The sequence below is a fragment of the Pseudomonas atacamensis genome (assembly GCF_017167965.1).
GTDB lineage: Bacteria > Pseudomonadota > Gammaproteobacteria > Pseudomonadales > Pseudomonadaceae > Aquipseudomonas > Aquipseudomonas atacamensis.
The window spans coordinates 3161901-4081821 of the sequence record NZ_CP070503.1 but is presented as its reverse complement, the minus strand read 5'-3'; the positions used below and the strand labels follow the sequence as shown (position 1 = coordinate 4081821).

821 protein-coding genes, 15 tRNA genes, 1 other RNA gene, 4 pseudogenes and 2 riboswitches (2 of these 843 only partly in view) are annotated in these 919921 nt (G+C 60.0%); of the genes and pseudogenes, 445 read left to right on the top strand and 396 right to left on the bottom strand.

Annotated elements, in window-relative coordinates:
- Window positions 1–670 carry the final stretch of a 2-methylcitrate dehydratase gene (prpD, locus tag JWU58_RS18500; protein ID WP_206420742.1) on the top strand. Its footprint begins 815 nt before the window's first position, so 670 of the gene's 1485 nt are visible here — the last part of the coding sequence; its start codon lies off the left edge, out of view; the stop codon is at window positions 668–670.
- 133 nt (window positions 671–803) lie between these two features.
- Here the strand turns inward: prpD and ppsR are convergent, their stop codons facing one another.
- Window positions 804–1622 (bottom strand): posphoenolpyruvate synthetase regulatory kinase/phosphorylase PpsR, encoded by an 819-nt coding sequence (gene ppsR / locus JWU58_RS18495; RefSeq protein ID WP_016773826.1) that lies wholly within the window; start codon window positions 1620–1622, stop codon window positions 804–806.
- A gap of 174 nt (window positions 1623–1796) precedes the next feature.
- Here ppsR and ppsA point away from each other — a divergent pair, with 174 nt between their 5' ends.
- The 8 genes from ppsA to JWU58_RS18455 all read left to right on the top strand — a co-directional run bounded on the left by ppsA (window position 1797) and on the right by JWU58_RS18455 (window position 9935).
- Window positions 1797–4166, top strand: a complete 2370-nt coding sequence (ppsA, locus tag JWU58_RS18490; RefSeq protein ID WP_051600403.1) for a phosphoenolpyruvate synthase — start codon at window positions 1797–1799, stop codon at window positions 4164–4166.
- Between the two features lie 98 nt (window positions 4167–4264).
- Window positions 4265–5254: an alpha/beta fold hydrolase gene (locus JWU58_RS18485; RefSeq protein ID WP_206420741.1), complete on the top strand. Its 990-nt coding sequence runs from the start codon at window positions 4265–4267 to the stop codon at window positions 5252–5254.
- 210 nt (window positions 5255–5464) lie between these two features.
- On the top strand, window positions 5465–5956 hold the full coding sequence (gene rraA / locus JWU58_RS18480; RefSeq protein WP_016773829.1) for a ribonuclease E activity regulator RraA: 492 nt from the start codon (window positions 5465–5467) through the stop codon (window positions 5954–5956).
- Between the two features lie 21 nt (window positions 5957–5977).
- A complete protein-coding gene (locus JWU58_RS18475; protein ID WP_130887697.1) occupies window positions 5978–6973 on the top strand; it encodes a zinc transporter ZntB in 996 nt (331 codons plus the stop codon).
- A gap of 63 nt (window positions 6974–7036) precedes the next feature.
- Entirely contained in the window at window positions 7037–7285 is a 249-nt protein-coding gene (locus JWU58_RS18470; protein WP_003223293.1) for a hypothetical protein, read from the top strand.
- Between the two features lie 2 nt (window positions 7286–7287).
- Window positions 7288–8112 carry a mechanosensitive ion channel family protein gene (locus JWU58_RS18465; protein WP_016773831.1) on the top strand — a complete coding sequence of 275 codons (825 nt, stop codon included), beginning with the start codon at window positions 7288–7290 and terminating at the stop codon, window positions 8110–8112.
- A 90-nt stretch (window positions 8113–8202) separates the two neighbouring features.
- Window positions 8203–8793 carry an RNA polymerase sigma factor SigX gene (gene sigX / locus JWU58_RS18460; protein WP_016773832.1) on the top strand — a complete coding sequence of 197 codons (591 nt, stop codon included), beginning with the start codon at window positions 8203–8205 and terminating at the stop codon, window positions 8791–8793.
- Between the two features lie 107 nt (window positions 8794–8900).
- Window positions 8901–9935, top strand: coding sequence for an OmpA family protein (locus JWU58_RS18455; protein WP_016773833.1), 1035 nt, complete (start codon window positions 8901–8903; stop codon window positions 9933–9935).
- A 102-nt stretch (window positions 9936–10037) separates the two neighbouring features.
- Here the strand turns inward: JWU58_RS18455 and cobA are convergent, their stop codons facing one another.
- The 8 genes from cobA to JWU58_RS18415 all read right to left on the bottom strand — a co-directional run bounded on the left by cobA (window position 10038) and on the right by JWU58_RS18415 (window position 21732).
- Window positions 10038–10799 (bottom strand): uroporphyrinogen-III C-methyltransferase, encoded by a 762-nt coding sequence (cobA, locus tag JWU58_RS18450; RefSeq protein ID WP_206420740.1) that lies wholly within the window; start codon window positions 10797–10799, stop codon window positions 10038–10040.
- A gap of 13 nt (window positions 10800–10812) precedes the next feature.
- The gene (locus JWU58_RS18445; protein WP_206420739.1) at window positions 10813–13524 is read right to left on the bottom strand and encodes a nitrate reductase; all 2712 of its coding nucleotides are present in this window, start codon (window positions 13522–13524) and stop codon (window positions 10813–10815) included.
- On the bottom strand, window positions 13524–13841 hold the full coding sequence (nirD, locus tag JWU58_RS18440) for a nitrite reductase small subunit NirD (protein WP_016773836.1): 318 nt from the start codon (window positions 13839–13841) through the stop codon (window positions 13524–13526). Before nirD ends, JWU58_RS18445 begins: the two co-directional genes overlap by 1 nt.
- The gene (nirB, locus tag JWU58_RS18435) at window positions 13838–16291 is read right to left on the bottom strand and encodes a nitrite reductase large subunit NirB (RefSeq protein ID WP_016773837.1); all 2454 of its coding nucleotides are present in this window, start codon (window positions 16289–16291) and stop codon (window positions 13838–13840) included. The genes nirD and nirB overlap by 4 nt, the downstream gene beginning before the upstream one ends.
- A gap of 419 nt (window positions 16292–16710) precedes the next feature.
- Window positions 16711–18381 (bottom strand): bifunctional protein-serine/threonine kinase/phosphatase, encoded by a 1671-nt coding sequence (locus JWU58_RS18430; RefSeq protein ID WP_206420738.1) that lies wholly within the window; start codon window positions 18379–18381, stop codon window positions 16711–16713.
- 7 nt (window positions 18382–18388) lie between these two features.
- Entirely contained in the window at window positions 18389–19600 is a 1212-nt protein-coding gene (locus JWU58_RS18425) for a nitrate/nitrite transporter (RefSeq protein WP_041479125.1), read from the bottom strand.
- 329 nt (window positions 19601–19929) lie between these two features.
- The gene (locus tag JWU58_RS18420; RefSeq protein ID WP_007916390.1) at window positions 19930–20505 is read right to left on the bottom strand and encodes an ANTAR domain-containing response regulator; all 576 of its coding nucleotides are present in this window, start codon (window positions 20503–20505) and stop codon (window positions 19930–19932) included.
- 15 nt (window positions 20506–20520) lie between these two features.
- On the bottom strand, window positions 20521–21732 hold the full coding sequence (locus JWU58_RS18415; protein WP_123443124.1) for a CmpA/NrtA family ABC transporter substrate-binding protein: 1212 nt from the start codon (window positions 21730–21732) through the stop codon (window positions 20521–20523).
- Between the two features lie 217 nt (window positions 21733–21949).
- Here JWU58_RS18415 and JWU58_RS18410 point away from each other — a divergent pair, with 217 nt between their 5' ends.
- The gene (locus JWU58_RS18410; RefSeq protein WP_071171588.1) at window positions 21950–22969 is read left to right on the top strand and encodes a quinone-dependent dihydroorotate dehydrogenase; all 1020 of its coding nucleotides are present in this window, start codon (window positions 21950–21952) and stop codon (window positions 22967–22969) included.
- A gap of 300 nt (window positions 22970–23269) precedes the next feature.
- On the opposite strand, the gene rmf is transcribed toward JWU58_RS18410, so the two are convergent.
- On the bottom strand, window positions 23270–23485 hold the full coding sequence (rmf, locus tag JWU58_RS18405) for a ribosome modulation factor (protein ID WP_003223300.1): 216 nt from the start codon (window positions 23483–23485) through the stop codon (window positions 23270–23272).
- 530 nt (window positions 23486–24015) lie between these two features.
- On the opposite strand from rmf, the gene rlmKL reads away from it, so the two are divergent.
- Both rlmKL and JWU58_RS18395 read left to right on the top strand, forming a co-directional pair.
- Window positions 24016–26286: a bifunctional 23S rRNA (guanine(2069)-N(7))-methyltransferase RlmK/23S rRNA (guanine(2445)-N(2))-methyltransferase RlmL gene (rlmKL, locus tag JWU58_RS18400; protein ID WP_024012311.1), complete on the top strand. Its 2271-nt coding sequence runs from the start codon at window positions 24016–24018 to the stop codon at window positions 26284–26286.
- Window positions 26287–26430: 144 nt separating this feature from the next.
- On the top strand, window positions 26431–28815 hold the full coding sequence (locus JWU58_RS18395) for a sensor domain-containing diguanylate cyclase (RefSeq protein WP_206420737.1): 2385 nt from the start codon (window positions 26431–26433) through the stop codon (window positions 28813–28815).
- A gap of 132 nt (window positions 28816–28947) precedes the next feature.
- On the opposite strand, the gene dacB is transcribed toward JWU58_RS18395, so the two are convergent.
- Complete coding sequence (gene dacB / locus JWU58_RS18390; protein ID WP_206420736.1) at window positions 28948–30408, bottom strand: D-alanyl-D-alanine carboxypeptidase/D-alanyl-D-alanine endopeptidase; 1461 nt, start codon at window positions 30406–30408, stop codon at window positions 28948–28950.
- 234 nt (window positions 30409–30642) lie between these two features.
- Here dacB and JWU58_RS18385 point away from each other — a divergent pair, with 234 nt between their 5' ends.
- A complete protein-coding gene (locus tag JWU58_RS18385; protein ID WP_016773843.1) occupies window positions 30643–30987 on the top strand; it encodes a YggL family protein in 345 nt (114 codons plus the stop codon).
- 141 nt (window positions 30988–31128) lie between these two features.
- Here the strand turns inward: JWU58_RS18385 and JWU58_RS18380 are convergent, their stop codons facing one another.
- Window positions 31129–32319 carry a benzoate/H(+) symporter BenE family transporter gene (locus tag JWU58_RS18380; RefSeq protein ID WP_206420735.1) on the bottom strand — a complete coding sequence of 397 codons (1191 nt, stop codon included), beginning with the start codon at window positions 32317–32319 and terminating at the stop codon, window positions 31129–31131.
- A gap of 359 nt (window positions 32320–32678) precedes the next feature.
- Here JWU58_RS18380 and JWU58_RS18375 point away from each other — a divergent pair, with 359 nt between their 5' ends.
- A complete protein-coding gene (locus JWU58_RS18375) occupies window positions 32679–33443 on the top strand; it encodes a GntR family transcriptional regulator (protein ID WP_007918375.1) in 765 nt (254 codons plus the stop codon).
- A 250-nt stretch (window positions 33444–33693) separates the two neighbouring features.
- On the opposite strand, the gene guaD is transcribed toward JWU58_RS18375, so the two are convergent.
- From guaD to xdhA, 4 genes are all read right to left on the bottom strand, one after another.
- Window positions 33694–34998, bottom strand: a complete 1305-nt coding sequence (gene guaD, locus JWU58_RS18370) for a guanine deaminase (RefSeq protein WP_206420734.1) — start codon at window positions 34996–34998, stop codon at window positions 33694–33696.
- 13 nt (window positions 34999–35011) lie between these two features.
- Window positions 35012–35869, bottom strand: coding sequence for a xanthine dehydrogenase accessory protein XdhC (gene xdhC / locus JWU58_RS18365; protein ID WP_073473987.1), 858 nt, complete (start codon window positions 35867–35869; stop codon window positions 35012–35014).
- A 126-nt stretch (window positions 35870–35995) separates the two neighbouring features.
- Entirely contained in the window at window positions 35996–38389 is a 2394-nt protein-coding gene (gene xdhB / locus JWU58_RS18360) for a xanthine dehydrogenase molybdopterin binding subunit (protein ID WP_206420733.1), read from the bottom strand.
- A complete protein-coding gene (gene xdhA, locus JWU58_RS18355) occupies window positions 38382–39836 on the bottom strand; it encodes a xanthine dehydrogenase small subunit (protein ID WP_206420732.1) in 1455 nt (484 codons plus the stop codon). Before xdhA ends, xdhB begins: the two co-directional genes overlap by 8 nt.
- A 268-nt stretch (window positions 39837–40104) precedes the next feature.
- On the opposite strand from xdhA, the gene JWU58_RS18350 reads away from it, so the two are divergent.
- The 8 genes from JWU58_RS18350 to JWU58_RS18315 all read left to right on the top strand — a co-directional run bounded on the left by JWU58_RS18350 (window position 40105) and on the right by JWU58_RS18315 (window position 52154).
- The gene (locus JWU58_RS18350; protein WP_016773849.1) at window positions 40105–40764 is read left to right on the top strand and encodes a GntR family transcriptional regulator; all 660 of its coding nucleotides are present in this window, start codon (window positions 40105–40107) and stop codon (window positions 40762–40764) included.
- A 2-nt stretch (window positions 40765–40766) separates the two neighbouring features.
- On the top strand, window positions 40767–44255 hold the full coding sequence (gene smc, locus JWU58_RS18345; RefSeq protein ID WP_016773850.1) for a chromosome segregation protein SMC: 3489 nt from the start codon (window positions 40767–40769) through the stop codon (window positions 44253–44255).
- A gap of 225 nt (window positions 44256–44480) precedes the next feature.
- Window positions 44481–45344: a cell division protein ZipA gene (gene zipA / locus JWU58_RS18340; protein ID WP_016773851.1), complete on the top strand. Its 864-nt coding sequence runs from the start codon at window positions 44481–44483 to the stop codon at window positions 45342–45344.
- A 162-nt stretch (window positions 45345–45506) separates the two neighbouring features.
- Complete coding sequence (ligA, locus tag JWU58_RS18335) at window positions 45507–47864, top strand: NAD-dependent DNA ligase LigA (protein WP_206420731.1); 2358 nt, start codon at window positions 45507–45509, stop codon at window positions 47862–47864.
- 200 nt (window positions 47865–48064) lie between these two features.
- Window positions 48065–49228 (top strand): zinc-binding metallopeptidase family protein, encoded by a 1164-nt coding sequence (locus tag JWU58_RS18330; RefSeq protein WP_073473998.1) that lies wholly within the window; start codon window positions 48065–48067, stop codon window positions 49226–49228.
- A gap of 131 nt (window positions 49229–49359) precedes the next feature.
- Window positions 49360–49456: signal recognition particle sRNA small type (ffs, locus tag JWU58_RS18325), an RNA gene on the top strand.
- 205 nt (window positions 49457–49661) lie between these two features.
- Window positions 49662–50150, top strand: coding sequence for a hypothetical protein (locus tag JWU58_RS18320; RefSeq protein ID WP_206420730.1), 489 nt, complete (start codon window positions 49662–49664; stop codon window positions 50148–50150).
- Between the two features lie 36 nt (window positions 50151–50186).
- Complete coding sequence (locus JWU58_RS18315; protein ID WP_206420729.1) at window positions 50187–52154, top strand: hypothetical protein; 1968 nt, start codon at window positions 50187–50189, stop codon at window positions 52152–52154.
- Window positions 52155–52261: 107 nt separating this feature from the next.
- Here JWU58_RS18315 and JWU58_RS18310 read toward each other — a convergent pair whose 3' ends face one another.
- On the bottom strand, window positions 52262–53011 hold the full coding sequence (locus JWU58_RS18310; RefSeq protein WP_206420728.1) for a substrate-binding periplasmic protein: 750 nt from the start codon (window positions 53009–53011) through the stop codon (window positions 52262–52264).
- A gap of 145 nt (window positions 53012–53156) precedes the next feature.
- Between JWU58_RS18310 and dnaX the strand changes: the two genes are divergently transcribed.
- The 5 genes from dnaX (at window position 53157) to JWU58_RS18285 (ending at window position 58905) form a co-directional block, all read left to right on the top strand.
- Window positions 53157–55247, top strand: a complete 2091-nt coding sequence (gene dnaX / locus JWU58_RS18305) for a DNA polymerase III subunit gamma/tau (protein WP_206420727.1) — start codon at window positions 53157–53159, stop codon at window positions 55245–55247.
- A 66-nt stretch (window positions 55248–55313) separates the two neighbouring features.
- Window positions 55314–55652 (top strand): YbaB/EbfC family nucleoid-associated protein, encoded by a 339-nt coding sequence (locus tag JWU58_RS18300; protein ID WP_003223337.1) that lies wholly within the window; start codon window positions 55314–55316, stop codon window positions 55650–55652.
- Window positions 55653–55860: 208 nt separating this feature from the next.
- Window positions 55861–56895 (top strand): NADP-dependent oxidoreductase, encoded by a 1035-nt coding sequence (locus JWU58_RS18295; protein WP_024012324.1) that lies wholly within the window; start codon window positions 55861–55863, stop codon window positions 56893–56895.
- A 66-nt stretch (window positions 56896–56961) separates the two neighbouring features.
- On the top strand, window positions 56962–57564 hold the full coding sequence (gene recR / locus JWU58_RS18290; RefSeq protein WP_016773861.1) for a recombination mediator RecR: 603 nt from the start codon (window positions 56962–56964) through the stop codon (window positions 57562–57564).
- A gap of 192 nt (window positions 57565–57756) precedes the next feature.
- Window positions 57757–58905: an acyl-CoA dehydrogenase family protein gene (locus tag JWU58_RS18285; protein ID WP_206420726.1), complete on the top strand. Its 1149-nt coding sequence runs from the start codon at window positions 57757–57759 to the stop codon at window positions 58903–58905.
- A gap of 152 nt (window positions 58906–59057) precedes the next feature.
- Here the strand turns inward: JWU58_RS18285 and JWU58_RS18280 are convergent, their stop codons facing one another.
- Window positions 59058–59606: an adenine phosphoribosyltransferase gene (locus tag JWU58_RS18280; protein WP_024012326.1), complete on the bottom strand. Its 549-nt coding sequence runs from the start codon at window positions 59604–59606 to the stop codon at window positions 59058–59060.
- 75 nt (window positions 59607–59681) lie between these two features.
- A complete protein-coding gene (gene fnr / locus JWU58_RS18275; protein WP_123448571.1) occupies window positions 59682–60416 on the bottom strand; it encodes a fumarate/nitrate reduction transcriptional regulator Fnr in 735 nt (244 codons plus the stop codon).
- A 154-nt stretch (window positions 60417–60570) separates the two neighbouring features.
- On the opposite strand from fnr (JWU58_RS18275), the gene JWU58_RS18270 reads away from it, so the two are divergent.
- Complete coding sequence (locus JWU58_RS18270; protein WP_110646922.1) at window positions 60571–61053, top strand: hypothetical protein; 483 nt, start codon at window positions 60571–60573, stop codon at window positions 61051–61053.
- Here the strand turns inward: JWU58_RS18270 and hemN are convergent.
- The 6 genes from hemN to ccoG form a co-directional block, all read right to left on the bottom strand.
- A complete protein-coding gene (gene hemN / locus JWU58_RS18265; RefSeq protein WP_110646923.1) occupies window positions 61050–62432 on the bottom strand; it encodes an oxygen-independent coproporphyrinogen III oxidase in 1383 nt (460 codons plus the stop codon). The genes JWU58_RS18270 and hemN overlap by 4 nt on opposite strands.
- Window positions 62433–62601: 169 nt before the next feature.
- Entirely contained in the window at window positions 62602–63285 is a 684-nt protein-coding gene (locus JWU58_RS18260; protein WP_041479091.1) for a sulfite exporter TauE/SafE family protein, read from the bottom strand.
- A complete protein-coding gene (gene ccoS / locus JWU58_RS18255; RefSeq protein ID WP_039763029.1) occupies window positions 63278–63490 on the bottom strand; it encodes a cbb3-type cytochrome oxidase assembly protein CcoS in 213 nt (70 codons plus the stop codon). Before ccoS ends, JWU58_RS18260 begins: the two co-directional genes overlap by 8 nt.
- Before the next feature lie 23 nt (window positions 63491–63513).
- Window positions 63514–65964, bottom strand: a complete 2451-nt coding sequence (locus JWU58_RS18250; protein WP_206420725.1) for a heavy metal translocating P-type ATPase — start codon at window positions 65962–65964, stop codon at window positions 63514–63516.
- Window positions 65965–66101: 137 nt separating this feature from the next.
- A complete protein-coding gene (locus JWU58_RS18245) occupies window positions 66102–66641 on the bottom strand; it encodes a FixH family protein (protein ID WP_056784237.1) in 540 nt (179 codons plus the stop codon).
- 13 nt (window positions 66642–66654) lie between these two features.
- Entirely contained in the window at window positions 66655–68070 is a 1416-nt protein-coding gene (gene ccoG / locus JWU58_RS18240) for a cytochrome c oxidase accessory protein CcoG (protein WP_206420724.1), read from the bottom strand.
- A gap of 473 nt (window positions 68071–68543) precedes the next feature.
- Between ccoG and JWU58_RS18235 the strand changes: the two genes are divergently transcribed.
- On the top strand, window positions 68544–69548 hold the full coding sequence (locus JWU58_RS18235) for a metallophosphoesterase family protein (protein WP_160769572.1): 1005 nt from the start codon (window positions 68544–68546) through the stop codon (window positions 69546–69548).
- A 38-nt stretch (window positions 69549–69586) separates the two neighbouring features.
- Here JWU58_RS18235 and JWU58_RS18230 read toward each other — a convergent pair whose 3' ends face one another.
- From JWU58_RS18230 to ccoN (JWU58_RS18185), 10 genes are all read right to left on the bottom strand, one after another.
- Entirely contained in the window at window positions 69587–70006 is a 420-nt protein-coding gene (locus JWU58_RS18230; protein ID WP_110601377.1) for a type II toxin-antitoxin system VapC family toxin, read from the bottom strand.
- Entirely contained in the window at window positions 70006–70260 is a 255-nt protein-coding gene (locus JWU58_RS18225) for a type II toxin-antitoxin system Phd/YefM family antitoxin (RefSeq protein ID WP_038861980.1), read from the bottom strand. Before JWU58_RS18225 ends, JWU58_RS18230 begins: the two co-directional genes overlap by 1 nt.
- A 529-nt stretch (window positions 70261–70789) precedes the next feature.
- A complete protein-coding gene (gene ccoP / locus JWU58_RS18220) occupies window positions 70790–71773 on the bottom strand; it encodes a cytochrome-c oxidase, cbb3-type subunit III (RefSeq protein ID WP_024012333.1) in 984 nt (327 codons plus the stop codon).
- A complete protein-coding gene (locus tag JWU58_RS18215; protein WP_122700475.1) occupies window positions 71770–71955 on the bottom strand; it encodes a cbb3-type cytochrome oxidase subunit 3 in 186 nt (61 codons plus the stop codon). The genes ccoP (JWU58_RS18220) and JWU58_RS18215 overlap by 4 nt, the downstream gene beginning before the upstream one ends.
- Window positions 71956–71960: 5 nt before the next feature.
- Window positions 71961–72569: a cytochrome-c oxidase, cbb3-type subunit II gene (gene ccoO, locus JWU58_RS18210; RefSeq protein ID WP_007917161.1), complete on the bottom strand. Its 609-nt coding sequence runs from the start codon at window positions 72567–72569 to the stop codon at window positions 71961–71963.
- Complete coding sequence (ccoN, locus tag JWU58_RS18205) at window positions 72569–74011, bottom strand: cytochrome-c oxidase, cbb3-type subunit I (RefSeq protein ID WP_024012334.1); 1443 nt, start codon at window positions 74009–74011, stop codon at window positions 72569–72571. The genes ccoO (JWU58_RS18210) and ccoN (JWU58_RS18205) overlap by 1 nt, the downstream gene beginning before the upstream one ends.
- Window positions 74012–74510: 499 nt before the next feature.
- The gene (gene ccoP / locus JWU58_RS18200) at window positions 74511–75467 is read right to left on the bottom strand and encodes a cytochrome-c oxidase, cbb3-type subunit III (protein WP_206420723.1); all 957 of its coding nucleotides are present in this window, start codon (window positions 75465–75467) and stop codon (window positions 74511–74513) included.
- Complete coding sequence (locus JWU58_RS18195; protein WP_130900767.1) at window positions 75464–75661, bottom strand: cbb3-type cytochrome oxidase subunit 3; 198 nt, start codon at window positions 75659–75661, stop codon at window positions 75464–75466. The genes ccoP (JWU58_RS18200) and JWU58_RS18195 overlap by 4 nt, the downstream gene beginning before the upstream one ends.
- 3 nt (window positions 75662–75664) lie before the next feature.
- Window positions 75665–76273 carry a cytochrome-c oxidase, cbb3-type subunit II gene (gene ccoO / locus JWU58_RS18190; protein WP_003223389.1) on the bottom strand — a complete coding sequence of 203 codons (609 nt, stop codon included), beginning with the start codon at window positions 76271–76273 and terminating at the stop codon, window positions 75665–75667.
- Between the two features lie 10 nt (window positions 76274–76283).
- Complete coding sequence (gene ccoN, locus JWU58_RS18185; protein ID WP_024012337.1) at window positions 76284–77708, bottom strand: cytochrome-c oxidase, cbb3-type subunit I; 1425 nt, start codon at window positions 77706–77708, stop codon at window positions 76284–76286.
- A 92-nt stretch (window positions 77709–77800) separates the two neighbouring features.
- Here ccoN (JWU58_RS18185) and JWU58_RS18180 point away from each other — a divergent pair, with 92 nt between their 5' ends.
- On the top strand, window positions 77801–78481 hold the full coding sequence (locus tag JWU58_RS18180) for an alpha/beta family hydrolase (RefSeq protein ID WP_206420722.1): 681 nt from the start codon (window positions 77801–77803) through the stop codon (window positions 78479–78481).
- Window positions 78482–79680: 1199 nt separating this feature from the next.
- Window positions 79681–80034 carry a DUF6124 family protein gene (locus JWU58_RS18175; protein WP_123443145.1) on the top strand — a complete coding sequence of 118 codons (354 nt, stop codon included), beginning with the start codon at window positions 79681–79683 and terminating at the stop codon, window positions 80032–80034.
- A 247-nt stretch (window positions 80035–80281) separates the two neighbouring features.
- On the opposite strand, the gene JWU58_RS18170 is transcribed toward JWU58_RS18175, so the two are convergent.
- From JWU58_RS18170 to inhA, 4 genes are all read right to left on the bottom strand, one after another.
- Entirely contained in the window at window positions 80282–80806 is a 525-nt protein-coding gene (locus JWU58_RS18170; RefSeq protein ID WP_123443146.1) for a hypothetical protein, read from the bottom strand.
- A gap of 204 nt (window positions 80807–81010) precedes the next feature.
- A complete protein-coding gene (locus JWU58_RS18165) occupies window positions 81011–82576 on the bottom strand; it encodes a methyl-accepting chemotaxis protein (RefSeq protein WP_206420721.1) in 1566 nt (521 codons plus the stop codon).
- A gap of 102 nt (window positions 82577–82678) precedes the next feature.
- A complete protein-coding gene (locus JWU58_RS18160; RefSeq protein ID WP_122602430.1) occupies window positions 82679–83470 on the bottom strand; it encodes a CPBP family intramembrane glutamic endopeptidase in 792 nt (263 codons plus the stop codon).
- A 249-nt stretch (window positions 83471–83719) separates the two neighbouring features.
- Entirely contained in the window at window positions 83720–84406 is a 687-nt protein-coding gene (gene inhA, locus JWU58_RS18155) for an isonitrile hydratase (RefSeq protein WP_206420720.1), read from the bottom strand.
- An 89-nt stretch (window positions 84407–84495) separates the two neighbouring features.
- On the opposite strand from inhA, the gene JWU58_RS18150 reads away from it, so the two are divergent.
- On the top strand, window positions 84496–85479 hold the full coding sequence (locus tag JWU58_RS18150; RefSeq protein WP_110601400.1) for a GlxA family transcriptional regulator: 984 nt from the start codon (window positions 84496–84498) through the stop codon (window positions 85477–85479).
- Here the strand turns inward: JWU58_RS18150 and JWU58_RS18145 are convergent.
- The gene (locus JWU58_RS18145) at window positions 85448–86335 is read right to left on the bottom strand and encodes an alpha/beta fold hydrolase (RefSeq protein WP_206420719.1); all 888 of its coding nucleotides are present in this window, start codon (window positions 86333–86335) and stop codon (window positions 85448–85450) included. The two genes, JWU58_RS18150 and JWU58_RS18145, sit on opposite strands and share 32 nt — an antisense overlap.
- A gap of 114 nt (window positions 86336–86449) precedes the next feature.
- Between JWU58_RS18145 and JWU58_RS18140 the strand changes: the two genes are divergently transcribed.
- The gene (locus tag JWU58_RS18140) at window positions 86450–87058 is read left to right on the top strand and encodes a hypothetical protein (protein WP_223630136.1); all 609 of its coding nucleotides are present in this window, start codon (window positions 86450–86452) and stop codon (window positions 87056–87058) included.
- On the opposite strand, the gene JWU58_RS18135 is transcribed toward JWU58_RS18140, so the two are convergent.
- The 4 genes from JWU58_RS18135 to JWU58_RS18120 all read right to left on the bottom strand — a co-directional run bounded on the left by JWU58_RS18135 (window position 87030) and on the right by JWU58_RS18120 (window position 91444).
- Window positions 87030–87419: a hypothetical protein gene (locus JWU58_RS18135; RefSeq protein WP_197892035.1), complete on the bottom strand. Its 390-nt coding sequence runs from the start codon at window positions 87417–87419 to the stop codon at window positions 87030–87032. The genes JWU58_RS18140 and JWU58_RS18135 overlap by 29 nt on opposite strands.
- 310 nt (window positions 87420–87729) lie before the next feature.
- The gene (locus JWU58_RS18130) at window positions 87730–89556 is read right to left on the bottom strand and encodes a glycoside hydrolase family 15 protein (protein WP_024012347.1); all 1827 of its coding nucleotides are present in this window, start codon (window positions 89554–89556) and stop codon (window positions 87730–87732) included.
- On the bottom strand, window positions 89549–90349 hold the full coding sequence (locus JWU58_RS18125; protein WP_206420718.1) for a glucose 1-dehydrogenase: 801 nt from the start codon (window positions 90347–90349) through the stop codon (window positions 89549–89551). Before JWU58_RS18125 ends, JWU58_RS18130 begins: the two co-directional genes overlap by 8 nt.
- Before the next feature lie 90 nt (window positions 90350–90439).
- Window positions 90440–91444: a family 2 encapsulin nanocompartment cargo protein terpene cyclase gene (locus JWU58_RS18120; RefSeq protein ID WP_206420717.1), complete on the bottom strand. Its 1005-nt coding sequence runs from the start codon at window positions 91442–91444 to the stop codon at window positions 90440–90442.
- A 244-nt stretch (window positions 91445–91688) separates the two neighbouring features.
- Here JWU58_RS18120 and JWU58_RS18115 point away from each other — a divergent pair, with 244 nt between their 5' ends.
- Complete coding sequence (locus JWU58_RS18115; protein ID WP_206420716.1) at window positions 91689–92861, top strand: MFS transporter; 1173 nt, start codon at window positions 91689–91691, stop codon at window positions 92859–92861.
- Window positions 92862–92972: 111 nt separating this feature from the next.
- Here the strand turns inward: JWU58_RS18115 and JWU58_RS18110 are convergent, their stop codons facing one another.
- Complete coding sequence (locus tag JWU58_RS18110; RefSeq protein WP_206420715.1) at window positions 92973–94106, bottom strand: cupin-like domain-containing protein; 1134 nt, start codon at window positions 94104–94106, stop codon at window positions 92973–92975.
- A 136-nt stretch (window positions 94107–94242) separates the two neighbouring features.
- On the opposite strand from JWU58_RS18110, the gene JWU58_RS18105 reads away from it, so the two are divergent.
- The 6 genes from JWU58_RS18105 (at window position 94243) to JWU58_RS18080 (ending at window position 120765) form a co-directional block, all read left to right on the top strand.
- Complete coding sequence (locus tag JWU58_RS18105) at window positions 94243–94983, top strand: thioesterase II family protein (RefSeq protein ID WP_073474043.1); 741 nt, start codon at window positions 94243–94245, stop codon at window positions 94981–94983.
- Between the two features lie 35 nt (window positions 94984–95018).
- A complete protein-coding gene (locus tag JWU58_RS18100; protein ID WP_024012352.1) occupies window positions 95019–96002 on the top strand; it encodes a TauD/TfdA family dioxygenase in 984 nt (327 codons plus the stop codon).
- Between the two features lie 187 nt (window positions 96003–96189).
- Entirely contained in the window at window positions 96190–99591 is a 3402-nt protein-coding gene (locus JWU58_RS18095; protein WP_206420714.1) for a non-ribosomal peptide synthetase, read from the top strand.
- Window positions 99588–107411 carry a non-ribosomal peptide synthetase gene (locus JWU58_RS18090; protein WP_206420713.1) on the top strand — a complete coding sequence of 2608 codons (7824 nt, stop codon included), beginning with the start codon at window positions 99588–99590 and terminating at the stop codon, window positions 107409–107411. Before JWU58_RS18095 ends, JWU58_RS18090 begins: the two co-directional genes overlap by 4 nt.
- Window positions 107412–107424: 13 nt before the next feature.
- Window positions 107425–119739 (top strand): non-ribosomal peptide synthase/polyketide synthase, encoded by a 12315-nt coding sequence (locus JWU58_RS18085; RefSeq protein WP_206420712.1) that lies wholly within the window; start codon window positions 107425–107427, stop codon window positions 119737–119739.
- 69 nt (window positions 119740–119808) lie between these two features.
- Complete coding sequence (locus tag JWU58_RS18080) at window positions 119809–120765, top strand: alpha/beta hydrolase (protein WP_206420711.1); 957 nt, start codon at window positions 119809–119811, stop codon at window positions 120763–120765.
- Between the two features lie 877 nt (window positions 120766–121642).
- On the opposite strand, the gene JWU58_RS18075 is transcribed toward JWU58_RS18080, so the two are convergent.
- The 5 genes from JWU58_RS18075 to pvdM form a co-directional block, all read right to left on the bottom strand.
- Window positions 121643–124126, bottom strand: a complete 2484-nt coding sequence (locus tag JWU58_RS18075; protein ID WP_206420710.1) for a TonB-dependent siderophore receptor — start codon at window positions 124124–124126, stop codon at window positions 121643–121645.
- Window positions 124127–124241: 115 nt separating this feature from the next.
- Window positions 124242–125891, bottom strand: a complete 1650-nt coding sequence (locus tag JWU58_RS18070; protein WP_024012358.1) for a cyclic peptide export ABC transporter — start codon at window positions 125889–125891, stop codon at window positions 124242–124244.
- Between the two features lie 109 nt (window positions 125892–126000).
- A complete protein-coding gene (pvdO, locus tag JWU58_RS18065) occupies window positions 126001–126888 on the bottom strand; it encodes a dihydropyoverdine dehydrogenase (RefSeq protein ID WP_206420709.1) in 888 nt (295 codons plus the stop codon).
- Window positions 126889–126924: 36 nt separating this feature from the next.
- Window positions 126925–128211, bottom strand: coding sequence for a pyoverdine-tailoring periplasmic protein PvdN (pvdN, locus tag JWU58_RS18060; RefSeq protein WP_206420708.1), 1287 nt, complete (start codon window positions 128209–128211; stop codon window positions 126925–126927).
- The gene (pvdM, locus tag JWU58_RS18055; RefSeq protein ID WP_206420707.1) at window positions 128208–129572 is read right to left on the bottom strand and encodes a pyoverdine-tailoring dipeptidase-like protein PvdM; all 1365 of its coding nucleotides are present in this window, start codon (window positions 129570–129572) and stop codon (window positions 128208–128210) included. Before pvdM ends, pvdN begins: the two co-directional genes overlap by 4 nt.
- Window positions 129573–129779: 207 nt before the next feature.
- On the opposite strand from pvdM, the gene pvdP reads away from it, so the two are divergent.
- Window positions 129780–131405: a pyoverdine maturation tyrosinase PvdP gene (gene pvdP, locus JWU58_RS18050; RefSeq protein WP_206420706.1), complete on the top strand. Its 1626-nt coding sequence runs from the start codon at window positions 129780–129782 to the stop codon at window positions 131403–131405.
- A 502-nt stretch (window positions 131406–131907) separates the two neighbouring features.
- On the opposite strand, the gene JWU58_RS18045 is transcribed toward pvdP, so the two are convergent.
- The 3 genes from JWU58_RS18045 to JWU58_RS18035 are packed head-to-tail and all read right to left on the bottom strand — an operon-like array spanning window position 131908 to window position 136444.
- Window positions 131908–133302: an efflux transporter outer membrane subunit gene (locus tag JWU58_RS18045; protein ID WP_206420705.1), complete on the bottom strand. Its 1395-nt coding sequence runs from the start codon at window positions 133300–133302 to the stop codon at window positions 131908–131910.
- 7 nt (window positions 133303–133309) lie between these two features.
- Entirely contained in the window at window positions 133310–135280 is a 1971-nt protein-coding gene (locus JWU58_RS18040) for a MacB family efflux pump subunit (protein ID WP_206420704.1), read from the bottom strand.
- Window positions 135281–136444 (bottom strand): efflux RND transporter periplasmic adaptor subunit, encoded by a 1164-nt coding sequence (locus JWU58_RS18035; protein ID WP_024012365.1) that lies wholly within the window; start codon window positions 136442–136444, stop codon window positions 135281–135283.
- Between the two features lie 279 nt (window positions 136445–136723).
- Here JWU58_RS18035 and JWU58_RS18030 point away from each other — a divergent pair, with 279 nt between their 5' ends.
- From JWU58_RS18030 to JWU58_RS17985, 10 genes are all read left to right on the top strand, one after another.
- Complete coding sequence (locus tag JWU58_RS18030) at window positions 136724–137206, top strand: sigma-70 family RNA polymerase sigma factor (RefSeq protein ID WP_016773904.1); 483 nt, start codon at window positions 136724–136726, stop codon at window positions 137204–137206.
- A 133-nt stretch (window positions 137207–137339) separates the two neighbouring features.
- Window positions 137340–138677 (top strand): lysine N(6)-hydroxylase/L-ornithine N(5)-oxygenase family protein, encoded by a 1338-nt coding sequence (locus JWU58_RS18025; RefSeq protein ID WP_206420703.1) that lies wholly within the window; start codon window positions 137340–137342, stop codon window positions 138675–138677.
- A gap of 674 nt (window positions 138678–139351) precedes the next feature.
- Window positions 139352–142051 (top strand): magnesium-translocating P-type ATPase, encoded by a 2700-nt coding sequence (mgtA, locus tag JWU58_RS18020; protein WP_206420702.1) that lies wholly within the window; start codon window positions 139352–139354, stop codon window positions 142049–142051.
- 230 nt (window positions 142052–142281) lie between these two features.
- Window positions 142282–142716 carry an ANTAR domain-containing protein gene (locus JWU58_RS18015; protein WP_206420701.1) on the top strand — a complete coding sequence of 145 codons (435 nt, stop codon included), beginning with the start codon at window positions 142282–142284 and terminating at the stop codon, window positions 142714–142716.
- 125 nt (window positions 142717–142841) lie between these two features.
- Entirely contained in the window at window positions 142842–143474 is a 633-nt protein-coding gene (locus JWU58_RS18010) for a response regulator transcription factor (protein WP_206420700.1), read from the top strand.
- 10 nt (window positions 143475–143484) lie between these two features.
- Window positions 143485–146691, top strand: coding sequence for a transporter substrate-binding domain-containing protein (locus JWU58_RS18005; RefSeq protein ID WP_206420699.1), 3207 nt, complete (start codon window positions 143485–143487; stop codon window positions 146689–146691).
- Between the two features lie 158 nt (window positions 146692–146849).
- Window positions 146850–147716, top strand: a complete 867-nt coding sequence (locus JWU58_RS18000; RefSeq protein WP_197890945.1) for a pirin family protein — start codon at window positions 146850–146852, stop codon at window positions 147714–147716.
- A gap of 326 nt (window positions 147717–148042) precedes the next feature.
- Complete coding sequence (locus JWU58_RS17995; RefSeq protein ID WP_016773911.1) at window positions 148043–149485, top strand: mechanosensitive ion channel family protein; 1443 nt, start codon at window positions 148043–148045, stop codon at window positions 149483–149485.
- An 83-nt stretch (window positions 149486–149568) separates the two neighbouring features.
- On the top strand, window positions 149569–150363 hold the full coding sequence (xth, locus tag JWU58_RS17990) for an exodeoxyribonuclease III (RefSeq protein WP_206420698.1): 795 nt from the start codon (window positions 149569–149571) through the stop codon (window positions 150361–150363).
- A gap of 100 nt (window positions 150364–150463) precedes the next feature.
- On the top strand, window positions 150464–151297 hold the full coding sequence (locus JWU58_RS17985) for an arylamine N-acetyltransferase family protein (protein WP_206420697.1): 834 nt from the start codon (window positions 150464–150466) through the stop codon (window positions 151295–151297).
- Here the strand turns inward: JWU58_RS17985 and JWU58_RS17980 are convergent.
- On the bottom strand, window positions 151294–151629 hold the full coding sequence (locus JWU58_RS17980) for a BrnA antitoxin family protein (protein WP_016773914.1): 336 nt from the start codon (window positions 151627–151629) through the stop codon (window positions 151294–151296). The two genes, JWU58_RS17985 and JWU58_RS17980, sit on opposite strands and share 4 nt — an antisense overlap.
- Window positions 151630–151928: 299 nt before the next feature.
- On the opposite strand from JWU58_RS17980, the gene JWU58_RS17975 reads away from it, so the two are divergent.
- Window positions 151929–153452, top strand: coding sequence for a nucleobase:cation symporter-2 family protein (locus JWU58_RS17975; protein WP_024012376.1), 1524 nt, complete (start codon window positions 151929–151931; stop codon window positions 153450–153452).
- Between the two features lie 113 nt (window positions 153453–153565).
- Here the strand turns inward: JWU58_RS17975 and JWU58_RS17970 are convergent.
- Window positions 153566–153641: transfer RNA gene (locus tag JWU58_RS17970), tRNA-Asn, on the bottom strand.
- 219 nt (window positions 153642–153860) lie between these two features.
- On the opposite strand from JWU58_RS17970, the gene JWU58_RS17965 reads away from it, so the two are divergent.
- Window positions 153861–154091 (top strand): hypothetical protein, encoded by a 231-nt coding sequence (locus JWU58_RS17965; protein WP_122506462.1) that lies wholly within the window; start codon window positions 153861–153863, stop codon window positions 154089–154091.
- Here the strand turns inward: JWU58_RS17965 and JWU58_RS17960 are convergent.
- Window positions 154088–154288: a hypothetical protein gene (locus JWU58_RS17960; RefSeq protein ID WP_016773917.1), complete on the bottom strand. Its 201-nt coding sequence runs from the start codon at window positions 154286–154288 to the stop codon at window positions 154088–154090. The genes JWU58_RS17965 and JWU58_RS17960 overlap by 4 nt on opposite strands.
- 227 nt (window positions 154289–154515) lie before the next feature.
- Window positions 154516–155712, bottom strand: coding sequence for an amino acid aminotransferase (locus tag JWU58_RS17955; RefSeq protein WP_206420696.1), 1197 nt, complete (start codon window positions 155710–155712; stop codon window positions 154516–154518).
- A gap of 337 nt (window positions 155713–156049) precedes the next feature.
- Between JWU58_RS17955 and uvrB the strand changes: the two genes are divergently transcribed.
- The 13 genes from uvrB to JWU58_RS17890 all read left to right on the top strand — a co-directional run bounded on the left by uvrB (window position 156050) and on the right by JWU58_RS17890 (window position 167794).
- Window positions 156050–158065, top strand: a complete 2016-nt coding sequence (gene uvrB / locus JWU58_RS17950; RefSeq protein ID WP_024012378.1) for an excinuclease ABC subunit UvrB — start codon at window positions 156050–156052, stop codon at window positions 158063–158065.
- Between the two features lie 196 nt (window positions 158066–158261).
- The gene (gene gltX, locus JWU58_RS17945; protein WP_071171803.1) at window positions 158262–159743 is read left to right on the top strand and encodes a glutamate--tRNA ligase; all 1482 of its coding nucleotides are present in this window, start codon (window positions 158262–158264) and stop codon (window positions 159741–159743) included.
- Between the two features lie 188 nt (window positions 159744–159931).
- Window positions 159932–160007: transfer RNA gene (locus JWU58_RS17940), tRNA-Ala, on the top strand.
- Window positions 160008–160086: 79 nt separating this feature from the next.
- Window positions 160087–160162 (top strand) — tRNA-Glu (locus JWU58_RS17935).
- A 53-nt stretch (window positions 160163–160215) separates the two neighbouring features.
- Window positions 160216–160291 (top strand) — tRNA-Ala (locus JWU58_RS17930).
- An 80-nt stretch (window positions 160292–160371) separates the two neighbouring features.
- Window positions 160372–160447 (top strand) — tRNA-Glu (locus JWU58_RS17925).
- 182 nt (window positions 160448–160629) lie between these two features.
- Window positions 160630–161169, top strand: a complete 540-nt coding sequence (locus JWU58_RS17920) for a TetR/AcrR family transcriptional regulator (RefSeq protein WP_016773921.1) — start codon at window positions 160630–160632, stop codon at window positions 161167–161169.
- Between the two features lie 30 nt (window positions 161170–161199).
- Window positions 161200–162033 (top strand): alpha/beta fold hydrolase, encoded by an 834-nt coding sequence (locus JWU58_RS17915; RefSeq protein WP_125927218.1) that lies wholly within the window; start codon window positions 161200–161202, stop codon window positions 162031–162033.
- Between the two features lie 46 nt (window positions 162034–162079).
- The gene (locus JWU58_RS17910; RefSeq protein ID WP_016773923.1) at window positions 162080–162523 is read left to right on the top strand and encodes an acyl-CoA thioesterase; all 444 of its coding nucleotides are present in this window, start codon (window positions 162080–162082) and stop codon (window positions 162521–162523) included.
- A 174-nt stretch (window positions 162524–162697) separates the two neighbouring features.
- Window positions 162698–163657 carry a tRNA dihydrouridine synthase gene (locus JWU58_RS17905; protein WP_016773924.1) on the top strand — a complete coding sequence of 320 codons (960 nt, stop codon included), beginning with the start codon at window positions 162698–162700 and terminating at the stop codon, window positions 163655–163657.
- A 119-nt stretch (window positions 163658–163776) separates the two neighbouring features.
- Window positions 163777–164223 (top strand): Hsp20 family protein, encoded by a 447-nt coding sequence (locus tag JWU58_RS17900; protein ID WP_016773925.1) that lies wholly within the window; start codon window positions 163777–163779, stop codon window positions 164221–164223.
- A gap of 188 nt (window positions 164224–164411) precedes the next feature.
- Window positions 164412–165107 carry a DUF1266 domain-containing protein gene (locus JWU58_RS17895; RefSeq protein WP_024012380.1) on the top strand — a complete coding sequence of 232 codons (696 nt, stop codon included), beginning with the start codon at window positions 164412–164414 and terminating at the stop codon, window positions 165105–165107.
- A complete protein-coding gene (locus tag JWU58_RS17890; protein WP_206420695.1) occupies window positions 165104–167794 on the top strand; it encodes a DUF805 domain-containing protein in 2691 nt (896 codons plus the stop codon). Before JWU58_RS17895 ends, JWU58_RS17890 begins: the two co-directional genes overlap by 4 nt.
- On the opposite strand, the gene JWU58_RS17885 is transcribed toward JWU58_RS17890, so the two are convergent.
- The 3 genes from JWU58_RS17885 to JWU58_RS17875 all read right to left on the bottom strand — a co-directional run bounded on the left by JWU58_RS17885 (window position 167791) and on the right by JWU58_RS17875 (window position 173809).
- Window positions 167791–169482: a molecular chaperone HscC gene (locus JWU58_RS17885; protein ID WP_206420694.1), complete on the bottom strand. Its 1692-nt coding sequence runs from the start codon at window positions 169480–169482 to the stop codon at window positions 167791–167793. The two genes, JWU58_RS17890 and JWU58_RS17885, sit on opposite strands and share 4 nt — an antisense overlap.
- A gap of 94 nt (window positions 169483–169576) precedes the next feature.
- Window positions 169577–172855: a PAS domain S-box protein gene (locus JWU58_RS17880; protein WP_206420693.1), complete on the bottom strand. Its 3279-nt coding sequence runs from the start codon at window positions 172853–172855 to the stop codon at window positions 169577–169579.
- A 63-nt stretch (window positions 172856–172918) separates the two neighbouring features.
- Entirely contained in the window at window positions 172919–173809 is an 891-nt protein-coding gene (locus JWU58_RS17875; protein WP_024012384.1) for a LysR family transcriptional regulator, read from the bottom strand.
- Window positions 173810–173948: 139 nt separating this feature from the next.
- Here JWU58_RS17875 and leuC point away from each other — a divergent pair, with 139 nt between their 5' ends.
- The 23 genes from leuC (at window position 173949) to JWU58_RS17760 (ending at window position 199075) form a co-directional block, all read left to right on the top strand.
- Entirely contained in the window at window positions 173949–175379 is a 1431-nt protein-coding gene (gene leuC / locus JWU58_RS17870; protein WP_041478531.1) for a 3-isopropylmalate dehydratase large subunit, read from the top strand.
- Window positions 175380–175381: 2 nt separating this feature from the next.
- On the top strand, window positions 175382–176026 hold the full coding sequence (gene leuD / locus JWU58_RS17865) for a 3-isopropylmalate dehydratase small subunit (RefSeq protein WP_073474092.1): 645 nt from the start codon (window positions 175382–175384) through the stop codon (window positions 176024–176026).
- 95 nt (window positions 176027–176121) lie between these two features.
- Window positions 176122–176889, top strand: coding sequence for a class I SAM-dependent methyltransferase (locus tag JWU58_RS17860; RefSeq protein WP_123443179.1), 768 nt, complete (start codon window positions 176122–176124; stop codon window positions 176887–176889).
- Window positions 176890–176944: 55 nt separating this feature from the next.
- Window positions 176945–178027, top strand: a complete 1083-nt coding sequence (gene leuB / locus JWU58_RS17855; protein WP_016773933.1) for a 3-isopropylmalate dehydrogenase — start codon at window positions 176945–176947, stop codon at window positions 178025–178027.
- 66 nt (window positions 178028–178093) lie between these two features.
- Complete coding sequence (gene asd, locus JWU58_RS17850) at window positions 178094–179206, top strand: aspartate-semialdehyde dehydrogenase (RefSeq protein ID WP_071171651.1); 1113 nt, start codon at window positions 178094–178096, stop codon at window positions 179204–179206.
- Between the two features lie 247 nt (window positions 179207–179453).
- Complete coding sequence (locus tag JWU58_RS17845; RefSeq protein ID WP_206420692.1) at window positions 179454–180464, top strand: aspartate-semialdehyde dehydrogenase; 1011 nt, start codon at window positions 179454–179456, stop codon at window positions 180462–180464.
- A 209-nt stretch (window positions 180465–180673) separates the two neighbouring features.
- Window positions 180674–183331, top strand: a complete 2658-nt coding sequence (locus JWU58_RS17840) for a motility hub landmark protein FimV (protein WP_206420691.1) — start codon at window positions 180674–180676, stop codon at window positions 183329–183331.
- Between the two features lie 267 nt (window positions 183332–183598).
- A complete protein-coding gene (gene truA / locus JWU58_RS17835) occupies window positions 183599–184423 on the top strand; it encodes a tRNA pseudouridine(38-40) synthase TruA (RefSeq protein WP_016773937.1) in 825 nt (274 codons plus the stop codon).
- 64 nt (window positions 184424–184487) lie between these two features.
- Window positions 184488–185120, top strand: a complete 633-nt coding sequence (locus JWU58_RS17830; protein WP_206420690.1) for a phosphoribosylanthranilate isomerase — start codon at window positions 184488–184490, stop codon at window positions 185118–185120.
- Between the two features lie 199 nt (window positions 185121–185319).
- Window positions 185320–186240, top strand: a complete 921-nt coding sequence (gene accD / locus JWU58_RS17825) for an acetyl-CoA carboxylase, carboxyltransferase subunit beta (RefSeq protein ID WP_016773939.1) — start codon at window positions 185320–185322, stop codon at window positions 186238–186240.
- On the top strand, window positions 186237–187544 hold the full coding sequence (folC, locus tag JWU58_RS17820; protein WP_206420689.1) for a bifunctional tetrahydrofolate synthase/dihydrofolate synthase: 1308 nt from the start codon (window positions 186237–186239) through the stop codon (window positions 187542–187544). Before accD ends, folC begins: the two co-directional genes overlap by 4 nt.
- Window positions 187528–188190, top strand: a complete 663-nt coding sequence (locus JWU58_RS17815; protein ID WP_125918414.1) for an SPOR domain-containing protein — start codon at window positions 187528–187530, stop codon at window positions 188188–188190. Before folC ends, JWU58_RS17815 begins: the two co-directional genes overlap by 17 nt.
- 98 nt (window positions 188191–188288) lie before the next feature.
- Window positions 188289–188849 (top strand): CvpA family protein, encoded by a 561-nt coding sequence (locus JWU58_RS17810; protein WP_016773942.1) that lies wholly within the window; start codon window positions 188289–188291, stop codon window positions 188847–188849.
- A gap of 41 nt (window positions 188850–188890) precedes the next feature.
- Complete coding sequence (gene purF / locus JWU58_RS17805; RefSeq protein ID WP_016773943.1) at window positions 188891–190396, top strand: amidophosphoribosyltransferase; 1506 nt, start codon at window positions 188891–188893, stop codon at window positions 190394–190396.
- Window positions 190397–190464: 68 nt separating this feature from the next.
- Window positions 190465–191676: an O-succinylhomoserine sulfhydrylase gene (locus JWU58_RS17800; protein WP_016773944.1), complete on the top strand. Its 1212-nt coding sequence runs from the start codon at window positions 190465–190467 to the stop codon at window positions 191674–191676.
- Entirely contained in the window at window positions 191673–192449 is a 777-nt protein-coding gene (locus JWU58_RS17795; RefSeq protein ID WP_071171659.1) for an SDR family oxidoreductase, read from the top strand. Before JWU58_RS17800 ends, JWU58_RS17795 begins: the two co-directional genes overlap by 4 nt.
- A gap of 196 nt (window positions 192450–192645) precedes the next feature.
- Window positions 192646–192721 (top strand) — tRNA-Val (locus JWU58_RS17790).
- A 55-nt stretch (window positions 192722–192776) separates the two neighbouring features.
- Window positions 192777–192853: transfer RNA gene (locus tag JWU58_RS17785), tRNA-Asp, on the top strand.
- Between the two features lie 93 nt (window positions 192854–192946).
- Window positions 192947–193023 (top strand) — tRNA-Asp (locus tag JWU58_RS17780).
- Between the two features lie 477 nt (window positions 193024–193500).
- Window positions 193501–196332 carry a xanthine dehydrogenase family protein molybdopterin-binding subunit gene (locus tag JWU58_RS17775; protein ID WP_206420688.1) on the top strand — a complete coding sequence of 944 codons (2832 nt, stop codon included), beginning with the start codon at window positions 193501–193503 and terminating at the stop codon, window positions 196330–196332.
- Window positions 196325–196864 (top strand): (2Fe-2S)-binding protein, encoded by a 540-nt coding sequence (locus JWU58_RS17770; RefSeq protein WP_016773947.1) that lies wholly within the window; start codon window positions 196325–196327, stop codon window positions 196862–196864. The genes JWU58_RS17775 and JWU58_RS17770 overlap by 8 nt, the downstream gene beginning before the upstream one ends.
- A gap of 2 nt (window positions 196865–196866) precedes the next feature.
- Window positions 196867–198102, top strand: coding sequence for a c-type cytochrome (locus JWU58_RS17765; RefSeq protein ID WP_206420687.1), 1236 nt, complete (start codon window positions 196867–196869; stop codon window positions 198100–198102).
- Window position 198103: 1 nt separating this feature from the next.
- Window positions 198104–199075 carry an XdhC family protein gene (locus tag JWU58_RS17760; RefSeq protein WP_206420686.1) on the top strand — a complete coding sequence of 324 codons (972 nt, stop codon included), beginning with the start codon at window positions 198104–198106 and terminating at the stop codon, window positions 199073–199075.
- A gap of 126 nt (window positions 199076–199201) precedes the next feature.
- Here JWU58_RS17760 and JWU58_RS17755 read toward each other — a convergent pair whose 3' ends face one another.
- Window positions 199202–200485, bottom strand: a complete 1284-nt coding sequence (locus JWU58_RS17755; protein ID WP_206420685.1) for an NAD(P)/FAD-dependent oxidoreductase — start codon at window positions 200483–200485, stop codon at window positions 199202–199204.
- 183 nt (window positions 200486–200668) lie between these two features.
- On the opposite strand from JWU58_RS17755, the gene JWU58_RS17750 reads away from it, so the two are divergent.
- Both JWU58_RS17750 and JWU58_RS17745 read left to right on the top strand, forming a co-directional pair.
- Window positions 200669–200745: transfer RNA gene (locus tag JWU58_RS17750), tRNA-Val, on the top strand.
- A gap of 465 nt (window positions 200746–201210) precedes the next feature.
- Window positions 201211–201666, top strand: coding sequence for a DUF2214 family protein (locus JWU58_RS17745; protein ID WP_206420684.1), 456 nt, complete (start codon window positions 201211–201213; stop codon window positions 201664–201666).
- A 219-nt stretch (window positions 201667–201885) separates the two neighbouring features.
- Here the strand turns inward: JWU58_RS17745 and csrA are convergent, their stop codons facing one another.
- The gene (gene csrA / locus JWU58_RS17740) at window positions 201886–202080 is read right to left on the bottom strand and encodes a carbon storage regulator CsrA (protein WP_003179932.1); all 195 of its coding nucleotides are present in this window, start codon (window positions 202078–202080) and stop codon (window positions 201886–201888) included.
- Between the two features lie 250 nt (window positions 202081–202330).
- Between csrA and JWU58_RS17735 the strand changes: the two genes are divergently transcribed.
- Window positions 202331–202696 carry an SPOR domain-containing protein gene (locus JWU58_RS17735; RefSeq protein ID WP_024012401.1) on the top strand — a complete coding sequence of 122 codons (366 nt, stop codon included), beginning with the start codon at window positions 202331–202333 and terminating at the stop codon, window positions 202694–202696.
- Between the two features lie 82 nt (window positions 202697–202778).
- On the opposite strand, the gene JWU58_RS17730 is transcribed toward JWU58_RS17735, so the two are convergent.
- The 3 genes from JWU58_RS17730 to JWU58_RS17720 all read right to left on the bottom strand — a co-directional run bounded on the left by JWU58_RS17730 (window position 202779) and on the right by JWU58_RS17720 (window position 205028).
- The gene (locus tag JWU58_RS17730) at window positions 202779–203468 is read right to left on the bottom strand and encodes an endonuclease (RefSeq protein WP_024012402.1); all 690 of its coding nucleotides are present in this window, start codon (window positions 203466–203468) and stop codon (window positions 202779–202781) included.
- A 4-nt stretch (window positions 203469–203472) separates the two neighbouring features.
- A complete protein-coding gene (locus JWU58_RS17725; protein ID WP_136493974.1) occupies window positions 203473–203742 on the bottom strand; it encodes a DUF1654 domain-containing protein in 270 nt (89 codons plus the stop codon).
- A 197-nt stretch (window positions 203743–203939) separates the two neighbouring features.
- On the bottom strand, window positions 203940–205028 hold the full coding sequence (locus tag JWU58_RS17720; RefSeq protein ID WP_041478548.1) for an asparaginase: 1089 nt from the start codon (window positions 205026–205028) through the stop codon (window positions 203940–203942).
- A 336-nt stretch (window positions 205029–205364) separates the two neighbouring features.
- On the opposite strand from JWU58_RS17720, the gene JWU58_RS17715 reads away from it, so the two are divergent.
- The 8 genes from JWU58_RS17715 to JWU58_RS17680 all read left to right on the top strand — a co-directional run bounded on the left by JWU58_RS17715 (window position 205365) and on the right by JWU58_RS17680 (window position 212977).
- Window positions 205365–205814 (top strand): hypothetical protein, encoded by a 450-nt coding sequence (locus JWU58_RS17715; RefSeq protein WP_206422209.1) that lies wholly within the window; start codon window positions 205365–205367, stop codon window positions 205812–205814.
- Window positions 205815–206011: 197 nt separating this feature from the next.
- The gene (locus tag JWU58_RS17710) at window positions 206012–206968 is read left to right on the top strand and encodes a sugar ABC transporter substrate-binding protein (RefSeq protein ID WP_024012403.1); all 957 of its coding nucleotides are present in this window, start codon (window positions 206012–206014) and stop codon (window positions 206966–206968) included.
- A 55-nt stretch (window positions 206969–207023) separates the two neighbouring features.
- Entirely contained in the window at window positions 207024–208577 is a 1554-nt protein-coding gene (locus JWU58_RS17705) for a sugar ABC transporter ATP-binding protein (protein ID WP_122610295.1), read from the top strand.
- The gene (locus JWU58_RS17700; RefSeq protein WP_016774040.1) at window positions 208574–209551 is read left to right on the top strand and encodes an ABC transporter permease; all 978 of its coding nucleotides are present in this window, start codon (window positions 208574–208576) and stop codon (window positions 209549–209551) included. Before JWU58_RS17705 ends, JWU58_RS17700 begins: the two co-directional genes overlap by 4 nt.
- Window positions 209552–209554: 3 nt before the next feature.
- Entirely contained in the window at window positions 209555–210574 is a 1020-nt protein-coding gene (locus JWU58_RS17695; protein WP_160768807.1) for a LacI family DNA-binding transcriptional regulator, read from the top strand.
- A gap of 24 nt (window positions 210575–210598) precedes the next feature.
- Window positions 210599–211516: a ribokinase gene (gene rbsK / locus JWU58_RS17690; RefSeq protein WP_122610294.1), complete on the top strand. Its 918-nt coding sequence runs from the start codon at window positions 210599–210601 to the stop codon at window positions 211514–211516.
- Window positions 211513–211917, top strand: coding sequence for a D-ribose pyranase (gene rbsD / locus JWU58_RS17685; protein ID WP_206420683.1), 405 nt, complete (start codon window positions 211513–211515; stop codon window positions 211915–211917). The genes rbsK and rbsD overlap by 4 nt, the downstream gene beginning before the upstream one ends.
- 31 nt (window positions 211918–211948) lie before the next feature.
- On the top strand, window positions 211949–212977 hold the full coding sequence (locus JWU58_RS17680) for a nucleoside hydrolase (RefSeq protein WP_206420682.1): 1029 nt from the start codon (window positions 211949–211951) through the stop codon (window positions 212975–212977).
- 34 nt (window positions 212978–213011) lie between these two features.
- Here the strand turns inward: JWU58_RS17680 and JWU58_RS17675 are convergent, their stop codons facing one another.
- Complete coding sequence (locus JWU58_RS17675) at window positions 213012–213212, bottom strand: hypothetical protein (RefSeq protein ID WP_016774045.1); 201 nt, start codon at window positions 213210–213212, stop codon at window positions 213012–213014.
- Between the two features lie 131 nt (window positions 213213–213343).
- On the opposite strand from JWU58_RS17675, the gene JWU58_RS17670 reads away from it, so the two are divergent.
- A complete protein-coding gene (locus tag JWU58_RS17670) occupies window positions 213344–213646 on the top strand; it encodes a hypothetical protein (RefSeq protein WP_016774046.1) in 303 nt (100 codons plus the stop codon).
- Window positions 213647–213812: 166 nt separating this feature from the next.
- Window positions 213813–214130 carry an I78 family peptidase inhibitor gene (locus tag JWU58_RS17665; protein WP_016774047.1) on the top strand — a complete coding sequence of 106 codons (318 nt, stop codon included), beginning with the start codon at window positions 213813–213815 and terminating at the stop codon, window positions 214128–214130.
- Between the two features lie 64 nt (window positions 214131–214194).
- Here JWU58_RS17665 and JWU58_RS17660 read toward each other — a convergent pair whose 3' ends face one another.
- Window positions 214195–214407 (bottom strand): cold-shock protein, encoded by a 213-nt coding sequence (locus JWU58_RS17660; protein ID WP_003179963.1) that lies wholly within the window; start codon window positions 214405–214407, stop codon window positions 214195–214197.
- 290 nt (window positions 214408–214697) lie between these two features.
- Window positions 214698–215000 (bottom strand): hypothetical protein, encoded by a 303-nt coding sequence (locus JWU58_RS17655; protein ID WP_016774048.1) that lies wholly within the window; start codon window positions 214998–215000, stop codon window positions 214698–214700.
- A gap of 370 nt (window positions 215001–215370) precedes the next feature.
- Between JWU58_RS17655 and thrS the strand changes: the two genes are divergently transcribed.
- The 9 genes from thrS (at window position 215371) to JWU58_RS17610 (ending at window position 222823) form a co-directional block, all read left to right on the top strand.
- Window positions 215371–217293 (top strand): threonine--tRNA ligase, encoded by a 1923-nt coding sequence (gene thrS / locus JWU58_RS17650; protein WP_024012407.1) that lies wholly within the window; start codon window positions 215371–215373, stop codon window positions 217291–217293.
- Complete coding sequence (gene infC / locus JWU58_RS17645) at window positions 217293–217844, top strand: translation initiation factor IF-3 (protein ID WP_169432615.1); 552 nt, start codon at window positions 217293–217295, stop codon at window positions 217842–217844. Before thrS ends, infC begins: the two co-directional genes overlap by 1 nt.
- Before the next feature lie 60 nt (window positions 217845–217904).
- Window positions 217905–218099, top strand: a complete 195-nt coding sequence (gene rpmI / locus JWU58_RS17640) for a 50S ribosomal protein L35 (RefSeq protein ID WP_002553160.1) — start codon at window positions 217905–217907, stop codon at window positions 218097–218099.
- Window positions 218100–218126: 27 nt separating this feature from the next.
- Window positions 218127–218483, top strand: a complete 357-nt coding sequence (gene rplT, locus JWU58_RS17635; protein WP_002553161.1) for a 50S ribosomal protein L20 — start codon at window positions 218127–218129, stop codon at window positions 218481–218483.
- Window positions 218484–218592: 109 nt separating this feature from the next.
- Window positions 218593–219609: a phenylalanine--tRNA ligase subunit alpha gene (pheS, locus tag JWU58_RS17630; RefSeq protein ID WP_003226365.1), complete on the top strand. Its 1017-nt coding sequence runs from the start codon at window positions 218593–218595 to the stop codon at window positions 219607–219609.
- Between the two features lie 26 nt (window positions 219610–219635).
- A complete protein-coding gene (gene pheT, locus JWU58_RS17625) occupies window positions 219636–222014 on the top strand; it encodes a phenylalanine--tRNA ligase subunit beta (RefSeq protein WP_206420681.1) in 2379 nt (792 codons plus the stop codon).
- Between the two features lie 3 nt (window positions 222015–222017).
- On the top strand, window positions 222018–222320 hold the full coding sequence (gene ihfA, locus JWU58_RS17620; protein WP_002553164.1) for an integration host factor subunit alpha: 303 nt from the start codon (window positions 222018–222020) through the stop codon (window positions 222318–222320).
- Window positions 222301–222657 (top strand): MerR family transcriptional regulator, encoded by a 357-nt coding sequence (locus JWU58_RS17615; protein WP_003179985.1) that lies wholly within the window; start codon window positions 222301–222303, stop codon window positions 222655–222657. The genes ihfA and JWU58_RS17615 overlap by 20 nt, the downstream gene beginning before the upstream one ends.
- A gap of 89 nt (window positions 222658–222746) precedes the next feature.
- Window positions 222747–222823 (top strand) — tRNA-Pro (locus JWU58_RS17610).
- Window positions 222824–222912: 89 nt separating this feature from the next.
- On the opposite strand, the gene JWU58_RS17605 is transcribed toward JWU58_RS17610, so the two are convergent.
- From JWU58_RS17605 to JWU58_RS17560, 10 genes are all read right to left on the bottom strand, one after another.
- Window positions 222913–224025: a tyrosine-type recombinase/integrase gene (locus JWU58_RS17605; RefSeq protein ID WP_206422208.1), complete on the bottom strand. Its 1113-nt coding sequence runs from the start codon at window positions 224023–224025 to the stop codon at window positions 222913–222915.
- Complete coding sequence (locus tag JWU58_RS17600; RefSeq protein WP_076567171.1) at window positions 224025–224237, bottom strand: hypothetical protein; 213 nt, start codon at window positions 224235–224237, stop codon at window positions 224025–224027. Before JWU58_RS17600 ends, JWU58_RS17605 begins: the two co-directional genes overlap by 1 nt.
- 45 nt (window positions 224238–224282) lie before the next feature.
- Window positions 224283–224882, bottom strand: coding sequence for a hypothetical protein (locus JWU58_RS17595; RefSeq protein WP_206420680.1), 600 nt, complete (start codon window positions 224880–224882; stop codon window positions 224283–224285).
- Between the two features lie 51 nt (window positions 224883–224933).
- A complete protein-coding gene (locus tag JWU58_RS17590; RefSeq protein WP_206420679.1) occupies window positions 224934–225251 on the bottom strand; it encodes a hypothetical protein in 318 nt (105 codons plus the stop codon).
- A 145-nt stretch (window positions 225252–225396) separates the two neighbouring features.
- Window positions 225397–225912, bottom strand: coding sequence for a DNA N-6-adenine-methyltransferase (locus JWU58_RS17585; protein WP_206420678.1), 516 nt, complete (start codon window positions 225910–225912; stop codon window positions 225397–225399).
- Window positions 225913–225973: 61 nt separating this feature from the next.
- Entirely contained in the window at window positions 225974–226348 is a 375-nt protein-coding gene (locus JWU58_RS17580; protein WP_206420677.1) for a hypothetical protein, read from the bottom strand.
- 73 nt (window positions 226349–226421) lie between these two features.
- Window positions 226422–226970: a hypothetical protein gene (locus tag JWU58_RS17575; RefSeq protein ID WP_206422207.1), complete on the bottom strand. Its 549-nt coding sequence runs from the start codon at window positions 226968–226970 to the stop codon at window positions 226422–226424.
- 106 nt (window positions 226971–227076) lie between these two features.
- Complete coding sequence (locus tag JWU58_RS17570; protein ID WP_206420675.1) at window positions 227077–227547, bottom strand: hypothetical protein; 471 nt, start codon at window positions 227545–227547, stop codon at window positions 227077–227079.
- A 13-nt stretch (window positions 227548–227560) separates the two neighbouring features.
- Window positions 227561–228118, bottom strand: coding sequence for a hypothetical protein (locus JWU58_RS17565; protein ID WP_206420674.1), 558 nt, complete (start codon window positions 228116–228118; stop codon window positions 227561–227563).
- Window positions 228115–228393 (bottom strand): hypothetical protein, encoded by a 279-nt coding sequence (locus JWU58_RS17560; protein WP_206420673.1) that lies wholly within the window; start codon window positions 228391–228393, stop codon window positions 228115–228117. The genes JWU58_RS17565 and JWU58_RS17560 overlap by 4 nt, the downstream gene beginning before the upstream one ends.
- 67 nt (window positions 228394–228460) lie before the next feature.
- On the opposite strand from JWU58_RS17560, the gene JWU58_RS17555 reads away from it, so the two are divergent.
- Both JWU58_RS17555 and JWU58_RS17550 read left to right on the top strand, forming a co-directional pair.
- Window positions 228461–229153: a hypothetical protein gene (locus JWU58_RS17555; protein WP_206420672.1), complete on the top strand. Its 693-nt coding sequence runs from the start codon at window positions 228461–228463 to the stop codon at window positions 229151–229153.
- A 112-nt stretch (window positions 229154–229265) separates the two neighbouring features.
- Window positions 229266–229451 (top strand): hypothetical protein, encoded by a 186-nt coding sequence (locus JWU58_RS17550; protein ID WP_206420671.1) that lies wholly within the window; start codon window positions 229266–229268, stop codon window positions 229449–229451.
- Between the two features lie 297 nt (window positions 229452–229748).
- Here the strand turns inward: JWU58_RS17550 and JWU58_RS17545 are convergent, their stop codons facing one another.
- A complete protein-coding gene (locus JWU58_RS17545) occupies window positions 229749–230150 on the bottom strand; it encodes a hypothetical protein (RefSeq protein ID WP_206420670.1) in 402 nt (133 codons plus the stop codon).
- Window positions 230151–230251: 101 nt separating this feature from the next.
- Here JWU58_RS17545 and JWU58_RS17540 point away from each other — a divergent pair, with 101 nt between their 5' ends.
- Window positions 230252–231124 (top strand): hypothetical protein, encoded by an 873-nt coding sequence (locus JWU58_RS17540; protein WP_206420669.1) that lies wholly within the window; start codon window positions 230252–230254, stop codon window positions 231122–231124.
- A 21-nt stretch (window positions 231125–231145) separates the two neighbouring features.
- Here the strand turns inward: JWU58_RS17540 and JWU58_RS17535 are convergent, their stop codons facing one another.
- The 10 genes and pseudogenes from JWU58_RS17535 to JWU58_RS17495 form a co-directional block, all read right to left on the bottom strand.
- On the bottom strand, window positions 231146–231517 hold the full coding sequence (locus JWU58_RS17535; protein ID WP_206420668.1) for a hypothetical protein: 372 nt from the start codon (window positions 231515–231517) through the stop codon (window positions 231146–231148).
- 75 nt (window positions 231518–231592) lie between these two features.
- Window positions 231593–232057: pseudogene (locus JWU58_RS17530) on the bottom strand (hypothetical protein).
- Window positions 232054–232296 carry a hypothetical protein gene (locus JWU58_RS17525; RefSeq protein WP_206420666.1) on the bottom strand — a complete coding sequence of 81 codons (243 nt, stop codon included), beginning with the start codon at window positions 232294–232296 and terminating at the stop codon, window positions 232054–232056. Before JWU58_RS17525 ends, JWU58_RS17530 begins: the two are co-directional and overlap by 4 nt.
- A 2-nt stretch (window positions 232297–232298) precedes the next feature.
- The gene (locus tag JWU58_RS17520; RefSeq protein ID WP_073474131.1) at window positions 232299–232967 is read right to left on the bottom strand and encodes a lambda exonuclease family protein; all 669 of its coding nucleotides are present in this window, start codon (window positions 232965–232967) and stop codon (window positions 232299–232301) included.
- Window positions 232964–233944, bottom strand: coding sequence for a RecT family recombinase (locus JWU58_RS17515; protein ID WP_206420663.1), 981 nt, complete (start codon window positions 233942–233944; stop codon window positions 232964–232966). Before JWU58_RS17515 ends, JWU58_RS17520 begins: the two co-directional genes overlap by 4 nt.
- 55 nt (window positions 233945–233999) lie before the next feature.
- Window positions 234000–235142 (bottom strand): hypothetical protein, encoded by a 1143-nt coding sequence (locus JWU58_RS17510; RefSeq protein ID WP_241196131.1) that lies wholly within the window; start codon window positions 235140–235142, stop codon window positions 234000–234002.
- Window positions 235143–235298: 156 nt separating this feature from the next.
- Complete coding sequence (locus tag JWU58_RS27400; RefSeq protein WP_277425667.1) at window positions 235299–235424, bottom strand: hypothetical protein; 126 nt, start codon at window positions 235422–235424, stop codon at window positions 235299–235301.
- Window positions 235421–235615 carry a hypothetical protein gene (locus JWU58_RS17505; RefSeq protein WP_206420661.1) on the bottom strand — a complete coding sequence of 65 codons (195 nt, stop codon included), beginning with the start codon at window positions 235613–235615 and terminating at the stop codon, window positions 235421–235423. The genes JWU58_RS27400 and JWU58_RS17505 overlap by 4 nt, the downstream gene beginning before the upstream one ends.
- Window positions 235612–235845, bottom strand: coding sequence for a hypothetical protein (locus JWU58_RS17500; protein ID WP_206420660.1), 234 nt, complete (start codon window positions 235843–235845; stop codon window positions 235612–235614). Before JWU58_RS17500 ends, JWU58_RS17505 begins: the two co-directional genes overlap by 4 nt.
- The gene (locus tag JWU58_RS17495) at window positions 235842–236078 is read right to left on the bottom strand and encodes a hypothetical protein (RefSeq protein ID WP_206420659.1); all 237 of its coding nucleotides are present in this window, start codon (window positions 236076–236078) and stop codon (window positions 235842–235844) included. The genes JWU58_RS17500 and JWU58_RS17495 overlap by 4 nt, the downstream gene beginning before the upstream one ends.
- Before the next feature lie 196 nt (window positions 236079–236274).
- Here JWU58_RS17495 and JWU58_RS17490 point away from each other — a divergent pair, with 196 nt between their 5' ends.
- Window positions 236275–236625 (top strand): hypothetical protein, encoded by a 351-nt coding sequence (locus JWU58_RS17490; RefSeq protein WP_125915824.1) that lies wholly within the window; start codon window positions 236275–236277, stop codon window positions 236623–236625.
- Window positions 236626–236868: 243 nt separating this feature from the next.
- On the opposite strand, the gene JWU58_RS17485 is transcribed toward JWU58_RS17490, so the two are convergent.
- The 4 genes from JWU58_RS17485 to JWU58_RS17470 form a co-directional block, all read right to left on the bottom strand.
- Window positions 236869–237633, bottom strand: coding sequence for a hypothetical protein (locus JWU58_RS17485; protein WP_206420658.1), 765 nt, complete (start codon window positions 237631–237633; stop codon window positions 236869–236871).
- A gap of 114 nt (window positions 237634–237747) precedes the next feature.
- Window positions 237748–237972 (bottom strand): hypothetical protein, encoded by a 225-nt coding sequence (locus tag JWU58_RS17480; RefSeq protein ID WP_206420657.1) that lies wholly within the window; start codon window positions 237970–237972, stop codon window positions 237748–237750.
- Window positions 237973–238425: 453 nt separating this feature from the next.
- Window positions 238426–238821 (bottom strand): hypothetical protein, encoded by a 396-nt coding sequence (locus JWU58_RS17475; RefSeq protein WP_206420656.1) that lies wholly within the window; start codon window positions 238819–238821, stop codon window positions 238426–238428.
- 592 nt (window positions 238822–239413) lie between these two features.
- Entirely contained in the window at window positions 239414–240145 is a 732-nt protein-coding gene (locus JWU58_RS17470) for an XRE family transcriptional regulator (protein WP_206420655.1), read from the bottom strand.
- Between the two features lie 87 nt (window positions 240146–240232).
- On the opposite strand from JWU58_RS17470, the gene JWU58_RS17465 reads away from it, so the two are divergent.
- The 12 genes from JWU58_RS17465 (at window position 240233) to JWU58_RS17410 (ending at window position 247031) form a co-directional block, all read left to right on the top strand.
- Entirely contained in the window at window positions 240233–240448 is a 216-nt protein-coding gene (locus JWU58_RS17465; RefSeq protein WP_016773984.1) for a YdaS family helix-turn-helix protein, read from the top strand.
- A 54-nt stretch (window positions 240449–240502) separates the two neighbouring features.
- Entirely contained in the window at window positions 240503–241117 is a 615-nt protein-coding gene (locus JWU58_RS17460) for a hypothetical protein (RefSeq protein WP_206420653.1), read from the top strand.
- Window positions 241118–241266: 149 nt separating this feature from the next.
- Window positions 241267–241989, top strand: coding sequence for a Rha family transcriptional regulator (locus JWU58_RS17455; protein WP_420893294.1), 723 nt, complete (start codon window positions 241267–241269; stop codon window positions 241987–241989).
- A 1-nt stretch (window position 241990) separates the two neighbouring features.
- On the top strand, window positions 241991–242962 hold the full coding sequence (locus tag JWU58_RS17450; RefSeq protein WP_206420650.1) for an SIR2 family protein: 972 nt from the start codon (window positions 241991–241993) through the stop codon (window positions 242960–242962).
- Window positions 242949–243746, top strand: coding sequence for a hypothetical protein (locus JWU58_RS17445; protein ID WP_206420649.1), 798 nt, complete (start codon window positions 242949–242951; stop codon window positions 243744–243746). The genes JWU58_RS17450 and JWU58_RS17445 overlap by 14 nt, the downstream gene beginning before the upstream one ends.
- A complete protein-coding gene (locus JWU58_RS17440; protein ID WP_206420648.1) occupies window positions 243743–244195 on the top strand; it encodes a hypothetical protein in 453 nt (150 codons plus the stop codon). Before JWU58_RS17445 ends, JWU58_RS17440 begins: the two co-directional genes overlap by 4 nt.
- The gene (locus JWU58_RS17435; protein ID WP_206420647.1) at window positions 244192–244596 is read left to right on the top strand and encodes a recombination protein NinB; all 405 of its coding nucleotides are present in this window, start codon (window positions 244192–244194) and stop codon (window positions 244594–244596) included. The genes JWU58_RS17440 and JWU58_RS17435 overlap by 4 nt, the downstream gene beginning before the upstream one ends.
- Entirely contained in the window at window positions 244586–244903 is a 318-nt protein-coding gene (locus JWU58_RS17430) for a hypothetical protein (protein WP_206420646.1), read from the top strand. The genes JWU58_RS17435 and JWU58_RS17430 overlap by 11 nt, the downstream gene beginning before the upstream one ends.
- Window positions 244894–245544 (top strand): recombination protein NinG, encoded by a 651-nt coding sequence (locus JWU58_RS17425; RefSeq protein ID WP_206420645.1) that lies wholly within the window; start codon window positions 244894–244896, stop codon window positions 245542–245544. Before JWU58_RS17430 ends, JWU58_RS17425 begins: the two co-directional genes overlap by 10 nt.
- Entirely contained in the window at window positions 245541–246086 is a 546-nt protein-coding gene (locus tag JWU58_RS17420) for a hypothetical protein (protein ID WP_206420644.1), read from the top strand. Before JWU58_RS17425 ends, JWU58_RS17420 begins: the two co-directional genes overlap by 4 nt.
- Before the next feature lie 207 nt (window positions 246087–246293).
- A tRNA-Val gene (locus JWU58_RS17415) sits at window positions 246294–246369 on the top strand.
- 128 nt (window positions 246370–246497) lie between these two features.
- Window positions 246498–247031, top strand: a complete 534-nt coding sequence (locus tag JWU58_RS17410) for a hypothetical protein (protein WP_206420643.1) — start codon at window positions 246498–246500, stop codon at window positions 247029–247031.
- Between the two features lie 70 nt (window positions 247032–247101).
- Here JWU58_RS17410 and JWU58_RS17405 read toward each other — a convergent pair whose 3' ends face one another.
- On the bottom strand, window positions 247102–247353 hold the full coding sequence (locus JWU58_RS17405; RefSeq protein WP_206420642.1) for a hypothetical protein: 252 nt from the start codon (window positions 247351–247353) through the stop codon (window positions 247102–247104).
- A gap of 243 nt (window positions 247354–247596) precedes the next feature.
- Between JWU58_RS17405 and JWU58_RS17400 the strand changes: the two genes are divergently transcribed.
- The 6 genes from JWU58_RS17400 to JWU58_RS17375 all read left to right on the top strand — a co-directional run bounded on the left by JWU58_RS17400 (window position 247597) and on the right by JWU58_RS17375 (window position 249332).
- On the top strand, window positions 247597–247923 hold the full coding sequence (locus JWU58_RS17400; RefSeq protein ID WP_206420641.1) for a phage holin, lambda family: 327 nt from the start codon (window positions 247597–247599) through the stop codon (window positions 247921–247923).
- Entirely contained in the window at window positions 247920–248306 is a 387-nt protein-coding gene (locus JWU58_RS17395) for a hypothetical protein (RefSeq protein WP_206420640.1), read from the top strand. The genes JWU58_RS17400 and JWU58_RS17395 overlap by 4 nt, the downstream gene beginning before the upstream one ends.
- On the top strand, window positions 248266–248448 hold the full coding sequence (locus JWU58_RS17390; protein WP_047297581.1) for a hypothetical protein: 183 nt from the start codon (window positions 248266–248268) through the stop codon (window positions 248446–248448). The genes JWU58_RS17395 and JWU58_RS17390 overlap by 41 nt, the downstream gene beginning before the upstream one ends.
- Window positions 248449–248704: 256 nt before the next feature.
- The gene (locus tag JWU58_RS17385; protein ID WP_206420639.1) at window positions 248705–248896 is read left to right on the top strand and encodes a hypothetical protein; all 192 of its coding nucleotides are present in this window, start codon (window positions 248705–248707) and stop codon (window positions 248894–248896) included.
- Window positions 248893–249081, top strand: a complete 189-nt coding sequence (locus JWU58_RS17380) for a hypothetical protein (protein ID WP_206420638.1) — start codon at window positions 248893–248895, stop codon at window positions 249079–249081. The genes JWU58_RS17385 and JWU58_RS17380 overlap by 4 nt, the downstream gene beginning before the upstream one ends.
- Entirely contained in the window at window positions 249078–249332 is a 255-nt protein-coding gene (locus tag JWU58_RS17375) for a hypothetical protein (RefSeq protein ID WP_150650888.1), read from the top strand. The genes JWU58_RS17380 and JWU58_RS17375 overlap by 4 nt, the downstream gene beginning before the upstream one ends.
- A gap of 40 nt (window positions 249333–249372) precedes the next feature.
- On the opposite strand, the gene JWU58_RS17370 is transcribed toward JWU58_RS17375, so the two are convergent.
- Window positions 249373–249762 (bottom strand): DUF1413 domain-containing protein, encoded by a 390-nt coding sequence (locus JWU58_RS17370; protein ID WP_150741472.1) that lies wholly within the window; start codon window positions 249760–249762, stop codon window positions 249373–249375.
- Window positions 249763–249849: 87 nt separating this feature from the next.
- On the opposite strand from JWU58_RS17370, the gene JWU58_RS17365 reads away from it, so the two are divergent.
- The 22 genes from JWU58_RS17365 (at window position 249850) to JWU58_RS17260 (ending at window position 266467) form a co-directional block, all read left to right on the top strand.
- Window positions 249850–250473, top strand: a complete 624-nt coding sequence (locus JWU58_RS17365; protein WP_206420637.1) for a putative metallopeptidase — start codon at window positions 249850–249852, stop codon at window positions 250471–250473.
- Window positions 250474–250503: 30 nt separating this feature from the next.
- Complete coding sequence (locus tag JWU58_RS17360; RefSeq protein WP_206420636.1) at window positions 250504–250980, top strand: DUF2280 domain-containing protein; 477 nt, start codon at window positions 250504–250506, stop codon at window positions 250978–250980.
- Complete coding sequence (locus tag JWU58_RS17355; protein ID WP_038861476.1) at window positions 250955–252274, top strand: phage terminase large subunit family protein; 1320 nt, start codon at window positions 250955–250957, stop codon at window positions 252272–252274. Before JWU58_RS17360 ends, JWU58_RS17355 begins: the two co-directional genes overlap by 26 nt.
- The gene (locus JWU58_RS17350; RefSeq protein WP_206420635.1) at window positions 252274–253734 is read left to right on the top strand and encodes a DUF4055 domain-containing protein; all 1461 of its coding nucleotides are present in this window, start codon (window positions 252274–252276) and stop codon (window positions 253732–253734) included. The genes JWU58_RS17355 and JWU58_RS17350 overlap by 1 nt, the downstream gene beginning before the upstream one ends.
- The gene (locus JWU58_RS17345; RefSeq protein WP_206420634.1) at window positions 253652–254764 is read left to right on the top strand and encodes a minor capsid protein; all 1113 of its coding nucleotides are present in this window, start codon (window positions 253652–253654) and stop codon (window positions 254762–254764) included. Before JWU58_RS17350 ends, JWU58_RS17345 begins: the two co-directional genes overlap by 83 nt.
- Window positions 254765–254772: 8 nt before the next feature.
- Window positions 254773–255264, top strand: coding sequence for a DnaT-like ssDNA-binding protein (locus JWU58_RS17340; RefSeq protein ID WP_186565546.1), 492 nt, complete (start codon window positions 254773–254775; stop codon window positions 255262–255264).
- A gap of 3 nt (window positions 255265–255267) precedes the next feature.
- Window positions 255268–255864 carry a hypothetical protein gene (locus tag JWU58_RS17335; RefSeq protein ID WP_206420633.1) on the top strand — a complete coding sequence of 199 codons (597 nt, stop codon included), beginning with the start codon at window positions 255268–255270 and terminating at the stop codon, window positions 255862–255864.
- A gap of 89 nt (window positions 255865–255953) precedes the next feature.
- A complete protein-coding gene (locus JWU58_RS17330; protein WP_186565542.1) occupies window positions 255954–256691 on the top strand; it encodes a hypothetical protein in 738 nt (245 codons plus the stop codon).
- A 3-nt stretch (window positions 256692–256694) separates the two neighbouring features.
- Window positions 256695–257672 carry a major capsid protein gene (locus tag JWU58_RS17325; protein WP_056785404.1) on the top strand — a complete coding sequence of 326 codons (978 nt, stop codon included), beginning with the start codon at window positions 256695–256697 and terminating at the stop codon, window positions 257670–257672.
- Window positions 257673–257729: 57 nt separating this feature from the next.
- Window positions 257730–258035: a HeH/LEM domain-containing protein gene (locus JWU58_RS17320; protein ID WP_186565540.1), complete on the top strand. Its 306-nt coding sequence runs from the start codon at window positions 257730–257732 to the stop codon at window positions 258033–258035.
- A 10-nt stretch (window positions 258036–258045) separates the two neighbouring features.
- Window positions 258046–258423, top strand: coding sequence for a hypothetical protein (locus JWU58_RS17315; protein ID WP_206420632.1), 378 nt, complete (start codon window positions 258046–258048; stop codon window positions 258421–258423).
- 2 nt (window positions 258424–258425) lie between these two features.
- Window positions 258426–258818, top strand: a complete 393-nt coding sequence (locus JWU58_RS17310) for a hypothetical protein (protein WP_206420631.1) — start codon at window positions 258426–258428, stop codon at window positions 258816–258818.
- A gap of 1 nt (window position 258819) precedes the next feature.
- On the top strand, window positions 258820–259404 hold the full coding sequence (locus JWU58_RS17305; protein WP_206420630.1) for a hypothetical protein: 585 nt from the start codon (window positions 258820–258822) through the stop codon (window positions 259402–259404).
- Window positions 259401–259820, top strand: coding sequence for a phage tail terminator-like protein (locus JWU58_RS17300; protein ID WP_206420629.1), 420 nt, complete (start codon window positions 259401–259403; stop codon window positions 259818–259820). The genes JWU58_RS17305 and JWU58_RS17300 overlap by 4 nt, the downstream gene beginning before the upstream one ends.
- 69 nt (window positions 259821–259889) lie before the next feature.
- Window positions 259890–260561 (top strand): phage tail protein, encoded by a 672-nt coding sequence (locus tag JWU58_RS17295; RefSeq protein ID WP_206420628.1) that lies wholly within the window; start codon window positions 259890–259892, stop codon window positions 260559–260561.
- 2 nt (window positions 260562–260563) lie between these two features.
- Complete coding sequence (locus tag JWU58_RS17290) at window positions 260564–260944, top strand: phage tail assembly chaperone (protein ID WP_206420627.1); 381 nt, start codon at window positions 260564–260566, stop codon at window positions 260942–260944.
- A gap of 17 nt (window positions 260945–260961) precedes the next feature.
- A complete protein-coding gene (locus JWU58_RS17285; protein WP_150741486.1) occupies window positions 260962–261264 on the top strand; it encodes a DUF1799 domain-containing protein in 303 nt (100 codons plus the stop codon).
- A 27-nt stretch (window positions 261265–261291) separates the two neighbouring features.
- Window positions 261292–264342, top strand: coding sequence for a phage tail tape measure protein (locus JWU58_RS17280; protein WP_206420626.1), 3051 nt, complete (start codon window positions 261292–261294; stop codon window positions 264340–264342).
- Window positions 264342–264680, top strand: coding sequence for a phage tail protein (locus JWU58_RS17275; protein ID WP_186565522.1), 339 nt, complete (start codon window positions 264342–264344; stop codon window positions 264678–264680). The genes JWU58_RS17280 and JWU58_RS17275 overlap by 1 nt, the downstream gene beginning before the upstream one ends.
- Before the next feature lie 9 nt (window positions 264681–264689).
- The gene (locus JWU58_RS17270; RefSeq protein ID WP_206420625.1) at window positions 264690–265439 is read left to right on the top strand and encodes a phage minor tail protein L; all 750 of its coding nucleotides are present in this window, start codon (window positions 264690–264692) and stop codon (window positions 265437–265439) included.
- Between the two features lies 1 nt (window position 265440).
- Window positions 265441–266205 (top strand): C40 family peptidase, encoded by a 765-nt coding sequence (locus JWU58_RS17265; RefSeq protein WP_206420624.1) that lies wholly within the window; start codon window positions 265441–265443, stop codon window positions 266203–266205.
- A gap of 25 nt (window positions 266206–266230) precedes the next feature.
- Window positions 266231–266467, top strand: coding sequence for a hypothetical protein (locus JWU58_RS17260; protein ID WP_206420623.1), 237 nt, complete (start codon window positions 266231–266233; stop codon window positions 266465–266467).
- Between the two features lie 9 nt (window positions 266468–266476).
- Here the strand turns inward: JWU58_RS17260 and JWU58_RS17255 are convergent, their stop codons facing one another.
- Complete coding sequence (locus JWU58_RS17255; RefSeq protein ID WP_206420622.1) at window positions 266477–266689, bottom strand: hypothetical protein; 213 nt, start codon at window positions 266687–266689, stop codon at window positions 266477–266479.
- A gap of 384 nt (window positions 266690–267073) precedes the next feature.
- Here JWU58_RS17255 and JWU58_RS17250 point away from each other — a divergent pair, with 384 nt between their 5' ends.
- From JWU58_RS17250 to JWU58_RS17240, 3 genes are all read left to right on the top strand, one after another.
- Window positions 267074–267928: an NYN domain-containing protein gene (locus JWU58_RS17250; protein WP_206420621.1), complete on the top strand. Its 855-nt coding sequence runs from the start codon at window positions 267074–267076 to the stop codon at window positions 267926–267928.
- 97 nt (window positions 267929–268025) lie between these two features.
- Complete coding sequence (locus JWU58_RS17245; protein WP_206420620.1) at window positions 268026–268448, top strand: hypothetical protein; 423 nt, start codon at window positions 268026–268028, stop codon at window positions 268446–268448.
- A 42-nt stretch (window positions 268449–268490) separates the two neighbouring features.
- Window positions 268491–269099 carry a tail assembly protein gene (locus JWU58_RS17240; protein WP_150729337.1) on the top strand — a complete coding sequence of 203 codons (609 nt, stop codon included), beginning with the start codon at window positions 268491–268493 and terminating at the stop codon, window positions 269097–269099.
- A gap of 107 nt (window positions 269100–269206) precedes the next feature.
- Here the strand turns inward: JWU58_RS17240 and JWU58_RS17235 are convergent, their stop codons facing one another.
- Complete coding sequence (locus JWU58_RS17235) at window positions 269207–269530, bottom strand: hypothetical protein (RefSeq protein WP_206420619.1); 324 nt, start codon at window positions 269528–269530, stop codon at window positions 269207–269209.
- Window positions 269531–269595: 65 nt separating this feature from the next.
- Between JWU58_RS17235 and JWU58_RS17230 the strand changes: the two genes are divergently transcribed.
- The 7 genes from JWU58_RS17230 (at window position 269596) to JWU58_RS17200 (ending at window position 278666) form a co-directional block, all read left to right on the top strand.
- Window positions 269596–273201 carry a TipJ family phage tail tip protein gene (locus JWU58_RS17230; protein WP_206420618.1) on the top strand — a complete coding sequence of 1202 codons (3606 nt, stop codon included), beginning with the start codon at window positions 269596–269598 and terminating at the stop codon, window positions 273199–273201.
- Complete coding sequence (locus tag JWU58_RS17225; RefSeq protein ID WP_206420617.1) at window positions 273201–273497, top strand: hypothetical protein; 297 nt, start codon at window positions 273201–273203, stop codon at window positions 273495–273497. Before JWU58_RS17230 ends, JWU58_RS17225 begins: the two co-directional genes overlap by 1 nt.
- Before the next feature lie 8 nt (window positions 273498–273505).
- Window positions 273506–274231 (top strand): hypothetical protein, encoded by a 726-nt coding sequence (locus JWU58_RS17220; RefSeq protein WP_206420616.1) that lies wholly within the window; start codon window positions 273506–273508, stop codon window positions 274229–274231.
- A 54-nt stretch (window positions 274232–274285) separates the two neighbouring features.
- Window positions 274286–275515 carry a tail fiber domain-containing protein gene (locus JWU58_RS17215; protein WP_206420615.1) on the top strand — a complete coding sequence of 410 codons (1230 nt, stop codon included), beginning with the start codon at window positions 274286–274288 and terminating at the stop codon, window positions 275513–275515.
- A 172-nt stretch (window positions 275516–275687) separates the two neighbouring features.
- Window positions 275688–277679 (top strand): acyltransferase family protein, encoded by a 1992-nt coding sequence (locus JWU58_RS17210; protein ID WP_206420614.1) that lies wholly within the window; start codon window positions 275688–275690, stop codon window positions 277677–277679.
- Window positions 277680–277737: 58 nt separating this feature from the next.
- Window positions 277738–278160 (top strand): cell wall hydrolase, encoded by a 423-nt coding sequence (locus tag JWU58_RS17205; protein ID WP_206420613.1) that lies wholly within the window; start codon window positions 277738–277740, stop codon window positions 278158–278160.
- Window positions 278160–278666 carry a lysis system spanin subunit gene (locus JWU58_RS17200; protein WP_206420612.1) on the top strand — a complete coding sequence of 169 codons (507 nt, stop codon included), beginning with the start codon at window positions 278160–278162 and terminating at the stop codon, window positions 278664–278666. The genes JWU58_RS17205 and JWU58_RS17200 overlap by 1 nt, the downstream gene beginning before the upstream one ends.
- On the opposite strand, the gene JWU58_RS17195 is transcribed toward JWU58_RS17200, so the two are convergent.
- Window positions 278648–279031: a hypothetical protein gene (locus JWU58_RS17195; protein WP_206420611.1), complete on the bottom strand. Its 384-nt coding sequence runs from the start codon at window positions 279029–279031 to the stop codon at window positions 278648–278650. The genes JWU58_RS17200 and JWU58_RS17195 overlap by 19 nt on opposite strands.
- A 508-nt stretch (window positions 279032–279539) precedes the next feature.
- Here JWU58_RS17195 and JWU58_RS17190 point away from each other — a divergent pair.
- Complete coding sequence (locus tag JWU58_RS17190) at window positions 279540–279755, top strand: hypothetical protein (RefSeq protein WP_110598898.1); 216 nt, start codon at window positions 279540–279542, stop codon at window positions 279753–279755.
- Window positions 279756–280177: 422 nt separating this feature from the next.
- Here the strand turns inward: JWU58_RS17190 and rtcR are convergent, their stop codons facing one another.
- Window positions 280178–281782, bottom strand: a complete 1605-nt coding sequence (rtcR, locus tag JWU58_RS17185; protein WP_206422205.1) for an RNA repair transcriptional activator RtcR — start codon at window positions 281780–281782, stop codon at window positions 280178–280180.
- Between the two features lie 195 nt (window positions 281783–281977).
- Between rtcR and JWU58_RS17180 the strand changes: the two genes are divergently transcribed.
- From JWU58_RS17180 to JWU58_RS17170, 3 genes are all read left to right on the top strand, one after another.
- Window positions 281978–283204: an RtcB family protein gene (locus JWU58_RS17180; RefSeq protein ID WP_123443196.1), complete on the top strand. Its 1227-nt coding sequence runs from the start codon at window positions 281978–281980 to the stop codon at window positions 283202–283204.
- Between the two features lie 161 nt (window positions 283205–283365).
- Window positions 283366–284394, top strand: a complete 1029-nt coding sequence (rtcA, locus tag JWU58_RS17175; protein WP_206420610.1) for an RNA 3'-terminal phosphate cyclase — start codon at window positions 283366–283368, stop codon at window positions 284392–284394.
- Window positions 284395–284567: 173 nt separating this feature from the next.
- On the top strand, window positions 284568–284855 hold the full coding sequence (locus tag JWU58_RS17170; protein ID WP_071171742.1) for a hypothetical protein: 288 nt from the start codon (window positions 284568–284570) through the stop codon (window positions 284853–284855).
- Window positions 284856–284938: 83 nt separating this feature from the next.
- Here JWU58_RS17170 and JWU58_RS17165 read toward each other — a convergent pair whose 3' ends face one another.
- Window positions 284939–285154, bottom strand: coding sequence for a hypothetical protein (locus JWU58_RS17165; protein ID WP_016774063.1), 216 nt, complete (start codon window positions 285152–285154; stop codon window positions 284939–284941).
- A 127-nt stretch (window positions 285155–285281) separates the two neighbouring features.
- The gene (locus JWU58_RS17160) at window positions 285282–285557 is read right to left on the bottom strand and encodes a hypothetical protein (RefSeq protein ID WP_206420609.1); all 276 of its coding nucleotides are present in this window, start codon (window positions 285555–285557) and stop codon (window positions 285282–285284) included.
- 186 nt (window positions 285558–285743) lie between these two features.
- Here JWU58_RS17160 and JWU58_RS17155 point away from each other — a divergent pair, with 186 nt between their 5' ends.
- Complete coding sequence (locus tag JWU58_RS17155; protein WP_024012417.1) at window positions 285744–286073, top strand: hypothetical protein; 330 nt, start codon at window positions 285744–285746, stop codon at window positions 286071–286073.
- Window positions 286074–286103: 30 nt separating this feature from the next.
- Here the strand turns inward: JWU58_RS17155 and JWU58_RS17150 are convergent, their stop codons facing one another.
- The 3 genes from JWU58_RS17150 to JWU58_RS17140 form a co-directional block, all read right to left on the bottom strand.
- Complete coding sequence (locus JWU58_RS17150) at window positions 286104–287048, bottom strand: alpha/beta hydrolase (RefSeq protein WP_123443199.1); 945 nt, start codon at window positions 287046–287048, stop codon at window positions 286104–286106.
- Between the two features lie 113 nt (window positions 287049–287161).
- Complete coding sequence (locus JWU58_RS17145; RefSeq protein WP_110646463.1) at window positions 287162–288160, bottom strand: NAD(P)H-quinone oxidoreductase; 999 nt, start codon at window positions 288158–288160, stop codon at window positions 287162–287164.
- 61 nt (window positions 288161–288221) lie between these two features.
- Window positions 288222–289421: a YbfB/YjiJ family MFS transporter gene (locus tag JWU58_RS17140; RefSeq protein WP_206420608.1), complete on the bottom strand. Its 1200-nt coding sequence runs from the start codon at window positions 289419–289421 to the stop codon at window positions 288222–288224.
- Window positions 289422–289532: 111 nt separating this feature from the next.
- Between JWU58_RS17140 and JWU58_RS17135 the strand changes: the two genes are divergently transcribed.
- Both JWU58_RS17135 and JWU58_RS17130 read left to right on the top strand, forming a co-directional pair.
- Window positions 289533–290408 (top strand): LysR family transcriptional regulator, encoded by an 876-nt coding sequence (locus JWU58_RS17135; RefSeq protein ID WP_122602568.1) that lies wholly within the window; start codon window positions 289533–289535, stop codon window positions 290406–290408.
- A 180-nt stretch (window positions 290409–290588) separates the two neighbouring features.
- Entirely contained in the window at window positions 290589–291074 is a 486-nt protein-coding gene (locus JWU58_RS17130) for a hypothetical protein (protein ID WP_223630241.1), read from the top strand.
- Window positions 291075–291114: 40 nt separating this feature from the next.
- On the opposite strand, the gene JWU58_RS17125 is transcribed toward JWU58_RS17130, so the two are convergent.
- Window positions 291115–291837 (bottom strand): pirin family protein, encoded by a 723-nt coding sequence (locus tag JWU58_RS17125; protein WP_125926670.1) that lies wholly within the window; start codon window positions 291835–291837, stop codon window positions 291115–291117.
- Between the two features lie 220 nt (window positions 291838–292057).
- Here JWU58_RS17125 and JWU58_RS17120 point away from each other — a divergent pair, with 220 nt between their 5' ends.
- Window positions 292058–293008: a GlxA family transcriptional regulator gene (locus JWU58_RS17120; RefSeq protein WP_206422204.1), complete on the top strand. Its 951-nt coding sequence runs from the start codon at window positions 292058–292060 to the stop codon at window positions 293006–293008.
- Window positions 293009–293098: 90 nt separating this feature from the next.
- Entirely contained in the window at window positions 293099–294571 is a 1473-nt protein-coding gene (locus tag JWU58_RS17115; protein ID WP_123443204.1) for an ATP-binding protein, read from the top strand.
- Here the strand turns inward: JWU58_RS17115 and JWU58_RS17110 are convergent.
- Together JWU58_RS17110 and JWU58_RS17105 are read right to left on the bottom strand one after the other, a co-directional pair.
- A complete protein-coding gene (locus tag JWU58_RS17110; protein ID WP_206420607.1) occupies window positions 294536–297460 on the bottom strand; it encodes an ATP-binding protein in 2925 nt (974 codons plus the stop codon). The two genes, JWU58_RS17115 and JWU58_RS17110, sit on opposite strands and share 36 nt — an antisense overlap.
- Before the next feature lie 134 nt (window positions 297461–297594).
- Window positions 297595–298026 carry a helix-turn-helix domain-containing protein gene (locus tag JWU58_RS17105; RefSeq protein ID WP_206420606.1) on the bottom strand — a complete coding sequence of 144 codons (432 nt, stop codon included), beginning with the start codon at window positions 298024–298026 and terminating at the stop codon, window positions 297595–297597.
- A gap of 236 nt (window positions 298027–298262) precedes the next feature.
- Here JWU58_RS17105 and JWU58_RS17100 point away from each other — a divergent pair, with 236 nt between their 5' ends.
- The 7 genes from JWU58_RS17100 (at window position 298263) to ycaC (JWU58_RS17070) (ending at window position 305796) form a co-directional block, all read left to right on the top strand.
- Window positions 298263–299246 carry an MBL fold metallo-hydrolase gene (locus tag JWU58_RS17100; RefSeq protein ID WP_206420605.1) on the top strand — a complete coding sequence of 328 codons (984 nt, stop codon included), beginning with the start codon at window positions 298263–298265 and terminating at the stop codon, window positions 299244–299246.
- A 54-nt stretch (window positions 299247–299300) separates the two neighbouring features.
- Entirely contained in the window at window positions 299301–300224 is a 924-nt protein-coding gene (locus JWU58_RS17095; protein ID WP_123443208.1) for a LysR family transcriptional regulator, read from the top strand.
- Window positions 300225–300337: 113 nt separating this feature from the next.
- The gene (locus JWU58_RS17090; RefSeq protein WP_206420604.1) at window positions 300338–302080 is read left to right on the top strand and encodes an Ig-like domain repeat protein; all 1743 of its coding nucleotides are present in this window, start codon (window positions 300338–300340) and stop codon (window positions 302078–302080) included.
- Window positions 302081–302192: 112 nt separating this feature from the next.
- The gene (locus tag JWU58_RS17085; RefSeq protein ID WP_136493985.1) at window positions 302193–302606 is read left to right on the top strand and encodes a DoxX family protein; all 414 of its coding nucleotides are present in this window, start codon (window positions 302193–302195) and stop codon (window positions 302604–302606) included.
- A complete protein-coding gene (locus JWU58_RS17080) occupies window positions 302599–303225 on the top strand; it encodes an antibiotic biosynthesis monooxygenase (RefSeq protein WP_016774079.1) in 627 nt (208 codons plus the stop codon). The genes JWU58_RS17085 and JWU58_RS17080 overlap by 8 nt, the downstream gene beginning before the upstream one ends.
- A 40-nt stretch (window positions 303226–303265) precedes the next feature.
- Window positions 303266–305104, top strand: coding sequence for an amidohydrolase (locus JWU58_RS17075; protein WP_206420603.1), 1839 nt, complete (start codon window positions 303266–303268; stop codon window positions 305102–305104).
- Window positions 305105–305172: 68 nt separating this feature from the next.
- A complete protein-coding gene (gene ycaC, locus JWU58_RS17070) occupies window positions 305173–305796 on the top strand; it encodes an isochorismate family cysteine hydrolase YcaC (RefSeq protein ID WP_016774080.1) in 624 nt (207 codons plus the stop codon).
- Window positions 305797–305839: 43 nt separating this feature from the next.
- Here ycaC (JWU58_RS17070) and JWU58_RS17065 read toward each other — a convergent pair whose 3' ends face one another.
- Complete coding sequence (locus JWU58_RS17065; protein ID WP_206420602.1) at window positions 305840–307267, bottom strand: mechanosensitive ion channel family protein; 1428 nt, start codon at window positions 307265–307267, stop codon at window positions 305840–305842.
- Window positions 307268–307375: 108 nt separating this feature from the next.
- The gene (locus JWU58_RS17060) at window positions 307376–308398 is read right to left on the bottom strand and encodes an alpha/beta hydrolase (RefSeq protein WP_206420601.1); all 1023 of its coding nucleotides are present in this window, start codon (window positions 308396–308398) and stop codon (window positions 307376–307378) included.
- A 215-nt stretch (window positions 308399–308613) separates the two neighbouring features.
- Between JWU58_RS17060 and JWU58_RS17055 the strand changes: the two genes are divergently transcribed.
- The gene (locus JWU58_RS17055) at window positions 308614–309513 is read left to right on the top strand and encodes a LysR family transcriptional regulator (RefSeq protein WP_024012435.1); all 900 of its coding nucleotides are present in this window, start codon (window positions 308614–308616) and stop codon (window positions 309511–309513) included.
- A gap of 72 nt (window positions 309514–309585) precedes the next feature.
- Here the strand turns inward: JWU58_RS17055 and JWU58_RS17050 are convergent, their stop codons facing one another.
- Both JWU58_RS17050 and relB read right to left on the bottom strand, forming a co-directional pair.
- Window positions 309586–309855 (bottom strand): type II toxin-antitoxin system RelE/ParE family toxin, encoded by a 270-nt coding sequence (locus JWU58_RS17050; protein WP_082228561.1) that lies wholly within the window; start codon window positions 309853–309855, stop codon window positions 309586–309588.
- Window positions 309845–310036 carry a type II toxin-antitoxin system RelB family antitoxin gene (gene relB / locus JWU58_RS17045; RefSeq protein WP_038862015.1) on the bottom strand — a complete coding sequence of 64 codons (192 nt, stop codon included), beginning with the start codon at window positions 310034–310036 and terminating at the stop codon, window positions 309845–309847. Before relB ends, JWU58_RS17050 begins: the two co-directional genes overlap by 11 nt.
- A 308-nt stretch (window positions 310037–310344) precedes the next feature.
- Here relB and JWU58_RS17040 point away from each other — a divergent pair, with 308 nt between their 5' ends.
- Window positions 310345–311142: a class I SAM-dependent methyltransferase gene (locus tag JWU58_RS17040; protein WP_125915893.1), complete on the top strand. Its 798-nt coding sequence runs from the start codon at window positions 310345–310347 to the stop codon at window positions 311140–311142.
- 115 nt (window positions 311143–311257) lie between these two features.
- Here JWU58_RS17040 and JWU58_RS17035 read toward each other — a convergent pair whose 3' ends face one another.
- The 17 genes from JWU58_RS17035 to JWU58_RS16955 form a co-directional block, all read right to left on the bottom strand.
- On the bottom strand, window positions 311258–311566 hold the full coding sequence (locus JWU58_RS17035; RefSeq protein WP_016774087.1) for an addiction module antidote protein: 309 nt from the start codon (window positions 311564–311566) through the stop codon (window positions 311258–311260).
- Window positions 311567–311878: 312 nt separating this feature from the next.
- On the bottom strand, window positions 311879–312571 hold the full coding sequence (locus JWU58_RS17030) for an N-acetyltransferase (RefSeq protein ID WP_123443213.1): 693 nt from the start codon (window positions 312569–312571) through the stop codon (window positions 311879–311881).
- On the bottom strand, window positions 312568–313758 hold the full coding sequence (locus JWU58_RS17025; protein ID WP_206420600.1) for a GNAT family N-acetyltransferase: 1191 nt from the start codon (window positions 313756–313758) through the stop codon (window positions 312568–312570). The genes JWU58_RS17030 and JWU58_RS17025 overlap by 4 nt, the downstream gene beginning before the upstream one ends.
- A 3-nt stretch (window positions 313759–313761) precedes the next feature.
- Window positions 313762–314451, bottom strand: coding sequence for a GNAT family N-acetyltransferase (locus JWU58_RS17020; protein WP_206420599.1), 690 nt, complete (start codon window positions 314449–314451; stop codon window positions 313762–313764).
- Window positions 314452–314512: 61 nt separating this feature from the next.
- Window positions 314513–316432, bottom strand: a complete 1920-nt coding sequence (locus JWU58_RS17015) for a hypothetical protein (RefSeq protein WP_206420598.1) — start codon at window positions 316430–316432, stop codon at window positions 314513–314515.
- Window positions 316429–317736: an oligosaccharide flippase family protein gene (locus JWU58_RS17010; protein ID WP_206420597.1), complete on the bottom strand. Its 1308-nt coding sequence runs from the start codon at window positions 317734–317736 to the stop codon at window positions 316429–316431. Before JWU58_RS17010 ends, JWU58_RS17015 begins: the two co-directional genes overlap by 4 nt.
- Window positions 317733–318734 (bottom strand): polysaccharide deacetylase family protein, encoded by a 1002-nt coding sequence (locus tag JWU58_RS17005; RefSeq protein WP_206420596.1) that lies wholly within the window; start codon window positions 318732–318734, stop codon window positions 317733–317735. The genes JWU58_RS17010 and JWU58_RS17005 overlap by 4 nt, the downstream gene beginning before the upstream one ends.
- Before the next feature lie 13 nt (window positions 318735–318747).
- Window positions 318748–319884, bottom strand: a complete 1137-nt coding sequence (locus tag JWU58_RS17000) for a glycosyltransferase (protein ID WP_206420595.1) — start codon at window positions 319882–319884, stop codon at window positions 318748–318750.
- Window positions 319877–320845: a glycosyltransferase gene (locus JWU58_RS16995; protein ID WP_206420594.1), complete on the bottom strand. Its 969-nt coding sequence runs from the start codon at window positions 320843–320845 to the stop codon at window positions 319877–319879. The genes JWU58_RS17000 and JWU58_RS16995 overlap by 8 nt, the downstream gene beginning before the upstream one ends.
- A complete protein-coding gene (locus JWU58_RS16990) occupies window positions 320842–322209 on the bottom strand; it encodes an O-antigen ligase family protein (protein WP_206420593.1) in 1368 nt (455 codons plus the stop codon). The genes JWU58_RS16995 and JWU58_RS16990 overlap by 4 nt, the downstream gene beginning before the upstream one ends.
- Complete coding sequence (locus JWU58_RS16985) at window positions 322206–323297, bottom strand: glycosyltransferase family 4 protein (protein ID WP_206420592.1); 1092 nt, start codon at window positions 323295–323297, stop codon at window positions 322206–322208. The genes JWU58_RS16990 and JWU58_RS16985 overlap by 4 nt, the downstream gene beginning before the upstream one ends.
- Window positions 323294–324886 carry a GumC family protein gene (locus tag JWU58_RS16980; RefSeq protein ID WP_056784537.1) on the bottom strand — a complete coding sequence of 531 codons (1593 nt, stop codon included), beginning with the start codon at window positions 324884–324886 and terminating at the stop codon, window positions 323294–323296. Before JWU58_RS16980 ends, JWU58_RS16985 begins: the two co-directional genes overlap by 4 nt.
- Window positions 324887–324902: 16 nt before the next feature.
- The gene (locus JWU58_RS16975) at window positions 324903–325925 is read right to left on the bottom strand and encodes a polysaccharide biosynthesis/export family protein (RefSeq protein WP_016774099.1); all 1023 of its coding nucleotides are present in this window, start codon (window positions 325923–325925) and stop codon (window positions 324903–324905) included.
- Between the two features lie 21 nt (window positions 325926–325946).
- Window positions 325947–326594: a CpsD/CapB family tyrosine-protein kinase gene (locus tag JWU58_RS16970; protein ID WP_024012451.1), complete on the bottom strand. Its 648-nt coding sequence runs from the start codon at window positions 326592–326594 to the stop codon at window positions 325947–325949.
- A complete protein-coding gene (locus JWU58_RS16965) occupies window positions 326594–327340 on the bottom strand; it encodes a sugar transferase (protein WP_206420591.1) in 747 nt (248 codons plus the stop codon). Before JWU58_RS16965 ends, JWU58_RS16970 begins: the two co-directional genes overlap by 1 nt.
- A gap of 14 nt (window positions 327341–327354) precedes the next feature.
- Window positions 327355–328389, bottom strand: coding sequence for an NAD-dependent epimerase (locus JWU58_RS16960; RefSeq protein ID WP_123443221.1), 1035 nt, complete (start codon window positions 328387–328389; stop codon window positions 327355–327357).
- A complete protein-coding gene (locus JWU58_RS16955; RefSeq protein ID WP_122610233.1) occupies window positions 328386–329738 on the bottom strand; it encodes a UDP-glucose dehydrogenase family protein in 1353 nt (450 codons plus the stop codon). The genes JWU58_RS16960 and JWU58_RS16955 overlap by 4 nt, the downstream gene beginning before the upstream one ends.
- Window positions 329739–330127: 389 nt before the next feature.
- On the opposite strand from JWU58_RS16955, the gene JWU58_RS16950 reads away from it, so the two are divergent.
- The gene (locus JWU58_RS16950; protein ID WP_016774104.1) at window positions 330128–331825 is read left to right on the top strand and encodes a sulfatase-like hydrolase/transferase; all 1698 of its coding nucleotides are present in this window, start codon (window positions 330128–330130) and stop codon (window positions 331823–331825) included.
- A gap of 114 nt (window positions 331826–331939) precedes the next feature.
- On the opposite strand, the gene JWU58_RS16945 is transcribed toward JWU58_RS16950, so the two are convergent.
- Both JWU58_RS16945 and JWU58_RS16940 read right to left on the bottom strand, forming a co-directional pair.
- A complete protein-coding gene (locus JWU58_RS16945) occupies window positions 331940–332959 on the bottom strand; it encodes an AraC family transcriptional regulator (protein WP_206420590.1) in 1020 nt (339 codons plus the stop codon).
- Window positions 332956–333900 (bottom strand): LysR family transcriptional regulator, encoded by a 945-nt coding sequence (locus JWU58_RS16940; RefSeq protein WP_130899471.1) that lies wholly within the window; start codon window positions 333898–333900, stop codon window positions 332956–332958. The genes JWU58_RS16945 and JWU58_RS16940 overlap by 4 nt, the downstream gene beginning before the upstream one ends.
- Window positions 333901–333997: 97 nt before the next feature.
- Here JWU58_RS16940 and JWU58_RS16935 point away from each other — a divergent pair, with 97 nt between their 5' ends.
- Window positions 333998–334849, top strand: coding sequence for a helix-turn-helix domain-containing protein (locus JWU58_RS16935; RefSeq protein ID WP_206420589.1), 852 nt, complete (start codon window positions 333998–334000; stop codon window positions 334847–334849).
- Between the two features lie 218 nt (window positions 334850–335067).
- Here JWU58_RS16935 and JWU58_RS16930 read toward each other — a convergent pair whose 3' ends face one another.
- On the bottom strand, window positions 335068–337041 hold the full coding sequence (locus JWU58_RS16930; protein ID WP_206420588.1) for an alkyl/aryl-sulfatase: 1974 nt from the start codon (window positions 337039–337041) through the stop codon (window positions 335068–335070).
- A 138-nt stretch (window positions 337042–337179) separates the two neighbouring features.
- Between JWU58_RS16930 and JWU58_RS16925 the strand changes: the two genes are divergently transcribed.
- The 6 genes from JWU58_RS16925 (at window position 337180) to JWU58_RS16900 (ending at window position 343128) form a co-directional block, all read left to right on the top strand.
- Window positions 337180–337833 (top strand): ABC transporter ATP-binding protein, encoded by a 654-nt coding sequence (locus JWU58_RS16925; RefSeq protein ID WP_016774109.1) that lies wholly within the window; start codon window positions 337180–337182, stop codon window positions 337831–337833.
- On the top strand, window positions 337833–340301 hold the full coding sequence (locus JWU58_RS16920; RefSeq protein ID WP_420893270.1) for an ABC transporter permease: 2469 nt from the start codon (window positions 337833–337835) through the stop codon (window positions 340299–340301). The genes JWU58_RS16925 and JWU58_RS16920 overlap by 1 nt, the downstream gene beginning before the upstream one ends.
- Complete coding sequence (locus JWU58_RS16915) at window positions 340291–341358, top strand: lipocalin-like domain-containing protein (protein ID WP_206420587.1); 1068 nt, start codon at window positions 340291–340293, stop codon at window positions 341356–341358. The genes JWU58_RS16920 and JWU58_RS16915 overlap by 11 nt, the downstream gene beginning before the upstream one ends.
- A gap of 644 nt (window positions 341359–342002) precedes the next feature.
- Window positions 342003–342245 carry a hypothetical protein gene (locus JWU58_RS16910; protein ID WP_016774112.1) on the top strand — a complete coding sequence of 81 codons (243 nt, stop codon included), beginning with the start codon at window positions 342003–342005 and terminating at the stop codon, window positions 342243–342245.
- 11 nt (window positions 342246–342256) lie between these two features.
- On the top strand, window positions 342257–342457 hold the full coding sequence (locus tag JWU58_RS16905; RefSeq protein ID WP_206420586.1) for a hypothetical protein: 201 nt from the start codon (window positions 342257–342259) through the stop codon (window positions 342455–342457).
- Between the two features lie 86 nt (window positions 342458–342543).
- The gene (locus JWU58_RS16900) at window positions 342544–343128 is read left to right on the top strand and encodes a hypothetical protein (protein WP_071172870.1); all 585 of its coding nucleotides are present in this window, start codon (window positions 342544–342546) and stop codon (window positions 343126–343128) included.
- Between the two features lie 322 nt (window positions 343129–343450).
- On the opposite strand, the gene JWU58_RS16895 is transcribed toward JWU58_RS16900, so the two are convergent.
- The 7 genes from JWU58_RS16895 to JWU58_RS16865 all read right to left on the bottom strand — a co-directional run bounded on the left by JWU58_RS16895 (window position 343451) and on the right by JWU58_RS16865 (window position 352403).
- Window positions 343451–344278, bottom strand: a complete 828-nt coding sequence (locus JWU58_RS16895) for a glycosyltransferase family 2 protein (RefSeq protein ID WP_206422202.1) — start codon at window positions 344276–344278, stop codon at window positions 343451–343453.
- Between the two features lie 310 nt (window positions 344279–344588).
- The gene (hglS, locus tag JWU58_RS16890) at window positions 344589–345977 is read right to left on the bottom strand and encodes a 2-oxoadipate dioxygenase/decarboxylase HglS (protein ID WP_206420585.1); all 1389 of its coding nucleotides are present in this window, start codon (window positions 345975–345977) and stop codon (window positions 344589–344591) included.
- Between the two features lie 88 nt (window positions 345978–346065).
- Window positions 346066–347286, bottom strand: a complete 1221-nt coding sequence (gene glcF, locus JWU58_RS16885) for a glycolate oxidase subunit GlcF (RefSeq protein WP_206420584.1) — start codon at window positions 347284–347286, stop codon at window positions 346066–346068.
- A 2-nt stretch (window positions 347287–347288) separates the two neighbouring features.
- Window positions 347289–348338 carry a glycolate oxidase subunit GlcE gene (gene glcE / locus JWU58_RS16880; protein ID WP_206420583.1) on the bottom strand — a complete coding sequence of 350 codons (1050 nt, stop codon included), beginning with the start codon at window positions 348336–348338 and terminating at the stop codon, window positions 347289–347291.
- Window positions 348338–349837, bottom strand: coding sequence for a glycolate oxidase subunit GlcD (glcD, locus tag JWU58_RS16875; protein ID WP_206420582.1), 1500 nt, complete (start codon window positions 349835–349837; stop codon window positions 348338–348340). Before glcD ends, glcE begins: the two co-directional genes overlap by 1 nt.
- A gap of 163 nt (window positions 349838–350000) precedes the next feature.
- Window positions 350001–350927 (bottom strand): alpha/beta fold hydrolase, encoded by a 927-nt coding sequence (locus JWU58_RS16870; protein WP_016774118.1) that lies wholly within the window; start codon window positions 350925–350927, stop codon window positions 350001–350003.
- 21 nt (window positions 350928–350948) lie between these two features.
- The gene (locus JWU58_RS16865; protein ID WP_206420581.1) at window positions 350949–352403 is read right to left on the bottom strand and encodes a flavin-containing monooxygenase; all 1455 of its coding nucleotides are present in this window, start codon (window positions 352401–352403) and stop codon (window positions 350949–350951) included.
- Window positions 352404–352591: 188 nt separating this feature from the next.
- On the opposite strand from JWU58_RS16865, the gene JWU58_RS16860 reads away from it, so the two are divergent.
- The 3 genes from JWU58_RS16860 to JWU58_RS16850 all read left to right on the top strand — a co-directional run bounded on the left by JWU58_RS16860 (window position 352592) and on the right by JWU58_RS16850 (window position 355772).
- Window positions 352592–353665 carry a diguanylate cyclase gene (locus tag JWU58_RS16860; protein WP_130889035.1) on the top strand — a complete coding sequence of 358 codons (1074 nt, stop codon included), beginning with the start codon at window positions 352592–352594 and terminating at the stop codon, window positions 353663–353665.
- Between the two features lie 208 nt (window positions 353666–353873).
- Complete coding sequence (locus tag JWU58_RS16855; RefSeq protein ID WP_123441712.1) at window positions 353874–355112, top strand: M20/M25/M40 family metallo-hydrolase; 1239 nt, start codon at window positions 353874–353876, stop codon at window positions 355110–355112.
- Between the two features lie 357 nt (window positions 355113–355469).
- The gene (locus JWU58_RS16850) at window positions 355470–355772 is read left to right on the top strand and encodes a hypothetical protein (protein WP_024012470.1); all 303 of its coding nucleotides are present in this window, start codon (window positions 355470–355472) and stop codon (window positions 355770–355772) included.
- Window positions 355773–355877: 105 nt separating this feature from the next.
- On the opposite strand, the gene JWU58_RS16845 is transcribed toward JWU58_RS16850, so the two are convergent.
- From JWU58_RS16845 to JWU58_RS16810, 8 genes are all read right to left on the bottom strand, one after another.
- Complete coding sequence (locus tag JWU58_RS16845) at window positions 355878–356747, bottom strand: isocitrate lyase/PEP mutase family protein (RefSeq protein WP_024012471.1); 870 nt, start codon at window positions 356745–356747, stop codon at window positions 355878–355880.
- A gap of 154 nt (window positions 356748–356901) precedes the next feature.
- Window positions 356902–357936, bottom strand: a complete 1035-nt coding sequence (gene astA, locus JWU58_RS16840) for an arginine N-succinyltransferase (RefSeq protein ID WP_016774124.1) — start codon at window positions 357934–357936, stop codon at window positions 356902–356904.
- 49 nt (window positions 357937–357985) lie between these two features.
- Window positions 357986–359002, bottom strand: a complete 1017-nt coding sequence (locus JWU58_RS16835; RefSeq protein ID WP_024012472.1) for an arginine N-succinyltransferase — start codon at window positions 359000–359002, stop codon at window positions 357986–357988.
- Between the two features lie 118 nt (window positions 359003–359120).
- Window positions 359121–360470 (bottom strand): APC family permease, encoded by a 1350-nt coding sequence (locus JWU58_RS16830; protein ID WP_206420580.1) that lies wholly within the window; start codon window positions 360468–360470, stop codon window positions 359121–359123.
- 54 nt (window positions 360471–360524) lie between these two features.
- A complete protein-coding gene (locus JWU58_RS16825) occupies window positions 360525–361277 on the bottom strand; it encodes an N-formylglutamate amidohydrolase (protein ID WP_206422201.1) in 753 nt (250 codons plus the stop codon).
- Entirely contained in the window at window positions 361261–362592 is a 1332-nt protein-coding gene (locus JWU58_RS16820) for a type I glutamate--ammonia ligase (RefSeq protein ID WP_122746967.1), read from the bottom strand. The genes JWU58_RS16825 and JWU58_RS16820 overlap by 17 nt, the downstream gene beginning before the upstream one ends.
- Window positions 362589–363233 carry a cysteine hydrolase family protein gene (locus JWU58_RS16815; RefSeq protein WP_206420579.1) on the bottom strand — a complete coding sequence of 215 codons (645 nt, stop codon included), beginning with the start codon at window positions 363231–363233 and terminating at the stop codon, window positions 362589–362591. Before JWU58_RS16815 ends, JWU58_RS16820 begins: the two co-directional genes overlap by 4 nt.
- A 2-nt stretch (window positions 363234–363235) precedes the next feature.
- A complete protein-coding gene (locus JWU58_RS16810; RefSeq protein WP_056784613.1) occupies window positions 363236–364090 on the bottom strand; it encodes a MurR/RpiR family transcriptional regulator in 855 nt (284 codons plus the stop codon).
- Window positions 364091–364407: 317 nt separating this feature from the next.
- On the opposite strand from JWU58_RS16810, the gene JWU58_RS16805 reads away from it, so the two are divergent.
- Both JWU58_RS16805 and cobF read left to right on the top strand, forming a co-directional pair.
- Complete coding sequence (locus JWU58_RS16805) at window positions 364408–364977, top strand: histidine phosphatase family protein (protein ID WP_123441726.1); 570 nt, start codon at window positions 364408–364410, stop codon at window positions 364975–364977.
- Window positions 364977–365732, top strand: a complete 756-nt coding sequence (gene cobF, locus JWU58_RS16800; RefSeq protein WP_122691976.1) for a precorrin-6A synthase (deacetylating) — start codon at window positions 364977–364979, stop codon at window positions 365730–365732. The genes JWU58_RS16805 and cobF overlap by 1 nt, the downstream gene beginning before the upstream one ends.
- Before the next feature lie 219 nt (window positions 365733–365951).
- Here the strand turns inward: cobF and JWU58_RS16795 are convergent, their stop codons facing one another.
- The 3 genes from JWU58_RS16795 to JWU58_RS16785 are packed head-to-tail and all read right to left on the bottom strand — an operon-like array spanning window position 365952 to window position 368533.
- The gene (locus tag JWU58_RS16795; protein ID WP_206420577.1) at window positions 365952–367133 is read right to left on the bottom strand and encodes an acetyl-CoA C-acetyltransferase; all 1182 of its coding nucleotides are present in this window, start codon (window positions 367131–367133) and stop codon (window positions 365952–365954) included.
- 11 nt (window positions 367134–367144) lie between these two features.
- Complete coding sequence (locus tag JWU58_RS16790) at window positions 367145–367810, bottom strand: CoA transferase subunit B (protein ID WP_016774134.1); 666 nt, start codon at window positions 367808–367810, stop codon at window positions 367145–367147.
- A gap of 24 nt (window positions 367811–367834) precedes the next feature.
- Window positions 367835–368533, bottom strand: a complete 699-nt coding sequence (locus tag JWU58_RS16785; RefSeq protein WP_016774135.1) for a CoA transferase subunit A — start codon at window positions 368531–368533, stop codon at window positions 367835–367837.
- Window positions 368534–368829: 296 nt separating this feature from the next.
- Here JWU58_RS16785 and JWU58_RS16780 point away from each other — a divergent pair, with 296 nt between their 5' ends.
- Window positions 368830–369765: a LysR family transcriptional regulator gene (locus tag JWU58_RS16780; protein WP_206420576.1), complete on the top strand. Its 936-nt coding sequence runs from the start codon at window positions 368830–368832 to the stop codon at window positions 369763–369765.
- A gap of 44 nt (window positions 369766–369809) precedes the next feature.
- Here the strand turns inward: JWU58_RS16780 and JWU58_RS16775 are convergent, their stop codons facing one another.
- Window positions 369810–370427 carry a DNA-3-methyladenine glycosylase family protein gene (locus JWU58_RS16775; RefSeq protein WP_206420575.1) on the bottom strand — a complete coding sequence of 206 codons (618 nt, stop codon included), beginning with the start codon at window positions 370425–370427 and terminating at the stop codon, window positions 369810–369812.
- A gap of 58 nt (window positions 370428–370485) precedes the next feature.
- A complete protein-coding gene (locus JWU58_RS16770) occupies window positions 370486–371568 on the bottom strand; it encodes a bifunctional transcriptional activator/DNA repair enzyme AdaA (protein WP_123441700.1) in 1083 nt (360 codons plus the stop codon).
- Between the two features lie 109 nt (window positions 371569–371677).
- Here JWU58_RS16770 and JWU58_RS16765 point away from each other — a divergent pair, with 109 nt between their 5' ends.
- On the top strand, window positions 371678–372109 hold the full coding sequence (locus tag JWU58_RS16765) for a VOC family protein (protein WP_123441699.1): 432 nt from the start codon (window positions 371678–371680) through the stop codon (window positions 372107–372109).
- On the opposite strand, the gene JWU58_RS16760 is transcribed toward JWU58_RS16765, so the two are convergent.
- Window positions 372091–373209, bottom strand: coding sequence for a carboxylate-amine ligase (locus JWU58_RS16760; protein WP_206420574.1), 1119 nt, complete (start codon window positions 373207–373209; stop codon window positions 372091–372093). The two genes, JWU58_RS16765 and JWU58_RS16760, sit on opposite strands and share 19 nt — an antisense overlap.
- Window positions 373210–373370: 161 nt before the next feature.
- On the opposite strand from JWU58_RS16760, the gene JWU58_RS16755 reads away from it, so the two are divergent.
- The 4 genes from JWU58_RS16755 (at window position 373371) to JWU58_RS16740 (ending at window position 377450) form a co-directional block, all read left to right on the top strand.
- Window positions 373371–373646 (top strand): hypothetical protein, encoded by a 276-nt coding sequence (locus tag JWU58_RS16755; protein ID WP_122610201.1) that lies wholly within the window; start codon window positions 373371–373373, stop codon window positions 373644–373646.
- A 194-nt stretch (window positions 373647–373840) separates the two neighbouring features.
- Complete coding sequence (locus tag JWU58_RS16750) at window positions 373841–374446, top strand: biliverdin-producing heme oxygenase (protein WP_071171835.1); 606 nt, start codon at window positions 373841–373843, stop codon at window positions 374444–374446.
- Window positions 374443–376680 carry an ATP-binding protein gene (locus tag JWU58_RS16745; protein WP_206420573.1) on the top strand — a complete coding sequence of 746 codons (2238 nt, stop codon included), beginning with the start codon at window positions 374443–374445 and terminating at the stop codon, window positions 376678–376680. Before JWU58_RS16750 ends, JWU58_RS16745 begins: the two co-directional genes overlap by 4 nt.
- Window positions 376681–376862: 182 nt before the next feature.
- Entirely contained in the window at window positions 376863–377450 is a 588-nt protein-coding gene (locus tag JWU58_RS16740) for a LysE family translocator (RefSeq protein ID WP_206420572.1), read from the top strand.
- 143 nt (window positions 377451–377593) lie between these two features.
- Here the strand turns inward: JWU58_RS16740 and JWU58_RS16735 are convergent, their stop codons facing one another.
- A complete protein-coding gene (locus JWU58_RS16735; RefSeq protein WP_206420571.1) occupies window positions 377594–378427 on the bottom strand; it encodes an AraC family transcriptional regulator in 834 nt (277 codons plus the stop codon).
- Between the two features lie 167 nt (window positions 378428–378594).
- On the opposite strand from JWU58_RS16735, the gene JWU58_RS16730 reads away from it, so the two are divergent.
- On the top strand, window positions 378595–378987 hold the full coding sequence (locus JWU58_RS16730; RefSeq protein WP_206420570.1) for a GFA family protein: 393 nt from the start codon (window positions 378595–378597) through the stop codon (window positions 378985–378987).
- 310 nt (window positions 378988–379297) lie between these two features.
- Here the strand turns inward: JWU58_RS16730 and JWU58_RS16725 are convergent, their stop codons facing one another.
- Complete coding sequence (locus JWU58_RS16725; RefSeq protein WP_122746957.1) at window positions 379298–380128, bottom strand: alpha/beta fold hydrolase; 831 nt, start codon at window positions 380126–380128, stop codon at window positions 379298–379300.
- A 248-nt stretch (window positions 380129–380376) separates the two neighbouring features.
- On the opposite strand from JWU58_RS16725, the gene JWU58_RS16720 reads away from it, so the two are divergent.
- From JWU58_RS16720 to JWU58_RS16705, 4 genes and pseudogenes are all read left to right on the top strand, one after another.
- On the top strand, window positions 380377–380832 hold the full coding sequence (locus JWU58_RS16720; protein WP_010459764.1) for a (2Fe-2S)-binding protein: 456 nt from the start codon (window positions 380377–380379) through the stop codon (window positions 380830–380832).
- 22 nt (window positions 380833–380854) lie between these two features.
- Window positions 380855–383017, top strand: a complete 2163-nt coding sequence (locus JWU58_RS16715) for a xanthine dehydrogenase family protein molybdopterin-binding subunit (RefSeq protein WP_206420569.1) — start codon at window positions 380855–380857, stop codon at window positions 383015–383017.
- A gap of 1 nt (window position 383018) precedes the next feature.
- Window positions 383019–383596, top strand: a pseudogene (locus tag JWU58_RS16710) (hypothetical protein).
- Window positions 383597–383650: 54 nt separating this feature from the next.
- Window positions 383651–384613 carry a sensor domain-containing diguanylate cyclase gene (locus JWU58_RS16705; RefSeq protein ID WP_123441689.1) on the top strand — a complete coding sequence of 321 codons (963 nt, stop codon included), beginning with the start codon at window positions 383651–383653 and terminating at the stop codon, window positions 384611–384613.
- A 239-nt stretch (window positions 384614–384852) separates the two neighbouring features.
- Here the strand turns inward: JWU58_RS16705 and JWU58_RS16700 are convergent, their stop codons facing one another.
- The 9 genes from JWU58_RS16700 to gloB all read right to left on the bottom strand — a co-directional run bounded on the left by JWU58_RS16700 (window position 384853) and on the right by gloB (window position 398984).
- Complete coding sequence (locus tag JWU58_RS16700) at window positions 384853–388077, bottom strand: hypothetical protein (protein ID WP_206420568.1); 3225 nt, start codon at window positions 388075–388077, stop codon at window positions 384853–384855.
- Between the two features lie 48 nt (window positions 388078–388125).
- Window positions 388126–388920 (bottom strand): enoyl-ACP reductase FabI, encoded by a 795-nt coding sequence (gene fabI / locus JWU58_RS16695; protein WP_003202751.1) that lies wholly within the window; start codon window positions 388918–388920, stop codon window positions 388126–388128.
- Window positions 388921–388939: 19 nt separating this feature from the next.
- Window positions 388940–390550, bottom strand: coding sequence for an ABC transporter ATP-binding protein (locus tag JWU58_RS16690; RefSeq protein WP_039763245.1), 1611 nt, complete (start codon window positions 390548–390550; stop codon window positions 388940–388942).
- 1 nt (window position 390551) lies between these two features.
- Window positions 390552–391571: an ABC transporter permease gene (locus JWU58_RS16685; protein WP_016774153.1), complete on the bottom strand. Its 1020-nt coding sequence runs from the start codon at window positions 391569–391571 to the stop codon at window positions 390552–390554.
- Window position 391572: 1 nt separating this feature from the next.
- A complete protein-coding gene (locus tag JWU58_RS16680) occupies window positions 391573–392646 on the bottom strand; it encodes a microcin C ABC transporter permease YejB (RefSeq protein WP_016774154.1) in 1074 nt (357 codons plus the stop codon).
- A 4-nt stretch (window positions 392647–392650) separates the two neighbouring features.
- A complete protein-coding gene (locus JWU58_RS16675; protein WP_206420567.1) occupies window positions 392651–394492 on the bottom strand; it encodes an extracellular solute-binding protein in 1842 nt (613 codons plus the stop codon).
- Complete coding sequence (locus JWU58_RS16670) at window positions 394489–396321, bottom strand: extracellular solute-binding protein (RefSeq protein ID WP_123441686.1); 1833 nt, start codon at window positions 396319–396321, stop codon at window positions 394489–394491. The genes JWU58_RS16675 and JWU58_RS16670 overlap by 4 nt, the downstream gene beginning before the upstream one ends.
- Before the next feature lie 332 nt (window positions 396322–396653).
- Window positions 396654–398117, bottom strand: a complete 1464-nt coding sequence (locus tag JWU58_RS16665) for a transglycosylase SLT domain-containing protein (protein ID WP_123441685.1) — start codon at window positions 398115–398117, stop codon at window positions 396654–396656.
- 99 nt (window positions 398118–398216) lie between these two features.
- Entirely contained in the window at window positions 398217–398984 is a 768-nt protein-coding gene (gloB, locus tag JWU58_RS16660; RefSeq protein ID WP_123441725.1) for a hydroxyacylglutathione hydrolase, read from the bottom strand.
- Window positions 398985–399050: 66 nt separating this feature from the next.
- Here gloB and JWU58_RS16655 point away from each other — a divergent pair, with 66 nt between their 5' ends.
- The 4 genes from JWU58_RS16655 to JWU58_RS16640 all read left to right on the top strand — a co-directional run bounded on the left by JWU58_RS16655 (window position 399051) and on the right by JWU58_RS16640 (window position 402233).
- Window positions 399051–399809, top strand: coding sequence for a class I SAM-dependent methyltransferase (locus JWU58_RS16655; protein ID WP_041480625.1), 759 nt, complete (start codon window positions 399051–399053; stop codon window positions 399807–399809).
- A gap of 90 nt (window positions 399810–399899) precedes the next feature.
- The gene (gene rnhA, locus JWU58_RS16650; protein WP_123441684.1) at window positions 399900–400370 is read left to right on the top strand and encodes a ribonuclease HI; all 471 of its coding nucleotides are present in this window, start codon (window positions 399900–399902) and stop codon (window positions 400368–400370) included.
- A gap of 197 nt (window positions 400371–400567) precedes the next feature.
- Window positions 400568–401326: a DNA polymerase III subunit epsilon gene (gene dnaQ / locus JWU58_RS16645; RefSeq protein ID WP_024012494.1), complete on the top strand. Its 759-nt coding sequence runs from the start codon at window positions 400568–400570 to the stop codon at window positions 401324–401326.
- A gap of 292 nt (window positions 401327–401618) precedes the next feature.
- Window positions 401619–402233, top strand: a complete 615-nt coding sequence (locus JWU58_RS16640) for a GNAT family N-acetyltransferase (protein ID WP_016774208.1) — start codon at window positions 401619–401621, stop codon at window positions 402231–402233.
- On the opposite strand, the gene JWU58_RS16635 is transcribed toward JWU58_RS16640, so the two are convergent.
- Window positions 402199–403092 carry a LysR family transcriptional regulator gene (locus JWU58_RS16635; protein WP_123441683.1) on the bottom strand — a complete coding sequence of 298 codons (894 nt, stop codon included), beginning with the start codon at window positions 403090–403092 and terminating at the stop codon, window positions 402199–402201. The genes JWU58_RS16640 and JWU58_RS16635 overlap by 35 nt on opposite strands.
- An 84-nt stretch (window positions 403093–403176) precedes the next feature.
- Complete coding sequence (locus tag JWU58_RS16630; protein ID WP_016774209.1) at window positions 403177–403407, bottom strand: hypothetical protein; 231 nt, start codon at window positions 403405–403407, stop codon at window positions 403177–403179.
- A 183-nt stretch (window positions 403408–403590) separates the two neighbouring features.
- On the opposite strand from JWU58_RS16630, the gene JWU58_RS16625 reads away from it, so the two are divergent.
- The gene (locus JWU58_RS16625; RefSeq protein WP_123441682.1) at window positions 403591–404148 is read left to right on the top strand and encodes an NADPH-dependent FMN reductase; all 558 of its coding nucleotides are present in this window, start codon (window positions 403591–403593) and stop codon (window positions 404146–404148) included.
- Window positions 404149–404297: 149 nt separating this feature from the next.
- Entirely contained in the window at window positions 404298–405581 is a 1284-nt protein-coding gene (locus tag JWU58_RS16620; RefSeq protein ID WP_206420566.1) for an arsenic transporter, read from the top strand.
- Between the two features lie 111 nt (window positions 405582–405692).
- Here JWU58_RS16620 and JWU58_RS16615 read toward each other — a convergent pair whose 3' ends face one another.
- Window positions 405693–406643 (bottom strand): DUF1853 family protein, encoded by a 951-nt coding sequence (locus tag JWU58_RS16615; RefSeq protein WP_206420565.1) that lies wholly within the window; start codon window positions 406641–406643, stop codon window positions 405693–405695.
- A 114-nt stretch (window positions 406644–406757) separates the two neighbouring features.
- Here JWU58_RS16615 and JWU58_RS16610 point away from each other — a divergent pair, with 114 nt between their 5' ends.
- The 6 genes from JWU58_RS16610 to pepN are packed head-to-tail and all read left to right on the top strand — an operon-like array spanning window position 406758 to window position 413276.
- On the top strand, window positions 406758–407648 hold the full coding sequence (locus tag JWU58_RS16610) for an NAD(+) kinase (protein WP_016774212.1): 891 nt from the start codon (window positions 406758–406760) through the stop codon (window positions 407646–407648).
- Window positions 407648–408619, top strand: coding sequence for a metallophosphoesterase (locus JWU58_RS16605; RefSeq protein WP_122610185.1), 972 nt, complete (start codon window positions 407648–407650; stop codon window positions 408617–408619). Before JWU58_RS16610 ends, JWU58_RS16605 begins: the two co-directional genes overlap by 1 nt.
- On the top strand, window positions 408616–409485 hold the full coding sequence (locus JWU58_RS16600) for a rhomboid family intramembrane serine protease (RefSeq protein ID WP_123441680.1): 870 nt from the start codon (window positions 408616–408618) through the stop codon (window positions 409483–409485). Before JWU58_RS16605 ends, JWU58_RS16600 begins: the two co-directional genes overlap by 4 nt.
- A gap of 35 nt (window positions 409486–409520) precedes the next feature.
- Window positions 409521–409781, top strand: coding sequence for a YeaC family protein (locus tag JWU58_RS16595; RefSeq protein ID WP_016774215.1), 261 nt, complete (start codon window positions 409521–409523; stop codon window positions 409779–409781).
- Entirely contained in the window at window positions 409778–410608 is an 831-nt protein-coding gene (locus tag JWU58_RS16590) for a DUF2797 domain-containing protein (RefSeq protein WP_016774216.1), read from the top strand. The genes JWU58_RS16595 and JWU58_RS16590 overlap by 4 nt, the downstream gene beginning before the upstream one ends.
- 10 nt (window positions 410609–410618) lie before the next feature.
- Window positions 410619–413276, top strand: coding sequence for an aminopeptidase N (pepN, locus tag JWU58_RS16585; protein WP_206420564.1), 2658 nt, complete (start codon window positions 410619–410621; stop codon window positions 413274–413276).
- 182 nt (window positions 413277–413458) lie between these two features.
- On the opposite strand, the gene katG is transcribed toward pepN, so the two are convergent.
- Window positions 413459–415735, bottom strand: a complete 2277-nt coding sequence (gene katG / locus JWU58_RS16580; protein ID WP_206420563.1) for a catalase/peroxidase HPI — start codon at window positions 415733–415735, stop codon at window positions 413459–413461.
- A 219-nt stretch (window positions 415736–415954) separates the two neighbouring features.
- Window positions 415955–418165, bottom strand: a complete 2211-nt coding sequence (locus JWU58_RS16575) for an LTA synthase family protein (RefSeq protein WP_206420562.1) — start codon at window positions 418163–418165, stop codon at window positions 415955–415957.
- Between the two features lie 325 nt (window positions 418166–418490).
- On the opposite strand from JWU58_RS16575, the gene JWU58_RS16570 reads away from it, so the two are divergent.
- Window positions 418491–419507: an ABC transporter substrate-binding protein gene (locus tag JWU58_RS16570; RefSeq protein ID WP_206420561.1), complete on the top strand. Its 1017-nt coding sequence runs from the start codon at window positions 418491–418493 to the stop codon at window positions 419505–419507.
- Between the two features lie 219 nt (window positions 419508–419726).
- Here JWU58_RS16570 and JWU58_RS16565 read toward each other — a convergent pair whose 3' ends face one another.
- Together JWU58_RS16565 and JWU58_RS16560 are read right to left on the bottom strand one after the other, a co-directional pair.
- Window positions 419727–420206, bottom strand: a complete 480-nt coding sequence (locus JWU58_RS16565) for a copper chaperone PCu(A)C (protein ID WP_056784698.1) — start codon at window positions 420204–420206, stop codon at window positions 419727–419729.
- Window positions 420206–420811, bottom strand: a complete 606-nt coding sequence (locus JWU58_RS16560; protein ID WP_016774221.1) for an SCO family protein — start codon at window positions 420809–420811, stop codon at window positions 420206–420208. Before JWU58_RS16560 ends, JWU58_RS16565 begins: the two co-directional genes overlap by 1 nt.
- 274 nt (window positions 420812–421085) lie before the next feature.
- Between JWU58_RS16560 and JWU58_RS16555 the strand changes: the two genes are divergently transcribed.
- From JWU58_RS16555 to JWU58_RS16545, 3 genes are all read left to right on the top strand, one after another.
- Entirely contained in the window at window positions 421086–422012 is a 927-nt protein-coding gene (locus JWU58_RS16555; protein WP_206420560.1) for a Gfo/Idh/MocA family protein, read from the top strand.
- Window positions 422013–422141: 129 nt separating this feature from the next.
- Entirely contained in the window at window positions 422142–422771 is a 630-nt protein-coding gene (gene ycaC / locus JWU58_RS16550; RefSeq protein WP_016774235.1) for an isochorismate family cysteine hydrolase YcaC, read from the top strand.
- Between the two features lie 143 nt (window positions 422772–422914).
- Window positions 422915–423115, top strand: coding sequence for a hypothetical protein (locus JWU58_RS16545; RefSeq protein WP_206420559.1), 201 nt, complete (start codon window positions 422915–422917; stop codon window positions 423113–423115).
- Window positions 423116–423185: 70 nt separating this feature from the next.
- On the opposite strand, the gene JWU58_RS16540 is transcribed toward JWU58_RS16545, so the two are convergent.
- Window positions 423186–423812: a helix-turn-helix domain-containing protein gene (locus JWU58_RS16540; protein WP_016774227.1), complete on the bottom strand. Its 627-nt coding sequence runs from the start codon at window positions 423810–423812 to the stop codon at window positions 423186–423188.
- A 46-nt stretch (window positions 423813–423858) separates the two neighbouring features.
- On the opposite strand from JWU58_RS16540, the gene JWU58_RS16535 reads away from it, so the two are divergent.
- On the top strand, window positions 423859–424554 hold the full coding sequence (locus tag JWU58_RS16535) for a B3/B4 domain-containing protein (RefSeq protein ID WP_206420558.1): 696 nt from the start codon (window positions 423859–423861) through the stop codon (window positions 424552–424554).
- A gap of 539 nt (window positions 424555–425093) precedes the next feature.
- Here the strand turns inward: JWU58_RS16535 and JWU58_RS16530 are convergent.
- A complete protein-coding gene (locus tag JWU58_RS16530; RefSeq protein WP_024012510.1) occupies window positions 425094–425831 on the bottom strand; it encodes an SDR family oxidoreductase in 738 nt (245 codons plus the stop codon).
- A 126-nt stretch (window positions 425832–425957) separates the two neighbouring features.
- The gene (locus JWU58_RS16525; protein ID WP_404940239.1) at window positions 425958–426914 is read right to left on the bottom strand and encodes a helix-turn-helix domain-containing protein; all 957 of its coding nucleotides are present in this window, start codon (window positions 426912–426914) and stop codon (window positions 425958–425960) included.
- A gap of 182 nt (window positions 426915–427096) precedes the next feature.
- Between JWU58_RS16525 and JWU58_RS16520 the strand changes: the two genes are divergently transcribed.
- Both JWU58_RS16520 and JWU58_RS16515 read left to right on the top strand, forming a co-directional pair.
- Entirely contained in the window at window positions 427097–427861 is a 765-nt protein-coding gene (locus JWU58_RS16520) for an SDR family NAD(P)-dependent oxidoreductase (RefSeq protein ID WP_016774231.1), read from the top strand.
- A 174-nt stretch (window positions 427862–428035) separates the two neighbouring features.
- On the top strand, window positions 428036–428953 hold the full coding sequence (locus JWU58_RS16515) for an AraC family transcriptional regulator (RefSeq protein WP_073475257.1): 918 nt from the start codon (window positions 428036–428038) through the stop codon (window positions 428951–428953).
- Here JWU58_RS16515 and JWU58_RS16510 read toward each other — a convergent pair whose 3' ends face one another.
- On the bottom strand, window positions 428954–429883 hold the full coding sequence (locus JWU58_RS16510; RefSeq protein ID WP_073475254.1) for a LysR family transcriptional regulator: 930 nt from the start codon (window positions 429881–429883) through the stop codon (window positions 428954–428956).
- 94 nt (window positions 429884–429977) lie between these two features.
- The gene (locus tag JWU58_RS16505; protein ID WP_125926049.1) at window positions 429978–430688 is read right to left on the bottom strand and encodes an SDR family NAD(P)-dependent oxidoreductase; all 711 of its coding nucleotides are present in this window, start codon (window positions 430686–430688) and stop codon (window positions 429978–429980) included.
- Window positions 430689–430953: 265 nt separating this feature from the next.
- Here JWU58_RS16505 and ycaC (JWU58_RS16500) point away from each other — a divergent pair, with 265 nt between their 5' ends.
- Window positions 430954–431583: an isochorismate family cysteine hydrolase YcaC gene (gene ycaC / locus JWU58_RS16500; protein ID WP_206420557.1), complete on the top strand. Its 630-nt coding sequence runs from the start codon at window positions 430954–430956 to the stop codon at window positions 431581–431583.
- Window positions 431584–431772: 189 nt separating this feature from the next.
- Here ycaC (JWU58_RS16500) and JWU58_RS16495 read toward each other — a convergent pair whose 3' ends face one another.
- The 3 genes from JWU58_RS16495 to JWU58_RS16485 form a co-directional block, all read right to left on the bottom strand.
- Window positions 431773–432471: a tRNA (adenine(22)-N(1))-methyltransferase gene (locus JWU58_RS16495; protein WP_338139252.1), complete on the bottom strand. Its 699-nt coding sequence runs from the start codon at window positions 432469–432471 to the stop codon at window positions 431773–431775.
- Window positions 432472–432600: 129 nt separating this feature from the next.
- On the bottom strand, window positions 432601–433650 hold the full coding sequence (locus JWU58_RS16490) for an NAD(P)-dependent alcohol dehydrogenase (protein WP_206420556.1): 1050 nt from the start codon (window positions 433648–433650) through the stop codon (window positions 432601–432603).
- Window positions 433651–433798: 148 nt separating this feature from the next.
- Window positions 433799–434026: a hypothetical protein gene (locus JWU58_RS16485; protein WP_110645810.1), complete on the bottom strand. Its 228-nt coding sequence runs from the start codon at window positions 434024–434026 to the stop codon at window positions 433799–433801.
- 164 nt (window positions 434027–434190) lie between these two features.
- On the opposite strand from JWU58_RS16485, the gene JWU58_RS16480 reads away from it, so the two are divergent.
- Window positions 434191–434400: a hypervirulence associated TUDOR domain-containing protein gene (locus JWU58_RS16480; protein ID WP_136494225.1), complete on the top strand. Its 210-nt coding sequence runs from the start codon at window positions 434191–434193 to the stop codon at window positions 434398–434400.
- Here JWU58_RS16480 and JWU58_RS16475 read toward each other — a convergent pair.
- The 5 genes from JWU58_RS16475 to JWU58_RS16455 form a co-directional block, all read right to left on the bottom strand.
- Window positions 434397–435650: an NAD(P)/FAD-dependent oxidoreductase gene (locus JWU58_RS16475; RefSeq protein WP_206420555.1), complete on the bottom strand. Its 1254-nt coding sequence runs from the start codon at window positions 435648–435650 to the stop codon at window positions 434397–434399. The two genes, JWU58_RS16480 and JWU58_RS16475, sit on opposite strands and share 4 nt — an antisense overlap.
- Entirely contained in the window at window positions 435640–437232 is a 1593-nt protein-coding gene (locus JWU58_RS16470; protein ID WP_206420554.1) for an aldehyde dehydrogenase (NADP(+)), read from the bottom strand. The genes JWU58_RS16475 and JWU58_RS16470 overlap by 11 nt, the downstream gene beginning before the upstream one ends.
- Before the next feature lie 63 nt (window positions 437233–437295).
- On the bottom strand, window positions 437296–438243 hold the full coding sequence (locus JWU58_RS16465; protein ID WP_110599051.1) for a dihydrodipicolinate synthase family protein: 948 nt from the start codon (window positions 438241–438243) through the stop codon (window positions 437296–437298).
- Window positions 438244–438297: 54 nt separating this feature from the next.
- Entirely contained in the window at window positions 438298–439224 is a 927-nt protein-coding gene (locus tag JWU58_RS16460) for a 4-hydroxyproline epimerase (protein ID WP_039763195.1), read from the bottom strand.
- A 22-nt stretch (window positions 439225–439246) separates the two neighbouring features.
- Window positions 439247–440872: an APC family permease gene (locus JWU58_RS16455; RefSeq protein ID WP_206420553.1), complete on the bottom strand. Its 1626-nt coding sequence runs from the start codon at window positions 440870–440872 to the stop codon at window positions 439247–439249.
- Window positions 440873–441093: 221 nt separating this feature from the next.
- Between JWU58_RS16455 and JWU58_RS16450 the strand changes: the two genes are divergently transcribed.
- Window positions 441094–441864 (top strand): AraC family transcriptional regulator, encoded by a 771-nt coding sequence (locus JWU58_RS16450; protein ID WP_123441723.1) that lies wholly within the window; start codon window positions 441094–441096, stop codon window positions 441862–441864.
- Here JWU58_RS16450 and JWU58_RS16445 read toward each other — a convergent pair.
- On the bottom strand, window positions 441861–442457 hold the full coding sequence (locus tag JWU58_RS16445; protein WP_110645804.1) for a LysE family translocator: 597 nt from the start codon (window positions 442455–442457) through the stop codon (window positions 441861–441863). The genes JWU58_RS16450 and JWU58_RS16445 overlap by 4 nt on opposite strands.
- Window positions 442458–442511: 54 nt before the next feature.
- A complete protein-coding gene (locus tag JWU58_RS16440; RefSeq protein WP_206420552.1) occupies window positions 442512–443348 on the bottom strand; it encodes an AraC family transcriptional regulator in 837 nt (278 codons plus the stop codon).
- Between the two features lie 1033 nt (window positions 443349–444381).
- On the opposite strand from JWU58_RS16440, the gene JWU58_RS16435 reads away from it, so the two are divergent.
- The gene (locus tag JWU58_RS16435; RefSeq protein WP_206420551.1) at window positions 444382–444720 is read left to right on the top strand and encodes a hypothetical protein; all 339 of its coding nucleotides are present in this window, start codon (window positions 444382–444384) and stop codon (window positions 444718–444720) included.
- Between the two features lie 79 nt (window positions 444721–444799).
- Here JWU58_RS16435 and JWU58_RS16430 read toward each other — a convergent pair whose 3' ends face one another.
- Genes JWU58_RS16430 through JWU58_RS16420 form a run of 3 tightly spaced genes read right to left on the bottom strand, consistent with a single transcriptional unit; the run spans window position 444800 to window position 448316 of the window.
- A complete protein-coding gene (locus tag JWU58_RS16430; RefSeq protein WP_122699058.1) occupies window positions 444800–446038 on the bottom strand; it encodes a nucleoside permease in 1239 nt (412 codons plus the stop codon).
- 42 nt (window positions 446039–446080) lie between these two features.
- Entirely contained in the window at window positions 446081–447163 is a 1083-nt protein-coding gene (locus JWU58_RS16425; protein ID WP_206420550.1) for a sugar phosphate isomerase/epimerase family protein, read from the bottom strand.
- Window positions 447153–448316 (bottom strand): Gfo/Idh/MocA family protein, encoded by a 1164-nt coding sequence (locus tag JWU58_RS16420; RefSeq protein ID WP_206420549.1) that lies wholly within the window; start codon window positions 448314–448316, stop codon window positions 447153–447155. The genes JWU58_RS16425 and JWU58_RS16420 overlap by 11 nt, the downstream gene beginning before the upstream one ends.
- 203 nt (window positions 448317–448519) lie before the next feature.
- On the opposite strand from JWU58_RS16420, the gene JWU58_RS16415 reads away from it, so the two are divergent.
- Window positions 448520–449533, top strand: coding sequence for a LacI family DNA-binding transcriptional regulator (locus JWU58_RS16415; protein ID WP_206420548.1), 1014 nt, complete (start codon window positions 448520–448522; stop codon window positions 449531–449533).
- 5 nt (window positions 449534–449538) lie between these two features.
- Here the strand turns inward: JWU58_RS16415 and JWU58_RS16410 are convergent, their stop codons facing one another.
- Window positions 449539–451920 carry a DUF3772 domain-containing protein gene (locus JWU58_RS16410; protein WP_206420547.1) on the bottom strand — a complete coding sequence of 794 codons (2382 nt, stop codon included), beginning with the start codon at window positions 451918–451920 and terminating at the stop codon, window positions 449539–449541.
- Window positions 451921–452085: 165 nt separating this feature from the next.
- Between JWU58_RS16410 and JWU58_RS16405 the strand changes: the two genes are divergently transcribed.
- The 6 genes from JWU58_RS16405 to JWU58_RS16380 all read left to right on the top strand — a co-directional run bounded on the left by JWU58_RS16405 (window position 452086) and on the right by JWU58_RS16380 (window position 455241).
- The gene (locus JWU58_RS16405) at window positions 452086–452595 is read left to right on the top strand and encodes a CinA family protein (protein WP_122601665.1); all 510 of its coding nucleotides are present in this window, start codon (window positions 452086–452088) and stop codon (window positions 452593–452595) included.
- Complete coding sequence (locus JWU58_RS16400) at window positions 452592–453110, top strand: hypothetical protein (protein WP_206420546.1); 519 nt, start codon at window positions 452592–452594, stop codon at window positions 453108–453110. The genes JWU58_RS16405 and JWU58_RS16400 overlap by 4 nt, the downstream gene beginning before the upstream one ends.
- 7 nt (window positions 453111–453117) lie before the next feature.
- Window positions 453118–453573, top strand: coding sequence for a DUF421 domain-containing protein (locus tag JWU58_RS16395; RefSeq protein WP_024012534.1), 456 nt, complete (start codon window positions 453118–453120; stop codon window positions 453571–453573).
- A gap of 86 nt (window positions 453574–453659) precedes the next feature.
- The gene (locus JWU58_RS16390; protein ID WP_024012535.1) at window positions 453660–453887 is read left to right on the top strand and encodes a PLD nuclease N-terminal domain-containing protein; all 228 of its coding nucleotides are present in this window, start codon (window positions 453660–453662) and stop codon (window positions 453885–453887) included.
- Window positions 453888–453928: 41 nt separating this feature from the next.
- The gene (locus JWU58_RS16385; protein WP_073475215.1) at window positions 453929–455098 is read left to right on the top strand and encodes a zinc-dependent alcohol dehydrogenase; all 1170 of its coding nucleotides are present in this window, start codon (window positions 453929–453931) and stop codon (window positions 455096–455098) included.
- On the top strand, window positions 455095–455241 hold the full coding sequence (locus JWU58_RS16380) for a hypothetical protein (RefSeq protein ID WP_016774259.1): 147 nt from the start codon (window positions 455095–455097) through the stop codon (window positions 455239–455241). The genes JWU58_RS16385 and JWU58_RS16380 overlap by 4 nt, the downstream gene beginning before the upstream one ends.
- 112 nt (window positions 455242–455353) lie before the next feature.
- Here the strand turns inward: JWU58_RS16380 and JWU58_RS16375 are convergent, their stop codons facing one another.
- Entirely contained in the window at window positions 455354–456577 is a 1224-nt protein-coding gene (locus tag JWU58_RS16375; RefSeq protein ID WP_206420545.1) for an MFS transporter, read from the bottom strand.
- A gap of 107 nt (window positions 456578–456684) precedes the next feature.
- On the opposite strand from JWU58_RS16375, the gene JWU58_RS16370 reads away from it, so the two are divergent.
- Window positions 456685–457140, top strand: coding sequence for a winged helix-turn-helix transcriptional regulator (locus tag JWU58_RS16370; protein WP_206420544.1), 456 nt, complete (start codon window positions 456685–456687; stop codon window positions 457138–457140).
- Window positions 457141–457304: 164 nt separating this feature from the next.
- Entirely contained in the window at window positions 457305–457730 is a 426-nt protein-coding gene (locus JWU58_RS16365; RefSeq protein ID WP_206420543.1) for a VOC family protein, read from the top strand.
- On the opposite strand, the gene JWU58_RS16360 is transcribed toward JWU58_RS16365, so the two are convergent.
- Entirely contained in the window at window positions 457731–458645 is a 915-nt protein-coding gene (locus tag JWU58_RS16360) for a LysR family transcriptional regulator (RefSeq protein WP_206420542.1), read from the bottom strand.
- A 202-nt stretch (window positions 458646–458847) separates the two neighbouring features.
- Between JWU58_RS16360 and JWU58_RS16355 the strand changes: the two genes are divergently transcribed.
- From JWU58_RS16355 to JWU58_RS16345, 3 genes are all read left to right on the top strand, one after another.
- Entirely contained in the window at window positions 458848–460188 is a 1341-nt protein-coding gene (locus tag JWU58_RS16355; protein WP_016774264.1) for a nucleobase:cation symporter-2 family protein, read from the top strand.
- A gap of 33 nt (window positions 460189–460221) precedes the next feature.
- Entirely contained in the window at window positions 460222–460731 is a 510-nt protein-coding gene (locus JWU58_RS16350) for a nucleoside deaminase (protein ID WP_016774265.1), read from the top strand.
- A 178-nt stretch (window positions 460732–460909) separates the two neighbouring features.
- Complete coding sequence (locus JWU58_RS16345) at window positions 460910–461644, top strand: class I SAM-dependent methyltransferase (protein WP_206420541.1); 735 nt, start codon at window positions 460910–460912, stop codon at window positions 461642–461644.
- Here the strand turns inward: JWU58_RS16345 and JWU58_RS16340 are convergent.
- The 11 genes from JWU58_RS16340 to JWU58_RS16290 form a co-directional block, all read right to left on the bottom strand.
- Window positions 461641–461889, bottom strand: a complete 249-nt coding sequence (locus JWU58_RS16340) for a DUF6555 family protein (RefSeq protein WP_016774267.1) — start codon at window positions 461887–461889, stop codon at window positions 461641–461643. The genes JWU58_RS16345 and JWU58_RS16340 overlap by 4 nt on opposite strands.
- Before the next feature lie 84 nt (window positions 461890–461973).
- Window positions 461974–462180 (bottom strand): hypothetical protein, encoded by a 207-nt coding sequence (locus JWU58_RS16335; protein ID WP_050977883.1) that lies wholly within the window; start codon window positions 462178–462180, stop codon window positions 461974–461976.
- A gap of 178 nt (window positions 462181–462358) precedes the next feature.
- Window positions 462359–463291: an MBL fold metallo-hydrolase gene (locus JWU58_RS16330; RefSeq protein ID WP_016774269.1), complete on the bottom strand. Its 933-nt coding sequence runs from the start codon at window positions 463289–463291 to the stop codon at window positions 462359–462361.
- A gap of 39 nt (window positions 463292–463330) precedes the next feature.
- A complete protein-coding gene (locus tag JWU58_RS16325; protein ID WP_206420540.1) occupies window positions 463331–464533 on the bottom strand; it encodes an NAD(P)/FAD-dependent oxidoreductase in 1203 nt (400 codons plus the stop codon).
- A 303-nt stretch (window positions 464534–464836) separates the two neighbouring features.
- The gene (locus JWU58_RS16320; protein ID WP_125926071.1) at window positions 464837–465196 is read right to left on the bottom strand and encodes a DUF6124 family protein; all 360 of its coding nucleotides are present in this window, start codon (window positions 465194–465196) and stop codon (window positions 464837–464839) included.
- Between the two features lie 115 nt (window positions 465197–465311).
- Window positions 465312–465677, bottom strand: a complete 366-nt coding sequence (locus JWU58_RS16315; protein ID WP_206420539.1) for a DUF6124 family protein — start codon at window positions 465675–465677, stop codon at window positions 465312–465314.
- A 579-nt stretch (window positions 465678–466256) separates the two neighbouring features.
- The gene (locus JWU58_RS16310) at window positions 466257–466595 is read right to left on the bottom strand and encodes a DUF6572 domain-containing protein (protein ID WP_130927632.1); all 339 of its coding nucleotides are present in this window, start codon (window positions 466593–466595) and stop codon (window positions 466257–466259) included.
- 134 nt (window positions 466596–466729) lie between these two features.
- On the bottom strand, window positions 466730–467083 hold the full coding sequence (locus JWU58_RS16305) for a DUF6572 domain-containing protein (RefSeq protein ID WP_136493632.1): 354 nt from the start codon (window positions 467081–467083) through the stop codon (window positions 466730–466732).
- Window positions 467084–467093: 10 nt separating this feature from the next.
- Window positions 467094–468293, bottom strand: coding sequence for an S-type pyocin domain-containing protein (locus tag JWU58_RS16300; RefSeq protein ID WP_110645793.1), 1200 nt, complete (start codon window positions 468291–468293; stop codon window positions 467094–467096).
- A gap of 311 nt (window positions 468294–468604) precedes the next feature.
- Entirely contained in the window at window positions 468605–468985 is a 381-nt protein-coding gene (locus tag JWU58_RS16295; RefSeq protein WP_016774274.1) for a response regulator transcription factor, read from the bottom strand.
- Window positions 468986–469081: 96 nt separating this feature from the next.
- On the bottom strand, window positions 469082–470086 hold the full coding sequence (locus JWU58_RS16290; protein WP_071171896.1) for a GlxA family transcriptional regulator: 1005 nt from the start codon (window positions 470084–470086) through the stop codon (window positions 469082–469084).
- A 198-nt stretch (window positions 470087–470284) separates the two neighbouring features.
- Here JWU58_RS16290 and JWU58_RS16285 point away from each other — a divergent pair, with 198 nt between their 5' ends.
- On the top strand, window positions 470285–470956 hold the full coding sequence (locus JWU58_RS16285) for a response regulator transcription factor (protein WP_016774275.1): 672 nt from the start codon (window positions 470285–470287) through the stop codon (window positions 470954–470956).
- A gap of 56 nt (window positions 470957–471012) precedes the next feature.
- Window positions 471013–476475 (top strand): trifunctional serine/threonine-protein kinase/ATP-binding protein/sensor histidine kinase, encoded by a 5463-nt coding sequence (locus tag JWU58_RS16280; protein WP_206420538.1) that lies wholly within the window; start codon window positions 471013–471015, stop codon window positions 476473–476475.
- Between the two features lie 57 nt (window positions 476476–476532).
- Here the strand turns inward: JWU58_RS16280 and JWU58_RS16275 are convergent, their stop codons facing one another.
- Entirely contained in the window at window positions 476533–477297 is a 765-nt protein-coding gene (locus JWU58_RS16275) for an SDR family oxidoreductase (protein WP_125926073.1), read from the bottom strand.
- Window positions 477298–477413: 116 nt separating this feature from the next.
- Between JWU58_RS16275 and JWU58_RS16270 the strand changes: the two genes are divergently transcribed.
- The 4 genes from JWU58_RS16270 (at window position 477414) to JWU58_RS16255 (ending at window position 481490) form a co-directional block, all read left to right on the top strand.
- On the top strand, window positions 477414–478358 hold the full coding sequence (locus JWU58_RS16270) for a GlxA family transcriptional regulator (protein WP_206420537.1): 945 nt from the start codon (window positions 477414–477416) through the stop codon (window positions 478356–478358).
- A 436-nt stretch (window positions 478359–478794) separates the two neighbouring features.
- Entirely contained in the window at window positions 478795–479154 is a 360-nt protein-coding gene (locus JWU58_RS16265; protein WP_024012551.1) for a DUF6124 family protein, read from the top strand.
- A 138-nt stretch (window positions 479155–479292) separates the two neighbouring features.
- Window positions 479293–480834, top strand: a complete 1542-nt coding sequence (locus tag JWU58_RS16260; RefSeq protein ID WP_024012552.1) for a T6SS phospholipase effector Tle1-like catalytic domain-containing protein — start codon at window positions 479293–479295, stop codon at window positions 480832–480834.
- The gene (locus tag JWU58_RS16255) at window positions 480834–481490 is read left to right on the top strand and encodes a DUF2931 family protein (RefSeq protein WP_024012553.1); all 657 of its coding nucleotides are present in this window, start codon (window positions 480834–480836) and stop codon (window positions 481488–481490) included. Before JWU58_RS16260 ends, JWU58_RS16255 begins: the two co-directional genes overlap by 1 nt.
- Window positions 481491–481565: 75 nt before the next feature.
- On the opposite strand, the gene JWU58_RS16250 is transcribed toward JWU58_RS16255, so the two are convergent.
- Together JWU58_RS16250 and JWU58_RS16245 are read right to left on the bottom strand one after the other, a co-directional pair.
- Window positions 481566–482525: an EamA family transporter gene (locus JWU58_RS16250; protein ID WP_024012554.1), complete on the bottom strand. Its 960-nt coding sequence runs from the start codon at window positions 482523–482525 to the stop codon at window positions 481566–481568.
- A gap of 168 nt (window positions 482526–482693) precedes the next feature.
- Complete coding sequence (locus tag JWU58_RS16245) at window positions 482694–483620, bottom strand: LysR family transcriptional regulator (protein ID WP_024012555.1); 927 nt, start codon at window positions 483618–483620, stop codon at window positions 482694–482696.
- A 112-nt stretch (window positions 483621–483732) separates the two neighbouring features.
- Between JWU58_RS16245 and JWU58_RS16240 the strand changes: the two genes are divergently transcribed.
- The 8 genes from JWU58_RS16240 to JWU58_RS16205 all read left to right on the top strand — a co-directional run bounded on the left by JWU58_RS16240 (window position 483733) and on the right by JWU58_RS16205 (window position 489641).
- On the top strand, window positions 483733–484485 hold the full coding sequence (locus JWU58_RS16240) for a 3-oxoacyl-ACP reductase family protein (RefSeq protein WP_024012556.1): 753 nt from the start codon (window positions 483733–483735) through the stop codon (window positions 484483–484485).
- Between the two features lie 7 nt (window positions 484486–484492).
- Complete coding sequence (locus JWU58_RS16235; protein WP_205884329.1) at window positions 484493–485089, top strand: NADPH-dependent F420 reductase; 597 nt, start codon at window positions 484493–484495, stop codon at window positions 485087–485089.
- A gap of 82 nt (window positions 485090–485171) precedes the next feature.
- A complete protein-coding gene (locus tag JWU58_RS16230) occupies window positions 485172–485537 on the top strand; it encodes a nuclear transport factor 2 family protein (RefSeq protein WP_206420536.1) in 366 nt (121 codons plus the stop codon).
- 107 nt (window positions 485538–485644) lie between these two features.
- Window positions 485645–485947, top strand: a complete 303-nt coding sequence (locus JWU58_RS16225; protein ID WP_024012559.1) for an ArsR/SmtB family transcription factor — start codon at window positions 485645–485647, stop codon at window positions 485945–485947.
- A 63-nt stretch (window positions 485948–486010) separates the two neighbouring features.
- On the top strand, window positions 486011–486985 hold the full coding sequence (locus tag JWU58_RS16220; RefSeq protein WP_024012560.1) for a zinc-dependent alcohol dehydrogenase family protein: 975 nt from the start codon (window positions 486011–486013) through the stop codon (window positions 486983–486985).
- Between the two features lie 28 nt (window positions 486986–487013).
- Window positions 487014–487355: an antibiotic biosynthesis monooxygenase family protein gene (locus tag JWU58_RS16215; RefSeq protein WP_024012561.1), complete on the top strand. Its 342-nt coding sequence runs from the start codon at window positions 487014–487016 to the stop codon at window positions 487353–487355.
- Between the two features lie 164 nt (window positions 487356–487519).
- Window positions 487520–488221 (top strand): DUF695 domain-containing protein, encoded by a 702-nt coding sequence (locus tag JWU58_RS16210; protein WP_167333554.1) that lies wholly within the window; start codon window positions 487520–487522, stop codon window positions 488219–488221.
- Window positions 488222–488495: 274 nt separating this feature from the next.
- On the top strand, window positions 488496–489641 hold the full coding sequence (locus JWU58_RS16205) for a sensor histidine kinase (RefSeq protein ID WP_130899737.1): 1146 nt from the start codon (window positions 488496–488498) through the stop codon (window positions 489639–489641).
- A 39-nt stretch (window positions 489642–489680) separates the two neighbouring features.
- Here the strand turns inward: JWU58_RS16205 and JWU58_RS16200 are convergent, their stop codons facing one another.
- Window positions 489681–491537, bottom strand: coding sequence for an ABC transporter ATP-binding protein (locus JWU58_RS16200; RefSeq protein ID WP_206420535.1), 1857 nt, complete (start codon window positions 491535–491537; stop codon window positions 489681–489683).
- A gap of 299 nt (window positions 491538–491836) precedes the next feature.
- Between JWU58_RS16200 and JWU58_RS16195 the strand changes: the two genes are divergently transcribed.
- Genes JWU58_RS16195 through JWU58_RS16185 form a run of 3 tightly spaced genes read left to right on the top strand, consistent with a single transcriptional unit; the run spans window position 491837 to window position 493724 of the window.
- Window positions 491837–492487, top strand: a complete 651-nt coding sequence (locus JWU58_RS16195) for a hypothetical protein (protein ID WP_125915985.1) — start codon at window positions 491837–491839, stop codon at window positions 492485–492487.
- The gene (locus JWU58_RS16190; RefSeq protein ID WP_024012566.1) at window positions 492487–492915 is read left to right on the top strand and encodes a phage holin family protein; all 429 of its coding nucleotides are present in this window, start codon (window positions 492487–492489) and stop codon (window positions 492913–492915) included. The genes JWU58_RS16195 and JWU58_RS16190 overlap by 1 nt, the downstream gene beginning before the upstream one ends.
- Window positions 492912–493724: a DUF3618 domain-containing protein gene (locus JWU58_RS16185; protein ID WP_206420534.1), complete on the top strand. Its 813-nt coding sequence runs from the start codon at window positions 492912–492914 to the stop codon at window positions 493722–493724. The genes JWU58_RS16190 and JWU58_RS16185 overlap by 4 nt, the downstream gene beginning before the upstream one ends.
- A 54-nt stretch (window positions 493725–493778) precedes the next feature.
- Here the strand turns inward: JWU58_RS16185 and JWU58_RS16180 are convergent, their stop codons facing one another.
- Both JWU58_RS16180 and JWU58_RS16175 read right to left on the bottom strand, forming a co-directional pair.
- Entirely contained in the window at window positions 493779–494885 is a 1107-nt protein-coding gene (locus JWU58_RS16180) for a M20/M25/M40 family metallo-hydrolase (RefSeq protein ID WP_206420533.1), read from the bottom strand.
- Window positions 494886–495255: 370 nt separating this feature from the next.
- Window positions 495256–496149: a LysR family transcriptional regulator gene (locus JWU58_RS16175; RefSeq protein WP_133339996.1), complete on the bottom strand. Its 894-nt coding sequence runs from the start codon at window positions 496147–496149 to the stop codon at window positions 495256–495258.
- 131 nt (window positions 496150–496280) lie between these two features.
- On the opposite strand from JWU58_RS16175, the gene JWU58_RS16170 reads away from it, so the two are divergent.
- Window positions 496281–497492 carry an MFS transporter gene (locus JWU58_RS16170; protein ID WP_206420532.1) on the top strand — a complete coding sequence of 404 codons (1212 nt, stop codon included), beginning with the start codon at window positions 496281–496283 and terminating at the stop codon, window positions 497490–497492.
- Window position 497493: 1 nt separating this feature from the next.
- Here the strand turns inward: JWU58_RS16170 and JWU58_RS16165 are convergent, their stop codons facing one another.
- Window positions 497494–497652, bottom strand: a complete 159-nt coding sequence (locus tag JWU58_RS16165; protein WP_080769419.1) for a DUF2986 domain-containing protein — start codon at window positions 497650–497652, stop codon at window positions 497494–497496.
- A 128-nt stretch (window positions 497653–497780) separates the two neighbouring features.
- On the opposite strand from JWU58_RS16165, the gene JWU58_RS16160 reads away from it, so the two are divergent.
- The 3 genes from JWU58_RS16160 to JWU58_RS16150 all read left to right on the top strand — a co-directional run bounded on the left by JWU58_RS16160 (window position 497781) and on the right by JWU58_RS16150 (window position 500329).
- The gene (locus tag JWU58_RS16160; RefSeq protein WP_206420531.1) at window positions 497781–498278 is read left to right on the top strand and encodes an anti-virulence regulator CigR family protein; all 498 of its coding nucleotides are present in this window, start codon (window positions 497781–497783) and stop codon (window positions 498276–498278) included.
- A 153-nt stretch (window positions 498279–498431) separates the two neighbouring features.
- Window positions 498432–499406, top strand: a complete 975-nt coding sequence (locus tag JWU58_RS16155; protein ID WP_206420530.1) for a quinone oxidoreductase family protein — start codon at window positions 498432–498434, stop codon at window positions 499404–499406.
- Window positions 499403–500329, top strand: coding sequence for a LysR family transcriptional regulator (locus tag JWU58_RS16150; protein ID WP_024012574.1), 927 nt, complete (start codon window positions 499403–499405; stop codon window positions 500327–500329). Before JWU58_RS16155 ends, JWU58_RS16150 begins: the two co-directional genes overlap by 4 nt.
- 371 nt (window positions 500330–500700) lie before the next feature.
- Here the strand turns inward: JWU58_RS16150 and JWU58_RS16145 are convergent, their stop codons facing one another.
- Window positions 500701–501177, bottom strand: coding sequence for a hemerythrin domain-containing protein (locus JWU58_RS16145; RefSeq protein WP_024012575.1), 477 nt, complete (start codon window positions 501175–501177; stop codon window positions 500701–500703).
- A gap of 81 nt (window positions 501178–501258) precedes the next feature.
- Here JWU58_RS16145 and JWU58_RS16140 point away from each other — a divergent pair, with 81 nt between their 5' ends.
- Window positions 501259–501414, top strand: coding sequence for a hypothetical protein (locus JWU58_RS16140; RefSeq protein ID WP_181424103.1), 156 nt, complete (start codon window positions 501259–501261; stop codon window positions 501412–501414).
- 19 nt (window positions 501415–501433) lie between these two features.
- Here JWU58_RS16140 and JWU58_RS16135 read toward each other — a convergent pair whose 3' ends face one another.
- On the bottom strand, window positions 501434–501649 hold the full coding sequence (locus JWU58_RS16135) for a PLD nuclease N-terminal domain-containing protein (RefSeq protein ID WP_016774306.1): 216 nt from the start codon (window positions 501647–501649) through the stop codon (window positions 501434–501436).
- A gap of 171 nt (window positions 501650–501820) precedes the next feature.
- Between JWU58_RS16135 and JWU58_RS16130 the strand changes: the two genes are divergently transcribed.
- Together JWU58_RS16130 and JWU58_RS16125 are read left to right on the top strand one after the other, a co-directional pair.
- Window positions 501821–502948: a saccharopine dehydrogenase family protein gene (locus JWU58_RS16130; RefSeq protein WP_206420529.1), complete on the top strand. Its 1128-nt coding sequence runs from the start codon at window positions 501821–501823 to the stop codon at window positions 502946–502948.
- A 1-nt stretch (window position 502949) separates the two neighbouring features.
- On the top strand, window positions 502950–503447 hold the full coding sequence (locus JWU58_RS16125) for a DUF2269 family protein (RefSeq protein WP_125915993.1): 498 nt from the start codon (window positions 502950–502952) through the stop codon (window positions 503445–503447).
- Here JWU58_RS16125 and JWU58_RS16120 read toward each other — a convergent pair.
- Window positions 503430–503882: a thiol-disulfide oxidoreductase DCC family protein gene (locus JWU58_RS16120; RefSeq protein ID WP_206420528.1), complete on the bottom strand. Its 453-nt coding sequence runs from the start codon at window positions 503880–503882 to the stop codon at window positions 503430–503432. The genes JWU58_RS16125 and JWU58_RS16120 overlap by 18 nt on opposite strands.
- Before the next feature lie 51 nt (window positions 503883–503933).
- Window positions 503934–504854, bottom strand: coding sequence for an AraC family transcriptional regulator (locus tag JWU58_RS16115; RefSeq protein ID WP_241196130.1), 921 nt, complete (start codon window positions 504852–504854; stop codon window positions 503934–503936).
- 88 nt (window positions 504855–504942) lie between these two features.
- Here JWU58_RS16115 and JWU58_RS16110 point away from each other — a divergent pair, with 88 nt between their 5' ends.
- Entirely contained in the window at window positions 504943–505911 is a 969-nt protein-coding gene (locus JWU58_RS16110; protein WP_206420527.1) for an oxidoreductase, read from the top strand.
- A 225-nt stretch (window positions 505912–506136) separates the two neighbouring features.
- Here JWU58_RS16110 and JWU58_RS27325 read toward each other — a convergent pair.
- Window positions 506137–506292, bottom strand: a pseudogene (locus JWU58_RS27325) (GlxA family transcriptional regulator); the annotation flags it as partial.
- A gap of 327 nt (window positions 506293–506619) precedes the next feature.
- On the opposite strand from JWU58_RS27325, the gene JWU58_RS16100 reads away from it, so the two are divergent.
- On the top strand, window positions 506620–508029 hold the full coding sequence (locus JWU58_RS16100) for a DUF1254 domain-containing protein (RefSeq protein WP_206420526.1): 1410 nt from the start codon (window positions 506620–506622) through the stop codon (window positions 508027–508029).
- Window positions 508030–508055: 26 nt separating this feature from the next.
- On the opposite strand, the gene JWU58_RS16095 is transcribed toward JWU58_RS16100, so the two are convergent.
- Window positions 508056–508931, bottom strand: a complete 876-nt coding sequence (locus tag JWU58_RS16095) for a LysR family transcriptional regulator (protein ID WP_206420525.1) — start codon at window positions 508929–508931, stop codon at window positions 508056–508058.
- A 98-nt stretch (window positions 508932–509029) separates the two neighbouring features.
- On the opposite strand from JWU58_RS16095, the gene JWU58_RS16090 reads away from it, so the two are divergent.
- From JWU58_RS16090 to JWU58_RS16075, 4 genes are all read left to right on the top strand, one after another.
- Window positions 509030–510199 (top strand): mandelate racemase/muconate lactonizing enzyme family protein, encoded by a 1170-nt coding sequence (locus JWU58_RS16090; RefSeq protein WP_024012582.1) that lies wholly within the window; start codon window positions 509030–509032, stop codon window positions 510197–510199.
- Window positions 510200–510302: 103 nt separating this feature from the next.
- The gene (gene dctA / locus JWU58_RS16085) at window positions 510303–511610 is read left to right on the top strand and encodes a C4-dicarboxylate transporter DctA (RefSeq protein WP_125926098.1); all 1308 of its coding nucleotides are present in this window, start codon (window positions 510303–510305) and stop codon (window positions 511608–511610) included.
- A gap of 189 nt (window positions 511611–511799) precedes the next feature.
- Entirely contained in the window at window positions 511800–512231 is a 432-nt protein-coding gene (locus tag JWU58_RS16080; RefSeq protein ID WP_206420524.1) for a MarR family winged helix-turn-helix transcriptional regulator, read from the top strand.
- 62 nt (window positions 512232–512293) lie between these two features.
- A complete protein-coding gene (locus JWU58_RS16075) occupies window positions 512294–513028 on the top strand; it encodes an NADPH-dependent F420 reductase (RefSeq protein WP_206420523.1) in 735 nt (244 codons plus the stop codon).
- Here JWU58_RS16075 and JWU58_RS16070 read toward each other — a convergent pair whose 3' ends face one another.
- The 7 genes from JWU58_RS16070 to JWU58_RS16040 form a co-directional block, all read right to left on the bottom strand.
- Window positions 513029–513454 carry a DUF1850 domain-containing protein gene (locus JWU58_RS16070; RefSeq protein WP_206420522.1) on the bottom strand — a complete coding sequence of 142 codons (426 nt, stop codon included), beginning with the start codon at window positions 513452–513454 and terminating at the stop codon, window positions 513029–513031.
- Entirely contained in the window at window positions 513451–515478 is a 2028-nt protein-coding gene (locus tag JWU58_RS16065; protein ID WP_206420521.1) for a TRAP transporter permease, read from the bottom strand. The genes JWU58_RS16070 and JWU58_RS16065 overlap by 4 nt, the downstream gene beginning before the upstream one ends.
- Window positions 515479–515549: 71 nt before the next feature.
- The gene (locus JWU58_RS16060) at window positions 515550–516500 is read right to left on the bottom strand and encodes a TAXI family TRAP transporter solute-binding subunit (RefSeq protein WP_024012586.1); all 951 of its coding nucleotides are present in this window, start codon (window positions 516498–516500) and stop codon (window positions 515550–515552) included.
- Window positions 516501–516583: 83 nt separating this feature from the next.
- Window positions 516584–517867, bottom strand: coding sequence for a C4-dicarboxylate TRAP transporter large permease protein DctM (gene dctM / locus JWU58_RS16055; protein WP_206420520.1), 1284 nt, complete (start codon window positions 517865–517867; stop codon window positions 516584–516586).
- Window positions 517864–518496, bottom strand: coding sequence for a TRAP transporter small permease (locus JWU58_RS16050; protein WP_024012587.1), 633 nt, complete (start codon window positions 518494–518496; stop codon window positions 517864–517866). The genes dctM and JWU58_RS16050 overlap by 4 nt, the downstream gene beginning before the upstream one ends.
- Window positions 518497–518558: 62 nt before the next feature.
- Window positions 518559–519554, bottom strand: coding sequence for a C4-dicarboxylate TRAP substrate-binding protein DctP (gene dctP, locus JWU58_RS16045; protein ID WP_024012588.1), 996 nt, complete (start codon window positions 519552–519554; stop codon window positions 518559–518561).
- Between the two features lie 273 nt (window positions 519555–519827).
- Window positions 519828–520085: a DUF6555 family protein gene (locus JWU58_RS16040; RefSeq protein ID WP_039758965.1), complete on the bottom strand. Its 258-nt coding sequence runs from the start codon at window positions 520083–520085 to the stop codon at window positions 519828–519830.
- A gap of 445 nt (window positions 520086–520530) precedes the next feature.
- On the opposite strand from JWU58_RS16040, the gene JWU58_RS16035 reads away from it, so the two are divergent.
- Window positions 520531–520749, top strand: coding sequence for a hypothetical protein (locus JWU58_RS16035; RefSeq protein WP_125916003.1), 219 nt, complete (start codon window positions 520531–520533; stop codon window positions 520747–520749).
- Between the two features lie 272 nt (window positions 520750–521021).
- Here the strand turns inward: JWU58_RS16035 and JWU58_RS16030 are convergent, their stop codons facing one another.
- The 6 genes from JWU58_RS16030 to xylA form a co-directional block, all read right to left on the bottom strand.
- The gene (locus JWU58_RS16030; protein ID WP_125916004.1) at window positions 521022–522383 is read right to left on the bottom strand and encodes a purine-cytosine permease family protein; all 1362 of its coding nucleotides are present in this window, start codon (window positions 522381–522383) and stop codon (window positions 521022–521024) included.
- A 13-nt stretch (window positions 522384–522396) separates the two neighbouring features.
- The gene (locus tag JWU58_RS16025; protein ID WP_024012592.1) at window positions 522397–523071 is read right to left on the bottom strand and encodes a cysteine hydrolase family protein; all 675 of its coding nucleotides are present in this window, start codon (window positions 523069–523071) and stop codon (window positions 522397–522399) included.
- Window positions 523072–523595: 524 nt separating this feature from the next.
- Window positions 523596–524732, bottom strand: a complete 1137-nt coding sequence (locus JWU58_RS16020) for a sugar ABC transporter permease (RefSeq protein WP_206420519.1) — start codon at window positions 524730–524732, stop codon at window positions 523596–523598.
- Window positions 524733–526289, bottom strand: coding sequence for a D-xylose ABC transporter ATP-binding protein (xylG, locus tag JWU58_RS16015; RefSeq protein WP_110599153.1), 1557 nt, complete (start codon window positions 526287–526289; stop codon window positions 524733–524735).
- A gap of 157 nt (window positions 526290–526446) precedes the next feature.
- The gene (gene xylF, locus JWU58_RS16010) at window positions 526447–527448 is read right to left on the bottom strand and encodes a D-xylose ABC transporter substrate-binding protein (RefSeq protein ID WP_016774327.1); all 1002 of its coding nucleotides are present in this window, start codon (window positions 527446–527448) and stop codon (window positions 526447–526449) included.
- A 147-nt stretch (window positions 527449–527595) separates the two neighbouring features.
- Window positions 527596–528912 (bottom strand): xylose isomerase, encoded by a 1317-nt coding sequence (xylA, locus tag JWU58_RS16005; protein ID WP_206420518.1) that lies wholly within the window; start codon window positions 528910–528912, stop codon window positions 527596–527598.
- 175 nt (window positions 528913–529087) lie between these two features.
- Between xylA and JWU58_RS16000 the strand changes: the two genes are divergently transcribed.
- Window positions 529088–530263 carry a XylR family transcriptional regulator gene (locus JWU58_RS16000; RefSeq protein WP_016774329.1) on the top strand — a complete coding sequence of 392 codons (1176 nt, stop codon included), beginning with the start codon at window positions 529088–529090 and terminating at the stop codon, window positions 530261–530263.
- 12 nt (window positions 530264–530275) lie between these two features.
- Here the strand turns inward: JWU58_RS16000 and JWU58_RS15995 are convergent, their stop codons facing one another.
- The gene (locus JWU58_RS15995) at window positions 530276–531442 is read right to left on the bottom strand and encodes an MFS transporter (protein WP_016774330.1); all 1167 of its coding nucleotides are present in this window, start codon (window positions 531440–531442) and stop codon (window positions 530276–530278) included.
- A 95-nt stretch (window positions 531443–531537) separates the two neighbouring features.
- Between JWU58_RS15995 and JWU58_RS15990 the strand changes: the two genes are divergently transcribed.
- Window positions 531538–532431 carry a LysR family transcriptional regulator gene (locus JWU58_RS15990; protein WP_206420517.1) on the top strand — a complete coding sequence of 298 codons (894 nt, stop codon included), beginning with the start codon at window positions 531538–531540 and terminating at the stop codon, window positions 532429–532431.
- Window positions 532432–532479: 48 nt separating this feature from the next.
- Here the strand turns inward: JWU58_RS15990 and JWU58_RS15985 are convergent, their stop codons facing one another.
- Window positions 532480–533256: an SDR family oxidoreductase gene (locus JWU58_RS15985; RefSeq protein ID WP_016774331.1), complete on the bottom strand. Its 777-nt coding sequence runs from the start codon at window positions 533254–533256 to the stop codon at window positions 532480–532482.
- 208 nt (window positions 533257–533464) lie between these two features.
- Here JWU58_RS15985 and JWU58_RS15980 point away from each other — a divergent pair, with 208 nt between their 5' ends.
- On the top strand, window positions 533465–534373 hold the full coding sequence (locus tag JWU58_RS15980; protein WP_123442736.1) for a LysR family transcriptional regulator: 909 nt from the start codon (window positions 533465–533467) through the stop codon (window positions 534371–534373).
- Between the two features lie 10 nt (window positions 534374–534383).
- On the opposite strand, the gene JWU58_RS15975 is transcribed toward JWU58_RS15980, so the two are convergent.
- Entirely contained in the window at window positions 534384–535823 is a 1440-nt protein-coding gene (locus tag JWU58_RS15975) for an HD domain-containing phosphohydrolase (RefSeq protein WP_123442735.1), read from the bottom strand.
- A gap of 88 nt (window positions 535824–535911) precedes the next feature.
- Between JWU58_RS15975 and JWU58_RS15970 the strand changes: the two genes are divergently transcribed.
- On the top strand, window positions 535912–536685 hold the full coding sequence (locus JWU58_RS15970; RefSeq protein ID WP_206420516.1) for an alpha/beta fold hydrolase: 774 nt from the start codon (window positions 535912–535914) through the stop codon (window positions 536683–536685).
- 26 nt (window positions 536686–536711) lie between these two features.
- Window positions 536712–538256, top strand: a complete 1545-nt coding sequence (locus tag JWU58_RS15965; protein ID WP_206420515.1) for a GMC family oxidoreductase — start codon at window positions 536712–536714, stop codon at window positions 538254–538256.
- 35 nt (window positions 538257–538291) lie between these two features.
- Here the strand turns inward: JWU58_RS15965 and JWU58_RS15960 are convergent, their stop codons facing one another.
- Window positions 538292–539233 carry an aromatic alcohol reductase gene (locus JWU58_RS15960; protein WP_024012605.1) on the bottom strand — a complete coding sequence of 314 codons (942 nt, stop codon included), beginning with the start codon at window positions 539231–539233 and terminating at the stop codon, window positions 538292–538294.
- 93 nt (window positions 539234–539326) lie between these two features.
- Between JWU58_RS15960 and JWU58_RS15955 the strand changes: the two genes are divergently transcribed.
- Entirely contained in the window at window positions 539327–539785 is a 459-nt protein-coding gene (locus tag JWU58_RS15955) for a winged helix-turn-helix transcriptional regulator (RefSeq protein WP_016774338.1), read from the top strand.
- Window positions 539786–539796: 11 nt separating this feature from the next.
- On the opposite strand, the gene JWU58_RS15950 is transcribed toward JWU58_RS15955, so the two are convergent.
- Window positions 539797–540210 carry a PaaI family thioesterase gene (locus tag JWU58_RS15950; protein ID WP_130888041.1) on the bottom strand — a complete coding sequence of 138 codons (414 nt, stop codon included), beginning with the start codon at window positions 540208–540210 and terminating at the stop codon, window positions 539797–539799.
- A gap of 132 nt (window positions 540211–540342) precedes the next feature.
- On the opposite strand from JWU58_RS15950, the gene JWU58_RS15945 reads away from it, so the two are divergent.
- Entirely contained in the window at window positions 540343–540798 is a 456-nt protein-coding gene (locus JWU58_RS15945; RefSeq protein ID WP_024012608.1) for a GNAT family N-acetyltransferase, read from the top strand.
- 7 nt (window positions 540799–540805) lie between these two features.
- Here the strand turns inward: JWU58_RS15945 and JWU58_RS15940 are convergent, their stop codons facing one another.
- The 4 genes from JWU58_RS15940 to JWU58_RS15925 all read right to left on the bottom strand — a co-directional run bounded on the left by JWU58_RS15940 (window position 540806) and on the right by JWU58_RS15925 (window position 543998).
- Window positions 540806–541435 (bottom strand): DUF3885 domain-containing protein, encoded by a 630-nt coding sequence (locus JWU58_RS15940; RefSeq protein WP_206420514.1) that lies wholly within the window; start codon window positions 541433–541435, stop codon window positions 540806–540808.
- 48 nt (window positions 541436–541483) lie between these two features.
- Window positions 541484–542425: an AraC family transcriptional regulator gene (locus tag JWU58_RS15935; protein WP_206420513.1), complete on the bottom strand. Its 942-nt coding sequence runs from the start codon at window positions 542423–542425 to the stop codon at window positions 541484–541486.
- A gap of 229 nt (window positions 542426–542654) precedes the next feature.
- Window positions 542655–543479, bottom strand: a complete 825-nt coding sequence (locus tag JWU58_RS15930) for an oxidoreductase (protein ID WP_206420512.1) — start codon at window positions 543477–543479, stop codon at window positions 542655–542657.
- Window positions 543480–543665: 186 nt separating this feature from the next.
- Window positions 543666–543998, bottom strand: a complete 333-nt coding sequence (locus JWU58_RS15925; RefSeq protein ID WP_016774344.1) for a hypothetical protein — start codon at window positions 543996–543998, stop codon at window positions 543666–543668.
- Window positions 543999–544207: 209 nt separating this feature from the next.
- Between JWU58_RS15925 and JWU58_RS15920 the strand changes: the two genes are divergently transcribed.
- Both JWU58_RS15920 and JWU58_RS15915 read left to right on the top strand, forming a co-directional pair.
- Window positions 544208–544594: a MerR family transcriptional regulator gene (locus JWU58_RS15920; RefSeq protein ID WP_016774345.1), complete on the top strand. Its 387-nt coding sequence runs from the start codon at window positions 544208–544210 to the stop codon at window positions 544592–544594.
- 70 nt (window positions 544595–544664) lie between these two features.
- Complete coding sequence (locus JWU58_RS15915; RefSeq protein ID WP_016774346.1) at window positions 544665–545057, top strand: carboxymuconolactone decarboxylase family protein; 393 nt, start codon at window positions 544665–544667, stop codon at window positions 545055–545057.
- A gap of 59 nt (window positions 545058–545116) precedes the next feature.
- Here JWU58_RS15915 and JWU58_RS15910 read toward each other — a convergent pair whose 3' ends face one another.
- Genes JWU58_RS15910 through JWU58_RS15900 form a run of 3 tightly spaced genes read right to left on the bottom strand, consistent with a single transcriptional unit; the run spans window position 545117 to window position 547899 of the window.
- Window positions 545117–546118 (bottom strand): NAD(P)H-quinone oxidoreductase, encoded by a 1002-nt coding sequence (locus JWU58_RS15910; protein WP_206420511.1) that lies wholly within the window; start codon window positions 546116–546118, stop codon window positions 545117–545119.
- A gap of 1 nt (window position 546119) precedes the next feature.
- Window positions 546120–546452: a carboxymuconolactone decarboxylase family protein gene (locus JWU58_RS15905; protein ID WP_206420510.1), complete on the bottom strand. Its 333-nt coding sequence runs from the start codon at window positions 546450–546452 to the stop codon at window positions 546120–546122.
- Between the two features lie 10 nt (window positions 546453–546462).
- Window positions 546463–547899, bottom strand: coding sequence for an NAD-dependent succinate-semialdehyde dehydrogenase (locus JWU58_RS15900; protein ID WP_206420509.1), 1437 nt, complete (start codon window positions 547897–547899; stop codon window positions 546463–546465).
- Window positions 547900–548110: 211 nt separating this feature from the next.
- Here JWU58_RS15900 and JWU58_RS15895 point away from each other — a divergent pair, with 211 nt between their 5' ends.
- Window positions 548111–549037, top strand: a complete 927-nt coding sequence (locus JWU58_RS15895) for a LysR family transcriptional regulator (protein ID WP_206422198.1) — start codon at window positions 548111–548113, stop codon at window positions 549035–549037.
- A 69-nt stretch (window positions 549038–549106) separates the two neighbouring features.
- On the opposite strand, the gene JWU58_RS15890 is transcribed toward JWU58_RS15895, so the two are convergent.
- The 3 genes from JWU58_RS15890 to tspO all read right to left on the bottom strand — a co-directional run bounded on the left by JWU58_RS15890 (window position 549107) and on the right by tspO (window position 551004).
- Window positions 549107–549358 (bottom strand): DUF2790 domain-containing protein, encoded by a 252-nt coding sequence (locus tag JWU58_RS15890; RefSeq protein ID WP_039758903.1) that lies wholly within the window; start codon window positions 549356–549358, stop codon window positions 549107–549109.
- Between the two features lie 222 nt (window positions 549359–549580).
- Entirely contained in the window at window positions 549581–550564 is a 984-nt protein-coding gene (locus tag JWU58_RS15885) for an alpha/beta hydrolase (RefSeq protein ID WP_206420508.1), read from the bottom strand.
- Window positions 550561–551004 carry a tryptophan-rich sensory protein TspO gene (gene tspO / locus JWU58_RS15880; RefSeq protein ID WP_041480509.1) on the bottom strand — a complete coding sequence of 148 codons (444 nt, stop codon included), beginning with the start codon at window positions 551002–551004 and terminating at the stop codon, window positions 550561–550563. The genes JWU58_RS15885 and tspO overlap by 4 nt, the downstream gene beginning before the upstream one ends.
- Window positions 551005–551167: 163 nt before the next feature.
- On the opposite strand from tspO, the gene JWU58_RS15875 reads away from it, so the two are divergent.
- The gene (locus JWU58_RS15875; RefSeq protein ID WP_185757840.1) at window positions 551168–551404 is read left to right on the top strand and encodes a hypothetical protein; all 237 of its coding nucleotides are present in this window, start codon (window positions 551168–551170) and stop codon (window positions 551402–551404) included.
- Window positions 551405–551446: 42 nt separating this feature from the next.
- Here JWU58_RS15875 and JWU58_RS15870 read toward each other — a convergent pair whose 3' ends face one another.
- Together JWU58_RS15870 and JWU58_RS15865 are read right to left on the bottom strand one after the other, a co-directional pair.
- Complete coding sequence (locus JWU58_RS15870; RefSeq protein ID WP_130888035.1) at window positions 551447–552358, bottom strand: magnesium transporter CorA family protein; 912 nt, start codon at window positions 552356–552358, stop codon at window positions 551447–551449.
- Window positions 552359–552361: 3 nt separating this feature from the next.
- Window positions 552362–553942: a RimK family protein gene (locus JWU58_RS15865; RefSeq protein ID WP_122750706.1), complete on the bottom strand. Its 1581-nt coding sequence runs from the start codon at window positions 553940–553942 to the stop codon at window positions 552362–552364.
- A 94-nt stretch (window positions 553943–554036) separates the two neighbouring features.
- On the opposite strand from JWU58_RS15865, the gene JWU58_RS15860 reads away from it, so the two are divergent.
- The gene (locus tag JWU58_RS15860; RefSeq protein WP_206420507.1) at window positions 554037–555131 is read left to right on the top strand and encodes a GNAT family N-acetyltransferase/peptidase C39 family protein; all 1095 of its coding nucleotides are present in this window, start codon (window positions 554037–554039) and stop codon (window positions 555129–555131) included.
- 10 nt (window positions 555132–555141) lie between these two features.
- Here JWU58_RS15860 and JWU58_RS15855 read toward each other — a convergent pair whose 3' ends face one another.
- Complete coding sequence (locus tag JWU58_RS15855) at window positions 555142–556713, bottom strand: sensor domain-containing diguanylate cyclase (protein WP_206422197.1); 1572 nt, start codon at window positions 556711–556713, stop codon at window positions 555142–555144.
- Between the two features lie 160 nt (window positions 556714–556873).
- Here JWU58_RS15855 and JWU58_RS15850 point away from each other — a divergent pair, with 160 nt between their 5' ends.
- Window positions 556874–557305, top strand: a complete 432-nt coding sequence (locus JWU58_RS15850) for an HhH-GDP family DNA glycosylase (RefSeq protein ID WP_125926125.1) — start codon at window positions 556874–556876, stop codon at window positions 557303–557305.
- Window positions 557306–557327: 22 nt separating this feature from the next.
- Here the strand turns inward: JWU58_RS15850 and JWU58_RS15845 are convergent, their stop codons facing one another.
- From JWU58_RS15845 to JWU58_RS15830, 4 genes are all read right to left on the bottom strand, one after another.
- The gene (locus JWU58_RS15845) at window positions 557328–557468 is read right to left on the bottom strand and encodes a hypothetical protein (RefSeq protein WP_206420506.1); all 141 of its coding nucleotides are present in this window, start codon (window positions 557466–557468) and stop codon (window positions 557328–557330) included.
- Between the two features lie 12 nt (window positions 557469–557480).
- Window positions 557481–557843 (bottom strand): hypothetical protein, encoded by a 363-nt coding sequence (locus JWU58_RS15840; protein ID WP_024012623.1) that lies wholly within the window; start codon window positions 557841–557843, stop codon window positions 557481–557483.
- Entirely contained in the window at window positions 557836–558717 is an 882-nt protein-coding gene (locus JWU58_RS15835; protein WP_206420505.1) for a manganese catalase family protein, read from the bottom strand. Before JWU58_RS15835 ends, JWU58_RS15840 begins: the two co-directional genes overlap by 8 nt.
- Before the next feature lie 280 nt (window positions 558718–558997).
- Window positions 558998–560536: a methyltransferase regulatory domain-containing protein gene (locus JWU58_RS15830; RefSeq protein ID WP_206420504.1), complete on the bottom strand. Its 1539-nt coding sequence runs from the start codon at window positions 560534–560536 to the stop codon at window positions 558998–559000.
- Between the two features lie 338 nt (window positions 560537–560874).
- Between JWU58_RS15830 and JWU58_RS15825 the strand changes: the two genes are divergently transcribed.
- The gene (locus JWU58_RS15825) at window positions 560875–562794 is read left to right on the top strand and encodes a tyrosine-protein phosphatase (RefSeq protein ID WP_206420503.1); all 1920 of its coding nucleotides are present in this window, start codon (window positions 560875–560877) and stop codon (window positions 562792–562794) included.
- Between the two features lie 36 nt (window positions 562795–562830).
- Here JWU58_RS15825 and JWU58_RS15820 read toward each other — a convergent pair whose 3' ends face one another.
- The 3 genes and pseudogenes from JWU58_RS15820 to JWU58_RS15810 all read right to left on the bottom strand — a co-directional run.
- On the bottom strand, window positions 562831–563958 hold the full coding sequence (locus JWU58_RS15820; RefSeq protein WP_016774365.1) for a mechanosensitive ion channel family protein: 1128 nt from the start codon (window positions 563956–563958) through the stop codon (window positions 562831–562833).
- A gap of 166 nt (window positions 563959–564124) precedes the next feature.
- A complete protein-coding gene (locus JWU58_RS15815) occupies window positions 564125–565108 on the bottom strand; it encodes an AraC family transcriptional regulator (RefSeq protein ID WP_206422196.1) in 984 nt (327 codons plus the stop codon).
- Between the two features lie 148 nt (window positions 565109–565256).
- Window positions 565257–565673, bottom strand: a pseudogene (locus JWU58_RS15810) (GNAT family acetyltransferase); the annotation flags it as partial.
- Window positions 565674–565855: 182 nt separating this feature from the next.
- Here JWU58_RS15810 and JWU58_RS15805 point away from each other — a divergent pair.
- The 5 genes from JWU58_RS15805 to JWU58_RS15785 all read left to right on the top strand — a co-directional run bounded on the left by JWU58_RS15805 (window position 565856) and on the right by JWU58_RS15785 (window position 572762).
- Window positions 565856–566599, top strand: a complete 744-nt coding sequence (locus JWU58_RS15805) for a methyltransferase domain-containing protein (RefSeq protein ID WP_122601571.1) — start codon at window positions 565856–565858, stop codon at window positions 566597–566599.
- A gap of 327 nt (window positions 566600–566926) precedes the next feature.
- Window positions 566927–570445 (top strand): AAA domain-containing protein, encoded by a 3519-nt coding sequence (locus JWU58_RS15800; RefSeq protein WP_122601572.1) that lies wholly within the window; start codon window positions 566927–566929, stop codon window positions 570443–570445.
- Between the two features lie 190 nt (window positions 570446–570635).
- On the top strand, window positions 570636–570929 hold the full coding sequence (locus tag JWU58_RS15795) for a DUF7660 family protein (RefSeq protein WP_206420502.1): 294 nt from the start codon (window positions 570636–570638) through the stop codon (window positions 570927–570929).
- 160 nt (window positions 570930–571089) lie between these two features.
- On the top strand, window positions 571090–572193 hold the full coding sequence (locus JWU58_RS15790; protein WP_206420501.1) for a tetratricopeptide repeat protein: 1104 nt from the start codon (window positions 571090–571092) through the stop codon (window positions 572191–572193).
- A 113-nt stretch (window positions 572194–572306) separates the two neighbouring features.
- Complete coding sequence (locus JWU58_RS15785) at window positions 572307–572762, top strand: hypothetical protein (protein WP_071171969.1); 456 nt, start codon at window positions 572307–572309, stop codon at window positions 572760–572762.
- 118 nt (window positions 572763–572880) lie between these two features.
- Here JWU58_RS15785 and JWU58_RS15780 read toward each other — a convergent pair whose 3' ends face one another.
- The gene (locus tag JWU58_RS15780; RefSeq protein WP_206420500.1) at window positions 572881–573492 is read right to left on the bottom strand and encodes a DapH/DapD/GlmU-related protein; all 612 of its coding nucleotides are present in this window, start codon (window positions 573490–573492) and stop codon (window positions 572881–572883) included.
- A gap of 109 nt (window positions 573493–573601) precedes the next feature.
- Here JWU58_RS15780 and JWU58_RS15775 point away from each other — a divergent pair, with 109 nt between their 5' ends.
- On the top strand, window positions 573602–573901 hold the full coding sequence (locus JWU58_RS15775) for a hypothetical protein (RefSeq protein WP_016774369.1): 300 nt from the start codon (window positions 573602–573604) through the stop codon (window positions 573899–573901).
- Between the two features lie 43 nt (window positions 573902–573944).
- On the opposite strand, the gene JWU58_RS15770 is transcribed toward JWU58_RS15775, so the two are convergent.
- The 4 genes from JWU58_RS15770 to JWU58_RS15755 all read right to left on the bottom strand — a co-directional run bounded on the left by JWU58_RS15770 (window position 573945) and on the right by JWU58_RS15755 (window position 577977).
- A complete protein-coding gene (locus JWU58_RS15770) occupies window positions 573945–574847 on the bottom strand; it encodes a bestrophin family protein (RefSeq protein ID WP_024012629.1) in 903 nt (300 codons plus the stop codon).
- Between the two features lie 88 nt (window positions 574848–574935).
- Window positions 574936–575478, bottom strand: a complete 543-nt coding sequence (locus tag JWU58_RS15765) for a P-loop NTPase family protein (RefSeq protein WP_150742645.1) — start codon at window positions 575476–575478, stop codon at window positions 574936–574938.
- Between the two features lie 84 nt (window positions 575479–575562).
- Window positions 575563–576873, bottom strand: a complete 1311-nt coding sequence (locus tag JWU58_RS15760; protein ID WP_206420499.1) for an NTP/NDP exchange transporter — start codon at window positions 576871–576873, stop codon at window positions 575563–575565.
- Window positions 576874–576930: 57 nt separating this feature from the next.
- Window positions 576931–577977, bottom strand: coding sequence for an SDR family oxidoreductase (locus JWU58_RS15755; RefSeq protein ID WP_206420498.1), 1047 nt, complete (start codon window positions 577975–577977; stop codon window positions 576931–576933).
- A gap of 146 nt (window positions 577978–578123) precedes the next feature.
- On the opposite strand from JWU58_RS15755, the gene JWU58_RS15750 reads away from it, so the two are divergent.
- Window positions 578124–579056 carry a LysR family transcriptional regulator gene (locus tag JWU58_RS15750; protein WP_206420497.1) on the top strand — a complete coding sequence of 311 codons (933 nt, stop codon included), beginning with the start codon at window positions 578124–578126 and terminating at the stop codon, window positions 579054–579056.
- 77 nt (window positions 579057–579133) lie between these two features.
- On the opposite strand, the gene JWU58_RS15745 is transcribed toward JWU58_RS15750, so the two are convergent.
- Window positions 579134–580024, bottom strand: coding sequence for a LysR family transcriptional regulator (locus JWU58_RS15745; RefSeq protein ID WP_206420496.1), 891 nt, complete (start codon window positions 580022–580024; stop codon window positions 579134–579136).
- 123 nt (window positions 580025–580147) lie between these two features.
- Between JWU58_RS15745 and JWU58_RS15740 the strand changes: the two genes are divergently transcribed.
- From JWU58_RS15740 to JWU58_RS15730, 3 genes are all read left to right on the top strand, one after another.
- The gene (locus tag JWU58_RS15740) at window positions 580148–581248 is read left to right on the top strand and encodes an oxidoreductase (protein ID WP_206420495.1); all 1101 of its coding nucleotides are present in this window, start codon (window positions 580148–580150) and stop codon (window positions 581246–581248) included.
- Between the two features lie 340 nt (window positions 581249–581588).
- Window positions 581589–582923, top strand: a complete 1335-nt coding sequence (locus JWU58_RS15735; RefSeq protein WP_206420494.1) for an ATP-binding protein — start codon at window positions 581589–581591, stop codon at window positions 582921–582923.
- Between the two features lie 61 nt (window positions 582924–582984).
- On the top strand, window positions 582985–584001 hold the full coding sequence (locus tag JWU58_RS15730) for a hypothetical protein (protein ID WP_206420493.1): 1017 nt from the start codon (window positions 582985–582987) through the stop codon (window positions 583999–584001).
- 554 nt (window positions 584002–584555) lie between these two features.
- On the opposite strand, the gene JWU58_RS15725 is transcribed toward JWU58_RS15730, so the two are convergent.
- The gene (locus JWU58_RS15725; RefSeq protein WP_160769025.1) at window positions 584556–585986 is read right to left on the bottom strand and encodes an IS1182 family transposase; all 1431 of its coding nucleotides are present in this window, start codon (window positions 585984–585986) and stop codon (window positions 584556–584558) included.
- Window positions 585987–586506: 520 nt separating this feature from the next.
- Complete coding sequence (locus JWU58_RS15720) at window positions 586507–587079, bottom strand: nuclear transport factor 2 family protein (RefSeq protein ID WP_206420492.1); 573 nt, start codon at window positions 587077–587079, stop codon at window positions 586507–586509.
- A 272-nt stretch (window positions 587080–587351) separates the two neighbouring features.
- On the opposite strand from JWU58_RS15720, the gene JWU58_RS15715 reads away from it, so the two are divergent.
- The 4 genes from JWU58_RS15715 (at window position 587352) to JWU58_RS27700 (ending at window position 590434) form a co-directional block, all read left to right on the top strand.
- Window positions 587352–588245 carry an AraC family transcriptional regulator gene (locus tag JWU58_RS15715; RefSeq protein ID WP_206420491.1) on the top strand — a complete coding sequence of 298 codons (894 nt, stop codon included), beginning with the start codon at window positions 587352–587354 and terminating at the stop codon, window positions 588243–588245.
- A 375-nt stretch (window positions 588246–588620) separates the two neighbouring features.
- Window positions 588621–588920 carry a metal-sensing transcriptional repressor gene (locus JWU58_RS15710; protein ID WP_016774379.1) on the top strand — a complete coding sequence of 100 codons (300 nt, stop codon included), beginning with the start codon at window positions 588621–588623 and terminating at the stop codon, window positions 588918–588920.
- 7 nt (window positions 588921–588927) lie between these two features.
- Entirely contained in the window at window positions 588928–590064 is a 1137-nt protein-coding gene (locus JWU58_RS15705) for a nickel/cobalt efflux transporter (protein WP_206420490.1), read from the top strand.
- A 160-nt stretch (window positions 590065–590224) separates the two neighbouring features.
- Entirely contained in the window at window positions 590225–590434 is a 210-nt protein-coding gene (locus JWU58_RS27700) for a YHYH domain-containing protein (protein ID WP_367615309.1), read from the top strand.
- A 129-nt stretch (window positions 590435–590563) separates the two neighbouring features.
- Here the strand turns inward: JWU58_RS27700 and JWU58_RS15695 are convergent, their stop codons facing one another.
- Window positions 590564–590926, bottom strand: coding sequence for a DUF6124 family protein (locus JWU58_RS15695; protein WP_206420489.1), 363 nt, complete (start codon window positions 590924–590926; stop codon window positions 590564–590566).
- Window positions 590927–591472: 546 nt separating this feature from the next.
- Here JWU58_RS15695 and JWU58_RS15690 point away from each other — a divergent pair.
- The 5 genes from JWU58_RS15690 (at window position 591473) to JWU58_RS15670 (ending at window position 599264) form a co-directional block, all read left to right on the top strand.
- Window positions 591473–592795: an APC family permease gene (locus JWU58_RS15690; RefSeq protein ID WP_206420488.1), complete on the top strand. Its 1323-nt coding sequence runs from the start codon at window positions 591473–591475 to the stop codon at window positions 592793–592795.
- A 134-nt stretch (window positions 592796–592929) separates the two neighbouring features.
- Window positions 592930–593556 carry a TetR/AcrR family transcriptional regulator gene (locus tag JWU58_RS15685; RefSeq protein WP_206420487.1) on the top strand — a complete coding sequence of 209 codons (627 nt, stop codon included), beginning with the start codon at window positions 592930–592932 and terminating at the stop codon, window positions 593554–593556.
- Window positions 593557–593726: 170 nt separating this feature from the next.
- Complete coding sequence (locus tag JWU58_RS15680; RefSeq protein WP_125916042.1) at window positions 593727–594998, top strand: OmpP1/FadL family transporter; 1272 nt, start codon at window positions 593727–593729, stop codon at window positions 594996–594998.
- Window positions 594999–595098: 100 nt separating this feature from the next.
- Entirely contained in the window at window positions 595099–596208 is a 1110-nt protein-coding gene (locus tag JWU58_RS15675; protein ID WP_206420486.1) for an efflux RND transporter periplasmic adaptor subunit, read from the top strand.
- The gene (locus JWU58_RS15670) at window positions 596205–599264 is read left to right on the top strand and encodes an efflux RND transporter permease subunit (RefSeq protein WP_206420485.1); all 3060 of its coding nucleotides are present in this window, start codon (window positions 596205–596207) and stop codon (window positions 599262–599264) included. Before JWU58_RS15675 ends, JWU58_RS15670 begins: the two co-directional genes overlap by 4 nt.
- Here the strand turns inward: JWU58_RS15670 and JWU58_RS15665 are convergent.
- Window positions 599242–600177 (bottom strand): NADP-dependent oxidoreductase, encoded by a 936-nt coding sequence (locus JWU58_RS15665; protein WP_206420484.1) that lies wholly within the window; start codon window positions 600175–600177, stop codon window positions 599242–599244. The two genes, JWU58_RS15670 and JWU58_RS15665, sit on opposite strands and share 23 nt — an antisense overlap.
- A 60-nt stretch (window positions 600178–600237) precedes the next feature.
- Window positions 600238–600669 (bottom strand): DoxX family protein, encoded by a 432-nt coding sequence (locus JWU58_RS15660; RefSeq protein ID WP_082228565.1) that lies wholly within the window; start codon window positions 600667–600669, stop codon window positions 600238–600240.
- Between the two features lie 295 nt (window positions 600670–600964).
- Between JWU58_RS15660 and JWU58_RS15655 the strand changes: the two genes are divergently transcribed.
- Both JWU58_RS15655 and JWU58_RS15650 read left to right on the top strand, forming a co-directional pair.
- Window positions 600965–601798: an oxidoreductase gene (locus tag JWU58_RS15655; RefSeq protein ID WP_123442695.1), complete on the top strand. Its 834-nt coding sequence runs from the start codon at window positions 600965–600967 to the stop codon at window positions 601796–601798.
- Window positions 601799–601948: 150 nt separating this feature from the next.
- Window positions 601949–603139, top strand: coding sequence for an MFS transporter (locus tag JWU58_RS15650; RefSeq protein WP_338139251.1), 1191 nt, complete (start codon window positions 601949–601951; stop codon window positions 603137–603139).
- On the opposite strand, the gene JWU58_RS15645 is transcribed toward JWU58_RS15650, so the two are convergent.
- Window positions 603133–604041 carry a LysR family transcriptional regulator gene (locus JWU58_RS15645; protein WP_206420482.1) on the bottom strand — a complete coding sequence of 303 codons (909 nt, stop codon included), beginning with the start codon at window positions 604039–604041 and terminating at the stop codon, window positions 603133–603135. The genes JWU58_RS15650 and JWU58_RS15645 overlap by 7 nt on opposite strands.
- A gap of 204 nt (window positions 604042–604245) precedes the next feature.
- Here JWU58_RS15645 and JWU58_RS15640 point away from each other — a divergent pair, with 204 nt between their 5' ends.
- Both JWU58_RS15640 and JWU58_RS15635 read left to right on the top strand, forming a co-directional pair.
- Window positions 604246–604815 carry an NAD(P)H-dependent oxidoreductase gene (locus JWU58_RS15640; RefSeq protein ID WP_206420481.1) on the top strand — a complete coding sequence of 190 codons (570 nt, stop codon included), beginning with the start codon at window positions 604246–604248 and terminating at the stop codon, window positions 604813–604815.
- Between the two features lie 236 nt (window positions 604816–605051).
- Window positions 605052–605267 (top strand): Atu4866 domain-containing protein, encoded by a 216-nt coding sequence (locus JWU58_RS15635; protein ID WP_051600681.1) that lies wholly within the window; start codon window positions 605052–605054, stop codon window positions 605265–605267.
- Between the two features lie 45 nt (window positions 605268–605312).
- On the opposite strand, the gene JWU58_RS15630 is transcribed toward JWU58_RS15635, so the two are convergent.
- The 5 genes from JWU58_RS15630 to JWU58_RS15610 form a co-directional block, all read right to left on the bottom strand.
- Window positions 605313–605870, bottom strand: coding sequence for a flavin reductase family protein (locus tag JWU58_RS15630; RefSeq protein ID WP_056785061.1), 558 nt, complete (start codon window positions 605868–605870; stop codon window positions 605313–605315).
- 137 nt (window positions 605871–606007) lie between these two features.
- On the bottom strand, window positions 606008–606913 hold the full coding sequence (locus tag JWU58_RS15625; protein ID WP_024012654.1) for a LysR family transcriptional regulator: 906 nt from the start codon (window positions 606911–606913) through the stop codon (window positions 606008–606010).
- Between the two features lie 84 nt (window positions 606914–606997).
- Complete coding sequence (locus JWU58_RS15620) at window positions 606998–607564, bottom strand: GNAT family N-acetyltransferase (RefSeq protein ID WP_206420480.1); 567 nt, start codon at window positions 607562–607564, stop codon at window positions 606998–607000.
- A gap of 86 nt (window positions 607565–607650) precedes the next feature.
- The gene (locus JWU58_RS15615) at window positions 607651–608646 is read right to left on the bottom strand and encodes an NAD(P)-dependent oxidoreductase (protein ID WP_206420479.1); all 996 of its coding nucleotides are present in this window, start codon (window positions 608644–608646) and stop codon (window positions 607651–607653) included.
- 114 nt (window positions 608647–608760) lie between these two features.
- Complete coding sequence (locus JWU58_RS15610) at window positions 608761–610584, bottom strand: NAD(P)/FAD-dependent oxidoreductase (RefSeq protein WP_206420478.1); 1824 nt, start codon at window positions 610582–610584, stop codon at window positions 608761–608763.
- A 246-nt stretch (window positions 610585–610830) separates the two neighbouring features.
- Between JWU58_RS15610 and JWU58_RS15605 the strand changes: the two genes are divergently transcribed.
- Window positions 610831–612720, top strand: a complete 1890-nt coding sequence (locus JWU58_RS15605) for a sigma-54-dependent Fis family transcriptional regulator (protein WP_206420477.1) — start codon at window positions 610831–610833, stop codon at window positions 612718–612720.
- 238 nt (window positions 612721–612958) lie between these two features.
- Window positions 612959–613555 carry a trypsin-like peptidase domain-containing protein gene (locus JWU58_RS15600; RefSeq protein ID WP_024012659.1) on the top strand — a complete coding sequence of 199 codons (597 nt, stop codon included), beginning with the start codon at window positions 612959–612961 and terminating at the stop codon, window positions 613553–613555.
- Here the strand turns inward: JWU58_RS15600 and JWU58_RS15595 are convergent, their stop codons facing one another.
- The 9 genes from JWU58_RS15595 to JWU58_RS15555 all read right to left on the bottom strand — a co-directional run bounded on the left by JWU58_RS15595 (window position 613556) and on the right by JWU58_RS15555 (window position 635573).
- Window positions 613556–614743: an HlyD family type I secretion periplasmic adaptor subunit gene (locus JWU58_RS15595; protein ID WP_370593533.1), complete on the bottom strand. Its 1188-nt coding sequence runs from the start codon at window positions 614741–614743 to the stop codon at window positions 613556–613558.
- Between the two features lie 5 nt (window positions 614744–614748).
- Window positions 614749–616911, bottom strand: coding sequence for a type I secretion system permease/ATPase (locus tag JWU58_RS15590; protein WP_206420476.1), 2163 nt, complete (start codon window positions 616909–616911; stop codon window positions 614749–614751).
- On the bottom strand, window positions 616908–618344 hold the full coding sequence (locus tag JWU58_RS15585; RefSeq protein ID WP_206420475.1) for a TolC family outer membrane protein: 1437 nt from the start codon (window positions 618342–618344) through the stop codon (window positions 616908–616910). The genes JWU58_RS15590 and JWU58_RS15585 overlap by 4 nt, the downstream gene beginning before the upstream one ends.
- Window positions 618345–618387: 43 nt before the next feature.
- Window positions 618388–630108: a BapA/Bap/LapF family large adhesin gene (locus JWU58_RS15580; RefSeq protein WP_206420474.1), complete on the bottom strand. Its 11721-nt coding sequence runs from the start codon at window positions 630106–630108 to the stop codon at window positions 618388–618390.
- Window positions 630109–630515: 407 nt separating this feature from the next.
- On the bottom strand, window positions 630516–631475 hold the full coding sequence (locus JWU58_RS15575; protein ID WP_123442687.1) for an alpha/beta hydrolase: 960 nt from the start codon (window positions 631473–631475) through the stop codon (window positions 630516–630518).
- Window positions 631476–631536: 61 nt separating this feature from the next.
- Window positions 631537–632565 (bottom strand): transketolase family protein, encoded by a 1029-nt coding sequence (locus JWU58_RS15570; RefSeq protein WP_123442686.1) that lies wholly within the window; start codon window positions 632563–632565, stop codon window positions 631537–631539.
- Window positions 632562–633410: a transketolase gene (locus JWU58_RS15565; RefSeq protein WP_123442685.1), complete on the bottom strand. Its 849-nt coding sequence runs from the start codon at window positions 633408–633410 to the stop codon at window positions 632562–632564. Before JWU58_RS15565 ends, JWU58_RS15570 begins: the two co-directional genes overlap by 4 nt.
- Before the next feature lie 17 nt (window positions 633411–633427).
- Window positions 633428–634726, bottom strand: a complete 1299-nt coding sequence (locus JWU58_RS15560; RefSeq protein ID WP_123442684.1) for an MFS transporter — start codon at window positions 634724–634726, stop codon at window positions 633428–633430.
- 97 nt (window positions 634727–634823) lie between these two features.
- The gene (locus JWU58_RS15555) at window positions 634824–635573 is read right to left on the bottom strand and encodes an SDR family NAD(P)-dependent oxidoreductase (RefSeq protein WP_122610062.1); all 750 of its coding nucleotides are present in this window, start codon (window positions 635571–635573) and stop codon (window positions 634824–634826) included.
- A 194-nt stretch (window positions 635574–635767) separates the two neighbouring features.
- Between JWU58_RS15555 and JWU58_RS15550 the strand changes: the two genes are divergently transcribed.
- From JWU58_RS15550 to JWU58_RS15535, 4 genes are all read left to right on the top strand, one after another.
- Window positions 635768–636685, top strand: a complete 918-nt coding sequence (locus tag JWU58_RS15550; protein ID WP_016774409.1) for a LysR substrate-binding domain-containing protein — start codon at window positions 635768–635770, stop codon at window positions 636683–636685.
- An 82-nt stretch (window positions 636686–636767) separates the two neighbouring features.
- The gene (locus JWU58_RS15545) at window positions 636768–636992 is read left to right on the top strand and encodes a DUF2188 domain-containing protein (RefSeq protein WP_016774410.1); all 225 of its coding nucleotides are present in this window, start codon (window positions 636768–636770) and stop codon (window positions 636990–636992) included.
- Between the two features lie 49 nt (window positions 636993–637041).
- Window positions 637042–637572, top strand: coding sequence for a hypothetical protein (locus JWU58_RS15540; protein WP_206420473.1), 531 nt, complete (start codon window positions 637042–637044; stop codon window positions 637570–637572).
- A complete protein-coding gene (locus JWU58_RS15535) occupies window positions 637572–637814 on the top strand; it encodes a hypothetical protein (protein ID WP_016774412.1) in 243 nt (80 codons plus the stop codon). The genes JWU58_RS15540 and JWU58_RS15535 overlap by 1 nt, the downstream gene beginning before the upstream one ends.
- A 202-nt stretch (window positions 637815–638016) precedes the next feature.
- Here JWU58_RS15535 and JWU58_RS15530 read toward each other — a convergent pair whose 3' ends face one another.
- The gene (locus JWU58_RS15530) at window positions 638017–638919 is read right to left on the bottom strand and encodes a LysR family transcriptional regulator (protein ID WP_206420472.1); all 903 of its coding nucleotides are present in this window, start codon (window positions 638917–638919) and stop codon (window positions 638017–638019) included.
- 134 nt (window positions 638920–639053) lie between these two features.
- Here JWU58_RS15530 and JWU58_RS15525 point away from each other — a divergent pair, with 134 nt between their 5' ends.
- From JWU58_RS15525 to JWU58_RS15515, 3 genes are all read left to right on the top strand, one after another.
- Complete coding sequence (locus JWU58_RS15525) at window positions 639054–640082, top strand: alpha/beta hydrolase (protein WP_206420471.1); 1029 nt, start codon at window positions 639054–639056, stop codon at window positions 640080–640082.
- Window positions 640083–640106: 24 nt separating this feature from the next.
- Window positions 640107–640544, top strand: a complete 438-nt coding sequence (locus tag JWU58_RS15520; protein WP_241196128.1) for a cyclophilin-like fold protein — start codon at window positions 640107–640109, stop codon at window positions 640542–640544.
- 141 nt (window positions 640545–640685) lie between these two features.
- Window positions 640686–641318, top strand: a complete 633-nt coding sequence (locus tag JWU58_RS15515) for a carboxymuconolactone decarboxylase family protein (protein WP_038862086.1) — start codon at window positions 640686–640688, stop codon at window positions 641316–641318.
- 39 nt (window positions 641319–641357) lie between these two features.
- Here the strand turns inward: JWU58_RS15515 and JWU58_RS15510 are convergent, their stop codons facing one another.
- Window positions 641358–642356: an AraC family transcriptional regulator gene (locus tag JWU58_RS15510; protein ID WP_206420470.1), complete on the bottom strand. Its 999-nt coding sequence runs from the start codon at window positions 642354–642356 to the stop codon at window positions 641358–641360.
- Between the two features lie 62 nt (window positions 642357–642418).
- Between JWU58_RS15510 and JWU58_RS15505 the strand changes: the two genes are divergently transcribed.
- A complete protein-coding gene (locus JWU58_RS15505; protein ID WP_206420469.1) occupies window positions 642419–643645 on the top strand; it encodes an MFS transporter in 1227 nt (408 codons plus the stop codon).
- 5 nt (window positions 643646–643650) lie between these two features.
- Here JWU58_RS15505 and JWU58_RS15500 read toward each other — a convergent pair whose 3' ends face one another.
- On the bottom strand, window positions 643651–644274 hold the full coding sequence (locus JWU58_RS15500) for a TetR/AcrR family transcriptional regulator (protein ID WP_016774418.1): 624 nt from the start codon (window positions 644272–644274) through the stop codon (window positions 643651–643653).
- Between the two features lie 129 nt (window positions 644275–644403).
- On the opposite strand from JWU58_RS15500, the gene JWU58_RS15495 reads away from it, so the two are divergent.
- Entirely contained in the window at window positions 644404–645621 is a 1218-nt protein-coding gene (locus JWU58_RS15495; protein WP_016774419.1) for an MFS transporter, read from the top strand.
- 18 nt (window positions 645622–645639) lie between these two features.
- Here JWU58_RS15495 and msrA read toward each other — a convergent pair whose 3' ends face one another.
- The 3 genes from msrA to JWU58_RS15480 all read right to left on the bottom strand — a co-directional run bounded on the left by msrA (window position 645640) and on the right by JWU58_RS15480 (window position 649414).
- Window positions 645640–646146, bottom strand: coding sequence for a peptide-methionine (S)-S-oxide reductase MsrA (gene msrA, locus JWU58_RS15490; RefSeq protein WP_071172004.1), 507 nt, complete (start codon window positions 646144–646146; stop codon window positions 645640–645642).
- A 124-nt stretch (window positions 646147–646270) separates the two neighbouring features.
- The gene (sseB, locus tag JWU58_RS15485; protein WP_241196127.1) at window positions 646271–647056 is read right to left on the bottom strand and encodes an enhanced serine sensitivity protein SseB; all 786 of its coding nucleotides are present in this window, start codon (window positions 647054–647056) and stop codon (window positions 646271–646273) included.
- Window positions 647057–647293: 237 nt separating this feature from the next.
- Window positions 647294–649414, bottom strand: a complete 2121-nt coding sequence (locus JWU58_RS15480; RefSeq protein ID WP_206420468.1) for a TonB-dependent receptor family protein — start codon at window positions 649412–649414, stop codon at window positions 647294–647296.
- A gap of 190 nt (window positions 649415–649604) precedes the next feature.
- Here JWU58_RS15480 and ppk2 point away from each other — a divergent pair, with 190 nt between their 5' ends.
- From ppk2 to cydB, 5 genes are all read left to right on the top strand, one after another.
- Window positions 649605–650420 (top strand): polyphosphate kinase 2, encoded by an 816-nt coding sequence (gene ppk2, locus JWU58_RS15475; protein WP_130888068.1) that lies wholly within the window; start codon window positions 649605–649607, stop codon window positions 650418–650420.
- 614 nt (window positions 650421–651034) lie between these two features.
- Window positions 651035–651250, top strand: coding sequence for a hypothetical protein (locus tag JWU58_RS15470; RefSeq protein ID WP_016774424.1), 216 nt, complete (start codon window positions 651035–651037; stop codon window positions 651248–651250).
- A gap of 23 nt (window positions 651251–651273) precedes the next feature.
- On the top strand, window positions 651274–651663 hold the full coding sequence (locus JWU58_RS15465) for a VOC family protein (protein ID WP_123442675.1): 390 nt from the start codon (window positions 651274–651276) through the stop codon (window positions 651661–651663).
- Window positions 651664–651666: 3 nt separating this feature from the next.
- Window positions 651667–653040 carry a cytochrome ubiquinol oxidase subunit I gene (locus JWU58_RS15460; RefSeq protein WP_206420467.1) on the top strand — a complete coding sequence of 458 codons (1374 nt, stop codon included), beginning with the start codon at window positions 651667–651669 and terminating at the stop codon, window positions 653038–653040.
- 12 nt (window positions 653041–653052) lie between these two features.
- A complete protein-coding gene (gene cydB / locus JWU58_RS15455) occupies window positions 653053–654054 on the top strand; it encodes a cytochrome d ubiquinol oxidase subunit II (RefSeq protein ID WP_206420466.1) in 1002 nt (333 codons plus the stop codon).
- Between the two features lie 3 nt (window positions 654055–654057).
- On the opposite strand, the gene JWU58_RS15450 is transcribed toward cydB, so the two are convergent.
- Entirely contained in the window at window positions 654058–656667 is a 2610-nt protein-coding gene (locus JWU58_RS15450; protein ID WP_206420465.1) for a bifunctional diguanylate cyclase/phosphodiesterase, read from the bottom strand.
- A 220-nt stretch (window positions 656668–656887) separates the two neighbouring features.
- On the opposite strand from JWU58_RS15450, the gene JWU58_RS15445 reads away from it, so the two are divergent.
- Window positions 656888–659092: an OsmC domain/YcaO domain-containing protein gene (locus JWU58_RS15445; protein ID WP_123442671.1), complete on the top strand. Its 2205-nt coding sequence runs from the start codon at window positions 656888–656890 to the stop codon at window positions 659090–659092.
- Window positions 659093–659288: 196 nt separating this feature from the next.
- Here the strand turns inward: JWU58_RS15445 and JWU58_RS15440 are convergent, their stop codons facing one another.
- From JWU58_RS15440 to JWU58_RS15430, 3 genes are all read right to left on the bottom strand, one after another.
- Window positions 659289–659804 carry a PaaI family thioesterase gene (locus tag JWU58_RS15440; protein WP_123442670.1) on the bottom strand — a complete coding sequence of 172 codons (516 nt, stop codon included), beginning with the start codon at window positions 659802–659804 and terminating at the stop codon, window positions 659289–659291.
- An 8-nt stretch (window positions 659805–659812) separates the two neighbouring features.
- On the bottom strand, window positions 659813–660970 hold the full coding sequence (locus tag JWU58_RS15435) for a GGDEF domain-containing protein (RefSeq protein ID WP_073474876.1): 1158 nt from the start codon (window positions 660968–660970) through the stop codon (window positions 659813–659815).
- Between the two features lie 105 nt (window positions 660971–661075).
- Window positions 661076–661324, bottom strand: coding sequence for a hypothetical protein (locus JWU58_RS15430; protein ID WP_123442669.1), 249 nt, complete (start codon window positions 661322–661324; stop codon window positions 661076–661078).
- Window positions 661325–661491: 167 nt separating this feature from the next.
- On the opposite strand from JWU58_RS15430, the gene JWU58_RS15425 reads away from it, so the two are divergent.
- Complete coding sequence (locus JWU58_RS15425) at window positions 661492–662133, top strand: class II glutamine amidotransferase (RefSeq protein WP_051600691.1); 642 nt, start codon at window positions 661492–661494, stop codon at window positions 662131–662133.
- Window positions 662134–662218: 85 nt separating this feature from the next.
- Window positions 662219–662560, top strand: a complete 342-nt coding sequence (locus JWU58_RS15420) for a YajG family lipoprotein (protein WP_071172017.1) — start codon at window positions 662219–662221, stop codon at window positions 662558–662560.
- A gap of 479 nt (window positions 662561–663039) precedes the next feature.
- On the opposite strand, the gene JWU58_RS15415 is transcribed toward JWU58_RS15420, so the two are convergent.
- The 4 genes from JWU58_RS15415 to JWU58_RS15400 form a co-directional block, all read right to left on the bottom strand.
- Window positions 663040–663996 carry a 2-hydroxyacid dehydrogenase gene (locus JWU58_RS15415; protein WP_206420464.1) on the bottom strand — a complete coding sequence of 319 codons (957 nt, stop codon included), beginning with the start codon at window positions 663994–663996 and terminating at the stop codon, window positions 663040–663042.
- 31 nt (window positions 663997–664027) lie between these two features.
- Entirely contained in the window at window positions 664028–664786 is a 759-nt protein-coding gene (locus tag JWU58_RS15410; protein ID WP_122880747.1) for an SDR family oxidoreductase, read from the bottom strand.
- A 33-nt stretch (window positions 664787–664819) separates the two neighbouring features.
- Complete coding sequence (locus JWU58_RS15405; RefSeq protein WP_206420463.1) at window positions 664820–665512, bottom strand: fumarylacetoacetate hydrolase family protein; 693 nt, start codon at window positions 665510–665512, stop codon at window positions 664820–664822.
- A 98-nt stretch (window positions 665513–665610) separates the two neighbouring features.
- A complete protein-coding gene (locus JWU58_RS15400) occupies window positions 665611–666960 on the bottom strand; it encodes an MFS transporter (protein ID WP_206420462.1) in 1350 nt (449 codons plus the stop codon).
- A gap of 541 nt (window positions 666961–667501) precedes the next feature.
- On the opposite strand from JWU58_RS15400, the gene JWU58_RS15395 reads away from it, so the two are divergent.
- Window positions 667502–668434, top strand: coding sequence for a helix-turn-helix transcriptional regulator (locus JWU58_RS15395; RefSeq protein WP_024012697.1), 933 nt, complete (start codon window positions 667502–667504; stop codon window positions 668432–668434).
- Between the two features lie 8 nt (window positions 668435–668442).
- On the opposite strand, the gene JWU58_RS15390 is transcribed toward JWU58_RS15395, so the two are convergent.
- The 4 genes from JWU58_RS15390 to JWU58_RS15375 all read right to left on the bottom strand — a co-directional run bounded on the left by JWU58_RS15390 (window position 668443) and on the right by JWU58_RS15375 (window position 673779).
- Complete coding sequence (locus tag JWU58_RS15390; protein WP_136493530.1) at window positions 668443–669636, bottom strand: GAF domain-containing sensor histidine kinase; 1194 nt, start codon at window positions 669634–669636, stop codon at window positions 668443–668445.
- 127 nt (window positions 669637–669763) lie between these two features.
- Complete coding sequence (locus JWU58_RS15385) at window positions 669764–671932, bottom strand: TonB-dependent siderophore receptor (RefSeq protein WP_122610555.1); 2169 nt, start codon at window positions 671930–671932, stop codon at window positions 669764–669766.
- A gap of 270 nt (window positions 671933–672202) precedes the next feature.
- The gene (gene yghU / locus JWU58_RS15380; protein ID WP_123442661.1) at window positions 672203–673042 is read right to left on the bottom strand and encodes a glutathione-dependent disulfide-bond oxidoreductase; all 840 of its coding nucleotides are present in this window, start codon (window positions 673040–673042) and stop codon (window positions 672203–672205) included.
- A gap of 233 nt (window positions 673043–673275) precedes the next feature.
- Complete coding sequence (locus JWU58_RS15375; RefSeq protein WP_206420461.1) at window positions 673276–673779, bottom strand: cupin; 504 nt, start codon at window positions 673777–673779, stop codon at window positions 673276–673278.
- Window positions 673780–673960: 181 nt separating this feature from the next.
- Between JWU58_RS15375 and JWU58_RS15370 the strand changes: the two genes are divergently transcribed.
- The 19 genes from JWU58_RS15370 (at window position 673961) to JWU58_RS15280 (ending at window position 698820) form a co-directional block, all read left to right on the top strand.
- Window positions 673961–675748 (top strand): thiamine pyrophosphate-requiring protein, encoded by a 1788-nt coding sequence (locus tag JWU58_RS15370; protein ID WP_206420460.1) that lies wholly within the window; start codon window positions 673961–673963, stop codon window positions 675746–675748.
- Window positions 675749–675758: 10 nt separating this feature from the next.
- Window positions 675759–676496 carry a DUF72 domain-containing protein gene (locus tag JWU58_RS15365; protein ID WP_206420459.1) on the top strand — a complete coding sequence of 246 codons (738 nt, stop codon included), beginning with the start codon at window positions 675759–675761 and terminating at the stop codon, window positions 676494–676496.
- A 74-nt stretch (window positions 676497–676570) separates the two neighbouring features.
- Window positions 676571–677458 (top strand): Dyp-type peroxidase, encoded by an 888-nt coding sequence (locus JWU58_RS15360; RefSeq protein WP_206420458.1) that lies wholly within the window; start codon window positions 676571–676573, stop codon window positions 677456–677458.
- Between the two features lie 9 nt (window positions 677459–677467).
- A complete protein-coding gene (locus JWU58_RS15355; protein WP_206420457.1) occupies window positions 677468–678433 on the top strand; it encodes a Gfo/Idh/MocA family protein in 966 nt (321 codons plus the stop codon).
- Between the two features lie 214 nt (window positions 678434–678647).
- Window positions 678648–679400 carry a GntR family transcriptional regulator gene (locus JWU58_RS15350; RefSeq protein ID WP_130887973.1) on the top strand — a complete coding sequence of 251 codons (753 nt, stop codon included), beginning with the start codon at window positions 678648–678650 and terminating at the stop codon, window positions 679398–679400.
- The gene (locus JWU58_RS15345; RefSeq protein WP_206420456.1) at window positions 679397–681127 is read left to right on the top strand and encodes a fumarate reductase/succinate dehydrogenase flavoprotein subunit; all 1731 of its coding nucleotides are present in this window, start codon (window positions 679397–679399) and stop codon (window positions 681125–681127) included. Before JWU58_RS15350 ends, JWU58_RS15345 begins: the two co-directional genes overlap by 4 nt.
- A gap of 27 nt (window positions 681128–681154) precedes the next feature.
- Entirely contained in the window at window positions 681155–681400 is a 246-nt protein-coding gene (locus JWU58_RS15340; protein ID WP_003225615.1) for a 4Fe-4S dicluster domain-containing protein, read from the top strand.
- Window positions 681401–681633: 233 nt separating this feature from the next.
- On the top strand, window positions 681634–683037 hold the full coding sequence (locus JWU58_RS15335) for an ABC transporter substrate-binding protein (RefSeq protein WP_206420455.1): 1404 nt from the start codon (window positions 681634–681636) through the stop codon (window positions 683035–683037).
- Between the two features lie 215 nt (window positions 683038–683252).
- A complete protein-coding gene (locus tag JWU58_RS15330; RefSeq protein WP_206420454.1) occupies window positions 683253–684032 on the top strand; it encodes an ABC transporter permease in 780 nt (259 codons plus the stop codon).
- A complete protein-coding gene (locus JWU58_RS15325; RefSeq protein WP_123442656.1) occupies window positions 684032–684880 on the top strand; it encodes an ABC transporter ATP-binding protein in 849 nt (282 codons plus the stop codon). The genes JWU58_RS15330 and JWU58_RS15325 overlap by 1 nt, the downstream gene beginning before the upstream one ends.
- Entirely contained in the window at window positions 684877–685839 is a 963-nt protein-coding gene (locus tag JWU58_RS15320; protein WP_206420453.1) for a HEAT repeat domain-containing protein, read from the top strand. Before JWU58_RS15325 ends, JWU58_RS15320 begins: the two co-directional genes overlap by 4 nt.
- Window positions 685836–686114, top strand: coding sequence for a DUF971 domain-containing protein (locus JWU58_RS15315; RefSeq protein ID WP_123442654.1), 279 nt, complete (start codon window positions 685836–685838; stop codon window positions 686112–686114). The genes JWU58_RS15320 and JWU58_RS15315 overlap by 4 nt, the downstream gene beginning before the upstream one ends.
- Window positions 686115–686307: 193 nt before the next feature.
- On the top strand, window positions 686308–686925 hold the full coding sequence (gene lexA / locus JWU58_RS15310) for a transcriptional repressor LexA (RefSeq protein WP_122507071.1): 618 nt from the start codon (window positions 686308–686310) through the stop codon (window positions 686923–686925).
- Window positions 686925–687542: a translesion DNA synthesis-associated protein ImuA gene (gene imuA / locus JWU58_RS15305; RefSeq protein ID WP_024012713.1), complete on the top strand. Its 618-nt coding sequence runs from the start codon at window positions 686925–686927 to the stop codon at window positions 687540–687542. Before lexA ends, imuA begins: the two co-directional genes overlap by 1 nt.
- 5 nt (window positions 687543–687547) lie before the next feature.
- Window positions 687548–688963, top strand: a complete 1416-nt coding sequence (locus JWU58_RS15300; protein ID WP_123442653.1) for a Y-family DNA polymerase — start codon at window positions 687548–687550, stop codon at window positions 688961–688963.
- On the top strand, window positions 688960–692037 hold the full coding sequence (locus JWU58_RS15295) for an error-prone DNA polymerase (protein ID WP_206420452.1): 3078 nt from the start codon (window positions 688960–688962) through the stop codon (window positions 692035–692037). Before JWU58_RS15300 ends, JWU58_RS15295 begins: the two co-directional genes overlap by 4 nt.
- Before the next feature lie 1174 nt (window positions 692038–693211).
- On the top strand, window positions 693212–693901 hold the full coding sequence (locus tag JWU58_RS15290; protein ID WP_206420451.1) for a GntR family transcriptional regulator: 690 nt from the start codon (window positions 693212–693214) through the stop codon (window positions 693899–693901).
- A 135-nt stretch (window positions 693902–694036) separates the two neighbouring features.
- Entirely contained in the window at window positions 694037–696148 is a 2112-nt protein-coding gene (locus tag JWU58_RS15285; RefSeq protein WP_206420450.1) for a PAS domain-containing hybrid sensor histidine kinase/response regulator, read from the top strand.
- Window positions 696149–696186: 38 nt separating this feature from the next.
- Window positions 696187–698820 (top strand): excinuclease ABC subunit UvrA, encoded by a 2634-nt coding sequence (locus JWU58_RS15280; protein WP_206420449.1) that lies wholly within the window; start codon window positions 696187–696189, stop codon window positions 698818–698820.
- Between the two features lie 123 nt (window positions 698821–698943).
- Here the strand turns inward: JWU58_RS15280 and JWU58_RS15275 are convergent, their stop codons facing one another.
- Genes JWU58_RS15275 through JWU58_RS15250 form a run of 6 tightly spaced genes read right to left on the bottom strand, consistent with a single transcriptional unit; the run spans window position 698944 to window position 704374 of the window.
- The gene (locus JWU58_RS15275) at window positions 698944–700887 is read right to left on the bottom strand and encodes a response regulator (RefSeq protein ID WP_073474818.1); all 1944 of its coding nucleotides are present in this window, start codon (window positions 700885–700887) and stop codon (window positions 698944–698946) included.
- On the bottom strand, window positions 700877–701752 hold the full coding sequence (locus JWU58_RS15270) for a sensor histidine kinase (RefSeq protein ID WP_016774463.1): 876 nt from the start codon (window positions 701750–701752) through the stop codon (window positions 700877–700879). The genes JWU58_RS15275 and JWU58_RS15270 overlap by 11 nt, the downstream gene beginning before the upstream one ends.
- Entirely contained in the window at window positions 701745–702758 is a 1014-nt protein-coding gene (locus JWU58_RS15265) for an ATP-binding protein (RefSeq protein WP_206422193.1), read from the bottom strand. The genes JWU58_RS15270 and JWU58_RS15265 overlap by 8 nt, the downstream gene beginning before the upstream one ends.
- Entirely contained in the window at window positions 702755–703159 is a 405-nt protein-coding gene (locus JWU58_RS15260; RefSeq protein WP_016774465.1) for an anti-sigma regulatory factor, read from the bottom strand. Before JWU58_RS15260 ends, JWU58_RS15265 begins: the two co-directional genes overlap by 4 nt.
- Window positions 703156–703518, bottom strand: a complete 363-nt coding sequence (locus tag JWU58_RS15255; protein WP_016774466.1) for an STAS domain-containing protein — start codon at window positions 703516–703518, stop codon at window positions 703156–703158. The genes JWU58_RS15260 and JWU58_RS15255 overlap by 4 nt, the downstream gene beginning before the upstream one ends.
- A gap of 4 nt (window positions 703519–703522) precedes the next feature.
- Window positions 703523–704374 carry an STAS domain-containing protein gene (locus tag JWU58_RS15250; protein ID WP_016774467.1) on the bottom strand — a complete coding sequence of 284 codons (852 nt, stop codon included), beginning with the start codon at window positions 704372–704374 and terminating at the stop codon, window positions 703523–703525.
- Between the two features lie 260 nt (window positions 704375–704634).
- Here JWU58_RS15250 and JWU58_RS15245 point away from each other — a divergent pair, with 260 nt between their 5' ends.
- Window positions 704635–704898, top strand: a complete 264-nt coding sequence (locus JWU58_RS15245) for a hypothetical protein (protein ID WP_206422192.1) — start codon at window positions 704635–704637, stop codon at window positions 704896–704898.
- 56 nt (window positions 704899–704954) lie between these two features.
- Here the strand turns inward: JWU58_RS15245 and JWU58_RS15240 are convergent, their stop codons facing one another.
- A complete protein-coding gene (locus JWU58_RS15240) occupies window positions 704955–705476 on the bottom strand; it encodes a DUF4142 domain-containing protein (RefSeq protein WP_016774469.1) in 522 nt (173 codons plus the stop codon).
- A 204-nt stretch (window positions 705477–705680) separates the two neighbouring features.
- Between JWU58_RS15240 and JWU58_RS15235 the strand changes: the two genes are divergently transcribed.
- Window positions 705681–705935, top strand: a complete 255-nt coding sequence (locus tag JWU58_RS15235) for a DUF465 domain-containing protein (protein WP_016774470.1) — start codon at window positions 705681–705683, stop codon at window positions 705933–705935.
- A gap of 99 nt (window positions 705936–706034) precedes the next feature.
- Window positions 706035–706199, top strand: coding sequence for a hypothetical protein (locus tag JWU58_RS15230; protein ID WP_165368399.1), 165 nt, complete (start codon window positions 706035–706037; stop codon window positions 706197–706199).
- Window positions 706200–706308: 109 nt separating this feature from the next.
- Here the strand turns inward: JWU58_RS15230 and JWU58_RS15225 are convergent, their stop codons facing one another.
- The 3 genes from JWU58_RS15225 to JWU58_RS15215 form a co-directional block, all read right to left on the bottom strand.
- Window positions 706309–707385: an SMP-30/gluconolactonase/LRE family protein gene (locus JWU58_RS15225; RefSeq protein ID WP_206420448.1), complete on the bottom strand. Its 1077-nt coding sequence runs from the start codon at window positions 707383–707385 to the stop codon at window positions 706309–706311.
- Window positions 707382–708527, bottom strand: coding sequence for a sterol desaturase/SRPBCC family protein (locus JWU58_RS15220; RefSeq protein ID WP_206420447.1), 1146 nt, complete (start codon window positions 708525–708527; stop codon window positions 707382–707384). Before JWU58_RS15220 ends, JWU58_RS15225 begins: the two co-directional genes overlap by 4 nt.
- A gap of 112 nt (window positions 708528–708639) precedes the next feature.
- Window positions 708640–709503: a LysR family transcriptional regulator gene (locus JWU58_RS15215; protein ID WP_024012724.1), complete on the bottom strand. Its 864-nt coding sequence runs from the start codon at window positions 709501–709503 to the stop codon at window positions 708640–708642.
- A gap of 254 nt (window positions 709504–709757) precedes the next feature.
- On the opposite strand from JWU58_RS15215, the gene JWU58_RS15210 reads away from it, so the two are divergent.
- From JWU58_RS15210 to JWU58_RS15190, 5 genes are all read left to right on the top strand, one after another.
- A complete protein-coding gene (locus tag JWU58_RS15210) occupies window positions 709758–710330 on the top strand; it encodes an antitoxin Xre/MbcA/ParS toxin-binding domain-containing protein (RefSeq protein WP_016774475.1) in 573 nt (190 codons plus the stop codon).
- Window positions 710327–710821, top strand: a complete 495-nt coding sequence (locus JWU58_RS15205; RefSeq protein WP_016774476.1) for an RES family NAD+ phosphorylase — start codon at window positions 710327–710329, stop codon at window positions 710819–710821. The genes JWU58_RS15210 and JWU58_RS15205 overlap by 4 nt, the downstream gene beginning before the upstream one ends.
- 283 nt (window positions 710822–711104) lie before the next feature.
- Entirely contained in the window at window positions 711105–711530 is a 426-nt protein-coding gene (locus JWU58_RS15200) for a PAAR domain-containing protein (RefSeq protein ID WP_223631558.1), read from the top strand.
- A gap of 113 nt (window positions 711531–711643) precedes the next feature.
- Window positions 711644–712573 (top strand): hypothetical protein, encoded by a 930-nt coding sequence (locus JWU58_RS15195; RefSeq protein WP_206420446.1) that lies wholly within the window; start codon window positions 711644–711646, stop codon window positions 712571–712573.
- A gap of 95 nt (window positions 712574–712668) precedes the next feature.
- Complete coding sequence (locus JWU58_RS15190) at window positions 712669–713175, top strand: hypothetical protein (RefSeq protein ID WP_125927468.1); 507 nt, start codon at window positions 712669–712671, stop codon at window positions 713173–713175.
- Between the two features lie 78 nt (window positions 713176–713253).
- On the opposite strand, the gene JWU58_RS15185 is transcribed toward JWU58_RS15190, so the two are convergent.
- The gene (locus JWU58_RS15185) at window positions 713254–713571 is read right to left on the bottom strand and encodes an SCP2 sterol-binding domain-containing protein (protein WP_016774477.1); all 318 of its coding nucleotides are present in this window, start codon (window positions 713569–713571) and stop codon (window positions 713254–713256) included.
- Between the two features lie 63 nt (window positions 713572–713634).
- Entirely contained in the window at window positions 713635–714345 is a 711-nt protein-coding gene (locus JWU58_RS15180) for a histidine phosphatase family protein (RefSeq protein ID WP_125927469.1), read from the bottom strand.
- A gap of 205 nt (window positions 714346–714550) precedes the next feature.
- On the opposite strand from JWU58_RS15180, the gene sohB reads away from it, so the two are divergent.
- On the top strand, window positions 714551–715582 hold the full coding sequence (gene sohB, locus JWU58_RS15175; protein WP_016774479.1) for a protease SohB: 1032 nt from the start codon (window positions 714551–714553) through the stop codon (window positions 715580–715582).
- Between the two features lie 67 nt (window positions 715583–715649).
- On the opposite strand, the gene JWU58_RS15170 is transcribed toward sohB, so the two are convergent.
- From JWU58_RS15170 to JWU58_RS15160, 3 genes are all read right to left on the bottom strand, one after another.
- Complete coding sequence (locus JWU58_RS15170; RefSeq protein ID WP_016774480.1) at window positions 715650–716144, bottom strand: DUF934 domain-containing protein; 495 nt, start codon at window positions 716142–716144, stop codon at window positions 715650–715652.
- Window positions 716128–717786, bottom strand: coding sequence for a nitrite/sulfite reductase (locus JWU58_RS15165; RefSeq protein WP_024012729.1), 1659 nt, complete (start codon window positions 717784–717786; stop codon window positions 716128–716130). The genes JWU58_RS15170 and JWU58_RS15165 overlap by 17 nt, the downstream gene beginning before the upstream one ends.
- 470 nt (window positions 717787–718256) lie before the next feature.
- Window positions 718257–718475 (bottom strand): DUF2970 domain-containing protein, encoded by a 219-nt coding sequence (locus JWU58_RS15160; protein WP_016774481.1) that lies wholly within the window; start codon window positions 718473–718475, stop codon window positions 718257–718259.
- 152 nt (window positions 718476–718627) lie between these two features.
- Between JWU58_RS15160 and JWU58_RS15155 the strand changes: the two genes are divergently transcribed.
- Together JWU58_RS15155 and JWU58_RS15150 are read left to right on the top strand one after the other, a co-directional pair.
- On the top strand, window positions 718628–725785 hold the full coding sequence (locus JWU58_RS15155; RefSeq protein ID WP_206420445.1) for an NEL-type E3 ubiquitin ligase domain-containing protein: 7158 nt from the start codon (window positions 718628–718630) through the stop codon (window positions 725783–725785).
- A 133-nt stretch (window positions 725786–725918) separates the two neighbouring features.
- A complete protein-coding gene (locus tag JWU58_RS15150; RefSeq protein WP_206420444.1) occupies window positions 725919–733277 on the top strand; it encodes a dermonecrotic toxin domain-containing protein in 7359 nt (2452 codons plus the stop codon).
- Window positions 733278–733323: 46 nt separating this feature from the next.
- Here the strand turns inward: JWU58_RS15150 and metH are convergent, their stop codons facing one another.
- Entirely contained in the window at window positions 733324–737034 is a 3711-nt protein-coding gene (gene metH / locus JWU58_RS15145) for a methionine synthase (RefSeq protein ID WP_206420443.1), read from the bottom strand.
- Window positions 737035–737189: 155 nt separating this feature from the next.
- Here metH and JWU58_RS15140 point away from each other — a divergent pair, with 155 nt between their 5' ends.
- On the top strand, window positions 737190–739484 hold the full coding sequence (locus JWU58_RS15140) for a fatty acid cis/trans isomerase (protein ID WP_123442788.1): 2295 nt from the start codon (window positions 737190–737192) through the stop codon (window positions 739482–739484).
- Window positions 739485–739587: 103 nt separating this feature from the next.
- Window positions 739588–740172, top strand: a complete 585-nt coding sequence (nfuA, locus tag JWU58_RS15135) for a Fe-S biogenesis protein NfuA (RefSeq protein ID WP_003225494.1) — start codon at window positions 739588–739590, stop codon at window positions 740170–740172.
- A gap of 115 nt (window positions 740173–740287) precedes the next feature.
- Here the strand turns inward: nfuA and cobM are convergent, their stop codons facing one another.
- From cobM to JWU58_RS15115, 4 genes are all read right to left on the bottom strand, one after another.
- Window positions 740288–741034 (bottom strand): precorrin-4 C(11)-methyltransferase, encoded by a 747-nt coding sequence (gene cobM / locus JWU58_RS15130; protein WP_123442640.1) that lies wholly within the window; start codon window positions 741032–741034, stop codon window positions 740288–740290.
- 78 nt (window positions 741035–741112) lie between these two features.
- Entirely contained in the window at window positions 741113–741526 is a 414-nt protein-coding gene (locus JWU58_RS15125; RefSeq protein ID WP_071172073.1) for a cobalamin biosynthesis protein, read from the bottom strand.
- Window positions 741523–742224 (bottom strand): CbtA family protein, encoded by a 702-nt coding sequence (locus JWU58_RS15120; RefSeq protein ID WP_071172074.1) that lies wholly within the window; start codon window positions 742222–742224, stop codon window positions 741523–741525. The genes JWU58_RS15125 and JWU58_RS15120 overlap by 4 nt, the downstream gene beginning before the upstream one ends.
- A gap of 11 nt (window positions 742225–742235) precedes the next feature.
- Window positions 742236–742433 (bottom strand): CbtB domain-containing protein, encoded by a 198-nt coding sequence (locus JWU58_RS15115; protein WP_016774486.1) that lies wholly within the window; start codon window positions 742431–742433, stop codon window positions 742236–742238.
- Between the two features lie 123 nt (window positions 742434–742556).
- A riboswitch (cobalamin riboswitch) is annotated at window positions 742557–742775 on the bottom strand.
- A gap of 779 nt (window positions 742776–743554) precedes the next feature.
- Window positions 743555–743766, top strand: a riboswitch (cobalamin riboswitch).
- A 99-nt stretch (window positions 743767–743865) separates the two neighbouring features.
- Here JWU58_RS15115 and cobW point away from each other — a divergent pair.
- The 5 genes from cobW to JWU58_RS15090 all read left to right on the top strand — a co-directional run bounded on the left by cobW (window position 743866) and on the right by JWU58_RS15090 (window position 752591).
- On the top strand, window positions 743866–744930 hold the full coding sequence (gene cobW / locus JWU58_RS15110; protein WP_024012737.1) for a cobalamin biosynthesis protein CobW: 1065 nt from the start codon (window positions 743866–743868) through the stop codon (window positions 744928–744930).
- A 3-nt stretch (window positions 744931–744933) separates the two neighbouring features.
- Window positions 744934–748782 (top strand): cobaltochelatase subunit CobN, encoded by a 3849-nt coding sequence (gene cobN / locus JWU58_RS15105; RefSeq protein WP_206420432.1) that lies wholly within the window; start codon window positions 744934–744936, stop codon window positions 748780–748782.
- A gap of 216 nt (window positions 748783–748998) precedes the next feature.
- Window positions 748999–750009: a magnesium chelatase ATPase subunit I gene (locus JWU58_RS15100; RefSeq protein ID WP_206420431.1), complete on the top strand. Its 1011-nt coding sequence runs from the start codon at window positions 748999–749001 to the stop codon at window positions 750007–750009.
- The gene (locus tag JWU58_RS15095) at window positions 749982–750674 is read left to right on the top strand and encodes a vWA domain-containing protein (protein ID WP_241196176.1); all 693 of its coding nucleotides are present in this window, start codon (window positions 749982–749984) and stop codon (window positions 750672–750674) included. Before JWU58_RS15100 ends, JWU58_RS15095 begins: the two co-directional genes overlap by 28 nt.
- A 357-nt stretch (window positions 750675–751031) precedes the next feature.
- Window positions 751032–752591, top strand: a complete 1560-nt coding sequence (locus JWU58_RS15090; RefSeq protein ID WP_206420427.1) for a TerC family protein — start codon at window positions 751032–751034, stop codon at window positions 752589–752591.
- A gap of 35 nt (window positions 752592–752626) precedes the next feature.
- On the opposite strand, the gene JWU58_RS15085 is transcribed toward JWU58_RS15090, so the two are convergent.
- Window positions 752627–753703 carry a GGDEF domain-containing protein gene (locus JWU58_RS15085; protein WP_206420426.1) on the bottom strand — a complete coding sequence of 359 codons (1077 nt, stop codon included), beginning with the start codon at window positions 753701–753703 and terminating at the stop codon, window positions 752627–752629.
- A gap of 115 nt (window positions 753704–753818) precedes the next feature.
- The gene (locus JWU58_RS15080; RefSeq protein ID WP_125916105.1) at window positions 753819–754250 is read right to left on the bottom strand and encodes a thioredoxin family protein; all 432 of its coding nucleotides are present in this window, start codon (window positions 754248–754250) and stop codon (window positions 753819–753821) included.
- Window positions 754251–754498: 248 nt separating this feature from the next.
- Between JWU58_RS15080 and JWU58_RS15075 the strand changes: the two genes are divergently transcribed.
- From JWU58_RS15075 to kdgK, 10 genes are all read left to right on the top strand, one after another.
- Window positions 754499–754747 carry a type II toxin-antitoxin system Phd/YefM family antitoxin gene (locus JWU58_RS15075; protein ID WP_039758605.1) on the top strand — a complete coding sequence of 83 codons (249 nt, stop codon included), beginning with the start codon at window positions 754499–754501 and terminating at the stop codon, window positions 754745–754747.
- Window positions 754737–755018 (top strand): type II toxin-antitoxin system RelE family toxin, encoded by a 282-nt coding sequence (locus JWU58_RS15070; protein ID WP_197890164.1) that lies wholly within the window; start codon window positions 754737–754739, stop codon window positions 755016–755018. Before JWU58_RS15075 ends, JWU58_RS15070 begins: the two co-directional genes overlap by 11 nt.
- 281 nt (window positions 755019–755299) lie before the next feature.
- On the top strand, window positions 755300–756148 hold the full coding sequence (locus JWU58_RS15065) for a transporter substrate-binding domain-containing protein (protein ID WP_016774493.1): 849 nt from the start codon (window positions 755300–755302) through the stop codon (window positions 756146–756148).
- A 50-nt stretch (window positions 756149–756198) separates the two neighbouring features.
- Window positions 756199–756861 carry an amino acid ABC transporter permease gene (locus tag JWU58_RS15060; RefSeq protein WP_024012746.1) on the top strand — a complete coding sequence of 221 codons (663 nt, stop codon included), beginning with the start codon at window positions 756199–756201 and terminating at the stop codon, window positions 756859–756861.
- A 9-nt stretch (window positions 756862–756870) separates the two neighbouring features.
- Window positions 756871–757533: an amino acid ABC transporter permease gene (locus JWU58_RS15055; protein WP_071172258.1), complete on the top strand. Its 663-nt coding sequence runs from the start codon at window positions 756871–756873 to the stop codon at window positions 757531–757533.
- Window positions 757530–758321: an amino acid ABC transporter ATP-binding protein gene (locus JWU58_RS15050; RefSeq protein WP_016774496.1), complete on the top strand. Its 792-nt coding sequence runs from the start codon at window positions 757530–757532 to the stop codon at window positions 758319–758321. Before JWU58_RS15055 ends, JWU58_RS15050 begins: the two co-directional genes overlap by 4 nt.
- A gap of 31 nt (window positions 758322–758352) precedes the next feature.
- Entirely contained in the window at window positions 758353–758742 is a 390-nt protein-coding gene (locus JWU58_RS15045; protein ID WP_016774497.1) for a RidA family protein, read from the top strand.
- Window positions 758743–758900: 158 nt separating this feature from the next.
- Complete coding sequence (locus JWU58_RS15040) at window positions 758901–759665, top strand: IclR family transcriptional regulator (RefSeq protein WP_016774498.1); 765 nt, start codon at window positions 758901–758903, stop codon at window positions 759663–759665.
- Between the two features lie 38 nt (window positions 759666–759703).
- Window positions 759704–760918, top strand: a complete 1215-nt coding sequence (locus JWU58_RS15035; RefSeq protein WP_206420424.1) for an amino acid deaminase — start codon at window positions 759704–759706, stop codon at window positions 760916–760918.
- Between the two features lie 134 nt (window positions 760919–761052).
- Complete coding sequence (gene kdgK, locus JWU58_RS15030; protein WP_125926822.1) at window positions 761053–761973, top strand: 2-dehydro-3-deoxygluconokinase; 921 nt, start codon at window positions 761053–761055, stop codon at window positions 761971–761973.
- 110 nt (window positions 761974–762083) lie between these two features.
- On the opposite strand, the gene JWU58_RS15025 is transcribed toward kdgK, so the two are convergent.
- Together JWU58_RS15025 and JWU58_RS15020 are read right to left on the bottom strand one after the other, a co-directional pair.
- On the bottom strand, window positions 762084–762359 hold the full coding sequence (locus tag JWU58_RS15025) for a peptidylprolyl isomerase (RefSeq protein ID WP_007912322.1): 276 nt from the start codon (window positions 762357–762359) through the stop codon (window positions 762084–762086).
- 40 nt (window positions 762360–762399) lie between these two features.
- Window positions 762400–764949, bottom strand: a complete 2550-nt coding sequence (locus JWU58_RS15020; protein WP_206420423.1) for a PAS domain-containing hybrid sensor histidine kinase/response regulator — start codon at window positions 764947–764949, stop codon at window positions 762400–762402.
- A gap of 109 nt (window positions 764950–765058) precedes the next feature.
- On the opposite strand from JWU58_RS15020, the gene JWU58_RS15015 reads away from it, so the two are divergent.
- Both JWU58_RS15015 and JWU58_RS15010 read left to right on the top strand, forming a co-directional pair.
- The gene (locus JWU58_RS15015; protein WP_071172264.1) at window positions 765059–766168 is read left to right on the top strand and encodes a PilT/PilU family type 4a pilus ATPase; all 1110 of its coding nucleotides are present in this window, start codon (window positions 765059–765061) and stop codon (window positions 766166–766168) included.
- Window positions 766169–766302: 134 nt separating this feature from the next.
- Window positions 766303–770061 carry a hypothetical protein gene (locus JWU58_RS15010; protein ID WP_206420415.1) on the top strand — a complete coding sequence of 1253 codons (3759 nt, stop codon included), beginning with the start codon at window positions 766303–766305 and terminating at the stop codon, window positions 770059–770061.
- Window positions 770062–770109: 48 nt separating this feature from the next.
- On the opposite strand, the gene JWU58_RS15005 is transcribed toward JWU58_RS15010, so the two are convergent.
- The 4 genes from JWU58_RS15005 to JWU58_RS14990 all read right to left on the bottom strand — a co-directional run bounded on the left by JWU58_RS15005 (window position 770110) and on the right by JWU58_RS14990 (window position 775989).
- Complete coding sequence (locus tag JWU58_RS15005) at window positions 770110–772065, bottom strand: acetoacetate--CoA ligase (protein WP_206420414.1); 1956 nt, start codon at window positions 772063–772065, stop codon at window positions 770110–770112.
- Between the two features lie 58 nt (window positions 772066–772123).
- Complete coding sequence (gene hbdH, locus JWU58_RS15000; RefSeq protein WP_206420412.1) at window positions 772124–772897, bottom strand: 3-hydroxybutyrate dehydrogenase; 774 nt, start codon at window positions 772895–772897, stop codon at window positions 772124–772126.
- A 7-nt stretch (window positions 772898–772904) separates the two neighbouring features.
- Window positions 772905–774296, bottom strand: coding sequence for a GntP family permease (locus tag JWU58_RS14995; protein ID WP_122610516.1), 1392 nt, complete (start codon window positions 774294–774296; stop codon window positions 772905–772907).
- Between the two features lie 265 nt (window positions 774297–774561).
- Window positions 774562–775989, bottom strand: coding sequence for a sigma-54 interaction domain-containing protein (locus tag JWU58_RS14990; RefSeq protein WP_024012755.1), 1428 nt, complete (start codon window positions 775987–775989; stop codon window positions 774562–774564).
- Window positions 775990–776253: 264 nt separating this feature from the next.
- Between JWU58_RS14990 and JWU58_RS14985 the strand changes: the two genes are divergently transcribed.
- The 4 genes from JWU58_RS14985 to JWU58_RS14970 all read left to right on the top strand — a co-directional run bounded on the left by JWU58_RS14985 (window position 776254) and on the right by JWU58_RS14970 (window position 783913).
- A complete protein-coding gene (locus JWU58_RS14985; protein ID WP_206420410.1) occupies window positions 776254–780228 on the top strand; it encodes an RCC1 domain-containing protein in 3975 nt (1324 codons plus the stop codon).
- Between the two features lie 72 nt (window positions 780229–780300).
- Window positions 780301–781239: a hypothetical protein gene (locus tag JWU58_RS14980; protein WP_206420408.1), complete on the top strand. Its 939-nt coding sequence runs from the start codon at window positions 780301–780303 to the stop codon at window positions 781237–781239.
- Window positions 781240–781272: 33 nt separating this feature from the next.
- Window positions 781273–782553: a hypothetical protein gene (locus JWU58_RS14975; protein ID WP_206420407.1), complete on the top strand. Its 1281-nt coding sequence runs from the start codon at window positions 781273–781275 to the stop codon at window positions 782551–782553.
- Between the two features lie 94 nt (window positions 782554–782647).
- Window positions 782648–783913 (top strand): hypothetical protein, encoded by a 1266-nt coding sequence (locus JWU58_RS14970; protein WP_206420405.1) that lies wholly within the window; start codon window positions 782648–782650, stop codon window positions 783911–783913.
- A gap of 8 nt (window positions 783914–783921) precedes the next feature.
- Here the strand turns inward: JWU58_RS14970 and JWU58_RS14965 are convergent, their stop codons facing one another.
- From JWU58_RS14965 to JWU58_RS14940, 6 genes are all read right to left on the bottom strand, one after another.
- Complete coding sequence (locus tag JWU58_RS14965; protein WP_206420404.1) at window positions 783922–785493, bottom strand: ABC transporter ATP-binding protein; 1572 nt, start codon at window positions 785491–785493, stop codon at window positions 783922–783924.
- Between the two features lie 9 nt (window positions 785494–785502).
- Complete coding sequence (locus tag JWU58_RS14960) at window positions 785503–786525, bottom strand: ABC transporter permease (protein WP_024012756.1); 1023 nt, start codon at window positions 786523–786525, stop codon at window positions 785503–785505.
- A complete protein-coding gene (locus JWU58_RS14955; protein WP_071172270.1) occupies window positions 786525–787586 on the bottom strand; it encodes a microcin C ABC transporter permease YejB in 1062 nt (353 codons plus the stop codon). Before JWU58_RS14955 ends, JWU58_RS14960 begins: the two co-directional genes overlap by 1 nt.
- Window positions 787586–789454: an extracellular solute-binding protein gene (locus JWU58_RS14950; protein WP_123442623.1), complete on the bottom strand. Its 1869-nt coding sequence runs from the start codon at window positions 789452–789454 to the stop codon at window positions 787586–787588. Before JWU58_RS14950 ends, JWU58_RS14955 begins: the two co-directional genes overlap by 1 nt.
- 131 nt (window positions 789455–789585) lie before the next feature.
- On the bottom strand, window positions 789586–789867 hold the full coding sequence (locus tag JWU58_RS14945; protein ID WP_016774509.1) for a peptidylprolyl isomerase: 282 nt from the start codon (window positions 789865–789867) through the stop codon (window positions 789586–789588).
- A gap of 95 nt (window positions 789868–789962) precedes the next feature.
- Window positions 789963–790832 carry an esterase/lipase family protein gene (locus tag JWU58_RS14940; RefSeq protein WP_123442786.1) on the bottom strand — a complete coding sequence of 290 codons (870 nt, stop codon included), beginning with the start codon at window positions 790830–790832 and terminating at the stop codon, window positions 789963–789965.
- 334 nt (window positions 790833–791166) lie between these two features.
- On the opposite strand from JWU58_RS14940, the gene JWU58_RS14935 reads away from it, so the two are divergent.
- Window positions 791167–792279 (top strand): hypothetical protein, encoded by a 1113-nt coding sequence (locus JWU58_RS14935; protein WP_123442622.1) that lies wholly within the window; start codon window positions 791167–791169, stop codon window positions 792277–792279.
- A gap of 17 nt (window positions 792280–792296) precedes the next feature.
- Here the strand turns inward: JWU58_RS14935 and JWU58_RS14930 are convergent, their stop codons facing one another.
- A complete protein-coding gene (locus tag JWU58_RS14930; protein ID WP_024012760.1) occupies window positions 792297–793370 on the bottom strand; it encodes a 3-deoxy-7-phosphoheptulonate synthase in 1074 nt (357 codons plus the stop codon).
- A gap of 603 nt (window positions 793371–793973) precedes the next feature.
- Here JWU58_RS14930 and JWU58_RS14925 point away from each other — a divergent pair.
- The 6 genes from JWU58_RS14925 (at window position 793974) to JWU58_RS14900 (ending at window position 797861) form a co-directional block, all read left to right on the top strand.
- Window positions 793974–794417 (top strand): GNAT family N-acetyltransferase, encoded by a 444-nt coding sequence (locus tag JWU58_RS14925; RefSeq protein WP_016774511.1) that lies wholly within the window; start codon window positions 793974–793976, stop codon window positions 794415–794417.
- 127 nt (window positions 794418–794544) lie between these two features.
- Entirely contained in the window at window positions 794545–795186 is a 642-nt protein-coding gene (gene gacA, locus JWU58_RS14920) for a response regulator transcription factor GacA (protein WP_024012761.1), read from the top strand.
- Between the two features lie 2 nt (window positions 795187–795188).
- Window positions 795189–797012, top strand: coding sequence for an excinuclease ABC subunit UvrC (gene uvrC / locus JWU58_RS14915; protein ID WP_024012762.1), 1824 nt, complete (start codon window positions 795189–795191; stop codon window positions 797010–797012).
- Window positions 797013–797044: 32 nt separating this feature from the next.
- Complete coding sequence (pgsA, locus tag JWU58_RS14910; RefSeq protein WP_206420402.1) at window positions 797045–797605, top strand: CDP-diacylglycerol--glycerol-3-phosphate 3-phosphatidyltransferase; 561 nt, start codon at window positions 797045–797047, stop codon at window positions 797603–797605.
- A gap of 60 nt (window positions 797606–797665) precedes the next feature.
- A tRNA-Gly gene (locus tag JWU58_RS14905) sits at window positions 797666–797741 on the top strand.
- Between the two features lie 46 nt (window positions 797742–797787).
- A tRNA-Cys gene (locus JWU58_RS14900) sits at window positions 797788–797861 on the top strand.
- Window positions 797862–797944: 83 nt separating this feature from the next.
- Here JWU58_RS14900 and JWU58_RS14895 read toward each other — a convergent pair.
- Window positions 797945–798478, bottom strand: coding sequence for a GAF domain-containing protein (locus tag JWU58_RS14895; protein ID WP_163012213.1), 534 nt, complete (start codon window positions 798476–798478; stop codon window positions 797945–797947).
- A gap of 500 nt (window positions 798479–798978) precedes the next feature.
- On the opposite strand from JWU58_RS14895, the gene JWU58_RS14890 reads away from it, so the two are divergent.
- Window positions 798979–799065 (top strand) — tRNA-Leu (locus JWU58_RS14890).
- A gap of 93 nt (window positions 799066–799158) precedes the next feature.
- Here JWU58_RS14890 and JWU58_RS14885 read toward each other — a convergent pair.
- The 8 genes from JWU58_RS14885 to JWU58_RS14850 form a co-directional block, all read right to left on the bottom strand.
- On the bottom strand, window positions 799159–800190 hold the full coding sequence (locus JWU58_RS14885) for a site-specific integrase (protein ID WP_206420400.1): 1032 nt from the start codon (window positions 800188–800190) through the stop codon (window positions 799159–799161).
- Window positions 800191–800397 carry a DUF4224 domain-containing protein gene (locus tag JWU58_RS14880; protein WP_102358625.1) on the bottom strand — a complete coding sequence of 69 codons (207 nt, stop codon included), beginning with the start codon at window positions 800395–800397 and terminating at the stop codon, window positions 800191–800193.
- A gap of 12 nt (window positions 800398–800409) precedes the next feature.
- Window positions 800410–801162: a DNA cytosine methyltransferase gene (locus JWU58_RS14875; RefSeq protein WP_206420399.1), complete on the bottom strand. Its 753-nt coding sequence runs from the start codon at window positions 801160–801162 to the stop codon at window positions 800410–800412.
- Window positions 801159–801626 carry a hypothetical protein gene (locus JWU58_RS14870; RefSeq protein WP_206420397.1) on the bottom strand — a complete coding sequence of 156 codons (468 nt, stop codon included), beginning with the start codon at window positions 801624–801626 and terminating at the stop codon, window positions 801159–801161. Before JWU58_RS14870 ends, JWU58_RS14875 begins: the two co-directional genes overlap by 4 nt.
- Complete coding sequence (locus JWU58_RS14865; RefSeq protein ID WP_206420396.1) at window positions 801623–802003, bottom strand: pyocin activator PrtN family protein; 381 nt, start codon at window positions 802001–802003, stop codon at window positions 801623–801625. The genes JWU58_RS14870 and JWU58_RS14865 overlap by 4 nt, the downstream gene beginning before the upstream one ends.
- A 158-nt stretch (window positions 802004–802161) precedes the next feature.
- The gene (locus JWU58_RS14860; RefSeq protein ID WP_083368984.1) at window positions 802162–802443 is read right to left on the bottom strand and encodes a phage antirepressor KilAC domain-containing protein; all 282 of its coding nucleotides are present in this window, start codon (window positions 802441–802443) and stop codon (window positions 802162–802164) included.
- A gap of 9 nt (window positions 802444–802452) precedes the next feature.
- Window positions 802453–803043: a hypothetical protein gene (locus JWU58_RS14855; protein ID WP_206420394.1), complete on the bottom strand. Its 591-nt coding sequence runs from the start codon at window positions 803041–803043 to the stop codon at window positions 802453–802455.
- 253 nt (window positions 803044–803296) lie between these two features.
- Window positions 803297–804058, bottom strand: a complete 762-nt coding sequence (locus JWU58_RS14850) for a S24 family peptidase (protein ID WP_103367201.1) — start codon at window positions 804056–804058, stop codon at window positions 803297–803299.
- A 101-nt stretch (window positions 804059–804159) separates the two neighbouring features.
- Between JWU58_RS14850 and JWU58_RS14845 the strand changes: the two genes are divergently transcribed.
- The 5 genes from JWU58_RS14845 to JWU58_RS14825 all read left to right on the top strand — a co-directional run bounded on the left by JWU58_RS14845 (window position 804160) and on the right by JWU58_RS14825 (window position 808027).
- On the top strand, window positions 804160–804411 hold the full coding sequence (locus JWU58_RS14845) for a transcriptional regulator (RefSeq protein WP_122707914.1): 252 nt from the start codon (window positions 804160–804162) through the stop codon (window positions 804409–804411).
- Between the two features lie 319 nt (window positions 804412–804730).
- Window positions 804731–805249 (top strand): phage regulatory CII family protein, encoded by a 519-nt coding sequence (locus JWU58_RS14840; protein WP_083368989.1) that lies wholly within the window; start codon window positions 804731–804733, stop codon window positions 805247–805249.
- The gene (locus JWU58_RS14835) at window positions 805242–805466 is read left to right on the top strand and encodes a TraR/DksA family transcriptional regulator (RefSeq protein WP_008080171.1); all 225 of its coding nucleotides are present in this window, start codon (window positions 805242–805244) and stop codon (window positions 805464–805466) included. Before JWU58_RS14840 ends, JWU58_RS14835 begins: the two co-directional genes overlap by 8 nt.
- Window positions 805456–807675, top strand: a complete 2220-nt coding sequence (locus tag JWU58_RS14830) for a virulence-associated E family protein (RefSeq protein WP_206420393.1) — start codon at window positions 805456–805458, stop codon at window positions 807673–807675. Before JWU58_RS14835 ends, JWU58_RS14830 begins: the two co-directional genes overlap by 11 nt.
- Window positions 807668–808027, top strand: coding sequence for a PA0613 family protein (locus JWU58_RS14825; RefSeq protein WP_134023329.1), 360 nt, complete (start codon window positions 807668–807670; stop codon window positions 808025–808027). The genes JWU58_RS14830 and JWU58_RS14825 overlap by 8 nt, the downstream gene beginning before the upstream one ends.
- A 355-nt stretch (window positions 808028–808382) precedes the next feature.
- On the opposite strand, the gene JWU58_RS14820 is transcribed toward JWU58_RS14825, so the two are convergent.
- The gene (locus JWU58_RS14820; protein ID WP_206422228.1) at window positions 808383–808604 is read right to left on the bottom strand and encodes a hypothetical protein; all 222 of its coding nucleotides are present in this window, start codon (window positions 808602–808604) and stop codon (window positions 808383–808385) included.
- Between JWU58_RS14820 and JWU58_RS14815 the strand changes: the two genes are divergently transcribed.
- The gene (locus JWU58_RS14815; protein ID WP_047598490.1) at window positions 808555–808887 is read left to right on the top strand and encodes a phage holin family protein; all 333 of its coding nucleotides are present in this window, start codon (window positions 808555–808557) and stop codon (window positions 808885–808887) included. The two genes, JWU58_RS14820 and JWU58_RS14815, sit on opposite strands and share 50 nt — an antisense overlap.
- Before the next feature lie 879 nt (window positions 808888–809766).
- Here the strand turns inward: JWU58_RS14815 and JWU58_RS14805 are convergent.
- Window positions 809767–810756, bottom strand: coding sequence for a zinc-dependent alcohol dehydrogenase family protein (locus JWU58_RS14805; protein ID WP_206420390.1), 990 nt, complete (start codon window positions 810754–810756; stop codon window positions 809767–809769).
- 140 nt (window positions 810757–810896) lie between these two features.
- Between JWU58_RS14805 and JWU58_RS14800 the strand changes: the two genes are divergently transcribed.
- From JWU58_RS14800 to JWU58_RS14760, 9 genes are all read left to right on the top strand, one after another.
- Entirely contained in the window at window positions 810897–811793 is an 897-nt protein-coding gene (locus JWU58_RS14800) for a LysR family transcriptional regulator (RefSeq protein ID WP_206420389.1), read from the top strand.
- A gap of 449 nt (window positions 811794–812242) precedes the next feature.
- The gene (locus JWU58_RS14795; protein WP_007949952.1) at window positions 812243–812758 is read left to right on the top strand and encodes an Hcp family type VI secretion system effector; all 516 of its coding nucleotides are present in this window, start codon (window positions 812243–812245) and stop codon (window positions 812756–812758) included.
- Between the two features lie 124 nt (window positions 812759–812882).
- On the top strand, window positions 812883–815789 hold the full coding sequence (locus tag JWU58_RS14790; protein ID WP_206422191.1) for a type VI secretion system Vgr family protein: 2907 nt from the start codon (window positions 812883–812885) through the stop codon (window positions 815787–815789).
- Complete coding sequence (locus tag JWU58_RS14785; RefSeq protein ID WP_206420388.1) at window positions 815786–820471, top strand: RHS repeat-associated core domain-containing protein; 4686 nt, start codon at window positions 815786–815788, stop codon at window positions 820469–820471. Before JWU58_RS14790 ends, JWU58_RS14785 begins: the two co-directional genes overlap by 4 nt.
- A complete protein-coding gene (locus JWU58_RS14780; RefSeq protein ID WP_130902051.1) occupies window positions 820461–820943 on the top strand; it encodes a DUF4265 domain-containing protein in 483 nt (160 codons plus the stop codon). The genes JWU58_RS14785 and JWU58_RS14780 overlap by 11 nt, the downstream gene beginning before the upstream one ends.
- Window positions 820944–821180: 237 nt before the next feature.
- Window positions 821181–821444 (top strand): PAAR domain-containing protein, encoded by a 264-nt coding sequence (locus JWU58_RS14775; protein WP_130902052.1) that lies wholly within the window; start codon window positions 821181–821183, stop codon window positions 821442–821444.
- Window positions 821445–821567: 123 nt separating this feature from the next.
- On the top strand, window positions 821568–826148 hold the full coding sequence (locus tag JWU58_RS14770) for an RHS repeat-associated core domain-containing protein (RefSeq protein ID WP_241196126.1): 4581 nt from the start codon (window positions 821568–821570) through the stop codon (window positions 826146–826148).
- Window positions 826149–826700: an Imm15 family immunity protein gene (locus JWU58_RS14765; protein ID WP_241196125.1), complete on the top strand. Its 552-nt coding sequence runs from the start codon at window positions 826149–826151 to the stop codon at window positions 826698–826700. It abuts the gene before it with no gap.
- 252 nt (window positions 826701–826952) lie between these two features.
- Window positions 826953–827426, top strand: coding sequence for a hypothetical protein (locus JWU58_RS14760; protein ID WP_206420387.1), 474 nt, complete (start codon window positions 826953–826955; stop codon window positions 827424–827426).
- A 450-nt stretch (window positions 827427–827876) separates the two neighbouring features.
- Here the strand turns inward: JWU58_RS14760 and JWU58_RS14755 are convergent, their stop codons facing one another.
- Both JWU58_RS14755 and JWU58_RS14750 read right to left on the bottom strand, forming a co-directional pair.
- Entirely contained in the window at window positions 827877–828287 is a 411-nt protein-coding gene (locus tag JWU58_RS14755; protein ID WP_206420386.1) for a VOC family protein, read from the bottom strand.
- A 153-nt stretch (window positions 828288–828440) separates the two neighbouring features.
- Entirely contained in the window at window positions 828441–829181 is a 741-nt protein-coding gene (locus tag JWU58_RS14750; RefSeq protein ID WP_206420385.1) for an SDR family NAD(P)-dependent oxidoreductase, read from the bottom strand.
- Window positions 829182–829336: 155 nt separating this feature from the next.
- On the opposite strand from JWU58_RS14750, the gene JWU58_RS14745 reads away from it, so the two are divergent.
- On the top strand, window positions 829337–829939 hold the full coding sequence (locus tag JWU58_RS14745) for a TetR/AcrR family transcriptional regulator (RefSeq protein WP_206420384.1): 603 nt from the start codon (window positions 829337–829339) through the stop codon (window positions 829937–829939).
- Between the two features lie 31 nt (window positions 829940–829970).
- Here the strand turns inward: JWU58_RS14745 and JWU58_RS14740 are convergent, their stop codons facing one another.
- Genes JWU58_RS14740 through JWU58_RS14730 form a run of 3 tightly spaced genes read right to left on the bottom strand, consistent with a single transcriptional unit; the run spans window position 829971 to window position 832109 of the window.
- Window positions 829971–830948: a saccharopine dehydrogenase family protein gene (locus JWU58_RS14740; protein ID WP_206420383.1), complete on the bottom strand. Its 978-nt coding sequence runs from the start codon at window positions 830946–830948 to the stop codon at window positions 829971–829973.
- A complete protein-coding gene (locus JWU58_RS14735; protein ID WP_206420382.1) occupies window positions 830945–831346 on the bottom strand; it encodes a VOC family protein in 402 nt (133 codons plus the stop codon). Before JWU58_RS14735 ends, JWU58_RS14740 begins: the two co-directional genes overlap by 4 nt.
- Before the next feature lie 19 nt (window positions 831347–831365).
- Entirely contained in the window at window positions 831366–832109 is a 744-nt protein-coding gene (locus JWU58_RS14730) for an SDR family NAD(P)-dependent oxidoreductase (protein WP_206420381.1), read from the bottom strand.
- Between the two features lie 138 nt (window positions 832110–832247).
- On the opposite strand from JWU58_RS14730, the gene JWU58_RS14725 reads away from it, so the two are divergent.
- The 6 genes from JWU58_RS14725 to JWU58_RS14700 all read left to right on the top strand — a co-directional run bounded on the left by JWU58_RS14725 (window position 832248) and on the right by JWU58_RS14700 (window position 841962).
- Window positions 832248–833174, top strand: coding sequence for an AraC family transcriptional regulator (locus JWU58_RS14725; protein WP_206422190.1), 927 nt, complete (start codon window positions 832248–832250; stop codon window positions 833172–833174).
- Between the two features lie 926 nt (window positions 833175–834100).
- Window positions 834101–836404, top strand: a complete 2304-nt coding sequence (locus JWU58_RS14720; RefSeq protein ID WP_206420380.1) for an AAA family ATPase — start codon at window positions 834101–834103, stop codon at window positions 836402–836404.
- The gene (locus tag JWU58_RS14715; protein WP_206420379.1) at window positions 836394–838304 is read left to right on the top strand and encodes a UvrD-helicase domain-containing protein; all 1911 of its coding nucleotides are present in this window, start codon (window positions 836394–836396) and stop codon (window positions 838302–838304) included. The genes JWU58_RS14720 and JWU58_RS14715 overlap by 11 nt, the downstream gene beginning before the upstream one ends.
- Before the next feature lie 199 nt (window positions 838305–838503).
- Window positions 838504–839760 carry a hypothetical protein gene (locus tag JWU58_RS14710; RefSeq protein WP_206420378.1) on the top strand — a complete coding sequence of 419 codons (1257 nt, stop codon included), beginning with the start codon at window positions 838504–838506 and terminating at the stop codon, window positions 839758–839760.
- Between the two features lie 356 nt (window positions 839761–840116).
- Entirely contained in the window at window positions 840117–840335 is a 219-nt protein-coding gene (locus JWU58_RS14705) for a hypothetical protein (RefSeq protein ID WP_206420377.1), read from the top strand.
- 244 nt (window positions 840336–840579) lie between these two features.
- Entirely contained in the window at window positions 840580–841962 is a 1383-nt protein-coding gene (locus tag JWU58_RS14700) for a KAP family P-loop NTPase fold protein (RefSeq protein ID WP_206420376.1), read from the top strand.
- A gap of 626 nt (window positions 841963–842588) precedes the next feature.
- Here the strand turns inward: JWU58_RS14700 and JWU58_RS14695 are convergent.
- The gene (locus tag JWU58_RS14695; RefSeq protein WP_206422189.1) at window positions 842589–843515 is read right to left on the bottom strand and encodes a universal stress protein; all 927 of its coding nucleotides are present in this window, start codon (window positions 843513–843515) and stop codon (window positions 842589–842591) included.
- Window positions 843516–843770: 255 nt separating this feature from the next.
- On the opposite strand from JWU58_RS14695, the gene JWU58_RS14690 reads away from it, so the two are divergent.
- From JWU58_RS14690 to JWU58_RS14675, 4 genes are all read left to right on the top strand, one after another.
- Window positions 843771–844844 (top strand): NAD(P)-dependent alcohol dehydrogenase, encoded by a 1074-nt coding sequence (locus tag JWU58_RS14690; RefSeq protein ID WP_130926581.1) that lies wholly within the window; start codon window positions 843771–843773, stop codon window positions 844842–844844.
- Between the two features lie 35 nt (window positions 844845–844879).
- Entirely contained in the window at window positions 844880–845104 is a 225-nt protein-coding gene (locus JWU58_RS14685) for a hypothetical protein (protein WP_122610501.1), read from the top strand.
- A gap of 45 nt (window positions 845105–845149) precedes the next feature.
- On the top strand, window positions 845150–846391 hold the full coding sequence (locus tag JWU58_RS14680) for an MgtC/SapB family protein (RefSeq protein ID WP_206420375.1): 1242 nt from the start codon (window positions 845150–845152) through the stop codon (window positions 846389–846391).
- Between the two features lie 100 nt (window positions 846392–846491).
- Window positions 846492–847415: a universal stress protein gene (locus JWU58_RS14675; RefSeq protein WP_038861627.1), complete on the top strand. Its 924-nt coding sequence runs from the start codon at window positions 846492–846494 to the stop codon at window positions 847413–847415.
- A gap of 53 nt (window positions 847416–847468) precedes the next feature.
- Here JWU58_RS14675 and JWU58_RS14670 read toward each other — a convergent pair whose 3' ends face one another.
- Window positions 847469–848032, bottom strand: a complete 564-nt coding sequence (locus JWU58_RS14670; RefSeq protein ID WP_206420374.1) for a GNAT family N-acetyltransferase — start codon at window positions 848030–848032, stop codon at window positions 847469–847471.
- Window positions 848033–848244: 212 nt separating this feature from the next.
- Here JWU58_RS14670 and JWU58_RS14665 point away from each other — a divergent pair, with 212 nt between their 5' ends.
- Window positions 848245–849156 (top strand): universal stress protein, encoded by a 912-nt coding sequence (locus JWU58_RS14665; RefSeq protein ID WP_206420373.1) that lies wholly within the window; start codon window positions 848245–848247, stop codon window positions 849154–849156.
- A 41-nt stretch (window positions 849157–849197) separates the two neighbouring features.
- On the opposite strand, the gene JWU58_RS14660 is transcribed toward JWU58_RS14665, so the two are convergent.
- From JWU58_RS14660 to fnr (JWU58_RS14650), 3 genes are all read right to left on the bottom strand, one after another.
- Window positions 849198–850103 carry an amino acid ABC transporter substrate-binding protein gene (locus tag JWU58_RS14660; RefSeq protein WP_206420372.1) on the bottom strand — a complete coding sequence of 302 codons (906 nt, stop codon included), beginning with the start codon at window positions 850101–850103 and terminating at the stop codon, window positions 849198–849200.
- A gap of 49 nt (window positions 850104–850152) precedes the next feature.
- Window positions 850153–851493, bottom strand: coding sequence for a putrescine-ornithine antiporter (gene potE / locus JWU58_RS14655; RefSeq protein WP_206420371.1), 1341 nt, complete (start codon window positions 851491–851493; stop codon window positions 850153–850155).
- Window positions 851494–851695: 202 nt separating this feature from the next.
- Window positions 851696–852436: a fumarate/nitrate reduction transcriptional regulator Fnr gene (gene fnr, locus JWU58_RS14650; RefSeq protein WP_016774532.1), complete on the bottom strand. Its 741-nt coding sequence runs from the start codon at window positions 852434–852436 to the stop codon at window positions 851696–851698.
- 230 nt (window positions 852437–852666) lie between these two features.
- On the opposite strand from fnr (JWU58_RS14650), the gene JWU58_RS14645 reads away from it, so the two are divergent.
- Entirely contained in the window at window positions 852667–853587 is a 921-nt protein-coding gene (locus tag JWU58_RS14645; RefSeq protein ID WP_206420370.1) for a universal stress protein, read from the top strand.
- A gap of 44 nt (window positions 853588–853631) precedes the next feature.
- Here the strand turns inward: JWU58_RS14645 and JWU58_RS14640 are convergent, their stop codons facing one another.
- On the bottom strand, window positions 853632–853844 hold the full coding sequence (locus JWU58_RS14640; protein WP_081489909.1) for a hypothetical protein: 213 nt from the start codon (window positions 853842–853844) through the stop codon (window positions 853632–853634).
- A gap of 443 nt (window positions 853845–854287) precedes the next feature.
- On the opposite strand from JWU58_RS14640, the gene JWU58_RS14635 reads away from it, so the two are divergent.
- The gene (locus tag JWU58_RS14635) at window positions 854288–855175 is read left to right on the top strand and encodes a universal stress protein (RefSeq protein WP_206420369.1); all 888 of its coding nucleotides are present in this window, start codon (window positions 854288–854290) and stop codon (window positions 855173–855175) included.
- Window positions 855176–855405: 230 nt separating this feature from the next.
- Here JWU58_RS14635 and JWU58_RS14630 read toward each other — a convergent pair whose 3' ends face one another.
- From JWU58_RS14630 to JWU58_RS14600, 7 genes are read right to left on the bottom strand one after another with little or no spacing between them, the layout of a single operon-like run.
- Window positions 855406–856776, bottom strand: a complete 1371-nt coding sequence (locus JWU58_RS14630; protein WP_206420368.1) for an ATP-binding protein — start codon at window positions 856774–856776, stop codon at window positions 855406–855408.
- Window positions 856773–857435 (bottom strand): response regulator, encoded by a 663-nt coding sequence (locus JWU58_RS14625; RefSeq protein WP_016774538.1) that lies wholly within the window; start codon window positions 857433–857435, stop codon window positions 856773–856775. The genes JWU58_RS14630 and JWU58_RS14625 overlap by 4 nt, the downstream gene beginning before the upstream one ends.
- A gap of 11 nt (window positions 857436–857446) precedes the next feature.
- Complete coding sequence (locus tag JWU58_RS14620; RefSeq protein ID WP_016774539.1) at window positions 857447–858091, bottom strand: tetratricopeptide repeat protein; 645 nt, start codon at window positions 858089–858091, stop codon at window positions 857447–857449.
- Entirely contained in the window at window positions 858088–858897 is an 810-nt protein-coding gene (locus JWU58_RS14615; protein ID WP_016774540.1) for an SDR family oxidoreductase, read from the bottom strand. The genes JWU58_RS14620 and JWU58_RS14615 overlap by 4 nt, the downstream gene beginning before the upstream one ends.
- Window positions 858884–859558: an iron-containing redox enzyme family protein gene (locus JWU58_RS14610; RefSeq protein ID WP_123442601.1), complete on the bottom strand. Its 675-nt coding sequence runs from the start codon at window positions 859556–859558 to the stop codon at window positions 858884–858886. Before JWU58_RS14610 ends, JWU58_RS14615 begins: the two co-directional genes overlap by 14 nt.
- The gene (locus JWU58_RS14605) at window positions 859558–861036 is read right to left on the bottom strand and encodes an AMP-binding protein (protein ID WP_016774542.1); all 1479 of its coding nucleotides are present in this window, start codon (window positions 861034–861036) and stop codon (window positions 859558–859560) included. Before JWU58_RS14605 ends, JWU58_RS14610 begins: the two co-directional genes overlap by 1 nt.
- On the bottom strand, window positions 861026–861703 hold the full coding sequence (locus JWU58_RS14600) for a thermostable hemolysin (protein ID WP_016774543.1): 678 nt from the start codon (window positions 861701–861703) through the stop codon (window positions 861026–861028). The genes JWU58_RS14605 and JWU58_RS14600 overlap by 11 nt, the downstream gene beginning before the upstream one ends.
- Window positions 861704–861920: 217 nt before the next feature.
- Here JWU58_RS14600 and JWU58_RS14595 point away from each other — a divergent pair, with 217 nt between their 5' ends.
- Window positions 861921–862430, top strand: a complete 510-nt coding sequence (locus JWU58_RS14595; RefSeq protein ID WP_277425673.1) for a cytochrome b — start codon at window positions 861921–861923, stop codon at window positions 862428–862430.
- Window positions 862431–862562: 132 nt separating this feature from the next.
- Window positions 862563–862691 carry a hypothetical protein gene (locus tag JWU58_RS27395; protein ID WP_016774545.1) on the top strand — a complete coding sequence of 43 codons (129 nt, stop codon included), beginning with the start codon at window positions 862563–862565 and terminating at the stop codon, window positions 862689–862691.
- Window positions 862692–862698: 7 nt separating this feature from the next.
- On the opposite strand, the gene JWU58_RS14590 is transcribed toward JWU58_RS27395, so the two are convergent.
- From JWU58_RS14590 to cyoA, 10 genes are all read right to left on the bottom strand, one after another.
- Window positions 862699–864036 (bottom strand): MFS transporter, encoded by a 1338-nt coding sequence (locus JWU58_RS14590; RefSeq protein ID WP_338139250.1) that lies wholly within the window; start codon window positions 864034–864036, stop codon window positions 862699–862701.
- A 289-nt stretch (window positions 864037–864325) separates the two neighbouring features.
- The gene (locus JWU58_RS14585; protein WP_123442600.1) at window positions 864326–865000 is read right to left on the bottom strand and encodes a polysaccharide lyase family 7 protein; all 675 of its coding nucleotides are present in this window, start codon (window positions 864998–865000) and stop codon (window positions 864326–864328) included.
- Between the two features lie 27 nt (window positions 865001–865027).
- The gene (locus tag JWU58_RS14580; protein ID WP_206420367.1) at window positions 865028–866203 is read right to left on the bottom strand and encodes an MFS transporter; all 1176 of its coding nucleotides are present in this window, start codon (window positions 866201–866203) and stop codon (window positions 865028–865030) included.
- A gap of 40 nt (window positions 866204–866243) precedes the next feature.
- Window positions 866244–866486 carry a DUF2934 domain-containing protein gene (locus JWU58_RS14575; protein ID WP_136493453.1) on the bottom strand — a complete coding sequence of 81 codons (243 nt, stop codon included), beginning with the start codon at window positions 866484–866486 and terminating at the stop codon, window positions 866244–866246.
- A gap of 56 nt (window positions 866487–866542) precedes the next feature.
- Window positions 866543–866803 (bottom strand): metallothionein, encoded by a 261-nt coding sequence (locus JWU58_RS14570; protein ID WP_125916139.1) that lies wholly within the window; start codon window positions 866801–866803, stop codon window positions 866543–866545.
- Complete coding sequence (gene cyoE / locus JWU58_RS14565) at window positions 866778–867821, bottom strand: heme o synthase (RefSeq protein WP_206420366.1); 1044 nt, start codon at window positions 867819–867821, stop codon at window positions 866778–866780. The genes JWU58_RS14570 and cyoE overlap by 26 nt, the downstream gene beginning before the upstream one ends.
- Complete coding sequence (gene cyoD / locus JWU58_RS14560) at window positions 867779–868117, bottom strand: cytochrome o ubiquinol oxidase subunit IV (RefSeq protein ID WP_016774550.1); 339 nt, start codon at window positions 868115–868117, stop codon at window positions 867779–867781. Before cyoD ends, cyoE begins: the two co-directional genes overlap by 43 nt.
- Before the next feature lies 1 nt (window position 868118).
- Window positions 868119–868733: a cytochrome o ubiquinol oxidase subunit III gene (locus tag JWU58_RS14555; protein WP_110599448.1), complete on the bottom strand. Its 615-nt coding sequence runs from the start codon at window positions 868731–868733 to the stop codon at window positions 868119–868121.
- Between the two features lie 2 nt (window positions 868734–868735).
- Window positions 868736–870709: a cytochrome o ubiquinol oxidase subunit I gene (gene cyoB / locus JWU58_RS14550; protein ID WP_039760284.1), complete on the bottom strand. Its 1974-nt coding sequence runs from the start codon at window positions 870707–870709 to the stop codon at window positions 868736–868738.
- Between the two features lie 3 nt (window positions 870710–870712).
- A complete protein-coding gene (gene cyoA, locus JWU58_RS14545) occupies window positions 870713–871642 on the bottom strand; it encodes a ubiquinol oxidase subunit II (protein WP_206420365.1) in 930 nt (309 codons plus the stop codon).
- Between the two features lie 320 nt (window positions 871643–871962).
- On the opposite strand from cyoA, the gene JWU58_RS14540 reads away from it, so the two are divergent.
- Entirely contained in the window at window positions 871963–872277 is a 315-nt protein-coding gene (locus JWU58_RS14540) for a hypothetical protein (RefSeq protein WP_016774554.1), read from the top strand.
- 173 nt (window positions 872278–872450) lie between these two features.
- On the opposite strand, the gene JWU58_RS14535 is transcribed toward JWU58_RS14540, so the two are convergent.
- The 14 genes from JWU58_RS14535 to rfaH form a co-directional block, all read right to left on the bottom strand.
- Window positions 872451–873929 carry a family 16 glycosylhydrolase gene (locus JWU58_RS14535; RefSeq protein ID WP_206420364.1) on the bottom strand — a complete coding sequence of 493 codons (1479 nt, stop codon included), beginning with the start codon at window positions 873927–873929 and terminating at the stop codon, window positions 872451–872453.
- A gap of 30 nt (window positions 873930–873959) precedes the next feature.
- Window positions 873960–875015 carry a UDP-glucose 4-epimerase GalE gene (gene galE, locus JWU58_RS14530; RefSeq protein WP_206420363.1) on the bottom strand — a complete coding sequence of 352 codons (1056 nt, stop codon included), beginning with the start codon at window positions 875013–875015 and terminating at the stop codon, window positions 873960–873962.
- 31 nt (window positions 875016–875046) lie between these two features.
- The gene (locus JWU58_RS14525) at window positions 875047–876465 is read right to left on the bottom strand and encodes an oligosaccharide flippase family protein (RefSeq protein WP_206420362.1); all 1419 of its coding nucleotides are present in this window, start codon (window positions 876463–876465) and stop codon (window positions 875047–875049) included.
- A gap of 17 nt (window positions 876466–876482) precedes the next feature.
- A complete protein-coding gene (locus JWU58_RS14520; protein ID WP_206420361.1) occupies window positions 876483–877412 on the bottom strand; it encodes a glycosyltransferase family 2 protein in 930 nt (309 codons plus the stop codon).
- Window positions 877406–878713: an O-antigen ligase family protein gene (locus JWU58_RS14515; RefSeq protein ID WP_016774559.1), complete on the bottom strand. Its 1308-nt coding sequence runs from the start codon at window positions 878711–878713 to the stop codon at window positions 877406–877408. Before JWU58_RS14515 ends, JWU58_RS14520 begins: the two co-directional genes overlap by 7 nt.
- Before the next feature lies 1 nt (window position 878714).
- The gene (locus JWU58_RS14510) at window positions 878715–879821 is read right to left on the bottom strand and encodes a glycosyltransferase (RefSeq protein ID WP_206420360.1); all 1107 of its coding nucleotides are present in this window, start codon (window positions 879819–879821) and stop codon (window positions 878715–878717) included.
- Complete coding sequence (locus JWU58_RS14505; protein WP_206420359.1) at window positions 879818–880897, bottom strand: glycosyltransferase; 1080 nt, start codon at window positions 880895–880897, stop codon at window positions 879818–879820. Before JWU58_RS14505 ends, JWU58_RS14510 begins: the two co-directional genes overlap by 4 nt.
- Before the next feature lie 11 nt (window positions 880898–880908).
- Window positions 880909–881616, bottom strand: a complete 708-nt coding sequence (locus JWU58_RS14500; protein WP_123442590.1) for a WecB/TagA/CpsF family glycosyltransferase — start codon at window positions 881614–881616, stop codon at window positions 880909–880911.
- The gene (locus JWU58_RS14495) at window positions 881613–882971 is read right to left on the bottom strand and encodes a UDP-glucose dehydrogenase family protein (protein WP_123442589.1); all 1359 of its coding nucleotides are present in this window, start codon (window positions 882969–882971) and stop codon (window positions 881613–881615) included. Before JWU58_RS14495 ends, JWU58_RS14500 begins: the two co-directional genes overlap by 4 nt.
- Before the next feature lie 46 nt (window positions 882972–883017).
- Window positions 883018–884409, bottom strand: coding sequence for an undecaprenyl-phosphate glucose phosphotransferase (locus JWU58_RS14490; RefSeq protein ID WP_123442588.1), 1392 nt, complete (start codon window positions 884407–884409; stop codon window positions 883018–883020).
- Window positions 884410–884475: 66 nt separating this feature from the next.
- Window positions 884476–886785, bottom strand: a complete 2310-nt coding sequence (locus JWU58_RS14485; RefSeq protein WP_206420358.1) for a GumC family protein — start codon at window positions 886783–886785, stop codon at window positions 884476–884478.
- Window positions 886786–886787: 2 nt separating this feature from the next.
- The gene (locus JWU58_RS14480; RefSeq protein WP_071172312.1) at window positions 886788–887321 is read right to left on the bottom strand and encodes a polysaccharide biosynthesis/export family protein; all 534 of its coding nucleotides are present in this window, start codon (window positions 887319–887321) and stop codon (window positions 886788–886790) included.
- A gap of 12 nt (window positions 887322–887333) precedes the next feature.
- Window positions 887334–888494 (bottom strand): outer membrane beta-barrel protein, encoded by a 1161-nt coding sequence (locus JWU58_RS14475; protein WP_110599472.1) that lies wholly within the window; start codon window positions 888492–888494, stop codon window positions 887334–887336.
- A gap of 51 nt (window positions 888495–888545) precedes the next feature.
- Window positions 888546–889064: a transcription/translation regulatory transformer protein RfaH gene (gene rfaH / locus JWU58_RS14470; protein ID WP_071172314.1), complete on the bottom strand. Its 519-nt coding sequence runs from the start codon at window positions 889062–889064 to the stop codon at window positions 888546–888548.
- 682 nt (window positions 889065–889746) lie between these two features.
- Here rfaH and JWU58_RS14465 point away from each other — a divergent pair.
- Window positions 889747–890721, top strand: coding sequence for an NAD-dependent epimerase (locus JWU58_RS14465; RefSeq protein ID WP_206420357.1), 975 nt, complete (start codon window positions 889747–889749; stop codon window positions 890719–890721).
- A gap of 1 nt (window position 890722) precedes the next feature.
- Here JWU58_RS14465 and JWU58_RS14460 read toward each other — a convergent pair whose 3' ends face one another.
- Entirely contained in the window at window positions 890723–890932 is a 210-nt protein-coding gene (locus JWU58_RS14460; protein ID WP_206420356.1) for a hypothetical protein, read from the bottom strand.
- Window positions 890933–891026: 94 nt separating this feature from the next.
- Complete coding sequence (locus tag JWU58_RS14455; protein WP_206420355.1) at window positions 891027–891953, bottom strand: alpha/beta hydrolase; 927 nt, start codon at window positions 891951–891953, stop codon at window positions 891027–891029.
- Window positions 891954–892063: 110 nt separating this feature from the next.
- On the opposite strand from JWU58_RS14455, the gene JWU58_RS14450 reads away from it, so the two are divergent.
- The 9 genes from JWU58_RS14450 to JWU58_RS14410 all read left to right on the top strand — a co-directional run bounded on the left by JWU58_RS14450 (window position 892064) and on the right by JWU58_RS14410 (window position 901483).
- Window positions 892064–892969 carry a LysR family transcriptional regulator gene (locus tag JWU58_RS14450; protein ID WP_206420354.1) on the top strand — a complete coding sequence of 302 codons (906 nt, stop codon included), beginning with the start codon at window positions 892064–892066 and terminating at the stop codon, window positions 892967–892969.
- Window positions 892970–893170: 201 nt separating this feature from the next.
- On the top strand, window positions 893171–894418 hold the full coding sequence (locus JWU58_RS14445) for an ABC transporter substrate-binding protein (RefSeq protein ID WP_016774568.1): 1248 nt from the start codon (window positions 893171–893173) through the stop codon (window positions 894416–894418).
- Between the two features lie 77 nt (window positions 894419–894495).
- Complete coding sequence (locus JWU58_RS14440) at window positions 894496–895371, top strand: branched-chain amino acid ABC transporter permease (protein ID WP_122507239.1); 876 nt, start codon at window positions 894496–894498, stop codon at window positions 895369–895371.
- Window positions 895372–895382: 11 nt separating this feature from the next.
- A complete protein-coding gene (locus tag JWU58_RS14435) occupies window positions 895383–897164 on the top strand; it encodes a branched-chain amino acid ABC transporter ATP-binding protein/permease (protein ID WP_206420353.1) in 1782 nt (593 codons plus the stop codon).
- Entirely contained in the window at window positions 897157–897861 is a 705-nt protein-coding gene (locus JWU58_RS14430; RefSeq protein ID WP_016774571.1) for an ABC transporter ATP-binding protein, read from the top strand. Before JWU58_RS14435 ends, JWU58_RS14430 begins: the two co-directional genes overlap by 8 nt.
- A gap of 33 nt (window positions 897862–897894) precedes the next feature.
- Window positions 897895–898665, top strand: a complete 771-nt coding sequence (locus JWU58_RS14425) for an SDR family oxidoreductase (protein ID WP_125926768.1) — start codon at window positions 897895–897897, stop codon at window positions 898663–898665.
- A 24-nt stretch (window positions 898666–898689) separates the two neighbouring features.
- Window positions 898690–899814 carry a glycerol dehydrogenase gene (locus JWU58_RS14420; RefSeq protein WP_206420352.1) on the top strand — a complete coding sequence of 375 codons (1125 nt, stop codon included), beginning with the start codon at window positions 898690–898692 and terminating at the stop codon, window positions 899812–899814.
- 130 nt (window positions 899815–899944) lie between these two features.
- Complete coding sequence (locus tag JWU58_RS14415; RefSeq protein ID WP_024012829.1) at window positions 899945–900481, top strand: 2,4'-dihydroxyacetophenone dioxygenase family protein; 537 nt, start codon at window positions 899945–899947, stop codon at window positions 900479–900481.
- 87 nt (window positions 900482–900568) lie between these two features.
- On the top strand, window positions 900569–901483 hold the full coding sequence (locus tag JWU58_RS14410) for a LysR family transcriptional regulator (protein ID WP_071172325.1): 915 nt from the start codon (window positions 900569–900571) through the stop codon (window positions 901481–901483).
- Window positions 901484–901504: 21 nt separating this feature from the next.
- Here the strand turns inward: JWU58_RS14410 and JWU58_RS14405 are convergent, their stop codons facing one another.
- Together JWU58_RS14405 and JWU58_RS14400 are read right to left on the bottom strand one after the other, a co-directional pair.
- Window positions 901505–901867, bottom strand: coding sequence for a response regulator (locus JWU58_RS14405; RefSeq protein ID WP_071172326.1), 363 nt, complete (start codon window positions 901865–901867; stop codon window positions 901505–901507).
- Between the two features lie 23 nt (window positions 901868–901890).
- Window positions 901891–903330, bottom strand: coding sequence for an ATPase domain-containing protein (locus tag JWU58_RS14400; RefSeq protein ID WP_016774586.1), 1440 nt, complete (start codon window positions 903328–903330; stop codon window positions 901891–901893).
- 313 nt (window positions 903331–903643) lie between these two features.
- Between JWU58_RS14400 and pstS the strand changes: the two genes are divergently transcribed.
- From pstS to JWU58_RS14370, 6 genes are all read left to right on the top strand, one after another.
- Window positions 903644–904675 (top strand): phosphate ABC transporter substrate-binding protein PstS, encoded by a 1032-nt coding sequence (gene pstS / locus JWU58_RS14395; protein ID WP_122610441.1) that lies wholly within the window; start codon window positions 903644–903646, stop codon window positions 904673–904675.
- A gap of 74 nt (window positions 904676–904749) precedes the next feature.
- A complete protein-coding gene (gene pstC, locus JWU58_RS14390; RefSeq protein ID WP_206420351.1) occupies window positions 904750–905715 on the top strand; it encodes a phosphate ABC transporter permease subunit PstC in 966 nt (321 codons plus the stop codon).
- Window positions 905715–906626, top strand: a complete 912-nt coding sequence (pstA, locus tag JWU58_RS14385; RefSeq protein WP_110646555.1) for a phosphate ABC transporter permease PstA — start codon at window positions 905715–905717, stop codon at window positions 906624–906626. Before pstC ends, pstA begins: the two co-directional genes overlap by 1 nt.
- A 75-nt stretch (window positions 906627–906701) precedes the next feature.
- A complete protein-coding gene (pstB, locus tag JWU58_RS14380) occupies window positions 906702–907463 on the top strand; it encodes a phosphate ABC transporter ATP-binding protein PstB (protein WP_016774591.1) in 762 nt (253 codons plus the stop codon).
- Window positions 907464–907556: 93 nt separating this feature from the next.
- A complete protein-coding gene (locus JWU58_RS14375; protein WP_206420350.1) occupies window positions 907557–908255 on the top strand; it encodes a hypothetical protein in 699 nt (232 codons plus the stop codon).
- A complete protein-coding gene (locus JWU58_RS14370; RefSeq protein ID WP_241196123.1) occupies window positions 908255–908896 on the top strand; it encodes a hypothetical protein in 642 nt (213 codons plus the stop codon). Before JWU58_RS14375 ends, JWU58_RS14370 begins: the two co-directional genes overlap by 1 nt.
- 151 nt (window positions 908897–909047) lie before the next feature.
- Here JWU58_RS14370 and JWU58_RS14365 read toward each other — a convergent pair.
- Window positions 909048–909135: transfer RNA gene (locus tag JWU58_RS14365), tRNA-Ser, on the bottom strand.
- A 123-nt stretch (window positions 909136–909258) separates the two neighbouring features.
- Here JWU58_RS14365 and JWU58_RS14360 point away from each other — a divergent pair.
- Entirely contained in the window at window positions 909259–909930 is a 672-nt protein-coding gene (locus JWU58_RS14360; protein WP_008006561.1) for a Bax inhibitor-1/YccA family protein, read from the top strand.
- Between the two features lie 65 nt (window positions 909931–909995).
- Here the strand turns inward: JWU58_RS14360 and JWU58_RS14355 are convergent, their stop codons facing one another.
- Together JWU58_RS14355 and JWU58_RS14350 are read right to left on the bottom strand one after the other, a co-directional pair.
- A complete protein-coding gene (locus JWU58_RS14355; protein ID WP_133337985.1) occupies window positions 909996–910325 on the bottom strand; it encodes a YceK/YidQ family lipoprotein in 330 nt (109 codons plus the stop codon).
- A gap of 58 nt (window positions 910326–910383) precedes the next feature.
- On the bottom strand, window positions 910384–910821 hold the full coding sequence (locus JWU58_RS14350; protein ID WP_056785725.1) for an Lrp/AsnC family transcriptional regulator: 438 nt from the start codon (window positions 910819–910821) through the stop codon (window positions 910384–910386).
- Window positions 910822–910968: 147 nt separating this feature from the next.
- On the opposite strand from JWU58_RS14350, the gene JWU58_RS14345 reads away from it, so the two are divergent.
- Window positions 910969–911862 carry a DMT family transporter gene (locus tag JWU58_RS14345; protein WP_056785729.1) on the top strand — a complete coding sequence of 298 codons (894 nt, stop codon included), beginning with the start codon at window positions 910969–910971 and terminating at the stop codon, window positions 911860–911862.
- A gap of 3 nt (window positions 911863–911865) precedes the next feature.
- Here the strand turns inward: JWU58_RS14345 and JWU58_RS14340 are convergent, their stop codons facing one another.
- From JWU58_RS14340 to JWU58_RS14325, 4 genes are all read right to left on the bottom strand, one after another.
- Window positions 911866–912906, bottom strand: coding sequence for an FUSC family protein (locus tag JWU58_RS14340; protein ID WP_038861649.1), 1041 nt, complete (start codon window positions 912904–912906; stop codon window positions 911866–911868).
- Window positions 912907–912963: 57 nt separating this feature from the next.
- A complete protein-coding gene (locus JWU58_RS14335) occupies window positions 912964–913923 on the bottom strand; it encodes an HlyD family secretion protein (RefSeq protein ID WP_206420349.1) in 960 nt (319 codons plus the stop codon).
- A 2-nt stretch (window positions 913924–913925) separates the two neighbouring features.
- A complete protein-coding gene (locus JWU58_RS14330; protein ID WP_110599509.1) occupies window positions 913926–914282 on the bottom strand; it encodes a DUF3302 domain-containing protein in 357 nt (118 codons plus the stop codon).
- A 104-nt stretch (window positions 914283–914386) separates the two neighbouring features.
- The gene (locus JWU58_RS14325) at window positions 914387–916012 is read right to left on the bottom strand and encodes an NADP-dependent glyceraldehyde-3-phosphate dehydrogenase (protein ID WP_016774600.1); all 1626 of its coding nucleotides are present in this window, start codon (window positions 916010–916012) and stop codon (window positions 914387–914389) included.
- A 351-nt stretch (window positions 916013–916363) separates the two neighbouring features.
- On the opposite strand from JWU58_RS14325, the gene JWU58_RS14320 reads away from it, so the two are divergent.
- The 4 genes from JWU58_RS14320 to JWU58_RS14305 all read left to right on the top strand — a co-directional run.
- Window positions 916364–916786 carry a hypothetical protein gene (locus JWU58_RS14320; RefSeq protein ID WP_206420348.1) on the top strand — a complete coding sequence of 141 codons (423 nt, stop codon included), beginning with the start codon at window positions 916364–916366 and terminating at the stop codon, window positions 916784–916786.
- Between the two features lie 287 nt (window positions 916787–917073).
- On the top strand, window positions 917074–917685 hold the full coding sequence (locus JWU58_RS14315) for a transposase (protein WP_073474621.1): 612 nt from the start codon (window positions 917074–917076) through the stop codon (window positions 917683–917685).
- Between the two features lie 54 nt (window positions 917686–917739).
- Entirely contained in the window at window positions 917740–919338 is a 1599-nt protein-coding gene (locus JWU58_RS14310; protein WP_206420347.1) for a ShlB/FhaC/HecB family hemolysin secretion/activation protein, read from the top strand.
- 12 nt (window positions 919339–919350) lie between these two features.
- Window positions 919351–919921 carry the start of a DUF2341 domain-containing protein gene (locus JWU58_RS14305; RefSeq protein WP_024012850.1) on the top strand. It continues 1229 nt past the right edge of the window, so the window shows 571 of its 1800 coding nt (coding positions 1–571); the start codon lies at window positions 919351–919353; the stop codon falls past the right edge of the window.

The window sequence follows — 919921 nt, the reverse complement described above, 5'->3', positions numbered from 1 at the left end:
GAAACCCACGGACAAACGCGCTTTCAGCTTCTCCCGGCCGTTCGGCAGTTACGTGATGGAAAACGTGCTGTTCAAGATCAGTTTCCCCGCCGAATTCCATGCGCAGACGGCATGCGAGGCGGCGGTGACCTTGCATCCGCTGGTTCGCAATCGGCTGCATGAGATCGACCGCATCGTCATCACCACCCATGAATCGGCGATCCGCATCATTTCCAAGGTCGGCCCGCTGGCCAATGCCGCCGACCGCGACCACTGCCTGCAATACATGACCGCCGTGCCGCTGGCATTTGGCAATCTGGTCGCGGAGCACTACGAAGACGACTTCCACAAGGCGCATCCGATCATCGATGTGCTGCGCGAAAAAATGGTCATCGTTGAAGAACCGCGCTTCACCCGCGAATACCTTGAGCCTGACAAACGCTCGATTGCCAACGCCGTGCAGGTGTTTTTCAAGGACGGCAGCAGCACCGACAACGTCGTGGTGGAGTACCCGATCGGCCATCGCCGCCGCCGCGCCGAGGGCATTCCGTTGCTGGAGGACAAGTTCAAGGCCAACCTGGCCACGCGGTTTGCCGGGCAGCGTTGCGCTGAGATTTTTGCGCTGTGCGAGGATCAGGCGCAGCTTGAAGCCACGTCGGTGCATCGATTCATCGACCTGTTTGTGATCTGACGGACCGCGTTATCGTTCTTCGCGGGCAAGCCCGCTCCCACAGGGAATGGTGATGAACACAGAAATTGTGAACGCCTTCAGAACCTGTGGGAGCGGGCTTGCCCGCGATAGCGTCAGATCAGGCACCGCAAACCTACTTGAACCGCCGCTCAACGCCTTTTTCCACGAGAATCTTCGCCGAAATCTCTTCCACCGAGAAATGCGTGGAATTGATGTGCGGAATGTTCTCGCGGCGGAACAGGTTTTCCACTTCGCGCACTTCGAATTCGCACTGGGCGTAGCTCGAATAACGGCTGTTGGGCTTGCGCTCATTGCGGATCGCGGTCAGGCGGTCGGGGTCGATGGTCAGGCCGAACAGCTTGTGCTGATGGGCGCGCAGGGCGGTGGGCAGGGTCAGGCGTTCCATGTCGTCTTCGGTCAGCGGATAGTTGGCCGCGCGGATACCGAACTGCATGGCCATGTACAGACACGTCGGCGTTTTGCCGCATCGCGACACGCCCACTAGTATCAGATCGGCTTTGTCGTAATAGTGGGTGCGCGCGCCGTCATCGTTGTCGAGGGCGAAGTTCACCGCCTCGATGCGCTCCATGTAATTGGAGTTGTGTCCGATCGAATGGGATTTGCCGACGGTGTAGGAAGAATGCTCGGTGAGCTCCTGTTCGAGCGGCGCGAGGAAGGTCGAGAAAATGTCGATCATGAAACCATTGGACGTTGCGAGAATCTCACGAATGTCCTGATTGACGATGGTGTCGAAGATGATCGGGCGAAAGCCGTCGGTTTCAGCGGCTTTGTTGATTTGTTGTACCATGGCCCGCGCTTTTTCCACGCTGTCGATGTAGGGCCGCGTGAATTTGCTGAAGGTAATGTTTTCGAACTGCGCCAACAGGCTTTGACCCAGGGTTTCGGCGGTAATGCCGGTGCCATCGGAGATGAAGAAAGCAGATCGTTTCATTTGCACCTTGGGCCTTAAGCTAGTAACGAATCTTGGATATGATAGGCGCGATTTGCCGGCCGCCATTGGCCCGCATTCTCACTTATTTTCCAGGTCCAGGCCATACAACCGGCCAAGGCTCCCCCGGGCCGCCGGTTTCTGAGCTTTTCCAACACAGTTAGTGGAGAGATCACCTTGGTAGAGTACGTAGTTTCCCTCGATAAGCTCGGCAAACACGATGTTGAGCATGTGGGGGGCAAGAACGCATCCCTGGGCGAGATGATCAGTAACCTGGCAGGCGCCGGTGTTTCGGTCCCCGGCGGCTTCGCCACGACGGCTCAGGCCTATCGTGACTTCCTCGAACTGAGCGGCCTGAACGATCAGATCCACAAGGCCCTCGACGCGCTCGACGTCGACGACGTCAATGCCCTGGCCAAGACCGGTGCGCAGATCCGCCAATGGATCATGGACGCCGAATTCCCTGAAAAGCTCAACACCGAGATCCGCACCGCGTTCGCCGCGCTGTCGGCCGGCAATCCTGACGTGGCCGTGGCCGTACGTTCTTCCGCCACCGCCGAAGACCTGCCGGACGCCTCGTTCGCCGGTCAGCAGGAAACCTTCCTGAACATCCGTGGTGTGGAAAACGTAATCCGCGCCGCCAAAGAGGTGTTCGCTTCGCTGTTCAACGATCGTGCGATTTCCTACCGCGTGCACCAGGGCTTCGACCACAAACTGGTCGCCCTGTCGGCTGGCGTGCAGCGCATGGTGCGTTCGGAAACCGGCACCGCCGGCGTGATGTTCACCCTCGATACCGAATCGGGTTTCCGTGACGTGGTATTCATCACCGGCGCTTACGGCCTGGGCGAAACCGTCGTACAAGGCGCGGTCAACCCCGATGAGTTCTACGTACACAAAGGCACCCTGGAAGCCGGTCGTCCGGCCATCCTGCGCCGCAACCTGGGCAGCAAAGCCATCAAGATGATCTACGGCGACGAGGCCAAGGCCGGTCGTTCGGTCAAGACTGTCGATGTCGACAAGGCCGAACGCGCGCGTTTCTGCCTGACCGACGCCGAAGTCAGTGAGCTGGCCAAGCAGGCGATGATCATCGAGAAGCACTACGGCTGCCCGATGGACATCGAGTGGGCCAAGGACGGTGACGACGGCAAGCTGTACATCGTGCAAGCGCGTCCGGAAACCGTGAAAAGCCGCACCCAGGCCAACGTGATGGAACGTTACCTGCTCAAGGAAACCGGCACCGTGCTGGTGGAAGGTCGGGCGATCGGCCAGCGCATCGGCGCCGGCAAAGTACGCATCATCAAAGACGTCTCGGAAATGGACAAAGTCCAGCCGGGCGACGTGCTGGTTTCCGACATGACCGACCCGGACTGGGAACCAGTGATGAAGCGCGCCAGCGCCATCGTCACCAACCGTGGCGGGCGTACCTGCCACGCGGCGATCATCGCCCGTGAACTGGGCATTCCGGCGGTGGTGGGTTGCGGTAACGCCACCCAGCTGCTGAAGGATGGCCAGGGCGTGACCGTATCCTGCGCCGAAGGCGACACCGGCTACATTTTCGAAGGCGAACTGGGCTTCGACATCAAGAAGAACTCCGTCGACGCCATGCCGGAGCTGCCGTTCAAGATCATGATGAACGTCGGCAATCCGGATCGCGCCTTCGACTTCGCGCAATTGCCGAACGCCGGCGTTGGTCTGGCGCGTCTGGAATTCATCATCAACCGCATGATCGGCGTGCACCCGAAAGCGCTGTTGAACTACGACGGCCTGCCGCAGGAAATCAAGGACAGCGTCGACAAGCGTATTGCCGGTTACAGCGACCCGGTCGACTTCTACGTCGACAAACTGGTGGAAGGCATCAGCACCCTGGCTGCAGCGTTCACGCCGAAGAAAGTCATCGTGCGTCTGTCGGACTTCAAGTCCAACGAATACGCCAACCTGATCGGCGGCAAGCTCTACGAGCCGGAAGAAGAAAACCCGATGCTGGGCTTCCGTGGCGCTTCGCGTTACATCAGCGAATCGTTCCGCGATTGCTTCGAGCTCGAATGCCGCGCATTGAAACGCGTGCGCAACGAGATGGGCCTGACCAACGTGGAAATCATGGTGCCGTTCGTCCGTACTCTGGGCGAAGCCAGCCAGGTGGTCGATCTGCTCGCCGAGAACGGCTTGAAGCGCGGCGAGAACGGTCTGCGCGTAATCATGATGTGCGAACTGCCATCCAACGCGATTCTGGCTGAGGAATTCCTCGAATTCTTCGACGGTTTCTCGATCGGCTCCAACGACCTGACCCAACTGACGCTGGGTCTGGACCGTGACTCGGGGATCATCGCGCACCTGTTCGACGAACGTAATCCAGCGGTCAAGAAGCTGTTGGCCAACGCCATTCAGGCCTGCAACAAGGCTGGCAAGTACATCGGCATCTGCGGTCAGGGTCCTTCGGACCACCCGGATCTGGCCAAGTGGCTGATGGAACAGGGCATCGAGAGCGTGTCGCTGAACCCGGACACCGTGCTGGAAACCTGGTTCTTCCTCGCCGAAGGTCAGGCTTGATCAGTATGTAATTGGCCCGCGCCCCATGTGGGAGCGGGCCTTGAGATTGAAGTAGGGCGGGCTCCAACGGATGCCGCCCTTTTTTGTGCAAGAGCATTATGCAAAGCAGCAGCAACCTGTTTCCTGTCGCGCTGATCAGCGCCGAGCGGCGCGGCGATCTGAGCGAAGACGTCTATCGATTGAAACCCGGCAACAGCCTGGACTGGTCCGTAGAGATCGCCGTCACCCGCCTGGGCATGGCCGATGACACGGCGCCACGCGGCGTGCCGGTGATTCTGTTGCACGGCAGCTTTTCCAATCGGCGCTTCTGGTTTTCCCCCAAAGGCCTCGGGCTCGGCGCGTATCTGACGCGGCTGGGCTTCGACGTGTGGATTCCGGAAATGCGCGGTCACGGCCTGTCCCAGCGCAATGAGGACTACCGGCGCAACCGCGTGGCCGACTATGCCCGCTACGATCTACCGGCGATTGCCGCGTTCGTACGTGAGCAGAGCGGACAGATCCCGCACTGGATCGGCCATTCGCTGGGCGGCATCACCCTGGCGGCGGCGCTCGGTGGCGAATATCTCGGCGAACCGGCCGTGGCCTCGGCGGCGTTTTTCGGCACCCAGGTCAGCCGCACCTACTGGCCGTTGAAAATCCCACCGGTGGAGTGGGGCGGGCGCTTCATTCTCAAGCGTTTCGCGCAGTTGTCCGGCTCACGCCTCAAACGCGGTCCGGAAGACGAACCGATCGGCCTGGCCATCGAAAGCATGCGCTGGTACGGCTTGTTCGGCCGCTTCGGCGACAAGGACAAGGATTGGTGGGCCGGGCTTGCCGATGTTCAGGTGCCGGTGTTGGCGGTGACGGCGGCGGGCGATCATCAGGATCCGGCGTGGGCCTGCCGCAAGCTGTTCGAGCAGATCGGCTCAGAGTGCAAGCAGTTCATCAATCTGGGCCGCGAGCAGGGCTTCTCGGATAATTTCGGTCATGTCGAAATGTTGGTGAGCAAAGCGGCGCAGGCTGAGGTGTGGCCGCTGGTGGCGCGCTGGTTGAACGATCAGCAGACGCCGTTGCTGGCGCAGACGACGGATCTGGCCGCTGCGGTGTGATGGGCGTTCCGTTCAGCCTGGCTTGCGGCTAAGATATGACGCATTGTGCGGTTCCGGTCATATTTCGTGACTGTTTAGCGATAACGTTTCAGCTGCGGTTCAGGTTCGCTCAGCGACCATGGCATGGACTAAGGTAAACAGCGACCGCCGGAACTCGTCTCATCAGAATGCGGCATCCTTGATCGTCTTCCTTGTTACAGGAGTTTTTCGATGGAACATTACCTTACGCCTGACCTGTGCGACGCCTACCCGGAGCTGGTGCAGGTGCTGGAACCGATGTTCAGCAATTTCGGCGGCCGGGATTCCTTCGGCGGCGAAATCGTGACCATCAAGTGCTTCGAAGACAATTCGCTGGTCAAGGAGCAGGCCGAACTCAATGGCAAAGGCAAAGTGCTGGTGGTTGATGGGGGCGGTTCGCTGCGCCGCGCCCTGTTGGGCGACATGATCGCCGCCAAGGCCGCGCAGAACGGTTGGGAAGGGCTGGTGATCTACGGTTGCATCCGTGACGTCGACGTCATCGCCCAGACCGATCTCGGCGTGCAGGCGCTGGCCAGCCATCCGATGAAAACCGACAAGCGCGGCATTGGCGACCTCAACGTCCCGGTGACTTTCGCCGGCGTGACGTTCCACCCGGGCCAGTACATTTATGCGGACAACAACGGCGTGATCGTGTCGCCGAGCCCGCTGAAAATGCCTGAATAAGCTTTTCGACAAGGGATGCGGATGTTCGAGGAAGAAAACGCGCAATGGGGGCTGGTGCATGCCCTGGTGCTGGACGGCAAGGGCGGTGCGCGTTCGATAGCCCGGACTGAGCTCGACGATTTGCAGCTGCTGGCCCATGAAAGCCTGTGGCTGCACTGGGATCGCAGCCATCCGCAGACCCAGACCTGGCTGCGCAAATCCAGCGGGCTCAATGAATTCACCTGCGATCTGTTGCTGGAAGAGAATACCCGCCCGCGTCTGTTGCCATTGCCCGACTCCGAGCTGCTGCTGTTTCTGCGCGGGGTCAATCTCAACCCGGGCGCCGAGCCGGAAGATATGGTCTCGGTGCGGATTTTCGCCTCGGCTCAGCGAGTGATTTCCCTGCGCTTGCGTCCGTTGCGCGCTACGGATGAGTTGCTGGCGCTGCTGGGTGAGGGCAAAGGGCCAAGAACTTCCTCGGAATTGATGCTGTATCTGGCGCAGTTCCTCACCAACAAAGTGCAGGATCTGGTCACGTGCCTGTCGGAAGTGGTGGATGAAGAGGAAGAAAAACTCGACGCCGACGAACGGTATACCCCCGAGCATGGGGCGATTTTGCACATCCGTCGCAGAGCGGCCGGGCTGAAGCGTTTTCTTGCGCCGCAGCGGGACATTTTCGGACAGCTGACGCGGATCAAACTGCCGTGGTTCGTCGAAGACGATGCCGACTACTGGAACGAATTGAACAACAGCCTGACCCGTTATCTGGAAGAGCTCGAATTGACCCGAGAGCGCGTAGGGCTTGTGCTGGAGGCCGAAGACCGGCGTTTGAGCGTGCACATGAACCGCACCATGTATCGCTTCGGCATCATTACCTGCATCTTTTTGCCGATGAGTTTCATCACCGGTCTGCTCGGGATAAATGTCGGCGGTATTCCGTTCGCCGAAAGCCCGTATGGCTTCCTGATCGCCTGTCTGACGGTGCTCGCCCTGGCATTCGGCCAGTGGTGGTTGTTCCGTCGATTGCGCTGGGTGTGAACATGGCGCATGTGACCCGAGCAAATCTGCCCGCGTCTTTCACAGACATCACGAGAGGTGCGTATGCACGATCCGTTTGAACAGTCTTTGCGCGACATGCTCAACGCTTCGCCGTCCAGCCGCGACGACGATGCGTGCCTGGGCCGCGTACTCAAAACCGCCAACCGCCAGGTCGGCGCCGGTGATCTGTTCAGCCTGCTGGGCCGCTGGCTGCCCGCGCTGATGATTGCCCTGAACAATGGCTCGGCGCATGTCTCGCCGGTTTCCCGTCTCCGTAAAACCACTGCTCGCACTGCTGATAAGGCTGATTGAATATGGAACTTGATCTCTGGACTCAGAGCCTCGTCACTGCAATGACTGCGTTGTGGACCAAAGTCGCTAACTTCATTCCGAACCTGTTCGGCGCACTGGTTGTGCTGCTGCTGGGTTTCGTCGTGGCCAAGCTGCTCGACACCTTGCTCTCCAAATTGCTCGCCAAACTGGGCCTCGATCGCCTGATGGGCGGCACCGGGCTGACCAAGCTGATGTCGCGCGCCGGGCTGCAAGTGCCGATCTCGACGCTGATCGGTAAAATCGTCTACTGGTTCGTTCTGCTGATTTTTCTGGTTTCTGCGGCAGAATCCCTTGGCCTCGAGCGAGTTTCAGCTACGCTGGACATGCTGGCGTTGTATCTGCCGAAAGTATTCGGCGCCGCGCTGGTGCTGCTGGTCGGGGTCCTGCTGGCGCAACTGGCCAACGGGCTGGTGCGCGGCGCAGCAGAAGGCGTAGGGCTGGACTACGCTTCGGGGTTGGGGCGGATCGCGCAGGGGCTGGTGATCATCATCAGCATCTCCGTGGCGATCAGCCAGCTCGAGGTCAAGACCGACCTGCTGAACCATGTGATTGTTATCGTATTGATTACCGTTGGTCTGGCAGTTGCGCTGGCCATGGGTTTGGGAAGCCGGGAAATTGCCGGTCAGATTCTTGCGGGAATCTATGTGCGTGAGCTGTACGAGGTTGGGCAACAAGTGCGTGTTGGCGAGGTCGAAGGCCAGATCGAAGAGATCGGCACGGTTAAAACCACATTGCTGACCGATGAGGGTGAGCTAGTCTCTCTCTCCAATCGGATCCTGCTGGAACAGCATGTGAGTAGCCGCTAAACCGGCAAACCCTGCTAATGTATGCCGCCGCAAAATGCCAGCCGAGGCTGGTTGTGGCGGACATTGACCTGACTGTCGGCACGACTTGTTTTGAATAAAGCCCAACCGCTATCCACGCGCTACGACCCCCGCGAGCTCTCTGATGAGGAGTTGGTCGCGCGCTCGCATACCGAGCTGTTTCACGTAACGCGCGCCTACGAAGAGTTGATGCGGCGTTACCAGCGAACATTATTTAACGTCTGCGCGAGATATCTTGGGAACGATCGCGACGCAGACGATGTCTGTCAGGAAGTGATGCTGAAGGTGCTGTACGGCCTGAAGAACTTCGAGGGGAAATCGAAGTTCAAAACCTGGCTTTACAGCATCACTTACAACGAATGCATCACGCAGTATCGGAAGGAACGGCGTAAGCGTCGCTTGATGGACGCTCTCAGTCTGGACCCTCTTGAAGAAGCGTCTGAAGAAAAGGCGCCGAAGCCGGAGGAGAAGGGTGGGCTTGATCGCTGGCTGGTGTATGTGAATCCGATTGACCGCGAAATTCTGGTGCTACGATTTGTCGCAGAGCTGGAGTTTCAGGAGATCGCAGACATCATGCACATGGGTTTGAGTGCGACAAAAATGCGTTACAAACGCGCTCTAGATAAATTGCGTGAGAAATTTGCAGGCATTGCTGAAACTTAGTTCAGCGCAAATATCTCTTACGTGTAGGCAAGTTCTGATAGACTTGCCGCCGAGTTGTCCCCCGGTTTGCGGGACTGCTTCACAATCACCAGATGGGGATTTAACGGATGAAACTGAAAAACACCTTGGGCTTGGCCATTGGTTCTCTGATTGCCGCCACTTCGTTCGGCGCTCTGGCACAAGGCCAAGGCGCAGTTGAAATCGAAGGCTTCGCTAAGAAAGAACAATTCGACAGCGCTCGTAACTTCAAGAACAACGGCAACCTGTTCGGCGGTTCGATCGGTTACTTCCTGACCGACGACGTTGAACTGCGTCTGGGCTACGACGAAGTGCACAACGTACGTGCCGACGATGGCAAGAACGTCAAAGGCGCTAACACCGCTCTGGACGCTCTGTACCACTTCAACAACCCAGGCGACATGATTCGTCCATACGTTTCGGCCGGTTTCTCTGACCAGAGCATCGACCAGAACGGTTCGAACGGTCGTAACCGTTCCACCTTCGCTAACGTTGGCGGCGGTGCCAAGCTGTACTTCACCGAGAACTTCTACGCCCGTGCCGGCGTTGAAGCTCAGTACAACATCGACCAGGGCGACACCGAGTGGGCTCCTAGCGTCGGTATCGGTGTGAACTTCGGTGGCGGCTCCAAGCCAGCTGCTGCTCCAGTTCCAGCACCTGCTGAAGTCTGCTCCGACAGCGACAACGATGGCGTTTGCGACAACGTTGACAAGTGCCCGGACACCCCAGCCAACGTAACCGTTGACGCTGATGGCTGCCCAGCAGTTGCTGAAGTTGTTCGTGTTGAGCTGGACGTGAAATTCGACTTCGACAAGTCGGTAGTCAAGCCAAACAGCTACGGCGACATCAAGAACCTGGCTGACTTCATGAAGCAGTACCCATCCACCACCACTACTGTTGAAGGTCACACTGACTCCGTCGGTCCTGACGCTTACAACCAGAAACTGTCCGAGCGTCGTGCAAACGCCGTTAAGCAAGTTCTGACCAACCAGTACGGTGTTGAATCGTCCCGCGTTCAGTCTGTTGGCTACGGCGAATCCCGCCCAGTTGCTGACAACAAAACTGACGCTGGCCGCGCTGTAAACCGTCGCGTAGAAGCGCAGGTTGAAGCTCAAGCTAAGTAATTAGCTGCCGCTGATGGAAAAGCCCGGCTCAGGCCGGGCTTTTCTTTGTCTGCGATTTGGCTTTGAATCTTGAAAGATCGCAGCCTGCGGCAGCTCCTACATTCAGATCATATGTGTCCTGTAGGAGCTGCCGAAGGCTGCGATCTTTTGCTCTTCCACGACAGCAGCCACCGCACCAATCACCAGAATCGCCGGGCTCTTCAATTCAAACGCCGAGGCATCCTCAGCCATCGCACTCAGGTCACTGCGACATTCACGCTGATGCGCCAACGAGGCGTTTTCGATCATCGCCACCGGCGTATGCGCCGCCATCCCTCCGGCCAGCAGCTGATCACGAATCTCGCCCAGCTTGGCCACGCCCATGTAAACCACCAGCGTCGTCCCGCCTTGCGCCAGAGCCTGCCAGTTCAACTGGCTGTCATCCTGCGTGTGCGCAGTCACCAACGTTACTCCGCGCGCCACGCCCCGCAACGTCAGCGGAATATCGCACTGGGTCGCCCCGGCCAGCCCGGCGGTAATGCCATTGACCAGTTCCACTTCAACCCCGCGCTCGCGCAACCACTGCGCTTCTTCGCCACCGCGGCCGAAAATGCACGGATCGCCGCCCTTCAGGCGCACCACGCATTTGCCCTGGCGCGCATAACGCAGCATCAGCCGATGGATAAATGCCTGCGGGGTCGAACGGCAGCCGCCGCGCTTGCCGACGGGAATGATCCGCGCATCGGGGCAGTGCTCCAGCACCGCGTCGTTGACCAGATCATCGATCATCACCACATCGGCCTCGCGCAATGCGCGCACCCCTTTGAGCGTCAGCAACTCCGGATCGCCAGGGCCTGCGCCCACCAGCCAGACTTTCGCATTCATGGTGTTGTCCTCGTTAAATGACCGCGACCGGCCGCGCTTCGGCAGCCAGCAGACGCTTGATTTCCGGCACGCAGGAACCGCATTGCGTACCGCATCGGAGATTGTTTTTCAGGCCTTGCAGATCCAGGCCCTGGCGAATGCCGGCGCAGACTGCGTTGAGGCTGACGTTTTCGCAATTGCACAAGGTCTTGTCGCTCGCAATGGCGCCGACAGCGCCTGGCGGCGCGCTCATCGGCGCGAGCAGCCAGCGCCGCAGTTGTTGGTCGGCGCGGCCCTCCAGCCACAGGCTCTGCAACCAGTGTTGCGCAAGGGTTTCGCCGGCCAGGCGAATCGCAGTGATACGGCCGTTTTCGATGCGCACCCGCTTGCCAATGGCGCGACGCGGATCGTCATAGGCCAGAACCGGGCCTTCCAGCAGTGACAGGCATTGGTCGATCTCGCCCAGCAGTTGTGGATCCGGCGCCTGGCTGTGTGCAGCGCGTATCAGCAGCGCTGGCCGCTCACGACCGACAAGGCTGAGGCTGACGTAGGAAAACGCCTCGCACAGCGGTCGTAGCGTCTCGAAATGCCGTTGAACATCACCCTCGATCAAGGCGAACAGTTGCCACGGCAGGTTGACTGCCTCCAGACGCACGCCGCTGTGCTTGAGCTCCGGTTGTTTTGACAGCGGATCAAACGCCGGCAAGGTCAGCGTGTTGACGCCGCCCTTGAGATAGCGATCGCCCCAGTGCATCGGCAGAAACGCCTGGCCCGCACGCACGCTGTCGTCGCTGCCGACCGCAACAATCACCGCGCCACGGCGGCTTTTCAGATTGACCAGATCGCCGGGCTGCAAGCGGTGCCGGCGCATCTCGTCCGGGTGCAGGCTCAGCACGGCTTCGCTGACGTGGCCGAACAATTGCGCGGCGGTGCCGGTGCGGCTCATGCCGTGCCACTGGTCACGCAGGCGACCGGTGATCAAAGTCAGCGGGAAGCGCGCGTCGCGTTGTTCCTTGGCGGCGCGGTACGGATCGGCAATGAACTGCGCGCGGCCATTGGCTGTAGGAAAAATGCCGTCGCCGTACAAGCGTGGCGTGCCTTGGCGGGCGCCGGCAGGGAAGGGCCATTGCTGCGGACCGATCTCGTCGATCAAGGCATGACTGATCCCGGACAGATCCAGGTCTCGCCCACGGGTCAGCGCTTTGAATTCATCAAACAACTGCGAAGGTTTATCGAAAGCGAACAGGCTTGGCTGCCTGGGGCGCAGACGTTTCTCCAGACGCTGTGCGAAATCCACCGTGATTGCCCAGTCCGGCCGCGCTTCGCCCGGTGCGACAACCGCTTTGCGCACGTGGGAAATGCGCCGCTCGGAGTTGGTCACCGAACCTTCTTTCTCGCCCCAACTGGCGGCGGGTAACAGCAGGTCGGCAAACGCAGCGGTTTCGGTGGTGCGAAAGGCTTCTTGCAATACCACAAAAGGGCAGGCCTCAAGCGCTGCGCGGATTGCGCTCTGATCGGGCATCGATTGCGCTGGATTGGTACAGGCAATCCACAGTGCTTTGATTTTGCCGCTACTCACGCTTTCGAACAGCTCGATGGCGCTCAGGCCCGGCGCCTCGGGCATGCTCTCCACACCCCAGTACGCCGCCACCTCGGCGCGATGTTCCGGGTTGGCGGCATCGCGGTGACCGGGCAGCAGATTGGACAGACTGCCGGTTTCCCGCCCGCCCATGGCGTTCGGCTGACCGGTAAGTGAGAAAGGTCCGGCACCGGGACGGCCAATTTGCCCGGTGGCCAGGTGCAGATTGATCAGCGCGCTGTTCTTTGCGCTGCCGGCGGTGGACTGATTCAGGCCCATGCACCACAGCGACAGGAAGCTCGGCGCAGTGCCGACCCATTCTGCGCATTGCTGCAGTTGCTCGATGCTGATGCCGCACAGTTGCGAAACCATTTGCGGGGTGTAATCGCGGACCAGCGTCTTGAGTTCGGCGAGGCCTTCGGTGTGCGCCTTGATGAAATCGCGATCGATCCAGTCTTCCCACAACAGCAGATGCAAAATCCCATGGAACAAGGCGACATCGGTGCCCGGAAGAATCGCCAGATGCAGGTCAGCCAAATCGCAAGTGTCGGTGCGACGCGGGTCGATCACGATGACTTTCATCTGCGGGCGACGGGATTTGGCTTCCTCCAGTCGACGGAAAAGTACCGGATGGGCGTAGGCCATGTTACTGCCGACGATCATCACGCAGTCGCTGAGCTCCAGGTCTTCGTAACTGCACGGCGGCGCGTCGGCGCCGAGGCTGCGTTTGTAGCCGACCACCGCCGAAGACATGCACAGCCGCGAATTGCTGTCGATGTTGTTGGTGCCGACCAGCGCCCGCGCCAGTTTGTTGAAGGCGTAGTAGTCCTCGGTGAGCAACTGCCCGGAGATGTAGAACGCCACGCTGTCCGGGCCGTGTTCGGCGATGGTTTCGGCAAACACGTTGGTCGCGTGGTCGAGGGCGGTATCCCAGTCAGTACGGCTGCGCGCCAGGCCTTTGCCCAGACGCAGTTCCGGGTACAAGGCGCGGGCGGCGAGGTCGCCGGTCAGGTGCAGCGTCGAGCCTTTGCTGCACAGTTTGCCGAAGTTGGCCGGGTGCGCCGGATCGCCGCTGACGCCGAGGATGCGCTCGCCGTCATGCTCGATCAGTACGCCGCAGCCGACCCCGCAGTAACAGCAGGTCGAGGCGGTCGTCTGGCGGTTCATCAGATGGCGTCCCGCAGGGCCAGTTGCACCCGGCCGTTCTCGACCCGCGCCGGATGATGGTGCGCACAGCCGATGTCCGGCGCCTGGGCTTCGCCGGTTTCCAGGTCAATCTGCCAGTTGTGCAGCGGGCAGGCCACGCGCTTGCCATAGATCAGGCCCTGCGACAGCGGGCCGCCCTTGTGCGGGCAGCGGTCATCGAGGGCGAAAACCTCGTCGTCGCTTGTACGAAAAATCGCGATGTCTCCTTTCGGCCCGGCAATGATCCGCGAACCGAGGGCGTTGATCTCTTCCAGCGCACAGATATCGAGCCAGTTCATGCCGGCACCTCCAGGTTTTTCACGGGGATCACGTCGAATTCTTTCTTCAGTTGCGGCTGCGCCAGGCGTTCTTTCCATGGGTCCTGTTCGAACGACAGGGAGAATTGCAGGCGCTCGTTCAAGGCCTTGCGCCGCTCGGCGTCTTCGAGCACGTTTTTCTTGATGTGCTCCATGCCGACCCGTTGCAGGTAATGCACGGTGCGCTCGAGGTAGAAGGCTTCTTCGCGGTAGAGCTGCAGGAACGCGCCGTTGTATTCACGGACTTCCTCGGCAGTCTTGAGCTTGACGAAGAACTCGGCGACTTCGGTCTTGATCCCGCCATTGCCACCGATGTACATCTCCCAACCGGAGTCGACGCCGATAATTCCTACGTCCTTGATGCCCGCTTCCGAGCAGTTGCGTGGGCAACCGGACACTGCCAGCTTCACTTTGTGCGGCGACCACATGTTGAACAGGTCGTGCTCGAGTTCGATGCCCAGTTGCGTCGAGTTCTGCGTGCCGAAGCGGCAGAACTCGCTGCCGACGCAGGTTTTCACGGTGCGGATGGATTTGCCGTAGGCGTGGCCGGACGGCATGTCGAGGTCTTTCCAGACGCCGGGCAGGTCCTGTTTCTTGATCCCCAGCAAGTCGATGCGCTGACCGCCGGTGACCTTGACCATCGGCACGTTGTACTTGTCGGCCACATCGGCGATCCGCCGCAGTTCCGACGGATTGGTCACGCCGCCCCACATGCGCGGCACCACCGAATAGGTGCCGTCCTTCTGGATGTTGGCGTGGGCGCGTTCGTTGATCAGACGCGATTGCGGGTCGTCCTTGGCCTCGCCGGGCCAAGTGGAAATCAGGTAGTAGTTGAGCGCCGGGCGACAGGTCGCGCAGCCATTGGGCGTGCGCCAGTTCAGGTAACTCATGGTCTCGGCGATGGTCAGCAGGTGTTCCTGACGGATCGCCTGACGAATCTGCCCGTGGTTGAGGTCGCTGCAACCGCAGATGGCTTTTTCGCTTTTCGGTTTGACGTCGGCCGCGCCACCCACCGTATTGATCAGGATCTGTTCAACAAGGCCGGCGCAGGAACCGCAGGAGCTGGCAGCCTTGGTGTGTTTCTTCACTTCATCGACGCTGAACAGGCCGTGTTCCTGAATCGCCTTGACGATGGTGCCCTTGCACACACCGTTGCAGCCGCAGACTTCGGCGCTGTCGGCCATGACCATGGCTTTGTCCTGGCCCTGATGTCCTACGTCGCCTAAAGCGTTTTCGCCAAACATGAGGTGATCGCGGATCTCGCCGATGGCGTGATTCTCACGAATCTGCCGGAAATACCAACCGCCATCTGCCGTATCGCCGTACAGACAGGCGCCGACCAGCACGTCATCCTTGATCACCAGTTTTTTGTACACGCCGCCGATCGGGTCGGAGAGGGTGATGGTCTCGGTGCCTTCGCCGCCCATGAAATCGCCGGCGGAGAACAGGTCGATGCCGGTGACTTTCAATTTGGTTGAGGTCACTGAACCCTGATAGCGAGCGAAACCCAGTTGCGCGAGGTGATTGGCGCAGACCTTGGCCTGTTCGAACAGCGGTGCAACCAGACCGTAGGCAATGCCGCGATGGCTGGCGCATTCGCCGATTGCGTAGATGCGCGGGTCGTAGGTTTGCAGGGTGTCGTTGACCAGAATCCCGCGGTTGCACGGGATGCCGGCCTTTTCTGCCAGTTCGGTGTTGGGGCGGATGCCGGCGGCCATCACCACCAGATCGGCAGGAATGATGTCGCCGTTCTTGAACTGCACCGAACCGACCCGGCCATTGCCGGCATCGTGCAGGGCTTGGGTCTGTTCGCACAGGCGAAAGTGCAGGCCACGGGATTCCAGCGCCGATTGCAGAAGCTGGCCGCTGGTCTTGTCCAATTGCCGCTCCAGCAGCCATTCGCCGAGGTGCACCACGGTGACGTGCATGCCGCGCAGCATCAGGCCATTGGCCGCTTCGAGGCCGAGCAGGCCGCCGCCGATGACCACGGCGTGCTTGTGGGTCCTGGCGGTGTCGATCATGGCCTGGGTGTCGGCGATGTCGCGATAGCCGATCACGCCCTGCAAAGTGTTGCCGGGGATTGGCAGGATGAACGGGGTCGAGCCGGTGGCGATCAGCAGGCGATCGTACTCGGCTTCGGTGCCGTCCTCGGCGATCACTCGGCGTTTGACCCGGTCGATCTCCACCACTTTGCGGTTGAGCAGCAACTTGATGTTGTTTTCCAGGTACCAGTCGAGGTCGTTGAGGACGATCTCTTCGAACGTCTGCTCGCCGGCCAGCACCGGCGACAGCAGGATGCGGTTGTAGTTGGTGTGCGGTTCGGCGCCGAAGACGGTGATGTCGTAGAGCTCGTCGCTCAGCTTGAGCAGTTCTTCCAGGGTACGCACCCCGGCCATGCCATTGCCGATCATCACCAGTTTGAGTTTTTTCATCAGGTTCTCCGGGAGCTGCGGCTGGCCTCTGGTGGGCCGTCGGGCCTTGCTCGACAAATTTTGCGCAAACAAAAAAAGGCGTCCCGCTAGTTGCCTAGCGAGGACGCCTTTGTCCTGGTCCCGTTCTCTCGGGAAGCGCAGCCTTCGTCGTTGAAGGTTGGGCTTTATGTATGGTGAAAAGGGTTATGCAGTGGTTGTGCCAACTCGGGGGGACGCGGATTTATTGGGGATTGGGGTTGTGACAGGAGATTTTTTTGCACCGAATCGAGGCGTGTTGCTCGTTCGTGGCGCGTTAATTCTTGGGGTTATGCGGTGTGAAGCCGAATGCCTTCGCGAGCAGGCTCGCTCCCACAAGGTGTCTGCGAACGACGCCAATCCCCTGTGGGAGCGAGCCTGCTCGCGAATGGCGCAACTCAATCTCAGCCATGAAACAACAAAACCAGCAGCACCACATTCCCGAGCAATGCCAGAAGCGCCATGGTCCGCCAGACCTTCAACGGCTCCCGCTCGAGTAAAGGCCGGGGCCGCACACTCAAACTTTGCCGCTCACCCTGTTCCAGCACCAGCAGCCACTCTTCGGCGGTTTCGAAGCGTTGCTGCGGATCGGCGGTGACGCCGCGTTCCAGGCTTTGCGCCAGCCATTCCGGCAAGTCCGGGCGATAGCGACTGGCATTCACCGGTACGCCAAATCGGGGCCTCTGGAACGCTTCGATTTCGCCATAGGGAAAATGCCCGGTGAGCAGGTAATAGAGAGTGACACCGACAGAATACAAATCCTGTTGTGCACTCGGTGGTTCGCCGCGAAACGCTTCCGGGGCGATGAAACTAGGCGTTCCCGGCAGGGTCGACGGCGCGTCCTCCGACAGTCCCGGGCAGTAAGCCAGACCGAAATCCAGCAGGCGCAGTTCGCCGTCGTCACCCCGCAACAGGTTTTCCGGTTTGATGTCGCGGTGCAGAATCTGCCGTCGATGCAGCAGCCCAACCGCGCGCAATAGCCGCTCGGCGATGTCCTGCCACTGCGCCAAAGGCAACGGGCCGCTATGTTGAAACACGTCGGCCAGCGTCGTCCCGGCGTATTCGCGCATGACGTAATACAAATGTTGACGCTGAGTGCAGGCATGGATTTGCGGAAAATGCCGGCCGGCCACGCGCTTGAGGAACCATTCTTCCGACAGCAGCGCCTGCCCGGCTTGCGGATCGTCGGCCAGGCGCGTCGGCAAGGTCTTCAACAGCCAAGGCTGGCCCTGACTATCGAGCACGCGATACAGCAATGATTGCTGGCTCTGGCCGATGCCGCCTTGCACCTGCCAGCCTTCAAACGCTTGCCCGGGTTTCAGCGTTGGCGGCAGTGGCCATTGCTGCAATTGCACCAGCGCATCGCCGATGCTCGCTTCGCCCAGCGCATCGACGCGCACCAGCAGGGCACTGGCGTTGTCCTGACTGCCGGCCAGATGCGCGGCGTTGACCAAGGTTTGCGCCGCGCTGGGCAGATCCACTTGATCGCGCAGAATCGCGGCGATCGCGGTATCGCCCAGGGTCGACCAGACGCCGTCGCTGAGCAGCACGAAGCTTTCGCCCTCACGCAGTTCGCCGTCGAGGAAATCCAGGACCAGATGCTGATCGAGCCCGAGCGCACGTTTGAGCACGTGCTGCATGCCCGGTTGCTCCCAGACGTGATCCTCGCTGATGCGCTGCAAGCGCTCGGCGTGCCAGCGATAGACCCGGCAATCGCCGACGTGGGCGAGGGTGAAGCGCCGACCGCGCATCACCAGCGCGCTGACCGTGGTCAGCAGCGGTTGCCCGCCGCCGTTGGCCTGCAGCCAGCGATTTTGCGCGAGCAGCAGGCGATCCAGCGCCTGGGCCACGCTCCAGGTTTCCGGCGTCGCGTAGTAGTCCAGCGCCAGCGCCTGCAAGGTCGAACGCGCGGCGAGGCCGCCATCGGCGCATTGGCTGACGCCGTCGGCGATGGCGAACAGATAACCCTTGCTCACCGCCAGTGCCGGCGCCGGTGTCACCGAGCGCAGGGCGTCCTGATTCTCCGCACGCGGGCCGGTGGCGCTGGCTTCGGCGAAGCTCAGTTGCAGGGCCATTGGGGCCTCAGACCCGCGCCGCTGTCACCGCCGCCGAACCCCAGGTGGTTCTCCAGCGACGCTTGACGCCGTGCAGGCCAAACCACGCCAGCACACCGAGGCTGGCGAACAACCACAGCGCCAGTTGATAACTGCCGGTGCTTTGCTTGATCGCGCCCATGCCGGCCGCGAGGGCGAAGCCGCCGATACCGCCGGCCATGCCGATAAGCCCGGTCATCACGCCGATCTCCAGACGAAAACGCTGCGGCACCAGTTGGAAAACCGCACCGTTGCCCGCGCCCAAGCCGAGCATGGTGCAGACGAAAAGCGCCAGCGCCGCGTAGGAACTTGGCAGATTGAAGCCCACCGCTGCGATGCAGATGGCAGCGACGGTGTACATCGCCAGCAAGGTGCGAATGCCGCCGAAGCGATCGGCCAGCGCGCCACCCAATGGCCGCATCAGGCTGCCGCCGAACACGCAGGCAGCGGTGTAATAGCCGGCGGTTACCGGGCTCAGACCGTATTGATCGTTGAAGTAACCGGGCAGGGCGCTGGCCAGGCCGATGAAGCCGCCGAAGGTGACGCTGTAGAAAAACATGAACCACCAACTGTCGCGATCACCGAGGGCCTTGAAGTAGTCGGCCATGGCTTTCGGTTTTGGCCGCTGCGGGGCGTTTTTTGCCAACCAGGCGAATAGCACCAAAGTCAGGACCAGCGGGATCAGGGCAAACCCGAAGACATTGCTCCAGCCGAACGCGGCGGCAATCACTGGCGCCAGCAGCGCGGCGAACACGGTGCCGGAGTTGCCGGCGCCGGCGATGCCCATGGCTTTGCCCTGATGTTCTGGTGGATACCATTGCGAGGCCAGCGGCAGAGCTACGGCGAACGACGCGCCGGCCATGCCGAGGAACAGGCCGAGGATCAGCGCCTGTTCATAACTGTGGATACCCAGTTTCCAGGCGCCGAACAGCGCGCAGATGACGATGACCTGGCCGATCAGCCCGGCGGTCTTCGGCGACAAGCGATCAGCGAGCATGCCCATGGCGAAGCGCAACACCGCGCCGGCCAGAATCGGCGTGGCGACCACAAGGCCGCGTTGCTGGGTGGTCAGGTGCAGGTCGGCGGCAATCTGCACCGCCAGCGGGCCGAGCAGGTACCAGACCATGAAGCTCAGGTCGAAATACAGGAAGGCCGCGAACAGGGTCGGGGTATGGCCGGATTTCCAGAAGCTTGAATTCATCGCGCACCTCGGCTGAAAAGAGTCTCGAAAGGAGTCATGCACAGCAGGTGGAGCGCCTCACGGCCGCACCACCGGCCCCGTTCTGTGGGGCCAAAACGCAAAAACGCCGCTACCTGATTCGCCGAGGGGCGAACGGGGTGAGCGACGTCTTTGTCGTAGGTGGGGCAACCGCCGTTGGTTACCTGTGCGGTTTACTTAGCGAGATCTGTGCCAACAGTTCGTGACCGAGGTGCGGCCATTCGCGAGCAGGCTCGCTCCCACACTGGAATGTATGCCATCTGTGGGAGCGAGCCTGCTCGCGAAGAGGCCCGCACTGACAACACAAAATCTCAGCCCAGCAACTCACTCATGGCAATGATCTGCTCCGCCACCTGAATCAGCTTCTGCTGGCGGCTCATGGCCTGGCGGCGCATCAGCGTATAGGCCTCTTCCTCGTTGCAATCCTTCATCTTCATCAATAAACCCTTGGCCAGCTCAATGCGCTTGCGCTCGGCCAGTTGCTGGTCACGGGCCTGCAATTGCGCGCGCAGGGCCTGGTCACTCTCGAAGCGCGCCATCGCCACATCGAGAATCGGCTGCAACCGTTGTGCGTGAATGCCTTCGACGATGTAGGCACTGACCCCGGACTTGATCGCCTGACGCATCACCCCCGGGTCATGTTCGTCGGTAAACATCACGATCGGCCGGGGCTGGTCGCGGCTGACCAGCACCACTTGCTCCATGACATCGCGGCTCGGTGACTCGGTATCGATCAGGATCACGTCCGGGCGCACCGTTTCGACGCGCGCCGGCAGGTCGATGGTCAGGCCGGACTCGTCGATTACCTCGAAGCCGGCCTCGGTCAGCGCTGCTTTCAGGCGTCCGACTTTTTTCGCGGTGTCGTTGATCAGCAGAATGCGCAACATGTTCGCGGTCTCCTGTCAGCGCTGGGCGAGAAGCGGGGCGGCGTCGCAAAGGGCATGCAGCTTGAAACTCCGCGCATAGCCCGCCGGATCGCTGCCGTCCCAGACCTTGCCGTCGAGCAACTGGCTGCTGCGCAGGTCGGCGTGCGAAGCCGCAATACCGACAGCGCTCGCTGCCTCGCGGTACAGATCCAGACGCTGAACCTGGCGGGCGACGGCCAGATAATCCGGATCCTCGCGCAACAGACCCCAGCGACGGAACTGGGTCATGAACCACATGCCGTCGGAAAGGTAGGGCAGATTGACCTCGCCATCGCCATGAAAACGCAGCGCATGCGGATCCTGCCAGCGATTGCCGAGGCCGTCGGCGTAATCCCCCATGAAACGCGGCTCGATGCACGCGGCGGGGGTGTCGAGGTACTCCGCAGCGCTGAGCAATTGCGCGGTACTGCGGCGGTTTTCCGGGCTTTCTTCGATGAAGCGACTGGCCTCAAGAATGGCCATCACCAGCGCCCGCGCAGTGTTGGGATATTGCTCGACGAATTCGCGGGTGCAGCCGAGGACTTTTTCCGGGTGGTCGGGCCAGATGCTCTGGCTGGTCGCCAGGGTGAAACCGAGATCCTGCTGCACGGCGCTGGCCGCCCACGGTTCGCCGACGCAAAAGCCGTCGATGCGCCCGGCTTGCAGGTGCGCAACCATTTGCGGCGGCGGCACGACCACGCTGTCGACGTCCTGCAACGGATGAATGCCCTGGCTCGCCAGCCAGTAATAAAGCCACATCGCATGGGTGCCGGTGGGAAAGGTCTGGGCGAAGGTCAGTTTTGCGCGGCTTTGGTGCACATGCCGATCGAGCGCTTCAGGACTGTTCACGCCAGCCTGTTGCAAACCATGGGACAGGTTCAGGCTCTGGCCATTCTGGTTCAGACCCATCAGCACTGCCATGTCGGTCGGGGCGACGCCGCCGATGCCCAGGTGCACCGCGTAAATCAGTCCGTACAGGCTGTGCGCGGCATCCAGTTCGCCGCTGACCAGTTTGTCGCGCAGGTTGGCCCATGACGCCTGACGCTTGAGGTTCAGGGTCAGGCCGTAGGGCTGGGCGAAGCCCTGAGTGGCGGCGACCACCACCGAGGCGCAGTCGCTCAGCGCCATGAAGCCGAGATTGATCGCGCTCTTTTCCGGCGCGTCGCTGCCATTGACCCAGGCCAGAGGCCCCAAGGACGTTTCGTTCATACGCTACCTCAAAAAAACGTCGTCCCGGATTCTGCGCAGGCAAAACCCGGGGACGACGCCATTGTCCTGGTCTGCGCGCCGTCATTGGTCGGCAGACTGATGAGCGGGGTGGTGCAAGGCATATGCCAGTCGCCTGATTCGCGCAGGCGCCTCGCGCCGGGGGACGATGCCCGGCTATAATCGCCGCCTCTTTTCGCCGCCCGAGTCATTGCCGCCCATGTACACCCTGGCCCGTCAGCTGTTGTTCAAACTTTCCCCGGAAACCTCCCACGATCTGTCGCTGGATCTGATCGGCGCGGGTGGACGTTTGGGCCTCAACGGCTTGCTGTGCAAGGCGCCGGCGAAAATGCCGGTGACCGTCATGGGGCTGGAGTTCCCGAACCCGGTGGGGCTGGCGGCAGGTCTGGACAAGAACGGCGCGGCCATCGACGGCTTTGCGCAACTGGGTTTCGGTTTTGTCGAAATCGGCACCGTGACCCCGCGTCCGCAGCCGGGTAACCCGAAACCACGGATCTTCCGCCTGCCGGAAGCCGAGGCGATCATCAACCGCATGGGCTTCAACAACCTCGGTGTGGATAACCTGCTGGCGCGGGTCGCTGCGGCAAAATACCAAGGCGTGCTGGGCATCAACATCGGCAAGAACTTCGATACCCCGGTCGAGCGTGCGGTCGACGATTACCTGATCTGCCTGGACAAGGTTTACGCCCACGCCAGCTACGTCACCGTCAACGTCAGCTCGCCAAACACCCCGGGCCTGCGCAGCCTGCAGTTCGGTGACTCGCTCAAGCAATTGCTCGCGGATCTGGCCACCCGTCGTGCCGAACTGGCCCTGCGTCACGGCAAGCATGTGCCGCTGGCGATCAAGATCGCGCCGGACATGACCGACGAAGAGACTGCGCAGGTTGCCCAGGCATTGATCGAAACCGGCATGGACGCGGTCATCGCCACCAATACGACTTTGAGCCGTGTCGGTGTTGAAGGCATGGAGCATGGCGACGAGGCGGGCGGTCTGTCGGGTGCGCCGGTGCGTGAGAAGAGCACCCACACTGTGAAGGTGCTGGCGGGCGAATTGGCCGGGCGTTTGCCGATCATTGCCGCGGGCGGCATTACCGAAGGCAAGCACGCGGCGGAGAAGATCACGGCAGGTGCAAGCCTGGTGCAGATCTATTCGGGCTTCATCTACAAAGGCCCGGCGCTGATTCGTGAATCGGTGGATGCGATCGCCGCGTTGCGCTGAGGATTGCGGAGGCCTTGTGGGAGCCTTTGTGGCGAGGGGATTTATCCCCGCTGGGCTGCTCAGCAGCCCCAAAGCCTTGCACAGTGATATGCCAGGTAGATTGAAGTTCGGACTTCGCGACTGCTGCGCAGCCGAGCGGGGATAAATCCCCTCGCCACGTGGATCCCGGTTAACCCTCTTTGCAGGCATAAAAAAGGGCTCCTCGAAGGAGCCCCTGGGCCGTAGCCCGCCGTCCGGGAAGGACGTGCGTGGTTAATTCATTGCAAATTCAGATTGTCGTGTCGGAATAAATGCCCTGTGTCAGCCGACGGCGTGAAGTTCGTTGAGTCTGTGGATTCCCGCAGTGCCGGTCATACCGTCCCAGTTGTCGCCGCGTCCTTCTCGCCAGCCGTTGATCCAGGCTTGACGTACCGACGGTAGAGTAAATGGGCAAAGCTCACGGGATTTGCCACCAACGCCATATTGATATCCGCGCAAAAATGCTCTTTCCAACGGATCACGCTTAAGTCTTCTCATAGGGTGTTTCCCTCACTTGTTGACTGTAGTGTCGCGTTGACCTCAATTGAGGTCTGGCAGAAAAAACCTGCCATCGTGCGGCTCGCTGCCGGCGTGGCGAGCCAAGGTGTTGACGCCGTTGCGACGTCAACCTGTGCTCAGTTCTAACCAATGAGTCACATAGAGGGAATGATCGTTTTGTCATAAGCACGTAACGTAAAGGATGCTATGGCGATAAGTAACCGCGTATTTATTCAACGTTCAATGCGCAAACCCCGGTATGATCGGCGCCCCGCTGACTCAGGGGGTTAATCCTTTAGTGAGAATGACCCACGTTTGCGCTTGGGTAATATTCGACGAAGGGTCGCTTTCGGTCTTTTTGTTGCACCAACTTTTTTATCTGTCCCGGCATCTAAGCTCTTTTAACCCGAGCAGCGGGGATGGAACGGCACACCTTCGTGCCACGCGGGCGCTCTTTCAGAAAAGCGCCTGATTGAAAACCGGGTCGGCAATGCGTTGCCGGCCCACTAGCCAAAGGCTCTGGAATTACCATGTCCGATCGTTTCGAACTCTTCCTCACTTGCCCCAAAGGCCTTGAAGGCCTGCTCATCGAGGAAGCCGTCGGGCTTGGCCTTGAAGAAGCGCGCGAGCACACCTCCGCCGTGCGTGGCATGGCGACCATGGAAACCGCCTATCGCCTGTGCCTCTGGTCGCGTCTGGCCAACCGTGTGTTGCTGGTGCTCAAGCGTTTCCCGATGAAGGACGCCGAAGACCTCTACCACGGCGTGCTCGACATCGACTGGCAGGATCACATGCTCAGCGATGGCACCCTGGCCGTCGAATTCAGCGGCCACGGTTCGGGCATCGACAACACCCACTTCGGCGCGCTGAAAGTCAAAGACGCCATCGTCGACAAACTGCGCACGCCGCAGGGCGATCGTCCATCCATCGACAAACTCAACCCGGACCTGCGTATCCACCTGCGTCTGGATCGCGGCGAAGCGATTCTGTCCCTCGACCTTTCCGGCCACAGCCTGCACCAGCGCGGCTATCGCTTGCAGCAGGGCGCGGCGCCGCTGAAGGAAAACCTCGCGGCGGCAATCCTCATTCGCTCCGGTTGGCCGCGTATTGCTGCCGAAGGTGGCGCACTGGCTGACCCGATGTGCGGTGTCGGTACGTTCCTCGTCGAAGCCGGGATGATCGCCGCCGACATGGCGCCAAACCTGCGCCGCGAGCAGTGGGGCTTTACCGCGTGGCTCGGTCACGTGCCGGCACTGTGGAAAAAACTTCACGAAGAAGCCGTCGAGCGTGCCGCCGCCGGTCTGGCCAAACCGCCGCTGTGGATTCGCGGTTACGAAGCCGATCCACGATTGATTCAGCCAGGCCGCAACAACGTTGAACGTGCCGGCCTCAGCGAGTGGATCAAGATCTACCAAGGCGAAGTGGCGACCTTCGAGCCGCGCCCGGACCAGAACCAGAAAGGTCTGGTGATCTGCAACCCGCCGTACGGCGAGCGTCTCGGTGACGAAGCCAGCCTGCTGTATCTCTATCAGAACCTCGGCGAGCGTCTGCGTCAGGCCTGCCTGAACTGGGAAGCGGCGGTGTTCACCGGCGCCCCGGATCTGGGCAAGCGCATGGGTATCCGCAGCCACAAACAGTATTCGTTCTGGAACGGCGCGCTGCCGTGCAAACTGCTGCTGATCAAGGTTCTGCCCGATCAGTTCGTCACTGGCGAACGTCGCACTCCGGAACAGCGTCAGGCCGAGCGCGAGCAAGCGGCTTACGATCAAACCCCGGACGAGCCGCAAGAGCGCAAGTTCAACAAGAACGGCAACCCGATCAAGCCGACGCCAGCCCCGGCGCCAGTGATTGAGCAGCCGCGCTTGAGTGAAGGCGGGCAGATGTTTGCCAATCGCTTGCAGAAAAATCTCAAGGCGATGGGCAAGTGGGTCAAGCGCGAAGGCATCGATTGCTACCGCGTTTACGATGCCGACATGCCGGAATACGCGATGGCCATCGACCTGTACCACGACTGGGTGCACGTTCAGGAATACGCCGCGCCGAAATCCATCGACCCGGAAAAAGCCTCGGCGCGCATGTTCGATGCGCTGGCGGCCATTCCGCAGGCGTTGAACGTCGACAAGAACCGCGTGGTGGTCAAGCGCCGCGAGCGCCAGAGCGGCACCAAGCAGTACGAGCGTCAGGCTGCGCAGGGCAAGTTCGTCGAGGTCAATGAAGGTGGCGTGAAGTTGCTGGTCAACCTCACCGACTACCTCGACACCGGCCTGTTCCTCGATCACCGGCCGATGCGCATGCGCATTCAGAAAGAGGCGGCCGGCAAACGCTTCCTCAATCTGTTCTGTTACACCGCGACCGCCAGCGTGCACGCGGCCAAGGGTGGCGCGCGCAGCACCACCAGCGTCGACCTGTCGAAAACCTATCTGGACTGGGCGCGGCGCAACTTGTCGTTGAACGGCTTCTCCGACAAGAACCGTCTGGAGCAGGGCGATGTGATGGCGTGGCTGGAAAGCAGCCGTGACGAATACGACCTGATCTTCATTGACCCGCCGACGTTCTCCAACTCCAAGCGCATGGAAGGCATCTTCGATGTGCAGCGCGATCAGGTGCAGTTGATCGACTTGGCGATGGCGCGGCTGGCACCGGGTGGCGTGCTGTATTTCTCCAACAACTTCCGCAAGTTCCAGTTGGAGGAAAACCTCGCCGAGCGTTATGCGGTCGAGGAAATCAGTGCGCAGACCATTGATCCGGATTTCGCCCGCAATACCAAGATCCACCGCGCCTGGAAAATCACGGCTCGTTGACGCTTTCACTGGTTGGATCCACAGAGCGTTGATTTTTAACGGCTCGGTGGATCCAGCGGTGCTGGCTAAATTAGTGGCTAATAGCTATAACTCACACACCGCCAATGGGGTTTTCCCGCAAATCTGGCGGAGTGAGTCGTGCTTATGCCGTTGCACCCCGTGCGCCCGAAAATCCTCGGTTTCATCAGCGAAGACGTTTCAGCCTGGCTGGTCGCTTTGCTGGTGTTGCTTGCCGGCGGGATTCTCACCGGGCTGCTCGCATGGGGCACCTTCAACCAGTTTCAGCAACAATCGCGTCAGCGTTTCCAACTGCTGGCCAACGAACGCTACAGCCGCATCGCCGAACGTTTTCAGGACCAAGAGCAACGTCTCGATAGTCTGCGGCGGTTCTTCGCCAACTCCGAATCGGTGTCCCGCGCTGAGTTCGATGGTTACTCTCGCCCCTTATTGCTGCGCACCCAGGCCTACACCTACGCGCCGCGAGTCAGCGGTGCCGAACGGGCCGCGTTTGAACAGCAGGTGCGTGACGAAGGCCTGAGCGAGTTCACCATTCGCGAACTGGACGCCAAAGGCGAATTGCAACTGGCGGCGCCGCGCGACGAATACGTGCCGGTGCTCTACACGCAAACCCAAAGCCGACTGGCGCCACCGCTGGGCTACGACTTGCTCGCCCAACCCTTGCGCCGCGAAACCCTGCAACGCGCCGACCAGCTCGGCAGCATGGCGGTGTCGCAACCGATGCATCTGGTCGGGATTGAGCCGTCGTATGCGCGTGGTGTGCTGCTGCTGGCGCCGGTCAGTCGCGCTGGAGAGTCGCAGCCATTCGGCTATGTGATGGCGGTGATCAGCATGCGCCAGTTGCTCGCCGACGGACTGCCCGATGCCCTGCACGATTACCTGTCGGTGCGCATTCTCGACCTGTCGACCCAGGATCAGCACGAAGCGCTGTTCGAATCGAGCAACGAGGCGGTGCCCGGCGATCTGGCGGCGACGCGCTTGCTGCGCATGGCCGATCACGACTATCAGGTCGATATCCTGCCGAGCGAAGCGTTCATGCAAGCCAACCATTCGTCGGTGGGCAGCGTGATCATTCTGGGCGGTTTGCTCAGCGCACTGCTCAGCGCCTTGCTTTACGTGCTGGTCAGCCAGCGCCAGCGCGCGGTGCGCCTGGTCGAGGTGCGCACCCAGGAGTTGCACGAGCGCGAGCAGGAATTGCGCGGCACCCACGGTCAACTGCGCGGCGTTCTGAATGCCGCCACTCAGGTCGCGATCATCGCCACCGACCTGCGCGGGGTGATCAACACCTTCAACCCCGGCGCCGAGCAAATGCTCGGCTACAGCAGCGCCGAAGTCGTTGGGCGCATGACCCTGGAGAACCTGCATTTACCACGGGAACTGGCGGCGCGTTCGGCCGAGTTGAGTGCGCGCTACGGCAAAAGCATTCCGACTTGCCACGCGATGCTGGTCGAGGGCGGCGAGGTCGGCGGCCACGAGGCACGCGAATGGACCCTGGTGCGCAGCGACGGCAGTCATCTGCCGGTGAACATGCTCGCCACCCCGGTGCTTGACGAGCAAGGCCTGTGGGTCGGTCATCTGGCGATCTGCATCGACATCACCGAGCGCAAACGCGTGCACGAAGTGCTGGCAGCACGCGACACATTGCTGAAGAAGCTCAGCGCCCATGTTCCCGGTGGCATCTACCAATTCAAGATGGAATTCGACGGACGCTTCAGCGTGATCTACGCCAGCGATGGCATCCGCGAAATCTACGAGCTGGAGCCGGATGTGCTGCTGCTCGACTCCGAGGCGATCTTCAGTCGTATCCACCCGCAGGATGCGATTCGCGTGCGCAGCTCGATCCGCGAATCGGCGGAAAACCTCAGCCCCTGGCGCGAAGAGTACCGCGTGCAATTGCCCGAGCGCGGTCTGCGCTGGGTGCGCGGCGAGGCGACACCGGAAGAGCTGCCGGGCGGCGGGGTGCTGTGGCACGGTTATATCTCGGATATCTCCGATCTCAAGCGCGTGGAAGAAGAATTGCGCGCGTTGTCGATCACCGACTCGCTGACCGGCATTCACAACCGCCGCTATTTCCAGGAACGCCTGACCACCGAAATGGCCCGGGTCGAGCGTGGCGGCGGTGAGCTGTCGGTGATCATGCTCGACATCGACCACTTCAAGCGCATCAACGATCAGTTCGGCCACGCCGTCGGCGACCGCGTGTTGCAGGCAGTCTGCGAGCGGATCGGCCATCGCCTGCGCCGCACCGACGTGTTCTGCCGTTTGGGCGGCGAAGAGTTCATGGTGCTGTGCCCGGACATCGACGGCGAACACGCCTATATGCTGGCGATGGAGTTGTGGGAAGGTTTGCGCAGCGCGCCGGTAGATGTGGTCGGCTTGGTCACCGCGAGTTTCGGCATCGCCAGCTGGCGCCCGGGGGAGGGCGCAGATGCGCTGTTGCTGCGCGCTGACTCAGGGGTTTACGCGGCGAAGCAGAATGGCCGGGATCGGGTTGAGCGGGAGATGAGCTGAGCCTGGCGCAAAACCAGTGTGTGAGCGAGCTTGCTCGCGAAAGCGGTCGAACAGTCAATGGGTATTGACTGTTCTGACGTCTTCGCGAGCAAGCTCGCTCCCACAGGGTTTGAAGGTGTTTTCAGAATCCGCTTACAGCACCGAAGCGGTCAGCGGCAGTTTCGGCTGTTTGTACAGATCCAGCAGCACCTGATCGAGCACCGACGAGGCGCCGAACGGGGCCTTGTCGTTGAGGATCGCTACCACTGCCCAGGTATTGCCATTCACATCACGGCTGAAACCGGCAATCGCGCGCACGGTATTCAGGGTGCCGGTCTTGACGTGCGCCTCACCGCGCATCGCCGTGGTTTTCAGGCGTTTGCGCATGGTGCCGTCGGTACCGGCAATCGGCAGCGAGCTGATGTACTCGGCGGCGTACGGGCTGTGCCAGGCGGCCTGCAGCATGTTGGCCATCTCACGTGCACTGACCCGCTCGGCCCGCGACAGACCAGAGCCATTCTCCATCACCAGATGCGGCGCGGTGATGCCTTTCTTCGCCAGCCACTGCCGCACTACGCGCTGCGCAGCCCGCGCGTCATCACCGTCGGCATCGTTGCGGAAACGCTGGCCAAGGCTGAGGAACAGCTGCTGGGCCATGGTGTTGTTACTGTATTTGTTGATGTCGCGGATGATCTCGGCCAGATCCGGCGAGTACGCGCGGGCGAGCAGTTTGGCGCCGCTCGGCGTTGGCGCCAGACGATCCTTGCCTTGAATGCTGCCACCCAGCTCCTTCCAGATCGCCCTTACGGCGCCGGCGGTGTAGGTCGCATGGTCGAGCAGCGACAGGTAAGTCTGCGAGCTGCAGCCTTCGCCCAATTGGCCGCCGACGGTCACGGTCACGCTGCCATCGGCCTGCGGCACCGGGTTGTAGCGCACGCCGCCGGTGCATTGCTTGGACGGCAGCGCCTTGACGGTGTTTTCGATACGAATGCTGGCAATCGGCGGCTCAACCGAAATCAGTACGCGGCCACCGTCATTGCGCGCGACGAAGCGCAGGGCCTTGAGGTTGACCAGCAGCGAGTCGGGCTTGACCAGGAACGGCTTGTTGTCGTCGTTGCCGTCATCGTTGAATTCCGGCAATTGCGGCTGCACGAAGAAGTTGCGGTCGAGGATCAGATCGCCGGTGATCTGGGTCACGCCGTTGGCGCGCAGGTCGCGCATCAGCAGCCAGAGTTTTTCCATGTTCAGCTTCGGGTCACCGCCGCCCTTGAGGTAGAGGTTGCCGTTGAGAATGCCGCCGCTCAGGGTGCCATCGGTGTAGAACTCGGTTTTCCACTGATGGTTGGGGCCGAGCATTTCCAGCGCCGCGTAAGTGGTGACCAGTTTCATTGTCGAGGCCGGATTGACCGAGACGTCGGCGTTGAACACGGTCGGCGTGCCCGGACCGTCGAGCGGCACCATCACCAGCGACAGCGCAGTGGGCTGCAACTTGCTGGCCTTGAGGGCTTTTTCGACGTTCGGGGTGAGGGAAGTGTTGATGGTGGCAGCGGAGACAGGCAGGGCCAGAGGCAGAAGAAGGCCGGCGAGAAACAGTGGACGCAACGATTTGATCATATGCAATAAAACCCTGCAAAAGAGGGGAAAAAAGACGAGGACATGGATGAAAAGGCCCTCAGTGGTCATGAAAGTGTCGGCATTATGCCCCAAGCTGTAACAGCTTGTGCCGTGTCAGGCCCGGCCAATCGCTTATTTTTTTACAGGCGGTCGGCCGCAGCGACCAGAGAGTCGGGCAATCGCCGGCTTAAACTGGTAAAGTGCCGGCCGTTATTACTTAAGAGGATTGTTCCAATGGCGACTAACCGTTCCCAGCGTCTGCGCAAAAAACTGTGCGTTGATGAATTTCAAGAGCTGGGTTTCGAACTGAACCTGGACTTCAAAGAAGACTTGTCCGAAGAAGCCATTGACGCTTTCCTCGAAGCATTCATCAAAGAAGCCATGGAAGCCAACGGTCTGGGTTATGTTGGCGGCGACGACTTCGGTCTGGTGTGCCTGCAGAAGCGTGGCTCGGTCAACGAAGAGCAGCGCGCTGCCGTTGAAGCCTGGCTGAAAAACCGCTCCGAGCTGACCAAGTACGAAGTCAGCCCGCTGCTGGACGTGTGGTATCCGGAAAAGCCGATCAACGCGGCTAAGTGATACTGAAAAAAACGGCGACCTGAGGGTCGCCGTTTTTTTTCGTGGATCAAAAGATCGCAGCCTCGTTTCACTCGTCAGCTCCTACCTGTTCGCGATCCCCTGTAGGAGCTGTCGAGTGCAACGAGGCTGCGATCTTTGCTTCTAGGCTTTACGCCAATTCAAAATCACCAACGTCACCACCCCCGCAACAATCCCCCAGAACGCCGAACCAATGGAAAACAGTGTCAGCCCCGACGCCGTGACCATAAACGTAATCAACGCCGCTTCCCGTTCCTTCACCTCGCTCATGGCAATGCTCAAGCCATTGATGATCGAGCCGAACAGCGCCAGCGCGGCAATCGACAGCACCAGTTCTTTCGGCAACGCCGCAAACAATGCCGCCAACGTCGCGCCGAACACCCCGGCAATCCCGTAGAACACCCCGCACCAGACCGCTGCGGTGTAGCGCTTGTTGCGATCTTCATGGGCATGCGGGCCGGTGCAGATCGCCGCGCTGATCGCTGCGAGGTTGATGCCGTGGGAGCCGAACGGCGCCAACAGCAGCGAGGCGATGCCGGTGGTGGTGATCAGTGGCGAGGCCGGGACGTTATAGCCATCGGCACGCAGCACGGCGATGCCGGGCATGTTCTGCGAGGTCATCGCCACCACGAACAGCGGAATGCCGATGCTGATGGTCGCGGCCAGGGAGAAGTGCGGCGTGGTCCACACCGGGGTGGCCACTTCCAGGTGAAAGCCGCTGAAATCCAGCAGCCCCATGAAGCCCGACAGCGCGGTGCCGATCAGCAGCGCCGCGAGCACGGCATAGCGTGGCGACAGGCGCTTGACCAGTAGATAAGTGAAGAACATTCCCAGCACCAGCCCGGTACGGTGTTGCGCGGCGACGAAGATTTCGCTGCCGATCTTGAACAGGATCCCTGCCAGCAGAGCTGCCGCCAAAGAGGCCGGGATCTTTTTCACCAGCCGTTCGAAGCTGCCGGTCAGGCCGCAGATCGTTACCAGTACCGCGCACGTGATGTAGGCGCCGATCGCCTCGCCGTAACTGACGCCGCCCAGGCTGGTGATCAGCAACGCCGCGCCGGGGGTCGACCAGGCGATGGTGATCGGTGTGCGATAGCGCAGCGACAGGCCGATCGAACACACTGCCATGCCGATCGAAATCGCCCAGATCCACGAGGAAATCTGCCCGCTGCTCAGGCCGGCCGCTTGCCCGGCCTGGAACATCAGCACCAGCGAACTGGTGTAACCGGTCATCATCGCGATGAAACCGGCGACGATGGCGGAAGGCGAAGTGTCGGCCAGAGGGCGCAGGCGGGCGTGGGTGGCGTCGGTCATGACGGCGGTGTTCCTTATACCAATGGAGATGTCCGCCACAACACAGAACCTCTGTGGGAGCGAGCCTGCTCGCGAAAGCGGTAGGTCAGTCAACATTCATAGTGAATGTGGAATGGCTTTCGCGAGCAGGCTCGCTCCCACGAGGGGATTGCGGTCATGCAGCGGATTCTGCGATCAAGCCTAAACTCAAACGTAACTCAGCGTTGCAATACAGCCGCAGGCGCAAACAGCCGTACAGTCGTGTTGCCACCATTCATTGTGTACAATCGCGCTGTTTTTTACGCGATACTTGCCAGCGACCTACTGTGCCGTATTACAGTCACGGTCTATTCGCCGCAGTTTTCCCGACTCGAGTGCCCATGAACGAACAGTTGCAACCCCTCAAGAAACAACCGCGAGCAGGCAAAGCCGGCCGCAGCGGAACCCAGGACGATATTGTCTACGCGCATATCTTCGAGGCCATCCTCGAACAGCGTCTGGCGCCCGGTACCAAGTTGAGCGAAGAAGCGCTGGGGGAAATCTTCGGGGTCAGCCGCACCATCATTCGTCGCGCGCTGTCGCGTCTGGCCCATGAAGGCGTGGTGCTGTTGCGGCCCAATCGTGGTGCCGTGGTCGCCAGCCCGAGCGTTGAAGAGGCGCGTCAGGTGTTTCTCGCCCGGCGTCTGGTCGAGCGGGCGATCACTGAACTGGCGGTGCAACATGCCACGGCCGAGCAGATCGCCGAACTGCGGCAGATGGTCAACGACGAGCGCGACAGTTTCTCGCGCGGCGATCGCGGTGCCGGTATTCGTCTGTCGGGTGAATTCCACCTGAAACTGGCGGAAGCGGCAATGAACGCACCGTTGATCAGCTTCCAGCGCAGCCTGGTGTCGCAGACTTCATTGATCATCGCCCAGTACGAAAGCGGCAACCGCTCGCATTGTTCGTACGACGAACACACCCAGTTGATCGACGCCATCGAAAAGCGCGACGGTGAACTGGCGGTGAACCTGATGATGCATCACATGGATCACATCGACAGCAAGCTCAACCTCGACGAGGAAGGCGCGTCGGATGATCTGCATGCGGTGTTCTCGCATTTGTTGCAGACCAAGAAGCCGGGGCGTCCAGCGGCCAAGCTCTGATCTGAAACCGAGTCGCGGCTTTCGCGAGCAGGCTCGCTCCCACAAGGGAATGCATTTCAAAGGTGGGAGCGAGCTTGCTCGCGAAGGCGATCTGACAGGCAATAAAAATCCCCCGGGGTAAACACCACCGGGGATGATCGTTCCCACGCTCTGCGTGGGAACGACTCTAGGGACGCTCCGCGTCCACTGACGCGGAGCGTCACGGGCTGCATTCCCACGCAGAGCGTGGGAACGATCAGTGCAGGAAAACCTAGCGCTGATGCACCAGCGCCCCCGCTGCATACGTCTGCGCCACGGTGCGGTCATCGCCCAGGGTCATCAGCACAAACAACGTCTCGGCGATGTTATTCGACTGTTTCAAGCGGTAGCTCAGCAGCGGCGTGGCGTTGTAATCCAGTACCAGGAAGTCGGCATCACTGCCCGGTTGCAGGTTGCCGATCTTGTCTTCCAGACGCAGCGCCCGCGCGCCACCCAACGTCGCCAGATACAACGATTTGAACGGACTCAGGCGCGCGCCTTGCAGTTGCATCACCTTGTACGCTTCGTTCAGCGTCTGCAGCAGCGAGAAACTGGTGCCGCCGCCAACGTCGGTGCCGAGGCCGACGTTGAGCTTGTGCTTCTCGGCCATCGGCAGGTTGAACAGGCCGCTGCCGAGGAACAGGTTCGAGGTCGGGCAGAACGAGATCGCCGAGCCGGTTTCCGCCAGGCGCGCGCATTCTTCGTCACACAGGTGCACGCCGTGGGCGAATACCGAGCGTTCGCCGAGCAATTGGTAATGATCGTAGACGTCGAGGTAGCCCTTGCGCTCCGGGAACAGCTCCTTGACCCACTCGATCTCCTTGAGGTTCTCGCTGATGTGGGTCTGCATGTACAGATCCGGATATTCCGTCAGCAATTGCCCGGCCAGGGTCAGTTGTTCCGGAGTGCTGGTCGGCGCAAAACGCGGCGTCACCGCATAGTGCAAGCGACCCTTGCCGTGCCAGCGCTCGATCAGCGCCTTGCTGTCGACGTAGCTGGATTCGGCGGTATCGACCAGATAATCCGGGGCATTGCGGTCCATCATCACCTTGCCGGCGATCATGCGCAGATCTAGCTTTTCCGCCGCTTCGAAAAACGAATTCACCGATTGCGGATGCACGCTGCCGAACACCAGCGCCGTGGTGGTGCCGTTGCGCAGCAGTTCCTTGATGAAAATATCGGCCACTTCGTCGGCGTGAGCCTTATCACTAAACTGGCTTTCGCAGGGAAAGGTGTAGGTGTTCAGCCAGTCGAGCAATTGCTCGCCGTAGGAGCCGACCATGCCGGTTTGCGGCAGGTGAATGTGCGTATCGATAAAGCCCGGAGTGATCAGCGCATCCTGATAATGGTTGATCTCGATATCCGCCGGCAGGGTCGGCAGCAGTTCGCTGGCGTGGCCGAGGGCGCTGATTTTGCCGTCATCGATCACCAGCAGGCCGTCCTCGAAATATTCATAGGAGGCTTCGATGCCGACTTCGGCAGGGTCGGCGATGCTGTGCAGAATGGCGGCGCGGTAGGCTTTGCGAGTCAGAGGCATGAGGGTTCTCTAATCAGTTTGAGGCTTTGAGTTTGGCGGACTGGCTGCGGCGCGAGGCGGGCAGCAATCGGGCAATCGGTTCGGCGCGGGCGCTGTGCTGGCCGAAGTTGGCGTTATAGGTGGCGATGATTTCACCGGCGATGGAGATGGCGATTTCCACAGGCAGTTTGCCTTTGACTTCGCCGATGCCCATCGGGCAGCGCATGCGCTGCACCACGCTCGGGTCGAAACCACGATCACGCAGGCGGTGTTCGAATTTGGCGCGTTTGGTTTTCGAGCCGATCAGGCCGAACCAAGTGAAATCGTTACGCTTGAGAATCGCCGCGGTCAGCTCCAGATCGAGCTGATGGTTGTGGGTCATGACGATGCAGTAGCTGCCGGCGGGCAGATCATCGACTTCGTCCACCGGCTCTTCGCTGACGATTTTACGCACGCCGTGGGGAATGTGTTCGGGGAACTCGGCCTCGCGCGAATCGATCCAGCGCACCCGGCAGGGCAGGCTGGCCAGCAGCGGCACGAGGGCGCGCCCGACATGGCCGGCACCGAATACGGCAATCTGTGCCTGCACCTGGCCCATGGGTTCGAACAGCAACACCGTGGCGCCGCCGCAGCACTGGCCGAGGCTGGCACCGAGGCTGAAGCGCTCCAGGTGGGTGTCCTGCTTACCGCTGGCGAGCATCTCGCGGGCGATCTGCATGGCTTTGAATTCCAGATGCCCGCCACCAATGGTGTCGAACAGGCGGTCGGCACTGACGACCATTTTCGAGCCGGCGTTGCGTGGCGTCGAACCGAGTTCTTCGATGATCGTCACCAGCACACAGGGCTCGCCCTGATTCTGCAGGTCGGCGAGGGCGTCGATCCAGTTGTACATACACACCTCTCAGATCGTTCCCACGCTCTGCGTGGGAATGCATCACTGGACGCTCCGCGTCCGCTGTTCAGGATGCGACGCAGAGCGTCGCGGGCTGCATTCCCACGCAGAGCGTGGGAACGATCATCAAACAACCGCGGTTTCAGCTTCGACAGCTTTCACCGCTTTGAGCTGGCGCATCTGCTCGCAGCCCCACAACACCCGCTCCGGCGTGGCCGGCGCATCGATCTTCGGCTGATGCTGATAATCACCGAGGCTCGCCACCGCGTCCTTGATCGCGCACCACGCGGCGATGCCGAGCATGAACGGCGGTTCACCGACGGCTTTGGAATGGAACACCGTGTCTTCCGGGTTCTTGCGGTTTTCCACCAGCTTCACCCGCAGATCCAGCGGCATGTCCGCCACCGCCGGGATCTTGTAGCTGGCCGGGCCGTTGGTCATCAGCTTGCCTTTGTTGTTCCAGACCAGCTCTTCCATGGTCAGCCAGCCCATGCCCTGGACGAAACCGCCCTCGACCTGACCGATGTCGATCGACGGGTTCAGCGAGGCGCCGACGTCGTGCAGGATGTCGGTGCGCAGCATCTTGTACTCGCCGGTCAGGGTGTCGACGATCACTTCGCAGCAGGCTGCGCCGAAAGCGAAGTAATAGAACGGACGCCCACGCGCCTGACTGCGGTCGTAATAGATTTTCGGGGTCTTGTAGAAGCCAGTGCTCGACAGCGAGACCTGATTGAAATATGCCTGTTGGATCAGCGCTTCGAAGGTCAGAATCTGCTCGCGCACCCGCACGTGGCCGTTGCGGAATTCGACGTCTTCTTCGCTGACTTTGTAGTGCCGCGCGGCGAATTCGACCAGGCGTTGCTTGATGGTCTGTGCTGCGTTCTGCGCGGCTTTGCCGTTCAGGTCGGCGCCGCTGGAAGCAGCGGTCGGAGAGGTGTTCGGCACTTTGTCGGTGTTGGTCGCAGTGATCTGCACACGATCGATTTCGACCTGGAACACTTCCGCCACGACCTGGGCTACTTTGGTATTCAGGCCCTGACCCATTTCCGTACCGCCGTGGTTCAAGTGGATGCTGCCGTCGGTGTAGATGTGAATCAGCGCACCGGCCTGGTTCAAGAAGCTCGCGGTGAAGGAAATACCGAATTTCACCGGAGTCAGCGCCAGGCCTTTTTTGAGGATCGGGCTGTTGGCGTTGTAGCGGCGGATCGCTTCGCGGCGCTCGGCGTACTGGCTGCTTTCTTCCAGTTCGGCGGTCATCTCTTCGAGCATGTTGTGCTCGACGGTCTGGTAGTAGTGGGTGACGTTGCGCTCGGTCTTGCCGTAGTAGTTGGCTTTGCGCACCGCCAGCGGGTCGAGCTTCAAGTGCCGGGCAATCGCGTCCATCACTTCTTCGATGGCGACCATGCCTTGCGGGCCGCCGAAGCCGCGATAAGCAGTATTCGAGGCGGTGTTGGTCTTGCAACGGTGACCGTTGATGGTGGCATCGCCGAGATAGTAGGAGTTGTCCGAGTGGAACATCGCGCGGTCAACGATCGAGGCGGACAAGTCCGGCGAGCAACCGCAGTTTCCGGCCAGCTCCATGTTGATCCCGTGCAGACGGCCGCTGCTGTCGAAGCCGACGTCGTACTCGACGTAGAACGGGTGGCGCTTGCCGGTCATCAGCATGTCTTCGACGCGCGGCAGGCGCATCTTGGTCGGTTGGCCGGTGAGGTGCGCGACCACCGCGCACAGGCACGCCGGGCTCGCAGCCTGGGTTTCCTTGCCACCGAAACCACCGCCCATGCGGCGCATGTCGACGACGATCTTGTTCATCGACACGTCTAGCACTTCGGCGACCAGTTTCTGCACTTCAGTCGGGTTCTGCGTCGAGCAGTAGACGATCATGCCGCCATCTTCAGTAGGCATCACAGAGGAGATTTGTGTCTCCAGATAGAAGTGCTCCTGGCCGCCGATGTGCAGCGTGCCCTGAATGCGGTGTTTCGCCGTGGCCAGTGCAGAGGCCGAGTCGCCGCGCTGGTGGGTGTGGCTGTCGAGCACGAAATGGCGCTTGCGCAGGGCTTCGACGACGTCGAGCACCGGTTCCAGATCTTGGTATTCGATGATCGCCGCCATTGCTGCTTTGCGTGCGGTTTCCAGATCTTTCGCCGCTACCGCCAGCACTGGCTGGCCGACGAACTGCACGTCATCGATGGCCAGCAGTGGGTCGCCCGGCATCAGCGGGCCGATGTCTTTCAGACCTGGCACGTCTTCGTGGGTAATGACAATGCGCACGCCTTCGAAGGCGTAGCACGGCGACGTGTCGATGCTGAGGATTTTCGCGTGGGCGCGGTCCGACAGGCGCGCATACAGGTGCAACTGGTTGGGGAATTCCAGGCGATCGTCGATGTACTGCGCTTCACCGGACACATGCTTGGCGGCGCTGTCGTGCTTGACGCTGCGACCGACACCGGTGGTCAGATCCTTGGCGAACAATTCGGCCAATTCAGCCTGGGTCTTCTCTACGGCGTGATGATTAGACATAAGCGGTCACCCGAGTCTCGATGTGCGGTGTTTGCAGTTCGATGAAGTATTTGCGCAGCAGGTTCTGCGCGCTGAGCAGGCGATATTCCTTGCTGGCGCGGAAGTCCGAGAGCGGCGTGAAATCTTCGGCCAGCGCGGCGCAGGCGCGCTCGATCACGGCGTTGTTGAACGGTGCACCTTGCAGCACGGCTTCGCAGTGCGCAGCGCGTTTCGGAATCGCCGCCATGCCGCCGAAGGCCACGCGCGCGTCGCTGATCACGCCATTTTCCACGCGCAGATTGAAGGCAGCGCAGACGGCGGAGATGTCGTCATCCAGGCGCTTCGACACTTTATAGGCACGGAACAACTGCTCGGCGCTGGCGCGCGGGACGATGATTTTTTCGATGAACTCGCTTTCCTGGCGCGCGGTGACGCGGTAGTCGATGAAGTAATCTTCCAGGTTCAGCGTACGGCGGGTTTCGCCTTTGCACAGCACGATCTGCGCGCCGAGGGCGATCAGCAGCGGTGGCGAGTCACCGATCGGCGAGGCGTTGCCGATGTTGCCGCCGAGGGTGCCTTGATTGCGGATCTGCAACGAGGCGAAGCGGTGCAGCAATTCGCCGAAGTCCGGATATTCGGCATTCAACGCTTCGTAACAGTCGGAGAGAGCGGTGGCGGCGCCGATTTCGATGCGGTCATCGAAGGTTTCGATGCGCTTCATTTCGGCGACGTTACCGACATAGATCATCACCGGCAGAGTGCGGTGGAACTGGGTGACTTCCAGCGCCAGATCGGTGCCGCCGGCGAGCAGCCGTGCTTGTGGATAAGCGTCGTAGAGATCGGCCAGGTCAGCGACGGTCAGCGGCACCAGGCAGCGCTTGTCGCCGCTGTTGAGTTCGCCGATATCGGTCGGCGCGATGGTCTTGAGGCGGGCAATGGTTTCGGCTTCGCGGGCGTCGAACTGATCCGCAGGCTTGGCGCAGCAGGATTGTTCGGCAGCGGCGAGAATAGGGCGGTAGCCAGTGCAGCGGCAGAGGTTGCCAGCCAGCGCTTCGTGAGCCTTGGCCTGATCCGGCGCATCGCTGTTCTTTTGCAGGGCGAACAACGACATGACGAAACCGGGGGTGCAGAAGCCGCACTGCGAACCGTGGCACTCGACCATGGCTTTCTGCACGCTGTGCAGTTCGCCTTTGTGCTTGAGGTCTTCAACGCTGATCAGTTGTTTGCCGTGCAACGACGAGACGAAAGTCAGGCACGAGTTGAGGCTGCGATAGCGAATATGTTCACGCCCCGTGTCATCGGTCTGCAACTCGCCAACCACCACGGTGCAGGCGCCGCAGTCACCGCTGGCGCAACCTTCTTTGGTGCCGGGCTTGCCCACGTGTTCGCGCAGGTAATTGAGCACAGTCAGATTCGGGTCCAGGGCGTGCTCGCTACGGAGTTCCTGGTTAAGTAAAAACTGGATCACGGAAGGCCTCGCAGACTCATTATTGTTGTTAACCGACGTAAACCGAATTTAGCAGGTCTGACTTTTCGGTCAATGGTTTTCTGACTTAAAGGTCAGGAAAATCCGTTTCGTCGATCAACAGCGTGTCTATTCAGTATTGACCTTCATCGGTCACTGCGCTTTTTTGCGGGATTCGTGCCAAAAACCGCTGAGTGGGCACTCCGCCATGACCGCGCATTTGCGCTACACTGCGCCGCTTGTGCAGATCGATAGAGTTTGAAGGACAACCATGACGTTCAAGGCGCCGGACAGCCTCGCCGAGCAAATCGCTCACCACCTCGCCGAGCGCATCATTCGTGGCGAAATGAAGCCGGGAGAGCGCATCCAGGAACAGAAGGTCACGCTGGCGCTCAACGTCAGCCGCGGTTCGGTCCGCGAAGCCTTGCTGATCCTCGAGCGCCGTCACCTGATCGCGATCCTGCCGCGTCGTGGCGCCCACGTTACCGAGCTGACGCCGCACAAGGTGCAGAGCCTGTGCACGCTGATGAGCGAGCTGTACATCCTGCTCGGCAATTCGGTGGCCAATGGCTGGCAAGTGCAGTCGGACATGGCGCCGTTCGTGCAGATCCAGCAGCGCCTGACCGCCAGTTACGAGCGCGGCGATATCCGCAGCTTCGTCGATGACAGCTTTGCGGTGATGCGCGCCGCCTATCCGTTTGCCAACAATCCGTACCTGCAAGAAACCGTCGAGAACCTCCAGCCGGCGATGAGCCGCGCGTATTTCCTCGCCCTCGAACAGCGCAAGGCGGAAATGAGCGAATTCCTCGAACTGTTCGAACGCTTGCTCGCCGCCGTACTCGCCCGTGATTTGCCGCAGATCCGCATCGTGCTCACGGCGTATGCCCAGCGCAGCTGCGATCTGGTGGTGTCTGCGCTGACGGTTGCCTGAGCGTGCGGCTGAAGTGCATCAAACTGGCGGGGTTCAAATCCTTCGTCGACCCGACCACGGTGAACTTCCCCAGTAACATGGCGGCGGTCGTCGGGCCGAACGGTTGCGGCAAGTCGAACATCATTGACGCCGTGCGCTGGGTGATGGGCGAAAGTTCGGCGAAGAACCTCCGTGGCGAGTCGATGACCGACGTCATCTTCAACGGTTCGACCAGCCGCAAACCGGTGAGCCAGGCGAGCATCGAACTGGTGTTCGACAACTCCGATGGCACGCTGCTCGGCGAGTACGCCGCCTACGCGGAGATTTCCATCCGCCGCAAAGTCACCCGCGACAGCCAGACCACTTATTACCTCAACGGCACCAAATGCCGTCGGCGCGACATCACCGATATCTTCCTCGGCACCGGCCTCGGCCCGCGCAGCTACTCGATCATCGAACAGGGGATGATCTCCAAGCTGATCGAATCCAAGCCCGAAGACCTGCGTAACTTCATCGAAGAAGCCGCCGGCATCTCGAAATATAAAGAGCGCCGCCGCGAGACCGAGAACCGCATCCGCCGCACTCACGAGAACCTCGCCCGCCTGACTGACCTGCGCGAAGAGCTGGAGCGCCAGCTAGAACGTCTGCACCGTCAGGCCGAGGCGGCGAAAAAGTATCAGGAACTCAAGGCCGAAGAGCGTCAGCTCAAGGCGCAACTGTCGGCGCTGCGCTGGCAGGATCTTAACGAGCAGGTCGGCCAGCGCGAGTCGATCATCGGCAACCAGGAAGTCAGCTTCGAAGCGTTGGTCGCTGAGCAGCGTAATGCTGATGCGGCCATCGAACGCCTGCGCGACGGTCACCACGACCTGTCCGAGCGCTTCAATCTGGTGCAGGGCCGCTTCTATTCGGTCGGCGGTGACATTGCCCGGGTCGAGCAGAGCATTCAGCATGGCCAGCAGCGGTTGCGCCAGTTGCAGGACGATCTGAAAGAAGCCGAGCGCGCGCGTCTGGAAACCGAGTCGCACCTGGGCCACGACCGCACGTTGCTGCTGACCCTCGGCGAAGAACTGGACATGCTCACCCCCGAGCAGGAAGTCACCAGCGCTGCCGCCGAGGAAGCCGCTGCGGCCCTCGAAGAAGCCGAAACCACCATGCACGGCTGGCAGGAGCAGTGGGATGCTTTCAACCTGACCGCTGCCGAACCGCGCCGTCAGGCTGAAGTCCAGCAGTCGCGGATCCAGCAGCTGGAAAGCAGCATGGAGCGTCTGGCTGACCGGCAGAAACGCCTCGCTGAAGAGCGCGCGTTGCTGTCCGCCGACCCGGAAGACGCGGCGATCATGGCGCTCAACGAGCAGCTCGCCGAGTCCGAAGCGACCCTGGAAGATTTACAGACCAGCGAAGAAGCGCAAGTCGAAAAGCTTGAACAACTGCGTCAGGAATTACAGCAAGCGTTGACCGCACAGCAGCAGGCGCAGGGCGATTTGCAGCGGCTCAACGGGCGTTTGGCGTCGCTGGAAGCCTTGCAGCAGGCCGCGCTCGATCCGGGCACCGGCACCGCCGAATGGTTGAAGGAACACAATCTCGCCGAGCGCCCGCGTCTGGCCGAAGGTCTGAAGGTTGAGGCCGGTTGGGAATTGGCGGTGGAAACCGTGCTCGGCGCCGATCTGCAAGCGGTGCTGGTCGACGATTTCAGCGGTTTTGATCTGTCCGGATTCACCCAGGGCGATCTGCGCCTGCTCAGCCCGGCCAGCGATGGCGTGCGGGTGGCGGGCAGTCTGCTGGACAAAGTCGAGGCGCAGATCGATCTGTCGCCGTGGCTTGGTCAGGTCAAACCGGTCGACAGCCTTGAACAGGCGCTGGCCTTGCGCGGCCAGTTGAGCGCCGGGCAGAGCCTGATCAGTCGCGATGGCTACTGGGTCGGTCGACACTTTTTACGCGTGCGTCGCGCCAGCGAAGCGGAAAGCGGCATGCTCGCCCGTGGCCAGGAAATCGAAGACCTGCAACTGGAGCGTGAAGAGCGTGAAGCCACGGTCGAGGCCATGGAGACCCGCCTGCAAACCCTGCGCGCGCAACAGCGCCAGCAGGAAAACGGCCGCGAACATCTGCGCCGCTTGCTGCAGGACGAAGCGCGTCAGCAAGGCGAACTGAAAGCGCAGTTGTCCGCCGGCAAGGCCAAGGCCGAGCAACTGACATTGCGCCGCACCCGTCTCGATGAAGAACTGGTCGAACTCGCCGAACAGCGCGAGCTTGAGCACGAACAGGTCGGCGAAGCGCGCATGCAATTGCAGGAAGCACTGGACGCCATGGCGCTCGACACCGAGCAGCGCGAGTTGCTGCTGGCCCAGCGCGACAGCCTGCGCGAGCGCCTCGATCGCGTGCGTCAGGAAGCGCGGCAGCACAAGGATCACGCCCATCAACTGGCCGTGCGTCTCGGCTCGTTGCGCGCCCAGCACGACTCCACGCGCCAGGCGCTGGAACGTCTGGAAATGCAGGCCGAGCGCCTGACTGAAAAGCGCGAACAGTTGAGTCTGAATCTGGAGGAGGGCGAGGCGCCGCTGGAAGAGCTGCGTCTGAAACTCGAAGAGTTGCTCGACAAGCGCATGACCGTCGATGAAGAGCTCAAGACCGCGCAGATCGCCCTGGAAGACGCCGATCGTGAATTGCGCGACGCGGAAAAACGCCGCACCCAGGCCGAGCAGCAATCGCAATTGATTCGCGGCCAGCTCGAACAGCAACGCATGGAATGGCAGGCGCTGACCGTACGGCGCAAGGCTTTGCAGGATCAATTGCTCGAAGATGGCTACGATCTCAACGGCGTGCTCGCCACATTGACCGCACAAGCCAGTGAACGCGAAGCCGAAGAAGAACTCGAACGCATCAACGCGCGGATTCAGCGGCTGGGTGCGATCAACCTCGCGGCCATCGATGAATACACGCAACAATCGGAGCGTAAACGTTATCTGGATGCGCAGGACGCCGATCTGGTCGAAGCGCTGGAGACCCTGGAAAACGTCATCCGCAAGATCGATAAGGAAACCCGCAACCGTTTCAAAGATACCTTTGATCAGATCAACGGTGGTTTGCAGGCACTTTTCCCGAAAGTTTTCGGTGGCGGGCGCGCGTATTTGGAACTGACGGGCGAAGATCTACTCGATACAGGGGTGACGATCATGGCGCAGCCGCCCGGGAAGAAGAACAGCACCATCCATTTGCTCTCCGGCGGCGAAAAAGCCCTGACTGCACTGGCCCTGGTTTTTGCCATCTTCAAGTTGAACCCGGCGCCGTTCTGCATGCTCGATGAGGTTGACGCGCCACTGGATGACGCTAACGTTGGACGCTACGCACGCCTGGTCAAAGAGATGTCGCAGACCGTGCAGTTCATTTACATCACCCACAACAAGATCGCCATGGAAATGGCCGAGCAGTTGATGGGTGTGACGATGCATGAACCGGGCTGTTCGCGACTGGTGGCGGTGGATGTCGAGGAGGCGATGGCGATGGTGGATGCCTAGCGGCGCAGCTGCAGGTTACAAGCTCCAAGCTGCAAGTGGACGGCTTGTGGCTTGGAGCTTAAAGCTTGTAGCTGCGAAGCCTTTGATCGTGCTAGTTTAATGTCAATTTTTCGTATACGTGGGCAAAACGCCTGTCAGAACATAGAGTTGGCGCCACGTTTTAAAGCGGTTTACGCAGTGTAAACCCCTTATTTTTCAGCATTTTTTATAGAGGCACGGGATTACATGGAAATCGGTCTGCGCGAGTGGCTGATCGTCATCGGCATCATTGTGATAGCCGGTATTCTTTTCGATGGCTGGCGCCGTATGCGCGGCGGCAAGGGAAAGCTGAAATTCCGTCTCGACCGGAGCCTGTCCAATCTGCCGGACGAGGACACCAGCGCCGAGCTGTTGGGCCCGGCCCGCGTCCTGGATACGCACAAAGAGCCGCAACTGGACGAGCACGATCTGCCGTCGGTGAGCATGCCCAACCGCGAAGCCCGCGAGCCGCGTGAATCCGGCTCGAAACGTGGCAAGCGCGGCAGCAACGGCCCGGCGCAGGGCGACTTGAACCTCGACCTCGATCTGGACGGCGGCCCGAGCTTCAGCAGCCGCGATGACGATTTCGCCGAAGACAGCAAGCCTGCAGCGGCCGTGGCGGAAAAAGATCAGCCGCAAGCCGAAGAAGTCCTGGTGATCAGCGTGATCTGCCGCGACCCGGCCGGCTTCAAAGGCCCGGCGCTGCTACAGAACATTCTCGAAAGCGGTCTGCGTTTCGGCGAGATGGACATTTTCCACCGCCACGAAAGCATGGCCGGCAACGGCGAAGTGCTGTTCTCCATGGCCAACGCGGTCAAGCCGGGCATTTTTGATCTGGACGACATCGACCATTTCAGCACCCCGGCGGTGAGCTTCTTCCTCGGTCTGCCAGGCCCGCGTCATCCGAAGCAGGCCTTCGACGTAATGGTCGCGGCAGCCCGCAAGCTGTCCCAGGAACTGAACGGCGAGCTGAAAGACGATCAGCGCAGTGTTCTGACCGCGCAGACGATTGAGCACTACCGTCAGCGCATCGTCGAATTCGAACGCCGCGCCCTGACCCAGAAGCGCTAAGGCCAGATCAAAAGATCGCAGCCTTCGGCAGCTCCTACAGAGGATCGCGATACTGTAGGAGCTGACGAGTGCAACGAGGCGGCGATCTTCTGGCACCGCCGCCGATGATGGAATAAAACTGGAGCAGCCTCGGCTGCTCTTTTGCTTTATGAGAGAACACCCATGACCGCCGCCAAAACCCGCATTCTAGAGCTGCGCGCTGAGCTGGATCAGCACAACTATCGCTATCACGTTCTCGACGAGCCGAGCATTCCCGATGCCGAGTACGACCGCTTGTTCCACGAGCTCAAGGCGCTGGAAGCGGCCAATCCGGAACTGATCACCAGCGACTCGCCGACCCAGCGCGTCGGCAGCATGGCGTTGACCGCGTTCACTCAGGTGCGTCACGAAATTCCGATGCTCAGCCTCGGCAACGCTTTCGAAGAATCCGACATGCGCGAGTTCGATCGCCGCGTCAACGAAGGCCTCGACGTGCCGGCCGGCGATCTGTTTGGTGGCGGCGCGGCGGTGGAATACAGCTGCGAGCCGAAGCTCGATGGCCTGGCGGTCAGCCTGCTGTATCAGGATGGTCTGCTGGTGCGCGGCGCCACCCGGGGCGATGGCACCACGGGCGAAGACATTAGCGTCAACGTGCGCACCGTGCGCAATATTCCGCTGAAGCTGCACGGCGAAGGCTGGCCGGCGACGCTGGAAGTGCGCGGTGAAGTGTTCATGTCCAAGGCCGGTTTCGAGCGCCTCAATGCTTCGCAACTGGAAATCGGCGGCAAGACCTTCGCCAACCCGCGCAACGCGGCAGCAGGCAGCCTGCGCCAGCTCGACTCGAAGATCACCGCCAATCGTCCGCTGGAATTCTGCTGCTATGGCATCGGTCAGGTGTCACACGATATCGCCGACACCCACATCGGCAACCTCAAGCAGTTGCAGAAGTGGGGCATGCCGATCAGTCACGAACTGAGGCTGGCCAAGGGTATCGACGAGTGCTTGGAGTATTACCGCGACATCGGCGAGCGCCGTAACTCGCTGGCCTATGAAATCGATGGCGTGGTGTTCAAGGTCAACAGCATCGCCGACCAGCGTGAACTGGGCTTCCGCGCCCGCGAGCCGCGCTGGGCGATCGCGCACAAATTCCCGGCGATGGAAGAACTCACCGAGCTGCTCGACGTGGAATTCCAGGTCGGCCGCACCGGTGCGGTGACTCCGGTGGCGCGTCTGAAACCGGTGAAGGTCGCCGGCGTCACCGTGGCCAACGCCACGTTGCACAACATGGACGAAGTCGCGCGTCTGGGCCTGATGATCGGCGACACGGTGATCATCCGCCGCGCCGGTGATGTGATTCCGCAAGTGGTGCAGGTAGTCACCGAGCGTCGCCCCGATGACGCGCGCCCGGTGGCCATTCCTGAAAGCTGCCCGGTGTGCGGCTCGCACGTTGAACGCACGCAACTGGTCAAGCGCAGCAAGGGCAAGGAAACCTTCAGCGAAGGTGCGGTGTATCGCTGCGTCGGCCGACTGGCCTGTGGTGCGCAACTGAAACAGGCGATCATTCACTTCGTCTCGCGCCGGGCCATGGACATCGAAGGCTTGGGCGACAAGAGCGTCGAGCAACTGGTCGACGAAGGCCTGGTCAGCTCGCCGGCCGATCTGTATGCGCTGAAGTTCGACGACATCGTCGATCTGGAAGGCTTTGCCGAGGTATCGAGCAACAAGCTTCTCAAAGCCATTGAAGACAGCAAGCAACCGAGCCTGGCACGTTTTATCTATGCCCTCGGCATTCCCGATGTCGGCGAAGAGACGGCGAAGGTGCTGGCGCGTTCGCTGGGTTCGCTGGAGCGCGTGCAACAGGCCTTGCCGCATGTGCTGACCTACCTCCCGGATGTCGGCCTGGAAGTGGCGCACGAGATCCACAGTTTCTTTGAGGATGCGCACAACCAGCAGGTCATCAGCGAATTGCTCGGCCATGGTTTGCAGATTCAGGATCAAGGCGAGTTGGGCGCCGAATTCGCCGCCAGTACCACCCTGGGCGGCTTGCTCGACAAACTGCACATTCCCTTCGTCGGCCCCGGTGGTGCGCAGAAACTCGCCGATCGCTTCGGTTCGCTGGAAGCGGTGATGAACGCTGACTGGCTGGACATGCGCCAGGCATTGCCGGAGAAGCAGGCCAACTCGGTGCGCGAGTTCTTCGCCTCGCCTGAGCATCGGCAACTGGCCGAGCGGGCCGAGCAGCAGTTGCGCGATTTCGGCATGCATTGGCAGAGCGAGAAAAAAGTCGTCGAAGGTCTGCCGCTGTCCGGCGAAACCTGGGTGCTGACCGGCAAGGTCGAACTGATGAGCCGGGATGTGGCCAAGGATCATCTGGAAAGCCTTGGTGCCAAGGTCGCCGGTTCGGTGTCGGCGAAAACCCATTGCGTGGTCGCAGGCCCGGGTGCCGGGTCGAAACTGACCAAGGCCAATGAGCTGGGCGTGAAGATCATGGATGAAGAGACGTTTATCGCTTTCCTCAAAACCCACGGTATTTCCGTATGACCTTTTTCTCACGCCCCCTCAACTGATCGTTCCCACGCTCCGCGTGGTAACGCATCCCGTGACGCTCTGCGTCACAGCGGACGCGGAGCGTCCGGGGCGGCATTCCCACGCGGAGCGTGGGAATGATCAGTCAAGAAAGTGCGGGAACGATCTTCGCGCCAGGATGATCTAGTCTTGGCCAGTCCCAGGGAGAGATCGCCATGCACCGCTTTTTCGAGCAGCTCAGTTCCCGCATCATCGCGCCGTTCGTGGCCGGATCCTCGCGCAACAGCAAAGTCTGGCCGTGCCGTTGCGGCCAGTCGCTGTTCTTTCGCAACAGTCAGTGCCTGGCCTGTAACGCCTTGCTCGGCTATCAACCTGAAGAAAGTCGCCTGACCTCGCTGCAGCCGGGGCCGGAAGAGGGCACCTGGACGCTCGACGCCGATCCCGACGCCGGTCTGTTCCGCCGCTGCGCCAACCTCGACATGCCCGCCGCGTGCAACTGGCTGCTGCCGGCCAACGATCACGACACCTTGTGCATCGCTTGCAGCCTCAACCGCACCATTCCCGACCTGTCCGTCGCGGAAAATCCTGAACGCTGGCGCAAGGTCGAAATCGCCAAGCGTCGACTGGTCGCGCAACTGATCACCCTCGGCTTGCCGGTCATCCCGAAAACCACCGATGAAGAAACCGGGCTGGCGTTCGACTTCATCGGTGTCGACCTGGAAGGCAACGCGCCGATGACCGGCCACGCCAATGGCCTGATCACCCTCGACATCAAAGAGGCCGACGACGCTCACCGTGAGCAGGTCAGGGCGGCGATGCACGAACCTTACCGCACGCTGCTCGGGCATTTTCGCCATGAGGTCGGCCACTACTACTGGGATCGCCTCATCGCCAACGGCCCTTGGCTGGACGCGTTCCGCAATCTGTTCGGCGACGAACGCGCCAGTTACGCCGAGGCGCTGGACCGGCACTACCAGCAAGGCGCGCCGCTGGACTGGCCGCAGCACTACGTCAGTGCCTACGCGACCATGCACCCGTGGGAAGACTGGGCGGAAACCTGGGCGCATTACCTGCACATGATGGATGCGGTCGACACGGCGCTGGGCTTCGGCATGAGCGCGCGGGAAATGGACTTCGACTATCAGCCATTTCCCACCAGCACCCTGTACGACCCGGAGCACCCCGGCGGCACGGCATTCCTGTCGTTCGTCAATGCGTGGATCGAACTGGCCGGCATGCTCAACGAACTGTCGCGCAGCATGGGCCAGCCGGATTTCTACCCGTTCGTACTGCCGGCGGCGGCGATCGCCAAGCTGCACTTCATTCATCTGGTGATCCAGCAGGCGGGCGGCAGGGCGGATGAGGTGCTGGCCTTGTAGGTGTCGCAGGCCGTGATGTTTATGTCCTTGAAGCCGTTCAGGTTTTTTATCTGCAACCAACGGTTGTAAGTTCATCTCAGACAGGTACAATGGCGCGGCTCGCCGACAGGCAAGCGTCGTTATGGTGACCCCATCGGTCCCCCCGCAACGATTACCCGTGAACCTGGTCAGATCCGGAAGGAAGCAGCCACAGCGGGAACATTGTGTGCCGGGGTGTGGCTGGTGGGGGCACCACCTTAACGAACCAACCAAGGCTTCAAAGAGAACTGCATGGGTTTCGCCCACTGCGGTTTTTTTATGCCTGCGATTTGGCCAGTGGCGTTGATCCGCCATCAGAAACGCGCGGCTCAGCCGCGCAGCGCCCCGGTACCCGTGCGGCTGTTGAAGGCGAACAGTGGCATACTCCCTCGCCTGGCATTGAGAGGTAAGGCAAGTGGGTGAAATCGACGATCTGACTCGTGAAAAACTGCGCGAATGGCAGATGCGGCGTCTGGAAGTCAAAGCGCAGATGCAGGATCAGCCCGAACGCACGCTGGAGCTGTCTCGAGTGCTCGACCTGATGGATGAGGAGCACGCTGCGATTCTGGCGGCTTCGACCGTGTTCAATGCGGCTGAAGAAGCTGCGCAGCCGGTCGCGGTGCAGGACCAGCCGGCCCTCGCTGAATCGGTGGCCGGCCAGTACGACCTGCAACTGCACGCCAGCGCGCAAAACCCTGAACACCTGCGCAAACTGCTGGAAATGGCGCTCTACGAAGTGCAGGCGCAGATTGAAGCAGGGCCGCTGGCTGCCGGCGCAGATCGACGCGGCATGTCCGGCACGCTCGGCGGTTACTCCTTCGAGCTGCGGATCAGCCCCGAGGCCAGCCGTGAGGGAAACTTGCCGCAGTCCCAGGAAATGCACGACGAGAATGACCAGGACTGATCTGGTGTTGTATTAAAGCCCAGGCGGCGAGGTTGTATGCACCCGGAACATTTTGATTTGGCCACCCCGGTATTTCTGCCGATCACCCATGATGCGTGTACGGCGCTGTTGCAGCCCGAGGGTAACGCGACACTGGCCAGCCTGAGCGACCCGGAACTGGCGGCAGTGCTGGTCATCCAGAACCTCGCCCAGGCCACGGAACAGGATTTGAGCGCCAGCGCAGCGGAGAAGATCCTCGCCAGACTCATTGACTGGTCTGTCACCTCTCGGCGCACCGGATCAGCGGGACTGCTTGCAGAGGCGCGGCGTCTGTTCGATTCGCGCAAATTGTATTTCGGCCTCAATGCGCTCAAAGGCCTGAACTTGCGCTTTCTCATGGCCGATGAAGTCGCCGCGCAGGCATTTCTGTTGCCCGGCGGGCAGTGGGATGCGGACTACAAGATCCGCCATCAGCAACAGAACAACCCGTTTCGCCAGCAAATGGTCACGCCACGCGAGCGTGAACACTGGTTAAGTGCGGCGCAGGACAAACTGCTGCGAACCTTCCGTGCCAACCTCGACGAAGACCTGCACGTGCAGGGTTATGCGGGCATCGGCAAGAGCTACATGCTCAGCGCGCTGATCGAGTGCCTGCGCTCGAAACGCACTCTGGTACTGGCGCGCACCCCGGCGAAACTGGCGACGTTGCGCAAGCACATCGTGCAAGTGCACGACACGGAAATTGGCCAGACCTTCTACGATTTTGCCCAGGCCCAGTTGCTCGGCCCCCGATCGCACATGGCCAGGACGCCAGCGCGTCTCCCGAGCAAACAGGCGCTGGCGCAGGAACTGAATATCTTCGGCTTTCGCCACCACGACGGGCCGGGCACCCTCGAGGTTTGTCTGCGCGTGCTCAAGCTGTACTGCGCCTCGAGAGATCACACGCTGTCCGCCAGGCACCTACCGCATTTTCAGCAGCCCTTGACCGGCGCAGACTCGCAAGCGCTGCTGGAATACTCCAGTCGCCTGTGGGTGTATCTGGAAGCCAATCCGGCCTGGGCCAGCCAGAGCGGTTTTCCCACGTTGCTGATGATCAAGCGCGCCAGTCTGGCCGGTTGCCGCGTCCCGCCGCGCTACACCCATGTGATCATCGACGAAAGCCAGGATGTGCCGGCGTCGTTGCTGCAAATCATCGAGCGCGGGCAGCAGGTGCTGATCACCCTCGGCGATGAGTATCAGCAGGCCACGGGCGAGGCGCCCAAACGCAAGCGTGAAGTTCGCCAGAGTGATATCTGCTATTCGGTGCGCTCGGGGCGCAATGTCGAGCGCCTGGTCAATCCGCTGATCTCGCGCCACACGCACAAGAGCAAAGTGCCGTTCGAAGGTGCTCGTCACGCCGACGTCGATATCGAGTACTACCCGCAAGCCTTCGTGCCGCCCGAAGGTTGCGTGGTGCTGACCGCTTCACCGTGGGACACGATGATGTGGGCCATCCATCTGCACGACTCCAGTTGCGCCTTCAGTTTCCCCGACCGGGAAGCGCAGGACGACATCAAGCATTTCATGACCACCGCCATCGAGCTGTTCCGCCGCGATTTCTACAACGCCGGGTCCAGCGAGAAAGGACCGCACCCGTATTTCAGCGACATGGCTGATTGGCAGCAGGTGCGCGCCGCCAACCAGTTCGATGAAGCTTTCTTGTGGATCGAGGCGCAGTTGCAAAACGGCTTCATGATTGCCGACCTGACGCGACTGAGCCAAAAGATCATCGAGCCGGGCAAGGCCTGTCTGTTGATGATGGCCGAGCGGGCTGGCGGCATGGAGTTCAGGCGCGTGCTGTTGACCCGGACGTTGCTCAGTAACGAGAAATTCAAGGATGCCTACGAGTTCGATCAGCGCATCTGCGCGGTGTACATCGCCGTGTCCCGTGCCCGGCAGCAGCTCTATCTGCCTTACGACGTGGTCGAGTGGATCGATTATCACCACAGCCGTGAGCCGAAATTCCGCGAATCGCACGGCTATTGACCCGGCCCACCCTGTGGGAGCGAGCCGGCTCGCGAAGGCGTTGGCGTGTTCAACAGCTGTGTCGCCTGACATACCGCTTTCGCGAGCAGGCTCGCTCCCACACGGGGTTAGGGTGTGGTTGAAGAGGCGCCGGTGTAGAGCCGGATAATGTCGTCGATCTCGCCGGACATTTTCATCCGCAGCAACGTGCGCAGGATCCGCTGCACCGGCACGTTCGGATCATTCCTCACATAGCAGCCGATATTCTGTTCCTGCAGCACCGCGACCCCTTGCAACTGCTGCTCCGGCAACAGGCGCTGATTGATCCAGTCCAGCGTCCACTGATTGCTCACCGCATAGCGATATCGCCCGGCTAGGAGCTTTTCCAGTACCTGTTCCTGATTGCGCGCGTCTTCGCGTTGCAACTGGTCGGCGTCGAACAGCGGTTGCAGGGTAGGGTAGCTGTAACCGAGGACGGTGCCGATGGCCTGGCGCGGCAGCCGGGCGGGATCGATCTGCGCCGGTTGTTCCTTGCGGCTGATCAGCAGGTCGCGCTGAAACCACAACGGCACGCTCCAGATGTAATCGCCGGACTGATTCGGCAGCCACGACTGTGCGGCATAGCAGCGCACGTCGATGTCGCCGTGCTCCATGGCGCTCTGAACCCGCGCGCGCGGCAGGACGACGAATTGCGCTGGCGCGCCGACCTGGGTCGCCAGGCTGAGCAGGACGTCGTGCAGGATGCCCTGGGTCGGTCTGCCGCCTTGCAGTTGCACCATCGGCATCGCCCAACTGTCCGGCACGGCGAAGCGCAACGGCGCTTGCGCTGCCATCGCGTTGAGGCTGATACCCAGCAATGCCGCCACGGCCCACCGCATAGACGCTCCGGTAATCCCCCATCCCGAGCTGATAAAAGCCTCTGCTGATGCAGCTTAGCCATATTAGACGAGGACACCGGATGCAATTTTGCCCTTGCTCCGCTAGCATTAGCCGCTTCTGCTTCCTTCGCTGCGACGGTTTTCGATGAGTTATCAGGTTCTTGCACGTAAATGGCGTCCACGCTCGTTCCGCGAAATGGTCGGCCAGACCCATGTGCTCAAGGCTCTGATCAATGCCTTGGACAGCCAACGGCTGCACCACGCCTACCTGTTCACCGGGACGCGCGGGGTCGGCAAGACCACCATCGCGCGGATCATTGCCAAGTGCCTGAACTGCGAGACAGGTATCACCTCCAGTCCCTGCGGCGAGTGCTCGGTGTGCCGCGAGATTGATGAGGGGCGTTTTGTCGACCTGATCGAGATCGACGCCGCCAGCCGCACCAAGGTCGAAGACACCCGCGAGCTGCTCGACAACGTGCAGTACGCGCCAAGCCGTGGGCGTTTCAAGGTCTACCTGATCGACGAAGTGCACATGCTTTCCAGCCATTCCTTCAATGCGCTGTTGAAAACCCTCGAAGAGCCGCCGCCCTACGTCAAGTTCATCCTGGCGACCACCGATCCGCAGAAACTTCCAGCAACGATTCTTTCGCGTTGCCTGCAGTTCTCACTGAAGAACATGACGCCCGAGCGTGTGGTCGAGCATTTGACCCATGTGCTGACCGCAGAAAACGTGCCGTTCGAAGACGATGCACTGTGGCTGCTCGGCCGCGCTGCTGATGGCTCGATGCGTGACGCCATGAGCCTGACCGATCAGGCCATCGCGTTCGGTGAAGGCAAGGTGCTCGCCACCGACGTGCGCGCGATGCTCGGCACGCTGGATCACGGTCAGGTCTATGACGTGCTGCATGCGCTGATCGAAGGCGACGCCAAGGCGCTGCTCGAAGCCGTGCGTCACTTGGCCGAGCAAGGTCCGGACTGGAACGGCGTGCTCTCGGAAATTCTTAACGTGCTGCACCGCGTGGCCATCGCTCAGGCGTTGCCGGAAGGGGTCGACAATGGCCACGGCGACCGTGATCGCGTATTGGCCCTGGCCCAGGCGTTGCCGGCCGAAGATGTGCAGTTCTATTACCAGATGGGCCTGATTGGTCGCCGCGACTTGCCGCTGGCGCCGGACCCGCGCGGCGGTTTCGAAATGGTCTTGCTGCGAATGCTCGCGTTCCGCCCGGCGGATACGGCGGATGCACCGAGGCAACCGCTAAAGCCAGTGGGGATCAGCCAGGCCACAGTTGATTCCGCAAACTCAGTGGCTGCCGCGCCGAAGCCTGCGCCGGTGGTCGCTGCGGCTGCGGCTGCTGCGCCAGCACCCGCGCCCGCACCAGTAGCAGCGCCGGCTGCCGAGCCAGAACCGGTTGTGCCGGTTGTCGAAGCGCACCCGGAGCCTGAGCCAGTCGCCGTCGAAACCGTGGTCGATCTGCCATGGAACGACCCGGTGGAAGCCGAGGCCGAGCCTGCGCCCGTTCAGCAACCCGCTGTCGAACCAGTGCTGGAAACTGCTGGCGAGCAGCCTGAATTGCCGCCGATGCCGCTGCCGACCCCGGACAGCGTGGTGCCGGATGCGCCGGAGTGGGCCGCTGCGCCAATTCCCGAGCCGTCCGTCGCCGACGTCGATGCCGCTACGCCGGGCATGGACATGGACGACGAACCGCCGCTGGATGAAGACTACATCGAGCCGGATATGGATTCGGCCTACAGCTACCTCGACGAACTGGCCAGCGAACACGCCGCCGATCCAGAACCTGAGCCCGAGCCGGAACCTGCCGCCGCACCGGCCACCGGCCTGGCCCTGCAATGGCTGGAGCTGTTCCCGAAACTGCCGATTTCCGGCATGACCGGCAGCATCGCCGCCAACTGCACGTTGATTGCGGTCGACGGCGACCACTGGCTGATGCACCTTGATCCGGCCCACAGCGCGCTCTTCAACGCCACGCAACAGCGTCGTCTCAACGACGCGTTGAACCAGTTCCACGGGCGCACGCTGACCCTGACCATCGAGCTGATCAAGCCCGAGCAGGAAACCCCGGCCCAGGCCGCCTCCCGCCGCCGCGCCAATCGCCAGCGTGAGGCCGAGGAATCGATCCATGGTGATCCGTTCATCCAGCAGATGGTTCAGCAGTTCGGCGCGGTGGTGCGAAGCGATACTATTGAACCTGTCGACGCCTTGGTCACCCAAGGCTAATAACTGAAGGTGCTCGGCCAAGATGGCCGGGCGCTGTTTTATCCAAGTACGTTTGAGGTGATTCCCATGATGAAAGGTGGCATGGCCGGCCTGATGAAGCAGGCGCAGCAGATGCAGGAAAAAATGGCCAAGATGCAGGAAGAACTGGCCAACGCCGAAGTCACCGGCAAGGCCGGCGGCGACATGGTCACCGTGGTGATGACCGGTCGTCACGACGTCAAAAGCGTGAGCATCGACCCAAGCCTGGTCGAAGGCCTGAGCGAAGACGACAAAGAGATGCTGGAAGCCGTGGTCGCCGCCGCCGTCAACGACGCCGTGCGCAAGATCGAAGCCAACAGCCAGGAAAAAATGGGCAGCATGACCGCCGGCATGAACCTGCCAGCGGGTATGAAACTGCCATTCTGATTCGCCTTTGGGCGGCAGATGAGCTACACAAAATGCCAGGCATCGCGCCTGGCATTTTTGTTTCTGCGCGGCGCGGATCGTTCCTGCGCTCTGCGTGGGAACGATCAGTGGGAGCGCGCCTCGGGCAAACTGCAGAAACATCGAACACACCACTGCTACCAAGGTCTGCTCCCTATACACCGAATTCCCATTCACAGGAGACGCTGACATGTCCGACCCTCTCACCCTCAATCAACGCTTCGTCCTCGCCTCGCGCCCGACCGGCGCGCCGACCCCGGAGAACTTTCGTCTCGAGCGCGAGGCGCTGCCGGATCTGCAGGACGGTCAGGTGCTGTTGAAAACCCTGTACCTGTCGCTCGACCCGTACATGCGCGGACGTATGAGCGACGCACCGTCCTACGCTGCGCCAGTGCAAATCGGCGAAGTCATGACTGGCGGCGCGGTCAGCCGGGTCGAGCAGTCCAATCATCCGAAATTCCACACCGGTGATCTGGTGGTTGGCGCCACCGGTTGGCAAAGCCACAGCATCAGCGACGGTCGCAACATCATGCCGATCCCGGCTGGCCTGCCGAGCCCGTCGATGGCCCTCGGCGTCCTGGGCATGCCGGGCATGACCGCGTACATGGGCCTGATGGACATCGGTCAGCCGAAAGAAGGCGAAACCCTGGTGGTGGCTGCGGCGTCCGGCGCCGTCGGCTCGGTGGTCGGGCAAGTGGCGAAGATCAAAGGTCTGCGCGCGGTCGGCGTGGCCGGTGGTGCCGAGAAGTGCAAATACGTGGTCGAGGAGCTGGGTTTTGATGCCTGCATCGACCACAAGGCCGATGACTTCGCCGAGCAACTGGCCAAGGCTTGCCCCAACGGCATCGACATCTATTACGAGAACGTCGGCGGCCATGTCTTCGACGCAGTCTTGCCGTTGCTCAACCCCAAGGCGCGCATCCCGTTGTGCGGCCTGATCGCCGGCTACAACGCCGCCGAAGCGCCAACCGGCCCGGATCGTCTGCCAATGCTGCAACGCACGCTATTGACCAAGCGCGTGCGTATTCAGGGCTTCATCGTCTTCGATGACTATGGTGATCGTCAGCCGGAATTCATCAGCCACATGGTGCCGTGGGTACGCGACGGCAAGGTGAAATTCCGCGAGGACGTGGTCGAAGGCCTGGAGCAGGCGCCCGAGGCGTTCATCGGTCTGCTGGAAGGGCGCAACTTCGGCAAACTGGTGGTCCGGGTCGCCCAGGACTGAGGATTTGACGCTGGCCAGAGGCGCGGGTATAAACCGCGTCTCGTTGTTTAGTCGGACTGTTTACCCATGAGCTTCAGCCCCTTGATTCGCCAACTGATCGACGCTCTGCGCACCTTGCCAGGCGTGGGTCAGAAAACCGCTCAGCGCATGGCGTTGCAGTTGCTCGAACGTGATCGCAGCGGTGGCACCCGTCTGGCCCAGGCCTTGAGCCAGGCCATGGAAGGCGTCGGCCATTGCCGCCAATGCCGTACGCTGACCGAAGACGATCTGTGCCCGCAATGCGCCGACCCGCGCCGCGATGACACGCTGCTTTGCGTAGTCGAAGGGCCGATGGACGTTTATGCGGTGGAGCAGACCGGCTTCCGTGGCCGCTATTTCGTGCTCAAGGGGCACCTGTCGCCGCTGGATGGCCTGGGGCCGGAAGCGATCGGGATTCCGCAACTGATGGCGCGGATAGAAGAGGCGGGGACCTTTACCGAAGTCATCCTCGCCACCAACCCGACAGTGGAAGGCGAGGCGACGGCGCACTACATCGCGCAGTTGCTCAACAACAAAGGCCTGGTCGCCTCGCGGATTGCCCACGGCGTGCCGCTGGGCGGTGAGCTGGAGCTGGTCGACGGCGGCACGCTGGCGCATTCGTTTGCCGGGCGTAAACCGATTTCCCTCTGAATTTGCGGCGTCTGAACTGACGCCTTCGCGAGCAAGCTCGCTCCCACATTGGTTGTGTGTCGTTCACAAATCCCCTGTGGGAGCGAGCCTGCTCGCGAATGGCGCGCCGCGGTCCATCTGATTCACACAATTTCATTGATAACCAAGCAAGCGCTCGGTTAACGTCGGCGAACCCTTCCGTGGAGCTCGCCCATGCCTGCCTTTCAGGAATACTTCGACCCCAGCCATCAATTGGTCCGCGACAGCGTCAGACGTTTCGTCGAACGCGAGATCCTGCCGGACATTAATCAGTGGGAAGAAGCCGAAAGCTTTCCCCGTGAGCTGTACCTCAAGGCCGGTGCGGCGGGCATTCTCGGTATCGGCTATCCCGAGGCGCTCGGCGGCAGCCATGAAGGCGATCTGTTCGCCAAGGTCGCTGCCAGTGAGGAGCTGATGCGCTGTGGCTCAGGCGGGCTGGTGGCGGGGCTGGGGTCGCTGGATATCGGTTTGCCGCCGATCGTCAAATGGGCGCGGCCTGAAGTGCGAGAGCGGGTCGTCCCCCAAGTGCTCAGCGGCGAGAAAATCAGCGCCCTGGCGGTGACCGAGCCCGGCGGCGGTTCCGACGTCGCCAACCTGCAAACCCGCGCCGTGCGTGACGGCGACTTCTACCGGGTCAGCGGCAGAAAGACCTTTATCACCAGCGGCGTTCGCGCGGATTTCTACACCGTCGCGGTGCGCACCGGTGCGCCGGGGTTTGGCGGCATCAGTTTGTTGCTGATCGAGAAGGGCACGCCGGGGTTCAGTGTCGGTCGGCAATTGAAGAAAATGGGCTGGTGGGCGTCGGACACCGCTGAATTGTTCTTCGACGATTGCCGCGTGCCTGTAGGAAAACTCATTGGCGGAGAGAATATGGGCTTCGCCTGCATCATGGGCAATTTCCAGAGCGAACGGCTGGCGCTGGCGCTGATGGCCAACATGACTGCGCAATTGGCGCTGGAGGAGAGCCTGAAGTGGGCGCGCGAGCGTGAGGCGTTCGGCAAACCCATCGGCAAATTTCAAGTGATCAAACATCGCCTCGCCGAAATGGCCACGGCGCTGGAAGTGTCGCGCGAGTTCACTTACCGGCAAGCGGCAAAAATGGCGGCGGGGCACAGCGTAATCAAGGAAATTTCCATGGCGAAGAACTTCGCCACCGACACCTCGGACCGGATCACCACCGAAGCGGTGCAGATTCTTGGCGGGCTCGGTTACATGCGTGAAAGCCTGGTGGAGCGGCTGTATCGGGATAACCGCATTCTGTCGATTGGCGGCGGGACGCGGGAAGTGATGAATGAAATCATCAGCAAGCAGATGGGGCTCTAAAAGCAAAAGATCGTCCGATGCATGATCGTTCCCACGCTCTGCGTGGGAATGCAGCCCGGGACGCTCCGCGTCACTATCGCAAGCTGGAACGCAGAGCGTCCCTTGAGGCATTCCCACGCGGAGCGTGGGAACGATCAATCTTTAGATCTTGATTATTTATCGGTCAAAGCAAACTGCGTCAGGCAGAACGTCGGGATACCCATATCCTGCAAGCGCTGCGAGCCTTGCAGCTCTGGCAGATCAATGATCGCCGCCGCTTCATGCACCCGCGCGCCCATGCGGCGAATCAGGTTGGCCGCTGCGATCAGCGTGCCGCCAGTAGCGATCAGGTCATCGAACATCACTACCGAATCGCCTTCACACAGGCTGTCGGCGTGCACTTCCAGAAACGCTTCGCCGTACTCGGTCGCATAACCTTCGGCCAGCACGTCCGCTGGCAGTTTGCCTTGCTTGCGGAACAGCACCAGCGGCTTGTTCAACTGGTAGGCCAGTACCGAACCGATCAGGAAACCACGGGCATCCATGGCGCCGATGTGGGTGAAGTCGGCTTCGACATAGCGGTGGGCGAAGCTGTCCATCACCAGGCGCAGGGCCGTCGGCGACTGGAACAGCGGGGTGATGTCGCGAAAGATCACGCCCGGTTTCGGGAAGTCGATCACGGGGCGGATCAGGGATTTGATGTCGAAGGAGTCGAAGACCATCGGGGTGTCCTGGCAGGGCTGCAAACGGCGCAGTATACCCGCGGCTGAAACGATTCGCTCAACCGCGGGTCGTGATCAGCCTTCGATCGAGCCACCCGCCAGCGCGCACAACTGGATCGGGTCGAGAATGTGAATCTCCTTGCCCTCGGCGGCGATCAATTCGTTCTGCTGAAAACGGGTGAACACCCGCGACACGGTTTCCACCGCCAGGCCCAGGTAATTGCCGATTTCATTGCGCGACATGCTCAGGCGGAACTGGTTGGCCGAGAAGCCGCGAGCGCGGAAGCGGGCCGACAGGTTGACCAGGAAAGTGGCGATGCGCTCGTCGGCGGTCTTCTTCGACAGCAGCAGCATCATTTGCTGATCGTCGCGAATCTCGCGGCTCATCACCCGCATCAACTGGCGGCGCAGTTGTGGTAATTGCAGTGCGAGTTCGTCGAGGCGCTCGAAGGGGATTTCGCAGACCGAAGTGGTTTCCAGCGCTTGGGCCGAGACCGGGTGTTTTTCGGTGTCCATGCCCGACAGTCCGACCAGTTCGCTCGGCAGGTGGAAGCCGGTCAGTTGTTCTTCGCCGCCATCGCTCAGGCTGAAGGTTTTCAGCGCGCCGGAGCGGACTGCATAAACGGAATCGAAGGTGTCGCCCTGGCGGAACAGGAACTCGCCCTTCTTCAGCGGGCGGCCGCGTTTAACGATTTCGTCGAGCGCATCCATGTCTTCCAGATTCAGAGAAAGTGGCAGGCAGAGCGGGGCCAGGCTGCAATCCTTGCAGTGGGCCTGGTTGTGAGCGCGCAGTTTGACTGGCTCGGACATTTCTTCAATCCTTGTGGGAAAACACACATAAGCCGTAAGGGTAACCCACGGAAGGACATTCAGGCCAGCACGCGGCGGCGTTGTCCTACAGACATAAAGCCGCAGCACCGGCGGCCGATAACCCACTATCAGTACTCATCCAAGGAAGGCCCCGATGACCGCCATTGGCACGCTAAGCCCCGGTAGCAGCGGCATTGCTGCTTCGCCGGAGGTAACCGGTCCCGACGCTGCAATCGACCGCGACGACGCCTTGTCGAATGCGGCAACCCCGACCTTGGTCGAGGGCGTCAAAGTGTCGCTGTCCGGCGCGGCCATCGCCAAATCCGCCGCTGTCGGCGGCGAAAACAGTGACATCGACAACAGTGGCTTACCGGAGAACATCCAACAGTTGCTGAAGATGATTCGCAAGATCCAAAAAGAAATCATCGAGAAAAAAGCGCGCATGGCGGCGGTCATGTCAGACAGAACCCTCTCCAACGAGGAAAAGATCAACAAGCTCGCCGCATTACGTGGCGCCATCGCCGCCCTCAACAGCGGCCTGATCACCGCCAACCTTTCCTTGTCGAAAGTCATGAACCAGTCGGCGCTCAACCCTGATCAGAACCTCAAGGTCGGCTCGTTGCTGACCAAGCCTTAAATCACTCGCGAGAAACGCTGGCGGTTCTGCTGCTCCAGGTACGCATCGAAAACCATGCACACCGAGCGAACCAGCAATCGACCCGCCGGCAACACCTCGATGCGCTCGCGCTCGAACCTGATCAGGCCATCCTCGGCCATACCTTGCAACTGCGGCCACAGCGCGCCGAAGTAGCCTTGAAAATCGATGTTGAACTGCTGCTCGATCTCGGCGAACTCAAGTTTGAAATTGCAGATCAGTTGCTGAATCACTGCGCGGCGCAAGCGGTCGTCGGCGTTGCACACCAGGCCGCGACTGGTCGCCAGCTGCGCGCTGGCGAGGCTGTTCTGATACGCGTTGAGGTCGCTGCTGTTCTGGCAGTACAGATCGCCGATCTGGCTGATCGCCGACACGCCCAGGCCAATCAGGTCGCAATGGCCGTGGGTGGTGTAACCCTGGAAATTGCGTTGCAGGGTCTGCTCTTCCTGAGCGATGGCCAGTTCGTCATCAGGCAGGGCGAAGTGGTCCATGCCGATGTAACGGTAGCCGGCAGCGGTCAGTTGCTCGATGGTGCGCTGGAGCATTTCCAGCTTGTGCGCCGGGCTCGGCAAGTCGCTGCTGTTGATCCGCCGTTGCGGCATGAAGCGTTCCGGCAGGTGCGCGTAGTTGAATACCGAGAGGCGATCCGGTTGCAGACTGATCACTTCCTCGACGGTGCGGGCGAAATTGTCCGGTGTCTGCTTCGGCAGGCCATAAATCAGATCGATGTTGATCGAGCGAAACTGCAAAGTGCGCGCCGCATCGATCACTGCGCGGGTTTCTTCCAGGCTTTGCAGGCGATTGACTGCGCGCTGCACCGCCGGGTCAAGGTCTTGCAGGCCAATGCTGACCCGGTTGAAACCCAGTTCGCGCAGCAGGCCCATGGTCGACCAGTCGGCTTCGCGCGGGTCGATTTCGATGCCGTAATCGCCCGAGTCATCGTTGAGCAGATTGAAATGCTTGCGCAGGTGCGCCATCAACTGACGCAACTCGTCGTGGCTGAGAAAGGTCGGTGTGCCGCCACCGAAATGCAGTTGCTCAACGGTTTGCGCCGGGTCGAGGTGGCAGGCGATCAACTGGATTTCCTGCTCGAGACGTTGCAGATACGGCTGCGCACGGCCGCGATCCTTGGTGATGACCTTGTTGCAAGCGCAGTAGTAACAAATGTTCGCGCAGAACGGCACATGCACGTACAGCGACAACGGCCGCTGCGCCTTGCGGCTGTCGCGCAGGGCATGGAACAGGTCGAAAGTGCCGACCTGACCGTGAAATTGCACGGCGGTCGGGTACGAGGTGTAGCGTGGCCCCGCCAGATCGTAGCGGCGGATCAGATCAGAGTCCCAACGAATGGCGTCGAGCATGCGGGCATTCCCCCGGATAGGCTGGCAGTGTGGCGAGTCTATCGGGGGGCGGCGATGGGGCTGTTGATTTGCATCAACAGCACAAGGTCAAAAGATCGCAGCCTTCGGCTGCTCCTACCTTGGAATGCGACCTCCTGTCGGAGCTGCCGAAGGCTGCGATCTTTTGCTTTTAGTGACCCATAAGCCAATGCTGATGCGGGCCGGGAAGGGTCCACAGGCCAAACAGGATCACCAGCAAGCCACCCGCCATGCGCACGCTGCGTTTGCGCAGGATCGCGGTGACCCGTTCAGCCGCCAGCCCGGTGGCGAGCAGTACCGGCCAGGTGCCGAGGCCGAAAGCGAGCATCAGCAATGCACTGTCCAGCGCATTGCCCTGACTCGCGCTCCACAGCAAGGTGCTGTAAACCAGCCCGCACGGCAGCCAGCCCCACAGCGCACCGAGCAGCAAGGCACGCGGCAGGCTGGAAACCGGCAGCAAGCGATTCGCCACCGGTTGAATAAAGCGCCACAAACCACGCCCGAGCGCTTCGATACGCGTCAACCCGCTCCACCAGCCGGCGAGGTACAAACCCATGGCGATCAGCAGCAACCCGGCCAGTACGCGCATGAACAGCGCCGCCGGGCTGTTGGCGACTGCCCAGCCGGCCAGGCCGATGAGTAGTCCCGCCGTGGCATAACTGAGAATCCGCCCGAGGTTATACGCCAGCAACAGACGAAAGCGCCGGCTGCGCTGCTCCTTGGGAATCGCCAGGGTCAGCGCGCCCATCAGGCCGCCGCACATACCCAGACAGTGGCCGCCTCCGAGCAGGCCGAGAATCAGCGCCGAGACCAGCAGGGGCGCCAGTTCAAGCATGGGGTGGCGCCTTGTCGTCCGGTTTGCCGGCGTTGGCTTCGTCCACGGCAGCGGTGTGATTAGGGTCCTGATCGTCAAACAGGATGCTGTGCGCCGGGCCGTCGAGGTCGTCGTACTGACCGCTGTCCACCGCCCAGAAGAAGATGTACACGGCGATGGCGACGATGAGCAAGGCAGCGGGAATCATCACATAGAGAGCTGGCATCGGTAACTCCAGGCCCGCGCGGCTCAGGCCGGCAGCGGGCGGGTTTGGGTCGGGCTGCTGGCGGCCGGCGCGCTCGGCAGACGAGTCAGGCGCAGGGCGTTGAGCACCACGGTCAGCGAACTGATCGACATACCGACCGCCGCCCACACCGGAGTGATCCAGCCGAGGGCCGCGAACGGCAACATGAGGCCATTGTACAGCGCCGCCCACAGCAGGTTTTCGATGATTACCCGGCGCGTGCGCCGCGCCAGTGTGAAGGCTTGCACCAGGGCGTCGAGGCGGTTGGACAGCAACACTGCATCGGCGCTGGTTTTCGCCAGATCGGTGGCCGAGCCCATCGCCACGCTGATATCGGCCGCAGCCAGCACCGGCACGTCGTTGACGCCGTCGCCGAGCATCAACACCTTGCGCCCTTCCTTGTGCAGTTGTTGCAGCACTTGCAGTTTGTCATCGGGGCGCAAGCCGCCTCGGGCCTCGTCGATGCCCAGTTCGGCGGCGACACTGGCGACCATCGGCGAGCTGTCGCCGGACAACAGCAAGGTGCGCCAGCCCCGCGTTTTGCAAGCCGCGAGCAGGGCGGGAGCGTCGTCACGCAGGCGATCATCGAGCACCAGCCACGCCAGCGGCCCGTGGGTGTCAGCGAGCAGCAACCATTGTCCGGCTTCATCAGGCATTGACGGCAGTGCCGCGCCGCTCAGGGCGCAGGCAAATTCGGCCTGACCGATGCGCAAGCGTTGCTCACCGACCACGCCTTCCAGGCCCAGCCCCGGTGTGCTGTGCACGTCCTCAGCGGCCAGCGGCGCACGCCCGAAAGCGCGGGCAATCGGGTGTTCCGAACGGTTTTCCAGCGCAGCGGCAAGGCTCAGGCATTGCTCGCTGTCGAGCGCGCCGAGCGGGCGGATCGAGCGCAGCACCAAGCGGCCTTCGGTGAGCGTACCGGTCTTGTCGAAAATCACCGTGTCGATCTGGTTCAAGCCTTCCAGCACATGGCCGCGGGTCAGCAGCAGGCCGAGTTTGTGCAGGGTGCCGGTGGCGGCGGTGAGGGCGGTCGGCGTCGCCAGCGATAGCGCGCACGGGCAGGTCGCCACCAGCATGGCGAGGACGATCCAGAACGCCCGCGCTGAGTCCAGCTGCCACCACAGCACGCCGATCACTGCCGCCGCAATCAGCGAAAGCAGCAGGAACCATTGCGCGGCGCGGTCGGCGATTTCTGCCAGGCGCGGCTTCTCCGCCTGAGCGCGATCGAGCAGGCGCACGATCGCGGAGAGGCGCGTGTCCTGTCCCAGCGCCTGCACTTCGACGGTCAATGCGCCTTCGACATTGAGCGTGCCCGCAGTTACTGCATCGCCGAGCGTGCGTGGCTGTGGCAGGTATTCGCCAGTCAGCAGCGATTCGTCGATGCTCGACTGACCGTCGATGATCTTGCCGTCAGCCGGCAGAATCGAGCCCGGCTGCACCAGAATCCGCTCGCCGACCTGCAATTCGCTGAGCAGGATGCGCTCGCTCTGGCCATTCGCATCCAGGCGCAGGCACGAGGCGGGCAACAGGTTGACCAGTTGCGCAGTGGCGGCAGCGGTGCGTTCGCGGGCGCGGCGTTCCAGATAGCGCCCGGCCAAAAGAAACAGGGCGAACATGCCGACCGCATCGAAGTACAGCTCGCCGACCCCGGTGATCGACGTCCAGATTCCGGCGATGTAAGCACTGCCGATCGCCAGCGACACCGAGACGTCCATGGTCAGGTGGCGGGTGCGCAGATCGCGCATCGCGCCTTTGAAGAACGGCGCGCAGCTGTAGAACACGATGGGTGTGGTCAGAAACAGCGCGACCCAGCGCAGAATCGTGTGCAGCTCGGGACTGAGGTCGATGTTGAATTCCGGCCAGGTGGCCATGGTCGCCATCATCGCCTGAAACCACAGCAAACCGGCGACGCCGAGTTGGCGCAGGGCCAGGCGATTCTCGCTGGCCAGTTGTTCGCTGGCGCGGTCGGCCTGATAGGGGTGAGCAGCGTAACCAATGTGGCGCAGTTCGGCGAGGATCTGGCTCAGCGGCAATTGTGCGTCGGCCCAGCGTACGTGCAGGCGATGGTTGGACAGGTTCAACCGCGCTTCGGCGACGGCGGGCAGGGTGCGCAGGTGTTTCTCGATCAGCCAGCCGCAGGCGGCGCAACTGATGCCTTCCATCAACAAGGTGGTTTCGGCCAGATCGCCTTCATGGCGGACGAAGGGTTGCTGCACGTCGGCGCGGTCGTACAGCGCCAGTTCATCGCTCAGTTGCACCGGCAGCGCTTCGGGATTGGCCGACGCTTCGCTGCGATGCTGGTAATAACTTTCCAGCCCCCCGGCGACAATGGCTTCGGCCACCGCCTGACAGCCCGGGCAGCAGAACTCCCTGGCCTGCCCGAGGACGACGGCGGTGAAGCGGCTGCCGGACGGGACGGGCAGGGCGCAGTGGTAGCAGGGGGTTGGGCTGGTCATGGTGCGCGTTCCGATGATCGTTCCCACGCTCCGCGTGGGAATGCCTCCCCGGACGCTGCGCGTCCGCTTCGGCTGGGACGCGGAGCGTCCCTGGCTGCGTTCCCACGCAGGGCGTGGGAACGATCAGAGTAAAAGGCTTATTTTTTTAGGTCTTCGGCACCCTGCAATGGCTCATCACCCAGCAGCAGCTCCTTGTCATGGCTGACCAGTTCTTCTTCAAACATGCGCCACACGTGCTCATCCTGGCTGCCAAGCAACTCGACAAACCGTCGCCCTTCAACCTTGTCGCTCAACTGGCCGATGTAGCGCCCGCTCTCGCTGCCACTGCGGGTCAAAACAATCTTGCGATCCTTCTCCGGCTGGGTCGGCGAGATCAGGTTCAGTTCCAGGGTTTGCGGCTGGCTGTCACCGTTCAAGCGCAGATCGACTTCACCGGTCACATCATCCAGATGCACCGCTGCACGCAGCTTCAGGGTTTGCGCCAGCAGCTCGCGATCCAGTGAACGGTTGATGCCTTTGCCCGCTTCGTAATAGTTGTCGTTGACCAGATTGTCCGGGTTGTTCACCGCGATGGTCACCATCGACAGGGTCAAGGCCACCGAGCAGGCCAGAATCGCGATGATGATCCACGGCCAGAGGTGCTTGTACCAGGGACTTGCGGCGTTTGCAGCGGGCATGTTCAAAATTCTCTCAACGGATTTGTGGGCCGATGAATCGGCTCTTGGCTTCAACGTGGACGCTGTTGTCATCGGCGTCCTTGAGGATGAATTTCACCTCGTTGGTGCTCGATGGCAGTTGTTCCGGTGCGCTGGACAACTCGACCGGCATGCTGACGATATCGCCGGCGGCCACCTTGATCTCGCGCTTGCCTTGCAGGCGCAGGTCCGGCAGGCCTTCGGCTTGCAGCAGGTAAGTGTGGTCGCGCTGATCCTTGTTCATGATCTTCAGGCTGTAGACGTTTTCGATCCGGCCTTCAGCGTTTTCACGGTACAGCACGCGGTCCTTGCTGACGTCGAAGCCGACCAGCGAACGCATGAAGAACGCAGCGACCAACAGGCTGATCATCGCCAGCAGCACCACGGCATAGCCGATCAGGCGCGGTCGCAGTTTATGGGTTTTCTGCCCGGAGAGGTTGTGTTCGGTGGTGTAGCTGATCAGCCCGCGTGGGTAATCCATCTTGTCCATGATGCTGTCGCAAGCGTCGATGCACGCAGCGCAGCCGATGCACTCGATCTGCAGGCCATCGCGGATGTCGATGCCGGTCGGGCAGACCTGCACGCACATCGTGCAGTCGATGCAATCGCCGAGGCCGAGGGCCTTGTAGTCGACGCCTTTCTTGCGCGGCCCACGGCTTTCGCCACGGCGCGGGTCGTAGGAAACGATCAGCGTGTCCTTGTCGAACATCACGCTCTGGAAGCGCGCATACGGGCACATGTAGATGCACACCTGCTCACGCAACCAGCCGGCATTGCCGTACGTGGCGAGGGTGAAAAAACCGACCCAGAAATACGACCAGCCATCGGCCTGACCGGTGAAAAATTCGATGACCAGTTCGCGGATCGGCGAGAAGTAGCCGACAAAGGTCATGCCGGTGACAAAACCGATCAGCAGCCACAGCGAGTGCTTGGCCAGTTTGCGCAGGAATTTGTTTGCGCTCATCGGCGCCTTGTCGAGCTTGATGCGCTGATTGCGGTCGCCTTCGGTGACCTTTTCGCACCACATGAAAATCCACGTCCACACGCTCTGCGGGCAGGTATAACCGCACCAGACGCGCCCGGCGTACACGGTGATGAAGAACAGGCCGAACGCGGCAATGATCAACAGGCCCGAGAGCAGGATGAAATCCTGTGGCCAGAAAGTCGCGCCGAAGATGAAGAATTTGCGCTCCGGCAGGTTCCACCACACTGCCTGGTGACCGCCCCAGTTCAGCCACACCGTGCCGAAATACAGCAGAAACAACGCCGCACCGCCGAGCATCCGCAGATTGCGGAACAGGCCGGTGAAGGCACGGGTGTAGATTTTTTCTCGTGAGGCATAAAGGTCGACGCTGTTGTTCGCGTTCTTGCTCGGCGGCGTGACGTCGTGTACCGGAATCTGATTGCTCATCATTGCATCCCACGGCAGTGGAAAAATGCCTCGGTCGATACGTGCCAACCGAAGTCAAAAAGGGCTGTTGCAGTAGCGTGATGATACGCCTGCCGCTCTGGCTCAAGGGTGCGACCTTTGGTCGCGTTGGGTAAAAAATGCGGATGGTGTAGCGATTGCGCAAAAGCCTGACGCAGATCAATTGACTTGTTGAGTATGGACGGTTTTGCCGAAGCGGCTAGTTCATCTTTTCAATCGCTTGTTCAAGCAACAACCGTCGATGTCGCAAGTTGAACGACAAACCGTCCGTCGTTGCCACTTCGGCTACAAGAGCTACAGATTGAATTGGCTGCCTGTTACAAGTGTTGGGTCTGAAATATATAAACTTGATTGTTGTTTATGAATGCTTTGAAGTTTTAGCTGTGTTCGCATAAGTTTTGCTCTCGCGAAATTCTTTTGCGTATTGATAGTTAACTTAAATGGAATTTAAAAGCATGAATTTAAATAATCTCAAGAGCATCTTTGTGGGTGCCTGGATGTTAGCTTCGGCTATTACCGCTCAGGCCACTACTGACATGCCGAAACACATGGTGTTTGCTTCGGATACTCAATATCCGTGGACGGACAAGACCGATCGCCGCATCCCCGAATCCGATTCCGAATTCAAGGAGCGCTCGAAATGGCTGGTGGAAACCCAACTTGCGAGCATTGCCGAATTCAGAAATCTGCACGGCCCTCAAGCGCAGGTTCCCCTGATGATCAATGGTGATATAACCGCATTCGGGCATGGCTGGCAGCGCTCGTTCATGAAGGAACTGCTGGATAAACATTTCAAGGGCGAATATCTCTACGGCCTTGGTAATCACGACTATGAAAACAATGTCGATGATTGCTTTAGCAATAGCTGTGCGGCAGGAAGTATCGTCGAGTTCAAAGAGCATCATGAAGGTAAGGTCGATAACTTTGATCTGAAGATTACCAGTGGCTTTCTGAGCAAGACCTATTCGGGCAGTCTCGCCTATTCGAAAAATATTGGCGAAGTGCATATGGTTCAGCTCAACAACGAACCGACCTATACCGCCCGGATTGCTCATCCATTGAACCCGACGACGTTCGAAATCAACGATGCACTGGACTGGCTCGAGACGGATCTCAGGCTGGCGCGAGCGTCGGGCTACGCCATCATCATCAACATGCATAAACCGTTGAACCACATGGGAACCCAGGCGCAACAGAAACGCTTCTACGACATGGTTAACAAATATCGAGTGACGGCGATTTTTGCCGGCCATTTGCACGAGGACGGAGGTGATGCCTACCAGGAAGGTAACGTGCCCATGTACCTGAGTGGCAGTACCTCTCAGCAAACCTATCTGATTGCCAGTTTCACTGAGGATCGCAAGCAACTCCAGGTGTACCTGGTGAAGAACAACCAATGGCGCAATCGAACGTTGATCGACACCACTGTGGTGCATTCAATCTTCGCCCAACGCCCCTGACAAAAGCCCCGCCGCTGATAGGGCGGGGTATTCATCAATCAGGTGTTGGCAGCGATCCATGGGTTGATCAGATTGACGCCGCTGTGTTGGAAGTCCGCAATGTTGCGAGTTACCAGCGTAAGCCCGTGTACAAGCGCGGTGGCGGCGATCAAGGCGTCGCATTCATTGCTGCGGTCGGGAACATGCAATCGTGCGCACCGGATGGCGACGCTGCTATCGACCGGCAGGATTCTGCCAGAGAACGCCGGTTTGACGTGATGTTCCAGCCAGTTGCGCAGCAGTTGGCCTTGTGAAGGGTCACGACGTTCGATACGCAGGACGCCCGTTTCCAGTTCCAGCACAGTGATTGCGGATAGATACAGGCTGGCTGGGGAAATGCTGTTTGCCCATTTCACCACATGCCTGTCGGCTTGGTTTTTGCGCAACTCGGAAACTACATTGGTATCCAGCAGAAACATCAGGAAAGGTCCACGCTGCGAGGAGTGATGACGGCGCGCTCGGGTTCGAATTCGATTTCAAGCGCATCCGGCATCGCCAGTAGCTCAACGATGCTGGTCTGGCACCCCGTCAGTTTCTGGTACTCCTCGATGCTGAGCAACACGTGGGCAGGCCTGCCTCGGTCAGTAATGATCACTGGACCTTGATGCGTGGCTTTTTTGGCTGCACTGGTGTCCTGGTTGAACTCGCGGCTGGAAATAGTGGTGATGGCCATCATGTTTGGCCTCCAGAAATTCTGATGTAGGAACGTTACTACCTTGAGATTTCCCCTGCAATCGGAAAGGCGGGTAGAGGACGATCGGTTTGTCACTTTCATAAGGGCACCGGCGAAAATGCCTCCCGCCAAGACGCGAGGCGCTGGATATAGGGGGGTAAATTCGGTGTTTTAGCTGCCCTTGTCAGAGCAATCTACCGCCGCCGAGGCCGTCGAGTCCGCCACCGTTACCGGGGCTGTTCATGGTTTGCTGCGATACCTCAAGTAACGGTTTCACAGATGTTCGTTCGAACCCTACCCTATGGGTAGAGCCGGGTTGAGGCTGATTTTGCAGTGTGCTTTGGTGATCTTTCGACATTGGGGCTTCATCCTTGAAGTGGAGCCGATATGGCTTATCGGGGCGAAAAAAAACCTACCGTGCATCTCAGCTCAGGTCCATCGAGCAAGCGTTTCGAATCGTGAATGCCAGCATGAAAAAAGGCCCCGCCAATTCCCATTGGCGGGGCCTTTTTTGCTTCAAGCGTTGGCTTTACTCAGCCTTTGCCTCCGGTGCTTTTTCACCGTGAGACAGGCTGTAAACATACGCCGCCAGCAGGTGCACCTTGTCATTGCCCTGCAGTTGTTCCTGCGCCGGCATCTGGCCCTGACGGCCGTAGCGGATGGTCTGCTGCAGTTGCGCGAAGCTCGAGCCGTAGATGAATGCGCCCGGATGGGTCAGGTCAGGCGCACCCATGGCCGGGGTGCCTTTACCGGCAGGGCCGTGGCAAGCCACGCAGTTGGCGGCGAAGAGTTTCTGGCCGTTGGCCGGGTCGGCCTTGGTGCCTTCCGGCAGTTTGCGCCCGTCGAGGTTGGTCACCACGAAGGCCGCTACGTCAGCCACGCCTTGCTCGCCGATCACTTCCGCCCATGCCGGCATCACCGCGTGGCGGCCGCCCATGATGGTGGTCTTGATAGTTTCCGGCTCACCGCCCCAGCGCCAGTCGGCGTCGGTCAGGTTGGGAAAGCCGTAGGCGCCCTTGGCGTCGGAACCGTGGCACACCGAGCAGTTGGAGGCGAACAGACGGCCGCCCATTTTCAGTGCTTGCGGATCCTTGGCAACTTCTTCGATCGGCATCGCCGCGAACTTGGCGAAAATCGGACCGAAGCGCGCGTCCGAACGGGCCATTTCCTTTTCCCACTCGTGGACGCCGGTCCAGCCGGTCTGGCCGTTGGCGAACGCGGTCTGCTTCTCGGTATCCAGATAGTTGTAGCCCGGCAGCAAACCTTTCCAGTTGCCCAGACCCGGGTACAGCACCAGATAACCCAGGGCAAAAATGATGGTGCCGACGAACAGCATGAACCACCATTTCGGCAGCGGGTTGTCGTACTCCTCGATCCCGTCGAAGGAGTGGCCGACCGTCTCGTCCGTCTGTTCGCTGCGCTGGCCCTTGCGGGTCGACAGCAGCAGCCAGGTCAGGGCGAAGATCGTACCGAGACTGAGGACTGTGACGTACAGACTCCAGAATGTAGTCATTCTTTGTTACTCCTAGAAGCTTGCTCGACGTGCTTGACGGCTTCGGGATCATCGGCGAAAGGCAGCATGGTCGCGTCTTCAAATTCCGACTTGCGCTTGGGGCTGAACACCCACAAAGCCAGACCGATGAAAGCCACCATCACGACCACGGTGCCCAGGCCTCGAATCATCCCGATATCCATCAGATTCACCGTTTGCTTTTGATGATGGTGCCCAGGCCTTGCAGATAGGCCACCAGCGCGTCCATTTCGGTTTTGCCCTTCACGGCATCCTGTGCACCGGCGATATCTTCGTCGGTGTACGGCACGCCGAGGGTGCGCAAGACTTCCATTTTTTTCGCGGTTTCCTTGCCGTCGAGCTTGTTTTCCACGAGGAACGGGTAAGCCGGCATTTTCGACTCGGGGACCACGTTGCGCGGGTTGTACAAGTGCGCACGTTGCCAGTCATCGGAGTAACGACCGCCCACGCGGGCCAGGTCCGGACCGGTACGTTTGGAACCCCACAGGAACGGGTGGTCCCAGACGCTTTCACCGGCAACCGAATAGTGGCCGTAGCGTTCGGTTTCAGCGCGGAACGGACGGATCATCTGCGAGTGGCAGCCGACACAACCGTTGGCGATGTACACGTCGCGGCCTTCCAGTTCCAGCGCCGAGCGCGGCTTCATGCCCTCGACCGGCTTGTTGGTGACGTCCTGGAAGAACAGCGGAACGATTTGGGTCAGGCCACCGACGCTGACGGCGATGACCATGAAGAAGGCCAGCAGGCCAATATTCTTCTCGACAGCTTCATGCTTCATCAGTGAGCTCCAACGACGGCAATCTTGGCGGCGGCTTCGGCTTCAACCGGATCCGACGCACGAACGGTGCGGTACACGTTGTAAGCCATCAGCAGCATGCCGCTGGCAAAGAAAGCACCGCCCAGCGCGCGGACGATGAAGCCCGGGTGGCTGGCCTGCAGCGCTTCGACGAACGAGTAGGTGAGGGTGCCGTCATCGTTGATTGCACGCCACATCAGGCCCTGGGTGATGCCGTTGACCCACATCGACGCGATGTAGAGCACGGTGCCGATGGTCGCAAGCCAGAAGTGCGCATTGATCAGCCCGGTGCTGTGCATCTGCGCGCGGCCGAACAGTTTCGGGATCATGTGGTAGATCGCGCCGATCGAGATCATCGCTACCCAACCGAGGGCGCCGGCGTGTACGTGGCCGATGGTCCAGTCGGTGTAGTGCGAGAGCGAGTTGACGGTCTTGATCGCCATCATCGGCCCTTCGAAGGTTGACATGCCGTAGAACGCCAGCGACACCACGAGGAAGCGCAGGATCGGGTCGGTGCGCAACTTATGCCACGCGCCCGACAGGGTCATCATGCCGTTGATCATGCCGCCCCAGCTTGGCGCCAGCAGAATGATCGACATCGCCATGCCCAGCGATTGTGCCCAGTCCGGCAGGGCGGTGTAGTGCAGGTGGTGCGGGCCGGCCCAGATGTACAGGGTGATCAGCGCCCAGAAGTGAACGATCGACAGACGATAGGAGTAGATCGGGCGTTCGGCCTGTTTCGGCACGAAGTAGTACATCATCCCGAGGAAACCGGTGGTCAGGAAGAAACCCACCGCGTTGTGGCCGTACCACCACTGGATCATCGCGTCAGTGGCACCGGAGTAAGCCGAATACGACTTGAACAGGCTGACCGGCAGCGACATGTGGTTGACGATGTGCAGCATCGCAGTGACGACGATGAACGCGCCGTAGAACCAGTTGCCGACATAGATGTGCTTGGTTTTGCGCTTGGTGATGGTGCCGAAGAACACCAGACCGTAAGTGACCCAGACAATCGCCAGCAGAATCGCGATCGGCCATTCCAGCTCGGCGTATTCCTTGGTGGTGGTGTAACCCAGCGGCAAGGTAATGATGGCGCCGACGATGACCGCTTGCCAGCCCCAGAAGGTGAAGGCCGCGAGGCTGTCGGAAATCAGTCGCGTCTGGCAGGTTCGCTGCACGACATAGTAGGAAGTGGCAAACAGTGCACAACCGCCGAAGGCGAAAATCACCAGGTTTGTGTGCAACGGGCGCAAGCGTCCAAAGCTCGTCCACGGCAGACCGAAGTTCAGTTCCGGCCAGACCAGTTGCGAGGCGATGAAGACACCGAGCCCCATGCCAAGGATCCCCCAGACCACCGTCATGATGGCGAACTGGCGGACTACCTTATAGTTATAAGCAGTCGGACTGATTGCTGTGCTCATTCTAAGGTTCCACGGTTTGGGTATTTTTATAGGGATAAAATCGGCCGCAAGTATGTATAAAGCAGGGGGTCATTGCAACGCGCCATGACCTGGGTCAATGCTTTCCAACGCTGATTCTGCGGCCTTTCCATGCGCCGCGTAGGGTCAAAAATGGCCTCTGACAAAATGTCGCAGTGCGCGTGAAAAGCTCGCAATCCGGATCGCCGTCAACGGTGCCCGTTCACAGGTCGTGATCGGGAAATTGCGGGCAATCGGCGCAACAGCCGTTATCTACCTGCGTTTGCGGCGAATCCATCAGCCGGTTCACGGCGCGCATCGTTCGGGATTGATCTGGAAACCGACTTCATCTGGTCCGCTTCGATGAAGCGTAGACCCGAATCCGGGGTTCCGAAAGGAGAGGGCGTGAGGGGTGCGACAAAAAGAAGCAGCTACGAGCTGCAAGCTGCAAGCGACAAGTGGGTACAAGTCGCTTACAGATTTGTATACATAGATGTTGCTTTTACTTGGAGCTTTCAGCTTGAAGCTTGCCGCTCAATTGCTCATCATTTTTCGAAAGGCTGTACACATAAGCGGCAAGCAATTGCACTTTATCGTTGCCCAGCAATTCGTTCTGCGCTGGCATATGCCCCTGACGACCATGGCGAATGGTCTGTTCCAGTTGGGTCAGGCTGGTGCCATAAATGAAGCCGGCCGGATGGGTCAGGTTGGGTGCGCCCATCGCCGCAGTGCCCTGGCCGGTGGCGCCATGACAGGCAACGCAAGTGGTACTGAACGCTTGCTGCCCGGCTTGCAGATCTGCCTTGCTGTCGGCGGGTAGCGGCAGGCCGGCCAGTTCGTGGCGCACGTAGGCGGCAACGTTTTTCACCCCGGCCTCACCGAGCACTTCGCCCCAGGCCGGCATCGCCGCCATCCGCCCACTCATGATGGTGGTCTTGATCGTCTCGGCATCGCCGCCCCAGCGCCAGTCGCTGTCAGCAAGGTTAGGGAAGCCGAACGCACCCTTGGCATCCGAGCCGTGGCACACCGAGCAATTGGAGGCGAACAGACGACCGCCCATTTTCAGCGCCTGCGGATCCTTGGCCACTTCTTCGAGGGGCATGGCGGCGAATTTGGCGAAGATCGGACCGAACCGGGCGTCGGCCTTGTTCATTTCCTTTTCCCTCTCATGCACGCCGGTCCAGCCATCCTCGTAACCGGGCAGGATACCTTTCCAGTTGCCCAGGCCCGGATACAGAACCAGATAGCCCACCGAGAACACCAGCGTGCCGGCGAACAGCATGAACCACCACTGCGGCAGCGGGTTATCGTACTCCTCGATGCCGTCGAAGCTGTGGCCCATGGTCTGGTCGACGCTGCCCTTGGTCTCGCCCCGACGGGTGCCGATCAGCAGCCAGGTCAGGCCGATCAGGCTGCCAATGGTCAGTACGCAGATCCACGTACTCCAGAAGGTGGTCATGGCCGGGTACTCCTTGTTTCAGGGGCTGAAATTGTTTCGGATAGTGGCTCGTCGGCGAACGGCAGCAGGCGCGCTTCGGCGAATTCCGGGGTGCGCTTGCGGTTGAACACCCACAAGGTCAAACCGACGAAGGCGATAAACACCACGACCGTGCCGAGGCCGCGGATCAGGCCTGCACTCATTTCAATGACCATGGCTCACCTCTTGCTCTTGATCGCAGTGCCGAGCACTTGCAGATAGGAAACGAGGGCGTCCATTTCGGTCTTGCCCTTGAGGCTGGCGACCGCGCCGCTGATGTCGTCGTCGGTGTACGGCACGCCGAGGGTGCGCATGGTTTTCAGCTTGGTTTCGGTGTGGCTGCTGTCGACCGCTTGGGTGACCAGCCACGGATAGGCCGGCATCTTTGATTCCGGCACAACGTTGCGCGGGTTGTACAAGTGCGCGCGGTGCCAGTCATCCGAGTAACGCGCGCCGACCCGGGCGAGGTCCGGACCGGTACGTTTCGAGCCCCACAGGAACGGGTGATCCCAAACGCTTTCGCCCGCCACCGAGTAGTGCCCGTAGCGTTCGGTTTCGGCGCGGAACGGGCGGATCATCTGCGAGTGGCAACCGACGCAGCCTTCGCGGATGTAGATGTCGCGGCCTTCCAGTTGCAGCGCGGTGTAGGGCTTCATGCCTTCCACCGGTTTGTTGGTGACGTCCTGGAAGAACAGCGGGACGATCTGGGTCAGGCCGCCGATGCTCACGGCGAACACCATCAGCAGCATCAGCAGGCCGACGTTCTTTTCAATCGTTTCGTGTTTCATGGCGGACTCCTCAGGCCATCTGCGCGGCAGCGACGACGTCGGCAGGCTGTGAGGCCCGCACGGTGCGCCAGGTGTTATAGGCCATCAGCAACATGCCGCTTAAGAAAATCGCCCCGCCGATCAGCCGCACGACAAAGCCCGGATGGCTGGCCACCAGGGTTTCGACGAAGGAGTAGGTCAGCGTGCCGTCCTCGTTCACTGCGCGCCACATCAGGCCCTGGGCGATGCCGTTGACCCACATCGAGGCGATGTAGAGCACGGTGCCGATGGTCGCCAGCCAGAAGTGCGCATTGATCAGGCCGACGCTGTGCATCTGCGCCTTGCCGAAGATTTTCGGGATCATGTGGTACAGCGCGCCGATCGAGATCATCGCCACCCAGCCGAGGGCGCCGGCGTGAACGTGGCCGATGGTCCAGTCGGTGTAGTGGGAGAGGGCGTTGACGGTCTTGATGGCCATCATCGGACCTTCGAAGGTCGACATGCCGTAGAACGCCAGCGACACCACGAGGAAGCGCAGGATCGGGTCGCTGCGCAACTTATGCCAGGCCCCCGAGAGGGTCATCATGCCGTTGATCATGCCGCCCCAGCTCGGTGCCAGCAGGATCAGCGACATCACCATGCCCAGCGATTGCGCCCAGTCCGGCAGCGCGGTGTAGTGCAGGTGGTGCGGGCCGGCCCAGATGTACAGGGTGATCAACGCCCAGAAGTGCACGATCGACAGGCGATACGAGTACACCGGACGCTCGGCCTGTTTCGGCACGAAGTAATACATCATGCCGAGGAAGCCGGCGGTGAGGAAAAAGCCTACAGCGTTGTGGCCGTACCACCATTGCACCATCGCGTCGGTTGCACCGGCGTACACCGAGTAGGACTTGGTGAAACTCACCGGCAACTCAAGGTTGTTGACGATGTGCAGAATCGCCACGGTGATGATGAACGCGCCGAAAAACCAGTTGCCCACGTAGATATGTTTGGTTTTGCGCTGCATGATCGTGCCGAAGAACACGATCGCGTAGGCGACCCAGACGATGGTGATCAGGATGTCGATCGGCCATTCCAGTTCGGCGTATTCCTTGGAACTGGTGTAACCCAACGGCAGGCTGATCGCCGCCAACAGGATCACCAGTTGCCAGCCCCAGAAGCAGAACGCGGCGATTTGCGGCGCGAACAATTGCGTCTGGCAGGTGCGTTGTACCGAATAGAAAGAGCTGGCGAACAGCGCGCAGCCACCGAAGGCGAAGATCACCGCGTTGGTGTGCAGCGGGCGCAGACGGCCGAAACTGGTCCAGGGCAAATTGAAGTTGAGTTCCGGCCAGACCAATTGCGCCGCGAGAAAAACCCCGAGGCCCATGCCGACGATGCCCCACACCACCGTCATAATGGCGAATTGGCGGACCACCTTGTAGTTGTAGGCGGTACTGATAGAAGTGTTCATGGTTCCCCATCCACGGTTCAGCCGAAGTGAGCGCGCGCAAACGACGCGAATCCTTCGCCTGGAGTTATAGGCAGACTAAAAGCGAGGCAAGCATGGACAAACAGCACAAGGCCAGTATTGACGGGGATCAATGGGCGCAGTGTGTGCTCGATCATGGGTGGCTTTGGGATACCGCTGTTGGAGAGGCTTCGGCAACGCTGATTCTGGCCCACGGTGCGGGTGCGCCGATGGATAGCGAGTGGATGAACGACATGGCTGGGCGCCTTGCCGGGCTTGGGGTCAACGTGTTGCGCTTTGAGTTTCCGTATATGGCGCAGCGGCGGGTGGATGGGGTGAAGCGGCCGCCGAATCATGCCGGCAAGTTGCAGGAATGTTGGCGGGAGGTGTCTGCGGTTGTGCGGCGTCATGTCGCTGGGGTTTTGGCTGTTGGCGGCAAGTCGATGGGCGGGCGGATGGCGAGTCTGGTGGCGGATGAGTTGGGGGTGGATGCGTTGGTGTGTCTGGGGTATCCGTTTTATGCGGTGGGGAAGCCGGAGAAGCCTCGGGTTGAGCATTTGGCTGGTTTGAAGACTCGGACGTTGATTGTGCAGGGGGAGCGGGATGCTCTGGGGAATCGCGAGGCGGTTGAGGGGTATTCGTTAGCGCCGGGGATTGAGGTGTTTTGGTTGGTGGCGGGGGATCATGATTTGAAGCCGTTGAAGGTTTCTGGGTTTACGCATGAACAGCATTTGGCCAGCGCCGCGCAGAAAGTATCCGAGTTTCTCAAGGGTTAACCGAGATTCTGTTTTCCATGGAGACCGGCTCCCTTTCCCCCTCGCCCCCTTGGGGGAGAGGGTTGGGGTGAGGGGGTTAGCTTTTGATCTTGCTCTTGGGGGCATATCCGTTGCTGCGGTAACGGCTGCTTAGGGTTCCGCCCTTACGGCGGGTCACCTTTTTCAAACGCCGGAGTGCCGGCCCAGCAAAAAGGTAACCCAAAAGGCTTGCTCCTACGTTCGGCCCTCGCAAGCTCGGGTTCCTTCGCTCCGGAATCGATCCGGGCGCAGCGGCTCCGGTTTGCTTCGCTGCACCTCCTTCCGCTGTGTCTGGCTGCGCCAGACGGTCGCTACGCTCCCACCCCCGGATCAATCCCTCCACTCAGCCTTCCGACGTCGCCGGTGGATCAAGATCAAAAGCACTCGAGCTTGCGCTCATTGTTGAGTGGGGCGGCTTCGCCGCGGGCAGCTGCGCTGCTTTGCTTTTCTGCTTTTTGTGGGAGCGAGCCTGCTCGCGAAGGCGGCCTGACAGCCGACCATTATCCACCGGCCGGACTCAATCCCTGTGGGAGAGCACTCGAGCTAACGCTCATTGTTGAGTGGTGCGGCTTTGCCGCGGGCAGCTGCGCTGTTTTGCTTTTCTGTGGGAGCGAGCTTGCTCGCGAAGGCGGCCTGACAGCCGACCACTATCTACCGGCCGGACTCAATCCCTGTGGGAGCTGGCTTGCCAGCGATGGCAGCCTCCAAGTCGACCAATCCCCCACTGATGTACCCGATCCAAATGTGGGAGCGAGCCTGCTCGCGAAAGCGCTCTTCCAGACGACCTCAAACCACCTGACTGTCAGAGGCAATCCCTGCACTTAAACATCATCAAATACCCCCGTTGAAACTACACGACCCGTTACGCCATCCCGGCTACAACTCCTTGCGCCATTGCCTACGCCTACGCCAGAATCCGCCGGCTTACGCGCTATGAGGTTGGCTATATCGTTTCTCGGTCACTGACAAAAAAGCAGTGATCGGGTTTGGTAGCCCGTCTCTAAGCGTCATGACGCCATATGCAGTCTCTGTAGAGACTCGATTTATGGTGGCCATGCGTGGGGCTCCTTTGGAGCGCCGGGTTTCCTGCTTAGACCGGTCTACCAACCTGCGTATGGTCGCCACCCTCGTTTGGTAGCGAGAGTGATGATTCCTTATTTTTCTAAGTAGGAGCTTCATCTATGTTCAAAGTAACCCCCAACCCGCCACCCTCCGACGACCGCGCACTAGACCCGCAAAAAATCCAGGAAGCCACCGACCGCGCCCTCGATTACTACCTCAAACCTGAAGACCTGGCAGCCCCGCCAAGTTCACCGAAATATCGCCCGATCTACGTTGTCGACCCCACGCTGGATGACGAAACCCTGTTGGTCGAGGCCTGCGAGTCGCTTTCATACGCCCATGCCATGGCCGGTAACATCGCCAACTCGATAGGCGGCCCGGAGCGCAAACCGCTGCTGGCGCTGCAACAGGTGATCATGCTGAACGAACTGTTGGTCAATCGGTTACTGGACAAACTGAAGCTGCCTCAATAAGTTCGCTGGCTTTTATGGCCTCTTCGCGAGCAGGCTCGCTCCCACAGGGGATCGTCGTCTGGCACATATCTGTGGTCACCGCATATCGGATGTAGGGTGAGCCTGCTCGCGATGTTGGCCTGACGATCAACCGGCCTCTTACTGATGCACCCGGTCCAAATGGGGGGGGGCGAGCTTGCTCGCGAAAGCGGCATCCCAGACGACACCAAAATCACAGGCCAACTTCCCGCTATTTCTTTGCGGTATATCAAACAATATCCGGCAATGCCTCAAAATATTGTTTGGCTTTCAGATCATCTCTTTTTAAATTGAAAGTACCTTTGGGTCTTATTTGTTCGGGGGTTTCGTCGGGTTTTGTTTTTGCAAATGTCGCTTCGAATTCGCCTTCAATAGTCCCTTTTACAGGATCCAGCTTAATGTTCAGTGTCGCATCACCCGCCGCGATAACTCGCCAGCCTTTAAGTTCGCCCTTCTTTATTGAATGTCTGTGGTCACAGTACAAGCCCGCTGCAAGCGTATAAGTGCCTTCCAGGATGTCCTCGTTGATATACGGCACTGCGAGCATAAAACCAAAAAGATCCTCTGAATCAACGGTGCCTACGGAGCCGTAAAATATCCATGAGTTATCAGTTGTCGTGCTTGATTTAAAGAATAATGTTCTTTGAGCTTCGGTTGATAAAGAATCGATCTGCCACTGAAATTCGTTGTCCTCTGTTTCGAAGTTATTTATCTGCAGGACGTTATTTTTGTTATAAAAATCTCTGAAGTTCACGATGAAATCCTTCTGTCTCGTAGGGGGATCCCGTCGATTGATCGGACGGTAATTCATAGATATTCAGTTTCTAAAATGTTGTCTACTGTCAGAGTTGTCAGCTAGACATAGTTCGCAGAATGTGCTTTTCGCTTATTTCTTTGTTTCAGGTAATAAAAAAACCGGAAGCTTTAGCTGTCCGGTTTTTTTATCCTGCTAGAGCAATCAGCGGTTAAACCGCGCCACCAACGAATACTGGGTGTTTGCCGTCTTCGTCAGCTCTTCACTCAACAACGCCGAGTTATGCGCTTGCTCGGACGTCTGATCCGCCAACTCCGAAATATTGCTGATGTTACGGCTGATCTCTTCAGCCACGGCACTTTGCTCTTCGGTCGCGGCGGCGATCTGGGTGGTCATGTCGGTGATGTTGGCCACTGCTTCGCTGATGCCGACCAGTGCCTGATCCGCTTCCAAGACCCGTGCAACGCCTTCTTCGGCCTGGCGATGCCCGGCTTCCATGGTTTGCACGGCGCTGGAGGCGGTCTGTTGCAACTTGGCGATCAGGGCGTGAATCTGCCCGGTGGATTCGCTGGTGCGTTGCGCCAGTTGGCGGACTTCGTCAGCCACGACCGCAAAACCACGGCCCATTTCGCCGGCACGCGCCGCTTCAATCGCAGCGTTGAGGGCGAGCAGGTTGGTCTGGTCGGCGATGCCTTTGATCACGTCGACCACGCCGCCGATTTCGTCGCTGTCCTTGGCCAGTTGCGTCACGGTCAGGCCGGTTTCGCCGACGACCACCGACAGGCGCTGGATCGCTTCGCGGGTTTCGCCGGCGATGTCGCGGCCGCGGCCGGTCAGGCGGTTGGCTTCCTGGGTGGCGTCAGCGGTGCGCTGTACGTGGCTGGCGACTTCCTGGGTGGTGGCGGCCATCTGGTTGACGGCGGTGGCGACCTGTTCGGTTTCCACGCGCTGGCGTTCCAGGCCGGTCGAGCTGTTGTGCGCCAGGGCGTCGGACTGCTTGGCCTGATCGGTCAGGTGCTCGGCGGTGTCCTGCAAGCGGGTCAGGCAGGTTTTCAGGCGTGCTTCCTGGCTGAGGATCGACATTTCCAGACGCGCCTGCGCGCCACGGCTGTCGGTGTACATCTGCGCGATCAGCGGGTCGGAGGTGGTCTGTTCGGCCAGGCGCAGCAGGCGCTTGAGCCCGCGTTGCTGCCATTGCAGGCCCATCAGGCCCAGCGGCACCGAGAGACCGGCGGCGAGGGCGAAGCCCCAATGCGAGTTCAGCGTCGCGCCGATCATGAAGCTCAGCTGGCTGACCAGAATGAACGGCAGCCAGTCCTGCAGTAGCGGCAGCCATTTGTCCGTCGAAGGAATCGCCGACTTGCCCTGGTTGATGCGTTGATAGAGCGCTTCGGCGCGGCGGACCTGTTCGGCGGTGGGCTTGACGCGCACCGACTCGTAACCGATCACCTGATTGCCTTCGAACACCGGTGTTACATAGGCGTTAACCCAATAGTGGTCACCGGATTTGCAGCGATTCTTGACGATGCCCATCCATGGCAAGCCTTGTTTCAGTGTGCCCCACATGTGCGAGAACACCGCCGACGGCACGTCAGGGTGACGGACCAGATTGTGCGGCGCCCGGATCAGTTCCTCCCGCGAAAACCCGCTGATCTCGACAAAGTCGTCGTTGCAGTAGGTGATCACGCCCTTGGCATCGGTGGTGGAAATCAACCGTTGCTGAGCTGGAAAGGTCCGCTCGCGTTGTGTAATGGGCTGGTTGTTACGCATGGTTTTTCAATCCGCAAGGCTTTGAATGGTTGTCGGCGCCGACAGGTTTTTATTGAAGTTTTTTTTCAGATTTAAGTATGGCGTCGCAAAACCGCGCTTGCGTCAACTGGCCAGCATCGGATAGGTGAACAGGCCGAAGTGCAACAGATTCAGGCCGAAATGGGTGGCGATCGCCGCGCCCAGTCCGCCGAAACGGTAGGCCAGACCATAGCCGACCCCGGCCAGTCCCGCCAGCAACACCCAGGTCCAGCCAGCACCGGCATGCACCAGACCAAACAACAGCGAGGCCAACAGCAGCGCGAGGTTGTCGCCATAGGGCAGGTGCTTGAAGCGACGGCTCAGCCCGCCCTGTATATAGCCGCGAAACAGCGCTTCTTCGACCAGCGTCACCAGCAGCAGGTTGTTCAGTACCCACAGCCAAGCCTGATCCGGCCACTTCGGCGCCCAGGCGATTACGCCGAGCAACAATGCGCCGCCAAGGGCGAGAATCGCGCACAGCGTCAGGGCGAGGGCAGTGGCATAGACCGTCAGGCGCAACGAACGCCGCGCGACAATCCATGGACAGACCAGCAGCAGCCAGAAGCCCACCAGCGGTTTGTCGAGATTGAGGTACATCGCGAACGGCACGGCGTTGTCAGTGAAACGTTGCGGATTGATCACCCGGCCGTTGGCGAAGCCCGGCAGCCAGTGCAGCGCCAGTGCCACGGCCAGAACGATGAACAGGCCATGGCCGAGCCAACGCGCGAACGGCACCTCTTGCTGACGCACGGCGAACGCGGCGAACAGCAAAAGCCCCACGGAGATCAATGCCAGCCAACCGAGCTGGCCGTAGCTCAGGGCCAGTCCGTAGCCGAGGCCGAGCAGCGCGAGATAGAGCCAGGGCAGCGCCTTCATCGAAAGTCCTTGTGCGAGATTTCTGGAAGGGGCTTTCTACACGGGCGAGGGAGGTGGGACAAGTGAAGGAGAGTGAGAAGCGCGGCGAATAACTTGGGATCGACGTGTAGGAGCTGCCGAAGGCTGCGATCTTGAGGCTGTGGGACGCGGAGCGTCCCCGGCTGCATTCCCACGCAGAGCATGGGAACGATCAGATCAAAAGATCGCAGCCTGCGGCAGCTCCTACAAGGGTTGTGATTGGCTGGGAGATCAGCGCAGGCCCAGTTTGGCCGCCGCGCGCTCGGTAATCTCCGTACGCAATTTCAACGAAGGCGCCGCGCGCAACCGCGCCTCTTCGACCACCGCACTTGGCGCCACCTCCGGACTGCCGGCGTTGAACGGCGGTGCCGGGGCATATTCCAGTTGCAACTGCACCAGTTGCGCCGTATCGGCATCGACCAGTTCCGCTGCCAGCACCAAGGCGAAATCGATGCCAGCGGTGATTCCGCCACCGGTAAACAGATTGCCGTCGCGTACCACCCGATCCTTCACCGCAACCGCGCCCAGGGTCGGCAGCAACTGGTGATACGCCCAATGCGTGGTCGCGCGCTTGCCCTGCAACAGACCCGCCGCGCCGAGCACCAGCGAGCCGGTGCACACCGAGGTCACGTAACGTGCCTGCGCGGCCTGGCGTTTGATGAAATCCAGCGTCTGCTGATCTTCCATCAGCGGTCCGACGCCACTGCCGCCGGGCACGCAGATTATGTCCAGATCCGGGCAATCCTCAAAGGTCGTAGTCGGTTTCAGCAGCAGGCCGGTGCTGGCCGTCACCGGCATCAGGTCCTTCCAGATCAGGTGCACCTGCACGCCGGGCAACGAGGCGAGTACGTCGTAAGGGCCGGTCAGGTCGAGTTGCTGAACCTGCGGGAATAACAGAAAACCGATCTGCAGCGTCATCGTTCTTGCTCCGTTGAAAGAAGTGGACGACTGCACTGTAGGCGCGTAGGTTCTGGCGCATACGCCAATCACCCCACGAATTACGCCAAATGCCTAAAGCCATTCACGTCCTCGCGTTTGCCAATATGCAGATTCTTGATGTCACCGGGCCGTTGCAGGTGTTCGCCTCGGCCAACGATCTGGCCCGCCAGCGTGGTTTGCCGACGCCCTATGCGCCGAGCGTGATCGCCAGCGGCGGCGGGGCGGTGATGTCATCGGCGGGGTTGGCGGTGCTCGCCGAACCGTTGCCACAAACGCCCAGCGACACCTTGATCATCGCCGGCGGCTGGGGCATTTATCCCGCCGCCGAAGACTCGCAACTGGTCGACTGGGTGCGCGAGCACGGCACTCATTGCCGGCGTGTGGCTTCGGTGTGCACCGGGGCCTTTCTGCTCGCCGCCAGCGGCTGGCTCGATGGCCGCCGCGTGGTCACCCACTGGACGCGCTGCGAGCAACTGGCCGCGCAGCATCCGAATCTGCACGTGGAAGCCAATCCGATTTTCATCAACGACGGCCCGGTGTGGACTTCCGCCGGGGTCACGGCCGGTATCGATCTGGCGTTGGCCATGGTCGAAGAAGACCTCGGCCGCGACATCGCCCTCGACGTCGCCCGGCACCTGGTCGTCTTCCTGAAACGCCCGGGCGGGCAGTCGCAATTCAGCGTGACGCTGGCGCTGCAACAACAGGGCAACCGCTTCGATGAACTGCACGCCTGGATCGCCGAAAACCTGACCTGCGACCTCGGCATCCCGACCCTCGCCGAACAGGCCGGCATGAGCGAACGCAGCTTCATCCGCCACTACCGCGCCGACACCGGCCAGACCCCGGCGCGGGCGATCGAATTGATCCGCGTGGAAACCGCTCGACGACTGCTCAGCGATACCGGCCTGCCGGTGAAACGCATCGCCGCCAATTGCGGCTTTGGCAGCGAAGAGACGTTGCGGCGCAGTTTTCTCCGTGCCATTGGCGTGACACCGCAGGCTTATCGCGAGCGGTTTTCGGTCAGCGTTGCAGCAGATCCAGTATCGCCTTGAGGGTTTCCTGCGGCGCTTCTTCGGGAATGTTGTGGCCGACACCCGCCAGCACGCGCCGCTCATAAAAGCCGCTGAAATGCTCGGCATCTTCATCAATCAGCGAAGGCGGGCCGACGCCATCATCGCCACCGCACAGCGAAATGCTCGGCACGCTGATCACCGGCTGTGTGGCCAGCGCTTCTTCCATCCACTCCAGGGCTGGATCGCCCGGGGCGTAGCCGAAGCGATGCCGATAGGAATGAATCACCACGTCGACAAAATCAGGATTATCAAAAGCGCCAGCGGTCAGCGGGTAGCGTTCATCCTTTCGCGCCCATGTCGGTGACCACAGCCGCCAAAGCAACTGACACAACTCCCGGCGATTCTGCTTAAGGCCCTCGATGCCACGGGGCGTGTGGAAGTAGTACTGATACCAGAGCCGATGCTCGTCTTCGGGGTCCAACGGCTGTTTCGCATGGGCGATGTCCTGCACGAGGTAGCCGTCGCCGCTGACCAGCCCGCGCACTCGCGCCGGAAACAACGCCGCGACAATACACGCCGCCCGACCGCCCCAGTCATACCCGCAAAGCATGGCCTGTTCGATACCCAGCGCATCCATCAGATCGAGCAAGTCCTGCGCCATCGCAGCTTGCTGGCCGGAGCGCAGGGTTTGCGCACTGTTGAACCGGGTCGGCCCGTAACCGCGCAAGTACGGCACGATGACGCGGTAGCCTCGCGCGGCCAGCGCCGGGGCGACTTCGTCGAAGGTGCGCGGGGAATAGGGGAAGCCGTGGAGCAGAATCACCGGGGCGCCGTTGTTCGGGCCATGCTGTTCGTAGGCAATGGTCAGAAAAGGCGTAAGGACTGACTGAATCATGACTGTCAACTCCGTGCAAACGTCTTCCAAACCCTAGACCATCGGATAGACTGCGCAGCTCATTCTGTCGACTGGCTTCAAGGACGATACATGTCACTCAAAACGCTGCTTGTTATGTTGGCACTTGTCGTGATGCTGACCGGTTGCGCATCGCCGCCACCGGCATTGCCGGACACCCCGCAGCGCCGTGAACTGATGGAGCGCATGTTTGCCAAGTCGACGATCATGCTGTCCTTCAAGGAGTTGGACGCACGATCCGCCACCGTGCCGGGCGAACCGCAACGCCAGCTCAGCGCCGATGAGGCATTGGCCAGCCATAAGCAACAAATGAATGTAGACCTGCCGGCGGCGTACTGGGAGCAGCGCCGTGCAAACCTTGCGCAACTTATCGATGCCAGAGCAAAAGGTGAAGCCATCGGTCTGGCGGCATACAAGCAGAAGTACTTCGAGCAATTATCCCTGGCACCGACGCCAATGCTCGCGGCGCTGGCCAATGCCCCGAGGATGGACGCGCTGGCAGAGTTTCCATTGGTGCTGCCCAATGACCATCAGCTCAGTTACTTCTACCTGATGACCGTTGCGGATGAAACGTTTTGGGAAATCGAGCAGTTCTACCAGCACATGGCCGATCTGGACGCCCAGTACGGCGTCTGTGCCCTGTACCCGGATTGCTACCGCCCGGACTTCCGCACGGCTAAGCCTCAAGCTCCGCGATCTGATTGAAATACTTCGTCCGATCCGGCGTAAACGTCACCTTCATCTTCGTCCGTGAGCACGTCAGCGCACGCTCCTGCGCCAGATCGATATCCAGATCTTCGCCACGCAGTCCCTGCCACTGCGCCAGATATTTCAGTGAGCCGTATTTCTCGTTTTTCTTCAGGCTGCGACTGACGCCACCCTTCCAGCCAAGCACCGGCAATTCGCCGGCCAGGCAGCGCCGGGCCAGTTCGGGAAAGCGTTCGGCGCGCTGGCGGCCGATTTCCCAGCATTTGATCAAGCCCTTGTCGGCGGCTTCCCAGAGCTGGGTGCGGCTCAGCCCGGTGCGAGGAGGGGAGTCGATGTTGCGCTGGACGTGGTGAGGCATTCCGCTTCCTTGAATTCGGGGGTGGTTGGACAGCTCCGCTGTGCCCGTTGCGTTGGATGGTAGGGGGGGATGTTTCGGCTGGCAACAAGGTATTTCGGCGTGTAAGCGTACGTTGCGCGAAGTGTTTCAACGTGACGTGAGTAGTTTTTGAGACGCGGTTTTTACACAGACTGTCGCCAGACGTAAACGGCGCACGGGTTCGACGACGGGGATGGGCCTGAGCCAGTTGTCTGGCATGCAGGCCCGTTGTGGAAACATACCTGTCGATCAGGGATCGGTCTGACAAGCGCTGGCGAAAAAACGGTCAGCGCTAGGGCTGCCAGGAGCTCTTTTCGCCACTCAATTTTCGATCGAGAAAACTCGCCGCACTGATCAACGCCAGATGCGTCAGCGCTTGCGGCGTGTTGCCCAGATGCCGGCCATGGCTGTCGAACTCTTCGGCGTACAGCCCAAGCGGATTGGCATATCGCAGCAATTGCTCGAACTCCAAGTGGGCTTTTTCCACCTGCCCGGCGCGGGCCAGGCATTCGACATACCAGAACGAGCACGCGGCGAACGCGCCTTCGGTGCCGCTGAGGCCATCGATGTTGGCGTCTTCGTTGCGATAGCGATAGACCATGCCGTCGCGCACCAGGGTTTTTTCGATCGCTTCCAGAGTCGACAGCCAGCGCGGATCCTTGGCGCTGACGAAGCGCACCAGCGGCATCAGCAGCATCGAGCCGTCCAGCGCGGTGCCGCCCTTGTACTGGACGAAGTGCCCGCGTTCTTCATCCCAGAAGTTGTCCCAGATGTCGGTGTAGATCGCTTGTCGGGTCTGGTCCCAACGGGCGAACGGTGCCGGCAGCGAACGCTTGGAAGCCAGGCGGATCGCCCGGTCCAGCGCCACCCAGCACATCAGCCGCGAGTGCAGGAAGTGATGAGTCTCGCCGCGCATTTCCCAGATGCCGACATCTTCGCTCTGCCACGTCTCGCAGACCTGATCGACCACCTCGCCAACGTGCCGCCAGCCTTCGTGGGAAATGGCGTCACCGTATTTGTTGACCAGATACACCGCATCCATCAGCTCGCCGAAGATATCCAGCTGGATCTGATCATAAGCGCCGTTGCCAATGCGCACCGGTTGCGCGCCGCCGTGGCCGGACAGGTGCGCGAGTTCGGTTTCCGGCAATTCCTGCTGGCCGTCGATGGCATAGAGGATGTTGAGTTTCATCGGTTTGCCACAGCAATCGCTGACCCGTCCGCGCAGCCATTGCATGTAGTGGTTGGCCTCATCGACGAAGCCCAGGCGCATGAACGCGTAAACGGTGAACGAAGCATCGCGGATCCACGTGTAGCGGTAATCCCAATTGCGCTCGCCGCCGGGAGTTTCCGGCAGGCCGAAAGTGGCAGCGGCGAGGATTGCACCGTGGCGGCGTGAGGTCAGCAGTTTCAGGGCGAGGGCGGAGCGATTGACGATTTCCCGCCAGCGCCCGCGATAGTTGGATTGGCCGATCCAGCCACGCCAGTATTTGAGGGTGCGCTCCATGCACAATTCGGCGGCGCCTTCGGCAAAGCGTGGGTCGTCGCTGCCACCGAGCATGAATGCGGCGGTTTCATTGTGCTCGAGGGTGAATTGCGCGACGGCCGCTTGCGCGTCGATCTGCAGTGCCTGATCTGAAGCCAGGCGTATCGACGGCTGGCCAGCGGCGTGGAACGTCACGTCCTGTGCGTCCATCTCTGCCCGGGTGTCGGCGCGACCATAGTCGTGGCGCACCGCGCAACGCAGGTTGAACGTCGCCGAGCCGCTGACCACGCGCACCCGGCGCATCAGCAGGGGCAGGGCGTCGACATCGTCACCGATGGGCAGCAGATCGGTGATTTCCACCACCGCGTGTTCGCTCAGCCAACGGGTCTGCAAGACGTTGGTGTCGGGCAGATAAATCTGTTCCCGGCGTGCATCCGGCAAGTCCGGCGCGAGCTGGAAAATCCCTGCTTCAGGGGTGTCGAGCAGCGAGCAGAAGATCGTCGGGCTGTCGAACTCCGGCCAGCAGAAAAAATCCACGCTCCCCTTGTCGTTGACCAGTGCGGCGCTGCGCATGTCGCCGATGATGCCGTGGGCACCGATGGGACTTTGTTGTTCCATTTCAGGCTCAGCCATTGCCGCGAAACTCCGGATAGAGGCTCATCCCGCCATCGATGAACAGGGTGGTGCCGACGATGTAATCGGACAGGTCGGAAGCGAGGAAAACCACTGCGTTGGCAACATCCTCGACATCGCCAATGCGTCCATAGGGAATCAGCTCAAGAAGTTTTTCGCCGGCCGCGCCTTCAGTGGCTTCTGTGTTGATGGCCGTGCTGATCGCACCGGGCGCAATGCTGTTGATACGGATGCGCTGGTGGCTGACTTCCTGGGCGAGGCTCTGCATCAACTGATCGACGCCGCCCTTCGATGCCGCGTAATTGACATGCCCGGCCCATGGAATGCGCTGATGCACCGAACTCATGTGAATGATCTTGCCCGCCGCGCGCGACACGCCTTCGCGCACGCCCTGACGCTGGAAAATCCGCAACGCCGCCCGCGCGCAGAGGAACTGCCCGGTGAGGTTGACGCCGATTACCGTGTTCCAGTCGTCGAGGGTCATGTCCACGGCGGCAGCGTCTTTTTGCAGGCCGGAATTGGCGACGAGAATGTCCAGCGAGCCGAAGGCTTCGACGGTCTTGGCGAACAGCCTTTCGACCTCTTCTTCCTTCGAGACATCGGCGCCGATGGCGAGGGCCTTGCCGCCTTCGGCGTTGATCTGTGCAGCCAGTTCTTCGGCGGGTTTGGCGCTGCTGTTGTAGTTGATCACGACCGCAGCGCCGGCGGCGGCCAGTGCTTTAGCGGCGGCATGGCCGATGCCGGAGCTGGCACCCGTGACCAGCGCCACCTGATGAGCGAGGGAAATCTGCATGACGATTCGCGCCTTGGTTCCAGAGACTTAAGTAGCTGACTGATGGCCCGTGGCGAGAGTTCATCTGCAACCATGAAAAGTTCGCCAGCTTCAGACCTGATAGCGGCCACTGCTGCGGTGCCATTCGACGTTGCCGGCCAGCCAGCTCTTGAGTCCGCGCAGGTAGCGTTGGAGTAGCTGCGAGGCGTGCGGCAATACCGCCCGTTCTGCCGCCTCATACAGATGCATGATGTCATCGTGAACGGCAGCACTTTGCGCCATGGCCTGCGCGGGGGAGCAGCCCTGTTCTTGGATCAGCAACAAAGGCAGGTTGAAATCGCCGATACCGGCCTGCTGTTCCTTCAGCGCGGAAAACAGATCATTGGCAATGATCGTGGCGCTGGCGGCCAGCGCCGTGACGCGCCGCACCTCAGGTGCGCTGTATTCGTTGGCGGGCAATTCATACCCGCCGATGATGTCGATCAGCGACAGGCACGGCAGGAAACTGTTGACCTGACGCTGAGCCAGATATTCCCAGAGCGCGGGCGTGAGCCCTTCGATACGCCAGGCCGCTTCGGCGGTCATGGTGACGAACATGGCAATGATTTCATGGCGTACGCGGGCAACCTGCGCCGCGGTCGCGAAAGTCTCGACCCGCCTCAGATAGACACGCAGCGCGACCAGCACCGGATCGCCGCTCAAGGCCTGCTCGAGCTCAGGGCGGAACCGTGCGCTCAGGTAAACCGGTTCCAGCGCCGCCAGCGCCAGGGAAAGGCGCGGCCCGACCATTCTGGGTTCGGACCCGGTTCGCTCATCGTCGCAGTAGTAGTCGTCCACGGCGAACAATGCGGCGAAACATTGCGCCGCGAGCAACAGCCGATCGGGCTCATCGGTGTCGGTATGACACAGCATGGCGAAGCGCCCGAAACCCATGGCGCGGACCTTGTCGTGCCGACCCGGGAAAATCCCCACCTGCTCGATCCACGGCATCAGCCGATCATCCACCTCGTCTGCCAGCGCGGCGTTGTTGCGAAAGGGCGCCAGGCCATACAGGGCGGGGACGGCCCAGGGCACTTTTTCCGCTTCGGGTGAGACGAACATTGACGATTCGTCCATGGCGAGACTCCTGAGTGCGTTTGCAGGGTTCACGGTGACACATGAAGGTCCACGGCCTCATCAGAGCGCAAAAGGCAAGGGACCACACCTGTCAGGTCTGACAGGTCAGCGTGGGTTTTCGACCAATGGTCATCGTCGTTCAGCGCTGGAAAGCTCAGTGGCCTTCACAGACCGCTAACAATTGCGCGCTTCCACGGCATTCAAGGCTATGGCAACTTGGCCGCCCCTGATGAGGCTGCAATCGATGGCAAATCCCTACCGCGAATTGTTCACCGCCCCCGGCGCCCGTGCTTTTGTACTGGCCGGGATGCTGGCGCGCATGCCGATTTCGATGACCGGCATCGGCCTGATCACCATGCTTGCGCAGTTGAACCGCGGTTATGCGCTGGCGGGTGCGGTGGCGGCGACGTTTGCCTTGGCCACGGCGTTTTGCGCGCCGCAGGTATCGCGGCTGGTGGACCGTTATGGGCAGGGGCGGGTGCTGCCAATCTCAGCGCTGACCGGTGGCGGCGGGTTATTGATGTTGCTGCTGTGCACGCGTTTGCAGGCGCCGGACTGGACGTTGTTCGTCTTCGCCGCGCTGGCCGGGTGCATGCCGAGCATGTCGGCGATGGTGCGGGCGCGCTGGACCGAAATCTACCGGGGCCAGCCGCAATTGCAGACGGCGTATGCGCTGGAGTCGGTGCTCGACGAGGTGTGTTTTATCGTCGGGCCGCCGCTGTCGGTGGGGCTGTCCGTTGCGGTGTTTCCCGAGGCCGGGCCGCTGGCGGCGCTGTTGGCCCTGGCCATCGGCGTGACGGCGTTTGTCGCCCAGCGCAGCACCGAGCCGCCCGTGCACGCGCAGGAGTCGCAGCATCAGGGTTCGATCATTCGCTCGACTGACGTGCAATGGCTGCTGGCGTTGATGCTGGCGATGGGCGTGATCGTCGGGGTCATCGATGTGGTCAGCGTCGCTTTCGCTCAACATCAGGGCCAGCCGGCAGCGGCGAGTATTGTTTTGTCGGTATACGCGATCGGCTCATGCCTGGCCGGCATCGCCTTCGGTGCGATGCGTTCGAAACTGCCGTTGCCGCGCCTGTTTCTCTACGGCGGCGTGGCGACGGCGGTGACCACGCTGCCGCTGCTTTTGGCGAGCAACATCCTTGGCTTGTCGATCGCGGTATTTATCGCCGGGCTGTTCTTTTCACCGACGCTGATTGTGGCGATGGCGCTGATCGAACGCATCGTGCCGCCGGCCAAACTGACTGAAGGCCTGACCTGGCTGGTGACCGGGCTGAGCATCGGCGTGGCGATCGGTGCCGCCGGTTCCGGCGCGCTGGTGGATGCGTTTGGCGCGCGCAGCGGCTTCTGGCTGGCGATTGCGGCGGGGGCGGTGGTGCTGGTTTCAGCGTTTCAAAGTTTCCGTCACTTGAAATGAAATTCCACTGTGGGAGCGAGCCTGCTCGCGAAGGCGGTGTGTCAGTAAATATCTTCATACCTGATACAACGCATTCGCGAGCAGGCTCGCTCCCACAGTTATTTTGCGGTGCTACCAGCCTCGTCCTGAGTTGATCCAGAAGTTGACGGATAGCGACGTCGACACCGATTCCACCTGATGGAACCAGCCCTCTGGCAAAAACAGCAGGTCCCCAGCCTCCAGCGTTACCCGCAAAAACGTCACCTCCCGCGCTGCCGGGAAGCGTTCATAGTCCGGCGCGTCCGGGTTGAAATCGCAGCCATCCAGACCTCCCTTGGGCGCGGTCGACCAAGTGCCCAGTGCCTCGCGGTGATGCGGCGCGGCGAGGGTGAATTTTTTCTGGCCCCAAACCTGGGCGAAGAGGTTGTCGGTGTCATCGCGGTGCAACGGCGTCAGCGTGCCCTTGGGGCCGATCCAGATACGTGGCGGAATGAACAGCGACGTGTCGAAGTAGGGCGGGTACTGGATCTGTTGCAACAACTGCGCGGGCAGGATGTTGTTGCCCATGTACGCCGGCGGCTCGCCGTCCGCGCCCTTGACCGCCGGGCTGTCCAGCGAGGCGATGAACTCGGCCATTGAGGTCGAGCGGAAATCACGCTCGGTGGAAAAGGTCTTCTTCACGTAATCGCCATGGCGGGTGATGCCTTGCAGTTCAGCGAAATGCACCAGCGATTCCTCGCGGCTGAGGCTGAACAGTGGCCAGTCGTGCAGGGCATTGCTGATCACCAGCGGAATGCCGTTGGGCAGATAACGGGTTTCGAATTCGTGCCGGCTCAACTCGGCGCGCGCACGGCGTTCGACGCTGGTCTGGCGAGGCAGCGCGGCAGTGAGCTTTTCGCTGAAGCGTGGCGGCGTCGGGTAGCGCTTGTTCATGTCGACCTTTTCCACCGTGCCGCCACCCTGGCGAGCGTGGTCGATGATCTGCGGCAACATCGTCGCCAGGCCCATGTTGCCGCCGATCTTCAGGCGCCCGCTGGCGAACAGTTCCTCGACGTTGACCACGCCGGCCATGATCCCGAGGAAGTCCTTTTGCGCCACTTCAATGGTCACGTCCGGCCTTGGGTGGCGCCCGACTTCCGTGCGCGGACTGGTCTTGATGTCGTACCAGTACGCCTGCTGCCCACTGAAAATGAACTGGAAAACCCCCTCGATGCCGACCGCGCCGGCGTTGGCGAACAACTTGCCCAGAATGCTCTGCAGGTCCACGGTGATTCCCTCGCGATTGGTGTTTTTTTCCTGAACAGGCAACGAGCGGCTGGCGAGGGAATTTAGCGACCGGGCGACTAATTTGTCCGGCCAGTGATCCGTCTTTCTTGCAGACACATTTTTCAAGGAAAGCGCGGTGACCAAGCTGACATTGCTGTGCCTGCCCTACTCGGGCGCCAGCGCCATGGTTTACAGCCGCTGGCGGCGTCAACTGCCGACGTGGCTGCAATTGCAACCGGTGGAACTGCCGGGGCGTGGCACGCGGTTCGATGAACCGCTGCAAACCGACATGCGCGCACTGGCGCGGCAACTGGCGCGCGAGCACAAGTCGGGGCTGCAAGGCCCGTATGCGTTGTTCGGGCATAGCCTCGGTGCGTTGCTCGCCTGCGAACTGGCCCATGCCTTTCGCGAGTCGGGTGTGCCGGAGCCGCTGGCGCTGTTCGCCTCCGGCACCGCTGCGCCGTCCATGCGCAGCGATTACGACCGCGGCTTTGCCGAACCGCGCAGCGATGAAGAGCTCATCGAACAGTTGCGCACCTTTCAGGGCACCAGCGAAGAAATCCTCGCCAATGAGGAATTGATGAGTCTGACCCTGCCGGTGCTGCGCGCCGATTTCATGATGTGCGGGCGCTTCACGCCTGCCGAGCGGCCCTTGCTCAATTGCCCGGTGCACGTGCTCGGTGGCAAGGAAGACCGCGCCACCACCGAACAACTGATCGGCTGGAGCAAAGAGACCCTGGGCAGTTTCTCGGTGGACATGATGACCGGCGGGCATTTCTTCATTCATGAGCACGAAGCGCGGGTCATTCGCACGATCAAGACCCATCTGGAAGTGCATCACCGACGCCTTGCGCAGGCGGCGCAACCGGCGTTCTGAGACGCGCCTCATCTATCATTTTCAGGAGGCCAGTCATGGCTGTTGCTCTGGGGTTTTCCGTGCGGCCGTTGCTGCCGCAGCGCGGACGTTTGCCGCTGTTGGTCGAGGCGGGCGATGCCGACACCGATCTGTTGGCGGTATTCGATGAATTGAAGGCCTTGGTCGACGAGCATTTGCTGCGCGACGGTGGTGTGCTATTTCGCGGTTTTCGCCTCGATGGCGCCGAGCAGTTCCGCCAGTTCGCCGCGAGTTTCGGCCATCCGCTGCTGAACTACGAGTTCGGCTCGACGCCGCGTACCAACGTCACCCAAGGCGTATACACCTCCACCGAATACCCGGCGCACCAGAGCATTCCGCTGCACAACGAGCAGGCCTATTCCCGCGACTGGCCGATGAAGATCTGGTTCTACAGCATGATCGCCGCCAGGTCCGGCGGCGAGACGCCGATTGCCGACAGCCGCGAAGTCTACCGGCGCATCCCGGTGGCGATCCGCGAGCGGTTCGTCAGCAAAGGCCTGATGTACGTGCGCAACTTCGGCAATGGCCTCGATGTCGCTTGGGAAGACGTGTTCAACACCGAAGACCGCGAAGTCGTCGAGGCCTACTGCAAGGCCCACGGCATTGTCTGCGAATGGAAGGACGACGGTGAGCTGCGCACGCGGCAGACCTGTCAGGCGGTTGCGGTGCACCCGGTGACCGGCGACCACGTCTGGTTCAATCAGGCGCACCTGTTTCACATCTCCAACCTGCCAGCGGACGTGCGCGAAAGCCTGCTCGACATCGTTGACGAAGAGGACCTGCCGCGTAACGTCTATTACGGCGACGGCTCGCCGATCGAAGACGAGGTGCTGGCGCAGATTCGTGCGGTGCTCGACGACTGTGCGATCAGTTTCCCTTGGCAGGAGGGCGATGTGCTGATGCTCGACAACATGCTCTCGGCTCACGCGCGCTCACCGTTCGAAGGGCCGCGCAAAGTCATCGTGGCGATGGCCGAGGGGCATTCGCAGGACGTGCGCTGACCTGTTCGCAACCCTTCAACTCAAATGCCGAATCCGGGCCTGTACCGGCTTCGGCATTTGTCTATCTGGCCTTTGTACCGTCGGGCCGTGATTGCCGCTGGCGCGCTAAATCATCGCGCCGGCCATTCGTTCTTGTTGATACGACCGGGTCTCCAGGTCACGCCGCCGATCAGCAAGGACTCCACGCATGAATGCCGCAGACGCACAGAAACTAGCCCGCCGCTTTATCGAATTGCCCCAGGACAAACGCCGTCTGTTCCTCGCCGGCATGGCCCGCGAGGGCATCGATTTTGCGCAGTTGCCCATGACCGCCTGCGACGGCATCGCCGAGCGTGACGGCTTGTCTTACGCGCAGCAGCGCATGTGGTTTCTCTGGCAACTGGAGCCGACCAGCGCCGCCTACAACCTGCCGATGGCGGTGCGTCTGGATGGCGATCTGCAAGTCGAAGCATTGGAGCAAGCCTTCAGCCGTCTGGCGGCGCGCCACGAATGTTTGCGCACCTCCTTCGGCCAGGACGGCGAGCGGGCCTTCCAGCGTGTGGCCGAACCAAAGCCACTGAAGTTGCCCGTGACTGACCTGAGCGAGTTGCCCCAAGCCCAGCGCTGGCCGCTGGCTCAGCAGCACATGATGGCCGAGGCGACCCAGGCCTTCGACCTGCAGAACGGCCCGCTGCTGAGTCTGCGGCTGTTGCGCCTGGCCGCGCAGGAACATGTGTTGCTGCTGACCCTGCATCACATCATCGCCGACGGCTGGTCGATGAACATTCTGATCGACGAATTCATGCGCACCTATGACGCGCTGGTGGCCGGGCGTGAACCGACGCTGGTGCCGTTGACCGTGCATTACCGCGACTACGCACTGTGGCAGCGCAGCTGGCTGGAGGCCGGTGAGCGCGAGCGGCAACTGGACTACTGGCGCACGCAACTGGGCGACGAACATCCCGTGCTGGAATTGCCCACTGACCGCGCTTATCCGGCGCAAGCCAGCCATCAAGGCGCACGTCTGGAAACGGTGATCGACGCGGCCCTGCGCGAAGAACTGAAAAACCTTGCCCAGCGTCAGGGCGTGACGTTGTTCGTGGTGCTGCTGGCGGCGTTCAAGACCCTGTTGCATCGCTACAGCGGCCAGACCGATATTCGTGTCGGCGGGCTGATCGCCAACCGCACCCGCAGTGAAACCGAGGGCCTGATCGGCTTCTTCGTCAACACGCAGATCCTGCGCAGCGCGGTCACTGCACAAACGCCATTCGCCGAGCTGCTGCAGAGCCTGCGCCAGGCTGCACTGGGTGCTCAGGCCCATCAGGATCTGCCGTTCGACGCCCTGATCGAAGCCCTGCAACCGGCGCGCAGCCAAAGCCACAATCCGCTGTTTCAAGTGATGTTCAACCACCAGCCGCTGGTTACCGATTTGCATCAGGCGCAACTCGCTTCAGGCTTGCGCGTGGGATATCTGAGCGAAGAGCAACTGGCTGGCAGCGCTCGGCAACACGCGGCCACCAGTGACCTGATGCTCGACACCCGCGAGGAGGGCGAGCAACTGTTTGCTGCCTTCACTTACGCCACGGATATTTTTGATGCTTCAACCATCGCCGCGCTGGCCGGGCATTGGCGCAACATTCTCCAGTCGGTGTGCCGTAATCCGCAGCAGTTGATCGGCGAAGTGGCGATGCTCGCCGACAGCGAACGCCACGGGTTGATCCAGGCCACCGCGCCAGCGCCTCGTTTCACTAGCGTGCAAAGCCTGTTCGAAGCGCAAGTCGCACGGACTGCGCAAGCGCCGGCGGTGCTGTTGGCCACAGCGCCTGCGCCGGCATTCAGCTACGACGAACTCAACGCTCGAAGCAATCGCTTGGCCCATCAGTTGCGCGCGCAGGGTGTCGGCCCGGACGTGCTGGTCGGCGTCGCGCTGGGACGTTCACTGGAACTGGCTGTGGCGCTGCTGGCGGTGCTCAAGGCTGGCGGTGCCTATGTGCCGCTGGATCCGCAAACCCCGGCCGAGCGTTTACGCCACGTGCTCGCTGACAGCGGCCTGAAACTGTTGCTCGGCGACCAGCAAAGCCTCGCCAGCCTGCCGCCGCTCGACGGCATCGAGTGCCTATGTCTGGAGCAATTGCCCGCCAGCGAGCAGAGCGACAACCTGCCGGTCACGGTCGAAGCCGACAACCTTGCTTACGTGATCTACACCTCTGGCTCCACCGGGCGGCCGAAAGGCGTGGCGGTCAGTCATGGCGCGCTGAGCGAGTTCATCGCCCGCGCCATCGACTACAGCGATCTACGCGAAGGCGACCGGGTTCTGCAATTCGCCACCAGCAGTTTCGATGGCTTCGTCGAGCAGTTTTTCCCGCCGCTGTGCCATGGCGCCAGCGTAGTCATGCGCGATGCGCCGTTGTGGGACAGCGCGACGCTGCATCAGGTGATCATCGATCAGGGCATCACTCTGGCCGACCTGCCGGCGGCCTACTGGTATTGGCTGGTGCAGGAATATGCGGCGAAACCGCCGGCCAGTTTCGGCGCGCTGCGGCAGATTCACGTCGGCGGCGAAGCCATGGCGGTGGATGGTTTGCGCTTGTGGCAACAGGCCGGGCTCGGCCATGTGCGCCTGCTCAACACCTACGGCCCGACCGAGGCAACGGTGGTCTCGACGATTCATGACTGCACCGCGCTGACCGCCCAAGACGTGTCGTGGCGCGGCATGCCGATCGGCCACGCACTGGCAGCGCGGCGTCTGTACGTGCTCGACGATGATCTGAACCTGCTGCCGCAAGGTGCGGTGGGCGAGTTGTACCTCGGTGGGCCGGGGCTGGCGCGCGGTTATCACCGTCAGCCGAGCCTCAGCGCCGAGCGGTTCATCGCCGACCCTTTCGCCGATGGCCAGCGCCTGTACCGCACCGGCGACCGTGCGCGGCTGCGCGGCGATGGCGCGCTGGAATATGTCGGCCGGGTCGATCATCAAGTGAAGATTCGCGGCTTTCGCATCGAACTGGGCGAGATCGAATCGCGCCTGCAGCAATGTCCGCGCGTTCGCGAGGCAGTGGTGCTGGCGGTGCCATTCGCGGGTGGAGCGCAACTGGTCGCCTACGTGGTGACAGAACCTGCGGTGCTTGCCAGCGCGGCAACGCAAACGGCGTTCCGTCAGCAGACCCGCGCGGCGCTGCAAGCCAGCCTGCCGGATTACATGGTGCCGGGGCATCTGCTGTTGCTGGCGGACCTGCCGCTGACGCCGAGCGGCAAGCTCGACCGCAAGGCCTTGCCGACGCCGGATCCGGCGCAGTTGCAGGGCGATTACCGCGCTCCGCAATCGCCGGCCGAGCAGTGTCTGGCGCAGGTCTGGGCCGAGGTGCTGCACGTGCCGCGTGTGGGCCTGGACGATCACTTTTTTGAACTGGGCGGCCATTCGTTGCTGGCCGCGCAGGTGATTGCCCGGGTCAAGGAGCAGATGGGCGTGGTGCTGCCGCTGCGCAGCCTGTTCGAAAAACCGCTGCTGGCGGATCTCGCCGAGGTGCTCGGGCAACTGGCCGAGACGAGCGGCGACGACGACTGGTCCGACCTGGATCAGTTCATGAATGCTTTGCAAGGAGTAGAAGTATGAGCGGCACGATGGCGGAACGTATTGCAAAAAGGTTCGTCGGCCTGCCGCTGGAACAGCGTCGGCTGTTTCTCGCCAAGCTGCGCGAGGAGGGCAAGGATTTCAGCCTGTTGCCGCTGCCGGTCAGCCGCCACGACTGCGCGCAGATTCCCCTGTCGTTCGCCCAGCAGCGCCTGCTGTTTCTCTGGCAACTGGAACCGCACAGCGCCGCATACAATATGGCCGCTGGCTTGCGTCTGAAAGGCCGGCTGGATGAGTCGGCCCTGAGCCGCTCGTTCGATCATCTGCTGGCGCGCCATGAAGTGTTGCGCACGGTGTTTCACACCGACGGCGATCAAGCGCATCAGCTGATTCTCGAGCAACAAAGTATTGCGCTGCAACGCTTCGATCTGACCGGCACCGCCGCGCAAGAGCGCGAAGAACTGCTCGCGCAACACGTGCAAGACGTCACCGCGCAACCGTTCGATCTGCGCCATGGCCCGCTGTTGCGCGCGAGCCTGTTTGCCCTGGCCGACGATGAGTTCGTGCTGGTGGTGAGCATGCACCACATCGTCTCCGATGGCTGGTCGATGGACGTCATGGTCAAGGAATTCGTCCAGTGCTATCAGGCGTTCAGCCTGCAGCGCGAGCCGCAATTGCCGGCGCTGCCGTTGCAGTACGCCGACTATGCGATCTGGCAGCGGCGCTGGCTGGAGGCCGGCGAGGGCGAGCGCCAGCTCGACTACTGGCGTCAGCAATTGGGCGACGAACATCCGCTGCTGGAAGTGGCGCCGGACTTTGCCCGACCGCTGACGCAAAGCTTTGCAGGACAGACCCTGAGTTTCGATTTCGGTGCTGACCTTTCGCAGCAGCTCAATGCCTTCGCGCGCAGCCAGGGCATCAGCCTGTTCATGCTGGTGCTGGCCGGGTTCTCGCTGTTCCTTTCGCGTCTGGCCGGCGAGCGCGACATTCGTGTCGGCGTGCCGAATGCCAACCGTGGCCGCGCCGAAGTCGAGGGACTGATCGGTTTCTTCGTCAACACCCAGGTGCTGCGTTGCCAGGTCGATGAGCGCGGCAGTTTCGCCGATTTGCTCGCGCAGGTGCGTGAAGCGGCGTTCGGCGCACAGGCACATCAGGAGTTGCCGTTCGAGCAACTCGTCGACGAATTGGTCGCCGAACGCACCCTGGGCCACAACCCGCTGTTCCAGGCCAAGTTCAACCAGAACGTCGGCATGCAGAAACAACGCTCGATGGCCTTGCCCGGCCTGACCGTCGGCGAATACCCGCTGGCCAAGGACGGCACGCACTTCGATCTGGCCTTGGATATCACCGACGACGGCGCGCTGATCCACGGCCAGATGACCTACGCCAGCGATCTCTATCGGGCGGAAACGGTCGCCGGTTTTGTGCAGATGTTGCTGGATCTGTTTACCCAGTTGCTCGACTCGCCGCAGGCGCCACTGCACACGGTTGCCACACCACCGCCTGCTGCGCTTGCCAGCCAACGCGAACCGGCGTTGACGGTGTTGCAACACTGGGCGCGTGAAGTGGCTCGGCAGCCGCAGGCGGTGGCGGCTCGTGATTTGCAGAAGACAATGAAGTTCCAGGCGCTGGATGAGGAGGCCAATCGTCTCGCCCATTATTTGCGTGCGCAGGGCGTCGATGTCGGCGACCCGGTGGCGGTGCTGCTGGAACGTTCGCTGGACTGGCTGACTTGCCTGTTGGCGATTCTCAAGGCTGGCGCGGTGTACATGCCGCTCGACGTCAAGGCGCCGAGCACGCGCCTGCAACAGATGCTCGGCGCTGCGCAGGCGCGGGCGCTGATCGGTGCTGAAGGCGACGCACGGCTCGGCGAATTGGCGGGTGAGGGCTGTCAGGGTCTGGAGTTTGCGCCGGGACAATGGCAGTCACTGCCGACGTCCGCGCCTGAGCTGACGCTGTATGCGCAGTCGCCGGCCTACGTGATTCACACCTCCGGTTCCACAGGGCAACCCAAGGGCGTGCTGGTCAGCCACGGCGCGCTGGGCAGTTATGTGCGCGGTGTACTCGAGCGTCTCGCGCCAGCGCCCGAGGCGAGCATGGCGCTGGTCTCGACCATCGCCGCTGACCTTGGCTTCACCGTGCTGTTCGGTGCGTTGTGCTCGGGCCGACTGCTGCATGTGCTGCCGGAAGAACTCGGCTTCGACCCGGACCGCTTTGCCGAATACATGGCCTGCCATCGCGTTGGCGTGCTGAAAATCGTCCCCGGACATCTCGCCGCGCTGTTGCAGGCGGCCAAGCCTGCCGATGTGCTGCCGGAACACGCGCTGATCGTCGGCGGCGAAGCCTGTTCGCCGGCGCTGGTCGAGCGCGTGCAGCAACTGAAACCGGGCTGTCGTCTGATCAACCACTATGGCCCGAGCGAAACCACCGTGGGCGTGCTGACCCACGAGGTCGAAGAACTCGCCGCCCAGGCGCGCAGTGTTCCGATCGGCACAGCGCTGGTCGGAGCCCATGTCTATGTGCTCGACGATGTGCTCAACCCGGTAGCTGATCAGGTTGCCGGTGAGTTGTACATCGGCGGCGACAGCGTTGCCCTGGGCTACCTGAATCAGCCGGGGCTCACCGCTGAGCGTTTCCTGCCTGATCCGTTTGGGAACCCCGGCGCGCGGGTGTACCGCAGTGGCGACCGGGTCCGGCGCAATCGCGAGCAGGCGCTGGAATTCATCGGTCGTGCCGACGATCAGGTCAAAGTGCGCGGCTACCGTGTGGAGCCTGCGGAAGTCGCGCGGGTGTTGCTCAGCCTCGATGGCGTCAGCGAAGCCGCCGTGCTCGCGCTGCCACTGGATGACGACCCGGCGCGCCTGCAACTCCTGGCATGGTGCGTGCCGGCGGTGGGCGCGAAGGTGCAGGCGCAGGAACTGCGCGAGCAGTTGCAGGCGCGGCTGCCGGATTACATGGTGCCGGCGCAGTTGCTGTTGCTGGAAAAGCTGCCGCTGACTGCCAACGGCAAGCTCGACAAGCGTGCCTTGCCAGTGCCCGGCGTGGTCAGCCAGCAGTTCGTCGCGCCGGTCGGTGAGATCGAGGAGAAACTGGCGGCGATCTGGGCCGAAGTGCTCAAGCTCGAAAGGGTTGGCAGCAGCGATAACTTCTTCGAGCTGGGTGGCGACTCGATCCTCAGCTTGCAGATCATCGCCCGGGCCAAGCGCCAGGGCATCAAGCTCAGCCCCAAGCAGTTGTTCGAAAAACAGACCATCGGCCAACTGGCTGCTGTGGCCAAACTGATCGAAGCCAAACCGGCTGCCGTCGCGGCACCAGTGGCACGCGGGCCGTTGCCGTTGCTGCCGATCCAGATGCGCTTCTTCGAGACGCCGATTGCCCAGCGCCAGCACTGGAACCAGGCGGTGATGTTGCAACCGACCCTGGCGTTGGACGTCGTACATTTGCGTGAGGCGCTGGCGGCGTTGGTCGAGCAGCACGAAGCGCTGGCCTTGAGCTTTGTGCAGTCGGGCGATAGCTGGCAGGCGTGGCCGCAGGCTCAGCGCGATGCCGAACTGCTTTGGCTGCGCGAACTGGACAGTCTCGATGCCTTGCCGGCCGTGGCCGACGCGGCGCAGCGCAGCCTGGACCTGCAACGCGGGCATTTGCTGCGCGCGGTGCTGGTCACTCTGCCGAATGCCGAGCAGCGTTTGTTGCTGGTGATTCATCACCTGGTGGTCGACGGCGTGTCGTGGCGCATTCTGCTGGAGGACTTGCAGCAGGCTTACCAGGCATTGGCGGCGGGGACGGCGGCGGTGTTGCCAGGCCAGAGCAGTTCGCTGCACAACTGGGCCGAGCAGTTGCATCGTTATGCGCAGAGTGAAGCGCTTGCCGGCGAACGCGATTATTGGCGCCAGACCCTGGCGGCGGAAGACGCGGCACTGCCACAAGATTTCGCCGTGGACAGCCAGACCCGCGCCCAGGCCGCCCGCGCCAGTACGCGCCTGAGCCAGACATTGACCGACAAGCTGCTGAAAGTCGCCCCGGCGGCGTACCGCACGCAGATCAACGACCTGTTGCTGACGGCTTTGGCGCGGGTGCTGTGTGACTGGAGCGAGCAGCCGTCGGTGTTGATCCAGCTCGAAGGCCATGGTCGTGAAGACCTGTTCGACGACATCGACCTGAGCCGCACGGTCGGCTGGTTCAGCAGCCTGTTCCCGGTGCGCCTGACTCCGCAGGCCAATCCCGCTGCGTCGCTGTGCGCGATCAAGGAGCAACTGCGCGCCGTGCCGGGCAAAGGCATCGGTTATGGCGTGCTGCGTTACCTCACGCGTGCTGCCGAGTTGCAGACGCTGGCGCAACCACGGGTGACCTTCAATTACCTCGGTCAGTTCGACGGCGCGTTCAGCGCCGAGCAGGGCGCGTTGTTCGTGCCAAGCGCTGACTGCACCGGCGCCAATCAGGATGGGCAAGCGCCGCTGGGCAATTGGCTGAGCGTCGACGGACAGGTTCTCGGCGGTGAGCTGGAACTGACCTGGACCTTCGGCAGCGGCATGTACCGCGCCGAGACCATCGAGGCGCTGGCCGAGGCTTATCGCTGCGAACTGCAACGCCTGATCGAACATTGCTGCGCGAGCGGCGCAGGTGGCGTGACACCCTCGGATTTCAACCTCGCCAACCTGACCCAGGCGCAGCTGTCGGCATTGCCGATGGCGCCGCGTGACATCGTCGATCTGTACCCGCTGTCGCCGATGCAGCAAGGCATTCTGTTCCACAGCCGTAACGAGCCGGACAGCCCGGCCTACACCAATCAGCTGCGCGTCGACGTCGAGCAGCTCGACGCCGAGCGCTTCCGCCAAGCCTGGCAGCAGACCCTCGAAGCCCACGATATTCTGCGTACGGCGTTCGTCTGGCCGCAGGATGCCGCCGCGCCGGTGCAAGTGGTGCGCAGCCGTGTGCAGATGCCGTGGCAGGTGCAGGACTGGCGCGGTCGCACCGGCCTTGATTCAGCACTTGATCATCTCGCCACTGAAGATCTGCATAACAGCTTCGATCTGCTCGACGCACCGCTGTTGCGCGTGACGTTGGTGCGCACCGCTGAGCACACTCATCACCTGATCTACACCTGCCATCACATCCTCATGGACGGCTGGAGCACTTCGCAGTTGTTCGGCGAAGTGCTGCAACGCTACGCCGGCATCGCGCCGAGCGCAGGGCAGGGGCGTTATCGCGATTACATCGAATGGCTCGGCCAGCGTGATCAGCAGGCCAGTCGACAGTTCTGGATTGCGGCGCTGGCGGACCTTGAACAGCCGACGCGACTGGCCAGCGCCATACCGGTCAGGCACGCCGCCAGCGGCTATGCCGATCACGAGCATGTGTTCAGCGAACCGCTGACCGCCGAACTGAACCGCTTCGCCCGCGAGCAGAAAGTCACCCTCAACACACTGGTGCAAGCGGCGTGGCTGCTGCTGTTGCAGCGTTATACGGGCCAGGATCACGTGGCGTTTGGCGCGACGGTCGCCGGACGGCCAACCGATTTGCCGGGTGTCGAGCAGCAGATTGGCCTGTTCATCAACACCTTGCCGGTGGTGGCGGCGCCATCGCCGGAGATCGGCGTCAGCCAATGGCTGCAACAGGTGCAAGACCTCAACCTGGCCTTGCGCGAGCACGAACATACGCCGCTGTATGACATTCAGCGCTGGGCCGGCACGGGTGCCGGGGCGTTGTTCGACAGTATTCTGGTGTTCGAAAACTATCCGATGGCTGAAGCACTGGCGCAGGGCCCTGAGACGGGCCTGAAGTTCTCGGCAATCCGCCGGCAGGAGCAGACCAACTATCCGCTGACGCTGGTCGCGGTCACCGGCCGCGAGCTGAGTCTGGGCGTGAGTTACGATCAGGCCAGTTTCGACGCTCCAGCGATCAGTGTGTTGAGTGCGCAGTTGCAAGGCCTGCTCGAGCAGTTCCTCGCCGACGCCACGCAGCCGCTGGGCGCGCTGCAACTGCTCGCCGAGCCACAACAGCAACAAGCGATCGAGTGGGGCAAGGCGCCGGTTACCACGCCGGATCAACGCACGGTGCTGGCGCACATCGCCGCGCAGGTGCAGCGACAGCCACAGGCGAACGCGGTGCTGTTCGCTAAGCAGTCCATCGCTTACCAAAACCTCGATACCAGGGCCAATCGTCTGGCGCACAAGCTGCAAGGCATGGGCGTCGGGCCGGAAGTGCGCGTCGGTGTGTGCATGCGCCGCACGCCGCAGATGCTGGTCGGCTTGCTGGCGATCCTCAAGGCCGGTGGCGCCTACGTACCGCTCGATCCGGATTACCCGCAGGAACGCTTGCTGCACATGCTCGACGACAGCCGCGCGGCGGTGCTGCTCACTGAGCCAGCGGCATTGGCGATGCTGCCCGAAACCTTGAGTGCGCAGGTGCTGCTGGTGGACGAGAACGTCGCCAGCGAATACCCGGCCACTGCGCCGCTGGTTAACCTCGCGGCTGAAAATCTGGCGTACGTGATCTACACCTCCGGCTCCACCGGCAAACCGAAAGGCGTAGCAATCAGCCACGGCAATCTATCGGCGCTGATTCAATGGTCGGCTGGGGTCTATCGCGAAGAACAATTGCGCGGCGTGCTGGCCTCGACCTCGATCTGCTTCGATCTCTCGGTGTGGGAAATCTTCGTCACGCTGGCCTGCGGAGGCTGCCTGGTGCTGGCCGACAACGCCCTGGCGCTGGCGGATTTGCCGGCGCGCGATGAGGTAACGCTGATCAACAGCGTGCCGTCGGCGATCGCCGCGTTGCAACGGGCCGGGCAGATTCCGTCGTCGGTCGGCACCATCAATCTGGCCGGCGAACCGCTCAAGCAGGGTCTGGTCGACAGCCTCTACGCCAGCACTCAGGTGCAGCAGGTCTACGATCTTTACGGGCCGTCGGAGGACACCACTTATTCAACCTTCACCCTGCGCACGCCGCAGGGGCGGGCGAACATTGGCCGGCCGCTGGACAACACCGTGGCGTACCTGCTCGACAGTCAGTTGCAGGTGCCGCCCGAGGGCGTGGCGGCCGAGCTGTACCTGGCGGGTGCCGGGGTGACGCGCGGCTATCTGCGCCGCGCCGCGCTGACCGCCGAACGCTTTGTGCCGAATCCTTACGCGAGCAATGGCGAGCGCCTGTACCGCACCGGCGATCTGGTGCGCCAGGGCGATGAGGGCAACATCGAGTACATCGGTCGCGCCGACCATCAGGTGAAGATTCGCGGCTTCCGCATCGAACTCAGCGAGATCGAAGCACGCCTGCTGGAACTCGACGATATCCGTGAGGCGGTGGTACTGGCGCAGGACGGCGCCGCAGGCAAACACCTGCATGCCTACCTCGTCGCCGCACCGGACAGCGAGCGGTCGACGCTGGCCGAGCGGGTGCGCAATGCCTTGGCCAGCCGCTTGCCGGCGCACATGGTGCCGGGGCATCTGCACCTGATCGACGCGATCCCGCTGACGCCCAACGGCAAGCTCGATCGCAAGGCGCTGATGGCGTTGGGCGAGAGCCCGACGCAGGAGCAATACCTGGCGCCGCAAAGCGATCTGCAATGGGAGGTCGCGACGATCTGGCAGGAAGTGCTGGAGGTCGAGCGGGTAGGGCTGGCGGACAATTTCTTCCAGCTCGGCGGCCATTCGTTGCTGGCGACATTGGTGGTGACCCGGGTGCAGGAACGTCTGGGCGACAAGGTGCCGCTCAAGGCGTTGTTCGAGACCGACACGCTCAAGGATTTCTGCGCGCGGATCGAAGCCCTGCGCGTCGAAATGTCGCCCGTTCAGGATGAATTGGCTAAATCACTGGAGGCCCTCAAACGTCTATCCCTCGATGATCTGGAAAAACTGATTTCTTGAGAGGGAAAAACGCGTGCAAGAGTTAATCGAGTCGGTAGGACAACTTTCGGCTAAGCAAAGAAAGGCTCTGGCGGTTCTGCTCAAGCAGAAAGGCGTCAACCTCTTTGACATTGCCCCGGTTTTCAAGCGCACGGCTGAAGAGCCGTTGCTGCTGTCCTACGCTCAGCAGCGCCAGTGGTTCCTCTGGCAGTGGGCACCGCACAGCGCGGCCTACAACATTCCGACGGCCCTGCGCTTGCAAGGGCCGCTGGATGTGCCGGCACTGGAACGCAGCATTGCGGCGCTGATCGAACGCCACGAAACCTTGCGCACGGTGTTCTCTCAAGACAGCGCGCAACCCTTGCAAGTGGTCCTGCCCGCAGGACCTTTTACCCTCGATATTCATCACCTGAGCACTGATCTGGCGCATGACCCGGAGCACTCGATCGAGGCTTTCGTGCAGACCCAGAGCCAGAAGACTTTCGACCTGCAGCACGGGCCGTTGCTGCGTGCCGCGCTGCTACAGGTCAACCCCGCTGAGCATGTGCTGGTGCTGACCCTGCACCACATCGTTTCCGATGGCTGGTCGCTGCAAGTGATGATCGAGGAACTGGTGCAGCTCTATGCCGGGTTCAACCTCGGTCACGACGCCGGTCTGCCGGCACTGCCGATTCAATATGCCGATTACGCCTTGTGGCAGCGCCACTGGATGGAGGCCGGTGAGCAGGAGCGACAACTGGCCTACTGGCAGGAAAAACTCGGCGGCGAACAACCGGTGCTGGAACTGCCGCTGGATCGCCCGCGCGCGGTGGAGCAGAGCTTCGCCGGCGCCAGCCACAACCTGATTCTTGATCCGGCGCTGAGCAATGCCCTCAAGGCCTTTGCCCGGCAGGAAAACGTCACCCTGTTCGTGTTGCTGCTGGCTTCGTTTCAGGCCTTGCTGCATCGCTACAGCGGGCAAAGCGACATCCGTGTCGGCGTGCCGGTGGCCAACCGTGGCCGGGTGGAAATCGAGCGCCTGATCGGCTTCTTCGTCAACACCCAGGTGCTCAAGGCGGACATCGGCACGGAGCAGCCGTTTGTCGAACTGCTGCGTCAGGTCAAACAGACGGCGCAGGAGGCGCAGGCGCATCAGGATTTGCCCTTCGAGCAACTGGTCGAAGCGCTGGAACCGGGCCGCAGCCTCAGCCACAGTCCGCTGTTCCAGGTGATGTTCAACCACCAGGCCGAGCGCCGCGCAAGCGTCGCCACACGCCTCAACGGCCTGAACATCGAACCGCTGGAATGGCAGAGCCAGACCGCGCAATTCGACCTGACCCTCAACACCACCGAACAGGCCCACGGCATCGAAGCGGTGCTCAAGTACGCCACTGACCTGTTCGACGCAGCGACCATCGAGCGCCTGGCGCAGCACTGGACCGCGCTGTTGCAAGCGATCGTCGCCGAGCCGAGCCAGCGTATCGGCCAGTTGCCAATGCTCGATGCAGCCCAGCAGCAACAGCTGTTGGCGCAATGGAATCCGCCGCTGATTGAACAACCGCTGACCCAGTGCATCCAGCAAGCCATCGAGTCTCAGGCCGAGCGGCATGCCGACGCGGTGGCCGTGACCTTCGCAGGACAACGCCTGACCTACGCCGAGCTCAATCACCGCGCCAACCTGTGGGCGCATACGCTGATCGAGCAGGGCGTCGGCCCGGACGTGCGCGTCGGCGTGGCGGTGGAGCGTTCGCTGGACATGATCGTCGCCATTCTCGCGGTGCTGAAAGCGGGCGGCGCCTATGTGCCGCTGGACCCGAGCTACCCGGATGACCGCTTGAGCTACATGATCGACGACAGCGGTATTCACTTGCTGTTGACCCAGGGCCATTTGCTCGGGCAATTGCCGCTGCCGCCGGGGCTGATCTGCTTCGATCTGAATCAGGCGCCGGAGCACGGCATCGCAAGCAACCCGCCATGCCTGACCTCGCCGGACAATCTGGCCTACGTCATCTACACCTCCGGTTCCACCGGCAAACCCAAGGGCGCCTTGCTGCCGCACGGCAACGTCATGCGCCTGTTCAGCGCCACCGCGCACTGGTTCGATTTCGGCGCGCAGGACAGCTGGACGCTGTTCCATTCCTACGCGTTCGACTTTTCGGTGTGGGAGATTTTCGGCGCGCTGTTGTACGGCGGCAAACTGGTGGTGGTGCCCCACGATGTCAGCCGTTCGCCGGAGGATTTCTACACGCTGCTGTGCGATGAAAACGTCACGGTGCTGAACCAGACACCGTCGGCGTTCAAGCCGTTGATGCAGGTCGCCTGCGAGTCGAGCCGCAGCAATGCCCTGCGTTACGTGGTGTTCGGCGGCGAGGCGCTGGAAGTACAGAATCTGCGTCCGTGGTTCGAGCATTTTGGCGACCGCGCGCCGACGCTGATCAACATGTACGGCATCACCGAAACCACCGTGCACGTGACTTACCGGCCGTTGTCGCTGGCGGATCTGCAGAGCAATCACAGCAGCCCGATCGGCGCACCGATTGTCGACCTGTCGTGGTACTTGCTCGACAGCTCGCTGAACCTGGTACCGCAAGGTTGCATTGGTGAGTTGTACATCGCTGGCGCCGGTCTGGCCCGTGGTTATCTGAATCAGGCCGGCATGAGCGCCACGCGCTTCGTGCCCGACCCGTTCAACCGCAACGCCGGCCAGCGTCTTTACCGTACCGGCGACCTCGCACGGCTGCGCGGCGACGGGGTGATCGAGTACATCGGTCGTATCGACCACCAGGTAAAAATCCGTGGTTTCCGCATCGAGCTCGGCGAAATCGAAGCGCAACTGCTCAAGCATCCACAGGTGCGCGAAGCGGTGGTGCTGGCGGTGGACGGCCTCAGCGGTCAGCAACTGGCGACCTGGGTCGTGCCGGCCGAGACATTGAACGCGGACGAGCAGGGCGCGCTGCGCGATTCGATCAAGCTGCACCTGCGCGAAACCCTGCCGGATTACATGGTTCCGGTCAGTTGGGTGTTCCTCGACCGGCTGCCGCTGACCGCCAACGGCAAGCTCGATCGCAAACAACTGCCGCAGCCGGACGTTGCGCAGGTGCAAGAAGCATACGCGGCGCCGCGCAGCGAACTGGAACAGCGTCTGGCGGAGATTTGGCAGGACGTGCTCAAGGTCGAGCGGGTCGGGCTTCACGATAATTTCTTCGAGCTGGGCGGCGATTCGATCATCTCGATTCAAGTGGTCAGCCGCGCGCGGCAGGCCGGCATTCGCTTTACGCCCAAGGACATTTTTCAGCATCAGACCGTGCAGCGTCTGGCCACCGTCGCGCAGCAGAGCGACGCGGTGCAGACGGAGCAGGGCGAAGTGCTTGGCGATGCGCCGCTGACGCCGATCCAGCAGTATTTCTTCCACAGCGAGATCCCGGCGCGGCATCACTGGAACCAGTCGATCCTGCTGACCCCGGCGAAAACCCTGCAAGCCGCGGCGCTGCAACAGGCCCTGGCGCAGGTGCAAAAGCAGCATGACGCCTTGCGTCTGCGTTATCGCCAAACCGAGCAGGGCTGGCAGCAAAGCCACTGCGCGGCGGATCAGCCACAAGCGTTGTTACGCACTTTCACGCTGGACGACAGCGCGGCGTTGCCAGCGCTGTGCCTGGACCTGCAACGCAGCCTCGACCTGCACAACGGCCCGCTGATCCGCGCGGCGCTGATCGATTTGCCGGACGCCAGTCAGCGTCTGTTGCTGGTGATTCATCACCTAGTGGTCGATGGCGTGTCGTGGCGAATCCTGCTCGAAGACCTGCAAAGCGCCTATCAGCAGATCAGCAGCGGACAGCGCGTGCATCTGCCGGCAAAGACCAGCGCGTTCAAGGACTGGGGCTTGCGCCTGCAAGAGCATGCGCGCAGCGCGGCGCTGGACAGTGAACTGAGTTACTGGCGCGAGCAGTTGCGCGACGCGCCGCTCGGTTTGCCGCTGGATAATCCGCAGGGCCAGTTGAACAACCGCTTCGAATGCAGCGTCGACACGCGACTGGATGCCGAACGTACCCGCCAATTGCTGCAACAGGCCCCGGCGGCCTACCGCACTCAGGTCAACGACCTGCTGCTGACCGCACTGGCGCGGGTGCTCTGCGAGTGGACCGCTAGCGACAGCGCGTTGGTGCAGCTCGAAGGCCATGGCCGCGAAGACCTCTTCGATGACATCGACCTGAGCCGCACCGTGGGCTGGTTCACCAGCATGTTCCCGGTACGCCTGACGCCAAACGCCAGCCTGGAAAGCTCGATCAAAGGCATCAAGGAGCAACTGCGCGCGATCCCCAACAAGGGCATCGGCTATGGCTTGTTGCGTTATCTCGGCACCGCCGAAGCACAAGCGGCACTGCATGAACTGGCGCAACCGCAGGTGACGTTCAACTACCTCGGCCAGTTCGATAACAACTTCGACGAAGACGCCTTGTGGCGGCCGGCCACCGAAGACAAGGGCGCCGGTCAGGACGCGAACGCGCCGATGGCCAACTGGCTGACCATCGATGGCCGGGTTTATCAGGGCCAGTTGAGCCTGACCTGGACCTACAGCAGCGACGTTTTCGAAGAGGCGACCATTGTCGGTTTGGCCCGCGCCTACGAAGTGGCGCTGAGCGAATTGATCGACCACTGCCTCAGTCATTCCGGGGGGCTGACTCCGTCCGACGTGCCGCTGGCCGGTTTGTCCCAGGCGCATCTGGACAGCCTGCCGATTGCCGCCCAGCGCATCGAGGACATCTATCCGCTGGCGCCGATGCAGCAGGGCATTCTGTTCCACAGCCTGTACGATGCGGACGCCAGCGCCTACGTCTATCAGATGCTACTGGACATCGACGGCCTCGACGTTGCGCGGTTCCAGCAAGCCTGGCAGCGGGTGGTTGATCGCCATGAAGTGCTGCGCGCCGGTTTCATCTGGGGCCGCGATGGCCTCGATGCACCGTTGCAGGTGATCAACCGCCAACTGACCCTGGAAATGCCGGAAATCGATGTGCGCGATGCCGCCGATCTGCCGGCGCTGCTTGAAGCGCGGGCGCAGGCCGACCGTGAACGCGGGTTCGATCTGCAGAATCCGCCGCTGTTGCGCCTGTGCCTGCTGCGCACTGCCGACGACCGCCATCGACTGATTTTTACCTGCCACCACATCCTCATGGATGGCTGGAGCAACTCGCGGATGTTCGGCGAGGTGTTGCAGGATTACGCCGGCCAGCCGGTGCCGAGCGCGCAGGGTCGCTATCGCGATTTTCTGGTCTGGCTGCAGGGCCAGGACAAGGCAGCCGCGCAGGAATTCTGGCGCGGGCAACTGGCCGAACTCGACGAGCCGACCCGACTGGCCTCGGCCTGCCACGGACGCACCGTGCCGGGGCCGGGCAAACAGATGCATCGTCTGCATTTCGATGAAGCGTTGACCCAGCGCCTGAACAGCTTCTCCCGTCAGCAACAGGTGACCCTCAACAGTCTGGTGCAGGCCGCGTGGCTGCTGGTGTTGCAGCGCTACACCGGCCAGGCCACCGTTGCGTTTGGCGCCACGGTATCCGGGCGTCCGGTGGATTTGCCGGGCATCGAGGAGCAACTGGGGCTGTTCATCAACACCTTGCCGGTGATCGCCAGCCCGCAGGCCAGCCTCAGCGTCGGCGATTGGGTGCGCAGCGTGCAGGACAAGAACCTGCTGTTGCGCGACTACGAACAGACGCCGTTGCAGGACATTCAGCGTCTGGCCGCATTGAGTGGCGAAGCGTTGTTCGACACCTTGCTGGTGTTCGAGAACTACCCAGTGTCCGAAGCGCTGGAGGCCAATCCGGGCGGGCTGCGTTTTTCCGGACTAGAGCATCGCGAGCAGACCAACTACGGCCTGACCCTGATTGCTGGCGCCAGCGAAGTGCTCAACCTCGATTTCAATTACCTTACCGAGCACTTTGCCGAGCGCAGCGTGCTCGCTCTGGCCGCGCATCTGCGTGAGGTGCTGGAGCAATTTATCGAGGCGCCGCAACGGGCACTCGGCGAGATCGGTCTGCTGCCGCTGGCCGAGCGTCAGACGCTGGCGCAGTGGAACGACAATCACGCGGCTTATCCGGCCGAGCGCTTGATCTCGCAGAGCTTTGAAGCGCGGGTGGCGGCGCATCCGCAGGCACTGGCGTTGAGTCATGCCGGCGTGGCCCTGAGCTACGGCGAACTGAACCAGCGGGCAAACCAGTTGGCCCGGCATCTGGTGACGCTGGGTGTCTCCGCCGAAGTGCGCGTCGGCGTGGCGCTGCCGCGTTCGGCGGAACTGGTGATCGCCCTGATGGCAGTGCTCAAGGCCGGCGGCACCTACGTGCCGCTGGACCCGGACTACCCGGCCGACCGCGTGGCCTACATGCTCGATGACAGCCAGGCGAAAGTCCTGCTGACCCAGCATGCGTTGCTGGCGCAACTGCCGTCCAGCGAAGCACACGTGGTGCTGGTCGAGGCCGGTGGCGAAGCGTTCGCCGCGCAGGCACCGGACAACCTGCCGGCGCGCGCCGACTCGGCCAATCTGGCCTACGTGATCTACACCTCCGGTTCCACCGGCAAACCGAAAGGCGTGGCCATCGCCCATCGCAACGTACAGGCGCTGATTGATTGGTCCGCCGAGGTCTACAGCGAGGACGATCTGCAGGGCGTGCTGGCCTCGACGTCGGTGTGCTTCGACCTGTCGGTGTGGGAGATTTTCGTCACCCTGGCGCGCGGCGGGTCCGTGGTCATGGCGCGCAATGCCCTGGAGCTGGCGGACTTGCCCGAGCGTGATCAGGTGCGCCTGATCAACACTGTGCCGTCGGCGATTGCCGCGTTGCAACGCATCGGCCAGATCCCGTCGGGCGTGCGCATCATCAATCTGGCCGGCGAGCCGCTCAAGCAGGCGCTGGTCGACACCTTGTACCGCGAAACTTCGGTCGCCCACGTTTACGACCTGTACGGGCCTTCCGAAGACACCACGTATTCGACCTGGACCCGTCGCGAACTCGGTGGCCAGGCCAATATCGGCCGGCCTTTGCGCAATACCACTGCGTACCTGCTCGACGAGCAATTGCAGCAAGCGCCGGTCGGCATCGCAGCGGAGCTGTATCTGGCCGGTGAAGGCATCACCCGTGGCTATCTGTTGCGCCCGGGCCTGACCGCCGAACGTTTCGTGCCCAACCCGTTGGCGAGCAACGGCGAGCGCATGTACCGCACCGGCGACCTGACGCGTTTCATGGACGACGGCCGTATCGAATACGTCGGCCGCATCGACCATCAGGTCAAGGTGCGCGGCTTCCGTATTGAACTGGGTGAAATCGAAGCGCGTCTGCTGGCCCAGGCCAGCGTGCGCGAAGGCGTGGTGCTGGCGGTCGACCGCGTTGGCGGCCAGCAACTGGTGGCTTATGTGGTACCGGCCGAGGCCGATCAAAGCCCCGCGCAACTGGACGCGCTGAGTGCTGAGTTGCAAGCCGCGCTCAAGGCGCATCTGCCGGACTACATGGTGCCGGCGCAGTGGCTGTTCCTCGAACAGTTGCCGTTGACACCCAACGGCAAACTTGATCGCAAGGCTTTGCCGGCACCGGATGCCAGCCAGGCACAACGCGATTACGTCGCGCCGTCGACGCCGCTGGAGCAGCAGCTGGCCGAGGTCTGGCAGGACATTCTGAAGATCGAGCAGGTCGGCGTGACCGACAATTTCTTCGCCCTCGGCGGTGATTCGATCATCTCGATTCAACTGGTCAGCCGCGCGCGTCAGCAGGGCATTTGCTTCACGCCCAAAGACCTGTTCCAGCAGCAGACGGTGCAGAAACTGGCCGCAGTGGTTTCGCATGCAGACGCGCAATCCGCCAGCGCTGCCGACTACCCGTTGGCGCAACTGGATCAGGCGCAGCTCGATGCCTTGCCGGTGCCGGCGGAGCTGATCGAAGACGTCTATCCGCTGTCGCCGATGCAGGAAGGCATGCTCTTCCACACCCTGTCGGATAACGGCAGCAGCCTTTACGTGCAACAGGTCAGCCTGCCGATCAAGGGCCTCGACGTTGAGCGTTTCCGCCGGGCCTGGGAATTCATCATTGTGCGTCAGGCGATCCTGCGCACCAGTTTCCATTGGCAGGATGGGCTGGCCAAACCGCTGCAGGTCGTCCATCGCCAGGCGCCGTTGCAGATGCAGGTGCTCGATTGGCGTGGGCAGGATTGCAGCGAGGCGGCGATTGCCGAGTTCGCCAGCGCTGATCGCGCGCTGGGCTTCGACTTGGCCGAGGCGCGTTTGCAGCGGGTGACCCTGCTGCAGCTGGGCGACGAGCAGTACCAGATGATCTGGACCAGCCATCACATCCTGATGGACGGCTGGAGCAGTTCGCGGCTGTTCGGTGAGGTCTTGCAGTACTACTCCACGGGCGAGGTGACTGGCGAAAACGGCCGCTATCGCGACTTCATTGCCTGGTTGCAGGCGCAGGATCAGGATGCCCAGGAGCTGTTCTGGAAGGCGCGTCTGGCGGTGGTCAACGAACCGACCGCGCTGAGTCAGGCGATGCACCCGCGTCACAGCGCCGACGTTACCGGTCACGATGCTATCTATTCGAACTGGGACAAAGCGCAAACCGCACGCCTGCTGGAGTTCTGCCGCGACCTGCGCATCACCCCCAACACACTGATCCAGGGCGCGTGGCTGCTGCTGTTGCAACGCTACACCGGTCAGCAGACGGTGACCTTCGGCGCCACCGTATCGGGGCGCCCGGAAAGTCTGCCGAACGTCGGCAACATGCTCGGCCTGTTCATCAACACCTTGCCGATCATTCAGACCCCTCAGGCCGATCAGCGTCTGGCCGACTGGCTGGGTGAAGTGCAGGCCTACAACCTCGACATTCGCGATTACTCCCAGGCACCGCTGGCCGATGTGCAGCGCTGGTCGAACCTTGGTGGTCAGGCGCTGTTCGACAGCATCGTGGTGTTCGAGAACTTCCCGATCGACGAGCGCTTGCAGGAAGAAACCGACACCGAGCTGACCTTCGGCAAATCCATCGGCCACGGTGTGACCAACGTGCCGATGGACCTTGCGGTGATGCTCGGCGACGAGTTGTCGATCGAGTACCTGTACCTGCGCAGCCACTTCAGCGCCGAGGCGGTGCAAGGCATTCGCCTGACCCTGGAAAACACCCTCGCGGCGATGATGGCCGCGCCGTATGAGCGGCTGGGCAACTTGCAGCGTCTGTCCGCCGAACAATGGCAAGCGGCGCAGACCTGGAGTGCCGAGCCTTCCCACCGCCACGCGCCGCAGTTGCTGCCGGAGCTGATCAGCCGTCATGCGCAACAGCAACCGGATGCGATCGCAGTGCAATGCGCCGGCGAAAGCCTGACCTACGCAGAGCTGGAGCGGCAGGCCAATCGACTCGCGCAGTGCCTGATCGCCCACGGTGCCGGTCCGGAAGTGGTGATCGGCGTGGCATTGCCGCGTTCGCTGGAAATGCTGGTGAGCTTCCTCGCCGTGCTCAAGAGCGGTGCGGCGTACGTGCCGCTGGACATCGATTATCCGCCCGAGCGTCTGGCCTACATGATCGAAGATTCGCGCATGGCCCTGCTGCTGACGCAAACCAGCCTGCGTGCGACGTTGCCTGCACCACAAGGCGTGCGGCGTCTGGAAATCGATCAACTCGATCGCAGTCTTTACAGCGACGCTGCCCCGGTCTGCGATGTTCACGAGCAAGGCCTGGCCTATCTGGTTTACACCTCCGGTTCCACCGGACGGCCGAAAGGCGTGGCCGTTACTCAAGGCCCGCTGAGCATGCACTGCCAGGCCATTGCCGAGTTGTACGAAATGGACGCCAGCAGTTGCGAATTGCACTTCATGTCGTTCGCTTTCGACGGCGCTCACGAACGCTGGCTGAGTACCTTGTACAGCGGCGGGCGTCTGGTGATCCGCGACGGTTGTCTGTGGACGCCGGAGCAGACCTATCAGGCCCTGCACGATTACGGCGTGACCATCGCCTGCTTCCCGCCGGCCTATCTCAAGCAACTGGCCGAGTACGCGGCCGCCAGCGGCATTGCGCCGCCGCCAGTGCGCATCTACTGCTTCGGTGGCGATGCGGTGCCGGACCAGACCTTCGAACAGGTCAAAGCCGCGTTGCGTCCGCAATACTTCACCAACGGCTACGGCCCGACCGAAACCGTGGTCACGCCGATGCTCTGGAAAGTCGCCATCAGCCAGCACTGCGAAGCGGCGTATGCGCCGATCGGCCGCGCGGTCGGTGCGCGCTCGCTGTACGTGCTCGACGACGATCTGAATCCGCTGCCGCCGGGTTTTGCCGGTGAGCTGTACATCGGCGGTTACGGCGTCGCTCGAGGTTATTACGGGCGCCCCGACCTGACCGGCGAACGCTTCGTGCCCAACCCGTTTGCCCCCCGCGAGCGCCTGTACCGCAGCGGCGATCTGGTGCGTCGTCGCCCGGACGGCGTGGTCGATTACGTCGGGCGCATCGACCATCAGGTCAAGGTGCGTGGCTTCCGCATCGAGCTAGGCGAAGTCGAGGCCAGTCTGCGCCAGTTGCCGGCGGTCAGCGATGCGCTGGTGATTGCCCGCGACAATGCCTCCGGCAAGCAACTGATCGGCTACGTGGTCACTGCCACGGGTGATGATATCGGCGATGAACTCAAGGCCGGGCTGCGCGCTTCGCTGCCGGAATACATGGTGCCGGCGCAGATCGTCTGCCTCAGCGCGTTCCCGGTTACACCCAACGGCAAACTCGATCGCAAGGCCCTGCCGGAGCCGGAGTTCAAAAGTGACGAATATGTTGCCCCGCGCACCGAGCAGGAACGCCTGTTGGCGGAAATCTGGGCGCAGGTGTTGCAGGTCGAGCAGGTCGGTATCAGCGATAACTTCTTTGAACTGGGTGGCGATTCGATCCTCAGCCTGCAAGTGATCTCGCGGGTGAGAAACCACCCGACGCTGCAGATGGAGCTGAAGCTGCGTGATCTGATGCGCTATCAAACCATCGCCGGCATTCTCGAGCAGCAAGTGGCGAAGCAGGGCGCTGGGCAAGCGCTGCCGGACCTGACTCAGGTTGCCGCAGAGGGCGCGTTCAATTTGCTGCCGATCCAGCAATGGTTCTTCGCCGAAGGCATGGCCGAGGCGCATCACTACAACCAGTCGTTGCTGCTCAGCGCACGTCAACCGCTGGATCTTGATGCACTGGAACAGGCACTGGGCTTGATCGAACAACATCACGATTCGCTGCGTCTGCGTTTTTCCAACGACGGCGGGCGCTGGTTGCAGCGCTATAGCACCAGCGTGTCCGACGAGGCTGTGCTGTGGCGCCGTGAAGCGCAAAGCAGCGAAGAGGTCGAAGCCTTGGCCAACCTCGCGCAGCGCAGCCTCAAACTCGATGACGGGCCGGTCTGGCGGGTCATGCATGTAGCCTTGCCGGATGGTCAGGCGCGGTTGCTGGTGGTGATTCATCACCTGGTGGTCGACACCGTGTCGTGGCGGATTCTGCTCGACGATCTGAAAGTCGCTTATGAGGCGTGCGTGCAGGGGCTGGCGCCGCAACTGCCGATTCGCACCAGCAGTTATCGTTCGTTTGCCGAGGCATTGCAGGCGCAGGCGCCGGTGATTGCCGAGCAGGAATTGAGCTATTGGCTGGAGCAACTGGATCAGCCCGGCGTTGATCTGCCGTGCGACAACCCGCGCGGCAAGAATCTTGTGCGGCAACAGGCGCAGGCACGGCTCAAACTGTCCCGCGAGCACACCGAACAACTGCTCAAACAGGCCCCGGCGGTGTACGGCACGCAGATCAACGACTTGCTGCTGTCAGCGCTCAGCCGCGCGCTGTGCCGCTGGAGTCAGCAACCGTCGGCGCTGATTCTGCTTGAAGGGCACGGTCGCGAAGACCTCTTCGAATCGATCGACCTGAGCCGCAGCCTCGGCTGGTTCACCAGCATGTTCCCGGTGCGTTTGCGTCCGGACGGCGACGACATCGGCCAGTCGATCATCGATGTGCAGGCGCAACTGGCGGGCGTACCGCAGAAGGGCGTCGGCTACGGCGTGTTGCGTCATCTGGCCGGGCCGGAAATCTCTGCGCAACTGGCTGCATTGCCGCAGGCACGGGTGACGTTCAACTACCTCGGGCAGTTCGACCAGAGCTTCGATGAACAGGCGTTGCTGGTGCCGGCACTGGAAGAGACCGGCGACAACTACAGCCTCAAGGCAAACCTGGGCAACTGGCTGGAAATCGTCGGCCAGGTCTATGACGGGCAACTGGCCTTGCGCTGCATCTACAGCAGTCAGCGTTACCGCGCCAGCACCATGGATGCGCTGATGAGCGATTACCAGCGCGAGCTTGAAGCGTTGATCGAACATTGCATGGCGCGGGTGGGTTGATCACCCGGCCTTTTGCGCGGGCGCTGCCCAGGCGCGCCCGTCCTATTGCGGATACAAGGATTTTCAACGATGTCGTTACACCCTGATCTGGAAGCTTTTCTCGACCTCGCTCAAGACAGCCAGGACGCCGGCCTGCCGGCCATGCACCAACTGACCCCGAGCGAGGCCCGCGCCACCTTCGAACAGACCACCGCGCAACTGCGCTGGCCGGCGCCGCAGGATCTTGAAGTCACCAAGATCGAAACACAGGCCCGTGACGGTGCGGCGCTGGCGTTGCGTTTGTATCGGCCAAGCGGTGTTGAATCGCCGCTGCCGGTGCTGGTGTATTTCCACGGTGGCGGATTTGTCGTTGGCAGTCTGGATTCCCACGACGGCGTCTGCCGCGAGTTTTGCCAGCGCGCGCCGTGTGCGGTGCTCTCGGTCGGTTATCGACTGGCGCCGGAGCATCGCTTTCCGACGGCGCTGGAGGATGGCGAGGACGCTTTGGCCTGGCTGGCGGAACAGGCTGCGAGCCTCGGCCTGGATGGTTCGCGGGTGGCGTTTGGTGGCGACAGCGCGGGCGCCACGTTGGCGACGGTGCTGGCGATTCAGGCGGTACGGCAGCCGCACACGGTGGCTATCGCGCCGAAGGCGCAGTTGTTGTGTTATCCGGTGACCGATGCTTCGCGGGTGCATGATTCGCGGCTGTTGTTTGGCGAGGGGTATTTGCTCGAGAACGACACGTTGGGGTGGTTTTATCAGCACTATGCGCGAGGGCCGGAGGATTATCTGGATTGGCGCTTTTCGCCGTTGCTGGCGGAGGATCTGCGCGGGGTTGCGCCGGCTATTGTGGTATTGGCCGGGTTTGATCCATTGCTGGATGAGGGGCAGGCTTATGTCGACAGGCTGCGCGGGCAGGGGGTTGAGGTCGATGTCGAGGTTTGTGCCGGGCTGACTCATGATTTGTTGCGGTTGGGGGCGGTGGTGCCTGGGGTTCTGGAGGTTTATTCGAGGGTGGGTGGGGCGCTTGCGCGGGCTCTGGTTTAGTGTGCATATCCGTTTCTGCGGGTGTTGCTGATTACGGTTCCGCCCTTACGGCGGGTCACCTTTTTCAAACGCCGGAGTGCCGGCCCAGCAAAAAGGTAACCCAAAAGGCTTGCTCCTACGTTCGGCCCTCGCAGGCTCGGGTCCCTTCGCTCCGGGATCGATCCGGGCGCAGCGGCTCCGGTTTGCTTCGCTGCACCTCCTTCCGCTGTGTCTGGCTGCGCCAGACGGTCGCTGCGCTCCCACCCCCGGATCAATCCCTCCACTCAGCCTTCCGACGTCGCCGGTGGATCAAAAGCAAGATCAAAAGCACTCGAGCTAACGCTCATTGTTGAGTGGGGCGGCTTCGCCGCAGGCAGCTGCGCTGCCTTGCTTTTGCTTTTGTGGGAGCGAGCCTGCTCGCGAAGGCGTCCTGACAGCCGACCGATTTCTCTATGCCCGCACCTGATCCAACTGTAGGAGCCGCCGAAGGCTGCGATCTTTTGATCTGGCTTTGGCTTTTGCCTTTGCTTTTGCTCTGGCTTTTGATCTTTTGCCCCTTCGGCAGGCTGAGTGAAGGGATCGATCCGGGGGTGGGAGCGCAGCGACCGTACGACGCAGTCGTACACAGCGGAAGGAGGTGCAGCGAAGCAAACCGTAGCCGCTGCGCCCGGATCGGTCCCGTAACGAAGGTACCCCCGAGCCCCAGCGAGCGGGCCGTACGCCGGGGCAAAGCCTTTTGGATTACCTTTTCGCTGGGCCGGCACTCCGGCGTTTGGAAAAGGTGACCTGCCGTAAGGGCGGAACCCTAAATAGCCTTCACCGCAGCAAAGGATATGCCCCCAATCCCAAAAATCAAAAAGCCCCGCCAAAGCGGGGCTTCTAAACAACATCAGACCAATCAGAAATCAGCCTTCACCGACATCACAAAATTGCGCGGATCCCCATAGAAGTTACCGAACCCCTCGGTACCAATGGTCGCGTAATAACGCTTGTCGAACAGGTTATTGCCGTTCAACGCCACCGACCAGGTGTCATCAATCCGATAACCAATGCGACCGTTCCAGACCGCATAACCCGCGCCGTCGACATTGTCCCCGCCCAGAGGCGAAACGCGGTAGGTGCCCGTCTGTGCATTGACACCCGCACCAATCGTCACACGATCCAGCGGTCCGCTCAGGGCGTAATCACCCCAGACGCGCAACAGGTGACGCGGCACGTAGGAGTTGTAGACCGCGCCATCCTGAGTAGCATCGGCGTCTTCCAGTACTTTGGTCTGGGTGTAGGTATAACCGGCCAGCAATTGCAGGCGGTCGATCACTTCACCGCTGACTTCAGCTTCAAAGCCCTGGGCGCGGACCTTGCCGGAGTTGATCTGGCAGGAGCTGTCTTCGCACCGCAGGTCATCCTGGGCCGCGTCTTTCTGGATGGTGCGGAACAGGTTGAACGTGGTGTTCAAGCGACCGTCGTACCACTCACCCTTGATCCCCAATTCGTAGCTCTGGCCAATCAGCGGCTTGAGCGTGCTGCCGTCGATGGTTTTGTACGAGCCTTGCGGGGTGAAGATGTCGGTGTAGCTGGCGTAGGCGGTCAGGTTGTCGTTGAGGTCGTAGAGCAGGCCGGCGAACGGCGTGACCTGGCCGGTTTCGGTGGACTGGGTGTTGACCTCGGTGCCTTCGCCACGGAAGTACTGCACCGAATCGGTGTCGGATTTGTACCAGCTGACCCGGCTGCCGAGTACCAGGGTCATCGGGTCGGCGAGTTTGAGGCGGGCGATCGAGTAAGCGCCGTATTGCTTGATGTGCATGTCCACCGGGCCGCCACGGGAGGCGTTGGCCAGGTAGTAGCTTTCATCCGGCTGCGGGATGTTGTGGTTCGGGTTGAACACGTTCTGGCGCTGTGGCAACGCGGCCACCGCATAGAAGTCGTCCTTGTGCGAACGGCTGGCGTTGGCGCCGACGATCAGTTCGTGCTGCTGGCCGAAAGCGTCGAATTTGCCGTCGACGTAAGCATCGAAACCGTAGTCGCGCTGATCGTAGTCATAGGTACTGCCGAGCATCAGCGTATTGGTGGCTGTGGCGCCCAACGGCACTGTGCCGCTCGGGAAGGAATATTCCATGTCCTGGGTGTTGCGCGAGTAGACACCGGCAACTTTCAGCGACCAGTCGTCGTTGAACTGGTGTTTGACGTCGGCGAAGTAGGTGGCGCGTTTGCTGCGCTGGTTGTTCCACGAGGTGTTCAGGCAGGTGGAGCGTTTCAGGTGCAGGTCGGAGCCGTCGGCGTAGCGCGGCAGGCCGCCCCAGCACGGGGTGGCGTCGACGTCTTCATAGGCCATGCCCAGACCGAGGGTGGTGTCGGGGCTGAGGTCGAAGTCCAGGGCGCCGTAGTAGATCTGATCACGGCGTTCAGCCACATCGTAGAAATACTGACGGGTCTGCTGGGTCACCACGGCGCGGCCACGCACGGTGCCGGCGTCGTTCAGCGGGCCGCCGGTGTCGACCTGGCCGCGATAGTTGTCCCAGGTCCCGGCCGACAGCGACAGTTGCGTGTGCGGGGTGTCCTGGCCGCGCTTGCGCACGAAGTTGACGCCGCCGGCGGTGCCGCCCGCGCCCTTCATCATGCCGGCCGCGCCGCGGAGGATTTCCACGCGGTCATAGATGGCCATGTCGCTGTTGAAGCTGTCCGCCTGCACGTAGCTGCTGCCGATGTCCAGCGGCACGCCGTCGTACTGGTACTGGCCGGTCATGCGGAAACCGCGCGAGTAGAAATACTTGCCGCCCATTGGCGAGTCGTAGACGGTGATGCCCGGGGTCTTCTCCATCACCTGTTCGATGGTGTTGAGGTTCTGGTCGTCGAGCATCTTGCGGGTCATCACCGTGACCGACTGCGGCGTTTCCTTGAGCGAGTGCACGCCCTTGCCGATGGTCACGCCGCCGGTGGTGTAGGAGTTGCTGCCTTCGGTGGTGGCGCCGAGGCGGTTGGCGTTGACGTTGGTCGGGGCCAGTTCCATCGCGCTGCCGCCGGTGGCCGGGCCGAGCACGGTGACGGTGTTGCCGTCACGCTGATAGCGAATGCCGGTGCCGCTGAGCATGGCCTTGAGCGACTCGTCATCCTGATAGCGGCCGTTGAGGGCGCTGGAGCGCAGGCCTTGCAGGCTTTCCGGGCTGTAGACGATTTGCAGGCTGGTCTGCTGACCGAGGGTTTGCAGGGCCTGGGCCAGCGGTTGGGCCGGAATGTTCAGGGTCCATTCCTGGGCCTGGACATACGGCGCTACCGCGAGGGTCAGTGCCAGACCCAGGCCGCTACCGGCCAGGCGTGTGCGGGTCGCGCCGTGCATCAGCAGGGCTCGAGTCAGAGGGCGAAGCATGAAACGGGATGCGGACATGAGGTTAAGACCTTGGCAGGTATAGTTGTTAATGGTTCTTATTCATCTCATTAAGACGAGGAAGCCGCGGCAAACCGGAAAAGTTTTTTCTCCGGCCCGGTCGCGGCTGCCTCGATCAAGCGGTTTGCAGTTCGCTTCTGACCTTGCCGGCCTCCATGCGCACCAGTTGATCGGCGACGTCGAAGTAACGGTCGTCGTGGGAAATCACGATGATGGTTTTGCCCAGACGCTTGAGGTCGGGCAGCAGCTCGGTATAGAAGATCCGCCGGAAGGTCGGGTCCTGATCCGCCGCCCATTCATCGAACACCAGCACTGGGCGCTCTTCGAGCCAGGCGTTGACCAGTGCCAGGCGTTTGCGCTGGCCTGTGGACAGGTCGGTGGTGCTGAACGCGCCGTCGCGCACGCTGACCTTGTGCGCGATCTCCAGACGTTCGAGGTAGCGGGTGGCATCCTGCGGCACTTCACGATCGCCCTGGATCAAGTCATCGAACAGGTAGTAGTCGGCGAAGATCGTCGTGAAGTTCTGCCGGTAATCGTCGCGGTTGACCGCAGTGATCGGCTTGTCGTTAACGCGAATTTCGCCCTCGGTCGGCGCGTACAGGCCCAGGAGCAATTTGATCAGCGTGGTTTTACCGCAGCCGTTTTCACCGACGATAAACACAATGTCGCCCTGTTCGATGCGCAGGTTCACCGGGCCGAGGCGGAACGGCTCGCTGCCTTCCACGGGAGGGAAGGCGTAGCGCACGTTCCGCAGTTCCAGGCTGTTGACGGCGGCTGGCTTGCTGCCCTGATCCTGCAGCAACAGGTGCGGCTCCGGGGAGGAGAACTGTTCGCTGAGTTCGGCAATGCGGCGGAAGGCAATCTGCGCGCGGCTGATGATCGGCAGGGTGCTGATCAGGTGTTCCAGCGGCCCCTTCATGTACAGCAGCACCAGAACGAAACCGCTCATCACCGCTTTGTCGGCACTCGGCCACAGCGATTGCAAGGCCAGGGCCATGCCGATGACCACGAAGAACAGCATCGAGCCAAACGACTTGGCGATGACGAAGGTGTTGATCGATCTGATCTGGGTGTCGCAGATTTTCTCGGCGGTTTTCTGAATGCCGGCGACGAACATGCGCTGACGGCGCGGGCGGTGAATGCGCAGTTCCTTGGCGCCTTCGGCGATCGCGTTGTAATGCTTTTGCAATTCGTCTTCGGAGTCGCGGGCGGCGTAGAAGCCGCGCATGCCTTTGGCCCTGGCGATGGCCTGGATGGTGGTGCCGATGGCGATGGCCACCAGCATCATCAGAAACATCGGCCACGACAGCATGGCCAGGTAGCCGAGGCAGCCAAGGGTCACGGTCATCGAAATCGCCAGCGGCGCGAAGGCGAAGGCGAAGTCGCTGATGGTGTCGACGTCGTGGGTCAGCACCGGAATCAGGCGATGGCTGCGATAGCGTTCGATCTGGTCGATCGGCGCCGACAGGACTTTCTCCCCCAGCTCTTTGCGCAGTTTGGCGATGATGTGCTGGCCGACGTAGTTGGTGCCGATGTCCGACAGGATCGTGGTCAGCAGGGCCAGGGCACAGAGGCCGGCGAAGATCATCACCACCGTGCGGGTCAGGCCGTCATCGGAATGCAGGGCGTTGTTGATGGTCGCCAGCAGCACGGTGACGCTCAGGCCGCCGAGCATGCCGAGCACGATGGACGCCGAGACGATCAGGCGGAAGGGCTTGAGCAGGGCGAACAATTCGTTGATCGCCCCACGCGTAGGCTTGGTCATGGAGGATTCCTGCTTCGATGCGGAGGGAGTGCCGGTACTTAAGGAAAACGAATGGTCGCGGAGTTTCTTTAACCGAGCGCAGGCGTGGCTGCGCTCGTCGAGGGCAGTGTCAGAGGTCGCGTACTACGCGAAAGCCCAGCCAGTCGCCCTTGCTGGTCGGCCAGCTGCTGTTGCGGTTGCCCGAGCGCGAGAAGATCGGCGCTTCGCCCCAGTCGTTGCCGCGCATGACCTGGCGTTCGCAGTTTTCCTGGGTCCATGGGCGACCGTCGGCGGGCACGCCGGAGTAGTCCGGGTGGTAGCAATCGGCGGTCCATTCGTAGACGTTGCCGTGGGCGTCGAACACGCCAAACGCATTGGCCGGGAAGGTGCCGGCCGGCGAGGTGAAGTTGTAGCCATCGGCCGCGCCGTAAGTGTTGGCGTGCCTGGAAATCTGGTAATCCTTGCCCTCATCGAACGGGAACGGGAAAGGCCCGGTGCTGCCGCCCCGGGCGGCGTATTCGCGGATCGATTCGCTTTGCAGGCGATAGGCGTGCCCGGTCTTTTTCGACAGCCAGTCGATGTAGCCCTGGGCTTCGGCGACGTTCATGCACACCGCCGGATCGCGTGGCGTCTGTTTGAATTCCGGTTTGCCGGCGGTGCAACGACGGCCCGGGCGATCATCGAAGTCGTAGGGTTTGTTGCCGGTCTCGCGCACGTAGGCGTCCCATTCGCCCACCAGCACCTGCGAGCGGCTGATAGCGAACGGTTTGCTGAACGTCACGGTGTGCAGCGGGCCTTCGTCGGGTTGGCGGCCGACTTCATCATCCGGCGTGCCCATGGTGTAGCTGCCGGTTGGCAGCACGACCATTTCCGGGCAGTCCTTGCAGTCCTTGAACACTTTGCCCGCAGCGGGCGCGGTCGCCGCCTGCGCGCTGCCGGGCAACAGCGCAGCGCAGAGGGCGCTTAGCGCCAGTGCGGGCAGGGCTTTGGAGAGGAGTGACGCGTGAGGCTTTTTCATGGGTCGTCTCTTTGAAAGGAAAACGGCAGTCGAGGGTCAGGCACGCAACTTTTTGCCGAGGATGTCCATGAAGCGATCCACTTCGGCTTCGCTGTTGAGCAAACCCGGGGCGGTGCGAATCACCGGCCCGACATCGCGGCTGACCGCGTCGCAGATCACCCGGTTTTGCATCAGCCAGGCGGCCACTTCATCGCTGTCCTGGCCCTTGATCCGGAAGAAGGTGAAACCGGCGGAGAACTGCGAGTCGAGCGGGGTCACCAACTCGATGTTGCGGTGCTCCTGCAAGCGTTGCTTGAGGTAGCTGTTGAGCTGATGAATGCGCGTCTGCACCTCGGCCTTGCCCAGCTGCAGGTGCAACTTGAAGGCTTCGTCCAGCGCCCAGCGATGCTCGAAGGCGTGGTAGCCGCCCGGGGTCATGATGGTCGAGAAGGCCGTGGCCTCGGAGAAGGTCGGCACGCTGGGGCTGACGTATTTCAGTTCTTCGGTACGGCTGCAGACGATGCCGGTGCCGCGCGGACCGAACATCCACTTGTGCGTGCCGGCGATGAAAAAGTCGCAGTTCATCTGCGGGAAATTCAGGTCGTCGACGCCAAAACCGTGCACGCCATCAACCACGTAGATCAGCCGATCCTTGTCCTCGCGCTGACGGTTGTGCTCATCGACCAGCCGCGAGATTTCGCTGATCGGCAGCTTCACGCCGCTGCCCGAATGCACCCAGGTCACGCCCAGCACACGGGTCTCGGGGCGGATATTGCGATTGATCGTGTCGAGCACCTGATCCAGAGAAATGCTCTGCGGGGTTTCGAACAGCTTGAGTTTGCGCACGCGCGTGCCGTCGCGACGGCTGCGGAAATCGAGGATGTTGCGCGTCGAATAATGCTCGTGAACCGTGGTGAGAATTTCCTGATCCGCGCGCACCTGCACGCTGCCGTAGATCATCGCCAGGCCTTCGGTGGTGCTGCCGGTCAGGGCGATCTGCGCCGGTTTGGCTTGCAGATACTGGCCGGCCCAGTGGCGCACGTTTTCTTCGCGTTTCTCGGTGACGCCCAGATCCCAATCCATCGCCAGACCCGGATTCAGATCCAGCGCTGCGCGATGGCGTTCGATCGCTTCGCGCACCGGTTTCGGATGTGAGGTGACGAGGAAATTGGCGAAGTGAATCGCCTGAGGATCCTGATCGAACATTTGACGCAACTGCGCCCATTTGTCCCGCGAGGCATTCGGCACGGCAGCGACGGCCGCCGGTGCAGTCAGGCTGGCGCCCAGGGGCAGGGCGGCGGCGAGCAGGCCGGCCTGTTTCAGAAAAGTGCGACGATCGGTCATGGTCGCGCCACCTCCTGGCGTGACGCCAGCGCCGGTTTCGCGGCTTTTTGCACCTGATCCCAGACGCGCATGAAGTTGCCGCCCCAGAGCTTGGCGATGTCCGCTTCGGAGTAGCCGCGCTGCAGCAGTTCGGCGGTGACGTTGCGGATTTCGCCGACGTTTTCCCAGCCCTTGATGCCGCCGCCATCGTTGAAGTCAGAAGCAATGCCGACGTGGTCGATACCGATCTTGCGCACCGTGTAATCGATGGCGTCGCCGAAGTCCTTGAGGGTGGCTTTCGGTTCTTCTTCGAGGATCGCGTAGAGGCCGCTGGCGTACTGGCCGAGCTTCTGCTCCGACCAGGCGGTGATGATCGGATCGCCCGGCATCAGCGCCATGGCCAGATTAGGCAGTGGCGGCAGATCGAAGCGCGCACGCAGCGCATTGAGTTTGTCCTGTGTGCCTTCGGTCAACGGTTTCAGGTACTGCGAGAAGGCGACGACCTGCACCACGCCGCCACTGTTCTTGATCAGTTGCAGTTCTTTGTCGCTGAGGTTGCGCGGGATATCCACCGCCGCCCGGGGCGCCGAGTGCGAGGCCACCAGCGGTGTGCGGCTCAGTTCGGCGACTTGCTCAAGGGCCTTGGTGGACATCTGCGACACGTCGATGATCACGCCCAGATCGTTCAAGCGCTGCACCGCTTGTTTACCGATGTCCGACAGACCATTGAGGGCGTCGGGCGAGTCATTGAAAAACGGCAGCGGCCGCGACGAGTCGGCCCAGCTGTTGTTGCCGATGTAACTGAAGCCGAACATGCGCATGCCGCGCCCGGCCCACAGGTCGAGCTTGCTCAGATCGTTGCCCAGCGGGTAGGCGTTGAGCATGCTGATGAAAATCGCAAATTTGCCTTCGCCGTGCAGGCGGTGGAAATCATCCGGTGTGTAGGCGATGCCGGCCTGATTGGGAAAGTCGCGGACAATCCCGGAAATGATCTTGTAGCGCACTTCCTGCTGGTTGCGCGCTTCTTCGACAAAACCCTCGGTCGGACGGTGCGGGGCGTTCGGGCCGTTCCACATTTCCGGCCAGCCGAACACCGTCAGCGCGGCGCCGGACAAGCGCCCACGACTGGCCTTGACCAGGTCGAATTGGCCCGAGCCATCCTTGTCGGCTTCGTGGTCGTGGCTGCCGAAACTCAGCGGCACGGTGATGTGGCTGTCGAACGACAGCAGGCGATCCTGCAACTCGGTCGCCTGTTTCATTACCTTCACCGGGTAGCCGGGGTTGTTCAGGTAATCCCAGGCCAGAAATCCTGCGCCGGCACTGATCGCCAGGGCCAGCGGCAGGCCGATGAATAGAGCCTTTTTCCAACGCGGTTTTGTCATTGCCATCTCATTCAGGTTCGCCGTCGAGGTACAGGCGCAGGGGCCTTTGCTATCTGGGAAGAACGAGTGGCTGCACGGCTAATTTAGGTGTGCGTTACAAATGCCCGGCAGCGGCGCAGGGATGTTTTACCGGCGGCGTAAATTTCCCCGCCGAGCAAACGTTCTAGCTTGGATAAAGCCTGCTTCATGGCTGACACAGGTAGGGCAATGACGATCTCTCGACGCTGGTTCATGGCGGGCATGGCACTCACGGGCGCCGCGCTGCCTGCCGCTTTTTATGCACATCGTGAACTGACTCGCGAGGAGTTTCCGATCACCCCGGGCGAGGCCACGGTCGATCTGGCGGACGCCGCCGGGCAACAGCTGGCGGATAATTTGCGTGGGGTCTGGGACATTCGCTTTACCGGTGCGGCGGCGGGGCTTGATGGTCTGCCTGCGCAAGGTCTGGAACTGTTTCTCGACATCGCTCATCGTGGGCGCGGACTGCGTGGTTATCTCGACACCGGAGCGAATCTGCGTGCCGAAGGGCCTGTGCGTTATCAAGTAATTGGCGATCTGGCACCGGGCAACGGCGCCGAGATGTATTGGCGCCTGCTGCGCACCGATGCGCCACTTGCGCCGCCGGTGTATGAATTCAAAGTCAAACTGGATGAAGTCTGGGCGGCGTTCGGCAATGCCGGCAGCGCCACGTTTACCGGGCAGGTACTGCGTCTGGACCGGCCGTTGGCGTTGCCCGAGCTGGACAATCATTTCATCGCTATCAAGCGGCGTTTTCCCGAGGCCCGTGAACGCACCGGTCTGAATCCGCAACTGTTGGCCTGGCTGGTGGCGCCCGAGCATCGGTTGTTCCACCAGCTCTGGCACGCCACCCGCGACAAGTGGCACAAGCTCTCGGAGAAAAAACGCGAAGCGCTGCGCGGCATCGGCTGGCAGCCCGGGCCACGTGACAAGGAGCGCGACGCCCGTGGGCCAAGCAAGGATCGCAATGGCTCGGGCGTGGATTTTTTCTTTATGCATCGGCACATGCTCGGCATCGCCCGCTCGATGCAGGATTTGCCTTCCTGGCCGGCGTTCCCGCAGCCGCAGCCTGAGCTGGAACGGGACCGGCAGGGCTTCGCGCGTTATTTCGACAATCATGACGGCAATTCACTGCCGCCGACCTGGCTGGCCGAAGGTGATGACGAGTACAGCAAATGGGTCAGCGACATCAAAGCGGCGGAGACTTTCCAGAGCAATTTCCTGGTATGGGAGTCGCAGTACCGCGACCCGCGTTACTTGTCGAAATTGACCCTTGGCCAGTTCGGTTCGGAAGTCGAACTGGGCCTGCACGACTGGCTGCACATGCGCTGGGCTTCGGTGGCGCGTGACCCATCCAACGACATTCCAGTGCCGATGGCGCGCGATCAGGCGGACTTCGCTGCGCGCTGGTATGCGCCGGAAAACGACTTTCTCGGTGATCCGTTTTCCTCCCATGTGAACCCGGTGTTCTGGCGCTTTCATGGTTGGATCGATGATCGCCTAGAAGACTGGTTCCGCGCCCATGAACGTTTTCATCCGGGCGAAGTGAGCCGTTTGGAAGTCAACGGCGTGCCATGGTTTGCACCGGGACGCTGGGTGGAAGTCGCCGACCCCTGGCTCGGCCCCGACACCCACGGCTGCAGCACCGTGCCCGGCCTGCAAGCTGGGCGATCCGTGGAGATGGACCCGGAAACCATGAAACTGGCGCTGCGTATCACTTTTGGCGACGAAGACAACATGACCGAACTGTTCCGCAAAGTGCCACAGCGCCCCTGGTATGCGCGGCACCTGAAGGTCAAGGGCCGACAGCTCTAGATTGGTTCAACACACACACTCAGAATAGTTCGCAATCCCCTTGTGGGAGCGAGCCTGCTCGCGAATGCGGTGTGTCATTCAGATGCATCAGTGCCTGACACGACCCCTTCGCGAGCAAGCTCGCTCCCACATCGGGCCTTGTTCGTGGCGGAGATTTCGGTCCAAACCGAATTCCATTTGTGGGAGCGAGCCTGCTCGCGAATGCGGTGTGTCATTCAGATGCATCAGTGCCTGACAGGACACCTTCGCGAGCAAGCTCGCTCCCACATCGGGCCTTGTTCGTCGCGGAGATTTCGGTCCAATCCGAATTCCATTTGTGGGAGCGAGCTTGCTCGCAAATGCGGGGTGTCATTCAGATGCATCAGTGCCTGACAGGACACCTTCGCGAGCAAGCTCGCTCCCCCATGGGCCTTGGTCGTGCCGGAGATTTCGGTCCAGACCGAATTCCATTTGTGGGAGCGAGCTTGCTCGCGAAGGCGTCAGTTCAGTCGACGCATCTCTGTCAGATCAGCTCCCAGCCACCCCCCAGCGCTTTGTACAAGGCAATGCTCGCCTGCAACCGCGACAGGCGCAGTTGCACGTTGAGGTCTTGCGCCGCATACAGCGTGCGCTGGGTTTGCAGGACGGTGAGCAGGTCTTCGGCGCCGGCCTGGTAGCGACTCTGGGCGATGTCGAAGGCGGTTTGTGCCTGGTTCAGTTCTTCGCTTTGCCATTGCCGTTGTTCGTCGAGGCCACGAATGCTGCTGAGGGCTTTTTCGACGTCGGCGAAGCCGTTGATGATTGCCCCGCGATAGGTCTCCAGCAATTCGTCCTGCCGCGCCTTGGCCTTGTCGCGTTCGGCGCTGAGGCGACCGTTGTTGAAGATCGGCGCGGTCAGCCCTGAGGACAGGTTGTAGAACGTCGTGCGCAGCAGGTCGGCGGCAAGGTCGGCGCCGCTGCCGAGGCTGGCGGTCAGGGTGATTTTCGGCAGCATCGCGGCGCGGGCGACGGTGACATCAGCCTGGGCTGCGGCGAGCTTGGCCTCGGCGCTGGCAATGTCCGGACGCCGGCTGAGCAAGTCGCTCGGCACGCCGCTGGCGATGTCCGGCCAGTGCAATTGGGCGAAGGATTGCGTGGGCAACGGCAACGCTTGCACCGGTTGGCCGAGCAGGGCGGCGAGGCTGATCAGTGCTTCGCGGGCCTGTTGTTGCACCAGCGGCAGACGACGCTGTTGTTCGGCCACCAAGCTTTTCTGCTGGGCCAGTTCCAGCGCGGTGGCGCTGCCAGCGTCGAAACGGGTCTGCACCAGATGCAGCACATTCTGCGCATTGGCCAGATTGAGTTCGGCAATGCGCGCCTGCTCACGCAGGGCCAGGGCCTGGGTGTAACTGTTGGCGACGCCGCTGAGCAAGGTCAGTTCAACAGTGGCGCGGTCGAACTCGCTGGCCTGTACGCCGAGCACGGCACTGTCGCGGGCGGCACGCTTACCGCCCCAGAAATCGACTTCGTAGCTGGCGCTGAGCTCGGCATCGTAATAGTCCAGCGAACGATTCTCCGGGCTGACATCCAGTTGGCTGTAGCCCTTGCCGTGAATCAGTTTCTGCCGGTTGGCATTCAGCCCGCCCTTGAGCTCGGGCAGCAGCGGGGCGCCGGCGATGGTTGCGCTGGCCTCGGCCTGTCTGACTCGCGCCACGGCGGCGGCGAGGTCATAGCTGCCCAGCCGCGCCTGTTCCACCAGCCGCTCCAGTTCGGGGCTGCCGAATTGCGTCCACCATTGCCGATTGCTCTGCAGCGCGCCGGGGGTGTCGGCGGACTGCCACGCGCTCGGTGGCTGCACGCCGCTGTCCAGGCGCGGCGCCGGGCTGCTGCAGGCCGCCAGCAACAGGCTGGCGGCGAGGAAGGTCAGTCGCACTTTCATAGGTCGATCATTCACTGGTAAGGGCCGTGACCGGGTCAAGCCGGGCAGCTTTGCGGGCCGGCATAAAGCCGAAGATGACGCCGGTGACCAGCGCACAGGCGAACGCACCGATCACCGCCAGCGCTTGAAAGGCAATCGCCACGCCGCTGAGCAACAACACGCCGCCGACCAGCAGCGCCAGGCCGATTCCGGCGATTCCGCCGACCACCGAGAGCATCAGCGCTTCAGTGAGAAACTGACGCAGGATGTCGCGCTGACGGGCGCCGGTGGCCATGCGAATACCGATCTCGCGGGTGCGTTCGCGTACGGTCATGAGCATGATGTTCATCACGCCGATACCGCCGACCAGCAGGGAAATCGCCGCAATTGCCCCCAGCATCAGCGACAGCGTGCCTTGCGTGCGCGCTTCGGCCTGGATCATCGCGGCATTGTTGGTCAGCTCGAAATCCTTCTTGCCGTGGTGCCGGCGCAACATCGCTTGTTCGATGGCCTGTTCGGCGTCCTTGACCTTGCGCGCGTCCTTCGCGGCAATCACCACGTATTGCGGATTGCGGCTGCCGAACAGGCGCGTGCTCGCCGCCGAATAAGGCACGGCGATGCGGTTGTCGCTATCGGAGTCGCCGGAGCTGGCGCCTTTTTCGGCGAGCACGCCGAGGATCTGGAACGGCACGTTCTCGATGAGGATGTATTGACCGATAGGGTCGGCGACATCCTTGAGCAATTTGTCGCGGACCTTGGTGCCGATCACCGCGACGGCGGCGGCGCTGTCCTCGTCGGCCTGGGTGAAGTAGCTGCCCTGAATCACCGGCCAGTTGAAAATCTGCGGAAAGTTGGTGTCATTGCCGCCGACGTAGCTGCTGTGGTCGGCGTTGCCAAAGCGCACCCCGGCGGTCGAGCCGTTGACCGGCATGATCCGTTCCACCTGGGGCAGGGTGGACAGTTCGGCAACGTCGTCGAGGGTGATGATGCCCTCCGGCGTGCGGGGGTTCGGCGCCGAGCCGCTGAGGTAAATGATGTTCGAGCCGAACGCACCCATTTGCGCCATGACCTGACGCTTGCTGCCTTCGCCGACGGCGAGCATGACCACCACCGAGGCCACGCCAATGACGATGCCCAGCAGCGTCAGCGCCGTGCGAAAGCGGTTGATCCACATCACCCGCCACGCCGCTTGTACAGCGTCGAGCAGTTCACCTTTCCAGGCGCCGGTCTGGCTGCTGCCGTTGCTCAGGCGCTGGCGCAGGTCGACCGCTTGCAACGCGCCGGGATTGGCCGAAGGCGGCGCGCACGCGTACCCGGCGCTGTCGCTGATGATCAGGCCGTCGCGGATTTCGATGATGCGTTTGGCCCGTTGCGCCACTTCGCGGTCGTGGGTGATGAGGATCACCACATGACCCTGATCGGCGAGTTCGTCGAGCAGGCTCATGACCTCGGCGCCGCTGTGGCTGTCGAGGGCGCCGGTCGGCTCGTCGGCGAGGATGATATGGCCGCCATTCATCAGCGCACGGGCGATCGACACCCGCTGTTGCTGGCCGCCGGAAAGCTGATGCGGGCGATTGCCGGTGCGAGTGCCGAGGCCAAGACGTTGCAGCAGCGCGTGAGCTCGGGCATGCCGCTCGGCGGCCGGGGTGCCGGCATAGATCGCTGGCATCTCGACGTTTTCCTGCGCCGAGCCGGACGGGATTAGGTGATAGCCCTGAAAGACAAAACCGAAGGCTTCGCGGCGCAGCCAGGCCAGTTCATCGCTGTCCAGCTGCGCGACATTTTCCCCGGCGAACAGATACTCGCCGCTGGTGGGGCGGTCGAGGCAACCGAGGATGTTCATCAGCGTCGATTTGCCCGAACCGGAGGCGCCGACAATCGCAACGAACTCGCCGGCATGGATCGACAGATCGATCCCGCGCAGCACTTCCACCAGCGGGCTGTCATCACCGCCATAGGCTTTGCGGATCTGCCGCAGGTCGATCAGGGGCGTGTGCATTCAGCCTCCATGACCAGTGGCCGGCGCGCTGAGAACATGCTCGCCCTCGGCCAGACCTTCCAGCACCTGGGTGCGCAGGCGATCGCTGATGCCGGTGCGTACTTCGCGCGCCTGAATTTCACCGTTGGCAGCGACGATCTGCGCTCGCTGCCACTGCGGACGCGATCCCGGTTGCAGGGCGGCAGTCGGTACGGTGAGGGTGTCTTGCGCCTGTTCGGCGACGAAGAACACCTGCGCGGTCATGTCGGTCATCAGGCTGTTGTCGGCGTTATCGACATCGAGCAGCACGGTGTACAGCACCACCCGTTCGCTGCCACTGCGACCACTGGTTGGACTGCCGCCCTGATTCTGTTCAAGCGGACGCGGCGGCACCGGCAGGATCTGCCGCACGGTGCTGCTCCAGCGCCGAGTGCCGCCGCTGAGGGTGGTGAAGTAGGCGGTCATGCCGGGTTTGACGTGGCCGATGTCGGCCTCTGAAACCTCGGCCCACACGGTCATCGGCGACAGCCGGGCGATGCGCAGGATCAGCGGGGTCTGTTGTTGCGCGTTGAGGGTCTGGCCTTCCCGCGCCCCGACGGCGACCACGGTGCCGCTCATCGGCGCATAGATGCGCGTGTAGCCGAGTTCCGCCTCGTCACTGCGCAGGCTGGCCTGGGCCTGACGGATCTGCGCCTGGAACATGTCGATGCGCGCTTGGGTTGCGCGAACCTCGGCGCGCGCGGTCTGCACGTCTTCTTCGCGGGTGGCGCCACCAGCGGCGAGTTTCTGCTGGCGCTGGTATTTCTGCTGCGCCAGATCGTGCTGGGCACGTTGCTCCTGCAGCTGCGCCTTGAGGTTCTCGATGGAAAAGCGCCCGGCATCGAGCTTGGCTTTCTGTGTCGACGGGTCGATTTCCACCAGCAACTGGCCTTCCTTGACCGTATCGCCGGCCTCGACGTGAATCTTCTGAATCTGCCCCGAAGCCTGTGCGCCGACATCGACATAGCGGCGCGGCTGCAAGGTGCCGAGCGCTGTCACGCTGTTTTCGATATCGCCGCGGCTGACCTGCACAGTGGCAACGGCGTCGCGACCGGGTGGCAAGACTTGCCAGGCAGCGACGGCGATCACGGGAATCAGACAGAGGGCGGCAAACAGCGCGCGACGGGCGGGGCGGGGACGATTCATGCAGGGTTCCGGCCAGTGGTTGCGGCCCGTCGCAAGGCACGACAGACACAGGGGCTGTCCTGTAAACGAGGCATGGGCGACGGAATTTAGCCGCAGACGCATCGAGTTACCGCAGCCGGGCCACGACTATTTGTCCGGGATATGGAATCAACTCTTTAAATCTATATGAGAATTACTATAAATTACGCACCTCAAGTTGCCACTATCTTGCTACTGCGTGATTCGCAGGTCTGATCAGTGCGCTCAAGGACAGAAACGGCATCGATGCGGTCGGGAGTCATGTTGGAAAACTACTATCGTGAGCTGGTGTGTTTCCTCAACGCCAGACTGGGCAACCGTCAGGTCGCCGAGGATGTGGTGCATGACGCCTATGTACGCGTGCTGGAGCGCTCCAGCGAGGTGCCGATCGAACAACCCCGAGCCTTCCTTTATCGCACCGCGCTGAACCTGGTCATCGACGATCACCGTCGCAACGCGTTGCGTCAGGTCGAATCGCTGGACGTGCTCGACAACGAAGAGCGCTATTTCACCCCGTCCCCCCACGGCACCCTCGACCACGGCCAGCGTCTGGAAATGCTCCAGCGCGCACTGGCCGAGCTGCCGCCGCTGTGCCGCGACAGTTTTCTGCTGCGCAAGATCGAAGGAATGTCCCATCCGGAAATCGCCCAGACCCTCGGCATCTCCCGGGCACTGGTGGAAAAACACATCGTCAACGCCATGAAGCATTGCCGCTTGCGCATCCAGCAATGGGATGGCCAGTGAGCCGCGCCGGTTAAATTTCCTTTCATCGTCCTCGTTCCTACTCAACAGACGACCTGCTGACCTCATTCAGGCCGGTCAGGCCACCCAGGCTTTATTTCCCCGCGTTGAGGGGTTCATCCAGAGGACACTGGAAATGACACAGGCAATTGCATCGCCCATCGTTCACGACCTGATCGGCGTCGGTTTCGGCCCTTCGAACCTGGCACTGGCCATCGCTCTGCAGGAACGCGGCGCGACCCAGGGCGAACTGGAGGTGCTGTTCCTCGACAAGCAGGCCACTTACAGCTGGCACGGCAACACCTTGTCGACGCAGAGCGAGTTGCAGATTTCCTTCCTCAAGGACCTGGTGACCCTGCGCAATCCGACCAGCCCTTACTCGTTCGTCAACTACCTCAAGCACCACGGGCGTCTGGTCGACTTCATCAACCTCGGCACCTTTTATCCATGCCGCATGGAGTACAACGACTACCTGCGCTGGGTGGCCGGGCAGTTCACCGCGCAGAGCCGTTATGGCGAAGAAGTGCAGTTCATCGAACCGGTGTTGCACAACCAGCAGGTCGAAGCCTTGCGGGTGATTTCCCGGGGCAGCGACGGCCAGCAATTCGTGCGTACCACGCGTTCGGTGGTGGTCAGCGCTGGCGGCACACCGCGCATTCCGGAGGCGTTCAAAGCATTGAAGGGCGATCACCGGGTATTCCACCATTCGCAATACCTGTCGCAAATGGCCAAGCAGCCGTGCGTGAACAACCAACCGATGAGCATCGCCATCATCGGCGGCGGGCAGAGCGCGGCGGAAGCCTTTATCGACCTGAATGATTCGTTCCCGTCGGTGCAGGTCGACATGATCCTGCGTGGTTCGGCGTTGAAGCCTGCGGATGACAGCCCGTTCGTCAACGAAGTGTTCTCGCCGGAGTTCACCGATCTGGTGTTCCAGCAGAACAGTGTCGAGCGCGAGCGTCTGGTTAACGAGTACCACAACACCAACTATTCGGTGGTCGACATCGACCTGATCGAACGCATCTACGGCATCTTCTACCGGCAGAAGGTTTCCGGGATTGCCCGCCATGCGTTCCGCACCCTGACCACCGTCGAGAGCGCCACTGCCACGGCAAATGGCATCGAACTGGCCGTGCGCAACAACGCCACCGGGGAAGTCACGGTGCGAATCTATGACGCCGTGGTGCTGGCCACCGGTTACGAGCGGCAGATGCACCGCAAGTTGCTCGCGCCGCTGGAGGAGTACCTCGGTGAGTTCGAGGTCGATCGCAACTACAAACTGATCACCGACGAGCGCTGCAAGGCCGGCATTTATATGCAGGGCTTCTGCCAGGCCAGCCATGGCCTGAGCGATACGCTGCTGTCGGTGCTGCCGATTCGCGCCGACGAAATCGCCGGCTCGCTGTACGAGCATGGCAAACAGCTCGGGCACAGTCGCTCGGTGGCGGAGTTGTTGTTGGCGACTGCCAGCTGAATCTGCATTGCCTGACATACCGCTTTCGCGAGCAGGCTCGCTCCCACAATGGTTCTGTGAATGCAGGCCAAAATCTGGGAGCGAGCCTGCTTGCGAAGGGGCCATGGAAAGCCCCACATATGATCGTTCCCACGCTCTGCGTGGGAATGCCGCCCGGGACGCTCCGCGTCCCTTTCAGAAGCCGAACGCGGAGCGTCCGATGAGGCGTTCCTACGCTGAGCGCAGGAACGATCGCGGGGAAATTCTGAACCCTTCCTGAACACCCGCCACATTCCTTGCGAACTCTCTTCCAGCGGTTTAGCTGCGGGCGTAAGCTTCGCGCGTTTTCATCAATTGCGGAGACCCACAGTGGGTACTTGTTCGAGTGACAGTTGTCGGCCGGTCTCGATCACCGGCAGATTCTCGGCAAGATAACGCGCAGTCTTTCCCTGCCGTTGTCTCGCCGTAACAGCGAGCAGCGGCATCCCGTGCACGGCCAGTTCTGGATCGTGTCTCGACGTCCTTCTCATCGACGCTGAACCAGGCGTGATGGCGACTTCAATCGTCATCGCTGCCTATCGACACGCCTGTCGTTCCCGACCGGCGTGCCACGTCTGGCCGTGCCGGTTTTCCCGGTGCCAGGGCGCGGCGGTACCTGCCCGACGGTTTCCCGGCTGACCACAGGGGACACAGCCATGAAACTCACGCTCAAGGAATTTTTCGCAGGCTTTCTGCGCAGCCGCCACATCGCCCGGCACTTCCGTCGTCTGGCGCTGCTGGATTCGATCTATGACACCACGGTCAGCCGTGAAGTGCCGCCGACGCTGGCCAGTACGCTGGTCGCTGCCGCCCATGAAGACAGCGCTGCGTTGCTGTCATCGCTGGGCACGCATGGCGAGGGGCTCACCGAGGTCGAGGCCGATGCACTGCGCGCGCAACATGGCCTCAACGAGGTCGAGCACGAGCAGCCGCTGCCGTGGTGGACTCATCTGTGGCACTGCTACAAAAACCCGTTCAACCTGCTGCTGACCTTGCTCGCGGTGATCTCCTGGCTGACAGAAGACCTCAAGGCGGCCGTGGTGATTTTCTCCATGGTGGTGCTGTCGACGCTGCTGCGCTTCTGGCAGGAGAACAAATCCAATCAGGCCGCCGATGCGCTCAAAGCCATGGTCAGCAACACCGCTACGGTGCTGCGCTGCGATGGCCCACGCCGCGAGCTGCCGATCAAGCAACTGGTGCCCGGCGATCTCATCGTGCTCTCGGCCGGCGACATGATTCCCGCCGATTGCCGCGTGCTCAGCGCCAAGGACCTGTTCGTCAGCCAGGCAGCAATGACCGGTGAGTCGATGCCGGTGGAGAAATTCACCCGGCAGACCGATCGCGACACGCGTAACCCGCTCGAGCTGGACAACATTCTGTTCATGGGCACCAACGTCGTCTCCGGCAGCGCGATTGCACTGATTCTCACCACCGGCAACAGCACCTACTTCGGTGCGCTGGCGCAACGGGTCGGCGCGACGGACCGCGCGGTGACCTCGTTTCAGCAGGGCGTCAACAAGGTCAGCTGGCTGCTGATCCGCTTCATGTTCGTCATGGCGCCGCTGGTGCTGTTCATCAACGGTTTCACCAAGGGCGACTGGAGCGAAGCGCTCCTGTTCGCGCTGTCGGTTGCCGTGGGCCTGACCCCGGAAATGCTGCCGATGATCGTCACTTCGACCCTGGCCAAAGGCGCCGTGTTTCTGTCGCGCAAAAAGGTCATCGTCAAACGCCTCGACGCGATCCAGAACTTCGGCGCCATGGACGTGCTGTGCACCGACAAGACCGGCACCCTGACTCAGGACAAGATCTTTCTGGCGCGTAATGTCGACGTCTGGGGTGAGGATTCTGACGCTGTGCTGGAACTGGCCTACCTCAACAGCTACTACCAGACCGGCCTGAAAAACCTGCTGGATGTGGCGGTGCTGGAACACGTCGAAATCCATCGCGAGTTGAAAGTCGGCAGTGCGTTTCGCAAGGTCGATGAAATCCCGTTCGACTTCAATCGCCGGCGCATGTCGGTGGTCGTGGAGGGCCGCGGTCAGCCCCATCAATTGATCTGCAAAGGCGCGGTGGAAGAAGTGCTGGCGGTGTGCAGTCGGGTGCGTCACGGCGAGGTCGATGAAGTCTTGAGCGATGAATTGCTGGTGCGGATTCGCCAAGTCACTGGCGCCTTCAACGCCGAAGGTCTGCGCGTGGTGGCGGTCGCGGCTCGCTCAATGCCAGCAGGCCGCGAGATTTACAGCCTGGCCGATGAGCAGGAACTGACGCTGATCGGTTACGTGGCTTTCCTCGATCCGCCGAAGGAAAGCACCGCGCCAGCGCTCAAGGCCTTGGCCGAGCATGGCGTGGCGGTCATGGTGCTGACCGGTGACAACGAACTGGTGACGGCGAAAATCTGCCGCGAGGTCGGCCTCGCCCAACAGGGTTTGCTGCTGGGCAATGACATTGAGCGCATGAGCGATGCTGAGCTGGCTATGGCGGTCGAGACGACCAACGTCTTCGCCAGACTCACGCCATCGCACAAAGAGCGCATCGTCGGCATTCTCAAGGGCAACGGCCATGTGGTCGGATTCATGGGCGACGGTATCAACGACGCGCCGGCGCTGCGCAGCGCCGACATCGGCATTTCCGTGGACAGCGCGGTGGACATCGCCAAGGAAGCGGCGGACATCATTCTCTTGGAAAAAAGTCTGATGGTGCTGGAGGAGGGCGTGCTCGAAGGGCGGCGCACCTTCGCCAACATGCTCAAGTACATCAAGATGACTGCCAGCTCCAACTTCGGCAATGTGTTCTCGGTGCTGGTTGCCAGCGCGTTCATCCCGTTCCTGCCGATGCTGCCGATGCACCTGCTGGTGCAGAACCTGCTCTACGATATCTCGCAGATCGCCATTCCGTTCGATAACGTCGACGACGAGATGCTGAAACAGCCGCAGCGCTGGCAGCCGGCTGACGTCGGGCGCTTCATGCTGTTCTTCGGCCCGATCAGTTCGATCTTCGATATCACGACGTTCGCCTTGATGTGGTACGTGTTCGACGCCAACACGCCGGATCACCAAACGCTGTTCCAGTCCGGCTGGTTCGTGGTCGGTCTGCTGACCCAGACGCTGATCGTGCACATGATCCGCACGCCGAAGATCCCGTTCCTGCAAAGCCGCGCCGCCATGCCGCTGCTGGTGATGACCGGGGTCATCATGGCGGTCGGCATCTTCCTGCCAATGGGGCCGCTGGCGCATTACTTCAAGTTGCAGGCGCTGCCGTCGCTGTATTTCGTGTTTCTGCCGGTGATTCTGCTGGCGTACATGGCGCTGACCCAAGCCGTTAAAGGCTTCTACATCCGCCGGTTCGGCTGGCAATAACCGCCATGGAATGCTTTCCCCTGCGGGAGCGAGCCTGCTCGCGAAGGCGCCGTGTCAGTCAATAAATTTCTGACAGGTATACCGCCTTCGCGAGCAGGCTCGCTCCCGCAGGGGATATTGGTGCGTCAGGGCCGCCGGATGAATGACCAAATTTTTAGGAAAAGTCCTACAGAGCTATCGCCGACGCTTGCGTAGTCTTGCCCTCCCCAAACCTCACCGGGAGAATGACCATGAGCAACAAAGCGTTGCGCATCCTGATCGCCGACCCGCAGCATTTTCATCGCATGAAAATCGAGCGCCTGTTCAACGCGCTCGGCTACTACCGCGTCGCCCCGGTGCAGACTCTCGGCGAACTGTTGACCCTGGTCGACTATGGCTGCGAGCCGTTCGATGTGCTGGTGATCAATGCCGAACTGGCGGCAGGCTCTCTCGATCTGCTGGGCTTTCTGCTCGATAACCCACAGGTTCGCCATGCTCTGATCTACAACGGACCGTCGGCACCTTTGCAGGCGGCTGCCGGGTTTGCTCAGGAAAACGCGCAGATCAGCCCGACGCCATTGCCCAATTCACAGCTCATCGGGCAGGTAATGGCGAGAGTCGAAACTTGCGACGAACCCCAGGCAGCGCCTGACGCCCACGCATCGTTGCGCCATGCCAATGCATAAAAAAACACTCTGCACAACTGTCAGACCTGACAGGTGATTCTCTTGCCCATCCATGTAACAGTGCCGGCGCAGCCACCGACTCCGGGACAGACTGTTGCGGTGTCTTCGATTTTGCAGGAGTCCCAATGAAGTCAGCGCTGATCGTCGATGACCATCCAGTCGTGCGCGCGGCCATTCGGATCGTTCTGCAGGCTCAAGGCTTCACGCAGATTCATGAAGCGTCCAATGGCAATGAAGTCGTGCCGTTGATCTGCGCGCATGATCCGCACCTGGTTGTGCTCGATCTGGGGCTGGGATCGATGGACGGTCTGGAAGTGCTGACGCGAATCCAGATCAAGGCGCCAACGGCGCGTTGCCGGGTGCTGGTGTTCAGCATGCATGAGCCCACGCATTACCAGGAGCGCTGTCTGCGCGCCGGCGCACGGGGCTACGTGACCAAGAGCAATCAACTGACTCTGCTGCACGAAGCCATCAAGGCATTGATGTCCGGCCACACTTATTTCTCCGCATTGCCCAATACCAACGGTCTGTACAACGCCGTGCAACGCACGGAAAAGGAGCTGATCGCGCAGCTGTCCGATCGAGAGTTATGCATTTTCGTGAATCTGGCGCTGGGCAAACCGAACAAGGCCATCGCTTTGGAAATGCACCTGAGTCACAAAACCGTCAGCACCTACAAGACCCGCATGATGGCGAAACTTGGCCTGGGTTCGCTGGTGCTTCTGCGTGAGTTCGCCAAGCGCAATCACTTGATCTGAGTACCCCGACATGATGCAGGGACTGCGGGTTTTATTGCTGTGGCTGGGGCTTGTTGCCTCGGTCGGGGCGAATGACCAGCCGCAGACGCTGGAGGTGCTGGCGCGCCTCGAACCGGGAAGTATCCAGGTGCGCCTCGATGATCGGGAGCGCCAGTGGCTGCGTGAGCATCCAGTCTTGCGCATGGGCATCTCCGGCCCGGATTACCCGCCCTTCGAAATCACCCGCAATCAGCATGAGCTGGAAGGGCTGACCGCCGATTACGCCGATCTGCTGGCGCAACTGCTCGGCATCAGGATCGAAGTGCGGCGTTTCGCCGATCGTCCCGCACTGATGGCCGCACTCAAGCGCGCTGACGTCGAACTCCTGGGCACCTCGAACAGTTTCGAAGCGGCGGATCCGGCCTTTGTTCTGTCGCGGCCGTATGCTGAAGATCAGCCGATGCTGGTGACGCGTCATGACGAGAAACTGCCTGCTGACCTTGCAGGCAAACGCATCGCCATGGTCGAGGATTACCTGCCACTGGCCCATGTTCAGGCGTTCTACCCCGGCGCCCACGTACAGCTTTATGCTTCGGCCATGGATGCACTCGGCGCGGTCGCCTTCGGTGCCGACGACGTGTACCTGGGCGACTTCATCAGCGCCAACTACCTGATCAACACCAATTATCGCAACGACCTGCAACTGGCCGGGCCGTCGGGGCTTGATGCCAATCCGTTCGCCTTTGCGTTGTTGCGCAGCGATGTGGTGCTCAAACGCATCGTCGACAAGGCCTTGCTGGCCGTGCCCATGGAGCGTCGCCATCTGATCGAACAGCGCTGGAGCGTCGGCCTCGCCGAGATGGCCGAACAGTCGCGGGTACAGCTCAGCGCCGCCGAGCAGCAGTGGCTGGATCAGCACCCGGTGGTGCGGGTCGGCGCTGTCGAAGACTTCGCGCCGTTGGCGTTTTTCGATGCTGATGGACGCTTCAACGGGCTGGCAGCGCAGTTGCTGAGCCTGATTGCGCAGCGCAGCGGGCTGAATTTCGAGATCGTGCGTGGCACCTCGCTGAACGACCAGTTCGAACAACTTCAGGCCGGCGCACTCGATATTTTGCCCGTGGTGACGCCGAGCACCGAGCGGGAAGCGCAGCTGCAATTCACCCGCGCCTATCTGAACAATCCGTTCGTGCTAGTCAGCGCAGCGAACGGACCACATCCATTGCCGCTCGACGAACTGGCGGGCAAACGCCTGGCGATCTATCGCGGCCACCCGTTGCGCGAATACCTCTTGCAACGGGTTCCCGGCCTGCGTCTGGTCGAAGTCAAAAGCCCCGCCGAAGGCATGGCGCTGATTGCCCGTGGACAGGTCGACGTGACGGTAAGCTCGTTGCTGGTGGCGCGTTTTCTGATCGCCCGCCAATACCGCGACCGCCTGCGTATTACCGGCACCGTAGGCGATCAGCCGGCGCGCATCGCTTTGGCCACGGCGCCGCAGTCGGCGCTGCTGCACTCGATCCTGAACAAGGCGTTGCTGAGCATCGCGCCGCAGCAAATGGATGAACTGGTCGAGCGCTGGAGCCACGATGTGGTGGTGGAGGACAGCTATTGGTCGCGCCATCGCCGCGAAATTCTGCTTGGTTTTGCCGGCGCCGCAGGCTTGCTGCTGCTGGCCCTGATCTGGATCGGCTGGCAGCGTCGGCAGATCCATCAGCGCCAGCAATGGTTGTTGCAACTGCAACAGGCCAAGGACGCAGCGGATGAGGCCAATCGGGCCAAAAGCACTTTCCTGGCGACCATGAGCCACGAGATTCGCACACCGATGAACGCCTTGATCGGCATGCTCGAACTGGCGCTCAAGCGCGCAGAGGAGGGCGTGACTGATCGACTGGCAATTCAGGTGGCGTCGAATGCCGGCCAGCAATTATTGGCGTTGATTGGCGACATTCTCGACATCGCCCGTATCGAGTCGGGGCATTTGTCCCTTTCGCCCGAGCGGGCCAATTTACGCGAGACGGTGTTATCGGTATGCCGAGTGTTCGAAGGGCTGGCGCGGCAGAAACGGCTCTCGTGGCGCATCGAACTTGATCCGCGCGCCGACGTGGATGTGCTGATTGATCCGACGCGCTTCAAACAGGTGCTGTCGAACCTGTTGAGCAATGCGATCAAATTCACTGAGGTGGGCGAGGTGAGTTTGCGCTTGCAGGTCATCGCCATGACCGACGCTGAAGTGGACTTGCTGTTGCGCATCGAAGACAACGGCATCGGCATCAGCGGCGAAGATCAAAAGCGCCTGTTCAGCCCGTTCGTTCAAGCGAGCAATAGTCTTCAAGCGGCGCGCAGCGGTTCCGGCCTGGGTCTGGTGATCAGCCGTAACCTCTGCGAAATGATGGGCGGCACGCTGGGTCTCGATAGTGATCTCGGGCAAGGCACGCGAGTGGAAATGAATCTGTCCTTGCCGCTGTTGACAGCTGTGACGACCACGCTGGCAACGCCCGAGGCGGCAGCCGCTACCTGTGTATTAAGCGTGTTGGTGGTGGACGATCACCCGGTCAACCGCTTGCTGATGTGCTGGCAATTGAGCGAACTGGGGCATCGCACGGTAGATGTGGGCGATGGCGAACAGGGGCTGGACCGCTGGCGAACCCAGGCCTTCGATGTGGTGATTACCGACTGCAACATGCCGCGACGCAATGGCTATGAGCTGGCACAGGCGATTCGCAACGAAGAAGCCGCCGGCGGCCGCGCACCCTGTCTGATCCTCGGTTTTACGGCCAATGCGCAGGTCGAAGAGCGTTTGCGTTGTCTGGACGCTGGCATGGACGGTTGCCTGTTCAAACCGATTCGTTTGCATGATCTGGCTGAAGCCCTGAAAGGCGCTCAGCGTTGCGAGCGCCACGAAGATGAACCGCCAAGTGCCGAGCCCGTCGAGATTGATCTGAGTGCCCTGGAGCAGATGGCCGGTGCCGATCACTCGTTGATCGAGCGTTTGCGCAAGGAAGTCGGCAATAGCTTGCGCGACGATCTGCAAGCTTTGGATCAGACCCACGTCGGCGACCGCAACGGCCTGCGTGAGCTGGCCCATCGCATCAGGGGCGGTGCGCAAATGGTTGGGGCTGCGCGGGTTGTTGCGGCGTGTGCAGATCTGGACACGGCGTGCCGAGACAGTGACAGCGCTGTCATCGACCGCGCCATCGACAGGTTGCGCGAAGCCATGCACGGCCTCGCACGTTGCCTCTGAACCATTGCAGATTCCTGTGGGAGCGAGCCTGCTCGCGAAATGCGCGCCGCTGACTCAATTGTTCTGCATATGGAACACTCAAGCCGATTTCCACCATCTAGTCGAATATTCGATATGCCTTTAGGCTTAATCCAATGCATTCACCCATTGGAGACCCCATGAAAAACATCATCGGCATTTACACCAGCCCGCGCGGCCATTGGGTCGGCGATGGTTTCCCGGTGCGCACGCTGTTTTCCTACGACAACCTGGGCAAGCACATCAGCCCGTTTCTGCTGCTCGATCACGCCGGTCCCGCCGAATTCACCCCGACCACTGAACAGCGTGGCGTCGGCCAGCACCCGCACCGTGGTTTCGAAACCGTGACCATCGTTTACGACGGCGAAGTGCAGCACCGCGATTCCACCGGCAGTGGCGGCACCATCGGCCCGGGTGATGTGCAGTGGATGACCGCAGCGTCCGGCATCCTCCATGAGGAATTCCACTCGGAAAACTTCGCCCGAACCGGCGGCAAGCTGGAAATGGTCCAGCTGTGGGTCAACCTGCCGGCCAAGGACAAAATGGCCGCGCCGGGTTACCAGACCATTCTCGACCGCGACATTCCGAGCATCGCGCTCAAGGACCACGCCGGCAGCCTGCGTCTGATCGCCGGCGAATTCGATGGGCACACCGGACCTTCGCGGACTTTTACGCCAATCGACGTGTGGGATCTGCGCCTCAATGCCGGCAAGTTGCTGACGCTTGATCTGCACGAAGGACGCAACACCGCACTGGTGGTGTTGAAAGGTTCGGTGCTGGTCAACGGTGCGGAATCGGTTGGGGTAGGGCAGTTGGCGCTGTTCGAACGCGACGGTGATCGACTCACCCTCCAGGCCAGCGAAGACGCGGTGGTGTTGCTGCTCAGTGGCGAGCCGATCGACGAACCGATCGTTGGCCACGGCCCGTTCGTGATGAACACCGAGCAGGAAATCCATCAGGCCTTTGCCGACTTCCAGTCCGGGCGCTTTGGCCAGATGCACGCCTGACCCCGAGCTTTACCGCCAACTGAAACTTCCCTGTGGGAGCGAGCCTGCTCGCGAATGCTCTGATTCGGTCGAAGAAGTAGTGACTGACATGACGCCTTCGCGAGCAGGCTCGCTCCCACAGGTTGTTCAGCGTCTGATCGTTCCCACGCTCTGCGTGGGAATGCAGCCGGGGACGCTCCGCGTCCCACAGCCTCAAGATCGCAGCCTTCGTCAGCTCAGGGTTTTGCAGTGTTTGTAAGCCGGTGCTCATCCACCGAAATCAATTGCTCCTACACTGTGCCAATCTGTGCGATCTTCTCGCGATTGGCCTTTGTCGGAGTTGTTTGATGCTGTCTCTGCTGACCGAACACCCGTTGTTTAGCGCGTTGATCCTGATCCTGCTCGATCTTGGCCTGTGGCGGCTGATCAGCTCTCGCGGCAGCGAATGGAAGCTGTTGGTGCGGGTGCTGATTTTCGCCTTGTTCAGCATTGTGCTGTTCAACGAAGGCCTCAACCCGATGGAGCCGGCGCCGTGGGCCGACAACGTGCCGCTGCATCTGGCGGCGACCGGGTTGCAGATCGGCTGGTGGCTGTTTGGTGCGCGCACCCTGACGGTGTTGATCGGCGCGGTGATGATGCAGCGGGTCGGCCATACCGGCCGGCTGTTGCAGGACTTGCTCGGCGCGGTGATTTTCCTCATCGCGATCATTGCGGCGCTGGCGTACGTGCTCGATCTGCCGGTCAAAGGCGTGCTGGCGACGTCCGGCGCGTTGGCGATCATCGTCGGCTTGGCCTTGCAGAGCACCTTGAGCGACGTGTTCTCCGGCATCGTCCTCAACACCACCAAGCCCTATCAACTCGATGACTGGATCTCCATCGACGGCACCGAGGGCCGCGTCACCGACATCGACTGGCGCGCCACGCGTCTGCAAACCAGCCAGGGCAGCATGGCCGTGATTCCCAACTCGCTGGCGGCGAAAGCCAAAATCATCAACTTCAGTCGACCGAGCAATATGTTCGGCGTTTCCGTCAGCGTGCCCGTCAGCCCCCATGCCCGGCCCAGCTCAGTGATCGAGGCGTTGGAGCGAGCGATGCAAGGCTGCCGGCAATTGCTCGACACACCGGCGCCGAGCGTGTCGTTGAAGAGTTCTGCCAGCGGCGGCGCGGAATACGAAATCAGCGGGTTTGTCGCCTCGATGGGCGAGAAGCGCGTGGTGCGCAATCAGTTGTTCGACCTCGCTTACCGGCATTTGCAGGCGTCCGGGATCAACCTGCTGTCCAGCAACGAGAGCAGCGCCGCACCGCAGTTGTCGCGGCCACGGGCGCTGCTGGAAAGCTCACCGATCTTCTCGACTCTGCGTGAAGAAGAAAAAGACACCTTCAGCCAGAACATGACCCTGCAAACTTTCCGCGCCGGCGAAACGATTCTCGCGGGCGGCGAGGTCAGCGATCATTTGTTCATCATTGAGTCCGGCGTGGTTTCGGTGACGCTCAAGCGCCATGGTGCACCCCTGGAATCCGGGCGCATGGGGCCGGGTGAGGTGATCGGCGAGGCCGGGATTCTTTCCGACACCGCCTTGCCGGCGGATTTTTCCGCGAAGACTTTCTGCGCCCTGTATCGCATCGAGAAGTCCTACCTGAAACCGTGCCTGGACGCGCGCCATGACATCCACGATGCGATGCAGGCATTGCTCGATTTCCGTCTGCACAAGGCGCAGTCGCTGACCGAGGACGCGCCCGTGGTCGCGCCGAAAAGAGGCTTTCTGCAATGGCTGCGTAATCGCGTCTGAGCTGTCGCTTTGTGATTCGATGCAACCTGCGCGGCGTTCTCAGGGTCACAATTTGCAATCCCACCGGGCAGGAGTTGCAGACGATGAAAAACCTGCGAATCGCCACCTTCAACGTCAACGGCATGCGCGCGCGGCTGCCGAATCTGCTGGAATGGCTCAAGCGCGAGCAGCCGGACATCGTCTGCCTGCAAGAGCTCAAGTCAGTCGACAGCGCATTTCCCGCCGCCGAACTGGAGGCCGCCGGTTACGGCGCGATCTGGCAGGGCCAGGCGTCATGGAATGGCGTGGCGATTCTGGCGCGTGATGCGCAGCCGTTGGAGAGTCGACGCGGTTTGCCCGGCGATCCCGATGACACCCACAGCCGTTATATCGAAGCGGCGGTGCACGGTGTGCTGGTCGGTTGCCTGTATCTGCCCAACGGCAACCCGCAGCCGGGGCCGAAATTCGATTACAAACTGGCCTGGTTCGAGCGTCTGATCAATTACGCCCAAGACCTGCAAAGCAGCGATCACCCGGTGGTCCTGGCCGGTGACTTCAATGTCGTGCCCACCGACATGGACATCTACAACACCCGTTCCTGGCTCAAGGACGCCTTGTTGCAACCTGAAAGCCGCGAGTGCTACCAGCGGCTGCTGGACCAGGGCTGGACCGATTCTCTGCGCCACGTGTATCCCGAAGAGCGCCTCTACACCTTCTGGGATTACTTCCGTAACCATTGGCAAACCAATTCCGGCCTGCGCATCGACCACCTGTTGCTCAACCCGGCATTGAGCCCGTATCTGCACGACGCCGGTGTTGACGCCTGGGTGCGCAACGAACCGCACGCCAGTGACCATGCACCGACATGGATTCGGATCGCTTCGCGGAAAAAGCGCTGAGCGGGCGATTGGCGAAATCAATTGTCGGAAGCCGTGCTTGATCCCGTATACAGGGCAACATCAACGCAGTGTTCTGCGGCCCATGCATAAGGATCGAGCAATGAGTGTGGCACGGCTGACCAATACCAATCTGTACCTGCAACGTCTGGGTTTCGATGCGCCGCCGCCACCGACACTGGATACGTTGCGTCAGTTGCAACTGCGCCATACCGCCGAGTTTGTTTTCGAAAATCTGGCAACGATCAGTGCAGAGCCGGTGTTGATCGACTTGGTCTCCATCGAAGACAAGGTGTTGCAGCAGGGGCGGGGCGGCTACTGCTATGAGCTCAATCATTTGTTCTATGCGCTGCTGCTTGAATTGGGCTTCGACGCACGGGCGATCAGCGGGCGCGTGGTGATGAATCAGCCGGAAGGCAGCTGGACGGCGCGAACCCATCGTTTGAGTCTGGTGACCATCGACGGAGTGCGTTACATCACCGATGTCGGCTTCGGTGGCATGGTGCCCACCGCGCCGCTGTTGCTCGACAGTGAGGATGAGCAACCCACCCCGCACGAACCTTACCGCATCGACAAGCAAGCGGATGGCTACCTGCTGCGCGCCAAAGTCGCAGGCGAATGGCGGCCGATGTACCTGTTCGATTTGCAACGCCAGGAAGACATCGATTACACCGTCGGCAACTGGTACGTCTCCACCCATCCCGAGTCACCCTTTGCCCAGCGCCTGATGGTCGCGCGCACCGGCGCTGGCTGGCGCAAAACCCTGAACAACGGCAGTTTTGCCATTCATCACATGGGCGCGGACAGTGAGCGGCGCGAAGTCGCGGATGTCGACGAGCTGATGGAGTTGCTGCGGCGCGAGTTCGATCTTCAGGTGCCTGATTCACCGCGTGTGCGACAAGCGCTGGCTCGGGTAATCGCACCAGCCTCCATCTAAGGCTTTACATCAGGCTCCAATACGCGACGGATTTCGCCGATGGCCGCTGACAGCTTTCGCTCGAGACTCTTGAGATCGGTGGCGGTGATGCCTTTCTTGAATTGCCCCGTCAGACCTGAATCGTCAGCGCTTCCCTGCTGGCGTGGGCCATCAAGCAGAGCATGGCGCAGGGTGTTGTTGATCACAGTCTGGTAGCCAAAGCCCTCGGTTTCCGCGGCGGTACGCGCCGCTTCGATCACCGCGTCATCAAGCATGATAGTGATGCGGGTCTTGCCCTTGCTCGGCGCTACTGCGCCGCGTTTACCTGCGGAAAAGTCATATTCGTCTTTCATCGTTCAAGCCTCCTTAACTCCCGTCGTAATTGAATCACTGATTTGATTATGCATACTTTATATGTATAAAAAAGAGCGCGACTACACCGTCGGTCGCCGTGAACACTTCAGCCTAGTGGGCACTGGCGCGAGCGCAGCGGGGATGTGTTGCCGAATTTGTTGGGGCAAGAAGCGCAGGCTAGAAGGTTGGATGGCTACCTAACCATTATGTGACTGACAAGTTGTATACAACTCTATGGACATTTGTCCTGAGTATTGAATACAGTGTGCGCATAACAAAAACCAGGGAACCCCCCACCATGAAAACGCCCCATGTTTCACACCAACGGCCCGAGGATGAAAACCTCGGGGTCGGCGCGAATATGGCTTACGGCCTGCAACATGTTCTGACCATGTACGGCGGTATCGTTGCGGTGCCACTGATCATTGGCCAGGCGGCCGGTCTGTCGCCGGCGGACATTGGTCTGTTGATTGCTGCTTCATTGTTTGCGGGGGGGCTGGCGACGTTGCTGCAAACCCTGGGTCTGCCGTTTTTTGGCTGTCAGCTGCCGCTGGTCCAGGGCGTATCGTTCTCCGGCGTGGCGACCATGGTTGCGATCGTCAGCAGCGGCGGGGAGGGCGGTTTCCAATCGGTGCTGGGTGCGGTGATTGCCGCCTCGTTGATCGGCTTGCTGATCACGCCGGTGTTTTCACGCATCACCAAGTTCTTTCCGCCGCTGGTCACCGGCATTGTGATCACCACCATCGGCCTGACGCTGATGCCGGTGGCCGCACGCTGGGCGATGGGCGGCAACAGCCACGCGCCGGACTTCGGCAGCATGCAGAACATCGGTCTGGCGGCGGTCACGCTGGTGCTGGTGTTGCTGCTGAGCAAGGTTGGCAGCGCGACCATTTCTCGGCTGTCGATTCTGCTGGCCATGGTCATCGGCACGGTGCTGGCGGTGTTCCTTGGCATGGCGGATTTCTCCAGTGTGACCACCGGCCCCATGTTCGGCTTCCCGACACCGTTCCACTTCGGCATGCCGACCTTCCATTTCGCTGCGATCCTGTCGATGTGCATTGTGGTCATGGTGACGCTGGTGGAAACCTCGGCGGACATCCTCGCCGTGGGCGAGATCATTGACACCAAGGTAGATTCCAAACGCTTGGGCAACGGCCTGCGCGCCGACATGCTGTCGAGCATGTTTGCGCCGATCTTCGGATCGTTCACGCAAAGTGCTTTCGCGCAAAACGTCGGTCTGGTGGCGGTGACCGGGATCAAGAGCCGATTCGTGGTGGCCACCGGCGGTCTGTTTCTCGTCGTCCTCGGGCTGCTGCCGTTCATGGGCCGGGTGATTGCTGCCGTGCCGACTTCTGTCCTCGGCGGCGCCGGGATCGTGCTGTTCGGCACCGTGGCGGCGAGTGGCATCCGCACGTTGTCGAAGGTGGACTACCGCAACAACGTCAACCTGATCATCGTTGCCACCTCGATCGGTTTCGGCATGATCCCGATCGCCGCGCCGAACTTCTACGATCATTTCCCGAGCTGGTTCGCGACGATTTTCCATTCGGGCATCAGTTCATCGGCAATCATGGCGATCCTGCTCAACCTGGCGTTCAACCACTTCACGACCGGCAACTCGGATCAACAGTCGGTGTTCGCCGCAGCGGAAGAGCGCACCCTGCGTTATCGCGATCTCGCCGCGCTGCGTGAAGGCGATTACTTCAGCGACGGCAAGCTGCATGACTGCGATGGCAAGGAAGTGCCGGTGATCGAGCCGGATGACCACGACCATGGCCACGGCGCGCCTAAGGTTCAGGTGAAAAGCAGCGAACATGTCTGACCGCTGCGTCTGAAACAGAAAAGGCCGATCTGCCCAAACAGATCGGCCTTTTGGTATTTTTCGTGCGCCCACAAAAAAGCCCCTGAACCTTGCGATTCAGGGGCTTTGCTATTTGGCTCCACAACCTGGACTCGAACCAGGGACCCAGTGATTAACAGTCACTTGCTCTACCAACTGAGCTATTGCGGAATTGGTGCGTATGTTACTGATTCAAAAAGAGAAGTCAAGCATCGCCGGGCAACTTTTGCGATTCGTCGGGACGGACGGCATTTTGTCAGCGATTGGCGGTTACCAGAAAGGCCTCAGAGGTCTACCATGGCAGCCCGGAAGTGGTCACACGCGCTGCCGGCCATTCGCCGCAAAGGTACGCGCCATGATTCAAATCACTCGCAACACCGAGGTGCCTGCATGAGCACCGCACAGATCAGCCTGCCCAAAGGGATCGGCCCGCACGCCGAAAAACTTTTCGATGCAATCACCGGGGCAAGCACCGCCGAAGAATTGAACCGCGCTGGCGGCAAGGCTGAAGGTTTCGTCCTTGGTCTAGAAAGCAGCAAGGCCATCAAGAGCCAGGTCGCCGAATCGCTGTATGTGATTTACGACGATGCTGCCACTCAACGCGCGGCCGAGCTGGCTTAACTGCCGAAGGTAATCGTGCCGAGCATCAGCTTGGCATAGGCCGCCGTCGCCGCCAGTTGCACCAGCCACAGGGCCAGGCCACCGAGGAATACCCCGGTGGCGACTTGCAGCACCAGGCTCTTTTCACGCTTGGCCGGAGCGCGCGGGATGAAATCATCCAGGTCGTCACGGTCGGCGCGCAGGTTGTCGTTTTTCATGTGGGTTCTCGCAAGGTTCCGGGTTCGGCTCATGTCCTGTGGGAGCGAGCCTGCACGCGAAAGCGTCTTGTCAGCTGACATAGCATCGACTGGCCGATCGCATTCGCGAGCAGGCTCGCTCCCACAGGTTGGATTTGTGTGCAGTCTAGAGGTTGCAAGGCGTTTTCTGAGACAAATAAAAACGGGAAGCCGTTCAAGGCTTCCCGTTTTTCATCACGCCGCGAAAATCAGATGACCTGAACGATCGCGTCCGTCACAGCCTTTATGTTGCTCTGGTTCAGGGCAGCCACGCAGATGCGGCCGGTGTCCAGGGCGTAGATGCCGAACTCGTTGCGCAGGCGATGCACTTGTTCAGTGGTCAGGCCGGAGTAGGAGAACATGCCGCGCTGACGACCAACGAAGCTGAAATCGCGGCCCGGGGCTTTTTCCGCCAGCAGGGCAACCATCTGCTCGCGCATGCCGCGGATGCGCAGGCGCATCTCGGCCAGCTCGGCTTCCCACTGCGCGCGCAGTTCCGGGCTGTTCAGCACCGCAGCAACAATGCTGGCGCCGTGGGTCGGCGGGTTGGAGTAGTTGGTGCGGATCACGCGCTTGACCTGCGACAGCACGCGCGCGCTTTCTTCTTTTGATTCGCTGATGATCGACAGTGCGCCAACGCGTTCGCCGTACAGCGAGAACGATTTGGAGAACGAGCTCGAGACGAAGAAGGTCAGACCGGATTCGGCGAACAGGCGCACAGCGGCGGCGTCTTCATCGATGCCGTCGCCGAAACCCTGGTAAGCCATGTCGAGGAACGGTACGTGACCTTTGGCCTTGACCACTTCCAGTACCTTGTTCCAGTCCGCCGGGGTCAGGTCGACGCCGGTCGGGTTGTGGCAGCAAGCGTGCATGACAACGATCGAGCCGTTCGGCAGGGCGTTGAGGTCGTCGAGCATGCCGGCACGGTTCACGTCGTGGGTGGCAGCGTCGTAGTAACGGTAGTTCTGCACCGGGAAACCAGCGGTTTCGAACAGCGCGCGGTGGTTTTCCCAGCTCGGGTCGCTGATCGCCACGACGGCGTTCGGCAGCAGTTGCTTGAGGAAGTCGGCACCGATTTTCAGTGCGCCGGTCCCGCCGACGGCCTGAGTGGTGATGACGCGACCGGCGCTGATCAGCGGCGAGTCGTTGCCGAACAGCAGTTTCTGCACGGCCTGGTCGTAGGCAGCGATGCCATCGATCGGCAGGTAGCCGCGCGAAGCGTGTTGCGCGACGCGAATCGTCTCGGCTTCGATCACCGCGCGCAGCAGTGGAATTCGCCCCTCTTCGTTGCAGTACACGCCCACGCCCAGGTTGACCTTGGTGGTCCGGGTATCGGCGTTGAATGCTTCGTTGAGGCCCAGGATTGGATCGCGGGGTGCCATTTCGACAGCGGAGAACAGGCTCATTATTACGGCGGCTCTGAATGGAGAGTGGAGGGACGTGTCGCGCTCCAGCCGAATGCACTAGAGCGGTGCACAAACGGGGAGCTAGTATAGAGGCCATCACCGCGCAATGGCGACAGGCGAATCGGCTTTTAGGGTAAGTTTTTCCGATTATTTCTTGACCGTTAGTCGATTGACTTTGTCAGACTCTTTACCGGATGTAGGACGTTTGCCTTGAAAGGTCAGGCAATCGCCACCACATTCAGCACAATCCAGGTTTTTTCTTGCGCGACATCGGTCGTTTGCGGTCGTCCTCGTGGTGCTCCGCCTGACGCGGAACGCCGCGATTCCAGAGGTGTGTATGTCGGAATTCCAGCTAGTCACCCGCTTCGAGCCTGCCGGCGATCAGCCGGAAGCCATTCGCCAGTTGGTTGAGGGCATTGACGCCGGGCTGGCGCACCAGACACTGCTCGGTGTGACCGGTTCGGGCAAGACCTTCAGCATTGCCAACGTCATCTCCCAGGTCCAGCGGCCGACGCTCGTACTGGCGCCGAACAAGACCCTGGCCGCGCAGTTGTACGGGGAGTTCAAGGCGTTCTTCCCGAACAACGCCGTTGAATACTTCGTTTCCTACTACGACTACTACCAGCCCGAAGCGTATGTGCCGTCGTCCGACACCTTCATCGAGAAGGACGCCTCGATCAACGATCACATCGAGCAGATGCGCCTGTCCGCAACCAAAGCGTTGCTCGAGCGCAAGGACGCGATCATCGTCACCACGGTGTCGTGCATCTATGGTCTGGGCAGTCCGGAAACCTATCTGAAAATGGTCTTGCACGTTGATCGCGGCGACAAGCTTGATCAGCGTGCGCTGCTGCGGCGCCTGGCCGACCTGCAATACACCCGCAACGACATGGATTTCGCCCGGGCGACGTTCCGCGTGCGCGGTGATGTGATCGATATCTTCCCGGCGGAATCCGATCTGGAAGCGATCCGCATCGAGCTGTTCGATGACGAGGTCGAGAGCATTTCCGCGTTTGATCCGCTGACCGGCGAAGTCATCCGCAAGATGCCGCGCTTCACTTTCTATCCGAAGAGCCACTACGTGACGCCTCGGGAAACCCTGCTCGATGCTATCGAAGGCATCAAGGTCGAATTGCAGGAGCGCCTCGAATACCTGCGCAGCAACAACAAACTGGTGGAAGCCCAGCGTCTGGAACAGCGCACCCGTTTCGACCTGGAAATGATCCTCGAACTGGGCTATTGCAACGGCATCGAAAACTACTCGCGCTACCTGTCCGGGCGTCCGGCCGGCGCGGCGCCGCCCACGCTTTACGACTATCTGCCTGCCGACGCCTTGCTGGTGATCGATGAATCCCACGTCAGCGTGCCGCAGGTCGGCGCGATGTATAAGGGCGACCGTTCGCGTAAAGAGACGCTGGTCGAGTACGGCTTCCGCCTGCCTTCGGCGCTGGACAACCGGCCCATGCGTTTCGACGAGTGGGAAGGGGTCAGCCCGCAGACCATTTTCGTTTCGGCAACGCCCGGCAATTACGAAGCCGAACACGCCGGGCGCGTGGTCGAACAAGTGGTGCGGCCGACTGGCCTGGTCGACCCGCAAGTTGAAGTGCGGCCGGCGCTGACTCAGGTCGATGACTTGCTCTCGGAAATCACCAAGCGCGTGGCGATCGAAGAACGTGTGCTGGTCACCACGCTGACCAAGCGCATGGCCGAAGACCTGACCGATTACCTCGCCGACCACGGCGTGCGCGTGCGTTATCTGCACTCGGACATCGACACCGTCGAGCGCGTCGAGATCATCCGCGATTTGCGCCTCGGCGTGTTCGATGTGCTGGTCGGGATCAACCTGCTGCGTGAAGGCCTCGACATGCCGGAAGTGTCGCTGGTGGCGATTCTCGATGCTGACAAGGAAGGCTTCCTGCGTTCCGAGCGCTCGCTGATCCAGACCATCGGTCGCGCGGCGCGTAACCTCAATGGCCGGGCGATTCTCTACGCCGATCGCATGACCGGTTCGATGGAGCGCGCGATTGGCGAGACCGAGCGCCGTCGCGAGAAGCAGATTGCTTTCAACCTTGAGAATGGCATCACCCCGAAAGGTGTGATCAAGGACGTCGCCGACATCATGGAAGGCGCCACCGTGCCCGGTTCGCGCAGCAAGAAGCGCAAAGGCATGGCCAAGGCCGCCGAAGAGAACGCCAAGTACGAAGCCGAGTTGCGCTCGCCAAGCGAAATCACCAAGCGCATCCGCGCGCTGGAAGAGAAAATGTACCAACTGGCGCGGGATCTGGAGTTCGAAGCGGCGGCGCAGATGCGTGACGAGATTGCCAAACTGCGCGAACGATTGCTTACGGTATAAGGGATCGTTCCCACGCAGAGCGTGGGAACGATCATTGGGTATCCCTGTGGGAGCGAGCCTGCTCGCGAATGGCCTTCACACCATCTGAAGGGCTTAGGGCATCTGGCTTAAATACCCTGCCCGCTGGAGCGGGGCGGGTGTCGCCTGTTACCATTCGCCGCTTGATTGTTCTGCTCTTCATTTTTCGAGACAAGCCATGACCACCGTCCGCACTCGCATCGCGCCATCGCCTACCGGGGACCCCCACGTAGGTACCGCTTACATCGCATTGTTCAACTACTGCTTTGCCAAGCAGCACGGCGGTGAGTTCATCCTGCGCATTGAAGACACCGATCAGTTGCGTTCGACCCGCGAGTCCGAACAGCAGATCTTCGACGCCCTGCGCTGGCTCGGTATCGACTGGAGCGAAGGCCCGGACGTCGGCGGCCCGCACGGCCCGTATCGGCAGAGCGAGCGCGGCGACATCTATCAGAAGTACTGCCAGCAACTGGTCGACATGGGTCATGCGTTCCCGTGCTTCTGCACCGCTGAAGAACTCGATCAGATGCGCGCCGAGCAAATGGCTCGCGGCGAAACTCCGCGCTATGACGGCCGCGCACTGCTGCTGTCGAAGGAAGAAGTCGCGGCGCGCCTGGCCGCTGGCGAACCGCACGTGATCCGCATGAAAGTGCCGAGCGAAGGCGTCTGCGTGGTGCCGGACATGCTGCGTGGCGACGTCGAGATCCCGTGGGATCGCATGGACATGCAAGTGCTGATGAAGACCGACGGCCTGCCGACGTACTTTCTCGCCAACGTCGTCGACGATCACCTGATGGGCATCACCCACGTGCTGCGTGGCGAAGAGTGGCTGCCATCGGCACCGAAACTGATCTTGCTCTACGAATACTTCGGCTGGGAACAACCAGAGCTGTGCTACATGCCGCTGCTGCGCAACCCGGACAAGAGCAAGCTGTCCAAGCGCAAGAACCCGACCTCGGTGACGTTCTACGAGCGCATGGGCTTCATGCCGGAAGCGATGCTCAACTACCTCGGGCGCATGGGCTGGTCGATGCCGGACGAGCGCGAGAAGTTCTCGCTGCAGGAAATGGTCGACAACTTCGACCTCAAGCGCGTTTCCCTCGGCGGGCCGATCTTCGATATCGAGAAGTTGTCGTGGCTCAACGGCCAGTGGCTGCGCGATCTGCCGGTGGAAGAGTTTGCCGCCCGCGTGCAGAAGTGGGCGTTCAACTCCGACTACATGATGAAGATCGCGCCGCACGTGCAGGGCCGGGTTGAAACGTTCAGCCAGGTCGCACCGCTGGCGGGGTTCTTCTTTGCTGGCGGCGTGAATCCGGATGCCAAGCTGTTTGAGTCGAAAAAACTCTCCGGCGATCAGGTTCGCCAGTTGATGCAGTTGATCCTGTGGAAACTGGAAAGCCTGCGGCAGTGGGAGAAGGACAGCATCACCGCGACGATTCAGGCGGTGGTCGAATCTCTGGAGTTGAAACTGCGCGACGCGATGCCGCTGATGTTTGCTGCGATCACCGGGCAGGCGAGTTCGGTGTCGGTACTCGATGCGATGGAAATCCTCGGCCCGGATCTCACCCGTTTCCGCTTGCGCCAGGCGATTGACCTGCTGGGCGGCGTGTCGAAGAAAGAAAACAAGGAGTGGGAAAAGCTCTTGGGCGCCATCGCCTGATTGCTTTTGCTTCTCAGCAGGACTGCCGAAGGCTGCGATCTTTTGATCCTGCCTTCGGCGTTTCTCCCGAATTTACGGGGGAGGGCGGTAAGTGATTGTTATCCCGGCAAAAAATTTTGAAATTTTTCAAAAATAAGTTTGACAGGCTTTCGATACGCCCTTAAGATTCGCCCCGTCCTCAGCGATGAGGGGCTATAGCTCAGCTGGGAGAGCGCTTGCATGGCATGCAAGAGGTCGACGGTTCGATCCCGTCTAGCTCCACCAATTTACACTTCTAGGTCTGGCCACACCGGCCTTGAAGCGATCAACACTCAGCGTTGATCAGTTGTATAGAAGGGTTTGCGTCCCCTTCGTCTAGTGGCCTAGGACACCGCCCTTTCACGGCGGTAACAGGGGTTCGAGTCCCCTAGGGGACGCCAGTTTTACAGAAGTGATGTTGCAAGAGATCACTCCGCCGCGAGGCGAAAAATCCGGGGCTATAGCTCAGCTGGGAGAGCGCCTGCATGGCATGCAGGAGGTCAGCGGTTCGATCCCGCTTAGCTCCACCAATTTTACAGTTCAAGGTCTGGCCACACCGGCCTTGAATCGATCAGCTCTCAGCACTGATCAGTTGTATAGAAGGGTTTGTGTCCCCTTCGTCTAGTGGCCTAGGACACCGCCCTTTCACGGCGGTAACAGGGGTTCGAGTCCCCTAGGGGACGCCACGATTACCCGCTCTGCGGGATTTTATAAGGGTCATTCAATTATTGAATGGCCCTTTTGTTTGTCCGGCGTTTGGCCAACTCTCCTTTTTCCTTACACTGTGCTTCAGACCAGCGGTCATATTAATGACTTGCGGAATATTATTATGCGAATAATATTCTAGTCGTAATATTCGGAGGCAACGATGAACGATAAAAAAGCTCAAACCCGCGAACGCATCCTTAAGGCTGCCAGCGCCGCACTGATTCAGCGCGGCCCGGCTGACCCGAGCGTGGGCGAAGTGATGGGCGCAGCCGGCCTGACCGTCGGCGGCTTCTACGCACACTTCGAAAGCAAGGACGCGATGATGCTCGAAGCGTTCAAGCAACTGCTGGGCCGGCGTCGCGACCTGATTGCCGACATGGACGCCGATCTGACCGGCGAAGAGCGTCGCGCTTTGGTGGCTGCGTTCTACCTGTCACGCAAACACCGGGATTCCAGCGAAGCCGCATGCCCGATTCCGGCCTCGATTGGCGAATTGGGGCGTTTGCCGGAGTCGTTCCGCATCGCGCTGAACGAGCATCTGGAGCTGATGGTCGCGCAACTGGCGGCCAGCCCTGAAGACACCGACAAGGCTCTGGCCGATGTCGCGTTGATGGTCGGTGGTCTGGCCTTGGCCAGGGCGCTGGGTCCGGGAGAGTTATCCGATCGATTGCTGCGCGCCGCCAAGTCGGCGGTGCGTTGACCTGAAGGCAACAAGCCTGAGGAGAGTGCGATGAACGCGTTGAAGTGGGTTCGTGGCGTTAACGGTACCTTGGGCTGGTTTGCACCGAAACTGGTGGCAAGCAAAATGCGTCTGGCGTTCATGACGCCCCGCGCGCTACCGCTGCGCGATTGGGAGCTGCCGCTGTTGGCCAGCTCCGAACGCATCACGTTGCGCTTCGGCCTGTCGGCGCTGCGCTGGGGTCAAGGCCCTACGGTGTTGCTGATGCATGGTTGGGAAGGGCGGCCAACGCAATTCGCCTCGCTGATCAATGCTCTGGTCGATGCCGGTTATACCGTCGTCGCGCTCGATGGCCCGGCCCACGGTCGCTCCCCTGGGAGAGAAGCCAATGTAGTGCTGTTCGCCCGCGCCATGCTCGAAGCCGCTGCCGAATTGCCGCCGTTGCAAGCGGTTATCGGGCATTCCATGGGCGGCGCCAGCGCGATGCTCGCCGTGCAATTGGGTCTGCGCACCGAAACTCTGGTCAGCATCGCCGCACCGTCACGGATTCTCGGCGTGCTGCGCGGTTTCGCGCGAATGGTCGGCATGCCGCCGCGCGCGCGTTCTGCGTTTATTCGTCAAGTCGAGCAGGACGTCGGCATGCGCGCCGCTACGCTGGACGTGGCCCACTATCAACTGGATATGCCCGGCCTGATCGTGCATGCCGAGGACGACAATTTTGTCTCGGTCAAAGAATCGCAATTGATTCACGAAGCCTGGTTCGACAGCCGCCTGCTGCGCCTGGAAAGCGGCGGCCATCAGCGGGTGCTGGCCGACCCTCGAGTGATTGATGGTGTGTTATCACTGCTTGCCGGTCGCAGCCTTCAAACGCGCCAATCGGCCTGAGCTCCGTTACACTGCCCCGGTTGAATACTTTGACCGGGAGTGGGGCATGGGCTGGGATCGGGCAACGCCGTTTACCATTGATCTGCAAGTAGGCGCCGAAGACATCGACGGGCTCGGGCACGCCAATAACGCCGTTTACGTGACCTGGCTCGAGCGCTGCGCCTGGCGCCATTCGCAGCGCCTCGGCCTGGACCTGGTCGAATACCGGCGGCTGGATCGGGCGATGGCCGTTGTCCGCCATGAAATCGATTATCTGGCCGCAGCCTATGAAGGCGATGAACTGCAACTGGCGACCTGGATCGTCGACTGGGACCAGCGCTTGAAAATGACCCGGCATTTCCAGCTCAAACGCCCCAGCGACAACGCCACCCTGCTGCGCGCGCAGACCACGTTTGTGTGCATCGAGCTGTCGACCGGCAAGCCCAAGCGCATGCCGGCAGAGTTTATCGAAGGTTATGGCCCGGCGATCCAGATTGCAGAGGCGATGTAAATCTCACTCTGTGGGAGCGAGCCTGCTCACGAAGCGTCGCGTCAGTTACGCATGTATCAACTGACAGACCGCCTTCGCGAGCAGGCTCGCTCCCACAGAGAGATGTGTTGTCCTGCGGTCTTGCACGATATGCAGTAAACTGCCGCACGTTTTTTCTTCAAGTAGTGTTTCCCCATGCAAATTGCTCTGGCGCCCATGGAAGGGTTGGTCGACGACATCCTGCGCGACGTGCTGACCCGCGTTGGCGGCATCGACTGGTGCGTGACCGAATTCATTCGGGTCAACGACCAGTTGCTCACCCCGGCGTACTTCCACAAGTTCGGCCCCGAGCTGCTCAACGGCGCTCGCACCGCGTCCGGCGTGCCGCTGCGCGTGCAATTGCTCGGTTCTGATCCGGTATGCCTGGCGGAAAACGCCGCGCTTGCCTGCGAACTCGGTTCTGAGGTGATCGACCTCAACTTCGGCTGCCCGGCCAAGACCGTCAACAAATCCCGCGGCGGCGCCGTGCTGCTCAAGGAGCCGGAGCTGCTCAACCAGATCGTCGAGCATGTCCGTCGCGCCGTACCGGCGCACATCCCGGTCACCGCGAAAATGCGCCTGGGTTTCGACAGTCCTGACGGCTCGCTGGTCTGCGCCACGGCGCTGGCCGAAGGCGGGGCAGAGCACATCGTCGTACATGCGCGGACGAAAATGGACGGCTACAAACCGCCGGCTCATTGGGAGTGGATCCCGCGCGTGCAGGACGTGGTCAAGGTGCCGGTGTTCGCCAACGGCGACATCTGGAGCGTCGAAGACTGGCGCCGTTGCCGCGAAATCAGTGGCGTGGAAGACATTATGCTCGGTCGGGGTCTGGTCTCCCGCCCGGATCTCGCCCGGCAGATCGCTGCGGCGCGCGCTGGCGAAGAGGTCGTCGAGATGACCTGGGCCGAGCTGATGCCGCTGATTCAGGACTTCTGGCTGCAGGCCAAGGCGCAAATGACCGCCCGGCAATCGCCCGGTCGCCTCAAGCAATGGCTGGCCATGCTGACGCGCAACTACCCGGAAGCCGCCGAGCTTTTCACCGTTCTGCGCCGTGAAACCGAGCCGGATCAAGTCTCGCGTCTGCTCGGATTGCCGCTCGTCGAGGCCGCATAAAAAATCTCAAAATAATCTCTTGAAATCAAAACAGCGGTCCCTATCTAAGGGTTACGCGATGCCGAATTCGGGTCGCGGAGACACAAAACCTTGCTGATTGTTTTCAGGAGATTTGAATCATGAGTACTGCATTTTCTCTCGCGCCACTGTTCCGTTCCTCGGTAGGTTTCGACCGTTTCAACGACCTGTTCGAAACCGCCCTGCGCAACGAGCCAGGCAGCAGCTACCCACCCTACAACGTCGAAAAACACGGTGATGACCAATACCGTATCGTCGTTGCGGCCGCCGGTTTCCAGGAAGAAGACCTGGACCTGCAAGTCGAGAAGGGTGTGCTGACCATCAGTGGCGGCAAGCGTGACACTGACGAGAGCGTCACGTTCTTGCATCAAGGCATCGCCCAGCGAGCCTTCAAGCTGTCGTTCCGTCTGGCCGATCACATCGAGATCAAGGACGCTGCCCTGCGCAACGGTCTGCTGAGCATCGACCTGCTCCGTGTCATCCCGGAAGAAGCGAAAGCCAAGCGCATCCCGATCAATGGAGCGCAGCAGCCGGCGTTGCAGCATTGATTCATGTGCTGACACACAATCGCCCGAACCGGCGATAAGCCGCTGAACGAAAGGCCCCGATACGTCGGGGCCTTTTTTGTGCGTGCAGTCAAAGCGATGCAGGGTTTGCCGCTGTCGGCGGGGCTCTTTACAATCTGCGCAGTTTTGCCGGCCCCCATTTCCCTGCGGTCGGCCTGGAGCCTTTTTTCATGGACGAGATTCAACAGCGCTGGCTGTGCGCGTTGTCCGCACCAATGGCCGCGCTCAACACCGGCGCCGGGTATGACGACCCGGCGTTCTGCAACGATCGTTACATCAACCTCAAGGAAAGTTGGGGTATCGATGATCGGCAACAGTTGTTCGACATGCTCGGATGGATGACCGACGACGGCCATGCCAAACACCTCAGCGGGGCCTATCTGGCGTGGCAGCGATGCCTGCCGAGTGAATGGCAGTCGTTGCTCAATGAGCTGAGCCCGCGCGAGCGCGTCCTGCATGAATTTGCCAGCCGTACCTTCGGCAGCTGTGGTCCCGGCGGCATTCTGTCCTGGGATTACGGCCGGATGGGCTTTCTGTTGCGCTGCGCCGTACGTAATCAATGGATCGATCTGGCCGAGAGCAACTGGTTGCACAGTCGTCTGGCGTTGAGGGCGCAGTTTCATTACGGCAGCTGGATGGCTTACTTCAACGGCTTTCTGGTGGGACGAACCTTTTGGTGCTGCATGAGTAAAAGCGATGATGAACTGGCGGTCGAGATGAGTCGTGAGGGCACCAGCGCTTTCAACACCAGGATTGCCCGAGGTCTTGCGCAAAACATTCCACACTTTCTCGCTGATCTGCCTTGGCACATGGATATTGATCCGCCGTCTCGTCCGGCATCGCTTGGGGAGTTCGACTGGTCATGAGTTGCTGGATTCGACTGGGCATTGAACCGACTACTGACGAAACCCTGATTCGCAGCGCCTATCGCGCCCGTTTGCCGGCGCACCATCCGGAAACCGATCCGGAAGGTTTTCAAGCGCTACGCATGGCCTACGAGAGTGCCCTGCGTCTGGCCCGTGAAGAGGAGGAAGAGGCTGGAGACGAGATCGACGCTGCACAAGCCGATGTCGTTCGGGCGCCTCAAGCTTTTCTGGATTTCTGTGCGCTGCTGGATGATCCCGCGCGACGCTTCAACTACGCGGCATGGCAGGCATTTGTCCGGACGCTGGATGCCTTGTCACTGGAGGTTTTCGATGACCTCAACTGGGGCTTGTACCACCGACTGTCCGGCGCCGGTCCGTTGTCCTACCGTTGTGCGAATCTGTTGGCGCAACGCATGGCCTGGGACCAGCAATTGCTCGATCTGGCATTCGACGATGCGCAAGCGGTAGAAAGCTTTTTGCAGCGCATCAAGACGCCCGACCCGTTCGATACGGATCTGATGAGCGCCTGGTCAGAGCCGGCACAGACCGAGTCGCTGTGGTATGCCCGTAGCCTCGATTTCATCTTTACTCAGCGTCCGCTTCACGAGTTCGCCGAGTTCGCCAGTCGGCACACGTGCTTGCCGTTGCCCAACGATGCCGCGTACCTCAAGCGGTTGCTGGTGCAGTTCACCCAAGCGGGGATGGGCGCGCCGACGTTCCTGCAATGCTGTGCCGAACAGCACGATGCCGCGCCGGATAACGTCGACTGGCTGTACCTGCTGGCGTGTCAGTACAGTCTGTTGGGGCACGACGATCAAGCGTTTCCATGCTGGATTCGGCTCTGGAGCGAACATCGCCATCCCGCGGCAGAGAGTCGCTTGCTGGAGCTGTGTGCCAAGCGTCAGCCGACCTTTCTGCCGTTGCTGATTCAGGCGTTCGATCGTCTGGAGGACTGCGCCGTTTGGCCGGACGAACTGGGTGCTGAGTGCCAAGTGTATGGCAGTCCGTCACAACGGCCCGAGACCTTGACCCGTTGGTTGGGTGTCGGACGGCTCAAGCTTGATGCACTGGCGCAAAGCTTTGTTGATTGGCGCATGACGGGCGACGAGTTGCCATTGCTCGCGCAGTTGATCGGCGAAAACCACGACAGCCGTTTGCTGCGTCTGTACCGGCACGCCTGGGCGCTGCATCGTGGTGATTCGGCCTTGTTGCAGCAGATTGTCGACGAACCGCTGCCGGTGGACGCGCTGGAATGCCTGGTTTTGAGCGGCCTGAAGTATCAGGCCAGGCAACATCTGCATTGGCTGGCCAAGGCGCCTGTTGCGCAGGCCATGAGCGCTTTCACTGACTCGCAAACACTTTCACCGCAATTGCCGCTCGCGTTGTCCGAAGGTGCGCTGCACAAGGTTTGTCGTCTGTGGTTGCAGCGCTTGCGGCCCTATAGCGACACGGCGCTTGCACGCATTGCCGACGCGTTCGAGCTGAGTGCGGTCAAAGACGGCAATGACCTCTCGGAGCTTGATCTTATGCTCCAGTTGAGTCGGCGCGCGACAGGTTTGCCGCCGATCGGGTTGGGAGCGGCCATCTGGGATTGGCACGCTCAAACCGTGTTTTTTCTGGCATTGCTGGAACAACCCGAGCGCTGGTTGCAATTGATTGATGCGCAGTGTCTGGAGCGTTTGCCGTTCAATCCTGCGCATCCTTTGAGCCGACTGCAGCCGCTATTGCGGCGCTTGCTGCGTGAGCAGGGCAATGGCGCCGGTTTGCTGGGTTGGCTGCAGGGTGACGATCCTGTGCACGGTTTGCTGGTGCAACAGTTGTTCAGTGTCGAGCAGGCTCTCGACAGCGCCAGGCTGCCCGCCAATACCCTGCTTTATACCTGCGTCGAAAGTGACCGTGCGGCGTGCGGCGATGACCTGCTGGGCTTGTTGATGTTCTGGGGCGTGCTCTACCACGATCCAGGCCTGAGCGCCGAGCAGCACCGGGCGTTGTTGCAGTCGATTGAAGCGGTCAGTTGCGAGGATGACTGGTTCGAAGGCTTTCGCGACGGTCTGATCAAGGGCGAACCGGTGTGGCCACCGCGCAAGGTGTTGACGGATTTCGGTGTCGACAAACTATTGGCCTATGAGGCGCTGGATGCGCTCAAAAGCTTGATTCGCTACGGCGCTGCCGGTGTGCCGAAAACGCGAGTGTTGCGGCAACTGCAGCAGGGTAAGGATGACGTGCAGAACAGCGTCGGTTTGCGCTTGGCACTGTGCGCGTTGCTGTCGTGGTCGGAGCGGTTGCTGTTAGCCAACAGTGATGTCCAGCCAGTACCAGCGAAAGCGTTCTGGCGCCTCGGATCACGGTTGGGGCGCAGGGCTTTTATCGCTCAGGTCCTGGGATGCGTAGTGGTAACCCCAATAGCCGGGCTGATAACGGGCACGACGATTGGCGGGATGGTCATCTTTTTGCTTGGCGTGCTGCTGTTGTTCGCGGCAGTTGTACGGCGGTTGCACGATATGGGCCGGGGCATACCGACACTGCTGATATTTCTTGGATTGTCGTCGTTTCTGCCATTCCTGCCGCTGGTGTTGTTCGGCTTTCCGGGAGACAAACTGCCTAACCGCTATGGCGTGCCGCCGGACAGTGGGGCAGATATGTTGTCCGGCGGGTTGCAGGCTGCTTTACGGCAACTGAACGGTTAAAGACGCATCTGATCCAGCGCATCATTCAGCGCTGAGCGGTGGCTGGCGATTTCGCTGGCTTGCTGGCCGGCAAGCACGGTGTTGAAGGTGTCCATCCACTCGGCAATGCGCGCACGCTCGTCGCCCAGAGTTTGCATCCATGCTCGCTCCAGGCGTGCGAGCAGGGTGCGGTTGGGCAGGGCGTCGCGAGGGTGGACTTTGAGCGTCGCGAGCCGGGCATGGCTGTCTCTGCGCGCCTGTTCATCCAGTCCGGTCGGGCTGCGGTCGATGCTGTGGCCGTAACGTTCGCTGGTTTCCAGAAGCGTGACGTCTACTTCCAGCAGGCCGTTGATGTCATAACTGAAACGCACATCGAGGCTCTGCAGCTGCTCACTAGGGGTGAACTGGATGTCGAAAGAATCGATGAAAATATTGTCGCGTACCCACGGGCGTTCCCCTTGGTAAACCGCGATACGGATTTCAGTCTGTTGCGCAAACGTCGTCGAGTAACGCTGCACCCGTGACGTTGGAATCACCGTGTTACGTTCGATGATCGGCGAGAACGCGCCACTGACGCCTTCGCCACGATTGGTCGAAATCCCCAGCGTATAAGGGCAGACATCCGTCAAAATCAATTCCTCGACCGCACCGTCCCGCGCCTTGCATGCCGCCTGCGTCGCTGAGCCCAGAGCCACGATGGTGTCCGGATCAAGATGCCGATAAGGCAGGCGTCCAAACAACGTGGCGACCATTTGCTGTACCGCCGGCATGCGCGTGGCGCCACCGACCAGCACCAGGCTGTCGAGGTCGCGCGGTTTCAGTCGGGCATCGCGCAGAGCCTGTTCGATTGGCGCGCGCAAGCGGGCCAGCAACGGCTCCCAGATTTTCACCGCAGCGGCTTCATCCAGTTCCCATTCGAATGTCTGCTCGGCATACCGCCAGCTCAAGTGCTGCGCGCCTTCGCCGAGTTTGCATTTCAGCTGTTCGAGGGCATCACCGAGGCTGGCCATGGCTTGTGCATCGATCGTTGAGGGGGCGAGTTGCCAGTGTTTCAGGCAGGCCTGCAACAGGGCGGCGGTGAAGTCTTCGCCGCCAAGAAAGTTGTCGCCAGTGGAGGCGTGCACCTCGATCAGCGGCAATGCGTATTCGAGCACGGTGACGTCGAACGTGCCGCCGCCGAGATCGAATATCAGCGTGCGTTCGAACTTCTGTTCGTGCAGGCCGTACGCCATGGCGGCAGCGGTCGGTTCATTGATCAGGCGCGTCACGGACAGCCCGGCCAGTTCGGCGGCGAACAAGGTGCGCTTGCGCTGCTCGTCACTGAAATATGCCGGTACGGAAATGACCGCTTCTGTGACCGCTTGGCCGAGAAAGGCTTCTGCGTCTTGCTTGAGTGAGCCAAGTACCAGCGCCGACAACTCTTCCGGGCTGAACTGGCGAGAGCTGAGCTGGATTTGCTTGTCGCTGCCCATGAAGCGCTTGAACGCGGCGGCGGTGCGTTCCGGGTGCGTGGTCAGGCGGGCGCGGGCGGCTTTGCCGACCAGAATCGTGTCGTCTTCATCAAGGCTGACCACCGACGGTGTCAGCACATCGCCGAGGGCGTTGCGGATCAGTTCGGCGCGGCCTTCACGCCAGACGGCGATCAGGCTGTTGGTGGTGCCAAGGTCGATGCCCAGCAGGGCCGGGCGGGGAAGGGATGCATCCTGCATGGTTGATCTCGAAGCGGCGCAAAAAACGCGACCCTACAGGCTGACGCAAACTGTGGCAATTGTTGCTCTGTTGCCAGTCTGTGCGACCGCCGATTCAGGGCAGCAGTTTTTTCAGATCCTCCAACCCCACCGGCCGGCTGTGCAGATAACCCTGATACAAATGGCATTCCAGTCCCTGCAAAAACGCCAGCTGTGCTGGCGTCTCCACGCCTTCGGCAATCACTTCCAATTCCAAGCTGCGCGCCATCGCGACAATTGCGCGAATGATCTCGGCAACATTGGAATCGGTGGTCGCATCGCGGATAAACGACTGGTCGATCTTCAGGGTGTCTACCGGAAGGCGCTTCAAATAAGTCAGCGACGAATAACCGGTGCCGAAGTCGTCCATGGCGAAGCTCACGCCGAGCTTTTTCAGACGACGCATTTTGCTGATGGTGTCTTCCAGATTCTGGATGACGATGCCTTCGGTGATTTCCAGTTTCAGCAGCGAGCAGGGCAGGCCGTGGCTGGTCATGCTGTGTTCGATGCGTTCGACGAAATCGTTCTGGCGGAACTGCCGGGGGCTGATGTTCACGCACAGGCTGAAGTTGAGCGGGTCGACCAGTTTCAACGCGATCAGTTGTTTGAAGGCGTTGCAGGCTTCATCGAGGATCCACGTGCCGACTTCGAGAATCAGGCCACTGTCTTCCAGTACCTTGATGAACTCGGTGGGAGATTGCGCGCCGAGTTCGGGATGGTTCCAGCGCACCAGGGCTTCGGCGCCAATGATGCGGTTGTCGCGGGCATCGACCTGTGGCTGAAAGTGCACGTTGAACTCGCCGCGCGACAGCGCCAGGCGCAGGTCGGTCTCCATGCGCAGGCGCTCGCTGGCCGCTTTCTGCATGGTGTTGTGATACATCTGCGTGGTGTTGCGCCCGGAATCCTTGGCCCGGTACAGGGCGATGTCGGCGCGTTTGAGCAGGTCGGTCGGGGTCGAACCGTGATCGGGAATCAGCGCCACGCCAATGCTCGGCGTCACTTGCAGGCGCTGGCCATCGAGGAACATCGGCTCCGAAAGCAATTCGCGAATGGTGTCGGCCAGCGCGCGCACTTGTTCGCTGACTTCACTGCGCGAACCTTCGAGGCCGCTGAGCAACACCACAAACTCATCGCCACCGAGGCGCGCCACGGTGTCTTCCATGCGCACACTGGCTTCGAGCCGCGCGGTGATGATTTTCAGCACGGTGTCGCCGACCGGGTGGCCGAGGGAATCGTTGATGTGCTTGAAGTGATCGAGGTCGAGAAACAGCAAGGCGCCGCGCAGATTGTGGCGCTTGAGCAGGGCGATCTGCTGACTCAGGCGATCCATCAGCAAGGCGCGGTTGGGCAGGTTGGTCAGCGGGTCGTGATAGGCCAGGTGACGAATCTGCGCTTCGGCGTTCTTCAACAGGCTGACGTCGCGCGCGGTCAGCAGCAGGCACGCGGTTTCATTGAGCGTGATCGGCTCGACCGAGACCTCAACGGTGAGCAACTCGCCGCGCTTGTTGCGCCCGAGCATTTCCTGATGATGCACGCGGCCCTTGATCTGCAACTCGGCGAGTAAGGTCGAGCGTTGTTTCTCTTCCGCCCAGATCCCCACCTGATAAACGGTTTTGCCCACCACTTCGTCGGCGCGATAGCCGGTGAGGCGGCAGAAGCCATCGTTGACCTCAAGATAACGCCCGGTGTCGCGCTCGGTGATGGTGATGGCGTCGGGGCTGGAGTGAAACGCCTTGGCGAATTTTTCTTCGCTGGCCTTCAGCGCTGCTTCCGAGCGTTGTTGCTGGGTGATGTCGCGCAGGGTGGTGACTATGCACGGCTGGTCGCCGACGCTGATCTGCCGGCTGGAAATCACGCACGTCAGCGACTGGCCGTCCTTGTGCTGGACGAGAATGGCCACGTTGCTCAGGCCTTGTTCGCGAATCACCCGTTCGATGCGTTGCAGACTTTTCGCCGAGGCGTCCCACAGGCCGATTTCCTCGGCGGTGTGGCCAATCACATCGGCGGCGCTCCAGCCAAAGGTCTGGCTGAAGCTGGAATTGATCTCGATGAACTCCCCGGTTTCCTGGCGCGTGACGCAGATCGGATCGGGGCTGACCTGAAACAGCGTGGCGAATTTCTCTTCCGAGGCGACCAGACGCTGTTCGCGCTCGACCTGATCGGTAATGTCCAGCAGCGTGCCGGCCATTCGCAGCGGTGCGCCGTTGTCGTCGCGATAGAGACGCGCGCGGCTTTCCAGATAGCGCGAGCTGCCGTCGGGCAATTGCACCCGATAGGTCAGTTGATAATTGCCGGCGGGGCCTTCGCGCAGGCTGCGGTACGCGTCGCGCATGCTGTCGCGTTCCTCGCCCGGCACGCCTTCGAAAAACTCCTCGAATGATTCGTGGAATGGAATCGGCTCCAGCCCGTGCAATTGCGCAGCGCGCGCCGAGCCGTAAAGCATGCCGCTGGGGATGTGCCAGTCCCAGGTGCCGAGTTGCGCCGAATCCAGCGCCAGGTCGAGGCGTTCCTGGCTGTCCTTCAAGGCCAGTTCGGCGGCTTTGCGTTCAGTGGTGTCGAGGAACGTGCTGAGCAGATAGGGCTGACCTTCGAGCGCGACCTTCTGCGCGCTGAGGATGCCGTCGTGCACCTGGCCATTGCTGGCGCGAAACTGCACTTCCATGCTGATCAGCTCGCCCTTGGCTTTGGTTTTTTTCACCAGTTCGGCGCGTTGCTCGGGGTGCACCCACAAGCCCAGTTCCAGGGTGGTGCGGCCGATTGCGCTTTGCACCGGCCAGCCGAACAGGCTTTCGAAATACTGGTTGGCCTCGCTGATCAGGCCGTCCTCCTGTCGGGTCAGCAGAACCATGTTCGGGCATAGGTGGAAAAGTGTCGCGAAACGTTTCTCCGAGCTGCTCAAGGCCTGCTCGCGCTGGCGCTGGTGGGTGATTTCGCGAATCACCCCGATCATTCGGGGCCGGCCGTTCTTGTCTGGCAGCAGGCTACCGCTGATCTCCAGCCAGTGCAGGCTGCCGTCGGGCCAGCGGATGCGGTGATGCATCGCCTGCTCCAGAGGGGCGCCGGCGATCACCGCGTGGAAAGCACGCACGGTTTTCGCGCGGTCTTCCGGCGGCAACAGGTCGAGGTATTCCAAATCGGCGGGCAACGGCTGCCGTGGATCGAAACCGAACAACGCCTGGGTGCCCCGCGACCAGCTGATCTGCCCGCGCTCGATGTCCCAATACCAGGCACCGAGCCGCGCGCCGTTGAGCGCGGCGAGCAATTGCGGCGCGCTTTCCCAGCTCTGCTCGGAATGGCGCGGATCGACGGCCTGGATTCGCGGCATCGGCGGAGTTCGGTCAACAGATTTCGGCATTGTCAGCGGGCCTTGAGCTGAGTGGCGTTAGGCACAGGAGCGGCGCTATAGGAGTAGCACAAGTCAGGCCGGGATCCCTGGCCGATCGATTTGTGCATCCAGCAGGGCCATGAAGGCTCTTGCTGCATTCGATAGCGTCCGTTCGGTGTGCAAGATATAGCCTAGCTGGCGAGTGAGCTGTATGCCCGGCAATGCGATGCTTGCCACTTGTTCGTCGAGCATGGTGCGCGGTAGCACGCTCCAGGCCAGGCCGATGGAGACCATCATCTTGATGGTTTCCAGATAGTTGGTGCTCATGGCGATGTTCGGCGTCAGGCCCTGAGCTTCGAACAAACGCTGGACGATGTGGTGGGTAAAGGTGTTGCCGCCGGGGAAAACCGCCGGATGGCCGGCGATGTCCGCCAGACTGACGGCACCGTTGTTGATCAGCGAATGCTCCGGGGCGACGACGAAATCCAGCGGGTCGTCCCACACCGGCGTGGCTTTGACCAAGGTATGCGGCTCTGGCGCGAGGGTGATGACTGCCAGTTCTGCGCGGCCGTGGAGAATTTCCTCGTAGGCCACTTCCGAATCAAGAAACTGAATATCCAGCGCAACCTGTGGGTAGCGGCGGGTGAACTCCCTTAATAGAGGCGGCAAGCGGTGCAGGCCGATGTGGTGACTGGTGGCCAGCGTCAGGCGGCCGCTGACTTCACCGGTCAGGTTGGTCAGGGCGCGGCGGGTGTCGTCGAGCACGTTGAGAATCTGATAAGCCCGTGGCAGCAGGGCGCGACCGGCCTCGGTCAGGCCGACTTCGCGGCCCAAGCGGTCGAACAGGCGCACCTTCAATTGCTGCTCAAGACCGGCGATGCGCTTGCTGATCGCCGGTTGGGTCAGATGAAGCCGTTCGCCGGCGCCGGAGAAGCTGCCGGTCTCGGCGATGGCAATAAAAGCGTTGAGGTTAGCCAAGTCCATGTCGCATTCCAGTTGGTTATCCAAAGCATAAAAAATATGAATTTGAGTTATTTAATCTAACCCCATAGGATCGGCCTCACAAGCCAAAGGGTTATTGATAAGCCCAGGGCATAGAAACAAGCTGATGAGGAACCGTCTGATGGCCGGCAAAACGCTCTACGACAAGCTCTGGGATTCGCATTTGGTCAAGCAGCGCGACGATGGCTCGGCGCTGATCTACATCGATCGTCACATCATCCACGAAGTGACTTCGCCGCAAGCTTTCGAAGGCCTGCGTCTGGCTGGGCGCAAGCCTTGGCGCATCGATGCCAACATTGCGACCCCGGATCACAACGTACCGACCACCCCTGAGCGTAAGGGCGGCATCGAAGCCATTGCCGATCAGGTTTCGCGTTTGCAGGTGCAGACCCTCGACGACAACTGCGATGAATACGGCATCGTCGAATTCAAGATGAACGACGTGCGTCAGGGCATCGTTCACGTCATCAGTCCGGAGCAGGGCGCGACCTTGCCGGGCATGACCGTGGTCTGCGGTGACTCGCACACCTCGACCCACGGCGCATTCGGTGCGTTGGCCCACGGCATCGGCACATCCGAGGTCGAGCACGTGCTCGCCACGCAGTGCCTGGTGGCCAAGAAAATGAAAAACATGCTGGTGCGCGTCGAAGGCCAATTGCCGTTCGGCGTGACCGCCAAGGACATCGTCCTTGCGGTGATCGGCAAGATCGGCACCGCCGGCGGTAACGGCCACGCCATCGAATTTGCCGGCAGCGCGATCCGCGATCTGTCCGTTGAGGGCCGCATGACCATCTGCAACATGTCCATCGAAGCCGGCGCCCGCGTCGGCCTGGTGGCGGCGGATCAGAAGACCATCGACTACGTCAAAGGTCGTCCATTCGCGCCGAAAGGCGAGCAGTGGGACATGGCCGTCGAAGCCTGGAAAGACCTGGTCTCCGACGCCGATGCCAAGTTCGATACCGTGGTCGAGCTCGACGCCGCGCAGATCAAGCCGCAAGTCAGCTGGGGCACTTCGCCTGAGATGGTTTTGGCTGTTGATCAGAACGTGCCGGACCCGGCCAAGGAAATGGATCTGGTCAAGCGCGACTCGATTGTCCGCGCCTTGAAATACATGGGTTTGACCGCCAATCAGGCGATCACCGACATTCAGCTCGATCGCGTGTTCATCGGTTCCTGCACCAACTCGCGCATCGAAGACTTGCGCGCCGCTGCGGTGATCGCCAAGGGCCGCAAGGTCGCCTCGACCATCAAGCAGGCGATCGTCGTGCCGGGCTCGGGTCTGGTCAAGGCGCAGGCCGAAGCCGAAGGGCTCGACAAGATTTTCCTCGAGGCCGGTTTCGAATGGCGTGAGCCGGGCTGCTCGATGTGCCTGGCGATGAACCCGGACCGTTTGGAGTCCGGCGAGCATTGCGCGTCGACGTCCAACCGTAATTTCGAAGGCCGTCAGGGCGCCGGTGGCCGTACCCACCTGGTCAGCCCGGCCATGGCGGCGGCGGCAGCAGTGAACGGCCGTTTCATTGACGTTCGTGAATTGATCCAAGGAGCACAGTAAAGATGAAGGCATTTACTCAGCACACTGGTCTTGTTGCGCCTCTGGATCGTGCCAACGTCGACACTGATCAGATCATTCCCAAGCAGTTCTTGAAGTCGATCAAGCGCACCGGTTTCGGTCCGAACCTGTTCGATGAGTGGCGTTATCTGGATGTCGGCCAGCCTTATCAGGACAACTCCAAGCGCCCGTTGAACAAGGATTTCGTCCTCAACGCCGAGCGTTATCAGGGTGCCAGCGTATTGCTCGCCCGCGAGAACTTCGGCTGCGGCTCGAGCCGTGAACACGCGCCGTGGGCGCTGGAAGAGTACGGTTTCCGCAGCATCATCGCGCCGAGTTACGCCGACATTTTCTTCAACAACAGTTTCAAGAACGGCCTGCTGCCGATCATCCTCAGCGATGCAGAAGTTGATGAACTGTTTAAGCAGGTTGAAGCCGAGCCGGGTTATCAATTGCAGATCGACTTGCAAGCGCAGACCGTGACCCGCCCGGATGGCAAGGTCTACAGCTTCGAGGTCGACGCGTTCCGCAAGCACTGCTTGCTCAATGGTCTGGACGATATCGGCCTGACCTTGCAGGACGGCGATGCGATTGCGACGTTCGAGGCCAAGCATCGGGTTAGTCAGCCGTGGTTGTTTCGCGACGCTTGATTCGGGATTGATGTAGTCAGGGCGGGCCTCTTCGCGAGCAGGCTCGCTCCCACAGGGAATGTATTTCAAATAACACTGCTTACAGGATGTGATCCATGACCAGCACCGCCCAGCACACCCAGGTCGTCCAGAAGCAATTCGGCGAACAGGCCGCCGCTTACCTCAGCAGCGCGGTTCACGCCCAAGGCAGTGAATTCGCACTGCTGCAGGCTGAGCTGGCCGGGCAGGGCAGTGCGCGGGTGCTGGATCTGGGTTGTGGTGCCGGTCATGTCAGCTTTCATGTGGCGCCGCTGGTCAGGGAGGTGGTGGCTTACGACCTGTCGCAGCAAATGCTTGATGTGGTTGCCTGCGCTGCCGTCGATCGCGGCTTGAGCAACATCATTACCGTCAACGGTGCTGCCGAGCGCTTGCCGTTCGCCGATGGCGAGTTCGATTTTGTGTTCAGCCGCTATTCGGCGCATCACTGGAGCGACCTTGGCCTGGCCTTGCGCGAAGTGCGCCGGGTGCTGAAGCCGGGCGGGGTGGCGGCGTTCGTTGATGTGTTGTCACCGGGCAGTGCATTGTTCGACACTTACTTGCAAAGCGTTGAAGTGCTGCGCGACACCAGCCATGTCCGCGATTACTCCGCCGCCGAGTGGCTGCGCCAGGTCAGCGAAGCCGGTCTGCATGTGCGCAGTACCACCCGGCAGCGCCTGCGTCTGGAGTACAGCAGTTGGGTCGAGCGCATGCGCACACCTGACGTGATGCGCGCGGCGATCCGCCAGTTGCAGCAGTCGATGGGCAACGAAGTGCGTGAGTATTTTGAGATAGATGCAGACGGCTCGTTCAGTACCGATGTGATCGTACTGATGGCTGAGCGATAAGAATTTTTCCCGGCGCGCCGTTCAGTGGCGCACCGCTTGAAGACACGAGGAAAGCATGAGCAAGCAGATTCTGATTCTCCCGGGTGACGGTATTGGTCCGGAAATCATGGCCGAAGCGGTCAAGGTGCTGGAATTGGCCAATGACAAGTACAGCCTGGGCTTCGAGCTGAGCCACGACGTGATCGGTGGCGCGGCCATCGACAAGCATGGCGTGCCGCTGGCCGACGAGACCCTTGATCGCGCCCGCGCTGCCGACGCCGTGCTGCTGGGCGCTGTCGGTGGCCCGAAATGGGACACCATCGAGCGTGATATCCGCCCTGAACGCGGTCTGCTGAAAATCCGTGCGCAACTGGGCCTGTTCGGCAACCTGCGCCCGGCGATCCTCTATCCGCAACTGGCCGACGCGTCGAGCCTGAAGCCGGAAATCGTTGCCGGTCTGGACATCCTCATCGTCCGTGAGCTGACCGGCGGCATTTACTTCGGCGCGCCGCGTGGTACCCGTACGCTGGACAATGGCGAGCGTCAGTCCTACGACACCCTGCCGTACAGCGAAAGCGAAATCCGCCGCATCGCCCGTGTCGGTTTCGACATGGCCATGGTGCGTGGCAAGAAGCTCTGCTCGGTGGACAAGGCCAACGTCCTGGCGTCCAGTCAGTTGTGGCGTGAAGTGGTCGAGCAGGTGGCCAAGGATTACCCGGAAGTCGAGCTGAGCCACATGTACGTCGATAACGCCGCCATGCAGTTGGTGCGCGCACCCAAGCAGTTCGACGTGATCGTCACCGACAACATGTTCGGCGACATCCTCTCCGACGAAGCGTCGATGCTCACCGGTTCGATCGGCATGCTGCCGTCGGCCTCGCTGGATTCCAACAACAAGGGCATGTACGAGCCGTGCCACGGTTCGGCGCCGGACATTGCCGGTAAAGGCATCGCCAACCCGCTGGCGACGATCCTGTCGGTGTCGATGATGCTGCGTTACAGCTTCAATCTGCACGACGCTGCCGATGCCATCGAAAAAGCCGTCAGCGTCGTGCTCGATCAGGGCTTGCGCACCGGCGACATCCACTCGGCCGGTTGTACCAAAGTCGGTACGCAGGAAATGGGCGACGCAGTAGTCGCCGCGCTGCGGAATCTGTAATCTCTCGGGCCCGCTGCGAAATTCAATACAAAGCAGCGGCCCACTTTTCAAGAAGGTGTAGTTGCGATGAAACGTGTAGGTCTGATCGGTTGGCGCGGGATGGTCGGTTCCGTGCTCATGCAGCGGATGCTGGAAGAGCAGGATTTCGATCTTATCGAGCCGGTGTTTTTCACCACGTCCAATGTCGGTGGCCAAGGCCCGTCCGTGGGCAAGGACATTGCTCCGCTCAAGGACGCTTACAGCATTGACGAGCTGAAGACCCTCGACGTGATCCTGACCTGCCAGGGCGGCGACTACACCAGCGAAGTATTCCCCAAGCTGCGCGAAGCCGGCTGGCAGGGCTACTGGATCGACGCGGCGTCGAGCCTGCGCATGAACGATGACGCAGTGATCATTCTTGACCCGGTCAACCGCAAGGTCATTGACCAGCAACTGGACGCGGGCACCAAGAATTACATCGGCGGCAACTGCACCGTCAGCCTGATGCTGATGGGTCTGGGCGGGCTGTTCGAGGCCGGTCTGGTCGAGTGGATGAGCGCCATGACCTATCAGGCGGCTTCCGGTGCCGGCGCGCAGAACATGCGTGAACTGATCAAGCAGATGGGCGCGACCCACGCCGCTGTCGCCGATCAACTGGCCGACCCGGCCAGCGCGATCCTCGACATCGACCGTCGCGTGGCCGAGGCCATGCGCAGCGAAGCCTACCCGACCGAAAACTTCGGCGTACCGCTGGCCGGCAGCCTGATCCCGTGGATCGACAAGGAACTGCCAAACGGTCAGAGCCGCGAGGAGTGGAAGGCCCAGGCCGAGACCAACAAGATCCTCGGTCGCTTCAAGAGCCCGATCCCGGTCGACGGCATCTGCGTGCGCATCGGCGCCATGCGCTGCCACAGCCAGGCGCTGACCATCAAGCTGAACAAAGACGTACCGATCGCCGATATCGAAGGGCTGATCAGCCAGCACAACCCGTGGGTCAAGCTGGTACCGAACAACCGCGAGATCAGCATGCAGGAGCTGAGTCCGACCAAGGTCACCGGCACCCTGAATGTACCGGTCGGTCGTCTGCGCAAGCTGAACATGGGTTCGCAATTCGTCGGCGCCTTCACCGTCGGCGACCAACTGCTGTGGGGAGCGGCCGAACCGCTGCGCCGCATGCTGCGGATCCTGCTGGAGCGTTGATCGCTTGAAGCAATGAAAGAGCCCGTGCCTTGTGAGAGGTGCGGGTTTTTTTATGCGCAATGATCGTTCCCATGCTCCGCTTGGGAATGCATCCCGGGACGCTCTGCGTCCCTTCCAAAGCAGAACGCGGAGCGTCCGTTGAGGCATTCCCACGCACAGCGTCGGAACGATCGGTACGGGCAGAAATTGCCTGTGCGCCACCCACCCGGTAAAGTGCCGCTCCCCCCGTTTTGCCAGAGGTAGCTCCATGACCCAGACTTTCGATATCGCCGTTATCGGCGCCACCGGTACTGTCGGCGAAACCCTCGTACAGATTCTCGAAGAACGCGACTTCCCGGTCGGCAACCTGCACCTGCTGGCCAGCAGTGAATCGGCCGGCAGTTCGGTGCTGTTCCGCAACAAGAACGTACGCGTGCGCGAGGTCGACGAGTTCGATTTCAGCAAGGTCAGACTGGTGTTCTTTGCCGCCGGCGCTGCGGTGTCGCTGAGCTACGCCGCTCGCGCCCATGCTGCCGGTTGCTCGTTGATCGACCTGTCCGGCGCCTTGCCTGCCGATCAGGCGCCGCAGGTGGTGCCCGAGGCCAATGCCGATATTCTCGCCAGTCTGAAAAGCCCGTTCCAGGTCAGCAGCCCAAGCCCGTCGGCCACTACGCTTGCCGTGGTGCTGGCGCCGTTGCTCGATCTGCTCGATCTGCAATACGTCAACGTCACCGCCAATCTGGCCGTTTCGGCGCAAGGCCGCGAAGCGGTCACCGAGCTCGCGCGGCAGACCGCCGAGCTGCTCAACATGCGTCCGCTGGAACCGACGTTCTTCGGCCGGCAGATGGCGTTCAACCTGCTGGCACAAGTCGGTACGCCTGATGCGCAGGGCCACACGCTGCTGGAAAAACGATTGGTGCGCGAGTTGCGCCAGGTCCTGGCAAAACCTTTATTGAAGATTTCTGCCACTTGCGTTCAAGCCCCGGTGTTTTTTGGCGATAGCTTTAGCGTGACCTTGCAGTCAGGCAGCGCTGTTGACCTGGAAAAGGTCAACGCCGCGCTCGAGGCTGCACCGGGCATCGAGCTGGTCGAGGCCGGCGATTATCCGACCGCGGTCGGCGATGCGGTGGGGCAGGACGTGGTCTATGTCGGCCGCGTGCGCAGTGGCGTCGACGACCCGGCGGAACTAAATCTTTGGCTGACGTCAGATAACGTACGCAAAGGCGCGGCACTCAATGCCGTGCAACTGGCTGAGTTGTTGATAAAAGACCTGCTGTAAAAGATACTTGGCAACAATTTGTCGACTGATTCTAGGTGAGCGCTATGCTTGCCCGAAGCGCGTCGATGACGAGTCACCCTCCGGGACTTTCCGGGGCAGCACAGAAATGATCGCGCGCGGCGACCCCCGTCGTCGCGCGCAATGCCTTACGGCAGCGGTATTCAAAAGCTTCTCGCTGGCCGAGGAACGTTCAAACAAAGGATGAGGCTATGGTTCAAGTTCGCAAACTGGTGTTAGCAATAGCGGCCGCCTCGGCGCTGTCCTCCGGTATGGCGCATGCCCTCGGGCTCGGGGAGCTGACCCTGAAGTCGACCCTGAACCAGCCGTTGGTGGCTGAAATCGAGCTGCTCGACGTCAAGGATCTCACCGCCGCCGAGGTGGTGCCGAGCCTGGCTTCCCCTGAAGACTTCGCCAAGGCTGGCGTCGATCGGCAGGCCTTTCTCAATGACCTGACGTTCACCCCGGTACTCAACGCCAGCGGCAAAAGCGTGTTGCGCGTGACCTCGAGCCAACCGCTGTCGGAACCGATGGTGAAGTTCCTCGTGCAGGTGATGTGGCCCAATGGCCGCCTGCTGCGTGATTACAGCGTGCTGCTCGATCCGTCGAAGTTCTCGCCGCAGACCGCTGACGCCGCCGCGCAACCGGCGCCGTCTCAGACCATCACCGCGCCAACCACTGGCGCGACCCATCGCAATCAATACACCACCACGCCGCGCGACACCCTGTGGGAAATCGCCGCGAAGGCACGCAACGGTGGCTCGGTGCAGCAGACCATGCTGGCGATTCAGGCGCTCAATCCGAATGCCTTTATCGACGGCAACATCAACCGTCTGAAAACCGGTCAGGTGCTGCGTCTGCCGGATCCGGTACAAAGCACCGCGCTGCCGCAGTCGGCGGCCATCGCTGAAGTGGCGGCGCAGAACGAAGCGTGGCGTCAGGGCCGTCGTTACGCGGCCAAGCCTGGCACCGGTCAGCAGCAGTTGGATGCAACCAATCGCGGTCGTGGCAATACCGGTACAGCGGCCAACACTCAGGACAATCTGAGCCTGGTCTCGGCGGAAAGCGCCAAGCCCGGTGCGAAAGGCCCGGCCGGCGACGCCAAGGCGCTGAGCAACAAACTGGCAATCACCCAGGAAAACCTCGACACGACCCGTCGTGACAACGAGGAACTGAAAAGCCGCATGGCTGATCTGCAGAGCCAACTGGACAAGCTGCAAAAGCTGATCGAGCTGAAGAACAATCAACTGGCGAAGATGCAGGCCGACGGCGCCGGCGCTGCGCCTGGCGCCACTGCTGCTGTGCCGCCGGTGCCGGCGATCACTGCCGAACTGGCCGCAACACCGCCAGCCACTCCGGCCGACGCCGCAGCGGCTTCACCGACTCCAGAGTCGGCCATCGCGCCGCCGGCGGAAACCCCGGTTGAGCCAGTCGTCGAGCCGGTGGTCGAAACCACGCCTGCTGCCGCCGATGACGACAAAGCCTTCAATGAACTGCTGACCAATCCGATCCTGCTCGGCCTGATCGGCGGCGGTGCGGTGGTTCTGCTGCTTCTGCTGTTGCTGCTGGCGCGCCGTCGCAAAGCCCAGCAGGAAGCCGAAAAGCACCTGCGCATGGCCCGCGCTCTGGCTGAAGAGCAAGAGTTCTCCGCTGAGCAGGATCTGCCGGAAAGCAGCTTCTCTGGCCTGGAAACCCCGGCAGCCAGCGTCAAACTCAACACGCCAGCTCCGGCACCTGCGCCAGCCCCTGCACCGGTCGTCACTCCGGTGGTGATGGCTGCGCCGATTGCCGCACCTCTGGTGGCTCCGGCCGGCGAGCGCTCTGATGATGTGCTCGACAAAGCGCAATCGCACATCAACGCCGGCCGCCTTAATCAGGCCGCCGCGCTGCTGGAAGAGGGCGTCAGCCTTGAGCCGGAACGCAGCGATCTGCGCCTGAAGCTGATGGAAGTCTACGGCCAGCAGGGCGATCGCGATGCGTTCGTCGCGCAGGAGCGTCAACTGGTGGCTAATGGCGATAACTTCGCCAAGGTCGAAGCACTGAAGAGCCGCTTCCCGGCCATGGCCGTGGTTGCTGCCGGTGGACTGGCGGCTGCCGCCGTCGCTGCCGAGCTGGACGCGCAGTACGTCAAGGAACTGTTGCAGGACGAGCCGCAATCACCTGAGGCTGCCAGTGACGATCTCGACACTGCGTTCGATTTGAGCCTGGACGATCTCGACAACATCACCCCGGTCGATCCTGCACCAGTGGCCGAGCCAGAAGCGCCGGTCGAGCTCGACGCGTTTCCGGCCGAAGACGATCTGAGCTTCGCTTCGGTGCTGCAAGAGCAGACCGAGATGAAAGACAATCTCGACGATCTGTCGGACTTCGATCTGGATATGGATCTCGGCGCCGAACCATCGCCGGCCACGTTGGCTGAAGATGACTTCCTGCTGGATCTGGACGACGGCGTGAAGGACTTGCCGCCGGTCGAGACGCCGGTTGTCGCTGACGTGCCGCAGGACGATCTGGAACTGCCAGCTGATTTCGACCTGTCGCTGGCGGACGAAATGGACAGCAACCCAGCTGCTGAGCCGGATGCCTTCGCGGCCGAGCTGGACGACGTCAATGCCGAGCTGGATCGCCTGTCGCAAAGCATGGCCGAGCCGAGCTTCACCGAAGCGGACGCGGCGATGGGTGACGATCTGGGCGAAGACGATTTCGACTTCCTCGCCGGCACCGACGAAGCGGCGACCAAACTCGATCTGGCCCAGGCCTACATCGACATGGGCGACGCCGACGGTGCCCGTGACATCCTCAACGAAGTGTTGACCGAGGGTGACGAGAAGCAGCGGGGAGAGGCCAAGGAAATGCTTTCCAACCTGGCGTAAGTTCAGCGGTAAACAACAAGCGGCAGCCCGGTGGGGCTGCCGTTTTTGTTTGCGCCGGATTCGGCGGTGTCTGATCGATTGCTTTCGCGAGCAGGCTCGCTCCCACAGGGGGATGCATTGCAAATGTGGCAGCGAGCCTGCTCGCGAAGGCGGCGGTACTGCCGATAGAGAACTCTGGCATCCCCGGCCCACCGCCTTATAATGCCCGCCTTTGCAAAATCAGCAGGCTGTCCCACCTTGGCAAACATAGATAACCCGGTCGCCGAAATGGCGCCCGACGGCTTTTACCGCGTCGCGCTGGGCGTTGAGTACAAAGGCTCGCGCTACAGCGGCTGGCAGCGTCAGTTGACCGGTGTGGCGACGGTGCAGGAAGAGCTTGAAAAAGCCCTGTCGAAAGTCGCCAATTCGCCGGTTTCCCTGCAATGCGCCGGGCGTACCGATGCCGGCGTGCATGCCTGCGGGCAAGTGGTGCACTTTGACACCCAGGTTGATCGCTCGCTGAAAGCCTGGGTCATGGGCGCCAACATCAATCTGCCTCACGACATCAGCGTCAGTTGGGCCAGGGTCATGCCGGCGCATTTTCATGCGCGCTTCAAGGCCATCGCCCGGCGTTATCGCTATGTGATCTACAACGATCAGATTCGCCCGGCGCACCTCAACGAAGAAATCACCTGGAATCACCGCCCGCTCGACGCCGAGCGCATGGCCGAGGCCGCGCAGTACCTGATCGGTACCCACGACTTCAGCGCGTTCCGGGCCGGTCAGTGCCAGGCCAAGTCGCCGATCAAAAAGATGCATCACCTGCGCGTGACCCGACACGGCAAGATGATCGTGCTCGACATTCGTGCCAACGCGTTCCTGCATCACATGGTGCGCAATATTGCCGGTGTGCTGATGACCATCGGTGCCGGTGAGCGCCCGGTGGAGTGGATGAAAGAAGTGCTGGAGAGTCGCGAGCGCCGCTCCGGCGGGGTGACGGCGCATCCGTACGGGCTGTATCTGGTGCAGGTCGAGTACCACGACGAATTCCCGTTACCCGAGCGCTTTATCGGGCCACATTTCCTTACGGGTTTCTCCGAACTTGACGGCTGACGCCCTCGGACGCTTTTGTTACCATCCGGGACGTTTTCGGATTTTGCCTTGAGGTTTTCCTGACATGTCAGCTGTTCGCAGCAAGATCTGCGGCATTACCCGCATCGAAGATGCGCTGGCCGCCGTCGAAGCCGGCGCCGATGCGATCGGTCTGGTGTTTTACGCCAAGAGCCCACGTGCAGTGAATGTGCAGCAGGCAAGGGCGATCATCAAGGCGTTGCCGCCGTTCGTCACCACCGTGGGGCTGTTCGTCAATGCCAGTCGGTGCGAGCTGGGAGAAATCCTCGATGCGGTGCCGCTTGATCTGCTGCAATTCCATGGCGACGAAAGCGCGCAGGAGTGCGAAGGCTGGCATCGTCCGTACATCAAGGCGCTGCGGGTCAAGGCTGGCGATGACATTGCCGCTGCCTGCGATGCCTTCCCCGGCGCCAGTGGCGTACTGCTCGACACGTATGTCGAAGGGGTGCCTGGCGGAACCGGCGAGGCGTTTGACTGGTCACTGATTCCGCAACACCTGAGCAAGCCGCTGATTCTGGCCGGTGGCCTGACGCCGGAGAACGTTGCTGATGCGGTAGCGCGGGTCAAGCCCTACGCGGTGGATGTCAGCGGCGGGGTAGAAGCGAGCAAAGGCATCAAGGATCACCACAAGATTCGCGCATTCATCAACGCGGTGCGCGGCAATACATTGTCGATGTGACGGCTGGCAGTCTGCCGCCGTCCATCAATGCACTTGCACAAAGCAGGCGCGGCTGAGGGTTGCTGAATCGTACGCAGGTCATGTTCCGCGCTGACCGCGACTCTTCATCAACCATCGCCACACACATGAATTTAGCTCAAGGGCATACGCGGGGCTGCGAACCAAAGCGTTCGGGCCGCCGGTACTGGAGAAAGAAAGCATGAGCAACTGGTTAGTAGACAAACTGATCCCTTCGATCATGCGCTCGGAGGTCAAGAAGAGCTCGGTGCCTGAAGGTCTGTGGCACAAATGCCCGTCCTGCGAGGCGGTGTTGTACCGTCCGGAGCTGGAAAAGACCCTGGACGTTTGCCCCAAGTGCAACCACCACATGCGCATCGGCGCACGTGCGCGCATCGACATCTTCCTCGACCCGGAAGGCCGCAACGAACTGGGTGCTGACCTGGAGCCGGTTGACCGTCTGAAATTCCGCGACGGCAAGAAGTACAAGGATCGTCTGGTTGCTGCGCAGAAGCAGACCGGCGAAAAAGACGCGCTGATCTCGGTCAGCGGTACCTTGCTGGGCATGCCGGTAGTGGTTTCGGCATTCGAATTCAACTTCATGGGCGGTTCCATGGGCGCCATCGTCGGTGAGCGCTTCGTTCGCGCTGCCAACTACGCACTGGAAAACCGCTGCCCGATGATCTGCTTCGCCGCTTCCGGTGGCGCACGCATGCAGGAAGCGCTGATCTCGCTGATGCAGATGGCCAAGACCTCGGCCGTGCTGGCGCGCCTGCGTGAAGAAGGCATTCCGTTCATCTCCGTACTGACCGACCCGGTCTACGGCGGTGTTTCCGCCAGTCTGGCGATGCTCGGTGACGTCATCGTTGGCGAACCGAAAGCCCTGATCGGCTTCGCCGGTCCGCGGGTAATCGAGCAGACCGTGCGCGAAAAACTGCCAGAAGGCTTCCAGCGCAGCGAGTTTCTGCTGGAACACGGCGCCATCGACATGATCATCCACCGTCAGGAACTGCGCCCACGTCTGGGTAACCTGCTGGCACAAATGACCGGCAAGCCGACGCCGAAGTTCGTCGCCGCGCCGATCGAGCCGATCGTGGTTCCGCCGGTGCCTGCCAACGTATGACCCAGCGCACCCTTGGTGAATGGCTCGCCTACCTCGAGCAGTTGCATCCGTCGGCCATCGACATGGGCCTGGAGCGTTCGCAACAGGTAGCGTCCCGCATGGGGCTGGGCCAGCCGGCGCCTCGGGTGATCACGGTCACCGGCACCAACGGCAAGGGTTCGACCTGCGCGTTCGTGGCTTCTTTGCTGCGTGCGCAGGGCCTTAGCGTTGGCGTCTACAATTCTCCGCACCTGCTGCGTTATAACGAGCGGGTGCAACTCAATGGCGTCGAAGCCACTGACGTCCAGCTGTGCGAAGCCTTTGCTGCGGTCGAGGCGGGCCGCGGCGAGACTTCCCTGACTTACTTCGAAATGGGCACTCTGGCAGCGCTCTGGCTGTTCCAGCAGGCCGCGCTTGATGCTGTGGTGCTTGAAGTGGGTCTGGGCGGGCGTCTGGACACGGTCAATGTGGTCGATGCCGACATCGCGCTGGTCACCAGCATTGGTGTCGATCACGCCGATTATCTGGGCGACACCCGCGAATCCGTCGCCTTCGAGAAGGCCGGTATCTTCCGCCAGGGCAAACCGGCCCTGTGTGGCGACCTGAATCCGCCGCAACCACTGCTCGACAAGGCGCGTGAACTGGCTTGCCCGTTTTTTCTGCGTGGACGCGATTTCGATCTTGGCACCACCGAGCAGCATTGGCAGTGGCGCGGTACCGATGCACAGGGCGAGGCGGTCGAACTGCGTGACTTGCCACTGCTTGATCTGCCGATGGAAAACGCCGCGCTGGCGCTGCAAGCCTATCTGCTGACAGGTTTGCCGTGGAATGCCGAACAGATCGTATCTGCATTGCAGGCGACGCGCGTGGTCGGGCGCCTCGATCGTCGTTCGTTCGAATGGAACGGCAAGCGCCTGAACCTGTTGCTGGATGTCGGTCACAATCCGCATGCCGCTGAATATCTCGCGCGACGTCTGGGTGCGCGGCCGCCGGTTGGCAAGCGTTTGGCGGTGTTCGGGTTGCTGGCGGACAAGGATCTCGATGGTGTTGTTGGCGAATTGAATGCTAGTGTCGCGCATTGGGCTGTCGCGCCGCTGGATTCGCCGCGCGCGCGTCCGGTGGCTGAGCTTGAGGCAGCGCTGCAGAACCTTGGTGCTTCGGTTACGTCTTACGCCAGCGTTGCGGCCGCTCTGGAAGGGCAGTGCGCTATAGCAACCAGCGACGACGAGATTCTGTTGTTCGGATCATTTTATTGTGTCGCCGAGGCCCTTGAATGGCTGGCCCGGCGCTCCACGGAGGAAGCGGCAAATGGCTTTGCTGGATAAAGCGTACAAGCAGCGCATGGTTGGCGCGCTGGTGCTGGTGGCGCTGGCGGTGATCTTCCTGCCGATGCTGTTTTCCCGTCAGGATGAGCAGCGTCAGGTGACCGTCGAGGCCCCGGCTGCGCCTCAGCCTTCGGCCATGCCGCAAGTGCAAATGGACCCGGTCGCCGTGCCTGAGCCCCAGGCTTTGCCACAAGAGCCGGTGCCAACGGACGAAGAGGTCGCTGAAGAAGCGGTGCCTGCTGCTCCGGCTGCTGCTCCGGCCGCCCCGGCACCGACCATCCCGGCGCAGATTGCCCGCCCGGCAACGCCGCCACCGGTGGCCAAGCCGATTCCGGCGCCGGCTCAGCCAATCACCTCCGCAACCAGCAAGCCTGACACCACGCAGAGCCGCGTCGATGCCAACGGTCTGTCGGTGAGCTGGTCGGTGCAACTGGCCAGTCTGTCGAGCCGCGCCAGCGCCGAAAGCCTGCAGAAGAACCTGCGCAGCCAGGGTTATAACGCCTACATTCGTTCGGCCGATGGCAAGAATCGGGTGTTCGTCGGTCCGCTGATCGAGCGTGCCGAGGCCGATCGTCTGCGTGATCTGCTGAGCCGTCAACAGAACCTCAAGGGCTTCGTTGTCCGTTTTCAGCCTGAACGTGGCTGAAATCTATCACCTCGATTGAAAAGCACTGACAATCGCAGCTTACCGACAGCCATGCGCTCTGCTAAAATGCGCCGCCTTATCCGTCTGTAGGCTGCACTGTGCCATTTACCTGGGTTGACTGGGCGATCGTTGCAATCATCGCCATCTCCGCATTGATCAGTCTGAGCCGCGGCTTCGTAAAGGAAGCGTTATCGCTGCTGACCTGGATCATCGCAGGAGCGGTTGCCTGGATGTTTGGTGGCTCACTGTCCGAGTACCTCGCCGGATACATCGAAACCCCATCGGCTCGCGTGATCGCGGGCTGTGCCATCATGTTTGTCGCCACACTGATCGTGGGCGCAATGATCAATTATCTTATCGGCGAGTTGGTTCGCGTCACCGGGTTGTCCGGGACCGACCGATTCCTCGGCATGGCCTTCGGCGCAGCGCGTGGCGTGTTGCTGGTGGTCGTGGCGGTCGGGCTGTTGAGCCTGGGGCCGGTACAGCAGGACGGGTGGTGGAAAGAATCACAGCTCGTGCCCAAGTTTCTATTGGTCGCCGACTGGTCCAAAAACCTGATACTCGGGTGGAGCAGTCAGTGGCTTGCCAGCGGAATCAGCGTACCCGCTGAGATTCCGTTCAAGGAGCAGCTCTTGCCGACGGCGAAAACGCCTCAGTGAGTGCTGTTCAGTTCAGATCCATTAAGTAGGGGTTGCGTCGCATGTGTGGCATCGTCGGTATCGTCGGTAAGTCGAACGTCAATCAGGCGCTGTATGACGCGCTAACCGTGCTCCAGCACCGCGGCCAGGACGCTGCCGGTATCGTGACCAGCCATGATGGCCGGTTGTTCCTGCGCAAGGATAATGGCCTGGTGCGTGACGTGTTCCAGCAGCGTCACATGCAGCGTCTGGTCGGCCACATGGGTATCGGCCACGTCCGTTACCCGACTGCCGGTAGCTCGACGTCGGCCGAAGCCCAGCCGTTCTACGTCAACTCGCCGTACGGCATCACCCTGGCGCACAACGGCAACCTGACCAACGTTGAACAGTTGGCCAAAGAGATCTACGAATCCGATCTGCGTCACGTCAACACCAGTTCCGACTCGGAAGTGCTGCTCAACGTGTTCGCCCACGAGCTGGCCCAGCGTGGCAAGCTGCAGCCGACCGAAGAAGACGTGTTCGCCGCTGTGACCGACGTGCATAACCGTTGCGTCGGTGGTTACGCCGTTGTGGCGATGGTCACCGGTTACGGCATCGTCGGTTTCCGCGATCCGCACGGTATCCGCCCGATCGTGTTCGGCCAGCGTCATACTGACGAAGGCGTCGAGTACATGATCGCCTCAGAAAGCGTTTCCCTGGACGTGCTCGGTTTCACCCTGATCCGCGACCTCGCGCCGGGCGAAGCGGTGTACATCACCGAAGATGGCAAACTGCACACCCGTCAGTGCGCAACCAACCCGTCGCTGACCCCGTGCATTTTCGAACACGTCTACCTGGCGCGTCCGGACTCGATCATCGACGGCGTGTCGGTGTACAAAGCACGTCTGCGCATGGGCGAGAAGCTTGCCGAGAAGATCCTGCGCGAGCGCCCTGAGCACGACATCGACGTGGTCATCCCGATTCCGGACACCAGCCGTACCGCAGCGCTGGAACTGGCCAATCACCTTGGCGTGAAATTCCGCGAAGGCTTCGTCAAGAACCGTTACATCGGCCGCACCTTCATCATGCCGGGCCAGGCCGCACGCAAGAAGTCGGTACGCCAGAAGCTCAACGCCATCGAGCTGGAATTCCGTGGCAAGAACGTGATGCTGGTCGATGACTCGATCGTGCGCGGCACCACTTGCAAGCAGATCATCCAGATGGCCCGCGAAGCCGGCGCGAAAAACGTCTACTTCTGCTCGGCGGCACCTGCGGTGCGCTTCCCGAACGTGTACGGTATCGACATGCCGAGCGCCCACGAACTGATCGCGCACAACCGTTCGACTCAGGACGTGGCCGACCTGATCGGTGCAGACTGGCTGATCTATCAGGACCTGCCTGACTTGATCGAAGCGGTCGGTGGCGGCAAGATCAAGATCGAGCACTTCGATTGTGCGGTGTTCGACGGCAAGTACGTGACCGGTGACGTCGACGAGGCTTACCTGAACAAGATCGAACAGGCGCGCAACGATGCCTCGAAGGTCAAGACCCAGGCAGTCAGTGCGATCATCGATCTGTACAACAACTGAGTTTCCACCGGCCCTGAGGGGCCGGTTTTGTATCTGATATTTATTGTTCGTGAACAAAGGAGAGCAGCATGAGTCAGGAATGGGATGCCGGTCGGCTGGACAGCGACCTCGAAGGCGTAGCGTTCGATACCCTGGCCGTCCGTGCCGGTCAGCACCGCACGCCGGAAGGCGAACACGGTGACCCGATGTTCTTCACCTCCAGCTACGTGTTCCGCACCGCTGCCGATGCGGCGGCGCGGTTTGCCGGCGAAGTGCCCGGCAACGTCTATTCGCGCTACACCAACCCGACCGTGCGCGCATTCGAAGAGCGCATCGCCGCGCTGGAAGGCGCCGAGCAGGCCGTCGCCACGGCCACCGGCATGGCCGCGATCATGGCGGTGGTGATGAGCCTGTGCAGTGCTGGCGATCACGTGCTGGTATCGCGTAGCGTGTTCGGCTCGACCATCAGCCTCTTCGAGAAGTATTTCAAGCGCTTCGGCGTCGAAGTCGATTACGTACCGCTGGCCGATCTGTCGGCCTGGGATGCGGCGATCAAGTCCAACACCAAACTGCTCTTTGTCGAGTCGCCGTCCAACCCGTTGGCCGAGCTGGTGGATATCGCCGCGCTGGCTGAAATCGCTCATGCCAAGGGCGCGCAGCTGGTGGTCGACAACTGCTTCTGCACCCCGGCGTTGCAGCAGCCGCTGAAGCTTGGCGCGGATATTGTCGTGCACTCGGCGACCAAGTTCATCGACGGTCAGGGCCGCTGCATGGGCGGCGTTGTCGCCGGGCGCGGTGAGCAGATGAAAGAAGTGGTGGGTTTCCTGCGGACCGCCGGGCCGACCCTCAGCCCGTTCAACGCGTGGATCTTCCTCAAAGGCCTCGAGACCCTCAACCTGCGCATGAAAGCGCATTGCGCGAACGCTCAGGCGCTGGCCGAATGGCTGGAGCAGCAGGACGGCATCGAGAAGGTCCATTACGCCGGTCTGAAGAGCCATCCGCAGCACGAGTTGGCCCAGCGCCAGCAGAAGGGTTTTGGTGCGGTGGTCAGCTTCGAGGTCAAGGGCGGCAAAGAAGGCGCCTGGCGCTTTATCGATGCCACGCGGTTGATTTCGATCACCGCCAACCTCGGCGACAGCAAAACCACGATCACCCATCCAAGCACCACCTCCCACGGCCGTCTGGCGCCCCAGGAGCGTGAAGCGGCAGGCATTCGTGACAGTCTGATCCGCGTTGCGGTCGGTCTGGAAGATGTGGCTGACCTGCAAGCTGACCTGGCGCGCGGTCTGGCGGCATTGTGATCGAGTTGTCCACACCCGCGGCCAACACCCATGGCCGCGTGGCGCTGGTCACCGGGGCTGCGCGCGGTATCGGCCTCGGAATCGCCGCTTGGCTGATCAGCGAAGGCTGGCAGGTGGTGCTGACCGATCTTGATCGGGTGCGTGGTTCGAAAGTGGCGAAGGTGCTCGGCGAGAACGCCTGGTTCATCGCCATGGACGTCGCCGACGAAAATCAGGTCGCGCTGGGCGTGGCCGAGGTATTGGGGCAGTTTGGTCGCCTTGATGCGTTGGTCTGCAACGCGGCGGTCGCCGATCCGCACAACATCACCCTGGAAAGCCTCGATCTGGCGTATTGGAATCGGGTGCTGGCGGTGAATCTGAGCGGGCCGATGTTACTGGCCAAGCACTGTGCGCCGTATCTGCGTGCGCACAACGGTTCGATCGTCAATCTGGCCTCGACCCGCGCGCGACAGTCGGAGGCGGACTCCGAGGCGTATGCGGCGAGCAAGGGCGGGCTGTTGGCGCTGACCCATGCGCTGGCAATCAGCCTTGGACCGGAAATCCGCGTGAACGCAGTCAGTCCTGGCTGGATTGATGCCCGTGATCCCTCGGTGCGTCGCGCCGAACCTTTGGCCGATGCCGATCATGCTCAGCATCCGGCGGGCAGGGTAGGGACTGTCGAGGACGTGGCGGCGATGGTGGCGTGGTTGCTGTCGAGGAATGCCGGATTTGTCACCGGCCAGGAATTTGTCGTCGATGGCGGCATGACCAAGAAAATGATCTACGAGCAGTGAAAGGCAGCTTCGAGCTTCAAGCTGCAAGCTTCAAGTTAAAGCAAGACGCTGGTGTGCCTGCTTTAGGTGATCATCCTTTTCTTGAAGCTTGAAGCTTGAAGCTTGAAGCTTGAAGCCGTTTTTGAAAAAAACTCCAATCCTGCTATTGACTTAGCTTCGCCACCTGCGTAAATTTCGCGGCCTCGGAGATGCAAACGGGTGATTAGCTCAGCTGGGAGAGCGTCTGCCTTACAAGCAGAATGTCGGCGGTTCGATCCCGTCATCACCCACCACTCCCGAGAAGCTTGCGCAAGCAAGAGAGTAGGCTGAAAGTGCCTGCACCGACGCGCAGCGGTAGTTCAGTCGGTTAGAATACCGGCCTGTCACGCCGGGGGTCGCGGGTTCGAGTCCCGTCCGCTGCGCCATATTTTACGAGTCAGATTCATCTGGTTCGCGATTACCAGGCACCGAAGCCGGTAATCAAAACGAGTTACTTGAGCGCAAGCTCAAAGCGATACGCAGCGGTAGTTCAGTCGGTTAGAATACCGGCCTGTCACGCCGGGGGTCGCGGGTTCGAGTCCCGTCCGCTGCGCCATATCTGTTTCAAGGACCACTGAACGCCTTGAAGCGCCGAAACCAGTCATAGGCTGGATCGGATCGATAGCAAAGACCCTGGTCGAAAGACCGGGGTTTTTTGTGTCTGAAATTTGGTTATTCCCCTCTCGAACTCCTGCGCAAATCGTCCTGTAGGAGCTGCGGCACGCTGCGATCTTTTGATCTTGCTCTTAAAAAATCCAGATCAAAAGATCGCAGCCTCGTTTCACTCGACAGCTCCTACAAGAATCTCTGCAAGCCTACTGCGGTGCCACGTCGCATTGATTTTTTTGATTATTTAGTCAGGTTTTTGTAACTGGTTGTTTGCTGTGGGCGCAGAAACCTTTAAAGTTAACCTTTCGGTCAGCTTTGCACTGTCAACACAGCTCTTTGCTTCGCCAGAAAGAGCTTCTGCACGACTCGAGATCCCCAGTAGATAACCACAAGGGCGGACCTATAACCGCCCAGAGGATGATCCATGTCCAACCGTGAAATATCCCGGCGCTCGTTCCTCCAGGGCGGGCTGGTGGCGGGTGTGAGCGTTACGCTTACGCCGCTCAGCAGTCATGCGCTGGCTGCCTTGATGGAAAACAGCGTCACCGTGCCGTCCGAGAAATGGCTCGGCAATAACGGCAAGGCGCGGCAACGTAACGATGCCTTGTCCAAGGTCTGCGGCAGCAAGGTGTTTGCCCGCGACATCCGCGCCAAGGACATGCCTGGCTGGCCTGAGCAACAAGGCCACGCCATGCTGCTGAAAACCATCAAGGCCGACCGCATCTACGCAGGCTACGACCTGTCGTGGCTCGGCGCTGATCTGCAGCCGGACCGCATCGTTACCGCTGCCGATCTGGACAAGGACGGTATCGTCTTCCCCGAAGAGCACGCGCCTGATCCATTGCTGCCGGAAGGCAAAGTGCCGATGTTCATCGGTCACCCGGTAGCGATTCTGATCTGGAACGACTTCGAGCGTTTCCGTCAGGCCAAGAATCAACTCAAATTCAATGACAAAGCGATTCGTTACGGCGCCAAGGTGCCGTTCTACGAAGGCGACCCCTACGGCAGCTTCCGCTACGTGCGCGTCGGCGGCGCGACTTCGGCGGACGAAGACGAATTCGCCAGCCTCAAGGATTCGATCCTGTTCCCGATGCTGAAGAACCGCCGTCCAGTCTGGAATGCATCGCCGAACCTGCATGGCAACCTCACCGAGCGCGGCCTGTTCTACGCCGACCGCATGAAGCAGGAAATCGACACGCCGCCAGACAACTGGCTGGTGTTCGATGAGCGCTACAAGACGCCGTCGATCGAACCGGCCGCCCTCGAGCCGGACAACGGCAACGGCTGGTACGACCCGAAAACCAAAACCCTGCATTTCGTCGTGGCGACGCAGTGCCCGCTGGAAGTCGCGACCGAGACCGCGAAGATGATCGGGCCGTCGCGTTTCGGCTTGTCCAATCTGAACATGCACCCGGGCTATACCGTCGGCTATGGCTCCAAAGACCACAACATTTTCGTCTACTACGCAGCCTTGGCCGCGCTGTACGGCGCCGGTGTGCCGGTGCGTCTGGCCAACGACCGCTACGAGCAGTTCCAGAGCGGCATCAAGCGTCACCCGTTCGACATCCGCTACCAGTTGGCCGTGGACAAGAACGACTACACCTTCAAGATTTTCCGCGCGGAAATGAGCGTCGACGGCGGCGGTCGGGTCAACTACAGCCCATCGGTGGCGGCGGTTGGCGCCACCGCAGCGCAGTCGATCTACTACATGCCGCAGAACGATCTGCAGGTCACCGCCTATCACTCGCGCGCGGTCGAGGCGGGTTCGATGCGCGGTTACGGCACTCTGCAAAGCATGGCGGCGACCGAAATGATGGTCGACGAGATCGCCAATCGCCTGGGTGTCGACGCCATCGATTTGCGCCGCAGGAATGCCCTGCGTTCCGGCATGAAAAACACCCAGGGCGCAATCCCGGCCGGTGCACTGCGCCTGCATGAAATTCTCGACAAGGCCTCGGTGCACGAAGTCTGGAAAAATCGCGACACGATCAAGCAACAACGTGAAGCGGCAGACCCGGATAACTGGTACGGCGTCGGTTTCGCCATCTGCCAGAAAGACTTCGGCACCGGCTCCGAAGCGCCGATGGCCAGCATCGAATTCACCGCAGACGGGCGCATCACCCTGCGCCACATCGGTATCGAAATCGGCACCGGCATGTCCACTTCGCAAGCCTTGGTCGTCGCCGATTTCCTCGGCAGCCCGGCGCACGAGGTGAAGACCGGCGAAACCGAGTGGCAGGAAATGCAGCTGATCACCAGCGGCAACCCGTACATCATGAGTCAGGCCGAGCAGGACAATCTGCTGCGCAATCCGCGCTGGGTCGGCAAGTTGGCGTCGGCGTCTTCGGCGACCAACTCCGCCTATTACTTCAGCCACGCGACCCGTGAAGCGGCGCGGGTGCTGTTCAACCACGGCTTGTGGCCGGCGGCGCTGGAGATCTGGCGTCAGGGTCCGTACGGCGGCCAGGCCAACCCTTATGTGGTGCGTCGCGAAGATGCGCATTGGATCGACGGCAAGCTGACCGCCAACGGTATGCAGCCGCTGAGTTTCGAGGAGCTGGCCAAGCGCGCCCACGAACGCGGTCTGGTGACTGGCGCCACGGTGCATGGTTTCAACCGCTGGAGCTGGGCCGAGGCCGAGTACAGCATCGACGGCGTGCGCGAGCGCCTGCCGCTCGACGGTCTGGCGGTGAAATACGGCGATGGTGCGCCGCAAGCGAAGAAAGCGCAGATGAACAGCGCCGGCTTTCACTTGCTTGATCGGCAGAACGTCAACTACCCGGTAGTGCAGTTGAACAACGCTGCCGTGACCTATTACAGCCCGGTCGCGACGCTGGTCGAGTTGAAGGTCAATAAAGGCTCGGCGGAAGTTCAGGTGCTCAACCACCATTCGTGGATCGAGTGTGGTCGGGTGCTGGTTGAAGAGTTGGTCAAGGGCCAGCTCGAAGGCGGTATCGCCATGGGTATTGGTCATGCGCTGATGGAAGAGATGCCGTTGTACGAAGGCGGGCCGGGGGAGGGTGACTGGAACTTCAACCGTTACCGTCTGCCGATGGCCCGTCACGTTGCGGTGTGGCAGCAGACTGCGGAGATCCTGCCGCCGCTGTCGCCTAGCGATCCGTCCAAAGGCATCGCCGAAGTGGTGATGATCCCGATTGTCGGTGCCATCGGTAACGCCGTGGCGCACGCCATCGGTAAACGTGTTCGTGACTTGCCTATCACCGCTGCGCGCATCAAGGAGGCCCTCAATGGCTAACCGTCCGCTTCAACTGACCCTCAATGGTCAATCCGTCGGCCCGGTGGACATCCCTGATGACCTGCCGATGATCGACTACCTGCACGAATACAAAAACCTCACCGGCTCGCGGCTGGGCTGCGGTCAGGGGATCTGCCACGCCTGCGTGGTGATCGTCGACAATCCCGACGGCACCAGCGAAGAAGTGCGCACCTGCATCACCGGCGCGCACTACTTCGAGGGCAAGAAAGTCCGCACCATCGAAGGCCACGCCACTCGCGACGAGCAGGGCCAGGTCACCGAGCTCAACCCGATCCAGCAGCGCTTTGTCGACGAGTTCGCCTTCCAGTGCAGCTACTGCGCGCCAGGCTTCGTCAACGCTGCCACCGTACTGGTGGAGAAGCTGCAGCGCCAGCCGATCGTCAAAAGTCAGCTGGAACAGGTTATCGAGGATAGCCTCGGTCATCACGTCTGCCGCTGCACCGGCTACGTGCGTTATTACAACGCCACGCGCAACGTGCTGACCGATCTCGGTTTGGTCAAGGAGGGTTGAGCATGAAGCGTTTACTGACCCCGCTGGCTTTCGCGCTCGGACTGGCTGCGCCGCTTATGGCGGCCCACGCCGACGATCAGATCAAGCGCGGCGAATACCTCGCCCGCGCCGCCGACTGCATGGCCTGCCACACCGCACCGGGTGGCGCGCCGTATGCCGGCGGCCTGCCGATCGTCTCGCCATTCGGCACGATCTACGGCACCAACATCACCCCGAGCAAAGAGCACGGCATCGGTCTGTACAACGATGACGAGTTCTTCGCTGCGCTGACCGAAGGCAAGCGGCGCGACGGTGCGAATTTGTATCCAGCGATGCCGTACACCTCGTATCACCTGATGCCGCGCGCCGACTCCGATGCGATTCACGCGTATCTGAAAACCATCGAGCCGATCGAGCGCGCCGCGCCGGTGACCAGCCTGAGCTTTCCGTTCAATGTGCGTCTGGGTCTGACCGGCTGGAACATGCTCTACGGCAAAGACGTCAAGCTGGAGCCGGCCGAAGGCAAAAGTGAGGCGTGGAAGCGCGGCCAGTACATGGTCGACGTTCTCGGTCACTGCGGCGAATGCCATACGCCACGCGGCCTGCCCGGCGCGATGCAAATGGACAAGCGCATGACCGGCGGCATTCTCAATGGTTATCTGGCACCGAGCCTGCTGGCCACCGACCTGGCCGCGCGCGGCTGGAATCAGCAGGATCTGAGCACGTTTCTCAAGCACGGCATGAGCGCGCAAGGAACGATGTTCAACGAGATGTTCCCGGTGTTTCATAACAGCACTCAAGGTCTGAGCGATGCTGACCTGGCGGCAATGGCGACGTTCCTCCTTGGCGAGCAACCGCCGCCAGCCAAAGAGCTCGTCGAGGTGCCGCTCGACAAGCTCAGCCCGAGTGCTCAGCGCGGCCGTCAGGAATACCTGAACGTCTGCGCCGGTTGTCACGCGGCTGGCGGTGAAGGCAAGCCGCACATTGCAGTGGCCATGCGTGGCAACACGACGTTGCGCCTGGAAGATCCGCGCAACTTGTTGCGAGTGATCGAGGACGGCATCGGCGAACAGAAGTTCTCCGGGTTCGAGCACATGCAGCCGATGCCGGGTTTTGCTGAAAAGCTCAGTCCTGAGCAATTGACTGATCTGCTCAACTACCTGCGTCAGGGTTGGGGCGGGCAGGGCGCTGAACTGGCGGTGAGCGAAGTGCAGAAGCTGCAAGCCGACGCACCGAGCGTCGAGCACAAGGCGCACTGATATGCAGCATCTCGATCTGCAAGTGGTGCGTCGGGCGCTGGAATGGTCGGTGGCCGGGCAGCGAATCTGGCTGTGCACGGTGCTGACCACTTACGGCTCGGCACCGCGCGCGCCGGGTTCGCTGCTCGCGGTGAACGAAGGCGGGCAGTGGATCGGTTCGCTATCGGGCGGTTGCGTCGAGGAGGATTTCCTTGAGCGCGTCGCCGAAGGTGCGTTTCTCGAAGCGGTAAGCGTCGTGCGTTACGGCGAAGGCGATGATCCGCGCTCGCGGGTCAGTCTGCCTTGCGGCGGCATTCTTGATGTGCTGGTTGAGAAACTTGACGCCGACTGCGCGGTGCAGGCGCACCTGCTTGAACTGGAATCGGCGCTGCTGGGTCAGCGTCGCCTGCTTCGCGAAGTTGATCTGGCCAGCGGTGCGCGCACTCTGTTTGCTGATCGCGAGCAGGGCGCGCGGATCGAGCGTGAGATCGATCGGGTGCGCATTCGTGTCGGTGCAGCACAGCGTTTGTTGCTCGCCGGGTACTCCAGTGTGGCGCAGGCCTGTGCCGAGTTCGCGGTAGGGCTTGGCTTCGAAGTGATTCTCTGCGATCCGCGCGATGAAGTGCTTGAAGGTGTGGTGCTCAATGGCGTGGAAATCCGTCGGCAGTTGCCTTCGGTGTTCATTGCCGATGGTGGCTGCCATCGCGACACGGCAGTCGTGGCACTGACCCATGATCCGCGCATCGACGATCTGGCGATGATGGAAGCGGTGCGCACCGAGGCGTTTTACATCGGTGTGATGGGATCGCAGCAGACATCGCAGAAACGCTTAGAGCGCTTACGTCGCATTGGTGGCTTGAGTGAGGTAGAGCTGGCGCGGATTCATGCGCCGATCGGCCTCAACCTTGGTAGCAAGACCCCGGCGGAAATTGCGCTGGCGGTGCTGGCGGATATCCTGCGGATTCGTAGCGGGATCGCTCGGGATCAGCTCTGATCCTAAGCCTTGCTGATCTACTGTGGCGAGGGGATTTACCCCGTTGGACTGCGCAGCAGTCCCCTCCTGCTCAAGAGGGGGCGTTTCGCACCCCCAACGGGGATAAATCCCTTCGCCACAATGGTTTTATAGGCCGTACTTATCGCGCAGCCCGTAATACCAGGCACCCAGCGCGGCAAACGGTGTGCGCAGCAATTGCCCGCCGGGGAAGGGATAGTGCGGCAGGTCGGCAAAGGCATCGAAGCGCTCGGCCTGACCGCGCAACGCTTCGGCGAGGACCTTGCCCGCCAGGTGCGTGTAGGTGACACCGTGACCGCTGCAGCCCTGCGAGTAATAGATGTTGTCGCCCAGGCGCCCGACCTGCGGCAAGCGCGAAAGGGTCAACAGGAAGTTGCCGGTCCAGGCGTAATCGATCTTCACATCCTTGAGTTGCGGGAAAGCCTTGAGCATCTTCGGGCGGATGATCGCTTCGATGTTCGCCGGATCGCGAGCGCCGTAAACCACGCCGCCACCGAAGATCAAGCGCTTGTCGGCGGTCAGGCGATAGTAGTCGAGCAGATAGTTGCAGTCCTCTACGCAATAATCCTGCGGCAATAGCGCCTTCGCCAGCTCATCGCCCAGTGGCTCGGTAGTGATCACTTGAGTGCCGCACGGCATCGATTTGGCCGCCAGTTCCGGTACCAGATTACCGAGGTAGGCGTTGCCGGCGACGATGATGAACCTGGCCCTGACCTTGCCCTGCGGCGTATGCACAACCGGATTGGCGCCGCGCTCGATGCGCACGGCAGGTGATTGCTCATAGATGGTGCCGCCGAGAGACTCGACTGCCGCCGCTTCTCCGAGCGCCAGATTCAGCGGATGGATGTGGCCGCCGCTCATATCGAGCATGCCACCGACGTACTGATCGCAACCCACCACTTCACGAATGCGGCGTTGATCCATCAATTCCAGCTGGGTGTGGCCGAAGCGTTCCCACAGGCGCTTTTGCGATTCCAGGTGCCCCATTTGTTTGGCGGAAAGGGCGGCGAATACACCGCCGTCCTTCAGGTCGCACCGGATGTTGTATCTGGCCACGCGCTCGCGAATGATCCGGCCGCCTTCAAAGGCCATTTCGCCGAGCAGTTGCGCCTGCTTGGGGCCGACCGTGCGCTCAATGACGTCGATGTCGCGGCTATAGCTGTTGACGATCTGCCCGCCGTTTCGGCCCGAGGCGCCAAAACCGACTTTCGCCGCTTCCAGCACGGTTACGCGAAAACCGTTCTCCAACAGGAACAGGGCGGACGACAGCCCGGTATACCCGGCGCCGATCACACAGACGTCCGTCTCCACATCATCCTGCAGCACAGGGCGTGGTGGTACGGCATTGGCCGACGCAGCGTAATAAGACTCTGGGTATTGGGTGTTCGCCATCCTGCCGCCCCTGTTTAATATATTTTACGAGTGCGTCGATCCTACCCGAGTTGAAAAACCTCCGCCAGCCACCGGAAACTCTTCGTCGCTGAGGCGAAATTAAATATTTTGCATATTCATAGGGTTAGGTGAAAAAAAGGTGTTGACACCCCTCCGGAATTCCGTAGAATGCCGCCTCACAGCAGGCACGTAGCTCAGTTGGTTAGAGCACCACCTTGACATGGTGGGGGTCGTTGGTTCGAGTCCAATCGCGCCTACCAAACAAAATCCGCTCTGCTGGGCGGTCTGGAAGGGCTCACCGAAAGGTGAGCCCTTTTTTGTTGTCTGTGATTTGCGCAACGCTTGTTCCCGGTCCTTTCCGCTTCGCTCTGATCAGCTCTCTATTCATTACTGTTTGCGCAAAATGATCAAGCGCCATTTTGGTGCATTCTTCTTCCATTTCGTTGTTGAAAACACCTGAATATCCAAAGGCTTACAGCTCTTTTTCTCCAACCGGTTATCGAAAAAGCCTTGTTGCATGTTGGGAATTTAAGTAACATCCGTTCCGCGTTCACCACCACGGTTTATGCATTTTTAAATCCCAAGCTTCCATCAGCTGCTTGGGATTTTTTTTGCCTGCGATTTGGCGTTTGGGCGCCTTTCCCTCCATCACCTCCAAGCGAGGCGCGGTTTTTTCGTCTACTACTGACTGGCCGATTTTCAACTCTTTATAAGGGAGTGCGTCGATGCTGAGTCAGTGGGTCCTTGCCGCTATTCATCTATTCGCGTTTGCCTTGGCTTTCTGGGCGGCGCTGACGCGCGGCACAGCTTTCCGAAAACTCTCGGCGGGCACGGGAGAGGTCAAGCGCGTTCTGCTCGCGGATAACCTTTGGGGGCTTTCAGCTTTGACGCTGCTTATCACCGGAGCAATGCGTGCGTTTGGTGGTTACGAGAAAGGCTCTGACTATTACCTGCATCAGCCGCTGTTTCATCTGAAGATGACGCTGTTCTTGCTGATCCTGCTGATGGAGCTGGCACCGATGATCACGCTGATCAAATGCCGCATCGCATCCTCGCGCGGTGCGGCGCTTGATAGCGGACGTGCGAAGTTGTACGCGCGAATCAGTCATGTTGAAGCGCTGCTGCTGATCCTGATGATGATCGCGGCGACAGGCATGGCGCGTGGCGTGATATTCGCTTAGAAGGCGAAATTCGCCGTGCTCTATCGGAAACGTCCGACAGCCAGCTTCAGGAGTGAAAGGTAATATCGGCGCAAGAAAGGAGGGAGGGGCAAGTGAAAGGAGTCAGCATGCTTCAGGCGCCGTGCCCAGCGGGGTGAAATGCGGTTGGCTAAACGGCGCGTGAATCTTTAGCCAGTCTTGCGCGACGGCAATAGGACTGGCTACGTAATGCAAAGTGGCTCAGGGCGTTTGCGGCTTGTCCGGAGCGGTCAGGCCGGCCTGGATGCGTTGGTAAATTTCTTCACGGTGCACTGCCACGTTTTTCGGAGCGTTGATGCCGATGCGGACTTGTTGGCCGCTGACTCCGAGGATGGTGATCGTGATGTCATCACCAATGTTTATGCTTTCACCGACTTTGCGGGTGAGTATCAGCATGGTCTTCTCCTTGATTGCTTTGTAGGGCACCTGATTCAGACAGTGCAGAGGTCGGTGGTATCTATAGATTAGTGCGAAGTCTCACGGTTTGGGTGCCTCTTTCTGACGCGCAGAAGCGGCATTAATTCCCAGGGCGTAACTATACAGAGGCTGCAATCATCATTCTCGTTGTTTTGTGCCCATTTTGCGGGGCTCGCGAAGTATTTTTGAATGATAAGATCGCCGCTTTACGAATTCCGAGGAAAGCGTTGTGCGCAAATTGGTTTGGCTGGTAGCGGCACTGGCATTGGCAGGCTGCGGTGAAGGCAAGAATGTAGATGCGCCGAAGCCTGAGACGAAGGTCGCGGCAGCGCCGGCGGCCGCCGCGCCACAGTGGGATCTGGAAGTGCGTGGCGAAACTCCTCAGGCCGTCAGTGACCTGAGCGGCTGGTTGATCGAGCATGCTTTCGTTCCGACGGTCGTCAAGGACGGCAGCGGTAAAACACGAATTCTGATCGGTCCGTTCAATTCCCAGGCTGACGCCGAGGCGCGCAAGGTGCAGGTCGATGCAGCGCTGGTAAAAGCCAAGAAACAAAATATCGAATCGGTGGTGATCGAGCATCCGCTAACGCCATAAGCGAAGCGCCTTCAAAACACGCTGAACAGACATTAAAAAGGCCTCGAGCATAACGCTCGAGGCCTTTTTATTTCCGCTGCAATCAGCCGCAGGCTTTCAGATTTACCGAGCCGACAAACTCGTTGCCGCGCCCCATCACGCATGCCACGCTCTGGTTGCGCTGACGTTCCCAGTCCTGCACTGGATAGGTCTTGTCCCACGCTTCGTACAACTGCCGATCCTGCTTCGACAGGCGCAGTCCGTATTGTTTGCTCATGTAAAAATACGTGCGGGCGATCATGCCGCGAATCGAAGGGCGGGGCATGACCTTCTTGGCCTTGAAGTCGACCTGGGTCAGGCAGGAACCGTACTGGCCCGATTGTACCGGCAACCAACCGTAGCTGAAGTTGCTGCGGTCACCGTTGACCTCTCCAATGCTTGGTACCAGGTTGTGCAAATCAGCTTCGGCCTTTTGATAAACCGGATCGTAACGCGTGCAATTCTTGCGTCCGCCTTGCTGCCAGCACTGCCGCTGATGGCCGATCTGCCAGGCCGGCACGATGTGCTCCCATTCGATTCTCGATGCACGCTTGGCGTTCTTGCGCGGCACATAGCCGCAAGCCTTCAGGTCGACCTTGTTGCCGGTGTACTTGCAGCCGCAGTAAAACTCGGTGGATTGCGGCGCATAAAGTTTCCACGCGGCTTTCTTGGCTTCGGAAAATGTACGTGGGGCGCCAGCCTGGGCACCCATGGCGAAAAACAACAACAGCAAAGCAACACAGCGGACACTCATTGAATCAATCTTCCTTCGGCACAACCCAAAAAATCTGCACGCCACCGTCGTCGCGATAAGCGAGGGTAACGTTGTCGTTCTCGTCGATTTCCTCGAGCAAGCGCTCCCAGTCATCCATCGGCTCATCCGGCAGACGGAAAATCAGTGCGGCTTTGGCTTTTTGTGCGGTGGGGGAATTGATGATTTTCTGAACGCGCATACCCATGCGTTCGTAAGCGTCAGAAGCAGCAGGAGAGGTGGCCACGAGGTTATCCTTATTAAGCTGTACGTGCATACAGTATTTAACTGTAAGCGATTTCGCAACTGCTTAAAATTCAAGAAAATCCTCTGACAGCGGGTTTCCGGTTTTGGTGTAGGGCTTGTCGAGATTTTTGTGGGAAAAGTATTGGAAGGGTGTAAGCGGGGCACCACCTGCCAAGCTGGCAGGTGATGCGCAATTGCCCGATCGAGACGTGATCAGGCGATGTTCAATCAGTATTCCCAGAACATCCGTTGCAGCTCTTTACTGTCGTTGGTCTTGGTCAGCGCGACCATCGCCAGGATGCGGGCTTTTTGCGGGTTCAGATCGTGAGCGACAACCCAGTCGTATTTGTCGTCAGGCTGTTCGGCGTTACGCAGGACAAAGCCGCCAGCGTTGACGTGGGACGAGCGAATGATCTGCACGCCATCCTTGCGCAGGGCTTGCAGGGATGGAACCACGCGAGAGGATACCGAACCGTTGCCAGTGCCGGCGTGGATGATGGCTTTGGCGCCGGCTTGCGCCAATGCCTTGTAGGCGGTATCGCTGACGTTGCCGTAGGAATAGGCAATTTCTACGTCAGGCAGGCTCTTGATGTTTTTGATGTCGAATTCCGAATCCATGGTGTGCCGCTTGGCCGGCAGGCGGAACCAGTAGGATTTGCCTTCGACCACCATGCCCAGTGGACCCCAGGCGCTCTTGAATGCTTCGGTCTTGATGTTGATCATTTTGCTGACGTCGCGACCGGACTGGATCTCGTCGTTCATGGTCACCAGCACACCTTTGCCGCGCGCTTCTTTGCTGCTCGCCACGGCGACGGCGTTGTACAGGTTGAGCATGCCGTCTGCCGACATGGCAGTGCCCGGACGCATCGAACCGACGACGATGATCGGCTTGTCGGTTTTCTCGACCAGGTTCAGGAAGTAAGCGGTTTCTTCGAGGGTGTCGGTGCCGTGGGTGATAACGATGCCGTCCACGTCCTTGCTGTCAGCCAGTTCGGAAACGCGACGACCCAATTGCAGCAGGTTGTCGTTGGTGATGCTTTCCGAAGCGATCTGCATGACTTGTTCGCCACGCACGTTAGCCAGTTTGCTCAACTCGGGAATGCCAGCAATCAGTTGTTCGATACCGACTTTTGCTGCCTGATAAGTGGCGCTGTTGGCAGCACTGGCGCCGGCGCCAGCGATGGTGCCGCCTGTGGCAAGGACGACGACGTTGGCCAGTTTCGTCTGGGTTTCGGCTTCTTTTGCCTGAAGGGCAGTAGGTAAGAGCAGGAGGAGGGCCAATGCGCCCGGAATCAAGGTATTGAAAGCAGATTTCATTATTTTTCTCTCTAGTCGTGAGACGGTGCTGATGCAGGTTCATCTAGATGCGCCCCAAGCCGATCTGAATGCTTGAGGTGCAAGGACGGGAGCAGGATTCATACCATGCGTAATGTGCTGGCGGAAAATGTTTAACCCAATGATTTACATCAATATTTGTCGGTGGCTGGAGCATCGTTGAGGACCCATCCATCCGGGATTCCGAACGACAGCGGGATTCTTGTTCGGCTCGCCGATAGGCAATCTCTGAAAAGCCAGGCGGGTGACAAATCCCTGCTAAAGAAATGTGCTCCCAGGCCGATGCGTCCTCAAGGAAACCAAATCTTAGGAGTTCACATGTCATTGACGGTCGGTTTTGCCAATCCCGCTGCAGTCACCATCGGCGGTAAAACTGCAGCCACGATCAACACCCTGAACGACGCGACCAATGAGGCTTCGGCGCAGGCGCTGGGTACCGAGAAGACTGAGAAGAATCAGGTCAGAACCGGTGGTGGTCCTGTGCAGGAAAACAGTGAAACCGAGGCTGACAGCAATCTCAGCATCACCGTCAAGACACTGCTCAAGCGGATGAAGGAATTGCAAAAGCAACTTCAGGAGCAGCAACAGCAACTGGCTGCGGCTCAGGCCGCAAGCTATCCGACTCCCGAAGCGAAATCCCAGGCTGTGATGTCGATTCAGGGCCAGATCGCGCAAACCAGCGCCGCACTGGCGGAAGTGGCGGGTGCGTTGGTCAAAGGGATGTCGAAAAGCGCTCCCAGCGGCGGCTTGGTCAATACGACTGCCTGAAGCGCCAAATTGCCAATTCGGCGATTCGGCCTACAACAAAAGACGATTTCTGATTGTTGACAAATGCCGGCGGGATTCTCATAGTTCGGTCTACGCAAACGTTTGCGCGGCTGGGAAGGGATTTTCTCCCGGAGCCGTGACGTAGCTTACGTCAGCGCAAACGTTGCTCACAATAATCATAAGATCGGAGTGAACCCATGAAGCTGCCATTCGCCGCACGTCTTCTTGCTGTCGCTATGCTGGCTGCCACAGCCGCCGCACTACCTGTCTCCTCTGCTTTCGCCGAATCCGCAGAAAAACCCAAAGTCGCGCTAGTCATGAAATCCTTGGCAAACGAATTCTTCCTGACCATGGAAGACGGCGCCAAAGCCTACCAGAAAGAACACTCCGCCGATTTCGATCTGATCTCCAACGGTATCAAAGACGAAACCGACACCGCTGGCCAGACTCGCATCGTCGAACAGATGATCCTGGCCAAGGTGAATGCACTGGTGATCGCGCCTTCTGACTCCAAGGCCATGGTGCCGGTGATCAAGAAGGCCGTAGACGCCGGTATCACGGTGATCAACATCGACAACCAGCTCGATCCCGCCGTGGTCAAAAGTAAAAACATCAACGTGCCTTTCGTAGGTCCGGACAACCGCAAGGGTGCACGTCTGGTCGGCGAATACCTGGCCAAGCAACTGAAGGCGGGCGACGAGGTCGGCATCATCGAAGGCGTGTCCACCACCACCAACGCGCAGGCGCGCACGGCCGGTTTCAAGGACGCGATGGAAGCCGCGCAGATCAAAGTGGTCTCGCTGCAATCCGGTGATTGGGAAATCGACAAGGGCAACAAGGTTGCCGCTTCGATCCTCAGTGAATACCCGGATGTCAAAGCACTGCTGGCCGGTAACGACAGCATGGCGGTCGGCGCCGTTTCCGCAGTCCGTGCCGCTGGTAAGGCTGGGCAGGTGAAAGTCGTCGGTTACGACAACATCAATGCGATCAAGCCAATGCTCAAGGACGGCCGCGTGCTGGCCACTGCTGACCAGTTTGCAGCCAAGCAGGCCGTGTTCGGCATCGAAACCGCACTGAAGATCATCAAAGGCGAGAAAGTCGACAGCGGTGCCAACGGCGTGATCGAAACACCGGTCGAACTGGTCACCCAGTAAGTCATCTGGCGACACAACGGCGCTCGTCCGTCCGGGCGAGCGCATGGAGATTTCTATGTCAGTTTCCGCCCCGAACGCTGTCCTCTCGGTCAGCGGTATCGGCAAGACCTATGCGCAACCGGTGCTCACCGGCATCGATCTGACGCTGATGCGCGGTGAAGTACTGGCGCTGACCGGCGAAAACGGTGCCGGCAAAAGTACCCTGTCGAAGATCATTGGTGGTCTGGTCACGCCAACCACCGGCCAGATGCAATTCCACGGCAAGGACTATCGTCCGGGCAGCCGTACCCAGGCTGAAGAGCTTGGCGTGCGCATGGTCATGCAAGAACTCAATCTGTTGCCGACGCTGTCGGTGGCGGAAAACCTGTTTCTGGATAATCTGCCGAGCAGCGCGGGTTGGATCAGCCGCAAGCAGTTGCGCAAGGCGGCGATCGAAGCCATGGCGCAGGTCGGCCTCGATGCGATCGACCCGGACACACTGGTTGGCGAGTTGGGTATCGGTCATCAACAGATGGTCGAAATCGCGCGCAACCTGATTGGCGATTGCCACGTGCTGATCCTCGATGAGCCGACCGCGATGCTCACGGCGCGCGAAGTCGAAATGCTCTTCGAGCAGATCACCCGATTGCAGGCTCGCGGCGTTTCCATCATCTATATCTCTCATCGTCTCGAAGAACTGGCGCGGGTGGCGCAGCGTATTGCTGTGCTGCGTGACGGCAATCTGGTCTGCGTCGAGCCGATGGCCAACTACAACAGCGAGCAACTGGTCACCTTGATGGTCGGTCGCGAACTGGGTGAACACATCGACATGGGGCCGCGCAAGATCGGCGCTCCGGCGCTGACGGTCAACGGCCTGACGCGTTCGGACAAAGTCCGCGACGTCTCCTTCGAAGTGCGTGCCGGGGAGATTTTCGGCATTTCCGGATTGATCGGGGCAGGGCGCACGGAATTGCTGCGGCTGATCTTCGGTGCCGATGCTGCCGACAGCGGCACCATCGCGCTCGGCTCCCCGGCCAAGGTCGTGAGTGTCCGCTCGCCAGTGGATGCCGTACGCAACGGCATCGCGTTGATCACCGAGGATCGCAAGGGCGAAGGGCTGCTGCTCAGTCAGTCGATCAGCGCCAACATCGCCTTGGGCAACATGCCGGAAATCTCCAGTGGTGGTTTCGTCAACAACGGCGACGAAATTTCCCTGGCGCAGCGTCAGATCGAAGCCATGCGTATCCGCAGTTCTAGCCCGACGCAGTTGGTCTCGGAACTGTCCGGCGGCAATCAGCAGAAGGTCGTGATCGGCCGCTGGCTGGAGCGCGACTGTTCGGTACTGCTGTTCGACGAGCCCACTCGTGGGATCGATGTCGGTGCCAAGTTCGATATTTACGGTTTGCTCGGCGAGTTGACCCGCCAAGGCAAGGCGTTGGTCGTGGTGTCCAGTGACTTGCGCGAGTTGATGCTGATATGCGACCGGATCGGCGTGCTCTCGGCGGGACGTCTGATCGACACCTTCGAGCGCGACAGCTGGACCCAGGATGATTTGCTTGCCGCCGCTTTCGCCGGCTACCAGAAACGTGATGCGTTGCTCAATGAAGCAGCGCCTAGGGATCTCCCATGAAAACTGCATCTTCTGCCAGTAAACGTAGTGGCAATTTCTTCGGCCTGGGTACTTATCTGGGCCTGGCCGGTGCCTTGCTGGCGATGATTGCGCTGTTCTCGGTCCTGAGCAGCCATTTTCTCTCGTACAACACTTTCAGCACCCTGGCCAACCAGATTCCCGACCTGATGGTGCTGGCGGTAGGCATGACCTTTGTGCTGATCATCGGCGGCATCGATTTGTCCGTCGGCTCGGTCCTCGCGCTGGCCGCATCGACGGTCAGCGTTGCGATTCTCGGCTGGGGCTGGAGCGTTTTGCCAGCGGCGCTGCTCGGCATGGCGGTGGCGGCCCTGGCCGGCACCATCACTGGCTCGATCACCGTGGCCTGGCGGATTCCGTCGTTCATCGTCTCCCTCGGCGTGCTGGAAATGGCCCGCGGTGTGGCGTATCAGATGACCGGGTCGCGCACTGCCTACATTGGCGATGCGTTCGCCTGGCTGTCGAATCCGATCGCGTTCGGCATTTCCCCGTCGTTCATCATCGCTTTGTTGGTGATCTTCATCGCGCAGGCAGTTTTGACCCGCACGGTTTTCGGCCGCTACCTGATCGGCATCGGCACCAACGAAGAAGCCGTGCGGCTGGCCGGGATCAATCCCAAGCCCTACAAGATTCTGGTGTTCAGCCTTATGGGCCTGCTGGCGGGCATTGCCGCTCTGTTTCAGATTTCGCGTCTGGAAGCGGCTGACCCGAACGCAGGTTCGGGCCTGGAACTGCAAGTGATCGCAGCGGTGGTAATCGGCGGCACCAGCCTGATGGGCGGGCGCGGTTCGGTGATCAGTACTTTCTTTGGTGTGTTGATCATTTCCGTGCTCGCGGCCGGTCTCGCGCAGATTGGTGCGACGGAGCCGACCAAGCGCATCATCACCGGTGCGGTAATCGTTATCGCTGTGGTGCTCGACACCTATCGCAGTCAACGCGCCAGTCGCCGGGGCTGAACCATGGCAACGATCAAGGATGTAGCGGCGCTCGCGGGCATTTCCTACACCACCGTGTCGCACGTGGTGAACAACACCCGCCCGGTCAGTCAGGAAGTGCGGCGCAAAGTCGAGGCGGCGATCAAGAGCCTCGACTACGTGCCCAGTGCCGTGGCGCGCTCGCTGAAAGCCAAGACCACCGCGACCATCGGCCTGCTGGTGCCTAACAGCCTCAACCCGTACTTCGCTGAATTGGCGCGCGGAATCGAGGATTACTGCGAGCGCAACGGCTATTGCGTGATCCTCTGTAACTCCGACGACAACCCGGACAAGCAGCGCAGCTATTTGCGTGTGTTGCTGGAAAAGCGCATTGACGGTTTGATCGTCGCCTCCGCCGGCGGTGACAGTGGTCTGGCGCAAGGGCTGGCGGGCGTGAAGACGCCGATGGTCATCGTCGACCGGGGCCTGGAAGGTGTAAATGCCGATCTGGTGCGCATCGACCACGAATACGGCGCTTATCTGGCAACCCGTCACCTGCTCGAGTTGGGGCATCGCGACATCGCCACGATCGGCGGTCCGGCCAGTACCAGCGTGGCGCAAATGCGTCAGGCCGGTTATTGCCGAGCGCTGCAAGAGGCGGGAATCGAGGTGCGCGAAGAGCGCATGCTGGAAAGCGACTTTACCAGCACCGGCGGTTACAACGCCGCTGCCCGGCTGCTCGAAAGCCATCCGCCCAGTGCGATTTTTGCCGGCAACGACATGATTGGCATCGGTGTGCTGCGCGCAGCGGCAGAACGAAACGTCCGGGTACCGGCGGAATTGTCGGTGATCGGCTTCGATGACATTCAGATGAGTCGTTATGTCTATCCGGCGCTGACCACGGTCGGCCAGTCGATCCTGCAACTGGGCGAGATGGCCGCCGAAGTGCTGTTGCGCAGAATTGCTGCGCCCGATTCGGGTACCGATCAACGCATCGTGACCCCGAGCATTGTCCTGCGCGAGTCGACCGCGCCGCTGTCCGGCGTGTTCACCGAATATCGCTGAAACCGAATTGATGAGTAGTGATGTATGCCAGCAAATGTAGTGGTAATAGGCAGCCTGAACATGGACCTGGTCACCCGGGCGCCACGGCTGCCGCGCGGCGGTGAAACGCTGATCGGTCATTCCTTTGCCACTGTGTCGGGCGGCAAGGGCGCCAATCAGGCGGTTGCTGCTGCGCGCTTGGGCGCTAAGGTGGCAATGATCGGTTGCGTCGGAAATGACGACTACGGTGTGCGATTGCGCGATGCCTTGCTCGCCGAGCACATCGACTGCCAGGCTGTCAGCGTCGTAGAGGATTCCAGTGGCGTGGCGCTGATTGTGGTGGATGACAACAGCCAGAACGCCATCGTGATTGTCGCCGGTGCCAACGGCGCGATGATGCCAGCAGTGATCGACCGTTTTGACGCGGTTTTACAGGCCGCCGATGTGGTGATCTGTCAGCTCGAGATTCCCGATGCGACGGTCGGGCATGCGCTCAAGCGTGCACGTGAACTGGGCAAGACCGTCATCCTCAATCCGGCGCCGGCGAGCCGTCCTTTGCCGGCAGACTGGTTCGCGGCGATCGACTATCTGATTCCTAACGAGAGCGAAGCGGCCGCATTGAGCGGGCTCGCTGTCGACTCGTTGCAGTCGGCAGAAACGGCTGCCACTCAATTGATTGCCATGGGCGCCGGTAAAGTCATTGTCACGTTGGGCGCGCAGGGGTCGTTGTTCGCCAATGGCAAGGGCTTCGAACACTTCCCCGCGCCGACCGTGAAGGCGGTCGATACCACGGCCGCAGGCGACACCTTTGTCGGCGGTTTCGCCGCAGCGCTGGCAAATGGCAAATCCGAGGCCGACGCGATTCGCTACGGTCAGATTGCCGCTGCGCTGTCGGTTACCCGTGCCGGTGCGCAACCGTCGATTCCAACAATGTCCGAAGTACAGGCGTTCAGACCCGCATGAAAAAGACTCCTTTGCTCAACGTCGCGCTGTCGCGACTGATCGCTTCGCTTGGCCACGGTGACATGGTCGTGATTGGCGATGCCGGTTTGCCCGTGCCACCGGGTGTCGAGTTGATTGATCTGGCGCTGACCCATGGCATCCCTGATTTCGTCAGCACGCTGAAAGTTGTACTCAGCGAGATGCAGGTAGAAAGCCATGTGCTGGCCAAAGAGATCTTCGCCAAACAACCCACGGCGCTGGCCGATCTGGACGCGATGAACGAAGAGGGCGCGCTGGGCCGTAGGGATCTGCTCACTCACGAGCAGTTCAAGGTACTGAGCCGACAAGCCAGGGCGATCATTCGTACAGGAGAATGTCAGCCGTACTGCAACATCGTTCTGGTCGCCGGGGTTACATTCTGATTTCCGATCTCACCTGCACAAGGAATGCGCTATGCAACGCTATGCTGAAAAAATTCACCAACTGCTTCGGGGTCTGCTGCTTTTGTCCGTGATAACTGCGACCGGCGCTCAGGCGGCGGAAAAGATCGACCTGATCATCGACACCGATCCGGGCGCTGACGACGTGGTCGCCTTGCTCTTTGCCCTCGCTTCGCCGGATGAGTTGAATATCCGAGCCTTGACCACCGTCGCTGGCAACGTGCGCCTGGACAAGACTTCGCGTAACGCGCGGCTGGCTCGCGAATGGGCAGGGCGCGAAGACGTGCCGGTTTACGCTGGCGCACCGAAGCCACTGATGCGCACGCCGATCTACGCCGAGAACATTCATGGCAAGGAAGGCTTGTCGGGCGTCACGGTTCACGAACCGAAGAAAGGCCTGGCGAAAGGTAATGCGGTCAATTATCTGATCGACACTCTTAAATCGGCCAAACCGCACAGCATCACCATCGCCATGCTCGGCCCGCAGACCAACCTGGCTCTGGCGTTGATCCAGGAACCGGAGATCGTTCAGGGCATCAAGGAAGTGGTGATCATGGGCGGGGCGCATTTCAACGGTGGCAACATCACCCCTGTGGCTGAATTCAACCTGTTCGCCGATCCGCAGGCTGCCGAGGTGGTGCTCAAGAGCGGGGTGAAACTCACCTATCTGCCGCTGGACGTGACCCACAAGATCTTGACCAGTGACGCGCGCCTGAAGCAGATCGCCGCGCTGAACAACAATGCGAGCAAGATCGTCGGCGACATTCTCAACGAATACATCAAGGGCGATATGGAGCACTACGGCATTCCCGGCGGCCCGGTGCATGACGCCACCGTTGTGGCGTATCTGCTCAAGCCTGAGTTGTTTACCGGTCGGGCGGTCAACGTCGTGGTGGATAGCCGTGAAGGACCGACATTCGGCCAGACCATCGTTGACTGGTATGACGGCTTGAAAGCACCGAAGAATGCATTCTGGGTCGAAAATGGCGACGCCCAGGGATTCTTTGATCTGCTGACCGAGCGCCTGAAACGCCTGAAATAAGTCGTCGACCCGCAGGCAGTTTGCCTGCGGGTTTTCACTGCGGCTGTTCGGCCTGGCCGATCGGATAGCGTTCGAATACCTGATTGATAAAATGCTGCGCCGCTTCTATCCCCAACTCCTTGACCAGTAAATCGATGCCGATCAGCGCCAGTTCTTCCGTCGTGCCGGGGCTGTAAGAGCTGTGTCCTTCGGCCCATTTGGCGTTTATGGCGGCGTCGATGCTTACACTGGTCATGAGGAGGCTCGAAAGGTCAGGGTGTCTGTTTTTCGAGTTAACCATTTTGCGCGGCGTTTGGCACTGCGACTTAGGCATGAGCGGAGCGCTATGCGACACTTGGTCTTTTCCGGCTTACCAAGGACCCTGTTGTGCAGATCGATCTGAATAGCCCTGACGGCCTCACACTCGATGCCGTGCGCCAATTGCTCGCGTCGGCCAGTGACGACGTACACAACCAATTGCGCGTAACCAAAGACGGCATCGCCTATCTGTCAACCGTGACCGGTGGGCAGGATATCGACGGTCTGCTGTTTCGCCTGGAAACCTGGGCAAAGGGCTCCGGCTATGTGGGTAACGTCGCAGCCAGCGATGAAGTCTGGGTGATGCAGATTTTCAACGCGCTCAAGGACAACTGGCCGAATCCGCCGTATGACTACATCGACGTATATTGAGGTCGTTAATATTCAGTCACGATTGTTTGCTGAGTCGCCGCGCGCAGCTCAGGCACACTCGGCATTTTTCCGCTCGTGGGGCAGGGCATGGCTTGAGCCTTGAAACCAAACGCCGCATTGGCGGTCGCACGATCTCTGCTTAAACATTTGAAAACAAGGAGGCTTCATGCCTTTGAAGTTCGCGACACTGGGTGCACTGATGGCCGCTGCTCTGTTGGCTGGTTGCAGCACAACCTCCAGCGAGTCGGCAAAGGAACCCGTGGCTGCTGAATCGGGAAACAGCCGCTGCGAAGCATCGGCAGCGCAATTCGCCATCGGCAAGAAGGCATCCCCTGAATTGCTGGATCAGGCACGTGCGAAGGCTGGGGCGCAAAATGCGCGCTTCCTCAAGCCAAACGACATGATCACCCTGGAATACCGCTCCGATCGCCTGAATCTGAACACCGACAACAACCTGGTTGTTACCCGCGTCAATTGCGGCTGAACACTTCGTTCAAGACATAAAAAACCCCGTCACTTGGACGGGGTTTTTTTAGTGCACCGAGAAATTACTCTGGGCGAACCTGTGCAGCTTGCATACCCTTTTGGCCTTTCTCAGCCACGAAAGAGACGGTCTGGCCTTCTTTCAGGCTTTTGAAACCGTCGGATTCGATAGCTTTGAAGTGTACGAACAGGTCGTCACCGCCACCTTGAGGAGTGATGAAGCCGAAGCCTTTTTCATCGTTGAACCATTTAACGGTGCCGGTTTGGCGATTAGACATGGTGTATCTCCAAGAAACATATATTTTCAGTAGTACTGTGCTGCTCAGGCCAACTGGGCACACCCGGGTATCATAGTCGAAATGTTCGCTTTGGGAGCCCCCCGGACGCGCTGTTTGCCAATCAGTCGTGTTTTCTTTACCACCCGTCTCTGCTGAAAGCCCCGGTTTGAAAGGCTTTCAGCGAAACGTAAAGACGATAAAAAAACCTGTAAAACCTGCATAAATCGTCTGAAAAGGCTCATTTCCAGCACTTTTTTCCGCCTTTCAGCCGATATTAATACCCGGTTTTCTTATTTTTTCGGGGCGGTATTTGCCTTGCATTTGGCGATCTGGCCAAGGGCTTTCTGTTGCAATTCAGGAGTCGCCTTGTTGTCCATCAGCGCCTGAATGTCGCTGGCCGGATAGGACTTGATGGCGTCAGCTCCGCAAGCGCAGTGGGATTTCGCCGCTGCAGCACCGATTTGCTGGGTCGCAGCCTGAGTGCACTGGGCCATGTACTTTTCGCGCTCGCCTTTCGGCCAGTCGGCATGGGCGCTCAGTGGCAACAGCAGGACGACGGGGGCGACGACGGCGAATAAGCTTTTCAGACGCATGCGAGGATGCTCCTTGTGGGTCAATGTCTTGTTATCTGAGGGCGCAAGGGCCGATCAAGTTCAGCACTCTGGCATAAAATCGGACATTTCGCCTTCTGCCAAATCAGGGCGTGAGCGACCGCTCATGTGTGCTAGCATGCCGGGCTCAAGCGTTCTCAGGCTTCGGATGACCTTCAGTCCCGAAGCGGTCGGCGTGCGAATTTTTCCGATTTGAATCCCAGTCACTCTGGTTCGGTTTTCCGGTTGGCCGCAAGGCTCTTGCCGCTGTAAGGCAGGCGTTCGTCATTGAATGGCCTGGATCGGATCTTGTACTGGCTCATCCCAACCCACGTGACCTTTGGTAGGGGTCACCACTAGGAGAGGAGGCGCCATGCCAACTATTACTCTTCCCGACGGCAGTCAACGTTCATTCGATCACCCGGTTTCCGTAGCCGAGGTCGCCGCATCCATTGGTGCAGGTCTGGCCAAGGCCACGCTCGCCGGCAAGGTCAATGGCCAACTGGTCGACGCCAGCGACATCATCAGCAGCGACGCGACCCTGCAAATCATTACGCCAAAGGATGAAGAGGGGCTGGAGATCATTCGCCACTCTTGCGCGCACCTGGTTGGCCACGCGGTCAAACAGCTGTACCCGACCGCGAAGATGGTCATCGGCCCGGTCATCGACGAAGGCTTCTATTACGACATCGCCTACGAGCGTCCTTTCACGCCGGAAGACATGGCGGCCATCGAACAGCGCATGCAGCAGCTGATCGAGAAGGATTATGACGTCATCAAGAAAGTCACTCCGCGCGCCGAAGTGATCGAAGTGTTCAAGGCCCGTGGCGAAGACTACAAGCTGCGCCTGGTCGAAGACATGCCGAACGAGCAGGCCATGGGTCTGTACTATCACGAAGAATACGTTGACATGTGCCGCGGTCCGCACGTGCCGAACACGCGTTTCCTGAAATCCTTCAAGCTGACCAAGCTGTCGGGCGCCTACTGGCGTGGCGACGCCAAGAACGAGCAATTGCAGCGCGTCTACGGCACCGCTTGGGCGGACAAGAAACAGCTGGCGGCGTACATCCAGCGCATTGAAGAAGCCGAGAAGCGCGATCACCGCAAGATCGGCAAGCGCCTGGGCCTGTTCCACACTCAGGAAGAGTCGCCGGGCATGGTGTTCTGGCACCCGAACGGCTGGACTCTGTACCAGGTCCTCGAGCAGTACATGCGCAAGATCCAGCGCGACAACGGCTACCTTGAGATCAAGACTCCTCAAGTCGTCGACCGCAGCCTGTGGGAAAAATCCGGGCACTGGGCCAACTATGCCGACAACATGTTCACCACTCAGTCGGAAAACCGCGACTACGCCATCAAGCCGATGAACTGCCCGTGCCACGTGCAGGTGTTCAATCAGGGCCTGAAAAGCTACCGCGAGTTGCCGATGCGTCTGGCCGAGTTCGGTGCCTGCCACCGTAACGAGCCGTCGGGTGCGTTGCACGGCATCATGCGCGTGCGAGCGTTCACTCAGGACGACGCGCACATTTTCTGCACCGAAGAGCAGATGCAGGCCGAGTCCGCTGCGTTCATCAAACTGACCATGGACGTCTATCGCGATTTCGGCTTTACCGAAGTCGAGATGAAGCTGTCCACTCGTCCGGAAAAACGCGTCGGCTCCGATGAGCTGTGGGATCGCGCTGAAGCAGCATTGGCTGCAGCCCTTGATTCTGCTGGCCTGCCGTACGATCTGCAGCCGGGCGAGGGTGCTTTCTACGGGCCGAAGATCGAGTTCTCGCTGAAAGATTGTCTCGGTCGCGTCTGGCAGTGTGGTACCTTGCAGCTCGATTTTAACCTGCCTGTCCGTTTGGGCGCTGAATACGTCTCTGAAGACAACAGTCGCAAACACCCGGTGATGTTGCACCGCGCGATCCTCGGTTCGTTCGAGCGTTTCGTCGGGATTCTGATCGAGCACTACGAAGGTGCCTTCCCTGCGTGGCTCGCGCCAACCCAGGCAGTGATCATGAATATCACTGATAAACAGGCAGATTTTGTTGCAGAGGTTGAAAAAACTCTCAACGAAAGCGGATTTCGTGCCAAGTCCGACTTGAGAAATGAAAAGATCGGCTTTAAAATCCGCGAGCATACTTTGCTCAAGGTTCCCTATCTTTTGGTTATCGGAGATAAGGAAGTCGAGATGCAGACTGTCGCTGTGCGTACTCGTGAAGGTGCTGACCTGGGCTCGATGCCCGTCGCCCAGTTCGCTGAGTTTCTCGCGCAAGCGGTTTCCCGGCGTGGTCGCCCAGATTCGGAGTAATTATTATTAAGCGTGAAATGAGACAAGATAAACGAGCTGCACCGAAAGCCCCGATCAACGAGAATATCTCGGCACGCGAGGTTCGGTTAATTGGCGCTGATGGCGAGCAGATTGGCATCGTCTCGATTGATGAAGCGCTTCGTATCGCTGAAGAAGCAAAGCTTGATCTGGTGGAAATCTCCGCCGATGCAGTCCCGCCTGTTTGCCGGGTGATGGACTACGGCAAGTCGATCTTCGAGAAGAAGAAGCAGATTGCCGCGGCGAAGAAAAACCAGAAGCAGATTCAGGTTAAAGAAATCAAGTTTCGTCCAGGGACGGAGGAAGGGGATTACCAGGTAAAACTGCGCAACCTGGTACGTTTCCTGAGTGACGGGGACAGGGCCAAGGTATCCTTGCGATTCCGCGGCCGTGAGATGGCCCACCAGGAGCTGGGGATGGAACTCCTCAAGCGGGTTGAACAAGACCTGCTCGAGTACGGTTCGGTCGAACAGCATCCTAAGATGGAAGGACGCCAGCTGATCATGGTCATCGCCCCGAAAAAGAAGAAGTAATCAACAGGGCACGGCAGGCCTTCTGATTATGTTTATCAACTGAATGCGGAGTATCCGAACATGCCAAAAATGAAAACCAAAAGTGGTGCTGCCAAGCGGTTTCTGAAAACTGCTAACGGCATCAAGCACAAGCACGCTTTCAAGAGCCACATCCTGACTAAAATGTCGACCAAGCGTAAGCGTCAACTGCGCGGTAGCAGCTTGCTGCATCCGTCTGACGTGGCAAAAGTCGAGCGCATGCTGCGCCTTCGTTAATTTAGTCAAGAATAGAGGAAGTAACTCATGGCTCGTGTAAAGCGTGGCGTCATTGCCCGTAAGCGTCACAAAAAAATTCTGAAACTTGCTAAAGGCTACTACGGCGCACGCTCCCGCGTATTCCGTGTTGCCAAGCAAGCGGTAATCAAGGCAGGCCAGTACGCCTACCGTGACCGTCGTCAGAAAAAACGTCAGTTCCGCGCTCTGTGGATCGCTCGTATCAACGCTGGTGCTCGTGTTAACGGTCTGTCCTACAGCCGTTTCATCGCTGGCCTGAAAAAAGCGTCCATCGAGATCGACCGCAAGGTTCTGGCTGATCTGGCAGTGAACGAAAAAGCGGCGTTTGCTGCGATTGTCGAGAAAGCTAAAGCCACCTTGGCTTAAGTACCCCCGACAGTCACCCGGCCTCACCTCTGTGGGGCCAGGTGTTAAACGTCATAAATAGGGGAAGAGCCTTCAAGCTCTTCCCCTATTTTGTATCTGGAGTCTGTACATGGAAAACCTGGATGCGCTGGTCTCTCAAGCACTAGAGGCTGTGCAAAGCGCTGAAGATATCAATGCCCTGGAGCAAATCCGGGTTCAATACCTTGGCAAGAAGGGCGAATTGACTCAGGTGATGAAGACCCTGGGGAATCTGCCGGCCGAAGAGCGTCCGCAAGTCGGTGCGCTGATCAACGTTGCCAAGGAACGTGTTACAGGCGTTCTCAATGCGCGCATGGCATTGTTTGAAGAAGCCGAGCTGGCTGCCAAACTGTCTGCCGAATCCATCGACGTGACATTGCCGGGCCGTGGCCAGACCTCTGGTGGTCTGCACCCGGTCACCCGGACTCTGGAGCGCGTTGAGCAGTTCTTCACCCGCATTGGCTACGGCATTGCCGAAGGCCCAGAGGTCGAAGACGACTACCACAACTTTGAAGCGCTCAACATCCCAGGCCATCACCCGGCCCGGTCGATGCATGACACCTTCTATTTCAATGCCAACATGTTGCTGCGCACCCATACCTCGCCGGTACAGGTCCGCACCATGGAATCGAAGCAGCCGCCGATCCGCATCGTCTGCCCGGGCCGCGTCTATCGCAGCGACTCCGATATCACCCATTCGCCGATGTTCCACCAGGTCGAAGGCCTGCTGGTTGATCGCGATATCAATTTTGCCGATCTCAAAGGCACCATCGAAGAATTCCTGCGGGTGTTCTTCGAGAAAGAACTGGCCGTGCGTTTCCGTCCTTCGTACTTCCCGTTCACCGAGCCATCCGCTGAAGTCGATATGGAATGCGTGATGTGCAGTGGCAAAGGCTGCCGCGTCTGCAAGCAGACCGGCTGGCTGGAAGTGATGGGCTGCGGCATGGTTCACCCGAACGTGCTGCGCATGTCCGGCATCGACCCGGAAGAGTTCTCCGGCTTTGCCTTCGGCATGGGCGTCGAGCGTCTGGCCATGCTCCGTTACGGCGTGAACGACTTGCGTCTGTTCTTCGACAACGACTTGCGGTTCCTCGCGCAATTTCGCTAGTCGTAACGAATTCTTAGGAGAGCAGGATGAAATTCAGTGAACAATGGCTGCGTGGCTGGGTCAGCCCGCAGGTAGATCGCGACGAGCTGGTTGCCCGTCTGTCGATGGCCGGTCTTGAGGTCGATAGCGTTACGCCGGCCGCCGGCGTATTCAGTGGTGTGGTGGTGGGTGAGGTGCTGAGCACCGAGCAGCATCCGGACGCCGACAAGTTGCGCGTATGCCAGGTCAGCAATGGCGCGGAAACCTTCCAGGTCGTGTGCGGAGCGCCAAACGTGCGCCCGGGCCTGAAGATTCCGTTCGCCATGATTGGCGCAGAGCTGCCGGGCGACTTCAAGATCAAGAAGGCCAAGCTGCGTGGCGTTGAGTCCAACGGCATGCTGTGCTCGCAGGCAGAGCTGCAGGTCGGTGAGGGCAACGACGGTCTGATGGAGCTGCCGGCCGATGCGCCGGTGGGCGAAGATTTCCGTGTGTATCTGGATCTGGAAGACGCCAGCATCGAGGTCGACCTGACCCCGAACCGTGGCGACTGCCTGTCCCTGGCCGGTCTGGCCCGTGAAGTCGGCGCGCTGTACGCCGTGCCGGTAACCCGTCCTGTGGTCGCTGCGGTTGCAGCGGTACACGACGAAGTCCGTTCGGTCGAGGTGCTGGCCCCAGCGGCCTGCCCGCGTTATCTGGGCCGGGTCATCCGTAACGTCGACCTGTCCAAGCCTACGCCGCTGTGGATGGTTGAACGTCTGCGCCGCGCCGACGTGCGCAGCATCGACGCTGCGGTCGACATCACCAACTACGTGATGCTCGAGCTGGGTCAGCCGCTGCACGCTTTTGATCTCGCCGAAATCAATGGCGGCATTCGTGTGCGCATGGCGGAAGAGGGCGAGAAGCTGGTTCTGCTTGATGGTCAGGAAGTCAGCCTGCGTAGCGATACGCTGGTCATCGCTGACCACACTCGTGCACTGGCGATCGCCGGCGTCATGGGTGGCGAGCACAGCGGTGTTTCCGCGACCACCCGTGATGTGTTCCTCGAATCTGCGTTCTTTGATCAGATTGCGGTTGCCGGCAAGGCACGTTCTTACGGCTTGCATACCGACGCTTCGCATCGCTACGAGCGTGGCGTTGACTGGCAGCTGGCCCGTGAAGCCATGGAGCGCGCCACTGGCCTGCTGCTGGAAATCACTGGCGGCGAAGCTGGTCCGATCATCGAGACCGTCAGCGAGCAACATCTGCCATCGATTGCACCGATCACTCTGCGCGCGCAGCGCATCACTCAGATGCTCGGCATGGAGATGGATTCGGCACAGGTCGAGCGTCTGCTCAGTGCCTTGGGCCTGAGTACTACCGCTGATGGCGAAGGCCAATGGCGCGTTGAAGTGCCAAGCCATCGCTTCGATATCAGCCTGGAAGTCGACCTGATCGAAGAGCTGGCTCGCCTGTACGGTTACAACCGTCTGCCGGTTCGCTACCCGCAAGCGCGTCTGGCACCCCAAGCCAAGGCCGAAGCGCGTAGTGATCTGCCTGAGCTGCGTCGTCTGCTGGTTGCTCGTGGTTATCAGGAAGCGATCACTTACAGCTTCATCGATCCGCGTCAGTTCGAACTGTTCAATCCAGGTGTCGAGCCGCTGTTGCTGGCCAACCCTATCTCCAATGACATGGCGGCCATGCGTTCGTCTCTGTGGCCAGGTCTGGTCAAAGCGCTGCAGCACAACCTCAATCGTCAGCAGGATCGCGTGCGTCTGTTCGAGAGCGGCCTGCGCTTCGTTGGTCAGCTTGAAGGCTTGAAGCAAGAGCCGATGCTGTCCGGGGTTGTTTGCGGTAGCCGCTTGCCGGAAGGCTGGGCGCAGGGTCGCGACACCGTTGACTTCTTCGACGTCAAGGCTGACGTGGAAGCGGTACTGGGTTTCGCTGGTGCCTTGGATTCGTTCACCTTTGCTGCAGGCAAACACCCGGCGCTGCACCCGGGGCAGACCGCGCGCATCGAGCGTGAAGGTCGCGAAGTAGGCTTCATTGGTGCGATCCACCCAGAATTGTCGAAAGCCTTGGGGCTGGATCGTCCGGTGTTCGTCTTCGAGCTGGTTCTGGCTGAAGTGGCGCTCGGTAAAATGCCGAAATTCCACGAGTTGTCGCGCTTTCCTGAAGTGCGTCGTGACCTTGCACTGATCGCGCACAAAGACGTCGCGGCCTCGGCTGTACTGGACGTAATCCGTGAAAATGCAGGCGAATGGCTCACAGAGCTCAGGCTGTTTGACGTGTATCAGGGTAAAGGTATTGATCCTGATAGAAAAAGCCTTGCAGTTGGCTTGACCTGGCAGCATCCATCGCGCACTCTTAATGACGATGAGGTGAATTCGACGACGCAAAATATCCTCACCTCGCTCGAACAAAGGTTGAACGCCACGTTAAGGAAGTGACGTATGGGGGCTTTGACGAAAGCTGAGATGGCGGAACGTCTGTATGAAGAGCTGGGCCTGAACAAGCGGGAAGCCAAGGAATTGGTAGAACTGTTTTTCGAGGAAATCAGGCATGCTCTTGAAGACAACGAGCAGGTCAAATTGTCCGGTTTCGGCAATTTCGACCTTCGGGACAAACGCCAGCGGCCTGGCCGCAACCCGAAAACGGGGGAAGAAATCCCGATCACGGCTCGCCGTGTGGTCACCTTTCGTCCAGGGCAGAAGTTGAAGGCCCGAGTTGAGGCTTATGCTGGAACCAAGTCATAACGACGAGCTACCTGTCATCCCGGGCAAACGCTACTTCACCATTGGTGAAGTCAGCGAGTTGTGTGCCGTAAAGCCACACGTGCTGCGCTACTGGGAGCAGGAGTTTCCTCAGCTCAACCCCGTCAAACGCCGCGGGAACCGCCGGTATTATCAGCGCCAGGACGTGCTGATGATCCGGCAGATCCGCGCGCTCCTTTACGATCAGGGTTTCACCATCGGCGGCGCACGTCTGCGTCTGTCCGGCGACGAAGCCAAAGACGATACCACCCAGTACAAACAGATGATTCGGCAGATGATTGCCGAATTGGAAGATGTCCTGGTGGTGCTCAAGAAATAAAAAGCGGCGTTTGAATACTTCCAGTTTTCAAACGCTTGCGATATATTCTTGAGCGCTCTTCGAGGTGAAGAGCGAGATGCAACATCAGTCGGGGCGTAGCGCAGTCCGGTAGCGCACTAGCATGGGGTGCTAGGGGTCGAGTGTTCGAATCACTCCGTCCCGACCATTATTCCTGATTAGAATCAGACACTTAAGCCGATCAGATGGATCGGCTTTTTTGTGCCTGCGCAAAACCCGCGCAAAACTTGCGCAAAACTACCCGGTGATTTCGCTGATATTCAGATCAGGAATTGCCTCTGACCAGACGATCTCGGCATGGTCCTTCTGGTAGTTCTTCGTCATGGTCTCGCTGGCGTGGCCGGCGATCTTCTGACCGTCCTTCCCGGCTTTCTGATACAGGTGCAGCGACAGCGCTCGCACTTCATGGAAGCCCGGCATTTCCTCTTCCTTCCATCCCTTGTAACAACCCGCCGCATCCCGGGCCTCCTTGAAGGCTCGCGTCAAATATCGCTCTTCGACCTGCGTCCAGTGGTCCTTCGTCTGCGCCTGCTTCTGCTTTTTGCGGTCTGGGCGGCGATGTATCAGGTAGGGCGAGACGATGTCATCCCGGCACCGGCTGATAACTGCCTGGAGTTCTTCGGTTACTTTGAACCGGATCCAAGCCGCGTCGCTGGCCTTGGCCGTCTTCTGCTGAACCACATACAAAAACCCTTCCCGAACACCATCGAACCGCATATTCAAGATGTCCGTCCGGCGCTGCGCGGTGATCAGTGCCAGGTCGATTGCGTTCTGCAGCCAGAACGGTGAGTTCTCCCGAATGGCCTTCAGGCCTTGGACGGTGTGTCGCTTGCGCTGCTTCTTCTCAATTCGATTGATGGTGCTGGCGGCCGGGTTATCCGGGCACAGCCCTTTTGCCGCTGCGTGGTTGAAGATGTCGATCAGCAGCGCGCGGCACTGGTTGGCAGTGCGCGGGGTGAGGGCGTCCAGCATCTGCGCGATCATGCGGATCGTGATCTGATCGATGGCTTTGCCTTCGAACTGTTTCCTGAAACGACGGAAATGCACGGCGTACAAGCCCAGCGTTCCTTTTGCGAGTTCCCTCGGCGGCAGAACGTCGCGTTCGTATGCGTCCAGGAAGCCGGCGAACGATTCCGATGTGCTGCCCATTACGGCGCCGACCAGGTCAGCGCCGCGCATGAACTCCAGATTCAACTGCTTCGCGGCATCGATCGCCTTAATCCGGTCAGACCCGAACTGGAACCACTTACCGTCGGTGGGCCGGCGGTAGCGATAGGTCGAGCGCCGCGAATCGAAGTACAGGTTCTGCGGTAGGCTCTTGTTCGCCTTGTTGCGCGGCCGTGGGACCATCATGCAGCTCCTTTCAATACCATCGCGACCAGATCATTGCCGTCCGAACGGCTGAACGCCGTCCAATCAACGTACCAGAGTTTGCCAATCTGCTCGCCGGGCACCTTGCCGTTGCGGATGTAGTTGCGGATCGCCTGGGGGCAGGGTGGTGTTCCGTTTTCACCCCAGCGCCGGCGCTGGAATTCACTGATCTTGATCAGCTCTTTTTTCATTGGTGATGCTCCATGCCGCGCTTGGCGGCAGAAGGTGGGGATGGTTCAGGGTTTGAATTCTTCGGCGGCGCACAGCTTCCGCGCGTAATCGAGCAGATCAGCGGACCAGTCGAGGCCGACGCCGTCGTCGAAAGCGAAAAGCATTCCCGCGAGGGCTTTACGCAGGTTTCCTTTTTCTTCGGTCAGTTTGATCACCTCTTCGTGAAGCCGCTCGGCGTGATCCGTCCATTCCTCAGCCATGATTTCGAAATGCTCGGCCGGCTCCCACGGGGAAGGGATAACGTTCGTCACCCAGTCATTCCAAAGCTCAACGCTTTCACCGCGCGCGATACGCTCCTGCTTCATACGCTCACCGAGATCGCGCAACTCTTTCGCGCGCCGCTCGGCGTCTTCTTTGTTTAGGCACGGGTACTCTTCGCCAGGGCCAACGCTGTGGATCGCCCAGAGTTTTACGGTGGGTTCGGCCAAGGCTTGGCGAAACACGGAGACTTCATTGCAAAGCGAAGGCCCGCCCTGTGCGACATCTGGGTGGCTCTCCATCAAGGTCAACGCTCGCTCGACAATGTTTCGGTCGAGCGTGATGACCTCGGTGGCCGGGGGCGCTGGCTCCATCATGGCTTCGATGACACGTTCAATTTCGGACATACGAATTCCTCGCCCGCCGTACACCGGCAGGCTGTTGAGTTGAGGGAGGGGTTACTTCTGGATCAGTTCGGCGGGGACCTTCACCGTGGCGCCGCGTTTGGCAAACACCACGGCGCGGAACACCGCGATGATTCGGGTTTCGCCGGGCTGGCGGTTGAACGGGTCGTTGGTGGCGTCTGCCAGCCATGGGTGCCGGTGGCCAACGTCGACCCAGACGCCGTACTTCGTGATCAGTTGCTCGGCGTCGGGCAGGGCGAATAGATCCAGCTGTCCCGCCACGGGCTGCTGATCACCCTCGATCGCGTTGATTGCCCAGTCCAGCGCCGGGCCGGTCAGTTCCTCGGTGCGGACGCTGACCATGCTGTTCATTGCTGTCGCCTCTGGAAGTCAGTGCAGCGCACGATCACCGTCTGCCCGTGGCGTGATAGCGGCGGCATGGTGCTGAAGGGAAGGTGGCTGCAATTGCGGTGGGCGTGGGTGCAGGTGGCGCACATGCCTCCTTTGGGTTGATGGGTCATGGCCGGGCCTCGCTGATGCGGGGGACAAAACCGCCGAGATCCGCCAGGCTCTGCAACGCGATCGCGCAATCATCGCCGAAGGCAAACATCGCGCTGCCAGCACCTGATCGGCCTTTCTTGTGGCTGTTCTCGTGCCCGGGCACAAAGGCGATTCGACCCTTGATCAGCAGAGTGGCCGATGCGGTGGCCATTGCTTCCTGAAACCACTCGGCATCCGTGCGGCTGAACACCAGCGCAATGCCGTTGCCATGAGCAATCAGGCGGCGCATCCAGAAACCTGTATCTGGGCCGTATGGCGGGTTCATCCAAACCCGGCCCGACCATTCCTTCGACAGGCCGTCATCGAAGATCGTGTACTTCGTGTTGGCCGGTACCGCCGTCACATAGTCGTGCGGGCTGGATGGGTCGAGGTCGAACTGCAAGCCGAGCCGGTCGAATATCCAGGCCGGCGTATACCACTCGACGCTCTTGTGCTTCGGTGGCGCCGCGCGGGCGCCGATCATTCCGGTCATCGCCACGGCCCCTTGTATATGAGGTAGGCCATGTAGAGCGGGGCGGCTATTGGAATCAAGATCATAGTAGGTCTGCTCCTGCTTCAAGTAGGCCGTCGCGGTCTTCGCGCAGGTTGTTACGTTCAGCCTTGAGCTGGTCGCGCTCTCGGATCAAAGCCTTAATGGCTGTCGAGATATTCCGGTGGCCGAGTGTAATGGTGATGGCCTGAGCTTCGTCGAACAGCTTGACCTTCTGGTCTCGGTCGTCTGCTGCTCGCGCGGCCAGCTCTTTTTCGTGGATCTTGAGGCAGCGCTTGCAGGTGACGTACCGCCAGTCATTGGTGAGCTGCTCGTCGGACATGTCGCCGTCGGTGCCGCAATAAACGTGCTCTGGCGGATCCTGATCAGCCTCGGTGCCGCCGTCCCACGGGTAAAGGTGAATCGCTCGTTTGCTCATCCGATCACCGCCTTTATGGTCAGTACCAATGGAAGCCAGAAGAAGAGGGTGCAGCCGAGTGCGCACTTGGTGATCATGGCGTCAGCCTCTGGCCGAGCATTACGTCAGTGACGATTTCCCAGAGCTGCGACGGTGACCACTGGTAGCGGTCGAAGTCGGTGTCAGGCTGAACGCCGTAGGTGCAAGTCGAGTGGGCTCCGTCTGGGTATTCGCCGCGCTTCGCCATGATCGTGGCGACTCGACCATCGCCGCCGGGCTCTGTGCGGTGATAGTGGTACGCCCGAGTGTTGTAGTCGTTGCCGGCTTCCACGGTGATCACGCCATCCGGTATCAGGTGCGCGCGGCCGTCTGGAGTCCACGGCCTACCGCCGCCCGGTGTGCGAGCGCCCTCATGCAGATACAGCACAAATCCCCCATCGTCACAGCGTTCCAATTCAAAGCAGTGATTGATCTGCTTGCCCGCGATCACCCGCGAAGTGAAGTTGAAGCGGTGGTCATGGATTGCCGAGTGCTTGAAGCAAGCGCGGCGCGGCAACTCTGGATGCCAAACGTGCAGGCGTTGATTGCCCTGCAGCTGAACCTGTACGAACCCGAGGCCGTGCAGGGTGATCTTGTCGGTCATTACGTCGTCGATGATGCTCACGGCAACACTCGTCCTTGCCGCTATAGCGGCTGACTTTGAAGGGGGGAGGGAGTAATTTTGCGGGCGGAGTACTGATGTACTCCTGTCAGGCAGTCGCGGACTTTACCGTTTTTTTCTGCTGGCGAGCCCGGTGCCGTTCGTATGGCCCATCCGGCAGATCGGCGATTGCGTTGGCTGCTTTGATGAGCAGGTTGCCTTGCTGCTCGAGCGCCTTCGGCACGAAGTGTTTGAAGCGTGAGCCGGCTGGGTAATAGGTGTCATACGCCATGCGGCTGCACACGGTGGACGCCTCGTCGAGTCCGTTGCTGCGACCGTAGGCGATCAGGCCTTCCCGCTCCTGGGCAAGCTCATCAATCTTCTGATCCGCTGCGTTCAGTCGCTGCTGCAGGGCTTGTTCTCGCGCCAAGGATTCCGCGAGCAGGTCGGCGTCAGACTTGTAAGGCGCTGGGCATTCACCACTTGGTGGCTCTGCGTATGTGCCGCGAACTTTGCAGCCCCGGCAGATGACAAGTCCGCCATCGTCGCCCTCGACGGCCTCATTGGAATGCTTGCTCATGACGGATCTCCAATCAATTGTCGGTACCGGTGTAGGTGCGCCAAGGCACCTTCACGCCGTTTACGAGGAATCCCCAGTCACCGCGCCACTTGCTGGTGATGAAGAGGGTGATGACGCCACCTGGGGATACCTGATCGATGCGGTGGTATTCGCCGTGCAGCAGTTCGGCAGTGTCGCCCGGGCGCCGATCGAGGTATTCGGTAGCCAGTGCGCTGGCGGGGACGTTCAAGCCACACAGCGCCGGGTCGTCGTGATCAAGCAGTCTCTGCTCCGTGTACCAGCCGCGCAGGATGATCGTCCGGGCGTTCCATGGGTGATCGTGAAGATCCCGGTCTTCATCCGGCCGCATGATGTGATGAATGCGGAACGACCACGGGCACCACCACAGAGCCGGCTTGTGCGTCTCCCTGCTGTAGGGGTTGAACAGCCACCAGCGGCCCATGTACATCTCGGTGCCGTCGGCGGACATGATGTGCTGGTACGGGGTGAGCTTGGCGTGGGTTATTAGCCAGTCGGCGATGGCGGTACGGGCCAGCAGCTTGGCGACCAAGCGCCAGAAGAGATTTATCATGCAGCCTCCGGGTCATGTCCTGGGCAGCCGTTGCCGGCGAAATCGAAACCCTCGCAGGGCGGCCCGAATGGGAGAACTTCTTTGCCTTGGGCCAGAGCCTCTAGTAAATGATCCTTCGCCTCCTCGGCGGTGCATTCGCGGCCACCCTCCATGCGGAACATGCCTTTGAGCTGGCGCTTGCTGAAATCACGCAGCGCACCGCGGACGCTCAGATGAATGTGGAAGGTGCGACCTTTGGAGCCGAATGAATCGGTCGGTTTGTAATCTGTTGGCATAGCGGCCTCGCGTTGACTGTTACCGGACTGATAACATCACTAAATTGGCTAAGGGGAAGTGATTTATATGAAGGACAAAGTTAATTGGGTTGTTTGCGTTTTGTTATTTTTCAGTGGAGTAATATGGGGAAGACTCTTTACTCAAGATGATTTTTACAAAGTTTCTAATATTCATGACATGTTTGATATTTTTGGAGCGGCAGCAACAGTAGGCGCAGTTGTGTTGGCGATGTTCAGTTTGAATTCCTGGCGAAAGCAAGGTAAGGCTGAGTCCGATCATGAGCTGGCGCGAAAGGTGGTAGTCGAGCTCCGAAGATATCAAGAAGAGCTTGTAAGGACCTGGAGCTATGCCGAATCTTCTGTTGCTCAAATTCAAAACGATACATGGATTGGTGACGGAGGCCCGGATAATTCTTTAGTCGGCATATACGAGAGCAGGTTGAAAGAGGCGAAGGATGCTAGATCAGCGCTCGCAGCGATAGAGATTGAGACCTCAGAGCTTTGGGGGGGCATATTTGAAGAGCAGTTCATAAGAATTTTTCATTTGGATCATTTGTTTTGCTCTTTTATAGAAACATATTTGAGGTTGCTAATTCGTGGGACTTTTGATGATCAATCGGAAAGTATATCGATTGAGTGTCTTCGACGTTGGGAGAAACTTCAAGGAGAAGGGTTGAAGGACTTTGACTCAGCAAAGTCGTATATATCGGAAGCTATTTCAATGCTCAAAGATGAGGCAAGAAACAAATTGCTCGAGTGATTAGGTATTCCAATATCGTTGATGCGTACGATAAGATATTTACCTCGCCGGCTGGCGTGATACGTCTATTGGGTTGATTATTTGCACTCAGCAAAACCTGACGGTGATTGCGATGAGCACGAAAACTGATGTGGAAGCGGTGCGCCTGATCGGCGATGAGGTTGTCCGACTACTCAGCCTTCCTGATGAAAGGCTTGAGGTTGAAGTTCGCCATGGGCTTAGGCTGATCGCCGAACTGGCGCGGTGGCGAGACCTGGCTGGCTTATCCAGCGCAGAGCCTGCTAGCAGAGTTCGTTGAAGTGGGGTATTTGTGTTCGGCCCGGCATGGTGCTGGATTAAAACTGTGATGCGAGGTTAACGAAGATGGCATTGCCTAAATACGCCGAGGGCCGTTCAAAAGAGGAGCTTGTGCGCATTACCTGTGAGGCCTGTGCGACGAGCAGGTATGGCCTGCTAAACAAACCGTACGCAGCTACCATTAACGTTGGAATTGATCCTGAAATATTCGTTACCTGTTTGAAGTGCGGGCACAGGCAATTCGACGCCGAAAACTGGAGCGATATCTGAATAACCCAGCGCAATAATAGAGGGCGGGTCAGGCGCGCCGGACTTTGAAGTGGAGCATCGCCCTGATGCTGTGGCAGTAATCCTGAAGCCGCTCGTAGGCCTTGTATTTGGCCTGACTTCGAGTGGCTGCCCATACCCTGACCAGATCTTCGCGAGCTTCCCGATTCCAGTCGAGATCGTCCCAGTCATGCTTGAATGGCAGGACCAGCCACTCCTTGAGCGGAAGCGTCTCGGCCATCTCGCCGTACTGCATTTCGTGGGTGGGGTGGTAATTGCCGATGCGCTTCTTTGGGTCTTCGTCCAGCACCACTCCGATGTAGTGGCCGCGATCTGCCAGGATGACACCGGGCTTGCCGTAGGCGATGACGCGACGGCCGATTTCGGCAGGCACCTGATAGTGCTGCCGGACGTATGCGCAGTTGTGCCACATGGATTATCTCCAGTCAGGCGCCGCCCTCCGTGATCGGTGGTGGCAATTTGGTGTGAAATAGGGTTTGATTCTCAATCGGCTTGGAGCCGTTAGGAGAAGCAATGTCGAAAGTAGAAAATGCGGACAGCCCTGCGGCGGAAGTGAAAAGCATCGGCGGCGATACACTTAAGAAAAAAGCTTTCATAGTCACACCAATTGGAGGCGCTGACTCATCAACTCGAAGGGCTGCAGACGGACTCATTAGTTCGGTCTTGAAACCTCTTCTGTCTGAACTGGGATATGAGACGCATGTAGCACACGAAATTTCAATAACAGGCTCCATTACGCGTCAAGTTATCGAGCATATCCTTGAGGATGACTTGGTCGTAGCTAACTTGTCAGAGCTCAACCCAAACGTGATGTATGAATTGGCAGTTAGGCATTGTTCTGGAAAGCCTGTAGTAGCAATTGCCGAGTTTGGAACAAAACTACCATTCGACATAGCCGATGAAAGAACGGTTTTTTATACCAATGATATGCGCGGTGTGGTCGAGCTCAATCCTTCACTTCGCAAAGCAATTGAGGCGTCCGTCGGAAAAGCTGAACAAGATAATCCTGTTTTGAGAGTGCGGCAAAATCGAGCACTGCTAGAATCATTAGATCAAACTGACGCAAAAACGATACTTATCGAGCGCCTTGATGGGATTGAGGGGCTTTTGCGCGGGTTGACGAATGGCCGGCACTTTGATCAGCCTTCACCAATCGGCAATAAAGCTATCAGTTTTAAAATGAAAGCGTCGGAAGAAACAGCGAAACAGTTTTGTGAGGAAATATCAGTTTACGGATATTTCGTCCAATGGACTGCGATTATGTCTGGCGATGGCGTAAGGGAGTACACAATGACAGTAAGTGGCTCTAACAAAGTAGATTTAGATATCCTTGCGAAAGTTGCAGGGGGCCTAAAAATTGATATGAGGTACATCCAAGTATTTTAACCACATTGCTCTAGCAGTTTATTAATGTATTTTACCGGGTCTGACAATTTCGTCGTCAGGCTCTGGTGGGTCGTCGGCGAGCGACTTCATGCCAGCCGCCTCAATAAGCCGCGACACCTTTTCGGTTATGACAAAAGGTGTCGTGACACAGCGCAGCATCTGGGCTTGGGTATCGAAGTCGGCGGCGATCAGGTTCATCAGCAGCAACTGGTGAACATCCTGCTGGCTGTTGATGCCGTGGGCCCTCATGACTGCCTTCAGGTCAGGCTTAAACACGCCGGCCACCTCAACCGTAAACTTCTCTACGCCCAATGCAGCGTCCTTTGCTGCAGACTTCTCGCGCTTTTTCTTTTGCTTGATCGCTTCCTTCGTCGGCTCCTGTACTTCGGCCATGGCCTACCTCTTCAATTCCGCTGGCCGGCAAGTCCAGCCAGGTCTGTCGTTTGCGTTGTTGGATGCGAAAACGTCTCACGCTGCGACCTTCACCTGATGCCAGGCGCCGGCGGCGTAGAACAGCTTTGCGGCTTGGGCTTAGTCCATAGATATCTCGTCGGGAATCGCGATCCAGCCTGAGGCCACCAGATGGTTCGGGTTCGCGCTGTTGCGCAACTCCAGGTAGTAATGCTCGATGGCGTCAGTCAGGCGCTCTACCTTGTAGATGCCCTCGGGCGAGATCTCCACCGACTTGATGTACTCGGCGCCGCGCTCGTCTCGACACATGGCGCCGATGTAGATCGTCCAGCGGTAGGAGAAATCGAATATCGCGTTGGCGATCCCCAGACTTCGGATCTGCCGGCAGCTCTTCCAGTTCGCCATGATCTGGCTGCCGCTGGGGTCGATGTTCACCACCGCGACGTGGTTGGTGCGCAGCAGCGCCCGGCAACTGCGTTCAGCCCGGGCGAAACCGTTGTTGGGTTTGCGTTTCGACTTCATAGCGAGTCCGCCATTTTGCGCAGCGCCTTGCGTTCGGCGGCCGATATCGGCTTCGGGCGCCGCTTGAGGACCGTTTCATGGTCTATTTTCCTCGAGCGGGGCGGTGGTAGCGGATTGCGCGGCGGGCTTTTCAATTGGTTGATCCGTCCGCCGGCGGCCAGGTACTGCGCGATTCGTTCAGCGATCGACTCGGCGTCCGGCCGGTGCTGCTCGACGAGGTTGAGGTGATTGCTGATCATGCTCAGGCTCCTAATCGATGGGCTTGCGCTCGCGCTCTGTCCGCTACTTCGTCAACCATCCGGCCCAGCTCCAGGTTGAACTGAACCAGCTCTTGATGAAGCATCGCGATGTACTCGTCATCGCGCTTGATGGTCTCGATGTATAGGCGGCAGTCTTCATCTTGGCGCGGATCGAACGACAGGAAATCCCACCATTCCCGGCCCGTGACGAACATGCAGCCCTGAACCTGCGGCTTGTGTTCGTCGGGCATTCCTTCGAGCCAGGTACGGACGTGGACGGCTTCATTGAATGGACACTTCGACTCAATGCCGCCGTCCTCGCCAATCAAGCCGTCCGGCGAACAGCCCAACCAGTCGTATTTTGGATGAACCAAGAAGCCCGACTTGATGACGGTATTGCCGGTCAGGATTTCGTAAAAGTCGTGACTCGACTGCTCAACCTCAGTCCCCCAGGCCATCGACTTGCTGCTGACCGAATGTTTCGATCTGTTCGCCAGACGTTCAAAAGCCAGTTCGCGCATGTAAGTGGTGCGGGCCGCGAGCGGCTTGCGCTTCCCGTGCTTGTCGCGATCACCCCAAGCAATCACATCCTTGAACCTGCTTGCCGTTAGGCGCCCGCTGCGGTCCTGATGCCACTGCTCGGTGCGTTGAAGGTCTACTGAGGCGTTCATTGCTCGCCGCCTTGCACATCGTCGTTCGCACTGCCGTTTGAGCTTTCATTGAGGGTTGTGAACTCTGCCTCAATTGTCTGTGCAATCGACTTCAGCTCACCGTGACGTGTCACGCCAATAGCGCCGCGCTGCTGCGGCTTCAACGCCTTCCAGGCCTTTTCGTAGCCATCAATTCCTTGTTCTTGAGCGATCTTTTTCAGCTGCTCGAATAGGTCACTTGTTGCGTCAGTGGTGTCGCCCTGAGGAACCGACGCAGCTCCCACATCTGCTGGTTTTTCGTTGGTAGATCGTGGGGTAACATCCGTTTCCGGAAGCGCGTAGCCGTCGTCCAGCTCGTCACGGGTGTACACGCCCAGAATCACGTCGGGGCAATACAGACGAGCCCATTTTTTGAGCGCCAGATACGCGATCTGCTGCTTCGGATCGTCCGCCCATAGCGTAGAGTTCCGGGTTCGCGCCTGAGTCATCAAGGTGGTCAGTTCGCGGGGAGCGTCTTCGCCAACGAACGTCGCCCAGACGCGGACGCCGAGCCCCTTCTCGTCGTTAATATTCCAGTTTGGGACGCGGTATTTCTTCGGCTGCCCGTGATCATCCGTTTGCTTTTTGCTCTCGATTTCACGGAAGTTGCCAATAATCTTGTCCCAGTCGCCGAACCACTCGTAATGGATTCGATCAAGGGTGGGCGCTCGCGTGGTGATAACCGCATTGACCAGCTGTGCTTCATAGCTCAGTTGGCCACCGTTCACGATGAACGTCTTCTGCGCAACCTGGAAGGGGTTCATGCCCCATTGCATGGACTGCATGATCACTGCCATGCAGTCGGCAGTGTTGCCGTGGAAATGCTTCGGCAGGGTGGTTTTGCCGCCTGCCATGATGCCGGCGAGTTCAGTCATCGACTGCATGCTGTCGCGATTGAGGATCAGGCCCGTCGGGCTTGTGTCCATTGGTACGGTAGCAATCTGGGTTTGAGCGTTCATTCCTAACTCCATAGCCGACGACTTTGGCCGGCCTCCGGGGTGATTTCAGGGTTTGTTAGAACGACAGGGCGCGCAGCCAGGCCGATGCCTCGTCATTGGTGACGCAGAAGGCCATGGCCACGACCTCGACCACTTCGTTGGCGCTCGGCATGTTCGAGTCAGCGACTTCGTCAGCCACTGGAACCGGATCAACTCCCACTGCATCTGCTGGCGCTGTGTCGGTAACGGCTGGTGTCGTGATGACGCCTGCAACCGCAGCGGGTGCTGCAGCCAGTGCGCGCAGGCGAGCCAACTCTTCTTGGTCGCGCTGATACTGCGCATCGCGTTCGCGCTGCTGGCGCTGCTGTTCTTCTTGCTGCTCACGTTGCTGGCGTTGTTGAGCTTCCATATCGCGGCGCTGCTGGTCGAGTTCATCCTGCTGCTTCTTCAAACGCAGGCGATCTTCCTCGGCGCGCTGCTTGCGCAACTCTTCTGCTTCAGCATCGGCGATGCGTTGCTTCTCACGCAGTTCATCCAGCTCTTTTTGTTGGGCCAGCAGCTTGGCTGCCGCCTCTTCGCGGTCAACAGCAGCCCTTTGCAGTACTTCAAGCTGATCAATAGCGTTGTCTCGGGCAATGGTGGCTTCCGCTTCGAACTCGGCGTATTCGTCTGGCAGGATTACCGACTCTTTGACGCTCAGAAGGACGTTGGCAACATCGGCAGCGCTACGGCTTGCATATGCAGCAGCGACGGAGCTGAAACGATTGATTTTTGCCCGAATGGCGTCGACACGCTCAGCCTCGACACGCTCGCGTTCGGCCTTGGCGTCAGCGGCGCGCTTTTCTTCGGCCTTGATTGCCTCGTCTACAGGCGCTTCGATCGCCAGTACGCGATCCTTCAACGCCTCACCGAATTCCTTCACTTGGTTGACGCGAGCCTGCGCGTCTTTAACCGCCTGTTGATAGGGAATCAGCGCCGTTTTCGTGGTATTGGCCAAGGCGTAGCGGACATCGCGAATATCCACGCGAACTTCCTTCGCATTCGCCAAGCCCTCACTTGTAGAGCAGTCGACAACGAGGTTCGCGTAGGTCGTTTCCACTCGGACGATTTGTTCTTCATGCGGCCGATATTCGGCGATATCGGTGACAGCTACTTTTGGCGCTACAGCGGTCATTTCGATGGACTCTTGCAAAGGTGCTTGTTGGGCTTTTGCGGACATGACGGTTCCTTGCCGCGCCGAGCGCAGCTTGTGGTGGTGTTGTTTATTAAGTGATGCGGTCAGCGAGGGCGCCGAGCAGCAACAGGAAGGTGTAAATCGCGAGAACTCGAAACGATCCGCGCCGAATCAGGAGGCGGCGTGCCCGCTGAAGGCTGGTCATCGGAACACGTTGTAGGTAGTGGAGCGCGGCACCTGGCACACGCCGGCCGAATCGCGGGCCGCGCTGTATGCAGCAAGAACCACCAGCAGGCCGGCGGCAAGACACCAGAACATGATTTTCATGTCCGAGCCCTCACTGCGATGCGCCCGCCTTTCATGGTCACCGACAGGCGCTGCGGGAGGCTGTCGACCAGATCCTCGCGCTTGCGACCGATCACTTCGTTGAAGGGCAGGCCGAAGCCGAGGATCGCGATGCGGCGCTCGATATCGTCGAGCTGCTCATCGACCAAAGTTTTTACCGGAGGCGTTGTCATGCTGCAGCTCCTTGCGAGACGGAGGCGTTGTAGGTGGTGTAAATCTGGTCGATGCGTGCGCGGTAGTGACGGTGCTCGTTGTCATCAATGGCACGAAGCATGAAGGCCAGGGTGATGCAGGATGTCGCTGCGGCGCTGGCGTTGGGCTTGCCGAGGTCGCGGATCATGTTGCTGATCTCGCCCTCGATCCAGGTCACCGCCGTTTGATGGTCACGCTGCTGGATGTTCATTTGAGCCCCCAGAATTCGCCGTAGGCGACCACCGCTGCCGCGACTCGCTTGGCCCGCGCCTTGCGGTCGACCAGCTCTTGAGCTGCCATCAGCGCCTGACGCTGTGTGCGTTCTTGCGCTGCGGCTTCGTAGTCGTGGAAGTCTTCAACCTTCGGCGCTTTGGGCCGCCCCCATTCATCAAAGCGCCGATCCCACTCTCGGGCCTGCGCACTGTCTGCATAGCTGGTTGCCATGGTCGCCTCCGTGGTGGCGGGTATTGATCCAACAAAACTCGCAATGCACTCATCCGCTCCGCTGGTTGCCGTTGGGCGCGGAGGGGAGTGCATTCGGGTGGTGTCGGGGGAGGGTAACTAATTCGCTAAAGGAACCAGCGAGCTTGGCCGATACGTCTTGGCATCAATGCCAAATAATTGAGATCTGGAGATCTGAATGTTTCTGAGTAAAGTTCGCAGTGCGACAGCCATTGCGGTGATTGCCCTCGCTTATGCTGTCCCAGCTTCGGCTACCACCGACGTTGTCGCAGACCACAACACTGCGGTTATGGCTGTCGCATCCACCCAGGCGTGCGCAAAGAAACATCCAGAAGCAGGTATCACTTTAGAAAAATTCCTGACTGAGCAGAAAGAGGGCATGACTGACGAGATGGCGAAACACATCCGTGATGTTGCTACAAATCCTCGGTACGAAATGGAAGTGAAGCAGTCGATGGAATTCTTCAATTCCAAAGGCGGCCAGAGCTTGCTGGACAGCCTTTGTGGCGGGTTCATCACCGCGAAGTAAGTGCCTCGCTTGCTCACTTCGCTGTGATTCATTCCAGATGCAGATGGGCGGTTATAGGACGCAGTTTCGTCCGCATCGGGGTGTGATCTGGCCGGTGCTCAACCGGCATTCGGCGGAAGGGGTAGCCCTGTAGGCGACCGGTCGGCACATCCGCTGCCCGAGACTTAGCCTCAAATCACACCCCGATGCGCTCTCATCGAGAGGATCGGGCAGTTAACGACAGGCTGTCGTGGCGCTGGTTGTTCAGTCGTAGATGCCGTAGCTGAACTCATCCTCATCGCAGTCGACGATGATTTTGGATTTACCGAAGTAGAGTGCAGCGACCATCTTTTCGAATGGAGAGCGGAATTTCAGGGTTTGGCTGATCTTCTCGTTGTCGATCTTGGCGGCGTATACCGATCCGACCTCATGACCCTTTTCGTTTCGGTCTTTACCGTAGCGGTCGAAGCTGATGTGGATCGCGTTGCCGAGCATGTACTCGCTGCGCTCGGAGCTTCGGGAATAGGTTGAAATACCGTGATCCTTCGGTTCCTTGTCGAAGTAGATGTGCATGCCACCGTAGTCGGATGGCTGGAAGCGAATGTCCGGAGCTTCCCAGTGATCTTCGGCTGCCGACTCCTTGTGGTCTTCGACGAAGGCTTCCAGCAGCGCCTGCAAGCTGATCACTTCCGGCATCGCATCTTTGTTCAGCACCTCGTCGATCTGCTTCTGCGCGAGGCGAACCATGTCAGCTTCGACGCCGCTGTTTTCCCACTTCTCCTTCAAAGCAGCAGCGACCATCGCGTTGTAGCGGGTCAGCTCAAAGATTTCGGTCAAATTGGCTGGCAGCGCGGCCTTGATTGCCTCCTCGACCTGCTTGCCCATTTCGCCGTAACGGCCGAAGCAATTGTCGACCACGTTCGTGAACATCTTCTTGACGTGCTCGTCGATGATTTCGACTGGCTTTTCGCTGTTTGCAAAAGCAGTGACGCGCTCGGCGAGCAGCGATTGAAGTGTTTGTTCGCTCATTTAATGCTCCGTGCTTGATCGGTTGTTTTCCCAATGCACCCGTCACCAGGTGCATCAGTGAAAAGGTCCGGCTATGAGGTTTTATGAGCCAGCCAGCTCATAACCGGCTCATAGCTACTTCAAGGCCCGTGCAATTCGCTCTTGCAGTCGCGGTTCGTAGCAGTCGACAACAATTCCAGCTGAGTCGGCCAGCTGCTTTGCCCGCCGAATGTCTCGGTCTGCGCCGACGCCTTGAAGAAGGTCTTTGGTGAAGTGCATGTCGCCAAACTTGAGGACGATTGCGTCGTAGTTGCGCTGTGCGTTCTGCATGCTCTTAATCTGGATTCCAGTGATTTCCATCGTCTTGCCTCCTCTGATTTCCAATGCCGCCTCACCGAAGCGGCATCAGTAAATCTGTGGTCTTTCTCCGCACCCGCTTACCAGGTCATTCACTCAGTTCGGTCAACACCTCGTCCGCCGTCGCAGTGGGCTGCGCGTGGGCAGGCTTTCGGGCCTGTCGGATCGCCGGTCGCCGGTAGAGGCAAGTGCGGTTTTGTTCATCGGTTTACTGACCTCCCACCGATGGAGCCGGGAGTGACCTAACCGGACTGGCCGGGTAGTCGTTCATGGCGCTGGCTGTTAAAGAGCGGCGGGTCTGTTGAGGCCCTTCACAGTGGCTGTGTGTCGCTGCGACGGGCCAAATATAGGCAAACCCATATTTAGTGTCAATGGGTATTCCCATAGATTTTGATCCTTCCGTATTTCTAGTCGCAAAAAAACCCGCGATTGGCGGGCTTCTTGTCTTGAGTCTGGTTAAATGAGCTTGTCGCATTTACCTCGGGCCATGGCCGAGCTGTATTCGTCCGTTCCGTGCTGAGAGTCGATAACGGTGCTTCCACGCAACATGAAGTAGTTAAGTTGGGAGCCTGTGTAGCCGCCGAAGCTGTTTTTCGCGTTTATCAGCACGCAGACTGCATAGCCATATTTCAGCCCACCGATTCCGTTCCAAGCAGTTTTGGGAGAATTTAGAAACTGAAACTGGGCTGAATAGGGGTCTTTGAGCCGTTGGGCCATGTACGATTTGATCGTTTGCTCATAGTCGCTTGGATATTGCCCGTAGTCTGCACTGGCGAGCTGTTCTGGAGTGGGTCTAAAACACCCTGCGAGAACAATTGGGAAAATCGAGAGTACAAATAGGTGCTTTAGCATAGATTCCCTTCCTAGTTTTGATCACAAATTCTACCATTGGTGGCGCCCAGCCACCATGCGTGCAAGCCGAATTTCGACGCCGCATAACGCGGGCGCTTGCGCCTAGCGCAAGTTAGTTGATGAGTTAGAAATATGGATGTAGGCCAGGTACGACGGACTGCCGGCGCACGAGTGCAAGCGTGCCGGCGTGCCGCTACATGTCATGGTACAGAAACATACCTTCCTCGCCGGATTCGTTTGCAGCTATCAGAGCTCGAGCTGCGAGTGCCGTGGTCTCGCCATGGTTGAATTCGTAGCGCGGAGGCATGACCAATACGCTAGTCCACCAAGGCTCTCCATCAATCAACAGGGGAAGCTCGTGGCATTGCAATTCGTGTTCATCAGATCTAGGACCCAATGCAGTTCTAAGTGCACCTGTAAGAGTTGACGCCCCAGGACGGTTGTGATGGTTGGCTACCACGAACCCATAAGCCCTTAAGGCACCTAAAATCTGTTCTAAACCTGACTCATCGTTCAATACCGCCACAACTGGCATAACACTCTCCTTGTGCTCATAAGGATCTTCATCGGCATTTAAGTGGAGGATTTAAATCTATCTGGAATACATCGCCCACCAGAACACATGTCCCAAAATCGAAATCTGCTGTTCCTGGATTTGTTGAAACGTGTAGTCCTCGTCGGGGTGCTCGTCACGGTTGAAGCTGCGCAGACGGATGCCAGTCGGAATGCGGTAAACCTGCTTAACGCGCAACTGGCCGTTGTGGTTGATGGCGTACATCTCGCCGTCGACGATATCGCTCAGCGAGTTTTTCCCCACGTTTACGCCGACGGTGGCGCCGTCGCGAAGCACGGGCATCATGCTGTTGCCGCCAACCTTGACGCACTTCGCGTTGCTGAACTGAACGCCATTGTGGCGCAGGTCTTTCTTGAAGAAGCGCAGCCGCGAGCTGTCGCATTCCTCGATCGCAAACTTTCCGGATCCGGCTGCCAGCTCCACCTCATGGAGAAAAGGGACGTAGACCTCGTCATCATCGAGTGGGGTTTCGTCATCCCAGGTTTCGATGGTGCCAAGTTTCACGCTGGGCTTGATGCGTTCAGCCTGACGATCAGGCACGCCCTTGAGCATTTCACCGACACCTTCAGCCAGCCACATCGAGGACACGCCACATACAGAGGCGATCTGAGCTGCGAAGGCGGTAGCCTTCGATTTCCCCCTCTCCAAGTCGGAGATCGAGGTTTGCGTGAGTCCGACACGCTCAGCAAGCTCAGTCTGATTGAGCCTGGCGTGGCGGCGGGCGGTTTTGAGTCGGTCTTTGAATTCCATCCGTGAAGTATTACGGGCGCTCCCATACCCTTGCAAATCGGTATTCCCATAACCTACTATATGGGTATTCCCGTATGGAGGGGCATCATGAACGCAATTTACAAGGGCCTGGTTGACTACTTCGGCACCCAGGAGGCCACCGCCGAAAAGCTCAAGGTTGATCAAAGCACCGTTTCCGGCTGGGTTCGGGGGAAGCACGGCATGTCTCCGGTTATTGCCAAACGAGCGGAGGCGCTGACCGAAGGTGCTTTCAAAAAAGAAAACCTGTGCCCGTCGTTTCCTTGGGCCGAGATGGCCGCCTAAGCGACATCCCTTTCCGCCAATCCGTTGAAGCCAGATTAGAAGAGAGCAGTCCCCATGGAAACGTCCAGTTCAAGACATAGCGCCCAGACCCGCGACCAAGTGCTGGTGGCGCATGCAGCAAACCAGATCGCCCGAACCAGTTTGAGCCAAGACGATTTCGCTCAGGCGCTGAGTCGTGAGCTGCACCTGTCGATTCCTGAGCGCGCGAAAAAGAAGGAAGTTCCTGACTTCAATTCCCAAGAACTGACCGGTGATGTGAGTGAGTTCGTGAAAGCGACTGGCCGCTGGCTGAAGCGTGTGCAGCGCTGGCTCTCCGGGGATCAGGAGATGCCGTCTTGGCTGGAGGAGTCTTGGGTAAACGCTCTGGAGCCTGAGTTTCGCGACCACTGCATCAACGAACTGGCCGGTCGCCACGGCCTGACCGGTGCCCGCCAGATGCAGAGTGATCACTGTGCCAACAAAAGCTTCGGTGCACTGATCCGCGCTCTGGGCGATGTGATCGATACCGGCAGCGAAGTCTTTGATGACCAGGTGATGTGCGAAGAAGACCTGCCGCACCTGCCGGCGTTCGCTGAGCAATGCCGTCAGGTCGAGGCTCGGGCGGGGGAGTTAGGACGGAAGGCCGAGACCCTGCTTGCGAAACACAAACCGAATTTGAAGCTTGCCTGAATCGCAGGCACAAAAAAGCCGGGATTGCGCCCCGGCTAATTCATTAACACTTGATGAGGCCGATTATGCATAGCCAACCTACTTCAAGCAATACCTCCAACAGTGTCGCGACACGTTTTTCGAATTCTGAAAACGTGTCGCGTACCACGATGTCCTCCCGCGAGATCGCTAACGTCACCGGCAAGCGGCACGCCAACGTGAAGCGCGACATCGCTGCGATGCTGAAAGAACTGAAATTAGATGTACTCAGTTTTGAGCACATCTATCTGGACGGCCAAAACCGGGAACAGGTTGAGTACATGCTCGACCGGGAGCATAACGACTGCCTGCTCACCGGTTACAGCGCTCCTATGCGGATGAAGGTGATCCGCCGTTGGCGCGAACTGGAAAAGCAGCAAGGCGCTCGCGAACAGGCTCTGCTGAGCGGCAGCAAGGTGATCGGCGAGATTGCCATCATGGAGTGCTTCACGCGCCTGCTGAAGCCGGCTCCATCCTGCCAGATGGCCATGCTCACGAAGATCGCCCAGAACAACGGTCTTGACCCGAAGTTTCTCCCAGGCTACGCCGTCGACGCTGCGCCAGATGCTACTGGCGGATCCTCAATGCCCACCAAGTCAGCCACGGCCTTGCTGAAAGACAGCGGCATTCGCGTGTCACCTGCTGCGTTCAACCGTGCACTGGAAGCCAAGGGCTTTCTGAAGCAGCTCCAGCGCAAGAACTCCAAACAGGAAATGGTTCCGTTCTGGACGGTGACCGAGAAGGGCATGGCCTACGGCAAGAACCTGACCAATCCCCAATCCCCACGCGAGACACAGCCTCACTGGTACGTGGATCGCTTCCTCGAACTGGCCAAATTGGTCGGGAAAGCCTGATATGCAATTCACCGTCACGATCAATCAGGTGAAGGCGTTGGAGTGGGGGCTGAATTCTCAGCAGGCCCTGCTGTTCGCCTTCGTCTACGGCTGCCCGAGCTGGACCAAGCCAATCAAGACTGACGACGGGATCTTCTTCGCGCTGAGCAAGGCCAAGATCATTGAGGAGCTGCCGCTGCTCACCGACAAGCCGGACACTGCTTATCGCATGCTGAAGGCCCTGGAAGAGGCCGGTCTGATTGAGCTTTCCAGCACTTCGAACATCACCCTGTTTCGTCTGACCGAGAAGGCGATCGAGTGGAATCAGAAACTGGATGGGTCGGAAAAATATCCGACCCCACCAAAGAACGAAGGTCGGAAAAAAATCCGATCTACCTCGGAAAAAAATCCGAGCAAGGTCGGAGAAAAATCCGAACAAGGGTCGGAAAAATCTCCGACAAATCAGGATACCAATCATCAGGGTACCAATCAGGATACCAGTCAGGACTTGCAAGGCAGCCCGGACAAGCCGGCCCGCAATCTGGTTCTCGTGGTCGATCGCACCGATGCGCCACGGGTTGAGATTCCCGCTGACATGCCAGGCCCAAAAGACCAGTCCTGCAAAACCTACAAGGTGTGGGCGAATTACGCCATGGCCTACCGCAAGCGCTACAGCACCTGGCCGGTATGGAACGCCAAGGTCGGTGGCCAGCTCGGCCAACTGGTCGACCGCCTCGGCGCCGATGTCGCCCACCACGTCGCCGCCCACTTCCTGAAAACCAGCGATGCCGCTGTGCTCCGCAAGTGCCACAGCCTCAACGAGCTGCTGGCCAACGCCGAGAGCTACCACACCCAGTGGGTGACGGGGCAGCGCATCAACGGCACGACTGCCCGCCAGATGGAACGTACCGAAGCGAACGTCTCCGCCGCCGAGCAGGCCGCGCAAATGGTCTTGGCCAAGCGCCAAGCAGGGGAGCGCAATGAGTACCTTTGAAATGAATGACCAGCAGGTTGCCGGGCTCGCTGCTGCGATCTGCGCCACCGCCGAGGCCATGGGTCAGGAAATGAACCCAGGCACTGCGGCGATCATGGCCGAAGACCTCTGCGCTTACCCGGTGCCGGTCGTGAAATCCGCACTGAAGGCTTGCCGCTTTGAGGTGAAGGGCAAGTTGGCAATGGCTGACATTCTCCAGCGAGTGCAGTCCGCTGACGGCCGACCGGGCAAGGACGAAGCATGGGCGATCGCCATGACCACGAATGACGAGTTTGAAACCGTAGTGCTGACCGACGAGATTCAGCTCGCCCTAGCAGCTGCAAAACCTGTCCTCGACGCCGGCGACAAGGTCGGTGCGCGCATGGCGTTCAACAGCGCCTACGAGCGCCTGGTCGGCCAGGCGCGCGAGGACAACAAACACGTCAACTGGCATGTGTCCGTCGGCTTCGACGCCAGTCGTCGCACTCAGGCGATCACCAAGGCTGTGCAGATGCAGCGGATCCCACAGGAGCGAGCTCAGCAGTACCTGGCTGACTTGAGTGTCACGCCGGTCACTGAAGACGGTCGTGCCGTCGTTGCGCTGCTCACCGGTGAGGTTGTGCGGCCTTCACCAAAGCTGCGCGAGAGGCTCGCCGCGGTTAAGGATTCGATGCTCGCTATGCGCCAGGCATCGGCCGAGGAAAAAACAGAACTGCGAATTCAGGCAGCCAACGAGCTGGCAGATCGCCGGGCGCTGCTCGTTCAGCAGGCCGAACAATTGGAAGCAAGGAGTGCGGCTCAATGAGCATGGACAAACAAAAACTCCAGAAGCTGCTGTGGGCAGAAGCCGCGTCGTACCGTGCCGACTGCGCAGACTGGAAGCGCAACACCGAGGCGCTGCAGGAATTCCTCGGGGAGAAGACCGTGGAGGAGGCGGCCCTGGAGCTGCTCGAAGAAAATAAGGCCCTTCGCTCGGATATCGAAACTTGGCAGCTGAGCATCCAAGCCGAACGGAATTGCCACAGTTCCGAGAAGGAAGGCTTGCAGAAAGAACTGGGTCAGCTGAAGGGGCCGGCTTTTGCCGAAGAGCTGACCGCGCTGCGCAAAGACGCGGAGCGGTACAGGTGGCTTCAGTTTGGGCGCAGCGGCTACATCGAAGTCGTCGAATGGATCGGCCCGCACGCTACCGGGATGATCGGCGAAGACCTCGACGCACTTGTGGACGGCGCCATGGCCAAGGCGGAGCAGCCATGAACGAGTTCGCAATCCGCAGCCAGCGCGATATCAGCCGCCTCATGGGCGTTTTGCACGCAACCGACTTCACCAAACCCAAGATCGTGGTCATCAAGGACGAGAAACGCCCCGACGTCTGCAACCGCAAGATGTGGGCCATGCTCAAGGACGTATCCGAGCAGGTCATCTGGCACGGCAAGAAGCTGACCAGCGAAGACTGGAAGTGCATTTTCAGTGCCTCGCTGGAGAAGCAGCGCGCGGAGCCAGGCCTCGACGGTGGCTTCGTAGTGATGGCTGTATCGACCCGCAAGCAGTCGCAGAAGTGGTTCAGCGATCTGTTCGAGCTGATGCATGCCTTCGGCGCCGAGCATGAGGTGAAGTGGAGCGCTACTGATCACTGGGATGGCCGCTATGACCAATAACTTCAAGCCGGGCGACTCAGCGTTGATCGTTGGGGCGCGTAGTTACCCGGAAAACATCGGAAAGACATGTGAGCTTGTCGAACTGCTGTCGCCCTCAGCAGTAAGCGTCTGGTTGGACCCAGAAGACGGGCGACCAGTAGCCAATGTCTCTGGCTTCGTTTGCTGGCTTGTAATTGGGGATGGCCTCATATCCGGAATCGAGAACACACAAGGCGCCTGTCTTGCGATGCCTTCGCACCTGATGCCTCTGCGCGGCGACTTCACCCCCGAGCAGCAGAAAGCCAAGGAGGCTGAACCATGCGCGTAGCCCCCAAGGAGAAGAAGGCGCCGAAGCCGAAGAAGTGCAAGAACCCAGCGTGCGGCATCAGCTTCCCGCCGCAGCGCTTGGGGCAGGCAGTGTGCAGTCCGAAGTGTGCGCTGGCCATGGCGCCGGCGAACAGCGAGAGAGCCAGTAAGGCCATCGCCCAGCTCGGTCGCCGCGAGATCAAGATCCGCAAAGAGGCCCTGAAAAGTCGCGGCGATCATCTCAAGGATGCCGAGAAGGCGATACGCGACTACCGGAGAACCTATGAGCTGAGCATCGGCAGCGGTTGCATGAGCTGTGGGGAATCGCAGGAATCGATTCTGGCGGCGCAGGGCTGGAAGACTGGAGGTGCGTTCGATGCCGGCCACTTCCTTGGCAAGGGCGCACGGCCCGAGCTGAGGCTGGTGCCGAACAACATCTGGTTGCAGTGTAAGAGCTGCAATGCCGGGTCATCCAAGTACGCCAGAAAGGGCCAGACGGTTTCGCAAGGATTCCGCACCGGTTTGATTGCCCGCATCGGTCTGGAGGCTGTTGAAGCGCTCGAAGTAGACCACGAACCGCGCAAGCACACCGTAGAAGAACTCAAGGCGATCACCGCCGACTACCGGGCCAAGACCCGCGAACTGAAGAGGGCTGCAGCATGACCTATCGCAACGTGATTTCCGCCGTAGTCCGCGCGCTGGCCGCCGAGACGATCAGCTCTGCAGGGGGCTGCGACTTTGAGCCCAAGGTGCAGTGCGCCAAGCAGAAAGGGGAGATCGCTGGCAAAGAAGCCGCGCTGCTCCAAGACTGCTGGGTGTTCGGCCGTCTGCACAAGTCGCTCACGCCGGCCCATTGGCGCGCACTGGTAGCGAAATATTCGACGCACGAAGAGCGTAAGCACAGCGCGATCCTCGAGCTGTTGAACTCGGTCAAATCTCCGGCGCCGCAACGATTCCGTGAGTGCGCAGTGCTGACCTGGGCAATTCCGCAAGTTGGCGGCACCGAGGGGAGGCGCTCCTCCACGGTGTTGCCTGCGGCCTGGTACGACATCACCAATTGGGACAACGACGGCAAGCCTGAGTCGACTCGGTACCGGTGGCGATCATCAATCCGTAAATCGCTCGATGACCAAGTCAACGAGGCACTGACAGCAGCGCAGGAACTGCTCGATTCTGAGGGGTTGATCGAAACTTGCGCGGCGTAGCAAAAAGCCATTGCAATGAGTGAGAAAGTGAGAGAATATTTACCCATCCTGTCGATCTTGCGCGTTAGGGATTGACACGTGAAGCCTAACTACTGAGTTGGGCTTTTTTTATGATGGCCTATTGCTTTTTTTTCTCGTTTTTGCAAATCTAGAAGCAAGTCGAAGGGGGAACCCTGAAGCCTAGGGTAACCAGCCTTTCTGGTATTTATCCCCTAGTAGCTTAACTGGATAGAGCGGCTCTCTAACTAAGGGTCAGGTGCAGGTTCAAATCCTGCCTGGGATGAATTTTTAAGGCCCCGCCACTGTGCGGGGCTTTTTTACGCCCGCTCGTCGAGCTTCATTGCCTAGCAAAATGTTAAGACGTCACTAATATCTCCATTGCCCCGTTTGGGGTTCTTGGGAGGGACGCACATGAAGGAGTTGGCAGCGATTGCATTAGCATCTGTTTCCATCGCAGGATGTCACGGAGTTACGACCCCTTCTTTTCCGACCCTTGCTAATTACAGAGCGGTGGCCACAAGCGAGCCGCAATATCTCGCTGCTTGGGCAGATCTGGATGAGGCGAGTGAGTACTGTAGGAAGATTCACAATAATTACGAAGCACGCTCAAAAAACGCCGAAGAAGCCAAATTAAGTATAGGTAGCGCGGGTGGAGTTTTGGGCGTGACCGGCGCGATGCTTGCGGCCGCCGGAACAGGCGGAGTCGCCGGAGGCATTGCGTCGGGTCTTGCGGGGGTCGCGAGTACTGTCCTCGGTACCGCGGAAAAGGGTCCCTTAGGTACTGCAGAGTTCACCGCTCAAAAGGTCAGCATTGCGAAGATGGTTCAAGCGGCGTCTGATGATGCAATGAAGTTACCTGTTTCAGATCACGCAAAAATTTTTGCGATCGGGCACGGCTTGAGAAATTCATGCTTCGCGGCTGAGGCTTCAGACAAGGCAACGTAATTTTTATGACGGTTAGATTCAATGATCGAATTTGCTAGAAAAGCCCGGCCATCACGCCGGGCTTTTTTGTTTAGCGTTTATCTGGACCCCAAACCCATACAGAAGCGTCCCAGCCCTGGGTGCGCAAGTTGTCGGCTACAGGCTTAGACAGCCACCAGCGGCACGAGTAATCATCGATATTAATGTCGCTTTCTTGAGCCGGTATGTCTTTGTTGCGGTCTTGCAACCACTGGGGAAGATCTGAGAATTTGAATCCTTCTGCAACTGCCAGCAGGGTTCTGTTGCCTTTCTCATCAAAGGCGGGGTAGCAATTAACTTTCATGAAGTATCTCTATCTGAGGGAGCTGGCATGGTGCCATCTCTCTTTAACCGATATAGGGATAAGCAGGGATGAAAGCAACCTGAATTTACAATTCGCATACATCACGTTTCTTCATTTTCAATATTCACTACGTTCCGACATTGATCGGGGCTTTTTCGTTTTCGGCTCCCCACACCCATTGCCCCGAGCTGGGAGTGCAGCGGACGCCGGATTTATTCACTCCCCGAGGGGGAGGACAGTCGGATGCCCAAGATGCCTGAGAAAAATCCTGACTTCTGGGCGCAGGTCTGGCTCGTCCTCAGTACCCCGCTTTGGCAGGGTGCAATCATGGCGTCCACGGTCTCGCTATTGCGCGTTCTTTACGAAGGCAAAGAGGCCAACAAGTGGCGCGTGATTCTTGAGGCGATGATCTGCGGATCGTTGAGCCTTTCTGCCAGTAGCGTCATTGAGTGGATGGCCTGGCCATCAAGTCTTTCGGTTGCGGCCGGCGGCACTATCGGTTTCATCGGTGTCACCGCGATTCGGGAGCTGATCATCAAGTTCCTCGGACGCAAGGCGGACTCAGCATGAAAGCGATAGCTACAGCGGTCATCATCGCCCTGGTTGGCATCTTGCTGGTTGGCATTCAGCAGTACCGCGTCATCGCCCTGCGTGGTGAGGTGCAGGTCGAGACCAAGAGCAAGAATGAGGCTCTCGCCGCCAACCTCGAAAGCCAGGCCACGATCACCACGCTACGCGCCGAAGCACAGCGCAACGCCGATTACCAGAAAGACTTGAACAAGCGGTTACAGGCCAGTCAGGCCAAAGCCAGAAAGGCGGAGAAGAACTTTGAAGAACTCAAGCGCAACAGCAAGCCTGTTCGTGATTGGGCTGCTCAGCCTCTGCCTGACGGCCTGCGCGGGAAAGCCACCGGTGGTAACAAAGACGGCGGCGGTAAGAGTAGAGCCCCCTGAACTGGTGCCCTGCGAGCGGGTAGCGGATGAAGACCTCGCCGACAACGGTCAGCTGTGGGAGCTGAAGAACCAAGCCATCAACCTGCTCGACACCTGCGCAGACCAGGTGGACGCGCAGATCAAGCGCAGTCAGAGCAAGTAGGTCGCGACACGTTTCGCGAGAGTGCAAATTGTGTCGCGACACCGGAGGCGAGCATGCGACTGAGCAAGCGAGGGCGATTCGTTGATCCATACAGAGGCAACGGCTTCTTCATATCTTGGGTAACATGGCGCGGGTGGTTCCTCACTGCGATACGGCCAAAGAACTGGCATCTGTATTACGTTCGGCCATCCCCTTGGGTGCAACGCTTGTATGTGGGGCCGTTCGAGTTTGAGCTCACAACTTTCCGGAGCAAAGCATGACCAACGTCACCAGACTGCGTCATGCGTTGCCATTGAGCGCAGACATCAACAGGGCTGTGACTGAACTGGATGCTGCCATCGCCAAAGCAATCGATGCGGCCAAAGCTGCCGGCTTGCCTCAAGGTCTGGTGGTGGCAATCCTCCACGGGCATGCCCACGCGCAGACGCATGAAATGGTGAAGGCATGACCGCGCAAATCCATGACATCGCCGACCAGCGCCCGCACCTGATGGTAGTGGCCAGTGACGGCGCCCATGTCATCCCGCGCGCACTGATCCAGTCAGTGATCGACGGCAAGCAACCATCCGCCATCCTCACCGAGGCGGTAGTGCAGCGCATCATTGAAGAATGGCTGCAGAAGGTGAGCGCATGACCGCCAAGCTGATCGACTTCAAGCGCGAGGGATGGCGCGATGCCGCAAAGACGCTGCGCAAGATCGCAGATGATCTCGATGCCGGTGTGCATCCGGAATGCACTGTAGGCGCCTTGACCCTGATCGGCCCGAAAGGGCAGGTGACGGTGTTCGGGCTCGGCCCCAAGTGCGACGACCTGCAATGTCTGGGCGCTATGCGCTTGGGCGAGCAGAAGCTGATTGATGTGCTGCTGGATGGCGGGGAAGGGTAGGTGTGCCGCTTGTGAGTGCGGCACAGGCAAACGCCTATTCTTATACTTCGCGGCGGATATAGATGTTCTTGTTCTGAGGTGTCTTGCGCTTAGTGAACACCACGTCGCCAACAAACCCCTCGCGAACGTTTTTGCTAAAGCTCCGACCTATAGATTTACGTGTTGCGGGAGATACCCGCAGCCATTCGGCAGGTTCGGCAAGGTCACGGGTGGTGAACTCGATATTGACGGTCTGCTTCTTCGCCCGCGCAACGATTGCTGCGAGCAAGATTTCGCCCTTCGCGACATCTTCAGCATCGGCGGAAAGGGAGCTTGCACCAAGGGAAAGGAGGGAGAGAGCGATCTCCTCAAATTTCTTACCAGCAATCTGGGCCTTATTGCTGATCGTGGAAAAAAGCTCTTCTGGGATGTCGAGGATTACTTGGGTCATATCGATTCTCTGCCGGGGATGAGGTTTAAGAACTGAAAGAAATATATAAGAACGGTGTTCTTATGTCAAAAGAATTTTTGGTGAGACATGATCAGGCCAAGCCCTCCCGAGTCATTACTTGAGCTCTCAGATCTTTCCAACTGCGGTATCCGCCTTATGCCCGCGCCCGAAGTGTGGGAGTGGCTCCAAACCGAAATCCTCGCTGACACCGGCAGCATCCACAACGAAGACCACGCCCATCTGATCTATGCGGACATTCGTGTGATGTGGGCATCTGCTGCTTTCACGAAGAAAGGTCGCACGGTAGTAGGTCAGGCCGAGCAGGTAGCGTTCCGCGCCGGTGGCTGGCAGAAGGCCCGGATGGAACAGCAGATGCTGGATTGGTTCGGCGACGTGCCGGCCTACATCATCACCCTGGCTGCCGATTACTGCGCTCAGTGCTCCGACGCTGACTTCTGCGCACTGGTTGAGCATGAGCTCTACCACATTGCCCAAGCGACCGATCAGTGCGGCGCCCCCAAGTTCACCCAGGAAGGATTGCCCAAGCTTGAAATGCGCGGACACGACGTTGAAGAGTTTGTCGGTGTGGTGCGCCGCTATGGGGCGAGCCCTCAAGTGCAAGAACTGGTGGACGCTGCAAACAATCCTGCTGAGGTGGGGAAATTGAACATATCGAGGGCCTGCGGAACCTGTCTGCTCAAGTCGGCCTGACTTTGACAGTACTTTGACGGATGCCCACTTATGGCCGCACTCAGAGACGAGGTGAAAGCCTTTGTCGTACAGGCTCTCGCCTGCTTTGACACGCCATCGCAAGTGGTGGCGTCCGTCAAAGAAAGATTCGGGCTCGAAGTTACCCGCCAGCAGTGCGAGGCATACGACCCAACCAAGTACGTTGGACGCAACCTGCACGTGAAGTGGCAGACGCTGTTCAACGACACCCGCAAGAGGTTTCGCGAAGAGACGGCAGAGATCCCGATCGCCAACCGAGCGTATCGACTTCGCACCTTGGGGCGCATGGCCGAAAAGGCCGAGAACATGAAGAACATGGCGCTGACTGCCCAGTTGCTGGAGCAGGCAGCCAAAGAAGTGGGCGACGTTTACGTGAATCGCCGCCTTGAACCCGAAAAAACTCTGGGCTCCCAAGCGGACCAGCAGCACGCAATTGCTGAGTACACCCTGGAGCCTGATGAGAATGTCCCCGCTACCCCGTACCTATGACCCGCCGGTAAAGCTGACGCCGAAGCAGGCGAACATTTACTGCTGGGGCTTCCAGCCTCAGGCGCGCTTTCGCGATGCGGTGTGTGGTCGCCGGTTCGGCAAGACGTTCTTGGGCAAAGCTGAGATGCGCAGAGCTGCTCGGCTGGCAGCTGAGTGGGGCGTGAGCGTCGAGGACGAGATCTGGTACGGCGCGCCGACCTTCAAGCAGGCCAAGCGCGTGTTCTGGCGTCGGCTGAAGCAGGCAATCCCTGAAGCGTGGCGTGCACACCGTCCGAACGAAACGGAATGCTCGATCACGCTCAAGTCTGGCCACGTCATGCGCGTGGTAGGGCTCGACAACTACGACAACTTGCGCGGCTCCGGTCTGTTCTTCGTCCTGGTGGATGAATGGGCAGACTGTCCATGGGAGGCTTGGGAAGAGGTTTTGCGGCCGATGCTTTCGACGTGCCAATACTCGATACCGGGCATCGGCATGCGGAAGGGCGGTCACGCGCTGCGCATCGGTACGCCCAAGGGATTCAATCACTGCTACGACACGTTTCAAGACGGCCGGCCGGGGCATGAGCCTGATCACAAGAGCTGGCTCTACACCTCGCTCGATGGCGGTAACGTGCCGGCTGAGGAGCTGGATGCGGCCCGTCGCAAGATGGACCCTCGAACCTTTCGGCAGGAATACGAGGCCAGCTTTGAGAACTACGCGGGTGTCGTTTATTACACGTTCAATCGTGAAGCAAATCGAACCAGCGAAACGATCAAGCGCGGCGAGGCCTTGCACATCGGCATGGACTTCAACGTCATGAAGATGGCGGCAGTCGTGCACGTCATTCGCGATGACCTGCCACTTGCGCTCAGCGAGTTTTCAGATGTGCGGGACACGCCCGAGATGATCGAGAAGATCAAGCTCCGCTTTCCTGACCACAGCATTGCGATCTACCCGGACGCTAGCGGCCAGAACACGAGCAGTAAGAGCGCGAGCGAATCTGACCTATCACTGCTAAAAAAAGCGGGATTTACCGTAGTGGTGGATTCGACCAACCCCGCTGTGAAGGATCGGGTCAACGCGATGTGCGCGATGTTCGCCAATACCTACGGCGAGCATCGATATCTGGTCAACGTCGACCAGTGTCCGAAATACACGCAGTGCCTGGAGCGCCAGATTTACACGGACAAGGGCGAGCCCGACAAGAAGGCCGGTTATGACCACCTGGTGGATGCCCCTGGCTACTTCATTGCCAAGCGGTACCCGATCAAAACACGCACAGGCGGAACACGCCGAATTGGAGGCTTGGCCTGATGCCAGTGCAATCGACAAACCCCGACTACGACGCGCACATCGCCGAGTGGGAAATGATGGACGACGCGCTCGAGGGTGAGTGCGCCGTGAAGCGCAACGAGCGCAACCTGCCCAAGCCGAGCGGCATGGTCGAAGCTGAGAAGCTCGACGGTGCGGGCAACAAGTACCTCTACGAGAACTACACGAACCGGGCTCAGTACGAGCATTGGGTGCGAGACTCACTGCGATCGATGATGGGGCTGGTTTCCCGGCTGATGCCGGAGATTGAGCTGCCCGCCGGCCTGAAGGGGCTTGAGGACAATGCCACCTCTGACGGCTTCGGCCTGAAGCAGTTGTTCTTCCGCATGGTGCGCCAAGCCATTTCACACGGCCGCGTGCCGCTGGTGGTGAACATCGATGACCGCGGCGAACCGTACTTCTCGACATACGCCACGCGCAACGCGATCAACTGGGACACTGCTGATCAGGGTGGTCGGCAAGATCTCGTGCTCTCGGTTTTCCGGGAATTCCGCAAGAAGGGCGGCGATCGCTACAGCCATGACTGTGACACGGTGTTCCGTGAGTTCTTCATGCAAGGCGAGACCTGTTACACCGCTGTGCGGAACGAAGGTGGCCAGATCGTCGAGGAGGAGAAACCCTTGGGCACCACTGGCACCGACAACCGACTGGTCAAAGGCCTGTCCTACCTACCGGTGATCTATTGCGGCTCGACCGACAACTCGCCGGAAGTGGACGAGGTGCCGCTGCTCACAATGGCGCGCGCGGCGCTGAAGTCCTACCAGCTGAGCGCTGACTACTTCACCGCACTACATCAGACCAGTCACCCGCAACCATGGGTGTCGGGCCTTGACGATTCTGTAGAGCTGAGCGTGACGGGGCCATCTGCGGCATGGGATCTCGGTCCAGCCGGCCAATGTGGCTACCTGGAGTTTCAGGGCGCCGGCATTGAGGCCGTCCGCAAGGCCATGGATGACCAGAAGAACGCCGCGCTTGAAGCCGGCGCCAAGGTCATGGATGTCGGCGGTACCGAGTCGGGTGAGGCGCGTAAAACACGTCAGAACGATCAGCACGCCACGTTGCACAGCATTGTCGTCACGGTGGCAGAGGCAGTGGAGCAGGGTCTGCGGTACGCGGCTGAGTGGAAGGGCTACGACCCCAAACAGGTCAAGTTCAAGGTGAGCCCTGAGTTTGTGACCCCTGCGGTCGATGCTCAGGTGCTTGCTGAGCTTCTCAAAGGCGTGATGGCTGGCACGATCAGCGCCGATACTTACTGGCAGTACCTCACCACCGCCAAACTGCCGGATCGCCCATATGAAGACGAAGCCGATCTGATCAGCGATGAGCGCGAGTCGGCCGGCATCAACCTGGATAAAGACGATGCCATCGACAAACCTAGCGCAGGCGGACAGCCAACTGCTGGAGCAGACGACGCGCCACTCGGTAATGCTGGAGCGGCTTAAAGCCGGCGAGGTCAAGAAGTTCGAGAAGTACCTTCGCCAGATCGACACGCTTGTGCGGGTGCAGTTGACCCGCAAGGAGCTGACGACCTACAGCAGGGACCGCCTTGAGCAGTTCCTGGCTCGTGTGGACGGTAAGCTGCTGGAGATCTACAAGGTCTACGGCGACCTAGTGCAGGCCGATCTGGTTGATATCGCTCTGTACGAGTCGACCTTTGAGGCCAACAGCCTGAGCAATGCGCTGTCCATCGATGCGGTGGTGCCGAGCAACACAGTGATCCGCGCGGCGGTGTTTTCCTATCCTCTACAGGTGAAAGGCATCGACGGCGGCAAGTTGCTGAAGAGTTTCGTCAGTGGCTGGGCGCGCACGGAGACGATGCGCGTGACGAACACCATCAGGCTTGGTTTCGGCCAGGGTCAAACGAACGCCCAGATCATTCAGGCGATTCGCGGCACTGCGGCACAGAACTTCACGGACGGCGTTCTCGCGGTGAGCAATCGCAATGCTGCTGCCGTGGTGCAGACGGCAATCCAGCACGTGGCCACGACGTCGCGAATGGAGACACTGAAAGCCAACAGCGACGTGGTGCTGGGTTATCGCTGGGTATCGACGCTCGACCGCAAGACGTCGCAGCAGTGCAAGGGACTGGATGGCATGCGTTTCGACTTGGGCAAAGGGCCGCTGCCGCCGGCGCATATCAACTGCCGGTCAACCACCGTACCGACAACCCGTCTTTCCGAGATGTTCGCCAAGGACTCCACGCGTGCTTCGGTGGGCGACAATGGCGGGGCGCAGGTCGATGCCAGCCTGAACTATTACGAGTGGCTGGCAACGCAGCCGGCGAGTTTCCAAGATCATGCGCTCGGCCCGGTGCGGGCCAAGTTGTTCCGTGATGGAGGATTGACTCCGGAGAAGTTCGCCAAGCTTCAGCTCGACAAGTCGTTCAAGCCGCTGACGCTGGCGCAACTGAAAGCAGCTGAGCCGGACATGTTCATCCGTGCAGGCGTTACACTCGGCGCTTCACCGGGTTGAGAAAGCCGATGCATATCATTGTTGAAGACGGAAAGGGCAGACCGGACGCAAATAGCTTCGTGCCGCTGGAGAAGCTGACCTTTTACCGCGACTACTACGGGTTCCGGATACCTGAAGCAGAGGTCGAGCAGGTCGAACTGCTGCTGCGCGCCGCGGCTGACATCAACGGTCGACAGTGGAAGGGTCGAAAGGCCAATCCTAATCAGGCAATGGCCTGGCCACGGCGTGACTGCAAGATTGAATACCAGACACTGTCCGAGACGTTCGTGCCCTTTGAGCTTGAATGGGGTCAGGTGCGGTTGGCAGTTGAGTTGTACGCCGCTGAGCGTGGCTTCCGGATCGAAGAGCCGACGCATTGCACAGAGCCAAACGGGCGACGAACTCGTCTCAATCGCGAGACACCGGGTATTCGCATGCGACCGCCGCCATATGCTCCAAGCAGGACGCAGTTCGCTGATTACCTTAAAATGCGCGGCTTGCACTTGGTGGCTAAGGAATAGCTGATGTTCAAATTGCTACGTTGGACGTTTTGGTTCGTGGCTTTATCGGTCGTAATTGGTTTGGCCTTTTTGCTGGGACTCTCATTTGGCCTGGGAAATAATCACCACGAGTTCATTGCCGAGACCGTTCCAGTCCTCTCCATGCTTGGCGGATGGGTATCGGGACTTGGAGCTCTAGCGGCGGTCTTCACAACATTGTGGTTGGCAGACAAGCAGCGTAGGGAAGATGTTGAAAGCCTCCGAATATCTGTTCGTTCGGCCATAGCAGACACGGGAGAAGGTGGGTGGTTTATCGCGATTGGTATTACGTCGGATGGCAAGCGCCCGGTGAGGGTCACAAGTCTGTCCGTGCAGTCGCCGCACGCGAAAAGCTATCTTCATGTAAGCCAATTTTGGTGGGGCAGTGATTCTCTGCCGGCCCCGATGACTTACGGTGACAGTATTTCCCTACACCTCCCGCCCGGCTTTGATCGACAGATAAATGAGTACGTCAGTAGGCATTGCCGGGGTAATACGGCTGGCTTGAAATTTGTTGTCAGCACCACGCTCCACGATTTCCCAGGATCGATACACCGAAACCTGCTCACGTTGAGCGACTGAATAAAGTCTCAGATTCACACAAACCTCGGCCATGCCGGGGTTTTTTTATGCCTGCAAAGCGGGCCGACCAAACCCAAGGGGTGCACCAAGTGGCAGACGATAACCACATTGATCTTGAAGACCCGGCAGTTCAGACCGCCATTGCTGCAGCTGTTGAGGCTGCAACGTTGGGCCTCAAGAACAAAAACACCGAGCTGCTTGGCTCGCTCCGGACCACCAAAACTGAGCTGGACGGTTTCAAGTCCCAGTTCGAAGGTTTGGATATCGCAGCCGTGAAAGGACTGCTGACCAAGGTCGGTCAGGACGAGGAAACCAAGCTGATTGCCGAGGGCAAGCTGGACGAAGTTATTACACGCCGTACCGAGCGCCTGCGCACTGACTACGACACCAAGCTGGCCGCCGAGAAAGCGCGTGCCGACAAGGCCGAGCAATTCGCGGCCAAGTACAGCGACAAGGTGCTGGCCGACTCCATCCGCGCGGCTGCCATCAAGGCCGGCGCGCTCCCCGAGGCCGCCGAGGACATCATCCTGCGCGCCCGGGGCACTTTCAAACTCAGTGAAGACGGTGAGGCGATTGCCACCGACCGTGACGGCGAGGTCGTTTACGGAAAGGACGGGAAAACCCCGCTGTCGCCGCTCGAATGGGCGGAGTCGCTGCGTGAAACAGCAACACACCTGTGGCCAAGGGCTCAGGGTGCCGGTCCGACCGGCGATCAAGGTGGCAAGGCCACGAAAAAATGGGGCGAGTACACGGAAACCGAGCGCGCTGCGATCGCCCGTGACAACCCCGAGCTGTTCAAGAAAATCCAGGCCACCAAAGGAACCTAATTTATGGCGACTACCCAACTGACCGACATCTTCGTCGGTGACTACTATGCCTCGCTGGAGCCGGTAAACAGCCCGGAAAAAACCGCTGTCTACGAGTCGGGCATCGTTACCCGCTCGCCTGTCCTGGACGCTATCGCTTCCGGCAGCCAAGGCACCGCCGAGATCAGCTACTGGCAGGATCTCAATGCTGATGAAGCCCCGAACATCAGCAACGATGACCCGAACGACCAGGGCGAAGTCGGCAAAGTCACTCAGGACAGCATGCGTGCTCGCGTCCTATACCTCAACAAAGGTTATGGCGTAGCCGACCTGACCGCCGAACTCGCGAACAGCGAGCCTCAGCAGCAGATCCGTAACCGCTTCGGCACCTACTGGACTCGCCAGTGGCAGCGTTACGCTCTCGGTGCAGCGCGCGGCATCATCGCCTCGAACATTGCCAACAACGGCGGTGACATGGTCATCGACGCTGGCGCCGCTATCAGCGCGAACGCGTTTCAGGATGCCGCTTTCACTGCCGGCGATGCGGCCGACCAGTTCGGCGCGATCGGCGTGCACTCGGTGGTGATGAACCAGATGGTAAAGCAGGACCTCATCGAGTATCTGCGCGATTCCGACGGCAAGATCATCCTGGCCACCTATCTGGGTAAGCCAGTGTTCATGGACGACGGCTTGGTGTACGGCGCCGGCAAATATCTGTCGGTGTTCTTCGGCCAAGGCGCGTTCGGCTACGGCGAAGGCACGCCGAAGGTGCCGGTAGAGATCGAGCGCAAACCGGGCGGCGGTAATGGCGGCGGTGCTGAGGTGCTGTGGGAGCGGAAGACGTACATCCTCCAGCCTGCGGGCTTCAGCTGGAAAGGCTCCGAGGCTCAGAACCTCAGCCCGACCGCGACCCAGTATGCCGCTGCTGCGAACTGGGAGCGCGTGTTCAGCCGCAAGCAGGTCCCATTCGCCGCCGTCATCAGCGGTACCACCACGCCGTAATCCGGCCTTCATTTACCCTGGCGCCCGCAAGGGCGCCGGGCTGCATTGGGGTGACTCATGAAAGTTATCTACACGGACAAGCCAGGAAAAGAGCGCGGCGTTTGCTACCGCCTGTTGAGCGAATTCTTCGGTGTCATTGGCACTGCCACTGAGGTGGTCATCGAAGGTGATGCGCCTGAAATTTACGATGCATACGAAGCGGCGGGCATCGAAGTTTCGGACGGCAAGGAGCCTGAAAATGCTGAAACCGACCCTCTGAAAATGAAGGTCCCCGAGCTGAAAGACTGGCTGACGGCGAAGGGCATCACCTTCGACCCGACTGCCAAGAAAGAAGACCTGCAGGCCCTGGTGCCAGCGGAATAAGGACAAGCACATGACCGACTTCATCACCGTTGCCGATGTTGACGCTTCGCTGGGTCCTGGCTGGGCCGGCGCCGGTGATCCGGTCCTTGCTGTGACCATGGCCAACGCCTGGCTCACGGCCAAGATCAAGCGGGTTGTTCCGGATCCGGTTCCTACCGAGATCAAGACAGCCGGCGCTCAGATCGCCAAAGAGGCGGCGGCGGGCAAGCTGTACACGGCCACGCAGAAGGAAGTGCAGAGCAAAACGGTTTCGGCTCAGTCCGGCACGTCCGTGAGCAAGACCTACGTGGCCGGATCTACTGATCAGTCGGCGGGTGAGAACTTCGCCCTGGCGCTGCTGGAGCCTTGGATCAAGCGTTCCGGTGTGATGATGCTGAAGAGGATCTGATCATGGGTATGCGCGAAGAGATTCAGGCTGAAATGGCTGAGGCGTTCGATGACCCCGACGGCTTGGCCGACGCGGTAAAGCCAGTGGAGGGCATACGCAAGGTTGCGGGCGAGTATGACCCTGACCTGGGTGGCGAGACGTCGGAGACCACCATCACTTACATGGGGCGCGGCGTTTTGGGTAGCTACCTGTCCAAGGAAATCGATGGGTCTCTCATCCAGACCACCGACAAGAAGCTACTGGTGCTGCAAAACGAGCTGTTCGTTTCGGAGGCGGGCTCGCCAACAGCTGCACCCGCCGAGCCCGCCATCGGCGATATCGTCAACGGGTTGCGGGTGATGAACGTGTCTGCGGACCCTGCTGATGCAACGTGGACGGCGCAACTGAGGAAATGACATGGCCGCTCAATCCGGCAGCTTCGCCCTGAGCCTGGCCGAGTTCGCCGCTCAGACCGGCGAAGCCATCGACGCCAGTGTGCGCGAGATAATCATCGAGGTCGGTAGCAGCCTGATCCGCATGTCTCCCGTGGGCAACGCGGAGATCTGGGCGCAGAACGCAGTTGCCTCCGAGTACAACAAGGCTGTCGACGAACACAACACTGCGCTGCGCAGCGACCCAGCGAACCTGACCAAGGGTGGCAGGCTCAAGAAAGGCCGCAAGCTCAACGACGGCATGGACGTCAAGGCGCCAGAAGGCTACGTCGGCGGCCGGTTCCGTGCGAACTGGCACATCTCGCTCGGCGTAGTGGAAAACGTCACCTTTGACGAGGTAGACCCGAGCGGCGCCGAAACCACGGCCGCGCTGGTCGCGGCAATGAGCGACTTCACTGCTGGCCAAATGGCCTACATCATCAACAACTTGCCCTATGCGATTCCGCTGGAGTTCGGCCATTCGACCCAGGCCCCCGGCGGCATGGTTCGGGTAACCGTGGCTCGCTTCCAGCAAATCGTGTTGGAGGCCATCAGGAACAACCAGGTATGAGTCACGCCATCATCGCCTCGATCTACGAGGCAAAGCTGATCGCCTGGAACAATGCCAGGCTGGAAAAGCTAAAAATCGTTTTTGAGAACATGGCTTACACCCCGGTGACAGGCGAGACCTATCTGCGGGCGTTCACCATCCCGGGCGACACGGCCAGCAACACGCTCGGCGGAGACCACCGGCTGTATACCGGCGTGTTCCAGGTCAGCATTATTTGCCCGGCAGGCACAGGTAAAGTAAAAGCCAACCCCATTGCCGCCGAGATCATCGCGTTATTTCCACTTTATGTGCGTGACGAAAAAAATGGTTTCGTAGTTACGCCCATGACACCTGTAGACGTCGGCCCAGGCATCACAGGCGATTCAACGTACACCGTCCCGCTGTCGTTCTCATATCGGTCTGACACAACGCCATAACCCGCCCGTTGGGCAAATCCTGAACCCGCCTCTGCGCGGGTTTTGTCATTTCTGCAAAGAGGAAAACCCATGTCTGTTTACTTCCCCAACGGGGCGACGCTTTCGATTTCCAGCGGATTCGCCGCCGCCAAGCTGATTTCGGTAATCAGCAACGCCAACCCAGGTGTTGCCACCAGCGCCGCAAACGGCTTTGCCAATGGCGACATCCTTCTGATTACCTCCGGCTGGGAGGACATCAACGAGCGCGCCGTGCGTGTAGCCAACGCGGCGGCGGGCGCATTCACACTGGAAGGCATCGACACGTCCAACGTGGCTTTCTTTCCTGATGGAATCAGCGGCGGTACCGCCAAGAAAGTGACCGGCTGGGTAGCCGTCAACCAGGTGATCGGCAACTCCATGTCCGGCGGCGAGCAGCAATACTGGACTTACGCGCCGCTCGAAGCGCGCCGTGACAAGCAGATCCCGACCACCAAAAATGCGCAGGCGTTCGCTTTCCAGCTGGCTGACGATGACAGGCTGGCCTGGTATGAAGAATTGGATAAAGCCGATCGAGAGAAGGAAGTGCGCATCTTGCGTATGTCGCTGCCCAACGGCAAAACGATCTATTACGCCGGTTATGCATCCTTCAACAAAACTCCGACGCTGGTGCGCAACGAAGGTGCGGCCGTTTCCTTTGGCTTCACCATCAACGCCGAAATCACCGCGTATCGCGCGCCGGTTGCTGCTGGCGGCGGGGCCTGATCATGGCGAAGTTCAAAATTGCGCAAGCGCCAACTTTCACCGGTGCGGTGATGGTCCCGGTAGTTGGCCAAGACCCAGTGAAGGTGGAATTCACCTTCAAATATCGAGACCGCATCGAACTTGCCGCGCTGTTCGATGGATGGAATCAGCGACAAAAGCAAAGCCTCGACCAGTTCGGCGACAAGCCTACGATGTCGCAGATCGTTGCGGTCGACACCGAAAATCAAGTGCAGCAGATCAAGGATCTGGTCGTTGGCTGGGAGTTCGACGACAAGTTCGACGATGAGGGCATCAAGGCGCTGGTGACCTCATGCCACGGCGCGACCGAGGCCGTGGTGGATGCTTATCAGGCTGCCTACGCCAAGGCCCGCACGGGAAACTGATTCGCGCCGCCCGAGCCATGTATGAGCCCCCTCCGAATGCGGAGCAACTTGCCGCATTCGGGTTGGACGCAGAGGACATCGAAGAGGAATTCGAAGTTTGGCCGTGCCTTTGGCCAGCCTTCCTTCTGTTCAACAGGATGTCCACTCAGTGGCGTGCAGGCACCGGTGGCGCTATCGGTCTCGACTACAGCAGCATCCGCGACGTGGCCGGCTTCCTCGGTATCAAGAAAAAGAAACTCGCTGAAATCTTCCCTGACCTTCAGGTGCTGGAAGGCGAAGCCCTGCGCGTCATGGCAGAGGAAAGGGAAAACAGTCCGTAAACGCGGGCATCTATTCAAGGTGAGTCGATGAACATTGCAGAACTCGGCGTCAAGATCGACTCGGCCGATGCTATTCAGGCCAAAACCAGCCTGGATGAAATGGCGAAGGCCGGCGGCCGCGCCGAGCAGTCCGCCGTTTCGTTGATGAACGAAATGCAGGCGCTGGAGAAATCGCTCTCTACCAACGCCAAGACCACGCAGGACCTCGCAAAACAGCGGGAAGCATTGGCGAAGCTGACCAAGACCGGCGCCTATGGCGAGGCTGAGGCCGCCAAGATTTCTGCGCAGCTCGACAAGCAGCAGGTGGCGCTGGCCAAGTCGACGATGGATGAGCAGAAGGCCCTGAATAGCCTGCTTGGCGCCATTGACCCGGCCCGCGCTGCACTGGCGAAGCTGGATACTCAGGTCGAGCAACTGGGCAAACACTTGGATGCCGGCCGGATCAGCCAGGACGAGTACAACGCCGCGCTGGGCAAGATCGATAAGGATTACGACAAGCTCAATAAAACCACCACCGGCTTCGAAAAGTTGCGCCTCGGCTCGCGCCAGGCGCAGGAAAATGTGGTGCAGCTGGGGAATGCGCTGTCGTCCGGCGACTGGGGAAGCGGTGTTCGTGCTGTTGCTCAGTTGGGCGCCGGTGCAGGTGAAGGCGCGGCGGGCCTGCTGGCGATTCTCGGCCCGCTGGCGCTCGCGACCGCCGCGGTGGGTGGGCTGGCATACGCTTTCTACAAGGGGAGCGAAGAGCAAGACAGCTACAACAAATCGCTGATCCTGACTGGCAATTACGCCGGTGTGAATGCTGGGCAGCTCGGCGATATGGCGCGTCAGGTGAGCGCGACTGTCGGCACTACTGGGCAAGCCGCTGAAGTTCTCGCGCTGCTGGCCGGCAATGGAAAGATTGCTGGCGAAAGCTTTACGGGTATCACTCAAGCCGCGGTGTCGATGCAGGAAGCGACCGGCAAAGCCGTGAGTGAGACTGTCGCGGAGTTCGCCAAGCTCGCAGACGACCCGGTCAAGGCATCTGCCGCGCTGAATGAGCAGTACCACTATCTCACTGCGTCGGTTTACTCGCAGATCACCGCACTGGAGAAGCAGGGCGACCATGCCGGCGCCGTCAAGCTGGCCACCGAATCGTTCGCCGATGCGATCAACGAGCGCACTCCGCGGATCCTCGAGAATCTGAGCTTTTGGGAGAGGGGCTACAACGCCGTCGCCCGGGCGGCCGACAATCTGAAAAATATCGGGCGTCCCGATATCGGCGCTGATATCGAGCAAGCCCGCCGTGACTTGGCGGGCGCTCAGGCGGGTGACGTTGGCCTTTTCCAGAACAAGCAGGAGATGATCGACCTCTATCAAAACCGGCTCAACATGCTGGAGGACCAGCAGGCCGCAGAAGCCGATATCGCCAAGTGGCAGGGTGAACAGGCGAAGGCCCAAGGCGATGCCGTCTCGTCGATGGCGAAGGTCGACGCTCTCACCAAGTCGGCGTGGACGAATGAGCAAAAACGCACCGAAGCGATCAAAGAGTACAAGCGGCAGCTCGAAGATATCCGCAAGGTCGCACCCAATGACCCGCGTCTGAATCAGACCGCGATCGACAAGAACCTGGCGAACATCAACGACCAATTCAAGGATTCGAAAGCGGCCGGCTCGCAGGTAGATCTGACCAGTTTCAACGATGCAAAGAACAACCTGGCAGCCATCAGCACTGAGTACAAAAACGCTCAGAAGGAACTGGACGCTGCGCAGAAGGCTGGACTTGTCTCTCAGGCCGACTACGCCCTGAAGCGTGAAGCGCTGATCGGCAACGAGCGCGACGAAGTGACTGCAGCCTACGAGGCTGAGATTGCTGCGCTGGAAGCCGCGAAGGCGAAAAAGACCACATCTGCGGCGCAAAGCATCCAGCTGGATCAGAAGATTGCCGATGCTCGCGCCGGCATGGTCAAGGCTCAAATTGAAGCTGACAGCCAGCTCGAAGTGCTCGCTACCAGCGAAACCGGAAGGCTGGCGAAGCAGGAGCGAGCGATTTCCTCCTACGTTCGGGCCTTGAGCCAGCAGCAGAGAGCACTGGAACTGGCAGGGCAGCGGGCGGTAGTTGGCGTTGGCCAGGGTGATCGGCAGAACGCCCTAAACGGCGAACTGAACAGCCAGCAAGACCGGTTTGCTCAGCAATCGCTGGAACTGGAAAACCAACGGTCTGACCCGTCCCGCAACATGTCGGAAGAGGAATTCGCTCGGAAGTCGCAGGCGCTCGCAGATGCGAACAAGGCCGCAACCGATCAGATCCGGCAGAACTACGCCGATGTTGAGAAGGCTCAAGGGGACTGGACCAAGGGCGCAACGTCGGCCTGGGCCAACTACCTAGACTCGGCGAGCAACATCGCCGGCCAGACGAAAACTCTGTTCGGTAACGCCTTCAGCTCGATGGAAGACGCAGTCGTCAACTTCGCCATGACCGGGAAGCTGTCGTTTGCTGACTTCACCAAGTCGATTCTGGCGGACATGGCGCGGATCGCGACCCGTCAGGCCAGTTCGGCGCTGCTGAGCAGTCTCGTTGGTGCGGCTACCAGCTACTTCACTGGCAGTGGGGGCGGCAACGGACTGGCTGCTGGTTCTGCCGGTGCGACGTCGTCGAACCTCGGCGCTTCTTCGGCGGGGTACTCAGGCAGCTACTTTCCTCAGGCGCTCGGCGGTGCCTGGTCGTCGGGTGTGCAGATGTTTGCCAACGGCGGCGCCTTCACCAACAACATCGTCAGCACGCCGACAGCTTTCGGGATGTCCGGCGGCAGGGCGGGTGTAATGGGCGAGGCAGGGCCTGAGGCGATCATGCCTTTGATCAGAACTTCCAGCGGCAAGCTCGGCGTTCTTGCTGCTGGTGGCGGTACCGGGACAACGATCAGCATCAGCGCGCCGGTCACGGTGGTAACTGAGGACCGTGGGTCTGAAGGCATGCAGATCGACCAGCAAGCGCTCTCGAAAAATCTTCAATCGCAAATGCAGGCGGTAGCGGAAAAGGCCGTCGCTGATTCTTGGCGCGCTGGCGGCACCAGCTTTCGTAATGCCAATGGGAGGGCCTGATGGCCATCGAGAAATTCACCTGGCCAACCGAGCGCGGTGAGACACCCGAAATCACCTATCGGGTGCGCACCTCTAAATTCGGTGGCGGATACACGCAGAGCGTTGGCGACGGCCCGAACAACAAGGAGGACTCGTATCCGATCACCTGCTCCGGTCGAAAGGCCAAGGTGCTGGAGATCATGGGGTTCCTAGACCGGCACGGCGGCGCAAAGGCGTTTCTGTGGACAACGCCGCTCGGCGAGCTCGGGCTGTTCACCTGCAAAAATCCCGCTCCCACACCCATGGGCGGCGGCGTCTTCAAACTCACCGCCACGTTCGAGCGTGCATTCCATCCATAAGGGGCAACCATGCCGCTGATCAGTGACATCCAGGTGCTTGAACCTGGAAGCGAAGTGCTGCTCTTTGAATTGGACGGCACGGACTATGGCGCGGACGTTCTGCGCTTCCACGGGCACGCGATACCGCACACGCCGGCAGAGTTGATTGCCGCCGGCGCTGATGCCGACCAACTGCCGGCGAAGGCGATTTACTGGCAGGGCAACGAGTACAGCGCCTGGCCGATGCAGATCGACGGCATCGAGGCGAACGGCGACGGTACTGCTGTTCGGCCGACATTGTCCGTCGGCAACGTCAACGGGCGCATCACCGCGCTCTGTCTGGCATTCGAGGATCTGCTCGAGTTCAAGCTGACGATGCGGCATACGCTCGGCAGCTACCTCGATGCCGCCAACTTCCCAGCCGGCAATCCGACGGCAGATCCAACCCAAGAGACGATCGAGGTCTGGTACATCGACCAGAAGACGAACGAGGACGGGGAGACGGTCAGCTGGGAGCTTGCCAGTCCGGGTGATGTCGGTAATGAGTCGATCGGACGCCAAGCCACAACCCTTTGCCATTGGTGTCTCACCGGCGGCTATCGCGGCCCGAACTGCGGCTACACCGGCCCGTACGTCACGAAGGACGGCGTCGTAACTGACAACCCTGAACTAGACCAATGCGACGCCACGCTGGGTAAGGGCTGCATCCCGCGCTTCGGCGAGGGCAACCCGCTGCCGTTCGGTGGCTTCCCGGCCGTTTCCCTGATCGCACGGAGCTGACATGCGAAAGCACATCTTGAACGCGATCCAGGCGCACGCGGCTGCCGAGTACCCGAAAGAGTGCTGCGGGCTCCTGCTGGCGATTGGGCGCAAGCAGCAATACTTCCCCTGCATCAACGTCTCGATCGAGCCGAACGAAGAGTTCCGGATCGACCCTGAGCAGTACGCAGAAGGCGAGGAAATCGGTGAGGTGATCGGCGTGGTGCATTCGCATCCGGACGCAACCAGCAGGCCGTCACCGCGTGACCTCGCCATGTGCGAAGCGACCGCGATGCCTTGGCATATCCTGAGCTGGCCGGAAGGAGACCTGCGCACCATTGTTCCGACCGGCGAAGTGCCGCTGCTGAAACGGCCATTTGTGCATGGGGCGTGGGACTGCTGGCAGGTGTGCGCCGATTGGTATAAGCGCGAGTGGGGGCTGGAATTCGAAGCGTTCAAGCGCGCGGATGGCTGGTGGGAGAGCAAGGACAACACCAGCCTGTACGAAGCGAACTACGAGGTCGCCGGCTTCTACCGAGTCGACCAGCCGCAGCGCGGCGACATGATCGTGATGGAAGTGGGGCGCACCGTTTACCCGAACCACGCTGGCATATTCCTCGGCGCTGATCCAGCTCTGCCTGGTGAAGATGCCGCCACGTTTGGCCCCGGCCCGTTCCTGCTGCACCACCTGTACGGCAGGCCGTCAGAGGTCATTGTCTTTGGCGGGCCTTGGCTCGACCGGACACGCTTGATTCTTAGGCACAGGGACGCACAAATAACCACTTGATGCGGCATGGCCGCCGGAGATTTATATGCAACAAAGCTACGCGATGACTATACAAAACCTGTTCACGATCGACGAAGGAGTCTTGTCTGGAGGAGTCGCGGAAATTGCGATCCTTGATGGCTCACTCGAAGTAGACCGAGTTAAGCTTTCAGGGAAGGTTGGCCCCGGTGAAAGCGTTTATCGCCGCGAGTACATAGGCAAGCCGGGCCTGAGGGCCGAGCTTCTGACAGAAGTTGGTCAGATCACATTTACGGCGATCTGACCTCGAAAGTTAGCCGCGCGGCTCTTCCTCTCTGATGAATTCATCTGTGCCTGGAAGGTGGAAGACGTAGCTGACCTTGTAGCCCTCTCCCATGGTCCGCGCTCTTGCCTCTGCATCAGCTTTTGTAGGGAATGCTCCTACCATGATGTTTGGCTCGTCACGCACTACACCCCATGTGTAGATCCAATCTTTTTTGCTCTGGGCATATTCTTCGTTGCTCACTTCGACCTCCAGGTCATAAACGCGCCGAATTTGGCGCTATCCCAGTCCTTGGGCTTGCAGGCGAAGGACTGGAGAATCCGTGCTTGAGGGCAAGAGGCTACTATCGGAGGTCCGCGAGGCGTTACTGGGAATTCGTACAGCCGGCTTCGGTTCAGTAGTTCGCCATGCGAGTTTGCTAACGAACGGGAAATCCTTTTGTCGGGTTTCGTTTTTTTTCATCGGGTTTCAACGGTTTTCGTGTTGGAACGTGTTGGTGTGTGTTGACGGGGGTGTCAACTGAACCTATAGTTCGCTCGTCTGAGCAGCGGCCACTACCTTTACCGGCCGTTGTGCGACATACAAAGGGTCCCTTATGGGGCCCTTAATACTTTCTAGGGACTGATAATGAATCGCTTAGGCATTTTTGTTGACGCTGGATACCTTTTTGCTCAAGGCTCTATGGCTATCACCGGAAATGTCGTTAGGCGCCAGGATCTGTCTCTGAACGAACAATCCGTCATCACTCAGCTCATTCAAGCGGCTGAAGAGTTATCGGGTGGTACCCCTCTCCTTCGAATTTACTGGTACGACGCAATCGGTCATCGTGGCCCGACGCTGGATCAGCGAACGTTAGCTAGAAGCAATAACGTGAAAGTCAGAATGGGAACGCTCAACGGGAACGGTGAGCAAAAGGGTGTCGATTCGATGATTGTGACCGATATGATCGAGCTCGCAAGAAATCATGCAATAGCTGATGCTGTTCTCGTTTCTGGTGATGAGGATGTGCGAGTTGGCGTTCAGTTCGCTCAAGCCTATGGCGTTAGGGTGCACCTAATCGGCATATCGAATGCACAAGGGAAGGCAAACCAATCTACTAGTTTGATTCAAGAGGCTGATACTCATATTGAGTGGTCGCCTGCTGTCATCAATGCGTTTTTGAGTGTTCGCCAAACAGTTGTTGAGCCGGAGGCCGTTGAAATCCCGCCAGCAGGTGATAATTTACCTCCTGCTGCTGACGTAGATCTCAGTCCTGAGGAAGTCGCTGCTCGTATGGAGCAGACAGTGTCAGCGGTAGTCAATGCTTTAGTCTTGAATGACTTGACCGCGCTGAAAGAACTACTCAAAAGCAGCAACAGCGTTCCTCGAGAATTTGACGGAAAACTTCTGGGAAAAAGCCGTGACGCTATCGGCAGAGATCTCACTCAGGCTGAGAAAGGCTTGGCCCGTAGTCGCTTTAGAGAGCTCGTCATACAGAAGTGAAGATCGTTGTATTTTTGAGAGCCCGGTCCAACGCTGGGCTTTTTCATTCCTCCCGCGCCAGTGATATCGTGCATCCTTTCCCACAGGAGTGACCTGCATGAAACCGATCGTAGGAGCGCTGGCGATAGCGCTGTTGGCGGGGTGTGCGACTTCGCCGACGCCTTCCAATGAAGCCAAGCAGGCGCCGGCCAGTCAGTTGTCGGCCTACCAGGCCAAGCCATCAGGGGCATATGGGACATTGCAAGTGATCCGCGATTCTGGGCAGACCGGAAGCCTCTGTTCAATGGCCGTTTTTATCGATGGCAAACAAGCTGCCAAGCTCGACCCGGGTCAGAAGGCATCTTTCTATCTGTCGCCTGATTCGGTTTCAGTGGGCGCCGCTTACACCGGCTCTGGCATCTGCTCCATGGGTGCAGCCCGAGTGGAGCGGGAAGCGATCGTGAAAGACGGCGCGATCAAGAAATACCGAGTTTTCACCGGGGGCGATGGGCAGATCGACATACTACCCACGACTCTCTGAACAGACCGCCTCCGGGCGGTTTTTTATTGTCTGGAGAATGGCATGTGCTCAGCAATCACCTACACGCCAATGACGAAAGTCATGTTGTCCGGCTCGCTTGCGAAGAAGTTTTTTCGAAGCAAGCCATTCCTTCTCGATGGCGGATCGGCCGTGGAGGTGTTCCGTGCGCTCAATGCGACCATTGATGGGTTTGCCGAGGAAATTAAACGACTGGAGCGCCTTGGACTGAAGTTTGCGATCTTCCGCAATCGCGCAAACATCGGAATGGACGGATTCGATCTCGGCGGTACACGGGAAATCCGCATTGTTCCAGTGATTGGTGGCAGCAAGCGTGCCGGCGGGTTACAGACCATTATCGGCACAGTGATGATCGCCGCAGCCTATGTGCTGTCATTCACTCCGTTTGCAGCCGCATCGCCGTTTTTGTATGCGGCCGGCGCGTCTATGGCGATCGGCGGCGTGATTCAAATGCTCAGCCCCCAAGCGTCTGGCTTGAAGCAGAGCGCCTCTCCCGAAAATTCCCCGTCCTACGCCTTCGGCAGCGCCAAGAACACCACGGCCAGCGGCAACCCGGTGCCGATCTGCATCGGCGAACGCCGGTGGGGCGGGATGATCATCTCGGCCTCAATCCTGGCTGAAGACAAAGCTTAACGGCCTGGGACCGGCCGGTGATACAGTCGCCATTTTTTGGAGGGAAGACGATGCAAAGGATAATCGCGGCAGTTAGTTGTGCTGTTGCTCTGGGCGGCTGTACCACATCACTCCAGGATATGCGGGCAGAGGGGCCTGAGAAGACCTTCACAACCCAGAAGCCGGAGCAGCAGGTCGCAGAATGCATCCTTTATGCCTGGCAAAACCAGTCGCTGGCGGGGGTCCACTACGCGGTGAGCCTTCAGCCTCGCCCAGGCGGTGGGAAGTCTGTGGTTAACGCCGGAAACAGAGAGATGGCGGACGTTATCGGCGAAAAAGGGCAAACCGTAGTTCGGTTCTACACTAGCGGCAGCATGGGATGGATAATCGATCGCCGCGTCGCGAGCGCCAAGACCTGTCTTTAGAGTTTCTCCATCTGCCAGCAGTTTCATAAGCTCCACCGCACAGATCACCACCTAACCCGCTTCGGCGGGTTTTTTTATGCCTGGAGGAAAGCATGGGCGCAGCAGCACAGATCGATATCCACGGCGAGAAGGGCGGCAGCAGCAAGCCGAAGTCGCCGACCGAAGCCAGCGACAGCCTGCGCTCGACCAACCTGGCAAAACTGCTGATCGCCGTGGGTGAGGGCGAGTTCGACAGCGTCCCGACCGATTACGACATCTACCTGGACAACACGCCGATCCGCGATGCCAGCGGCAACTACAACTTCCCGAACGTGAAGTGGGACTGGCGCCCGGGCTCGGTGGATCAGACCTACATCCCGGGCATTCCGTCCGTCGAGAACGAGACGTCGCTGAACATTGAGTTGCGCAGCGATTCGCCGTGGGTGCGCTCGATCACCAACACCCAGCTTTCCGCAGTGCGCATGCGCTTGGCCTGGCCGGCGCTGCAACGCTCCGATGACCAGGGCAATGTCGGCGGCTACCGGATCGAATACGCGATCGACGTGGCCACCGATGGCGGCGCCTATCAGCAGGTGCTGGTGGACGCCGTCGACGGCAAAACCACCACGCGCTATGAGCGATCGCGCCGCATCGATCTGCCTGACGCCACTACGGGCTGGCAGATCCGGGTACGCCGTCTGACCCCGAACCAGAACAGCAACAAAGTTGCCGACATCATGCGGATTGCCGGTTACACCGAAGTCATCGACGCCAAACTGCGCTACCCGAACACCGCGCTGCTCTACATAGAATTCGACGCCGAGCAGTTCACCAACATCCCGGCCGTCACCGTGAAGTGCAAGGCCCGCCGCTGGATGGTGCCGAGCAACTACGACCCGATCCTGCGTACCTACACCGGGACTTGGGACGGCTCAATGAAATCGGCCTGGACCAATAATCCGGCGTGGATCACCTATGGCATTTGCACCGAAGACCGCTTCGGCTTGGGCAAGCGCATCAAGCCGTTCATGGTCGACAAGTGGGAGCTGTATCGGATCGCCCAGTATTGCGACCAGTTGGTGCCGAACGGGCTCGGCGGTCAGGAGCCGCGCTTCCTCTGCGACATGAATCTGCAGGGCGAGGCCGATGCCTGGTCGTTGCTGCGCGATATCTCAGCGATCTATCGGGGCATGACGTACTGGGCGCAGGGCCAGCTTGTGATGCAGGCGGACATGCCGCGCGCGCAGGACTTCGACTATGTGTTCACACGGTCGAACGTGATCGACGGAAAGTTCTCCTACGGCAGTGCCTCGGCGAAGACCCGTTACACCCGGGCGCTGGTCAGCTACGACAACCCGGCGAACAACTACGACACTGACGTCATTCCGTTCGCTGACCTGGATCTGCAACGCCGTTACGGCGATCGACCGACTGAGCTGAGCGCCATTGGCTGCACCCGCGCGTCCGAGGCCCAGCGCCGTGGCAAGTGGGCGATCCTCAGCAACAATCAAGACCGCACCGTCTCGTTCAAGACGGGTATGGAAGGCGTTATCCCACTGCCCGGGCACATCATCCCAGTGGCAGATTCGCTGCTGGCTGGTCGTGAGGTTGGCGGCCGTATCTCGGCGGTGGCGGGGCGGGTTATCACGCTCGATCGCGATACCCAGGCCAAGGCCGGCGATCGGTTGATCATCAACCTGCCGGGTGGCCGCGCCGAAGGCCGCACAGTGCAGAGCGTCAACGGCCGCACCGTGACCGTGACGGTCGCCTACAGCGAGCCTCCGGTAGCACAGTTGCAATGGGCGCTCGACGCCGATGACCTGGCGATACCGTTGTACCGCGTGCTGCGCACCAAGCGCACTACCGAGGGCGACTACGAAATCAGTGCGCTCCAGTTCGAGCCGAGCAAGTTCGCTTTCATCGACACCGGCGCACGCCTGGAAGAACGCCCTATCAGCGTGATCCCGATCACCGTGGTTCCGGCGCCGGCGAGCGTGTCGCTGTCGTCGACGTCATCGGTTGTGCAGGGGCTGGCCGTGGCTACCATGACGATCACCTGGCCGGCCGTGGACGGCGCGGTTGGCTATGACGTCGAATGGCGCAAGGACAGCGGCAACTGGATCAAGCTGCAGCGCACCGGTATGACCAACGTTGACGTGGTCGGAATCTACGCCGGCGCATATGTGGCCCGGGTGCGTGCGGTGAGCGCGTTCGACATCACATCGCAATGGCGCAACTCGACCCTGACCAACCTCAGCGGGAAGCAGGGGCTGCCGCCCGCACTGGCTTATCTGAAAACGATCAGCAAGGTTTATGGCATTGGACTCGAATGGGGATTCCCACCTGGTGCAGAAGATACCCAGCGAACTGAAATTTGGAACAACGAGGTCAACGACCTGACCACGGCCGTCAAGCTGGCCGATTTCGCCTATCCCCAATCGAACCACGAAATGCAAAATGTCGTGCCAGGCACGAGTCTGTTTTTCTGGGGGCGCTTGGTGGACCGCATTGGCAACATCGGTCCTTGGTTTCCCGCGGTGAATGGAATCAATGGGCAGGTGAGCATCGACCAGTCCGAGTACGAAAAATACTTCTTAGGCAGGATTCAAGAGTCTGCCCTAGGTGAAAAGCTACTTGCGGAAATCGGAAAGATTTCCGGTGATGGCGAGGGCTCAGTCAATGAGCGGCTTGAGCAGGCCAAGCAGGAGCTGGAAGACCTCATTGGCGAAATCACCGACGCAATGGTGTATGACCCGACTAGGCCGTACAGCAAAGGTGAGATGGTCCGGCTTGATGGGCGATTGTTCTCGGCGGTGAAGGCGGTGCCGGTCGGCACTGCTCCTCCGAATGCCGAGTTCTGGTACGACATGGGGACGATTGCCGAAACCACCAACGCGATGGCGCTGCAAATCCAGCAGCACTCCACGCAGATTGAAACCATCGATGGCAAGGTCACCGCGCAGGCGTCAACGATGCAGGCCCTGCAAGCGGCGTGGCGAGAGGATGACGGCACCGGCGCAATGAGTGAGGCGCTGAAGGCGTATCAGAACACGGCCAGCATCGTGACGAACGAGAAGGTAATAGCGCGGGAAAAGTATGCATCAGCTACGCGCTTTACCTCTCTTGACGCTGCGGTGGGGAAGAACGCCGCGAATCTTTCAACGCTGGAGTCTGCGGTAGCGACGGACAAGGAGGCGACGGCGCAGCGAATCGAGACCATCTCAGCCACCGCCAACAACGCCACCGCAAAAGCAGAAACCGCGAGCACCGCTGTTTCCGGCTTGAACGGCAAAGTGTCTGCGCTCACCACCATCAAAACATCCACTACCGTCGGTAACAGGACGGTGATGGCCGGACTCGCCATCGGCGTGGAAGGTGAGCAGCAAGAGTCGCAGATCCTTGCGTTCGCTCAACGGTTCGCGATCCTCGATGAGGTGAGCGGCCAGATGATTGCGCCGTTTGTTGTGCAGGGCGGCCAGGTATTCATGAACACCGCGATCATCAGCCAAGCCTTCATCAAGGAACTGGTCCTTGGCATGACCCTGCGATCGGCGGCTCTTAACTCGCAAGGGTTGCCGCTGCTGGAGATCAATATACCGGCGGGTACTTTCACGCTTCGTGGCCAGTCCAGTACCGGTTATACGTTGCTGAACAACAACGGCATCTACGTCTACGACCTGAACTACATCGAGCGCGCAGCGCTCGGGAAGATGACGTAATGGAGTATTACGGTGCGAGAACGAAAGACGCGATGGGGCGGGTGACACTGGAGTCGTCAACTATGACGGTCCGGTCGATTGTAACCAGACAAGTCACCGTGCCGCCCATCACCAGCGACTTCACCAGCTTCATCAGCATGCCTGAAATCACCGCGCAGTCGTTTGTGTGCGTGACCCTTGCCAGCCAAGCGAATGAGTTTGCCGCGTTACCCGCTGTTTTCTGGTCGGCAGGACAGCTCCGAGTTCGGCGTGGGCAAGGGCTCGTGCTCAACGTGTTTATTCTGACTTACCAATAGGAGGTGGCATGGACTACGGGTTCAGGTCGCGTAACGGCCAGAATTTCTTCCAGATTGACAGTGAAAATAGGGCGCTGAACGTGGCTGCTTCCGGCAGCTACATCATCGGGAAGCCGCCGACGGCGCCGACAACAATCACACAAGCAGTCATCACTTACCCTTCGCCGATAACCACCGCTGAAGCACCTCATGTTTTCCTCAACCCTTACAACCACGGCATGTATCACACGCTGATGCAGACGGGCGGGCCGGGCAACTGGACTGGGTTCTATTTCAAATTACATTTAATGGCGCCTTTTAACAGTACCGACTGTAGCGGTCGATGGCTGGTTGCTACGTTCCGTTCAACGTCACCACCCAATGAATACGATCTGCGTTTGCGTAATGCTGCGAATGAACAGATTTTTGTGGGTGCGGACAATCTTCTTGTGATGACAGGCTTCCCGATCAATGAAGGCTGGACGCTTGACAACCGCGGAGGCGAAGTGTCCGGGATCTACTGGAGCGGATACCAAATGCCCTGGACTGGCTCCTATGATGATTACTTCCTGGCTTCTACATTGCTTGGAGGAAAAATCTACAACGGCAACACAACGCTTGAGACGCCTTGCGGTTTTCACCCAGGAGTTCGCACGACGCTCAATGGCTACGTCGGGGCAATGGTGAGTTCGGAGGGCGGCACTGCCAAAAACGGCAGAACCACTTTTGCTGCACGACCCATGCGCCCGTTATGAAAATCCGAGCCCGCCCAGTGCGGGCTTTTTATTGACCAGAATTAGGATGCTTCCATGCCTTGGCTTAGAGGTGGGACTGTTGCCGTCACCAATGGATCAACGACCGTTGTTGGCACTAATGCAGATTTTGCTGCGAATGCAAAAAACGGTGACGCGTTTGTCGGCCCTGACGGGGCGAACTATGAGATTGGCAACGTTGCCAGCGCGACTGTCATCTCGATCATACCGGCTTATAAAGGGCCAACAGCCAGTGGCGTGGCGTATGCGATCATGCCCGTTCAAGGGTACCCGAAAGCACTTGCTGACGCTTTCAACGATATTAATCGGCAATGGGGTACAACTCTTTCCGCCCTCGGCACCACCGGCAACTACGACGTTTTGCCAGTCGACAAGGGGGGTACGGGGTCGGTAACACTGGATTCAGATGTTGTTCCAGAAGGCGCAACGAACAAATACTTTACCGGGGCCAGAGTGCTGCAATCGGTGCTGACCGGCTTGAGCACCGCCACCTCTACAGTAATTGCTGCGACTGACAATGTTCTGGCGGCCATGGGAAAGCTCCAGGCGCAGATCGCCGGGCGCGCCTTGAAGGGAGCCAACAGCGACATCACATCGTTGACCGGTTTAACCACTGCGCTATCCGTCGCACAGGGCGGGACTGGTGGGAATACCATGCCGCTTGCTCGCGCAGGTATTGGCGCTGCGGCATCCGGCAGCAATAACGACATAACCGGCCTTCTGGCCACGGCCTTCGTCCGAACCAGCGGCACCACCAACGTCGGTGCGGGTCAGGGTCTCTATCAGCTCTGGAACACCGGGGGAGGTGGGCTGTCCGGGTCTGGTGACTGGGTATGTAACCAAGGCGCCGGCTCTGGTGGTTTTAGTTGGCGGTCGGTGAACTCCAATAACACCGCAACCGGGCCGACGATGACCTACACCTATGCCGGCAACTTGAACGTGCCCGGCACGGTTAGTCAAGGATCTGACCGGCGCCTGAAGATAAACGACGTTGAAATTCTGGATGGCCTTGATCGAATTATGCATATCCGCCCGGTTGAATTCGATCGTCGTGACTTCCTGGATTCCACGGAGTATCCACACCACGAAGTCGGGGTGATCGCCCAAGAGCTGTATGAGGTGACGCCATTGTTGGTTACTCCGGCAAAGCCGGATATTGATCAGGACATCTGGCGGGTCAATTACACAGGCCTGATTCCGTACCTGGTATCGGCCATCAAAACCCTGAAGGCCGAAATCGACGAACTGAAGGCGAACGCTCAATAGATGCAATTCAATTGCACAGGTTCCTCCGCTGCGCCTTTGCACCAACGGCAGAGAAAAGGTGAGGCTTGCACTGAAGGCGATCTAGACCCTGAAAGGTTGATTCACCATTGGATTGATGGGGTTGTTCAGGTAAGTTGTCGCGCAAATCAGATCCTTGGAAGATTTACGCCTGATGAATGTTGGCCAGCCGGAAGGCAGCTTTGCCGTGTCAAAGATATCTCACGCACCGATCCATCCTAAATATCGTGCCGACATTGATGGTCTGCGGGCCATTGCTGTCTTGGCCGTTGTTGGGTTTCATGCCTTCCCTTCTTTTATTCGAGGCGGTTTTGTTGGCGTCGATGTTTTCTTTGTCATTTCAGGCTTTCTGATTTCCAGCATTATTTTCGGCAGTCTCGATCGAGCGTCTTTCAGTTTTGCCGAATTTTATGGCCGTCGAATTAGGCGGATATTTCCTGCACTGATCACTGTGCTGCTTGTCACGTTGCTGGCAGGTTGGTTTCTGCTGTTTGTCGATGAGTATTCACAGCTCGGCAAACACGCCGCCGCTGGTGCTGGCTTCGTTTCTAACCTGGTTCTTTGGGGGGAGAGCGGCTATTTCGACAACTCTGCCGAAACCAAACCACTGTTGCATCTGTGGTCTTTAGGAATAGAGGAACAGTTCTACATCGTGTGGCCGATCCTGCTTTGGGTTTTTCACAAGGCACGGCTGAATTTCCTGTGGATACTGGTCGGGGTGGCTTGCGCCTCGTTCCTGTTGAACATCATCGGGGTTGAGAAAGACCAGGTGGCGACTTTTTATTCACCGCAGACCCGATTCTGGGAACTGTTGGCCGGCTCTGCTTTGGCCTACCTCTCGATGTATCGTACTTCCGTAAACGAGACTGTAAATGGCCCGCTCCTCAGGAACTTGAAGGCGCTGTTGGGTGTTTCGCTAGTGGGTGCTGCGTTATTTTTGGCGAATAAGGACAAGGCTTTTCCGGGTTGGTGGGCAGTGCTGCCGGTACTCGGGTCGGCTTTTCTGATCTCGGCCGGACCATATGCATGGATCAACCGTGTTGTGCTTTCTAATCGAGTTATGGTCTGGGTCGGCCTGATCAGCTTCCCTTTGTACCTCTGGCACTGGCCGTTGCTGTCATTTGCCAGGATTGTTCAGGGTGGGGAGCCGCCTCTCGCTATGCGCGTGGCGCTGGTCCTGGCGTCCATTGTTCTGGCGTGGGCCACCTACGCTCTGATCGAACGACGGGTCAGACATATGCGGTCGCTTGCCCCGGCGCTCGTCGCCGCAATGATCGTCCTGGGCGTTACTGGTTACATTATCTTCGCCAGCGGCGGGGCGCCAGAGCGCGCAATTGCCGTGAAGTCGGCCGATCTGCAGCCCGCCAACCACGTAGCCGGCTACCGAGCGTGTACAGGCACTGGGCTGTCCGACTTGGATATGTGCCAGGAGCCAATAGGAGTGAATCCGAACATTGCTCTTGTGGGCGATAGCCATGCTGACGACAAGTTTCCCGGCATCGTGGCCAGTGACAAGCTCCGGTCATGGATATTGCTCGCCAACAACAGCTGCCCGCCAGTGCTTGGGGTATCGGTTATCGGCAGTCAGCCGGATTGCAGCCGCCGTATGGGTGCAATTTTCGACTGGCTGCAGCAGCAGGAGGGCGTTCGCGTCGTTGTGCTTTCGTTCTTCGGTGGATATTTCCTGCCAACGAAATACGCAGCGGACCACGTCAAGAGCGGTCTGGGGCCGGGTTTCGTGAAAATCAGCATGCCCGGCGGCGAAGGCATGTCCTATGCCGATATGTTCAAGACCGGCCTGGGCAATGCAATTACGCGACTGGAGTCCGCGGGTAAGCGGGTAGTCGTGAATATTGACGCCCCTGAACTCCCATGGTTTCCGCGCGACTGCCTGAGAAATCCATTGCTGAATTGCACGCAGGCACGATCCGAAGTTCTCACCCGACAAGGCGAGCTTCGGAAGATGCTTGGGGCTCTGCAGGCTGAACACCCGAAACTCGAAGTGTACGACCCGCTTGGGGTCTTCTGCGTGAATGACGCTTGCAGCATCAGCAGGAGCGGGGTTTTGCTTTATCGAGACTCCCATCACCTTTCCGAAAGAGGCTCGCGAATCTACGCTGATGACCTCCTTCGAATACTGAAATAGTTCTAACCGCACCCTGAGCCGGCCTTTGCGCCGGCTTTTTTTTGCCTGGAGAAAAGTGATGCCAGTAACTGAGAAAGACCGAGACATCCTTGCGCGCACGCTGTGGGGTGAGGCTCGCGGCGAGGGAACGGGCGGCCAGATCGCCGTCGCCTGGACGATCCGCAACCGCGTGTTTGATGGTAAGGAAAAGTCTTGGTGGGGCGAGGGGTATGCCGGTGTGTGCCAGAAACCCTACCAATTCAGTTGCTGGAACAAGACTGACCCGAACTATCAGTTCCTGATCGGAGTGAAGCAGATCCCGTTCCGCGAACTGGCGCAGTGCCGTATCGCTGCTGACAAGGTGATCGACGGCGCGGTACCGGATCCGACCGGCGGCGCCACGCACTACTACGCCACCAGCATCAGGGCGCCGGCCTGGGCAGCGAAGGCGAAGCAGACGCTTAAGTTGGGCGGTCACGTGTTCTTCAGGGATGTGCCGTGATGGTCGCACCTTGGAAAGCGGTGGGCGCGCTTGCGCTTGTGCTCGCCGGCTTCGGCAGCGCCTGGCAGTTTCAGGACTGGCGCTACGGGAAGCAGTTGGCGGAGCAGGCGAGGCTGAGCGCGGAAAACCTCAATCAACTGACCATCGCTGCGGCTACCTCCCAACAGGCCGAGCAGGATAAGCGCCTGGCGCTCGAGCAGAAGCTTTCAGCTAGCGAGAAAACCCACTTTGAGAAAATGACCGATGCCCAACGTGACCAAGATCGCCTGCGCGATCGCCTTGCCACTTCTGATCTGCGGCTGTCAGTCCTCCTCGACGCAACCGACGTTGCCAAAGGCTGCGACGTGCCTGCCACCGCCGGCGCCCGCAGCGTGGATCATGCAGCCGTACGCGCCCGACTTGACCCGGCGCATGCTCAACGAATTATCGCCATCACCGACACCGGCGACCGTGGATTGATCGCGTTGCAAGCGTGCCAAGCCTATGTTCAGGAATTATCTCGCTGATGAGGGAAGGGGTCTTTGAACGGACTGTCTCCGCTGAGGATCCGAATCTGGGTTCGCAGCTCGGCTATGTGCTTATCCTTCGCCATCAGCTCCCAGTTGCTTTTGGTCTCGATATCGGTAGCTCGCCGGCCTGCATCCAATGCTTCTGACTTCGCAATGCTCAATTGAGAGCGGAGCGTTTCGCACTCGGCCGACGCGGCAGCGTGCATCTTAACCAGCTTGAATATCCGCTCCCTGGACTGTTGCAGTTGAAGGTTCAGTTCCTCGAACTCATTTTCGTAGAGGGCCAACTGGTGCCGGCAGGTTTCGATCGGCGTCGCGCAGCCGAGCCAGTCGTCTGTATTTTCGATATCGGAGGGGGCCACGGGAAATGCCTTGCTGATTACTGTTTGGATATACAGTAATCGAGGTGCGGGGAGTGGGCGATGGTGAAGCGACGAACTGTAGGGTTTTGGATTGGTGTTCTGTCGGCAGGACGCCGGGGGAGGGCGTGCGCAAAACCTCCTCTGGAGGCCGCGTGTTTCCGTTTGCATACGCACAAAAAATCGGATGTTTTGCTGAGCGATAAACTGGCTGTTATGCTTTTAAAACAGTAACTTAGCTCGCTAACGTCCCCAGCATGGGGTGCTAGGGGTCGAGTGTTCGAATCACTCCGTCCCGACCATATTTTTCAATGACTTAGGCCAATGTTCACAGCATTGGCCTTTTTCATGTGTTTGAGATGCGCGGGGCTGCTCGATCACGCCTGTGACTCGCACTACCAAGTGTTTGGGTTGGTCAGAATGTCCGCTCGTCGAGCAAATAGCACTCTCTGTGCGCCGATCTCCTCTCACTTATTAAGCGCAGCCCCTGCGCCACTGACGGGAGAGAATGATGATCGACGACAACAATGGCCCTGAAGCGCCATATCCGGGACCAAGTGAGCAAAACCCTGACACTGGCGAGGGCCATGATTCCGGCCTGGAGCAAGCTGACTCTGAGCCAAAGCAGGGTACCGACGAACGACCAGAGGACTGGAATCCGCCACCCGGCAATCCTGGTTCAGATCAAGATGCCCAGACGGGCCGAAATAACGGCGGCGCAAAATAGGCGCATCGAATTATTTCGTGTACGAGACCCGGCCATCGCGCCGGGTTTTTTATTGCCACCGAATCCTCTCCCAACGTAGCCGAAATTTATGTGGGGACGGTTATCTGGGTTTTAAGGGCGAAGCCGAGCGGCGCCGGCACCTGAATGATCGATCCAGGCGCCGGCAACAAGCGTGTTTACTCGACTATGCAGATCCAACGGTGGTTGTATCGGTAAGGCGCGCGAGTGAAATGAACATCTGAAACCATCTTCATGCCGCGCTCTTGAAGCGCTTCGGTCAGTTGTACGAGTGTCTCTGCCTGGATAGTCATTGCTGTCACCTCGTCAGATTTACTGCGTTCATAATTCTTGACCGAGAGATCAGGCGGCTAATTCATTTTTTCTACAGTAGTCATTAGCGCCGCATAAGCAGGAACACAGCGTTACTTCGCGCCAACTACCTCACCCCATTCAAGCCCGAACCGCCCCAGATACTTCCTCAAGCGATCGGCATCATTGGGTTGCGCCTTGGCCTGCCGGGAAACCCCGAATAACTGTCGGCCGGCATCCGACAGGCTGTCCGCCTGCTGGCACACCTCAATGACAGCCTTCAATTGCAAGCGATCGAACAAGTCCATGCTCTCACCATCTCCTGGCAACTCAGTCGATAGCGCAGAGGGATGCGCCAAGCCCCACGCATATCGCAATCGTTCGATCTCATCATCGACCTGCGCTTCATCGATGCGCCCGCTGTCGGCCAAAGTCGCCATCCGCGTAATCGATGCGGACAGCTCGCGAAAGTTGCCCAGCCAGGCTGCTGCAGGTGAGCTGGCGAAGGCCAGGTAGCGTCGGCGTGCTTCGAGATTGAAGCGCACCCGTTCACCCTGTTCTCGAGCATGGCGTTCCAGTTCGAAGTCGATGTTCGGCTCGATGTCTTCGCGGCGCCCGGCGAGGCCGGGCAGGTCGAACGTCCATAGATTGATCCGAGCGTACAGGTCCTCGCGAAACGCGCCTTCGGCGACCCGGCTGCGCAGGTCGCGGTGGGTGCCAGCAATGATCAAAAAAACACTCTCGACTTCCTTGTCCGAGCCCAGCGGGAAGAAGCGTTTCTCTTCGATTGCTTTTAACAGCATCGCTTGTTCGTCTGCGCCGAGCTCACCGATTTCATCGAGAAACAACATGCCACCATCGGCGGCGCGCAGCAGGCCATCGCGAGCGTTCTGCGCGCCGGTGAAGGCGCCTTTGACGTGGCCGAACAAGGCCGACATCGCGCCGTCGCCACGCAAAGTGGCGCAGTTGACTTCGACAAAGCGTCCCTGCATCTGATGGCGATTGCGTTTGAGTTCGTAGATGCGCCGCGCCAGGAAGGATTTGCCGGCGCCGGTCGGGCCAATCAGCAGCATGGGGGCTTTGGAGCGCAGCGCAACGCGCTCGATCTGCTCAATGGAGCGGTTGAAGGCCGGGTTGCGCGTGGCGATGCCGGACTTGAGAAATTCCAGGCCTTCGAGACGTTTGCTGGCGAAGCGTGAAGCAATCCGATCATAGCGCGACAGATCGAGATCGATCAGCGCATGAGTGCCGCAGGCGGGTTCGTTATCGTTCTTGCGCTTGGCGGGGGAGGTCTGGATCAGCCGGGCCGGCAGGTAACGCGCCTCGGTGAGCAGGAACCAGCAGATCTGTGCGACGTGGGTGCCGGTGGTGATGTGGACGAGGTAATCCTCGTGCTCGGTGTCAAAATTGTACGCAGTGGTGAAGTCGTGCAGGGCGCCGTACACCTCCTCGAAATCCCAAGGGTTGCGCAGCGACATTGGATGCAGGCGCACTTCGGTGCTCGGAGAAATCTGCTGGATGTCCGCTCGGACGCGCTCGGCGAGGCTGACGTCGCGCGCGTCGAGGCCGTGAATCAATTCAAGCCGATGGATAGGGAGGTCTGTTTGTTGGCACAGACCTACGCTTGGTCGCCAATAATTCCACCGGCTGGCACCTTTGCCGACACGATCGAGGGTGGCTCCGATAAATCCGATGGCGACCGTGCGTTTGTTGGGCATGCTTATCTCATAAGATAAATGACGATATGCAATGATAATTTTGCTGGTCTGAATTGTCTTCCATAGATTATCGAGACACGTCGCATCAAAGATAAAAGCTATTGAAATCAAAAGCATAGCAGAAACAACCATAGCCGCATCCAAAGCTGGCACAGCGTCTGCAATGCTGACGGAAACGAACATGGACACCAAGATATGAAAGACCGAACCTACCAGCTTCTCGAAGTCGCCAACGGCAAGCCCATCAAACTCTGGACCGAAGGTGTCCCGGTTGAAAACGAAGCCCGCGCACAGTTGATGAATACGGCAAAAATGCCGTTCATCTTCAAGCATCTGGCGGTGATGCCCGATGTGCACTTGGGCAAGGGCTCGACAATTGGCAGCGTGATTCCAACGGTCGGCGCGATCATTCCCGCAGCGGTGGGCGTCGACATCGGTTGCGGCATGATCGCTGCGCGTACGTCGCTGACGGCCGCAGATCTGCCAGACAACCTGCATGGATTGCGTACTGCAATCGAAAAAGCGGTGCCGCACGGCCGCAGTTCGAATCGTTCGCGGCGAGACAAAGGCGCCTGGGACGAGGTTCCGCAGCAAGCCGATCAGGCCTGGGCGGGGTTGCAGCCGCGCTTCAAATTGATCACCGACAAGTATCCGAAACTGGCCAATACCAACAACCGGGCGCACTTGGGGACGCTCGGCAGTGGCAATCACTTCGTCGAAGTGTGCCTGGATGAAGCCAACCGGGTGTGGTTCATGTTGCACAGTGGTTCGCGTGGCGTCGGCAACGCTATCGGCAACCTGTTCATCCAGATGGCCCAAGCCGATATGCGCCAGCACATTGCCAACCTGCCGGACCGTGACCTGGCCTATTTCGAAGAGGGCAGTCAGCATTTTGATGATTACGTGGAGGCGGTTGGCTGGGCGCAGGACTTCGCCAGACAGAACCGTGAACTGATGATGCGCGCAGTGATTCAGGCCACGCGGCAGATCATCCACAAGCCTTTCGAGGTCGCGCTCGAAGCGGTCAATTGCCATCACAACTACGTGCAGAAGGAACGGCATTACGGTGAAGACGTGCTGATTACCCGCAAAGGCGCCGTGTCAGCGAAGAAGGGCGAGCTGGGGATTATTCCAGGCTCGATGGGCGCCAAGAGCTTCATCGTTCGCGGTCTGGGCAATGAAGAGTCATTCAGTTCCTGCAGCCATGGCGCTGGGCGCACCATGAGCCGCACGAAGGCCAAGAATACCTTCACCGTCGCCGATCAGATTCGCGCCACGGCCCACGTGGAATGCCGCAAGGACGAAGCGGTGATTGACGAAATTCCGATGGCCTACAAGGACATCGACAAAGTCATGCACGCCCAGCGTGAGCTGGTGGAAGTGCTGCACACCCTGCGTCAGGTGGTGTGCGTCAAAGGATAAGGAACTGCGGCGCTGGCGAGAGCACGTCATCGTTCAATACGCCGGTTCATCACGGCTGAGCTGAAGCGCGAATGACGAACTTTGGTCAAAACTCAGGAAGACCCACGACGGCTAAACGGTACCTCAGGAACACCGTCAGGCTGTACGCGTAAGGAATTGCAATGAAAAAGGATGTAATTGAACTGGACGGCGCCATTGGTGGTGGCCAGGTGTTGCGCAGTGCGCTGAGCCTGTCGATGGTGACAGGCCGGGCGTTTCGCATTAAACAGATCCGCGCCAGACGCAGTCGTCCGGGATTGCTGCGTCAGCATCTGACAGCCGTGATGGCGGCGGCCGAGGTTTGTGGTGCAGAGATATCTGGTGCGCATCTGGGGTCGCAAGCCCTGAGCTTCGAACCGGGCGAGATTCGCGGAGGCAACTTTCAGTTCGCTATTGGCACGGCGGGCAGTTGCACGCTGGTGCTACAGACGCTGTTGCCAGCCTTGTTGCAGGCGCCGCAGGCCAGCCGAGTGACGATCTCCGGTGGCACCCACAATCCGCTGGCACCGCCGACGGATTTCCTCTCGCGCAGTTGGCTACCGCTGCTGCGGCGCATGGGCGGCAATGTCGAGCTGGAGTTGCTGCGTCATGGTTTCGTACCGGCTGGCGGTGGCGAGATTGCCGTGACGGTGCAGCCGTCGCGCCTGACGCGACTGGATGTGTGTGAGCGCGGCGAGGCGATTTCACGGCAGGCTCTGGCGCTGACTGCCGGACTTGCGCCTACCGTCGCTCAGCGAGAACTGAGCCAAGTGGCCAAGCGGTTGAACTGGCTTGCGGAGGCGCTGCAAGCGGTGACGCTTGATCCGGCGCGCGGCCCGGGCAATGTGTTATTGCTGGAGTACGTTTTCGAACACGTCACTGAAGTGTTCAGCGCATTTGGCCAAGTGTCGTTACGCGCTGAGAAAGTAGCGGATGCCGCGATCAATCAGGCTGCTGACTGGCTGCGTAGTGGTGCTGCGGTGGCTGAGCATCTGGCCGATCAGTTGCTGTTACCGATGACGCTGGCCGGCGGTGGATCGTTCACTACGCCGCGCATGACTGATCATTTGCGCAGCAACATTGAAGTCATCCAGCTGTTTTTGCCGGTCCGTATCGATTGCCAGGAGGAGGGCAGTGATCGCTTGCGGATAGCAGTTTCACAAACTCATTAGTAGCGACCTGCGATCCCGAAGGCGGTCGCAAAACTTCACTGAGAGCGCCACTAGCCCTCAGCCATTAGCACATCCGACCTAATTGCCCCTGTTCCGGCTCGACCTTAAAGTCCTGTCGCTTGGCAGCTGACTGTCAAATATTTCCGGTACAAAATCAAAAAGGTCGATCTGCAATGAACTCATCAAGGACTATTCCGGTTCTCGCTTTATTCGCAACACTGGTCCTCGCGGTCACTGGATGCCAGACCGTAAAGCCGGGGGAGAGTGATCTCAAGAATCGCGCACAGACCACTATCGGCAAACCCGTGATCAAGGTTTCCAACATCCGCAGCGACTTCAATACAACGTTCTATACCGCTCAAACCGAAAGCGGTGAATATACGTGCGAGCTGCCGAGCGGCCCGATGGTAGCTCTGGGTTCCATGGGCATGGGACTGGGCGCTCAGTGCACCAAGCAATGAAGAACCAGTCTCTTCGCCGCTAAAAAAAGAAAGGCCAATGTCGATGACATTGGCCTTTTTCTTTAACGAATACTCGGCGCAGATCAGTTGGTTTTCGAGTTCAACTTGCGCAGTTCTTCATAGGTTGCCGATTGCACGAACCAGAAGCCGGAGACGATGCACCAGCCCAGGGTGCCGCCTACGAACATACCGAGACCCGAGAGAAAGCTCTGGCTCATCATGAAGAGGGAAACGATCAGGATGACCGCCAATGCGATGTAAAGAACGATGTTGTTGACGCCGATGACGAAATCTTTCATTTGCATTCCTTGGATGTATTTTCCTCTGGCCGCCCTCTATGGCGGCCAGTGCGCGCATCATATTGATATCACCCGGTGTTGCGCTAGTTTCGCTGTCGGATTTTCGTTACTAAAAGCGAATCCACTCTTACTGAGCGGGTTTTTTATCCAGGTCTTCGGAATCGCTCGACGTCGCCGCATCCTTCTCTGTCTCATGCGGCTCTGATCCCGCGTTGGCGCCTGAGGACTCTTCGCCTTTCTTGTTCGCCTTCTCGTCATGGTCGCGAGAGCTTTCTGCATGATTGACGCCGGGCAGGGCCGTAGCAGGGGTGGCGGCGCCCGCCGTAGATTCGGCTGCCGAAACATGAATCGGGCCGATCAGGCACAGGCTGAAAAACGACAGGGCGAAAATTTTCTTGTTCATCACGTGGGCCTTCTGCGCGGTGGGATGTACAGCGTTGGATAGGCCTGTCTGGCGAAGGTGCGCGGTACTGGACGAGCGGCGAATTTCACCCTGATGAAAAAAATCCCGACAGCAGGCAAATTGCTGGCCCCCAGAGACATTTCGCCCCGGCAAAATCGCCTTTTTTCAAAAGGTTAGGTTGGCTATATGCGGACGATTGTCATCACCGTTGCGATGCTTTCCCTGGCTTTGATCGCCTCGGGAGTGCAGGCAAAAGAGTTAAGCAAGGGCCATCGCTTTGCCTGCACTTGGGGCTCGGATATCGCTGCCGGGGCGCAGCGATCGAAATTGTCTGGAGTTTCACTGTATGGCGCGCGCAAGCAATTGCAGGTTCGCCGGTTCCAGCAGCCATGGATGCGCATGACCGCGATGGGGATTACCGAGCAGACCTACAACAGCAGTTCCAAGCTCAAACCGGCAGCGGTCAAGCAGACCTATTATGAGCAATGCGTACGCCATGAGTTGGCTCGGCGCTGATGCCTTTTTATCCAGCACTGGTAACACAGCTTAGGAATCGCCAGAACCCTTGGCGACTGCCGGCCCGGCCACCCGCGGCAACGGCTTGCTCTGCATCAACGCATCCAGAGCCTTGCGATACCCCTGACCGCCAAGCGCCATGCTGTTGTTATGCGTTGCTCCGGGCACCAGCAGCAGGCGCTTGGGCTGCTCAGCGGCATTGAACAGCTGCTCGCTGAAGCGCGGCGGCACGAAGGCATCAGCCAGGCCATGCACCACCAAAAGCGGCATATGAATATCGGCAATCTTGTCGATGGAGTCGAATTTTTGCGAGAGCAACCAGCGCACCGGGAGCGAGGTGTTGGCCACGGCGGCGGCTACGTCGGCGAGGGAAGTGAAGGTCGATTCAATGACCAGACCGCGTACCGGCAGAGGTGTGTGGCTGCGCGCCGCGTTCTGTCCCAGTTCGGCCGCCAGATCAATCGCCACCGCGCCACCGAGAGAGTGGCCGTAGATCAGGCGCTTGTTCGGGTCCGGTTGCAGCAACTGGAAGCGCTCCCACGCCACGCGGGCATCTTCATAAACGCTGCTTTCGGATGGTAGATCACCCTTGCTTTGGCCGAACCCTCGATAATCGATGGCCAGCACCGAATAGCCCGCCGCGCGTAGTTGCTCTATGCGGAACAACTGTCCGGTGAGGTTCCAGCGCACGCCATGCAAGTAAAGGATTGCCGGGGCATTGGCACGTTCCGCCGGCCACCACCAGGCATGGATGTTCTGCCCGGCCTTGAAACTCTTCGGATGCAGATCGAGTTCCTGAACGCTGCCGGGCAGTCCGCGATACCAGCCGGCAGTGCCCGGCTCAATGCGAAAAAGCAGTTTGCGCTCGGTGTGTTCCAGCACCGCACAACTCGTCGGCACGCCAATGATCAGCGCGGCCATCATGGCGAATGCCAGGCGGCGGCGTCGCAGACGAGTCAGCAAGGACAGGAACATTAATCGTTTCACCACGGCGCAGACAAAGAACGCTTTTTACCAGATGCCTCGGTCTGCGCGTGATTATTTTCGACCACCGTGCATGTGCAACGATTACAAGATGCTGCAATCACTCACGCCACTTGCAGGACGATCTTGCCGATATGATCGCCGCCCTCCATGCGGGCATGGGCCTGAGCCGCGTCAGCCAGCGGGTAAACCTTGTCGATGATCGGCAGGCAGCGCCCGGCGCTGAGGGCAGGCCAAACGTGTTCTTGCAGTTGATTGGCGATGGCGGCTTTCTCCGCAGTGGTACGCGCGCGCAGCAGCGAACCGGTGACCACCGCGCGTTTGCCGAGGATCGCCAGCAGATCGATGTCGTTGGCGCGGGCGCCGCCGAGGAAACCGAGCATCACCAGTCGGCCGTCCATCGCCAGTGCGCTGATGTTGCCGTTCAGATACGAGCCACCCATGATGTCGAGAATCACGTGCACGCCTTGATCTGCGGTCTTCTCGGCAATGATCTTGGCAAAATCTTCTTCCCGATAGTTGATCGGCTGCCCGCCAAGTTTGCTGATTGCGGCGCATTTTTCAGGACTGCCGGCGGTGGCGAACGCCTCAATACCGAATTCACGGCAGAGCATCAGCGCGGTGGTACCGATGCCGCTGGTGCCGCCGTGAATCAGCACGCGCTGGCCGGCCTTGGCACCGCCGAGGCCAAACAGGTTGGCCCAGACGGTGAAAAACGTTTCCGGAATCGCGGCGGCCTGGACCCAATCGACTCCATCCGGCACAGGCAAAGTCTGGCCGGCGGGTACCGCGCAATACTCGGCGTATCCGCCGCCATTGGTCAGTGCGCACACACGATCGCCCACAGCGAACCGCGTAACTCCGGGACCCAGTGCAACCACTTCGCCAGCCACTTCCAGGCCGGGAATCGGGTCCATCCCGGGTTTCATCGGATATTTGCCGGCGCGCTGCAAGGCGTCCGGACGATTGATGCCGGCAGCGTGAACGCGGATAAGCACTTGGCCTTCGGCAACGGTCGGCAGAGGCACGCGCCTGGCTTGCAATACTTCAGGGCCGCCGGGTTCGGTGATTTCAATACGGGTCATTTCGTTGGGCAGTGACATTGTCGATTCCTGTGAAAAAGGTCGTGTAGATGGGAACGCTGGCAGCGCGCAATGATTCCCTTCAGTTCGCCGCGCAACGGGGTTCAGTTGTAGAGGGCAGCCAGCGCATGGCTTGCTCCAGCAGTAGAGCGACGACGATTGCGCCAGCGGCGATCACAAACAGCAGCGTGTGCTGGCCGCCCGAGGCATTGAACAATGCCGAATAGGCAAACCCGGCCAGCGCCTGAAATGTTGCGAATGACACAGTGGCACGGCTCCAGGCGATCTGCTGACGGTGATGCGACGGCACCAGTTCATGCACCCGGGCCAAGGCCAGCGGCACGATGCCCGGCGGGAACGAGCCGAGAATCACCGCCAGTAAAGCCAGCGCCAGAAATGAATGGGAGACGGCCAGCAAACCGAGGGCGATGGCTTGCACTACCAACACCAGTCGAATACCAGTGCGGGCGCCAAGCTGGTTAGCCAGGAAGCCGTAAGTCACCGGCCCGACAATCGCCCCCAGGCCATACATGACCCAGACCATTGCGCCGATATGCGCCCCGGCACCCAATCCGCGCGCTACGTAATCCACCAGAAACACCATGGCAGGCACCAGCCCGGCGGCCATGAACGCGTATTGAGCGAATAACAGGTAAACGCCTGGCGGTGTTGGCTCATCAGCCGACGTTGCGTGCGCAGCCACGGCATGCGTGGTATCCGCAGGCCAGCCGAACCAGCTCACCGCGGTCAGCAACAACGCCAGCGCGCCCAGTCCCAGCCATGTTGCCTGCAAGCCAAGAGTCAGCAGTGGCGGCACGATGGTGCCGGAGCCGGCAATCCCCAGGCCGATGCCGAGGAAGATTGCGCCACTGGCCAAGCCTCTGCGAGCAGCCGGAACGTGAGGCAGCACGGTTGCCGCCACCAGCACCATGATCGCGCCACCAGCAATCCCGGACAGCAAACGCCAGCCGAAGAACCAGCTTACCGACAGCGGATAAGCACAGGCAAAAAATGCCGCCGTGGCCGCCAGCATCATCAGGCGCAAGGCGTTGCGGTTGCCTGTTCGGTGAGCCATGGGCCGACCGAGCAGGGCGCCGATCAAGTAGCCGACCAGATTGGCCGCGCCGAGGTAGACGACATCATTGGCCGAAAACCACTGCGCCTGAATCAGCGAAGGGATCAATGGCGTGTAAGCGAAACGCGCCAGACCAATGCTGACCAGACTGGCGCAAAGTCCGGCGAAGATCGGCAGCCAGATGCCGGTAGAGTTTGCAGTACGCATGATCGCGATCTCACGAGAGGTGTATGGCGCTCAGCTTATCGGCTATCGTTGCTGCGTATATGCAGCGATTAAGCGGCACGATGATGCAAAAATGCTTCAAAGAGGATGCATATGAATTGGGATGATGCGCGGGTGTTTCTGGCGGTCTGTCGCGAGTCGACATTGAGAGGGGCTGCGCGTGTACTCGGCGTCGATCAGGCCACGGTCGGACGGCGCATTACTGCGCTGGAGAAGGCATTGAGCGCGACGCTGTTCCTGCGTACCTCCGACGGTTATGCGCTGACCGCCGTTGGTGAAGCGGCACGTAAAAGTGTGGAAAAGATGGAGCATTCGGCGCTGGAACTGGAGCGGCACATCCATGGGCTGGATGATCGTCTGACCGGTAACGTACGGGTCAGCACCACCGACTCGATGGCCATTGACTTCATCATCCCGGCGATGGCGCGCCTGCATGATCAACATCCAGATGTGCAGATCCAGCTGGATGCTTCGACGCAAATCCTCAGTCTGGCCAAGCGCGAGGCCGATATCGCGGTGCGCAATACCCGGCCGGATAACCCCGATCTCATCGCTCGACGGATCGCCCGTTGGCCTGTAGGACTTTTCGCAGCACAGGCCTATGTCGATCGCCATGGAGAACCACAGCCCGGCAGCGCTTTCGAGGGCCATGATCTGGTGGTCTATCAGCCGTACTTACAGAGCAAAAAAGACCTCACGCTGGTCTCTGAACCGTTGACCCGCGGGCGCATCGTCACCACGCTCAGCTCCAGCCTTCTGGTGCGCCGCTCTATTGCCGCCGGCCTCGGGGTAGGCGAGATACCTGTTTACATGGGCGAACGCGACGGCCTGGTCAGACTCTGGCCGGAGCGGACCCGGCCGCAGCCGTATGAAGTCTGGCTGGTCACCCACGCCGACTTGCGCCACACCGCGCGGGTACGGGCCGTGATCGAGCAGATCGTGGAGGCGTTTGCGCCGGAAAACCAATAGTGAGTTCAGGCCTTTGCCGAGGCTACAACGTCTGACGAAACAGCCTACGTCCGAGGCAGAATGGGCCGGCTTGTTGTAGGCAGTGATGAGTTCTATTGTGACCGCAGCTCGATGCGAACCTCAGTTACGCATCGAAACGAAGAGCCAGGGAAGGCCGCGTAGCCATAGAAAGGTGCCGAATTGAAAATCAGGGAAGTGAATCAATATGCGGTCACGGACAGATCGAATGCAGGGCGGGACAGGCAAACCATGAGCAGCATAAGTCGCGAAGAATTCGATGCCAGGATAGAGACCATCGAGACGAGGATGGACGGCCGCGTGGCAGAAATGCGCGCCGACATTCGCGGGTTCCTGGCTGCTCAGGCAGAGCGGGACAAGGCCCTGCAGGAGCGGGACAAGCGTTATGACGTGATGTGGATGGGCGTGCAGAAAATTGCCGACGAATCGCGGGAAGCGATCAGGCAGGCATCGACGGTAAAGGCCAATTACTGGGCGGCCACCACTGTGCATTTCCTCGGCGTGGCTTCCTTGCTGGTTGGCGCACATTTCGCCAATCAGGCGGCGGTGTTGACCACCATACAGACCACGCTGGCAGCGATTCAGATTGGCAAAGAGGTATCGTCACCCAAACCTGTCGTACAGCCCTCAACAGTGCCGCCGCAATAAAAAAGGCCTTCATTGGAAGGCCGTTCTGCATCGCGCCAGATCATGGCATTTCCGGCAACTCGTGAGGGCGCAAGTCGAACACCAGCACTTCGGCATCGATACCGTTGCTCAAAGTGAGCAGCTGTTCTTCACGAACCCGCACGCCGTCGCCTTCCTGCAAGGCTTGGCCATTGAGTTCGACACTGCCACGCGCAACGTGCACGTAGGCGTAACGATTGGCCGGCAATTTCAGCGTGGCACTTTCCTTGCCGTCGAATAACCCGGCGTAGACCCGCGCATCCTGACGGACTTTCAGAGAACCGTTGCTACCGTCCGGCGAGATGATCAGTTGCAGACGACCACGTTTTTTCTGCGCGCTGAAGTGTTCCTGTTGATAGCGCGGCTTGGCGCCACTGACATCCGGCACGATCCAGATTTGCAGAAAGTGCACGGGCTTGGTGGCCGAGTGGTTGAACTCGCTGTGCGCCACCCCGCTGCCGGCACTCATCAATTGCACGTCGCCGGGACGGATCACCGAGCCAGTGCCGAGGGTGTCCTTGTGTTCCAGCGCGCCTTCGAGCACATAGGAAAAGATCTCCATGTCGCGGTGCGGGTGCTGGCCAAAACCTTTGCCGGCGGCGACGCGGTCATCGTTGATCACCAGCAGATCGGAGAACCCCTGTTCACGCGGGTTGCGGTAGCTGGCGAAAGAAAAGGTGTGAAACGACTTCAACCAGCCGTGATTGGCGAGGCCGCGATCGGAGGCTTTGCGAAGAGTCAGCATGATGAAATCTCCTGGCTGGACGTGAATTCGTCCGAGTGAGGAGAAGGTTACTGGTTACCTTGGGAGGCAATAAGTAGATGGAAATTGAAAGACTGTCCGGCTCAGGTTGACAGTTTTGCGTTATGGTTCACGTATTCGATTACGCTCATCACGACTCAGTTGGCCATAATGTCCCGGCTGTAACGTGCGTCTTGACCCTTGAATATGTGTGATGCCTCCCATGAAAACCGTGGCAATGGTGCTGTTCCCCGACTTTCTGATGCTCGACATGGCCGGGCCGCTGGAAGTGTTTTCAGTCGCCAACCGTTATCTGAAACCTGATTTGCACTATCAACTGACGACACTAGGGACGGAGCGCGGCTTGCTCAAGGCTTCCAATGGGGTACAGGTTCAGGCTGATCTGCACATCGACGAAGCGGCGGAGCGCTATGACCTGTTATTGGTGCCCGGCGGCCCCGGCGCCTATAACCAGAGATTTCCCGAGCTGTTTGGCTGGTTGAAAAAAGCCGTGCCGCGCGCGGAGCGTTACGGTTCGATTTGTACCGGCGCATTCATCCTCGGCCATGCCTGCCTGCTTGATGGTTATCGCGTCACCACGCACTGGAACTACACCGAGCGCCTGATCAAGGCTTTCCCGAAAACCACGGTGACCACCGACCAGATCTACGTTGAGGATCGCAATCTCATCACTTCGGGGGGCGTGACCGCTGGCATCGATCTGGCGCTGGCGGTGGTGGCCAGGGATCACGGCAAGAAAATCGCCCAGGACGTCGCCAAGGTCTTGTTGGTGGTCATGAAGCGCCAGGGCGGGCAAGCGCAGTTCAGCCCGTTGATGGCGGCAGTCTCACCGCAAGAAACGCCCATCACCCGCGCGCAGAATTACGTACTTGAACACTTGGATGAGCCCTTCACAGTGGAGCGCATGGCCGGATTGGCCAATATGAGCGCACGGCACTTTGCTCGCCTGTTCGCCCGTGACGTCAACATGACTCCCATGGAGTTTCTGCAGAATGCCCGCATTGACTGCGCGCGAAACCTGTTGGAAACCAGCGATCTGCCGCTCAAGACCATCGCCTACAAAAGCGGCTTCGGCAGCGTCCGGCACATGCGCTCGCTGTTCGCCGAAAAGCTCGGTCTTACGCCGTTACAATACCGCGAACAGTTCAGCTAGAGCGGTTCTGTCCGTCTGACGCAGTCGGATGTCCGTGCTGCGTCGGCTCCGGCGGTTGTATCGTCACGCAACAGTGCCAAGATGTTTGGCATGAATAATCACAACGACACAAGCCAAGGTTCGGTGCTGCGTTTTGGCCCCTACGCCTTTCATGTGCGCCAGCGTCTGGTCCTTGCAGGGGAGCAGCCGCTACGCATGGGCGGGCGCGCCATGGACATTCTGCAGGTGCTGCTCGAACACGCGGGCGAGGTAGTCAGCAAAGAGCAGTTGATTGCTCGTGTGTGGCCGACATCGATCGTTGAAGAGATCAACCTGCGGGTGCACATCGCGGCGTTGCGCCGCGCGCTGGGCGACGGCACCAATGGCCAGCGTTACATCATTCACGTGGCGCAGTGCGGCTACAGCTTTGTCGCCCCGGTGGAGCAGGGCACAAGTGATGCGCTGACCATGCCCGCTGCCGCGCTCACGCCCCTGCACAATCTTCCCGCACGACTGACGCCAGTCAGTGGGCGCGACGCCCTGATCGGTAGTCTGGTTCGACAAATGCCTGTATGCCGCTTGATGACGATTACCGGTGCGCCGGGTGTTGGCAAGACCACTGTGGCATTGCGCGTGGCGGAATTGCTGCTGCAATACTTTCGCGATGGCGCCTGGTGGGTCGACCTTGCCAGGCTCGAAGATGACAAGCTCTTGCTCGACCACCTGTTGCACACCCTGAACACAGACTTTTTCACACTGACGGGCCGGCACGCCTTGTTGGTGCTGGATAACTGCGATCACCAGCGCGACAACTGCGCGGCTCTGGTAGAGACCCTGTTGCATGCCGCGCCTCGCCTGTCGATTCTGGTCACCGGCCGCGAAGCCTTGCACATTCCACAGGAAGCCGTTCATTACGTGCCGCTGCTGGCGATTCCCAAGCGCTCGACATTGAACTCCGTCGAGGAAGCCATGGGCTATCCGGCGGTGCAGTTGTTCGTCAATCGCGCGCGAGCGCGGCAACAGGGCTTCAGTTTGCGTCAACAGGATTTGTCAGGCGTGCGCGAGATCTGCCGCCAACTGGACGGTCTGCCGCTGGCGATCGAGCTCGCCGCTGCGCAGATCGACGCGCTGGGCTTGATCGGCTTACAGGCACAGGTTGAAAACGGTCTGCAGTTGCTTGGCCAAGGACGGCGCACTGCGGAGCCGCGCCATCAGTCAATGGCCGCTGCGATCGATTGGAGCTTCCAGTACCTTACGGAAATGGAACAGCGGGTGCTGCTGCGTCTGTCGGTGTTCAGCACGGGCTTTACTCTGGAGGCTGCACTTAGCGTGATCAGCAGCGTGGATCTGGCGGGATCCAGGTTGAGCGCAATTATCGAAGGGTTGGCGCGCAAGTCATTGCTCATTCAAGAACCCAACCGGGCAATGGCGCGCTATTGGATGCTCAACACCGTGCGCCGCTATGCCCGTGATCGCTTTGAGCGCAGCGACGACAGGCTCGAACTGCAACAGCGTCATGCGCGCTATCTCAGCCGCACGCGCAATGCGTCAGGCCAGGCACTGCTCGCGCAGGCTGTCGAGTAGCAGGCGGACCTTGCGCAAGTCCGGGGTGGCGTAGCCTTCGGTGAAGCGCTGGTAAATGGGGCTGAGCAAATCCCATGCTTCGCGATGGCGGGACTGGCGCTGCCATAATCGGGCGAGGTCCGTGGCGCTGCGCAGCTCCCAGGCCAACGCGCCCTGGCTTCTGGCGATGGCCAGAGCTTGTTGCAGGGTTTGTTCGGCTTCTCGGGTTTCAGCGGTGTCTGAGCAGGCCGATTCGCGAGCAGGCTCGCTCCCACAGGAAACAGCGCACAACTCGGAATTTGCGCCCGACACCGACCCCTTGTGGGAGCGAGCCTGCTCGCGAAGGGGCCATTCTGAACCCTTCACTAATGCCACCGCCCGTGCCCGCAGTATCTCCGCTGCACTCCAACCCGCATCCCCGGTGCGCGCGCGCTCCACCAGTGCCTCATCGACAAAACGCTCATCCAGCGTAACCATCACTTCCCGGATCAAACCGCTGCTCTGCGTCGATACCGGCGCGGCATTATCCGGATCGATCACCTGCGCGTAGTGCCGCGCCCAATTATTGAACAGCAGTACCGAGTGCTTCTGCGACTGCTCCAGCAACAATTGCAGGAGCGCGCGGGCGTTGGCGGCGTCGCCGTTGTAATGGGCGATCAGACAACTGGCCAGCGCCAGCGTGTAGCAGATCGATGTGCCATGGTCGATCTGCACGGCAATATCCAGCGCCTGCCGTGCCGCGCGCCATGCCTGTTCTGGCAGACCCTGCAGCCATAGCACGCGGGCCAGTACCGTCAGCGAAGCGACGCTCTGGTCGTACTGCACGCCAAAGCCATGGGTGAAACGATTGAGATGGCCGCTGTGGGCCATGCGTTGCAGCACCTGCTCGGCATGTACGCGGGCCTGCGGTTGGTCGCCGGCATAATGCAGGGCCAGCACGCGCAAGCGATGCGTGCTCAGCGACAGCAATGGCTCGTCGTGCACGCCGATGCGATCAAATTGCTCACTCTGCGCCAGCGCCATGCGGTAATGCCCGCAACTCAGATTGACCGCCATATGCCCCGATATTGCACGCAGTTGCCCGGCCAGATCGCCGTGTTCTTCGGCCAAGCGGCAGGCGTCGACGAAGGCCTGGATGGTTTGTGGCGTGCCGCCCCAGGTGTGATAGCTGGCGCTGCCGAGCGCCAGTTTCAAGGCGATTTGCAGGCGAGGGCAGGGCGGCAGGAGCGAGCCTGCTGGCGAAGCTTCCAGCAGACTCAGTGCCCGGCGCACGTAGCGGCTGTAATCGCGCAGCAACGACAGCTCCTGCCACAACGGTGCCGACGCGGCTGCCAGTTGCACGCCCAGCTCCTCCGGTCCCGGCCCGTCGAGGCTCCAGTCCAGCGCCGCGCGCAGATCCTCCAGCCCCCTGGCATAGCGCTCCATCCACAATACAGTCGGAGTATTGTCCCAATCCGCCTGCGCCTGCTGCATCAGTGTCAGGCAGCGCTCGGCGTGGCGTTGGCGGGTTGCGCTGAGCTCGTCAGCCTGTTCGAGTTTTTCCAGTGCGTAGTGGCGCGTGGTATCGAGCAACCGGTAGAAAACATCTTCGTCACCCACTTCGACGCTCAGCAGGGATTTGGCCACCAGTTGCGTGACTGCGGTGAACACCGCGCCGGGATCGATCTGTTGGCCGATGACCACCGCTGCCGCCGAGGCGAGGGTGAAGCTGCCGCGGAAAATTCCCAGTCGCCGCAGACAGGTTTGCTCGCAGGCGTTGAGCAGGTTGAAGCTCCAGTCCATCGTTGCGCGCAGGGTCAGGTGGCGCTCGGCGCTGCTGTGGTGTCCGGCCGACAATGGCGGCAAACCCTCGCGCAATTGCTTGAGCAATCCGTCCATGCCCAATTCGCTGACCTGTGCGGCGGCCAGTTCCAGAGCCAGCGGAATGCCGTCCAGGCGCTGGCAGATTTCGATCGCCTGCGGTAGCTCGGCGCGACTCAGTTGAAAGCTTTCCCGCGCCGCGGTCGCGCGCTCGACAAACAGTTGCAGCGCGGCAAAGCCCAGCGCCTGAGCCGGCTCCATCGGCGACGACATGGACGGGCATTCGAGCGATTCCAGACGCTGCACGAACTCGCCCTCAGCGCGCAGGCTCTCGCGGCTGGTGGCGAGGATATGCACCTTTGGCGCTCCCCGCAGAATCTGCTCGCTGAGCGACGCGACCGCATCGATCAAGTGCTCGCAGTTGTCGATCACCAACAACATTTGCCGTTCTCGCAGGCCGTCGACCAGACCAGCCTGCGCATCGCCTTCTGGCGCGGACAGATCAAGCAGCGTCGCCAGATGCGAGCCGATCAGCGCGGGATCGGCGATGGGCGCCAAGTCCACCAGGCGGATGCCGTCGCGATACTGGTCGAGCAATTGTTCGGCGACGCGCAGGGCGACGGTGGTTTTGCCGATGCCGCCGGGACCGACCAGAGTGATGCAGCGTCGGCGCGGCAGTTGCGCGATCAGGTGATCGATCACGGGCTGGCGCCCAATCATCCGCGTACGACGCAGCGGCAGGTTGTGTCTGGCGACGGGCATCGCCGGTTTTTGTTCGATGCTGTCGAGCACGATCGGTGCGACAAAACTGTAGCCGCGCTGCGCCACGGTGACGATGTAGCGCTGGCCGTTCTGCCCGTCGCCCAGCGCCTTACGCAGCGCCGCCATGTGCACGCGCAGATTGATGTCTTCGACGACGCTGTCTGGCCAGACGCCGGCCATCAATTGCTGTTTGCTCACCACTTCACCGGCGTGGGCCAGCAAAATCAGGAGGATATCCATCGCCCGCCGTCCCAGGCGCAGAGGCTGTTGGCCTTCAATTAGCAGTCGTTGCCCGGGATGAATCCGATAGGGGCCAAACGCAATGGCCTGATTCGGGGAGAAACTCAACAGCGCGCTCCTGCGGTGATGCGGCGGACAGGGCGAATCAGTCCCTGGCGCATGCGCAGGCCTTCTGATCCGGGGTGTCCGGGCATAATCCTCAGGTTTGAGCATCAGTGCAACGGGTGGCGTAACGGCAGCAGTCAAAACATCGCAGGCTGCGCTGCGGTGTTTTTCGGCTTGCCCATGACTCGACAGCGCCAGGCGAAGGGATTGATGCCCTCGCTGCGGGTGAACATGTGGCAGAAGTGCGCCTGATCGCAGAAGCCGCATTCGAGGCTGATTTGCGTCAGGCTCAAGTCGGTGTGCTGGATCAGCAACTTGGCCCGGGCCAGGCGCTGGGCGCGGATCCAGTCCTGTGGCGACAGGCCGGTGCTGCACTTGAATGCGCGGGAGAAATGACTGCGTGACAGTGAGCAGGCGCGGGCCAGTTCAGCCACTTCGAGACTTTCGCCCAAGCGATCGAGGATCAACTGTTTGATCTGGCGTTCGCGCTGCGGACTGAGTCCGCCAGTCGTGTTTTTCCGCGGTTCGCAAGCAGGGGCGAGGGCGACGGTTTGCTGTAGATAAGCCATGGCCAAGGTCCGTGTCGGTGGGGAAGGCACGGTCGGCGCATTCCCTCAGGTCAAAAAAGCAACGCTGCGCAGAGGGCTTCATTGTTGGGTGAGGGCGTGAGGCTGACGAGTTAATCGTTGTTAATTTCCTCGCTCAGGCTGGAACTCAGCACATCCTTGCAAGTCAGCGCCCGGTGCTTTGCGCGACGATGTCGACAAAGCACGGCCGCCGTTGGCCAGGTTCAAAGGGGAATGCAATGAAAGGCTTGGTGAAAGCAGCAACGGCCTTGGCGGTCATGCTGGCAATGTCCGGCGCTATGGCGCAGGCACCGCAGGTGGGCACTCAGGCGCCGGGTTATTTCCGCTTGGCGGTGGGCGATTACGAAGTCACCGCGTTGTTCGACGGTTACAACGATTTGTCGCCGAAGTTGTTGCAGGGCATGAGCCAGAGTCAGATTCGCGCGCTGCTCGCACGCCGTTCGATTGAAACCCCGGGCGTGCAGACGGCGTTCAATGCCTTTCTGGTCAACACCGGCACACAACTGATTCTGGTCGACACCGGCGCAGGGCAGTGCATCGGCGCCACCGCCGGGCAGCTTTCGGCCAACATGCAGGCAGCCGGTTACAAGCCCGAGCAGGTCGACACGATTCTGCTGACCCACCTGCACCTTGATCACGTCTGTGGTCTGGTCGATGCAGAGAAGAAGCCGCTGTTCGCCAATGCCACCGTCTATGCGGCCAAGGCAGAGGCCGATTACTGGCTTGATCCGGCAGCACTGGCCAAGGCTCCGGCCGGCGCCAAAGAATTCTTCAAGATTGCCCAGGATTCCACCGCGCCCTATGTTGCCGCTGGCCGCTTCAAGACGTTCGCCGCCGGGCAGTCGCCATTGCCGGGACTGGTCGAAGCAACCCTCGAAGCCGGGCATACGCCGGGCAGCACCACGTACCGCCTCACCTCGCAGCAGCAGAGCATCGTGTTCATGGGCGATCTGGTGCACAACCTCGCGGTGCAGTTCTTGCACCCGGAAGTCTCGATCGGTTTCGACGTCAACAGTCAGCAAGCGATCGCCAGTCGGCAGGCAGTGTTCAGTGCTGCGGCAGCGAGCAAGACCTGGGTGACGGCAGCGCATCTGCCGTTCCCGGGCATCGGCCACATCGCCGCCGAGGGCAAACATTTTCAGTGGGTGCCGGTGGAATACGGCCCTTACAAACGCGCGGCGAAAGTGCCGTTGATCGAGTAAAGTGCCCAGCGCCAGTGGCAAAAAGCGTCTGACACCGATAAGGAAACCACGCCCATGAACCGTAACGATCTGCGCCGCGTCGACATGAACCTGCTGGTGATTTTCGAAGCGTTGATGTTCGAAAAGAACCTGACCCGCGTTGCCGAAAAACTGTTCATGGGCCAACCGGCGGTCAGTGCTGCGCTGGGGCGCTTGCGTGATCTGTTCGACGATCCGTTGCTGCTGCGTAACGGTCGCGGTATGGAACCGACGGCGCGGGCGCTGGCGATCCTCAAGGAGCTGCAACCGGCGATGGACGTGATTTCCGGTGCAGTCAGCCGCGCCAAGGAATTCGAACCGGCGAGCAGTTGCGATGTGTTTCGCATCGGACTGTCGGACGACGCCGAGTTCGGTCTGTTTCCGCCGCTGTTGCGCCAGCTTCAGCAGGAGGCGCCGGGGATTGTCGTGGTGGTACGCCGCGCCAACTACCTGTTGATGCCGGCGCTGTTGGCCTCTGGCGAAATCTCCGTGGGCGTCAGCTACACCACGGATCTGCCGGCCAATGCCAAGCGCAAGAAGCTGCGTGATATTCCCTGCAAAGTGCTGCGCGGCGACGACCGTCCGGGGCCGCTGACGCTGGACGAATATTGCGCGCGTCCGCATGCAATGGTGTCGTTCTCCGGTGATCTGAGCGGCAATATCGACCTGGATCTGGCCAAGATCGGCCGCTGCCGCCGGGTAGTTCTTGGTGTGCCGCAGTTCAGCGGCTTGCGCGCCTTGCTCGCCGGTACCGAGATGATCGCCACGGTGCCGGATTATGCCGCCTGTGCCTTGGTCGAAGGCTGCGCCCTGCGTGCCGAAGACCCGCCATTCCCGATCGATGCCGCGCAATTGTCCATGGCGTGGAGCGGGGTGCACGACAACGACCCGGCAGAGAAATGGCTGCGCTCGCGGATCAGCCAGTTCATGGCGGCGCCGCTGGATATTCCTGTGTCGTAAACAACCGCTCGTCTGAAAGGCGGCTTAACCTGTTAGTTCTGACAGTGGCGCGATTTTGTCTTCCGATGTCTGATGGCTGAAGCCCCGAAGGCTAGCCCTCAAAGGACATGAACATGGACACGTTGATCCCTGCACTTGACAGTGACCACTTGCCGCCACCCTCGATCAAGGAAAGTCGCCCGGACGGTTTGCTGGATCCGCATGCTGCTCGATCTAACCTGACGGTGGGCGTGGACTTTCCCTGGCAGAAAGGAGACGTCATTACTATTGAGTGCGCTGGTACGCCTGGTCTCGGGTCTTACCTGTCTCCGCAGATACCGATCGGAGGGTTTGCACGGCCCTTTCAGACCCACATTGATAACCTCCTGATCGCCTTCAACTTCAACCGAACGGTCAGCTTCACTTATACCCTTTATCGTGGCACCGAGACGCCCGTTGTTTCAGAGCCTCTAGCGCTGTTCATAACCCGTATCAATCAACTGGATCTACCACGTCCGTTCATCCGCCAGGCCGAAGACGACGGGCAGGGACGCGAGCTGAAAGTCATTGATCTGGTCGACTTCACCTTGCGTATCAATGCGTGGCTGCTGGGCAGGCGCGGCAACCCCTTCTGGCTAAGGCTCAAGGGCACAAATGCCGATGGCAGCGATTTCGAGGCGCCTTATTGGCGAACACCGGAAAATAAGGTCGATGACGAATTCAACCGCTATGGTTTTTTCGAACAGAACTTTCCCGCCGCACCACTGCAAGGATTGGCAAACCGCAGCGTGCTGACGCTGGAGTTCATGGCCGGCCTGCAGGGCAGCGAGGAGCTATCCCTTGCCGAACCCTTTGCCCATCGTAACTACATCGTCCTCACAGAATCGTCCGATGCGCCGAAAATATTGTCGGTACGCGATCAGGACGGAGAAGTACCCGATGGCGCGGATACCCGTTACACCCGTGTCACTCTAAGCGGCAGTGCCCCTGGCGCAATCGATGTGTTCGATGGTCCTGTTCGCATCGACACGGTCGATCCTGTCGCCGGTAACTGGACGTACAACACGGCTGACCTGGACGCGGGATCTCATGCATTTACGGTCCGGTTGGCAGATGGAACCGGAAGTGCCTCAAGTCCGAGGCGAATCAATGTCGTGCTGTCAAACCTGACGCTGATGATTGCCGAGGCTCCCGACAACATCACCCTTGATCCGCTGAGAGCAGCCGCGACTTTCACAGCGGTGGTCAATGACGACTTGCTGCCCACTGACATGGTTTTCGTGACGGTAACAGCTGCTGAGGGCACGCCCGCTGCGGGCTCACACAGCACCACGCCGATTGCGGCCGGCACTGCGCGTCCGATCCGCACGGTGCTGCCTGTATCGCTGGTGGCATTCAGCATCGGAAAAATAATGAATGTTACTTTTTCGTACATAAGAGGCAGTGCTGATCCGGTGACCTCAAGACCCTTGCGTCTCAACGTGCTGCCAATTGCACTGGAACATCTTGTAGCGCCGGTGATTACTCAGGCCAATGGTGACATTCTTGATCTGAAAGACGTACAAGCGGGGGGGAGTCTGCAGTTTGGAGTCTGGCCGCACATTTCCCGGAGTCAGCGAATCTCGCTCTATCTGGAAGGGCAGAGCGCAACTGGCGCGCATAACCTGCGAATGTGGGTGGTGACTACGAATATGGTACATGCAGCATGGGTTACAAACGGCGGCTATGTGGCTTCTATCTCGGCAAATTATCTGCGGTTACTCAAAGATCGCAGCAAGCTTTCAATCCGGTTCATGGTCAATCTGGATCAGGTGCCGAACGAGGCTGCGGCAACGGTCTTTCAAACGCGGGAGTACACCATTCGCTCACTACCTTGAAACCGACGCCACCCGCCAGTCTCGATACCTGTAGCAACTGAGCACATTCATGCAATTTAACTGCGCCCGTCATTGGCATGCTTCCCGTCAATGACATTCAAAGGGTCGGGTCATGATTGCTACGAGGGATGAACAGGCGCGCGACATCGGGTTGCTGTTCCTGCGGGTCAGCAGCGGGTTGTTTCTGTTGTGGGTGCACGGCTTGCCCAAGTTGCTCGACTTCACCGCGCAGCTGCAACTGATCGAAGACCCGTTCCACCTCGGCGCCCACCTGACGCTGATCCTGGCGATCTTCGCCGAAGTCCTCTGCCCGTTGCTGATCGTCGCCGGTGTGCTGGCGCGTTTGGCCTGCCTGCCTATTCTCTTTGTACTGCTCGTGGCGCTGCTGGTCGTGCACCCGCAATGGAGTGTGGCCGAAGGGCAGTTCGGCTGGTTGCTGTTGATTCTTTTCACCACCGTATTGATCGCCGGGCCCGGACGGCTGGCGATTCCTGTTCGTTTGCCCGGAGTGCTGCGTTATGCCTGAAGTCCTCAATTCACAAGCACCGGGGGCCGATGAGACCGTCACGTTGATCATCAAACACTCGGTCAAGGCCGGTTTCGAATCGGCGTATGAAGCATGGCTGCGCAACATCGTGCGCGTTGCCGGGCAGCGCGAAGGGCATCTGGGGGTGGACGTGGTGCGCGGCAAGCGCGGGCGTCTGGATTTTTACACGTGCGTATTGCGCTTCAGCTCCACCGAAGCGATGCAGGGCTGGCTGGAATCCTCCGAGCGTCAGGCGCTGGTGGCTGAAGCCGCACCGATGCTGGCCGACGGCGATCAGACCGAAGTCGCGCCGGTCAATGAGTTCTGGTTCACACCGCTGGCCGAAGCCGGCTCGCCACCGCCGCGCTGGAAGCAGGCCGTAGTCACGCTGTTGGTGATTCTGCCGCACACCTTGCTGGTGCCGCTGATCTGGGGCCCGCTGCTGGCGCTGCATCCGTTTCTGTCCAACTACGTGGTCGCCACGTTCCTGATCACCCTGACCATCGTCCTCTCGGTGGTCTACGTGGTGATGCCGCCGGTCACCCGTCTGTTCACCCCGTGGCTGGAAGCCAGTCAGGCCCATGAACACCTCGATTCCCAAGAAACCTCGCCGCGTTGAGCGGGGTTTGCTTCTTTTCACTTTCGCTTGAGGAACTGCGATGAGCGCCGATCTGATTTTATTCAATGGCCAGTTTCATACCGTAGACCGGGAAAAACCACTGGCCAGTGCGGTGGCGATCAAGGACGGCCGCTTCGTCGCCGTCGGTAACGATGCCGAGGCTATGGCCCTCAAAGGCAACGCCACACAAGTGGTCGACATGAAGGGCCGCTGCGTCATCCCTGGCCTCAACGACTCGCACTTGCACCTGATTCGCGGCGGTCTGAACTACAACCTCGAACTGCGCTGGGAAGGTGTGCCATCGCTCGCCGACGCGCTGCGTATGCTCAAGGACCAGGCCGATCGCACGCCGACCCCGCAGTGGGTGCGCGTGGTCGGTGGCTGGAACGAGTTCCAGTTCGCCGAAAAACGCATGCCGACCCTGGAAGAAATCAACCAGGCCGCGCCGGATACTCCGGTGTTCATCCTGCATCTCTACGACCGCGCGCTGCTCAACCGCGCCGCCCTGCGGGTGGCCGGTTACACCCGCGACACGCCAAACCCGCCGGGTGGCGAAATCGTGCGCGACAGCAACGGCAACCCGACCGGCATGCTGGTCGCGCGGCCGAACGCGATGATTCTCTACTCGACCCTGGCCAAAGGGCCGAAGCTGCCGCTGGAATATCAGGTCAACTCGACCCGCCAGTTCATGCGCGAACTCAATCGCCTCGGCCTGACCAGTGCGATCGACGCCGGCGGTGGTTTCCAGAACTATCCGGACGATTACCAAGTAATCGAACAACTGGCCAAAGACGACCAGTTGACCGTTCGCATCGCCTACAACCTGTTCACCCAGAAGCCGAAAGAAGAGCTGACCGATTTCCAGAACTGGACCGGCAGCGTCAAGTTGCATCAGGGCGACGACTACCTGCGCCACAACGGCGCCGGCGAAATGCTGGTGTTCTCCGCCGCCGACTTCGAAGACTTCCTCGAACCGCGTCCGGACCTGCCGCAAACCATGGAACAGGAACTCGAGCCGGTGGTGCGCCACTTGGTCGAACAGCGCTGGCCGTTCCGTCTGCACGCCACGTACAACGAATCGATCAGCCGTATGCTCGATGTGTTCGAGAAGGTCAACCGCGACATTCCGTTCAACGGTCTACCGTGGTTCTTCGACCACGCTGAAACCATCACCCCGCAAAACATCGAGCGCGTGAAGGCGCTAGGCGGCGGCATTGCGATTCAGGATCGCATGGCGTTCCAGGGTGAATACTTCGTCGATCGCTACGGCAAACAAGCTGCCGAAGCCACGCCACCGATCAAGCGCATGCTCGCCGAAGGCGTGCCGGTCGGCGCCGGTACCGACGCCACCCGCGTGTCCAGCTACAACCCGTGGACCTCGCTGTACTGGATGGTCAGCGGCCGCACCGTTGGCGGTCTGGCCCTCTACGAAGAAGGCTTGCCACGCAGCACCGCGCTGGAACTGTTCACCCACGGCAGCGCCTGGTTCTCCTCGGAGCAGGGCAAAAAAGGCCAGATCCGTGTCGGCCAACTGGCAGACCTCGCTGCACTGAGCGCGGACTTCTTCAGCGTTGAAGAAGAAGCGATCAAGTGGATCGAGTCGATGATGACCGTGGTCGGCGGCAAGATTGTCTACGCCGCCGGCGACTTCGAAGACCTCGGCCCGCGCTCGATTCCGGTGCTGCCGGACTGGTCGCCGGTAGTCAAAGTCCCGGGCCACTGGCGCCCGAACTCGCCGTTGCAAGCGCAGGTTCACCAGTGCAGCGGGCCGTGCGCCGTGCACACCCACAGCCATGAAAAAGCGCGGATGTCGAATGCGCCGGTCAGCGATTTCGCCGGTTTCTGGGGCGCGTTCGGCTGTTCCTGCTTCGCGTTCTGAGTTTGAAAAAAGCGCCGGGCATCAGGGCCGGCGCTTACCGCAACAACCATCCATCCAGGAGTTTTGCCATGAGCGTTCCTTACAAGCGTCTGAACAAAGATGATGCCGTCGTCCTGCTGGTCGATCACCAGACCGGTCTGATCTCGCTGGTGCAGGATTTCTCGCCGAACGAGTTCAAGAACAACGTGCTGGCACTGGGCGACATCGCCAAGTTCTTCAAGCTGCCGACCATTCTGACCACCAGCTTCGACGCAGGTCCAAACGGCCCGATCGTGCCTGAGTTGCTCGAGCAATTCCCCGACGCGCCGTTCATTCAGCGTCCAGGCCAGATCAACGCCTGGGACAACGAAGACTTCGTCAAAGCGATCAAGGCCACCGGCCGCAAGCAACTGATCATCGCCGGTGTAGTGACCGACGTTTGCGTAGCTTTCCCGACCCTGTCGGCGATTGCTGAAGGCTTCGAAGTGTTCGTCGTCACCGACTCGTCGGGTACCTTCAACACCACCGTGCAACAAGCGGCGTGGGCGCGGATGTCCGCCGCCGGTGCACATCTGATGAACTGGTTCGCTGTGGCCTGCGAGCTGCAGGGCGACTGGCGCAACGACATGGAAGGTCTGGCGCATCTGCTGTCCGAGCGTCTGCCTAACTATCGCAACCTGATCAACAGCTACACCAAGTTCACTGCCAAGTAAGACAAAAAGATCGCAGCCTGTTGCAGGCTGCGATCTATTGCTTTCAACGCTTCTGCAACCACCCCAAAAAACCACCTTTTTTCACCGCCACCGGTTTGGCCATCAACGCGAGGCGACTGTTCTGCTGACGCACCGCCTGCAACTTGTTCAAGGCCCGGCCGACTTCGCTGCGCTTGTCCATGCACTCACGGGTCAACTGTTTGTCGAGACGATAGATGATGCTCGACGTCAGCGCCGTGAACGTCGCCTGCGACGGAGTATCGGCAAGAATGCTCTGTTCGCCCATGACTTCGCTCGGCCCCATGCGCCCGGCCTCGGTCTGGCCATTGCCGTCCGGCACCGTCGCGCTGACCACGCCCGTGGCGATCACGAACAGACTGTCCGGCACCTCGTCCAGATCCAGCACCACCTGACCGGCCGTGTACTGCTGCGCGACCATCGACTCAGCGAGGCGATCGCGTTCTTCACTGCTCAGCGAACGGAAAATCTTCACCTCGTCCAGCAACGCACGGGCGCGGCCCGACGGTTCGATCACGCCGTCGGGATGGCGCGAAATACCCGCCGCTTCGAGATGGCGGTGGGCGAGGTCGAACAGTTGATTGCGCACTTCGCTCTTCTTGCCCAGCTCAGCGATGAAACCGCTGGCAACGTATTCCGACATGGTTTCGCCGGCCTCTTTGAGTACGGCTTTCGGCGCCGGGCTGAGCAGCAGAGAACTGCTGCCCTGCAAGGTGCGATCAAGGGCATCCAATACCCGCCGCGGACGAATGTGATTCGGCACCTTGATACTGATCGAGACGCCGTGCATGTTGTTCGGCCGGCTGAGGTTGACGATCTTTGCCTTGGCCGCCACCGAGTTCGGTACGACGGCCATGGTGCCGGCGCTGGTCAGCAGGTGCGTGGCGCGCCAGTCGATATCGAAGACCTTGCCTTCTACGCCGTCGATCATCACCAGATCGTCCACTTGATACGGCTTGGTGGTGTTGAGGACGATGCCGGAAAACACGTCGGCGAGGGTGCTTTGCAGCGCCAGACCGACGACGATGGCGACCACCCCGGAAGTGGCCAGCAGACCTTTGACTGGCAGCTCCAGCACGTAACCGGCTGCCGCAACAATGGCGACCAGAAACACCAGCGCGCCGATGACATCCTGCAACAAGCGTCCGCTGTGACCGATGCGGCGCATCAGCGCCAGGCCGATCACTTCGGTCAGCACCCGTGCTGCGTACAACCACCAGAGAATCCCCAGCGCCGTCGCCCCCAGTTGTGCCACGCGATCATCAGCGAACAGCGGAGCTTGCAACGGGCTGACACCGGCATTGATCACCAGCGCGCTGAACGCCAGAAACAGCGCCAGACGCACGCCGACTCGCGGCGCGCGGTGGCTGAAGGGCGAGAAGTGCCAGAGTGCGGCGTCGAGCAGGAGCAGGACGGCGCTCCAGGACAGCAGGTGGGCGTAGAAAAGAGTCATGACCGGTACTCCGCGACGCTGGTGAGAAAAAAGATCGCAGCCTGCGGCAGTTCCTACAGGGAATCGTATTCCAGGGTAGGCGCTGCCGCAGGTTGCGATCTTTTGCTTTTATGGATTCAGATGAGTCTTCAGTTCAGCCGCCGCCTGACGCACCGCCGCTTTCACCTCCGGAATCTGGCTCAGCGGATTGAGCAGACCAAAGTCATGAATCATCCCGTTGTAACGCACCGAGGTCACCGGCACGCCGGCCGCATCCAGATGCCGCGCATAACCTTCACCTTCATCACGCAGCACGTCGAACTCGGCGGTCTGCACCAGCGCAGCGGGCAGGCCCTTGAGCTGTTCGCTGCTGGCGTTGAGCGGCGAGGCATGGATCTGCGCACGCTCGGCCGGGTTGGTGGTGTAGTTGTCCCAGAACCACTGCATCATGCCTTTGGTGAGAAAATGGCCCTCGGCAAATTGCTGGTACGAACCGTCGTCGAACTGCGCATTGGTCACCGGCCACATCAACAGCTGAAAGCGCAGGGCAGGGGTTTTCTGCTCCTTGGCCATCAAGGCGACGACTGCCGCCATGTTGCCGCCGACGCTGTTGCCGGCCACCGCCAGACGCTTGCCATCGACACCGATCTCCTTGCCGTGCTCGGCCACCCATTTCGTCGCGGCGTACGCCTGGTTGATCGCGGTCGGGTACTGCGCTTCCGGCGATGGCGTGTAATCGACATACACCGCAACAGCGCCCGAGCCAACCACCAGATCACGAATCAGGCGCTGGTGCGTCGGGAAATCGCCCAGCACCCAGCCGCCCCCGTGGAAGAACATGAACACCGGCAACTCGCCCTTGACCTTGGCCGGGCGCACCACTTTCAGGTTGAGGGTCTGGCCATCGACCTTGATCGCCTTGTCGCTGACTTCCACACCGGACAGATCAACCTTCACCGAAGCCTGCGCACCGGTCAGCACCGCACGGGCGTCTTTCGGGCTCAGTTGCTCCAGCGGACGACCACCGCCAGCGGCGAGGGCATCGAGGAACGCTTGGGTGTTGTGTTCGACGCCAGGGCTGCCAGCGGCGAAAGCGCTGCTGACGGAGAGGGCGAGGAGGGACGCGGCGAGGGTTTTCTTGACGATGTTCATGGTGGAAATCCTTTTGAATGATTTTGATTTTCTGATCGTTCCCACGCTCTGCGTGGGAATGCAGCCGGGGACGCTCCGCGTCCCAACGATCAGATGGCTGCCTTCGGCAGCTCTTTATGTTCAGGGTTGTTTTCAAACCGTGAGCACAGATTAATGGGCTGCTGAAAAGCGAAAAAGCGGCTATAAAGCGTTTAACTGTCCACCAGAGAGTGACAATGAACCCGTTCGAAGACATGCGTATTTTTTGCCAGGTGATGGACTCCGGCAGCTTCACCGCTGCGGCCGATCAGTTGGGGCTGTCCAAGCAGTTCGTCAGCCGCCGTTTGATGCAACTGGAAGAGCGCCTCGGTGTGCGCTTGTTGAACCGCTCGACCCGCCGCCTCGACGTCACCCCGCTGGGGCAGAGCTATTACGAATCGGCGTTGCGTTTGCTCGGAGAAGTCGAGCAGGTCGAGCAGGGCATCGCCGGTGAAACCGCCGAGCCGCGCGGCACGATTCGCCTCAGCGCGCCGCTGTCGTTCGCGGTGGCGCATCTGGGTTGTCTGCTGCCGTTGTTCCTGCAGCGTTATCGCGAAGTCACCGTCGAGGTCGATTTAAGCGATCGCCCGGTCGACCTGCTCGGCGAAGGTTACGATCTGGCCCTGCGCATCGGCGTGCTGGAAGACTCGACACTGATCGCCCGACGTATCGCCAGCATCGAACGGGTCTACTGCGCCAGCCCGGCCTACCTCGCCGAACGCGGCACACCACTCAAACCCGAAGACCTGCACAGCCACGACTGCCTGCCTTACGGCCACGGGCGCTCGGTGCAATGGCGCTTCAACGAAGCGCCGGGCAAACCGCTGCTGATCAACGTCACCGGGCGCATGCGCGTCAACAACGGCGAACTGCTGCGGGACGCCGCGGTGCAGGGGATGGGAATTACTTATCTGCCGACCTTCATCGTCGGCGCGGCGCTGAAGGACGGGCGGCTGGTGCCAGTGCTGGATGATTTACGCCCGGAGCCGCTGACCCTGTCGGCGGTTTATCCGCAGCATCGCCAGGCTTCGCGGCCGGTGCAGGCGCTGGTGGAGTTTTTGCGTGAGCGGCTTAACCAGAGTCATGTGAATCTTTGATAGTGGTGCCTACTGGGCAAACGGCGTGTTATCGATCGGGCGAACGTCACACCGTTTTTTCCTGCGATGTCTTTATGGATATTCCTGTCGGGTATGCAAAACGCTGAGTATCTCGATTCGATCCGTCACCTCATAAATCACTACGTAGTTAGGATGTACAACGATTTCCCGGGTGCCGGGAGATCGACCTTTACGGTAGAGATGGGGATGAACGGAGAGTGAGGTTGTGGATTCTTCGATGGATTTCGAGAGACTCACTGCGGCTGCAAAGTTTCTCTCGCCAATGTATCTGAGGATGTTCGAAAGATCGGCCTTGGCTTCGGGCCGCCACTCAATCTGCATCGGCCTTTTTTCGCATGGATTCGATCAAGGCATGCATGTCCGCCATCACGTCCTCATGGGGGAGACTCGGATGGGGATCATCTCTGGACGCCTGCACCTTGGCTCGCAACCAGCGATCATGACTGGCAGCCTGCTCGTCGTTTTCAAACCCTGAATCGTCGGGAAAGATTTTGCCGTCCATTGTGCCTCCGGGATCAATGCCTGGCAGTCTATTCGGTACAGGGATTGCTGTCGTCGTTGTCTGGATGAACTGCATCTGGGTCGAGCTCCATGAGTACTTGTAGTTCGACAAATCCTAGACTGAGCGCTTCCGACGGCCAACCGACGGAAGATGTAGGAAAACGGTTGGGGTATCCCGAGTTCCTTCCTTTTTCTGTAGGACTCGCTGAAGAGGACTGCGCAGTGTGATTACAACATTGGAACAACCGCCACCCCGGGTCTGTTCTAGACTCACGCCGCTCAATCACGAGCCTCACCCGGAGTAGCGCCATGGAAGTGCCCAATCCCAAAACCGCCATCGAAAGCAATCGACAGGCGTGGAACGATTCCGCCCGTCATCATCAGGATTCGCCGGACTGGCAGGCATTGCTCAACGATGTCGCGCAGGCGGAGTTTTGCTGCCTTGATGACACCTCGCGCGGCTTGCTGGACGTCGACGGCAAAGACGTGATTCAACTGGGCTGCAATAACGGTCGGGAGAGCCTGTCACTGTTTGCGCTGGGTGCCCGCAGTGTCGTCGGCGTCGATCAATCCGCAGCGTTTCTTGAGCAGGCCCGCGAGCTCAACAGCCGCTCGCCGCATACTGCCGAATTCGTCGAGAGCGACATCCACCATCTGCCCGCATCGCTGCATAACCGCTTCGACGTAGCCCTGATTACCATTGGTGTACTCAACTGGATGCCTGACATCGGCGAATTCTTCCGTCATGTCGCGCAGGTGCTGAAGCCGGGCGGCAAGCTGGTGATCTACGAAACCCATCCGTTTCTGGAAATGGTTGATCCGCAGGCTGAAGATCCTTTCCGCCTCGCCAGCTCGTATTTCCGTGTCGAGCCGTTTGTGCAGGAAGAACCGATTGTGTATGTCGGCAAGGTCGAGCAGCCGGCGGCGAAGTCGTACTGGTTCGTGCATACGCTGGGCGCGATCTTCAGCGGCGCCATTGGAGCGGGGCTGCGCATTGTGGATTTTCAGGAATATGCGCATTCGAACCGGGAAGAGGTGTATGACTGCTACCTGAACCAGCAGGCGCAGCTGCCGATGTGCTTTAGCCTGGTGGCGAGCAAGGCCTGAGAACCTTTTTTGCGACGGCTGGCCTTTTCGCGAGCAGGCTCGCTCCCACAGGGAAACGCATTCCAATGTGGGAGCGAGCCTGCTCGCGATGGCGGCCTTGTGACCGCCAGAAAATTCAGGGAACGGCGTGATTGACTACGTGCCCCGGCTGCGCATAAAGATCAATGCCCAGCGCATGAATCACCTTCAACACTGTGTCAAAGCGCGGCTTCGCTCCGGGAGCAAAAGCTTTGTACAAACTTTCGCGACCCATGCCTGAATTCTTGGCGATCTGCGTCATTCCTCGCGCTCTCAAAACGTAACCGATTGCGCGAAGGAATTCTTCGCTGTCTGCGTCTGCAAGAACCTGTGACAGGTACTCACTGATGGCTTCATCACTGTCGAGCAGCGCGACCATGTCGAAATTCGTCAAAGTCTGGCTCATGGTTAAACCTCCTTTGCCATTTTTTGTGCGCGTCGGATGTCTGCGCTTTGTGAGGATTTGTCGCCTCCGACAGTTGCGTAGCTGGCCGACTTTAACCAGATGGCCATGGATAATCAGTCGGCCAGATCTTTACTGGATGTTGGAAGTGTCGTCACAGTTTGTAGGCAACCAGCCAATCGCTTGTGAGAGCTGCGGGTGCAGCTACTGGCCTCATCGCAAGCAGGCTCGCTCCCACAGGGAAACGCATTTCAGTGTGGGAGCGAGCCTGCTCGCGATGGCGGTATCAAAACCGCCGCAAATATTCAGCCTGAATCAAGCCTGCGCGGGCGTACTTACTACTGGTCTTTCCGGCTTGCGCAGCGCCTCCAGCCTCGACTCGCTGTAGCGCGTTTCGCGGAAGAAGCGCCAGTGGCCGAACAGGTCGTAAACATGCGTGATCCGCCCTTGTTCCTTGTAGCCCAGGCGCACATGCATCTTCAGGGCCTGGATATTGGCGTTGTCACAGATATCCACCACCTTTTTATACCCCCCGGCGTCCATGACTTGCCAAAGTGCGGTCTGTGCGTCGACGGTCAAGGTGCTGCCGAAATAGGGCCGGGCAATTTCGGCACCGAACTGGAAGTACTCACCGGGCTCGATCGTGAACGTGTAGCGATAGAAGTGTCGATCGTAATAGTCGCGAGTGCTGGCCCAGACGAATCCGACGGTGTGACCTTCCGGGTCCAGGTACATGTGCCCCGTGTGCCCTTCAGCGGCCAGCTCGGCCATGGTCTGCACACGGTCACCAAAGTACTTGCCGAAAGCCTTGGCGTTATCCTCGGTGATGTCGACTCTATGTAAACCTTCACAGGGGCGCAGTTTGTTCGGCGCGATCGGCGTGACCAGATCGCGCTCCATCCACAGCAATTCACGGTGAGCGAAGACATAACGTTTGCCGAAAGCGCCAAGGGTGCGGCGCAGGCCTTTTTGTTTGATGCGCTGAAGCAGTTTGTCGATGACGTTCATGATGCTCTCCGAGGCGCTAGCCCTGGTGTGGTGGATGATGTTGCCGGTTGAGTTGCGCAGGTATTTGCCGCTTTCGGTTTGCCGGCACGCTGTGCGCGCCATTTTTGCAGGGCCGGTTTGACGCAGTACCAAAAACGCAGGCCCAGGCCCAGCAGCAAGCCACTGGGGCGCCATGAGTAGAAGCTCCAGCGCCAGTGTTCCAGTTGTCCGGTCATGCGCTCGTGCAGTTGATGACTGGAGTTTTCCAGGCTGACCCGCGAGGCATCGATCCAGTGCCATTGCTCGTCCAGGCCCCAGCGAATCCATTCCTCCAGCAGCACTCGACCACTGCCCAGATCGGCATGTTGCGGCAGGAACGCCAGGTTGTAGTCGTAGAGGCGGCCCTGCTCGAGCAGGCCGAGCCGATAACTGATGCAGCGGCCGTCCAGCTCCAGTATCACCACTCGCACCAGCCCTTGAGCGGCGAGGGCGGTGAAGGCGTTCTGTATCCATTGACGGCTGTGGTCAGTTGCGAAAATGCCGACGCCCTCGTCACCTTTCCAACTGACCGACTCGACTTCTTGCAACGCCTGTAAAACCGTAGGCATCGACAGCGCATCGGGGGTGATTCGCCGCACTTGGGCGCCGCACGCGGCAATCCGTTTGCGCGCACGACGCAGTTTGTAGCGCGGGTCGCCGGAAACTTCCTGCTGGTCGGCGTCGCTGATCAGATGCACCGGCACCCGGCAACTCAGGCGCCGTTCAGCGGTGGAGCTACGCGCCATCCAATCGGTGAGGGCACTTTCTTCCCCGGCAGGTTCCGACAGTTCGTTGAGTTGCAGCAGCGCATGGGGCAGGCGCTGACGGATCAGCATCAGCGCATCGCGCATACCCTCTGCGCCGAGCAACGACAGCAGGGCCAACCGATCGGCCAGCGGATAACCCAAGTGGCGCAAGACGCGAAATGGCACGCCCGCGAAGCGTTCGCGGCTGGACACCAGGGGCAGGCACAGGCGCAAAGCCTCTGCTTCCCAGCCGAGCAGAACGTGCAGGCAATGATTCTCTTCCAACGCCTGCTCTGCCGCGCACAACCAGCCGAGATTGTTGAACGGCGTGTGGTCGGTCACGCGCAGGCGCAATGCCTCGTAGGCCGTCGCCGGGAAGTCGGCAGCGCACAGCGATGTGCGCCATTCGAATCGCATCGCCATGGTTCAGGCCGCCGTTGCTGGGACAGGTGGACGGGAAGTTTTGCGCAGTGCGTTCAGGCGCGACCCGCTGTAACGGGTTTCGCGATAAAAGCGCCAGCGACCGAACAGCGTGTAGATATTCATGATCCGCTGTTGTTCGGTATAGCCCATGCGCAGGTGCAGCTTGAGCGCCGGGATGTTTGTCGATTCACAGACATCGACCACTTTGCGGCAGCCTTTGATGGCCATGGCTTTCCACAAGCGTAGTTGCAGATCAACCGACAATTCGGTGCCCCAGTAGGCGCGAGTCAGTTCGCCACCGAACTCGAAAAACTCGCCAGGTTTCACCGGGAACCGGCAACCGTAGTAATGCCGATCAAAATAATCACGCGGCGAGCCCCAGATAAACGCCACGGCATCGCCATGCTCGTCGACATGCATATGCCCGGTGTGACCTTCATTGGCGAGTTCGGCCATGACGCCGACACGGTCGCCGAAGTAACGGGTGAAGGCGCTGGCGTTGTCTGCGGTGATCCGCATTAATCGCAGTGGCGGGTATGGTTTGAGGTTGTGCGGCGGCACGGGGCTGACCAGATCCCGTTCCATCCACAGCAGTTGCCGATGGGAAAAAATGTACATTCTGCGGATCTTCGCCAAGGTCGCTCGCAGACCTTTGCGACGGATATGTCCGCTGAGTTTTTTAAAGATATCCATGGTCTCTTCTCCTGATGAAAGTGCCGCGCGTAGCATCACGCTCGCAGGGCAGAAGGGCGGTTCATGAAGCGTTCCAGTTCAGGGCAAACAGGGTTTGCCCGGGTAATTCGAAACGCACGCGCCCGTGTTCGCAGGCAAATGGTGCGTCGCGGGCGCGATTGTCAGCGCCGAAGAAATGCAGGGCGCCTTGGTTGAGCGGGCACTTGGCACCGCTTAGAGCAACGCGTTGCAGGCGCGTGCCTTTGTTCACCCCGAGCAACGTGCGCTGCTCGTCGCCGGCCATCGCCAGTACGTCCACTTCGAAGGCGTCGTTATCCAGCTGCAGCACGTGCGGCAGCCAATGCCGGGCGATGAATTGCTGGGCCAGGCCGACCGGTTTCAGCTCGAAGCGATCGCCGGCCAACACGCGCACCATGCCCTTGGCGTAGGGCGGTTCGTCGGCCGCCTGAAACCAGTTGAGCATGCTCAGCAAGCCGTCCTGAGAAGCATTGATGACCACTGATGCCCACCACAGCGCGGCGTAATGAGTTTCCTGGTCGTACGGGCTCAGGCTCGAGCCACTGGACAGATTGGTCTGATCGAGTAGCAATGCTTTGCGCGGCTGACCCTTTGCGTCGAGGCCGACCAGCTCCGCGGCGCGGCGCACGCTGTCGCGGTAGACGCGAGTGGCGAGCAGGTCGCGGATCATCCATTCGTGCCAGGCCAACGCGTCAATCTGATCGGGCGCTTCACTGAGCAGACGCCGTGCCCAATCGATCCCGCGTTTGTCTGCGGCGTTATTGGCGAACGGGCCGTTGACCAGGCGCGAAGTGGCCGGCATGGCGATGCGCACACCGGCACTGGCATTGGCCGGATTGCTGCGAACCTGGCGGGCCATGCTGACGAAAATCGAGCGGTATTCGTCGTAGCTCGAATAGTTGAGATTCGGCTCGTCGGCGAAGCCGATGTAATGCGTGCCTTGACCATCCAAGGCACGAGTGCCGGCGAGCCACGTCTCGAGGCCGTTGCTGCTTTGCACATCGGCGCGCAGATTGGCCTGACGCCCGGTGCCGGCGAGCAGGGTAATGTCCTGGCGGATGCCGAAGCGCGTCTGATAAAGCTGACGAACCGGGTCTTCGAAGCGGGCACTTTTCGACGTTATGTCAACGTAGCTGTAGTAGCTCGCCGCACTCGGTTTCAACGCATCCAATGCGGCATGACTGCTCGCGGGCGGCAACAGATTGGGCAGCGCGATGCCCAGATCCGGAGTGCGCCCGAGCACCATGGCGTGCAGGGTCAGGCGGACCTCACCCGATTCTTCATGCACTGGCTGCAGCTGCTGCGGATTCTGCGCAAACAGGTTGGCCGTGCCATCGAGCCAGAACGCCGCTTTGCCGCTGCCCTGCAGGCGCAAGCGCCAGGTCTGAGGCCGGTCACTGACCGGCAAGGCCACTTGATCGAATTGCCAATAGGCGCGGTGGGGCTTAAGGGCCAGCGACAGCTGTTGTCCATCGTCTACACGCTGTGCTTGCAGCGCGTTGACGCCGCCATGGTATTTGCCGTTCAGCACCGCATGCTCTCCCGGTGCGACCTGGAAAAACAGCTCAGTACCATTGCGGGTTTCGACGCTGAAATGCACTTTGGCCGGACTGAACAGCGCCACGGTGGTTGCGTCATGCTCGACGCGGTAACTACGGAAGCTGTAGCCGGGAATCTCCAGGCGATAACCGGCAGCTCCCGGCACCAGCGGCCAGCTTTGCGAACCGCGAACCTCACTGGCCTTGATGAAGCGATCACCTTGCAAGCGGCCATAGCCGTCAAGCAGATAGATATGCTCTTCATTGGCCTCGGCCTGCCACGCCGGAACCCAGCGCACGGTGACTGTATCCGGGCGGTCGGCTTGCAGATACAGGCTGCCGTCGCGAATGTCGCCCCACTGCATCGGCGCAGCGAAGGCGTTCAGCGTCATGCCGAGTCCGAGCAGCAGGGCCAGGCGCTTCATGCGGCTTTCCTGCGGTGCAGCATCAGCCACATCGGGCTGAGGTCACCGGGCAGAATGAACAGCGTGTGCCAGAACGGCACGCCGCTCAGCCTGCAATAAAGCACCAGCATCGCCAGGGTCACTGCCAGATAGGCAATCGAGGACGCCGCCGCTGCGCCGACGATGCCGTAGCTGGGGATCAGCAGCAGGTTCAGGCCCAGGTTGAGCAACGCCCCAACCCCCATCATCAGCGAGACCGTGGCAGGGCGGTTCTTGCCGATCAGGTCCAGGCGCAGAATGCTTGCGTAGCACAGGCCCAACAGCCCCGGCAGCAAAGCCAGCAGTGCCGGATACGCGGGTTGGTAGGCGACGCCGAACAGGGTGATGATCAGCCATTCGCCGATCAGCGCCATGGTGATGCAGGCGCAAAGCATTACCGTCGCGGTCAGGCGCAGCGCCAGCGGCGTGACCTTGTCCATGCCCTTGTCCTGTTGCAGCAGACGCTTCATCAGCGGTGTGGTGACCGCTTCCGGAACGATCAGCAACAGTTCAGCAGCGGCGCTGGCCATGGCGTAATGGCCGAGCGCGCTGCTACCGAGCAGGGCGCCGATGAACAAGTAATCGGAGCGCAGGATCACCTGTTGGAACAGCAGGTCCGGATGGCTGCGTGCACTGAATTTCAGCAGCTCCTTCTGGCTTGCACGATCCCATTGCAGTTGCAGCGGCTGAGCGCGTTTGAGCGACATCCAGCCCACCAGCACCACCAGGCTGATACCGGCCAGCCAACTGATGAGCGCCGCTTCGAGTGCCGCCTCTTTCCACATCCAGAACAGCGCAACAAAAAGCAGCAGCGGTGCCAGCGATTCGATCAGGCGCAGGACATTGAAGGCGACCACGCCACCCGACGCGTTGTGCAAGGTCAGCAGGCCGCTTTTGAGCACGGTCAGCGGTACCGCCAGCAGCAACAGCCACGCCAGCAGACCGAGCTGCATCGTGACGTCGAGTTCGCTGCCAAATTCTCGCGCCAGCGCCACCACCAGCAACGTCAGCAGCCCGGCCAGCAGACAACCGAACACCAGCACCTGGGCGAGCAACAGCCCCATCGGCCGCTGGTTAGCCGCTTCATAACCGACTGCCGAATTCAAGCCGCCGCTGGTGGCCGCACTGATCAGATCCGGCAGGGTGCTGAGCAGGGCGAACAGACCGCGTTCGCTCGGCCCGAGAATCCGCGCCAGCAACACATTGCGCAGCAGGCGCAGGGCGATCATCGTCAGTTTGGTGCCCATGCTCAGGGCGAGGTGCTTGATGTAGCTGCCGCGACTCATGGCCGTGCCCCGCGAAAGATCCGTAGCGACAGCAGCTCCGGATTGCGCGCGGTACGTTGGCTGACGCCGAAGCGCGGCAGGTTCAGCGGGTCGCCGGCGCCGCGATAGAGTCCGGTGGACGTGCCAAGCGCAAACGGATAATCGTGATTGGCGACCTGCTCGCGCACGCGCTCATCGTTGTCGCCGTTGGGGTAGCAATACACCGGCAGTGGCCGATTGCAGCCGTTGTGCAGGGCGTCGCGGCTGCGGCTGATTTCTTCGTGCAAACGCATGTCATCCAGGCCAGTGAGGATCGCATGACTGGCGCCGTGGGGGCCGAAGCGCACCAGACCGGACGCTTCCATGGCGCGCACCTGATGCCAGTCCAGCGCTTGCGGCAGAGAATCCGGCGGACACTGATTGGTCAGACGTTCGAGTTCCTGCGGATCGAGGCTCTTCAGCCCCTGCAGGTAATGCAGCAGCGCCAGGCTGCGCCGGTCGACATCGATATCGTCGAGCAGTACCGGCAGCGGATGACCGGTGATGCGCAGGTGCTCGATCAGGTGCATGCGCGCCTTTTCGCCATGGCTGCCCCACAGCGTTTCACCGACGCTTTCCCACCAGAACCGTTGCCGACTGCCAATGAAATCGGTGGAAAGAAAAATGCTCGCCGGCACCTGATATTTTTGCAGCAGCGGATAGGCATTAACCGCGTTGTCACGCCAGCCGTCATCGAAGGTCAGCGCCACGCGCGGGCGCTCGGTGCGCAGGGCGTTGGGCTGCAACAACTCCATTAGCGGCACGCAATCGAAATGCTTGCGCAGCCATATCAGCAAGTGTTCGAACGCCTGCGGGCCGACACACAGTTCATTGCGGTGCGGCAGGTTGGCCGCACGGTCGTTGGCCAGCACTCGGTGGAGCATCAGGATGACCCCGGCCCCGTGCAACTGGCTGCGCCCCACGGACGAGTTGAGATAGAGCCAGCCGCTGGTGCGTTTTATCAGTTGTTTGATAGCCATGGCATGCGCCCTCTCAACGATTCTGGTCAGGATTCCACTGTGCGTACCGTTGCCCGCGCAGGAACTGCCACAGGCCGACGCTCATGCCTGCCAGCGTCACCAGCAGGAAGGCCGCGAGGCGGAACGGTTTCGGTAAACGGTGTTGCGAATCCAGCAGGCCGGCGATGGCAATCGAGTAACCGAGCAATTGCGCGAGCAGGCTCAGGCGATAGAAACCGTGCTGGTTCCACAGCCAGAAATTGCTCAGCAGCAGCGGCAACAACAGCACCGGCGCCAGTCGACGAATCAGTTTGTGGCTGATCAACGCGATCGAATACAGGCCGTGCTTGAAGGGATTGAGCAGTTCACGGCGTTGCGCCAGGCTCTGCAGGCCACCGACGGTGACCCGCTGGCGGCGACGCCATTGCTTGTCCGCTTCGTCGACGCCCTGATCGATCACCTGCGCCTCGGGCACGTAGACGATGCGTTTATGCGCCACCGGTGCGCAGGTACTGATGAAGAAATCATCGTTGACCTCGGCCGGCACGGTCTGGAATAGCTCGCGGCGCAAGGCGAGCAGGGCGCCGTCGGCGGAGACCATGCAGCCGGTGCGATTCTCGACCCGGCGCAACCAGCCTTCGTAATGCCGATACAGACTGTCGCCGATGCTCAGGCCACCACCGCTAACCGGGATCACCATGTGCCCCGCGCAGGCGCCGACCTGCGGATCGCTCAACGGCGCGAGCAAGTGGCCGAGGGTATCGCGCGACCATTGGTTGTCGGCATCGGTGAACACCAGAATGTCGCCGCTGCTCAGGGCGGCGCCGGCATTCAGGGTGGCGGCTTTGCCCTGGCGCGGCAGGTCGAGCACGGTGATGCGCGGATCAATCACTTTGTGCGCGCAAGCCACGGTGTCATCGGTCGAACCGTCGCTGGCCAGAATGATCTGCAACGCGGCCGGCTGATAGTCCTGAGCCAGCAGCGTGCGCAGCTTGTGCTCGATATGGCGTGCCTCGTTGTGCGCGGCAATCACGATGCTGACGTTCAGCGGCGGTGCGGGGGCATGTCGCCAGGCCGGGAACAGTGGCGCGAGCAAGGTGAGCAGCAGCGGATAGCCGATGTAGGCGTACGCTGGCAACAACAGGCACAGGCAAAAAATGAGTTCAGCCACGGGCAGGCCTCCTTGCATTCCAATGACACAGACCGAGAATCAATGCTGCGCTTGCCAAGTGCAGGCGCACCCAGTGCAGGCCCCAGAGCTGCAAGGTCAGGCTGAGGTTATGCTGGCCAATGCTTTGCCGCAGGCTGAGCAGCAGACTGGGCAGCAGGCCTGCCATCAGCAGCAGTAACGCCTGCTGCGCGTAGCCGCCCAGCAACGAAATAATCGCCAGAGCATCAAGCAGCCACACCAGTAACGAGAGCAGCGGAAACCGCAGCAGGCGCAGGCTCATGCCGTGGGCACGGAGCAATTGCAGGTGACTGCCCTGACGCCACAGTTCCTTGCCGACCCACTCGCGCCAGGTCATTTCGTAGCCCCAATGCAGAGCGACGCTGGTATTGACCGACAGCAGGCGAGCACCGTGTCTGTGCAGGCGCAGGGTGTATTCCTTGTCCTCGCCGGTGCGCAGGGTTTCGTTGAATCCGCCGACCTTGTCGAACCACTGCTTGCGCATCAGCAGGTTGGCACTGGGCAGCCATTGCACAGTGCGCGTGGCGCGGCCCGACGGGCGCAAAGAGCGGCGCTGCCACGCGGCGGCGAACCATGGCGCGGCAGCAGGGGTGTGCAGGTCGAGGCCGAAGACGTCGCCCCGGTCGTCCGCAGCCAAAGCGAACATCTGCTTCAGCCAGTCTTCCGGCATCTCGATATCGGCATCGATGAACGCCAGCCATTCACCGCGGGCAACCGTTGCGCCACGATTGCGCAAGGCGCCGATCAGCAGCCCGGGCAGCAGCAGAACCTGCGCGCCGAATGCGCGGGCGATCTGCTGCCCTTCGTCGGTGGAGCCGTTGTCGACAACGATCAGTTCACAGTCGATGTCGGCTGCGTGCGCGGCCTTGCTGGCGGCCAGCAGCGTTCGGCCAATGTGCCGGGCTTCGTTGTACATCGGAATGACAATGCTGATCCGGCTCATGCTTTGCCCTCCGTCAGCGCTGCCTGCTCGGCTTTCAGGCGCAGCACCCAGGTCAGCGCCAGCATGATCCACAGGTATTTCAGGTTCGGCGCACTGAGGAACATCAGGAACAGCGTCAATGACAGAAAGCTCATGCCCAGATGGGTAACCATGCTTGCGTGCTGCCACTCGCGCCGTTGCAGCCACGTGCGTCGTGCACGGATCAGGTTGTAGAAACCCTGCACCAGCATGCCGACAAACAGCAGGCCGGCGGGAATCCCCAGTTCGCTGAAGATCTCCAGATAAGTGTTATGCGCCCGGCGATACAGGTCGCCGATCTTGCGGTTGGCCGAGAACGCCTTGGCATAACCGGTGGTCGCGTAGTGCAGCGGAAAGGTGCCAGGGCCGGAGCCGAGCAGCGGATGCTCGCGAATGATCTGGCTGCCAACGACAATGTACGAGGCGCGACGGCCGAGGGATTCGTCCTGGGCCTTGGCCCCGGCGCTGAGGATGCTCAGCGATTGAATGCGTGCCAGATAACCGGCCGGCATCGCATAGATCGCCAAGGGCAGGATGATCGCAGCACCGAGCATGGCGAAGCCGAAATGCCGTGGACGAATGCGGGTCAACTGCTGGCGGTAGTGCCAGACCCCGATTGCCAGACTCAGCGCCAGTACCACCAGCCCTGAGCGCGACTCGGTTTTGGTCATGCCGCCGAGCAGCAACAGGCAGCAGCCAGCCCAGAACAGACGATGCAGCAGGTTCGGGCTGCGAATCACCAGCAGCAGGCCCAGCGGCACGGCGAAAGCGATCAGCAGGGCAAAGGCATTCGGGTCTTCGAGCAGGCCGGCGGCGCGGCCCTTGTCCTGGAATCGGCTGGAAAACATCGCCATCGCGCAGGTCGCGCTGACACTGAGCGTGACCAGTCGGGCGAACAGATCCAGATTCAACTCACGGCCGATCAACAGGGTGATCACGAACAAGACCAGGCCCACGCTCAGTTCACGCAGATGAGTCTGCGACATGCCCAGATTGTCGCTGGCGAACAGGCTCAGCAGGTACAGCGCCATGAAACCGATCAGGTAACGCCACAGATTGCTGCGCAGGCGCTGCGAGGGGATCTGGTGCAGCGCCAGTTGCAGCATCACGATTACTGCCAGCGAGGCACCGATCAATTTGCTGCCCGATACCGAGCTGTCCTTGAAGAAACCTTCGAACGGCACCAGCGCGGCAATGCCGAGCAGGCCCCAGGTTGGCTTGCGGTACAGAACGGTGAAACCGACCAGACCAATAACCGCCCCCGGTGCCAGATACGGCCAGGGACTGGCCAGCAAACCGAGGCTGACCAGGGCGAACAGACTGACGATCGAGAGCGGGAAAATCATGCGCGTGTCTCCCGTGCCGTTTGGATGTACAGCTGCGACCAGCATTCGGCCAAAGACTTGAGGTCGTAGCGCTCCTGTTGGGTGCGTCTGGCGTTGTCGCGCAACTGCGCGGCCAGCTTCGGTTCGGCCAGCAGTGTGTCGAGCTGGCGGGCGAGGGCGGCGGTATCCGTCGGCGCCGCGAGCAGGCCGTTGTGGCGGTCCTGCAAGACATCCGGAATGCCGCCGACCGCGAACGCCACCACCGGCACGCCGGCCTGCATCGCTTCGAGCAGAATCATCGGCGTGCCCTCGGTGCGCGAGCTGATCACCAGCGCATCGAGTTGTTGCCACCAGCCTTGCATCGCCGTCTGATAGCCCGGCAGGCGAATCCGCTGCTGCAAATCGGCAGCGTCGATACGCGCCTGCAAGGCCTCGCGTTCCGGGCCGTCACCGAGCATCACCGCGTCCAGTTGCGGATGCTGGTGACACAACGCAATCAGCGCATCGAGAAACAGATCCGGGCCTTTTTCACTGCTCAACCGCCCGACGTAACCGGCCAGCCAGCGTTGCCGCTCTGCCAGCGGCGGCATCGCTGGCGCCGGTGGCAAACCGTTGGGAATCACCTGCAACTTCTCCGCGCTCACGCTGGCCTTCAGATGCAGCGTGGCGATGCTTTGTGCCACGCAAACCACCCGTTTCACCGACGCCGTGCGGCACAGTTGCAGGCTCAGCCAGGTGTAGAACTTCTGTTTGCGACTGCGCGGCGTGAAGCCGTGCTGGGTGATCACCAGCGGCAGGCGCAACAGCGTGGCGCCGACCCAGCCGAACAACAGCCCTTTGAAGTTGTGGGTGTTGAGCAATGGTTGGTCGCCACGGCGCTGACGCAAGTGCCGCAGCAATTCGCCGAGCCCGGCACAAGCGCGAGCGTCCACCCCGGCTTCACGAAAGCGCGCGATCAGTTCTGGCGGCGCGTCGAGGAACAGCACCTGGTGCTGCCCCGGCGTGGCCAGGCAATGATCCAGCAACATCCGCTCGGCCCCGTAGAAGCCGCCGCTGCTGAGCAAATGAATGATCGGCAGGGCGACGATTGGGGTGGACACCGCGTTCAATTGCGCACCCAGTGAACCAGGCTCGGCATGGTCCAGTTCTTGTGCGGATTGCCCGGCTGCGACGTTTCTTCGTTGAGCACCAACAACACTGGCACGCCCAGTTCATGGCTGATTTGCGCCGGATGCTTGAAGCGATGGTCGAAGAACTCACGCACATAGACGAACGCGATTGCCAGCAGCAGCCCGGTGAACAGCCCGAATGGAATGATCAGCATCGGCTTGGGAAAAGCCGCTTCGGTCGGCTCGAACGGTGGACTCAATACCCGGGCGTTGGACAAGTCGTTGTCCAAAGCTCGTGTCGTGCTGCTTTCGGCAAAGCGTTGCGCATAGGTGGAAAACGCTGCGTGCAAGGCGCCGATCTCGGTGTCCATCTGGCGCAGCTTGCTTTGGGTCTGCTGCAACTGATGGATGCGATTCTTGAACTCGGCAATGCGCGCGGTTTTCTGCTCGATGACCTGGCTCACCACCGACAGGTCGATCGTGCGCTCCTGGATGCGGTTGTTGACCACTTTGAGGAACTGTTGGCGGGTGCGGGCAATTTGCTCGCGGGCCAGCAACATCGGCTCGCTGCCAGGCTGGAATACCGCCAGGTCATTCATATAGCGGCTGACCTGAGTGGTCAGCGCCTCGCCCATCTGCCTGATCTCGCGGTCCTCGAAGGCAATGTTGTCCACCGTCGTGGTGAAGGTGAACGGGAAGGTGTAGTCGTTGAGCTTGTTGGTGTTGGCGGCGGCCAGGCTGGTTTTCAGGTAATCGAGCCAGCGTTGGCTCTGCAGCAAGCGATCGCGATACAGGTTGAGTGCCTGCTCTTCGGTGTTGATCGCGTTGAGGCGAAAGGTGATTTCCTCTTTCGGGTCGGAAGAACCGACGCTTTCCAGCAGGCTCAGCCGCGCGCCTTCAAGACCATCGAGGCGCACCTGATACTGATGCTTCTTGGTTTCGTAGAACGAATGCGGCAGCTCGATCGATTGCAACGCCTGACGATCGACCAGATAGTTCTGCAGCAACGCGGCAACAAACGTTGTGCCTTGGGCCGGATCGGGAAAGCTGTAGACGATCGAGATCACATTGGAACCCGGCAGGGTTTCGATCTTCAGGTTGTCGATGGCGTCCTGGGTCAAACCGTCCAGTGCCGTGTCGCGCACCGGATCGGTTTGCATGCCCAGCGCATCACGCAGCGGATTGATCACGTATTCGCGCAGCGGCGTGCTGACGTAACGCTTGAACGGCTCGCCCGCCAGCTTGCTGAGCATCCCCGGCGGCGGGTTGTACTGACCCATGTCGCGCAGTTCGCTGATGGTCTGACGGATCAGCGCCGGCGAACGGAGGATGTTGCTTTCGGTTTCCATGTCCGCCAGCGACGGCGGAATGAAGGTGGCGCTGTCCTGGGTCAGCGAGGTGGTCGCATCGCCCTGAGACAGCTTTTTCGACTGCACGATGACCTGCGCGGTGATATCGAAGCTCTGTTTGAGCAACAACGGCAGGAGCAGGGCGATCACTGCAAAGGTCAGGAAGATGCGCTTCACCGTTTGCTTGTTGGCGAAGAAAATCCTGAAGAACTCGTGCAGGTAATTTTCTTTTGGGTTCATGTCGGTCACCTGAGAGTCAGTTGTCACTGCCTTTGTTGTCGACGCGGTAGCCGAAGCTGAAACCGACGCCCTGGAACAGCACCACATCAGCCAGTTGGCGGGCGAGTTCGCCGGCGCTGGCCAGTTTGGTTTTTGGCACGTAGAGCATGTCGTCCGGCTGCAGATAGGCGATTTGTGGCGCGTCCCCGGACAAGGCCTTTTCGACGTCGTAGTTCATCGCCTGCACCTGATTGCCGTTGCGCCGCATGATCACCACCGAATCCAGCCGCGCCTTGACGTTGGTGCCGCGCGCCAGAGTCAGCGCCTCGAGCACTGACACCGGCCGGCGGATCGGGTAGGAGCCCGGTTGTGCGACTTCGCCGAGCACGTAGATCTCGTTGCCGGCGGTGGACTTGAGCAGCACATCCACAGTCATGCGGCCCGGCAGTTGCGCGTATCTCTGATTGAGGAAGGTTTCCAGCTGATTGACGGTCATGCCTTGCAGCGGCACCGCGCCGATTTCCGGAAAACTCGCGTAGCCATCAGTGCCGACGGTGATCTCGCGGCTCATGCCGGTGGCCGGATGGTTCAGCGCACTTTTAAGGTTCTGCTCGTTGCTCAGCGGGCTGAGAATCTGTACCGAGAGCTGATTGCGGTTGGGTTGGAACAGTTGCTTGCGCTGATACGCACGCTGGATTTCCTGACGGGCTTCTTCGCTGGTCAGCCCGGCGATTTTCACCGAGGTGTTGGCGCCCGGCAGTTCGATAGTGCCGTCGGGCAGCACCAGTTGCGTGCCGTTGAGCTGACTGGCGGCGGTGAAATTCAGGCCGATCTGGTCACCTGATTGCACGCGGTAAGCGTCCGAACCGCTGGTGCTGATGTGAAAGATCACATCCAGCACGTCTTTCGGGCGCAGGGTCTGTTCGACCCGCGGCATGTCGGTGGCCTGGGCGTTGGCCGGTGTGGCGGTGAGAATATTCACCGGCATGTTGCGGGTCTCGGAAGTGCTGGTGCAGCCCGCAAGCGGCAGCAACAGCAGGACAAGCATTCTGGCGTTCATGGCGTCATCCTTTGCGTTCGCTTACAGGTTTTTGTAAAGCCATTTGGGCATGTAGTACTTACGCCGGTTGAACACGCTGCCGACCACTTTCGCCCCGGCCTGAGTCAGGCGTTGCACAGCGGCCTGGGCGACTTCCCAGCGGGTGTCTTCGGCGCGTACGACAAACACCACGCCGTCGACCTGAGTGCTGATGACCAGGGTGTCGGCGGCGGAATACACCGCGTCGCCGTCGATCACCACAAAGCGGTACTGGCTGCCCAACTGGTCGAGCAACGGGCTCAGGCGCTCGGCGGTCAGGTGTTCCAGCGTGCGGATCGGCCGGCCGTTGGGCAGCACATGGAAGGGCAGGCTCGAGACCTGCACCACGCAGTCCTGCAACAGCGGCGGGTTGCCCGGGTTGAACAGCAGGTCGCGCAGGCCGCGCTCCTTGCCGAGGTTCATCTGCTGGGTGAGGTTGTTCGCCGACTGGCTGGCATCGACCAGCAGCACCTGGCCGCTGCTCATCTGCGCCAGTTGACTGGCCAGTGCCAGCGCGCTGGTGGTGGTGCCGGCGCCGGGGTTGGCGGCGGTCAGGAACAGAATGCGCAGATCGAGATCCAGCACGGTCGAAGTCAGATTCGATTCGCTGGGGCTGGCGATGCTCAGGCTTTTATTGGTTGAACCGTCCATTAGCTTGCTCCGTGGCCGCTGAATACTTTGAAGGGGGTTTTCAACAGAATCTTCAGATCAAGCAGAAGGCTCTGCTCGGCGATGTAGCTGAGGTCCAACTCAACGCGCTGGTCGAAGTCGATGTTGCTGCGTCCGGAGATCTGCCACAGACCGGTCATGCCGGGGTAGATCGCCAGACGCGCGAGGTGATTGTCCTTGTAGCGGTAAGCGTTGAACGAGGTCGGGCGAGGGCCGACCAGGCGCATGTCGCCGGTCATCACGTTGATCAGATTCGGCAGCTCATCGAGGCTGGTGCGCCGTAGAAAACTGCCGATGCCGGTGACGCGCGGGTCTTTGTCGATCTTGAAGTCGATGGCGTCTGCACCGTGCTTGTTCAGGTGGCGCAGCGACTCTTTGAGTTCTTCGGCGTTGCTGACCATGGTGCGGAACTTGAACATGCCGAACTTGCGCCCGCGATAACCGGTGCGTTTCTGCACGAACAGCACCGGCCCCGGGCTGGTGAGCTTGATGGCCAGGGCCAGGCCCAGCAGCACTGGCGAGATCAGCACGAGAATCGTCAGCGCGCCGAGGCAGGCGACCACCCGGTTGGTCCGCGACAGCTGCCATGGGCGGCCACCATCGCGGCCGCTGAGCCAGCCGCGACCCTGACGGTGGATCGCCGCGTCCAGGCGCATGCGATGTTCCGGGTCGACGCGCTTGTCAGGGCGCATCTGTGCAATCGACACACTTCTTTCATGTCCAGTCATGGCGTCCTCCGCATTCAATCAGCCGCAAGCGGCGCACGGGCAGTGGGGTAGTAGTCGCGGAACCAGGCGATGAAGCGGCCCAGTCCTTCATCCAGTTCTATCCGGGGCTGGAATCCGGTGGCCTGGGCCAGATCGCTGGCCTCGGCGCAGGTGTTGAGCACGTCGCCCGGTTGCAGTGGCAGCAGCTCGACAATGGCTTGCTGATCGAGATGTTTTTCCATCAGCGCGAGGTAGGTTTTCAGCGTGACCGGCTGCTGCCCGCCGATGTTGAACAGGCGCCACGGCGCCATGCTGCTGGCGGGGTCGGGCTGCTCGCGATCCCACTGCGGATTGGCTTGCGGTGGCTGATCGATGAGGCGAGCGATGCTTTCGATGATGTCGTCGATGTAGGTGAAATCGCGCTGATGCTCGCCGTAATTGAACAGCTTCAGCGGCTCGCCTTCGCTGATCGCCCGGGCGAACTGGATCGGCGACATGTCCGGCCGGCCCCAAGGCCCGTACACGGTGAAAAAACGCAGGCCGGTGCAGGGAATGCCGAACAGATGGCTGTAACTGTGCGCCATCAGTTCATTGGCTTTTTTGGTCGCGGCGTACAGCGACAGCGGATGGTTGACGCCATCCTTGACCGAGTAAGGCGTGTGCTGATTGGCGCCGTACACCGAACTCGACGAGGCGTAGATCAGGTGCTCGACCGGGTGGTGCCGGCAGCTCTCGAGAATGTTCAGGAAACCGTTGAGGTTGCTGTCCAGATACGCCCGTGGATTGTCCAGCGAATAACGCACCCCGGCCTGCGCGGCCAGATGAATCACCACTTGCGGCTGCTCGCGGGCAAACAATGCGTCGATCGCCGAAGCGTGGGCCAGATCCACCGTGGCCAGCGGAAAATCGCCGACCTGCTCGCGCACCCACTGCACGCGGTCGTGCTTGAGCTGCGGGTCGTAGTAGTGATTGAAATTGTCCAGGCCGACCACCGAATGCCCGTCGCGCAGCAAGCGCAGGACGCAATGGGCACCAATGAAACCGGCGGCACCGGTCACCAGAATCTTCATGGCCGCAGCCCTTCAGGGGCGATGTGGCGCAGACCGATGCCGCTGTAATGCAGGCCGGCGGCGGCAACCTGTTCCGGGTTATACAGGTTGCGCCCATCGATGATCACCTTCGAACGCAGCTTCTCGGCGAGCAGCTCGAAATCGACCACCCGGAAGTTTTTCCACTCGGTGCAGATCACCAGCGCGTCGGCGTCTTCGAGGGTGTCGTCGCGGGTCGCGCACAGATGCAGGTCGTTGCGGTAGCCGTAGATGCGCCGGCACTCGGACATGGCTTCCGGATCGTAGGCCTGCACGCTGGCGCCTTCGGCCCACAATGCATCCATCAGATAACGGCTGGGGGCTTCGCGCATGTCGTCGGTGTTCGGTTTGAACGCCAGGCCCCAGACCGCAATGGATTTGCCGGCCAGGCCTTGCGGAAACTGCGCGCGCAATTTGCTGAACAGGATGTGCCGTTGGCTGTCATTGACGTCGGTGACGCTGCGCAGCAATTTCAGCGGCATGCCGTTGTGTTCGGCGGTGTGCAGCAAGGCCCGCAGATCCTTGGGAAAGCACGAGCCACCGAAGCCGCAGCCCGGATAAATGAAGTGGTAGCCGATGCGCGGGTCGGAGCCGATGCCTTTGCGCACCGCTTCGATGTCGGCGCCGAGCAGTTCGGTGAGGTTGGCCAGTTCGTTCATGAAACTGATGCGGGTGGCGAGCATCGCGTTGGCCGCGTACTTGGTCAGCTCGGCGCTGCGATTGTCCATGAACATCAGTTTTTCGTGATTGCGGCAGAACGGCGCGTACAGCTCGCTCATCTGCTCGCGGGCAGCGTCGTCGCGGGCGCCGATGATGATCCGGTCCGGGCGCATGCAGTCGGCGAGGGCGCTGCCTTCCTTGAGAAATTCCGGGTTGGATACCACCCGCACCTGCAGCTCGGTTTTGCCGCGCAACAGCAATTCGCTGGTGGCCGTGGCCAGAACCTGGTCGGCAGTCCCGACCGGCACCGTGGATTTGATGATCAGCGTGCGATCGGCCTCCATCAGGCCGGCAATTTGCCGGGCGACGTTGAGCACATGGCTGAGGTCGGCAGAGCCGTCTTCGTCCGCCGGGGTGCCGACGGCGATGAAAATGAGCTCGGCGTGAGTCACCGCATCACTGGCCTGAGTGCTGAACAACAAGCGCCCGGCCTTGATGTTTTCTTCAAGTGTTGCGGACAGGCCTGGTTCACTGATGGGCGGTACCGCTTGTTGCAGTTGTTTGATCTTGTTGGGATCAATATCAATGCATAAAACCCGATGACCGACATCGGCAAGTGCAGCGGCTTGTATAAGTCCGACATAGCCAGTGCCAAATACGCTCACGTCCATCTGCGCACCTCAATAAAACCAGAAAAGTTAACTACGGAATGAGATTGTTAAAGGGGTATAGCGCAGGGTTTGGAAAGCGTGTCAGCAAAATGACATGTTGCACGGGTATAACACTTGAGACGTTTTTGGCGATTGGCCATCAAGTCATTGCTGCCATTGAAATTGTTGTTTTCTTGCAGATTTGTTCAGATTTTATTTAACCGACAGACGGTCTAAGTCCCCGAAATTAAAGGCTTTAATCGCTACAGGCGTGTCAGATTTGAGTCACCGTTTTTTTGACGCTTTACCCGGCTATCAGTCATTTCTTGCGCTTTGATGGCCGGGTGCTAGTGTCAGGTTCTGACCGACAAAGCTTTGACAACCTCCCATTTCGGACGGCCGGTATCGCCATGTTCAAATACGCCAAGGAACTGCTTTTAGTTGCCTATCTATTGCTCTTTTCCGACTATTACCTTGATCGGTTAAATGCTATCGGGTGGGGTTTGAATGTACTTGTTTTTGGCGCGATGTTTTTGGCGCTTACTTTTGCTTTATATCTAACTGCCTATATACGTCAGGCTCTCGTTCGACATGCATTCGCATTAACGATGTTTGCCGCAGCGGTTTTTTTTGATGTTTACACCCGTGTCACCGCGGATTACCTGAGGTACAGCGATTTCGTTTCGCTGGTGTACTCCGGCGGCTTCATTCAGGAAGCCGCGTATCAGTATCGCGATGCGATTTTGCGCGCGGTGCTCAGTGGCTTGCTGCTGTTATTCGGCATCGGACTCAAGCCGCGTCATGCGCTGTTCATACCCAACACGTTGCGGGTCGCAGCGCCCCTCGTCGGCGTACTGATGCTCAGCGGATTGTTGTTTCTACGAGCGGGTGAGGGCGCACGTGGGTTGCCGATCATGTACACGCCGCTGGCCTACCTGAACCTGTTTGCCTATGAAGCGTTGCATGACACCGTCGGCCCGCGTGAATCGGTGACGCTTGCGCGCGCCACGCCCGCCGTCGGCCATGACATTGTGCTGATCATCGACGAAAGCATTTCCGGCAATTACCTCGACATCAACGCGCCGTTCGGCGTGCACAGCAACCTCAAGCAAGCGCCGGCCGGGGTCGATGTCTTCAACTTTGGTTATGCCGCGTCCATTGCCAACTGCAGCGCCGACACCAACGTCACCTTGCGCTACGGCGGCACCCGCGCCGACTACAGACGCATCAACAGCACGTTGCCGTCGATCTGGCAGTACGCGAAAAAGGCCGGGCTCGGCACGGTCTACATCGACGCCCAGCGCACCGCCGGCAACCTGCAGAACCTGATGACCGCCGCCGAGAAAAATGACATCGACAGTTTCGTGCAATTCGACCAGACCAGCGTGCGCGACCGCGACATGGCGGCAGCGGCGAAGCTGATCGAACTGCTCAACGACAATCGCCCCGAGCTGATCGTGATCAACAAGGTCGGCGCGCATTTTCCGGTGCATGACAAGTACCCGGACGCGTTCATGGCCTACCGGCCAACGCTGCCCCGCGGACAGTTCACCGAAGTCGCCGACACTGGCGAACGCACCGGTTTCAACGGCCATCCGGATGACTGGGTGCTGTATCGCAACGCCTACAAGAACACGCTGTTGTGGAACGTCGGCGAGTTCTTCGCCCGGGTGTTTGCCCAGGCCAATCTGGACAATGCGCTGCTGATCTACACCTCCGATCATGGCCAGGATCTGCATGAGCGCGGCAACCCGGGCTTGAATACCCATTGCGGCGGCGACCCGGTGGAAGAGGAGGGGCTGGTGCCGCTCGTGGTGATTCAGGGTAGTGGCCTCAGGACGCCGGACTGGGCGGCGAATCTGCCGGCAAACAAGGACCGCTCCAGCCACTACAACATCTTCCCGACACTGTTGCAGGTGATGGGCTACGACTTGGGCGCAATCGAAGCGGTGTATGGCAAACCGCTGAGCGTGCAGACGGCGGATGAGTTCACCTTCAACTACCGCTTCAATGCGCGTTTGGGCGCCAAGCCTGAGTGGAAGCATATCGATCTGGGCAGCATCGTGACGCCGGAGCGGGCGCCGGCGAGTGTGGCTTCGGGGCAGTGAGTTCTGGATTGCTCGGGCGGGCCTCTTCGCGAGCAGGCTCGCTCCCACAGGGGATTGCATTCCAGGGTGGGAGCGAGGCTGCTCGCGAACAAGTCGGGACAGGCTGCGACAGTCTCAGCCCTTGTTGAACCGCGCCCGATACTCCCCAGGCGCGCACCCCAGCCAGCGCGCGAAAGCCCGGTTGAATCCCTGCACATCGCTGTAACCCAAGCGATCCGCCACTTCGACCAGCTCCAGCGCCCCGGACTGCAACAAGTCCTCGGCCCGATAGCGGCGATGCTCATCAAGCAGTTCGCTGAAAGTCCAGCCCAACGCCTTCAAACGCCTTGCCGCCGTGCGCTCAAGCACATGCTGTGTAGCACAGAACTGCTGCCAATCCGCTGAAGCCAGATCTTCGATCAGATAATCGCTCAGCTGTCCGAGCAAGGTCGATTCACTGAAACATCGGGTTTGTTCCAGCAGATCGACAAGCGTTGTTTCCAATGCCGGATTGCCCGGTGTCAACGGCATCACGAACAGCTGAGGATCCAGATAAATCGCCGCCCATGACTGCTCTGCGCTCACCGGGGTTCGCAACGCCGATACATATTCCTCGCGGCTGGCCGACACCAGCGCCACACCCAGCACCGGATCACGATTCACGCCGCTGGCGAGCAACTTGCGCCGCACCAGACTGCAAAGGCTGACGAGGATGTAATCGGTCAGCGCCGCCGGAGCACCAAGACTGCCGGCTTCGACCAAGCGCAGTGTTACGCCGCCATCTTCACGCAGGATTTGCACACGGAAGTGTCCGTTGAAAAACGCAAAGTACTCGGCGAAAAACTCACAGGCACGTTCCAGCGACACGGCGACATCGAACAGATAGGTCAGTCCATTGGTGGTCGTCGAAACGAAGCGTTCACCCGCCGCCAGACCGATCAGTGGATCCCCGCTCTGTTCCACGGCAAACGCCCAGAAGCGCCGCGACATCAGCAGCGGCATGCGCGTGAACGGCGTGCGCAGATCGAACAGGCTGCGGCGCATTTGTGCTTCGATTGCGCCTTGGCTAATGCCGCGCGCGAGCAATTCTTCAATGGCCGGCAGCAAGGTCGGCGCGTAAAAAGCGTTGACGGGTTGCGGATGGATTTTGCTCATGTTGCGCGCGCGTCTCCCGTCGCTCCGTTAGCCGCCAGCAAACGCTGATCGACGCTGAGGATCGCCTCAATCATTGCCCGCGCTGCTGGCGTCAGGGTAAAACCGGCGCGGCTGACGATGCCATAACCCAGTTGCAGCGCCGGCTCGTCATGGGGGACGTCGACAAAGTCGAGCAGCTCGATCAGGCCGCGATCAAGTTGTTCACGCAAGGCCTCAAGCGTGGCCAGCCCCACCGCGTCGGAGCGCAGCACTACGCGCTGGATTGCGTCAAATTGTGCGCACTCGACGCTCGGGTTGAAGTCCTGCTCACCAAGGATATCGGCGAGCACCTTGCGGATCATCGGTGGAATGCGCGTGCCGACGATCGGGTAATCGAGCAGGGCGCGCAATCGCAGGTCTCGTTGCGCGAGGAGCGGATGGCCGGCGCGACAGAAAAACCGTCCCGGCCGCGTGCGCAGCAGGTGCACCTGATACTGCGGATCGCTGACAAAGTGCCGCGCATCGGCGACGAAAAACTCGATCTGCTGCTCGCGCAACCACAGCGTCAGCTGCTGCCAGTCGCCCTGATGAAACCGCGTGCGAATCGCCGGATGCGCATCAATGAAGTCGGCCAGCGCTTCCGGCACCAGCACCTGCGCCGGATACGGACCGCAACCGAATTGCAGTTCGCCGCCGGTGAGGCCGTTGTATTGCGTCAATTCGTTGTGCAGCGCCTGGCTGCCAGCGAGCAGGCGCCGCGCATGTTGCAGCACCAGCTCGCCTTGCCCGGTCAGGCGAAATTCGCGGCTGCTGCGCTCAACCAGCTCGCAGTCAAGGTCACGCTCCAGAGTCTGGATGCTGCGGCTGAACGCCGGTTGACTGAGGTTGATCGCCTCGGCGGCGCGCCCGAAGTTGCGGTAATCAGCGAGGGCGACCAAGTGGCGAAGCTGGCGAAGATCCATCATGCGTCTCCTGCATTTTGCGGATACTTTTAATGCATTGGATCGATAGCACGTCCGCTGGCATAAGTACACGCCTGTTCTTCGATGGCACGCCTTCATGTCTCAGTCTCTGTTCGCCTCCAGCGCGTTTACCCGCACGATTCTCGCGCATGCTCGCCAGTCCGGACTGTGCCCGCAACGCTTGATGGCGCGCGTGGGGATCTGCCCGTCAGTGCTCGCCGGGCAGCATCAATTGATCGCCGCACAAGCGGTTGAACAGTTGTGGCGTGAGTGTGAATGGTCAGGGGTAGCGCCGACGTTTGGCTGTGAACTGGCCGACGGGATGGCGACCGATTGCCTGCAAGGACTGAATATTCTGCTCGACTCGGCCGCGACCCTGCGGGCCAGTCTGAAGTGCTTCATCGACTGCTTGCCAAGGGTGATCAATTACGTCGCGGTGGAACTGGTCGAGGCGGGCGACTTTGCTCATTTGCGCCTGCGTTCGCTGCAGGGGCAGTTGCATCATTTCGCTCTGGATGCGGCAGTGATAACGCTGGTGCGCAACATTGCCCGTCGATTGGGCGGGGCGCCTGGAGATTTGTTTGTGAGTGTCAGCCTGCGCCCGACGCAAATGGCCGGTGGCTGGCTGCGTGGAGTGGGTATCGCGGTGGAGCAGGGCGAGCATCTGTGCCTGACCTTGCCGCGCTCGAGGCTCGATCAGACCTTGCTGGGCGCCAACCCGTTTCTGCACCGGAGCATGCTGCGCCACTGGCACGCTGAAACTTGCGCGCCTGCGCGTGAGGACAATCTGACGATGGCGCGGCACTGGCTGACGGCTGGTGATCAACCGATCGAACGGATCGCCGAGCGGCTGGGGTATCGTCAGCCGAGCAACTTTATCCGCGCGTTTCGCAAACAGTTCGGGATTACGCCGAAGCAGTTCCGGTTGAATCCGGGGCAGGTTTGTTGAAAGCAGGATTGAGGTGATTGATCGTTATCGAGGGTGCCAGCAAGATTTACCCCCTCACCCCAGCCCTCTCCCCAAGGGGGCGAGGGGGAAAGGGAGCCGATCTTCATGGCGTTCGGAATCTGAGTTCAACTCGGTATCCCACGTCGGCGTATTTCGTACATCCAACACGGTCAGTCCCCTCTCCCTTTGGGAGAGGGCTAGGGTGAGGGGCTTTTGACTTACGGCGTGACGATATTGAACTGCGGCCCGAACGTATCCAGGCTGCCCATCAATAATCCGAATTTCTGACCATTGCCCTGCAACTTCACCAGTCCTTTTTGCATCGCCGTCGGGAAGTCCAATTGCTTCAGGCTGATCTTCTCCAGCGTATCGCGGCTCAGGCTGACCCTCGCATCCGCCGCCGGACTCAGACCGGCACGGTGAGTCAGCACGCCGTTGCGCAAGGTCAGGGTGAAATCCTTTTGCACATCCTCGAACGTCCAGTTCAGCGTCAGGTCATGGGCCACGGCTTTGTCGCTGTCCAGGCGTACCGCGAGGTAGTCGAAGAACATTTCCGGACTCATGGCCCGGACCATATCCACCGACACGGTATTGGCTGACTGCGGCGGCACGCCGTTGCGCAGCTCCATCGCACCGGTCAGGTACATGTTGCGCCAGGTGGCGTTCTCGCTTTGATAACCCAACTGCTCCAGCGTCTCGGCTTGAGCGTTGCGGGCATCCGCGTTGTCCGGATAGGCGAACAGCAACTGGTTGCCCAACTGCGCGGCCCATCGGTAGTCAGCGCTGGCCATCGCACTGCGCATTTTCTCCAGCACCGACGCCGTACCGCCCATGGCCTCGACCGAGCGTTTAGCCGCATCCACCGGAGGCAGCGGATTGAGGTTGGCCGGGTTGCCGTCGTAGAAACCCATGTAGCGCTGATACACCGCGCGCGTATTGAAACTCAGCGAGCCGTAATAACCACGGGTGTACCACTTCTGATCGAGCGAGCCGGGCAGTTTCTTGATTGCTTCGGCAATTTCCAGCGGCGTCAGGCCCTGGTTGAGCAAGTGCAGGGTGCGGTCGTTGATGAACGCGTACATGTCGCGCTGATCGGCGAGCAAAGTACGAATCCGCTCGCCACCCCAGGTCGGCCAGTTGTGTTGGGCGAACAGCACGTCGGCCTTGTCACCGTAGCGCATGAGGCTGTCGTCGAGGTATTGCGACCAGGCTTTGGCGTCACGCACCTGCGCACCGCGCGGGGTGAGGATGTTGTGCATCATCTGCGTGGCGTTTTCGGCCATGCACAGGGCTTTCAACTCCGGTAGATAAAGGTTCATTTCCGCTGGCGCTTCGGTGCCCGGGGTCAGCTGGAATTCGACTTGCAGGCCGGCGATGGTGCGGGTTTCCAACGGCTCGGCAATCAGATCGGTAGGCGCGATCAGTGTGACCGTGCCACCGCTGGGCGCGCTCTTGCCGAGGCCAGCGTCGACCTGGCCTTTTTCACTGCGCGGCAACAGGCTGCCGAACTGGTACTGCGCGCGGCGGCTCATGGCGTTGCCGGCCATGACGTTCTCGCTCATCACGTGTTCCATGAAGCCGACCGGCGCGTAGACCTTGACCTTGCCGGACTTGACATCGGCCTCGTCGATCACCCCGCGCACGCCGCCGAAATGATCGACATGGGTGTGGCTGTAGATCACCGCGACGACCGGTTTGCGCGGCCGATTGGCGTAGTACAGGTCCAGCGCAGTCCTGGCGGTTTCGGCCATGGTCAGCGGATCGATGATGATCAGCCCGTCGTCACCTTCGATGATGGTCATGTTGGCGAGGTCGAGACCGCGCACCTGATAGAGCTTGGGGCTGACCTCGAACAGACCGGCGTGGGCATTGAGCTGTGCCAGTCGCCACAGGCTCGGATTGACCGATTCCGGCGCCTTGTCTTTGGCGAGGAAATCATAGGCATTGACGTTCCAGATGACTTTGCCGGCGGCATCCTTGATCTGGCCCTTGAACGGTGCGATCAAGCCTTTGCTGACGGATTCGAAATCGGTGCGGTCGCTGAAAGGCAGGGTTTGCAGCACGGCAGCGTTGCTTGCGGCGGTTTGCATGCTCGGCGCCACCGGACCGTCAGCAGCGAGCAACGGCTGGCTCAGGCAAGCGGTGATCAGGCAGGTCAGCAGGCCGCGCGGGCTCAGGATGAAACGGGGCATGGGTGTCTCCGGTTTTTTATCGTTATGGCCGAACAGCCAGCAGCGTAGGGCGCGTGCCGGCGTTGGCGATGATCATCAGCGGACAAAAACCATTCAGGGCCGCTATCCTAGGCCCAGGTTCACTGATCGGGTTTGCCCATGCTTGAGGTTCGCGACGTTTTCAAAAGCTATGCCACGCCACAGGGATTGTTGCCGGTGCTGCAAGGCGTCGACCTGACGCTGGAGGCCGGTGGCAGCCTGGCACTGATGGGCGAATCGGGCAGTGGCAAAAGCACGCTGCTGCATCTGGTGGCGGGGCTGGACAAGGTCGACAGCGGCAGTATTCGCAGCGGCGAACATCGTCTGGAAGCCATGAGCGAAGCGCAACTGGCCAACTGGCGACGTACGGAAATCGGTCTGGTGTTTCAGCAGTTCAACCTGATCGGCAGTCTGCGCGTGGAAGACAACCTGGCCTTTCAGGCGCGCCTCGCCGGGCGCCATGAGCCGCGCTGGCAAGCGCATCTGGTGCAGCGCCTGGGTCTGGGCGATCTGCTCTCGCGGTATCCCGAGCAACTCTCTGGCGGCCAGCAGCAGCGGGTCGCATTGGGCCGGGCATTGGCCTCGCAGCCGAAACTGCTGTTGGCCGATGAACCCACCGGCAGCCTCGATGAAGCGACCAGCGATGAGGTGCTGCGGCTGTTGCTGGAATTGCTCGATGACACGCCGACGACTTTGTTGATGGTCACTCACAGTCAGCGCGTTGCGGCGCGTTTGGCTCAGCGTGTGGTGTTGTCGAACGGACGGGTCGCCTGATGATCTGGCGGCAGACCCTGCGCGCGCTGCTCAGCCACTGGCGGCGCCATCCCGTGCAGTTTTTCAGTGTGCTGACCGGGCTGTGGCTGGCCACCAGTCTGCTCACTGGCGTCGAGGCGCTGAACAGTCAGGCGCGCGACAGCTACGCGCGGGCCAGCCAGATGATCGGCGGTGAACCACAGGCCAGCCTGAGCACGCCAAATGGGGCACTGTTTCCCCAGCGCTGGTTTATCGAATTGCGCCGTCAGGGCTGGCCGGTGTCGCCGGTGTTGCAGGGCCGGCTGACGTTCAAGGGCCACGAAGACCAGCGGATTCAGGTGATGGGGATCGAGCCGGTGTCGCTGCCGTCGGATTCCGCAGTAGCCGGGCAGGCGATGCCGATCGAGCGCATCGTCGAATTTTTCAGCCTGCCGGGCAGCACCTGGATTTCCCCGGACACGATGCAACTGCTCGGCTTGCGCGAAGGCGATACAGCGCAAACCGTAAACGGCCAGACCCTGCCGCCGCTGCTCGCGCAGAAGGACATGGCGCCGGGGTTGTTGCTGGTCGACATCGGTGTAGCGCAACGCCTGCTCGAACAACCTGAGCAACTGTCGCGACTGCTGCTGCCCAAGGACTTTCATCAAGAATTACCAGCGAGTTTCACCGATCGCTTGCAGCTCAAAAGCAGCGGCGAAGAAAACAATCTCGCGCGGCTGACCGAGAGCTTTCACCTCAATCTCGATGCCCTTGGATTTTTGTCGTTTCTGGTCGGCCTGTTCATCGTCCACGCTGCCATCGGCCTCGCTCTGGAACAGCGCCGAGGCTTGCTGCGCACGTTGCGTGCCTGTGGCGTCAGTGCACGAATGCTGATCGCATGTCTGGTGGTTGAACTGGGTGTGCTGGCGCTGATCGGCGGAGTGTTCGGTGTGATCAGCGGCTATTGGCTGGCCAGCGTGCTGCTGCCGGACGTCGCCGCCAGCCTGCGCGGGTTGTATGGCGCGGAAGTGGCGGGGCAGTTGCGTTTGAGTCCCTGGTGGTGGTTCAGCGGCATCGGTCTGAGTCTGCTCGGCGCGTTGCTGGCCGGGGCCAACAGTCTGCTGCGGGCGGCGCGCCTGCCGTTGCTGGCGGTGGCCGATCCGCAGGCGTGGCATCAACAGTATTCGCGCTGGTTGCGCCGACAGGGTTGGCTGGCGACAGCGCTGCTGATGATTGCGCTGGCGGCGCTGATCTGGGGCGACAGCCTGAGCAGCGGCTTCGTGCTGATGGCCGGGCTGTTGCTCGGTGCCGCGCTGGCCTTGCCGGTGTTGCTCAGCGCGTTGTTGAACCCGTTGCTCGGACGCAGTCGGTCGGTGCTCGGCCAGTGGTTTCTCGCCGACTGCCGCCAGCAACTGCCAGCCCTGAGTCTGGCGCTGATGGCGCTGCTGCTGGCGCTCGCCGCCAATATCGGCGCCGGCAGCATGACCGCCGGTTTTCGCCAGACCTTCAACGACTGGCTCGAACAACGCCTGAGCGCCGAGTTGTACATCAACCCGGCCAATCCGGCGCAGGCCCGCGAGATGCACAGTTGGCTCAAGCAGCAGTCGAATGTGAGCGCTGTGCTGCCCAACTGGCAGGTTTCGGTGACGCTGCAAGGCTGGCCGGCCGATGTCTACGGCATCATCGACCACTCGTACTATCGCCAGCACTGGCCGTTGCTCGACAGCAGTGGCAGCGATCCCTGGGGCAAACTGGCCACTGACGATGCGGTGATGCTCAGCGAACAACTGGCACGACGCCTGAAGTTGCGGCCGGGCGAGCATCTGAACATTCCCACGCCGAACGGCACGTGGTCGCCGCGCATCGTCGGCATCTACGCTGACTACGGCAATCCGAAAGGGCACGTGCTGATCAGCAGCGAGCACCTGTTGCGCGGCTGGCCGCAACTCACGCCCAACCGCTTCAATTTGCGAATCGACCCAGCGCAGATTCCGGCGCTGCTCAACGCCTTGCAGGCGCGTTTCGAGCTGGATGACAACCGCATCGTCGATCAGGCGCGGCTCAAGGGCTGGTCGGTGCAGGTCTTCGAACGCACCTTTGCCGCGACGGCGGCGTTGAACAGCCTGACCTTGGCCGTGGCTGGCGTGGCGCTGTTCATCAGTCTGCTGACCCAGAGCCAGAGTCGCCTCAGTCAACTCGCACCGCTGTGGGCGCTGGGCGTGACGCGCAAACAATTGATGCTGCTCAACCTCGGCCAGACCTGGCTGCTCGCCGTATTGACGTTGCTGTTGGCGCTGCCGCTGGGCATTGCTTTGGCATGGTGCCTGGATGCGGTGATCAACGTGCAGGCATTCGGCTGGCGCCTGCCGTTGCGGGTGTTTCCGTTGCAGTTGTTGCAACTGATGGGCCTGGCCTTGCTGGCGACTCTGTTGGCCTCGGCATGGCCGCTGTATTCGCTGTACCGCACGCAACCGGCGGACTTGCTGAGGACGTTTGCCCATGAGGACTAAATGGCTCGTGCTGATGATTGCGCTGCTGCTCGGTGGCTGCGATCAGCCTGCACCCGAGGAGAAGGGTTTTGCCGGCATGGGCGATCAGGCGCAGTCCTTCACTCCGGTGGTGCCCGGTCGGGTGTTCAGCTTCCCGGCCGATCACGGCGCGCATGATGGTTTTCGCATCGAGTGGTGGTACGTCACCGCCAACCTCAAGGACCAGCAGGGCAATGATTTCGGCGTGCAATGGACGCTGTTTCGCAGCGCCCTGAAACCGGTTGCCGAGCAAGCCGGGTGGGGCAATCAAACAATCTGGCTGGGCCATGCGGCGGTCACCTCGCGCTCGATGCACCACGCCGCCGAGCGCTATGCCCGGGGCGGAGTAGGCCAGGCCGGCGTGCGCCTGGCGCCGTTCGAAGCGTGGATCGATGACTGGATGTTTGCCAGTCAGGCGCAGGATCCGTTGCGCGATATGCAACTCAGTGCTCGTGACAAGAATTTCGCTTATCAACTGCGCCTCACCTCCAGCCGCCCGCTGGTGCTGCAAGGCGACAACGGTTTCAGCCAGAAATCCGAAGAAGGCCAGGCGTCGTATTACTACAGCCAGCCATTTTTCCAGGCCAGCGGCACGCTGCAGATCGACGGCCAGACCTATAACGTCAGCGGCCCGGCATGGCTCGATCGCGAGTGGAGCAGTCAGCCACTCACCGCCAATCAAACTGGCTGGGACTGGTTCTCGCTGCATCTGGACAGCGGCGAACATGTGATGCTTTACCGCATGCGGCAGAAGGACGGCGCGCCTTATCTGACCGGCACCTGGATCGCCGCTGACGGGCAGATTCAGACGTTGCACAGCGAGCAGATCAGCCTTGTACCGCAGGACACGGCAAAGGTTGCGGATCGACCGATGCCGGTGAAATGGTCGATCCGCATTCCCGACAAGCAACTCGATATCAGCGTTGACGCGATCAACCGCAATGCGTGGATGGATTTGCGTATTCCCTATTGGGAAGGGCCGGTGAAGATTGACGGCAGCCATCCTGGCCAGGGCTATCTGGAAATGACCGGATATTAACGGTAGGTGCAGTTTCCCTGTGGGAGCGAGCTTGCTCGCGAAGGCTTTTTGTCGAGCGATGATTTGTTCTGCTTGACCGGGTACATATCCGTTGCTGCGGTAACGGCTGCTTAGGGTTTCGCCCTTACGGCGACTTACTTTTTTACAAGCGCCAAAAAAAGTAAGCAAAAAACGCTAGCTCCTACGTTCGGCCCTCGCAGGCTCGGGTTCCTTCGCTGCGGGATCGATCCGGGCGCAGCGGCTACGGTTTGCTTCGCTGCACCTCCTTCCGCTGTGTCTGGCTTCGCCAGACGGTCGCTGCGCTCCCACGCCCGGATCAATCCCTCCACTCAGCCTTCCGACGTCGCCGGTGGATCAAGATCAAGATCAAGAGCAGGCGAGCTGACACTCGGCCTATAGGTGAACGTGGGACTGTAGGAGCTGCCGAAGGCTGCGATCTTTTGCTTTTGCTCTTGCTCTTGTAGGAGTGAGCCTGCTCGCGATAGCTATCTCAAAAACACCGATGAATTACAGCTTAACCCCAATCCCTGTGGGAGCTGGCTTGCCAGCGATAGCGTCAGCAAGGTCGCCACTAATCAAACCGCTCGGAACTCTCCCTTCGCCAAAAGGCTCTACCCAGAAACCCGCCATTTTCGGACTCACCCATGAGCGACGACGTGCAACTCCCAGACCTCAACACCTGGCAACGCCTGTTCGACGATCAGACGCTTTGGCAGCAATCGCCCGACGCTCACTATTTCGATCTGCAGCGCATCGCCGATGACCTGCTCGGCCAAGGCGCGATTGATCTTGAGCAATGGCAGTTGTTGCGCGCCAAAGCCGATGATCTGCACAAGCAGTCACCCGAGGTCAACGTCGCCCGCGAACTCGACGATCCCGAAGCCTGAGGACTTCTGCCATGAATAAGACCATCAACCAGAACGACAATCCCGACGAACCGCGCCCGGCCGGCGAAACCGAACGCGATAACGATGCGCTGCGCCCGACCGATCCCAAGCAGCGGCAGGACAGCGGCAAAGGCACGCCGAATGGCGAATCCACTGCGCAGGAGACCGCCAAGCCACACACCCGAGGCCCACAAACCCAAGTCAAGCCCTGAACAGCGTCTATGCTCACTGGCACGCCCGCCGCTGAAGTGTTTTCGGTGGCGGGTGTCGCCATTTCATCACAGGGAAGGTAATGCATATGAAGCTCGACGCTCTGGCCAAGGCCATCACTCTCGCAACGCTGCTTTCTGTCACGAGTTTCGGCGCTCTGGCTGCCGACATTCCGTTATCCGCCGTCGTTGAGGCCGATTCCGTTACCACCAAAGTGCTCGCCGTCGACCCGGCCAATCACCAGGTCGTGCTGGAAGGCCCCGAGGGACGTCAGGTCCACGTTCAGCTCAGCGACAAAGCGAAAAACCTCGCCAAACTTAAAGTTGGCGATTCGGTGACGATCGAGGTGCAGCGATCTGTCGCCGCTTATCTCGATACGGATGTGGATAAAGGTCTGCCAGGCACCACCGAACGTACCGGCGAACTGCGCAAGGCCCCGGGCAGCGATAACCCTGGTGGCGAGGCTTATCGTCAGGTTCAGGTGCAGCTGAAAATCAGCAAAATCGATTTGAAGACCAATCAGGTCACCCTCCAAAATCCATCCGGACAATCGAAGACGCTCGATGTGAAGAAGCCGGAGATTCAGGCCAAGTTGAAGGATCTGAAAGTAGGGCAGAGCGTTATTGTCACTTATACCGATATCTTGAAAGTGACCAGTCAGCACGATAGTTGAGTATTAGCTCTACAAGTTTATTGCTCTTGTACAACTTTATGTATGAGAGCAATCATATAAAGTTTTTTGTAAGACAATTCCCGGGGAAAATCGGTAAAACACAGTTTTTAACTTTTCAGTTCAAAAATTTCATGTTTGCCCATGACGACATGCCCACTTGTTTGAATTAAAATCCTCGGCGTTCGCCCAGTGTCAGGGCTCTTTACCGGTGCATGGATTGCCAGGCCATTACACTGGGCGAACTCCACTACTTGCAAAAGTTGTATACAGAATCAGCAAACAAAAAGGGCGACTTTGCAGTCGCCCTTTTTTATTGTTTCGATCAAGTCGAAGCTTGCATGCCGGCTTTGCCGTGCTGTCCCTGCAAGCGTTTGAGGGTCTGCTGGTACATTTTTGTCCGGCGATGATCCTTGCCATACGTGCCCGCCGCCGCGACGGTGCCGGCCTGAATGTGATCCAGATAGCGGAAAATCTTCCGCGGCGAGAGAAAGCTGACGCCATAGCCCAACCCGACCATTCGATCCTGAAGCGTGTAACCAGGCACCTCCTCATCCATACAGAAGTGCAACCCCAGCGACTTCATCAAACGCGCATTCCACAGCGTACAGAAACTTTTCAAATGGGTTTCTTTATACGGGCGTGGCGGTTTCGAACGCAGGCCAAGATGAACTTTGAGCCGACGAACATGATGTTTGCAGAATCGCGAAGTTAACCGCCAGGTATCTCGCAGCCACCCACGATCAAGTTGCTCAACACAACCCACCGCCGCCATGTCCGCACTTTTCGTGCATTCGCGCATCATCATCGCGAACACTTCCATGTCGTAGACAAAGGTGTCGGTGTGCAGCAGAAACAAATAATCGGTCTCAACTTTCGCCAAGGCCAGATCCAGCGCCTTGCCATGGGCAATATGCCCCATTTCCTTGCCCGGCGACGGCCGCTCGATCAGATTTATCCAGTCCAGCGAACGCAAATAATCGAGGCTGGCATCCGCCGAATCGTTGTCCACCACCCACACTGCAATGCCCTGCGCCTGAACATGCTCGCGCAACAGTTCCAGACACATGCGGGTGATGTCCGGGGTTTTGTAATTGACCAGAACAAGACTGAAGTTGGGATGCGGTCGGGTAGGTAAATCAAAGGCTTTCATGTCGGAGGGACTCATCCACGGCTCAAGACGACAGGTTGATGAGCCGGGATGCTAGCGGGGGAAGCTTAGGTGAAGCTTAATTTGCGGATCTGATTGGTTTGTGGAAAACAAGCGTGATAATTCAGATCCAACATTGTTTTCCAATAGATGCAGCGGCCATTTGGTTTTGTCGCTCGCCCTGAACTGCGGTCCATCCGCAAAACCTGTGGGAGCGAGCCTGCTCGCGAAGGCGTCTTTCCAGTCACATCATCGGCGACTGTTACACCGCTATCGCGTGCAGGCTCACTCCTACAGTAGAACGGTGCAAAATTCAGGTCAGTTTGATCCGCAGCACTTCGGCACATTCCTCAATCGACCGCCGTTGCGTCTCGGCGTACAACCCCAACTCATCGATGGTCGGACGCCCCAGCGCCTGTTCGAAAGCCTGTCGATTGGAGTGTTCGGCGTAATGCGCCTGTGCGGCATCCCCCAGGTTCGACTGAAAAATCCCCGCTGCGCTCACCGGCAGGAAATCTTCGTACACCAGCGGCTCCGCTTTCACATAGCCATCGCGCAGCAAGTCCTCTAGGGACGACTCACCAAGTCCTTCAGCGGCCAAGCCCTTTTCCGTAGCGAAATAACGAAAGTACGCCAGCCCCTGTTCGCGCATGCCCTCGATGCTGTCAGGAAATTCGGCAAAGTGCTGAGTCATCAGCGCGTCGTAGCGTGCGGCATTGGCTTCGTTAGGGAAGTCGCCCAATTCATCGCGAGCGGCATTCAACAAGCGGTCATACAGCGCGCGACCCTTGGGCGTGAGGGCGGCGCCACGCTGTTCGATTTCGCCGAAACGCGCGCTGTGGCTGCCACGGGTTTCGGGCTGATCGGTGAAGGCGATCGGCTCGTCCAGCGCTTTGAAGCTGGTCTGGCGCAGCAGGATCGGGCAGTCGCGGCGCGGTGGGCCTTCGATCACCGCTTTCGGTGTGATGCCATGGGCAGGCATCTGCTCCTGCACGGTGTCGATGTCCAGCGTGCGAGGGGTCAGGTGGTTGATGTGCGGGCCTTTGAACGCAACGACATCGGCGACCAAGCGGTGCTGGGCGCTGAGTTTCTGGTATTGCGCGGCGCTGACCGTGGCGCTGTGGTGCCAGCGAAAAGTCTCCAGTGCCTGTCGGACGAATTCCACGGCCTCCGCTTCATTCAGTCCGCCTGCCGTTTCCGCCTGTTCAATCAGGCGCAACGCCTCTTCAGTAAAAATCGAACGACGGGCCAGTACCGACTTGGCAAACGAACGCAATTCAGGATCTTCAATCAGCTCCAGGCGCAGCAACGAGGTGAACACGCGAAACGGGCTGACCTGCAGCGCTTCTTCATGCACCGCGCGAAACGCCGTTGAATGCACCGGCACACCGGCCGGGGTCAGGTCGTAATAACCCACCGGTTGCATGCCCATCACCGCGAACAGGCGGGCGAGGGTGGTCAGTTCGCTCGCGGTGCCGACGCGAATGGCGCCGTGGCGTTCCATGTCCAGCCGCTCGATTTCGCCGGTGCGCTTGAGCTGTCCGGCAATCTCAGGCTGACGTGCCAGCACTTCGCGATTGGTTTTTTCCACCAGTTCCATCAGCGCGCCGTAGAGCGGCACCTCTTCGCGGTACATGTCGGACATCGCTCGGGAGAAGCGTTGGCGGATCAGGTCGGGGCTGACGAACGGCTGCACGGTCATGAAAAAAATTCCTGCCACGGTGACGAAATGGATGCCGGAAAAGATCGCAGCCTTCGCCCACGCGGGCAAACGAAGAATCCTACGAACTTCATTCTGCCAACGACTGATCCACCAGTTCGATCCAGTGCCTGACCGGCGTGCGCCCGGCACTGGCCAGATGGCTCTGACAGCCCACGTTGGAAGTGACGATCAACTCAGGCCGGCCGCTTTCCAGGGCGTTGAGGCGCTGATCGCGCAGTTGCCGCGCCAGCACCGGTTGGGTCAGCGAGTAAGTGCCCGCCGAGCCGCAGCACAAATGGCCGTCCGGCACTGATGTGAGGTTGAAGCCGAGTCGGGTCAGCACTGTTTCCACGGCGCCGCCGAGTTTCAGTGCGTGCTGCAAGGTGCACGGGCAATGCACGGCGATGCGCCGTTCGCTGGCGGCGCATACTTGCTCCAGTGGTTCCTCAGCGATTATTTGCACCAGATCCCGAGTCATTTCGCTGATCCGCCGGGCTTTCAACGCGTAGACCGGATCGTCCGCAAGCAAATGCCCGTAATCCTTGATGAACGCGCCGCAACCGCTGGCCGTCTGCACGATGGCTTCGGCGCCGTTCTGCAGATGCGGCCACCAGGCGTCGATGTTCTGCCGAGCGCGGTCGAGACCTTTGCCCTGAGCGTCGAGGTGATAGTCGAGAGCGCCGCAGCAACCGGCCTCGCTCACCGGAGTGACGCTGATGCCCAAACGATCAAGCACCCGCGCCGTTGCGTCATTGGTATTCGGCGACAGACCCGGTTGCACGCAACCTTCGAGCAACAACACCCGGCGCGCATGCCGAGGAGCAGGGCGCGACCCCATAACACCCAAGCGCTGCGGCAGTTTGCTTTCCAGCAGGCGCGGTAGCAGCGGCCGAAAGGTCGCGCCCATGCGCAGCAAGCCTTTGAACACAGCCGGATTCGGCGCCAACGCGCGCAAGCCTTCGCGCAGCAAGCGCTGGGCGGCGGGGCGCGGCACCGCGCTGTCGACCACCGCACGGCCGATGTCGAGCAGGTTGTGATAATCGACGCCGGATGGGCAGGTGGTTTCGCAGTTGCGGCACGACAGGCAACGATCCAGATGCAGTTGCGTCTGCTCGGTGGCCGGTGCGCCTTCCAGCACTTGCTTGATCAGGTAAATGCGCCCGCGCGGCCCATCGAGCTCATCGCCGAGCAATTGATACGTCGGGCACGTCGCGTTGCAAAAGCCGCAATGCACGCAGGTGCGCAGGATCTTTTCCGCTTCGCCAGCGCGGGGCAATTGCCGCGATTGCTCGCTGAGGGTGGTTTGCATGGCTAGACCTCCGCGTACATTCGTCCGGGATTGAACAGCCCTTGCGGGTCGAGTTGCGCCTTGAGTCGCCGGTGGTAGCGCAGCAGGGTTGGCGCCAAGGGTTGGAACGGCGAATCGGTGGCGCCGTGGGTAAAGCACGTTGCATGGCCGCCCAAGGAATGGGCGAGTGCGTGAATCTCAGAGCTTTCGGATTTCACCCAGCGTTGCGCACCGGCCCAGTCGATCAGTTGCTCGCCGGGCAGCTCGAGCGGGCCGAGGTTGTTCGGCAATGACAGGCGCCACAGCGGCAAACCTTCGTCGAAGAAACTCAGGCGCTGTTCGTTGAGGTCGCGCCAGAAAACCGAATCCAGCGGCTCGCCGCCGAGGCGTTGATGCGCCGCCGTTACCGAACCTTCGCCACCTTCCAGGCGCAGGTACAGGCTCCGGCCATCGTGGCACGCGGCGCTGATCGGCAGCGGTTGCTGGCCCCATTCGGCAAGTTTGCTCAAGGCGCGAGCGCAGTCGATATCGAGGCGAATGCTCAGGCACTGGCGCGGTTTCGGCAGGACTTTCAGCGACACTTCGGTGAGCACGCCGAGGCAACCGAAACTGCCGGCCATCAGCCGCGACAGGTCATAACCGGCGACGTTTTTCATCACTTCGCCACCGAAGCGCAGATGCTGACCGAGGCCGGTGATCACCCGCATGCCGAGAACGAAGTCGCGTACCGAGCCGGACCACGGCCGGCGAGGTCCGGACAGTCCCGTGGCGACCATGCCGCCGACCGTGGCGCTGTCGGCGAAGGACGGCGGTTCGCAGGGCAACATTTGCCCGGCCTCATCCAGCGCCGCAAGCAGCTCGGACAACGGCGTGCCGGCACGTGCGGTGACCACCAGTTCGGTCGGATCATATTGAACGATGCCCCGATGAGCACGGGTGTCGAGCACTTCGCCGGCCACCTCGCGGCCGAGAAAGGCCTTGCTGTTGCCGCCCTGAATCTTCAGCGGCGTGGCATTGGCCCGCGCGGCGTTGACCTGATCGAGCAGGGCGTTGGCGGCGTCGAAATCAGCCATCAGAATCGCTCCAGCTCGGGGAAGGGCAGTTGCCCGGCGTGAATGTGCATCGCGCCGAATTCGGCGCAGCGGTGCAGGGTCGGAATGTTCTTGCCGGGATTGAGCAGGCCCTGCGGATCGAACGCGGCTTTCACTGCATGAAACAGCAGTAACTCGTCGCTGTTGAACTGCGCGCACATCTGATTGATTTTCTCGCGACCGACGCCGTGCTCGCCGGTGATGCTGCCGCCTACCTTGACGCACAGTTCGAGGATCTTGCCGCCCAACGCCTCGGCGCGATGCAGCTCGCCTGGCTGGTTGGCATCGAACAGGATCAGCGGATGCATGTTGCCGTCGCCGGCATGGAATACGTTGGCCACGCGCAAGCCATATTCCTCGCCGAGGCTGGCGATACCTTGCAGCACAGCGGGCAATTCGCGGCGCGGGATGGTGCCGTCCATGCAGTAATAATCCGGCGACAACCGGCCGATCGCCGGAAACGCATTTTTGCGCCCGGCCCAGAAACGCACACGCTCGGCCTCGTCCTGGGCCTGGCGCACTTCAGTGGCGCCGGCCGCTGTCATGACTTCCCGTACGCGCTGGCAATCGTCGTGCACGTCGGCTTCGACGCCGTCGAGTTCGCACAACAGAATCGCCTCGGCGTCGACCGGGTAACCGGCGTGGATAAAGTCTTCGGCGGCGCGAATGGCCAGGTTGTCCATCATTTCCAGACCACCCGGAATGATCCCGGCAGCGATGATTTCGGCAACCGCGCGGCCGGCCTTTTCCACTGAATCGAAACTGCCGAGCAGGACCTTGGCGACTTGCGGCTTAGGCAACAACTTCACCGTGACTTCGGTGATGATCCCCAGCAGGCCTTCGGAGCCGGTGAACAAGGCGAGCAGGTCAAAACCGGCTGAATCAAGCGCCTCGGAACCCAGCGTCAGACGTTCGCCCTCGATGGTCAGCACTTCGATTTTCAGCACGTTGTGCACGGTCAGGCCGTACTTGAGGCAATGCACGCCACCAGCGTTTTCCGCGACGTTGCCGCCGATCGAACAGGCGATCTGCGATGACGGATCCGGAGCGTAATACAGGCCGAACGGGGCCGCCGCCTGGGAGATAGCAAGATTGCGCACCCCCGGCTGAACCCGCGCGATACGTGCAGCGGGGTCGATGTGCAGGATGCTGTTGAACCGCGCCATCACCAGCAACAGGCCTTTTTCCAGTGGCAGCGCGCCGCCGGACAATCCCGTACCGGCACCCCGCGCGACCACGGGCACATTGTTTTGATGGCAGAGTTTCAGCAGGGTTTGCACTTGCTCCAGACGCCGGGGCAGGGCGACCAGCATTGGCGTGGTGCGGTAGGCGGAGAGGCCGTCGCATTCGTAGGGTTTGAGTTCATCTTCGCGCCAGAGGATGTCCAGGTCCGGCAGGGCTTGTTGCAGAGCCTTGAGCAATTCGCCCTTGTTCACCTCGGGCAACGGACCGTCGAGGCGTTCTTCGTAAAGAATGTTCATGGGACCGCCAACCTTCTGTCTCCGTTGATCGTTCCCACGCTCTGCGTGGGAATGTAGCCCGTGACGCTCTGCGTCACTGGACGCAGAGCGTCCCCTGAGGCATTCCCACGCAGAGCATGGGAACGATCAGTTGCGCCACCTGGGGCATTGCGAATATCCATCTTCATCGCTGTCGTTCCAGAAACTCCCCGTACAGCCGCGCGGTATTTCCCGGCTGTTCGACCATCGGCATGTGCCCGACGTGATCCCACACATCCACTTCGAGATTGGCGATGCCTTTGCTCCACACCGGCACGCTGCTGACGTCGATCAGGCGATCCTTGCGCCCCCACAGCAACAGCGCCGGGCATTTGATCTCGGCCAGTTTCGGCTCCATCGGCGGGCTGGCGCGGAAGTCGCGGAAGATTTCTTCGAGCTCGTCACGTTGTTGCTCATAGCGCTGGGCGACGGCGTCCAGCACCAGCTTCGGTACCCACGGCGGCGACTCCATGGTCATCGCATAAAAGCGCTGAAATTCTTCGCGGGAGTTGATCAGGAACGGATTATGCCCGCGCGCCAGATGGCGCTCCATGTCGCTCGGCTCCGGTGCGGTGACGCCGGCCGGGTCGATCAGGGCCAGCGATGCGATCCGCTCCGGATAGGTCGCCGCCAGCCACGCGGCGATATAGCCGCCCATGGAATTGCCGATGACATGGACTTTCTCCACGCCGCAGACATCGAGCAGTTGAATCATGCGTTTGGCCTGAACCGCGATGTCATAACCGCCGCCAGCCTTGAAGCCAGTCTCACCGTGGCCGGCCAGATCCGGAATGATCACCCGATACTGACGGACGAAGTGCCGGGCGCAGCGCAGCCAGAGGTTTTTGTCGGCGCTGAAGCCGTGCAGCATCAGGATCGCGCTGGACGCCTCGTACGGCCCGCCTTGCCAGGTCGACACGGTCATCTCGGCGATCGGCACTTCGATCTTGTGCAATTTGTACAACCTGGCCTCGCTGGCCATGGCCAGGTTGTACAACCAATGGCCGACCGCCGGGTAACTCAACCAGCTCCAGGCCACGAAAACCGCGAGTGCGACAAACAGCAAAAGCATCGACGTCTTCCTTTTACGTGTTCAGGACAAAATATGGTCGGCCGGTTTCAGCGCCCGGGTCAGCAGGTGATAGCTGAAACTGAAGCCGGGAAACATCGCGATCACATGACCGCTCTTGCTCTGGTACCAACTGTGGCAACCACCGGACTTCCACACCGTGCGCTGCATTTCCCGGTGGATCATTGCAGTGTAGGTACGTTCTGCGTCACGGCGCACTTCGATGCTGCGCAAGCCTTTGGCCCGTACGGTGCGGATGCAGTCGAGGATGTAGTTCATCTGCGATTCGATGATGAACAGCGCCGAAGTGTGGCCAATGCCGGTGTTCGGCCCGGTGACGATGAACAGGTTGGGGAAGTCCGGCAGGCTGGTGCCGAGGTAGGCGCGCGGGTATTCGGCCCAGACATCTCTGAGTTGCACCGCGTTTTTGCCGCTGACCGGGTAGGAAATCACCCCGTCGGTGGCGTCGTAACCGGTGGACCAAACGATCAGATCAACATCGAGATGCTCGCCGTCCACGGTGTTGATCCCGCTATCGTCGATCGAAGCGATGCCGTGCTCGCGACTGTGCAACGTGACGTTGGCGCGGCTCAGCGCCGGGTAGTACGTGCTGGAGACCAAAACGCGTTTGCAGCCGATGGTGAAGTCCGGGGTGAGTTTCTGCCGCAGTACCGGGTCTGGAACCTGACGCTTGAGGAACCGCAGCGCATGTCGCTGGACCAGATGAATCGCCGGTCTCGAGTATTTGAAGGCGATCACCCGGGTTTCGAATTGCCAGTAAATCAGCCAGCGCAGCAGCTTGTACGCCGGCTTCAGGCCAAGCAGCCAGCGCTGGAAACGGCCGAATTTGCGATCGGCACGCGGCAGCACCCAATGCGGCGTGCGTTGGAACACATGCAGATGTTCGACCTGGGGTGCAATCGCCGGGATCACTTGGGCTGCGCTGGCACCGCTGCCGACGATCGCCACGCGTTTACCGCGATAGTCGTAGCTGTGGTCCCAGTTATTTGTATGAAAAGTCTTGCCTTGAAAGCGATCCATCCCGGGAAAGTGGGGGATGACCGGCTGACTCAACGGCCCGGAAGCATTGATCAGGAATTGGGTTCGGAAAGTACCTCGGGCGCGGGTGTGCACCAACCAACGCTTTTCCGCTTCGTCCCATTCGACGCGCTCGACATCGGCCCCTAGTTCCACGCGCTCGCGTAAACCGAACTGCTCGATTACCTGTTCGGTGTAGCGCCGCAGTTCTGCCTGTTCGGCGAACATCTGCGACCAGCGGTAGGGTGCGAATGACAGCGAATACAGCGGCGACGGCACGTCCACTGCTGCGCCGGGGTAGGTGTTCTGGCACCAGGTACCACCGAAGAAGTCGCGTCGCTCGAGAATGCGAAAATCGTCGATTCCGGCCTTGAGCAGGTTGACCGCCGCGCACTGGCCGCCGAAACCGCTGCCGATGATCAACACAGCGTAGGTATGCATGTGCCCCCTTTTTATAGTTGTTTTTCCATTTCCCCTCTTTCATTTATAGCCAACTCTGGGCCGCGCGTGCGGCGCTGATAGCGCTCTATTCAGGCCGCTGGCCGGTGATGGCTATTTAACGGCGCCCTGATAGACTCCGGACACATCCTTGTCGGGATGTAACCATGCATCGCGCGGTCGAGGCCCTTATGGGAAATACGCGAGGAAAGGGACTTTCACTGGCCAGGAGGCTTTACAGGTCGCGGGTGTTCGGGCTGCTGCTCGGGCTGATGTGTGTCAGCGTGGCGATGTATGCCCTCGATCCGCCGCTGTGGGTGTGGGGCCTGATGCTGTTCAATGGCCTGATCTGGCCGCATCTGGCGTTTCAATGGGCGCGCCGCTCGAGCGTGCCGTTTCGCGCCGAACACCGCAATTTGCTGATCGACGCATTCATGGGCGGCTTCTGGGTCGCCGCCATGCAGTTCAATCCGCTGCCCAGCGCAACCACGATTTCGATGATGGCAATGAACAACGTCGCCATCGGTGGCGGGCGGTTTTTGCTGGCGGGCACGGCGGCGCAGCTATTGGGCATCGGCGTCGGGCTGGTGGTGTTTGCGCCGGCGTTCATCCCGCCAACAACGCCGCTGCAGCTCTACGCCTGTTTGCCATTGCTGTTGCTGTATCCGCTGGCGCTGGGCTGGATCTGCTTTCGTCAGGCCTCGACCCTCGGTCGGCACAAGCGTGAGCTGTTGGCGTTGAGTCGCACCGACAGCCTGACCGGCCTGCTCAATCACGGCGCGTGGAAGGATCAACTGAACCTCGCGTTCCAGCGCTGCAAACGCCAGCAGCAGGGCGCGGCGATTGCCTTGATCGACATCGATCACTTCAAGGCGATCAATGACACCTACGGCCACGTCGCCGGCGATATCGTCCTGCGCCAGTTGAGCAAACTGCTCAAACAGAATCTGCGCGCCACGGATGTGGCCGGGCGCTATGGCGGAGATGAGTTCTGCGTGATCCTGCCGGAGCTGCCGCTGTTCAATGCCGCTCAGGCCATGGAAGCCTTGCGCGAGCGCTTCGCGGTGATGGGCTACGAGCAGAACCCGGCGTTGAAGGTCAGTCTGAGCATTGGTCTGGCCGCCTACGACCCGAGCCATGCCGACGCCACGCGTTGGCTGGATGAGGCCGATCAGGCGTTGTACGAAGCCAAGGCCAGTGGGCGCAATCGGGTGATCTGCAACAGCGACAACAAGCCGAGGCAGGCGCTGCTGGATTCGGTCTAACGGGCGAGCTGATACCTGTGGGAGCGAGCCTGCTCGCGAAAGCGCTGGGTCAGGCGGTATCAATATCGTTTGCCACGACGCCTTCGCGAGCAGGCTCGCTCCCACCGGGGTATGTGTTGTCGGTTAGATCAGTGTCGCATCCGCTATAGAGCCTCGCGCCGATGTCGGTTACGGTTGAAGTCCCCCGACACGAAACAAGGACTGCTTCATGACGTTCTCATTTCCCCGCTCACTGCTGGCTGCCAGTCTCGGTCTGTCCCTCGCGTTCTCGGCCGTAAGCGCTTTCGCCGAACCGCATAAACAAGTGCTCGCCGATGCCGAGCAGTATCAGCCCGAAGCCCTGAAGTTACTGGAACGGCTGGTCAATATCGACTCCGGTTCAGGTTATGAACCGGGCCTGAAACAGGTCAGCGAGATCGCCATCGATGAGCTGAAAAAACTCGGCGCAACTATCGAACTGGTGCCAAACACCCCGGAAAAATCCAACCACGTGCTGGCCACGCTCAAAGGCACCGGCAAGGCGAAAATCCTGCTGATGGCGCACATGGACACGGTGTTCAAGGAAGGCTCCGCGGCCGAGCGGCCATTCCACATCAAGGACGGGCGTGCCTACGGGCCGGGGGTGATGGACGACAAGGGCGGCATCGTCGCCGGCATCTACGCGCTTAAAGTGCTGAAGAACCTCGACTTCAAAGACTACGCGCAGATCACTTTCCTGCTGGACGCCAGCGAAGAAACCGGCTCGGACGTCGCCACCGACCTGATCAAGAAAACCGCCAAACAGCACGACGTCACCCTCAACCTCGAACCGGGCCGCCCGGCCGATGGCCTGGTGGTGTGGCGCAAGGGCAGTGCGACGGCGCTGGTCGAAGTCAAAGGCAAGGCCGCCCACGCCGGCGTCGCGCCAGAGCTTGGACGGAACGCGGCGATGGAAGCGGCGCATCAGATTCTGCAACTGGGCAAGCTCGGCGATGAAGCGAAGAAAACCACCATCAACTTCACCGTGCTCAAGGCCGGCGATCGCACCAACGTGATTCCTGATCAGGCCACGGCCAAGGCGGATGTGCGCGCGGCAGTGCCGGAGGAATTTGATCGCATCGAGAAGGATCTGGCGCGGGTATCGCAGGACAAGTTGATTGCCGATACCGAAGTGAAAACCTCCTTGCAGCGCGGATTGCCGCCGATGCCGCAGACCGCTGAGTCGGATCGCTTGATGGCCATGGCCCAAGGCATTTACGGCGAAATTGGCCGCAAGCTCACCGAGGAGGGCAGCGGCGGCGCGGCGGATGCCAGTTTGTCCGCAGGCGTAGGAACGCCGACGCTGGATGGCTTCGGCATTGTCGGCGGCAATATTCACACGCCTGAGGAATATGCCGAAGTGGCGAGTGTGGCACCGCGGATTTACTTGTTGTCGCGGATGATCATGGAGTTGGCGAAGCCGCGGTGAAGGAGCGATCGTTCCCACGCTCTGCGTGGGAATGCCTCAACGGACGCTCCGCGTTCGGCTTTGTGTGGGACGCAGAGCGTCCCGGGCTGCATTCCCACGCGGAGCGTGGGAACGATCATTAGTAGCTCCCGAGCATCCCCCAATCAGTCCCCTCTCCCTCTGGGAGAGGGCTAGGGTGAGGGGCTTTTTGTGGGAAGTGTGGAAGTCGAGGGCGGCGTACAAAAAATACCGAAAAGTCCGACAGAAGCTCTGGTTGCGGCCGTTGGGCGCGACTTTTATAGTCTCCGTTCGCAGATAACTCTGCGACGATCTTGGCCGGTCGAATACAGCACCAGACCCCTCTTTGGAGTGAACTTTATGACCGACCAAGTAATGCCGCGCTATCTCCCCATCGACACCTACGACGCCGAATCCCCGGTGCTCTTCATCAATACCCACACTGAACTCAGCGACATGGCCGCCTGTGCGATGCACCGGTTTGTGGTCGTGCGTGATCTGGCTGACACTTTCGCCAGCCTCAACCTCAAGGGCATCTCCGATTGTGATCTGACGCGGGTGACCAGCGCGGTTCATCTGCTGATGCGCGAGGGTTGCGCGATTCTGAATGTGATTCAGGCGCGGGCGGCGCAGCGGGAAGAGGCTTACAAGACGCCGGTTTAGCGGTGTAGCGGCTGTTGCTATCGCGAGCAGGCTCGCTCCCACAGGGGAGTGCATTTCAACTGTGGGAGCGAGCCTGCTCGCGAAGGGGCCGGTGCAGCGTATGCGTCACTCCTTGACGCTCATGTATTCCTTGGCCCAGAGGATGTATTCCTCCGGCTGGGTATAGGTGTGGGTCAACTCGGTCGCGCTCAAATCGGCGGCCTGGGTGAAGATCTGTCGCTGTTCGCGCAGGCTGTCGTAGGTGGCCTTGATCGCGGCGAAGTAGGCGCCGTGGCCGTCGATGGTCACGCGCACGCCCAGTTCGGCGAGGCGTTTGTCGTCGCGCAGCGCCGGGTTGCCGTAGGTGACCAGCATCAGCGGCACGGTCAGGTGCTCGGCGATTTGTTCCAGTTGATCGAAGTCCTGCACGCCGACCATGCAGATACCGTCAGCGCCCGCCGCCTGATATTGGCGGGTGCGGCTGATGATTTCCTGGTTCGGCAGAATGCCGGCATTGGTGCGGGCGATGATCGCCATTTCCGTATCGACCCGGGCTTCCAGCGCCGCGCGGATCTTGCCGACGCCTTCGGCCACGGTGATCAGGTCGGTGGATTTGCGCCCGAATTGCGCGGGCAGCAGGGTGTCTTCGATGGTCAGTGCAGCGACGCCGGCGCGTTCCAGTTCGACGATGGTGCGCATCACGTTAAGAGCGTTACCGTAGCCGTGATCGGCGTCGGCGATCACTGGCAATTGGGCGACGCGACCGATGCGCGTGGCCTGTTCGGCGAATTCGCTGAGGGTTATCAGGGCGAAGTCCGGTGCGCCAAGCACCTGCAGCGAGGCCACGGAACCGCCGAGGATACCTACTTCAAAACCCAGGTCAGCGGCGATGCGGGCCGACATCGGGTCGAACACCGAAGCGGTGTGGTAGCAGGTGTCGGAGGCCAGCAGCTGACGGAAATTGCGGCGCAAATCTTGATGGGAAAGCCTGGTCATACGAGTTCCACCAATACATAAGGAATGGAAAGGCTTGAGCAAAGGTGTCAACGCCGAAGAATGAAAAGGCTATCACGCGAATGGGTCAAGAATCATGACGAATTTGCGCGGCAGGACTGGCGGCTGAAAGGTTTAATCTCCCGTGCCGGAAATATCAGGCCGCCACGGCATGTTGCTGTTGATGGGGCAGGAGCACCGCGCGCACCGAATTTCCCGGCTGAAGTTGCAGGCGCTTGGCGGTGAGACGATCAACCACCAGGCTGTTGCCCACCAGTCGACCGTGGGCCGCGGTGATGCGGCAGTTTTCCAGCCGGCGGTTGTGAATCAGCCACAGCGGCGCCTGCTCGTCGGGGGTGCCGAGGCTCAGGGTCAGTTCGAGGCTGTCGCGTACCGTGCGGATGCTGCGGATCGGCGCTTCGATAACCGGGCCACCGTCGAAAATGTCGATGTAGCCTTTGTGCGCAAAGCCTTCAGCTTGAAGAATTTTCAACGCTGGTTGAGTGTTCGGATGCGTCTGGCCGATCGCCGCCTGCGCCTGTTCGGTGAGCAGGCAGGTGTACAGCGGCTGGCGCGGCATCAGTTCGGCGATAAAGGCTTTGTTGCCCAGGCCGGACAAGTGATCGGCGTGGGTGAAATCCATCTGGAAAAAGTGCCGGCCGAGGCTGTCCCAGAACGGCGAGCAACCGTTTTCATCGGCACTGCCGCGCAGTTCGGCGATCATCTTCTCGCCAAACAGGTGCGGAAATTCAGCGACGAACAGCAAGCGACCCAGCGACAACAGGCGGCCATTGCTGCCGTTGCGCTGGTCATGGCGCAGGAACAGCGAGCACAGCTCCGATTGGCCGGTCAGTTCATTGTTGAGGAACAATGTCGGGATCTGCCGCTGAATGCCCAGGTCCGGTGCCGAACTGACGGTGACGCCGAGCCGGTAGTTGTACCAGGGCTCGCGCAGGCCAACGGCGCCGGCCATCGCGCTGACACCGACCACGCGCTGCTCATCATCCTCGAGGACAAACAGGTAATCGGCATCGGCGCGTTCCACCTGTTCGGCGAATGCGCGCTGTGCCCAACGCACTCGATGTGCGAGGCGGTCCTCGTTGGCAGGAAGGGTGGTGAAACCTGGCCCTGCCTGTTCGACGAGGGTCATCAAGGCAGGCAGGTCGCTGACTTTTACCGGACGGACAATCATGCTCCAACTCCTTTGGCGGACCGATTCAGGCGCGGATGGCTAACGCGGCTCACAGAGCGACCAGCCGTATCGAGCTGCCATCGCTGACCTTCAGCGCCGCGCAGATGGCGGGTGTCAGGGACAGCGGCTGACCGGGGTGATAGTCGAGTTCGGTGACCATCGCGCGGTAGTCATGCAGGGCGTCGTTGCTCAGCAGGTAACGGCCACGGGCGTCGGTCGATGCTTGTTGGCGGACGCTGGCGGTCTGGCTGTCGGCGATCGAGCGAATGTTCGCGGTGCGCGCATACAGGGTCGGGCCGGCGTCGAACAGGTCGATGTAGCTGTTGGTTTCGAAGCCTTCCCGCGCGAGGATGTCGAAGGCTTCCTGGCCGTCCGGGTGCACGCGGCCGATGCAGTCCTGCGCCGCTGGCGGCAGCATCGGCACGTAGATCGGGTATTGCGGCATCAGTTCGGCAAGGAACGTGCGGCTCTGCAAACCGCACAGACGCTCGGCTTCGGCGTAGGGCAGGTCGAAGAAATGCTTGCCCAGCGCATCCCAGAATGGCGAATGACCCTGCTCGTCGCTATAGCCGACGATTTCGGTGATCACCGCCTCGGAGAACCGCTGTGCATGCGCAGCAATGAACAGCAGGCGCGCCCGCGACAGCAGTTCAGAAAACGGCGTGCGCACCAACGCGGCGTCAATGTGGAAACCGCGCAGCAAGGTATGCCCGCTGAGGTCATGGCACAGCGACAACGCCGGTACGCCGTGCTCGATGTTCAATTCCCGCGAAGCACTGGTGAAATGGCGGTTGCGCAGGCTGTAGAACGGCTCCTTGAAGCCGGCGGTGGCGAGGATTTCCGAGCAGCCGACCAATTGCCGGCGTTCGAGATCTTCCAGCACAAAGAAATAGTTTTCCGGCCCCTGGGCTGTGGCGGCGCTATCGAAGGACGCGCACGACGCGGCGATTTTCTCGCGCAGGTGTTCGCTGTCATCCGGCAGCGAGGTCACGCCGATCAGGCTCTCGCGGGCCAGGCGCTGTAGCTGGGGCAGATCATTCTGCTCGACTGGGCGTAAGACCAGCATGGATGTACTCCTGTATCAAAAGGTTCGGCCCATTCGCCGAACCTGACTATCACTGTCGGTTTCCACGCGTTGAATCGGCGGTCGCCTGATTTGTTGTCAGACGCCGCTCTTTTTCTTGTCAGCCTTTGCTCGGATCGGGCAGCGCTGTGCTGGCGCCGAGCTTGTTGAGGAAGAACAGGTACACCAGGCCCAGGGCAATCCAGATCAGGCCGAGTTTCTGCGCATCGACGCCCATGTTGTACATGATGGCGGCAACGATGACGAAGCCGATCACCGGGCAGAGCAGATGGCGCACAAACTGCCGCGACTTCTGCCGACGCCAGTAGTGGTTGATCACCGTCAGGTGCAGCAGCATGAAACCGCTGAGGGCGCCGAAGTTGATCAGTGAGGTGAGAATGTCGACCGCGTCGATGAACAGGTAGCAGATCAGCAGCGACAACACCGCCACCAGATAAATGCTCAGGTACGGCGTGTTGTGTTTCGGGTGGACCTTGGCCAGCACCTTCGGCAGCTTGCCGTCGCGGGCCATGCCGAACAGCAGACGCGAGACGGCGGCCTGCGAGGTGATCGCCACCGCTACGCCCCAGGCCAGCGCCGTGGCGACGGCGGTCAGGGTCGCCAGCCAGCTGCCGGCGGCGATTTCAGCGATTTCATAGAACGCGGTGTCGGCGGATTTGAAGCCCATGCCCGCCGCCAGATCGGTGGCAATCCACGTCTGTACGACGAAAATCGTGCCCATCACTGCCAGAGTGATCAGCGCTGCCTTGCCGACACTGCGGCCCGGATCTTCCTTGATTTCTTCGGCGAGGGTGGAGATCGCGTCGAAGCCGAGGAACGACAGCACGGCGATCGACACGGCTTGCATCAGCAGGGCGAAGTTGAAGGTTTGCGGGTGATACAGCGGCGCCAGCGTCAGCTCACCGTTACCGCCACCGTTGTGCAGGGCGTTCCAGGCGTAGAACAGGAAGATGCCCAGCACCACCAGTTGTGCCAGCAGGAACAGCATGTTCATCCGCGCGGTGAAGGTGATGCCGCGCAGGTTGACGAACGTCGCGCTGACCAGAAACGCCAGGATGAAGCCGACCTTGGGAATGTCCGGGTACAAATGGTTGAGCGCCATCGCCGAATACAGGTACAGCAGCGGTGGAATCAGCAGGTAATCGAGCAGCATCAGCCAGCCAGCGATGAAACCGACATGTTGATTGAGGCCGCGCTGGGCGTAGGAATATACGGAGCCGGCAATCGGAAAGGCCTTGGCCATGCTGCCGTAACTCAGCGCGGTGAACAGCATTGCCACCATGCCGATGATGTACGCCAGCGGCACCATCCCCGGTGCTTCGGCGTTGACGTAGCCATACACACCGAACGGGGCGATGGGGATCATGAAGATCATCCCGTACACCACCAGATCGGTCAGCGTCAGGCTACGTTTCAACTCTTGCTTGTAGCCGAATTCTTCAATTTCCATGAAGCGCAACTCCTTGTCAGCCATCGGTCGGTTTATGTTTTATCGGTCCATCGTTTACAGCAAAGGTGCGAGGTAACCTGCCCAGCGCGAAACCGCTTCGGGACTGCGCAGCAGATCATTGCGCACCTCGATCAGCACTGCCTCAAGGCCCCTGGCATCACCGTGCACGGGCACGGTCATGTCGCCCAGCGGGTCAATTTTGTACGGCTGGTTGCCCGCGACTTTCAGCGGGTGCGCTTGCAGCCCGTCGAGCAGGCGCTGAGCATAGTCCTGGGCCTGGCCGAACAACACGCCAACTTCCAGTGGTCGCGGCTGGCCGTAATACACCGGGGTGAAACTGTGAACACCGACCACCCGCACCGGCAGACCTTTGGCAATGCGCTCGTCGATCAAGGTCTGCAAGCGCGCGTGAAACGGTTTGAACAACGTCTGGCGCCGGTACTCGCGGGTCGCCTCATCCAGCTCGCGATTGCCAGGTATCGGGTAGATCTCGCTCTGCAGCGGGATGCTGTCCGGCGCATGGCGCGGGCGGTTGAGGTCGATCAGCAGCCGTGAATAATTGGCGCTGAGCAACGTGGCGCCGAGTTGTTCCGACAACTGTTCGGCCAGTTGCAGCGCACCGATGTCCCAAGCGATATGTTCGCGCGCGGCCGCCTCGTCCAGGCCCAGATTGTTCAGGGCGTCGGGGATGTAGCGACTGGCGTGTTCGCACACCAGGATCAACGGGTTCGTCGAGTCCTCGCGGCTCAGGTTGTAGACCGGGCGGGTGTACAACCCAAGCTCGGCGGATTCAGTACAGGCGTGCATAGTGCTCACACAGGTCAGCGGGCGAGAGCTGTTCCGTCAGCGCCAGTTCCTCGGTTTTCAGGGCGTAATAAGTGTCGAGCAACGGCTTGGGCAGCCATTCGTTGAAGGCTGCACTGTCACGCAGGCAATCCAGCGCCTGGGCCAGCGAGGCGGGCAGGGCGACGATGCCCCGGGCCTTGCGTTGTTCGTCGTTGAGTGAATCGGGAATTTCATCGGTAACCGCGTTCAGCGCCAGACGCTGTTCGATGCCCAGTCGCCCGGCAATTAGCAGCGCAGCCATGGCCAGATGCGGCGAGGCGGTAGCGTCCATGGCGCGGAATTCCAGGTTGAACTGCTGCGCGGCGGACTTGCCGCCCAAGGTCACAGTCGGGCAGATGCGCAGCGCCGCTTCACGGTTCTGCTGCCCCAAGCAGGCGTACGACGCGCTCCAGTGGTGCGGCTGCAAACGCTGGTAGGACAGCGGCGTCGGCGCGGTGAATGCGCACAGCGCCGGGAGAAAATGCAGGACTCCGGCAGCCCAGTGCTGACCGATGCTCGACAGGCCGTTGCTGGTGCCAGCGTCGTAGAGCATCGGCTGGCCGGCCAGATCGAGCAGGCTGACGTGCAGATGGACACCGTTGCACACCGCCTCGGCGGCGGTCTTCGGCGCAAAACTCAGATCCAGGCCCATTTGCCGGGCGATTTCCCGGGTGATTTCGCGCACGTTGATTGCGCGATCCGCTGCGGCTACGCCAAGAGTCGGTCGACAGGTGATTTCGTATTGGTGCTTGCCGTATTCCGGCAGAAACATTTCCGGCTCGACGCCGCCGGCGCGCAGGGCGCTGAGCAGCCAGCCGCCGAATTCGGCGCCCTGACGCTGCGCTTCGAGAGAGAACGCCGCGTGTTCGGCAATACCTGCGTGCAGGTTGAATTCATGTTCGAAGGCGGCGTTGACTTGCAACCCCAACTCATCGTGATAGCGCTCGATTTCATCGCGCAGCAATGTGCGCGGGCAGGCGCCCCATGCCTGGCCGTCGGTCTCACGAATGTCGGCGTGAATGAAATCCAGCACCGGCGCATTGGCATCCGGACCGCTGCCGACAGTGACGCGGCTGCTCAGATCGGGAATCAGCCGCAGGTCGCCATACGCGCCCCAGGGATTGCTCGAAGCGATGATGTCTTGCGGCGTCAACGCGCTGTTGGCCGGGACCCAGCCGCAACCCGCTGCCTGGTAGTGCTCCAGCTCATCGCTGGGAAACGAGCGGCCCCGGGTGATGCCGATCAGATCGGTTGTCACCAGCGTGGTCATCGGTAAAGGCGTCAGGCGCGGGCTCATGGCTGCATCTCCTGTAAACGCCCGAGCACAGTGTCGGTGTCGGTGATCCAGCAATAACCCTTGATCGCGTTGAGGCAGGCGTGATGGCGTTCAGCTGTGTAAGTGGCGCAGGCGTCCTCCACCAGCGTGACCAGATAGCCGCGGTCGGCGGCATCGCGCACGGCCATGTCGACGCATTGGTCGGTGACAATGCCGGCGATGATCAGATGGCGGGTCTGCAGATTGCGCAGCACGTAATCGATGTTGGTCGAGTTGAACACCCCGGAGGAGGTCTTCGGCAGCACGATTTCGTTTTCGGTCGGGGTCAGCTCAGCGATGACCTCAGCTTGCACGCTGCCCTTGGGCAGGTGCATGTCCGACAGTTTGTGATCCAGCGAGCGGTCGCGACCGTCGGCGGTCAGGCTTTCGATAATCGTGTGCAGCACGTTCTGCTGCACCTGACGAAAGGCGCCCAGCAGACGCTGTTGGTTGGGCACCACTTGGCTGCGCGTGCGCTGGAGAAAATACTCGGCATCCGGCTCGCTCAGGTGTGGGTCGAATTGCGGTTCGAGCCAGGCGCGCTGCATGTCCACCAGCAGCAAAGCGGTGTGGTCGGTCGCAAACGGCAGATCCCGAGGCGAGCGGTGGGGAAGGCTGAACATCCTTATTTGTCCTCCAGCAGGTGAGTCGCAAAATCGTTGCGCAGGGCATCGATGCCTTCCAGGCGATCGGCCGGGTCCGGCACGCGCAAGGTCAGGCAGGCAATCAACGCCTCGACCTGCGCCAGCGCCGGTACCATGGTGTCGAACGGCGACGCCGATTCCACTGGCGCGCTGATGATCAGGTCGGCCAATTCGCGCAGCGGCGAGGCGTAGACATCGGTGAACAACACCACTCGCGCGTTGTTGTTTTTCGCCGCCTGCGCAACGCGCAAAGCTTGGGTCTGGTAGCGCCGGTAGTCGAACACCAGCACCACGTCCTGACGTTGCAGATCGTACAAACGGTCGGGCAGCAGGGCGTTATCTTCCAGGGCGAAGCAGCCGGGACGCAGCAGACGCAAGTGGTTGAGCAGGTAATTGGCCAGCAGAATGCTGAAGCGGCCACCGAAACAGTAGACCTGATGGCGGCTGTCGAGCAGCCATTCCACGAGGATGCGCACATCTTCAGGCTGGGTCAGGGCTTGGGTGTCGATCAGCAAGCGCTGGCTGTCCGCCAGGTAATGCGCCCAGGCATCGTCCTTGTTCTGCTGCGAGCGCGGCTGCAACAGCGTGCGCGGTGAACGCAGGCGATGGTCCATGTCGCTCAGCAGGGCTTCCTGGAATTCGGCATAACCGCCGAAACCGAGCTTTTTCACCAGACGCACGATGGTCGGATCGCTGACGCCGGCATGTTCGGCCAGCCGCGCCATAGGCCCGAGACCATTGCGCGGATACTGATCGAGCAGGGCGCGAACGACTTTACGCTCCGATGGCGTCAGGTCCAGGCCGGGATCGGTGATCAGGTCTCTGAGAGGGGGCATCCGGGCTCCTGCTGGATGGGGTGTCGAATTCGTTTCACAATCCGTTAAACGAGTATTTATGTAATGGGCATTACATGTCTAGCGAATTTTTGTACAGGTTTTCCGAGCACCAAAAGTGTGCAAGGTGCCCGTGTAATAAGGGCTACGTCGAAGTAACGCGCTGTTGTAGTCCTTTGCCGATTGCTGTGTCAGACATTGCCTATCCCAAGCTCAGCGACTGGCCGGTGACAACCCTGAACGCCGAGGTTTTGCGGCACAATGCGACGCGTATCGGCTGTGTGCCATTGTTTGTTTATCTTTCGACCGAGAACCTGCTTGTGCCAAGTAGCCGTTTGACACTGATTTGCCATGCGCGAACCGTCGCACAGAAACTGGCGCGTTTTCCTACGGACGAGCCTGTTGAAAATCTGGCCGTTCCGTCCGACGCGTTCAGGGCGCGATTGGCGGTAACGCGGCGGCTGGTGTGTGCCCCGGAGTTGAGAACTCAGCAGACGGCGGCATGGTTTGGCGTCGATGCGCAGATTGATCAAGCCCTGCGCGATTGCGATTGGGGACGCTGGCACGGCCAATCGATCAAGGATCTGCAAGCCAACGAAAACCAGGCTTTGCAAGCCTGGCTGGCCGATCCTGAAGCGGCACCCCATGGCGGCGAATCAGTCAGGCAACTGACGCAGCGGGTCTCAATGTGGCTGGACTCCATCGCCGAAACCCCAGGACATGTAGTGGCAGTCACCCATCCGTTCGTCATGCGCGCGGCGCTGATGCAGGTGCTGCAAGGCGCGGCGTTCAATGCAATCGACATCGAGCCTCTGGGGATGATCGACTTGCGCTTCAATGGCATCTGGCGACTACGCTTGCCGGGCATGGCCCTTGACGAGGAATTCTGATGAAACAGCTGCTGGTCATCGGCATTGGCGCCGGCAATCCGGACTACATCACGATGCAGGCAGTGAAAGCGCTGAATCGGGTCGATGTGTTCTTTCTGCTGGATAAAGGCCAGAGCAAGCAGACGCTGATCGACCTGCGTCGGGACATCTGCGAGCGCTACATCACCGACCACGCTTATCGCTTTGTCGAAGCCAGCAGTCCGGAGCGCGAGCGCGGCGATGTCGACTACACGGCGAGCGTCGATGCACTGAATCGCGCCAAGCAGCAGACCTTCGAACAGCTGATCAATGAAGAATTGTCCGACGGCCAGTGCGGCGGATTCCTGATCTGGGGCGATCCGGCGTTATACGACAGCACATTGCGGATTCTTCAGGCGATTCAGGCATCAGGCCGCTGTCAGTTTGAATACGAAGTGATACCGGGGATCACCAGCGTTCAGGCCCTGGCTGCGCAGCACAAAATATCCTTGAACTCGATTGGTCGCTCGGTAGAAATCACCACAGGCCGGCGATTGGCGGCGGGGCAGGTGAGTGAGGCTAACAGTCTGGTGGTCATGCTCGATGCCGAAGATTCCTATCAGCAAGTGGCAGATCGGCAGACCGAGATTTTCTGGGGCGCTTACCTGGGCACGCCGGACGAGATTCTGCTCAGCGGCAGGCTGGCGGATGTCGCCGACGAGATCGAACGGGTGCGCAAAGCGGCGCGGGCGGAGCATGGGTGGATTATGGATACCTATTTGCTGCGCAAGCCTTGAAAGGTTGGCCCCTGAACAAGCGCTTTCGCGAGCAGGCTCGCTCCCACATTCTGGAATGCATTTCCCTGTGGGAGCGAGCCTGCTCGCGAAGCGGCCAGAACACTCACCTTGATTTTCGACAGGCAAAAAAGAAACCCGGTGCAACGCAAATCGCACCGGGTTTTTTGTTGCCAGCCAACAGCGGATGTCGTGGATCCGCCGTCAACCTTGAACTCCGTATCAGCCGCGTTCCAGCGCCAAAGCCACGCCCTGACCGCCGCCGATGCACAAGGTCGCCAGACCTTTTTTCGCATCGCGCTTGAGCATTTCGTGCAGCAATGTCACCAGCACCCGGCAACCTGATGCGCCGATCGGGTGACCGAGGGCGATGGCGCCGCCGTTGACGTTGACCTTGTCCAGATCCCATTGCAGGTCCTTGGCCACGGCCAGCGATTGTGCAGCGAACGCCTCGTTGGCTTCGATCAGGTCGAGCTGGTCGATGTTCCAGCCGGCCTTGTCCAGGCAGCGGCGGGTCGCCGATACCGGGCCGATGCCCATGATCGCCGGGTCGACGCCAGCGTTGGCATACGCAGCAATTTTCGCCAGAACCGGCAGGCCCAGCGATATGGCTTTCTCGGCACTCATCAGAATCACAGCAGCGGCACCGTCGTTCAGCGACGAGGCGTTGCCAGCGGTGACGCTGCCGTCCTTTTTGAACGCCGGACGCAGTTTCGCCAGGGATTCTGCGCTGGTATCGCCGCGTGGCTGCTCGTCGACCTTGAACGCCACCGGATCGCCTTTGCGCTGCGGGATCAGGATCGGCGTGATTTCATCAACGAAGCGCCCGGCCTCGATAGCGGCGGCGGCTTTCTGCTGAGACGCGGCAGCAAAGGCGTCCTGCTGTTCGCGGCTGATCTCATACTTTTCGACCAGATTCTCGGCAGTGATGCCCATGTGGTAATCGTTGAACGCATCCCACAGGCCATCGCTGATCATGGTGTCGACGATTTGCGCGTGGCCCATGCGCAGACCGGTGCGCGCACCCGGCATGATGTAGTTGGACAGGCTCATGTTTTCCTGACCGCCGGCGATGATCACCTCGGCGTCGCCGCAACGGATCGCTTGCGCGCCCAGATGCAGAGCCTTGAGGCCCGAACCGCAAACTTTGTTCAGGGTCATGGCCGGTACGGCATGGGGCAGCCCCGCCTTGATCGCGGCCTGACGTGCCGGGTTCTGCCCGGCGCCAGCGGTGAGCACCTGGCCCATGATCACTTCATCGACCTGCGCACCGTCGAGGCCGGTCTGCTCGAGCAACTGGCGGATCACCGCCGCGCCCAGGTCTACTGCGGATACATTGGCCAGGGAGCCCTGAAAACTGCCGATCGCGGTACGCGTGGCGGCAACAATGACGACGTCTTGCATGTGCGAATTCCTCACTGGGCAGCGAACTGCATTTCCGGTACGTGATCCGGGACGATCAGTTTACCAGCGGTTTTGGCGACGATTTCCTCGACGCTGACGCCAGGTGCGCGTTCCTTGAGGACAAAAGCGCCATTTTCGATTTCCAGATAGGCGAGGTCGGTCAGCACGCGCTTGATGCAGCCGGCACCGGTCAGCGGCAGGCTGCATTTGGCCAGCAGCTTGGACTCACCGTCCTTGGACGCGTGGGTCATGATGACAATGATGTTGTCGGCGCCGGCCACCAGATCCATCGCGCCGCCCATGCCCTTGACCAGTTTGCCGGGGATCATCCACGAAGCGATGTTGCCTTCAACATCCACTTCAAAGGCGCCAAGCACGGTCAGGTCGACGTGGCCGCCACGGATCATCGCGAAGGATTCGGCGGAATTGAAGATCGACGCGCCGATCCGTGCCGTCACCGTTTGTTTACCGGCGTTGATCATGTCGGCATCGATGGTTTCTTCGGTCGGGAACGGGCCCATGCCGAGCAGGCCGTTTTCCGACTGCAGCATGACTTCCATGCCTTCGGGGATGTAGTTGGCAACCAGGGTCGGAATGCCGATGCCGAGGTTCACGTAGTAGCCGTCCTGCATTTCGCGGGCGACGCGCTGAGCCATTTGTTCGCGGGTAAGTGCCATGTTGTTGTTCTCCGTAGGCCTGAATTATTTGCGGATGGTGCGCTGTTCGATGCGTTTTTCGAACGTGCCGCAAATGACCCGGTCGACGTAGATGCCCGGGGTGTGGATCTGCGTCGGGTCGAGTTCGCCGGGCTCGACGATTTCCTCGACTTCGACCACGGTGATCTTGCCGGCGGTCGCGGCCAGCGGGTTGAAATTCTGCGCGGTGTGACGGTAAACGACGTTACCGAAATGGTCGGCCTTCCAGCCTTTGACGATGGCGAAGTCGCCAGTGATGGATTCTTCCATCAGGTACTTGCGACCCTTGAATTCCCGCACTTCCTTGCCTTCAGCAACCGGGGTGCCAACGCCAGTGGCGGTGAAGAACGCCGGAATGCCAGCGCCGCCCGCGCGCATTTTTTCGGCGAGGGTGCCTTGCGGGGTAAGGATGACTTCGATCTCGCCCTTGAGCAGTTGCTCTTCGAACAGCTTGTTTTCGCCGACGTAAGAGGCGATGACCTTGCTGATCTGGCGGTCGGTGAGCAGCACGCCAAGGCCGAAACCATCGACGCCGCAGTTGTTGGAAACGACGGTGAGGTCACGGGTGCCCTTGCGCTTGATCTCGGCGATCAGGTTTTCCGGAATGCCACACAGGCCGAAACCGCCGGCGATAACGGTCATGCCGTCTTCCAGCCCGGCCATCGCTTCCTCGTAGGAATACACACGCTTGTCGAAACCTGCCATAGGCACCTCTTTTATTATTTGCGGGCGGCTGGCTAGCCGAATGACTGGAGTGTCTCTCTGCGGAATATATTTGTTAAGTTGATTTTTGCGGTTGATTGATTGATAAAGCTCACTAATACGCGTTCGGGGATGATCGTTCCCACGCTCCGCGTGGGAATGCCTCCAGGGACGCTCCGCGTCCAGTGACGCGGAGCGTCACGGGCTGCATTCCCACGCAGGAGCGTGGGAACGATCAGGGCCATCGCATCACGGCTTGCAGCTTGACGCTTGCAGCTTGCAACTGGAGCAAAGCGACCATGACCATCAAACAGATCCGTGCCTTTCTCGCCGTGGCCCATAGCCTGAGCTTCGCCGTGGCCTGCGAGCGTCTGCACCTGTCGCAGTCAGCGCTGAGCCTGACCATCAAAGCCCTGGAAGAGGGGCTGGGAGGGCGCTTGTTCAGCCGCAACACGCGTAATGTCGCGCTGACCCCGGAAGGCGAGTCCCTGCTGCCGCTGGCGCGCCGCTTGATCGCCGACTGGGACAATGCCGAAGACGAGATGCGCCAGCGTTTCAGCCTGCAACGCGGACGCGTGACGCTGGCGGCGATGCCGTCGTTTGCCGGCAATCTGCTGCCGCCGATTCTCAAGAGCTTCCGCGCGCGTTATCCGAACGTCAACGTCACGGTAAACGACGTGATCAACGAGCAAGTGCTGGAAATGGTCCGCGATCGTCAGGTTGAACTCGGTGTGGCGTTCGCGCCGATGCAGAGCACATCGATGACGTTCACGCCGCTGTATGTCGATCGCTTTGTCGCCGTGGTGCCGGCCGATTCAGCGCTGGCCGGTCGCGCCGATATCGATTGGCATACCTTGCTGGAGCAACCGTTCATCACCCTGCAGCGGCCATCGACCGTGCGGGTCATGCTCGAAGAGCATTTGCAGGCGCGCGGAATGAAGTTGCCGGTGGAGTTCGAGAGCCATCAATTGGCGACCGTCGGGCGAATGGTTGCCAGCGGGCTTGGGGTCAGCGCGGTGCCGGCATTGTGCGCGGGGCAGATGCGCGAGCTCGGTGCGCATTGCCTGACCTTGAATGATTCTGTCGAACGGGCGATTGGCGTGTTGACCGAGCCGGGCAATGAGCTGTCGGCGGCGGCGCAGGCGTTGTTCGAGATTCTCAAGGCTGAAGATTTGCAGCGCCAGTTCGATTTCCCCCTCACCCCGGGAGCGCGGAAACAGAGCGCCGAACGCTGATTCAGTGTGCGAGCGAGCCTGCTCGCGAAGAACGATAACGCGGTCTAAGCCTTGGCCACGCGCCACAGATACCAGGCTGCAACCGTCCGATAAGGCTTCCACGCCTGGCCAATCTCGATCATCTGTTTGCGCGTCGGCTGCACCTCCAGTCCCTTCAAGCGCCGATATCCCTCACGCACGCCAAAATCATCCGCCGGCAGGATGTCCATGCGTTCGAGGCTGTAGATCAACAGCATCTCCACGGTCCAGCGGCCGACACCGCGCAAACTGGTCAGGCGTTCGATCAGGGTTTCATCGTCCATCGCCCGTGAAGTCGGGTAATCGGGCACCACGCCGTCCAGCGTCGCCTGGGCAATCCCTTGAATCGTCGCGATCTTGCGCGCTGAAAAGCCACAAGCACGCAGTCGCTCGACCTCGGTAGCCAGAATCTGCTGCGGACGCGGAAACGACTGGCCGGGGAACAACCCCATCAAACGCCCAAGGATCGCATCGCCGGCCTTGGCGTGCAGTTGCTGATAGGCAATCGCCCGGACCAGCGATTCATAGGGATCGCGCGCTGGATGTGGTTGATGCAGGCACGGGCCGACGGCGCTGACATGGCGCTGCCAGTCAGTGTCTATCGCGGCCAGAAAAGCGCTGGCCATCTCATACATGTCAGCCATGTTGCGGTGATTCGGACATACCCATCGAAATCCCTGTTTGCGCGTTGGATTGCATGGCTCAAAAAGCCAATTGTTGAGTCATTTGCAGTGCGGCGTTTTCCAGCCTGAGCAGGAACGCCTTGCGCGGTTGTCCGCCACCATAACCGGTCAGCGAGCCGTCTGCGCCGATCACTCGGTGGCACGGGACCACGATCGACAGGCGATTGTGCCCGTTGGCCAGGCCGACGGCACGGCTGGCGCCAGGTTTGCCCAGGCCTGCCGCGATGGCGCCGTACGTGCTGGTGTGGCCATAGGGAATTTGCAGCAGCGCCGCCCACACTTCCCGGGCAAAAGCGCTGCCGGGCAGGTGCAGCGGCACGCTGAACTGAGTGAGTTTGCCGGCAAAGTAATCCGCCAGTTGCACCTCGATCTGCTGCAAGTGGGCGTTGTGACCCGGCGCAACCGCGTAGCCATAACGGTCCTGCAGCGCTTCGACTTCACGGGTCAGGGCCGGGCGATCGAGAAATTCCAACAACACCAGCCCACGACGCTCGGCCATGGCGATCATCGGCCCCAGCGGCGTGGTCAGGCGAGTGAACAGCAACGGTTCACTATTGGCCGCGCGGCCCGGGGTGATGTGGAAGGACTTCTGAAACGCATCGCGAAAACCGCTGAGCGACTCGTAGCCGGAGTCGAACGCGGCGTGATCGATCGAAGTGCCTTGCCTGATCCCGCCCAGGGCCATGCCGAGGCGCCGTGTGCGCAGCCAGGCGTGGAAGGTCATGCCGAAATGCTGCTTGAACCAGCGCCGCAGTTTCAGCGGTTCGATACCCTCGGCGAGCAATTGCGCATCGCTCCAGCGCCGTTCGGGATCGGCGTCCACCGCATTGAGCAGGCGCTGCACCCAGTCCGGGGCGATGGCCGCTGCGTCCAGCGGTTTGCAGCGCAGGCAGGCGCGGTAACCGGCGCACAGGCACTCGTCGGCGTGGGCGAAGAATTCGACGTTCTCCGGTTTCGGCTTGCGCGCCGTGCAACTGGGACGGCAAAAGATCCCGGTGGTTTTCACGGCGGTGAAGAACACGCCTTCATAGGCAGTGTCGCGCTCGAGCATGGCGCGAACCATTTCGGCGTGGGGCGGCAGGGCAGCGGCTGGTATGTTCATGACGTGAGAGTAAATCCGCTTTGTCGATGGCTCCACCGAAAAATCGACAGTGAATTTTTTCCCTTGTGCAGCACAATGAGCGGGTCGCCGCTTTCGAGGAAGCCAAACCATGCATCCCTTTTCCATTCAGCACATCGATCACATCGTCCTGCGCGTCGCCGACCTGCAACGCAGCATCGATTTCTACGCCAGGGTGTTCGGCGCCGACGTGGTCAGGCATAACCAGGCGCTGGGGCTGGTGCATTTGCGGGCCGGTACGTCGATGATCGATCTCGTCGATTTGGCGGGCGAACTTGGGCGCAAGGGCGGTGGCGCGGCGCAGGCGCAGCGACGCAATGTCGACCACTTCTGCCTGCGCATCGAACCGTTCGACGAAGCCGCGCTCATCGCTCACCTGCAATCGTTCGGGCTGACCGTTGAACAAGCGGCCAGGCGTTTTGGCGCCGAGGGTTACGGCTTGTCGCTGTACTGTTTTGACCCGGACGGCAATCAGGTCGAACTCAAAGGCCCGTCCGAGAGCGATCAGCCAGCGGTTTCTTGAAGCAGCTGCTCGGCCACTTGCCCGAGGGCCGAACGGCCGTTTTGCGCTTGTTCAGACGCCAGATTGAACAGCGCCAGTTGCCGATCGGCGCTGGTGCCGCTGTCGATGATCGCCCGGGCACGCTCGAACAACTGCGCTGCACCCAGTATCTGCGCCGTCTCGGCAAAGCGCTGCTCGGCCAGCTCCAGCCACTGCGCGAGCGAACAGTCGCCGTCGATGCCTTCGACCAGAAAGCGCGCATGAATCCCCTGATGTTTGGCGCGCCAGCGATTTTCCTCCAGCATCGAACGCGCGGTCTGGTCGTACAGCAAACCGGGCCGCCGCTGCGCACTGGCATGAGCCACCAATACGCGGAAAAACGCCGCCAGGGTCAGCGCATCATCGACCCGAGGGCAAGCGTCGGTCATGCGCAGTTCCAGGGTCGGAAAACGCGCGGCCGGGCGCACGCCCCACCAGCACTCGCCGGGCTGGCTGATCGCGCCGATGCGCGTGAGAAACGCCAAGTGCTCGTCGTAATGGCGCTGATCGGCGAACAGCGGCGGGATGCCCATGCGTGGCCACTCGTCACACACGGTCTGCCGATAGCTCATGAAGCCGCTGGTGGCGCCATCCCAGATCGGCGACGAACAGCTCAGTGCCAACAGCAGCGGCGTCCACGGCAGCACTTCGTTCATCACCGCAATGCGATCCAGCGGCTCTGCCACCTCGACGTGCACATGCAGGCCCGACAGCACGCTGCGGCGGGCGACATGGCCGTAGCGCTCGAACAGATACCGGAAGTGTTCCTCGTCGGTCGGAACCTGCTCGCGCCAGTCGGCCAGCGGATGACTGCCGGCGCTGAGCATGCCCAGAGCAAATGGCTCCAGGGCCGCGCGCAAGGCCTGACGGCTGCCTCGCAGAAAATCACTGGCGTGCGCGAAATCGCTGAATACCGGCGAAGCCACCTCGATCTGGCCCTGAAACATCTCCGTGGCAAACCACACACCCAGCGCCGCCCGGCAAGCCTCGATGGCCTGTGGCGGCGGACTGCCGATCATGCGCAGGCTCTGCAGGTCAGTGAGAAAGTACTCTTCCTCAATGCCGAATCGCGGGTGGCTCATGACAGTGCTCGAGCAAGTGTTTCTCTTGAGAACCGTGCGCCGTTGCGGTGGTTCACGCCGGGCGACCAGTGCCCCGCGAATGCACCGTTGGTCTTGTCCATTGCACTTGAGCGGCCAGGGCGTTTCCAAACAAGTCCGATCAACGTGTTCTGGAGGCACACATGAGCAACCCATCCAGCAACGACAAAGCGCTTAACCAAACCGTCAATCCCAACGACGACGGCTTCGCCATCGGCACGGCCGGGCGCGATGAAGACCCCAACGCCACCACCGACTGGGATGTCAGCCGTGATAACGAGGATGTCATGACGCCGGGCGATACCCGCGGTCTGCCCGGTTATCCCGGGGCCGAAAAAAACAATCCTTCGAAACCCGTTGTCGACAGCAGCGTACCGGCCAACGGCGATCCATCGGTGCAGAACGACGGCGCTGATTGAGGTGGTCAGCGGTGGCAGGATAATGGCGTCGGTCGAACTTTTCTGATCCGGCGCCACTCTGAACCTGTCATAGGGTCGCAGTTCGACAGAAAAAACGCTTCGGCAGGCAGAAAAAGCTGCGTGGCGTGATAAATTCCCCCCACGTCGAGCCCACCCAGAATGGCCCCTGCCGGGTCCCACCAAGAGCGATCTACATGCAAGCAAAGGCCCGTGAGGTTTATGTGCCACCGGTGCTGCAAGATCTGCGGGCCGGCACAGCCGAACTGCACATCGCACTGGAAAAACGCCTTCCTTTTTTCTCCGACACCCTCGATACCCCCGCTTTCGAGCGCTTGATGCAGGCCTATTACGGGTTCTATCAGCCGCTCGAACAGGCGTTGCTCGCCAGTGGCGCGGTCCCGGACGATTTCAATCTGCTGCCTCGTCTGAAGGCTGACACCCTGCGCGCCGACCTGCGCGCACTGGGGGCAACCGCTGATGATTTGCCGCTGTGTGAAGATCTGCCAGTCATTGATTCCAGCGCCGCCAGTCTCGGCGTTTTGTACGTGCTCGAAGGCGCGACTCTCGGCGGGCAGATCCTGCGTCGGGAGATCGCCGCGCGGCTGAATCTGGACGCCGACAATGGCGCTGCCTTCCTCGATGTCTACGGCGCGGCCACCGGGCGGCGCTGGCGCGAGTTCATCGAATACCTGAGCAACCGGCCCATGGCGGCCAGCGAACGCGCGGCCGTGGTCAGCGCAGCACAAACCACATTCAGCTGTTTCGAGCAGTGGCTCGAGCGCCAGGAGGTACTGGCATGAACCCGCAAGACCCACAAGCCTTTGAAGAACTGCTGGCCAACTGTGCCGACGAGCCGATCCGCTTTCCCGGCGCGATCCAGCCCCATGGCCTGCTGCTGACCCTGACCGAGCCTGCGCTGCAGATCATCCAGGTCAGCGCCAACGTCGAAACCCTGCTGGCCCGCGCGCCCGAATCCTTGATCGGCCAGCCGCTGCACAGCCTGATCGGCGCCGAACACACCGCGCAAGTGCTGCAAGCCTTGGAACAGGCGACGTTCTCCGAGGCGGCGCCGCTGCGATTCGAGCTCAACGGCACTGAATTCGAAGGTTTGCTGCACCGCCATCAGGGCGTGCTGATTCTCGAACTGGAAATTCACGTGAAGAATTTCCAGCCGCGCAACGTCGCCGGGGTCAATACCCACCTGGGCCGCATGCTCCAGCGCCTGCAAGCGGCGACCACGCTGCAGGCCCTGTACGACATCAGCGTCAAGGAAATCCAGGCGATGACCGGTTACGACCGGGTGCTGATCTATCGCTTCGAGGAGGAGGGCCACGGTCAGGTCATCGCCGAAGCGTCCGATCCATCGATGGAAGTGTTCAACGGCCTGTTCTTCCCGGCTTCGGACATTCCCGAGCAGGCGCGCGAGCTGTATCGCACCAATTGGCTGCGGATCATCCCCAACGCCGATTATCAGCCGGTGCCACTGGTGCCGAAGCTGCGCCCGGACACGCAGACGCCGCTGGACCTCAGTTTCGCCACGCTGCGCAGCGTCTCGCCGATTCACTGCCAGTACATGAAGAACATGGGCGTGCTGTCGTCGATGAGCATTTCCCTGCTCAAGGGCGACAAGCTCTGGGGCCTGATCAGCTGCGGCAACCGCCAGCCGCTGCACGTGCCGCATGAATTGCGCATGGCTTGCCAGACCATCGGCCAGGTTCTGTCATTGCAGATCAGCGCCATGGAAACCCTTGAGTTGACCCGCCAGCGCGAAGAGAAGGTCGAAGCGCTGGCGCGGCTCAATCAGGCGATGGTCGATTCGCCGCAAAATGTTTTCGACGGCCTCGCCCAGCAGCCAGCGACGCTGATGGCGCTGGTCAATGCCGGCGGCATTGCGATCATCGAAGACAAGCAGTTGCACCGTTACGGCAACTGCCCTGAACCGGAAGAAATTCGCGCGCTGCACAAGTGGTTGCAGGCGCGCGGCGAGCCGGTGTTCGCCAGCCATCACCTGTCCAGCGTTTACCCGCCGGCGGCGCAGTATCAGTCGGTGGCCAGTGGTGTGCTTGCCATGAGCCTGCCGAAACCGGTGGACAACGGCGTGCTGTGGTTCCGTCCGGAAGTGAAGGAAAACATCAACTGGAGCGGCGACCCGCGCAAGCCGCTGGATCTGGAAAACTCCGACGCCGGGATGCGCTTGCGTCCGCGCACCTCGTTCGAGATCTGGAAGGTCGAGATGGCCGGGATCTCCACCAAGTGGAGCCACGGTGACCGGTTCGCCGCCAATGACCTGCGCCGTTCGGCGCTGGAAAACGATCTGGCCCGTCAGGTCCGTCGCGAGCAGGCGGCTGTGCAGGCGCGCGATGATCTGGTAGCGGTGGTTTCGCACGACCTGCGCAACCCGATGACGGTGATTTCCATGCTCTGCGGCATGATGCAGAAAGCCTTCAGCTCGGAAGGCGCGCACACCTCACGGCGCATTTCCACGGCGATCGACACCATGCAGCAGGCCACGGCGCGGATGAACACGTTGCTGGAAGACCTGCTCGATACCTCGAAAATCGACGCCGGGCGCTACTCCATCACCCCGCAGGCGCTGGAGGTCGGGCACATCTTTGAAGAGGCCCAAGCGTTGCTGTCGCCGCTGGCCCATGACAAGGACATCAGCATTTCCTTCCAGGCCGATCCTGACCTGCGCATCCACGCCGACCCTGAGCGGTTGTTTCAGGTGCTGTCGAACCTGGTGGGCAACGCCATCAAATTCACCCCGCGCATGGGCACGGTCGGCGTGCACGCCAAATCGGTGGGCGATGAGATTGTATTTATCGTGCGTGACAGTGGCGAAGGCATTCCCAAGGAGCACTTGCCGCATGTGTTTGATCGTTACTGGACGATGAAGGAAGGCAACCCGACCGGCACGGGCCTGGGTTTGTACATCACCCAAGGCATCGTCGAAGCCCATGGCGGGCAGATCGTCGCCGAGAGCGAGCCGGGGCAGGGCAGCGAATTCCGCTTCACCGTGCCGCGCCTGGCCTGATTGCCCCTTGTAGGTTTCGATCGTTCCCACGCTCTGAATGGGACGCAGAGCGTCCCGGGCTGCATTCCCACGCAGAGCGTGGGAACGATCAGATTTGCAGCCTCAGGGTCATTTTCTTCAATACCGCAAATCCCCCGCTTGCTACCGTAGCCACCTCGTTCCTCGTTTGAAGCAGGTGTGCAATGAGTCTGATTCTTTCCATGGCGGCGTTTGCCCTCGCCGCATCCATCACGCCGGGGCCGGTCAATATCGTCGCCTTGAGTTCAGGCGCGCAGTACGGTTTCCGCGCCAGCCAACGGCACGTGGCCGGGGCGACGCTGGGTTTTGTGCTGTTGCTGGTGCTGATGGGCCTGGGCCTGCATGAGGTCTTGCAGTTGTGGCCATTCATGACCCGCGTGGTGCAATGGGCCGGGGTGGCGTTTCTGTTGTTCATGGCCTGGAAACTGGCCAGCGATGACGGCCAGTTGCACGCCAGCGAGTCCGGCCGCGCGCCGTCGCTGCTCTATGGCGCGGTGATGCAATGGCTCAACCCCAAGGCCTGGCTGGCATGCGTGGCCGGCATGGGCGCGTTTGTCGCTGATGGCGAGGCGCGGCTGGTCTGGCAGTTTGCGGCGGTGTATCTGGTGATCTGCTATCTGTCGGTGGGCTGCTGGGCGTATGCCGGGACGTTCTTGCGCGGGTATCTGAGCAATGCAGCGGGGATGCGCTGGTTCAATCGATTGATGGCGTTGTTGCTGGCGGTGAGTGCGCTTTATTTGCTGTTCACTTGATTCACAGGCCCACCACAACCCCCTGTGGGAGCGAGCCTGCTCGCGAATACGATGGATCAGTCAGTGAAGTGTTGAATGACACACCGCTTTCGCGAGCAGGCTCGCTCCCACAAGGGGGGCTGGGTTCAACTTCGAGTATGAAGTCAGCCGCGATACTGCCCCGGCGTTGCCGCCAGATGCTGTTTGAACGCTCGCTGAAAATGCGCCTGATCGGCAAACCCGGCCTGGAGCGCGACGTCGGCAATCAACTGGCCGCTGCGCAAGCGCTCGCGGGCGAACTGGATGCGCTGGTTGACCAGGAAGGCATGGGGCGTCATCCCGTAACGCTGCCTGAACGCACGAATCAGGTATGACGGCGATAGTTGCGCCGCCGCGCAAATTGCCTCGAGGCTCAGCACTTCGGTGCAATGTCCACGGATGAAATCAGCGGCGCGCTCCAGCTTGAAATTCGGCTCGGCAACGGGCTCGTCCGCTGGATTCAGGCGGACCTGCAAATCACTGAAAAACTCAACCGCTGCGCTGTGTTTCGCCAGCGCCTCCACCTGGTCGTCGAGCAGAACCTCATACAACCCCATCAATTTGCCAAACAGCTCGGCATCAGTCAGATGCGTGTCGGAAAATCGGCGAAATTCCAGCTCCCCGGCAAACCCCAATTGATGCTGCAAATCCGTCAGCCACGGCGTTTCGACATACAACATCACATACGACCAAGGCTGATCATCGATCGGATTGCAGGCATGCACATCGCCGGGATTCATCAGCACCACGGTGCCAGCCGCCACCTCAAATTGCGCCTGCTCATGCACATAGGTACTGCGCCCGGCGGTGATCGCGCCGATGGAAAAATGCGCATGGGAATGCCGCGCATAACAGACTTCACGCCCATCCGCGATGGCCCGCGCTTCGATGAAGGGCAGGGCGTCGTCGCGCCAGAAGCGCGGGGCTTTCTCGGGGTTTTTCGCTGTGGGGTGTTTCATCGTGATCGTCCCGGCAGGTCAGCGTCTGAGTGTATTAGCTCTGGCCGGTGAATGCCCGTTGCAGTGTCGCCACATCAAGCTTTTTCATCTGAAACATCGCCTGCATTGCAGCACCGACTGTTATAGGCTCTGGGGGCATGACACCACGAGCGCGATGGAGCTGAACCATGACTGCATTTACCGGCGGATGCCTGTGCGGCGATGTGCGTTTTCAAGCCTCTGGCGAGCCTTACCGGGTTGGATTGTGCCATTGCCTGGACTGTCGCAAGGTCCACGGCGCGCTGTTTCATGCCTCGGCGATTTTTCCTGAGGACGCGGTGACCATCAGCGGTGAAACCCATGAGTATCAAGGGCGGCACTTTTGTCCGCGCTGTGGTTCTTCGGTGTTCAACCGCAGTGGTGATGAGGTCGAGGTGAACCTCGGCGCGCTGGATGCGCCGGATCAGTTGAAGCCGACCTATGAGAGCTGGATTGTGCGGCGTGAATCGTGGTTGCCGGATTTTCCGCTGGCCAGGCATTACCGTGGTGATCGTGAACGCAAAGGGCGGGCAGAGGGGTAGGGGATTGATTCAGCCTTCAGCACGCTTGCAATTTCTGTGGGAGTGAGCTTGCTCGCGATAGCTATCTCAGAGATACGAGTGTGCAGCGGATCTACCCTGATCCCTGTGGGAGCTTGCTTGCCAGCGATGGCGGCCTTCCAGCCGACCAGTCTCTGACGGGTATACCCAATTTCAACTGTGGGAGCGAGCCTGCTCGCGAAGGCGTTGGGTCAGTCAATACGTAAGTGGCTGAACGAACGCTTTCGCGAGCAGGCCCGCTCCCACAATTTGTTTTGTGGTGTCCGCTGCTATGGGTACATCCTCAGCTCTGTTAGCCGCGAATAAACGCCAACAAATCCGCATTGATGGTTTCAGCCTGCGTCGTCGGCATGCCATGCGGGAAGCCGGGATACGACTTCAGTGTGCCGTTGGGCAGCAGTTTCGCCGATAACGGTGCGGAGTTGGCGTAGGGCACGATCTGGTCATCCTCGCCGTGCATGACCAGCACCGGCACGGTGACTTTTTTCAGGTCTTCGGTGAAGTCGGTCTGCGAGAACGCGACGATGCCGTCGTAATGCGCCTTGGCGCCGCCGATCATGCCCTGGCGCCACCAGTTGGCGATGATCCCTTCCGCCGGCTCGGCGCCCGGGCGGTTGTAGCCGTAGAAGGGGCCGCTCGGCACATCGCGATAGAACTGTGCGCGATTCGCCGCCAACTGCGCTTGAAAGCCATCGAACACCGATTTCGGCAAACCGCCCGGGTTGCTTTCGGTCTGCACCATCAGCGGTGGTACGGCGCTGATCAATACCGCTTTGCTGACCTTGTCCTGACCATGTCGGGCAATGTAGTGGATCACTTCGCCGCCGCCGGTGGAGTGGCCGACGTGCACAACGTTGCTCGTACCCAGATGATTGACCACTGCCAGCACATCGTCGGCGTAGTGATCCATGTCATGGCCGTCCCAGACCTGGCTGGATCGGCCATGCCCGCGTCGATCATGAGCAATCACCCGAAAGCCCTGCGCGAGAAAGAACAGCATCTGCGCATCCCAGTCATCGGAACTGAGCGGCCAGCCGTGGTGGAAGTGGATTACCGGCGCGTCGCGCGGGCCCCAGTCCTTGTAGAAGATATCGACGCCGTCTCGAGTGGTGACAAAGCCCATATTCGTTACTCCTGACCTGTGATGGACAACCGCGATGTACGCGGACCGTTTGCGCAGAGGTACGACGACTCAGTGCGAGTCGTTATCAACTGTAGGAGCAATGCCGGGGTCTGCATGACCGCTGGTCACAACGTCTGGCTTCAAGCGCAAATTAGGCTTTGCTGAAAGGGATAAGCGCGGGCTTCCGTAGGTTTTTCCGACCACAGCGACGCCCCTTCGCACCCCCGTGAGCCTGAGGAAATCCGCCGATGCTGACCCTTAATATCAATGGCAAGGATCAGGAGCTCGATGTCCCCGCCGACATGCCGCTGCTTTGGGTTCTGCGCGATGTCGCGCACCTGACCGGGACCAAGTTCGGTTGCGGCATGGCCCAGTGCGGTGCCTGCACCGTGCACGTCGACGGCGCGCCATTACGTTCCTGTATCACTCCGGCCACTGCCGTCGCCCATGGGCAGAAAATTCTGACCATCGAGGGCCTTTCCACCGATGGCTCGCACCCGGTGCAGCAGGCCTGGGCCGAGCTGGACGTGGTGCAGTGCGGTTACTGCCAGTCCGGGCAGATCATGTCCGCCGCCGCGTTGCTGGCGAAAATTCCCAAGCCCACCGACAGCGATATCGATCAGGCGCTCTCCGGCAATATCTGCCGCTGCGGCACCTATCCGCGCATACGCGCTGCGGTCAAACGCGCCGCCGAAATCGGCTGAGTCATTCTCTGGGAGAGGAGCGATGAACAGTCCCGTATCGCGTCGCGGGTTTCTCAAGGGCAGCGCACTGTTAAGCGGCGGCTTGATGGTGGCGTTCGTGGTACCCGGGGCCAATCGCTTTGCCCGCGCGGCAGAAAATCAGAACAAGACCTTCGCGCCCAACGCGTTCCTGCGCATCGCGGCGGACAACAGCGTCACCGTGCTGCTCGGCCATTCGGAAATGGGCCAGGGCATCTGGACCGGCCTGACCATGCTGATCGCCGAAGAACTGGACGCCGACTGGTCGAAAATCAGCGTGCAACACTCGCCAGCCTCGGCGGCCGATTACGGCTTGCCGGCGTTTGGCGGCATGCAGATCACCGGCGGCTCGACGTCGACCTGGATGGAATTCGACCGCTACCGACTGGCCGGGGCGACGGCGCGGCAGATGCTGGTGGAAGCGGCTGCGAAACGCTTCGACGTCGCGCCGTCGACGATTCGCACGGAGTCCGGCGTGGTGATCGCCGGAGGCCAACGCGCGACCTACGGCGAACTGGCCGATGCCGCCGGGCAACTGCCGGTGCCGGATCCGAAAACCATCACTTTCAAGGAAGCCAAGGACTGGAAAGTCATCGGCAAACCGACCAAGCGCCTCGACACCCCGGAGAAAATCACCGGCCGCGCCAAGTTCGGCATGGACGTGCAGTTCGAAGGCCTGATGACCGCGATGGTCGCCCGCGCGCCGGTGTTCGGTGCCACGGTGAAATCCTTCGAAGGCGCCGCAGCGCTGGCGATTCCCGGCGTGCACAAGGTGGTGCAGGTGCCCAGCGGAGTAGCGGTGGTGGCCGAGCATTTCTGGGCGGCGAAGCTGGGCCGTGATGCGCTGAAGGTCGATTGGGATCTTGGGCCGCTGGCCGACATGAGCAGTGAAAAACTGCTGGAGAGTTTCCGCAAACTGGCAGCGACGCCGGGTACTTCCGCCACGCAGGCGGGGGACGCCAAGGCCAATTTCGGCAAAGCCGCGAAGAAAATCGAGGTCGAATACAGCGTGCCTTACCTGGCCCACGCGCCGATGGAACCGCTCAATTGCACGGTGAAAATCAGCGCCGGCAAATGCGAGATCTGGACCGGCACGCAGTTTCAGACCCTCGACCAAATGGTCGCCAGTAAGATCACCGGGCTCAAGCCCGAGCAGGTCGAAATTCACACGGAATTTCTCGGCGGTGGCTTCGGTCGCCGTGCCAATCCGACTTCGGATTTCGTCGCCGAAGCCGTGCAAGTGGCGAAAGCAGCGGGCTTGCCGGTGAAAACTGTGTGGGCGCGCGAGGATGACATTCGCGGCGGCTACTACCGCTCGATGTATCTGCACAAGGCGCAGGTCGGGCTGGGCGCTGATGGTTTGCCGATGAGCTGGCAGCATGTGCTGGTGGGGCAGTCGATCATGGCCGGGACGATGCTTGAGGCGACGATGGTCAAGAACGGCATCGATGCCACCTCGGTCGAGGGCGTGGCCGACAGTCCGTACATCAAGGATCTGCCTCATCATCAGGTCGACCTGCATTCGCCGCAGACCGGCATCAATGTGTTGTGGCTGCGTTCGGTGGGCCATACCCACACGGGTTTCGTCATGGAATCGCTGATCGATGAACTGGCGACGGCGGCGGGCAAGGATCCGGTGGAGTACCGGCGAACGCTGCTCAAGGCGCACCCGCGCCACCTCGGCGTGCTCAATCTGGCGGTGGAGAAGGCCAATTGGGGCGCACCGTTGCCGGACGGGCATGCTCTGGGCGTGGCGGTACACGAGTCGTTCGGCAGCTATGTGGCGCAGGTCGCCGAGGTGTCGCAGGACAATCTGGCGATCCGCGTGCATCGGGTGGTCTGCGCGGTGGACTGCGGCATTGCAGTGAATCCGCAGAGCATCGCCGCGCAGATGGAATCGTGCATCACCTTCGGTCTCGGCATGGCGTTGCACAGCAAACTCACCGTCAAGGACGGCGGCGTCGTGCAGTCCAACTATCACGATTATCAGGTGTTGCGGCTCAACGAAATGCCGGTGGTGGAAGTGCATATCGTCCCCAGCAGCGAAAAACCCGGCGGCATCGGTGAGCCCGGTGTTCCACCGACCGCGCCGGCCGTGGCCAACGCCGTGTTCGCCTTGACCGGGCAACGCCTGCGCGAACTGCCACTGCAACTGTCGGGGGTGTGAGATGAAACGACATCTTGTGTTGGGCACCGTCGTGTTGCTCGGTCTCGGTGGCTACGCCTCGGACCTGTTTGCCGAGGATCAGGAAGCTCTGAAAGCCTTTGGCACGGTGCAGAAAGTCTTTCAGAGCCCGCGCTGCCAGATTGCCACATTCCCGGCGATTCGCCGTTGCAGTTCGACGCCGGCATCCCGCACGCGATGAATGTGGTGCGCGGCATGGACGGCAAGGGCGCTGCCGGTTTGCCCTGCGCGACCTGCCACGCCGAAAGCAACCCGCCGGCCAGTTACGGCCCTCATGCGCCGCCGGGTGCGCCGCACTGGAGCCTACCGCCGGCGGCGCACAAAATGGCCTGGATCGGCCTGCCATCGGACAAGCTCTGCGCGATGATCAAGGACCGCGCGAGCAATGGCGACCGGGATTTCGCCGCGCTGTTAAAACACGTCAGCGAAGACAAACTGGTGCTCTGGGGCTGGAATCCCGGGGCAGGGCGCGCACCGGTGCCAGTGCCGCACGATATTTTCGTCGCGCAATTCAAACTCTGGGCCGATGCCGGCGGGCCGTGTCCGGTGGCGCAAATGTGAAGCCTCGGCGATTTAGCGCTACGCTCAACGCATGACTGTCTACGGAGTGTGCGCATGCTGGTGCCCGGAAAGCCTGCCAATGAAGCTGCACGTATCGACGCGCTGCATGGCCTGAATCTCAATTCGGAGCCAGAGGAACGTTTCGATCGCCTTACGCGCTTGGCCAAGCGTTTGTTCAACGTGCCGATCGCTCTGGTCACGCTGGTCGACAAGGATCGCCAATGGTTCAAGTCCTGTGTGGGGCTGGATGCCACCGAGACGTCCCGCGATGTCTCGTTCTGCGGTCATGCGATTCTGCAGAACGAGCTGATGCTGGTCCCCGATGCGCTGGAAGATCTGCGCTTCCATGACAATCCGCTGGTTACCGGCGCGCCGAATATTCGCTTTTACGCCGGGTACCCACTGACCGTGCCGGACGGTAACAAAATGGGCACCTTGTGCCTGATTGATACCAAACCTCGCCATCTCGATGACGAAGAGCGCGCGCTGCTGCGTGACCTCGCGGAGATGGCCGAGCAAGAGTTGATGGCGGTGCAGATGGCGAGCATGGATGAGTTGACGCTGCTGTCCAATCGCCGTGGTTTCAAGCAACTGGCCCAGCATGCACTGGATGCGTGCGCGCGCCTGAACCGGCCGGCGACGCTGCTGTTTTTCGACCTCAACGACTTCAAGCAGATCAACGATCTGTACGGCCATGCCGAAGGCGACAGTGCGCTGAAGACCTTCGCCGATGTGTTGCGCATTGCCTTTCGTGAAAGCGACGTGGTCGGACGCCTGGGCGGCGATGAGTTTGTCGCGTTGCTGACCGGCTCCAGCCACGTTGAAACCACGCGGATCATGGCGCGGCTCAAGGAAATCCTCGAAGAGCGCAACGCCACGCTGCACCGCGGTTACGCGATTCGCTTCAGCGTCGGCCAGATCGAATACGACCCCACGCGCCACGAAACCGTTGATCGGCTGCTGGCCGATGCGGATGGCGCGATGTATGCGCACAAGCAAGCTCTGAAAGGCTGCTAGCACCGCCACCATCGCTGGCGAGCCAGCTCCCACAGACTCCCTTGAATCCCGTGGGAGCGGGCTTGCCCGCGATGGCGGTGGGTCAGGCAATTTGATGCTGGCTGATCGAATGTCTTCGCGAGCAGGCTCGCTCCCACAGGTTTCGATGGCGCGGAGAATTTTTCAGTTCAGCACCATCTCTGTGGGAGCGAGCCTGCTCGCGAAGGCGTCAGCCGATTCATCGCCGGATTCGCCAGTGCTCAGCGCTTGGGCGGGCTCAGCTTCTGGTAAAACGCCAGCCATTTCTCGTGACTGGCCGCGGCATCCTCGAGTTCGGGCATGCGCAACGCGTCTTGCAAGGCTTTCGCTTCATAAGCATCGAACAGATGCCGGACGGCGGTGCTGGCAATGGCGTTGACTCTGTTGGAGGCGAAGGTATCGGGCACGGCGGTGCGTGCCTGTTGCGCCAGTGGTGCGCCCTCAATATCGAGGCGAGTAATGAACGCCTTGCAGGTGGCGTTCAAGCGAGGCTTGGAGCCGTTTTTATAGGCTTCGTCGTCGAGGGGCAGCGTTTTCGCCGCTTCTTTCGCCACCAAGGGTTTGAGTAATGCGATGTCGATATCGCGACGCAGCACCACTTCATCTCTGCTGGTGAAAATCTCGAAGACTCTGGTTGGCCGCCCATGCAGCAGTGCCAATATGCCAAACGGCGCCGTGCCGGCCTTGGCAAGTTTGTCCGTGGCTGCCGATACTGGCCGCAGCGCGAGCAATTCCAGGGTGTTGTCTTCGAGGTCGAGCCGTTGCGCCAACGGCAACCGGCAGAACGCTTCCTTGAGAATCGCGACATGCGCGTCCTTCATATGCTTGAGGCGCGCCGCCAGCGCTGCATGAAAAGCGCTTGCCACGTTGTTCAGTCTGGGCAGCGAGGCAATCATCGATGGCAGTTGCAATTGTGCATTGCTCGATTGCCATCCCTGCATGTCACCCGTTAGCTTGCCGGCAATGTGTAATTGGCTCAGGGAATAATGTGGCCCGGTTGTATCAGCGTCCGAGGCTGGAACAAACAGTGCCTTCTCTGTCAGGTGAGGGGAATCAGCGAAGATCTTGCGCAGATCCGCGAGGGCAATAGTGGCGGGGGTGGGCGGTGACGACTGGAAGGCCCGGCGGTAAAAATCGTAAATCAGACGATTGTGGTTGCGAAAGAGCAGATCGGCTTGCTTGAGCGTGGCGGCGTCATAGACCGTGACTTGAAAGTCGGCATCGCGCTGGATCAGCCCTCGTGCAACCGCCCAGTCCACTACGACCGAGGCACACGGCTCCTCGCGCAGAAACTTGTAGAAATCAGCCGGCGCCGGGCCTTTCGTCAGCTCGCGCAATTGCTCGTAGGTCATCAAGCGCGCCGCGCCCGGCAGGCGTCTTTCGATATACAGCACGACCTGTTTCAGCCTCACCCAGCGCAGGCAACTCATATAAGGCAGTGATCGAGGAATGCCCCGGATGAGAAACTCCGGCGAGATGCCGGACAATAACAGGTGGGTCGCCAATGTCTTGTTCTTGACCAATGCGAGTTGGGGTTGCCGGTCGATGAACCGGCGCACTTCGTCATAACTGTCGCCCCAGAAATCACTGCCCTCCAGGCGCTGGGCGACGATTCGGTTTATATCCTCGCCGGCGCTCGGTTCCAGGCTGAGAATCAATGCAGCGAGCAACAGCCGTTCGCGGTTGGTGGCCAGAAGGCGTTTTTTGTGAGACGGCGCTCCGAGGTTCTTCACCAACTGGTTGCCCAGCGTCCGTGCGCGCGACGTGATCAGGATACGACTGATCAGGTAGTCGGCTTTTGCCTTGAGGGTATTGAGCGGCAGATCGGTGTCGACCCCTTCACTGAGGTAGTCGATCAATGGCGGCGAGTCTTGGGGCAAAAAAGCCTGGGTGGTATCGATGATGCTCTGACGTTGCTGCGCGGTGAACCGCTCGGTCTTCGTCCAGGGTTGACCCAGCAGATACCACTGATTCATGTGCCCGGGACGCATGTGCAGATTGATCTTGTCCCATTTCGCCAGGGACAGGGCTTGCTCGACAGTTTTTGGCAACGGTAGCTCGTAGAAACGCAACATTTGCCCGAGGGTGACTTTACCGCTCGAGCGCAGGGCGCCGCCGGCTTCGCCTGCCTGAGCTTTAAGCTGGTCGCGATGAAGTTTCAGATCGGAATGCTTTTCCACCTCAGTCGTCAGGTTGACCCAGCCTTTGGCGCTGGCCGTGCCGACATGACCGGACTCGGTCACCAGCAATTGACTGTCGGCGGGTAACCCGTGCTGTTGCAAGATGGCTTGAAAATCCGCATTGGAGCTGAATATCTGCAAGCGCTCCTGGCCCAGCGCCATCTGCACCGCGAGCGTGGAATCCGGATGGGGCTCGCTGAATTCCTCGTAATCGATTCTGGCTTTGGGTGCCTTGTTCCAGCTCAAAACTTCCAGGCGTCGCCCAATATGCCGGACGTCCTCCAGATCGCCGAAGTCTTCGCGATAGCTGCGGATGGGGGTGCCGGTCTGCACGTAGTCACTGACGTACGGCAGCTCAGGCCAACTGTGCTGTCGCAGGCGTTGCGCAAGCGCTTTGGCTTGTCCCGCATCTTCCGGCAGCGCAAATTCATCGCGACGCAGCAGCTCGCCCAATTTCAGGCGCGGGCCTCTGACAGGAGCGGAAACAGAGGCCGAAGCAAGCGTTACCGGCGTATCGAGAAAGCCTCGTTGCTCGAACGGATCGCTCGCCAGCAACACCGCATCGATTCGATCGGCGATCGCCCTGAAATCCTCCAGTTGCGCGTTGCGTTCCTTTACCACAGCCGACGTGCTGTGGCCGTTCTCATCGATGGCAGCCAGACCGGTTTTCTTCAGTTCGGTGAGGATGACGCGGGCCTGAATCTGGTTTTGCGGTTCCGGGTAACCGTAGAACGCCAGCACCACTTGCCGTGGGAAGCGATACAGCGGGTTGGCGGATTTACCGCCGATATAGGGCAGGCCCAGCCCCGCAGGATCGATACGCTGGGAAATCGACAGCAGCATCGGCGCCATCTGCCACCAGCCCGAATCATCTTCCAGAGTGAACGTGCGAACATCGCTGGAGCCGTTCGAGGGTGTTTGCGCTTGCAGGGTATCGCCTTTGATTTGCAAGGTATCCAGGTCGATGTGAAAACGACTGGCCCAGTCGAGAAACTCGGGGCGTTCGAGGGCGGTCCAGTAAAGCTCCATCCATTCGCGCAGCAGGCATGGACGAGGAACCTCCAGCGTGCGCGCCGGCGTGGCGGCGGTGACCACCGGTACGGCGGTCAATTCTGCGATGAGATTGTGGATAAGCGTCTGTTCATGTACCGGTGTGTCGTTCATCTGCGCCTCCCTGGCGGCTGATAAGCATCGAGCGCCGAGTATCAAAGGCAGGGCAGGGTCGGTGGCGGTACATATGTAGTGCGGCAACCGTGCTGCAGGCATAAAAAAACCCGCCGGATCCGGCGGGTTTTTCTATTGGCTACAGGAAGATCACTCTTCGATGTTGCCCATCGCGGTGGTGTTGAAGCCGCCGTCGACGTACATGATTTCACCGCTGATGCCCGACGCCAGGTCGGAGCACAGGAAGGCGCCGGCGTTGCCGACTTCTTCGATGGTGACGTTGCGGCGCAGCGGAGTCTGCGCTTCGTTGGCAGCCAGCATCTTGCGGAAGTTCTTGATGCCGGAAGCGGCCAGGGTGCGGATCGGGCCAGCCGATACGCAGTTGACGCGGGTGCCGTCCGGACCGAGGGAACCGGCCAGGTAACGGACGCCGGCTTCCAGCGATGCCTTGGCCATGCCCATCACGTTGTAGTTCGGCATGGTGCGCTCGGCGCCCAGGTACGACAGGGTCAGCAGGCTGCCGTTGCGGCCTTTCATCATTTCGCGACCGGCTTTGGCCAGGGCCACGAAGCTGTAGGCGCTGATGTCGTGAGCGATGCGGAAACCTTCACGGGTAGTGGCTTCGGTGAAGTCGCCGTCCAGTTGGTCGCCCGGGGCGAAGCCGACGGAGTGCACGATGCAGTCCAGGCCGTCCCACTTCTTGCTCAGCTCTTCGAAGACCTTGGCGATTTCTTCATCGCTGGCCACGTCGCACGGGAAGCACAGCTCAGGGCTCGAACCCCAGCCTTGTGCGAATTCTTCGACGCGACCCTTGAGTTTGTCGTTCTGATAAGTGAAGGCAAGCTCAGCGCCCTCGCGATGCATGGCGGCAGCGATGCCGGATGCGATGGACAGCTTGCTGGCGACACCGACGATCAGTACGCGCTTACCGGCGAGAAAACCCATGTGTTGCTCCTCTTTCAGGTTATTGCGCAGTGGCTGGTGCCAGAAAAGCGGCCTCCAGCAACTGCTGTGTATACGGATGTTGGGGGGCGGCAAAAATACTTTGCGCGTCTCCCTGTTCGACCACTTGGCCATGCTTGACCACCATCAGCTGGTGGCTCAGCGCTTTGACGACAGCCAGGTCATGGCTGATGAACAAATACGTCAGGTTGTACTTGGCTTGCAGTGAACGCAACAGCTCCACCACTTGCCGCTGCACCGTGCGGTCGAGGGCCGAAGTCGGCTCGTCCAGCAGGATCAGCGCCGGTTTCAGCACCAAGGCCCGGGCAATGGCGATTCGCTGCCGTTGCCCTCCGGAAAATTCGTGGGGGTAGCGGTGCCGGGTTTCCGGATCCAGACCTACCTCCTTCAATGCCGCAATGATCGCCGCTTCCTGTTCGGTCGCGGTGCCCATCTTGTGTATCCGCAGGCCTTCGCCAACGATGTCATTGACGCACATGCGCGGGCTCAGGCTGCCAAACGGGTCCTGAAACACCACCTGCATCTCCCGCCGCAGCGGGCGAACCTCACTCTGCGTCAGGCAGTCTAGCTGCTTGCCTTCAAAGCGGATCGCGCCTTTGCTGCCGATCAGCCGCAAAATCGCCAGACCGAGGGTGGATTTGCCGGAACCGCTTTCGCCGACGATCCCCAGGGTCTGACCCTGCGGCAGGCTGAAATTGATGCCGTCCACTGCCTTGACGTAATCCACCGTGCGCTTGAGCAGGCCTTTCTTGATCGGGAACCAGACTTTGAGGTCCTCGACTTCGAGCAGCGGCGCGCCGATTTCATTGCTCGCCGGGCCGCCGCTGGGCTCCGCGCCGAGCAATTCCCGAGTGTACGGATGCTGCGGCGAACGGAACAGCTCTGCGCACGATGCCTGTTCGACGATGCAACCGCGCTGCATGACACATACGCGATGCGCAATTCTTCGCACCAGGTTCAAATCGTGACTGATCAGTAACAGCGACATGCCCAATCGAGCCTGAAGATCCTTGAGCAAATCGAGGATTTTCAGCTGAACGGTCACGTCCAGCGCGGTGGTCGGTTCGTCGGCAATCAGCAATTCCGGCTCGTTGGCCAGGGCCATGGCGATCATCACCCGCTGGCGCTGGCCGCCGGACAATTCATGGGGCAGGGCCTTGAGACGCTTGTGCGGCTCGGGAATGCCGACCATCTCCAGCAGCTCCAAAGTGCGCTTGGTCGCGACTTTGCCGCTGAGGCCCTTGTGGATGCCGAGCACTTCGTTGATCTGCTTCTCGATCGAATGCAGCGGATTGAGCGAGGTCATCGGCTCCTGAAAGATCATCGCGATGCGGTTGCCACGAATGTGGCGGATGGTCTTCTCGCTCAAATCCAGCAGGTTCTGCCCGGCGTAATTGATGCTGCCGGCCGGATGCCGCGCCATGGGGTAGGGCAGCAGGCGCAGGATTGAATGCGCCGTGACCGATTTGCCCGAGCCCGATTCACCGACCAGCGCCAGGGTTTCGCCGCGCTTGATGTCGAAGCTCACGCCCTCGACCACGCGGTGTACCCGCTCGCCGAAACCGAATTCGACGGCGAGGTCACGCACTTCGATCAGATTGTCCTGATTCATTTCACTTCCTCGGGTCGAAGGCATCGCGAGCGGACTCGCCGATGAACACCAGCAGACTCAACATCAGCGCCAGCACGGCAAACGCACTCATGCCCAGCCACGGCGCCTGCAAATTGGACTTGCCTTGCGCGACCAGTTCGCCCAGCGACGGACTGCCGGCCGGCAAGCCGAAGCCGAGGAAGTCCAGCGCGGTCAGGGTGCCGATGGCGCCGGTGAGGATGAACGGCATGAAGGTCATGGTCGAGACCATGGCGTTGGGCAGGATGTGGCGGAACATGATCGCGCCGTTCTGCATGCCCAGCGCGCGGGCGGCGCGCACGTATTCCAGATTGCGCCCGCGCAGGAACTCGGCGCGCACCACATCGACCAGGCTCATCCACGAGAACAGCAGCATGATGCCCAGCAGCCACCAGAAATTCGGCTGGACGAAACTGGCGAGGATGATCAACAGATACAGCACCGGCAGACCCGACCAGATCTCGAGAAAACGCTGCCCGGCCAGATCGACCCAGCCGCCGTAGAACCCCTGTAGCGCTCCGGCAATCACGCCGATGATCGAACTCAGCACGGTCAGCGTCAGCGCAAACAACACGGAAATGCGGAAGCCGTAGATCACCCGCGCCAACACGTCGCGGCCCTGATCGTCGGTGCCCAGCAGGTTGTCCGCCGAGGGTGGCGCCGGGGCCGGGACTTTCAGGTCGTAGTTGATGCTCTGGTAGCTGTAGGGGATCGGCGCCCAGAGAATCCACGCGTCCTTGGCCTTGAGCAGCTCACGGATGTACGGACTCTTGTAGTTGGCTTCCAGCGGGAATTCGCCGCCGAACGCGGTTTCCGGGTAGCGCTTGATCGCCGGGAAATACCAGTTGTTGTCGTAATGCACGACCAGCGGCTTGTCGTTGGCAATCAGCTCGGCGCCCAGACTCAGGCCGAACAGGATCAGAAACAGCCACAGCGACCACCAGCCACGCTTGTTGGCCTTGAACAGTTCGAAGCGTCGGCGGTTGAGAGGGGACAGGTTCATCTCAATGCTCCCGGCTGGCGAAGTCGATACGCGGATCGACAAAGGTGTAGGTCAGGTCGCCGATCAGTTTCACCACCAGCCCGAGCAGGGTGAAGATGAACAGGGTGCCGAACACCACCGGGTAATCGCGATTGATCGCCGCTTCGAAACTCATCAGGCCGAGGCCATCGAGGGAGAAAATCACTTCCACCAGCAGGGATCCGGTGAAGAAGATACCGATGAATGCCGACGGAAAACCGGCAATCACCAGCAGCATGGCGTTGCGGAACACGTGGCCGTAAAGCACGCGATGGCGGGTCAGACCCTTGGCCTTGGCGGTGACCACGTACTGTTTGTTGATCTCGTCGAGAAAGCTGTTCTTGGTCAGCAGGGTCATGGTCGCGAAGTTGCCGATCACCAGCGCCGTCACTGGCAATGCCAGGTGCCAGAAGTAATCGAGGATCTTGCCGCCCAGGCTCAGCTCATCGAAGTTGTTCGAAGTCAGCCCGCGCAGGGGGAACCAGTCCAGATAACTGCCGCCGGCAAATACCACGATCAGCAGGATCGCAAACAGGAACGCCGGGATCGCATAGCCGACGATGATCGCCGAACTGGTCCATACGTCGAAGTGACTGCCGTGCCGCGTGGCCTTGGCGATGCCCAGCGGGATCGACACCAGATACATGATCAGCGTGCTCCACAGCCCCAGCGAGATCGACACCGGCATCTTTTCCTTGATCAGGTCGATGACCTTGGCGTCGCGGAAGAAACTGTCGCCGAAATCCAGCTGCGCGTAGTTCTTGACCATGATCCACAGACGTTCCGGGGCCGATTTGTCGAACCCGTACATGTGCTCGATTTCCTTGATCAGCGCCGGGTCCAGACCCTGCGCACCACGGTAGGACGAACCGGCCACCGCGACCTCGGCACCGCCGCCGGCAATCCGGCTGGTGGCGCCTTCGAAACCTTCGAGCTTGGCGATCATCTGCTCGACCGGCCCGCCGGGCGCGGCCTGAATGATCACGAAGTTGATCAGCAGAATGCCGAACAGGGTCGGGATGATCAGCAGCAGTCGCCGAAAGATATACGCCAGCATCTGATTACTCCGTGCCCGCAGGGTCGGCTTGCAATTGGGTTTCGACTTCTACGGCAGGCTTGGCGTCAGGCTTGACCCACCAGGTGTTGATGCCGATGTCGTACTTGGGCGAGGTTTTCGGGTGGCCGATGTGGTTCCAATAAGCCACGCGCCAGCTCTTGATGTGCCAGTTCGGCACCACGTAGTAGCCCCATTGCAGCACCCGGTCCAAGGCCCGAGCGTGGGCCACCAGACTTTTGCGCGAGTCGGCGTTGATCAGGCTTTCCACCAGTTGGTCAACGGTCGGATCCTTCAGACCCATGCTGTTGCGGCTGCTCGGCTTGTCGGCGGCGGCGCTCATCCAGTATTCGCGCTGCTCGTTGCCCGGCGAATTGGACTGGGGAAAGCTGCCGACCATCATGTCGAAATCCCGCGAGCGCACGCGGTTGATGTACTGCGAGACGTCGACGCGGCGGATCACCAGATCGATGCCGAGGTCGCTGAGGTTGCGCTTGAACGGCAGCAGCACCCGTTCGAATTCGGTCTGGGCAAGAAGAAATTCGATCACCACTGGTTTGCCGGTGGCGTCGACCATTTTGTCATCGACGATTTTCCAGCCGGCCTCTTGCAGCAGTTGATACGCCTCGCGCTGCTGGGTGCGGATCATGCCGCTGGCGTCGGTCTTGGGATTTTCGAAGGCTTCGCTGAATACCTGAGCCGGCAGTTTGCTGCGGAACGGTTCGAGGATGGCCCGCTGATCGGCGTCGGGCAGGCCGGTGGCGGCCATTTCCGAGTTCTCGAAGTAACTGCGGGTGCGCACGTAGGCGCCGTTGAACAATTGCTTGTTGGTCCATTCGAAGTCGAACAGCAGCCCGAGCGCCTGACGCACGCGCACATCCTGGAATACCGGGCGGCGCAGGTTGAAGACGAAGCCCTGCATGCCGGTCGGGTTGCTGTTGGGGATCAGTTCCTTGATCAAACGGCCCTCGGTGACCGCCGGAACGTTATAGGCGCTGGCCCAGTTCTTCGCGGTCATCTCCAGCCAGTAATCGAACTGCCCGGCCTTCAGCGCTTCGAGGGCGACGGTGTTGTCGCGGTAATAGTCGGTGGTCATCGTGTCGAAGTTGTAGAAGCCACGGTTGACCGGCAAGTCCTTGCCCCAGTAATCCTTGACCCGCTCGTAACGTACCGAACGGCCAGCCTTCACTTGGGTGACCTTGTACGGGCCGCTGCCCAATGGGATTTCCAGATTGCCCTTGTTGAAGTCGCGGCTGGCCCACCAGTGTTTCGGCAGGACCGGCAACTGGCCGAGGATCAGCGGCAGCTCGCGGTTGTTGCTGTGCTTGAACTTGAACAAGACCTTCAGCGGGTCTTCGGCGATGGCTTCGGAAACGTCGTTGTAGTAGCCGCGAAACATCGGCGAGCCTTCCTTGGTCAGCGTCTCGAAGCTGAACACTACATCTTCGGCGCGCACCGGGTGGCCGTCGTGAAAGCGTGCTTCCGGGCGCAGGTAGAAACGCACCCAACTGTTGTCATCGGCTTTTTCTATCTTGCTGGCAATCAGGCCGTACTCGGTGAACGGCTCGTCGAGGCTGTGTTTGGTCAGGGTGTCGTAGATCTGGCCGATGTCATCGGCGGGCACGCCTTTGTTGATGAACGGGTTGAGGCTGTCGAAGCCGCCGAACCCGGCCTGACGAAACACGCCGCCCTTGGGCGCATCGGGATTCACATAGTCAAAATGCTTGAAATCGGCCGGGTATTTCGGCGGCTCGTTGTACAGGGTCACGGCGTGTTGCGGGGCGGCCCAGGCCAGCCCGGCGAACAGCAAGCCGACGGCCTGCATGAGCAGGGTGCGCACAGCGTTCATCGATCTTTCTCCGAAGACTTCAGCCACCACGCGCTCAGGCCCAGGGTGTAGGGCGGCGTGGTGACAAAGGCCAACCGGTTGCGGTAGGCCAGACGGTGATAATTGAGGTACCAGTTGGGAATGCTGTAGTGCTGCCAGAGCAGCACGCGATCGAGCGCCTTGCCGGCGGCGACCTGCTCGTCGCGGGTGCGCGCGGCGAGCAATTGTTCGAGCAGGTGATCGACCACCGGATGGGCGATGCCTGCGTAATTCTTGCTGCCCTTGACGTTCACCTGGCTGGAGTGGAAGTACTGCCACTGCTCAAGGCCCGGGCTCAGGGTCTGGCCGAGGGTCATCGAGATCATGTCGAAATCGAATTGGTCGAGGCGCTGTTTGTACTGGGCGCGATCAACGGTACGCAGGCGCGCGTCGATGCCGATGCTGTTGAGATTCTCGATGTACGGCTGATAAAGCCGCTCCAGGCTCGGATTGACCAGCAGCAGTTCGAAACGCAGCGGCTGGCCGTCTTTGTCTTGCAGGCGCTGGCCGTGGAGATTCCAACCGGCCTCGGCGAGCAGGGCGAGGGCTTTACGCATGGTCTCGCGCGGGATGCCACGGCCGTCGGTTTTCGGCAGGGTGAACGGCTCGGTGAACAGCCGGGCTGGCAACTGCTCCTTGTAAGGCTTGAGCATCAGCCATTCATGCCCGACCGGCAAACCCGAGGCGCTGAATTCACTGTTGGGATAGTAGCTGGTGGTGCGTTTATAGGCATCGCTGAACAGCGCGCGGTTGGTCCATTCGAAATCGAACATCAGACCCAACGCTTCGCGCGTCCTGACATCGGCGAAGGTCGCGCGGCGGCTGTTCATGAACAGGCCCTGAGTCTGGGTCGGGATCTGATGCGGGATCTGCACCTTGATCACTTCGCCACGACGTACAGCAGGGAAGTTGTAACCGTTGACCCAGTTCTTCGCCTGATGCTCGATGTAGATGTCGAACTCGCCGGCCTTGAACGCTTCGAAGGCGACATCGCTGTCGCGGTAGAACTCGACTTCCATGCGATCGAAATTGTACTTGCCGCGATTGACCGGTAAGTCCTTGCCCCAGTAATCCTTGACCCGCTCGAAAATCAGCTGCCGACCCGGCGTGACCGACGTGATGCGGTACGGCCCGCTACCCAGCGGCGGCTCGAAGGTGGTGGCTTTGAAGTCGCGGTCTTTCCAGTAATGCTGCGGCAGTACCGGCAATTCGCCCAGGCGCAGGATCAACAGCGGATTGCCCGAGCGCTTGAACACGAAACGAATTCGCTGCTTGTTGAGGATGTCGACCCGCAGCACTTCCTGCAGGGCCGTGCGATACAGCGGATGACCGTCCTTGAGCAGCGTTCGATAGGAGAACGCCACGTCGTAGGCGGTAACAGGCGCGCCGTCGTGAAAGCGCGCTTCGGGGCGCAAATTGAAGACGACCCAGCTGCGATCTTCGCTGTACTCCACCGATTGCGCGATCAACCCGTAACTCGACGCGGGTTCGTCGCCGGACGGCGAATACTGCCCGGTGCCAACCATCAGCGGCTCGTTGAGCTCGTTGATGCCGTACTGGAGAAAATTGGCGGTCGTGACCGGGCTGGTGCCCTTGAAAGTGTACGGATTGACCGTATCGAAGGTGCCGAACGCCATCACCCGCAACGTACCGCCCTTGGGCGCTTGCGGGTTGACCCAGTCGAAGTGGGTAAATCTGGCCGGGTACTTGAGCGTGCCGAACTGCGCATAACCGTGACTTTCGGTAATCGTCGCGCTTGCGGGTGAGCTCAAGGCCAGGCTGATCAGGAGCAGGGAGAGGGCACGCTTCAAGTCAGATCCGATCCAGCGGCTTGGGCTTTGTGGGCCGTACAGTAACAGCTTGTCTGGACAGGAAAAAGATGCGGGTTAATGCCGGGTTAATCGCTACACGATGTTGAGCTGATTTGTTCCTGTGGTGAGGGGATTTATCTGCGGCGAGGAGGATTTATCTGTGGCGAGGGGATTTATCCCCGCTGGGACGGCGCAGCAGTCCCCCTTCTTCAAGATGCCGAAAAAAACGGGGCCGCTGCGCACCCCAGCGGGGATAAATCCCCTCGCCACAGTGTTTCGCCTGGCACAAAGCAATCGGCAATAAAAAGCCCCTGAATTCAGGGGCTCTTCAATCAGTGCGGCTGATAAACCGTGAGCATCTGCCCAGGCTTGAGTGCCTTGCCCGCACCCGGGTTCCAGCGCTTGAGATGTTGCATCTCAACGTTGAAGCGCTTCGCCACCACGTACAGAGTGTCCCCACGCTTGACCTTGTACCGGGTCTGCTGCTTGCTCTCGTCCTTGCCTTTGCTCTTGGTATTCGCCGCGACCACGGTGTTGACCCGACCGGACTTGCGCGCCGGTACACGCTTGGTGTTGTCCTGCATGACCAGGGTCTGGCCGACCTTGAGGTTCTTGCCGGTCAGCTTGTTCCAGCGCTGCAGATCCTTGACTTCGACCTTGTTGGCCTTGGCGATGGAGCCGAGGTTGTCGCCACGCTTGACCCGATAGGCGCGTTTGAGCTGTGCCACTTCCGACGGATCGGCGCCTTCGAACACCGGTTTCAGCGAGCGCGGGCTGATCAGTTCGTCCGGGCGCATGGTCTGCAGACTCGCGGTCAGCAGTTGCGCCTTGGACGTCGGCACCAGCAGATGCTGCGGGCCGTCGATGGTGGTGCGCTGTTTGAACGCGGGGTTGAGCTGGAACAGTTCGTCTTCATCGATGTTCGCCACCGCAGCGACCTTGGACAGGTCCATGCGCTGGTTGATTTCGACGACCTGGAAGTACGGCTCGTTGGCGATCGGGTTGAGGTTGACGCCGTAGGCTTCCGGCGCCAGTACCACTTGCGACAGTGCCAGCAACTTCGGCACATAGGCCTGGGTTTCCGCCGGCAGCGGCAGGTTCCAGTAGTCGGTGGGCAGGCCGAGCTTCTCGTTGCGCTCGATCGCACGGCTGACGGTGCCTTCACCGGCGTTATAGGCCGCCAGAGCCAGCAGCCAGTCGCCGTTGAACATGTCGTGCAGGCGAGTCAGGTAATCCATCGCTGCCGTGGTCGAGGCGGTGATGTCGCGACGGCCATCATAGAAACGCGTCTGGCGCAGGTTGAAGTAGCGCCCGGTGGACGGAATGAATTGCCACAGGCCCACCGCATCGGCGCGGGAGTAGGCCATCGGGTTGTACGCGCTCTCGATCACCGGCAGCAGGGCCAGTTCCAGCGGCATGTTGCGCTCTTCGAGGCGTTCGACAATGTAATGAATGTAGAGGCTGCCGCGTTCGCCGGCATTCTCGAGAAAAGAGGGATTACTGGCGAACCACAGGCGCTGTTGCTCGATGCGCGGATTGACGCCAAGGCCTTCCTGCAACTGGAAGCCCTGGCGCATGCGTTCCCAGATGTCCTGGGGCGCCACGGGAGTGGGCTTCTCGGTCAGCCAGATCGGCTTCTGCTTGGCTCGCGCAGCAATGTTCGGCGTGTGCGTCGCTTCAGTCTGCGGAGCGTGGCTGGAGCAACCCGCCAGCGTGGCGGACACAGCCACCGCGATGGCTTGCGCCAAGCGGGTCAAAGCATCTGAATTGACGGACTTACGTATGGATGACGACATTGGCTGGAAGTAAGTTCCGGGCAAAAATGTCGGGCGATTCTAGAAAGCGCACCCCCTGCGGTCAACCATTGAGAATTTTTGTCCCGGCCGGTGCGCTTGTCAGAACTTGTCCTTCCATGCCCGCAGAGCCGCAAATACCTCGCTCGGCTCCCGGTTTTGAGCGCCTTCCCGTTCGTCCACTTTTTGTGTAACCAATGTTTCAGAAGTGCGTAAAAACGGATTGGTAAGCTTTTCCAGGGCCAAAGTCGACGGCAATGTCATCACGCCGTTCTGCCGTTGCTGGGTGACCTTTTCCAGACGGGCGGCGACTTCCGGATTGCCCGGCTCGACGGCGGCGGCAAATTTCAGATTGCTCAAGGTGTATTCGTGGGTGCAGTACACCAGCGTATCTTCCGGCAGGGCCGCAAGACGGCTGAGCGAGTGGTACATCTGCTCGGGCGTGCCTTCGAACAACCGGCCGCAACCGGCGGCGAACAGGGTGTCGCCGCAGAACAGCAGGCCATGGTGGTAATAGGCGATGTGCCCCAGGGTATGACCGGGCACCGCATAGACGTCGAAGTCCCAGCCGAGCACGCTGACGCTGTCGTTGTCCTTGAGCGCTACGTCACGCGCCGGAATGCTTTCGCTGGCCGGGCCGTAGACCTTGGCGCCGGTCGCGGCTTTCAGGCGCTCGACGCCGCCGACATGGTCATGGTGATGGTGAGTGATCAGAATATCGCTGAGCACCCAGCCCGGATGGGCCTCGAGCCAAGCCTGCACCGGGGCGGCGTCGCCTGGATCGACCACCGCACAGCGCTGGGTCTGATGATCCTGTAACAACCAGATGTAGTTGTCGGTGAACGCGGGCAGGGCACTGATCTGTATCATCGTCGGAATTCGCCAAGCGGAAAACATTGGCGCATCTTAGTAGTTCCTGGCGCGTTGGAGAATGACATGACCGATAAAGCGTTCGCTCAGGCCGATCCCGACTGGCTGGCATTGATCAGCGCCGCCCGCGAATGGCTGTCGGGGCCGCTCGGGCAATTTCTGCTGGATGAAGAGCGGCGCATGCTCGACGACGAGCTCGGCCGCTTCTTCGGCGGTTATCTTGTGCATTACGGCCCGTCCGCCGAAACCCCGCCGGCCGCGCCGCAGGTGCAGCGTAACGTGCGTCTTGGCGCGCCGTTGCCCGGGGTCGAGATCGTCTGCGAAGAGCAGGCCTGGCCGTTGAGCGAGCACGCCGCCGACGTGGTGGTGATGCAGCATGGCCTGGATTTCTGCCTTTCGCCCCACGGTTTACTGCGTGAAGCGGCGAGCAGCGTGCGCCCCGGCGGGCATCTGCTGATCATCGGCATCAACCCCTGGAGCACTTGGGGGCTGCGGCATTTCTTCGCCAATGATGCCCTGCGCAAGGCGCGCTGCATCTCCCCGTCGCGGGTCGCCGACTGGCTCAATCTGCTCGGCTTCGCGCTGGAGAAACGCCGCTTCGGGTGCTATCGTCCGCCGCTCGCGTCGCCCAAGTGGCAGAACCGTCTGGCCGGCTGGGAACGCAAGGCCGGTGACTGGCAGCTGTCCGGCGGTGGCTTCTATCTGCTGGTGGCGCGCAAGATCGTGGTGGGGCTGCGGCCATTGCGCCAGGAACGCCGCGAGCCGATGGGCAAGCTGATTCCGCTGCCGATGGCCAAGGTCAACCGCCGCCGCATCGAACCGTAAATCTTCTTTTATTTGTGGCCGGGCTTGTCCCGGCCGCGGTCATTGTCGATCCGTGATTGGCAGGACAGGCATTTTTCTGGAAAGACTGGCATGAGCGAAAGCGTGGAAAGCGTCGACACCGTAGAACTGTTCACCGACGGTGCCTGCAAGGGCAACCCCGGCCCCGGCGGCTGGGGCGCGCTGCTGGTGTGCAAGGGCGTCGAAAAGGAACTGTGGGGCGGCGAGGCCAACACCACCAACAACCGCATGGAGCTGCTCGGCGCGATCCGTGGCCTCGAAGCGCTCAAGCGCCCCTGCGACGTGCTGCTGGTCACCGACTCGCAATACGTGATGAAAGGCATCAACGAGTGGATGGCCAACTGGAAGAAGCGCGGCTGGAAAACCGCCGCGAAAGAGCCGGTGAAGAATGCCGACCTGTGGAAAGAGCTGGACGAGCAGGTCAATCGCCACAAAGTCACCTGGAAATGGGTGCGCGGGCACATTGGTCATCATGGTAACGAGCGCGCTGACCAACTGGCTAACCGTGGAGTGGATGAAGTTCGCGGTTACAAGCAGAGCTGATTTCGCTTCTGTGGCGTGACCGTTCGCGAGCAGGCTCGCTCCCACAGGGAAATGTATTCCAGGCCTTGAATTGGAATGCATTCAATGTGGGAGCGAGCCTGCTCGCGAAGGGCTCGCCACGGTCTGACTGAAACACCCCGCCGAGCGTGTTAACATCCGCGCCTTTGCCCGATTGACCCGTTGAGAGCTGAGCACTGATGGCCACCAGATCCGTTGTACTCGATACCGAAACCACCGGCATGCCGGTGACCGATGGTCACCGGATCATTGAAATCGGTTGCGTCGAACTGATCGGTCGGCGCCTGACGGGCCGGCATTTCCACGTTTACCTGCAACCGGATCGCGAAAGTGACGAAGGTGCGATCGGTGTGCACGGCATCACCAACGAATTTCTCGTCGGCAAGCCGCGCTTTGCCGAAGTCGCCGACGAGTTCTTCGAGTTCATCCAGGGCGCACAGCTGATCATCCACAACGCGGCGTTCGACGTTGGCTTCATCAACAACGAATTCGCCTTGATGGGCCAGCACGATCGCGCTGACATCACCCAGCATTGCACCATCCTCGACACCCTGATGATGGCCCGGGAACGTCACCCGGGGCAGCGCAACAGCCTCGATGCGTTGTGCAAGCGTTACGGCGTCGACAACTCCGGCCGTGAACTGCACGGCGCTTTGCTCGACTCGGAGATTCTCGCCGACGTCTATCTGACCATGACCGGCGGCCAGACCAGCCTGTCGCTGGCCGGCAACGCCTCCGATGGCAATGGCACGGGCGAGGGTGCCGACAACTCGGCTACCGAAATTCGCCGCCTGCCGGTCGATCGTCAGCCAGCACGCATCATCCGGGCGACCGAAGAAGAATTGGCGGCGCATCTGGTGCGGCTGGAAATCATCGCCAAATCGGCGGGAGCGCCGGCGTTGTGGACGCAGATTGCCGAGGCTGATGCGCAGGCCTGAAAAACCCGAAGATCAAAAGATCGCAGCCTTCGGCAGCTCTTACCGGGATTGCATTCCATAGTAGGGACCAGGAAGGCAGCGATTTTTTGCGTTTGGCGACATGGAGCCAAGTTGCCACTCTCGCCACATTCGTCGCAACCCTCTACCCTGAGTGCACTGGTCAGGTGCAAATCTGCCGCCTCAGGACACTGAGCCTCATGTACAAAGAGTTGAAATTTGCGCTGGCAATCATCCATCGCGACAGCAAGGTCGACACTGTCGGCTGCGTCAAGGAATGAGGACTTTTCCCAGTATGCAACCGGTCATGAATCCGAAATACCCAGGGTTGTCGGTGCGGGTCGCCGATGAAGGTTTTGCGCCGTATATCTGGGGCAGCGACTTCAGTTTCGAGGTGGCCGCCTATGGCGCTGCCGTGATCGGCAAGCCGGTCGAGCAGTGGCCGGTGACGCCAATCGTGCCGTACCGCAAGTGCTACGGCATCGATCCGGAAGAGTTCAGCGCCTTTCACAACGCGCCCGACAGTGCGATTTTCATGGCGTACCTGGACGACGAGCCGGTCGGTCACCTGGTGATCAGCACCAACTGGAACGGCTTTGCCCACATCGATGAACTGGCGGTGCATGCCCCGGCCCGTCGCCACGGCGTGGCCAAGGCGTTGCTCGATGTCGCGCAGTTCTGGAGTCGCAAGAAGAAGCTGCCGGGCATCATGCTCGAAACCCAGAACAACAACCTCGGCGCCTGTCGGCTGTATGAGCGCTGCGGTTATGTGATCGGCGGCATCGACCAGTTGCGCTATCGCGGCATCGATCCGCACACCGCCGAAGTCGCATTGTTCTGGTATCGCCTGTTCGATAATCCGCTGGAAAAACCACTCAGCTCGACAACATCGCCTCGGCTTGTTCCATGACGATGGTCAGCAGTGTCTGAATCGCCGCCGACGGCGCGGCATGTTTGAAGGTCAGGGCGTAGAGGCTGATCGGCACTGCCGGTGACAGCGGGCAGACGTCAAGCCCACCGGCGCGGGCGCCCAACGCGGTGAAGGGGTCGACGATCGCCAGGCCTTCGCCGGCCTCGACCATGCTGCGCATCATCTGATGGGTCTGCACGCGGGTCTGAATGCTTGGCGCCGGGCGCAAGGCCTGGAGTTTGTTTTCCAGTGCCGGGCTCAGCGGATCATGCCCTTCGAGACCGACCATGGCCTGACCGGCCAGATCTGCCAGGGATATGTATTTCTGTTTCGGTTGCAGCCAGCCGTGCGGAGCGAGCAATTGCAGCTTGCCCTGGGCCAGCGGCTGGCAATGGATATCGGGATGTTCGGGATCGTGCAGGCTCAGGCCCAGATCGCTTTCGCGCAGTAACAGGCTGCGAACGATGTCGCGAGTCGGCGCGCTGAGCAGGCTGCAAGGTGCGTCCGGCAAGCGCCGACGCAGGGTCGCAAGGCTTTGTGGCAGCAATTGTTGGGCCAGCGGCGGGGTGCCGATGATGCGCAAGGGCGGGGCGAGGTATTGCTTGAGGCTGCTGGCCAGACGCTGCACCGGTTCCAGCGCCTCATAAATGTGCGCGATTTCCACTTGCAAGGCGCGCGCTTCGGGGGTCGATTGCAGGCGCCCGCGAACGCTGGCAAACAGCATGAACCCCAACTGACTCTCGGCTTCGCGCAAACGCTCTTCGACCTCGGTCACCGGCAATTGCAGCCATTCGGCGGCGGTGCCCAGGTGACCGGTCTGCAAGAGCGCCTGAATCACTTCGATGTGGCGTAAACGCATGCGTGAAGTCCATGTTCAGCAGTGGGGTCAGAGGCTGAATCCTACCCCAAGTCCGCTCGCATGACTTCTGCTCATAACGCTGGGTTATTGAGCGACGGTTGGCTCAGGTTCGCGAATCAGGGTAATGCCTGATTGAACCAGGAGAAACTCGCTGTCACTGACCTTGTTGACCCGATCGCCAATGGCCAGTCTGTAAATGGGCTCCGAGCCAGTGGATCCGTCTGCAGACGGGTTCGATTCCTGGAATTCATGCACGGAATAAACACGGCCTTCCGCATCTCTTGCATGAAACTGACCGACGAGTACTGCTGCCATCTGCTTAGAACCTCTGGAGATAAAACGCTTGATTTGCGGCTTTGTAGACCGTCACCAAGCTCGGTAAGTTTTCCTACAGGAAAAAAATATTCGCCGCGCAGGAAAAACCAATGACCACTGGTGAAAGCGTCACTGGATCATCTATAACTAGCGACTCTTCCCACGGACCATCGAGAGTCATCCATGAGCAATGTCTACAACGTCGCTGTAGTGGTCGGTAGCCTGCGCAAAGCATCGATCAATCGCAAAGTCGCACTGGCCCTCGCCGAACTGGCGCCGGCCAATCTCAAGCTCGAGATTGTCGAAATCGGTGAGCTGCCGCTGTACAACGAAGACATCGACGGCGCTTCTCCGCCGGCAGCCTACAGCACTTTCCGTCAGAAAGTGGCGTCATCCGACGCGGTGCTGTTTGTTACCCCCGAGTACAACCGCTCGATCCCGGCACCGTTGAAGAATGCCATCGACGTCGGTTCGCGTCCTTATGGCCAGAGCGCTTGGAGCGGCAAACCCGGTGCGGTGATCAGCGTCTCGCCAGGCGCCATCGGCGGCTTCGGCGCCAACCAGCACCTGCGTCAGACGTTCGTTTTCCTCGATATTCATTGCCTGCAACAGCCGGAAGCGTATCTGGGCGGTGCGGGCACCGCGTTTGATGAAGCGGGCAAGCTGAGCGACTCGGTGAAACCGTTCCTGCAGAAATTCATCGATGCCTACGGCCAGTTCGTCGAGCAACACAAGAAATAAGCTCACCGAAACTCACTGTGGGAGCGAGCCTGCTCGCGAAGGCTGTGTGTCAGATAATAATTTCATGTCTGGCTCACCGCTTTCGCGAGCAGGCTCGCTCCCACATTTGTTCGACTTCCACCCGTTTCGCTATTTGAAGGCTTCTGCGAATGCTCGCTGCGTCACTGATTTTCCTGCTGACCATCACCCTCGTCATCTGGCAACCCAAAGGTCTCGGCGTCGGCTGGAGTGCAACGCTGGGCGCCGTGCTGGCGTTGATTTTTGGCGTCGTTCACCTCACGGATATCCCGCTGGTCTGGCAGATCATCTGGAACGCCACCGGCACCTTCGTGGCGCTGATCATCATCAGCCTGTTGCTCGACGAGGCTGGCTTTTTCAACTGGGCGGCGCTGCACGTGGCGCGTTGGGGGCGGGGCAGTGGGCGCAAACTGTTTGCCTTCATGGTGCTGCTCGGTGCGCTGGTCTCGGCGTTGTTCGCCAATGACGGTGCGGCGCTGATTCTCACGCCGATCGTAATTTCGATGCTGCTGGCACTGCGCTTTTCACCGGCGGCGACGCTGGCCTTCGTCATGGGCGCCGGGTTCATTGCCGACACGGCAAGCCTGCCGCTGGTGGTATCGAACCTGGTCAACATCGTTTCGGCGGATTTTTTCCACATCGGCTTCAACCGCTATGCAGCGGTGATGGTGCCGGTCAACTTCGTCAGCGTGGCGGCGACGCTGGGCATGTTGCTGTGGTTTTTTCGCCGCGACATCCCGGCGGCGTACGATCCTGCACAACTGGAAAACCCGCAAACCGCGATCCACGACAAGGCGACGTTCTATGCCGGTTGGGCGGTGCTGGTGATCCTGTTGATTGGCTGCTTCGCTCTGGAACCGCTGGGCATTCCAATCAGCGCGATTTCGGCGGTGTGTGCTGCGCTGCTACTGGGCATCGCTGCGCGCGGCCACAAGATCTCCACGCGCAAGGTTATGAAAGAAGCGCCGTGGCAGATCGTGATTTTCTCGCTGGGCATGTACCTGGTGGTGTACGGCCTGCGCAACGCCGGGCTCACCGGTTACCTCGCCGGATGGCTGGACGTGTTCGCTGAGCACGGGGTGTGGGGCGCGGCCCTGGGCACTGGGGTGCTGACGGCGCTGCTGTCGTCGATCATGAACAATCTGCCAACGGTACTGATCGGCTTGCTGTCGATCGACGCCAGTCAGGCCAGCGGCGTGATCAAAGAAGCGATGATCTACGCCAACGTGATCGGCAGCGACCTGGGGCCGAAGATCACTCCGATCGGCAGTCTGGCGACCTTGTTGTGGTTGCATGTGCTGGAGCGCAAGGGCATTCACATTGGCTGGGGCTATTACTTCCGCGTCGGGATTGTGCTGACGGTGCCGGTGTTGCTGGTGACGTTGGCGGCGTTGGCGGTGCGGCTTTCGCTGTAGACCCGGGTGGGCCCAATCGCTGGCAAGCCAGCTCCCACAGGATTTGTATTCACCGCGAAACCTGTGGGAGCTGGCTTGCCAGCGATTGGGCCAGTTCAGAAACCACAAATCTCAGGTTTGGCCGGGCACATTCGGCCAAAGATCCGCCACCAGAAACAACCGCTCGGCCTCTTCCCATTCGCCCTGGGCATTCTCGGTCAGGCGCACCATCAACTGCGCCGGGGCCAGTGCTGGCAGGTCTTCCAGCCACAAGCGCAGATGTTCGTCCGTCCAGACCTGATCCGCCGGATAATGCGCCGGCGCCAGCCAGGCGTGGCGGGGCAGGGGTTGCCAGCGGCCCGGCGGGCGTTGGGCGACAAACGCCGGCCAGTCCTTCTGATGCAGCCAACTGCCACGCAGATGTTGCGGATGCGCGCCGTGCGGTGAGTCGGCCTGCCCGGGCCACGGATACAGCAGATAACCGCCCAGCCACAGCTGCGCGCTGAAGGTTTCGATATCCAGCGCCGCCAGCACTTCGCGGCTTTCCGGGCGCGCCGAGATCGGCAATTGATGCTCGGCCAGATGCGCCAGCTTACGATCCAGCCGATCATGACAACCCGGCCCCAGCCACTGCGCGGGATCGCGGCCATCGCCATCCTGCGGGCCAAGGTAGAGCTTGATCGCCAGTTCCAGATGATGCACGCCGTCGCGGTCACGCAGCAGCATGTCCAGCTCGCCGAGGGTGTGCCCGGCGCGGCGGATTGGCAGGTTGGCGGCGATCAGTTCGATGCCCGGCGCATGCGAGACGGCGAACTGCCACAGGCGCTCGTAATACAGGCCCAGACGGCGGGTGCGCGCCTGCGCCAGCCATTGCAGCAGGCCGTAACTGTCGTGGTCGAGCTGGCGCAGCCAGTGTTCGAGACGCTGCGGGTCGTGCACCCAGTCGCTGCCGGCGAGCGGATGGCGCTGCGGCCACGGTGTAGCGGCGAGCATCGGCGGCGCGAGGATCACCCACGCCAGGTCCCGCACTTCGGGATGGCGTAACTGATGGGGCAACTGCAACAAGTCGGGAAACAGGATCATCTTGCGAGCATAGCCTTAAACCTGAGCGCACCCTTGAGGCTGAAAGGATTTTGTCTATCTGGCGCTTTCGCCCATAATCGGGTTTTCGCGTTTTCGATTGTCCGCAGAGGTCCCATGGAGCAATTTCGTAATATCGGCATCATCGGTCGCCTGGGCAGCTCCCAGGTGCTGGATACCGTCCGCCGACTGAAACGCTTTCTGCTCGACCGTCACCTGCATGTGATCCTCGAAGACACCATCGCTGAAGTCCTGCCCGGCCACGGCCTGCAAACTTCGTCGCGCAAGATGCTCGGCGAAGTCTGCGACATGGTCATCGTCGTCGGCGGTGACGGCAGCCTGCTCGGCGCCGCGCGGGCGCTGGCCAAACACAATATTCCGGTGCTCGGCATCAACCGTGGCAGCCTCGGCTTCCTCACCGATATTCGCCCGGACGAGTTGGAAATCAAGGTCGCCGAAGTGCTCGACGGCCACTATCTGGTGGAAAACCGCTTCCTGCTGCAAGCCGAAGTGCGTCGCCATGGCGAGGCCATCGGCCAGGGCGATGCGCTCAACGACGTGGTGCTGCACCCGGGCAAATCGACGCGGATGATCGAATTCGAGCTGTACATCGACGGCCAGTTTGTCTGCAGCCAGAAGGCCGACGGCCTGATCGTCGCCACGCCCACCGGCTCCACTGCCTACGCCTTGTCTGCCGGCGGGCCGATCATGCATCCCAAGCTCGACGCTATTGTGATTGTGCCGATGTACCCCCATACCTTGTCGGGACGGCCGATCGTGGTCGATGGCAACAGTGAGCTGAAAATCGTCGTGTCCAAAGATATGCAGATCTATCCGCAGGTGTCCTGCGACGGCCAGAACCACTTCACCTGCGCACCGGGCGACACCATTACCGTGAGCAAAAAGGCACAGAAGCTGCGCCTGATTCATCCGCTCGATCACAATTACTACGAGGTGTGCCGCACCAAGCTTGGCTGGGGCAGCAAGCTGGGGGGCGGAGGCGACTGATGCTCGATCCCGCGCGCAGTTACGACCTGATCGGTGACGTGCACGGATGCGCCATGACCCTCGAACACTTGCTGGACCGTCTCGGTTATCACAAGCAAAGCGGGGTCTGGCGGCATCCGTCACGCATGGCAGTGTTCGTCGGCGACATCATCGACCGTGGCCCGCGCATTCGCGAGGCGTTGCACATCGTTCACGACATGGTCGAAGCGGGGCAGGCGCTGTGCATCATGGGCAACCACGAATTCAACGCGCTCGGCTGGGTCACCCCGGCGCCACCGGGCAGCGGCAAGCAGTTCGTGCGCGAACACACCAAGCGCCATGCGCGGCTGTTGCAGGAAACCCTGACTCAATTTGAAGACCATCCCGGCGACTGGCATGACTTCCAGCAGTGGTTCTACGAGCTGCCGCTGTTCGTCGATGCCGGTCGCTTCCGCGTGGTGCATGCGTGCTGGGATGCCGGTCTGATCGAGCCGTTGCGGGCGTTGTTCCCCAATGGCTGCGTCGATGAGCATTTCCTCCAGGCCTCGGCGGTGCCCGGCAGCTTCGCCTGCACCGTGTTCGATCGCCTGCTGCGCGGCACCGACATGCGTCTGCCCGGTGGCCTGACCATGACCAGCGGCGACGGTCTGGTGCGTTCGTTCTTCCGCACCAAGTTCTGGGAAGACGACCCGAAAACCTACGGCGACATCGTCTTCCAGCCCGATGCACTGCCGGAACCTGTCGCGCAGACGCCGCTGACTTCAACCGAAAAGAATTCCCTGCTGCGCTATGGCGTCGACGAGCCGTTGCTGTTCGTCGGCCACTACTGGCGCAGCGGCAAACCGGCGCCGATCCGCCCGAACCTCGCGTGCCTGGATTACAGCGCCGTGCTCTACGGCAAACTGGTGGCCTATCGTCTGGACCAGGAAACGCGCCTGGATCCGCAAAAATTCGTCTGGGTCGATGTCGAGCGGCCGGAGGTCCTGCAATGAGTGCGGTAGCGGTATTGCGCCTGCCGTTGGCGGTGGATTTGAGCGGTTTTGTCAAACTGCTGCAACGCATGCAAGTGCCCCATCGGGTCAGCGAAGAGGCGGGCGAACAGGTGTTGTGGGCGCCGGAGGAAATCAGCGAGGACGTGCGCTCCTTGTACGAGCGCTTCCCGGCCGGCGACCCGGATCAGCAACTGGACATTCCCGTGGGCCAGACCTTCAAACGGCCAAGCTTCGCCGAACAGCTGAAACACGCCAAAGCCACCGGATTGATTCTGCTGTTGAGCCTGATCGTCGGTGGTCTGACCTTCCTCGGTGAAAATCTGGAAACGCTGCGCTGGCTGACCTTCCTCGATTTTCGCGTGATCGGCGAGTACATCCACTTCACGCCCCTGGCCGACAGTCTGGCGGCAGGGCAGTGGTGGCGGCTGGTCACGCCGATGCTGATCCACTTCGGCATCCTCCATCTGGCCATGAACGGCATGTGGTACTGGGAGCTGGGGCGGCGTATCGAGTCGCGCCAGGGCAGCATCAACCTGATCGGCCTGACGCTGCTGTTCAGTCTGGTGTCCAACTACGCGCAGTTCGTCTGGAGCGGGCCGAGCCTGTTTGGTGGGCTGTCCGGCGTGCTTTACGGCTTGCTCGGGCATTGCTGGATTTTCCAGCTTCTGGCGCCGAACCCGGCCTATCGTCTGCCGCGCGGCGTGCTGGTGATGATGCTGGTGTGGCTGGTGGTGTGCATGTCCGGGCTGATTTCGCTGATCGGTTTCGGCCAGATCGCCAACGCCGCGCACCTGAGCGGGTTACTCATCGGATGCTTCACCGGTTTGTTGGGCGGTTTGTATAACCGCCGTAAACTGGCCGTCTAACATTTTTTGTTTCAGCAAAGAGCACGGAGACCCTGATGTCCTCTTTCAACGACATGATCAACAACATCACCCCGGACATCTACGAAAGCCTGAAACTGGCCGTGGAAATCGGCAAATGGTCCGACGGCAACAAACTCACTGCCGAACAGCGCGAGCTGTCGTTGCAGGCGATGATTGCCTGGGAAATCCAGAACCTGCCGGAAGACCAGCGCACTGGCTACATGGGCCCGCAAGAGTGTGCGTCGAAGTCGATCGAAGTGCCGAACATCCTGTTCAAGTCGGATGCCATCCATTGATCGAGATTGGCCGCGGTGCAATCAGCAAAATGTCGGCGCGCCTGGACGGGTCGAACGTGCAATACGCGTTTCGTCTGGATGACGTCGAGGTGCCGGTCAATCCGTTGATCGGCAGCACGTTGCGTCTGGAATTCCTGGGGGCGATTCACTGCACCCATTGCGGGCGCAAGACCAAAACCAGTTTCAGTCAGGGTTATTGCTACCCGTGCATGACCAAACTGGCGCAGTGCGACCTGTGCATCATGAGTCCGGAGCGTTGCCACTTCGACGCCGGCACCTGCCGTGATCCGGTGTGGGGCCAGCAGTTCTGCATGACCGATCATGTGGTTTATCTGGCCAACTCGTCGGGGATCAAGGTTGGCATCACCCGTGCTACGCAGTTGCCGACCCGCTGGCTCGATCAGGGTGCGAGTCAGGCGCTGCCGATCATGCGCGTGTCGACACGGCAGCAATCGGGCTTTGTCGAAGACTTGTTCCGCAGTCAGGTGGCGGACAAGACCAACTGGCGCGCACTGCTCAAGGGCGATGCGGCGGCGGTGGATCTGGCGCAGGTGCGCGATCAGTTGTTCGAAAGCTGCGCCGAAGGCCTGCAAGGGTTGCAGGAGCGATTCGGCCTACAGGCGATTCAGACGATTGCCGATGTCGAACCGCTGGAAATCCGCTATCCCGTCGAGCAATACCCGGCGAAAATCGTCAGCTTCAACCTGGACAAGAACCCGATTGCCGAAGGCACGCTGCTGGGGATCAAGGGCCAGTACCTGATCTTTGACACCGGCGTGATCAACATTCGTAAATACACGGCGTACCAGCTCGCCGTGCATCAATAAGGATTCCAGCATGCGCACCGAACAACCGAAGATGATTTACCTCAAGGACTATCAGGCGCCCGAGTACCTGATTGACGAAACGCACCTGACCTTCGAGTTGTTCGAGGACCACAGCCTGGTTCACGCGCAACTGGTGATGCGCCGTAATCCTGAACGTGGCGCCGGACTGCCGCCGCTGGTGCTCGACGGCCAGCAACTTGAGCTGCTCTCGGTGACGCTGGCGGATCAGGAACTGAGCGCTGCTGACTATCAAGTCTCGGACAGTCACCTGACCCTGCAGCCGACCAGTGAAACGTTCACCCTCGACACCAGCGTACGCATCCACCCGGAAACCAATACCGCGCTGGAAGGCCTGTACAAGTCCGGCACGATGTTCTGCACCCAGTGCGAGGCCGAAGGCTTTCGCAAGATCACCTATTACCTCGACCGCCCGGACGTGATGAGCAAGTTCACCACCACCGTCGTGGCCGAACAGCACAGCTACCCGGTGCTGCTCTCCAACGGTAACCCGATCGCTTCCGGCCCCGGTGAAGACGGCCGGCACTGGGCGACCTGGGAAGACCCGTTCAAGAAACCGGCGTACCTGTTCGCGCTGGTCGCCGGTGATCTGTGGTGCGTCGAAGACACCTTCACCACCATGAGCCAGCGCAACGTCGCGCTGCGCATTTATGTCGAGCCGGAAAACATCGACAAGTGCCAGCACGCGATGAACAGCCTGAAGAAATCCATGCGCTGGGACGAAGAGGTCTACGGTCGCGAGTACGATCTGGACATCTTCATGATCGTCGCGGTCAACGATTTCAACATGGGCGCGATGGAGAACAAGGGCCTCAACATCTTCAACTCCAGCGCCGTGCTGGCCCGCGCCGAAACTGCCACCGACGCCGCGCACCAGCGGGTCGAGGCGATCGTCGCCCACGAATACTTCCACAACTGGTCGGGCAACCGCGTGACCTGCCGCGACTGGTTCCAGCTGTCGCTCAAGGAAGGTTTCACGGTGTTCCGCGATGCCGGTTTCTCCTCGGACATGAACTCGGCGACAGTCAAGCGCATTCAGGACGTGGCGTACCTGCGTACCCACCAGTTCGCCGAAGATGCCGGCCCGATGGCCCACGCCGTGCGTCCGGACAGCTTCATCGAGATTTCCAACTTCTACACCCTGACCGTGTACGAAAAGGGCTCGGAAGTGGTCGGCATGATCCACACCCTGCTGGGCGCAGAAGGCTTCCGCAAGGGCAGCGATCTGTACTTCGAGCGCCACGACGGCCAGGCCGTGACCTGCGACGACTTCGTCAAGGCCATGGAAGATGCCAATGGCGTTGATCTCAGCCAGTTCAAGCGCTGGTACAGCCAGGCCGGCACACCGCGTCTGGCCGTCAGCGAGTCCTACGACGCTGCGGCGAAAACCTACAGCCTGACCTTCCGCCAGAGCTGCCCGCCGACCCCGGACAAGGTGGAAAAACTGCCGTTCGTGATCCCGGTGGAGCTCGGCTTGCTCGACAGCCAGGGCAATGAAATCGCTCTGCGTCTGGCTGGCGAAGCCTCGGCACAAGGCACCACTCGGGTGATCTCGGTGACCGAAGCCGAGCAGACCTTCACTTTCGTCGACATCAACGAACAGCCTTTGCCGTCGCTGCTGCGCGGCTTCTCGGCGCCAGTGAAATTGAGCTTCCCGTACAACCGCGATCAACTGATGTTCCTGATGCAGCACGACAGCGACGGTTTCAATCGCTGGGATGCCGGTCAGCAACTGTCGGTGCAAGTGCTTCAAGAGTTGATCGGCCAACATCAGAAAGGCGAGAGCCTGAAGCTCGATCCGCGTTTGGTGTCGGCGCTGCGCACGGTGCTGTCCGACGAGTCGCTGGATCAGGCGATGGTTGCCGAAATGCTCTCGCTGCCGGGTGAGGCCTATCTCACCGAGATCAGCGAAGTGGCTGACGTCGAGGCGATTCATGTCGCTCGCGAGTTCGCCCGCAAGCAACTCGCCGAAGGCTTGTTCGAAGCGCTGTGGCTGCGTTATCAGGCCAATCGCGATCTTTCGAAAAAGACTCCGTACGTCGCCGAGGCCGAGCACTTCGCCCGGCGCGCCTTGCAGAACATTGCCCTGTCGTACCTGATGCTCAGCGGCAAGCCGGAAGTGTTGGCAGCGGCCCTGGAGCAGTTCGAGACTGCTGACAACATGACCGAGCGCCTGACTGCGCTGGCGGTGCTGGTCAACTCGCCGTTCGAAGAACAGAAGGCCCTCGCCCTGGTCAGCTTCGCCGAGCACTTCAAGGACAATCCGCTGGTCATGGATCAGTGGTTCAGCGTGCAGGCCGGCAGCACGTTGCCGGGCGGTTTGGAGCGGGTGAAGGCGTTGATGCAGCACCCGGCGTTCAACATCAAGAACCCGAACAAGGTGCGGGCATTGATCGGCGCGTTCGCCGGGCAGAACCTGATCAACTTCCACGCGGCGGACGGTTCAGGTTATCGCTTCCTCGCCGATCTGGTGATCGAACTGAACGGCTTCAACCCGCAGATCGCCTCGCGCCAACTGGCCCCGCTGACCCGCTGGCGCAAATACGACAGCGCGCGCCAGGCTCTGATGAAGGCTGAGCTGGAACGCATTCTGGCGTCCGGGTCGCTGTCCAGCGATGTGTATGAAGTGGTGAGCAAAAGCCTGGCGTAACCCGATCCGGTAGGAACCGTCGAGTTGATCGTTCCCATGCTCTGCGTGGGAATGCCTCTCTCGACGCTCTGCGTCGGCTTTGGGACGCAGAGCGTCCCTTGCTGCATTCCTTTGCTGCGCGTGGGAACGATCAACAAAAAATGCCGCTCAACGAGCGGCATTTTTATTGGCACAACAAACAGCTATTTACGCAGATCAAACCGATCCAGATTCATCACCTTCGTCCATGCCTTGACGAAATCGTTGACGAACTGCGCCTTCGCGTCGGAACTGGCGTACACCTCGGCCAACGCGCGCAATTGCGCATTCGAGCCGAACACCAGATCCACCCGAGTCGCCGTCCACTTTGGCGCCCCGGTCTTGCGGTCACGGCCTTCAAACTCATCGGCATCCCGTGACGTTGGGGTCCACTCAACTCCCATGTCCAGCAGGTGGGTGAAGAAGTCATTGCTCAGCGTTTCGGTTTTATCGGTGAACACGCCATGCCGCGTCTGGCCGACATTGGTGTTCAATACCCGCAAACCACCCAGCAGCACGGTCATTTCCGGTGCCGTGAGCGTCAGCAACTGCGCCTTGTCGATCAGCAGGGTTTCCGCCGCAACCGTGTATTTTCCTTTGCTGTAATTGCGGAAGCCATCGGCAATCGGTTCGAGGAAGCCGAACGATTCGACATCGGTCTGCTCCTGCGAAGCATCGACGCGGCCCGGTGAAAACGGCACCGACACCGAATGCCCGGCGTTTTGCGCGGCTTTTTCCACCCCGGCATTACCGGCCAGGACGATCAGGTCCGCCAGCGAGATCTTCTTGCCACCGGCGGCCGAACCGTTGAACTCGTTCTGAATACCTTCCAGTTTGCTCAGCACCTTGTCCAATTGCTCGGGCTGGTTGGCCTGCCAGAACTTCTGCGGGGCCAGACGCAAGCGTCCGCCGTTGGCGCCACCGCGCTTGTCCGAACCGCGGAAGGTCGATGCTGCAGCCCACGCGGTCGAGACCAGTTGCGACACTGACAACCCTGAAGCCAGCACCTTGTTTTTCAGCGCCGTGGCGTCGCTGTCATCGATCAGCGGGTGCGTCACGTCGGGCAGCGGGTCTTGCCAGAGCAATTCCTCTTGTGGAAATTCCGGGCCGAGGTAGCGGGAGAGCGGACCCATGTCGCGATGGATCAGCTTGTACCAGGCGCGGGCGAACGCGTCGGCGAGCTGATCGGGATTGGCCAGAAAGCGCCGCGAGATTTGTTCGTAGGCAGGATCGAAGCGTAACGCCAGATCGGAGGTGAGCATGGTCGGCGAGAGCTTCTTGTTCGGATCGTGAGCGTGGGGAACGGTGCCTGCACCCGCGCCGTTTTTCGGTTGCCACTGATTGGCGCCCGCCGGGCTTTTGGTCAGCTCCCACTCGAAGCCGAACAGGTTTTCCAGATAGTTGTTGCTCCACTGCGTTGGCGTGGTGGTCCAGGTCACTTCCAGACCACTGGTGATGGTGTCGGCGCCTTTACCGGTGCCGAAGGCGTTTTTCCAGCCCAGACCCTGTTGCTCCAGACCGGCCGCTTCCGGCTCTGGGCCGACATTGTCGGCCGGGCCGGCGCCGTGGGTCTTGCCGAACGCGTGGCCGCCGGCGATCAGCGCCACGGTTTCTTCGTCGTTCATGGCCATGCGGCCGAAGGTTTCGCGAATGTCCTTGGCCGAGGCCACCGGGTCCGGGTTGCCTTCCGGGCCTTCCGGGTTGACGTAGATCAGGCCCATCTGCACGGCGGCGAGGGGATTTTCCAGATTGCGTTCGCCCTGATCGGTACGGCTTTCTTCACGGCCATGCAAATCGGGCTCAGCCACCAGCGTGCCGTCGCCGGGCTCTTGCACTGGGCCATTGCTCTTGCCGTAACGGTTATCGCCACCGAGCCACTCGGTTTCCGAACCCCAGTACACGTCTTCATCCGGTTCCCAGACATCGGCGCGGCCCCCGGAAAAACCGAAGGTCTTGAAGCCCATGGATTCCAGCGCGACGTTGCCGGTAAGCACGATCAAGTCAGCCCAGGAAATATTGCGCCCGTATTTCTGCTTGATCGGCCACAGCAGGCGGCGGGCCTTGTCGAGGCTGACGTTGTCCGGCCAACTGTTGAGCGGGGCGAAGCGTTGCTGTCCGGAGCCGGCGCCCCCACGGCCATCGGCGGTGCGATAGGTCCCGGCGCTGTGCCAGGCCATGCGCACGAACAGCGGGCCGTAGTGGCCAAAGTCGGCTGGCCACCAGTCCTGAGAATCAGTCATCAGCGCTCTGATGTCTTGTTTCAGCGCCTGAAAGTCGAGGCTTTTGAAGGCCTTGGCGTAGTCGAAGTCCTGGCCCAGCGGATCGGACTTGGGGGAATGCTGGCTGAGGATTTTCAGATTGAGTTGATTCGGCCACCAGTCACGGTTCGTCGTACCGCCGCCGGCGGCGTGGTTGAACGGGCATTTCGATTCGTTTGCCATGTTCGTATCCCTATCAGGTCTGCGGCCGGCTCGTGCCGACTTCGGACTGGTAAGGCTAGACCCGAGTTGGCAAGTCGGCTAATAGCCCGACTATTGGATACCGATAGGCAAACTCTTTCACCATCCCATGTAGGAGCCGCCGAAGGCTGCGATCTTTTGATCTTTGTTCACCAAAAAATCAAAAGCAAAGATCGCAGCCTTCGGCAGCTCCTACAGGGGTTAGCTCGATTGTGCGGTATCGTCCTCTGGCACGTCGTCGAGGATGTCTTCCTGGCCGGGCAGTTCGGTGATGACGCTGAAGTCGCTGACTTCAACCGCGCCATTGCCATACCCCAGCAAATGAAACGAGAACGCCTTGCGCGGCTGGGGGTTTTCAAAGCTGAAGTCCAACTCCAGTGGCTGGTCCGCCGTGGCGATCATTTCTGCTGGCAGGCCCAGTTGCACGTCCTGTTCGAATTGCTTGGCCTTGAGCTGAATGTACGCCGCCTGCTGCGGATCGACCGAGCGCACGGTCAGGCGTACGCGGGTGTGCGAGCCTTTGGGCATTTCCAGGTATTGCGCGCCGATCAGGTTGTCGGCCCAGTCATCCTTGATCTGCGCTTGCAAAGGGATGATGTTGTTGCTGCCGAACTGGTAGCGATGGTTGAGTGGCGTGCGCAGCAGTGACAAGTCGAGGGCATCAGCGCGCGCGGCGATCTGCCGGGCCGGATGGCCGCTGTAGGTGCCTTTGTAAGTAGCGCTTTCGGCGATGAAACCGGTGCTTTGGTAGTAGCGGCAGCGGCGCGGCAGGTCGCATTCGGAGAAAATGCCTTGGCCGTTGTGGTAGCGCAGCTTGCCGTTGGTGAACGACATGATTTCGCGCCCCGAATCGTAGTCGCGAAACAGCGAGCGGCCGCTCAGCGCAGTCGGCACCGGCAGGTCGAAATAGTCGAGGATCGAGGTGCTCAGATCGACGTGGCCGTAGACCCCGGCATTCAGACGCGGCAGTTGCGCCTGCTCCGGTGCCAGCGTCAGGTTGAAACCCCATGAGGAGGCCAGCCGCACGCCGTCGATGCCGTGGGATTCATCCGAGGTGATCACCACCAAAGTGTCCTTGAGAATGCCTTGGCGCTCCAGCCCCGAAAGAAATTCATCCAGCGCATCGTCGAGATAACCCACAGCAGCCTGCTTCGGCGTTTCATAACGCTGCAGATAATCCTCCGGTGCAGAGTAGGGCTGGTGGGTGCCGACTGTCAGCAGCGTGAGCATCCACGGCTGTTTTTGCTTCTTCAGGTGGCCGACGTAATCCAGCGCACCTTCGAAGAACGCCTTGTCATCCTTGCCCCAGGGGAATTCCAGGTAGTTGCTGTTGCTGAACCATTCCAGACCGTGGGTCGCATCGAAACCGATGTGCGGCATGATCTTGTCTTTGGCCATGAACCGCAGGCCGGCGCCCTGCAAGTAATGAGTGCTGAAGCCGTGCTCGCGCAGCTGCGCCGGCAGGCAGGCCTGATTGCGTTCGTTGAGGGTGAGCATTTCCACGCCTTTGGGCGTGCCATTGTTGAGCTTGTCGTAGTCACCGCACAGCATGGCGTACAGACCGCGAATGGTCTGATGGGTGTGCAGCACGTAGTCTGGGGTGTTCATGCCGCGCTCGGCCCAGCGGCTGAGGTTGGGCATCAGGTCTTCCTGATAATGACTGCCGATCGCCTCACGGTTGGCGCGGATGTAGGCGCCGGGGATGCCTTCGAGCGCGATGATCAATACATTGCGCGCCTGCCCCGGCGCGGCGAGCAGCTTCTGGCCATTGAGATCGACGTCGGTGAGCCCGGCCATCGCCGGTGTAGGTTCTTCGACGTCGCCGTCGAGCCATTCCTCGGCCTGGATCTGCAGGTCGGCGACTTCACTGGCGAGCAACTGATGGGGCAGGTTGTACAGGCGCCAGGCGTCGCCGTCATTCGGCCACAGGTTTTGCGCACCCCAGTGTGCGGCGAGTAACACGATTGGCGCGGCCCAGACAGAGCGAGGCAGAGCAGGGCGAGACAAGCCGCGACCAACAAGCTGAGTCAGCAGCCAGAAAACCAGGGCACCCAGCAAAGCCATGGCCAGGGCAGGGTGCGCAAGTCCGCCGCCAGTGGAGTTTTCAACGAATTGCGGGTCGATCAGGTAGTGAATATCCGAAGGCGTCGGCAGGCGGCCGACGGCGCTGACCAATTCTGCCGTGGCGATCGCCAGCAGCGCCCAGAACATCAGCACCGGCAAGGCCAGCCACCATGCGCGGCGATGCAGTGTTACCACCAGCAAACTGCCGACGGCCAGATCCGACAAAAAGCCCAGCGGGTTTGACCAGCCCAGCGCCGCCCGCAGGCACACCGGCACGACCAATACCAGAACGATGAGAGAAAGAAGGCGGGCATTCGGCCGCCGCAGCCAGTTGAAAAGAGCACTCACAAAAAAGGCCTGCTTGTCATCAAAGGGTCAAAAAAGTGTGGGTGATGATACCAAGGGCAGAAAGGCTGATCGGCTTTTAAAACCTGCGGCTGGCGATCGCTGAAACGGCGCGTGCCCATAGCGGGCGTGGATTGTGGGACGTATGGCCGTTTTTCGGAGGGGCAGTATTTTGTTTCAGACTGTTGTAGGTCCATCCACTGCCTGAATTTCAGCAGCAGACGCTAAATCGCGGAGTGCTATCGATATGCGATAAAGATATTTAAGTTCTATTTTTTATAGCTATAAAGTCAGGCCTTTCAGCCCACCCCCATGCTGCGAGGTTGTCATGGCCACACCGTTCAAACGTTCTGCGCTGACTCTGTTGGCCGCAACTCTGGCAGCGGGCGCGCTGTTCAGCAGCGGCGCCCGGGCCGAGGGCAAAATCAGCATCGCCCAGCAATTCGGCATTGGTTACCTGATTCTCGACGTCGTGCGCGATCAACAACTGATCGAGAAACACGGCAGGGCCCAAGGCCTGGAGATCAAGGTCGACTGGAACAGCATTTCCGGCGCTACGGCCATGAATGAGGCGCTGCTCACCGGAGCGCTGGACGTCGTCTCGGCCGGCGTGCCGCCGATGCTCACCGTGTGGGATCGCACCAAGGGCAAGCAGAACGTCAAAGCCATCGCCGCGCTGGGGTCGATGCCCAATTACCTGCTGACCAACAACCCGAACATCAAAACGCTGAAAGACTTCAGCGACAAGGATCGTATCGCCGTGCCTGCCGCTGGCGTGGGTTTCCAGTCGCGCACCCTGCAGATTGAAACCGCCAGGGAATTCGGAGACGAGCAGTTCAAGAAGTTCGACAACATTTCAGTCAGCCTGCCGCACCCGGACGCCACCGCTGCGCTGATCGCTGGCGGCTCGGAAATCAACTCGCATTTCTCCAGCCCACCGTTCCAGTACCAGGCGCTGCAAAACCCCAACGTGCATAAAGTGCTGAGCTCCTACGACATCCTCGGCGGCCCGGCGACGTTCAACGTGCTCTACACCACGGAAAAATTCCACGACGAAAACCCGAAAACCTACAAAGCTTTCTATGACGCACTGGCCGAAGCCGAGAACATCATCAAAGCCGACAAACCCGCCGCCGCCCAAGCCTACATCCGTGTAGAGCAATCGAAACTGCCGCTGGCCCTGGTCGAGCAAATCGTCAAAGACCCGGAAATCGACTTCACCGTTGTACCGCAACGCACGTTCATCTACGCCGAGAAATTGCAGGAACTGGGTGTGTTGAAAAACAAGGCGGGGAGCTGGAAGGATTACTTCTTTGAAGAAGCGCATGGTGGTGCGGGGAGTTGAGAATTGGGCGTCACCCGGCACTACTGTGGGAGCGAGCTTGCTCGCGAAAGTGGAGTTTCCGCCACGAATGAATTGACTGGCCTGACGCCTTCGCGAGCAAGCTCGCTCCCACAGGTTTAGCGGCCTAAGCCTTCTTCCGGCCAATAAAAAACGGGGCGGCACGATCATCGATCAAGCCGCCCCGCTTATCTGTCGGGCGAACAGTCTTTCAGTCAGCGATCAATGCATCTTGCTGTGATCGTGGCCGCCCATGTTGGTCAGCGCGCGAACCGGTGCTTTGACTTCGATGGTTTCTTTCTCGCCCTTGGCGTTTTCCACGGTCAGGGTCAGCGGCACGTTTTCACCTTCCTTCAACTGACCGGTCAGGCCCATCAGCATGACGTGGTAGCCGTTCGGGTCGAAGCTCACGGCTTTGCCGGCCGGCAGCTCAACTGATTTCACCGGGCCCATGGTCATGACGTCGTTCTTCATGCTCATTTCATGAATCTGCACGTCCTTGGCCACTGGCGAGGCAACGCTGAGCAGCTTGCTGTCGCTGTCGGCAGTGACGGTCATGAACGCGCCGCTGGCGGACTGGGTCGGCACGGTGGCACGGACCCAGGCGTCGTCGACTTTGGTCTGCGCCGACGCCTGAAAGGCCAGGCCGAGCAGGGACAGTGCACATACGGTGCGTTTGAGGTGATTCAGAACGGGATGCATCAGCAGACCTCCATAACAGTAAGCAAATCTTCCGTGCACTCTTGGGCTGTCAGCGAAGTTGACAGGCCCAGGCGCAACTCACCACGCGAGTCGTAGACGTAGCTGGTGGACGTATGGGAGATGGTGTAGGTGTCGCCGGCCGGGACTTTCTCGTAGAACACGTCGAATTCCTTGGCGGTGGCCTTGGTTTCCTCAAGCGTGCCGTACAGCGCGACGAAGCTCGGGTCGAAGGCTTTGACGTAGGCGTCGAGGATCTGCGGCGTGTCGCGCTCAGGGTCGAGGGTGATGAACACCACTTGCAAACGGTCGCCGTCGCGGCCCATGAGTTTTTTGATCTGTGCGGCGCGGGCCAGGGTGGTGGGGCAAACGGCCGGGCACTGGGTGAAACCGAAAAAGATCATCGGCATCATCCCGCGAAAGCTCGACAGCGACATGGTTTCGCCTTCGGGATTCTTCAGCTTGAAGGTGCGTCCGAGGATCTTGTCGCTCAGATCCTTGCCGTACTTGTACGACAGTTGGCCACGGGTATCGCAACCGGCGAGCAGGCCGAGCCCGAGCACGCCCATTCCCGCAAGTACCTTGCGGCGAGTCAACAAAGCCGTCATCTAATACCGCCTTTTGCAGCCCGCCAGTCGGCAGGACTGGCGAGGGGTTAACCGTAAAAGCGCCGCATGATAGCAAACTGAGGCTGATCGCCGGCTGCCGATCGCCGCGCGGTGCGGGATCGGACGACAAAAGGTGTAAGAAGAAATGACGAATAAGCCATGCGTTCGCCGCGACCAAACTTTGATTTAAATAGTATGACGATTGGAGACGAGCGCAGAAACACGTACTCTTGCCGCTGCGCTGCAAAGACCAAAACAACAACAGGAGTCTGTAATGCAACCGATTCGTCTCGGCCTGGTGGGCTACGGCAAGATCGCCCAGGATCAACACGTTCCCGCCATCCTCGCCAACCCGGCGTTCCAGTTGGTGGCGGTCGCAACCCAGGGCAAACCTTGCGCCGGGGTGGAGAACTTCCAATCGCTGGGCGAACTGCTCGAAAACGGCCCGACTGTCGACGCAATTGCGTTCTGCACGCCGCCACAGGGGCGCTTCGCACTGGTGCAACAGGCGTTGGCGGCCGGCAAGCACGTGCTCGTGGAAAAACCGCCCTGTGCGACATTGGGCGAGGCCATGGCCCTGGTCGATCAAGTCGCCGATCAAGGCGTCAGCGCTTTGTTCGCCTGGCATTCACGCTACGCACCGGGCATCGCCGCCGCCCGCGACTGGCTGGCCGGCCGCACCCTGCAAAGCGTGCAGATCGACTGGAAGGAAGACGTGCGCAAGTGGCATCCGGGTCAGGCATGGATCTGGCAACCGGGCGGCCTCGGCGTCTTCGACCCGGGCATCAACGCCTTGTCGATCGTCACCCACCTGCTGGCGCTGCCGCTGTTTGTCGAAGCCGCCGAACTGCGCGTGCCGAGCAACTGCCAGTCGCCGATTGCCGCCTCGATCAAAATGTCTGATGCGCATCAGCTCGACGTACGCGCCGAGTTCGATTTCGACCATGGCCATGACGAACTGTGGAGCATCGAAATCCGTTGCACCGAGGGCGTTCTGCGCCTGGACAATGGCGGCGCGGTGCTGAGCATCGACGGCGTGCGCCAAAGCGTCTCGGAGGAGGGCGAGTACGCAGCGGTCTACCGCCACTTCCAGCAATTGATAAGCGACAAGGCCAGCGACCTGGATCTGCAACCGTTGCGCCTGGTGGCGGACAGTTTCTTTGTCGGTAGTCGGGCGTTGGTTGAGCCGTTCTACGATTGAAATGGATTGTCCGGTTTGAGTGGACGGTGTAACCCTTTTCAAGCGATTTATCCCTTTGTCGTGCGTCAGTAATCTGTACCCAACTTGAACGCAACAACAAAACTCAAAACTTGAAAAGGGACGCACACCATGACCACTCCAACCTACAACCGCCTGAACAAAGACGACGCTATCGTGCTGCTGGTTGACCACCAGACCGGTCTGATCTCGCTGGTGCAGGACTTCTCGCCGAACGAGTTCAAGAATAACGTGCTGGCGCTGGCGGATCTGGCCAAGTTCTTCGACCTGCCAACCATCCTCACCACCAGCTTCGAACAAGGCCCGAACGGCCCGCTGGTACCGGAGTTGAAAGAAATGTTCCCGGACGCGCCATACATCGCTCGCCCAGGTCAGATCAACGCCTGGGACAATGAAGACTTCGTCAAGGCGATCAAGGCCACCGGGCGCAAGCAGATCATCATTGCCGGTGTCGTAACGGATGTGTGTGTAGCGTTCCCGACGCTGTCGGCGCTGGCAGAAGGGTTTGATGTGTTTGTGGTCACCGATGCCTCCGGCACCTTCAACACCACCGTGCAGCAAGCCGCATGGAGCCGCATGACTCAAGCCGGCGCGCAGATGATGAACTGGTTCTCGGTGGCCTGTGAGCTGCACCGCGACTGGCGCAACGACATTGAAGGCCTGGGCAATCTGTTGTCGCAGCGCATTCCCAACTACCGCAACCTGATGAACAGCTACTCGGCGCTGACGCAGCAGAAGTAAGCGTTAAATCCAAAGCAAAAGCCTGCCTCGAAAGCAGGCTTTTGCGTTTTCTCCAGGACGCCGTTCGTCCATTGTCGGGCACTTGTCACGCAAGGGCATTTCACACGCTCAGGTACCTATCGCTGAACACCTCGGAGAACGACATGGACATTGATGAAAACGCACCGGGCAACCAGTCGCAACAAGCCGTGACGCGCCCCACCGACAACGAGACCGGGCACGATCCCAAGCGCGAAAACCCCGAGGTGCCTTTGCCGCCGGACGATGAGGCGCCTGTAGAAGAAGACATGTCGGATGTGGATGCGGCCAATTCGGTTTCGACGGAGCATCCGCCGTCACGCTGATCGTGTGGTTTCAAGGGGAATGCTCCCTGTGATGGTCAACCCGGACAGTTCCCTCTCCTCGGGGAGAGGGCTAGGGTGAGGGGCTTTCCCTGGCACCCTGATGCAGTTCAGTCACCGACATCGTGAAAACCAGTTTCGCTCGCCCATGGTTGGCATACCCATGCGCCACATCGGTCCGCGCCACCGCCGAACACCCAGGCCCGACAATCAGCTCGGCATCGCCAACGTGCAAATGCAACGTGCCTTTCTCGACATGAAACAGCTCTGTGGTGCCATTCGGGTGACCGGCTGAAGAAAACGACTCGCCGGGAAACAATTCCCAGCGCCACAACTCGAGCATGTTCGGGCCGCTGGTGCCGGCCAGCAGTCGTGCCGATCCACCCAGCTCACCGGTCCATAGCGTGGGGATGTCATCACTGTCGATCAGATGCGCCGCCGGAGTGTCGGCGACATTGACGAAGTCCGCCACGGACAAGCCCAGCGCTGCGGCGATTTTGCACAATGTCGCGATGCTTGGGTTGGCCGAGCCCTTCTCGATCTCGACCACCATGCCTTTGCTCACGCCGGAGCGTCTGGACAGTTCATCCAGGGTGATGCCCTGTTGTTTGCGCGCCTGTTTGAGCGTGCGCGACACCGCCGCGCTGACGGTCTCGACGTCGGCGCCGGCTTCGGTCGATATATTGACTTTCTTGGTCATTGATCGCTAGCATCGTTTGAAATTCGGGTATGAGGGGGATTCTGGGATGCTGTCTGTCGTGCCGTCAATCGATCCGGCTGTTGCGCAACTCGCGCCGGGCTTCAGAGCGCTGAGTATTGTCGTGCAAGCGGCGCCGATTACTCAGGCATACGTGGCCGGTGAAGCACTGGCCAAAGCCTGTCAGATCGTCGCCAACGGTGGCCCGGCATGGGCGCCCGCGCACTTGCAGGCCTGGGCGGACGTGTTTCGCCAGTTCGGTGCCAAACCGCAGCGCACGCCTTGCTCGGCCGAGGCTCTGCGCAAACGGGTGTTGCGCGACGGCGAGTTGCCGAGCATCGATCCGGTGGTTGATCTGTACAACGCCATCAGTCTGGAATACGCGATTCCCGTGGGGGGCGAGAATGCCGAGGCCTACGTCGGCTCACCGCGTCTGGTCGTCGCCGATGGCAGCGAACCGTTCGACACGATGAAAGAAGGCCAGCCCGCACATGAATTCCCGGACGCCGGCGAAGTGGTCTGGCGCGATGACCAAGGCGTGACCTGCCGGCGCTGGAACTGGCGCCAAGGCGTGCGAACCCGCCTCGATGCGCAGGCGCAGCACATGTGGTTCATCCTCGAAAGCCTGCCGGCGATGCCGCTGGAAGCGCTGACCGAGGCCGGCGACAAGCTCATCGAAGGCCTGCAGCAAATGATGCCCGGCGCCGAGATCGAAAGCATGTTGATCGGGCCGGGAGCGCATTAGGTTAGATATGATTGCCAGCCCGTTTCGTCAGCGGCACCGCGATTCCCTGTGGGAGCCTGCTCGAGAAGGCGGCACATTCAACATCTTTGCCGGCTGATCCACCGCTTTCGCGAGCAAGCTCGCTCCCACAGTGTTCCGTGTTGACCAATGATTTGGTGGTGCTACAACCTCTGTGGGAGCGGGCTTGCCCGCGAAGACGGCGGTACATTCAACATCTTTGCCGGCTGATCCACCGCTTTCGCGAGCAAGCTCGCTCCCACAATGTTCCGTGTTGACCAATGATTTGGTGGTGCTACAACCTCTGTGGGAGCGAGCCTGCTCGCGAAGACGGCGGTACATCCAACATATTTGCCGGCTGATCCACCGCTTTCGCGAGCAAGCTCGCTCCCACAATGTTCCGTGTTGACCAGTGATCTGGCGGTGCCACAACCCCATGTGGGAGCGGGCTTGCCCGCGAAGACGGCGGCACATTCAACCTCTTTGCCCGCTGAACCACCGCTTTCGCGAGCAGGCTCGCTGCCACAGATTGACTCCGGGTCTCAGTAGGGGCTCGCCGTTGGGCGTACGATCAGTTCGCTGACGTCCACGTCCGCCGGTTGTTCGACGGCGTAGGCAATCGCGCGGGCGATGGCTTCGGCGGGGATGGCGATCTTGCGGAATGACTTCATCTCTTCGCGGCCGCCTTCATCGGAAATGCTCTCGGCCAGTTCCGATTCGGTCACGCCCGGTGCGATGACGGTGACGCGGATATCGCCGCCCACCTCCTGACGCAAGCCTTCGGAAATCGCCCGTACGGCGTATTTGGTCGCGCAGTACACCGCCGCAGTAGGGCTGACCGCGTAAGCGCCGATCGAGGCGATGTTGATGATCTGCCCGGCGCGCTGGCGCTGCATCAACGGCAGGCTGGCGGCGATGCCGTGGAGTACGCCACGGATGTTGACGTCGATCATGCGGTTCCACTCATCGACCTTCAGCGCGTCCAGCCGCGACAACGGCATGACCCCGGCATTATTGACCAGCACATCGACACGGCCGTAGTGCTCCACGGCAAAATCGACGAAGCGCTGCACATCCTGCTGATCGGTGACGTCCAGTGCGCGGAACTGCGCGTGGCCACCGGCGCCGTTGATCTCTTCGGCAATCACGGCCAGACGCTCGGTGCGCCGTGCGCCCAACACCACTTTGGCGCCACGTTCGGCGAGCAGGCGTGCGGTTGCTTCTCCGATGCCGCTGCTGGCGCCGGTAATCACGATCACTTTGTCTTGAATGTTCAGCATGATGTCGTCCTCTTCTGTGTGCCCGTGAGTGGGCTTGGAAGAAGATTAAGTGCGGGGGCGCATGGGCTATTAATCGATTCCTCCACGGGATTTGCCCAATTCTGCTGCGTCGCTTTTCGACAGGTTTCAGGCCCCGCGTGGCGCATCGCGGTAGGCGCTCGGGGTGACGCCGACTTCACGGCGGAACACCTGGGAAAAGTGGCTGGGGCTGGAGTAGCCAACCTCCAGGCCGATGTCGATCACGCTGTGGGCGGTTTCCAGCAACAGATGACGCGCGCGGCTCATGCGCAGGCGGATGAAGTATTGCGAGGGCGATAAACCGGTGGCGCGCTTGAAGGTGCGGCTGAAGTGGTAGTCGCTCAGCCCGGCGATGGCGGCCAGATGACTGAGACTGAAATCCTCCGCCAGATTCGCATTCATGGCTTCGATCACCCGGCGCAGTTTGTAGGCGGGCAGGGCGTTGTCGCGGCGCGGGTTGCTGTCCGGGTCGAGGTAATGACGCAGCAGATGGATCGCCAACGCCTGAGCAAGGCTGTGCACCAGCAGTGCGCTGGGCTGGCGCTGTTGTGTGAGTTCGATGCGCAGTTGCTCAAGGATGAAGCTGACCTGCTCGTCACGCGCACCGGACACATCGACAAACGTCACTGCACCGGCCTGTTCGCCGAACGCTTCGCGCGCCGCTTGTTCGATCAGGCCCAGACCGAGGTAGAGGTGCATGACTTCGAAGACCTCACAGCCTTCGGTTTGCCAGCGCATTTCATAGGGTTCGCGGGTGTTGGTCAGGAAGAAGTCGCCCGCCGTGACCTGGCTCGCCTGCCATTCTCCGCCCAACGAACGTTCTTCGACCCGGGCAGTGCCGGCCAATACCAGCACCAGCAGCGGTTCGGCCACGCACGGCACGCGGATCGGCTCAAGCAGGGTTTGATGGCGGAACAGCTGCACCACTGCATCCTTGATCTGCGGCCGCGGCGTGGTCGTTTCCGCAACACCGGGCAGATGCTCCGGCATGGCTTCGGCAGCGATGCGCGCGGGCTGGCTGATTGTCGGCGTAGCAGGGCTGGCAGGGGGCACAGAACGCTCCATCAAAAGCTTTGGCTGAGAATGATTTTGCAGGTTAGGGCGGGCGAATGAGAAATTCCAGCGCAAAACTCCGACAGTCCCGGCAATCGCCCGAAAGCCCGGCGGCGGCCAGTGCGCGACAGTGAAGCCGTGTTTACGAGCGCGCCATCAGGCGCAACACCGATTCGCTATCGAGGAGTTAAACCATGACTGATTTCAACCACACCCTGCCACAAGAAGTCGCCGGTAAAGTTGCACTGGTCACTGGCGCGGCCAGTGGCATCGGCAAGGCGATTGCGCTGATGCTGCACGCTCGCGGCGCCAAGGTGATTGCCGAAGACCTCAACCCGGCTGTCGAAGAACTGGCTCGTCCCGATCTGGTGCCGCTGGTGGCGGACATCACCGAGGACGGCGCCGCCGAACGCGCAGTCGGCCTTGCCGTCGAGCAGTTCGGGCGCCTGGATATTCTGGTCAACAACGCCGGGATCATTATCAACAAAGCCGTGATCGACATGAGCCGCGACGACTGGGAAAAGATCCAGGCAGTCAATGCCACGGCCGCCTTCCTGCACTGTCGCGAAGCGGTCAAGGCGATGATCCCGAACAAGTCCGGGGCGATCGTCAATATCGCTTCCTATGCCTCGTACTTTGCCTTCCCGACCATTGCCGCCTACACCGCTTCCAAAGGTGCGCTGGCACAATTGACTCGTACGCTGGCCCTGGAAGTCATCGAACACGGCATTCGCGTCAATGCCATCGGCGTCGGCGATGTGGTGACCAATATTCTCAACGATGTGGTCGAGGACGGCCCTGGCTTCCTCGCGCAGCACGGCGAAGCAGCGCCAATCGGTCGGGCGGCGCAACCGGAAGAAATCGCCGAAATCGTCACCTTCCTCGCCTCCGACCGCGCCAGTTTCATGGTCGGCTCGGTGGTCATGGCCGATGGCGGCATGACGGTAACGGCGGGTTGATAGTCGGGTGAGAAGCCAAGGGCGCGTGTGATAACGCGCCCATGGCTTTGCCAGTAAGACGAGCACGCAGAATCAGGCAAATCTGCAGCATCTTTGATCTAGTCGCCGCTGGGTAAAACTGGCTAATCTTCCTCCGCAGTTGACCCACCTTCGTCTGCTTTCGAGGCCCTTTGCATGGATAACCACGACGCTTCCATCCTCCACGACACGGCGGTGTATCGCGCCGAACTGGTGCGCTTGCTGACTCAACGCTTCGATGCGCCAGGCACCTACGAAACGGCGATTGCGCCGCTGCACGTGATCCGTCTCGATGGCCCGTCCGAGCTGATTCACGTTGTGCACCGGCCAGCGCTGTGCCTGATCGTGCAGGGGCGCAAGGAAGTCGGGCTGGGTGATGAGCGCTTCCTCTACGACCCGCTGAATTATCTGGTGGTGTCAGTGACATTGCCGGTGTCGGGACGGGTGATCGAAGCCTCGCCCGAGGCGCCGTATTTTTGCGTACGGCTGGATTTCGATCCGGCACAACTGACGCAACTGATTGCCGAGTCGCCGCTGACCGGCATGCCACAGGACGCCGGTCGCGGCATGTTTCTCGACAAGATCGACGTGACATTGCTCGATACCATGCTGCGTCTGGTGCGCCTGCTGGATAATCCACGCGACATCGGCATGCTCGCGCCGATGGCTTTGCGCGAGCTGTATTACCGTCTGCTGCGCGGCCAGCACGGGCATCTGCTGTATGAAATCGCCGTCAGCGATTCGCAGACCCACCGGGTCACGCGCGCTATCGACTGGCTGAACAAGAATTTCACCGAGCCGCTGCGTATCGACGCGCTGGCGCAGGTGGCCAACCTGAGCAACTCGGCGCTGCATCACCGCTTCAAAGCCGTCACCGCGATGAGCCCGCTGCAATATCAAAAACAGCTGCGCCTGCAAGAGGCGCGGCGGCTGATCATCAATGAAGGGCTGGACGTCTCGAGCGCCTGTTACCGCGTCGGCTACGAAAGCGCTTCGCAGTTCAGCCGCGAATACAACCGCCAGTTCGGCTGCCCGCCGTCCAAGGAACTCAGCCGCCTGCGTCAGACCGGTTGATTACCGCGCGGGTCCTGCCCATTGCTCACGAAACCCCAGCAGAAAATCCACAAACGCCCGCACCCGTTGCGGCACATAGCGGCCGTGCGGGTAGAGCAGGGTGTAGGGGCGCGAACGTCCGGCGTACGGTTGCAGCACTTCCATCAGGCGACCATCGGCGAGTTCCTGCTCGACGATGAAACGATAAGTCTGAAACAGCCCGGCGCCGTGCTTGGCCAGCGTCACACCGCCGAGCACATCGTCGGAACAGGAATAGCCACCGTCGGAAATCACTTCCAGGTCCCGGCCGTTTTCCTGAAACAGCCAGGAAATCCGCCGCCCGCTGCTGGGCAATTCGAACTGGATGCACTCATGCGCGATGAGATCGTCCAGCGTCTGCGGCGTGCCGGCTCTATGCAGATATTCGGGGGCGGCGACCACCACCAGGGCGGCGTCTTCCAGCAGGCGCGCGATCAGGGTCGAGTCCGGTTGCGCGCGCACGCGTATCGCCAGGTCATAGCCCTCTTCAACGAAGTCGATATTGCGGTTGCCCAAGTGCACGTCGACCGTGACCTCGGGGTACAACGCGCGAAATTTCGGTAGCAGCGGCAGGATGCGGTGATGCCCGTAGGTGGTTGGCAGGCTGATGCGCAGTCGACCCGATGGCGAAGTCTGCGCGCCCATGACTTCCTGCTGCGCTTCGACCAGTTGCGTCAGCGCCTGGCTGCATTGTTCGAAGAAGCTGCGGCCGGCGTCGGTGAGACGGATGCTGCGCGTGGTGCGCGCGAACAGTCGCGAACCCAGGCGTTGCTCCAGACGCAGAATCGATCGGCTCACTGCGGCCGGCGTGACCCCGGCCAGTTGCGCGGCGGCGGTGAAGCTGCCGGCTTCGGCGGCCAGGCAGAACAGTTCGATACTGCCTAACTGCAAATCTTCAAAATGGCGTTTCATTGTGGCTCGCACCGAGGATCGACGGACGTTCATCCTCTGTGTACCACAACCAACGACGCCGCCGGTATCCACCGGCGGCGTTGCAGGGTTTCGATCAATGGCCGGCGCTCTGGCCACCGTCGACATGCAGGATCTCGCCAGTGACGAAATTTGCCCCGTCGAGGTAGAGGATCGCTTGCACGATGTCGTCGATTTCGCCCATGTGGCCGACCGGGTGCAGGCTGCCCAATGCCTGATGGGTTTCCTCGGCGTGCATCGGCGTCTTGATGATGCCCGGCGACACGGCGTTGACCCGAATCCCGCGCTTGGCGTACTCGATCGCCAGGGATTTGGTCGCGGCGTTGATGCCGCCCTTGGTCAGCGACGCCAATACCGAAGGCACGCCGTCGATTGCATGATCGACCAGGCTGGTGGTCACGCTAACGACGTGGCCGCTGCCGTGTTTTTCCATCTCGGCGATGGCCAGTTGCGAGATGTAGAAGAAGCCGCTCATGTTGGTCGCCACGACCTGGGCATAGTCCGCCTGGCTGTAAGCGGTGAACGGCTTGGCCAGAAAGATCCCGGCATTGTTGACCAGCGTATCGACGCGACCGAAGCGGGCGACAGCGGCGCGAATCACGCGCTCGGCGGTTTGCGGATCGGCAATGTCGCCGGCGACGGTCAGGACATTCGGGTCGCTCGACTCTTTGATCGAGCGCGAAGTAGCGACCACTTGATGGCCAAGGGCGCGAAAGCCTTCGACCAGACCTGCACCAATGCCTTGCGAAGCGCCGGTGATGACAACTACTTTTTTCGATGTGCTCATGATGATTTCCTCTGTCGCTGGCCCGTCAGGATGGCGGGTGGCTGTTGGAGGAGACTTTAGGAAGTTGTGCCGAGTTGATAAATGGGGGCTGAGGTACATCATTTGTACTGTGGTGTATCTAATCAGAGCGGGCCTCGAATGATTGTCCCGTTTGAGTGGACGGTGAAACGCTTTTCAGCCGATTTATCCCTTTGCTGTGCGTCAGTAATCTGTACCCAACTTGAACGCAACAACAAAACTTCAAACTTGAAAAGGGACGCACACCATGACTACTCCAACCTACAAACGCCTGAACAAAGACGACGCTATCGTGCTGCTGGTTGACCACCAGACCGGTCTGATCTCGCTGGTGCAGGACTTCTCGCCGAACGAGTTCAAGAACAACGTGCTGGCGCTGGCGGATCTGGCCAAGTTCTTCGACCTGCGAACCATCCTCACCACCAGCTTCGAACAAGGCCCGAACGGCCCGCTGGTACCGGAGCTGAAAGAGATGTTCCCGGACGCGCCGTACATCGCTCGCCCTGGCCAGATCAATGCCTGGGACAACGAAGATTTCGTCAAGGCAATCAAGGCTACCGGGCGCAAGCAGATCATCATCGCCGGTGTGGTAACGGATGTTTGTGTAGCGTTCCCGACCCTGTCGGCACTGGCAGAAGGCTTTGATGTGTTTGTGGTCACCGATGCGTCCGGCACGTTCAACACCACCGTGCAGCAAGCCGCATGGAGCCGCATGACTCAGGCCGGCGCGCAGATGATGAACTGGTTCTCGGTGGCCTGTGAGCTGCACCGCGACTGGCGCAACGACATTGAAGGTCTGGGTAACCTGCTGTCGCAGCGCATTCCAAACTACCGCAACCTGATGAACAGCTACTCGGCGCTGACGCAGCAGAAGTAAGTTCATCACCCACGAAAAAGCCTGCTTTTAACAGCAGGCTTTTTGTTTTTCCGACGGCTGCGGCCAACTTGGTTGCTCTATAGCTTGACCCACCGCTTTCGCGAGCAGGCTCGCTCCCACAGTTGACTGTGTTCGCTCAGGAGAAATGCAATTTCCTGTGGGAGCCTGCTTGCGAAGAGGGCGGCACAGTCACCCGAGCAATTCGCTGATCCACTGCATCTCTTGCCTCAGCGCATGAATTTTGTCCTGCGGCAAAACCTGTCGCGCTCGCGTAAACTGCCCCAACGTCTTTTGCCGCTGCTTCAGTCTGCGTTGCCATTTGTGCAGAAATGCCGGGCAGCGTGCTTGCAGATGCAGCGGTCCGAAAAACAATTCTCTGGCGTTGTAAGTCAGCGGTTCAACGGCTGGCTCGGCCACGATGATTTCGTAGTCGAAGCGGTTCTCATGCAGCACCTCTTCACAGACGATGCGGTAGCCGTTGTCCATCAACCATTGGCGCAGCGTTTGCTCGCCGCCGTTGGGCTGCAGGATCAATCGTTCGTGGCCGCTGAGATGGGCTTTGCCACTGTCGAAAATATCGCGAATGGTTTCGCCGCCCATGCCGCACAGGGTGATGGCGCTGATGGCGTCGTCAGGTTTGATTGCCGCCAGGCCGTCGGCCAGACGCACGCTGATCTGGCCGTGCAGGTCGTTGTCATTGACGGTGCGTTGCGCTGCGTGGAACGGCGTGCGCGCGACCTCGCCAGCCACCGCCGCTGTAATCAGGCCTCGGCGCATCAGGGCAACCGGCAAATAGGCGTGATCCGAGCCGATATCCGCCAGCCGCGCGCCGACCGGTACGTGGGCAGCGACGCGCTCCAGGCGCATGGACAATGTCTGTTGATTCAATGGCGACCCCGTTCACCCAGCGGTGGAAAAAGGGGTGCGACTCTGGCGAGCAACGCGGGCGCTGTCAAATCGCGCCGATGGAATCCCTCAAGCCATCGGCAGCACGGCGCTGCCGATGGACGTTGGCGCTTAGCCGGCGAGGGTTGCGTTGTCGATGACGAAGCGGTATTTCACGTCGCCCTTGAGCATGCGCTCGTAGGACTCGTTGATCTGGTCGGCGCGGATCAATTCGATGTCGGAAACGATGCCGTGCTCGGCGCAGAAATCCAGCATTTCCTGAGTTTCGGGAATGCCGCCGATCATTGAACCGGCAATGGTGCGCCGCTTGGTGATCAGGTTGAACACGTTCGGCGACGGATGCGGCGATGCGGGCGCTCCGACCAGGGTCAACGCGCCGTCGCGCTTGAGCAGAACCAGGAACGCGTCGAGATCGTGCGGCGCTGCGACGGTATTGAGGATGAAGTCGAAGCTCTTGGTGTGTGCCGCCATTTCCTCGGCATTGCGTGACACCACCACTTCGTCCGCGCCCAGTGCCTTAGCCGCTTTACGCTTGGATTCGGAAGTGGTGAATGCGACGACATGGGCGCCCATGGCGTGGGCCAGTTTGATGCCCATGTGGCCCAGGCCACCGATGCCGACCACGCCGACTTTCTTGCCAGGGCCAGCGCGCCACTGACGCAGCGGCGAGTAGGTGGTAATGCCGGCGCAGAGCAGCGGCGCGACGGCGGCCAGTTGCGCCTCGGGATGACGAATCCGCAACACATAGCGCTCGTGCACGACGATGTTTTGCGAGTAACCGCCGAGGGTCCAGCCCGGTGCGTCCGGGGTCGGGAAATTGTAGGTGCCGATCATGCCGTCGCAGTAATTTTCCAGACCGGATTCGCAGTCATCGCAGTGCTGGCAGCTGTCGACGATGCAACCGACACCGACCAGATCGCCGACCTTGTAGTTTTTGACGTGATCGCCAACCGCCGAGACGCGGCCGACGATTTCATGGCCGGGCACGCAGGGGAATTGCGTGCCAGCCCATTCGGCGCGCACCTGATGCAAGTCGGAATGGCAGATGCCGCAGAAGGCGATATCGATCTGCACGTCGTGCGCCGCCGGGGCACGGCGGTTGATCTGCATCGGTTCAAGAGGTTTGTCGCCAGCGTGGGCGCCATAGGCTTGTACGAGCATGTGAGCATCCTCCATGGGGTTGTCGGACGCCCATTGTTGCGCCTAGGGCGGAGCGCGAAGTAGTGCATTTCTGTGAAATGCTTGCCTGATTCTGCTGTTGACTGCGCAACCGAAAGGCAGCCGCATGGCGACGGCTGCCTTTTCAGGCTCAACGCGGATTGGGCTGGTCGTCCATCTCGGCGTTATCGGTTTCCTGACGTACGCGCTCCGGATCCAGACCGGTATCGTCATCATCCAGCGGGATTTCGCCCTCGTTGTCGGGCAGTTCGTCGATGCCGCGTTCCTTCATCGGATCGACCTCTGTACGCCCCGGACTCAGCGGGTCGGGCGTGGTTGGGAGCGGATCGTCACCTTGCTTGCCTTGATCGTTGTTCATCTCACACCTCGTCATTGCCGTTTTCTATGGCTCGTGGAAGTTGGAGGTGCGGGCGATTTTCGCCGTTCGATTTTTTTGCCTGCCTTCGGTCGCCTCTCAAAAAAGCGGAATTTCTCCGACGCGCGCGGCTCCATAAACCAACAGCCAGAGGCGAGGAGGCAATGATGAGCAGTTCATTCAAAGTCGGCGATGCGGTGCGCTGGAAATCCGAGGCCGGCGAGATTCACGGCAAAGTGGTCAAGGTGCACACCCGCGACACCGAGTTCATGGGCCGCCACCGGCCGGCTTCGAAAGACGCGCCGCAGTACGAGGTCAAGAGCGACAAGACCGGCCACCTGGCCATGCATCACGGCGACGCGCTGAAGCACGCTTAGAAACGTGCCAGTCGGTAGGCGTCGACACTCGGCAGCGCGAGAGCGGCGCCTGAGACCATCTGCCCGATCAATTCCGCCGTCAGCGCCGCTTGAGTCAGGCCCAGATGCTGGTGACCGAAGGCAAGCAGGACCTTGCCGTCGCAAACCTGATCGATCACCGGCAGCGAATCCGGCAGCGACGGGCGAAAGCCCATCCACGGCGTCGCGGCATCAGCGTTCAGGTCCTTGCGAAACAGACCTTGGCTCAGGCGCTGCAATTGCCAGGCGCGTGCCATGTTTGCTGGCCGCTCCAGCCCGGCGAACTCGACTGTGCCGGCCAGGCGCAGGCCATCGCGCATGGGCGTCATGATGAATTTGCGTTCCAGTGAGGTGACGGGGAAGGGCAGGCGATCATGCTCGTGGGGCAGCATCAGGTGATAGCCACGTTCGGTGTCCAACGGTACCTGCTTGCCAGTCAGCGCGGCAGTCAGTTTCGCCGAATGCGCACCGCAGGCCAGTAACACGCGTCTGGCCGTTACCCCGCCATTACCGGTCACTAATAAAACACCGTTCTCCTGCACGTAGCCGCCCTGAACCTGCTGCTGGCGAAAACTCACGCCGCTGCTGCGAGCCGCTTCGACCAGTGCGCAGACCACCCGATAGGGATCAAGGAAATGCCCTGTGCGCGGGAAAAACAGTCCGCCCTGAATCTGTTCGCTGAGTTGCGGCGCCGTTTCGCGGATCGCCCCGGCCTGCCAGTAATCCACCGGCACCTGCTGCTGATGCAGGCGTGCCTGCAAGGCTTCGAGCAATTGCCGCGATTCAGGTTTTTCGAAGACCAGTAACGAGCCGTCAACCTTGAGCAGATCCGGGCGCTGGATATCGCTGAGCAAGCGCTGCCACGCGTCGAGACTGCTTTCATTCAGCGCGCGCAGGCCTGCGACGGTTTTCTGAAATGGCTCAGGCCGCAGATTCAGCAGCAAGCGGGTGAACCACGGCAGGGCGCGCGGCAGGTATTTCCAGTCCAGGCGCAGCGGCCCCATCGGGTCCATGAGCATGGCCGGCAAACGCTTGAGGATCGACACGTCTGCAATCGGAAATACCTGCTCGGTGGCCAGATGCCCGGCATTACCGAACGAAGCGCCATGCCCCGGTTCCTGCTGATCGATGACCACCACGCGCAAACCCTGACGCGCCAGGCGCAGTGCGCAAGCCACGCCAATGATTCCAGCGCCGACCACGGCGATGTCGTGCGAAGGGTTATTCGCCATGGCGTGTCGCTTCCCGTTGACCATCGAGCAAGCGCCGAAGGTTGAGCGGATTGGTCTGTTGCAGCGCCGTCGGCAGCAAGCTGTCGGGGAAATCCTGATAGCACACCGGCCGCAGGAAACGCAGGATCGCCGCAGTGCCCACCGAGGTGCTGCGCGCATCCGAGGTTGCCGGGTAAGGCCCGCCATGCACCATTGCATCGCAGACTTCCACCCCGGTCGGCCAGCCATTGACCAGCAGGCGCCCGGCCTTGCGCTCGAGGGTTGGCAGCAACGTACGCGCCAGTGCAAGGTCGGCGTCATCCATGTGCAGGGTCGCGGTCAGTTGGCCTTCCAGATGTGCGCAGACCTGACGGATTTCTTCGTCACTGCTGCATTGCACGATCAGCGCTGTCGCGCCGAAGACCTCGGCTTGCAAGCTTTGATCGGCAAGAAAATCCGCTGCATCGGTGCTGAAGACATGCGCCTGACACTGATTCGGGCCGCCGCCGACTTGGCCAACCGCTACCGCGCGTGCACGGGGATTGCCTTGCAGAGCCGTCACGCCTGCTTGATAGGCGCCGAAGATGCCGGGTGTGAGCATGGTTTGCGCCGCGCTGCGCGGGATCAGTTCAGCCACTGCGTCGAGAAACCCGTCGAGCGCCGGGCCTTTGCGGGCAATCAGCAATCCCGGGTTGGTGCAGAACTGCCCGGCGCCCAATGTCAGCGACGCGACAAACCCTTCGGCCAGCGCCTGCGCGCGATTTTCCAGCGCGGCGGGAAACAGCAAAACCGGGTTGATCGAGCTCATTTCCGCATACACCGGGATCGGCTCGGCCCGCGCTTGCGCAGCTTTCATCAAGGCCAGACCGCCAGTGCGCGAGCCGGTGAAACCAGCGGCTTTGGTGCGCCAGTCGCTGACCAATGCGATGCCGACTTCGTAGCCAGAATCGAACAATAAGGAAAACACGCCCTCGGGCAGAGCGCAGGCTTTGACCGCTTGCGCCACTGCGCGGCCGACCAGTTCGCTGGTGCCCGGATGGGCGCTGTGCGCCTTGACGATTACCGGGCAACCGGCCGCCAGTGCTGCGGCGGTGTCGCCGCCGGCCACGGAAAATGCCAGCGGAAAGTTGCTCGCGCCGAACACCGCGACCGGCCCCAAGGCAATCTGCCGCTGGCGCAAGTCGGAGCGCGGCAGTGGCTGGCGTTGCGGTTGCGCACTGTCGACGCGCACGTCCAGCCATTCACCCGCGCGCACCGTGCGGGCGAACAGGCGCAATTGCGAGCAGGTGCGGCCACGTTCGCCCTGAAGGCGTGCAGGCGGCAGACCGGTTTCGGCGTGGGCGCGTTCGATCAGTTCATCGCCAAGGTTTTCGATGTGTTCGGCAATGCTTTCGAGAAATGCCGCACGGGCGCTCAGGCTGGTTTCGCGATACGCATCTTGCGCCGCCCAGGCCAGGGCGCAGGCCTGTTCCACCTGTTCGGCTGATGCCCCGGCGAACTGCGGTTCAAGTGCCTGGTTGGTCGCCGGATCAATCCCGCGAAAGGCCGGACGCGTACCCGCCACGGATTGTTGGCCGATCAGCATGTTGCCCGTCAGAGTCATGGTGTCTTCCTGTGAAATGAGCGAGGCCTGCCGCGAATCGTTTTGACTCGCGGCAGGTAGTAGTCAGGCGAAATTCTGCTCGGCGGACCAGTTTTCGTACCAGTGACGGAACAGCGAATACTGCTTCTCGGCATAGCGCCGTTGCGAGTCGCTCAGCACGTCGCTTTCATTGAAGTGCAGGGTGTATTCCTTGTCGCCGTTGAGCACCATCAGGTGCTTGTAATACAGCACCAGATCGCAACCTTCGTCGAACGATGACAGCACGGCTAGCGCCGACTCCAGTTCCCGCGCCTGGCGCCGGGCCTTGGCATCGCCTTGCGCGGCCTGCTTGCTCAGCGCCACCAGTTGCAGCACTTCGCGAGGAAGGGCGTTGCCGATGCCGGTAATGGCGCCGGTAGCGTTGCAGTTGACGAAGCCGTGCACCACTTGCGTGTCGACGCCGACCATCAGCGTCACGTCGTCATCCTTGGAGGTGATGTTCTCGGCCGCGTAGCGCAGGTCCGCGCCGCCGCCGAATTCCTTGAAACCGATCAGGTTCGGGTACTCGCGGCGCAGTTCGAAAAACAGATCGGCGCGGGTGGCGAAGCCGTAATAAGGGCTGTTGTAGATCACCGCCGGCAAGTTCGGTGCGGCTTGCAGGATCGCGGCGAAGTGGGCCTTTTGCGCCGTCGCCGAAGCGCCACGGGACAGCACGCGCGGGATGACCATCAAGCCTTGCGCGCCGACTTTCGCCGCATGCGCTGCGTGGGAAACCGCTTCACGGGTATTCACCGCGCCGGTGCCGACGATGGTCGGCACCCCGGCAGCGACCAGCCGCGCCACGCCTTCCTGACGCTCGGCTTCAGTCAGCAGCGGCCAGTCGCCCATCGAGCCGCAGTAGACCACGGCGCTCATGCCGACATCGATCAGCTCGCGTCCCTTGGCCACCAGCGCATCGAAGTCTGGTTTGCGCTGGGCGGTGCATGGGGTCATCAGGGCCGGCATGCAGCCGGTGAAGATGTTGTCGCTCATGATTCAACTCCTTGGCATTTCGTTTGATTCGAAGTGAAAAATCGGCGTGGCGGCTCAGATGCCCCACGCGAACGGGTCGCTGTCGTCGATCAGCAAGGTGCTGTCGGCGGTCATGTAGGCGCGGCCGGTGATGAACGGGCGAATGCGTTCGCCTTCCCATTCGAAGCGGCCTTCGAACTGGCTGCCGGTGATGCTCGCCTGGATCCACGGTGCGCCCGGTTGCAGCTTGTCGTCGGCGGCCAGGCAGGCAAGTTTGGCGCTGGTGCCGGTGCCGCATGGTGAGCGGTCATAGGCTTTGCCGGGGCACATGACGAAGTTGCGGCTGTCAGCCTGATCGTCATCGGCGAACAGTTCGATGTGGTCGATGACCGCGCCGTCTTCGCCACAAATGCCTTGGTCTTCCAGCGCCTTGAGCATCGCCCAGGTGTACGCAGTCAGGTGTTCGACGTTGTCCATCGTTAACCTCTGGCCATGCTCGGAGACCAGATAAAACCAGTTGCCGCCATAGGCGATATCGCCGACCACGCGGCCATAACCCGGCACCTCCACCGGTACCTGTTTGCGATAGCGGTAGGCGGGCACGTTGCCCAGGGTGACCGAGCCATCGTCATGCAAAGTCGCGCTGACTTGCCCCACCGGCGTGTCGATCTTGTGCACGCCCGGCTGGATTTTCCCCAGATGCTGCAACGAATTGATCAGGCCGATGGTGCCGTGGCCGCACATGCCCAGGTATCCGGCGTTGTTGAAGAAGATCACCCCGCAGGTGGCATCAGGCGACACCGGTTGGCAATAGAGCGCGCCGACCAGCACATCGTTGCCGCGTGGCTCGAGCAGACAGGCGCGGCGCCACTGGTCGTGCTGGCTGCGCAGGGCGTCGCGTTTCTCGACCATGCTGTTGCCGGACAGCTCGGGGAAGCCGCTCATCACCAGCCGTGTCGGCTCACCGCCGGTGTGGGAATCAATGACGTGTACTCGTTTCATGAAGAGATCCCGTTGGATGATTTCAGTAGGCGCCGGCAGGGCGGGCGCTGACGGTGGACGAGGGCGCAGGGCTGTCGCTTTCTTCGTCCTCGTCGTCCAGGCGCAGCAGATGGGCAGGCACGCCGGTCGCTGCGCCCCAGTAGTAAATACCGGTGGCGCAAGCGGCGACGACGATCGTGTCGAACGGATGGGTGAGGATGCCCAGGCCACCGAAGGTGCCGAGTTTCGACAGCACGATGGTCACCGCGTAGAAGGCGATCAGCCACGCCGATGAGCGCACCTGACGCGCCAGACTCAGATGGGCGGTGGGCACGAAACGACCGCAGAACAGATAGATGACAAACATCAGGATTTGCAGGCCGAGCAGCCATGACACGGTGTTCCAGCCCGACCAGTAGACGATCAGCGCGGCGATGATGAACGACACCGGCCCGAGCAGGCCCATGCTCTTGACCCGGAACGGGCGCGGCATGTCCGGCGCATTGCGGCGCAGCGCCGCAACCGATACAGGCGCCACCGCATAGCTCAACACCAGCGCGGCGGAGACCACGTTGATCAGCGCTTCCCACGACGGGAATGGCAGGGTCCAGAACACCGACAGGGCGAAAGTCAGCCACAGCGCCGGACGCGGGATGCCGGACTTTTCATCGATGTGGGTGAAGACCTTGAAGAAAGTGCCGGTCTGCGCCCAGCCGTAGATCACGCGCGGCGTTGCGTTCATGTAAATGTTGCCGCAGCCGCTCGGCGAGATCACCGCATCGGCGACCACCAGATAGGCTAGCCAGCCGACACCGAGCGCCAGGGCGATGTCGCGATAGGGCAGGGCGAATTCCTTGCTGATACCGGCCCAGCCGTTGGCGAGCATCTCAGTCGGGATGCTGCCGAGAAAGGCCATTTGCAGCAGCACGTAGATCAGAGTCGACAGCAGCACCGAGAGAATCAGCGCGATGGGAATGGTGCGCTGTGGATTCTTCACTTCGCTGGCCACGGAAATGATCGGCGTCAGGCCCAGGTAGGCAAAGATGATCCCCCCGGCAGAGACCGCCATCTCCACGCCGGACAGGCCGAATGGAGCGAATCCCTGAACCTGGAAATTCTCCGGTTTGAAGAAGGTGAACAGCACGCCGATCACCAGCAGCGGCACGATGAATTTGAACATGCTGACCAGATTGTTGGCCTTGGCGAAGGTCTTCACGCTGCGGTAGTTGAGCAGGAAAAACACGCAGAGCAGGCCGAACTGCACCAGCCAGCCGAGGATCGTCGGATCGCCACTGCCAGCCTTGGTCAAGCCGGGAAACCACGCCGCCGCGTATTGGCGCGAGGCGACCACTTCGATCGCCACCAGACTGGAAAACGCAATCAGCGTAATGAAGCCCATCAGGTAGCCGAGCAGCGGGCCGTGGGAATAAACCGGGTAGCGCACCACGCCGCCAGCGCGGGGCAATGCCGCACCCAGTTCGCAGTAGACGATGCCCAGCAGCAACACGGCGAAACCGCCCAGCAACCAGGAAAAAATCCCCGCCGGACCGGCAATCGCCGAGACATGGCTGGCGGCGAACAACCAGCCGGAGCCGAAGATCGCGCCGAGTCCGATAAAGGTGAGGTCGATCAATGAAAGCTGTTTTTTGAACTTGCCTTGGCCTGACATGGCATCGCCTTCTTGTGAGTTATTGGATAGGCAGTTGTGTCACGTGGACGAGCAGACTTTGCACTGCTCGGCAGCGGCGGCGATTGATGTTTTATGCCGGGATCGATGACGAATTCAGCACAATGGCGCCGATGAATGCGCGGCCTCGACAGGGCCGCGACGTTGCTGCAATCTGCTGGCGAGTGACATTTGCGGTGGTTCAGCTCGAGGGGAAGTCTTTGATGCAGTCAGCGTTTTCGATCCTGTGCCAGGGCACTGACGGCTTGCGTGCGCAGACCCTCGAAGAGATGGTCGCCGGTGCCGCGCAGCTGTTGCCGATATTCGATGTGATCCCCAATGCGGCGATCTTCATCAAGGATCTGCAAGCGCGCTATGTGCTGGCCAATCGCACGCTGGTGCAGCGTTGTGGCTTGAAGGACCTGCGCCCGTTGCTGGGGAAGACCAGCGCGCAAGTGTTCCCGGCGCAGTTGGGCCCTGGTTACACCGAGCAGGATCGCAAGGTGCTGGAGGAAGGTTTCGTGTTGGAGGATCAGCTCGAACTGCACCTGTATGGCAGTCGCGAGCCGGGCTGGTGCCTGACCCACAAGCGGCCGATCTACAACCGTGACGGGACGATCATCGGCCTGGTGGGGATCTCGGTGGATTTGCAGTCAGCCAGCGAAACCCACCCGGCGTTCGAGCGCCTGGCGGCGGTCGATGAATACATCCGCGGCAACTTCAACCGGCGGGTGACGCTGGGTGAACTGACGCGGATCGCCGGGATATCCGTGGCGCAACTGGAGCGCTATTGCAAACGCGTTTTCCACCTGACGCCACGGCAGATGATTCAGAAAGTCCGCCTGGAACACGCGCATCGATTGCTGCACAGCGACTTGCCGATTACCGAGGTTGCGCTGCAATGCGGCTACACCGATCACAGCGCTTTCACCCGTCAGTTCAAGGCCTCGACCGGGTTTACACCACGCGAATACCGGCAAGCCACCGGGCATTAGACCAACACGGCCAGCCAGGCCGAGAGCAGCAGAAGAAGGGCCAGTGCCGCGTTCATTCGCTTGAACGCTTGCGGTGAGCTGAGCAACCGCGCGCTGCCAACGCCGAGCAGCGCCCAGAGCGTCATGCACGGCAGCGACACCAGCAGAAATGCCAGCGACAACACCAGCAGGCGCAGCGTCTTGTCGCCGCCGCCAACGAATACGCTGACCACGGCCACAGCCATCATCCACACCTTCGGATTGACCAGTTGCAGCAGCGCCGCGCCGAAGACGCTCAAGCCTTGTTCCTGTGCAGCATTTGGGTCCAGCGACGGCGGCGTACTGCGAAAGATCTGCCAGGCCAGCCAGCTCAACCAGAGCACGCCAGCCCAGGCCATCGCTTGCTGCACGCGCGGAAAGCGCAACAGGGTTTCGCCAGCGCCGAGCCCGACCACCAGCACGATCAGCGCCGCCGCCGCACAGGCGCCAAAGATGATCGGCAACGTGGCAATCAATCCGCGCCGCGAACTGTGGCTCAGCACCAGAATATTGGTCGGCCCCGGAGTGATCGAGGCGACGAAAGCAAACAGCAGAAAGGGCAGTAAAGAAGCCATGGTGCAGATTCCTGAGAGTCGAAACAGGACACCATGATCGTCAGTGGGCAGGCCTCAGTCTGGAAGATTTGAGCAGCGTCTGCGGTAGTCCGCCGGGGTCAGTTGATAGGCGCGGCGGAACCAGCGACCGAGGTGACTTTGATCGGCAAAACCGAGCACGCTGGCCACCTGCGCTGGCGTCTCGCCGCGTGCGAGCAATTGCCGCGCCTTGGCCAGGCGCAACTGGATCAGGTAAGCGTGGGGTGCCAGACCGAAAGCGGCCTTGAACGCGCGGGTCAGGCGAAAACGATCGACACCACAGGCTTGCGCTAGGTCGTCGAGGCCGATGTCTTCGTAGGTGTGGGCATGCAGATAGTCGCGCGCAACCTGCGCAACCAGTGGCAGGCGCGGATCGAAGTCCTGACGCTTGCGCCAGTCGAGATGGCGGGTGAGGGACGCGAGCAGGCCATCCAGCGCAGTCTGCCGGACGATGCGCAGATCGCCGTCATGTAACACGTGGAGGGCTTGCACGATCGCCGTCGACAGGCGCGGATCGTGGCTCAGTGTGTCGGCAAAGCCTGGCTGGCTGTCGGCCGGTGCCTCTTCGAACAGCGCGTGCAGTTCGCGCTCCAGCCAGTGCGGATCGAGGTACAGCATCGAGTAGGTAAAGCCATCCTCGGTCGGCGCGTGGCCATCGTGGATTTCTCCCGGCTCAAGCAGAAACACATGCCCCGGCGTACTGCGATGACGCACCCGGCGACAATTGAACTGCTGCACGCCTTGCTCGGTCACTCCGACGAGAAAACTGTCATGCCAGTGCGGATCGTAGGCATGCCCACGGAAATGCGCACGAATCGACTCGATCCCGGTATCGACATCCTGGGAGAGAGAGATCCAGTTGCGTTTGTCCATGGGAGGATTCCATAGGTCGGTTGAGCAGGGGCGTTTCTAAAATACCGCGTGGCGGAGGAGAGTGTTTAGAAGATTTGTGCAGGTGCGCAGGGGGATCGAGTCAGGCAATGTGTCCTGGATGGGGTGGGACCACAAAACGCAGACGAAAAAAAACCGCCTTCGCGGGGCGGTTTTTCAATCCTCGGTTTGGAGCCGAGGCCATGTGCTTCACTAGCCACACCAACATGTCCGCGCATGGTATTGAGTTTCTCCCGTCAGTGCAACGAAGGTTTAGCGTGATGTGCGAGGTTTTTTCGGAACGTCCAACGCATGTAACTGAATTCAGGTCTGTCAATAAACATTGTCAGAAATACGGTTTTACAAAGGTTCAGGCGTAGCCGCAGAATAACCTTGGCTACTCGGGTTTTCTCTTCTGATTTCTGCGTTAAGATGCCTGCGCTCATCTTGTTGGTAGAGCTGTGAGGTTTGGCTGGGGGCGCAAAAGGTTTCACGCCCTCTGACGCGGATTCGCACCCGCGCCGGAATGATGTCTCGGAGGGATTTCAACCGGCCGCCTCACTAGCTACACCAACATGTAGGCTGAAGGCACGCATGGTCCGGTAAGTTTGCTGGAGGTTTGGCCGCCAGCCCTGGAGGCCAAAACGTATGAAGCTTTTGCTGCGTACGCTGAGCCTTGTATGGAGATTGTTGAAAGCTTTGCGCTTTTACGAGTTCCTGCGAGATCACTTTGATGACTTGAAATAAGGGTCGTCTGAGTGGGAAAGACCCGTTTCGGTTTCGATCGATTCGGGTCTTTTTTTTGCTTGCGTAAAGCTGTCAGAAATACGATTTGTCGGTTTTGTGCTTTAGACGTTGTAGGGCGTTTCGTTTGGACGCGTAAGCACCAGCTTAACGGTTAGATAAGCAGCTGCTTTTACTCCACTCAATCATTGATTGCGTCAATAACAACCATTAAGTCAATGAGGTTCTCATATCCACGGTGCGGCGTAAGATCGGCTCCATACCCAACCACTGCACCTCGGAGCACACCATCATGAAACGCCAGACTATCCTCGGTATCGCTTTCTCGGTTTTTGCACTGAATGCCTTCGCCGCCACCGAAACCGACCCGCTGTTCAGTGATGCGGTCGCGGCCGCCACTCAAACAGACCGCTTGTTCAGCGATGCAGTAGCCGCAACCGAAACTGACCCGCTGTTCAGCGATGCAGTAGCCGCAACCGAAACCGACCCGCTGTTCAGCGATGCAGTAGCCGCAACCGAAACCGACCCGCTGTTCAGCGATGCAGTAGCCTCTGATGGCTCCGATCATCTGCAAGGCAATCGGGTCGCCGAAGGTGGCGCTGACCGTCTGCTGGAACGTCGCACCGCTTGAGCGCAACGATGAACATCGATAACGAATGCCGCCTCAACCACAGGCGGCATTCGTTCTATTCATGCATTACAACGCTGCTCTAAACCGCACTCGGCAGCACAGCCTTGTCGCGATCGCGGCTCTTGAATGTAGCCCAGAAACACAGCAACACCGCCACGGAAAAACCGGCGGGGAACAGCCAGATGCTTCTCCAGTCATGCCCCGCGCTTGATGTGAAGTGGTCGGTAATCCGTCCCGCGATCCAGAAACCAATCAACATGCCCAATCCGTACGTAGCCAAGGTGATCAAACCTTGCGCCGAGCTGCGGAAGCGTTCCGGTGCCTTGGCATCGGTGTAGATTTGCCCGGACACGAAGAAGAAGTCATAGCACACACCGTGCAGGGCAATGCCGATCAGCAGCATGAATGCCTGATCGTCGTTATTGCCGAACGCGAACAGCACGTAGCGCAACGCCCAGGCAGCCATGCCGACCAGCAGGGCGATCTTGATGCCGAAGCGATGGATGAACAGCGGCAACAGCAACATGAACAGCACTTCCGACACCTGACCGATGGCCATCTTCGCTGTCGGGTTGGTCACGCCTATCTCGGCCAGAAACGGATTGGCATTCTGGTAATAGAACGCCAGCGGAATGCAGATCAGGATCGAGGCGAGGAAGAACACCAGATAGCTGCGATCCTTGAGCAAACCCAACGCATCGACGCCGAGCATCTGCTTGAGGCTTGATGTGCCCGCTGCGCTTTTCAACGGCGCAGTGTTCGGCAGACTGAAGCTGTAAAGCCCCAGCAACAGCGACGCGACGGCGGACATCAGGAACGTATTGCGCAAGCCTCCGGCCGCGATGCTTTGCTGCGAGTCCCAGGCGAACACGAAGCTGATCACCACGCCGGCAACGATCCAGCCCACCGTGCCCCACACGCGAATGCGCGAGAACTCCAGCGCCGGGTCTTTGATCTGGCGGAACGCCACGGCATTCACCAGTGCCAATGTCGGCATGTAGACCATCATGTAGGCGAGCACATAGGGATAAAACGCGCTGAAGTCTGCCGCGCGATAGAGCTGATAAAGCAACACTGCGCCAAGCAGATGCAGCACTGCCAGAATGCGTTCGGCGTTGAAGAATCGGTCGGCAATCAAGCCAATGACAAACGGCGCCAGAATCGCGCCCCAGGATTGCGTGGCGAAGGCCATGCCGACCTGACCCCCGCTGGCGGCCAGCGTTGTCGCCAGAAAAGTGCCGAGGGTGACGAACCAGCCGCCCCAGATAAAGAACTGCAAAAACATCATCACGCTGAGTCGCGCATTCATTACGTTCATTTCAGATCACCGTATTGTTTTTATGTCGGTAACGCGGATGAATCAGTCGTCGGTCAGGCCGAGCAGGCGTCGGTTGGAAGCAGCGTCAGCGTTGACTCCGGCGAAGTCGTCGAAGGCCTTGGCGGTCTTGCGGATCATGTGTCGCTCGATGAACGCCGCGCCTTCCGCCGCGCCCTGTGCGGAGTCTTTCAGGCAGCACTCCCACTCGAGCACGGCCCAGCCGTTGAAGTCGTATTGGCACAATTTGCTGAAGATCGATTTGAAATCGATCTGGCCGTCGCCCAGCGAGCGAAAGCGCCCGGGACGCTCGACCCAACCCTGATATCCGCCGTAGACGCCGGAGCGCGCATCGGGGCGGAATTCGGCATCCTTGACGTGAAACATGCGGATGCGTTGGTGATAGCGATCGATGAAGCCGAGGTAATCCATTTGCTGCAGCAGCAGGTGGCTCGGGTCATACAGAATTGCGGCGCGGGGGTGATGATTCACCGCTTCGAGAAACTGTTCGAACGACGCGCCGTCATGCAAGTCTTCGCCGGGATGGATTTCGTAGCACAGATCAACGCCAGCCTCTTCGAAGCAGTCGAGAATCGGCAGCCAGCGTTTGCCCAGTTCGGCGAAACCTTGCTCGACCAAACCGGCCGGACGCTGTGGCCACGGATACACGTAAGGCCAGAGGAGGGCGCCGGAGAAGGTTGCATGGGCCGTGAGTCCGAGGCGCTGGCTGGCGCGGGCGGCCAGTTTCAACTGCTCAATGGCCCACTCGGTGCGCTCCTGAGGTTTGCCGCGCAGCGCGGGCGGGGCGAAGTCGTCGAACAGGCTGTCGAACGCCGGATGCACTGCGACCAATTGCCCTTGCAGGTGCGTCGACAGCTCACTGATCACCACACCCGCGCGGGCGCAGACGGCGATGAGTTCGTCGCAGTAATCCTGGCTCTCAGCGGCGCGCTGCAAATCGATGAACCGTGTGCCGAGGGTCGGTACCTGGATGGCTTTGTAGCCTTGCGAGGCCGCCCACTCGGCAATGTTGGCGAGGGAGTCGAAAGGCGCTTCGTCGGCGATGAATTGCGCGAGGAAAATCCCCGGACCTTTCAGGCCAGTCGAATTTTGCTGATCACTGTTCATTGTGCTGGGCTCCTGTCAGTGGGCCGGGGATCTCGCTCCACTTTGCATTGCCAAGGTGATTGGCGATGGCGGTTTCAATGAAGGCCATGCCGCGCAGGCCGGTCTCGATGCCCGGTACGCCCGGTGCTTGATGGCCCTCGGCGCCATGCACAATCGCTTCGGCGAGATCGCCGTACAGGTTGGCCATGGCTTCCAGATAACCTTCGGGATGCCCCGCAGGCAGGCGCATGCGTCGGGTTGCGGCGGCACACAGCCACGGCTGACCGACCCCGGAGCGCAGAACGCGCATCGGCTCGTTCAACGGTCGATGAATCAGGCTGGCCGGATCCTCTTGGCGCCATTCCAGGCCGCCCTTGTCCCCGTAGACGCGGATCTTCAGCGGGTTTTCCTCACCGGCGCAGACCTGGCTGGCGAGCAATACACCACTGGCGCCGTCGCGCATTTTGAACAGCATCGCCACATCGTCATCCAGTTGCCGACCCTCGACATGCGAGCCGAGCATTGCGTTGATGAACTGGATCGACTGGCCGGCAACGAACTCGGCGAGGGAAAACGCATGGGTGCCGATGTCGCCGATGCAGCCGCCGATCCCGGATTGCGTCGGGTCGTCGCGCCAGCCGGCCTGCTTGTTGCCTTGCCCGGCGACATCGGTGCTGAGCCAGCCTTGCGGGTACTCGACGAGAACTTTGCGCACGCGCCCGAGCACGCCGCTGGCGACCATTTCGCGGGCCTGCCAGACCATCGCGTAGCCGAGGTAGGTGTGCGCCAGCCCGTAAATTCGCTGGCTGTTGATGACCACCGAGTGCAGCGCCTGCACTTCGGTGAGGTTCAGCGCCGCGGGTTTCTCGCTGAACACGTGAAAACCGGCGCTCAATGCCTCACGGGCAATCGGTGCGTGCAGATGATTCGGAGTGACGATGACCAGCAGTTGCATGCGCTGCTCGGCGGGCAGGGCGGCTTCGCGGGTAAGCAGGGTTTGCCAATCGTCGTAACAACGTTCGGCGGATACTCCCAGGGTCGCAGCGGTGCGCTGATTATTCTCCGAGTCGCGGCTGAACGCGCCACAGACCAGTTCGAAGCGTCCGTCGAGGCCGGCGGCTTGCCGGTGGGCACGGGCAATGAATGAACCTTCACCGCCTCCAACAAAACCCATTCTTATTTTTGCGGCAGCGTACATGGCAGTCGTCTCGGTAGCTGGATGCAATGTTGATGAGCGATGTAACCGGTTACATCGTGGGCGAAATCTAGGCTTGAATTAGCCGAGTGTCAAATGCCAGCGGATGATCGACAGCGTTTCGATCGCTCGTCGCCTGCGGTAAGCTCCGCGCCTGATCGGCATGAATCAACGAGGTGTTTTTGTCCAATATTCGCGAAGTGGCTCGGCTGGCCGGGGTTTCCGTGGCGACGGTTTCGAGGACTTTGAAATCGCCCGAGCGCGTGCTCGCGCCAACCCGTGAGCGCGTCATGGCTGCGGTGGAGCAGGCCGGCTATCGGCCGAACCTGATGGCCGTGCAGTTTCGCTCGCGGCGCACCGGCAATCTGGTGATTCTGGTGCCGACCATCGCCAACACCTTTTTTGCCCGGGTCATCAGCGGCGCGCAGCAAGCGGCGCAGGCGGCCGGTTATCGCCTGCTGCTGTGCGACACCCAGGGCCGGGAAGAACTGGAGCGGCAATTCGCCGAGCTGGTATACGCCTATCAGGCCGACGGGGTGATCCAGTTGCGCGCCTACGATCCTTTCGAAAACGCCCCGGCCGACGCCGATGTGCCGCCGATCGTTAACGCCTGCGAAGTGCTCAAGGCCGGGCGTTATCCAACCATCAGCCTGGACAACGTTGCCGCCGCCAAAGCCATGACCGAACACCTGATCGCCTTGGGACACCGACGCATCGGCCTGATCAAAGGCTCGAAAAACAGCCCGCTGACTTTGGATCGATTGGCGGGTTACGAAGCGGCATTGCGCGAAGCCGGGATTGCCTTCGATGAAGCACTGATCTGCCATGGCAATTTCAGCCTCGAGGCCGGTTTTGCAGGCGCGCAAAAGATGCTCGCATTGGCCGAGCGGCCGAGCGCGCTGTTCTGCGAAAACGATGAAATGGCCATTGGTGCGCTCAAGCGCATCCGGCAGGCCGGGCTGCGTGTGCCCGAGGATATTTCAGTGGTGGGTTTCGATGACATTCCGATGGCTGCGTACTGCGATCCGCCGCTGACCACCATCTCGCAACCGGCCGAGGCCTTCGGGGCCAAGGCGGTCGAGATGTTGATTGCGCTGATCGAAAAACAGCCGCTGACAGAGCGGCATGTCGTCTTGCCGTTCGAGCTGACGCCACGCAGCAGCACGGCCCGCATCGACAACTTGGGCAAGCGCTAACCGAATCACGCCGCTGGCGGCTTCGCCAGCGCAATCCCCGCCGCGCCCAACCGCTTCAACACCTCAAACAACAAATCGCTCTTGGTCAGCCCGACAATCCTCGGGCTGCCCACATAGCCGGTGACCGTGAGGGTTATCCCGTCCGGCGACAATTTGCTGAAACGCACGAACGGCGCCGGTTTATCGAGGATGGTTTCGTTCTCGTGATACGCATCCAGCAGCAGCTGTTTGACCTCTTCAGGATCAATATCCAGCGGGAAAACCAGCTCCAGCGACGCCACGCCCTGAGCGCTGCCGCCAAGGGTGACGTTGCGCAGGTTCTGCGAGATCAGTTGCGAGTTGGGCACGATCACGATCGAGCGGTCGCTGAGCTGGATTTCCGTGGCACGCACGTTGATCCGGCGGATGTCGCCCTCGACGCCGCTGATGCTGATCAGGTCGCCGACTTTCACCGGGCGCTCGGTGAGCAGAATCAGGCCGGAGACGAAGTTCTTGACGATCTCCTGCAAGCCAAAGCCGATGCCCACCGACAACGCACTGACGATCCACGCCAGATTGGTCCACTGCACGCCCAACGACGACAGCGTCAGCAGAATTACGAAGGCGTAGCCGATGTTGGAAAACAGCGTGCTCAGTGACGCGCACATGCCCGGGTCCATGTCGGTCTTGGGCAGGAATTCGTTGTCGAGCCAGCGGCTTAATGCACGGATCAGCCAGATGCCAATCAGCAGTGCCAGCAGTGCGTTGAGCAGATGCGCCGGGACAATATTCAGCTTGCGCAAACCGGCGCCGCCAAGAATCGACATGATGTTGGTGACCAGTTGGCCAAGCGTGGTACCGATGCCGCCGACAAACAACGAAATCAGCGCCATCAGCATCAGGCCGGCGCGGCTGACGCCGGACAAAAGGATCGACGTCTGCTCGAGGCGTCGGTCGCTGACGCCGAGCAATTGCTTGAGCGCCTGGCCGCTCGCGTGTTTCGGCGAAAACAGGTGCTCACAGGCGTCCTTGACCAGCTGAATCAGCAAGTAGAAGCCCGACAGCACGACATAGCCCCACACCAGCTCATAGCTGATGAACCGTGCCAGCGAAACATAGCCGGCAAGCAGGGCGATGGCCGTCACCAACATCGAGAGACTGGCGACGCTGTAGATCAGCCCGGCGAACACGCTGTTCGTAGCCGACGCGTCATTGGCTGCGACCAAGGCCTTGCGCACTTTGCCGACGCGCAACAGCATCGTGCCGATGATCGCCAGCACCACCATGGAAATCACGCCGCGCCCGGCCATCACGATGTGGCTGCTCATGCCTGTGGCATTGGCGACTTGCACCAGCGTCACCAACACCAGCAACGAGCAGGCGAGGATTCGCGGATAAGGCTTGAGGGCCAGCGCCACTGGATCGGCAATCGCCGGCAGGCGCCAGGACGGGTGCGCGGTGGAGAGCAATGCGCGGCTGAGCCCGGTGATCAGCACGCAGGCATAGACGACTTTCTCGAACTCTTCGGAGAAAGTTTCCAGCACCGGCGGCAGTGCGTCGTGGCGGGTGCAGGCGTAGAACAACAGCTTCAGGGCGATGGCGGTGGTGACGAACGTCGCGATAGCTGAGGCGAAGGCCAAGGCGCTTCTGCGCAGTCGGCCCTCCGCCACGCGATGAATGCAGAACCAGGTCAGCCCGCGCTCAGCCAGACGTCGGCCGAAGGTCCAGATCAGCACCGCCAACAACACCAGCACGCAGGTGTAGAAGCGCTCGCCCGGCGCCCAGACCGTCGCCCATACGTCAGCCACCTGCTCGACGAACAGTCGCAGGCGCTGGCGGTCGTCTTCGCTTGGATTGACCAGCGGTGTCCAGAAATACGGGCTCAATACGCTGCGGGTGCTCAGGGTCAGTTCGCTTTCCAGCAGGGTGCGGCGGATGCCGGCGATTTGCGTGATCAGGTCGGCGGCGTTCTGTTTCAGTGCGGCGAGGCTTTTCAGGGTGCCATCGACCTTGCTTTTCTGCTCCGCCAGCGCCGCCCGCTGCGCGACGATATCGGCTTGCTCGGCGGCCACCTCGGCGTCTGGAGCGGTGCCGAGCACGCCCAGTTGCACCGCCAGTTGCGCCTGTTGCGGCAACAGCGCTGCCGACAACCGATCGACATCGAGAATGAACGCCTGCACCCGATCCTGTGGGCCTTCGAGCTGGTTGTAATTGTTCGCCGCCGAAATCTGCTGCTTGAGCCCGTCGAGGCGTTGTTGCAGGGCTTGCAGATCGCTTTGCGAAATCACAGGTAGAGGCGCTGCGCCTGAGTTCGCCGGCGCGGCAACATCCGCCGCCCACAACGCAGCGCTGCCCGGCATCAGCAGTAGGAACAGAATGAAAAACAACGACTTGAATGAACAGCGCATGGGGGCGGCGAGCTCGAGTGGTTCACACAGACTATGAGGGTAGGTGATCGCGCTGAACGGGGCGGAAAACTTTCACTGCAAGAGGCGCTTACACGCTCATCCAATCCGGCGGAATGATCCGCGCAGCGAGCGGTCAACCGGCAATAACAGCTTCGAGAACGTGCCATGTCCATTGCCAAGGAAACCATTGAATACCTGCGCCAACATTCGCTGATCATCACCACCGCCGAATCCTGCACCGCCGGGGAAATCGTCATGTTGCTGTCGGAAGTCCCCGGCAGCGGCGAGCTGATCGAGTGCGGCTATGTGGTCTATTCGCCGCAAGCCAAGCAGCGCCTGCTGCACGTCAGCCCGGCGACCATGGACACCTTCAATCTGACCAGCGTGGAAGTGGCCAGTGAAATGGCCATCGGCGCGTTGCGCGACAGCACGGCCAACGTTGCCGTTGCCACCACCGGCATTCTCGGACCCGACGATATGGATGGCATCAAGGCCGGTACGGTGTGTTTCGCCTGGGCATTCCAGTTCGATGACAAACATTTTCTGTTCAGCAGCCAACAATGGTTTGCCGGATCGCGCAGTGAAGTGCAGACCCTCGCTTCTGAATTCGCCCTGCAGCAGTTGCCGGACTATCACCGTCGCGCCTTGCGCGGCGAAGGAGGGTGGCGCCGATGAAGCCTGACGCCGACCATCCCGATCTGCAAAGCCGACAGTTCCCGGTGCAGGAGGACATGGCCTATCAGTTGAAGGTCTGGCGCTTCGAGCACATTGGTTGGTATCTGCTGGTGTTATGCATGCTGCTGGGCCTGTTGGGATTGTTTTCCCGGGGCGTGCTCAGTTCGCAGGACGCTCGCAGCGATGACGGTAAAGTCCAGATCGAATACGAGATGTTCCATCGCAACGGCTCGACCAACCCGCTGAAACTCAGCGTGCACACGGCGCCTGAAGCCACTGTTGAACTCGACATCGGTGGCGAGATGCTCGATGGCTTCAGCGTCGAAACCATGCAACCGGCCCCGATGCGTATGCGCAGCTCAAAACAGGGCATGCGCTTGTGGTTGCAGGCGGATGCGCAAGGGCAGGCGACGCTCTATGTGACGCTGCGCGGTGACGGATTGGGCCTGTTTCGCAGCCAAATCCGGGTGCCGGGCTCGAGCGAAGTGAAGCTTACTCAATTCATTTATCCATAGGTGACCCATGGACTCGGTGTTGCGCGCACTCGCGATGTATCTGGCACTGATGGTGCTGTTCAAAATTGCCGGCCGGCGTTCGCTGGCCGAGTTGACGACGTTTGATTTCGTCCTGCTGATGATCATCGGTGAAGCCACCCAGCAAGCGCTGCTCGGTGATGATTTTTCTCTGACCAATGCGTTTCTGGTGATCATTACGCTGATCGCTGTGGATGTCGGTTTTTCCCTGCTCAAACAACGTTCCAGTTGGGTGTCGCGGCTGATTGATGGCGAGCCGACGATCATTGTCGAGAATGGCAAGCTGTTGCACCGACGCCTGCGCCATGCGCGGCTGGTCGAGGCAGATGTCATGGAGGCGGCGCGCTCCAGTCAGGGCATAGAAACCATCGACCAGATCAAATTCGCAATCATCGAGCGCAACGGCAAGATTTCCGTCATCCGCCAGGATCCGGAAGGCGGCTGAACCTTTGACGCCCCACGGCCGCAATTTTTTTGAACGCTGAAAAAGCCTCACAGCCCAATGCTTACAAGTCATCGGAGGATTGCGAAATGAACGAGGCAGCCAGTTACTTCTCCATCGCCGTGGCGGTGATCATTCTGCTGGTCGATCTGTGGGCGATTGTCAGTGTGTTTCGCAGCAACAAAAGCGTCGGCGTCAAAGCCGCCTGGGCGATCGGCCTGATTGTATTCCCGGTGCTCGGCCTGATCGTGTGGGGCATCGCCGGCCCGCGCGGCGTCAAGGAAGGGCCTTCGTCGCCGGAGCACAGTAAGGGTTGAGAACCCTGATTTGCGCACATCCGGAAAATGGGAGGTGAACGATGAAAGCTGTTGTATTTCATGGCGTCGGGGACATCCGCCTGGACGATGTGCCCGAGCCAACCATTCAAGCGCCGACCGATGCCATTGTCAGGCTGACCGCGTCGGCCATTTGCGGCACCGATCTGCATTTCATTCGCGGCAGTGCGCCGGACATGCAGCCCGGCACGATCCTTGGGCACGAGGGCGTGGGGATCGTCGAAGCACTTGGCGAAGACGTGCGCAATCTCAAGGTTGGCGATCGCGTGCTGATTCCCTCGACCATTGCCTGCGGCAACTGCTCGTACTGCCGCGCCGGCTATTTCGCCCAGTGCGACGTGGCCAACCCCAACGGTAAAACCGCTGGCACGTCATTTTTTGGCGGGCCGAAAACCACCGGGCCGTTCGATGGCCTGCAAGCCGAGAAAGCGCGCATCCCTTTCGCCAACATTGGTCTGATCAAACTGCCGGACGCCATCACCGACGATCAGGCGATTGCCATGTCGGATATTTTTCCCACTGCCTGGTTCGGCGCCGACATGGCCCGGATCAAGGACGGCGACACGGTGGCGGTGTTCGGCTGCGGGCCGGTCGGGCTGTTTGCGATTATCAGCGCGAAGCTGATGGGCGCCGGCCGGGTGTTCGCCATCGATGGCCTGGAAGATCGCCTCGCTCGCGCGCAGGCATTGGGTGCCGAGTGCATCAACTTCGAGAAAGAAGATCCAGTTGAAACCATTGCGCGCCTGACTGCGGAAATTGGCGTGGATCGGGTGATCGAGGCCGTGGGCATCGACGCCAACCATTCCCATCACGGCCATCACCATCCTGCGCAGTGGCAACCGGGCGATGCGCCTTCGCAAGCGCTGGAATGGGCGGTCAAGGCTGTGGCCAAGGCCGGCACGATTTCCATCATCGGTGTCTATCCCGCCGGGTTCGACAGCTTCCCGATCGGCGAAGCGATGAACAAGAACGTGCGTATCAACATGGGCAACTGTCATCACCGCAAATACATTCCCAAGCTGATCGAAATGACCCTCGCCGGGCGCGTCGATCCAGCGAAAGTGCTGACGCAGGACGAGCCTTTGACTGACGCGATTTCGGCGTTCAAGGCGTTTGATCAACATCAATCCGGCTGGATCAAGGTCAAGCTGGAACCGGGTAGCGATACCACTGCTGACAGGAGATCGTCATGAAAAAAATCTGCGTATGTCTGGGGTTCTGCTCGATGTTTCTGTTGAGCGGCTGCTTCGATTCCAACGATGCACCCAACAAGGACGGTGACAAAAGCAAACCGTCGGTGCAGATGCAGACCGAGAAGCCTGAGGAGGGCAAGTAACTGCTGGCAAATAATCCCTGTGGGAGCGAGCCTGCTCGCGAAGGCGTCAGGTCGGACAACTCTGTGCTGACTGATGCTCCGTTTTCGCGAGCAGGCTCGCTCCCGCACTGGTTCAGTTCGAGTAGCGGTATTCCAGCCATGCCCAATACAGTAAAGCCACAGCACTGACCCCACCCCCGAGAAAACACACCGCCACCCAGCCAGAGTGCGCATAGGTATACGTCGCCGCGATAGCGCCCAAACCACTGCCCACCGAGTAAAAGCACATATACGCACCGACCAGTCGGCTCTGCGCATCGGGCCGTGCGGCGAAGATCAGGCTTTGATTGGTCACGTGCACCGCTTGCACGGCGAAGTCGAGCAGGATCACTCCGACAGCCATGGCCAGCAGCGAACTGTCGACAAATGCGATGGGTAGCCAGGACAGCGTCAGCAGCGCCAGGGCGATGCCGGTGGTGCGATTGCCCAAGCCGCGATCGGCCAGGCGCCCAGCCCGTGCGGCGGCGAGCGCGCCCGCCACTCCGGCCAGACCAAACAGGCCGATCTGCGTGTGGGACAACGACAGGGGCGGGGCGCTGAGCGGCAGCACCATCGACGTCCACAACACACTGAAGGCGGCGAAAATCAGCAGGGCGAAGATGCCGCGGACGCGCAGTACCCGCTCAGTCAAAAACAATTCCAATACCGAGCGCAGCAGTCGCCAGTAACTGCCCTGCGCGGGCGGTTTTGCCGAGGCGGGCAGGGTGCGCCATAACAGCAGGGCCAAGCCGATCATCATGACTGCCGAGACAAAATACACGCCGCGCCATCCGGCCAGATCAGCCACTACGCCGGAAACGAAACGCGCCAGCAAAATGCCCAGTACCACGCCACTGGTGACGGTGCCCACCGCGGCGCCGCGCTGCTGCGGGCGAGCAAGGCTGGCGGTGCAGGCGACCACCACTTGCACCACCACCGCCAGCAATCCCACCAGCATCATGGCACCGAGCAACACTCCCCAGCTCTCGGACAGGCCCACGGCACACAGCGCCGTCGCAGACAAAAGCAGTTGGCTGACGATGAGTTTCTTGCGATCGAGCAGATCACCCAGCGGCACAATGAACAGCAGCCCGACCGCATACCCGGCTTGCGTGGCCGTGACCACTACGCCGATCGCCCCCGGTGGAACCCCGAGGCTGGCGGCCATCGATTCCAGCAATGGCTGTGCGAAGTAAACATTGGCCACCGCCATCGCGCAGGTGATTGCAAAGAGAAAAGTCTGCAAACGACTCAGCCCGGTCGTTGCGCTGTCAGTTGCGGCTTGCGCATTGACCGGGTTTTGCGTCTGACACGGCATCCTTGCTTCCTCGTAGTGTGGTTTTGAATTGAAACCGAGGCGTTGATCTTTATTCATTCGGGTTGTTAAATGCAACCACATTCAGTAGCTGATCCATCAGGAATCACATGGCCCGACAACAAACATTGGCACAGAGCGAATGCCCGGTGGCCCGAACCCTCGAAGCCATTGGCGATCGCTGGGCCTTGATGATCATTCGCGATGCGTTCGATGACGTGCGCCGGTTCAGCGAATTCCAGAAACGTCTGGGCCTGGCCAAGAACATCCTCACGGTCAAACTGAAAATGCTCGTCGAGCTCGGCGTGTTGCAGATTCAGCCCGCGTCCGATGGCAGCGCCTACAAGGAATACGTGCTCACCGACATGGGCCGCGCGGTGTTCCCCATCGTCGTCAGCCTGCGGCAGTGGGGCGAGCGCTTCCTGTTCGCGGAAGGCGAGGAGCATTCGGTGCTGCTCGACAACGAGGGGGCCGAGCCCGTTGAGACTCTCGTCGTGCGCTCCAAGGCGGGCGCGGTGCTGGCCCCGGCGGACTGTCACCGAAAAGTGGTGACGCGCCGGCAATGAAGCCGGGCAGATAGCCGTGGCGTGTATTCACAGCCGCGCTATCTCCATGGCATGAAAAGTCGAGTCGGCAACCGGCGGGTTTTTGATCTAGGCTGTTTTCGATCCTCGATCAGCAGCGGTACGCCGTTGCCATATTTCCAGCAACGCGACTACCGGAGTGCCTGATGAGCCTTTCACCTTTCCACCTCGCCATCCCGGTCTACGATCTTGCCGCTTGCCGGCGTTTTTACGGTGAAGTGTTCGGCCTGGAGGAGGGCCGGTCCAGCGCGCAATGGGTCGACTTCAACTTCTACGGCCACCAATTGGTGATCCACGAACAGCCGAAAACGGCTGCCCAGCAAAGCATTACTAGCAACCCGGTAGACGGTCACGATGTACCGGTCCCGCACTTCGGCATCATTTTGCAGTGGGAGCAATGGGAGGCACTGGCCGAGCGACTGAAGTCATTCGGCACGCAATTCGTGATAGAGCCCTACATTCGATTCAAGGGTCAGGTCGGCGAACAGGCGACCATGTTTTTACTCGACCCCTGCGGCAATGCGCTGGAATTCAAGGCATTCAAGGACATGAGTCAGGTGTTTGCCAAATGATCACAGCGTAGTGGTCTGGCCGTTGCGATCGCGTTCATAAACCTTATTGGCCTGCAGCTTTTCCTTCAGCCAACGCTCGGCCGTGCCCAGCGGCCGTTGGCGTGCCCATAACAGGTCGACGCCGATTTGCCAGTCGGTATGCGGGTACGCCGACAGCTGCAACTCGACCAGTTCGCCATTGCCCAGTTCACGCTGGATCAGTTGGCGCGGCAGGGTCGCCCAGCCGAGGCCGGCGCGGACCATTTCCAGCAGCGCCAGATAGCTTTCCGCTTGCCACAGCTGCGTCGAACGCAGGTATTCACTGCTCGGCAGTTTGCTGGCGTGCGCACTGAACGCCAGGCGCCGATGCACGTGCAAATCGTCGAACGTGACGTTGTCCAGTTTCGCCAGCGGATGATCGGGATGGCAGACGTGCAGCATGATCAGTTTGCCCAGTTGCTGGAACGCCAGTTCCCGGGGATAGCCCGGCTGCGAAAACGCCACCCCCAGCACCGCCTCGCCGCTGCTGACCAGTTCGCTGACATCGCCGTAGACCGGGTGACGAATGATCAGATCGACAAACGGGAAGGCCTGCTCGAACGCTTGCAGCACTGGCATGATCGGGCCGTACGGCGTTTCAATCGCCAGGGTCAGGCTCGGTTCGACGCTATCCGAGAGGCAATCAGCGTGGGCCTCGAAGGTCATGCAGCGCTCCAGTACCGCTTCTGCCTGCACCAGTAATTTATGCCCGCTGGCGGTGAGGGCAGGGCTGCGATTGCTGCGGTCGAACAGCTCGACGCCAAGGTCGGTTTCAAGATTGGCGATCGCTGCGCTGATGGTCGATTGCGTCTTGCCCAGCTTGCGCCCGGCGGCGGAGAACGAGCCGCTTTTCACCACCTGGACGAACATCAGCAACTGATCGAGTGAGAAGCGCACGCGGTGTACTCCGAGGTTGAGCGAGACGGCGATTGTGCCGCGTCTTTGCCATCGAAAAAAGCGATGGTTGCCAATTTGTTTCATCGTTAAAAAGATTCAAGGATGACCCCGCGTCTTCGAACACCGGGGCCGATTCTCTCTGTGCATCTGTCCCTGAGCGCCCGCGATTACAACCAACGCTGCCCCTTCAGGAGCTTGTGCCATGACTACACAACGCGTTCACCCGGTCGACGAGGTGTTGCCCCTGCGGCAGCTTTTCACCTTCGGTCTGCAGCATGTTCTGGTGATGTATGCGGGAGCGGTGGCGGTGCCGCTGATTCTTGGCAGCGCGATGGGGCTGACGTCGGCTCAGGTGGTTTTACTGATCAACGCCAACCTGCTGACCTCTGGTGTGGCGACGCTGATTCAGACCCTCGGCTTCTGGAAGTTCGGCGCGCGGTTACCGTTGATTCAGGGCTGCTCGTTCATTGCGCTGGCGCCGATGATCATGATCGGCAAGGAGTTCGGCCTCAGCCAGATCTTTGGGGCGGTGATCGCCGCCGGCTTCCTGACCATCGCACTGGCGCCGGTGTTCAGCCGCTTGCTGCGATTCTTTCCACCCGTGGTGATTGGCAGCCTGATCACCATCATCGGTATTTCACTGATGCCGGCGGCGGCAATCTGGCTGGGTGGCGGCAATCCCGATTCGCCTGACTTCGGTCGCCCGGCCAATCTGCTGCTGGGCCTGGCCACGGTCAGTGTGACGCTGGTGATTTATGCGAAATTCAGCGGCTTCATCGGTAACCTCAGTGTGCTCATCGGCTTGTTTGTCGGCAGCCTGATCGCTGCCGCCTGCGGCATGACGCACTTCAATCGGGTCAGCGAGGCGGCGTGGTTCGAGTTGAGCGCGCCAATGGCGTTCGGTCCGCCGGAATTTTCTCTGGTACCGATTCTGATCATGACCCTGGCGATGCTGGTGATCATGGCCGAGACCACTGGCAACTGCCTGGCCATCGGCAAACTGGTCGGCAAACCGACTACGCAGCAGACCCTCGGCAACGCCTTCCGCGCCGACGGCTTGTCGACCATGCTCGGTGGTGTGTTCAACAGCTTTCCCTATAACGCCTTCACGCAAAACACCGGCCTGATTGCGCTTTCGAGCATCAAGAGCCGCTTCGTCGTCGCGGCCGCTGGCGCAATCATGGTGTTGATGGGCTTGTTCCCCAAGCTCGGCGCGCTGATTGCGGCGGTGCCGACGCCGGTGCTGGGCGGCTGCGCGATCGTCATGTTCGGCATGACCACGGTGGCGGGCATTCAGGAATTGTCCCGGGTGCAGTTCGAAGGCACACGCAACGCCATCATTGTTGCGGTGTCGGTCAGCGTCGGCGTCCTGCCAATGTCGTTTCCGGCCCTGTTCGAACATGTCGGCCCGACGCTGAAACTGGTGCTCGACAGCGGCATTTTCCTCGGTGCGATCACCGCCATTCTGCTCAATGTGCTGCTCAACAAACAAAAACCATCGACCGACGCCGTCGGCGCTTCCACGGCCGAACTGGCCGACTGACTTTTGTTTTTTCCCACTGCCCAGGAGTTACCCATGAATCAATTCACTCAGCTTGTCCCGGCCGGCGTCAGCGATCTGGACCTGGCATTGCTGCGCCAGACCATCGCCCTGTCGCAGGCGTCGAAACAACGTGGCCGGCACCCGTTCGCGGCGCTGGTGGCGGACCGCGACGGCAAGGTCATTGCCGAAGCGGGCAACAATTCGATGCCGCCGGAGGGTGATCCCACCCAGCATGCCGAACTGGTCGCGGTCGCTGCGGCGGCGAAGCGGTTGTCACCCACGGAGCTGGAGGCGTGCACGCTGTACACCAGCGCCGAACCTTGCTGCATGTGCGCGGGCGCGGTGTATTGGACCGGTGTCGGGCGAGTGGTGTATGCGTTGTCGGAGCATGCTTTGCTCGGGCTGACCGGCGATCATCCGGAGAACCCGACGTTCTCGTTGCCGTGTCGCGAAGTGTTTGCCAGAGGGCAGCGCACGGTCAGTGTCTTCGGGCCGATGCTGGAGGCAGAGGCGGCTGAGCCGCATAAAGGGTTCTGGTCTTAGTTATTATGGATCGTTCCCACGCTCCTGCGTGGGGACCCATCCGCTGACGCTCTGCATCACTTTTACTTCGCCGGGATGACATCCACACATTCCCCAGCGGAATGCCCCCCATGAAATCATTGGATTTTTCTTCTCCACGCTCACCGCGTAGCGTGTCGCAAAGACAAGGAGAATCGCCATGACCCAACCCGCCACTGACGCCGCCGGCAAATTCGACACCTCCCGCGCCAACGAATATGCCCGGCAAAGCCGCATTGCCCTGGCTGGCTACGATGCCTGTCACGACTTGTCGGCCTGTATGCTCGCCGCCAGCCTCGGGCAGTCGCGTCCGGCAAACGTGCTGGTGGTGGGCGCGGGGGGCACCGCGCAGGAAATCATCGCCATGGCCGCGCTGGAGCCGGAGTGGCGCTTCACTGCGGTCGATCCTTCCGGGCCGATGCTCGATGCTGCGACCGAACATCTGCGCGCCAATGATCTGCTGAGCAGAACCCATGTGCATCTCGGTCATGTCGAAGACTTGCCGGCCGACGCATCTTTCGACGCCGCCACCCTGATCGGTGTACTCCATCACCTGGGCGGTGATGAGGCCAAGCAACAGATACTGCGCTCCATTCAGGCCCGCCTCAAACCCGGCGCGCCATTGATCGTGGCCGGCAATCATTACGCTTACGCCAGTCAGCCGTTGCTGCTGCAAGCCTGGAGCCAGCGCTGGCGACAGCAGGGCGCAACCGCTGACGAGGTGCAGGCGAAACTCGGGAAGATTTTGCAGGGCGCTGATCCGCCGCACTCGGAGGCGGCGGTGCAGGCTTTGTTACATGGTGCCGGATTCGGCGATGCAACACGGTTTTTCAGCAGTCTGTACTGGGGCGCCTGGCTGACGTGCAAGCTCAGCCAGGCGACCCGATTTGCCTAAGCCTCCGTCCAGTCCAGCGCTGCCGTCTCGCGCCATTTCACGTCGGTGATCCCATAACGCTCGGCCTGGGGTTTGGAAACCACTTTCAACGGTGGTTTACCCGGTTTCGGAATCGGCGCAATACCGGCGTCACAGCTCGCCCAATGCCAAGCGTCGGCGTTGCGCATACTCTTGGCGCGGATGACGAATGATTTTGGCTGGTCGTGATGTTTGTATTCGATGACGAAAATATCGGTGCTACGCATGAGTTCCTCCTTACGCTCATACGTAAATGATTTTGTCCGACAAGAAAAATTCAAAGGATTTTCTGGCCGGATGATCAGCGTCACTCAGCGCTCTAAAACGCGGTTCTTCATGAAGCCGCGCAGGTTCATCAGGAACAGGCAGAGCTGCAGAACGATCAGCGCGTAAGCCCCGGCATGGACGCCCCAGATCACCCACAGCAAATTGCTCAGACTGAAACAAACGAAACCGCTCATGCGCCGTTGCGGTCGTTGCGAACCGATCAGCCACGCGGCCAGAACGGTGACCAGCATCGCCGGCCATTGCACCCAATCCAGATATGCCAACGCTCTGTCCTCTGCACAGATTTGTTTGATGCAGAAAGGGTACACAGCAACCGAAGGATGGTCACCGCCCGCACGGCTCTGCGTAGCAATGGCGGTGAAAAAGGTTTCGCCCGGCAGAAGCCGGGCGAAGATTTCAGGCGCGCAATCAGTAATCCCAAATCGCAGGTATCCAACGGAAAGCAGCACCATTGATCGCGACCCTACCCACCGAAGGGAAGGCCAGATGCGTGGCGACGAACAGCTCGCCGCTGGCGGCGGCTTCCTTGAGCATGCGCACGCGCACTTCCACCGATTTGGCCGGATCGTGTTCGAAACCGTTGTGCCAGTCGGGGTGATCGAACGCCACCGGGAACAATGCGTCACCGGCAAAGGTCAGGCGCTCGCCACCGGAGTTGACGTAGACCACGCAGTGCCCTGGCGTATGACCACCGGTGAGTTTTGCAACTACGCCAGGTGCAACCTGACATTCGTCTTCGAAGATGTGCAACTTGCTTTCATAGTGGTCGATGAACGCGTTGGCGGTGCTGCGCAGGACGTCTGGTACTGGTGCGGGCATGTCGGTGCTGGTGAAGTCTGGCGTGGACCAGAAATTCACTTCGGCCGCGGTGACGTGGATGCGCACGTCGTGACGCAGACGGCTCTTCACCGAGTCGACCAGCAGGCCGCCGATATGGTCCATGTGCATGTGCGTGATGACGATATCAGTGATGTCGGCGAGATCCACCCCGGCAGCGGCCAGGCGCTTGGGGAACTGCCCGGCACGCGGGAAACCGGGGAATTGGCCACCGAGGCCGGCGTCGACGAGGATGACTTGTTCGCCGCTACGCACCACCAGCACGTTGAGCGCCCAGTCGAAGGCGTCAGGGCCCAGATACATTTCCTTGAACCAGGCGGCACGGTCGGCGGGGTCGGCATTGGTTGACATGGTCTGGGTCGGCAACGGCAACACGCCGTCGCTGATCACCATCACGTCAATGTCGCCCAGGCGCAGGGCGTAGCGCGACGGCACCAGTTCTTCGCTTTGCGTTTGCAGGGCCACCGCGCGGTTGGCGGTGAAGGAATCCAGATGCAGGGTCATGGTGTTCTCCTTGTTTTCAGGGCTAAAGCGGAGGTGAAATCAGGCTACAGGGATCAGCGGATCGGCGGCCGCGAGGGCAGCGCGACGATCTGCGGCGGGCGGGTAGATCCACACCGTGTTGATCTGCGTCTTCAGCTCTTTGGCTTCGGCCTTCACCAGTTTCAGCTGACGATCCCAGCCTTCCGTGTACACCGCGCCCCAGGCGCCCAGATCCAGGCAAGTCACGTACTTGGGCTGGCGATACATTGTCGGAGCGACGCCGAGGAGATCGGCGGCGGCGTTGTTGCCGGCGTAGCGACCCAAGCTGATCGCGTGCTGGCAAGACATCGCGGCATAGTTGCCGAGGTCGTCTGTGGCGGCGCGAGCGACATCACCAGCGGCAAAGACGTGATCGATGCCTTGCACCTTGAGGTTGCCATCGACGTGCAGGCGGCCCTGGCCATCGCGTTCGGCGTCGAGTTGTTCGGTGAGCGGGCTGGCGCGGAAACCTACGGTCCAGATCACGGTCTGGCTTTCGATGTGGCGGCCATCGGCGAGGGTGACGCCATTGGCATCCACAGCGGCAACGCTGGCATCGACGATCCATTCGATACCCAGGTCATTGGACGCCTCGATGATCGACGGGCGAATGCCATCACCCATGGTCGCGGCGATGTCCTTGCTGCGATCGACAATGATCACGCGCAGGTCTTGATCCTCACCGAGGATCGCACGCAGGCGCGCCGGCATTCCCGTCGCAGTTTCAATCCCGGTGAAACCGCCACCCGCGACCACCACGGTGTTGCGCGCAACGCTGGGCGGTTGGTTGCCGAGGGCGATGAGATGACGTTCCAGACGCGCCGAGGATTCGATCTGATCGACATCGAACGCATGCTCCTTGAGGCCAGGCACCGGAGGCCGAGCGAGCTGGCTGCCGCTGGCGAGAACCAGCCGATCGTAGGCCAGTTCACCCGGACGCCCGGCCTCGTCGCGGTAGCCGACTCGGCGCGCCCGGGCGTCGATGCTTTCAGCGGTGCCTTTGACGAAGCGCACACCCACCGCATCGAACAGCGCGTCGAGCGGCGCGTACATGCTGTGCACGTCCGGCTCGTAGAAGCGCGGGCGAATACGCAATTCGGCTTGCGGGGCGAGCAGCGTGATCTCGACATCCTGACGGGCATGCATATCCAGCAAACGCGCAGCGCTCAGCGCACTCCACAGCCCGCCGAACCCTGCACCGATCACCAATAATTGCTGTTTCATAATGTGCTCCCTGATGCTGATGGATGGATGACACCCGAGTCCGATGCGGACTCTGGCGTGACGATCACTGGCCGCCGTAACTGCTTGCCGTACTGCCTGGCGCTCAATCGCCCGCTGTGTAGAGCCATGCTAGGGCGGGGAGGCTGCGAGCGCAGTTGTCCATCGGTGTGCGTGGGCTACGCATGGGTGGAAGGGGGGTATACGAAGGTATGGGGGGCGAGGTGGGAATACCGGGCGAGGTGTTGTTCGAAACGAACATCGCCGCGCAGGGCGCCAGCACGCCTGCACGGCCGATGCCGTTGTTCAGTCGGTGGGCACTACGTTATCCAACGCTTTGTTGACGGCCAATTCCCCCAGCATGACCACCTGTGCAATGCCTAACAGCGTATTGCGCCGTGAGCCTTCCAGCATCCCGGCGAAATCACCGAGCATCACCGTGGCGGACGCCAGGGATTCGCACGCATTGACCAGCAAGGATTCGGTGTCGGATTCCGGGTTGACCATAAACAGCGTGTTGGGACTGTAAGGCGTGGCGTTGACCTTGGCCGGCGCGAGGTAATGGTCGAGCGCGCGCTCGGCGGCGTCATGAAGTTTTTTTGAATGGAAGGATTCGTAAGGCGATACCGGGTCGGTGACCGGCGGATGGGGCGGTGTCTGTGACATCAGCTGAAACTCCGATGAGAGCGGCTTGAGCGTCTGGATAAGAGGATGCCGCGCCACAGCAGTGGCGCGTCCGCTGGCAGTGAGGGAGCATGCCCCCTCGTGCCTGGGTTGCCAGCTAGTTCGACACGCGTCGGCTGTCGAGCACGCGATTGACGATCAGCTCACTCAACATGATCACCTGTTGCAACATCAGCAGCGATCGACGCTGTGGGTGATCAATCACGCCGCCGATTTCGCGGGCCATGTCATTGGCGGCTGTCAGCGATTCAGAGGCTTCGACGAGCAGCGTTTCCTCATCCACCGTCGGGTCAATGAGAAAGATCCTGCCTGGCTGGCGCTTGGGAATGGTGGTTTTGAGCGTCTGAGGGTCGAGGTAAAAGTTGATGGCGCGAGCGGCCGCATCTTTTATCCGCTGAGGTTCCAGAGCAGGGTCGTACGGGATTGAATCGGCTTCCGGCGGGTTTGGGGTTACTTTGAACATTGATGAAGCTCCTAACACATTTAAGGGAGGCTTCACCCTTTCGCTACCAAACGAAGGGTGGCGGCCATGCACAGGTTGGTAGACCGGGTGTTAGGATCCGGCGCGCCCTAGGACGCCCTATACATGGCCACCGCAAATCCGAGACAGAAATCTCGACGGCAGATCTGTATATCTAACACTGCGGGCTACCAAACCCGATCACCTATTTCGGTGACCGACAAACGATAGGACCCGCAGCCTAGACGCACAAGCCGGCGGATTCTGAAGTACCCGTAGGCAGCGGCGCAAGGCTTTGTAGGCTTTTTGGAGGAGAAATCGGTGTAATTTAAACGTGCTTGCCAAGTCGTGTTTATGCGCTGTACGTACCTGCTCATCTCACCTTTTCAGAATATCGGAGACCCGAATCTGTTTAGGCCGATCTCAAGGCCGTTGCGCCTTGGGGCGGAGAGTTTCAAGCAAGTCGCGTCGCAGACGGGCTTTTTGGCTCTTCCACTGTTGGCCGTAGATCAGCAGAAAAACGCCTCGGCTGGCAGGTGAAAAAATTAACTGCCAGCACTGGGATCACAAATGACATAGCGCTTAGTCTGCTTTGAAAACGAACTCAAAACCGCTTCCCATTTTTTTCAGGAGCTCGGCCAGGCGCTCGAAGAACAATTCCCCCTGCTCCGAAACCTCGTACTTGCCGTAAACACGGATTACAAGTGACTTGCCGAGTGCAGCGGGAATCTTGTTATAGATCTCACCGCTTTCGATGAAAGCGATGTAGCCGTTTATCTTCCGTTGTAGCGCGAGCAGGTGCTCGGCTTGTAGGGTCTTATTGCCCCATTCTAGGTGGCCAGCGATGCCCAGGATGATGGTGCCACTGTCCGATTTGGGGATTCCCCACATATCGATAATGTTCGGGTCTGTTAAGGACACTGCGGATCCTTGGCCTCCAGCCGATTTGTTCAATCCCTCTGAGGGAACCGAGCTACAGCTCTGTGGCTTGCCGCCCTTTGCTTTGCTTTGCTTTGCTTTGCTTTGCTTTGCTTCAGTTCTACTAGCTCACACGCCTAGTGTCGAACGGCAAAGTCGTCCTTAAGCACAAATTCCAATCCGATGCCTACGCCTTTGAGTACCTCGGTCACGCGGTCGATAAAGGTTTCACCTTGCTCAGGCAGCTCATATAAACCATTGATGCGAATTTTCGGATTCTTGCCCTTGGCTGGCGGATAGCTTTCCAGCAGTTCGCCGCTCTCGATGAAGGCGATGTAGGTGTTGATCTTTTCTTGTAGCAACAACAGATGTTCGCCCTGTTGGGCTTTGTCGCCCCATTCCAAGTGATCAGTGATGACGAGTACGACATTGTCGGGTTCCCACTCGGGCACTGCGATGATGTCGACGACTTTTGTTTCGGTGATGGACATGTCTGCTCCCTCAGAGGGTCGGGTCAGGTCGAATGATGTCGACTCTGGTAGGTGGGATTCGGGTGCCTCCGGTGAAGCCGGGTTTACCTTTGCCGACGACGGTTGCGCCGGTCTTTTCTATTTCTGGAAAGCCCAATTTCTGATTGCGCGTCAGTGGCGCTGTTTCCGAAGATTTGCATTCGACGCAGGAGATGTTGCCGTCCGCATCGCGGCCCATCATATCAATGCGCGTGCGTACACCGCTGTCGGTTTTGACGGTGACCTCACGAGCGGCTTCAGGTTTGATCTTACTGAATTCGTCAAAGGACGCTTCTTCGAACGCTTTGCCCTTTTGCTTATTCTTCTCTAGCTGTGTGCTGAGCACGATGTAGATGGGCTCAATCCCCGCATCCTCCGGGAACCAGATGATTGCATCCTGGAACTCAGGTGGGTGCGCGGGGTTGGCCAGCAGCGTGTCCGACTGAGGTGTCGGCGGATAGACCCAGACGGGAGGTAGCTGAGGGGCACCTTCCAGCGCTGGGATCCCCAGCACTCCATCGGAGCTTGCTCCGGGTGTCCAGGTCAGACCGATGCCGTCGCCGATGTCGGCGATGAATTTTTCGCCGTCTTTCTGCGCTTTGATGACCGGTACATTTTCCCAGTCCTTCTTGCCGCCGGTGTAAAAGCCGTAGGCGTTGACGGAGCCGTCCGGCAACGTTTTTACGTTGACACGAACACGCGTTCGGCCGGTTTCAAGCGTGGCGTATTGCTCGTCCTTATAGAAGGCACTGTCCGGGGCGATGCTGGTGTTGGGCATCAATAGCGCCACCGTGCCCACGGCCGCGCCTGCTGCCATGGCGCCTGCACCGTCGAGTAGGCCTAGCGCGAGTGAGCCACCCAGCCGATGGGCAACGGCACTACCGGTTGCGGAGCCGCCGACAAACTGGAGGGGCGTGCCTTCGGCGGTAATCGCTGCGCCAGTGGCCAACACGGCCCATAGCCCGTAGTCCGCCAGTTTTTCAACGGGGACGAACCCTGTCGGGTTGCTGTGGTTGATTTCGCCGTCGGGCAGGTTGCAGCTTTTGGCGAAGACGCAACCCTTGAGGTCGGGTTTCGCGTCTGGCGCTGGCGGGAGTTCTTTGTATTGCGCCCAGTGTTGGGCGTTTAGGTCGACAGGTTCGACGCCGGTGTTGCGGTAACCCTTGGGTGGGTTGGGGACGTAGCCGCTCAATCCTTGGTTCCTTGTTCTGGTCCTTTTTGAACGGGGTGGAGGGTGACAGGCGGAGTTTGCAGTGGCAATTAGTTGCGCTTTGATTCTAGATTCTGAGGCGCCTCTCATTTCCGTGTGATCAAGTCAGCGCTTAAGGAAATGGGGTAGCTCAACTACCTCCCTAATCTCTGGAGCTTCCCCTCGCTCCCAGCCCTCTCCTCGAGGAGAGGGAGCCGACCGTGTTGTCTTCTGTCAGAAATCGGCCTGATCGACCGAGTCGATAGGGGGCGATAAATCCAGGCGACACGCAATTCAATGCGATGAGGGCCTTATCAAGTGTTTTCAGATTTACGCGGTGCAAACTCAACCCAGGCAAGTAGCTCGTCCGCCGCAAAGGGTTTACGCAGGCAGGCAACGACATCGGCTTCTCGAAACTTGGCGCAAAGCAAACCACTCTGATCCGCCGACACAAAAATCACCGGCATCCGCCAGCCTCGCGCCCGCAGTGCATCCAGCATCTGCAAACCACCCATGCCCGGCATCTGAATATCGGAGATCAAACAATCAGTCTGCACCGGCCCGTCCGAGTCAAGGTAGTCCGCCGGCGCCGCATAGCAGAACACCTGATACCCCGACGCCCGCAGCAGGCTGCTCAGCGATGTGCGCATTGCCTCGTCGTCGTCCACTACCGCAATGACATGCGTCTTGTGCATAACGCTCCCGGGCCGGGCGGCCGAGCTGGTGACTCCTGTCGTTCTTGCACCATACGCTGATGGCCAGCGGGCAAAACTATACGTAGGTATAGCGGTTCAGCCATCGCGGCTGAAGCGACTGCGGTAGTCGCGCGGGGAGATCGACAGGTGGCGCTGGAAGCAGGCGCGCAGGCGTTCTTCATCGTTGAAGCCGCAGATGCGGGCGATTCGTTCGATTTTGTGCGGGGAGTTTTCCAGTAGGCGTTTGGCCGCTTCGAGTCGGAACAGCTCGAGCGCTTTCGACGGTGTGCGCCCGGTGCGCGCTTTATAGACCCGCGTGAAGTTGCGCAGGCTCATTGCGGCTTGCTCGGCGAGGCGCTCCACCGTCAGATTCGGATCGCCGAGGCGCTCCATGAGCCAAAGGTGCAGATCATCGAACATTGCAGCGTCCTGCGCCTGCGATTGCAGCAGCGTGCTGTATTGCGCCTGGCCGCCGGGGCGTTTGATGTACACCACCAATTCCCGCGCGACTTGCAACGTCACTTCACGGCCGCAATCGGCCTCGACCAGCGCCAGCGCCAGATCGATCCCGGCGGTGACTCCGGCCGAGGTCCAGACCTTGCCTTGCTGAATGAAGATCGCGTCGGCATCTACCTCGACCGCTGGAAAGCGATCGCGCAAAGCGTCGCACATCGCCCAGTGAGTGGCAGCGCGGCGGGCGTCGAGCAATCCGGCCTGAGCCAGCAGAAACGCACCACTGCACACCGAGACCACGCGGCGGGCGAGGTGAGCATGGTCCTGCAGCCAGTCGCTCAGTTCGCGGTGCTTCTCAAGGGTCTGGCAGATGTCAGGGGCGCCGGGCACGACCAGCGTGTCCAGCGCGGCGGTGTCGAGCGTGGTTAACGCTTGGGTGTCGATGGCCAGCCCTTCGACGGTCTGGATCAAGCCACCGTTGAGGCTGGCGGTGTGCAGTTGATATCCAGACTGCCCGCGCTCGGCCATGGCTTTGCTCGCGGCCCAGAACACGGTTTGCGCACCGCTGAGATCGAGCAGGCTCAGGCGTGGGTAGGCGATGAACACCACGTCGCGCGGAGCCGTTGTAAAAGCGGGATGAGTGGACATCGCGGGCCTGCCTGTTTGCAGCGCTGGCGGCGGACTGCCTCAGCCTGGCCGATTTTCAGGGGTTTCTGGCCGGCCGGCAATGGCGCTGACTGTTAGCCTGATTGCTGACCGTCCGGCAGGTGTCTGGCTGCGGTGGCCATCCTGAACTAGATTTATTGACCAGCCCAACGCGTGCTGCGATCTCGCCGAGGAGACACAATGACCTTGTGGTCGCATTCCAGCCCTGCGCAAAGTCCCGGCGTGCTCGGCGAGCCAGTGGTGTACGTGGTCGATGACGATGCCTCGATGCGCCAGGCGCTCGACAGCTTGCTGCGCTCGATCGGCCTCCAGGTGCAAACCTTCGACAGCGCCGGAGATTTTCTCGCGCAAGCGCAACGTGAGGTACCCGGTTGCCTGGTGCTCGACGTGCGCCTGCGCGGCGAAAGTGGCCTGACGTTTCAGGAACAGATGGAAAAAAACGGCTTGCGCATCCCCGTGGTGTTCATGACCGGCCACGGCGACATCGCCATGAGCGTCAAGGCGATGAAGGCCGGCGCGGTGGATTTTCTGGCCAAGCCGTTCCGTGATCAGGACATGCTCGACGCCGTGGCCAGTGCGTTGGCTCGCGACCGTGCGCGGCTGGCAGCCGAACACTCCGGCGCCGTTTTGTGTCGGGCTTACCAAACCCTGACCGCACGTGAGCGCGAAGTGCTCGGCTTCGTCATTGCCGGGCTGATGAACAAACAGATTGCCGGACAGCTCAACCTCAGCGAGGTCACGGTCAAGGTCCACCGTGGCCAGGTCATGCGCAAAATGGCCGCACGTTCAGTGGCCGATCTGGTGCGTATCGCAGAAGCGCTGGGCATCGAGCCTGTCCAGCGCAACCCCTGAGCGCTGGCGACGTGCAACTCACCGTGCGGCAAAAAACCTGAGCAGTGTTGACGCAGATGGCCAGCAGAAAACAGATTTTGTGGGACGACGGCGAGCGGGTGCTGTCCCGTGAGCGCGGTTCGAATGATGGCAGCCTACTGGCGGTGCGTCCGGCGATGGGCCAGCCATTGCCGAGCACCCTGGAGCGTCTGGCGCATGAATACAGCCTCAGGGACGACCTCAATCCTGCCTGGGCGTTGCAGCCGACAGCTTTCGAGCGTACGGGCACCCGAGTTCGTCTGCTGTTCGACGATCCGGGCGGCGAGCCGTTGTCGCGGTTGCTGGTCGCCCCGCTGGATATCGAAACCTGTCTGGAATTGGCCACGACCATCGCCAAGGCGCTGGGCCATATGCATCAGCGTGGTCTGGTGCACAAAGACCTGAAACCGCAGCATGTTTTTGTCCATTGTCATGATGGGCAGGCGCGGCTGACCGGCTTCGGCCTGGCCACGCGCTTGCCACGGGAGCGGCAAGCGCCCACGCCACCGGAATCTATCGCCGGGACGCTGGCCTACATGGCGCCGGAACAAACCGGGCGGATGAATCGTTCGATCGATTCGCGTAGTGATCTGTATGCCTTTGGCGTGACGCTTTACCAGATGCTCACCGGCTCGCTGCCGTTCAGTGCAAATGACCCGACGGAGTGGGTGCATTGCCATATCGCGCGGCTGCCAATGCCCATGTGTGAACGGGTGGCGACGGTGCCGCCGATGTTCTCGCGACTGGTCATGAAACTGCTGGCGAAAACGGCCGAGGAACGCTATCAGAGCGCAGCCGGTGTCGAGCATGACTTGCGCCGTTGCCTCGATGACTGGCGCCGTATGCGGCAGATCGAGACGTTCACGTTGAACGAGCAGGGCGCCTGCGAGCGCTTGCTGATTCCGGAAAAACTCTACGGCCGCGAACACGAAGTGCAAACGTTGATCGATGCTTTCGCCAATGTGGTGCAGACAGGCGCGCCGACACTGGTGCTGGTATCCGGCTATTCCGGCATCGGCAAATCGTCGGTGGTCAGTGAACTGCACAAGGTGCTGGTGCCGTCGCGTGGCTTGTTCGCCGCCGGCAAGTTCGACCAGTACCAGCGCGACGTGCCTTATTCGACCCTGGTTCAGGCCTTTCAGGGGCTGGTGCGGACGCTATTGGGCAAGCGCACCGACGTACTGGCGGGCTGGCGCGAAGCACTGTTGCGGGCACTGGAAGCGAATGCGCGGTTGATCACCGATCTGATCCCCGAACTCAAGCTGATCATCGGCGAGCCGCCGCCCGTGCCTGAGTTGGAGCCGCAACAGGCGCAGCAGCGGTTCCTTCAGGTCTTGCAGCGTTTTATCGGCGTGTTCGCTCAGGCCGAGCATCCGTTGGCGCTGTTCCTTGACGACCTGCAATGGCTCGACGCGGCCACCCTTGATCTGCTCGAAGATATGCTCAGTCGCGCAGAGACCCCTCATCTGCTGCTGGTCGGTGCTTATCGCGACAACGAGGTAGATGGCGATCACCCACTCAGCCGCACACTCAAGACCCTGCATCACGCTGACGTACACATTGACGAAATTCGTCTGGCGCCACTGGCTGGCGCGCACATCGAACAACTGATCAGCGAGTCACTGCGCTGCCCGCCGGCGAGCATTGTCGCGCTGGCGCGGCTGGTACTGGACAAGACCGCTGGCAATCCGTTCTTCGTCATCCAGTTTCTGCACGCCCTGGCCGAGGAGAAGCTGCTGACATACGAGCCTACGCGCAAGCGCTGGCGGTGGGATGTGCACCTGATCAACGGCAAGGGCTACACCGACAATGTCGTCGATTTGATGGTCGGCAAACTGGCGCGGCTGCCCCAGGAAACCCGCCAGGCGCTGCAACAACTGGCCTGCCTGGGCAACGTCGCGCGTCTCGACACGCTGGCCACAGTCCTTGATGTGCCGGTGCCTCACGTTCACTCCGCATTGTCGCCGGCGGTGCGGCTGGAGTTGGTCGAGCGTCAGGACGGTGGCTACAGGTTTGTGCATGATCGCATCCATGAGGCGGCGTATTCGCTGATCGCGGAAACCGAACGGGCGCAAATGCACCTGCGCATCGGCCGGCTGCTGGCACTGCAAACCCAGGGTGAGCGGCGCGAGGAGGCGATCTTCGAGATTGTCGGCCAGCTCAATCGCGGTGCGCATCTGATCAGCCTGCGTGCCGAGCGCGAGCAGCTGGCCGAGTTCAACCTGCTCGCCGGCCAGCGAGCGAAGGCCTCGACCGCTTATACCTCAGCACTGACCTATCTGGGCGCCGGCGCAGAACTGTTGGGCGAGCAGGGTTATGACAGTCGGCATGAACTGGGTTTCGCTCTGGAGCTGAACCGTGCCGAGTGCGAATTTCTCACCGGCCAACTGCAGCTTGCCGACTCGCGCCTAGCGACATTGGCCGAGCGCGCCGTGACCACCGTCGAGCGCGCGGCGGTGGCGTGCATGCAGATGGATGTCTACTTGCTGCTCGATCGCAGTGACCGGGCGGTGACGGTGTGTCTGGCCTTTCTGCGTCAGGTCGGCATCGATTGGCCAGCGCGTCCGGACGATATTCAGGTGCGCGACGAATATCAGCAGGTCTGGACCAGGCTGCGCGGGCGCAGTATCGAGCAGATGATCGACTTGCCGCTGATGGAGGATCCTGCCGCGCGGGCCACCCTCGATGCGCTGGGCAAACTCTTCGCGCCGGCGGTGCAGTCGGATCTGAACCTCGCCAGCCTGACCATTTGCAAAGCGATCAGCCTGAGCCTGCAATATGGCAACTGCGACGCCTCCTGCCTGCTCTATGCCAACTTCGGGCGAGTGTCGGGGCCGCGTTTTGGCGACTATGCCGCTGGTTATCGATTTGGCCGTCTGGGCTGCGATCTGGTTGATCGGCGCGGGCTCACGCGTTATGAAGCGAGCACTTGGTTGTGCTTCTCGATCTTCGTGGTGCGCTGGATGCGGCCAGTGCGCGAGTGCCGCGAACTGTTGCGCCGTGCGCTCAACGCGGCCCATCGCAGCGGCGATCTGCCGTATGCAGCGTTCGCTGGAAACAGCCTGATTTCCGATCTGTTGTTTATCGGCGAGCCGCTGGCCGAGGTGCAGGCGCAAGCGGAATCAGGGCTGGTCTATGCACAAAAGGTCGGTTTCGGTCTGGTGGCGGATTTCATGCGCTGCCAGTTGACGCTGATCCGCATGCTGCGCGGGCAGACGCCGACGTTCGGCTGTTTCGACGATGAGGGGTTCGATGAAACAGCTGTCGAAGCGCATCTGGCCGGTTCGGCGGATCTGGCGCTGGCGCGCGGCAAGTACTGGGTACGCAAGTTGCAGGCGCGCTATCTGGCCGGGGATTACGCGGCGGCCGCTGAGTGCGCGGCCCAGGCGCAGGGACTTTTGTGGGTGGTTTCGGCGTTTTTCGAGGAGGCCGAATACCATTTCTACGCGGCTTTGACCTTGGCGGCCCACGGCGAAACTGACGCCGGTGCTTTGCAGCGTCTGGGTCAACATCATGAACAGTTGCAGACGTGGGCGCGCTTGTGTGCAGAGACCTTCGCCAGTCAGGTGGCGCTGGTCGGTGCGGAAATGGCGCGCGTCACCGGGCAGTTGCTCGAAGCCGAATTGCAGTACGAGCAAGCCATTCAATTGGCTCAGGACAATGGTTTGCTCCATATCCAAGCGCTGGCCAACGAACTGGCCGCACGGTTCTACAGCGCTCGCGGTCTGGCCAGGATATCCCGCGTCTACCTGCGCGACGCACGTTATGCCTATCTGCGTTGGGGGGCTGCTGGCAAGGTGCGGGAGCTGGAGCGACGTCATCGTTTTCTGCGTGCCGAAGAGGCGCAACCGAATCCGGTCACCACGCTCATTACGCCAGTTGAACATCTCGACCTGGCAACGGTGCTCAAGGTCTCTCAAGCAGTCTCCGGCGAGATCGTCCTGGACCGTTTGATCGAAACGGTGATGCGCACCGCGATCGAACAGGCCGGGGCCGAGCATGGCCTGCTTATTTTGTTGAACGCCGACGTTCCCTATGTCGCTGCGCGAACCCGTATCGGCGACGGTGCCACGCAGTTGTGCAACGCGCCGCTGCACACGGTGGCGCTGGCAGAGTCGGTGCTCTACCAGACGCTGCGCACCGGCGAAAACCTGTGCCTGGACGACGCGGTTGCCGATCCGCTGTTCGCCGCTGATCCATACGTTCAGCAACGAGGCGCGCGCTCGATCCTTTGCCTGGCATTGATGAATCAGGCGCGGGTCGCCGGGGCGCTGTATCTGGAAAACAACCTGTCCGCCGGGGTGTTCAGCCCGACGCGTCTCGCCGTGTTGCGCCTGGTGGCGTCGCAGGCAGCGATCTCGCTGGACAACGCGCGCCTGTACCGCGACCTCGCCGAGCGAGAAGCGAAGATCCGTCGGCTGGTCGACGCCAACATCATCGGCATCATCGTCTGGGGCGTGGAAGGGGAAATCATCGAGGCCAACGACGCGTTCCTGCGCATGGTCGGTTACACCCGTGATGAGTTGCTTTCGGGCAATGTCCATTGGCGTGACATGACCCCGCCGGCGATGCGCGCTAACAGCGATATTGCACTGGCAACGGCGATCCACACCGGCCGGGCCCAGCCATTCGAAAAGGAGTACATCCGCAAGGACGGCAGTCGGCTGCCGGTGATTGTCGGTCTGGCCGCCTTCGAAGCGAGTCAGCAACAGGGCCTGGCCTTTGTGCTGGATATCAGCGAACGCAAGCTGGCTGAAGAGCAAGTGCGCGAAGGCGAGCGTCGTTATCGTCAGGTGCAAACGGAACTGGCCCACGCCAATCGTGTGGCAACCATGGGCCAGTTGGCCGCATCGATTGCCCACGAAGTCAATCAGCCGATCGCCGCCACGGTGACCCATGCCAATGCCGCGTTGCGCTGGCTCGGTGCAAAGCCACCAAATATCAACGAAGTCGAGCAGGGCCTGCGGCATATCATTCTCGACGGCAACCGCGCCGCCGACGTACTCGGGCGCATCCGCGCGCTGATTCACAAAACGCCACCGCAGCGTCAGCCTGTCAGCCTCAATCTGCTGATTGAAGAAATGGTCGGTTTCAGCCGTGGCGAAGCGCTCAAGCACGGCGCCGAAGTCAGCGTTGAGCTGGCGGCAGATTTGCCTTTCGTAGTGGCGGACCGGGTCGAACTGCAACAGGTGCTGCTTAACCTGATCATCAACAGCCTCGAAGCCATGACGATCATGGCAGAGGGGCAGCGACGTCTGCTGATTCGCAGTGAGGCGCTGGGTGATAACGTGCACATCAGTGTCAGCGATTCAGGGCCGGGCTTTGCCTGCGAGCGGGCGGAGCAAGTGTTCACGGCGTTCTACACGACCAAATCCACCGGGCTGGGCATGGGCCTGTCGATTTGCCGCACGATCATTGAAGGACACGGCGGCAAATTGTGGGCCGAGCGCAATGAGCCGAGCGGGGCGCGGGTGGTGTTTGGCTTGCCGCGTTGTGAATGAACATGATCAACAGCCAGGCTACCCGGGCATTGAGCCCGGGTGTTTCTGTCGGTGAGTTCAGGCCACCGGAATAGGATTTTCCAGCAGCGACAGGTTGAACTGCTCGATCAACCCGTGCTCGTTCGCGCCCTGGTTGGCTCGCAGCGGCAAGACTCGGTCAACCAGCACTTCGGTAGTGGCGGTTTCCAGCTTGATCAGGGTTTCCTCGATAAACGCGCCCAGCGGCATGGCGCGCTCGTCGCCGCTCTTGTGAATCAGGTCGGTATCAACCCAAGGTGGCGCGATTTCCAGGACCTTGACGCTGGTGTCGCGCAGCATGAAACGCTGCGACAGCGAGTAGGAATGGATCGCCGCTTTGGTCGCCGAATACAGCGCCGTGGTCGCCAGCGGCAGGTAGGCCAGTACCGAGCTGTTGTTGATGATGTAGGCCTCGGGCTGGCGCTTGAGGTGTTCGACGAACGCCGCGCTGACGCGCACCGGGCCGAGCAGGTTGGTCTGCAACAGACCGACCGCCTGTTCATCGTTGTAGTCGCCGGAACCCGCGTTGTCGAAGGGCATGATCCCGGCGTTGTTGATGATTACGTTCAACGACGGATGGCGGCGGATGACTTCGGCGGCGACGTCCTTGATCTGCTGCGCATCGTTGATGTCCAGCTGCACGGTGTCGATGCCCGGATTCGCTTGGGCAATCTCTGCCAGCAGGGTCTGGCGACGACCAGCGATGATGACCTTGTTGCCGCGCTGATGCAGGGCCTCGGCCAGTGCGCGGCCGATGCCGGAAGTGCCGCCGGTGATGAAGATCGTATTGGCTTCAAGTTTCATGAGCTGCGTCCCGCGAGTGGATTGATTGGTATGCAAGCCATGATGGAGAAAACTTGCTCCGACGTGAATGACGTATGTGGTAGTGTTTCAGGACATTCAACAAACGGAGCGCGACGATGCATCGAGTCGGCTATCTGCTCACGGAAGGTTTTCAGGTCATGGCGCTGGCGACCCAGTCGGTGTTCGAGTTCGCCAACATCGTCACCGGCAAAGCCGTGTACAAGGTGCAGAACTTTTCCCAGGCCGGCGGCATCGTCAGCTCCTCGCTGGGCTTGCACGTCGATACGTTGCCACTGACGCAGGCGGGGCTGGCCGACAGTTGGCTGGTGGCGGGCACGCTGACACCGCTGACGCCGCCCGATGCTGACGTGCTGCACAGCGTGCGCGGGCTCGCCGACGGCGCACGCCGTGTGGCCGGCATCTGCACCGGCTCGTTCGTACTGGCGCAGGCCGGAGTGCTGGATAACCGCCGCGTGACCACGCACTGGGCGTTCGCCCCGGCGCTGCGCAGGATGCATCCGTCGGTGAATGTCGAGGACGACCGTATCTTCATCATCGACGGCCCGGTGTGGACATCGGCGGGCATGACCGCTGGTGTCGACATGGCGCTGGGTATGGTCGAGAAGGATCTGGGCAGCGAAATCGCCCGCTCGGTCGCCCATCGACTGGTGATGCATCAGCGTAGGTCCGGAGGCCAGTCGCAGCATTCGGAACTGCTCTCGCTGTCGCCCAAATCCGACCGCATTCAGAGTGCGCTGGATTACGCGCGCAAGCACCTCAATCGCCCGCTGAGCGTCGAAGAACTGGCCGAAGTGGTGCACCTGAGTCCGCGGCAATTCACCCGCGTGTTCACCGCCGAAACCGGCCAGTCTCCAGCCAAGGCGATAGAGAGCTTAAGGCTGGAAGCAGCGCGTTTGCTGATCGAGCAAAGCAGTCACAGTCTGGATGTGGTTGCCAGAGAAACCGGGTTTCGTGACCGCCGGCACATGCGCGAGGTGTTCATGCGCGGCTTTGGCGTGCCGCCGCAGGCGGTACGGCGGGATTCGCGGCGGATGGTGTGAGGCTCGTGTTGGTTAATCAACGTCCCAATACCAAGGAGCGAGCCTGCTCGAGATGACGTCAGCTCATTCACCACTACATAAACAGAAAACCCTCAGCCCGTTTAAACAGTAACTCCAGCCTTAAGCAAACGGCTACAACGCCTTGCGCCATTCCCTACGACTACGCCAGAATCCGCCGGCTTGTGCGTCTGCCGTTCCCTCCGTAACTTGATTCCTGTCACTGCTCATCAGTGATCGGGTCTGCAAGCCCGTCGGAATCAGTCGCATAGCCCTGCCAAAGGACACTTGTTCGTGTCCGCTCAACGGCGGCTTTGTGCGGGAGACCTTCGGGTCTGCCGGGTTCCTGATTTCCCGGTCTTGCAGACCCGCACACAGCTGCCACCCATCATCTGCAAGTGATGTTGGCAGCTCCAGACGAATAATCAGGAGTTTCACCATGTTCAAAGTCACACCCAATCCCCCAACCACCGACCCCGCATCGCCCTACGAATCCAGCGCCTCGAAAAAGCTTCACGAAGCCGCCGAACGCGCCCTCGATCACTACCTCGGCCCGGCAGACATCCTGGCCAGCACCAACACCCCGGAACAGATGTTCCTCGCCAACCCGAAATACGACACCGAGTCCCTGCTGGCCAACGCCAGCGAATCCCTCGGCTCGGCCACCACCATGCTCTACGACTTCGCCGCGCTGCTCGACAACCCGCGCCGCAAGACGCTGCTGGGCATTGCCCAGGTCGTAATGCTCGGCGAAATCGCGGTAAATCAGGCTTTGGATAAAGTCGAAATCGCCAAATGACCCGCAATGCGACGAGCGCAAAACCTCGTCGCAGCCCCCGGGCGCACGATGGCTGGCACACGGCCACGGCTTGCACCACCCGGCCTCCACTGTCACCCTTCGGGCCGTTCTTCAAGGATCAGAACAAGGAATCAAGGATTGAGTGGTTACGTTCCAAACCCGCCGAAAAACTACCGCTACGAACAAGCCAAACCCGTCGACCTACACGCCCAGCATTGGGCCGAGTATGAGAAACACGGTAAAGAGCCCGCGCGCGAGCCTGAGAAGATAGGCATTGCGTTGAGGATCGGGGTTTTCTTTGATGGCACAGGCAACAATGCGAACAACTCTGCTGCGGGGTTGTTGTGCGGCGCTCAGCATCCGATTGCGCCTGAGGATATACCAGCTAGCTGTATGCCTTACATGAGTGATCCGGATAGTAGTTATGGTAACGATGTCAGCAATGTAAAAAAGCTGAGTGACCTGTACGACGCCATGCCTGAGGCAATAGGAGAGGGCACTCAGAAGAGCGCTTCTCGCGTTGTTTATGTCGAGGGTATCGGAACGCGATCCGGCGAAGAAGACAGCAAGTTCGGTGCAGGCACTGGTCGGGGGGGAACCGGTGTAGCCAGCAAAGTCGAATCCTCATTTCCGAGCATTCAACAAGCTATCAGCCGAGCTCTGATCGATAATCCTGGTAGTGAAATCACATCTTTGAAATTTGATGTGTTCGGCTTCAGTCGCGGCGCGGCTGCTGCGCGGCATTTTGCCAATGAGGTCGTCCGCACTAGCCGCGGCCCACTTGGCACTGTGCTAAGAAACTTGCCACGCGCTTTCAGTCCAAAATTCAACGATCAATACCAAGGTGACATCGACATAGGCTTCATCGGCTTGTTCGACACAGTCCCGTCGATAGCTGGTTGGTCCAATGTCGGAAATATCAAAAGCCCAATCGCGACCGGCATAAAACTTTATCTCGACCGTCGTTTCTTTACCGATGTGGTTCAGCTATCAGCGCGCGATGAATGCAGGGCCAACTTCGCACTGAGTCGTGTCAAAGCTGACCATTTGGAAATTACGCTACCGGGGGTACATTCGGATATCGGCGGAGGCTATCTCGAAAGCGCCCAAGAGTGTGTACTGGTAAGCCCCATGCAAACGCTGGTTGTATCCTTAAACACCGACGTCAAAGCGACGTCAATCTATCGCGATGCACTTGATGCACAAAGCCAATGGATGGCCAAAGGTTGGCCTAAGGCCATGCTGGAAATAGTGACGCCTGAAGCATCGTTGATCCCTAATGAACCTCGGGATCGGCTCAGTCGTATTCAAAAGCGTGTTTATGCTGCTCTTCAGCTCAAGCGCCCGGTGAGCGGCATGCTCTCCAGAGTGTATTTGCGATTGATGCATCGCTTGGCGAAAGAAAAGGGTGCCCGCTTCAACGACATTCCAGATACTCCGGATTTAACGATTCCGGCAGAGCTTCAAGCGTTGTGCGATAGATTTTTGGCTGGAAATTACAGCGTTACAGCGCAGGAAAACGAATTGCTGAAATTAAAGTACATTCACACCTCCGCCAACTGGAACCATCCATTAGGACGAACAGACGGAGGCGGAATAAACGCGGTTTACATCAATGCACCAACTCAAGACTCCATCCGAGTGCAACATCCACACGTACCTGACTGGACGCTCTGGTGATGAAGATTTATGTAACCATCTTGTTTGCACTCTTTATGTCTGGCTGCCAATCCGCTGATCCGCTGTCCGCCGAATCCGACCCCAAATCGAGTGCATGGGAGCTCGCCTTCACTGAACCGTACTACATGAAGGTATGGGTAGAAGACAGCGCTGTTGAAGACATCAACGGCAAGTTATATCGACGCACCGGATCGGGAACTGCAGCAGGCGGCGAACCGGAAACCGGTGAAGAATCCGCTCGAGGTTGGCATGCGGTTGGCGCTGCTGCAAAACCGGTGATTGGTGCCGACTTGCCCAAACGTATTTATGTGCGCTGGCAGTCTATTGCCGAATCACAGACCTATCGGGTCTGGATAGATGTGCCGGAAGAAGCCAGGCAACTGATGGCGGCATCGGTTAATCAAAGATGTCCTGAAACTCCGGATGAACAAGCCAGCTATAGCGCCTCGATTTATTTGGGACTGGCGCCCGGAGGCGTCGTGCAGGTGTTTGTTCGCGATGCCTGTCATCGCCCCGTCAAAGTAGCCAGGGCCAAGGCTGAAATCGAGCCGTTGGGACCTAGCCAAGGGAAGAACGAAGGACGCTATGCTTATCCTGTAAGTGAAAAGGCCAAGCGGTATATCGACAAATACGGCATCCCTTACGGTAGTTGGTAACTGGCGTGCCTTGGCATGCAATTGCCACCTTTATCGGAGGCAATTGCGATGCTGCTGATGCGCTACTACACCCCCTCAAACCTCAGCCTTCACCCCAACCTTCACCGGCGCTTTGCGATACGTCAGCAAAACAATCCCGCTCACTACAATTACTCCACCTACGATCTGCCCTCTGCTGAGCATTTGATCCAGCACAATCCAGCCCATCAACAATGTCGCCAGTGGTTCGATATTCATCACCGGGGCGTTGCGTGGCATGTCCAGTCGGGGCACGGAAATGAACAACACAATGAAGCCGGTCCCATAGAGCACGACAAGCGTGGCAAGGGCCAGCCAGCCGGTTGAAGTGGCGGGGAGGTTGAGTCCGCCGGGGAGGGCGCCGGTCAAGCCGGCCAGGTTGACGCTGCTGAAGACGATGAAGATGGTCAGCAGGCTGCGCACCGAGCCGCGCACTTGCGACAGTTTGTGGTCGGTGATCCACAGCGCGCAGGCGAAGACGCTGGCGGCGCAGAAGGCGAGTGCGACGCCCAGTAGCCATTCCGGGCCGACGCTCGCGCTGTCTGATAGACGTCCGGGAACGTCCAGCACGAACACCAGCCCGACGAGAATCAAGCCCATCAACATCGCGGTGCGCGCGCTTGGTCGTGGGCCGCCCAGCGCCCAGGTCAGCAAGGCGAGCAGGATCGGAAATACGTTGGCCACCAGCAGCGCCAGAGCGACCGGCACCCGTGCTACGGCGGAATACAGACACAGACTCTGCGCAGTGATCAACAGCCCCAACAGTAATTGCCAACGCCACGCGCCCGCCGGCAGACGCAGGCTTTGCCGCTGCCACAGGACGAGAATGGCCAGCACCAGCAAGGTCCCGCCGGAGCGCATCAGAATCGCCAGCAACACGCCCGCGCCATCATCAAAAGCGACCCGTGCCGCGACGTGGTTGCCGGCGAACGCACAGCCCATGCACAACAGAATGATCACGGCGAGATAACGAGGGAAGGGTGGCGGTACGGTTGGCGCAAACTCAGGACGGGACATGGCAGATCTCAAAAATGATAGCCACTCGGGGTGGCTCAGGTTTTTATTATGTTGTCGTACAACTGCCTGATTTGTACCGTAATCAAGCAGGCGCAGCAAGCTCGAAAGGCTTGAAAAACCGCTTAGGCGTGATGCTGGTTGAGTTTCAGAGGTCGTATGACTTGCTTTTTAAGTCCGGGCATCGAGTCGAGTTGCCCACCCATCCGCTCGAGCCTGACCGACCAGAAAATCCACAAACGCCCGGGTTTTGGCCGGCAACAGTTTCTGGCTGGAAAAGTACAAATAGATCTGCCCCGCATCGACATGCCAACCCGGCAAAACCCTTTCCAGCGTGCCGTCCTGCAGATAAGGCAGCACATCCGGAACCGCCAACAGCGCAACCCCCAATCCCAAGCGCGCGCACTGACACAGCGCTTGCGGATCGTTGACCAACAGGCGCGGCGCCAACTCCAGCGGTGCTCGTTGCCCGTCGGGGCCTTGCAGCATCCAGCTGCGCACCTTGCCGGTCTGCACCGAGCGCATGGCCAGATGATCCAGCGTCGCCAGCTCTTCGATGTGCCGGATGCGCTTGTGTGCCGAGAGGTATTCCTTCGATGCCACCAGAATCAGATGCGCCGGGGCAATGGCCCTGGCCACCACACCTTGCGCCAGCTCGATGCCGCCACCGATGGCCGCATCAAACCCGTCCGCGATGAGATCGACCTGGCGATTGTCGACGTGCCATTCAGGGGTCACGGCGGGGTATTGCTTGAGAAACTCGGGCATCAGTGGCAACAGAAAATCCCTGGCGAAACCGGGTGCTGCGCTCAGACGCAAAAGCCCTGAAGGCTCTCCGGCATTGCCGGCCACGTCGGCAATCGCCGCTTGAACACTCTCCAGTCCCGAACCGACGTTGGCCAGAAAGCGTTCTCCCGCTTCGGTCAGCGTGAGTTTGCGCGTGCTGCGCTGAAACAAGCGTACGCCGAGGTTGGCCTCCAGTTGCGCGACATTGCGACTGACCGCCGCGGGAGTCAGGCCCAGGCGCCGCGCCGCCGCAGAGAAGCTTCCCGCCTCGGCGCTGCGCACGAATGAGAGCAAATTGCCTAAGGTTTCCATCTGCGCACCTTCAACGAATAATTGAAAGTGATTCTAGTGGGCTTCCACTACTGGTGGAAGATCAAAAGGCGTTTCATAGCCTCATCAACTCCAACCACCCAGAGGCTCGACCATGAACACTTCCACGCTTCCACTGACCGGCAAAATCGCCATCGTGACCGGTGGCTCACGCAGCATCGGCGCAGCAATCGCCGAGCGACTCGCGGCAGATGGCGCCACCGTCGCTATCACCTACAACGCATCGCCAGATCGCGCCGCAGCGGTCGTGCAGGAAATCGTCGCGGCGGGCGGCCAGGCTGTGGCGCTGGCGGCCGATGCGGGCAATCCCGAGGCTGTACGTGCAGCGATTGCCGAGGTTGCACAGCGTTTTGGCAAGATCGACATTCTGGTGAACAACGCTGGTATCAGCCTGCTCGGTGCCCCCGAGGACATCGCCTTTGAGGACTTTCAACGCATCCTTGCGGTGAACGTGACCGGCGTCTTCGTCGCCACTCAGCAAGCGCTCAAACACATGGGGCAGGGCGGTCGCATCATTCACATCGGCAGCTCGATGGTGCAATACGCTGCGTTCGCTACCGCCTCCGTCTACACCCTGAGCAAAGGTGCGCTGACCGGTTTCAGTCGTGGACTGGTGCGCGATCTTGGGCCGCGCGGCATCACTGTGAACACCGTCCATCCCGGCCCGACCGACAGCGACATGAACCCGGCCGACGGACCTATTGCGGACTTCCTACGCCCGAACATCGCCATGGGGCGGTACGGCGAGGGCAAGGATGTCGCCAGTGCGGTGGCGTACCTGGCCAGTGCGGACGCCGGGTTTGTCACCGGTGCAGAATTAATCGTCGACGGCGGCTTCACAGCGTAAGGAGAGCATCATGACTATCAGCATCATTGGTACAGGCTCCATCGGCACCGCCATCGCTCGGTTGCTCGTCAACGCAGGCCTGCCGGTCAGTCTGGCCAACAGCCGTGGGCCGCAGAGCCTTGCCGGTTTGGTCGACGAATTGGGTCCACTCGCACAAGCGGTGACGGCTCAGCAAGCCAGTCAGGCGGACATTGTTTTTCTGGCGGTGAACTGGTCGAAGATCCCCGACGCGGTACGCGATCTCGGGCCTTGGGATGGACGTATCGTGATCGACGCCAACAACCCGATCGAGGCACCACTGTTCAAGCCGTTCGATCTGGGCGGCCAGCCGTCTTCGCAAGTGGTGGCGCAGATGCTGCCCGGTGCGCACGTGGTCAAGGCCTTCAACCATTTGCTCGCGGCTCTGCTGAGCGATCCCTCCGCCGAGGGCGGCAAGCGGGTGCTGTTTTATTCCGGTGAAGATGCCGCGAGCAAAACCAAAGTTGCAGAGCTGATTACTCAACTGGGTTTTTACGGCATCGACCTGGGCGGTGTGCAGCAGGGAATGCTTGCACAGTTCCCGGGCGGACCGCTGCCAGCCTTGAACCTGGTCAAACATGGTTGACCGCTGAGCCCGGGCAACCGGGCTTCACATACCAATCGAGGATTCAAAAATGTCTGGCTCAGATTCGCGAAATATCAATGAGGTGGAAAACTACGACGCCTTGCTGCGGGCCAACCTGCAGCGCGTGTTCAACGAGCGCGATGCACACAAGCGCATTGCGGCGGTGCAGGAGCTTTTTGCAGACACACCGACGATGTACGAACCGACTGGCATCGTCACCGGGCGGGCGGCGATTTCAGAGGTGGCCGGTGCGTTGCTGGATCAGTTCGGGGCGGACTTCGCTTTTGTTCCCGAGGGGCCGGCGGTTGGGCATCATGGCTTGGGTTACCTGCGCTGGCATGCGGGCCTGAGCGCTGGGTCAACTGTTGTCAGCGGTGTCGACGTGGCGGAAATCAGCGAAGGGAAAATCGTGCGGTTGTGGGTGTTGCTGGATGCGCCCCAAGGCTGAGCCGCACGGCAGGGTGGCAAATCGGATCCCGTTGCCGCCTGTCGCCGACTGCCAATCAGATCAATATCGCGCATTGACATATCGAAAAATCTCGATATCCTCGGCGCATGGAACTGATCGAAATCTTCAAAGCCCTCTCGAACCCGACGCGCCTCAAGATCCTTGAAGGCCTGAAGGATCCCGTCAAGAATTTCCCCCCGCAGGATGAGGGTGACGTTCTCGTCGAGGGTGTCTGCGTCAGCAGCATCCAGGAAGGTATCGGCCTGTCGCAGTCTACGGTGTCGAGTTACCTGGCCACGTTGCAGCGAGTGGGGCTGGTTGAGGTGCGGCGCATCGGTCAATGGACCTACTACAAACGCAATGAGGCTGCTATCAGCGCGCTTGCAGAGATCATAGGGAAAGAGCTGTAAATTTTTTTACTCTAGTATATCGAGAATTCCCGATATCCCTCTTTATCGATACGAGGTTTTGCCATGAAAGCGATGATTTTGAAATCCTTCGGCGGTCCTGATTCGTTCGAACTCAGCGACGTTCCAAAACCGGTTCCGCAAGCGGGCCAAGTGCTGGTCCGAGTGCACGCTACTTCCATCAATCCGCTGGATTATCAGGTTCGGCGCGGTGACTATCCCGACCTGGTGCCGCTGCCAGCCATTACCGGTCACGACGTGTCGGGCGTGGTTGAAGCCATCGGGCCGGGCGTCAGCGCTTTCGCGCCGGGCGACGAGGTCTGGTACACCCCGCAGATATTCGACGGGCAGGGCAGTTATGCCGAGTACCACGTCGCAGCCGAAAGCATCATCGCCAGAAAGCCTGCCGCGCTGAGCCACCTCGAGGCGGCCAGTCTGAGTCTGGTCGGCGGTACGGTTTGGGAAGCGCTGACCGTGCGCGCCGTGCTCCGCGTTGGCGAAAGCATTCTGATCCACGGCGGCGCGGGCGGGGTCGGCCATGTGGCGATTCAGGTGGCCAAAGCCATGGGCGCCAGAGTGTTCACCACCGTGCGCGAGGCCAACGCCGACTTCGTCCGCAGCCTGGGTGCCGACGTGGTGATCGATTACACCCAAGAGGACTACGTCGAAGCGATCATGCGCGAAACCGCCGGGCATGGCGTTGATGTGGTGTTCGACACCATCGGCGGCGATACCCTGTCTCGCAGTGCCGACGCGCTTGCCCAGCTTGGCCGCGTCGTCTCGATCGTCGACATCGCGCAGCCACAAAACCTCGTTCAGGCCTGGGGCAAGAACGCCAGCTACCACTTCGTTTTCACCCGGCAGAATCGCGGCAAGCTCGATGAACTGAGCGCGTTGGTCGAGCGCGGCCAGTTGCGGCCCCATGTTGGCGCGGTCTATTCCCTCGCCGACATCCCGCTCGCCCACGCTCGACTGGAGAGCGCCAACAACGGTCTGCTGGGAAAAATCGCCATCGCCGTCGAGCCTTCACTCATCGTCTGAATCCGCTCACTGATTTTGGAGAAACATCATGGTTTACGAGATCGCTGTGCTGCCCGTTCACCCGCATCAGACTGAAGCCTTCCGACGCGCATTTGCCGAAGTCGAACCGTTGCTCACCCGCGCCAAGGGATATGGCGGCCACATGCTGGCGCAAGGTATTGAAACCCCCGAGCAATTCAATTTGATCGTGCGCTGGCAATCGCTTGAGGATCACTCGCCGGGGTTTGAAGAAAGCGAAGACCACCAGCGCTTCATGCTGGGTCTGGAGGATTATTTTTCCGCAGAGCCGAGCGTGTATCACATTGAGGGTGGTGCTTTTCCGGGTGGCGATTTTGGCGTACCGGGCAACGGTGCCAGCGTAGGCATCTGAGGGAGTATGTGGCTGTTCATCACAAGCGGCTGTGGCTGGTCGAGCACTGTTTGTGATGAGTTGCCACTTTAATTCCGCTTTGGCCTGTTCATGGGCCAGGGATGGCAGGCAAAATGCGCCGTTTTCCATATGTCTTGTACTGCAGCTCATCCAAGGAAGGCCACTTGAAAGTCACTCCCCACGCTTCCCTGCGCCCTGAAATCTGGCCAGCCGTTGTTTTATTGGTGCTGGCAAGCCTGATCACGACCGGCTGCACGCGCTCCCATACTCCAAAACCGGTAGAGCGCGATCCTTGTCTGGATGCCGGTCCAGCGCATACAACGGCCTACGCCAAATGCATGAGCGAGCGGAAAGAGCGCCAAGCTGAAGCGCTCAGAATATTGCTCAGTGATGATCCTGCTGACAATCCGCAACGGCAAGTGGCCGTGCCAGGCGACAGCGATTTCCAACCGTCTGATTTTCCTGACGAGCCAATGCCAGCGAGTTTTCGCATGCCTTCCGACTTGAATCTCAAGGATACCCAGGCATTTCCTTACAAGGCTCGCATCAGCTGGAAATACGTGTCGGATCGCTTCCTGCCGAGTTCGAAGGAATCCGCGCGGATGATGCAGGTGGACCGCCTGATTAAGGCGGCCGTAACGGCGGATGGGTTCGCAAAGTGGGGGTGCACGGTCACCGGCGGAAAGCGTCAGGTGTGGGTTTTCTACACCCTGGACGACGCGGCCTTTGTCAGCCGTGTGCAGGCAGCTCTGGCGCAGACCGGTCCTTATCCGATTGAATTAAGCAGCCGTAAACAGGCAGATTTCAGTGCTGAGGTGCCGAACACCGAGCAAACTCGACTGACGCCCAAGCGATGCCTGGAGTGAAGACTCTCGACGGATAACCTCTTGAAACGGACTTCTCTCATCGCAAGGAGTCCGTAGCCGCAGTCGCTTCAGAGACGTTCGTTGCGGGCGCAGCGATCATCTCATGCCGACCGCAACCTCTTCAGCACACCGATTTTCCTCCAACGTTAGCCCAGCGCTTTGGTGGTAGGCTGCATCCCCTCAGCCGTACCTTCTGTACTCCTGAATTGCCCTTTCCGAAATCTGCGCCGGCTCAGTTGCTGGCGTTGATGGATTTCCCCTGCGGACTACAGCCATGCGCCTGCCAGATTTCATTCTCGAAAACCTAGAGCCGATCCTGCAGGCCTGGGAAGATTTCGCCCGCACCATCGAGACGCCGGGGGTGGAGCTCGATAACGTCGCGCTGCGCGATCACGCCGAGCAGATGTTGCGCGCCATCGTCATCGATCTGCGGACCAAGCAGACCATGAGCGAACAAATCGCCAAAGCCCAGGGCCAAGCGCCGCGCGACGATGAAGAAACAGCTGCGGAAACCCACGCGGTGACGCGGCTGATGGCCGGTTTTACCATCGATCAGATGGTGTCGGAATACCGCGCGCTGCGCACCAGTGTGCTGACCCAATGGCTGCGTCAGGTAAAGGATGGCAAATCAGTGAATGTCGACGACATGACGCGCTTCCACGAAGCCATCGATCAGGCGCTGGCCGAGTCGATTGCCAGCTACTCGCGCGCCGTCGAGGCGTCGCGCAACGTGTTTCTGGGGATTCTCGGCCATGACTTGCGCACGCCGCTGGGGGCGATTCTGCTCGGTGCGGATATGTTGCGTCGTACCGAAGCTACCGACCCGCGCACCAGCAAAGTGGCCAGGCAGATCTACGCCAGCGTGCAGCGCGCCAGCCAGATCGTGGGCGACCTGCTGGATCTGACGCGCTGCCAGATGGGGCCGGGGATTCCGGTGAAAAAATCCCTGATCGATCTCAGCCCTGTGTGCGAGCGGGTGATCGAGGAAATCCGCGCCTTTCATCCGCAGGCCAACGTGCGGTTCGATGCGACGGAAGCGGTGATGGGAGCGTTCGATGGCGCCAGGATGGAACAGGTGTTTTCCAACATCATCAGCAATGCGGTGACCCACGGCGATAATCAATTTCCGGTCACGGTCGAGTTGCAGGCCCGCGAGGATTGCGCGGTGTTCACCGTACATAACGGCGGCGAGCCGATTCCGGAGGATGTGTTGCCGTTCATCTTCAACCCGATGGGGCGGTTCTCGCAGCGCTCCGTGGTTGATCACGGGCCGGTTGCCGGGCTCGGTCTGGGCCTGTTCATCGCCTCGGAAATCGTCGCCTCACATGCCGGCTCCATCGAGGTCAGCTCTGACCTGAAGGGCGGAACCGTGTTTCGCGTAAAGCTTCCGGTGGATGCCGAAAGCTCCGTCACCATCTAGGCCAATCGATGGAGGGCCGGCCCCGGCCCTCCAGCCTGATCACTCCTCCATCACCTCAACCAAACCCCGGTCCTCACCGAGGAACCCGCCGCTCTGGTGCTGCCACAGCCGCGCATAGGTGCCGTTCTTCTCGAGCAATTGCGCGTGGGTGCCTTGTTCGATGATGCGGCCTTCGTCCATGACGATCAGCCGGTCCATGGCCGCAATGGTCGACAAGCGGTGGGCGATGGCGATCACGGTTTTGCCCTGCATCATTTCATCGAGGCTTTCCTGAATAGCGACTTCAACCTCGGAATCCAGCGCGCTGGTGGCTTCGTCGAGAAGCAGGATCGGTGCGTTTTTCAGCATCACCCGGGCGATGGCGATGCGTTGGCGCTGCCCGCCGGAGAGCTTGATACCGCGTTCGCCGACCAGCGTGTCGTAGCCGCTGTGGCCCTGCTTGTCGCTCAACTGGCTGATGAAACCATCGGCCTGGGCGTTCACTGCCGCGCGATGGATGTCTTCGTCGGTGGCGTCCGGGCGTCCGTAGGCAATGTTGTCGCGGATCGAACGGTGCAACAGCGACGTGTCCTGGGTGACCATGCCGATCACGCTACGCAGACTGTCCTGGGTGACCTCGGCGATGTTCTGCCCATCGATGCGGATTTCGCCGCGATCAACGTCATAGAAGCGCAGCAGAAGGTTGATCAGCGTCGACTTGCCAGCACCGGAGCGGCCGACCAGGCCGATTTTTTCGCCGGGGCGAATATGCAGGGTCAAGGCGTCGAGCACCTGGCGTTCGCCGTTGTAGTTGAAGCTGACATTGTCGAAAACCACTTCGCCGCCGGCCGGCTCCAGCACTTTGGCATCCGGCGCGTCCTGGACTTTCGGGCCGCTGGTCAGGGTGGCCATCCCGTCCTGGACGGTGCCGATGTTTTCGAACAGCGAAGTCATCTGCCACATGATCCAGTGCGACATGCCATTGATGCGCAGCGCCATGGCGGTGATCGCCGCGACGGCGCCGGTGCCGACTTCGCCCTGATGCCACAGCCACAATGCATAACCGCCAGCGCCGAGAATCAACGCCACCACCAGCGCCTGATTGACGATTTCGAACTGACTGACCAGCCGCATCTGGCGGAATCCGGTGAGCTTGAAATCTTCCATTGCCGCACGGGCAAAGTGCGCTTCACGCTTGGAGTGCGAGAACAGTTTGACCGTGGTGATGTTGGTGTAGGCATCGGCAATCCGCCCGGTCATCGACGAGCGCGCATCGGCCTGTTCCTGGCCGACTTTGCCCAGACGCGGCACGAAATACACCATCGCCAGCCCGAACAAAACGATCCACGCCAGAAACGGCAGCATCAGCTTCAGCGCAAAGCCACCGGCCAGCGCTATGATCGCAATGAAGTACACGCCGATGCCGGGGAGAATTTCGATCAGGGTGAACAGCACCTCGCGCACCGACAACGCAGTCTGCATGACCTTGGTCGTCACCCGGCCGGAGAACTCGTCGGAGAAGAACGACAGACTTTGCCGCAGCATCAACCGGTGAAAGTCCCAGCGCAGGCGCAGCGGCAGATTGATCGCGAGGATCTGATGCTGGACCATCGTGCGCAGCGCCACCAGACCAATGCTGACTACCAGCACGATGCCGATGCCCCACAACACGCGGCTTTCCTCATCACCGGTGGCGCCGCCGGATTGCCAGGTCGAGAGCAGATCCACCACTTGCCCAAGGAAAGAAAACAGCCACGCCTCGTAGATCGACACGCTGGCGCTGAGCAGGGCGAAGGCCAGGATGTAACCGCGCGCCCCCCGGGTGCAGGCCCACAAGAAGCGCATCAGGCCGACTGGCGGTGGCGGCGCCTCGTCGGGCGGGAAGGGGTCGAGCCTTTCTTCAAACAGGCGAAGCATTGCGGTCTCCGAAGTGATCAGGGTGTGGGGATTCTGCCATCTATCGGCGTTGTTGCGGGTTTCAGCGTCGTGTTGCAGATAAATGCTTGTGCCTTGTCTTGACCGCAGCCAGGCGCAGAAGCTCAACGCAATCGTGCCAAGCGCAACCTTTCGTCGCTGATCCAAACCCGATGTCGCACGCTCATCAACCTCTTTGAACTCTCGCGCAAGCTGCTCCGTCATCTTCTATGTGGGGGCTCGAGGCAATGTTGCCGTGTAGCTCCGTTTTTCCGTTTTCAAGTCAGAACGCGAGGGGCCACATGAATACTCAAGACAGCAGGGCAGGCTTTGAATCAGGTGATCCGAACAGCAAGCCTGGACAGGGTTTTGAACATTTGAAGGACGACGTCAACGAAGCAATTGGCGGCGCGCGGCAACAGGCCGACGCGCAATTCGGACAGTACCGGGACACCGCGGCCGAACAGATAGAAGCACTGGCCCAAGGCGCAAAGAGCTTCGTCTCGGAGTTGCAGGACAAGGACACGCTGGGCATGTCCGACTACCTGACGGACATGGCGGATTCCATGACCGGGCTGGCGGGCAACCTGCGCGGCAAGAGTGCCGAGCAGCTGCTGCACGATGCGGCGGATCTGGCGCGCAGCAATCCGGGGCTATTCATCGCCGGCAGCATCGCCATCGGTTTCGGCCTGTCGCGGTTTCTCAAAGCCGGCACGGCCGCGGCAGCGACGGTCAGCGCCGAACATGATCCGGCGGCGGGCACGACATCGACGCCACCGCCAGCCGATTACGGTGCGCAGCGACCCTATGAATCGTCAGTGCCGTCATCGGCCCACGCCAATCCGGGACTGGCCACCGGCATCACCCCGACCTCGCCCAGTGACAGCGATCACCCCGCTGATTTTGCCGCGGCTTCCGTACCGCACGCACCCGACGCCAAAGGAGAACTGTGATGAACAGAGATGAATCTGATCTGAGCGGGGCAAGGCCCCTCGGCCAAACGGATGACGCTTCGGTGGTCGGTCTGTTGCGGCAACTGTCGCGCGAGGTGCCAGCGTTGTTCACCAAGGAACTGGCATTGGCCAAAGCCGAACTGCAGAACAGCCTCAGCACGCTGAAGGCGGGCATCGGTGCGGTTGCTGGTGGTGCGATCGTGTTCCTCGCCGGCTTTATTATTCTGCTGATGTCGGCGGTGTACGGCCTGAGTATGTTCATGGCGCCATGGCTGGCCGCGCTGATCGTCGGCGTGGTGGTGATGATCATTGGCTTCGCCATGCTGCAATCCGGGAAGAAGCAATTCGAGCCATCTCACTTCAAACCTGATCGCACCCTCGACGCCTTGAACAAGGATCAGGAAGCGCTGCGGAGGAAAGTCTCATGAAAAGCGAACTGGATATCGAAGCGGAAAAAAGCCCGGAGCAGATCGAGCGCGAAATCGATGCGCAACGCGCGAGCATCGGCAACATCGTCGATCAACTCGAGAGCAAATTCACCCCCGGACAGATGATCGATCAGGCCTGGGGAATGATGCAGAGCAACGGCTCGACGTTCTTCACCAACCTCGGCACCAGCGTGCGCAATAACCCGGTACCTGCGGTGCTGACTTCCGTGGGGCTGCTCTGGCTGATGATCAGCCAGAATCGCCCGCCAGTGCCGCAACCGACCTATCGCAGCGGGCCGGATCAGGACAAGGCCGGCGAATGGGCCGATGGTTTGGCCGATGGCATCGACAGCGCCCGCGCGCATTTGCATTCGACCACTGACTCGCTGAAGGACGGCTACCAGTCGCTGAAAGGCAAGGCCAGCCACCTCGGGGAAAACGTCGGTGCGGCGAAGGAAAACCTCAGCCATGCGATGCATGACGCCAGTGATCGACTGTCGCGTAATTCGCAAGTGCTCGGCCAGCAATTCAGCCACATGCTCAAGGAGCAACCGCTGATGGTGGCTGCCGTTGGGGTTGCGCTCGGTGCATTGCTCGGCGCGGCATTGCCGACTACGTCCACTGAGCAGCGCTACATGGGCCGCACAAGCGCGGGCATGGTCGACAAAGCCAAGCAGGAAGCTCAGGAAGGGTATGAAGCCGTGCGTGACACGGTGACTCGGACCACTGAACAAACCGAAGTGGAGACCAAGCCGGAAACGGCGCGGCCTTCGTCTTCCGATTTGTCACAGGGGTTGGGTACTTCTTGATGGTGAAAAACAAGGGAGGCCTGCAATGGGCCTCCCTTTTTATTGGACTGCGGGTCAGGTCGATACCTCATTCTGCAGGCCTTTCAAATATTCGACCAACGTCTGCGCGCACGCTTCAATCGCGCCATCCACGACCAGTTCAAACCCGTGGGTATTCTCGGTCGGGATTGCGATGCATCCGGCCTGGGCGCTGATGCCTGAGCTCATCACCGCGCTGGCGTCGGAGGCGAAATCCACCAGCAGGGCGAACTGTGGATCGAAGCCGCAACGCTTGGCTGCGTCGGCCAAGGCCATGACCACGCCGCGCGAGTGATAGCCTTTCTGGTCGCCGGTATCGATGATCGGGTCGACGCTCAATCGCGTTGCGTACTCGCTCATCACCGGGCCGACTTCCACCGCGATTGTGGTGTCGCCGGGCAGGTGCGCAGCGGCGTACATTGCGCCGGCGTTGCTTTCTTCTTCGAGGGTGGTGAAGACAAAGTAGGTGTCGTGCGCCAATTCGGTCGGGCTGCGCTTGAGTTGCTCGGCGGCCTGGAGCATGGCGACAACAGGCGCGCGGTCATCGAGAAAGTGCGCAGCGGTGGCATCGCCCACTCTGAACGGCGTACGCCAGTGCTGGCTGAGCACGACACGGGTGCCGGGGCGCACGCCCATGTCTTGCAAGGTTTGCGGGTCGTGGCGGGTGATGATGTGCACGTCTTTCCACTCCACCGCGCCGCTCATCACATCCTGGCCCTGCGGCGAGCCTGTGGTGGCGTGCATCGAGCCGAATGAGAGCACGCCGGGCAGGGTTTGCGCATCGCCGAGAATATCCACCGGACAGACACCGAAATTCACCGGATTCGCACCGCCGAGGGCTACCACCCGCAACGTACCGTCCGGCTCGACGCGTTTGACCAGCATGGCGATCTCATCCATGTGGCCCATGATGCGCACAGCGTGCTCGCCGTCCGGATCGGGTTCGCGGCCCTTGAGCAGGCCGACGACATTGCCGGCGCGATCGGTCCAGACCTCGTCGCAATGGCGCCGCAGTTCTTCCAGGCAGATCGCCCGAACTTCGTCTTCCTGACCGCCAGGCCCGCGCGCCATGAGCAAGCGGCTCAATAGTGTTTGGGTGGATTCCTCTGTGTTGCGCGGCGAAGGCGTTTGATTATCCGACATGCATGTTGACCCTCCTTGCATCGGCGGACGTGTATCGACCGCTCAGAATTTAGGGGGCAGGTTGGCGGAAAAATTCAGATTGCGTGGTGCCAGGCTATTCGCGATGCCGCTGGACCTGTGGGAGCGAGCCTGCTCGCGAAAGCGGTGTGTCATTCAACGTGGATATATCTGATCTGGCGCCTTCGCGAGCAGGCTCGCTCCCACAGGGGTTTGGGTTGCGCTGAAGATTGTGGCCTTGCCCCGGACCATTGTGGGAGCGAGCTTGCTCGCGATAGCGGTGTGTCATTCAATGTGGATGTATCTGATCTGGCGCCTTCGCGGGCAAGCCCGCTCCCACAGGGATTTGAGTTGGGTTGAAGGGTTGCGTTTGTCAGCGGTTGTATTTCAGCGCTTCGACAAACGCTGCAAACGCTGCGGAGCTCTGGCGTCTGTTCGGGTAATACAAGTGATAGCCCTGAAACGTCGGGCACCACTCTTCCAGCACTTCCACCAGTCGCCCGTCCGCCAGATACGGCGCGACCAATTGCTCGGGCACGTAGGCCACGCCGATGCCGTCCACGGCGGCGTTGAGCACATGCATGATGCTGTTGAACACCAGTTGCCCATCGACCTTCACGCTGAAATCCTGACCCTTGTGCGCAAACTCCCAGGCGTAAATCGCGCCGGCCGGTTGGTGACGGATGTTGATGCAAGTGTGCTCCGTCAACTGATGCGGCGTGGTGAGTGCCGGGTGGCGAGCGAAGTAACCTGGCGAGGCCACCACGGCCAGGCGCCAGTCCGGGCCGATGCGCACGGCGATCATGTCTTTGCTGATCGATTCACCGAGACGAATGCCGGCATCGAAGCGTTCCTTGACCACATTGGTAAATCCGTAATCGACGTAAAACTCTAAGGTGATATCCGGATAGTCCTGCAAAAACTTTGCAAGCATCGGCCGGATGCACAATTCGATCTGATCGTCCGTGCAGGAAACGCGGATCGTGCCGCTGGGCTTATCGCGCAATTCGCCAAGGGCTTCGAGCTCGGCGCTGATCTGCTCGAACAGCGGCGCAATTGAGTGCATCAAGCGTTCGCCAGCCTCGGTCGGCGAGACATTGCGTGTCGTACGAGCGAGCAAGCGGATACCCAGACGCTGCTCCAGCGCGCGCACCGTATGACTCAGCGCAGACGGCGTGACGCCGAGGCGGGCGGCAGCCTTGGTGAAGCTTTGCTCCTGGGCCACCGCCAGAAAGGCCTGCAGGTCGTTGACTTTGGCGTTGCTCATTGCTGAATTTTTCTCAAAAGCACATGAAGATTACCGCTACTAATCAAGTTAAGCCTGATCCGTCAAGCTTTGCAGCCTGAGTAACGGGGCAGAAGTGCCTCGATGATTTCTTCTTCAAGACAGGTTTTCGCATGACGGCTCAAGTAATCGACACCCCGACAGCCCAGCCCATGGAAGCGTCCACTGACGGCGAGCAAACGGCGTACTGGAGCGGCGTGTTCGCGATGACCCTGTGCGTCTTCGCGCTGATCGCTTCCGAGTTCATGCCGGTCAGTCTGCTCACGCCAATGGCTACGGACTTGCACATCAGCGAAGGCCTGGCCGGCTACGGCATTGCCATCTCTGGCGCGTTCGCGGTGCTGACCAGCCTGACGATCAGCAGGCTCGCCGGCTCGATGGATCGCAAGCGCCTGTTGCTGCTGTTGACCGCGCTGATGTGCGCGTCCGGGCTGGTGGTGGGCCTGGCGCCCAATTACACGGTGTATATGATCGGTCGCGCATTGATCGGCGTGGTAATCGGTGGCTTCTGGTCGATGTCGGCGGCGTTGGCCATGCGTCTGGTGCCCGCCGCCAGCGTGCCCAAGGCACTGGCCATTTTTAACGGTGGCAATGCCCTGGCGACCGTCGTGGCGGCGCCGTTGGGCAGTTATCTGGGCAGTGTGATTGGCTGGCGCGGGGCGTTTTTCTGCCTGATACCGGTGGCGCTGATTGCGCTGCTCTGGCAATGGATCAGCTTGCCCGCGCTGCCGGCCGCGCCACGCAAGGCGAACGAGGGAAATGTATTCGCCCTGTTCAAACGCCGCCGGGTGGCGTTGGGCATGCTCGGCGCAGGTCTGTTTTTCATGGGCCAGTTTGTTCTGTTCACCTACCTGCGACCGTTTCTGGAGACCGTGACCCGGGTCGACGTTTCGATGCTGTCGATCATCCTGCTGGTCATTGGTGTGGCCGGGTTTATCGGCACCGTGGTCATCGGTTCGGTATTGAAGAAGGGGTTGTATCGCGTGGTGATCGCCATCCCGCTGTTGATGGCGATGATCGCAGTGGCGCTCATTGGGTTGGGCAGTTCAGTGGTCGCGACGTTCGTGTTGCTCGGCTTGTGGGGGTTGATCGCCACGGCGGCGCCGGTAGGCTGGTGGTCGTGGCTGGCCCGCACGCTGCCCGACGATGCCGAAGCCGGCGGTGGACTGATGGTGGCGGTGGTGCAGTTGTCGATTGCCTCGGGTTCTACCATCGGTGGTCTGCTGTTCGACGGCAGCGGTTATCGGCTGACGTTTTTCGCCAGCGCGGCATTGCTGGTGCTGGCGGCGCTGATGACCTGGCTGACGTCGCGGCAGACAGCCTGAATCAGCTCTCGGTGTTTTCGGCCGAGGCCTGCGCCGCTTCGGCTTCCAGCTTCAGGCGGTCGGCCTTGCAGATGTATTTGGGCTTTTTCGGCGCCAGTTTGGCATTGGCTTTTTTGGCCTTTTCCTTAAACAACTGCTGCAGCTTCTTTTGACGATTCATGATTTTTCGATCAGGGGTGGAGAGGGTGGGAATCCTGACGCAAGGCCGAGTGGTCAGCAAGAAGAAATCCACTAAGCTGAGCACATTCGCCCATACTCTAGAGCATCCCCCAACCGAAGGAATCGCACATGAGAAAAGCTCGCAGATTGATTACCGCGTTGTCTTGCCTCGCGCTGGTAATCGGCAGCACGACGGCACTGGCTGACCCCGGCAATGGCAAGGGGCAGGGTGGTCAGGGCGGCCAGGGCAACGGCCAGGGCAAACCGCAAAACATGCAGGATCACGGCAAACAGGGCGGGGGCGGCCAAGGCAATGGCAACAAGGGCCAGCAACACTCTGGCAATGGTGGCGGCCCGAGTTTCGATCGCGGCAATATTCTCGGCATCATCGATGGTTATCGCGGCGAATACTGGAATCCGGGGCCGCCGCTGCCGCCGGGTATTCAAAAGAATCTGGCGCGGGGTAAACCCTTGCCCCCGGGCATCGCCAAGAAGCTGGACGGGCGAATGCTCGAACATCTGCCTCGTTATGACGGCTACGAATGGCGACAGGCGGGCACTGACCTCATTCTCGTTGCGCTGGCCACCGGGCTGATCTACGAGGTGCTCAGCGGCGCGTTCGATTGATTGTTGAAAAAGGAGCGGCCGCACGTGCCGCTCCTTTTTTATGTGTGTATTGCTGCAGCCTTTGCAGCAATGAACTGCATTCAGGCTGGGTTGTTCGTTGCGTGTTGAGGTTTCAGACTGAGCTCAACGGCTACCAAATGAATGGAGATGACCATGGCCAACGCAATTCGCTTCACCGAAACCGGCGCACCGGACGTCCTGCAACTGCACACTGTCAGCGAGCAAACCCCTGGGCTCGGCGAGGTCTGGCTGGAGCAAGCGGCGGTGGGCGTCAATTACCTGGATGTCAGCCAGCGCAAAGGTGCGGTACCGGTGGCGTTGCCGTCGGGGCTGGGGCTGGAAGGCGCGGGTCGGGTGGCGGCGGTCGGTGCCGGTGTGAGCAATGTGCGCGTCGGTGATCGGGTCGCTTACGCCACCGGGCCCTTGGGCGGTTACGCCTCGGCGCGGCTGTTTCCGGCAGAGCGTCTGGTGAAGATTCCCGAAGAGTTGTCGTTCGAAGACGCGGCGGCGGTGTTGTTCAAAGGCATCACCGCGCAGTATCTGCTGAAGGCGACTTATCCGGTCGGGCCGGGCACGACGATGCTGCTTTACGGTGTCGCGGGAGGTCTGGGGGAAATCATGGTGCCGTGGGCCAAACACCTTGGCGCAACGGTGATCGGTGTGGTGTCGAAGCAGGCCAGTGTCGACAAGGCGCGCGCGTCCGGTTGTGACGAAGTACTGGTGTTCGATGCCGAGACTCTCGCCGCCGATGTGGTGCGTATCACCCAGGGGCGCAAGGTCGATGTGGTATATGACCCGATTGGTCGGGTGTCTTTTCAGGCCTCGCTGGACAGCTTGCGCCCACGCGGATTGATGGTCTCGTTCGGCGCGCAGACCGGCGCGCCGGCAGCGGTGGAAATGGCCACGCTGAACGCCAAGGGCTCGCTGTTCCTGACCCGTCCGTCGCTGGCCGCGCACACCGCCACGACAGCTGAATACCAGGAGCGCGCGCAAGATGTGCTGGCCGCTGTTGCCGCCGGTATCATCACGCCGCGAATCCGCGCGCGTTATTCATTGGCTGACGCGGAACAAGCGCACGCCGATCTTGAATCGGGCCGATCATCAGGGGCGATCATTTTAAAACCATGAATCTGGATGTTCTGAGCAACCCGCACAGCGATGAAATCGCTGCTTTCCTCGCCGTCGCCGCGCAAGGCTCGTTTGTCGCGGCGGGGCGTTTGTTGCAGCGCCATCCGACCATCGTTTCCAAGCGCCTCGCGGCGATGGAGAAGCGACTCGGCGTGCGCCTGGTGGAGCGCTCGACGCGACACGTGCGTATCACCGAGGCTGGCCTGCAACTCGAACAGCGTCTGCGCGCGGCCGTCGAGTTGATGAACGAAGCGCAGCAGCAAGCGGTGCAGGGTGCCAGCGAAGTACGCGGCACCCTGCGCCTGGCGTTGCCAGCGGCGATGGGGCGGTTATGGCTGGGGCCGCTGCTGCCGGAATTTCTCAAGGCTCACCCGCAGGTCTCGCTGGTCGCCGATTACAGCGAAGGCCTGGTCGACATCATCGAGCAGGGCTTCGACGCGGCTATTCGCATCGGCGAGCTTGATGACAATCGCCTGATTGCAAAAAAGCTCAGTGACCATCGTCGGATTCTCTGCGCATCGCCGGCCTACATCGAGGCCCACGGCATGCCGCAAACCCCGCAGGATCTGCTGCAACACAATTGCCTGCGCTTCAGCGGGCTGGCGTCGTTCCCGCTGTGGCGACTGCATCGCGGCAACGAAGTGCAGACCATTACGCCACACGGCAACCTGACCGCTAGCGACAGCGAATCCCTGCTCGCCGCCGCCCGCGCCGACGCCGGCATACTCGGTGCCGGCGACTGGCTGATGAGCCGCGATCTGGCGGCAGGGCGGCTGATTCGCGTGCTGCCCGACTGGCATCTGGATTCGGCGGGCGGCGTCTATCTGGTCAGGCCGTCATCGCGGTTTCCAGCGGCGGCGGTGGTGGCGTTCAAGGAGTGGATCGAAGCGAAATTCGAGACCGGACCACCTTGGGCGGTTTGAGCACAACCTGCATCAAGACCGACACTGCCCCGTGGGAGCGAGCCTGCTCGCGAAAGCGCAGTGTCAGTCATGGATGATCTGGTTGACCTGACGCCTTCGCGAGCAGGCTCGCTCCCACAGGTTTCGTGGCTTGCTCAGGAATTGCCGAACATACGTATATCCAATGTGGGAGCGAGCCTGCTCGCGAAAGCGGAGGGTCAGTCAAGATGATGTGGCTGACCTGACGCCTTCGCGAGCAGGCTCGCTCCCACAGGTTTCGTGGCTTGTTCAGGAATTTCCGAACGCACGTATATCCAATGTAGGAGCGAGGGCCAGTTTGGGCGCACAAAAAAAGCCCGGCATCGCTGCCGGGCTTCGGTGTCTTCAGCACTTCAAGCGGCGATTTTGTTGGCCGCCATTTCCTTTTTGTGGCTCGCCTTCATCGCTTCCATCTGTGCGCCCAGTTCCTCGAGCTTCGCCTTGCCCAGAAGCTTCTGCGCTTTCGGGAACATTTCCTGTTCTTCCTCTTCGATGTGGTGCTCCAGCAGTTCCTTGACCACTTTGACCCGACCAGCAAATTCCGGGGTGCCTGGATCGGTTTCTTTCAGATCAGGCAGTACCAGCGAATCCACGGTGCGGTGCTCTTCCTTGGCTTCGTAATACATGATGTCTTCTTCCTTGCTGCCGGCTTCCTTGAACGCAGGATAGAGAATCTCTTCTTCGAGGCGGGTGTGGATGGTGATTTCCATTTCCAGTTTGCCCAGCAACTCGACGCGTTTTTTCAGCGCGCGGTCGGTGGACTCACTCAGTTGGCTGAGGATGGCTTTGACTTTTTCATGGTCGGCTTTGAGAAGGTCGATGGCATTCATTTTTTGAGGCCTCTGCTTTTCACGGATTGAACACAGCGTTCTTTTTTTCGCGCTGCTGTGTATTCAGGAAGAGGCTATCGCATGACTCATGCCAACTCGCCGATCAAGCGCAACCCTTCTAAATCAAGGGCTGGCATCGAAGCAGGCACAATGCTTTCGTGCAGCCTGCAAGAAATCCGCGCGGCGGGCATTGCATATAACAAGCCCGGCAAAAGCCGGGCTGTGGGTGATGCTTGAGACGGGCCTGCGTCCTTGCTTAGCGGCTGGCCTGGGAAGGCGAGCCGCGACCGATATGCTTGGGCCCCGCCAACGCCCAAGCGATCAGGCCGAACAGCGGCACGAACACGATCAGCACGATCCACACGCCTTTATTGCTCGATTTCCCCTCGCTTTTACGCACCCGGTTGATGGCCCAAAGCTCGATCAGCACGAGAATGACCGCCAATACGATCCACACGGTTTCGATTTGCATAGGCTTAACTCCTGATGGTCTGTGCGTTAGGCGACGAGAGGGGCGTTGGGTTCATTCTTTTTGCCTGGGACAAGCGGACGCGGTGATACCCGGTTGCAAAATAGATGTCTGGTCGCCGCTGCGCCCTATATCCTCTGCGCCACACGTTTGGGCTGGAACAGGGACAGGGCAATGGCATTCAGGGTGATGGTCGTCGGTGGTTACGGCAATTTCGGCAGTATCGTTTGTCGGCATCTGGCGCAGATGCCAGAGGTTGAACTGCTGTTGTCGGGCCGCGATGCGCGCAAGTTGCAACGCAAGGTCGCTGAGCTGCAAGCGCAGTCGGGCCGAGCTTGGGAAGGCTGGTGCGGTGATGCGATGGGCGCGGATTTTCAAGCGGCGTTGCGAGAGTTGAATATTCAGTTGGTGGTGCACACCGGCGGGCCGTTTCAGGGGCAATCCTACGCAGTTGCTGAAAGCTGCATCGATGCCGGGGTCAATTACTGCGATCTGGCTGACTGCCGCACCTTCGTCAACGGCATCGATGTGCTCGACGCCCGCGCCAGGGAGGCGGGTGTGGCCGTGCTCAGCGGTTGCAGTTCGGTGCCGACCTTGTCTTCGGCGATCATCGATCAGCAGCGCTCACGTTTTGTGCGAATCGACTCGATCGAGCATGGCATTTCTTCCTCGGCAAAAATGCCGGGGCTGTCCACGGTCGAAGGCGTGCTCGCCTATGCCGGCAAACCGATCAGCCAGTTGAAGAACGGCCAGGTACACGAAGTGCTGGGCTGGCTCGATCTGACTTTGCGCACGATGCCGCAACTGGGCACGCGGGTGCTGGCCAATGTCGATGTGCCGGACATGGATATTTTCGCTCGCCGCTATGGCGCACAGACGCTGCGCTTCAAGGCTGGCGCCGGACTGAAAATCGGCGGTGTCGCCAATGCTTTGCTGGCGCAAGCCTTGCGCTTTGGTCTGGTGCGCGATCATGTGCGCTGGGCGGCGCGCCTGCATCGACTGGGAACGCGGTTCGAACGCTTCGGTGACGGCAAAAGCGCGATGTACATCGATGTTCAAGGCATCGGAGTTGACGACCAGCCGCTGAGCATGACCGCGCAACTCACCGCACTGAATGACAAAGGCCCGGAAATCCCCAGCTGCGCCGCCGTCGCTCTCGCAACCAAAATGGCTCGGGGTTATGTGCCGCAGGCCGGCGCGCGGCCGTGTGTTGGCGAAATCAGCGTCGATGAATATCTGGCGGCGATCAACGATCCGGCCAATCTGAGCCTTTCGGTTCAGTTCGCCGAAGGGCAGCGTTGAGATGCTCTATCTCTGCCTGAAGTACCTGCACGTCATTGCGGCGATTTTCCTCTTTGGTTTCGGCATGGGCTCCTACCTCTACCTGATCGCCGCCAGCCGCAGCGGCAACCCGCAAGTGATCGCCCATGTCGCACGAATGGTGGTGCGCTTTGATACGTGGATCACCACGCCGGCCGGGTTTGTGCAGGTTGTTACCGGCTATCTGCTGATGCGGCTCTCGGGGCTTTCGATGAGCACCGAATGGCTGCTGACTTCGCTGATCATTTTCTTCTGTATCGGCGCGTTGTGGCTGCCGGTGCTGGTATTGCAAAAGCGTTTGCAGAGCATGGCGCTGAGCGCGGGCGAAGGTAGCCTGCCTCTGGATGATCGCTACGCGAGCACGTACCGCTGGTGGTTCTGGATGGGCGTCGCCGGGTTCGCCGGAATGTTTGTCATCGTGCTGATGATGGTGACGAAGATGACGCCGCTGCAACTGATCGGGTCAGCCGTGGGCTTTTAGAAAACGGCTTTCGTGATCCGCAGTCGGCAGCAGACAAGTGTCGTACTTGCCGAACAGCCGATAGCGGTTCAGCGCGATGCGATCGTAAGCCCAGTCGCGCAGACGACGCGGGAAGATGCGCAGCAGTTTCAGCGGCTGCCAGCGCATTGGCAGTTGCCCGACCACTTCAAGGAATGCATCCGAGCGTTCCCAATAATTGCGGTCGCGGATCACCGCCATGGTGTCGAACTCGTCCAGCGGCAAACCGGCCCACGCCAGCAAGGCCTGGCCCTCGGGCGATTGCACGGTTGCCAGCCGCACATGGCGCTGACGGTCATACCGAATCAGAAAACGCGCCCAGCCGTTGCACAGTTTGCACACGCCGTCGAACAGCACCACGGTTTCGCCGGGCTGGAGCAATGGCGCGGAGGTGGGGCGGGTTTTCATGGCAGGCATCGGCGGATGTCCTTGGCGGCGGTTGTCGCGATCATAACCTTGATCACCGGACTATAAGAGTGGATCGCGCCGGTATTGCCCCGGCGATATTCCGTGCACGCGGCGGAATGCAGCGCCAAACGCCGCGTCGGACAGATAGCCCAGTGACGCGGCGACAGTGGCCACATTGTCCCGGCCATTGCGCAAGCGGAACGCGGCCACGCGCATCCGCCAGCGCATGGCGTACTCGACCGGCGCTACACCCATGCAAGTTTTGAATAACGCGGCGAAACCCGATCGCGACATGCAGGCCATCTCGGCCATTTGCGTCAGTCGCCAGGCCTTTTCCGGAGCAGCGTGAACGGCGCGCAACACGCCGGCAATCGCCGGTTCCCGCAGTCCGCCCAGCCAGGCCAGTTGTTCGGCATCCGCGCTGTTGATGTGATGGCGCAGCGCATGGATGAAGATCAGCCGCAGCAGGTCGTTGCACATCGCCTGCGAGCCGGCCTGATGTGACGGCCACTCGCGGCCCAGTTCATCAAGCAGCCAACCGAACGACGAGGCGCCTGCGGTTTCGGCATGAATGATCAGCGAGGTCGGCAGCACGTCGAGCAGTTCAGTTGCGCCGGGTCCCGACAGCGACACGCTGCCGCCCAGCAACTCGACTTCCTCGCCGACGCCAAAGGTCGCCGAGGCTTCGTCATGGGCGAAAACCTCCGCTGCATTCACCGCCTCGACGTCGGCGCCGCTGGCCAGAATGAACGGCGTGCGCGACACCACAAAACAGTCGCCGGCCTGCAACAGGCGCGCCGGCACGCCTTGCATGCGCAGCCAGCATTCGCCTCGTCGCACAACGTTGAATTTCAGTTCGATGGGTTGAAAGCGTAGCGCCCAGACACCGCCCGCTTGTAAGCGAACCGAGCAGGCTGCGCGCAGTTCCGAGAGTGCCAATACGGCAGAGAGTGGGTCGCCAGCAGGATTTTGGATGATCACGACAGAAACCTGGATTTATCAGAGTGGTTCGTCCCGAGAGCTTAGCCAAGAATGAAGGCCTTCGATAGCTCACTCAGGATTAAGGCTCATGGCTACGTTCCAACAACCTGTGCAATCATCGTTCAACGCCGCCAGCACAGCGGCTGAAGTCATGGCCGGCATCGATCTGCGCGGGCAACTCGCTGTGGTCACCGGCGGCTATTCCGGCCTCGGTCTGCTGACGGTAAAAAGCCTCGCGGCGGCAGGGGCGCAAATTATCGTGCCGGCCAGAGATACCGCGCGAGCTGAGGCTGCATTGGCTGGAGTGGACGGTGTCCGCGTGATGCCCATGGACCTCATGCAGGCCGAGTCGGTGGCGGCGTTCAGCCACAGCGTGGTCAGCGCGGGTCAGCCAGTGTCATTGCTGATCAACTGCGCAGGAATCATGGCCGCGCCGTTGCTGCGCGATGCCGATGGCCATGAAAGCCAGTTCGCGACCAACCATCTCGGTCATTACCGCCTGACCTGCGGCCTCTGGCCCGCGCTGGTCAAGGCTGGACAGGCGCGGGTGCTGTCGGTGTCCTCGCGCGGGCATCAGATTGCCGGGATGGACTTTGCCGACATCGATTTCCTGCAACGGCCGTATGACAAATGGGTCGCCTATGGCCAGTCGAAAACGGCCAATGCCTTGTTCGCGATTGCACTGGATCAGCGTGGGCGTAGCCATGGCGTCCGCGCATTCTCGTTGCATCCCGGGCAGATTCTGACGGATCTGGCACGGCACCTCAGCACAGCGGAACTTGCCGCATTCGACGCGCTGGATGAGCAGGGTCGGCCACGGCTCGATGCGCAGAATGGGCTGAAAACGCTGGAGCAGGGCGCCGCAACGGGGCTGTGGTGCGCGACCAGTGCATTGCTTGCGGATTTGGGCGGCGTGTATTGCGAAGACTGCAATCTTGCGCCGGTCAATGAACCGGAAGCAGGCCGCAAGGGTGTTGCGAAATGGGCGGCGGATGCTGAGCTGGCTGAGCGACTGTGGGCGGTTTCGGAGCTACGGACGGGGCTCACGGTCGCATAAATCGAGTCAAAGGCCAAAAGCCCCTCACCCTAACCCTCTCCCGGGGGGAGAGGGGACTGACCGAGGTGTTCAGTAGAAATTCGCCGACCTGAAATACCGGGACGAACTCAGGTTTTGAACAGCACCCAAATCGGCGCCCTCTCCCTCGGGAGAGGGCTGGGCGGGCCGCGTTCCGATGAGGGGCTGCCGCGCCGCCGGAATCAAGTCGACCCCAAAAAGTGCTCGTCACGCCCGTGCACCGCCTTCGCGCTTCACCCCAAGACAAAACATCTTTCGATAATCCGAAGGCGACGTCCCCAAGTGCGCCGCAAACTGCTGCCGCAACGACAGCGGCGTGCCAAACCCGGCTTCCCCGGCAATGCATTCAACCGGCAAATTCGTGTCTCCAGCAACGCGAAGATCGTCGCCGTGCACATGGACGCGATCAACCACATGTCGTTGACCCGTGACGAGCTGCGCAGCTATGTGCAAAAGCACGGCATCGAGAGCCGGGTGGACATCCCGTCGGACGGCGCTTCGCTGGAGTTTTGATCCGGCCCGGCCGCCTCTGAACGGGGCGGCTTTTCGATCCGGCCATCCAGCTGTTGCCCACATGAATATTCCCGCGCATCAGTTTGACGGCTCCCGACTCTGTGCCTACGGTTCTTTCACGCCTCCAGTCAATCGGCCGGTTTTCGGCACGTCGATCTCCGTGAAAGGATTCTGATCATGTCCCCACCTCGCAAGCTGCTGTTTTGTGCCCTGCCACTCTGTGTTGCACTGGGCGGCGTGATGCCGGCGCAGGCCGCGGCACCGGATTTGCTGCTGAGCACGCCGGCGACACCCGACGCTGTCGAAAAAGGCATGCACGCCGATGGCTATAGCCTGGCGATTTCGGCTTACAACTGGGGTTATCCGCTGGTGCGCATGGAACGGGTAGCGCGCGAGTACACCAGCGTTCCGAGTCCCAAGCCCGCCACCAGTTATCGCGCCGGTCTTAATCAGATCGGCTGGGCCACAGCCTTGGCCTCACCGTCGGCCAAGGACATGCCCACCGCCAACAACGACACCTATTACATGAGCGCCGTGCTCGACCTGACCGAGCCCTACGTACTCAGCGTGCCTGATACGCAGGACCGTTATTACGTGGTCGATGTGTTTAACATGTGGCAGGAACTGGAGCACTACGTCGGGCGGCGCACTACGGGCACCCAGGCCGGCAAGTTTGTGCTGGTGCCGCCGGGCTGGACAGGCGAGTTGCCCAAGGATGCCAAGCGCCTTGACGTTTCGACCGGAAAAATCTGGTTATGGGGCCGCATGCAGGTCAAGCAGGGCGAAGACGTTGCACCGATTCTGGCGTTGCAGAAGCAGTTCAGTGTCGCGCCCCTCAGCGGCAAGGCACCGGCTGCCGAGACCCTGCCGGCATTACCGCAGACGGACGATTCGCTGGGCTTCTTCACGGAACTGGCCGCGGCATTGAAGGATAACCCGGTGAAGCCGGCCGACGCGGCGTTGTTTGCCCAGTTCGCCCGTATCGGTCTGACCGACAAAGGCTTCTCGCCGGAAAAACTCGATCCGGCCACGCGCAAAGGCCTGGAAGAAGGTTTGAAGGTCGCGCCGTACGTGGCCATTGCCTCGCTGGCCAGCACTTCGTCGATCCGCAACGGCTGGAACTGGGTGACCGGTCTCGACAGCTTCGGCTACAACTACCCATTGCGCGCGATGGTCGCGGGGCCTTATCTCGGCGGCCAGGGTGAACGCGAAGCGATGTACCCGATCCGCTTCACCGATAGCAAGAATCAGCCGCTCACAGGGGCTCATCGCTACGAAATCAAGCTGGCCTCTGCGCCGCCGGTCGACGCCTTCTGGTCACTGACCATGTACAACGCCAACGACAAAATGCTCGTCGACAACCCGATCAACCGCTACAAGGTCGGCACCGATACCCAAGGCCTGAAGGTCGCCGCAGACGGCTCGATCACCATTCCGATCTCGCATGACAAGCCAACAGGCGAGCACGCAGCCAACTGGTTGCCGGCGCCCAAGGGCGGCTTTTATGTGCTGTTGCGCCTGTATCAGCCCAGGGAAGATGTGCTGTCCGATAAATGGAAGCTACCGCAGTTGAACCGGGTGGATTGAGCATCTGCCCGTTATCGCTAGCGGTGTCAGCCGCCCAGCTTCGCCCAGAATTCCTCCGCCGAAGGGCTGATCGGTGCCGTCGGGCGAGTCAGGTGGATTTCCAGTGGAATATCCCAACTTTCATCCAGTGCCCTGACCAGACGCCCGTCAGCCATTTCCTGTTCGGTCAGGCTTTTCGGCAGCCAGGCCACGCCTTTGCTTTCCAGCGCCATCGACATCAGCACTGCGGCCAAGTGGCTGCTGAACAGCGGTTTAAGGTGCAGATAATCAGCCTTGCCATGCAACCTGTGGGCGACGATTCGGCCCAGGCCCGATTCGTGGGTGTAGGCCAGATAGGGCAGGGTTTCAGGCGACGTGCCGAACTGTGCTGAAGCACTCGCCAGCGGCACAAGTACGTCCTCGCCAACCTTCTTGCCAATGAACTGATCCGGCGCCAGTAACGGCGGAACGTCGGGGTGGCGGTGGCACAGCAGGAACTGCACCTGGCCATGAATCAGCATCTGTTCGCACACGGCCATGCTGTCGGAATGCAGGCGAACCGCATCGATCGGCGCGCCACTTTCGGCGCTGCGCAACCAGCGTGGGAAGAAGGTGAATGACAGCGAATGAGTGGCGGCGAACTGCAAGGTTTTCGCCGCCATGCCAGCCACTTCCTGGGCCTCGGAGCGCATGCGGTAAAGGCGTCTGGCCGCTTCCTGGGCGCTGTGCAAAATCTGCCTGCCGGCCTCGGTCAACGTCGCGCCTTGCGGGGTGCGCACGAACAACTCGACACCCATCCAGGTCTCCAGCGAGCGCACTCGGCGACTGAACGCCGGCTGCGTCACATGGCGCGCTTCGGCGGCCCGGACAAAGCTGCCGTACTCGGCCAGTGCTGAAAAATCCTCAAGCCAAACCAGTTCCAAGGGCAATGCCTCCTGTGCATAGGGCGCGGCATTAATAGCATTGGGCGGGTGTCGTCGCAAAGCATAACGTTGGGTCACCACAACAAGAGGAACCCGTCATGCGTATCGTCGATATCCGTGAAAAAACCGTCTCCATTGCTTCCCCGATCGCCAATGCCTACATCGATTTTTCGAAGATGACCTGCTCGGTCGTCGCGGTCATTACCGACGTGATTCGCGACGGCAAACCGGTCATCGGTTACGGCTTCAACTCCAACGGTCGCTACGGCCAGGGCGCGTTGATGCGCGACCGTTTTCTGGCGCGGATCACTGAAGCCGACCCGGAAACCCTGATCGATCACGAGAACAATAACCTCGATCCGTTCGCCATCTGGAAAACCCTGATGACCAACGAAAAACCAGGCGGGCATGGCGAGCGTTCGGTAGCGGTCGGCACCATCGATATGGCGGTGTGGGATGCGGTGGCGAAGATCGAAGGCAAGCCGCTGTATCGCCTGCTTGCCGATCGTTATCGCAACGGCGTCGCCGATGACAAAGTCTGGGTTTACGCGGCGGGCGGTTATTACTACCCAGGCAAGGACCAGAGCAAGCTCAAGGCCGAAATGCAGAGCTATCTGGATCGTGGCTATGACGTGGTCAAGATGAAGATTGGCGCGGTGCCGCTGGACGAAGATATCCGCCGCATCGAAGCGGTGCTCGAAGTGGTGGGCGACGGCCAGCGCCTGGCGGTCGACGCCAACGGCCGCTTCGATCTGCAGACCGGTATCGCCTACGCCGAAGCGATCAAGAAGTACAACCTGTTCTGGTACGAAGAAGTCGGCGACCCGCTGGATTATGCGCTCCAGGCTGAGTTGGCCAATCACTACGAACTGCCGATGGCCACCGGCGAAAACCTGTTCTCTCACCAGGATGCCCGCAACCTGTTGCGCCACGGCGGCATGCGCCCTGACCGCGACTACCTGCAATTCGACTGCGCGCTGTCCTACGGTCTCGTCGAGTACATGCGCACGCTGAAAGTGATGGAAGAGCTGGGTTGGTCTTCGCGCCGCGTGGTGCCGCATGGTGGTCACCAGATGTCGTTGAACATCGCCGCCGGTCTGCACTTGGGCGGCAACGAATCGTACCCGGACGTGTTCCAGCCATTCGGCGGGTTTGCCGATGGCATTCGCGTGGAAAACGGCTACGTCGGGCTGCCGGATATCCCGGGTGTCGGCTTCGAAGCCAAATCTGCGCTGTATGCCGTCATGCGCGAACTGGGCGAGGGCTGATTCGGTTTCACCTGCGGCCTCGTTTTGCCGAGGCCGCAGCTTCAGGCGTCATCCTCGACGCCAAAGCCACATGCCCACCACAACAATAAAATGAGGTGCTTCCGTGGAAACTTCAAAATCACGCTGGTACAGCCAGCTCTATGTGCAAGTGCTGATCGGCATCGTCATCGGCGCTGCCATCGGATACTTCGTGCCCGACATCGGCGCCAAGCTGCAGCCGTTTGCCGACGGTTTCATCAAGCTGATCAAGATGCTCCTGGCGCCGATCATTTTCGGCACGGTGGTGGTCGGTATCGCCAAGATGGGCAGCATCAAGGAGGTCGGCCGCATCGGTGTGAAAGCGCTGATCTACTTCGAGATTCTTTCCACCATCGCTCTGGTGGTCGGCCTGATCGTAGTCAACGTGGTCAAGCCCGGCGCCGGCATGAACATCAACGCCGGTACCCTCGATGGCAGCGCTGTCAACAAATACAGCCAGGCGGCGAGCGAGCAGGGCGGCCTCGTCGAATTCTTCCTCAATATCATTCCGCACACCTTCCTCGGCGCTTTCTCCAATGGCGTCATGCTGCAAGTGATTCTGTTGTCGGTGCTGATGGGCGTCGCCTTGGTGCAAATGGGCGAAACCAGCAAACCGCTGATCAACACCATCGATCTGTTCCTGCAAGGTCTGTTCAAAATCGTCGCGATGGTCATGCGTCTGGCGCCGTTGGGCGCGGGGGCTGGCATGGCGTTCACTATCGGTAAATACGGCATCGGCACTCTGCTGTCGCTGGGGCAGTTGCTGGTCGCGCTGTACATCACCACGCTGATTTTCATCGTCGTTGTTTTGGGGGCGGTGGCGCGATGGTCGGGCATGCCGCTGATGCAGTTTCTGCGTTATTTCAAAGATGAAATCCTGATCACCCTGGGCACCTGTTCGACCGAAGCGGTGCTGCCGCGAATGATGGTCAAACTGGAAAAGCTCGGCTGCAAGAAATCCGTGGTCGGCATGGTCCTGCCGACGGGCTACACCTTCAACGCGGACGGCACCTGCATTTACCTGACCATGGCGGCGATCTTCATCGCCCAGGCGACCAACACGCCGCTGACCTTCATGGATCAGATGATCCTGCTCGGCGTGTTCCTGCTGACGTCCAAGGGCTCGGCCGGTGTGGCGGGAGCAGGGTTCGTGACCTTGGCGGCCACGCTCACCACCATTCACTCGATACCTCTGGTGGGCTTGGTGTTGCTGTTGGGCATCGACCGCTTCCTCAACGAGGCGCGAGCGGTGACCAACCTGATCGGCAACGGCATCGGCACCATCGCCATCGCCAAATGGGACAACTCCTTCGATGTCGAAGCGTGCGAGCGGGAAATCGCTGCCATGAAACACGCCAAGGCCGAACGTAAATCGTTGCTGGCGCATAAGTAATTCGCGACGTTTGCCGCTCGCCACGCTATGGAAGGGCACAGCACATCACGTCGACCGCTGAAGTCATCCCTCTGTTGGCGATCTGGATCGCTGACAGAGGTGCTGATCAGTACCGCGCGAGCTTGCCCGGTTGACACACCTGTCGTTCTCATGAAATATATAGTGCACTATACAATAGCGAACTATGAAATGAGCTCGAACCGAAATCAGGTGGGAACGCAGCTGTCTTTCTCCCTCTACGCCGCAGCCAACCGGGTCGTGCGTTTGCACAAGCCGTATCTGGAACCACTGGGCTTAACCTTTCCGCAGTATCTGGTGATCCTGCAGCTTCTGGATGGCGCGCCATTGTCTGTGGGCGAACTCGGCACTTACCTGGCCATGGACGCGGGAACCATAACGCCGCTACTCAAACGTCTGGAAGGCGCCGGATTGGTCACGCGCAAGCGCGATCCGGCAGACGAGCGCCGCGTGCTGATCGACCTGACGCCCGAAAGCCGGGCCATGGAAGACGACATCAGAGCCATCACCGGCAAGATCAAGACGGCCTGCCAGCTTGATGAGCAGGGGATTGAGGCGCTTCGTCTGACGCTGGATGCGCTTGCCCATCCGGCGGCTGACTGAGCCCACCAGTCCAAAAGCGCGCTCAACCGGGCGATAACACACGTAACAGAGAGGGTTTTGAAATGAACATCGGAATTATCGGCGCCGGCCACATCGGCGCAACACTGGCGCGCAAGCTGGCTGCGTGCGGTCATAAGATCAAACTGGCCAACTCGAAAGACCCGCAAAGCATTCAGGCACTCGCTGAAGAAGTCGGTGCCAAGGCTGTCACCAAAGAGCAGGCTGTGTCCGATGTCGATGTGATCATCCTGTCGATTCCCTTCGCCCGATACCCTGATTTGAAGCAGACGCTGAGCCAGGTTCCCGAGCAAGTCGTGGTCATCGATACTTCCAATTACTACCCGCAGCGTGATGGGGCGATCAAGGAAGTGGACGAGGGCAAGCCTGAAAGCGTCTGGGTCAGCGAGCAGATCGGCCGCCCGCTGATCAAAGCGTGGAATGCCGTACTCGCCGCTACGCTGGCCGATCAAGGTCAACCTGCCGAATCCGCAACTCGCATCGCCTTGCCAGTCGCCGGCGATGATGTGCGTGCCGAGGCGATCGCTCAGGATCTGGTCGAAGAAACCGGATTCACCGCGCTCGCTGCGGGCAGCCTTCAGCAGTCATGGCGTCAACAACCCGGGACCCCGGCTTACTGCACCGAACTGACCTTGCCGGAACTGAAGCAGGCGCTCGAAGCTGCGGACAAGGCCCGCGCGCCGCTGAACCGCGATGCCTTGATGGCCCGATTCATGGCGCCCGGCACTGAGTTCACCCGCGAGCAGATGGTTGCGATCAATCGGGAAATGACCGCCTGATTAGAAATGAGCGGCTTGGCGTTCATGCGATGGCGATAGCGTGGTCATCTCACACCCCCACAACTGCAAAAACGGCTCGCTGACAGTGGCCGGCCCAACCCATCGGCTGACCAGTTCGCACTCGCCATCCATGCATAACTGGTAATCGCCGGCCTGCGGGGTTCGGCCCAATTGCAGTGGTTGCAGCGGCGGCAAGTGGCGTCGGAAATGCCAACTGCCGTTCTCCAGCCGGGCATCGTCGGGTATCTCCATGCCAGCGCCGTTGCCGCGAACCCTGGCCCGCTCAAGAACCAGCCCTTGGGCCGTGACGCGGTAGTCTTCCTCCCAGCGGATCTTTTCGATGCTGTGGTTCCATGCCAGGGTGAAGTTCGCTACCGGCAACTGTGCCCAGATACTGCCGGCCAGACCCAGGCACAAGCCGATCATGCATTGGCCGTTGCTGCGCGCCGCGAGCGCCAGACGTGTTGCACGATTACCAGAATCCCGAGTGCGAAGCCGATTTCATCGGTCACCGGCAGTGCCACGATCAGCAGGGCGCCGGCGCCGAGACTGAGCACCCGTTCCCAGATCAGCATTTTCTGTTGCAGAAAACCGGTAGACGCCATGCCCCAGAGACCAACCGCCAGAAGAGTCTTGATCAGCATGTAGGCAGTTGCCCACAAGTTGTCGCCTTGCAGCATCAGCGCCGGGTTGTAGACCGCCATGAACGGGATGACGAAACCGGCCAGCGCAATGCGCACGGCCCACAGGCTGATCTTGAAGCCGCTTTCCTTGGCGATCGGCGCGGCGGCAAAACAGGCGAGGGCGACCGGCGGGGTCAGGTCGGCGAGGATGCCGAAGTAGAACACGAACATGTGCGACACGATCAGTGGCACGCCCAGCTCCAGCAGGGCGGGCGCGGCGATCGAGCTGGTGATGATGTAGTTGGGAATGGTCGGAATGCCCATCCCCAGCACCAGGCAGGTAATCATCGTCAGGATCAGCGACAGCAGCAGGTTGTCGCGGCCGATGGCGAGGATGTAGCCGGCAAACGTCGAAGCGACGCCGGTGAGCGAAACGATGCCGATAATGACGCCGACCAGTGCGCAGGCGATGCCCACCGGTACCGCGTGGCGGGCGCCCTCGACCAGCGCGTGCAGGCAGATCAGCAGCGTTTCGCGACCGCCCTTGATGAAAGCGCAGACCAGCACCAGGACGGCAATGACCGCGAAAATCACCGCGATGCCGAGCTGGAAAAAACCTGTGCAGAGCACGCCCAGGGCAATCCAGAACGCACAGCGCAGGCCAAAGCTGTGCACCCGGAAAATGATCGCCGAGCCAAGAATCACGATGGCAGTCAATGCCAGGCCGACCATGCCCGAGAACAGCGGTGTGCGCCCGGAAAACAGCAGGTAAACCAGGACCAGCAGAGGAATCAGCAAATACCAGCGGGCTTTCACCGCGCCCCAAGCGCTGGGGCATTGGTCTTTGGGCAAGCCCTTGAGGTTGGAGCGCTTGGCTTCCAGATGGACCATCCAGAATACCGAACCGAAATACAGCAGGGCCGGAATCAGCGCCGCCTTGGCGATTTCGACGAAGGGCACATTGATGGTTTCAGCCATGATGAAGGCAACCGCGCCCATCACTGGAGGCATGATCTGGCTGCCCATGCTGGAGGTGGCTTCCACGCCGCCGGCGAACGCGGCGCGATAGCCAAAGCGCTTCATCAGCGGAATGGTGAATTGGCCGGTGGTCACGACGTTGGCGATCCCGGAGCCGGTAATTGTCCCCATCAACGCCGACGAGGCCACGGCCACTTTTGCCGGGCCTCCCAGCTTGTGCCCGAACAAGCCCATGGCGAAGTCGGTAAACAGCTTGATCATGCCGGCCTGCTCAAGGAATGCGCCAAACAGGATGAACAGGAAAATGTAGGTCGCCGACACATAAGTCGGCGTGCCGTACAGCCCTTCGGTGCCGAACGACAGCTGATTGATGATCTGGTCGAAACCGTAGCCGCGATGGGCCAGTTCGCCGGGCAGGTATTCCCCGAACAGACCGTACGCCAGGAACAGCCCGCAAATCACCGGCAGCGCGATGCCCATGACCCGTCGCGCGGCTTCGAAGACCAGAGCAATCAATACGATGCCGATCATCAGGTCGGCCGAGGTGAGGTCACCGGAGCGCTGGATCAGATCGGCCTCGAACACCCATTGATACAGCGCGGTAGCGATGGCGGCCAGGCTCAGCAGCCAGGCCAGCGGTTGCCACGGACGGTCTGTGCCGTGTGCCGGATAACTGAGAAACACCACCCACAGCAGGAAACCGACGTGCACCGCACGCAGCACCTGGCTGGAGAGAGGAGAGAAGGCTGCGGTGACGATCTGGAAAATCGAGAACAGCAACGCTACGTAAAACAGGGTTTTCGGCCAGTCCCGTGGGTTCGCGGAAATACCGTGATGCTCGTCACTCATTGGCTGCCTTCCTCATGACCACGCAAAGGAATCGACGCTGCAGTGGCCGTCACGCCACTGCGCACAAGCGCTTATAAAGCGCCTTTTTCCTTGTAGTAGCGCTCGGCCCCGGGGTGCAGCGCGATCGGCAGGTTTTTCGCAGCCGCTTCCAGCTTGATGTCCTTGGCCGCCGAATGGGAGTTACCCAAGCGCCCCAGGTTGTCGAACAGCAGGCGGGTCATGTCATAGACGACGTCATCCGGCAGGTCGGCGCGGGTCACCAGAATATTGGTGATTGCCACGGTAGGCACGGCTTCGGCCTGTCCGTCGTAGGTGTTGGCCGGGATCATTGCGCTCTGGTAGGCCGGATTGCCGATTTTTGCCACCACTTCACTCGGGATCGCCACGTAGTTCAGCGGCATCACCGACGACAGGTCGCGAATGGCGGCCATGCCCAGTCCCGACGATTGCAGGGTGGCGTCCAGTTGCCGGTTCTTGATCAATTCCACCGATTCGGCAAACGGCAGATATTGCACCTTGCCCATGTCCTCGTAGGTCAGGCCGGCCGCTTTGAATATCGCCCGCGCATTCAATTCAGTCCCGGATTTTGGGGCGCCCACCGAGATGGTCTTGCCCTTTAGATCGGCGAGGGTTTTGATCCCCGACTCTTTGCTGGCGACGATTTGAATGTAATTGGGATAGGCACCGCCCAAGGCGCGCAATTTGGTCAGTGGGGCTTTGAAACCGGCGTCCTCCACGCCGTTTTTGGCGTCGGCCACTGAGTCGCCCAAAGCCAGGGCCAATTCGCCGCGACCGGCCTGTAGCAGGTTGAGGTTTTCTACCGACGCTTTGGTGGCCTGCACCGATGTCTTCGAGCCGGCAATACCGTCGCTGTAGATTTGCGACAGACCGACCCCGATCGGGTAGTAAACCCCACTGGTTCCGCCGGTGAGGATATTGATGAACACGGGCGCGGCCTGCGCGGCACTGCTAAGGGTCAGCGTGGCGGCGGCCAGCAGGGCAAAGCGTGTTTTGACTCGCATGGGGGCACTTCTCCGTCTTGTTATGGTTTTAAGCAGAGTGATTGCACTCTAGCCGGTCCCGGCTGAACGTGATCGTCACGACGTCAGTTCATCCCCAGCCAGTTCGGCAGCACCAGTGAGATCCATGGCACGTAAGTAATCAGGATCAGGAACAGCAGCAGAATCGACAACCAGGGCATCGCGGCTTTGACTGTGGCGGGCAAGGACATGCCGGTCACCGCCGAGGTCACGAACAGGTTCAGGCCCACCGGTGGCGTGATCAGGCCGATCTCAAGGTTGACCACCATGATGATGCCGAGGTGAATCGGATCGATGCCCAGTTTCATCGCGATGGGAAAGAGGATGGGCGCCAGGATCAGGATGATCGCTGACGGTTCCATGAACGCGCCGGCAATCAACAGCACAATGTTGACCATCAGCAGAAACGTCACCGGCGTCAGCCCGGCTTCGATCACCCAGGCAGTGATTTGTTGAGGTAACTGCTCGGTGGTCAGCACGTGGGCGAACAGCATGGCGTTGGCAATGATGAACATCAGCATGATGCTCAGTTTGGCCGAGTCGAGCAGAACTTTAGGGGTCTCGCGAATGGTCAGATCCTTGTAGACGAACAAGGCGATGAAGGCCGAATAGACGGCTGCCACTGCGGCAGCTTCGGTCGGGGTGAACATGCCCGAATAGATGCCGCCGAGGATGATCACCATCAGCAACAGGCCCCATATTGCTTTGCGTGCCGTACTCAGAAACTCGCGAAGCGTCGCGCGCGGCAAGGCGGGGAGATTTTTCTTCACCGCGACGATGTAGATTGCCACCATCAATGCGGTGCCCAGCAGCAGACCGGGCACCACGCCGGCCATGAACAGCTTGCCCACCGAGGTTTCTGTAGCGGCGGCGTAAACCACCATCACAATCGACGGCGGGATAAGGATACCCAGCGTACCGGCGTTGCAGATGATCCCTGCGCCGAACGCCTGCGGGTAGCCGGAACGGACCATCCCGGCAATCGCAATCGAGCCCACCGCAGCGACCGTGGCGGGGCTTGAACCGGAGAGGGCGGCGAACAGCATGCAGGCCAGCACCGCCGCGATGGCCAGGCCGCCGCGAATATGCCCGACACAGGCGTTGGCGAAGTCGATCAGCCGGCGGGCGACGCCGCCAGTGGTCATGAAGGCCCCGGCCAGCAGGAAAAACGGAATGGCCAGCAGCGTGTAGTGTTCCGAGGTCTCGAACAGTTTGATCGCCAGCGAGCGCACCGAGTCGGGACTGAAGAAAATGATCGTCAAGGAGCCGGCCAGCCCCAGCGAGATGGCGATCGGCACGCCGATGAACATCAAGGCGAACAGGGCCACGAACAGGAAGGCGATGGTCATGGCTTGTCATCCTCGTGTTCGGCAAGTTTCAGCGCGTCGGCCGCTTCATCGGCCAGGCCGAGGCCGGTCTGACGGTTGAGCAGGATACGCAGGAGAATTTCAGCGAAGCGGATGAACACCAGCGCGAAGCCCAGCGGCACGATCAACCCGATATGCCACTGCATGACGCCGAAATGGCCGAGATCCTCGGCGCCGATACCGGCGTTCATCAAGGTTTCGATCCATTCGAAGCTGGCGACGGCGAGCAGCCCCGCGTAGGCCAGACAGCACAGGCAGGCGAGGATGCCGATGTAACGCTGTACCGATCTGCGCGCCAGTTTGACCAGTGCGTCGACACCGATATGCCCGGCGGTGCGCACGCCATAGGCCAGGCCGAAAAAAATCAGCCAGCCGAACAGCGCTTTGGTCAGGGCGGTGCTCCAGGTCATGGCCTGTGCCATGCCCATGATCTGATCGCCAACAGCGAACAGCGGAACACTGGCCGCCGGCCAATGATCGGCGAGCCAATAAAACAGGCTGTAGAAGTTATTGAGGATCACGTAGACAAACGTGACGAGGGTCATGGCCGCCAGAAGGAAGACGATGAAGCCTTCCTCGAAGTGTTCCCAGATTCGCCGAAGCGCTTTCATGGATGGCATCTCACGTCGAGTGAAGACGGGCAGGCGCCGACGCAGCGGCGCCTGCCTTGCGATTATTGCGCCTGGTTTGCGGCTTCGGCAGCAGAGATCAGCTCAGCGCCGATTTCGCCTTCGAATTTCTTCCACACCGGTTTCATCGCATCGCGCCATTGCGCACGTTCTTCTGGCGTAAGCGTGATGATTTCCGTGGTTTTGGCGGCAAGGATGCGCTGTTTGTCACCCTCGTTCAGTTGCTGGGCTTCCTTGTTCACGTGGGTGGTGACTTCCACGACGATCTTGTCCAGTTCGCTGCGCACGTCGGGCGGCAGGCCGTTCCAGAATTTGGTGTTGGTGATCAGCATGTAGTCCAGTACACCGTGGTTGGATTCGGTGATGTATTTCTGCACTTCATGCATCTTCTGGCTGTAGATGTTCGAGTAAGGATTCTCCGCCCCGTTGACCACACCGGTCTGCAGGCCTTGGTATACCTCGGCAAAACTCATCTTGCGCGGATTGGCGCGCACCGCCTTGAATTGCTCCTCCAGCACCGCCGAGGCCTGCACCCGGAACTTCAGGCCGCGCGCATCCGCCGGTACACGCAGTGGCTTGTTGGCCGACAGTTGTTTCATGCCGTTGTGCCAATAAGCCAGGCCGGTGATGTTTTTGCTTTCCATGGATTTGAGCAGACCCTGACCCTGCGGGCTCAGTTGAAAGCGGTCGACAGCGTTGATGTCATTGAAGAGGAAGGGCAGGTCGAACAACTGCACTGACTTGGTGTACTGCTCGAACTTGGCCAGCGACGGCGCAATCATCTGCACATCGCCGAGCAACAGCGCTTCCATTTCCTTGCCGTCACCAAAGAGCGAGGAGTTGGGATACACCTCGACCTTGACCTTGCCCGGCAAGCGTTCCTCGACCAGTTTCTTGAACAGCAACGCACCTTGCCCCTTGGGCGTCTGGTCAGCGACCACATGCGAGAACTTTATGATCACCGGGTCTGCCGCCATGGCCGGGTTCATGCTGCTTACCGCCAAAGCGCAGGCAAGTGCGCTGAACAGAGATCTGAGCATCTGGGTGATTCCTCTTGTTTTTATTGTGATGACCGCTCGACGCGCTGAACGCGTTCAAGTGCCGAGACATGTTCAAGTCTAGGCAGAAATATCTGATTTGCCGGGGAATTGACCAGAAAACCGCAAAACAGTAGCGAGTGAACTGAGTACGTGGTTCCGTCAGGGCCGTGAACGGTATGGGGATTACCCGGCGACGAGTGATGTTTGAATTTCAAGTGCCCGCTGCTGAAGGTGAACCGGGCAGATAGGCCTCGGGTTGGCGGCGCGGGATTCTCATATCGCCAGGTCCTCGTCCCAACACACGGCCTTTGATTCGTGCCATTGCACGTCGGTGACGCCGAATCGCTCGGCCATCGGTTTCGAGAAGCGCTTCAATGGAGGCCGGCCTGGCTTGGGAATTGGCGTCAACCCGGCATCACAACTCGCCCACTGCCAGGCTTCTGCGTTGTTCATCAATTTGGCGCGGATAATGAAGGATTTGGGCACACCGTGAAGTCGGTACTTGATCATGTACAAATCTGTCTGGCTCATGAGGCTCTCCTGTTACTCATGAAAGAGGGATGTTCCTCGCGCCAGGAAATTCACAGTTTTTTCTAACATCTCGACATGCGTCCGCACCGGTTGAAAAATCACTTATACAAGCATGCGCTTGCGGTATAACAACGCTCCTTATGTGATTGCGAAAGTTTGATCAGCGTAACTAAGCGAAACGGCACAATATATCGACGCTTGTCCGGTGTGATGGCGTTTGAATGTCATTTGATATTGACGAGGAACATCGCTGCGTTTAACTAGCGCGTAATCTGTAGATCGCTGCCGATACTGTAAAATTGGTACGTTGGTGCAGTTAACCAGTGGAATATTTTAGTTAGCAAGCTTCGCAAGCGAGGCGATAAACGAACAATTTCCTGTACTGATTCAGCGAAGCTCATGTAATGGTTAATGACCCGATTGTGCCTTGACAGGAAGAAGGGCCATGGAAAACGACGAGCTGCGCCACACTTGTACAAAGTGCAATAAGCTGTACAAAACCTCGCCGCAAGCGGAGCGTTATAAGGCAAGTGCCGGACATGCCGGGCTTTGTGAAAAATGTCTCAAAAACGAGCAGGAGCGGGTGATCAGTCAGCGCCTGGCCTTGTGTGCCGCGAAGATGTTGGACATTGATCGTCAGTTCAAGCCATCAGCGAAACGCTGATGTTCGCTTCAGCTCGCAAACGAGGCGGCTGATGAAATTCGGCAAGACTCAACGATTACCGCTGCGCTTGTACAACTGCAGAGAGTTGGGTTGGGCCGTTGATCATGTCCCTGACAATAAATCACTGCCAGTAATTGTTTTGACTTACGTATAAATCGAATCGTCCAGTTTCCCGTATGTTACACAAACTTGCACAGGAAGTAAGAGGCCCGTGAATACGGGCCTCAGTACTGTTCCGATAGAAGAGCACAAACGCTCTCAGCCTGCGAACATCAAACTTGCGATGCCTTGATCAACAGCGAACCGCGCCGGCGCATGAGGGCGTAGTAAGCGCACGCAGGGCACAGCAAGCCAACGACCCACGCCAGGTCTACGCCTTGCAGGCTGGTGGCAACAGGCCCGACGTACATGGAGGTGTTCATGAACGGAATTTCCAGAGCAATGGTGCAAAGGAATACTGCGATTGCTGTCCAGTTCACCCGACCGTAGATGCCTGCCGGATCGAAGATGTCGGCAATCCGGTAAACGCCTTTGCGCAGCGCGTAATAGTCGACAAGATTGATCGCCGTCCAGGGGATCAGAAAGTAGCTCATGAAAAAAATGAAATTCAGGAAGAACTGCAGAAAGTCGTCCTGCGCCAATGTGCATAAACCGGTTGCGATCGTGCAGATGATCAGCAGGAATCCCGCACGTACAGACGGGGTGATTTTGAGCGCAGAGAAAGGCTCGATCATCGTGATCGTCGACATGAAAGCGCCATACAGGTTGAACACATTGATGGCGATCTGGCCGTATAGCACGAATGCCACCATCAGCAGCGTGCCTCCTCCGAGCAGGCCTATAAGATGCAGCCCGACGTTATCGGAGAACCCCACCATGCCCTTGGCCAGTACGGCGCCTAACAACATCATCCAGCTTCCGCCGATAACGGTACCGGCATAGCTGTACCAGAACACTTGGCGGGCGGAAGTGTCGCTCGGCAAATAGCGAGAGTAGTCCGCCACGTAAGGTGCGTAGGACAGTTGCCAAGTGACCGCGATACTGACAGAGGCGAGGAAGCTGACCAGATTGAAACCCTGCGCGGTCCATTGGCCGGCCTCTATCGGCAGCGCGAGAGCGAGCAGGGTGGCGATGCCGAACACGGCAATCGAAATCAGCGAAAGCAGCTTCTGTACGCGATGAATCAATTGGTAGCCGAACAGCGCGACCAGGAAGCATGCCGCGCCCAGCAGAGCGATGTTGCCAGCGGTGCTCAACGGGCTCAGGTCGCTCACCGCCTGAGCAGCCAACAGCGTGTTGCTGACGAAAAAGCCCAAATAAATAAGCATGACGAACAGCAGCGGTACGATAGCGCCGAAAACCCCGAATTGTGCCCGGCTCTGGATCATCTGCGGAATACCCAGTCTCGGCCCCTGTGCGGAGTGCGAAGCCATGAAGATTGCACCAATCAGCGAACCGATAAGAATCGATAGCGCACTCCAGAAAAGATTGAGTCCCAGGCTGATGGGCAACACTCCAGCCGCTACCGTGGTGATGTTGGCGTTGGCACCAAACCAGACGAAGAACAAGGAACGGGGCCGACCGTGACGCTCGCTCTCAGGGATAAAGTCGATGCTGCGTTTTTCAACTTTCATGTCTGTTCTCCGTTCAGCAGGCGTCGACGAGGCGGCGTTGAAAGCGCGCTACGACTTGTGGGAATTCATCTGGCTGGAAGGCGAGGTGATCGGGTTCGGCGGTTCGAAGCGATGTTGCCGGCTCGTTGTTCCAGCGTCTCGACAACTGCTCGGTGGTGAAGAGCTCCAGCCCGTACAGCCAGTTGGAAAGGATGAACAGTGCCGAGTAATGCGCTCCCTCTGTAGTCGCACTACAGGCGTCAGCGACAAGGCTGATCTGGAAGTCGTGCTGATAGGCGTCGAACAGACTGCTCATGACACACACATCCGTCAGCACGCCGATGACCACCAGGTGCTTGATGCCTCGGCGGTTGAGCATCTGAGCCAAACGGGTGCCGTGGAAGGCGCTGTAGCGGCGTTTATCGATGACGACGTCAGCGTCTCGAGGCGCCAGAGCGTCAATGATCTCGATCGCAGATGTGCCGGCGCGGTAAGTCGTTGGCCTGCCTTGGTCGTCTACCGGTTCGCCCAGCGCCAGATCGCGGCCCGGAGCGTCGTTGACATGGCGGGTATAGAAAATCGGGATGTGCAACTGGCGAGCGCGATCGATCAGGGATGCGGCGTTATCGACCACTTGATCGAAGCGTTCGAGCGGGAAGCCATCTTCCTTTTGCATATCGATCACAAGCAAGGCGGTGTTTTGGTTCATCAGGTTTGTTCCGGATGCAGAGCGTCGGGCGAGCCGGAGGGACTCACCAGAAAACTCGGTAATGACGGTGCGCAGCGATCCGCCAAGGCGGAAACTGCGAGAGATCGAGAGAGACTCTCGTGGGGAGGTGTTACCTGACTATCTGCCAGAAACCGTTTTGCTTCGCGCTCACGCAGGATGGCAGCTGCGGCAGCACGATGGAGGACGAAGAGCGGAATCGACGGAGATAACGCGCCATGGCTGCGCACGGCAACGCACACACCGCGCTTGAAGAGCGGGTGTGAGCGTCGCCGAAATTTGCGGAGGATGCAGGCATGGCCATAGACCTTGAGCGCGATATGCACTGGAGGAGCAAGATACGGGCCAAGCTGTGCAAGGCCTTCGAAGCCATTGAGCCAGAGCGGACCAAGCGTTCAAAGCAATGTTTTGTGGTATCTGGTATTCCATAATATTGTGTTACGTAGCGTAGCAGCGGCTTGCGTTCTTGCTCCCTTTTGAAGCAGATCCCTCCAGGCTCGCGGCGATCAACGCCGCGCCGTACGCGTACTCACATCCACCCAGACCGCCAACACCAGAATGCTGCCCTTGACGATCATCTGCCAGTAGCTATCGACGTCGAGCATGGACATGCCGTTGTCCAGACTGGTGATCACCAGCGCGCCGAGGAGGGCGCCGTAGACGGTGCCGGAGCCGCCGCGCATGGAGGTGCCGCCGATGAAGCAGGCGGCGATGGCGTCGAGCTCGCCCATGCTGCCGGCGGACGGTGAGCCGGCGGCGAGGCGTGCGGTGTTGACCACGCCGGCGAGGGCGCACATCACGCCCATGATGCCGAAGATCCACAGCTTGACCGCCTGCACATTGATGCCTGACAGGCGCGTGGCTTCCATGTTGCTGCCGACCGAATAGACCCGGCGGCCGAACACGGTCTGGCTGGTGACGTAACTGAACACCCCGAGCAGAATCAGCAACAGCAGCACCGGCACCGGAATGCCGTCATAGCTATTGAGGGTCTGAACAAAACCGGCCAGCACCGCGCCGATCACCAGCACGCGCACAACATCACGAACCAGTGAATGCGCCGCCAGGCCATGCAGGGCGCGATTGCGTCGTTGTTTCCAGGTCAGGAACACTGTCAGCGCAAACAGCAGCACACCCAGGCCATTGCCGATCGCGTGGGGCAGATAACCTTGGCCGACATAGACCAGCTCCGGCGATACCGGGGCGATGGTGGTGCCGCCGGTGATCCCCAGCAAAATCCCGCGAAACGCCAACATGCCACCGAGCCCGACGATAAATGACGGTATGCGCAAGTACGCCGCCATGTAGCCGTTGGCGAGGCCGATCATCAGGCCGCACAGGGCGACCAGACTCAGATTCGCCAGCAACGGAATGTGATAGACCACGTCGAGTATCGCCGCGAGGCCACCCAGCAGGCCGAGCAATGAGCCCACCGACAAATCGATCTCGCCGCTGATGATCACCAGCACCATGCCGCAGGCGAGGATGCCGGTGATCGACATCTGCCGCAGCAGGTTGGAAAGGTTGCGCGGGGTGAGGAAGCCGCCCTCGGTCTGCCAGCTGAAGAACAGCCAGATCAGCACCACGGCAAATACCAGCGCGAGCATCTTGTAGCGGGTGAACAGTTGTTTGACCTGATTCATTTACGCGGTTTTCCGATCATTATTGTTATGGCTGCCGGGCTGGCTGAGGGCGGCGGCGAGTACCTGTTCCTGGGTCAGCTCATGGTTGACGAAGTCGCCGCGCAACTGGCCTTCGCCGATCACCAATACGCGGTCGGAGACGCCGAGCACTTCGGCCAGTTCCGATGAAACCATGATGATCGACACGCCTTCGGCGGCCAGCGCGCCCATCAACTTGTAGATCTCGTACTTGGCGCCGACATCCACGCCTCGGGTCGGCTCGTCGAGAATCAGTACGCGCGGTTTGGCCAGCAGCATTTTCGCCAGCACGGCTTTCTGCTGGTTACCGCCCGACAGGCTGGTGATTGGCAGGGACGGACTTGCGGTTTTCAGATGCAGACGGGAGATTTCCCGGTCGATGCAGCCCAGCTCGGCTTCGGCATCGATGCGGGTCATTTTCGAGTAGCTCTCGAGCACGGCGAGGGTGATGTTCTGGCCGACGCCGAGGTCGGGAATGATGCCTTGGCGCTTGCGGTCTTCCGGCACCAGGCACAGGCCGGCGCGGATCGCTTTCAGCGGCGTGCGCGTGTCGATCGGTCGGCCGTCCAGCCAGACTTCGCCCTCGTGGCGTCCGGGGTAGGCGCCGAACAGTGCGGTGACCAGTTCGGTGCGGCCGGCCCCGACCAGCCCTGCGATACCGAGAATCTCGCCGCGCTTGAGGCTGAAGGAAATGTCATCGACCCGTTTACGCTTGGGGTTGTCGACGTCGTAGCAGGTGATGTGGCGCGCCTCGAAAATCACCTCGCCAATCTCATGCGGCTCGCTGGGGTAGAGGTTGCTCATTTCGCGCCCGACCATCTGCGTGATGATCTGTGGAATGTCCATGTCGGCCATGGCGGTGGTGGCGATGTGTTTGCCGTCGCGGATCACCGAAATGGTGTCGCACACGGCGGCGACTTCATCGAGTTTGTGCGAGATGTAGACGCAGGCGACCCCCTTGGCTTTGAGGTCGCGGATGATGTCGAGCAGCACTTCGATTTCCGAGCGGCTCAGGGCCGAGGAGGGTTCGTCGAGGATCAGCAGACGCGCCTGTTTGTTCAGGGCCTTGGCGATTTCCACCAGTTGCTGATAACCACCGCCGTACTGCGAAACCGGCAGCGAAACGTTCATGTCCGGCACTTTCAATTCACGCATCAAGGCTTCGGCGCGGTGGATCATCGCCGGGTAGTTCATGCGCCCGCCCGGCAGCGTCAGCTCATGGCCCATGAAGATGTTTTCCGCCACCGACAGGTCCGGCACCAGGGTCAGTTCCTGATGGATGATGACGATGCCGGCGGCTTCGGTTTCGCTGATCGATTGCGCCCGGAGCGGTTGCCCGTCCCAGAGGATTTCGCCGTCCCAGGTGCCATGGGGATAGACCGCCGAAAGGATCTTCATCAGCGTCGACTTGCCGGCGCCATTCTCGCCGCACAGGCCCACGCATTCACCGGGCCGGACCTTGATGTCGATACCGTTGAGCGCTTTGACGCCGCCGAAGGTTTTGACGATGCCGTTCATTTGCAGCAGATAGTCGGACATGGAAAAGGCTCGTATACCAAGGACTCAAACACCACTGAACCTGTGTGGGAGCGAGCCTGCTCGCGAAGGGGCCTTTTCAGCCAGAGCTTTACTGACTGACACTCCGCTTTCGCGAGCAGGCTCGCTCCCACAGGTCTGATCAAGATTTACGACCGGATCACTGCCCGGCAATCTGCGCCTTGGTGTAGAAGCCGTCCTGTTCGAGCAAGTCGATGTTGTCCTTGGTCAACGGCGTTGGCGTGAGCAGGATGGTGTCGACCTTTTTGCTGCCGTTGTCGTACTGCGAGGTGTAGGCCGGTTTTTCGTTGCGCGCCAGTTGCACCGAGAGCTTGGCTGCTTCGGAGGCGATGAGTTTCAGCGGTTTGTACACGGTCATGGTTTGCGTACCGGCGATCACGCGTTTGACGGCTGCGAGGTCGGCGTCCTGACCGGAAATCGGCACCTTGCCGGCCAGTTGCTGCGCGGCCAATGCCTGGATGGCGCCGCCAGCGGTAGCGTCGTTGGAGGCGACGATGCCGTCGATTTTGTTGTTGTTACGGGTCAGGGCGTTTTCAACGATGCTCAGCGCTTCGGTCGGGTTCCATTCCTTGACCCACTGCTGGCCGACGATCTTGATATCGCCCTTGTCGATGGCCGGTTGCAGCACTTTCATCTGGCCTTCACGGAGGATCTTGGCGTTGTTGTCGGTGGGCGCGCCACCCAGCAAGAAGTAATTGCCCTTGGGCGCCGCTTTCAGCACGCCGCCGGCCTGCATTTCGCCGACCTTTTCGTTATCGAAGGAGATATAGGCGTCGACATCGGCGTTGAGAATCAGCCGGTCGTAAGACACCACTTTGATTCCGGCTTTCTTCGCCTCGGCCACCGCGTTGGTCAGCACCGTGGCGTTGAACGGCACGATGACGATTACATCGACGCCGCGAGAGATGAGGTTTTCGATCTGCGAAATCTGCTTCTGCTCGTTGGCGTCCGCCGATTGCACGAAGACTTTGGCGTCCATTTTTTCCGCCGCCGCGACGAAGTAATCGCGGTCGCGCGACCAGCGTTCCAGACGCAGATCGTCAATGGAGAAACCGATTTTCGGGTGGGTGGCGTCGGCCATTACCGGCAGGGCCAACAACGCCAGGGCACTGGCCAACAGCGTACGTTTCAAGTTCTTCATGGTGGTGCGTCCTTTTATTTTTGTTGGAAAGACACGGCCTGACGATGAATCGGGCTGGTAGAACTGTAGAGAATCTGCCGACGCAGCAGGCACAGAATTGTCGTGCAATTGTCACAGCGTCGTTGCGTCGGCAGAGGGTCTCGGCGATCAGCGATACAGGTAACGGTTGACGATGTTTTCGAGCATTTCCTGGCGGCCGCTGACGGCTTGCGGGTTCAGCTCGTTGCTGAACGCGTGCTCGGCCAGCGACTCGAGATTGAAGTCGCCCGCCATCACCGCTTGCCCGAACGGCTGACGCCAGCCGGCGTAGCGTTGATCCTTGAGCACTTGCAGTTGATCGTTCTCAACCATCGCGGCGGCGCGTTCCAACGACAAGGCAAGAACGTCCATGGCGCCGACGTGGCCGTGGAACAGGTCGATCTCGTCGAGGCTCTGCCGGCGCACCTTGGAGTCGAAATTGAAACCGCCATTCTTGAAACCGCCGACCTTGAGGATTTCATAGGTCGCCAGGGTCATTTCTTCGATGCTGTTGGGGAACTGGTCGGTGTCCCAGCCGTTCTGCGGATCGCCACGGTTGGCGTCGATGCTGCCGAAAATTCCCAGCGAGGCGGCGGTGGCGATTTCGTGATGAAAGCTGTGGCCGGCCAGGGTCGCGTGGTTGGCCTCGATGTTGACCTTGATTTCCTTCTCCAGACCGTACTGCTGGAGGAAGCCGAACACCGTGGCGCTGTCGTAATCGTATTGGTGCTTGGTCGGCTCCTGCGGCTTGGGCTCGATCAGCAGGTCGCCGGTGAAACCGATCTTGTGCTTGTGCTCGACCACCATGCGCATGAAGCGCCCGAGTTGTTCGCGCTCGCGTTTCAGATCGGTGTTGAGCAGGGTTTCGTAGCCTTCACGGCCACCCCACAACACGTAGTTGGAACCTTTGAGCCGATGGGTGGCGTTCATCGCGCTGAACACTTGCGCGGCGGCGCAGGCGAACACTTCCGGATCGGGATTGCTCGCAGCGCCGGCGGCAAAACGCGGATTGCTGAAGCAGTTGGCGGTGCCCCAGAGCAGCTTGATGCCGCTTTGTTCCTGATGCTGTTCGAGGCGGTCGACCATTTGCGCGAAGTGTTCGCGGTACTCCTTCAGCGAGTTGCCTTCGGGGGCGACGTCCGTGTCGTGAAAGCAGTAGTAATCGATGCCCAGTTTGCTGAAGAACTCGAATGCGGCTTGAGCCTTGCCGATAGCCAGTTCCATCGGTTCGCCACTGCGTTGCCACGGGCGTTTGAAGGTGCCGGCACCGAACACATCGGAGCCCGGCCAGACGAAGGTGTGCCAGTAGCAGGCGGCCATGCGCAGGTGTTCGCGCATGGGTTTGCCGAGGATCAGTTTGTCGGCGTCGTAGTGGCGGAAAGCGAGGGGCGAATCACTGTTCGGGCCTTCGTAGCGAACCGGCTCGATATTGGGGAAATACTGCATGGACCTTGTCCTTGTTGTTCTTGGCGGTGTCTCGATACTAGCAACGGCCCCGTGCCCGCTGATTATGAAAAGCCTCAACTGCGAGTGCGATTTTGCGTATTGAGCTTCAGCGCTCGCAGGCCTAGTCTGTGTCCATCGTCGCCGCGACGAAGCGACCCGGAACAGCCTAAAAACAATGAAAAGCCTACCGCCCGTGCACCGCATCGCCCTGTTGTTCAACGGCAGCAAGATCTACGACCGTGGAATCATCAGCGGCATCGGCAACTACCTGAGCAGCACCCGCGCTTCCTGGGACCTGTTTCTGGAAGAGGATTTTCTCTGCCGCCTGAAAGGCATCGAGCGCTGGCAGGGCGACGGGATCATTGCCGACTTCGACGATCCGCTGATTGGCGAGGCGCTGGCCGACATTCATTTGCCGGTGGTGGCGGTGGGCGGTTCCTACGAGGATGCACGCGCCTATCCGAAAGCGATTCCCTATGTCGCCACCGATAACAACGCATTGATCACGCTGGCTTACTCGCATCTGGTCGAGGCGGGGTTGCAGCGCTTTGCCTGTTTCAGCCTGCCCGAGGCACAAGCTAATCGCTGGGCGCAGGAGCGGGAAAAGGCTTTTCGCAAACTGATGCAGCGCGACGGCCTCCACGCCGAGATCTATCGCGGCATGGGCACCAGCGCACCGCTGTGGGACAGCGCCGTCGAACAGCTGATCGCCTGGCTGCACAGCCTGCCCAAACCGATCGGCATCATCGCCGTCAGCGACGCCCGCGCCCGGCAGTTGCTGCAAGCCTGCCTGACCGCCGGCATTGCCGTGCCGGAGCAGGTCGCGCTGATCGGCATCGACAACGACCCGCTGACCCGCAGCCTGACTCGCGTACCGCTGAGTTCGGTGATTCAGGGCACCGAAACCATGGGCCGCACCGCCGCGCAATTGCTGCACCAGATGCTCCACGGCATGCCGTCCACCGGTACGCAGATTCTGATTCCGCCGGACGCGGTCAACGTGCAGGTTTCGAGCCTGCACCAACCACTGGGCAATCCCTACGTCATGCAAGCGCTGCTGTTCATCCGCCAATATGCCTGTCAGGGCATCAAGACCGCGCAAGTGGCGGCCTATGTCGGGGTGTCGCGCTCATCGCTCGAAGCGCATTTCCGCGCCGAGCGCGGTTGCAGCGTGCATGACGAGATTCTGCGTTTCAAACTGGCGGCGGCTACCAGCGGTTTGAAGAACACCGATGCTGCGATTGCCGACATTGCCCAGGCCTGCGGCTTCAAGTCTGCGCAATATCTGCACACGGTGTTTCGTCGCGAGTTCGGCTGCACGCCCCGCGAATATCAGCAGGGCGGGGCGTAGCGCTGCGAAGACTTACGCCAGCGCAGCGGCACTGGCTCTGGAGCGCCAGGCGAACGTCAGCACCATCAGCAGGCCCAGACCAGCCATCGCCGCGCCGGCCAGGGAAATCGCCGGATAACCCAGCCCGGCATTGATCACCGCGCCACCCAGCGCCGCGCCGATCGCGTTGCCGAAATTGAACGCGCCGATGTTCACCGCCGAAGCCAGATTCGGCGCGTCCTTGGCGGCTTCCATCACGCGCATCTGCAGCGGCGGCACCAGAGCGAAGCTGGCGATACCCCAGATCAGAATGGCCACGGCGGCCGGCAACGGCCAGCGCATCAGCACAGTGAATGCGAGCAAAACCACAATCAATGCGCTCAGCGACACGATCAGGGTGCGGTCGATCGAACGGTCGGCAGCCTTGCCGCCCCACATATTGCCCAGGGTCAAACCGATGCCGAACAACACGAGCATGGCGGTGATGAACGCGGCGGAGGCGTGGGTTTCGCTGCTGAGAATCGGCGCGATGTAGGTGAACACGGTGAACATCGCACTCGAGCCGACCACGGTCAGGGCCAGTGCGGCCAGCACCGGACCGCGGCCTAGCACACGAATTTCCGCCAGCGCACCCGCGCCTTGCTCTGCTTTCAGATTGGGCAGGGCGAACCACAAGGCGATCATGGTCAGCACGCCGAGGCCGGTAATGCCCCAGAACGCCGTGCGCCAGCCGAACAGCTCACCAAACCACGCCGCCAGCGGTACACCGCCGATAGTTGCCAACGTCAGGCCCATGAACATCGCCGCCACGGCGCCGGCACGTTTTTCCGGCGCGACCACACTGGCGGCGACCACAGAGCCGACCCCAAAGAATGCGCCGTGATTGAGCGAGGTGATCACCCTGGCGACCATCAGGCTGTAGTAGTCGGTAGCCAGCGCCGACATCAGGTTACCCAGGGTGAAAATCGCCATCAGCCCGATCAGCAGATAGCGCCGCGGGATCTTGCCAGTGGTCAGGGTCATCAGCGGCGCGCCGAGCAGCACGCCCAAGGCGTAGGCACTGACCAGCAACCCCGCAGCGGGAATGGAAACGCCGAGATCGGCGGCGATGCCGGGCAACATGCCCATCGGCGCGAACTCGGTGACGCCGATGCCAAAGGCGCCGACAGCGAGTGCAACAAGTGGTGGATTGATACGCATGGAAAGTCTCCTCATCTATGCCGCCAATGCTACGATCCATCGTTTTCAGGCGGTAGATGGCGATTTTGGCAATCACCTTTGCGTAAGAGGCACGAATGGACTTCAACGGCAGATCAGGGGAAATGAGCGTGTTCGTCACCGTGGCGCAGGAGGGCAGCCTCTCAGCGGCTGCGCGTGCGTTGGGGCTGACGCCTTCGGCGGTCAGTCGGATCATCGCCCGCGCTGAACAACGACTTGGCACCCGCTTGCTGCTGCGCACCACCCGCGCGCTGACGTTTACCGCCGAGGGCGAGGCCTTCCTGCGCGGTGCCCGGCGAATTCTCGCCGACATGGACGAGGTCGAAGGGGCCATTACCGATCAAGGCGTACCCAAGGGCCGCTTGCGTGTCAGTGCCGCCCTTGGCCATGGACGGCTGACCATTGTGCCGCTGGTCGCAGCCTTCACCGCCCGTTACCCGAACATCGTCGTCGACCTCAGCCTCGGCGACGAGGTAGTCGACATCCTCGCCGGCCAGGCGGACGTCGCCATACGCTTCGGCCATCTGCCCGACAGCCCGTTGACCGCACGCCGGCTCGGCCACACCGGCCAAGTCGTGGTCGCATCGTCCGATTACCTGAAACGCCACGGCACACCTCTCGAACCGGAAGACCTGCTCAAGCACAACTGCCTGCGCTTCAACTTCCGCCGCGCCGAAGCCAACTGGCCGTTCATCCGCGACGGCAAGGAGTTTTCATTGAAGGTCAGCGGCAACATCGAATGCAGCAGCGGTGAAGCGCTGGCACAGTTCGCCAGACTCGGCGCCGGAATTGCGCGCATCGGCGAGTTCACCGTCAGGGAAGACTTGCAGCGCGGCACGCTGATCCCGCTGCTGCAAACGTTTAACCCGGGCGATGAGGAACCGATTCATGCGGTGTTCGTGGGCGGCGCGGCGATGCCGGTGCGGGTGCGGTTGTTTGTGGATTTTTTGCTGGAGCGGCATCGGATGTAAGCGTGCCGGTCGGATTCAGCGAGTCATCCCTGACCCGCAAACTGCCGGCTAGATTGTCGGGATGGTCCCGCCGTCGATCACAAATTCACTTCCTGTGATCGAAGCCGCTCGTGGCGACGCCACAAACCCGATCAGCTCAGCCACTTCAGCTGGCGTCGATGGGCGGCCGAGCGGAATACCGCCCAAGGCTTGCATGATGATGTCCTTGCCACCCTGATAGTCAGTGCCTGCCTCCTGCGCGAGTCGCTCGGCCAATGCCACCGATGCTTCGGTTTCGATCCAGCCCGGGGAAACCCGAACCACACGGACCCCTTTGGGCGACACCTCTTTCGACAGGCTCTTGCTGTAGGTCGACAGCGCAGCCTTGGCCGCCGCGTACGCTGTGGTGGATTCCGGCAGTGGCAGTCGACTCTGGATGGACGTGACATGGATCACCACGCCATTACGACGCTCGAGCATGCCCGGCAGCAGGGCGCGATCGAGGCGCACCGCCGGCAGCAGATTCAGATTGAGCTCGCGTTGCCACTGCTCGTCGTCCAGCGCTGCAAAACCACCACCGGGGGCCGACGAGCCACCCAGGACATGAACCACTATGTCGACGCCGCCCAGTTGCTGTTGGACCGCTGCGATGAGTACGTCACAACCTTCCCGGGTCGAAAGATCAGCCGCGACCAGCAGTGCGCCCGGCATTTGGACGTCCACTTGCCGAGCCGAGGTGATGACTTTCGCGCCCTCGGCTATGAACCAATCCACAACGGCTTTGCCGATTCCTTTGGTACCGCCGGTGACGAGGACCCGCTTGCCAGTCAATCCTGAATTCAGCATGGCGAAATCTCCAGCGCTCGGAATTGATGGGGCGCGTCGTAGATTTCTTTCTCGTCGATGACCGTGACATGCGTCTGCACGACGGCGGGATGTTGAAGGTTCATTGGCTGACTCCTGATTGATTAACTGGAGTCATCTTGCTGCGCCACAGATGGTTTGTTCAACTGGGACAAACCTTAATGACCTATCCCGAAAAACAGGACAATCCATGGTTCAGGATCGCTTGGCCCTCAATGAACTGGACGCCGTCATAGCCGTGGCTCGAAGGGGGTCGTTTCGCCAGGCCGCCATTGATCTCGACGTCTCCACCACCGCGCTGAGCAACACCATTGCGCAACTGGAAGCGCGCCTCGAATCGCGACTGTTCAACCGCACCACCCGCAGCGTCGCCATCACCGAAGCGGGGAGAGTGTTTCTCGAACAGGTGGGGCCAGCCTTGCAGGATTTGCGTGCGGCACTCGACGCAGTGCGCTCGCAGAACGCTGGGCCCTCGGGCACGTTGCGCATCAACGCCTTCGCCAGCGCTGCGCGTTCGGCGCTGCTGCCACTGGTGATCGAGTTTTTGCAGCAGCATCCGAAAGTCCATATTGACCTTGTAACCGAAGGCCGGCTGGTGGATATCGTGGCTGACGGCTTCGATTTCGGCGTGCGCTCGGCAGGCCTGGTGCCCAACGACGTGATTGTGGTGCCTGTCGGCCCGCCGCAACGTTACGCGGTGGTCGGTTCGCCGGGTTATTTTGCACAACACGGCAAACCGCGCACGCCGTCCGATCTGCCCGGGCATCGATGTATCCGTGTGCGACTACCGAACGGGGCGATTTTCCCCTGGTATTTCGAGCGGGACGGAGAAGTTACCCGTCTGGATGTGAACGGTCCGCTTACGCTGGATGAATCGAGCGTGGTCAAGGTCGCGGTGCAGGCGGGCATGGGGCTGGGCTTTTTCATGGAGCAGGACGTTCGTGACGAAATGCGCACCGGCGAGTTCGTGCAGGTACTCGAGGACTGGACCCCGCCCCGAGACAGGTTGTGCCTGTACTACCCGAACCGCCGCAATCCCTCTGCGGCCGCCAGGGCATTCATCGAACTGGCTCGCGCCAGGCAGGCTGATCAGGCTTGACCGGGTGGACTCAGGCGATCAAGCCCAGTGTCAGCCCCTTCAGAGTGGCGGCTGCCCGGGTCGAACATTGCAGTTTGCGAAAGATGCTTTCCATGTGCGTGCGCACCGTGCTCGGACTGATAGCCAACAGTTGCGCGACTTGTTTGTTGCTGGCGCCACGGCTGATTTCCAGGAGAATGCGGCACTCACGGGCTGTCAGCAGCGAAGGCTTGGGTTGCCGCACGCGGCGCTCGCCACTGGCGGCAGCAATGACCGCTTCGCAGACATCGTTATCGAACAGATCACGGCCGGCATCCTGTTTGAGTAGCGTGGCTGCTGCGGTTTCGTCGTGGGCTGATCGCCAGGGCCGGGCTTGCCTCAACGCCACCCAGGCGACCGAGGTGGCGAACAGCCGATGTCCGGCATTCAGTGCATCACCCGCCACCCCGCGAAAATAGCCGCTGCCGTCGAGTCGTTCATAAGCGTGGGTGGCTATCTCGGCGGGCGCGGCCAATTCCGCTACCGGTCGGAGCGCCTGTTGCGTCCAATAAGGCACCAGGCGCACTCGCTCTGCCGCACCGTAGGGCAGCGGCCCTGCGCTATTCCAAAGATGATTGGAAACGGCTGCGCGGCCGAGGCCGTAAATCAGCGCGGACTTGCCAATGTCTGTCAGCGTCGGCTCACTCAGCCCCCACAGGCGCGCAGCTTCCATGGCAACATGCGCGACCTGACGCGAATGCCCGGCCAGCCATGGCAGCTTCAAGTCAATGATGTCTCCGACCAAAGTCAGTGAGACATGACGCTGCTCAGGCGCGGGTTCAACTTTTGTGCAAAGCGTTTCCAGATCCGCCAGCCAGTCCTTGGCATTGGCCACCAGCAACGACACCAGCGACGCTGGATAGCGCCGATCCGACTGCTCGTTGATCCAGCGCAACGCCGCGTCCAGGCCGTGAGCGCGAGTGAGAATATCCAAATCACCGGCCATGACCACCTGATAGGCGACCTCCGGGATATGTTCATGCGCCACGCCGAGCGGTCGGCCAGTGCCGTCGTAGGTTTCGAACACCCGACACAGGCCCGCTTCGACGGCGGTTCCGAGCTGGAGGGTTTTGGCGATTGCACCGGACACTTCACAGTGCACCACGGCCAGCGGCGTTGCCTGATGCACCGCGTTCATCTGTTCATTGCCCAGGGTCAGATCGAGCATTGCGCGGCGACCATCGACGTCGTCGCCCAGCAGGTCGGCAAAGCCTTCGGCGTTGGCCGTGCACCCAGACCAGCGCAGCAAGGCAATCTGCTCTGCAACCTGCAAATGCTCACCGGCGCCGTGGCATGCCTGCGCGAGCATCCGCGCCAAAGCGGCAACGCGCCGGGAGTGACCGAGCGGTTGCCCCATGCTGAGGTCACCGACCTGGGCGATGGTTGCCAATGCGCCGTCCAGCGAGATGTCCAGTTGCAAGCCACTATCCATGAAAAATGTCCCGGGGTCGGATAATTGACCGATGCCCACATCGCAGGCCAGTCAGCAGAATCTGAACTCCCGAACAGGAGCTCATCCAATGAAAACAATCAAATCGAAATTCGCCACCGTCGCCTTTGCCCTGGCCAGTACCTTCATGGCCGGCGCCAGCCATGCGCAGGATACAACGCCTTCGGTGGTGATCGTACACGGCGCCTTCGCCGACGGTTCCGACTGGGCCAAAGTGGTGCCACTGCTGCAAGCCAAAGGCGTGGCCGTTACCGTTGTGCAAAACCCGCTCACCTCGCTGGCTGACGACGTTGCCGCCACGCGCCGCGCGCTGAACAACCAGCAGGGCAAGGTGGTGCTGGTCGGTCACTCGTGGGGCGGCACGGTGATCACCGAGGCTGGCAGCGACCAGAAAGTCAGCGCGCTGGTGTATGTCGCCGCCTTCGCGCCAGAGGCCGGGCAAACCAGTGGCGAACAGGGCAAAGGTGCGCCGACGCCGCCGGGCATCAGTCAGATCAAGGCTGACGGTAACGGCTTCCTCTATCTGACCCCCGAAGGCATGGCCAAGGACTTCGCTCAGGATCTGCCGGCCGCGCAAACTGCCGTCATGACTGCCACGCAAGGACCGATCAAGGCCTCGGCTTTCGAAGATAAAACCACCGTTTCGTCCTGGAAAACCAAGCCGTCCTGGTACCTGCTCGCTACCGAAGACCGGATGATTCATCCCGACGTCCAGCGGTCTGCCGCCAAGCGCATCGGTGCGACCCTCGCCGAGGTGAAGTCCAGCCATGTCCCGCAGCAGTCGCAGCCGGCGCAAGTCGCGGCGGTGATTCTCCAGGCCGTGCACGGCGTTGCTGAACAGTGATCGCGGCATCGAAGGGGAGCGGGCGTATGAATCTTCGGAGCGATCACGACTATGACTTCATTGTCTGTGGTGCCGGCACGTCGGGCTGCGTGGTCGCTGCGCGGCTTGCCGATGAGTCAGGCGCACGAGTTCTGCTGATTGAGGCCGGCGAAGACTATTCGGGCCCCGAGGTGACAGAACCGGCGCAATGGCCGCTGAACCTCGGCTCCGCGCGCGACTGGGCATTCGCGGGCCAAGCCGATCCACGCTTGAACGGTCGACGGCTACCGTTGAGCATGGGCAAGGGGCTCGGCGGTGGTTCGAGCATCAACGTGATGGTCTGGTCGCGCGGCCATCGCGCCGATTGGGAGCATTTCGCTGCCGAGTCTGGCGACCCGGCCTGGGGCTACGCATCGGTGCTCGATTACTACCGCAGGATCGAAAACTGGCAAGGCAGCCCGGACGCCACCCGGCGTGGTTCAGGTGGGCCGGTACATGTCGAGCAGCCGGCCACACCTCAACCCCTTGCGTTGGCAACGCTGGAGGCGGGTGGCGATCTGGGCATCCCACGATTCGACAGTCCCAATGGCGAGATGATGGAAGGCGCAGGAGGGATCGCTGTCACCGACTTGCGCATCAAACAGGGCAAGCGCGAGTCGGTTTACGACGCCTACATCCGGCCACGCTTGCACTGTCCGAACCTGACGGTGCTGACCGGGGCGTTGGTGACCCGCGTGTTGCTGGTCGGCACCCGGGCCGTCGGTGTCGAAGTGTTGATCGCCGGCGAGCGGCGCCGCTTTCATGCCGCATCTGAAGTCGTTCTGTCCATGGGCGCGGTGCAATCACCGAAAGTGCTCATGCAGTCGGGCATCGGTCCGGCGGATGAACTGCGAAAACACGGCATCGCACCGGTCGTTCATTTGCCCGGTGTCGGCGAGAATTTGCAGGATCACCTGGCTTTCGGGTGTACGTGGGAGTACCGACAACCCCAGGCGGTCGCTGGCAGCGGATGCGAAACCACCTTGTACTGGAAAAGCGACAGTCGCCTGGAAGCCCCGGATCTGTTGCAGTGTCAGCTGGCATTTGCGGTACCGTCTCCGCCTGAGGTCGCCATTCAACCGCCGGAACATGGTTGGACGATGTTCGCCGGGTTGGCCAGACCGGCCAGTCGCGGACGCCTGCGGCTATCGGGTGCAGGGCCGCTGGATGCACCGATCATTGAGCCGAACTCGCTGAGTGAACCCGAGGACATGGCAGCGGCATATGCGTCGATCGAACTGTGCCGCGCACTCGGCAACAGCCAGGCCTTCAATGGGCTGATCAAGCGCGAAGTCGTGCCCGGTCCCAGAGAGCGTCGCGCTATGGAACAGTTCATCCGCAACTCGGCGATGACCTACTGGCACCTGTCGTGTACGGCAAAAATGGGCCGCGATGCGCTGTCGGTGGTTGACCACCAATTGCGCGTGTACGGGATCGATGGGCTGCGCGTTGCAGATGCCTCGATCATGCCGCGCATTACCGTTGGCAACACGATGGCGCCGTGTGTCGTTATTGGTGAGCGGGCAGCGGAGCTGGTGCTTGCGGGAGTATAAAGCGCCCACAACGCCCCGCTGCGCAAAATCTGCTTTCACTCGTTCGCAAGATTTTCCCGCGCCCACTGCTCGGCCGTCGTGACCTGTATCGCCCGCTGCTCATTGAACGTGCCCGCTTTCGGCCACGCCACACCTCGACCTTGGGCAAACACCGCGCGGTATTTTTTGATGTGGTGAGTGGGGTCTTTTTCCAGTTCCTGCATCAGGTGCGGCACCGTCCAGACGTTACGCTTGAAGGGCCGTCCGAGCACGCGTTCGAGAAGGCCCGCGACCTGATCATAGGTCAGCGTGTCGCCCGACAGATACACGATCTCGTTGCGAAAAGGCGGTTCGAAGAAAACGATTTCTGCAGTCAGTTTGCCGATGTCGTCCGGGGTCGTCAGCGTCACGCTGGTGTCCAGGCTGCCCAGGGCGTTAACGGTGTCGTTGTCGAAATCAACGACTTCAAACACCGGCTCGAAGAGGAAACTGGTAAACATGCCGGTCGAGATGATCACCCATTCGGTTTTGTCCTGCGCGCGCAGCAGTTCGCGCACGTCGAGCTGAGCATCGAACAGATCCTGCGGACTGCCCCGGCCGATCACTTCGAAGTCCACGCCAAACTGCCAGGGAAAGTAGCGTTTGATGCCCGACTTGAGCGCAGCGGTCGCCAGCTTCATCGGCGTCTCACGACCAGCGACCATGCCGGCGCAGCCGATGACGGTATCGAAAGGTGCGAAGACTTCGGCCAGTTGGTCGATCGAATCGTTGACCAGATCTGCCGCCACCATCTGCACGCCGAGACTGCGCAGTTCATCGATTTCGGCTTTCTTTGCCGGCAACTGACTGTCGATCGTCGAGGCCCTGAGCAGGACGCTGATCGTGCTGCCGGGCGAGCGCTTTGCCACTCGCGCAAGGTTGCGCAAAACCGGCAGGCCGAGTTCGCCTGCGCCCAGGACAAGAATGGATTGCGGGGAAGGGTGGCTCAATTCGGTCATGATGTCTCCTGAGATCTGCATGTAAGATCGGCAAATGCTGGCACGATCGGGCAGCACTCAGAAGAAGGCACACGCGTGATACCAAGTGAAGAAATGACTGATCAGCAAGCGCTCAGTGAGGCAGAAGCAATCTGCCAGACGCTCAGACGAGACGATGATGGCGTGCGCCGCGAAGTGCTCGCGCACGCCGGCAGTCGCTGGTCTTTGGGCATCCTGCATGCCTTGGGGGTGTACGGCACGATGCGTCACGCTGAGATCAAACGGCAGATGACCGGCGTGACTCAGCGCATGTTGACCAAAACCCTGCGTGCGCTGGAACGCGACGGCCTGCTGACCCGGCGCGAGCTCGACCAGGTGCCGCCGCACGTCGAGTACGAGCTGACGCCATTGGGCATGGGCTTGCTGGTGCGGATGTCGCCGATCTGGACTTGGGTGGTGGAAAACGTCGAGGGTTTCCGCCAAGCGCGACGCACGTTCGATAGCCAGGTCGGCAAGAAACCCTCATGGCAAATTCCTGTTCCAGCGCGGGATGATTCTGAAGCGTCAGACTGAGGTTTCGCGCTTCAGCTCAGCGGCACCGCGAACACGGCACTGGCGCGCGCGACCGTTCGCTCACCTACGTGCAGACTGACGCCAGCAAACGCCAGTTGGCGGCCCTTTTTGGAGTGTTCAAGACGCACTTCGAGCCACTCGTTGATTTGCACCGCCCCGAGATAATCCAGGGTCATGCTCGCCGTAATCAACGGCTGCGGCGGATCGCTGGAAAAGGCCATGGCGTAGCCCATCCCGACATCGGCCAAAGTCGCCAATACACCACCATGCAAAGTGCCGCGACCATTGGCGTGGCGGGAGTCGGTCAGCAAGCCCAGTTCCAATTGCAGGCCGTGGCCTCTGGCGTAGATCGGGCCGAGCAGATCCAGCAACGGACTGCTGCGGGTGAATGGTGTGAAACCTTCGGGAATGGCCGTGGTGTTCATGATCCCATCCTGATGCAGGTGGCTGACCTGTTTGATTGGGCGGGGAAACACAGAAGGGGGCAAGCACTATGCGGATGGGGAATTTGCTGCGATAAGTGCTGTACACGGAGCGGACAAGCAAGGAGCTACTGGGTGGATATTCAAATTCACATCGCGAGAGATGCGGATGCATCGGCTATCAGTGAAACGATCATCAAGACGCTCCGTGAGAGCAATGCTCGGGACTATCCTCCCGAAATCATCGATCGAGTGATTGAAAGTTTTTCGCCCTCGAAGATCCTTCGTTTTTTGACTGAGCGTCAGGTGCTGGTCGCTACGCTCGACAGTCAAATCGTCGCAACGGCAAGTCTCGATCGAGACGTTGTTCGAAGCGTTTTTGTCGACCCGGACTTTCAAGGAATGGGTGTCGGAAGACAGCTGATGAAGAGCATTCAATCACTCGCCATGGACACAGGTTTCAATCTGCTGCGCGTTCCTTCCTCAGTCACCGCAGAAGGCTTCTATGCTTCGCTCGGCTTCAAGAAAATCAGAGATGAGTTTCATCAGACGGAGCGCACGATCATCATGGCGAAGAAGTTGAAACGATAGCGTTCACCTAACGTTTCAGCCTGCCGAATGTGGCTTCCATCGCTGCGCGGTCATGGTCGAGCAACCAGGCATGATATCGTTGATAAAGCTGCAAAAGTAGTTCGGTGTTGGCTCCAACCACGTCCATGCCTCGGTCGTCATAGGGAAAGACCATGACTCGCTTGGGCAGATTGAACAGGTAGACAGCACAGTTCGCACGCGGTTGGATAGCACCGAAGTCCTTGGCCAATGCGCACCAGAGTAATGCTTGAATGCTCGCCACAGACGCTTCGAAGGCGACGTTGACCCAATATTCCGGCTCTTCCTCACTGAACCATTCTTCGTTATCTATTTCTTCGCTCCAGATGCACAGCGCTGATGGAGTATCGATGCCAGCAGATTTAAGGGCGCGAAGAGTACTGCGATGGGCGAATCGATTGCGACCGGAATGAATGCGCAGGCATGCGACAAACGATTCGTCCCCTTGGAAAACGTCGCCGCAGATGGTTATGGATTTGCGCATAGCGGTCAGGAATTGCTCGATCATTCCGCCCGTTTCGGAGAGTTCGAAACGCAATCCTCCGGGCCAGGAATAGAAAAGCGGGCGGGCGAATGCCTGGGGTCCAAATGCGTTTTCGATCTCAGCTCTCAGATTCACTTTCTTCCCTTCAATGTGGATTTCTGTTTGTTCAAGACGCGGGTGAAGTCAGTGCGACGACACAAACGGCGAAGCAGTCGTCGGTGCCGGCAGCGCATAGGCCTGTTTCATCCACGCAACTTCCGCCAGGGGTGTGCGGCCGAAGAGGCGTTTGAAGTCGCGGCTGAATTGTGAGGCGCTTTCGTAGCCGACCAGAAATGCAGTTTTTGCCGCAGTCAGGTCGTTACGCAGCATCAGCAATCGCGCCTGGTGCAGCCGCGTCGACTTCAGATACTGCATCGGCGAGGAATCGGTAACCTTGCGAAAGTGCAGGTGAAAATTCGGCACGCTCATCTGCGCTTCCTCTGCCAGGGTCTCTACGTCGAGATGTTGGTGATAACAGCTGTGGATCTTGTGGATGGCGCGGGTCACTTTGCCGAACTGGCGTTGTTGGGCGATGGCGGCGCGCAGGGTGCCACCTTGTTCGCCGGTGAGGATGCGGTAGTAGAGCTCGCGCAGCATCGCCGGGCCGAGGATTTGCGCGTCGGCATCGTCGCTCATCACTTCAAGAAAACGCAGGGTTGACCGGCGTAGCGGTTCGTCGAGCGGCGAGGCGTACATGCCCATCGGTTGGGATCTGGGGAAATCCCACAGTTCATCGACCTGCTGAATCAGCTCGCCAGCCAAAGCGAAATCCAGGCGCACGTACACCGCGAGCATTGGCTCGGCTTCGCTGGCGTCGGTTTCCATGGTGAAGGGTACCGGCACCGACACCACCAGATAATGCTGGGCGTCGTAGACATAGATTTCATCGCCGAGATAGCCGCGTTTACGCCCCTGACAAAGGATCACCACGCCCGGTTCGTACAACACCGGCGTGCGGGTCAGCGGTCGGTTGGAACGCAGGAAACGCACATCGTCTAGCGGGCTCAGGTTGTAACCCTCCAGCGGGGCGAGCTGGCTCATTAACTGGACCATGCGCGCTGTGATGAGGTCTTTCGGTTTCGGCATGGGCTGTGGGTTTCCTTGTGAAAAGGCGGGTTTGAACCTGTCTGGCTGATTGGCGGGGTGTCAGACAGAGCCCTCACCCTAGCCCTCTCCCAGAGGGAGAGGGGACTGACCGTGGTGCTTTCTGGTACTACGCCGACCTGTAATATCGTGCCGAACGCGGGGTTGAATCCACCCGCGATCGGCTCCCTCTCCCTCCGGGAGAGGGCTGGGGTGAGGGTGCTTTTGACTTTCAGCCATCCGTCGAGCGGCTAAGCGCTGCCCATTGCTCAATACTCTCCGCCGTGCGCTGCAATTTGTCACGCACCAGCGCCAGCGCATCACTGCCCAATAGCAGGTGAGCCGGCGGGTTTGGACTGTCGATAATCGTCAGCATGACCCGTGCAGCTTTCTGCGGATCGCCCAACTGATGGCCACTTTTCTCCTCTCGAGCCTTGCGCACCGGATCGAAGCTTGCATCGTAGTCGCTGATGCTACGCGGCGTGCGCTGCATCGAGCGGCCTGCCCAGTCGGTGCGAAATGACCCCGGCGCCACAGCGGTGACAAAAATATTGAAGGGCGCAAGCTCCTTGCTCAAGGTGTCAGAAATCCCCTCCAGAGCGAACTTGCTGCCGCAGTAGTACGCGATCCCGGGCATGGTGATATGGCCGCCCATCGAAGTGATATTGAGGATATGCCCCGCGCGGCGCTGGCGGAAATACGCGACGAACGCCTTGGTCACCGCCACCGCGCCGAACACGTTGACGTCGAACTGGCGGCGCATTTCTTCCAGAGAGCACTCTTCAAAAATCCCCTCATGGCCATAACCTGCGTTGTTGACCAGCACGTCCACCGGGCCGTGACGATCCTCCACTGATGCAACCACCCCATCGATGGCATCGAAATCGGTAACGTCCAGCACCACCCCATGCGCGCGCTCGGGCGACAGCGCTTCGAAGGCTGCCAGAGCGGATTCACTGCGCACTGTGCCGATAATCCTGTGACCTTGAGCGAGCGCTTCCTTGGCCAGCGCCTGGCCGAAGCCGCTGCTAACACCGGTGATGAAAAGGGTCTTCATGAATCTGTACTCCAGCAGGCAATTAGAGAAGTCATGCTAGGGCGGATAACGCTGGCGGACGATGCCGAATCGGATCGAAGTATTGCCTGTTCCTATCAATAGGGTTTTCCAGGTCTTGCCTCAAAAAAAGGAAAAGTCCTGCGGGTTTCAAACCCGCAGGACTTTTCTTGTCTCGGCAACACGCGCTTAAGCTGCGCGACGACCCGGTGTACGGTCCGATCCATCAGCGGCGAGGGCCTCACCCAGCGGGGTGCGGTCTGAGCCGTCGGCAGCGATGGCCTGGCCTTGTGGGGTCTTGTCATAACCGTCTTCAACCAGGCCGTGTTCCTCGAGGCGGTTGCGGCCGTTTTCAGCCAGAGCCTGGCCTTGGGGCGTACGTTCCGAGCCATCGGCAGCAACAGTCTGCTGTGGTTCGCTGACCTGGGTGAAGAAACGATCTTCCTGATTGCTCGGTACGGCGAATGCGCTGGCGCTGAGGGCGAAGGTGGCGACGGCGATCAGTTGGCTTACAGTTTTCATGGCGGTGACTCCGGTCAAATTTCGATTGAGGTCCGGGTCGTTCAGATCAGGCTCTGGTTAACCCGTTGCAGTAGTGTGTTCTGCATGGGTTCAGATTAGGGGGCAGGGCGGTGTCGGCGTTAAGCGGATACTGTCGGCGATTTGCCTGATTCTGCTTGATGGAAAATAGCCATTGACTTAGAGCGCGCTCAAACCTTTACGGTGATGACATGAATCCAGAACTGACAATTTCAAAGTTGGCCAAGCGCCTTGATTTGAGCGCGCACACGATCCGCTATTACGAGCGCATCGGGCTGTTCGATCCGGTTGGGCGCGGTGGCAATGGCCACCGGGTGTACGCCGAGAAGGATGTGCTGTGGGCCGAGTTTCTGCTCAGGTTGAAGGCGACCGGAATGCCGATCCAGCAAATGCTGCGGTATGCCGAATTGCGTCGATCAGGCGACTCGACCCTGGCAGAACGCCGCGAACTTCTCGAGCAGCATCGCCGGGACGTGCAAGCGCAGATCAGCCAGTTGAGCCAGTCCCTGGAGGTTCTGGATAACAAGATTCAGATCTATCACCAACTCGAGCAAAAGGAGCATCACCATGATCCGTAAACTTCCCGGTTTCAATCGTTTGCTGTCCGCCACATTGATCGGCGCCAGCGTGACCAGTGTCGCAGCGCCCGTGGAGATGACTGATCGTCGAGCGCGCGGAGAAGCCGCTCTGACGCAGATTACTGGCGGACCTGGTCAGGCAGTGGTTGATTCATTGAAGGATACTGCTCCAGAGCTTGCGGACTGGATTCTGAGTTTTGCCTACGGCGATGTCTTCGCCCGCCCCGGGCTCGATCACTGCACTCGTGAGCTGGCAACCGTTGCGGCACTGACCGCACTGGGCAACGCACAGCCACAACTGAAAGTGCATATCGGCGGTGCCCTGAACGTCGGGTGCACACCGGAGGCGGTGGTCGATGTGATCTTGCAAATGACGGTATACGCAGGGTTTCCCAGCGCCTTGAACGGTATAACGGCTGCGCGTGAAGTCTTTGCTGCTCGCGGGATCAGTGTTAAGTCTTGAGTGCGCTGGCCGCTGACCTTGCAACAGGACGGTGCAAGGCCAGATTTGATCGACCTGCCTTAGCGCAAATCCTCCGGCCGCATCGTCAGAATAATCTTCCCGACATTCTGCGAAGACTCCATCCGCCGATGGGCATCGGCTGCGCGGGACAACGGAAAGGTGCTGTCCACCACCGGTTCCAGACTCGCAGCGCCGGCGAAGCGTTTCAGCCAGTGGTCGCGAAAGCGCTGGATCATCGCGTGCTTCTCCGGCTGGGTGCGCGACTTCATCACCGTGCCGATGATTTGCAGATGTCGGTAGAGGATGTGCTCCAGCTCCACGTCGACCTTGCCGCCGCCACCAAGAGTGCCGACCTGGACCAGGCGGCCGCCGTGGGCCAGCGAGGCGATGTTGCGGGCGAAGTAGGGCGCGCCGATAAAATCAATGATCACATCGACGCCGCGCCCGTTGGTTTTGTCGGCGATGACTGCGGCGAAATCCTCGGTCTTGTAGTCGATGGCCACGTCGGCGCCCAGATGTTCGACGCGCGACAGCTTGCCGCCCTCGGTGGTCGCGTACACCGTGGCGCCTGTGGCGTAGGCCAGTTGCACGGCAGCGGAGCCGACGCCGCCGGCGGCGGCATGGATCAGCACTGAGTCGCCTGACTTGAGTCGGGCCAGGTGCAGCATCGCTTCGTGGGCGGTGACGAACACTTCGGGAATCGCCGCGGCGTGCACATAGTCGAGCTGCGCCGGAATCGGCATGGCCATGCGGTAGTCGATGCGCGCCAGTTCGGCGTAGGCGCCACCGCCGACCACGCCCATTACCCGGTCGCCGACGGCGAATCCGCTCACCTCACTGCCGGTCTCCAGCACTTCCCCGGCAATCTCCAGACCGATGATCAACGAGTCGCCGAAGTTCGCGTGGCCGTAGCCGCCGGTTCGGTGGGTCAGGTCGGCACGGTTCACGCCGGCCGCGTAGACGCGCACCAGCAGGTCGGTCGGGCGTACTTCAGGGTTGGGCGCTTCGCCGAGTTGCAGCACTTCTGCCGAACCGAATGCTTTCAGGTTGATGGCTTTCATCTCAGCGTTGCTCCGTGTCGGCAAGGGTGGCATTGGCGATGGCCGAGGCAGTGATGGCGCCCGGGAAACCGACGTAAAAGGCCAGGTGAGTGATCGTCGCCGACAACTCTTCATGGCTCACGCCATTGCTGACAGCGCGGCGCAGGTGCGCGGGCAATTCTTCACAGTGGCCGCCGGCAATCAGCGCGGCGACAGTGATCAGGCTGCGCTCGCGGGGTGACAAGGCGGGGTCACTCCAGATCTGCGGGTACAGCGTTGAGTCCACGAATTGCGCCAGTTTCGGGGTGAAGGCGCGGGCGGCTTCGCGTGGGCTGCTGAAATCGATAGTCGACATGGAAATCCCCTTAAACCTGGCTGATGAATTTGTTGGTGAGATAGTGCTCGATGCCTTCGATGCCGCCTTCGGAACCGTGGCCGCTTTCCTTCATGCCGCCGAACGGCAGTTCGGTGGCGACGATGCGGTACTGGTTGATGCCGATCATTCCGGCTTCCAGGCCATCGGCGACGTCGATCGCGGTGCGCGCATTGGAAGTGAACGCGTAGGCCGAGAGGCCGTAGGGCAGGCGGTTGGCTTCTTGCAGGCCGTCGCTTAACTCATCGAAAGGCATCAGTATCGCGATGGGGCCAAAGGGTTCTTCGTGCATGATTCGCGCACTCATCGGCACATCGGCCAATACGGTGGGCTGAAAGAAGAAGCCTGCGCCCGGCAACGCTTCACCGCCGGCCAGCACCCGTGCGCCTTTCTCGACGGCGTCGGCGATCAGTTGTTCCATCTTCGCCAGTTGCCGTGGGTTGGCCAGAGGGCCGACCTGGGTTTGCGGATCCATGCCATCGCCGATTTTCAACGCTTGGGTGGCTGCGACGAAGTGCTCGACAAACTCGGCGTAGGCCTCACGCTGGATAAGAAAACGAGTCGAGGAAATGCACACCTGGCCGGTGCCGCGAAAGCGATTGGCGACGCCTTCCACAGCAGCCTTTTCGATGTCGGCGTCGGCAAACACCAGCACCGGGCCGTGGCCGCCCAGTTCCAGAGTGATCGGCTTGACGCCTTCGGCAGCGCGGGCCGAAAGCAGCCGACCGATCGGCACCGAACCGGTGAAGGTCACTTTGCGAATGATCGGTGAGGCAATCAAATGGCTGGACACTTGATCCGGCACACCGAACACCACTTGCAGCACGCCTTTGGGCAAACCGGCATCGTCCAGCGCCCGGGCCAGGGCCAGCGCGGTGGAAGGGCTTTCCTCGCCGGGCTTGAGCACCACGCTGCAACCGGCGGCCAGCGCTGCGGAGAGCTTGCGCGCCGGGGTGATGGCCGGGAAATTCCACGGTGTGAACGCTGCCACAGGGCCGATGGCTTGGCGTTTGACCAGTTGCAGTACACCCGGACGATTGGCCGGGACGACACGGCCGTCGATGCGTCTTGCGCTTTCGGCGAACCACTCGAAATATTCCGCCGCACGGGTCACTTCATCGAGGCTTTCGCGCAGTGGCTTGCCTTCTTCCAGCGTCATTTGCGCAGCGATGTGCGGGGCGCGTTCGAGGATCAGGTCGGCGGCGCGCTTGAGGATTTTTGCGCGCTGGTCCGGCACGGTCTGGCGCCATTGGTCGAAGCTCACTCGGGCCACTTCGAGGGCGTGATCCAGGTCTTCGGCGGTGGCCAGTGGCACCTGGCCGAGTTCCTCGCCGGTCGCCGGGTTGACCACGGCAGCGGTAGCGCGGTCTTGGGCGGTAAGCCATTGACCACCGATGAAAAGATAGAGCGGATCGTAAGGAGTGTTCATGGATGTCGCCTTCATGGTTGAGGATTCATTCGGCGCCTTGCACGCAGTGGTTCAGGCGTCCCGTGGAATCCAGTCTATGGAAGGCGTGCCGTTTGATTTAGCCGGCCACGAGGGAATCATTGTTGTCCCAGAAGGTAATATCGAGCGCAGGGGCGAGCGTGTAGCATCCGTCCTTATCCGCAGTGAGTGGCAGTTCTACAGGACGATCAGGATGGACAAACTTTCAAACATGTCGGTGTACATCAAGGTAGTCGAGATGGGCAGTTTCACTGCCGTGGCCAACCATCTCGACTCCACCGTCGGTAACGTATCGCGTGCGGTCTCGGCGTTGGAAAACGTACTCGACACCCGCCTGTTGCAACGCTCGACCCGGCGTCTCTCGGTGACCGATGCGGGCCGGCGGTTTTATGAGCGCTGTGTGAAGATTCTCGCTGACCTGGAAAGCGCCGAAGCCGAGGCGAGCAATGCCGCCTTGCAACCACGAGGGACGTTACGGGTGCACTGCGTGCCCGGACTGGCCAGGCAACTGGTGACCGGCGCGGTGCTGAAATATCGCCAGGCGTTTCCCGAAGTGACCGTCGATTTGATGCTCTCCCAACGCATGCCCAATCTGCTTGAGGATCAGTTGGACGTGTCCATTCTGATCGCGCGAACGCTGCCGGATTCGGCGTATGTCAGCCAGAAGATCGGCGTCAGTCACTGTGTACTGGTGGCCTCCCCGGAATACCTGGCGCGGCATGGCGCACCCAAAACGCCGGAGCAGCTTTGCGATCATCAATGCCTGCTGCTCGGTACGGTGGATTACGTGCGCGATGAATGGCAGCTCAAAAGCAAGGCGGGCGATGCGACTTTCATTCCGAGCGGGCCGAGTTTCAGCGTGAACGATATGGACGCAATGGCCGTGGCCATTCGCGAAGGGGTGGGGATTGGTCTGTTGGCAGGCTTCACGGCGATCGACGATTTGCGTACCGGCAGGCTGGTGCGGGTGCTGCCCGATTACCACACCTACGAGCGCAATGTTTACGCGGTCTACACGTCTCGCCAGTTTGTCGATGCGAAGATCACGCGATTCATCGATACCTTGAAAACCCGGGTCGGCGCGCAGTTGGCGAGCACTGCTCAGGCGCTTATCGATTGAAGCGGTGAAGCATTTGCGTCTCAGCGAGCCAACTCTGAGACGCAATGGGTGTGCGAGGTATTGGCCCGATCAACCGTTGCTGCAGCCGCTGCCCATGACCTCGTATTGCAGGATGTGCTGTTTGCCTTGGGAATCCTGATAAGTCATGTGCACCGGCACTACAGCGCAGACATCCGGCACGGGATCTTCCGAGATGATTTTGGCGACGTCGAGGTGACTGGCGTAGGTGTATTGCTCGACGGGTGGCGTGGTAGTCGAGTCCTGAGCCATGACCACCGAGCTGAAGCCGAAGAGTGCGAGGACGAGCATTGAGACTTTCATGGAGGATGTTCCTTTGCTGAAGTTGAGTGTGTTGCTGGAACGAACTCTATGCGGCGGCTGGCGGGGGAAACAGGCGCGGATTGGGTAAAGACTGTTTACGGTTTGAGCCACAATCGGCATGGGGTGAACGATCGCGCAGGGTTCAGCGCAAACAAAAAAAGGCGCCGGTGAGGGCGCCTTTTGCTTATCTCGGTTTTTTACGGCTCGCCATGCAATCGGCAGCTACGAAAGCGCCGGGCTGATCTCGGCGGATTTCACTGAGTAGCTTGCCACTCGCGCCGAGATCCACTTGCGGCTGTAAGCCAGCACATGGTCAGCAGTGGCGGTGGGGAAGTGGATGAAGCCATGCGGACATTCCGGCAGCACGTACATCTCCACCGGCGCCGCGTGTTGCCAGCGCTCGGCGATGAGCCGCGTGTCATCCAGCAGCGGATCGAGGTCGCCGGCAAACAGCAGCGCTGGTGGCAGTCCGCTGAAATCGCCGTACAGCGGCGACAGCGGTGGCTGGCGTCGTTGTTCGTCGCTGATATCCGGCGTGAGCAGGCGCAACGCTTCGACCATGCCGGGGCCGTCGAGCACCAGAGTTTCGGCGGGCGCGGTGCGCACGCTGGGTGTGCCGGTCAGGTCGTAGACGCCGTAATACAGCAGCGCGCCGCAGATCCGTTGCAGCAGTTGCGGCGAAGACTTGAGCGCGAGCAGGGTGGCCGCCGCCAGATGCCCACCGGCCGATTCACCGACGACGACTACGGGCAGCCCGGCAAATTCGCCATCGTTCAAGATGCCGCGAGTGGCGCGCAGACAGTCTTCCAGCAAGCCCTCGATTGGCGTCGACACCGCCAGCCGATAATCCACCGACACCACCGCCACGTCGCAGGTGTTGACGATGGCGATGTTGAAGTTGTCGTTCATCTGCGCATTGCCGATCACCCAGCCGCCACCATGGAAATCCAGCACCACGCCTTTGGCTTTGCCCTTGGGGCGGATGATGCGCACGGGCACCGTGTCGATGATCTTCCGTTCGGCGCTCAGCCCATGCTGGCGCAGCTTGCCGTCGCCGCCGAGCTGACCCGCCCGCAGCAACGCCTGAATCAACCTCGGGGTAAGGCGATTGCGAATCTTGAAACGCGGCAGCCAGGCGAGCTTTTTGTTGAACGCGCGAACCTGCGCCAGCTCGCGCTCGCCTTGCGGCCATGGGAAGTCGCTCACAGGCGATTCTTCATCAGGATCGAGCAGTTCAGCGCTGCCGCGACGCACAGCCACGCCAGATACGGGAACAGAATCAATCCGGTGACCACGTCCAGTTGCAGGGCGAGCACGACCATCACCGCGACCACCACCCACAGCACCGCCAGAATCACCAGCGCCGCCAGCACCTGATGCGCGCCGAAGAACACCGGTGTCCACAGGGTGTTCAGGGCGATTTGCGCAGCCCACAAGGCCAGCACCGTTTGGCTGCCGGGGATCAGACTCAAGCGATAACCGGCCCAGGCCAGCAGCAGGTAGATGATCGTCCACGCTACGGGAAAGGCCCAGTTGGGCGGGGTGAAAGAGGGTTTGGTCAGCGATTCGTACCACGGGCCGGGTTTGAACATCACGCCAGTGGTTGCCGCCGCCGCACAGGCGAGAAGGAAGATGAAAAAGGTCATTGCCAGTCCTTAGCTGTGATCAGCTGTTATGGAGAGTTAAGAAGAGGACGCTTCGCTGCGCAAAAAGTTTGTTCGCAAACGCAAAATGGCAGTCAGGTTGAACTAAAAACTGACCGTCGCGTCAGGATAAACACTGCCTTTTCTCACCGACGCGGACGACATCATGTACACCTATCACATCGAATACCGTTTCAACGGCGAGCCTCGTACTTATCTGCTCGAACTCAAGGAAGCGCAACTGGCCGAGCACGACGCGGCGATGCATCTGCTGGAACTGCATCTGGGCGATGCGGAAAACAGCCTGGTCATGCCCACGGCGGATTCGACGCCAGAACAGATTCTCGAGCAGGCTGAGCGGGTAGGGATTACCGATATCCGGGTAGTCAGCCGGACCAATTGACCTTCGGGTGCGGCGCAGGCGTTAGCAGAATGTGCTCTGAATTCAGGCCATGCGCCGCAATACCAGCACCATCCCCGCGCCCACGAGGCCCATGCAGGCGATCAGCACGGGAAAAGACATCCACCACGGAACGCCGGATGTCATCATGCTGAACTCCGACATGCCACCGATGCCGGCGATCAGGTTCAAGGGAAGGAATACGACATTGATCAGCGTCAGCTTGCGCAGGGCCCGGTTCATGCTGTTGTTGGCAAGATTGCCGTGGGATTCGATGAGGTTGGCGAACACCTTGGCGTGAATTCTGGCCTGCTGAAAGCTTTGTTCGTTTTCCACGATCAGATCGTTCAGCGCAGCCAGTTGACCGTCGCTGAAGCCCTGACGCTGACCGTGGTTGCGTAGCAGCGTCAGCACCGCTCCGTTACTTTGAATCGCGTTGACGTAGTACACGAGGCTTTCGCTCAGGTTGTACATCTGCGCCAATTGCTGATTGTCCATCGCCCGGGTGAATTGCTGCTGAATCTCCCGCGCGATCTGTTTGACCACGCGCAAATGCCCGAGATAGTGATGAACGCTTTCTGCGAGTAACGCCATCAGCACGTCCAGCGGCCCGGTCATTTGCGCATCGTGCTCCAGCCCCGAAAGCAGCGAGTTGCTCGCGCAAATAACCACCAGGCGTTTTTCGCTCAGCACCACTCCGAAGGACGAAACGTTGAATGCGCGCCCGTCGAAGCTTTCCGGGCGCTTCCAGATCATAAACAGGTGATCAGGCTTGACCTCGATGCGGGCCACTTCATCTGGGTCCAGCGACGACTCTATCGCTTGTGGGCCAATGCCCAGGCGTCTGTGCAAATCCAGTTGCTCGGCTGCGTCGGGGGCGACACACAGCCAGACAGTCGCCTGGTCCTCCGGTGTCCTGTGCAGGGCGCCGCAATCAATGCAATAGCCTTCAATCATTGCTCACCACGCTTGGCCACGGTGTTTGAGCTCGAGCCTTTGCGTGAACGCTTGCAGCACGCGCCGATAAAGTTCGTCGCCCAGCACCGCGTCTTCGATACCCGCATCGAGGTTGGGGTTGTCGTTGACTTCGATGACCAGCACCCGATCGCCCGCCTGCTTGAGGTCCACGCCGTAGAGGCCGTCGCCGATCAGCCGCGCAGTCTGTACGGCGAGCTGCACGACTGCCGGCGGAGCTTGCTCGACGGGCACCGCCTCGCACATCCCGTTGATCTCGCCGGGCAGCGCCTTGTGGTTGTAAATCTGCCAATGCCCCTTGGACATGAAGTATCTACAGGCATAAAGCGCCTCGCCATTGAGCACGCCGACGCGCCAGTCGTACTCGGTGTAGCAGTACTCCTGCGCCAGCAGCAGCACCGAGTGTTCGAATAACTCCTGCGCGGCAGTGGCCAGCGCTTGCGCATCGGCGACCTTGATCACACCCCGTGAAAAGCAGCCATCGGGGATTTTCAGTACCAACGGGAAACCGAGGCGACGCCCTGCGTTTTCGAGTTCCTGCGGACGATCCTTATAGAGTATTTCCGTTGCCGGCATGCCCAGCCCGCGACGCTTGAGCAGGTCGGCCAGATAGACCTTGTTGGTGCAGCGCAGGATCGACGACGGATCGTCAATCACTACAAGGCCTTCGCTTTCAGCCTTCTTGGCAAACCGATACGTGTGATCATCCACTCGCGTGGTTTCGCGGATGAACAGCGCGTCGAATTCGGCGAGACGCGCGTAGTCCTTTTTCTCGATCAATTCGACATCGATACCCAGCTGCTCGCCCGCAGCGATGAAGCGCTGCAATGCCTCGGGGTTAGAAGGCGGCAGGGCTTCGTCAGGATCGTGCAGGATGGCCAGGTCGTAGCGGGCCACACGTTTGGAAGCGGGCTGACGCCACGTTCTGCGATTGAACGCGTCCAGTGCGTCAGCGAAGACATGCTGCTGTTCGTCGCGAAGCTTGTGCAGCGCTCCGGCTTTGATGCCTGCGATCTGCCAGCTCTCACCACGGCGGAATTCCACCAGCAGGATAGGGCAGGGGAACGCCTCGAACAGTTGACGGCCGATCTCTTGCAGCGGCTCGATCGAGGCCTTGCCGAAGTACAGCGACAGCGTGAAGGCCTCGGTTTCGCCGTACGGGTGGTTGGCCAGCGCCCGCTCCAGGGTGCGTTGCAGATCATTCAGCCCGACCCCGTAAAGCGCTTTGCGCGCCAGCTCGCTGACGGTGCGCACCGAGGGAAAAACCTTATGTCCGCGCGCTTCGGCCAGCAATGAGCAGTAATAGCCCTGACCGAGGTATTTGTAATTGCGGCAGAGGTTGATGACCTGGGTGCGATGAGGAAAATCGTCGCTGTGTTCAAGGTAATCCTGCGCCAGCATCAGGCTCTCGCTGGGCAAGTAATCAGCCCAGTCATCCTTGCGTTCGACCAGGATGAGCAATCGACTTCCCGAGGGTTTGAGACTGGGAGGTTCCTCGCTGAGGGAGATTGTCGAATGCTCGGTTTTGTCTAATACTTCGTTCACGTTGGCTTGCACCGCTGACATGAGTAATGAATCCCTGTTGAAGAAGACGCCGCTTCAATAAATCACGGGCCTTTCGGTCTGTCCCGGTTCGTTACTCAAACTTTACGGTGCGGTCATGTCTTTTGATTTTCGCTTTGCATCCACGGACGATATCGACGATCTGGTCGAATTGGAACGGGTGTGTTTTACCCTCGACCGGTTGAATCAGCGCAACTTCAGCTGGATGCTCAGTCGAGCCAATGCCGCGTTGATTGTCGTGACCTCGGGCGCAATCCTCTGCGGTTATGCACTGGTGCTTTTTCACCGAGGCACCTCTCTTGGACGCCTGTATTCGATTGCGGTCAGCCCCGCGTGGCGCGGACATGAGCTTGGCCAGCGTCTGTTGGAAGAGGCACAGGCCTGCGCATTGGCGCGCAACTGCGCATGGCTGCGTCTGGAGGTGCGCGCTGACAACAGCGCTGCCATTCGCCTCTACGAAGCCAACGGCTATCAGCGCTTTGCCAGCGTCGAGGACTACTACGAGGACCACTGCGAGGCGTTGCGTTACGAGAAACGCATCCTGCGCGAAACACCAGCGCCCGCGCGCCAAGTGCCGTATTACCAGCAGACCACCGAGTTCACCTGCGGCGCTGCGTGCCTGCTGATGGCCATGTCTGCCATCGATCCGACCCGTGCCATGACCCGAGCGGAGGAAATCCAGCTGTGGCGCGAGGCAACCACCATTTTCATGACGGCGGGGCACGGTGGCTGTAGTCCTCGGGGTCTGGCATTGGCGGCCTGGCGGCGCGGTTTCGATGTGCGCCTTGAGGTCAGTCACGCGGGCTCGCTTTTTCTTCACGGCGTACGCAGCACGGAGAAGAAGTCGATCATGAAACTGGTCGAGGACGGCTTTGCCCAAGACCTGGCGGCCACGCAAGTCGAGCAGGTGCTGGGTGAATATCTGCAGATCGGCGAGGCGTTGGCGGCCGGATACAAACCGCTGGTGCTGATCAGCAGCTACCGATTCACCCGCTTGAAAGCGCCGCATTGGGTCATCATCACCGGGTGCGACGAGGACTTCGTTTACTCGCACGATCCTGATGTCGACCACAGCAAACTCAAGCGCGGCCTGGACTGCCAGCACTTGCCGGTCAGTCACCAGGAATTTCTGCGCATGACGGTGTTTGGCGTCCAGCGGGTTCGCGCAGCCGTGATGCTGCGCTCCCGTTGAAGAGCGGTGGCTAGGCGCCGAGCACTTCCTCGCCGATACAGTAGCGATCCCTGCCTTTCTGCTTCGCGGCATAAAGCAGTTTGTCAGCCGACTCGATAAGAGTGGCGGGGCTCACTTCATGTTCGGACGGCTTGCCAACCGCAATACCTGCGCTGGCGGTGACGTGACCCAGCGGATGGGCTTTGTGCTCCATCCGCAAGGATCGAATGGCCTCAAGAATCTCCTCAGCCACAAGCGCCGCCCCACGTATATCGGTGTTGGGCAGCAGCACGGAGAACTCCTCGCCGCCATAGCGCACGGCGAGATCACCCGGCCGTTTTACTGCTTGCGCAATCGCCTGGCCGACGGCGCTCAGGCAATCGTCACCTGCCGCGTGCCCGTAGCTGTCGTTGTAGAGCTTGAAGTGATCGACATCGATCATGATCAGTGAGATCGACGAACCCTGGCGTCTGGCCAGGCGAATTTCGTCAATCAAGGCAGTGTCCAGTCGCCGACGGTTGGCCAGCCCGGTCAGGCTGTCGGTCAAAGCCATGTCCTTCATGGCCTGGTGTGCCCGGCGCAGATCCTTTTCCATCACCATCCGTTGACGCAGTTGCCTCAAGACGATCAGTCCGAAGACCGTGAACGCGGTAATCACCGACATCAACACGAAACCGGTTTTGATCAGGTCCCAGCGCCACGGCGCAATGATCGATTCGCGGGAAAGGCCGGTTTCGACCACCAGCGGGTAGGTGCTCAAAGCTCTGTAACCATACAGACGCTGGGTGCCGTCGACGACCGCTCGGACCTCGGCGATCCCTTGACTGGAAAAGGGCAGGTAGTTTTTGAACACCTCACTGTCGGCGAGGCTCTGACCGATTACCGAAGCGATGAAAGGACGCCGCACGAGAATGGTTCCGTTGCGCAATGCCAGCACCAGCGCACCCTTGTCGTCGATCTTGAAATCGCCGTAATAGTCGACAAAGTAACTGACCTTGATGGTGCCAAGCAGCACGCCGGCGAAGGAGCCGTCCGGGTTATTCAAGCGGCGGGAAATCGGGATAATCAGGTCGTCGGTGGATTTGCTCTTGACGACATCACCGATACGCACGTTTCGATCAGTGTTGGCGCGGTGATATTGGAAGTAGTCGCGATCGGCATTGTTCGCCGGGTCCGGGATCATTTCCTTGTCGGTGACGATCCATTTGCCGTCCGGGCCGTAGATAAACAGTCCATGTAACTGCGGCATCAACTTGGCTTGTTGGACCAGCAAGTTGTGGATGCGCGGTACGTCGATGTTTTGCAGGCCATCACCTTCGACGCGCTCGCCCAGGGCGGCGGTCAATACGTCGACCTGGCGGATGGCGTCTTCCGCATGTTGCGCGGTTGCCCGCGCGAGGTTGGTGACCGAATCACGCGCCGACGAGAAGGCTGCATGATAGTCACGCCAGGTTCGCCAGCCCTCCACGCCGAGAAACGCCAGAATGACCGTCAGCATGAAGATGACTGTCAGGCGGAAAGCGGCGATCTCGCTGGCAGCTTTGATGGGAGCGGTTTGTGCGGCGTCATGCCCCCGGGTTTTGGGCATCTTACGACCGAGCATTTGAGGGTCCTTATGCTTGTCATCTCTCATCTCTTGAAAGATGACCATCCTTTTCCACTTGGAATTCAATTTACTGCCTTGGCCAGGCGGTCGCGATTGGATCGTTCCAAGCCGTGCCGGGTCAACATCTGTAATTGAAGCGCGCCTTGAGGTGAGACTTGTGAGCGAAATCATCACCGCCGGTGACTTGAACATCAATCTGCACAATGCCAACGAAACCGGCCTGTTCAAATGGCTGCTGGCGAGTTTTCTGATGGGCAAAAGGATTCAGGGCGCCATCGCCGCCAAGGCGTATCAAGTCATAGTAGAGCAGCATCACAACGACACCCCGCAAAAGCTCGCGCAGTGCACACACCGTCAATTGGTGTCGATGCTGGGGCAGGCGCGTTACGTTCGTTACGATGAAAGCACGGCGTCGCGACTGCTCGCGCTGGCCAACAAGCTCAACAGCGAGTACGCCGGTAAGGTCACTAACATCGTGGCGGCGAGCGCGGACCGTAAGGCGCTGGAGAAGCGCCTGTCCGAGTTCGAGGGGATAGGGCCGAAGACCGTTGAGATCTTCATGAGGGAAGCGGCTGCGGTGCTGTTTTGAACGCCCGATAGCAAACCAGGGTTCACATCGCAAAGAAGGTTGCCGCCAGTTCGCTCATCAGGATCAGCGTTCCGCCGGCGAATATCGCACAGCCCAGCAGAAACTGGAGTCCCGGGGCGCCACCCAGGCTTGAGGGGAAACTCAGGTTTTTATACGTTCTCATGTCGCGCTCCTGTTACCGATGAAAACTTTCCGCCCCGTCGATGGAACGGTTGCGCTGCGCCAATACGCGCTTGGCGACCACCGGCATCGTGGGCAAGGCGTCTTCGACGGCTGGATGTGCGTCGGCTGGCGGGACGGCAGTCTCCTCAGCGAAATTATTCGGCAGCAGGGTGCCCAGGCCAAATACATTCACCGCCATGCTGACTTTCAATCCCCGACAGGCCTGTTTGCAGTCCAGCTCAAAACCGGCGTATGCGTGCTCCATCAAACGTTGAAAATGTTCAGAGGTCAGCGCCAGGACTTTGCTGTTTTTCATGTTGATCACCTTGAGCAAGTGGCGACCCCGATCCGGGGCCGCCGAACGGGGTTCAGACATCTTTGCCTTGCACGTAACTGGAGCCCAGATCAGCACCGGTCACCGGCTCGCTGAGTGGATCGGACGCCGTGCGGATCTTCATGGCTTCCAGGACCTCTGCGTCGTCAGCAGGGAGGCTGACAGTCGCCAGACCGTCACCGCCGTCAACTGCCGGCTCTGGAGTTTCCACATATTCCCAAACGCCGCCCTCGTTCCACGGACCACGAACGTTGGGCTCGCCAGACATGTTGAAGTACTTGTTGGTGAACTCCGGCATGCCCGGCAGTTTGCCCTGCGGGAAGTTGGGCTGGATCGAATGCAGGGCTTTTTCGAAGGACTGTTGATGGGCGATTTCCCGCGTCATCAAAAAGCCCAGCGCCTCTTTGACGCCCGGATCATCGGTGATGTTGATCAAGCGTTCGTAGAGAATTTTCGCCCGCGCTTCGGCTGCGATGTTGGAGCGGAAGTCAGCGGTCGGCTCGGTGATCGAGTCAACGTAGGCCGCCGTCCACGGTACGCCAGCGGAATTGACCAGAGGCGCGCCTGCGCCATAGAGCAGGCTGGTGATGTGCGAGTCATTACCGGCGCCATTCAGCGCGCGGTACAGCTCGCCTTCCTCTTGAACGCCCTCTGCCAGTTGGCCCTTGGCGCCTTTGTTGAGCATGACGATGATCGAGCCGACCACCTCCAGGTGACTCAATTCCTCGGTGGCAATGTCCAGCAGAAGGTCTTTGCGCCCCGGATCTTCTTCAGCCAGGGCTTGGGTGAAATAGCGCGCTGCCGCAGCCAGTTCGCCATTGGCGCCCCCGAATTGTTCCAAAAGCAGATTGGCCAGACCCGGGTTGGGCTCGGCCACGCGAACGGTGTACTGAAGTCGCTTGTTATGTATGAACATTCAAATTTTCCTCAGACCAGGCTATCGCGCCTTGCCCTTGTGGGCGTTGGCGCATGCATAGTTTGTGAGGAGGGCGCGCAGCAGAAATTTCGTTTTTTGCCGAGTGGCAGGACGGGCGGCAGAGGGTGGAAAGTTCCGCAAACAGGACGGTTGGGTTAGCCACGTTCCTCGACCAATGTGGGAGCGACCCTGCTCGCGAATGCGGTACGTCAGTCACCGATTTGGCGGCTGATCCAGCGCTTTCGCGAGCAGGCTCGCTCCCACCTTGGTTCGTTTGCAATCAAGCGATTTTAAGCGCCCTAAGCACAGGCAGCGTTTGCTCGGCAAACACCTGCGCCTGTGCGGTCAGTGCGGCGATATTGGCTTCGGCGGTGAGCAGCGGCTGGCCATTGTCGACCAGCACTTCACCTTGTTCGCTGATCACCCCCCACGCCAGTTGCGCCCATTCGGCCGGCTGCTGTTTGCCCTGTTTGATCGAGATCAGGAACAACTGCTGGAAGCGGCTGACCGTCACGCCACCACCGGTGACCGGGCTGGCCAGGGTCTGAATGTTGGCGCCGTACAGCGAGCGTTTGCACAGTTGCAGATTGAGCGCGGCGCAGCGACCGCTGACCTGCGACTCGGCGGCCTCGCTCTGGCACGGAGCGACCGCGCCCATACCGATCAGCACGGCCAGGGCTTGTTCGACGTCGTCGTAAGCCATTGCAGTCTCGGAGAGCAATTGGCGCATCGATTTGGCCGCATAGTTCTGCGCCGCCAAGGCATCGAGCACCGGGCCGTAGATTTCCGCTTGCAGGGTCGCTTCGCCGGCAGGACCGGTGACCGAACCCGCGACAGTTTCCCAGGGTTGCAGCAACGCGAAACGGCTGTGCAGCATTCTCGCCCGGCGTTCGGCAGCGGACAGGCGCGTCGCGCCACGCACGTACAGGTCGCGGCGGAAGTGCTGGTTGACGAAGTAGTCCCGCGCTTGCTCGCGCATGATCGGGTGTTCGATGGTTTCGAGAAAATCCATGCCTTCGGCGCTCAGGTTGAGCGGGTCGACCGAGTCCAGCGGCACTGCCGTGGTGGCGTAGTCGAGTTTGGCCGGGGCCAGCGCGTCGACCATGTCGGCGAAGTACATGCAGTTCCAGTCGCGGTTGAAATATTCGTGGGCGACGTAGTGACGATCCTGGCCCTTGATGCTCTGCAGCCGCGCGCCCAGGCTCGGCGCCGCAGCGGCATACTTCGGATTGGCCGCGAGCAGCGCTTCGGAAAACTCCAGTGCGGCGTCAATACGCTCATCGGAGCGCGCCGAGGCATTGGCGAAACGGTCATGCAGGCTGAACAGATTGCGCAGCGGCGCCGACGGCGACCAGCCGGGGAAGCAGTTGTAGCTGACGTAGAGCATGCCGCCGGGTTTAAGGTGACGGCGGGCGAATTCGACGATCAGTTTTTGGTTGTCGCGGCTGACCCAGGTCCAGATACCGTGCAGGCTGATGCTGTCGAACTGCGGCAGATCATTGCGCGTCAGCAGTTGTTCGAAGCTGTCGTCATACAGACGGGCGCCATTGTTGGCGGCAGTCGCGAGGTCGATGGCATGGGCCGCCATACCCGGATGAAAGTCCGTGCCAACAAACGAGCCCGGGTTGGCGGTGGCGTGGATGTTGATCGACACGCCCTGACCGAAGCCCAGTTCGCAGTGCACGCCGTCGTTGCTTTCCAGCGTGGCGAACCCGCGCAACAACAGGCAGTAACGCAGGAACACCGGATTGATCTCCCGGCTATAGCTGTAGGTGTAGCCTTCGTCGGTGAAATAACCTTCGTTCCAGGCGTTGCTCATGGGTACAGCCTCTTGTTCTTGAAAGTGATGGCAGTCTTATAAGGCGTTGGCATTGCGCGCGACAAATTGAAAAAACGGATACTTCCCCAAACCCTGTGGGAGCGAGCCTGCTCGCGAAAGCTTTTTTTCAGTTTGAATATAATCGGCTGACACGCCGCTTTCATGAGCAGGCTCGCTGCCACAGGGATCTTCAACACATTCAAGCAGGATTGATGGACCGATCACGCACCCCACGGCCCATTCGCGCAGGTATTTTGTCGCCAGCCGAAACTGTCATATTCCTTCCCACTCGCCTGCCCATAGTGACCAGCCCAACGCTGATTTCATGAGGCTGCACTGTGTTCCAACGTCTTCTGTGTTCGCTGTCCGTTCTGAGCCTGTCCATCGCCGCTGCCCATGCGGCCGAGCCTGTCACCCTCGACACGCCGCGCTTGTCCGGCATCGACAACTTTCGCGACATCGCCGGCATCACCACCGCGTACTCCACCGCCCACTACGGCGTTATGCGCAGCGGCGTGTTCTACCGTTCCAACGCACTGACGCCGTCGACGGCGGATCTGGCGACGCTCAATGGTCTCGGCATCAAAGCCATTTACGACTTGCGCACGCCCAGCGAAATTGCCGCCACGCCTGACACGATGATTACGGGCGCGGCCTACCGCAATATCGACATCATTGGCAGCACCACCTCGGGTGCGGACATCACCAATATCTCGTTCCACAGCGCCGCCGAAGCGGTGGCGATGATGGAGGACACCAACCGCGCTTTCGTCAGCGATGCCGGCATGCGCGGGCAGTTCGGCCAGTTGTTCAATGAGCTGGCCAGTGTCGACGCCGCGCAGCTGTTCCACTGCACCGCCGGCAAGGACCGTACCGGCTGGACCGCAGCCGTGTTGCAGAGCATCGCCGGCGTTGATGAGGCGACGATCATGGCCAATTATCTGGCGACCAACGACTACACCGCCGCCCGCGTCGCCGCTACCTTGAAAGCCTTGCCGCCGAGCATGGCCGCTGTCTACGAGCCGCTGCTCGGGGTACAGGCCAGTTACTTGCAGGCCGGTCTCGACCAGGTCGCCGCCGAGTACGGCAGCATGGACAACTACCTCAAGCAGGGCCTCGGTCTGTCCCAGGAAACCATTTACGTACTGCGCGGCAAACTGGTCGCGTACAACAGCTTGCCGGGGCAGGCCGGGCTGGTCGGCAACGCCGCCGCTGGTGCCGAATTGCTGCGGCAGTTGCAGAACTCCGAGTTGTCCGGCACCTACAGCGCCTACAACTACTACCTGCAATCGGCGATCGACGCCGGCAGCCTGGGCGGTGTCGAATCTCAAGTCGGCGGTCAGGTTCACGCCGATGCGGCCAGCTACCTGCTACGGCAGAACGCGATGATCGAACAAGCCGCCGCGCCGTTCGCCAGTGGCAGCGATTTGAAGGTCGGCCAATACCGCCTCTGGAGTACCGCGCTTGCCGGCTACCTCGGCACTGACGGCTCAGCCCATGCCGAGAGCAGCAACGAACACAGCCAGGGCCTGATGCTCGGCATCACCCAGCGCTTCAGCGAACAACTCAGCGCGCGCGGCGGCTTCGGCTACAGCAAGGGCAGCGTGGGCGGCGCGGGTGGCGAGGCCGATACGGACTTCACCTTCCTCAACCTCGGTGCGCGTTACGGCCTCACCAGCCTTGAGCGCGGCATGTTTGTCGATGCCAACGCCAGCGCCGGTTACGTCGACTACGACAGCAAACGCGAGCTTGGCGGTGGCCTCGGCACAGCCAAAGGCGACAGCCATGGCAATCTCACCGGCGCGACCCTGGCGTTGGGTTATCGCGCACCGCTCAACGGCGTGACTCTCGAACCGAGCCTGGGCTTTCGCGTCAGTCATCTCGACTTGCAAGGTTTCAAAGAGAAGGGCAGTGAGCTGGCGCTCGACGTCGATGGGATCAGGCAGACCCGCCGCAGCGCGGTAGCCAATCTCGACGTGTCATTCGCACCAGTGGCCATGGGTGCGTGGCAGTTGGTCCCGGGTGTTCGCGTGGGCTATGAACGTGCGCTGGGCGATCAGCAAGTCGACAGCGAAGGCCACCTGCTGGGGCTGGATATCGAGCAGCGCGCGGCGTTCGACAACCGCGACCAGTTCAGCGGCGGCGTTAGCTTGATGGCCAGCCTCGGCGCCCTGAGTGTAGGCGCTGAGGTCGGGGCCAACGGTGGCGGTGACAGCCATGGTTTCAATGGCGGGCTCAAGGCCAGTTACGCGTTTTGAACACAGCGAGCCCGGCAAATTGCCGGGCTCTTGCGCTCAAGCATGCTGCGCACGCGAAGGTTGCTGTGTGCGTGCCGGCTGCGCGCTGGGTTCGGGCAGGGAGGCGACATGCACGGTGCGCGCCGGGAAGGCGAACGTCGCGTCCAGCTCAGCCACCGCTTCCATGATTGCCAGGTTGATGCGTTGCTGCACGTCCATGTAGACGTTGTAGCTGGCGTCCAGAACGATGTACACCGTCTCGAATTCCAGCGCGCTCTCACCAAAACTGCGGAAATGGCAGCGGTCGAAGCGTGCCTGTTTTTCGTTCTTGATGATGCTTTCAACGCGTTGGGTGATCTGGCGGATCTGTTCGCTGGTGCACTCGTATGTCAGACGAAACTCGAACACCACTCGACGCTCCTGCAAGCGTTTGTAGTTCTGAATGGTGCTGCCGATCATGTCGGCGTTGGCCATGACAATCTGTTCACCGCCGAGACTGCGGATGCGCGTGGTCTTCAGGCCGACGTGCTCGACCGTACCGGCCAGCGTGCCGACGACGATGAAATCGCCCACCTCAAACGGCTTGTCGACGGCAATCGACAGCGAGGCGAACACGTCGCCGAGAATGTTCTGCACCGCCAGCGCCACCGCGATACCGCCGACACCCAGGCTGGCGACGAATGCAGTGATGTTGACGCCCAGGTTCGACAGCATCGCCAGCAGAATAACCGCCCACAGCAACACCTTGACGCCCCACAGGCTCAGGGTCGCCAGGGCGCTCGCCTGAAAAGTGCCGGTCGCGTTATGCCGCGAGAAATACCGATGCAACCCCAGCGCCAGCGCGCGGTTGGTCCACAGGCCGACCTGCAACGCCGCCACCACGAACCATAAACTGCTGACCCGCCCGAGCCAGCGCTCCGGCAAATCCAGCAAACCGATGCCGACCAGAATCGATGCCAACAGCAGCAACGTGGTGCTGGTTGCCGCCAGCACTTCGCTGGCCATGTAAGTCAGATGTCCGTTGCCGGCGCTGGCCCGCGCCTGGACCTTGCGGAAGACGAAACGGATCGCCGTGGTGGTCAGCAGATAACTGAGTGTCGCGGCGAGGAACGCCAGCACCCAGTTCGCCAGTGAAATTCCTAAAATCGTGTGAGCCGTGAAAAAGCCGATGAAATCCTCGGTCATGGAAACCCCCTTGCGAAGCCTGCACCGACGCGCGCAGAAACGCACCGTCGGGTCGCAGCCAGGTAAACGCCGCTTGAATCGGCGGTGCCGTCAAACGACCTGTCTGGGTTAGTCGCCGTGAGATTCCTGCTGTTCAATCAAATGCAGGTTTCGCCGGACCGAATGGTCAACGCCTGGCCTTCAATTCCGCTGGGCTTACGCCGTAAGCGCTTTGAAAATACTGACAAAAGCGCCCGACATTACTGAAGCCAAAGCTCAACGCCACCTCCGTCACAGAGCTTGCATGCCCTCGCGCCAACGCCTCATAGGCGCGCTGCAAACGCACCTGCCGCTGATACGCCACGATCGACATCCCGACAAAACGCCGAAAGCCTTCCTGCAACGCGCGCTGGCTGACATGGCTCAACCGCGCCAGATCCACGCCACTGACCAACTGCTGCGGATGCGCCTGAATAAACTCCATCGCCACCTTCACATGTCGCGGCGCCACACACGGCGCCGGCCCCCGTAAAGCCTCGGTGAAATTGTGCGGCCACGCCTCCAGCACCGCATCGATCAACATCTCGCGCAACCGTGACGGCATCAACGTGCCGCTGTTGATCAAGGCATCGAACTCAGTGCCCGTGGCCAGATCAATCAACGCCTTGAGGCCCTGAAATGCCGGGGTATTCAGATCCACGCTTGGCTCAAACACGATCTTCTGCACGACCGGTTTCTCCAGCAGCGCCGACAACCGCTCGGTGAGCTGCTGACGATTGATCGAAATCCCGTGGTGCGCGTGATCATCAACAAAGCGCATCGAACGGATGTCCGCCTTGTCGATTGCCAGGCCGACATGCTCCATGCCGATGGACTCGGTAGCGTGGTTGAAAACGATCTTGCCGGCGGTGGGGATGACGAAAGTGATTTCGTTCTGCGGGTCGGGGAGGGTGACGCTGAAATCGCCGTGGTAATGCATACGCCGAAAACTCACCCCGTCGTGCCGCCCGTAGACCCCGCCGATGATGATGTTGGAAGGTGGCGGCGGAGTATCGGCGTAGCGGTTGCCGAAGAGCCTGGAGAACAGGGCGCCGAAATCGGAAGAGGTGAGGTTGTCGGAGCGCAGGATGATCTTTTGGCGGGGTGGGGAGGTGGCGGTGATGGGCGGCATTTTGGAATGCGGGCTCTTGGGGCGACGGAAGGGATGAAGATTAGGAAATTGGCGTGACTTTCTGGTGACAGGGCTTTGGAGCATCTTCCGCTTTCGGCCAAAAGCACACCTTCATCAATGGTCGCTTCCTACCCGAAACGGACGTTGATCAAACCTGCTCTCCCGGAATCTCGATATTTGACTCGATCTTTTTGCCCATACTGATTCGCGGCTCGATCAAGTAGCCCAGAGACTCGTAGAAGGTTTTGACATTTTCATTTGAGCTGAAGATTTGCAGGTTGATTTTCATACAGCCGCGCGCGGTCAGCGCGCCCTCTGCATGACGGACCAGATTCATCCCTATGCCTTTTCTGCGGTGCGAAGGGTGCACCGTCACCGAGTACAACCATCCGCGATGGCCGTCATATCCGGCGAGAACGGTGCCAACGACTTCTTGTCCTGACAGGGCCACATAGAAAAGGCCATCGGCTGCGGCCAGTTTTTTATCGATAGCCAGGCTGGGGGTGTTATGCGGGGTTTCGTAACCGAACACTGTTTCCCAGAGCTCCACGACGTAGCGGCGATGGTTTTCATTTTAGTAGTCGGCGATAGCATTCATGGTGTCGTCCTCGAATTGAAAGGGTCTGACGCTAGCTTCTTGGCGTAGATAATGTCCACTGTCTCTTTTTGGCCAAAAGCGGTCATCCTATGCGGCAAGAGACAGCAGTCCATAAATGATTTTTTTTGGAAAACTCAGGGAATTTGATAATGCCGCTCAACCGACTCGACTTCACCACACGCTTGCTGATCGATGCCGGCATTGGAGAAGGGATGCGAATCCTGGACGTAGGTTGCGGTTCGGGTGATGTTTCGTTTTTGCTGTGTGATCTCGTGGGAAGAGACGGGGAGATCATCGGCGTTGATCACGATGCCGCTGCCATTGCCTTTGCACGCCAGCGCACCGCAGGACATGCGCTGACCTTTCTCGAGGGAGACCTGCAGGAGTTGCCAGACTCTATCGGCACTTTTGACGCCATCGTCGGCAGGCGCGTCCTGATGTATCAACCGGATGCGGTGGCGACAATCCGAGCGCTGTCGCAGTGTCTGCGTCCCGGTGGGATCATGATCTTCCAGGAACACGATACGACGATGGCGCCCGCCAGCGTCGAGCCTTTCCCTTTGCATGAAAAAGCGCAACGTTGGTTACAGCAAATGCTTGCTCACGAAGGAGCGGATTTGCACATCGGGTTCAACCTGCACGGCATTTTCACTCAGGCCGGCTTGACCGTTGAAAGCGTGCGCGCTGAGTGCCTGATACAAACGCCTGATGCGCCGTACAGCCTTGGCGCCATCGTTCGAGCATGCTTGCCACGAATCATTGCATTAGGAGTAGCCAATGCAGAAGAGGTGGACATTGAAACGTTGCAGGCGCGTCTGGATCAGGAGCGTTCAGCTTCTTCGGGTATCTACGTCGGTGATGTGATGTTTGGGAGTTGGGCTCGGAAAAATTGACGTTTTGAGAGGCGGATACGAAGGGGAGGCGCCATTCATCGATACTAACCTGACGTCTAATGTCGCGGTCATTACGGGCCGGTCTACCGCACTTGGGTCTAATTCATGAACTAACAGGCAGTCTCAAGATGCGATCCTCGATGGAATTGGACTTGTGTGGCGTGAGTATTCTGGTTGGTCCTCCACATTTACGCCGATGTCAGTTCTGGAGCATCGCGGTGCGCAGCATGTCCTGGTTGGCCATTCCTCACCCAACACGCTACCCTCGCCCTAATTACCCATCCATCGACCGTCACAGTGAGTCACGGTCCGCATTGAATCAGGACGATGAACGACAACTCCTTCAAACTCGCGAACTACTGGCGAAATTGCCTGGCCGACGCCGAAAATGGCAACGGCGCCTTGTCCACCAGCCAAGCCCGAAAGCTCACCGCTTTACCCATCGAGGCCTTATTCTCAGGGTGTGTGCCGGCAGAGCAGGTGAGTCTCTTATTCGCCAACGAAACCGCTGAATCAGCCTGTGTAGAGATCACCCTGCGGCCCTTGGTTTACAAGTCTCGCCTGGAGCACCGCAAAGCCCGAAACGGACTTCCGGCGTTCATCACTCCAGTTGTATGTCGAGTGTTGGTCGCCCGCGATGGTCGTCTTTATCCGACATCGCAAACCCTGATGCCCCGCGATATTCTCGAACCGCTGGACCGCGATAATTTCGTCATCGGTGCCCAAGTCGACGTGGATGCGTTTTTGTCCACCGAAGATGTGCCGCTGTTCGCTCCATCCGCCGAGGGTGAAGAGCTGACCGCAGACCAGCACCGGGACAAGTGGAATGCCTATGTCCATTTCTGCATGGAAATGTTCCGCAAGGTCACCAGCGGTTGGGAGGGGGCAGAGGATGGCTTCGACCTGGTGAACTTCTGCTATTTGTTCAAGGAAGAGAAAGCTGACGGCTTCAGTCGCAATATCGTCGGCCTCTACGACCACTTGCGCGACAGCAAGCCCGACGCACCATTATTCGACCGCTTCGCTCAGCGCGATTCCAGCCCTGACGAAGTTTGCTTGCCCGCCAACAGCCAGTTTGCCGTGCGATTGGGCCATGCTGGAGACGAATATGCCCTGACGCCCGCCCAACGTGATGGCTTGGCTCATGTTCTCGTCGCGGATGTGGGGGATGTGCTGGCCGTCAACGGGCCGCCGGGTACCGGTAAAACCACCTTGCTGCTTTCGGTCGTCGCCTCGCTCTGGGCCAAGGCCGCATTGGCCGGTGGCGAGCCTCCGGTGATTGTGGCAAGTTCCACCAACAACCAAGCCGTGACCAACATCATCAAAGCGTTCGGCAAGGACTTCTCAGAGGGGAGCGGTCCTTTTGCGGGGCGCTGGCTGCCCGATATCAACAGCTTCGGCGCTTACTTTCCCAAGTCTTCGGCCGAGGCGGAAATGGCCCGCACCTACCAGACCAAAAGCTTTTTTACCGAGCTTGAGTCGCAGTCCTATCTGGACAAGGCGCAACAGGCCTACCTGGCCCGCGCCACCATCGCCTTCCCCCATGATCGGAGCCTGAGCGTCCAGGGCGCGGTCAAGCAGCTCCAGGTCGCGATCCGTTCGCGCCAGCAGCAACTCACCGATATCGAGTACGCCTGGGCCGAACTGGTCGGCGCCCGCGAAGCCATCCGGACACTGCTGGGCGATGATCCACATGCAGGCATTGCGCGTCTTGAGGCACAACGCCTCAACCACGCCGAAGAGCTTGCGAACGCGCAAGCACGTCTGAAGGTTTTCAAACACTACCTGGCCCATGAGCCGTGGATCTACACACTGTTCGGCTGGTTTGGCCCGGTCGCTGGCAAACGTCTGCGTTTGGCGAAATTACATTTCGATGAGGCTAGCACCGAGCTGCAAAACGCCGCCAGTATCAGCGAAATCGAGACCCGGTTGACGGCCTCCGTGGCTCAAGCCAGCAAGGCCCAGGAAGTCGTCGTGGCCCGATTGCAGCAGGCCCGGCAATTGCTGCAAGCGGAGCAACGTCACGTATTGAATTGGCAGGCCGTGATTGCTGTTCTGCCTACCCTTACCGACAGGCCTGCTGCCCAAGTGACTCTCAACGACTGCGACAGGTGGGCGGACACTTCCCTGCGTTTCGAAATCTTCCTGCTGACTACCCATTATTGGGAAGGTCGTTGGCTTATGGAAGTCGCCGAAAGCCTGCCAGAGATCCTCAAGAGCCGCGGCAAAAACGGCCGCAAGACCCTGGAGAAAAACTGGCGGCGGTGGATGAAGCTCACGCCCTGCGTTGTGGCCACCTTTTTCAGGCTGCCCAAGGAGCTGCACTGCAAGCGGCACGATGGTAACGGCTTCGTCGACGACTACGCGCTGAACTTCATTGATCTACTGATCGTCGACGAAGCTGGCCAAGTCCTTCCCGAAGTCGCCGCGCCGTCGTTCGCGCTCGCCAAGCAAGCGTTGGTAATCGGCGATACTCAGCAGATCGAACCGATCTGGTCGATTCCGGCCGCGGTCGATATCGGCAACCTGATGGGCGCCGGTCTGCTATCGCGCGACAAGGTCGATGATGACTATGCCGCCTTTTGCGATAGCGGCCGTAGCGCGGCCAACGGCAGCGTCATGGCTATCGCCCAGGCGACCAGTCGGTACCACTACGATCACGACCTCGCCCGAGGCATGTATCTGTATGAGCACCGTCGCTGCTACGACTCGATAATCGAATACTGCAATGCCCTTTGCTACAAGGGCAAGCTACAGCCGCGGCGCGGGCGAAAACTGGAAGATGGTTTGCCGGGGCTGGGCTACCTGCATATTGATGGAGTGTGCCAGAAGAGCAATGGCGGTAGCCGTCATAACCTCTTGGAAGCGCAGACGATCGCTGCGTGGATTCAAGCGAATGGAGCCGAGCTGACAAAGCGCTACAAGAAGGAACTGTGGGAAATTCTCGGCGTGATCACGCCGTTCGGCGCGCAGACGCAGGCGATCGTCAAGGCCTGCACAGCACTGGGCATCAAGACCGGTAAAGGCGATGGCGAGATGACTGTCGGTACGGTTCATTCCTTTCAGGGCGCGGAGCGGCCGGTGGTGATTTTCTCTGCGGTCTATTCCAAACATGCCGATGGCGAATTTATCGATCGCAAGGACAGCATGCTGAACGTTGCCGTTTCTCGGGCCAAGGACAGTTTCCTGGTGTTTGGCGACATGGACCTGTTCAGCCAGGTGCCGATAAGCAAGCCGCGCGGACTTTTAACCAAGTTTCTGTTTACAGATTCGACGAACGAGCTGATTTTCGAGTATCAACCCAGAGATGACTTACAAACAGCGCGTACAGGATTGAGCCACCTGCATGAAGTTGAAGAGCATGATCGGTTTCTGATGCAGACGCTTGAAGCGGCTCGCCAGCAGGTTCAGATCGTAACGCCTTGGGTCAGACTGCGATGGATGCTGGAAAGCGGCGCGATGGAAATCATGGGTAACGCCGTTCAGCGCGGCGTCCAAGTGGTGGTGTATACCGACCTTGGGTTCAACACTGGCATCAAGCGCGCCAAGCCGGAGGGCGATCCTGAGAAAGTCGTCGAATTCGAAGGCGCGATTGCAGCGCTGAGAATGCGGGATGTTCAGGTGTGCGTGGTTAACAAGGTGCACAGCAAGATAGTTATGGCCGATGAGGAGTTACTGTGTATCGGCTCGTTCAATTGGCTGAGTGCGCAGCGCTATGGCGACTATGTGCACCATGAAACTTCCATGGTCTATCGCGGCCCTGATGTAAGCGGCGAACTTGCGATCAACCGCGCTAGTTTAGCGCAACGGGTGACCTCCATTCCGAAGAGAGCAACGTCAGCTTAGCGCTCGACATAGGCGTCCGCTACTGGCCGAAATCTGCCATCCGTGAAGGGCAGCTTTCGGCCGGAAGCTGTCGCTCGCAAACCACTTCAGCCCCGACGTGCCCCGTTATAGAAGTTGACTCTTTTTCCTTTCGCGGAACAAAATCGCGGCGAATCTCTCATTCGATTATGCCGCAGCGGAATGTCTTTATATGTCGATTGATCTCGATGAACTACTGGAGCGTGTGAACGACGAGCAATCGTTCATCGCATTCATCGATGCTCTGGGTTCGGATTTTGCCAGTCAACCCTTGCTAGATAATGTGACGCTATTAAAGCGCGATGAGTTGCGCGTTTCGCAGTGGGAAAATGGTTCTGTTGATACTTTTCTCGAAGCAGCAGCTGCTTGGGCAACCGACAGTGCTCGGAATTCTCCGAGCATTTCAGAAACAAATATATGGCAGCGGTGTGCATCCATTCTGTTAGCTGGCAAATTCTATGAGTGAGCCTTGGCAGGCGAATCTGCGAATCTGCGAACCTGCGGTAACCCACTGTGTGCACGAGCTCTTTTGTAGATTTGCCCTTCAGCGAGCATGAAACCTGGCGATAACCTGTCGGGCGACTCGGCCCCAAGCGTTGTCCTCCCATTCATGAACGGATTCAAAATTGCGCAAGTTCTCGATTCCTCTATGCCTCAGCCTCTTGGCCTTTCTTCTTGTTACCTTCGTGATCGCACTATGGCGGAGCCCTTATAGCCTTCCTGTCTTGATCGCCTCAGCTTATGAGGAGGGGCTGATAGTCAGCCGCAACCCTGGCAAAGCCGCAGACTGGTACTTGAGCGCTGCAGAAAAAGGCGACCCTGTCGCGCAATACAAGATTGGCATCATTCAATACTACGGTCGAGGCGTCGAAGTTGATCGACCCAAAGGTATGCATTGGATAACTGAGTCGGCCGATCAGGGATACGCCGACGCACAATATTACATGGGGGTTGCAAGCGTCGCGGGTGGAGAGGTGGCCAGTGATTTTGTCCAAGGCACGCAATGGTTCAGCAAGGCAGCAGAACAAGGTCATACCAAAGCTCAACGACAACTCGCTATCTTTTATGACAAAGGTTACGGCGTTGAGGCAAACGACCAACAGGCGTTCAAATGGGCTAGCAAGGCAGCCGATCATGGAGATGCCGAGGCTCTGACTCTATTAGGCACACTCTATTTTTCCGGTAAAGGAATTCCAGCCGACCCTCAACACGCCGTCAAATTGCTCACCCAAGCGGCCAATGCTGGCGATAGTTTTGCATTTGAATTATTGGGAGCGGTCACTTTACAAGGCACCGGTACTCCTAAAGACGTACCCGCCGCATTGCGTTGGTATACCCGTGCCGCCGATCAGGGTCGGGTCAACGCCCAGTACGTCCTCGGCTATCTCTATAGCAGTGGCGGGGATGTTCCGGTGAACTATCCACTTGCCAATCACTGGCTGTTGCAGGCGGCAGTTCAAGGTCACGCTGTGGCGCAGATTACCCTCGCCGTTCATTTCGATAATGGGCAGGGCGTCAGCCGTAACAAGCTCAAGGCTTGCGGATTGTTGCGTGTGGCGCTTAAACAGTCGCTGCCGAGCGATATTGCAGACCCCATGCGCGAGCAGCTTGAGAAGGAAGAGAAAACACTTTCGCCGCAGCAACTGGCTGAGATATCGGCTCTGGAGAACCTCTATTCAAGCCCGCCGGGTCTCATGGGACTCAAAGGTGATCTGACAAGCGAACAGTAAGCTGCAGGGGTGGGCCTAGTATCGCGTTTTTCATTTATCATGCACGCCGCCCGGTCCGGCGGTTTCAGCCAGACGGCTGCATTGCGAATTTCAAATGGAAGGATTCCCGCGTCATGTCCAATACGTTGTTCCGCACACTGGCTTTGTCCAGCCTGTTCGTGCTCGCCAGCTGCACCACCGCAACGCCAACCGCACCGACACCTGTCACCTCCAAAGCCATTGAAGCTTTTATCGACATTTGTCTGAAAACCGCCCCGTCGTTCGCCGGCTCGGCTGAAGCGGCCAAGAGGAACGGCATTACCGAGCTTGTGGACATGGGCTTCACGCGCATCGGCTTCACCGCAGACAAAAATCTCTCCGTGCAACTCTCCGAAAAGGAATGCGTCGTCGCCACTGAGACTCAGTCGGATGACAGCCTGACCCGACAATTGCTGAGTGCCGCGCAGATTTACTCGCAAACGCCGGTCGCTGATCGTGTGCCGTCGAAGGTGCGTATTCAGGACAACAACTTCATTCTTCAGCATGACCGCAAGGGCGGTGAGACTTATGTGTTGTTGAGGAACAAGTAAGCGGCATGCTTGGTCGATGCCTGAAGAAGCCCGCTTTGCGGGCTTTTTCGTATGGGAGATTTGCTGAGTTGGGCAGCCCCGCGCGACGGCGATTCAATTCCTGAGTACACATTTCGTTTTAATCGTAAGCAAACTGATCAATCAACCCCAAGCGAGGAACACGCGTATCGGGCCGCAACAAAGCGCCAGGAGCAATCACAGCGTTTGCGCCAATCTTGCAGCCGTCACCCACCAGCGCTCCGAACTTGCTGACGCCTGTGTCGATCACCTGATCTTCATGGCGGATCCTGATATCAGCCCCGTCCAGTTCGTTCCGGTAGTTGGCGATGATCGCGCCGGCTTCAATATTTACCGCTTCGCCAATCAATGAGTCGCCGACGAAGTTGAAGTGGGCAAGCTTGCTGCCATCGAGCATGAAGGTACTTTTCAGCTCACAGCTGGGGCCAACAATGCAGTTTCTGCCTAGATACACACCACCGCGAAGATAAGCGCCCGCCGCCACGAAACAGCCCTCGCCGATGATGATTGCGCCTTTGAGAACGGCGCCTTGCTCGACGATGGCGGTTTCATGAACGGCGCAATTATCGTGGCGCCGGTATCCGGCGCCCAGCATCTCAAGCAATGCGACGATTCGGTTCTCGCAATCCTGGGTCACCGTCCAAGGAGCAGTCGAGTCCACGCCCAGTAATGGCCATTGAGCGATGTAATCTTCGATTTTTGGCGATTTCATAAGAATCTTCCGAATAAGCAAGAGTGGGGCAGGGTGGACTGTCGGCGACTTGAACGACTCGCTATGCCTGCCAGTCGTACCTGTACAAGCATTTTCAAGGTACGGCGCAATGGATAAGACAATTACCGTGGATCAACTGGCAACCACTGATCTTGGATCAATCAACGAGATATGGCTCGGCGGGACCCATACCCAGTTATGCCTATGGCGTGCTGAACAAGTCTTCACCCACGAAATGCTCAGCGAGGGGACCCATGACCAAAATGTGCGACGTCTGTGCTTGCAGTTGGTTGACCCTGACGATCGAGACGCAGTGGCCCGTGTTGAGGCGGTAGCGCGCGAACGACTCGAAGAAATGGGCAAGCAGGGCGAGTTTTACCCGGCCGAGGCGGCGGACACTCGTCAATAGCCGCTGCGCATCTGATGAAAAGCGCTGCTGCCAAAGCAGCGCCTCAAGCGGGCTCCTCAACCCTGCGCACATCCCCCAACGAATCGCGCTGCATCGATTGCAAATTCTTTTCGATGGTTTCGCACAGCGCTTCCATTTGAATCTGGTGTTCGCTGTGGCGAAACGGGCTTTGCAGGTCGGTGCCGATGCGTTCGATGGCCAGCAGCATGAACCCGACCACGGTCGACGCCAGCGGCGTGAACCAACCGAGGGATTCCACCAGACCTATCGGGACGATCAGGCAGAACAGCGAAATGAACAACCGTGGGAAATACACATAAGGGTAGGGCAGCGGGGTATTGGCGATCCGCTCCATGCCGCCTTGGCTGTTGGACAAGTCCACCAGGGTCGACTCAAGCCGCGCCAGACGAATACTGTCCAGATGCCCGGCCTTGTATTCGCGAGCGAGCAAAGTCGCCGAGCCGGTAAGGATATCGTTGGCAAAGTTATTGGTTGTGCCACTGCGGGCGAATTCTTCGGCGGGAATAAACGCCCGCACCTCGTCGGGACATGGCTGCCCCTGTAGGTGCGCGGCGAGGCAATTCACGTAAGCGACGTGGCGGCGCAACAGCGTCGATTTGACCGGGTTAACCTCGCCACCAGCGTCGTCCAGCAGCGTCAGCACCTGCCGGGCGAAGCTGCGGGAATTGTTGATCATCGATCCCCACAGCGTCCGCGCTTCCCACCAGCGGTTGTAAGCGCTGCTGTTGCGAAAACTGATCAACACGATCAACGCCGAACCGAGCAAGGTCAGCGGCATCAACGGCAGGTTCAGCTTGGCGTTGAGAAACAGCATGAAATCGACGGTGACGGCGATGTCCCAGAGCAGCAACCAGAACAAAGACCAGCCTACGTAACCCAGGGTCTTGATGATCAGACGGTACTTTTTGACGATGGCAGCTTTCAAACGGAAACCTCGTGGCGAGCAGTTTGCTTAAACGCTTAAGCTCGGACGATGCCTGGCACCCGCAGTTCCCTGGTGGGGCGGTCAGCCGTCAGTCAGTCTGCAAAGTCTGGCCCTGTGCATGGCGAATGCTTTCAAGAAATATCCTCGTCTCTCGATTGGATCGCAGATGAACCACCCGGCAAGCCGATGGCGCCGTTAACACGAATTGGCGCATTTTGGCTCGCGAGGTTTTTCTCGTCCGCCACATGAACTTTAGAAACTCCGGCAGATTCGCCAGCTGTTCGGGGCAGTTTTCCGGCAAGTCAGGCCGAGACTGACCGTGGTTGAGCAGCGTTCTACGCAGGACGCGCAAGAATCGAAGCGGTGGCGAACGATCGATCCAGATCAGCAGATCTGCACGGGCGATGCGATTTTCCCAAGTGGTCGAATGGCCACCTTCGAATATCCAGCGATCACGCGCCTCGACCTCCAGGCAGAGTCGGGTCTTCTCATCCGGGCTTCGCTCGATCCAGCCTGGCTGCCAGTGGATCGTGTCGATATGCACGACCGGCAACCCCGTGCGCTTACCCAGTTTGCGCGCCAACGTACTTTTGCCAGACCCAGGCTGACCAACAATCATCACCCGTTGCATCGAAGCTCCTTCTCGCTCTGCAAGCTGATTTTTTGGGCGGGCGATTCTACGGCAATGCCTGTCTCCGTCAATGACTCTTGAGCGCTACGCTGGGTTTTGCCGCGCCGCCGACAAATTGGCTCGGCGGTCCGCCCGCTCGCCGAGCCGCCATCCCAGCAGCCCCCACAGCAGTGCACACAATGCGCCGACCAGCGCCGCCATGCCTGCACCTTGGCTGAGGGCGTCCAGCGCGCTTTTCGCCCAGGCACTGATGGCATCGCCGGCGCGGTAGACCACGGTGTCGATGAAGTTCTTTGCCTTGTACTTGCTTTCGGCATCGAGCGGGGCAAACAGCATCTCTCGGCCTGGACGCACGAAGGCGTATTCACCGATGCGGCGCACGATCATCAGCGCGGCGATCAGGCCAAAGCTGGGCGCGAAGATCAGCCCGATGAACCCGGCACACATGACCAGCGGCACCATGGCCAACAGCACGCCGACGCCGAGCCTTTGCGCGAGGCGTCCGGTGATGAACAGCTGACAGAGCAGGGCGCCTGCCTGCACGACAAAGTCGATGATGCCGAACACGCGCACCTGCGCCTCGCGGTCCGGGAAGTGTTCGGCGACGACGCGTGCCTGCTCGAAGTAAAGGAAGGTGGAGACTGTCGCCAGCAGCACCACAAAGCCGCAGATGCCGAGCAGATAGGGTGATTTCAGAACGGCCGTCATACCGCTGAAGGGATTGCCCGGCAACGGCCTGCGGGGGCTTTCGCTCGGCGCGGCATCGGGGCGTCCTGCGCCACCCCGTTCACGCCAGCGCATCAACTGCCGCTTGAACCACATCGCAGCGGCCAGCAGAACAGCGGCCAGCAGCATCAGGCCGGACTCGCCCAGCGGACCGATCAGCAAGGCGCTCAGCGCAGGGCCACTCAGGCCGCCGACGCTGGCGCCCGCCGCGATGAACGCGAACAGGCGTTTGGCCTGGGCACTGTCGAAGACATCGGCCATCAGGCTCCAGGCGACCGATACGACAAACAGGTTGTAGACCGATATCCACACATAAAACACGCGCGCCAGCCAAGGGCTTTCCTCGCCCAGGAACAAGGCGGCGAACAACAGCAGATTGGTGCAGAAGAACCCGTATACCCAGTCCACGAAATGCAGGCGCGGTACGTGTGCGCTGAGCCAGGCGAACAGCGGAACGGCCGCCAGCATGACCAGGAAGGTCGCGGTGAACAGCCACTGCAAGTTCTCGACGCCGGCAGTGATGCCCATCGATTCGCGGATCGGACGGAGCATGAAATAGCCGGCGAACAGGCAAACGAACAGCAGAAAACCGTTGAGCGCAGGGCGCAGCTCGTCAGCCTCGGCATTGATGATGGCGCCGGCGCGGTGGGCGAGAAGAGACGTATCCATGTTGCGCTCCTGTGGGAGTGGCGGGGCAATGGCACGGGGCCTGCCCGTGCCGGGCGGTCAGCGGTAGGTGACGCCGGTCAGTCGCTCGGAGAGTTGCCACAGTGTGGCCGAATTCGAGCGATCGGCAGCGGCCGGCGGCATCTTGGCGAAGCCCAGCGGCCCGCGCTTTTCGTTATCACCGGTAGGCCCGTAGTAGCCACCGCCGACAGCCTCCAGCGCCGTCGCTGCATACAGCGTGGGCAGCGCGCCCTGCGCTGCGGAATGATACAGGTCCCGCTCTACAGCCCATTGTTTGCCGAATTCACTGTCCAGGCCAGGCCCCCGGGCGATCAGCTCCGTCACGGCAACGCCGGGGTGAGCGGCGATGCTGCGTATCCCCCAACCGGCGGCATCGCTGCGCTGCTGCAGCTCAATACTCCACTTTAGAACCGCCAGTTTCGATTGGCTGTAGCTGGCGAAAGGGTCGTAACTGCGCTCAGCCTGCAGGTCATCGAAGTTCAGGCTTGCGCGCCCGGCGGCAATGCTCGACAGGCTGACCACCCGACCATCGTCGCTTTTGCGTAGCAGGGGCATCAGCAGGCCGGTCAAGGCGAAATGCCCCAGGTAATTAGTCGCCAGTTGCATCTCGTAGCCATCGGCCGAAACGCCTCGAACAGGCGGCGACATGATCGCGGCATTGTTGATCAGCACGTCGAGCCTCGGCAGGCGCCCTTGCAGACGGTTGGCGAGGTCGCGCACCGATTGCAGATTGGCAAGATCCAGCGTTTCGAATTGCACGCGCGCCTCGGGCACGGCTTGCTTGATCTTCGTGATTGCTTCGCGGCCGCGCTCGGCGTTGCGTGCGGCGATGATCACCTCGGCACCGGCGCGCGTCAGGGCCAGCGCGTCTTCATAGCCCATGCCGCTGGTCCCTCCGGTCACCAGCACGATGCGGCCTTTCTGGCTGGGCATATCGTGGGCAGACCAGTCCGGCTTCGGCTCCGTTCGGGAAGTCGCCTGCGCAGCCAGTGTGCCGGCCATCGCGGAAATGGCGAACAGCATTCGGGTGGCCTTGAGAAGGCGTTGGGTCGCGGTATTGCTTGGCGTAGCGGGTGAATGGCTCATCGGGGCATTCTCATTCGCGTGACAGGTTCCCGGTTGGCGGGGGCGAGTGAGCAGTATCGGTGTGCGAATGCGCGAGGATAAGTCGGGCATTGGTGGATGGCCCGTACGGCATGGCGTACAGTCAGCCGCTTGCGGAGGAAGCGTTCATGCGTAAACCAAACCTTACCGATGTGTCGATATTTGCTGCGGTGGTCGAGGCGGGGGGATTTCGTGCTGCCGCGCAAAAACGCGGGCTGTCCGCCTCGTCGTTGAGCGACTGCATGCGTCGGCTGGAAAGCGACCTGGGCGTGCGCCTGCTCAATCGAACCACGCGCAGCGTCACGCCGACTGCCGCCGGCGAGCGATTGCTCGAGCGCCTGCGCCCGGCCTTGCAGGAAATCGACGCCGCTTTCAACGATCTGGACGACGACGCTCAGCGCCCGGTCGGCACGCTCAAACTCAACGTGCCAGTGCCGGTGGCACGCTTTCTGTTGCCCGACCTGCTGGCGCGTTTTCTACGCCTTTATCCAGGGATTAGTGTTGAAGTGGTGATGGACAACGCCTTTGTCGACGTCAACGCTGGCGGCTATGACGCCGGCGTGCGCTATGAAGAGAGCCTGGCCAAGGACATGATCGCCGTGCCCATCGGCCCGCGTCGCCAACGCTTCGTTGCAGCGGCCGCCCCGGGCTATCTGGCTGAACGCGGTACGCCTACTCACCCCGAAGAACTGCCGAGCCATGACCTGCTTGGCCATCGGTTCGAGAGTGGGAAAGTCGGCGTATTCGAGTTCCATCGAGACGGCCGTATCGTACGTATCCCGCCTCAGGGGCAACTGCTGACGTCGTCGCACGATCTGAAAATTCGCTCGGCCATCAACGGACTGGGCATCGTCTATACCTTCGAGGACTTCCTGCGCGAGCCACTCTCCGATGGTCGACTGGTGCCGATTCTCGAAGACTGGTGGCAGGCCTTCGACGGCCCGTTTCTTTACTACCACGGCCGCCGTCACATGCCTTCGCCGCTGAGGGCGTTTGTGGATTTTTTGCGGGGGGAAGGGCGGATTGCGGAGAGTGCAGGTGTATTCGGCGCTGTTTCGTGAGGCTAATGCATGGTCTGCCAGCAGGGCGCGCATGGCGACGGGCAGCAATCGGCCACAAGCGGACATTCAAGATACGGTTAGATGCCCTGAAGCCGCGAAGTCATTTCAGCTTCGAGCGTCTGCAGGAAAACTTTCACTCTAGCGGGAATATACTGGCGGGTCGGGGTGACGGCCCAGACAGACAACTGTTCCATGCTCCCGTCAGTCAGCTGGATTTCCTTCAGAGAACCTTCTCGCAATTGGGGCAAGACGTCCCAGTATGCGAGCATCGCAATGCCCAAGCCTTCGATTGCAGCATCGCGTACGGCGCCAACGTTACTAATCATCACCCGCCCCTGTACCCGCCGCCGAACGATCTCGCCGTTCACCACAAAAGGCCATTTCGGTACAGCCTGAAGAACAATGCACGAGTGCTGATCGAGCTCCGCTACGGTGCAGGGCGTACCGTGCTGTCGCAGATAGTGAGGGGCCGCACAGAGAACGCGTGGATTGGGTGCGATACGCCTGGCAACCAGTTCGGAATCGGCCAGAGGCGCCACGCGCAGTGCGAGGTCAAATCCGCGCCCCACCAGATCGACTACTGTATCGGAAACATCGAGCTCCACCTGTAGATCAGGGTATCGCTGCAACAGTTTCGGCAGCATGGGCAAGACAATGGATTGTCCAAAAACACTAGGTGCCGTCATCCGCAACAATCCTGTCACCCGGCTCGACGAAGGCTGTAACTCCCCAATCGCACTCTCCTCGGCCTCGATCATGGTATGGGCAAAGGGAAGGAATGCTTCGCCCTCGGCAGTGAGCGACACTGCTCTGGTAGTGCGTTGAAACAGCCGCACACCCAATTCCCGCTCGAGCGCAGTAATACGCCGTGACACCTGCATGGGCATCACATCGAGTCTGCGCGCCGCATCCGACAGGCTGCGCGCAGCCGCGACAGCAAGAAATATGCGCAGGTCAGTAGTCAGCATGATTGCATCCTTTTCCGTTATGCCGGCTTCACACAAAGTCGGCTTGGTCGAGCCCCAACCCCTCCGTACTATCTATCACAGCAGGCAATTACGCCTTGGTACGCTTAGAAACGAGGTGCAGCCATGAACCACTCGTCCCCATCGATTTTAACGCCATACGATATCAAGAATTTCACCCTCCGCAATCGCTTGGCGGTCGCCCCCATGACTCGCGTCAGCGCCACGCAAACCGGCGCAGTGACCGACACAATAGCGCGCTATTACGAACGCTTCGCCAAAGGCGGGTTTGGATTAGTCATTACCGAAGGAATCTACACTGACCAACGCTTTTCCCAAGGCTATCGCTTCCAGCCAGGCCTGACGGACACCGAACAAACCCTCGCATGGCGAACGGTCACAGACCGAGTTCACGCTCAAGAATCTGCTATTTTCGCCCAACTCATGCATGCCGGAGCTCTGAGCCAAGGGAATCGCTTCACCCGGCAAACCGTCGCGGCCTCGGCGACTCGTCCCAAAGGCGAGCAAATGCGGTTCTACTATGGAGAAGGCAAGTACCCGGTGCCCACGGCGATGACGGACGAAAACATCGCTGATGCCATTGCTGGCTTCGCTCAGGCTGCGAAGCGGTCAGTTGTGGATGCGGGCTTCGATGGTGTCGAGATACATGGAGCGAATGGTTACTTGCTTGACCAATTCCTCACCGATTACACCAATCACCGCAATGACCGCTGGGGTGGCAGCACGCAACAACGCATCGGGTTAATTCTGGAAGTAATCAAAACCGTCCGGGAAACCGTGGGGGCTGTTCCCGTTGGCGTTCGGATCTCTCAAGGCAAGGTCAATGATTTCGGGCACAAATGGTCGAACGGCGAAGACGATGCCGAAGTCATTTTTGGCTCCCTCAAGGACGCCGGGGTCGACTACATCCATTTGACTGAATATGAGGTGTGGCAACCTGCTTTCCTCAGCAGCACAGAAAGCCTGGTTGCGTTGGCGCGTCGTCATGCGCCCGGGGTCGTGTTGATCGCAAACGGCGGCCTGCATGACGAGGAACACTTCGACGCCGTGCGGGCCGATGGGGCAGATATTCTGGCTATCGGAAAGGCAGCACTGGCGAACCCAGACTACCCCAACCGCCTTGCCGATCGCCGCCCTCTGGCAGCGTTTGACGCGTCGATTCTAGGCCCTATCGCAAATATCAAGGAAAGTGAGCTGGCCATGTAAGTCAACTGACAGCTACTTAACGTTGCCTCCAGATAACTCGCTTTCGGTCGACTTCAGCCAGTTACGAAAGGCAGCCATTGCCCGAAAGCGGACGTCCGTGAGCGGCCACTATCGGCCAACAGCGGGCGTTCACCAAGACGGCCTTCAGTCAATCGCGGCGTTTGGCCTTGGGGCTGTGAAAACACCCTCTCGGCAAAAGTTTAGATAAGCGCAAGCGGGAGGTTACTGATACGGACATATTGTTGTCGATTTAGCTACGCGAACCTATGTTAGCAATCGACTGGCCGGTATCGTTGTAGTAAATTTAACACCTTCGGTTTTTCCTTTTCGGACATAGAGCATGGAAGTCGAACCTACGGTATACCAAGTCTTCACTCCTGCCACACCTGCTAATTTAACATTCATTGAAAGAGATGAAATTAATAACAACTTGGTAAATGCGCTTCGAACTCCAGGCAAGCAAATCGTGATTTATGGGCATTCTGGATCTGGAAAGTCCACGCTAATTAATAAAAAACTAGAACGACTTTACGAGAGTCATGTGATTTCTAGATGTATGCAAGGGATGAGCTTCGATCAGTTGGTACTCGATGCTTTTGATCAACTATCTCCATTCTTTACAACTGAAAAAACCGCTAGGAACTCTGACAGTGTAGGCGTTCAACTGAACGCAACTTATCTAGGGATAAAAAATCAAATATCCGGTCTCGGCTTGCGAGAACGTTCCGATAAATCGATTAGGCTATTGCCTCCACAGCTTACTCTCCAGAATTTAGCGCGTTTTATGGGGCAGGCAAAAAGCTGCTGGATACTTGAGGACTTTCATAAGATAAATGAAGGTGACAGAGCTCTTTTATCTCAGGCAATGAAAGTTTTTGTAGATATGGCTGGTGAATATAACACTTTAAAGATAATCGCTATTGGCGCAGTGGATTCGGCTCGACAGGTGGTTAAGTATGACAATGAGATGCGTACAAGGGTAGCAGAGATTCATGTGCCACTAATGAACGTGCATGAGTTGCAGGATATAATAATTAAGGGCGCTGAACTAATGAATTTACGGTTCGACTCATCGCTCAGCTCTACAATAAGCCACTATGCGGCTGGCCTACCGTCTATTTGCCATACCCTTTGTTTGAATATCTGCGTACACTTGGACTTTAACACCCCAAGAAAAGAGCTTGTAGTTATAAAAAAAGAATCACTGCAGCCTGCGCTAAAAATGTACCTGGATGAAGCGTCTGACACTTTAAAAATGGCTTTTGAAAATAATCTTAAGCAATCAAAAGTAAAAAAATATAATAATGCCGAGTTGATTGTTAAGGCTCTCTCTGAGCTTCCACAAGAAGGAGGAACTAGAGCTGATATTTTTAAAAGAATAGCAAAATACGAAAGCGATTACCCCCAAGGCAATCTAACAAAATACCTGAAGCAAATGTGCGAAACTGAAACCACACCATTGATTCGCTCTAGCGAAAACTCTGGAAAGTACGCCTTTATAGATCCATTATATAGAGCCTTTGCCATGGTTTTAGTTTCAAGCTCGGACTCACAAGATCCGCACGAACTAATCGACTGGAATGATGTGATAGCAAACTTCATCAAGAACTTTTCAACTGAAGAGTTAACAAAAAGCATTCACACCCACAAGATTAACTACATGCATAAAAATTAACATCACTAATAGATTTATGGCTTTACGATAACATTTTCGATAGCAATTTCAGGTGGCTCGGATGGATCAGGGATCGTTGAATAGTGAGCATGGTCATGTATCAAAAGACGAGAAAATCTACACGATTACTCGCAAAGGACTCTCAAAACAGTCTCAGGCGGTCATCGGCGCCATTATAGCTTTCGCTGCCACTGTGGCTTTTACATACGGGATTTTGTCATTCAATCGCCCGGATTTAGTCAATGAGGCACGAGCTAATTTGGGCGGAACACTGGCCATATTATTTGGTGTAGGTGTAGCCGCTGTTACATTCACTGCGCAAATAGCAATGCTCGGGACTGCTACTTTTGAAAAGGTTAATACCCCGGAAGCCAGGGTGAAGTTCGCTTCTTCGGTGTCGAATTTATTGGCTTTGGTTCTCCGCTTAACAACCGGAATTGAGTTCACTGAAGCAGAGGAGGGCAAAAAGAAACAAGAGGGAACGAAAGATCAATCTAGAGAAAACACATACTCGTACGAGGCGGCTTCGACAGAAACATCATTCGAAGTATATGTTTCAAATATTCTTCGCTCTCTTTCAGCATATGCTGCGAGCTCGGAAGTCACAGCAACAAAACTATTGGACAAAGGCGTTGCCTTCATGGCGGGCGGATTAGTTTTTTACGTGTTAGCAATTGTGATCTGGCAAGTTTTCGCTAATCTTACTAAGCCCGATGCTCACGTCATGTATGTAGGTATGATCGCTTGCTCTATGACGTTTGTGATTGTGGAATTCCTAGCGGCATGGTTCTTTAAACAATATCGTTACTACGTTGAAGTGTCATTATCTTGTTTGCGAGTGAGATCTGTCTATGATAGATACTTGCTGGGTTACTACGCATTAAGAGAATTTGAGGGTGAAGAGGGCATAGACGCTCGTGATAGGATGATGGAAGTTCTGAAAGAGGATGTGAACTGGCCAACCTACAAAGGAAGCGCCTCCAATGATTTTAACTATATGATTGAATCAATGAGCACGGCCCACACTTCAATTGAAAAATTTAAGAATATTTTCCAGCAGAAAAAAGACGAATCTTAATAAAAAGTCTTTAAATACAAAACCTGGAAACTTTGACACTTAAACTGCCTCAAGCTTTGTAAGCTTATAGGGTATGGTGAGAAACAGCAGCGAGCACTGTCTTGTACGTAAAAAAGACGGCATTAATTAACAATCCAGATACATTCGCCCTGACCTTTTAACTGGCAATGCCATGTAAGGGGAATAATATTTAAGCGGTTTTTAATATAGGTTAATTATGTCATCTTCGGGATGTGAAGAGCGATATTTGGGTTGCATCTGCGCACGAGGATCGGCGGGTTAAAAATTGAAGCATTCTAGGATAGGCTGAACTGGTTCTTGAGCGACACCGAACTGTGCAAGTTGCGAGGAATAGGTTCGGGCGGTAATAGTCGCGAGATCAATGTCCGCTATTGGCCCAGAGTGTGTAAAAACGCGCTGATGCACTGTCGGCGCGCAGCGCTGACGGTTGTTAGCTGAGTAATTGCTCACAACAAGTCCTGCGGATCATCACGAGGGTCTGGGAGCCCCTCGCGCCGCTTCTACCTTGCTGGGTGGCCAAAATACAGACCTCTTCAGGCCGACAGCGCCTTCATTAAACTGCTGGTACCGAGAATTTTCATGATTCGTTTCAAGTTGTAGGCGAGGACGTTCAAGCTCATCTCCGCACTTACTCCGTTCAGCTTTCGTGTCAGGAAATGTGTGGCGCCCATCCATTGTTTGAGTGTCCCGAAGGGATGCTCGACCGTACGCTTGCGGACTCGCAACATGTCCGGCGCGTTGCTCAGCCTGTTCTGCATTTCCTCCAATACGGCTTCATGCTCCCATCGCCGAACTCGCCGTTGCTTGCTCGGTGTGCACTTCGATTTCAGCACGCATCCCTGGCAATTAGAACTCCAGTAACGGTGCAGCGTCAGGCCTTTTTCAACGCTGGAAAAGCGCCAGATCAACGCCTCTCCAGCGGGACAAATGTATTCGTTTTTTGCCGCGTCATAGATGAAGGCATCGTTATTGAAACGTCCGTCAGCCTTGGCTCCAGAGGTCATCGGTTTGGGCACATAGGCGGTGATGCCTGCATCGTGACAAGCCAGGATTTGTTCGCTTTTGAAGTAACCTCGGTCAGCCACTACCGACAACGTATCTGACGCCATCGCCTCGCGGGCCTGCTTGGCCATCGAGCTGAGTAGATCGCGGTCGGAACCGACGTTGGTCACCTCATGCGCAACGATCAAATGGTGCTGGGTATCGACCGCTGTCTGCACGTTGTAACCGACGATTCCAGTGCCGCGCGTCATCATGGAACGGGCGTCTGGATCGGTCAGTGAGACCTGTTTATCCGGTGATTCGTTGAGCTGAGTTTCAATGACCTGCAACTCTTTCATCTGAGCTTTGAGTTTGTCGATTTTCTCTTGCAGACGAGCAGCCTTGGGCTGAGCGACCGAGGGTTCTTGCCGATCGGTTTCGTCGAGCGCAGTCAGGTACCGATTGATAATTGATTCAATTTCTTCCATCCGCCGTTTCAGCTTGGCGCTGGTGAAATTGCGGTCGCGGTTATTGACGGCCTTGAATTTACTGCCGTCGATGGCGACCAGATTTTCTTCGAACAGTCCTAGCTGCTGGCACAGCACCACGAACTGGCGGCAGACACCTCGGATGGCCTTGCTGTTGTCTTTTCGGAAGTTGGCGATGGTCTTGAAATCGGGCATCAAACGTCCAGTCAGCCACATCAGCTCGACGTTGCGTTGGGCTTCTCGTTCAAGACGCCGACTCGATGGAATGCGGTTCAGATAGCCATAGATGTAGATTTTCAGCAGGATCGCGGGATGGTAAGCCGGCCGGCCAGTATCAGCCGGTATGGCGCCTTCGAAACCCAGTTTGACCAGGTCGAGTTCGTCGACAAAGACGTCGACTACGCGCACCGGATTGGCATCCGTGACGTAATCGTCGAGGCTCGCGGGAAGGAAGGTTTCTTGGCCTCGATGTTCACCTTGGATAAAGCGCTTCATGGGCGATCCCTGCGATGAAATCCTCAGAAATCATAGCAGGGCTAAGAGCGGTGTTCTGTTCAGATATTGATGCGTTTTTCAACCGCCTGTAGTTGCCTTACCGGGTCCCAACCACTCGGCGACGCTTGAGCTTTGCTCCACCAAAGCATTCCTTTAGAGATCCATAATTTCCGCAAATCAGCATGAGCAGATGTTGCGTCATCATAGCCAAACTGCGTACCGCAGGACGGGCACATGCCAAAAGAAGAGCAGCCAACCTCATCGTATGGAGGCTCTTCAAGCCCGGGGTATCCACAAACCGGACAAAGATATGAAACGTTGCTTGCAATCATCCAACCCCCAGATTTCTAGCATCTAGCCCACGTTTTCGGCGTACCTGCTGATTTCCGGAATCTTATACTGAATCTGAGCAACTGATGTCTGACCTGGGCTGAGTAGGAAAAAACATTAGAGTGGAAGCCGCTAACAAGCGGTTTTGACACACTCTGAGCCGAAAGCAGACATTCGCTGACATGCCCACCTACGTAAAATCTTGCAGCTTCCTGCAGGCAGATCCTTCAGTCGAACCTGGCGGGCTTATCAATTCAACATCGCCCTCTTTAAGCGGAATTCGCCTGATAACGTCGTCATAAGGCACCAGGTCGAGAAAGGCAGTGACCTCAACTGCCTGCAAGTTTCGCATACGCATAATCCATACGTAGCTGTTGCGATAAGGCGCGCCGTCGGCTGCGGTGGCGGTGCCGTCCCAGTGCACGACGACGTCATCGCCTTCAGCCCAGATATCCGCCACCGTCGGGCGTACGGGCGAGGCAAGCCGTTTTGCGAAAGGTTGGACTGCGCGTTTCAGGAAGTCATCTCGGCCGCGATAAGTACCCGCCGAGGGGCTCGTCCCCTTGATTGTCCAGATCACGTCGGGAGCCAGCACATCTATGAAGAACGTCCGGCCGCCTTGAGCCCACTGGTTGAACGCTTGCGCAATGAATTGGCGATTGCGTTCCGTAGTCGGTTCGCTGGCCACGGCGGGCGCCGGCCCTGCAATGAGTGTGGTGAAGACTAGTGCTAGCGCTGTAGAGAGGCGTTGAACAAGCGTCATTTCCTGTGCTCCTTAATCTATCCGATGAGCCCCGTCGAGTTGGATGGGCCGTTGTTGTTATCTGTAAGCCGCTAGTTGCGTTCCCACACGCCGTTGTTCTATATGAGGCATTGGCAAAGAATCGGCGCGGGTTTGGCCGGCAGTATCTCTGGGCTTCATTTGAAGTGTGACTTACGAGCGGAGGAGGGCTGTTGCAGGATCGTCCTGATTTCTTGCTTGATCATCCGATACCAGATGTCTAACCGCCGCATTCCCACGTTATGGAGTTGTGTTTGAATTCCCTTTCAAAGCTTGTCGATATCGTTGGTCGTCACGTCCGGGATGACGGCATTCACAGCACCGCGATTCCGGGTGTCAGCCTGATTCGTTCGGCTACGCCCACGATGCCTATGCCGGTGATGTACGAGCCAACACTCTGCCTGGTCGCCCAAGGACGTAAACAAGCGATGCTGGGCACTACCGCCTATGTTTACGATCCGGCCAAGTACCTGATTGCATCGGTAGACCTTCCGGTGATGGGCTCGGTCATCGAGGCGAGTGAGGCTGTTCCTTATCTGTGCCTGGCGCTGGATCTCGATACCGCTGTGTTGAGTGAACTTGCGCTGCGCCATCCGCTAAGAGAAGAGAGCGTCAGTGCGCCGCCGGCAGGCATTACGCTCAACGATACGACTCCAGAACTGCTGGATGCTGCGGTTCGGCTGGCCGGGCTGCTCGACAGGCCACGGGATATCGAAGCGCTCGCTCCGCTGGTGATTCGCGAAATGCTTTATCGCCTTCTAACCGAGAATGGCAACAGCATCATCAGGCAAATGGCACAAGCAGACAGCCGCTTGAACCAGATTGCCAAGGCCATTGCCTGGCTGCGCAGCCACTACAACGAAGCGTGTCGAATAGATGAACTCGTCGAAATCGCCGGCATGAGCCGTTCTTCGTTTCACACGCATTTCAAGGCGATCACCTCGATGAGCCCGCTGGAGTTTCGCAATCAGTTGCGGCTACAGGAAGCACGTCGGCTGATGGTCACCGAAGCGGTCGACGCCGCAGAGGCGGGATATGCAGTCGGATACGAAAGCCCCTCGCAGTTCAGTCGGGACTACGCCCGCTTGTTCGGCATGCCACCGGCGAAGGACGCCTGGCGGCTGCGCACGGACATTTGCGGGATTTGAATCCAGCACTTTTCTTCGCGCAGAAAAAAACGAGGCCGCATTTGCGGCCTCGTTTTCAATGTGTTCCGGACTACTATTTGACGCTCAGGTAATCGCCGGTCGTGGCTGGATGACGACTCTTCGCCGTGAGCATGATGGACGTCCTGAGCGATCTCCCAGGCTGGCTGCCCCGAGGTGACTGACAACGAATAGGTAAGCCCGGCCCAGGCCATGAACATGGCGAGAGCAAGCGCGATTACTACTGCCGTTGTCAGTGTTTTGCTGTACATGGCGTCAAAGGTTTCAACTCGTTGACAGGGCGCTCAAGCGATTTGCCTAATCCCCCCTGGGGGGATACGATTCCAGCGTAATTCATCGAGCCCTGAGACTCAACTCATGAGTGAACACGAACACGACCACAGCCATCCCCACACCCACCAAAGTCATGAGGCGATCATCAAACGTCTCAAACGGGCGGACGGGCATTTGCGCGGCATCATCACCATGATCGAAGAAGGGCGTCAGTGCGTGGATATCGCCCAGCAGCTTCATGCGGTCGAGAAAGCGATCTGCCAGGCCAAACGCACGCTCATCCAGGATCACATCGACCACTGCCTCGAAGATACCGTTTCGGCGCTAGGCAATGGCGAGCGCGCACCGCTGGAAGCCTTCAAACAAATCACCAAGTACCTTTAGGTCTGACATGCCCGATTTCGCTGAACTGTTGCAGCAAGGCGGGGCTCACGCCTGGCTGTATTTCCCGAGCGCGATTCTGCTCGGCGCCTTGCATGGCCTGGAGCCAGGTCATTCGAAAACCATGATGGCGGCCTTCATCGTGGCCATCCGTGGCTCGGTCAAACAGGCTGTTTTGTTGGGGTTGGCCGCAACGCTTTCGCACACCGCCGTGGTGTGGCTGGTCGCCATCGGCGGCATGTACCTGGGCAAAGGCCTGGATGCGCAAACCACTGAGCCGTATTTCCAGCTTGCGTCTGCTGCACTGATCATCGCGATTGCCCTGTGGATGCTGTGGCGTACCTGGCGCGGTGAGCAGATGTTCAAGTTCGAGCAAAGCGATGATCACCATCACGGCGAACACGACCATGGTCATCATGATGAAACGCACCGAATAGATACCGGCCATGGTCGTGTTGAACTGTCGATCTTCGAGGAAGGCATGCCACCGCACTGGCGCCTGAAGACGTTGAGCGGACACGCCTGGGCAGCCTCGGATGTTCGCTTGACCACGACGCGTCCGGACGGCAGCAGCCAATCGTTCGCTTTCGTCGAGCATGAAGGGTTTTTGCAATCGACGGTCGATATTCCGGAGCCGCATGAATTCAGCGCTCGCTTGAGCCTTGGGCATGCTGGGCATTCGCATGATTACGATCTGACGTTCCAGGAGCATGGTCATGGGCATGCGCATTCCGAATTGGAAGGCCTGGAGCTGTCGATTGATGGCTATCAGGATGCGCACGAACGTGCTCATGCCAACGACATCCGTAAACGCTTCACCAACCGTGAAGTGACCACGGGTCAGATCGTCATGTTCGGGCTGACTGGCGGCCTGATTCCCTGTCCGGCTGCCATCACTGTCCTGTTGCTGTGCCTGCAAGTCAAAGAAGTCGCGCTCGGTGGCATGCTCGTTCTGTGTTTCAGCATCGGCCTGGCGCTGACTTTGGTCACTGTCGGTGCCGCTGCGGCCATCGGTGCCAGACAGGCTTCCAATCGCTGGCCGTGGCTGGGAACCGTGGCGCGCCGCGCTCCTTACCTGTCCAGCGTGCTGATCATTGGCGTTGGCCTGTATGTCGGCTTTCATGGCTGGATCGGCCTGAGCGTATAAGGCGGGAGTGTTGGTGCTTTTCGTTGCGGCACTCAGTGCCGCCACCTGCCACCATAACCAGCCCGACAAACGACGCCGTTTGGCTGATGTTCGCGCCCAGTGACCCAGCCATCGCAAGCAATCGACCTTTGATCGAATCCTCGGAGAAGTCGCTTGCTCAATGAAGGCACCTGGCCATACGCTGCTCCGCGTGAGACATCTCACAAAGAATAACAACACGAGCATGGAGCAAGCCCTGATGAAACTGTCCGCCATTCTGATTGCCGCAATATTATCGATTACATCCGTTGCTGCCTTTGCGCACAGCGGTGGCACTGACTCGAAGGGTTGCCATCGCAACCACAAGACCAACGACTACCACTGCCACTAAACGGCAAGAGCCCAGCGCAAGGCGGGGCTCTTGTGATGAGCGCGGTGGGGGGCGGGACATAAGCGCACGCCCGACCTTCATCGCTTGTATTTGAAACTCTGCACCTCACCGGTAACAGGGCATTTTCGTTTACTCCACCGGCACGACGTTATCCAACGCCTGATTAACCGCCAGTTCGCCGAGCATGACGACCTGCGCGATACCTTGCAGTGTCTTGCGCGCAGATCCTTCAACCATCCCGATCACATCACTCAACATCACCGAAGCCGAGCCCAGTGATTCGCTGGCGTTGACCAGCAACTCTTCGGTGGCGATTTTCGGGTTGGCGAGGAACATGCTGCTGGTTTGGTAGGGCTTGGTTTTGAAGGTGTCGGTGGGTTTGAGGTAGTGGTCGAGGGCGCGGTCGGCGGCTTCGTGGAGTTTTTTTGAGTCGAGTGATTCGTAGGGGGAGGTTGCGTCTGACTGTGGCGGGTTGGGCGTGACTTTGAACATGGTGAAGCTCCATATGTGACCAAGGGAGCCATCACTCTCGCTACCAAACGAAGGGTGGTGGCCATACGAAGGTTGGTAGACCGGCCCACATGGAAAAACCGGCGCGCTCGAAAACGCCCTGCGCATGGCCACCATAAAACCGATGCGAAAGCATCTGCATAGGATGACGTTATGCGCCATGTGGAAAGCGGGCTACCAAACCCGATCACTGTTTTCAGTGACCGGCCAACGATAGAACCACGGCCCGAGGCGCACAAGCCGGCGGATTCTGGCGTAGTCGTAGGCAATGGCGCAAGGCGTTGTAGCTTGCTGGAATAGTCTGGATGTCGGTTTTAAACGGGGTGTTTAGGGAATTGGTTTTGGCTGAGTTTTTGTGTTGATCGAGCTGGGGTCTTCGCGAGCAGGCTCGCTCTTACAGGTGTCGAGTTGGCAATGTTTATAGCGTCGTGCCGACAAGCCCCATCACACATTTTGAACTTTGCTTTCGGCGCCATTTCCATTGTTTGAGGTGACAACCCTCCAGCTCCTACCCACCTGAATCAAGGAATGACCGTGACGGCTCCCACTCATAAACCTGCTCTGCGCCGGGCAATCACTTTTCCGATGCTGTTTCTGTTCATTCTCGGCGATGTACTCGGCGCGGGTGTTTACGCACTCGCCGGAACGATCGCGGGGGAAGTGGGCGGCGCGATTTGGGTGCCGCTGCTGATCGCATTGTTCTTCGCCATGTTGACGGCAGGTTCCTACGCGGAGTTGGTGACCAAATATCCCCACGCCGGCGCGGCTTCGGTGTTCGCGGAAAAGGCCTTCAAGTCACCGCTCATTTCCTTCCTCGTCGGTTTCTGCATGCTGGCGGCTGCGGTCACCAGCGCTGCGGGTTTGTCGCTGGCGTTTGCCGGTGATTACTTGAACGCCTTCGTCGAGGTATCGCCGCAGATTGCAGCGCTGGTGTTTCTTCTGGCTATCGGCCTGCTCAATGCGCGGGGGATCAAGGAGTCGCTTGGGGCAAACCTGGTGATGACCGTGATTGAGCTGTCCGGGTTGATTCTGGTGATCGTGGCTGCGGTCTGGTATTTCCGCACAGGCGAGGCGGATCTGGGGCGGACGCTCACGTTCAAACCGGGCGTCAGTCCCGTGCTGGCGGTGCTGGGGGCGGCGTTGTTGGCGTTCTATTCCTTCGTCGGGTTCGAAACTTCGGCCAATCTGGCCGAGGAAATCAAAGACGTGCGCAAGGTTTACCCGCGCGCCTTGTTCGCCGCTTTGCTCACCGCTGGCGTGGTTTACATGGCGGTTGGCGTGGCAGCTTCTTCGGTGTTGCCTACCGAGAAGTTGGTGGCAACGTCGGCGCCTTTGCTCGAAGTTGTCCGCGCATCGACCCTCGCAATCCCGCCGGCGCTGTTCTCCTTTATTGCGCTGATCGCTGTGGCCAACGGTGCGTTGTTAACCATGATCATGGCCAGTCGATTGACTTATGGCATGGCCAACTTGGGGCTGTTGCCGGGTGTTTTGGGTGCGGTGCTGCCTCAACGCAAAACTCCGTGGGCTGCCATTGTCGCAACGACCTTGGTCGCTATTGCCCTGACACTCACAGGCACGCTGGCAACGCTGGCAGAGACGGTGGTGTTGCTGTTGCTGTTCGTTTTTCTGAGTACCAATGTGGCGGTGCTGGTTCTTCGTCGTGACAGGGTGGAGGAGGACCACTTTCGCGTGCCGACCTTTGTCCCGGTGCTTGCGATCGTGTCGTGTCTGGTGCTGCTCAGTCAGCAGGGGTGGGAAACGTGGTTGCGCGCGGGGGCGTTGATCATTGTCGGGATGTTGCTGCACGGCTTTTCTCGTATCAATTTTTCCGCGATCAGTAAGGCCGGGTAGTGCAGCAGCTTGGGGAATTGGTGTTGTTTGGGCGGGCGTATTCGCGAGCAGGCTCGCTCCCACAGTGGATGGGTGGTGGTTTTCAGAATGAGTCACACGTTGTCAGTCGGCGGGCGGGTGAGTAAGCTGCCGACATGAATCAGTCCTCAGTTTCCTCATCCTTCCCCGGCCCGCGTGGTCCCGTCGATCACGACATTCGTGATCAGATTGTCGCGGCGGCCAACGAGCATTTCAGCCAGTACGGCTACGCCAAGACCACGGTGTCCGATCTGGCCAAGGCCATCGGTTTCTCCAAGGCGTACATCTACAAATTCTTCGATTCCAAGCAGGCGATTGGCGAAGCCATCTGCGCGAACTGTCTGGGGCAGATCGTTGCGGCGGTCGAGCAAGCGATCAACGAAGAAGACCTGACCCCTACCGAGCGTTTCCGCCGGTTGGTGAAAACTGTGATCGCTACGGGCGTGAACCTGTTCTTCAACGATCGCAAACTCTACGACATTGCCGCGTTTGCAGCGGGTGAGAACTGGCCGAGTGCGCAGCGTTACGATGCGCAGATCAAGCGTTTCATCACCGACATTGTCCGTGAAGGGCGCGAGGCCGGTGAGTTCGAGCGCAGGACGCCGCTGGATGAAACGGTCGAATCGATCCACTTGGCGCTGCGGCCCTTCGTCAATCCACTGATGCTGCAACACAATCTGGATTTCATCGAAGTGGCGCCCACGCTGACTTCGAACCTCATCTTGCGCAGCTTGATGCCTTGACCCTTTGCTGATCCGAAAACTCGGATCAGTCTTCCCCTTATCTCGCCTCGCCTGTCCAGGGGAAACAATGAATTGCCCGAATCGTGACTGTTGACTGATATGGTCACTCGGATAACATGGCCGCCGCAGTTTGGTTATTTCAATTCCGAGACACCCATAGAGTCCACACAATGAAAAAAACAATGCTCAAGCACCCGGTGGGGCTGGCTGTCGTTCTTGCATCGTCAAACGTTCTGGCGGGCGGTTTCGCGCTCAATGAGCAAAGCGTCAGCGGCATGGGATCGGGTTTTGCCGGTCGCTCTTCCTCGGCGGAAGACGCCAGTACCGTTTTCGGCAACCCGGCAGGCATGGCGCGGCTCAAGCGCGAGCAGGCCAGCGTCGGGCAGGCGACGCTGTTTGCGAAGTCCGATATCAGCCAGACCCGCAGCACGTTTGGCGGCAAGGAAGACGGCGACATGGTGCCGACCACCACGGTACCGATGGGCTATTACGTCAAGCCGATCGACGAGCATTGGGCGTTCGGCGTGGGGTTCTACGTACCGTTTGGCCTGATCACCGACTACGGCAGCGGTTTTGCCGGCCGCTACTACGCCAACAAAAGCGAAGTCACCACGCTGACGTTCCAGCCGACCATCAGCTATGCCTTCAACGACAAGGTGTCGATCGGCTTCGGCCCAACCATCAACCGCATCAGCGGCGAGCTGTCGGGGATGGTCGCCAATCCGCTGAGCCCCGGACGCAACGACGGCAAAGTCAAAAGCACCGGCGACGACACCGCGCTGGGCTTTAACGCCGGGGTCATGATCCAGGCCACCGAGCAGACCCGCCTGGGCCTGACCTATCACTCGAAAGTCAGTTACCACCTCGACGCGAAAAGCAAACTCAGCGATGGCATCTTCAACGTGCTCGGAGTCAGCGGTCGCAGCTATGACGCCTCGCTGGACGTCGACACCCCGGAGTCGGTGGACTTCTCGGTCACCCATCAACTGAACAACGACTGGACGCTGTATGCCGGCAGCACCTGGACGCGCTGGAGTCGCTTCCAAGAGCTGACCATCGAAAACAGTGGATTGCCGCCATTGCTCGCCGGCCAGTTGGGCACGATCAGCGAGGAGCAGAACTGGCACGACACCTGGGCTCACGCGATCGGCGCGGCGTACCGGTTGAATAACCAGTGGGTGCTGCGTACCGGGTTCTCGGTTGATCAATCTCCGGCGAACAACACCAATCGTGGACCGCGTATTCCCACGGGTGATCGTAAAGTGTTCAGCCTCGGTGCCGGTTGGACCCCAGCGGAGAATGTCACCATCGACGTCGCCTATTCCTATCTGTGGGAAGAGAGCGTCGAGATCAACGACACCTCGGCGGGCAAGGGTTCGTACAGCGCGAAATACAAGAACAGCGCCAGCGGGCTCGGTACGTCTGTCAGCTATCGGTTCTGATTCAGCGCTGAACATCGGGCCGGTGACGTTGTGACTGTTGACGATAACGGTCACAAGACTGAGAATATGATGATCATCCTATTTTCAGTAAAGGAATTCCATGCGCCGGCTCCGACCTTTTCCCCTCGCGGTATGTTTGTTGCCCTTGGTCCTGACGGCGTGCGGGGATTCCTCCAGCGCAAAAGATCCACGTACCTTGGCGCCGATTGTCAGATCGGCAACGGTGCAACCGGCAGAAAATGGGTCTCGATCATTCACCGGCGTCGTCGCTGCGCGCACCCAGGGCGATCTGGGCTTTCGCGTTTCGGGCAAGGTGCTCGAGCGTCTGGTTGATACCGGGCAGACGGTCAAGCGCGGCCAGCCACTGATGCGCCTCGACCCGATCGACCTCGGCCTGCAGGCGCGAGCCCAGCAAGAAGCGGTGAGCGCCGCTCGCGCCCGAGCCATACAGACTGCCGGTGACGAAGCGCGCAATCGCAAACTCGTCGCCGCCGGCGCTATTTCGGCATCGGCCTACGATCAGTTCAAAGCCGCCGCTGACACCGCCAGGGCGCAACTCAATGCCGCTGTGGCGCAAGCGGACGTAGCGCGCAACGCCTCGGGTTACGCGGTTTTGCTGGCGGACGCTGATGGCGTGGTGGTGGAAACCCTCGCCGAGCCGGGGCAAGTCGTCAGCCCGGGACAACCGGTGGTGCGGCTGGCGCGGGCCGGTCAGCGGGAGGCCATCGTCCATCTGCCCGAGACCTTGCGCCCCGCGCCGGGCTCAACCGCTCAGGCAAAACTGTATGGCGATACGTCGGCTGCCGTGAGCGCAAAACTGCGTCTGCTTTCCGATTCGGCCGACAGCACAACTCGTACTTTCGAGGCACGCTATGTGCTCGAAGGCAGTTTGGCCAATGCGCCAATCGGCTCGACGGTCACCGTCGAAATTGCTCAGGGTTCTTCGCCAGATCAGGCGCTGAAAGTGCCCGTCGCCGCGATCTACGACCCGGGCAAAGGCCCCGGCGTGTGGGTCATCGCCGGCACACCGGCGAAAGTGAGCTGGCGCCCGGTCGAGGTCCTGGGCTTGAGCGACGACTCGGCCCGTGTCGCTGGCCAGCTCAACGTCGGTGACCCGATTGTCGCGCTGGGCGCGCATCTGCTGCGCGATGGCGAAGAAGTGCGCTTGCTTGCCCGCGACGATGGCCAGATTGCCGGGAGTCGTCCATGAGCGAGGGCCGGTTCAACCTTTCTGCTATCGCCGTGCGCCAACGTGCGATCACGGTGTTTCTGATTTTTCTCATCGCCGTGGCCGGCGTCCTGTCGTTCTTCAAATTGGGCCGGGCGGAAGATCCGCCGTTCACGGTCAAGCAGCTCACGGTGATTACGGCGTGGCCAGGGGCGACCGCGCAAGAGATGCAGGATCAGGTCGCCGAACCCCTCGAAAAGCGTCTGCAGGAATTGAAGTGGTACGACCGCACGGAAACCTACACGCGTCCGGGACTGGCGTTCACCATGGTCTCGTTGCTCGACAGCACACCGCCGTCGCAAGTGCAGGAAGAGTTTTATCAGGCACGCAAGAAGCTCGACGATGAAGCGATCAGGCTGCCGGCGGGTGTCATCGGGCCGATGGTCAACGACGAGTTCTCCGACGTGACCTTTGCGCTGTTCGCCTTGAAAGCCAAGGGCGAGCCGCAGCGCTTGCTGGTGCGCGACGCGGAAACTTTACGCCAGCGCCTGTTGCACGTGCCGGGGGTGAAAAAGGTCAACATCATCGGCGAGCAGGCCGAGCGGATATTCGTTTCGTTTTCCCATGATCGCTTGGCGACGCTGGGCTTGTCGCCGCAGGACATTTTCGCCGCGCTGAACAATCAGAACGTATTGACGCCCGCCGGGTCGGTCGAAACCAAAGGGCCGGAGGTTTTTTTGCGCGTCGATGGCGCGTTCGACACGCTGCAGAAAATCCGTGACACGCCTGTTGTCGCTCAGGGCCGAACACTCAAGCTGTCTGACGTGGCCACGGTCGAGCGCGGCTACGAAGACCCGGCAACCTTCCTGGTGCGCAGCAACGGCGAAGAAGCGTTATTGCTCGGCGTGATCATGCGCGAGGGCTGGAACGGTCTCGATCTGGGCAAGGCGCTGGATGCCGAGACGGCCAGGATCAACGGGGAAATGCCGTTGGGCATGACGCTGTCGAAAGTCACCGATCAGGCGGTGAATATCGACTCGGCCGTTGGCGAGTTCATGGTCAAGTTCTTTGTCGCGCTGCTGGTGGTCATGCTCGTGTGCTTTCTCAGCATGGGCTGGCGTGTCGGCGTGGTGGTCGCAGCGGCGGTGCCGTTGACCCTGGCGATCGTATTTGTGGTGATGGCGGCGACCGGCAAGAACTTTGACCGGATCACCCTCGGCTCGCTGATTCTGGCGCTCGGCTTGCTGGTCGATGACGCGATCATCGCCATTGAAATGATGGTGGTGAAAATGGAGGAGGGCTACGACCGCATCAAGGCCTCCGCTTATGCCTGGAGCCACACGGCAGCGCCAATGCTGGCCGGTACGCTGGTGACGGCGATTGGCTTTTTGCCCAACGGATTTGCGCAATCAACGGCGGGCGAATACACCAGCAACATGTTCTGGATTGTCGGCATCGCGCTCATAGCTTCGTGGGTCGTCGCCGTGGCTTTCACGCCGTACCTGGGCGTGAAGCTGTTGCCGGACATCAAGAAAGTCGAAGGCGGGCACGCGGCAATCTACGACACGCCGCGCTACAACCGTTTCCGGCGCGTTCTGGCATGGGTGATCACGCGCAAATGGCTGGTGGCCGGTGCGGTGGTCGTGCTGTTTGCCGTTGCGATTCCAGGCATGGGGCTGGTGAAGAAGCAGTTCTTTCCGACCTCTGACCGTCCCGAAGTGATGATCGAAGTGCAGATGCCCTACGGCACGTCCATCGAGCAGGCCAGCGCCGCGGCGGCCAAAGTCGAAGCCTGGCTGCACAAGCAGGATGAAGCCAAAATCGTCACGGCCTATATCGGTCAGGGTGCACCACGGTTTTTCCTGGCAATGGCGCCGGAGTTGCCGGATCCATCGTTCGCCAAAATCGTCGTGCTGACCGACAGCCAGGACGCCCGTGAAACTCTGAAGTTGCGTTTGCGCGAAGCGGTCGCTGAAGGGCTTGCTCCAGAGGCGCGGGTTCGGGCGACGCAAATTGTCTTCGGCCCGTATTCGCCATTTCCCGTGGCCTATCGGGTGATGGGGCCTGATCCGGCGAAATTGCGCGACATCGCCGAGCAGGTCAGGGCAGTGATGCAGGACAGCCCGATGATGAGAACCGTCAACACTGACTGGGGGCCGCTGACGCCCACGCTGCATTTCAACTTGAATCAGGATCGCTTGCAGGCAGTGGGGCTGACGTCCAGCGCAGTCGCCCAGCAGTTGCAGTTTCTGCTCAGCGGGGTGCCGATCACGGCGGTGCGCGAAGACATCCGTTCCGTGCAGGTCGTTGGCCGTGCGGCGGGCAATATCCGCCTTGATCCGGCGCAGATCGAAGGCTTCACCCTGGTCGGTGCGGCGGGGCAGCGCATCCCGCTGTCGCAGATCGGCCAGGTCGAAGTGCGCATGGAAGACCCGATCCTGCGCCGCCGCGATCGCACGCCGACCATCACCGTCCGTGGCGACATCGCCGAAGGTTTGCAGCCACCGGACGTTTCCGGCGCAATCATCCAGCAGTTGCAGCCGATCATCGAAAACCTGCCTTCCGGCTACCGGATTGAACAGGCGGGCGCCATCGAAGAATCCGGCAAGGCCGGCAAAGCGATTCTGCCGTTGCTGCCGATCATGATCGCCATGACGCTGCTCATCATCATCGTCCAGGTACGCTCGATCTCAGCGATGATCATGGTCTTCCTCACCTCGCCGTTAGGCTTGATCGGTGTGGTGCCGACGCTGCTGATCTTCAACCAGCCATTCGGTATCAATGCGCTGGTCGGGTTGATTGCGCTGTCCGGGATTCTGATGCGCAACACGCTGATTCTGATCGGGCAGATCCATCACAACGAGCAGGAAGGGCTGGCGCCGTTCCATGCCGTGGTTGAAGCGACAGTGCAACGGGCGCGGCCGGTGTTGTTGACCGCGCTGGCGGCGATTCTCGCGTTCATTCCGCTGACCCACTCGGTGTTCTGGGGCACGCTGGCGTACACGCTGATCGGCGGCACGTTTGTTGGCACCATCATCACGCTGGTGTTTCTGCCGGCGATGTATGCGATCTGGTTCAGGATTCGGCCTGAGCGCTGACATCGAGCACGATTTTTCCCCGGGTGTGTCCGGCCCAGCTTTGTTTAACCGCGTCGACAACTCCTGTCAGCGGTACCACTTGAGCCTCAAGGCTGAGCTTGCCGGATGTGAACAGCGCGGCAATCTCGGCCAATTGGCTGCCATCGGAGCGGGTGGCGAAATTTTTGCCACTCACACCGTGCTCGCTTGCCTTCTGTGCAGAGGGTGCGCTTACGGGGGAAACCAGAACGCCCCCGCGCTTGATCACACTCCATGAGCGGTTCTGAGTTTCGCCGCCGACCAGATCAATGACCGCATCGAGGTCAGCAACGCTGTCTTCGAATTTAGCCATGGTGTAGTCAATCACCTCATCGGCGCCAAGTGAACGCAGATAGTCGTGGTTCTTCGCAGAGCTGGTCGCTATCACATATGCACCGGCAAGGCGGGCGAGCTGGATTGCGAAGCTGCCCACGCCACCTGAGCCGCCGTGAATGAGGACTTTTTGACCTGCCTGAATCCCGGCGTGTTCATGCAAGGCTTGCCAAGCAGTCAGTGCTGCCGCCGGCACGCCGCCGGCTTCTTGCAACGATAGTGTTGTCGGCGTGAGGGCCAGACGATCTGGCGTTGAGAGGGCCTGGGTCGCATATCCGCCGGTAATCCCGATAAACCCGAACACCTTGTCGCCAACGACAAAGTCTCTGACATTCCTGCCCACCGCGGCGACTGTGCCTGAGACTTCCACGCCAGGCGTGTAGGGCAGTGGCAGAGGAATGAATTGCTGCATGGCACCGGAGAGGATTTTCCAATCGATTGGATTGATCCCACTACCGGCAACATTGATTAACACCTGATCGTCATTGGGTTTCAGATCCGCAAGTTCTTTGAGCTCCAGCGCTTCTGCCTGGCCGTACTGCGCGACTTGGATCGCTTTCATGATTCTCTCCGTTGTGATGGTCAAGGCTCGTCGGAAGAAATGGACGCGACGGCGATTCGATTAGTGGCGACGTGCGTCGAGGCTGAAACGCCCTGCGCCGAAAGAAACGATCTGCAAGAGCCCACCGGCCATGGCGATATTCTTGAAGAAGTGAATGAACTGATTCTGGTCCGCCAGGGCGTTATGGAAAATCAGTGCGGTCAGTACGCTGAAAATCGCCAACAGCGCTGCGGTGGTACGTGTGCGATAACCGGCGATCAACGCTACGCCGCCGAGAACCTCGACAGCAATCGCCACGCCCAACGCCAGTTCGGGAAAAGGCAACCCGACAGAGCCGATGTAGCCAATCATCATGGCCGGTGCCGCGATTTTCGACAGGCCCGAAAGAATGAAGATCGCGCTCAGAAGAATCCGCCCGATCAAGGAAACGGTGCTGTTGAGGTTGGAAGACGTTGAAGCAGTGACGCTGGAAATTGTGGCTGCGTGGGACATGACGTGGATTTCGCTGATTTCAGCGCTTCACCATGAAGCGCCGTTGTGGAGCAGATGATGTCACCGCGCAGCTTTGCGCAATAGCCGACAAGTTTCGATGATCAGGTTCGAAAAAATAGAAATGCAGCAGAAATCGAAGTGGACCTCCCTCTGTGGTCAGCGACGTGTGTTGGTGAGCAGGATCAGGCAAATGTCGCGGACTAATCGGATAACAGCGGCGGGGCGGATTCGGTACGTTGGTCTCGAACGCGGTTCAGCCGAATCCTGAACCGCCGCTATCAAGAGGAGTACTGCAATGAACGAGACTAAGGTTTGGTTGGTTACAGGCTGTTCCACCGGGTTCGGTCGCCACATCGCCACGGCGCTGCTGAATGAGGGTGAGCGTGTGGTGGTCACGGCGCGCAACACACAGCAGATCGAGGATCTGGCCGCCCTCGGCGACGCTTTGATTCTGCCTCTGGACGTGACCGATCCGGCGCAGGCGATGCAGGTCGTACAGGCGGCCGAGCATCGCTTCGGGCGCGTGGACGTGCTGATCAATAACGCCGGCGTTGGCTATTTCTCATCGGTAGAAGACAGCGACGATGAAGCTGTTCGGGGGATGTTCGAGGTCAACTACTTCGGCACGGCCAATATGATTCGGGCGGTACTGCCAGGCATGCGCAAGCGGCGCACCGGCATGATCGTCAACCTCACATCGGTAGGCGGTCTGGTCGGGTTCGAAGCGGTCGGCCATTACTGCGCGACGAAGTTCGCCGTGGAGGGTCTGTCGGAAAGTCTGCGCGCCGAAGTTGCGCCACTGGGTATCGGCGTGATGACCGTTCAGCCCAGCGCCTTCAGAACCCAATGGGCGGGGTCTTCGGGCGCCGCGCAAACGGTGGCCGAGGATTACCAGGCAACCGCCGGCGCTGCGATGCGCGCATACCAGCAATCTGTTGGCAATCAAGCTGGCGACCCAGCCAGGGCGGCAGCGGCAATCTACGCCGCGGTTACCTGCGCAGCGCCGCCGGCGCGCCTGCTGTTGGGCAATGAAGCCTATGAGGCAGCGCAGGCGAAGCTTGCCGCCATGGGCCGCGAGTTCAGCGCATGGGAATCTACCGCCCGTGGCGCGGACTTCCCGACGGCCTGACAGGCGAAGCCCGCACTGATGGCATGGACGCTACAGAATCAGGCAAACACCTGAGAGGAGTGAGTTAACGGGGACGACGCGGTGCGGGAAAAACTGGGCGAGTGAGTTGACTCGCCCAATTTTGAACGGCATTTACCGAGGAGTATTTGTATGAATTCGTCGTCCCCGTCCCGACCTTTCATGTGGCTTTGCGCATTCGCAGCGGGGTCCATGATCGCTAATCTCTATTATCTGCAGCCGATCCTGTCGTTGGTAACGGGGACATTTGATATTCCGCTCGCCACGTCCGGCCTGCTGGTGAGTTGCGCTCAACTTGGCTACACGCTGGGCATTGTGCTGGTCGTCCCGCTCGGTGACGTCCTCGAAAGAAGAGCGCTTCTGAGCCGGATGTTTACCATCAACGCACTAGCGCTGTTTGTGGCTGCGGCCAGCCCGAATTTCTTGTTGTTCTGCGCCGCAGTGTTGATCAGTGGAGTCACGGCATCCGCTGCCATGTTGATTGTGCCGTACGTAGCGTCCATCGCAGCTGAGCATCGGCGCGGTCAAGTGATCGGCGTGGTGATGACCGGGGCCTTGCTCGCGATACCGCTGTCGTGGCTGGTCTCCGGCGGTATCGGCAACGCGGCAGGGTGGCGCTTGGTGTACGCCAGCGCCGGGTGCGCGGCGCTGATCCTGCTCATGCTGCTCAGAATCACCTTGCCAACCGAGCCCGAGCGCCGAGGCCAGCCCGTGCGTTATGAGCAGTTGATGCGCTCGTTGTGGCAACTCATCCTCGAGTATCCAGCGCTTGCTCGCCGGGCGCTTTACGGTGCGCTGGGAATGGCCAGCTTCAGCATGTTGTGGACTGGATTACCAATACTGTTGTCGCAACCGCCGTTCGATTTTTCGACTTCGAGCATCGGACTGATCGGGCTCACGGGAGTGACTGGCGCGTTGATTCCCGGTGTGGTTGGCCGGCTCTGTGATCATGGCTACCGGCACGCGCTGGCATTCGGGTTGGCCTCGTTGATGATACTGGCCTGGGCAGTGCTGAGCTTTGCGGCGACAGGGCTCTGGATAATTATCGCTGCCGCAATGGCCTTGAACGTTGGCGTAATGGGCTTGCAGATCACCCATCAATCGGTCATCTACAAACTGGCCCCCGCAGCCAATTCACGGATTACCGCGGTGTTTATCAGTATCAACTTTGTTGGCGGCGCTATTGGCTCCGCAGTTGCAAGTTTCGGTATTCGGTATGTCGGCTGGGAAGGGCTGTGCCTACTGGGCGCTGCTTTGCCCGCGGCTCTTGTGCTGGCCTATGCATTGAAGGAACGGCCCTTTGCCCGCGTTGCGGTTCAATGAACATGCAAATGGGCGGCGAGGAAATCCATCAGGGCTCTTACGCGTGCGGGCAGATGTCCGCCTTGGCCGACGTAAATCGCATGAATCTCCGTGACGCTTGCAGGCACGAATGGTTGCAGGACGCAAACCAACCTTCCGGCAGCCAGGTCATCTGCAACCTGGCAGAACCCCAGCTTGGCTAGCCCTGCGCCCAGCACCGTCAACTCACGCAAGGCGTCGCCATCGCTGACGCGCAGATTGCCTTTTACCGGGTACATACGTTGCTCGCCGCTCTCGTCGAGCAAGGCCCACTCCATGGCGGGAGGCGAAAAGGTGAAACCCAGACAGTTGTGATCGGCAAGGTCTTGAGGCACCAGCGGAGTGCCCTTGGCCGCCAGGTAGTCAGGAGATCCTACGATCAGCCCTCTGGATTGCCCGAGTCGTTTCGCCACAAGGTTGGAGTTCTTGAGCGCTCCGGTGCGTATGGCGATATCCGCACGTGCTTCGATGAGATCGACCACCTCATCGGTGAGGAAAAGTTCGACGCTGACCCCAGGATGTTGATTCATGAACAAGTTGATGATGGGAAGAAAAAGCTGGCGGCCGATACCCACATTACAGCTGATTCTGACCACGCCCTGCGGTGCAGAACTGGCAGATGCTTCGCGTTCCGCTTCGTCAAGATCGGCCAGTATGGCAACGCTGCGTTCGTAAAAAGCCATTCCTTCTGGCGTCAGCAGTTGCTTGCGCGTGGACCTGTTCAGCAAACGTGCGCCAAGACGGCTTTCCAGGCGCGTCATGAGCTTGCTCACGGCAGAGGGGGTTATCGCGCAAGCTCTTGCGGCCGCTGAATAACCTCCGCGTTCCACCACTTTAACGAACACGCTCATCTCGGCGAAGCAATTGATATCCAGTCGTGGCATGTGAACTCACGTCATAAATCGTGTGCCTGGGCACGGGCTGTTTATCTACCATTTCGCGCGCCTAATATTTTGCCAACGCGATATGGAACGGTTGCCGACTTTGCAAGCAAAGAAGTGGCCACTTCCAACCATCGCGCTCTTGCTGTCACGTTGTTTTCTCTAACCGTAGAACATTGCCATGTTGATAGCTGCTCGGAGGCTGAAATGACTCACACACTGCAATTAGTACTGATCCATAACAGCAACCAGTCCAACGGCGTAGACACGGCTTTGGTGCAATGGATTACCGCCGTGGTGCAAGACCGCAGCGAATTTGCGTTGAGCGTGGTAGAGCCGTTTGACCTGAGATTTATAGACGATTTTTCGGAACAGCCCGGTCGTCGAGTGTGCTTGAGAGCTCTAGCGGCAGCAGATGCCTATATCGTCTTGGTGCCCGCACGTCACCTTGGTTACCAGCATGGATTGAAAGTCTTGATGGCGCGCTGGCCTGAACACCTCCAGGGACGACCTTGTTCATTTGTTGGTTATGGCACCACGACCGGCGGGGAGGATGAGGTCGACGAGCTTGGATGCGAGTTGTTGAAGCTGCAGGCCATGCCTGTTGGTGGCTATGTGAAGTTCGCTGAGATTGCCGAGCGTCTCGAACAAGGCTTCGGACTGGAGCACTTTGCGCAAGCACGGCTTTCGATGGCGCAGTTGTTGATCCAGCTGGCCTGGTGGGCACGGGCGCTGAAAGATGCGCGGGCCTTCTCTCCTTTGCAGAAGTTCGCGTAGTCCTTCGCTTAGCCGTTTCTGCGAGCGCCTGGAGCATTGGGCAAAACCTGCGCAGGAATTGCATAACGGCACCGCGTCGCGACTTTTTACTCTTGCTTCAAGTCCTGCTGAACGGCAGGAAACTCTGATCTGAAAACAGGAGTTCTAAAATGTCCGATGTCGAAATTCGCGTAACCCCTGATGCGCAAGAACACGCCACGGCAAATCCAGCCGACGATCAGGGCAAGTACGTTGGCATGTGGGTGACAGCCGACGGTCATATTCGCCATGAGTTGCTGCCAGGAGGGCGATATGACGAGGCCCGCGGTCGGCAAAAAAACGCTTATCAAGGGCGCTACTGGCTGGAAGGCGACCACATCGAGTATGTGGACGATACTGGCTTTACCGCAGACGGAGAGTTTCGAGATGACGTGCTGTACCACGCGGGCATGGTGTTATATCCCGAGCGCTGACGCATAAGCCGGAATGAACATTCCGGCTTTTTTATTGGTGTCGTATTACAGATTCTGTGGGCGGAATTGATCGCGCAAATCCAGGGTTTCGCCCGCCACCATAAATTTCCCCTGCCCGCGGTAATGCAGGGTTTTGGGGTTTTTCACCGACGTAGCCACATGCGCCTTGACCACTTCCCACACGAACAGACCGTACTCGCCGATAAGATTCGAGTCGAACAGCTTGCACTCGAAATTGGCGTAGCACTCTTTGATCAACGGGGCCTTTACCCGTTCTGCGGGGGCGGCTGTGAGGTCAAATTGGGCAAACTTGTCGATGGCGCCACCGCTGCTGTTGCCGACGGCAACAACCTGGTCCACCAATTCGACGGTGGGCACGTTGATGACGCACTGCTGGCTGTTGTGGATCAGCTCGTAGCTGTGGTTTGCACTCCAGATGTAGCAGCCAAACAGGGCGGGGGAGAACTGCATCATCATGTGCCAACCCATGGTCATTATGTTGGTTTCACCTTGCCAGGCGGAGGTCACCAGGACGATGGGGCCGGTTTCCAGATGCTGGCGAACCTCGCTCAAAGGGAAGTCGGATTTTCGAAATGCGGTCATGGCGCCTCCGGGGATCAAAAGAGGATAAACAGTTGTTGTCGGTCGCTTTCGACAATTCAACTTTCCTGCTTTTTGACATGCACCTCTCCGGCAGCCTTGCTCAGGCTGTCGGATTTTTGCTCTTTTTCCTGGATTGATTACGTCGGCAAAAGCTGTTCGCCGAACCGCTTGATCAGCCATTGCCCAGCCGGACCGGGCGGCGAGTCGGTTCGATAAATCGCATCGAAGGCGTAGGTGCCGCCTTTACAGTCGGGCATATCCAGTTCGACCAGGCGTCCTTCGTCCAGGTCAGACTGAACCATGGGCACCGGCATATTCCCCCATCCGATGCCCTCTTTGAGAAGCATGTGTTTGGCGCCCAGATCCGCCAGTCGCCAAGTGCGAGTGCTCACAACGGCAAAGTCCTTGTCACCCGTAAGCGTTGAACGATCCGATAGCACCAATTGAACAAACTCTCTGGCAGCGCCAGGGGATTTGGAACACTCGGTTGCAAGCGGGTGTGCAGGCGCGGCGACCGGTATCAATTGAACACTGCCCACGCCGATGCGCTCGATGCCGTCCAGGCCAATGTCCAGCGGACCGCTGATGCCGACTCCAGCTTTCTTCTCCATCACCAGTTGGGTCACTGCCCCCAAGGCTTCCATGTGCAAGTGCAGAGTGACTGTGGGAAATTCTTCCCTGAAGGTCCTCAACGCATCGACTACTCGCTCGGCAGGGAGCATTACATCGAGCGCGAGGTGAACTTCTGCTTCAAGCCCATGCAGCAAACCGGAGACTTTTGCGCGCAGCCCATTTACGCCGTTGGTAATAGTGCGTGCTTCAGCCAGGACCGTTCGACCTGCCTCCGTCAGTTGCGGTTTGCGCGTGGTTTTGCGGTCAAACAGTGAAACCCCGAGCTGCATCTCCAGATTGGAAATGGAGTAACTCACCACCGATGTCGCGCGATGCAGTTTTCTGGCCGCAGCGGCAAAACTGCCCACTTCTACAACCGTCAGAAATACTTTCAGTTGATCAAGCGTTGGTGTTCCTGGATCGGAGATCATTTCTACTGTCTCGAACGTTTGGGGAGTACTTGTCCTGATTTTGCAGACAGCAGCATATACGCAAGATTGAGCACTTGATCGGCTCTAACAATCAATTGACCGGTTTGTTTCTTCGGCAAGCCATTCGCTGCGCGTGATCTCCCACACCTCCACAGGCATCGGCCCCGACACAAACTGGCCGTCCCGTCTGTCAACCATCCGCATGCCTTCATCTTCGGAAATCTTGCGCGAAGCGTGGTTGGCGGCGGCCTTGGGCACCTGCATCAATGGGCGCATCAAAGTTTCAAACCAGTAGGCATTGATCACCTTGCAGGCCTCGCGCATGTAGCCGTTGCCCTGAAACTGAGGGGCGAGCCAGAAGCCTCGATGGTTACCCGGTTGATCAAACAGGCTGATACTGCCGATGCAGCTTTCGGGCTGAACGCGGGTGCGGATCATCCAGTGCCATTCCTTCGCGGCGGCCATCGCGGGCAGCGCGACATCGCGGACGTAAACAAGCGCGCCGTCGTCCGGATACGGCCACGGAACGCGGCTGTCGAGATAGCGCACGACCTCCCATTGCGGAAACAATTGTTGCACCGCCGCTGCATCGCTCAGTTGCAGCGGCGTGAGGATCAAGCGGCGGGTGTAAAGCGTGGGGATGCAATCCATGGCAATCAATCCTTGCGAGCAGTGGCGGGCAGCACCGGTACTCTCTCAAACGAGCAGTTCAAGTGTCGAGCGACCTGTGCGCGGTCTCACTCAAGCAGTTCGATCAACTCCCCACCGTCCTCTTTCAACCGCTGCAAAAACACCTGCGCCTCCAGCAACTGATACGGAAAATACAGACCCGGCTTCACGGATGGCTGCCCAACCAGCCGCTCCAGCAACATGGCCACACTGAGCCCGGTCAACGCCGCTGCGCCTGATCGGTGAACCACGGCGTGGCGGGTGCGCAATGGCTGGCCATCGTGATCCGTGCCTTCAAGTTCGATGAGTATTTCCGTCGACATCGGCTGGCCCTGACGCCGGGTCGAGCTGACGCCGCTGGCGAGGTTGAACTCGACGTTCGGGGCGTCGGTGGCGGCGGCCAGGCCTGTCACGTCGATGGAGGAGAAGCCGGCGCCCTGCATGATTGTGCCGTCGACGGCGCGGAAGCTGACCTTGGCATCGTCGCCTTCACGCCAGATGAATTTGCCGTCACGGCGTGTCAGCGCGGCGGGCAGCATTTTGTTCAGGTGCTCGAAATCGACGGCGACGGTCGGGCCGCCGCCGTCCTGTTCGTCGACCAGTGCATGAATGCGGATGTCGTGCACGCGGGCGAAGGCTTTGGCGAGGTGCAGCGTTGCCACGGTGGTGGCGCCGACCATCCATTCGTAGCCGAGGACAATGGGAGACGCGTCGGGCGAGTGGATGAAACTGGCGATCTGCGGGGCGATTTCGAACACGCCGGAAGAGATGCTCAAGTGCGGCACCTTGCGCTTTTGCGCAAAGCGCAGCCCGGCGAGGGCATGGTCCATGTAGAACAAGGCGATGGCGCTGACCGGGCGATCACCCAGCCCCAGATCATCTGCGCGAGCATCGATGACCACACCCTGGGCATTGCCGATTTGCTCGGCGGTTTGCTCAGCCTTGGCGAGGTCGCGTCCGCCGATCAGCAAGGGGACGTCGGGATGCGCTGCGCGCAATGCGCGAGCCGTCTGGTGGCCGATGGCGCCGGAGCCGCCCATGAACAGAATGGGATGAAGTGGCATGAATCCTCCTCATTTTTCCTGGATTGAAACGTGCTTGGGCTACACACCCTAGCACGCACTTTCCAGTTCGCCGGTGCGCTTGGCCTGCGCACCGACGAACGACCACTTGAGGAATCAGCCCAGATGATGCCGCTGTGCAAGGCGATAGACATCGGTGTCGAGGCCTTCGAAACGGGCCTTCAACTGCAACGCCAGATACAGCGAATAGTGCCGTGACTGATGCAGGTTGCCGCCGTGGAACCAGAGGTTCTGCTGCTGGGTCGGCTTCCACATGTTGCGCAGTTCACCTTCATACGGGCCGGGGTCGTTGGTGGTGCCGGAACCCAGGCCCCAGCAGCGTCCGACCTTGTCGGCGACTTGCTGAGAAATCAGCTTCGCGGCCCAGCCGTTCATCGAGCCATAACCCGTCGCATAAACGATGAGATCGGCCGGCAAGCGGCTGCCATCGGTGAGCACCACCGCATCCGCTTCGATGCGTTCGACACCGAGGCCCGGCGCGCTCTTGAGCTTGATCGTGCCGTTGGCGATCAGTTCCGAGGCGCCGACGTCGATGTAGTAACCCGAGCCACGGCGTACGTATTTCATGAACAAACCCGATTCATCGTCGCCGAAATCGAGCATGAAACCCGCCCGGCTCAAGCGTTCATAGAAGTCCTTGTCGCGCTCCTTGATCGCGTCGAAGATCGGCCGATGAAACTGTGGCATGACCTTGTACGGAATCGAGGCGAACAGCAGGTCGGCCTTATCCGTGGTCAGACCCGACTCGAGCGCCTCTTCGGAATAAAGCCCGCCGAAAACCAGTTCCATCAGGCTGTCTGAACGCACGATGTGCGTGCTCGAACGTTGCACCATGGTCACCTCGGCGCCGTTTTCCACCAGATCGGCGCAGATGTCGTGGGCTGAATTGTTCGCGCCGATGACCACTGCGCGCTTGCCTTTCCACGCATCGCCGCCGGGGTGACGGCTGGAGTGATGTTGCTGGCCCTGAAAGTTTTCGGCGCCTGGATACACCGGCACATTCGGTACGCCAGACATGCCGGTGGCGAGGATCAGTTGCGTCGGTTGCAGGGTGACGGGCTCGCCGTTGCGCAGGACCTCCACGGTCCAGCGGCCAGTCTCTTCGTCAAACGTAGCGCCGAGGCATTCAGTGCGCGGCCAGTAGTTGAGTTCCATGACCTTGGTGTACATCTCCAGCCAGTCGCCGATCTGGTCTTTCGGGGTGAACACCGGCCAGTGGTCGGGGAAGGGCAGGTAGGGCATGTGGTCGTACCAGACCGGGTCGTGCAGGCACAGTGACTTGTAGCGGCCGCGCCATTGATCGCCGGGGCGTTCGGCTTTGTCGATGATCAGCGTAGGTACGCCCATGCGTTTGAGCCTTGCGCCGAGGCCGAGCCCGCCCTGACCGCCGCCGACGATCAGGCAGTACGGTTGCGTGGTAATGCCCAGCGCCGCTTCTTCATCGCGGCGGCGCTCCAGCCAGTTGCGCTTGTCAGCGTGGGCATGGCCGTGGCTCGCGCCCATCGGCCGGCGGCGGCCGCTGGGTTCTTCGAAGCCCTTGAGTTCGCGCATGGTGGTCAACAAAGTCCAGCACAGACCGTCCTTCAGGCGCACGTAGCCTTTGCCACGCGCGGTGTCGGTTTCCAGACTCATCCAGCCTTCGAGCACGCCGTCGCTAAGCGTGGCTTCACCTTCGAGTTGCCAGCGTTCGGGCCGGTTCTGCTCAAGGCGTGTTTCGAGCATGTCGTGAATCGCCGGTTTGCCTTCCAGGGTGACGAGGTTCCAGCTGAACAGCAGCAAGTCACGCCAGTGGCATTCTTCGGCAAACAGCTCCAGCGTGCCGTCCACATCTCGTTGCGCCAGACGTTCGCCGAGGCGTTCGACCCAGGCCGCAAGTTGCGCTGTTGGCGATTGCAAAGGGGTTTCAATAGCGATGTTCATGGGGCCACTCCCGATCTTGTTGTTTTGGTAAGCCATGGCATCAGAGCAAGGCTTGGGCCATCTCATTGAAAGGCGCGGGCCAGAGCGTTTGATGCAAAGGCCGACAAGGCTTGGCGCAGGCGACATGTCACAAATTCGAGAATCGCGGATGACACTGTGTCACTCGGCGCGAAATTCCCCCGCAACGAGCTTTTCATCTAAGCTGCGGACACACCCGTGTCTTCACCGAAGCGGAGAATAACAACAATGAAACCGGCCTCGATCAACGCCCACGCGCGCCAGGTACTGCAAGCCGTGCAGGGCTCTGTTGACAGCCACAGCGCGGCGGCAGACCTGGCGATCACCCGTTCGTGGCGGCGTTGCCTGGATCAATACCAGCTCGATCCGGCCAGCCGCCGCGCGCCGGATGTGCTCGAACAGGCGCGTTTGCGCGAACACCGTGCGCCGCTGGAACACATCATTTCCGTTGCGCACTGGCAGATGAACAGCCTGCACCAGCAACTGGGACGTGACGGCCATGTCGTGCTGCTCACCGATGCGCGCGGCGTGGCGATCGACAGCGTGTTCAACGAAGCCGAACGCGGCGAGTTCCAGCGCTCCGGGCTGTGGCTCGGCTCGGTCTGGAGCGAGGAGCATGAGGGGACCAACGGTGTCGGCACCTGCCTGGTCGAGCGCCAGCACGTGACCATTCGCCGCGACGAGCATTTCCGTGGCCAGCACGTCGGCCTGACCTGTTCGGCCAGCCCGATATTCGACGCCAGCGGTGGGTTGCTCGCGGTGCTCAACCTTTCCTCCGTGCGCGAGGAAAGCAGCCTTGAGCAACGCTTCAAGGCCATGGCCCTGACCAATCTGTCGGCCAGGTTGATCGAGAGCTGTTTTTTCCTTGGCCACGATCCGCAGCGCTATTTGCTGCGGTTTCATCCCGATGCCGGGTTTGTCGGGCTGCTGGGTGAAGGCCTGCTCAGCTTCGACGAGAGTGCGCGGATCTGTTCGGTGAATGCGGCGGCGCTGGATCTGTTGGGCCTGAGCCGCGAGCAGATGGTCGGGCAGTCGTTGACCATGTTGCTGGAAACGCCGATGGAGCAGTTGCTCGATCAGGCCACTGCTCAGGCGCACGTCTGCTGGCCGATGCGCCTGGCCGACGGGCGCTTGTTCTACGGCCAGTTGCGCGAACCGATCCGCTCCGCGCCGTTGACCCTTGCGCCTGTCCCGCCAATCAAGGATGAGCGCGTATGCCTGGAAGACCCGCGCCTGCAACGCGGATTCGCCCGCGCACTCCGTGTACTGGAGCGCGACGTGCCGGTGTTTCTGCAAGGTGAAACCGGCACCGGCAAGGAGGCCTTTGCGGCAGCGCTGCATCGCGCCAGCTCGCGCGCCGGCCAGCCGTTTGTCGCGATCAACTGCGCGGCGATCCCCGAGACGCTGATTGAAAGCGAGCTGTTCGGCTATCGCGGCGGCAGCTTCACCGGCGCGCGCAAGGACGGCATGGTCGGCAAGCTTGAGCAGGCCCATGGCGGCATTCTGTTTCTCGACGAAATCGGCGACATGCCCCTCGCGCTACAGACCCGTCTGCTGCGCGTACTCGAAGAGCGCCAGGTTGTGCCGCTGGGCAGCGCAACGCCGCGACCGCTTGATGTACGCCTGATCAGCGCCAGTCACCAGAATCTGCCAGCCTGCGTGGCCGACGGACGTCTGCGCGAGGACCTGTTCTATCGCATTGGCGGTTTCGCTGTGGAACTGCCGCCGCTGCGCGAGCGTTCCGACAAGGGCCGTCTGCTCGACCTGCTGCTGCGCGAAGAAGCGGCGGGCGCCATTGTGCGGCTGCAAGCGGGAGTTCGAGAGCGCTTGCTGGCGCAGCCCTGGCCGGGCAACGTCCGGCAACTGCGCACCTGTTTGCGGACGTTGGTGGCGTTGGCAGTGGAAGGCCGGGTCACGCTGGAGGACGCGCACGAGTTACTGCCCGCAAGTGACGACCAACCTGTTGACGATCCACTGGGCGTATCCGAACGGCAAACTCTGCTCAGCATGATCGAAGCTGAACACTGGCATGTCGCGCGAGTTGCCCGTCGTCTGGGGATTAGCCGCAATACCCTGTACCGCAAGCTTCGTCAGCATGGAATCACTCGACCTGGTTGAAGACAATCGCGATCATTTGCGTTCATTCGCTGTTGATTGCGCGTATTGCCGGGAAATCGCTTGGATCCAATCATTAACTCACTATATCGCATGCCGACAAGCGGTAGGCTGAGCCTATTGCTAGAAGTGATGGCGCAATGACATATTGCAGCACCTTTCCTCACTTCAAGATGTACCGAAAATGCGCCCTCTCAAGTCACTTGTTGCAGCGTCGTTGCTGCTCAGCGGGTGCAATGGAATGCCAGTCGCTTTTGTTCAGGATCCTGTTTTAGACCAAGCCTTTGTCGTTCACTCCGGCGCGCCTTTGCCTTACGTGCTGATGGGTTCGGCTGTGCAATGGAATGAAGACTTCGCCGTGACGGTGAAGCACATTCCTTACTTGTCGGGCACGGTTTTTCAGGGGCAGGCAGACGTGCAGTTCTTCCGTCACAAGGCCAATAGCGTGCCGGCGTGGCGCGGCTACAAGCCGGGCGAGGAGCTGACTTCGGTGGGGTTCAATTCGCTGTACATGTCGGTCAAGGGCACCGGCCAGGCGCTGCCGGCCATGGTTCGCCTCGACGTCAAAGAGGGCAACGTGCTCTACGGCACCCATAATGGCGCGCTGGCCAAAGGCATGTCCGGAGGGCCGGTGTTTTCCGCCGATGGCAAAGTGGTTGGCATCAACGTGGCGTTTCTCACCCGTGACGACGTCAGCCGCCTCAAGCGCAAGGACCTGCTCGATCAACCGCGCGTGAGCATTTTCCTGCCCTACGCGGAGATCAATCGCGAGTGGTCGCGCTATCAGGCCAGCATCACTCCAACGACGCCACCAGCGACCAAACTGGCCAGCCGCTGATCAGCGTTCGCGCAACGCTTCGCGGGCGCGGTTGAGTGGTTTGATCAGGTAGTCGAGCACGGTTTTTTCGCCGGTACGGATGTCCACCGTGGCGATCATCCCGGGCACGATGGCGAAGCGTTTGCCGGCCTTGTTGCGCAGTTCATCCGACGCGGTACGGATGAACACGCGGTAATAGAAGATTTCCGGCTTGGCTTCGTCCTGGATGGTGTCCGGCGAGATCGTCACCACTTCGCCGTCGAGGCTGCCGTAGATCGAATAGTCATAGGCGGTGATTTTCACTTTCGCCGCCTGGCCCGGGTGAATGAAGGCGATGTCGCGCGGCGAGATGCGCGTCTCGATCAGCAGTTGTTCATCGAGCGGCACGATCTGCATGACCTGGCCGTTGGGCGCAATGACGCCGCCAATCGTGCTGACCTCGATGTCCTTGACGATGCCGCGCACCGGCGAGCGCAGGGTCAGGCGCGATAGTGAATCGGTGCGACCACGGATCACCGCTTCGAGCATCTGCGCTTCGGCGTTGGCTTTGGCCAGGTCTTCGCGGGCGCGAACCATGTAATCGGAGCGGGCTTCGGTGGCCTTCAATTCCAGCTCCGAGCGCTGACGGGTCAGGCGCAGCACTTCGACCCGGCTCGAGGCGCCGATCTTCGCCAGGTTTTCAGTGATCGCCAGTTCGCTGCGCACCAGTTTCAGCGAGCTCTGAATACCGTCGAGGGTTTCCGCCAGACCTTTGCGCCGGGTCTGGTAGAGCTCGGTTTCGGCGCGGATCAGATCGGGAAACTCCTGCAGCGATGCGTCGAAGGTCAGGGGCTTTTCGCTGACTTCGGCCTGCAAGCGGTTGACGCTGGCCAGCGCCGCGCGGTACTTGGCCGCGCTTTCGCCGACGTTGGACTGGTTCTTCACCGGGTCCAATTGCGCGAGGATCTGCCCGCGCTCGACCAAAGCACCTTCGCTGACATTGAGCTGTTCGAGAATGCCGCCCTCCATCGACTGGATCACCTGCTCGCGCGAGCTCGGCACCACTTTGCCGGTGCCGGTCGAGACCTCGACGATCTCGAACCACGCGGCCCAGGCAATGAAGCAGGCGAGCATCAGCGCGCAACCCCAGATCACCTTTGCGCCACCGGCAAGAGCGCGCTCATCGCGGCCGTCGAGGTAGGACATCGGGTCAGGCACATCGGTCATCATCGGCTTCATACCGCCACTCCTTTGCCCGGTGCGCGCAGCCGCGCGAGGGCCGCATCGCGATGGTCGTCGATGACGATACGTCCGTTGTCGAGAACGATGATCCGCTCGACCAGTTGCAACACACTGACCCGATGCGTGGCGACCACCAGCGTTCGGCCCTGGGTCCAGGTCGCGAGTTTTTCCAGCAGCAGACGCTCGGTGACGTCATCGAGCGCGGCCGTCGGTTCGTCGAGCAACAGCACTTGTGGCTGACGGATCAACAAGCGCGACAGCAACAGGCTTTGACGCTGACCTCCGGACAAACCCAGGCCGCCCTCAAGCACCAGGTGATCCATGCCTTTGGGCAGCTGACGGACGAAATCCAGCGCGCCAGTGACAGTCAGCGCGGCGATGATTTCCTGATCGCTGGCCTGCCCGGCGCCGAGGGTGATGTTGTCGCGCAAGGTGCCGTGAAACAGTCGCGCCTGTTGCGACAGCAGGCCGACATCGCGGCGCAGGTCGGCCGGATCCAGATGTGCCAGGGCGATGCCGTCCAGGGTGGTTTCACCGCTGCTCAGATCCATCGCGCCGCCCAGCGCTTGCAGCAACGTCGACTTGCCGGCGCCGTTGCGGCCGAGCAGGGCGATGCGCTCGCCGGGGCGGATGCTCAGATCGATGTTGTTGAGCGCCGGGGTCGATTCCTCGCTGTAGCGAAAACTGGCCTGACGCAGGCGGTAGTCGCCGCGAATCGCCGGCAGGTGCACGCGCTGACTGCCTTCAGGATGATCCACCGGCATCTGCATGATCCGGTTCAAGCCTTCGAGCGCGACCTTGGCCTGCTGCCATCGGGTGAGCACGTGGGTCAGTTGCGCCATCGGCCCCATCATCCGCGACGACAGAATCGACGCCGCGACCAGACTGCCGGTGGTCAGGTCGCCGGCAATCACCATCGGCGCGCCGAACACAATTACCACCGCAAACACTCCGCCTTGTACGTTCTGCGTCCACGCCACCAGGCTGTTGGTCAGGGTGCGCAGGCGCAGGCTGCTGTCTGCGGAGGCGGCGTTGTACTGGTTCCACTGTTGCTGGAAACGCTGCTCGGCCTGCAATGCCTTGATGTCGTCGAGGCCCTGAATACTTTCCACCAGCATGGCGTTGCGCAGCGCCGCTTCACGCATCGACGCATTGGCCAGTCGCGCCAGACGCGGTTGCGCGATGATCCCGGGCAGCAACATGAACACCAGCGCCACCAGTGGAATCAGCACCAGTGGCCCGCCGATCAAATAGAACACCAGCAGGAACAGCAGGAAAAACGGCATGTCCGCCAGTGCCGTGGCAGTGCTGGAGGTGATCAGATCGCGGATCTGCTCCAGCTCGCGCAACTGCGATATGAACGAACCGGTGGATTTCGGCCGCGCCGAATTACGCAGACGCAAAGCGTGGCCAAAGACCAGATCGGAGACGCGCAAGTCGGCGCGTTTGCCCAGCACATCGGTGATGCGCAGACGCAGAATGCGCATGACGAAATCGAACAGCAGCGCCAGCATCACCCCGCCGAACAACACGTACAGGGTCGGCAGCGACTCGGCCGGAATCACCCGGTCGTACACCTGCATGGAAAACAGTACCCCGGCCATGCCCAGCAGGTTGGCCACCAGCGAGGCGATCATCACTTGGCTGTAAGGGCGCAGATCGGTGAGGACGATGCGCCGGAACCAGTGCTCGTCGTAGGGCTTGATGTAATCGTTGGTGCGCACGTCGGCCACCGGTTGCGTCGGACGCAGAATCACCGTGCGCAATGCCTGCTCGGCGAGCGCGCCAGCCTCCATGCGACTCTGCAAACCCTGGTCGCCACTGAAGCAGATGCCCAGCTCGCCGGTTTCGCCGAGGCTTTCGAGCACGCCGACCTGACCATCACGCAGTTGCACCACCAGCGGCGTGCGCCAGCGGCTCAGGCTCTTGTTGTCGAATACCGCGAATTTCACGCTCAAACCGGCCTGACGCGCCATGTGCCGAACCACTTCTTCGACGCGGCCTTCGCTGTGCACCGAGGCCAGACGCACGCTTTCCGGCGAGACGTCGAGGCGATAGTGGCGGGCGACCTTCAGCACGGCTTCCAGCCACGGCGAATAATCTTCGCGAGCTTCGGCAGCAGCGGGTTCGGGAACAGTAATGCTGGCATCGGTCATGGCAGGATCTCGACATTCTGGATGGCGCTGTGGTCGATGCCGAAGACCCGGCGAATCGCACCGCTGTTGTAGAAGCAGTCGATCTGCAGGCGTTGCAGATCAGCCTGGGTGTTGACCAGATCGAAGCGCGACTGATGGATTTCCTGCTCGGCGTTGAGCAGGTCGAGCAGCGGCCGCGTGCCCAGTTCCAGGTACTGGCGGCCATACAACATGCGCGCCTCGGTGATGCTGGTCTGGCGAAATTCCAGCGAGCGCAGCCGCCGGTTCAGGCCCGAAGTTTGCGCCTGGGCTTCGGCCAGGCCCTGGCGCGCTTGCAGACGGGCGAAGTCTTCGGCCGAATCCGCTGCGGTCAGCGCATGCCCGGCGGCGCGGCTGCGCGCACTGATCGCGCCGCCCTGATAGATCGGCACTTCGAGGTTGAGGAATATCCCGACCTGAGTGCGATCGGCGCGCGAGTTCTGATCGTCGTAGTGGTCGTCCAGGTATTGGTTGACCGACGGTTGCAGCGACAGGGTCGGGTAGGCCTCGGCTTTGGCCTGGGCCAGCTCGGCCTGGGCCTGAGTGCGTTGCGCGGCGGCCTGGAGGACGGCGGGCAGGGTGTCGGAGATCTGCGAGGCGTCGCAGGCCTGGGTTAGCGTAGGCGCGGCGGCGTCGCTGACCGCCGGCGGCGTGCGCCGTCCGAGCAGACTGGTCAGGGTCGCTTGCCAGCGTGCGTATTGCGCCTTGAATTCCTGCAACGTCGCCGTCGCGCCTTCGGACCGGGACTGCGCCTGGACCATATCGGAACGGGTGCTGGCGCCCATGTCGCTGCGCTGTTTGGCCAGATCGACGATGCCACCGATGCCCTGAATCTGCTCGCGCGCAACCTTGAGCAGACGCTGATAACGCTGCACCTCGATGTAGGCCCTGGCGGTGTCGCGGGCGATGTCGTCGATCGCCAGCAGAATCCCCGCCTGACTGCGCGCCACTCGGGCGCGGGCGGCGTCGACCGAACTGGAAACCTTGCCGAAGTCATACAGCATCTGCTTGAGGGAGATGTTCACCGACTGGCTGCCGGCATCGCTGCCGTAACCGCTGGTGTAGCCACCCTTGATGCCGCCGGTGACTTGCGGGTAATAGCCGGATTCGGCGACGTTGACCCCTTCGCCTTGCTGGAACAGGGTGCCGATGGCTTCGCCGATGCGTGGGTGCCAGTCCACGGCGAGCCTGACCGCTTGTTCCAGCCCCAACGCGTCCGCATCGGCGGACGCTTTCAGAGCAGGGGTAGGGCGCTGACGGCTTTCATTGCCTGCCGGTTGTTGCAGTTGCGACGGGCTGATGCTGCGCAAGCTGCTGTCGATGTTGTCGTCGGCGCGAACGCCGACGGTGAAAGCGGGGTAGAGGCCGATGGTCAAGAGGACCACCGGCCATTTCTGGCGAAAAACTGACTCCACAGACTTCCCTTACTGTTGAGAGACCAACGTTTGATGTCTTGTTTCAAACCACTTGAATGCCGTTCTGTACCCACAAGTGGTGGCTCGGATCCTCCTGTGCCGTGTATTGAACATAGTCGATGCCGTCGGCCTGTTGCGTGCCATCGGCGACCCAGCCATCGGTCATGTGCACGCTGTCCCTGTCGTCACCCTTGATCAGCAGGGTGTTGTTGTCCGAGGACGTGATCGCCAGCAGATCGCTGAGATTCAGTGTCAGCGCAACCGCACTGGAATGGTTGAGATCGAGGATCTCGACGTTGTGGATCTTGCTCTGCAGATCGCCGAGGTTGATCGACACGTCGCCACCGGCCCAGAGCAGGGTGTCGGTGCCGCTGCCGCCGTCCACCGAGGTGAACTGCTGATCGGCGATGATCAGCGTGTCGTCGCCACCGCCACCTTGCAGGGTCACGGCGCCACCGTGCGAGCCGTCGAGGGTGTCGTTGCCCTCGGTGCCCTGGATCAGGTCACTGCCAGTGGCATGGGCGAGACCGAGGTCATCGCTGGCCAGTGCCGAGAACGCGGTGCTGGCGAATGCGCCGGCATTGTTCAGGTCGATGGTCAGCGTCGCAGTATCCACGGTGCCGTTGGGGTGGGTGAGTTGGTAAGTGAAGGTGTCTTCCTGGCCGATCACCGCATCGGTCAGGCCGGCCTTGAGCGTGTAGGTGTAGTTGCCGTTGGCCTGGACCACCAGGGTGCCGTAGTTACCGACCAGCGAGACGCCGTTGTAACCCGGCGCAACGTAACTGCCGGCGACCAGCACGCTGAGCAAGGTGTAGACCGAGCCCAACACATCGGCGCCGCCGCCAGCGGTGTCGGTGAGCAGATTGCCCGATACCGGCGTGTAGCTGCCGACCACGAACTGATTGTTGTAGGTCGCGACGTTGATCAGGCTGGTGTTGACGCTGGTCAGCAGTCCGAGGCCGCCCACTGCCACCCGCACCTGATAACTGCCGGCGGTCTGGTCGTCGAACTTGATCCCGTAGTTGCCGCCGCCGAGATTGACCAAGGCGTTGCCGCCGTAACTCTTGACCAGCACGTACTGGTTGGTCGCCGTGTTGAGCTTATACAGGCCCACCGTCATCGAACCGAGCAGCGCCAACAGGTTGCTCGAATTGACCACCACGGTCAGGTCACTGACGGTATCGGCCGCGACCACCGTGTTGTAGTTACCGCTGCCGCCGCCCAGCAGCACATTGAACGTGCCGAGGGCTGAGTTGGTGGTGACTTCGCGGTTGATCAGGGTGACGTCAGTCGAGGCGATGTCCGCTGTGGCATCAACCACCAGTGCCGGGCTGCCAAGGTTGGCGTCATTCCACACTTCGCTGGCTTGCGGGCTGTCGATGCGCACGTACAGATTGGCGGTGTCGCTCAAGCCGTTCGGGTGCACCAGTTGGTAATTGAACACGTCGACTTTGCCGACGCTGCCGACACTGCCGTTCGGTTTGTAGCTGTAGTTGCCGTTGGCGTCGATGGTCAGCGTGCCGTACAACCCTTGCACCGTGGTGCCGGCCCCAGCGCTGACCCAGGCGCCGTTCTTGAAGATCTGCAACTGCGCGCCGTTGTCAGGGCCGGTCTGATCGACCGTGCCATCGACACCGACGTTAGTGATGACGTTGCCGGTCACCGCTGGCCCGGCAATGCCGTTGAACTGGGTCAGGCTGCTGACATCCAGTTGCAGCTGGGTATTGACCGTGGTCAGCACGCCGATGCCGGTGCTCGAAACCGTCAGTCGATAATCGCCTGACAGCAGGTTACCGATGTCGACCCGCACACCCTGGCCGGCCAAGGCAATCAGGTCGAGCAGACCGCCACTGCCGTTGACATCCAGAGTCACCCAGTTACCGCTGGCATCCTTGACTTGCAGGGTGTAGACCACGCCATCGATCAGCGAAATCAGGCTGCTGGTGGTCAGCGTCAGGGTCGGATCAAGACGCGTGCCGCCCGCCACGGTGAAGGTGAAGGTTTTCGAGAACCCGGCCAGCAGCGTAGTGAACGAGTCGTTGAAGGTCTGCGACGCGGTGACCGGAGCCAGGGTGACGGTGCCGACGGCGAGGTTATCGCTGGCGACCACTGGCGCGTTGACGTCGACGTCCGGCGCAATGACGTTGGCGGCCACCGAAACGTTGCCGCGTGCGTCGCTGAGGTTGATGGTGAGGTTTTCGCCGTTGATCTGCGCACTGCTCAGGGTGACGTTAAACACGCCGAGGTTGTTGACCGTGCCGGTGCCGAGAATAGTGCCGCTGGCCGACTTGATGGTCACGGTTGCGCCGGCTTCGCCGGTACCGGTGACGGTCAGGCCATCGGCACCGACCAGCAGCGCCGTGGCGGCAGCGGGTGGTGTCAGGTCTGGCGCCGTCGCAGTCGCCGCAGCCGATACGTTGCCGCTCGGATCGGCCTGGGTGACGCTGAGCACCTGGCTGTTGATCTGCGCCGATGCCAGTACTACCGAAAAGCTGCCGTTGGCGGCAACGGTCGCGGTGCCGAGCACCACACCGCCGGCGCCGAGTACGCTGATGGTCGAACCGGGCACGCCGACGCCAGTGAGCACGGTGCCGCTGCCATTGACGCTGACGCCGGTCGGCGCGCCGGGTGCGGTAATGTCCGGCGCTGTCAGGCTGGCGTTGGGCGACAGATTGCCGGCCGGGTCGACCAGACGCACGGTCAACAGCTGCCCGTCGAGTTGCGCGGTGTTCAGGTTGAAGCTGAACGTGCCGCCACTGCCTACGGTGGTGGTGCCGATCAGCGCACCGCCCGGGCCGTAGACGTTGACCGTCGCACCGGCTTCGCCCGTACCGCTCAAGGTCAGACCGTTGGCAGCGAGCGTCAGACCGCTGGCTGCGATCGGCGCCTGCACGTCAGGGGCCGTCAGATTGAAGACCTGCGACAGATTGCCCGTCGGGTCGGCCTGTTGGACGTTGAGCTGTTGGCCGTTCAGTTGCGCGCTGGACAGTTGTACGGTGAAGGTGCCGCCAGCATTGACCACAGCGGTGCCGAGGACGGTACCGGCTGCGTTGGTCACGCTGACGGTCGCGCCGGCTTCACCCGTGCCGCTGACCGCCAGGCCAGTACCGTTCAGGCTGACATTGCTCAGCGGCGCTGGCGCGGTGGTATCGGCGACGCTGAGGTTGGTAACCGGCGAAACGTTGCCCGCCGCATCGCTCTGCGTGACGCTCAGTTGCTGGCCGTTGAGTTGCGCCGATGACAAGGTCACCGAGAACGAGCCATTGCCCGCCACCGTCGCCGTGCCCAGCACCGCGCCACCGACACCGCGCACAGTAACGGTGGCGCCGGCTTCACCGAGCCCGCCGAGCACCAGTCCGGCGCCGCTGAGTACCAGCGCCGTCGGAGCGGCCGGGGGAGTGATATCGGGCGCCGTTACGTTAAGCCCGGATGAGGTGTTATTGGACGCATCGGTCTGTGTCGCATTGAGCACCTGACCGTTGACCTGCGGCGTATTGAGCTGTGCGCTGAAGGTGCCATTGGCGCCAACCGTCGCATTGCCCAACACCACGCCGCCAGCGCCGGTGATGGTCACCGACGCGCCGACTTCGCCGCGACCGGTAACCAAAGTGCCGTTGGCGTTGACCGCCAGATCGCTGAGTGGCGCCGGCGCCGAGGTGTCGCCTGCGGTGATTTCAGTCGGCAGCGAGGCGCCACCCAACGCAGTGTTGGCGGTGACTTCCAGGCTTTGGCCGTTGGTTTGCGCAGGCGTCAGCACCACGCTGAACGTGCCATCCCCGCCGGTGACGCCGGTGCCGATCAGGCTGTTGTCCGGCGCGTAGACATTGATGATGGTGCCGATCGCCGCCGTGCCGGTCAGCGTCACGCCGTCGGCTGTCAGCACAAGATTGTCCGGCGCAGCCGGCGCTGGCACTGCCGGAACAGTCAGGTCGGCGTCTGCGGACACGTTAGTCGCGACGTCTGTTTGATTCACTGTCAGCACTTGGCCGGCGGTGATGCCGGGGTCCAGATCGATCAGGAACGTGCCGTTGGCGGTCACTGTGCCGGTGCCGACGATATTGCCTAGCGCATCGGTTACTTCGACACTCGCACCGGCTTCGCCACGACCGGCGAGCTGGCTCAGATCGCCGCTGATGGTCAGACCGGTGACGGCATCCGGAGCCGTGGTATCTGCCGCCGGGTAGAGCAGCACTGGCGATGCGTTCTGCGCTTCGTCCGTCGCGATCACCGACAACAACTGACCGTTGGCCTGGGCCGGATTCAGCGTGACTGTATAGGTGCCGTCGCCCAATGCCACCGCTGTGCCGAGCACGGTGCCGGTGGCGGACAGCACAGTCACGGTGCTGCCGGCTTCGGCGGTCCCGGCGAGCAAGGTGCCGGCGCCGGTCAGCGATGTCACCGTTGGTGCGATCGGTGCAGTGCTGTCCGGCGCGTCGACCAGAACGGGCTCGGACTGGTTGGTTTGTGCGTCGGCCTGCACGACCGACAGTGCGCGGCCATCGAGTTGCGCAGCCGACAACGTGACGCTGAAACTGCCATCTGCCGCCACCGTCGCTGTGCCGAGCACCACCGCGCCGTCAAGCACGGTGACGGTTGCGCCGGGCTCGCCGGTACCGGTGACGGTCAAGCCGTCCTGGCTGACGTTGAGATCGGCCACTTCCAGTGGATCGGTGATATCGCCCGCTTGCACGGGCGCTGTCGGCGATGTGTTGGATGCCAGATCGGTCTGATTGACGCTCAACAACTCACCGTTCACTTGCGGCGGGTTGAGGGTCACGCTGAACGAGCCATTGCCGGTCACGGTTGCCGAGCCCAGTACCGTGCCAGTCGCGCTGAGCACGCGCACCGTGGCGCCGGCTTCACCGGTACCGGTCAGTGTCACGCCGTCGGGCGCGAGAACGAGGTCGGTGGGCGCAGCGGGCAGGGTGATGTCCGGCGCAGTGACGGGCACGATCGGCGAAGGGTTGCCCGCCGCATCACGCTGGATCACCGATAAGGCTTCACCATTTAGCAGCGGCTGGTCGAGCGTCACGCTGAAGCTGCCGTCGGCCTGCACCGTGCCAGTGCCGACGATGGTGCCCACCGCGTTGGTGACGACCACCTGCGAGCCAGCCGCACCGGAGCCGGTGATGAGGCTGCCGCTGGCGTCGATCTCGACATCGGTCAGTGCGGCAGGAGGCGTGCTGTCCGGCGCGGTCAGGGTGCCGGCAGGCGAGGCATTTCCGGCCGCATCCGCCAACACTACGAACAGCGCTTGGCCATTGGTCTGTGTTGGGATCACCGTGACCTCGAAACGACCATCGCTGCCCACGGTGCCGGTGCCCAGTTCGGTGCCATCGGCCGACGTCACGCGGACAATGGCGCCGACTTCGCCGGTACCGGTGAGCAGACCGCCATCGGCATTCAGTTGCAGATCGGCCGGCGTCGCTGGCGGGGTCAGATCCGGTGCGGTGATCGACACAGGGGCGCTGACGTTGCCGGGTGGATCAGCCTGCTGCACGCTGAGAATCTGTTCATTGATCTGCGGCGGATTGAGGGTGACGCTGAAGGTGCCGTCGCCGAGTACCACGCTGGTGCCGAGCAAGGTGCCATTGGCATCGCGCACGGTCACGGTCGCGCCGGGTTCGCCAGTACCGATGACCAACGCGCCGGACGAGTTGATATCGACGTTGTCCAGTGGATCAGGCGGGGTGAAGTCCGGTGTGGTCAGGTTCACTGCCGGCGAGTCGTTGCCCGCTGCGTCGGCCTGGACCACGGTGATCACTTCGGCGTTGGTCAACGCCGGGTTCAGTGGCAGGGTGAACGTACCGGTTGCGCTGACCACGGCGGTGCCAAGCACGTTGCCGTCGCTGTCGATGACGCGCACCTGCGCGCCCGGTTCGCCGCGCCCGGTCAGGCTTGCGCCGTCGCCGCCGATGCTCAGTTGCGAAACGGCCGCTGGCGGTGTGCTGTCGACCGAAGTGAACGGCGTGGCTGCCGAGGTGTTGCCCGCCGCATCTGTCAGCGACACGGTCAGCGCCTGGCCATTGGCTTGCGGCGTGGTCAGGGTGATCGCAAACGTGCCGTCGATGCTCACGGTGCCGGTCCCGACCAGCGCTCCGGCGGCGTTGTACACGTTGACCGTGGTGCCGGCCTCACCGGTACCCGACAGCAAGGTGCCGTCAGTGCTTGCCACCAGCGCCGCCGGCGCATTGGGCGCGAGCAGGTCCGGGGCGATCAGGTTGACGCTGTTGGATTCGTTGCCGGCGGTGTCGGCCTGGCTCAGGCTCAAGGTCTGGCCAGAGGTTTGTGCCGGGCTGAGGGTGACGCTGAACGTGCCGTTGGCCGCCACCACCGCGCTGCCGAGAACCGTTCCGCCGGTGCCGAGCACGGTCACCGTGGCGCCGGCTTCACCGCGCCCGGTCAGGGCCGTGCCGTTCGGTGCCAGGCTCAGTTCGCTGAGCGGCGTTGGCGCCGCGATATCGGCAGCGGTGTAGTCGGTCGGGGATGAATTGATACCGGTGCTCGACGTCGCCACGGCAGACAGTTGTTCGCCGTTGAGTTGCGCGGCGTTGAGGGTGACGCTGAAAGTGCCATTGGCCGCCACCAGCGCGCTGCCGAGCAACACGCCCGAGGCATTGCGAATGCTCACGGTACTGCCGGCGGTGGCCGAGCCGGTCAGGGTCAGACCGTCGGCGCTGAGGGCCAGATTGGTCGGTGCAGTTTCCGCCAGATTGCCCGGCGCAGTCACCGGCGCCGCCGGTCCGGTGTTGCCGGCAGCATCGATCTGCACCACGGAAAGATTCGATCCAGCCACCGCTGCCGGGGACAACGTGACGCTGAAATTGCCATTGCTGGCAACGGTCGCAGTACCCAGCAAAACACCGCCGGCATCGCGAACTTCCACGCTGGCGCCGACCTCGCCGATGCCGGTCAGGGTGGCACCATTGGCGCTCACCGCCAGATCGCTCGCTACCAACGGTGCCGTGCTATCGACGGCATTGACGATTGCCGGGGATGACGGATTGCCTGCCGCATCGGTGGCCGTCACGTTCAGCGACTGGCCGTTGGTTTGCGGGCTGTTGAGGGTAATCTGGAAAGTGCCGTTTGCGGCCGCCGTGGTGGTACCGAGAAGATTGCCCTGGCTGTCGCGTACGGTCACCGTACTGCCGGCCTCGGCGTTACCGGCCAGTTGCACGCCTGCTGCATTCAAGGTCAAGCCGCTCGGGATCGCCGGCGCAGTCAGATCCACCGCAACCACTTCAACCGCCGTCGAGACATTGCCCGGCGGATCTTCCTGAGTGACGGTCAGCACTTCGGCATTCAGTTGTGCTGCGTTGAGGGTGACAGTGAACGCGCCGCCACTGCCGACCTGCGCGGTGCCGAGCAAGGTGCCGTCGGCGCTGCGCACAGACACCGTGGCGCCCGGTTCGCCATGACCAGTGACGGTGACGCCGTCAGCATTCACCGCGACTTGGGTCAGCGCCGCCGGTGGGCTGATGTCGGGTGCGGTGACGCTGGTCGATGGCGAGACGTTGCCGGCAGGGTCGGTCTGGCTGATCGCCAGCGCCTCACCATTGGTCGGTGCTGGCGCCAGGGTCACGCTGAACGAGCCGTCCGCGCCAACCACGGCGCTGCCCAGCAGGGTGCCGTTGGCGGTGGTGACATTGACTGTTGCGCCAGCCTCACCTGTGCCGCTGAGGGTGCTGCCATCGGCGCTGATCAGTGGATTCTGCACAGCGGCCGGCGGGGTGCCGTCGACGGTGATCACGCCAGCGGACGTCGAAGTGTTGCCGTTGGCGTCGGTCAGAGTGACCTGCAGGGTTTCGCCGGTGTTCTGCGCATTGGGCAAAGTGACCTGGAAGTTGCCGCTCTGATCGACCACGCCGGTGGCCAACACGTTACCGGCGGCATCGCGCACGGTCACGGTGCTGCCGGCTTCGCCCTGGCCTTTGACCACGGTGCCGACGTCATTGATCGTAACGCCAGTCGCTGCGGCGGGCGGTTGCAGATCGGTGGCAATGATGCCGGCAGGTTGCGACAGGTTGCCGGCGGCGTCGCTCTGGATCGCGGTAAGCGCCTGGCCATTAAGTTGTGCCGGCGTCAGCGTCAGGCTGAACGTGCCATTGCTGGCGACCAGTGCAGTACCGAGCACGGTACCTGTGGCGTCGGTGACAGTGACCGTCGCCCCGGCCTCTCCGCGTCCAGTGAGTGTCGTGCCGTTGGTGTTCAGCGCCAGATTGGTCACAGCGTCCGGCGCCGTGCCATCGACCGCCGTCACCGTGCCCGGAATCGACACGTCACCGTCGGGACTGGTGGCCGTCACCTGGAGAACTTGCGCGTTGATCTGTTTGCTACTGAGCAACAGGGTGAAGCGGCCGAAGCTGTTGATCAGCCCGGAGCCGAGCACCGTGCCGCTGCTGCTGGTCACCGTCACGGTGCAACCGGGCGTACCGGCGCCGGTCAGGGTGAAACCATCGGCACTCAAGGCCAGATCGGTCGGGGTCGCGACTTGGCTACCGTCCAGTCCTGCCAGCGGCACGACGGGCGAATCATTACCGCCGCCATCCGTGCTGATGACTTCCAGATTGCCGCCAGGCTCGGCCGGTGGACTGAGGGTCACGACGAAGCGGCCATCCGCATCGGCCGTCGCGGTGCCCAGCACAGCGCCACCGCCGGCAATGCTGACGGTGACCGTCGTGCCCGGTTCGGCAAGTCCCGACACTTGCGTACCGGCGGGGTTGAGCGCGAGATCGCTGACCGCTGCCGGCGGGGTGCTGTCCGGCGCGGTGACGCTGCCGGGAAGCGAACTGTTGGCGCCATCCGACACCACGACTTGCAAGGCTTCGCCATTGGTCTGCGCAGTATCGAGGTCGACCGTGAAGGCGCCCGTGCCGTCAGCGGTCGCGGTGCCGATGACGTTGCCGTCGGTATCCAGCACCTGCACCGTGTTATTGGGCTGCGTGGTGCCGGTGACCGTGGCACCCGCCGGATCGATGAGCAGACCGCTCGGTGCAGGTGGGGCGGTGATGTCCGGTGCGGTGACCGGCGTGGCCGGCGAGGGCAGGGCGCTCGCATCGGTCTGGATCACGTTCAGCACCTGACCGTCGAGCTGAGCCGGGCTCAGATTGACGCTGAAATTGCCGTCGCTGGCGACCACCGTAGTGCCAAGCACCGTGCCGTCGGGCGCGCTGACGGTTACGGTGCTGCCCGCTTGCCCGGTGCCGGTCAAGGTCACGCCGTTACTGGCGAGCACGACATTGTCCGGCGCCAGCGGCGCGGTGGTGTCCGTCGCCGTCAATGGTGTGCCGGGGGAAACGTTCACGCCATCCGATTGGCTGACTTGCAGTTGCTGGCCTTCGATCTGCGGGCTGTTCAGCGGCACTGTAAAGGCGCCGCTGCCGTCGACGATCGCGGTACCCAACACATTGCCGGCCGAATCCTTGACCGACACCGTGGCACCGGGCTCGCCGGTGCCACTCAGTTCAGTGCCACCTGCATTCAGCGTCAGATCCGAAGGGGCAGTGGGAGCCTGGATATCCGGCGCTTCAACTGGAACTGCCGGCGAGCCCGACGGCGAGCCATCGGTCTGCACGACGCTGAGGTTCTGGCCGTTGGTTTGTGGCGAGGACAGGGTGACTTCGAACCGGCCGTTGCTGCCGACGACAGCTGTTCCCAGCACGGTCCCATTGGTGTCAGTGACAGTAACGGTGGCGCCGATCTGACCCGCGCCGGAGACCACGGCGCCATTGGCGGAAATGCTTACATCGGTCACGGCAACCGGCGTGGTCAGATCGGGTGCGATCACGTTGACCGGCGCCGAAGGATTGCCGTCCGCGTCGGTCTGGATCACTTGCAGCTGTTGCGCATCGGTCTGTGGTGTGGAAAGTGGAACGGTAAAATTGCCGTCGGCACCCACCGTGCCGGTGCCGATGATATTGCCGGCCGGATCGCGCACGATGACCGAGGCGCCGATTTCGCCTTTGCCGGTCAGCGTCTGTCCCTGGCCATCGAGTGTCAGGTTGGACACCGCCGCCGGGCCTTGGGTGTCAGGCGTTACATAGGTCAATGGGGCGGAGGTGTTGCCAGCGGCGTCGCTGGCACTGATCTGCAACGTTTCACCATTGTTCTGCGGGCTGCTCAATTGCACCGTGAACGTGCCATCCGCAGCGACCACTGCCGAGCCGAGCAGATTGCCGTTGGCGTCGCGCACTGTCACGGTCGAACCGACCTGGCCGCGACCTTTCATCTGCAGGCCATCCACGCTCAGGGCAACGTCGCTCGGCTGGGTCAGTCCGTCGAGATCAATGGCGATAACAGTCGCTGCTGGCGAAGGGTTGCCGGCGGCGTCGGTGACCAGCACGCTCAGCGCCTCACCATCGATTTGCGCGGCGCTCAGTTGCACGGTGAACGAGCCATCGGCTGCGACTAAAGCCGTGCCGAGCAGTGTGCCTTGGGCATTGGTGACGCTGACTGTGCTGCCGGGTTCGCCACGGCCGGTGACCGAGAGGCCATCGCTGCTCACCGTCAGATCCGTAGCAGCGGCGGGGCCGGTGATGTCCGGCGCATTGAAGGTGATGGCCGGCGATTGCGCACCGGCGCTGTTGACTGCCACGACACTGAAGGTTTCACCGTTGGCCTGCGCACGAATCAGCGTCAGCAGGAAAGTACCGTCAGCGGCCACCGCCGCGCGCCCGAGCAATTCGCCGTTGGCGGCACGGACTTCGATCGTGGTGCCGGCCCGGGCGGTGCCGGTCAGTTGGCTGCCGTCGCTGCTCAAACCAAGATTGCCTGGCGTCGTCGGTTCGACGATCTCCGGCGCGCTGACCGTTGCGCCGGTCGAGGTGTTGCCTGCGGCATCGGTGGCATTCACTGTCAGCGGCTGACCGCCGGTTTGCGCGGGGCTGAGGACGACGCTGAAGGTGCCATCGGCCGCAACCACGGCGCTGCCGAGCAGGCTGCCATCGGCGGCGCGCACCTGGATGGTCGAGCCGACTTCACCGGTGCCGCCGAGTTGCGTGCCATCGGCGCTCACAGCGAGGTTGCCAGGCGCAGTGGGCGCGGTGGTATCCGGCGCAGTGACCGTACCCGGCGTCGAAACGTTGCCCGCAGGGTCGGTGAGCGTGACGTCGAGCGGCTGGCCATTGTTCTGTGGCGTACCCAGGTCGACCTGGAAACTGCCGTCGGCGCCAACGGTTCCGGAACCCAAAAGGTTGCCGGCCGCATCGCGTACTTGAACGACACTGCCAGCTTCGCCAAAACCACTCAGCACCCTGCCATCGGCCGACAAGGTTAATCCGGTCGCGGGCGCAGGAGGCGTCGCGTCTCCGCCCCCACCACCACCACCACCACCACCACTTCCGCCGGCAGCGGCCGCCGCACCACCCGCGCCCAACAGGCCAAGCCCGGCAATCGCCCAGGCCGGCGTCGCGCCATCCACCATACCGACGCCAGCGATCAGCTCGTCCAGCGAATTGATTTCGTCAAAGGTAAAGCCATTGAACGGCTCGGCGCTGTAGCGCGCCTGCCACAGCGTCGCGTCGTCACCCTGAAAGACAATGTCATTGGGCACGCCGTCAGGGCTGGTGACAAAGAAATTGGAGATTTTGATTTGCTCGCCAGACTTCAGATTGACGATCAAATCCTGACCGCTGCGACTGGTCGACGCCAATTGATCGGGCCGAACCGGCATTTGTACAACTGAAGGCTGACTGAGCTGAACATTGCCCCAGTTCTGGGCAGTGAGCTGAGAATTGGCTTTGTCGGCAATGACGATGTTGTCCATTACTACTCCCTGTAAATGGGTGGGGCGGACGTCCACGGATGGTTTTAAAACCATAGATAGGGAGTGTCAGATGGGGCTGCCTGATTTTTGACGAGCGTCTGAATGGGCCATTTGCCCACGTCTATCTATTTGAAAATCTGTTCTATTCAGGTCATTACCGTTTGTCGGGACGTTGGATCCAAGCGGTTTTTGGGTGCAACAAAATGTGTCGTTTTCGACATTATCCAAAGAGAGGCAGGAAAAGGTCCGGGCGGAATCGACGAGGGTGATGGCTAAGCGATATTGGATTTCTCAAAGCGCAGGCCACCCTCCGCAGTTGCCTGTCTGCGAAGGTATTAATCAAAAAGCGTAGAAGGGGAGGAAGGTTTTGTATAAGAAATCCTGTTGTACCGTTTCAGCTGTTCTTTTTATCCCTCAGCAGTTAATGCGCTAGCTATCGATCGCCGAAGTGATCGGACGATATCCAGCGCAGACTGATCGCTAACACTGCCGGGGCACTGATCAAACATATGTGGCGCCCCAGGGTAGACATGCAGTTCGACGGCAACCCCGGCGCGGGACAGCCGTAGGGCAAATGCAACGTCCTCTTCCAGAAACAGATCCAGCGCCCCGACGGCCAGAAACGTCGGTGGCAAGTCACGCAGATCATCCTGCAGGGCCGGCGAAAACCAGCCGATTGGCAGATCATCCAGCGCTTGGTCAGCGCGCAGGCACTCCCAACAGAACTGGTTGGCTTGCGCCGGCCAGCCAATCACTCCGGTCGTGCTGTTCTGCTGAGGCGAGGCTGCGCTGCCCGAACGGTAATCGAGCATCGGATAAACCAGCACCTGACTGGCGATGGAATACTCGCCGCGATCCCGCGCCACAATGGCCAGCGCTGCTGCCAGCCCGGCGCCGGCACTGTGGCCCATGACGATTACTTTGTCGGCGTCGATGTTGAGCGTTTGCCGGTGGGCGAAAACCCAGCCGAGGGCCGTGTAGCAGTCCTCCAGAGGAACAGGGAAGGGGTGCTCTGGCGCGAGACGGTAATCGACGGCGACGATGATCGCCTGAAGTGCTTCGGCGAGGTCAGCCAGATAGTCATCGGCCATTTCGGGGCAACCGAGGACGAAACCTCCACCGTGGATGTAGAGGATCACCGCAAAATTACCGTCCGGTGCTGCGGCGGCGGGCCGGTAAAGACACAGGCGCAAATTCTCACCGTCGTGGGCCTTGGTCCATAGGTTTTCACCGCGCGCTTGTTCTGGGGATTTGAATGTCGCGTGAACACGCTCCCTGATCGCGGGCAGCGTTTCCAACGTCCAGGCTTCTGCGCCGGGAGTTAAAAAGCTTTTGAAGTCGGGATCCAGCAGTTCATGTGCTTTCACGTTCTGCCTCCTGTTTTCGAATGAACGAGCGCCTCGGATGGAGGCGCCGCCCACGGTGGAGTTACAGCCAGGCTTTGATCTGCGCGCACACAGCCGGCGTCGAGATGCCGTAGCGATCATGCAGCGTCGGCAGGGCGCCGGCGTCAAGGAACGCGTCGGGCAACGCGATCTGTCTGAAGGTGGGCGTCACGCCATTGCGCAACAACAACCCGGCAACCGCTTCACCCAAACCGCCGATGATCGAGCTGTTCTCGGCTGTGACCACCAGACGCCCGGATTTACGCGCTTCGGCGAGAATGGTTTGCTCATCCAGCGGCTTGATAGTCGGCACGTGCAGCACAGCCACATCAATACCGTCGGCCTGCAATTGCTTGGCCGCTTCCAGCGAGCGCATGGTCATCAGCCCGGTGGAGATGATCAGCACGTCGTTGCCCGTGCGCAGGGTCTTGGCCTTGCCGATCTCGAATTTATAACCGTACTCGTCCAGCACCAACGGCACATTGCCGCGCAGCAAACGCATATAGACCGGGCCTTGGTGAGCGGCGATGGCCGGCACGGCCTGTTCGATTTCCAGCGCATCGCAAGGGTCGACGATCATCAGATTGGGCATGGCGCGGAAAATAGCCAGATCATCGGTGGCCTGATGGCTCGGCCCGTAACCCGTGGTAAGGCCGGGCAAACCGCAGACGATTTTGACGTTAAGGTTTTCCTCGGCGATGGCCATGCAGATGAAGTCGTAAGCACGGCGCGAAGCGAACACCGCGTAGGTGGTGGCGAAGGGCACGAAACCCTCACGCGCCATGCCCGCGGCCGCGCTCATCAGCAACTGTTCGGCCATGCCCATCTGATAGAAACGCTCCGGATGCGCCTTGGCAAAAATGTGCAGGTCGGTGTACTTGGACAGATCAGCTGACAGGCCGACGATGTCCGCGCGCTGCTCTGCCAGCGCTGCGAGCGCATGGCCGAAAGGTGCCGAACGGGTCGCCTGGCCCTCGGAAGCAATCGAGGCAATCATCGCCGAGGTTGTCAGGCGCTTTTTCACCGGCGCGCCAGTAGCAGTCGAAGGCGCAGTGTTGGCGGCGTTGCTCATTGGTCTTTTCCTTCTTCAAGGTTGCTCAGTGCCAGGTCCCATTCGTGCTCTTCGACGCGAATGAAGTGGGTCTTTTCCCGGTTCTCCAGAAACGGCACGCCTTTGCCCATTTTCGTGTCGCAGATGATCACGCGCGGTTGGCCGCCCGGGTGATTGCGCGCGGCATCGAATGCAGCGACCAGGGCGTCGAGGTCATTGCCGTCGATGCGCTGGGTGAACCAGCCAAAGGCTTGCCAGCGATCGACGATGGGTTCGAACGAGAGAATCTCGCTGGAGTAACCGTCGGCCTGCTGGTTGTTGACGTCGACGATGGCGATCAGATTGTCGAGCTGCCAGTGCGAGGCCGACATCACCGCTTCCCAAGTCGAGCCTTCATTGAGTTCGCCATCGGACAGCAGGTTGTAGACGAACGAGGCCGAGCCTTTGCGCTTGAGGCCCAGGCAGGCACCGACCGCGATACCCAGGCCCTGACCCAGCGAGCCGCCGGTGATTTCCATCCCCGGCGTGTAGGCGGCCATGCCCGACATCGGCAGGCGGCTGTCATCCGAACCGTAGGTTTCCAGCTCGTCGAGCGGAATGATCTCGGCTTCGATCAGCGCTGCGTACAGCGCGATGGCGTAGTGACCGATTGAGAGATAGAAGCGATCGCGCTGCTCCCACTCGGGATCCTGGGGACGATGATTCATCGCATGAAAGTAAGACACCGCCAGCAGGTCAGCCGCGCCGAGGGCCTGGCCTACATAGCCCTGGCCCTGAACCTGGCCCATGCGCAGTGCATGGCGGCGAATGTTGTGCGCGCGCTGGGTCAGGCTCAGCGATGCAGCGTGTGCAAGATTAGTCGTCATGATGAAACTCCGTTGACTCAACGATTGACCAAAGCGGCGGGAATACGCAGGACCAGGCTCGCGCCGAGGAACAGCACGCCGGTAATCAGGTACATGCCGATGGCACTGGAACCGGTCAGGGTGGTGATCCAGCCGATCAGATAAGGCGAGCAGAACCCGGCGAGGTTGGCGAAGCTGTTGACCGCGGCGATGCCGGCCGCCGCAGACACCCCGCCGAGCAGCGTGGTGGGCAGCATCCAGAACAACGAGGTGGCGGACAGAATGCCGGAGGCGGCCAGGCACAGGCTGAGGATCGACAAGGTCGGATTGCCGCCCATCATTGCTGCCAGGCTCAAGCCGATCGCACCGGCGATCATCGGCACGATCAGGTGCCAGCGGCGCTCGCGATGTTTGTCGCCACTGCGGCCGACCAAGAGCATGGCGGCGATGGCGCACAGATAGGGCAGGCTAGTCAGGAAACCGATGTGCAGCGGGTCGGAAACCCCTGCATTACGTACCAGTGTCGGCAGCCAGAAGGTGATCGCATATTGGCCCATGACCACACAGAAGTAGATCGCCGCCAGCAGCCACAAGCGCCGGTCGCGAATGAACTCGCCGACCGAGGCGTGGGTGACCTTTTGCTGGTCGTCTTCGGCCAGCTCACGAGTGATCAAGGCTTTTTCCTCGTCATTGAGCCAGGTCGCCTGATGCACGCCGTCCTTCAGATAACTCAGCACCAGCAGGCCGACGACCACGGTGGGCACCGCCTCGAGAACGAACATCCATTGCCAGCCGGCCCAGCCGTGCACACCGGCAAAGTGGTTCATGATCCAGCCCGACAGCGGGCCTCCGACCATGCCTGACAGCGGAATGGCGATAAACCACAACACGGTCATGCGCGCTCGCCGATAGGACGGAAACCAGTAGGTGAGGTAGAGCAGCAGGCCCGGCGCCAGGCCGGCTTCAGCAATCCCCAGCAGAAAGCGTAGGGCATAGAACTGCCAGGCGGTTTCGACGAAGGCGAACAGCGCCGAGACGATGCCCCAGGTGATCATGATCCGCGCAATCCACACTCGCGCGCCGACCTTGTGCAGGATAATGTTGCTGGGCACTTCGCAGAGGAAATAGCCGATGAAAAACACCCCCGCGCCCAGTCCGTAGACCGTTTCGCTGAGGGCCAGATCGTTCATCATTTGCAGCTTGGCGAAACCGACGTTGACCCGGTCCAGATAGGCGCACAGGTAGCACAGCATCAGGAACGGCATCAGCCGCCATGCCGTTTTGCGATAGGCAGAAGAACGCACGGTCGAAACCGCTTCGAGCGACAGGGTAGTCATGGTCTGATCTCTTGTTTTTATTGACCGCCAGGCCATCAGGCCCGGCTGCGTCATCGATCCAGAACCGCACGGGTCACGCAGGCCCGCCCAGAGTTACTCAGTGAATCAGCATGCCGCCGTTCACATCGAGGGTGATGCCGGTCAGATAAGCGGACAGGTCGCTGGCCAGAAACAGCGCGGCGTTGGCGACGTCCTGCGCTTGACCCAGGCGCCCGAGCGGAATGCCTTCGATGATGGCGTGGCGGCGTTCATCCTGCATCAGGCCGCCGGTGATGTCGGTGTGAATAAGGCCGGGAGCGATGGAGTTGACGCGGATATTGTCCGGCCCCAATTCCCGCGCCATGGCCTTGCCCAGCCCCAGCACACCGGCCTTGGCCGCGCTGTAATGCGGGCCGCCGAAGATGCCGCCGCCGCGCTGGGCCGACACCGACGACATGCAGACGATGCTGCCGGAAGACTGTTGGCGCATCAGCGGAATCACCGCCTGGGACATGAGCAAAGTGCCGCGCAGGCTGACGTCCAGCACCTTGTCGTAGTCCGAAGGGCGAATATCCAGAGTCTTCAGTGGCTGGGTGATGCCGGCGTTGTTGACGAGAATATCGATGCGCCCGAAGTGCTCGATGATGGTGGCGACGGCTTGCTGAACCTGCGCTTCGTCGGCCACGTTGGCCGCCAGGCCCAGATGACCTTCGCCCAGTGCTGCGGCGGCGTCACGTGCTGCGGATGCATCCAGATCGAGGATGACCACGCGAGCGCCGTGTTGCGCAAATGTGCTGGCGGTAGCGCGGCCAATGCCACGGGCAGATGCGGCACCGGTAATGATTGCGACTTTGCCTTGAAGAAGCATGGAGGATTCCCTCGAATTGTTTTTATTGGGTCGGTGTGTAAGTAACCGATGACTCAGCTTGTCCTCCGGGGCGAGCGTGAGCAATAACGCGGAAGTCACTCAATGCTGAAAAAAATTCAGCACTCGTCAGGCCGTTTCGCAAATGCTTGAATGAAACCGGTCCGTACATCACAAGAAATCACCACGGAGTCCCCATGCGCTCTGACACTGAGGCATCGATCATCCTGCCACCGCTGAAAGCAATTCAGGCCTTCGAACAAACCGCGCGCTTCGGCAACGTCGCCAGGGCAGCAGAAGTGCTGGACCTGACCCCCTCGGCAGTCAGCCATCAACTGGCGAAACTCGAAGGGATGATCGGCCGGCAATTATTCGTTCGCGCTGCTCGGGGCGTCTCGCTGACGCCGGTCGGCGAGCAATACCTCAAGGAAGTCTCCGGGATTCTGCACAGCCTCGCCGTTGCCACCGAGCGTGCGGCCAGCGATGTCAGCCTCGATTGCCTGCGCTTGCACTCATCGCCAAGCTTCGGCCTGCTCTGGCTGATGCCGCGCCTGGAAGCGTTTCGCGCCAGTCATCCGGACATACAGATCAATCTGTCGTGCTCCTATGAATCGCTGCACTTCAGTCGCGACAAGATCGACGTCGATATCCGTCACGGTCTGCCGAACTGGCCCAGTTATGAGGTGCGCACGGTCAGGAACGAGACGTTCGCGGTGCTGACCTCACCGAAACTGCTCGCGCAACGCCCGGTACTCGGTGCGGCGGATCTGCTGGAGTGCGATCTGATCCTGTCCGAGGCCACTCTGCTCAAATGGCCGCAATGGTTTGCCCAGCATGGTCTGGCGCGTCCGGAGCGGCCGTACGCGCTGAGCTTCGATCGTTCATACATGTCGCTGGAAGCCGCGAGTCATGGCTTGGGTTTCGCACTGGAAAGCACATTGCTGGCGCAAAAGTATCTGGCAGCGGGCACGCTGGTTGAAGTCGCGCCTGAATCTCTGAGTGCTGCGGTGGCTGCGCACCATCTGGTATTCCCCAAAGCGCATTCGAGCTTTCCACGGGTCAGGCGTTTTCTGGCGTGGATGGAGAGCGAATTGGGGCATGAGTTCGCGTATTGAGTCGGGCTCAATTCTTTCAAACTCTCTGAACCGGCCAGGGTCAATCCATTACCGGTCACATATTCACGTCAGAGGTGAAGGAATGGATAACTACCACATCAACAAAAACCAGCAGCGCTGGGAACTGGTCAAAGAGGGCGCGCAGCGTGCGTCGAAAACGGCTGCGACCAAAGCCGAGATCACCCAGATCGCCAGTGACTATCTGCAGGACAAAACCGCCTCGCTGAAAATCCATAAAGAAGACGGGACGATTCAGGAAGAACGCACCTTTCCGCGCGCAGCCGACCCGCGAAAAACCAAAGGCTGAGCAGGCTGTTCTTTTCTGTGTTCATCGTTTCTTCAGAAGGGTCTGATTTATGGTCATTGCATGTCTGGGATGGGGCTCACTGATCTGGAAACCGGACGGCTTGCCGCTGGCCAGCGAGTGGTTTGCCGACGGGCCGCAGGTACCGGTCGACTTCGTTCGCGTCAGTGACACTGGCGAGTTGACTACAGCCATAAGCGCGAACGCGCCGCCGTGCAAAGTGCTGTGGTCGGTCCTCGACGTGACCGATCTCGATCAGGCCCGCGAACTCCTGCGTATTCGAGAAGGCGTGCCGGAGGGCAGGGAGGATGGCATCGGCAGCTTCACCGTCGGTCCCTCGGCGATGGGCGTGCTTGCTGAATGGGCAATTCCTCGGCAACTGGATGCAGTGATCTGGACGGCGCTGCCCGGCAGATTCAAGAACATTGAAGGCCTGGTGCCGAATGTCGACGACGCAGTTTCTTATCTGGCCGGGTTGAGCGGCGCGGCGCACGAACAAGCGCGCGACTATATCGAACAGGTGCCGGCGCAGATGGACACGCCGTATCGCCGTGAAATCATTGCCAGGCTCGGGTGGAAATAATGAGCACCCGCAGCCAGGCGCAGATTGCCGCTATCTTCGATCAGCTGTTGGCACTGCGAGAAAGTGTCGACATTCTCCAGCACGTGGAGAGCGCTAGCGTCGAGTCGCTGCGTGGCCATCAGACCGTGGACGCCCCCGAGTCGCTGGATCTGGTGTTTCAAAAGCTGCAAGAAGACATCGCCAGCATGGAGGAAACGTTGGCGACGATTGCCGAGGCGACCGGGGACGTGTCGAAGTTGTGAGGGGGGCGCGGGGCTGGCATGCAGAGATGATGTGCCTGGTCTGGCGCCTTCGCGAGCAGGCTCGCTCCCACAGGGATTTGCGTCACATCCCGGAAATCAATCGATTCACAAATCCCATGTGGGAGCGAGCCTGCTCGCGAAAGCGCTGGATCTGGCACTTACTCTGTTGGATGTGCCGACGCTATCGCGAGCAGGCCCGCTCCTACAATGGGGCTGGATCCACGCGCAACGCATCCACCACCAGAGAAAACGCCGGCGACGGTTGGCGGCGGCTGGGGTAGTAGAGGTGGAAGCCACCGAACGGTTCGCACCAGTCTTCCAGCACTCTGACCAAACGCCCTTCGGCCAGATGCGCACCGAACTCGTCTTCAGGCAGGTAGGCAATCCCTAACCCGTTCACAGCGGCGTCGGCGATGTGCACGGTGGAGTTGAACACCAGTTGGCCGTCGACCCGCACTTTCAGCTTTTTGCCCTGCCGCTCGAATTCCCAGGCATCGACACCGTCGTAGGTCGGGAAGCGAATGTCGATGCAGCGGTGCGCCGCCAGCTCGCGCGGATGTTGCGGGGCGGGGTGCCGGGCAAAGTAGTCGGGCGAGGCGACGACGGCCATGCGCAGCGGCGGGCCGATCGGTACGGCGATCATGTCCTGGGCGACGGTATCGCTGAAACGCACGCCGGCATCGAAGCGGTCGGCAACGATGTCGCGGAAACCGTAGTTGATATCGAACTCGACCTTGATGTCCGGGTATTGCAGCAATAGTGGCGTCAGCTTGGGCAGCAGAGTGGTCTTGATGATGTTGTCGCCGCAGGTGATGCGCACCGTACCGGCAGGCTTGTCGCGCAACTCGGTGAGAGCGTCCAGCTCGGCTTCGATCTCATCGAAACGATGACCCACGGTGTGCAGCAAACGTTCGCCGGCCGCCGTCAGTGACACGCTGCGCGTGGTGCGGGTCAACAGGCGAATTTTCAGACGCGCTTCCAGCGCCGAGACTACCTGGCTCACCGCCGATTGCGTCACGCCCAGTTGCACCGCCGCGCGGGTGAAGCTGCCGCTGCGGGCAACGGTGACGAAGGCGAGCAGGTCGTTGAAATTGGGTTTGGCCATGGCGCAATGCTCAGGTTTATTGATTAGCAGTGTTTATAACCGCATTAAGCACTCATTAGCTAATCAAAGCCTCGAGCCTGCGCAACAATACCTTCATCCCGGCCACGCCTGGCTTCTCGATCAAGGACGCCCCCATGAAACGACTGTTCATACTGCTCGGGTTTCTCCTGAGTTCATTTACTGCATTCGGAGCTGACATGTCCCACGGTGCCGACAATTTCTTCAAAAGCGATAAGGTGACCGTGCAGAAGGTCAGCTTCAAAAATCAATATCAACTCACCGTGGTCGGCAACCTGTTTGTCCCTAAAGGACTCGACCCGGCAGCGCGCAGCGCGGCGATTATCGTTGGCCATCCGATGGGCGCGGTGAAGGAGCAGAGCTCCAATCTGTACGCACAGAAACTGGCGGAGCAGGGTTTTGTCACCTTGTCGCTGGATCTGTCGTTCTGGGGCGAAAGCGAAGGCGCGCCGCGCAACGCGGTGCTGCCGGACATGTATGCCGAAGACTTCAGCGCGGCCGTCGATTACCTCGGCACACGGCCATTCATCGACCGCGAGCGCATCGGCGTGTTGGGCATCTGCGGTAGCGGCAGCTTCGTGATCAGCGCGGCGAAAATCGACCCACGCATGAAAGCCATCGCCACGGTCAGCATGTACGACATGGGCGCGGCCAACCGTGATGGCCTCAAGCACTCGCAAAGCCTTGCGCAGCGCAAGCAGATCATTGCGCAAGCGGCCGAGCAGCGTTACGCCGAGTTCACTGGCGGCAAGGTCGCATACACCGGCGGCACGGTGCTGGAACTGAAGGCCGACACCCATCCTATCCAGCGTGAATTCTTCGATTTCTACCGCACCCCGCGCGGCGAATTCACCCCGGCCAGCTCGACGCCGCAACAGACCACGCGGCCGACGCTGAGCAGCAACACCAAGTTCATGAACTTCTATCCATTCGTCGATATCGAGAGCATCTCGCCGCGCCCGATGTTGTTTATTGCCGGTGCCAACGCGCACTCCCGTGAGTTCAGCGAAGAGGCCTTTCGCTTGGCAGGGCAGCCGAAAGAACTGGTGATTGTGCCGAATGCCGGCCATGTCGATCTGTACGACCGGGTCGAGCTGATTCCTTTTGCCAAGCTGACGCAGTTCTTCAAGAGCAACCTTAAGTAACTTTCAACGCGACGGAGCAAAGCGATGCGGTTTTTTGCCAACGGCTGGAAGGGATTCGTACTGATGGCATGGCTGCCCGTTGCTCTGTCTGCACCGACCGCTATGGAGGCCAGCACGATGTGGATGACCGTCGGAGAACAGCGTTTTGCCATTGCTCTGGATGACAACCCGAGTACGCGGCAATTGCTCACGCGATTGCCGCTGAGCCTGGAGATGACCGACCTGCACGGCAATGAAAAATACGCCACCGTGCAGCCGCCACTGCCCACCCAGCCCTACCGGCCGGGCACGATCCACAGCGGCGATTTCCTTCTGTATGGCGACGATACGTTGGTGGTCTTCTACAAAACCTTCGATTCGTCCTACCGCTATTCGCGTCTTGGCCGCATCGAACGCCCGCAGGACTTGGCCGAAGTCTTGGGGCGCGGCGATGTGCGGGTGACGTTCACTCTGCATGAGTGAGGAGAGTCATTGATGAACCAGAAATCGTTAAATCAAGGGCGTCTTCTGCGCATCGTCGCCCTCGGCTGCGCGGTCCTCGCCAGTGCAGCCTGCGTCAATCCCCTCTGCGCCAATCCTTCCCGATCACCGGAGAAACCGATCATGAAAGAACAGCCTCTGACGCCTGAACAACTGGCGATCGCCCCGATTGCCGCCAACGCTGCCATCGGCGACATGCCGCGTCTGCACGACGCACTCAATCGTGGTCTCGATGCCGGGCTGAGCATCAGCGAGACCAAGGAAATTCTGGTGCAGCTGTACGCCTACGCCGGCTTCCCGCGCAGCCTCAACGCCTTGTCATTGCTGATGAAGGTTTTGCAGGAACGCGCCGCGCGGGGCATCGAAGACGTGCCGGGACGCGAGCCGGGTCCGGTTCCGTCGGGATATGCGCTCACCGAACTCGGCACCGACAATCAGACCCGCCTGGTCGGTGCGCCAGTGTCCGGCCCCCTGTTCGAATTCGCCCCGGCGATCGATCAGTTTCTGAAAGTGCACTTGTTCGGCGACATCTTCGCCCGCGACAACCTGGCATGGACGGATCGGGAACTGGCAACTGTTGGTGCGCTGGCAGCGATGGCTGGGGTGGAATCACAGCTGGAGTCGCATTTGAAGATCAGTCTGAATGTGGGATTGACGATTGAGCAGTTGCGGCAAGTGGCGCAGGAGTTGGAGGCGCGTGGGGATTTGCAGGCTGCTGAGCGGGTGGGCGCGGGGCTGGACAAAATCCAGCGGTGAGGGCGGCTCGGATTCATTGCCGCTCTGTTAATGCAATTCTTATAGTGCGCGCTGGCGCCGACTCGCTCCCGGTGAGCTTCCTGTTATCCGCTTGAACGCACGACTGAACGCCGCTTGGGAGGTGTAGCCCAGGCGCTGCGCCACTTCTTCGATCGGCAGTCTTTCCAGGGTCAGCCACTGACTGGCCAGGCGCATGCGCAGTTCGGTGGCGTAGCGCAGCGGCGGGGTGCCGAGGGTGCTCTGGAAGCGTTCGGCGAAGACCGAGCGTGAGGTGTTGCACAGCGTTGCCAGTTCGGCGACGCTCCAGTCGCGCCCCGGTTGTTGGTGCAGGGCCAGCAAGGCCTGCGCCAGGCGAGGGTCGCGCAGGGCGGCGACGAGACCGGAGGCATTGCCGCAAGCGCATTCGACCCAGCCGCGAACAATCATTGCCGCCACTACGTCGGCAAGGCGCGCGAGAATGCCGGCAAAGCCAATGCGCGCTGCGCTGACTTCGCGTTCCATGGTCGCGAGAATCGGCATGAGTCCCGGATAGCGCTGGCCACCGGCGTCGATCAGCATAAGACCCGGCATCAGCCGACCGAGGCCTTGCAGGCTGCCGAGTTCGAACTCCATACAGCCACTGAAGAGCAGGGCGCTATCGGGCAAATCGGCGCTGTGTCCGACCTGCACCGCGCAGACCGTGTCGCCGAGCGGTGCGGCGACGGCGTTGTCAATGTCCTGCACCTCGGCGTTTGGGTGTGACAGCAACTGGTGCGCGGCACCGTGGGCGATGAACACTGCATTGCCCGCCGACAATTCGTACAGGCTGCCGTCCTCCAGTCGCAATACCGTCGATCCAGCGGCGACGAAGTGGAAATACGCATGGCCGGACTTGTCGCTAAAACCCAGACCATACGGCGGACCAGCGTGGATCCGACGATATTGCACGCCACGCAAACGCATGCTGCGCAGCAATTCAGTGATCAGGTCTGATGACAGTGAAAAGGGATCGGTGCTGCTCATGTTCGGGGTTTCGATCAAAAGTTCAAGACCGCGCATCATAGATCATCCGGTTTGCCGCCAATAGACTGCCCTCTCGAAATGTCCAAGGGAGTCTTGAAATGAATGAACGTGTAGGTGATGGGCGAACTGACGGGGAGCCGCTGGTGCCTGCGTGGATGGCGGTGTTTTCACTGGCGATGGGCGTGTTTGGTCTGCTCACGGCGGAATATCTGCCGGCCAGCCTGCTGACGCCGATGGCGCTCGATCTCGGCGTCAGCGAAGCGCTGGCCGGGCAAGCGGTGATGGTGACCGCAGTGGTGGCGCTCTTTGCCGGATTGCTCGTACCTGGATTGACGCGCAGTCTTGATCGGCGCCTGGTCTTGCTCGGTTTCTCGGCACTGATGATCGCCTCGAATCTGCTGGTGGCGTTGTCGTCCAGCCTCGCAGTGTTGCTGATCATGCGCATCCTTTTGGGCATAGCTCTGGGCGGATTCTGGAGCATGGCGGCGGCCGTGGCGATGCGCCTGGTGCCGGCGGCGCTGCTGCCCCGCGCGTTGTCGATCATCTTCAGCGGGATCGCCGTAGGTACCGTGGTGGCGGTGCCGTTGGGCAGCTATCTCGGCGGCCAGTTTGGCTGGCGCAGTGCGTTTTTCGCAGCAGCAGCGGTGGGCGTGGTGACGCTGGTCTTTCAGATGTTCACGCTACCCAGTCTGGCGCCGCATCGTCCGTCACGCCTGCGTACGGTGCTTGAGGTGTTGCTGCGACCGGGCATTGCCGTCGGCATGTTCGGCTGTGTATTGGTGCATACCGGCCATTTCGCGTTGTTTACCTATATCAGGCCATTTCTGGAAAGCACCACCGGCGTCGGCCCGCAGACGCTGGCGCTGATGCTCCTTGGTTTCGGCGTGGCGAACTTTGCCGGCACGCTGTTCGCCGGCTGGCTGTTGCAGCGCAATCCAAGGGCAACGTTGGTGCTGATGCCAGTGCTGGTGGGCGTTGCTGCTCTGGCGTTGGTCGGGTTACCGGCGTCGGTCACCGGGCAGGCGTTGCTCTTGGCGCTGTGGGGGATGGCCTTTGGTGGCGTGCCGGTCGCATGGTCGAACTGGGTGGCGCGCTCGATACCCGATCAGGCCGAAAGCGCAGGCGGCATGGTCGTCGCATCGGTGCAGTCGGCGATTGCCGCAGGCGCCGCCGCCGGCGGTTCGGTGTTCAGTTTCAGCGGTATCAATGGCGTGTTTGTAGCGGCTGGAATTCTGATGTTGCTGGCCGCGCTGCTGATTGCACTGAAGGTCAATGTCGATGTGCCGGAGCCGGGTTCGGCGCCGGTGGCACCGGTGCATTTGTGATTTGATCAATCCGCCTTACGCGTGACGGCAATGTCCCAGGTTTGCATGACCTGAGTGATAGCAGCATCAATGTTATCCAGCGCGGTGTTGTCTCTGGCAAGGATGGATATGCCCTGCAGGAAACTGTCGAATACCGTCGCCATCGCCGCCGCACTTGTGCCGCTGGCCAGCTCGTCGGCATTCACAGCGCGTTCGACGCAGGCTTGAATGCCGGCACGGGTGCGCTGCCTTGAGTGGGTCAGGGCTTGCGCCACATGGGCGGTTTCCGGGCTCGGTGCGCTCATGACGCCGAGGGTAACCATGCAGCCCTTGGGGTGTGTGTCGTCGCACTGCATGCGTGCCGACTGGCGCAAAGCGGTCTCGATCGCCTGGCGTGGTGGCAGGCTGTCGTCCCACAGGCACTCGGTGACTTGCGCATAGGTGGTTAAATAACGCTGCACGCATTCATCGAACAACGCTTCCTTGGAACCGAACGCGGCGTAGAAGCTAGGTGCAGAGATACCGCCACCCAGGCCTGCCTTCAATTGGGCCAGCGATGTCGCGTCGTAGCCGTGTTGCCAGAACAGTTGCAAAGCCTGATCGACGGCGTCGTCGCGATCAAACTGACGGGGGCGACCGGTTCTCGCCATGAGCTGACTCCTCAATGATTTAATATAAAGACTAGTCGATACAGAAATTGTTGACAACGCTGCGCATGCACCCTCAGGATCTAGATCGATCGGTATTTAAATCTGAGTCGGTTTTTCGAGGAGCTTCCAGTGACACCTTCAATCACGTTAACGGCTACGCCAAAAGGTCTGCCCATCGGCGCTTTGCTGGCGCTGGCCATGACTGGCTTCATCTGCATCGTCACCGAAACCCTGCCGGCGGGCCTGTTGCCGTTGATCAGTGAAGGCCTGGCGATTTCGCCGTCCATGGCCGGGCAAATGGTTACCGCGTACGCATTGGGTTCCGTACTGGCGGTGATCCCGATGACCATCGCCACCCGGGGCTGGCGGCGCCGCAACGTGCTGCTGCTGACGATTGTCGGTTTCCTGCTGTTCAATTCGATTACCGCGCTGTCGTCGCACTACGGCGTTACGCTGGTCGCGCGGTTCTTCGCCGGGGTTGCAGCGGGTTTGGCATGGAGTCTGTTGGCCGGCTATGCGCGACGCATGGTTGAGCCCGAACAGCAGGGCAAGGCGTTGGCACTGGCGATGGTCGGCACACCGATTGCGCTGTCGCTGGGCGTGCCTCTGGGTACGTGGCTCGGTGGGCTGGTCGGTTGGCGCACTACATTCGGCCTGATGTCGGCGCTGACCTTGGTACTGATCGTCTGGGTGCTGGTGAAAGTGCCCGACTACCCGCCGCAGCCGGCCCATCAACGCCTATCGCTGAGCAAAGTCTTGACTACCCCGGGCGTGCGTCCTGTGCTTGCAGTGGTGATCAGCTGGATGCTGGCGCACAACATTCTCTACACCTATATCGCTCCGTTCGTGGCGCCGGCGGGCATGGCCGAGCGGGTGGATGTGGTGTTGTTGATCTTCGGCATCGCCGCGCTGGTCGGGATATGGCTGACGGCGAAGCTGGTCGAGCCGCTGCTGCGCTCGACTGTTCTGCTGAGTTTGGCGACCTTTGCCGCGGTCTGCGTGGCGCTGGGTTTTGGCGGACGCAACCCAGAGGTGATTTATCTCGGCGTGGCGGTATGGGGTTTGACGTTCGGCGGCGCGGCGACGCTGTTGCAAACGGCGCTGGCTGACGCGGCGGGCAACGGAGCGGATGTCGCCTTGTCGTTGAATGTAGTGGCGTGGAACAGCGCGATCGCTGGCAGCGGTGTCGTCGGCGGCGTGCTGCTCGATCAGTGGGGCGTTGCCTCATTTCCGTGGGCCATGCTGGCACTGGTCGCTATCGCCTTCGCCATTGCCTGGGGTGCCCGGGCCCACGGTTTCAAGTCGGGCCCGCGCTCTGTAGAAGCTTCGGTGGTGGCGGGGCATTGAACCCCGCCAGCAGTTTCTTCAACCGCGCTTCGGCAGTTTCCAGTCAGGCCGGATGAAATGGCAAGTGTAGCCATTCGGAATCCGCTCCAGGTAATCCTGATGCTCGGGTTCCGCTTCCCAGAACGGCCCGGCCGGTTCGATTTCGGTTACCACACGGCCCGGCCACAGCTTCGAGGCGTCGACATCGGCAGCGGTGTCTTCGGCGACGGCACGCTGCTCGTCGTTGAGGTAGTAGATCGCCGACCGGTAGCTCGGGCCAAGATCGTTGCCTTGACGGTTGGGCGTGCTCGGGTCGTGGATCTGGAAGAAGAACTCGAGGATCTGCCGGTAGCTGATTACCGCCGGATCGAATTCAATCTCGATGGCTTCGGCGTGGTTGCCGTGGTTGCGATAGGTCGCATTCGGCACATCGCCGCCGGTATAGCCGACGCGGGTTTTCAGCACACCCGGATAGCGGCGCAACAGATCCTGCATGCCCCAGAAGCAGCCGCCGGCGAGAATGGCAGTTTCGGTTTGAGTGGTCATGGTGTGTGCTTCCTCTCGAGACGATGTGGGGATACCCACTGTTATGAGGGCGGGTTGAGAGAATCCAAGGTTACGCTCATCAGAATCGACCACTGGCCTGCTGATCAAGCGGCATGCAGGCGTGTCAACCAAAGCCAAATAACGAACGCAGCCTGCTCGGTGACTTGCGTTCGTAGAACGGTTTGGTCTCCCTGAGGAAGTAATCACTCAGCCCGGCTTGTCCCGTCAGCACGCGGCAAAAATCAACTGGTCCGCCATCGGGGGCTGTGTCCGCAGCGACATTGCCGGCTTCGCGCATGACCTGTTCGATATCGCCATCCGCTTCGATGCCGACGATCAAGTGCGGTTTTTCATCAATCGAGGGGTCGTGCATCAGCGCCAGGAATGCGCGTTTCACATTGGCGTGTTTGGCCAGCAATTGCGAGAGCGAATGGACCATCGTCGATGGGTAGTCCGAAGGCTGTCCAAGCAAGACGTTGGTTTCTTTTTCCACGGTACGCTGCGTGGCGGGCCGGCCGATTTCGCCTGAGAGCAGGCGTTGCACTTCCGCCGGAAGAAATTCCTTGCCGTACGGCGACTTCGGATTCAGAAAAAGCAGCGCGCCCAGCGTGATTTCGAACAATGATCGGGCGGGTATCTCCACATAGCTCTGCTCGCTGTCGATGGATTGTTGCAGCGTTGGCAGCGAGGAGAAGAACGGAATGACCGGCGTGCTATCGGGCTTCTGCCAATGGGCGATGCTGATGTTACTGCCGGCTTCAAGATTGACATGGCCTTGCGCCGCACCGGCGGTGCCGAGGATGTAGACGGTCGAGTCCAGCAGGGTGCGATAGAACTCAGGGCGATGCGCGGGTTCGTCCGCGGCGAGTCGGAGCGATGTTTCCAATGGGTTATCTTGGGACGTGTCCATGAGATTAATCCGTTATTTTCGATGGAGAGTGATGGTTGTCTGATTAGTCGAGGAGACCTGCTGTCACGATGATTCTCGTCCAGAGATTTGAATCCTGCGCCCTTCTAACCAGCACCCCAAAGCCAACTGTGGGAGCGAGCCAGCTCGCGAAGGCGTCGTGTCAGTCGAAACAATTCACGACTGGTACACCGTTTTCGCGAGCAGGCTCGCTCCCACATTTGAATCTCGCGTTGGGTCTTATAGCAAACTCCACGAAACCCCAACATAAACCCCCATCCCTTCACCCGGAGTCGACCGCGCAGCATCCAGACCTTTGTCGTCATACCCCGGGGTGACCGTTGCCGCGTAGCGTTTGCCGGTCAGGTTGCGCATGTCGACCCAGCCTTGCCAGTCGCCCTTCGGCGCGTTGTAGCCCAGGGTGGCGCCGAACAGGGCGTAAGGGTCGGCGTAGTAGCTGTTGGCGTAGTCAACGGTAACTTTGGACACCAGGTGTGTGTTCACGGCGGCGAAGAAGCCCTGCGGCCAGTCGTAACGCAGTTCGCCCTGGTAATAATGCATCGGCAGGCCCGGCAGGCGGTTGTCGCCGAAGCGTTCGTCGTCGCGGTAGTGGAAGTCGCTGAAGGTGTAGGCTTGGCGCAAGCTCAGCTGGCGGCCGTCGGCGGCGGTCCAGAGTTTGCTGTTGAGGCTGGCTTCGATGCCCTGGTGCACGGTCGGGCTGGCGTTGAGTTCGTACGGCGTGACGGCGTTGGCGTCCGGCAGCACCGAAAGCAGCTCGTGACGAACTTGCGCGTAGTACCAGGCCAGGCTCCATTCGCCCAAATGGCTGTCGCCCCGGCCACCGAGTTCCAGAGTGGTTGCGGTCTGGTTTTGCAGTTCGACCGGGTCGCGCTGGGTGCCGGTGGCGGCGCCGTTGCCGGCAGGGAAGCGCACGTTGGAGCTGTAGATCAGCGACCACGGGTGCGGTGCTTCGACGGAGCGGCTGAGGTTGCCGAACACTTGCACGTCCGGGGTGATCTGGTAGCGCAGGCCGATGCGCGGAGCATAGTCCCAATCATTGAGGCTGGTCTTGCCGCCACCCTGCGGATAGGTCACGGCGCTTTCGCGGCGGGTGTAGATGGCGGCAAGGCCGGTGGTCAGCCACAGGTCGTCGGCAATTTCCAGGTCATTGCCGAAATGCAGCACGGTGTCCGAACCCTGATAAGTGAAATTGCGCATCCGCGTGCCCGGGGCATAGCTGTTGCCACTCGGGATGCGCACGAACTCGCTGGCGCCGTCGTTGGGCAGGTGCTTGGTCACGCGCAGGCCGACATTGCTGCGGCTTTCCATGCCGAACAGGGTGTCGCGGCGCTTGTAGTCGAAGGTGCCGCTGACGTCGGTGTATGCCACCTTCAGCCGGTTCGGGCCTTCGCGCAAATCCATCGGGTAGTCGTGGTAGGCGAGGCCGGTCTGGATGCTCGAATCGTCATCGAGATAGAACGTGGTCTTGTTGCCGATGAAGGTACTGCCGGGCTGCTTGCGGCTGTCATCGCGAGCCACATACGCCGGGTTGGCTGCCCGTGGGCTGTGTTCGATGGAATGCTTGGTCACGCGACCGGCGAGGTCGTTGTCGGTCTCGCGATAGCGGAAGTAGAAGCGGGTTTCCAGATTCGGGTTGAAGCGATAGCCGAAGTTGGCGATCAGGCCTTTGCTCTCGCTGGCGGTGTGGTCCTGATAGCCGTCGGCGTTGGCATCGGTCAGCGACACGTAGTAATCGAAATCTCCCAGGACTTGCCCGGAGCTGACCTGGCGCTGCTGATAGCCATGGCTGCCGGTGGCGTAACGCACTTGCAGTTTCGGCGCGGTGTAACCGGTGTGGCTGACGTAATCGATAGCGCCGCCCAGCGCCAGCGCACCGCGATCGAATCCATTGGCGCCGCGCAGAACTTCGACATGCTCGACCCACAGTGGCTCGAGCAATTCATACGGTGTGCCGCCGGGGCCGGTGAGGGGCAAGCCATCCAGCATCGTGTACAGCCCCGAGGCGTGGGCGCCGGGCGCGCGGTTGATGCCTGAACCACGGATGGAAATTTTCACGCCTTCGTTGCCCGCCGACTGCGCATACACCCCCGGCTGATAGGCGAGCACATCCTGATTGCTGGCAACGCGGCCCTGCAACGGCTGGCGCATGTCGACCACGTTGGTGCCGCCGGGAACCTGCTCAAGGCGTTGCCGCGCTTCTTCGACCGCTGCATCGCTGCTACTGCGCTGATCCGCCGAAATCAGCACTTGCCCCAGCTCCAGACCTTGGGTCTCGGCCATCACCGGGCAGGCCAGGGCCAGGCCGAGCAGGGCAGTGGGCAATGATTTGGACGACGGCATCGAAAAAACTCCAGCAAACAGGGGATCGGGCAATGAACAGTGCGACGTCGGAACAATCTCAGGAAACACATGGCGACAAGGCTTTTTTGCCCGGCAATGGCAAACAACCGGGCGTGAACTAACCTCACGGATCAGGCCCTTCGGGTCAATAAACAAATTCAGCGGGCTGTTGAAGCGCGAGGACAGGTTCATGGCGAAAGACAAGAAGAAACCTGCAAAGGCAATCGAACGTCCACGCTTGAAAAACAAGGACTATCTGGAACAGCTGCGCAAGCTGCACATTGAACTGGTCAAGCTGCAGGAGTGGGTCATCGCCAAAGGTGTCAAGGTGTGTATTGTTTTCGAAGGGCGCGACGGTGCAGGCAAGGGCGGGGTGATCAAGGCGATCACGGAACGCGTCAGCCCACGGGTGTTCCGGGTGATGGCACTGCCGGCGCCAACCGATCGCGAAAAGAGCCAGATGCATGTGCAGCGCTACCTGCCGCATCTGCCGGCGGGCGGTGAGGTGGTGATTTTCGACCGCAGTTGGTACAACCGCGCCGGTGTCGAACGGGTCATGGGCTTTTGCACGGAAGAACAGGCTGACAAGTTTCTCAAGTCGATCCCTTGGGTGGAGAACGCCATCGTCGATTCGGGGGTGATCCTGCTCAAGTACTGGCTTGAGGTCAGTCCGGAGGAACAGACCCGCCGGCTCGAAGCGCGAATCAATGACGGGCGCAAGACCTGGAAATTGACACCAATGGATCTGAAATCCTACAGTCGCTGGTATGACTACTCACGGGCGCGGGACGAGATGTTCAAGCATACCGACACCGATTGGGCGCCGTGGAGGGTTGCCGACTCCAATGACAAACGTCGTGCGCGGCTGAACATCATCACTGATCTGCTCAGTCGCATCCCCTATGAGGAGGTTGAGCGCGACAAGGTCGAGTTGCCGAAACGGCAGAAGCCGGGCAAGTATCGGGAGCCGGATTATCCGTACAAGCGGGTGGCGGAGCGGTTTTGACATTTGCGGGTTTTGGTGGGGCTTGGCGGCCTTTGGGCCGACCAGGCTTTGGTTGGTTTGGGTGAATATCCGTTTTTTGCGGTGTGGCGGTTGGCGGTTTCGCCCTTACGGCGAGTCACCTTTTTCAGACGCCAAAAAGGTAACCGAAAAGGCTTGCTCCTACGTTCGGCCCTCGCAGGCTCGGGTTCCTTCGCTACGGGACTGATCCGGGCGCAGCGGCTACGGTTTGCTTCGCTGCACCTCCTTCCGCTGTGTTCGACTTCGTCGAACGGTCGCTGCGCTCCCACGCCCGGATCAATCCCTCCACTCAGCCTTCCGACGTCGCCGGTGGATCAAAAGCAAGATCAAACGCACTCGAGCTTGCGCTCATTGTTGAGTGGGGCGGCTGCGCCGCGGGCAGCTGCGCTGCTTTGCTTTTGCTTTTGCTTTTGCTTTTGTGGGAGCGAGCCTGCTCGCGATGACGGAGGCACATTCAGATGTTTTGAAAGATATACCACTATCGCGAGCAGGCTCACTCCGACAAGGTTTTGCACATCAACCGTCCATCCGTCGTCTGCCCTGAACCTCTGTCGCGCTGTTTTTTCTACCGGGTAAGTCCCTCAGGAGATACCCGTATGTTCGATCAGCAAAAGAAGGCATCACTGGCGGCATGGCGCAGGATGGCGGAGCAGGCCGAGGGCGATCTGGATCCGGAACAGCAATATGACGAGTTGCTCAAGGCTGCGGATCAGATGGAGGAGCAAGGCCTGATCACCAGTGCCGAATGGCGCCAATTGGTGCGTGACGCCGGCAACGTTTTTACCCTGAACGAGGAACAGCCACAGCGCTGACAGCTGCCATCGGAGGACATCCCATGCTCAGTTATCTGTTTATCGGCGCCAACGATGTCGAGCGTTCGGCGGCTTTTTACAAGGCGATCCTGACGCCGCTTGGCTACCGGCATGACCGTGAAGAACACTACTGTTTCTACTTGCCCGATTGCGCCGACAAGTCCAACGGCCCCGGCAGTGTGCACATCTCGAAACCGTTCAATGGTGAGCCGGCGACCCCGGGCAACGGCATGATGCCGGCATTTCGCGCCGACTCGCGGCACCAGGTCGATCAGGTGCACAAGGCCGGGCTCGACAGTGGCGGCAGCAATGAAGGACCGCCGGGCACGCGCGAAGCCTATACGCCGGACTTTTACGTGGCCTATCTGCGCGATCCCGAAGGCAACAAGCTTGCTGTGTTCTACAGCGGCTGATGGATGGAGCCTGTTGATTCGGCCCTGATGGCCGCCCGCGCCCAGTTCGCGATCACGATCAGCTTTCACATCGTGCTGGCGGCGTTCAGCATCGGTCTGGCGAATTTCCTCATGGTGCTGGAAGCGTTGTGGTTGAAAACCGGGCGCCAGGTTTATCTGGATGTTTATCGTTACTGGCTCAAGGTATTCGCGCTCAACGTTGCGGTGGGCACGGCGTCGGGATTGATTCTGGAGTATCAGTTCGGTCTCAACTGGTCGCGGCTGTCGGTGCAGGCCGGTGATGTCCTCGGTCCGCTGATGTTCTATGAAGTGATGGCGGCGTTTTTCATCGAAGCGGGATTTCTCGGCATCATGCTGTTCGGCCTGAAGAAGGTTGGCCCGCGTCTGCACTTTTTTGCCACGTGTGCGGTGGCGGTGGGCTCGCTGATCAGCGCGTTCTGGATTCTTTCCGCCAACTCATGGATGCAAACCCCCGCCGGCTATTCGATTGGCGCGGACGGGCGTTTCCTCGCCGAGGACTGGTGGGCAATCATCTTCAATCCTTCGTTTCCCTATCGCTTGGCGCACATGCTGCTCGCCGTGTTCATCGGCAGCGCGACGCTGATTGCCGGGATCAGCGCCTGGCAATTGCGCAAGGCCCGGGAAAACCCGCGTGCTCGCCTGCAATTCTCCATGGCGCTGTGGGTGATTGCGCTGCTGATGCCGGTGCAGATCGTTGTCGGGGACCTGCATGGCCGGCACAGTTTGCACGCCCAGCCGCAGAAAGTGGCGGCCATCGAAGGTTCATGGACGCGCCCGGCTCAAGGGGCAGGGGAGCCACTGCGCCTGTTCGCATGGCCGGATATGGACGAGCGGCGCAACCACTGGGAAGTCGCCATTCCTCGCATCGGCTCACTCTACCTGCAGCATGACCTGACCAGCACCATCGCCGCGCTTGATGAATTCCCGCCTGAGGACATCCCGCCCGTGGCGCCGGTGTTTTTCGCGTTCCGGCTGATGGTCGGACTGGGACTGTTGATGCTTGGGCAGGGCGTGGTCAGCCTGATCCTGCGCCGGCGTAATCGCCTGTACACGGCGCGGCGCTGGCTGGGCGCGTGCGTGCTGCTGGCGCCGGCCGGGTTTCTGGCGATGCTCAGCGGCTGGGTCGTCACCGAAGTGGGACGACAGCCGTTTACCGTTTACGGATTAATGCGCACGGCGGACAGTCTGTCGTCGGTGTCGAGGGCTCAAGTCGTCGGGTCGACGTGGTTGATTCTGCTGTTTTATCTGCTGATCTTCGGCATCGGTCTGTGGGTGTTGCTGCGCCTGTTGCGCGAGCCGCCGCAGGAAGATCAACCCGGGCCGCAGCCCACGCTTGCCGACGAAACCGGGCACTGAGGAGTCGCAGACATGGACACCGACTGGCTGACGCTGTTGTGCGCTGCCGCATTGGCGTTCTCGGTGATGAACTACGTGCTGCTCGACGGCACCGATCTGGGCGTCGGCATGCTCATGGGCCTAACAGGTTGCAGTCATCAGCGGCGAGCCATGGCGGTGTCGATTCTGCCGGTATGGGACGCCAACGAAACCTGGCTAGTGCTCGGCGGCGGCGGGCTGCTGGCGTTGTTTCCGCTGGCGTACGCGATCTTGCTTCCGGCCTTGTACGTGCCTTTTATCGTGATGTTTCTCGCCTTGATCGCGCGGGCCATGGCGCTGGAGTTTCGCGATTACGCACCGAACGAGCGACGCAAGCGCATCGTCGACGGCGTATTGGCCCTGGCTTCGCTGCTGACCGGGTTGGTCCAGGGCATGGTGCTCGGCACCCTCGTGCAAGGCGTTGCCCATCAGGGCGGTCAGTACCACGGCGATGGCCGCGACTGGCTGAATCCATTCCCGGTGTTTTGCGGTTTGGTGCTGGTGCTCGGTTACGTCTGGCTGGGGACGTGCTGGCTGTACTGGCGCACCATGGATGAATTGCAGCAGCGCTCGGCCCGCCAGGCCCGCGTGCTGTCGCTGGTCGTCGTGGCGTTATTGCTGGTGCTGATTGCATGGACTGCGACGTTGCAGCCGCAATATGCCCGGAGGCTCGCCGATATTCGCCTGTGGTTGCCGGCAGGACTGATCGTCAGCGCTCTAGGATGGGTGTTCAGCAAAGGCTTTCACTGCCGCTTCGATTTCATCCCACTGTTCGCCGCACTGGGCGTTTGTGTGCTGGCTTTCGCGGCGATGCTGGTCGCGCTATTTCCCTTCATCATTCCGCCGGACCTGACCTTGAGCGAAGCAGCCTCAAGCCCCACCAGCCAGATCTTCATGCTGGTCGGATTCGCCGTGCTGATCCCCATCACGCTGGCCTACAACACTTTCGGTTTCCGCGTGTTCAGCGGCAAGGTCCGCGTTGCCAACGATGGTTGAGATTCACGTCACCCGACCTTTTTTGCTCACCAGCGACAGTCGCGAAGCCCGTAGCAGATCAGCAAAAGCCGCCTTGTCGATCGGCCGACTCATGAAATAACCCTGCACCTCGTTGCATTGATCCTTGCCGAGAATCGCCAGTTGCTCCTCGGTCTCGACGCCTTCGGCCGTCACCGTCAGCCCCATGGCCTTGCCCAAGCCAATGATCGCCTGCACCACGGCACGGTCGTTGGTGCCGCTGCTGATTGAGGCGATGAAGCGTTTGTCGATCTTGATTCCGTCGAACGGATAGGCGCGCAGATAACCGAGCGACGAATAGCCGGTGCCGAAGTCGTCCATGTTCAGGCGTACGCCGAGCTCCTTGAGCTGATTCATGGTGGTCAGCGCGCCGTCGGTGTCGTTGAGCATCACGTTTTCGGTGATCTCCAGCTCCAGACGGCTGGCCGGGAAACGCGTATCCACCAGCACTTCACGAACATCCTCGACGACATCGCTGAGGGCGAACTGCGCAGGCGAGAGGTTGACCGACAGCAGAATGTCATGGGGCCATTCCAGCGCGGTTTCGCAGGCTTCGCGCAGCACCCAGCGGCCCAGCGGGACGATCAGGTCGGTCTGCTCGGCCAGCGGAATGAACACGTCCGGTCCGAGCAACCCTTGGGTCGGATGCTGCCAGCGCACCAGCGCTTCGACTGAAACGATGTGTTTGCCGTCGACCTTGTAGCGCGGCTGATAGTGCAGGACAAATTCGTTGTGCTTGAGCGCATGGCGCAAGTCATCTTCCATTTGCCGGCGCGTCTGGATCTGGTCGCTCATGTGCGCTTCGAAATAGCACCAGGTGTTCGTACCATCGGACTTGGCCTGATACAGCGCGATGTCGGCGTAGCGGATCAGATCGCTGGCGACGAAACCGTGCCGACGACTCAGGGCGATGCCGACACTGGCACCGATATGCAGTGGATGCTGTTCGTAGAGGATCGGCTGATGCAGGCTGCCGATCAGCCGTGTGCAGAATTTGTCGATCTCGTTATGGCTGTCCATGCCATTGAGCACCACGACGAATTCATCACCACCGAGGCGGGCGACGAGGTCGTGCTCGCGGGTGCATTCGCGCAGACGCGTGGCGACTTCCTGGAGAACCGCGTCACCGGCAGGATGGCCGAGGGAATCGTTGATCGGTTTGAAGTTATCCAGATCGATCATCAGCAGCGACAGCGGTGGCGAGTGTTCTTTCAATATCAGCACTTCATCCAGATAGCGCGCCAGTTTGTTGCGGTTGGGCAGACCGGTCAGGGCGTCGTGCATCGACAGGTGCTGGATCTGCGCATGGGCGGCGACTTCGTCGGTGATATCGCTGGCAGTACCGCGATAGCCGACGACGCTGTCCTTGTCGAAAATCGGCCGCGCCGAGAGCCGGCAGTGACGTGGCTGCCCGGAGTGATCGCGATAAGTGCAGCGCAAATCGCCGGCGCTGTTTTCTTCGCTGAGTTTGCGCAGCCATAGCTCCAGTGGCGTGGTGTCGCAAGTCAGTAATTCGCCGATGTCCTGGCCCAGCCACAGGGCTTGCGGGTAGCCGGTGACTTCGCTGAAGCGCGCCGACAGATAGGTCAGCGCCAACTGATCATCAACTTCCCAGATCCAGTCCGACGCCGCTTCGGCCACGGCGCGAAAGCGTTCTTCACTGGCTTCGAGGGCATGATTGGCTTTCTCGAGTGCCTGATTCGAGGCCTGCATGGCATGAATGCTGTTGTCGACGTATTGCGATGAGCGCAATGCATGGCGGAAAAAATAGGCGGTGAGCAGCATCAGCACCAGAAACGTCGCGCCGAGCGGCGGCACCAGCGTCCACAACAATTGCTGACCGGGCCGTTGCAGGTCGGCTACCAGGCTGTAGCCGGTGCTGTCGAGCGGCACGCTTGGATGGCCTTTTTCAATGGTGTCGTCCGGGACCAGGGTCAGGTTCGTCAGGCCATAACCGCTGCCGATCTTGCGCAGTTTGGTCGGGGTCAGCTTGTCGACGAACACCAGCACCGAGGTGTTTCTCAGTTCATCCAGCGGGCGCTCGTCGTTGGGAATGATCGCGGCAGCGGTGATCAACGCCGGCCAGCCTTCGAACAATGAATAGCGGCTGATCGGCTTGGTCAGATCAGGCTGACTCAGCACCTGCTCGACCAACGCCGAGGCGGGCGCTTGCAGTACGCTGGATACGTCGGTTTCAACCATCTGCCCGCGAATCACCGCGTACTTGGTGCGATTGCGATCGAGGACGAACACGCCGTCGTAGCCGTCGCTGGTGAACAGGGTCTTGCCCATGTTCTGTTCGGTGTAGGCCCAGTTGACGTCGATCGGCCCGCTCAAGGCCTCATAGGCGCGGGTCCAGTAGGCATAACTGGTGATGTAGTTTTTCGACGCGGTGATGCGGTTTTCCACGGCGCGCACGGAATAGAACTGGTTCTGTTCCAGATCTTTCGCGTCAAGGGTATTGGCAATGCCAAGCAAGGTGCTGATCGCGGCGATGACACCCGCAATGAACAGTGCGCCAATGGCGATGGCCAGGCGCCGGGTCACGGCGCGTTGCGGGGTGGGGATTGGCTGCGCAGGGAGAGTAACGGCCATGTGCTCGTCCTTGATCCGGTGTCTTCTGAATCTAGAACAATGGCGAGCGCACAATGTTCAGATTGTTGTTATTGGTATCGCCTGGATTTTTTCAAAGTGTAGCGAATCCGTTGGAATTTCCAGCAGCGCCGGCCAGCGGCGAATCCCGAAAGGGCGAGACTTCCCGCACAAAAACCGGATAATGGCCGCCATTCGTTTAGCCGTATTCTGGTAATCCCGCATGGAAATCAAGGTCAACTTTCTCGACAACCTTCGACTTGAAGCCAAGTTCGACGACTTCACGGTGATCGCCGATCAGCCCATTCGCTACAAGGGCGATGGCTCGGCACCGGGGCCGTTCGACTACTTCCTGGCGTCGTCGGCCTTGTGCGCGGCTTACTTCGTCAAGCTGTACTGCGACACGCGCAACATCCCGACAGAGAACATTCGCCTGTCGCAGAACAACATCGTCGACCCGGAAAACCGCTACAACCAGATCTTCAAGATCCAGGTCGAATTGCCCGCCGATATTTCGGACAAGGATCGCCAGGGCATCCTGCGTTCCATCGACCGTTGCACCGTGAAGAAGGTGGTGCAGACCGGCCCCGAGTTCATCATCGAAGAAGTCGACAACCTCGACGCCGATGCCCAGGCCTTGTTGATGCCGCAGTCCGATTCCCAGGCAGGCACCTACATCGCCGGCAAGGACCTGCCGCTGGAACAGACCATCGCCAACATGTCGAAGATCCTTGCCGACCTCGGCATGAAGATCGAAATCGCCTCGTGGCGCAACATCGTGCCCAACGTCTGGTCGCTGCACATTCGCGATGCGCATTCGCCGATGTGCTTCACCAACGGCAAGGGCGCGACCAAGGAAGGCGCACTGGCGTCGGCGCTGGGCGAGTTCATCGAGCGCCTCAATTGCAACTTCTTCTATAACGACCAGTTCTGGGGCGAAGACATCGCCAACGCCGAATTCGTCCATTATCCGGACGAGAAATGGTTCAAGCCGGGTCCGAAAGACGAATTGCCTAGCGAAATTCTCGACGACTACACCCTCGGCATTTACAACCGCGACGGCGAACTGCGTGGCTCGCACCTGTACGACACCAACTCCGGCAACACCCAGCGCGGCATCTGCTCGCTGCCGTTCGTGCGCCAGTCGGACGGTGAAGTGGTGTACTTCCCGTCCAACCTGATCGAAAACCTCTACCTGAGCAACGGCATGAGCGCCGGCAACACCCTGGCCGAAGCGCAGGTGCAGTGCCTGTCGGAAATTTTCGAGCGCGCAGTCAAACGCGAAATCCTCGAAGGCGAAATGGCCCTGCCGGACGTACCGCAAGAGGTACTGGAGAAATACCCGAGCATCCTCGCCGGCATCAAAGGCCTTGAAGAGCAGGGCTTCCCGGTATTGGTCAAGGACGCCTCGCTGGGCGGTGAATTCCCGGTGATGTGCGTGACCCTGATGAACCCGCGCACTGGCGGCGTCTTCGCCTCGTTCGGCGCGCACCCGAGCCTGGAAGTCGCGCTGGAACGCAGCCTGACTGAACTGCTTCAGGGCCGCAGCTTTGAAGGCCTCAACGACTTGCCGCAGCCGACGTTCTCGGGGCAGGCAGTCACCGAACCGAACAACTTCGTCGAGCACTTCATCGATTCCAGCGGTGTGGTGTCGTGGCGCTTCTTCAGTGCCAAGCCAGACTTCGAATTCGTCGAGTGGGACTTCTCAGGCCAAGGCGAAAACTCCAATGCCGAAGAAGCCGCGACCCTGTTCGGCATCCTCGAAGACATGGGCAAGGAAGTCTACATGGCGGTCTACGAGCACATCGGCGCCAAGGCCTGCCGCATCCTCGTGCCGGATTACTCGGAAATCTACCCGATCGAAGACCTGATCTGGGACAACACCAACAAAGCCCTGCAATTCCGCGCCGACATCCTCAATCTGCACAACCTCAGTAAGGTTGGCCTGCGCAATCTGGTCCAAGGCCTGGAACGCAGCGAGCAGGACGACTACACCGATATCACCACGCTGATCGGCATCGAGTTCGATGACAACACACCATGGGGCAAGCTGACGATTCTGGAACTGCGCCTGCTGATCTACCTCGCGCTGCAGAAGTTTGACGAGGCCAAGGATCTGGTTGAGGCGTTCCTGCAATACAACGACAACACCGTTGAGCGCGGCTTGTTCTATCAGGCTGTGAATGTGGTGCTGGAGATGGAGCTGGACGAGGATCTCGAGCTGGAAGACTACGAGGCCAACTTCCGTCGGATGTTTGGTGACGAGCGTATGGATGCGGCGATTGGGTCGGTCAATGGCAGCGTGCGGTTCTATGGCCTGACACCGACGAGCATGAAGCTGGAAGGGCTGGATCGGCATTTGCGCTTGATCGAGAGCTATAAAAAACTGCATGCGGCGCGCGCTTGTGTGGCGGCGTTGTCGCGCTGAAGAGCTGGCTACGAACGTTTCGCTTTCGGCTTGAGTGTGGCTGCGTGGCTTGAACCGCAGCCCCTCACCCCAGCCCTCTCCCGAGGGAGAGGGAGCCGATTTTCAAGCTTTTCAGAATTTGTGTTCGACTCGGTTTCCCAGGTCGGCCTATTTCCACCAGACACTGCGGTCAGTTCCCTCTCCCTTTGGGAGAGGGCTAGGGTGAGGGGCTTTGGCTTTCGCGGCCATGCGCTGCATCCGCCAACTGCCCCGTATCCACCCGCACAAACACCGAATCACCCACTGCCGTGAGCACTTCCCCCGCATACACCTCGCAAATCACCCGGGTCTTGCGTCCGACTTCACCTTCGACCCGTGCACGCAAGAGCAGAGGTACGCCCATCGGCGTTGGCTTGATGAACTTGATCCCAAGGTTACCGGTGACGCAGTCGATGCGCGGCAGGCTGCCGGCTTCGCGGTTTTCTGCGCGGTAGTGCCAGGCCATGGCGGTCCAGTTGGAGTGACAGTCGACGAGCATGGCGATCAGCCCGCCGTAAACCAGATCCGGCCAGCCGCAGTATTGGGCGTCGGGCAGATGCTCGGCGATGACGTGGCTGCCGTCCTCATCCCAACGACTTTTCACGTGCAGGCCTTGCGGATTGCGGCCGCCGCAGCCGTAACAAACGCCTTCGGGGGCGGCGAGGTCTTGCAGCGGGGTGTCGTGGCTGGACATGGCGGGTTTCATCCTGGAGTGGCGAGGCCGGACAGGCGCAAGCGGTTGCGGCCGCCGCGTTTGGACTCATAGAGCGCGGCGTCGCCAAGTTCGATCAGCGCCGCCAGACTGGCCGGCGGTTTGTCGAACAGGGTGGCGCCGATGCTTAAAGTCACCGCAGCGGACGTGGGATAGGTGTGCGACGCGAGGGCCAGAAACTGTTCGCGCAAGGCATTGCCCAGTTCAAGGATAGCTTCGGCTGAGGCGTTGTTGAGCAGCATCAGAAACTCGTCGCCACCCAGCCGCGCCGTCAACGCATGGGGCGGCAGCTGGGCGCGGATCATCTCGCTCAAGGCGATCAGCAAACGATCACCGGCAATATGCCCGTACTGGTCGTTGACCAGTTTGAAGTTGTCGATATCGATCAACAGCAACGCACCCGGTCTTTGCGCGGAAACGCCGGCCAGCAGGCGAGGCGTGCGTTTTTCCAGGGCGCGGCGGTTGTAGAGGGCCGTGAGCGGATCGCGCTCGGCGAGGCGGGCGATCTGCTTTTCCCGGCGATAACGCTCGGTGCCGGTCATCGACAGGGCGATCAACATGATCGCCATCGCGCCTTCGACCAGCGAGATCTGAATGATCTCGCCACGAAACGCCGCCAGATCGATCAGCGTGCCGGGGATCACCACGGTCAGGGCCTTGGCCACATAAAAGATGCCGTGGCCGAGCAGCACATAGCGCAGTTGCACCGCGCCAACGCTCAACGACTTGCCGTGTGGACGCAGCAGCGAACTGGCCTTGAGTGTCGGGATCGCCACCAGCAGCGAGTTGGCCACCAGCATGGCCTTGGACCACAGCGGGCCGTCCGGCAACATCAACATGATCAGCCACGTCGCGAAAATCAGGTACCACGCCGGCGACAGTCGGGTCTGGGTGAAGCGCGCCACACCGAGCAGGAAGAAGAAGTGCGCGGTCACCAGCAGGCCGTTGGCGAACCAGATGCCCAGCAGCAGAAAACCGCTGCTGCGCAGCAGAGCGAGGGTGGAACCGATGGTGATGGTGGCGAAACCGGCGCTCCAGAACAGTAGCGAAGGCTCACGGATGCTGCGCCACTCGACCGCCAGGTACAGCGCGGCAGCGGCTGCGAGGGCGATCGTGATGGTCAGCATCGTTGGCGGGTCGAGCGGCATTTCCGGGCAGGCCTGTCTGTATGGCAATAGGCCTGCGATTGTAAGCGTTTGGTCAGGTTTTTCGCAGGGGGCGCGTTGCCGGGCAGACCACTGGCGCTCCAGCGGTCACTCTTGCGGGCTTAGCCAGGTGTCTACCACGCGGCGATCGAGCTCTTCCCAATAGGCCATGCCCAGCACCCGCGTGGTGTTGAGCCCGCGCAGATAACCGCGCAGTTGCTGGGCAGTGTCGCGGATCAATTGTGCATCGCGGGCGTTTTTGTCCAGCAGGACGCTTTCGTACTGCATCAGGTATTCGGCTACGCGATCGCGATATTCGGGCAGCACGGCGTCACGGATCAGATCAAACGTTCTCAAGGCGAGACCCTCATCATTTTTCTTGAATGTGCTCAGTGTGCATCAGTCTGCGCGACGCGCAACTATTGCTGGAAGTAATAGTGACCATCAAGAAACGCAAGTTCTGCTTTGCCGGCGATCGGCGGAAAATCGCCTCCATCGAAGACGCAGCTCAAGGAAATTGCGCGATGAACATTCTGACTCGACTGGCAATGATCGCCCTGCTGATGGGCGGGGTGGTTACTGCACCGGCTTACGCAGACGACGCCCGGTCGTGTCACCTGCAACCCATCGCCGCCAGCGCCTCGGCGTTGCAGCACACGCAGACCGTGGGTGTATTGTTGAGCGAAAACACGTTGCAGAACCTGCAATACCTGGAGCGCTACCACGACATGGCGCTGAACGGTGCGAAAGACGCACTGGACTCGCGAATCCGCGACGCCTTTGTCGGCAGCTCCGACCCGGAACTGGCCCTCGACTGGCTGGTGAGTTCGCTGCAACAGCAGTTCGTCTCGGTGACCGTCTATGACAACCTCGATGCGCTGGTTCAGGCCCATCCGGACGTGGTGGTCAAGCTCGACACGTTCAACCGCTTGCTGACTCAGCGCAACAGTTTGGTCGAGGCGCGTTTTTCCGCACGGTTCTACGACGCCGATCTGCAGTACATCGGCAAGGCCGAGGGAGCGATCGAGCAAGAGTTGCCTTCGGTCTGGGTGCACAACCAGGCGGCGCCGCAGATCGCCGCGCAGATCAATCAGCAGCGTGACCTGCAACTCAATGCGCTGAAGCAATTCGATGTGTCGCTCAAGGCCCTGGTGGCGTCGAGCTGATTCTTAAAACGTAAATGGCAACGGCGGCGCCGTGAAGTCGAACCGTTGCCGGTTGAACCGAACCTTTATTTTCAGGATTTACTCCATGCGTCCTTTATTCGTGCCAGCCATGGCTTTTGTTTCCCTGTTGCTCGCCGGTTGCGCTTCGGCGCCGAACGATCCGACCCTGACCTTGCAGACCAGCAAGACGCCGGCGCAGTACGCCGATTGCGTGGTGCCGAAATTGCAGGGCAGTGCCTTGAATCCGACGGTTTCGCAGAGTCAGCGCAGTTATCGGATTGTGGTGCCGAGCAAGGTGTCGGCGGATAACGTGCTGGAGGCGTACAAGGCGGGGAAGGGCGGCAAGGTGTTCATTTATGAGCGGCATTTGCTGGCGTCGAATTTGTTGCCTTCGAGTTTTGAGCGGGCGGCTCAGGAGTGTATTTGATCTGAGCGCTTGAATGGTTTTGACAGAGCTCCTTTGGTTGGCCGCAACCAACCAATTTTTTCGCCCCACACTGGTTTTCGGTTGTGGGGCTTTTTTTGTGTTCTTGGCGGCCTTTGGGCCGACCATGCTCTTCGGGTTTTGGGTGTATATCCGTTTCTGCGGGGGTGGCTGATTACGGTTCCGCTCTTACAGCGGGTCTCTTGAGCGGAACGCGATCCAACTGTAGGAGCTGCCTAAGGCTGCGATCTTTTGATCTGGCCTTCGCTTTTGCTTTTCTGTTGAGAGCAAGCCTGCATTGGACGTTGGGTGTTGACCAATTCCTGTTCACGCCACAAAAACCTGTGGGAGCTGGCTTGCCAGCGAAGGCGGCCTGACAGACGCCCCATTTCTCACTGAATGTACGCAATCAAACCTGTGGGAGCGAGCCTGCTCGCGAAGGCGGTGGGTGCCGCGATCACGAACAGCGCTCCGGAACCCGTTCACCCCGTCACACACCCAACCGGCACTTTCCCCGCAAACGTATCAACCAGACTCGCCACCACCATTTCCCCCATCCGCGTGCGAGTCTGCAATGTTGCGCTGGCCCGATGCGGTTGCAGAACCACTTGTTCATTAGCAAACAACGCTTCGGGCACATTCGGTTCATCGACAAACACATCCAGCCCCGCCCCGGCGATTTCCCCAGCCGAAAGCGCGGCAACCAGATCCGTCTCATTCACCAGTTTGCCCCGGGCGACGTTGATCAGATAACCGTCCTTGCCCAGCGCTTGCAGCACTGGGGCGTCGATGATCGCTTCGCCCTTGTCCGCTGCGGCGGCGAGGATCAGGGCGTCGCTGTCGCCGGCCAGTTGTTTGAGGTCGGCGACGAAGGTGTGGGGGACGTCGCTCATCGGTTGCAGGTCGGTGTAGCTGATCGGGCAGCCGAAGGCGGCGGCGCGGGTGGCGATGGCGCGGCCGACGCGGCCCATGCCGACGATGCCGATGCGCATGCCGGAGACTTGTCGGGCCAAGGGCAGCGGGGCGAGTGGGGTCGGGCTTTGCGGCCATTGGCCGGAGCGCACGTAGCGGTCGCTGGTGCACAGGCCGCGACAGACCGAGATGAGCAGGCCGATGGCGAGGTCGGCGACGTCTTCGGTGAGGGCGCCGATGGTGGCGGTGACGCGGATGCCGCGGTCGCGGGCGTAGGCCAGATCGACGGCGTCGGTGCCGACGCCGTTGACCGCGACGACTTCCAGGTTCGGCAGTTGCGCCATCAGCGCCTGGCTGATGCCGGTGTGGCCGCCGGTGATCACGCCACGGATGTTGGCGCCGTGTTGGTTTATGTAGGCGGGTTTGTCCGCTTGCTGGTAGTAGCGGCGTACGGTGAACAGTTGGTCCAGACGCGCGTTGATTTCCGGGATCAGGATCGGGCTCAGTTGCAGGATTTCTGGCTTCATGGCTACCTCGTTACGCAATAAAAAGGCCGGCTCAACCGCGGCCGGCAAACGGCATGGCGCTGGCCATGACGGTCATGTTCAGGACATTGGCCGACAGCGGCAGGCCGGCGATGTAGCGCACTGCATCGGCGACGTGTTTGACGTCGACCATCGGCTCGACGGCGATGCTGCCGTTGGCCTGGCGTACGCCTTTGGTCATGCGCACCGACATTTCCGTCAGGGCATTGCCGATGTCGATCTGGCTGCAGGCGATGTTGAATTCGCGGCCGTCCAGCGCCAGCGATTTGGTCAGGCCGAGCACGGCGTGTTTGCTCGCGGTGTAGGCGCTGCTGAACGGGCGCGGGGTGTGTGCGGAAATCGAACCGTTGTTGATGATTCGTCCGCCCTGCGGCTGTTGTTTGCGCATCAGCCCGAAGGCGCCGCGAGCGCAGAGAAAGACACCGTTGAGGTTGGTGTCGATCACGTTGCGCCACTGCTCGAAGGTCAGCTCGTCCAGCGGCACGGCGGGGGCGTTGACGCCGGCGTTGTTGAAGACCACATCGAGGCGGCCGTAGACCTCGGCAATGGTCGCGAACAGCACGTCGACACTGGCCGGATCGCGCACGTCGGTGGGCACCGCCAAGGCTTGATAACCCTGGCTCTGCGCCAGTTCGGCCAACGCTTGCAAGGGCTCGGGCCGGCGTCCGGCGAGCACGAGGGTGAAACCGTCAGCCATCAGGCCCAGCGCCACGGCGCGGCCGATGCCGCTGCCGGCGCCGGTCACCAGCGCAACTTTCAAAGAGGTCGTCATATTGTTGTTCTCCTTTTTCTCAATCCGCTGGAATCAGGGCCGTGGGCCGACGCGCATTTCCAGGTGGCCGATGCCTTCGATGCCGGCGCTGATCACGTCGCCCGGTTGCAGGCTGTCAACGCCGGCGGGGCTGCCGGTCATGATCAGGTCGCCGGCGCGCAGGGCCACGGATTGCGAGATGCGCGCGATTACTTCACTGACCGACCAGATCTGGCTGTCGAGATTGTCGCGCTGGCGTTCTTCGCCGTTGACGTTCAGCCACAACTCGCCCTCGGGATGGCCGCTGCGGCTCACCGGGACGACGGCAGTCATCGGCGCGGCGCCGTCGAACACCTTGGCGCCTTCCCACGGCAAGCCGTTGCTCTTGGCTGCGCGTTGCACATCGCGGCGGGTCAGGTCGAGGCCGGCGGCGTAGCCCCAGACGTAGGCGAGCGCTTGATCCTCGGGGATATTGGCGCCGCCTTCACCGATGGCGACGACCAGTTCGATTTCGTGAACGAAGTCCTCGCACACTGAGGGGAAGGCGACGTCGCCGACGGCATCGACCACGCAACTTGCCGGTTTCATGAAAAACACTGGCGGCTGGCGCGACTGGCCTTGAGTGTCCGGCCATGGGTAGTTGCGGCCGACACAGAACACCCGGCCAACGGGGAAGCGCTGCTCGGTGCCGAGTACCGGCAAGGTCACCGGCAGATCCGGGGTAAAGACGTATTCAGTCATGTTCATCCTGCGGGTCATCCTGTTTGAAAAGGCAGCGTACGGCGGCTGGCGTCGGCGAAGTTGGACGAAAGCCGCCTGCGTTTGGACAAATCCGGGTTCTTGCCTCAGCGCACCTTCAGCTCGATGCGATACAGGCGTCCGAGCAGTAACGAATAGGAGAGGGTGCCGATCAGCGCGACGCCGCCAATGAACCAGAAGGCATAGGCGAAGGTGCCGGTGGCGTGGACGATGGCGCCGATCACGATCGGCGTGACGATGCCGCCGATGTTCGCCGCCAGGCTGGTAATGCCGCCGGTGAGGCCGATCAGCTCTTTCGGCGCCACTTCCGATACCGCCGCCCACGACGAGGACGCGATGCCTTGGGCGAAGAAGGCGATGGTCAGCACGGCAATACAGATCAGGTTTGAGTCAGTGAAATTCACCAGCACGATCGACATGCCCAGCATCGAACCGACCACCAGCGGCAACTTGCGCGCAAACGACATCGAGTAGCCGCGACGGATCAGCAAGTCGGAAACGATGCCGGCCAGCAGAATCCCCACCGTGGCACCGACGAAGGGCAGCACGGCGAAGATCCCCGCCTTGATCATGGTCAGTTTGCGTTCTTCGATCAGGTAGGTCGGGAACCAGGTGAGGAAGAAGTACAGCGCCGAGGTGCTGGCGAATTTGCCGATGCAAATCGCCCAGATCTGCCGATAGCTGAACAGCTCGGCAATCTGCCGCCAGTTGAAGCGGGTGCGCTCCTGGCTGCTCTTGACCAGACCGCCGCCGGTTTCGATGTACTTCAATTCTTCCTGGCTGACTTTCTTGCAGTTCAGCGGATCGCGATACAGGTACAGCCACAGCACACCGAAGACGATGCCGAGTGCGCCGGTGCTGTAGAACACGTGGCGCCAGTCAAAAGTGGTCGCCAGCCACAGCAGCGCGCCGGTGAACAGCGCCGTGCCGAGGTACTGACCGCACACGTAAATGCTGCTGGCCATCCCGCGTTCCCGCGCCGGGAACCACACCGTCACCGCGCGGCTGTTGGCCGGAAAAGCCGGGGCTTCCATGGCGCCGACCGCCAGGCGCAGGCCGAACAGCGAGGCAAACCCCGTGGCGAAACCCTGGCAAACGGTGACGGTCGACCAACTGATCAGCGAAACGCCGTAGGTGACGCGCGAGCCAAACCGGTCGGCGATGAACCCGGCCGGCACCAGCGCCAAGGCATAGGTCCAGGCGAACGCGGAAAAAATCAGGCCCATCTCGATCTTGTCCAGGCCCAGGTCCTTGGCCATGAACGGCGCGGCGATCGAGATGTTCACCCGGTCGATGTAATTGATGATCGTCGCGATCAGCAGCAGCGACAGCATGAACCAGCGCCGCCGGGTAGGCAGACGCTGCGCCTTAACGGCATCGCGTGCACCGGCAATCACCGGCGGCACCGTGGCACTGGAAGAATGGGAGTTGGACATGCGGAGACCTCGTTATTGTTAGAAGAGTCGAGATTTTTCGAGCAGCCGATGCCGTTGCCCGCAACGTGTGGGGCAAGGCAATCGGACGGGTTGCAGCGCGGGTTTCAGACGTTCAGGAACGTCTTTGTGCGATTGATTTGACGGGGAGGTCGGGCGGGGCGGCGAGGGGAAATAGCAGGATCATGACGTGCGCACCTTTGATTGTTTTTGAAAGAGGTTGGGCTGCGTTGGTCATTACAGTGGTCGTACAACGGTTCTAAATCAACCGATGGGTTAGAACGTTTTTTCTTGAAAAAAGTGGGTTTGGCGAACGTGTCCAAAAAGATAAATACGATTCGTCTTGAGAATAAAGATCAGAGTTAAATCGTAAATAACTGAAAAATAACGACTATCAGTATTTTTAAGCTAATGCGGTTTTTGGACAGGCTCATCGCGAGGTTTCTTTCAAAAAAGCCAACGTCATCGTATGACTCATTGCCGCCTCCCGCCCAACCCTGCAAGATGACAGGCGTCACCTCACTGCCCGGAGGACCTTCTGCCCATGTCTTCACCCAGCCGTATCCCGACCTACGTCATGCAGCAACGCAGCGAATTGACCGATTTCTACATTCGCGACAAAAAGGGTCGTCGCGCCGAAACCGCGCCTCACCGGCACGAGTACTTCCAGATCCAGATCAACCTCGGTGGCGACACCGTGCAGCACATCGGCAGCGTCCAGCGGCCATTTCCCCGCAACACTCTGGCGTTCATCCTGCCGCACCGCGTGCACGTGATTCCGCATCCCGCAGACAGTAATTTCATCGTCATCAATTTTTCCCAGACGTTTCTCTTGCCGCATCTGCAATGCGACCCGATGGATCTGGAAGAGGTGTCGATCCTGCTCGCGCCGGAGCTGTCGCCGTTCCGCTTTCAGGAACATCTGGATTTCATTTTGGGCGATGAGGATTTCGCTCAGGTCTGCGGCCTGATCGAACAGATGCGCGCACTCGATGAGAACCGTCAGTTCGGCACGCGGGAAATGCTCAAGGGCTTGTTGCTGCAGATGATCGGTAGCGTGTGTTTTCTCTACGCCGAGCCGCTCAAGCGTCTGGCGGAAGAGAATGCTGCCGAGAACAGTCGTCGCGACGCCTTGAGCCGCATGTTCGAGTATTTGCGGAAGAACATCGCCGATCCTGATCTCAACCTGATCAAAGTCGCCGCTGCGACATATCTGTCACCGACCTACCTGACGCACTGGCTGCGCAAAGAGATCGGCAAGACCTTCACCGAGCTGGTGCTGGAGCGGCGCATGCACGCGGCGCGCAACTTCCTCCTCAACAGTACGCGCTCGGTGGGCGAAGTGGCGCGGTTGTGCGGGTTCGCCGATGAGGCCTATTTCTCCCGGCGGTTTCGCCAGATTCATGGCCAGCCACCGGGGCAGTTCCGCCGCCGCCAGCTCAACCCGGACACGCCGCAGACGCCACTGAATACTTAGAGCGGCGCTCAGACCCACTTGAAGCGGGCAGGGAAGCGCGCGACAAAACAGGTGCCCGTTTCACGGTCGGACGTCACGCTCAAGGTGCCGTTGTGCGCATTGGCAATCTGCCCGGCGATGTACAAGCCCAGTCCCAACCCTTCATGACGCTGGCCTGCTTCGGAACGGGAAAACGGTTCGAACAGCAGCGGCATCAGCGCAGGCGGGATCGGCGTGCCCTGATTGGTCAACGAAATAACGATTTCGTCGCCCTCGGCAAAGGCTTTGAGCACGATCGGTTCGGCGGTGGAGCCGTGGGTCACGGCGTTGCCCAGCAGATTCGACAACAACTGGCTGATCCGCAGCGGGTCGCAATAGACCCCGGCCGGCACCTCCAGCGAATCGATAAACTTCGCCTGCGGGTAGGCCACCTGGATTTCTTCCAGGGTCTGGCGCAGCGTTTGCTGCAAGTCATCGACCAGTTTGCGCTGTACCGGGATGCCACTGCCGAGCCGACCCCGAGCGAAGTCGAGGATGTTTTCGATCAGCACGCCCATGCGCACCGAGCTGGTGCGAATCGCCGACAGCAGCGTGCGCGAGCGCTTGTCCTCGACTTTGCTGTCCAGCAGATCGGCACTCATGCGGATGGCACTGAGTGGCGTGCGCAAGTCATGGCCCAGAACGGCGATGAACTGCTCGCGCAGACGGCCCATTTCGTTGGCATCGGCCAGCGCGGTTTTGGTCGCGTGCAAATGGCCTTGGGTATCCAGGCTCATCGCAATCAGTTGGGCGAAGAGGGTGAGGGTCTTTTCGATGGCCGAGTCATCAAGATTTGCCGGCACCGAATCAATGGCGCACAGCGTGCCGAAGAACTCGCCATCGGCCTTGATGATCGGAATGGAAATGTAGCTTTCCAGACCATAGGTTTTCGGCGTGTGATGCGTGGAGAACAGCGGGTGCTGGCTGGCATGGCCGAAGATCACCGGCTGATGGTGCTGACGGATCTCATGACAAATCGTCGATTCGAGCACCAGTTCGCCGCCGGGCAACAGGCCGAAGTCAATCGAATCATCCACGGCGCAGGCGATCCACTTGCTCTCGGTGACCCGCGCTACGGCGGCGAAGCGCATACCGGTGATGTGCTTGACCATGCTCAGGATCACCGGCACAGCGTCAATGCTGCCGATGGCCTGGAGGTCGGAGGAGAAATCTGTCTGGGGCATGGCCGGTGCTTCGCGAAAGTGTCGCCAGAGACTATCGGTAATTGCCGGCCTTGCCTAATGAACCTGCAAAAAAGGGCACCGGGAAAACTCCCGGCGCCCTGTGTGGTGCTTGCTGAGCGCTATCGCCTCAGAACTTGTACTTGGCCGTCATCATGTAGCTGCGCGGGGTGCCGTAGTTATCGGTCGAGCCCCAGGTCACGTCGGTGCCGATGGAGGAATAGTACTTGCGGTCGAAAATGTTGTTGGCGTTGACCTGCAGGTCGAGGTGCTTGTTAACCTCGTAACCGGCCATCAGGTCGGTGACCGCGTAGCCGCCCTGTTCGAGGCGATAGCTGCCGCCGTTGGCCAGAGCGATGTCGTTGTACATGCGGCTCTGCCAGTAGACGTTGCCGCCCACGCGCAGTTTTTCCAGCGGGCCTTTGAAACGATACACGGTGGAGACCTTGAACAGGTGCTCGGGCATGTCGGTGTCGAATTTCTGGTTATTGTTGGCCGGGTTTTCGTCCTTGATGTAGTGGGCGCGGGTGTAGGTGTAGCCGGCGCCGACTTGCCATTGCTCGGTCAGCGCACCTTGCAGTTCCATGTCCACGCCTTGGGCGCGAACCTTGCCAGAGGTTTCGTAGCAGGTCAGCTCCGGGCAGCCGAGCTGGGTCGCCGCTTGGGTGGCGCGGTTGGTCTGGTCCATCTGGAACACCGCCACGCTGCCGTTCAGCGCACCGTCGAAATATTCGCCCTTGATACCGACTTCGTAGTTTTCACCGACGATCGGCTCGAGCACTTTGCCGCCGAGATCTTTCTGGGTTTGCGGGGTAAAGATGTCGGTGTAGCTGGCGTAGACCGAGTGATGGTCGTCGAGTTTGTAGATCAGGCCGGCGTAACGGGTCAGGTTGCGCGTGACTTTGAAGTCGCCGTCGGCGCTGCGATCGTCGTAGTCATACCAGTCCAGACGACTGCCGAGGATCAACGTCAGCGGGTCGGCCAGGCTCAAGCGCGTGGTCAGGTAAACCGCGTCCTGAGTGGTGACGTTGCGCGATTTGCCGCTACGGACGAAGTCAGGCTTGGGCGCGGCGATCGGCAGGCCGGTGTCGTAGGGCGCGTATTCCTTGGTGGTGGCGTCGTACACACGATTGCTGGCGCCGACTACCAACTCGTGGGTGCGGCCGAACGCTTCGAACGGGCCGCTGGCGAAACCGTCGAAGGCGCGTTGCTTGTCGGTGTGGTGCGATTGGTAGGCGGTGGTTTCCAGCGGGCCGTCGTAGCGCGACAAATACGTGCCGGAGAATTCGCCTTCGGTTGTCGAAGTCGAGCCGCCAACATGCAGTTTCCAGTCGTTGTCGAAACGGTGTTCGACTTCACCGAATACGGTGTCGACTTGCAGCTTGCGGTTCTCCCAATCGGTACCGGGATAGGTGGAGCGGGGCAGGTCGAGGTGGTGGCCGTCTTCGCCGATCGGCAGGCCGCCCCAGAAATAATTGGTCTGATCGTTCTGCCGGGAGAAACCGAGGGTCGCCGTGGTGCTGTCGCTCAGGTCGGCTTCACCGATGGCGTAGAACAGGCCGTGATCGTTTTCTTCCTTGTCGCGAAAACTGTCGGCGCCCTGATACGACGTCACCACCCGGCCACGCAGGGTGCCGCTGTCGTTCAGCGGACTGGAGGCGTCGACCTCGCCACGGTAGTCATCCCAGCTGCCGGCGGCGCCGGTGAGGGTCACGCGCTGATCGGCGGTCGGGCGTTTGCGCACCATGTTGATCGCCGCCGACGGGTTGCCGGCACCGGTGACCAGGCCGGTCGCGCCACGGACGATTTCCACGCGATCAAACATCGCCAGGTTCGGTTGCACCGCCAGGGTGTACGGCGAATACGAGCTGGGCAGGCCGTCGTACATGATGTTGTCGATGTCGAAACCACGCGCCTTGTAAGTCTGCCGCCCCGGGCCGCTGGCCTCGCTGAGAAACAGCCCCGGCGTGCCACGCACCACGTCGTTGACGCTGGTCATGTTCTGGTCGTCCATGCGCTGGCGAGTGATCACCGTCACCGCCTGCGGCGTTTCGCGCATGGTCAGCGACAGCTTGGTCGCGGTCTGCATCGGGCCGGTGGTGTAGGACTGCGTGTCTTCGGTGGTGCTGCTCATCTGCGTAGCGCCGATTTCGGTCGCTTGCAGTTCCAGCGGGCCATTGGTGGGCGCAGTGGCTGCGGTTTCTTCAGCCAACGCAGGAGCGATGCTGGCCATGCCGATGGCGATTGCGAGGAGGTTAGGTGAAAGGTTCGAGCGGCGGTGAATGGTGTGAAACGACATCTATCTGCTTCCCCAAGATTTACCCAAACGAAACTAATGCGAGTGCATGTAAGAATTATTCGCATTAGTATGTCGGAAGTTTCCGGGGGAATAAACCCGTACGAGTCAGTTAGTTAATGATTTTTTCACAATTGGATTTGAGCGGTTGCGCAAACAAATGTGGGAGCGAGCCTGCTCGCGAAGGCGGTGTGTCATTCAACAGATGCGTTGTCTGATACTCCGCTTTCGCGAGCAGGCTCGCTCCCACAGGGTGATGCGTTTTTTCTGAAATCAGTCCAGATCCTTCGCCTCATGCCGCTCCGGCACCTGACTGTCTTCATCACCCCAGGTGCGATTCACTCGCTGCCCACGCATGACCGCTGGCCGCTTGGCGATTTCTTCGGCCCAGCGCTGCACATGGGTGTACTCGTGCGCCGCGAGAAACTCCGCCGCCGAGTAAACGTTGTTGCGCACCAGTTGCCCGTACCAGGGCCACACGGCGATGTCGGCGATGGTGTAATCGTCGCCGGCCAGATAGGTGTTGTCGGCGAGACGGCGGTTGAGCACATCCAGTTGCCGTTTGGCTTCCATGGTGAAGCGGTTGATCGGGTATTCGAGCTTCTCCGGCGCATACGCGTAGAAGTGCCCGAAGCCCCCGCCCAGATACGGCGCCGAGCCCATTTGCCAGAACAGCCAGTTGAGGGTTTCGGTACGACCGGCCGGATCCTTGGGCAGCAAGGCGCCGAACTTTTCCGCCAGATACAGCAGGATCGAACCGGACTCGAACACCCGGATCGGCGGCTCGACGCTGCGATCCAGCAGCGCCGGGATTTTCGAGTTCGGGTTGACCTCGACAAAACCGCTGGAGAACTGATCGCCCTCGCCAATGCGGATCAGCCAAGCGTCGTATTCGGCCTCGCTGTGGCCGAGTGCGAGCAACTCTTCGAGCATGATGGTGACCTTGACGCCGTTGGGCGTGGCCAGAGAATACAGCTGTAACGGATGCTTGCCGACCGGCAGTTCCTTGTCGTGGGTCGGCCCGGCGATCGGCCGGTTGATGCTGGCGAAGTGGCCGCCGGAAGGGGCTTCGTGTTTCCAGACCTTGGGCGGAACGTAAGACGCATTGCTCATGAAACGGACCTCGTCGATGCTGGGAGAGAACAGGTAGACACCGTATCTCGAAAGGATTGAGAACACTACCTTGTGGGAGCTGGCTTGCCAGCGATGACGGCGGCACATCCAGCATCAATGTTGGCTGACCCACCGCAATCGCTGGCAAGCCAGCTCCCACAGGTTCGGAGTCAGGCACAAATCTCCCGTGGGAGCGAGCCTGCTCGCGAAAGCGTCGGCAGGGGTCGCCGCGCCTAATGGCTCCAATACCGCCCAACCGCACCCTCGACTCCCTGCACCGGATCTGTCTCAGGAAACGGCAGCCCCGCGATCTGCGCCAACTGCGCATCACTCGGCGCGGCCCGGCAAATATCCGCCTGCTGCCCCGGCGGATAAGCACCGACCACCAGAAAGTCCTCGCTCGAGCCCAGATTGCAGTGCCCGGTCCCGGCCGGCAGCAACAGCACATCACCGGCGCTGACGTCGACGACTTGGCCGTCAGGCCCGCCCAACATCAACCGCGCCTGACCGGCCGCCACGCCAAGCACTTCGTGGCCTTCAGTGTGATAGTGGTGATAGTCATAAATGCCGTAGCGCCACTGCGCCGGCCAGCCATTGGCACCGAACGTCTGCTCGAAGCGCGCGGCCGGATCGTCGCCTTCGATGGCCAACGCGCGGCGGTAGATCAGCACCGGCAAACGCGAATTGTTCGGCACCCAGTCATTGCGTTCCAGCAGCAGGGTTTGCACTTCAGTCATGGCCAATCCTCCTTCGCTCGATTTATCAGTCGACCGCAGCGCAGGGCAATCGCCTCAAAAAATCATTGCCGCGCAAACACGGCGCCGAAGTTCATGCCAAGAAAATCCATCGAAACTTCATCGCGCAGAGCACTGTCCAGACCCTTACATGTCCATGCAGCGGTAAATGGCGAGGGTCAAGATGACGATGACAGTAGGTGATTTTCTGGTTGAGCGGCTCAGCGAATGGGGCGTCACGCGAATTTTTGGTTATCCGGGGGATGGCATCAACGGCGTGTTCGGCGCCATGAGCCGGGCCAAAGGCAAGATCGAATTCGTTCAGGCACGGCACGAGGAAATGGCCGCGTTCATGGCCTCGGCCCACGCCAAGTTCACCGGCGAACTGGGCGTGTGCATCGCTACTTCCGGCCCCGGCGCTTCGCACCTGATAACCGGCCTCTACGATGCGCGCATGGACCACATGCCGGTGCTGGCCATCGTCGGCCAGCAGGCGCGCACGGCGCTGGGCAGTCACTACCAGCAGGAGCTGGACCTGGTGTCGATGTTCAAGGATGTCGCCGGTGCGTTTGTGCAGCAAGCCTCGGCGCCATCGCAAGTGCGCCATCTGCTTGATCGCGCGGTGCGTACCGCTGTCGGCGAGCGCCGCGTCACCGCGCTGATTCTGCCCAATGACTTGCAGGATCTGCCTTACGAACAACCGGCGCGCGCCCATGGCACCGCGCATTCCGGCGTCGGCTACAGCAAGCCGAAAGTCGTTCCTTATGCAGCCGATCTGCAACGCGCCGCCGAGGTACTGAACAGCGGCGAGAAAGTCGCGATTCTGGTCGGTGCCGGCGCGCTGGAGGCGACCGATCTGGTCATCGCCGTGGCGGAAAAACTCGGTGCTGGTGTCGCTAAAGCCTTGCTGGGAAAAGCGGCATTGCCTGACGATTTGCAGTGGGTCACCGGCAGCATCGGCCTGCTCGGCACCGAGCCCAGCTACAAGCTGATGAGCGAGTGCGACACCTTGCTGATGATCGGTTCGGGCTTCCCGTATTCCGAGTTTCTGCCTAAGGAAGGCCAGGCGCGCGGCGTGCAGATCGACTTGCAGCCGGACATGCTCAGCCTGCGTTATCCGATGGAGGTCAATCTGGTCGGCGATTCAGTGGAAACCCTCGCCGCGTTGCTGCCCTTGCTGGAACAGAAAACCTCGAACAAATGGCGCAAGAAGATCGAAGGCTGGCGCAGCAGCTGGGAGAAAACCCTGGAAAAACGCGCCATGGCCAAAGCCGATCCGGTCAATCCGCAACGAGTGGTCTACGAGTTGTCACCGCGCTTGCCTGAGAAGGCAATCATCACCAGCGACTCCGGCTCCTGCGCCAACTGGTTCGCCCGTGACCTGAAAATCCGTCGCGGCATGAAATGCTCGTTGTCCGGTGGCCTGGCCTCGATGGGCGCGGCGGTACCCTATGCGATCGCGGCGAAGTTTGCTTACCCGGAACGCCCGGTCATTGCCTTGGTCGGCGACGGCGCGATGCAGATGAACAACATGGCCGAGCTGATCACCGTCGCCAAATACTGGCGGCAATGGCAGAGCCCGAAATGGATCTGCGCGGTGTTCAACAATGAAGACCTCAATCAGGTCACCTGGGAGCAGCGGGTGATGGAGGGCGATCCGAAGTTCGAAGCGTCGCAGAGCATCCCGGACGTGCCGTATCACCTGTTCGCGATTTCCATCGGCCTCAAGGGCATTTTCGTTGATCGTGAAGAAGAGGTCGCCGCTGCGTGGGAACAGGCGCTCGCCTCGGAAGTGCCGGTGCTGATCGAGTTCAAGACCGACCCGAACGTGCCGCCGCTGCCACCGCACATCAAGCTTGAGCAAGCGAAGAAATTCGCCACGACCCTGCTCAAGGGCGATCCGGACGAAGCCGGGGTGATCGTGCAGACCGCCAAGCAGGTGTTGGGCGCCGTGTTGCCCGGGAAGAAATGACGGTGTGCGCTTGAACGAGTCAACCATCTACATCGGTTGCGCCGGCTGGAGTCTCGGACGCGAGCACTGGCCGGCATTCCCCGCCGAAGGCACGCACCTGCAACGCTACGCCGCGCGCTTCAACTGTGTGGAAATCAACAGCTCGTTCTATCGCCCGCATCGGCGTCAGACCTACGAACGCTGGGCCGAATCGGTGGCGTCGGACTTTCGCTTCGCAGTGAAAGTGCCGAAGCTCATCACTCATGAACAGCGGCTGGCGGACAGCGCGGCCGCGCTCGATGAGTTTTTCGGCCAGTGCCAGGGCTTGGGTGATCGACTCGGCTGCCTGCTGGTGCAACTGCCACCAAAACTTGCCTTCGATGCGCCGGTGGCCGAGGCGTTTTTTCATGCCCTGCGCGAGCGGTTCACGGGCCGCGTGGTGCTGGAACCGCGACACGAATCGTGGACTGAGGCTGAGGCAATGCTGGTGGAGCTGCAGATTTCCCAGGCGGTGGTCGATCCCTCGCGGATCAGCAGCGACACCGCGCCGGGTGGCTGGCAAGGCCTGCAGTATTGGCGCCTGCACGGCTCGCCACGGATTTATCACAGCGCTTATGAAGCGGCCTATCTGCAACAGCTTGCTCAGAACCTGCGGCGCGCGAAGGCCGACGGCAGAGACATCTGGTGCATCTGCGACAACACCGCCAGCGGTGCCGCCACCGCCGATGCGCTGGCTTTGAAGGCGTTGATCGAAGGCGTTGAACGATGAACGACGACGCTCTCGCCACCCACACAAACGATCCGGCTACAGGTAAACTCCGCGCACTTTTTCAAGGAGTTCACATGAGTTACTACCAGCCGGGCATTCTCGCTACCCCTGTTCCTGCGCAAGCACGTCATCTGTTTTTCGCCCTGGCGTCGGTTGAAGCCTTGCCGCAAGCGATCGACAGCCTGCTGATGCTGGTGGATGGCAAGTCGGCGGTGGTTGGCTTTGGTGAGTCGTTGACCAAGGCGCTGAATGTCGAAATCGCCGGCCTGCGCAGCTTCCCGGCGCTGACCGGCGTTGGCGTGAACAACCCGTCGACCCAGCATGCCCTGTGGATCTGGCTGCACGGTGTCGACCGTGGTGAACTGCTCAACCGCTGCAACGCTATCGAAGCCGCGCTGGCCCCGGCCTTGCGTCTGGTCGAGATGCAGGAAGCCTTCCGCCACATGGAGGGCCACGACCTCACCGGTTACGAAGACGGCACGGAAAACCCGCACGATGATGCCGCTGTCGCCGCCGCACTGCTAAGCAGTGGCGCGGACGGGCTGGTCGGTGGCAGCTTCGCCGCGATCCAGCAGTGGCAGCACGACCTCAAGGGTTTTCATCGCCTGTCTGCAGGGGCCAAGGACGACATCATGGGACGGCGCTTGAGCGATAACGAAGAAATCGACGACGCGCCGATCTCCGCCCACGTCAAACGCACCGCGCAAGAGAGCTTCGCGCCGGAAGCCTTCGTCGTGCGCCGCTCGATGCCATGGATTGAAGGCGATCGTGCCGGTTTGATGTTCCTCGCCTTCGGCTTTTCGCTGGATGCCTTCGAGGCACAGCTGCGGCGCATGAGCGGCCTGGTGGACGGTATTGCCGATGGCTTGTACCAGATCAGCCGGCCAATCACCGGCGGCTACTACTGGTGCCCGCCGCTCAAGGACGGACGCCTTGATCTGCGCGCGCTGCGCATCGGCTGAGGACTGCATATGAACGTGGTGCGCTGGGGCATGATCGGTTGCGGCAGTGTCGCTGAACGCAAGAGCGGGCCGGCTTTCTACAAGGCGCCCGGTTCGGCGCTGATTGCGGTGATGGGTCGTCGCCTCGAAGCGGTGACCGACTACGCTGCGCGCCACGGCATTAGTCGCGTCTACACCGATGTCGATGCGCTGATCAACGATCCCGAGGTGGACGCGGTGTACATCGCCACGCCGCCCGACAGCCACCATGCCTACAGCCTGAAAGTCGCCGCCGCCGGCAAGCATTGCTGCGTGGAAAAGCCCATGGCACTCAACGCCGGGCAAAGCCGCGAGATGCAGCAAGCGTTTGCTGCTGCCGGTCTGCACTTGTTCGTCTCCTATTACCGCCGCTCGCTGCCGCGCTTCGCTCAGGTGCGGCAATGGCTGGAGGAGGGTCGCATCGGCGATGTCCGCCATCTGAGCTGGACGCTGACCAAAGCGCCGTCGCCGGCTGATCTTGAGGGTCGCGATAATTGGCGCACCGACCCGGCGGTGGCTGGCGGCGGCTACTTTGCCGACCTGGCCAGCCATGGCTTGGACTTGTTCCAGTATCTGCTTGGCGACATCGTTGAAGTCGCCGGTTTCACCGCGCGTCAGGCGGGTCTGTACGCGGCGGAAGATGCGGTCAGCGCCACCTGGCGGTTCGCCTCCGGAGCGCTGGGCATGGGCTGCTGGAACTTTGTTGCGGACCGGCGTGAAGATCGGGTCGAGATCATCGGCAGCAAAGGGCGCATCGGGTTTTCGGTGTTTGACGAGCATCCGGTGCAGCTGGATGCCGATGAGCAGATCAGCCTGGAGATCGCTCATCACCAGCATATTCAGTGGCATCACGTGCTGGGGATGAATGCGCATATTCGGGGTGATTCACAGCATCCCGCCGTGGCCGAGCAAGCCGTCAAGACCGATTGGGTAATGGACGAGATCCTCAAACGCTGAATAGCTCACGATCCCCTGTGGGAGCGAGCCTGCTCGCGAAAGCGGTGTGTCAGTCACGGAGGTATTGACTGACAGAATGCTTTCGCGAGCAGGCTCGCTCCCACAGGTCTTCCGGCGCAACGCGCATCTAAGGTTATGCCCAAACAATATTTCTCAACCTCGCCATAACGTCTCTAAGATCACGTCATAACTCGTTATAACAAGTGATCCGGCGATGACCGATAACGTTCTCTCCCTCAGTAGCGTTCCGCTGCACACCCAACTGCGCGACGTGCTCCGTGCGCGGATTCTCGACGGTGAATACCCGCAAGACAGTCAGATGCCTTCCGAAAGCGAACTGGGTGCGCTGTTCAAAGTCAGCCGCATCACCGTGCGCCAGGCACTCGGTGATCTGCAAAAGGAAGGGCTGATCTTCAAGATCCATGGCAAGGGCACCTTTGTCGCCAAGCCGAAAACCTTTCAGAACGTCAGCAGCCTGCAAGGCCTCGCCGAGTCGATGACCGGGCGCGGTTATGAAGTGATCAACCGACTGCGCAGTTTCAAATTCATTCCGGCCGACAAGCGTGTCGCCGAGCGTCTGCAGGTGGCCGAAGGTGAAATCGTCGCGCAGATCAAACGCGTGCGCCTGATCAACCGCGAGCCGATCTCGCTGGAAATCACCTACCTGCCTAAAACGGTCGGCGAGCGACTGGAGAAGGCGGATCTGGTCACTCGCGACATCTTTCTGATCCTCGAAAACGACTGCGGCATCGCCCTCGGCCACGCCGATCTGGCCATTGACGCAGTGCTGGCTGACAGCGACCTGACCCAGGCGCTCAACGTCGAAGCCGGTTCGCCAATCATGCGCATCGAACGTCTGACCCACGACGCACAGGGCCAGCCGCTGGACTTCGAACACCTTTACTACCGTGGCGATGCATTCCAGTACCGCCTGCGGATCGACCGGCAAAAAGGGGAGCAGGCATGACCCGCAACGTTCTAGAACAGGAATACGACATCGTCGTGATTGGCGGCGGTACGGCCGGGCCGATGGCGGCGATCAAGGCCAAGGAGAAGAACCGCGATTTGCGCGTGTTGCTGGTCGACAAGGCCAATGTCAAGCGCAGCGGCGCGATCAGCATGGGCATGGATGGCCTGAACAACGCGATCATTCCCGGCCACTCGACACCGGAGCAGTACACCAAGGAAATCACCATCGCCAATGACGGCATCGTCAATCAGGCGGCGGTCTACGCCTATGCGACGCACAGTTTTGAAACCATCGAACAACTCGACCGCTGGGGCGTGAAGTTCGAGAAGGACGAAACCGGTGACTACGCGGTGAAAAAGGTCCACCACATGGGCGCCTATGTGCTGCCGATGCCAGAAGGGCACGACATCAAGAAAGTCCTGTATCGGCAGTTGAAACGTGCGCGGGTGAGCATCACCAATCGCCTGGTCTGCACGCGTTTGCTGACCGACGAGGAGGGCGCGGTCAACGGTGTGATGGGCTTCGATTGCCGCACCGCCGACTTCCATGTGATCAAGGCCAAAGCGGTGATTCTCGCCTGCGGCGCGGCCGGACGCCTTGGTCTGCCGTCGTCGGGCTACCTGATGGGCACCTACGAAAACCCGACCAATGCCGGTGACGGCTACGCGATGGCCTATCACGCCGGCGCCGAACTGGCCAATCTCGAGTGCTTCCAGATCAACCCGTTGATCAAGGATTACAACGGCCCGGCCTGCGCGTACGTCACCGGCCCGCTGGGTGGCTACACCGCCAACAACAAGGGCGAACGCTTCATCGAGTGCGACTACTGGAGCGGGCAGATGATGTGGGAATTTCACCAGGAACTGGAAAGCGGCAACGGTCCGGTGTTCCTCAAACTCGATCACTTGGCCGAGGAAACCATCCAGAACATCGAGGAAATCCTGCACAGCAACGAGCGCCCGAGCCGTGGCCAGTTCCACGCCAACCGTGGCACCGACTACCGCACGCAGATGGTCGAAATGCACATTTCGGAAATCGGTTTTTGCAGCGGCCACTCGGCGTCCGGCGTGTGGGTCAACGAGCGTGCCGAGACTTCGGTCAAGGGCTTGTACTCGGCGGGAGACATGGCTGCGGTGCCGCACAATTACATGCTCGGCGCGTTCACTTACGGCTGGTTCGCCGGGCACAACGCCGCGGACTTTGTTGCCGGCCGCGAGTTTTCCGCACTGGACAGCGAGCAGATCGCCAAGGAGAAAGCCCGGGTCTACGCGCCGCTCGATCGCCAGGACGGTCTGCCGCCGGCGCAGGTCGAATACAAGCTGCGGCGCTTCGTCAACGACTACCTGCAACCGCCGAAAGTGACCAAAAAAATGCAGATCGGCCTGCAGCGCGTCAGCGACATCGAGCGCGATCTCGAGCAGATGAAGGCCAACAACGCTCACGAACTGATGCGAGCGATGGAAACCAGCGTGATCCGCGACTGTGCCGAAATGGCCGCCCGCGCGTCGTTGTTCCGCGCCGAAAGCCGCTGGGGCCTGTACCACTATCGCGTCGATCACCCGCAACGCAACGACGCCGAGTGGTTCTGCCACTGCCATCTGAAGAAAGGCGAGGACGGGCGCATGACCAGTTTCAAGAAGGCCGTCGAGCCCTACATCATCCCGCTCGACGCCGAGGAAATGCAGGCTTACGACCGCCTGCGGGTCGGCGCCTTCGCCGCTTGAGACATCATTTTTCAGAGAGTCCGAACCATGGCTTACCAAGCTCAGGAAATCTTCTTCCGCTCCAACGCGCCGGTCACCGTCGACGAGGACAAATGCATCGCCGAAAAGGGCTGCACGGTGTGCGTAGACGTCTGCCCGATGGACCTGCTGGCGATCAACCCGGCCACGCAAAAGGCCTACATGGCGTTCGATGAATGCTGGTACTGCATGCCGTGCGAGAAGGATTGCCCGACGGGGGCGGTGAAGGTCGACATCCCCTATTTGTTGCGTTGACCCCAAATCCATTGTGGGAGCGAGCCTGCTCGCGAAAGCAATCGTTCATTCAACAATGATGGTGACTGACCCGCCGCCTTCGCGAGCAGGCTCGCTCCCACATTGCAATTGTGATTATCCAATAGCCATCCGGTGAACCCCGGACGCTGAAGTGCAAAACACCCCTCGTTTCCCACCGCGCCCTGATCGCGGCGGAGACGAACTTCAAACCAATGATTCGAGGGGAAACACTCATGTTGCGTGCAGCACTCGCTGGGCTGGTCCTGGCTTCATTCACCTTGTCGGCCTCGGCCGAAACCATCCGCATCGCCATCGGCACCCAGGACACCACTATCAATTGCGCCGCCGGTGGCCTGTTGATCCGTGAACTCGGTCTGCTGGAAAAATACCTGCCCCACGATGGCGCCTACAAAGACGCGAAGTACGACGTGCAGTGGAAAAACTTCACCAGTGGCGCACCGCTGACCAACGAGATGGTCGCCGGCAAGCTCGACTTCGGTGCCATGGCCGATTTCCCCGGTGCGTTCAACGGGGTGGCATTCGAAACGGCGGGCAAGCACAGCCTGTTCATCAGCGTGCTGTCGGGCAGCATCAAGGGCAGCGGCAACGGCATCGTCGTGCCGAGCGCTTCGTCGGTGCAAAGCCTCAGCGAACTCAAGGGCAAGACCATTTCGGTGCCGTTCGCCTCGACGGCTCACGGCATGTTGCTGCGCGCCGTGGCAGAGCAGGGCTGGGACCCGCTCAAGGATGTCAACATCATCGCCCAGCCACCGGAAGTCGCTGGCTCGGCATTGCAGGCCGGCAAGATCGACGCCCACGCCGATTTCGTGCCCTTCGCCGAGCTGTTCCCGAGCCGTGGTTTCGCCCGCAAGATCTACGACGGCGCCCAGGCCAACGCGCCGACTTTCCATGGCGCACTGGTGGATCAGGCCTACGCCAAAAAGTACCCGGAAATCGTCGTCGCCTACCTGCGTGCGAGCATCGAAGCCAACCAACTGCTCGCCGCCGAACCGGAGAAGTACAGCGAACTGATCGCCACAGTCACCGGGGTCGATGCCGAGGTCAACTACCTGTTCCATGGCCCGCTCGGCGTACAGACCCGTGACCTGAGCTGGAAACCTGAATATCGCCAGGCCGTCGGTACCGCCATCGATACCCTGAAGCTGCTGAAGAAAGCCGATCGCGGGCTCGACCTGAACAGCTTCATCGACGACCAGTACATCCGCGCCGCGTTCAAGGCTTCGAAGCTCGATTACACCGCGCAACTGGCCAACTACGCGCAGACGCCGTTGCCGGGTGTGGATGCGGCGACGGGCAAAGCCATCACCGATGTCAGCCATGTCGCGGAGATCTGGGTGCGTGGCGAGGAAAAAGTCCGCCGTTATGGCTCGGCTGAAGCGGCGTTCACCGCGTTGGCGGGGTTGAAGCAGGAGGGCCAAAACATTCGTGCGGTGTATGCGCAGGCCAGTGACAGCGGGATCAAGTTGCTCGCTGAACAGGCGTGGTTTGCCAGCGACGCCAAGGGCCGCCTCAGCGCATTTCTGCTCAAGGGCCAGGCCCAGCAATACGCTGCGGCGCAGGGTGGCAAGGTGTTCGACTTCAGCGATGCCACTGCGCAGGTTGTTGCTGCGCGCTGAAGATCAAAAGCCCCTCACCCTAACCCTCTCCCGGAGGGAGAGGGGACTGACCGAGTTGTTGTTGAGAGATACGCCGACGTGAAGTACCGAGTCGAACTCAGGTCGTGAAAAGCACGCAAATCGGCTCCCTTTCCCCCTCGCCCCCCTGGGGGAGAGGGCTGGGGTGAGGGGGTAAATCTCGGCCATCACACAGAACCCGAACTGGAAACCGGACTATGAAAACACCGTTGCGCTGGACATCAAGAGCCGCCTCACTGCTGCTCTGCCTGCTCTTCTGGCAACTCGCCGCCAGCCACCACTGGAACCTCGGCCTGGTCACCTTTGCCAACGTGCCGACGCCACTGGCGGTGATCGAAGCTGCGCTGGGCCTGGGCGACTCGGGCAAACTCTGGCAGCACTTGAGCAGCAGCCTCGGCCGGGTCTTCGCCGGTTACTTGGCGGCGTTGATCATCGGCATCGCCCTGGGCCTGGCCATCGGCCGGTCGAAATGGGCCGAAGACATTCTGCTGCCACCACTGGAGGTCCTGCGCCCGATCCCCGCCGTGGCGTGGATTCCGCTGGCGATCCTGATGTTTCCATCCTCGGAATTGTCGATGGTCTTTATCACCTTCACCGGCGCGCTGTTCCCGATCCTGCTCAACACCGTGCACGGCGTCGAAGGTGTCGATCCACGCCTGATCGCCTCGGCAAAAAGCCTCGGAGCAGGGCGTCGGGCGATTCTGCTGGAGGTGATTCTGCCAGGCGCTGCGCCGAGCATCATTACCGGTCTGGCGATCGGCATGGGCACTTCGTGGTTCTGCCTGGTGACGGCGGAAATGATCTCCGGGCAGTTCGGTATCGGTTACTACACATGGGAGTCCTACACCATTCAGAACTACGCCGACATTGTCGTCGGCATGCTCCTGATCGGCGTGTTGGGCATGGGCAGCAGTTGGCTGATCAAACGCCTGGGCAGCTTGTTCACGCCTTGGCATCGACCACGAGGCAAAGCCTGATGAGCGTCATGCAAACCCCGGAAGGGCGGATCGACATTCGCCAGTTGTCCATCGTCCTCGGCCAGGGCCGCGAAGCTTTCGAAGCGGTGCAGGGTCTCGATTGCCAGATCGAACCCGGCCAGTTCGTGTGCATTCTCGGCCCGTCCGGATGCGGCAAGTCGACCTTGCTCGGCGCTCTGGCCGGGCACTTGAATGGGAGTACCGGCAGCTTGAAAGTCGACGGCAGCGCGGTGACCGGCCCGTCGCCGCAGCGCGGCATGGTGTTTCAGCACCACACGCTGTTCCCCTGGCGTACGGTGCGCGACAACGTCGCCTTCGGCCTGAAGATGCGCGGCGTCGGCAAGACTGAGCGCCGTCTCGCCGCTGACGACATCCTCAAACTGGTCGGCCTCGAAGGCTTTGCCGAGCGCTGGCCCGATCAGCTTTCCGGTGGCATGCAGCAGCGGGTGGAGATTGCCCGGGTGCTGGTCAATCGCCCGCGCCTGTTGCTGATGGACGAGCCGTTCGGCGCGCTCGATGCGCTGACCCGCTTGAACATGCAGGAACTGCTGCTGGACATCTGGACGCGCATCCGCACCACCGTGGTTTTCGTCACCCATGACATCGAAGAGGCGCTGTTTCTAGCCGATCGCTTGCTGGTAATGAGCGCGCGACCAGGGCGAATCATCGAAGACCTGCGTCTGGACTTTCCACGCCCGCGCACCAGCGAACTGGTGACCAGCCCCGAGTTCGCTCGCCTGAAACGCCATTGCCTCGACCTGCTGCGCCACGACAACGACCGACCGCTGCCGCGCCTCAATCCGCTCGGCCTGCCTCCTGAAAACCCTTTGCCGCGATTTGCCCTATGACCTCTATTTTTGCTGTGACCGACAACGAAGACATCCTCGCCCTGCAACCGCGCCTGACGGCTGAAGACGCTGGCGTGCGGCGCATTGCCCTGATTGATCTGGCTGATCTGGAGGAATCGGATGGTTTGCTCTGGCTGGTTGATCGACTCCGGCAGGATCCCGCCGAGGACGTCCGCGCTGAAGCCGCACGATTGCTTGAAGCGTGGGAGGATGAAGCGGTCGTGCAAGCCTTGTGCGAAGCGCTGACGGATTCGGCGCCCGCCGTGCAATCGGCGGCGGCGCAAAGTCTGAGCCTGCTCAAGACTGCGGCGGCGGGGCGGGTCATTCTGCCGTGGACCGCACATGCCGATGTCAGTGTGCGCATCGCCGCCTTTCGGGCGTTGCGAGAATTGCGCTTTGCCGAGGCCGCGCCGGCTGCCGTCGCCGCGTTGGAGGATGCCGATGCTCATGTTCGGCGCGAAGCGGTTGGCGTGCTCGGCTGGCTCAAACAGCTCGACGCGCTGCCAGCTCTGGCGCAACTGGCCAGCGACGACCCGGACACCGAAGTGCGTCGCGCCGCGACGGGTGCGCTGGGTCTGGCCAGTGGCGCCGAAGTATTGCCAGCGTTGCGCCAGGCTTTGCGCGACCCTGCCTGGCAAGTGCGCGAAGAAGCTGCGACCACGCTGGGCAAGGTTGGCCACAGCGACGCCGGCCCGGCCTTGGTCGAAGCGCTGAGCGATGATTACTGGCAAGTGCGCCTGCGCGCCACCCGAAGCCTCGGTCGCTTGCGCTTCGTCCCGGCGCTGGACGCGCTGGTCGACACCCTCGGCCACCGCATCAGCAATCTGCGCAAGGAAGCCGCGCTGGCCCTCGGTGAATTGAACGATCGCGGCGCCGTGGCCGCGTTGCAGGCAGCGCAGTACGACGGCGACCCGGAAGTGCGCAAAGCCGTGCGCATCGCGTTGAGTCAGTTGCAATGAACCCACTGTCGGTGGGCAACTCGCAGAGTGCACGCACGCTGCGCCTGAGCTGGCCGGACGGGCGCGAATCGTTGCTCACGTATGCCGATCTGCGCCGGCAATGCCCATGCTCGCAATGCCGCGCATTTCGCCTGCGCGGCGTCACGCCGCTGGTTGATGATCGCGTGCGCCTGATCGAGGTAAATCCGCAGGGGTATGGCGTGCAACTGGTGTTCAGCGATGGCCATCAACGCGGGATTTACCCGTGGGAGTACTTGGCGCAACTGGCTTCCTGACCTTATCCGATGATCGTTCCCACGCTCCGCGTGGGAATGCAGCCCGTGACGCTCCGCGTCACTGGACGCGGAGCGTCCCTTGAGGCATTCCCACGCGGAGCGTGGGAACGATCAGATCGCAGCCTTCGGCAGCTGCCTGCGTCGGCTTGCGCCGACTGGCGGTTCTTGTCAGGCATTTCCCACAGGAGTACAAATGTACTCCATGACGAACCTCACTCCCCGCCGTACCGCCATTCTGACCTTTATCCGCGATCGCATCGCCGAGCACGGTCAGCCCCCAAGCCTCGCTGAAATCAGCGAGGCTTTTGGTTTTGCCTCGCGCAGCGTGGCGCGCAAGCATGTGCTGGCGCTCAGCGAAGCCGGTTTCATTGAGGTCAATCCGCATCAGGCCCGGGGCATTCGCCTGCTCGGTCAGCCACCTCGTCCGGAGCTGCTGGAGATCCCCGTACTCGGTCGCGTGGCTGCCGGTGCGCCGATTGGCGCCGATGCCGATATCCATAACCGTTTGCTGCTCGACCCGGCGCTGTTCTCCCGCACCCCGGATTACATGCTGCGGGTGCAGGGCGACTCGATGATCGAAGACGGCATCCTCGACGGCGATCTGGTCGGTGTACGGCGCAATCCCGAGGCGCTGAACGGCCAGATCGTCGTTGCGCGTCTGGACGGTGAAGTCACCATCAAACGCTTCGAACGGGTCGGGGATGAAGTGCGCCTGCTGCCGCGTAACCCGGCGTACAAACCGATTGTCGTGCGTGATGATCAGGATCTGGCCATCGAAGGCGTGTTCTGTGGTCTGGTGAGGCAAGGCTGATGGGCGCCGTCGTTGCGTTGGATACGCTGTTCAATGGCGGCCAGGTCTGGCGCGGCAGGCCTGCGCCACCGGCGGCAAGTCCGCAGCCGACCGGGCATGCGGGACTGGACGCAGCTCTGCCCAGCGGCGGCTGGCCGGAAGCGGCGCTGAGCGAAATCCTTCTCGCCGGCCCCGGTGTCGGCGAGTTGCAACTGGTCTGGCCAACCCTGGCGCGATTGTCGGCGGCGGGTGAGCGCATCGTGCTGGTGGCGCCACCGTTCGTGCCGTACCCGCAGGCCTGGGCCAATGCCGGAGTCGATCTGCGTCAGTTGTCGGTGATTCAGGCCAGCGAACGCGATGCCTTGTGGGCGGCGGAGCAGTGTTTGCGCTCGGGCAGTTGCGGCGCGGTGCTGTGCTGGCCGAACAAGGCCGATGACCGAGCCTTGCGGCGTTTGCAGGTAGCGGCGGAAACCGGCCAGACCCTGGCCTTTGCCTGGCGCCCGTTGAGCGAAGCGGTCAACCCGTCACCGGCAGCGTTACGGATTGCCATCGATGCCAAACCGGCGCAGCTACGCGTACTCAAATGCCGTGGCGGCCTGGCGCGTGCTACGCCGATTGCCTTTGCCGTGGGGCACTGATTGTCATGCGCTGGGTATGTATCCTGTTTCCGCAATTGGCCCTTGACGCCGTACTGCGTCAGCGGCCCGACCCTGAAGAGCCGCTGGTCCTGCTCAGCGGCCCAGCCCAGCGGCGGGTGCTGCAAGCGGTAAATCCGGCGGCACGCAAACTCGGCCTGCGCCCCGGCATGTCGATGACCGCCGCGCAAGCCATGAGCAAAGGCTTTGCCACCGCCGATTACGAGGTGGCCGAGGTCGAGCACTGGCAGCAGTTTCTCGCCGCATGGGCCTATCGTTTCAGCGCGCAGGTCAGCGTGCATTATCCGCGTACCGTGGTGTTCGAGATCGAATCGAGCCTGGGCCTGTTCGGCACCTGGCCGCAATTTGAAGCTCGCCTGCGCCAGGAGTTGAAAGACCTGGGCTTTCGTCATCGCATCGTCGCCGCGCCGAACCCGGTGGCTGCGCGAGTGCTGGCCAATGCCTACGATGGCTTGGTGGTGCCGGACGGCGAGGCCTTGCAGCATCATCTCGGGCAATTGCCGGTCGACCGCGTCGGGCTGGAGCCGAATGTCGCCACGGCGTTGTCGCGCATGGGCCTGCGCAATCTCAGTCAGGTGCAAAGCCTGCCACGCCAGGCACTGGCCCGGCGTTTCGAAGCGCAGATGCTCAAGCACCTCGACACGCTGTTCGGCGCACGCCCTCTGGCGCTGGCGTTCTATCTGCCGCCCGACCGTTTCGATATCCGCATCGAACTGAATTTCGACGTGCAATCCCATCAAGCCTTGCTGTTCCCGTTACGGCGCTTGACCGGCGATTTGTCGGCGTTCCTCTGCGGGCGCGACAGCGGTGTGCAGCGCTTCGATTTGCTTCTGGAACACGCCGGGCTGCCGGACACAGTGATCAAGGTCGGCCTGCTCAGCGCCGAGCGTGACGCGGCGATGCTCTTCGAACTGGCCCGTGGCCGGCTGGAACAAGTCCAGGTGGAGGCACCGGTGCGTGGTTTTCGCTTGCGCGCCGAAGACCTGCCGAGTTTCGTTCCGCAGTATCAGGAGCTGTTCGACGACCGCCCGCAGCAGACCTTGCCCTGGGAGCAATTGCGCGAACGTCTGCGCGCACGGCTGGGTGATGACGCGGTGCAGGGGCTGCGCTTTCAGGCCGATCATCGCCCTGAGTGCGCGTGGCAGAACGCTGCCGATAAACACCTTTGCACGGGGTTGCCCAGCGTCCAGCGTCCGGGCTGGTTGCTCAACGAACCGCAAAGCGTGCCGGAAGGTTCGGCGCGGATTCTCATGGGGCCGGAGCGCATCGAATCCGGTTGGTGGGACGGTGGCGACGTGCGGCGTGATTATTACCTGATCCAGAACCGCGCCGGTCAGCAGGGTTGGGCCTGGCGGGCGGTGGGTGAGGGCGGTCCGCTGTGGCTGCAAGGCTGGTTCGCATGAGTGCCGATTACGCCGAACTGCATTGCCTGTCGAACTTCAGTTTCCAGCGCGGAGCCTCAAGCGCGCTGGAACTGTTTCAGCGGGCGAAAAAGCACGGCTATCAGGCGCTGGCGATCACCGACGAATGTACCCTGGCCGGCATCGTTCGTGCGTGGCAAGCGGCGAAGTCCGTTGAGTTGCCGTTGATCATCGGCAGCGAGATCCGCATCGACAACGGCCCGAAACTGGTGCTGCTGGTGGAAAACCTTGCCGGTTATCAGGCCTTGTGCGGCTTGATTACCCAGGCCCGGCGGCGTACGCAGAAAGGCCAGTATCAGGTGCTGCGCGAAGACTTCGCCGAAGCGCTGCCGGGTTTGCTGGTGTTGTGGGTGCCGGATTCAGTGGATGACCGGGAAGAAGGGCGCTGGCTGAAACAAACCTTCGGCGACCGCCTGTGGCTCACGGTGCAACTGCATCGCGGGCAGAACGATCAGCAGCGACTATCGGCATTGTTGGCTCTGGCGGCTGAGTTGCAGATTCCAGCCGTGGCCAGCGGCGATGTGCACATGCACGCCCGGGGGCGCCGTGCCTTGCAGGACACCATGACCGCGATCCGTCATCACGTCCCCGTGGCCGAAGCGGGTCTGCGCCTGCACCCCAATGGCGAGCGGCATTTGCGTTGCCTCGATGAGCTGCGCGCCCTGTATCCGCCGGACTTGCTCGAAGCGTCGCTAAAACTGGCCAGACGCTGCACTTTCGATCTGAGCGAGCTGCGCTATCAGTACCCGAAAGAGCTGGTGCCCGAGGGCCACAGTGCCAGTTCCTGGTTGCGCCATCTGACCGAGGAGGGCATTGCCTGGCGCTGGCCGAAAGGGCCTCAGGCCAAGGTGCTCAAGCAGATCGATGACGAGCTGCAATTGATCGCCGAGCTCGGCTACGAAAGCTATTTCCTCACCGTGCACGACGTGGTGCGCTTTGCCCGCACACAGAAAATCCTCTGTCAGGGCCGTGGTTCGGCAGCCAACTCGGCGGTGTGTTATGCCTTGGGCATCACCGAAATCGACCCGGAGCGCACCACGCTATTGTTCGAACGTTTCATGTCCAAAGAGCGCAACGAGCCGCCGGACATCGATGTCGATTTCGAGCACGAGCGCCGCGAAGAAGTCCTGCAATACGTGTTCAACCGTTACGGCCGGCGACGTGCGGCGTTGACGGCGGTGGTCAGCACCTATCACGCCACCGGTGCCGTGCGCGATGTGGCCAAGGCCCTCGGCCTGCCGCCGGATCAGATCAACGCGCTGGCCGACTGCTGCGGGCGCTGGAGCGATGAGACGCCGCCGCTGGAACGTTTGCGTGAAGGCGGCTTCGACCCGGATAGTCCGGTGCTGCGCCGGGTACTGAGCCTGACCGGGCAACTGATCGGCTTCCCCCGGCATCTGTCGCAGCATCCCGGTGGTTTCGTGATTTCCGAGCAGCCGCTGGACACCTTGGTGCCGGTCGAAAACGCGGCAATGGCCGACCGCACCATCATTCAGTGGGACAAGGACGACCTCGATGCGGTCGGCCTGCTCAAGGTGGATATCCTCGCCTTGGGCATGCTCAGTGCGATTCGCCGCTGCTTCGACCTGCTGCGCCGGCATCGCGATCTGGACCTGACCCTTGCGACGATCCCCGCCGAAGACAAACCGACCTACGCAATGATCAGCCGCGCCGATACCGTCGGTGTATTTCAGATCGAGTCGCGGGCGCAGATGTCGATGCTGCCGCGCCTGAAGCCTAAGACCTTCTACGATCTGGTGATTGAAGTGGCGATCGTCCGGCCCGGGCCGATTCAGGGCGGCATGGTTCATCCGTATCTGCGCCGACGTAATAACGAAGAGGCGGAAACCTATCCATCGCCGGCGCTCGAAGTCGTACTCAAAAGAACCCTGGGCGTGCCGTTGTTCCAGGAACAGGTCATGCAGATCGCCATCGTCGCTGCCGACTATAGCCCCGGCGAGGCCGATCAGTTGCGCCGCTCGATGGCAGCTTGGAAACGCCATGGCGGACTGGAGCCGCACAAGGAACGCCTCGCCGCCGGCATGAAAAAGAACGGCTACACACCGGAATTCGCTGCGCAGATCTTCGAGCAGATCAAAGGCTTCGGCAGTTACGGCTTCCCCGAATCCCACGCCGCCAGTTTCGCCTTGCTGACCTACGCCAGTTGCTGGCTCAAGTGTCACGAGCCAGCGGCCTTCGCCTGTGCACTGATCAACAGTTGGCCGATGGGCTTTTACAGCCCGGACCAGATTCTGCAGGACGCGCGGCGGCACCAATTGCAGATCCGTCCGGTGGACGTGCGCGCCAGTGACTGGGATTGCAGCCTCGAGCCGCTGAGTGCCGGGCAACCGGCGATTCGCATGGGCCTGCGCATGATCAAGGGGTTTCGCGAAGAAGATGCCCGGCGCATCGAAGCCGCGCGCCGCCACGGGGCGTTTGCCGATGTTGCCGATTTGGGCGAGCGCGCCGCCCTCGACAGTCGTGCGCAGGCCTTGCTGGCGGACTCCGGCGCCTTGCGCGGTCTGGCCGGGCATCGTCATCGTGCGCGTTGGGAAGTGGCCGGGGTGCAGAAACAACTCGGCCTGTTCGCCGGCCTGCCCAACGAGGAAGAAGTCAAAATCGTCCTGCCCAAACCCAGCGTTGGCGAAGACTTGCATGCTGATTACGCCACGGTGGGGACGACGCTGGGGCCGCACCCGTTGGCATTGTTGCGTGGCGAGTTGCAGGCCCGGCGCTGCCGCAGCTCGCGCGAATTGATGGATATCGAACATGGCCGGCCGGTCAGCGTGGCCGGGCTGGTCACCGGCCGACAGCGCCCCGGTACGGCCAGCGGCGTGACGTTCGTGACCCTGGAAGACGAGTTCGGCAACGTCAACGTGGTGGTCTGGCGTGACCTGGCCGAGCGTCAGCGCCAAGTGCTGGTGGGGTCGCAATTGCTCAAGGTCGACGGCCGCTGGGAACGCGAAGGCGATGTGCGCCACCTGATCGCCGGGCGCATGAGCGACCTGAGCCCGCTGCTCAATGGCATTCACGTGCAGAGCCGCGATTTCCACTGACCTTTGTGGCAGCGAGCCTGCTCGCGAAAGCGCAGTGTCAGGCGATGACGATATTGACTGTGCCGCCGCCTTCGCGAGCAGCCTCGCTCCCACAGAGATTTTGGTTGCGATGAAGATGGTTGATCGGCCCCGGGATCATTGTGGGAGCGAGCTTGCTCGCGAAAGCGCAGTCTCAGGCGATGACGATGTTGACTGTGCCGCCGCCTTCGCGAGCAGGGATTTTGGTTGCGATGAAGATGGTCGATCTGCCCCGTATCAGTGTGGGAGCGAGCTTGCTCGCGAAAGCGGACTGTCAGGCGATGACGATGTTGACTGTGCCGCCGCCTTCGCGAGCAAACTCGCTCCCACAGGGGTTTTGGTTGCGATGAAGATGGTTGATCGGCCCCGGATCAGTGTGGGAGCGAGCTTTCTCGCGAAAGCGGACTGTCAGGCGATGACGATGTTGGATGTGCCACCGCCTTCGCGAGCAAGCTCGCTCCCACAGGGGTTTTGGTTGCGATGAAGATGGTTGATCGGGCCCGGATCAGTGTGGGAGCGAGCTTGCTCGCGAAAGCGCAGTGTCAGGCAATGACGATGTTGAATGTGCCGCCGCCTTCGCGAGCAAGCTCGCTCCCACAGGGATTTTGGTTGCGATGAAGATGGTCGATCTGCCCCGTATCAGTGTGGAAGCGAGCTCGCTCGCGAAAGCGCAGTGTCAGACGATGACGATGTTGAATGTACCTCCGCCTTCGCGAGCAAGCTCGCTCCCACAGAGGTTTTGGTTGCGATGAAGATGGTTGATCGGCCCCGGATCAGTGTGGGAGCGAGCTTGCTCGCGAAATCGCAGTGTCAGGCGATGACGATGTTGACTGTGCCGCCGCCTTCGCGAGCAAGCTCGCTCCCACAGGGGTTTTGGTTGCGATGAAGATGGTCGATCTGCCCCGTATCAGTGTGGGAGCGAGCCTGCTCGCGAAAGCGCAGTGTCAGGCAATGACGATGTTGACTGTGCCAGCGACTTCGCGAGCAGGCTCGCTTCCACAGGTTTTGGCTGTCTATTCAAAATCGAGATAAATCAAAAGGCTGCACCTTTGGGCCGAAGGCAGATATTCTGCGCTTCACACTGGTACGGGAACCCGATCAACTCCATGGCGAGCCACTGCCAGGATGAATTGCCCGACGCCAAAGGAGTGTTCGAATGAGCGAAAAGAAGCTGGAAACCACGGTCGATCGCGTCTACCAAGGGGTTTATGCGGCGATCAGCAAGCGTTCGTTGCGCCCGGGCATGAAGCTGGGCGAGGCCTCGCTGGCCGAGCTGTTCAATGTCAGTCGCACCTCGGTGCGTGCTGCGCTCAAGCAGTTGGAAGCCGATGGTCTGGTCACCACCGAGCCCAACAAAGGCGCTTCGGTGTCGCTGCCCAGTGACGCAGAGCTGCGTTCGTTGTTCGAAACCCGGCGGCTGATCGAGATCGGCATCGTCACCGAACTGTGCCGGCGCAAAGACAGCGTTGCCATGCAGGATCTGCGTGAGCACTTGTTACTGGAAGATGCCGCGCATGCTGCCGGCGACCATGAACGACTGATCCATCTGCTCGGCGAGTTCCACCTCAAACTGGCGCGCAGCCTGAACAATCCGGTACTGCTCGACTGGTTCCAGAAGCTGATCTCGCGGGCCTCGCTATATGCCGCCGCGCTCGATGATGACAGTCATCAAGCCTGCCGCGACGATGAACACCTGCGTTTGCTCGAGTACATCGAAGCCGGCGATCAGAGCGCCGCGATCGAACTGACCTGTACGCACCTCAACGGAATCGAGAAGGCGATCCTCGACGTCGCGGCGAAAATGAAAAACGGCTATCACCCACTCAAGCACTTGATTGGCGTCTGAATGGCTCTGCGTCGTAAATCGGCTATACCTGCGATGAAACCAATGCGTTTTCACAGCCTCGAAACACACGGGCGTCGCGTCGTTGTAGCGTTGCGATAGATCGGAAAACCGCAAAAAAGGACACTGAGTCAGGCGATGCAGTTTTTATCCGAAAGCCACGGCTGTGAAGGCTGGAAAGGCGAAATGGCCGAGCGCATCCGTGCGTTCGACTGGAGCCACACCGAACTTGGCGCGCTCGCCGAATGGCCGGCCAGCCTGTGCAACACCGTGCAACTGATGCTGGCTTCGCCGCTGCCGATGGTGATGCTGTGGGGCCACGCCGGCTACATGATCTACAACGACGCTTATTCCGAATTCGCCGGCGGCCGCCACCCCTATCTGCTTGGCGTCCCGGTTGAGCTGGGCTGGCCGGAAGTCGCCGAATTCAACCGCCACGTCGTTGACACCTGCCTGGCCGGTGGCACCTTGTCCTATCGCAACAAAGAGCTGGTATTGCTGCGCGACGGCGTGCCCGAAGACGTCTGGATGGATTTGTATTACAGCCCGGTGGCCAACGACGAAGGCGTGCCCGGCGGAGTCATGGCGATGGTGGTCGAAACCACCGAGCTGGTGCATTCCGAGCGCCTGCGCCAGGCGGCCGAAGATGCCTATCGCGCCGACAACGAGCGCGTGCGTCTGGCGCTGAATGCCGGCGCACTGCTTGGCTCGTTTGTCTGGGACATCAAGAACAATCGCTTCTCCGCTGACGAACGTTTCGCCCGCACCTTTTCCTATCCGCCGGATCAGGACTTGAGCGATCTGCAACAAGAGATCGCCGAATCGCGCATTCATCCCGACGACCACCCATGGGTCCAGGAGCGGGTCGCCCATTGTGTGCGCACTGGCGAGCCCTACAACGCCGAGTACCGTGTACAGCGCGGCGATGGCCAATATCTGTGGGTGCTGGCCAGTGGTGCCTGCGAGTTCGATGAAGACGGAAGGCCGTTTCGCTTCCCCGGTGTGCTGATCGATATCCATGAGCGCAAGAATGCTGAAGAGTCGCTGCTTAAATTCACCCGCAACCTCGAACAGCGCGTGGCCGCCGAGGTGAATGCGCGGCTCGCGGCTGAGGAACAGCTTCGCCAGTCGCAGAAACTCGAAGCCATCGGCGGCCTGACCGGTGGCGTGGCCCATGACTTCAACAACCTGCTGCAAGTGATTGCCGGCAATCTGCATCTGCTCGCTCGGCATGAGCCCAACAATGCCAACGTGCAGCGCCGGGTCGGGGCTTCGCTGGCGGCGGTCGAGCGCGGGGCCAAACTGTCTTCGCAATTGCTCGCATTTGCCCGCCGGCAACCGCTGTCACCGGCCGTGTGCAACCCAGAACAGATTTTCGAAGGCGTTGGCGAGTTGCTGCAACGCGCCTTGGGCGAAACCATTCAGATCGACGTGCAGTTGCCGCCGCAGCCGTGGCATATCAACGTCGACCGTAACCAGTTGGAAAACGCGATTCTCAATCTGGCCATCAACGCCCGCGACGCGATGAAGGGCGAGGGCGTCATCGGCCTCAGTGCCGCCAATGTCTGCCTGGACAGCGAATACTGCGCCGGCAAGGGCATCGCGTCCGGTGAGTATGTGCGCGTGGCGGTCACCGACACCGGCGTGGGCATTGCTCCACAGATGCTGGAACAGGTCTTCGAACCGTTCTTCACCACCAAGGCCGACGGCCAGGGCACCGGGCTCGGTTTGAGCATGGTCTTCGGCTTCGTCAAACAGAGTGGCGGTCACGTCGAGATCGACAGCAAGCTCGGCGAAGGCACGCGGGTGCAGTTGTATTTCCCGCGCAGTCTGCGTCCGGTTCGCGAAGAGACCGCCAGTGTTGGCGAACGCAAGAGCGGTGGCCACGAAACCATTCTGGTGGTGGAAGACAATGACGCGGTGCGCGCTTCGGCGGTGGAGTTGCTGCGCGAGGAAGGTTATCGGGTGATGACCGCGTGCAATGGCGATGTGGCCATGCAGATGTTGCTGGAAGGCATCGAGGTCGATCTGATCTTTACCGACGTGGTCATGCCCGGCCTGATCAAGAGTTCGGATCTGGCCGCGTGGGCCAAGGTGCAGACACCGCCGGTGCCGGTGCTGTTCACTTCCGGGCATACCCGCGACATCATTTCCCGCGACCACCAACTCAGCCCCGATACCCATCTGCTCGGCAAACCCTACAGCCCGCAAGCTTTACTGCAGATGATTTGCGAGGTGCTCGGCACCTGATGCCGAGCGCTGCCCAGTTTTTCAATCAAGGCAGGCCGATGACTTCCAAGCGCAATTCCAAAGCACCCGCCGGCATGGTTCGCGTGCGCGGCGCCCGCGAACATAACCTGAAGAATGTCGACGTCGATATTCCGCGCGATGCGCTGGTGGTGTTCACCGGCGTCTCCGGTTCGGGCAAGTCGTCGCTGGCGTTCTCCACGCTGTATGCCGAGGCCCAGCGGCGGTATTTCGAATCGGTGGCGCCGTACGCGCGGCGGCTGATCGATCAGGTCGGCGTGCCGGATGTCGATTCCATCGAAGGACTGCCGCCCGCCGTCGCTTTGCAACAGCAGCGCGGCACGCCGAGCGCGCGTTCGTCGGTGGGCAGCGTGACGACGTTGTCGAGCCTGATCCGCATGCTCTATTCCCGCGCCGGAAGTTACCCGCCGGGGCAGCCAATGCTGTATGCCGAGGATTTTTCACCGAACACGCCGCAGGGCGCCTGTCCGGAGTGTCATGGACTTGGTCGCGTCTATGAAGTGACCGAAGCGCTGATGGTGCCGGACCCGAACCTGACCATCCGCCAGCGCGCCGTGGCGTCTTGGCCCTTGGCCTGGCAAGGGCAGAACCTGCGCGACATCCTCGTGACCATGGGCATCGATGTCGACATTCCGTGGAAAAAACTGCCGAAAAAACAGCGCGACTGGATTCTCTTTACTGAAGAGACGCCGACGGTGCCGGTGTACGCCGGGCTGACCCCGGAAGAAACCCGCGTCGCGCTCAAACGCAAAATGGAACCGAGTTATCAGGGCACCTTCACCGGCGCCCGGCGCTACATCCTGCACACCTTCACTCACTCGCAAAGTGCGCTGATGAAGAAGCGTGTTTCGCAGTTCATGCGCGGCAGCCCTTGCCCATTGTGCGAGGGCAAGCGGCTCAAGCGCGAGGCTCTTTCGGTGACCTTTGCCGGCTACGACATTGGTGAGCTGTCGCAGATGCCGTTGCTGCAAGTGGCCGAAGTGCTGAGACCGGTGGCAGCGGCGAATTATCTGGAACAGGCCGAGGAGAGCGGCGACACCCTCAGCCATGCGCAAACCCGCGAGGCGCGTCAGCAGCGTGTCGCCCATGGCGCGAGTGGTCATGCCAGCGCACCGGACGTGCGCCACACGCCGAACCTGTCGCTGGAAAAACGCTTGGCGGCGCAACGCATTGCTGAGGATTTGCTGGAGCGGGTCAGCACCCTGACCGATCTCGGCCTGGGGTATCTGGCGCTGGAACGCAGTACACCGACGTTGTCGTCGGGCGAGTTGCAGCGCTTGCGCCTGGCCACGCAATTGGGTTCGCAGCTGTTCGGAGTGATTTATGTCCTGGACGAACCGTCTGCCGGTCTGCATCCGGCGGATGGCGAGGCGCTGTTCGAGGCGTTGCAGCGCTTGAAGGCTGACGGCAACACGCTGTTTGTGGTCGAACACGATGTCGAAACCATGCGCCGTGCCGACTGGCTGATTGACGTCGGCCCGGCGGCGGGCGAAAAGGGCGGGCGCGTGCTGTACAGCGGTCCGCCTGCGGGACTTGCTGATATTGCAGATTCGCAGACCCGCGCCTATCTGTTCGCGGAAAACCAGCGCCCTGAACGCGCCGCGCGCAAGCCGAGCGGCTGGCTGAAGCTCGACGGCGTGACGCGCAATAACCTGAATAATCTCAGCGCCGAATTCCCCTTGGGCTGTTTCACCTCGGTGACCGGCGTATCGGGTTCTGGCAAATCGAGTCTGGTCAGTCAGGCCTTGCTGGAATTGGTCGGCGCGCAGTTGGGCCGTCCAGTGGCCGAGGCCGAGTCGGAAGAACCGAGTCTGGAAGATGACACGCCGCCGCCCAGCACCGGGCAGATCAGCGCCGGCCTGGAGTCGATCAAACGCCTGGTGCAGGTTGATCAGAAACCCATCGGACGCACGCCGCGCTCCAATCTGGCGACCTACACCGGGCTGTTCGACAACGTGCGCAAGCTGTTCGCCGCGACACCTGAGGCACAAGCGGCGGGCTATGACGCCGGGCAGTTTTCCTTCAACGTCGCCAAGGGCCGTTGCGCTACTTGCGAGGGTGAGGGGTTCGTCAGTGTGGAATTGCTGTTCATGCCCAGCGTGTATGCGCCGTGCCCAACTTGCCACGGAGCGCGATATAACCCGCAGACGCTGGCGGTTCTTTGGCAAGGCTTGAGCATCGCTCAGGTGCTGCAACTGACTGTCGATGAGGCGGTGTCCGTGTTTGCCGAGCAGGCAGGGATTCGTCGTTCGCTGGAAGTGCTGCGCGATATTGGTCTGGGTTATCTGCGTCTGGGGCAACCGGCCACGGAGCTCTCCGGCGGTGAGGCGCAGCGGATCAAACTGGCAACCGAATTGCAGCGCAACCAGCGTGGCGCGACCTTGTATGTGTTGGATGAACCGACTACTGGATTGCATCCGCGAGATGTCGATCGACTGCTCGAGCAGCTGGATACGCTGGTGACGGCGGGGCACACGGTGATTGTGGTCGAACACGAAATGCGTGTCGTCGCGCAGAGCGACTGGGTGATCGACATCGGCCCAGGAGCCGGCGATCAGGGCGGCAGGATTGTCGCCGCCGGCACACCACAGAAAGTCGCCGCGAGCAAGAAAAGCAAGACTGCGCCGTTTCTGGCTCGGGCTTTGAGCCGATAACTGCAGCGCCTTGCTGGCCGCCATCGCTGGCAAGCCAGCTCCCACAGGAATTCAAGTTGTTGCCGAAAGTGTGCGCACACTGATGCCCCCTGTGGGAGCTGGCTTGCCAGCGATGACGCCAGTTCAGGCGCCATCCAGCGTGCGGCGGACCTTGTCGAGCAGTTCGCTGATCTGGAACGGTTTGACCAGCATGTCCATGCCGGTGCCGAGGAAGACCTGGCGGTTGAGGGCGGTTTCGGCGTAGCCGGTCATGAACAGGATCGGCAGCCCCTCGTGCCAGCCACGGGCAACATCCGCCAGTTCACGGCCGCTCATGCGCGGCAAGCCGACGTCGGTCAACAGCAGGTCGATCGACGGGTCGTTCTGCAAGCGCTCCAGCGCCGATTCGATATCCGCCGCTTGCGTGCAGCGATAGCCGGCATCTTCCAGCACTTCGGTGACGAACAAGCGCACCGTGGCCATGTCCTCGACGATCAGCACATGCTCGCCACTGCCTTTGGCATCAGGCACCGGCACAGGCGCGTCGGCCCCGGTCGGGTCGTTGGTGCCCGGCAGCATGATGGTCACTTCGGTGCCACGCCGGGCGACGCTGCGAATGTGCGCGTCACCGCCGGACTGACGGGCAAAGCCGTAAATCGTCGACAGACCGAGCCCGGTGCCCTGGCCCAGCGGCTTGGTAGTGAAGAACGGCTCGAACACCTTGTCGATCACGTTGTGTTCGATGCCGGTGCCGTCGTCGCGTACCGACAATGCCACGTACGCGCCATCGGCCAGATTCGGATCGCCGTGGGAATAAGCGGCGTAAGTATTGACCCAGATATTGCCGCCGGAGGGCAGGGCATCGCGGGCGTTGATCACCAGGTTGAGCACCGCGCTTTCCAGCTGCACCGGGTCGACCAGCGCAATCGCCGGTTTGTTGGTCAATTCCAGCTTGAGGGTGATGCGCTCACCGATGGTGCGCACCAGCAATTCTTCCAGCGAGCGGACATGCTCGTTGATGTCCACCGGCCGTGTATCCAGTGGCTGCTGACGGGCAAATGCCAGCAGACGATGGGTCAGCGAGGCCGCGCTCATCGCTGAGTTCAGCGCCGCTTCGGTATAGAACTGCACCTTGTCCAGACGCTCATCGGCCACGCGTTTCTGGATCAGTTCCAGACTGGTGATGATCCCGGTGAGCAGGTTGTTGAAGTCGTGAGCGATACCGCCGGTGAGCTTGCCCAGCGCATCCATTTTCTGCACTTGCAGCAATTGCGCTTCGGCGTGCACGCGCTCGGCGACTTCCTTGGCCAGCTGCGTGGTGGTGTCATCCAGCCGCGCCAGATGCGAGCGCTCGCGGTGGCGGTGTTCGGTGACGTCCTCGACGAACACCAGGCTGAGCTCTGGCGTGCGATACGGCGAAATCTGCCATTGGGTCTCGCGAATCTCGCCCTGCACGCGCATGTTCAGCGTGCCTTTCCAGCGCTCGCCGTCGACCAGACGCAGACGCAGTTCATCGAGGATCGAGCATTGATCTTCGGCGAAGCATTCACGCAGCGCCTGCGGATCGCGGTTATCGACGATCAGCTGGGCAAAGGCGTGATTGCATTCATGCACTTTCAGATTGGCATCGAGCACGGCGATCGGCGCCGAGACGTTAGCGAAGATCTCGCGGAAACGCGCCTCGCTTTCGCGCAGAGCATTTTCCGTGTCGCGCACCCGCAGCAGGGTACGCAGCGTCGCCAAGAGCACATCGGGGTCGACCGGGTGAATAAGATAGGCATCGGCGCCCGCGTTGAGGCCGGTGATGATGTCGCCGGTCTGGATCGACGCCGCTGACACATGAATCACCGGCAGCAGCGCGGTGCGCGGGTCGGCGCGCAACAGGCGGACGATGTCGAAACCGCTCATGTCCGGCAGGTTGACGTCGAGGATCAACGCATCGAGGGCTTCGCTCTCGATCAGGGCCAGGCCGTCGCTGCCGGTGCCGGCTTCGAGCACCGTGTAGCCGTGGCGTTCCAGGCGCCGACGCAGGGCGTAACGGGTGGCGACGTTGTCATCGACAATCAACAGGCGGATGTCACGATTCATCGACGTTCTCCAGAGCGATTGCCAGCGGGATGATGACAAAGAACGTCGAGCCCACGCCCGGCGTACTGTCTACCCCGACTTCACCGCCGAGCAGGGCGGCAAAACGCTTGCATAGTGACAGACCCAGACCGGTGCCGCGCAGACGTTTCTGCAATGGCGAATCGACTTGGGAGAAGTCTTCGAACAGCGTGTCATGCAACTCGGCCGCGATGCCGATGCCAGTGTCGCTGACGGCAAAGCGCACCTTGTCTTCACCTTCCAGTCGCGCCGACACGCGCACTTCGCCACGGGTGGTGAATTTCAGCGAGTTGGAAATGAAGTTGCGCAGGATCTGCCCGAGCTTCTTGTCATCGGTATACAGGCGCGGCAGGCCCAGCGGCTCTTCGAAGATCAGATCCACCGCCGAAGCATCGACGATTGGCCGGAACATCCCGCGCAGGGCCGAAAACAGGTCGAACATGTCGAACCAGGCCGGCGAGATGCTGATTCGCCCGGCTTCGATCTTCGCCAGATCGAGCAGGTCATCAACCATGTCGCTGAGCTCGCGGGCAGCGGTGCTGACGAAGGCTACCTGCTTGTGCTGTTCAGGGCTGAGCGGGCCGTCCAGTTCGTCAGCGAGCAGACTGTTGATGCTCAGGATCGAGCCCAATGGCGTACGAAATTCGTGGCTCATGTACGACAGGAAGCGGCTCTTGAGATCCGATGCCTGACGCAGTTCTTCGGCCTGATTGTCGAGCTCGGCGTATAGCGCCAGAACACCCTGGTTGGTTTCATCGAGTTCTTCGCGCAGGGCAGTGGTTTCGCGCTGCAACTGAGCGATGAGCGCCGCCTGTTCGGCATGGCTCAAGGTAGTCGATTCAGCCATGGGCGACCTCCAGAGCAACGACCAGTACCGTCACGTCATCGCGACCACGACAGAAGTCGCGGTGCAGGACGCTGGCTATCACGGACGGATGGCGATGCACCAGGCCGGGGTAGTCTTTGAGATTCCAACGGGACTGTAAGCCGTCGCTGTACATGATCAATAAATGTCCGTTCACGTGAGCATAGTCAAAGGGTTTGGCTTTACGGTACTGGCCGCCAACGATGCCGGGGTGCGAGGCCAGGCCACGGGATTTGCCAGCCTCGAGCAGACTGGCGCCAATGTTACCGACACCGGCGAACGTCAGACCATCGCGCTGGCTGTCGAACTGCGCGAAAGCGACGGCGCCGCCACGGGTGCCGAGCATTTCCTGATGCAGGTCTTCCATCAATACCACTGGATCGGCAAACGGTGCCCGGGCGAATGCCTGCGCCCCGGCCAGGCCGGCACGTTCGGCGTCCTCGCCATGGCCGAGGCCATCGACCACCAGCGCGCTGAGCCGCGAACCTTCATACGCCAGATGCCAGACATCACCGCAGGCCGGATCGGCATGCAGCGAATGCTGGCTGACGCCGAAGCGGATATCGGCCTGACGATCGTTGCGCGGAAAAATCCGCGCCAGCAACACCGCGCCACGGTGATCGGCGTAGACATCGAAGACATTGGTCTGCCGCGATACGGCGCCGAGGCCGATGCCTTGTGTGCCGCCAGTGGAAAAGCCATCCGCCAGACAGGCATCCAGGTCAAAGCCCTGGGCCCGATCCACGGTCTGCATTTCGATGCCGAAACCGTTATCCGGACGAGTCAGCACACGCAGATGAAACTCGCCGCGCTGGGCATGCTTGAGCACGTTGCTTGCAAGTTCCGTCGCGACCAGTGCCACGCGGCCGGCATCGTTTTCGTCGAAGCCATGCTGCTCGGCGAGTTTCTGCGCGGTGCGCCGGGCGTGGCCGATCTGGCTGCTGTCCTCGATCGGCAGAACCTGGGTCAACGACCCGGTGATATTCATGTCCATCGTGTGATCGTAATGCGCGTGCCTTTGCCGGGCTCAGTGTCGAGTTCGAATTCATTGACCAGACGTTTGGCGCCGGTCAGGCCGAGGCCTAGTCCGCTGCCGGAAGTCCAGCCGTCGGTCATCGCCAGTTTGATGTCGGGGATGCCCGGGCCTTCGTCGCGGAACGTGATGCGCAAACCGACCCGGCCGTTTTCCTCGAGGATCTGCCAATCCATGTCGCCGCCGCCGCCATAGACCATGGTGTTGCGCGCCAGCTCGCTGACGGCGGTGACCAGTTTGGTCAGGTCGATCAGGCGCATGCCGCATTCGGTGGCGAGCTTGCGCGTGGTCTGGCGGGCCAGTACCACGTCCTGTTCGATCAGGATGGGTTGAGTACCACTGCTGCGTACGGTCATTGCAGGCGTACTCGATCCTGTAGCAGTTTCATTCCGCGTTCGACGTTGAGGGCGGTGCTGACGCCCGGCAAGGTCATGCCCAGCTCAACGAGCGTGATCGCCACGGCCGGCTGCATGCCGACCAGCACGGTTTCGGCGTCCATGATTTTCGACAACCCCGAGATGGTGCCGATCATTCGTCCGATGAACGAGTCGACCATGTCCAGCGCCGAGATGTCGATCAGCACGCCACGGGCCGAGGTCCGGCTGATGCGCTCGGACAGATCGTCCTGCAGGGTCATGGCGAGCTGGTCGTGCATGTCGACCTGAATGGTCACCAGCAGCAAATCGCCCATTTGAAGAATCGGAATACGTTCCATCGGCTCAGACCGCTTTGCCGAGGCTGATGCCCAGGCGAGTCAGGGCCAGTTTCAAGGCGTCGGCCAGGTTGGCCTTGGTCACAACGCCTTGCAGATCCAGACCCAGGTGAACGATGGTTTGGGCGATCTGCGGACGCACGCCACTGATGATGCAATCAGCGCCCATCAGGCGAATTGCGGTCACGGTTTTCAACAGGTGCTGGGCAACCAGGGTGTCGACGGTCGGCACGCCGGTGATGTCGATGATGGCGATCTCGGAACCGGTGTCGACGATGCGTTGCAGCAGCGATTCCATGACTACCTGGGTGCGTTGCGAATCGAGTGTGCCGATCATTGGCAGGGCGAGAACGCCGTCCCACAGCTTGACCACCGGAGTCGACAGTTCCAGCAACTCTTCCTGCTGACGCTTGATCACCGCTTCGCGGGATTTCTGGAAGGTGCCGATGGTGTGCATGCCGACCGTATCAAGCAGTTCGGAAACTTCCAGCAGTTGCTCGGCGAGCAGTGCCGGCTGGTCCTGATAATGGTTTTGCAGCAGGGCGAACAACGGGCCCTTCAGGGCGAAGATGAAGTTGGCGGTTTGCTGGGAATCCTGGCCGAGCAGGGCGCGGCTCTGCGACAGCTTTTCAAGAAACTGACGGGTGTCTTCCCAGCCTGCGGCGGCAATCTTGCTGCCGTTGCCGTTTTCCAGACCGGCCAGCAGCAGGGAGAGCAAGTCGCGGGTTTGCTGCGCGAGGTCGTGTTCCTTGAGATTGCGCGTGGCGCCGCTGGCTTCGAGGCGTTTGGTCCATTCGCTCAGCAGTTGAGCCTGGTTGTTCCTGATTGCTTCAACTGTGCTGTTCTGCAGTGCTGCCATGTGCGTGTCGCTCCGTTACGTAATGGTGCCGGCTCAGCGAAATGACCGGCGCGAATTGACTGACATTTGCCGCTTGAAATAGTTGTTCATTAAGCAGCGAATTTTTCTGCCTGCCGCGTCGAACGCCCCGGTAACTCTAGTCGGCGTGGCAACAGGCAACGATGTTTTGAACGAATCTGCGGCGTCAGGCTTCGAATCTGCATGCCCGACGTTTTCCAGTCGTGCTGGAAGAAGGAGGCAGGACTATGAATGAGGTGGATATGAACGAGCAAGCGCCGCAACAGCAAAATCAGCCCTCAGAGTCAATTAACCGCAACGACCCGGCCATCGACCCGCAGACACCGGGACAAAATACCCCTGCGCCGGCTGAAGAAGGACAGGCGGACAGCGCGGCTGCCGAGGTCGATCAGAAGCAGCATCACAGTGACAACAGCAACGACTTCAGCCCCGGTTTCAAGCCTGACCCGGACCGTCCTGAACCGGGCGAGAGCACCGACGCCGATATCGACACCGATGGCGGTTGATCGCTGAAACGCAAAAAGGCCGCATCGAAGGATGCGGCCTTTTTATTGCCGGGCGGTTACTTGCTCGGATGTTTGGCTTGCAGCTCTTTGGCGTGGGCCAGGTGTTTTTCCAGCGCTGGCAGCATCTTCTGCGCGAACGCTTTCAGTTCAGTGGCGCCTTTGGCCTTGTCATCGGTCACGGTGTTTGCCTGCTTCTTGAACAGCTCGATGGTTTCTTCGTGAGCCTTGACCTGGTTGTTGGCGTAGGCCGCATCGAAGGATTCATCGCGCATGTCGAGAATCTTTTCCTTGGCCTGTTTGACCAGGGTGGTGGTGTCCGGGACTTCGATGTCGTTGGCCTTGGCAATTGCTGCCAGCTCATCGTTGGCTTTGCTGTGATCGGTGATCATCTGATTGGCAAAGGCTTTGATGTCAGCTGACTGGCTTTTTTCCAGAGCCAGGCGGCTGGTTTCGATTTCAGCGATGCCACCGGCGGCGGCGTTATCGACAAAGTCATTGTCGGTCGCGGCAAAGGCGCTGCCCATGCCGGCAGACAGTGCAACAGCCAGAGCGAGATGACGCAGGTTGAATCCGTCCATTGGGTATCTCCACGCAGGTTTTTGTGAGCGTTATCCAATGGAGCGAAAGCAGAAGCCAAAGGTTTTATCGCATTTACGACAGGGCGACGAACGGCAACCGCTGGTCTGACAGGGTGTCGACAGAAGCCATTGCGCAAGGCCATGCTGATAACGAGTCAGCGCATCGGTCGCGCTGGTTGTCGATCAATTTGATGGAGGTGTTTCATGCCGGTTTCACATGATCTGTATCAGGACCTGGGCTGCAAAAAGGAAGAGATCGAGCAAAAACGCTCCGAGGATGCGAAGCTGGATTCGCTGCTCAACAAGTATTTCGAGGTGGATGCTGAAGTGGTCGAGGCCGAGAACGCCCAGTCAGACGCCCCCAGTGATGACGAATTGAAGAAGCTCAAAGAGAAGCGGGTCATCGTCAAGGAGCAGATCGTCGCCCGGCTGGCCGGGCAGCCGCTGACCGGTCAGTAATTACCTGACCCGTGGTCGCCATCCAAAGGGAACGGCGACCACCCACGGCACCTCCAATGTGCAGAGTCTGCAAACCATCGACTCGTTGCGAGGTGCCTCATGAACGATCCGAAATTCCCCAGTGAAGAGCAGGGCGGCTTCGACCCGATTCCGACCCGCCCTGAACCCAACAGCCCGGCGCATACCACAGCGCATCCGGAAAAAACCGTGAAAGAACTGCCGGAGGATGAAGATCCGGAGAAGTTCGACCGGTCCAGCAACTGACAGGCCGCCTTCGCGAGCAGGCTCGCTCCCACATTTGGAATTCGTTTCCCCTGTGGGAGCGAGCCTGCTCGCGAAGACGCAAGTCCATTCCCCCGCAAATCCCGCAGGCTCACTTCAGCGCCGCATCCAACCCCATCCGCCCCATATGCCTCGCCTTCAACGAGCCGAAATACAACCACTGCCCATATTCGCGCACCGTGGTAATCGGCGAATAATTGCCATCGCTCGCGTCCTGCAGATTGGCAATCACCTTGCCGTCCAGATCCAGTCCCAGCACAAACCCACGCTTTTCGACAGGCTTGGGCAAAACCGTCAACGCCCGCACGATCATCTTGCGCACGAACGGGTGCTGCGCGGTGCCGTCGAGTAATGCGTTGCGCGGCGCGTACAACGCTACCCAAAAGCGATTGCTGCCATTGAACGAGAGGTTGTCCGGAAGCCCCGGCAAGTTGTCGATGAACACATCATGGGTACCGGCCTTCGGCCCGCTCAGCCAGTAGCGGCTGATGCGATAAGCACCGGTTTCATTGACCAGCACATAGGCCTCGTCGGGGCCAAGGGTGACGCCGTTGGCGAACTGCAACTTGTCGAGCAAGACGCTGGTCTTGCCGGTTTGAAAGTCGTAGCGCAGCAAACGTCCGTCGGCGCCGTGCTCGATGATTGCCTCACCGTCATGGCCATAGCCCCAGCGGCTCGAGGCATCGCTGAAGTAGGCGTAGTGGCCTGACTTGTCGACCGCCACATCATCGGTAAATCCAAATGGCACGCCGTTGGCCTCGGTGGTCAACGGGATCACGCGGCCCTGTGCATCCAGCGACAGCAAGCCTTTGACCGCATCGGCAATCACCAGCATGCCGTTCGGATGACGGGCCAGGCCCAGTGGACGGCCACCGGTGTCGGCGAGGACCTTGCGCTGCGCGCCGTCGAGGCTGCTGCGGATCAGCCGGCCGTCATGCAATCCGGTAATGAGGAATTCGTCTTCCAGCAGCAGCGCCTCAGGCCCTTCGATGTCGCTCGGCCCGACCTTCGCCACAGCTTTGAGGCGCTGGTTGTCCGCGAAGATGCCGTCTTTCAACGAGGGCGCCGGTGATGGTGTCCATGCTACCGGTTCGACCTTGGTCGGCAGCAACAACAAGAAGGCGATGACCAGAACGATCAACAGGCACAGCAGATAATGTAATTTCACGCGCTGGCCCTCGCCGCGCCGATGTACTGCGCGGTCGTGTCGCGCAGGGCAAGCATGGACGCGGCAGACTCGCGCTCGATGCGCCGCTTGAGCAACAGGCGATTGGCCAGACGCATGAGCAAACCGTCAAAGCGATATTCCAGCGTACGCACGAATCGCGTGCCACCAGCCTCCGCCGAGCACTCGTAAGTCAAACGCAGGGACAGGCCCTGATCACTTTGCGCGCGTGCGCACCAGCGCCGGCCCGGCAGGTATTCAGTGACTTCCCAGCGCAAGTGACCGGCACGTCCGCCGGCATGGATATCCTCTTCGAAACGCGCACCGGCATGGAGTGGACCGTGCGGACCGTCAATCTTCAATGAGGAGGGATGCCAGTCCGGCCAGTGACTGACGCTGGCGGCATAGGCCAGCACAGCGACCGGCTCGCCGGCGATATCGATCTGGTGCTGCATGCGCGTCATGGGCATTTGCGAATTACTCAAAGGGGCGGGTTCCGGCTCGCGGTACAGCGTGCCGAACAGGTAGTCCATCAAGGGCAGAACGATGTTGAAATTGCGCTCCTGCATGCGCTCGCGGCGGTGATGCAGTTCGTGCAGACGGCGCATCTGGCGGATCCACGGCAAACGAGTCAACGGATTCTGCGGCGGCAGATGCTCACAGGCATGGAACACCTCATACAGCAGATAACCGAGCACCATGCACCCGGCGAAAAGCCCGGCGACATTGGCGTTGACCTGCGCGAGCAGCCACCACAGGGGCAGCGTGATCACCAGCGTATGAATGACGATCAGCCAGGCTGGAAACAGGATCACCCGCCAGTCCCGCGCGCTGTCGTAGGTCATGTGCCCGGGGGTGAAAAAACTGTGATGGTCGCCGGCATGCCGCGCGTAGAACATCTTTGCGAAGGCTTTTTTGTGATGGCCCAGATGGCGATGGACCATGTATACGCCGAAGTTGAACAACAACAGGCTCAGCGGCACCGTCAGCCACTCCAGCCAGTTCACTGAATGCACCGTGCGCCAGAACGCAGCGACGGCGAAAATCCCGAACAGCAGCACGAACGCGCCATGCAGCCACGGGTTGTACAAAGGATGAATGGCCGCCCGGTAGCGGCTGCGAAATGCCTCGGTGGTCTGCCTCAACGCGTTTCACCTGCGGGTATTGTTGTTATACCCGGCAGATTAGCCGATCCGCTGACTTGTGCAGGACGAACCTTGCGGCCTTAAGCGCCATGCTCTGGACTGAGGCTGTCCGTCAGCTCAACGGATTCCAGCGCTGCGACCAGTCGTCATCGGTGCGGATCACTTCGCGCAACAGATCGAAGGCCTGTTGCAGCACTGCCGAGTCGCGATCACGGGAATACACCAGATAGGTCGGATAGCCGAATTCCGGCGCTTTGGTGACGGCTTCCAGGGCGCCGGTCTCCAGGTAAGTGCGCACAACCCGAGTGCGGAAATAGCCGCTGCCGCCATGTTCGAGGATGTATTGCAGGGCCAGCGGGCCAAGGTTGAAGCTCAGCGCGGCTTTGGCTTTTTCCGGCAGGGCGGCGTCGTGCTGGCGGCGGAAATCCGGGCCCCAGTCGATGTAGACGTAAGGCTCCGGACGCTCGGGCGCGCGCACCAGAATCAGTTTTTCCTCCAGCACTTGCTCGACCTGCAGACCCGGCCAGTATTCCGGCTGATAAACCAGCGCGGCATCGAGCACACCGAGTTCGAGCTGACGCAGCAGATTTTCGCCATCGCGAATTTCCATGCGCAGTGCGTGGCCGGGGATTTTCTCGCGCAGTTCCGCCGCCCAACTGAGCATCAACGGGTTGCACAGGCTGACCTCGCCACCGATGTGCAGAACGTTGTGATAACCCTCGGGCAGCGGCAAGTCGCGGCGCGCGGCTTCCCAGGTCTGCACCAGTTGATTGGCGTAGATCACGAACGCTTCGCCATTGGCCGTCAACTTCGCCCCGGCGCGATTGCGCACGAACAGCGTACTGCCCAACTGGCTTTCGAGTTTCTGCACCCGCGCGGTGATGGCGGTCTGCGTGACGAACAGCTTCTGCGCAGCGGCGGCGAGACTGCCGTGACGGACGATTTCGAGGAAAGTGCGAGCGAGGTCGATGTCCATGGGGCAGGGCCGGTGTCTGGAGGTGGAGCGCATTGTAAGTCAAAAGGCTCTCTCCCCAACCTGAAAGCAACAACGGATTGAACCGCTGAAAATTGCGTTTGAGTCCTACGGAAACAGGAGCGTTTTGATCAGATTTGGGGATATTTCTGACGACTTTTTCAGGTTGGTCGTCGGACGCCGGGTCTATAGGATCAGTCCTGACATTGAAGTCATCGAGCGCACAGATCGCTCTGGACCCGGACAAAGGATGGACTATGCGAATCCCACTGATTGAAAGCCATACGCCTGCTTACTCGCCTCGCCATTACTGGCGCGACGATCGCGCCAGGTGTCCCTCGGAGGACGTTGCCATGCCGAGCGCCAAAGTGCCCCGGCTCACGGGCTTGAAGAAGCTCGAGGGCAAACCTCTGGAGTTGCTGTTGCGTGGGCAGGATACCGGCGACGATCCGATGCTCATCCTGCGCTGCACAAGCGAAGGATTTGAGCTGCTTGATGTAGTGAACATGATCGCAACCTCCGAGCTGTACCAACAGGGAGAGATGGTCAAACGTATCACCGGCAAATCTGTGAGAACCGTGCGACGCCTGCTCAAGGAAGGCGCGTCGGTGCGCCTGGACACGCCGCAGAGCGTGATCGCCTACCAATATGCCGCTGCGCTGGAACTGGCCATCGAAGTATTCGGGCGTCAGGCCAAGGCCGAATCATGGCTGGAGCAACGCGCTACTTACTTCTACGGTTATGTGCCGCTCGATCTGGTGGGACATGCGCTGGGCTTCAGGATGGTGGAGGAGTATCTGAACCAGATCAAATACGGGGTTTATCAATGAACCCCTTGCCCTGGGATGATCGCTGGTACGCCTGGCGGCTGGATCGCGAGGTGTACAGCGAGACCTGGGACAGCGGCCTTGGATCGAAACGGGACGGCGGCCGCTGGAATACGCCCGGCCGCAGAGTCGTTTATGCGTCGGTCGACCCCTCCACGGCGATACTGGAGGTGGCCGCCCATGGCAGCTTCGATGCGCTTGATCAGGAACCCTATGTGTTGACCTGTTTTGAAATCACCCACGACGCCAGCGTCAGAATCGTGCAACCGGAAGATGTGCCCAATCCGCATTGGCTCACCCCGATCAAAACCTCACCCAACCAGCGAAAGTTCGCCGATGCACTGTTGGCTGAACATCCATTTGTTCTGGTGCCGTCGGTGGCCACCCGACACTCGTGGAATTTGCTGGTGAGTTGCGATCTGGCGGAGGGTCAGTTCAGGATGGTTTCGCAAGAGCGGTTTGGGCTGGACACGCGGTTGTTGCAGGAGGGTTGATCGTATTTGTGTGGGCCTGCGAATCCGACACGACAATTTCCAGGTTCCGGGAGCGATCAAGGGCCGATGAGTCGCTGCCAGCTACATTCGCGGCGGCTCGCATTCTACGTCTGGATTCAGGCTTTCAACCAATATAAAGATCCGGTACATTTCGCGCCCACGCTTACTACAAGGAAGTTAAAGATGGCAAAGCCTGCCGCTCGACTCAGCGATCTTAATGCATGCCCGATCACAGGCCATGGCACCAATCCCGGTAACAGCGGTTCCGGTGATGTAAACATCAATGGAATGCCAGTTTTGCGTGTCGGAGACACCAGCGTGCGGAGACACTGTCACCGAAGGCATCAGCAATATTTTGATCAATGGCAAGCCTATTGCTTTCTTGGGCAGTGCGACGGCCCACGGAGGCATGATAATCACGGGCTCTGGCGACGTTTTTGTCGGCACCCAGGTCGGTTCCGCACCTTTCTCCCCGATTATCACTGTTCCTAAACACAGCGAGCGCTTCCAACTGGTTGATGAGACCACCGGCGGAGCTATTCCCGACATGCTTTATTGCATCGAAACGGGTGACGGTCAGCGTCTCGTAGGCCATACCGACAGTCATGGTAACGCCGCGCGAGTGTTTACGGCCAACCCGACTTCGATAGTTGTGCAGTGGGGTAAGGAAGCCGCCGCCCATCTCGACGCGCTCGGCCTAGATTACTAAGGGAGGTGGCAGCCCCCAAAAAGAATCAAGCTCGAACAAGCGATCAACATACAACGACCCAAGTGAAAGGTACGCTGGCACAGGATTACGTAACGGTTGTGGGTGCGTCTTACATGTCCCTTTATGAAAAGGTTCGTGGCCAGAAGGGCAACAAGATGCGCTTTATCAATCAGGGTATCCGCCAACTCACAAAGTATCCAACCGGCACTCCAAACTTCACGATCCAGCGTGTATTTCTGATTTTCAAAAATGACTATCCGGAGAACTTGCTGACGGCTTTGAAGGACGTTGTCGAAAATCAGCACGGGGCCCAGTACCGAGAGATGGACTCGATATCCGGTCTTGTGGATTTCATCGCAGCTCGGCAACGCCGCGGGCGCGAGATCAAACAGCTCGACTTTTTTTCCCATGGTGTGGTGGGCAGTATCGAGTTGGGCTACGAGCTGGATAAAAACGATAGCTACCGTCTGCGTGATGCACAGGCGAATATGTTCAAACCCGAAGCGTTTGCCTATGGTGCGAAAATTCACTCCTACGCTTGTCGCACAGGTTTGGGTATCGATGCCGACTTCAAGGTCAATGAAACAGAAGATCCTCATTACGAGCGCAGCCTGGCGCAGATTCTTGCTAATGCGACCCGGACCACCGTGTGGGCATTTCCAAGACGCAGCAACTACGACACAACTTATGGTACTGCTGCGGAACGGGGATCTGTGCCGGGCATTCGTGAAAGAGAAGCAGCTGATGGGCGAGCTATGCGGAATTATTTGAGTCGAAAAACCGCTTATGAACGAAAGCTGATCGAACATCGCAAGACCCTCAAAGACCCAACGGCGCAACTACCTGATGAACAGGCGCCGCAGGCGCCAACGCCAACAGTCTCTGAAGAAGAGCGCAATTTGCTGGCGCACGATGACAGCCGAGCATTGTATGAACGGAAGATTGGATTTCCGCTGGATGCCTTAGGCGCACATCGTGACGTTCGATCAGGTGATACACCGGACGGCGTACCCAAACACCTGCTTGCCTATAAACCGCTATGACGCTCCTGAAGCTTATAGGCAAACGTCACGTCTTATGTGTCTTGTTGATTGCTGTCAGCTTTGCAGGACTATTTATTTACGCCAAGGAAGCCCAGATGCCAGCCAAAGTAATGATGTATTACGGCCCGTGGAGTCCGGAAGAAAACCGTTTCGACGCCAGCCGGTGGTTCAGTTCAGGTATGTATCGCCCGCGTCTCATGGGTACTCCGCCTGAAGAGAGCCCAGTGACCATGCTGCGCAATAGGCCTGAAAGTTTGCGACATATTGAGAATGATGTTCTCTTGACAGAAGCGTTATTCGCTGTCGGGCGACAGTTTCCGAGGTTGGACACCGAAGACCTCATTCTGAATACGCCGGACCTGCACCGCCAGATACGGTATGCCTATAGTTCATTTGCCGAGCCTGACAGGCCGGTGGATTCCTATTGGCTTTTCATCACGTTTGCAAACAAGACTGTGGTCGTTACGATCGATTGGGACGTGACAGAAAAGAAACTCTTGCCCCGCTCGATGGCTTCGAATCTGATCGAAAAAAGTGATGAAGAGGCGGCATACCTTCAGGTAAAAAAAGAGCTTGATGGGACGGCTTCAGCCAAGCGTTAACTCACGTTGCCATGTCTTCAATGGTTGAAACGACAAATCCCGCCAATAAGCGGGATTTGTGTTTTACCAAGAAGCTTCTTACGAAGGGAACAGCTCGGACAGTTTCATCGACAGCATCATGTCGCCTTCAACGCGCAGCTTGCCGCCCATGAAGGCCTGCATGCCGTCGGTTTCGCCGCTGACGATGTCTTTCAGGGTCTGGCTGTCCAGCACCAGCGTGCAGTTGGCGTCCGGGTTTTCACCTTCCTGGATGTCGCAGGTGCCGTCTTTGACGATCAGCGCGTATTGCTTGTCTTCGTCGGTGATGTTGAAACCGAAGACCAGGTCCAGACCGGCAGCGGCGGCTGGGTTGAACTTGGCTTGCATTGCTTTTACGGCATCAGCTACGGAGGTCATGGTTCGATCCTTTCTTGGTCATGGGAGCTGGGTGGTTACAGCCAGGGTCACAGTAAGCCGGACTCAGCGAAAAGTGATGAGTTCCGGGGCCTTCAGCAGTTGCAGGTGTGCGTGACTGTTGAAGGAAGCCAGAGCCACCTCGCGACCACGAAACTTCAATTGGTTGAGCGAGGTGTTGACGATTTGCCAGTTCAATTCAAAGGCCTGTCTGGCAGGCATTTGCGTAATCAGGTGGAGCAGGGCAGTGATGGTGCCGCCGGAGGTAAACACGGCGATTTTCTGGTTCTTTTCCGCCAGGTCGAGGATGCGGTGCAGCCCGGCCTGAACCCGTTCGACGAAACCCAGCCAGCTTTCCAGTCCGGGTGTGTCGTAGGTGCCGGCAAGCCAGCGCTCGACGACCAGGGCGAAGATGCGCTGGAATTCACCGCGGTTCTGCGCGGCGTTGCGCAGGATGTCGAGGGCTTCCGGCTCTTCCGGCAGCATGGCCGGGAGTAGAGCGCGGATCACCGCATCGGCATCGAATTCGTTGAAGGCGGAATCGGTTTCGAGGACTGGAACCGGCAGGCCTCTGGCGCTGAATTGCTCCAGTGCACTGGTGGCGGTGTGCTGTTGACGACGCAGGTCACCGGCGAGGCAACGATCGAAGCTGATACCGAGGTGGGCGAGGTGCTGGCCGAGGATTTCTGCCTGACGCACACCGGTCGGCGACAGCACGTCGTAATCGTCTGCACCAAAGGAGGCCTGGCCATGTCGTATCAAGTAGATGCTGCCCACGTCCGCGTCGTCCCGGTACGTTGAAGGTCAGGCGAGGTTATGAGGATGGCGTAAGGCTGTCAATGAAAAAACATACGCTTGTTTGAAATGCCCGTTACAGGCGTGTTGCCAGAGGGTTTCACGGCTGGCCGATGAGCCAGCGCATGGGTATGCTGGAGCCATTCCGCGTGTAATACACCGTCACGCATTGCTTTGAGGAGTCTCTGTGGATTTTTTCACCGAATACGCCAGCTTCCTGGCCAAGACCGTCACGCTGGTGATCGCCATTCTGGTGGTACTTGCCAGTTTTGCTGCATTGCGCAGCAAGGGCCGACGCAAATCGGCGGGCCAGTTGCAGGTCAGCAAGCTCAACGATTTCTACAAGGGCCTGCGTGAACGCCTGGAGCAGACCCTGCTCGACAAGGATCAGCTCAAGGCATTGCGCAAGGGCGAAGCGAAAACAGAAAAAAGCGCGAAGAAACAGAAGAACAAGCCTGAGACCAAATCCCGGGTGTTCGTGCTCGACTTCGACGGCGATATCAAGGCTTCCGCCACGGAAAGCCTGCGCCACGAGATCACCGCGCTGCTGACCCTGGCCACGCCGAAAGACGAAGTGGTTCTGCGTCTGGAAAGTGGCGGCGGAATGGTGCACAGCTACGGTCTGGCGTCGTCGCAGCTGGCTCGAATCCGTGATGCGGGCGTGCCACTGACCGTGTGCATCGACAAGGTCGCGGCCAGCGGCGGTTACATGATGGCGTGCATCGGCGACAAGATCATCAGCGCTCCGTTCGCCATCCTCGGTTCGATCGGCGTGGTCGCGCAATTGCCCAACGTCAATCGCCTTTTGAAGAAGCACGATATCGATTTCGAAGTGCTCACCGCCGGTGAGTACAAGCGCACCCTGACCGTGTTTGGTGAAAACACCGAAAAGGGTCGCGAGAAGTTTCAGGAAGACCTCGACATTACCCATCGCTTGTTCAAAAACTTCGTCGCCCGTTATCGCCCGCAACTGGCGATCGATGAGGTGGCTACCGGTGAGGTGTGGCTCGGTATCGCTGCGCTGGAAAACCAACTGGTGGACGAACTGAAGACCAGCGATGAATACCTGGCACAGAAGGCCAAACAGGCCGAGGTGTATCACCTGCACTATGCCGAGCGCAAAAGCCTGCAGGAACGCATCGGCATGGCTGCCAGTGGCTCGGTGGACCGCGTGCTGTTGAGCTGGTGGAGCCGTCTTACCCAGCAACGCTTCTGGTAAACCGCAGGCATAAAAAAACGCCGGTCACATGACCGGCGTTTTTGTGTCTGCGACAAACGTCCGACGCTTAGCGGCGACGGAACAGCGGCAGTGGTTCGTCAGCGGCAGCCTGGTAAGTCACCGAGAAGTCCTTGAGGCCTTCCAGTGCTTCGTACGGGTCTTTATCCGCGCGAATGGCAAAGGCGTCGAAACCGCAGCGATGCATGTAGAACAATTGGTCCCGTAGTACATCGCCAATCGCACGCAGCTCGCCTTTGAAACCATAACGGTCACGCAGCAGACGGGCATTGGAGTAGTTACGGCCGTCGGTAAACGCCGGGAAGTTCAAGGCGATCACCTGAAACTTGGCGACGTCCTCACCGATTTCCTCGGCCTCTTCATCAGCATCCAGCCACACACCCAGGCCACCGTCGCGGGCCAGGAGCATGCGGCTGTGTTCGCGCCACAGCTGCAGCGGCACGATCAGATCGTCGCAGTTGCTGATTTCATCGATGTTGAAATCCTTTGGCAACAGGTGCCAGGTTTCGTCGACGACTTCGTTGTTCTTAATGATTCGCTGCATAGACGCGTTCCTTGAAGAGGTCGATGCCAATACGCTGATAAGTGTCGATGAAGCGCTCGTCTTCGGTGCGTTGTTCAACGTACACGTCGATCAGCTTCGAGATCACGTCAGGCATGGCTTCCTGTGCGAAGGACGGGCCGAGGATCTTGCCCAGGCTCGCATCACGGCTGGCGCTGCCGCCGAGGGAGACCTGATAGAACTCTTCGCCTTTCTTGTCCACGCCGAGAATACCGATGTGGCCGACGTGGTGATGACCGCAGGCGTTCATGCAACCGGAGATGTTCAGGTCCAGCTCGCCGATGTCGAACAGGTAGTCCAGATCATCGAAGCGACGCTGGATCGATTCGGCAATCGGGATCGACTTGGCGTTGGCCAGCGAGCAGAAGTCACCGCCTGGGCAGCAGATGATGTCGGTCAGCAGGCCGATGTTCGGCGTGGCAAAACCGCCTTCACGCAACTCGCCCCACAGGGTGAACAACTGGCTCTGCTCGACGTCGGCAAGAATGATGTTCTGCTCGTGGGAAGTGCGCAGTTGCCCGAAACTGTAGCGCTCGGCCAGATCGGCGACGGCGTCGAGTTGCTTGTCGGTGATGTCGCCAGGGGCAACGCCGGTCGGCTTCAACGACAGCGTCACAGCCACATAGCCGGGTTTCTTGTGCGCCAGGGTGTTGCGGCTGCGCCAGCGGGCGAAACCCGGATGCTCTTGGTCCAGATCGGCCAGTTGCGCAGTCTGGTTGTCGAGGGTTTTGTAGTCCGGGTCGACGAAATGCTTGGCGACGCGATGCAGCTCGGCTTCGGTCAGCGTGGTCTGGCCACCGCGCAGGTGCTCCATTTCCGCATCGACTTTCTGCGCGAACACTTCAGGCGTGAGCGCCTTGACGAGGATCTTGATCCGCGCCTTGTATTTGTTGTCGCGACGGCCGTAGCGGTTGTACACACGCAGGATGGCGTCGAGATAGCTCAGCAGGTCTTGCCAAGGCAGGAATTCATTGATGAATGCGCCCACCACCGGCGTACGCCCGAGGCCGCCGCCAACCAGCACGCGGAAACCCAGCTCGCCAGCAGCGTTGTAGACAGGTTCCAGGCCGATGTCGTGGACTTCAATGGCAGCACGGTCGCTGGTCGAGCCGTTGACGGCGATCTTGAATTTGCGCGGCAGGTAGGCGAATTCCGGGTGGAACGTGGTCCACTGGCGGACGATCTCGCACCATGGACGCGGGTCGATCACTTCGTCGGCAGCGACACCGGCGAACTGGTCGGTGGTGACGTTGCGCAGGCAGTTGCCGCTGGTCTGGATCGCGTGCATCTGCACGGTCGCGAGTTCAGCGAGGATGTCCGGGATGTCTTCCACCGCAGGCCAGTTGAACTGCACGTTCTGCCGCGTACTGATGTGGGCATAGCCCTTGTCGTAGTCGCGGGCGATTTTGGCCATCATGCGCACCTGGCGCGAAGTGAGCTGGCCGTAAGGCACCGCCACGCGCAACATCGGCGCGAAACGCTGGATGTACAGGCCATTTTGCAGGCGCAGGGGGCGGAATTCTTCTTCGCTCAGCTCACCTGCCAGATAGCGTCGGGTCTGATCACGGAACTGCTTGACGCGGTCCTCGATGATCCGCTGATCGTACTCGTCGTATACGTACATATAAGTCCTGTTCTCAGGCTTGGGCTACTCGGAAAACGCTGCGTTTTCGCTTGCTGGAGTCCGATGTTGCCTCTGCAATTCTGCGCGCACGGCCGCGCACTCCGTCACGGAGCCGGGGCAATATACCCGTTTGCAGTTATGCGCAAAAGTGATGTTTGAGTATATGTAAAGAACCAAATCGCCTAACGCGAATGCCGGTCATCTAATCCACATTTGTCGTGCGGACAATCATCGTCTTAACTGTGATCGAGTCTTTGTGCAATCACCGATAAAACCGACAAGAGGCGATGCAATGAGCAACCCGACCAAAGCCAGGAAAAGCGACAGTAGCGTCGATGCGTGGGCCATTTTGTTCCTGATCATTCTCGTTGTAGGAACAGCGGTCTTCTGGGTCAGCCATCAGTAAATCAGCGTTCCGGGCCTTTCTTCCAGGGCCCGGATAGCTCGAGTCGGTGCCCGGCCTGGCGCCATCACACCCCGGCCAGATACAACACCAGTTTGACGATGGCAAACAGCGTCAGGCCAAACACGGCTGTAAACAAAACGCCGAGAATCACGAAGTGGCTGGGTTTGCCGTGGGTAAAGTCCCTTTCCCGGTTCTTGCCGCTTTGCACGCCGAACGCCGCTGCCATGACGCTGTGCAGCATCTGCCAGAAACTCGGCGGTTTGTTGTCGACTGGATCGTCCATAAATCCCTCTGCGAAAAATCGTCCCCCGAAGCATAGTCAATCGCTGTGGTCACGGATGCCGCGTTACAACTTTTGCGCACGGGATATAGCCATGTACCGCCGGACAGCGCGGCGTCAGTGATGTGCTGTCGCTCCATTTACAGGAGCGATGTATGTCCACCGATTCACACGTTTCGACCGTAACCGAGCGCCCCCTCAAACCTGCGGCGTCCGAGAGCCTTCACGCACCCTGGCTCGAGTCCGTGATGCCGCATTGGCTGATTCAGGCGCCGGTGCACAGGAAAACCGAGCTCAAGCAGGCGCAGACAGTGTTCCCACGCTGGTACACGCAGGCGACGCCGGCCCAGCGTCAGGTGGTCAATACCAGCTACAGGATGAGTTTTATTGCTCAGACGAGGCTGGACCGCTCCATGTCCACCTTCAAAGACATCGAAACCTTCGCCCGGCCGCTCCTGGCGCAGGCGCTGGAACACCGCTATCAGGTCGCCGTGGATCTGGATAACACGCTGTTGTGCCTCAGGCGGCCAATACGCGCTGGCATTCTCGGCGAGGAAATCGGTTCATTCGAGGCATTGACGCTGCCGATGCTCCAGGCCGCTTTGCACAACTTCGAAAGTGATGAGTGTGCTTACGGCGCCTTTCACAGCAGCTCTGGCTTCGCAACCGCAACCGCCGTAAAAGGTGCCCTCAAGGCTGTTCCGGTGAATGTGTCGGTCAGGAACTACCTGAACCTGTGCCGCGAACTGGATATCGGTGCCCGGTACCAGGCTTATCTGACATGGTTTTTCCATCCGGTCGATCCGGCCGCGGAAGCCAAGTTGCGCCGGCACTTCATCGCCAGTCAGAAAACGGCCATGCGCGCGGCAGCCGAACGCGCACTGTTGACCAAGGATATTCAACCTGAAGATCACGCGATGATCCTCGCGGTGATCAACGGCGAAAGGCACCCGCGAATCGGCGACAAGCAGGTGTGGTTTCAAGACCTGGGCTTGATGCGGCACCGGCTGGTCGGATGTGTAGTGTTCAAGATCGCGCAAAAGTATGGCCCGGTGGACGCGGTAATTCTGTACGTCCCCAACGATCCGGAACACCCGCTAAAGCGCTATACCGGCACGCAAATGCAGGACACCTTCAAGCGCCTGCTGAGTGCTCGCGATGCGCAACAGGCGGACAGCACGGCCCCTACGTCCTATCAACGATTCTTCAGTCAGTTCTTCCCATATGAGAAGCGTGCGTATTACTTCAGCCAATTCGTAAAGTCTGCAGACGGCGCATCGGATTGGCTGTCGTCACCGTGGCGCAAAATTCTGCAGACAACGTTGATTTTTGTAGAGATCTGGAAGACATCACCGAAATATCAAAAAATGATCCCGGATACCGATCCTTACGTGGCAGTTTCGTTGATGCCACACCTTCAGGTATATCCGTGGGCGAGGAATAGCGACCTCTGGGCGTACTTGTACGAAAAACATCGTGACAAGGTCATCAACGACGCTAGTGGTCACGCGGTACCTACCGCCGACGTCGACGCCAAGGCGCGCGATGCCAAGCTGTCCGGGCTGCTGCAATTTGGTCTGCTGGCGCTGAACATGGCGTCCATGTTCGTTCCGGTACTGGGCGAAATCATGCTGGTTGTCATGACGGCCCAGTTGCTCTACGAAACTGTCGAAGGCGTGATCGAGTGGAGCGAGGGGGACAAACACGCCGCCAGGGCGCATCTTGTCGACGTTGCTGAAAACCTTGCGCAGATCGGCGCGATGGCCGCCGCAGGAGCAACATTCAATCGGGTGACAGCCGTTAAACCGGAGCCGGTGATCGAAGATCTGCACCCGGTGACGCTGCCTGATGGCAAGAGGCGCCTGTGGCGGCCGACCTTGCGCGGCTATGAACAAGCGCTCAGCCCCGGCAAGTTGTCGCGGCCCGACGCGGCGGGGCAGTACCGCGTCGCCGGCACAACCTGGATGCGCCAGGGCGGCAGGCTCTATGAGCAGACGTTTGACCGCTCCAGCGGGCACTGGCGGTTGAAACATCCCACCGACTCTCTGGCTTACCAACCGTTGCTCAGCCATAACGGCCACGGTGCCTGGCGCCTGAGCCTGGAACAGCCCATGGCGTGGGATCGCTTGACCCTGCTGCGACGCATCGGGCACCTCACCGATGGTTACTCCGATGACACCTTGCTGGCGCTGGCCGATATCAGCGGTATCAGCGATGGCGCCCTGCGCAAGATGCATCTGAATCAGTTGCCCCCGCCCCCTGAACTGCGAGACGCCATGCGCCTGTTCGATGCCGATGCACAGGCGAGGCAAATGGTCGAGCAATTGCGCGGAGCCAGGCCCATCGACGAGCACTACCTGTATGCAGTCCCGCTGGTCACCGAGATGCCCCGTTGGCCTGCCGATCGGGTTCTGGAGATGACAGCTGATCCGCACGGAGCAGGGCCGTCCATCCGCTATGGTGCGCAGAATACGCTGCCCGGTTTGGGCCACAAGCCCGCTATCCGCCTGACACGTACGCAAGTGTTGAACGGGGAAATGCCGGCGCGGATTCTGGCTGCGTTGGAAGAGCAGGAAATCAACCATCTGCTGGGACGCACGGCTGCCCAATTTCGCCCGGCACGGCCCGATGAGTTCGGCAAACAACTCGCCGAGTACGCCTATACGCGTCAACCGGCGATTTTTGACAGTCTTTATCGCGGTACCGAATCGTCGAGTGCGCCCGTGCGCCTGTTGCAGCGTGAATGTCCCGGTCTCAGCGACGTGGCGGCCCAGGATGTGATCGAGCATGCTTCGACGCACGAGCTGGCCCGAATGGATGCGACCGGGCGTTCCCCTTTGAGAATGCTGGAAGAGGCTCGCTGGCATGTCCGCCATGGCCGTCAAGCCCGCGCATTTGCCGGTTTGCACAGCGAAAACCTGGCGTCGGCGGACAGTCGGCGACTGGCTTTGCACGCGCTGGAACAATTGTCTGGCTGGCCGCACTCGCTACGTCTGGAAATTCGCGAGGGGAGCGTGACTGGCACCTTGCTCGACAGCATCGGCGAGCCGATGGCGCCGGTTAGACGCTATCTGGTGAAAAACGGACCTTTCTATCAAGCGTTCAATGACCACGCCCAGGCATTGAACAGAGTCTCGAGGGTCCAGGACAGCTTTTACAGTTCGCTCATGCACGCGTTGCCTGAGGACACGCGTTCATCAATCGGATTGTCTGTCGGCAACGCCCATGGTGAGCTGCAACAGAAAATCATCGAATCGGCCCACCGTCATCGAGCCGAAGCTGCGCGATTGCTGTCGCCAGCTGCAAAGTGGTTCAAACCGCCGGTACGCGTGGGCGCGCGACTGCTGGGTTATTACGCCAGTGGCCGTGGTACAGGCCTCAATCCGTCCCTCGAATCACGCATTGCGCATCTATACCCCGAGTCGCGCCAGGCACGGGCATTTCTCGCCCGGCAACACGGCCAGAGTGAAACGCAGATTCAGCTCGAACTGGAATCTCGCCGCCAGGATTGGGACGCGTTGAACGTTGCACTTGAGCGATGGCAGGCAGCGCCGAGTGATAGCCGCACTGCAACGCACAGGGCGCAACTGGCACAGACACTGCGAGAGACATGGCGTAATGGTCCGCTGGACGGGCAGGCGGCGGAGGCGGCCCGCCTGACAATCCATTGCGACACGCCATTGCCCGAGCTGAGTACAGGCTTTCCCCACGTGCGTGAACTGGCCATCACCGGCATCGGCATAACCGACGCCAATGCGGACGGGTTTCTGGCGGCGTTCCCGAATGTCACCGATTTATGGCTCGGTGAATTGAGGCGCTATGGCCAGACACCTGTCACCCGACCGCTTACCACATTGCCAGAGGCCGTTGAGCGGCTGCCCGGGCTGAGACGTCTGCGTTTCTCTACCGATGCGCCATTGCTCGCGGAAAGCTTTGCGCGAAGGCTTGGTGGACTGACTTCGCTGGAGGAACTGCGCATCGACTATCACGGATTCGATTCGACCACCTTGCATGGTCTTGACCTGCAATCGCTGACACGACTGCGCAGATTACGCATCGATGCGCCCCACGCGTTATGGCGGTGGCCAGCATACGTTGAACGACTTGAGCAGCTCAGACGCCTCGACCTCACGCACACCTTGATTGAAACCTTGCCCGACTCGCTCTACAGCGGCCATGACAGACTCTGGGCCGGTCTATCGCTGGATTGGTCACGTGTCACCCCAGCGACGTTCCGTCGCGCCTATGAGTTTGTCAACCGCCACTCCGGCCCGCGCGGCCGCCTGCTCGATGTGCATCAGATGGTCGGTGAATATTGCCGCGCCGAACTCGATAGCATGGCCGTCGCGCCGGATAGCGCCGACCCTTTGCCGCAGGCATTCAATGCGGCCTGGTCAACACCGTCGGCGAGGGTAGCGGCGATCGAGCAACTTCGGGCCGAACATGAGGCCATCTTCGCCGCGTTTTATCCGCCATCCCCGCGCCAGGGATCACGCTATGCAGCGCCCGCGCGGCGCTGGTCGACAGGGGGCAGCGCGGACCTGTTACATACGCTGAAAAGCAGCTGGTACGGTGCGATTCGTCAGCGCTATGGCCTGGCAGCCGACGTTGAGCGCTTTAGCTTCGTCGAGCTGCCCGGCGCCACCACCCGTGTCGAGCTTCCTTCGTTGCCGGCCGGCAGTTTCGCCCATGTGCGCACGCTGCGTCTGGGAGGGCTGAACGTGCCCTCCGGCCAGGCGCGGGATTTTATTCGCGCCTTCAGTCATATCGAAACGCTTGAACTGGGGGGATGTACGTTCACCGAGCTACCTTTTGCAGCGCAGGCGTTGCCCGCGCTGCGTCGGCTCGACGTGTCCGGTAACAGAATCACGGTGACTGCAATGGTCCAGCGCCAACTCAATGCGCTGCCACAACTGGTACGACTGAACCTGAGTCATAACCCGCTGGGGCGACTCGATGCCACGGCTTTGAGCGGGCTCGAGGCCTTGAATCTGAGATCGACGGATTTGCTGGCCTGGCCCACCGGGGCGGAAACTCTGCCACGGCTGTCATGGCTCGATTTACGAGACAACCGGATCGCGTCCCTGTCGCCGCAAGCGGTGGCGCATCCTGACGCATTGATGAGGACGAATCTGTCGGGCAACGCCTTCAGTGCCGACGGTGAAGCAGCCTTTCACGCGGCGCTGCAGCGCATCGAGCAGCAGCGGGGGTTGGGCCAGGGCACGTTGTCTCGCTTCGCCGCAGAGCCGGTGCCTGAGCATTTTCCGCCGTTGGAAACCGGCGGTTCGTTCAGTGATCTGCTCCTGCCACTCCCGCAGCCGGCGCCTGTCAGTTCAGGCGCTTCGGGGCATTTGCAGCGGTTGGCGGTGATCCTCAATCGCGAACGGGCGCAACGCAGTCTGCTGGTGCTGCGAACACGGGCCTTGAATGACGCTCAGATCGATGCGCAGATCAGCCAATGGCATTTGAGTTGCGAGGCGCTGACCCGTCAGTTGAACGATTGGCTCTATACCAGGGAAGTACGAACGAACACTGTCCTGGTCAGTGCGCAAGTGCGTTCGCTGGTGGCCCGGCGAATCAGCGAGACGTGGCGCGACACCCTGACCCGACACCCCGGCGGAGACGGTCTGGAGCTCGAATTGGCAGGATTGCAGACCGGAGAACTGCCGGCGCTTGTGGTGCAGTTTCCGGGCGTGACGACGCTCGATCTGAGCGGTGCAGGGATCACGGCGCGGGGGAGCGCGGGTTTTCTCGACGGTTTTCCCGACCTCGAGACCTTGTATCTGAGTGGTAACGAACTGGGCTCGGTGCCCGCGCCGGTGCTGCACATGCGTCATCTCACGCGCCTGGACATGCAGTATTGCAGCTTGCGCAGTGCGACGAGTGTTTACCCTTTGCTGGGCAACTCGCGGCTGCGCACGCTGGATTTGAGTTACAACGAACTTCGTGTTTTCAATCCGCCCGATTATGGCGTGATCGAGTCTCTGGATCTGCGCTACAACCAACTGAGCGAATGGCCTGACGGAGTGTTGCGGGCGCCCGGGTTGCAGGCCCTGAACCTCAGCGGTAACGCAATCGCGGAAATCCCCGCGGCGCTTTTCGATGGCGATCATTCGGGTCTGATCGCAGGCACGGATCTGTCAGAAAATCGCAGTTTGTCGCTTTCTGCATTGCAAGACCTCAGGCGTTACAGCCGCGAGCGCGCCATACCGCATGCGCTGGGTATGACGCGCGCGCAGGTTGAGACGATGATCAACCGTCAGGTGTTCGGTGATCTGTTCGGGATTCCTGAAGACGGTGCTCCAACCGATAACGCTGGCGGCGTTGTCGACGATCCTCATGCGCAGGTATTTCCTGCCGAGAAAGTTTTTGACCCAGCCAACGATGTCGCGCCACGCTCACGCGATCCGTGGCTTGTGGACAGCGATCCGCAGTGGGTTGCGCGCAGAACCGAGCTCTGGGCGCAATTGGCGCAAGAGCCGAATCACGAGCGGTTTTTCCAGTTGCTGCGCTTGTTGCTCGATACGCAGGACTACAGGCTGTTGCGAGGCGATCTGACGCAAAGAGTCTGGCGTGTCATGGAGGCCGCTGAGGAAAATACCGAACTGCGGCAACTGTTGTTTCAGGGCGCCGAGACCCACGGCACCTGTCCGGACGGGCGGATTCTGACATTCAGTGATTTGGAAGTGCGGGTCGCGGTCTATCACCAGTTGCGTGACATACCGTTGAATCGAATGGCGTCCAGAGGTCGGGCGCTGCTGCGTCTGTCGCGGCAACTGTTTCGCCTGGATCGCGTCGAGACGCTGGCTGAAGCTGCCGGTCTGGGTATGGATCGTGCTGAAGTGCGCCTTAAATATCGTATCGGTTTGACGGGCGGCTGGGGCGACGGTGTCGATTTACCGGGCCAGCCCGCGTCGATGATTTATGACGTTCCGCTGAGTGAGGAACTGCTGGAGTACACCCGCGCCTCGATTCTTGAGGCAGAGGGCACCGATGCGCTGTCCGTAAGCATGGCAGAGCGCGACTACTGGATCTCTTACCTGCAAGATCTTCACCCACAAGAGATGGCCGCGCTGGACGTTGCGGTTGACGAGCGACGCCAGCAACTGTGGGACCAGCTCAATCAGCGTCTCGCCCGCAATGAACTGAGTTCCGAGGAATACGACCTTGAGCTGAACAGGTTGGGCAAGGCCATGGACGTGCTGCGCACACAGAAACGCGCCGAGCTGACACGCCGGGTGATCAGCGAGCTGAACAGCTTCGCCGCGGAATCTGAACAACCCGGCCGCCTGCCACCAACATCCGGTTCCTGAGGGCACCTTGCTGAGGCGGTCCGAGGCAGGCCAAGTCACATCCGCTTACCACTGCTGGTTGCGCAATACCCGGATAACGCAGAAGCGATAACGCGACATGGTTTGCTGAGCGCTCCATCAACAAGGAGTGACCATGATCGCTATTTCCTCAAAACCCGTGTCGACGCAGCCTGCGTCGACCGATCAGCCGGCAGACGCCAGTCGGTCAGTAAAGCTCGTTGCAACGCAAAGCCTGCACGGCGAGTTTCTCGAAGCTTCGATCCCGCAATGGTTGACCGACGCTTCGCCGCAACGGCGCGAAGCTTTCAAGGCGGTTGCGACAGCATTGCCAGCCTGGTATCAGGATGCGACGCCGGCCCAGCGCAAAACCGTGGACGACACGTTCAAGGCCAGTGTCATCGCCCAGAACAGTCTCGACAAGCGCATGGCGAAACTTCAGGACGTCGAGACGTTTGCCCGGCCATTAGTCATCAAAGCGCTGAAAGACAAACATTCGCTGGATATCGATGTCGACAAAACGCTGCTGTGTCTGCGCCGCCCGGTGGAGATGGGTATCCAGCAAATCGAACTGGCCTCATTCGAGGTGCTCAAGCTAACGCTGCTGGAAGCCGCACTGCACAACTTCGAAGCTGGCGAATGCGAAGGGACCTACCATTCGAGCTCAGGTTTTGTGGTGGCAGGGTCCACGGCGCAGACGTTCGACCATGTGAGCATCGGTATTTCGGTCAGCCAGTTTCTGCACCTGTGCCGCGATCTGGATGTCGGCCAGCAATACCAGACTTACCTGCAAGGATTCTTTCATCCTGAGGAAGCGGTGGCAGAGGCAGTGCTTGCCGAACGCTTCATTGCCGCGCAGAAGGCGACGCTGCGCGCTGCGGCCGAGCAGGCGCTGTTGCAAAAGGATATCGAGGCGGCGGATCACGCGATGATCGTCTCGGTGATTGACGGCGAGATGCATCCCTGGATGGGTAAAAAACAGGTCTGGTTCAAGGACCTGGGGTTGATGAAAAAAAGACTCACCGGCTGCGTCGCGTTCGTCATCTGCGAGAAATACCGCTATACCGACGAACTGATTCTTTACATCCCGCACGATCCTGAACATCCGCTCAAGCGCTACACGTTCCAGCAGATGCGCGACGAACTCAAACGCTTGCTTACTGCACGCGACGCTCCGCAACAGACGGGCGCGGAGCCCACCGCCTACCAGCGCTTTCTCAGCCAGTTTCTGCCTTATGACCAGCGTCCCGAGTATTTCAGCCAGTTCAGGCAGAAGGCGGCTGACTCACCCGGCGATGGCTGGGATCTGCTGCGCTCGCCATGGCTGTCGGTGCTGCAAGGCTTCACCGCCGGCTCGGCGTTCACCCGCATTCAGCAGGTACCGCCTGAGCGCCAAGTCAAATGGGAGCCAGTGGCGGACCCTTACATCGCACCGTCCACCCTGGGACGCAAGGGGCAGGGACTTTGGGCTCCCAACGAGGATCTGTGGCAATACCTCTATAGCCAGAACCGCACCAAGCTGATCGATGATGCCCGAAGCCATGCGGTACCGACTGCCGAGGTAGACGCGCGAGCAAGGGACGCCAAACTGGCGCATCTGATGCAACTCGGCATGCTCGGTCTGAACATGGTCTCGATGTTCGTGCCTGTGTTGGGCGAAGTGATGATGGTGGTGATGGCCGGGCAACTGCTCTATGAAACGCTTGAGGGCGCAATCGAATGGGCCGAGGGCGATCGGCGTGCGGCCAAGGATCATTTGATCGATGTGGCGGAAAACCTTGCGCAGATTGCGCTGATGGCCGGTGTGGGCGCCGCAGTAAGGAAAATCTCAAGCGCCAAAGCCGTGCCGGTCATTGAAAGTCTGCATCCGGTGAAGTTGCCCAACGGCGAAACCCGGCTGTGGAAACCCGACCTGAGCGCTTACGAGTCGACTGTTGCACTGCCTGCCAGTCCCGGGCCAAACAGTGCCGGCCAGCACGTGCTTGAGGGTAAAACCTATATTCGCCAGAGCGGCAAGGTCTATGAGCAGTTTTTCGATGAATCGATCGGCAAATGGCGGATCAGCCATCCGACCGACATCAACGCCTGGCAGCCGGTGCTCCACAGCAATGGAAGCGGTGCCTGGCGGCATACCCTGGAACGTCCGCAGGATTGGGATCGTCTGACCCTGTTGCGGCGCATCGGCCATGCAACCGAAGCGTTTTCCGATGCACAGCTGATCAAGGCTGCCGATATCAGCGGTGTCAGTGAAGCCGCGCTGCGCAAGATGCACATTGATTCTTCGCTGCCGCCACCGGAACTGATCCAGGCCATGCGCATGATGCAAGCAGACGGCAACGCGGCACTGGTTGTCGAGCAGTTGCGCGGGACAAAACCGATCGATGAACTGTACCTCTACGCGTTGCCGCTGATCACCGAAATGCCGCGCTGGCCGGAGAACCGGGTGCTGGAAGTCTTCGACGGCGAGCAATTGTCCGGCAAGTTCGTCAGGTATGGCTCCGCGCGGCGGTTTCGCGATGTCGGCGTCAAGCCACCCATTCAGATATCGCGGGCCGATATCTTCAGCGGTGAACTGCCAGCACGTATTCTCGCAGGGCTGGACGAGTCAGAAATCACTCGGCTCCTCGGCGAGCAGGGGGCACGCGTGCGCGATGGCCGACCCGCAGAGTTTGGCAAGCAGATCGCCGACTACGCCAACACCCGCCAGCCGGCGATTTACGACAGCATTCATTTGGGCACCGAACCCGTCGATCCGCAGGTTGCGCGCCTGCAAAAGGCCTGCCCGGGACTCAGTGAACCGGCGGCGCAAACGGTGCTGGCACATGGTCGACCCGATGATCTTCAGCGACTCGGCTCAGGGCAACGAGTCCCGCTGCGCCTGTTGGAGGAGGCCCGCTGGTACGCGCGGCAAAGTCGACAGGTAGCGGCATATGCCGGTCTGCGCAGCGAAAACGTCGCGTCTGCGGACAGCCGGCGCCTGGTGTTGCACACGCTGGAGCAATTGGCGGGTTGGCCCGACAGCCTTCGCATTGAAGTACGCGAAGGCCACGACGCCGGCATGCTGCTCGACAGCATCGGCAGTGAAACCGCCGCCGAGAAAAAATACCTGATCAAAACAGGCGTTCAGTTTCAGGCATACAACGAGCGCGGTGAGGCACTCAACAGCCTGCCTCGCAACGGCGACAATTTTTACTCGTCGATCATGCATACCCTGCCTGATCATGCGCGCCGCAGCCTCGGTGTCCCTGAGGTCGGGCAGTCCGCAGAGTTGCAAGCAAAGATCATCGATCACGCCGACCAGCACCAGGCCGATGCACCCGCGGTGCTGGCACCTCAGGTCAAGTGGATAAAGCCCCCGGTGCGGGTGAACGCTACCTTGATCGGTTATCCCGCCAGTGGACGCGGCGCGGGATTGGCACCGAACCTGCTGGCTCACATCCAGGATATCTACCCGCAATTGAGCGACGAACAGGCTCGTGGCTTTCTCCTTGACCAGTATCGGGCAGGAAAAAACGACCGGGCCATTTTCGAGCTGTTGCAATCACGTCGGCGTGAGTGGGAACAGCTCAATGCGACGCTGGATGAATGGGCGGGGACAGCGACGGCGGCGCCCTGGGAACGCTCCGGAACAAATTACAAGTTCCGCACCGCGCAAGCGCTGAAAACCTGCTGGCGCAACGCTTTGTCCACTGGGGTCGCGGGTGCCGATCAACTGTCGATTCTCACCTACGATCCTCTGCCAGAGATGACCGTCGACTTTGCTCACGTGCGTGAACTGTCGATTGGCGGCGGAGGTTTGACCGACGCCAACGCCGATGCCTTCCTGACGCGATTTGCCAATATCGAAAAGTTGTCGCTGGGGGAGCGGGGCAGTCTGTTCGGCACCTACATGGAGCACGAGCAGTCACTGACGACCTTGCCCCTGAGCGTGACACGCATGTCCGCGTTGAAAAAGCTCAAGTTCCGAACGCCAGCGCGGGTGATGGCTGCCGATCTGTCGACAAGATTGCGTAGCCTGACCGCGGTTGAGGAGCTTCATCTCGATTTTCCCGGCGGCGCAGGCAGCCCGCCCGAGCTGGACCTGGCTCCCCTTGAACGACTGAAGAAACTCAAGATTGAAGCGCCGGGCCTGACGCAGTGGCCGGCTTATGTGGAACAACTGCCTGAGCTGGAGCGTCTGGATCTGACGCAGACCGCCATCGCATCCCTTCCACAGACCCTTTATGTCGGGCACGAGAGACTCTGGTCCGGTTTGTCCCTGGACTGGTCGAGGTTCTCCCACGGAGCGTTCAAACCGGCTTACGACTATGTGAAAAACTACATGGGGGAATGGGGGCATCTGGTTGATCTGGACTTGATGGTCCGCCGCTACTGCGCCGGGGAACTGCAGTTTCTGACGGGTGAGGCCGGCCGTCTCAACCCGTTACCTCAGCGCATCATGAGTCTGTGGAACACACCGGAGACCCGGCTTGGAGCCGTGGAGATTCTGCGCGTGGAGCACAGCGCAATTTTCCGCCAGTTCTACGAGGCCAGCGCATCCGCAGAGTTGCGTACGGCGTCGCCGGCAGCGCGCTGGCAAGCGCCGCCCAATGCCCGGGTGGTTCGTGCACTGGAAAAAAACTGGCGCGCGGCCATACGCCGGCGTTATCGCTTGAACGATGACGTTCGTCCCTTCAATGCTGAGGACTGGATATCCGCCAGCGATCTGGACGACGCCAGCATGTTTGAACTGGTTGACACCGCCTGGGCGCTGGGCGCGGAGTCGGTGAGTGAGCTGCCGCAATTGCCGGCCGGTACGTTTGCTCATGTACAGCGAGTTCGGCTGGACCGCTTGACTGTGCCGGTCGAACAGATCCGCGGCTTTCTCCAGGCGTTCAGTGGCGCCACAAGCCTGGAGGTCACCGCCTGCGGATTGACCGAAGTGCCGGTGCGGCCAGCCGATTTGCCCCGGCTCGCACAGCTGGACCTGTCTTTCAACCGAATCGCCGTGACCCCTGAGGTGCAAGGTCAATTCGACGCGCTGAGCAATCTCGAACATCTCAATGCCCGCCTCAATCGGCTGGACACACTGGACGTTTCTCGCCTGACCGGGCTCAGGACGCTGAACCTCAGCTCAAACGGGCTCAATGTGTGGCCGAAGGGGGCGGAGAACCTGGCGCATTTGCAAGCAATGGATTTGCGGCATAACACCATCGGTTCGCTCCCCGATCACGTGCTTGCCGACAACGCTGTGCTGCTCAAGACCCGGCTGCTGAACAACCGCTTCAGTGTCAGCGGCGAAGCGAGCCTAAAGGCGGCGCAGCGACGTATCGAAATGACCTTGGGTTTGCCCGAAGGGGCGCTGCAACGGTTTGAATCGCAAGCGCCATCGATACCCGCCGGTTCCAGCGGTGCCACGCCTGACACGGCACTCAATCGCGCTGCTCATCTCTTGCCACTGCCATCTGCCTCGGTCATTCAGCAAGGCACCGACATGCATCGCGCAGTGCTTGAAATCTTTCCGTCACTGTCACTTGAAAAGGCCCAGGCCAGCGTTGAGCGTTTACGCACTGAAGGCCTGTCCCCTGAGCAAATCGTCGGCAGACTGAATCAGTGGCGAGCAAGTAACGAGGCGTTGACGCGTGAGTTGAACGGCTGGATCTTCAACCCGGCGCAAGGGGCTGGTGAAGGGGCGTCGTCAACAAGATTCTTTGATGCCTCCAGGATCCGCGCTTGCTGGCGGGACGGGCTCACCGGCCATACCGAATCCGCCGGACGGACGCTGAGCCTGTCAGCGGGCGGCTTGGGTGATTTGCCTGCGCTGTCGAACGTGTTTTCCCATGTGCGGACGCTGGACCTGACCGGGGCAAAGTTTTCCGTTGAGAGTTTCAACCTCTTCTGCCCGGCGTTTCCTGAGTTGACCACGCTGATGCTCAATGGCACTGGCCTGGCACGCCTGCCGGAAGCTGTCGGCAGTCTGAGCCGGCTCGAACGGCTGGAATTGAGCGGCAATCGCCTGGCCTTGGCGCAATCGGTGTATCAGCACGCGAGCGGGGCGCGGCTGCGCTGGCTCGACCTCAGTCACAATCAGCTGGAAGAATTCAACGCCGCAACCTTCAGCAGTCTGCAAACCCTCAACCTCGGCCAGAACGGCCTGGATTTCTGGCCTGAAGGCGTGCTTGAACTGGCGCATCTGCAAAGGCTGGACCTGTCGGGCAACAACATCATGGTTTTCCCGGACCGGCTGTTGGGCGGCAATCATGAGGCGCTCGTGGCAGGCACCGATCTGTCGGAGAACTCGCTGTCGCTTAACGCATTGGAGCAGATCAGGGACTACAGCGTCGCGCATGGCGGCAGTGACGTGCTGGGCTACACGCCGGAGTCCTTGCAGCGCTTGATCGCCGAGCGTATGAGCGACTCGGAAAGCGATAGCGGATCCGAATCGGATTCGGATCGGGGTTCGGACCCCGACTCCGATAGCGACGATGGTGATGATCCGCGTGGCGGAGGCGGTGGCGGTAGCAGTAGCAGGCCCGTGGATATGCATGCCGGTGTGGAGGCCGCGGAGGTGATTGCCAATCCGGCGCAGGACGTGGCGGCGCCGGCGATGGATATATGGATGACCTATACGCATGCAGATGCGCGTGCAGCGCGGCAAGCGCTATGGCTGCAATTGGCTCGACAGGCCAACCATGAGGCGTTCTTTCATTTGCTCTCGACCTTGCCCGACACCCTGGAATTCAGGTTTGCCGGTGCCGATCTGACCCACCGGGTCTGGCAAGTGATCCAGGCTGCCACGGAAAACGCTGAACTGCGCGAGCTGTTGTTTTTCAACGCCGAAACCCACGGCACGTGCCCCGATGGCCGGATCCTGTCGTTCAGCGAACTGGAGACCCGCGTCTACGAATACAACGCTCTGCGCGACATTCCGCGGCATCGTCAGCTGCAACGCGGCAGAGCGCTGCTTGATCTGACTCGACGGCTGTTTCGCCTGGAAAGGGTGGATCGACTGGCCGAAGCCGCCGCCAGGAACAAGGATCGCGCGGAAGTCCGCCTGCAATACCGCATCGCCATGACACGCGGCTGGCCGGACGACCTGGAGTTGCCGGCGCAACCCGAACACATGTTGTACGCCTCACCGATTCGCGGGCGACGATTGCTCAATGCGCGTGCCTCGGTTCTCGCGGACGAGGCATCACCCATGTTTCTGGAGGATCTGATTGCGCGGGACTACTGGATCCGCTATCTGCAGGATCGCCACGCCGAGGCGTTCGAGGCACTTGAACGCGACGCTACCAGGCGGCACGAAGCGGTCGAGGATGCCTACCCGGACAGAGAAAACAGCGATTATCTGGATGCGATGAGGGTGCTTGAAATCGAACTGGCGGACGCGCGCATCGAGAAACTCAAGGATTTGACTCGCACAGAACTGGAGAGCCTGGCGTCGCAGGATGCGGAAGCGTCGCCATCGGCCCCGTCTTCACCGAAACCCGGGCCTTCGTGGCGCCGCGACTGAGTGATCGAGCAGACCTGGGAGCAGGGCGCTTCCAGGTCTGCTCGACTCAGCTGTCGTAACCCAGATTCGGCGCCAGCCAACGCTCGGTCACGCTCAGGTCCTGGCCTTTGCGCGCGGTGTAACTCTGCACTTGATCCTTGTCGATCTTGCCGACGGCAAAGTACTGCGCCTGCGGATGGGCGAAGTACCAGCCGCTGACCGCTGCGGCGGGGAACATTGCGTAGTGTTCGGTGAGGAACACGCCACTGCGCCCGGCGCGCATTTCGGCAGCCTCTGGATCGAGCAGGGTGAACAGCGCGGCTTTCTCGGTGTGATCCGGGCAGGCCGGGTAGCCGGGAGCAGGGCGGATGCCACGGTATTGCTCTTTGATCAGCGCATCGTTGTCGAGCGTTTCATCCTTGGCATAACCCCAGTGCTCTTTTCGCACCTGCTGGTGCAGCCATTCGGCGCAGGCTTCGGCCAAGCGGTCGGCGAGGGCCTTGACCATGATCGAGTTGTAGTCGTCGCCCGCGTCCTGATAGGCCTTGGCCACTTCTTCGGCGCCGATGCCAGCGGTGGTGATAAAGCCGCCGACATAGTCGGTGACTTCGCTGTCCTTCGGCGCCACGAAGTCGGCGAGGCAGAAGTTCGGCTTGCCGTCGGTCTTGATGATCTGCTGACGCAAGTGATGCAGCTTGGCCAGCGGCTTGCCGTTGTCGTCGTACAGCTCGATGTCGTCTTCGTTGACCTGATTGGCCGGCCAGAAACCGAACACCGCACGGGCGCTGATGAGTTTTTCGTCGATGAGCTTAGCGAGCATTTCCTGCGCGTCCTTGTACAGCGCAGTGGCGGCTTCACCGACCACTTCGTCTTCGAGGATGCGCGGGAACTTGCCGGCCAGATCCCAGGAAATGAAGAACGGTGTCCAGTCGATGTACTCGGCCAGTACCTTCAAATCGATGTTGTCGAGCACCTTGCTGCCGGTGAAGGTCGGTTTCACTGGCTGATAATTGGCCCAGTCGAATTGCGGCTTCTTCGCGATCGCGGCGGCGTAGCTCAGGCGTTCGGTACGGGCGCTGCGATTGGACGTACGCTCGCGCACGTCGATGTATTCCAGACGGGTCTTCTCGACGAAACCGGCCTTGAGTTCCTTGGACAACAACTGTGTCGCCACGCCGACGGCGCGCGAGGCGTCGGTCACGTAGACCACGGCATCGTTGCTGTACTTCGGCTCGATCTTCACCGCGGTGTGCGCTTTCGACGTGGTCGCGCCACCGATCATCAGTGGCAGATGGAAATCCTGACGCTGCATTTCACGGGCAACGTGGACCATCTCGTCCAGCGACGGCGTGATCAGGCCGGAAAGGCCGATGATGTCGCACTTTTCTTCTTTGGCGACCTGCAGGATCTTCTCGGCCGGAACCATCACGCCTAAGTCGACAATGTCATAGCCGTTGCAACCAAGCACCACGCCGACGATGTTTTTGCCGATGTCGTGGACGTCGCCTTTGACCGTGGCCATGAGGATCTTGCCCTTGGCTTCCGGCTTGTCGCCTTTCTCCAGTTCGATGAACGGGATCAAGTGCGCCACGGCCTGCTTCATCACGCGCGCGGATTTCACCACCTGCGGGAGGAACATTTTGCCAGCGCCGAACAGGTCGCCGACGATGTTCATGCCGGACATCAATGGGCCTTCGATCACTTCGATCGGCCGCGCAAACGACTGGCGGGATTCTTCGGTGTCTTCGACGATGTGCGTGGTGATGCCCTTGACCAGCGCGTGTTCCAGACGTTTGTTGACGTCCCAGTTACGCCACTCTTCGGTCTCGGCTTCCTTGACGCTACCGTCGCCCTTGTACTTGTCGGCGATGGCGAGGAGGGCGTCGGTGCCGTCCGGGGTGCGGTTGAGGATCACGTCTTCGACCGCGTCGCGCAGCTCGACCGGGATCTGATCGTAGATCTCCAGCTGGCCGGCGTTGACGATGCCCATGGTCAGCCCGGCGCGGATCGCGTAGAGCAGGAACACCGAGTGAATCGCCTCACGCACCGGGTTGTTGCCACGGAACGAGAACGACACGTTGGACACGCCGCCGGAGCTCAGTGCATACGGCAGCTCATCGCGGATGTAGGCGCAGGCATTGATGAAGTCGACGGCGTAGTTGTTGTGCTCTTCGATGCCGGTGGCGACGGCGAAGATGTTCGGGTCGAAGATGATGTCTTCCGGCGGGAAGCCGACTTCATTGACCAGAATGTCGTAGGAGCGTTTGCAGATCTCTTTCTTGCGCGCTTCGGTGTCGGCCTGACCGGCTTCGTCGAAGGCCATCACCACCACCGCAGCGCCGTAGCGCTTGCACAGTTTCGCGTGGTGGATGAACTGCTCTACGCCTTCTTTCATGCTGATCGAGTTGACGATGCCCTTGCCCTGGATGCACTTGAGGCCGGCTTCGATGACTTCCCATTTCGACGAGTCGATCATGATCGGCACGCGCGAGATATCCGGTTCGCCGGCGATCAGATTGAGGAAGGTGACCATGGCCTTCTTCGAATCGAGCATGCCCTCGTCCATGTTGATGTCGATGATCTGCGCGCCGGCCTCGACCTGCTGCAGAGCGACTTCGAGGGCTTCGGTGTAGTTGTCTTCACGGATCAGGCGGGCGAATTTTGCCGAGCCGGTGATGTTGGTGCGCTCGCCGACGTTGACGAACAGCGAGCTGCGATCAATGGTGAACGGCTCCAGACCGGAGAGGCGGCAGGCCTTGGGAATGTCCGGAATCTGACGTGGCGCGTAACCGGCCACGGCTTTGGCGATGGCTTCGATGTGGCCCGGGGTGGTGCCGCAGCAGCCGCCGACGATGTTGAGAAAACCGCTCTGGGCGAATTCTTCGATGACTTTGGCGGTTTGCGACGGCAGTTCGTCGTACTCGCCGAATTCGTTCGGCAGGCCGGCGTTCGGGTGCGCGGATACGTGGGTGCTGGCCTTGTTCGACAGCTCTTCCAGGTACGGACGCAGTTCGCTGGCGCCGAGGGCGCAGTTCAAACCCACGGAGATCGGCTTGGCGTGGGCCACCGAGTTCCAGAACGCTTCGGTGGTCTGGCCCGACAGGGTCCGGCCGGAGGCGTCGGTGATGGTCCCGGAAATCATGATCGGCAATTCGAGGTGCAGCTCTTCGAACACACCTTGCACGGCAAAGATCGCCGCTTTGGCGTTGAGGGTGTCGAAAATGGTTTCGATCAGAATCAGGTCGGCGCCGCCCTCGATCAGGCCTTTGGTGGCTTCGGTGTAGTTTTCCACCAGCTCATCGAAGGTCACGTTGCGGTAGCCGGGGTTGTTGACGTCGGGCGACAGCGAGCAGGTGCGGCTGGTCGGGCCGAGCACGCCGGCAACGAAGCGCGGCTTGGCCGGGTTTTCGGCGGTCTTGGCGTTGGCAATCTTGCGCGCCAGACGTGCGCCTTCTACGTTTAACTCGTAAGCCAGCTCTTCCATGCCGTAATCGGCCATGGAAATGCGCGTGGCGTTGAAGGTGTTGGTTTCGAGAATGTCGGCGCCGGCGTCCAGATAGGCTTTTTCGATACCGCCGATCACGTCCGGACGGGTGATCACCAGCAGGTCGTTGTTGCCCTTGACGTCACTCGGCCAGTCCGCGAAGCGCTTGCCGCGATAATCCTGCTCTTCGAGCTTGTAGCTCTGGATCATCGTGCCCATCCCGCCGTCGAGAATCAGGATGCGCTCTTTGAGGGCTTGCTTGAGAGCTTGAAGGCGGACGCTGCGATCGGACATGTGGACTACTCGGAAAGACCATTACGAAGGAGCGCGATCATAGCAAACCTGTGCGCTTTTGGAGCATGCGCAGCTTTTGCATGAATATCGCTCATGTTGGTACGAGCGTCATAACGGTAGAATCGCAGCCTTTTTTTATCATCGAGATCAGCAACATGCCGCACCGCTTCATCAGTTTATGGTTGCTGGTCCTGAGCGGGAGCGTTGCGGCGCAAGATCCTGCCATTTCTTCTTCCATCTCCTACACCCGCGATATCCAACCGATCTTCACCGAGAAGTGCGTAGCCTGCCATGCCTGCTATGACTCGGCCTGTCAGCTCAATCTGGGCAGTGGCGAAGGCGCTGCTCGTGGCGCGAGCAAGATGCCCGTGTACGACGGCGAACGCACTCAGGCAGCACCGACCACGCGCCTGTTTTACGACGCCTTCGGCAAGCGCGCCTGGCAGCAGAAAGACTTCTATTCGGTGCTCGACGCCCAGGGCAGTCAGGCTGCGCTGATGGCACGCATGCTTGAACTCGGCCACAAGACGCCGCTGACGCCGAACGCCAAGCTGCCCGAAGACATTGTCCTGGGGCTCAATCGCAACAATCTATGCGCAATGCCTGCGGAGTTCGACGGATATGCCGGCGCGCACCCGAAAGAGGGCATGCCGCTGGCGGTCACTGGCCTGACCGACCAGCAATACCAGACCCTGCAGCGCTGGCTGGCGTCTGGCGCGCCGATCGACGAACAGAGCCTGGCACCGAGTGCCAAAGAGGCGATGCAGATCCTGCAGTGGGAAAACCTGCTCAACGCCCCCGGTGCGCGGCAGAGTCTGGTGGGGCGCTGGTTGTTCGAACACTGGTATCTGGCGCACATTTATTTCAAGGACGGCGAGCCGGGGCATTATTTCCAGTGGGTGCGTTCGCGCACGCCGAGCGGTCAGCCGATCGACCTGATCGCCACGCGCCGCCCCAACGACGACCCGGGCACCCAGGTGTATTACCGCTTGTGGCCGGTGCAGGGGGTGATCGTGCACAAGACGCACATCACTTATCCGCTGAGCGCGGCGAAAATGGCGCGGATCAAGAGCCTGTTCTACAGCGGCAACTGGCAGGTCAACGCGTTACCGGGTTACGGCCCGCAAAGCCGCGCCAATCCGTTTGCCACCTTCGAGGCGATTCCGGCGCAGGCGCGCTATCAGTTCATGCTCGATAACGCTGAATACTTCGTCCGCACCTTCATTCGCGGCCCGGTGTGCCGTGGGCAGATCGCGACCGACGTGATCCGCGACAACTTCTGGGCGCTGTTCCAGGCGCCGGAACATGATCTCTACATCACCGACCCGAACTACCGTGGCCAGGCCACGCCGCTGCTGGCGATGCCGGGGCAGAACGACGATGTCGGCAGCGTGCTGAGTCTGTGGCGCAACTATCGCGACAAGCGCAACGAATACGAGGCACTGCGCCGCGACAGCTATGCCGATCTGCCGGCGCCGAGCTGGTCGACGCTGTGGGCCGGCAACGACAACGCCTTGCTGAGCATTTTCCGCCACTTCGACAGCGCTTCGGTGACCAAGGGGCTGATCGGTGAGGTGCCGCAAACCATGTGGCTGTTCGACTATCCGCTGCTGGAGCGCACCTATTACCAGCTCGCGGTCAATTTCGACGTGTTCGGCAACGTCTCCCATCAAGCGCAGACTCGCCTGTATTTCGACCTGATCCGTAATGGCGCCGAGCAGAACTTCCTGCGCCTGATGCCCGCCGACTCACGTGAGGATTACCTCAACGATTGGTACCAGGACGGCGGCCAATTCAAGATGTGGCTCGATTACGAGGCCATCGATGACGACAAACCGACCGCATTGACGCTCGACGAGAAAGACCCGAAACACGATTTCGCCATGCAGTTGCTGGCGCGCTACGGTGATCTGAACGCGCGGCCAGACCCGATCAATCGCTGCGACGGCGCTTATTGCTCGCGACCGAATATAGATCCGGCGTTGCAGAATGCCGAGCAGGCCCTGAGCCGTCTGGCCTCGCGACCGGCCGCAGGGTTGAAAGTCATCGACCAGATGCCCGAAGCGACCTTGCTGCGCGTTGAAACCGCCAGCGGCAAGCGCGAGGTCTACAGCGTGCTGCGCAACCGCGCGCACAGCAACGTGGCGTTTCTGCTCGGTGAGTCGCTGCGCTATCAACCGGGTCTCGACACCTTGACGATCTATCCGGGCGTACTCACCAGTTACCCGAACTTCATGTTCAACGTACCGGCCGAGCAGGTGCCAGCGTTTGTCGATGCCATGGAGAATGCCAGGGATGCCAATCGGTTCGACAAGATCGTCGAACGCTGGGGCATTCGTCGCAGTCATCCGCAGTTCTGGCTGTATTTTCACGATCTGAGCCAGTACATCCACGAAACCGATCCGGTGGAAGAGGGTGTGCTGGATATGAACCGGTACGAGAACCTTTGAGCATTCGCAGGCATATGCCGGGATTCTTTCCCGACAAAAATACTAGGACTTTGTCAGTCGCGCCGATTGGCGTAAACTGCGCCCAAGCCTGCGAGGAGTTTTTATGACCGCTATTACCATTACCGACGCCGCCCATGATTACCTGGCCGATCTGCTCTCCAAGCAGAACACCCCGGGCATCGGCATCCGTGTCTTCATCACCCAGCCTGGCACCCAGTACGCCGAAACCTGCATTGCCTACTGCAAGCCGGGCGAAGAGAAGCCTGAAGATACCGCGCTGGGGCTGAAAAGCTTCACCGCTTACATCGATTCCTTCAGCGAAGCGTTTCTTGACGACGCCGTTGTCGACTATGCCACCGACCGTATGGGCGGCCAGCTGACCATCAAGGCGCCAAATGCCAAGGTGCCGATGGTCAATGCCGACAGCCCGGTCAACGAGCGCATCAACTACTACCTGCAAACCGAGATCAACCCGGGGCTGGCCAGCCACGGCGGTCAGGTCAGCCTGATCGATGTGGTCGAGGACGGCATCGCTGTGTTGCAGTTCGGTGGCGGTTGCCAGGGCTGCGGCCAGGCCGACGTGACCTTGAAGGAAGGCATCGAGCGCACTCTGCTCGAGCGCATCCCGGAGCTCAAGGGCGTTCGCGACGTGACCGATCACACGCAGAAAGAAAACGCCTACTACTAAGGCGTTCGCTGCGAACATGAAAAACGGCGCCCGTGAGCGCCGTTTTTTTATGCCTGTGGCTTGATCATGCCCACGCTCCGCGTGGGCATGCAGCCCGGGACGCTCCGCGTTCCACTCACGGTCGGTACAAATGCGCATGCCCGGCGCGATACAACGAAGACTCGCTGAACACCTCGCTGCCCAACACCCGCCCGACCAGAATCAACGCCGTACGCCGAAACCCCTTGGCCTCGACCTTTGCGGCAATGTCCGCCAGTGTACCGACGACCCAGTCCTGATCCGGCCATGTTGCGCGGTGAATCACGGCAATCGGGCAGTCCGCGCCGTAATGCGGCAGCAGTTCAACCAGTATCTTTTCCAGATGATTGACCCCCAGATGAATGGCCATGGTCGCACCATGTTGCGCCAGGCTGGCCAGCTCTTCGCCGGCGGGCATTGCGGTCTTGTCGGCGTAACGGGTCAGAATCACGCTTTGCGAGATGTCCGGCAGAGTGAGCTCGGCGCCCAGCAGCGCTGCGCATGCCGCCGTCGCGGTCACGCCCGGAATGATCTCGAAAGGAATGTTCAGCTCACGCAAGTAGCGGATCTGCTCACCGATCGCGCCGTACAGACTTGGATCTCCTGAATGCACACGGGCCACATCCTGGCCTTGGGCATGGGCAGTTTTGATCAGATCGATGATCTGTTCCAGATGCAGTTCAGCGCTGTTGACCACGGTTTCGGCCTGATGACCTTCCAGCACCGCGGCAGGTACCAGCGAGCCGGCATAAATGATCACCGGGCAGCTGCGAATCAGCCGTTGGCCTTTGACGGTGATGAGCTCCGGGTCGCCGGGGCCGGCGCCGATGAAGTAGACGGTCATCGTTGAATCCTTGTGAAGAGGCGCAGCCCCACTGCAGATGAAGCGTGCTCATGATCAATGGCGGGGATTATCGGGATTTTATGCAGCGCCGGCCAATGCCAGCGTGGCCTGCGCATATTTCTGCCGGTGGATCAGCAGTTTTGCCGGCGCCTGAATCAACTGCTCGGCCAGCGCCAGCGCGGCGCTTTCCGCCACGCCGTAGCAGCCGGTGCGTTCAAAGGCGATCTGCGATTGATGGCTGAGGCGCTGTTGATAGGGCGCCAGCTCGGCACTGTTGAAATACTGCAGCGGCAGGTTCAATTGTGTGGCCAGTTCCAGCAACCCCGGTTCGTCGCGCTTGAGGTCGATACTCGCCAGAGCCTTGACCGCTCGCAACTCGATGCGGTGCGCCTGCAACGCTTGATCGAGTAGAGCACGCAGCGTACTGGCGGGACAGCCGCGCTGGCAGCCGAGGCCGACCACGAAGGTCGGCGCTGCGCGGTCATCGGTCATGCCTGATATGGGCCTGCGCTTTTGCGGCGGAACAACCATGCACTGATCAAGCCCAAGGCCAGCCAGAACGCGACGTTGGTCAGCTGCGAAGCGATTTTGAACTGGGTTTCCAGTGCCTCTGGGGCAAGCATCGAATGCACCTGCGGTTGCGGCGCGCCGATCACATGCGGCACGACGAGAATCGCCACACCGAGAAGCTTCATCAGCCAGTGACGACTGAAGGCGATCAGTGCCAGGCCGACGGCGGTCGAAGCGGCGGTGCCGATCCACCAGATCTGCCGCGAAGCCAGATCGGCAGCCGCAGTGCCCGGCAATTCAGGTGGCAGGCCCAAGGTCGGCGCGAGTACGAACGTCGCGTAACCGGCCAGACCCCAGAGCAGCCCTTGCGAGGTTTTGGTTGGCGCGCGCAAGGTGTACAGGCCGGCGAGCATCAGGGCGAAACCCACCGCCACCACCAGATTACCGCCAGTGGTCGAGACCACGCGCTGCCAGCCGTCTTCCGGCTCCCAGGCTTCGCCATCATGGCTGTGGGCGGCGGTGCCGGCGGCGTGTTCGTGAACTTGCGCGACCGGTTCGGATTTCTCGAAGGATTCGGCCTGCAGAATCAGTGGCGATACCCAGAAACTCTGCAGCAGGGTCAGCAGCAGGGCGGCCAGCAAGCCGGTGAAGCCTGCGGTTTGCGCAATACGCTTGATCATCTCGGCAAGCCTCAGTGGCACGGGAACGCGGCGCTGTGGCGGGTATCGTGGGCGGCGTTGTGCACCGCTTCGATGTGCGAGAAACCGGCGAACCAGACCAGGCTGGCACCGAGGATCGAGGCGAAGAGGGCGGCGGCGACGCGTTGGCCGAGTGTGGTGCTGCTGGAAATGTGGTCAGTGTGGCTGACGGTATTGCTGATGATCGACATAGCGCTTCCCTCTGAAATGTCAGCGGGTAAACAGAGCGCATGAAAATCCCTGCGAGCCCGGCACGCAGGGATTTCGAACAGCGCCCGCCCACCGCGGGTTTGTTTGTGGTCAGCGACGCTTGCGCGCGCTGGGTGTTGCGGGCCGGTCTCCGGGCTCGCGAGGGGTTGGCACGAGGCCGACCTGCAAGCATCACCTTCCCATGCCGGGGCACAGTGGATCTGACGCTTCGCTCGCTTACCGTTGCGGGGGCAGCACCGGACTGACATGGCCTTGAGTAAAGCACATGATTCACCGGTTTCCCGTTTCACCCTGTGAAGGGCACCCGTAACAAGGTGGGCAGGAGAACATGGGTTTGGGTTTTTAGTCAATTTCCGGGGAGTTTTCGGTGCTGCGGTGGGGGTGTTTTTCTGATGTTTTTGTGTGTATATCCGTTGCTGCGGGTGTTGCTGATTACGGTTTCGCCCTTACGGCGAGGCACTTTTTCCAAACGCCGAAAAAGTACCCAAAAAGGCTTGCTCCTACGTTCGGCCCTCGCAGGCTCGGGCTCCTTCGCTGCGGGACTGATCCGGGCGCAGCGGCTAGGGTTTGCTTCGCTGCACCTCCTTCCGCTGTGTCTGGCTGCGCCAGACGGTCGCTGCGCTCCCACGCCCGGATCAATCCCTCCGCTCAGCCTTCCGACGTCGCCGGTGGATCAAGATCAAGAGCACTCGAGCTTGCGCTCATTGTTGAGTGGTGCGGCTTCGCCGCGGGCAGTTGCGCTGCTTTGCTTTTGCTTTTGTGGGAGCGAGCCTGCTCGCGAAGGCGGCCTGACAGCCGACCTATCCTTAAGCGTTACGCGATCCAACTGTAGGAGCCGCCGAAGGCTGCGATCTTTTGATCTGGCTTTTGCTTTTGCTGTTGCTTTTGATCTTTTGCCCCTCCGTAACGAAGGTACCCCGAGCTCCAGCGAGCGGGCCGTACGCCGGGGCAAAGCCTTTTGGTTCCTTTTTGCTGTGCCGGCACTCCGGCGTTTGAAAAAGGGACTCGCTGTAAGAGCAAAACCTTAAGAAGCCGTTACCGCAGCAACGGATATACACCCAGTTTCAGACTCACCGACCATTGACCCACGACGGACCCATGCGTAGCCTTGCGCTTTCGAGGTTCTTCGGCACTCGCCGAAGCTAAGAAGGGAACGCGGTCAAAGCCGCGGCTGCCCCCGCAACTGTGAACGGTGATGTTCGTTGCCACGCCACTGCCAGCTCAACCGATGAGCCAGCGGGAAGGCGCAATGAACGCCAGGTCTCGCGCCTGAACGCCGTCAGCCAGGAGACCTGCCTCGTCACAGATTCTCACTACAACCGGGCGGGGTGATCCGGTGGCGAATGCTTCCGGCGTGCATGCGCGCTGCCGGTTCTCGTCCCGTATGCCCGCCGCTTGCCAAAGGGCATACCGATGAAAACACTGGCCAAACTCCCCGTCACCATCGTCACCGGTTTCCTCGGTTCGGGCAAAACCACGCTGCTGCGGCACATGCTCGACAACGCTCAGGGCCGGCGCATCGCGGTGATCGTCAACGAGTTTGGCGAGCTCGGCATTGATGGTGAGATCCTCAAGCAATGCACCATCGGCTGCACCGAAGAAGAGGCCAGCGGCCGTGTTTACGAACTGGCCAACGGCTGCCTGTGCTGCACGGTGCAGGAAGAATTCTTTCCGGTGATGCGCGAGCTGGTCGCCCGTCGCGGTGACCTTGATCACATTCTTATCGAAACCTCCGGCCTGGCCCTGCCAAAGCCGTTGGTGCAGGCCTTCCAGTGGCCGGAAATCCGTAGCGCCTGCACCGTTGACGCGGTGATCACCGTGGTCGACAGCCCGGCCGTCGCTGCTGGCACCTTCGCAGCGTTCCCGGATCAGGTCGATGCCCAGCGCAAACTCGATCCGAACCTTGATCACGAGTCGCCGCTGCATGAACTGTTCGCCGATCAACTGGCCAGCGCTGACCTGGTCATCCTCAACAAAGCCGACCAGACCAGCGCGGAAGATCTGGCTCGGGTGCGTGCTGAAGTCGCCGAAGAGCTGCCGCCAGCGGTAAAAATCATCGAAGCCAGCAACGGCCGCCTGCCGCTCGACGTGTTGATCGGCCTCGGTGCCGGCTCCGAGGAGCACATCGACAGCCGCCACAGTCACCACGATCACCACCATGACGGTGATGACGACGATCACGATCACGACGCCTTCGATTCGATCTCCATCGAATTGCCGCAAGCCGATGAAAGCCTGCTGCTCGATGCGCTGACGCAACTGGTGGTGCAACACGGCATTCTGCGCGTGAAAGGCTTCGCGGCGATTCCGAACAAGCCGATGCGCCTGTTGATCCAGGGGGTGGGCACGCGTTTTGACAAGCATTTCGACCGTCAGTGGGGCGCCGAAGAAGCGCGCGTTACGCGTCTGGTGCTGATCGGTCAGGAACTCGATGCCGCACAACTCGAAGCGCAATTGCGCGCTGCGCTCAGCGTTTAAGCCATGCACCTGCTCAGGACCCAGCCCGGCGGATTCGTCTCGGACGACAACATTGCCGATCTCGGACAAACCCCCGCCGAGCTGGTGATCCTGTGCAGCGGCGATTCCAGCCTGGCGCTGCTCGCCGAGGCCGCGCAGCAATTGCCCGATGACTACCCGAGCCTGCGTCTGGCCAACCCGATGCAGGTGCAGAATCATGCCTCGGTCGATCTATATGTCGACGAAGTGCTGCGCCACGCCAAGGTCATTCTGATCTCACTGCACGGCGGCATCGCCTATTGGCGCTACGGTGTCGAGCGGCTGGTCGAGTTGTCCGAACGCGGCGTGCAACTGATTCTGGTGCCCGGCGATGACCGTCCGGACCCCGAGCTCAGCGACTTGAGCACGGTCAGCGCCGAAGTACGCGATCGACTCTGGCAATTTCTGCGTCAGGGCGGCATGGGCAATGCACTGGATTTCTTCCGTTGCCTGGGCAACCAATGGTTTGCCCGCGATTACCCGTGGAGCGAGCCGCAAACCCTGCCGCGCACGGCGATTTATCACCCACAGAAAAACAGCGCTGCCCTGAGCGACTGGCAAGCCGAATGGCTACCCGGTCAACCGGTGGCGGCGCTGTTGTTTTATCGCTCGCATTTGCAGGCGGCGAACACGGCGTTCATCGATGTGTTCTGTCAGCGTTTGCAGGCAGCCGGACTCAATCCGCTGCCGATCGCGGTGGCCAGTCTGAAAGAACCCGGTTGTCTGTCGGTGGTCGAGGACTGGCTGGATGAAGTCGAGGCGGGGGTGATTCTCAACACCACCGGTTTTGCCCAATCGAGTCCCGAGGCGCCGCATCTGCGCCCGTTTCGCCGCAACATCCCGGTGATTCAAGCGATCTGCGCCCAGGACAACGAGCCCGGCTGGCGCGACAGCGAACAGGGCCTCGGGCCGCGTGATCTGGCGATGCACGTTGCTTTGCCGGAACTCGATGGACGCATCATCAGCCGACCGATCAGCTTCAAGGATCTGGCTTGGCGCAGCGAGCGCAGTCAGTCCGATGTGGTCTGCTACCGCGCCCAGCCCGAACGCATGGATTTCGTCGCCGAACTGGCGCGGCGCTGGGTTGCTTTGGCACACGTGCCGAACGGCGAAAAACGCATCGCCCTGATCCTCGCCAACTACCCGACCCGCGACGGCCGCATCGGCAATGGCGTCGGCCTCGATACGCCGGCGGCGGCGCTGAATATCCTCCGCGCATTGCGTGCCGAAGGTTATCCGATCACGGCCGAGTTGCCCGACAGCGGCACCGAACTGATCCAGCAATTGCTCGGCGGTGTCAGCAACGACCTCGATAGTCTCGACCTGCGCCCGTGCCAGCAGAGCCTGGCGATGGACGATTACCTGGCAATGTTCAATGCGTTGCCGGAAGCGAATCGTGTCGCGGTGCAAGAGCGTTGGGGGACGCCGCAAAACGATCCGATGTGCCGCGACGGTCGCTTGATGATCGCCGGTCTGCGTTTCGGTCTGACCTTTGTCGGCATCCAGCCGGCCCGGGGTTATCAGGTCGATCCGAGCGCGGTGTACCACGACCCGGATCTGGTTCCGCCGCACGGCTATCTGGCGTTCTATTTCTGGTTGCGCAACACCTACGGGGCCCACGGCGTGATCCACGTCGGCAAGCATGGCAATCTCGAATGGCTGCCGGGCAAGGGCGTTGGGCTATCGGAAAACTGCTGGCCGGATGCGTTGCTCGGCCCGCTGCCAAATATCTATCCGTTTATCGTCAACGATCCGGGCGAGGGCGCTCAGGCCAAACGGCGCACGCAGGCGGTGATCATCGACCACTTGATGCCACCGCTGACCCGCGCCGAAACCTACGGGCCGCTGCGCAATCTGGAGTTGCTCGCCGACGAATATTACGAGGCGCAACTGCTCGATCCGCGCCGTGCCCGCGAGTTGCAACGCGACATTCTGCAACTGGTGCGGGACACGCAGATCGACCGGGAACTGCAACTGGACGCAGCGCTGGACAGCGATGCCGATGCGGCGATCTGGTTGCCGCGTCTGGACACTTATCTGTGCGACCTGAAGGAATCGCAGATTCGCGATGGGTTGCACATCTTTGGCGAATCGCCGAGCGGGCGCTTGCGTATCGACACCTTGCTCGCGTTGCTGCGCATCCCGCGCGGTGACGGCAAGGCCGCGCAGTCGAGTCTGCTGCGAGCACTGGCTAAAGCGTTTGATCTCGGTTTTGATCCGCTGGATTGCGCCTTGGCCGATCCTTGGAACGGCCCGCGTCCGATCGGGTTGCAGGCCATCAGCGAAGAAGTCTGGCGCACCGCCGGCGACACCCGCGAACGCCTCGAACTCTTCGGCGCAGACCTGATCTCCCAAGCACTGAATGTCCCATGTGGGAGCGAGCCTGCTCGCGAAAGCGGTGTGTCAGTAAAAGACCAGTTGTCTGACCCGACGCCTTCGCGAACAGGCTCGCTCCCACAAGGGCCGGGGTGGGCGGAGGTTGATTCGATACTCGAGCATCTGCGCGAAGTCGTCGCCCCACGCCTCGATGCTTGCGGCCCGGCCGAAATGCGCGGTCTGCTTGACGCCCTCAGCGGTCGTTTCGTCCCCGCCGGCCCAAGCGGCGCGCCCAGCCGTGGCCGTCTCGACGTCCTGCCCACCGGGCGTAATTTCTATTCAGTCGACGTGCGCAATCTGCCAACAACTACTGCGTGGCGCATCGGTTTCCAGTCCGCGACGCTTATCCTTGAACGACACTTGCAGGATCACGGCGATCACTTGCGCCAGCTCGGCCTGTCTGTCTGGGGCACCGCAACCATGCGCACCGGCGGCGACGACATCGCTCAGGCCATGGCGTTGATGGGCGTGCGTCCGGTCTGGGCCACGGGCAGTCAGCGCGTGGATGATTTCGAGATTCTGCCGCTGAGTCTGCTCGATCGTCCAAGAGTCGACGTGACGCTGCGGGTTTCGGGGTTTTTCCGTGATGCGTTTGCCAATCTCATCCGCCTGTTCGACGCCGCCGTGCAAGCGGTGGCCGCGCTGGACGAGCCGGACGACTTGAACCCATTGGCCGCCAAGGTGCGCGCCGAACGCCAGGCGCTGTTGCAGTCGGGCGTCGATGAAGACACCGCGCGGCGTCAGGCCGGGTGGCGCATCTTCGGCGCGAAACCGGGGGCGTATGGCGCCGGGGTGCAAGGCGCCATCGACGGGCGTTTGTGGCAGAGCCGCGAAGACCTCGCCGAGGTTTACCTGAACTGGGGCGGCTACGCTTACGGCGGCGCCGACGAGGGCACGGCTGCCCGCGAGCAGTTCAGCCAGCGCCTAAGTCAGGTGCAGGCAGTTCTGCAGAACCAGGACAACCGCGAGCATGACTTGCTCGATTCCAACGATTACTACCAGTTCCAGGGCGGCATGCTCGCTGCGGTGGAGATGCTGCGCGGCGAAGCCGCGGCCAGTTATTACGGCGATCACAGCCAGCCGGATCTGCCGAAGATTCGTACCCTGAAGGGAGAGTTGAACCGCGTGGTGCGCTCGCGCGCGGCGAATCCGAAGTGGATCGACGGGGTCAAGCGTCACGGCTACAAAGGCGCGTTCGAACTGGCGGCGACGGTTGATAATCTGTTCGCTTTCGATGCGACCACGCAGTTGATCGATGACCATCAGTACGCGTTGCTGGCGGAGGCATATTTGCTCGATCCGGCGACCCGGGATTTTGTTCGTGAGCATAATCCCCACGCGTTGCGCGACATGACCGAACGCATGCTCGAAGCGCAGCAGCGCGGGATGTGGCAGGAGCCTGGGGCTTATAAAGAGGCGCTGGAGAATTTGCTGTTGGATATCGAGGAAGATATGTAGCCGCTAAAAAGCTACCCTCACCCCAGCCCTCTCCCGGAGGGAGAGGGAGCCGATCTCTAGCGCTGGCGGAATTTGCGTCGACCCGATGCATCACGTCGACAGAACTCGAGAGGCCATCACCGTCTGTTCCCTCTCCCTCTGGGAGAGGGCTAGGGTGAGGGCAACAACTGACACACCACAACGTCATGACCATCCACGACCACGAAAGAGCAACCCATGACCGACACCCCGCATTTCCCACTCTCCGCCGTGGTCGGCGCCGATGACCTGAAGCTCGCCCTGTGCCTGACCGCCATCGACCCGAAAATCGGCGGCGTACTCATCGAAGGTCCGCGGGGCATGGCCAAGTCGACGCTGGCGCGGGGCCTGGCGGACCTGCTCGCCAGCGGCCAGTTCGTCACTTTGCCGTTGGGCGCTACCGAAGAGCGGCTGGTCGGCACCCTCGATCTCGATGCTGCCCTCAGCGACGGTCGCGCGCAGTTTTCGCCCGGTGTTCTGGCCAAGGCTGACGGTGGCGTGCTCTATGTCGATGAGGTCAATCTGCTGCCCGATCACTTGGTCGACCTGCTGCTCGATGTCGCTGCCAGCGGTACCAACCTGATCGAGCGCGACGGCATTTCCCATCGGCATTCGGCCAAATTCGTTCTGATCGGCACCATGAACCCGGAAGAGGGCGAGCTGCGGCCGCAACTGCTTGACCGCTTCGGCTTGAACGTTGCCCTCAGCGGCCACACCGCGCCCGCCGAACGCGGACAGATCATTCGCCGGCGGCTGGATTTCGACAGCGATCCACAAGGGTTCTGCGCGCAGTGGGCGAGCGAGCAACAAATCCTGCGTTCGCGCTGTGAAAGCGCCCGCGAGCGCTTGGCAGCCATTCCACTGGATGACGCGGCATTGGCGTTGATTACCGAGCGTTGTTTCGCTGCTGGCGTCGATGGCTTGCGCGCCGATCTGGTCTGGTTGCGCGCGGCCCGCGCCCATGCGGCGTGGCGTGGGGCGGATGCGATTGCTGAAGAGGACATCGACGCGGTGGCCGAATTTGCCCTGCGCCATCGCCGTCGCGAACACCCTTCATCCAGCACCCAATCACAAGCGCAATCTCCTTCAGGCACAGACAGCAAGTCCAGCGAAGGGCAGGGCCAGTGGGGCGAGATGCCGGCGACGGCGCAAGCCACCGGTGCCCGCCGCGAAGTTCCGAGCTGGCCGCCCCTGGCAAAAAAGCCCTAGGCATTCGCCCCCGGTCCGACGCGGGGGCGAATGCCAAGCCCCGTGCCGGACAACTCGACAATGGCCGCCAGGGCCAGCGGCATGGGGCCGGCAGCGGATCGGTGAACTGGCCGGGCACGCTGCTCAATGGCCGCCCCCAGCGCCGCGCCGATCTGCTGTTTCAACAGCGCACCCGCGCGCCCCATGAAATCTGGCTGGTGATCGTCGACGCGTCGGCCTCGACCCGTCGCCATCAGGCCTTGAGCGATGCCAAGGGCCTGCTCGCGCAGCTGTTCGACGATGCTTATCGCCAGCGGGCGCGGCTGGCGTTGCTGACCGCCAGTGGTTCTGCGCCGAAATGGCAGGTGCAAGGCTTGAAGGCCTCAAGCGGCCTGGGCGTCTGGCTCGAAGGTCTGGGCGCCGGTGGCGGCACGCCATTGCTCGCGGCACTGGAGCAGGCGCAGCAATGGCTGACGCTGCGACGCAAGCGCTTTTCTGCCGAACAGCAACGCTGCCTGATCGTGACCGATGGTCGCGTGAAAGAACTGTCGGCGTTGCCAGTGCTGGCGTGTCCGGGATTGCTGATCGACATTGAGCGCGGGCCGATTCGACTGGGCCGGGCGAAGGATCTGGCGACCGCGCTGCAAGCGCAGTATCAGCATATCGATGAGCTGGATTTGCGCTGAAATCCGCTGCACCGCTCGCACCCTGTGGGAGCGAGCCTGCTCGCGAAGGCTTCTTCAGCAACGCTGAAAGTCTGCGATCAAGGTCATTCATACAGATTTTGAAATGATTTACCGCTGTGGAGCAGGTCGGTCGACGCTGTACGCTCGAAGGCCATTTTTCATTCAGGATCTACATGAACACCCTCTCGGAGCCTCCCAGTCAGCACTCTCCAGCACGCCTTCGCGCGGTCTTGATCCTTTCGCAGCATCCCGTCTTCCGACTCCCGACTATGGTTGATAACGCGGCTCTTGAGCTTTCGCGTTGCACTTCGCCGTGTCCGGCCGCCTGAATTCACTGAAGAGAGATCGAGACGTTTTATGGAATGGTTAGCGGATCCCACAGCCTGGTTAGGCCTGTTGACTCTGATCGTGCTGGAACTGGTACTGGGTATCGACAACCTGGTGTTCATCGCAATTCTTGCCGACAAACTGCCGCCGCATCAGCGCGATCGCGCGCGGATCATCGGCCTGTCGCTGGCGTTGATCATGCGCCTGGGCCTGTTGGCGAGCATTTCCTGGCTGGTTACGCTCACGCAGCCGTTGTTCGAGGTGTTCGGCAAGAGCTTCTCCGGTCGTGATCTGATCATGCTGTTCGGTGGCGTGTTCCTGTTGTTCAAGGCGACGATGGAGTTGCATGAGCGGCTCGAAGGACATGTCGGCGAGCGCTCGACCAACACAACCTACGCGCTGTTCTGGCCAATCGTGGCGCAGATTGTGGTGCTCGACGCGGTGTTCTCTCTCGACGCGGTGATTACCGCCGTGGGCATGGTCGATGAACTGGCGGTGATGATGATCGCCGTGATCATTTCCATCGGCCTGATGATCGTTGCCAGCAAGCCGCTGACCCGCTTCGTCAACGCGCATCCGACCGTGATCATGCTGTGTCTGGGCTTCCTGATGATGATCGGTTTTGCCCTGACCGCCGAAGGTCTGGGCTTCCATATCCCGAAAGGTTACCTGTACGCCGCCATCGGTTTCTCGATCCTCATCGAAGTCTTCAACCAGATCGCCCGGGCTCGGCGCAAACGTTCGATGCAGGGCGTGCGCCCGATGCGCGAGCGCACAGCCCATGCGGTGATGCGTCTGCTCGGTGGCCGCAAGCTGGCGGCCGAGGAGGTTGGTGAGGAAATCTCCGACCTGCTGGACAACGGTGAAGCGCCGGTGGCCGAGCTGTTCGACCGTCGTGAGCGGGTGATGATCAGCGGTGTGCTGCAACTGGCGGAGCGGCCGATTCGCAACCTGATGACGGTGCGCGCCGACGTTGACCTGATTGATCTTGCCGATGACGCCGAAGCCATTCGCACGAAGCTGATGCATTCGTCGTATTCACGCTTGCCGCTGATTCGCGATGGCGCGGTGGACGAGCCGCTCGGCTTCGTACACAAGAAGGAATTGCTCAAGGAGTATCTGGCCGGCAACGAGCCGAACCTGGAGCATCTGGCACGCAAGACCGTCAATCTGCTCGACAGTTACTCGATCCTCAATGCCTTGGAGCAGATGCGCGCGGCATCGACGCACATCGCCTTCGTGGTCAATGAGTTTGGCGATTTCGTCGGCGTATTGACCATGACCGACATCCTCGAATCGATCGCCGGTGAGTTGCCCGATGCCAGTGAAATCGAAGGCCCTGATGTGGTCGAAGAGCGCGGCGGGTTTCTGGTCAGCGGCGCGCTGCCCTTGGCTCGCGTTCGCCAGCGTACCGGCTTCGATGCCGAGCCGACCGAGGATTATCAGACCATGGCCGGGTTGGTCATGAGTCTGCTGGATCGGTTGCCGATGACCGGTGATCGACTGGAATACGAGGGCTGGCAACTGACCGTCAAAGCGGTAGAAGAACGGCGGGTGACGCGGGTGTTGCTGGAGCGTGAGGTGGCTTGAGCATTCGCGGAATGGCGCAGCGGTCGCTGCGCTTGTTACTGATGAAACGTAAAACGGTCCTTGCCCGTATGCTTTGATTCGTACAACGCCGCATCTGCCTTGATCAGCGCCTGATTCAACGAGTCACCCTCAGCCACCCGGGTAATGCCGATGCTGATGGTGACCGGGTGCTGGGTGGGCTGTTCACGCACTGATTGGCACAGTTGCGTGGCAAGGCTTTCAACATCCTCGCGCCGCACTCCCGCCAGATAGATCGCGAACTCCTCACCGCCCATACGCGCGTAGTCAAACGCAACCATCACTGCCTTGATATCGGCAGCGACGCGAATGAGCACCTCATCACCGATGTCATGCCCGTAGGTGTCGTTGACCTTCTTGAAGTTGTCGATGTCGATCATCATCAGGTAATGATCGCGCTCGCGCGGGCTTGCCAGCAGCCGTTGCCCTGCGTGGGTCATGAACGAGCGTCGGTTGGGAATCTGCGTCAGCGGGTCGTTATAGGCCTGATCCAGCAGCAGCCGCGACATCAGGTAGTTATTCAGCTTGGCCTCACGGAACTTCAAAAAGGTGTACACCGTGAGTGCGCAGAGAAACACGCTGTAGCAGGCAGTCAGGACGCCGCGCAGTTCAGTGATTTCGGTAGTGGTGGCAAGAAACGGGTTGAGGATCACCCAGATCACAACTTGTACCGCAAAGAACGCCCAGCGCCGCAGCGGCAGTACCGACACGCTGTACAACATGCTTGCTGCTGCCAAGACCAGCCACAAGCTGTGCGAAGCAGGCGCGAGGCCGTCGACGATCATTCGCACACCGACGGTCAATCCCAGGACCAGCAACAGGGTGAGCACATCGAAATGGCTAGCCCTGCGCGTAAAACCGAGCACCACCGTCAACAGCGCGAAACCAGCGAGAAACGCCATCGAGCGCCACGTGAAACCCTGGCCGCCGAGAAAACTGACGATCAGATCAAACAGCAGCCACATGAACACACTGACCACGTAGATCAACAGGCTGAACGGTTTGAGCCGTTCGAACTCGCGCTGGAGAAACTCTTCTCTCAACTCGTTTGACGCGGTTTCCTTCAACGCTTGCGCTTCAATGGTTTCGAACATGCTTATCCCGCTGTCTGCGCCGATCCTGGCAACCACCCGAACCGGCGGGCGGCGCGCAATGTGTTCGCTCAACAGCAAAGCAGGCAGACAGCGGGTTGTCCAATCCCGGTCGGGTTCAGCGCAGAAGCCGGTGGCGCGAACCAGTGACGGTGCGCAATGACTTGAGTGTTCGCCTCAGCCATGCCAGATCATGGTGAGGTTTGCGTGGCGTTGCGGGAGCCTTTGTTCTGCCGACATGCCGGGCCATATCCCTCGCTAGGCTTTCCTCGGTGCCGATACCTTTGAGCTTTTTCAGCAGCCTGCCGTTTTTATAGAACAGCACTGTTGGCGTGCCCGTGACGTTCGGGTGCTTGGGCGATTGGCTGGTGTTGAGCATATAGATGTTGGCGCGCAGTCGGTAAGGCTCGGCAATCTGCCGAAAGACCGGCCCGGCCCATTCGCAGGCGGGGCAGTGTTCATTGGCGAAATACAGAATGACCGGACGCCAGGTTTTCAGGGCTTTGCGGTAAACCGGGTCCAGCGCGGAAGTAGTGTTTGTGGCGTTCATCGAAGGGTCCTTTTCAACGAGCGGGTAGGCACCTTGACGTTAAAGGAGCAGGGGCGTCGCGGTCTACTGTCAGAAATTACAGGTGGGCTGCGTAACCACGAGATTAATCGCACAAGAACGCCAGATAGACCTGACAACCAATGCGGGAACCTCACAAGAAACCGCGTGGTAACCTCAATGTATTGCGCCGAGCATCACTTGGAGTGCTATTTTGAGCACTAATCAGAGCACTTCAAGAGGCACAGTTCATGACGCACATTGTTCTTTCTCACGTCGTAGCGAGTATTTCCGAATTGAAAAAAAATCCTATGGGTACAGTGGCAGCTGGTGGAGGCCGGTCTGTGGCGATCCTTAATCGAAACGAACCGGCCTTCTACTGTGTTCCTGCCAAGGAATATGAAGCAATGATGGAGCGCCTGGAGGATCTGGAACTGATCGCCCTTTGCAAGGAGCGAGAAAACGATCCGACCATCAAGGTATCCATTGATGACCTATGAACTGGAATTTTCTGAAAAGGCTTGGAAGGAGTGGCGAAAGCTTGGGTCGGAGCTCAGAGAGCAGTTCAAAAATAAACTTGTTGAAAGGCTGGCAAATCCCCACGTTCCGGCGGCTCGTCTGAAAGGATTGTGTAACGCCTATAAAATCAAGCTTCGAAGCGCTGGATATCGGTTGGTCTATCGGGTCAGGGACGAGGTACTGGTCGTTACGGTGATAGCGGTTGGGAAACGGCAGGGTGGTGATGTGTACAGGCAGGCACTCAACCGCTGACACAGGTATTGCTCAACTGTAACCCTGATTCGCACCATCACGACGCCATCTGACCCAAGTTGGGAACGAACCACCCCTTTCATTAGTGATCGCAGGGACCTTTCTGCGTATTGGGTCGGACCGATCAATTGGTCCGCAAGTCCATATCTCCTTGATTACCAAAGCATTCAATACGACTACAGATTTCTCCTGATTCCTGTGGCACACTTTCTGCTGTCTATTCCGTAGTAACAAACCGTGTTCCGGTATAGCGGAATAAACACAATTCTGGAGTGCTTGCCATGCATCGCCGTCCTTCGTTGTTCAAAGCGTGTGTTTTTGTTCTTGCAGCTTCTTCCTCGGTCATGGGCCTGGCCCAGGCTGCCGACAGCAAGCTCGACAGTGTTCTTGCCCGTGGCAAGTTGATCGTGGGCACTGGCAGCACCAATGCGCCGTGGCACTTTCAGGGCGCGGACGGCAAGTTGCAGGGTTTTGATATCGACATCGCCAGGATCGTGGCCAAAGGGCTGTTCAACGACCCGAGCAAGGTCGAGTTCGTGGTGCAGTCGTCCGATGCGCGGATTCCCAATCTGCTCACCGACAAGGTCGACATGAGCTGCCAGTTCATCACCGTCACCGCCAGCCGCGCGCAGCAAGTCGCGTTCACCCTGCCGTACTACCGCGAAGGCGTCGGCCTGCTGTTGCCGAACAACAGCAAGTACAAGGAAATCGAAGACCTGCAGGCGGCGGGCGATGACGTCACCGTTGCGGTGCTGCAGAACGTCTACGCCGAAGAACTGGTGCATCAGGCATTACCCAAAGCCAAGGTCGATCAGTACGACAGCGTTGACCTGATGTACCAGGCGGTGAACTCCGGCCGCGCCGATGCCGCCGCCACCGATCAGTCGTCGGTCAAATACCTGATGGTGCAGAACCCTGGCCGCTACCGCAGCCCGAGCTACGCCTGGAGCCCGCAGACTTACGCTTGCGCCGTCAAACGTGGCGATCAGGACTGGCTGAACTTCGTCAACACCGCGCTGCATGAAGCCATGACCGGGGTTGAGTTCCCGACCTATGCCGCTTCGTTCAAACAATGGTTCGGTGTTGATCTGCCATCTCCAGCCATCGGTTTCCCAGTCGAATTCAAATGATCCCGTGAGAGTGGGGCGATACCGTCGCCCCGCTCAAGGTACCGCTGACCATGAACTATCAGTTGAACTTTGCCGCCGTGTGGCGCGATTTCGACACCTTGCTGGCGGGGCTCGGTCTGGGCTTGCAGCTGGCGCTGGTGTCGATCGCCATCGGCTGCGTGATCGGCCTGCTGATGGCGTTCGCCTTGCTGTCGAAGCATCGCGCCTTGCGGGTGCTGGCCTCGGTGTACGTCACGGTGGTACGCAACACGCCGATTCTGGTGTTGATTCTGTTGATCTACTTTGCACTGCCCAGCCTTGGCATTCGTCTGGACAAGATTCCTTCGTTCATCATCACGCTGTCGCTGTATGCCGGCGCGTACCTGACCGAAGTCTTTCGTGGCGGCTTGCTGAGCATTCCGAAGGGTCAGCGCGAAGCCGGGCTGGCAATCGGTCTCGGTGAATGGCAGGTCAAGGCTTACGTCACCGTGCCAGTGATGCTGCGCAATGTGCTGCCGGCGCTGTCGAACAACTTCATTTCGCTGTTCAAGGACACTTCGCTGGCGGCTGCGATTGCGGTGCCGGAGCTGACCTATTACGCGCGCAAGATCAACGTCGAAAGCTACCGGGTGATCGAAACCTGGCTGGTGACCACGGCGTTATATGTCGCGGCCTGTTACCTCATTGCCATGCTGCTGCGTTACCTCGAGCAGCGTCTGGCGATCCGCCGATAGGAGGCTGCGATGTACGAATCTCCCAGTTGGTTGCATGAATTGTGGGTCGCGCGCGAGCCGTTGTGGCAGGGCTTTCTGACCAGTGTGCAGGTCTCGGCGCTGGCCATTGTGTTGGGCACCTTGCTCGGCGTGGTTGCCGGCCTGGTCCTGACTTACGGCAAGTTCTGGATGCGTGCGCCGTTTCGGCTGTACGTCGATCTGATTCGCGGCACGCCAGTGTTTGTATTGGTGCTGGCCTGCTTTTATATGGCGCCGGCGCTCGGTTGGCAGATCAGTGCGTTTCAGGCCGGAGCCCTGGGCCTGACGCTGTTTTGCGGCTCGCACGTCGCCGAAATCGTTCGTGGTGCGCTGCAAGCCCTGCCGCGCGGGCAGATGGAGGCGGGCAAAGCCATCGGCCTGACGTTCTACCAATCCCTCGGCTACGTACTGTTACCTCAGGCGCTGCGGCAGATTTTGCCGACCTGGGTCAACTCGTCCACCGAAATCGTCAAGGCGTCGACCTTGCTCTCGGTGATCGGCGTCGCCGAATTGCTGCTCAGCACGCAACAGATCATCGCCCGGAACTTCATGACCCTGGAGTTCTACCTGTTCGCCGGTTTTCTGTTCTTCGTCATCAACTACGGCATCGAATTACTCGGCCGGCACATTGAAAAGCGGGTGGCCCTGCCATGACTCAAGCTCAAGTTGCTTCACAGGATCAGGCATTGCTGGATATTCGCGGCCTGCACAAACAGTACGGCGCGGTGGAAGTGCTCAAGGGTGTCGACCTGAGCATGCAGCGCGGCAACGTCGTCACGCTGATCGGCTCCAGCGGTTCGGGCAAAACCACGCTGTTGCGTTGCGTGAACATGCTCGAAGAATTCCAGGGCGGGCAGATCCTGCTCGACGGCGAGTCCATCGGCTACGACGAGGTCAACGGTAAACGCGTGCGCCATGCGGAGAAGGTTATTGCCCGCCATCGTGCGATGACCGGCATGGCCTTCCAGCAATTCAACCTCTTCCCGCACCTGACCGCGTTGCAGAACGTCACCCTTGGCCTGCTCAAGGTGAAGAAGATGCACAGGGACGAAGCCGTGGTGCTCGCGGAAAAATGGCTGGAGCGCGTTGGCCTGCTGGAGCGGCGCAATCACTTTCCCGGTCAGTTGTCCGGCGGCCAGCAACAGCGCGTGGCGATTGCCCGAGCGATTGCGATGAACCCGAGCCTGATGCTCTTTGACGAGGTCACCTCGGCCCTCGACCCGGAACTGGTTGGCGAGGTGCTCAACGTGATCAAGGGGTTGGCCGAGGACGGCATGACCATGTTGCTGGTGACCCACGAAATGCGTTTCGCCTTCGAGGTTTCGGACAAGATCGTTTTCATGAATCAAGGGCGGATCGAAGAGCAGGGACCTCCCAAGGAACTGTTCGAACGCCCGCAATCGCCGCGTCTGGCGGAATTTCTCAAGAGCACGCGGTTTTGAATCTGTACTTTTGCAATCAGGAGAAACACCCATGAGCATTACGCGTTACGGCACCGGCAGCACCGCCGCCGGCGGCCAGCCTCGTCCATTCGCCCGCGCAGTTGAAGCGGATGGCTGGCTGCATGTGTCCGGCCAGGTACCGGCGGTGGATGGCGAGATCATCGTTGGTGGCATCGTCGAACAGACCCACCAGACCATGAAGAACCTGATCGCCATTCTCGAAGAGGCTGGTTATGGCCTTGAGGACGTGGTTCGCGCCGGCGTCTGGCTGGACGATCCACGGGATTTCAGCAGTTTCAACAAGGTCTTCGCCGAGTATTTCAAACCCGAACACGCCCCGGCGCGCGCCTGTGTGCAGGCGAGCATGATGGTTGATTGCAAGGTTGAGATTGACTGCATTGCCTACAAGAAGAAGGCCTGATACACGCCGATCGTTCCCACGCTCTGCGTGGGAATGCAGCCCGGGACGCTCTGCGTCCCAAAAGCGGACGCGGAGCGTCCGGTGAGGCATTCCCACGCGGAGCATGGGAACGATCATTGGCTGTAAACTCCCGGCGACTTTGAATGGAAACCACTGACATGACCGAAGACACCATCAAGCGCCGGGCACGCGGTCTGGACCGGGCGTTCGATATCCTCGATTTTCTCAAGGAAATCGGCCAGCCCCTGCGCCCCAACGACATCGCCAATGGCATCGGCAGTCCGAAGTCGACGGTCTACGAACTGGTCGCATCCTTGCTGGAGCGGCGAATTCTCGAGCCGGTGGGCAAGGACGGTCACGTCTACCTTGGCCGCCAGTTGTACTTCCTTGGCCAGGCGCATCTGCGGCATTTCGACCTCAGTCGCGAGGCCGATCACGCCTTGCAAGAGATCGTCAGCCAGACCCGCGAAACTGCGCAGATGTGCCTGCTCAACGGGCGCAAATACACCGTGGCGTTGATGAAAGAGGGCGAGCGGCATTTCCGCATTTCCTCCGATATTGGCGAAAACGCGCCGATCCCATGGACAGCGTCCGGGCGTCTATTGCTCGCGCATTTGAGCGATCAACAGATCATCGACCTGATCGACGAAGACGACTACATCCTGCCCGACGGCGAACGCCTGCCACTGGACCGTTTTCTGGCGGAGATTCGTCAGGCCGGCAGCGATGGCTTCTTCTCCTTCGACAGCGTCGCCGACACCTTCACCCATTGCTTCGCCGCGCCGGTCAAAGACCCGCAGGGCGTGGCCATTTGCACTTTGTGCATCGTCGCCCCGCGCGCCGATGCGAAAAACAATTACAACGACTATCGCCGGGTGCTGATCGAGAGCGCCAACAGCCTCGCCCGGCGGATCAACGAATAACCGCGGCTGCCTGCGGCCGCGCCTGTGAGGATTGGACCATGACCACTGCCATCAACTCTGCCGTAGAAAAAGGCGACGCCGCCATCGGTGCGCAATTGACCCGCGACGTCAGCCTGCCGGCGCTGGTGCTGCACCGCGAGGCGCTGGAGCACAACATTCGCTGGATGCAGAAATTTGTCAGCGATAGCGGCGCCGAACTGGCGCCCCACGGCAAAACCAGCATGACCCCGGCACTGTTCAAACGACAGCTTGACGCCGGCGCTTGGGGAATCACCCTCGCCAGCGCCACCCAGGCCCGCGCGGCTTATGCCCACGGCGTGCGCCGGGTGTTGATGGCCAACCAGTTGGTCGGTACGCCGAACATGGCGTTGATTGCCGATCTGCTCGCCGATCCGACGTTCGATTTCCATTGCATGGTCGATCACCCCGACAACGTCGCCGACCTCGGGAGTTACTTCGCTTCGCGGGGAGTGAAGCTCAACGTGATGATCGAATACGGCGTGGTCGGCGGCCGTTGCGGTTGCCGCAGCGAGCAGGAAGTCATCGAGTTGGCCAAGGCCATCGATGCGCAACCGGCACTGGCCCTCACCGGTATTGAGGGTTACGAAGGCGTAATTCATGGCGATCATGCGGTCAGTGGCATTCGCGAATTCGCCGCGTCGCTGGTTCGTCTCGCGGTGCAGCTACAGGACAGCGGCGCCTTTGCCATCGCCAGACCGATCATCACAGCGTCGGGTTCGGCCTGGTACGACCTGATCGCCGAATCTTTCGAAACCCAGAACGCCGCCGGCCGCTTCCTCAGTGTGTTGCGCCCGGGCAGTTACGTGGCGCACGACCATGGCATCTACAAAGAGGCGCAGTGCTGCGTGCTCGACCGTCGCAGCGACCTGCACGAAGGCCTGCGCCCGGCGCTGGAAGTCTGGGCTCATGTGCAGTCGCTGCCGGAACCGGGTTTTGCGGTGATCGCCCTGGGCAAGCGCGATGTCGCCTTCGATGCCGGTTTGCCGGTGCCGTTGTTGCGCTACAAGGCCGGCGTGGTGCCGGCGGCGGGGGATGATATCGGCGCGTGCAAGGTCACGGCAGTAATGGATCAGCATGCGTTCATGACCGTGGCGCCAGGTGTAGAACTGCGGGTCGGCGACATCATTTCCTTTGGTACTTCGCATCCATGCCTGACGTTTGACAAATGGCGTGTTGGGTTGCTGGTGGATGAGCAGTTGGCGGTCATCGAGACCATGGAGACTTGTTTCTAAGGCTTGAGATTGCGTTGCGGCGGCTATTCGCGAGCAGGCTCGCTCCCACAAGATCAATGCGTTCCATTGTGGGAGCGAGCCTGCTCGCGAAGACGCCCGCTTAGCCACCACTGAACCACCCGAGATCCCACCCGATGAAAATCCTCAGCAACACCCCACGCATCGCCCTGATTGGCGAATGCATGATCGAACTGCAACAACGCGCCGACGGTAGTCTGCAGCAAAGCTTCGGTGGCGACACCCTCAACACGGCGGTGTACCTGTCCCGTGCGCTGGGCGACAAGGCGCAAGTCGACTACGTCACCGCGCTGGGCGATGACAGTTTCAGCGACGCCATGTGCCAGATCTGGCGCAGCGAAGGCATCGGCCTCGATCTGGTGCAGCGTTTGCCCGGTCGGCTGCCCGGTCTGTACTGCATCCAGACCGACGCCAACGGCGAACGGCGTTTCCTGTACTGGCGCAACGAAGCGGCGGTACGCGATTGCTTCACCACCCCTGCGGCCGAGCCGATCCTCGCGGCGTTGCCGCACTACGACGTGCTGTATTTCAGTGGGATCACCCTCGCCGTACTCGGAATGCAAGGCCGCGCCCGACTGATCAAGACCCTGATTGAAGCCAGACAGCGCGGCGCACGCATCGTTTTCGACAACAACTACCGCCCGCGCCTGTGGGCGTCGGTGGAAGAGGCGCGCGCGGCATATCGCAGCGTCTTGCCATATGTGGATCTGGCGTTACTCACCGTGGATGACGAACAGGCGTTGTTCGGGTTTGCCGATTGCGCTGAGGTGTTTGCCACGTATGCACAGATCGGCACGCCGGAAGTGGTGCTCAAGCGCGGCGCCGAGGCGTGTCTGATTCGCTGCAATGGTGAGGCGTTTGAAGTGCCGGCGCACAAGGTTGATAAGGTTGTCGACACCACAGCGGCGGGGGATTCGTTCAGTGCGGCGTACCTGGCCAGGCGCCTGCTCGGCGGCAGTCCGGCAGAGGCGGCGCAAGCGGGACATGAATTGGCCAGTCGGGTGATACAGGTGCCTGGAGCGCTGATTCCCAGGTAATCAGAGAATGGCCGCTTGCTGCGCAATCGGTTCGCGAGCAGGCTCGCTCCCACAACGCGGTCGACATGTGGGAGCGAGCCTGCTCGCGAAGAAGCCCGGCAGCCAGCCGATCAATCCCGATAAAACACCTGCACCAGGTGATAACCAAACTTGCTCTTGATCGGCCCATGCACGGTGCGCAGCGGCTTCTTGAAAATCACCGCATCAATCGCGCCGACCATCTGCCCCGGCCGCACTTCGCCCAGGTCGCCGCCGCGTTTGCCGGACGGGCAGGTGGAAAATTTCTTCGCCAGCACATCGAACGCTTCGCCCTTGGCAATGCGCTGTTTGAGTTGTTCGGCCTCTTCGGCAGTTTTCACCAGAATGTGGCGGGCTTGGGCTTTCATCGTGCAATACCTGATAACGGGGTGACAGCGGGGCGCGCGATTATGCCTCAAGTCGCGGGGGCGGGTTGCTCAACTTGCGAATCTTGCTCGCCAGCACTTCAAGGACAAAGGGCTTGGCGACCATGTCCATGCCCTCTTCAAGGAAGCCCTGACGCTCGGCAGCAATCTGCGCGTAACCGGTCATGAACAGCACTTTAAGCCCCGGACGATGCTGGCGAGCAATCTCCGCCAACTGCCGACCGTTCATGCCCGGCAGCCCGACATCAGTGACCAGCAGATCGACGCGTTGCACGGACTCGAGCACGGGCAGGGCGTTCGTGGCGTTTTCCGCTTCGAAGGTTGTGTAGCCCAGTTCCTTGAGCAGATCGAGCACCAGCATGCGCACTGCCGGATCATCCTCGACCACAATCGCGGTCTCGCCTGAAGATGAAGCTGCAATCGGTTCGGCTTTCTCCACAGACGAGGATTCGGGCGTCGGCTCAAGCAAACGCGGCAAGTACAGACGTACGCAAGTACCTTGCCCCGGCACACTGTCGAGGCTGACGTGACCGCCGGACTGCTGGGCGAAACCGTAAATCATCGACAGCCCAAGCCCGGTGCCTTGGCCGATCGGTTTGGTGGTAAAGAACGGATCGAACGCTTTGGAACGGATTGACGGCGTCATGCCGGTGCCGTTATCGCTGACCGCGAGCATCACGTATTCCCCGGCCTTCACCGGCTCGAGAATGGTGGTGTCGCTGCTGTCGAGATACACGTTCGCGGTCTGGATCAGCAACGTGCCGCCTTCGGGCATCGCATCGCGGGCATTGATCACCAGATTGAGCAGGGCATTCTCCAGCTGGCTGACGTCGGTACTCACCGGCCACAAATCCTCTGGCAGGCGCAGTTGCAGCTCGATGGCATCGCCCTTGGTGCGGCGGATCAGGTCTTCCAGTGAATGCACCAGTTCGTTGACGTGCAGTTGCTTGCGATCCAAGGACTGGCGCCGCGAGAAGGCCAGCAAGCGATGCGTCAGCGCGGCCGCACGGTTGGCCGACGACACGGCCGCCTCGGTGAAGCGACCAATCTCATCGGCGCGACCGTTGGCGATATAGCGCTGCATCAGATCCAGGCTGCCGATGATGCCGGTGAGCATGTTGTTGAAGTCGTGGGCGATGCCGCCGGTGAGCTGGCCGACGGCTTCCATCTTCTGCGCGTGGCGCAAGGCGTCTTCGGCGCGCTCGCGTTCGAACATCTCGTTCTGCAAACGCTCGTTGGCCTGCGCCAGTTGCTCGGTGCGCGCGCTGACCCGCTCTTCGAGGGTCTCGTTGAGATTGCGCAGGGCTTCCTCGGTTTTCTTGCGCTCGGTTTCGTCGATGACAAAGATGTAGAAGCCATTCACTGCACCGTCTGCGCCATGTCGCGGCAGATAATTCATGAGGGCATGACGGGTGCTGCCATCGCGGTGCGGCGTGTAGAAACTGAAGGAACAGGAGCGCCCGGCCAGTGCTTCGGCGATGTACGGCGCACGCAGGAAATACGCCTCTTCGCCGATGACTTCGCGGATCGTGCGCCCATACAACTCCTGCGGCGTCAGGCCGTACCAGTCCAGATAGGCTGCGTTGTTCAAGCGAAAGCGTTCTTCGGCGTCGACATAGCTGATCAGGATCGGCATGGCGTTGATGATCAGCTGAAGTTCGGTCTGGCTCTGACGCAGCGCCTGTTCCGTATGTTTGCGTTCGGTCAGGTCCAGCGCCGCGCCGAGAAAGCGCATCGGCCGACCATGATGATCCTTGTAGCAACGCCCGCGCGCGAACACCCAGCGCAGCGTGCCATCGGCCTGCAACAGGCGATATTCCTCGGCGTACTCGGTGCCATGGGTGATGCAGTACTTGATGCCGCGCGCGACCATGGCGCGGTCTTCGGGGTGCACCCCGTGCATGTATTCGCTGATCGGCAACTGCCCGGCCCTGGCCGGATCGACGCCGTGCAGTTCGGCGAAGTGCGCATCGGCGATGAAACGGTCTTCGCCAATGTCCCAATCCCAGGTGCCGACGGCGTCGGTGGCGGCGAGGGCCAGTTGCAGACGCTCCTCGGACTGGCGCTGGGCCTTGAGGCTTTCTTCGGAACGACGCTGCAATTCCAGGGCAATGCGTCGGCGCTCGTTGGTTTCGATGGCGGTGATCAGAATCCCGGCCACCTGTGCGGTTTCATCGCGAATCGGGCTGTAGGTCAGATCCAGCCAGAAATCGGTTTTTTTGCCGTCTCGCTGCACGCTGAACCGCTGCTCGCTGAAGCTGCGCACCTGGCCCTGCAGCACCGCTTGGTATATCGGCTCGGCAAAATCCCGCACCTCTGGCCAGACCTCATGCGTCGGCTGCCCGAACGCTTCGGGATGCTTGCTGCCAGCGAGCAGGGCAAAGCCATTGTTGTAGATCTGCGTGAGTTGCGGACCCCATAACAGCAGCATCGGCATCGGCGAATGAATCACGATGTCCACCGCCGTGCGCAGGCTCTGCGGCCAGGTGCCGGCGGCGCCCAGCGGGCTGCGGCTCCAGTCGGTGCGGGCAATCAGGGCCTGAGCGTCATCGGTGGTGGATACAGCATTCATGTTTCAATCCTGAGCGTGGTTCGGTGAGACGGGGTCTATCATTGTTGCAGGAGCCGCGCCAAGCGTCGGCCAAATTTGCTCATTCAATGCTTCGCGGGTGCTTTCAGCCATGGAAATCGATGCACTGTTGTCAATATTGTCGCAAAAAAACGGCTCGGATCTGTTCCTCTCTACCGGCGCAGCGCCGAGCGCGCGCATTGATGGCGTGCTGACAGCGCTCAGCGATCAGCCATTCAAACCCGGCGAAACCGCGGCTATCGCCACCTCCCTGATGGACGCCGAGCAGCGCCGGGAGTTCGACCGGGATCTGGAAATGAACCTGGCAATCTCCCGAACGGGCGTCGGGCGGTTCCGGGTGAACATTTTCAAGCAGCGCAACGACGTTTCGATCGTGATCCGCAACGTCAAGGTCGACATCCCGCGATTCGAAGACCTGAAGCTGCCGCCGGTGCTGCTGGAAACGGTGATGCTCAAACGTGGCCTGATTCTTTTTGTCGGCGCGACCAGTTCAGGCAAGTCGACTTCGCTGGCGGCACTCATCGATCACCGCAACCGTCACAGTGCCGGACACATTGTGACGATCGAAGACCCGATCGAATATATCCATCGGCACAAGCGCTCGATCATCAATCAGCGTGAAGTCGGCGTAGATACCCGAAGCTTTCATGCGGCTTTGAAGAACACTCTGCGCCAGGCTCCGGATGTTGTATTGATTGGTGAGATCCGTGACCGCGAAACCATGGAGCATGCACTGTCATTCGCTGATACCGGCCATCTTGTGTTGTCGACGCTGCATGCGACCAACGCCAATCAGGCGCTGGATCGAATCATCAATATGTTTCCCGAGGAGAAGCGCGAACAGCTTTTGCAGACATTGGGCAACAACCTGAAAGCCTGTGTTTCGCAGCGTCTGCTCCGCACTGTCGATGGCCAAAGGCGCGCGGCAGTCGAAATTCTTCTGGGTACGCCGACCATCGCTGACCTGGTCCGACGCGGCCAGTTCGAAGAGCTCAAGCCGATGATGGAAAAATCGACCGGACTCGGTATGCAGACATTTGACGCGGCACTGTTTGCGCTGTTTGCAGAAGGTGCAATCAGTGAGCAGGAAGCATTGAAGAATGCCGATTCGGTGAATAACTTGAAGTTGCGAATCAAACTTCAGCACGATCAGGCAGGTGTTAACAGTACAGGCCCCGGCGAGTGGGGTTTGATGGATTGACTTGGTGTCTTCGATTGCATCGAGTGTTTGCACGGCAACAACACTTAATAATTGACTCGTGGTTCGGTTGTATGTGTTTGGGTAAAACGTCATCACGCTGAATGGTCAGCTAGTTGGTTTGATGAGGTTTTGCTGTGAACGAAGTTAAGAAAAATAAAGTATTCCGGCCATCGAAAGTTGCGCTGGCTGAATGGAAGTATCGGTCTGCGGCAGATGCTACCGAGCGCGATATGGTTCTTCGGCATCTGGAAGATGCATTGAATGAGTACACCGAAGATCACGATATAGACTGGTATGGGCGTGAAGTAGAGTTGCAACCAGGCTCTTCACTGCATGAAATATATAACCCCGGCAGACTTCTGCTCAATGAGCTGCTGAAAACCGGGCCGGTCATTGGTGCAATCGGTCGAGAGGAGGCGCGCGAGCATAACGGCCTGGTTCGGATTACGCCGGAAGGCAAGATGGAAGTCCGTGCCGTCAGAGGTTGGGTAGATCTGGTTGCGGCGCAGTATTTTGAATACAGTCAACCTACGCGCTCGACGGTGAGTCTCATCGCCGACATTGCCGCAGTCGCCGGCGGTTTTGTATGGCCCGATCTGGATGTAACCCTGGATCAGTGGTTCAAGTTTCATGATATCGATCTGCCTGACACCAAGGCCAAGATCAGTAACTTGATCGGCTTGTTCAAGTTTTCACCCGAGGTCAGGGAGCCAGTTGCTTTTTGGGATCACTTTCAATCCAGTGAGCAGAGTCACAACGCGTTATCCGAAGAGCAGTTTGCAGATATTCGTGGCGTCACCGCAAAATTGATGCCGAAGCGCAAGCTGTTGTCAGCCTTGTACAACGTCACAGGGCGCGCGGATATATCTCACGAAACGGCGGCGCAGCGCCTCTTTGAATTTGTCGCCTATCCAGTTTCGCTGGATCTTGCCAGAAGTTATATCAAAGAGCTGAATTGGTACGGGGTGAATGACGGGCAAACGCTTTCCGAAAATATTCTCCGCCAATTGTTGATGACCGCGATTTTACTCGACCTGGACCCATCGATCGGCCATCGCCACCTGGTCGAACGGCGGGACCTGTACTCGCCAGACAATCTTGAGCGCCATCCATCAGAGATACTCGAGGGGTACACCGAGTTTGTGCGGAACAAGCGCTGGGTAGATCCGATATTGGCGCCGTTGGTGGTTCATCTTCTCCTGGCACGCAGCGCGCCCGAATTTCTGGTCAGGAAAATTCCGACAGAGGTCACACTTGGGTCGATCGCCTGGATCAAGTTCTGTCGCGCTGTAGTATTGGTCGAGGCAGTAAAGACCGGGGCCTCGCGGGAATTGACCTATGCACAGATCATCGCTTACGGCGAACTGGAGCCGGTCAGTGAAGCGCAGAAGCATATGCGCGATCTGGCGCTGATCGACCCGATCGTGGAGTGGGCGTTGCTCAACCGGATTATTTCCAGAGCCGAGCTCGAACAGGCAGAAGAAACCTGTACACGAAGGGCGATTGACGCGTTTGAGCACCACGCAGACCAATTCGCCCAGCTAGCCCGCGCATTTTCGACACCGTTACCCAACCGAGCGGAAATTGCCCGAAGCCAATTGAGAAAAGCTGCACCTGGCTGCGACACGCTGGATGAAAAGGCGCTGTCCGAGAAAGGCGGACAGCTAATCATGTCCATGGTCGAGCTGCACCAATCGGGCGATCTGATCACCGGTCAGTGGGACAGGCGCACCGTACGTTTGATCGTCAACGGATTGCTGCAACCTGCGATCAACTACAACCCTGCGGGTCTCAGTCTTTATCAGCGTTATCCGCGACTGCTGACGATTGAATCCTGTGACGAGGAAATGGATCGTCAGTTGGCCGTGCATTTCGAAGCGGTGAACGGCGGCATGATGTCTGCCATCAAGCTGGCGTTGGCACACATGCCGGAAGCGGATCTGCAAGTGTTCATGAATGCCGACGTTCATTTTTTCACCGTGCGCGAATCGGCATCCTATGTGACTACGCGCCGGGCCGGCGGACCTTTGAATCTAGGGCTTGAACAAGAAACACAACAAAGCCGGGATGCCGCCACGGGACGCTTCGGTGTTGTGATGTACACGTCTGATGAAGACGCTGATCTTTGTTATGAATTATTCACTTCGCGTGCAGAAACCCGCAGGAATGATGCGCTGGGTGCTTTCATCAGACGGGAAAGAAAGCTTCAGCAACGCTCAAGAATGAGCGCCAGTGCCAATATGACGACGCCCCTGAGCAACACCCTGACCCAGAGCGTTCCGCTGAACATCAGGCGCTATACCCATGCCGCGGCCGAGGACGCTTCGATCAGCAGCAGTATGGCGATCATCGATTACTTCGGCGCGCTGAAAGCACCAGCGCAATCTGCGCGGTTGCAGACAGGGTTCTACCAGAAATTCAACGACCCTAACATCGTGCGCATCGCCGGGTTTCTCGCTGAGAACAGACCGTTCCTGAATAAAACCGAGCTCAGAGAGCTTGTGCGTGTACCGACGCCGCTCGAACTCTCCCGGGAAGAGGGCGAACGCTTGCTGACTTACTTCATCGACCTGTTGGTGCCGTTCAAAAAATGCATCGAGGACATCGCCTCGGGCGAACACAACAAGATGGTGGACGGGGTTTACGGATGTTTGATGGACGGCATCGGCCTGGTGGGAACAGTGGCTGGCGCCAGCTCGAAGGCGCTGAGTATTTCCACCAGGGCCATTTCCACTACTGCCAAGGCCGCGCGTTTCACCCGGCTGGCGTTTACTTCGGCCATCTCGCTTTTCAATCCCTTCGACGGTGTGCCCTCTGGTCTGCAGGCGGGCAGTAAACTGGTACACAAGGGCCTGCTGCGGTTCAACAAGAACACTCATGACCTGATTACCCTGGCCAGGGGTCAATTGCACAGGATCAGCGGTCGCCGGCAATCCTATGATCTGCTTGAAGCGGCCGATAACGCGCAATTCGGGTTGGGTAGCTGGCGGCCACGCGGGGCTACGCATGAAGCCGTCGCCGTGCTGGCCGCGCGCAGTGGTGACAAATGGTACTCGCTGAATCGACGCGGCAACTTGTGGGGCAAGTCTCTGGAGGGTTTTGTGTATCAGGCCCCCTTGCAGCTGCCTGCTTCGCCGCGCACGTTGCCGCTCAGTTACACGCGCAAGTTCATCGAGCAAAGCCTGCCCCGTGCACGGGCCAAGATCGACAACGCATTGGAAATCTTCAACCGTCATGATTTCAAACGCGATCGCGACGCGCTGATGAAGATCGTGTTCGGCGATGCTTCTCAGGTGTCCACTGATCGGCTGGTGAACTACTTGCGTTTGATCCGCTTCGATTTCGCCGGTTTCTCCTTGAGCAACATGGTTCTCGACGGCCTCAAGATCAACGACACCCTAGCATCGTTCGATGCAAACAATTACCAGCGCTGGAAAGACGCAGGTTCGAGCGGTGATTGCGCTATAGCGTTTGTTGAGGTCTACACGAAAAACTTCAATCGACACTTCGTCAGCATGGGTCTGAACCACGATGTGATCGCCGACGACCTGATTCATGAGCTGTTCCACGCCAGCGCACAAACCGACGATGTCGGTTATGCCACCGACGCCGTGCATGCCAGTGACAGCGGACAGCAGCTGGATGTGTCCGTTTTGCTCAATCTGGGGGCAGGTTGCCTGGCGCAGTCGCAGAGCGGCACTGACTGTCATGCGCCGTCCAGAGCCTTCGAAAACGCCGACTCGCTCACGCTGCTCACCTCATTGCTGAGTCAACTGATCACTGACGAGGTCACTTTCGATCAAAACATGACTGTTCTTGACAGTGCGCTCGAGGCCAGCGCGGGCCGGGCGATTGGCGAGCCGGTGGTCATTACCTTGAACAAACCTCGTTGATGAAAAGCACTGCCGCCAGCCTGTCGGATGAGGGCGTCAGTGCCGGTTTCAATCAGCCAGTTCCGGCCGGTCCTGAAACTGCTCCAGCGCTTCGGGATTGGCCAGTGCATCGGTGTTTTTTACCGGCCTTCCATGCACGACATCACGCACCGCCAGCTCCACGACTTTGCCGCTGATGGTGCGCGGTATGTCCGTCACTGCAACAATCCGCGCCGGGACATGTCTCGGCGTGGTATTGGCGCGGATCACTTCGCGGATTCGCTGTTCGAGCCCTTGATCGAGTTCGACACCATCGCGCAGACGCACGAACAGCACGACCCGCACATCATCCTGCCACTGCTGACCGATGGCGACGCTGTCCAGTACCTCGGTGATTTTCTCGACCTGCCGATAGATTTCCGCCGTGCCGATGCGCACGCCGCCCGGGTTCAACACCGCATCCGAGCGGCCATGGATCATCGTCGCGCCGTGGGGCAACTGTTCGGCGTAATCACCTTGTGCCCAGACGCCCGGGAACAGGCTGAAGTAGGACTGGCGGAGTTTTGAGCCGTCGGGGTCATTCCACAAGCCGATCGGCATCGCCGGGAAATGCCGCGTGCAGACCAGCTCACCTTTCTCGCCGATCACCGGTTGGCCAGCGTCGTTCCACACCTCGACGGCCATGCCCAGGCTCTTGCCCATGATTTCTCCGCGACGTACCGCTGACAGCGGGTTGCCATTGACGAAGCACGAAACGATGTCGGTACCACCGGACATTGAAGCCAGGCACACATCGGTTTTGAAGTCGCGGTAAACGAAATCGTAGCTTTGCGGGGACAGCGCCGAGCCCGTGCACAGCAGGGTTTTCAAACTGCTCAAGTCATGACTTGAGCGGGGCCTGGCGCCGCTGCTTTCCAGCGTCGCGAGGAATTTCGGACTGGTGCCAAACACGCTGATGCGTTCATCGTCGATCAGATCGAGCAAGCGCTGATGGTCCGGATAAAACGGCGAGCCGTCGTAGAGCACCACGGCGCTGCCAACCGCGAGCGCCGAAACCAGCCAGTTCCACATCATCCAGCCGCAGGTCGTGTAGTAGAACAAGCGGTCACCGGGACCGAGGTCGCAGTGCAAACCATGTTCCTTGACGTGTTGCAGCAGCACACCGCTGGTGCTGTGGACGATGCATTTCGGCACGCCAGTGGTGCCGCTGGAGTACAGCACGTAGAGCGGATGATTGAACGGCACCGGGGTGAAATCCGGTTCGCCGCCGGGTTGATAAAAATCCTCCCACAAGCAGACATCAGCGTGGCTTTGATAATCCTCGATGCGCGCTTGCGGACGGGCGTACGGGACGATGATCAACTGCTGCAGTGACGGCAGTTGTGCCAGGATTTCGTTGAGCTTGGCGGTCTGATCCAGGATTTTTCCGGCGTATTGATAACCGGCACAGGTGAGCAGCACTTTCGGTTCGATCTGGCCAAAGCGATCGATCACGCCGTGGGTGCCGAAGTCCGGCGACGAGCAGGACCAGATCGCGCCGAGGCTGGTGGTGGCCAACATCGCCACCAGGGTTTGCCAGGTGTTGGGCATGCACGCCGCCACGCGATCACCCCGGCCAACGCCTGTTGCGCGCAGGCTCGCCTGAAAACCGGCGACGTGTTCGGCCAGTTCGGCCCAGGTCAGTTGTTCGCGCTGGCCGTTTTCCGCCACAGCAACCACCGCCACGGCATCGTCGCGGCGGCGCAGCAGGTGTTCGGCAAAGTTCAGCGTCGCGCCCGGAAACCACTCGGCGCTGGGCATCTCTGCACCTTCACGCAAGACGGCGCCTGGCTGGGTGTGAAAGCGGATGTCGAAGAAATCGACGATCGCCTGCCAGAACGCCGGGCGCTGATCGATGCTCCATTGGTGCAGGGCAGGGAAGTCGTCGAGCTTAAGCGAATGCCGCTGATTGATTTCGCGCCGGAAAACGTCCATACGCGAACCGGCGATACGCTGGGCGTCGGGTTGCCAGAGGATGTCGGACATGGGTTTGCCTCTTCTTATCGGATTCGCGAGCTGGCTCGCTCCCACAATGGCCAGGTGTTTATTGCGCCAGCCAGCCACCATCAATATTCCACGCCGCGCCGCGCACCTGGCTGCCGGCTTCACTGCACAAGAACAGCACCAGCTCACCCAGATGCTGCGGTGTAACGAACTCCAGCGACGGCTGTTTTTCCGCCAGCAGATCATGCTGCGCCTGCTGCGGATCGACACCCTTGGCCGCGCGATCATCGATCTGCTTCTGCACCAGCGGCGTCAACACCCAACCCGGACAGATCGCGTTGCAGGTGACGTTGCTGGTCGCGGTTTCCAGCCCGACCACTTTGGTCAGACCGATCACGCCATGCTTGGCGGCGACGTACGCGGCTTTGCCGGTGGAGCCGACCTGGCCGTGCACCGAGGCGATATTGATGATGCGCCCCCAATTCTTGCGGCGCATGCCCGGCAGGCTCAACCGCGTGCTGTGAAATACCGATGACAGGTTGATCGCGATGATCGAATCCCAGCGCTCAACAGGAAACTCTTCTACGGCCGCAACGTGCTGAATGCCGGCGTTGTTGACCAGAATGTCGACGCCGCCAAACTCGCGCTCGGCGTAGGCGACCATGTCGGCAATCTGCGCCGGGTCGCTGACATCGGCGGGGTGATGGCCGACCTTGCCGCCGTACTGAGCGACGTCGGTGATCACCTTCGAGGCGTCGCCGAAGCCATTGAGAATCAGGTTGGCGCCCGCTTTCGCGAGAGTCAGCGCGATACCCAGGCCGATGCCGCTGGTGGAGCCGGTTACCAACGCTGTCTTGCCGGAAAGAGTGGTCATGAATACCTCACACAATGCCAGTGGCGTAGAAAGTGCCGATCACCACGAAAACCGCCAGGGTCTTGATCAGCGTAATACAGAAAATGTCTTTGTAGGCTTCGCGGTGGGTCAGCCCGGTCACCGCCAGCAACGTGATTACCGCGCCGTTGTGCGGCAGGGTGTCCATGCCGCCACTGGCCATCGCGGCCACGCGGTGCAGCACTTCCAGCGGAATATTCGCCGCGTGCGCTGCACTGATGAACTGCTCGGACATCGCCGCCAGCGCAATGCTCATGCCGCCCGACGCCGATCCGGTAATGCCGGCGAGCAGTGTCACGGTGATCGCTTCGTTGACCAACGGATTGGGAATCTGCTTGAGCCAGTCGGCCAGCACCAGGAACCCCGGCAGCGAAGCGATTACCGCACCAAAGCCGTATTCAGACGCGGTGTTCATCGCCGCGAGCAACGCACCGCTGACCGCACTTTTGCTGCCTTCGGCGAGCTTGCTTTTGATCGCCTTGAAGCCGAACGCCAGGACCAAGAGGATGCCGACCAGCAACGCCGCCTGCACCGCCCAGATCGCCGTGAGCTTGGCGATTTCGGTAGTGACCGGCGCGGCCATGCCCGGCAGTGCCAGGCTGTGGGTCTTGCCGTACCACTGCGGAATCCACTGGGTGAAGAGCAGGTTCATGATGCCCACGGCCAGCAATGGCGACAGGGCAATCCACGGGTTGGGCAGCTTCAGGTCTTCGGCGGTTTCCGGTTCGTTGCGCAGTTCAGTGCCGTAACCTTCGCCGGCACGTTGCGCCTTGTTGCGTTGGCGCTGCAGAAACAGCATGCCGGCGCAGAACACGAAAATCGTGCCGATCACCCCCAGCCACGGCGCCGCCCATGCGGTGGTGTTGAAGAAGGTGCTGGGGATGATGTTCTGGATCTGCGGCGTGCCGGGCAGGGCGTCCATGGTGAACGAGAATGCACCGAGGGCAATGGTCGCCGGGATCAGACGTTTGGGAATATTGCTCTGGCGGAACATCTCCGCTGCAAACGGGTAAACAGCGAAGACAACGACGAACAACGACACGCCGCCATAAGTCAGCAGGGCGCAGACCAGCACGATCACCAGCATCGCTTGTTTAGTCCCGAGCAAGCGAATCGCAGCGGCCACGATCGAGCGTGAGAAACCGGACAATTCGATGAGCTTGCCGAACACCGCGCCGAGCAGGAATACCGGGAAATAGAGCTTGATGAAACCGACCATCTTGTCCATGAACACCCCGGTGAACGCAGGGGCAACGGCGGACGGATCGGTGAGCAGGACCGCGCCGAGGGCGGCGATCGGGGCAAAGAGGATGACGCTGTAGCCACGGTAGGCGGCGAGCATCAGCAGCGTCAGGGCTGCCAAGGCAATGATCACACTCATGGTGTGTCTCTCCAGGATTGTTATTTTTGTGGGTGGAACGGGTGTGGAGAGTGGGTTAGCGAGATTTGTGCCAATCTTCTAACTGTTTGAAATATAAGGAAATTAGATCAGAGTCGCGTTCTGGGAGCTGTTTTTGTCTCTTAATTGAGATTTTCTTTGAATGGGCCGTCGCCTTCGCGAGCAGGCTCGCTCCCACATTGGTCATGCATTCCCCTGTGGGAGCGAGCCTGCTCGCGAAGCTTTTGCTCTAGTCTTAAAATGGAGATCAGATGTCTCTATATGTAGACTCTGCAATCCCCAGCGCAGCCATTTTCTTGTACAGCGTCGACCGCCCCAGCCCCAGCCGAACCGCCGCCTCCGGCACTTTCCCCGCGCATTGCGCCAGGGTCGACTCGATCAACTGCCGATCAAACCGCGCCCGCGCCTGTGCAAATGTCTCCCCAGCGGAGGCTTGCATGCTCGGCTCGGACGTTCGCTCAACCGGAGTAAAGGTGCCAATCGCGCCGCGAATATCCTGCTCGGTCAGGATCAGATCATCACTGAGCAACGCCGCCCGCTCCAGCACATTGCGCAACTCACGGATGTTGCCCGGCCAGGCATGCTGGCCGAGCAACGCCAGCGCGTCGCGGTGCAGTTCATGCTGGCTGCGCAGTTCTTCGAGAATCGCCTCGCTCAGCGCCGGCAGATCATCGAGACGTTCACGCAGCGGCGGCACCTGGATTGGCAGTACGTTGAGGCGGTAGTACAAATCGGCGCGAAATTCGCCGCGCTTGATCGCCGCCTGCAAATCCGTCGACGTCGCGGCGATTACCCGCACATCGCTTTGAATCACTTCATTGGAGCCGACCGGTTCGAATTCTTTTTCCTGCAACACGCGCAGCAGTTTGCTTTGTAGCGGCAGCGGCATATCGCCGATCTCATCGAGAAACAGCGTGCCACCCTGAGCGATTTGTAATTTACCAGTGCGGCCCTTGCGGTCGGCGCCGGTAAAGGCGCCGGGTGCCGTACCGAAAAATTCGGCTTCCAGCAGCGCCTCGGGAATTGCCGCGCTGTTGATGCTGACGAAGGCTTTGTGCGCGCGTGGTGAGGCGCTGTGAATCGCTTGGGCAAGCAACTCTTTACCTGTGCCGGTTTCCCCCAGCAGCAAAACCGGCGAATCAGCGCTGGCACTGCGCCTGGCGCGGCGTTTGACTTCAAGGCTGGCAGCGCTGGTACCGATGAAGTGGGCGAAGTTGTATTTGGTCTGCCGCGCACGTAGCAGCGAGCGGGTCGAGGCGAGTTCTTCCTGCATGCTCAAGTAGCGCTTGAGCATCGGCGACAGCGTGCGCAACTCGTCGAACAGGGCAAAACCGATGGCGCCGATCACGCTGCCGGCATCGTCGTGGATCGGCAGGCGCATCACCACCAGCGGTTCCTTTGGCGTGTCCTGCATGTCCAGCAGAATCGGCCGACCGGTGCGTACCACCTCGCGCAGCAGGCTGCCGGGGATCACGCTTTCGCAGGGTTTGCCGATAGCGCCTGCCGCTGAATCGAGACCGAAGCGCCGGGCGTAGCGTTCGTTCATCCAGACGATATTCGCATCGCGGTCAACAATCACCGTGCCCTCACTGGATTGCTCGATGATCTCGAACAGCGAACGGATCGCCAGGGTGCGCACCCGTTGGTAGTCCTTGAGGCTTTCGGTGGTGTTCATCCTGTATTCCAAGGTTGATGAAGTCTGTCGGCGCCGTCGGATAGCGCGAGTCATTATGCCGATGGATTGCTACATGATCATCTGGTGTCAGTGATTGGCCCTTTTAAAAGCCCACAAATCGGCTCTCGACCGTTCGTCCGGAAAGTGTGCCTACCTGTAATTTCTGACAGTTGCGGAGAATGAACCTCAGTCGCCTAATGCTTCTACCCGGCGCCAGAAGGCAGGATCCCGATCCAGCGCCCCAGCGCATCAAGGAGACATGCAATGATGAAGGAAGAGATGTTGCCAGAAGATATTTCTGTACAGGATGCGAACATTCTGACGCTAGTCCCACTTTTTATTCCCGGACAAATTCCGGGCATCCACGATGCGGACGGCACGCCTAACGCCAATCGCTTTGGCGTAAACCGCAGCATGTGTACATCCAATGCCGAGGGTTTGCTGGTTAATGTCTATCCGTACCTCAATGCGGAAAAGGGCGACCACATCGTCATTCTCAGCAGCATCGATGCGACCGAATTGCTGTCATTCAATTTGGCGGCGGGGCAGGAGGATGAAACGTCTCATGTTTTCCTGCCGGGGCATTTGCTCAAGCCGGGCTTTCAAACTCTTCATTACGAAGTCATCCGCAAGAGCCAGAACTACGGGCGCTCTACGCCGCTGGATGTGTTGATCCGGTTTCTGATGCCTGGGGGGCCGGATCCGGAGCCGGATCGTCCCGGGCACTATCGTTTGCTGGCGCCACGCCTGCTCAACGTGCCGGCGGGAGGTATTACTCGCCAGCTGGCGGAGTCCGTTGACGGCGTGCAATGGGCTATTCCGGCCTATCCAAACGTTCGTCAGTTCGACATCGTGCCCCTGAGCTTTGGCGGCGTGCTCTTTTATCACACCGTGACGATGGAGCAGGTCGGGAAAGAAATCCAGGGCAAGATCCCGGTCGACGTCATTCTGAAGGCCGGTAACGGCGACCAGATTTTTATCTACCGCCCCATCGACGAAGTGCACAACCGCGCCAGCGACTGGTCGCTGCGCACAAGCGTGTACAGCGAAGTGACCTCGGATCTCCTGCGCCCGGTGATTCTCGATGCCGTGCAAGTCGATCCAGACACCGGTGAACTGTTCTACGACCTTGCCACGCTGGGTAGCAAAGACATTCAGGCTGACGTGGTCACGCGCCCGGTGACCTTCGAGATCGGCGATAGCGTCAGGCTGTGGGTTTCGACAATCAAGGGCGGTGTCGAGGCCGAGGTCTTCAGCGAGATCAAACCCGTCACTCAGATCAACAGCACCGTGCGCTTTTTTGTGCCCAACACTACAGTGATGCAACTGGCTCGGGAGCACATCTACGTCCGCTATGAGCTGACCAGCAAAAGCACCGGTGAGACCCGTCGATCAAGCCGAACCACGGTGTGGCTCAAGGGCAGTGCGGTCAACCTGCCGGCACCTAAAATCCTGCCGATCAACGGCGTTGTCGTCGATCCTGCCAACGCCGCCACCGGCATCGTTTCGCCCCATGCCGGGATTTCGGCTCAGGCCTGGCTGCATTTTTATGCGCGGGGAACTGCACCAGGCGGTGTGGAACACCTGTACGACAGTGGGCGGCGTATCAGCAGTTCGCAGGCTGCGCGCGACATGACATTTCCAATGTCGGCGCCCTACCTGGCGAAAATCGATGGCGGTGCACTCGAGGTTCATTACAAGGTCGGCACCAGCATCGACGATCCGCTGGCCGCCGAATCGCTGCGCCACTCCGTGAGGGTTGGCGAGCCCAAGCCGGACTTGCAGGCAGCCATCGTCGTGTGTGCGGTTGACGGTGTGCTTGATCCCGAAAAACTGCCACCCTTCGCCGATGCCGAGGTGCAGGTTCCACCGTTCAAAGACATGAAAGGGCAGACGGTTTATCTCTGGTATCAGTCTGACAACCCTCAGGACCCGCAACGCTATGACGATTCGGTGGACATCAATGATCGTGATCTCGACATCCCGGTTTCGTTTTTTCTTTCGCAGGACTTTCTCAAGGAACATGTGGGCTACAACCTGACCATCGGCTATTCGGTCGAGCCTACCAACGGCTCAGGCACCGAGCGTTTCGGCGCCAATACGCAGGTGGCGATCGGCGCGAGTTCGAAGCAGCCGCTGCCCGCGCCAAAAGTGCTGGAGGCGAGCGAGGCCGGTGTCTTGAACCCGATAGATACGGCTCTGCGAGGGGCTTCGGTGGTGATCGATGCCGAGTTGAAATTCGGTGATTACATCAAGTTATGCTGGAACGGCGATGCGCAGGACGGCGACTATGCGTGGGAGGAGCCGATCTCCTTCAATGGCGATGGCAAGCCTTTCACCCACCAGGTTCCGCAGCGTTATGTGCTGGCCAATCAGGATCTGGGCATCAGGGTTTCCTACACCGTTGAGCGCGACGGCGGTGGCGAGCAAAGCTCTGATGTTCTGATATTGAGTGTCCAGCGCGCGGTATTGCCGCTGCCGGCGATCAGTGAGGCAACCGGCGCCAATCGTGATCAGATAAACCCCGACGATGTGCCCGCCGAAGGCGCCAGCGCGCGGATCGGTGTGACGGCGCAACTCAAGGAAGGGGACGTTGTTACCCTCATGCCCAGCGGCGCGGCCCCGATCGTCAGGAATATACTGCGAACGGATGAAGGCCGGGAACTGATCATGCGTATTTCGCGGCCTTTCATAGACTCGAAAAACGGCGAAAGTTTCACCTTGAGCTACACGATTAGGCGTGCGGCTGGTGGTCCTGATGAGTCTTCAGCGTTCAAGAATTTCGATGTCCGTCGGGTGATTGGCTCGGGCCGATTGAAGGTCATGGGCGCGCGACATAACTCCAACACCTACCGATCTTCCAGTGCGCCGTGCCTGATGTGGGCGCTCAATGCGCAGACGCTGCAACCGATGCTGTCGGAGTGGCGCTATGCCGGCGATGCCGCCTGGGTAGCGGCCACTCAGTTTATCGATACTGCGTCGTCACGGGCGTTGCAGGTGCGCTCTGCTGTCGAGCAGGTCACCCTCAATCCGGTCAATGTCTGCGGCAATGGTGTCGATTCCAACGTGAGTGGTGCCGCCGCGGTTGTGGTGATACGTGATGCTCGGGTGTCGGCCGGCGGGGCAATGGGGGGGCGCGATCTCGCCAGTTTTGGCAATGGTTCCTATGGCGGCAGCATCCCGCCGGTGTATTTGATTCAGGAAAATGTCAGAAACGTCTTCTGTTCCGGTGGCGCTTTCGTCGCGCTCACTCAGGACGGTGTCGCGCTGCCGTTTGGTGAAGCCGGTAGCGGTGCCAATATGGGCAACGTCAGCCCCAGCGGGTTCGCGACAATCGCCAGTAACAGTTACGCATTTGCCGGTCTGACGACAACGGGTGATGTACGTGCCTGGGGCAACGCGAGCTATGGCGGCACGTTGCCGACGGGCGGCTTGAGCAACATCAGACGGGTGTTCAATGGCGGTTTGTCGTTCTGTGCTGAACGGACCGATGGCAGCATCGTGGCATGGGGGGCAGGTGTCGTGGCAAACCCGGTTCCGGGAGTGACCAACGTCGACCGCGTGATCTGCTCGTACCAGGCATATGCGGGCATTACCCAGACCAAGCGGCTGTTCGCGTTCGGTGTAACGGCCTTCGGTGGCACGCTTCCCGCCGATATCGCCAACCGCACCGATATTCAAAGGCTTTGTTGTGCCAATGCCCGGGCGTTTGTGGCGCTGACCACCGGAAAGAACGTGGTCGCCTGGGGTGAGGCTGGCTATGGCGGCAATCTCGCCAGTTTCCCTGGTATTGCCGCGTTGCGCTTCGTCGATGTGGCGTCCACCTGGCAGGCGTTTGCCGGTATCACGGAGAACAATCGTGTGGCCGCCTGGGGGGTCGCACCTGCCGGTGTGGTGCCCGCTCACATTGCCGCTTTGACCAATGCCATCCAGGTGGTCGGCACTTCTCATGCCTTTGCAGTGCTGTGCGCTGATGGTCGGGTCTTCGCCTGGGGTAACGCAACGCTTGGCGGTGATACCTCAGCCGTGGCCGCCCAGTTGATCAACGTCGTGGCCATCTACACCAACTCCCACGGTTTCATTGCGTTGACATCCGACAAACGTGTCGTCACTTGGGGGCAAGCGACGGGTATCGGTGGCGCGAGCGGCCTCAACGGATTCGTTTCCTATGTCGATGGCACCGTTACCGCAATGGAAGGGGCGAGTGTCGAGGCGCACGAAGCGGCCGAGTCCCCATAAAACCTGGCGACCTTTCCAACGCGCATCGCCCGTGCAGCCGATGCTCGACTTTCCGACTTTGAGGTAGCTGAAATGTTCGAAGAAAATACCGGTGTCATGGCAACGCTTCCTGCCCCGACCGTTGATGGTGCAGTCGATGGCACGCTGGATCCGCAAGCGCTGGAGCCGCGGACTGCCGTGCGCGTGCGCGCCTATCCCGGAATGAAAACCAGTGATGTGATTGACCTGTTTCTGAAGCCCGCAGGAGGTGCGACAAGGCTGGTCGACAAAATCAAGATCAGGGCCAACCAAGGTGAAACGGCGCCGGTTTTTCGTATCGATTCGAGCCTCTTCGCGCAATACCTGAGCAATTTTATCGAATTGAATTACGAGGTGTCGTTCGGCACTCAGCGATTGCACACCTCGCAAACGCTGCGCCTTGAAATCAAGGCAGGCTTTGAAGTTGGGCAAACGCTGGATCTGAGTTCGTTCAATTACGTGCTCGTCACTGGTAAGCCTCCGAACAATCCACCTGCGTTCAGCCGCATCACTCGCGAAGCGACGTGGGGAGTGGCGCCTTACGAGTACAGCAGCAGCGATTCCACGGTAGCGGTGGTTGATCAGCAGGCAGAAGTGACTGTCGCCGGTAATGGAACGTGCCTGATCAGTGCCACGGACAGCGCCGGCGAAACGCAGAAGTATCAACTGACAATCAGCGGCATCGGCCAATTGAGTTTTCTCACTGCCACCGCCACCTGGGCGGGTATGCGCAATGCCTGCTCGATCGCCGAATTGCAGCCAGCGACACTGGCGCAAATGCGTCAGCTACTGAAGGTCTACGACAGCCATGCCGGGTCACTGACTGATTACCTCGGACGCTCGCCGTACCCGTTCTGGACCGACGATCTCAACGGCGCCAACACCGCGTGGATCGTGGATCTGGACAAACCGGCAGGCCTCCCTCTGGATCCAAATCCCACTTCGGCTGACCTGAGCGAGGAGCATCAGGTGCTGGGTGTTTCGATGAGTTGAGTCTGCGCGTGACGTAGCACCGGGAGAGATTCCATGAACGTACATCGTTTGCTGGTCAACAGCACGCTATCGCTCTGCCTGTTATCTGGCGGATTCGCTTGGGCGGTCACTGGCCCGGAGGTCGCGCACGTCCTGAACAGCCGTTACGCGATCGATCAGCAACTGTGTCCGGGCAACACCCACCCTTACCATTGCAGTGGAGTGCTGGTGCGCGGTTCGCAGGTCAGTGCCGGGCGCCCCTTCTGGATGCTCAGCACGGAGGCGACGGGGGCGGGTTTTGAACGATTTGCCTACCTGCGCAAAGACATTTCCCGCGATCCTGCGCTGTTGCAGAACGGCTATGTGTTCGCCGATATTTTCACCGCACTGGGTTTGGGTAAAACCTTGGATGTTTTGCATCCCGAGCCGCGCGCTGAAGCGCAGGTCAAGAACTGGAATGATCAGTCGCCTCAGGAGATACCCGTCCAGGGATTGTTTTACGACCGCAACTGGCCGACGGGACTACTGGCCGCGCAGCGTGATCAGCGCGACTACTTTCAGGCGACCGGGGTGTGGTTGCCGGTTTTGCGCCTGGATTTGCGCGATGCCGCGCAACAGGTGTTCGGCTTCAATCAACAGGACCAATTGTACGCCGGCTATCAGGTAGCCGCACGGCTGAATGCACGGTTTCGGGATACCGCCGTGGCCTGTCGTGACGGCAGCGCAGCGTTTCACTGCAATGGTGTGTTGCTCCGCGGCACGGCGGCGTCGACGCAGTTTCATGCGTGGAATCCCAGCCCCAATTCGGTGGGGCGTAACGGGGTGTCGTTCTCCTGGGCCCGAACCGACGTGGGGATGGTGCAAATCGCCGGTAGTCAAGGGCTGATCTTCAAGGAAGCCGCAGCGCCGGCGCCTTACAACGCAGCCTGGCGCTGCGTTTATCCGACCAACGCGGGTACCAGCGGCATCCCCAACAGTTGCCGCACCCACTGCGATGCCCTCGGCGTGACCACGGTGGCCGCATATCGAGCGCAGGGCGGCACATGTTCGTTCAACGTTACGCCGACACAGGTGCAGCTGAGCATTGATGTACGCAATCGCAATCCGGCATGGAACGAAGTGATCATCGCTGCGTGGCCGCAAAACATTCCCCAGCAGTTGCCCCTCGAAGCGATCTTTGTCGTGGCCGGCAGTGCCGGGCTCAAAGATGCCCAGTTCATCCAGCGTGATTTTTATCAACAGACGGCACGCACGCTGCCCGTGGTTCGGATTGCGCTCAATGCGGCCAACGGTGCGCCGTTTGTCTATGAACCCGCGGATCAGGGCGTTCAGTAATTTGTCGGTAAGTGCAGTTCAGGGAGGAATTGTCGTGGGTATAAGAAAGAGAATGGTTGCTTTCCTGGCTTGGTGTTCATTGAGCTTTCTTACCATGCCGATTGCTCTGGCGCTCACCGGACCGGATATAGCTCAAGTGCTCAATGCGCGATTTCGACTGACGGAGGCTGCCTGTCCGGGTGGAACTGCAGTGTATTTGTGCAGTGGCCTGCTGGTGCGGCGCTCACAGAATCCAGCTAACGTGGCGTTCTGGAAATTAAGCCCTGAAGCCGTGTCAGCCGGGTACGAGCGGTTTGATTACTGGCGACTTGATCGCGAGCCGGTTGATGTAAGTGCTCCCAACGGATTTGTGCTGACGGACATTTTGACCGCCATCGGAATCGGCAAAACACTGGAGGTCAACGCTGCGACTGGCGATGCTCAGGCGTTGGTCAAAAACTGGGACGACACGGCGCCGCTGCGCATTCCGTTGCAGGCATTGTTCTATAACCTTGCGGTAGGCGGCTCGCTGCACGCCGCGCAAAGAGACCAGTTGGTTTACTTCCAGGCCACGGGCGAGTGGCTGCCGATCTTGCGACTGCAACGTGATGAGGCCCAGCAGAGCCTTTTCGGCTTCAGCATGGCGGATCAGTTGTATGTCGGCTATCAGGTGGCCGCAAAACTCAACGCCAGGTATGCCGATACCTCCCCGACCTGTCGCGATGGACGGGCGGCGTTTTATTGCAACGGTGTGCTGGTTCGCACCACAGATCAGTCCACGGCGTTCCATTCTTGGAATCCCAGCCCCGGTTCGGTGCGCGGCAATGGCGCCTCGTTCAGCTATTTGAGAGCGGATGCGGGTGTCAGTCGTTTTTACAAATCGCAGGGTTTTGTGATTCGTGAGCAAGCCGCTCCTGCTGGTAATCCGATGAGCTTACGGTGCGCCTACCCCTACGATGCAGGCACTGGTGGGAGCGCGGACGTGTGCAGAACACATGGCGGCCTGTGCAGCGAGTTGGGTGTCAACAGCGTTGAAGTCTGGCTCGCGCGGTATGGCGCTCGCGTGAATGCATCGTGTGCTTTCGACGTTGACCCGCAACAGTTTCAGCTCAGCATTGACGTACGCAAGACCCGTGGTGACTTCTACGGCTGGAACGAATTCATGGTCGCAGCGTGGCCGCAGAACAATCCTGCGCAGTTGCCCATTGAAGCTTTTTTCTACAACGCGCAGGCCTTGGTACCCAGCAACGGATTGCCAGGTGCTCAATACGACCAGAGAGACTATTTTAAGGTCACAGGTCGTTCCATTCCGATCCTTCGCGCCACGCTAGGCACAGCAAGTCCGGTATTTGTTTTCAACCCCTCTGAGCAGGGTCTTTAACCGTTCCATCATGGATGCGCCGCCGCCAACAGCTCTTTGGTGTAGGGATGTTGCGGGTTGTCAAACACGTCGTGACTGGCACCACGCTCTACCACTTGGCCGTCCTTGATGACGATCATGTCGTGTGCCAACGCGCGCACCACCGCCAGATCATGGCTGATAAACAGGTAGGTCAAACCGTATTTTTCCTGCAAATCACGGAGCAGGGCGACCACTTGTTTCTGCACAGTGCGGTCGAGCGCGGAGGTCGGTTCATCGAGCAGGATCAGTGCGGGTTTGAGCACCAGAGCCCGGGCGATGGCGATGCGTTGGCGCTGGCCGCCGGAAAATTCATGCGGGTAGCGATGGCGGCTTTCCGGGTCGAGACCGACTTCCTTGAGCACGCGGATCACTTGCTCATCGCACTCATTGGCCGTCGACTCGCAGTGCACTTCCAGGCCTTCGCTGATGATCTGTGCCACCGACATGCGCGGGCTGAGGCTGCCGAACGGATCCTGAAACACCACCTGCATCTGCCGCCGCCACGGGCGCAGTTGCTTCTGACTGAGGCCGTCCAGCGCTTCGCCCTGAAAGCGAATGCTGCCTTCAGAGTCGAGCAGACGCAGAATCGCCTGACCCAGCGTCGACTTGCCCGACCCGGACTCGCCAACAATGCCCAGAGTCTTGCCGCGCTGAATGTTCAGACTGATGCCATCGACTGCGCGCAGAAACTGCTTGCGCCTGAACAACCCGCCGCTGACCTGGAAATCGACGCGCAGGTCAGCGACCTCCAGCACATTTTCACGTTCGTCACGGGGCAGGGCTTCACCTTCCGGCTCTGCGTTCAACAGCACGCAGCTGTAAGGGTGTTTGGGTTCGGTAAACAGGGTTTCGCAGGGCGCCTGCTCGACGATCTCGCCAGCCTTCATCACGCACACCCGCTGCGCGATGCTTCGCACCAGATTGAGATCGTGACTGATCAGCAGCAGCGACATGCCGAGCCGCTGTTGCAGGGACTTGAGCAGCAAGAGAATCTTGCGCTGCACCGTGACATCCAGCGCCGTGGTCGGCTCATCAGCGATCAACAACTCCGGTTCGCAGGCCAGGGCCATGGCGATCATCACCCGTTGCCGTTGCCCGCCAGAGAGTTGATGCGGATAGGCTTTCAAACGCTCCTTGGGTTTTTGAATGCCGACCAGTCCGAGTAGTTCGAGAATGCGCTGCTGCGCTTGCTTGCCGCCGAGGCCACGGTGCAGCAACAGGGTTTCGCCAATCTGCTTTTCGATGGTGTGCAACGGATTGAGCGAAGTCATCGGCTCCTGAAAGATCATGGCGATGCGATTGCCGCGCAGTTCTCGCAAGACCTTCGGATCAGCACCGAGCAATTCTTGCCCGCGATAGCGGATGCTGCCACGGGTTTGCGCCTCGCTCTCAGGCAGCAGTTGCAGGATCGAATGCGCGGTCACCGATTTCCCCGAACCCGATTCGCCCACCAGTGCCAGGCACTCACCGGGGCGGATATCCAGGCACAGGTCACGCACCACGGTCTGGCCATGGAAGGCGACATTGAGGTTGCGGATTTCAATCAGGTTTTCTGTCATGGTCACGCTTCAGGATCGAGGGTCAAAAGCGTCACGTAACGCTTCGCCGATGAATACCAATAACGAAAGGATCAACGCCAGGGTAAAGAACGCGGTCAACCCGAGCCACGGCGCTTGCAGGTTCTGCTTGCCCTGACCGATCAGTTCGCCCAGCGAGGCACTGCCGGCCGGCATGCCGAAGCCGAGGAAATCCAGCGCGGTCAGCGTTGAAATCGCCCCGGTCAGAATGAACGGCAGGTAGCTGAGCGTCGCGTTCATTGCGTTGGGCAGAATGTGCCGGAAGATCACCTTGCGGTCAGTCAGGCCCAGGGCGCGTGCGGCTTTGACGTATTCCAGATTGCGCCCGCGCAGGAACTCGGCGCGCACCACGTCCACCAGCGCCAACCAGGAAAACAGCGCCATGATCCCCAGCAGCCACCAGAAATTCGGCTCGACGAACCCGGAGAGGATGATCAGCAGATACAACACCGGCAGCCCCGACCAGACTTCCAGCACGCGCTGTCCGAGCAGGTCGACCCAGCCACCGTAATACCCCTGCAATGCGCCGGCGGCGATGCCGATCAGCGCGCTGACGAAAGTCAGCATCAAGGCAAACAGAATCGATACCCGAGCACCAAAGATGACCCGCGCCAGCACATCGCGCGCCTGATCGTCGGTGCCAAGCCAATTGACCGAAGTCGGCGGACTCGGCGCCGGTTTGTTCAGGTCATAGTTGGGCGTGTCGTCGCTGAACGGAATCGGCGGGAACAGCAACCAGCCGCCGTCCTTGCGAATCAGATTCTGCACGTACTCGCTGCGGTAATCGGCCTGGAACGGCAGTTGCCCGCCGAACTCCTGTTCGGTATGGCGCTTGAACACCGGGAAGTACCATTGGCCCTGATAACTGACCATCAACGGTTTGTCGTTGGCGATCAATTCGCCACCCAGCGTCAGCAGGAACAGGCCGATGAACAGCCACAGCGACCACCAGCCACGACGGTTTTTCTTGAAGCGTTCGAAACGGCGACGACCCAAAGGCGAGAGCTTGAACATCAGGCATTCCTCGCGGCAAAGTCGATACGCGGGTCGACCAGGGTGTAGCAGAGGTCGCCGATCAGTTTTATCAGCAGGCCGAACAGGGTGAAGATGAACAGCGAACCGAACACCACTGGATAGTCCCGCGATACCGCTGCTTCGTAACTCATGCGCCCAAGGCCATCGAGGGAGAAGATCACTTCGATCAGCAGCGAGCCGGCGAAGAACACACTGATGAACGCCTGTGGTATCCCCGAAACCACCAACAGCATCGCGTTGCGAAACACGTGTCCGTACAGCACGCGGCGTTCGCTCAAGCCTTTGGCGCGGGCTGTTACTACGTACTGTCGGGTGATTTCATTGAGGAACGAGTTTTTTGTAAGGATCGTCAGAGTCGCGAATCCACCGATCACCAGCGCGGTGACCGGCAGCACCAGATGCCAGAAGTAATCGGCGATCTTTCCCAGCGTCGATAGCGATTCGAAGTTGTCCGAAACCAGTCCGCGCACCGGAAACCAGTTCAACGAAGTACCGCCGGCGAATACCACGATCAGGAACATCGCGAACAGAAACGCCGGCATGGCGTAACCGATGATGATCGCCGTGCTGCTCCAGATGTCGAAATGGCTGCCGTGGTGCACAGCCTTGCGGATGCCCAGCGGGATCGACACCAGATAGGTGATCAGCGTCGCCCACAATCCGAGCGAAATGGTCACCGGCATCTTTTCCAGAATCAGGTCGGTGACTGTTGCACCACGGAAGAAGCTCTTGCCGAAGTCCAATTGCGCGTAATTCTTCAGCATCAGCCACAGGCGCTCGTGGGCCGGTTTGTCGAAGCCGTACTGTTTTTCAATGTCCTTGATCAATTGCGGATCGAGGCCACGGCTGGCGCGCGAAGCGTTGCTCGATGTCTCGCCGGCTCCGCCGCCGACACTGGCGCCGCCAATGCCTTGCAGATGGGCGATGGCTTGTTCCACTGGTCCGCCGGGCGCGGCTTGGATGATGACGAAATTGACCAGCAGGATGATCACGAGCGTCGGAATGATCAGCAGCAGGCGCCGCAGTATGTAACCCCACATCAGTGCGGCCCTCCGGGTCTGCCGCGACTGATTTTCTCGGCGGTCATCTGCTGATTGGTCAGTGGCGTGCGGCTGATTTCCCACCAGCTCTCGATGGCTTCGTCATTGCTCGCCTGCACCGTGGGAATGCCGAAGCGGTTCCACCACACGGTCGAGGTGCCCGGCGGGTAATAGTTGGGAATCCAGTAGTAATTCCATTGCAGCACCCGGTCCAGCGCATGGGCGTAATGCAGCATGTCCGACTGAGTAGAGGCGCGGATCAGGCCGTTGATCAAGGTGTCGACCGCCGGGTTTTTCAACACCATGTAATTGTTCGCGCCGGGATCGTTGGCCGCTGCCGAGCCGAAATAGTTGAGCAACTCACCGCCCGGAGAAGTGGTAACGGGGTAGCCGGTGACGATCATGTCGTAGTCGCGACTCATCAGGCGATTGACGTATTGCGAGGCGTCGATACGACGGATATTCAGCTCGATGCCGATCTGCTTCAGCGTGCGCTTGTAGGGCAACAGCAGGCGGTCCATGCCGTTCTGGCTGACCAGAAAAGTGAAGCTCAGCGGCTCGCCGGCGCCGTTGACCAGTTGATCGCCATCCGGTTTCCAGCCGGCCTGCTCGAGCAGTTGCAGGGCTTGCAACTGCTTGTCACGGATGATGCCGCTGCCGTCGGTCTTCGGCGCCTCGAAGACTTTAGTAAACACTTCTTCGGGAATCTGATCGCGCAGTGGTTCAAGGATTTTCAGTTCCTGTGCGTCGGGCAACTGTCGGGCGGCGAGATCGGTGTTGGAAAAGTAGCTCTGCTGGCGGATATAGACGTTGCGCATCATCTGCCGGTTGCTCCATTCGAAGTCCCAGAGCATCGCCAGTGCCTGGCGTACCTGGCGGTCCTGGAACATCGGCTTTTGCAGATTGAACACGAAACCCTGGGCCGATTGCGGCGCTTCAGTGGCGAGGTGGGCCTTCTGCAAACGGCCATCGCTGAGGGCGGGACTGTCGTAGCCGATCGAATAGCCGGTCGCGGAAAACTCGCGGTTGTAGTCATAGGCACCGCCACGCAGCACCTGACGGGCGACATCGGTGTCGCCGAAGTACTCGATACTGAAATGGTCGAAGTTGTACAGGCCGCGACTGACCGGCAGGTCCTTGCCCCACCAGTCGCCATTGCGTTCGAAAGTGATGCTGCGCCCGGAGTCGACCTTGCCGACCCGGTACGGCCCGCTGCCCAGCGGCGGCTCATAACCACCGCCGCCGGCGAAATCGCGACTCTTCCACCAGTGTTCGGGGAACACCGGCAGGGTCGCGATATCCAGGGGCAGGGTGCGGTTTTCGTTACTTTTGAAATCGAAGCGCACGGTCAGTGGTGCCTCGATTTCGACGCCTTTGACGTCGGCAAACTGGGTGCGATAACGCAGGCTGCCCTGGGTCATCAGCAGGTTGTAGGTGTAGCGAACGTCTTCGGCGGTAATCGGTTTGCCATCGGCAAAGCGCGCCTTCGGGTTGATGAAAAAGCGCAGCGACAGACCGTCTTCAGAGCGTTCCATTTTCTCCGCCACCAGACCATACACCGTGTAGGGCTCATCCAGCGAGCGCTGGGCCAGTGGCGAATACAGCAGGCCGTCGATCTGCGTCACGCCGATGCCTTTGTCTATATAGGGCAGCAGATGATCGAAGTGGCCGATTTCGATTGCCGAGCGCCGCATCGTCCCACCCTTCGGCGCCTGCGGATTGGTGTAGTCGAAATGGCCGAAGCCGGCGGGGTATTTGGCCGGTTCGCCGTAAACGGTCAGTGCGTGTTGCGGGGCAGCGGTCGCACCGGCGGCACCCGTGAGCAGGGCGAGGGCGGTGAGCATCAGTGTGGGAAAAACCAGTCGCATCGTCAGCCTTGGAACGCAAAATCGATAAGCGCAAGTTGTACGCGAGCGGCGCGCCACTCGCCAGCCGTATATGTAACCGAAACACAACGGCCCACCAAAGGGTGGGCCGTTGTCAGCAACAGAACGACGAATCAGTCCTGACGGCTGGTGACTTCCAGCAGGTGGTAACCGAACTGGGTCTTCACCGGGCCTTGCACGACGTTGATCGGCGCGCTGAACACCACGGTGTCGAATTCCTTGACCATCTGGCCAGGACCGAACGAACCCAGGTCACCGCCCTGACGGCTGGATGGGCAGCTGGAGTTGGCTTTGGCGACTTCAGCAAAATCGGCGCCGGCTTCGATCTGAGCCTTGAGTTCGTTGCACTTGTCTTCGCTGGAAACCAGGATGTGGCGGGCAGTGGCTTTGGCCATGGGGAATTCTCCGAACTGTTTCAATAAAAGGTGGAGCGTACCGGAATCAGTCGGTGAATTCTCGGCAAAGTTCCATTCTGATTCCCTGACTCTACTCAAAGATCCGCCGCACGCAGGCGCCGGGCATGCTCGACGTACAGCTCGATAGGGTCCGGCGAAGACGCGGTTACGCCCGGGCTGCGCCGCAAGCTCGCCAGGTGATCCATTGGATAATCAGAGCGTATCACTTGGCCGAGATGGCTACTGAAGCGTCCGACGAAGCCGTCATTCTGCTGGGGTTCGGTGGTGAAATACTGCGACAGGACGCGGCAGGTTGCTTGAACCGGATCCAGCGCCGGCAGCCTGGATTGCGCAACAACCCCGCTCCACGAGTAGTAACGCACGCCGTTGACTTGCTCCGGGCCGTGACCGCCCCAGGCGTGTGGCAGGCCTTGTGGGAATTTGTCATTGAATTGACCGACGCCGACGGTGGTCAGTGCGTTGAGTGCGGCCACTGCATTCTGTGGCAGTGCCACGCTGCCACTGAGCAGCGACAACAAATCGGCAAATTGCGTCGCCACGTTTTGTGCAACGACCTCCGGCAGCTTGCCCGGGACCAGTGCCTTGCGCAGGAAGTCGGCGAGCTCCGAACCATGGTTCGGACCACTGACGGAGGTGACTGAAGCGACGACGTTTGGTGCAAGCGCTGCCGCATAGCGTGCAGCGAGTGCACCTTGACTGTGTCCTATAAGGTTGACTTTCTTCGCGCCTGTGCCTCGCAGCACGCAGGCCATCTGTGACAGCAATTGCTCACCCCGCATTTCATTGTCATGGGTGGCCGAAAGGTGTGGAACAAACAATCGACAGCCAGCTGCTTTCAGCGCGGATTTGACGTCATGGAACAGCTCGAAATGACCGATACGCTCGAACCCGAACAGACCGTGGACCAACAGGATGGGATAACGAGTTGTAGCATTCCGTTGCATGTTCTTACCTTTTTCGTAGAAGTTCATCGGGAAATCACCGAGCCACTCTAAAACACCCCTGTCGCTGAGGAAGTACGAAGAGGCTTCGCGTTGTGTTTGAAAATGGACTACGAGGCGTACGAAATTTCGGAGAGCTGTGAAATCCGAATCGGAAGTTCAGTGGGTCGTTTGTCGGCATAACAGCGCGAACGCCCCGGTTGCCTACCTTGCGAGTAGCGCTTGCGCCGTCGTTGCGGTGTATTCGGCTGACATCAAGAACATTCGAAGAAGTCCTCAATGTAGATGTCAGTGTCGCCATTCGGGGCGGCACGTTTTCCAGGGAGTGGAAACGAAAATGAATAGCCATGAAGTCGAGTTTTGCTGGCGGATGCGTCAGCCGATGGTTGCCGAAGTGTCCATCGAAACTCTTGTCGCGCCGATGATTGACGGGCTCAGTGGGAGCGTGTTGGATCCTTCAGTGGTCAAAGCCATCGTTCGCATTTCTCCTTATGCCAACATGAGCTGCGGCGATCAGTTGATGCTGTATTGGGAGGGGCTGGATATCGAAGGCTTCACCTATCAATACGAGAGTGTTCGATTCATCAGCCAGGCTCAGGTCGGCAGGGACGTAATCTTCGTCATCAAGGCCATGCATGTGGCTGCGCTGGATGGAGGCTCGCTGGAGGTTTACTGGACACTGCAAAGTGCGTCCGCGCCCAAGGCAGTGGAATCTGCACGCCTGCAACTGTCTGTGGGCGACATACGCACGCAATTGTTGGCGCCACAGATCGAAGGCTCGGTAAACGGAGCGCTGGAGCCATCGCGAGTGGCCGAGGGCACCCTGGTGACTCTGCAGCCTTACGCGAGGATGTCGGCGGGCGATCGGGTGATGTTGTCCTGGCACGGCGATACCTCGCCCGAGATCTTTACCGACTCATTGAACGTGGAGGCCTACTCCGTCGCGCAATGCCTGTCGTTCTGGGTGCCGGGTAGCTACATCGAAGCTCACCGAGGTGGTGAAGTGGTCGTCGCCTACCGTGTCGAACAACGCTGTGGAACGGTTCGAGCGTCCGAGCCTGCCACGGTTTTCCTAGGGCCTGCAGTGCGTGCGCAATTGCCTGCGCCGGATGTCGTCGAGGCAGTTGAAAACGTGTTGTCACTGAAGGATTCGGTCGACGGCGTTTCCGTTCTCATCGAAGGGGCGCAGGTGCAAGAGGATGAGTTGGTCTATCTCAAGTGTGACGGTGAGTTCTTCAGTCACCGGGATGATCTTGAAATTACGCGGGAGACGGCTGGTCAAGCGGTGTGTTTCATTGTCCCTCACCGGTTCTGGCGTGAACATCACGGCACAACGGTGCAGATCGCCTACACCGTGGAGCGTCTGGACGATGTCAGTCAGCAATCCCCCGTTAGGCAAATCAGCGTGGAGGCTTTGCCAGTGAATGCCGGCCCTCCGCGCTTTGAATGAGCGGGAGGGCGGTTCGATCAACGTTCGGCTTGTGCGACGCGTCGTGCGGCATCGGTCAGCAATCGCTCAGTTGCATCGAAGCCGAGGCAGCCGTCGGTGATCGATACGCCGTAGCTTAGAGAGCTGCTCAGCGGCTGGCAGCCTTCGAACAGGTGAGATTCCAGCATCATGCCGATCAGCGAGTGGTTTCCCCGCAGGCGTTGTTCAAGGACGTCATTGAAGACTGCTGGCTGGCGCAGTGGATCCTTGCCGCTGTTGGCATGGCTGCAATCGACCATGATCCGGCTGGGGATCTTCAGTCTGCTGAGCTCGGCGCTGATGTTGGCCACGCTGGTTGCATCGTAGTTCGGCCCTTGATGGCCACCGCGCAGCACGATGTGGGTGTCAGCGTTGCCGGCTGTCTGCACGATCGCCGGATGCCCTTGGCTGTCGACGCCGAAGTGCCGATGCGGATGGGCTGCCGAGCGCATGGCGTCGACAGCAACGGCGGCGCCGCCGTCGGTGCCGTTCTTGAAGCCCACCGGCATGTTCAGGCCGCTGGCCATTTCGCGGTGGATTTGCGATTCGGTGGTGCGGGCACCAATGGCCACCCAGCTCAGCAGGTCATCAAAGTAGTTGGCGGCCATGGGTTGCAGGAGTTCGGTAGCGACCGGTAGTCCGAGCCGGATCATTTCCAGCATCAGTTCGCGCGACAGCGTCAGACCGGCAGCCATATCGTCAGTGCCGTCCAGATGCGGATCGTAGGCCAGACCTTTCCAGCCGATCGTCGTTCGCGGCTTTTCGACGTAGGCACGCATGACCAGCAGCATTTCACCGCTGACATCTTCGGCCAGGCGAGCGAGTTTGCTGGCGTATTCGATTGCCGACTGCGGATCATGGATAGAGCAGGGGCCAACGATGACCAGCAGGCGCGGGTCTTCACCGTCGAGGATGGCGCGCACCGCCTGGCGATGGGCATTGACCTGCTGATGCAAGGAGTGGCTGAGCGGTAATTGCTGTTTGAGCTGCAATGAACTGGGCAGACGCAGGGTCAGCGCTTCGTTGGCAGAGTCGAGAGTGGACAGCGGCAAAGCGGAAACTGAAGAGTTCATGTTCGGTCTTCCTGGGCGGATGGCGGGTTTTTCCCGCGCACTCGGCCCTACTGGGGTGTTCGACAAATGGCCGTACGGGCTAGGCGTGTGTGTTTGCCACCGGTAGGTGACCGATCGGAGGCGGCAGGCTGTCCCGAGCGGAGGCTGGTAAATCGCCAGGCGCTAAAGCTGTCGTAACGGTAATAAGTGGCGTAGTTCATGGTGGAATCCTCGAAGTGTGGTGTGTCGCTGAAAGTGATGGGCCTGAAAAAACAAAACCCCCGGTCGGGAGGCCGACCGGGGGTTGAGAAATCTCTGGTAGGCGACCCGTTATCATGGGCGCCGTTTGGGTATCAGGCGCGCCAGTGGCTAAACCAATACCCAAAATAAAAGTTGTCTGGAGCGCAGGCGTCGTTGACCCACGCAGCCGCAATCGAGCGCGAGGCGCTGGCGATGCAAGACTGTGAAGAGGCGTTGAACATGGTCTGTCTCCGATGAATACGCCGAGCTTACTCGACGCTGATACGCGTCAGCAATCAGAAAATGCTATTGCGTGCCGAGCGAAACGGCTATCACTGGTAAACGATCTGGTTAAAGTACATTTTTACGATTGGAGAGAGCTGAATGAGTTATCGAATTCGGCATGCCACCCATGATGATCTTGCGTTTGCGCGGGATCTGACCTGTCGCAACATGCTGCGCTATTACATTGACCACGATCTGTTGTGGCAGGACGAGGCATTCGACGCAGGCTGGCAGTATCGTGAGAACTGGATGATCCTCCAGGATGAACTGCTGATCGGCTTTGTCAGTCTGAGCGAGGATGCCCGAGCGCTGTACATACGCGAATTGCAGATTGATCATCCGTGGCAAGGGCAGGGCGCCGGTTCCTGGGCCATTGATCAGGTGATCGAGATGGCTCGGCAGGCAAGGCGACCGGCACTGCGGCTGACAGTGTTTGACAATAACCCGGCGCAAAAACTGTATGCATCTAAAGGACTGCACATCGTGGGCAGGGATGAGTGTTTCCTCAGAATGCAGCTCGATTTGAGTACAGCTGTGCTCTGAAACCCACAGCCGGCAAGCCCTGAATGACGAATTGAAACTTTTTAAATGCGGCTTTCCGCTAGGTCTGTCTGGCACTTTTTGCTAAGGTGTCCGGCATCCCAATAAGACCATATCGCGAGGTGTCTGCTTGATTAGGGTGCTAGTGGTCGACGACCATGATCTCGTTCGTACAGGCATTACACGGATGCTGGCCGATATCGATGGCCTGCAGGTGGTGGGTCAGGCCGAGTCAGGTGAAGAGTCCCTGATCAAAGCCCGTGAATTGAAGCCTGACGTAGTGCTCATGGACGTCAAGATGCCCGGCATCGGCGGCCTCGAGGCCACACGGAAACTGCTGCGCAGCCACCCGGACATCAAGGTGGTTGCCGTTACGGTGTGCGAGGAAGACCCTTTCCCGACGCGTTTGCTGCAGGCCGGCGCCGCCGGTTACCTGACCAAGGGGGCAGGTCTCCCGGAAATGGTTCAGGCCATTCGGCTGGTTTTCGCCGGGCAGCGTTACATCAGTCCCCAGATCGCTCAGCAGTTGGCGATCAAATCATTCCAGCCAACCAATGATTCGCCGTTCGATGCCTTGTCGGAGCGGGAAATCCAGATTGCCTTGATGATTGTCGGCTGCCAGAAGGTCCAGATCATTTCCGACAAGTTGTGCCTGTCGCCGAAAACCGTGAACACCTACCGCTACCGCATTTTCGAGAAGCTTTCGATCAGCAGCGACGTCGAGCTGACACTGCTCGCGGTGCGTCACGGCATGGTGGATGCCAGCGCCTGACCATGACCGAGACATTTGATTCCAGTGCTTTCCTGTCGACCGTCAGCGGTCGCCCGGGCGTCTATCGCATGTTCGACAGCGAGGCGCGCCTGCTGTATGTCGGCAAGGCGAAAAACCTGAAGAAACGTCTGGCGAGCTACTTTCGCAAGACCGGGCTGGCGCCGAAAACGGCTGCACTGGTCGGGCGTATCGCTCAGGTCGAGACGACCATCACCGCCAACGAAACCGAAGCGCTGCTGCTGGAACAGACGCTGATCAAGGAGTGGCGCCCGCCGTACAACATCCTGCTGCGCGACGATAAATCCTATCCGTACGTGTTTCTCTCCGACGGACAGTTTCCGCGCCTGAGCATCCATCGCGGCGCAAAAAAGGCCAAGGGCAAGTATTTCGGCCCCTATCCGAGTGCCGGCGCCATTCGCGAAAGCCTGAGCATCCTGCAAAAAACCTTTTTCGTCCGTCAGTGTGAAGACAGCTATTACAAGAACCGCACCCGTCCGTGCCTGCAATACCAGATCAAACGCTGCAAGGCACCATGCGTGGGTTTGGTCGAGCCTGACGTCTACGCCGAAGACGTGCGCCACTCGGTGATGTTCCTCGAAGGTCGCAGCCACGCGCTGACCAACGAGCTGTCCACCGCGATGGAAGAGGCAGCGATCAATCTCGAATTCGAACGCGCGGCCGAATTGCGTGACCAGATCGCCTTGCTGCGCCGGGTGCAGGACCAGCAAAGCATGGAAGGCGGAACCGGCGATATCGACGTTATTGCCGCATTCGTCAACCCAGGCGGCGCCTGTGTCCACCTGATCAGCGTGCGCGGCGGGCGAGTGCTGGGTAGCAAGAATTTTTTCCCGCAGGTCGGCATCGAGGAAGACGTTTCCGAAGTCATGGCGGCGTTTCTCGGCCAGTACTACATCAGCAGCCCCGAGCGCGATTTGCCGAGCGAGTTGATCGTGAATGTGGTTCACGAAGATTTTCCAGCGCTGATCGAAGGGATTCATACCTTGCGCGGCCGCGAATTGGCCATCAGTCACCGGGTGCGCGGTACCCGTGCGCGCTGGCAGCAACTGGCAGTGACCAACGCTGAGCAAGCCTTGGGCGCGCGTCTGGCCAACCGTCAGCACACCGCCGCGCGATTCGACGCGCTGGCCGAAGTGCTGAATCTGGATGAGCCGCCGCAACGTTTGGAATGCTACGACATCAGTCATTCCAGCGGCGAAGCTACGGTTGCCTCCTGCGTGGTGTTCGGGCCGGAAGGTGCGATCAAGTCGGATTACCGCCGCTACAACATCGAAGGCGTCACCGCCGGCGACGATTATGCGGCCATGCACCAGGCGCTGACCCGCCGGTTCAGCAAACTCAAGGACGGCGAAGGCAAGTTGCCGGACATCCTGCTGGTCGACGGTGGCAAGGGTCAATTGTCGATGGCCCGTGATGTGCTCAACGAATTGGCCGTGCCGGATCTGATCCTGTTGGGCGTCGCCAAAGGCGCCACGCGCAAGGCCGGTTTCGAAACGTTGTATCTGAATGATGCAGCCCACGAGTTCACCTTGCGCGGCGATTCACCCGCCTTGCACCTGATTCAGCAGATCCGCGATGAGGCGCACCGCTTCGCAATTACGGGGCATCGCGCTCGTCGCGGCAAGACCCGCCGAACCTCAACGCTGGAAGGCGTGGCAGGGGTAGGGCCGACCCGCCGCCGTGACCTGTTGAAACATTTTGGTGGATTGCAGGAGCTGTCTCGTGCAAGCATCGAAGAGATCGCCAAAGCCCCGGGGATCAGTAAAAAGCTCGCTGAGTCGATTTATGCGAACCTGCATAGTGAGTAGAATGCCCCTTCACCTCGTAGCCAGTTGTGCCGATGAATATCCCTAATCTGATTACCGTTCTACGCGTCCTGCTCATCCCGATCTTTATTTTGCTGTTCTATCTGCCCTACGAGTGGAGTTACATGGCCTCCGCTTCGGTGTTCGCCTTCGCGGCCGCAACCGACTGGCTCGATGGTTACCTGGCGCGCCGACTGGAGCAGAGCACACCGTTCGGGGCGTTTCTCGATCCGGTCGCCGACAAGCTGATGGTCGCTGTTGCCCTGGTCTTGCTGGTGCAGGAACACGGCAATCTTTGGCTGACGCTGCCAGCGGCGGTCATCATCGGTCGTGAGATCGTGATTTCGGCACTGCGCGAATGGATGGCCGAACTCGGCGCACGAGCGCAGGTAGCCGTTTCCAATCTGGGCAAATGGAAAACCGCTGCGCAGATGCTCGCGCTGGTGATTCTGCTGGCTCATCCAAAGGCATTCAGCTTCTGGGTCGTGCTCGGTTATACGCTGCTGATCGTATCGGCAGGGCTGACCCTGTGGTCGATGGTTCAATACCTTCGCGCCGCCTGGCCGCACCTGAAGACCGATGTCGAAAATAAATAAAAGTTTTTTGAATCAAGGGGTTGACGGGGCATCTTAATTCTATAGAATGCGCCACACCAAGCGGGAATAGCTCAGTTGGTAGAGCACGACCTTGCCAAGGTCGGGGTCGCGAGTTCGAGTCTCGTTTCCCGCTCCAATTTGTACAGTGTTTGTTGTTGTGCTACTGACAGCAAAGACTTTGAGGCCGAGTAGCAAAATGGTTATGCAGTGGATTGCAAATCCACCTACGCCGGTTCGATTCCGACCTCGGCCTCCACTATCAAAAACCCCGTAGATCAATGATCTACGGGGTTTTTTGTTGTCTGCAGAAAAGTGTGGTGCTCACCTGTTTGCGGAGGGTCAATCAGTCAAGCACGATCCGGTCTGGATGTGGCTGGCACCTTCCACCGTGAGATTCGAGAAAAAGATGCAGCCAATGAGCCGCGCGAACAGCGTCAATGTCTCTGCAAGATCGGGGTTGTCAAACAGAACAGCCCTTGAGTCCAGAGCACATAAGGCACCCCAGAGTCTCCCGTCCGGCAGGAAAACAGGCGCGCCTGCGTAGCTTTCAATCGAATATTGCTTCACCACAGGACGTGACGAAAGTCGTCCATCCTGGCTGATTTGTGGAAGGAAGAGGGCTTGCGGATTTCGTCGAAACTCACTGCAAAGGGTGGTTTCCAGATCCAGCGTATCGCCGACATTTATTCCCAGTTCAATCGGATCGTACGCCGAACAAACGATCCACTCTGTTTCAGTGAATTTTGCGATGCCGGCAAAGCGTGTACCGGTCAGACGGGTGACAAGTTGCAGGATATTGGTGGTCGCTTCGATCTCGGCGATCGCCGAGCGCTCCTCTTGGCTTAAAGACGCTTTTAGAACGGTGTCACTCATTTGCATGGAATCAAATCTCCTGATTGCTTGTACATCCCTGAGCACTGCTCTGGTGACGTTCTGTGAGGCGTGATCGTGGTTGAAGGGGGGGGGGGGGGCGTGCTGATTACCCTTTGATTATTGATTTCGGCGCCATCCTTTAGCGTAGACATCCCGTCCAGTCCTGGGTTGCCTGCTCATAATCTCAATCGATGAAACATCTGTCACCCGTGCAGCTAAGGTGATGGTGAGCGTCTGAATCTTTTGAGTTTATCGTCTCAATTTCCAGTCGGGTTGCTGCGATTTGCCAGTAACCTCGGCGTCTACTTCAAGCAAACTCCGTAGCTCCCTGATTTCTGAGGCTTTTTGATTTTCCTTGGTCAGCGATATTTAGTTCTCAAATCGCGCACTCCAAACTTGCTTCACCGGGACGTGATGTATATATTCCCCGCTCGGCTTTTCAAGCGGCCATCCTGTCAGGATCGCAACCGCAAGGCTGAGCAAAGCAACACCGCGCTACCGCCCGAATGGCGAAACTGGTAGACGCATGGGACTTAAAATCCCCCGCTCGTAAGGGCGTGCCGGTTCGATTCCGGCTTCGGGCACCATATATATCAAGGGCTTGCATGACATATCTCATGCAAGCCCTTCGTTATTTTTTCCGCAATCAAAAAATCTTTTCCGCAATTCGTGACCGTCAGTCACTTCGTAGGGGTAACCTTCATCCCCTTCCGCATGCGGATGTACTGTTCTGTCATCCCGACGGTTGTATGTCCGAGCTGGTCCCGAGCTTCTCGGATGCTGCCTGTTGACTCCTCCTTATCCGTCGCCGCTTTTGCTCTTAGATCGCGCATCTGAAATTCTGCTTTTGGAATCCCGGCTGCTTCCCTGGCGCCATCGAACCGTTTTCTGAGCATGCTGGTTGTCATCGGCTGCCCAGAGTCGATTACTACGAGACGTGTTGATCTGATTTTGTGTCCAGCCTTTCGTGCCATGATTCGATCGATTACGACTTTGAGCTCACCAATGATCTCGATCCTTCGTTTAGCCCCAGTCTTGCCTTGCTGAACAGAGAGCTTCCCGTCTTTTATGTCTCGCTCATCCATCTTCAATGTGTCTGCGACCCTCTGACCTGTTAGATAGAACAGGTCCAAAGCGTCTCTCAATGGCTGATCGGCATGCTGGTAGGCTCTGGCAAGTACGTCGTCTTCGACATATATATCGCGACCGGTTTCTTTATTGCCTTTCACGCCTGAGCAAGGATTTGCCAAGGATGTATAGCCATTCTCACGAGCAAAGTTCCAGATGGAGCTGAGTAACGCTTTCTCCCGATTCGCACGAATAGGTGCTGCCTTACCGCGATGACGAAGGTACTGGCTAACATGTTTCGGTTCGATTGCTTCTAGAGGAGCGGGCGGGTCGTTGAAGAACAGGAGAAGGTTTTTCAGTTCGCGCGCGTTGTCCTTTTGGGTGGCGTGGGCTTTTGTGGGAACCACCTCATTCATATAAAGCTCGGCTACGTAAGCAAAGGTAAGTACGGTTTGTGTCAAAGCTTGAGAGACGCGGCTTTTTTCGAGCTTTGCGTACTCTAGTATGGCTAGGCCGTAATCTGTACCTAGGGGGATTTCCTTGCGTGGTTTCCCGCCAGTGTCGTAAAGGTAATAGGTGGTGTTGCCGCGTTTTCTCTCGCGCAGCCGGGGAATGCTCCCCGGCTTTGTTGGTCTTCGTCCCATTTATCCCACCAGGCGCGGCTGCCACGTTGGAGTTTCTGGCGCGGTGGTAGTTGCTCCTGTCAGCGCCGAGGCAATCACGCAAGGCCAGCCATTGCGCTTGATGGTGTGACGGATGCCATTGCGCTTCAGTACTGTAATCTGACCGGCTTTAGTTTTAGCTCCGGTAAGCTCGCAGACCTGCTCATGGCTAAGAAATTGAATGTTCATGCTGCCTCCTTGCTAGGAAATACAGAGCGCTTCGAATGCGCTTGCTGCCACGACTGGAACCTGTCCGTTGCCAATGGCCTTAAGTCGGTCCACCCGATGGGCCACCCCATCAGCCACTCGGCCCATTCCGGGTTCAGATGACCACCATCCAATGCCATCACGGCGTGATCCAGACGATCGTTCGAGCGGTCGGCCCCGGATCGGCGAGTTAGTGCGGCAGGGGAGGATCCCTTTGCCATGCTCGCCACCGGTGTTGGCCATCGTCTGACGTGTGTCTTCTGCGATGAGCCAGATCCGGTCACGCTGATGATGGGCACCGAGGTCAGCCGCTCCGATAACACCCCATCGCGCGTCATACCCCATTTCGGCAAGGTCACCGAGCACCACGGCAAGTCCTCTTCCCACAAGCAATGGTGAGTTCTCCAGTTCGACGTAGCGCGGTCGTACCTCATCGGTAACTCGTGCCATCTGCCGCCACAGTCCTGAGCGTTCTCCGGCGATACCGAGGCCGTTGCCTGCGACCGAGATGTCCTGACAAGGAAATCCTCCCGAAACCACGTCAACAAGGCCTCGCCAGGGTCGTCCGTCAAAACTGCACACGTCAGACCAAATCGGGAAAGGCGGGAGCAGTCCATCGGTTTGTCGTTGCGCCAGAATCTGTGCGGCGTAGGCATCACGCTCAACTGCGCAGACGGTGCGCCAGCCGAGGAGATGGCCGCCGAGTATTCCGCCACCAGCGCCTGCGAAAAGAGCCAGCTCATTCACGCAGCCTCCACAGTGACTTTCTCGGCGCTGGCGAGTGGTTTTCCGGCCAGGCTGTCTTCGATTTCTGGCTGCGGTTGCGCAGTCATTGCAAGCACCTGTTCGCGCAGGGACCAAGCATCACGCTCGAGTTTCTTGCCGGTACGAAAGGCGCTGAAGGTTTCGGCGGCGATCCGCAGCAACTCGCCGATGGCGACCAGCGTCTGGTGCTCGGCCGGGCCGAAGAGGGGGGCTGCTTCAAGTCGTTTGCAGGTTTGCGCCAAGCGAGTGTGATCGGCCCGGATGAGCTGCAGGGAGGCCCGAAGCTCGCGGATGGTTTTGGCGCTCGCGGCGCGCTGGATGTCTTCACCCTCGCGCATACCTGTCTCCAGACCATCACTGCGGCCCATGATGTAACCGCCCCAGAGCAGCAGGGCGGCCAGAGCTATCAGGATGATCAATGCACCGATTTGTATTGGGGTCATCATATGGTGTGCTCCTGGGATTGTCGTTGGCCGGTGGTGACGGCCGTCAGTGGTGTGGGGGCAACACGGCATTGGCCGTCCTGCTGCCGCTGCATGTCTTCATCAGCCTTGTAGGCGCGGATGTCGATCAGCGAGGCGACGTGGCGGATGTGCGCGTACTTCAAGGCCTTGCGGCTGGTGTCCAGCGTGGTGATCGGAAGCTGGATCCGGCCGCTGTTGATCTCCGTCACGAACGACTGTTCGTTGAGATTGCGAAAGTACTGCTCGCGGACTTTTTCCAGCGGGATCAGGACGTCACCGAAGATTCGATAGAGCAGTTCAACGGTGGCCGATTCGGGCGCCGGATGCAGTCGAAGCGGATTCTGTGCAGCGTTACTCATGGCCTTGTCGAGCCTCCTTGCGTTGTTGTCGTGCCGGGTGGTTCCAGGCGTTCAGGCAGTGGCGTTTAGTCAGCTCGCGCAGATGTTCGGGCACTTCGAGGAGCGCAGCGTTGCGCTCCTCGCGTGTGCGCATAGAAACGATCTGGCGGGCATACTCCCTAGGCCACGTCACGGCGATCTGCCGGAATGGCAGGAAGATCGATGTCCAACTGCTCGGCCAGCCAGCGGATGCCGGCTTGCATGACCCGGGTCGACTGGCTGTACTGCATTCCGCATTTTTCGTCATACCAAGGGCTGTCCTTGATCCGCAGGTACGCTTTGTCGCGCTTCGGGTCCGCCGGCAGGTTTCCCTTGAGCAAACCTTTTTCCCGCATGAGAGCGATTAGTTTGGGGCGAGTGAGGCCGAGTTGAGCGGCTGCTTGGGCGAGGGTGCGTTCCATTGCGTCCCCTCATGCCGCGTGCGCAGCAGGAGTGGCTGCTGCAGCAAGGTGGTTGATGGACTCAATGAGCCTTGCGTAGGTCTCGGCATCGGGGTCGTACAAGGTGAAGCAGCGTGTATGCGGACTCTTGTTGCCGATGCTCAAGATGGCGGTGACGCCGCGGCGCGTATGAGTGCGATGCAGAGCCACATGCAGGGGAAGTTCAAAACCCATGTCGAGGCTCAGCACGCCGCCGGTGTGCACCAATTCGAATACGCGCTGCTTGTCCTGGACATCAAAACGGCCGTATTGACGATCGGCATGCGGGAGATGCGCCAGGTCGCTGGAGTTGCGCGCGTCGAACGGACCGTTGGCAATCTCTTCAATAAAGTCGGCCAGTTTGAGGTGCATTTTCTTGTCGTTTGGCAGGGTCAGCGTGTGGCGTTCGCTGCCCAGCTCCACGACAAAAGTGCTTTCCATTGCGCCGCGCTCAGCCTTGAGACGGAATGCCAGGCATTCACGCTTCGGGGCTGTGCGCAGGACGTGGTTGAAGGTCTCGGTTAGGTTGACCTGGGCGTTGAGCAACTGCAGGGTGCGGTTGTCGATTTTGTACTTGATCATGCCGCGTGCCCTCCACCTTTTGGGTCGAAACACTTGGCAGGAGGGCGACTTTTTTTGGAGGCGTTGATGCTTATAAAAGCGCAGCCACATTCTCGGGCCAGACGACGAACCTCGAAAATTCGGCAGGGGTCAGCGATGGTTGGGTGCAGATGAATCGTAGCTTTGGTATGCATAAATTTGCCTCGCTCTGTGGTTAAAGAGTGAGTGCAAATTAGCAACAGCTAATCTGTTTCGCAATAGCAAATGCTAAATTTCAAATCTCAAGGTACTTTGAAGGCTTCAAGATAGCCCCTACGTAATGGATTTTCTCGACCAGCTTTTCTTCCAGGAAAATAGGCGGGTAGCTGTCGTTAATGCTGTCGAACCGCAGTTGACCGTCCCGACGGTAAATGAACTCTTTCACCATTGCCCTACCATCGGTGGTCCGCACGAGGACCTCATCGCCAGTCTGATAACCATGATTCGGCTCAATGAGCACAAACTCCCCGTTTTTGATGCGTGGATGCATGCTGCTTCCCACGACTTTCAAGCCATATGCATCGGGATCGGAACTGATAATTTCCAAGTATCCATCGCCATGACCTGGAGGATATTCAAGTGCGTCGAAGTAGCCATCAGTACCCAACATAGCCTTTCCTACTACGGGTACTGGGGCAGGGCGCCGGTGCTCGCTTGCTTCCCGCTCTTCAGCTGTTCTAAGGGCGGTTTCGTTGATGGTTGCATTGAAGAACGCGGGGTGGGGCAAAACTGGAGGCTTGAGGCCAAGAGCGATCCAAGCGGCGGTGATTTGATGCTGGTCTTCGGCGGAGTAGGTTCCCGTCGTAAGCAAATCAGCAGGAATTGCGAGCTTTTTTGCAAGGTTCGTGGCAGCTCGGTCACCCAATGTCCGGTGCCCGTTCAGGATCTGAGAAATGTACGAAGCGTCCACATCGGCATGCGCTCCGGCAAAGTCTTTGAGTTGGTTTTCACCAATCAGGGCTTTAAGAATCGTGAGGCGTTTTTCGTAGATATTCATATAGGGAATCATCCGTGCTCCGTTAGCAAAATGTAAATTACGTTTTGCTATTGCGGACCGGATTAGCAGTTGCTAATCTTGTGTTGAATAGGGGGTTAGCAATGACGCTTCTCGAATACATAAAGATCCTAGACGACGCACAGCTCAAGACCTTTGCCTCTCGATGTAATACCTCAGTCGGCCAATTAAAGCAGGTTGCTTATGGCAATCGCCGAGCGAACGCAGCTTTATCTATTTCGATTGATCGGCATAGCGGCAGTCGTGTGACGTGTGAGTCGTTAAGGCCAGACATTGATTGGCAATACCTGCGAATGCAGGCACCAGCTAATCACAGAGTAGAAAACGCTGCATAGAAAAAAGGCGACCCTAGGGGCGCCCAGTTTCTCCCGACAGCATCACCACAATGCTATCGGGTCGCGATGTCAGAAGGCGAGCACACCACATGCCGCCGACCTTCATCGCGTTTCCAAGGCTCGGAAGCCTTGGTGTTGCTGCCGTTCTTACCACAGAGCTGGCAGCTGTTGCGCCAGGGGTGAACAACGGATTGTACGCCCCGGCACGGTGCCGGTTGTCCCCTGCAAGGGTTACCGGCGTTTGGGCCTCTCCAGACCACGCGGCAAATGTATCACCAACTTCTGTCGCGCGGCACTGGCAACTTTTAGGATTAATGCCATGAGCCGTATCGCTCTCAGTTCTCTGGAACGGGCGCAGCGGGAAATCCTGCCGCTCGATTTAGCGCTGTACCACGCCGCTCGCGATTACCCGGGCGGCGCTGCTGCCATCGCAGCCACGACCGGTCGTAACCCGACCACGCTGCAGCACAAGCTGTCGCCGACTCATCCGAGCCACTCCATCAACATTCAGGAATTCGGCGAGATCCTCGAACTGACCAAGGATCGCCGGATTCTCGATGCGGTGCATGCGCTGGTCGGTGACACGGTCTGGCAGGAGCTGGCCGACACCTACACCAACGACATGCCCGAGACCCTGACCACGGGTATCGCCGAATACTTCCGCCAGGTCGCTGATCTGGCCGAGACCTGGGCCAAGAGCATCGGCGACGGTGTGGTGACTGATCAGGAACTGGCAGCGATTCGCCTGCAGGTGTTCCGGGGCATTCAAGGGCTGCTCGGGTTGTTCAACCGCGCCACCTACGTCAACCAGACGACGCGAGGTGCTGACCGTGGCTGACATCGCCGATTTCGCTAACGACCTGGTGCAGGAACGCATCGATCAGGCCATGGCGGCGCGCAGCGCTGCCAAAGCCGAAAGCGCTGCCCATTCCTTGCTGTTCTGTGAAGCCTGCGACGACCCGATCCCGGAAGCCCGTCGTTTGGCTCAGCCGGGCTGCTCGCAATGCATCAGTTGCCAATCCCTCTCTGAGCGGGGGATTCAGCATGCTCGATGAGGTATTGGGCCAATTCGCCGATTACGGTCTGGAGCCAGCGCAACCGCTGGTGTTCGGCAAGCTGACCCGCTGCAAGACTTCGCAGGACAAGGGCAAAGAAAAGAACGGCTGGTACGTGGTCCACGAGCAGCGCACGGAGAAGGGCGACACGCTTATCTTCGGCGCTTTCGGTGACTGGCGTTCGGGCGAGACGCAGAAGATCAAGGTCAAGGCCGGTCGTATGTCGCCGGAAGAGCGCGAAGTGATGCGCGCTCGCCAGGAAGAAGCCAAGCGCCGCGCTGCGGAAATCGCGAATAACGCTGCGCGGCGGGCCGCAAAAAGAGCGCAAGGTTTGTTCGAGCGAATGCCGACCACCGGGCGCAGCGATTACCTGGACCGCAAACAGATCGTCGGCATCAACGTCCGCTACGCGCCACGCACCGGTGCGGTATTGGTGCCGATGAACAATGCCCGTGATCAAATCATGGGCCTGCAGGTGATCTTCCCGAACAAGCAGGAAGACACTGGCCGGGACAAATCTTACTGGCCTTACGGGATGGCGAAGGAGGGTACTTTTCACCTGCTCGGTCCGCACCCGGTACCGGGCGAACCGGTGCTGGTGTGTGAGGGCTACGCCACCGGCGCCAGCCTGCACATGGCGACATCGCTTGCCGTGGCCGTGGCCTTCGATGCGGGCAACCTGCTGGCTGTGTGCAAGGTCATGCGCGAGCGCTTCGCCGGTTGCCCGCTGATCATCTGTCGCGACGACGACTGGAAGACCACCAAGCCTAATGGCGATGCGTGGAACCCCGGTGAAGAGAAGGCTAGCAACGCCGCGCTGATCATCGGTGCCCAGGTCGTTGCGCCGATCTTCTCGATTGAGCGTCACGACAAGTGGACCGACTTCAACGACCTGCACGTCGCCGAAGGCCTCGACGCGGTTCGCCGCCAAGTGCTGGCCGTGGTCCGCCCACCGGCAGCCGGTGGCTGGAAAGATCAACTGGCCCGCAGTGAAAGCGGTGCCTTGATCGCGCACATGCAGAACGTCGAACTGATCCTCGCTCACGACGAGCGCTGGGCCGGGGTGATCAGCTACTGCGCTTTCAGCTCGAAGATCGTCAAGCTGCGTGCGGCGCCTTATGGCGGTGGCACCGGGGAGTGGGCCGACATCGACGACGTGCGCGTCATGAAGTGGCTCGCACAGCAGTACAACCTGCGTGTGAAGTCCTCGCATGTGATCGAGGCCGTAAGTGTCGTGGCGCACGACCACGCCTTTCACCCGGTGCGCGAGTACCTGAAAAAGCTGGAATGGGATCGTGTGCCACGCCTTGAGCGTTGGTTGACCGATGTCATGGGCGTGAAGACAACGGACTACACGTCCAAGGTCGGCAAGCGCTGGATGATCTCGGCCGTGGCGCGGGTGATGAAGCCCGGTTGCAAGGCCGACTCGGTGATGATCCTCGAAGGCGTACAAGGCGCCGGTAAGTCGACCGCCATGAGCGTGCTCGGCGGTGAGTGGTTCATGGATACGCCGTTTGCTCTCGGTGACAAGGACGGCTTTCAGGCGATCCGCGGTAAGTGGATCGTCGAGCTGGGCGAGCTGGACAGCTTCAACAAGGCCGAGAGCACCAAGGCCAAGCAGTTCTTCTCGGCATCGACTGACACCTACCGCGAAAGCTATGGCCGTAGAACCCTGGACGTGCCACGCCAGTGTGTGTTCGTCGGTACCACCAACCAGGACGAATACCTCAAAGACGCCACCGGCAACCGCCGGTATTGGCCGGTGGCCTGTACCAAGGTCGACGTGGCGTTGCTGCGCGAGATCCGCGATCAGCTGTGGGCCGAAGCGATGTTCTGCTTTGAGGCCGGCGACCTCTGGTGGGTGACGCGAGAGGAAGCGCCAATGTTCAGCGAGGAACAGGACGAACGCTTCGTGGTGGACGAGTGGGAAACGCCCATCCTGACCTGGCTCGAAGAATCGCAGATTGGTGAGACTACCACCGGCAGTGAGGTGATGAGCCAGGCGCTCAAGCTCGATCCTGGTCATTGGGGCAAACCCGAGCAGATGCGCGTGGGTGCGATCTTGCATCGTCTGGGCTGGCGACGGTTCCGTTTGGGCGCCTTGAGCAAGAGCGGTCAGCGGCCTTGGGCGTACAAGAAACCGGTGGGTTGGGGCAGGGCGCCTGCGCTGGAACAATCTCAGTTCGAGGAGCCGTGCTTCGATGATTAAGGCAATCGATATGGCCCTCAAGCAATGGGCGCAGGAGCTGCACAGCGATGAGGTCGCCGCCGGTTACTCGGGCGGCAACATGGTCGCGATGATGATGGAGAGTGGTGGCCAGCTGGTGCGCGGTAGACGCGGGAGCCGGGTGCCGCTCGAGGCGTCTTTGGACATTGAGCGCATCGTCAAGAAACGCCTCGACCCCGAGCTGATGACGGTGGTGCAGGTGCATTACTTCCAGCCTGATGCGCCCTTGGCGGCACGTCTGACGCGCAGTGGCTGCACACGCAACGTTTACTACCAGCGCCTGCATGACGCCCACATCGTGGTCGAGCACTTCCTCCTAGGGGAAGCGGCTTGATCGTGGGCATTACTCTGGCTCATGCCGTCCCACTGGCCTGCCTCCGTCCCACCGCTTTTTGCGGTGGTGGGACGGGCGCAGGCCGCGTATTTGTTGGACTGTCCCACCGTCCCACCTTTTTTGCCTCCCTCCCGTGTATGCGTAGCGGGCACAGATACGCGTGTTCACGCGCACGCGTGTTTTTAAATATTCTCTCTATACACGAGAAAGGAGAGATAAAAGTAGGACAGTGGGGCAAAGCCCCAATCTACGGGGCTTTCAGACGTCCCACCTTGTTTTAGAGAGGTGGGACGCATGGGACGCCAGAAAAGCAAAAGACAGCCGGGATAGATATTCACCGACATTCGCCAGCCGTTCACCGGGCGTAAGCCACACATTCACCGGATGGCATTAAAACGGTCTTGCTGCCACCAGAATCGACCTGTAAAAAGGGGCCATCTTCGATGGGTGCGACCGCAAAGCGCGGCAGGCCACCCACCACCTGACCCGGCCATTGCGCCGGGTCTTTTTGTTTAAGGGGCAGGGCAATGACGAACGAGCAACAGGCGCTGGCAGAGATGCCGATCTGGTTGGTCATTGCCCTGTCATTGGTTGGAGGCGTGTCCGGCGAGATGTGGCGTGCTGACAAGGATGGGGCGCGAGGCTGGGCGTTATTGCGCCGGCTAGCACTTCGGTCCGGTGCCTGCATCGTTTGCGGCGTGTCGGCGATGATGTTGTTGTTCGGCGCGGGCCTGTCGATCTGGACGGCGGGCGCCCTGGGTTGCCTGACCGCAATGGCCGGCGCGGATGTAGCCATCGGCTTGTACGAACGCTGGGTGGCCAAGCGGCTGGACCTGAATGAGGCCGAACCGAAGGCATGAGCTGGGCAGGCCGGGTGGCGCTCCGATTTTACGGGTCCTCCCCAAGGGCCGCCCCCTACACGGGTTATGGAACTCGCGGAATCTCTCTAGCTGAAACCTTTGCAGGGATGTCCGTCTTTCCAAATGGATCGGGGCAGGGCCTAGCACTCGGATGCCGAGTCGATCAGCCGGGCCGGGCAGAAAACCGCCGGGGACCCTGGAGACTTTCAAAGGACACGGGGTCGGAAACCCGCGGGATCGTGTTAGTGGGAGACCCACCAGCTTACTGAAATTTCAATCCACTGAAATCTTGAAAGGATTCATTGAAAATCGCTGAAAAGGAGGGCCTATGAGCACAGCTACGTACATGTTCCGTCACTGCTCGCCACCAACGGGATCGGCTCAGCGTGATGTGTACAGTCACGTCTCAGACCAATCCGAACCGACTAACATGGCTGCGCCGCCGCCCGCTGATTCTGCGCATGGGCAGACCCCAGACTTTCAGAAAGCGCGTGCACATCGCGAACACCTCCCGGCGCGGATGGCTGAGATGGAGTTTCGCAAGGCGCAGGGTGAACTGGTCGAGATCAGCTTCGTGCAGAAGGATGCGTATGAGACGGCAAGTTCGATCAGTCATTGCTGAGCATGTCGCCACAATGGCACCGCAGCTCGCCGCGCTATCGGACCCGTGGGAAGTGGAACGACAGCAGACTGCTGCGCTACGTCAACGGCTAAATGAAGCGTCTCAAGGTTCTAGCGACGACTTTGTATTTTTATTGGCCGAGTGCTGAAGCAAGGGGAATTCAGATGAAATCAAATGGTCCGCTTACGGCCAGAAGCGGTCATCTGGATCGGATTGAAGCGGGGCCGAGAATTACGCTCTCAGCCCATAAAACACGGTCAGACAGTCACCACGATTTTGCCGATTTGTTGATTGGCCTCAAGGAAACGATGAGCATCCTGGATGTCGCTAAGCGCGAATGTCTTGGCGATGACCGGGCGCAACGCACCAGACTTCAGCCCTTGCAGAATAAAAGCCTTCGCTCTTTCCAAGGCTTCAAGGTCGGCCACAATCTCTGCGTAGAGATATCCCTTCAAGGTCAAGCTTTTGCCTAGTACGGTAAACAGCGGGAATGGCGTCGGCTCAGAGCTAAGTGCGCCGTATTCCAGCAAGATTCCGCCTCGCGCCATGCTCTGCGTGAGGGGTTCAAAGGACGGCCCGCCTACGGGATCAAACACCACGCGCGCGCCTTGACCGGCAGTTATCGCCATAACACGCTCGACGATGTCCTCTTCATCACTGACGATGACGTGCGCAGCGCCAGCATCAAGTAAGGCTTGCTTCTTCGCGCGGGTTCGAGTGATTGCAATTGACGTAGCTCCGACCATACGAGCAAGTTGGAAGGCGGCTAGGCCAACACTGCTTGAAGCAGCGGTGACGATGACAAAGTCGTCTTGCCGCAGCTTCGCTTGTTCGATCAATGCACCCCAAGCGGTGACGTACTGCATCCAAGACGCAGCAGCCTCTTCAAAGGATAAGTTCTCAGGACTCTTCACCACTAGGTGAGCCGGTACATTGGCCAGCTCGCCGTAAGTGCCCCATCGAGCGATATCCAAAGGCGGGATTACAGCGACCTCATCACCAATCTTGATTTCCGTTACGTCGGTACCGATTGCAACCACGACGCCTGCGGCCTCGTATCCCAAGCGGCTAGGGAACTCGGCCTCCTGTAGATAGGCGTGATTGCGAAACATCACTTCGGCCCGGTTCAAGCCAATAGCTTTAACGCCAATCTGCACCTCATTTGGTGCCGGTGCCGAAATTTGCAAATCTTCCAGCTTCAGAACGCTGGCATCACCGTATTCGTGGATTCTGACAATGCGTGCCATGTTGGGTACCTCGTTTGTTAATGGGCTTCGATGTAAATCCGGAATGTCTCCAGCCACTCGAAGGGTGACGAGAATTTAGACCTTGGTGAGTAACGGATAAAGGCCTACGATGGCTTATCACTAGAAACATGGTGTTTATAATGGATCGCTTAACGCAGATGGCTACGTTCGTCAAAACGGTTGAGCTGGGTTCTTTCAGCGCCGCTGCGGACGATCTGAACTTGTCCCCTCAGCTGGTAGGGAAACAGGTGAAAATGCTCGAACAACACCTCGGTGTCTCCCTATTGCTACGGACTACTCGCAGGCAAAGCCTTACTGACTTCGGCAGGACGTTCTACCAGCGCGCGAAACTGATCCTTGCAGACATGCAGTCCGCCGAGAGCCTGGCTGCCCTTACTCGTGGCACACCAATCGGTCGACTTCGAATCAACGCACCGGTTACGTTCGGAATTCGCGCGCTTTCTCCGCGCCTGCTTGAATACATGGTTCGGTACCCACAGGTGTCTATCGACCTGACCCTATCGAACGAGCTGGTAGATATCGTCGATCATGGTTACGACGTGGTCTTTCGCATCGGCGAGTTGGTGAGCAGTGGGTTGAAGGCGATGCCGCTAGAGCCCTATCAAATGGTTTTGTGCGCTGCACCGTCCTACCTTGCACGTCGCCCTCCTATCACGAATCCTTGGGATCTACAGCAGCAGGAGTGCCTGGGTTTTACCTATTCTGATGGTCGCTCGCACTGGAGCTTCGATAGTCGAGAGGGGCGTATCGATGTCCCAATTACAAGCAAATTGACGATTAATCAGGGTGATCCACTGCTGGCAGCAGCAGTAGCCGGTCTGGGTATAGTTCTACAGCCTATAGAGCTGGTTAGCGATGCGTTGCGTGATGGGACTTTGGTGCGTCTGCTACCGCAGTACCCGGTTCCGACTACCTCAATGCATATGCTCTACGCCCCTGACCAAAGAATGACCCCAAAGCTGCGCAGCTTTTTGGAGTTCGCACGTGAGGCGTTTGGGCCACGGGGGACTCTCTGACTGTAGGAGAATTATGGCCGCTACTGGCCGATTGCTGCCGCTCCGATCGTGCGCATCTGGCCTAATGGTCGCTCGTGAGCGAGTCGACGATCGAGATCCTTCTGGAAATGGAGCTTCTTCATGATTTGACCGAATGACATGGAGAATTTTTCGAAGTGCGCAAGAAGTTGCGCAATTGGTCGTAATATTTCAGGGCCTATATCCCCTGCAGCCCAAGCGGTTCAAGGCCTGCAGCCAAGTGCGCAAGAAGTTGCGCAGTACTGCGCAACTTCTTGCGCACTTCTCCCGGTTATTCCGCTGAAAATCGCCCCGAATGATCACCAACTACCGTGGCGCCCCCGCCATCCGGGCACCGCGCAAAACCTGGCACGCTCCTTGATAACTCTCAGCTACCCACCGGGCGATTTCGCCTCCGGGCACCCTAACTTTATCCGCAAGGAGAGCACCCCATGGCAACACCAGCGTACATGTCGGTTACCGGCGAAAAACAAGGCCTGATCACTGCCGGCGCTTTCACCGCCGACTCCGTTGGCAACACCTACCAGGAAGGCCACGAAGACCAGGTTATGGTTCAGGCTTTCACCCACGACGTGATCATCCCGCGTGACCCGCAATCCGGTCAGCCAACCGGTCAGCGCGTACACAAGCCAGTTGTGATCACCAAGGTCTACGACAAGGCTTCGCCACTGCTGCAAGCAGCTCTGACTTCCGGCGAGCGCATGAGCGAAATCGTTATCCAGTGGTACCGCACTTCGGCTCAAGGCACCCAAGAGCACTACTACACCACCAAACTGGAAGACGCGATCATCGTCGCCATCAACAACAAAATGCACAACTGCCAGGATCCAGGCAACGCGCACTTCACCCACCTGGAAGAAGTGCAGTTCACCTACCGCAAAATCACCTGGACCCACGAAGTATCCGGTACTTCGGGTTCCGATGACTGGCGTGCTCCAGTCGTTTAATTACGGCTGATGTTGTATTCACCCCGGTCGGCATTGCCGATCGGGGTGCTTTGACCTAAAGAATTCTTGCGTGCATCAGGCTTGTTGACTGATGCCCGACGCAGCATTGCGCGAGGAACAAGGGATGTTCTCACCGGCCAACCAGCCTCATTTCAATCTGACCATCGATGGCATCGACAGCGATTTTCAGGTGCTGTCCTTCACTGGTCGGGAGGCGCTCAATACACCCTTCGAATTCGAACTGGAACTGGTCAGCGAAAAAGCCTCGATCAACCTCGAAAGCGTGCTGCATAAACTGGCGTTTCTTCAACTGTCTCCGACCGGCACCGGCATTCACGGCCTGGTCTACAGCATTGCTCAAGGCGAGGCGGGCAAGCGCCTGACGCGCTACAAAATCTCTCTGCGTCCGCAACTGGCGTATCTGGCGCATCGGGTTAACCAGCGCATATTCCAGCAGATGACCGTGCAGCAGATCATCAGCAAGGTATTGGAAGAGCACGGGATCCTGGCCAGCGATTACCATTTCCAACTCAGCGCGATTTACCCGGAGCGCATCTACTGTGTGCAGTACGATGAGTCCGACCTGCATTTCATCCAGAGGCTGTGCGAAGAGGAGGGGATTCATTACCACTTCCAGCACACATCCAGTGGTCACAAGCTCACCTTCGGCGATGACCAGACGGTATTCCCGAAGCTGGCGCCTGTGGCTTATCAGCAAGATTCTGGGCTCGTTGCCGACAAGCCTGTCGTCAAGCGTTTCGGCTTGCGGTTGGTTACCCGCACGAGTCGCACCACGCGGCGAGACTACGATTTCGTCAAACCCAAGATCGAACTGGAAAGTGATGCAAAGAGCTCCGCTCAGCCGGATCTCGAGGATTACGATTACCCGGGTCGATTCGTAGATCGTGACCGTGGCAAGCACTTGGCCAATCGTGCGCTTGAGCGCCATCGAACTGACTACCGTCTGGCGGAAGGCAGCAGTGATCAGCCGATTTTGGTCAGTGGACATTTCCTTGCGCTGACCGATCATGCCAATCCGACCTGGAATGACCTCTGGTTGCTTACCGAGATCTTCCACGAAGGCAAACAGCCTCAGGTGCTTGAGGAGTCGGTGACTAGTGACACCACTGATCTCAAGGATGATTTCCATCAGGGCTACCGCAATCGCTTCAGCGCAATCCCTTGGGACGTGCCGTACCGTCCACCACTCGAACACCCCAAGCCAAAAGTTCTCGGCTCTCAGAGCGCTGTAGTTACCGGTCCTGAGGGTGAGGAGATCTACTGCGACCAATACGGACGAGTGAAGGTACAGTTCTTCTGGGATCGCGAAGGCCAACATGACGACATGACCACGTGCTGGATGCGCGTAGCGTCCAGTTGGGCGGCCGAGACGTTCGGTTCGATCAACATTCCGCGCGTCGGCATGGAGGTTTTGGTCAGCTTCCTCGAAGGCGATCCCGATCAACCTTTGATCACCGGCTGCCTGTACCACGGTGCGAACCTGCCGCCTTACAAACTGCCTGACTTCAAAACTCTCGCCACGGTCAAGAGCAAGGAATACAAGGGCAGCCGTGCCAACGAGTTGCGTATTGATGACACGACCAGTGAAATCAGCATCGCTCTTCGCAGCGACCACGGTGCGAGTGCAATCAATCTCGGCTATCTGACTCATCCGCGCCCAAGTGGCGGCCAGCCGCGCGGCGAAGGTTTCGAACTGCGTACAGATCGTCATGGCGCGGTGCGAGCTGGCGCGGGTCTCCTGATAACCACGGAGCCTCGGCCCAACGAATCCAAACACCATAAGGATCTGCCGGAAACCGCTGAGCGTCTGGCCACCGCGAGCGACCAGCAGGACGGTTTCGCGGTTCAAGCCAAAGAACTGCAGGCGCAGGAAGCTGGCGATCAGGACGATGTGGCCAAGGCATTGCACGCTCAGCATCAAGGCGTGCTCGGCAGTGGCCCGGCCAACCTCACTGCTAATGAGTTTCCAGAGTTCACCGAACCGCATCTGGTGCTTGCCAGTCCGGCCGGCATCGCCCTGACCACGCCGCGCTCCAGCCACATCGCTACGGGTGAACATCTGGCATTGAGCAGCACCGGGCATACCAGTCTGTCGATCGGTAAACGTCTGCTGGCCAGTGCTAGTCGAGGAATGCGCCTATTCGTTCAGAGCATGGGATGGCGTCTGGTCGCCGCGTCCGGCGATATTGACGTGCGGGCACTCAAGGACAGCATTAACTTGCTGGCCAAGCTCAATATCACTGCCAATGCTGACCGCATCACCATCACGGCCAAAACCGAATTGGTGATCCAAGGGGGCGGCAGTGCCACGACTTACAACGCTGGTGGCATTACTCACGCTACCAGCGGCCCGTACACGGCCCACGCGGCCAATTTCGCCTATACCGGAGCGAAGAGTTTGGCCGGCGTGTTCCCTGATCCCCCGAAACCAGGCAAGGGCAATCTTGAGTTGTTCAACCAGTACGCCGGACGCCAAGGCATCAAGGAAGGTGATTACGAAGTCATCGATGCGCTGGGCAAAAGCATCAAGGGCAAACTCGACGGCAAGGGTTTTGCGAGCGTTTCTGGTGCTGCACCGGGACCGGCGCGCGTGCTGTTCGGCAAGGATCCGGCCGATACCTGGAGCGAAGGCAGCTATATCGGCAAGCCGGAGTGGCCATTGAATCCGCCAGGCGCGGACGAAGCTCCAAGCCAAGTGCAAGCAATGGTTGCTCAGGTGTTGCCAAGCAAGAGTTGGGATGTGCTGGAGAAGGGCAAGGATATGGCTCAGACAGGGATGAGTGCTGTACAGACGGCGCAAGGTGCAATGCAAACGGCGCAACAGGTCAAAGATGCTGTACAGGGCGGAGTGGCTGGCTTGCCAAAACTGGCGAGTGCAGCGACACCGAGCGCGTCGAGCATTCTTAGCGCAGCCAGCGAGGCGGGCAAGCTGCCAAGCCTTCCGGCCCCGTCCTTGCCCAAACCAACGTTTAAGACAGCTGACCTGTTGAATGGAGAGGTGCTGTCATGACTGAAGCTGCCGTTGCCAAGAAGCGCGAGCCTCAGGTAGCCGTCGTTCCGCTCAACACGCTGGATGTGCAGGACGTGGGTCGTGGTGCCGCTCGGTTTGATGCCTGGCTGCGATCCATCAGCGGTGATGTGGTCACACTTGATCGAATCAAAGGGGTCGCCGGGTCACTGCCGGTTGTAGGCAACATCATGGCGCTGGTCGATGCGCTTGGCGACATCGTCACGCTTACCAAAAGCAAGCAGCGGGAGTTGCTTGATTGGGTCAGCCTGGGTATCAACCTGATCGGTGTTTTACCAGCCCCTCCGACCATGGCTGCTGCTCGTATGAGTTTGCGCCCGACCTTGTTTTTGGTACGTCAGGAGCTGCGTAACAGCGCCAAGATGCTGTTAGGCGACTCAATGATCGAAGTGCTGGTCGGGCACTTGAACGCCACCATCGTCGGCACGATCGATGACTTCGTAAAACAGGCCCAAGGCAAACTTTCGGGCATTCTCGCCGATGCTGGAAAACTGGGCGAGAGCGCAGTTACCGAAATCGCAAAGGGTCTCGAGGTCGTTGTAAACGGCAAGCTCGACTCTAAAGGCGATGCGCGTGCAGCGGGGCAGAAGATCACGGCGGCGGGCAATCAACTGCTTAGCGATCCCAAGGCGGCCATCAGCAATATCTTTGGGGCTGCATTCAGTGCCTACAAAGCCGTCGGTAAAGGGGTGGCCAACAGCGCGGCGAAGAACCTTCTGCCGGACCAGGCTAAAAAACTGGTGATGACGCACACCGGCACGTTGAGAGCGATGGGGCCGGAAATCAAAACCCAACTGAGTAAGTTGGGTGACCCGGGAACGCGGCACTCCATCGGTTGGTTGTTGCAAATGCTCAGCGGTGCCGTGGTGACCTGGCGTAAGCGCCGAGGGCATGGACAGAGCGCTAGCGTGAAACCCAATGCCACAAGTAAGGCGCAGAACAAAGCAGGTGAAGGCCGGCTCGAAGCCAGCAGCCGTCAGGCTCCTGCGAACGCTAACGCCAACGGCCAGAAAAATGGTGCATGCGCGGGTACTTGCAACAGTATTAGCTTCGCGTTGGGCTCCGAGTCGCTAAGCCATACCGATTTCAGCCTCCCAGGTCCATTTCCTATTGAATGGGTGCGTACCTACAGCTCCCGGTTCGATGCCTTTGACAATGGCGAACTGGGCGCTCGGTGGGTGACAGAGTTCACCACCCGATTTGATTGCAAGGGCGATGGTCTGGTTTTCTTTGGCGCCGACGGTCGTAGCATCGATTTTCCTCTGCCCAAGGTGGGCCTCTTTCACTATGACCCCGTAGAGAATCTCACGCTGGTTCGCTCCGGCGAGGATCAACTGCTGGTTTGCTTCGGTTTCGAGCGTAAAGAAATCTATGTCCGTCGTGGTCGTTCCTTCTGGCTGACGGATGTCAAAATGCGCAGTGGCGCGGGGCTGATGCTGCACTATGAGCATCGGCACGGGGACGCCCTGGTATTGTCTGACCTGATTACCTATCAAGGGGATATCACGCAGGTCCACTTGCACGTGGGAACCCTGCTTGATGATCAAGGACGGCTGGCCGGTCTTTGGGAAATCCGTGACGGCGCGCCTGTACGGCAACTCTGTGATTACCAATACAACGTCCACGGCGATCTGATCCAGGCTCAGGATGAAAACGGTGCTGCCTGGAACTATCAGTATCAGCATCATCTGCTGACTCGATACACCGATCGCACCGGCCGCGGGTTGAATCTGGAGTGGGACGGCCACACCTCACACGCCAAGGCCGTGCGCGAGTGGGCGGATGACGGCAGTTTCGATACTCGTCTTGAATGGGACGAAAACATCCGCCTGACATATGTCACCGATGCCCATGGCAACGAGACTTGGCACTACTACGACATCAAGGGCTACACCTACCGGATTCGGTATCCCGATGAACGTTCAGAGTGGTTCTTTCGCGATGACGCAAAAAACATCATTCGTCACGTTCATACAGACGGGACCTCCGATCGATACAGCTATGACGAGCGCGGTAATTTGCTCGAGCACATCAGTCCCGACGGCAGTGTCGCTCACTACGCCTACGATGATCTCAATCAACTGATCAAGGTTAGTGATGCAGAAGGTGGGCAATGGCAGCGAGCTTACGATGATGCCGGCAATTTGGTGGAGTCGGTCGATCCGCTTGGAAACAAGACGGAGTATGCCTTCGACAAAGCAGGTCAGTTGATCGCTATCAAGGACGCAATCGGCAACGAGAAAGCGCTTGAGTACAACGATGCTGGTCAGCTTCTGAAATATACCGATTGCTCTGGCAAGACCAGCGAATGGGAATACAACGATCGCGGTCAGATGATCTGTTTTACCGATGCAGCAGGACAAAGCACCGAGTATGAGTACAAGGCTGGACATATCGCCCTGATTACGCATCCAGATAAAACTCAGGAGCGATTCGAGCGTGATGCCGAAGGGCGTCTGCTTGCCCATATTGACGGTCTGGATCGCTGCACGACATGGAGCTATAACGCTGCCGGGTTGATTGCCGAGCGCGTAGACGCCTGCGAGCAAACGCTTCGCTACCGTTGGGACCGGCTGGGTCGTCTTGTAGCGCTGGAAAACGAAAACGAGCAGCGCACCCAATTTCACTATGACCCTGTCGGAAGGTTGCTTGAGGAAAAAGGATTCGATGGCGTTGCTACGCGCTATCAGTACGATTCCGAGAGCGGGCGTTTGGCGAGAGCCATTACCGGTGAGCGTGTCATTTCGATGTCGTTTGACCCCATGGGACGGCTTGTCGAACGCCATGCGAGCTTGGGCAATACGTCTCAAAGTGAATCCTTTGCGTATGACGGTAACGGCAACATGGTTTTGGCCACGAATGACCAAAGCCGGCTGCTGTGGTTCTATGATTTGGCCGGTAATCTGATCAGAGAGCATCAGCATTACCAGAGCCTGGATGCACCGCTCGTTGCAATCTGGAGGCACGAGTACGACCCCCTCAACCAGTGTGTAGCTACGACCCGCCCGGATGGTCACCGGGTGAGCTGGCTGACGTACGGCAGTGGGCATTTGCTTGCGTTGAAACTCGATAATCACGAGCTGGTCGGTTATGAGCGAGATGACCTACATCGTGAGGTAGTTCGTCATCAAGGCAATCGTCTGCGTCAGACTCAAAAATGGGACCCGGCAGGACGCCTGCAGGAGCAATTGCTAGGCCGAAGTGATGACAATTCCACTTTGCTCAAGCGCGAATACAAATACGATGCGGTCGGCCAGTTGACCGAGCTAAACGACACGCGTCGCGGACCGCTGTCCTATCGTTACGATCCAGTCGGAAGACTGATCAGTGCAGCAAGCCGCCTCGGGGTTGAGAAATTCGCTTTCGATCCAGCCAGTAACCTGCTCGATGAAAAGGTGACAGAAGTACGCCGGCCTCTTGATCAGGCCCCAATGCGTAGTCGGTTGGTAGACAATCTGCTACGGGAATACGTCGGCACCCATTACGAATATGACGATCGTGGCAATCAAACGCTGCGTTGGCACAATGGTCAACGCAGTCGACTGCAGTGGGATCTGTTCGATAGGTTGGTTCATTTCGAGGATGATCGTCTCTCGGTCAAATACGCCTACGACGCCTTGGGTCGCCGGCTGTATAAGCATTCAACCGCCCATTATACAAATCGTCCTGAAGCAGGTTCCCACTGGAATAAAAATGAGCAGGGACGCGTTCAGCGTTTGCTTGGCTGTGGCCTGACTTTGTACGGGTGGGACGGAGATAATCTTTCCTGGGAAAGCAGTCCTGCGCCTATCGATGGGGGGACTGGTCGCACAGTCCATTACGTATATGAACCCGGCACGTTTGTTCCGGTAGCTCAAGCGATCAGACACGCCTCGATTGATCTTCTAAGCCAGCCTGAATATGTCGGTGGCGAGAGTCTTGAAGATGACCCGCTTTGGAGACATGCACCCAAAGCACAACCGTTTGATGCCTTGGCTTGGTATCAGTGTGACCATTTAGGCACACCATTGGAGCTCACCGATCAGGACGGTCAGGTCGCCTGGAGCGCTCAATACAAGGCGTGGGGACAGGCAAAAGAACAGACATCAGCCTCAGCAGTACGGCATGGACTGAGCAATCCAATTCGTTTCCAAGGTCAGTACCACGATCATGAAACAGGCTTGCACTATAACCGATACAGATACTACGACCCCCATGTAGGTCGCTTCATCTCAAAGGACCCGATAGGTCTGATGGGTGGAATAAACCTTCATCAATACGCACCTAACCCAACCCAATGGGTGGACCCTTTAGGGCTGGTGAAGAAACCGCCATCCAAACGCGCCCTAAAAGACGGCGCTGGAGCATCGCCTCAAGATATCGCTGCGAGTAAGGTCGGCGGGGGCAGTCGAAAAGGGCAGGCGGCGTGTCGCAAGAAACTCATCGATAAAAGTAAGCCGGTGGGCGTCTACAAGTGCTGGCGGTGCGGACATACCTCTACCAATCCTGATGACATGCACCTGGGGCATAAGAATGTGGCCACCTCAAATGGGGGCAACCTTGCCGATGTCAACGTAGATCTTGAGGGCGCTTCGTGTAACCTGAGTGCGGGAAATAGCGGTTACGTGAAAGAAGGGATGTCGTGTGTCGAACGTGGAAGTTGTGGAGCGCCATATGGACGATAAAGAATTGCCTGTACTGATTCAGGTGTTTGTATCAGATGACGGTGGCCCGGTATTCGAGGAGCTCCCTGCAATTGCGATGGGGCAGGATACCTATGAGCTGTTGTCTTCACCTGGTCTTGCGCTGAATCTGGCTCGAGGTGATGTCATCTCGATAAAAAACAAAAACACCCACGCCGAAGTCCTCAAGCGCGGCGGGAATTTTTGTATTCATATCTACGCCGATTTCATCCCTGAGGATGTCATTGCTCAGCTCGAAACTGATGTCGGCAAAGAGCTGGGTGGAACACTTGATGGCGTTTTCGAAGGCAATCTTTCATTGGCTGTGCCGTCGAGCAACGGGATGGACAGGATCAATGAGTTTTTTGATCGTTTCCGCGAGAAAACCGGCCTCGAATGGTATTACGCCAACGTCTACAAGAACATAGATGATGAAGAGGATGAAACGCTGCTGAATTGGTGGCTGCAGAGCTGATTGATTCGAATAGCGATCTCGCTGACAACAATCGAAGCTTGGCTAAGCAAGCTTGGGTAAACACAAATGTGTCGGCTAGATCTACGAAACGCAGTGTGAGCTCGAAGGGCGCGTGACAGGTCGGTAGTGACTGCAGCGCGCTTCATCGGCCAGCCAGAAAATATGAACGAGGGCGACCCTCTTTCGAACGTTTGCCTGGCCGATATGAATCCAGGATTTAGTCAAAGGAGTGACACCATGAAAGATGTAATCCGCTTGGGCGACTCCACCACGCACGGTGGCAAGGTGCTCGAAGCCTTCTCTCGAACCGACCTCAACGGCAAGCCCATTGCCGGTGTCGGCCACAAGGTCAGTTGCCCGCTCTGCAAAGGGGTTTTCCCGATTGCTGAGGGCAGCAGCACCTACACCGTTGATGGTACGCCCATCGCTCTGGACGGTATGAAAACTGCCTGTGGGGCCGCGCTCATTGCGAGCGGTCCGAAAGGCGCAGTGATCAGCTGATCGACCTGACGACATCCTGGTTTCATTGCTAGCGAGCGGCGACGTGCAGTCGAAAGCTCTCAATAGCGATGAGCCTCATGACATCCCTGAATTCCCGAGCCTGTTGGCTGGTAAGACGCTTCCATGACGACCAATATCGCTGTTGCAACCAAACGTGAACCACAAGTCGCCGTTGTTCCGCTGAATCTGATCATGGTGGAAGACGTGGGTCGCAGTGCGGCTCAATTCGATGCCTGGTTGCGAGAGATCAGTGGCGATCTGGTGACATTGGAGCGCATCAAGACGGTCGCCGGCGCGCTGCCTGTTGTCGGCAACATCATGGCGCTGGTCGATGCGCTGAATGATGTTGTGACACTCTCCAACAGCCCACGACAAGATCCTTTGAACTGGGTCAGTCTCGGGATCAACCTGATCGGTGTCTTGCCGATGCCGCCGAACATGGCGGCCGCGCGGATGAGCTTGCGACCGACATTGTTCCTTGTCCGTCAGGAGGTCGCCAAGGTCGGCAAACTGGTATTGGGCGATGCGTTGATCAACGTCGTGGTTGGCCATCTGAACGCTGATATTGTTGGGGTGATCGATGATTTCGTTAAGCAGGCTCAAGCCAAACTCAAGGAGCTGCTCAATGATGCAGGAGAGCTTGGCGAAAAGATCCTCAATGAAATTGCCGTCGGGTTAGAGCGCGTCGTAAACGGACAGCTCGATGCCAAAGGCAATTTGAAAGCGGCAGAGCAGATGGCAAGCGCTGCCGGCGAACAACTACTACATGATCCTTTGAGCGCTATCAGCAATATCTTCGGCGCCGCGGCGAACGTTTACAAAGCAGCGGGCAAAGGCGTTGCCAACAGTGCGGCCGAGCATCTGTTGCCGGAGCAAGCAAAGAAAAAAGTTCTGATTCATACGAAATCGCTGCGCGCCATGGGACCTGAGCTGCGCACGCAGTTGAACAAGTTGAGTGATCCAGCCGTTCAAAGCTCCATCGGCGCGCTGCTGGTGGTGCTGGCCAGCGCCGTTGCAGCCTGGCGTATGCGCAATGCGCACGGGCAGGGCGGTAACGTCAAACCGGGCATGACCAGTCAATCCCGACGCGTTGCCAGCGACGGTAAGGTCGAAGTCAGCCGTGCTGAGTCGAAGCCGAAGACGCGCCCCAATGATGAGAAAAACGAAGTATGCCCTGCGACCTGCAAACGCATCAGCTTTGCCATGGGTACGGAGACGTTTGATCACTCAGATTTCAGCTTGCCCGGCGCTTTCCCGATTGATTGGACCCGCACGTATTGCTCGGACTTGAGCGCCTATGATTCGGGCATATTGGGCGCGCGCTGGATCACTCCGTTCACGACTCGCATCGATGAGCAGGACGATGGTCTGGTGTTCCACGATGCAGACGGCCGAAGCCATAGCTATCCGTTACCTAAGATCGGCCAGTTTCATTACGACGCGATTGAAAACATCACCTTGCTGCATGTCAGCGAGGGACAGTTGCTGCTATGCCGGGGTTTCGAGCGCAAGGAAACCTACAGCCGTCATGGGCAAAGTTACCTGCTGGTAGGTGTTGTGCTGCGCAGTGGCGCCGGAATCATGCTGCACCATGAGCATCGTCACGGTGAGGCGCCCGTGTTGTCCGACCTGATTACCTATCAGGAAAATGACATCACCAAGGTACATCGTCATCTCGGTACGCTGATTGATACTCATGGCCGTTTGACCGGCCTTTGGGAGATCCGTGACGGGGCGCCACAGCGTCAGCTGTGCGCTTATGAGTATGACGCGCTAGGCGACCTGATTCTCGCCCAGGATGAGAACGGTGCGGCTTGGTCGTATCAGTATGAGCATCATCTGATCACGCGCTACACGGACCGGACCGGGCGTGGGATGAACTTGCAATGGCAGGGCACGGGCGCCGATGCCAAGGCGGTGCGCGAGTGGGCCGATGACGGCAGTTTCGACACCCGTCTGGAATGGGATGAGAACATTCGTCTGACGTACGTCACGGATGCTCACGGCAACGAAACATGGCACTACTACGACAGCCTGGGCTACACGTATCGCATTCGTCACGCCGATGGCTTGTCGGAGTGGTTGTTCCGCGATGACGCCAAAAACGTCGTCCGGCATGTGCATCCCGATGGGGCCACTGACCGCTATAGCTACGACGAGCGCGGCAATCGACTTGAGCATATTCGCGCCGACAATAGCGTGGTGCACTTCGCCTATGACGACCACGACCAACTCATCAAAATCATGGACGCGGAAGGCGGGCTATGGCTGCGCGCCTATGATGACGCCGGCAACCTGGTTGAAACGGTCGATCCGCTCGGCAACAAGACTGAATACGCCTATGACAAAAAAGGTCTGCCGATTGCCATCAAGGATGCCAACGGTAACGAGAAGACCCTCGAATACAACGACGCGGGTCAATTACTCAAGTATGTGGATTGCTCGGGCAAGACCAGTACATGGGAGTATGACGATCGCGGCTTGATGATCTGCGCAACGGATGCAGCAGGGCAGAGCACCGAATACGAATACAAGGCTGGGCAGGTAGCGCTTATCCGGCATCCGGACAAAACAGAGGAGCGTTTTGAGCGCGATGCAGAGGGCAGGCTTCTGGCCCATGTCGACGGATTGGATCGCTGCACGAGGTGGAGCTACACGGCAGCTGGTTTCGTCGAAGAACGCGTGGACGCTGCCGAACAGACTCTGCGGTATCGGTGGGATCGTTTGGGACGTTTGCAGGCTCTGGAGAACCAGAATGAACGCTCGGCGCAATTTCTCTACGACCCAGTAGGACGCTTGTTGACCGAAACAGGCTTTGACGGACGTCTGACTCGCTACCAGTACGACATCGCTTCTGGACGCCTATCAAAGGTCGCCACCGGTGACCGTGTTGTGACGGTAGCGTATGACGAGATGGGGCGTGTGACCGAGCGTCTTGCTTCGCTTGGCGATGAGTCACAGGCGGAGCGTTACGCCTATGACGGCAGGGGCAACATGATCCTTGCCAGTAACGCAGACAGCCAAGTGCAATGGTTCCATGACCTGGCCGGCAATATGGTGCGTGAGCATCAGCACTACCTCGGTTTGGACAAGCCACTGGTTGCTGTCTGGCAACACGAGTACGACGTGCTCAACCAACGTGTGGCCACGATCCGTCCTGATGGGCATCGGGTCAGTTGGTTGACCTACGGCAGCGGTCATCTCTTGGCATTGCGCCTGAACGAGCATGAGTTGCTTGGCTATGAGCGCGACGACCTGCATCGCGAAGTGGCTCGGCATCAAGGCAATCGTCTTGTGCAGACGCAGAAGTGGGACCCGGCCGGGCGCCTGCAAGTGCAACTGTTGGGGCGTAGTGATGACAAGTCGGTTTTGCTTAAGCGTGAGTACGCCTACGACGCCGCAGGGCAACTGAACGAAATCAACGATACGCGCCGTGGCCAGTTGTCCTATCGCTATGATCCGGTGAGTCGTTTGTTGAGCGCAGTGAGTCGTTTGGGTGTTGAAACCTTCGACTTTGACCCGGCGGGTAACCTGCTTGATGAGAAAGCGGCCGAGAGTCGGCGGCCTCTAGAGTTGACTCCCCCACGCAGCAAACTAGTCGATAACCTGCTGCGCGAGTATGCAGGGACTCACTACGAATACGATGAGCGTGGTAACCAGATAAAGCGTTGGTGCGATGGTGCTTACAGCCAGATGCGTTGGGATCTGTTCGATCGGCTGGTGCATTTTGAGGACTCAAGGCTTTCGGTGGAGTTTGCCTACGACGCCCTTGGTCGACGTTTATCCAAGAATTCGAAGGTCCACTACAAGCAGCGGCCGGCGGCAGGCTCACTGTGGAATAGCGCTGAGCACGCTCGATTGCAGCGAGAGCACGGCTGTGGCTTTACGTTGTACGGTTGGGATGGCGATAACTTGGCTTGGGAAAGTCGTGCTCCTCAGCAGGACGGGGAGGCGGGCCGCACTATTCATTACGTGTTTGAGCCCGGAACATTCATTCCTGTCGCTCAGGCGATGTCGAATCATTCCATTAATCTGATGGGATTGCCTGACTACGATGAGGATTACAGCTTAGAGGATGATCCGCTTTGGAATTGTTCCGCAGTATCGCCCCAAATCGATGTATTGACCTGGTATCAATGCGACCACTTGGGGACGCCTCTTGAGTTGACCGATCAGAACGGAGACGTCGTATGGAGCGCTCAGTCCAAAGCTTGGGGTGAGATACGGGAGGAACGGTCGCACTGGGCGAAGCAGCAGGGCATTGCGAACCCTATTCGATTTCAAGGGCAGTACCATGATCATGAAACCGGTCTGCACTACAATCGATATCGGTACTATGATCCGATGGTCGGGCGCTTTATCAGCCAAGATCCGATTGGCTATGCAGGTGGGTTGAACCTGTTTGAGTACGCTCCGAATCCTTTGAACTGGGTCGATCCGCTGGGATTGGCTAAAAAAGGCGCACAATCAGGCGGCACGCCGAAGCAGGCCCAATCAAAGGTTAGAAGAGGCCAAGCACCGGCGGAAATCACTCGTATTGATGAGCCGGAACAGAGTGTACCTAGCAGCCAATGGCACGCACACTGTAAGTGTGGGTCGGGATACAATCTCGACGGATCAATACATGATAAAGGAAAAGGGGATGTGACCTTCTCCAAAAAAACAAAAGAATGGCTGAACGATCACGGATGGAGCATCCCTTAAATGAAGTTGGCTGAGATTTACAGCAAAATAATAAGCAAAGAGCCATATAATGATATGGCTGTATTCTTTGAAAGCTATGAAAGCTTTGAGGAAATACCGCTTGTATCTAGATACAAACGGTTGGATTTCTTAAAAAAAGAGATGAGCAACGATAGCGTTTCTGCAGTTCTGGCGGGGGCCGCTATATTTTTGATCAATTTGATTAGGGTAATGGAAACGGCGGATACGTTAAATTTCTACGCAATAACATTTACCGACTTTGATGGCTTGGATGATCAAGATGTTATTGTTCCCAACATTTTTGTTTATCCCGCGCCTGCGTCAGTTGGTTTTCTGGATAAGCTCAAGGAGAGGGGTGGAAAGGCTGCGTCGCGGGAAATGAAAAAAGTAAAAAATTATTTTGATAAGTTGGGTAGTAAGGCGCTTTTCGATTTTCATGAAAGCAGATTTCATGATTCTGTGTGTGGTGAAGATATTATTAGGATTTTTGCCGTCCCCAAAGCATTAAATGGAATAATTAAAAAGTCGACTTTAATTGATTTCAAGCCTTGAAAAGGATGTCTTGATTAACACTTAATTGTTGGAGATGTTGGTTCATTTTATTAGGTAGGCCTGGCAGTTTTGTCCAGCTGCCCCGACAGTAGAAGCGTGACGCTGAAAGAATTCGGCCATAAGCAGCCCGTCGTGAGCGGTAGCTAACGACAGAGAGCTACTATCAGCTTCGACCTTGTTCACAACACAGCATTTGTGTTGGGAGGAACTGCTTAAAAAGTAGACCTTAAAAGTCATCGTGAGGAAATATAATTGGATACAAGTGCGTACTACACGGCAGCCGTCACAGTTGCTTCGGCTGCTGCTATCTTCAGTTTCCTTTCTGCAAGGAACTCATCGAAGTCTGCTACTGCCGCGATGCTCGGCCTTACTAGAAAGTACGAAATGATCGTTGAGCATAAGGTCGACCCAGGACTGAGCTATAACACGTCAGCGCAAGCCTTTTTGGTTGACGTCAGCTTCTTTAATATTGGTGAAGTTCCAGTTTTTTTAGAGGCATGGCTTGCAGGCGATATAGACTGCGGTGGAAACGGACAACTTAATTTCTCTATCTTGACGCCCGCTAAGTTTTCCATAATTAAACCTGGTGAGCATCAGACCATGACCTTTCAAATGCTAACCAGTAATATGCGAGGGACAGCTCGTATTGTTCTCAATTATGAAAAGCAAAACAGCAGACGCGAACCTGTCACAGTTAAACACCCAGTTTCCCATTTTCCGGTGTAGCATTAATATTTACCAGTTGAGTCGTGTACATGACCTCCAGTGCTAGGCTGTCATAATTAGATTTGGCAAACCCAGTTTAGAGCGAGTCAGCGAGCCAGAGAGCCAGAGAGCCAGCGTGACATTTTACTTGCTCCTCTAAGCGTTTCACCGCTTAGAGGAGCATTTCCATAGGACATTCGGCGGTTCGCCCCTGCCCGAACTGTGCCATTCGTGGAGGGCAAAAAACGGCCAGGAGCAGCCATTTAGCACTAGGCCAGAGAAGGAGCCTCAGGATTACAGCCGTGCCACGAGACATCCTGAGTTGGCGCTGCTATCTGTTATCAGAACTGCGCCATGGCTAAAGAGGAACACATTCAATTCTGGAAAAACTTCCATTGGCTAACAGCTCGATGCGGTTGAAAATCTGAGGAAGAATGCCACCCGACAGGTACATAATGAGAGCCCTGGCACCTAAGGCGTCAGTTGGCAAACACACTCCAGATTCACTCCATCAGGGCCCAGTACATAGGCCGCGTAATAATCGGAGTGGTACTGAGGCCTGATCCCTGGTGCGCCATTGTCCTGTCCGCCAACGGCGATGGCAGCCCCATGGAATGCGTCAACGGCCCCTCGACTTTGCGCCAGCAGCGCAATATGAGCCCCGTAGCTGGGAACTGGTGCATCGTGCAGCCACAGGAATGGCTTGCCTGCGGAGCCGAACCCCAGTCTGCGAGGCGTCGAATGCGGATGGTCCGTTTCGATGCTCATTAGCAATGTGATCCCTAACGGCTCGAGCGACCGCTCGTAAAAGGCGCGAGCGTGCAAAATGTCCGAGACACCAAGGCCCACATGATCGATTAGTGATCCAGCAAACTTACTCATTTGGTAACTCCTTGCATCCCCGATTCACTCGGCAGGATGGTTGCGCTCGTCAGCTATAAGCGAATGATATTTCCCGTTGCGGATTGCCAGTTAAGGCATTGTCGTCGTTCAGCGGAAGGTCAGCATTTGGCGAGTCGACCGATCCATGTACGTTCAAACCTGAGAAGCTCCACCGTCGGCGAACAGCTCGGCACCATTGACATAGCTCGACGCCTCGCTCGCCAGAAAGAGCGCAGCTTGGCCGATCTCGTGTGCCTGGCCGATCCGGCCGAGGGTGCTCTTCTCATTTAGCAAGTCGATTATCTGTGGCGCGTTTTCACCAAGCACGGCCCGTAGGGACGGGGTGTCCACCGGCCCGGGACTGAGTAAGTTAATGCGTACACCCGATCCTTTGATGTCGAGAATCCAGCTCCTCACCAACGCGCGTAGTGCGGCCTTGGTTGCTCCGTACACGCTCATACCAGGTCCAGGGTCGATCGAAGAAGTCGAGCCGATAATGACAACGCTGCTCCCCTCGCTCATCAGCGGTAACGCCCCCTGAACCGTAAAGGTGGTGCCTTTGACATTGGTCGCGAACACCCGATCGAAGCCCGCTTCGGTGATTGCACCTAGAGGCTCGATTTCACCCATCCCGGCGTTAGCGATCAATACATCGATACGACCGTGGACCGCACCGATATGCTTGAACAGTTCCCCTAGGGAGGCTGGGTCCGAGATATCAGTCCGCACCGCAGAAACATTCCCACCGAGGCGACTTGCTGCTTCGTCTAGCTGAGGCTGGCGGCGCCCGGTAATGATCAGATCCGCACCCTGGCTGACGAATGCTTCGGCGATTGCGAAGCCGAGGCCCGAAGAACCGCCAGTAACCAGCACAACCTTGTTTTTGAATTGCATGGGATGAACCTCAGCTGTCGAATATGTAGTGAACACTACATAAAGAGGATGTCCTCTGCAAGTTATTTAGTGACTACTAAATACAAGGAACAACCGAAGCGGTTGAACTTGCATGTAGCGATCACTACAGTGGCGTATCACCTAGAGACATAGCCATGAACGAAAAACCCAGACAGCGCCGTTCCGCCTTTGACCGGGAGCAAGGGATAGCCATCGCACAAGCACTGTTTCACCAGCGTGGATACGACGCTGTCAGCCTGACCGACCTGACCGAGGCAATGAATATCAAGCCGCCGAGCTTTTACGCCGCCTATGGAAGCAAGGCCGAACTGTTCGAACGAGCAATGCATCGCTATGCCGCAGAAAACGCGCTGCCTATGGACAGACTGCTGGCACCGGATAGACCTCCCGCCGAAGCGCTAACCTCGCTGCTGATTGCCGCTGCGCAGCAGTACGGGCGAGATAGCGCTTTGCGTGGTTGCCTGATCACCGAAGGCCTGCGTGCGGACGATCCGGTCGCTCGAAACATGGCGGAGAAATTCGGCGACGCTGGAATCCAGGCGATCCGCCGGTATCTGGACCAAGTCTGCCCGGACGCTGCGCAGACCCGGGCTGACTACATCCTGGTCACCCTGCGGGGGCTGTCTGCAGCGGCATGCAGTGGGATGTCCAGCGAGCGCTTGGTGAGCGTCGCACGGATTGCCGGCAGGTTGCTTGCCCATGAGTTCGAGGCAGACGACAGCGCAGTGGAATCCTGAGTAAACAACATCTGCACTATCGTTCGATCAATCAGTAATCAGTGATGGTCGTACCGCCGATGCTCTCGGCGAATGAGCCCCCCAGCAGCTTTGCCGGTGTCTCAAAACCCGGTCGTCGCACGCCGTTCAATACTTGGCGTGCCGCCTCCATGGCAGCAATCGGCGTATAGGTGTAACCGTTGACGGTTTCGATCACTGAACGTGCCACAGTGCCGTCAGCGCCAGTCACCTCGGCCACTGCCCGAGCGCGATGAGCTTCGCGCTGTTGCGCGTTCGGCCCCTCGGGAATTTTTGAAAGATCTCCGTCAGGTAATGGATCACCGGAAAAATGTACAAACATTGCAATATTGGGAATGCCGGTGGAGTGCCAGCCGGTGACCAGATCACCGAACGACAATGGTACGCACAGCTCCTGGCCGTCGCCAAAATCGAAGTGTCGCGGTCGCGCATCGGGAGTTGAAAGAAGCGCTCCATCAATCCGGGCCAGCAGCCCCGCTCCAACAATTTCGCTAACACTCAGTGCTGACCCACGTGACATGGAACCCGCGACCTGCAGTGCAATGTTCAACGACTGCGGATATTTCACCCGACGAGCGACATGCACCGCCAGGCAGTCGGTCGGCACTACGTCCCAACCGACGCCAGGTAGGAGCATGACCCTTGCCCCTACCGCCTCATCGCCCAATTGCTCGGCCAACCGATATACGTTGATCTCGGCCGTGATATCCAGATAATCGACTCCAGCCTTGATACAGAGCCACATCAAGGCGTCAGCTGTCCGCGCGAAGGGGCCGGCAAAGTTCACCAGCACGCCAATGCCTTCCAGGCATTGTGTCGTCGGGGCATGAGGGGAAAACACACGATAAGGAACGTCCAACTGTGCAGCCAGATCGCGCAGCTTGTCGTGGCTGCGCCCGGCGATGACAACGTCCAGTCCCTGCGCCACTGCATAGTCGGTCGCCATGCGCCCGACATAGCCGGTTGCGCCATAAATCATCAATTTCTTCATTGTGCGTGCTGCCAGTTCTTGTAAACGAATTCCAGGCTGTATCCGTCAGGATCCAGAACATTGGCCGCGTAGTAGTTGGGGTCGTAGTGCAGACGCGCCCCCGGTGCGCCTTGATCGACGGCGCCCTGAGCCAACGCTGCCGCATAGGCCGCCGCAACCTGAGCTTTACTGTCTGCGACGAAACCGACATGTACCGCTCGGCCTTCGACTTCACCCTGACGCAGCCAGAAAAACATCCGGCCCTTGGCGCCGAAACCTTTCAGGTCCGGATGCCCAGTCGGACCGTCCTTGCCATCGTAGTCCAAGCGCGCGGTGATACCCAGCGGCGCCAACGTAGCTTCGTAGAAACGGATAGAGCGCTCAATGTCACTCACAGACAGAAAAATATGATCCAGCATGGCAACGTCTCCCGATCGTTCAGATGATGTAGCCGCCCGCGACTTCGATGGTCTGGGCATTGATCCAGGCCCCGTCTTGGGACAGCAACATGGCAATGACGCGGGCCACATCTTCGGGCTCACCGACTCTGCCTAGCGCCGTTTGCTCAGCCAGCATCGCCTCAAACTCATCATTGAGCCCGCCACCTAACTCGGTTCGAATCGCCCCAGGTGAAACCGCATTGACACGTATGCGCCGATCACCGAACTCTTTGGCCATGTAGCGCGTGAGCACTTCCAGTCCACCTTTGAACGCCGCATACGGCGCCACCCCGGCGGTGGCCACGCGTGTAGTAGCGCTGGTTAGATTGACGATGCTGGCGTTCTCCTCCAGTAATGGCAGCAAGGTCTGCGTCAGGAAGAAAGGGCCTTTCAGATGGACTTTGAAAAGACCATCAAACTGAGCCTCGCTGACCGACGCCAGCGGGTTGAACAGGCCGTAGCCGGCGTTATTCACTAAACCCGCCAGTGTGCTGGTGCCCCATCTCTTCTGGAGCACGGCCACGATGGCATCGCGAAACTCTTTGAAACTTTCGACATCGGCCACGTCGAGCTTAAGCGCAACGCCCTTGCTGCCCGCTTGTTCAATGCGTCGCACCACATCATCCGCTTCGTCGGGATGCTGGTTGTACGTAATGATGACATCCATACCGCGCCGGGCGGCATGTTCTGCTGCACTTGCACCAATCCCTCGACTGCCTCCGGTAATGACGATAACGCTCATGACGTGTTCCTTAACTGATTGAATGAGCCTTCACATTAAGAGCGCTGGTTAATGCGGGCGCAGCCGTTCCTACTCGAAATCTGCCTGTTTCTACTTTTTGCTTGCGCTGCTCCTGCTGGGAGATTCAGCATGGCCAGCATGAACGAACAACTTAACGAACTCCGCATCCTCGCCGCCAAGGCCGAAAACCGCCGCACAGAGACGGGCATTCCCCGCGTCGCTATGGTCCAAGGAAAAATCCCTGAGCATATGCTGGCGGCAGTCTATGACCCGATGATCAACTTGATTCTGCAGGGCAGCAAAACCATGACCGTGGGCGACCGCACGCTGCGATACGACCCGGCGACCTATTTCGTCATGTCGATTCAGTTGCCTGCGGTGGGCACGGTGCATCCTGCGCCAACGGGCGAACCCTATCTGGCCATAAGCCTCACGCTTGATCCCACCGTGTTATCAACCTTGCTGGCTGACCTGCCCAAATCTGTCGGCCACCATGAAAGCGACCCGGGCTTTTCAGTGGCGGCCGTTACAACCGAATTAATGGACGCATGGGTGCGCATGTTGCGATTGATGGGCAACCCGGAAGCTATCGCAGCCCTGGCGCCTGCTTATGAACGCGAGATACTGTTTCGCGTGCTGCAAGGCCCCCACGGCTGGATGCTGCGAGAGATCGCAGCGCCCGATACAGCCATGGCCAGAGTGAACACAGCCATTCAATGGATCCGTCGCGATTTTGCGGAGCCGATCAGGGTGGAAAGCTTGGCTCAGAAAGCGGCAATGAGCGTCTCGGCCTTCCATCGCCACTTCAAAGCGGTGACGACGTTGAGTCCATTGCAGTATCAAAAACGAGTGCGCTTACTTCACGCGCGGATGCTCATGGTAGCCAGCGGCAAGAGCGTCATGGCGGCAGCCTTCGAGGTTGGCTACGAAAGTCCAACGCAGTTTAGTCGAGACTATACGAAAATATTTGGGCTTTCACCTGCGAAGGATGCAGCAAGAATTGTCGGAAAAACGAAAGTTCTAGAATCTAATAGGCGCAGGAATTTCGCCCCCTTCAAGACTTAGATAGCAAGCGGGTTGAAAGGGGTGTAATCGACCAATTTCTGGCGTATGCGAATGACTGGCTTCGCCCAGAAGCTACCAGTCTTAAAGGTCCGTTTTTGGCCGATAGCTGACTACTGACAGCAGTCAATGCAACCAGCGCGCTCTGCTTCGTGTGATTTGACTAGCGCCAACTTGGTGGTGTCAGAAGGGTAGGGTTGCGGAAATGACTGGAAAGTTGCGGAAACGATCCATAGAGAGAGGAGCAAATTTTCTGAATGCCAGAAACGACAAAGCCCTGAATAATCAGGACTTTGTCGTTACAGATATGGCGGAGGCGATGGGATTCGAACTCATGGACCTGTTACAGTCGACGGTTTTCAAGTCTGATGATTATTCCTTATATTACAATGAGATATGTATTAATCTTCTCCGCTAGATGCCTCTCATCAACGCTTTGGAGGCCTCAGAAACCAAGAGGTGGAAGTTTATTTGCGGAAACGAATTTGGCCTATTGTTTTGCTTTTGGAATGAGCCGCCCTATCTGCATTGGTATTCGGAGCCAGCCCACGTCAGTCGTGACGGGGCAAAAGCGGCCAGAAGAGGACGTCCGATACCACTTGTGAGGAGTGCCTGATAGGGCAGAGGCACGTATCCAGATAGAAGCGCTCTTGAGTTCAGAGCCCACGTCAGCGGGTAAGCGTCTGTCGGATTGCATACTGCGTTCGCCCATTACCAAATGACCGATCTTCTGTTTACCTCGATCAGACTGATGAATACATCCCCCACCCTGATGTCAAGCTTTCAGAAGAGATGGAAACGCAGGGCTTGAAGACATTATGCCGAGCGCACTTCGAATAGATGCAATTCGGTAGTGAATACGAGAGATTAGGCGTATCAGCTAAACACTGCGCTACTCTACTAGAGAGGCCAGGCACACAGGAGGTGCTATGCGAATCAAGTTCGTAGAGATTTCCAATTTTCGAAAACTGAAGTCTACCCATCTCGATTTTGATAGAAACACGACAATTCTGGTCGGTGCCAACAACAGCGGAAAGACCTCAGCGATGTTGGCGCTGCGCATCTTCCTGCTTTCGCCATCTCGATTGGTGCTTCGCGACGTCACTATTGCCAATTGGACCAATATCGATCTGCTGGGTAGCGAGTGGGAGGCTGGTACAGAGCCTACCGTCGATCTGGATTCGCTCCTTCCCTCGCTGGATGTCTGGCTTGACGTTCCGCTCCGCGAGATCCAGCACGTCGTTGATATCCTACCTACGTTAGATTGGTCCGGCGGGCTACTGGGGGTTCGGCTTGCGTTTCGAATAAAGAATCTCGAAAAACTCAAGAGCGAATATACTGCGCAACGAACTGCGGCGCGGGACGCGTCAATCATCGGGCCGAGCGGTGAGTCGATCAAGATTGCGGTCTGGCCTCGCAACCTCACTGACTTTCTTGAACGTCGGCTGCGGGCACACCTTGAACTTCTAGCCTATCCCCTTGATCCTGCTGCTGTTGTTCCTCCGGGAAGAAGCGGCCTCGCGACGCCGCAAACGCTCCCCGCCAGCGCACTTGCGTTCGAGCATCCACCTTTCAAAAAACTCATCAAGATTGATGAAATCGCCGCGCAGCGCGACTTTGCCGACGCCACCAGCAGTGACGGCGGTGACGACAAGGGAGAGGAGAACAATCGTCGGTTCAAGCGTCGCCTCTCGGACCAGTTACGCTCCTATTACGATCGCCATCTCGACCCGACGAAGACGCCATCGGATAAAGACTACGAAGCGCTCGGCGCAATTCAAGCGGCTGAGCGCAGCTTTGACGCGCGACTTGAGGAAGGTTTTTCCTCTGCCTTTCAAGAGCTAGAGGATTTGGGTTATCCCGGCATGAGTAATCCCAAGCTCAAAATCTCGACGCTTCTTCGGGGCACGGATGGGCTCAAGCACGGATCGTCCGTGCAGTACCAGGTTGCGGATCCTTCAGGTGACGGCACCAACACCCTCAAACTACCAGAGGACTATTCGGGGCTCGGGTATCAGAACCTGATCGCCATGGTGTTCATGTTGATGGGCTTTCGCGATGAGTGGATGCGTGTAGAAAAGGCCGGCATTCTCGAGGGCACGGACGTGTCAAACGAAATACAGCCACTGCACCTCGTACTGGTAGAGGAACCCGAAGCCCATCTCCATGCACAGGTCCAGCAAGTCTTCATCAATAAAGCCTATTCCTTGCTCAGAAAACACGACGATCTAGGTGCTGCGGAAAACTATTGCACTCAACTTATCGTCAGCACGCACTCAAGTCACGTTGCTCACGAAGCGGACTTCGCGAATTTGCGCTATTTTCGGCGCCGGCCTGCGGCTAGTATGGGGGAGACGCCGACCACCACGGTGGCCAACCTGTCCTACATCTTCGGTGATGGCGACGAGACAAAGCGCTTCGTAAAGCGCTACCTCAAGGCGACCCACTGCGATCTCTTTTTCGCAGACGGCGTCATCTTCGTCGAGGGGCAGGCGGAGCGCATCTTGGTGCCCCATTTCATCCGTCATCATTTTCCCGAGCTGTCGCGGCGCTATGTTACGTTGCTTGAGCTCGGTGGAAGTCACGTGCATAGCTTCCGCAATTTGGTCGATGCACTCGGCATCGCGACGCTGATCATTGGCGATCTGGATGCCACAACGGCGGTTAAGATTGTCGACAAAAATAAGCGAGAGACAACTCGTTGGAAGTCGGCTCGCCCCGAACAGGGTAAAGCTCAGCAAACCGCAAACTCAGTTCTCAAAGAGTGGCACCCTGGGAAAAAGCTCATTGATGAACTCGTCGCGCTACCACCCGATGGGCACATTTCGACGGCTGGCGGCGACTATGAACTGTATGTCGCCTATCAAAAGCCAGTCAACGTGAAGGGTGCTGCCGAAGATGGCGATCTCATCATTCCGCGAACATTTGAAGACGCCTTGATCCTGGAGAACTTAGCGGTCGCTGGAGAGATCGAGGGTTCGATCACCTCGGCCAAGGTTCGCAACATTGTCGCTCAGGATCTGTCTGGAGATGACCTTGAGGATGAGCTGTTTGAGCTGTTGAAGACGGCCGAGAAAGCGGCGTTTGCGCTGGACTGTCTCATGCTAGAAGACCCAAAGGCGCTCAAGCCGCCAAGCTATATCGCGGCCGGTCTTAAATGGTTTGAAGGGGCCGTAGGTAAGGACATCGCCCAGAGCGAAATCCAAGGAGCGGAGGATCAGGATGATAATTGAAACGGCAGCGCCAGACTTCGATGAGGGCGCCGACGCGCAAATCCGGGCTTGCCTGAATCCCGCCGCCCCGCAAAGCTTTTTCCTCTACGCCGGGGCAGGGTCTGGGAAGACGCGCTCCCTTAAAAGGGCGCTCGACACCTTTCGCGAAGATTATGGCGCGACCTTCCGGCGGGCTGGCAAGAAGATCGCAGTCATTACCTATACGAACGTCGCGGCCGACGAAATCGCCGAGCGCGTCGGAGAGGACCCGCTGTTTCCTATATCGACGATCCACAGCTTCTGCTGGCGGCATATTGAGACCTACCATAGTGATATCCAGGCGTGGCTTCTGAACAGACTTCCGGTTGAGCTTGCGGACTTACACGAGAAACAGGCGAAGGGGCGCGCTGGCACCAAGGCCGCGCTAGACCGTGAGAGGGCCATTGTCTCCACGATGCGGCGCATTGAATGGCTCAGTGTCCCTCGGCGGTTTACCTACAGCCCCAACGGCGACAATTTCGGAAAGGACTCACTATCCCACTCTGAGGTGCTAAAAATCACCGCGGCGTTCATCGAAACAAAGCCATCGATGCAGGCGATCTTGGTCAACAGATTCCCATTCTTGCTCGTCGACGAGAGCCAAGATACGAATAAAGGGCTGATGGAAGCCTTTTTTGCGCTGGCTGCGGCGCACAAGGACAAGTTCGCGATTGGCCTATTCGGCGATACCATGCAACGCATTTTTATGGATGGTCATCCTGAGCTGGAACGTTTGGTTCCCGCTGACTGGGCGCGTCCGGTCAAGCGCCTTAACCATCGCTCCACCCAGCGTGTAGTCGCCCTCGGCAACGTCCTCCGAGAGCCGGTTGATAGCCAATACCAGGTTGCCCGCGAAGACAGCGAAATCGGTATTGTCCGTCTTTTTGTGTCTCCCAACGATGTCCATGATAAGCCCGCCATCGAGCGACAGGTGCGCCATCGGATGGCGGACTTGTGCAACGACCTCATGTGGCGTGAGGAAGCTGCTGTCAAAGCGCTGACGCTCGAACATCACATGGCGGCATCTCGCCGTGGTTTTCTGGAGATGTTCCAAGCGCTCAACCAAGATTCACGCCTATCGACTGGGTTGCGCACTGGCGACCTAGCCGGGCTCAGATTATTCACCGATCGGGTAGCCCCGCTTATTGCCGCCGCGCGAATTGAGGATGACTTCACAGTAATGGCGCATTTGCGCGCAACCTCGCCGCTTCTGCAGCGCGCAGCTATCGTTCGGCTCGCGCATACTGCTGATCCGCTACTACCAATCCGAGCCGCTGTAGATGCACTCCTTGGCCTGGAGACTGATCACCAGGAAACCACGTTCCTCGCCGTGCTGGAATGCGTCGCTAAACATCGTCTATTCGAGATTCCTGATGCGCTACGCCCTTTTGTTGCGAATGGGGCAGAAGCGAAGGACGTCGAGTTGGCCGGCGATGAGAGCGAGCCGGGCGAAGAGCATGCGCCGGAAGAGAGGTCATCTGCGAGCTTGGAGGCCTGGCGAGCCTTTCTGGAGACGCCGTACAGGCAGACAATCCCATTTGCGGAATACGTCAGTGATAAGGGCCCCCTCGGTACACATCAGGGCGTGAAAGGGCTCGAGTTTGAACGCGTATTGGTGATCCTCGACGATAGCGACGCCCGCGGCTTTCTATTTTCTTACGACAAACTATTCGACGCGACGCCGTTGGCGGGGGCTGGCCGTAAACCTCCTGTCGAGACGTCCGAGGAGGGGACTGCGCGTACTCGGCGCCTGTTATACGTGACCTGCACTCGTGCCGAGAAAAGCTTGGCACTAGTAGCCTACACAAAGGAACCCGAGACGCTCATTGCGGCGGCGCTGCGTAACCAATGGTTCACCGAAGAAGAAATCGAGCGGATATGATTTCACCTTCTCAACAATTAGATTTTCTCTCGTGGAGGCGGCGTTGGAAATGACTGCTCCCGGCCAGAAGCAGAGACTGCATGAGACTACGAAGGTCAAGATGATATAAAACTCCTTGGACTCTCGTCCTTAACTGATTTCGATAACTGCTGTCCTCTATGGTGACTTTTTAACGTGTTCTAGATTGCTAGGTTGGGGAATGACCATGGTTGCTAGGTATAGAAAAAGTGTTGAGCAGTTCACGATAATGCTGCAAGTTATCAGAACGCATAAGAATTTGCCGGTAGCAGCAATTGTTGATTTTCAATTATTAATACTGAAGAAAGTCAAAGAGGCAGAAAAAGCAATCTCTCGTACAAAAGAACTAATTCAAAAGCTGCGTCTTGAAAAAGCAAATGATAGACCGGCTAGGGAGCGCGTAAAAGAAATAAAATACCTAATCAAGAAGCTTGAACGCAAGGTTGAAAGGTATAGATATATAATCTATATCTGGAAAATGTATGTTGAGAGCATTGTATTTCATTTCTGTGATAAGTATGCAGTTAAGCATTTTCTTTATGATGATAAATATAATGTAAAAGAGACGGCGGGGTATGTTTCTGGAAAAGATGGCATAAAAGCCGAGATAGCGCTCTTAAAAGCTGCCGCTAAAAGCAATGTGCCTGCAGTTCTTTGCGATTTAACAAATACGCTACGGCATGGCGATGTATGTCTGCTAGGTAGCAATGATCCTTACCCCATTGAGGTGAAAACATCAAAGAAGCTTGATAGGCGAGGGGAAAAACAACTTAGAAGTATAGGTGAGTTAAGCGCGTTTTTCACAAAGGATGAGGCGGAAAATTTTAGAGGTGCTGGTCCCGTAAGAAGGGTGGAGCACATAGGGACAGAACGGTATCACTTGAGTGCCATTAATGCGTGTATAAGTAGTTCCTATGAGAAGGGGACTAGTCATTTGTCGCCAGAAAGTGGAGTTCACTATTTGGCCATTACGAAATTTAAAAAAGGAGCTCTTGATCAGATATCTGCAATGTACGCTCATGTATTCAATTTGAATGAGTACAAAACAGCTATGAGTTGGCATCCTTATACACCTTTTCATTTATCGTTAAGTCCCGAGCATCTATTTAATTTTATAAGTGGTAATTTAACTATAGTGGTGCTTCTTGATTTGCAAATAATAAAGAGAAGGTTTAAGAGGTGTGGCATGCATATCGTTTTCTTGCAAGACGAAAATTGGTACGCCCAGATTTCATCAACTGGAAATATTTTGGATGGAGGATTCAGAGTGTCAGTGCAGTCATTTTTGCGTATTGTATTTGAATTTCAGAGCTTGACATGGGCAATAAAGCAGCACAAAAAGCACCTGAGTTCATTTGTTGAGGAAAAAGGTAACATTGGCAGAGCAATGGAAGTACCCTCTGATTGGATCGCAGCTGTAGATAATATTCCGACTTAGAAGCTATTCGTCCTATAGCTTACGACCGCTGAAAGTCTATAGCTACCTCCCATGAACGACTGCTTTTGGCCGAAAGCTGCCAGTGGGAAGTTATCGTGATGAATATTTACGGTCGCAGGCGTTCTGGAGTTCGAATCTCTCCTTCACCGCCACATTCAGTAAGCGCCAACCCCTGATTTTCCTAGAGAAAGTCGGGGGTTTGTGGTTTTTGGCATGCGAAAAAAGGCCATATGGGACTGAGATGGGATTGGCGCGCTATTTTGGTGCGAAAATAGAGGCCGCCGAATGGTTGATTGACCTTCGCCGGCGATACCATGAGCTAGGCTATTGCGAACCGAACTCCAAGGACGACTTCTATGCCATCTGACTCAGATTCGAATATTGCCACCGCAGATGCGCTGACATTGCTCCTGCATAACCAGCATGCGCTGGCGGCGGCAATAGAGGAGGTCACCGTATGGCTTTCGGAGAATGGCGTAGAGACTGTTGCTGATAATGCAGTCACGGCAATGGAAACCTTGGACACGAATGCGAAAGCAATCAACGATGCGATTATGCGTCTACGGCAATTGTAGATAATCGCTTACAGCAGGCTGTCATTGGTCAAAGCCGTAACTAACTGTACTTTGAATTCTGGCTGTTACCGCACAGCTTGTAGCTCACATGTCCTTGCTGCTAAACGCTTTGGTCGTTACTCAAGTCGCGTCTGATCTGGTAACGTTTTATTCCCAAGAAGGTTGATGCTCTCGTATATTGGCTGCATCAGAAATGAGCGTGTGAACATAAAGGTTGTTTTCATTTGACGTTAAGGGAATATGTATGAGTGAAATGGCATGGAGTGACGATCTATTAGACCGTAAAGTGCGTGCAGATTTTTTATCCAACTATTTGGATGAAGACGTCTGTCGTGTACTAAATCTTGACTCTCCCTGGGGAGCCGGGAAAACATATTTTTTAAAAAACTGGAGGCTTCAGCTTTTAAGCGAAAAATTACGGCCTGTAGTTTATTTCAATGCTTGGGAGAACGATTTCTTAGGTGACCCTCTTCTGTCACTTGTGTCAGTGATTCGAGACCAGCTTTCTGACCAGGGCGGAACACAGGCATTAGTCAAAAAGAGAGTTAAAGAGTTCACGAAGAGAGCAGGTGAACTAGCTGCTGCTATAGCGCCATCGATTATTAAGGCTGCAGCCAAGAAACATCTTGGTGAAGACTTTCTAGATGTTTTGGACGGAGAAACTACCGCTGATGCAGCAGAAAAATTTGTAGAGAAAATTTTAAACAAGAATCAAGAGGCCTTAAGTGCGGTTGAGCATTTTCGCAGTTCACTTACGGAACTATTCAAAGCCGCGAGCAGTAAAAGTGACGGGAAACCGGTCTATATTTTTATCGATGAGCTAGATCGTTGTCGTCCTACATACGCAATCGAATTGCTCGAACGTGTTAAGCATTTTTTTGCGATAGAAGGGTGCAGGTTCGTAATAGCCACTGACACTGACCAACTGGCTCATTCTATCTGTGCTGTGTACGGAACTGGATTCGCTTCTAAACGCTATCTTAAAAGATTTTTTGATTCGACGTTCAAGCTAGACAATACGCAGCTTGACAACTGGATTGCTACGCATATAAAAAGTGAAGTCTGCCCTCCTTTTAATAATTACAGAGTAATCGAAAAGTATACAGGTAGACCTTCTTTCGGGTTTGACGAATTTGTAGATCCAGAGTCAACATCTATTTTTAGCGACAAACTGAATTCCCATCAGATTGTTTTTAAAGCCCTGACAATAGGTTTTAATTATCAGATACGCGATTTAGAAGCCATTCTTAAAAGGATTCACACCTTCAATGGATATTTTAATGAAGGTGCTTGGGATTTTTTCTTTTGTGCGTACTTGCTGTTTCTTGTTCATTCGGATGTTGCTGTTGTCAAGCCCTTTGGGGCGTACTACGAGGATGAAGGCTTTTGGACGGAGCTAAACTCTAAATATCCGGCGAGCAGGACATTATATACTGGCGTGGCTAATCTTTCGATTCATGAGCTAGGTAGAGCTTACTTTAGGGCTTTGAGTTCAACTGGTCGGGCTCTTGTGGACGTAGCAAATGGAGGCGGTATTGATTCAGCGGTTGCGCTCGATGTAATGAGAAGGACGGATTCATATGTCAAGTGCTTTGATGTTGCGAAGCTTTCAGCTCAACTCACTTAGATTGGGTAGTCTCAGGTCCAATGACGGATTAACGTCAATACTGTAAAGTTTCATGGCCACCTGCGTTGAGGTCTGTTCTTTTCCCGGGGTGAGGCAACCCTAAAGTCCGCTACCCGTTTCTAGCGGTCCTTCACCGATACGTTGATTTCCAGCCTATGTTCAATCGGCCCCCACACCTGGCCCCGGTGTGGGGGCCTTTTTTTGTGGCCGTGGAAGCCGGTCACCCCAGGGCTGGTCTACCATTCCTTGGCTGTCTGGCTACTGACGTGCATCTGAGTTGTCTTAAAATGCATGATCCTGCAGCCCTATTTTTTTCCGCAATTTATTTTCAGGTGCTGGTTTTGCTGTCTTGGAACGGAGAGAAAATTTGGGTGATGCGGAAAAATTCTGGCCGTAAGCTTCTGAATTAGAAGTAAAAATTTATGGACTTAAAATCCCCCGCTCGTAAGGGCGTGCCGGTTCGATTCCGGCTTCGAGCACCATAAATATCAAGGGCTTGCATGACATATGTCATGCAAGCCCTTATTTTTTGTGCCGTGGAAATGTTTTCCACGCTCCTGACTGGCCATTCCGTCACCGTCTGGTGCTTGGAAATCCACTCCTTTCTTCAGCGTCGACTGCATCCATCAGCGAGTAAGCGTTTCCGGCGCCACCACCCACACACTACAAGGCATTTTGTACAACAGATGCTCGACCGTACTGCCAACCAGTCGGGCGATTCCTCGGTGAGTGACGCGGCCCATTACGATCACATCGATGTCGTACGCATCGGCATAGCTGGAAAGCACCTTGGCGGGATCGCCCACAATCATGTGCTGGTTCTCTGCCGGAATGTTGTTACGTTCAGCCACCGCCTGGAAAGCTTCGCCTTGGGCGTCGAACAGTTTCTTGGCTGCGGTGGAAGAAAAGATCGCGGACGCGTTATTGAAGCCGAACTCGGCAGCGCTGATCGATGACAGGTCATGGGCATAAATCACGTCCAGGCTGCCATTGCAGACACTGGCCAGTCTTGCTGCTTCGCGCAGGATGCGATCGTTGAGGCCCTGGTATTGGCCATCACGATGGAAGGGGTCGACCGCCGCGACGATTCGGCGTGGCAGAGCGTGTTGAACCTGGCTGACAAAATGCAGCGGCACCGGGCATTCGCGCAACAGATGGATGTCCAGCGGGGTGAACATCAGTCGCGACAAAACTGATTCGTGCTCCAGAGCCTTTATAAGGACAGCCATCGGCTGTTCCTTCAAATGAATGAGGATTTCCTTCAAAGGATTGTCCACCCAGACGACCTCGGTGGTGACGGTCACCCCGATCTTGCGCAGCGGCCGGGCCTGGTCTTCGAGCCATTGATGATGGCGTTCGACATAGCCCAGGCGCATCTGCTCCAGGGCTTGCTCGTTGACCATTCCTGCGGTCGCCAGGCCCTCCAGATAATCAAACGCGACAATATGCAGTGCGGCATCCGATGCTTTGGCCAGGGAGGCGGCGCGGTCGAACGCCGGACTGTTTTTCATCAGCGGCGACACGACCAGCATGAAACGCGATTGCTCAGACATGACAGAACTCCCGAGGGTAGTCACCCAGGCATTGCGTGCATGCCTGGAATGAATAGTGGCGCATGCGCTTATCCTGGAGCGAGCCAGCAGGACGGGGTTGATATTTATCAACCATACATCAGCGCGTGGTCGTGAGCGGATGTACGGTCGAGCAAGACCACTGATCGTCGGATAGTTGACCATTATCAACTACGGCCCCGCCGTCGCGGCTCAAGCTCTGCCTTGCACTCACACGCCGGCGGAGGGAAAGTCATCATGGCCACCATGAAAGCCGCAATATTCGTTGAAAAAAACCGCATCGTGCTCGATGACAAGCCGATTCCCGAGGTCGGGCCGCTGGATGCGTTGATCCGCGTGACCACCACCACCATTTGCGGCACCGACGTGCATATCCTGCGCGGCGAATACCCAGTGGCCAGAGGACTGACCATCGGCCACGAACCGGTCGGCATCATTGAGCGATTGGGCTCACAAGTACGCGGTTTTGTCGAAGGGCAGCGGGTGATTGCCGGTGCCATCACCCCCAGCGGGCACAGTTACGCGTGCCTGTGTGGCTGCGGCTCGCAGGACGGCCCCGACACCCGGCACGGCTTCAAGGCCATCGGTGGCTGGAAGTTTGGCAACACGATCGACGGTTGCCAGGCCGAGTACGTGTTGGTGCCGGATGCACAGGCCAACCTGTGCCCGATCCCCGATGAGTTGAGCGATGAACAGGTGCTGATGTGCCCGGACATCATGTCCACCGGGTTCTCGGGGGCCGAGCGCGGCGAGATCGCCATCGGCGACGCTGTCGCGGTGTTTGCATTGGGCCCGATCGGCCTCTGCGCCGTGGCCGGAGCACGGCTGAAGGGCGCCACGACGATTATCGGTGTCGACGCGGTGGCCGAACGCATGGCCATGGCGCGCCAGCTGGGCGCGACCCATACCGTCAATTTCAAGGACGGCAATGTGGTGGAACAGATCATGGCGTTGACCGATGGCCGTGGCGTGGATGTGTCCATCGAAGCGCTGGGCACCCAAGGCACGTTCGAGTCGGCATTGCGGGTGCTGCGCCCGGGCGGGCGTTTGTCCAGCCTCGGGGTGTATTCCAGCGATCTGCACATCCCGCTCGGCGCGTTTGCCGCCGGATTGGGCGATTACAGCATCGTTTCCACCCTGTGCCCGGGCGGCAAGGAACGCATGCGTCGACTGATGGCCGTGGTGCAGAGCGGTGCCGTCGATCTGTCACCGCTGGTGACTCACCGTTTCAGACTGGACGACATCGAGCAGGCGTATGAGTTGTTCGCTCATCAACGCGACGGGGTCATGAAAGTCGCAATCACTCCTTGAAAGCACCTTGGCGTGCCGCTGAAACCGGGGTTTCCATGAACATCAAGATCACTGAAAAACACGCTCCCCACGGCTGGGTCGTGCACATGGATGACTGGGATGTGGGCTTCATGAGCCTCAAGGCTGCGCAGGAATTTGTCGAGGTGCTTGAGGCCCGTATCAACGCCCCTCACGAGTGGCCGAATGCGTTTGCCCAGCCGTTGCCAGCAAGGCCGGTAACGGCTCGCCGCATCAGCGCAAGCGTTGAATGCTCGCCATAAACCGAGTGCAGCAGGGTGCGCAAATCCTGCGGGACGCTACCCATCATGAATGAGGTTTTTGATCTGTCCGGCGCCGCTGCGGCGTTGGGGATCGGCATGCTCATCGGTCTTGAGCGTGAACGGCACAAGGGCACTGGCGATGCGCGACACTGCGCCGGCTTGCGCACGTTCGCCATTACCGCGCTGTTGGGGTATGTCGCGCTACAGGTCGGCGGTGGCCTGCTGCTGGGGATCGTCGCCGGCTGTGTCACGTTGCTGACCAGCGTTGCGTACTGGCGTAGTCAAAGCGACGACCCTGGGCTGACCAGCGAGGTGGCGTTGATCACCGTGCTGATCCTGGGCGCGTTGTGCGCAACCGCGCCGGCGCTGGCCATTGCCCTTGGCGTGGTGATCGCGGGCCTTTTGGCGTATCGCCAGGCGCTGCATCACTTTGCCAACAGCCAGTTGTCCGAAACGGAAATGCGTGATGGCCTGATCCTGCTGATCGCAGCGCTGGTGATACTGCCTTTGGCACCGGACCGATATATCGGCCCGTACGCCGCGATCAATCTGCGTACCATTTGTACCGTGACGGTGTTGCTGATGCTGGTCGGCGCGTTCGGCCACATTGCCGTGCGCGCTTTGGGCTCGCGTTATGGCTACGTCATCAGCGCGATTGCATCCGGCTTCGCCTCCAGTACCGTGACGATCGCGACCATGGGCCAACGCCTTGCCCATGAACCGGACAACATCCGCATCCTCAGCGCCGCGGCGATTTTTTCCAATCTCGCGACGGTGATACAGATCGGCCTGATCCTGACGATGGTTGATGCGGATCTGCTGAACAGTGTATGGGCGCCACTGCTCTTCGGCTTGATCGCTACGTTGTTGTACGGCGCCTGCCTGATGTTCCCCGACCCCACGCGAGGGAGCCGCAGCAAGCCGGTCGACACGGCAGGGGCGTTCAATCTGAAACTCGCGGTCATCGTGACACTGACCCTTACCGGCATCACATTTGTCTCCTCGGCCATGCTCAGCCACTTTGGTCAGGCAGGCTTGTGGCTGACCGCAATGCTTTCGGGCTTTGCCGATGCGCACTCTGCCACAGCGTCCATCGCCAGCCTGGCCAAGGCGGGCCAGGTGCCTTATGACTCGATAGCGGTGCCAGCGCTGATTGCCGTCAGCAGTAACTCGGTGAGCAAATGCGTGGTGGCGTGGGTCAGCGGCGGCAGGCGTTTCGCTGCCTGCGTGATCCCGGGCCAGGTATTGCTGACCTTGGCCATGTGGACGGGCAATGTGCTGTTTTGAGCGCGATCGGTGCTCTTGCTGACAAAGATCAAGCTGCCAATGGACACAGCATTCACCCTGAAGTCTGTTTCTCCTGGCTGGCCGCATGCCGAGGTATCCCGTGTCACAGACTCCGCGTTTACTGTTGATCGCTCCTTCAGCCATGGAGCGCACGCCGGCGTTCGAGCGCGCGGCTGCACTGGCCCAGGCCATGCAGTTGCCGCTGCACATCGTGGCCTTCGACTACTTGCAGGCGCTGGCCGTGGCAGGGCTGTTTGCCCCCGAGCAGATCCGCCTCGCCCGCGATGGTTATCTGCGCACTCACCGGCAGTGGCTCGCAGAGCAGGCTTCATTGCTGGCGAGGCATCAGATCATGGTCACCAGCGAAGTGATGTGGGTCCAGGATCCCTTCGCCGAGATCCTGCAGTTCATCAACGAAATGCCGTTGCTATTGATCATCAAGGATGTGCAGCACGAGTCCGTGCTGGAGCGTATTTTCTACACCCCGCTGGACTGGCAACTGTTGCGCGATTGCCCGGTGCCGGTGCATCTGGTGACCGACGACACCCATCCGCGCCCACGCCGTGTGCTGGCCATCGTCGATGTCTTGCGCAGCGAAGAGCAGGACTGCGTGTTCAACGATCAGATCATCGATGCCGCCGCCCAACTCGCCGCGCAGTGCGATGCCAGTCTAGATGTGGTGCATGTTTACGACTGGACGGCGGTTTACGCCACGGACATGGGGTTCGGCGCATTGCCGCTGGCCACCGGGATTCATGAAGCGCTGGGCACTGCGCAGCATGAGGCATTTACGGCCCTGGCCGAGCGCCACGGCGTGCCGGTCTCATGCCGGCACTTCATCGAGGGCGCACCGGTGCGCAGTATCTGCGGGTTCGCCATCGACAAGCAGATTGACGTCATTGTCATGGGCACAGTGCAGCACCACGGCTTGAGCAAGTTGTTAGGCACCACCGCCGAACAGCTGCTGCATCGGGCACCTTGCAGTGTGTTGGCGATCAAGCCGCAACCCACACTGCAATCCTGAAACACGATCGCCCCGAGGTGCGACGTTGGCCGACTCACCTCGGGGCGATTCATTTACAGGTCAAGACGATGAATGACCTGGCGTGCGTCGTCCGGATCATTGTGGGTTTCGAAGCCCAGGCTTTTGGCCAGATCGCGCATCGCCGCGTTACTGGCGGCATCGACCGAGTACATCTGGCGGAATCCGTTGCGGCGGGCTGCCTTGATCAGATGCTCCATCAGCAACGTGCCCAGCCCCAGGTGCTGCCATTCATCGGCGACCGTCACCGCGCATTCGCATTGATGGGCGCCTGTGCCGGCATAGCGGCTGATGCCGATTTCGATCAACTTGCCGTTCTCGTGAACCAGTGCAATGAAGGCGGTGCGCTGTTTGTTATCGGTGTCCATCAACTGGTCTAGCAGAGCGGTGCCGGGTTCGCTGATCTGGGCGAGAAAACGCATGTGCCTGGATTCGGGCGACAGGCGCTTGATGAAGTCGTATTCGCGCAGGCGATCCTTTTCCGTGAGGGGCCGGATCAATACATGGAGGCCGTCCTTGAGCGCCTCAATCCAGTATTGTCCGGCGACCGCCGCATAAGCGGCCACGGCCTGATCGTTGTGGTCTTTGACGGTGAGCATGATCATTCTCCATCCGGTTCGAAAGGCTGGCGGACGGTGAAAAAGCGTCCGCTTGCCTTCCTTCTACGCGGTTGCCCACGGCGACATCTGATCTACATCAGACGCCTCTTTCATTGACCCGGGCTTGATGTAAATCAACGCCGGGCAAGGGCGAGAGGGCGCAGTCTTGAAGCCCGCCGGCCCACCGCGCCGGTGCCGAGCGGAGGTGTGTGATGGGCCAATATGAACGTCTGTTGCTGGTCGCCGACCAGACGCTGCATCAATCAGCGGCGATGCTGCGTGCCATCGCGCTGGCCAAGGCGAGCGGGGCGGCGCTGGACGTGCGGGCCTTTGTTTCGCCGGTGCCGATCACCCATCTGTGGGAGGAAAAAATCGATGACGTGGATGCTCAGCGCTATCAGCGGCGCTACCGTCGCTGGGTGGCCGATGAGCTCGAGCAACTCAGCAACCAGGGGCTGGACGGCACGGTTGATGTGGTCTTTTCCAGCCATCCGCTGCTGGACATCCTCAAGACCGTCCATGTGCTCAAGCCCGACCTGTTGATCAAGGATGTGCGACTGGAACCAGCGCTCAAGCGCGTGTTCATCACGCCGCTCGATTGTCACCTGCTGCGTGAGTGTCCGATTCCCGTGCATCTGGTCAATCAGATTCGCTATGCGTTGCCGCATCGTGTCGTGGCAGCCGTGGACCCGTTCGATCCGGATACCCAAATCAGTGGCTTGAACGACGTGATCATACGGTCGGCGAACGCTTTGGCGGTGCAATGCGACGTGCCGTTGCACCTGCTCTGCGCCTACGATTTGTCCGCCGCTTTCAACGGCGATGCACCAATGATCAACGGTGGCTGGAACGAAGATCTGGCGAACGAGTTGCGTCAGTCACTGCATCAGGCTTTTGTCGCCCTTGCTGATCGCCACGGTGTGCCCCCTGAGCGTCGACACTTCGTCATGGGCCATCCAGTGCAGGTCATCAATGAGTTCGTCGAGCAGTACCTGGCCGACGTGGTGGTGATGGGCACGGTTCATCGCTTGGGCATCGAACGCGTGATCGGCAGCACCACCGAGCGCGCCTTGTATTCGGTGCCGGGGAGCATTCTGGCGGTGAGGAAAGAGCCTGTGCGGTGAGCATGATCGCAGCGTAGCGAGCCGGCCTGTTCGCTGGCTCGCTAGGGTATTGCATAGATCCTGAAGAGCTTTTTGGCGGCACTGCTGGCGCCGCCCAGATGTTTGTCGAATGCCTGTTCAATTTCGCCGGATCGGTACATTTCACTTAGCGCCGTGTCGACCAGCAGACGGAAATCCTCATCCTCTCGATCCACTGCCATCGCCGTCGGTGCGTACTCGAAAATCCGCTCCAGCAGCACCAGGTTGCCCGATGGATAATTTCTGGTCAGCAGATGCTTGAGCATCATGCGTTCAGCGAAAAACGCATCGGCTTTGCCATTGGCAACCAGATTCAGACCGGCTTCTGCGTTCTCTACCGTGACCAGCGCGGCTACTACACCCAGCAATCGCATCTGCTGTTGTATCCACGTCTCCGTGACCCCGCCGGCGATGGCGGCATAGGTCTGATTGGCCAGACCACGGTTCACCGTGGCTCGCCATGTTGGCCCGGTATGGGCCACTTTGCCACTCAGCACATTGAGCAAGGTTTCGGACGCATCCTGGCGCACCACAGCCGAGAGGCCAGCGGTGTAAATCGGCACCGAGTAACTGACGATCCTGCGCCGCGCCAGCGTGGGTGGGGTCGGAGTACAAAGAATGTCGATCCTGCCGGAACTGACAGCGCTCATCTCGTCGTTGAGCGAGACCGCTTGGTACTGGATTTTCAGCGCCGGCAGATTCAGATCGATCCTTACCCTCTCGGCTATTTTCAGACAGAGATCGATGGCATAGCCGCTGGCTTTATCGGCGTCCTGATCACTGAACGGCATGAAGTCAGGCACGTAGCCAAGGGTGATCGCTTGACTGGCACGGATGCGCTCCAGCGTGTTGCCATGGGTCACTACCGGTAGCAGCGCAAGGACGCAGGCGAGCAGCAGGTGGTGGGCTCTGATCAGTTTCACGTTCATGCGCGCGGTTCCTCGAATTCAGATTTCTGTGCTGTACCGAAGACTTCGATCAAGGGTTATCAGGCCGGGGGCCGACAGGCGCAGGGGCATCGACAAAACGTTTGGCAAGGAAACCGTAAAGCAGGTAGCCGAACACCAGGACCAGGATGCCGCCGAACACCGCGTCCTTGCCGCAGGCATACAGCGCATACAAGGAATAGGCCACGGCAACCACTAACAGCAGGGTATTGCGCGTGTATACGGCTGCGCTGACTCTGGCTTTGTACATCATGACCAGCAGCCCGGTGGCTGCCGTCACATAGGGAATCAGGTTGGTCACCGCCGCGAGGCTGACGAGTTTTCCAAACTGCGCGCTCGCGCTCGGCGAAATGGTCGACAGCGCCATACAGGTCTGCAGGACGCCGCAGACCAGCATCCCGACGATGGGGGCGTTGCGTGCGCTGACCTTGCTGAACAGTTTCGGAAACATGCCCTGATCAGCGGTCACCTTGGCCGTTTGCGCCAACGTGAACTGCCAGCCCAGCAGCGAGCCGACACAGGCCATTACCGCGAGCGCCATGATGATGTTGCCGACCAGGGGATTGAACATGTGCGCATAAACGAGCGCGAAAGGCGCTGACGAGTTGGCCAGTTCGGCGTTGGGAATAATGCCCTGAATGACCGTCGTCGATAGCACATAGACCACCGCTGCGCCCAATGTACCGAACAGACAGGCCAGCGGTACGGTGCGCTTGGGGTTTTCCACCGCATCTGAGGCCTGGGCTGCCGACTCCATGCCGAGAAACGCCCAGAGCGTGAGGGGAATCGCTTTGCTGATGGCCTCGGATATAGGCAGTTGGTTCGGGTTCCAGGCGGCGATGATCAGCTCGGGTTTGAACCAGAACCAACCGATGATGCTCAAGCCCGCTACGGGAATGATCACCCCCCACACCGTAACCGCACCAATCCTGCCAGTGATGCCAGGGCCGCCGAAATTCGCCACGGTGGTCAGCCAGAGCAGGCCTACCGTTCCAAAGAATAAAGGAATGGCGCCGCTTCCCAGCCAGGGCATGAACGACGTCATGTAGCCCACTGCCGAAATGGCCACCGCCACGTTGGCGATGGCCAGCGACAGGAAGTACAGGTACGAGCACAGAAAAAAGCCTGACTTTGCATGCGCCTCTTCGGTGTAGGCGGATAGCCCGCCTGAGCGCAGGCAGAAGATGCCGCATTGGGAAAAGCAGTACGCGATAGCCATCGAGCCGACAGCGGTGACGATCCATGACAGCAATGAAACAGCCCCGAGTTGGGCCATGCTCGTCGGCAACATGATGATGCCTGAGCCCATCATGTTCACCGTCACCAGTGTGGTGAGCCCCATGAGGCTCATTTTCTTGCTTGAGTCGGCCATCGGAGTTCCCTCGATTTGCGCAACGCGTCACCGCTCAGCCAACGCACAAGGTTTTGCCGGCATCGGCGGTACGCAGCTTTTCAAGCGACGTTCAACGGTTAGAAAGACAGGTGATTTCAAGTGCATCGAAACAGCGCGCCCATCGCTTCGATATGGCTTGCCCGAGGGATGGCGAAGGCATGGCAGGAACTCATGGACGGGCTCAATGACTCTGGCGGTTGCAGCCCGACACCATCTGCTTGAGGCCGTCCATGTTGTGGATTCTCACGTCGCGCGCGGTGATTTCCACCAAGCCCTGATCGCGCAAGTGGGCAATGCCGCGGCAAATGGTTTCCAGACGCAGCCCAAGGTAGGAGCCGATTTCTTCGCGGCGCATTTTCAGCACGAACTCTTTCGAGGAATAGCCACGGGAGCTCAGGCGTTGCGAGAGGTTGAGCAGGAAAGCCGCCAGGCGCTCATCGGAGTTCATGTTGCCCATGAGCATCAACATGCTGTGATCGCGCACGATTTCCCGGCTCAGCAACTTGTTGAGGTTGTGCTGCAGGGAGGGAAGGCTTTGCGCGAGTTTTTCCAGCTGTGCGAAGTGAATCGGACAGACTTCGCTGTCTTCCAGCGCATACGCAGTACACGCGTGTTGATCGATGCTGATGGCGTCGAGCCCGAGCATTTCGCCGGGAATATGAAAACCGGTCACTTGCTCGCGCCCATCGACGGAGACCACGCTGGTCTTGAACGAACCTATTCGCACAGCGTACAGCGAGCGCAGCGGGTCCCCGGTCCGGTAGAGCGCGGCACCTTTCTTCACCTTGTATCGCTGCACGATCAGCGTGTCGAGCCGCTCGACCTCCGTTCCCGTCAGGCCAAGCGGCAGGCATAACTCGACCACACTGCAGTTGGAACAGGCAGTTTTGAGAATCGGCGGGGGCGAGTGGGCTTCAAGCATGGATAAGCAGCCTCCAATGAGTGTGATAAGCATAGAAGTCTTCGCAGCGCACGTGCCTTTCGTTTGGTTTGTCAGCGTGATTACGGACGAACGGCGAGGAGGGGAATCACAAAGGCAACGGCCTGTGCGCCGCTCTTGTGTCGCAGGGGTGATGAAACTTGATGCATATCAAGCGTGGCGGTTGGCAGAGTTACAGAATCGTCCAATGGCGCTGACTGGAAATACACGTGATGTTCAGGCTCAAACGCATTCTGTTGATCGCACCTGCCGAAATGACCCGCACCCCGGCGTTTGATCGCGCCCAGGCGCTCGCTCGGGCCAGTGGCGCGTTATTGCACATCGTGGCGTTCGATCATGTCCAGTCCGTGGCGTTGGCCGGCCTGATCGACCACGACGCCATGGCGCAAGCGCGTGAAGGCTATTTGCAGATGCATCGCCAGTGGCTGGAGCAGCAGGCCCGGTTTCAACGTGGCGCTGGCGTGCAAGTCAGCACCGAAGTGGTCTGGGCCAGGGCCACGCCGGCGCATGTACTTGAGTACATCAATGACTTTCGTGTCGATCTGGTGATCAAGGACGCTCACCATGTTTCAGCGCTCAATCAAACGTTTCACCAGCCGTTGGACTGGCTATTGGTACGTGATTGTTCCGCCTGCGTGCATCTGGTCACCGAGGCCGCACATCCGAAACCCTTGAAGATACTGGCGGCCATTGACCTGTCGCATCTCGAGGATCTGACCCAAGGGCTCAATGACCGGATACTTCGCGTTGCATCGACATTGGCAGCTAAATGCGATGCGTCGCTGCACTTGTTGAATGTGAGCAATTGGTCAGTGGTGGGTGATGCGGCGATGAGCGTGCCGAACTTGAGCCTGGACCACAGCTTGTGCGATGCGATCAACGACACTCAGCAAGAAGCGTTCGATACGCTGGCCGAGCGCTATGGTCTGGATGAACAGCATAGCCACCTGCTCTCAGGTGTCCCTTACCGGGTGATCGAAGACTTCGCCCGACAGCACGCGTTCGACCTGCTGGTGCTGGGCATCTGTCACCATCGAGCGCTGGACGGCTTTATCGGCGGCACGGCCGAATGCCTGATGAACCGGGCTCCTTGCAGTTTGTTGATGGTCAAGGCAATGCCTGCCACAGCCTGACCGGTCATCGCAGCAGTTGATGGTAATCGGTTGGGGGTAATCCATCAGTGACTGCGCCCGCCGTGTGCGTAATGCCATTGTTGCCAGGCGTGCCGATATTTCTCATCGGCGCGTTTCCTCGCTTCAGTGAACTTGTGCATGGTGTCTGGAGAATACGGCTCTTCAAGGACGGCATAGGCCCGTTCGCTGAGCCGATCGGCTTCGTGAAACAGTGCGCCACTGTCATCGATCGCGTCGGGGACATTGGCAGTTGTCATGGCTGGAACATTGATGACCATATCGTGAACCTCGCAAAGCAAGAATGAGGGTGGGTTGCGGACCTGTCACCCTGTGGCCGCATCTGTAACTTTCACGCGTTCGAGCAGCTTGTGACTGTCCCTGATCCGAGATGCGGGCGCAGCCGAGTCATGACTCTATTTCGATCCAGTTTGTCGTCGCAGCGATTGATCCAGATCAATGTCGCTCGCCAGTTTCATCGCCGCTTTGTCGGTTTTCCAGGCGCTTGCGCAAGGGTGGTGGACAAGCCTCGATATTCAGGTTCTTCAGGGGGAGGACGAGCACCAGGGGCCTTGCATATGACATTTATCAAGGAAGTCGCCGGGCTATGGCGCAACCTCGATTGACGTTGTTGTCTGATTCTTTCGGCCCGGTTCAGCTGCGAGTGACATGAGCGCAGACGTCCATCTCTCTGGAGACAAACATGAGCCAATATCAACACTTGTTGCTGATCATCAACCCGGCCCTGCGCCATTCCCCGGCGATAAGCCAGGCCGCCGCCCTGGCTAAAGCCAGCGGCGCGTCGCTGCACATCGCAGCCTTGATCAAATGGTGGGATTTCCTGTCGCTGCTGGAGGAAGGGGATCGGGCAAGGGCCCGTGCGGCCTATTTGCAGGACCATCACGAGTGGCTGGCAAGCCAGGCTGCCAGTCTGCGAGCCGAAGGTTTGCGGGTGACGACCGAGGTTGGCTGGTCCGAAGACATGAAACGGGAGATCCTCGATCACGTCACCGTGAACCAGCCCGATCTGCTGATCAAGGAAGTGCAGCACGAATCCTTGCTCAAACGCGCTTTGTTTACCCCATTGGATTGGCAGCTGCTGCGTGATTGTCCGGTGCCGGTCTACTTGTTGGGCGCTGCTGGCCCGGGTCTGCCGCGCAAGGTCGTAGCGGCAGTGGATGTAGCTGCAAGCGAAGATGATGGGGGCGCTCTCAATGACCGGATCGTCGAACAGGCCACATCCTTCGCCACTCAGTTTGGTGCAGAGTTGCACCTGTTATATGCCTATGACGTCTCGCAAAACTATCTGGATGAAGTGGTGAACAACTGGACGGTTTCGGAATTGATGAATGCCCGGCGCAAGGAACTGCAAGCGCATTACAGCGCTTTGGCGAGGAAATTCGGTGTGACGGCCGAGCACAGGCATAGCAGGGAGGGACATCCCGTGGCGGCGATCAGTGAGTTTGCCGAAGAGCACGATGTGGACGTGATTGTCATGGGCAGGGTTCAACGTCACGGGCTGGAAAAACTGCTGGGAAGTACCACCGAACATATTCTGTACCAGGTCCCCTGCAGCGTACTGGCGGTCTAGCGCCAACGCTGGTGCACCTTACAAAGTCAGCGTTCCGGCCCACAACATCCGGCCAGCGTAAATCGCGGCGGTCCAGATAATGATCAACACACCCGTTTCCGAACCGCTGAGCGGCTGACCCTGACGCGTTTTCAGCGTGCCCAGGTAAATCAACGAGCCAGGCGCTTAGAGCAGAGCGCTGAGCAGCAGGTATTTGGGGCCGGCGGCATACAGCTGAATCAATCGGATGATTATTTCCCTGCCGGAATCGATAACGTCGCCCTCAAACCGCCCTCTGCGCGGTTCGCCAGTTCAATCCGTCCGTTCAGTCGCATCGCGATGGTGTTGACAATGGTCAACCCCAACCCGGCGCCATGCGCCGTGCCACGGCTGTAGAAACGCTCGAACAATCGCTCTCTGTCCGATTCATCGATTCCCGGCCCTTGATCGTCGACCGTCAAATGACAGAAGCCATCGGACTTGCTCAGGTGCACGGTGATCGCACCGTGTTCGGGGGAGAAGTTCGCCGCGTTGGTGATCAGGTTATTCAGCGCGATATCGATGGCGGCGGGGTCGGCGAGGACATGAAACGGTTGGTCGCTGACCTCGAAGATCAACTCAAGGTGTTTGCTCAGCAACCACGGTGTCAATTGCACCAGGCTGTTGCGTACGGTTTCGCTGAGATCAATGCGTTGCAGTGGCGGCGGGTTGGGTTTGGGTTCAAGACGTGCCATGGTCAGCAGTTGGTTGACCAGCCGGCTGGTGCGGTCGACTCCGGAGATCAGAAATTCCAGCGACTCACGGCGCTCTTCTTCGGTCCCGGCCTCCTGCAGATTTTGCGCATGCACCCGCAGCACCGCCAGCGGCGTGCGCATTTCGTGCGCGGCATCGGCGATAAAACGACGCTCCCGGCCGAGCACTTCCTGAATCTGCGCGAGCATGCGATTGAGCGCTGCCTGCATGGGCTCCAGCTCACTGGGCAGGGGCGTCAGTTGCAGCGGCTCAAGTGAACCACTGTGACGGGCGCGCAGAGTCGCCGCCATGTCTGCCAAGGGCTTGAGCCCCCAGCCTATGGCCAGCCAGATCATCGCGGCGAGGATCAGGCTGCCAACTATGTTCGGCCACAGTGTGTGGCGCACGATGCGGTCGACCAGGTCGGTGCGCACATCGTCGCGCTCGCCGACCCAGATGCGCAGGCCGTTCTGCTTGTCTTCCAGCATGAACGCTCGCCATTGCCGACCTTTCAGATCGACCACGTCGCTGAAGCCCGTTCTCGTCGGCGGCGCAGTGAAGGAGGGCGCACTGGCGGTATGTACCAGCACCTCGCCTTGCGGGTTCCACACCTGGAAGGCGATTTTGCTTTCGTAAGGATGTCCATCAACCCGTGGCTTGGCTTCGCCGAGAGCCTGATTGAACGCCTGATACAACTGCGCGTGCTCGGTACTCGCCATCGGCATACGCATCACGCCCTGCAGCAGGCGTGCGTTCTGCGCCAGTTGGGCGTCGTAGACCTCGGCGATTTCGTGGTTGCTGTCATGCACGTTGAAGAGGCTGAGTACCGCCAGACCGGCCAGTAACAGGCCGATGATCAGGGTCAGCGTGCGCCGGCGGATCGATGTCATCGACGCTCCTCCACCAGATAACCCACGCCGCGGATGGTGCGGATCAGGTCGGTGGAGAACTTCTTGCGCAGGTGATGAATGTGCACTTCCAGGGTGTTGCTTTCCGCTTCTTCATTCCAGCCGTAGAGCAACTGGATCAATTGATCGCGAGTCATCACCCGCCCCGGCGGCGACAGCAGTTCGTGCAGCAACTGATATTCCTTGGGGGTGAGCGCGACCGGTTGGCCTTGATAACTGACCTGCTGGGTGCCGGGGTTGAGGCTGATACCGGCGTGCTCGATCAGCGCCTGGGCGCGCCCGGCACTGCGGCGCAACAGGGCACGCAGGCGGGCTTTGAGTTCGGCGAGGTCGAAGGGTTTGACCAGGTAATCGTCAGCACCGGCGTCGAGTCCGGCAATGCGGTCTTCGGTGGCATCGCGAGCGGTGAGAATCAACACCGGCAGGTTCGAACCGCTGTCACGCAGGCGGCGCAACACTTCGAGGCCATCCATGCGCGGCAGGCCGAGGTCCAGCACGGCGACATCAAACGTTTCGCTGAGCAGCGCGTGCAAGGCGCTGCTGCCATCTTTGAGCCAGTCGACCGTGTAACCCTCGCGACCCAACGCCTGGTAAATGCCTTCACCCAGCGCCACGTCATCCTCGATCAGTAATAAACGCACGCGCACTCCTTTCAGTCGAGTTTCTTGTTCACGTCCACCAGCAAGGTGTCGATCTCTTTACGACGCCCGGCATCGGCACTTTCGCGGCCCGCACGAGGTGCGGCTTGTCTGGCCTTGATCAGCGCTGCCTTGGCTTCAGCGTAGCGCTTCTGACGGTAGAGATGGTCGCCCCAGAAGTACAGACTGTCGATGCCATCGGGGTTGAGCTGCAGGGCTTGTTTGAGCAATTGCTCGGCCTTGTCGCTGTCGCCGAAGCCGATCGGCCAGCCCGGTACGCGGTCGTACAGTGCAGCGAGGCTGGTATAGGCCGAGCCTTGCAGGGCCTTGGGGTCAAGCGTCAGGGATTTTTCCAGATCCGCCTTGGCGTCCTTGGCTTTGCCCAGGGCACCGAGCCCGCCCTCGGCACCGGCCCAACTGCTGGTGACGATGCCTTTCCAGATCCAGGCTTCGGCCACATTCGGACGTTGCGTGGTGAACGCGTTGGCTTCGCTGGCCAATTGCTCGAACGCCGCGGCGCGCTGCTTTTCCGCGACCTCGTATTGAATGTGCGCCCAGTTCTGCTGGATGCCGGTGAGACGTTGCTGATCAGCCGGCTCAAGCGCCCAGACACTTTGACTGAGGGCGGCAAACAGCAGGCATGTGGAGAGTTTTTTCATGGCGTTGGAGCCTCGTTATCAGGTTTTTCACTGAGACGGCGGATCAGTGGCAATTGCTTGCGCAAGCCGCGATCCACCAGATGCGGCAGTAAGCTGTTCAAACGGATGAAAAACCGCTCCGGCCAGCCTAGGTACAGGTCACGACGATCGCCGGCAATCGCATGCATCACTGCCGACGCCACGGTCTGCGGATCGTCAACGCTGGCCTTGAGGGCATCGTTCAAGGCTTGCGCAGCGGCGCTGTTCATCGAGGTGCGGGTGGCCCGGGGCGCGACATACAACACGCTGACCCGCGTGTCGGCCAGCTCGCGGCGCAATGCCTCGGAGAATCCGCGCAGGGCAAATTTGCTCGCGCAATAACTGGCGTAACCGGGGTAACCGATCGAGCCATAGGTCGAGCCGACGTTGACCACCATCGCGCTGTCAGCCTGCTTGAGCTGCGGCAACAGCATTTTGGTCAGGCAGATTGGCGCGCTGATGTTCACCGCCAGCATCGCGTTGATGTCACCGTCATCGAGCTGTTCGAGCATGGCGAAGTGATTGACCCCGGCAGCGTTGATCAGCAGGTTGATGCCGCCAATGGCGTCGGCGGCGGCCAACACTTTGCGCCGATCGCTGAGGAAGGTCAGGTCGGCGGCTACCCAGCAGAGGTTCTGCGGATATCGCTCAAGCAGCGGCAGCAGCGCCTCCTGATGCCGCGCCACGGCCAATACCCTGGCACCGGCGGCGCACAAGGCACTGGCGATGGCCAGGCCGATGCCGCCACTGGCACCTGTCAGCACCACGCGGGCTTTATGCAGCTGCATGTTGAGCCTCAGCGTCCCGCGGCAGACCACGGAACATGTCGGCGTAAAGGCGATAGACGACTTTCGAGGCATGAATGACCGCCGCTTGATCGTCAGGGTCTTGCAGCTGATTCATCAACCGCCGATAGGTCTGCATGTGCTCGATGTCGAGCGAACCGTGGGAGTTCAGATAGCTGAATGCCGTTTCCGGCAGCGCCAGGCGATCGCGAATGCTCCCCGCCGCGTGGGTGGCCAGGGCGATGCTGGTGCCTTCGAGTACGTTCACCATGCCGAACAGACCCACCGGATTGCCCCGGGCGATCAGGTCGTAGAGAAAACTGACCATCAGCTCGATCGATAACGACGGCTGACCATCACGCACGGCGTCACGATCACCGCCACAGGCGGCAATGTCGTTGAGCACCCATTGTTCGTGGCCGTATTCATCCTCAATGTACTCGCACACCGCTTTGCGCAGCCATTCCAGGCGCGTCGGCAGGCGTGCACCGCAGGCCATCATCAGTGGCACGGTGTGGCGCACGTGGTAGTAAGCCTGGGCAAGAAAGGCACGATAGCTGTCGAGGCTGACCTTGCCTTGCAACGCATCGACGATGATCGGCAGGTTGAACAGCTCGTGGCGTTCGCGTTGCGTGGCTTCTTGCAGGGTGTCGAAAAAACTCATTATGCGGATTCCTCGGAAGTGGCGGATTCGGTCAGTTGCGTGCGGTACTGCGCGACGATGGCGTCACGGCGTGGCCGGCCATTGGCGGTGAGCAGGCCGTTGGCCGCAGTGAAGGGCTGCGCCAGGCGCGTCCACTGATGCACCTGGGCGTAATCGGGCAACGCCGCGTTCGCTTCGGCGACGGCGGCGGCCAGCCCGGCATCGGTGCAGTCCGGACGATGCGGCCAGAGCAGGGCGTGGTTGTGCGGCATCGCCTCGCCATAAACGAACGCTTGAGCGATGTGGCGGCGCTGGGTCAGTTCCGACTCGACCCATTCCGGGTTGACGTTTCGCCCGTAGCTGGTGACGAATTGGTGCTTTTTGCGGCCCTTGAGATAAAGAAAACCTTCCGGATCGAATTCGCCCAGATCGCCACTCGGCCACCATTGATCGGTATACGCTGGCTCCCCCAGATAGCCGAGCAACACCGAACCCTTGATCAGCACTTCACCGTCCTCGGCCAACCGCACCTCGAGGTGGGGCAGAGGGCGCCCGACGCTGCCCGGACGGCGCGCGCCGGGGCGATTGAGGCATACGACCGAGGCGCATTCGGACAAGCCGTATCCCTCGTAAACCGCTAACCCGACCCGTTGCGCGCGGTGCAGCAGGTTTACTGACACCCGCGCGCCACCGACCGCGGCGAAGAGCAGGGTTTGCGGATCGAAAGCCTTCTGTTCAGCGGCGCTGACCAGAACTTGCAGAAGCTGTGGTACGAGTATCAGGCTCTCCGGCGCACGCTTGGCCAGATAACCGAGCAGGCGCGCAACGTCGATGCCGCTGGCGCCTTGAATGCCGAGGGTTGTCTGGCTTGGCAGGCTCAACACCGCACCGGCGTACAGCGCGGCATAACAGCCCAGGTTCTCCAGCAGGATCGCCAAAGGCAACAGCGCCAGATGGTGCTCCGGTCCAGTGGCTGCGCTTGCCTGATCAAGCTCCCGGGCAACGCGCAGGAAGCTGTCGGCGCTCAGGCACACACCTTTCGGCGTGCCGGTGGTCCCGGAGGTAAACGTGAGTTTCGCGGTGCCCGGCGGCATGCGACTGGGGCCATTGAACGAGCGACACCAGAACTCACCCCGTTGTTGATATCCCGCTGCCAGCAGCTCGGCTTGCAGTTGCGGCTCGGCGATCACCCGTTCGGCCTGGCTCTGTTCCAGACAATGGGCGCGCTGCGCGGCACTGAAAAACGGCGGCAGCGTTACGCAGGTCAAGCCTTCGAACAACACAGCCAGATCCCAAAGCATCGCGTCGACGCCGTTGTCCAGCGCCAGCGCGATCACCCGCACCTGCTCATCGCGCAGCCGCTCCTGGCGATACAACACCTCGGCATACAGCGTGGCGTAATCTATTCTCAGCGTGTCGCCCCACAGGGCTGAGGCGTTGTCATTGCGCCGGGCATGGTCGCGCAGGGTTTCCTGGAAGCGTTGCAATTCAAGCGACATGGCAGGCTCCTTCAACAGAAGTCGGCAAACCCAGGCGAGTGAACAGGCCAATATTGCGCAGGTGAACAAATCCCGCGCGAATGTTGCCGACGTGCACCCAGGGTTTGCTTTCGTAATAACTGCCCCAGTGTTGATGCTCGTCACCCAGTCGCTGTGGATCAGCGGCGCACAATGTCACGGGCTTCAAACCCAGGCGATGGAAGCTGTTGACCAGCCCGATGTTGCCGGTGAAGGTCACCCATTCCAGGCCGCCCATGGCCAGCAGATAGGTGATGGCGATGATGCTCAGGCGCGCACTGCCGGTATCGCTGGCGGCGAGGTTGCCGACTTCGACAATGACCTTGCGATCCACTGCACGACCGGCGGCGGCACTGATCAACGACTGGATCGGTTCATCCAGATAGCGCTCGAGAAACAGTGCCTGTTGATGCGCTCGACGGACCCCGGCCACGGCGCACAACTGGCCGTCGCTGTTGTGCATGCCGAACAGCTCGGGCATGAAATGGCGGATTTCGGCACCGTGAGCCGTGCGGAAGCGCTGCTGGATAAAGGCTTCGAAGGGCGCGCGCAACTCGTCCACCGGCAACGCGTTTCTCAGCGTCATCGGCAACGATTCGGCCTCGCCGAAGCGCAAGGGCAGCGGGATGTTCCAGTCGAATTCGGGCATGGGCAGAGCGCCTCCCTCAATGGGTTTGAGCGCAGTATCCAAGCCATTTCTTAACGAAGTCTGAAGATGAAAAACCGTTAACCGCAGCGCCAATCTTCAGACTGTCTTAAGGCTGGGCGAGCACGGTAGGCCAGCGAGAAGATCGTCGTTCCCCAACAATCACGAGGCGTTTCCTATGATCCGCGACACCGCTGTAACCCGTTATGGAAAACTCTAAATCATCCTGCACTGGCTGATGCTGGCGTTGTTCGTCGGGGTGTATGCGTGCGTCGAAATCAAGGGCTATCTGCCCAAGGGCAGTGAGGGGCGCAGCATGCTGATGGGCCTGCATGGCCTGTTTGGCGCCAGCATCTTCGCCTTGGTGTGGATTCGACTGATCGGCCGCCTGACTCCGCGTCCGCCGATTATCCCCAAGCCGCCGGCGTGGCAGACCGCAATCGCGCACCTGACACACCTGGCGCTGTATGGATTGATGATTGTCACGCCTGTCCTGGCCTGGCTGATGCTCGCGGCGGGCGATAAACCGTTTCCGTACTTCGGTTTCCATGTGCCGGCGCCGGTGGCTATTGACCCGGACCTGGCCAAACAACTGAAGTACTGGCACGAATGGATTGGCGGTGCCGGCTACTGGCTGATCGGCCTGCACGCGCTGGCGGGGCTGTTCCACCATTACTGGGTGAAGGACAACACCTTGCAGAGGATGTTGATTGCGCGTGCCCGCTCTTGAAGCAAGCATCTTGCGCCGTTCGTCGAAGGGAATGTCCGCCGCAACTCAAGCGCATGGCTGCGGTGGAGCTGAAAATCCGGAACTGCCAGCCCTCGCCGATGCCGAAATAGCATCGACAACGAGGGCAAAGCCATGACTGAAGAAAAAACCAAAGTGCCGGAAGAAGTACCGGATCAAACAACCCCGGCACATTCCACCGAAGAAGAGCGCGAGCGCTTGAAGGACTTTAACAAGGACGGTATCCCGCCGGGCAGTTGCTGATCAGCGGTCACCGTGGCTGCGTCACCAGTTCCCCGCTGATCGCATCCATCATCGTCGGATGCTCCTCAGCGGCGACGCGCAAATCCTCGGTGACCCGCAACTCCGCACCCGTCGGCGAATAGGTGGCTGCCGCCGTGAACGGTGCGGGGTTGGCCGGCACCGGGCGTTTGCCACGGCGCCAGAAGAAAAAGCTGACCATGCTCAAATTGACCACTGCGAAGACCCAGAACAGGCCGTTGGCGCCGAACGAGTTCATCACCGGCGAGATCATCATCGGGCTGATGGCCGAGCCTAGCGAGTTGATCAGCAGCAAACCCTGAATCATCGGCACCAGCGCTTCGGCCGGGGCGCGGTCGGCCGCGTGGCTGACGGCGACCGGGTACAGCGCGAAGACGCCGCCACCGAGCAGAAACAGCATCGCCGCGAGCATTGTCGAAGACAGCGGCAGCAGCACAATCACCAGCGATAATGCCGTGCACGCCACCGTCAGCAGGGTCAGCACCTGCAAGCGATCGGTGCGGTCGGACCAGCGTCCGACTGGATACTGCAGCAGCATCGCGCCGAGAATCGTCCAGGCCATCATGCTGCCGACTTCACCGACGTCCAGACCTCTGCGTTGCAGATACAGCGGCAACAAGGTGTAGATCGCCGCTATGGTCACCCCCGAGCCGAAACAGCCGACCAGCCCGGTCGGCGTCACGCCCAGCAGTTGCCGGGGCTTGAGTGGCTCGACCTGATCGAGCAGCGGCGAGACGCGCGGCAGGATCACGATCGGCAGCACCGACAACGCAGCAAGCATGCCGGCGACCATGAACGGCGCGCTGTCGCTCATGCCAGTGATGGTCCCGAGCGTCGCCTGGCCCAGAACGCCAGCGCCATAAAGCACGATCATGTACAGCGCGAGCAAGCGCCCGCGAATCTTCTCGTCACCGGCCAGCAGCAGCCAGCTTTCGATCACCAGAAACACACCGACCGTCGCCCAGCCGTTGATCAGGCGCAGGACCAGCCAGCCCCAGGTGTCATAAAACAGACCTTGCAACAGGATCGTCACGGCAATCAGCGAGGCGAAGCTGCCGTAGGCACGAATATGGCCGATGCGCAGAATCAGCCGGTCGTTGAACACCGCGCCCAGCGTCAGGCCGATGAAATAAGCCGACGAAACAATTCCGATCATCGTCGCCGAGGCGCCGGCGGCGTCCAGGCGAAGGGTGGTCAGGGAAGACAGAAAACCATTGCCCAGAGCAATAATGAACAGCCCGAGCAGGGGCGCCAGCGCCATGGCCAGCAAACGCGGAGACATAAAAACCTCAAGAAATCGTACAGCGCAACGTGCGCCTCTGCGCATGCGGTTGCCAGGCTGGAACAGGTGTTGTGCAAATGTCTGCCGATCGGGCAGGGCGGTGGCGTCGGCCGAAATGGCCAGCCCTGCAAGTGCGCGTCTGTGACCAGACGCGCGCTTGCAAGAGCGCGCGGGATTCTACGGCTTGCGCAGGATTTGCCAATAGCCGAAGGCTGCGACGTTAGGACGCAGGCAATTTCGAAGTCGAAGAGGAGGCTGAAAACCCAACATCGAGCTCAGCTCTGACAAGGGCCTGCCAGCGAAAGCTGACGCAGGCCCTTGCTCGTTTCAGCGCCTAAGTATGCGAAATCAACAAATCACTGATGATGCAGATCGAGCCATCCTCTGGCGGCGTGGCGTCGGTGTAGTCGATCTGGTTGTAGACCCCGCCGTGGAAATTGAACACCTGCGAATTCCAGGTTGAGTCGAGCTGCAAATCACCTGATGTACCGACAACGCCGTTGTAGTCAACGGTGACTCGAGCTACGCCGGCAGAGTTGGCGCGAATGGTGATCTTGAACTTCGCCCCCAGCGGCACGCCCTTGAGCACCGTGGTGTTGACCGGAGTGGTCTGATTGAAGCTCTGGCGGAAGCCCATGGTGATGTTGCCTTTTTGCCAGAACACCTTGATGGCCGGGCTGTCGTCGTTTTTCACATGCATTTGCGAGATCACCACTTTCTGCGCTGAGTTGACCTTGGTCACGCTCATCTCCTGATAGTTGAGGTGGTCAGCGGCGCTGGCCAGCGACCAGTAGGTCGCTTCCTTCCATTCGCAGCGGGTGCGGTGAGTGCTCTTGCTCGAGGCGCCTTTGGTGGGGGCGGACAGTTGCAGTGATCCGTCCGGCAGGATCGTGACGATACTGGGGAATTGCGCGATCGCCTGGGCTCCGTTGAGCTCCAGTGCGACCGGATTGTTCGCCGAGACGGGAACCGGAGTGGAGAGGGTGAGATTGCTGATGTTTACGGCCATGGTTTGTACTCCTGACGATAAAAATCATTAGCGACCCAGGCCTTCGGTGGATTGGCACATCTGTCCGCGCGGACTTTCACCATCTCTTGGGCACAGCACCATGGCGGCGCAAGCGGCCGCCGCGAAAACACACAGGGCAAAGGTCACGCCCGTTGCCTCCAGCACTGCGCCGAAAATCGGCGTGCCGGCGGTTTGGCCGAGTGCCAGAAGCAGAAACGGTATGCCCAATCCCAAGTCCGGACGATCCGGAAACAGGCGGATGCCTTGCAGCAGATAAACGCCCGAGGAAACGATATAGGCCGCGCCAAACAGGCACATTGCGATGAGGCCAGACCCGGCTGATATCGAGGCGGCCGACAGGCCCAATGTCCCGAGGGCGATCCCAGCCAGTGCCAGATGCTGAATACGCACGACACCGAATCGGCCGGTGAACACGCCCGTCATGCATCCGCTGATTCCCGCCGCACCCAGGACGATCCACGCCCATGCTATCGACTGATCTGAGAATCCAGCCTCGCTGCGCAGAATGTCGGCACCGAATGTCCAGATCGCCGTGCTCGCCAGGCCCATCAGGAAAGCGCTGGCGCACAAAGGCAGTACGCCGGGTCGACGCAGCATTGCCAGCGAGAAGTTCTGCGCGACGTCACGCTCGACCCGGCGCGGTAGCGCAAACCAGAGCCAGATCGTGACGCCGATGCCGATCAAGGCAAACAGGGCATACAGCTGGCGCCATTGCCCGGCCGCCAATATCGCCGCCAAACCGGAAAAAACGATGCCCGCCGCTGTGCCGGCATTGATAAAACCATTGGCTCGCGGGCGATCCGCATCATCAAGACGCGCTGCCACCGCACTGGCCAATGGCGGCGAAGTCAGACCCGTGCTCAATCCCGCCAGCGCCACGCCGCAGCCCAACGTCAATCCCGACGACGCGAGCACAATCAAACCCATCCCGAGCGCCGCCGCCGCGCCGGCCATTACCGTCAACCCGCGTGGGCTGACTTTGCCGCTGCACACAAATGTCGCGACGATGCCCACGCAATACGCCGCAAATGCACTGCCGCCGATCCATCCAGCGGCGGAAACGCTCAGTGCCAGATCCTGACGAATCTGCGGCAGCAGCAGACCATAGGCGAAGCGTGCCAGACCGTAGGACAACGCCGTCAACGCGAAGGCCGCCAGCACCAGATTGATGCCGCGCTTCACGAGCCCATTCCTCCCGCAAGCGCGCGCCTTTGAAGATCGGTCATTTAGCAGCAGACGTGGTTTTTTTGCGGGTTCTGGTCGCGGGAGCAACGGTCCCAGGCTTGGCCTTTTTCCGTGGTGCCGGCGGCGCTACGCTGCTGGCGACCGAACCTGGCAAGCCATCGGAATCGAACGCATCCAGTTCTGCGCGCGCCTGCAACCAGTGCTCGAAATCACTTCCGTGCGGCCGACCTTGTTCCTCCCAAAGCCTGTAGGCGATCTTGCGGATGGTTTCCTCGTCCATTTCGTTGTCTCCTGCTGATATAAAAAAGTGCCTCGAAGGCGAGCACCCTTGGCGGATCACGGGGAAATCGGATCGCTGGCGGGAAAGGTTTCCTCGACTGCCTGATCCAGTTTCGAGTCACTGACATTGCGCTCATCGGCCCCAAGGTTCTGCTCGCAATGGCAGGTCGAGGACGGGCAGGGTTGGCCCTTCGGGTGAAGATCCGCGCAGGCCTGACTGCAAAACTGCTTGCCGTCACGCTCGAAGGTTTGCTCGCCGCTGCATTTGCAGGTGCAGCCCGGGCAGGCGCAATCAGTTGTTGAAGGATCGTTGGCCATGGGTTTCCTCCAGGTGGTCTGTAAAGGCAGTCGTTACCGATTCTGATAACCCGCCCCGCACCTGCGTTTGATGATTTTCCCCCACGCCCGATGAGTGGTAGAGCGCAGAGGGCGAGGGCAGTACGGCGTTCAACGCGAGGGAAAGATTCAGCGCCAGGATCAGCAGGATCGATACGCTGAAAATGCGCCGCGCCCAGACTTTCGCATTGGTGGTTCGCACCGGTCGCAACGTCAGATAAAACCAGTAGCCGCCCAGGCCAAGTACCACCAGCGGATAAGAAACATTGATAGCCGCAACCCAGCCCAATATCGCCGCGCTTATCAGGAACGCGACCATGTACAGGTTGATCTCGCGTCGTGCCTGTCTGAGCGTCAAGGTTGGCAATCCGGCGGCACGAAAGTCTTCATGGCGCATGACGGTGATCGCGTGGGAGTGGGGCATCTGCCAGCAGCAAAACACCATGATCAGCATCAGCGCCGTGGCATCGAAGCTGCCGGTCACGGCGCAATAACCGACCACCGGCGGCATGGCCCCGGACAGGCTGCCGACCAGCGTGCCCCAGTGCGAACGGCGTTTCATCAGGCAGGTATAAACACCCGCATAAACGATCAGACCTACTGCCGCCATGGCGCAGGCCAATGCTGTGGTGCCGACCCACAGCAAACCGAAGCCGATCACACCCAGCACCGTCGCGTAGCAAAACGCACTGGGCAACGACACAGCGCGAACGGCCAGCGCCCGATGACAGGTGCGCACCATGCGCCGGTCGATATCGCGGTCGACGCAGTTGTTGATCACGCAACCGCAAGCGATGACCAGCGCGGTGCCGAGCAGGGCGGCCAAGAAATGCGCCAGGGACACCGGGCGGCCACCGGCGGCAAGCAGATAGCCGCCGAACACCGAAGCCAGATTGCCGACGATGATGCCGGGCTTGGTCAGTTCCAGCCCGACATTCAGCGACAGCCGCCATTGCTTCAGTGCGCCAGCATGTTGTGGTGAATGCTGTCCATGATCCATAGCGAAAGCCCCACCAGCAGAAGAATGATCACCACCGAGAAGATCAGCGCTCTGAGGTTCCAGCGCTGCTCCTTGGCGGTGTCCAGATGCAGGAAATATTTGAGGTGGGCGAAGACCTGCACCACACCGAGCGCGACCACCACCCAAGCGGTGACGCTGCGTGGCAACGTCGGGTACATGACCAGGCCAAAGGGAATGACGGTCAGAATCACCGAAATGATGAAACCGACCATGTATGAACGACTGGTGCCATGGCTGGTGCCGGCACTGCTATGAATCGGGCTCTGGTTATACATGTCACACCACTCCCAGCAGATAAACCACGGTAAATACGCAGATCCACACCACGTCGAGGAAGTGCCAGAACAGGCTCAGGCAACTCAGGCGCGTGGTGTTGGTATTCGTCAAGCCCCGGCTGCTTACTTGCAGCATCAACACCGCCATCCACACCAGACCACTGAGCACGTGGGCGCCGTGGGTGCCGACGAGGGTGAAGAACGCGGTGAGGAAACCGCTGCGATCCGGCCCGTAGCCTTCTGCGATCAGATGGTGGAATTCGTTGATTTCCATGGCGATGAAGCCGCAACCCAGCACGAAGGTGACGCCAAGCCAGCGCAGCACGTGGGCTTTGTCATTGCGGTTCATCGCCAGCATCGCGTAGCCGTATGTGATGCTGCTGAGCAGCAGCAACGCGGTTTCGGCAAGGACATAGGGCAATTCGAAAATGTCGACGGTCGAGGGCCCGCCAGCCACGCTGTCACGCAGTACGGCATAGCCTGCGAACAGCGTCGCAAACAGGATGCAGTCGGTCATCAGGTAGATCCAGAAACCGAAAATGCGCATCGAGCCCGCGTCTTCATGGCCATGTTCATGGCTGTGCGCGATGTCTTTATCCAGAACGATGTTGGACATGTTCAAGCCTCCGCCAAGTCTTTGAGACGCGCTTTTTCAATCCGCGCCACTTCCTGCGCCGGGACGAAATAATCGATGTCTTCGTCATAGCTGCGCACGATCATTGCCACCACCGAAGCGACCAGACCGAAGATCGCCAGCCACCAGATATGCCACACCAGGGCGAAGCTGCAGATCAGCGCGAAGACACTGATTACCAGGCCGGCGGAGGTGTTGCGCGGCATGTGAATGGCGCGGTAGTCGGTGTGACTGAGGGTGCTGACGCCGCGCTCTTTCATGCCCCAATAGGCGTCGAGATCGTTGACTTTCGGTTGCTCGGCGAAGTTGTAGAACGGTGGCGGCGAGGCCGTGGCCCATTCCAGGGTGCGACCGTCCCACGGGTCGCCGGTGAGGTCGCGCAGTTTCGCGCGGTTGCGGATGCTCACGTAGAGCTGCAACGCCTGCGCGGACACGCCACAAAGAATGATGCCGACGCCAAACAGTTCCAGCAGCAGCCACGGTTGCCAGGCCGGGTTGTCGAAATGGTTCAGGCGTCGGGTCATGCCCATGAAACCGAGCACGTAAGACGGCATGAACGCGAAGTAGAAACCGACCAGCCAGCACCAGAACGCAATGCGCCCGAGGCGGTCGTTGAGGCGGAAACCGAACGCCTTGGGGAACCAGTAAGTCAGCCCGGCCATGTAGCCGAACACCGCGCCGCCGATGATCACGTTATGGAAGTGCGCGATCAGAAACAGGCTGTTGTGCAGCAGGAAGTCGGCCCCGGGCACCGCCAGCAGCACGCCGGTCATGCCGCCGATACTGAACGTGACGATAAAGCCCAGCGTCCATAGCATCGGCGTTTCGAAGCGCACGCGGCCGCGATACATGGTGAACAGCCAGGTGAAGATTTTCACCCCGGTCGGCACTGCAATGATCATCGTCATGATGCCGAAAAACGCGTTGACGTTGGCCCCCGCGCCCATGGTGAAGAAGTGGTGCAGCCAGACGATGAACGACAGAATCGTGATCGCAATCGTCGCCCACACCAGCGAGACATAGCCGAACAGGCGCTTGCTGCTGAAGGTCGCGGCGATCTCCGAGAAGATCCCGAACGCCGGCAGGATCAGGATGTACACCTCCGGATGGCCCCACGCCCAGATGAGGTTGACGTACATCATCGGGTTGCCGCCCGCCTCGTTGGTGAAGAAGTGCATGCCCAGATAACGATCGAGGGTCAGCATCAACAGGGTGGCGGTAAGGATCGGGAACGCAGCGAGAATCAGGATCGAGGTGCACAGTGCGTTCCAGGTGAACACCGGCATCTTGAACAGGGTCATGCCTTCGGTGCGCATCTTGAGAATGGTCACGAAGAAGTTAACCCCGGTTAACAGCGTCCCTATGCCGGATATCTGTAATGACCAGATGTAGTAATCCACCCCGACCCCGGGGCTGTAGCCAAGTTCGGACAGGGGCGGGTAGGCGACCCAGCCGGTGCGGGCAAACTCACCAACGCCCAGCGAGATGTTCACCAGTGCCGCACCCACGACGAACAGCCAGAAACTCAGCGCGTTGAGGAACGGGTAGGCGACGTCGCGGGCACCGATCTGCAACGGCACGACGATGTTCATCAGGCCGACCACGAACGGCATCGCCATGAAGAAAATCATGATCACGCCGTGGGCGGTGAAGATCTGGTCGTAGTGTTCCGGCGGCAGGTAACCCGGGCCGCCACTGGATGCCATGGCCTGTTGGGTACGCATCATGATCGCGTCGGAGAAACCGCGCAGCAGCATGACCAACGCGACGATGATGTACATGCAGCCGATTTTCTTGTGATCCACCGAAGTGAACCACTCGCGCCACAGGTAGCCCCACTTGCGCTTCCAGGTGACGGTACCGACCAGGGCAAAACCCATCAGGCCGACGATAGCCAGGGTGTACATGACAATCGGCTCGTGCAATGGAACCGCGTCCCATGAAAGTTTCCCGAACATGATTTAACGCTCCTCGGCCAGCAGACTCGGTTGTTGATTGACGCGCACATCGTCGCTGTTGCTTTGCACCTGGGTTTCCTTCTTGCGCGGTGCTTTGTTCATTCCTTCGTACTTGTCGACGATGTCGAGAAACAGTCGCTCCTGCACAGCCGAGTAATAAGCGATCTTGTGCGCCACTGAAGGCTTGGCCAACTCGGCGTAACTGGTTTGATCAAGTTGCCCGGGCGCCGCTTTGACTTTGTTGACCCACGCTTCGTAATCCGCGCCGCTGAGTGCCAGGGTGCTGAAGTGCATGTCGGAAAAACCGTGGCCGTTATAGTTCGCAGCAATCCCGCGATACTGGCCGATTTCATTGGCGATCAAATGCAACTTGGTCTGCATGCCGGCCATGGCATATATCTGCCCACCGAGTGCCGGAATAAAGAATGAAGTCATGGCCGCGTCGGAAGTGACGGTGAAACTTACCGGCGTATTCACCGGTATCGCCAGTTCATTGACCGAGGCAATGCCCAGATCGGGGTAGATGAACAGCCATTTCCAGTCCGTTGCCACCACTTGCACATTGAGGTGCGGCACGTCGGAGTCCAACGGGCGATAGGGATCGAGTGCATGGGTGGTTTCCCAGGTCACCCAGCCGAGTACGCAAATAATCAGGAACGGCACGCCCCAGACCACCGCCTCGATCTTGTGCGAACTGGCCCAACGCGGCGAATAACGGGCCTTCTTGTTGGTCGCGCGGTAGCGATAGGCGAACAGGAAGGTCATGACGATGACCGGGATCACCACCAACAGCATCAGGCCCGTGGCGAGAATGATAAGGTCGCGTTCATCTCGGGCAACATCGCCCTTGGGGTTGAACACCACCAGATTGCAACCGGCGAGCAGAACGCTGGTAGCGAGATAGACCAGGCAATAGCTGATTGTTCGCTTCATACATGCTCCTGTTCTTTATATCGATCCTTGTTTTCTTCGGGCAACAGTTGGCCATGGACAGAAAACCCTGTTTCTGTACCGGCTAATCACGCTGGGCTGAATAACGAGTTGTACTTGAGCTCGCCTGGGCCTCGAACTTTTTGAATGAGCATTGCGAAGTTGGTTTTACAGAATGTTACGCAAGCTGACGAACGGTTGAATTAGCGAAACGGCGGGCGCGAATCAACGCGCTATGCTGAAAATGCCTCTTGGCAATCCGTGGAATTATTCCGCCAAAGGAAAGATCTTTGACGTGAGCGAGTTGAGTTCAGGAGTACGACATGTTCAAACGCGGCGAAACCTACAACAAATGGAAGGCGACGGAAAAGGCGGAAAAGTGCCATACCGAAGAAGTTGAAAACGGCTGTCATATCGAGGTACGGGCACGGGAAGCCGATGATGGCGACGTCGAAATGTTCATCAGCGTTTACACCGCGACCGGCGAATGCGCTTACGAACGCATCAGGAAATTGCCCGGCGTGGAATGGGAAGTCGAGGACGCGCTCAAACGTGGCATCGATCAGGCAGAACGAATTGCCGGCGGCGAGTCCGGACGATTGTCCTGTGCCGATGCGCACGGCCACGAGAATGAGTGACCGTGTGCAACGCTCAGGTGGCTTGGCGCGCTTCAACCTTTCCGAGCAGTTTCAGGGGGGGGCGGGTATCGAGGGGAATGGATGGCGAGATCGTGCGGGGCGGCACGCCGCAGGAGCTGCGCGCAGGCCAGGGGGGAGATGCAGGCGCTGGTCTGTAACCGCTGAGCGCTGCCTTATTGCTCTGAGCGCGTCCAGACCCTGACGTAATCGATGCGAAACACCGACGGCAGATCAGCATCGTCGACCACGCCGAACCAGTCCCACATCGCTTCGCTGTCGAAGACGATTTGCATCGGGAAATGCCAGTAGCTGTTTTTCGCCTCTCGCACCAGTACGCCGTCGACGTACCAGCGCAAAGTCTCGGGTTGCCAGTCAAAGCCGTAGACGTGAAAGGTATTGGCCAGCCGCCACGGTGCGACCCAGGTACTGCCGGAACTCAAGTGTTGATCATTCTGCGGTCTGGCCCAGACATGCGCGTTCATGTTGTACCGGCGATCAAAGGCTTCGTTGCGGGTCTTGCCGCCGATTTCGAAGATATCGATTTCCGTGGCGTTGTCCGGCAGCCCCGTCCAGGCCAGCCAGAAGGCACTGGAACCGGCAGAGTTCATCGGTTTCGCCCGGGCTTCGTAATAGCCGTACATCCCCCGTTCGTTGGTTCGGACCATCGCCGAGCTGTAATCCTTGTAGCCCAGCGCTACGTATTTTTCCGGGAGGGTCTGCTTGCGGAAGGTGATGTTCAGATTGCCGCTGCCGACCTTGGCGTTCTCCGGCAAAAACAGCGCCGGTTTGCGCCCGAGGGAATCGGTGCCGGTGGCGTTGTTGACGTGCCAGCGTTCGGCATCGAGGGTGCTGCCGTTGAATTCGTCGGACAGCCGCGTATCGCGTTTCCAACCGCCGGCATTGGCCTGGTCCGATAACGGCAGGTCGGGCGTAACGTGCGTCGGGGTCGGGCCTAATGGGCCGACGCGAGTCCAGGCATCGACCTGTTGCGGAATGGCGACCGCCCACTTTTGCGCCAGATACTCGAACACATTGCGGCGTTCTTCCTGGCTGCTGAATGGGCGGTCATAAACCAGTACTTCGGCAATGTCGCCGCGGAGGATTTCCGAGGTGCCCACCACATTGCGCGCCACCGCGAACGGGCCGATCGGCACGTCACTGGTTTCCAGCAACGCCAGCGCCGGCTCGTACGCGGTGGTCTGCTGCACGCTGATGCCGAAATTCGGTGCGACGTTATCGTTATCCGCCAGTTGCGGCCGCGAGCTGAACAGGCGCTGCCAGGCCTTGCCGCCGGCCTGCTCGGGCAGACGCCGCGAGACAACGAACACTGTCACCGGCCCTTTGCTTGTGCGGATCGCCTGGCCCATGAACGCCGCCGTGCCGCTGAAACGCACCACACCGTGGCCGTTGAGGGCGTTGTCGACGCGCGTTGGCCAAGTCGTCGCCGCGCGATTGTCGACGACCACGTCATTGCCCTTGCCGGACTTATCCAGCCAGCGCACGACCTGATTTTGCCCCTCCAGCGTCATCGAGGCCGGATCATTGCCGTCCAGCCACAGCACCAGTCCGTCAGCCACCGGTCGTGGAATATTGGCGTTGGCGCCAGCGCTCAGCAGCAGCAAAACCAACAGCAAGCATCGTGATCTGTTCATGAGTCGTCCCTAACGTGGATTTGCCCCGGTTCAAGTGCCCACCGCCAGCAGCGGCGCCGTTTGCGGGCGGTAGCCCCAGGGGTTGTGGGTCTGCCAGCGCCAGCTGTCGATGAGCATTTGCGTGAGCTCGCGTTGCGCGCGCCAGCCCAGTTCGCGCCCGGCCTTGCTCGCATCGGCGCGGCACTCGGCGACATCACCGGCGCGGCGCGGGGCGAAGCGGTAGGGAATGCGCAGGCCGGTGACGTCTTCGAAGGCGCTGATGATCTGCAAGACGCTGTAGCCGCTGCCGGTGCCGAGATTCCACACGTGCAGGCCATGTTCATCGTCCTGCAAAACCTGTAGGGCCTTGAGATGACCTTCGGCCAGATCCAGCACATGGATGTAGTCGCGAACACAGGTGCCGTCGACGGTTGGATAGTCGTTGCCGTACACGGTCAACGCAGCGCGCTGGCCGCTGGCAACCTCGGTCAGGCACGGCAGCAGGTTGTTAGGTCGACCATTGGGCGCTTCACCGATCAATCCACTTTGGTGCGCGCCGATCGGGTTGAAGTACCGCAGCACGGCGATGTTCCAGCGCGCATCCGCGAGGGCGAGGTCGCTGAGCAGTTCTTCGATCACCAGCTTCGAGCGCCCGTACGGGTTAGCCGGTTTGCCGGTGCCATGCGATTCCACGATCGGCATCACAGTCGGCTCGCCATAGACAGTGGCCGAGGAACTGAACACCAGATTGAACACCTGCGCGCGGGCCATCGCCTGACACAAGTTCAGTGTGCCGAACACATTGTTGGCGTAGTAATCCATCGGCCGGCGTACGCTCTGCGCAACGGCTTTCAGCCCGGCGAAATGCAGCACTGCATCAATTGCGTAGGTGCTGAAAATCTCGTCCAGCAGCGCGGCGTCGCGGATATCGCCCTCGATGAAATCGACGTGCGAATGACTCAACAGCTCCAGCCGTGCGACTGCTTCGCGGCTGCTGTTGCACAGGTTGTCGAGGATCAGAACCGAGTGTCCGGATTCGATCAGTTGCAATGCCGTGTGCGAACCGATGTAGCCGGCACCGCCCGTGATCAACGTGGTTTTGCGCATGACGACGTGCTCCATTGCGAGGAAATGCAGCTCAGCGGGCGGTAAACACCAACATGAATTCTTGCGGCCAGCGCGGGTGCAGCAGGCTGTAGGCCAAGGCATAGGTCAGCGCGCCGATGGCAATATCGCCGGCCAGGTGCGCGTAGCCGGACAGGCCGGTTTGCCGCGACGCCCACATCACCACGACGACCATCAGCAACGAGGCGAACAGGCTGCGGTAACCGGACTGGATAAAGCTGCGCCAGTCATAACCGATGGCGGCGTGCAGGCCGCGTACCTGCAGCGGCGTGATCAGCAGCATGCGCAGCAGCAAAGCCAGCGCCGCCGCCATGCCGCCGTAGGTCGCCCCGAGCAGATAGACCAGCGCCAGCGCGAGCAGAGTGGTGGAAACTTCGGCCTTGAGCGTCAGGTGCGTGCGATTGACCGCCACCAGCGCAGTGGTTGCATACAGCGCCAGATTGCCCAGCGCTGCCGTGCAGGCGAGCACTTGCAGCAAGGGAATCGCATCGGCCCATTTCGCGCCGAAGATCAGCAGGATGATGTCTTCGGCGGTCAGGGCGATACCGAAGAACAGCGGTGTCAGTACGAAACCGCTGATCGCCGTGGAATCGCCTATCACGCCGATCAGGCGCGCCGGTTCGGCACTGCGCCGGGCGAACACCGGCAAGGCGTAGCTCATCAAGCCGTTGTAGATCGCCGAGCGCGGCAGGTCGATGATGCGCATGGCCAGGTTGAACATGCCCACCGCATGCGCCCCGGCAGTCAGGCCGAGAATCAGGTTGACGCCGCGTTGCAGGGTTTGCGAACTCATCACGTTGACACAGACCGGGAGACCGGCGCGCAGCACTTCGCCCAGCACCTGGCGATCAATCAGAAAAGCGATGCGCCGACGCTCGCTGCGCATCAGTACCAGTGTGGAAACGCCGTCCATGATCAGCGCCTGGGCAACCACCGCCCACGGGCCGAAACCCAGCATCGCCACGGCCACACCGCCAACCCCGCCCGCGACTTTACCGAGCAAGGTACGCGAGGCCAGCAACTTGAAATTGCCGCTGCGGCGCATTTGCGCCACATACACCCGCGCCATCAGGGTGAAAAGGATTTTCACCGAGGCCACGGCGGTCATCCAGCGCAGCGCGGTGGACGGCGTATACAGCACCACTGCCAGCGAAACCAACGCAATCGATAGCAGACTGACCAGCACGGCAAACCAGAACACGCTGCTGATGTGTTTGTCCTCGACACGTTGCAGGCGCACCAGCGGGTCTTCCAGAATCGACGAGAATAGAATGCCGACCACTTCGACCACGGCGATGATCAGCGTGCCGATGCCCAGCTCCGTCGGCGTCAGCAGATGCGCGTAGACGACAAAGGTAATCATCGACAGAAAGATCAGGCCGAACTTCTCGGTGAAAATCCATACGAGGGTCATCAGGCGACGGTTGGCCATGGCGCGATCCCTGGAATTCAGCGGCTGTTGCCCAGGCTTTTCAAGCAGGCGTAGAGGTAGCGCAGGGTCGGTTTGCCTTGGAAGAAAAACAGCGTCTGCCACGAATGCCCGAGCATCTGCCGGAACACCTCGATAACCCGTCGATGATCGCCGCGCCGGGAAAACGCATTGAGAAATTCTGCTTGATTGGCGAGGACGAAATAGATCCGTTGCTGTTTGTTCAGCCGCGTGCCGTAAAGCGCCAGGTACAGCTGGATGAAACGCAGCTTGTGCGGGTAATACTTGTGCGGTTGCGCGGTGATGTTGGCGGCGTTGACGGCGCGCCAGTGCAGGATCTGCGGCACGCTGTGGATCTCGCTGATTTCGGCGATGCGCGTCCACAACAGGCGATCCTCAGCAAAACGCAGGCTCTGATCGAAGCCGCCAATGGCGACGATGATCTCGCGCAGGGCGAGTACGCCGGAGGTGCCGTTGATGATGTTTTCGCGCATGAAATCGGCAAAGTGCTCGCCGTGTTTGCAGCGGTCCTCCAATTGGCGTTTGCCGTCGCTGAATTCACTCATCTGAAAGCAATCGATCAAGCCGACTTTGCGTCCCTGTCGGGTCAACTCCGCGTGCAGCGCCAGTTGTTTTTGCAGTTTCTCCGGATGCCAGCGGTCATCGGCATCGAGGAAGGCGATAAAGGTTTCTTCGGCGCTGAACACACCGCGATTGCGCGCACTGGCCGGGCCTTGGTTGGGCTGCTGCAACAGGACGATGGGCAAGGGCGCGGCGTAGTGCTTGACGATCTCTGGACCGGCATCACTGGAACCATCATCGACGACAATGACTTTGTCCGGCAGGCGGGTCTGTGCGCACACCGAGTCCAGTGTGCGTTGGATGCTGGCGGCGGCGTTGTACAGCGGAATCACCACGCACACGGTGACGGCGTAGGGATCATTCAGCATGGGCGTTGTTCCCGGAAAGTGCCGCGCATTGGCCGAGCATTCGCCGCTGGCAGCGGCTGCGGACGGGCGACGAGGTGGTGGCGGAAGGTCAGGCTGAGCACGCAGAAAATCAGGAACTCGCCCGAGCGGTAGTTGGGAATCACATAGGCGACGTAATTGGTAACGACGAACAGGCCGATGATCACCAGCGCACAGGCCTGATAGCGCGCGGACTGATCTGCGGTGATTGCGCGATAGCGCTTGCTCAGGGTCTGGGCAAACATCAGCAGCAGGGCGATCAACTGAATCAGGCCGCCATTGAGCAGGGTTTCGACGTAGCCGCTGTGCGCGTTGCCGATGTAGCCCCAGCGCGTAATGAACGCATCTGCATCGGCACTGGCCCAGAACGCGCCGAAACCGTAGCCCTTGAGAAATTGCGCATCGATCAGCGGTTGCAACAGTTCCCAGATCAGCGTGCGGTCGGTCAGCGACGGGTCACGGCCAACCAGTTCCAGCAGCATCGCGTAGTTGGCGTAGAGCACGCCACACAGAAGGAAGAACACCAGCGTCGCCGCCGTGAACGCCAACAGTGAGCGGTTGATGCGCAAGCGGATCAGGGTGATGAAGTAGGCGTAACTGGCGGTGCCGGCGACGATCAGCGCAATCGCCGTGGCCGACTGCGCCAGGCCAATGGCAATCAGCGCGAATAGGCCGTAGAGCATGGCCAGCGGGTTGCGCTGGCGGATCATCGGCAGCAGCAACAGGATCGCAATAGCGTTCAGGCGTGCACCGGCATTCTTTTCTGCGAACACCCCGCGAAACGCACCGTCACGGATGCCGCCGGAAATAAAGGCGATGTCCGGGCGAATCACGGCGAAGATCAAGCCGACCAACGCCGCCGCACCGATCACACAGCCGAACAGAAACGCAATGCGTTCCAGGCTGTAGCGCCAAGCGATAAAACCGGCAAAAAACACCACGCTGAGCAGCGCAACGAAACGCTTGAAGCTGAGCATCGGCTCGCTCGACCAACTGATCGACGCCGCCACGCAGCCGAGAAACAGCAGCAAGAACAGGTTTTGCCGGTAGAAACTCTTGCTGAGGAACACCTTGTGCCGGATGAAGAAAAACAGCGGCACCAGCAAGGTCAGCAAACCGCAGACCTGATTGGCCAGATTGCCTTCCAGATCCTGCTGGGCATCGTCCAGCGTGCTCACATTGCCCAGGCGCAGGAAGAAGCCGATCACTTGCGTATAGAACAGCACACCGAACAGGGTGAAGGCGTCGGCCAGCGTCGAATAACGCACTTGCAGGCGGTTCATCTCAGCGCCTCCCGAGTAACGCCTTGAGGTAGGTCTGCACCGCGCGAGCATTGACAAAGCGCGAGGCCGCCTCGATGCGGCGCTGGCGATGCGCGGCTCGCGGCGTGGCCATTTGCGCACTGATCGCGGCGGCGAGCGCGGCGGGGTCGTCGACCTCGACCAAGGGCGCGACCGCACCATCGGCGAGAATTTCCTGCGGGCCATACGGGCAGCGGGTCGCTACCACCGGCGTGCCGGTCGACAGGGCTTCGACCAGGGCGTTGGGGCTGCCTTCGAAACGTGACGACAAGACGAAGCAATCGGCCCGAGCGATTTCGGCGATGGGGTCACTGGCGTACCCCGGCAGATCACAACGCTCGGCGACGCCGAGCGCTGCCGCCTGGGCCAGCAGTTGGCCGCGCAAGGCGCCTTCGCCGAAGATGATCAGCCGCGCATCGCCTTGCGGCAGGCGGGCGAAGGCGTCGATCAAAGTGTCGAAGCCCTTTTGCTGCGCCAGGCGACCCACGGCGACGATCACCGGGGTGGTTTTGTCCTTCAGCCAGGGATGGCTGGGCGCGGCGGCGGGCTTGTCACGAAAATCGTTGTCGAGCACCGGGTTGTCAGCGGTGGTCACATCGCGCGGGCGGGCGATGGTGGTGTCGACCAGGTCTTCGGCGACGCCTTGCGACACGCAGATCACCGGGTTGGGAATCAGCCGGTACAGCCACGGCGCCAGCCAGTAGGCGAGCTTGACCGACAGGGCCGGGTTGACGTGCTTGTCCCGCGAAAAGGCATTGCGCTCGCTGACATGCAGCCGCGCCAGCGTCCCGGAAAGCGCGGCGGCGGCAATCGCCACGACGTTGACATGAGTGAGCACCGCCAGTTGCGCGTCGTAGCGGTTGCTGCGCAAAAAGCGCATCAGCGCGGGCACGGCGGCAGCGCTGCGCGGGCTGTCGAGCAACACTTGCCTGACCCGAGGATCGAGCGCCGGCTGATTGATGCCGGCACCGGTGAGCATCAGCAGCGTCACTTCATTGCCGGCCTCAACCAAGGCGCCGGCGAGGCGCACCATCATTTTCTCCGCGCCACCGGCGCCGAGGTCCTGGAGGATGATCAGCAGCTTTTTCATCGGTTCCACACCTGGTAATAGGCCTGGGCGGCGTACTGGCTGGTATAGGGCAGGATCGCTTCGCTGACTGAATGTCGGGCTGGAGCTGCCGCTTCGCGGTTGGCCAGACTGTCGAGCATTGCCTCGGTCAGGGCCGGCACATCATTGACACCGACCAAACGCCCGAGGCGACCGTCATCGAGCAACTCGCGCGGCCCGCTGCCACAATCGGTGGAGATCACCGGAGTACCCAGCGCCAGCGCCTCGACCAGCACCGTCGGCAAGCCTTCGTGCAAAGAGCTGAGCACCAACAGCTGCGCATGACGGATCAGCGGATAGGGATTGCGCAGATGCCCGGTGAAATGCACCAGACGTTCGATGCCCAGCCGTTGTGCCTGCGCTTCAAGCGCTGTGCGCAACGGGCCGTCGCCGGCAATCACCAGATACGGCAGCGGGCGTTGTTGCGCCGCCAGCGCGTAGGCGTCGAGCAGCAAATCGAAGCCCTTGGTGTGCACCAATCGGCCGATGCCCAGCCAGTAATGATGGGGCACACCACCGGGCAACGGCGCTTGTGCCGCACGCATCAGTTGTTCGCTGATCACTGCGTTCGGGCAATAACGAATGCGCGGTCGCCCCCACGGCATCAACCCGGCAAGCGACTGGCGCAGACCGTGGGACACCGCGACCACCTTGCCGCTGCCGCACAGGTACAGCGCGTACAACAGCCGCAGGCTGGCGCGCCCGGTGTTCTGCTCGGCACAATCCAGCGCGGCGTGGCGGGTGTAGATGACTTTGCAGGAAGTGCCCAGGGTGGCGAACCAGGTGCAGAGGTTGGCCTGTTCCTTGGCGCCAATCAGGTGCGTCACGCCTTCGCGGCGAATCAGCCGGCGCAGCAGTACGATCGATTTCAGCCAGCCAGCAAGGCCGCCGCCGCCACCGGCCATGCTCGGCGCGCCGTCGACGTTGGGCGAGTCGCCGTTCATGACGAAAAAACTCACCCGCCGACCGTCCGCCAGAAACTGCTCGGCGAGGCGTTGCTGCACGCACTCGACGCCGCCGCCAGTCTGGTAATCCTTGAGCGTGAACAGAATATGCATCGGCACAATCCTCATGGGGCAGTGACATTGATTGCCACTTGCTGGCGCAGAATCAGTTCGGTCAGGCGCAGGGCATTGCTCGGGTAGTCGAGCAGGTAACGCTTGATCGTGTGCGGTTCGCGGTACATGCGGTAGAAGGCGCGCAGGTGCAGGCGATTGATCGCATCGGGGTAGTAACGCTCGCTGGCATTGGCCTCCTGACGAATGAAACCGCCGCAGGTGAACGCCACGCCGCTGAAACCACCGCGCAGTGCTTCGAGGATAAAGCGCTCCTGCAGACCGGCGCCGAGGCCGACCAGCAGCAGATTGGTGCGCTGTCGGCGGATGTCAGCTTGAATTGCCGCACCTTGTTCGGCGTCGAAGTAACCGTTGCGCGCGCCGACCAGTTGCAGGCGCGGGTACTGCGTGCCGAGCTTGTCAACGAAACGATCAAGCTCCGCTTGCCGCGCGCCCACCACATAGACGCGTTTGCCGCGCTGCTCGGACTCGCGCAACACCGGGTCGGCAATCGAGGTGAAATCGAAACTGACCCGCTGCACCGCGCGCCCGGTGATGCGCGACATGAACCCGGACATCAGCATGCCGTCGCAGAAATACGCCAGCGACGGCGGCGGCTGGCGGATGAAACTGCCGATCGAGGCAAAGTTGAGAAAGGAGAACGCCCGGTTGGAGTCCAGCAGCGCCGGCGAATAACGGTCGAGCAATTCCAGGCGGATCATGACGCGAGATCCTGTGCTTCAGCGGCGCAGGTTGGCCGGCCGACGCTGATGTAGGTGAAGCCGCGTGCGCTGAGGCGTTGCGGATCGAACAGATTGCGGCCGTCGAAGATCAGCGGATTTTTCAACTGGCGGGCGAGCAGTTCGAAGTCCGGCGCGCGAAACGATTGCCATTCGGTGACGATCACCAGCGCGTCGGCATTTTTCAGCGCCGCCTCTTTGGTCCCGGCCAGCGTCAGGTCATCGCGCGGGCCGTAAAGCTGCTGGGCTTGTTCCATGGCTTTCGGGTCGAATGCCTGCACGCTGGCGCCGGCCCGCCACAACGCCTCCATCAACACGCGGCTGGGCGCTTCGCGCATGTCGTCGGTGTTGGGCTTGAAGCTCAGGCCCCACAACGCGAAGGTTTTGCCCTCCAGCGCGCCGTTGAAGTGCTCGGCGATCTTGTGGAACAACGTGCTTTTCTGCTCGTTGTTGCGTGATTCCACCGCGCGGAGCAGGCGCGCATCGATGTCGACGCCGTGGGCGGCGTGGATCAGCGCCCGCACATCCTTGGGGAAACAGGAGCCGCCATAACCGATGCCGGGGTAGATGAACTGATAGCCGATGCGTGGATCCGAGCCGATGCCGTGGCGAACCATTTCGATGTCGGCGCCAAGCTTTTCCGCGAGTCCGGCCATTTCGTTCATGAAACTGATCTTGGTCGCGAGCATGCAGTTGGCCGCGTACTTGGTCAGCTCGGCGCTGCGCACATCCATGACGATGATTTTTTCGCGGTTGCGATTGAACGGTTCGTACAGCTCGCGCATCAGCGCTTCGGCGCGCGGGCTGTCGGTGCCGATGATGATCCGATCGGGGCGCATGCAGTCGTCGACCGCGCAGCCTTCCTTGAGAAATTCCGGGTTGGAAACCACATCGAAGGTCAGTCCACCACGGCCGCTTTCGCCGAGGATGGCGCTGATGCATTCGCGCACCCGATCCGCCGTGCCCACCGGCACCGTGGATTTGTCGACGATGATCTGCTCGCCGCGCAGGTGCTCACCGATGGTGCGTGCGACGCTGAGCACATGTTTGAGATCCGCCGAGCCGTCCTCGTCCGGCGGCGTGCCGACGGCGATCAGCAACACGTCGCCGTGTATCACCGCAGCGGCCAGATCGCTGCCGAATTGCAGGCGACCGCTGTGATGATTGTCCCGCACCAGGCTTTTCAGACCCGGCTCGTAGATAGGCAGACTGCCGTCATTCAAGGCCTGCACCTTGGCCGCGTCAACATCCACACACAGCACGTTGTGGCCGACCTCGGCCAGCGCGGCGCCCTGGACCAGTCCGACATAACCGATACCGAATACACTCACATTCATGGGAAAACCTCATGCGTGGCGGGGTGGGCCAGAGCGCTGGCCGCTGTCAGTAGATGTTTTTCGAGAACAGGGTGAAGGGCGTCTTCAGCAGGATCTTGATGTCCAGCCACAGCGACCATTGATTGATGTAATTGAGGTCCTGGGCGACCCGGCGCTGCATCTTTTCCACGGTCTCGGTTTCGCCGCGATGCCCGGTGATCTGTGCCAGCCCGGTGATGCCAGGCTTGAGCCGATGCCGCGCCATGTAGGCGCGCACCTTGCCGGTGTAATAGATGTTGTGGGTGACCGCGTGGGGGCGCGGGCCGACCAGCGCCATGTGGCCGAACAGTACGTTGAACAGTTGCGGCAGCTCATCGATGGAGCTGCGCCGCAGAAAGCGTCCCAGCGGTGTGACGCGGTCGTCGTCGCGGGTGGCCTGACGCACTTGCTGATCGTCGTGCACGCGCATCGAGCGGAATTTCCACACGCGGATCACTTCGCCGTCGCAGCCATGGCGGTTCTGCTTGAACAGCACCGGTCCCGGCGAGGTCAGCTTGACCGCAATGGCCACGCCGAGCAGCAGCGGGCTGAGCAGAATCAGCGCCACCGCAGCGACGCTGCGTTCGAACAGGTCCTTGCAGAACAGGCTGCCGGGGTGCGAAGTGAGCAGGCTTTCGTTGAGATAGATCGCCGGCATCCGCTCGATCTCGGAGATCGAATGATTGAGCAGGACCATGCTGCCCAGATCCGGAATCCACACCACGTCGACGTTCATGTCGAGCAGGTTGATGTACAGCGCTTCGATGGTCGCTGCCTCGGCCATCGGCAGCACGATGTACACGCGCCGCGCCTGCAACCGCGTAATGATTTCGCGGATGTCCTCGACCTCACCGAGCAGCGGCAGAATGCTCGGCGCCGGGCCGCTGTTGGCTTTCGCCGCGACAAAACCGAGCAGCAGCGCACGATCCGGGTCGAGCAGTTTGCGCGCCAGTTCATGGGCGGTCGGGCAGGTGCCGATGATCACCGCGCGCCGCTCGTTGCAGATCATCTTGGTGTACATGCGCACGAACAGGTGCAGGGGCAGAAACGTCGCCGCCTGGGCGAGAAAACCCACCACGGCCCAGACAATCACCACCTGCCGCGAGAACAACGCGCTGGTCTGGGTGACAAAGGCGATGCTCATCAGCAGCCCGAGCAGAATCAGCCAGCCGGCGAGCAAACGTCCGAGCCCGACCAGCAGACCATGGCGCTTGTGGTAGACCTGCACCAGACCGTAGACCGGCATCGAGCCAAGCACCGTGAGGATGATCAGCAGCCGATATTCACTGGGCAACTCGCCGATGCGCCAGTGCACCAGCACGATCAGCAACAGGTTGACCAGGGTCATTGCGCACAGCCATTGCACCCAGAAGGTGAGGCCGCGACGGTGTGCCATTTGCGCGGAATATTGCGAGGTCATCGGCGCGATCTCCGATTCGTCGAACAGGGAAGGATTTGCTGTTGCCGGGCGGCACGGCCCGAAGGATCAGCGCGGGGCGAAGTCGTAGTCGTAGAAGGAGCGGGAATGGCCATGGCCGGACTTGCGCGCCTTGCGCAGATCGACCTGATTGAGCACCACGCCGAATACCGGCGCCTGGCTCTGCTGCAACACGGCGATGCTTTTGCGCACCTGGCCGACCGGCGTGCTCTGCGCCTTGACCACGTAGATCACCGCGTCGGAGTGCTGGGCCAGCAACAGCGCGTCACTGACAATTTCTGCCGGCGGTGAATCGATGATGATGTGCCGGTAGCGCGACTTGAGAATCTGCAACAGCCGACCGAGGCGCGGTGAACTGAGCAAGTCCTGCGCGGGGGCCACGGCATTGCTCGAACTGCTCGAGGCTTTCAAACGCGGTGCCTCGAACGGGTCCAGCGCCGATGGCGACAGGCAGCCGGCCGGGAGCATGTCGAGATTGCCGACGCTGCGGATGCAGTCTTCCAGCCGCGCGCTGCCGGCCATGAGGTTGGCGAGGCCGGGGCTCTGCGGCGGAAAATCGAAGTTCAGCGACAGCGTCGGCTGACGCATGTCGGCATCGATCAGCAGCACCCGTTCCAGCGGCGCCAGCGACGAGGCGAGATTGTTGGCGATGGTGCTCTTGCCTTCGCCGGACACCGAAGACGTGACCAGCACCACCTGCGCCGGGCGTTCGTTGTTTTGCAGCATCAGCCAGGTGCGCAGGTTACGGATGGTTTCGCAGAAACGCGGGTGGTCGTTGTCCTCGAACAGCCGCGCCAACTGCCGCCGGCTCTTCTTCATCACCAGCGGCACGACACTGAGCAACGGCACATTGAGCAGACTCTCGACGGTGTCGTCGGTCTTGAAGGTGTTGCTCAAGGTATCGAAGAGGAAGGCGAGGGCGACGCCGACGATCGCTGCAACCAGCGCGACAATCGCGAGAATCAGATTCTTGCGCGGTTTGCTCGCTTCCAGCGGTGCGATCGCCGGGTCGACGATGCGCGCCTTGGCCGAATCCATGTCCGAGGTGGCAGCGGTTTCCTTGAGGCGGGTGACGAAGGTTTCGTAGAGCGCTCGGGTGCTGTCGACTTCACGCTGGAATTCGCGCAGCTGGAATTCCTTGCGCGAAATGTCCTGAATCTGCGCCTTGTTGCTGTTGAAGGATTTGCGCAGGGCGTCTTCGCTGGCCACTGCCAGTTGATACTGGCGCTCGATACCGGCGACCACTTGCTGCACTTGCAGGCGCAGGCTGTTGGCCGCCGTACGTTGTTCGGATCGGGCGGAGATCAGCGCCGGGTGCTTCGGCCCGTAGCGGCCCGACAACTCTTCGACTTTGGCCTGAGCCTTGGCCAGATCAGCCTGGAACTGCTGAATCAGCGGGTTGCTCAGCACTGCCGGCACGCTGGACAAACGACTGATATCGCCGTTGCTCAAGGCTTGCGCCTGACGGAACTGGCTCTCCGCTTCGGCACGATCGCGGCGCGCATCGATCATGCGGTTGCCGGTCATCTGCAGCTCGTTGGCACTGATGGTGGCGACACCGTCGACATCGACCAGACCCTGTTCCTCGCGATAGGCCTGCAACTTGTTTTCGGCGACCCGCAGGTTGTCGCGCAACTCGACCAGGCGGGTGTTCATCCAGCTGGTGTTGTTTTGCGAAGACTTCAGGCTGGTGTCCTGCTGGCTGTCGATAAAGCCTTGGGCGAGGGCGTTGGCCACCGCCGCAGCGAGCGCGGGGTCAGGCAGTTCGACTTCGATTTCCAGCAACTGACTTTTGCCGACAAACTTGACGCTGGTATGCAGCATCAGGTTTTGCGTGACGTCGTTGAACACTTGTTCTTCGGTCGCTGGCGGCTTCGGCGGCGGCAGCAGATCCAGCCATGGCAGCCACTGGTCACGATTGAGGTCCGCCAGCCATTGGCGCGGGGTGAACCAACTCTGCGCCTGCTGGCGTGGATCGGTGATCGGGTTGGTAGTCAGGCCAAGTTTGCGCACGGCGCGCTCGGCCAGCTCCCGCGATTGCAGCAGGGCTTGCTGAGTCTGCAAGTAATCAGTGGTGGTGGCGCCGCCGGAGTCGGCGGCTTGCTGAAAACTCAACACCGGCGGCGTCTTGTCCTTGATCAGCAGTGTCGCACTGCCGACGTACTGCGGCGTGATGAACGACAGCGCCGCCACGGCCAGCGCGCAACTGAGCAGCACCAGCCAGGCGATGTTCCACTTCGCCGACCAGATCACCCGCCACAGGTGCAGCAGATCAAGGGTGTCCGACTCATCGGCGGCTTGCGTTGGCAAGTGGCCCTGAAGCGGACGTTCGAGGTAGGTGCTTGGGCTGTTGTCCATGATCAGAAAAAGCCTTGTGCAATGGAAATGGTGTCGCCGGGGGCGATGACGGTGGTGCGCGAGATGTTCTCGGTGACCGGCGGGCCGCCACTGCCGCGCAAAATCGTCACGCGTTTCATTGAGGCGCGCTCGGTCAGGCCGCCACCCAGGGCGATGGCTTTTTCCAGGGTCAGCCCGGGCTGGAAGGGATAACTGCCGGGCTTCTGCACCTCGCCGTTGATGTAGAACGGGCGGTATTCAATCTGGCTGAGGCTGACTTTCGGATCGACCAGATAGCCTTGCCTGAGGCCGTCGACGATTTTTTGTTCGACCTGATTGGGCGTCAGGCCCTTGGCGACGATTTCGCCGAGAAACGGGTAGGAGAAGGTCCCGGCATCGTTGAGGCGGATCTTCTTGAAGCTCAGTTCCGGCTCGCCGAACACGATGATGCGCAAGACATCGCCAGCGGCCAGGCGATAATTGGTGTCGGTGTCCGCCGCCTCGACCGTGGGCACTGTCCAGAGCAGCAACAACAATAAAATCAGGCGCGTATGCATGGCCCAACCCTCCTACAGACTGACGTCGAACGTGATCTGGAAAACATTGCGGGTGAAGCTTTCGTTGTCGGCATCGGAATCGTTATCGCGGTGGCGGTAGGCGACTTCGACGTCCAGCCAGCGGCGCATTGCGTAATTCACGCCGAGTTTGTAGTCCTGCAAATCGTCGCTACGGTCCTGGCCTTCGTAGACGTAATGGCCCATGCCGACTTCGGCAACGCTGGTGATGCGTTCGGTCCAGCCGTGACGCCAACCGATCTGGGTGAAGGTGGCTTTCACCGCGTCGGAGCCGTCGTCGCCTTCGGCCATGGCCTGGCGGGCGAGAAAGGTGAAGGTCGAGTAGGTGCGCGGTTTCCACGCCAGATCCACTTGCCAGGTCGGGTTGCTCAGATCGTCGGAACCGCTCTGGTCGAAGTTCTTGCGCTCGTAACCGACGCGCAATTTGCCGGTGGTTTTCGCCGTCATGTCCCACTCGGCACCGGCCAGCACTGCGTCGGAGCGACTGCTGCGCGGGCTGTTCGATTGCAGGTAGTCGAAGCGGGTGTGGTCGTATTCGAGCAAACCACGGGTTTTTCTGCCGAGGCGGTGATACCAGGTGCTGGTCAGGTTGCTGGTGTTGCGCTCCTTGTCATCGTTGATGCCGTCGGAGTTGTCGTAGCGCAGCTGTGCGTAGCTGGCGCCGAGGTCGATCTGGTTCAGCGCACTGCGCGCGCCAAAGGTGTAGACGCCGCCGACGCGCTGGCTCTCGATCTTGTCGTTGATGCCGTCGACGGCGGTCGAGGTGGTGCGCTCGTACTTGCGTGCCTCGGCTTCGAGTTTCAGACGATGCCGATCAGTGAACTCCATGATGCTGTCGGCGCGCAGGCGCTGGGCGGTGTTCGAAGCGTCCGAGGCGCTGTGATAGATGTAGCGGGTCGGTTCCCAGATCACCCGCGTGGCGCTGTTGCGGTCCTCGGCCTTGAGCTCGAAGGCCGGCGCCAGACGGGTGACCATGGTCGATTCGACATCGTGTTCGACTTCGCGAAAGTTGTCGTCGTAGCTTTCCGACAAGGCAAAGGTCGGGGTGAAATCGAAGCCGTAGACATTGATCGCTTGCGGCTCAACGCTCCAGGCAGCTTCGGGGGCACAGCAGGCGACGACTAAAACCAGGGAACAGCGAGGCTTCAGAGCCATGGATCACGCTCCTGATTAAGGGGGTCGGGGTCAGGGCGAAGCGGATCCGGACTATTGTCGCTGGCGTTCGAGGTAACTCAGCGGGACGCTGACGTGCTGTTGGCGGTTGAGAAAATTGAGCAGGATCATCACGCGCTCATCGCCGTGCATGGACAGGAACACGCCTTCGAGCGGGGACAGTGGGCCCTGGACGATTTGCAGAGGTTCGCCGGGCTTGAGTGTCGGTTCGGCAGGAAAACCGAGCGACTCCTGGCTGCGTTCGCGCAGTTGCGCAATCACGTCTTCGTCGACCCGGGCGGGCACATGGTTGAATTCGACGATGCGGCTGACACCGCGGGTCGAGCGAATCGGTGCCCAGTTATCGTCGCGGCTCAGTTCAATGAATACGTAGCCGGGGAACAGCGATTCCAGTGTTCGTTGGCGTTTGCCACGAATACTTCGCTCGCTCATCAGCTGCGGCCGAAAGGTCGAATAGTTCTGTTGCTGCAGATTGAGTTGTGCCCGTTCATCCTGGCGGGGCTTGCACTGCAATAAATACCAGTTAGAGCCGTTGCGGCAAACCGTTAGCATGCTGGAGTACTCCATACATAGCGATCGTGTAAGCAGGGCGGCCGATAACGTGGGACGAGCCGCCAAGCTTGCTAGTAGGTAGTAGGCTGATCAAGGCAAAGTGCCGAGCCAGATGCATCAATGTTTATTGGCAGAAGAAGTGTTTCAAAAATGAATCAGCTTGATTGGGTTGTTGTTATATCCATGGCCGTCTTGGCTATAACGAGTCCGCGCTTTTGTTTGAGCAAAGCTACCGCACGGTTCGCAGTTGCGACCTTCAGGATCCAATTACATAAATAGCCGGAGAGCAGAAAAGTGCGCGTCGGCGCGAGCTCATCGGGCAGTGATTAGTTATCGGCCAGTCTTTGCAAGCTGTCAATTGCTAACAGTCAAAAACATTACCTTTCATCCGCTGATGATGGCCATCTCACGTAGGTTATTGATTGGTAAAGGTGAAATTTATTCGTCGGGTTTTTTAAACTTTTCGAAGTTGTTGAAGTCGCGGAGGTTAGATGGTGCGCGTGATAGCAAATTAGTTTCAATCTTACATGTTTCGGTTCGTAAGAAGTTTTGATTTTAGATGCCTCGCGTCGGATGCTGCTGGCCCGAGTAACTAAGGTCGTCTATGAATAGTTACGGTCGTTCGCGGGTAAATGTTCGTGCTGCATATTTCTTGAAGTCAAACCGGTGAGCCGAGGCAATCATGAGTGTTCTGGTAACGGGTGCCGCAGGTTTTATCGGTTATCACACGGTCATGCGTTTATGTCGCGAAGGGCTAGAGGTTGTGGGTATCGACAATCTCAATCCTTATTACGACGTCAAACTCAAACAGGCGCGTTTGCAGAGATTGCAGACGCTGGTCAATTTTACGTTCCAGCGGCTGGACATTGTCGATCAGAGCGCTTTGACCGCGTTGTTCGAACACGGCCACTACAAACAGGTCATTCACCTCGCTGCGCAGGCCGGAGTGCGCTACTCGCTGGACAATCCTGATGCCTATGCGCAGTCGAATCTGGTCGGGTTTCTCAACGTTCTGGAAGCGTGCCGTCGTCACCCTCCAGAGCACTTGATCTATGCATCGAGCAGTTCGGTGTATGGCGCCAATACCAAGATGCCGTTTGCAGAAGACGATCCGGTCGATCAACCGGTTTCGTTGTACGCCGCGAGCAAACGCGCCAACGAACTGCTCGCCCACAGTTACTGCCATCTCTACGGCTTGCAGGCCACCGGCCTGCGCTTCTTTACCGTGTACGGCCCGTGGGGGCGACCGGACATGGCGCTGTTCAAATTCACCGAAGCGATGCTCAACGGGCGCGCCATCGACCTCTACAACCAAGGCGAAATGGCGCGGGACTTCACCTTTATCGACGACATCGTCGAAGCGATTTTCCGACTGCTCGACAAACCGCCCGCAATCAGCGCCGAGCGCGGCATCAACCGGTTATTCAATATTGGCCGGGGCAGTCCGGTAGCGCTATTGAGCTTCGTCGAATGTCTGGAGCAGGCACTGGGCATCAAAGCCCAGCGCCATTATCTGCCGATGCAGGAGGGCGACGTGCTGAAGACCTGGGCCGACGTATCGGCGCTGGCACGCTGCATCGACTTCAGCCCGCAGGTGCCGATCGAGCAGGGCGTGCAAGCGTTCGTGCAGTGGTATCGCGAGTTTTATCAGGTCTGATTCAGTGCAGGGTGACGGCCCTGCGACTTTCCCCGATGCGGATCCGGTCGAGGGCGCGGTTCAACGCATCCAGTGCATCGAGCAGCGCCTTGGCCTCGGATTCACGCCCATCGCCCCACAGGCGTTCGGCCATTTTGTTCAAGGCCAGAATGGCGCGTTCGATGTCGGCTGCGCTGGGGTTGCTGTCAGGGGGTGGTGGTTTTTTCGGCATTAAGGGTTCCTCGGCGGTCGGCAAACCACCATACCGCCAAGGCGCCGAGCTATACAGCCAGAAGTGTCGCCGATCAGCAGCGAATGCTGTCTGATCAGCAAGCCGCCCCAATCAACCCCGCCTCGATAAACCGCACCGAACTCTCCAGCGCCTGCTGCCCCTCGGCCAGCATGCCTGCGTAGAAATGCCAGGCGTGAAACATGCCGGGCCACACTTCGAGATTGACCCGGACGCGGTTGTCCGCCAGGTGATTGGCCAGACGCATGGCGTCACTGAGCATCAGTTCGTTTTCGCCGATCTGTACCAGAATCGGTGGCAGTCCGGTGACGTCGGCGAACACCGGCGACGCCAGCGGATGGTTGGCCAAGGTGTCGCCGAGAAAGGCTCGCGCGAGGATATCCAGCACGGCCTTGGAGTTTAGCGGGTCAAGGCCTTCACGATTGCTCATGGAGGCGCCGGTGTGTTCGAGGTTGGCCCATGGCGAGATGGACGAACCCACTGCGGGCAAGGGCAAGCCTTTGGATTTTGCCGCGACCATCACGCTGACCACCATCGCGCCACCCGCCGACTCGCCTGCGAAGGCAATCTTGCTGGCGGCGATGTTCTGCTCAAGCAACCACTCATAGGCGCGCAAAGTGTCATCGATGGGGGCGGGGAACTGATGCTCGGGTGCGAGGCGGTAATCCGGCATGTACACCCGCGCGCCAAGCATTTTTGCGTAGTTGCCGCCGATGCCGTGGTAGCCGTCAGGTCGACCGACGATGTAGGCGCCGCCGTGGATGTACATCAGCACCGCGTCGGTCTTGAGTTCATCCGGAGTCACCAGCGTAGCGGGCACGCCGCCCATGTCGACTGCTTCAAATCTCACGCCAGCCGGTGGTTGATTCTGCCCGAGCATTTTTGCGTAGGCATCGCGGATGTCGCTCATCTTAGTGGTGGTATCGATACCCTTCAGCACGGGCACCAGATCGCTGAGGCTGTTGGCCCAGGTTTGCACGGCTGCTTTTACTTCAGTGTTCATATGACCTCGTTAGTGATGGCTTAACTAATCGAGATGTTATGCTCATGATTGGGGAATAGGGTTCCCCATAACCGGTGCCCACCCGCCTGAATGCCAAACCCGGAGGCCTCATGGAACTGCATAACCTGAACGACATCGCCGCCTTCGTCGCCTCGGTGGATACTGGAAGTTTTACGGCGGCGGCCAGGCAACTCGGGCTGACCCGCTCGGCCGTCGGTAAATCGATCGTGCGGCTCGAATCGCGTCTGCAGGTCCGTCTGCTCAACCGCACCACCCGCAGCCTGAGCCTGACCGACGATGGTCGGGTGCTGTATGAGCGATGTGTGGGCATCTTGCAGGATCTGAACGAGGTCGAAGAGGCTTTGGCGTTCCGCCGTTCGACGCCCAGCGGCCGCTTGCGCATGAGCCTGCCGGTAGCACTGGGCCGGCTGCACGTTGTGCAGCACATCGAGCGCTGTCTGAGAGACTGGCCGTCGCTCGCCATCGACGCGACGTTTTCCGATCGGCTGGTCGACCTGATCGACGAGGGTTTCGATCTGGCGATTCGCATCGGTCCGCCCAAGGAAGACTCCGGGCTACTCACGCGCACGGTGGCTTACCAGCAAATGATCACCTGTGCCTCGCCCGATTATCTGAAAGAACATCCGGCACCGCAGACACCCGAAGATCTGGCCGGGCATGCGTGCCTGCACTTCGTCAGCGGCGGCCGATTGCTGGCGTGGAATTTTCGCGTCAATGGTCAGCCTGTGCCGGTCATTCATGCCGGACGGCTGCAAATGGACAGCGCCGAAGCCTTGCATCAGGCGACTGCGGCCGGCCTCGGTATCGCGACATTGCCATCCTATGTGGTCAACGATGACTTGCGCAGTGGCAAGCTCGTGCAGTTGCTCGCAGAGCACGCCGAGGCTGCCGAGCCGATCCGGGTGATTTACCCGAGCAAGCGACACCTGTCGCCGAAGATTCGCCTGTTCATCGACAGGCTGGTGGAAGCGTGGTCACCGGCGCCTTGGGACTGATCAGCCCCCATAGGAGCTGTGCCGCAAATTCACAGCAGGTGTGCTTTTTCAGCTATATCCAGCCAATCTTGGCGAGCCGTACTCTTGCAAACAGTGGCGCAGAAACTTGCGTGTCATCGCCACTGTAATCCGACGATGTCTGTGCTCGGCACGGATCATTTGAAGGAACAATAAAAACAATATCTGCGGGAGATGAATCCAATGAGACTCGCTCAAGAGGAAGCCGTGGCCGTGGCGGCTACCGCGAAAAGCTGGCTGAAAGCTGCCGGCATCCTGCTTTGCCTGTCCACCCCGGTCGCCGCGCTCGCGGACATCAGGATCGGCGCGCTTTATCCCCTGAGTGGATCCCTGGCGTTACTGGGCGACGAGAGCTTCCGTGGCCTCGAACTGGCCGTCGCCGAACGAAATGCCTCGGGCGGTTTGAAGGGCGAGCCGATCAAGTTGCTCAAGGCCGACGCAGTCGATGCGGGACAAGCGGTCGGTGCCGCGCGCCGGCTCACCTCTGTTGAGAACGTCACTGCTGTATTTGGCAGCTATTCCTCGGCGCTGTCATTTGCGGCCACGCAGGTGACGGAGATGGCGGGGGTGCCGTTTTTCGAATTGGGTGCGGTGTCCGACCACATCACTGAGCGTGATCTGAGCTACGTGATGCGCAGCAACCCGACCGCCAGGAATTTCGCCGAAGGCACCATCACCGCCATCACGGACATTGTCAGCCCGTCGCTCAAGGTCGATCCGAAACAATTGAAGGTCGCGATCATCCACGAGGATGCGCTGTACGGTACAACCATCGCCGGGTTTCAGAAAAAAATCGCTCAGGAGCAAGGTCTGAATGTGGTCGAGGTACTACCGTATTCGGCCAAAGCGGTCGATCTCTCATCGCTGATCCTGCGTTTGAAAGGCGCCCAGGCGGATGTGGTATTGCAGACCAGTTATCAGAACGACACGACGCTGTTTTTCCGCCAGATCCGCGAAGCCGGTTTCAGGCCCAAAGCCGTTATCGGCGCCGGCGGCGGCTATTCCATGCAGGACACGGTCAAGGTCGTCGGCGCAGCCAATATGGAAGGCGTGCTCGATGTCGATTTCCCACAGTTCCAGACCAATGAAAACGGCGCTCCCGGTATCGGTGCGTTCGCCAAGGCATACAAGGATCGCTACGGCAGCGAACCGCGCTCGGGCCACAGCCTGATCAACTATGTCGGGGCGAAGATATTCCTCGATGCCATGGAAAACAGTACTTCGCTGGACGCCGATGCGATCCGTGCCTCGGTGGCAACCATCGATATTCCTCTCGGCGGTACGGCTGCCGGCATCGGTGCCAGGTTTGGCAAGAACGGCCAGAACCAGCGCGCCAATACGGCAATCATGCAGTGGCAGAACGGACTGCTGAAAACCGTTTACCCCCAGGCAGCCGCCGTTGCCCAAGCGCGTTTTTCCGACCAACCCTGATACCTGAACTCCGCAATCTGCTGAAGCTTGATCATTGAGCTTCACGGGTTCGTTCGCTCGCAAAGAGGGCGCCAACCGTGGAAATTTTCATCCAGCTCCTGTTGAACGGCTTATTGCTCGGTGGCACGTTGGCCATCATCAGCATCGGCCTGACTTTGATTTTCGGCATCGTGCGTGTGGTCAACTTCGCCCATGGCGAGTTTTTGATGATCGGCCTGTATGCCGTGTACTTGCTGAATTCGCACTTCGGCATCCACCCGTATATAGCGATCATTCCTGCGACGATCCTGTTGTTTGCCGCTGGTGCGGCAATGCAGCGTTTCATCATTCAGCCGTTGCTTGGCGCTGAGGGACATATCCAGATTTTCGCCACCGTGGGAGTCTCGATTGCCCTGATGAACGGCGCGTTGCTGATCTTCGGTGCCGACGTCATGACGGTGAAGAACATCAACGTCGGTACCACAACCGTCAGCTTTGGCGCCTTTCGCGTCAGCAGCGGTCAGTTGATCACTTTTGTCGCGTCGCTCGCACTGGTCGCGGGGCTGCACTGGTTTTTGCAGAACACCTTTCTCGGCCGGGCCGTCCGCGCTACTGCACAGCATCGCAACGCGGCGCAACTGATGGGCGTCAACGTCAAGAACATCTATGTGTTTGCCTTCGGCCTGGGTTGCGCCTGCCTGGGCGTCGCCTCGGGACTGATCGCTCCGCAATATCCGGTCTTTCCAACCGTTGGCACTTTCTTCGTGCTGACGGCGTTTGTGATTGTGGTGCTGGGCGGTCTGGGCAGCCTGTCCGGCGCACTGATCGGTTCAATGCTGATCGGCATCGTCGACAGTCTCGCCGGTTACTACATCGCGCCGGACCTCAAGGAGGTCGTCTATTTCACGATTTTCCTGGGCATCCTGGTGTTTCGTCCGACAGGTCTTTTCGGCGCCGGTCGCGGGTCTGAGTGAGGAAAATGGTCATGAATATTTTGCACCCGCGTGTCTATGTCAGTGCACTGGCCCTGGCGCTGTTACTGATCATTCCATTGAGCGTTGGCTCGCCGTTCGTTTATCACCTGTTCATCCTCATATGCAGTTATGCGGCACTGGCCAGTGCCTGGAACATCGTCGGCGGGTTTGCCGGCCAGCTGTCGTTGGGGCATGCCGTGTTCTATGGAGTGGGCGCTTACACGACGACGCTGTTGATGATGAAACTGGGCATCAGTCCATGGATCGGCATGTTCGCTGGCGCAATCCTGTCGTCGATTGTCGCGGTGCTGATCAGTTGGCCATGCTTCAGATTGCGCGGGCCGTTTTTTGCCTTGGCGACCATTGCGGTGCTGGAGGTCGTGCGTCTGGTGGCGATCAATCAGCATGACGTGACCGGTGGTGCGGCAGGGCTGGGCGTACCGCTGAAGCTCGGTTTCGAGTGGATGTTGTTCCGCCCGCGCTGGCCATACCTGCTGATTGCCTTCGCGTTTCTGCTCATCACATTGGCGGTGTCGTGGAAGATGAAGAATTCCCGACTGGGTTATTACCTGATCGCCGTGCGTGAGCGTGAAGACGCCGCCCATGCGGTGGGCGTGAACTCGGTCAAGGTCAAGCTGATCGCCGTGGTGTTGTCCGCATTTATCACCAGCCTGGTCGGCAGCTTTCACGCGATGTACCTGACCTTCATCGAACCCGGCTCGATGTTTTCTCTGGAGATGTCGATTCAGATCGCCATGTTCGCGTTGATTGGTGGACTGGGCACGGTATCGGGACCGCTGATCGGCACTTTGCTGGTGCTGCCGCTGGCTGAACTGGCACGCGGCTGGCTGGGCGATCTGGGCAGCGGTGTGCACGGTCTGGTCTATGGCATCGTGCTGGTCGCGGTGGTGCTGACTATTCCGCAAGGCGTGGTGGGGCGTTTTGGGGCCCGGATATTTGCCTGGATCGACTCATTGCCCGGCGGCCGTCGTTCGATGGCAAATACAGAAGCACCGATCGGGCCGACCTTGGCGCAAGCCCACTCGGCCACGCACGGTGAGCCGGTTCTGGTCGCAGAAAACCTGCACAAGTTCTTTGGCGGACTGCACGCCACCAACGATGTTTCGCTGAGCTTGGCCGAAGGCGAAATCGTGGGTGTGATCGGCCCGAATGGCGCCGGCAAAACTACGGTGTTCAACCAGCTCTCCGGATTTCTCCTGCCGTCCAAAGGCCAAGTGAAAGTGCGCCTGCTCAATGGCGACTGGGTCACCCCGAACAGCCCGGCCGAGTTCGCCAGGGCAGGCATTGGCCGGACCTTTCAGATCGTCCAGCCATTCGCTGATTTGAGTGTCTGCGAAAACATCATGCTCGGTGCATTCATGCACACCGCCGACGCGAAGGAGGCGAGGGCGATCGCCGAGCAAGTCGCCGAGCTGACCGAACTCACCGCGCTGCTCGACACCCGGGCGCGCAACTTGACGGTCGGCGGCATGAAGCGCCTGGAAATGGCCCGCGCCCTGGCGACGCGCCCGCGCATCCTGCTGCTCGACGAGGTCATGGCCGGCCTCAACCCGACGGATGTTGCCAAGGCCATCGCAGTCATTCGCCGGGTGCGTGATTCGGGTGTCAGCGTGTTGATGATCGAGCACTTGATGCAAGCCACCATGAGCCTTTCTGACCGCATCGTCGTGATCAGTTCCGGCACGCTGCTGATGCAGGGTGCGCCTCACGATGTGATCAACGATCCTCAGGTTATCGAAGCCTACCTCGGTAAGGAGTACAGCCATGCTTAAACTCGACAACGTCCACAGCGGCTATGGCGGTACGGAGATCCTTCGTGGCGTGTCCTTCGAGGTCAATGCCGGTGAGGTGGTGACTATCGTCGGCGCCAACGGCGCCGGCAAAACCACGACCCTGCGCAGCTTGTGCGGCATCGTCACACCGTCCCAAGGCACGATCGAATTCGAAGGCCAGCGCATCGATGGCAATCGCCCCGATCAGATTGTCGACGCGGGCCTGACACTGATACCGGAGGGGCGCCAGTTGTTTCCCTTCATCAGCGTGCGCGACAACCTCTTGATGGGCGCCTACAAACGCAGTGCACGAGCAGGCTACAGGCAGCGTCTGGACAATATTCTCGATCTGTTTCCGAGGGTGCGCGAACGCCTTGATCAGAACGCCGGGACACTGTCGGGCGGCGAACAACAAATGGTTGCCATCGCCCGGGGCCTGATGGCCGAGCCGAAATTGTTGATGTTTGATGAGCCGTCGCTGGGCCTGTCACCGCTGCTGGTGTCGCAGGTCTTCGAGATCATCGACAGGATTCTCCAGTTGGGCACCACCGTGTTGATCGTCGAGCAGAACATCGTTCATACGCTGCGCATTGCTCATCGCGGTTACGTGCTGGAGAACGGCGAAGTGGTGCTCAGCGGCACCGGCCAGGAACTGCTGGAGAACCCGCACGTCAAGCGTGCTTATCTGGGGCTCTGACCCAGTCCATTCATCTGCAAGTGAGAACAGCTCATGACTCATTCCAGACACGCCGGGCGCACCGTATTGGTCACCGGCGCCGGGGGCGGCATCGGTGCGGCGATCGCGCGGTTGTATTGCGAAGAAGGTGCAGCCGTGGCGCTGCTCGATGCTGATGCCGACAAGGTGCAACAGCAGGGCGTGGCGTTGCGTGATGCCGGTTTTGCGGTCGCGTGGGCGCAGGCTGATGTCGCGAGTTTTCAAGACTGCGCTGCTGCCTGCGAGCGCGTGCAAGGTGAGCTTGGCCCCATCGATACCCTGATCAACAACGCCGGCATTTCGCCCAAACACCACGGCGCACCCGCGCCGATCTGGACCATGGCGCCGGATGAGTGGCTGCGGGTGGTCGATATCAACCTCAATGGCTCCTTCAACCTGGTGCGAGTGCTCGCGCCCGGCATGGTCGAGCGCCGGTTCGGGCGCATCGTCAATATGTCTTCGGTGGCGGGCAGCGCGTTCTTGCCGATTGTCGCAGCGCACTACAGTGCGACCAAAGCCGCAATCATCGGCTTTACCCGCCACCTGGCCGGCGAACTCGGGCCGTTCGGTGTCACCGCCAATGCGCTGGCACCTGGACGAATCGAAACGCCATTGCTCAAGACCGTATCGGCCCAGGCCAATCAAGCCGTGGTCGACGAGACACCGTTGCGCAGGCTGGGCACACCGCTTGAGGTGGCAAGGGCGGCGTGTTTTCTCACGTCGAGCGAAAGCGACTTCATCACCGGCCAGGTGGTTGATGTCGCGGGCGGCTGGTTGATGCGCTGATGACTTCTTGCGAGGACGTTTGTCATGGTTAAAACGATGGGATTTCCCGGGCGCTACGAGCAGGGTCCGAATGCATTGCAACAATTGGGCAGAGTGCTGAACGACATGGGCCGATCACGGCCGCTGGTGCTTTGCGATGAGTTTGTCGCCCGGCATCTATGGCCGCAGGTTGGCGCCGCGTTGCAGGACCAGGGATGGGAGCCATTGCACATCGAGTTTCCCGGCGAGTGCACGCGCGCTGCCATTGCGCAGTTATCCGAGCAGGCATTGCTGCACGCCCCCGACACGATCATTGCGCTGGGCGGTGGCAAGACCATCGATACGGCGAAGGGGCTGGCGGCCAATCTCGACGTACCGATCGTTGTCTGCCCCACGATCGCTTCAAGTGACGCGCCAACGAGTCGGCTGATCGTGCTTTACGACGAAGAGCACAAAGTGGTGGGCGTGGAGTTCCTGAAGATGAATCCCGCTGCGGTGATTGTCGATACAGAGGTCATCGTTCAGGCGCCGGCACGGTTCTTCGCGGCCGGGATCGGCGATGCCATCAGCAAGAAATTCGAAGCCCGACAGTGCTACGCCGCCGGCGGCCACAACTCTTTCGGCACACCGCCGCTGCACACGGCATTGATGCTCACCAACCTGGTTTTCGACACGCTGATGCAGTACGGCGTCCCGGCTTATCAGGCGGTGTGTCGCCATGAACTCACCGATGATGTCGAGCGGGTCATCGAAGGCACCGTGTTGATTAGTGGTGTCGGTTTCGAGAGCGGTGGTTTGTCACTGTCCCATGCCCTGGTTCGGGGGCTGACCGCGATACCGGCGATGGCGTCGATGCTGCACGGCGAACTGGTGGCGTTCGGCACGCTGGTGCAGATGGCGGTGGAGGCGCGACCGGTCGAAGAGATTGAACAGGTCGCGCGTCTGCTGCACGCGGTGAAGCTGCCTGTGACGTTGGCTGAGCTGGGTCAGCGCACGCCATTGACGACGGCGCAGATCACTGTCCTCGTGGACGCGACCTTATCGGCGGCATACGCCAGAAACATGCAACCGCCCTTGACCTACCAGCGCCTGGTGGAAGGATTGGCGGCGGCTGACAGCCTGGGTGCGCGGTTGATCAGAGGCTGCGCGAAGCCGCCCGCGATGCTGTGATCCTGCGTCACAACAGGTATGACCAAGTAGCTGTTTTCTCCCGTACAGCGACGCCATAACCTTTCCCTCAAGCGAAATCCTGGCGCAATCAAGTGCTGTGAGTTCGTCAAGAAAACCTAGAGGCCTGACAATGAATACTCCTGTTAAACCTGATGAGCTCGCCATTGCGTACCAGTTGCCGCAAGTTCCATTCATGACGCCCGACATGGTGCATCCGGGCGTCATGACGCAGTGGCTCGAAGATGATGCGCTGTGGGTGCCGGTAACGAAATCTGTCTCCTTCAAGCCATTGCTGCTCAACACCAGCGGCGGCTATTACATCAACCTGTTGCGGGTGCGTCAGGCCGGCGTGCTGTCGCGTCACCGCCATACCGGCGGCGTGCATGCGATCGTGCTCAAGGGTCGCTGGTACTACCTGGAGCATGACTGGGTCGCGGAGGAGGGGTCTTTTGCCTATGAGCCGCCCGGTGAAACGCATACCCTGTTCGTCCCCGAGGATGTGAGTGAAATGATCACCTGGTTCCACGTGCAGGGTGGCTACACTTACGTCGATCCGCAGGGCGTTGCCGTGGGTTACGAAGATGTGTTTACCAAGCTTGAAGCCGCCCGAGCGCATTACAAGACGCTGGGTTTGCCGGACGACTACATCGAACAGTTCATTCGCTGACCCGGCCCCCATGAAAAAGCTCGCTTCGGCGCGCTTTTTCATGAGCGTTGAGACAACATGCCTTCAAGCTTTTCGCCAGGACCGGCCATGGACAATTATTCGCAGCTACTCGCTTTTATCTGGTCTACCGAATGTGGAAGTTTTTCTGCTGCCGCGCGCGCCCATCACCTGACGCCATCAGCGGTCAGCAAACTGATCACCCGCCTGGAAGATCGCTTGCAGGTCCGGCTGTTCCAGCGCGGCTCGCGCGTGCTTACGCTGACCGAGGAGGGCGCCGCTTACCTGCGCAGCGCCAAAGCCGTCGTCGAAGCCATGAACGAGGCGGACTCGCTGGCCGAGGCGTTGCCCTCCAGGGTCAGTGGCACCCTGCGCATTCACACCATGACCTCTTTCGCCAAACACCAGATCGTGCCGTGGCTGCCCGAATTTCTGGATTTGTATCCCTCACTGGACGTTGAGATTCAACTCGGTGCGCAATTCGTCGATCACTTCGAGCAAGGTCTGGATATCGCCATCCACAGCGGCGTATTGCCCAGCTCATCACGCATTGCCAGACGCATCGGCGAATGTGAATGGCTGATCTGTGCCTCGCCGCAGTACCTGGCTGAACACGGCACACCAACCACACCCGCAGATTTGCTGAATCATCGTTGCTTCAATTTCAGCTTCGTCAGCCCGTGGAATAAATGGTCATTTTTGCAGGATGGAGACGGCGTCTCGGTACCGGTGACCGCCAGCGCGTCTTTTACTCAAGGCGATCTGTTGCGCGACATGGCGCTGTCAGGCGCTGGCGTGGTGAAGCTTGCGGACTTTCATATCGGGCTTGATGTAAAAGCGGGAACACTGGTGCCGTTGCTTGAGGATTTCAAAACGGGTGTGGTCGAGCCGATCTACCTGCTTTATTCGGATCGCAAGCATTTGAGTCCACGGATACGAGTGTTCATCGAGTTTTTTCAGAACAAGTGGCGTGAGCATCCGTGGAAAACTGAAAGCTGGCTGTAAAAGACTGGCGTCAGCGACGGACTACTCCGTCGCCAACAGCCTCTTTACCTCACCCACAATCACCGCAATATCAAACGGCTTGGGCACCACCACATCAAACAGATCCGAACGCTGCATGCCGATGTGCGCTTGCGCGCCACTCATGAGAATGATCGGCAAGTGTTTGACGGACGGCTGGGCACGCACGGCTTCGGCGAATTCGAGGCCGTCCATGACTGGCATCATGAAGTCGGTAATAACCAGCGCCGGGCGTTCTCTTTCCAGCACCTCGAGCGCTTTCTTGCCGTTGCTCGCGGTCACGGTCATGAAGCCCTCATCCTCAAGCGCAAAGCCAAGAATGTCAGCAATCAGATACTCGTCGTCGACTACCAGAATGGTGGTCATGTTATTTCAACCCGCTTGAAGACTTACGAAATTGAACCAGGCAATGACTCAGCTGCGACTGAAGGTTCATTTTTCAAAGCCTTTTCCAGGAACACATCTTGATCGCGTACAACCACCTCGAACCGCGACGGGTTGTAGGAGCTATCGCGTACCTTAAGAATGGAAAGCGTCCTGCGAAGTTCAGCGTGATTCTCAAAGAAACGCATGAGGATCAGGTTGTCGACAATACTGGACAGGTCAGAGTTCGGTGCGCTGACCTCGGATCCGAACAAATCGCGCATTTCCCAAGAGGCAAAGACCGTCACGCCTCTGGACCGCAGCTCGTTCATCAATGCACTGAAAAAGTCGGTGATGCGTTCCGGTGTGGTTGACACCCGTGTCATGCCGCTCAGGCTATCGATGAACAGGCGCTTGATGCCTTTCTCATCGACCAGGCTCAGCAGGCGTGCGCCGAGGCCATCAAGCAAACCCTCCGTTGTTGGCTGCCAGGCAATGCTCAATGCGCCGCTGTGTTCCATGTGTTCAATATCGATGCCCAGCGAACGGCCTTTCAGGCGCAGGCGCTGCGGGCTTTCATAAAAACCGAAATGCAGTCCAGGCGCTTCGGCCGTAGATTGCGCGAGAAACTTCAGGCCCAGCGTGGTTTTGCCGATGCCGGAAGGACCCATGACCAGCGTCACGCTGGAGCTGTGCAAGCCGCCACCGAAGATCTCATCGAGCGACGCAATGCCGCTTGGAATGCGCGTCATGTCCGCGCTGTCAGGGGCGGAAGGGCGCTTGTAGAGACTTTCGAGGCGCGGGTAGACGACCAGGCCGTTATCGGTGATTTCACATTCGTGCAGACCGGTCAACGCGCCGCTGCCGCGAGTCTTGCGCAAATGAATGCGGCGCACCGAACGGGTACCGAACAGCTCTTCGCCCATTTCGATGACGCCGTCGACCATCGTATGCTCGGGGCTGCCGTCGTCCAGGCGCGAGCTGGTCAGGAACAGCACGGTGCAACCGGCAAATGCGGCATGGCCTTGCAGTTCAGAGATGAATTTTTTCGTGTCGATCGGCGAGTCGGCTTTGGAGCGTGCATTGAGCAGGCCGTCGACGACCATGACGGTCGCCTTCTGGCGGGTGATTTCGCGTCGCAGCAGCTTCACGACTTCATCGAGGCCTTCGTTTTCCAGCGTATCGAATGCGCTGACAAACTGAATTTCGGCGCCGACTCGCGAGGCGTCGAAGAAACTCATGGTCGACAGGAACTGGAACAGGCGGTCGTGGGACTCGGCCAGCAACGTGGCGACCAGCACACGACCGCCATTACGGGCATGGTGAAACCCTAGCTGGTTGGCAAGGATGGTCTTGCCGGAGCCCGGGCGCCCTTGAATGATGTATGAGGCGCCGGCGACAAAGCCCCCCTGAAGCAGCGCGTCGAGCCCTTCGATCCCGCTTTGAAGGCGTTTTAGCTTTTCCACAATGCGACCCTGATCTGAATAAACAGGCTTGTTCAGCCGAATGAGTGAAATGCTAACGCCATTTCCGGTTGAGGGCCATAAAGGCTGGGGAAAAGTAGCGTTTTTGCAATGTGAACCTGGCACGTGACTGCTCGGGATCAGGGGGTAGTGACAAGTCCGGCACAGGAAGATTCGATTTTTCGAAACCCGGAAGCCGATTACATCCATAGGCGCTGCTGCGGACCATTAGGGTAGCGCTTGCCACCTTGCTTTCATGAAATCGTCACAAAACTGCTGCAGAGTTCGGGAGCCCGTAATCACTAGGTGTCATTTAATGAAAAGTTTGATGAAGTCTGCTGCGCTCGCCATTGCGGTATCTGTTTGTGCCACCTCGGCCTCCTTTGCAGCAGAAAATGTTCGCCTGACGGGGTCCGGAGCAAGTTTCCCGGCGCCGATCTATCTGACCTGGTTCAAGGATTTCAGCAAGAAATCCGATGGCGTCACTGTCGATTACCAATCCAAGGGCAGTGGCGCGGGCGTACAGGACTTCTTGAACAAAACCGTGGATTTCGCTGCCAGTGACTCGGCAATGAAAGACGAAGATATCGCCAAGGTCGCCGAAGGCGTGCAGTTGCTGCCAATGACCGCCGGGGAAATCGTGCTGGCCTATAACCTGCCGGGCAATCCCAAGGGGCTGAAGCTGCCACGCGACGTCTATTCCAACATTTTCCTGGGCAAGATCACGCGCTGGAACGATCCGCAGATCGTCGCAGCCAACCCGGACCTGAAGCTCTCCGATACGCCGATCACCGTTGTCGTGCGTGCAGATTCCAGCGGTACGACCGCGGTATTCACCAAGCACCTGGCAACCGTCAACGCCGAGTTCAAGCAGGCGTTGGGTGAGGGCAACACCGTCAACTGGCCGGCCAGCGACAAGTTCATCAAGTCGCCGAAAAACGATGGCGTGACGGCGACCGTACGCCAGACCCCTGGAGCGATTGGTTACATCGAATATGGCTTCGCCAAGCTCGCCAAGGTCGACTTTGCCCAGTTGCAGAACAAGGCTGGCAATTACGTCGTGCCAAACGCCGAAAGCGGTGCCGAGGCCCTGGCGGCGGTGAAAATGCCGGAAAACCTGGTGGCCTGGCTGCCTGATCCGGACGGTGCCAAGTCCTATCCGATCACCTCTTATACCTGGATGATTTTCCGCAAGGACAATGGCAACCCGGCCAAGGCCAAGGCCATGCGTGAAATGGTCGAATACAGCCTGACCGAGGGGCAGAAGATTGCCGATTCGATGGGTTACATCCCGTTGCCACAATCGGTCGTCGAACAGGTTCGCAAAGCGTCCGCCAACATTCAGTAACGCCGTGAGGTCTCTCTCGGCGTGTGCGTCTGCGCCACGCCGGGAGAGTTTTCCCCCTGTTCCGGACCTAGCCCATGAACGAACCTTTTGTCTTACCGGTTAATCCCGACTCTGCCTGCCAGCCACCCTCGACGAAGGATTTTCTGGTTGATCGCACCTTCCGCGCGCTCGCACGCATCGGTGTGGTACTGATTCTGGCGCTGGTATTTGCACTGGTGTTCGAAGTCGGACGCAAGGCACTTCCCGGTATGGAGAAGCACGGCTTCGATGTGCTTCTGGGCAGCGTGTGGGACGTCAACCAAGGCAAATACGGCATCCTGCCGGCCATCTGGGGCACGCTTTACAGCGCCTTCATCGCGTTGCTGATCGCCGGTGTTTTTGGCGTGAGCATGGCGATTTTCCTGACCCAGGATTTCCTGCCGACCAAGCTCGCTGCGCTGTTTCGCACCATCGTCGAACTGCTCGCGGCCATTCCCAGCGTGGTCTATGGCCTGTGGGGGATCTATGTGGTGATCCCGGCGATTCGGCCGCTGACGACCTGGTTGAACAGCGAGCTGGGCTGGATACCCTTTTTCGGTACGTCCCTGAGCGGTCCGGGCCTGCTGCCCGCAGCGCTGGTACTCGCGATCATGATTCTGCCGACCATTGCCGCCGTGTCGCAGGACGCGCTGACGGCTGTGCCGATGAAAACCAAGCAGGCCGCGTACGGCATGGGCACTACCCATTGGGAAGCGATTCTCAAGGTGATGGTGCCTTCGGCCGCCACCGGCATTTTCGGCTCGCTGGTGCTGGGCCTGGGGCGCGCGCTGGGTGAAACGATGGCGCTGGCCATGCTGGTCGGCAATGCCAACAACATTTCCCTCTCGTTGTTTGCACCGGCCAACACGCTTGCCGCTCTACTGGCGCTGAACTTCCCCGAAGCCGGGCCGAACGAGATCGAGGTGTTGATGTATGCCGCGCTCGTACTGATGTTGATTACGCTGATCGTCAACATTTTCGGCTCGATGATCATGATGTACGCCCAACGGGGTAACAAGTGATGACTGATCTGACCGCAGCAACAGACCTGACGGCGCCAACCGGTGCGATGCCCAGTTTGCAACGCAGGTTCGAAGGCCGCGCGCTGCGCAGCCTGATCCTGACCACCCTGGTCTGGGCAGGTGCTTTGCTGGCCAGCGTGCCGCTGATTTCCGTGCTCTACATGCTGATCACCCGCGGTGGCGCGCGTCTGAACCTGGAAGTCTTCACCGAACTGCCGCCGACCGGCTTCGAGATGGGCGGCGGTTTCGGCAATGCGATGGCGGGTACCTTTGTGATGGTCGGTATCGCGGCAGCGATCGCGGTGCCGGTCGGAATCATGGCGGCGATCTTCCTGGCTGAGCTGGGGCCGGACAGCAAGCTGGGGAACGCCGCGCGTTTTGCCGCCAAGATGCTTACGGGCCTGCCATCAATCCTGGCGGGGGTGTTTGCCTACGCTTTGGTAGTAATGACCACTGGCACGTATTCGGCACCGGCAGGTGGCGTGGCGCTTGCCGTCCTGATGCTGCCTATCGTGGTGCTGACCGCCGAAGAATCGATGCGGATGGTGCCCAAGATCATGAAAGATGCTGCTTATGGCATGGGCTGCACGCGCTCGCAGGTCATCTGGAAAATCATCTTGCCGACCGGCATGCCGGCGATCCTGACTGGCGTGATGCTCGCCGTGGCACGTGCCGCAGGCGAGACGGCCCCTTTGCTGTTTACCGCGCTCTTCAGCAACTACTGGATCTACCACCAGGGCAGTCTCGATGTCATGAATCCGACTGCCTCGCTGGCGGTGCTGATCTACAACTTCTCCGGCATGCCTTTCGATAACCAGCTCGAGCTCGCATGGGCGGCCTCTTTGGTGCTGGTGATGATCGTGCTGTTCGTGAACATCATCAGCCGGATTTTCGGCAAGCCCAAGTATTAAGAACGGGAGCATCTGATTTTGAACGTATCCACTGCGCAAATTGCCGCTCCGTTTGTCACCCAGGCGCCTGTAGTCATGGACTGCAAACTGGACAAGATTTTCTACGGCAACTTCATGGCAGTACGTGACAGCCACGTGCCCATCGAGAAAAACAAGATCACCGGATTCATCGGTCCCTCAGGCTGCGGCAAAAGTACCGTGCTGCGCAGCCTCAACCGGATGAACGATCTGGTGAAGGGCTTTCGTTTCGAGGGCCATGTGCATTTCCTCGGGCAGGACGTCTACGGCAAGGGCGTCGATCCGGTGGTCGTGCGCCGCTACATCGGCATGGTGTTTCAACAGCCTAACCCGTTCTCGATGAGCATCTTCGACAACGTCGCGTTTGGTCTTCGCCTCAATCGCTACAAGGGCGATATTGGCGACCGGGTCAAGCATGCGCTGCAAGGCGCCGCGCTGTGGGACGAAGTCAAGGACAAGCTCAAGGTCAGCGGCCTGTCGCTCTCCGGTGGCCAGCAGCAACGCCTGTGTATCGCCCGGGCGATCGCCACTGAGCCGGAAGTCCTGCTGCTGGATGAGCCTTGTTCGGCACTGGACCCGATCGCCACTAGGCGCGTCGAAGAATTGATGGTCGAGTTGAAGAAGGACTACACCATCGCACTGGTGACCCACAACATGCAGCAAGCCATCCGTGTTGCTGACACCACGGCGTTTTTCTCGGTGGATATTTCCCAGGGCACACGCACCGGTTATCTGGTCGAGATGGGCCCGACCGCGCAGATCTTCGACAACCCGCGTGAACAGATGACCGGCGATTACATCAGCGGCAAGTTCAGCTAAGTCACAGCACCGGTCACAGCCGCCTACCTGCATAAGCCAAATGGATTTGGCGGGCATCGGTGGACATTTACCAAGCGTTTCCAAGGAGCTCCAATGCCTGCCACGCATCGCCTTGATTTGCCTGCGATTGAACGCGCACTGCGGAAAGTGCAGAGCCGTTTCGCCGAACTCAGCCGGCACTTCACCGAGCCCCGAGACCCGTTGACTGATGAAGTGCTGCACAACGTGCTTGAAGGCTATGCGTTGGTTGACGAGTATGTTGCCCGCGGCGTCGACCTGTTCGATCTGCAGCAACTGAACCTGATGCTGGAGATCAATGCGACAGTGCTTTGTGGCCGGGATCCGGCGCGCCGGCTGGAATACGCTCAGCATCTGGCAGCCACCGAGGCGCATTTCTTCAATAACGTCGAGGGCGGCATCAAGGACTTGTACAACTGGTATTGCGCGTACCGCAGTGAATCGGTCTGGAAGCGTGCAGCGGGTGTCTATGTGCGCATTCTGAGCAAGCCGCAGCTGTTTATCGAAGGCAACAACCGCAGTGGCTCGCTGATTGTCAGCTACTTGCTCATGCGGGCAGGGCTGCCTCCATTCGTGTTGACCCTGGAAAACGCCGAGGGCTATTTCAACCCGTCCTCGGTCATCCGCAACTCCGCCAAGCATGGCGTCAAGGCGTTGTACGAATTGCCCAAGATCAAGAAAAAATATGCAGCATTCCTGGAAGAACAGGCGCCCGATCCAATGAAGTTCTTTCTCAAAGGCACGCCTTTGCCTCTCTCTCAAGGTGGCCATTGATGAACTGGGCACCAGCATTTGCCAGATTGAAAACCTTCGGCAGCCGGGCAGGGCAGGCTATCCGCTGCGCTTTGCCGCAGTTGTTCGAACGTCAGCGCATACGGATTTCGTTCGATATCGATGACACGCTCGCTTGCCAGCTCCACCACTGCGCAGTCGAGAACAGTCGACTACCGGCCTGTATTCATCGTTGGCTGGGTGAACCGTTGCGAATGGGCACACGATCGCTGATCCGAGAGCTGCGTCGCCAGGATTGCAGTGTCTGGGTCTACACCTCATCCGGGCGCACGCCGTCCTATATCAGGCGCTGGTTGGCGCTGTACGGTATCCGCGTCGACGGCGTGGTCAACAGTGTGCTGCACAACCGTGCCCTGACGGCGCACGGAATGTCGAACGCGCCTTCCAAGTATCCGCCAGCGTTCGATATCGACTTGCATGTCGATGATTCGGAGGGCGTGCAGATTGAAGGCAAGGATCATGGCTTCCGGGTGGTCGTGGTGCATCCCGAGGATGATCGCTGGGCGCAGAAAGTGCTCGATTCGGTGGCCAAGGTCCAGGCGCAGCTCGCCTGGCAGCAAATGTTCAGACCTCAGGCGCCGGTGCAACAGCGTGCGGAGGCTGTCTTTGAGTCGCTTGGCTGAGGGAGTACGCATTGGCTATCTGGACAGCAGCGCCTCAGGTATACGAGGCACTGCTGTGAAATGACTCAATAGATGCGCAAACGATGCTGCGCAAAACATGTCTCGCAGAAACGACAAAGCCCTGAATAATCAGGGCTTTGTCGTATAAAGATGGCGGAGGCGATGGGATTCGAACTCATGGACCTGTTACAGTCGACGGTTTTCAAGACCGTTGCCTTAAACCACTCGGCCACACCTCCGTTTGCGTTGCGGGCGCCATAATACCTGAATGAAACACACTGTCAAACTCTCTGCATGGCTTGTTACAGAGCGTCTGTTATGATCTTTGCGACTGAACGTTTCAAACCAACAGGAGTGTCGCCATGCGCGAACAGGATTACGCAGTTAATAACAGCGTGCAGGCTGAGCAGCTAGAGGTTAGCCGCGTCCTGCGCAACACTTATGGTCTCTTGGCTCTGACCCTCGCATTCAGCGGCGTGATGGCCTTCGTAGCCCAGCAGATGCGTGTCGGCTACCCGAACATTTTCGTGGTGCTGATCGGCTTCTACGGGCTGTTCTTCCTCACCAACAAACTCCGTGATTCCGCGTGGGGCCTGGTGTCCGCCTTCGCGTTGACCGGTTTCATGGGTTTCCTGCTCGGCCCGATCCTCAACCGTTACCTGGGCATGCAGGGCGGCGCTGAAGTGGTCAGCTCGGCTTTCGCCATGACCGCACTGGTGTTCGGTGGTCTGTCGGCCTACGTGCTGATCACCCGCAAGGACATGAGCTTCCTCGGTGGTTTCATCACCGCCGGTTTCTTTGTCCTGCTGGGCGCTACGCTGGCGAGCTTCTTCTTCCAGATCAGCGGCCTGCAACTGGCGATCAGCGCCGGCTTCGTGCTGTTCTCGTCGGTCTGCATTCTGTTCCAGACCAGCGCGATCATCCACGGCGGCGAGCGCAACTACATCATGGCGACCATCAGCCTGTATGTATCGATCTACAACCTGTTCGTCAGCCTGCTGCAACTGTTCGGCATCATGAGCCGCGACGACTGATCATAATGGCTGCAATAAAAAACCCGCTTCGGCGGGTTTTTTATCGTCTGGAGAAAAGTGTCTGCTCAGTTGATGACGATGCTGCCGTCTACTTGCTGACGGTAGATCGTGTAGGGCAGCAGCAAAGTATCGAGCGCGCCGGAGACCACGGCGTCCACCAGCACCACCGGAATGGCCGCGTTGCGGTGATCATCGGGATCGATGCCTGAGGCCAGCGGAGCGTTCAGCGTGCAGAAGTCATAAGCGAGGCCGCTGTAGATTCTCGGTACCGCGCCGCAATAACTTTTCTGCTGCTTGAGTCCATCAACGGCAGCCTGGTCGTCGCGCGCCACCGTCTGAATCGTGCCACAGCCGCCGAGCAGCATGCCGGCCAGCAGTATTGCCTGAATTTTCATAGCGCCATTCCTTAGCCGCGAAAAACCCCAATCTACCCTGATCATTGGTAAAAGACACCTACGCCATCGGTGGCAGGCGTCGCTTGACCGGGGTCTTCTTGACGATCGCGGTGTTGGTTTCGGCCAACGTATTCAGGCGGTCGAGCAGGGTATCGAGCTGCTCCATCGAGCGCACGTGCAGGCGGGCGATGAAGCAGTCGTCACCGGTGACCTTGTCGCACTCGGTGAACTCCGGAATCGACATGATCTGCCGCTCAACCTCCTGCAGTTGCCCTGGCAGCGGCCGTACGCGAACGATCGCCTGCAACTGATAGCCGAAGCATTTCGGATCAATCTCCACCGTGTAGCCCTTGAGCACGCCGCGTTCTTCCAACCGCCGCAACCGCTCGGCCACGCTGGGCGATGACAGGCCGCTGATCTGCGCCAGCGCTTTGAGCGAGCGACGCGAGTCTTCCATCAGCGCACTGATAAGGATCTGATCGATATCGTCAGTCACATTCAAACTCCGGATTAGGCGAAGGGCGCAAATCACCCTCGATAAAAAAGGCAAAAAGCGAGTTTAGCCTGCTTTATGCGCTGGAGCAGCTCAAGGTGCGCTTGGCATACTTTTGCCATGCTTTAGACACAACCTCAGGAGAAGATGATGGACAACGCAATCCGCCGCGGCTCGCTGGAAATGACCGCCGCCATGCTGATATCGGGGACGATCGGCTGGTTTGTGCTGGTGTCCGGGCAACCGGTGCTGGACGTGGTGTTCTGGCGCTGCGTGTTCGGCGCCGGCACCTTGCTGTTGGTCTGCGCCGCGTTCGGCTTCCTGCGTCCGGGAATGCTGACCCGTACAACGTTTCTGCTGGCGGTGCTCAGTGGCATGGCGATTGTCGGCAATTGGGTGCTGCTGTTCGCATCCTATTCCCGCGCCTCGATTGCCATCGGCACCGCAGTCTATAACGTGCAGCCATTCATGCTGGTCGGTCTGGCGGCACTGTTTCTCGGCGAGAAAATTACCCTGCAGAAGCTGTTCTGGCTGGCGATTTCGTTCATGGGCATGCTGGCGATCGTCAGCGCCCATGGCACGCAAGGTGAGGAGGGTAACGATTACTTGATGGGGATTGCCCTGGCGTTGGGCGCGGCCTTTCTGTATGCGATCGCGGCACTGATCATCAAGCGCCTGACCGGCACGCCGCCACATCTGATCGCGCTGATTCAAGTCTGCACCGGGGTGTTGTTGCTCGCGCCGTTCGCGCATTTCGATGCGTTGCCGCAAGGCGTCGATGCCTGGGCGAGTCTGCTGACTCTCGGGATCGTGCACACCGGTCTGATGTACGTTTTGCTGTACGGCGCGATTCAAAAATTGCCGACGGCATTGACCGGCGCGCTGTCCTTTATCTATCCGATCGCTGCGATCTTCGTTGACTGGTTCGCCTTCGGCCATCGCCTCGAATTGCTGCAATGGATAGGCGTTGCAGCGATCCTGCTGGCCGCCGCCGGCATGCAACAAGGTTGGGGCTGGAAAGCCCGGCGGCTGGCGGCACAATAAGGATCAGATGTTCCAGCGCGGTGCGGTTGCTGCCAAGCGCTGGCGCATCTCGCTGATATTGGCCGCCAGTTGCCGGGTCAGCATCCGATAGCCGTCGAGCGTATTGGCGACTGGCGCATCAAGGTCCGCTGCTGGCAGCTCCATCGGTCGCTCCAGCCGTTGCGAGGCCCCGGTTTTCAACGCGCGAGCCATGCCGATCAGCTGCACACGAATCTGCCGGTGCTCAGCCTTCAGTGCCGTTTGCAGATGTGCCGTGGCCTGCGGGTCACTTGCGTTGGGCCGGATATTGCCGAGGATCTCCAGCGTGCTGATGCACATGCGCAGGTTGCGCTGAATCGCGTCGAGCTCGGTCATGGAAATTTTCACTTCCTTGGACACCGACGGCATCAGCGAGCGCAACTGCACCATCACCGCACCCACCTTGCTCATCAGCCGCACATGCTCGTCGGCGCTGACCGCTTCACCGTTGATGATGCGCCCGTACACCGTGGCGCAGTCGCGCAAGGCGTCGGCCAGGTTGTAACGCCACGAGTAGACCGCATACAGCGGCAAAGCAAAGGAGAAAGCCAGGGCGAGGGCGATGCCGATCAGGATGTCGACGCCGCGCCACAGACCATCGGTGATCGGGTTGTCGCCATGCCCGGCGACGATGAACACCGTGATCGCCGAGAGCAGGGCGGTGTAGCCGCCCTTGCCGATCGCGTGATAAGAGAAAAACCCACAGACCACGGCCATGGAAAAATAGGTCAGCCACGGCATGCCCAGCCAGGCGTGCTGCGCCACTAGGGCCAATCCGACCCCCGCGCCGATCAAGGTGCCGATGGCGCGCTCGGCGGCTTTTTTGCCGATGTTGCCGTGGTGCTGCAAACCGCCGATCACCACCAGCATGGTCACTGACGCCCATTCGCCGTGGGGCAGATTGATGCCAGTAGTCAGCAGAATCGTCGCCAGCAACCCCAGCGCCACCCGCACGGAATGGATCAGGCGGGCGTGACGGTAGCGCCGATACGGGTCCAGTAACGGACGCAGGATACGGCGCAACAGCGGTGGCAGGCGGTGGGTGCTGTAAGTAGTCAGTGCGAACCTCGTACGTCAATCAAATCAATGGAAGGGGAAAATGTAATTCATCCAGGCGGACATGCGCAGCAGGATTTTGCGCATCGCGCCGATGTGATGAAAGTGCTGACTGTAAAGCGCCGCTTGCCCGTAGGCGCCGCCCGGCATGAGCGTGCTGTATTCGGCGAACGCCGGGTCAGTGATTTCAATGATCACCGGCACCCGTCCGGCCGGTGGCGAGCCGGTGTAGCTGATCAGCGTGCCGGAAGGTTGCACCTGGCCCTCGGCGATCACCCCGATCACGCTTTTCACTCGCCCCGCGAAGACCTTGCCGGGAATGCCATCGAAGGCGACTTCGGCCTCGTCGCCCACGGTCAGACGCAGCAGGCTGTTCTGACGCATCCAAGCGGCGAAGTACTGACCTTCCTGCGGAATAAACACCATTGACGGGCGCAGCGGCAGCTTGCTCGCCATCATCCCCGGTCGCAGCGAAACGTGGGTGACGAAGCCTTTGCTCGGCGCTCGAACCACGGTGTTGTCCAGTTCAAATTGAGCGTTGTCCAGTTGCGCCTGCAGATCGTCGGTGCGGGCAATGGCCGCGTCCAGTTCACGCTGGGTGCCGAAGTTGCGGCGGATCAGTTCGGTGATGCGATAGCGGTCGCCCTTGGCTGCAACCAGTTGCGCCCTGAGCGATTTCAGGCGGTTCTGGAAAGGCGTGGGATCGATGCGAAACAGCACGTCGCCTTTTTCCAGGGGTTCGTTGCCCTTTACCGGCACGTCGATAACCTGGCCGCTGACGATCGGAATGACCGGCACCGAGACAAAGTAGGAGCGCGCCACCTCGGAATAGGGATGGTTGTAGTTCATGGTGAAAATCAGCGCGCCGATGATCAGCACGCCACCCAGGACAGCGGTGGGCACCGTCCATTTGTTCAGCGGAATGCGGAAGATCTTGAAGATGGCGACGCAGAGTGCGGCGTACGTGAGGATGAGCAACAGATCCATGCTCAGATCCCCCGGCTGTCAGAGTGAGGCGCAACCGGCGACTGCGCTTCGAGCCGCTCGATCCGAGCTTGCAGCTCGACGACCTGCTGCTCCAGTTGATTGACGTGATTCTGGATGGGTTTGCCATCGCCGAAACCCCAACCGCGATCCTCGCGATAAGCCATCGCCCAAATCCACAGAAACGGCCAGAGTGCATGCAAGGTGAACAGACTGACCCAGCCCGTGGCATGGATCGCGTCCTGGTGCGGGTGGTTGCGATGAACGGCGATTTCGTACGGAATGTCATGCAGCACGATGATCCCGTAAAACAGCACGAGACCGACAAAAACCAACAGACCCAATGCGAAGTAATCGAGCATGGTCAGCCTCCCGGGCATCCAGCAATGCTGGGCTGAGTGTAGTCACTGAATCGCCGGGGGGGGCTGACGGATCGGCAGGATCATTCAATCCTGCCGATCACCCGTCAAAAGATGTAATCGGTGGTCAGGAAACTCGAATCACGCCCGCGAATGATCTCGCTGATCAGATCTTTGTTGCTCTCTTGGAACTTGGTCGCCACCAGCGTCCGAATCGAAAACACTCGCAAGGCATCGTGAACCGAGAGCGTGCCTTCGGCGGAGTTTTTGCGACCGTTGAACGGGTAAGTGTCCGGGCCGCGCTGGCACTGGGCGTTGAGGTTGATCCGCCCGACCTGGTTGGCAAAGGTGTCGACCAGCCGGCCGACCGCCACCGGGTTGGTGCCGAAGATGCTCAACTGCTGGCCGAAATCGGATTCCAGCACGTAGTCGATCACCGTATCGAGGTGGCGGTACGGCACGATGGGCACGACCGGGCCGAACTGTTCTTCCTGATACACGCGCATTTGCGGGTTCACCGGATAGAGCACTGCCGGGTAGAAGAACGAGGCGTGGGACTCGCCACCATTCGGGTTGACCACCTGCGCGCCTTTGCTTTGCGCATCCGCGACCAGACCGTGCAGATAATCGACCTTGCCCGACTCCGGCAGCGGCGTCAGCGCCACGCCGCTGTCCCACGGCATGCCCGGTTTGAGCGTGGCCAGTCTGGCATTGAATTTCTCGATGAAGCTGTCGACCACGTCTTCATGCACGAAGAGGATTTTCAGTGCGGTGCAGCGCTGACCATTGAACGACAGCGAGCCGGTGACCGCTTCGCTGACTGCATTGTCGAGATCGACTTCGGGCAAAACGATGCCCGGGTTCTTGGCGTCCAGACCCAGAGCCGCGCGCAAGCGGTGTGGTTTCGGGTGCAGCTTTTTCAGGTCACTGGCAGCCTTGTTGGTGCCGATGAAGGCGAAGATGTCGATCTTGCCGCTGGCCATCAGAGCGCTGACGGTCTCGCGGCCGCTGCCGTAGATGACGTTGATCACGCCGCTCGGGAAGCTGTCGCGGAAGGCTTCGAGCAACGGGCGAATCAGCAGCACGCCGAGCTTGGCCGGTTTGAACACCACGGTGTTGCCCATGATCAGTGCCGGAATTAGCGTGGTGAAGGTTTCGTTCAGCGGGTAGTTGTAAGGCCCCATGCACAAGGCGACGCCGAGCGGCACGCGGCGGATCTGGCCGAGGGTGTCCTGCTCCAGCTCAAAGCGGCTGGAACGGCGGTCGAGTTCTTTCAGGGCATTGATGGTGTCGACGATGTAATCGCAGGTGCGATCGAACTCTTTTTCCGAGTCCTTGAGGTTCTTGCCGATCTCCCACATCAGCAGCTTGACTACCGCCTCGCGCTGCTCGCGCATGCGGCCGAGAAACGCTTCGACATGCTGGATGCGCTCGGCCACGCGCATGGTCGGCCACAGGCCCTGACCTCGGTCGTAAGCGCGAACGGCAGCGTCGAGGGCGGTGAGGGCGGTGTCGGCATCCAGCAGCGGCGTGCTGCCGAGGATCACCTGTTCTTCGCCGTTTTCGCTTTTCAGATAAACCGGACTGCGCACCTGCGCGAGGGGGCCGTCCCAGCGGCGCAATTGACCATCGACCAGATATTCACGCTGCTCGACCTGAGCGTCGAGGCGATATTTTTCCGGGATGTCGCTGACCGAAGGGAACAGGTTGCCAAGGATGTTTGCTGTGGTCATGTCACTACCCTGTGTTGAAGTCGGCGTGCCGATTGAAAGTCTTGTGAAGGTTATACGCCTGAACGGGCCGGGATTTAACCCCGTGAATGTCGTTCGCACGTCACGCAAATGTCCAGCTCAAAGGGCAGTAAGAGCGGCAGTTTTTCGGTGGTTCGGACATGAATCCGCGCCGGATATGGCAGCAACTGAGGGGCCGTTTCACATTTTCAAGTGCAGGTCTACTGTCATGTTTGACAGTAGACCTGCTACAGGAGCCGGCGTATCAATCGCAATGGCCGTGATAGCCACGGCTCATTCCCATAGTGTTCATTTACTGAATGACCAAGCTTTCTCTTGTCGGAGGAATTCATAATGGCGACTAATACAAAATCAGCTACGAAGGGCCTTTTCAAAGTGCGTACCGATCAGCGAAGCGACGTTAGGGCTGATGTACTTTCGTTTGAAGATTCGGGTACTGGCTATAAGGTCTCCTTCAACGAAGGGGTTGGGGGCATCATGGAACAAAAGACGTATTTTGTGTTGGGGTTTCCTGACAAATCACCTTCTGGTAACTACGATGTCAAACAACTGACGGAGGCTATATACAAGGAATGGTCCGAATATCACAGTTACGATTATGCCGCCAAATCAGGCTTCGTTACTGTTTCGTATTCAGACTCCCCTCGCACAACCGAAGGAAAATTCGATATCGATATGGAGTTGCAAGGTAACCCTGTTCCACCCGGACCAAGACATTTGAAAGTTAGCGGAACGTTCAATTTGCAAAGAACCTGATGTGGCAGGGCTGCGGGTTTCAATCCAGTATCAAGTCCCACGCGTAAGCGTTATAAGGCGCTGCGCCGACTGTAGTAGTCAGTGACTCGGCGTAGCGCCATTCGCATACCTCTTCTTTCTCTCAATAATCAATTTGCTCCGTATTCTTCGCAATCACTCGTTTAAATGAAGCTTTTATGACAAAAGTTCGGTAGCCCTTTGCCAGTCCGGTCATGCCTGTGTAACGCGCTTGAGGGGCCTTTCGGGGCGTACTTTGCAAGCCGAGGCGGGACGCCGGGAGTGAGGCAATGGGGACTATGGAACGCTATTCGAAAGTGGGCATGCAGGAGCTCGATCAACGCCTGTCGAAGATCGTCGAAGCCGCGCGCAAGAAGCCGGTTTCGGTGTATCGCTACGGCGCGCCGTGGGTCTGGATCGTCTCGCAGGAGGACTGGCAGGGCGCTCTGAAAGAAGTGTCCAGCTACATTCCGCCGGGCCATTCGCTGGTGTTGCTGCGCCCGCAGATCGACGATCTGCTCGACGCCCACCAGGACCTGCTGCACGACCTCAATGCCGCACCCGGCATGCTCATTCCCGCGCAGACGGTGATGCACATCCTGCTCCTGCAATTGCTGTATTCGGTGCCCAGCGAACAGCAGCTCTATGAACAGCTGAACTACAACCTGCTGTTCCGCTGGTTTGTCGGCCTCGGCCTGAACCAGAAAGTCTGGAGTTTCACCGCCCTCAGCCGTGACATCGCCACGCTGCTCAACGAGCCGCGCGCGGTGCTGCTGATTCAGAAAATCATCGGCGAAGTGTTCTGCGGTGCCTTGCTGCAAATGCCCGAGTTCTCGCTGAACTTTGCGCTGTTGCACACCTGGCTGGGCAAGCACGCCTGCGCCACAACGATCAGCAATTGACGCAGCACACCGGGCGCTAACGCCCACAGGTCATCGCGAATTTCAGGGGGTAATGTGGAACGGATTTTCACGTCACGGCTGGCGCTGTGGGGCTGGCTGCTGGTGACGGCGGGCGCGCAGCCGGCGCTGGCCGAGGAGGGCACAGAAGCGCCCGCCGCGCAGCGACTGGTCGACGTCAACGAATACTTCGTGCGCGGCAATACCGTGCTCGATGCCCGGGCGATCGAAGAAGCGGTGTACCCGTTTCTCGGCCCGCAGAAAGCCTTGAGCGACATCGAAGGCGCCCGCGATGCGCTGCAGAAGGCCTATCAGGAACGCGGCTATCAATCGGTGTTTGTCGAGCTGCCCGAGCAGGCCGTGGCCGATGGCATCGTCTATCTGCAAGTCAGCGAAACCAAGGTCGGCCGGGTGCGCGTGGTCGGCGCCAAACACTATTCGCCGCTGGATATCCGCGACAACGTCCCGGCGCTGAAAGAAGGCGAGGTGCCGGACTTTGCCAAAGTCCAGGGCGAACTCGCGCAGCTCAACAAGACCCCCGGTCGCCAGGTCATGCCGCTGGTGCGCGAAGGGCAGCGCCCCGGCACCATGGATGTTGACTTGCAGGTCGAAGACCAGAACCCGTGGACGGCCAGCGTCGGCCTCAATAACGATTACAGTGCCGACACCGAAAAGCTGCGCAGCGTCACCAGCCTCGGTTACAACAACCTCTGGCAGCTCGGTCACAGCGTCAACCTGACGTTCTTCACCGCGCCGCAGGAAACCGACAACGCCAAGGTCTGGTCCGGGTCCTACACCGCGCCGCTGAGCGAGCGCTGGAGCGTGCAGTTCTCCGGTTACCAGTCCGACAGCAACGTCGCCACCATCGGCGGCAGCAACGTGCTCGGCAAGGGTCATTCTTACGGCGTCGCGGCGATTTACACGCTGCCCTCGAGCGGTAACTGGACGAACTCGTTGTCCGCCGGCATCGACTTCAAGGACTTCGACGAGCGCCTGAGCCTGTCCGGCGAAAGCGACAAGGTACCGCTGAAATACGCGCCGTTCACCTTCGTCTACAACGGCTTTCGCTACAGCGAAAAGAGCCAGCTCGGCCTCGGCCTGAGTCTGGTTGCCGCCACGCGCAGCGTGTTCGGCTACGGCAGCGACGACGAAGACTTCGACTACAAACGCTATCGCGCCAAACCGAGTTTCGCCGTGCTCAAGGGCGACACCAACTACACCTGGACCTTCGACAGCGACTGGCAGAGCGCAAGCAAAGCGGCATTCCAACTCGCCTCGGGGCCGCTGGTTTCCAACGAACAATTCTCCGCCGGTGGCGCCACCTCCGTGCGCGGCTATCTCGCGGCTGAACGTACCGCCGATGACGGTTACCTGCTCAGCCAGGAATTGCGCACACCGTCGCTGGCGAAATTTGCCGGCACGTGGATGCAGGACTGGCGCTTCTACGCCTTCGCCGAGGGCGCGCAGTTGTACCTGCGCGATGAGCTGCCGGATCAGGACGCCAATTACGCCCTGGCCAGTGTCGGCCTCGGCACCCGCGCCAGCCTGAGTAAATGGCTGTCCGGCAGCCTCGACTGGGGCTACCCGCTACTCGAAGGGCCGAACACCTCAAAGCAGGAATCGCGCCTGCACTTCAACCTTCAAGCCACTTTCTAACGGAGCACGTCCATGCAACGCCTCTTCCTTTCGTTGTTGATCTGCCTGGGCTTCGTGCTCCCGGCCACGGCTCAGGCCTGGTGGCAGGACGACTGGCATTACCGCAAACAGATCGCCGTCGACACCACGCCACAAGGCGCGGCGATCAATCAGGCCCTCGGCCGCACCGCGCTGCTGGTGCGCCTGCACACCGGCAACTTCACCTTCGACGGCGTGAAAGAGGACGGCTCCGATCTGCGCTTCGTCGCGGCGGATGACAAAACCGTGCTCAACCACCAGATCGAAAGTTTCGACGCGCTGATGGGCATGGCGCTGATCTGGGTTGATGTGCCGAATGTAGAGGGCGGTCAGCGTCAGGACATCTGGATGTACTACGGCAACCAGAAAGCTCCGGCCACCGGCAACGGGCAACTCACTTTCGATCCGAATTACACCGCGCTGTATCACTTCGACGGTGCCACCGGCACCCCGGCGAAAGACACCACGGCTTACGGCAACACCGCGCAAAGCGCGACCGGCACAGCGATCGATGGCGTCGTCGGGCGCGCCTTGCAGTTCAGCGGCCAGCCGTTGTTGCTGCCAG

Excerpts from the sequence above, each read along its gene's own strand:
- JWU58_RS15115 (WP_016774486.1), bottom strand. The coding sequence starts at position 742,433 with ATGTCGATCATCAGCAATACCGTCAGCCACACTGACCACATTTCCAGC.
- JWU58_RS15155 (WP_206420445.1), top strand. The coding sequence starts at position 718,628 with ATGTCCACCGATTCACACGTTTCGACCGTAACCGAGCGCCCCCTCAAA.
- JWU58_RS15755 (WP_206420498.1), bottom strand. The coding sequence starts at position 577,977 with ATGAGCCATTCACCCGCTACGCCAAGCAATACCGCGACCCAACGCCTT.
- JWU58_RS17895 (WP_024012380.1), top strand. The coding sequence starts at position 164,412 with ATGGACGAGATTCAACAGCGCTGGCTGTGCGCGTTGTCCGCACCAATG.
- pvdO (WP_206420709.1), bottom strand. The coding sequence starts at position 126,888 with ATGAAAAAGCCTCACGCGTCACTCCTCTCCAAAGCCCTGCCCGCACTG.
- JWU58_RS14695 (WP_206422189.1), bottom strand. The coding sequence starts at position 843,515 with ATGTCTGAGCAATCGCGTTTCATGCTGGTCGTGTCGCCGCTGATGAAA.
- JWU58_RS15995 (WP_016774330.1), bottom strand. The coding sequence starts at position 531,442 with ATGCGTATCAATCCACCACTTGTTGCACTCGCTGTCGGCGCCTTTGGC.
- JWU58_RS14895 (WP_163012213.1), bottom strand. The coding sequence starts at position 798,478 with ATGAGTGACACCGTTCTAAAAGCGTCTTTAAGCCAAGAGGAGCGCTCG.
- JWU58_RS17490 (WP_125915824.1), top strand. The coding sequence starts at position 236,275 with ATGTTTCTGAGTAAAGTTCGCAGTGCGACAGCCATTGCGGTGATTGCC.
- JWU58_RS15720 (WP_206420492.1), bottom strand. The coding sequence starts at position 587,079 with ATGACGCTTGTTCAACGCCTCTCTACAGCGCTAGCACTAGTCTTCACC.
- astA (WP_016774124.1), bottom strand. The coding sequence starts at position 357,936 with ATGATTGTCCGTCCGGTAAAAGTCAGCGACCTGCCTGCCTTGATGACC.
- JWU58_RS14570 (WP_125916139.1), bottom strand. The coding sequence starts at position 866,803 with ATGGCCAACGATCCTTCAACAACTGATTGCGCCTGCCCGGGCTGCACC.
- JWU58_RS16190 (WP_024012566.1), top strand. The coding sequence starts at position 492,487 with ATGAACAGAGATGAATCTGATCTGAGCGGGGCAAGGCCCCTCGGCCAA.
- JWU58_RS16685 (WP_016774153.1), bottom strand. The coding sequence starts at position 391,571 with ATGAACCTGTCCCCTCTCAACCGCCGACGCTTCGAACTGTTCAAGGCC.
- JWU58_RS15195 (WP_206420446.1), top strand. The coding sequence starts at position 711,644 with ATGTCCCTTTATGAAAAGGTTCGTGGCCAGAAGGGCAACAAGATGCGC.
- JWU58_RS17910 (WP_016773923.1), top strand. The coding sequence starts at position 162,080 with ATGGGCTGGGATCGGGCAACGCCGTTTACCATTGATCTGCAAGTAGGC.
- JWU58_RS16560 (WP_016774221.1), bottom strand. The coding sequence starts at position 420,811 with ATGACGGCTTTGTTGACTCGCCGCAAGGTACTTGCGGGAATGGGCGTG.
- JWU58_RS14850 (WP_103367201.1), bottom strand. The coding sequence starts at position 804,058 with ATGAATATCTACGAAAAACGCCTCACGATTCTTAAAGCCCTGATTGGT.
- ycaC (WP_206420557.1), top strand. The coding sequence starts at position 430,954 with ATGACTACTCCAACCTACAAACGCCTGAACAAAGACGACGCTATCGTG.
- JWU58_RS16410 (WP_206420547.1), bottom strand. The coding sequence starts at position 451,920 with ATGCGCTGTTCATTCAAGTCGTTGTTTTTCATTCTGTTCCTACTGCTG.
- JWU58_RS15290 (WP_206420451.1), top strand. The coding sequence starts at position 693,212 with ATGAGCGAAAAGAAGCTGGAAACCACGGTCGATCGCGTCTACCAAGGG.
- xylF (WP_016774327.1), bottom strand. The coding sequence starts at position 527,448 with ATGAAGAACTTGAAACGTACGCTGTTGGCCAGTGCCCTGGCGTTGTTG.
- JWU58_RS17455 (WP_420893294.1), top strand. The coding sequence starts at position 241,267 with ATGTCCTCCCGCGAGATCGCTAACGTCACCGGCAAGCGGCACGCCAAC.
- JWU58_RS15685 (WP_206420487.1), top strand. The coding sequence starts at position 592,930 with ATGAATCAGTCCTCAGTTTCCTCATCCTTCCCCGGCCCGCGTGGTCCC.
- JWU58_RS16515 (WP_073475257.1), top strand. The coding sequence starts at position 428,036 with ATGGATAACCACGACGCTTCCATCCTCCACGACACGGCGGTGTATCGC.
- JWU58_RS17860 (WP_123443179.1), top strand. The coding sequence starts at position 176,122 with ATGACCAGCACCGCCCAGCACACCCAGGTCGTCCAGAAGCAATTCGGC.
- JWU58_RS15065 (WP_016774493.1), top strand. The coding sequence starts at position 755,300 with ATGCATCGCCGTCCTTCGTTGTTCAAAGCGTGTGTTTTTGTTCTTGCA.
- JWU58_RS14780 (WP_130902051.1), top strand. The coding sequence starts at position 820,461 with ATGGACGATAAAGAATTGCCTGTACTGATTCAGGTGTTTGTATCAGAT.
- JWU58_RS16720 (WP_010459764.1), top strand. The coding sequence starts at position 380,377 with ATGCTGACCCTTAATATCAATGGCAAGGATCAGGAGCTCGATGTCCCC.
- JWU58_RS16730 (WP_206420570.1), top strand. The coding sequence starts at position 378,595 with ATGACTGCATTTACCGGCGGATGCCTGTGCGGCGATGTGCGTTTTCAA.
- JWU58_RS14825 (WP_134023329.1), top strand. The coding sequence starts at position 807,668 with ATGATTAAGGCAATCGATATGGCCCTCAAGCAATGGGCGCAGGAGCTG.
- JWU58_RS15595 (WP_370593533.1), bottom strand. The coding sequence starts at position 614,743 with ATGATGACCGATGTGCCTGACCCGATGTCCTACCTCGACGGCCGCGAT.
- JWU58_RS16790 (WP_016774134.1), bottom strand. The coding sequence starts at position 367,810 with ATGGCACTTACCCGCGAACAAATGGCTCAGCGCGTCGCCCGCGAAATG.
- JWU58_RS18195 (WP_130900767.1), bottom strand. The coding sequence starts at position 75,661 with ATGGTCATTGAAATGAGTGCAGGCCTGATCCGCGGCCTCGGCACGGTC.
- xdhC (WP_073473987.1), bottom strand. The coding sequence starts at position 35,869 with ATGTACAACTGGATCGACGCCCTCGCCGACCTGCAGAATCAGGGCGAG.
- JWU58_RS16780 (WP_206420576.1), top strand. The coding sequence starts at position 368,830 with ATGACCATCAAACAGATCCGTGCCTTTCTCGCCGTGGCCCATAGCCTG.
- JWU58_RS15860 (WP_206420507.1), top strand. The coding sequence starts at position 554,037 with ATGTCTTTTGATTTTCGCTTTGCATCCACGGACGATATCGACGATCTG.
- JWU58_RS16940 (WP_130899471.1), bottom strand. The coding sequence starts at position 333,900 with ATGGATCTTCGCCAGCTTCGCCACTTGGTCGCCCTCGCTGATTACCGC.
- JWU58_RS15050 (WP_016774496.1), top strand. The coding sequence starts at position 757,530 with ATGACTCAAGCTCAAGTTGCTTCACAGGATCAGGCATTGCTGGATATT.
- JWU58_RS16340 (WP_016774267.1), bottom strand. The coding sequence starts at position 461,889 with ATGCGTAGCACCGATATTTTCGTCATCGAATACAAACATCACGACCAG.
- JWU58_RS17480 (WP_206420657.1), bottom strand. The coding sequence starts at position 237,972 with ATGGAAATCACTGGAATCCAGATTAAGAGCATGCAGAACGCACAGCGC.
- JWU58_RS15440 (WP_123442670.1), bottom strand. The coding sequence starts at position 659,804 with ATGTCCAGCCACGACACCCCGCTGCAAGACCTCGCCGCCCCCGAAGGC.
- JWU58_RS14405 (WP_071172326.1), bottom strand. The coding sequence starts at position 901,867 with ATGACCACCATTCTGGTAGTCGACGACGAGTATCTGATTGCTGACATT.
- JWU58_RS14660 (WP_206420372.1), bottom strand. The coding sequence starts at position 850,103 with ATGAACGTGAAACTGATCAGAGCCCACCACCTGCTGCTCGCCTGCGTC.
- JWU58_RS16815 (WP_206420579.1), bottom strand. The coding sequence starts at position 363,233 with ATGTTCAGCCTTCCCCACCGCTCGCCTCGGGATCTGCCGTTTGCGACC.
- xth (WP_206420698.1), top strand. The coding sequence starts at position 149,569 with ATGAAAAACCTGCGAATCGCCACCTTCAACGTCAACGGCATGCGCGCG.
- JWU58_RS17100 (WP_206420605.1), top strand. The coding sequence starts at position 298,263 with ATGAAAGGCTTGGTGAAAGCAGCAACGGCCTTGGCGGTCATGCTGGCA.
- JWU58_RS17845 (WP_206420692.1), top strand. The coding sequence starts at position 179,454 with ATGACCCAGACTTTCGATATCGCCGTTATCGGCGCCACCGGTACTGTC.
- JWU58_RS14685 (WP_122610501.1), top strand. The coding sequence starts at position 844,880 with ATGAACATCAAGATCACTGAAAAACACGCTCCCCACGGCTGGGTCGTG.
- JWU58_RS16355 (WP_016774264.1), top strand. The coding sequence starts at position 458,848 with ATGACTACACAACGCGTTCACCCGGTCGACGAGGTGTTGCCCCTGCGG.
- JWU58_RS16860 (WP_130889035.1), top strand. The coding sequence starts at position 352,592 with ATGGGAAATACGCGAGGAAAGGGACTTTCACTGGCCAGGAGGCTTTAC.
- JWU58_RS14665 (WP_206420373.1), top strand. The coding sequence starts at position 848,245 with ATGGGCCAATATGAACGTCTGTTGCTGGTCGCCGACCAGACGCTGCAT.
- JWU58_RS16395 (WP_024012534.1), top strand. The coding sequence starts at position 453,118 with ATGGACTCGGTGTTGCGCGCACTCGCGATGTATCTGGCACTGATGGTG.
- JWU58_RS15460 (WP_206420467.1), top strand. The coding sequence starts at position 651,667 with ATGGAGCCTGTTGATTCGGCCCTGATGGCCGCCCGCGCCCAGTTCGCG.
- JWU58_RS14330 (WP_110599509.1), bottom strand. The coding sequence starts at position 914,282 with ATGCTCGATTACTTCGCATTGGGTCTGTTGGTTTTTGTCGGTCTCGTG.
- JWU58_RS17325 (WP_056785404.1), top strand. The coding sequence starts at position 256,695 with ATGGCGACTACCCAACTGACCGACATCTTCGTCGGTGACTACTATGCC.
- JWU58_RS17510 (WP_241196131.1), bottom strand. The coding sequence starts at position 235,142 with ATGTCCGCAAAAGCCCAACAAGCACCTTTGCAAGAGTCCATCGAAATG.
- JWU58_RS15465 (WP_123442675.1), top strand. The coding sequence starts at position 651,274 with ATGCTCAGTTATCTGTTTATCGGCGCCAACGATGTCGAGCGTTCGGCG.
- JWU58_RS17395 (WP_206420640.1), top strand. The coding sequence starts at position 247,920 with ATGAAAGCGATAGCTACAGCGGTCATCATCGCCCTGGTTGGCATCTTG.
- JWU58_RS14335 (WP_206420349.1), bottom strand. The coding sequence starts at position 913,923 with ATGGATCTGTTGCTCATCCTCACGTACGCCGCACTCTGCGTCGCCATC.
- JWU58_RS16125 (WP_125915993.1), top strand. The coding sequence starts at position 502,950 with ATGCTCTATCTCTGCCTGAAGTACCTGCACGTCATTGCGGCGATTTTC.
- JWU58_RS17040 (WP_125915893.1), top strand. The coding sequence starts at position 310,345 with ATGGAAGTGCCCAATCCCAAAACCGCCATCGAAAGCAATCGACAGGCG.
- JWU58_RS17220 (WP_206420616.1), top strand. The coding sequence starts at position 273,506 with ATGGACTACGGGTTCAGGTCGCGTAACGGCCAGAATTTCTTCCAGATT.
- JWU58_RS17420 (WP_206420644.1), top strand. The coding sequence starts at position 245,541 with ATGACCTATCGCAACGTGATTTCCGCCGTAGTCCGCGCGCTGGCCGCC.
- JWU58_RS14410 (WP_071172325.1), top strand. The coding sequence starts at position 900,569 with ATGGACAATTATTCGCAGCTACTCGCTTTTATCTGGTCTACCGAATGT.
- JWU58_RS16935 (WP_206420589.1), top strand. The coding sequence starts at position 333,998 with ATGTCTCAGTCTCTGTTCGCCTCCAGCGCGTTTACCCGCACGATTCTC.
- JWU58_RS16535 (WP_206420558.1), top strand. The coding sequence starts at position 423,859 with ATGCTGTCTGTCGTGCCGTCAATCGATCCGGCTGTTGCGCAACTCGCG.
- JWU58_RS15005 (WP_206420414.1), bottom strand. The coding sequence starts at position 772,065 with ATGTCCGACATCCTCTGGCAACCCGACGCCCAGCGTATCGCCGGTTCG.
- JWU58_RS16955 (WP_122610233.1), bottom strand. The coding sequence starts at position 329,738 with ATGGACGTGAGCGTATTTGGCACTGGCTATGTCGGACTTATACAAGCC.
- JWU58_RS15085 (WP_206420426.1), bottom strand. The coding sequence starts at position 753,703 with ATGTTCGAAACCATTGAAGCGCAAGCGTTGAAGGAAACCGCGTCAAAC.
- JWU58_RS15615 (WP_206420479.1), bottom strand. The coding sequence starts at position 608,646 with ATGCCACTTCATCCCATTCTGTTCATGGGCGGCTCCGGCGCCATCGGC.
- JWU58_RS14495 (WP_123442589.1), bottom strand. The coding sequence starts at position 882,971 with ATGAATGTGAGTGTATTCGGTATCGGTTATGTCGGACTGGTCCAGGGC.
- JWU58_RS16530 (WP_024012510.1), bottom strand. The coding sequence starts at position 425,831 with ATGCTGAACATTCAAGACAAAGTGATCGTGATTACCGGCGCCAGCAGC.
- JWU58_RS15965 (WP_206420515.1), top strand. The coding sequence starts at position 536,712 with ATGAATCTTCGGAGCGATCACGACTATGACTTCATTGTCTGTGGTGCC.
- JWU58_RS15620 (WP_206420480.1), bottom strand. The coding sequence starts at position 607,564 with ATGGATTGCATCCCCACGCTTTACACCCGCCGCTTGATCCTCACGCCG.
- JWU58_RS17500 (WP_206420660.1), bottom strand. The coding sequence starts at position 235,845 with ATGAACATCCAGCAGCGTGACCATCAAACGGCGGTGACCTGGATCGAG.
- JWU58_RS14425 (WP_125926768.1), top strand. The coding sequence starts at position 897,895 with ATGACTCATTCCAGACACGCCGGGCGCACCGTATTGGTCACCGGCGCC.
- cyoB (WP_039760284.1), bottom strand. The coding sequence starts at position 870,709 with ATGTTCGGGAAACTTTCATGGGACGCGGTTCCATTGCACGAGCCGATT.
- JWU58_RS16595 (WP_016774215.1), top strand. The coding sequence starts at position 409,521 with ATGTCCTCTTTCAACGACATGATCAACAACATCACCCCGGACATCTAC.
- JWU58_RS14505 (WP_206420359.1), bottom strand. The coding sequence starts at position 880,897 with ATGCATATTCTGTTCACGCTCAAGGATTACCAGACTGGCGGCGGCGTC.
- JWU58_RS16855 (WP_123441712.1), top strand. The coding sequence starts at position 353,874 with ATGACGTTCTCATTTCCCCGCTCACTGCTGGCTGCCAGTCTCGGTCTG.
- JWU58_RS17565 (WP_206420674.1), bottom strand. The coding sequence starts at position 228,118 with ATGATAAATCTCTTCTGGCGCTTGGTCGCCAAGCTGCTGGCCCGTACC.
- JWU58_RS15260 (WP_016774465.1), bottom strand. The coding sequence starts at position 703,159 with ATGACCGTACGCAGCAGTGGTACTCAACCCATCCTGATCGAACAGGAC.
- JWU58_RS16375 (WP_206420545.1), bottom strand. The coding sequence starts at position 456,577 with ATGCCGTGTCAGACGCAAAACCCGGTCAATGCGCAAGCCGCAACTGAC.
- JWU58_RS14585 (WP_123442600.1), bottom strand. The coding sequence starts at position 865,000 with ATGGCCGTAAACATCAGCAATCTCACCCTCTCCACTCCGGTTCCCGTC.
- JWU58_RS15900 (WP_206420509.1), bottom strand. The coding sequence starts at position 547,899 with ATGAACACTCCTTACGATCCGCTCTATCTTTTCATCGGTGGTCAATGG.
- JWU58_RS16440 (WP_206420552.1), bottom strand. The coding sequence starts at position 443,348 with ATGGACAAACGCAACTGGATCTCTCTCTCCCAGGATGTCGATACCGGG.
- JWU58_RS15020 (WP_206420423.1), bottom strand. The coding sequence starts at position 764,949 with ATGAATGCTGTATCCACCACCGATGACGCTCAGGCCCTGATTGCCCGC.
- JWU58_RS18025 (WP_206420703.1), top strand. The coding sequence starts at position 137,340 with ATGACACAGGCAATTGCATCGCCCATCGTTCACGACCTGATCGGCGTC.
- JWU58_RS14750 (WP_206420385.1), bottom strand. The coding sequence starts at position 829,181 with ATGCAATTCAAAAACAAGGTTGTGCTGGTTACTGGCGGTTCTTCGGGC.
- cobW (WP_024012737.1), top strand. The coding sequence starts at position 743,866 with ATGAAAACACTGGCCAAACTCCCCGTCACCATCGTCACCGGTTTCCTC.
- JWU58_RS16820 (WP_122746967.1), bottom strand. The coding sequence starts at position 362,592 with ATGAGCCCGCGCCTGACGCCTTTACCGATGACCACGCTGGTGACAACC.
- JWU58_RS15340 (WP_003225615.1), top strand. The coding sequence starts at position 681,155 with ATGGCTTACCAAGCTCAGGAAATCTTCTTCCGCTCCAACGCGCCGGTC.
- JWU58_RS17075 (WP_206420603.1), top strand. The coding sequence starts at position 303,266 with ATGAGCGCCGATCTGATTTTATTCAATGGCCAGTTTCATACCGTAGAC.
- JWU58_RS17125 (WP_125926670.1), bottom strand. The coding sequence starts at position 291,837 with ATGCTGACTCTTCGCAAAGCCTCCGATCGCGGCCTCGCCAATCACGGC.
- JWU58_RS15370 (WP_206420460.1), top strand. The coding sequence starts at position 673,961 with ATGACGATGACAGTAGGTGATTTTCTGGTTGAGCGGCTCAGCGAATGG.
- JWU58_RS17170 (WP_071171742.1), top strand. The coding sequence starts at position 284,568 with ATGAACTCATCAAGGACTATTCCGGTTCTCGCTTTATTCGCAACACTG.
- JWU58_RS17515 (WP_206420663.1), bottom strand. The coding sequence starts at position 233,944 with ATGAACGCTCAAACCCAGATTGCTACCGTACCAATGGACACAAGCCCG.
- JWU58_RS17885 (WP_206420694.1), bottom strand. The coding sequence starts at position 169,482 with ATGCAGGATGCATCCCTTCCCCGCCCGGCCCTGCTGGGCATCGACCTT.
- JWU58_RS18150 (WP_110601400.1), top strand. The coding sequence starts at position 84,496 with ATGCCTAAAGCCATTCACGTCCTCGCGTTTGCCAATATGCAGATTCTT.
- JWU58_RS18175 (WP_123443145.1), top strand. The coding sequence starts at position 79,681 with ATGTTCAAAGTAACCCCCAACCCGCCACCCTCCGACGACCGCGCACTA.
- JWU58_RS14600 (WP_016774543.1), bottom strand. The coding sequence starts at position 861,703 with ATGCCCGAATTCGACTGGAACATCCCGCTGCCCTTGCGCTTCGGCGAG.
- JWU58_RS16490 (WP_206420556.1), bottom strand. The coding sequence starts at position 433,650 with ATGCTCGTACAAGCCTATGGCGCCCACGCTGGCGACAAACCTCTTGAA.
- JWU58_RS17035 (WP_016774087.1), bottom strand. The coding sequence starts at position 311,566 with ATGAGCCAGACTTTGACGAATTTCGACATGGTCGCGCTGCTCGACAGT.
- JWU58_RS18125 (WP_206420718.1), bottom strand. The coding sequence starts at position 90,349 with ATGCAGATTTCCCTCGCTCATCAGGTGGCGCTGGTCACGGGTGCCAGC.
- JWU58_RS18095 (WP_206420714.1), top strand. The coding sequence starts at position 96,190 with ATGAATGCCGCAGACGCACAGAAACTAGCCCGCCGCTTTATCGAATTG.
- JWU58_RS18310 (WP_206420728.1), bottom strand. The coding sequence starts at position 53,011 with ATGCGGTGGGCCGTGGCGGCATTGCTGGGTATCAGCCTCAACGCGATG.
- JWU58_RS15670 (WP_206420485.1), top strand. The coding sequence starts at position 596,205 with ATGAGCGAGGGCCGGTTCAACCTTTCTGCTATCGCCGTGCGCCAACGT.
- pstB (WP_016774591.1), top strand. The coding sequence starts at position 906,702 with ATGGACTGCAAACTGGACAAGATTTTCTACGGCAACTTCATGGCAGTA.
- JWU58_RS14935 (WP_123442622.1), top strand. The coding sequence starts at position 791,167 with ATGAATAGCCATGAAGTCGAGTTTTGCTGGCGGATGCGTCAGCCGATG.
- JWU58_RS18180 (WP_206420722.1), top strand. The coding sequence starts at position 77,801 with ATGGACAAACAGCACAAGGCCAGTATTGACGGGGATCAATGGGCGCAG.
- JWU58_RS15920 (WP_016774345.1), top strand. The coding sequence starts at position 544,208 with ATGAATCCAGAACTGACAATTTCAAAGTTGGCCAAGCGCCTTGATTTG.
- gloB (WP_123441725.1), bottom strand. The coding sequence starts at position 398,984 with ATGATACAGATCAGTGCCCTGCCCGCGTTCACCGACAACTACATCTGG.
- JWU58_RS16335 (WP_050977883.1), bottom strand. The coding sequence starts at position 462,180 with ATGCTGGTCACCGTTCTGGCCGCGTGGCTGATCGGTTCGCAACGACCG.
- JWU58_RS14490 (WP_123442588.1), bottom strand. The coding sequence starts at position 884,409 with ATGACCTCGCAATATTCCGCGCAAATGGCACACCGTCGCGGCCTCACC.
- JWU58_RS17875 (WP_024012384.1), bottom strand. The coding sequence starts at position 173,809 with ATGGACTTGGCTAACCTCAACGCTTTTATTGCCATCGCCGAGACCGGC.
- JWU58_RS16215 (WP_024012561.1), top strand. The coding sequence starts at position 487,014 with ATGGTTTACGAGATCGCTGTGCTGCCCGTTCACCCGCATCAGACTGAA.
- JWU58_RS15760 (WP_206420499.1), bottom strand. The coding sequence starts at position 576,873 with ATGGATACGTCTCTTCTCGCCCACCGCGCCGGCGCCATCATCAATGCC.
- uvrB (WP_024012378.1), top strand. The coding sequence starts at position 156,050 with ATGTCGGAATTCCAGCTAGTCACCCGCTTCGAGCCTGCCGGCGATCAG.
- JWU58_RS16950 (WP_016774104.1), top strand. The coding sequence starts at position 330,128 with ATGTTCAAATACGCCAAGGAACTGCTTTTAGTTGCCTATCTATTGCTC.
- JWU58_RS17090 (WP_206420604.1), top strand. The coding sequence starts at position 300,338 with ATGGACACGTTGATCCCTGCACTTGACAGTGACCACTTGCCGCCACCC.
- JWU58_RS16740 (WP_206420572.1), top strand. The coding sequence starts at position 376,863 with ATGAGTCTGATTCTTTCCATGGCGGCGTTTGCCCTCGCCGCATCCATC.
- JWU58_RS14755 (WP_206420386.1), bottom strand. The coding sequence starts at position 828,287 with ATGAGTAAGTTTGCTGGATCACTAATCGATCATGTGGGCCTTGGTGTC.
- JWU58_RS14985 (WP_206420410.1), top strand. The coding sequence starts at position 776,254 with ATGATGAAGGAAGAGATGTTGCCAGAAGATATTTCTGTACAGGATGCG.
- JWU58_RS17675 (WP_016774045.1), bottom strand. The coding sequence starts at position 213,212 with ATGACCAGTGTAAGCATCGACGCCGCCATAAACGCCAAATGGGCCGAA.
- JWU58_RS17550 (WP_206420671.1), top strand. The coding sequence starts at position 229,266 with ATGAGCACGAAAACTGATGTGGAAGCGGTGCGCCTGATCGGCGATGAG.
- JWU58_RS15230 (WP_165368399.1), top strand. The coding sequence starts at position 706,035 with ATGAACGATCCGAAATTCCCCAGTGAAGAGCAGGGCGGCTTCGACCCG.
- JWU58_RS15855 (WP_206422197.1), bottom strand. The coding sequence starts at position 556,713 with ATGCTCGGTCGTAAGATGCCCAAAACCCGGGGGCATGACGCCGCACAA.
- JWU58_RS15740 (WP_206420495.1), top strand. The coding sequence starts at position 580,148 with ATGAACCACTCGTCCCCATCGATTTTAACGCCATACGATATCAAGAAT.
- JWU58_RS16505 (WP_125926049.1), bottom strand. The coding sequence starts at position 430,688 with ATGAGCACATCGAAAAAAGTAGTTGTCATCACCGGCGCTTCGCAAGGC.
- JWU58_RS14610 (WP_123442601.1), bottom strand. The coding sequence starts at position 859,558 with ATGAGTTTTTTCGACACCCTGCAAGAAGCCACGCAACGCGAACGCCAC.
- JWU58_RS14845 (WP_122707914.1), top strand. The coding sequence starts at position 804,160 with ATGACGCTTCTCGAATACATAAAGATCCTAGACGACGCACAGCTCAAG.
- guaD (WP_206420734.1), bottom strand. The coding sequence starts at position 34,998 with ATGCCTCTGACTCGCAAAGCCTACCGCGCCGCCATTCTGCACAGCATC.
- JWU58_RS17535 (WP_206420668.1), bottom strand. The coding sequence starts at position 231,517 with ATGGCCGAAGTACAGGAGCCGACGAAGGAAGCGATCAAGCAAAAGAAA.
- JWU58_RS14735 (WP_206420382.1), bottom strand. The coding sequence starts at position 831,346 with ATGCTGGATCATATTTTTCTGTCTGTGAGTGACATTGAGCGCTCTATC.
- JWU58_RS18035 (WP_024012365.1), bottom strand. The coding sequence starts at position 136,444 with ATGAATCGTCCCCGCCCCGCCCGTCGCGCGCTGTTTGCCGCCCTCTGT.
- JWU58_RS15725 (WP_160769025.1), bottom strand. The coding sequence starts at position 585,986 with ATGAAGCGCTTTATCCAAGGTGAACATCGAGGCCAAGAAACCTTCCTT.
- JWU58_RS16465 (WP_110599051.1), bottom strand. The coding sequence starts at position 438,243 with ATGAGCGACAACATCTTCACCGGCTGCATGCCGGCCCTGATGACCCCA.
- JWU58_RS14555 (WP_110599448.1), bottom strand. The coding sequence starts at position 868,733 with ATGTCCAACATCGTTCTGGATAAAGACATCGCGCACAGCCATGAACAT.
- msrA (WP_071172004.1), bottom strand. The coding sequence starts at position 646,146 with ATGACCACTCAAACCGAAACTGCCATTCTCGCCGGCGGCTGCTTCTGG.
- JWU58_RS17095 (WP_123443208.1), top strand. The coding sequence starts at position 299,301 with ATGAACCGTAACGATCTGCGCCGCGTCGACATGAACCTGCTGGTGATT.
- JWU58_RS16130 (WP_206420529.1), top strand. The coding sequence starts at position 501,821 with ATGGCATTCAGGGTGATGGTCGTCGGTGGTTACGGCAATTTCGGCAGT.
- JWU58_RS17505 (WP_206420661.1), bottom strand. The coding sequence starts at position 235,615 with ATGACAACGCCTCCGGTAAAAACTTTGGTCGATGAGCAGCTCGACGAT.
- JWU58_RS16390 (WP_024012535.1), top strand. The coding sequence starts at position 453,660 with ATGAACGAGGCAGCCAGTTACTTCTCCATCGCCGTGGCGGTGATCATT.
- JWU58_RS17900 (WP_016773925.1), top strand. The coding sequence starts at position 163,777 with ATGAGTACTGCATTTTCTCTCGCGCCACTGTTCCGTTCCTCGGTAGGT.
- JWU58_RS17355 (WP_038861476.1), top strand. The coding sequence starts at position 250,955 with ATGTCCCCGCTACCCCGTACCTATGACCCGCCGGTAAAGCTGACGCCG.
- JWU58_RS14945 (WP_016774509.1), bottom strand. The coding sequence starts at position 789,867 with ATGGCCAAAGCCACTGCCCGCCACATCCTGGTTTCCAGCGAAGACAAG.
- JWU58_RS16385 (WP_073475215.1), top strand. The coding sequence starts at position 453,929 with ATGAAAGCTGTTGTATTTCATGGCGTCGGGGACATCCGCCTGGACGAT.
- JWU58_RS14345 (WP_056785729.1), top strand. The coding sequence starts at position 910,969 with ATGGACAACGCAATCCGCCGCGGCTCGCTGGAAATGACCGCCGCCATG.
- JWU58_RS18465 (WP_016773831.1), top strand. The coding sequence starts at position 7,288 with ATGGAACTTGATCTCTGGACTCAGAGCCTCGTCACTGCAATGACTGCG.
- cyoD (WP_016774550.1), bottom strand. The coding sequence starts at position 868,117 with ATGTATAACCAGAGCCCGATTCATAGCAGTGCCGGCACCAGCCATGGC.
- JWU58_RS16220 (WP_024012560.1), top strand. The coding sequence starts at position 486,011 with ATGAAAGCGATGATTTTGAAATCCTTCGGCGGTCCTGATTCGTTCGAA.
- JWU58_RS16945 (WP_206420590.1), bottom strand. The coding sequence starts at position 332,959 with ATGAGCAAAATCCATCCGCAACCCGTCAACGCTTTTTACGCGCCGACC.
- JWU58_RS27400 (WP_277425667.1), bottom strand. The coding sequence starts at position 235,424 with ATGAAAATCATGTTCTGGTGTCTTGCCGCCGGCCTGCTGGTGGTTCTT.
- JWU58_RS17140 (WP_206420608.1), bottom strand. The coding sequence starts at position 289,421 with ATGCGTACTGCAAACTCTACCGGCATCTGGCTGCCGATCTTCGCCGGA.
- JWU58_RS17980 (WP_016773914.1), bottom strand. The coding sequence starts at position 151,629 with ATGAAAGACGAATATGACTTTTCCGCAGGTAAACGCGGCGCAGTAGCG.
- tspO (WP_041480509.1), bottom strand. The coding sequence starts at position 551,004 with ATGACCTTTTTCATCTTCCTTCTCGCCTGTGCGGCGGCGGCAACCACT.
- JWU58_RS16065 (WP_206420521.1), bottom strand. The coding sequence starts at position 515,478 with ATGAGTGACGAGCATCACGGTATTTCCGCGAACCCACGGGACTGGCCG.
- ccoN (WP_024012337.1), bottom strand. The coding sequence starts at position 77,708 with ATGAACACTTCTATCAGTACCGCCTACAACTACAAGGTGGTCCGCCAA.
- JWU58_RS15935 (WP_206420513.1), bottom strand. The coding sequence starts at position 542,425 with ATGCCGAAACCGAAAGACCTCATCACAGCGCGCATGGTCCAGTTAATG.
- JWU58_RS16020 (WP_206420519.1), bottom strand. The coding sequence starts at position 524,732 with ATGAATCAGGTCAAACAACTGTTCACCCGCTACAAGATGCTCGCGCTG.
- JWU58_RS15395 (WP_024012697.1), top strand. The coding sequence starts at position 667,502 with ATGTCTTCACCCAGCCGTATCCCGACCTACGTCATGCAGCAACGCAGC.
- JWU58_RS15450 (WP_206420465.1), bottom strand. The coding sequence starts at position 656,667 with ATGGCCGTTACTCTCCCTGCGCAGCCAATCCCCACCCCGCAACGCGCC.
- pepN (WP_206420564.1), top strand. The coding sequence starts at position 410,619 with ATGCGCACCGAACAACCGAAGATGATTTACCTCAAGGACTATCAGGCG.
- rraA (WP_016773829.1), top strand. The coding sequence starts at position 5,465 with ATGGAACATTACCTTACGCCTGACCTGTGCGACGCCTACCCGGAGCTG.
- JWU58_RS16990 (WP_206420593.1), bottom strand. The coding sequence starts at position 322,209 with ATGATTTTCCCGCTCTCGATCGTCAGTCTGTTCGCCCTGGTCAGCCTC.
- potE (WP_206420371.1), bottom strand. The coding sequence starts at position 851,493 with ATGGCCGACTCAAGCAAGAAAATGAGCCTCATGGGGCTCACCACACTG.
- galE (WP_206420363.1), bottom strand. The coding sequence starts at position 875,015 with ATGCGCAAAACCACGTTGATCACGGGCGGTGCCGGCTACATCGGTTCG.
- pstS (WP_122610441.1), top strand. The coding sequence starts at position 903,644 with ATGAAAAGTTTGATGAAGTCTGCTGCGCTCGCCATTGCGGTATCTGTT.
- JWU58_RS15675 (WP_206420486.1), top strand. The coding sequence starts at position 595,099 with ATGCGCCGGCTCCGACCTTTTCCCCTCGCGGTATGTTTGTTGCCCTTG.
- JWU58_RS15735 (WP_206420494.1), top strand. The coding sequence starts at position 581,589 with ATGGAAGTCGAACCTACGGTATACCAAGTCTTCACTCCTGCCACACCT.
- JWU58_RS17020 (WP_206420599.1), bottom strand. The coding sequence starts at position 314,451 with ATGGATATCTTTAAAAAACTCAGCGGACATATCCGTCGCAAAGGTCTG.
- pstC (WP_206420351.1), top strand. The coding sequence starts at position 904,750 with ATGAACGAACCTTTTGTCTTACCGGTTAATCCCGACTCTGCCTGCCAG.
- JWU58_RS16135 (WP_016774306.1), bottom strand. The coding sequence starts at position 501,649 with ATGCAAATCGAAACCGTGTGGATCGTATTGGCGGTCATTCTCGTGCTG.
- JWU58_RS17285 (WP_150741486.1), top strand. The coding sequence starts at position 260,962 with ATGTATGAGCCCCCTCCGAATGCGGAGCAACTTGCCGCATTCGGGTTG.
- JWU58_RS16195 (WP_125915985.1), top strand. The coding sequence starts at position 491,837 with ATGAATACTCAAGACAGCAGGGCAGGCTTTGAATCAGGTGATCCGAAC.
- JWU58_RS18160 (WP_122602430.1), bottom strand. The coding sequence starts at position 83,470 with ATGAAGGCGCTGCCCTGGCTCTATCTCGCGCTGCTCGGCCTCGGCTAC.
- JWU58_RS14955 (WP_071172270.1), bottom strand. The coding sequence starts at position 787,586 with ATGTGGGGTTACATACTGCGGCGCCTGCTGCTGATCATTCCGACGCTC.
- JWU58_RS15080 (WP_125916105.1), bottom strand. The coding sequence starts at position 754,250 with ATGAACGCCACAAACACTACTTCCGCGCTGGACCCGGTTTACCGCAAA.
- glcE (WP_206420583.1), bottom strand. The coding sequence starts at position 348,338 with ATGGCTGATTTCGACGCCGCCAACGCCCTGCTCGATCAGGTCAACGCC.
- JWU58_RS15630 (WP_056785061.1), bottom strand. The coding sequence starts at position 605,870 with ATGACCGCATTTCGAAAATCCGACTTCCCTTTGAGCGAGGTTCGCCAG.
- JWU58_RS15300 (WP_123442653.1), top strand. The coding sequence starts at position 687,548 with ATGCGCTGGGTATGTATCCTGTTTCCGCAATTGGCCCTTGACGCCGTA.
- JWU58_RS17340 (WP_186565546.1), top strand. The coding sequence starts at position 254,773 with ATGCATATCATTGTTGAAGACGGAAAGGGCAGACCGGACGCAAATAGC.
- JWU58_RS16345 (WP_206420541.1), top strand. The coding sequence starts at position 460,910 with ATGACCCAACCCGCCACTGACGCCGCCGGCAAATTCGACACCTCCCGC.
- JWU58_RS15250 (WP_016774467.1), bottom strand. The coding sequence starts at position 704,374 with ATGGCAGCACTGCAGAACAGCACAGTTGAAGCAATCAGGAACAACCAG.
- JWU58_RS18395 (WP_206420737.1), top strand. The coding sequence starts at position 26,431 with ATGCCGTTGCACCCCGTGCGCCCGAAAATCCTCGGTTTCATCAGCGAA.
- dacB (WP_206420736.1), bottom strand. The coding sequence starts at position 30,408 with ATGATCAAATCGTTGCGTCCACTGTTTCTCGCCGGCCTTCTTCTGCCT.
- JWU58_RS18005 (WP_206420699.1), top strand. The coding sequence starts at position 143,485 with ATGATGCAGGGACTGCGGGTTTTATTGCTGTGGCTGGGGCTTGTTGCC.
- JWU58_RS15680 (WP_125916042.1), top strand. The coding sequence starts at position 593,727 with ATGAAAAAAACAATGCTCAAGCACCCGGTGGGGCTGGCTGTCGTTCTT.
- JWU58_RS16675 (WP_206420567.1), bottom strand. The coding sequence starts at position 394,492 with ATGAACGCTGTGCGCACCCTGCTCATGCAGGCCGTCGGCTTGCTGTTC.
- JWU58_RS14865 (WP_206420396.1), bottom strand. The coding sequence starts at position 802,003 with ATGAGTAACGCTGCACAGAATCCGCTTCGACTGCATCCGGCGCCCGAA.
- JWU58_RS14870 (WP_206420397.1), bottom strand. The coding sequence starts at position 801,626 with ATGATGACCCCAATACAAATCGGTGCATTGATCATCCTGATAGCTCTG.
- JWU58_RS15610 (WP_206420478.1), bottom strand. The coding sequence starts at position 610,584 with ATGAACATCGCTATTGAAACCCCTTTGCAATCGCCAACAGCGCAACTT.
- JWU58_RS16090 (WP_024012582.1), top strand. The coding sequence starts at position 509,030 with ATGCGTATCGTCGATATCCGTGAAAAAACCGTCTCCATTGCTTCCCCG.
- JWU58_RS15990 (WP_206420517.1), top strand. The coding sequence starts at position 531,538 with ATGGACTTCAACGGCAGATCAGGGGAAATGAGCGTGTTCGTCACCGTG.
- JWU58_RS16185 (WP_206420534.1), top strand. The coding sequence starts at position 492,912 with ATGAAAAGCGAACTGGATATCGAAGCGGAAAAAAGCCCGGAGCAGATC.
- ccoN (WP_024012334.1), bottom strand. The coding sequence starts at position 74,011 with ATGAGCACAGCAATCAGTCCGACTGCTTATAACTATAAGGTAGTCCGC.
- JWU58_RS17755 (WP_206420685.1), bottom strand. The coding sequence starts at position 200,485 with ATGGCGAACACCCAATACCCAGAGTCTTATTACGCTGCGTCGGCCAAT.
- JWU58_RS16285 (WP_016774275.1), top strand. The coding sequence starts at position 470,285 with ATGACCTTGTGGTCGCATTCCAGCCCTGCGCAAAGTCCCGGCGTGCTC.
- JWU58_RS16610 (WP_016774212.1), top strand. The coding sequence starts at position 406,758 with ATGGAGCAATTTCGTAATATCGGCATCATCGGTCGCCTGGGCAGCTCC.
- JWU58_RS16630 (WP_016774209.1), bottom strand. The coding sequence starts at position 403,407 with ATGGCAGCAGTACTCGTCGGTCAGTTTCATGCAAGAGATGCGGAAGGC.
- JWU58_RS17385 (WP_206420639.1), top strand. The coding sequence starts at position 248,705 with ATGACCAACGTCACCAGACTGCGTCATGCGTTGCCATTGAGCGCAGAC.
- JWU58_RS16715 (WP_206420569.1), top strand. The coding sequence starts at position 380,855 with ATGAACAGTCCCGTATCGCGTCGCGGGTTTCTCAAGGGCAGCGCACTG.
- JWU58_RS17235 (WP_206420619.1), bottom strand. The coding sequence starts at position 269,530 with ATGAAACTGCTGGCAGATGGAGAAACTCTAAAGACAGGTCTTGGCGCT.
- rtcA (WP_206420610.1), top strand. The coding sequence starts at position 283,366 with ATGAAAAAGGATGTAATTGAACTGGACGGCGCCATTGGTGGTGGCCAG.
- JWU58_RS17705 (WP_122610295.1), top strand. The coding sequence starts at position 207,024 with ATGTCAGTTTCCGCCCCGAACGCTGTCCTCTCGGTCAGCGGTATCGGC.
- JWU58_RS17730 (WP_024012402.1), bottom strand. The coding sequence starts at position 203,468 with ATGAGTGTCCGCTGTGTTGCTTTGCTGTTGTTGTTTTTCGCCATGGGT.
- JWU58_RS18235 (WP_160769572.1), top strand. The coding sequence starts at position 68,544 with ATGAATTTAAATAATCTCAAGAGCATCTTTGTGGGTGCCTGGATGTTA.
- JWU58_RS16930 (WP_206420588.1), bottom strand. The coding sequence starts at position 337,041 with ATGCCCCGTTTCATCCTGAGCCCGCGCGGCCTGCTGACCTGCCTGATC.
- JWU58_RS14535 (WP_206420364.1), bottom strand. The coding sequence starts at position 873,929 with ATGAACAGATCACGATGCTTGCTGTTGGTTTTGCTGCTGCTGAGCGCT.
- JWU58_RS15905 (WP_206420510.1), bottom strand. The coding sequence starts at position 546,452 with ATGTCGACTATCGATTTCAGCAGCCCACGCGAAGCCGCCCGCGCCTTC.
- JWU58_RS14710 (WP_206420378.1), top strand. The coding sequence starts at position 838,504 with ATGACCATGGTTGCTAGGTATAGAAAAAGTGTTGAGCAGTTCACGATA.
- pvdP (WP_206420706.1), top strand. The coding sequence starts at position 129,780 with ATGACGATCTCTCGACGCTGGTTCATGGCGGGCATGGCACTCACGGGC.
- JWU58_RS16665 (WP_123441685.1), bottom strand. The coding sequence starts at position 398,117 with ATGTCGTCATCCATACGTAAGTCCGTCAATTCAGATGCTTTGACCCGC.
- fnr (WP_016774532.1), bottom strand. The coding sequence starts at position 852,436 with ATGCTTGAAGCCCACTCGCCCCCGCCGATTCTCAAAACTGCCTGTTCC.
- pheT (WP_206420681.1), top strand. The coding sequence starts at position 219,636 with ATGAAATTCAGTGAACAATGGCTGCGTGGCTGGGTCAGCCCGCAGGTA.
- JWU58_RS14990 (WP_024012755.1), bottom strand. The coding sequence starts at position 775,989 with ATGAACACCACCGAAAGCCTCAAGGACTACCAACGGGTGCGCACCCTG.
- JWU58_RS15520 (WP_241196128.1), top strand. The coding sequence starts at position 640,107 with ATGCGGTTTTTTGCCAACGGCTGGAAGGGATTCGTACTGATGGCATGG.
- JWU58_RS14855 (WP_206420394.1), bottom strand. The coding sequence starts at position 803,043 with ATGATCAAGTACAAAATCGACAACCGCACCCTGCAGTTGCTCAACGCC.
- JWU58_RS14645 (WP_206420370.1), top strand. The coding sequence starts at position 852,667 with ATGTTCAGGCTCAAACGCATTCTGTTGATCGCACCTGCCGAAATGACC.
- nirD (WP_016773836.1), bottom strand. The coding sequence starts at position 13,841 with ATGAACTGGCTCGATATCTGTGCGCTGGAAGAGATCAACGCCCTCGGT.
- JWU58_RS16035 (WP_125916003.1), top strand. The coding sequence starts at position 520,531 with ATGGAAAACGACGAGCTGCGCCACACTTGTACAAAGTGCAATAAGCTG.
- ccoP (WP_206420723.1), bottom strand. The coding sequence starts at position 75,467 with ATGACCACCTTCTGGAGTACGTGGATCTGCGTACTGACCATTGGCAGC.
- JWU58_RS18075 (WP_206420710.1), bottom strand. The coding sequence starts at position 124,126 with ATGTCCGCATCCCGTTTCATGCTTCGCCCTCTGACTCGAGCCCTGCTG.
- JWU58_RS15140 (WP_123442788.1), top strand. The coding sequence starts at position 737,190 with ATGCCGCACCGCTTCATCAGTTTATGGTTGCTGGTCCTGAGCGGGAGC.
- JWU58_RS16290 (WP_071171896.1), bottom strand. The coding sequence starts at position 470,086 with ATGTCCACTCATCCCGCTTTTACAACGGCTCCGCGCGACGTGGTGTTC.
- JWU58_RS15875 (WP_185757840.1), top strand. The coding sequence starts at position 551,168 with ATGTACACCTATCACATCGAATACCGTTTCAACGGCGAGCCTCGTACT.
- JWU58_RS17700 (WP_016774040.1), top strand. The coding sequence starts at position 208,574 with ATGAAAACTGCATCTTCTGCCAGTAAACGTAGTGGCAATTTCTTCGGC.
- JWU58_RS15890 (WP_039758903.1), bottom strand. The coding sequence starts at position 549,358 with ATGAAAGTCTCAATGCTCGTCCTCGCACTCTTCGGCTTCAGCTCGGTG.
- JWU58_RS17745 (WP_206420684.1), top strand. The coding sequence starts at position 201,211 with ATGCTGAGTCAGTGGGTCCTTGCCGCTATTCATCTATTCGCGTTTGCC.
- JWU58_RS18130 (WP_024012347.1), bottom strand. The coding sequence starts at position 89,556 with ATGGCTGAGCCTGAAATGGAACAACAAAGTCCCATCGGTGCCCACGGC.
- JWU58_RS15590 (WP_206420476.1), bottom strand. The coding sequence starts at position 616,911 with ATGACCGATGCCAGCATTACTGTTCCCGAACCCGCTGCTGCCGAAGCT.
- JWU58_RS15025 (WP_007912322.1), bottom strand. The coding sequence starts at position 762,359 with ATGAAAGCCCAAGCCCGCCACATTCTGGTGAAAACTGCCGAAGAGGCC.
- JWU58_RS17600 (WP_076567171.1), bottom strand. The coding sequence starts at position 224,237 with ATGAAAAAAGAGCTGATCAAGATCAGTGAATTCCAGCGCCGGCGCTGG.
- JWU58_RS14940 (WP_123442786.1), bottom strand. The coding sequence starts at position 790,832 with ATGCAACGGAATGCTACAACTCGTTATCCCATCCTGTTGGTCCACGGT.
- JWU58_RS18010 (WP_206420700.1), top strand. The coding sequence starts at position 142,842 with ATGAAGTCAGCGCTGATCGTCGATGACCATCCAGTCGTGCGCGCGGCC.
- ccoO (WP_007917161.1), bottom strand. The coding sequence starts at position 72,569 with ATGAAGCATGAAGCTGTCGAGAAGAATATTGGCCTGCTGGCCTTCTTC.
- JWU58_RS18045 (WP_206420705.1), bottom strand. The coding sequence starts at position 133,302 with ATGAAAGTGCGACTGACCTTCCTCGCCGCCAGCCTGTTGCTGGCGGCC.
- rmf (WP_003223300.1), bottom strand. The coding sequence starts at position 23,485 with ATGAGAAGACTTAAGCGTGATCCGTTGGAAAGAGCATTTTTGCGCGGA.
- JWU58_RS17405 (WP_206420642.1), bottom strand. The coding sequence starts at position 247,353 with ATGAAAGTTAATTGCTACCCCGCCTTTGATGAGAAAGGCAACAGAACC.
- JWU58_RS16475 (WP_206420555.1), bottom strand. The coding sequence starts at position 435,650 with ATGGCGAATAACCCTTCGCACGACATCGCCGTGGTCGGCGCTGGAATC.
- JWU58_RS16655 (WP_041480625.1), top strand. The coding sequence starts at position 399,051 with ATGACCGATAAAGCGTTCGCTCAGGCCGATCCCGACTGGCTGGCATTG.
- JWU58_RS18445 (WP_206420739.1), bottom strand. The coding sequence starts at position 13,524 with ATGAACCGCCAGACGACCGCCTCGACCTGCTGTTACTGCGGGGTCGGC.
- JWU58_RS14370 (WP_241196123.1), top strand. The coding sequence starts at position 908,255 with ATGAACTGGGCACCAGCATTTGCCAGATTGAAAACCTTCGGCAGCCGG.
- rpmI (WP_002553160.1), top strand. The coding sequence starts at position 217,905 with ATGCCAAAAATGAAAACCAAAAGTGGTGCTGCCAAGCGGTTTCTGAAA.
- JWU58_RS16305 (WP_136493632.1), bottom strand. The coding sequence starts at position 467,083 with ATGTCCATCACCGAAACAAAAGTCGTCGACATCATCGCAGTGCCCGAG.
- JWU58_RS17445 (WP_206420649.1), top strand. The coding sequence starts at position 242,949 with ATGAGTACCTTTGAAATGAATGACCAGCAGGTTGCCGGGCTCGCTGCT.
- JWU58_RS17215 (WP_206420615.1), top strand. The coding sequence starts at position 274,286 with ATGCCTTGGCTTAGAGGTGGGACTGTTGCCGTCACCAATGGATCAACG.
- JWU58_RS16295 (WP_016774274.1), bottom strand. The coding sequence starts at position 468,985 with ATGCACAAGACGCATGTCATTGCGGTAGTGGACGACGACGAGGCAATG.
- JWU58_RS16910 (WP_016774112.1), top strand. The coding sequence starts at position 342,003 with ATGAGCGACGACGTGCAACTCCCAGACCTCAACACCTGGCAACGCCTG.
- JWU58_RS17350 (WP_206420635.1), top strand. The coding sequence starts at position 252,274 with ATGCCAGTGCAATCGACAAACCCCGACTACGACGCGCACATCGCCGAG.
- JWU58_RS15350 (WP_130887973.1), top strand. The coding sequence starts at position 678,648 with ATGACCGATAACGTTCTCTCCCTCAGTAGCGTTCCGCTGCACACCCAA.
- JWU58_RS17585 (WP_206420678.1), bottom strand. The coding sequence starts at position 225,912 with ATGACCGGAATGATCGGCGCCCGCGCGGCGCCACCGAAGCACAAGAGC.
- JWU58_RS14525 (WP_206420362.1), bottom strand. The coding sequence starts at position 876,465 with ATGGCCAACCGTCGCCTGATGACCCTCGTATGGATTTTCACCGAGAAG.
- JWU58_RS16915 (WP_206420587.1), top strand. The coding sequence starts at position 340,291 with ATGAGGACTAAATGGCTCGTGCTGATGATTGCGCTGCTGCTCGGTGGC.
- JWU58_RS14510 (WP_206420360.1), bottom strand. The coding sequence starts at position 879,821 with ATGAAAAAGCTGCTGATCATCCTCCAGGACCTCGGCGCCGGTGGCGCG.
- JWU58_RS15695 (WP_206420489.1), bottom strand. The coding sequence starts at position 590,926 with ATGTTCAAAGTCACGCCCAACCCGCCACAGTCAGACGCAACCTCCCCC.
- JWU58_RS15165 (WP_024012729.1), bottom strand. The coding sequence starts at position 717,786 with ATGTACGTATACGACGAGTACGATCAGCGGATCATCGAGGACCGCGTC.
- JWU58_RS16770 (WP_123441700.1), bottom strand. The coding sequence starts at position 371,568 with ATGAACATACCAGCCGCTGCCCTGCCGCCCCACGCCGAAATGGTTCGC.
- JWU58_RS14820 (WP_206422228.1), bottom strand. The coding sequence starts at position 808,604 with ATGACCAACCAGATCGGCATCTCTGCCAGCGCCTGTTGCTCGTTCGTC.
- JWU58_RS15245 (WP_206422192.1), top strand. The coding sequence starts at position 704,635 with ATGAACGAGCAAGCGCCGCAACAGCAAAATCAGCCCTCAGAGTCAATT.
- JWU58_RS14860 (WP_083368984.1), bottom strand. The coding sequence starts at position 802,443 with ATGGAACGCACCCTCGCCCAAGCAGCCGCTCAACTCGGCCTCACTCGC.
- JWU58_RS16795 (WP_206420577.1), bottom strand. The coding sequence starts at position 367,133 with ATGCAAGACGTCGTCATTGTTGCCGCCACGCGTACCGCGATCGGCAGT.
- accD (WP_016773939.1), top strand. The coding sequence starts at position 185,320 with ATGAGCAACTGGTTAGTAGACAAACTGATCCCTTCGATCATGCGCTCG.
- JWU58_RS17120 (WP_206422204.1), top strand. The coding sequence starts at position 292,058 with ATGAAAACCGTGGCAATGGTGCTGTTCCCCGACTTTCTGATGCTCGAC.
- xylG (WP_110599153.1), bottom strand. The coding sequence starts at position 526,289 with ATGTCCGACTATCTGCTGCAAATGAACGGCATCGTCAAAACCTTCGGC.
- JWU58_RS15045 (WP_016774497.1), top strand. The coding sequence starts at position 758,353 with ATGAGCATTACGCGTTACGGCACCGGCAGCACCGCCGCCGGCGGCCAG.
- JWU58_RS17225 (WP_206420617.1), top strand. The coding sequence starts at position 273,201 with ATGGAGTATTACGGTGCGAGAACGAAAGACGCGATGGGGCGGGTGACA.
- cobN (WP_206420432.1), top strand. The coding sequence starts at position 744,934 with ATGCACCTGCTCAGGACCCAGCCCGGCGGATTCGTCTCGGACGACAAC.
- JWU58_RS17300 (WP_206420629.1), top strand. The coding sequence starts at position 259,401 with ATGAGTCACGCCATCATCGCCTCGATCTACGAGGCAAAGCTGATCGCC.
- JWU58_RS14620 (WP_016774539.1), bottom strand. The coding sequence starts at position 858,091 with ATGAAAAAACTCTCCACATGCCTGCTGTTTGCCGCCCTCAGTCAAAGT.
- JWU58_RS15075 (WP_039758605.1), top strand. The coding sequence starts at position 754,499 with ATGACGCACATTGTTCTTTCTCACGTCGTAGCGAGTATTTCCGAATTG.
- JWU58_RS15830 (WP_206420504.1), bottom strand. The coding sequence starts at position 560,536 with ATGAGCAACGCCTGGAACGAAGGTTATTTCACCGACGAAGGCTACACC.
- JWU58_RS14460 (WP_206420356.1), bottom strand. The coding sequence starts at position 890,932 with ATGCCGAAAAAACCACCACCCCCTGACAGCAACCCCAGCGCAGCCGAC.
- JWU58_RS16425 (WP_206420550.1), bottom strand. The coding sequence starts at position 447,163 with ATGAACAGTGATCAGCAAAATTCGACTGGCCTGAAAGGTCCGGGGATT.
- JWU58_RS16250 (WP_024012554.1), bottom strand. The coding sequence starts at position 482,525 with ATGTCCCGTCCTGAGTTTGCGCCAACCGTACCGCCACCCTTCCCTCGT.
- JWU58_RS16540 (WP_016774227.1), bottom strand. The coding sequence starts at position 423,812 with ATGACCAAGAAAGTCAATATATCGACCGAAGCCGGCGCCGACGTCGAG.
- JWU58_RS17495 (WP_206420659.1), bottom strand. The coding sequence starts at position 236,078 with ATGGCAACCAGCTATGCAGACAGTGCGCAGGCCCGAGAGTGGGATCGG.
- JWU58_RS17360 (WP_206420636.1), top strand. The coding sequence starts at position 250,504 with ATGGCCGCACTCAGAGACGAGGTGAAAGCCTTTGTCGTACAGGCTCTC.
- JWU58_RS15540 (WP_206420473.1), top strand. The coding sequence starts at position 637,042 with ATGGTCATTGCATGTCTGGGATGGGGCTCACTGATCTGGAAACCGGAC.
- JWU58_RS14500 (WP_123442590.1), bottom strand. The coding sequence starts at position 881,616 with ATGATCCGCCTGGAATTGCTCGACCGTTATTCGCCGGCGCTGCTGGAC.
- JWU58_RS16255 (WP_024012553.1), top strand. The coding sequence starts at position 480,834 with ATGAAGATTTATGTAACCATCTTGTTTGCACTCTTTATGTCTGGCTGC.
- JWU58_RS16830 (WP_206420580.1), bottom strand. The coding sequence starts at position 360,470 with ATGGAAATTGAAGAATTCGGCTACAAGCAAGAGTTGAAACGTAGCCTG.
- JWU58_RS18040 (WP_206420704.1), bottom strand. The coding sequence starts at position 135,280 with ATGCACACGCCCCTGATCGACCTGCGGCAGATCCGCAAAGCCTATGGC.
- hglS (WP_206420585.1), bottom strand. The coding sequence starts at position 345,977 with ATGACCGTGCAGCCGTTCGTCAGCCCCGACCTGATCCGCCAACGCTTC.
- JWU58_RS16625 (WP_123441682.1), top strand. The coding sequence starts at position 403,591 with ATGAGCAATGTCTACAACGTCGCTGTAGTGGTCGGTAGCCTGCGCAAA.
- ppsR (WP_016773826.1), bottom strand. The coding sequence starts at position 1,622 with ATGAAACGATCTGCTTTCTTCATCTCCGATGGCACCGGCATTACCGCC.
- JWU58_RS15390 (WP_136493530.1), bottom strand. The coding sequence starts at position 669,636 with ATGCCCCAGACAGATTTCTCCTCCGACCTCCAGGCCATCGGCAGCATT.
- JWU58_RS17725 (WP_136493974.1), bottom strand. The coding sequence starts at position 203,742 with ATGCACGTACAGCTTAATAAGGATAACCTCGTGGCCACCTCTCCTGCT.
- JWU58_RS15535 (WP_016774412.1), top strand. The coding sequence starts at position 637,572 with ATGAGCACCCGCAGCCAGGCGCAGATTGCCGCTATCTTCGATCAGCTG.
- JWU58_RS14960 (WP_024012756.1), bottom strand. The coding sequence starts at position 786,525 with ATGTTCAAGCTCTCGCCTTTGGGTCGTCGCCGTTTCGAACGCTTCAAG.
- gltX (WP_071171803.1), top strand. The coding sequence starts at position 158,262 with ATGACCACCGTCCGCACTCGCATCGCGCCATCGCCTACCGGGGACCCC.
- JWU58_RS16245 (WP_024012555.1), bottom strand. The coding sequence starts at position 483,620 with ATGGAAACCTTAGGCAATTTGCTCTCATTCGTGCGCAGCGCCGAGGCG.
- JWU58_RS17315 (WP_206420632.1), top strand. The coding sequence starts at position 258,046 with ATGACCGACTTCATCACCGTTGCCGATGTTGACGCTTCGCTGGGTCCT.
- JWU58_RS16775 (WP_206420575.1), bottom strand. The coding sequence starts at position 370,427 with ATGGCTGACATGTATGAGATGGCCAGCGCTTTTCTGGCCGCGATAGAC.
- leuD (WP_073474092.1), top strand. The coding sequence starts at position 175,382 with ATGAAGGCATTTACTCAGCACACTGGTCTTGTTGCGCCTCTGGATCGT.
- JWU58_RS16140 (WP_181424103.1), top strand. The coding sequence starts at position 501,259 with ATGACTCATGCCAACTCGCCGATCAAGCGCAACCCTTCTAAATCAAGG.
- JWU58_RS15545 (WP_016774410.1), top strand. The coding sequence starts at position 636,768 with ATGGATAACTACCACATCAACAAAAACCAGCAGCGCTGGGAACTGGTC.
- JWU58_RS18385 (WP_016773843.1), top strand. The coding sequence starts at position 30,643 with ATGGCGACTAACCGTTCCCAGCGTCTGCGCAAAAAACTGTGCGTTGAT.
- JWU58_RS14975 (WP_206420407.1), top strand. The coding sequence starts at position 781,273 with ATGAACGTACATCGTTTGCTGGTCAACAGCACGCTATCGCTCTGCCTG.
- JWU58_RS15270 (WP_016774463.1), bottom strand. The coding sequence starts at position 701,752 with ATGGCTGAATCGACTACCTTGAGCCATGCCGAACAGGCGGCGCTCATC.
- JWU58_RS16450 (WP_123441723.1), top strand. The coding sequence starts at position 441,094 with ATGCAGTCAGCGTTTTCGATCCTGTGCCAGGGCACTGACGGCTTGCGT.
- JWU58_RS15285 (WP_206420450.1), top strand. The coding sequence starts at position 694,037 with ATGCAGTTTTTATCCGAAAGCCACGGCTGTGAAGGCTGGAAAGGCGAA.
- rtcR (WP_206422205.1), bottom strand. The coding sequence starts at position 281,782 with ATGCCCAACAAACGCACGGTCGCCATCGGATTTATCGGAGCCACCCTC.
- JWU58_RS15525 (WP_206420471.1), top strand. The coding sequence starts at position 639,054 with ATGAAACGACTGTTCATACTGCTCGGGTTTCTCCTGAGTTCATTTACT.
- JWU58_RS17240 (WP_150729337.1), top strand. The coding sequence starts at position 268,491 with ATGTGCTCAGCAATCACCTACACGCCAATGACGAAAGTCATGTTGTCC.
- JWU58_RS15355 (WP_206420457.1), top strand. The coding sequence starts at position 677,468 with ATGAACGTGGTGCGCTGGGGCATGATCGGTTGCGGCAGTGTCGCTGAA.
- JWU58_RS16040 (WP_039758965.1), bottom strand. The coding sequence starts at position 520,085 with ATGAGCCAGACAGATTTGTACATGATCAAGTACCGACTTCACGGTGTG.
- JWU58_RS17955 (WP_206420696.1), bottom strand. The coding sequence starts at position 155,712 with ATGAGCCTGTTCTCCGCTGTCGAAATGGCACCCCGCGATCCAATCCTG.
- JWU58_RS15660 (WP_082228565.1), bottom strand. The coding sequence starts at position 600,669 with ATGTCCCACGCAGCCACAATTTCCAGCGTCACTGCTTCAACGTCTTCC.
- JWU58_RS18080 (WP_206420711.1), top strand. The coding sequence starts at position 119,809 with ATGTCGTTACACCCTGATCTGGAAGCTTTTCTCGACCTCGCTCAAGAC.
- JWU58_RS15550 (WP_016774409.1), top strand. The coding sequence starts at position 635,768 with ATGCGCTCTGACACTGAGGCATCGATCATCCTGCCACCGCTGAAAGCA.
- JWU58_RS15200 (WP_223631558.1), top strand. The coding sequence starts at position 711,105 with ATGGAATGCCAGTTTTGCGTGTCGGAGACACCAGCGTGCGGAGACACT.
- JWU58_RS17005 (WP_206420596.1), bottom strand. The coding sequence starts at position 318,734 with ATGGCTATCAAACAACTGATAAAACGCACCAGCGGCTGGCTCTATCTC.
- JWU58_RS16995 (WP_206420594.1), bottom strand. The coding sequence starts at position 320,845 with ATGAGCCGGATCAGCATTGTCATTCCGATGTACAACGAAGCCCGGCAC.
- JWU58_RS16180 (WP_206420533.1), bottom strand. The coding sequence starts at position 494,885 with ATGTCGGATAATCAAACGCCTTCGCCGCGCAACACAGAGGAATCCACC.
- JWU58_RS17335 (WP_206420633.1), top strand. The coding sequence starts at position 255,268 with ATGTTCAAATTGCTACGTTGGACGTTTTGGTTCGTGGCTTTATCGGTC.
- JWU58_RS16460 (WP_039763195.1), bottom strand. The coding sequence starts at position 439,224 with ATGAAACGAGTACACGTCATTGATTCCCACACCGGCGGTGAGCCGACA.
- JWU58_RS15205 (WP_016774476.1), top strand. The coding sequence starts at position 710,327 with ATGAACCCCTTGCCCTGGGATGATCGCTGGTACGCCTGGCGGCTGGAT.
- pvdM (WP_206420707.1), bottom strand. The coding sequence starts at position 129,572 with ATGACAAAACCGCGTTGGAAAAAGGCTCTATTCATCGGCCTGCCGCTG.
- JWU58_RS15950 (WP_130888041.1), bottom strand. The coding sequence starts at position 540,210 with ATGAACACCACGGCCATTCCCGAAGGTTTCACACCATTCACCCGCAGC.
- JWU58_RS17400 (WP_206420641.1), top strand. The coding sequence starts at position 247,597 with ATGCCCAAGATGCCTGAGAAAAATCCTGACTTCTGGGCGCAGGTCTGG.
- JWU58_RS14670 (WP_206420374.1), bottom strand. The coding sequence starts at position 848,032 with ATGCTCACCGTCAAAGACCACAACGATCAGGCCGTGGCCGCTTATGCG.
- JWU58_RS18230 (WP_110601377.1), bottom strand. The coding sequence starts at position 70,006 with ATGTTTCTGCTGGATACCAATGTAGTTTCCGAGTTGCGCAAAAACCAA.
- JWU58_RS16075 (WP_206420523.1), top strand. The coding sequence starts at position 512,294 with ATGAACATCGGAATTATCGGCGCCGGCCACATCGGCGCAACACTGGCG.
- JWU58_RS15330 (WP_206420454.1), top strand. The coding sequence starts at position 683,253 with ATGAAAACACCGTTGCGCTGGACATCAAGAGCCGCCTCACTGCTGCTC.
- JWU58_RS16165 (WP_080769419.1), bottom strand. The coding sequence starts at position 497,652 with ATGAATCGTCAAAAGAAGCTGCAGCAGTTGTTTAAGGAAAAGGCCAAA.
- JWU58_RS15555 (WP_122610062.1), bottom strand. The coding sequence starts at position 635,573 with ATGCTTCTTCAAGGCAAAGTCGCAATCATTACCGGTGCCGCATCTGCC.
- JWU58_RS17880 (WP_206420693.1), bottom strand. The coding sequence starts at position 172,855 with ATGCCGAAATCTGTTGACCGAACTCCGCCGATGCCGCGAATCCAGGCC.
- JWU58_RS14830 (WP_206420393.1), top strand. The coding sequence starts at position 805,456 with ATGCTCGATGAGGTATTGGGCCAATTCGCCGATTACGGTCTGGAGCCA.
- JWU58_RS16620 (WP_206420566.1), top strand. The coding sequence starts at position 404,298 with ATGCTCGCTGCGTCACTGATTTTCCTGCTGACCATCACCCTCGTCATC.
- JWU58_RS16905 (WP_206420586.1), top strand. The coding sequence starts at position 342,257 with ATGAATAAGACCATCAACCAGAACGACAATCCCGACGAACCGCGCCCG.
- yghU (WP_123442661.1), bottom strand. The coding sequence starts at position 673,042 with ATGAGCAATGCGTCTTACGTTCCGCCCAAGGTCTGGAAACACGAAGCC.
- JWU58_RS14980 (WP_206420408.1), top strand. The coding sequence starts at position 780,301 with ATGTTCGAAGAAAATACCGGTGTCATGGCAACGCTTCCTGCCCCGACC.
- JWU58_RS14795 (WP_007949952.1), top strand. The coding sequence starts at position 812,243 with ATGGCAACACCAGCGTACATGTCGGTTACCGGCGAAAAACAAGGCCTG.
- xdhB (WP_206420733.1), bottom strand. The coding sequence starts at position 38,389 with ATGTCTAATCATCACGCCGTAGAGAAGACCCAGGCTGAATTGGCCGAA.
- JWU58_RS15780 (WP_206420500.1), bottom strand. The coding sequence starts at position 573,492 with ATGAAATCGCCAAAAATCGAAGATTACATCGCTCAATGGCCATTACTG.
- JWU58_RS15170 (WP_016774480.1), bottom strand. The coding sequence starts at position 716,144 with ATGCAGCGAATCATTAAGAACAACGAAGTCGTCGACGAAACCTGGCAC.
- JWU58_RS14700 (WP_206420376.1), top strand. The coding sequence starts at position 840,580 with ATGAGTGAAATGGCATGGAGTGACGATCTATTAGACCGTAAAGTGCGT.
- JWU58_RS15650 (WP_338139251.1), top strand. The coding sequence starts at position 601,949 with ATGAATTCGTCGTCCCCGTCCCGACCTTTCATGTGGCTTTGCGCATTC.
- JWU58_RS17015 (WP_206420598.1), bottom strand. The coding sequence starts at position 316,432 with ATGAAGCGCCTGGCCCTGCTGCTCGGACTCGGCATGACGCTGAACGCC.
- JWU58_RS14880 (WP_102358625.1), bottom strand. The coding sequence starts at position 800,397 with ATGAACATTCAATTTCTTAGCCATGAGCAGGTCTGCGAGCTTACCGGA.
- JWU58_RS17085 (WP_136493985.1), top strand. The coding sequence starts at position 302,193 with ATGATTGCTACGAGGGATGAACAGGCGCGCGACATCGGGTTGCTGTTC.
- JWU58_RS16970 (WP_024012451.1), bottom strand. The coding sequence starts at position 326,594 with ATGGACGGTTCAACCAATAAAAGCCTGAGCATCGCCAGCCCCAGCGAA.
- cydB (WP_206420466.1), top strand. The coding sequence starts at position 653,053 with ATGGACACCGACTGGCTGACGCTGTTGTGCGCTGCCGCATTGGCGTTC.
- JWU58_RS17270 (WP_206420625.1), top strand. The coding sequence starts at position 264,690 with ATGCCGCTGATCAGTGACATCCAGGTGCTTGAACCTGGAAGCGAAGTG.
- JWU58_RS16600 (WP_123441680.1), top strand. The coding sequence starts at position 408,616 with ATGAGTGCGGTAGCGGTATTGCGCCTGCCGTTGGCGGTGGATTTGAGC.
- JWU58_RS16280 (WP_206420538.1), top strand. The coding sequence starts at position 471,013 with ATGGCCAGCAGAAAACAGATTTTGTGGGACGACGGCGAGCGGGTGCTG.
- JWU58_RS18245 (WP_056784237.1), bottom strand. The coding sequence starts at position 66,641 with ATGCCCGCTGCAAACGCCGCAAGTCCCTGGTACAAGCACCTCTGGCCG.
- JWU58_RS17890 (WP_206420695.1), top strand. The coding sequence starts at position 165,104 with ATGAGTTGCTGGATTCGACTGGGCATTGAACCGACTACTGACGAAACC.
- JWU58_RS17265 (WP_206420624.1), top strand. The coding sequence starts at position 265,441 with ATGCGAAAGCACATCTTGAACGCGATCCAGGCGCACGCGGCTGCCGAG.
- JWU58_RS15445 (WP_123442671.1), top strand. The coding sequence starts at position 656,888 with ATGGAAATCAAGGTCAACTTTCTCGACAACCTTCGACTTGAAGCCAAG.
- JWU58_RS16240 (WP_024012556.1), top strand. The coding sequence starts at position 483,733 with ATGAACACTTCCACGCTTCCACTGACCGGCAAAATCGCCATCGTGACC.
- JWU58_RS18100 (WP_024012352.1), top strand. The coding sequence starts at position 95,019 with ATGGCTGTTGCTCTGGGGTTTTCCGTGCGGCCGTTGCTGCCGCAGCGC.
- imuA (WP_024012713.1), top strand. The coding sequence starts at position 686,925 with ATGGGCGCCGTCGTTGCGTTGGATACGCTGTTCAATGGCGGCCAGGTC.
- JWU58_RS16520 (WP_016774231.1), top strand. The coding sequence starts at position 427,097 with ATGACTGATTTCAACCACACCCTGCCACAAGAAGTCGCCGGTAAAGTT.
- JWU58_RS17230 (WP_206420618.1), top strand. The coding sequence starts at position 269,596 with ATGGGCGCAGCAGCACAGATCGATATCCACGGCGAGAAGGGCGGCAGC.
- JWU58_RS16750 (WP_071171835.1), top strand. The coding sequence starts at position 373,841 with ATGCAAGCAAAGGCCCGTGAGGTTTATGTGCCACCGGTGCTGCAAGAT.
- JWU58_RS15470 (WP_016774424.1), top strand. The coding sequence starts at position 651,035 with ATGTTCGATCAGCAAAAGAAGGCATCACTGGCGGCATGGCGCAGGATG.
- JWU58_RS15415 (WP_206420464.1), bottom strand. The coding sequence starts at position 663,996 with ATGAAGCCAGAAATCCTGCAACTGAGCCCGATCCTGATCCCGGAAATC.
- JWU58_RS16455 (WP_206420553.1), bottom strand. The coding sequence starts at position 440,872 with ATGTCAGGCCAAGGCAAGTTCAAAAAACAGCTTTCATTGATCGACCTC.
- JWU58_RS15275 (WP_073474818.1), bottom strand. The coding sequence starts at position 700,887 with ATGAATCGTGACATCCGCCTGTTGATTGTCGATGACAACGTCGCCACC.
- JWU58_RS18225 (WP_038861980.1), bottom strand. The coding sequence starts at position 70,260 with ATGGCCATCACCACTATTTCCAGCCGCGAGTTCAACCAGGACACCAGT.
- JWU58_RS15280 (WP_206420449.1), top strand. The coding sequence starts at position 696,187 with ATGACTTCCAAGCGCAATTCCAAAGCACCCGCCGGCATGGTTCGCGTG.
- JWU58_RS16960 (WP_123443221.1), bottom strand. The coding sequence starts at position 328,389 with ATGAAGATTCTGGTGACCGGTGCCGCCGGTTTCATTGGTGCCCATTGC.
- JWU58_RS18485 (WP_206420741.1), top strand. The coding sequence starts at position 4,265 with ATGCAAAGCAGCAGCAACCTGTTTCCTGTCGCGCTGATCAGCGCCGAG.
- JWU58_RS15775 (WP_016774369.1), top strand. The coding sequence starts at position 573,602 with ATGGATAAGACAATTACCGTGGATCAACTGGCAACCACTGATCTTGGA.
- ligA (WP_206420731.1), top strand. The coding sequence starts at position 45,507 with ATGACCGCCGCCAAAACCCGCATTCTAGAGCTGCGCGCTGAGCTGGAT.
- JWU58_RS16445 (WP_110645804.1), bottom strand. The coding sequence starts at position 442,457 with ATGGCTTCTTTACTGCCCTTTCTGCTGTTTGCTTTCGTCGCCTCGATC.
- JWU58_RS16555 (WP_206420560.1), top strand. The coding sequence starts at position 421,086 with ATGCAACCGATTCGTCTCGGCCTGGTGGGCTACGGCAAGATCGCCCAG.
- JWU58_RS15870 (WP_130888035.1), bottom strand. The coding sequence starts at position 552,358 with ATGATTGAAGGCTATTGCATTGATTGCGGCGCCCTGCACAGGACACCG.
- JWU58_RS18420 (WP_007916390.1), bottom strand. The coding sequence starts at position 20,505 with ATGTTGCGCATTCTGCTGATCAACGACACCGCGAAAAAAGTCGGACGC.
- JWU58_RS17050 (WP_082228561.1), bottom strand. The coding sequence starts at position 309,855 with ATGCAGATTGAGTGGCGGCCCGAAGCCAAGGCCGATCTTTCGAACATC.
- JWU58_RS14805 (WP_206420390.1), bottom strand. The coding sequence starts at position 810,756 with ATGGCACGCATTGTCAGAATCCACGAATACGGTGATGCCAGCGTTCTG.
- JWU58_RS15815 (WP_206422196.1), bottom strand. The coding sequence starts at position 565,108 with ATGCCGCCCATCACCGCCACCTCCCCACCCCGCCAAAAGATCATCCTG.
- dnaQ (WP_024012494.1), top strand. The coding sequence starts at position 400,568 with ATGGCCACCAGATCCGTTGTACTCGATACCGAAACCACCGGCATGCCG.
- JWU58_RS17025 (WP_206420600.1), bottom strand. The coding sequence starts at position 313,758 with ATGGCGATGCGATTCGAATGGCGCACATCGCTGTGCGCTGCCGACTTC.
- JWU58_RS17920 (WP_016773921.1), top strand. The coding sequence starts at position 160,630 with ATGAACGATAAAAAAGCTCAAACCCGCGAACGCATCCTTAAGGCTGCC.
- JWU58_RS14680 (WP_206420375.1), top strand. The coding sequence starts at position 845,150 with ATGAATGAGGTTTTTGATCTGTCCGGCGCCGCTGCGGCGTTGGGGATC.
- JWU58_RS16225 (WP_024012559.1), top strand. The coding sequence starts at position 485,645 with ATGGAACTGATCGAAATCTTCAAAGCCCTCTCGAACCCGACGCGCCTC.
- metH (WP_206420443.1), bottom strand. The coding sequence starts at position 737,034 with ATGTCCGATCGCAGCGTCCGCCTTCAAGCTCTCAAGCAAGCCCTCAAA.
- fabI (WP_003202751.1), bottom strand. The coding sequence starts at position 388,920 with ATGGGTTTTCTCGCCGGTAAGCGCGTACTGATCGTCGGTGTCGCCAGC.
- JWU58_RS15955 (WP_016774338.1), top strand. The coding sequence starts at position 539,327 with ATGACTGATCAGCAAGCGCTCAGTGAGGCAGAAGCAATCTGCCAGACG.
- JWU58_RS17665 (WP_016774047.1), top strand. The coding sequence starts at position 213,813 with ATGCCTTTGAAGTTCGCGACACTGGGTGCACTGATGGCCGCTGCTCTG.
- JWU58_RS17770 (WP_016773947.1), top strand. The coding sequence starts at position 196,325 with ATGGCTAACCGTCCGCTTCAACTGACCCTCAATGGTCAATCCGTCGGC.
- JWU58_RS15655 (WP_123442695.1), top strand. The coding sequence starts at position 600,965 with ATGAACGAGACTAAGGTTTGGTTGGTTACAGGCTGTTCCACCGGGTTC.
- JWU58_RS16325 (WP_206420540.1), bottom strand. The coding sequence starts at position 464,533 with ATGAAACAGCAATTATTGGTGATCGGTGCAGGGTTCGGCGGGCTGTGG.
- JWU58_RS18350 (WP_016773849.1), top strand. The coding sequence starts at position 40,105 with ATGACGTTCAAGGCGCCGGACAGCCTCGCCGAGCAAATCGCTCACCAC.
- JWU58_RS17605 (WP_206422208.1), bottom strand. The coding sequence starts at position 224,025 with ATGGTCCCACGGCCGCGCAACAAGGCGAACAAGAGCCTACCGCAGAAC.
- JWU58_RS16145 (WP_024012575.1), bottom strand. The coding sequence starts at position 501,177 with ATGAATGCCATCGACCTTCTCAAAGCCGACCATGAAAAAGTCAAAGCC.
- JWU58_RS14635 (WP_206420369.1), top strand. The coding sequence starts at position 854,288 with ATGAGCCAATATCAACACTTGTTGCTGATCATCAACCCGGCCCTGCGC.
- JWU58_RS17575 (WP_206422207.1), bottom strand. The coding sequence starts at position 226,970 with ATGACCGACAAGATCACCCTGCACGGCCTCGGGTTCGTACAGGTTCAG.
- JWU58_RS14515 (WP_016774559.1), bottom strand. The coding sequence starts at position 878,713 with ATGAACCGCCTGCAAGTGCGTTATTCGACGCTGGCCGACGCCTTCACC.
- thrS (WP_024012407.1), top strand. The coding sequence starts at position 215,371 with ATGCCAACTATTACTCTTCCCGACGGCAGTCAACGTTCATTCGATCAC.
- JWU58_RS15750 (WP_206420497.1), top strand. The coding sequence starts at position 578,124 with ATGCGTAAACCAAACCTTACCGATGTGTCGATATTTGCTGCGGTGGTC.
- JWU58_RS17760 (WP_206420686.1), top strand. The coding sequence starts at position 198,104 with ATGCAGCATCTCGATCTGCAAGTGGTGCGTCGGGCGCTGGAATGGTCG.
- JWU58_RS16480 (WP_136494225.1), top strand. The coding sequence starts at position 434,191 with ATGAGCAGTTCATTCAAAGTCGGCGATGCGGTGCGCTGGAAATCCGAG.
- JWU58_RS14925 (WP_016774511.1), top strand. The coding sequence starts at position 793,974 with ATGAGTTATCGAATTCGGCATGCCACCCATGATGATCTTGCGTTTGCG.
- ccoG (WP_206420724.1), bottom strand. The coding sequence starts at position 68,070 with ATGAGCAATCAGATTCCGGTACACGACGTCACGCCGCCGAGCAAGAAC.
- JWU58_RS17105 (WP_206420606.1), bottom strand. The coding sequence starts at position 298,026 with ATGGCTTATCTACAGCAAACCGTCGCCCTCGCCCCTGCTTGCGAACCG.
- JWU58_RS17410 (WP_206420643.1), top strand. The coding sequence starts at position 246,498 with ATGAAGGAGTTGGCAGCGATTGCATTAGCATCTGTTTCCATCGCAGGA.
- JWU58_RS16705 (WP_123441689.1), top strand. The coding sequence starts at position 383,651 with ATGCTGGTGCCCGGAAAGCCTGCCAATGAAGCTGCACGTATCGACGCG.
- JWU58_RS16320 (WP_125926071.1), bottom strand. The coding sequence starts at position 465,196 with ATGTCACAGACACCGCCCCATCCGCCGGTCACCGACCCGGTATCGCCT.
- JWU58_RS15820 (WP_016774365.1), bottom strand. The coding sequence starts at position 563,958 with ATGACCGAGGATTTCATCGGCTTTTTCACGGCTCACACGATTTTAGGA.
- JWU58_RS14445 (WP_016774568.1), top strand. The coding sequence starts at position 893,171 with ATGAGACTCGCTCAAGAGGAAGCCGTGGCCGTGGCGGCTACCGCGAAA.
- JWU58_RS15190 (WP_125927468.1), top strand. The coding sequence starts at position 712,669 with ATGCCAGCCAAAGTAATGATGTATTACGGCCCGTGGAGTCCGGAAGAA.
- JWU58_RS16400 (WP_206420546.1), top strand. The coding sequence starts at position 452,592 with ATGAAGCCTGACGCCGACCATCCCGATCTGCAAAGCCGACAGTTCCCG.
- JWU58_RS16420 (WP_206420549.1), bottom strand. The coding sequence starts at position 448,316 with ATGGGTTTTGTTGGAGGCGGTGAAGGTTCATTCATTGCCCGTGCCCAC.
- JWU58_RS16735 (WP_206420571.1), bottom strand. The coding sequence starts at position 378,427 with ATGAAACACCCCACAGCGAAAAACCCCGAGAAAGCCCCGCGCTTCTGG.
- JWU58_RS16000 (WP_016774329.1), top strand. The coding sequence starts at position 529,088 with ATGAAAAGCCTACCGCCCGTGCACCGCATCGCCCTGTTGTTCAACGGC.
- JWU58_RS18070 (WP_024012358.1), bottom strand. The coding sequence starts at position 125,891 with ATGACCAAGCCTACGCGTGGGGCGATCAACGAATTGTTCGCCCTGCTC.
- JWU58_RS14775 (WP_130902052.1), top strand. The coding sequence starts at position 821,181 with ATGAAAGATGTAATCCGCTTGGGCGACTCCACCACGCACGGTGGCAAG.
- JWU58_RS16350 (WP_016774265.1), top strand. The coding sequence starts at position 460,222 with ATGAATCAATTCACTCAGCTTGTCCCGGCCGGCGTCAGCGATCTGGAC.
- JWU58_RS14465 (WP_206420357.1), top strand. The coding sequence starts at position 889,747 with ATGAGTGTTCTGGTAACGGGTGCCGCAGGTTTTATCGGTTATCACACG.
- JWU58_RS17680 (WP_206420682.1), top strand. The coding sequence starts at position 211,949 with ATGCAACGCTATGCTGAAAAAATTCACCAACTGCTTCGGGGTCTGCTG.
- JWU58_RS27395 (WP_016774545.1), top strand. The coding sequence starts at position 862,563 with ATGACTGAAGAAAAAACCAAAGTGCCGGAAGAAGTACCGGATCAAACA.
- JWU58_RS16160 (WP_206420531.1), top strand. The coding sequence starts at position 497,781 with ATGAGAAAAGCTCGCAGATTGATTACCGCGTTGTCTTGCCTCGCGCTG.
- JWU58_RS18120 (WP_206420717.1), bottom strand. The coding sequence starts at position 91,444 with ATGGACGAATCGTCAATGTTCGTCTCACCCGAAGCGGAAAAAGTGCCC.
- JWU58_RS16640 (WP_016774208.1), top strand. The coding sequence starts at position 401,619 with ATGCAACCGGTCATGAATCCGAAATACCCAGGGTTGTCGGTGCGGGTC.
- JWU58_RS18280 (WP_024012326.1), bottom strand. The coding sequence starts at position 59,606 with ATGGTCTTCGACTCCTTCGACATCAAATCCCTGATCCGCCCCGTGATC.
- JWU58_RS14420 (WP_206420352.1), top strand. The coding sequence starts at position 898,690 with ATGGTTAAAACGATGGGATTTCCCGGGCGCTACGAGCAGGGTCCGAAT.
- JWU58_RS16760 (WP_206420574.1), bottom strand. The coding sequence starts at position 373,209 with ATGAGCCACCCGCGATTCGGCATTGAGGAAGAGTACTTTCTCACTGAC.
- leuB (WP_016773933.1), top strand. The coding sequence starts at position 176,945 with ATGAGCAAGCAGATTCTGATTCTCCCGGGTGACGGTATTGGTCCGGAA.
- JWU58_RS18470 (WP_003223293.1), top strand. The coding sequence starts at position 7,037 with ATGCACGATCCGTTTGAACAGTCTTTGCGCGACATGCTCAACGCTTCG.
- JWU58_RS17010 (WP_206420597.1), bottom strand. The coding sequence starts at position 317,736 with ATGAGTCGCGGCAGCTACATCAAGCACCTCGCCCTGAGCATGGGCACC.
- JWU58_RS16835 (WP_024012472.1), bottom strand. The coding sequence starts at position 359,002 with ATGCTGGTCTTACGCCCAGTCGAGCAGAATGATCTGCCCCAGCTACAG.
- uvrC (WP_024012762.1), top strand. The coding sequence starts at position 795,189 with ATGACCGAGACATTTGATTCCAGTGCTTTCCTGTCGACCGTCAGCGGT.
- JWU58_RS14930 (WP_024012760.1), bottom strand. The coding sequence starts at position 793,370 with ATGAACTCTTCAGTTTCCGCTTTGCCGCTGTCCACTCTCGACTCTGCC.
- JWU58_RS15895 (WP_206422198.1), top strand. The coding sequence starts at position 548,111 with ATGGACAAACTTTCAAACATGTCGGTGTACATCAAGGTAGTCGAGATG.
- JWU58_RS15605 (WP_206420477.1), top strand. The coding sequence starts at position 610,831 with ATGAAACCGGCCTCGATCAACGCCCACGCGCGCCAGGTACTGCAAGCC.
- dnaX (WP_206420727.1), top strand. The coding sequence starts at position 53,157 with ATGAGTTATCAGGTTCTTGCACGTAAATGGCGTCCACGCTCGTTCCGC.
- JWU58_RS16025 (WP_024012592.1), bottom strand. The coding sequence starts at position 523,071 with ATGAACCAAAACACCGCCTTGCTTGTGATCGATATGCAAAAGGAAGAT.
- JWU58_RS15335 (WP_206420455.1), top strand. The coding sequence starts at position 681,634 with ATGTTGCGTGCAGCACTCGCTGGGCTGGTCCTGGCTTCATTCACCTTG.
- JWU58_RS15060 (WP_024012746.1), top strand. The coding sequence starts at position 756,199 with ATGAACTATCAGTTGAACTTTGCCGCCGTGTGGCGCGATTTCGACACC.
- JWU58_RS15120 (WP_071172074.1), bottom strand. The coding sequence starts at position 742,224 with ATGATCAAGCGTATTGCGCAAACCGCAGGCTTCACCGGCTTGCTGGCC.
- JWU58_RS15325 (WP_123442656.1), top strand. The coding sequence starts at position 684,032 with ATGAGCGTCATGCAAACCCCGGAAGGGCGGATCGACATTCGCCAGTTG.
- JWU58_RS18380 (WP_206420735.1), bottom strand. The coding sequence starts at position 32,319 with ATGACCGACGCCACCCACGCCCGCCTGCGCCCTCTGGCCGACACTTCG.
- JWU58_RS15070 (WP_197890164.1), top strand. The coding sequence starts at position 754,737 with ATGACCTATGAACTGGAATTTTCTGAAAAGGCTTGGAAGGAGTGGCGA.
- JWU58_RS17765 (WP_206420687.1), top strand. The coding sequence starts at position 196,867 with ATGAAGCGTTTACTGACCCCGCTGGCTTTCGCGCTCGGACTGGCTGCG.
- JWU58_RS17695 (WP_160768807.1), top strand. The coding sequence starts at position 209,555 with ATGGCAACGATCAAGGATGTAGCGGCGCTCGCGGGCATTTCCTACACC.
- JWU58_RS17460 (WP_206420653.1), top strand. The coding sequence starts at position 240,503 with ATGGAAACGTCCAGTTCAAGACATAGCGCCCAGACCCGCGACCAAGTG.
- ihfA (WP_002553164.1), top strand. The coding sequence starts at position 222,018 with ATGGGGGCTTTGACGAAAGCTGAGATGGCGGAACGTCTGTATGAAGAG.
- JWU58_RS16865 (WP_206420581.1), bottom strand. The coding sequence starts at position 352,403 with ATGCATACCTACGCTGTGTTGATCATCGGCAGCGGTTTCGGCGGCCAG.
- JWU58_RS17155 (WP_024012417.1), top strand. The coding sequence starts at position 285,744 with ATGCGGACGATTGTCATCACCGTTGCGATGCTTTCCCTGGCTTTGATC.
- JWU58_RS16485 (WP_110645810.1), bottom strand. The coding sequence starts at position 434,026 with ATGAACAACGATCAAGGCAAGCAAGGTGACGATCCGCTCCCAACCACG.
- JWU58_RS14325 (WP_016774600.1), bottom strand. The coding sequence starts at position 916,012 with ATGACCACAGCAAACATCCTTGGCAACCTGTTCCCTTCGGTCAGCGAC.
- JWU58_RS17660 (WP_003179963.1), bottom strand. The coding sequence starts at position 214,407 with ATGTCTAATCGCCAAACCGGCACCGTTAAATGGTTCAACGATGAAAAA.
- JWU58_RS15960 (WP_024012605.1), bottom strand. The coding sequence starts at position 539,233 with ATGACCGAATTGAGCCACCCTTCCCCGCAATCCATTCTTGTCCTGGGC.
- JWU58_RS17115 (WP_123443204.1), top strand. The coding sequence starts at position 293,099 with ATGAATAATCACAACGACACAAGCCAAGGTTCGGTGCTGCGTTTTGGC.
- JWU58_RS17800 (WP_016773944.1), top strand. The coding sequence starts at position 190,465 with ATGAGTCAGGAATGGGATGCCGGTCGGCTGGACAGCGACCTCGAAGGC.
- JWU58_RS15975 (WP_123442735.1), bottom strand. The coding sequence starts at position 535,823 with ATGGATAGTGGCTTGCAACTGGACATCTCGCTGGACGGCGCATTGGCA.
- JWU58_RS16565 (WP_056784698.1), bottom strand. The coding sequence starts at position 420,206 with ATGCATCCCGTTCTGAATCACCTCAAACGCACCGTATGTGCACTGTCC.
- JWU58_RS17975 (WP_024012376.1), top strand. The coding sequence starts at position 151,929 with ATGAAAACGCCCCATGTTTCACACCAACGGCCCGAGGATGAAAACCTC.
- inhA (WP_206420720.1), bottom strand. The coding sequence starts at position 84,406 with ATGACGCTGCAGATCGGTTTTCTGTTATTCCCGCAGGTTCAGCAACTC.
- JWU58_RS15480 (WP_206420468.1), bottom strand. The coding sequence starts at position 649,414 with ATGCCGTCGTCCAAATCATTGCCCACTGCCCTGCTCGGCCTGGCCCTG.
- JWU58_RS15640 (WP_206420481.1), top strand. The coding sequence starts at position 604,246 with ATGACTCACACACTGCAATTAGTACTGATCCATAACAGCAACCAGTCC.
- JWU58_RS14815 (WP_047598490.1), top strand. The coding sequence starts at position 808,555 with ATGACGAACGAGCAACAGGCGCTGGCAGAGATGCCGATCTGGTTGGTC.
- JWU58_RS14320 (WP_206420348.1), top strand. The coding sequence starts at position 916,364 with ATGGCGACTAATACAAAATCAGCTACGAAGGGCCTTTTCAAAGTGCGT.
- cobA (WP_206420740.1), bottom strand. The coding sequence starts at position 10,799 with ATGAATGCGAAAGTCTGGCTGGTGGGCGCAGGCCCTGGCGATCCGGAG.
- JWU58_RS17250 (WP_206420621.1), top strand. The coding sequence starts at position 267,074 with ATGAATCGCTTAGGCATTTTTGTTGACGCTGGATACCTTTTTGCTCAA.
- JWU58_RS18145 (WP_206420719.1), bottom strand. The coding sequence starts at position 86,335 with ATGATTCAGTCAGTCCTTACGCCTTTTCTGACCATTGCCTACGAACAG.
- JWU58_RS16275 (WP_125926073.1), bottom strand. The coding sequence starts at position 477,297 with ATGAAACTTGAAGCCAATACGATCTTCATCACCGGCGGCACTTCCGGC.
- JWU58_RS15215 (WP_024012724.1), bottom strand. The coding sequence starts at position 709,503 with ATGGACATCGACCTCGCTCGCACTTTCCTCGAAATCGTCCGTCACGGC.
- JWU58_RS17485 (WP_206420658.1), bottom strand. The coding sequence starts at position 237,633 with ATGAGCGAACAAACACTTCAATCGCTGCTCGCCGAGCGCGTCACTGCT.
- JWU58_RS17310 (WP_206420631.1), top strand. The coding sequence starts at position 258,426 with ATGGGTATGCGCGAAGAGATTCAGGCTGAAATGGCTGAGGCGTTCGAT.
- JWU58_RS17065 (WP_206420602.1), bottom strand. The coding sequence starts at position 307,267 with ATGACTCTTTTCTACGCCCACCTGCTGTCCTGGAGCGCCGTCCTGCTC.
- JWU58_RS17715 (WP_206422209.1), top strand. The coding sequence starts at position 205,365 with ATGTCATTGACGGTCGGTTTTGCCAATCCCGCTGCAGTCACCATCGGC.
- JWU58_RS16100 (WP_206420526.1), top strand. The coding sequence starts at position 506,620 with ATGTCCCCACCTCGCAAGCTGCTGTTTTGTGCCCTGCCACTCTGTGTT.
- JWU58_RS17655 (WP_016774048.1), bottom strand. The coding sequence starts at position 215,000 with ATGCGTCTGAAAAGCTTATTCGCCGTCGTCGCCCCCGTCGTCCTGCTG.
- JWU58_RS16700 (WP_206420568.1), bottom strand. The coding sequence starts at position 388,077 with ATGCCTGCAGCACGGTTGCCGCACTACATATGTACCGCCACCGACCCT.
- JWU58_RS17375 (WP_150650888.1), top strand. The coding sequence starts at position 249,078 with ATGACCGCCAAGCTGATCGACTTCAAGCGCGAGGGATGGCGCGATGCC.
- xylA (WP_206420518.1), bottom strand. The coding sequence starts at position 528,912 with ATGCAGTATTTCCCCAATATCGAGCCGGTTCGCTACGAAGGCCCGAAC.
- JWU58_RS17205 (WP_206420613.1), top strand. The coding sequence starts at position 277,738 with ATGCCAGTAACTGAGAAAGACCGAGACATCCTTGCGCGCACGCTGTGG.
- JWU58_RS18430 (WP_206420738.1), bottom strand. The coding sequence starts at position 18,381 with ATGGCCCTGCAACTGAGCTTCGCCGAAGCCAGCGCCACCGGCCCGCGT.
- JWU58_RS16975 (WP_016774099.1), bottom strand. The coding sequence starts at position 325,925 with ATGAACGCCAGAATGCTTGTCCTGCTGTTGCTGCCGCTTGCGGGCTGC.
- JWU58_RS17055 (WP_024012435.1), top strand. The coding sequence starts at position 308,614 with ATGAACCCGTTCGAAGACATGCGTATTTTTTGCCAGGTGATGGACTCC.
- JWU58_RS16895 (WP_206422202.1), bottom strand. The coding sequence starts at position 344,278 with ATGAAAGCCTTTGATTTACCTACCCGACCGCATCCCAACTTCAGTCTT.
- JWU58_RS16810 (WP_056784613.1), bottom strand. The coding sequence starts at position 364,090 with ATGCCCCCTCTCAGAGACCTGATCACCGATCCCGGCCTGGACCTGACG.
- JWU58_RS16170 (WP_206420532.1), top strand. The coding sequence starts at position 496,281 with ATGACGGCTCAAGTAATCGACACCCCGACAGCCCAGCCCATGGAAGCG.
- JWU58_RS15765 (WP_150742645.1), bottom strand. The coding sequence starts at position 575,478 with ATGCAACGGGTGATGATTGTTGGTCAGCCTGGGTCTGGCAAAAGTACG.
- JWU58_RS14725 (WP_206422190.1), top strand. The coding sequence starts at position 832,248 with ATGAACGAACAACTTAACGAACTCCGCATCCTCGCCGCCAAGGCCGAA.
- zipA (WP_016773851.1), top strand. The coding sequence starts at position 44,481 with ATGGAAATCGGTCTGCGCGAGTGGCTGATCGTCATCGGCATCATTGTG.
- JWU58_RS16265 (WP_024012551.1), top strand. The coding sequence starts at position 478,795 with ATGTTCAAAGTCACACCCAATCCCCCAACCACCGACCCCGCATCGCCC.
- JWU58_RS15985 (WP_016774331.1), bottom strand. The coding sequence starts at position 533,256 with ATGCTGAATTCAGGATTGACTGGCAAGCGGGTCCTCGTCACCGGCGGT.
- JWU58_RS14630 (WP_206420368.1), bottom strand. The coding sequence starts at position 856,776 with ATGACATCGATCCGCCGGCGCACGCTGACCCTGATCATCGGCCTGTTA.
- JWU58_RS17135 (WP_122602568.1), top strand. The coding sequence starts at position 289,533 with ATGAATTGGGATGATGCGCGGGTGTTTCTGGCGGTCTGTCGCGAGTCG.
- JWU58_RS16435 (WP_206420551.1), top strand. The coding sequence starts at position 444,382 with ATGAAACGCCAGACTATCCTCGGTATCGCTTTCTCGGTTTTTGCACTG.
- asd (WP_071171651.1), top strand. The coding sequence starts at position 178,094 with ATGAAACGTGTAGGTCTGATCGGTTGGCGCGGGATGGTCGGTTCCGTG.
- pvdN (WP_206420708.1), bottom strand. The coding sequence starts at position 128,211 with ATGACCGATCGTCGCACTTTTCTGAAACAGGCCGGCCTGCTCGCCGCC.
- JWU58_RS16900 (WP_071172870.1), top strand. The coding sequence starts at position 342,544 with ATGAAGCTCGACGCTCTGGCCAAGGCCATCACTCTCGCAACGCTGCTT.
- JWU58_RS16755 (WP_122610201.1), top strand. The coding sequence starts at position 373,371 with ATGAGCAACCCATCCAGCAACGACAAAGCGCTTAACCAAACCGTCAAT.
- JWU58_RS15835 (WP_206420505.1), bottom strand. The coding sequence starts at position 558,717 with ATGTTCATACATAACAAGCGACTTCAGTACACCGTTCGCGTGGCCGAG.
- JWU58_RS18215 (WP_122700475.1), bottom strand. The coding sequence starts at position 71,955 with ATGGATATCGGGATGATTCGAGGCCTGGGCACCGTGGTCGTGATGGTG.
- ycaC (WP_016774080.1), top strand. The coding sequence starts at position 305,173 with ATGAGCGTTCCTTACAAGCGTCTGAACAAAGATGATGCCGTCGTCCTG.
- JWU58_RS16030 (WP_125916004.1), bottom strand. The coding sequence starts at position 522,383 with ATGAAAGTTGAAAAACGCAGCATCGACTTTATCCCTGAGAGCGAGCGT.
- JWU58_RS14800 (WP_206420389.1), top strand. The coding sequence starts at position 810,897 with ATGGATCGCTTAACGCAGATGGCTACGTTCGTCAAAACGGTTGAGCTG.
- JWU58_RS15600 (WP_024012659.1), top strand. The coding sequence starts at position 612,959 with ATGCCAGTCGCTTTTGTTCAGGATCCTGTTTTAGACCAAGCCTTTGTC.
- JWU58_RS15980 (WP_123442736.1), top strand. The coding sequence starts at position 533,465 with ATGGTTCAGGATCGCTTGGCCCTCAATGAACTGGACGCCGTCATAGCC.
- JWU58_RS15840 (WP_024012623.1), bottom strand. The coding sequence starts at position 557,843 with ATGTCTGAACCCCGTTCGGCGGCCCCGGATCGGGGTCGCCACTTGCTC.
- JWU58_RS18030 (WP_016773904.1), top strand. The coding sequence starts at position 136,724 with ATGTTGGAAAACTACTATCGTGAGCTGGTGTGTTTCCTCAACGCCAGA.
- JWU58_RS17165 (WP_016774063.1), bottom strand. The coding sequence starts at position 285,154 with ATGAAAGATTTCGTCATCGGCGTCAACAACATCGTTCTTTACATCGCA.
- JWU58_RS15625 (WP_024012654.1), bottom strand. The coding sequence starts at position 606,913 with ATGATCTCCGATCCAGGAACACCAACGCTTGATCAACTGAAAGTATTT.
- recR (WP_016773861.1), top strand. The coding sequence starts at position 56,962 with ATGAGCTTCAGCCCCTTGATTCGCCAACTGATCGACGCTCTGCGCACC.
- JWU58_RS16110 (WP_206420527.1), top strand. The coding sequence starts at position 504,943 with ATGGCTACGTTCCAACAACCTGTGCAATCATCGTTCAACGCCGCCAGC.
- JWU58_RS14745 (WP_206420384.1), top strand. The coding sequence starts at position 829,337 with ATGAACGAAAAACCCAGACAGCGCCGTTCCGCCTTTGACCGGGAGCAA.
- JWU58_RS14995 (WP_122610516.1), bottom strand. The coding sequence starts at position 774,296 with ATGAGTGTGATCATTGCCTTGGCAGCCCTGACGCTGCTGATGCTCGCC.
- JWU58_RS15185 (WP_016774477.1), bottom strand. The coding sequence starts at position 713,571 with ATGACCTCCGTAGCTGATGCCGTAAAAGCAATGCAAGCCAAGTTCAAC.
- JWU58_RS16570 (WP_206420561.1), top strand. The coding sequence starts at position 418,491 with ATGGCCACACCGTTCAAACGTTCTGCGCTGACTCTGTTGGCCGCAACT.
- JWU58_RS14740 (WP_206420383.1), bottom strand. The coding sequence starts at position 830,948 with ATGAAGAAATTGATGATTTATGGCGCAACCGGCTATGTCGGGCGCATG.
- JWU58_RS27700 (WP_367615309.1), top strand. The coding sequence starts at position 590,225 with ATGAAGGCACCTGGCCATACGCTGCTCCGCGTGAGACATCTCACAAAG.
- mgtA (WP_206420702.1), top strand. The coding sequence starts at position 139,352 with ATGAAACTCACGCTCAAGGAATTTTTCGCAGGCTTTCTGCGCAGCCGC.
- JWU58_RS15375 (WP_206420461.1), bottom strand. The coding sequence starts at position 673,779 with ATGACTGAAGTGCAAACCCTGCTGCTGGAACGCAATGACTGGGTGCCG.
- JWU58_RS17260 (WP_206420623.1), top strand. The coding sequence starts at position 266,231 with ATGCAACAAAGCTACGCGATGACTATACAAAACCTGTTCACGATCGAC.
- JWU58_RS14715 (WP_206420379.1), top strand. The coding sequence starts at position 836,394 with ATGATAATTGAAACGGCAGCGCCAGACTTCGATGAGGGCGCCGACGCG.
- JWU58_RS14450 (WP_206420354.1), top strand. The coding sequence starts at position 892,064 with ATGGAACTGCATAACCTGAACGACATCGCCGCCTTCGTCGCCTCGGTG.
- JWU58_RS16605 (WP_122610185.1), top strand. The coding sequence starts at position 407,648 with ATGCTCGATCCCGCGCGCAGTTACGACCTGATCGGTGACGTGCACGGA.
- JWU58_RS16745 (WP_206420573.1), top strand. The coding sequence starts at position 374,443 with ATGAACCCGCAAGACCCACAAGCCTTTGAAGAACTGCTGGCCAACTGT.
- JWU58_RS17465 (WP_016773984.1), top strand. The coding sequence starts at position 240,233 with ATGAACGCAATTTACAAGGGCCTGGTTGACTACTTCGGCACCCAGGAG.
- rnhA (WP_123441684.1), top strand. The coding sequence starts at position 399,900 with ATGAGCGAAAGCGTGGAAAGCGTCGACACCGTAGAACTGTTCACCGAC.
- JWU58_RS16510 (WP_073475254.1), bottom strand. The coding sequence starts at position 429,883 with ATGAAACGCCATTTTGAAGATTTGCAGTTAGGCAGTATCGAACTGTTC.
- JWU58_RS18415 (WP_123443124.1), bottom strand. The coding sequence starts at position 21,732 with ATGAACGAAACGTCCTTGGGGCCTCTGGCCTGGGTCAATGGCAGCGAC.
- JWU58_RS15100 (WP_206420431.1), top strand. The coding sequence starts at position 748,999 with ATGACCGACACCCCGCATTTCCCACTCTCCGCCGTGGTCGGCGCCGAT.
- rplT (WP_002553161.1), top strand. The coding sequence starts at position 218,127 with ATGGCTCGTGTAAAGCGTGGCGTCATTGCCCGTAAGCGTCACAAAAAA.
- JWU58_RS17710 (WP_024012403.1), top strand. The coding sequence starts at position 206,012 with ATGAAGCTGCCATTCGCCGCACGTCTTCTTGCTGTCGCTATGCTGGCT.
- JWU58_RS18270 (WP_110646922.1), top strand. The coding sequence starts at position 60,571 with ATGACCGCCATTGGCACGCTAAGCCCCGGTAGCAGCGGCATTGCTGCT.
- JWU58_RS18425 (WP_041479125.1), bottom strand. The coding sequence starts at position 19,600 with ATGAATTCAAGCTTCTGGAAATCCGGCCATACCCCGACCCTGTTCGCG.
- JWU58_RS15255 (WP_016774466.1), bottom strand. The coding sequence starts at position 703,518 with ATGGAACGTATTCCGATTCTTCAAATGGGCGATTTGCTGCTGGTGACC.
- JWU58_RS16060 (WP_024012586.1), bottom strand. The coding sequence starts at position 516,500 with ATGCGAGTCAAAACACGCTTTGCCCTGCTGGCCGCCGCCACGCTGACC.
- JWU58_RS18410 (WP_071171588.1), top strand. The coding sequence starts at position 21,950 with ATGTACACCCTGGCCCGTCAGCTGTTGTTCAAACTTTCCCCGGAAACC.
- JWU58_RS15505 (WP_206420469.1), top strand. The coding sequence starts at position 642,419 with ATGAATGAACGTGTAGGTGATGGGCGAACTGACGGGGAGCCGCTGGTG.
- JWU58_RS14355 (WP_133337985.1), bottom strand. The coding sequence starts at position 910,325 with ATGAAAATTCAGGCAATACTGCTGGCCGGCATGCTGCTCGGCGGCTGT.
- JWU58_RS18140 (WP_223630136.1), top strand. The coding sequence starts at position 86,450 with ATGTTGGCACTTGTCGTGATGCTGACCGGTTGCGCATCGCCGCCACCG.
- JWU58_RS17915 (WP_125927218.1), top strand. The coding sequence starts at position 161,200 with ATGAACGCGTTGAAGTGGGTTCGTGGCGTTAACGGTACCTTGGGCTGG.
- JWU58_RS15705 (WP_206420490.1), top strand. The coding sequence starts at position 588,928 with ATGCCCGATTTCGCTGAACTGTTGCAGCAAGGCGGGGCTCACGCCTGG.
- JWU58_RS14790 (WP_206422191.1), top strand. The coding sequence starts at position 812,883 with ATGTTCTCACCGGCCAACCAGCCTCATTTCAATCTGACCATCGATGGC.
- JWU58_RS16785 (WP_016774135.1), bottom strand. The coding sequence starts at position 368,533 with ATGGCAGGTTTCGACAAGCGTGTGTATTCCTACGAGGAAGCGATGGCC.
- JWU58_RS16925 (WP_016774109.1), top strand. The coding sequence starts at position 337,180 with ATGCTTGAGGTTCGCGACGTTTTCAAAAGCTATGCCACGCCACAGGGA.
- JWU58_RS15160 (WP_016774481.1), bottom strand. The coding sequence starts at position 718,475 with ATGGACGATCCAGTCGACAACAAACCGCCGAGTTTCTGGCAGATGCTG.
- ccoO (WP_003223389.1), bottom strand. The coding sequence starts at position 76,273 with ATGAAACACGAAACGATTGAAAAGAACGTCGGCCTGCTGATGCTGCTG.
- JWU58_RS14705 (WP_206420377.1), top strand. The coding sequence starts at position 840,117 with ATGCCATCTGACTCAGATTCGAATATTGCCACCGCAGATGCGCTGACA.
- JWU58_RS18090 (WP_206420713.1), top strand. The coding sequence starts at position 99,588 with ATGAGCGGCACGATGGCGGAACGTATTGCAAAAAGGTTCGTCGGCCTG.
- JWU58_RS17160 (WP_206420609.1), bottom strand. The coding sequence starts at position 285,557 with ATGAACAAGAAAATTTTCGCCCTGTCGTTTTTCAGCCTGTGCCTGATC.
- JWU58_RS15845 (WP_206420506.1), bottom strand. The coding sequence starts at position 557,468 with ATGAGAACGTATAAAAACCTGAGTTTCCCCTCAAGCCTGGGTGGCGCC.
- folC (WP_206420689.1), top strand. The coding sequence starts at position 186,237 with ATGACCCAGCGCACCCTTGGTGAATGGCTCGCCTACCTCGAGCAGTTG.
- JWU58_RS17560 (WP_206420673.1), bottom strand. The coding sequence starts at position 228,393 with ATGCCAACAGATTACAAACCGACCGATTCATTCGGCTCCAAAGGTCGC.
- JWU58_RS18015 (WP_206420701.1), top strand. The coding sequence starts at position 142,282 with ATGAGCAACAAAGCGTTGCGCATCCTGATCGCCGACCCGCAGCATTTT.
- JWU58_RS16150 (WP_024012574.1), top strand. The coding sequence starts at position 499,403 with ATGAATCTGGATGTTCTGAGCAACCCGCACAGCGATGAAATCGCTGCT.
- JWU58_RS15420 (WP_071172017.1), top strand. The coding sequence starts at position 662,219 with ATGCGTCCTTTATTCGTGCCAGCCATGGCTTTTGTTTCCCTGTTGCTC.
- JWU58_RS17525 (WP_206420666.1), bottom strand. The coding sequence starts at position 232,296 with ATGATCAGCAATCACCTCAACCTCGTCGAGCAGCACCGGCCGGACGCC.
- katG (WP_206420563.1), bottom strand. The coding sequence starts at position 415,735 with ATGGCAAACGAATCGAAATGCCCGTTCAACCACGCCGCCGGCGGCGGT.
- JWU58_RS14575 (WP_136493453.1), bottom strand. The coding sequence starts at position 866,486 with ATGGACGAGGAAACCATCCGCAAGATCGCCTACAGGCTTTGGGAGGAA.
- JWU58_RS15040 (WP_016774498.1), top strand. The coding sequence starts at position 758,901 with ATGACCGAAGACACCATCAAGCGCCGGGCACGCGGTCTGGACCGGGCG.
- JWU58_RS17905 (WP_016773924.1), top strand. The coding sequence starts at position 162,698 with ATGCAAATTGCTCTGGCGCCCATGGAAGGGTTGGTCGACGACATCCTG.
- JWU58_RS15515 (WP_038862086.1), top strand. The coding sequence starts at position 640,686 with ATGAAAGAACAGCCTCTGACGCCTGAACAACTGGCGATCGCCCCGATT.
- JWU58_RS17060 (WP_206420601.1), bottom strand. The coding sequence starts at position 308,398 with ATGAACATCGTCAAGAAAACCCTCGCCGCGTCCCTCCTCGCCCTCTCC.
- dctP (WP_024012588.1), bottom strand. The coding sequence starts at position 519,554 with ATGCTCAGATCTCTGTTCAGCGCACTTGCCTGCGCTTTGGCGGTAAGC.
- JWU58_RS14480 (WP_071172312.1), bottom strand. The coding sequence starts at position 887,321 with ATGCATACGCGCCTGATTTTATTGTTGTTGCTGCTCTGGACAGTGCCC.
- JWU58_RS15580 (WP_206420474.1), bottom strand. The coding sequence starts at position 630,108 with ATGGACAACATCGTCATTGCCGACAAAGCCAATTCTCAGCTCACTGCC.
- ccoS (WP_039763029.1), bottom strand. The coding sequence starts at position 63,490 with ATGCCAGCTCTCTATGTGATGATTCCCGCTGCCTTGCTCATCGTCGCC.
- JWU58_RS14690 (WP_130926581.1), top strand. The coding sequence starts at position 843,771 with ATGGCCACCATGAAAGCCGCAATATTCGTTGAAAAAAACCGCATCGTG.
- JWU58_RS16725 (WP_122746957.1), bottom strand. The coding sequence starts at position 380,128 with ATGGGCTTTGTCACCACTCGAGACGGCGTCGATATCTTCTACAAGGAC.
- JWU58_RS15240 (WP_016774469.1), bottom strand. The coding sequence starts at position 705,476 with ATGGACGGATTCAACCTGCGTCATCTCGCTCTGGCTGTTGCACTGTCT.
- JWU58_RS17545 (WP_206420670.1), bottom strand. The coding sequence starts at position 230,150 with ATGTGGCACAACTGCGCATACGTCCGGCAGCACTATCAGGTGCCTGCC.
- cyoA (WP_206420365.1), bottom strand. The coding sequence starts at position 871,642 with ATGAAGCGAACAATCAGCTATTGCCTGGTCTATCTCGCTACCAGCGTT.
- JWU58_RS15425 (WP_051600691.1), top strand. The coding sequence starts at position 661,492 with ATGAACATTCTGACTCGACTGGCAATGATCGCCCTGCTGATGGGCGGG.
- JWU58_RS18455 (WP_016773833.1), top strand. The coding sequence starts at position 8,901 with ATGAAACTGAAAAACACCTTGGGCTTGGCCATTGGTTCTCTGATTGCC.
- JWU58_RS14785 (WP_206420388.1), top strand. The coding sequence starts at position 815,786 with ATGACTGAAGCTGCCGTTGCCAAGAAGCGCGAGCCTCAGGTAGCCGTC.
- cobF (WP_122691976.1), top strand. The coding sequence starts at position 364,977 with ATGAAACAGCTGCTGGTCATCGGCATTGGCGCCGGCAATCCGGACTAC.
- JWU58_RS17305 (WP_206420630.1), top strand. The coding sequence starts at position 258,820 with ATGGCCGCTCAATCCGGCAGCTTCGCCCTGAGCCTGGCCGAGTTCGCC.
- glcF (WP_206420584.1), bottom strand. The coding sequence starts at position 347,286 with ATGCAAACCACCCTCAGCGAGCAATCGCGGCAATTGCCCCGCGCTGGC.
- lexA (WP_122507071.1), top strand. The coding sequence starts at position 686,308 with ATGTACTCCATGACGAACCTCACTCCCCGCCGTACCGCCATTCTGACC.
- JWU58_RS14455 (WP_206420355.1), bottom strand. The coding sequence starts at position 891,953 with ATGAACACTGAAGTAAAAGCAGCCGTGCAAACCTGGGCCAACAGCCTC.
- JWU58_RS17210 (WP_206420614.1), top strand. The coding sequence starts at position 275,688 with ATGAATGTTGGCCAGCCGGAAGGCAGCTTTGCCGTGTCAAAGATATCT.
- JWU58_RS17580 (WP_206420677.1), bottom strand. The coding sequence starts at position 226,348 with ATGAGCAAACGAGCGATTCACCTTTACCCGTGGGACGGCGGCACCGAG.
- JWU58_RS17965 (WP_122506462.1), top strand. The coding sequence starts at position 153,861 with ATGAGCACCGCACAGATCAGCCTGCCCAAAGGGATCGGCCCGCACGCC.
- JWU58_RS17830 (WP_206420690.1), top strand. The coding sequence starts at position 184,488 with ATGTCAGCTGTTCGCAGCAAGATCTGCGGCATTACCCGCATCGAAGAT.
- JWU58_RS18285 (WP_206420726.1), top strand. The coding sequence starts at position 57,757 with ATGCCTGCCTTTCAGGAATACTTCGACCCCAGCCATCAATTGGTCCGC.
- JWU58_RS17595 (WP_206420680.1), bottom strand. The coding sequence starts at position 224,882 with ATGTCCGAAATTGAACGTGTCATCGAAGCCATGATGGAGCCAGCGCCC.
- JWU58_RS17520 (WP_073474131.1), bottom strand. The coding sequence starts at position 232,967 with ATGAACGCCTCAGTAGACCTTCAACGCACCGAGCAGTGGCATCAGGAC.
- JWU58_RS15930 (WP_206420512.1), bottom strand. The coding sequence starts at position 543,479 with ATGAAGACCCTTTTCATCACCGGTGTTAGCAGCGGCTTCGGCCAGGCG.
- truA (WP_016773937.1), top strand. The coding sequence starts at position 183,599 with ATGGCGCCCGACGGCTTTTACCGCGTCGCGCTGGGCGTTGAGTACAAA.
- JWU58_RS17475 (WP_206420656.1), bottom strand. The coding sequence starts at position 238,821 with ATGCTAAAGCACCTATTTGTACTCTCGATTTTCCCAATTGTTCTCGCA.
- JWU58_RS16175 (WP_133339996.1), bottom strand. The coding sequence starts at position 496,149 with ATGAGCAACGCCAAAGTCAACGACCTGCAGGCCTTTCTGGCGGTGGCC.
- JWU58_RS17280 (WP_206420626.1), top strand. The coding sequence starts at position 261,292 with ATGAACATTGCAGAACTCGGCGTCAAGATCGACTCGGCCGATGCTATT.
- JWU58_RS15295 (WP_206420452.1), top strand. The coding sequence starts at position 688,960 with ATGAGTGCCGATTACGCCGAACTGCATTGCCTGTCGAACTTCAGTTTC.
- JWU58_RS17720 (WP_041478548.1), bottom strand. The coding sequence starts at position 205,028 with ATGAAATCTGCTTTCAATACCTTGATTCCGGGCGCATTGGCCCTCCTC.
- JWU58_RS17470 (WP_206420655.1), bottom strand. The coding sequence starts at position 240,145 with ATGGAATTCAAAGACCGACTCAAAACCGCCCGCCGCCACGCCAGGCTC.
- JWU58_RS15125 (WP_071172073.1), bottom strand. The coding sequence starts at position 741,526 with ATGACCGATGACCGCGCAGCGCCGACCTTCGTGGTCGGCCTCGGCTGC.
- JWU58_RS17615 (WP_003179985.1), top strand. The coding sequence starts at position 222,301 with ATGCTGGAACCAAGTCATAACGACGAGCTACCTGTCATCCCGGGCAAA.
- JWU58_RS16200 (WP_206420535.1), bottom strand. The coding sequence starts at position 491,537 with ATGCTTCGCCTGTTTGAAGAAAGGCTCGACCCCTTCCCGCCCGACGAG.
- JWU58_RS17570 (WP_206420675.1), bottom strand. The coding sequence starts at position 227,547 with ATGAGCAAGCATTCCAATGAGGCCGTCGAGGGCGACGATGGCGGACTT.
- purF (WP_016773943.1), top strand. The coding sequence starts at position 188,891 with ATGTGTGGCATCGTCGGTATCGTCGGTAAGTCGAACGTCAATCAGGCG.
- JWU58_RS15210 (WP_016774475.1), top strand. The coding sequence starts at position 709,758 with ATGCGAATCCCACTGATTGAAAGCCATACGCCTGCTTACTCGCCTCGC.
- JWU58_RS15235 (WP_016774470.1), top strand. The coding sequence starts at position 705,681 with ATGCCGGTTTCACATGATCTGTATCAGGACCTGGGCTGCAAAAAGGAA.
- JWU58_RS15385 (WP_122610555.1), bottom strand. The coding sequence starts at position 671,932 with ATGTCGTTTCACACCATTCACCGCCGCTCGAACCTTTCACCTAACCTC.
- JWU58_RS15090 (WP_206420427.1), top strand. The coding sequence starts at position 751,032 with ATGGAATGGTTAGCGGATCCCACAGCCTGGTTAGGCCTGTTGACTCTG.
- ccoP (WP_024012333.1), bottom strand. The coding sequence starts at position 71,773 with ATGACTACATTCTGGAGTCTGTACGTCACAGTCCTCAGTCTCGGTACG.
- JWU58_RS15800 (WP_122601572.1), top strand. The coding sequence starts at position 566,927 with ATGAACGACAACTCCTTCAAACTCGCGAACTACTGGCGAAATTGCCTG.
- JWU58_RS18115 (WP_206420716.1), top strand. The coding sequence starts at position 91,689 with ATGGCAAATCCCTACCGCGAATTGTTCACCGCCCCCGGCGCCCGTGCT.
- JWU58_RS15665 (WP_206420484.1), bottom strand. The coding sequence starts at position 600,177 with ATGAAAGCGATCCAAGTCGCGCAGTACGGCCAGGCAGAAGCGCTGGAG.
- JWU58_RS16080 (WP_206420524.1), top strand. The coding sequence starts at position 511,800 with ATGAGCTCGAACCGAAATCAGGTGGGAACGCAGCTGTCTTTCTCCCTC.
- JWU58_RS17555 (WP_206420672.1), top strand. The coding sequence starts at position 228,461 with ATGAAGGACAAAGTTAATTGGGTTGTTTGCGTTTTGTTATTTTTCAGT.
- JWU58_RS18375 (WP_007918375.1), top strand. The coding sequence starts at position 32,679 with ATGAACGAACAGTTGCAACCCCTCAAGAAACAACCGCGAGCAGGCAAA.
- JWU58_RS15645 (WP_206420482.1), bottom strand. The coding sequence starts at position 604,041 with ATGCCACGACTGGATATCAATTGCTTCGCCGAGATGAGCGTGTTCGTT.
- JWU58_RS17150 (WP_123443199.1), bottom strand. The coding sequence starts at position 287,048 with ATGTTCCTGTCCTTGCTGACTCGTCTGCGACGCCGCCGCCTGGCATTC.
- JWU58_RS15055 (WP_071172258.1), top strand. The coding sequence starts at position 756,871 with ATGTACGAATCTCCCAGTTGGTTGCATGAATTGTGGGTCGCGCGCGAG.
- JWU58_RS15360 (WP_206420458.1), top strand. The coding sequence starts at position 676,571 with ATGAGTTACTACCAGCCGGGCATTCTCGCTACCCCTGTTCCTGCGCAA.
- JWU58_RS14720 (WP_206420380.1), top strand. The coding sequence starts at position 834,101 with ATGCGAATCAAGTTCGTAGAGATTTCCAATTTTCGAAAACTGAAGTCT.
- rbsD (WP_206420683.1), top strand. The coding sequence starts at position 211,513 with ATGAAAAAGACTCCTTTGCTCAACGTCGCGCTGTCGCGACTGATCGCT.
- JWU58_RS17985 (WP_206420697.1), top strand. The coding sequence starts at position 150,464 with ATGAGTGTGGCACGGCTGACCAATACCAATCTGTACCTGCAACGTCTG.
- JWU58_RS17840 (WP_206420691.1), top strand. The coding sequence starts at position 180,674 with ATGGTTCAAGTTCGCAAACTGGTGTTAGCAATAGCGGCCGCCTCGGCG.
- JWU58_RS17440 (WP_206420648.1), top strand. The coding sequence starts at position 243,743 with ATGAGCATGGACAAACAAAAACTCCAGAAGCTGCTGTGGGCAGAAGCC.
- cyoE (WP_206420366.1), bottom strand. The coding sequence starts at position 867,821 with ATGGATCATGGACAGCATTCACCACAACATGCTGGCGCACTGAAGCAA.
- JWU58_RS15745 (WP_206420496.1), bottom strand. The coding sequence starts at position 580,024 with ATGCTGACTACTGACCTGCGCATATTTCTTGCTGTCGCGGCTGCGCGC.
- JWU58_RS15405 (WP_206420463.1), bottom strand. The coding sequence starts at position 665,512 with ATGAACATGACTGAATACGTCTTTACCCCGGATCTGCCGGTGACCTTG.
- rbsK (WP_122610294.1), top strand. The coding sequence starts at position 210,599 with ATGCCAGCAAATGTAGTGGTAATAGGCAGCCTGAACATGGACCTGGTC.
- JWU58_RS17080 (WP_016774079.1), top strand. The coding sequence starts at position 302,599 with ATGCCTGAAGTCCTCAATTCACAAGCACCGGGGGCCGATGAGACCGTC.
- sseB (WP_241196127.1), bottom strand. The coding sequence starts at position 647,056 with ATGGACACGTCCCAAGATAACCCATTGGAAACATCGCTCCGACTCGCC.
- JWU58_RS18300 (WP_003223337.1), top strand. The coding sequence starts at position 55,314 with ATGATGAAAGGTGGCATGGCCGGCCTGATGAAGCAGGCGCAGCAGATG.
- rfaH (WP_071172314.1), bottom strand. The coding sequence starts at position 889,064 with ATGCTAACGGTTTGCCGCAACGGCTCTAACTGGTATTTATTGCAGTGC.
- JWU58_RS14375 (WP_206420350.1), top strand. The coding sequence starts at position 907,557 with ATGCCTGCCACGCATCGCCTTGATTTGCCTGCGATTGAACGCGCACTG.
- JWU58_RS16965 (WP_206420591.1), bottom strand. The coding sequence starts at position 327,340 with ATGACTGGACATGAAAGAAGTGTGTCGATTGCACAGATGCGCCCTGAC.
- JWU58_RS16470 (WP_206420554.1), bottom strand. The coding sequence starts at position 437,232 with ATGACTCTGACGGGCAACATGCTGATCGGCCAACAATCCGTGGCGGGT.
- JWU58_RS16430 (WP_122699058.1), bottom strand. The coding sequence starts at position 446,038 with ATGAACGTAATGAATGCGCGACTCAGCGTGATGATGTTTTTGCAGTTC.
- JWU58_RS15635 (WP_051600681.1), top strand. The coding sequence starts at position 605,052 with ATGTGGGTGACAGCCGACGGTCATATTCGCCATGAGTTGCTGCCAGGA.
- JWU58_RS17245 (WP_206420620.1), top strand. The coding sequence starts at position 268,026 with ATGAAACCGATCGTAGGAGCGCTGGCGATAGCGCTGTTGGCGGGGTGT.
- JWU58_RS14485 (WP_206420358.1), bottom strand. The coding sequence starts at position 886,785 with ATGGACAACAGCCCAAGCACCTACCTCGAACGTCCGCTTCAGGGCCAC.
- JWU58_RS17370 (WP_150741472.1), bottom strand. The coding sequence starts at position 249,762 with ATGACCCAAGTAATCCTCGACATCCCAGAAGAGCTTTTTTCCACGATC.
- JWU58_RS14640 (WP_081489909.1), bottom strand. The coding sequence starts at position 853,844 with ATGACAACTGCCAATGTCCCCGACGCGATCGATGACAGTGGCGCACTG.
- JWU58_RS14475 (WP_110599472.1), bottom strand. The coding sequence starts at position 888,494 with ATGGCTCTGAAGCCTCGCTGTTCCCTGGTTTTAGTCGTCGCCTGCTGT.
- JWU58_RS17320 (WP_186565540.1), top strand. The coding sequence starts at position 257,730 with ATGAAAGTTATCTACACGGACAAGCCAGGAAAAGAGCGCGGCGTTTGC.
- JWU58_RS16615 (WP_206420565.1), bottom strand. The coding sequence starts at position 406,643 with ATGATCCTGTTTCCCGACTTGTTGCAGTTGCCCCATCAGTTACGCCAT.
- JWU58_RS16690 (WP_039763245.1), bottom strand. The coding sequence starts at position 390,550 with ATGAATCAGGACAATCTGATCGAAGTGCGTGACCTCGCCGTCGAATTC.
- JWU58_RS14970 (WP_206420405.1), top strand. The coding sequence starts at position 782,648 with ATGCCGATTGCTCTGGCGCTCACCGGACCGGATATAGCTCAAGTGCTC.
- ycaC (WP_016774235.1), top strand. The coding sequence starts at position 422,142 with ATGACCACTCCAACCTACAACCGCCTGAACAAAGACGACGCTATCGTG.
- JWU58_RS16380 (WP_016774259.1), top strand. The coding sequence starts at position 455,095 with ATGAAAAAAATCTGCGTATGTCTGGGGTTCTGCTCGATGTTTCTGTTG.
- hemN (WP_110646923.1), bottom strand. The coding sequence starts at position 62,432 with ATGCTCGACGCCATTCGTTGGGACTCTGATCTGATCCGCCGCTACGAT.
- JWU58_RS17190 (WP_110598898.1), top strand. The coding sequence starts at position 279,540 with ATGATCGACGACAACAATGGCCCTGAAGCGCCATATCCGGGACCAAGT.
- JWU58_RS15560 (WP_123442684.1), bottom strand. The coding sequence starts at position 634,726 with ATGACTACCCTGTCGCTCGAAGCGGTTTCGACCGTGCGTTCTTCTGCC.
- JWU58_RS17995 (WP_016773911.1), top strand. The coding sequence starts at position 148,043 with ATGCTGTCTCTGCTGACCGAACACCCGTTGTTTAGCGCGTTGATCCTG.
- JWU58_RS14615 (WP_016774540.1), bottom strand. The coding sequence starts at position 858,897 with ATGCAGCTGCATAAAGCCCGCGTGGTGCTGACAGGTGCCAGTGGCGGC.
- JWU58_RS15785 (WP_071171969.1), top strand. The coding sequence starts at position 572,307 with ATGTCCAATACGTTGTTCCGCACACTGGCTTTGTCCAGCCTGTTCGTG.
- pheS (WP_003226365.1), top strand. The coding sequence starts at position 218,593 with ATGGAAAACCTGGATGCGCTGGTCTCTCAAGCACTAGAGGCTGTGCAA.
- JWU58_RS15410 (WP_122880747.1), bottom strand. The coding sequence starts at position 664,786 with ATGACGACCTCTTTGAAAGTTGCGCTGGTGACCGGCGCCGGCAGCGGC.
- JWU58_RS16070 (WP_206420522.1), bottom strand. The coding sequence starts at position 513,454 with ATGATCGGCTTGTGCCTGGGTCTGGCCGGCAGTATCTGGGCACAGTTG.
- JWU58_RS16370 (WP_206420544.1), top strand. The coding sequence starts at position 456,685 with ATGGCCCGACAACAAACATTGGCACAGAGCGAATGCCCGGTGGCCCGA.
- ppk2 (WP_130888068.1), top strand. The coding sequence starts at position 649,605 with ATGGCGAAAGACAAGAAGAAACCTGCAAAGGCAATCGAACGTCCACGC.
- JWU58_RS14315 (WP_073474621.1), top strand. The coding sequence starts at position 917,074 with ATGGGGACTATGGAACGCTATTCGAAAGTGGGCATGCAGGAGCTCGAT.
- JWU58_RS14770 (WP_241196126.1), top strand. The coding sequence starts at position 821,568 with ATGACGACCAATATCGCTGTTGCAACCAAACGTGAACCACAAGTCGCC.
- JWU58_RS16765 (WP_123441699.1), top strand. The coding sequence starts at position 371,678 with ATGCATCCCTTTTCCATTCAGCACATCGATCACATCGTCCTGCGCGTC.
- JWU58_RS16330 (WP_016774269.1), bottom strand. The coding sequence starts at position 463,291 with ATGACCCTGCATCTGGATTCCTTCACCGCCAACCGCGCGGTGGCCCTG.
- cobM (WP_123442640.1), bottom strand. The coding sequence starts at position 741,034 with ATGACCGTCTACTTCATCGGCGCCGGCCCCGGCGACCCGGAGCTCATC.
- JWU58_RS15565 (WP_123442685.1), bottom strand. The coding sequence starts at position 633,410 with ATGACGACTAATCTTGCACACGCTGCATCGCTGAGCCTGACCCAGCGC.
- JWU58_RS18000 (WP_197890945.1), top strand. The coding sequence starts at position 146,850 with ATGAAAAACATCATCGGCATTTACACCAGCCCGCGCGGCCATTGGGTC.
- JWU58_RS18250 (WP_206420725.1), bottom strand. The coding sequence starts at position 65,964 with ATGACCAGCCCAACCCCCTGCTACCACTGCGCCCTGCCCGTCCCGTCC.
- JWU58_RS14540 (WP_016774554.1), top strand. The coding sequence starts at position 871,963 with ATGTTCAAACGCGGCGAAACCTACAACAAATGGAAGGCGACGGAAAAG.
- JWU58_RS15345 (WP_206420456.1), top strand. The coding sequence starts at position 679,397 with ATGACCCGCAACGTTCTAGAACAGGAATACGACATCGTCGTGATTGGC.
- kdgK (WP_125926822.1), top strand. The coding sequence starts at position 761,053 with ATGAAAATCCTCAGCAACACCCCACGCATCGCCCTGATTGGCGAATGC.
- JWU58_RS17380 (WP_206420638.1), top strand. The coding sequence starts at position 248,893 with ATGACCGCGCAAATCCATGACATCGCCGACCAGCGCCCGCACCTGATG.
- JWU58_RS15690 (WP_206420488.1), top strand. The coding sequence starts at position 591,473 with ATGACCGTGACGGCTCCCACTCATAAACCTGCTCTGCGCCGGGCAATC.
- leuC (WP_041478531.1), top strand. The coding sequence starts at position 173,949 with ATGGCCGGCAAAACGCTCTACGACAAGCTCTGGGATTCGCATTTGGTC.
- JWU58_RS18260 (WP_041479091.1), bottom strand. The coding sequence starts at position 63,285 with ATGCTTGAACTGGCGCCCCTGCTGGTCTCGGCGCTGATTCTCGGCCTG.
- JWU58_RS17435 (WP_206420647.1), top strand. The coding sequence starts at position 244,192 with ATGAACGAGTTCGCAATCCGCAGCCAGCGCGATATCAGCCGCCTCATG.
- JWU58_RS18295 (WP_024012324.1), top strand. The coding sequence starts at position 55,861 with ATGTCCGACCCTCTCACCCTCAATCAACGCTTCGTCCTCGCCTCGCGC.
- JWU58_RS17590 (WP_206420679.1), bottom strand. The coding sequence starts at position 225,251 with ATGAACAGCATGGTCAGCGTCCGCACCGAGGAACTGACCGGCCCGGCG.
- JWU58_RS15530 (WP_206420472.1), bottom strand. The coding sequence starts at position 638,919 with ATGGCCAAACCCAATTTCAACGACCTGCTCGCCTTCGTCACCGTTGCC.
- JWU58_RS17180 (WP_123443196.1), top strand. The coding sequence starts at position 281,978 with ATGAAAGACCGAACCTACCAGCTTCTCGAAGTCGCCAACGGCAAGCCC.
- JWU58_RS15910 (WP_206420511.1), bottom strand. The coding sequence starts at position 546,118 with ATGAAAGCCATCAACCTGAAAGCATTCGGTTCGGCAGAAGTGCTGCAA.
- JWU58_RS17540 (WP_206420669.1), top strand. The coding sequence starts at position 230,252 with ATGTCGAAAGTAGAAAATGCGGACAGCCCTGCGGCGGAAGTGAAAAGC.
- JWU58_RS17815 (WP_125918414.1), top strand. The coding sequence starts at position 187,528 with ATGGCTTTGCTGGATAAAGCGTACAAGCAGCGCATGGTTGGCGCGCTG.
- csrA (WP_003179932.1), bottom strand. The coding sequence starts at position 202,080 with ATGCTGATACTCACCCGCAAAGTCGGTGAAAGCATAAACATTGGTGAT.
- rlmKL (WP_024012311.1), top strand. The coding sequence starts at position 24,016 with ATGTCCGATCGTTTCGAACTCTTCCTCACTTGCCCCAAAGGCCTTGAA.
- JWU58_RS17960 (WP_016773917.1), bottom strand. The coding sequence starts at position 154,288 with ATGAAAAACGACAACCTGCGCGCCGACCGTGACGACCTGGATGATTTC.
- JWU58_RS16825 (WP_206422201.1), bottom strand. The coding sequence starts at position 361,277 with ATGCACGCCTGTACTGAATCCGCCGAGCTTGGGTTGTACACCCGCCCG.
- JWU58_RS15400 (WP_206420462.1), bottom strand. The coding sequence starts at position 666,960 with ATGTCCAACTCCCATTCTTCCAGTGCCACGGTGCCGCCGGTGATTGCC.
- JWU58_RS15925 (WP_016774344.1), bottom strand. The coding sequence starts at position 543,998 with ATGAAAACTGTAAGCCAACTGATCGCCGTCGCCACCTTCGCCCTCAGC.
- JWU58_RS15015 (WP_071172264.1), top strand. The coding sequence starts at position 765,059 with ATGGAAATCGATGCACTGTTGTCAATATTGTCGCAAAAAAACGGCTCG.
- JWU58_RS16050 (WP_024012587.1), bottom strand. The coding sequence starts at position 518,496 with ATGAAAGCGCTTCGGCGAATCTGGGAACACTTCGAGGAAGGCTTCATC.
- JWU58_RS15435 (WP_073474876.1), bottom strand. The coding sequence starts at position 660,970 with ATGCCGCTCGACCCGCCAACGATGCTGACCATCACGATCGCCCTCGCA.
- JWU58_RS14435 (WP_206420353.1), top strand. The coding sequence starts at position 895,383 with ATGAATATTTTGCACCCGCGTGTCTATGTCAGTGCACTGGCCCTGGCG.
- JWU58_RS17275 (WP_186565522.1), top strand. The coding sequence starts at position 264,342 with ATGGCCATCGAGAAATTCACCTGGCCAACCGAGCGCGGTGAGACACCC.
- JWU58_RS14590 (WP_338139250.1), bottom strand. The coding sequence starts at position 864,036 with ATGCGCAGAGGCGCACGTTGCGCTGTACGATTTCTTGAGGTTTTTATG.
- nfuA (WP_003225494.1), top strand. The coding sequence starts at position 739,588 with ATGACCGCTATTACCATTACCGACGCCGCCCATGATTACCTGGCCGAT.
- JWU58_RS17430 (WP_206420646.1), top strand. The coding sequence starts at position 244,586 with ATGACCAATAACTTCAAGCCGGGCGACTCAGCGTTGATCGTTGGGGCG.
- JWU58_RS18330 (WP_073473998.1), top strand. The coding sequence starts at position 48,065 with ATGCACCGCTTTTTCGAGCAGCTCAGTTCCCGCATCATCGCGCCGTTC.
- JWU58_RS15865 (WP_122750706.1), bottom strand. The coding sequence starts at position 553,942 with ATGTCAGCGGTGCAAGCCAACGTGAACGAAGTATTAGACAAAACCGAG.
- JWU58_RS17030 (WP_123443213.1), bottom strand. The coding sequence starts at position 312,571 with ATGAACGTCATCGACAAACTGCTTCAGCGCATCAAACAAAAAGGCCTG.
- JWU58_RS16365 (WP_206420543.1), top strand. The coding sequence starts at position 457,305 with ATGAGCCTTTCACCTTTCCACCTCGCCATCCCGGTCTACGATCTTGCC.
- JWU58_RS17295 (WP_206420628.1), top strand. The coding sequence starts at position 259,890 with ATGTCTGTTTACTTCCCCAACGGGGCGACGCTTTCGATTTCCAGCGGA.
- JWU58_RS15795 (WP_206420502.1), top strand. The coding sequence starts at position 570,636 with ATGTCGATTGATCTCGATGAACTACTGGAGCGTGTGAACGACGAGCAA.
- JWU58_RS14950 (WP_123442623.1), bottom strand. The coding sequence starts at position 789,454 with ATGCGACTGGTTTTTCCCACACTGATGCTCACCGCCCTCGCCCTGCTC.
- JWU58_RS16635 (WP_123441683.1), bottom strand. The coding sequence starts at position 403,092 with ATGCGTTTACGCCACATCGAAGTGATTCAGGCGCTCTTGCAGACCGGT.
- JWU58_RS16205 (WP_130899737.1), top strand. The coding sequence starts at position 488,496 with ATGCGCCTGCCAGATTTCATTCTCGAAAACCTAGAGCCGATCCTGCAG.
- JWU58_RS14730 (WP_206420381.1), bottom strand. The coding sequence starts at position 832,109 with ATGAGCGTTATCGTCATTACCGGAGGCAGTCGAGGGATTGGTGCAAGT.
- JWU58_RS16545 (WP_206420559.1), top strand. The coding sequence starts at position 422,915 with ATGGACATTGATGAAAACGCACCGGGCAACCAGTCGCAACAAGCCGTG.
- JWU58_RS17200 (WP_206420612.1), top strand. The coding sequence starts at position 278,160 with ATGGTCGCACCTTGGAAAGCGGTGGGCGCGCTTGCGCTTGTGCTCGCC.
- JWU58_RS14360 (WP_008006561.1), top strand. The coding sequence starts at position 909,259 with ATGCGCGAACAGGATTACGCAGTTAATAACAGCGTGCAGGCTGAGCAG.
- JWU58_RS17450 (WP_206420650.1), top strand. The coding sequence starts at position 241,991 with ATGCAATTCACCGTCACGATCAATCAGGTGAAGGCGTTGGAGTGGGGG.
- glcD (WP_206420582.1), bottom strand. The coding sequence starts at position 349,837 with ATGAACATTCTTTACGAAGAACGCCTCGACGGTCCGTTGCCCGAGGTG.
- JWU58_RS17425 (WP_206420645.1), top strand. The coding sequence starts at position 244,894 with ATGCGCGTAGCCCCCAAGGAGAAGAAGGCGCCGAAGCCGAAGAAGTGC.
- JWU58_RS16920 (WP_420893270.1), top strand. The coding sequence starts at position 337,833 with ATGATCTGGCGGCAGACCCTGCGCGCGCTGCTCAGCCACTGGCGGCGC.
- JWU58_RS14885 (WP_206420400.1), bottom strand. The coding sequence starts at position 800,190 with ATGGGACGAAGACCAACAAAGCCGGGGAGCATTCCCCGGCTGCGCGAG.
- JWU58_RS14840 (WP_083368989.1), top strand. The coding sequence starts at position 804,731 with ATGAGCCGTATCGCTCTCAGTTCTCTGGAACGGGCGCAGCGGGAAATC.
- JWU58_RS15805 (WP_122601571.1), top strand. The coding sequence starts at position 565,856 with ATGCCGCTCAACCGACTCGACTTCACCACACGCTTGCTGATCGATGCC.
- JWU58_RS15710 (WP_016774379.1), top strand. The coding sequence starts at position 588,621 with ATGAGTGAACACGAACACGACCACAGCCATCCCCACACCCACCAAAGT.
- JWU58_RS16270 (WP_206420537.1), top strand. The coding sequence starts at position 477,414 with ATGCATCGAGTCGGCTATCTGCTCACGGAAGGTTTTCAGGTCATGGCG.
- JWU58_RS16120 (WP_206420528.1), bottom strand. The coding sequence starts at position 503,882 with ATGCCTGCCATGAAAACCCGCCCCACCTCCGCGCCATTGCTCCAGCCC.
- JWU58_RS16845 (WP_024012471.1), bottom strand. The coding sequence starts at position 356,747 with ATGACCAGGCTTTCCCATCAAGATTTGCGCCGCAATTTCCGTCAGCTG.
- JWU58_RS15500 (WP_016774418.1), bottom strand. The coding sequence starts at position 644,274 with ATGGCGAGAACCGGTCGCCCCCGTCAGTTTGATCGCGACGACGCCGTC.
- JWU58_RS16850 (WP_024012470.1), top strand. The coding sequence starts at position 355,470 with ATGACCGACCAAGTAATGCCGCGCTATCTCCCCATCGACACCTACGAC.
- JWU58_RS18135 (WP_197892035.1), bottom strand. The coding sequence starts at position 87,419 with ATGCCTCACCACGTCCAGCGCAACATCGACTCCCCTCCTCGCACCGGG.
- JWU58_RS15315 (WP_123442654.1), top strand. The coding sequence starts at position 685,836 with ATGAACCCACTGTCGGTGGGCAACTCGCAGAGTGCACGCACGCTGCGC.
- JWU58_RS15970 (WP_206420516.1), top strand. The coding sequence starts at position 535,912 with ATGAAAACAATCAAATCGAAATTCGCCACCGTCGCCTTTGCCCTGGCC.
- JWU58_RS17775 (WP_206420688.1), top strand. The coding sequence starts at position 193,501 with ATGTCCAACCGTGAAATATCCCGGCGCTCGTTCCTCCAGGGCGGGCTG.
- fnr (WP_123448571.1), bottom strand. The coding sequence starts at position 60,416 with ATGTCCGAGCCAGTCAAACTGCGCGCTCACAACCAGGCCCACTGCAAG.
- nirB (WP_016773837.1), bottom strand. The coding sequence starts at position 16,291 with ATGAAAAAACTCAAACTGGTGATGATCGGCAATGGCATGGCCGGGGTG.
- JWU58_RS15730 (WP_206420493.1), top strand. The coding sequence starts at position 582,985 with ATGGATCAGGGATCGTTGAATAGTGAGCATGGTCATGTATCAAAAGAC.
- JWU58_RS14965 (WP_206420404.1), bottom strand. The coding sequence starts at position 785,493 with ATGACAGAAAACCTGATTGAAATCCGCAACCTCAATGTCGCCTTCCAT.
- pgsA (WP_206420402.1), top strand. The coding sequence starts at position 797,045 with ATGAATATCCCTAATCTGATTACCGTTCTACGCGTCCTGCTCATCCCG.
- dctM (WP_206420520.1), bottom strand. The coding sequence starts at position 517,867 with ATGACCATCGCCTTCCTGTTCGTGGCCCTGTTCGCCTTGATGTTCATC.
- JWU58_RS18475 (WP_130887697.1), top strand. The coding sequence starts at position 5,978 with ATGTTCGAGGAAGAAAACGCGCAATGGGGGCTGGTGCATGCCCTGGTG.
- JWU58_RS18315 (WP_206420729.1), top strand. The coding sequence starts at position 50,187 with ATGCACCCGGAACATTTTGATTTGGCCACCCCGGTATTTCTGCCGATC.
- JWU58_RS15265 (WP_206422193.1), bottom strand. The coding sequence starts at position 702,758 with ATGAATATCACCGGGTCGTTGACCCAGGTTCTGCCGATCGAGGACAGC.
- relB (WP_038862015.1), bottom strand. The coding sequence starts at position 310,036 with ATGGACGGCAAAATCTTTCCCGACGATTCAGGGTTTGAAAACGACGAG.
- pstA (WP_110646555.1), top strand. The coding sequence starts at position 905,715 with ATGACTGATCTGACCGCAGCAACAGACCTGACGGCGCCAACCGGTGCG.
- JWU58_RS16870 (WP_016774118.1), bottom strand. The coding sequence starts at position 350,927 with ATGCTTTTGCTGTTTGTCGCACTCGCGGTTTTCGTGGCCTGGAGCTGG.
- JWU58_RS17290 (WP_206420627.1), top strand. The coding sequence starts at position 260,564 with ATGGCGAAGTTCAAAATTGCGCAAGCGCCAACTTTCACCGGTGCGGTG.
- JWU58_RS16525 (WP_404940239.1), bottom strand. The coding sequence starts at position 426,914 with ATGGAGCGTTCTGTGCCCCCTGCCAGCCCTGCTACGCCGACAATCAGC.
- JWU58_RS17345 (WP_206420634.1), top strand. The coding sequence starts at position 253,652 with ATGCCATCGACAAACCTAGCGCAGGCGGACAGCCAACTGCTGGAGCAG.
- JWU58_RS17365 (WP_206420637.1), top strand. The coding sequence starts at position 249,850 with ATGATCAGGCCAAGCCCTCCCGAGTCATTACTTGAGCTCTCAGATCTT.
- JWU58_RS14765 (WP_241196125.1), top strand. The coding sequence starts at position 826,149 with ATGAAGTTGGCTGAGATTTACAGCAAAATAATAAGCAAAGAGCCATAT.
- JWU58_RS17145 (WP_110646463.1), bottom strand. The coding sequence starts at position 288,160 with ATGTCACTGCCCAACGAAATGACCCGTATTGAAATCACCGAACCCGGC.
- JWU58_RS18165 (WP_206420721.1), bottom strand. The coding sequence starts at position 82,576 with ATGCGTAACAACCAGCCCATTACACAACGCGAGCGGACCTTTCCAGCT.
- JWU58_RS15510 (WP_206420470.1), bottom strand. The coding sequence starts at position 642,356 with ATGCGCGGTCTTGAACTTTTGATCGAAACCCCGAACATGAGCAGCACC.
- JWU58_RS14430 (WP_016774571.1), top strand. The coding sequence starts at position 897,157 with ATGCTTAAACTCGACAACGTCCACAGCGGCTATGGCGGTACGGAGATC.
- JWU58_RS16315 (WP_206420539.1), bottom strand. The coding sequence starts at position 465,677 with ATGTTCAAAGTAACCCCAAACCCGCCGGAAGCCGATTCAATCCCGTAC.
- JWU58_RS16980 (WP_056784537.1), bottom strand. The coding sequence starts at position 324,886 with ATGAACCCAAAAGAAAATTACCTGCACGAGTTCTTCAGGATTTTCTTC.
- hbdH (WP_206420412.1), bottom strand. The coding sequence starts at position 772,897 with ATGACCACTCTTTCCGGCAAGACAGCGTTGGTAACCGGCTCCACCAGC.
- JWU58_RS15150 (WP_206420444.1), top strand. The coding sequence starts at position 725,919 with ATGATCGCTATTTCCTCAAAACCCGTGTCGACGCAGCCTGCGTCGACC.
- JWU58_RS15320 (WP_206420453.1), top strand. The coding sequence starts at position 684,877 with ATGACCTCTATTTTTGCTGTGACCGACAACGAAGACATCCTCGCCCTG.
- JWU58_RS14605 (WP_016774542.1), bottom strand. The coding sequence starts at position 861,036 with ATGTCGCTTGAATTGCAACGCTTCCAGGAAACCCTGCGCGACCATGCC.
- JWU58_RS16155 (WP_206420530.1), top strand. The coding sequence starts at position 498,432 with ATGGCCAACGCAATTCGCTTCACCGAAACCGGCGCACCGGACGTCCTG.
- JWU58_RS15035 (WP_206420424.1), top strand. The coding sequence starts at position 759,704 with ATGACCACTGCCATCAACTCTGCCGTAGAAAAAGGCGACGCCGCCATC.
- JWU58_RS14415 (WP_024012829.1), top strand. The coding sequence starts at position 899,945 with ATGAATACTCCTGTTAAACCTGATGAGCTCGCCATTGCGTACCAGTTG.
- JWU58_RS16405 (WP_122601665.1), top strand. The coding sequence starts at position 452,086 with ATGTCCATTGCCAAGGAAACCATTGAATACCTGCGCCAACATTCGCTG.
- JWU58_RS14520 (WP_206420361.1), bottom strand. The coding sequence starts at position 877,412 with ATGCTGAATGATCCCTACGCCGTCACCGTGTGCGTGGTGATTCCGCTG.
- JWU58_RS15570 (WP_123442686.1), bottom strand. The coding sequence starts at position 632,565 with ATGAGCAACGCCGCCAACACTGCGCCTTCGACTGCTACTGGCGCGCCG.
- JWU58_RS16680 (WP_016774154.1), bottom strand. The coding sequence starts at position 392,646 with ATGCTGGCGTATATCTTTCGGCGACTGCTGCTGATCATCCCGACCCTG.